The sequence below is a fragment of the Wukongibacter baidiensis genome, assembly GCF_050888315.1.
Lineage (GTDB): Bacteria > Bacillota > Clostridia > Peptostreptococcales > Caminicellaceae > Wukongibacter > Wukongibacter baidiensis.
The window spans coordinates 5,132,753-6,055,498 of record NZ_CP138202.1; the positions used below are offsets into that span (position 1 = coordinate 5,132,753).

832 protein-coding genes, 71 tRNA genes, 9 rRNA genes, 2 other RNA genes, 2 pseudogenes, 6 riboswitches and 9 other annotated features (2 of these 931 only partly in view) are annotated in these 922,746 nt (G+C 33.9%); of the genes and pseudogenes, 767 read left to right on the forward strand and 149 right to left on the reverse strand.

Features of this window, described 5'->3' with window-relative positions; genetic code table 11:
• Nucleotides 1-1,420, reverse strand: the 5' portion of a protein-coding gene (locus tag R9X47_RS23160; RefSeq protein WP_432663456.1) for an EAL domain-containing protein. It extends 782 nt beyond the left edge of the window; only the first 1,420 of its 2,202 coding nucleotides appear in the window; the start codon lies at nucleotides 1,418-1,420; its stop codon lies beyond the left edge, outside the window.
• Between the two features lie 516 nt (nucleotides 1,421-1,936).
• Nucleotides 1,937-2,023: riboswitch (cyclic di-GMP riboswitch) on the reverse strand.
• A 617-nt stretch (nucleotides 2,024-2,640) separates the two neighbouring features.
• Complete coding sequence (locus R9X47_RS23165) at nucleotides 2,641-3,309, reverse strand: HAD family hydrolase (protein ID WP_432667685.1); 669 nt, start codon at nucleotides 3,307-3,309, stop codon at nucleotides 2,641-2,643.
• 419 nt (nucleotides 3,310-3,728) lie between these two features.
• Here R9X47_RS23165 and R9X47_RS23170 point away from each other — a divergent pair, with 419 nt between their 5' ends.
• Nucleotides 3,729-4,091, forward strand: coding sequence for a hypothetical protein (locus R9X47_RS23170; protein ID WP_432663457.1), 363 nt, complete (start codon nucleotides 3,729-3,731; stop codon nucleotides 4,089-4,091).
• A 176-nt stretch (nucleotides 4,092-4,267) separates the two neighbouring features.
• Here the strand turns inward: R9X47_RS23170 and R9X47_RS23175 are convergent, their stop codons facing one another.
• A complete protein-coding gene (locus tag R9X47_RS23175) occupies nucleotides 4,268-4,888 on the reverse strand; it encodes an NUDIX hydrolase (protein WP_432663458.1) in 621 nt (206 codons plus the stop codon).
• 217 nt (nucleotides 4,889-5,105) lie between these two features.
• Here R9X47_RS23175 and R9X47_RS23180 point away from each other — a divergent pair, with 217 nt between their 5' ends.
• The 23 genes from R9X47_RS23180 (at nucleotide 5,106) to R9X47_RS23290 (ending at nucleotide 29,240) form a co-directional block, all read left to right on the forward strand.
• A complete protein-coding gene (locus tag R9X47_RS23180; RefSeq protein ID WP_432663459.1) occupies nucleotides 5,106-5,357 on the forward strand; it encodes a hypothetical protein in 252 nt (83 codons plus the stop codon).
• 197 nt (nucleotides 5,358-5,554) lie between these two features.
• A complete protein-coding gene (locus R9X47_RS23185; protein ID WP_432663460.1) occupies nucleotides 5,555-6,388 on the forward strand; it encodes a MurR/RpiR family transcriptional regulator in 834 nt (277 codons plus the stop codon).
• Nucleotides 6,389-6,393: 5 nt separating this feature from the next.
• Nucleotides 6,394-7,569, forward strand: coding sequence for an anhydro-N-acetylmuramic acid kinase (locus R9X47_RS23190; protein ID WP_432663461.1), 1,176 nt, complete (start codon nucleotides 6,394-6,396; stop codon nucleotides 7,567-7,569).
• A gap of 106 nt (nucleotides 7,570-7,675) precedes the next feature.
• On the forward strand, nucleotides 7,676-8,656 hold the full coding sequence (locus R9X47_RS23195) for a serine hydrolase domain-containing protein (protein ID WP_432667686.1): 981 nt from the start codon (nucleotides 7,676-7,678) through the stop codon (nucleotides 8,654-8,656).
• Between the two features lie 2 nt (nucleotides 8,657-8,658).
• Nucleotides 8,659-10,272, forward strand: a complete 1,614-nt coding sequence (locus R9X47_RS23200; protein ID WP_432663462.1) for an ABC transporter substrate-binding protein — start codon at nucleotides 8,659-8,661, stop codon at nucleotides 10,270-10,272.
• 203 nt (nucleotides 10,273-10,475) lie between these two features.
• A complete protein-coding gene (locus R9X47_RS23205) occupies nucleotides 10,476-11,420 on the forward strand; it encodes an ABC transporter permease (protein ID WP_432663463.1) in 945 nt (314 codons plus the stop codon).
• Nucleotides 11,421-11,435: 15 nt separating this feature from the next.
• Entirely contained in the window at nucleotides 11,436-12,266 is an 831-nt protein-coding gene (locus R9X47_RS23210; protein WP_432663464.1) for an ABC transporter permease, read from the forward strand.
• A gap of 84 nt (nucleotides 12,267-12,350) precedes the next feature.
• A complete protein-coding gene (gene murQ / locus R9X47_RS23215; protein ID WP_432663465.1) occupies nucleotides 12,351-13,277 on the forward strand; it encodes an N-acetylmuramic acid 6-phosphate etherase in 927 nt (308 codons plus the stop codon).
• Nucleotides 13,277-14,248 (forward strand): ABC transporter ATP-binding protein, encoded by a 972-nt coding sequence (locus R9X47_RS23220; protein WP_432663466.1) that lies wholly within the window; start codon nucleotides 13,277-13,279, stop codon nucleotides 14,246-14,248. Before murQ ends, R9X47_RS23220 begins: the two co-directional genes overlap by 1 nt.
• A gap of 2 nt (nucleotides 14,249-14,250) precedes the next feature.
• Nucleotides 14,251-15,228: an ABC transporter ATP-binding protein gene (locus R9X47_RS23225; RefSeq protein WP_432663467.1), complete on the forward strand. Its 978-nt coding sequence runs from the start codon at nucleotides 14,251-14,253 to the stop codon at nucleotides 15,226-15,228.
• Nucleotides 15,229-15,512: 284 nt separating this feature from the next.
• Entirely contained in the window at nucleotides 15,513-16,682 is a 1,170-nt protein-coding gene (locus R9X47_RS23230) for an ROK family transcriptional regulator (RefSeq protein WP_432663468.1), read from the forward strand.
• A gap of 275 nt (nucleotides 16,683-16,957) precedes the next feature.
• On the forward strand, nucleotides 16,958-17,308 hold the full coding sequence (locus R9X47_RS23235; protein WP_432667687.1) for a Gfo/Idh/MocA family oxidoreductase: 351 nt from the start codon (nucleotides 16,958-16,960) through the stop codon (nucleotides 17,306-17,308).
• A 12-nt stretch (nucleotides 17,309-17,320) separates the two neighbouring features.
• Entirely contained in the window at nucleotides 17,321-18,196 is an 876-nt protein-coding gene (locus R9X47_RS23240; RefSeq protein ID WP_432663469.1) for a sugar phosphate isomerase/epimerase family protein, read from the forward strand.
• A 67-nt stretch (nucleotides 18,197-18,263) separates the two neighbouring features.
• Nucleotides 18,264-18,437 carry a hypothetical protein gene (locus R9X47_RS23245; RefSeq protein ID WP_432663470.1) on the forward strand — a complete coding sequence of 58 codons (174 nt, stop codon included), beginning with the start codon at nucleotides 18,264-18,266 and terminating at the stop codon, nucleotides 18,435-18,437.
• A gap of 60 nt (nucleotides 18,438-18,497) precedes the next feature.
• Nucleotides 18,498-19,250 carry a copper homeostasis protein CutC gene (locus R9X47_RS23250; RefSeq protein WP_432663471.1) on the forward strand — a complete coding sequence of 251 codons (753 nt, stop codon included), beginning with the start codon at nucleotides 18,498-18,500 and terminating at the stop codon, nucleotides 19,248-19,250.
• Nucleotides 19,251-19,364: 114 nt separating this feature from the next.
• Nucleotides 19,365-20,384, forward strand: coding sequence for an asparaginase (locus tag R9X47_RS23255; RefSeq protein ID WP_432663472.1), 1,020 nt, complete (start codon nucleotides 19,365-19,367; stop codon nucleotides 20,382-20,384).
• A 29-nt stretch (nucleotides 20,385-20,413) separates the two neighbouring features.
• Nucleotides 20,414-21,331 (forward strand): ROK family protein, encoded by a 918-nt coding sequence (locus R9X47_RS23260; RefSeq protein ID WP_432663473.1) that lies wholly within the window; start codon nucleotides 20,414-20,416, stop codon nucleotides 21,329-21,331.
• A gap of 126 nt (nucleotides 21,332-21,457) precedes the next feature.
• Nucleotides 21,458-22,075, forward strand: coding sequence for an HAD family hydrolase (locus tag R9X47_RS23265; RefSeq protein ID WP_432663474.1), 618 nt, complete (start codon nucleotides 21,458-21,460; stop codon nucleotides 22,073-22,075).
• A gap of 340 nt (nucleotides 22,076-22,415) precedes the next feature.
• Complete coding sequence (helD, locus tag R9X47_RS23270) at nucleotides 22,416-24,710, forward strand: RNA polymerase recycling motor HelD (RefSeq protein ID WP_432663475.1); 2,295 nt, start codon at nucleotides 22,416-22,418, stop codon at nucleotides 24,708-24,710.
• 247 nt (nucleotides 24,711-24,957) lie between these two features.
• Nucleotides 24,958-26,697, forward strand: a complete 1,740-nt coding sequence (locus R9X47_RS23275) for an ABC transporter ATP-binding protein (RefSeq protein WP_432663476.1) — start codon at nucleotides 24,958-24,960, stop codon at nucleotides 26,695-26,697.
• 139 nt (nucleotides 26,698-26,836) lie between these two features.
• The gene (locus R9X47_RS23280; RefSeq protein WP_432663477.1) at nucleotides 26,837-27,511 is read left to right on the forward strand and encodes a response regulator transcription factor; all 675 of its coding nucleotides are present in this window, start codon (nucleotides 26,837-26,839) and stop codon (nucleotides 27,509-27,511) included.
• Complete coding sequence (locus tag R9X47_RS23285) at nucleotides 27,489-28,838, forward strand: sensor histidine kinase (protein WP_432663478.1); 1,350 nt, start codon at nucleotides 27,489-27,491, stop codon at nucleotides 28,836-28,838. The genes R9X47_RS23280 and R9X47_RS23285 overlap by 23 nt, the downstream gene beginning before the upstream one ends.
• Before the next feature lie 21 nt (nucleotides 28,839-28,859).
• On the forward strand, nucleotides 28,860-29,240 hold the full coding sequence (locus R9X47_RS23290) for a NusG domain II-containing protein (protein WP_432663479.1): 381 nt from the start codon (nucleotides 28,860-28,862) through the stop codon (nucleotides 29,238-29,240).
• Nucleotides 29,241-29,329: 89 nt separating this feature from the next.
• Here R9X47_RS23290 and R9X47_RS23295 read toward each other — a convergent pair whose 3' ends face one another.
• Nucleotides 29,330-30,178 carry a TIM barrel protein gene (locus R9X47_RS23295; protein WP_432663480.1) on the reverse strand — a complete coding sequence of 283 codons (849 nt, stop codon included), beginning with the start codon at nucleotides 30,176-30,178 and terminating at the stop codon, nucleotides 29,330-29,332.
• Nucleotides 30,179-30,441: 263 nt separating this feature from the next.
• Here R9X47_RS23295 and R9X47_RS23300 point away from each other — a divergent pair, with 263 nt between their 5' ends.
• The gene (locus R9X47_RS23300) at nucleotides 30,442-31,029 is read left to right on the forward strand and encodes an anthranilate synthase component II (protein ID WP_432663481.1); all 588 of its coding nucleotides are present in this window, start codon (nucleotides 30,442-30,444) and stop codon (nucleotides 31,027-31,029) included.
• A 4-nt stretch (nucleotides 31,030-31,033) separates the two neighbouring features.
• The gene (gene pabB / locus R9X47_RS23305) at nucleotides 31,034-32,416 is read left to right on the forward strand and encodes an aminodeoxychorismate synthase component I (RefSeq protein ID WP_432663482.1); all 1,383 of its coding nucleotides are present in this window, start codon (nucleotides 31,034-31,036) and stop codon (nucleotides 32,414-32,416) included.
• A gap of 147 nt (nucleotides 32,417-32,563) precedes the next feature.
• Here pabB and R9X47_RS23310 read toward each other — a convergent pair whose 3' ends face one another.
• Nucleotides 32,564-33,040 carry a hypothetical protein gene (locus R9X47_RS23310; RefSeq protein WP_432663483.1) on the reverse strand — a complete coding sequence of 159 codons (477 nt, stop codon included), beginning with the start codon at nucleotides 33,038-33,040 and terminating at the stop codon, nucleotides 32,564-32,566.
• 236 nt (nucleotides 33,041-33,276) lie between these two features.
• Here R9X47_RS23310 and R9X47_RS23315 point away from each other — a divergent pair, with 236 nt between their 5' ends.
• The 35 genes from R9X47_RS23315 to R9X47_RS23485 all read left to right on the forward strand — a co-directional run bounded on the left by R9X47_RS23315 (nucleotide 33,277) and on the right by R9X47_RS23485 (nucleotide 72,516).
• Entirely contained in the window at nucleotides 33,277-34,830 is a 1,554-nt protein-coding gene (locus tag R9X47_RS23315) for a histidine kinase (RefSeq protein WP_432663484.1), read from the forward strand.
• Between the two features lie 57 nt (nucleotides 34,831-34,887).
• Nucleotides 34,888-35,598 carry a response regulator transcription factor gene (locus R9X47_RS23320; RefSeq protein ID WP_432663485.1) on the forward strand — a complete coding sequence of 237 codons (711 nt, stop codon included), beginning with the start codon at nucleotides 34,888-34,890 and terminating at the stop codon, nucleotides 35,596-35,598.
• A 243-nt stretch (nucleotides 35,599-35,841) separates the two neighbouring features.
• Nucleotides 35,842-37,521 (forward strand): formate--tetrahydrofolate ligase, encoded by a 1,680-nt coding sequence (locus R9X47_RS23325; RefSeq protein WP_432663486.1) that lies wholly within the window; start codon nucleotides 35,842-35,844, stop codon nucleotides 37,519-37,521.
• Between the two features lie 109 nt (nucleotides 37,522-37,630).
• The gene (locus R9X47_RS23330) at nucleotides 37,631-38,260 is read left to right on the forward strand and encodes a cyclodeaminase/cyclohydrolase family protein (protein WP_432663487.1); all 630 of its coding nucleotides are present in this window, start codon (nucleotides 37,631-37,633) and stop codon (nucleotides 38,258-38,260) included.
• Between the two features lie 4 nt (nucleotides 38,261-38,264).
• Entirely contained in the window at nucleotides 38,265-39,116 is an 852-nt protein-coding gene (locus tag R9X47_RS23335; protein ID WP_432663488.1) for a bifunctional 5,10-methylenetetrahydrofolate dehydrogenase/5,10-methenyltetrahydrofolate cyclohydrolase, read from the forward strand.
• Nucleotides 39,117-39,642: 526 nt separating this feature from the next.
• Nucleotides 39,643-40,893: a serine hydroxymethyltransferase gene (gene glyA / locus R9X47_RS23340; protein WP_432663489.1), complete on the forward strand. Its 1,251-nt coding sequence runs from the start codon at nucleotides 39,643-39,645 to the stop codon at nucleotides 40,891-40,893.
• A 155-nt stretch (nucleotides 40,894-41,048) separates the two neighbouring features.
• Nucleotides 41,049-42,497 (forward strand): alanine/glycine:cation symporter family protein, encoded by a 1,449-nt coding sequence (locus tag R9X47_RS23345; protein WP_432663490.1) that lies wholly within the window; start codon nucleotides 41,049-41,051, stop codon nucleotides 42,495-42,497.
• 390 nt (nucleotides 42,498-42,887) lie between these two features.
• Nucleotides 42,888-43,688 carry a formate/nitrite transporter family protein gene (locus R9X47_RS23350; RefSeq protein WP_432663491.1) on the forward strand — a complete coding sequence of 267 codons (801 nt, stop codon included), beginning with the start codon at nucleotides 42,888-42,890 and terminating at the stop codon, nucleotides 43,686-43,688.
• A 370-nt stretch (nucleotides 43,689-44,058) separates the two neighbouring features.
• Nucleotides 44,059-44,637, forward strand: a complete 579-nt coding sequence (locus R9X47_RS23355) for a 5-formyltetrahydrofolate cyclo-ligase (RefSeq protein ID WP_432663492.1) — start codon at nucleotides 44,059-44,061, stop codon at nucleotides 44,635-44,637.
• 140 nt (nucleotides 44,638-44,777) lie between these two features.
• The gene (locus R9X47_RS23360; protein WP_432663493.1) at nucleotides 44,778-45,590 is read left to right on the forward strand and encodes an aminotransferase class IV; all 813 of its coding nucleotides are present in this window, start codon (nucleotides 44,778-44,780) and stop codon (nucleotides 45,588-45,590) included.
• Nucleotides 45,583-46,296 carry a hypothetical protein gene (locus tag R9X47_RS23365; protein WP_432663494.1) on the forward strand — a complete coding sequence of 238 codons (714 nt, stop codon included), beginning with the start codon at nucleotides 45,583-45,585 and terminating at the stop codon, nucleotides 46,294-46,296. The genes R9X47_RS23360 and R9X47_RS23365 overlap by 8 nt, the downstream gene beginning before the upstream one ends.
• A gap of 81 nt (nucleotides 46,297-46,377) precedes the next feature.
• Nucleotides 46,378-46,944, forward strand: coding sequence for a GTP cyclohydrolase I FolE (gene folE / locus R9X47_RS23370; RefSeq protein WP_432663495.1), 567 nt, complete (start codon nucleotides 46,378-46,380; stop codon nucleotides 46,942-46,944).
• Between the two features lie 15 nt (nucleotides 46,945-46,959).
• Nucleotides 46,960-47,811 (forward strand): dihydropteroate synthase, encoded by an 852-nt coding sequence (gene folP / locus R9X47_RS23375; RefSeq protein ID WP_432663496.1) that lies wholly within the window; start codon nucleotides 46,960-46,962, stop codon nucleotides 47,809-47,811.
• A 1-nt stretch (nucleotide 47,812) separates the two neighbouring features.
• Nucleotides 47,813-48,178: a dihydroneopterin aldolase gene (gene folB / locus R9X47_RS23380; RefSeq protein ID WP_432663497.1), complete on the forward strand. Its 366-nt coding sequence runs from the start codon at nucleotides 47,813-47,815 to the stop codon at nucleotides 48,176-48,178.
• Complete coding sequence (folK, locus tag R9X47_RS23385) at nucleotides 48,171-48,656, forward strand: 2-amino-4-hydroxy-6-hydroxymethyldihydropteridine diphosphokinase (protein ID WP_432663498.1); 486 nt, start codon at nucleotides 48,171-48,173, stop codon at nucleotides 48,654-48,656. The genes folB and folK overlap by 8 nt, the downstream gene beginning before the upstream one ends.
• A complete protein-coding gene (gene aroF, locus R9X47_RS23390; protein ID WP_432663499.1) occupies nucleotides 48,646-49,437 on the forward strand; it encodes a 3-deoxy-7-phosphoheptulonate synthase in 792 nt (263 codons plus the stop codon). Before folK ends, aroF begins: the two co-directional genes overlap by 11 nt.
• 295 nt (nucleotides 49,438-49,732) lie before the next feature.
• Complete coding sequence (locus R9X47_RS23395) at nucleotides 49,733-53,686, forward strand: response regulator (RefSeq protein ID WP_432663500.1); 3,954 nt, start codon at nucleotides 49,733-49,735, stop codon at nucleotides 53,684-53,686.
• Nucleotides 53,683-54,531, forward strand: coding sequence for a CheR family methyltransferase (locus R9X47_RS23400; RefSeq protein WP_432663501.1), 849 nt, complete (start codon nucleotides 53,683-53,685; stop codon nucleotides 54,529-54,531). Before R9X47_RS23395 ends, R9X47_RS23400 begins: the two co-directional genes overlap by 4 nt.
• Nucleotides 54,532-54,577: 46 nt before the next feature.
• Nucleotides 54,578-55,558: a diguanylate cyclase domain-containing protein gene (locus R9X47_RS23405; RefSeq protein WP_432663502.1), complete on the forward strand. Its 981-nt coding sequence runs from the start codon at nucleotides 54,578-54,580 to the stop codon at nucleotides 55,556-55,558.
• A 321-nt stretch (nucleotides 55,559-55,879) separates the two neighbouring features.
• Complete coding sequence (locus R9X47_RS23410; protein ID WP_432663503.1) at nucleotides 55,880-57,127, forward strand: M20 family metallopeptidase; 1,248 nt, start codon at nucleotides 55,880-55,882, stop codon at nucleotides 57,125-57,127.
• 212 nt (nucleotides 57,128-57,339) lie between these two features.
• Nucleotides 57,340-58,971 (forward strand): OPT/YSL family transporter, encoded by a 1,632-nt coding sequence (locus R9X47_RS23415; protein WP_432663504.1) that lies wholly within the window; start codon nucleotides 57,340-57,342, stop codon nucleotides 58,969-58,971.
• 27 nt (nucleotides 58,972-58,998) lie between these two features.
• The gene (locus tag R9X47_RS23420) at nucleotides 58,999-59,970 is read left to right on the forward strand and encodes a P1 family peptidase (protein ID WP_432663505.1); all 972 of its coding nucleotides are present in this window, start codon (nucleotides 58,999-59,001) and stop codon (nucleotides 59,968-59,970) included.
• Between the two features lie 3 nt (nucleotides 59,971-59,973).
• Nucleotides 59,974-60,243 carry a YhdT family protein gene (locus R9X47_RS23425; RefSeq protein ID WP_432663506.1) on the forward strand — a complete coding sequence of 90 codons (270 nt, stop codon included), beginning with the start codon at nucleotides 59,974-59,976 and terminating at the stop codon, nucleotides 60,241-60,243.
• Nucleotides 60,244-60,261: 18 nt separating this feature from the next.
• Complete coding sequence (gene panF, locus R9X47_RS23430) at nucleotides 60,262-61,716, forward strand: sodium/pantothenate symporter (protein ID WP_432663507.1); 1,455 nt, start codon at nucleotides 60,262-60,264, stop codon at nucleotides 61,714-61,716.
• A gap of 34 nt (nucleotides 61,717-61,750) precedes the next feature.
• The gene (locus tag R9X47_RS23435; protein ID WP_432663508.1) at nucleotides 61,751-62,515 is read left to right on the forward strand and encodes an IclR family transcriptional regulator; all 765 of its coding nucleotides are present in this window, start codon (nucleotides 61,751-61,753) and stop codon (nucleotides 62,513-62,515) included.
• 28 nt (nucleotides 62,516-62,543) lie between these two features.
• A complete protein-coding gene (panB, locus tag R9X47_RS23440; protein WP_432663509.1) occupies nucleotides 62,544-63,377 on the forward strand; it encodes a 3-methyl-2-oxobutanoate hydroxymethyltransferase in 834 nt (277 codons plus the stop codon).
• Nucleotides 63,378-63,393: 16 nt separating this feature from the next.
• Entirely contained in the window at nucleotides 63,394-64,308 is a 915-nt protein-coding gene (locus R9X47_RS23445) for a ketopantoate reductase family protein (protein ID WP_432663510.1), read from the forward strand.
• A gap of 203 nt (nucleotides 64,309-64,511) precedes the next feature.
• Entirely contained in the window at nucleotides 64,512-66,014 is a 1,503-nt protein-coding gene (locus R9X47_RS23450) for a carboxypeptidase M32 (RefSeq protein WP_432663511.1), read from the forward strand.
• 193 nt (nucleotides 66,015-66,207) lie between these two features.
• Nucleotides 66,208-66,909 (forward strand): response regulator transcription factor, encoded by a 702-nt coding sequence (locus R9X47_RS23455; RefSeq protein WP_432663512.1) that lies wholly within the window; start codon nucleotides 66,208-66,210, stop codon nucleotides 66,907-66,909.
• 4 nt (nucleotides 66,910-66,913) lie between these two features.
• Nucleotides 66,914-67,933, forward strand: coding sequence for a sensor histidine kinase (locus tag R9X47_RS23460; RefSeq protein ID WP_432663513.1), 1,020 nt, complete (start codon nucleotides 66,914-66,916; stop codon nucleotides 67,931-67,933).
• A 210-nt stretch (nucleotides 67,934-68,143) separates the two neighbouring features.
• The gene (locus R9X47_RS23465; RefSeq protein ID WP_432663514.1) at nucleotides 68,144-69,088 is read left to right on the forward strand and encodes a sugar-binding transcriptional regulator; all 945 of its coding nucleotides are present in this window, start codon (nucleotides 68,144-68,146) and stop codon (nucleotides 69,086-69,088) included.
• A gap of 177 nt (nucleotides 69,089-69,265) precedes the next feature.
• Nucleotides 69,266-69,889: a dihydroxyacetone kinase subunit DhaL gene (dhaL, locus tag R9X47_RS23470; protein ID WP_432663515.1), complete on the forward strand. Its 624-nt coding sequence runs from the start codon at nucleotides 69,266-69,268 to the stop codon at nucleotides 69,887-69,889.
• A 94-nt stretch (nucleotides 69,890-69,983) separates the two neighbouring features.
• Nucleotides 69,984-70,982 carry a dihydroxyacetone kinase subunit DhaK gene (locus tag R9X47_RS23475; RefSeq protein WP_432663516.1) on the forward strand — a complete coding sequence of 333 codons (999 nt, stop codon included), beginning with the start codon at nucleotides 69,984-69,986 and terminating at the stop codon, nucleotides 70,980-70,982.
• Nucleotides 70,983-70,993: 11 nt separating this feature from the next.
• Nucleotides 70,994-71,869 carry a 3-hydroxy-5-phosphonooxypentane-2,4-dione thiolase gene (lsrF, locus tag R9X47_RS23480; protein WP_432663517.1) on the forward strand — a complete coding sequence of 292 codons (876 nt, stop codon included), beginning with the start codon at nucleotides 70,994-70,996 and terminating at the stop codon, nucleotides 71,867-71,869.
• Nucleotides 71,870-72,198: 329 nt separating this feature from the next.
• The gene (locus tag R9X47_RS23485; RefSeq protein WP_432663518.1) at nucleotides 72,199-72,516 is read left to right on the forward strand and encodes a VOC family protein; all 318 of its coding nucleotides are present in this window, start codon (nucleotides 72,199-72,201) and stop codon (nucleotides 72,514-72,516) included.
• Nucleotides 72,517-72,607: 91 nt separating this feature from the next.
• Here the strand turns inward: R9X47_RS23485 and R9X47_RS23490 are convergent, their stop codons facing one another.
• Complete coding sequence (locus R9X47_RS23490; RefSeq protein ID WP_432663519.1) at nucleotides 72,608-73,555, reverse strand: stalk domain-containing protein; 948 nt, start codon at nucleotides 73,553-73,555, stop codon at nucleotides 72,608-72,610.
• Between the two features lie 260 nt (nucleotides 73,556-73,815).
• On the opposite strand from R9X47_RS23490, the gene R9X47_RS23495 reads away from it, so the two are divergent.
• The 3 genes from R9X47_RS23495 to R9X47_RS23505 all read left to right on the forward strand — a co-directional run bounded on the left by R9X47_RS23495 (nucleotide 73,816) and on the right by R9X47_RS23505 (nucleotide 79,281).
• Nucleotides 73,816-76,899 carry an ATP-binding protein gene (locus tag R9X47_RS23495; protein WP_432663520.1) on the forward strand — a complete coding sequence of 1,028 codons (3,084 nt, stop codon included), beginning with the start codon at nucleotides 73,816-73,818 and terminating at the stop codon, nucleotides 76,897-76,899.
• Nucleotides 76,900-77,113: 214 nt separating this feature from the next.
• Nucleotides 77,114-78,259, forward strand: a complete 1,146-nt coding sequence (locus R9X47_RS23500; RefSeq protein ID WP_432663521.1) for a PucR family transcriptional regulator — start codon at nucleotides 77,114-77,116, stop codon at nucleotides 78,257-78,259.
• A 122-nt stretch (nucleotides 78,260-78,381) separates the two neighbouring features.
• Nucleotides 78,382-79,281 (forward strand): DMT family transporter, encoded by a 900-nt coding sequence (locus tag R9X47_RS23505; RefSeq protein WP_432663522.1) that lies wholly within the window; start codon nucleotides 78,382-78,384, stop codon nucleotides 79,279-79,281.
• 172 nt (nucleotides 79,282-79,453) lie between these two features.
• On the opposite strand, the gene R9X47_RS23510 is transcribed toward R9X47_RS23505, so the two are convergent.
• The gene (locus tag R9X47_RS23510; RefSeq protein WP_432663523.1) at nucleotides 79,454-80,143 is read right to left on the reverse strand and encodes a Crp/Fnr family transcriptional regulator; all 690 of its coding nucleotides are present in this window, start codon (nucleotides 80,141-80,143) and stop codon (nucleotides 79,454-79,456) included.
• Nucleotides 80,144-80,241: 98 nt separating this feature from the next.
• Between R9X47_RS23510 and R9X47_RS23515 the strand changes: the two genes are divergently transcribed.
• The 33 genes from R9X47_RS23515 to R9X47_RS23675 all read left to right on the forward strand — a co-directional run bounded on the left by R9X47_RS23515 (nucleotide 80,242) and on the right by R9X47_RS23675 (nucleotide 112,149).
• Nucleotides 80,242-80,568, forward strand: coding sequence for a cupin domain-containing protein (locus R9X47_RS23515; protein WP_432663524.1), 327 nt, complete (start codon nucleotides 80,242-80,244; stop codon nucleotides 80,566-80,568).
• Nucleotides 80,569-80,570: 2 nt separating this feature from the next.
• Nucleotides 80,571-81,053, forward strand: coding sequence for a permease (locus R9X47_RS23520; protein ID WP_432663525.1), 483 nt, complete (start codon nucleotides 80,571-80,573; stop codon nucleotides 81,051-81,053).
• The gene (locus R9X47_RS23525) at nucleotides 81,050-81,775 is read left to right on the forward strand and encodes a permease (protein ID WP_432663526.1); all 726 of its coding nucleotides are present in this window, start codon (nucleotides 81,050-81,052) and stop codon (nucleotides 81,773-81,775) included. The genes R9X47_RS23520 and R9X47_RS23525 overlap by 4 nt, the downstream gene beginning before the upstream one ends.
• 144 nt (nucleotides 81,776-81,919) lie before the next feature.
• The gene (locus tag R9X47_RS23530; protein WP_432663527.1) at nucleotides 81,920-82,783 is read left to right on the forward strand and encodes a MurR/RpiR family transcriptional regulator; all 864 of its coding nucleotides are present in this window, start codon (nucleotides 81,920-81,922) and stop codon (nucleotides 82,781-82,783) included.
• A gap of 128 nt (nucleotides 82,784-82,911) precedes the next feature.
• On the forward strand, nucleotides 82,912-84,489 hold the full coding sequence (locus tag R9X47_RS23535; RefSeq protein ID WP_432663528.1) for an N-acyl-D-amino-acid deacylase family protein: 1,578 nt from the start codon (nucleotides 82,912-82,914) through the stop codon (nucleotides 84,487-84,489).
• A 22-nt stretch (nucleotides 84,490-84,511) separates the two neighbouring features.
• Nucleotides 84,512-85,225: a DUF5058 family protein gene (locus R9X47_RS23540; RefSeq protein WP_432663529.1), complete on the forward strand. Its 714-nt coding sequence runs from the start codon at nucleotides 84,512-84,514 to the stop codon at nucleotides 85,223-85,225.
• Nucleotides 85,226-85,236: 11 nt separating this feature from the next.
• Nucleotides 85,237-85,917 carry a hypothetical protein gene (locus tag R9X47_RS23545; RefSeq protein WP_432663530.1) on the forward strand — a complete coding sequence of 227 codons (681 nt, stop codon included), beginning with the start codon at nucleotides 85,237-85,239 and terminating at the stop codon, nucleotides 85,915-85,917.
• A gap of 37 nt (nucleotides 85,918-85,954) precedes the next feature.
• On the forward strand, nucleotides 85,955-87,022 hold the full coding sequence (locus tag R9X47_RS23550; protein ID WP_432663531.1) for a P1 family peptidase: 1,068 nt from the start codon (nucleotides 85,955-85,957) through the stop codon (nucleotides 87,020-87,022).
• Between the two features lie 131 nt (nucleotides 87,023-87,153).
• The gene (locus R9X47_RS23555) at nucleotides 87,154-88,005 is read left to right on the forward strand and encodes a MurR/RpiR family transcriptional regulator (RefSeq protein ID WP_432663532.1); all 852 of its coding nucleotides are present in this window, start codon (nucleotides 87,154-87,156) and stop codon (nucleotides 88,003-88,005) included.
• A gap of 310 nt (nucleotides 88,006-88,315) precedes the next feature.
• Complete coding sequence (locus tag R9X47_RS23560; RefSeq protein ID WP_432663533.1) at nucleotides 88,316-89,230, forward strand: CehA/McbA family metallohydrolase; 915 nt, start codon at nucleotides 88,316-88,318, stop codon at nucleotides 89,228-89,230.
• Nucleotides 89,231-89,258: 28 nt separating this feature from the next.
• The gene (locus R9X47_RS23565) at nucleotides 89,259-90,530 is read left to right on the forward strand and encodes an MFS transporter (protein WP_432663534.1); all 1,272 of its coding nucleotides are present in this window, start codon (nucleotides 89,259-89,261) and stop codon (nucleotides 90,528-90,530) included.
• Nucleotides 90,531-90,724: 194 nt separating this feature from the next.
• Complete coding sequence (gene nhaC / locus R9X47_RS23570) at nucleotides 90,725-92,155, forward strand: Na+/H+ antiporter NhaC (RefSeq protein ID WP_432663535.1); 1,431 nt, start codon at nucleotides 90,725-90,727, stop codon at nucleotides 92,153-92,155.
• A 473-nt stretch (nucleotides 92,156-92,628) separates the two neighbouring features.
• Nucleotides 92,629-93,615: an ornithine cyclodeaminase family protein gene (locus tag R9X47_RS23575; RefSeq protein ID WP_432663536.1), complete on the forward strand. Its 987-nt coding sequence runs from the start codon at nucleotides 92,629-92,631 to the stop codon at nucleotides 93,613-93,615.
• Between the two features lie 287 nt (nucleotides 93,616-93,902).
• Nucleotides 93,903-94,253 carry an ethanolamine utilization microcompartment protein EutS gene (gene eutS / locus R9X47_RS23580; protein WP_432663537.1) on the forward strand — a complete coding sequence of 117 codons (351 nt, stop codon included), beginning with the start codon at nucleotides 93,903-93,905 and terminating at the stop codon, nucleotides 94,251-94,253.
• A 10-nt stretch (nucleotides 94,254-94,263) separates the two neighbouring features.
• Nucleotides 94,264-94,689, forward strand: a complete 426-nt coding sequence (locus R9X47_RS23585; protein WP_432663538.1) for a EutP/PduV family microcompartment system protein — start codon at nucleotides 94,264-94,266, stop codon at nucleotides 94,687-94,689.
• Between the two features lie 133 nt (nucleotides 94,690-94,822).
• Nucleotides 94,823-96,250, forward strand: coding sequence for an ethanolamine ammonia-lyase reactivating factor EutA (gene eutA, locus R9X47_RS23590; protein WP_432663539.1), 1,428 nt, complete (start codon nucleotides 94,823-94,825; stop codon nucleotides 96,248-96,250).
• A 13-nt stretch (nucleotides 96,251-96,263) separates the two neighbouring features.
• A complete protein-coding gene (locus R9X47_RS23595) occupies nucleotides 96,264-97,628 on the forward strand; it encodes an ethanolamine ammonia-lyase subunit EutB (RefSeq protein ID WP_432663540.1) in 1,365 nt (454 codons plus the stop codon).
• A gap of 201 nt (nucleotides 97,629-97,829) precedes the next feature.
• On the forward strand, nucleotides 97,830-98,711 hold the full coding sequence (gene eutC, locus R9X47_RS23600) for an ethanolamine ammonia-lyase subunit EutC (RefSeq protein WP_432667689.1): 882 nt from the start codon (nucleotides 97,830-97,832) through the stop codon (nucleotides 98,709-98,711).
• 15 nt (nucleotides 98,712-98,726) lie between these two features.
• The gene (gene eutL, locus R9X47_RS23605; protein WP_432663541.1) at nucleotides 98,727-99,380 is read left to right on the forward strand and encodes an ethanolamine utilization microcompartment protein EutL; all 654 of its coding nucleotides are present in this window, start codon (nucleotides 98,727-98,729) and stop codon (nucleotides 99,378-99,380) included.
• Between the two features lie 13 nt (nucleotides 99,381-99,393).
• Complete coding sequence (locus R9X47_RS23610; protein ID WP_432663542.1) at nucleotides 99,394-99,948, forward strand: BMC domain-containing protein; 555 nt, start codon at nucleotides 99,394-99,396, stop codon at nucleotides 99,946-99,948.
• On the forward strand, nucleotides 99,949-101,409 hold the full coding sequence (locus tag R9X47_RS23615) for an acetaldehyde dehydrogenase (acetylating) (RefSeq protein ID WP_432663543.1): 1,461 nt from the start codon (nucleotides 99,949-99,951) through the stop codon (nucleotides 101,407-101,409). It begins immediately after the preceding gene.
• An 81-nt stretch (nucleotides 101,410-101,490) separates the two neighbouring features.
• Nucleotides 101,491-101,775 carry a BMC domain-containing protein gene (locus R9X47_RS23620; protein WP_432663544.1) on the forward strand — a complete coding sequence of 95 codons (285 nt, stop codon included), beginning with the start codon at nucleotides 101,491-101,493 and terminating at the stop codon, nucleotides 101,773-101,775.
• 249 nt (nucleotides 101,776-102,024) lie between these two features.
• Complete coding sequence (locus tag R9X47_RS23625; protein ID WP_432663545.1) at nucleotides 102,025-102,801, forward strand: cobalamin adenosyltransferase; 777 nt, start codon at nucleotides 102,025-102,027, stop codon at nucleotides 102,799-102,801.
• A gap of 13 nt (nucleotides 102,802-102,814) precedes the next feature.
• Nucleotides 102,815-103,441: a phosphate propanoyltransferase gene (gene pduL, locus R9X47_RS23630; RefSeq protein ID WP_432663546.1), complete on the forward strand. Its 627-nt coding sequence runs from the start codon at nucleotides 102,815-102,817 to the stop codon at nucleotides 103,439-103,441.
• A 249-nt stretch (nucleotides 103,442-103,690) separates the two neighbouring features.
• Nucleotides 103,691-104,512, forward strand: coding sequence for an ethanolamine utilization protein EutJ (gene eutJ / locus R9X47_RS23635; RefSeq protein ID WP_432663547.1), 822 nt, complete (start codon nucleotides 103,691-103,693; stop codon nucleotides 104,510-104,512).
• Between the two features lie 13 nt (nucleotides 104,513-104,525).
• On the forward strand, nucleotides 104,526-105,218 hold the full coding sequence (locus R9X47_RS23640) for a hypothetical protein (RefSeq protein ID WP_432663548.1): 693 nt from the start codon (nucleotides 104,526-104,528) through the stop codon (nucleotides 105,216-105,218).
• Nucleotides 105,219-105,251: 33 nt separating this feature from the next.
• Nucleotides 105,252-105,533 carry a EutN/CcmL family microcompartment protein gene (locus tag R9X47_RS23645; protein ID WP_432663549.1) on the forward strand — a complete coding sequence of 94 codons (282 nt, stop codon included), beginning with the start codon at nucleotides 105,252-105,254 and terminating at the stop codon, nucleotides 105,531-105,533.
• A 19-nt stretch (nucleotides 105,534-105,552) separates the two neighbouring features.
• The gene (locus tag R9X47_RS23650) at nucleotides 105,553-106,899 is read left to right on the forward strand and encodes a 4Fe-4S dicluster domain-containing protein (RefSeq protein ID WP_432663550.1); all 1,347 of its coding nucleotides are present in this window, start codon (nucleotides 105,553-105,555) and stop codon (nucleotides 106,897-106,899) included.
• Entirely contained in the window at nucleotides 106,896-107,444 is a 549-nt protein-coding gene (locus R9X47_RS23655) for a BMC domain-containing protein (RefSeq protein WP_432663551.1), read from the forward strand. The genes R9X47_RS23650 and R9X47_RS23655 overlap by 4 nt, the downstream gene beginning before the upstream one ends.
• A gap of 68 nt (nucleotides 107,445-107,512) precedes the next feature.
• A complete protein-coding gene (eutM, locus tag R9X47_RS23660; RefSeq protein WP_432663552.1) occupies nucleotides 107,513-107,794 on the forward strand; it encodes an ethanolamine utilization microcompartment protein EutM in 282 nt (93 codons plus the stop codon).
• 61 nt (nucleotides 107,795-107,855) lie between these two features.
• Nucleotides 107,856-108,302, forward strand: coding sequence for a cupin domain-containing protein (locus tag R9X47_RS23665; protein ID WP_432663553.1), 447 nt, complete (start codon nucleotides 107,856-107,858; stop codon nucleotides 108,300-108,302).
• Nucleotides 108,303-108,434: 132 nt separating this feature from the next.
• Nucleotides 108,435-110,480, forward strand: a complete 2,046-nt coding sequence (locus R9X47_RS23670; protein WP_432663554.1) for a methyl-accepting chemotaxis protein — start codon at nucleotides 108,435-108,437, stop codon at nucleotides 110,478-110,480.
• A 223-nt stretch (nucleotides 110,481-110,703) separates the two neighbouring features.
• Complete coding sequence (locus tag R9X47_RS23675) at nucleotides 110,704-112,149, forward strand: methyl-accepting chemotaxis protein (protein WP_432663555.1); 1,446 nt, start codon at nucleotides 110,704-110,706, stop codon at nucleotides 112,147-112,149.
• A gap of 94 nt (nucleotides 112,150-112,243) precedes the next feature.
• On the opposite strand, the gene R9X47_RS23680 is transcribed toward R9X47_RS23675, so the two are convergent.
• On the reverse strand, nucleotides 112,244-112,804 hold the full coding sequence (locus tag R9X47_RS23680) for a TetR/AcrR family transcriptional regulator (RefSeq protein WP_432663556.1): 561 nt from the start codon (nucleotides 112,802-112,804) through the stop codon (nucleotides 112,244-112,246).
• Nucleotides 112,805-113,458: 654 nt separating this feature from the next.
• Here R9X47_RS23680 and R9X47_RS23685 point away from each other — a divergent pair.
• The 14 genes from R9X47_RS23685 to R9X47_RS23750 all read left to right on the forward strand — a co-directional run bounded on the left by R9X47_RS23685 (nucleotide 113,459) and on the right by R9X47_RS23750 (nucleotide 129,189).
• Entirely contained in the window at nucleotides 113,459-114,679 is a 1,221-nt protein-coding gene (locus R9X47_RS23685; protein WP_432663557.1) for an aldo/keto reductase, read from the forward strand.
• A gap of 132 nt (nucleotides 114,680-114,811) precedes the next feature.
• Nucleotides 114,812-115,963: an aldo/keto reductase gene (locus R9X47_RS23690; protein WP_432663558.1), complete on the forward strand. Its 1,152-nt coding sequence runs from the start codon at nucleotides 114,812-114,814 to the stop codon at nucleotides 115,961-115,963.
• A 134-nt stretch (nucleotides 115,964-116,097) separates the two neighbouring features.
• The gene (gene cbiM / locus R9X47_RS23695) at nucleotides 116,098-117,084 is read left to right on the forward strand and encodes a cobalt transporter CbiM (RefSeq protein WP_432663559.1); all 987 of its coding nucleotides are present in this window, start codon (nucleotides 116,098-116,100) and stop codon (nucleotides 117,082-117,084) included.
• Nucleotides 117,081-117,878, forward strand: coding sequence for an energy-coupling factor transporter transmembrane component T (locus R9X47_RS23700; RefSeq protein WP_432663560.1), 798 nt, complete (start codon nucleotides 117,081-117,083; stop codon nucleotides 117,876-117,878). Before cbiM ends, R9X47_RS23700 begins: the two co-directional genes overlap by 4 nt.
• A 31-nt stretch (nucleotides 117,879-117,909) precedes the next feature.
• The gene (locus R9X47_RS23705) at nucleotides 117,910-118,635 is read left to right on the forward strand and encodes an energy-coupling factor ABC transporter ATP-binding protein (protein ID WP_432663561.1); all 726 of its coding nucleotides are present in this window, start codon (nucleotides 117,910-117,912) and stop codon (nucleotides 118,633-118,635) included.
• Nucleotides 118,636-118,656: 21 nt separating this feature from the next.
• A complete protein-coding gene (gene larC / locus R9X47_RS23710; protein WP_432663562.1) occupies nucleotides 118,657-119,949 on the forward strand; it encodes a nickel pincer cofactor biosynthesis protein LarC in 1,293 nt (430 codons plus the stop codon).
• A 3-nt stretch (nucleotides 119,950-119,952) separates the two neighbouring features.
• Nucleotides 119,953-120,759: an ATP-dependent sacrificial sulfur transferase LarE gene (larE, locus tag R9X47_RS23715; protein WP_432663563.1), complete on the forward strand. Its 807-nt coding sequence runs from the start codon at nucleotides 119,953-119,955 to the stop codon at nucleotides 120,757-120,759.
• 29 nt (nucleotides 120,760-120,788) lie between these two features.
• Nucleotides 120,789-121,535: a nickel pincer cofactor biosynthesis protein LarB gene (larB, locus tag R9X47_RS23720; protein WP_432663564.1), complete on the forward strand. Its 747-nt coding sequence runs from the start codon at nucleotides 120,789-120,791 to the stop codon at nucleotides 121,533-121,535.
• A gap of 98 nt (nucleotides 121,536-121,633) precedes the next feature.
• Nucleotides 121,634-122,368: a hypothetical protein gene (locus tag R9X47_RS23725; RefSeq protein WP_432663565.1), complete on the forward strand. Its 735-nt coding sequence runs from the start codon at nucleotides 121,634-121,636 to the stop codon at nucleotides 122,366-122,368.
• Between the two features lie 360 nt (nucleotides 122,369-122,728).
• Nucleotides 122,729-123,928, forward strand: coding sequence for an ROK family transcriptional regulator (locus R9X47_RS23730; protein ID WP_432663566.1), 1,200 nt, complete (start codon nucleotides 122,729-122,731; stop codon nucleotides 123,926-123,928).
• A 256-nt stretch (nucleotides 123,929-124,184) separates the two neighbouring features.
• Nucleotides 124,185-125,354: a galactokinase gene (locus R9X47_RS23735; RefSeq protein WP_432663567.1), complete on the forward strand. Its 1,170-nt coding sequence runs from the start codon at nucleotides 124,185-124,187 to the stop codon at nucleotides 125,352-125,354.
• A gap of 16 nt (nucleotides 125,355-125,370) precedes the next feature.
• Nucleotides 125,371-126,360, forward strand: a complete 990-nt coding sequence (gene galE / locus R9X47_RS23740; RefSeq protein ID WP_432667690.1) for a UDP-glucose 4-epimerase GalE — start codon at nucleotides 125,371-125,373, stop codon at nucleotides 126,358-126,360.
• A 12-nt stretch (nucleotides 126,361-126,372) separates the two neighbouring features.
• Complete coding sequence (gene galT, locus R9X47_RS23745; protein WP_432663568.1) at nucleotides 126,373-127,887, forward strand: UDP-glucose--hexose-1-phosphate uridylyltransferase; 1,515 nt, start codon at nucleotides 126,373-126,375, stop codon at nucleotides 127,885-127,887.
• A gap of 237 nt (nucleotides 127,888-128,124) precedes the next feature.
• Nucleotides 128,125-129,189, forward strand: coding sequence for an aldose epimerase family protein (locus R9X47_RS23750; protein WP_432663569.1), 1,065 nt, complete (start codon nucleotides 128,125-128,127; stop codon nucleotides 129,187-129,189).
• A 239-nt stretch (nucleotides 129,190-129,428) separates the two neighbouring features.
• Here the strand turns inward: R9X47_RS23750 and fabF are convergent, their stop codons facing one another.
• Nucleotides 129,429-130,661 carry a beta-ketoacyl-ACP synthase II gene (fabF, locus tag R9X47_RS23755; RefSeq protein WP_432663570.1) on the reverse strand — a complete coding sequence of 411 codons (1,233 nt, stop codon included), beginning with the start codon at nucleotides 130,659-130,661 and terminating at the stop codon, nucleotides 129,429-129,431.
• Nucleotides 130,662-130,845: 184 nt separating this feature from the next.
• A complete protein-coding gene (locus R9X47_RS23760; RefSeq protein ID WP_432663571.1) occupies nucleotides 130,846-131,076 on the reverse strand; it encodes an acyl carrier protein in 231 nt (76 codons plus the stop codon).
• 188 nt (nucleotides 131,077-131,264) lie between these two features.
• On the opposite strand from R9X47_RS23760, the gene bioF reads away from it, so the two are divergent.
• The 7 genes from bioF to R9X47_RS23795 all read left to right on the forward strand — a co-directional run bounded on the left by bioF (nucleotide 131,265) and on the right by R9X47_RS23795 (nucleotide 137,580).
• Nucleotides 131,265-132,431 (forward strand): 8-amino-7-oxononanoate synthase, encoded by a 1,167-nt coding sequence (gene bioF, locus R9X47_RS23765; protein WP_432663572.1) that lies wholly within the window; start codon nucleotides 131,265-131,267, stop codon nucleotides 132,429-132,431.
• Nucleotides 132,428-133,159: an alpha/beta fold hydrolase gene (locus R9X47_RS23770; RefSeq protein ID WP_432663573.1), complete on the forward strand. Its 732-nt coding sequence runs from the start codon at nucleotides 132,428-132,430 to the stop codon at nucleotides 133,157-133,159. The genes bioF and R9X47_RS23770 overlap by 4 nt, the downstream gene beginning before the upstream one ends.
• Nucleotides 133,160-133,179: 20 nt before the next feature.
• Entirely contained in the window at nucleotides 133,180-133,995 is an 816-nt protein-coding gene (bioC, locus tag R9X47_RS23775; protein ID WP_432663574.1) for a malonyl-ACP O-methyltransferase BioC, read from the forward strand.
• A gap of 297 nt (nucleotides 133,996-134,292) precedes the next feature.
• Nucleotides 134,293-135,213: an ABC transporter ATP-binding protein gene (locus tag R9X47_RS23780; protein ID WP_432663575.1), complete on the forward strand. Its 921-nt coding sequence runs from the start codon at nucleotides 134,293-134,295 to the stop codon at nucleotides 135,211-135,213.
• Nucleotides 135,206-135,937: an ABC transporter permease gene (locus R9X47_RS23785; RefSeq protein ID WP_432663576.1), complete on the forward strand. Its 732-nt coding sequence runs from the start codon at nucleotides 135,206-135,208 to the stop codon at nucleotides 135,935-135,937. Before R9X47_RS23780 ends, R9X47_RS23785 begins: the two co-directional genes overlap by 8 nt.
• 178 nt (nucleotides 135,938-136,115) lie before the next feature.
• Nucleotides 136,116-136,973: a YihY/virulence factor BrkB family protein gene (locus tag R9X47_RS23790; protein ID WP_432663577.1), complete on the forward strand. Its 858-nt coding sequence runs from the start codon at nucleotides 136,116-136,118 to the stop codon at nucleotides 136,971-136,973.
• A 25-nt stretch (nucleotides 136,974-136,998) separates the two neighbouring features.
• Nucleotides 136,999-137,580, forward strand: coding sequence for a hypothetical protein (locus R9X47_RS23795; protein ID WP_432663578.1), 582 nt, complete (start codon nucleotides 136,999-137,001; stop codon nucleotides 137,578-137,580).
• A gap of 3 nt (nucleotides 137,581-137,583) precedes the next feature.
• On the opposite strand, the gene R9X47_RS23800 is transcribed toward R9X47_RS23795, so the two are convergent.
• Nucleotides 137,584-138,750, reverse strand: a complete 1,167-nt coding sequence (locus R9X47_RS23800) for a CapA family protein (RefSeq protein ID WP_432663579.1) — start codon at nucleotides 138,748-138,750, stop codon at nucleotides 137,584-137,586.
• Nucleotides 138,751-139,532: 782 nt separating this feature from the next.
• On the opposite strand from R9X47_RS23800, the gene R9X47_RS23805 reads away from it, so the two are divergent.
• Together R9X47_RS23805 and R9X47_RS23810 are read left to right on the forward strand one after the other, a co-directional pair.
• On the forward strand, nucleotides 139,533-139,793 hold the full coding sequence (locus R9X47_RS23805) for a hypothetical protein (protein ID WP_432663580.1): 261 nt from the start codon (nucleotides 139,533-139,535) through the stop codon (nucleotides 139,791-139,793).
• Nucleotides 139,794-139,835: 42 nt separating this feature from the next.
• Nucleotides 139,836-140,102: a hypothetical protein gene (locus R9X47_RS23810; protein ID WP_432663581.1), complete on the forward strand. Its 267-nt coding sequence runs from the start codon at nucleotides 139,836-139,838 to the stop codon at nucleotides 140,100-140,102.
• 116 nt (nucleotides 140,103-140,218) lie between these two features.
• Here the strand turns inward: R9X47_RS23810 and R9X47_RS23815 are convergent, their stop codons facing one another.
• The 3 genes from R9X47_RS23815 to R9X47_RS23825 all read right to left on the reverse strand — a co-directional run bounded on the left by R9X47_RS23815 (nucleotide 140,219) and on the right by R9X47_RS23825 (nucleotide 144,623).
• Nucleotides 140,219-141,925, reverse strand: coding sequence for an ABC-ATPase domain-containing protein (locus R9X47_RS23815; protein ID WP_432663582.1), 1,707 nt, complete (start codon nucleotides 141,923-141,925; stop codon nucleotides 140,219-140,221).
• A gap of 126 nt (nucleotides 141,926-142,051) precedes the next feature.
• Nucleotides 142,052-143,293: an NAD-dependent dihydropyrimidine dehydrogenase subunit PreA gene (preA, locus tag R9X47_RS23820; protein ID WP_432663583.1), complete on the reverse strand. Its 1,242-nt coding sequence runs from the start codon at nucleotides 143,291-143,293 to the stop codon at nucleotides 142,052-142,054.
• Between the two features lies 1 nt (nucleotide 143,294).
• On the reverse strand, nucleotides 143,295-144,623 hold the full coding sequence (locus R9X47_RS23825; RefSeq protein ID WP_432663584.1) for an NAD(P)-dependent oxidoreductase: 1,329 nt from the start codon (nucleotides 144,621-144,623) through the stop codon (nucleotides 143,295-143,297).
• A 1,080-nt stretch (nucleotides 144,624-145,703) separates the two neighbouring features.
• Here R9X47_RS23825 and R9X47_RS23830 point away from each other — a divergent pair.
• From R9X47_RS23830 to R9X47_RS23860, 7 genes are all read left to right on the forward strand, one after another.
• Nucleotides 145,704-147,215 carry an NCS1 family nucleobase:cation symporter-1 gene (locus R9X47_RS23830; protein ID WP_432663585.1) on the forward strand — a complete coding sequence of 504 codons (1,512 nt, stop codon included), beginning with the start codon at nucleotides 145,704-145,706 and terminating at the stop codon, nucleotides 147,213-147,215.
• Between the two features lie 158 nt (nucleotides 147,216-147,373).
• Nucleotides 147,374-148,741, forward strand: a complete 1,368-nt coding sequence (hydA, locus tag R9X47_RS23835; RefSeq protein ID WP_432663586.1) for a dihydropyrimidinase — start codon at nucleotides 147,374-147,376, stop codon at nucleotides 148,739-148,741.
• A gap of 111 nt (nucleotides 148,742-148,852) precedes the next feature.
• The gene (locus R9X47_RS23840; RefSeq protein ID WP_432663587.1) at nucleotides 148,853-150,562 is read left to right on the forward strand and encodes a sigma-54 interaction domain-containing protein; all 1,710 of its coding nucleotides are present in this window, start codon (nucleotides 148,853-148,855) and stop codon (nucleotides 150,560-150,562) included.
• A 370-nt stretch (nucleotides 150,563-150,932) separates the two neighbouring features.
• Complete coding sequence (locus R9X47_RS23845) at nucleotides 150,933-152,357, forward strand: aldehyde dehydrogenase family protein (protein WP_432663588.1); 1,425 nt, start codon at nucleotides 150,933-150,935, stop codon at nucleotides 152,355-152,357.
• Nucleotides 152,358-152,463: 106 nt separating this feature from the next.
• On the forward strand, nucleotides 152,464-153,807 hold the full coding sequence (locus tag R9X47_RS23850; RefSeq protein ID WP_432663589.1) for an aminotransferase class III-fold pyridoxal phosphate-dependent enzyme: 1,344 nt from the start codon (nucleotides 152,464-152,466) through the stop codon (nucleotides 153,805-153,807).
• A 149-nt stretch (nucleotides 153,808-153,956) separates the two neighbouring features.
• Nucleotides 153,957-155,186, forward strand: coding sequence for a Zn-dependent hydrolase (locus R9X47_RS23855; protein ID WP_432663590.1), 1,230 nt, complete (start codon nucleotides 153,957-153,959; stop codon nucleotides 155,184-155,186).
• 37 nt (nucleotides 155,187-155,223) lie between these two features.
• A complete protein-coding gene (locus R9X47_RS23860; protein ID WP_432663591.1) occupies nucleotides 155,224-156,534 on the forward strand; it encodes a YgeY family selenium metabolism-linked hydrolase in 1,311 nt (436 codons plus the stop codon).
• A gap of 186 nt (nucleotides 156,535-156,720) precedes the next feature.
• Here the strand turns inward: R9X47_RS23860 and R9X47_RS23865 are convergent, their stop codons facing one another.
• Nucleotides 156,721-157,134, reverse strand: coding sequence for a hypothetical protein (locus R9X47_RS23865; RefSeq protein WP_432663592.1), 414 nt, complete (start codon nucleotides 157,132-157,134; stop codon nucleotides 156,721-156,723).
• A gap of 220 nt (nucleotides 157,135-157,354) precedes the next feature.
• On the opposite strand from R9X47_RS23865, the gene R9X47_RS23870 reads away from it, so the two are divergent.
• The 33 genes from R9X47_RS23870 (at nucleotide 157,355) to R9X47_RS24030 (ending at nucleotide 200,937) form a co-directional block, all read left to right on the forward strand.
• The gene (locus tag R9X47_RS23870) at nucleotides 157,355-162,244 is read left to right on the forward strand and encodes a nicotinate-nicotinamide nucleotide adenylyltransferase (protein ID WP_432663593.1); all 4,890 of its coding nucleotides are present in this window, start codon (nucleotides 157,355-157,357) and stop codon (nucleotides 162,242-162,244) included.
• 11 nt (nucleotides 162,245-162,255) lie between these two features.
• The gene (locus tag R9X47_RS23875) at nucleotides 162,256-163,503 is read left to right on the forward strand and encodes a lactate/malate family dehydrogenase (RefSeq protein ID WP_432663594.1); all 1,248 of its coding nucleotides are present in this window, start codon (nucleotides 162,256-162,258) and stop codon (nucleotides 163,501-163,503) included.
• Complete coding sequence (locus tag R9X47_RS23880; protein ID WP_432663595.1) at nucleotides 163,500-164,561, forward strand: flavodoxin family protein; 1,062 nt, start codon at nucleotides 163,500-163,502, stop codon at nucleotides 164,559-164,561. Before R9X47_RS23875 ends, R9X47_RS23880 begins: the two co-directional genes overlap by 4 nt.
• Before the next feature lie 356 nt (nucleotides 164,562-164,917).
• Nucleotides 164,918-165,886 (forward strand): SH3 domain-containing protein, encoded by a 969-nt coding sequence (locus R9X47_RS23885; RefSeq protein WP_432663596.1) that lies wholly within the window; start codon nucleotides 164,918-164,920, stop codon nucleotides 165,884-165,886.
• 219 nt (nucleotides 165,887-166,105) lie between these two features.
• On the forward strand, nucleotides 166,106-166,597 hold the full coding sequence (locus tag R9X47_RS23890) for a hypothetical protein (protein WP_432663597.1): 492 nt from the start codon (nucleotides 166,106-166,108) through the stop codon (nucleotides 166,595-166,597).
• Complete coding sequence (locus R9X47_RS23895) at nucleotides 166,587-167,450, forward strand: sensor histidine kinase (RefSeq protein ID WP_432663598.1); 864 nt, start codon at nucleotides 166,587-166,589, stop codon at nucleotides 167,448-167,450. The genes R9X47_RS23890 and R9X47_RS23895 overlap by 11 nt, the downstream gene beginning before the upstream one ends.
• A complete protein-coding gene (locus R9X47_RS23900) occupies nucleotides 167,434-168,027 on the forward strand; it encodes an accessory gene regulator ArgB-like protein (protein ID WP_432663599.1) in 594 nt (197 codons plus the stop codon). Before R9X47_RS23895 ends, R9X47_RS23900 begins: the two co-directional genes overlap by 17 nt.
• A gap of 27 nt (nucleotides 168,028-168,054) precedes the next feature.
• On the forward strand, nucleotides 168,055-168,195 hold the full coding sequence (locus tag R9X47_RS23905; RefSeq protein ID WP_432663600.1) for a cyclic lactone autoinducer peptide: 141 nt from the start codon (nucleotides 168,055-168,057) through the stop codon (nucleotides 168,193-168,195).
• Between the two features lie 570 nt (nucleotides 168,196-168,765).
• On the forward strand, nucleotides 168,766-171,036 hold the full coding sequence (locus tag R9X47_RS23910) for a PAS domain S-box protein (RefSeq protein ID WP_432663601.1): 2,271 nt from the start codon (nucleotides 168,766-168,768) through the stop codon (nucleotides 171,034-171,036).
• Nucleotides 171,037-171,055: 19 nt separating this feature from the next.
• Nucleotides 171,056-171,433 carry an ATP-binding protein gene (locus R9X47_RS23915; RefSeq protein ID WP_432663602.1) on the forward strand — a complete coding sequence of 126 codons (378 nt, stop codon included), beginning with the start codon at nucleotides 171,056-171,058 and terminating at the stop codon, nucleotides 171,431-171,433.
• A gap of 145 nt (nucleotides 171,434-171,578) precedes the next feature.
• Entirely contained in the window at nucleotides 171,579-173,573 is a 1,995-nt protein-coding gene (locus R9X47_RS23920; protein ID WP_432663603.1) for a methyl-accepting chemotaxis protein, read from the forward strand.
• A gap of 10 nt (nucleotides 173,574-173,583) precedes the next feature.
• Complete coding sequence (locus R9X47_RS23925; protein WP_432663604.1) at nucleotides 173,584-173,862, forward strand: STAS domain-containing protein; 279 nt, start codon at nucleotides 173,584-173,586, stop codon at nucleotides 173,860-173,862.
• Between the two features lie 221 nt (nucleotides 173,863-174,083).
• Entirely contained in the window at nucleotides 174,084-175,355 is a 1,272-nt protein-coding gene (locus R9X47_RS23930; RefSeq protein ID WP_432663605.1) for a sensor histidine kinase, read from the forward strand.
• Nucleotides 175,352-176,197 carry a DNA-binding domain-containing protein gene (locus R9X47_RS23935; RefSeq protein WP_432663606.1) on the forward strand — a complete coding sequence of 282 codons (846 nt, stop codon included), beginning with the start codon at nucleotides 175,352-175,354 and terminating at the stop codon, nucleotides 176,195-176,197. The genes R9X47_RS23930 and R9X47_RS23935 overlap by 4 nt, the downstream gene beginning before the upstream one ends.
• A 123-nt stretch (nucleotides 176,198-176,320) precedes the next feature.
• Nucleotides 176,321-177,961, forward strand: a complete 1,641-nt coding sequence (locus R9X47_RS23940) for a Na+/H+ antiporter NhaC family protein (protein WP_432663607.1) — start codon at nucleotides 176,321-176,323, stop codon at nucleotides 177,959-177,961.
• 380 nt (nucleotides 177,962-178,341) lie between these two features.
• Entirely contained in the window at nucleotides 178,342-179,121 is a 780-nt protein-coding gene (locus tag R9X47_RS23945) for an IclR family transcriptional regulator (RefSeq protein ID WP_432663608.1), read from the forward strand.
• A gap of 747 nt (nucleotides 179,122-179,868) precedes the next feature.
• Nucleotides 179,869-181,164, forward strand: coding sequence for a nickel-dependent lactate racemase (gene larA, locus R9X47_RS23950; protein WP_432663609.1), 1,296 nt, complete (start codon nucleotides 179,869-179,871; stop codon nucleotides 181,162-181,164).
• 228 nt (nucleotides 181,165-181,392) lie between these two features.
• Complete coding sequence (locus R9X47_RS23955) at nucleotides 181,393-182,472, forward strand: iron-containing alcohol dehydrogenase family protein (RefSeq protein WP_432663610.1); 1,080 nt, start codon at nucleotides 181,393-181,395, stop codon at nucleotides 182,470-182,472.
• A gap of 224 nt (nucleotides 182,473-182,696) precedes the next feature.
• Complete coding sequence (locus tag R9X47_RS23960; protein WP_432663611.1) at nucleotides 182,697-184,079, forward strand: YjiH family protein; 1,383 nt, start codon at nucleotides 182,697-182,699, stop codon at nucleotides 184,077-184,079.
• Nucleotides 184,080-184,241: 162 nt separating this feature from the next.
• Nucleotides 184,242-185,432: a pyridoxal phosphate-dependent aminotransferase gene (locus R9X47_RS23965; protein WP_432663612.1), complete on the forward strand. Its 1,191-nt coding sequence runs from the start codon at nucleotides 184,242-184,244 to the stop codon at nucleotides 185,430-185,432.
• Nucleotides 185,433-185,696: 264 nt separating this feature from the next.
• Nucleotides 185,697-187,403: a methyl-accepting chemotaxis protein gene (locus tag R9X47_RS23970; protein WP_432663613.1), complete on the forward strand. Its 1,707-nt coding sequence runs from the start codon at nucleotides 185,697-185,699 to the stop codon at nucleotides 187,401-187,403.
• Nucleotides 187,404-187,540: 137 nt separating this feature from the next.
• Nucleotides 187,541-188,329, forward strand: a complete 789-nt coding sequence (locus tag R9X47_RS23975) for an electron transfer flavoprotein subunit beta/FixA family protein (protein WP_432663614.1) — start codon at nucleotides 187,541-187,543, stop codon at nucleotides 188,327-188,329.
• Between the two features lie 13 nt (nucleotides 188,330-188,342).
• Nucleotides 188,343-189,560, forward strand: coding sequence for an FAD-binding protein (locus tag R9X47_RS23980; RefSeq protein WP_432663615.1), 1,218 nt, complete (start codon nucleotides 188,343-188,345; stop codon nucleotides 189,558-189,560).
• A gap of 23 nt (nucleotides 189,561-189,583) precedes the next feature.
• The gene (locus R9X47_RS23985) at nucleotides 189,584-190,978 is read left to right on the forward strand and encodes an FAD-binding oxidoreductase (RefSeq protein WP_432663616.1); all 1,395 of its coding nucleotides are present in this window, start codon (nucleotides 189,584-189,586) and stop codon (nucleotides 190,976-190,978) included.
• 326 nt (nucleotides 190,979-191,304) lie between these two features.
• Complete coding sequence (locus tag R9X47_RS23990; RefSeq protein WP_432663617.1) at nucleotides 191,305-191,433, forward strand: hypothetical protein; 129 nt, start codon at nucleotides 191,305-191,307, stop codon at nucleotides 191,431-191,433.
• A gap of 4 nt (nucleotides 191,434-191,437) precedes the next feature.
• On the forward strand, nucleotides 191,438-192,931 hold the full coding sequence (locus R9X47_RS23995) for a sodium:solute symporter family protein (protein ID WP_432663618.1): 1,494 nt from the start codon (nucleotides 191,438-191,440) through the stop codon (nucleotides 192,929-192,931).
• A complete protein-coding gene (locus tag R9X47_RS24000) occupies nucleotides 192,909-194,666 on the forward strand; it encodes a sensor histidine kinase (RefSeq protein ID WP_432663619.1) in 1,758 nt (585 codons plus the stop codon). The genes R9X47_RS23995 and R9X47_RS24000 overlap by 23 nt, the downstream gene beginning before the upstream one ends.
• Nucleotides 194,659-196,044, forward strand: coding sequence for a sigma-54-dependent transcriptional regulator (locus R9X47_RS24005; RefSeq protein ID WP_432663620.1), 1,386 nt, complete (start codon nucleotides 194,659-194,661; stop codon nucleotides 196,042-196,044). The genes R9X47_RS24000 and R9X47_RS24005 overlap by 8 nt, the downstream gene beginning before the upstream one ends.
• A 182-nt stretch (nucleotides 196,045-196,226) precedes the next feature.
• The gene (locus R9X47_RS24010) at nucleotides 196,227-197,462 is read left to right on the forward strand and encodes an Nramp family divalent metal transporter (protein WP_432663621.1); all 1,236 of its coding nucleotides are present in this window, start codon (nucleotides 196,227-196,229) and stop codon (nucleotides 197,460-197,462) included.
• 60 nt (nucleotides 197,463-197,522) lie between these two features.
• Nucleotides 197,523-198,314: a putative hydro-lyase gene (locus tag R9X47_RS24015; RefSeq protein ID WP_432663622.1), complete on the forward strand. Its 792-nt coding sequence runs from the start codon at nucleotides 197,523-197,525 to the stop codon at nucleotides 198,312-198,314.
• Nucleotides 198,315-198,353: 39 nt separating this feature from the next.
• Nucleotides 198,354-199,121, forward strand: coding sequence for a LamB/YcsF family protein (locus tag R9X47_RS24020; protein WP_432663623.1), 768 nt, complete (start codon nucleotides 198,354-198,356; stop codon nucleotides 199,119-199,121).
• Between the two features lie 36 nt (nucleotides 199,122-199,157).
• Nucleotides 199,158-199,904 (forward strand): 5-oxoprolinase subunit PxpB, encoded by a 747-nt coding sequence (gene pxpB / locus R9X47_RS24025; protein ID WP_432663624.1) that lies wholly within the window; start codon nucleotides 199,158-199,160, stop codon nucleotides 199,902-199,904.
• Nucleotides 199,897-200,937 (forward strand): biotin-dependent carboxyltransferase family protein, encoded by a 1,041-nt coding sequence (locus R9X47_RS24030; protein ID WP_432663625.1) that lies wholly within the window; start codon nucleotides 199,897-199,899, stop codon nucleotides 200,935-200,937. The genes pxpB and R9X47_RS24030 overlap by 8 nt, the downstream gene beginning before the upstream one ends.
• Before the next feature lie 139 nt (nucleotides 200,938-201,076).
• Here the strand turns inward: R9X47_RS24030 and R9X47_RS24035 are convergent, their stop codons facing one another.
• From R9X47_RS24035 to R9X47_RS24050, 4 genes are all read right to left on the reverse strand, one after another.
• On the reverse strand, nucleotides 201,077-202,222 hold the full coding sequence (locus R9X47_RS24035) for a CD0519/CD1768 family membrane protein (RefSeq protein WP_432667691.1): 1,146 nt from the start codon (nucleotides 202,220-202,222) through the stop codon (nucleotides 201,077-201,079).
• 197 nt (nucleotides 202,223-202,419) lie between these two features.
• Complete coding sequence (locus R9X47_RS24040) at nucleotides 202,420-203,085, reverse strand: AraC family transcriptional regulator (RefSeq protein ID WP_432663626.1); 666 nt, start codon at nucleotides 203,083-203,085, stop codon at nucleotides 202,420-202,422.
• A 317-nt stretch (nucleotides 203,086-203,402) separates the two neighbouring features.
• Complete coding sequence (locus R9X47_RS24045) at nucleotides 203,403-204,464, reverse strand: radical SAM protein (protein WP_432663627.1); 1,062 nt, start codon at nucleotides 204,462-204,464, stop codon at nucleotides 203,403-203,405.
• 139 nt (nucleotides 204,465-204,603) lie between these two features.
• Nucleotides 204,604-205,428: an EFR1 family ferrodoxin gene (locus R9X47_RS24050; protein WP_432663628.1), complete on the reverse strand. Its 825-nt coding sequence runs from the start codon at nucleotides 205,426-205,428 to the stop codon at nucleotides 204,604-204,606.
• A 391-nt stretch (nucleotides 205,429-205,819) separates the two neighbouring features.
• A riboswitch (SAM riboswitch) is annotated at nucleotides 205,820-205,924 on the forward strand.
• Between the two features lie 171 nt (nucleotides 205,925-206,095).
• Nucleotides 206,096-206,200, forward strand: a riboswitch (SAM riboswitch).
• A gap of 99 nt (nucleotides 206,201-206,299) precedes the next feature.
• Here R9X47_RS24050 and R9X47_RS24055 point away from each other — a divergent pair.
• From R9X47_RS24055 to R9X47_RS24125, 15 genes are all read left to right on the forward strand, one after another.
• Complete coding sequence (locus R9X47_RS24055; protein WP_432663629.1) at nucleotides 206,300-207,472, forward strand: homocysteine biosynthesis protein; 1,173 nt, start codon at nucleotides 206,300-206,302, stop codon at nucleotides 207,470-207,472.
• A 3-nt stretch (nucleotides 207,473-207,475) separates the two neighbouring features.
• Nucleotides 207,476-207,877, forward strand: coding sequence for an NIL domain-containing protein (locus tag R9X47_RS24060; RefSeq protein ID WP_432663630.1), 402 nt, complete (start codon nucleotides 207,476-207,478; stop codon nucleotides 207,875-207,877).
• Between the two features lie 47 nt (nucleotides 207,878-207,924).
• A complete protein-coding gene (locus R9X47_RS24065; protein ID WP_432663631.1) occupies nucleotides 207,925-208,647 on the forward strand; it encodes a UPF0280 family protein in 723 nt (240 codons plus the stop codon).
• Between the two features lie 27 nt (nucleotides 208,648-208,674).
• A complete protein-coding gene (gene metF / locus R9X47_RS24070; protein WP_432663632.1) occupies nucleotides 208,675-209,571 on the forward strand; it encodes a methylenetetrahydrofolate reductase [NAD(P)H] in 897 nt (298 codons plus the stop codon).
• Complete coding sequence (locus tag R9X47_RS24075; RefSeq protein WP_432663633.1) at nucleotides 209,555-210,286, forward strand: vitamin B12 dependent-methionine synthase activation domain-containing protein; 732 nt, start codon at nucleotides 209,555-209,557, stop codon at nucleotides 210,284-210,286. The genes metF and R9X47_RS24075 overlap by 17 nt, the downstream gene beginning before the upstream one ends.
• Nucleotides 210,258-212,636 carry a homocysteine S-methyltransferase family protein gene (locus tag R9X47_RS24080; RefSeq protein ID WP_432663634.1) on the forward strand — a complete coding sequence of 793 codons (2,379 nt, stop codon included), beginning with the start codon at nucleotides 210,258-210,260 and terminating at the stop codon, nucleotides 212,634-212,636. Before R9X47_RS24075 ends, R9X47_RS24080 begins: the two co-directional genes overlap by 29 nt.
• Before the next feature lie 320 nt (nucleotides 212,637-212,956).
• A complete protein-coding gene (locus R9X47_RS24085; RefSeq protein WP_432663635.1) occupies nucleotides 212,957-214,132 on the forward strand; it encodes a PucR family transcriptional regulator in 1,176 nt (391 codons plus the stop codon).
• A 215-nt stretch (nucleotides 214,133-214,347) separates the two neighbouring features.
• Nucleotides 214,348-215,244, forward strand: coding sequence for a DMT family transporter (locus R9X47_RS24090; RefSeq protein ID WP_432663636.1), 897 nt, complete (start codon nucleotides 214,348-214,350; stop codon nucleotides 215,242-215,244).
• Nucleotides 215,245-215,455: 211 nt separating this feature from the next.
• A complete protein-coding gene (locus R9X47_RS24095) occupies nucleotides 215,456-216,511 on the forward strand; it encodes an ornithine cyclodeaminase family protein (RefSeq protein ID WP_432663637.1) in 1,056 nt (351 codons plus the stop codon).
• Nucleotides 216,512-216,642: 131 nt separating this feature from the next.
• Nucleotides 216,643-217,767, forward strand: coding sequence for an aminotransferase (locus tag R9X47_RS24100; RefSeq protein ID WP_432663638.1), 1,125 nt, complete (start codon nucleotides 216,643-216,645; stop codon nucleotides 217,765-217,767).
• 71 nt (nucleotides 217,768-217,838) lie between these two features.
• Entirely contained in the window at nucleotides 217,839-218,798 is a 960-nt protein-coding gene (locus tag R9X47_RS24105) for a threonine ammonia-lyase (protein WP_432663639.1), read from the forward strand.
• 127 nt (nucleotides 218,799-218,925) lie between these two features.
• Complete coding sequence (locus R9X47_RS24110; RefSeq protein WP_432663640.1) at nucleotides 218,926-220,638, forward strand: Na+/H+ antiporter NhaC family protein; 1,713 nt, start codon at nucleotides 218,926-218,928, stop codon at nucleotides 220,636-220,638.
• 287 nt (nucleotides 220,639-220,925) lie between these two features.
• Nucleotides 220,926-222,488 carry a GGDEF domain-containing protein gene (locus R9X47_RS24115; protein ID WP_432663641.1) on the forward strand — a complete coding sequence of 521 codons (1,563 nt, stop codon included), beginning with the start codon at nucleotides 220,926-220,928 and terminating at the stop codon, nucleotides 222,486-222,488.
• Between the two features lie 75 nt (nucleotides 222,489-222,563).
• Complete coding sequence (locus tag R9X47_RS24120) at nucleotides 222,564-223,127, forward strand: hypothetical protein (RefSeq protein WP_432663642.1); 564 nt, start codon at nucleotides 222,564-222,566, stop codon at nucleotides 223,125-223,127.
• A gap of 43 nt (nucleotides 223,128-223,170) precedes the next feature.
• Entirely contained in the window at nucleotides 223,171-223,731 is a 561-nt protein-coding gene (locus R9X47_RS24125; RefSeq protein ID WP_432663643.1) for a GNAT family N-acetyltransferase, read from the forward strand.
• A gap of 128 nt (nucleotides 223,732-223,859) precedes the next feature.
• On the opposite strand, the gene R9X47_RS24130 is transcribed toward R9X47_RS24125, so the two are convergent.
• The 5 genes from R9X47_RS24130 to R9X47_RS24150 form a co-directional block, all read right to left on the reverse strand.
• Nucleotides 223,860-224,354 carry a GNAT family N-acetyltransferase gene (locus tag R9X47_RS24130; protein WP_432663644.1) on the reverse strand — a complete coding sequence of 165 codons (495 nt, stop codon included), beginning with the start codon at nucleotides 224,352-224,354 and terminating at the stop codon, nucleotides 223,860-223,862.
• Nucleotides 224,355-224,381: 27 nt separating this feature from the next.
• A complete protein-coding gene (locus R9X47_RS24135) occupies nucleotides 224,382-225,254 on the reverse strand; it encodes a PAS domain S-box protein (protein WP_432663645.1) in 873 nt (290 codons plus the stop codon).
• A 106-nt stretch (nucleotides 225,255-225,360) separates the two neighbouring features.
• The gene (gene yyaC, locus R9X47_RS24140; RefSeq protein ID WP_432663646.1) at nucleotides 225,361-225,888 is read right to left on the reverse strand and encodes a spore protease YyaC; all 528 of its coding nucleotides are present in this window, start codon (nucleotides 225,886-225,888) and stop codon (nucleotides 225,361-225,363) included.
• A gap of 306 nt (nucleotides 225,889-226,194) precedes the next feature.
• The gene (trpB, locus tag R9X47_RS24145; protein WP_432663647.1) at nucleotides 226,195-227,376 is read right to left on the reverse strand and encodes a tryptophan synthase subunit beta; all 1,182 of its coding nucleotides are present in this window, start codon (nucleotides 227,374-227,376) and stop codon (nucleotides 226,195-226,197) included.
• Between the two features lie 326 nt (nucleotides 227,377-227,702).
• Nucleotides 227,703-227,958 (reverse strand) — a binding site (T-box leader).
• 147 nt (nucleotides 227,959-228,105) lie between these two features.
• A complete protein-coding gene (locus R9X47_RS24150) occupies nucleotides 228,106-228,369 on the reverse strand; it encodes a DUF6440 family protein (protein ID WP_432663648.1) in 264 nt (87 codons plus the stop codon).
• A gap of 239 nt (nucleotides 228,370-228,608) precedes the next feature.
• On the opposite strand from R9X47_RS24150, the gene R9X47_RS24155 reads away from it, so the two are divergent.
• The 3 genes from R9X47_RS24155 to R9X47_RS24165 all read left to right on the forward strand — a co-directional run bounded on the left by R9X47_RS24155 (nucleotide 228,609) and on the right by R9X47_RS24165 (nucleotide 232,526).
• Complete coding sequence (locus R9X47_RS24155) at nucleotides 228,609-229,283, forward strand: response regulator transcription factor (protein WP_432663649.1); 675 nt, start codon at nucleotides 228,609-228,611, stop codon at nucleotides 229,281-229,283.
• A complete protein-coding gene (locus tag R9X47_RS24160; protein WP_432663650.1) occupies nucleotides 229,284-230,765 on the forward strand; it encodes a sensor histidine kinase in 1,482 nt (493 codons plus the stop codon). It abuts the gene before it with no gap.
• A 69-nt stretch (nucleotides 230,766-230,834) separates the two neighbouring features.
• Nucleotides 230,835-232,526, forward strand: coding sequence for a DUF1566 domain-containing protein (locus R9X47_RS24165; RefSeq protein ID WP_432663651.1), 1,692 nt, complete (start codon nucleotides 230,835-230,837; stop codon nucleotides 232,524-232,526).
• A 130-nt stretch (nucleotides 232,527-232,656) separates the two neighbouring features.
• Here the strand turns inward: R9X47_RS24165 and R9X47_RS24170 are convergent, their stop codons facing one another.
• The 3 genes from R9X47_RS24170 to R9X47_RS24180 form a co-directional block, all read right to left on the reverse strand.
• Entirely contained in the window at nucleotides 232,657-232,839 is a 183-nt protein-coding gene (locus tag R9X47_RS24170; protein ID WP_432663652.1) for a DUF6897 domain-containing protein, read from the reverse strand.
• A 306-nt stretch (nucleotides 232,840-233,145) separates the two neighbouring features.
• Nucleotides 233,146-233,334, reverse strand: coding sequence for a hypothetical protein (locus R9X47_RS24175; RefSeq protein WP_432663653.1), 189 nt, complete (start codon nucleotides 233,332-233,334; stop codon nucleotides 233,146-233,148).
• 273 nt (nucleotides 233,335-233,607) lie between these two features.
• A complete protein-coding gene (locus R9X47_RS24180; protein ID WP_432663654.1) occupies nucleotides 233,608-233,790 on the reverse strand; it encodes a DUF6897 domain-containing protein in 183 nt (60 codons plus the stop codon).
• A gap of 89 nt (nucleotides 233,791-233,879) precedes the next feature.
• Here R9X47_RS24180 and R9X47_RS24185 point away from each other — a divergent pair, with 89 nt between their 5' ends.
• A complete protein-coding gene (locus R9X47_RS24185; protein WP_432663655.1) occupies nucleotides 233,880-234,056 on the forward strand; it encodes a hypothetical protein in 177 nt (58 codons plus the stop codon).
• Here the strand turns inward: R9X47_RS24185 and R9X47_RS24190 are convergent.
• The 4 genes from R9X47_RS24190 to R9X47_RS24205 form a co-directional block, all read right to left on the reverse strand.
• Entirely contained in the window at nucleotides 234,053-234,319 is a 267-nt protein-coding gene (locus tag R9X47_RS24190; RefSeq protein WP_432663656.1) for a hypothetical protein, read from the reverse strand. The genes R9X47_RS24185 and R9X47_RS24190 overlap by 4 nt on opposite strands.
• A gap of 32 nt (nucleotides 234,320-234,351) precedes the next feature.
• Complete coding sequence (locus R9X47_RS24195; protein WP_432663657.1) at nucleotides 234,352-235,785, reverse strand: LysM peptidoglycan-binding domain-containing protein; 1,434 nt, start codon at nucleotides 235,783-235,785, stop codon at nucleotides 234,352-234,354.
• Nucleotides 235,786-235,939: 154 nt separating this feature from the next.
• Entirely contained in the window at nucleotides 235,940-236,152 is a 213-nt protein-coding gene (locus tag R9X47_RS24200) for a hypothetical protein (RefSeq protein ID WP_432663658.1), read from the reverse strand.
• Nucleotides 236,153-236,294: 142 nt separating this feature from the next.
• The gene (locus R9X47_RS24205; RefSeq protein ID WP_432663659.1) at nucleotides 236,295-236,813 is read right to left on the reverse strand and encodes a hypothetical protein; all 519 of its coding nucleotides are present in this window, start codon (nucleotides 236,811-236,813) and stop codon (nucleotides 236,295-236,297) included.
• A 357-nt stretch (nucleotides 236,814-237,170) separates the two neighbouring features.
• Here R9X47_RS24205 and R9X47_RS24210 point away from each other — a divergent pair, with 357 nt between their 5' ends.
• The 3 genes from R9X47_RS24210 (at nucleotide 237,171) to R9X47_RS24220 (ending at nucleotide 239,469) form a co-directional block, all read left to right on the forward strand.
• Entirely contained in the window at nucleotides 237,171-237,800 is a 630-nt protein-coding gene (locus R9X47_RS24210; RefSeq protein WP_432663660.1) for a flavodoxin family protein, read from the forward strand.
• Between the two features lie 266 nt (nucleotides 237,801-238,066).
• Nucleotides 238,067-238,294: a hypothetical protein gene (locus R9X47_RS24215; RefSeq protein ID WP_432663661.1), complete on the forward strand. Its 228-nt coding sequence runs from the start codon at nucleotides 238,067-238,069 to the stop codon at nucleotides 238,292-238,294.
• 245 nt (nucleotides 238,295-238,539) lie between these two features.
• On the forward strand, nucleotides 238,540-239,469 hold the full coding sequence (locus tag R9X47_RS24220) for a multicopper oxidase family protein (protein ID WP_432663662.1): 930 nt from the start codon (nucleotides 238,540-238,542) through the stop codon (nucleotides 239,467-239,469).
• Nucleotides 239,470-239,549: 80 nt separating this feature from the next.
• Here R9X47_RS24220 and R9X47_RS24225 read toward each other — a convergent pair whose 3' ends face one another.
• Nucleotides 239,550-241,703, reverse strand: coding sequence for a transporter substrate-binding domain-containing diguanylate cyclase (locus R9X47_RS24225; RefSeq protein WP_432663663.1), 2,154 nt, complete (start codon nucleotides 241,701-241,703; stop codon nucleotides 239,550-239,552).
• A 212-nt stretch (nucleotides 241,704-241,915) separates the two neighbouring features.
• Here R9X47_RS24225 and R9X47_RS24230 point away from each other — a divergent pair, with 212 nt between their 5' ends.
• From R9X47_RS24230 to R9X47_RS24240, 3 genes are all read left to right on the forward strand, one after another.
• Nucleotides 241,916-242,149, forward strand: coding sequence for a hypothetical protein (locus R9X47_RS24230; protein ID WP_432663664.1), 234 nt, complete (start codon nucleotides 241,916-241,918; stop codon nucleotides 242,147-242,149).
• A 22-nt stretch (nucleotides 242,150-242,171) separates the two neighbouring features.
• On the forward strand, nucleotides 242,172-243,383 hold the full coding sequence (locus R9X47_RS24235) for an MFS transporter (protein ID WP_432663665.1): 1,212 nt from the start codon (nucleotides 242,172-242,174) through the stop codon (nucleotides 243,381-243,383).
• A 263-nt stretch (nucleotides 243,384-243,646) separates the two neighbouring features.
• Complete coding sequence (locus R9X47_RS24240; RefSeq protein WP_432663666.1) at nucleotides 243,647-244,558, forward strand: bifunctional helix-turn-helix transcriptional regulator/GNAT family N-acetyltransferase; 912 nt, start codon at nucleotides 243,647-243,649, stop codon at nucleotides 244,556-244,558.
• A 159-nt stretch (nucleotides 244,559-244,717) separates the two neighbouring features.
• Here the strand turns inward: R9X47_RS24240 and R9X47_RS24245 are convergent, their stop codons facing one another.
• Nucleotides 244,718-245,722, reverse strand: coding sequence for an endonuclease/exonuclease/phosphatase family protein (locus tag R9X47_RS24245; protein WP_432663667.1), 1,005 nt, complete (start codon nucleotides 245,720-245,722; stop codon nucleotides 244,718-244,720).
• A gap of 91 nt (nucleotides 245,723-245,813) precedes the next feature.
• Between R9X47_RS24245 and R9X47_RS24250 the strand changes: the two genes are divergently transcribed.
• The gene (locus R9X47_RS24250) at nucleotides 245,814-245,957 is read left to right on the forward strand and encodes a hypothetical protein (RefSeq protein WP_432663668.1); all 144 of its coding nucleotides are present in this window, start codon (nucleotides 245,814-245,816) and stop codon (nucleotides 245,955-245,957) included.
• A 197-nt stretch (nucleotides 245,958-246,154) separates the two neighbouring features.
• Here R9X47_RS24250 and R9X47_RS24255 read toward each other — a convergent pair whose 3' ends face one another.
• Complete coding sequence (locus tag R9X47_RS24255) at nucleotides 246,155-246,331, reverse strand: hypothetical protein (protein ID WP_432663669.1); 177 nt, start codon at nucleotides 246,329-246,331, stop codon at nucleotides 246,155-246,157.
• A 353-nt stretch (nucleotides 246,332-246,684) separates the two neighbouring features.
• Between R9X47_RS24255 and R9X47_RS24260 the strand changes: the two genes are divergently transcribed.
• The 5 genes from R9X47_RS24260 to R9X47_RS24280 all read left to right on the forward strand — a co-directional run bounded on the left by R9X47_RS24260 (nucleotide 246,685) and on the right by R9X47_RS24280 (nucleotide 251,315).
• Entirely contained in the window at nucleotides 246,685-247,116 is a 432-nt protein-coding gene (locus tag R9X47_RS24260; protein ID WP_432663670.1) for a MarR family winged helix-turn-helix transcriptional regulator, read from the forward strand.
• Nucleotides 247,117-247,175: 59 nt separating this feature from the next.
• Nucleotides 247,176-248,327 (forward strand): cation:proton antiporter, encoded by a 1,152-nt coding sequence (locus R9X47_RS24265; RefSeq protein WP_432663671.1) that lies wholly within the window; start codon nucleotides 247,176-247,178, stop codon nucleotides 248,325-248,327.
• A gap of 69 nt (nucleotides 248,328-248,396) precedes the next feature.
• Nucleotides 248,397-249,617: a patatin-like phospholipase family protein gene (locus tag R9X47_RS24270; protein WP_432663672.1), complete on the forward strand. Its 1,221-nt coding sequence runs from the start codon at nucleotides 248,397-248,399 to the stop codon at nucleotides 249,615-249,617.
• Nucleotides 249,618-249,716: 99 nt separating this feature from the next.
• Nucleotides 249,717-250,676, forward strand: coding sequence for an alpha/beta hydrolase (locus tag R9X47_RS24275; RefSeq protein WP_432663673.1), 960 nt, complete (start codon nucleotides 249,717-249,719; stop codon nucleotides 250,674-250,676).
• Nucleotides 250,677-250,760: 84 nt separating this feature from the next.
• The gene (locus tag R9X47_RS24280; protein ID WP_432663674.1) at nucleotides 250,761-251,315 is read left to right on the forward strand and encodes a GNAT family N-acetyltransferase; all 555 of its coding nucleotides are present in this window, start codon (nucleotides 250,761-250,763) and stop codon (nucleotides 251,313-251,315) included.
• Between the two features lie 98 nt (nucleotides 251,316-251,413).
• Here R9X47_RS24280 and R9X47_RS24285 read toward each other — a convergent pair whose 3' ends face one another.
• Nucleotides 251,414-252,121: an N-acetylmuramoyl-L-alanine amidase family protein gene (locus R9X47_RS24285; protein ID WP_432663675.1), complete on the reverse strand. Its 708-nt coding sequence runs from the start codon at nucleotides 252,119-252,121 to the stop codon at nucleotides 251,414-251,416.
• 336 nt (nucleotides 252,122-252,457) lie between these two features.
• Entirely contained in the window at nucleotides 252,458-253,876 is a 1,419-nt protein-coding gene (locus R9X47_RS24290; protein ID WP_432663676.1) for a YfcC family protein, read from the reverse strand.
• A gap of 187 nt (nucleotides 253,877-254,063) precedes the next feature.
• On the opposite strand from R9X47_RS24290, the gene R9X47_RS24295 reads away from it, so the two are divergent.
• A complete protein-coding gene (locus R9X47_RS24295) occupies nucleotides 254,064-254,747 on the forward strand; it encodes a LysM peptidoglycan-binding domain-containing protein (RefSeq protein ID WP_432663677.1) in 684 nt (227 codons plus the stop codon).
• Between the two features lie 88 nt (nucleotides 254,748-254,835).
• Here the strand turns inward: R9X47_RS24295 and R9X47_RS24300 are convergent, their stop codons facing one another.
• Nucleotides 254,836-256,260 (reverse strand): hypothetical protein, encoded by a 1,425-nt coding sequence (locus R9X47_RS24300; RefSeq protein ID WP_432663678.1) that lies wholly within the window; start codon nucleotides 256,258-256,260, stop codon nucleotides 254,836-254,838.
• Between the two features lie 243 nt (nucleotides 256,261-256,503).
• On the opposite strand from R9X47_RS24300, the gene R9X47_RS24305 reads away from it, so the two are divergent.
• The 8 genes from R9X47_RS24305 (at nucleotide 256,504) to R9X47_RS24340 (ending at nucleotide 264,119) form a co-directional block, all read left to right on the forward strand.
• Complete coding sequence (locus tag R9X47_RS24305; RefSeq protein ID WP_432663679.1) at nucleotides 256,504-257,112, forward strand: TetR/AcrR family transcriptional regulator; 609 nt, start codon at nucleotides 256,504-256,506, stop codon at nucleotides 257,110-257,112.
• Between the two features lie 34 nt (nucleotides 257,113-257,146).
• A complete protein-coding gene (locus tag R9X47_RS24310; protein WP_432663680.1) occupies nucleotides 257,147-258,280 on the forward strand; it encodes an alpha/beta hydrolase family protein in 1,134 nt (377 codons plus the stop codon).
• 234 nt (nucleotides 258,281-258,514) lie between these two features.
• Entirely contained in the window at nucleotides 258,515-259,336 is an 822-nt protein-coding gene (locus R9X47_RS24315) for an RDD family protein (protein WP_432663681.1), read from the forward strand.
• Between the two features lie 229 nt (nucleotides 259,337-259,565).
• On the forward strand, nucleotides 259,566-260,147 hold the full coding sequence (locus R9X47_RS24320; protein ID WP_432663683.1) for a flavodoxin family protein: 582 nt from the start codon (nucleotides 259,566-259,568) through the stop codon (nucleotides 260,145-260,147).
• A gap of 153 nt (nucleotides 260,148-260,300) precedes the next feature.
• A complete protein-coding gene (locus tag R9X47_RS24325) occupies nucleotides 260,301-260,795 on the forward strand; it encodes a hypothetical protein (protein WP_432663684.1) in 495 nt (164 codons plus the stop codon).
• Nucleotides 260,796-260,913: 118 nt separating this feature from the next.
• Nucleotides 260,914-261,093 carry a hypothetical protein gene (locus R9X47_RS24330; RefSeq protein WP_432663685.1) on the forward strand — a complete coding sequence of 60 codons (180 nt, stop codon included), beginning with the start codon at nucleotides 260,914-260,916 and terminating at the stop codon, nucleotides 261,091-261,093.
• Nucleotides 261,094-261,382: 289 nt separating this feature from the next.
• Nucleotides 261,383-262,069, forward strand: a complete 687-nt coding sequence (locus R9X47_RS24335) for a response regulator transcription factor (RefSeq protein ID WP_432663686.1) — start codon at nucleotides 261,383-261,385, stop codon at nucleotides 262,067-262,069.
• Nucleotides 262,044-264,119, forward strand: a complete 2,076-nt coding sequence (locus R9X47_RS24340) for a histidine kinase dimerization/phospho-acceptor domain-containing protein (RefSeq protein ID WP_432663688.1) — start codon at nucleotides 262,044-262,046, stop codon at nucleotides 264,117-264,119. The genes R9X47_RS24335 and R9X47_RS24340 overlap by 26 nt, the downstream gene beginning before the upstream one ends.
• A gap of 96 nt (nucleotides 264,120-264,215) precedes the next feature.
• On the opposite strand, the gene R9X47_RS24345 is transcribed toward R9X47_RS24340, so the two are convergent.
• Together R9X47_RS24345 and R9X47_RS24350 are read right to left on the reverse strand one after the other, a co-directional pair.
• The gene (locus R9X47_RS24345; protein ID WP_432663689.1) at nucleotides 264,216-265,553 is read right to left on the reverse strand and encodes a DUF3298 domain-containing protein; all 1,338 of its coding nucleotides are present in this window, start codon (nucleotides 265,551-265,553) and stop codon (nucleotides 264,216-264,218) included.
• A 2-nt stretch (nucleotides 265,554-265,555) separates the two neighbouring features.
• Nucleotides 265,556-266,038, reverse strand: coding sequence for a sigma-70 family RNA polymerase sigma factor (locus R9X47_RS24350; protein WP_432663690.1), 483 nt, complete (start codon nucleotides 266,036-266,038; stop codon nucleotides 265,556-265,558).
• A 396-nt stretch (nucleotides 266,039-266,434) separates the two neighbouring features.
• Between R9X47_RS24350 and R9X47_RS24355 the strand changes: the two genes are divergently transcribed.
• Both R9X47_RS24355 and R9X47_RS24360 read left to right on the forward strand, forming a co-directional pair.
• Nucleotides 266,435-267,280 carry a MerR family transcriptional regulator gene (locus R9X47_RS24355; protein ID WP_432663691.1) on the forward strand — a complete coding sequence of 282 codons (846 nt, stop codon included), beginning with the start codon at nucleotides 266,435-266,437 and terminating at the stop codon, nucleotides 267,278-267,280.
• A gap of 70 nt (nucleotides 267,281-267,350) precedes the next feature.
• Nucleotides 267,351-267,839, forward strand: coding sequence for a hypothetical protein (locus tag R9X47_RS24360; RefSeq protein WP_432663693.1), 489 nt, complete (start codon nucleotides 267,351-267,353; stop codon nucleotides 267,837-267,839).
• A gap of 53 nt (nucleotides 267,840-267,892) precedes the next feature.
• Here R9X47_RS24360 and R9X47_RS24365 read toward each other — a convergent pair whose 3' ends face one another.
• From R9X47_RS24365 to R9X47_RS24375, 3 genes are all read right to left on the reverse strand, one after another.
• A complete protein-coding gene (locus R9X47_RS24365) occupies nucleotides 267,893-268,390 on the reverse strand; it encodes a DUF5673 domain-containing protein (RefSeq protein WP_432663694.1) in 498 nt (165 codons plus the stop codon).
• Between the two features lie 126 nt (nucleotides 268,391-268,516).
• A complete protein-coding gene (locus R9X47_RS24370; protein ID WP_432663695.1) occupies nucleotides 268,517-269,347 on the reverse strand; it encodes a nitrilase-related carbon-nitrogen hydrolase in 831 nt (276 codons plus the stop codon).
• Between the two features lie 139 nt (nucleotides 269,348-269,486).
• Nucleotides 269,487-269,741, reverse strand: a complete 255-nt coding sequence (locus tag R9X47_RS24375; protein ID WP_432663696.1) for a hypothetical protein — start codon at nucleotides 269,739-269,741, stop codon at nucleotides 269,487-269,489.
• 259 nt (nucleotides 269,742-270,000) lie between these two features.
• Here R9X47_RS24375 and R9X47_RS24380 point away from each other — a divergent pair, with 259 nt between their 5' ends.
• Complete coding sequence (locus tag R9X47_RS24380; RefSeq protein ID WP_432663697.1) at nucleotides 270,001-270,912, forward strand: hypothetical protein; 912 nt, start codon at nucleotides 270,001-270,003, stop codon at nucleotides 270,910-270,912.
• Nucleotides 270,913-270,997: 85 nt separating this feature from the next.
• On the opposite strand, the gene R9X47_RS24385 is transcribed toward R9X47_RS24380, so the two are convergent.
• The 3 genes from R9X47_RS24385 to R9X47_RS24395 all read right to left on the reverse strand — a co-directional run bounded on the left by R9X47_RS24385 (nucleotide 270,998) and on the right by R9X47_RS24395 (nucleotide 272,527).
• Entirely contained in the window at nucleotides 270,998-271,222 is a 225-nt protein-coding gene (locus R9X47_RS24385; protein ID WP_432663698.1) for a glutaredoxin family protein, read from the reverse strand.
• 51 nt (nucleotides 271,223-271,273) lie between these two features.
• A complete protein-coding gene (locus R9X47_RS24390) occupies nucleotides 271,274-271,720 on the reverse strand; it encodes an OsmC family protein (protein ID WP_432663699.1) in 447 nt (148 codons plus the stop codon).
• Between the two features lie 150 nt (nucleotides 271,721-271,870).
• The gene (locus R9X47_RS24395) at nucleotides 271,871-272,527 is read right to left on the reverse strand and encodes a Crp/Fnr family transcriptional regulator (protein ID WP_432663700.1); all 657 of its coding nucleotides are present in this window, start codon (nucleotides 272,525-272,527) and stop codon (nucleotides 271,871-271,873) included.
• Nucleotides 272,528-272,781: 254 nt separating this feature from the next.
• Here R9X47_RS24395 and R9X47_RS24400 point away from each other — a divergent pair, with 254 nt between their 5' ends.
• The 3 genes from R9X47_RS24400 to R9X47_RS24410 all read left to right on the forward strand — a co-directional run bounded on the left by R9X47_RS24400 (nucleotide 272,782) and on the right by R9X47_RS24410 (nucleotide 276,429).
• On the forward strand, nucleotides 272,782-273,240 hold the full coding sequence (locus tag R9X47_RS24400; protein WP_432663701.1) for a hypothetical protein: 459 nt from the start codon (nucleotides 272,782-272,784) through the stop codon (nucleotides 273,238-273,240).
• Nucleotides 273,241-273,433: 193 nt separating this feature from the next.
• Nucleotides 273,434-274,420, forward strand: a complete 987-nt coding sequence (locus R9X47_RS24405; protein ID WP_432663702.1) for a TAXI family TRAP transporter solute-binding subunit — start codon at nucleotides 273,434-273,436, stop codon at nucleotides 274,418-274,420.
• 68 nt (nucleotides 274,421-274,488) lie between these two features.
• On the forward strand, nucleotides 274,489-276,429 hold the full coding sequence (locus tag R9X47_RS24410; RefSeq protein WP_432663703.1) for a TRAP transporter permease: 1,941 nt from the start codon (nucleotides 274,489-274,491) through the stop codon (nucleotides 276,427-276,429).
• A 63-nt stretch (nucleotides 276,430-276,492) separates the two neighbouring features.
• Here R9X47_RS24410 and R9X47_RS24415 read toward each other — a convergent pair whose 3' ends face one another.
• Nucleotides 276,493-276,999, reverse strand: a complete 507-nt coding sequence (locus R9X47_RS24415) for a DUF1850 domain-containing protein (protein WP_432663704.1) — start codon at nucleotides 276,997-276,999, stop codon at nucleotides 276,493-276,495.
• Nucleotides 277,000-277,025: 26 nt separating this feature from the next.
• Complete coding sequence (locus tag R9X47_RS24420; RefSeq protein ID WP_432663705.1) at nucleotides 277,026-277,322, reverse strand: hypothetical protein; 297 nt, start codon at nucleotides 277,320-277,322, stop codon at nucleotides 277,026-277,028.
• Between the two features lie 257 nt (nucleotides 277,323-277,579).
• On the opposite strand from R9X47_RS24420, the gene R9X47_RS24425 reads away from it, so the two are divergent.
• The 3 genes from R9X47_RS24425 to R9X47_RS24435 all read left to right on the forward strand — a co-directional run bounded on the left by R9X47_RS24425 (nucleotide 277,580) and on the right by R9X47_RS24435 (nucleotide 281,942).
• Nucleotides 277,580-278,449 (forward strand): MBL fold metallo-hydrolase, encoded by an 870-nt coding sequence (locus R9X47_RS24425; RefSeq protein WP_432663706.1) that lies wholly within the window; start codon nucleotides 277,580-277,582, stop codon nucleotides 278,447-278,449.
• Nucleotides 278,450-278,616: 167 nt separating this feature from the next.
• Nucleotides 278,617-279,183, forward strand: a complete 567-nt coding sequence (locus tag R9X47_RS24430; protein ID WP_432663707.1) for a hypothetical protein — start codon at nucleotides 278,617-278,619, stop codon at nucleotides 279,181-279,183.
• 647 nt (nucleotides 279,184-279,830) lie between these two features.
• Nucleotides 279,831-281,942: a peptidase M6 gene (locus tag R9X47_RS24435; protein WP_432663708.1), complete on the forward strand. Its 2,112-nt coding sequence runs from the start codon at nucleotides 279,831-279,833 to the stop codon at nucleotides 281,940-281,942.
• Nucleotides 281,943-282,188: 246 nt separating this feature from the next.
• Here R9X47_RS24435 and R9X47_RS24440 read toward each other — a convergent pair whose 3' ends face one another.
• Together R9X47_RS24440 and R9X47_RS24445 are read right to left on the reverse strand one after the other, a co-directional pair.
• Nucleotides 282,189-282,476 carry a hypothetical protein gene (locus tag R9X47_RS24440; RefSeq protein ID WP_432663709.1) on the reverse strand — a complete coding sequence of 96 codons (288 nt, stop codon included), beginning with the start codon at nucleotides 282,474-282,476 and terminating at the stop codon, nucleotides 282,189-282,191.
• 195 nt (nucleotides 282,477-282,671) lie between these two features.
• Nucleotides 282,672-282,965 carry a hypothetical protein gene (locus R9X47_RS24445; RefSeq protein WP_432663710.1) on the reverse strand — a complete coding sequence of 98 codons (294 nt, stop codon included), beginning with the start codon at nucleotides 282,963-282,965 and terminating at the stop codon, nucleotides 282,672-282,674.
• Nucleotides 282,966-283,276: 311 nt separating this feature from the next.
• Between R9X47_RS24445 and R9X47_RS24450 the strand changes: the two genes are divergently transcribed.
• From R9X47_RS24450 to R9X47_RS24460, 3 genes are all read left to right on the forward strand, one after another.
• Nucleotides 283,277-285,268, forward strand: a complete 1,992-nt coding sequence (locus R9X47_RS24450; RefSeq protein WP_432663711.1) for a peptidase G2 autoproteolytic cleavage domain-containing protein — start codon at nucleotides 283,277-283,279, stop codon at nucleotides 285,266-285,268.
• Nucleotides 285,269-285,409: 141 nt separating this feature from the next.
• On the forward strand, nucleotides 285,410-285,826 hold the full coding sequence (locus tag R9X47_RS24455) for a hypothetical protein (RefSeq protein ID WP_432663712.1): 417 nt from the start codon (nucleotides 285,410-285,412) through the stop codon (nucleotides 285,824-285,826).
• A 56-nt stretch (nucleotides 285,827-285,882) separates the two neighbouring features.
• Nucleotides 285,883-286,185, forward strand: coding sequence for a hypothetical protein (locus tag R9X47_RS24460; RefSeq protein ID WP_432663713.1), 303 nt, complete (start codon nucleotides 285,883-285,885; stop codon nucleotides 286,183-286,185).
• Nucleotides 286,186-286,313: 128 nt separating this feature from the next.
• Here the strand turns inward: R9X47_RS24460 and R9X47_RS24465 are convergent, their stop codons facing one another.
• Nucleotides 286,314-286,607 (reverse strand): hypothetical protein, encoded by a 294-nt coding sequence (locus R9X47_RS24465; RefSeq protein ID WP_432663714.1) that lies wholly within the window; start codon nucleotides 286,605-286,607, stop codon nucleotides 286,314-286,316.
• A gap of 221 nt (nucleotides 286,608-286,828) precedes the next feature.
• Here R9X47_RS24465 and R9X47_RS24470 point away from each other — a divergent pair, with 221 nt between their 5' ends.
• A complete protein-coding gene (locus tag R9X47_RS24470; RefSeq protein ID WP_432663715.1) occupies nucleotides 286,829-288,484 on the forward strand; it encodes a DUF4274 domain-containing protein in 1,656 nt (551 codons plus the stop codon).
• A 252-nt stretch (nucleotides 288,485-288,736) separates the two neighbouring features.
• Here the strand turns inward: R9X47_RS24470 and R9X47_RS24475 are convergent, their stop codons facing one another.
• The 3 genes from R9X47_RS24475 to R9X47_RS24485 are packed head-to-tail and all read right to left on the reverse strand — an operon-like array spanning nucleotide 288,737 to nucleotide 290,576.
• Complete coding sequence (locus tag R9X47_RS24475; protein WP_432663716.1) at nucleotides 288,737-289,327, reverse strand: DUF4489 domain-containing protein; 591 nt, start codon at nucleotides 289,325-289,327, stop codon at nucleotides 288,737-288,739.
• Nucleotides 289,328-289,373: 46 nt separating this feature from the next.
• Nucleotides 289,374-289,928 (reverse strand): DUF4489 domain-containing protein, encoded by a 555-nt coding sequence (locus R9X47_RS24480; protein WP_432663717.1) that lies wholly within the window; start codon nucleotides 289,926-289,928, stop codon nucleotides 289,374-289,376.
• Between the two features lie 39 nt (nucleotides 289,929-289,967).
• Nucleotides 289,968-290,576 carry a DUF4489 domain-containing protein gene (locus tag R9X47_RS24485; protein WP_432663718.1) on the reverse strand — a complete coding sequence of 203 codons (609 nt, stop codon included), beginning with the start codon at nucleotides 290,574-290,576 and terminating at the stop codon, nucleotides 289,968-289,970.
• Nucleotides 290,577-291,004: 428 nt separating this feature from the next.
• Here R9X47_RS24485 and R9X47_RS24490 point away from each other — a divergent pair, with 428 nt between their 5' ends.
• Nucleotides 291,005-291,439, forward strand: coding sequence for a hypothetical protein (locus tag R9X47_RS24490; protein ID WP_432663719.1), 435 nt, complete (start codon nucleotides 291,005-291,007; stop codon nucleotides 291,437-291,439).
• A 286-nt stretch (nucleotides 291,440-291,725) separates the two neighbouring features.
• Here the strand turns inward: R9X47_RS24490 and R9X47_RS24495 are convergent, their stop codons facing one another.
• Entirely contained in the window at nucleotides 291,726-292,013 is a 288-nt protein-coding gene (locus R9X47_RS24495; protein ID WP_432663720.1) for a hypothetical protein, read from the reverse strand.
• Between the two features lie 329 nt (nucleotides 292,014-292,342).
• Here R9X47_RS24495 and R9X47_RS24500 point away from each other — a divergent pair, with 329 nt between their 5' ends.
• The 7 genes from R9X47_RS24500 to R9X47_RS24530 all read left to right on the forward strand — a co-directional run bounded on the left by R9X47_RS24500 (nucleotide 292,343) and on the right by R9X47_RS24530 (nucleotide 298,470).
• Nucleotides 292,343-293,635 (forward strand): deoxyguanosinetriphosphate triphosphohydrolase family protein, encoded by a 1,293-nt coding sequence (locus R9X47_RS24500; protein ID WP_432663721.1) that lies wholly within the window; start codon nucleotides 292,343-292,345, stop codon nucleotides 293,633-293,635.
• A 26-nt stretch (nucleotides 293,636-293,661) separates the two neighbouring features.
• A complete protein-coding gene (locus R9X47_RS24505; RefSeq protein ID WP_432663722.1) occupies nucleotides 293,662-294,216 on the forward strand; it encodes a guanylate kinase in 555 nt (184 codons plus the stop codon).
• Nucleotides 294,217-294,332: 116 nt separating this feature from the next.
• Nucleotides 294,333-295,136, forward strand: coding sequence for a hypothetical protein (locus R9X47_RS24510; protein ID WP_432663723.1), 804 nt, complete (start codon nucleotides 294,333-294,335; stop codon nucleotides 295,134-295,136).
• Between the two features lie 112 nt (nucleotides 295,137-295,248).
• Nucleotides 295,249-296,094, forward strand: coding sequence for a hypothetical protein (locus R9X47_RS24515; RefSeq protein ID WP_432663724.1), 846 nt, complete (start codon nucleotides 295,249-295,251; stop codon nucleotides 296,092-296,094).
• Between the two features lie 252 nt (nucleotides 296,095-296,346).
• Nucleotides 296,347-296,694, forward strand: coding sequence for a transposase (locus R9X47_RS24520; RefSeq protein WP_432663725.1), 348 nt, complete (start codon nucleotides 296,347-296,349; stop codon nucleotides 296,692-296,694).
• A gap of 14 nt (nucleotides 296,695-296,708) precedes the next feature.
• Nucleotides 296,709-297,536: an IS3 family transposase gene (locus R9X47_RS24525; protein ID WP_432663726.1), complete on the forward strand. Its 828-nt coding sequence runs from the start codon at nucleotides 296,709-296,711 to the stop codon at nucleotides 297,534-297,536.
• Nucleotides 297,537-298,335: 799 nt separating this feature from the next.
• Nucleotides 298,336-298,470, forward strand: coding sequence for a hypothetical protein (locus tag R9X47_RS24530; RefSeq protein WP_432663727.1), 135 nt, complete (start codon nucleotides 298,336-298,338; stop codon nucleotides 298,468-298,470).
• Between the two features lie 82 nt (nucleotides 298,471-298,552).
• Here R9X47_RS24530 and R9X47_RS24535 read toward each other — a convergent pair whose 3' ends face one another.
• Entirely contained in the window at nucleotides 298,553-298,909 is a 357-nt protein-coding gene (locus R9X47_RS24535) for a helix-turn-helix domain-containing protein (protein WP_432663729.1), read from the reverse strand.
• A gap of 184 nt (nucleotides 298,910-299,093) precedes the next feature.
• Here R9X47_RS24535 and R9X47_RS24540 point away from each other — a divergent pair, with 184 nt between their 5' ends.
• The 7 genes from R9X47_RS24540 (at nucleotide 299,094) to R9X47_RS24570 (ending at nucleotide 302,778) form a co-directional block, all read left to right on the forward strand.
• Nucleotides 299,094-299,297, forward strand: a complete 204-nt coding sequence (locus R9X47_RS24540; protein ID WP_432663730.1) for a helix-turn-helix transcriptional regulator — start codon at nucleotides 299,094-299,096, stop codon at nucleotides 299,295-299,297.
• Between the two features lie 131 nt (nucleotides 299,298-299,428).
• A complete protein-coding gene (locus tag R9X47_RS24545; RefSeq protein ID WP_432663731.1) occupies nucleotides 299,429-299,551 on the forward strand; it encodes a hypothetical protein in 123 nt (40 codons plus the stop codon).
• Nucleotides 299,552-299,686: 135 nt separating this feature from the next.
• Nucleotides 299,687-299,908 carry a hypothetical protein gene (locus tag R9X47_RS24550; RefSeq protein ID WP_432663732.1) on the forward strand — a complete coding sequence of 74 codons (222 nt, stop codon included), beginning with the start codon at nucleotides 299,687-299,689 and terminating at the stop codon, nucleotides 299,906-299,908.
• Nucleotides 299,909-300,060: 152 nt separating this feature from the next.
• Nucleotides 300,061-300,642, forward strand: a complete 582-nt coding sequence (locus R9X47_RS24555; protein WP_432663733.1) for a TlpA family protein disulfide reductase — start codon at nucleotides 300,061-300,063, stop codon at nucleotides 300,640-300,642.
• Nucleotides 300,643-300,659: 17 nt separating this feature from the next.
• Nucleotides 300,660-300,797: a CD1871A family CXXC motif-containing protein gene (locus tag R9X47_RS24560; RefSeq protein WP_432663735.1), complete on the forward strand. Its 138-nt coding sequence runs from the start codon at nucleotides 300,660-300,662 to the stop codon at nucleotides 300,795-300,797.
• Nucleotides 300,790-301,617 (forward strand): 4Fe-4S binding protein, encoded by an 828-nt coding sequence (locus tag R9X47_RS24565; protein WP_432663736.1) that lies wholly within the window; start codon nucleotides 300,790-300,792, stop codon nucleotides 301,615-301,617. The genes R9X47_RS24560 and R9X47_RS24565 overlap by 8 nt, the downstream gene beginning before the upstream one ends.
• A gap of 237 nt (nucleotides 301,618-301,854) precedes the next feature.
• Nucleotides 301,855-302,778 (forward strand): hypothetical protein, encoded by a 924-nt coding sequence (locus tag R9X47_RS24570; RefSeq protein WP_432663738.1) that lies wholly within the window; start codon nucleotides 301,855-301,857, stop codon nucleotides 302,776-302,778.
• 179 nt (nucleotides 302,779-302,957) lie between these two features.
• Here the strand turns inward: R9X47_RS24570 and R9X47_RS24575 are convergent, their stop codons facing one another.
• Nucleotides 302,958-304,241, reverse strand: a complete 1,284-nt coding sequence (locus R9X47_RS24575) for a histidine--tRNA ligase (RefSeq protein WP_432663739.1) — start codon at nucleotides 304,239-304,241, stop codon at nucleotides 302,958-302,960.
• Between the two features lie 1,559 nt (nucleotides 304,242-305,800).
• On the opposite strand from R9X47_RS24575, the gene R9X47_RS24580 reads away from it, so the two are divergent.
• The 8 genes from R9X47_RS24580 (at nucleotide 305,801) to R9X47_RS24615 (ending at nucleotide 315,932) form a co-directional block, all read left to right on the forward strand.
• A complete protein-coding gene (locus R9X47_RS24580; RefSeq protein WP_432663740.1) occupies nucleotides 305,801-307,399 on the forward strand; it encodes a DUF342 domain-containing protein in 1,599 nt (532 codons plus the stop codon).
• Nucleotides 307,400-307,442: 43 nt separating this feature from the next.
• Nucleotides 307,443-309,260: a hypothetical protein gene (locus tag R9X47_RS24585; RefSeq protein ID WP_432663741.1), complete on the forward strand. Its 1,818-nt coding sequence runs from the start codon at nucleotides 307,443-307,445 to the stop codon at nucleotides 309,258-309,260.
• Between the two features lie 181 nt (nucleotides 309,261-309,441).
• Nucleotides 309,442-311,283 carry a 5'-nucleotidase C-terminal domain-containing protein gene (locus R9X47_RS24590; RefSeq protein ID WP_432663742.1) on the forward strand — a complete coding sequence of 614 codons (1,842 nt, stop codon included), beginning with the start codon at nucleotides 309,442-309,444 and terminating at the stop codon, nucleotides 311,281-311,283.
• Nucleotides 311,284-311,685: 402 nt separating this feature from the next.
• Nucleotides 311,686-312,204, forward strand: a complete 519-nt coding sequence (lepB, locus tag R9X47_RS24595) for a signal peptidase I (RefSeq protein WP_432663744.1) — start codon at nucleotides 311,686-311,688, stop codon at nucleotides 312,202-312,204.
• Between the two features lie 90 nt (nucleotides 312,205-312,294).
• A complete protein-coding gene (map, locus tag R9X47_RS24600; protein ID WP_432663746.1) occupies nucleotides 312,295-313,158 on the forward strand; it encodes a type I methionyl aminopeptidase in 864 nt (287 codons plus the stop codon).
• Between the two features lie 257 nt (nucleotides 313,159-313,415).
• Complete coding sequence (locus tag R9X47_RS24605) at nucleotides 313,416-314,306, forward strand: ornithine carbamoyltransferase (RefSeq protein ID WP_432663747.1); 891 nt, start codon at nucleotides 313,416-313,418, stop codon at nucleotides 314,304-314,306.
• Between the two features lie 113 nt (nucleotides 314,307-314,419).
• The gene (locus tag R9X47_RS24610) at nucleotides 314,420-315,085 is read left to right on the forward strand and encodes a hypothetical protein (protein WP_432663749.1); all 666 of its coding nucleotides are present in this window, start codon (nucleotides 314,420-314,422) and stop codon (nucleotides 315,083-315,085) included.
• A gap of 130 nt (nucleotides 315,086-315,215) precedes the next feature.
• Nucleotides 315,216-315,932, forward strand: a complete 717-nt coding sequence (locus R9X47_RS24615; protein WP_432663750.1) for a M48 family metallopeptidase — start codon at nucleotides 315,216-315,218, stop codon at nucleotides 315,930-315,932.
• Between the two features lie 664 nt (nucleotides 315,933-316,596).
• Here R9X47_RS24615 and R9X47_RS24620 read toward each other — a convergent pair.
• Together R9X47_RS24620 and R9X47_RS24625 are read right to left on the reverse strand one after the other, a co-directional pair.
• Entirely contained in the window at nucleotides 316,597-318,810 is a 2,214-nt protein-coding gene (locus tag R9X47_RS24620; protein WP_432663752.1) for an SBBP repeat-containing protein, read from the reverse strand.
• 251 nt (nucleotides 318,811-319,061) lie between these two features.
• The gene (locus R9X47_RS24625; RefSeq protein ID WP_432663754.1) at nucleotides 319,062-320,915 is read right to left on the reverse strand and encodes a hypothetical protein; all 1,854 of its coding nucleotides are present in this window, start codon (nucleotides 320,913-320,915) and stop codon (nucleotides 319,062-319,064) included.
• Nucleotides 320,916-321,171: 256 nt separating this feature from the next.
• Between R9X47_RS24625 and R9X47_RS24630 the strand changes: the two genes are divergently transcribed.
• Together R9X47_RS24630 and R9X47_RS24635 are read left to right on the forward strand one after the other, a co-directional pair.
• Nucleotides 321,172-322,428: a metallophosphoesterase family protein gene (locus tag R9X47_RS24630; protein WP_432663755.1), complete on the forward strand. Its 1,257-nt coding sequence runs from the start codon at nucleotides 321,172-321,174 to the stop codon at nucleotides 322,426-322,428.
• The gene (locus R9X47_RS24635) at nucleotides 322,415-325,108 is read left to right on the forward strand and encodes an AAA family ATPase (protein ID WP_432663757.1); all 2,694 of its coding nucleotides are present in this window, start codon (nucleotides 322,415-322,417) and stop codon (nucleotides 325,106-325,108) included. Before R9X47_RS24630 ends, R9X47_RS24635 begins: the two co-directional genes overlap by 14 nt.
• An 89-nt stretch (nucleotides 325,109-325,197) precedes the next feature.
• Here the strand turns inward: R9X47_RS24635 and R9X47_RS24640 are convergent, their stop codons facing one another.
• Nucleotides 325,198-325,992, reverse strand: a complete 795-nt coding sequence (locus R9X47_RS24640) for an endonuclease/exonuclease/phosphatase family protein (protein ID WP_432663758.1) — start codon at nucleotides 325,990-325,992, stop codon at nucleotides 325,198-325,200.
• Nucleotides 325,993-326,366: 374 nt separating this feature from the next.
• Between R9X47_RS24640 and R9X47_RS24645 the strand changes: the two genes are divergently transcribed.
• From R9X47_RS24645 to R9X47_RS24675, 7 genes are all read left to right on the forward strand, one after another.
• A complete protein-coding gene (locus R9X47_RS24645; protein ID WP_432663760.1) occupies nucleotides 326,367-326,684 on the forward strand; it encodes a hypothetical protein in 318 nt (105 codons plus the stop codon).
• Between the two features lie 223 nt (nucleotides 326,685-326,907).
• Entirely contained in the window at nucleotides 326,908-327,567 is a 660-nt protein-coding gene (locus R9X47_RS24650) for an ABC transporter ATP-binding protein (protein WP_432667692.1), read from the forward strand.
• Nucleotides 327,567-329,270 (forward strand): HlyD family efflux transporter periplasmic adaptor subunit, encoded by a 1,704-nt coding sequence (locus tag R9X47_RS24655; RefSeq protein WP_432663761.1) that lies wholly within the window; start codon nucleotides 327,567-327,569, stop codon nucleotides 329,268-329,270. The genes R9X47_RS24650 and R9X47_RS24655 overlap by 1 nt, the downstream gene beginning before the upstream one ends.
• 34 nt (nucleotides 329,271-329,304) lie before the next feature.
• Complete coding sequence (locus R9X47_RS24660; protein ID WP_432663762.1) at nucleotides 329,305-330,627, forward strand: ABC transporter permease; 1,323 nt, start codon at nucleotides 329,305-329,307, stop codon at nucleotides 330,625-330,627.
• Nucleotides 330,628-330,795: 168 nt separating this feature from the next.
• Nucleotides 330,796-332,061 (forward strand): ATP-binding protein, encoded by a 1,266-nt coding sequence (locus R9X47_RS24665; protein ID WP_432663763.1) that lies wholly within the window; start codon nucleotides 330,796-330,798, stop codon nucleotides 332,059-332,061.
• A gap of 8 nt (nucleotides 332,062-332,069) precedes the next feature.
• Nucleotides 332,070-332,972: a response regulator gene (locus R9X47_RS24670; RefSeq protein WP_432663764.1), complete on the forward strand. Its 903-nt coding sequence runs from the start codon at nucleotides 332,070-332,072 to the stop codon at nucleotides 332,970-332,972.
• Between the two features lie 184 nt (nucleotides 332,973-333,156).
• Nucleotides 333,157-334,383 (forward strand): dicarboxylate/amino acid:cation symporter, encoded by a 1,227-nt coding sequence (locus R9X47_RS24675; protein ID WP_432663765.1) that lies wholly within the window; start codon nucleotides 333,157-333,159, stop codon nucleotides 334,381-334,383.
• A gap of 187 nt (nucleotides 334,384-334,570) precedes the next feature.
• Here R9X47_RS24675 and R9X47_RS24680 read toward each other — a convergent pair whose 3' ends face one another.
• The 6 genes and pseudogenes from R9X47_RS24680 to R9X47_RS24705 form a co-directional block, all read right to left on the reverse strand.
• Entirely contained in the window at nucleotides 334,571-335,257 is a 687-nt protein-coding gene (locus R9X47_RS24680) for a Crp/Fnr family transcriptional regulator (RefSeq protein ID WP_432663766.1), read from the reverse strand.
• Between the two features lie 132 nt (nucleotides 335,258-335,389).
• A pseudogene (locus R9X47_RS24685) lies at nucleotides 335,390-335,776 on the reverse strand (ABC transporter permease); the annotation flags it as partial.
• A 30-nt stretch (nucleotides 335,777-335,806) separates the two neighbouring features.
• Nucleotides 335,807-336,352, reverse strand: coding sequence for a phosphatase PAP2 family protein (locus R9X47_RS24690; RefSeq protein ID WP_432663767.1), 546 nt, complete (start codon nucleotides 336,350-336,352; stop codon nucleotides 335,807-335,809).
• 392 nt (nucleotides 336,353-336,744) lie between these two features.
• The gene (locus R9X47_RS24695; RefSeq protein ID WP_432663768.1) at nucleotides 336,745-338,166 is read right to left on the reverse strand and encodes a recombinase family protein; all 1,422 of its coding nucleotides are present in this window, start codon (nucleotides 338,164-338,166) and stop codon (nucleotides 336,745-336,747) included.
• 447 nt (nucleotides 338,167-338,613) lie between these two features.
• Nucleotides 338,614-339,507 (reverse strand): restriction endonuclease, encoded by an 894-nt coding sequence (locus R9X47_RS24700; RefSeq protein WP_432663769.1) that lies wholly within the window; start codon nucleotides 339,505-339,507, stop codon nucleotides 338,614-338,616.
• Between the two features lie 305 nt (nucleotides 339,508-339,812).
• The gene (locus R9X47_RS24705) at nucleotides 339,813-340,730 is read right to left on the reverse strand and encodes an exonuclease domain-containing protein (protein ID WP_432663770.1); all 918 of its coding nucleotides are present in this window, start codon (nucleotides 340,728-340,730) and stop codon (nucleotides 339,813-339,815) included.
• Between the two features lie 196 nt (nucleotides 340,731-340,926).
• Here R9X47_RS24705 and R9X47_RS24710 point away from each other — a divergent pair, with 196 nt between their 5' ends.
• Nucleotides 340,927-342,021, forward strand: coding sequence for a GerAB/ArcD/ProY family transporter (locus tag R9X47_RS24710; RefSeq protein WP_432663771.1), 1,095 nt, complete (start codon nucleotides 340,927-340,929; stop codon nucleotides 342,019-342,021).
• Nucleotides 342,022-342,061: 40 nt separating this feature from the next.
• Here R9X47_RS24710 and R9X47_RS24715 read toward each other — a convergent pair whose 3' ends face one another.
• Nucleotides 342,062-342,592, reverse strand: coding sequence for a phosphatase PAP2 family protein (locus R9X47_RS24715; protein WP_432663772.1), 531 nt, complete (start codon nucleotides 342,590-342,592; stop codon nucleotides 342,062-342,064).
• Between the two features lie 149 nt (nucleotides 342,593-342,741).
• Here R9X47_RS24715 and R9X47_RS24720 point away from each other — a divergent pair, with 149 nt between their 5' ends.
• Together R9X47_RS24720 and R9X47_RS24725 are read left to right on the forward strand one after the other, a co-directional pair.
• Complete coding sequence (locus tag R9X47_RS24720; RefSeq protein ID WP_432663773.1) at nucleotides 342,742-343,836, forward strand: GerAB/ArcD/ProY family transporter; 1,095 nt, start codon at nucleotides 342,742-342,744, stop codon at nucleotides 343,834-343,836.
• Between the two features lie 16 nt (nucleotides 343,837-343,852).
• A complete protein-coding gene (locus R9X47_RS24725) occupies nucleotides 343,853-343,978 on the forward strand; it encodes a hypothetical protein (protein WP_432663774.1) in 126 nt (41 codons plus the stop codon).
• Between the two features lie 330 nt (nucleotides 343,979-344,308).
• Here R9X47_RS24725 and R9X47_RS24730 read toward each other — a convergent pair.
• A pseudogene (locus R9X47_RS24730) lies at nucleotides 344,309-344,497 on the reverse strand (spermidine/putrescine ABC transporter ATP-binding protein); the annotation flags it as partial.
• 336 nt (nucleotides 344,498-344,833) lie between these two features.
• On the opposite strand from R9X47_RS24730, the gene R9X47_RS24735 reads away from it, so the two are divergent.
• Entirely contained in the window at nucleotides 344,834-345,742 is a 909-nt protein-coding gene (locus tag R9X47_RS24735) for a hypothetical protein (protein ID WP_432663775.1), read from the forward strand.
• 146 nt (nucleotides 345,743-345,888) lie between these two features.
• Complete coding sequence (locus R9X47_RS24740) at nucleotides 345,889-346,950, forward strand: FAD:protein FMN transferase (RefSeq protein WP_432663776.1); 1,062 nt, start codon at nucleotides 345,889-345,891, stop codon at nucleotides 346,948-346,950.
• Between the two features lie 122 nt (nucleotides 346,951-347,072).
• Here R9X47_RS24740 and R9X47_RS24745 read toward each other — a convergent pair whose 3' ends face one another.
• Together R9X47_RS24745 and R9X47_RS24750 are read right to left on the reverse strand one after the other, a co-directional pair.
• Nucleotides 347,073-348,350: an aspartate aminotransferase family protein gene (locus R9X47_RS24745; RefSeq protein WP_432663777.1), complete on the reverse strand. Its 1,278-nt coding sequence runs from the start codon at nucleotides 348,348-348,350 to the stop codon at nucleotides 347,073-347,075.
• Between the two features lie 40 nt (nucleotides 348,351-348,390).
• A complete protein-coding gene (locus R9X47_RS24750; protein ID WP_432663778.1) occupies nucleotides 348,391-350,316 on the reverse strand; it encodes a peptidase U32 family protein in 1,926 nt (641 codons plus the stop codon).
• A gap of 128 nt (nucleotides 350,317-350,444) precedes the next feature.
• Between R9X47_RS24750 and R9X47_RS24755 the strand changes: the two genes are divergently transcribed.
• Nucleotides 350,445-350,708 carry a DUF3243 domain-containing protein gene (locus R9X47_RS24755; protein WP_432663780.1) on the forward strand — a complete coding sequence of 88 codons (264 nt, stop codon included), beginning with the start codon at nucleotides 350,445-350,447 and terminating at the stop codon, nucleotides 350,706-350,708.
• A gap of 142 nt (nucleotides 350,709-350,850) precedes the next feature.
• On the opposite strand, the gene R9X47_RS24760 is transcribed toward R9X47_RS24755, so the two are convergent.
• Entirely contained in the window at nucleotides 350,851-351,804 is a 954-nt protein-coding gene (locus tag R9X47_RS24760) for an ABC transporter substrate-binding protein (RefSeq protein ID WP_432663781.1), read from the reverse strand.
• 822 nt (nucleotides 351,805-352,626) lie between these two features.
• Between R9X47_RS24760 and R9X47_RS24765 the strand changes: the two genes are divergently transcribed.
• From R9X47_RS24765 to R9X47_RS24810, 10 genes are all read left to right on the forward strand, one after another.
• The gene (locus R9X47_RS24765; RefSeq protein ID WP_432663782.1) at nucleotides 352,627-354,609 is read left to right on the forward strand and encodes an NAD(P)/FAD-dependent oxidoreductase; all 1,983 of its coding nucleotides are present in this window, start codon (nucleotides 352,627-352,629) and stop codon (nucleotides 354,607-354,609) included.
• A gap of 180 nt (nucleotides 354,610-354,789) precedes the next feature.
• Nucleotides 354,790-355,761, forward strand: a complete 972-nt coding sequence (locus R9X47_RS24770; protein WP_432663783.1) for a polyprenyl synthetase family protein — start codon at nucleotides 354,790-354,792, stop codon at nucleotides 355,759-355,761.
• Between the two features lie 11 nt (nucleotides 355,762-355,772).
• Nucleotides 355,773-357,212, forward strand: a complete 1,440-nt coding sequence (locus tag R9X47_RS24775) for a menaquinone biosynthesis decarboxylase (RefSeq protein WP_432663785.1) — start codon at nucleotides 355,773-355,775, stop codon at nucleotides 357,210-357,212.
• Entirely contained in the window at nucleotides 357,199-358,053 is an 855-nt protein-coding gene (locus tag R9X47_RS24780) for a UbiA-like polyprenyltransferase (protein WP_432663786.1), read from the forward strand. The genes R9X47_RS24775 and R9X47_RS24780 overlap by 14 nt, the downstream gene beginning before the upstream one ends.
• A gap of 20 nt (nucleotides 358,054-358,073) precedes the next feature.
• The gene (locus tag R9X47_RS24785) at nucleotides 358,074-358,655 is read left to right on the forward strand and encodes a UbiX family flavin prenyltransferase (protein WP_432663787.1); all 582 of its coding nucleotides are present in this window, start codon (nucleotides 358,074-358,076) and stop codon (nucleotides 358,653-358,655) included.
• 6 nt (nucleotides 358,656-358,661) lie between these two features.
• Nucleotides 358,662-359,429 (forward strand): ABC transporter ATP-binding protein, encoded by a 768-nt coding sequence (locus R9X47_RS24790; RefSeq protein ID WP_432663788.1) that lies wholly within the window; start codon nucleotides 358,662-358,664, stop codon nucleotides 359,427-359,429.
• Entirely contained in the window at nucleotides 359,410-360,156 is a 747-nt protein-coding gene (locus R9X47_RS24795; protein ID WP_432663790.1) for an ABC transporter permease, read from the forward strand. The genes R9X47_RS24790 and R9X47_RS24795 overlap by 20 nt, the downstream gene beginning before the upstream one ends.
• Before the next feature lie 21 nt (nucleotides 360,157-360,177).
• Nucleotides 360,178-360,549, forward strand: a complete 372-nt coding sequence (locus R9X47_RS24800; protein ID WP_432663792.1) for an FMN-binding protein — start codon at nucleotides 360,178-360,180, stop codon at nucleotides 360,547-360,549.
• A gap of 13 nt (nucleotides 360,550-360,562) precedes the next feature.
• Nucleotides 360,563-362,149, forward strand: a complete 1,587-nt coding sequence (locus tag R9X47_RS24805; protein WP_432663793.1) for an ATP-binding protein — start codon at nucleotides 360,563-360,565, stop codon at nucleotides 362,147-362,149.
• The gene (locus R9X47_RS24810) at nucleotides 362,142-362,834 is read left to right on the forward strand and encodes a response regulator (RefSeq protein WP_432663794.1); all 693 of its coding nucleotides are present in this window, start codon (nucleotides 362,142-362,144) and stop codon (nucleotides 362,832-362,834) included. The genes R9X47_RS24805 and R9X47_RS24810 overlap by 8 nt, the downstream gene beginning before the upstream one ends.
• Nucleotides 362,835-362,865: 31 nt before the next feature.
• Here R9X47_RS24810 and R9X47_RS24815 read toward each other — a convergent pair whose 3' ends face one another.
• Entirely contained in the window at nucleotides 362,866-363,801 is a 936-nt protein-coding gene (locus tag R9X47_RS24815) for an AEC family transporter (RefSeq protein ID WP_432663795.1), read from the reverse strand.
• Nucleotides 363,802-363,863: 62 nt separating this feature from the next.
• A complete protein-coding gene (locus R9X47_RS24820) occupies nucleotides 363,864-365,474 on the reverse strand; it encodes a recombinase family protein (RefSeq protein WP_432663796.1) in 1,611 nt (536 codons plus the stop codon).
• Nucleotides 365,475-365,747: 273 nt separating this feature from the next.
• On the opposite strand from R9X47_RS24820, the gene R9X47_RS24825 reads away from it, so the two are divergent.
• Both R9X47_RS24825 and R9X47_RS24830 read left to right on the forward strand, forming a co-directional pair.
• Nucleotides 365,748-367,640 (forward strand): PocR ligand-binding domain-containing protein, encoded by a 1,893-nt coding sequence (locus tag R9X47_RS24825; RefSeq protein ID WP_432663797.1) that lies wholly within the window; start codon nucleotides 365,748-365,750, stop codon nucleotides 367,638-367,640.
• A 191-nt stretch (nucleotides 367,641-367,831) separates the two neighbouring features.
• On the forward strand, nucleotides 367,832-368,446 hold the full coding sequence (locus tag R9X47_RS24830) for a class I SAM-dependent methyltransferase (RefSeq protein WP_432663798.1): 615 nt from the start codon (nucleotides 367,832-367,834) through the stop codon (nucleotides 368,444-368,446).
• A 53-nt stretch (nucleotides 368,447-368,499) separates the two neighbouring features.
• Here R9X47_RS24830 and R9X47_RS24835 read toward each other — a convergent pair whose 3' ends face one another.
• A complete protein-coding gene (locus R9X47_RS24835; protein ID WP_432663799.1) occupies nucleotides 368,500-369,924 on the reverse strand; it encodes a recombinase family protein in 1,425 nt (474 codons plus the stop codon).
• 98 nt (nucleotides 369,925-370,022) lie between these two features.
• Complete coding sequence (locus tag R9X47_RS24840) at nucleotides 370,023-370,409, reverse strand: winged helix-turn-helix transcriptional regulator (protein WP_432663800.1); 387 nt, start codon at nucleotides 370,407-370,409, stop codon at nucleotides 370,023-370,025.
• 231 nt (nucleotides 370,410-370,640) lie between these two features.
• Between R9X47_RS24840 and R9X47_RS24845 the strand changes: the two genes are divergently transcribed.
• The 4 genes from R9X47_RS24845 (at nucleotide 370,641) to R9X47_RS24860 (ending at nucleotide 375,460) form a co-directional block, all read left to right on the forward strand.
• Complete coding sequence (locus R9X47_RS24845) at nucleotides 370,641-371,360, forward strand: SDR family oxidoreductase (protein WP_432663801.1); 720 nt, start codon at nucleotides 370,641-370,643, stop codon at nucleotides 371,358-371,360.
• Nucleotides 371,361-371,440: 80 nt separating this feature from the next.
• The gene (locus R9X47_RS24850) at nucleotides 371,441-372,184 is read left to right on the forward strand and encodes an SDR family NAD(P)-dependent oxidoreductase (protein ID WP_432663802.1); all 744 of its coding nucleotides are present in this window, start codon (nucleotides 371,441-371,443) and stop codon (nucleotides 372,182-372,184) included.
• A gap of 105 nt (nucleotides 372,185-372,289) precedes the next feature.
• Complete coding sequence (locus tag R9X47_RS24855; protein ID WP_432663803.1) at nucleotides 372,290-373,540, forward strand: NAD(P)-dependent oxidoreductase; 1,251 nt, start codon at nucleotides 372,290-372,292, stop codon at nucleotides 373,538-373,540.
• A gap of 591 nt (nucleotides 373,541-374,131) precedes the next feature.
• Nucleotides 374,132-375,460, forward strand: a complete 1,329-nt coding sequence (locus R9X47_RS24860) for an FAD-dependent oxidoreductase (RefSeq protein WP_432663804.1) — start codon at nucleotides 374,132-374,134, stop codon at nucleotides 375,458-375,460.
• 420 nt (nucleotides 375,461-375,880) lie between these two features.
• Here R9X47_RS24860 and R9X47_RS24865 read toward each other — a convergent pair whose 3' ends face one another.
• A complete protein-coding gene (locus tag R9X47_RS24865; RefSeq protein ID WP_432663805.1) occupies nucleotides 375,881-376,468 on the reverse strand; it encodes an ABC transporter ATP-binding protein in 588 nt (195 codons plus the stop codon).
• Nucleotides 376,469-376,867: 399 nt separating this feature from the next.
• Between R9X47_RS24865 and potA the strand changes: the two genes are divergently transcribed.
• From potA to R9X47_RS24925, 12 genes are all read left to right on the forward strand, one after another.
• Nucleotides 376,868-377,923 carry a spermidine/putrescine ABC transporter ATP-binding protein gene (gene potA / locus R9X47_RS24870; protein WP_432663807.1) on the forward strand — a complete coding sequence of 352 codons (1,056 nt, stop codon included), beginning with the start codon at nucleotides 376,868-376,870 and terminating at the stop codon, nucleotides 377,921-377,923.
• Nucleotides 377,913-378,737: an ABC transporter permease gene (locus R9X47_RS24875; protein WP_432663809.1), complete on the forward strand. Its 825-nt coding sequence runs from the start codon at nucleotides 377,913-377,915 to the stop codon at nucleotides 378,735-378,737. Before potA ends, R9X47_RS24875 begins: the two co-directional genes overlap by 11 nt.
• Entirely contained in the window at nucleotides 378,731-379,522 is a 792-nt protein-coding gene (locus R9X47_RS24880; RefSeq protein ID WP_432663811.1) for an ABC transporter permease, read from the forward strand. The genes R9X47_RS24875 and R9X47_RS24880 overlap by 7 nt, the downstream gene beginning before the upstream one ends.
• Nucleotides 379,519-380,568 (forward strand): ABC transporter substrate-binding protein, encoded by a 1,050-nt coding sequence (locus R9X47_RS24885; RefSeq protein ID WP_432663812.1) that lies wholly within the window; start codon nucleotides 379,519-379,521, stop codon nucleotides 380,566-380,568. The genes R9X47_RS24880 and R9X47_RS24885 overlap by 4 nt, the downstream gene beginning before the upstream one ends.
• Nucleotides 380,569-380,985: 417 nt before the next feature.
• Nucleotides 380,986-381,876 carry a cation diffusion facilitator family transporter gene (locus R9X47_RS24890; RefSeq protein ID WP_432667693.1) on the forward strand — a complete coding sequence of 297 codons (891 nt, stop codon included), beginning with the start codon at nucleotides 380,986-380,988 and terminating at the stop codon, nucleotides 381,874-381,876.
• Nucleotides 381,877-382,134: 258 nt separating this feature from the next.
• Nucleotides 382,135-384,456 (forward strand): YcdB/YcdC domain-containing protein, encoded by a 2,322-nt coding sequence (locus R9X47_RS24895; protein WP_432663814.1) that lies wholly within the window; start codon nucleotides 382,135-382,137, stop codon nucleotides 384,454-384,456.
• A gap of 150 nt (nucleotides 384,457-384,606) precedes the next feature.
• On the forward strand, nucleotides 384,607-384,873 hold the full coding sequence (locus R9X47_RS24900; protein ID WP_432663816.1) for a hypothetical protein: 267 nt from the start codon (nucleotides 384,607-384,609) through the stop codon (nucleotides 384,871-384,873).
• A gap of 22 nt (nucleotides 384,874-384,895) precedes the next feature.
• Nucleotides 384,896-385,069 (forward strand): hypothetical protein, encoded by a 174-nt coding sequence (locus tag R9X47_RS24905; RefSeq protein ID WP_432663818.1) that lies wholly within the window; start codon nucleotides 384,896-384,898, stop codon nucleotides 385,067-385,069.
• Nucleotides 385,070-385,199: 130 nt separating this feature from the next.
• Nucleotides 385,200-386,030, forward strand: coding sequence for an aminotransferase class IV (locus tag R9X47_RS24910; RefSeq protein ID WP_432663819.1), 831 nt, complete (start codon nucleotides 385,200-385,202; stop codon nucleotides 386,028-386,030).
• Between the two features lie 204 nt (nucleotides 386,031-386,234).
• Nucleotides 386,235-387,458: a peptidase T gene (gene pepT, locus R9X47_RS24915; RefSeq protein ID WP_432663820.1), complete on the forward strand. Its 1,224-nt coding sequence runs from the start codon at nucleotides 386,235-386,237 to the stop codon at nucleotides 387,456-387,458.
• Between the two features lie 323 nt (nucleotides 387,459-387,781).
• Nucleotides 387,782-388,291, forward strand: a complete 510-nt coding sequence (locus R9X47_RS24920) for a GNAT family N-acetyltransferase (protein ID WP_432663821.1) — start codon at nucleotides 387,782-387,784, stop codon at nucleotides 388,289-388,291.
• A 1-nt stretch (nucleotide 388,292) separates the two neighbouring features.
• Nucleotides 388,293-388,823: a cysteine hydrolase family protein gene (locus tag R9X47_RS24925; RefSeq protein ID WP_432663822.1), complete on the forward strand. Its 531-nt coding sequence runs from the start codon at nucleotides 388,293-388,295 to the stop codon at nucleotides 388,821-388,823.
• Between the two features lie 168 nt (nucleotides 388,824-388,991).
• On the opposite strand, the gene R9X47_RS24930 is transcribed toward R9X47_RS24925, so the two are convergent.
• Complete coding sequence (locus R9X47_RS24930) at nucleotides 388,992-389,417, reverse strand: universal stress protein (protein WP_432663823.1); 426 nt, start codon at nucleotides 389,415-389,417, stop codon at nucleotides 388,992-388,994.
• A gap of 336 nt (nucleotides 389,418-389,753) precedes the next feature.
• Between R9X47_RS24930 and R9X47_RS24935 the strand changes: the two genes are divergently transcribed.
• Nucleotides 389,754-389,921, forward strand: a complete 168-nt coding sequence (locus R9X47_RS24935; RefSeq protein ID WP_432663824.1) for a hypothetical protein — start codon at nucleotides 389,754-389,756, stop codon at nucleotides 389,919-389,921.
• Between the two features lie 118 nt (nucleotides 389,922-390,039).
• Here R9X47_RS24935 and R9X47_RS24940 read toward each other — a convergent pair whose 3' ends face one another.
• On the reverse strand, nucleotides 390,040-391,296 hold the full coding sequence (locus tag R9X47_RS24940; protein WP_432663825.1) for an AraC family transcriptional regulator: 1,257 nt from the start codon (nucleotides 391,294-391,296) through the stop codon (nucleotides 390,040-390,042).
• A 298-nt stretch (nucleotides 391,297-391,594) separates the two neighbouring features.
• Between R9X47_RS24940 and R9X47_RS24945 the strand changes: the two genes are divergently transcribed.
• From R9X47_RS24945 to R9X47_RS24970, 6 genes are all read left to right on the forward strand, one after another.
• Nucleotides 391,595-392,947: a uroporphyrinogen decarboxylase family protein gene (locus R9X47_RS24945; RefSeq protein WP_432663826.1), complete on the forward strand. Its 1,353-nt coding sequence runs from the start codon at nucleotides 391,595-391,597 to the stop codon at nucleotides 392,945-392,947.
• 95 nt (nucleotides 392,948-393,042) lie between these two features.
• Nucleotides 393,043-393,984 carry a CobW family GTP-binding protein gene (locus tag R9X47_RS24950; protein WP_432663827.1) on the forward strand — a complete coding sequence of 314 codons (942 nt, stop codon included), beginning with the start codon at nucleotides 393,043-393,045 and terminating at the stop codon, nucleotides 393,982-393,984.
• A 119-nt stretch (nucleotides 393,985-394,103) separates the two neighbouring features.
• Nucleotides 394,104-395,102, forward strand: a complete 999-nt coding sequence (locus tag R9X47_RS24955) for a radical SAM protein (protein ID WP_432663828.1) — start codon at nucleotides 394,104-394,106, stop codon at nucleotides 395,100-395,102.
• 161 nt (nucleotides 395,103-395,263) lie between these two features.
• Nucleotides 395,264-396,115, forward strand: a complete 852-nt coding sequence (locus R9X47_RS24960) for a bifunctional 5,10-methylenetetrahydrofolate dehydrogenase/5,10-methenyltetrahydrofolate cyclohydrolase (protein WP_432663829.1) — start codon at nucleotides 395,264-395,266, stop codon at nucleotides 396,113-396,115.
• A 329-nt stretch (nucleotides 396,116-396,444) separates the two neighbouring features.
• Nucleotides 396,445-397,089, forward strand: coding sequence for a cobalamin B12-binding domain-containing protein (locus R9X47_RS24965; protein WP_432663830.1), 645 nt, complete (start codon nucleotides 396,445-396,447; stop codon nucleotides 397,087-397,089).
• A 162-nt stretch (nucleotides 397,090-397,251) separates the two neighbouring features.
• On the forward strand, nucleotides 397,252-399,669 hold the full coding sequence (locus R9X47_RS24970; protein WP_432663831.1) for an ASKHA domain-containing protein: 2,418 nt from the start codon (nucleotides 397,252-397,254) through the stop codon (nucleotides 399,667-399,669).
• A gap of 375 nt (nucleotides 399,670-400,044) precedes the next feature.
• On the opposite strand, the gene R9X47_RS24975 is transcribed toward R9X47_RS24970, so the two are convergent.
• Both R9X47_RS24975 and R9X47_RS24980 read right to left on the reverse strand, forming a co-directional pair.
• Nucleotides 400,045-401,400: a branched-chain amino acid transport system II carrier protein gene (locus tag R9X47_RS24975; RefSeq protein WP_432663832.1), complete on the reverse strand. Its 1,356-nt coding sequence runs from the start codon at nucleotides 401,398-401,400 to the stop codon at nucleotides 400,045-400,047.
• Between the two features lie 163 nt (nucleotides 401,401-401,563).
• Nucleotides 401,564-402,736: a uroporphyrinogen decarboxylase family protein gene (locus tag R9X47_RS24980; protein ID WP_432663833.1), complete on the reverse strand. Its 1,173-nt coding sequence runs from the start codon at nucleotides 402,734-402,736 to the stop codon at nucleotides 401,564-401,566.
• A gap of 657 nt (nucleotides 402,737-403,393) precedes the next feature.
• Between R9X47_RS24980 and R9X47_RS24985 the strand changes: the two genes are divergently transcribed.
• The 15 genes from R9X47_RS24985 to R9X47_RS25055 all read left to right on the forward strand — a co-directional run bounded on the left by R9X47_RS24985 (nucleotide 403,394) and on the right by R9X47_RS25055 (nucleotide 419,073).
• Nucleotides 403,394-404,323 carry an AraC family transcriptional regulator gene (locus tag R9X47_RS24985; RefSeq protein WP_432663834.1) on the forward strand — a complete coding sequence of 310 codons (930 nt, stop codon included), beginning with the start codon at nucleotides 403,394-403,396 and terminating at the stop codon, nucleotides 404,321-404,323.
• A gap of 318 nt (nucleotides 404,324-404,641) precedes the next feature.
• Nucleotides 404,642-406,618, forward strand: coding sequence for a molybdopterin-dependent oxidoreductase (locus R9X47_RS24990; RefSeq protein WP_432663835.1), 1,977 nt, complete (start codon nucleotides 404,642-404,644; stop codon nucleotides 406,616-406,618).
• Between the two features lie 110 nt (nucleotides 406,619-406,728).
• Nucleotides 406,729-407,478: a tRNA threonylcarbamoyladenosine dehydratase gene (locus tag R9X47_RS24995; protein WP_432663836.1), complete on the forward strand. Its 750-nt coding sequence runs from the start codon at nucleotides 406,729-406,731 to the stop codon at nucleotides 407,476-407,478.
• Between the two features lie 276 nt (nucleotides 407,479-407,754).
• A complete protein-coding gene (locus tag R9X47_RS25000; RefSeq protein WP_432663837.1) occupies nucleotides 407,755-409,053 on the forward strand; it encodes a peptidoglycan-binding domain-containing protein in 1,299 nt (432 codons plus the stop codon).
• A 537-nt stretch (nucleotides 409,054-409,590) separates the two neighbouring features.
• Nucleotides 409,591-410,496, forward strand: coding sequence for a spore cortex-lytic enzyme (gene sleB / locus R9X47_RS25005; RefSeq protein WP_432663838.1), 906 nt, complete (start codon nucleotides 409,591-409,593; stop codon nucleotides 410,494-410,496).
• Nucleotides 410,497-410,511: 15 nt separating this feature from the next.
• On the forward strand, nucleotides 410,512-411,861 hold the full coding sequence (gene ypeB / locus R9X47_RS25010) for a germination protein YpeB (RefSeq protein ID WP_432663839.1): 1,350 nt from the start codon (nucleotides 410,512-410,514) through the stop codon (nucleotides 411,859-411,861).
• 248 nt (nucleotides 411,862-412,109) lie between these two features.
• Nucleotides 412,110-412,781, forward strand: coding sequence for an L-serine ammonia-lyase, iron-sulfur-dependent subunit beta (gene sdaAB, locus R9X47_RS25015; RefSeq protein ID WP_432663840.1), 672 nt, complete (start codon nucleotides 412,110-412,112; stop codon nucleotides 412,779-412,781).
• A gap of 52 nt (nucleotides 412,782-412,833) precedes the next feature.
• The gene (sdaAA, locus tag R9X47_RS25020) at nucleotides 412,834-413,718 is read left to right on the forward strand and encodes an L-serine ammonia-lyase, iron-sulfur-dependent, subunit alpha (protein WP_432663841.1); all 885 of its coding nucleotides are present in this window, start codon (nucleotides 412,834-412,836) and stop codon (nucleotides 413,716-413,718) included.
• A 236-nt stretch (nucleotides 413,719-413,954) separates the two neighbouring features.
• Nucleotides 413,955-414,455 (forward strand): Gx transporter family protein, encoded by a 501-nt coding sequence (locus R9X47_RS25025; protein ID WP_432663842.1) that lies wholly within the window; start codon nucleotides 413,955-413,957, stop codon nucleotides 414,453-414,455.
• A 453-nt stretch (nucleotides 414,456-414,908) separates the two neighbouring features.
• A complete protein-coding gene (locus R9X47_RS25030; RefSeq protein WP_432663843.1) occupies nucleotides 414,909-415,901 on the forward strand; it encodes a 2-hydroxyacyl-CoA dehydratase family protein in 993 nt (330 codons plus the stop codon).
• A 10-nt stretch (nucleotides 415,902-415,911) separates the two neighbouring features.
• Entirely contained in the window at nucleotides 415,912-416,685 is a 774-nt protein-coding gene (locus R9X47_RS25035) for an acyl-CoA dehydratase activase (protein ID WP_432663844.1), read from the forward strand.
• 2 nt (nucleotides 416,686-416,687) lie between these two features.
• Complete coding sequence (gene queD, locus R9X47_RS25040) at nucleotides 416,688-417,080, forward strand: 6-carboxytetrahydropterin synthase QueD (RefSeq protein WP_432663845.1); 393 nt, start codon at nucleotides 416,688-416,690, stop codon at nucleotides 417,078-417,080.
• Entirely contained in the window at nucleotides 417,070-417,699 is a 630-nt protein-coding gene (locus R9X47_RS25045) for a 7-carboxy-7-deazaguanine synthase QueE (protein WP_432663846.1), read from the forward strand. Before queD ends, R9X47_RS25045 begins: the two co-directional genes overlap by 11 nt.
• Before the next feature lie 49 nt (nucleotides 417,700-417,748).
• Entirely contained in the window at nucleotides 417,749-418,411 is a 663-nt protein-coding gene (gene queC / locus R9X47_RS25050) for a 7-cyano-7-deazaguanine synthase QueC (protein ID WP_432663847.1), read from the forward strand.
• Nucleotides 418,412-418,707: 296 nt separating this feature from the next.
• Nucleotides 418,708-419,073 (forward strand): hypothetical protein, encoded by a 366-nt coding sequence (locus R9X47_RS25055; RefSeq protein ID WP_432663848.1) that lies wholly within the window; start codon nucleotides 418,708-418,710, stop codon nucleotides 419,071-419,073.
• Between the two features lie 39 nt (nucleotides 419,074-419,112).
• Here R9X47_RS25055 and R9X47_RS25060 read toward each other — a convergent pair whose 3' ends face one another.
• Nucleotides 419,113-419,580 carry a LiaF transmembrane domain-containing protein gene (locus tag R9X47_RS25060; protein ID WP_432663849.1) on the reverse strand — a complete coding sequence of 156 codons (468 nt, stop codon included), beginning with the start codon at nucleotides 419,578-419,580 and terminating at the stop codon, nucleotides 419,113-419,115.
• 138 nt (nucleotides 419,581-419,718) lie between these two features.
• On the opposite strand from R9X47_RS25060, the gene R9X47_RS25065 reads away from it, so the two are divergent.
• Nucleotides 419,719-419,904 carry a hypothetical protein gene (locus R9X47_RS25065; protein WP_432663850.1) on the forward strand — a complete coding sequence of 62 codons (186 nt, stop codon included), beginning with the start codon at nucleotides 419,719-419,721 and terminating at the stop codon, nucleotides 419,902-419,904.
• A gap of 118 nt (nucleotides 419,905-420,022) precedes the next feature.
• Here the strand turns inward: R9X47_RS25065 and R9X47_RS25070 are convergent, their stop codons facing one another.
• From R9X47_RS25070 to R9X47_RS25080, 3 genes are all read right to left on the reverse strand, one after another.
• Nucleotides 420,023-420,262 carry a YkoF family thiamine/hydroxymethylpyrimidine-binding protein gene (locus tag R9X47_RS25070; RefSeq protein WP_432663851.1) on the reverse strand — a complete coding sequence of 80 codons (240 nt, stop codon included), beginning with the start codon at nucleotides 420,260-420,262 and terminating at the stop codon, nucleotides 420,023-420,025.
• Between the two features lie 495 nt (nucleotides 420,263-420,757).
• Complete coding sequence (locus tag R9X47_RS25075; protein ID WP_432663852.1) at nucleotides 420,758-421,570, reverse strand: TIGR02206 family membrane protein; 813 nt, start codon at nucleotides 421,568-421,570, stop codon at nucleotides 420,758-420,760.
• Nucleotides 421,571-421,805: 235 nt separating this feature from the next.
• Nucleotides 421,806-422,702, reverse strand: coding sequence for a LysR family transcriptional regulator (locus tag R9X47_RS25080; RefSeq protein WP_432663853.1), 897 nt, complete (start codon nucleotides 422,700-422,702; stop codon nucleotides 421,806-421,808).
• Nucleotides 422,703-422,878: 176 nt separating this feature from the next.
• On the opposite strand from R9X47_RS25080, the gene R9X47_RS25085 reads away from it, so the two are divergent.
• The 4 genes from R9X47_RS25085 (at nucleotide 422,879) to R9X47_RS25100 (ending at nucleotide 427,589) form a co-directional block, all read left to right on the forward strand.
• On the forward strand, nucleotides 422,879-424,054 hold the full coding sequence (locus R9X47_RS25085; RefSeq protein ID WP_432663854.1) for an NAD(P)-dependent malic enzyme: 1,176 nt from the start codon (nucleotides 422,879-422,881) through the stop codon (nucleotides 424,052-424,054).
• Between the two features lie 236 nt (nucleotides 424,055-424,290).
• Nucleotides 424,291-424,656, forward strand: coding sequence for a BlaI/MecI/CopY family transcriptional regulator (locus R9X47_RS25090; RefSeq protein WP_432667694.1), 366 nt, complete (start codon nucleotides 424,291-424,293; stop codon nucleotides 424,654-424,656).
• A gap of 14 nt (nucleotides 424,657-424,670) precedes the next feature.
• Nucleotides 424,671-426,257 carry a M56 family metallopeptidase gene (locus tag R9X47_RS25095; protein WP_432663855.1) on the forward strand — a complete coding sequence of 529 codons (1,587 nt, stop codon included), beginning with the start codon at nucleotides 424,671-424,673 and terminating at the stop codon, nucleotides 426,255-426,257.
• A 228-nt stretch (nucleotides 426,258-426,485) separates the two neighbouring features.
• Nucleotides 426,486-427,589 carry a GerAB/ArcD/ProY family transporter gene (locus R9X47_RS25100; RefSeq protein WP_432663856.1) on the forward strand — a complete coding sequence of 368 codons (1,104 nt, stop codon included), beginning with the start codon at nucleotides 426,486-426,488 and terminating at the stop codon, nucleotides 427,587-427,589.
• 73 nt (nucleotides 427,590-427,662) lie between these two features.
• Here the strand turns inward: R9X47_RS25100 and R9X47_RS25105 are convergent, their stop codons facing one another.
• Entirely contained in the window at nucleotides 427,663-428,124 is a 462-nt protein-coding gene (locus R9X47_RS25105) for a GyrI-like domain-containing protein (protein WP_432663857.1), read from the reverse strand.
• Nucleotides 428,125-428,270: 146 nt separating this feature from the next.
• On the opposite strand from R9X47_RS25105, the gene R9X47_RS25110 reads away from it, so the two are divergent.
• From R9X47_RS25110 to R9X47_RS25135, 6 genes are all read left to right on the forward strand, one after another.
• A complete protein-coding gene (locus R9X47_RS25110) occupies nucleotides 428,271-428,729 on the forward strand; it encodes a D-Ala-D-Ala carboxypeptidase family metallohydrolase (protein WP_432663858.1) in 459 nt (152 codons plus the stop codon).
• 262 nt (nucleotides 428,730-428,991) lie between these two features.
• Complete coding sequence (locus R9X47_RS25115) at nucleotides 428,992-429,294, forward strand: hypothetical protein (protein ID WP_432663859.1); 303 nt, start codon at nucleotides 428,992-428,994, stop codon at nucleotides 429,292-429,294.
• 50 nt (nucleotides 429,295-429,344) lie between these two features.
• A complete protein-coding gene (locus R9X47_RS25120; protein WP_432663860.1) occupies nucleotides 429,345-429,983 on the forward strand; it encodes an MBL fold metallo-hydrolase in 639 nt (212 codons plus the stop codon).
• Nucleotides 429,984-430,134: 151 nt separating this feature from the next.
• Nucleotides 430,135-430,869 carry a DUF975 family protein gene (locus tag R9X47_RS25125; protein WP_432663861.1) on the forward strand — a complete coding sequence of 245 codons (735 nt, stop codon included), beginning with the start codon at nucleotides 430,135-430,137 and terminating at the stop codon, nucleotides 430,867-430,869.
• A 24-nt stretch (nucleotides 430,870-430,893) separates the two neighbouring features.
• Nucleotides 430,894-431,229 carry a nuclear transport factor 2 family protein gene (locus R9X47_RS25130; protein WP_432663862.1) on the forward strand — a complete coding sequence of 112 codons (336 nt, stop codon included), beginning with the start codon at nucleotides 430,894-430,896 and terminating at the stop codon, nucleotides 431,227-431,229.
• Nucleotides 431,230-431,414: 185 nt separating this feature from the next.
• Entirely contained in the window at nucleotides 431,415-431,906 is a 492-nt protein-coding gene (locus R9X47_RS25135) for a hypothetical protein (protein ID WP_432663863.1), read from the forward strand.
• A 192-nt stretch (nucleotides 431,907-432,098) separates the two neighbouring features.
• Here the strand turns inward: R9X47_RS25135 and R9X47_RS25140 are convergent, their stop codons facing one another.
• Nucleotides 432,099-432,698 carry an N-acetylmuramoyl-L-alanine amidase gene (locus R9X47_RS25140; protein ID WP_432663864.1) on the reverse strand — a complete coding sequence of 200 codons (600 nt, stop codon included), beginning with the start codon at nucleotides 432,696-432,698 and terminating at the stop codon, nucleotides 432,099-432,101.
• 339 nt (nucleotides 432,699-433,037) lie between these two features.
• Nucleotides 433,038-433,370 carry a winged helix-turn-helix transcriptional regulator gene (locus tag R9X47_RS25145; RefSeq protein WP_432663865.1) on the reverse strand — a complete coding sequence of 111 codons (333 nt, stop codon included), beginning with the start codon at nucleotides 433,368-433,370 and terminating at the stop codon, nucleotides 433,038-433,040.
• Between the two features lie 286 nt (nucleotides 433,371-433,656).
• Here R9X47_RS25145 and R9X47_RS25150 point away from each other — a divergent pair, with 286 nt between their 5' ends.
• From R9X47_RS25150 to R9X47_RS25160, 3 genes are all read left to right on the forward strand, one after another.
• On the forward strand, nucleotides 433,657-434,292 hold the full coding sequence (locus R9X47_RS25150) for a flavodoxin family protein (protein ID WP_432663866.1): 636 nt from the start codon (nucleotides 433,657-433,659) through the stop codon (nucleotides 434,290-434,292).
• A gap of 84 nt (nucleotides 434,293-434,376) precedes the next feature.
• Nucleotides 434,377-434,880, forward strand: coding sequence for a nitroreductase family protein (locus R9X47_RS25155; protein ID WP_432663867.1), 504 nt, complete (start codon nucleotides 434,377-434,379; stop codon nucleotides 434,878-434,880).
• Between the two features lie 332 nt (nucleotides 434,881-435,212).
• Complete coding sequence (locus R9X47_RS25160; RefSeq protein WP_432663868.1) at nucleotides 435,213-436,460, forward strand: hypothetical protein; 1,248 nt, start codon at nucleotides 435,213-435,215, stop codon at nucleotides 436,458-436,460.
• Between the two features lie 144 nt (nucleotides 436,461-436,604).
• Here R9X47_RS25160 and R9X47_RS25165 read toward each other — a convergent pair whose 3' ends face one another.
• The gene (locus R9X47_RS25165) at nucleotides 436,605-436,847 is read right to left on the reverse strand and encodes an AbrB/MazE/SpoVT family DNA-binding domain-containing protein (protein WP_432663869.1); all 243 of its coding nucleotides are present in this window, start codon (nucleotides 436,845-436,847) and stop codon (nucleotides 436,605-436,607) included.
• A gap of 361 nt (nucleotides 436,848-437,208) precedes the next feature.
• Nucleotides 437,209-438,207, reverse strand: a complete 999-nt coding sequence (locus tag R9X47_RS25170; RefSeq protein WP_432663870.1) for an ABC transporter substrate-binding protein — start codon at nucleotides 438,205-438,207, stop codon at nucleotides 437,209-437,211.
• A gap of 283 nt (nucleotides 438,208-438,490) precedes the next feature.
• On the opposite strand from R9X47_RS25170, the gene R9X47_RS25175 reads away from it, so the two are divergent.
• The 4 genes from R9X47_RS25175 (at nucleotide 438,491) to R9X47_RS25190 (ending at nucleotide 442,378) form a co-directional block, all read left to right on the forward strand.
• Complete coding sequence (locus R9X47_RS25175) at nucleotides 438,491-438,673, forward strand: hypothetical protein (RefSeq protein ID WP_432663871.1); 183 nt, start codon at nucleotides 438,491-438,493, stop codon at nucleotides 438,671-438,673.
• Nucleotides 438,674-438,993: 320 nt separating this feature from the next.
• The gene (locus R9X47_RS25180; protein WP_432663872.1) at nucleotides 438,994-439,707 is read left to right on the forward strand and encodes a metallophosphoesterase family protein; all 714 of its coding nucleotides are present in this window, start codon (nucleotides 438,994-438,996) and stop codon (nucleotides 439,705-439,707) included.
• A 128-nt stretch (nucleotides 439,708-439,835) separates the two neighbouring features.
• A complete protein-coding gene (locus R9X47_RS25185; protein ID WP_432663873.1) occupies nucleotides 439,836-441,275 on the forward strand; it encodes a S8 family serine peptidase in 1,440 nt (479 codons plus the stop codon).
• A 170-nt stretch (nucleotides 441,276-441,445) separates the two neighbouring features.
• A complete protein-coding gene (locus R9X47_RS25190) occupies nucleotides 441,446-442,378 on the forward strand; it encodes a nitronate monooxygenase (protein WP_432663874.1) in 933 nt (310 codons plus the stop codon).
• 156 nt (nucleotides 442,379-442,534) lie between these two features.
• Here the strand turns inward: R9X47_RS25190 and grxC are convergent, their stop codons facing one another.
• Nucleotides 442,535-442,792, reverse strand: a complete 258-nt coding sequence (gene grxC, locus R9X47_RS25195) for a glutaredoxin 3 (RefSeq protein ID WP_432663875.1) — start codon at nucleotides 442,790-442,792, stop codon at nucleotides 442,535-442,537.
• Nucleotides 442,793-442,885: 93 nt separating this feature from the next.
• Nucleotides 442,886-444,961 carry an LTA synthase family protein gene (locus R9X47_RS25200; RefSeq protein ID WP_432663876.1) on the reverse strand — a complete coding sequence of 692 codons (2,076 nt, stop codon included), beginning with the start codon at nucleotides 444,959-444,961 and terminating at the stop codon, nucleotides 442,886-442,888.
• A gap of 492 nt (nucleotides 444,962-445,453) precedes the next feature.
• On the opposite strand from R9X47_RS25200, the gene R9X47_RS25205 reads away from it, so the two are divergent.
• The 19 genes from R9X47_RS25205 (at nucleotide 445,454) to R9X47_RS25295 (ending at nucleotide 466,941) form a co-directional block, all read left to right on the forward strand.
• The gene (locus tag R9X47_RS25205) at nucleotides 445,454-448,549 is read left to right on the forward strand and encodes an EAL domain-containing protein (protein WP_432663877.1); all 3,096 of its coding nucleotides are present in this window, start codon (nucleotides 445,454-445,456) and stop codon (nucleotides 448,547-448,549) included.
• Nucleotides 448,550-448,783: 234 nt separating this feature from the next.
• Nucleotides 448,784-450,658, forward strand: a complete 1,875-nt coding sequence (locus R9X47_RS25210) for an aldehyde ferredoxin oxidoreductase family protein (RefSeq protein WP_432663878.1) — start codon at nucleotides 448,784-448,786, stop codon at nucleotides 450,656-450,658.
• Between the two features lie 213 nt (nucleotides 450,659-450,871).
• Nucleotides 450,872-451,099, forward strand: coding sequence for a MoaD/ThiS family protein (locus R9X47_RS25215; RefSeq protein WP_432663879.1), 228 nt, complete (start codon nucleotides 450,872-450,874; stop codon nucleotides 451,097-451,099).
• 132 nt (nucleotides 451,100-451,231) lie between these two features.
• Entirely contained in the window at nucleotides 451,232-452,197 is a 966-nt protein-coding gene (locus R9X47_RS25220; protein ID WP_432663880.1) for a GntR family transcriptional regulator, read from the forward strand.
• Between the two features lie 437 nt (nucleotides 452,198-452,634).
• Nucleotides 452,635-453,045 (forward strand): methylaspartate mutase subunit S, encoded by a 411-nt coding sequence (glmS, locus tag R9X47_RS25225; protein WP_432663881.1) that lies wholly within the window; start codon nucleotides 452,635-452,637, stop codon nucleotides 453,043-453,045.
• A gap of 17 nt (nucleotides 453,046-453,062) precedes the next feature.
• A complete protein-coding gene (glmL, locus tag R9X47_RS25230; RefSeq protein ID WP_432663882.1) occupies nucleotides 453,063-454,451 on the forward strand; it encodes a methylaspartate mutase accessory protein GlmL in 1,389 nt (462 codons plus the stop codon).
• Between the two features lie 34 nt (nucleotides 454,452-454,485).
• Nucleotides 454,486-455,937, forward strand: a complete 1,452-nt coding sequence (locus R9X47_RS25235; RefSeq protein WP_432663883.1) for a methylaspartate mutase subunit E — start codon at nucleotides 454,486-454,488, stop codon at nucleotides 455,935-455,937.
• Nucleotides 455,938-455,962: 25 nt separating this feature from the next.
• Complete coding sequence (locus R9X47_RS25240) at nucleotides 455,963-457,216, forward strand: methylaspartate ammonia-lyase (RefSeq protein ID WP_432663884.1); 1,254 nt, start codon at nucleotides 455,963-455,965, stop codon at nucleotides 457,214-457,216.
• Between the two features lie 17 nt (nucleotides 457,217-457,233).
• The gene (locus R9X47_RS25245; protein WP_432663885.1) at nucleotides 457,234-458,076 is read left to right on the forward strand and encodes a fumarate hydratase; all 843 of its coding nucleotides are present in this window, start codon (nucleotides 457,234-457,236) and stop codon (nucleotides 458,074-458,076) included.
• Between the two features lie 11 nt (nucleotides 458,077-458,087).
• On the forward strand, nucleotides 458,088-458,666 hold the full coding sequence (locus R9X47_RS25250; protein ID WP_432663886.1) for a Fe-S-containing hydro-lyase: 579 nt from the start codon (nucleotides 458,088-458,090) through the stop codon (nucleotides 458,664-458,666).
• A complete protein-coding gene (citD, locus tag R9X47_RS25255; RefSeq protein WP_432663887.1) occupies nucleotides 458,653-458,916 on the forward strand; it encodes a citrate lyase acyl carrier protein in 264 nt (87 codons plus the stop codon). The genes R9X47_RS25250 and citD overlap by 14 nt, the downstream gene beginning before the upstream one ends.
• An 11-nt stretch (nucleotides 458,917-458,927) precedes the next feature.
• Nucleotides 458,928-459,800, forward strand: coding sequence for an HpcH/HpaI aldolase/citrate lyase family protein (locus tag R9X47_RS25260; protein ID WP_432663888.1), 873 nt, complete (start codon nucleotides 458,928-458,930; stop codon nucleotides 459,798-459,800).
• Between the two features lie 227 nt (nucleotides 459,801-460,027).
• Complete coding sequence (gene citF, locus R9X47_RS25265; protein WP_432663889.1) at nucleotides 460,028-461,566, forward strand: citrate lyase subunit alpha; 1,539 nt, start codon at nucleotides 460,028-460,030, stop codon at nucleotides 461,564-461,566.
• Between the two features lie 4 nt (nucleotides 461,567-461,570).
• Nucleotides 461,571-462,608, forward strand: a complete 1,038-nt coding sequence (gene citC / locus R9X47_RS25270; RefSeq protein WP_432663890.1) for a [citrate (pro-3S)-lyase] ligase — start codon at nucleotides 461,571-461,573, stop codon at nucleotides 462,606-462,608.
• Nucleotides 462,605-463,114, forward strand: a complete 510-nt coding sequence (gene citX / locus R9X47_RS25275; protein WP_432663891.1) for a citrate lyase holo-[acyl-carrier protein] synthase — start codon at nucleotides 462,605-462,607, stop codon at nucleotides 463,112-463,114. The genes citC and citX overlap by 4 nt, the downstream gene beginning before the upstream one ends.
• 401 nt (nucleotides 463,115-463,515) lie before the next feature.
• Nucleotides 463,516-463,947, forward strand: coding sequence for a PspC domain-containing protein (locus R9X47_RS25280; protein WP_432663892.1), 432 nt, complete (start codon nucleotides 463,516-463,518; stop codon nucleotides 463,945-463,947).
• A gap of 1 nt (nucleotide 463,948) precedes the next feature.
• On the forward strand, nucleotides 463,949-464,836 hold the full coding sequence (locus R9X47_RS25285) for a LiaI-LiaF-like domain-containing protein (protein WP_432663893.1): 888 nt from the start codon (nucleotides 463,949-463,951) through the stop codon (nucleotides 464,834-464,836).
• Nucleotides 464,837-465,172: 336 nt separating this feature from the next.
• Nucleotides 465,173-466,033 (forward strand): polyamine aminopropyltransferase, encoded by an 861-nt coding sequence (speE, locus tag R9X47_RS25290; protein WP_432663894.1) that lies wholly within the window; start codon nucleotides 465,173-465,175, stop codon nucleotides 466,031-466,033.
• 332 nt (nucleotides 466,034-466,365) lie between these two features.
• Nucleotides 466,366-466,941, forward strand: a complete 576-nt coding sequence (locus R9X47_RS25295; protein ID WP_432663895.1) for an ArsR/SmtB family transcription factor — start codon at nucleotides 466,366-466,368, stop codon at nucleotides 466,939-466,941.
• Between the two features lie 89 nt (nucleotides 466,942-467,030).
• On the opposite strand, the gene R9X47_RS25300 is transcribed toward R9X47_RS25295, so the two are convergent.
• Complete coding sequence (locus tag R9X47_RS25300; protein ID WP_432663896.1) at nucleotides 467,031-467,567, reverse strand: cob(I)yrinic acid a,c-diamide adenosyltransferase; 537 nt, start codon at nucleotides 467,565-467,567, stop codon at nucleotides 467,031-467,033.
• A gap of 221 nt (nucleotides 467,568-467,788) precedes the next feature.
• On the opposite strand from R9X47_RS25300, the gene R9X47_RS25305 reads away from it, so the two are divergent.
• From R9X47_RS25305 to R9X47_RS25335, 7 genes are all read left to right on the forward strand, one after another.
• Complete coding sequence (locus R9X47_RS25305; protein WP_432663897.1) at nucleotides 467,789-468,142, forward strand: hypothetical protein; 354 nt, start codon at nucleotides 467,789-467,791, stop codon at nucleotides 468,140-468,142.
• 238 nt (nucleotides 468,143-468,380) lie between these two features.
• On the forward strand, nucleotides 468,381-468,887 hold the full coding sequence (locus tag R9X47_RS25310; protein WP_432663898.1) for a flavin reductase family protein: 507 nt from the start codon (nucleotides 468,381-468,383) through the stop codon (nucleotides 468,885-468,887).
• Nucleotides 468,888-468,961: 74 nt separating this feature from the next.
• Nucleotides 468,962-469,489: a CDP-diacylglycerol--glycerol-3-phosphate 3-phosphatidyltransferase gene (pgsA, locus tag R9X47_RS25315; protein WP_432663899.1), complete on the forward strand. Its 528-nt coding sequence runs from the start codon at nucleotides 468,962-468,964 to the stop codon at nucleotides 469,487-469,489.
• 47 nt (nucleotides 469,490-469,536) lie between these two features.
• Nucleotides 469,537-469,755: a binding site (T-box leader), on the forward strand.
• Between the two features lie 57 nt (nucleotides 469,756-469,812).
• A complete protein-coding gene (locus R9X47_RS25320) occupies nucleotides 469,813-470,319 on the forward strand; it encodes a GNAT family N-acetyltransferase (RefSeq protein WP_432663900.1) in 507 nt (168 codons plus the stop codon).
• Between the two features lie 34 nt (nucleotides 470,320-470,353).
• Entirely contained in the window at nucleotides 470,354-473,008 is a 2,655-nt protein-coding gene (locus R9X47_RS25325; RefSeq protein ID WP_432663901.1) for a valine--tRNA ligase, read from the forward strand.
• Nucleotides 473,009-473,125: 117 nt separating this feature from the next.
• A complete protein-coding gene (locus R9X47_RS25330; RefSeq protein WP_432663902.1) occupies nucleotides 473,126-474,424 on the forward strand; it encodes a bifunctional folylpolyglutamate synthase/dihydrofolate synthase in 1,299 nt (432 codons plus the stop codon).
• Between the two features lie 196 nt (nucleotides 474,425-474,620).
• Entirely contained in the window at nucleotides 474,621-475,538 is a 918-nt protein-coding gene (locus tag R9X47_RS25335) for a beta-propeller fold lactonase family protein (protein ID WP_432663903.1), read from the forward strand.
• 9 nt (nucleotides 475,539-475,547) lie between these two features.
• Here R9X47_RS25335 and R9X47_RS25340 read toward each other — a convergent pair whose 3' ends face one another.
• Complete coding sequence (locus R9X47_RS25340) at nucleotides 475,548-476,075, reverse strand: DUF4364 family protein (RefSeq protein ID WP_432663904.1); 528 nt, start codon at nucleotides 476,073-476,075, stop codon at nucleotides 475,548-475,550.
• Nucleotides 476,076-476,516: 441 nt separating this feature from the next.
• On the reverse strand, nucleotides 476,517-476,723 hold the full coding sequence (locus R9X47_RS25345) for a small, acid-soluble spore protein, alpha/beta type (RefSeq protein ID WP_432663905.1): 207 nt from the start codon (nucleotides 476,721-476,723) through the stop codon (nucleotides 476,517-476,519).
• 269 nt (nucleotides 476,724-476,992) lie between these two features.
• On the opposite strand from R9X47_RS25345, the gene R9X47_RS25350 reads away from it, so the two are divergent.
• Entirely contained in the window at nucleotides 476,993-477,679 is a 687-nt protein-coding gene (locus tag R9X47_RS25350) for a 4Fe-4S double cluster binding domain-containing protein (protein WP_432663906.1), read from the forward strand.
• Nucleotides 477,680-477,827: 148 nt separating this feature from the next.
• On the opposite strand, the gene R9X47_RS25355 is transcribed toward R9X47_RS25350, so the two are convergent.
• Complete coding sequence (locus R9X47_RS25355; protein WP_432663907.1) at nucleotides 477,828-478,016, reverse strand: hypothetical protein; 189 nt, start codon at nucleotides 478,014-478,016, stop codon at nucleotides 477,828-477,830.
• Nucleotides 478,017-478,334: 318 nt separating this feature from the next.
• Here R9X47_RS25355 and R9X47_RS25360 point away from each other — a divergent pair, with 318 nt between their 5' ends.
• From R9X47_RS25360 to R9X47_RS25395, 8 genes are all read left to right on the forward strand, one after another.
• On the forward strand, nucleotides 478,335-479,510 hold the full coding sequence (locus R9X47_RS25360) for a polysaccharide deacetylase family protein (RefSeq protein ID WP_432663908.1): 1,176 nt from the start codon (nucleotides 478,335-478,337) through the stop codon (nucleotides 479,508-479,510).
• Nucleotides 479,511-479,668: 158 nt separating this feature from the next.
• Complete coding sequence (locus R9X47_RS25365) at nucleotides 479,669-480,460, forward strand: polysaccharide deacetylase family protein (RefSeq protein WP_432663909.1); 792 nt, start codon at nucleotides 479,669-479,671, stop codon at nucleotides 480,458-480,460.
• Nucleotides 480,461-480,630: 170 nt separating this feature from the next.
• Nucleotides 480,631-480,835, forward strand: a binding site (T-box leader).
• Nucleotides 480,836-480,920: 85 nt separating this feature from the next.
• Nucleotides 480,921-482,423, forward strand: a complete 1,503-nt coding sequence (locus tag R9X47_RS25370) for a sodium-dependent transporter (RefSeq protein ID WP_432663910.1) — start codon at nucleotides 480,921-480,923, stop codon at nucleotides 482,421-482,423.
• Between the two features lie 258 nt (nucleotides 482,424-482,681).
• The gene (locus tag R9X47_RS25375; RefSeq protein WP_432663911.1) at nucleotides 482,682-483,395 is read left to right on the forward strand and encodes a hypothetical protein; all 714 of its coding nucleotides are present in this window, start codon (nucleotides 482,682-482,684) and stop codon (nucleotides 483,393-483,395) included.
• Nucleotides 483,396-483,828: 433 nt separating this feature from the next.
• Nucleotides 483,829-484,473 (forward strand): single-stranded DNA-binding protein, encoded by a 645-nt coding sequence (locus R9X47_RS25380; RefSeq protein ID WP_432663912.1) that lies wholly within the window; start codon nucleotides 483,829-483,831, stop codon nucleotides 484,471-484,473.
• Between the two features lie 266 nt (nucleotides 484,474-484,739).
• A complete protein-coding gene (locus R9X47_RS25385) occupies nucleotides 484,740-484,874 on the forward strand; it encodes a hypothetical protein (protein WP_432663913.1) in 135 nt (44 codons plus the stop codon).
• Between the two features lie 198 nt (nucleotides 484,875-485,072).
• Nucleotides 485,073-486,005 carry a 1-phosphofructokinase gene (pfkB, locus tag R9X47_RS25390; protein WP_432663914.1) on the forward strand — a complete coding sequence of 311 codons (933 nt, stop codon included), beginning with the start codon at nucleotides 485,073-485,075 and terminating at the stop codon, nucleotides 486,003-486,005.
• Between the two features lie 422 nt (nucleotides 486,006-486,427).
• A complete protein-coding gene (locus R9X47_RS25395; RefSeq protein WP_432663915.1) occupies nucleotides 486,428-488,197 on the forward strand; it encodes a sigma-54-dependent Fis family transcriptional regulator in 1,770 nt (589 codons plus the stop codon).
• 57 nt (nucleotides 488,198-488,254) lie between these two features.
• On the opposite strand, the gene R9X47_RS25400 is transcribed toward R9X47_RS25395, so the two are convergent.
• Nucleotides 488,255-489,469 carry a CD0519/CD1768 family membrane protein gene (locus R9X47_RS25400; RefSeq protein ID WP_432663916.1) on the reverse strand — a complete coding sequence of 405 codons (1,215 nt, stop codon included), beginning with the start codon at nucleotides 489,467-489,469 and terminating at the stop codon, nucleotides 488,255-488,257.
• Between the two features lie 291 nt (nucleotides 489,470-489,760).
• On the opposite strand from R9X47_RS25400, the gene hpt reads away from it, so the two are divergent.
• Nucleotides 489,761-490,285, forward strand: a complete 525-nt coding sequence (gene hpt, locus R9X47_RS25405) for a hypoxanthine phosphoribosyltransferase (RefSeq protein WP_432667695.1) — start codon at nucleotides 489,761-489,763, stop codon at nucleotides 490,283-490,285.
• Between the two features lie 93 nt (nucleotides 490,286-490,378).
• Here the strand turns inward: hpt and dapD are convergent, their stop codons facing one another.
• The 4 genes from dapD to R9X47_RS25425 all read right to left on the reverse strand — a co-directional run bounded on the left by dapD (nucleotide 490,379) and on the right by R9X47_RS25425 (nucleotide 494,188).
• Complete coding sequence (gene dapD / locus R9X47_RS25410; RefSeq protein WP_432663917.1) at nucleotides 490,379-491,104, reverse strand: 2,3,4,5-tetrahydropyridine-2,6-dicarboxylate N-acetyltransferase; 726 nt, start codon at nucleotides 491,102-491,104, stop codon at nucleotides 490,379-490,381.
• A gap of 55 nt (nucleotides 491,105-491,159) precedes the next feature.
• On the reverse strand, nucleotides 491,160-491,912 hold the full coding sequence (gene dapB, locus R9X47_RS25415) for a 4-hydroxy-tetrahydrodipicolinate reductase (protein WP_432663918.1): 753 nt from the start codon (nucleotides 491,910-491,912) through the stop codon (nucleotides 491,160-491,162).
• Between the two features lie 11 nt (nucleotides 491,913-491,923).
• On the reverse strand, nucleotides 491,924-492,811 hold the full coding sequence (gene dapA, locus R9X47_RS25420) for a 4-hydroxy-tetrahydrodipicolinate synthase (RefSeq protein ID WP_432663919.1): 888 nt from the start codon (nucleotides 492,809-492,811) through the stop codon (nucleotides 491,924-491,926).
• A 135-nt stretch (nucleotides 492,812-492,946) separates the two neighbouring features.
• Nucleotides 492,947-493,135, reverse strand: a riboswitch (Lysine riboswitch).
• A gap of 57 nt (nucleotides 493,136-493,192) precedes the next feature.
• Nucleotides 493,193-494,188: an aspartate-semialdehyde dehydrogenase gene (locus tag R9X47_RS25425; RefSeq protein ID WP_432663920.1), complete on the reverse strand. Its 996-nt coding sequence runs from the start codon at nucleotides 494,186-494,188 to the stop codon at nucleotides 493,193-493,195.
• Nucleotides 494,189-494,700: 512 nt separating this feature from the next.
• Here R9X47_RS25425 and R9X47_RS25430 point away from each other — a divergent pair.
• The 15 genes from R9X47_RS25430 (at nucleotide 494,701) to thrS (ending at nucleotide 506,050) form a co-directional block, all read left to right on the forward strand.
• Nucleotides 494,701-495,870: a M20 metallopeptidase family protein gene (locus R9X47_RS25430; protein WP_432663921.1), complete on the forward strand. Its 1,170-nt coding sequence runs from the start codon at nucleotides 494,701-494,703 to the stop codon at nucleotides 495,868-495,870.
• Nucleotides 495,871-495,886: 16 nt separating this feature from the next.
• Nucleotides 495,887-496,897 carry a CPBP family glutamic-type intramembrane protease gene (locus R9X47_RS25435; RefSeq protein ID WP_432663922.1) on the forward strand — a complete coding sequence of 337 codons (1,011 nt, stop codon included), beginning with the start codon at nucleotides 495,887-495,889 and terminating at the stop codon, nucleotides 496,895-496,897.
• Nucleotides 496,898-497,172: 275 nt separating this feature from the next.
• Nucleotides 497,173-497,400 (forward strand): small, acid-soluble spore protein, alpha/beta type, encoded by a 228-nt coding sequence (locus R9X47_RS25440; protein WP_432663923.1) that lies wholly within the window; start codon nucleotides 497,173-497,175, stop codon nucleotides 497,398-497,400.
• A gap of 277 nt (nucleotides 497,401-497,677) precedes the next feature.
• Nucleotides 497,678-498,427 (forward strand): class I SAM-dependent DNA methyltransferase, encoded by a 750-nt coding sequence (locus tag R9X47_RS25445; RefSeq protein WP_432663924.1) that lies wholly within the window; start codon nucleotides 497,678-497,680, stop codon nucleotides 498,425-498,427.
• Between the two features lie 254 nt (nucleotides 498,428-498,681).
• Nucleotides 498,682-498,879 (forward strand): cold shock domain-containing protein, encoded by a 198-nt coding sequence (locus R9X47_RS25450; RefSeq protein WP_432663925.1) that lies wholly within the window; start codon nucleotides 498,682-498,684, stop codon nucleotides 498,877-498,879.
• 428 nt (nucleotides 498,880-499,307) lie between these two features.
• A complete protein-coding gene (gene hslO / locus R9X47_RS25455; RefSeq protein WP_432663926.1) occupies nucleotides 499,308-500,198 on the forward strand; it encodes an Hsp33 family molecular chaperone HslO in 891 nt (296 codons plus the stop codon).
• 149 nt (nucleotides 500,199-500,347) lie between these two features.
• A tRNA-Val gene (locus R9X47_RS25460) sits at nucleotides 500,348-500,423 on the forward strand.
• 40 nt (nucleotides 500,424-500,463) lie between these two features.
• Nucleotides 500,464-500,540 (forward strand) — tRNA-Asp (locus R9X47_RS25465).
• Between the two features lie 5 nt (nucleotides 500,541-500,545).
• A tRNA-Phe gene (locus R9X47_RS25470) sits at nucleotides 500,546-500,621 on the forward strand.
• Between the two features lie 3 nt (nucleotides 500,622-500,624).
• Nucleotides 500,625-500,699: transfer RNA gene (locus R9X47_RS25475), tRNA-Gly, on the forward strand.
• Nucleotides 500,700-500,712: 13 nt separating this feature from the next.
• Nucleotides 500,713-500,787: transfer RNA gene (locus tag R9X47_RS25480), tRNA-Cys, on the forward strand.
• 231 nt (nucleotides 500,788-501,018) lie between these two features.
• Nucleotides 501,019-501,777, forward strand: coding sequence for a DUF6873 family GME fold protein (locus R9X47_RS25485; protein WP_432663927.1), 759 nt, complete (start codon nucleotides 501,019-501,021; stop codon nucleotides 501,775-501,777).
• 224 nt (nucleotides 501,778-502,001) lie between these two features.
• A complete protein-coding gene (gene ytxC, locus R9X47_RS25490) occupies nucleotides 502,002-502,919 on the forward strand; it encodes a putative sporulation protein YtxC (RefSeq protein WP_432663928.1) in 918 nt (305 codons plus the stop codon).
• Nucleotides 502,920-503,150: 231 nt separating this feature from the next.
• On the forward strand, nucleotides 503,151-503,753 hold the full coding sequence (locus tag R9X47_RS25495; RefSeq protein ID WP_432663929.1) for a DUF445 domain-containing protein: 603 nt from the start codon (nucleotides 503,151-503,153) through the stop codon (nucleotides 503,751-503,753).
• A 94-nt stretch (nucleotides 503,754-503,847) separates the two neighbouring features.
• Nucleotides 503,848-504,060: a binding site (T-box leader), on the forward strand.
• A gap of 70 nt (nucleotides 504,061-504,130) precedes the next feature.
• Complete coding sequence (thrS, locus tag R9X47_RS25500; RefSeq protein WP_432663930.1) at nucleotides 504,131-506,050, forward strand: threonine--tRNA ligase; 1,920 nt, start codon at nucleotides 504,131-504,133, stop codon at nucleotides 506,048-506,050.
• A gap of 219 nt (nucleotides 506,051-506,269) precedes the next feature.
• Here thrS and R9X47_RS25505 read toward each other — a convergent pair whose 3' ends face one another.
• Complete coding sequence (locus R9X47_RS25505) at nucleotides 506,270-507,826, reverse strand: ATP-dependent metallopeptidase FtsH/Yme1/Tma family protein (protein ID WP_432663931.1); 1,557 nt, start codon at nucleotides 507,824-507,826, stop codon at nucleotides 506,270-506,272.
• Between the two features lie 618 nt (nucleotides 507,827-508,444).
• On the opposite strand from R9X47_RS25505, the gene R9X47_RS25510 reads away from it, so the two are divergent.
• The 17 genes from R9X47_RS25510 to R9X47_RS25590 all read left to right on the forward strand — a co-directional run bounded on the left by R9X47_RS25510 (nucleotide 508,445) and on the right by R9X47_RS25590 (nucleotide 529,440).
• Nucleotides 508,445-509,626, forward strand: coding sequence for a DUF3798 domain-containing protein (locus R9X47_RS25510; protein ID WP_432663932.1), 1,182 nt, complete (start codon nucleotides 508,445-508,447; stop codon nucleotides 509,624-509,626).
• Between the two features lie 90 nt (nucleotides 509,627-509,716).
• Entirely contained in the window at nucleotides 509,717-511,321 is a 1,605-nt protein-coding gene (locus tag R9X47_RS25515) for a sugar ABC transporter ATP-binding protein (RefSeq protein WP_432663933.1), read from the forward strand.
• Nucleotides 511,322-512,362 (forward strand): ABC transporter permease subunit, encoded by a 1,041-nt coding sequence (locus R9X47_RS25520; RefSeq protein ID WP_432663934.1) that lies wholly within the window; start codon nucleotides 511,322-511,324, stop codon nucleotides 512,360-512,362.
• A gap of 1 nt (nucleotide 512,363) precedes the next feature.
• A complete protein-coding gene (locus R9X47_RS25525; RefSeq protein WP_432663935.1) occupies nucleotides 512,364-513,674 on the forward strand; it encodes an ABC transporter permease subunit in 1,311 nt (436 codons plus the stop codon).
• 257 nt (nucleotides 513,675-513,931) lie between these two features.
• Nucleotides 513,932-514,477 (forward strand): translation initiation factor IF-3, encoded by a 546-nt coding sequence (gene infC / locus R9X47_RS25530; RefSeq protein WP_432663936.1) that lies wholly within the window; start codon nucleotides 513,932-513,934, stop codon nucleotides 514,475-514,477.
• A 28-nt stretch (nucleotides 514,478-514,505) separates the two neighbouring features.
• Entirely contained in the window at nucleotides 514,506-514,703 is a 198-nt protein-coding gene (gene rpmI / locus R9X47_RS25535; protein ID WP_432663937.1) for a 50S ribosomal protein L35, read from the forward strand.
• Between the two features lie 32 nt (nucleotides 514,704-514,735).
• Nucleotides 514,736-515,095, forward strand: coding sequence for a 50S ribosomal protein L20 (rplT, locus tag R9X47_RS25540; protein ID WP_432663938.1), 360 nt, complete (start codon nucleotides 514,736-514,738; stop codon nucleotides 515,093-515,095).
• Nucleotides 515,096-515,282: 187 nt separating this feature from the next.
• Nucleotides 515,283-516,638 (forward strand): TrkH family potassium uptake protein, encoded by a 1,356-nt coding sequence (locus R9X47_RS25545; RefSeq protein ID WP_432667696.1) that lies wholly within the window; start codon nucleotides 515,283-515,285, stop codon nucleotides 516,636-516,638.
• A 12-nt stretch (nucleotides 516,639-516,650) separates the two neighbouring features.
• Nucleotides 516,651-517,301 (forward strand): potassium channel family protein, encoded by a 651-nt coding sequence (locus R9X47_RS25550; protein WP_432663939.1) that lies wholly within the window; start codon nucleotides 516,651-516,653, stop codon nucleotides 517,299-517,301.
• Nucleotides 517,302-517,312: 11 nt separating this feature from the next.
• Nucleotides 517,313-518,125 carry a TrmH family RNA methyltransferase gene (locus R9X47_RS25555; protein ID WP_432663940.1) on the forward strand — a complete coding sequence of 271 codons (813 nt, stop codon included), beginning with the start codon at nucleotides 517,313-517,315 and terminating at the stop codon, nucleotides 518,123-518,125.
• 198 nt (nucleotides 518,126-518,323) lie between these two features.
• Nucleotides 518,324-518,562 (forward strand) — a binding site (T-box leader).
• A 164-nt stretch (nucleotides 518,563-518,726) separates the two neighbouring features.
• Nucleotides 518,727-519,746 carry a phenylalanine--tRNA ligase subunit alpha gene (pheS, locus tag R9X47_RS25560; protein ID WP_432663941.1) on the forward strand — a complete coding sequence of 340 codons (1,020 nt, stop codon included), beginning with the start codon at nucleotides 518,727-518,729 and terminating at the stop codon, nucleotides 519,744-519,746.
• A gap of 117 nt (nucleotides 519,747-519,863) precedes the next feature.
• Entirely contained in the window at nucleotides 519,864-522,257 is a 2,394-nt protein-coding gene (gene pheT, locus R9X47_RS25565) for a phenylalanine--tRNA ligase subunit beta (RefSeq protein ID WP_432663942.1), read from the forward strand.
• A gap of 445 nt (nucleotides 522,258-522,702) precedes the next feature.
• Nucleotides 522,703-523,266 (forward strand): cell division protein ZapA, encoded by a 564-nt coding sequence (gene zapA, locus R9X47_RS25570; RefSeq protein WP_432663943.1) that lies wholly within the window; start codon nucleotides 522,703-522,705, stop codon nucleotides 523,264-523,266.
• Between the two features lie 148 nt (nucleotides 523,267-523,414).
• Nucleotides 523,415-525,868, forward strand: coding sequence for a DUF3656 domain-containing U32 family peptidase (locus R9X47_RS25575; RefSeq protein ID WP_432663944.1), 2,454 nt, complete (start codon nucleotides 523,415-523,417; stop codon nucleotides 525,866-525,868).
• 27 nt (nucleotides 525,869-525,895) lie between these two features.
• Nucleotides 525,896-528,262, forward strand: coding sequence for an endonuclease MutS2 (locus R9X47_RS25580; RefSeq protein WP_432663945.1), 2,367 nt, complete (start codon nucleotides 525,896-525,898; stop codon nucleotides 528,260-528,262).
• A gap of 55 nt (nucleotides 528,263-528,317) precedes the next feature.
• Nucleotides 528,318-528,776 (forward strand): DUF523 domain-containing protein, encoded by a 459-nt coding sequence (locus tag R9X47_RS25585; RefSeq protein ID WP_432663946.1) that lies wholly within the window; start codon nucleotides 528,318-528,320, stop codon nucleotides 528,774-528,776.
• Between the two features lie 67 nt (nucleotides 528,777-528,843).
• On the forward strand, nucleotides 528,844-529,440 hold the full coding sequence (locus tag R9X47_RS25590; protein ID WP_432663947.1) for a GerMN domain-containing protein: 597 nt from the start codon (nucleotides 528,844-528,846) through the stop codon (nucleotides 529,438-529,440).
• A gap of 31 nt (nucleotides 529,441-529,471) precedes the next feature.
• Here the strand turns inward: R9X47_RS25590 and R9X47_RS25595 are convergent, their stop codons facing one another.
• Complete coding sequence (locus tag R9X47_RS25595; protein WP_432663948.1) at nucleotides 529,472-530,389, reverse strand: rhomboid family intramembrane serine protease; 918 nt, start codon at nucleotides 530,387-530,389, stop codon at nucleotides 529,472-529,474.
• Nucleotides 530,390-530,597: 208 nt separating this feature from the next.
• Nucleotides 530,598-530,812: a binding site (T-box leader), on the forward strand.
• A gap of 167 nt (nucleotides 530,813-530,979) precedes the next feature.
• On the opposite strand from R9X47_RS25595, the gene argS reads away from it, so the two are divergent.
• Nucleotides 530,980-532,677, forward strand: coding sequence for an arginine--tRNA ligase (gene argS, locus R9X47_RS25600; protein ID WP_432667697.1), 1,698 nt, complete (start codon nucleotides 530,980-530,982; stop codon nucleotides 532,675-532,677).
• A gap of 37 nt (nucleotides 532,678-532,714) precedes the next feature.
• Here the strand turns inward: argS and R9X47_RS25605 are convergent, their stop codons facing one another.
• A complete protein-coding gene (locus R9X47_RS25605; protein ID WP_432663949.1) occupies nucleotides 532,715-533,203 on the reverse strand; it encodes a hypothetical protein in 489 nt (162 codons plus the stop codon).
• Between the two features lie 161 nt (nucleotides 533,204-533,364).
• Between R9X47_RS25605 and R9X47_RS25610 the strand changes: the two genes are divergently transcribed.
• The 26 genes from R9X47_RS25610 to R9X47_RS25735 all read left to right on the forward strand — a co-directional run bounded on the left by R9X47_RS25610 (nucleotide 533,365) and on the right by R9X47_RS25735 (nucleotide 546,666).
• Complete coding sequence (locus R9X47_RS25610) at nucleotides 533,365-533,862, forward strand: amidase domain-containing protein (RefSeq protein ID WP_432663950.1); 498 nt, start codon at nucleotides 533,365-533,367, stop codon at nucleotides 533,860-533,862.
• A 132-nt stretch (nucleotides 533,863-533,994) separates the two neighbouring features.
• A complete protein-coding gene (locus R9X47_RS25615; RefSeq protein WP_432663951.1) occupies nucleotides 533,995-535,746 on the forward strand; it encodes a B12-binding domain-containing radical SAM protein in 1,752 nt (583 codons plus the stop codon).
• An 81-nt stretch (nucleotides 535,747-535,827) separates the two neighbouring features.
• Entirely contained in the window at nucleotides 535,828-536,577 is a 750-nt protein-coding gene (locus tag R9X47_RS25620) for a hypothetical protein (protein WP_432663952.1), read from the forward strand.
• A gap of 41 nt (nucleotides 536,578-536,618) precedes the next feature.
• Nucleotides 536,619-537,104 (forward strand): GNAT family N-acetyltransferase, encoded by a 486-nt coding sequence (locus R9X47_RS25625; protein WP_432663953.1) that lies wholly within the window; start codon nucleotides 536,619-536,621, stop codon nucleotides 537,102-537,104.
• 66 nt (nucleotides 537,105-537,170) lie between these two features.
• The gene (locus R9X47_RS25630; protein ID WP_432663954.1) at nucleotides 537,171-538,289 is read left to right on the forward strand and encodes a tetratricopeptide repeat protein; all 1,119 of its coding nucleotides are present in this window, start codon (nucleotides 537,171-537,173) and stop codon (nucleotides 538,287-538,289) included.
• A 357-nt stretch (nucleotides 538,290-538,646) separates the two neighbouring features.
• Nucleotides 538,647-539,558 (forward strand): bifunctional enoyl-CoA hydratase/phosphate acetyltransferase, encoded by a 912-nt coding sequence (locus R9X47_RS25635; protein WP_432663955.1) that lies wholly within the window; start codon nucleotides 538,647-538,649, stop codon nucleotides 539,556-539,558.
• A gap of 443 nt (nucleotides 539,559-540,001) precedes the next feature.
• Nucleotides 540,002-541,534: ribosomal RNA gene (locus R9X47_RS25640) — 16S ribosomal RNA — on the forward strand.
• Nucleotides 541,535-541,607: 73 nt separating this feature from the next.
• Nucleotides 541,608-541,683, forward strand: a tRNA-Ala gene (locus R9X47_RS25645).
• Between the two features lie 102 nt (nucleotides 541,684-541,785).
• Nucleotides 541,786-544,707, forward strand: a 23S ribosomal RNA gene (locus R9X47_RS25650).
• Nucleotides 544,708-544,904: 197 nt separating this feature from the next.
• Nucleotides 544,905-545,021: ribosomal RNA gene (gene rrf, locus R9X47_RS25655) — 5S ribosomal RNA — on the forward strand.
• The 16S, 23S and 5S rRNA genes sit together here with 17 tRNA genes alongside, the layout of an rRNA operon.
• A 6-nt stretch (nucleotides 545,022-545,027) precedes the next feature.
• Nucleotides 545,028-545,102: transfer RNA gene (locus R9X47_RS25660), tRNA-Asn, on the forward strand.
• Nucleotides 545,103-545,108: 6 nt separating this feature from the next.
• A tRNA-Leu gene (locus R9X47_RS25665) sits at nucleotides 545,109-545,197 on the forward strand.
• Nucleotides 545,198-545,222: 25 nt separating this feature from the next.
• Nucleotides 545,223-545,298: transfer RNA gene (locus R9X47_RS25670), tRNA-Met, on the forward strand.
• 16 nt (nucleotides 545,299-545,314) lie between these two features.
• A tRNA-Met gene (locus R9X47_RS25675) sits at nucleotides 545,315-545,391 on the forward strand.
• Nucleotides 545,392-545,414: 23 nt separating this feature from the next.
• A tRNA-Glu gene (locus tag R9X47_RS25680) sits at nucleotides 545,415-545,489 on the forward strand.
• Between the two features lie 32 nt (nucleotides 545,490-545,521).
• Nucleotides 545,522-545,597 (forward strand) — tRNA-Val (locus R9X47_RS25685).
• A gap of 47 nt (nucleotides 545,598-545,644) precedes the next feature.
• A tRNA-Asp gene (locus R9X47_RS25690) sits at nucleotides 545,645-545,721 on the forward strand.
• 4 nt (nucleotides 545,722-545,725) lie between these two features.
• Nucleotides 545,726-545,801: transfer RNA gene (locus tag R9X47_RS25695), tRNA-Thr, on the forward strand.
• Nucleotides 545,802-545,811: 10 nt separating this feature from the next.
• Nucleotides 545,812-545,896 (forward strand) — tRNA-Tyr (locus tag R9X47_RS25700).
• 99 nt (nucleotides 545,897-545,995) lie between these two features.
• Nucleotides 545,996-546,070 (forward strand) — tRNA-Gly (locus R9X47_RS25705).
• A gap of 13 nt (nucleotides 546,071-546,083) precedes the next feature.
• Nucleotides 546,084-546,157: transfer RNA gene (locus R9X47_RS25710), tRNA-Gly, on the forward strand.
• Nucleotides 546,158-546,166: 9 nt separating this feature from the next.
• A tRNA-His gene (locus R9X47_RS25715) sits at nucleotides 546,167-546,242 on the forward strand.
• 13 nt (nucleotides 546,243-546,255) lie between these two features.
• Nucleotides 546,256-546,331: transfer RNA gene (locus tag R9X47_RS25720), tRNA-Gln, on the forward strand.
• A gap of 5 nt (nucleotides 546,332-546,336) precedes the next feature.
• Nucleotides 546,337-546,412 (forward strand) — tRNA-Lys (locus R9X47_RS25725).
• Nucleotides 546,413-546,497: 85 nt separating this feature from the next.
• Nucleotides 546,498-546,572 (forward strand) — tRNA-Cys (locus R9X47_RS25730).
• 17 nt (nucleotides 546,573-546,589) lie between these two features.
• Nucleotides 546,590-546,666: transfer RNA gene (locus tag R9X47_RS25735), tRNA-Arg, on the forward strand.
• A gap of 72 nt (nucleotides 546,667-546,738) precedes the next feature.
• Here the strand turns inward: R9X47_RS25735 and R9X47_RS25740 are convergent.
• Entirely contained in the window at nucleotides 546,739-547,050 is a 312-nt protein-coding gene (locus tag R9X47_RS25740) for a helix-turn-helix domain-containing protein (protein ID WP_432663956.1), read from the reverse strand.
• Between the two features lie 166 nt (nucleotides 547,051-547,216).
• Here R9X47_RS25740 and R9X47_RS25745 point away from each other — a divergent pair, with 166 nt between their 5' ends.
• From R9X47_RS25745 to R9X47_RS26055, 63 genes are all read left to right on the forward strand, one after another.
• On the forward strand, nucleotides 547,217-548,266 hold the full coding sequence (locus R9X47_RS25745; protein ID WP_432663957.1) for a hypothetical protein: 1,050 nt from the start codon (nucleotides 547,217-547,219) through the stop codon (nucleotides 548,264-548,266).
• Between the two features lie 412 nt (nucleotides 548,267-548,678).
• A complete protein-coding gene (locus R9X47_RS25750) occupies nucleotides 548,679-549,596 on the forward strand; it encodes a phosphotriesterase family protein (protein ID WP_432663958.1) in 918 nt (305 codons plus the stop codon).
• A 199-nt stretch (nucleotides 549,597-549,795) separates the two neighbouring features.
• Nucleotides 549,796-550,221, forward strand: coding sequence for a PH domain-containing protein (locus tag R9X47_RS25755; RefSeq protein ID WP_432663959.1), 426 nt, complete (start codon nucleotides 549,796-549,798; stop codon nucleotides 550,219-550,221).
• A 31-nt stretch (nucleotides 550,222-550,252) separates the two neighbouring features.
• Nucleotides 550,253-550,765: an AAA family ATPase gene (locus R9X47_RS25760; RefSeq protein ID WP_432663960.1), complete on the forward strand. Its 513-nt coding sequence runs from the start codon at nucleotides 550,253-550,255 to the stop codon at nucleotides 550,763-550,765.
• Between the two features lie 586 nt (nucleotides 550,766-551,351).
• Complete coding sequence (locus tag R9X47_RS25765; RefSeq protein ID WP_432663961.1) at nucleotides 551,352-552,827, forward strand: PAAR-like protein; 1,476 nt, start codon at nucleotides 551,352-551,354, stop codon at nucleotides 552,825-552,827.
• 22 nt (nucleotides 552,828-552,849) lie between these two features.
• Nucleotides 552,850-553,998 (forward strand): DUF5050 domain-containing protein, encoded by a 1,149-nt coding sequence (locus R9X47_RS25770; protein WP_432663962.1) that lies wholly within the window; start codon nucleotides 552,850-552,852, stop codon nucleotides 553,996-553,998.
• A gap of 347 nt (nucleotides 553,999-554,345) precedes the next feature.
• Nucleotides 554,346-555,404, forward strand: coding sequence for a DUF5050 domain-containing protein (locus R9X47_RS25775; protein WP_432663963.1), 1,059 nt, complete (start codon nucleotides 554,346-554,348; stop codon nucleotides 555,402-555,404).
• A 64-nt stretch (nucleotides 555,405-555,468) separates the two neighbouring features.
• Complete coding sequence (locus tag R9X47_RS25780; protein ID WP_432663964.1) at nucleotides 555,469-558,282, forward strand: contractile injection system protein, VgrG/Pvc8 family; 2,814 nt, start codon at nucleotides 555,469-555,471, stop codon at nucleotides 558,280-558,282.
• Nucleotides 558,283-558,415: 133 nt separating this feature from the next.
• A complete protein-coding gene (locus tag R9X47_RS25785) occupies nucleotides 558,416-559,564 on the forward strand; it encodes a hypothetical protein (protein WP_432663965.1) in 1,149 nt (382 codons plus the stop codon).
• 258 nt (nucleotides 559,565-559,822) lie between these two features.
• Nucleotides 559,823-560,575, forward strand: a complete 753-nt coding sequence (locus tag R9X47_RS25790) for a CPBP family intramembrane glutamic endopeptidase (protein ID WP_432663966.1) — start codon at nucleotides 559,823-559,825, stop codon at nucleotides 560,573-560,575.
• Nucleotides 560,576-560,747: 172 nt separating this feature from the next.
• A complete protein-coding gene (locus R9X47_RS25795; protein WP_432663967.1) occupies nucleotides 560,748-561,089 on the forward strand; it encodes a hypothetical protein in 342 nt (113 codons plus the stop codon).
• A gap of 71 nt (nucleotides 561,090-561,160) precedes the next feature.
• The gene (locus R9X47_RS25800) at nucleotides 561,161-561,655 is read left to right on the forward strand and encodes a hypothetical protein (RefSeq protein ID WP_432663968.1); all 495 of its coding nucleotides are present in this window, start codon (nucleotides 561,161-561,163) and stop codon (nucleotides 561,653-561,655) included.
• A 794-nt stretch (nucleotides 561,656-562,449) separates the two neighbouring features.
• A complete protein-coding gene (locus R9X47_RS25805; RefSeq protein WP_432663969.1) occupies nucleotides 562,450-562,740 on the forward strand; it encodes a hypothetical protein in 291 nt (96 codons plus the stop codon).
• 242 nt (nucleotides 562,741-562,982) lie between these two features.
• Nucleotides 562,983-563,552 (forward strand): hypothetical protein, encoded by a 570-nt coding sequence (locus R9X47_RS25810; protein ID WP_432663970.1) that lies wholly within the window; start codon nucleotides 562,983-562,985, stop codon nucleotides 563,550-563,552.
• A gap of 108 nt (nucleotides 563,553-563,660) precedes the next feature.
• On the forward strand, nucleotides 563,661-564,602 hold the full coding sequence (locus R9X47_RS25815) for an adenosine deaminase (RefSeq protein ID WP_432663971.1): 942 nt from the start codon (nucleotides 563,661-563,663) through the stop codon (nucleotides 564,600-564,602).
• Between the two features lie 124 nt (nucleotides 564,603-564,726).
• Nucleotides 564,727-565,737 (forward strand): alpha/beta hydrolase, encoded by a 1,011-nt coding sequence (locus R9X47_RS25820; protein ID WP_432663972.1) that lies wholly within the window; start codon nucleotides 564,727-564,729, stop codon nucleotides 565,735-565,737.
• Nucleotides 565,738-565,798: 61 nt separating this feature from the next.
• Nucleotides 565,799-566,749 (forward strand): hypothetical protein, encoded by a 951-nt coding sequence (locus R9X47_RS25825; protein WP_432663973.1) that lies wholly within the window; start codon nucleotides 565,799-565,801, stop codon nucleotides 566,747-566,749.
• 19 nt (nucleotides 566,750-566,768) lie between these two features.
• The gene (locus R9X47_RS25830; protein ID WP_432663974.1) at nucleotides 566,769-567,350 is read left to right on the forward strand and encodes a hypothetical protein; all 582 of its coding nucleotides are present in this window, start codon (nucleotides 566,769-566,771) and stop codon (nucleotides 567,348-567,350) included.
• Nucleotides 567,351-567,423: 73 nt separating this feature from the next.
• Nucleotides 567,424-568,335, forward strand: coding sequence for a metallophosphoesterase family protein (locus tag R9X47_RS25835; protein ID WP_432663975.1), 912 nt, complete (start codon nucleotides 567,424-567,426; stop codon nucleotides 568,333-568,335).
• 218 nt (nucleotides 568,336-568,553) lie between these two features.
• Nucleotides 568,554-568,889 (forward strand): nuclear transport factor 2 family protein, encoded by a 336-nt coding sequence (locus R9X47_RS25840; protein WP_432663976.1) that lies wholly within the window; start codon nucleotides 568,554-568,556, stop codon nucleotides 568,887-568,889.
• 47 nt (nucleotides 568,890-568,936) lie between these two features.
• Nucleotides 568,937-569,488 carry a hypothetical protein gene (locus R9X47_RS25845; protein WP_432663977.1) on the forward strand — a complete coding sequence of 184 codons (552 nt, stop codon included), beginning with the start codon at nucleotides 568,937-568,939 and terminating at the stop codon, nucleotides 569,486-569,488.
• A 93-nt stretch (nucleotides 569,489-569,581) separates the two neighbouring features.
• Nucleotides 569,582-569,929: a hypothetical protein gene (locus R9X47_RS25850; RefSeq protein ID WP_432663978.1), complete on the forward strand. Its 348-nt coding sequence runs from the start codon at nucleotides 569,582-569,584 to the stop codon at nucleotides 569,927-569,929.
• Between the two features lie 54 nt (nucleotides 569,930-569,983).
• Nucleotides 569,984-570,559 carry a DUF6144 family protein gene (locus R9X47_RS25855; RefSeq protein ID WP_432663980.1) on the forward strand — a complete coding sequence of 192 codons (576 nt, stop codon included), beginning with the start codon at nucleotides 569,984-569,986 and terminating at the stop codon, nucleotides 570,557-570,559.
• 163 nt (nucleotides 570,560-570,722) lie between these two features.
• On the forward strand, nucleotides 570,723-571,637 hold the full coding sequence (locus tag R9X47_RS25860) for a helix-turn-helix transcriptional regulator (protein WP_432663981.1): 915 nt from the start codon (nucleotides 570,723-570,725) through the stop codon (nucleotides 571,635-571,637).
• A gap of 75 nt (nucleotides 571,638-571,712) precedes the next feature.
• Entirely contained in the window at nucleotides 571,713-572,126 is a 414-nt protein-coding gene (locus tag R9X47_RS25865; RefSeq protein WP_432663983.1) for a pyridoxamine 5'-phosphate oxidase family protein, read from the forward strand.
• Between the two features lie 35 nt (nucleotides 572,127-572,161).
• Complete coding sequence (locus R9X47_RS25870; protein WP_432663985.1) at nucleotides 572,162-572,839, forward strand: AlkZ-related protein; 678 nt, start codon at nucleotides 572,162-572,164, stop codon at nucleotides 572,837-572,839.
• Nucleotides 572,840-573,182: 343 nt separating this feature from the next.
• Entirely contained in the window at nucleotides 573,183-576,242 is a 3,060-nt protein-coding gene (locus tag R9X47_RS25875) for an AAA family ATPase (RefSeq protein WP_432663987.1), read from the forward strand.
• 674 nt (nucleotides 576,243-576,916) lie between these two features.
• The gene (locus tag R9X47_RS25880; RefSeq protein WP_432663989.1) at nucleotides 576,917-578,530 is read left to right on the forward strand and encodes a BCCT family transporter; all 1,614 of its coding nucleotides are present in this window, start codon (nucleotides 576,917-576,919) and stop codon (nucleotides 578,528-578,530) included.
• Nucleotides 578,531-578,936: 406 nt separating this feature from the next.
• Complete coding sequence (locus R9X47_RS25885; RefSeq protein WP_432663990.1) at nucleotides 578,937-580,232, forward strand: aconitase X; 1,296 nt, start codon at nucleotides 578,937-578,939, stop codon at nucleotides 580,230-580,232.
• Complete coding sequence (locus R9X47_RS25890; RefSeq protein ID WP_432663992.1) at nucleotides 580,220-580,639, forward strand: aconitase X swivel domain-containing protein; 420 nt, start codon at nucleotides 580,220-580,222, stop codon at nucleotides 580,637-580,639. The genes R9X47_RS25885 and R9X47_RS25890 overlap by 13 nt, the downstream gene beginning before the upstream one ends.
• 337 nt (nucleotides 580,640-580,976) lie before the next feature.
• Nucleotides 580,977-581,432 carry a (2Fe-2S)-binding protein gene (locus R9X47_RS25895; protein WP_432663994.1) on the forward strand — a complete coding sequence of 152 codons (456 nt, stop codon included), beginning with the start codon at nucleotides 580,977-580,979 and terminating at the stop codon, nucleotides 581,430-581,432.
• Nucleotides 581,433-581,516: 84 nt separating this feature from the next.
• Nucleotides 581,517-582,401 carry an FAD binding domain-containing protein gene (locus tag R9X47_RS25900; RefSeq protein WP_432663995.1) on the forward strand — a complete coding sequence of 295 codons (885 nt, stop codon included), beginning with the start codon at nucleotides 581,517-581,519 and terminating at the stop codon, nucleotides 582,399-582,401.
• Entirely contained in the window at nucleotides 582,401-584,668 is a 2,268-nt protein-coding gene (locus R9X47_RS25905) for a xanthine dehydrogenase family protein molybdopterin-binding subunit (RefSeq protein WP_432663996.1), read from the forward strand. Before R9X47_RS25900 ends, R9X47_RS25905 begins: the two co-directional genes overlap by 1 nt.
• A 26-nt stretch (nucleotides 584,669-584,694) precedes the next feature.
• The gene (locus R9X47_RS25910) at nucleotides 584,695-586,215 is read left to right on the forward strand and encodes an HAL/PAL/TAL family ammonia-lyase (RefSeq protein ID WP_432663997.1); all 1,521 of its coding nucleotides are present in this window, start codon (nucleotides 584,695-584,697) and stop codon (nucleotides 586,213-586,215) included.
• Between the two features lie 98 nt (nucleotides 586,216-586,313).
• Nucleotides 586,314-587,333, forward strand: a complete 1,020-nt coding sequence (locus R9X47_RS25915) for a molybdopterin-binding protein (RefSeq protein WP_432663998.1) — start codon at nucleotides 586,314-586,316, stop codon at nucleotides 587,331-587,333.
• 9 nt (nucleotides 587,334-587,342) lie between these two features.
• Nucleotides 587,343-588,104 (forward strand): selenium cofactor biosynthesis protein YqeC, encoded by a 762-nt coding sequence (gene yqeC / locus R9X47_RS25920; RefSeq protein ID WP_432663999.1) that lies wholly within the window; start codon nucleotides 587,343-587,345, stop codon nucleotides 588,102-588,104.
• Nucleotides 588,105-588,181: 77 nt separating this feature from the next.
• The gene (gene mocA, locus R9X47_RS25925; RefSeq protein WP_432664000.1) at nucleotides 588,182-588,757 is read left to right on the forward strand and encodes a molybdenum cofactor cytidylyltransferase; all 576 of its coding nucleotides are present in this window, start codon (nucleotides 588,182-588,184) and stop codon (nucleotides 588,755-588,757) included.
• Between the two features lie 100 nt (nucleotides 588,758-588,857).
• Nucleotides 588,858-589,664 carry a selenium-dependent molybdenum cofactor biosynthesis protein YqeB gene (gene yqeB, locus R9X47_RS25930; protein ID WP_432664001.1) on the forward strand — a complete coding sequence of 269 codons (807 nt, stop codon included), beginning with the start codon at nucleotides 588,858-588,860 and terminating at the stop codon, nucleotides 589,662-589,664.
• A 5-nt stretch (nucleotides 589,665-589,669) separates the two neighbouring features.
• Complete coding sequence (locus R9X47_RS25935; protein ID WP_432664002.1) at nucleotides 589,670-590,479, forward strand: XdhC family protein; 810 nt, start codon at nucleotides 589,670-589,672, stop codon at nucleotides 590,477-590,479.
• Between the two features lie 48 nt (nucleotides 590,480-590,527).
• Complete coding sequence (gene modA, locus R9X47_RS25940; RefSeq protein WP_432664003.1) at nucleotides 590,528-591,316, forward strand: molybdate ABC transporter substrate-binding protein; 789 nt, start codon at nucleotides 590,528-590,530, stop codon at nucleotides 591,314-591,316.
• A 29-nt stretch (nucleotides 591,317-591,345) separates the two neighbouring features.
• On the forward strand, nucleotides 591,346-592,029 hold the full coding sequence (gene modB, locus R9X47_RS25945; RefSeq protein WP_432664004.1) for a molybdate ABC transporter permease subunit: 684 nt from the start codon (nucleotides 591,346-591,348) through the stop codon (nucleotides 592,027-592,029).
• Nucleotides 592,023-592,688, forward strand: coding sequence for an ATP-binding cassette domain-containing protein (locus tag R9X47_RS25950; RefSeq protein ID WP_432664005.1), 666 nt, complete (start codon nucleotides 592,023-592,025; stop codon nucleotides 592,686-592,688). The genes modB and R9X47_RS25950 overlap by 7 nt, the downstream gene beginning before the upstream one ends.
• 266 nt (nucleotides 592,689-592,954) lie before the next feature.
• Nucleotides 592,955-594,487 (forward strand): 16S ribosomal RNA (locus R9X47_RS25955).
• A gap of 72 nt (nucleotides 594,488-594,559) precedes the next feature.
• A tRNA-Ala gene (locus R9X47_RS25960) sits at nucleotides 594,560-594,635 on the forward strand.
• 143 nt (nucleotides 594,636-594,778) lie between these two features.
• A 23S ribosomal RNA gene (locus tag R9X47_RS25965) occupies nucleotides 594,779-597,701 on the forward strand.
• A gap of 120 nt (nucleotides 597,702-597,821) precedes the next feature.
• Nucleotides 597,822-597,938, forward strand: a 5S ribosomal RNA gene (gene rrf, locus R9X47_RS25970).
• 6 nt (nucleotides 597,939-597,944) lie between these two features.
• Nucleotides 597,945-598,019: transfer RNA gene (locus R9X47_RS25975), tRNA-Asn, on the forward strand.
• 6 nt (nucleotides 598,020-598,025) lie between these two features.
• Nucleotides 598,026-598,114, forward strand: a tRNA-Leu gene (locus R9X47_RS25980).
• Between the two features lie 25 nt (nucleotides 598,115-598,139).
• Nucleotides 598,140-598,215 (forward strand) — tRNA-Met (locus R9X47_RS25985).
• A 16-nt stretch (nucleotides 598,216-598,231) separates the two neighbouring features.
• Nucleotides 598,232-598,308: transfer RNA gene (locus R9X47_RS25990), tRNA-Met, on the forward strand.
• A gap of 23 nt (nucleotides 598,309-598,331) precedes the next feature.
• A tRNA-Glu gene (locus R9X47_RS25995) sits at nucleotides 598,332-598,406 on the forward strand.
• A 32-nt stretch (nucleotides 598,407-598,438) separates the two neighbouring features.
• A tRNA-Val gene (locus R9X47_RS26000) sits at nucleotides 598,439-598,514 on the forward strand.
• A 47-nt stretch (nucleotides 598,515-598,561) separates the two neighbouring features.
• Nucleotides 598,562-598,638, forward strand: a tRNA-Asp gene (locus tag R9X47_RS26005).
• Nucleotides 598,639-598,642: 4 nt separating this feature from the next.
• Nucleotides 598,643-598,718: transfer RNA gene (locus R9X47_RS26010), tRNA-Thr, on the forward strand.
• 10 nt (nucleotides 598,719-598,728) lie between these two features.
• Nucleotides 598,729-598,813 (forward strand) — tRNA-Tyr (locus R9X47_RS26015).
• Between the two features lie 99 nt (nucleotides 598,814-598,912).
• A tRNA-Gly gene (locus tag R9X47_RS26020) sits at nucleotides 598,913-598,987 on the forward strand.
• Nucleotides 598,988-599,000: 13 nt separating this feature from the next.
• Nucleotides 599,001-599,074 (forward strand) — tRNA-Gly (locus R9X47_RS26025).
• Between the two features lie 9 nt (nucleotides 599,075-599,083).
• Nucleotides 599,084-599,159: transfer RNA gene (locus tag R9X47_RS26030), tRNA-His, on the forward strand.
• A 13-nt stretch (nucleotides 599,160-599,172) separates the two neighbouring features.
• A tRNA-Gln gene (locus tag R9X47_RS26035) sits at nucleotides 599,173-599,248 on the forward strand.
• A 5-nt stretch (nucleotides 599,249-599,253) separates the two neighbouring features.
• Nucleotides 599,254-599,329: transfer RNA gene (locus R9X47_RS26040), tRNA-Lys, on the forward strand.
• A 38-nt stretch (nucleotides 599,330-599,367) separates the two neighbouring features.
• Nucleotides 599,368-599,442: transfer RNA gene (locus R9X47_RS26045), tRNA-Cys, on the forward strand.
• Between the two features lie 16 nt (nucleotides 599,443-599,458).
• Nucleotides 599,459-599,535: transfer RNA gene (locus R9X47_RS26050), tRNA-Arg, on the forward strand.
• Between the two features lie 143 nt (nucleotides 599,536-599,678).
• Entirely contained in the window at nucleotides 599,679-600,626 is a 948-nt protein-coding gene (locus tag R9X47_RS26055; RefSeq protein ID WP_432664006.1) for a transglutaminase domain-containing protein, read from the forward strand.
• A 67-nt stretch (nucleotides 600,627-600,693) separates the two neighbouring features.
• Here R9X47_RS26055 and R9X47_RS26060 read toward each other — a convergent pair whose 3' ends face one another.
• The gene (locus R9X47_RS26060) at nucleotides 600,694-602,223 is read right to left on the reverse strand and encodes an AbgT family transporter (protein WP_432667698.1); all 1,530 of its coding nucleotides are present in this window, start codon (nucleotides 602,221-602,223) and stop codon (nucleotides 600,694-600,696) included.
• A 181-nt stretch (nucleotides 602,224-602,404) separates the two neighbouring features.
• Between R9X47_RS26060 and R9X47_RS26065 the strand changes: the two genes are divergently transcribed.
• The 7 genes from R9X47_RS26065 (at nucleotide 602,405) to R9X47_RS26095 (ending at nucleotide 608,361) form a co-directional block, all read left to right on the forward strand.
• Nucleotides 602,405-604,039, forward strand: a complete 1,635-nt coding sequence (locus tag R9X47_RS26065; RefSeq protein WP_432664007.1) for an ABC transporter substrate-binding protein — start codon at nucleotides 602,405-602,407, stop codon at nucleotides 604,037-604,039.
• A 3-nt stretch (nucleotides 604,040-604,042) separates the two neighbouring features.
• A complete protein-coding gene (locus R9X47_RS26070) occupies nucleotides 604,043-604,648 on the forward strand; it encodes a DUF6305 family protein (protein WP_432664008.1) in 606 nt (201 codons plus the stop codon).
• Between the two features lie 10 nt (nucleotides 604,649-604,658).
• Nucleotides 604,659-606,029 (forward strand): sensor histidine kinase, encoded by a 1,371-nt coding sequence (locus R9X47_RS26075; protein ID WP_432664009.1) that lies wholly within the window; start codon nucleotides 604,659-604,661, stop codon nucleotides 606,027-606,029.
• On the forward strand, nucleotides 606,029-606,661 hold the full coding sequence (locus tag R9X47_RS26080; RefSeq protein ID WP_432664010.1) for a response regulator: 633 nt from the start codon (nucleotides 606,029-606,031) through the stop codon (nucleotides 606,659-606,661). Before R9X47_RS26075 ends, R9X47_RS26080 begins: the two co-directional genes overlap by 1 nt.
• A gap of 158 nt (nucleotides 606,662-606,819) precedes the next feature.
• Entirely contained in the window at nucleotides 606,820-607,299 is a 480-nt protein-coding gene (locus tag R9X47_RS26085) for a 4Fe-4S binding protein (RefSeq protein ID WP_432664011.1), read from the forward strand.
• 229 nt (nucleotides 607,300-607,528) lie between these two features.
• Entirely contained in the window at nucleotides 607,529-608,023 is a 495-nt protein-coding gene (locus R9X47_RS26090; RefSeq protein WP_432664012.1) for a hypothetical protein, read from the forward strand.
• 71 nt (nucleotides 608,024-608,094) lie between these two features.
• Nucleotides 608,095-608,361, forward strand: a complete 267-nt coding sequence (locus tag R9X47_RS26095; protein ID WP_432664013.1) for a hypothetical protein — start codon at nucleotides 608,095-608,097, stop codon at nucleotides 608,359-608,361.
• A 69-nt stretch (nucleotides 608,362-608,430) separates the two neighbouring features.
• On the opposite strand, the gene R9X47_RS26100 is transcribed toward R9X47_RS26095, so the two are convergent.
• Entirely contained in the window at nucleotides 608,431-608,802 is a 372-nt protein-coding gene (locus tag R9X47_RS26100) for a hypothetical protein (RefSeq protein WP_432664014.1), read from the reverse strand.
• A gap of 968 nt (nucleotides 608,803-609,770) precedes the next feature.
• On the opposite strand from R9X47_RS26100, the gene R9X47_RS26105 reads away from it, so the two are divergent.
• The 6 genes from R9X47_RS26105 to R9X47_RS26130 all read left to right on the forward strand — a co-directional run bounded on the left by R9X47_RS26105 (nucleotide 609,771) and on the right by R9X47_RS26130 (nucleotide 615,365).
• Nucleotides 609,771-610,472 carry a winged helix-turn-helix domain-containing protein gene (locus tag R9X47_RS26105; RefSeq protein WP_432664015.1) on the forward strand — a complete coding sequence of 234 codons (702 nt, stop codon included), beginning with the start codon at nucleotides 609,771-609,773 and terminating at the stop codon, nucleotides 610,470-610,472.
• Nucleotides 610,472-611,929, forward strand: coding sequence for a HAMP domain-containing sensor histidine kinase (locus tag R9X47_RS26110; RefSeq protein WP_432664016.1), 1,458 nt, complete (start codon nucleotides 610,472-610,474; stop codon nucleotides 611,927-611,929). Before R9X47_RS26105 ends, R9X47_RS26110 begins: the two co-directional genes overlap by 1 nt.
• Entirely contained in the window at nucleotides 611,917-612,177 is a 261-nt protein-coding gene (locus tag R9X47_RS26115) for a hypothetical protein (RefSeq protein ID WP_432664017.1), read from the forward strand. The genes R9X47_RS26110 and R9X47_RS26115 overlap by 13 nt, the downstream gene beginning before the upstream one ends.
• Nucleotides 612,178-612,241: 64 nt before the next feature.
• Nucleotides 612,242-613,693, forward strand: coding sequence for a PLP-dependent aminotransferase family protein (locus R9X47_RS26120; protein ID WP_432664018.1), 1,452 nt, complete (start codon nucleotides 612,242-612,244; stop codon nucleotides 613,691-613,693).
• Nucleotides 613,694-613,946: 253 nt separating this feature from the next.
• Nucleotides 613,947-615,083: an alanine racemase gene (locus tag R9X47_RS26125; RefSeq protein WP_432664019.1), complete on the forward strand. Its 1,137-nt coding sequence runs from the start codon at nucleotides 613,947-613,949 to the stop codon at nucleotides 615,081-615,083.
• Between the two features lie 108 nt (nucleotides 615,084-615,191).
• A complete protein-coding gene (locus R9X47_RS26130; protein WP_432664020.1) occupies nucleotides 615,192-615,365 on the forward strand; it encodes a hypothetical protein in 174 nt (57 codons plus the stop codon).
• A gap of 63 nt (nucleotides 615,366-615,428) precedes the next feature.
• Here the strand turns inward: R9X47_RS26130 and R9X47_RS26135 are convergent, their stop codons facing one another.
• Together R9X47_RS26135 and R9X47_RS26140 are read right to left on the reverse strand one after the other, a co-directional pair.
• Nucleotides 615,429-615,788: a hypothetical protein gene (locus R9X47_RS26135; RefSeq protein ID WP_432664021.1), complete on the reverse strand. Its 360-nt coding sequence runs from the start codon at nucleotides 615,786-615,788 to the stop codon at nucleotides 615,429-615,431.
• A gap of 342 nt (nucleotides 615,789-616,130) precedes the next feature.
• The gene (locus R9X47_RS26140; protein ID WP_432664022.1) at nucleotides 616,131-616,286 is read right to left on the reverse strand and encodes an aspartyl-phosphate phosphatase Spo0E family protein; all 156 of its coding nucleotides are present in this window, start codon (nucleotides 616,284-616,286) and stop codon (nucleotides 616,131-616,133) included.
• 389 nt (nucleotides 616,287-616,675) lie between these two features.
• Between R9X47_RS26140 and R9X47_RS26145 the strand changes: the two genes are divergently transcribed.
• From R9X47_RS26145 to R9X47_RS26310, 34 genes are all read left to right on the forward strand, one after another.
• Complete coding sequence (locus R9X47_RS26145; protein WP_432664023.1) at nucleotides 616,676-617,266, forward strand: SOS response-associated peptidase; 591 nt, start codon at nucleotides 616,676-616,678, stop codon at nucleotides 617,264-617,266.
• Nucleotides 617,267-617,510: 244 nt separating this feature from the next.
• A 16S ribosomal RNA gene (locus tag R9X47_RS26150) occupies nucleotides 617,511-619,043 on the forward strand.
• Nucleotides 619,044-619,201: 158 nt separating this feature from the next.
• Nucleotides 619,202-622,260 (forward strand): 23S ribosomal RNA (locus tag R9X47_RS26155).
• Between the two features lie 89 nt (nucleotides 622,261-622,349).
• Nucleotides 622,350-622,438, forward strand: a tRNA-Leu gene (locus R9X47_RS26160).
• Nucleotides 622,439-622,463: 25 nt separating this feature from the next.
• Nucleotides 622,464-622,539 (forward strand) — tRNA-Met (locus R9X47_RS26165).
• Nucleotides 622,540-622,543: 4 nt separating this feature from the next.
• Nucleotides 622,544-622,618 (forward strand) — tRNA-Glu (locus R9X47_RS26170).
• Between the two features lie 37 nt (nucleotides 622,619-622,655).
• A tRNA-Asp gene (locus R9X47_RS26175) sits at nucleotides 622,656-622,732 on the forward strand.
• A gap of 23 nt (nucleotides 622,733-622,755) precedes the next feature.
• A tRNA-Tyr gene (locus tag R9X47_RS26180) sits at nucleotides 622,756-622,840 on the forward strand.
• Nucleotides 622,841-622,846: 6 nt separating this feature from the next.
• Nucleotides 622,847-622,930, forward strand: a tRNA-Leu gene (locus tag R9X47_RS26185).
• A gap of 8 nt (nucleotides 622,931-622,938) precedes the next feature.
• A tRNA-Arg gene (locus R9X47_RS26190) sits at nucleotides 622,939-623,015 on the forward strand.
• 5 nt (nucleotides 623,016-623,020) lie between these two features.
• A tRNA-Lys gene (locus R9X47_RS26195) sits at nucleotides 623,021-623,096 on the forward strand.
• Nucleotides 623,097-623,137: 41 nt separating this feature from the next.
• A tRNA-Pro gene (locus tag R9X47_RS26200) sits at nucleotides 623,138-623,214 on the forward strand.
• Between the two features lie 22 nt (nucleotides 623,215-623,236).
• Nucleotides 623,237-623,313, forward strand: a tRNA-Asp gene (locus R9X47_RS26205).
• Nucleotides 623,314-623,318: 5 nt separating this feature from the next.
• Nucleotides 623,319-623,394 (forward strand) — tRNA-Phe (locus tag R9X47_RS26210).
• Between the two features lie 203 nt (nucleotides 623,395-623,597).
• Nucleotides 623,598-623,714 (forward strand): 5S ribosomal RNA (gene rrf / locus R9X47_RS26215).
• A gap of 6 nt (nucleotides 623,715-623,720) precedes the next feature.
• Nucleotides 623,721-623,795 (forward strand) — tRNA-Asn (locus R9X47_RS26220).
• 6 nt (nucleotides 623,796-623,801) lie between these two features.
• A tRNA-Leu gene (locus R9X47_RS26225) sits at nucleotides 623,802-623,890 on the forward strand.
• Nucleotides 623,891-623,915: 25 nt separating this feature from the next.
• A tRNA-Met gene (locus tag R9X47_RS26230) sits at nucleotides 623,916-623,991 on the forward strand.
• Nucleotides 623,992-623,995: 4 nt separating this feature from the next.
• Nucleotides 623,996-624,070, forward strand: a tRNA-Glu gene (locus R9X47_RS26235).
• Nucleotides 624,071-624,102: 32 nt separating this feature from the next.
• Nucleotides 624,103-624,178: transfer RNA gene (locus tag R9X47_RS26240), tRNA-Val, on the forward strand.
• Nucleotides 624,179-624,214: 36 nt separating this feature from the next.
• A tRNA-Asp gene (locus R9X47_RS26245) sits at nucleotides 624,215-624,291 on the forward strand.
• 23 nt (nucleotides 624,292-624,314) lie between these two features.
• Nucleotides 624,315-624,399: transfer RNA gene (locus tag R9X47_RS26250), tRNA-Tyr, on the forward strand.
• Nucleotides 624,400-624,421: 22 nt separating this feature from the next.
• Nucleotides 624,422-624,495: transfer RNA gene (locus R9X47_RS26255), tRNA-Gly, on the forward strand.
• 15 nt (nucleotides 624,496-624,510) lie between these two features.
• A tRNA-Arg gene (locus R9X47_RS26260) sits at nucleotides 624,511-624,587 on the forward strand.
• Between the two features lie 11 nt (nucleotides 624,588-624,598).
• Nucleotides 624,599-624,674, forward strand: a tRNA-Gln gene (locus tag R9X47_RS26265).
• Nucleotides 624,675-624,774: 100 nt separating this feature from the next.
• A tRNA-Lys gene (locus R9X47_RS26270) sits at nucleotides 624,775-624,850 on the forward strand.
• Nucleotides 624,851-624,857: 7 nt separating this feature from the next.
• Nucleotides 624,858-624,946, forward strand: a tRNA-Ser gene (locus tag R9X47_RS26275).
• 6 nt (nucleotides 624,947-624,952) lie between these two features.
• Nucleotides 624,953-625,045, forward strand: a tRNA-Ser gene (locus R9X47_RS26280).
• Between the two features lie 6 nt (nucleotides 625,046-625,051).
• Nucleotides 625,052-625,128 (forward strand) — tRNA-Ile (locus R9X47_RS26285).
• Between the two features lie 26 nt (nucleotides 625,129-625,154).
• Nucleotides 625,155-625,230: transfer RNA gene (locus R9X47_RS26290), tRNA-Trp, on the forward strand.
• A gap of 8 nt (nucleotides 625,231-625,238) precedes the next feature.
• Nucleotides 625,239-625,315: transfer RNA gene (locus R9X47_RS26295), tRNA-Pro, on the forward strand.
• A 65-nt stretch (nucleotides 625,316-625,380) separates the two neighbouring features.
• A tRNA-Ile gene (locus tag R9X47_RS26300) sits at nucleotides 625,381-625,457 on the forward strand.
• A 41-nt stretch (nucleotides 625,458-625,498) separates the two neighbouring features.
• A tRNA-Asp gene (locus R9X47_RS26305) sits at nucleotides 625,499-625,575 on the forward strand.
• Nucleotides 625,576-625,579: 4 nt separating this feature from the next.
• A tRNA-Phe gene (locus tag R9X47_RS26310) sits at nucleotides 625,580-625,655 on the forward strand.
• Nucleotides 625,656-625,733: 78 nt separating this feature from the next.
• Here the strand turns inward: R9X47_RS26310 and R9X47_RS26315 are convergent.
• Entirely contained in the window at nucleotides 625,734-626,759 is a 1,026-nt protein-coding gene (locus R9X47_RS26315) for a ribonuclease H-like domain-containing protein (protein ID WP_432664024.1), read from the reverse strand.
• A gap of 193 nt (nucleotides 626,760-626,952) precedes the next feature.
• Between R9X47_RS26315 and R9X47_RS26320 the strand changes: the two genes are divergently transcribed.
• From R9X47_RS26320 to R9X47_RS26330, 3 genes are all read left to right on the forward strand, one after another.
• On the forward strand, nucleotides 626,953-627,372 hold the full coding sequence (locus R9X47_RS26320; RefSeq protein WP_432664025.1) for a nucleoside recognition domain-containing protein: 420 nt from the start codon (nucleotides 626,953-626,955) through the stop codon (nucleotides 627,370-627,372).
• Nucleotides 627,373-627,389: 17 nt separating this feature from the next.
• Nucleotides 627,390-627,839: a nucleoside recognition domain-containing protein gene (locus R9X47_RS26325; protein ID WP_432664026.1), complete on the forward strand. Its 450-nt coding sequence runs from the start codon at nucleotides 627,390-627,392 to the stop codon at nucleotides 627,837-627,839.
• Between the two features lie 181 nt (nucleotides 627,840-628,020).
• A complete protein-coding gene (locus tag R9X47_RS26330) occupies nucleotides 628,021-629,055 on the forward strand; it encodes an HD-GYP domain-containing protein (RefSeq protein WP_432664027.1) in 1,035 nt (344 codons plus the stop codon).
• 111 nt (nucleotides 629,056-629,166) lie between these two features.
• Here the strand turns inward: R9X47_RS26330 and R9X47_RS26335 are convergent, their stop codons facing one another.
• The gene (locus tag R9X47_RS26335; RefSeq protein ID WP_432664028.1) at nucleotides 629,167-630,162 is read right to left on the reverse strand and encodes an asparaginase; all 996 of its coding nucleotides are present in this window, start codon (nucleotides 630,160-630,162) and stop codon (nucleotides 629,167-629,169) included.
• Nucleotides 630,163-630,334: 172 nt separating this feature from the next.
• On the opposite strand from R9X47_RS26335, the gene R9X47_RS26340 reads away from it, so the two are divergent.
• The 15 genes from R9X47_RS26340 (at nucleotide 630,335) to R9X47_RS26410 (ending at nucleotide 640,942) form a co-directional block, all read left to right on the forward strand.
• A complete protein-coding gene (locus R9X47_RS26340; RefSeq protein WP_432664029.1) occupies nucleotides 630,335-630,541 on the forward strand; it encodes a hypothetical protein in 207 nt (68 codons plus the stop codon).
• Between the two features lie 150 nt (nucleotides 630,542-630,691).
• Entirely contained in the window at nucleotides 630,692-631,465 is a 774-nt protein-coding gene (gene thyX / locus R9X47_RS26345) for an FAD-dependent thymidylate synthase (RefSeq protein WP_432664030.1), read from the forward strand.
• Nucleotides 631,466-631,849: 384 nt separating this feature from the next.
• On the forward strand, nucleotides 631,850-633,013 hold the full coding sequence (locus R9X47_RS26350; protein ID WP_432664031.1) for a cysteine desulfurase family protein: 1,164 nt from the start codon (nucleotides 631,850-631,852) through the stop codon (nucleotides 633,011-633,013).
• Between the two features lie 4 nt (nucleotides 633,014-633,017).
• Nucleotides 633,018-634,193 (forward strand): tRNA uracil 4-sulfurtransferase ThiI, encoded by a 1,176-nt coding sequence (gene thiI, locus R9X47_RS26355; protein ID WP_432664032.1) that lies wholly within the window; start codon nucleotides 633,018-633,020, stop codon nucleotides 634,191-634,193.
• A gap of 36 nt (nucleotides 634,194-634,229) precedes the next feature.
• Nucleotides 634,230-634,580, forward strand: a complete 351-nt coding sequence (locus tag R9X47_RS26360; protein WP_432664033.1) for a phage holin family protein — start codon at nucleotides 634,230-634,232, stop codon at nucleotides 634,578-634,580.
• Between the two features lie 254 nt (nucleotides 634,581-634,834).
• Nucleotides 634,835-635,170, forward strand: a complete 336-nt coding sequence (gene spoIIAA, locus R9X47_RS26365; protein WP_432664034.1) for an anti-sigma F factor antagonist — start codon at nucleotides 634,835-634,837, stop codon at nucleotides 635,168-635,170.
• A 31-nt stretch (nucleotides 635,171-635,201) separates the two neighbouring features.
• Nucleotides 635,202-635,624, forward strand: a complete 423-nt coding sequence (gene spoIIAB, locus R9X47_RS26370; RefSeq protein WP_432667699.1) for an anti-sigma F factor — start codon at nucleotides 635,202-635,204, stop codon at nucleotides 635,622-635,624.
• 73 nt (nucleotides 635,625-635,697) lie between these two features.
• Entirely contained in the window at nucleotides 635,698-636,396 is a 699-nt protein-coding gene (gene sigF, locus R9X47_RS26375; RefSeq protein ID WP_432667700.1) for an RNA polymerase sporulation sigma factor SigF, read from the forward strand.
• A 175-nt stretch (nucleotides 636,397-636,571) separates the two neighbouring features.
• Nucleotides 636,572-636,739, forward strand: a complete 168-nt coding sequence (locus tag R9X47_RS26380; RefSeq protein ID WP_432664035.1) for a hypothetical protein — start codon at nucleotides 636,572-636,574, stop codon at nucleotides 636,737-636,739.
• Between the two features lie 22 nt (nucleotides 636,740-636,761).
• Complete coding sequence (locus R9X47_RS26385) at nucleotides 636,762-636,920, forward strand: hypothetical protein (protein WP_432664036.1); 159 nt, start codon at nucleotides 636,762-636,764, stop codon at nucleotides 636,918-636,920.
• A 29-nt stretch (nucleotides 636,921-636,949) separates the two neighbouring features.
• On the forward strand, nucleotides 636,950-637,408 hold the full coding sequence (gene spoVAC, locus R9X47_RS26390) for a stage V sporulation protein AC (RefSeq protein ID WP_432664037.1): 459 nt from the start codon (nucleotides 636,950-636,952) through the stop codon (nucleotides 637,406-637,408).
• Nucleotides 637,409-637,420: 12 nt separating this feature from the next.
• Nucleotides 637,421-638,440: a stage V sporulation protein AD gene (gene spoVAD / locus R9X47_RS26395; protein WP_432664038.1), complete on the forward strand. Its 1,020-nt coding sequence runs from the start codon at nucleotides 637,421-637,423 to the stop codon at nucleotides 638,438-638,440.
• Nucleotides 638,441-638,450: 10 nt separating this feature from the next.
• Nucleotides 638,451-638,807 (forward strand): stage V sporulation protein AE, encoded by a 357-nt coding sequence (gene spoVAE, locus R9X47_RS26400; protein WP_432664039.1) that lies wholly within the window; start codon nucleotides 638,451-638,453, stop codon nucleotides 638,805-638,807.
• A gap of 100 nt (nucleotides 638,808-638,907) precedes the next feature.
• Nucleotides 638,908-639,495 carry a stage V sporulation protein AE gene (locus R9X47_RS26405; RefSeq protein WP_432664040.1) on the forward strand — a complete coding sequence of 196 codons (588 nt, stop codon included), beginning with the start codon at nucleotides 638,908-638,910 and terminating at the stop codon, nucleotides 639,493-639,495.
• Entirely contained in the window at nucleotides 639,470-640,942 is a 1,473-nt protein-coding gene (locus tag R9X47_RS26410) for a spore germination protein (RefSeq protein ID WP_432664041.1), read from the forward strand. Before R9X47_RS26405 ends, R9X47_RS26410 begins: the two co-directional genes overlap by 26 nt.
• Before the next feature lie 98 nt (nucleotides 640,943-641,040).
• Here the strand turns inward: R9X47_RS26410 and R9X47_RS26415 are convergent, their stop codons facing one another.
• On the reverse strand, nucleotides 641,041-644,079 hold the full coding sequence (locus R9X47_RS26415; RefSeq protein WP_432664042.1) for a penicillin-binding protein 1A: 3,039 nt from the start codon (nucleotides 644,077-644,079) through the stop codon (nucleotides 641,041-641,043).
• Between the two features lie 870 nt (nucleotides 644,080-644,949).
• On the opposite strand from R9X47_RS26415, the gene tyrS reads away from it, so the two are divergent.
• The 5 genes from tyrS to R9X47_RS26440 all read left to right on the forward strand — a co-directional run bounded on the left by tyrS (nucleotide 644,950) and on the right by R9X47_RS26440 (nucleotide 652,396).
• Complete coding sequence (gene tyrS / locus R9X47_RS26420; RefSeq protein ID WP_432664043.1) at nucleotides 644,950-646,176, forward strand: tyrosine--tRNA ligase; 1,227 nt, start codon at nucleotides 644,950-644,952, stop codon at nucleotides 646,174-646,176.
• 216 nt (nucleotides 646,177-646,392) lie between these two features.
• Nucleotides 646,393-648,045, forward strand: coding sequence for a M20/M25/M40 family metallo-hydrolase (locus R9X47_RS26425; protein ID WP_432664044.1), 1,653 nt, complete (start codon nucleotides 646,393-646,395; stop codon nucleotides 648,043-648,045).
• A 317-nt stretch (nucleotides 648,046-648,362) separates the two neighbouring features.
• On the forward strand, nucleotides 648,363-649,937 hold the full coding sequence (locus R9X47_RS26430) for an amidohydrolase (protein ID WP_432664045.1): 1,575 nt from the start codon (nucleotides 648,363-648,365) through the stop codon (nucleotides 649,935-649,937).
• The gene (locus tag R9X47_RS26435; protein WP_432664046.1) at nucleotides 649,930-651,057 is read left to right on the forward strand and encodes an AfsR/SARP family transcriptional regulator; all 1,128 of its coding nucleotides are present in this window, start codon (nucleotides 649,930-649,932) and stop codon (nucleotides 651,055-651,057) included. Before R9X47_RS26430 ends, R9X47_RS26435 begins: the two co-directional genes overlap by 8 nt.
• Before the next feature lie 325 nt (nucleotides 651,058-651,382).
• Entirely contained in the window at nucleotides 651,383-652,396 is a 1,014-nt protein-coding gene (locus tag R9X47_RS26440; protein ID WP_432664047.1) for a hypothetical protein, read from the forward strand.
• A 26-nt stretch (nucleotides 652,397-652,422) separates the two neighbouring features.
• Here the strand turns inward: R9X47_RS26440 and R9X47_RS26445 are convergent, their stop codons facing one another.
• The gene (locus tag R9X47_RS26445) at nucleotides 652,423-653,790 is read right to left on the reverse strand and encodes a DUF4179 domain-containing protein (protein ID WP_432664048.1); all 1,368 of its coding nucleotides are present in this window, start codon (nucleotides 653,788-653,790) and stop codon (nucleotides 652,423-652,425) included.
• A gap of 191 nt (nucleotides 653,791-653,981) precedes the next feature.
• Between R9X47_RS26445 and R9X47_RS26450 the strand changes: the two genes are divergently transcribed.
• Together R9X47_RS26450 and R9X47_RS26455 are read left to right on the forward strand one after the other, a co-directional pair.
• Nucleotides 653,982-655,634, forward strand: a complete 1,653-nt coding sequence (locus R9X47_RS26450) for a M20/M25/M40 family metallo-hydrolase (protein WP_432664049.1) — start codon at nucleotides 653,982-653,984, stop codon at nucleotides 655,632-655,634.
• Between the two features lie 22 nt (nucleotides 655,635-655,656).
• Nucleotides 655,657-656,319 carry an SDR family NAD(P)-dependent oxidoreductase gene (locus R9X47_RS26455; protein ID WP_432664050.1) on the forward strand — a complete coding sequence of 221 codons (663 nt, stop codon included), beginning with the start codon at nucleotides 655,657-655,659 and terminating at the stop codon, nucleotides 656,317-656,319.
• Nucleotides 656,320-656,520: 201 nt separating this feature from the next.
• Here the strand turns inward: R9X47_RS26455 and R9X47_RS26460 are convergent, their stop codons facing one another.
• Nucleotides 656,521-657,642, reverse strand: coding sequence for a threonine synthase (locus R9X47_RS26460; protein ID WP_432664051.1), 1,122 nt, complete (start codon nucleotides 657,640-657,642; stop codon nucleotides 656,521-656,523).
• A 282-nt stretch (nucleotides 657,643-657,924) separates the two neighbouring features.
• On the opposite strand from R9X47_RS26460, the gene R9X47_RS26465 reads away from it, so the two are divergent.
• Together R9X47_RS26465 and R9X47_RS26470 are read left to right on the forward strand one after the other, a co-directional pair.
• Nucleotides 657,925-658,857, forward strand: coding sequence for a hypothetical protein (locus tag R9X47_RS26465; protein WP_432664052.1), 933 nt, complete (start codon nucleotides 657,925-657,927; stop codon nucleotides 658,855-658,857).
• On the forward strand, nucleotides 658,858-659,415 hold the full coding sequence (locus tag R9X47_RS26470; RefSeq protein ID WP_432664053.1) for a hypothetical protein: 558 nt from the start codon (nucleotides 658,858-658,860) through the stop codon (nucleotides 659,413-659,415).
• A gap of 182 nt (nucleotides 659,416-659,597) precedes the next feature.
• Here R9X47_RS26470 and R9X47_RS26475 read toward each other — a convergent pair whose 3' ends face one another.
• Entirely contained in the window at nucleotides 659,598-659,915 is a 318-nt protein-coding gene (locus R9X47_RS26475) for a hypothetical protein (RefSeq protein WP_432664054.1), read from the reverse strand.
• A 246-nt stretch (nucleotides 659,916-660,161) separates the two neighbouring features.
• On the opposite strand from R9X47_RS26475, the gene R9X47_RS26480 reads away from it, so the two are divergent.
• The 6 genes from R9X47_RS26480 to R9X47_RS26505 all read left to right on the forward strand — a co-directional run bounded on the left by R9X47_RS26480 (nucleotide 660,162) and on the right by R9X47_RS26505 (nucleotide 667,047).
• Entirely contained in the window at nucleotides 660,162-661,256 is a 1,095-nt protein-coding gene (locus tag R9X47_RS26480; RefSeq protein ID WP_432664055.1) for a GerAB/ArcD/ProY family transporter, read from the forward strand.
• Between the two features lie 112 nt (nucleotides 661,257-661,368).
• A complete protein-coding gene (gene yunB / locus R9X47_RS26485; RefSeq protein ID WP_432664056.1) occupies nucleotides 661,369-662,079 on the forward strand; it encodes a sporulation protein YunB in 711 nt (236 codons plus the stop codon).
• 277 nt (nucleotides 662,080-662,356) lie between these two features.
• Nucleotides 662,357-662,758 (forward strand): CARDB domain-containing protein, encoded by a 402-nt coding sequence (locus R9X47_RS26490; RefSeq protein ID WP_432664057.1) that lies wholly within the window; start codon nucleotides 662,357-662,359, stop codon nucleotides 662,756-662,758.
• An 820-nt stretch (nucleotides 662,759-663,578) separates the two neighbouring features.
• Nucleotides 663,579-664,979, forward strand: a complete 1,401-nt coding sequence (locus R9X47_RS26495) for a Kelch repeat-containing protein (RefSeq protein WP_432664058.1) — start codon at nucleotides 663,579-663,581, stop codon at nucleotides 664,977-664,979.
• A gap of 873 nt (nucleotides 664,980-665,852) precedes the next feature.
• On the forward strand, nucleotides 665,853-666,083 hold the full coding sequence (locus R9X47_RS26500; RefSeq protein WP_432664059.1) for a hypothetical protein: 231 nt from the start codon (nucleotides 665,853-665,855) through the stop codon (nucleotides 666,081-666,083).
• Nucleotides 666,084-666,243: 160 nt separating this feature from the next.
• The gene (locus tag R9X47_RS26505) at nucleotides 666,244-667,047 is read left to right on the forward strand and encodes a DUF1835 domain-containing protein (RefSeq protein WP_432664060.1); all 804 of its coding nucleotides are present in this window, start codon (nucleotides 666,244-666,246) and stop codon (nucleotides 667,045-667,047) included.
• Between the two features lie 475 nt (nucleotides 667,048-667,522).
• Here R9X47_RS26505 and R9X47_RS26510 read toward each other — a convergent pair whose 3' ends face one another.
• The gene (locus tag R9X47_RS26510) at nucleotides 667,523-668,590 is read right to left on the reverse strand and encodes a sulfite oxidase (protein ID WP_432664061.1); all 1,068 of its coding nucleotides are present in this window, start codon (nucleotides 668,588-668,590) and stop codon (nucleotides 667,523-667,525) included.
• Between the two features lie 259 nt (nucleotides 668,591-668,849).
• Between R9X47_RS26510 and R9X47_RS26515 the strand changes: the two genes are divergently transcribed.
• The 11 genes from R9X47_RS26515 to R9X47_RS26565 all read left to right on the forward strand — a co-directional run bounded on the left by R9X47_RS26515 (nucleotide 668,850) and on the right by R9X47_RS26565 (nucleotide 681,495).
• Entirely contained in the window at nucleotides 668,850-671,171 is a 2,322-nt protein-coding gene (locus tag R9X47_RS26515; protein ID WP_432664062.1) for a DNA topoisomerase, read from the forward strand.
• Nucleotides 671,172-671,232: 61 nt separating this feature from the next.
• A complete protein-coding gene (locus R9X47_RS26520; protein WP_432664063.1) occupies nucleotides 671,233-672,051 on the forward strand; it encodes a MerR family transcriptional regulator in 819 nt (272 codons plus the stop codon).
• A gap of 71 nt (nucleotides 672,052-672,122) precedes the next feature.
• Nucleotides 672,123-673,484, forward strand: a complete 1,362-nt coding sequence (locus tag R9X47_RS26525; protein ID WP_432664064.1) for an MATE family efflux transporter — start codon at nucleotides 672,123-672,125, stop codon at nucleotides 673,482-673,484.
• A gap of 162 nt (nucleotides 673,485-673,646) precedes the next feature.
• Nucleotides 673,647-674,288 carry a PAQR family membrane homeostasis protein TrhA gene (gene trhA, locus R9X47_RS26530; RefSeq protein ID WP_432664065.1) on the forward strand — a complete coding sequence of 214 codons (642 nt, stop codon included), beginning with the start codon at nucleotides 673,647-673,649 and terminating at the stop codon, nucleotides 674,286-674,288.
• Nucleotides 674,289-674,650: 362 nt separating this feature from the next.
• A complete protein-coding gene (locus tag R9X47_RS26535) occupies nucleotides 674,651-676,267 on the forward strand; it encodes an ABC-F family ATP-binding cassette domain-containing protein (protein ID WP_432664066.1) in 1,617 nt (538 codons plus the stop codon).
• 110 nt (nucleotides 676,268-676,377) lie between these two features.
• Entirely contained in the window at nucleotides 676,378-676,821 is a 444-nt protein-coding gene (locus R9X47_RS26540) for a PPC domain-containing DNA-binding protein (RefSeq protein WP_432664067.1), read from the forward strand.
• A 197-nt stretch (nucleotides 676,822-677,018) separates the two neighbouring features.
• A complete protein-coding gene (locus R9X47_RS26545) occupies nucleotides 677,019-678,605 on the forward strand; it encodes a vWA domain-containing protein (protein ID WP_432664068.1) in 1,587 nt (528 codons plus the stop codon).
• A gap of 115 nt (nucleotides 678,606-678,720) precedes the next feature.
• Nucleotides 678,721-678,888, forward strand: a complete 168-nt coding sequence (locus R9X47_RS26550; protein ID WP_432664069.1) for a hypothetical protein — start codon at nucleotides 678,721-678,723, stop codon at nucleotides 678,886-678,888.
• 172 nt (nucleotides 678,889-679,060) lie between these two features.
• Entirely contained in the window at nucleotides 679,061-679,993 is a 933-nt protein-coding gene (locus R9X47_RS26555; RefSeq protein ID WP_432664070.1) for a metal-dependent hydrolase, read from the forward strand.
• Between the two features lie 114 nt (nucleotides 679,994-680,107).
• Complete coding sequence (locus R9X47_RS26560) at nucleotides 680,108-681,118, forward strand: hypothetical protein (RefSeq protein WP_432664071.1); 1,011 nt, start codon at nucleotides 680,108-680,110, stop codon at nucleotides 681,116-681,118.
• Between the two features lie 140 nt (nucleotides 681,119-681,258).
• Nucleotides 681,259-681,495: a hypothetical protein gene (locus R9X47_RS26565; RefSeq protein ID WP_432664072.1), complete on the forward strand. Its 237-nt coding sequence runs from the start codon at nucleotides 681,259-681,261 to the stop codon at nucleotides 681,493-681,495.
• A gap of 229 nt (nucleotides 681,496-681,724) precedes the next feature.
• Here the strand turns inward: R9X47_RS26565 and R9X47_RS26570 are convergent, their stop codons facing one another.
• Nucleotides 681,725-681,955: a hypothetical protein gene (locus tag R9X47_RS26570; protein WP_432664073.1), complete on the reverse strand. Its 231-nt coding sequence runs from the start codon at nucleotides 681,953-681,955 to the stop codon at nucleotides 681,725-681,727.
• A 290-nt stretch (nucleotides 681,956-682,245) separates the two neighbouring features.
• Here R9X47_RS26570 and R9X47_RS26575 point away from each other — a divergent pair, with 290 nt between their 5' ends.
• Nucleotides 682,246-683,388: a phosphodiester glycosidase family protein gene (locus tag R9X47_RS26575; RefSeq protein ID WP_432664074.1), complete on the forward strand. Its 1,143-nt coding sequence runs from the start codon at nucleotides 682,246-682,248 to the stop codon at nucleotides 683,386-683,388.
• Between the two features lie 28 nt (nucleotides 683,389-683,416).
• On the opposite strand, the gene R9X47_RS26580 is transcribed toward R9X47_RS26575, so the two are convergent.
• Entirely contained in the window at nucleotides 683,417-683,953 is a 537-nt protein-coding gene (locus R9X47_RS26580) for an RDD family protein (protein ID WP_432664075.1), read from the reverse strand.
• A gap of 303 nt (nucleotides 683,954-684,256) precedes the next feature.
• On the opposite strand from R9X47_RS26580, the gene hflX reads away from it, so the two are divergent.
• Nucleotides 684,257-685,552 (forward strand): GTPase HflX, encoded by a 1,296-nt coding sequence (gene hflX / locus R9X47_RS26585; RefSeq protein WP_432664076.1) that lies wholly within the window; start codon nucleotides 684,257-684,259, stop codon nucleotides 685,550-685,552.
• Nucleotides 685,553-685,574: 22 nt separating this feature from the next.
• Nucleotides 685,575-686,243, forward strand: coding sequence for a HEAT repeat domain-containing protein (locus R9X47_RS26590; protein ID WP_432664077.1), 669 nt, complete (start codon nucleotides 685,575-685,577; stop codon nucleotides 686,241-686,243).
• Here the strand turns inward: R9X47_RS26590 and R9X47_RS26595 are convergent.
• Nucleotides 686,232-686,687: a DUF3189 family protein gene (locus R9X47_RS26595; protein WP_432664078.1), complete on the reverse strand. Its 456-nt coding sequence runs from the start codon at nucleotides 686,685-686,687 to the stop codon at nucleotides 686,232-686,234. The two genes, R9X47_RS26590 and R9X47_RS26595, sit on opposite strands and share 12 nt — an antisense overlap.
• Nucleotides 686,688-686,948: 261 nt before the next feature.
• Between R9X47_RS26595 and R9X47_RS26600 the strand changes: the two genes are divergently transcribed.
• Together R9X47_RS26600 and R9X47_RS26605 are read left to right on the forward strand one after the other, a co-directional pair.
• Complete coding sequence (locus R9X47_RS26600) at nucleotides 686,949-687,599, forward strand: YigZ family protein (protein WP_432664079.1); 651 nt, start codon at nucleotides 686,949-686,951, stop codon at nucleotides 687,597-687,599.
• Nucleotides 687,600-687,705: 106 nt separating this feature from the next.
• The gene (locus tag R9X47_RS26605) at nucleotides 687,706-688,098 is read left to right on the forward strand and encodes a CoA-binding protein (RefSeq protein ID WP_432664080.1); all 393 of its coding nucleotides are present in this window, start codon (nucleotides 687,706-687,708) and stop codon (nucleotides 688,096-688,098) included.
• Nucleotides 688,099-688,169: 71 nt separating this feature from the next.
• Here R9X47_RS26605 and R9X47_RS26610 read toward each other — a convergent pair whose 3' ends face one another.
• Nucleotides 688,170-688,535 (reverse strand): sulfite exporter TauE/SafE family protein, encoded by a 366-nt coding sequence (locus R9X47_RS26610; RefSeq protein WP_432664081.1) that lies wholly within the window; start codon nucleotides 688,533-688,535, stop codon nucleotides 688,170-688,172.
• The gene (locus R9X47_RS26615) at nucleotides 688,536-688,892 is read right to left on the reverse strand and encodes a sulfite exporter TauE/SafE family protein (RefSeq protein WP_432664082.1); all 357 of its coding nucleotides are present in this window, start codon (nucleotides 688,890-688,892) and stop codon (nucleotides 688,536-688,538) included.
• Nucleotides 688,893-689,223: 331 nt separating this feature from the next.
• On the opposite strand from R9X47_RS26615, the gene cysK reads away from it, so the two are divergent.
• The 13 genes from cysK (at nucleotide 689,224) to R9X47_RS26680 (ending at nucleotide 701,305) form a co-directional block, all read left to right on the forward strand.
• Nucleotides 689,224-690,144 carry a cysteine synthase A gene (cysK, locus tag R9X47_RS26620; protein ID WP_432664083.1) on the forward strand — a complete coding sequence of 307 codons (921 nt, stop codon included), beginning with the start codon at nucleotides 689,224-689,226 and terminating at the stop codon, nucleotides 690,142-690,144.
• A gap of 247 nt (nucleotides 690,145-690,391) precedes the next feature.
• A complete protein-coding gene (locus R9X47_RS26625; protein ID WP_432664084.1) occupies nucleotides 690,392-690,820 on the forward strand; it encodes a hypothetical protein in 429 nt (142 codons plus the stop codon).
• Between the two features lie 48 nt (nucleotides 690,821-690,868).
• On the forward strand, nucleotides 690,869-691,414 hold the full coding sequence (locus tag R9X47_RS26630) for a GNAT family N-acetyltransferase (protein WP_432664085.1): 546 nt from the start codon (nucleotides 690,869-690,871) through the stop codon (nucleotides 691,412-691,414).
• 138 nt (nucleotides 691,415-691,552) lie between these two features.
• Complete coding sequence (locus R9X47_RS26635; protein WP_432664086.1) at nucleotides 691,553-692,503, forward strand: hypothetical protein; 951 nt, start codon at nucleotides 691,553-691,555, stop codon at nucleotides 692,501-692,503.
• 177 nt (nucleotides 692,504-692,680) lie between these two features.
• Nucleotides 692,681-692,986, forward strand: coding sequence for a DUF3566 domain-containing protein (locus R9X47_RS26640; RefSeq protein WP_432664087.1), 306 nt, complete (start codon nucleotides 692,681-692,683; stop codon nucleotides 692,984-692,986).
• A gap of 395 nt (nucleotides 692,987-693,381) precedes the next feature.
• A complete protein-coding gene (locus R9X47_RS26645; RefSeq protein ID WP_432664088.1) occupies nucleotides 693,382-694,995 on the forward strand; it encodes an efflux RND transporter periplasmic adaptor subunit in 1,614 nt (537 codons plus the stop codon).
• A gap of 46 nt (nucleotides 694,996-695,041) precedes the next feature.
• A complete protein-coding gene (locus R9X47_RS26650; protein WP_432664089.1) occupies nucleotides 695,042-695,716 on the forward strand; it encodes an ABC transporter ATP-binding protein in 675 nt (224 codons plus the stop codon).
• A gap of 1 nt (nucleotide 695,717) precedes the next feature.
• Nucleotides 695,718-696,890 (forward strand): ABC transporter permease, encoded by a 1,173-nt coding sequence (locus tag R9X47_RS26655; RefSeq protein ID WP_432664090.1) that lies wholly within the window; start codon nucleotides 695,718-695,720, stop codon nucleotides 696,888-696,890.
• A 14-nt stretch (nucleotides 696,891-696,904) separates the two neighbouring features.
• Nucleotides 696,905-697,576, forward strand: coding sequence for a response regulator transcription factor (locus R9X47_RS26660; protein WP_432664091.1), 672 nt, complete (start codon nucleotides 696,905-696,907; stop codon nucleotides 697,574-697,576).
• 2 nt (nucleotides 697,577-697,578) lie between these two features.
• Nucleotides 697,579-698,874, forward strand: coding sequence for a sensor histidine kinase (locus tag R9X47_RS26665; RefSeq protein ID WP_432664092.1), 1,296 nt, complete (start codon nucleotides 697,579-697,581; stop codon nucleotides 698,872-698,874).
• Nucleotides 698,875-699,032: 158 nt separating this feature from the next.
• Nucleotides 699,033-699,320: a hypothetical protein gene (locus R9X47_RS26670; protein WP_432664093.1), complete on the forward strand. Its 288-nt coding sequence runs from the start codon at nucleotides 699,033-699,035 to the stop codon at nucleotides 699,318-699,320.
• A gap of 376 nt (nucleotides 699,321-699,696) precedes the next feature.
• Nucleotides 699,697-700,452, forward strand: a complete 756-nt coding sequence (nadE, locus tag R9X47_RS26675) for an NAD(+) synthase (RefSeq protein ID WP_432664094.1) — start codon at nucleotides 699,697-699,699, stop codon at nucleotides 700,450-700,452.
• A 130-nt stretch (nucleotides 700,453-700,582) separates the two neighbouring features.
• Entirely contained in the window at nucleotides 700,583-701,305 is a 723-nt protein-coding gene (locus tag R9X47_RS26680) for a YebC/PmpR family DNA-binding transcriptional regulator (protein ID WP_432664095.1), read from the forward strand.
• 136 nt (nucleotides 701,306-701,441) lie between these two features.
• Here the strand turns inward: R9X47_RS26680 and R9X47_RS26685 are convergent, their stop codons facing one another.
• Nucleotides 701,442-702,203: a hypothetical protein gene (locus R9X47_RS26685; RefSeq protein ID WP_432664096.1), complete on the reverse strand. Its 762-nt coding sequence runs from the start codon at nucleotides 702,201-702,203 to the stop codon at nucleotides 701,442-701,444.
• 98 nt (nucleotides 702,204-702,301) lie between these two features.
• Nucleotides 702,302-702,955 (reverse strand): hypothetical protein, encoded by a 654-nt coding sequence (locus tag R9X47_RS26690; protein ID WP_432664097.1) that lies wholly within the window; start codon nucleotides 702,953-702,955, stop codon nucleotides 702,302-702,304.
• A gap of 262 nt (nucleotides 702,956-703,217) precedes the next feature.
• Here R9X47_RS26690 and R9X47_RS26695 point away from each other — a divergent pair, with 262 nt between their 5' ends.
• The 4 genes from R9X47_RS26695 to R9X47_RS26710 all read left to right on the forward strand — a co-directional run bounded on the left by R9X47_RS26695 (nucleotide 703,218) and on the right by R9X47_RS26710 (nucleotide 707,007).
• Nucleotides 703,218-704,045 (forward strand): DNA-formamidopyrimidine glycosylase family protein, encoded by an 828-nt coding sequence (locus tag R9X47_RS26695; protein ID WP_432664098.1) that lies wholly within the window; start codon nucleotides 703,218-703,220, stop codon nucleotides 704,043-704,045.
• Nucleotides 704,046-704,156: 111 nt separating this feature from the next.
• On the forward strand, nucleotides 704,157-704,351 hold the full coding sequence (locus tag R9X47_RS26700; RefSeq protein ID WP_432664099.1) for a hypothetical protein: 195 nt from the start codon (nucleotides 704,157-704,159) through the stop codon (nucleotides 704,349-704,351).
• 83 nt (nucleotides 704,352-704,434) lie between these two features.
• Entirely contained in the window at nucleotides 704,435-705,790 is a 1,356-nt protein-coding gene (locus R9X47_RS26705) for a CCA tRNA nucleotidyltransferase (RefSeq protein WP_432664100.1), read from the forward strand.
• The gene (locus R9X47_RS26710; RefSeq protein ID WP_432664101.1) at nucleotides 705,784-707,007 is read left to right on the forward strand and encodes an RtcB family protein; all 1,224 of its coding nucleotides are present in this window, start codon (nucleotides 705,784-705,786) and stop codon (nucleotides 707,005-707,007) included. Before R9X47_RS26705 ends, R9X47_RS26710 begins: the two co-directional genes overlap by 7 nt.
• A gap of 41 nt (nucleotides 707,008-707,048) precedes the next feature.
• Here the strand turns inward: R9X47_RS26710 and R9X47_RS26715 are convergent, their stop codons facing one another.
• The gene (locus tag R9X47_RS26715) at nucleotides 707,049-707,285 is read right to left on the reverse strand and encodes a hypothetical protein (protein WP_432408821.1); all 237 of its coding nucleotides are present in this window, start codon (nucleotides 707,283-707,285) and stop codon (nucleotides 707,049-707,051) included.
• A gap of 81 nt (nucleotides 707,286-707,366) precedes the next feature.
• Nucleotides 707,367-707,867, reverse strand: a complete 501-nt coding sequence (locus tag R9X47_RS26720) for a D-glycero-alpha-D-manno-heptose-1,7-bisphosphate 7-phosphatase (protein ID WP_432664102.1) — start codon at nucleotides 707,865-707,867, stop codon at nucleotides 707,367-707,369.
• A gap of 281 nt (nucleotides 707,868-708,148) precedes the next feature.
• On the opposite strand from R9X47_RS26720, the gene R9X47_RS26725 reads away from it, so the two are divergent.
• Together R9X47_RS26725 and R9X47_RS26730 are read left to right on the forward strand one after the other, a co-directional pair.
• Entirely contained in the window at nucleotides 708,149-709,423 is a 1,275-nt protein-coding gene (locus R9X47_RS26725) for an O-antigen ligase family protein (RefSeq protein WP_432664103.1), read from the forward strand.
• On the forward strand, nucleotides 709,377-709,943 hold the full coding sequence (locus R9X47_RS26730; RefSeq protein WP_432664104.1) for a hypothetical protein: 567 nt from the start codon (nucleotides 709,377-709,379) through the stop codon (nucleotides 709,941-709,943). Before R9X47_RS26725 ends, R9X47_RS26730 begins: the two co-directional genes overlap by 47 nt.
• A 169-nt stretch (nucleotides 709,944-710,112) precedes the next feature.
• Here the strand turns inward: R9X47_RS26730 and R9X47_RS26735 are convergent, their stop codons facing one another.
• The gene (locus tag R9X47_RS26735; RefSeq protein WP_432664105.1) at nucleotides 710,113-710,922 is read right to left on the reverse strand and encodes an NAD(+)/NADH kinase; all 810 of its coding nucleotides are present in this window, start codon (nucleotides 710,920-710,922) and stop codon (nucleotides 710,113-710,115) included.
• Nucleotides 710,923-711,089: 167 nt separating this feature from the next.
• Between R9X47_RS26735 and R9X47_RS26740 the strand changes: the two genes are divergently transcribed.
• The gene (locus tag R9X47_RS26740) at nucleotides 711,090-711,500 is read left to right on the forward strand and encodes a (deoxy)nucleoside triphosphate pyrophosphohydrolase (protein WP_432664106.1); all 411 of its coding nucleotides are present in this window, start codon (nucleotides 711,090-711,092) and stop codon (nucleotides 711,498-711,500) included.
• Nucleotides 711,501-711,520: 20 nt separating this feature from the next.
• Nucleotides 711,521-712,429 (forward strand): RluA family pseudouridine synthase, encoded by a 909-nt coding sequence (locus R9X47_RS26745; RefSeq protein WP_432664107.1) that lies wholly within the window; start codon nucleotides 711,521-711,523, stop codon nucleotides 712,427-712,429.
• 111 nt (nucleotides 712,430-712,540) lie between these two features.
• Here R9X47_RS26745 and R9X47_RS26750 read toward each other — a convergent pair whose 3' ends face one another.
• Nucleotides 712,541-712,990: a YaaR family protein gene (locus R9X47_RS26750; RefSeq protein ID WP_432664108.1), complete on the reverse strand. Its 450-nt coding sequence runs from the start codon at nucleotides 712,988-712,990 to the stop codon at nucleotides 712,541-712,543.
• 285 nt (nucleotides 712,991-713,275) lie between these two features.
• Between R9X47_RS26750 and ssrS (R9X47_RS26755) the strand changes: the two genes are divergently transcribed.
• Nucleotides 713,276-713,458, forward strand: a non-coding RNA gene (gene ssrS, locus R9X47_RS26755) — 6S RNA.
• An 84-nt stretch (nucleotides 713,459-713,542) separates the two neighbouring features.
• Here the strand turns inward: ssrS (R9X47_RS26755) and R9X47_RS26760 are convergent.
• Nucleotides 713,543-715,096: a putative polysaccharide biosynthesis protein gene (locus tag R9X47_RS26760; protein WP_432664109.1), complete on the reverse strand. Its 1,554-nt coding sequence runs from the start codon at nucleotides 715,094-715,096 to the stop codon at nucleotides 713,543-713,545.
• A gap of 154 nt (nucleotides 715,097-715,250) precedes the next feature.
• On the opposite strand from R9X47_RS26760, the gene R9X47_RS26765 reads away from it, so the two are divergent.
• The 3 genes from R9X47_RS26765 to R9X47_RS26775 all read left to right on the forward strand — a co-directional run bounded on the left by R9X47_RS26765 (nucleotide 715,251) and on the right by R9X47_RS26775 (nucleotide 717,584).
• Nucleotides 715,251-715,493 (forward strand): hypothetical protein, encoded by a 243-nt coding sequence (locus tag R9X47_RS26765; RefSeq protein ID WP_432664110.1) that lies wholly within the window; start codon nucleotides 715,251-715,253, stop codon nucleotides 715,491-715,493.
• A gap of 96 nt (nucleotides 715,494-715,589) precedes the next feature.
• Complete coding sequence (locus R9X47_RS26770; protein WP_432664111.1) at nucleotides 715,590-715,781, forward strand: hypothetical protein; 192 nt, start codon at nucleotides 715,590-715,592, stop codon at nucleotides 715,779-715,781.
• Nucleotides 715,782-716,090: 309 nt separating this feature from the next.
• Nucleotides 716,091-717,584, forward strand: coding sequence for a PLP-dependent aminotransferase family protein (locus R9X47_RS26775; protein WP_432664112.1), 1,494 nt, complete (start codon nucleotides 716,091-716,093; stop codon nucleotides 717,582-717,584).
• Nucleotides 717,585-717,749: 165 nt separating this feature from the next.
• Here the strand turns inward: R9X47_RS26775 and R9X47_RS26780 are convergent, their stop codons facing one another.
• Both R9X47_RS26780 and R9X47_RS26785 read right to left on the reverse strand, forming a co-directional pair.
• The gene (locus tag R9X47_RS26780) at nucleotides 717,750-718,157 is read right to left on the reverse strand and encodes a bactofilin family protein (protein WP_432664113.1); all 408 of its coding nucleotides are present in this window, start codon (nucleotides 718,155-718,157) and stop codon (nucleotides 717,750-717,752) included.
• A gap of 110 nt (nucleotides 718,158-718,267) precedes the next feature.
• Nucleotides 718,268-719,245 carry a M23 family metallopeptidase gene (locus R9X47_RS26785; protein ID WP_432664114.1) on the reverse strand — a complete coding sequence of 326 codons (978 nt, stop codon included), beginning with the start codon at nucleotides 719,243-719,245 and terminating at the stop codon, nucleotides 718,268-718,270.
• A 443-nt stretch (nucleotides 719,246-719,688) separates the two neighbouring features.
• Here R9X47_RS26785 and R9X47_RS26790 point away from each other — a divergent pair, with 443 nt between their 5' ends.
• The 14 genes from R9X47_RS26790 to R9X47_RS26855 all read left to right on the forward strand — a co-directional run bounded on the left by R9X47_RS26790 (nucleotide 719,689) and on the right by R9X47_RS26855 (nucleotide 739,781).
• A complete protein-coding gene (locus R9X47_RS26790) occupies nucleotides 719,689-725,070 on the forward strand; it encodes a diguanylate cyclase (RefSeq protein WP_432664115.1) in 5,382 nt (1,793 codons plus the stop codon).
• A 33-nt stretch (nucleotides 725,071-725,103) separates the two neighbouring features.
• Nucleotides 725,104-726,111 carry a LacI family DNA-binding transcriptional regulator gene (locus R9X47_RS26795; RefSeq protein ID WP_432664116.1) on the forward strand — a complete coding sequence of 336 codons (1,008 nt, stop codon included), beginning with the start codon at nucleotides 725,104-725,106 and terminating at the stop codon, nucleotides 726,109-726,111.
• 245 nt (nucleotides 726,112-726,356) lie between these two features.
• Nucleotides 726,357-726,599 carry a YkuS family protein gene (locus R9X47_RS26800; RefSeq protein ID WP_432664117.1) on the forward strand — a complete coding sequence of 81 codons (243 nt, stop codon included), beginning with the start codon at nucleotides 726,357-726,359 and terminating at the stop codon, nucleotides 726,597-726,599.
• Between the two features lie 200 nt (nucleotides 726,600-726,799).
• Nucleotides 726,800-728,689, forward strand: coding sequence for a YgiQ family radical SAM protein (locus R9X47_RS26805; RefSeq protein WP_432664118.1), 1,890 nt, complete (start codon nucleotides 726,800-726,802; stop codon nucleotides 728,687-728,689).
• Nucleotides 728,690-728,871: 182 nt separating this feature from the next.
• Nucleotides 728,872-729,309, forward strand: a complete 438-nt coding sequence (locus tag R9X47_RS26810; RefSeq protein WP_432664119.1) for an ACT domain-containing protein — start codon at nucleotides 728,872-728,874, stop codon at nucleotides 729,307-729,309.
• Nucleotides 729,310-729,322: 13 nt separating this feature from the next.
• Complete coding sequence (locus tag R9X47_RS26815) at nucleotides 729,323-730,597, forward strand: homoserine dehydrogenase (RefSeq protein ID WP_432664120.1); 1,275 nt, start codon at nucleotides 729,323-729,325, stop codon at nucleotides 730,595-730,597.
• Between the two features lie 157 nt (nucleotides 730,598-730,754).
• Nucleotides 730,755-730,963: a binding site (T-box leader), on the forward strand.
• A 100-nt stretch (nucleotides 730,964-731,063) separates the two neighbouring features.
• Complete coding sequence (gene serA, locus R9X47_RS26820) at nucleotides 731,064-732,659, forward strand: phosphoglycerate dehydrogenase (RefSeq protein ID WP_432664121.1); 1,596 nt, start codon at nucleotides 731,064-731,066, stop codon at nucleotides 732,657-732,659.
• Nucleotides 732,660-733,048: 389 nt separating this feature from the next.
• Nucleotides 733,049-734,575 carry a histidine ammonia-lyase gene (gene hutH / locus R9X47_RS26825; protein ID WP_432664122.1) on the forward strand — a complete coding sequence of 509 codons (1,527 nt, stop codon included), beginning with the start codon at nucleotides 733,049-733,051 and terminating at the stop codon, nucleotides 734,573-734,575.
• A gap of 286 nt (nucleotides 734,576-734,861) precedes the next feature.
• On the forward strand, nucleotides 734,862-735,032 hold the full coding sequence (locus R9X47_RS26830) for a DUF896 domain-containing protein (protein WP_432664123.1): 171 nt from the start codon (nucleotides 734,862-734,864) through the stop codon (nucleotides 735,030-735,032).
• Between the two features lie 82 nt (nucleotides 735,033-735,114).
• Nucleotides 735,115-735,567 (forward strand): chemotaxis protein CheW, encoded by a 453-nt coding sequence (locus tag R9X47_RS26835; RefSeq protein WP_432664124.1) that lies wholly within the window; start codon nucleotides 735,115-735,117, stop codon nucleotides 735,565-735,567.
• Between the two features lie 111 nt (nucleotides 735,568-735,678).
• Entirely contained in the window at nucleotides 735,679-736,170 is a 492-nt protein-coding gene (locus R9X47_RS26840) for a hypothetical protein (RefSeq protein ID WP_432664125.1), read from the forward strand.
• Nucleotides 736,171-736,385: 215 nt separating this feature from the next.
• Complete coding sequence (locus tag R9X47_RS26845) at nucleotides 736,386-737,558, forward strand: sensor histidine kinase (RefSeq protein WP_432664126.1); 1,173 nt, start codon at nucleotides 736,386-736,388, stop codon at nucleotides 737,556-737,558.
• Nucleotides 737,545-738,204 carry a response regulator gene (locus tag R9X47_RS26850; protein ID WP_432664127.1) on the forward strand — a complete coding sequence of 220 codons (660 nt, stop codon included), beginning with the start codon at nucleotides 737,545-737,547 and terminating at the stop codon, nucleotides 738,202-738,204. The genes R9X47_RS26845 and R9X47_RS26850 overlap by 14 nt, the downstream gene beginning before the upstream one ends.
• Nucleotides 738,205-738,356: 152 nt before the next feature.
• Nucleotides 738,357-739,781, forward strand: a complete 1,425-nt coding sequence (locus R9X47_RS26855) for an aminopeptidase (protein ID WP_432664128.1) — start codon at nucleotides 738,357-738,359, stop codon at nucleotides 739,779-739,781.
• A gap of 144 nt (nucleotides 739,782-739,925) precedes the next feature.
• Here R9X47_RS26855 and R9X47_RS26860 read toward each other — a convergent pair whose 3' ends face one another.
• The gene (locus R9X47_RS26860; protein WP_432664129.1) at nucleotides 739,926-740,825 is read right to left on the reverse strand and encodes a selenium metabolism-associated LysR family transcriptional regulator; all 900 of its coding nucleotides are present in this window, start codon (nucleotides 740,823-740,825) and stop codon (nucleotides 739,926-739,928) included.
• A 207-nt stretch (nucleotides 740,826-741,032) separates the two neighbouring features.
• On the opposite strand from R9X47_RS26860, the gene R9X47_RS26865 reads away from it, so the two are divergent.
• The gene (locus R9X47_RS26865) at nucleotides 741,033-742,190 is read left to right on the forward strand and encodes an RNA-binding domain-containing protein (RefSeq protein WP_432664130.1); all 1,158 of its coding nucleotides are present in this window, start codon (nucleotides 741,033-741,035) and stop codon (nucleotides 742,188-742,190) included.
• A 186-nt stretch (nucleotides 742,191-742,376) separates the two neighbouring features.
• On the opposite strand, the gene R9X47_RS26870 is transcribed toward R9X47_RS26865, so the two are convergent.
• Nucleotides 742,377-742,538 carry a hypothetical protein gene (locus R9X47_RS26870; protein ID WP_432664131.1) on the reverse strand — a complete coding sequence of 54 codons (162 nt, stop codon included), beginning with the start codon at nucleotides 742,536-742,538 and terminating at the stop codon, nucleotides 742,377-742,379.
• A 314-nt stretch (nucleotides 742,539-742,852) separates the two neighbouring features.
• On the opposite strand from R9X47_RS26870, the gene R9X47_RS26875 reads away from it, so the two are divergent.
• The 4 genes from R9X47_RS26875 to R9X47_RS26890 all read left to right on the forward strand — a co-directional run bounded on the left by R9X47_RS26875 (nucleotide 742,853) and on the right by R9X47_RS26890 (nucleotide 745,668).
• Nucleotides 742,853-744,139 (forward strand): MFS transporter, encoded by a 1,287-nt coding sequence (locus R9X47_RS26875; protein ID WP_432664132.1) that lies wholly within the window; start codon nucleotides 742,853-742,855, stop codon nucleotides 744,137-744,139.
• A gap of 163 nt (nucleotides 744,140-744,302) precedes the next feature.
• Nucleotides 744,303-744,473, forward strand: coding sequence for a hypothetical protein (locus tag R9X47_RS26880; protein ID WP_432664133.1), 171 nt, complete (start codon nucleotides 744,303-744,305; stop codon nucleotides 744,471-744,473).
• Nucleotides 744,474-744,589: 116 nt separating this feature from the next.
• Complete coding sequence (locus R9X47_RS26885; protein WP_432664134.1) at nucleotides 744,590-745,327, forward strand: SagB/ThcOx family dehydrogenase; 738 nt, start codon at nucleotides 744,590-744,592, stop codon at nucleotides 745,325-745,327.
• 14 nt (nucleotides 745,328-745,341) lie between these two features.
• Nucleotides 745,342-745,668: an MGMT family protein gene (locus R9X47_RS26890; RefSeq protein WP_432664135.1), complete on the forward strand. Its 327-nt coding sequence runs from the start codon at nucleotides 745,342-745,344 to the stop codon at nucleotides 745,666-745,668.
• Between the two features lie 328 nt (nucleotides 745,669-745,996).
• Here R9X47_RS26890 and R9X47_RS26895 read toward each other — a convergent pair whose 3' ends face one another.
• The gene (locus tag R9X47_RS26895; protein WP_432664136.1) at nucleotides 745,997-747,982 is read right to left on the reverse strand and encodes a PAS domain S-box protein; all 1,986 of its coding nucleotides are present in this window, start codon (nucleotides 747,980-747,982) and stop codon (nucleotides 745,997-745,999) included.
• A 288-nt stretch (nucleotides 747,983-748,270) separates the two neighbouring features.
• On the opposite strand from R9X47_RS26895, the gene R9X47_RS26900 reads away from it, so the two are divergent.
• The 11 genes from R9X47_RS26900 (at nucleotide 748,271) to R9X47_RS26950 (ending at nucleotide 760,076) form a co-directional block, all read left to right on the forward strand.
• Nucleotides 748,271-749,362, forward strand: a complete 1,092-nt coding sequence (locus R9X47_RS26900) for a GerAB/ArcD/ProY family transporter (protein ID WP_432664137.1) — start codon at nucleotides 748,271-748,273, stop codon at nucleotides 749,360-749,362.
• Nucleotides 749,363-749,565: 203 nt separating this feature from the next.
• The gene (locus R9X47_RS26905; RefSeq protein ID WP_432664138.1) at nucleotides 749,566-750,651 is read left to right on the forward strand and encodes a leucine-rich repeat domain-containing protein; all 1,086 of its coding nucleotides are present in this window, start codon (nucleotides 749,566-749,568) and stop codon (nucleotides 750,649-750,651) included.
• A 130-nt stretch (nucleotides 750,652-750,781) separates the two neighbouring features.
• The gene (locus R9X47_RS26910) at nucleotides 750,782-751,168 is read left to right on the forward strand and encodes a rhodanese-like domain-containing protein (protein WP_432664139.1); all 387 of its coding nucleotides are present in this window, start codon (nucleotides 750,782-750,784) and stop codon (nucleotides 751,166-751,168) included.
• A gap of 215 nt (nucleotides 751,169-751,383) precedes the next feature.
• Nucleotides 751,384-752,295 carry a carbohydrate ABC transporter permease gene (locus R9X47_RS26915; RefSeq protein WP_432664140.1) on the forward strand — a complete coding sequence of 304 codons (912 nt, stop codon included), beginning with the start codon at nucleotides 751,384-751,386 and terminating at the stop codon, nucleotides 752,293-752,295.
• A 17-nt stretch (nucleotides 752,296-752,312) separates the two neighbouring features.
• On the forward strand, nucleotides 752,313-753,134 hold the full coding sequence (locus tag R9X47_RS26920; RefSeq protein ID WP_432664141.1) for a carbohydrate ABC transporter permease: 822 nt from the start codon (nucleotides 752,313-752,315) through the stop codon (nucleotides 753,132-753,134).
• Nucleotides 753,135-753,152: 18 nt separating this feature from the next.
• Nucleotides 753,153-754,112: an amidohydrolase family protein gene (locus R9X47_RS26925; protein WP_432664142.1), complete on the forward strand. Its 960-nt coding sequence runs from the start codon at nucleotides 753,153-753,155 to the stop codon at nucleotides 754,110-754,112.
• A 63-nt stretch (nucleotides 754,113-754,175) separates the two neighbouring features.
• Nucleotides 754,176-755,330, forward strand: a complete 1,155-nt coding sequence (locus tag R9X47_RS26930; protein ID WP_432664143.1) for an ROK family transcriptional regulator — start codon at nucleotides 754,176-754,178, stop codon at nucleotides 755,328-755,330.
• A gap of 20 nt (nucleotides 755,331-755,350) precedes the next feature.
• On the forward strand, nucleotides 755,351-756,859 hold the full coding sequence (gene argH / locus R9X47_RS26935) for an argininosuccinate lyase (protein ID WP_432664144.1): 1,509 nt from the start codon (nucleotides 755,351-755,353) through the stop codon (nucleotides 756,857-756,859).
• A gap of 29 nt (nucleotides 756,860-756,888) precedes the next feature.
• Nucleotides 756,889-757,752: an ROK family protein gene (locus R9X47_RS26940; RefSeq protein ID WP_432664145.1), complete on the forward strand. Its 864-nt coding sequence runs from the start codon at nucleotides 756,889-756,891 to the stop codon at nucleotides 757,750-757,752.
• A 24-nt stretch (nucleotides 757,753-757,776) separates the two neighbouring features.
• Complete coding sequence (locus R9X47_RS26945) at nucleotides 757,777-759,102, forward strand: extracellular solute-binding protein (RefSeq protein WP_432664146.1); 1,326 nt, start codon at nucleotides 757,777-757,779, stop codon at nucleotides 759,100-759,102.
• A 272-nt stretch (nucleotides 759,103-759,374) separates the two neighbouring features.
• A riboswitch (cyclic di-GMP riboswitch) is annotated at nucleotides 759,375-759,463 on the forward strand.
• A 349-nt stretch (nucleotides 759,464-759,812) separates the two neighbouring features.
• Nucleotides 759,813-760,076 (forward strand): hypothetical protein, encoded by a 264-nt coding sequence (locus tag R9X47_RS26950; RefSeq protein ID WP_432664147.1) that lies wholly within the window; start codon nucleotides 759,813-759,815, stop codon nucleotides 760,074-760,076.
• A 185-nt stretch (nucleotides 760,077-760,261) separates the two neighbouring features.
• Here the strand turns inward: R9X47_RS26950 and R9X47_RS26955 are convergent, their stop codons facing one another.
• Nucleotides 760,262-761,626 (reverse strand): MATE family efflux transporter, encoded by a 1,365-nt coding sequence (locus R9X47_RS26955; protein WP_432664148.1) that lies wholly within the window; start codon nucleotides 761,624-761,626, stop codon nucleotides 760,262-760,264.
• Between the two features lie 179 nt (nucleotides 761,627-761,805).
• On the opposite strand from R9X47_RS26955, the gene R9X47_RS26960 reads away from it, so the two are divergent.
• The 3 genes from R9X47_RS26960 to R9X47_RS26970 all read left to right on the forward strand — a co-directional run bounded on the left by R9X47_RS26960 (nucleotide 761,806) and on the right by R9X47_RS26970 (nucleotide 763,891).
• Entirely contained in the window at nucleotides 761,806-762,126 is a 321-nt protein-coding gene (locus R9X47_RS26960) for a hypothetical protein (RefSeq protein WP_432664149.1), read from the forward strand.
• Nucleotides 762,127-762,361: 235 nt separating this feature from the next.
• On the forward strand, nucleotides 762,362-763,039 hold the full coding sequence (locus R9X47_RS26965) for a YczE/YyaS/YitT family protein (protein WP_432664150.1): 678 nt from the start codon (nucleotides 762,362-762,364) through the stop codon (nucleotides 763,037-763,039).
• A gap of 123 nt (nucleotides 763,040-763,162) precedes the next feature.
• Nucleotides 763,163-763,891 carry a DUF3221 domain-containing protein gene (locus tag R9X47_RS26970; protein ID WP_432664151.1) on the forward strand — a complete coding sequence of 243 codons (729 nt, stop codon included), beginning with the start codon at nucleotides 763,163-763,165 and terminating at the stop codon, nucleotides 763,889-763,891.
• A gap of 81 nt (nucleotides 763,892-763,972) precedes the next feature.
• On the opposite strand, the gene R9X47_RS26975 is transcribed toward R9X47_RS26970, so the two are convergent.
• The 4 genes from R9X47_RS26975 to R9X47_RS26990 form a co-directional block, all read right to left on the reverse strand.
• Complete coding sequence (locus R9X47_RS26975; RefSeq protein ID WP_432664152.1) at nucleotides 763,973-764,698, reverse strand: hypothetical protein; 726 nt, start codon at nucleotides 764,696-764,698, stop codon at nucleotides 763,973-763,975.
• Entirely contained in the window at nucleotides 764,695-765,396 is a 702-nt protein-coding gene (locus tag R9X47_RS26980) for an ATP-binding cassette domain-containing protein (RefSeq protein ID WP_432664153.1), read from the reverse strand. The genes R9X47_RS26975 and R9X47_RS26980 overlap by 4 nt, the downstream gene beginning before the upstream one ends.
• Before the next feature lies 1 nt (nucleotide 765,397).
• On the reverse strand, nucleotides 765,398-765,766 hold the full coding sequence (locus R9X47_RS26985) for a GntR family transcriptional regulator (RefSeq protein WP_432664154.1): 369 nt from the start codon (nucleotides 765,764-765,766) through the stop codon (nucleotides 765,398-765,400).
• Nucleotides 765,767-766,274: 508 nt separating this feature from the next.
• A complete protein-coding gene (locus tag R9X47_RS26990) occupies nucleotides 766,275-766,706 on the reverse strand; it encodes a MarR family winged helix-turn-helix transcriptional regulator (protein WP_432664155.1) in 432 nt (143 codons plus the stop codon).
• A 289-nt stretch (nucleotides 766,707-766,995) separates the two neighbouring features.
• Here R9X47_RS26990 and R9X47_RS26995 point away from each other — a divergent pair, with 289 nt between their 5' ends.
• Nucleotides 766,996-767,436: an NUDIX domain-containing protein gene (locus R9X47_RS26995; RefSeq protein ID WP_432664156.1), complete on the forward strand. Its 441-nt coding sequence runs from the start codon at nucleotides 766,996-766,998 to the stop codon at nucleotides 767,434-767,436.
• A gap of 248 nt (nucleotides 767,437-767,684) precedes the next feature.
• On the forward strand, nucleotides 767,685-768,611 hold the full coding sequence (locus R9X47_RS27000) for a hypothetical protein (RefSeq protein WP_432664157.1): 927 nt from the start codon (nucleotides 767,685-767,687) through the stop codon (nucleotides 768,609-768,611).
• A gap of 116 nt (nucleotides 768,612-768,727) precedes the next feature.
• Here the strand turns inward: R9X47_RS27000 and R9X47_RS27005 are convergent, their stop codons facing one another.
• On the reverse strand, nucleotides 768,728-769,075 hold the full coding sequence (locus R9X47_RS27005; protein WP_432664158.1) for a DUF805 domain-containing protein: 348 nt from the start codon (nucleotides 769,073-769,075) through the stop codon (nucleotides 768,728-768,730).
• A 213-nt stretch (nucleotides 769,076-769,288) separates the two neighbouring features.
• Here R9X47_RS27005 and R9X47_RS27010 point away from each other — a divergent pair, with 213 nt between their 5' ends.
• Complete coding sequence (locus tag R9X47_RS27010) at nucleotides 769,289-770,500, forward strand: YARHG domain-containing protein (RefSeq protein ID WP_432664159.1); 1,212 nt, start codon at nucleotides 769,289-769,291, stop codon at nucleotides 770,498-770,500.
• A gap of 183 nt (nucleotides 770,501-770,683) precedes the next feature.
• Here the strand turns inward: R9X47_RS27010 and R9X47_RS27015 are convergent, their stop codons facing one another.
• Entirely contained in the window at nucleotides 770,684-771,097 is a 414-nt protein-coding gene (locus R9X47_RS27015; protein ID WP_432664160.1) for a RidA family protein, read from the reverse strand.
• A gap of 258 nt (nucleotides 771,098-771,355) precedes the next feature.
• Here R9X47_RS27015 and R9X47_RS27020 point away from each other — a divergent pair, with 258 nt between their 5' ends.
• Together R9X47_RS27020 and R9X47_RS27025 are read left to right on the forward strand one after the other, a co-directional pair.
• The gene (locus R9X47_RS27020) at nucleotides 771,356-772,234 is read left to right on the forward strand and encodes a GNAT family N-acetyltransferase (RefSeq protein ID WP_432664161.1); all 879 of its coding nucleotides are present in this window, start codon (nucleotides 771,356-771,358) and stop codon (nucleotides 772,232-772,234) included.
• A 483-nt stretch (nucleotides 772,235-772,717) separates the two neighbouring features.
• The gene (locus R9X47_RS27025) at nucleotides 772,718-775,051 is read left to right on the forward strand and encodes a copper amine oxidase N-terminal domain-containing protein (RefSeq protein ID WP_432664162.1); all 2,334 of its coding nucleotides are present in this window, start codon (nucleotides 772,718-772,720) and stop codon (nucleotides 775,049-775,051) included.
• 789 nt (nucleotides 775,052-775,840) lie between these two features.
• On the opposite strand, the gene R9X47_RS27030 is transcribed toward R9X47_RS27025, so the two are convergent.
• A complete protein-coding gene (locus tag R9X47_RS27030; RefSeq protein WP_432664163.1) occupies nucleotides 775,841-776,416 on the reverse strand; it encodes a helix-turn-helix domain-containing protein in 576 nt (191 codons plus the stop codon).
• Between the two features lie 353 nt (nucleotides 776,417-776,769).
• Complete coding sequence (locus R9X47_RS27035) at nucleotides 776,770-778,113, reverse strand: MATE family efflux transporter (RefSeq protein ID WP_432664164.1); 1,344 nt, start codon at nucleotides 778,111-778,113, stop codon at nucleotides 776,770-776,772.
• Between the two features lie 216 nt (nucleotides 778,114-778,329).
• Here R9X47_RS27035 and R9X47_RS27040 point away from each other — a divergent pair, with 216 nt between their 5' ends.
• The 6 genes from R9X47_RS27040 to R9X47_RS27065 all read left to right on the forward strand — a co-directional run bounded on the left by R9X47_RS27040 (nucleotide 778,330) and on the right by R9X47_RS27065 (nucleotide 783,432).
• Nucleotides 778,330-778,782 (forward strand): MarR family winged helix-turn-helix transcriptional regulator, encoded by a 453-nt coding sequence (locus R9X47_RS27040; protein ID WP_432664165.1) that lies wholly within the window; start codon nucleotides 778,330-778,332, stop codon nucleotides 778,780-778,782.
• Nucleotides 778,783-778,907: 125 nt separating this feature from the next.
• Nucleotides 778,908-780,140: a glycoside hydrolase family 3 protein gene (locus R9X47_RS27045; RefSeq protein ID WP_432664166.1), complete on the forward strand. Its 1,233-nt coding sequence runs from the start codon at nucleotides 778,908-778,910 to the stop codon at nucleotides 780,138-780,140.
• A gap of 44 nt (nucleotides 780,141-780,184) precedes the next feature.
• Nucleotides 780,185-780,589 (forward strand): VOC family protein, encoded by a 405-nt coding sequence (locus R9X47_RS27050; RefSeq protein ID WP_432664167.1) that lies wholly within the window; start codon nucleotides 780,185-780,187, stop codon nucleotides 780,587-780,589.
• A 267-nt stretch (nucleotides 780,590-780,856) separates the two neighbouring features.
• The gene (gene sstT / locus R9X47_RS27055; protein WP_432664168.1) at nucleotides 780,857-782,107 is read left to right on the forward strand and encodes a serine/threonine transporter SstT; all 1,251 of its coding nucleotides are present in this window, start codon (nucleotides 780,857-780,859) and stop codon (nucleotides 782,105-782,107) included.
• 196 nt (nucleotides 782,108-782,303) lie between these two features.
• On the forward strand, nucleotides 782,304-782,939 hold the full coding sequence (locus tag R9X47_RS27060; protein ID WP_432664169.1) for a CatA-like O-acetyltransferase: 636 nt from the start codon (nucleotides 782,304-782,306) through the stop codon (nucleotides 782,937-782,939).
• Nucleotides 782,940-783,000: 61 nt separating this feature from the next.
• Nucleotides 783,001-783,432: an NUDIX hydrolase gene (locus R9X47_RS27065; protein ID WP_432664170.1), complete on the forward strand. Its 432-nt coding sequence runs from the start codon at nucleotides 783,001-783,003 to the stop codon at nucleotides 783,430-783,432.
• A 110-nt stretch (nucleotides 783,433-783,542) separates the two neighbouring features.
• On the opposite strand, the gene R9X47_RS27070 is transcribed toward R9X47_RS27065, so the two are convergent.
• On the reverse strand, nucleotides 783,543-783,767 hold the full coding sequence (locus R9X47_RS27070) for a hypothetical protein (protein WP_432664171.1): 225 nt from the start codon (nucleotides 783,765-783,767) through the stop codon (nucleotides 783,543-783,545).
• A gap of 363 nt (nucleotides 783,768-784,130) precedes the next feature.
• On the opposite strand from R9X47_RS27070, the gene R9X47_RS27075 reads away from it, so the two are divergent.
• The 3 genes from R9X47_RS27075 to R9X47_RS27085 all read left to right on the forward strand — a co-directional run bounded on the left by R9X47_RS27075 (nucleotide 784,131) and on the right by R9X47_RS27085 (nucleotide 786,536).
• Nucleotides 784,131-784,961: a GNAT family N-acetyltransferase gene (locus R9X47_RS27075; protein WP_432664172.1), complete on the forward strand. Its 831-nt coding sequence runs from the start codon at nucleotides 784,131-784,133 to the stop codon at nucleotides 784,959-784,961.
• 399 nt (nucleotides 784,962-785,360) lie between these two features.
• The gene (locus R9X47_RS27080; RefSeq protein ID WP_432664173.1) at nucleotides 785,361-785,546 is read left to right on the forward strand and encodes a DUF6897 domain-containing protein; all 186 of its coding nucleotides are present in this window, start codon (nucleotides 785,361-785,363) and stop codon (nucleotides 785,544-785,546) included.
• 267 nt (nucleotides 785,547-785,813) lie between these two features.
• Nucleotides 785,814-786,536: a hypothetical protein gene (locus tag R9X47_RS27085; protein WP_432664174.1), complete on the forward strand. Its 723-nt coding sequence runs from the start codon at nucleotides 785,814-785,816 to the stop codon at nucleotides 786,534-786,536.
• Between the two features lie 108 nt (nucleotides 786,537-786,644).
• Here the strand turns inward: R9X47_RS27085 and R9X47_RS27090 are convergent, their stop codons facing one another.
• The gene (locus R9X47_RS27090; RefSeq protein WP_432664175.1) at nucleotides 786,645-788,837 is read right to left on the reverse strand and encodes an EAL domain-containing protein; all 2,193 of its coding nucleotides are present in this window, start codon (nucleotides 788,835-788,837) and stop codon (nucleotides 786,645-786,647) included.
• 577 nt (nucleotides 788,838-789,414) lie between these two features.
• On the opposite strand from R9X47_RS27090, the gene R9X47_RS27095 reads away from it, so the two are divergent.
• From R9X47_RS27095 to R9X47_RS27115, 5 genes are all read left to right on the forward strand, one after another.
• A complete protein-coding gene (locus R9X47_RS27095; RefSeq protein WP_432664176.1) occupies nucleotides 789,415-790,242 on the forward strand; it encodes an MBL fold metallo-hydrolase in 828 nt (275 codons plus the stop codon).
• Between the two features lie 416 nt (nucleotides 790,243-790,658).
• Nucleotides 790,659-791,717, forward strand: coding sequence for a hypothetical protein (locus tag R9X47_RS27100; protein ID WP_432664177.1), 1,059 nt, complete (start codon nucleotides 790,659-790,661; stop codon nucleotides 791,715-791,717).
• A 583-nt stretch (nucleotides 791,718-792,300) separates the two neighbouring features.
• On the forward strand, nucleotides 792,301-794,634 hold the full coding sequence (locus R9X47_RS27105; RefSeq protein WP_432664178.1) for a stalk domain-containing protein: 2,334 nt from the start codon (nucleotides 792,301-792,303) through the stop codon (nucleotides 794,632-794,634).
• Nucleotides 794,635-794,866: 232 nt separating this feature from the next.
• Entirely contained in the window at nucleotides 794,867-795,355 is a 489-nt protein-coding gene (locus tag R9X47_RS27110; RefSeq protein ID WP_432664179.1) for a GNAT family N-acetyltransferase, read from the forward strand.
• A gap of 319 nt (nucleotides 795,356-795,674) precedes the next feature.
• Nucleotides 795,675-797,888 (forward strand): SBBP repeat-containing protein, encoded by a 2,214-nt coding sequence (locus R9X47_RS27115; RefSeq protein ID WP_432664180.1) that lies wholly within the window; start codon nucleotides 795,675-795,677, stop codon nucleotides 797,886-797,888.
• Nucleotides 797,889-798,134: 246 nt separating this feature from the next.
• Here the strand turns inward: R9X47_RS27115 and R9X47_RS27120 are convergent, their stop codons facing one another.
• The gene (locus R9X47_RS27120; protein ID WP_432664181.1) at nucleotides 798,135-798,704 is read right to left on the reverse strand and encodes a TetR/AcrR family transcriptional regulator; all 570 of its coding nucleotides are present in this window, start codon (nucleotides 798,702-798,704) and stop codon (nucleotides 798,135-798,137) included.
• A gap of 308 nt (nucleotides 798,705-799,012) precedes the next feature.
• Here R9X47_RS27120 and R9X47_RS27125 point away from each other — a divergent pair, with 308 nt between their 5' ends.
• The 5 genes from R9X47_RS27125 (at nucleotide 799,013) to R9X47_RS27145 (ending at nucleotide 805,303) form a co-directional block, all read left to right on the forward strand.
• Nucleotides 799,013-800,314: a DJ-1/PfpI family protein gene (locus R9X47_RS27125; RefSeq protein WP_432664182.1), complete on the forward strand. Its 1,302-nt coding sequence runs from the start codon at nucleotides 799,013-799,015 to the stop codon at nucleotides 800,312-800,314.
• 367 nt (nucleotides 800,315-800,681) lie between these two features.
• Nucleotides 800,682-800,972, forward strand: a complete 291-nt coding sequence (locus tag R9X47_RS27130) for a DUF1330 domain-containing protein (protein WP_432664183.1) — start codon at nucleotides 800,682-800,684, stop codon at nucleotides 800,970-800,972.
• A 244-nt stretch (nucleotides 800,973-801,216) separates the two neighbouring features.
• Nucleotides 801,217-803,214: a stalk domain-containing protein gene (locus R9X47_RS27135; RefSeq protein WP_432664184.1), complete on the forward strand. Its 1,998-nt coding sequence runs from the start codon at nucleotides 801,217-801,219 to the stop codon at nucleotides 803,212-803,214.
• Between the two features lie 408 nt (nucleotides 803,215-803,622).
• Complete coding sequence (locus R9X47_RS27140) at nucleotides 803,623-804,564, forward strand: hypothetical protein (protein ID WP_432664185.1); 942 nt, start codon at nucleotides 803,623-803,625, stop codon at nucleotides 804,562-804,564.
• Between the two features lie 10 nt (nucleotides 804,565-804,574).
• On the forward strand, nucleotides 804,575-805,303 hold the full coding sequence (locus R9X47_RS27145; protein ID WP_432664186.1) for a hypothetical protein: 729 nt from the start codon (nucleotides 804,575-804,577) through the stop codon (nucleotides 805,301-805,303).
• A 209-nt stretch (nucleotides 805,304-805,512) separates the two neighbouring features.
• On the opposite strand, the gene R9X47_RS27150 is transcribed toward R9X47_RS27145, so the two are convergent.
• Nucleotides 805,513-805,866, reverse strand: a complete 354-nt coding sequence (locus R9X47_RS27150; protein ID WP_432664187.1) for a helix-turn-helix domain-containing protein — start codon at nucleotides 805,864-805,866, stop codon at nucleotides 805,513-805,515.
• A gap of 312 nt (nucleotides 805,867-806,178) precedes the next feature.
• On the opposite strand from R9X47_RS27150, the gene R9X47_RS27155 reads away from it, so the two are divergent.
• The 14 genes from R9X47_RS27155 (at nucleotide 806,179) to R9X47_RS27220 (ending at nucleotide 814,431) form a co-directional block, all read left to right on the forward strand.
• On the forward strand, nucleotides 806,179-806,385 hold the full coding sequence (locus tag R9X47_RS27155) for a hypothetical protein (protein ID WP_432664188.1): 207 nt from the start codon (nucleotides 806,179-806,181) through the stop codon (nucleotides 806,383-806,385).
• Between the two features lie 144 nt (nucleotides 806,386-806,529).
• Nucleotides 806,530-806,808, forward strand: coding sequence for a hypothetical protein (locus R9X47_RS27160; RefSeq protein WP_432664189.1), 279 nt, complete (start codon nucleotides 806,530-806,532; stop codon nucleotides 806,806-806,808).
• On the forward strand, nucleotides 806,809-807,036 hold the full coding sequence (locus tag R9X47_RS27165) for a hypothetical protein (protein ID WP_432664190.1): 228 nt from the start codon (nucleotides 806,809-806,811) through the stop codon (nucleotides 807,034-807,036).
• A 50-nt stretch (nucleotides 807,037-807,086) separates the two neighbouring features.
• Complete coding sequence (locus R9X47_RS27170) at nucleotides 807,087-807,281, forward strand: hypothetical protein (RefSeq protein WP_432664191.1); 195 nt, start codon at nucleotides 807,087-807,089, stop codon at nucleotides 807,279-807,281.
• Between the two features lie 232 nt (nucleotides 807,282-807,513).
• A complete protein-coding gene (locus tag R9X47_RS27175; protein WP_432664192.1) occupies nucleotides 807,514-807,999 on the forward strand; it encodes a M23 family metallopeptidase in 486 nt (161 codons plus the stop codon).
• A 16-nt stretch (nucleotides 808,000-808,015) separates the two neighbouring features.
• Nucleotides 808,016-809,782 carry a hypothetical protein gene (locus R9X47_RS27180; RefSeq protein ID WP_432664193.1) on the forward strand — a complete coding sequence of 589 codons (1,767 nt, stop codon included), beginning with the start codon at nucleotides 808,016-808,018 and terminating at the stop codon, nucleotides 809,780-809,782.
• A 14-nt stretch (nucleotides 809,783-809,796) separates the two neighbouring features.
• Nucleotides 809,797-810,177 (forward strand): hypothetical protein, encoded by a 381-nt coding sequence (locus R9X47_RS27185; RefSeq protein WP_432664194.1) that lies wholly within the window; start codon nucleotides 809,797-809,799, stop codon nucleotides 810,175-810,177.
• A gap of 1 nt (nucleotide 810,178) precedes the next feature.
• Nucleotides 810,179-810,580, forward strand: a complete 402-nt coding sequence (locus tag R9X47_RS27190) for a hypothetical protein (RefSeq protein ID WP_432664195.1) — start codon at nucleotides 810,179-810,181, stop codon at nucleotides 810,578-810,580.
• The gene (locus R9X47_RS27195; protein ID WP_432664196.1) at nucleotides 810,580-811,092 is read left to right on the forward strand and encodes a zonular occludens toxin domain-containing protein; all 513 of its coding nucleotides are present in this window, start codon (nucleotides 810,580-810,582) and stop codon (nucleotides 811,090-811,092) included. Before R9X47_RS27190 ends, R9X47_RS27195 begins: the two co-directional genes overlap by 1 nt.
• A gap of 418 nt (nucleotides 811,093-811,510) precedes the next feature.
• Complete coding sequence (locus tag R9X47_RS27200; protein ID WP_432664197.1) at nucleotides 811,511-811,669, forward strand: hypothetical protein; 159 nt, start codon at nucleotides 811,511-811,513, stop codon at nucleotides 811,667-811,669.
• Between the two features lie 10 nt (nucleotides 811,670-811,679).
• Complete coding sequence (locus tag R9X47_RS27205; RefSeq protein ID WP_432664198.1) at nucleotides 811,680-811,847, forward strand: hypothetical protein; 168 nt, start codon at nucleotides 811,680-811,682, stop codon at nucleotides 811,845-811,847.
• 134 nt (nucleotides 811,848-811,981) lie between these two features.
• Nucleotides 811,982-813,001 (forward strand): rolling circle replication-associated protein, encoded by a 1,020-nt coding sequence (locus R9X47_RS27210; protein ID WP_432664199.1) that lies wholly within the window; start codon nucleotides 811,982-811,984, stop codon nucleotides 812,999-813,001.
• A 53-nt stretch (nucleotides 813,002-813,054) separates the two neighbouring features.
• A complete protein-coding gene (locus tag R9X47_RS27215; protein WP_432664200.1) occupies nucleotides 813,055-813,285 on the forward strand; it encodes a helix-turn-helix domain-containing protein in 231 nt (76 codons plus the stop codon).
• The gene (locus R9X47_RS27220; protein WP_432664201.1) at nucleotides 813,286-814,431 is read left to right on the forward strand and encodes a tyrosine-type recombinase/integrase; all 1,146 of its coding nucleotides are present in this window, start codon (nucleotides 813,286-813,288) and stop codon (nucleotides 814,429-814,431) included.
• Nucleotides 814,432-814,514: 83 nt separating this feature from the next.
• On the opposite strand, the gene R9X47_RS27225 is transcribed toward R9X47_RS27220, so the two are convergent.
• A tRNA-Leu gene (locus R9X47_RS27225) sits at nucleotides 814,515-814,601 on the reverse strand.
• 150 nt (nucleotides 814,602-814,751) lie between these two features.
• On the opposite strand from R9X47_RS27225, the gene R9X47_RS27230 reads away from it, so the two are divergent.
• The 54 genes from R9X47_RS27230 to R9X47_RS27495 all read left to right on the forward strand — a co-directional run bounded on the left by R9X47_RS27230 (nucleotide 814,752) and on the right by R9X47_RS27495 (nucleotide 866,511).
• Complete coding sequence (locus R9X47_RS27230) at nucleotides 814,752-815,708, forward strand: metal-dependent hydrolase (protein WP_432664202.1); 957 nt, start codon at nucleotides 814,752-814,754, stop codon at nucleotides 815,706-815,708.
• A 222-nt stretch (nucleotides 815,709-815,930) separates the two neighbouring features.
• Complete coding sequence (locus R9X47_RS27235; protein WP_432664203.1) at nucleotides 815,931-816,518, forward strand: RNA polymerase sigma factor; 588 nt, start codon at nucleotides 815,931-815,933, stop codon at nucleotides 816,516-816,518.
• A gap of 27 nt (nucleotides 816,519-816,545) precedes the next feature.
• A complete protein-coding gene (locus tag R9X47_RS27240) occupies nucleotides 816,546-817,697 on the forward strand; it encodes a DUF4349 domain-containing protein (protein ID WP_432664204.1) in 1,152 nt (383 codons plus the stop codon).
• 162 nt (nucleotides 817,698-817,859) lie between these two features.
• Nucleotides 817,860-818,615 carry an SIMPL domain-containing protein gene (locus R9X47_RS27245; RefSeq protein WP_432664205.1) on the forward strand — a complete coding sequence of 252 codons (756 nt, stop codon included), beginning with the start codon at nucleotides 817,860-817,862 and terminating at the stop codon, nucleotides 818,613-818,615.
• A 187-nt stretch (nucleotides 818,616-818,802) separates the two neighbouring features.
• Nucleotides 818,803-821,487, forward strand: a complete 2,685-nt coding sequence (polA, locus tag R9X47_RS27250; RefSeq protein WP_432664206.1) for a DNA polymerase I — start codon at nucleotides 818,803-818,805, stop codon at nucleotides 821,485-821,487.
• A gap of 18 nt (nucleotides 821,488-821,505) precedes the next feature.
• Nucleotides 821,506-822,108, forward strand: a complete 603-nt coding sequence (coaE, locus tag R9X47_RS27255) for a dephospho-CoA kinase (protein WP_432664207.1) — start codon at nucleotides 821,506-821,508, stop codon at nucleotides 822,106-822,108.
• Nucleotides 822,109-822,684: a lytic transglycosylase domain-containing protein gene (locus R9X47_RS27260; RefSeq protein ID WP_432664208.1), complete on the forward strand. Its 576-nt coding sequence runs from the start codon at nucleotides 822,109-822,111 to the stop codon at nucleotides 822,682-822,684. It abuts the gene before it with no gap.
• A 211-nt stretch (nucleotides 822,685-822,895) separates the two neighbouring features.
• Nucleotides 822,896-823,933 carry a nicotinate phosphoribosyltransferase gene (locus R9X47_RS27265; protein ID WP_432664209.1) on the forward strand — a complete coding sequence of 346 codons (1,038 nt, stop codon included), beginning with the start codon at nucleotides 822,896-822,898 and terminating at the stop codon, nucleotides 823,931-823,933.
• Nucleotides 823,934-824,095: 162 nt separating this feature from the next.
• A tRNA-Leu gene (locus tag R9X47_RS27270) sits at nucleotides 824,096-824,180 on the forward strand.
• Nucleotides 824,181-824,374: non-coding RNA, 6S RNA (ssrS, locus tag R9X47_RS27275), on the forward strand.
• Between the two features lie 178 nt (nucleotides 824,375-824,552).
• The gene (locus R9X47_RS27280; RefSeq protein WP_432664210.1) at nucleotides 824,553-826,124 is read left to right on the forward strand and encodes a DUF4489 domain-containing protein; all 1,572 of its coding nucleotides are present in this window, start codon (nucleotides 824,553-824,555) and stop codon (nucleotides 826,122-826,124) included.
• A gap of 295 nt (nucleotides 826,125-826,419) precedes the next feature.
• Nucleotides 826,420-827,397 (forward strand): galactose-1-phosphate uridylyltransferase, encoded by a 978-nt coding sequence (gene galT / locus R9X47_RS27285; RefSeq protein WP_432664211.1) that lies wholly within the window; start codon nucleotides 826,420-826,422, stop codon nucleotides 827,395-827,397.
• A 236-nt stretch (nucleotides 827,398-827,633) separates the two neighbouring features.
• Nucleotides 827,634-828,728, forward strand: coding sequence for a GerAB/ArcD/ProY family transporter (locus R9X47_RS27290; protein ID WP_432664212.1), 1,095 nt, complete (start codon nucleotides 827,634-827,636; stop codon nucleotides 828,726-828,728).
• A 137-nt stretch (nucleotides 828,729-828,865) separates the two neighbouring features.
• On the forward strand, nucleotides 828,866-829,000 hold the full coding sequence (locus tag R9X47_RS27295; protein WP_432664213.1) for a hypothetical protein: 135 nt from the start codon (nucleotides 828,866-828,868) through the stop codon (nucleotides 828,998-829,000).
• A 320-nt stretch (nucleotides 829,001-829,320) separates the two neighbouring features.
• A complete protein-coding gene (locus R9X47_RS27300) occupies nucleotides 829,321-830,259 on the forward strand; it encodes an SPOR domain-containing protein (RefSeq protein ID WP_432664214.1) in 939 nt (312 codons plus the stop codon).
• Between the two features lie 17 nt (nucleotides 830,260-830,276).
• Nucleotides 830,277-830,633, forward strand: a complete 357-nt coding sequence (locus R9X47_RS27305) for a DRTGG domain-containing protein (RefSeq protein ID WP_432664215.1) — start codon at nucleotides 830,277-830,279, stop codon at nucleotides 830,631-830,633.
• A gap of 4 nt (nucleotides 830,634-830,637) precedes the next feature.
• Nucleotides 830,638-831,075 (forward strand): ATP-binding protein, encoded by a 438-nt coding sequence (locus tag R9X47_RS27310; RefSeq protein ID WP_432664216.1) that lies wholly within the window; start codon nucleotides 830,638-830,640, stop codon nucleotides 831,073-831,075.
• A gap of 49 nt (nucleotides 831,076-831,124) precedes the next feature.
• On the forward strand, nucleotides 831,125-832,378 hold the full coding sequence (locus R9X47_RS27315) for a [Fe-Fe] hydrogenase large subunit C-terminal domain-containing protein (protein WP_432664217.1): 1,254 nt from the start codon (nucleotides 831,125-831,127) through the stop codon (nucleotides 832,376-832,378).
• 14 nt (nucleotides 832,379-832,392) lie between these two features.
• Entirely contained in the window at nucleotides 832,393-832,728 is a 336-nt protein-coding gene (locus tag R9X47_RS27320) for a DRTGG domain-containing protein (RefSeq protein ID WP_432664218.1), read from the forward strand.
• The gene (locus R9X47_RS27325; RefSeq protein ID WP_432664219.1) at nucleotides 832,729-833,436 is read left to right on the forward strand and encodes a PHP domain-containing protein; all 708 of its coding nucleotides are present in this window, start codon (nucleotides 832,729-832,731) and stop codon (nucleotides 833,434-833,436) included. It begins immediately after the preceding gene.
• 92 nt (nucleotides 833,437-833,528) lie between these two features.
• On the forward strand, nucleotides 833,529-834,068 hold the full coding sequence (locus R9X47_RS27330; protein WP_432664220.1) for an ATP-binding protein: 540 nt from the start codon (nucleotides 833,529-833,531) through the stop codon (nucleotides 834,066-834,068).
• Between the two features lie 533 nt (nucleotides 834,069-834,601).
• On the forward strand, nucleotides 834,602-835,924 hold the full coding sequence (rsxC, locus tag R9X47_RS27335; protein ID WP_432664221.1) for an electron transport complex subunit RsxC: 1,323 nt from the start codon (nucleotides 834,602-834,604) through the stop codon (nucleotides 835,922-835,924).
• A 12-nt stretch (nucleotides 835,925-835,936) separates the two neighbouring features.
• Nucleotides 835,937-836,890: an RnfABCDGE type electron transport complex subunit D gene (locus R9X47_RS27340; RefSeq protein ID WP_432664222.1), complete on the forward strand. Its 954-nt coding sequence runs from the start codon at nucleotides 835,937-835,939 to the stop codon at nucleotides 836,888-836,890.
• A gap of 1 nt (nucleotide 836,891) precedes the next feature.
• Nucleotides 836,892-837,470, forward strand: coding sequence for an RnfABCDGE type electron transport complex subunit G (locus R9X47_RS27345; protein WP_432664223.1), 579 nt, complete (start codon nucleotides 836,892-836,894; stop codon nucleotides 837,468-837,470).
• Nucleotides 837,471-837,509: 39 nt separating this feature from the next.
• On the forward strand, nucleotides 837,510-838,082 hold the full coding sequence (gene rsxE, locus R9X47_RS27350; RefSeq protein ID WP_432667701.1) for an electron transport complex subunit RsxE: 573 nt from the start codon (nucleotides 837,510-837,512) through the stop codon (nucleotides 838,080-838,082).
• Nucleotides 838,083-838,126: 44 nt separating this feature from the next.
• Nucleotides 838,127-838,708 (forward strand): electron transport complex subunit RsxA, encoded by a 582-nt coding sequence (gene rsxA / locus R9X47_RS27355; protein ID WP_432664224.1) that lies wholly within the window; start codon nucleotides 838,127-838,129, stop codon nucleotides 838,706-838,708.
• Between the two features lie 59 nt (nucleotides 838,709-838,767).
• Complete coding sequence (locus R9X47_RS27360) at nucleotides 838,768-839,751, forward strand: RnfABCDGE type electron transport complex subunit B (RefSeq protein ID WP_432664225.1); 984 nt, start codon at nucleotides 838,768-838,770, stop codon at nucleotides 839,749-839,751.
• Nucleotides 839,752-840,200: 449 nt separating this feature from the next.
• Nucleotides 840,201-840,449: a DUF4321 domain-containing protein gene (locus R9X47_RS27365; RefSeq protein ID WP_432664226.1), complete on the forward strand. Its 249-nt coding sequence runs from the start codon at nucleotides 840,201-840,203 to the stop codon at nucleotides 840,447-840,449.
• 7 nt (nucleotides 840,450-840,456) lie between these two features.
• Nucleotides 840,457-841,038 (forward strand): Maf family protein, encoded by a 582-nt coding sequence (locus tag R9X47_RS27370; RefSeq protein WP_432664227.1) that lies wholly within the window; start codon nucleotides 840,457-840,459, stop codon nucleotides 841,036-841,038.
• A 223-nt stretch (nucleotides 841,039-841,261) separates the two neighbouring features.
• Nucleotides 841,262-841,954 (forward strand): RadC family protein, encoded by a 693-nt coding sequence (radC, locus tag R9X47_RS27375; RefSeq protein ID WP_432664228.1) that lies wholly within the window; start codon nucleotides 841,262-841,264, stop codon nucleotides 841,952-841,954.
• Between the two features lie 203 nt (nucleotides 841,955-842,157).
• Nucleotides 842,158-843,192, forward strand: coding sequence for a rod shape-determining protein (locus tag R9X47_RS27380; protein WP_432664229.1), 1,035 nt, complete (start codon nucleotides 842,158-842,160; stop codon nucleotides 843,190-843,192).
• Nucleotides 843,193-843,254: 62 nt separating this feature from the next.
• Complete coding sequence (mreC, locus tag R9X47_RS27385) at nucleotides 843,255-844,091, forward strand: rod shape-determining protein MreC (protein WP_432664230.1); 837 nt, start codon at nucleotides 843,255-843,257, stop codon at nucleotides 844,089-844,091.
• Between the two features lie 11 nt (nucleotides 844,092-844,102).
• Nucleotides 844,103-844,576: a rod shape-determining protein MreD gene (gene mreD / locus R9X47_RS27390; RefSeq protein WP_432664231.1), complete on the forward strand. Its 474-nt coding sequence runs from the start codon at nucleotides 844,103-844,105 to the stop codon at nucleotides 844,574-844,576.
• Between the two features lie 17 nt (nucleotides 844,577-844,593).
• Complete coding sequence (locus R9X47_RS27395) at nucleotides 844,594-847,521, forward strand: penicillin-binding transpeptidase domain-containing protein (protein WP_432664232.1); 2,928 nt, start codon at nucleotides 844,594-844,596, stop codon at nucleotides 847,519-847,521.
• Nucleotides 847,522-847,834: 313 nt separating this feature from the next.
• Nucleotides 847,835-848,461: a septum site-determining protein MinC gene (minC, locus tag R9X47_RS27400; RefSeq protein ID WP_432664233.1), complete on the forward strand. Its 627-nt coding sequence runs from the start codon at nucleotides 847,835-847,837 to the stop codon at nucleotides 848,459-848,461.
• Nucleotides 848,462-848,485: 24 nt separating this feature from the next.
• Complete coding sequence (minD, locus tag R9X47_RS27405) at nucleotides 848,486-849,283, forward strand: septum site-determining protein MinD (protein WP_432664234.1); 798 nt, start codon at nucleotides 848,486-848,488, stop codon at nucleotides 849,281-849,283.
• Nucleotides 849,284-849,294: 11 nt separating this feature from the next.
• The gene (minE, locus tag R9X47_RS27410; RefSeq protein WP_432664235.1) at nucleotides 849,295-849,570 is read left to right on the forward strand and encodes a cell division topological specificity factor MinE; all 276 of its coding nucleotides are present in this window, start codon (nucleotides 849,295-849,297) and stop codon (nucleotides 849,568-849,570) included.
• A 191-nt stretch (nucleotides 849,571-849,761) separates the two neighbouring features.
• Entirely contained in the window at nucleotides 849,762-850,919 is a 1,158-nt protein-coding gene (gene rodA / locus R9X47_RS27415) for a rod shape-determining protein RodA (protein ID WP_432664236.1), read from the forward strand.
• A gap of 276 nt (nucleotides 850,920-851,195) precedes the next feature.
• Nucleotides 851,196-851,924 carry a peptidoglycan DD-metalloendopeptidase family protein gene (locus R9X47_RS27420; protein WP_432664237.1) on the forward strand — a complete coding sequence of 243 codons (729 nt, stop codon included), beginning with the start codon at nucleotides 851,196-851,198 and terminating at the stop codon, nucleotides 851,922-851,924.
• 197 nt (nucleotides 851,925-852,121) lie between these two features.
• Nucleotides 852,122-853,957: a TIGR03960 family B12-binding radical SAM protein gene (locus R9X47_RS27425; RefSeq protein WP_432664238.1), complete on the forward strand. Its 1,836-nt coding sequence runs from the start codon at nucleotides 852,122-852,124 to the stop codon at nucleotides 853,955-853,957.
• Nucleotides 853,957-854,664: a TIGR03936 family radical SAM-associated protein gene (locus tag R9X47_RS27430; protein WP_432664239.1), complete on the forward strand. Its 708-nt coding sequence runs from the start codon at nucleotides 853,957-853,959 to the stop codon at nucleotides 854,662-854,664. Before R9X47_RS27425 ends, R9X47_RS27430 begins: the two co-directional genes overlap by 1 nt.
• A gap of 19 nt (nucleotides 854,665-854,683) precedes the next feature.
• Nucleotides 854,684-856,180, forward strand: a complete 1,497-nt coding sequence (locus tag R9X47_RS27435) for an Rne/Rng family ribonuclease (RefSeq protein ID WP_432664240.1) — start codon at nucleotides 854,684-854,686, stop codon at nucleotides 856,178-856,180.
• 263 nt (nucleotides 856,181-856,443) lie between these two features.
• Nucleotides 856,444-856,515: a sequence feature (ribosomal protein L21 leader region), on the forward strand.
• A 9-nt stretch (nucleotides 856,516-856,524) separates the two neighbouring features.
• Complete coding sequence (rplU, locus tag R9X47_RS27440) at nucleotides 856,525-856,836, forward strand: 50S ribosomal protein L21 (protein ID WP_432664241.1); 312 nt, start codon at nucleotides 856,525-856,527, stop codon at nucleotides 856,834-856,836.
• A gap of 11 nt (nucleotides 856,837-856,847) precedes the next feature.
• Nucleotides 856,848-857,180 (forward strand): ribosomal-processing cysteine protease Prp, encoded by a 333-nt coding sequence (locus R9X47_RS27445; RefSeq protein WP_432664242.1) that lies wholly within the window; start codon nucleotides 856,848-856,850, stop codon nucleotides 857,178-857,180.
• Nucleotides 857,181-857,184: 4 nt separating this feature from the next.
• A complete protein-coding gene (gene rpmA, locus R9X47_RS27450) occupies nucleotides 857,185-857,481 on the forward strand; it encodes a 50S ribosomal protein L27 (RefSeq protein WP_432664243.1) in 297 nt (98 codons plus the stop codon).
• 190 nt (nucleotides 857,482-857,671) lie between these two features.
• A complete protein-coding gene (obgE, locus tag R9X47_RS27455; RefSeq protein WP_432664244.1) occupies nucleotides 857,672-858,955 on the forward strand; it encodes a GTPase ObgE in 1,284 nt (427 codons plus the stop codon).
• Between the two features lie 13 nt (nucleotides 858,956-858,968).
• Nucleotides 858,969-859,262, forward strand: a complete 294-nt coding sequence (gene yhbY / locus R9X47_RS27460) for a ribosome assembly RNA-binding protein YhbY (protein WP_432664245.1) — start codon at nucleotides 858,969-858,971, stop codon at nucleotides 859,260-859,262.
• A 135-nt stretch (nucleotides 859,263-859,397) separates the two neighbouring features.
• A complete protein-coding gene (gene nadD, locus R9X47_RS27465; RefSeq protein WP_432664246.1) occupies nucleotides 859,398-860,021 on the forward strand; it encodes a nicotinate-nucleotide adenylyltransferase in 624 nt (207 codons plus the stop codon).
• A gap of 50 nt (nucleotides 860,022-860,071) precedes the next feature.
• The gene (yqeK, locus tag R9X47_RS27470) at nucleotides 860,072-860,665 is read left to right on the forward strand and encodes a bis(5'-nucleosyl)-tetraphosphatase (symmetrical) YqeK (RefSeq protein ID WP_432664247.1); all 594 of its coding nucleotides are present in this window, start codon (nucleotides 860,072-860,074) and stop codon (nucleotides 860,663-860,665) included.
• Nucleotides 860,666-860,863: 198 nt separating this feature from the next.
• On the forward strand, nucleotides 860,864-861,871 hold the full coding sequence (locus tag R9X47_RS27475) for a calcium/sodium antiporter (protein WP_432664248.1): 1,008 nt from the start codon (nucleotides 860,864-860,866) through the stop codon (nucleotides 861,869-861,871).
• 76 nt (nucleotides 861,872-861,947) lie between these two features.
• On the forward strand, nucleotides 861,948-862,307 hold the full coding sequence (gene rsfS, locus R9X47_RS27480; protein WP_432664249.1) for a ribosome silencing factor: 360 nt from the start codon (nucleotides 861,948-861,950) through the stop codon (nucleotides 862,305-862,307).
• Nucleotides 862,308-862,513: 206 nt separating this feature from the next.
• Nucleotides 862,514-862,756 (forward strand) — a binding site (T-box leader).
• A 107-nt stretch (nucleotides 862,757-862,863) separates the two neighbouring features.
• A complete protein-coding gene (gene leuS, locus R9X47_RS27485; RefSeq protein WP_432664250.1) occupies nucleotides 862,864-865,335 on the forward strand; it encodes a leucine--tRNA ligase in 2,472 nt (823 codons plus the stop codon).
• 23 nt (nucleotides 865,336-865,358) lie between these two features.
• Nucleotides 865,359-866,009 (forward strand): helix-turn-helix transcriptional regulator, encoded by a 651-nt coding sequence (locus tag R9X47_RS27490; protein WP_432664251.1) that lies wholly within the window; start codon nucleotides 865,359-865,361, stop codon nucleotides 866,007-866,009.
• A gap of 118 nt (nucleotides 866,010-866,127) precedes the next feature.
• Nucleotides 866,128-866,511 carry a RidA family protein gene (locus R9X47_RS27495; RefSeq protein ID WP_432664252.1) on the forward strand — a complete coding sequence of 128 codons (384 nt, stop codon included), beginning with the start codon at nucleotides 866,128-866,130 and terminating at the stop codon, nucleotides 866,509-866,511.
• A gap of 46 nt (nucleotides 866,512-866,557) precedes the next feature.
• Here R9X47_RS27495 and R9X47_RS27500 read toward each other — a convergent pair whose 3' ends face one another.
• Complete coding sequence (locus tag R9X47_RS27500; protein ID WP_432664253.1) at nucleotides 866,558-867,853, reverse strand: D-alanyl-D-alanine carboxypeptidase family protein; 1,296 nt, start codon at nucleotides 867,851-867,853, stop codon at nucleotides 866,558-866,560.
• A gap of 321 nt (nucleotides 867,854-868,174) precedes the next feature.
• Here R9X47_RS27500 and R9X47_RS27505 point away from each other — a divergent pair, with 321 nt between their 5' ends.
• Together R9X47_RS27505 and selD are read left to right on the forward strand one after the other, a co-directional pair.
• The gene (locus tag R9X47_RS27505) at nucleotides 868,175-868,801 is read left to right on the forward strand and encodes a helix-hairpin-helix domain-containing protein (protein ID WP_432664254.1); all 627 of its coding nucleotides are present in this window, start codon (nucleotides 868,175-868,177) and stop codon (nucleotides 868,799-868,801) included.
• Nucleotides 868,802-869,081: 280 nt separating this feature from the next.
• The gene (selD, locus tag R9X47_RS27510; RefSeq protein WP_432664255.1) at nucleotides 869,082-870,128 is read left to right on the forward strand and encodes a selenide, water dikinase SelD; all 1,047 of its coding nucleotides are present in this window, start codon (nucleotides 869,082-869,084) and stop codon (nucleotides 870,126-870,128) included.
• Between the two features lie 124 nt (nucleotides 870,129-870,252).
• On the opposite strand, the gene R9X47_RS27515 is transcribed toward selD, so the two are convergent.
• Nucleotides 870,253-871,623: an alanine/glycine:cation symporter family protein gene (locus R9X47_RS27515; RefSeq protein ID WP_432664256.1), complete on the reverse strand. Its 1,371-nt coding sequence runs from the start codon at nucleotides 871,621-871,623 to the stop codon at nucleotides 870,253-870,255.
• Nucleotides 871,624-871,898: 275 nt separating this feature from the next.
• Between R9X47_RS27515 and selA the strand changes: the two genes are divergently transcribed.
• From selA to R9X47_RS27605, 18 genes are all read left to right on the forward strand, one after another.
• Nucleotides 871,899-873,308, forward strand: coding sequence for an L-seryl-tRNA(Sec) selenium transferase (selA, locus tag R9X47_RS27520; RefSeq protein WP_432664257.1), 1,410 nt, complete (start codon nucleotides 871,899-871,901; stop codon nucleotides 873,306-873,308).
• Between the two features lie 2 nt (nucleotides 873,309-873,310).
• Entirely contained in the window at nucleotides 873,311-875,215 is a 1,905-nt protein-coding gene (gene selB, locus R9X47_RS27525) for a selenocysteine-specific translation elongation factor (RefSeq protein WP_432664258.1), read from the forward strand.
• 108 nt (nucleotides 875,216-875,323) lie between these two features.
• Nucleotides 875,324-876,013 (forward strand): response regulator, encoded by a 690-nt coding sequence (locus R9X47_RS27530; RefSeq protein ID WP_432667702.1) that lies wholly within the window; start codon nucleotides 875,324-875,326, stop codon nucleotides 876,011-876,013.
• Nucleotides 875,988-877,427 (forward strand): sensor histidine kinase, encoded by a 1,440-nt coding sequence (locus R9X47_RS27535; protein ID WP_432664259.1) that lies wholly within the window; start codon nucleotides 875,988-875,990, stop codon nucleotides 877,425-877,427. The genes R9X47_RS27530 and R9X47_RS27535 overlap by 26 nt, the downstream gene beginning before the upstream one ends.
• A gap of 19 nt (nucleotides 877,428-877,446) precedes the next feature.
• A complete protein-coding gene (locus tag R9X47_RS27540; protein ID WP_432664260.1) occupies nucleotides 877,447-878,319 on the forward strand; it encodes a GerMN domain-containing protein in 873 nt (290 codons plus the stop codon).
• 228 nt (nucleotides 878,320-878,547) lie between these two features.
• Nucleotides 878,548-879,390 (forward strand): PRD domain-containing protein, encoded by an 843-nt coding sequence (locus R9X47_RS27545; RefSeq protein ID WP_432664261.1) that lies wholly within the window; start codon nucleotides 878,548-878,550, stop codon nucleotides 879,388-879,390.
• 136 nt (nucleotides 879,391-879,526) lie between these two features.
• A complete protein-coding gene (nagE, locus tag R9X47_RS27550; protein ID WP_432664262.1) occupies nucleotides 879,527-880,939 on the forward strand; it encodes an N-acetylglucosamine-specific PTS transporter subunit IIBC in 1,413 nt (470 codons plus the stop codon).
• 408 nt (nucleotides 880,940-881,347) lie between these two features.
• The gene (locus R9X47_RS27555; RefSeq protein WP_432664263.1) at nucleotides 881,348-881,821 is read left to right on the forward strand and encodes a PTS sugar transporter subunit IIA; all 474 of its coding nucleotides are present in this window, start codon (nucleotides 881,348-881,350) and stop codon (nucleotides 881,819-881,821) included.
• Nucleotides 881,822-881,872: 51 nt separating this feature from the next.
• Nucleotides 881,873-882,136: an HPr family phosphocarrier protein gene (locus tag R9X47_RS27560; protein ID WP_432664264.1), complete on the forward strand. Its 264-nt coding sequence runs from the start codon at nucleotides 881,873-881,875 to the stop codon at nucleotides 882,134-882,136.
• Between the two features lie 118 nt (nucleotides 882,137-882,254).
• Nucleotides 882,255-883,355, forward strand: a complete 1,101-nt coding sequence (locus R9X47_RS27565) for a GerAB/ArcD/ProY family transporter (RefSeq protein ID WP_432664265.1) — start codon at nucleotides 882,255-882,257, stop codon at nucleotides 883,353-883,355.
• 172 nt (nucleotides 883,356-883,527) lie between these two features.
• Nucleotides 883,528-884,256 (forward strand): glucosamine-6-phosphate deaminase, encoded by a 729-nt coding sequence (nagB, locus tag R9X47_RS27570; RefSeq protein WP_432667703.1) that lies wholly within the window; start codon nucleotides 883,528-883,530, stop codon nucleotides 884,254-884,256.
• A 143-nt stretch (nucleotides 884,257-884,399) separates the two neighbouring features.
• Nucleotides 884,400-885,422, forward strand: a complete 1,023-nt coding sequence (locus R9X47_RS27575) for a LacI family DNA-binding transcriptional regulator (protein ID WP_432664266.1) — start codon at nucleotides 884,400-884,402, stop codon at nucleotides 885,420-885,422.
• 221 nt (nucleotides 885,423-885,643) lie between these two features.
• On the forward strand, nucleotides 885,644-887,026 hold the full coding sequence (locus tag R9X47_RS27580; RefSeq protein WP_432664267.1) for a 6-phospho-beta-glucosidase: 1,383 nt from the start codon (nucleotides 885,644-885,646) through the stop codon (nucleotides 887,024-887,026).
• Entirely contained in the window at nucleotides 887,026-887,931 is a 906-nt protein-coding gene (locus tag R9X47_RS27585; protein ID WP_432664268.1) for a carbohydrate kinase family protein, read from the forward strand. The genes R9X47_RS27580 and R9X47_RS27585 overlap by 1 nt, the downstream gene beginning before the upstream one ends.
• A gap of 91 nt (nucleotides 887,932-888,022) precedes the next feature.
• Complete coding sequence (locus R9X47_RS27590) at nucleotides 888,023-889,303, forward strand: ABC transporter substrate-binding protein (RefSeq protein ID WP_432664269.1); 1,281 nt, start codon at nucleotides 888,023-888,025, stop codon at nucleotides 889,301-889,303.
• Between the two features lie 139 nt (nucleotides 889,304-889,442).
• On the forward strand, nucleotides 889,443-890,411 hold the full coding sequence (locus tag R9X47_RS27595) for a carbohydrate ABC transporter permease (RefSeq protein ID WP_432664270.1): 969 nt from the start codon (nucleotides 889,443-889,445) through the stop codon (nucleotides 890,409-890,411).
• A 14-nt stretch (nucleotides 890,412-890,425) separates the two neighbouring features.
• Nucleotides 890,426-891,244 (forward strand): carbohydrate ABC transporter permease, encoded by an 819-nt coding sequence (locus tag R9X47_RS27600; RefSeq protein ID WP_432664271.1) that lies wholly within the window; start codon nucleotides 890,426-890,428, stop codon nucleotides 891,242-891,244.
• A 13-nt stretch (nucleotides 891,245-891,257) separates the two neighbouring features.
• Complete coding sequence (locus tag R9X47_RS27605; protein WP_432664272.1) at nucleotides 891,258-891,935, forward strand: PIG-L deacetylase family protein; 678 nt, start codon at nucleotides 891,258-891,260, stop codon at nucleotides 891,933-891,935.
• 142 nt (nucleotides 891,936-892,077) lie between these two features.
• Here the strand turns inward: R9X47_RS27605 and R9X47_RS27610 are convergent, their stop codons facing one another.
• Entirely contained in the window at nucleotides 892,078-892,431 is a 354-nt protein-coding gene (locus R9X47_RS27610; protein WP_432664273.1) for a helix-turn-helix domain-containing protein, read from the reverse strand.
• A gap of 319 nt (nucleotides 892,432-892,750) precedes the next feature.
• Here R9X47_RS27610 and R9X47_RS27615 point away from each other — a divergent pair, with 319 nt between their 5' ends.
• From R9X47_RS27615 to R9X47_RS27725, 23 genes are all read left to right on the forward strand, one after another.
• Nucleotides 892,751-892,945 (forward strand): helix-turn-helix domain-containing protein, encoded by a 195-nt coding sequence (locus R9X47_RS27615; protein WP_432664274.1) that lies wholly within the window; start codon nucleotides 892,751-892,753, stop codon nucleotides 892,943-892,945.
• 66 nt (nucleotides 892,946-893,011) lie between these two features.
• Nucleotides 893,012-894,745 (forward strand): methyl-accepting chemotaxis protein, encoded by a 1,734-nt coding sequence (locus R9X47_RS27620; protein WP_432664275.1) that lies wholly within the window; start codon nucleotides 893,012-893,014, stop codon nucleotides 894,743-894,745.
• Between the two features lie 203 nt (nucleotides 894,746-894,948).
• Nucleotides 894,949-896,484, forward strand: coding sequence for a multicopper oxidase family protein (locus R9X47_RS27625; RefSeq protein WP_432664276.1), 1,536 nt, complete (start codon nucleotides 894,949-894,951; stop codon nucleotides 896,482-896,484).
• Nucleotides 896,485-896,560: 76 nt separating this feature from the next.
• A complete protein-coding gene (locus tag R9X47_RS27630; protein WP_432664277.1) occupies nucleotides 896,561-897,610 on the forward strand; it encodes an ArsR/SmtB family transcription factor in 1,050 nt (349 codons plus the stop codon).
• Nucleotides 897,611-897,632: 22 nt separating this feature from the next.
• The gene (locus tag R9X47_RS27635; protein WP_432664278.1) at nucleotides 897,633-898,250 is read left to right on the forward strand and encodes a lactate utilization protein; all 618 of its coding nucleotides are present in this window, start codon (nucleotides 897,633-897,635) and stop codon (nucleotides 898,248-898,250) included.
• Between the two features lie 75 nt (nucleotides 898,251-898,325).
• Nucleotides 898,326-899,051, forward strand: a complete 726-nt coding sequence (locus R9X47_RS27640) for a creatininase family protein (RefSeq protein WP_432664279.1) — start codon at nucleotides 898,326-898,328, stop codon at nucleotides 899,049-899,051.
• A 52-nt stretch (nucleotides 899,052-899,103) separates the two neighbouring features.
• A complete protein-coding gene (locus R9X47_RS27645; RefSeq protein ID WP_432664280.1) occupies nucleotides 899,104-901,107 on the forward strand; it encodes an alpha/beta hydrolase family protein in 2,004 nt (667 codons plus the stop codon).
• Between the two features lie 168 nt (nucleotides 901,108-901,275).
• Nucleotides 901,276-902,202, forward strand: coding sequence for an AraC family transcriptional regulator (locus R9X47_RS27650; protein WP_432664281.1), 927 nt, complete (start codon nucleotides 901,276-901,278; stop codon nucleotides 902,200-902,202).
• 14 nt (nucleotides 902,203-902,216) lie between these two features.
• Nucleotides 902,217-905,528: a TrmO family methyltransferase domain-containing protein gene (locus R9X47_RS27655; RefSeq protein ID WP_432664282.1), complete on the forward strand. Its 3,312-nt coding sequence runs from the start codon at nucleotides 902,217-902,219 to the stop codon at nucleotides 905,526-905,528.
• A 205-nt stretch (nucleotides 905,529-905,733) separates the two neighbouring features.
• Nucleotides 905,734-906,984, forward strand: a complete 1,251-nt coding sequence (gene larA / locus R9X47_RS27660; RefSeq protein ID WP_432664283.1) for a nickel-dependent lactate racemase — start codon at nucleotides 905,734-905,736, stop codon at nucleotides 906,982-906,984.
• 129 nt (nucleotides 906,985-907,113) lie between these two features.
• Nucleotides 907,114-908,118, forward strand: a complete 1,005-nt coding sequence (locus R9X47_RS27665; RefSeq protein ID WP_432664284.1) for a LacI family DNA-binding transcriptional regulator — start codon at nucleotides 907,114-907,116, stop codon at nucleotides 908,116-908,118.
• Nucleotides 908,119-908,271: 153 nt separating this feature from the next.
• The gene (rbsK, locus tag R9X47_RS27670) at nucleotides 908,272-909,174 is read left to right on the forward strand and encodes a ribokinase (protein ID WP_432664285.1); all 903 of its coding nucleotides are present in this window, start codon (nucleotides 908,272-908,274) and stop codon (nucleotides 909,172-909,174) included.
• A gap of 22 nt (nucleotides 909,175-909,196) precedes the next feature.
• Nucleotides 909,197-909,367 (forward strand): aspartyl-phosphate phosphatase Spo0E family protein, encoded by a 171-nt coding sequence (locus R9X47_RS27675; protein WP_432664286.1) that lies wholly within the window; start codon nucleotides 909,197-909,199, stop codon nucleotides 909,365-909,367.
• A gap of 78 nt (nucleotides 909,368-909,445) precedes the next feature.
• Entirely contained in the window at nucleotides 909,446-909,865 is a 420-nt protein-coding gene (rbsD, locus tag R9X47_RS27680; RefSeq protein WP_432664287.1) for a D-ribose pyranase, read from the forward strand.
• 12 nt (nucleotides 909,866-909,877) lie between these two features.
• Nucleotides 909,878-911,380 (forward strand): ribose ABC transporter ATP-binding protein RbsA, encoded by a 1,503-nt coding sequence (rbsA, locus tag R9X47_RS27685; protein WP_432664288.1) that lies wholly within the window; start codon nucleotides 909,878-909,880, stop codon nucleotides 911,378-911,380.
• Nucleotides 911,381-912,322: a ribose ABC transporter permease gene (gene rbsC / locus R9X47_RS27690; RefSeq protein WP_432664289.1), complete on the forward strand. Its 942-nt coding sequence runs from the start codon at nucleotides 911,381-911,383 to the stop codon at nucleotides 912,320-912,322.
• Nucleotides 912,323-912,673: 351 nt separating this feature from the next.
• Nucleotides 912,674-913,573: a ribose ABC transporter substrate-binding protein RbsB gene (gene rbsB / locus R9X47_RS27695; protein ID WP_432664290.1), complete on the forward strand. Its 900-nt coding sequence runs from the start codon at nucleotides 912,674-912,676 to the stop codon at nucleotides 913,571-913,573.
• A 197-nt stretch (nucleotides 913,574-913,770) separates the two neighbouring features.
• The gene (locus R9X47_RS27700; protein ID WP_432664291.1) at nucleotides 913,771-915,582 is read left to right on the forward strand and encodes a glycine betaine ABC transporter substrate-binding protein; all 1,812 of its coding nucleotides are present in this window, start codon (nucleotides 913,771-913,773) and stop codon (nucleotides 915,580-915,582) included.
• A 197-nt stretch (nucleotides 915,583-915,779) separates the two neighbouring features.
• Nucleotides 915,780-916,715, forward strand: coding sequence for a hypothetical protein (locus tag R9X47_RS27705; RefSeq protein WP_432664292.1), 936 nt, complete (start codon nucleotides 915,780-915,782; stop codon nucleotides 916,713-916,715).
• A gap of 14 nt (nucleotides 916,716-916,729) precedes the next feature.
• Nucleotides 916,730-917,698, forward strand: coding sequence for a DNA-3-methyladenine glycosylase family protein (locus tag R9X47_RS27710; RefSeq protein ID WP_432664293.1), 969 nt, complete (start codon nucleotides 916,730-916,732; stop codon nucleotides 917,696-917,698).
• Nucleotides 917,691-918,164 carry a methylated-DNA--[protein]-cysteine S-methyltransferase gene (locus R9X47_RS27715; RefSeq protein ID WP_432664294.1) on the forward strand — a complete coding sequence of 158 codons (474 nt, stop codon included), beginning with the start codon at nucleotides 917,691-917,693 and terminating at the stop codon, nucleotides 918,162-918,164. The genes R9X47_RS27710 and R9X47_RS27715 overlap by 8 nt, the downstream gene beginning before the upstream one ends.
• A gap of 90 nt (nucleotides 918,165-918,254) precedes the next feature.
• Nucleotides 918,255-918,354: riboswitch (purine riboswitch) on the forward strand.
• 69 nt (nucleotides 918,355-918,423) lie between these two features.
• Nucleotides 918,424-919,416 carry an adenosine deaminase gene (gene add, locus R9X47_RS27720; protein ID WP_432664295.1) on the forward strand — a complete coding sequence of 331 codons (993 nt, stop codon included), beginning with the start codon at nucleotides 918,424-918,426 and terminating at the stop codon, nucleotides 919,414-919,416.
• 238 nt (nucleotides 919,417-919,654) lie between these two features.
• A complete protein-coding gene (locus R9X47_RS27725; protein ID WP_432664296.1) occupies nucleotides 919,655-919,822 on the forward strand; it encodes a hypothetical protein in 168 nt (55 codons plus the stop codon).
• A 139-nt stretch (nucleotides 919,823-919,961) separates the two neighbouring features.
• Here R9X47_RS27725 and R9X47_RS27730 read toward each other — a convergent pair whose 3' ends face one another.
• A complete protein-coding gene (locus R9X47_RS27730) occupies nucleotides 919,962-921,551 on the reverse strand; it encodes a putative bifunctional diguanylate cyclase/phosphodiesterase (RefSeq protein ID WP_432664297.1) in 1,590 nt (529 codons plus the stop codon).
• A gap of 267 nt (nucleotides 921,552-921,818) precedes the next feature.
• On the opposite strand from R9X47_RS27730, the gene R9X47_RS27735 reads away from it, so the two are divergent.
• On the forward strand, nucleotides 921,819-922,746 hold the 5' portion of the coding sequence (locus R9X47_RS27735) for a winged helix-turn-helix domain-containing protein (protein WP_432664298.1). Its footprint extends 293 nt past the window's final position; only the first 928 of its 1,221 coding nucleotides appear in the window; it begins with the start codon at nucleotides 921,819-921,821; its stop codon lies off the right edge, out of view.

Sequence of the window (922,746 nt, forward strand, 5' to 3'; positions counted from 1 at the left end):
TTTTATAAACTATAAAGTTATAATCGTCTACTACTTCAATAGGTTTTAAGATTGTTCTATTCTCCATATGTTTTATTAAATTATCTATTAGATTACTTTTATCAAATGCACCATCGGTTATTTTAACGGCTAGAGCCTCACATTTAATATTAAATTCTTTGTAATGATTTCCATTGATATTCTCATGAATAAGGTCGTATAAGATTTTAAAATGATGCAGGTTATAAGTGTCAGATTTAACAACAAAAAGATAATGTTCCTTAGAGACTCTGAACATAATGTTATAAAGTCTCTTTAGAGATCTAAAATAGTTACTTACATCTACAAAGACTTCACCGTTGTATATTAAGGAATTGTCCTGTAAATCTATCATATTGTCAATTTTTAATAATAGAATATTCAAAGTAGGTCCATTTCTTTTAAAATGCTTTAAAATAAAATAGTTAAAAGCGTAACTATTCAAAACCCCAGTAAAATAATCAGTATATTTTATTTCATAAATATATCGAATTAATAGACAAAGAGCCATCAGGAATGTTACTATAATTGGCAAAATATTTATTATAGTCATGTACAAAATTTTCTTTTTCCATTCTCCAAGATCTATAGTACTTATAGAATAACCTTTAAAGTCTTCGAGTTCAGTATAGTATCCTATTTTCTTAGTGTTAAAAGCATTATAATGTATCTCACCTTGAGAAAATCTTCCATTGCTATTATCTAAAAAGGAAGTAAACTCATGAATATTGTCTTCGGTCATTTTGAGTTTATCCATTAACTCATCCTTATCTTCGAAAAAATTTAAGCCAATTAAGTCCTTATTAGGATGTACAAGTATAGTTCCACATTTACTTAATAGAAACATATAACCGTTAGAAAGCTTAAAAGAATCATTATCATAAAGGTTGTTGACTTCTTCGTAAGCTATTCCAGATATAGCTAGGAACTTATTGTTTCTAATATTTAACTTTCTAATTATGTTAATTTTATTATGAATCAAACTAATTGACTCATGTGAACAATCGATTTGTTGCGATGAATCGTGACTTAAAAAATCCTTTAAATTTTTATCGCTAAATTGTATTGGTGTATCTCCATATAGAACAGAACCCTCTTCGTTTATCACTGAGATATAAGAAATAGATGGATTTATTTTTTTGAACTCAGCTATGTTTTTTTCGAAATTATTGTCGATGCCATTATATTTTTCTAGATTTGACAATAAGTGAAGAAAATTATTTTCTAAACTATTAAAATAGTTTGAGTAGCTTTCCGCAGCAGATAACGATGTGTATTTCAAATTTTTCTTCAATTCCGTAGAATATAAAGCATAGTTCTTATTGTAACAAGCATGTAAACTATATATTAATATAGATAAAATCATAATAACAGCAAAGACGTAACGTTTTTTGATTTTCATATAAACCTCCCAAATAAAGATTACTGGATAAAACATGCACAAAACATTAAACATGTAATTATTACATAATTTATCAATTGAATTTGATTTTAGAAATGGAATTCATTCCATATATGATTGTAGATAAGGTATGTATAAAATAATAAGAATGTAATTTTAGCACTTTATATTATCATGAGATATATTCAATATGTAACCCCTCCCATATAAATTTATTTTATAGATCGAGAATAACAATTCGGCATATTCAGCTGCGTTACTATAGGTCGGATTTCTTTATCTAGAATAGCCTTTAAAGAAAAGTCTTTTACCAAGATTTTAAAGGACGACTCTTTTGAAATATAACTAAGTATTATAGAATAATAATTCCCTATGAGACACAAAAAAAGATGCCTATAGATTGATCATAGACACCCTTACCTTAAACAAGATTACAAATAGTCATAAGGAACTAAATAACTAAATACTCTACATTCTAGTATTTAGCAGACCTAATTTGTATTTGCAAATATATGTTTCGGTAGACTGGCTATCATAGAAATTATATCCCTTAGATCCATGTCTTTGCGTCCTTATCTTTCGATAAGTTTGCTATTATCGTCATATAAATTTTAAATTAATTAATTATTTATTTATCAAAAAGGCAAAACTATTTTCGGGTCTAATGGCCTGAAAAAACTGTAAAAATATTAGGAAAAAAGTCCCAAAATAAATAAGCCCTCAAACATATTCTACATAAATTTACAAATTCCTTCTTATTTTTCAATTTTTTTTTAAAAATTTTAGTAATATAATATTTTTAGTGGAAAATGAAGTTGTTCGGAGATATCAAGTATTTCTATTTTAGATTTTCTCTGGGGTATGAATTGCAATAAAAAAAGGGATGTCTCATAATGGCGAATTTCTGCGTTATTTGAAATGTTCACCGACTTGGCACGTACATCAGTACTAGCCAAACCGTTGAAATTTCAAAACCTAAAACCAGGATTATTCATAGAAAATTTGAAAGGGTGCAAGTAGTTTTGAATTCTAAGACTTTCATCAAGTTCGAAGGCATACCTATGCCGTACGTCGAGAACTTGATGGAGGCCTTAGAATCAAAAATGCGCAGCAGAGTTTTAAATTTTCTATGGGTAATCCTGGTTTAACTTCACTCATTCTGAAACACCCCGGGGCTGTACTCATAATAAACCTTTATGATACAGCCCATTGTAGTCTCGCTATAAAATTTCAACATCACCATCTAATTTATATATAACATCCTTTCTTTCTACAATAATAGTAATTTTTTTAAGTAATTCATCGTCGGCTTTTATGTTTTTTAGTAATTCCTTTGCTGGATTTATTGCTATAGGGTGGCCTATCATTTTTAGCATAGAAAAATCACCGTTTGTATCTCCGTAGGAATAGCTTTTATCTAAATCAAGATCATAAGTGTCCACAAACTCCATGATTGCCTTGTGCTTACTTTCTGAATCCCACATTTGAACAATCTCACCAGTAAAATTATTTTGTTCATCTACTTTATACTTTGTAGCCATAAAATCTGTGACTTCATATTTTTCTGCCATTTTCTTTACAAGGTAAGCTGGACTTCCTGATATAAAAAATACCTTATGATTTTGTGCTTTGTGCCAAGCTATCCTTGATCTTGTATATCTATATACTTTATCACCCTTTAGATCTATGACCTGATTACTTATGAATTCAAGATCATTTTTATTAAGACCTTTTAAGGAATCAATATAGATTTGTGCAAGCTCTAATAAGTAATCATCAAAATTTCCACGTCGTTTCTGCCAATCGTAATACGTATGCTTAACATGACTATGCCATAGGGCAGGATCAACGACTTCATATTTTAATAGTTTCTTAAAATGTTCAATCATAAGAGAGTTTCTGTACAATGTACCATCAATATCTAAAAAAGCACCAATATTTTTTTTCACGTAATCACCTCTTGAGTAGTTAGAGTTTATATATATTGTAACAAATTTTTATAGTCAAAATAATATAAATATTATAGAGGCTGTTAAGAAACCTGAATTTCTTCGTTGTTGCTTCAACTAAGAACCCTTACGTATGTCTTTATACGCTGCGGTCTCATAGTTTCAGCACGCCTCGAACTTCAAGCTTCTTAACAGCCTATCATCTTGCTAACAAGATGAATAATATAAATATTATAGAGAAGATAATATAAAATGTTTATTGCTAGAAAAAAATGGTATTATATAAATAAGTAAAGATATATTAATATATATCCCCGAAATTCATAAAATTAAACAAAATTTAGTAAGGGGTGAGGAGTATGTTAATAGCAATCATTTATGCATTTATAATAACTGTTTTTATAGGCTTTATGATTGAAAATTTTAAGTTGAGTTTCTATCTTAGAAGAGTGGATTTTATTAACATAAGAATGAGAAACACTATATTGAACATACTCTCCGGAAAAAAGAACTTCGACATATTTATAATGAATGATTTAAGGAAGAAAATCAATGAGGAGTTCTTAAACACAAAGCTAGTTGATAAATATGAATTGTATAAAGTAGATGATTCTAAAATAAAGTTAAAGTATTTTAAAGGATATGTTATAGAAGAACTTGAAATTCTAGCCGTTGAAGGCGGTATAGAGTTAATTGAGATAGATAAAAGAGTTTTAGAATAATAAAATAAATGGTATAAAAAATAATTGAAAATAATTTTCAATAAATGTTTAGATAATAAATATAAGGGTAATTATAAGATAACACCCCCTTTAAAATTTATCCCCTAGCTCCTGAAAAATCGACCTAGCCCTTGAGGCGGGTCGATTTTTATAATGCATAGAAAACTATACAACGGCTAATCGCCTATTTTTAATATTTCAATAAAGTTATTAATAATTCTAGCAGTCATTCCCCAAATCACATAATTCTTATATTCATAAAAATATATAGGATACTTACCAGTCCTAAAGTTATAAACCTTTCCATTCTGTATTTTATGAAACGGAAACTTACTTGAAACTTCTAATTTGTTTTTTACATAATGGGTTTCAGGATTATTATTCATGAAAAAACTCAGAGGAACTGTAAAAATTGAACCTACTTCATCGGAATTATATTTAATATCTTCTACCTGTACATTATTTATTAATCCAATAAAAGGATATAATATCAAATTAAAGGGTGTAATAACATAGTCCGTCTGACCCAAGACTTGAATATTTGAATCCTCTATATTTAGTTCTTCACATGTTTCTCTTATTGCAGACTCCATAGGACTTTCATTCTCTTCTATTTTTCCTCCTGGAAAGCAAATTTCTCCAGGTTGAGTATTTAATTTTTCTGAACGAACCTCAAACAAAAGATGTATTTCATTGTCTACGTGTATTAAAGGGATAAGTACGGCATAAGAGTTATACTGACCTTCAGGTACAGGAACTCTAGATTGAAACTTTTTATAAATATTGTCAAACTGCATTTAATCACCTCAACTAGTTATATGTATAAACTAATAGTTTTGCTTGAATATCTATATATTATTATAACATTTTGCTTTAAGGTTATGAAAAATAATAAAAGGGAAATGCATAATATAACATATAATAATAGTAATTTTTTGTGCATGAAATGTATATATCTTTTAAAGAAAGCTTAAAATACAAATGGGAAAGATGAAGAGAAGAGGAGGTGTTTATATGTCAGATATGAATAATTTAAGTGTTATGAGCATTAGTGTAGATCACAGAACAAATTCTGCTCCAAAGGTACAGGAAATACTAACAACAAATGGGGACCTAATTCTAGGTAGATTTGGAATGCATGATCCTAGGGAAGAAAATACAGGCCTAATAACAGTGAATTTAAGAGGACCAAAAAGCCGTATAACCAATATGATGGATAGTCTAAGTGGACTAGATGGAGTTAAGGTAAATCATATGGAAACATAATTTTATAGAAGGTCAAGAACAGGATAAAACCTGTTCTTTTTTATTACCATAAACTTATAATTATTTACCAATATTGTTTGAAATATTCTGTCAAATAAGATATAATTTAATAAAATAATATTTCAGTAAATTTATACAAAATATGAAATTTTATTTCAAGGGGAGGGATTGGCATATACAAAACAGGCGGATTAAATATGATAAGACAGATGTTAGATACACTGCCTCCATCGGAGAAAAAAATTGCTACATATATATTAAACAATCCTCATAATATTATTGATATAACTACCCATGAATTAGCTAAAAGGTCAGATGCCAGTAGTGCTGCGGTAGTGAGACTCTCCAAATCTCTTGGACTTAAGGGTTTTGGGGATCTAAAGATGAGAATTTTAGGGGATTTGAACAATTCAGTAGAAACAACATATAGAGACATAGAAGCCGGAGAAGATACTAGGACCATGATATCAAAGGTTACAGTAAACAGCTTAAAAGCAATACAAGAAACTAGCAAAATAATAGATATAGATGAGTTGAATAAAGCTGTGAGAGCCATAAAGGATAGTAAAAGAATCTTGTTGTTTGGAATAGGAGCTTCGAGTCTAGTATGTGTCGACGGTGAGCAAAAATTTACAAGAATAAATAAAAATGCATATTTTACAAATGACGTTCATAAAATGAGTGCATGCGTTGCTAATCTTGAAGAAAAGGACGTTTTTATAGGGGTATCCTATAGCGGTGATACCCATGAAGTCATCAATATCATGGAGCTTGCTAAAATGAAAGGAGCCACTACAATAGGTATCACTAAATATGGAAAGAGTATGTTAGCTGAGAGATCGGATATAAAGCTCTTCGTATCCAATGTAGAAAAATCAAAAATAAGAAGTAGTGCAACGGCATCGAGAATAGCTCAGTTACATGTAATTGATTTATTATTTATGTGTTATGCTACAACTTTTTATGATGAAACTATCGAATATATAGATGAAACGAGGAATTTTGTAAATATGTATAAAGAAAAGAGGTGACGGAGTTGAATTTAAGTCAATTAATGCTAAAGGAAAGAAAACTAGCTATCGGTCTTATGTCTGGTACCTCCCTAGATGGTGTAGATGCATGTCTAGTAGAAATTAAGGGCTGCGGAGCAGGAACTATAGTAAACTTAATAGACTTTATCTCAGAGGAGTACAGCCCCGAGGAAAAAAAAGGGATACTCATGCTGTGTAGTCCTGATACATCTAATGTAGAAGATATTTGCAGAATTAATATCGAGTTAGGAAGGAAATTCGGAAACACTGCTAAAAGGTTAATGGAGAAAAATAATCTCAAAGCCTCAGATGTAGATTTCATCTCGAGTCATGGACAAACCATATACCATATGCCAGAGGCAGGAGCAACACTTCAAATAGGAGAACTGGCTGAAATTTCATCGATTACAGGATGTTTAACGATTGGAGATTACAGACCATCGGATATGTCCGTAGGCGGTCAAGGTGCGCCTCTTGTAACCTATACAGACTATATATTGTTTACTAGCTCTGAAAAGGGTAGGGTACTAATAAATATTGGAGGAATCAGTAATTTAACAGCTTTGAGAGCAAACAGCTCAGAGGATGATGTACTGGCTTTCGATTGTGGCCCAGGTAACATGCTGATTGATAGGGTTGTCAGTATATTGACTGATAATAAACAGACCTTTGATCAGGATGGAAATATTGCATTGAAGGGAAAAGTAAATCATAAGTTACTTGATTTATTAATAAAAAGAGATGACTTTGTTCTTGCGTCTCCTCCAAAAAGTACGGGAAGAGAACAATACAATGAGGATATGGTAAAAGAGCTTCTGAGTTTAAAGGAAAAATTTGAAATCAGCTTTGAAGATTTCGTTGCAACTATAACAGCATACACCTATACAGCAGTAGCAGACAATATTAAAAAGTTTGTATCTCCAAGAATGACAATAGATGAGATATATGTTGGTGGCGGCGGAGCAAAAAATAATGCCATCTTAAAGGGACTTAGTGATAGTCTGAATTTAGATGTATGCACTATGGAGCAGCTTAGCTTTTCCAGTGATGCCAAGGAAGCTATAGCCTTTGCAATATTAGGAAATGAATTCCTAAATGGTAAGTCAAACAACCTAAAGTCGGCCACCGGTGCAAGAAAGAGTGCTATAATGGGTAAACTCGTATATCCACCATGTTTATAGGGGGGGATATGTTATTAAAGATAATATAGAGAGTATAGTCAAAATATATGAACAAAGAGAGTTCTTTAAAGGAGTCAATATTTTAATATCTCAAAGCAATAAGGCTATTTTAAAAAAATCATATGGATATGCAAAATATTCACCTGATAAAACAATGATGGAAACAGATACGATATTTGATATAGCCTCTCTGACAAAAATATTTACTTTAACAGCTATATTGAGATTAGCGTCTGAAAAAGAACTGAAACTATCAGACAAGATTTCACGATATCTTCAATTTGATAATGATGGTTTGAATAATACTATTAAAGATATTACTATCCAGCAGCTTTTAAGCCATAGCTCTGGACTAATACCTTGGTTCCCTTTCTATGTTATGGAGGATAGAAGCTTTGAGGAAATTTTAGAGCATGTAATTAGTGAGAATCCTCTTAAAAATGAAGCTGTACAATACAGTGATATAAACTTTATTCTACTTGGAAAGCTAATTGAAAAAATAAATGGAAAAAGTCTAGATAGTGCTTTAAGGGAATTGGTCTTTAATCCTTTAGGGTTAAAGGATACAGGCTTCAGGCCCCTCAGAGATAAAATAGCAGCAACTGAATATGGGAATATAATAGAGACTAAGATGGTAGCTGATAGAGGTCTACGCTTTGAAGGTTTTAGAGATGAGCATATACCTATAGTTGGCAAGGTTAATGATGGCAATTGTTACTACTATTTTAAAGGGGTAGCGGGACACGCGGGAATATTTTCAAGCTTAAACGATTTAAATATACTTTGCAACCTATATCTTAATAGAGGAAGCTTAGGTGGAAAGCCAATAATCCGAGAAGAGATAATTAATCAATCATTTATTGATTATGGTGAGGGTAGAGGTTTAGGATGGCAAATATCAGAGCTTTATCCTGATGGACTTGGACACACTGGGTTTACAGGGACATCCATATATTTAAATCTTAAGGAAGGCTTTAATGTAGTCCTTTTAACAAATAGGCTTCATGTTGATAAGCCCGTTAATATAGCCGAGTTTAGATCGGCTATACATAATAAAGTGATGAAAAATTTAAAGGGGGAGTGTTAAAAATGAAAAAGTATAGTGTGATAATGGCTATATTACTTTCACTAGTATTAGTATTTACAGGATGTGGTTCAAAAGACGTAGCGACGAATGAACCAGCAAGTGAGTCAAAGGAACCTAGTAGTCAAAGTGAACAAGGTAGTGAAGTAAAGGAATCAAATGAACCATCACTAGCAAAGGAACAAACACTAATATATGGTTCGGACTCGGAACCTGCTGGTTTAGACCCTCATAAGGTTCCAGCCCACGCGTCAGTAAGAATATATACGAAGATATATGATAGTCTAGTTAAAACGGATAAGAATATGAATTATGTTCCAAACTTAGCTGAAAGTTGGGAAACTCCAGACGATACCACTTACATATTCAAGTTAAGAAGTAATGTTAAATTCCATAATGGAAGACAAATGAATGCAGACGATGTTAAATACTCCTTTGAGAGGATTTTAAATCCTGATACAGCATCAATAGCAAAGTCTTACTTTGAAAAGATTAAAGAGATTAATGTGATTGATGAATCAACGGTAGAATTCAAACTAAGTGAACCATACGCGCCATTTATGTCATATATGTCTAGCTCCTATGCAGCGATAGTACCTAAGGAGGTAGTTGAGGAAAATGGTGATTTAATGCAGGTAGCATGTGGAACAGGTCCATTTATGCTTGAAGAGTGGGTTCCTGATAACAGTATTACCCTAAAGAAAAACCCTGACTACTTTATAGAAGGACAGCCTAAGCTTGACTCTATTGTATATAATGTTATGGTTGATGAATCATCAAGAGTTGCGGCCCTTAGAACGGGAGCGATACATGTTACTACGTTATCATCTCAAACATTACCGTTATTAAAGAAGAATGAAGATATAGCTATAAAGTCATACCAATCTAATAACTATACATTCTTAGGATTCAATCTAAACATAGAGCCTTTTAATAACCCTAAGGTTAGAAGAGCTATGTCCTTAGCTGTAGACAGAGATGAAATGGCTCAGACTATCTTTAGTGGCGATGCAGTAGTTACAGGCCCTGTACCAAAGGCTCTAGGTAAATGGTCGGTAGATCCATCGCAAAATGAACTATATAAGCAGGATATTGAAAAGGCAAAGAAACTATTGGCTGACGCAGGCTATCCAGATGGATTTGAAATGAAAATAACTGCCTTAGGTGGGTATGCTGATATAGTTGGTACTGCACAGATATTACAACAACAGCTTGAAAAAATAGGAATTAAATCTGAAATAGAGCAATTAGAAATAGGACAATATGTAGCAGCTTGGAAGAAATGTGATCATCAGGTTATGGCAGGAAGAAATGGAGCGGGCTCTGACCCGGATAGAGCTTTAGGATTTTTCTTTAATAGCAGTGGTTCTGCAAATGTATGGGGATTTAAGGATGAGAAATATGATGAATTAACTAATAAAGGTAAAGTTACCATCGACGAAGGTGAAAGAGTAAAGATATATAAAGAAGCTCAAGAGAGATTAATAGAGCTATCACCAAATCTATTCTTCAACTCACCTATGAACTATTACTTTGTTAGAAAAGAAGTAGAAAACTTTGATCCTACGGTATTCAATCCTGAGGATTTTAGAGATACAGTTATATTAGAGTCTAAATAGATACTAGTAATGGGGCGGTCTTATGAAATCATTTCATGAGTTCAGCCCTGGGGTGTTTCAGAGTGAATGAAGTTCAAGGTTTTGAAATTCAGGTGGTTTGGTTAGTACTAATGTACGTGTCAAGGCGCCTGGATTTTAAATAACGCAGAAATTCGTCACTCTGAGACACCCCCATTTATTTAATAAAAAGGATGTGTGGCTCTATGCGTTCATATATTATAAGAAGAATTTTGTTATTAATACCAGTTCTAATAGGTATATCTTTAGCAATCTTCTTCATCATGCATTTAATTCCCGGGGATGTAGTTTCTAGCCTTTTAGGATTTGATGCTACACCGGAAGCGACATTACAGCTTCAAAAGCAATTTGGACTGGACCTACCTTGGTACAAACAATATTGGAACTGGATGTCAGGTGTATTAAAAGGAGATTTTGGCGTTTCTCTAAGAACTGGAAAGCCGATTTTACCAGATATATTGACTAGATTCAAGCTTACCTTTCAGTTAACTATGATGGCAGCGATAATATCATGGATAATTGCTATCCCGCTAGGAATATTTGCTGCTATGAAAAGAAATACATGGGTAGATGGATTAGCGAGGGTTTTAGCCCTAATGTGGGTATCGATCCCAAATTTTGCGTTAGCTACGCTCTTATTATTATTTTTATCCTTAGCCTTTAGCTATTATCCGCCTTTAAAGTATGTGAGATTTTTTGATGACCCTGTTCAGAATCTAAAGACACTGATATTTCCATCTTTGGTGTTAGGGGCAATAATGTCAGGAGCTGTTATGAGGATGACGCGGTCGTCGATATTAGAGATATTGCGTCAGGACTTCATTAGAACTATTAGAGCAAAGGGAGCTAAAGAGAGAAAGGTAATATTTAAACATGCACTGAAGAATGCACTGATTCCAATAATAACGATTGCTGGAATGCAGATAGGATACTTACTTGGAGGTACTGTAATAACTGAACAGATATTTTCTTTGCCAGGACTAGGACAGATGGTACTTACAGGAATCAATCAAAGAGACTATCCAGTTGTTCAGGGTGCAATATTATTTATAGCGACTATCTTTGTAACTATTAACTTAATCGTAGATCTGCTGTATGCATATATAGACCCAAGGATTTCATATAAGTAAAGGGGTTGGGTATAGATGAAGGAATTATTAAAAGAAATTTTACGGGATAAGATAGGACGAATTGGTTTTTTGGGAGTATGCTTAGTAATTATAGTGGGATTGCTAGCACCTGTAGTATCACCCTATAATCCAGTTGAGATGTTTAAAGACAGCCTTTTAGAAGGCCCCTCGAAGAAGTTTCTACTAGGAACCGATGAGTACGGAAGAGATATATTTAGTAGAATCTGTTATGGCGCCAGAGTATCTATATTTGTAGGACTTTTAGCTGTAGGGATAGGATCGATATGCGGTGGGACTTTAGGGCTGATTGCTGGATACTGCGAGGGATGGATTGATAATGTTATTATGAGAACAATGGATATTCTTTTTGCATTTCCATCAATACTTTTATCCTTGGCCATTGTTTCTGTACTTGGAACAGAGCTTATAAATACAGTTATCGCTATTGGTGTAGTCATGATACCGGTGTTTACAAGGACACTTAGGGCAGCGGTAATATCAACAAAATCTAAGGAATTTATAACAAGCGCATATACAATAGGAATAAAGGATACTAGGATAATGTTTAAGCACATTCTGCCCAACGCTATGGCACCGTTTATAGTTCAAATAACTCTATCTTTATCTAGTGCTATTTTAGTAGAGGCTTCTTTAAGCTTTTTAGGTTTGGGAGTGCAGCCTCCAAATCCTTCCTGGGGTTCGATGCTTAATGCCAGTAGAAAATTTATGGAATTAGCTCCTTGGACAGCGATATTTCCTGCTGCTGCAATCATTTTAACAATATTGTCATTCAATATTCTTGGAGATAGTTTAAGGGATATCTTGGATCCTAAATTAAAAAATTAGATTTGGGTTACTAATAGAAAGTTTGAGGGAACGAATCAGAGTTTTAGATCTCTATGAGTAATTCAGATCAGATGGAGGAATAAAATGAATTTTAATTTAAATAAATTGGTTACTGAGAAGTCAAATGATAGCTCGAAAAATATCGATACAAAGGATACCATAGATATTCTTACAATTATTAACGATGAAGATAAAACTATAGCCTATGCAGTCGAAAAACAGCTTCCAAATATAGCCCAGGCTGTGGATATGATTGTAGACGCCATAGACGAAAAGAGTGGAAGGCTAGTATATTTAGGAGCAGGGACAAGTGGACGACTAGGTGTATTAGATGCTTCGGAATGTCCTCCAACCTTCAACACCCCAAAGGAATTGGTTGTAGGAATGATAGCCGGTGGAGATACTGCCCTGAGAAATGCTATGGAGGGTGTAGAGGATATACCTGAAGAAGGAGTAAAGGATCTAAAAAGTATTAATTTCAGCACTAAAGATGTTCTTGTAGGTATTGCCGCAAGCGGAAGAACTCCCTATGTAGTTGGGGCGCTGAAGTATGCTAAAGAAATAGGTGCAAAAACTATTTCTGTTACATGTAATAAGGATGCCGAGATATCGAAATATGCTGATGTGGCCATAGAGGTTGTTGTAGGTCCTGAAATAGTAACAGGGTCTACCCGTATGAAGGCGGGAACAGCCCAGAAGATGGTACTAAATATGTTAACAACTGCATCTATGATAAACCTAGGAAAGACCTTTAAAAACTATATGATAGATGTCCGCCCACAGAACGAGAAGCTGAAGCAAAGAGCTAAAAACATGTTAATGGAGTTAAGTGATATTTCACCACAGTATGCCGAAGAATTATTAGAAATGACCTCCTGGAATGTAAAGGAAGCCTTAGTAATGGCTAAGACATCATTGGAATATCATGAGGCTAAAAAACTCCTCAAGGAAAATAGAGGAAGGGTCTATTGGGCTATAAATAGCCATTGTAAGCTAAAGGGGGAGGAATAATGGATACTATATTAGAAGTTAGAGATTTGTGTATCCAACTAAAATCCAAAAAAGACAATTATAACCTTACAGAAGAAATAAGTTTTGATGTAAAAAAGGGTGAAGCCTTTGGAATCGTCGGTGAATCTGGTTGTGGTAAGAGTCTTACAGCTTATTCAATAATGGGTCTAATATCAAGTCCTAACCTTAAGACCCATAAAGGAAGTATAACATTTGAAGATAAGGATTTACTCAAGATGTCCAAGTCCGAGATTCAGAAGATCAGAGGTAAGGATATTGCAATGATTTTTCAAGAGCCTATGACGGCACTAGATCCATTGTTCACAATAGGAGATCAGCTAATGGAAGCCCTTGAAATTCATAGGGATATAAATAAGACTGAAATGAAGAGATTGTCAATTGAGATATTAAAAAAAGTAGGTATCCCCAGAGCTGAAACGATAATTGATGAATATCCACACCAATTGTCTGGAGGTATGCTTCAAAGAGTTATGATAGGAATAGCGATGATAAACAACCCTAAAATCCTCGTGGCCGATGAGCCAACAACTGCCCTAGATGTAACAATACAAGCGCAAATATTATCCCTAATGAATGAACTGCGGAATGATTATGGTATGGCCCTTATTATGATAACCCATGATTTAGGTGTAATAGCTGAAACCTGCGATAGAGTTGCGGTATTTTATGGTGGACATATTGTTGAGGTTGCCGATGTAGTATCCTTATTTCATAAGCCTATGCATCCATATACAAAGGGTCTTATAAAGTCGGTAAAAACCTTGGGGAATAAGAATCAAAGCCTATATACCATTCCAGGAACAGTGCCAACAATTGACCAAATGGGTAGGGGCTGTAGATTTGTTGATAGATGTGAAAGCTCTGTTAGCAAGTGTAAAGATAATAAGCCACCTTTACGGGAATATGAAAATGGTCATTTATGTAGATGCTGGCTGCATGAGGAGGGTTAGCTATGGGCGAAAAGATATTAAGTGTTAAAAATCTAAAAAAATACTTTCCTATTAAGGGCGGAGTTTTTAATAAGGTGGTAAATCACGTTCATGCAGTTGAGTCTGTAACATTTGATATTAAGGAACAGGAGACATTTTCCTTAGTTGGTGAATCAGGTTGTGGAAAATCTACCACCGGTAGAGCTATTTTACGTATACATGAACCTACCAGTGGTGAAGTCATATTCAATAACACTAATATTCTGGATCTAGAGAAAGAAGAGATGAGAAATTTAAGAAGGGATATGCAATACATATTCCAAGATCCCTATAGCTCTCTAAATCCAAGAATGACTGTGGAGGAATTAATAGGCGAACCCCTACATACACACACGAAGTTAACTAGAATTGAAGTTACTAAACAGGTTGATAGCATTTTGAGTAAGATAGGTTTAGCTCAGAAATACAAAACAAGATATCCACATCAATTTAGTGGAGGTCAAAGGCAAAGAATCAGTATTGCACGGGCATTAATTACTAACCCAAAGCTAGTTGTAGCCGATGAGCCGGTATCGGCATTAGATGTTTCTATTCAATCTCAAATAATTAATTTGATGGTTGAGCTTCAAAAAGATTTGAAATTAACATATATCTTTATTTCCCATGACTTAAATGTTGTAAGACATATTAGTAATGAGGTTGGTGTAATGTACCTTGGAAGGCTGGTAGAAAGGGCAAAAACCGAGGAAATATATACGAGCCCTATGCATCCCTACACAGAGGCATTACTATCATCGGTACCATCTTTAGATCCACTTAATAAGAAAAAACATATCATCTTGAAGGGCGATGTACCTAGCCCAATAAATCCTCCAAAGGGATGTCCATTTCACTTAAGATGCCCTAAGGTTAGAGATATATGTAAAAGTGTAGTACCAGAGTACAAGATGATCCGAGAAAACCACTATGTTGCATGTCATTTATATAATGAAAATGAATAGAAGCTTAGAAAAAAAGGTGGCCATAAAGGTCACCTTTTCGAACCTTGTATCATAAAGAAAACCCCTAAAAACATTCTGGATAAATTTTTTGAAAATATCGACAACTATATATTGACATTGATTAGATTAAGATATAAAATTAAATCAATTAATACCACTAATGGAGAAATTAAGTATAAATATACACATTTGAGTGGTTATGAAGTATAAAAAGTGAGAAAAAAGTTGAAAAATAACATAAATAATAACATGGTGTTACAAATAATCGATTTGGAGAGTGACAAATGAAATCAATAATAAAGAGAGACCAGGAATACATAAAGCAAAACAACTTAAAAATGATTTTAGACATTATTAAGAGCAAGAGGCCTATATCTAGAGCCGATATAGTTAAAATCACAGATATGAGCCCCACCTCCGTAAGTAGAATAGTTGGGAGTTTAATTGACCTAGGACTGGTAAGGGAGACAGAAGCGTTTTCAAGTGGTGTAGGAAGGAAGGCCATTCTGCTAGACATAGATTTGGAATCTGTAATGACAATCGGTGTGTATATAAACAAACACTTTATCTGTGTGGGTATAGTAAACTTTGCCGGAGAAATTTTGTATAGGGCTAGCATGGACTTGGACTCTAGGGATATATCTCCCGAAAAGACAATAGAAAGAGTATGTGAGCTTATAAATAAAGTGATCTCTGATTCAAATATAGATAAATCTAAAATTATTGGTATAGGAGTTAGTTTGCCCGGTATTATTGATTTTAAGAAAGGAATAGTTATCTTTTCTGCACCATTGGGGTGGAAAAATGTACATGTATCAGATGTAATTGAAGAACGATTAAAAATGAACACGGTAGTTGATAACGATGTGAAGCTCGAGGCCTTAGCGGAAAGTTTGTATGGTGTAGCAAAAAATTCTGGTAAAACTGCTTTGGTTAATTTTAGTGGAGGTGTTGGTTCAGCTCTGATAATTGATGGAGAAATATTCAGAGGGGAAACTAATATTGCTGGTGAGATAGGTCATATAACAATAGACCCTAATGGAATACTATGTAATTGTGGACGACGTGGATGTCTTGAAACCTTTATTGTTGAAGGGAATCTCATAGAAGAAGCAAATAAGGTTAAAAAAGTTACAAATATCAAAGAAATATTTGAGTCAGCAAATAATGGGGAGCATTGGGCTATAAATATTTTAGATAGGGCAGTAACCTACATGTGTATAACTATTAATAATATAGTTTGTATGTATAATCCCGATACTGTTGTTTTAAGTGGAAGCTTAGTTGAAGATCATCCTAAGATATTAGAATTAATAGAAGCAAAATGTAAAACCCTTATTTGGGAGCATCTTAGAGACACATTTACAATCCTATACTCTGGATTAAAAAGCGAAGCAGATATTATTGGGCCAGGGACTTTAACTTTAAATACGTTCTTAAGCTTTGATAACTGATAAGGGGATTGGGCCGAGATTAATATGAGCTATTAACCAGTATTTCTTATAAATATAGAGAAAAAGCTTGTTAGGGAAATGCAGGTTCTAAATAGTATAAAATTCTAGGGAATTTAAGAGGTGAAATAAAAAAAGTATAAAGGACCTAGATATTTAATTACAACCTAATTCAGAAGGATAGCAAGAAATGAATATAATTAAAGGATAGAGCCACGTATAAGGCTGCCGACTATTGCAGCGAAAAAAATGATATAGAAGATATCGCAAATGCCCTTATAAGATTTGAAAATGGTGCTTCACTATATATAGATACAAGTTATTCATTACATATTGAAAAGGATCGAACTCGAATTGAGATATTTGGAGAAAAGGGTGGAGTAATGGTAGAACCCCAGTGTAAAATAGTTACGGAGAGATACGATCGTTTAGTGGACATTGTTCCAATAATAGATAATCCGACGATGAACCTTGAAATGAGTTTTAAAAATGAAATTGACAGTTTTGTTGACTGCTGCTTAAATAGAGGAGAAAATATTAGTCCAGTTTCCGATGGGGTTATCCTCATGAAGATATTAAGAGCAATATATGAATCAGCCGATAAAGGACAAGAAATAGATGTGAAATAAGGGGGACATGATGTGCAAAATAAGGTAGGAATAATAGTTGATAATTTAGGACTATCCATAAGAGACGGAATTTTAAAGGCAAAGGAACTTGGGGTAGAAGGGATTCAAATATATGCAGTTTCGGGAGAAATGAAACCAGATAATCTGAGCAAAAGGGATAGAAAAGAGCTTTTAGATCTTATTAAGTCACAGGGGTTGGAGGTTTCAGCCCTGTGCGGGGATTTGGGGGGACATGGCTTTCAAGACCCTAAGGAAAACCTATGGAAGATAGAAGAGTCTAAGAAGATAATCGAACTGGCAAAGGACTTGGAAACAAATATAGTGACCACTCATATTGGAATAGTTCCTGATGATAAGAACTGTAAGATCTTCAATGATATGTACGAGGCTTGCACAAAGCTTGGAGATGCTGCCAAGGAAATGGAGGCCTACTTTGCCATTGAAACGGGCCCAGAACCCTGTGAGAGATTAAAGGAGTTTTTAGACATATTAAATGGAAAAAGGGTAGGAGTGAACTTTGATCCTGCAAACATAGTAATGGTAACGGGGGATGACCCTGTTAAGGGTGTATATACTTTAAAAGAATATATTGTTCACACCCATGTTAAGGACGGGATTAGGTATAAGGCCATAGATCCTAAGGATTTATATGGATACCTTGGTTATGAGCCTATGTCCCATGACAAAATATCAAAGGTAGTTACCAGAGGTGAATTTTTTAAGGAAGTGCCAATAGGAACAGGTAAGGTAGACTTTGATAACTACTTTAAGGCTTTAGAGGATATTGGGTATAAGGGGTTTTTAACTATTGAAAGAGAGGTTAAAGGTGACTTCATGGAAGATCTAAAGAAAGAAGTAAACTTTGTAAAGGGTTATATAAGTAATTGAATACATGAAAGCCTATAACTGACAAAGAGAGGGAAATGGTTATGAAAATCAAGACGGTTTTAATTGGATGTGGGAGAATAGCTCCTATGCATTTAGCTTCTTTAAAGATGCGATCTATAGTGCTATAATGAACAACAAGGATGTTGAAGTAAGCGGTAAAGAATGTCTTAACACACAAAAACTAATAAATTCAATATATGAATATGGTGGTAGGAACGGAGAGGTAGTCGAGATTATGTAGGTTTCTTGAGGATTAAAGAATGAATGACTTTTAGAAAGAAGCAAAAAGAAGGTGAAAATATTGAAAAAAGATATAGTTGTAGAGGTTTGTGTAGATTCAATACAATCAGCGATTGCCGCTCAAAATGGAGGAGCAAATAGATTAGAGTTGTGTGATAACCTAGGAGCCGGTGGAATTACTCCAAGCGCTGCCAGTATTGAACTAACTCGCAGATATACTGACATAGATATAAATGTTATTATCAGACCTAGGCCAGGGGATTTTTGCTATACTAAGCTTGCGTTTGAGGTTATGAAAAGAGATGCTGAAATTGCTAAAGAAATGGGTATAAATGGTATTGTTGTTGGCATTTTGACTCCAGATGGAGAAGTTGATACTGAAAGAATGAAGGAAATCATAGAAATAGCAAGACCGTTAAGTGTTACATTTCACAGGGCCTTTGATATGGCAAGGGATCCTTTGAAGGCACTTAATACATTGATTGATTTAAAGGTAGATCGTATTTTAACATCGGGTCAGAAAAAGTCTGCTGTAGAGGGCCTAGGATTATTAGGGGAGTTAGTCAAAGAAGCAAAAGAGAAAATTATTATAATGCCTGGTGGAGGAATAAATCCCGAAAATGTTGATAAGATATTATCTATTTCAGGTATTAAAGAGTTACATTTATCGGGTAAGAAAAGAGTAGAGAGTATGATGCGATATAGAAATGAAAGTGTATCCATGGGTGGAAATAAGGAATCGTCAGAATATGAAAACTATTATACCGATGAAAATGTTATAAGATTATTAAGAAATAAATGTGACTTACTATAGAAGAGCAATAAATCTTTTGCACTTTGACTCCTTAAAAAGCCTTGAAACGGTGACTATTAAAAAAATTAAAATGTAGATTTACAAATGCGTTCTATATAAATGGAGGACTATAAGATGGAGCAAATATTAGTAGAAGAATATAGAGGTGATGTGCTTGAATGTGTGCATCGTGGACATATATGTGGATTTTCTGAAAGTGGAGAAGTGGAATATAGGGTTGGAGATGAAGACGTTATAGTTTTTTTAAGATCATCGGCAAAGCCTATTCAAGCTATACCTATAGTTAGGCATGGATTGGTAGAGAAATATAATCTTAGCGATAAAGAGGTTGCAATTGTTACCGGTTCCCATAGAGCTCAGCCATTTCATGTTGAGACATTAGAATCCATGATGAAGAAGATAGATGTAGCAGAAGAAGATCTTGTATGCTTGCCAACATATCCCTTAAGCCCTGCTGCTAGAGAGAGTTTAATTAGAGCTAACATGCCTAAAAAAACTATCTATCACAATTGCTCAGGAAAGCATATGGGGATATTGGCTATATGCAAGTATCTGGGTTGTAGTATAGATGACTATTGGGATATTAATAATCCAGCTCAGCAAGAGATTTTGGATCATGTAGCTATAATTGCAGACTATCCGAAAGAGGATATTAAAGTTGGTGTAGATGGATGTGGAGTTCCCGTTTTTGCTATGCCTTTAAAATACCTAGCTAAAGCATTTATGAGAATGGCTTGTCCCGATCTTATAGAGGATAGGGATGTGAGAAGTGCAGTTATGAAAATCACAAGACTTATGAATGAAAATCATGATATGGTTTCTGGAACTGATCTTATATGTTCCTTATTGTTGAAAGATCCTAACATTGTGGCTAAGGGAGGCGCTAAAGGGGTTTATTGCTTTGGTCTAAAGGAAGAGAGGTTAGGCTTTGCTATAAAGGTCATGGATGGTTCAGAAGAGGAATGGCCAATGATTGTAGCGTCAATATTAGAGCAGATAAATTATAAGAATAAGGAGACTATAGAAAGATTATACAGAGTATTTCCTTTAGAAGTGAAGAATGACAATAATAAAATCGTTGGTGTAAGTAAGGTGAAATTTAAGCTAGAGACAAAATCTGATAAAGTGATTTAGTATCTTTGTCTTAATATTGGAGGCGATGTATGAAAAGTGTAGCCTGTTTTGATGTAGGTGGAACCTTTATAAAGTGTGGAGTAGTAGATGAAAGAGGAGAAATTTTATTAAAATCTAAAATTAAAACTCCTAAGGAAAACTGTAAAGATACAATACCTAAAATAATGGTTGAGAAAATAAATGAGTTTAGTAAAAAATATCAGATCAAGTCTGTTGGTATTAGTACAGCGGGCAAGGTAGATAGCGAAAAGGGAGAAATAGTATTTTCTAGTGATAATCTACCGGGATATACAGGGGCTAAGCTTTCTGAGAAAATAAAAAAACAAACTGGACTAGATTGTTTTGTAGAAAATGATGTAAACGCTGCAGCTTTAGCGGAAAGCTGGATGGGAGCTGCCAAAGGTCTCAAAACATTTTTCTGCCTTACCCTTGGAACCGGTGTTGGTGGAGCCATTGTTATTAACGGAGAACTATATAAAGGGGTTATGGGTGGTTCAGGAGAAATAGGCCATATGATTATAAATGAACAAGGTGAGAGTTGTAGCTGTGGGAGTAAAGGGTGCTTTGAAAGATACTCTGCCACATCTGCTCTGATTAGAGGCTACTCAAGGATTTCTGGAATTCCTAAGGAGGATATTACTGGTAGAGAAGTTTTTGATAGGATTATGAGTTGTGATAAGCTAGCAATAAAGTCATACAAGGAGTTTTTAGATCATCTTGTTACGGGTCTTGTAAATATAACTCATATATTTGACCCCGGTCTTATAGTTGTAGGTGGGGGAATTTCCGACCAAGGGGAGCCATTTTTTAAAGATTTAAATGAATTGTTTAAAAGGCGAGTAATGCCATCCTACGGAGAATATACAAGGGTTGTTAAGGCTGAGCTGGGGAATGATGCCGGGCTTCTTGGGGCATGCTACGTTGCAATTATAGAGAGTTCTAAGTAAATCTTAATTTATACATATCAAAATATACGATGAATCTTAGGAGTTTTGATGTGTATAAATTAAAGTTTTGACTAGAATCTCTATAAATAGTATAGATGGATTTTATAGAAAAGGGGAAGTTCTTATATGTACAATTGCATAATATTTGATGTTGATGGAACTCTTATTGATACAGAGGTAGCAGTGTTTTCATCACTTAAAAGATTAGCTGAGGAAGAATTGAATAGGAATTTTGATTTAGAAGAGCTTTCATTTGCGTTAGGCATACCTGGGGAAGTTGCATTGAGCAAACTTGGAATAAAAAATGTGAATCAGTCCAATTTAAAATGGAATGAATACATGAAGGACTATTTTCATCACATAAAAGTTTATAGTGATATTGAGGAAAATCTTATCAAACTAGATGAAGCAGGGATTTTAACAGGCATTGTTACTTCAAAAACTAAGCATGAATTAATTAACGATTTTAGGCCCTTTGGATTGGAAAAATATCTAAAAATTGTGGTTTGTGCAGATGATACAGAAAAGCATAAACCTAACCCTGAACCGATTCTTAAGTTTATTGAAGTAAGCGGAATTAATCCTTCAAAAGCAATATATATCGGTGATACAATTTATGATATGGAATGTGCTAAGGCTGCAGGAGTAGACTTTGCACTAGCCTTATGGGGAGCTAAATCAACTAAGGATATAGACTGCAAGTATAAATTAGAAAATTTAAATGAAATTTGGGAAATTGTATAATTAGAGAAATTGCATAATTCTTATTAAGATTAGCTTAAAATAAAAACCTCAAGGGAAGACCCTTGAGGTTTCATTCTTGTTCATGAAATAAAGAAGTTTTAGGAAATAAAAAAATGGTAAAAAATGTAAAAGTTTTTTACCAATCTTTTGACAATAGTATATACTAAAAACGTCATATTGGCAAGAAAAACTTTAAAAAACTAAGAATTTGCGAGATAAATATTTTTATGGAATGATGAGAGCACTCACCTCTAGCTAGTGATTCATAATGGGATTTTTAATATTGAGTTAAATTGTATATAATAGTTCTTGCTAAAATTAATGGTTAGGAGGGGTTATCATGTTAGCTTATAAACATTCTGATTATTGTAATGAAAAGGAAAATCTAAAAAGTGCCTGCGAGGGTATAGACAATGCAGTAGTTGAGCTTCAAGTAGAAATGGACTCGTTCACAGATCAAAAAAATAAATTGATGAAAACATTTAGTGGAGGCTTTAGTAATGAATTTGAAATAATAAGCAATATTTTAGATATGAACACAAAAAAGATTAAGGAGCTAGAAAGGGCTAAAAACAAACCCTATTTCGGAAGAATAGATTTCACGCAATTAGGATGGGATAAAGATGAAACCTTCTATATTGGAAAAACCAGTGTTGTAAGAAAAAAAGATGATAAAAGACTTGTAATAGATTGGAGAGCACCGATAGCAGGCTTGTACTATAGTGGAGAAATTGGAGAGGTTATGTATAAGGCCCCAGAAGGCTTAATAATGGGGGACTTGATTCTAAAGAGACAGTATGAAATAGAAGGTAGGAAGCTTATAAATATTTTTGATAAGGGACTTACTCCGATGGATGAATTTCTCCAGAATGCTCTATGGCAAAAGAAAGATAATAGACTAAGAGATATTGTTACAACAATACAAGGGGAGCAAAATGATATCATAAGGGCAGATAAAGGAAATGTAGTTATCGTTCAGGGTGTTGCAGGTAGTGGAAAAACCACAATAGTCCTTCACAGAATAGCATATCTTATGTACACCTATAAAGATATCTTAAGGCCTGAAAATATACTTGTTATAGTACCTAATAACTTATTTTTAAACTACATAAGTGATGTTCTTCCTGATCTAGGTGTTGAAGAGATTACCCAAGCCACCTTTGAAGATTTCGCAATAAAGCTACTTGGAGAAGACTATAGACTTACAGGTACTGAAGACAAGCTATTAAAATTATTAGATTTTGAAGGGATATCCCATGAAGAAAGAGATAATATAAAATTTGCATCGGTTTTTAAGGGTTCGTATCTTTTGAAGGGAATAATCGATAGTATACTAGAGGATATTATTAATGACTTCATTCCAAATGTAGATTTTGAAATAAGTGGTTATAAAATTTATACCTACAATGATGTTAAAAGGATGTTTTATCAGGATTATAGCTATTTACAACTATTCCCTAGAGTAGAGAAAATAAAAAAATATTTTAAGGCAACATTAAAAAATAAGATTAAAGATATAAAAGATGGAATAGAAGAAAAATATGATGAACTTGTCAATAAAGCAAAGAAGAAAATTAGTGATGATGAAGAGCTGAGAAAAAATCTCATTAAGATTTATGATGAAAGGGATAAAATACTAAATTCCATTGATAAAGATTCGACCTTAGCAGTTGAAAACTACTTTAAATCATGGCCTCAAATTAGTATAGAAGGCCTGTACAAGGATTTGATTACAAATACTAACCTGTTAGCTAAGTACTGTAACCATAGAATAGACTCAAAAAAGATAGACTTTGTTACAAGATATTCTAGATCTATCTTTGATAAGGGGTATTTCGAAAGAGAAGACTTAGCACCCCTCTTATATATAAAAAATAGGTTGATGGCTCTAAACTCTAAAAAAAGCTTTGGACATATAGTAGTTGATGAAGCTCAAGACTATAGTCCCATGCAAATGGTAATTTTAAAGGAGCTGAGTTCCAATAATTCATTTACCATTGTTGGAGATTTATCGCAGGGTATTCATTCCTACAGGGGAATAAACGATTGGGATGAAATAATGAAGGATGTATTTAGCAACAGAAAAATTGAATATTTAACTATTAAAAAGTGTTATCGTTCTACCATGGAAATAATGAACTTTGCAAACGAGGTAATAAAGAAATTAAATAAACAAGATATCACTTTAGCTGAGCCGGTACTTAGAAATGGAGATAAACCCTTCATTATAAAAAAAGATCACAATGAAGATATGTTAAGAGATATTGAAACAAAGATAGATGACTTAAAGAAAGATGGACATAAATCCATAGCGATTATATGTAAAACAAGTAAAGAGTGCGAGGAGGTATATAGAACCTTTGAGGAGTGGAATCATAGAGATATCCAGTTAATCACAAGCAAGGACACGGAATATCATGGGGGGATAGTAATAATTCCCTCTTATCTAGCAAAGGGGCTGGAGTTCGATGCTGTGATTATATATGATTGCTCAAAGGACAGCTATCTTAACAACGAACTGCATATAAAGCTCTTCTATGTTGCAACTACTAGAGCGCTGCATAAATTATACATCTACTATAGAAAGGAACCTTCAGCGTTGATAAAGGGAATTAGTAAGGAGTTTTATAACTAAATATATCCATATAGAAAAGTTTGACCTACTCAATTAGTCACTGAGATCCTTCTTGCTCAGACTGTAACCTTAAATTTTTCATTGAAAAGGAATAGAAGAATTTAAGGTTATATACGTTGGTAAGAAGGAAACCTCAGAGTCTACCTTCGTTTATCAAATTTTAGATACATATAGCGATATAAAAAACATTTGATTAAGATATTATGATAAAATAATAATTGTGATAAAGGGTTATAGGAGGAGATTAATGATTAAAAAATTCGCATCATACTACAAGCCACATTTAAAGTTATTTTATTTAGATATGTTCTGTGCAATTACTGTAGCTGCATTGGATTTAGTTTTTCCCATTTTTTCAAGAATGTTTATAGATGATTTTATACCAAATGGAAAGATCAGATCGATAGTCAACTTTACTATATTGATTATTGCTATGTACATTGTTAGATTGTTCTGTCAATTTATAATGCAATACTGGGGACATATGATGGGAACTAGAATAGAATATGATATGAGAAGGGATTTATTCAAGCATATTCAGACCTTACCTTTTAAGTATTTTGATGACAATAAAACTGGACAAATAATGTCTAGGCTTGTTGGAGATCTAAGGGAAATAGCTGAAACTGCTCATCATGGACCAGAAGATATATTTATAGCTTCTATAATGATTATTGGAAGCTTTATTATCTTAGTTAGGATTAATGTAACATTAACTTTAATAGTGTTTCTGTTTGTTATATTGTTAATGCTATTTACTATTAATAAGAGAAAAACTATGGCAAAGGCCTTCAGAAATGTAAGAAAGAAACATGCAGATATAAATTCGCAACTCGAAAGTAGTATTTCAGGAATAAGACTTTCAAAATCCTTTGCAAATGAAGAGTATGAAATGGACAAATTTGATGTTAACAATGTTGCTTATAAAGAATCTTGGAGACACGCTTACAAGGCCATGGGAATCTTTTCATCGGGAACCCATTTCTTAGCTGATATGCTTAATGTCGTAGTTATTTCAGTCGGTGGAATATTGAGTTACCATGGAATGATAACCATGGGTGATCTAGTAGCCTATCTTTTGTATATGGCATTCATGATCAGACCTATAAGAAGGCTTATTCAATTTACTCAACAATTTCAATCGGGTATTGTAGGCTTTGAAAGATTTTTAGAGATAATGAGTATAAAGCCTGATATAGTAGATAGTAATGATGCAATAGATTTAAATAGTCCAAAGGGAGAAATAAAGTTTGTAGAGACATATTTTAAATATAGTGATAAGGATGAATGGGTTCTAGAGGATTTTGATTTAAAGGTTGACTCAGGAAGAACCGTTGCTTTGGTAGGACCTTCAGGTGTAGGTAAGACAACAATATCCAATCTAATCCCAAGGTTTTACGAGACGGTAAAGGGAGAAATAAAGATCGACGATATAAATATAAAGGATATAAAACTATATTCCTTAAGAAAAAATATTGGTTTTGTACAGCAAGACGTCTTTATTTTCTGGGGAACTATTAGAGAAAACATCCTATATGGAAAACCTGATGCAACTGACGAAGAAATTATTGAAGCCGCAAAGAAAGCAAATATACATGATTTTATTGTTAGTTTAAAGAATGGATACGACACTATTGTTGGTGAGCGAGGAGTGAAGCTTTCAGGTGGACAAAAACAAAGAATTGCAATCTCAAGGGTGTTTTTAAAGAATCCACCTATTCTAATCCTTGATGAAGCTACCTCAGCCCTTGATAATGCTACGGAACTGGCTATACAAAATTCTATTGAAGAGCTTGCAAAGGATAGAACTACAATTATAATTGCTCATAGACTTTCTACTATAAAAAATGCCGACGAGATTATTGTTCTAACTGATGAGGGAATCGAAGAAAGAGGAGATCATGATAGACTTATAGAACAAGGTGGTATATACTCGGAGCTTTACAAGGCTCAGTTTAAAGGCTATATTCCGGATATTGTTAAATAAGCAAATTGCATATTTTCCATCTGAAAAAGCTTAAAACTATATATAGTTTTAAAGGCCCTAAAGCAATACCCTACTTATTATGCAATTCTGCCAAGTTATAATTATTGTTTTAAGTAAAGGAATAAAGAGGTGGAGACTAATGAAACATATATTTGTTGTTGACGACGAGAAGAATATAAGGGAACTGGTTAAGAAATACCTTCAAAAAGAAGGTTATAGTGTAACACTCCTAGAAAATGGAATAAATCTACTGGGTAAAATAAAAGAGCTTTCTCCTGATTTAATTGTTCTTGATATCATGATGCCTGGTATAGATGGTATAGAGCTTTGCAAGGAAATCAGAAAGACAAGTGAAATTCCTATTATATTTATTTCCGCAAGGGATGAAGAATTTGATAGAATTTTAGGCTTGGAGATTGGCGGCGATGATTACCTATCTAAGCCGTTTAGTCCAAGAGAACTTGTAGTAAGAATTAAAAATATTTTTAGAAGGCTGGGTAAAAACGATAAGCCTAGTGACATAATAACTGTAAAGGATTTAAATCTTGATACTGAAAGAAGATTTGTGGAAAAGGATGGAGTAGAATTAAAGCTAACTACAAAGGAATATGAGCTTATTGAGTTTCTATTTAAAAATAAAAATATACCTTTTACTAGGGAGCAATTGATTGAAAAAATATGGGGATATGATTATTTAGGCGATCTAAGGGTTATAGATGACCTTGTGAAGAGAATAAGAAAAAAACTCAAAAATATTAATTCAGAATTAGAGATAAGTACGGTGTGGGGATATGGCTATAAAATCAGCGACTAAAAGAGGAAAAATAGGTAAAAAACTTGTAATAAGCTACTTATTAATTTTAACGGTGGCTTTCTTAGTCGTGGGTGTAAGCTTTAAGGGACTTTTAACTAATTACCTTCAGAATGAAGCTAGGAAAGAATTAACGGTAGAAGCAAAAAGAATTTCTGAGATATTGTCTGAAACTTCCTTGGAAAAGGAAAGGGTTGAAAAAAGATTAGCAAGTAGTGACCCATTAAATATCTTAGGACATACTATAGATGCGAAAATGATTATTTTAGATAGTAATAGAAGCCTTATATTTTCTAATCTTAATGTGACTGATAAAAAACTATCGGAAACACTTAGAAAGCCAAGGGAGTTAAAAGAGAGGGGCTATGTAATTGCTCGGGAGTCTATTATTAAGGATGACAGTATACTTGGATATGTGGTGTTATTAACTAAGGTTAAGGAATTAAAAGCATTAAACAGGATACGGTTAAAAATGCTTTTAACAAGCTTTTTGATTGCTGCAGCCGTTGCAATTGTTGTTAGTCTGTTTTTAGAAAGAAGCTTAGTTAAACCTATAATGAAGCTTCGAAATGAAATGAATAAATTTTCCATTAAGAAATTTAATGAAATAGATATAAAAACGAACGATGAGATAGAAGAGTTAGCTAATAGCTTTAATGGTATGGCAAATAAACTAAAAAGCTACGATGAGCAGCAGAGAAGATTTTTACAAAATGCATCCCATGAGCTTAAAACCCCTCTGATGTCAATTCAAGGCTATGCCGAGGGAATAAAGGATGGAGTAATAGAAGGTGATGAAGTAGGTGAGAGCCTAGACATTATCATAGATGAAAGTCAACGACTTAAAAAATTGGTGGACCAAATAATATACTTAACTAAGCTCGAGAATATTGAAGAGGTTTTTGAATTTGAACAGGTCAATATAAATGAGATTGCAGAAAATGCAATAAGAAGCATTAATTCTTTAGCTATTGATAAGGATATTGAAATACAACTAGAAGCAGATACAAAGAAACTCGGAAATTATGATGTGGAAAAGATGAAAAGAGTGTTTATAAATCTAATTGGAAATGCCATTAGGTATGCAAAGAAAAAGATATTAGTTACAATAGAGGAGAAGGACGATCATCAAATAATAGAAGTAATCGACGATGGTCAGGGATTTATGAATGATGAGGATAAGAAAATCTTTGAGCGGTTTTATAAGGGTGATGATGGTGGTACTGGAATAGGGTTAGCCATAACAAAGGCCATAGTAAAGGGCCATGGAGGGAATATTTCTGCCTATAACCATGAAAGCCTAGGGGCTGTATTTAGGATTGATTTATAGATTAAGAAAAGAGGAAAATACATGAAACGTTTTGATATTATAATAGTTATTCTAGTAATTGCCATCGCCGGAGGTTCACTAGGAATATTAAGAATGAATGCCAATAAGAAATATGAAGAGAAGTATGTAGAGGTATACGTAGATGGAGAACTGATAAAGTCGATTGCATTTGATAGTACATCCAATTTGGAACCCTTTACAGTTCAAACCTCCCACGGAATCAATGTCATAAAAATTGAAGAGGGCATGGTTAAAATAACTGAAGCAGATTGTCCAGATCAAATTTGTATTAAGGATGGTCCGATAGGTGAACCGAGTGAAATGCTTGTTTGTTTGCCCCATAAGGTTGTTGTAGAAGTAAAGGGGAAGAATCAAGAGAAAATAGATGAAATGTCGTATTAGAGAAAAAGGTTAAGAATAGAGTACTCCTAGATTATTCAAAGATTTAATGAATAACTAGGAGTAATTTTTTTTAGCAGATATAACCATTCTTACTTTTTGGATTTTATATTATTACTGAGAAGTTCTATATCACCAAATAAATCATCTAAGTAACTATTTCCACAAAAGCTTTTTAGAAGTTCTAGGTTTAGAATACCAGTATAATTCTTATCTAGTAGAAAATTAACTTCATCATCAAAATTAATATCACTGTTTTTTATTGAAATATGGGATTTAGCTTCGCTAAGATCAATACCATGGATATGAGAGTAGATTATGTTATCGTAGAAATTATCCTCGAGAGAGATTTTTCCCGGGTAATAATTATAAGAATCATGACAGATATCCCAGCAGATTCCCAATTTAGAACCTTTAAATTCATTTAGAATATAACTTATATCTTCTCTAGAATTTCCTATTACCTGCTCACTTTTATTCAATGTTTCTAAAGCTAGCTTAAGACTAAGATTTCTTTTTTCTAAAAAATTCAGTAGCCAGTCTAGAAAAGTAAGGGTATTATTGAATGCTTTTTCTTGTTCCTTGTTATCTTCATAATTTGCTCCATGGATAGTTAAGATAGAAGGCTTACAAGTTATATTTTGAATATCAGAAATAATTGACATTAAAGTTTCGTATTTGGTTTTAATGTCCTTTTTATACTCTTTGAAGTTCATTATTTCGTATAAGAAATGATCTGCAAAGTAGGGAACGTGATAATGAATTTCTATATCTAGGTCACTACAAAGCTTAGATATATGAATATATTTTTTTCTCGATAATATTTTTTCATCAGGACTAATTTCAATGCTTGAAACACCCATCTCCTTTGTTTGCGATAGTAACTCAACAGGTGATATAGCGTCTAAAATTTTCTCATCAAAGGTATATCCAATTTGCATACTTTCCTCCTAAATCAAATTGTATGGACTTATTATATAGGGTTCATATAGTATAAATTAAAGCTTTGACTGGAAGCTCTATAGTACTTAGACTAGATTAATAATATAAAAACAGCAATAAAATATTTGCCATTTATATCTATTAGTTTTTATTTTATCATCCTTAGCAAATATTATATATATATTCTACAAATCTTTTCATTTGACTTATTACGTTTTTGAAATGTATAATCTAAGAAGAAAAATAAAAAGGGGCTGTTGATTTGATATTGATGATAGATAATTATGACTCTTTTACCTATAATCTCGTTCAATACCTGCAAGGCCTAAAAGAAGAGGTATTGGTTTATAGAAATGATGAGATAAGTCTAGACGAGATTGAAGAACTAAATCCTGACATGATAGTATTATCTCCAGGGCCATGCACCCCTAATGAATCAGGAATCTGTATAGGCGTAGTAAAAGAATTTAAAGGAAAGCTTCCAATTCTTGGGATATGTTTAGGACATCAAACTATTGGACAAGTCTTTGGTGGCGACGTTATAAAGGCCTTAGAGCCAGTTCATGGAAAGGTTCATCCCATAAATCATACTAATGAAGGAGTATTTAAGGGACTTAATAACCCCCTTAAGGTTACTAGATACCATTCATTAGTATTAAAAAGAGAAACTCTACCTGAGTGCTTTGAGATAACTGCTGAGACCATAGATGGAGAAATAATGGGTATAAAGCATAAGGATTATCTGATGGAAGGAGTTCAGTTCCATCCGGAAGCAATTCTTACAGAGATGGGAATGGAGCTTTTAGAGAACTTCTTAAAGGAAGCTAAAAAGTTTAAGATAAGCGGGTGAAGAAATGGAGAATAAGGTGTTAATTAAAGAAATTAAAACTGAACTTAATAGCTTTGAGATTTACTCTTTATTTAAGGAGCATTCACATAGCTTTTTCCTAGACAGTGGAATGGATTATGAAAAATTAGGAAAATATTCATTTATTGGATTTGATCCCTTTATCGTTTTTAAATCAAAAAACGATGATATAGAAATAATGCAAAATGGAGAAACTGAAAGATTAAAGGGAAATCCTTTTTCTGAGTTAAAGACATTATTATCTAAATATGATATGAATTATAAATCAGACCTTCCCTTTATTGGTGGTGCTGTAGGGTATTTTGGCTATGATTTATGCCATCATGTTGAAAAACTACAAAGGACAGCAGTGGACGATGTAAATATTCCCGATGCCTTTTTAGGATTCTATGATGGAGTTATTATAATTGATCATAGAAATAACAAAGTTTTTGTGGCTTCAATTGGGATAAAGGATGAAGCAAGTAAAGTTGTAGACTCTATAATCGAAAAAATTGAAGCCGGAGAAACAAAGAAAATAGATATTGAGATCAACTATGACGAAAAGAGAAAAGAATTTAAATCTAATTTTACTAAAGAGGGCTATATAGAGGCCCTTGATAGATTAAAGAACTATATCAAAGAAGGGGATATATATCAGGCAAATCTTACTCAGAGATTTAAATGTGATCTAGATATAAGTCCTTATGAGCTTTATGGAAAGCTTAGAACAATAAATCCAGCTCCCTTTGCAAGCTTTATAGATTTCGGAGAGGGACATATTGTAAGCAGTTCACCGGAAAGGTTTATAAAAGTCACAGACAGGGTAATTGAAACAAGACCTATTAAGGGAACGAGACCTAGAGGGAAAACCCCAGAGGAAGATAAAAGAAATAGAGAAGAACTGCTATCAAGTGAAAAGGATAAAGCGGAACTGCTTATGATAGTTGATCTTGAAAGAAATGACCTAGGAAGGGTATCGAAAACAGGAACTGTAAAGGTAACTGAACTTTTCCATCTAGAAGAGTATGCTACTGTTTATCATTTAGTTTCCACTGTGATTGGAGAAATGAAGGATGATCATGAAATAATAGATGTTGTAACAGCAACTTTCCCAGGGGGGTCAATAACAGGTGCTCCTAAAATTAGAGCAATGGAGATTATAGATGAGCTTGAACCAACCCAAAGAAATATTTACACTGGATCGATTGGATATATAGGGTTTAATGGAGATATCGACTTAAATATAGTAATTAGAACTATAGTATGTAAGGACAATAAGGCATATTTCCAAGTAGGTGGAGGAATCGTTTGGGATTCCGATCCAGAGATGGAATATGAAGAAACCTTCCATAAGGCCAGAGCATTGATGGAGGCTTTGAATAGTTAAAATTAAAATATGAAAGTAAATCTAATATTTTTAGACTTGATGTAGGCTAATCATAGAATAAAAGCGAAGAAACCTTAAAAAAACAGATTTCTTCGCTTTATTTTCTACCACACCTAAATAAACTCAAATTATATTTTCAAAGATACTCTAGCAACTAGCTGCTAAAGTAAAAAACATATCACAAAGGAATATATTAGAATTTAAGAATTCAACACTTGATATACCATTAGGAGAAGTAAAACCAAGTGATATAAAAGAATTCATTTCCCCGCATTCAACCGTTGAAACTTGCCCATTAACATCAGTAACCTTTACTAAAGAGTTTTCCTTATTTTCAATTTTTAGCATAACACCCAAAGTATTCGGAGGAAGATCTATCCTACCATTTTCACCAATGTGAATCAATTCATTATTGGAATTTTCATCAAAGGTAGAATATAAAAAACAAGGCGATGAAAGCTTTATTCCACCCATTACAAGTGGATTTGGAATGATTAAGGGTCTTACATGATGATAATAATAACTATTTGTATTTCCAAGAGGTAAATTATGAAGGTCAACCTTGCATAATTCCTCTGTATCAGCTCTAAAGCTTTCAAAATTTTTATAAACTGTGATTGCCATGGTTATCCCGCCTTTATTAGAATGTAGTATTATTAATTTAGAATATGGAATCAATAATTATAAATATTATAACATTTTTGTAATAAATCATAAATATGCAAATGATTGGATTGTTATAACTAAATTAAAATTTGGATTCAAATCCATAGTGATATTTTAAATTTATTTACTTCATATATGCTAAAGTAAATAGCTTAGTCAAACAATAAAACATATTGGTTTGAGGGGTGAGAAGCTTGATAAAGGATAACATCCAGTTCTTTGACTGGGGACAGATAGAATGGATACATGAGCCAGAAAAAAGTAATTTTAAAAGTGTCATGAATATAGGAATTGTTACTATTTTCTCAGGAAAGAGGCAAAATAAGCATATACATTATGGGGATGAGCAAGTAATTTATGGTCTATCGGGAAAGGGAGAGCAAATTATTGGCAATAAGACTTCTACAATGGAACCAGGTTCGATTTTCCATATCCAAGCTGGTTCCACCCATGAGACGATAAATGACGGAGAAGAGCCTCTAAAAGAGCTATTGATTTCTATTCCTGTGAATCATGAACAAGAGATATTTTTAAAAAATAGAAAACAAAAACAAGAGCATGAAAACAGCAAAATATATCCTGTAGATATTAAGCTTAATCAAGAGGTTAAGTATATATTTGATAAAATAATAGAGCCATTGAAAATACCTATGGCTATTTTTGACGATAAAGGACATATTGTTCTTAAGACCAGTTACTATCCAGAATTTTGCAGAGCTATTTGTAACATTGATGAAAAACTTTGCAATTGTAGTTTATATAATATTAAGGGTGAATATGCCGCGCCTCAATATACAGATCCATCAGCCTTTGTATGTCCCTATGGTTTAACAGTATTTATACAACCCATAATTTACAACAATAAAGTTGTTGGAGTGATTAAGGGAGGCCATATTAGAGAAGCTAAGAGTAATATAAAGATTAAAACGAAGGAAGACAAAGAGATTATCAGCTTACCCTATGATACTCCTAAAAGTACTGTCAATGCTATACTACAATTAATGAAAAGACTTTGTAAAAATATTATTAATTATTATATATTTAAAAACTCAGAGATTGAGTTGAACAAAAAAGACGAGATAATCAATGATATAGTTCAAAATGAAATCATGTTGGAGGAAGCCCTAAAGAATACGGAGGGAAAGGTTCTAAGTATTCAAATAAACAACCATTTTCTTTTCAATACCTTAAATGCTATAGCCAGTCTAGCAATAAGGGAAAATTCTCTCAATACCTACGATGCAATAATTAATCTTTCAAAAATGTTTAGATATTCTCTCAAGAAAAGCAGCTATTTTGTGGAACTAAGGGAAGAAATAGAATACCTAAAGAACTATATTAATCTTCAAAAAATAAGATATGGAAGCAAGGTTGCTGCAGACTTTAATATTTCTTTAGAGGTTGAAAATATAAACGTTCCATTTAATTTTTTACAGCCAATAATTGAAAATAGTTTCAATCATGGGTTTAAGGATGTAAAAGATAATATGAAGATTATTGTAACAGCTAGACAAGTTGAGGACAGAACTATAATCGAGATAAATGATAATGGTATTGGCATGAAACAGGATGAGTTAACTGAGCTTAAATTAAAAATCACAAATGAAGATGAATACGAACTTAATGGACTAAAGATGATTTTTCTGAAGCTAGGGAGATTTTATGGAAATAATTTTTCCTTTGATATTAATAGTCAATATAAAAGAGGAACAACTGTGAAAATTAGCTTGCCAGATAAGATTATATAAATAGCTGTCGATGAAAGGAAATCTCATATTAGAAAACTCATAATAGGAGGTGAAAGGATGAGAAGAGCAATAATAGTAGATGATGAGGAGTCTTCAGGCGAAATTATAAAATATCTTATTAAACAAAGCAATTTGCCTATTGAAGTCGTTGGACAGGCTGCTTCAGGGGATGAGGCAATCAAAATAATAAAAAAATTAAAGCCCGATATAGTTTATCTAGATATTAAAATGCCCGTGTATAATGGTATAGAGGTTATGGAGGAAATTAAATCTTCTTATACAGGAAAAATAAACTTCATTGTGATTACGGCCTATAGTTATTTTGAATATGCTCAATCCTCTTTGAGACTAGGTGCAAAGGACATTCTATTAAAGCCTATCGAGTCTAAGCAGTTTATTGAGACAATGGAAAGAGTCATGGGTTACAACTATACTGATAATCAGTTTTTTAATGACATACTAGAGTATATTAATGGCAACTATACCAAGGATATGGAGTTAAATAAGTGTGCTGGAGAGTTTCATACAAGTCCAAATCACATTTCGAGAATGTTTAAGAAGTATCTGGGGAAGAACTTCATTGCATATTTGAATGAACTGAGAATAAAAAAGGCTAAAGAGCTTTTAAATGATACAGAACTATCGATTAAGGAAGTTGCAGATAAGGTAGGATATAACAATCTAAATTATTTTTATAAAAACTTTAAGAAATTGACTGGTGTTACGCCAAAAATGTTTAAGAATAACAGTAGCGGTGTCTCAGAATGATTAATTTATGCGTTATTCGAAATACATTCGTTTTCAAACACCCTAGGGGCTGAGCTCATGAGATATTTTCATGAGACAGCCCCGCTATTATTTTTTGTTCAAAAACCTGTCAATTCTGTTTAAAGGCAAGAAAGATGTTTTTTTGTATAATGTGAATATATTAAACTTTGCGAATTTTGTCGCACACATAATACAGCTCTGCAGGGCTAAGTTAAAACAATAAAATCAAAGGGTGAGGATAAAATGAAATTTAAAACTGATATTGAGATAGCACAAGAGGCTAAGCCGTTAGTAATCAATGAAATAGCTGAAAAGCTTAGTATCAATAATAGGTTTGTAGAGAACTATGGAAAGTATAAAGCGAAAATTGACTATAACCTATTACAGGAAATGAAAGACACTCCTGATGCTAAGCTAGTACTTGTTACGGCAATAAACCCAACTCCAGCTGGAGAAGGAAAGACAACTACGACTGTGGGACTTGGAGACGCACTATCAAAGCTAGGAAAGAAAACAGTAATTGCTTTAAGAGAACCTTCACTTGGTCCAGTATTCGGCGTAAAAGGTGGAGCAGCAGGTGGTGGTTATGCACAGGTTATTCCAATGGAGGACATAAATCTACACTTTACAGGAGATTTACATGCTGTAGGAGTAGCTAATAATCTTATCGCAGCGATGCTTGACAATCATATAAAGCAAGGCAATGAACTTGACATCGATATAACAAAGATTACATGGAGAAGATGTGTAGACATGAACGATAGACAGCTGCGTTCTATTGTAAATGGTTTAGGTGGTAAAGGAAATGGAGTTCCAAGGGAAGATGGCTTTGATATAACGGTTGCATCTGAAATAATGGCTATTTTATGTTTGTCGAATGATCTAGAAGATTTGAAATCAAAGGTAGCTAAAATTATTGTTGCTTATACAAGGGATGGCAAGCCAGTTACCGCAGGAGATATCAAGGCTCAGGGAGCAGTTGCAGCACTATTAAAGGATACCTTAAAACCAAACCTAGTTCAAACGCTAGAGCAGACTCCGGCCTTTATCCATGGTGGGCCATTTGCAAATATAGCCCACGGATGTAATAGTGTAATGGCTACGAAAATGGCAATGAAGCTTGGAGATTATGTTGTAACGGAAGCTGGGTTTGGAGCAGATCTAGGGGCTGAAAAATTCGTAGACATTAAATGTAGATTGAGCGGATTGAAGCCGAGCGCAGTAGTAATAGTTGCGACGGTAAGAGCATTAAAGCATCATGGTGGATGTAAAAAGGATGAGCTTGGTACTGAAAATATTGAGGCACTTCAACAAGGTGTACCGAACCTTTTAAAGCACATTGAAAATGTAACTGAGAATTTTGGCTTACCTGCTGTTGTTGCTATAAATAGATTCCCAACCGATACAGAAGCAGAATTACAATTTGTTGATTATGCTTGTAAGAAAGCTGGAGCTAACGTTGCATTGTCAGAAGTTTGGGCAAAGGGCGGAGAAGGTGGTACTAAGCTTGCAGAGGAAGTAGTTAGACTGATTGAAGAGGGGGATAACGATTTCCATTTCGTTTATGATGACGCGATGTCTATTCAAGATAAAATTGGTGCCATTGCTGAAAAAATATATGGTGCTGATGGAGTAGATTTCACAGGAAATTGTTTAAAGCAAATTAAGAAGCTTGAAGAATTAGGCTATGGTAACTTACCAATTTGTATGGCCAAAACACAATATTCCTTCTCAGATGATCCAAAGAAACTTGGAAGGCCTGAAGGATTCAGAGTATCAATAAGAAATGTTAAGGTATCAGCTGGAGCAGGGTTTATAGTTGCCCTAACTGGAGATATTATGACTATGCCAGGACTTCCTAAGGTTCCATCGGCTGAAAAAATAGATGTTGATAATACTGGAAAGATAACTGGGTTATTCTAATAAGGGCCGAATCTTTTGAGTACAGCCCGGGGTGTTTCAGAATGAGTGAAGTTCAAATAGCGCAGAAATTCGCCATTATGAGACGCCCCACTTTTAAGGAGGAATAATAATGCTAGAGAAAAGTTGTAAGGATTTTATTAAGGAACTTTCTTCAAAGGAACCAGTTCCTGGTGGAGGAGGAGCATGTGCGTATCTAGGTGCTCTTGGAACAGCATTAGGAGCTATGGTAGGAAACTTAACTCTAGGGAAAAAAAAGTATAAGGAATTTGAGAAAGATATAGAAAAGCTGCTTATATTGTCTGAAGGAATTATATATGATTTTGAACGGTTAGTAAGCAAAGACGCGGAAGTATTTTTTCCGTTATCAGAGGCCTATAGACTTCCTAAGAATACCGATGAAGAGCGGAAAGTAAAGGAAGAAGCACTGCAAAAAGCATTGGTTGACGCTACTATTGTGCCTTTGGAAATTGCGAGGCTATGCTTAAAAGCAGTAGACCTACACGAAGAGTTTGCTAAAAAAGGTACTAAAATGGCCATAAGCGACGTAGGTGTTGGAGTAATATTTTGTAAGGCTGCCTTTCAAGGGGCAAAGTTAAATGTTCTAATAAATACTAAACTAATGAAAAATGAGAAGCTTAAGGATTTAGTTGAAAAGGAATTGTCAATTATTGAGAAGGAAATCCTTGAAAAGGCAGATAGACTATATATAGATATTGAAAAGGAATTGTCAGGGAGGTAGAAACGTGGCAAAAATTCTGAAGGGAAAACCTGTTGTAGAGGCTTTAAAGGAAAGGATAAGCGAGGAAACAATATTGATGAAGGAACAAGCAATAGAGCCTACTCTAGGTATAATAAGGGTGGGCAATAGAGCCGACGATGTATTCTATGAAAAAAGCATCATAAGAAACTGCGAATCTGTAGGAATAAAGACCAAGGTTTTTGAAGTGGAGCCTGATATTGATATGGAAAAATTCTGTAGTTTAGTAAAGGGGGTTAATGAAGACAAAAGCATTCACGGTATCATGCTGTTTAGACCTTTACCTGAACAGCTAGATATAGATGTTATAAAGCATTTAATAGATCCTCACAAGGATGTTGACTGCATTAATCCTGAGAACTTGAGAAGAGTATTTGAAGGGGACAATGAAGGTTTTCCTCCGTGTACACCTGAGGCCGTGGTTGAAATCTTGAAGCACTATGAGATTCCGTTAGAAGGAGCTAATGCTGTAATTATTAACAGCAGTATGGTTGTAGGAAAACCACTAGCTATGATGCTTCTAAAGGAAGAATCCACAATTACCGTTTGTCATATAAAAACCCGTGATCTACCGAAAATCGCCTCAAAGGCTGATATTGTTGTGTCGGCAGTAGGAAAGGCAAAGTTATTTGGGGAAGAGTATTTTGGGGAAGATACTCTAGTTATAGATGTTGGTATTAATGATGATGGAAATGGAAAGATATGTGGAGATATTGATTTTGAAAAGGTTAACGAGAAAGTAAAGGGGATTACGCCTGTACCTGGAGGAGTAGGAACTGTAACCACAGCTATTCTACTTAGACACGTACTAGAAGCATGTAAAAAGCAAGTAGCTTAATATAGGATGTGTGATCGATAGGTTTAATTTACTCAGGTAGCCACTGAGAATCCTTTTGGCTCATGCTATGAACCTGTTTTGAATTGAAGAATAAAGGTTAAAACAGATTCATAAAAATCGCCAAAAGGAAACCTCAGAGTCTACCTTTGTGTATGAAATTTCATTGTCACACATCAAAAGCTAGATTTATATAGACTTAAACCTTTATGACTAAGAGAGTATATCTTAGCATAAAGGTTTAATTTTTTTGCTTAGAAACTGTTATTAAAGACTCAAAAGTATCGACAAGATTAAAGCTAGTAGCCAGCAGCTAGTCGCTAGCAGCTAAATATCACTTTTGTTCAATAAAGGGTTAATTTAGTTAATATAATTAGACAGAATATTATGGAATAATTGAATTGTATAAAAAAACATTAAACGGCCATAAATGTTAACCCAAATAGGAGGTGGAACTTATAAGAAAAAAATAGCTTTGGATTCAATATTTATGTAGTAAAAGATTATTAATTAAGGGGGACTAGTAAAGATGATGAAAACAGTTAAAGAAAAGGACATCGAACTATATGAAATAGTTGAAGAAGAGCTTCAGCGCCAAAGAACAGGACTGGAGATGATTGCTTCAGAGAGTTTTGTACCAACTCAAATAATGGAACTCCAAGGAAGTATCCTTACAAATAAGACAATGGAAGGTTTTCCTGGAAAACGTTACCATGCTGGACATCACGTAATAGACAAGATGGAGACTCTAGGGATTGAAAGAGCTAAAGAATTATATGGAGCAGAGTATGCAAACTTACAACCCCATTCTGGTTCACAGGCGAATAACTGTGTTTATGCAGCAATGATCAATCCAGGAGATACAGTAATGGGTATGAGACTAGACCAAGGTGGCCACTTAACCCATGGAAGTAAGGTTAATTTCTCAGGGAAAATCTATAATTTTATATCTTATGGATTGGACAAGGAAACTGAGCTTATAGACTATGAGGAACTTGAAAGATTAGCAAAGGAGCACAAGCCAAAGCTTATTGTTGCAGGAGCAAGTTCTTACCCAAGATTTATAGATTATGAGAGAATATCTCAGATTGCTAAATCCGTAGATGCATACTTCCTAGTAGATATGGCTCATGTTGCAGGTCTTGTTGCAGCAGGGATACATCCATCTCCAGTGCCTCATGCTGACTTTGTTACTTCAACTACAACAAAAACCCTTGCAGGAGCTAGAGGAGGATTCATTTTAGCTAAAGAGGAATTTGGTAAAAAGATTGATAAAGCAACATTCCCAGGAGTTCAAGGATCATCCCATCTTCATACAATGGCGGCAAAGGCATTTACATTTAAAAATGCAATGACTGATGAATATAAAGACTGTATGAAGCAAGTAGTAAGAAATGCAGAAAGGTTAGCTGAAGTTTTACAAGAAAAAGGATTCAGGGTAGTATCCGGTGGAACTGACAATCATTTGTTATTGGTAGATCTTAGACCAAAGGGCCTTACTGGAAAGCAATTAGATGAAGCTTTAGCATCTGTTGGTATAACTGTTAATAAGAATATGATTCCATACGATCCAGAAAAGCCTATGGTAACTAGTGGTGTAAGAATAGGAACTACTGCAATGACTATAAAGGGTATGAAGGAAAAAGAAATGGAAGAAATAGCTGAAATGATAAACCTAGTAGCTGAAAATATTGATAATGAAATAGTATTGAACGAAGTTAAAGACAAAGCAGCTGAACTAGCATTAAAATTCCCACTATATCCTGGATACTTTGAATAACAACTGACTAATCTGAAGGGCATAAATTTTATAAAAGAAAAAATTAATAATCTAGATTTTTGCGAATTGCATAATTACAAGATCGGAAAGAGAATTAAGTTCGTTAAAACGTAATTATGCAATTTGCCCAAATAAAAAAATGGAGGAAAAGCAAGATGATGAATATCGTAAATGCTCTCAACGGTTTAATTTGGAGTAAAGCCCTTATTGGTTTATGTTTATTAACTGGATTATACTTTTCATTTAGAACACGTTTTTTACAGATTAGACATATAAAAGAAATGGTAAAATTGATGATTGATGGTGGAGATTCTGAAAGAGGAGTATCTTCATTTCAATCCTTAGCTATTTCAGTTTCAGGTCGTGTTGGAACTGGTAACATTGCAGGTGTGGCTACAGCAATAGCCTTAGGTGGACCAGGAGCACTTTTCTGGATGTGGGTAATCGCATTCTTAGGAGCAGGCTCAGCCTATATAGAATCAGCTTTAGCACAGGTTTATAAAGAAGATCAAGACGGACAATATAGAGGCGGTCCTGCATACTATATTGAAAAGGGAATGGGTGTAAAGTGGTATGCAGTTCTATTTGCTATCTCTGCAGTAATAGCACTAGGAATATTAATGCCAGGAACACAGTCCAACAGTATTGCTATAGCAATGGAGAATGCCTTTGGTTTAAACCCTATGATTACAGGGATAGTATTAGTAGTAGCTCTGGCACTAATAATATTAGGTGGAGTTAAGCGTATCGGTAAAGTTGCTGAGATAGTTGCTCCAATTATGGCTGCCGGATATATAATTATTGCTCTTATCATTATCGTTATGAACATTTCTGCACTTCCGGGAGTATTTATGTTAATCATAAAGAGTGCATTCGCCCTTGAACCAGCATTTGGTGGAATTATAGGTATGACAATTTCTTGGGGAGTTAAGCGTGGAATCTATTCTAATGAAGCCGGTCAAGGTACTGGACCACAGGCTGCAGCTGCAGCAGAAGTATCCCATCCAGCAAAGCAAGGTTTAGTTCAAGCTTTTTCAGTATATATAGATACATTATTCGTTTGTTCAGCTACAGGATTTATGATTTTAATAACAGGTATGTATAATGTTGAAAATCCAGCTGGAGGATTTATAAGAGAAGCTTTACCAGGTGTAGGAATAGGACCTATCTACACTCAAAAAGCCGTTGAGTCAGTTTTCCCCGCCTTTGGAAGTGCCTTTGTTGCAATTTCACTGTTATTATTCGCTTTTACTTCACTACTAGCCTACTATTATATAGGTGAAACAAATGCGGCTTATCTACAAAAGAAATGGAATTGTAAGTGGGTTATAAATGCAACTAGAATATTTATATTGGCTACTACCTTCTTTGGAGCTGTAAAAACTGCAAAATTAGCTTGGGGACTAGCTGATTTAGGTGTTGGAGTAATGGCATGGGTAAATATTATTGCCATACTAATCTTACAAAAAGTTGGATTTAAAACCCTTGATGACTATGAAGAGCAGAAAGCTCAAGGGAAAGACCCAGTATTTGATCCTAAAAAATTAGGAATTGAAAATGCAGACTTTTGGGTAAATGATTATCAAAAAGAGAACATCGGTTAAAGACCTTATAATAGAAAAAGGGCTATCTTATAAAGAAATTTCATGAGCTCAGCCCTGGGGTGTTTCAGAATGGATGGAGTTCAAGATTTTGAAATTCATCATTATGAGACACCCCCTTTTCAATCAAAATAATTGTAGATATGTTACTCAACAAATAGTTAAATTTATTAAACTATATCTGTTTTTTTGTAAAAAAGTAACATACAAAGCTAAAAAAATATATTGTAAAATTATGAGTAGAGTAAAAAAATATTAGTTAATTGCAGCCTGTTATCGAAATGAAATTGTAGAGCCAATTCCTATCGATAATCCAATGGATATAGTTATTACTGAGTAAAATATATTCTATATGAAGAAGACTAATTTTATAAGAAAATAGGAGATGATAGATTGAATAATAAAAATTATCTTACACCATTAGAAATAGCCAAAGCAACGATTGAAACAGGTCATGCTAAAGCCACTAAATCATCCTTATCATTATTGCTTTTAGGTATTTTAGCTGGAGCGTTTATTGCATTTGGAGCAGTTGGATCAACGACAATGAGCGCATTAGTAGGAGATAAAGGATTGGCAAAGCTAATTGGAGCGGCTGTTTTCCCTGTAGGACTTATGCTTGTAGTTATGGCTGGTGCTGAGCTTTTCACAGGGAATAATCTGATGACTTTAGGTGTTATGACTGGAAGATACAATTATAAAGATATGTTTAGAAACTGGACACTTGTATATATAGGAAATTTTATTGGATCAATAGCAGTAGCGATACTAGTTGCTAAAACAGGGCTTTATACAGGGGCAATTACAGATAAGGCAATAGCAATTGCAACTAAGAAAGCAACTATTATGACTAGTTTAGGTCTTGGATCTGTACTGTCAAGAGCAATTCTTTGTAACATCATAGTTGTACTTGCAGTCTGGCTAGCTACTGGAGCGAAGGATATGACCAGTAAAATATTTGCCTGCTGGTTTCCAATAATGTTATTTGTATTATCAGGATATGAGCATAGTATTGCAAATATGTTTTTTATCTATGTAGGAAAGTATGTAGGAGCAGAAATTACTCAGTCACAGATTTGGATAAACAATATAATACCTGTAACAATTGGGAACTTAATAGGTGGAGCTGTAATTGTACCAATATTCTATTATTTGATTTTCCTTAAAGAGGCAAAAAGAGGATTAGTTAATTAAGGAGACCCCTAGTCAAGGAGTGCTATGATAAGTTATAAAGACTTATTAATCACTTTCATAAAAAAACATTATAAACGAATTTATTACAATTAAGAATTTAATACTTAAGATACAAACTCTTTAGACAGAAAATATTGATGAGGAACGGTGATAAACCGTTCCTTGATTTGTAGGTAATCCTGTATAGCTTAAGAGAAAAAGAAGTACCAAAACCCAACAAACATAGGTAACTAACCTGGATAAGTTAAAATATTTCATAGAAAATTCAAGGAATTAGAAAAATAATTATACTAGGTTTACCTAACTTATTGTAGAATAAGAAATATAGCTTATTGATGTCATTTTATGATAATTAAAGGTGGGGAGTAATTTGGAAGGTAAGAAAAAACTAAGGAAAAATCTGTTGAAAAATAGAGAAGTAATGGAGAAACAGACAGTAGAAAAACTAAGCAAGAAAATCATGAAAAATGTAATAAAGATTCCAGAATTTAAACAGAGTAAAGTAGTTATGATATATCTAAGCTTTAAGAATGAGGTAGAGACTAATGAACTTATTGATTGGTGCTTTGAACAGGGTAAGGAAGTAGTAATCCCCTACTGTGTGGTAGATAATAGACAGATTATACCCTGCAAATTGGATGTTGAAAGAAAAGGCCTTAAGAAAAATAAATACGGTATATGGGAGCCTAAAAAGGATTCAATGGTAACAGTAGAGATAGAAAATATTGACTCAATAATTATACCGGGAGTAGGTTTCGATGAAAATTGTAATAGACTAGGATTTGGTGGTGGATACTACGATAGATTTTTAGTCAAAAGAAAGAAGAATATACCAGCAATCGCAATTTGCTACCAAAATCAAATTATAAAATCTGTTCCTACAGATAATTACGATATCCCAATGGATATGGTAGTTACAGAATGTAATATATTTCATAGGAAAAAATAATCAAAACTTAGAGACGTAATTTAGACTTTAAAATGTTAAAATAAACTAAAATATTATGTTTGACTCTAATTATTTCGAGGATGTATAATCTAATGTAAATAACATAATTGCATTAGAATACAAAAGATGGAAGTGTTGTTATGTATATATCCCTTAACGGAAAAATTTTAAAGAGCCAGGATGCACAGGTTTCTCCATTAAGCGAAGCTTTTTTGTATGGTTTTGGACTTTTCGAAACCATAAAGGTCGTTAATGGAAAACAATATTTTTTTGAAGAGCATATGAAAAGAATAAAAAAAGGATGCAGTACTTTAGATTTTGAGATTATATATAATGAGGACACCTTATATGAATATTGCTGTGAGCTCATAGAAAAAAATCAATTAAGTAATGGTGCTATAAGAGTATCTTACTCTAAAAATAAAAGCAGCTATATTTTGCTGATAAGCTCTAGAGAAAACGACTATAATGAAGAGCATTATAAAAAAGGTTTTAGGCTTTGCTTTGCAGATATTAAAAGAAATCCCCATTCACCCATCGTTTATCTTAAATCCAATAATTATTTAGAAAATTTGTTGGCGAGGCAAGATGCGAAGAAGAAGGGATTTGACGAAGCGGTATTTTTAAATATTTATGAAAAAACATGTGAAGGAACAGTATCAAACATTTTCTTCGTAAAGAATAATAAAATTTTTACTCCTGATGTTGAGTGTGGAATCTTATTGGGTATCCTTAGAGAGAAGGTTATAAGTATAATAAATAGATTGAATTTGGAACTTAATATAGGCAGCTATGAAAAAGAACAGCTATATGATGCCGATGAAGTTTTTATAACTAATTCATTGATGGATATTATGCCTGTATGCAGTCTAGAAGATATAGAGTATGATATGAAGAATAATAATATAACGAAGACCTTAATAAAGGAGATTAAGGAGCTTTATAATGGATAAAGGAAAAGTATATGATAGGAAGATAGAGCAGATAATTAAAGCTGAAAAGGTTCTTAGCATTTTACTAATAGGTGCAGGAGCAAATATAGAAAAGAGTAGCTTTAATACCCTAAGGGATATAGATCTCTTTGTTATTACCGATGAAAATTATGAGTTTCAAAGGGAGGTTGCAGAGTCTGAAGGTGTACTATTTGATATATCATATATGTCTCTTAAGTCCTTCGAAAAAGGGATTGATGAAAAACTTTCCTTTTTAATTAATTCACTACAAAAGTGTAGGATTGTATATAATATTAATAAGAGCTTACAAGAATTTTTAGAGAAGATAAAATCCTTACATGAGATAGGACCACCGAAGCTTGAGAACGATGAAGTAAACTATATAAGATATAAGCTTTATCAAGATTATGAAGATATATTATCTAGAAAAGATGACGTATTAAATGTGAGTTTCTTAATAAATAATCTATTCTATAATATACTTGCTTCATATTTTAAGCTTAATGGTTATTGGATGCCTAAGGATAAAAAAATATTAAACAATATAGAGAAAATTGATAATACCTTATATATTTTATGTAAGGACTTTATTCAAGAAGATTATAATTCAAAGCTTGAAAAACTTGATGAGATATTAAACTATGTATTAAAGCCCTATGGTGGAACTATAAAGTTTTGGAAAAGAAAGAAATTTCCATTAATATAGATTATATGAAAAAGTTGAGTTTGATAAAAAGAAGGTACCATACCAGGTAGATTTAATTAAAATGTAGAAAGAGGGAAAAAAATGGACAAGCAAAGAATTGAAAAAGCGGTTAGAGAGATTCTAGAAGCTATCGGTGAAGATCCAGATAGAGAAGGATTGGTAGATACTCCAAGAAGAATTGCAAAAATGTATGAGGAAATATTTGCAGGATTAACGGAAGATCCAGGAAAGCATCTAGAAATATACTTCCAAGACGAAAGCCACGAAGAACTAGTTTTAGTTAAGGATATACCATTCTATTCAATGTGTGAGCATCACTTTGCTCCTTTTTTCGGTAAGGCACATGTTGGATATCTACCTAAGAATGGCAAATTAACTGGACTTAGTAAGCTTGCTAGAGTGGTGGATACCGTTGCAAAAAGACCTCAGCTTCAGGAAAGAATTACAGCAACAATTGCTGAAACCCTAATGGAAAAGCTTGAGCCCCACGGTGTAATTGTAGTTGTAGAGGCTGAGCATATGTGCATGACCATGAGAGGTGTCAAAAAGTCAGGATCTAAAACGGTAACCTCTGCTGTAAGAGGATTATTCAACAGAGATGCCAAAGCCCGTGCGGAAGCTATGTCGCTTATTAACTTTGGTAGATAGCGAGGGGGAAACTTAATGAGAAATATAAGTTATAGATTTCATAGAAAAGTAGATATAAATGCTGGAAAATATGAACTTAATCTAGGAACCCGTACTTATATAATGGGAATATTGAACGTTACTCCCGATTCATTTTCCGATGGAGGAGATTTTACCAGCGTTGATATAGCTGTAAATCATGCTAAAGAGATGGTCTTAGAAGGAGCAGATATAATAGATATCGGAGGTGAATCAACAAGGCCCGGAGCCGCTGAGGTAGGAGCCGAGGATGAACTTGAAAGAGTTCTGCCTGTTGTTGAAAGACTTGTTAAGGAAATAGATGTACCTATATCAGTAGATACTTATAAAGCTACTGTGGCTGAGTCAGTACTTAAAGCCGGAGCCCATATTATAAATGATGTGTGGGGACTGCAGAGGGATCCCGATATAGCATCGGTAGTTGCTAAGTATAATGTACCCGTTATTATGATGCATAACCAAAATGGGACAGACTATGATAAGGATATTATGGAGGAGATATGTAATTTCTTTAAAAAATCTATAGATATAGCTCTAAATGCAGGGATAAAGAAAGAGAACATAATACTTGATCCAGGTATAGGATTTGGCAAGACACCGGAGCAGAACATGGTAGTTATGGCTAGACTAGGAGAACTGAATGATTTAGGGTATCCTATTTTACTTGGAACCTCAAGAAAGTCGATGATTGGAAAGATACTGGATTTACCGCCTAAGGAAAGGGTAGACGGAACCGTTGCCACAACTGTAATGGGCATAATGCAAGGGATAGATATAGTAAGGGTTCATGATATCACAGAGAACTTAAGAGCAGCGAAGGTTACAGATGCTATTGTGAGGTGCTTATAAGATGGATAAAATAATAATGAAAAACCTAGCATTTTTTGGGTATCATGGTGTTCTAAAGGAAGAAAATGTTTTAGGTCAAAAATTCTTTGTTGATATAGAACTCTATGCTGACCTAAAAAAAGCTGGCATAAGTGATGAAGTTACTGATACAATACATTATGGTGAAGTATACAATATTGTGAAGGATATTGTAGAAAAGAGACGATTTAAACTTTTAGAAGCACTTGCAGAGAATCTTGCATCTACAGTATTAGATAGTTTTCCTTTAGTAAATGAAATAGGTGTGCAAATAAGAAAGCCAGAGGCTCCTGTAAACGGTATATACGATTATTTTGGTGTAGAAATAAGGAGAAAAAGAGATGTCTAAAGCATACTTAGGACTTGGAAGCAATATTGGTGATACGAAAGAAAATATTGATAGTGCTATCGATATTTTGAAAAGCCATGAGAAGATCGAAGTTACAAAGGTTTCTTCATATTATGAAACTGAGCCTGTAGGATATGAAGACCAAGACTGGTTTTTAAATGTAGTTTTAGAAATAGATACTACCTTAAAGCCCTATGAACTTTTAGAATTATGTAATCTCATTGAGGAAAAGCTAAAGAGAAAGAGAATAGTTAGATGGGGTCCAAGAACAATAGATGTTGATATCCTATTATATGAAGGGTTTGAATCGGAGGACGAAAAACTTACTATTCCTCATCCACGTATGACTGAAAGAGCCTTCGTTATGATACCATTAAATGAGATTACATCGGAAATTAAAATTAATGATAAAAGTATTAGTGAAATATTAAAAAGTCTAGATGGCGAAGAAATAAGGAAGATAGATTATGAAGGATAAAAAGATTTTAACTGGAGAGCAAGTAGTCGTAAAGGTAGGCAAACTAAATATCGGAGGAGACAATCCACCTATATTTATGGCTGGACCATGTGCGGTAGAGTCAAGGCAGCAGGTTATGGAAACAGCTCTAGCCTTAAAGGAAGTCGGTATAGATGTACTTAGAGGAGGCGTATTCAAGCCTAGGACAAGTCCGTATACCTTTCAAGGACTTGGACTTAAGGGTCTTGAATATTTGAAGGAAGCTGGAGAAAAGATTGGTGTTCCTATAATAACTGAGCTTATGGATGAAAAAAATCTAGAGGCTACGGTAGAGTACTCAGATATCATACAGATAGGCTCTAGAAACATGTACAATTATTCACTTCTTAAAGAAATTGGAGGAATCAATAAACCTATTCTTTTAAAGAGAGGAATGAGCGCATCTATAAAAGAATGGGTAATGGCTGCTGAGTACATAGCTGCCTACGGAAATAAGAATGTTATTCTTTGTGAAAGAGGAATACGTACTTTTGAAGTATATACAAGAAATACTCTGGATTTGGCTGCTGTACCTATTATGAAATGCGAAACTGGTCTACCAGTTATAGTAGATCCAAGTCATGGTACAGGACGTAAAGAACTTATTGAGCCAATGGCAAAAGGTGCTTTAGCCTGTGGGGCAGATGGACTTATGATTGAGGTCCACATAGACCCTCAAAATGCACTTAGTGATGGACAACAATCCCTTACTCCAGAGGAATTCAAGAAAATGATAGCTAACTTAAAGGAATGCCGAATCTAAAGTAATTGTATATAACTATTGGTTAATATTCTAAAGTCTAACTCATCTAAAGTAGAGTTAGACTTTTTTATTCTTTGGGTTTAAATATTCTTCCATTTTGCAGGAATATTTACAAAACGTCAATATTTGACACAAGACTCTTAAGATCAATGACATATATGTTTTTTGTCGTATTGAGTATTACTTTGATGGATGGTACAATCGTATAAAGAGCGAAGAGTATTGAGAATTAAGAAACTTATAATTATAAAAATGACAACATAGTCAGTTTAAATATAAGACGAAGGAGGTTGTTATGTCGTTTTTTAAGAAGTTTAAATTAGGCACAAAGATTTTCATTGGCTTTGGATCATTAATAATAATATTACTCTTAACAATTCTGTTTGGATACTTTGGATTGAGAAATAATAGTACTGATTTTTCTTACTATAGAAAGATATCGAAGAATGATGTGTTAGCAGGGAAAATCCAAGCTACTTTACTTGATAGCCAAATCCATTTCAAGAGTTTTATTGCTACAGGAGATAGATCTGAGCAAAAGCAGTTTGAAGAAGAGTTTAAAAAGGTGGAAAATCTAATCAATGAGGCTAGAGCTAACATAGAAGATCCTGAAAGACAAGAGAAAATAGAGCAGATTTTAGACTATGCCATAGAGTATAGAAAGGGATTTAGCCAAATTTCAGATTATCAGGACAAGAGGGATAAGTTACTTAATGATTATCTAGTTATTATTGGATCAAAACTAGAAAAAAATCTAGTAGAATTAACAAACTTAGCGTATGAAGAAGAGAATGAATCACTTCTATATAGTGTTGGACAGATTCAGAAGCATTTATTATTAGCAAGGTTAAATGTCGTAAAATATCTTGAGGATAATAATGATGGTTTTATTGATGTGGCTTTCCAAGAGTTTTCTAAAATGGATAGCTTTATAGAAGATCTTGATGAAGATGCCCATAACGAAAGGGAAAGAGAAGTAATTACTCAAATAGTAGATGGAAAGGATTCATACACTAAGTATTTTGACGAAATTATTTCGATAATTGAAAGTAGAAATGAGATAACTAGCAGCTTAAATGATATTGGAGCAAAGATATCTAGCACTGCTGAAGATATAAAACTATCTATTGTTAAAGAGCAAAATGAAGTTGGCCCAAAGGTAAAACAAACAAATGATAAGTATCTTGGTATAATGGGAACCCTTTCAATTGTAGCTATAATACTATTTCTTTTAGTGTCAATTGGAATTATTAAAATAGTTATAGGTCCTGTGAGAGCGGTTACAGATACATTTAAAGGGATATCTGAGGGAGAAGCAGATTTAAAAGTAAGATTGAAAGCTGATTCCTCCGACGAAATAGGAGAAATGGCCAATTATTTTAACCGGTTTATGGAAAAGTTACAGGATATTATGAATGAAAGTGAAAAACAGAACTGGTTAAAGACTGGACATTCAGAGCTAAATGAGATGGTAAGTGGAGAACAAGATATTAAAAACCTAGCTTACAATATCATTACATATGTTAGTAAATACTTAGATGCTCAGGTAGGTGCATTCTATGTAAAAACAAAAGATGATACATACAAAATGCTTAGCAGTTATGCATATAAAAAGCGCAAAAATCTTTCTAATGAGATTAAAGTCGGAGAAGGCTTAGTAGGTCAATGTGCACTAGAAAAGCAAACTATTACTATATCTAATATTCCACAGGACTATATTACTATCAATTCTGGCTTAGGTGAGGCTGCTCCTAATAATATTTTGGTAACACCTTGTTCTTACAACGATGAGGTAAAATGTATAGTGGAATTAGGATCATTTAATGAGTTTTCTGATACCCAGATAGAATTCATTGAGATAATAAGTCATATTGTTGCCGTTAGCATAAACTCAGCAGAGTCACGTACTCAAATGGAAGAACTGCTTGAAAAAAGTTTAAAGCAGACTGAGGAATTACAATTACAACAGGAAGAGCTTAGACAGGCAAATGAAGAGCTGGAGCAGCAGACATTTGCATTAAAGGATTCAGAGTCGCGCCTTCAAGATCAGCAGGAAGAGCTTCGAGTTATTAATGAAGAGCTTGAGGAGCAGACAGAGGATTTAAAAAGTCAAAGAGATGAAATTAACAAAAAGAACGAAGAACTTCAGAGGGTTCAGGATAAAATTAAAGAAAAGGCTATCGATTTGGAGCTTGCCAATAAATACAAGTCTGAGTTCTTAGCCAATATGTCCCATGAATTAAGAACCCCATTAAATAGCATACTCATTCTTTCAAAGTTACTATCGGATAAAGAAGAAAACACTAGTATTACAGCAAAAGATTTAGAGTTTGCCAAAACAATATATTCTTCTGGATCCGATCTATTAAACCTTATAAGCGATATACTTGACCTTTCGAAGGTTGAAGCGGGTAAAATGGATGTTAATCTTGAAAATATGAATTTAAGAGAATTGATATATGATGTAGAACGGTCATTTAAAGAGGTTGCTGCACAGAAAGGCCTTAAGTTCAATGTAGATATTTTTAGTGAAGTGCCTGAAAATATTTATACAGATGATCAAAGAGTCAAGCAAATAGTAAATAATCTAATCTCCAATGCTTTTAAATTTACCGAAAAGGGCGGTATAACTGTAAATATTACACGACCTAATGAGAATGAGATTAGTAGCGGAATTGACTATAAAAAGGCTGTTAAGATTGCTGTTAGCGATACAGGAATAGGAATTCCAAAGGACAAGCAGAAGCTTATATTTGAAGCATTTAAACAATCCGATGGAACTATAAGTCGTAAGTATGGTGGAACGGGTCTTGGACTATCTATTTCAAAAGAGTTTGCCAAGCTTCTTGGTGGTGAGATTATTTTAGACAGCGAAGAAGGCAAGGGAACTACATTTGCACTAATCTTACCTGAAAGACTATCTCCAGAACTAGATGTTACTAAGGAGACTGATTATAAGAAAGAGTTCAATCAGGGTTTAATGTCATCGACGGTTAAAGAAATTGCTCTTACTAAAAATATAGATAATGAAATGATAAGTGATGAAGTGAATAAAAGTAAAAATGACTTCAAACTAAATGAAAATTGTATTTTGATTATAGAAGATGATCAGCAATTTTCTCATATACTAAGCCAACTAGCAAGGGAAAAAGGGTTTAAATGCTTGGAGGCTAGAAGCGGAGAACAAGGAATTCAGCTAGCTATAGAGCATAGACCCATAGCAATAATTCTTGATATTGGTCTTCCTGGAATTGATGGTTGGGAGGTAGTAAAAAGACTAAAGGATGATGCTATAACCAATAACATTCCGGTACATGTTATAAGTGGATATGAAAATAATGATGGAGATGAAATAAAAAAAGGAATAGTAGGTTATCTTAAAAAACCAATAAGCTTAGAAGATATTAATGAAGTGTTTGCAAATACCAATAAAATAAATGGACAAGAGTTTAAAAATATATTAATAGTTGAGGACAACAAGAATCAGAGATTTAGTATTTCACAGCTCATGGATAATCAAGGTGCTAAAACTACAGCTGTTGATTCAGGTAAGGAAGCATATAATGTTCTTAAAGAACATTCATTTGACTGTTTGATACTTGACCTTGGATTAGGAGATATGTCTGGACTTGAGTTGCTTGAGATGCTAGAAAAAGAAGATCTACTACAGATACCGGTTATAATATATACGGGTAAGGAACTGTCAAGGGATGAAGAAGTCAAGCTAAAGAGATATGCTGAAACCATTATTATAAAAGGGCCAAGGTCCATGGAGAGATTGACGTCGGAGGTATCTTTATTTCTCCATAGCATTGCGTCAAAAATGACAGAAAAGAATGAAATAGCAAGCAAGGATCATGAAAAACAAGTTAGCTTAAAAGGGAAAAAAGTCCTTATAGTCGATGATGACATGCGAAATGTCTTTGCACTTACAAGTATTCTAGAAAAAAAGAGCATAAAGGTTATTGTGGGTAAGAACGGTAAAGAAGGTATTGAAAGATTATTAGAAAGTAATGATACAGATCTTGTTTTAATGGATATAATGATGCCTGAAATGGATGGATACGCTGCTATAGGCGAAATAAGAAAGATGGAAAAATATCGTAAGATTCCGATTATAGCCCTTACTGCAAAGGCCATGAAGGAAGATAAAAATAAGTGTATTGAAGCTGGTGCCAATGACTATCTAGCCAAACCAGTTGATATAGATAAACTAATTTCTCTCTTAAAGGTGTGGTTGTATAAATGATAAATAAGGAAAATCTATCAGATATTGCAAGCGAAGATATAGAAATTGGACTTCTACTAGAGGCCATATACCAAAAATACGGCTACGATTTTAGAAATTACTCTAGGGAACATATAAAAAGACGCGTAAAGCATAGATTAGTCTTATCTAATATTGATTCGATTTCTCAAATGCAACATAGAATCCTTTATGATAATAATTTTTTTTACATAGTGTTGCGTGACTTCTCAATAAATGTAACCGAAATGTTTCGTGATCCATCATTTTACAAGGCTATTAGAGAAGAAGTAATACCTGTTTTAAAAACCTATCCTTTTATAAAAATATGGCATGCGGGATGTTCGACCGGTGAAGAGGTATATTCTATGGCTATTTTGTTAAAGGAAGAAGGTCTATATGATAAGGCTCAAATATATGCCACTGACTTCAATAAAAATGTATTGCAAAAGGCAAAGGAAGGTATATATCCAATTGAAAATATAATGAAATGTCAGAGTAACTACTCTGAAGCCGGCGGAAAACACTCTTTTGCAGATTACTATATTTCTAAGTATGATTCTGTGATTTTTCATAAGGATCTCAAGGAAAAAATAATATTTGCAGATCATAATCTCGTGACCGATGGTGTATTTGGAGAAATGAATATGATCATATGTAGAAATGTTTTGATATACTTCAATAAAAAACTTCAAAATAATGTAATTAAGCTGTTTTATGATAGCTTATGCTATGGAGGGTTTTTAGGCTTAGGATCTAGAGAAAGTATTAAATTTACTAAATGCTACGATAAATATGAGTCATATATAACAGAAGAGAATATATTTAGAAAAAAATTTGGAGATTAAAGGTAAACGTTGTTAGAAATAAGAGAGGCTTTGAGGGGGTGGGTAGATGATATCCCTAGATAAAATAAATATACTTATAGTAGATGACAGACCGGAGAATTTACTTGTATTAGAGGGAATCTTGGAGGATTTGGACTTAAATATTATAAAGGCAACTTCAGGAAACGAAGCGCTGAGTCTAATGGTTGAACATGATTTTGCTCTTGTACTTCTTGATGTACAAATGCCTGGAATGGATGGATTTGAAACGGCTGAGCTTATGCGAGGCATTGAGAAGACCAGACATATTCCAATTATATTTGTAACTGCAATAAATAAAAATGAAAAATGCATGTTTAAGGGCTATGAAATAGGAGCGGTGGATTACTTATTCAAGCCCATAGAACCTCTGATATTAAAGAGTAAGGTACAGGTATTTATTGAGCTGCATAGACAGAAAGAACAGCTAAAAAAGCAAGCAGAAATGCTTCAAGAAAAGGTCGATGAGCTTCTTAGGCTTAGGGAACTAAACAGTAAATTAGAACACCTATCATCTGTTGATGTTCTAACGGGGATTTCAAACAGAAGAAGCTTTGAAGAAAATGTACAAATTGAGTGGAAAAGAGCTGTACGTGCAAAAAAACCACTATCACTAATTATGATAGATATAGATCATTTCAAGGAGTTTAATGATTACTATGGTCATCAAGCTGGAGATAGGTGTCTTGAAAGAGTAGCTAAAGCTATTTTAACTTCTACCCAAAGACCAGCTGACTTTGTTGCCAGATATGGTGGAGAAGAGTTTGTTGTGGTATTACCGGAAGCTGATAGAGAAGGAGCCCTAAGAGTAGCTGAAAGGATAAGAAAAAAGGTTGAGTCCTTAGAAATTGACCATGAACACTCTGGTGTTTCTCCTTATGTTACGGTGAGCTTAGGAACAGCAACCTTATTCCCTAAGGAATATAATTCGCCTGAAGAACTTATATACGGCGCTGATAGAGCTTTATTTCAAGCTAAATATGCAGGCCGGAATAGTGTAGCAAGCTAATTGAAACTATTAAGACATACGAAAGTGTTCTTACTTGAAGTAACAACGAAGAAATTTGGGTTTCTTAGTAACCTTAGACTCAGTTCAACTAGTGTGGACTGAGTTTTTTAATGTAGATTTTGAGAAATATAGCCGGATTAGTCGTTTTATACATAAATTTGTAAAGAATTAAAATTATGGAAAAATTATTAAAAAATTCTAAAAATTCTGAAGGAATATTTTTAGCTTTGTAGAATAGATTGTAATATCATAATACAACATAGTGTATCACTATGCGAAACAAGGTTTAACATCTATTAAAGGTAAGGATGTGATAGCATAATGAAATACAAAGAAGTGTTAGACATTCTTTATGAAAAGGGATTAATTAATTTTACAAAAGATATAGTAAGGATAGAGAGCGTCTTCAATTCACAAATTGAAGGAATGAATGAATCAAAAGTCACTGAATATATTTCGAGATTTTTAAGGCAGGAGGGATTCGAGGTACATATTGAAGACGTAGTTCCGGGACGTTCAAACATTATTGCTTTTCTGAGAGGTGGAAAGGAAGGGAAAACTATTTTATTTGAAGGTCATCAGGATGTAGTTTCTGCAGGAAACTATGACATATGGACATATCATCCCTTTGGAGGAGAAATCGTAAAGGTCAATGGAAAAGATAGAATGTATGGACGAGGTACAAACGATACAAAGGGGAATCTTGCTGCCTCAATATTTGCTGTAAAAGCGATAAAGGACTCAGAGATAGATTTTAATGGAAATATTCTTTTGTGTATAACAGTAGATGAAGAAGGATTAATGATTGGAATAAAAGATTTTATAAAAAAAGGTTGGGCAGATAAGGTTGATGCAGCAGTAATATGTGAACCTGAGGAAAAGAATCTTTGCATATTTCAAAAAGGAGCGCTGCGAGTAGAAATAATTGTCCATGGAACGATGTCACATGGTGCAATGCCTTTGTCAGGTAATGATCCCAACTGGGGTGTTGCAAAAATAATAACTGAATTAAGAAAACTTGAAAACTTTGAAAAGGATAGATTAGAAAAACATGAGTATCTAGGTTGGCCAAGTTTTACTCCTACAATGCTTAGATCTCCAGTAAAGGGAGTGGCGCAGATAAATGTAGTACCGGCAAATAGTTATCTAACACTTGACATTAGAACAGTACCTGGGCAAGATCATGAAGCTATAAAAAGACAGATTAAGGGGATCATAAACAGGCTTCAAAAGCAGTATCCCGATGGAGATGAGAAGTTCAATGCAACGATGAAGATTCTTGATGATAGGCCATGGACAGAAACCTCTAAGGATGAACCTGTGGTTAAAGCAATTGCAAAGGCTCATAAGGAGGTTATGAATAAGGAAGCTATATATAATGGGGTACCTGGAGCAACAAACGGTACATTCTTATCATATCTAAAGAATATTCCTGTAATAGTGACAGGGGCTGGTGATAGGGAGATTCCCCATCAAGTTGATGAATGGGTAGAAATACAAGACCTTATTGAGATTTCGAAGATATATGCTCTTACAGCCCTATATTTTTTAAATGATAAATATGAATAACTTTAACTCATAAATCTAAAAATTCAAAAATTACGTTTTTCTACCATTTGAGGATAAAATTAATGTAAAATATAAGGATGATATTTAAAAATCACGACGAAGGAAACCTCAGAGTCTACTTTTGTTTAGTAGGTTTCAGGGTTTTACTTTAAAAGCTTTGCTATTAGAAGTTATAAGTTAGCAAGATTAAAGTAAAAGGGGGAGGGAAAAGCATGGATAGTTCAAAGCGAGATGTAAGGTATGCTTCAAGCTTTAAAGAGCAGCTTACTCTAAGGGGAATGATTATTGGAGCGATAGGTGCAATAATCATAACCACAAGTTCGATGTATGTGGCACTAAGAATGGGTGCACTTCCATGGCCCACAATATTTGTTGCAGTTATGTCGATGACGATTTTAAAAATACTTAAAAATACTAACCTTAACGAAATTAATGTTACACATACTGCAATGTCAGCTGGTTCAATGGTAGCAGGTGGATTGGCCTTTACAATTCCTGGTATTTGGATGCTCAATCCCGATGCGGAGGTAAAATTCATCACCTTATTATTCGTTACTATTTCGGGAACAGTTTTAGGTGTGATTTTTACAGCCCTTGTAAGAAAATACTTTATTGAAAAGGAACAACTACCATTTCCGATGGGGATTGCCGCTTCTGAAACTGTTCTAGCGGGAGATGAAGGTGGAGGAAAGGCAAAAACACTTTTTACAACCTTAGGAGCAACAGCTGTATTTACGGCGATTAGGGACTGGTTTGGAAAGATTCCAGGGGCATGGATGGCTACAAAGCTTTGGGAGAAGAATATACAATTTGGTTTATGGATTTCACCTATGGCAGTGGCTATCGGATACATAATCGGGCCTTTGTTTACGGGTGTATGGTTTTTAGGAGCCATTTTAGCCTACTTCTTTATAATTCCTGTAGGTGTATCTGCGGGTTGGTTTGCCGATGTAGCTGTAGCAACGGCATTTAAGAATAGTCTTGGAATTGGATTAATGGTTGGAACAGGTTTTGGAATACTGGTAAAGGGAATAATACCTAAAGCAAAGGAGATATATGGACCAATTATAAGTGGAAAAGCCACTAAAGAAGGCGGGGTAAGCATTAAATGGGCACCTATAGTATTTGCACTCATAGCTTTTATTTTAACTATTTTTACTGAGATGAGATTAGTACCGAGTATTTTAACTATAATTGGCGTATGGCTAACTACTGCTATGGCAGCATCTATTACAGGTCAAACCGGTATAAATCCTATGGAGATATTTGGTATAATTGTGCTTCTAGCTATAAAGGCAGTAACAAAGTCAGGTGGAACAGAAGCGTTCTTAATAGCTGGTGTTGTGGCTGTCGCTTGTGGACTAACAGGCGACGTACTTAATGATTTTAAATCTGGGTATATCTTAAAAACTAACCCTAAGGCCCAGCTTGTTTCTGAATCTATTGGGGGGATTATTGGTGCAGTTGTGTCTGTAATAGTTCTCTTTGTGATGTTTAAAGCATATGGAGCCATGGGGCCAGGAACAGAACTGCCAGCACCACAGGCCTACGCAGTTTCTACAATGGTAGGAGGCCTTCCAAATCAAGGAGCCTTTATTGCTGGGCTTATAGTAGGATTGGTTCTGTACTTGTTAAACATACCAGGTATGACACTTGGAATAGGTATATATCTTCCTATGTTTATATCTACAACGGCCTTTATTGGTGGACTAATAAACTTTATAGTATCAAAGTTGAAACCTGAATTTAACGAAAAAGGCATAATTATTTCTTCTGGTATGTTGGGAGGAGAAGGTGTTACAGGTGTAATTATAGCAATTATTAAGGTTATAACTATGGGTTAGGATTATCTTTATGACGGAGTTGATAAAATGAAAGAGATTAAATTTACCGAAATCGATGGTATCCGTGTAGGTCATGCCCAAGATTTAGAAGCAGCAACGGGATGTACTGTGATCATATGTGAAGAAGGGGCAAGTGCAGGAGTTGATGTAAGAGGTGGAGCACCGGGAACTAGAGAGACTGATCTTTTAGATCCCGTAAACCTTGTTGAGAAAATACATGCAGTTATGTTTGCGGGAGGCAGTGCCTTTGGACTTGATGCAGCCTCAGGTGCAATGGAATATCTTGAAGAAAATGATATAGGCTTTGATGTTCAAGTTACGAAGGTTCCGATTGTATGTAGTGCAGTATTATTTGATCTAACGGCCGGAGACCATAAGATTAGGCCAGATAAGAAAATGGGTTACGAGGCATGTGTTAACTCTGAAAAGCTTGAATGCCACGAGGGGAGTATTGGGGCTGGAACAGGAGCTACTATTGGTAAGCTACTAGGCAATGAATATGCCATGAAGGGTGGACTAGGAACCTACGCGCTTCAAGTAGGGGATTTGAAGGTAGGTGCTCTAGTTGCTGTAAACTGTCTTGGCGATATCGTTGATCCACAGAATGGAAAAATTATAGCCGGTCTTTTAGATGATAATAAAAAGACATTCAGAGGCACTGAAAAGGAAATACTTAAACAATATGATAATAAAAAGAATCTATTTAGTGGGAATACAACAATAGGGGCGATTGTTACAAATGCTAAGTTTAATAAAGCACAGGCAAACAAGGTCGCATCTATGGCCCATAATGGATACGCACGAACAATGAGGCCAGCGCACTCAATGTTTGATGGAGATACAATATTTACCATGGCTGCAGGCAAAGTTGAAGCCGATGTGAATTCCGTGGGTCTATTAGCTGCAAGGGTAATGGAGCAAGCAGTGCTTAGGGCAATAAGGCTAGCAACACCCCTAGCAGGGTTTAAATGTTATTCAGAGACAACAGAATGGAGGTAAATCATGAAGAAGATGACAGAAAGAGAAAAAAATAAGCAAATGAATAAGGAAGCTCTTATGAGCCTTGGACTATATGTATTTTTCTTTATTTGGTGGTATGGCTTTGCATATGGATTAGGATTAAAGGATCCTAAAGACTATAACTATATAATGGGTATGCCAAGTTGGTTCTTCTTTAGTTGTATATTAGGATATGTAGTTATCTCATTTGCAACTTGGTTTATAGTTAAGAAGTTTTTTGTTGAAATTCCACTGGATGAAGAAAAGAAATAGCTTAAGGGAGGTATTTATATGGTAAATTCACAAATGATTATACCATTAATCGTATATTTAGTATTTGTTTTCGGTATAGCAGTATACTCAAACAAACAATCGAAGAAAACCAGTGGAGAAGGATTTATTGAGGAATACTTCATTGGTGGAAGATCCATGGGTGGATTTGTTCTAGCCATGACACTTATAGCGACTTATTCTAGTGCCAGCAGCTTTGTAGGCGGGCCAGGTGTGGCATATAGTTTAGGATTTGGCTGGATATTGCTTGCCATGATACAGGTTCCGACGGCATTTTTAACACTTGGAGTTTTAGGTAAGAAGTTTGCAGTTGTAGCAAGGAAGATAAAAGCCGTTACAGTTACAGATTTCTTAAGGGCAAGATATAAAAGTGATGCAGTTGTTATTCTTTCGTCGATTGCCATACTTGTATTTTTTGCAGCGGCAATGGTAGCTCAATTTATAGGGGGAGCAAAACTTTTTGAAGCGATTACAGGTTATCCATATATTGTTGGTCTTATATTATTTGGTATAACAGTTGTTATATATACTACTGTAGGTGGCTTCAGAGCAGTTGCCCTTACAGATGCCATACAGGGTGTAGTAATGCTTTTTGCGACGGTATTCCTTCTTATGGGTGTTTTAAAGGCTGGTGGAGGAATGGAAAATATAATGACAAAGCTCACTGAAACAAACCCAGCAGCTTTAACACCTACGGCGGGAGGTAAGATTTCTCAGCCATTTATTCTATCATTTTGGATACTTGTTGGGGTAGGTGTTTTGGGACTTCCTCAAACTACTGTCAGATGTATGGGTTTTAAAGACTCAAAATCTCTACATAATGCCATGATAGTGGGTACCTTTGTAGTTGGTTTCTTAATGCTTGGAATGCACTTGATTGGAGTTTTAGGTTCAGTAGTTGTTCCTGGATTAGCTGGAGATGGTGCTATTCCTGGAATTACTGTAAAAGTTATGCATCCGATCCTTGCGGGAATATTTATTGCAGGACCTCTTGCGGCTATAATGTCAACCGTTGACTCTATGCTTATCCTAGCTTCAGCAGCTATTATTAAGGATTTATACTTGAATTATGGTAATAAAAATGTTAGTGCTGAGAAACTGAGCAAAATGAGTCTTATTACCACAGGTATTATTGGAGCACTTGTATTTATCTTTGCTATAAAGCCTCCGTCGCTAATTGTATGGATAAATCTTTTTGCATTTGGAGGACTAGAGGCAGCCTTCCTATGGCCAACGATTTTAGGACTATATTGGAAAAGGGCAAATGCCATGGGTGCATTATTCTCAATAATTGCCGGAGTGGGATCATTTATGTACTTTACAATTGCCAAGGTAAAATATCTTGGAATGCATCAAATTGTTCAAACCTTAGTTATTTCACTACTTGCTTTTATAGTAGGTACATACTTAGGTAAGAAGCCTGATGAAGATACTATTAAGCTATTTTGGGGATAGGAAGAATAATTAATATCGGGTTAGGATGGTAGGAATGGAGAAACGTAACAACTTAGTCAAATCGATTATAAAGGCAGTAGATATTTTAGAGCTTTTGGGGAGAGAGCATGAGTTAGGAATAACACAAATTGCAAACACTCTAGATTTAGATAAAAGTACGGTTTTTAGAATTGTATCTACCCTAAAGGAAAAGAATATGGTGGATCAGAATTCTACGACTCAAAGATATCATAATAGTCTAAGGCTTTTTGAGTTAGGAAATAAAGTCGTTGAGGATTTAGGCTTGAGAAGGATAGCACAGCCAATTATTAAGGAATTAGCAGAAAAGACAGGAGAGACGGTAAATCTTGCTATACTAGATGAATGCAGTATTGTATACATTGATAAAATTGAGAGTTCTGCAACTATTAAGGTAGATTTACCTATAGGAAAGAGGCTTCCATCATATTGTACGGGGCTTGGTAAGGCTATACTTGCCCATCTTCCTAGTGCAAAGGTGGAGAATATTATAAAAGATACAAAGCTCGAAAAACATACTTTCAATACTCATATTAACAAGGATGAGTTTTTTGATGAGTTAAAGGGGATTAGAGAAAAGGGTTATAGTTTTGATGATGAAGAATATGTTGAGGGACTTAAGTGTATAGCTGCACCGATACTTGATTTTAAGGGAGAGGCACTAGCGGCAATAAGTGTGGCAGTTCCTTCCTACAGATATGAGAAATTTGTTAATGAGAATTTTATAGAGTTAGTGGTTTCGGAGAGTTTATTATTATCCAAGATGTTTGGATACAGATAAATAAAAACATACCTGGGGGGGTAACGAAATGGCTAAGATTACTATCCAGAAGCTAAAGAGTATGAAGGTGAAAAACGAAAAAATTAGTATGACTACAGCATATGATTATCCTACAGCATATTTTGTAGATAAGGCCGGGATAGAAATTATATTGGTTGGAGATTCATTAGCAATGACCATTATGGGACTGGATTCTACGGTACCTGTAACAATGGAACAAATGGTACACCATACTAAGGCTGTAGTAAAGGGAGCACCTACTCCTTTGATTGTGGGTGACCTTCCATTTGGATCGTATAATGTTTCTAAGGAACAGGCAATAATGAATTCTAATAGGCTTATGAAGGAAGGCGGCTGTGATGTAGTAAAGCTTGAGGGAGGGCAAGAGGTTGCACATATAGTTAAAGCAATCGTTGACTCAGGAACTCCTGTTATGGGTCATATTGGGCTAACACCGCAGACTGTTTCTAAGCTAGGGGGATTTAAGGTTCAAGGAAAATCATTGGAAGCTGCTAAAAAGATACTTGATGATGCCAAGGCATTAGAAGATGCTGGAGCATTTGCCTTAATACTTGAATGTATACCGGAAAATATCGGAAAACTTGTTACAGACAAAGTTTCAATACCTACAATAGGAATTGGAGGGGGAAGATACTGTGATGGCCAAGTTCTTGTATTTCATGATATGCTTGGTCTATTTGAAAAATTTGTACCAAAGTTTGTCAAGAAATATGCTGAATTAGGTGACCAGATAGTAGATGGGCTTGAGAAATTTAAGGAAGAGGTTAAAGGCGGTTCATTCCCTTCAGGTGAACATGTCTTTAAGGGCGTATCAGAAGAAGAACTCAAAAGATTATATTAATGGGGAATGGTGAATTATGAAGATAGCTGTTCTTGGGGCAGGAGCCATGGGCTCTTTGTATGGTGGATTACTTGCTGAAGGGAATAACGAGATCTGGTTAATAGACATTTGGAAAGAGCATGTTGAAAAAATAAATAGAGAAGGACTAAGGATTGAAGGAAAGAGCGGAAATCGGATAGTAGAAAAGATAAAAGCCACTACTAATCCAAAAGATATAGGTGTTGCCGACTTAGTATTGATATTCGTCAAATCGACTATAACAGATAAAGCCCTTGAAGGAGCTAAAAGCGTAGTTGGGAAAAAGACCCTTATCCTTACGCTGCAAAATGGTCTTGGTAATATTGAAAAAATAGCTTCAGTTGTTGGAGCGGAAAATATCATAGCAGGGACTACATCCCATGGAGCTACTATGTTAAGCTCTGGTAAAATTCTTCATGCTGGTATTGGATCTACGATAATAGGTGAGATAAATGGAGAAAAGTCCGATAGAGTAAATAGGCTAAAAGAGATATTTGATAAATCGAGAATTGAAACAAAAATAACAGATAATGTACTTGGATTGATTTGGGATAAACTTTTGGTGAATGTAGGAATTAACGCCCTTACAGCCCTTACTGAACTGAAGAACGGAAAACTAGTTGAGTTTGCTGAAACGGAAGAACTGTTGGAGCTTGCTGTAAGCGAGGGAGAAGAAATCGCAAAGGCTAAGGGGATAAAGCTTATTAGTGAAAAGCCAGTTAAGCATACAAAAAAAATTTGCAGGCTAACTGCTCAAAATAAATCCTCAATGCTTCAGGATATTATTAATAAGCGAAAAACAGAGATAGATATGATTAATGGAGCAATTGTCAGGGAAGGAAGAAAGCATAATATTGATACACCAATCAATTTAGTTCTTACGAATTTAATAAAAATAAAAGAAAAAAATTAGGAATAAGAATAAAGCACAACAAATTAACGATATTTGATGTGCTTTATTCTTATTCTGTATTATATATATTTACTATTCAAATTTTTTTAATTTATCAAAAATATTAGACATATAAAAAAATTTGTATTATTATATTGTATAGAAATAATAGATAAAGTTTTATAAATAATCACAGACTATATATAGAGTTGAGGAGGAAGGTTATGAATTTAGAACAGGCAAAAAAGCAATTTAATGAAATTCTTGAGAAAGCTAAAGCCTATAACCATTCAATGTCACTTATTTATTGGGATGGTGCTACGGGAGCACCAAAAAAGGCAGTGGATAATCGTGCTCAAATCTTAGGAATTTTAGCTGGTGAGGATTTTAAATTAACGGTTTCTGAGGAAATGAAGCAGTGCCTAGAGGTTCTTGAGGCCCATGGAAATGAGCTTGACAGTATTACGAGAGCAGTAGTAAGAGAAATGCGCAAGGAGCATGATAAGCTCATAAAAATACCTGCAGATGAGTACAGAGAGTATGCTGAGCTAAGAGGTAAATCAGGTGTAATATGGGAAGAAGCAAAGAGTAAATCGGACTTCTCGATATTTGAACCATACTTAAAAAAAACCATTGGTATGCTTAGAAAATTCGTCGAGTACAGAGGTTATGATGAGCATCCATATAACACACTATTAGATGATTATGAGCCGGGAATGACAACAGAAAAACTCGATGAATTTTTTGGAGCACTAAAGGAAAAAATCGTTCCATTAGTTAAGAAAATCCAAAATAGCGACAAGAAAATAAGAACTGACTTTTTAGATGATTCCTACGATACTAAAAAACAAGAAGAATTTTCGGAGTATATACTTGATAAAATATGCTTTGATAAGGATGCTGGAATGTTAAAGGAAAGTGAGCATCCATTTACAATAGATTTTACACGGGATGATGTCAGGATAACTACACACTTTTATGAAAATAACTTTACTTCAGCAATATATAGCACAATTCATGAAGGCGGTCATGCTCTTTACGAACAGAACGTAGGCGAGGACATAGCTCAGACTATACTTGGAACAGGAACATCTATGGGAATACATGAATCTCAGTCTAGGATGTACGAAAATGTGTTTGGTCGAGATATAAACTTCTGGAAGTATTTTTATCCTAAATTATCTGAAACCTTCCCAAAACAGCTGTCAAATGTATCATTAGATGAGTTCTACGAAGCAGTAAATAAATCAGAAAACTCACTGATCAGAATAGAAGCTGATGAACTTACTTACTCTCTACATATAATGGTTCGCTACGAGATAGAAAAAATGCTTATAGAAGGAAAGATAGAAGTCAAGGATCTACCTAAGATATGGAATGAAAAAATAGAAGAATATTTAGGTGTCACACCCCCAAATGACAAAATGGGTGTACTTCAGGATATGCACTGGGCAGATGGGCTGTTTGGATACTTCCCATCCTATGCTTTAGGAAATGCATACGCTGCTCAATTTGAGCATACTATGAGAAAATCCCTAGATATAGATAAATTACTACTAGAAGGGCAATTTGATAAAATACTTGAATGGCTGAGAGAGAATATTCATAAACATGGCAGAATGAAAAAGCCTAATGAAATTATAAAGCAAGTAACCGGTGAAGAATTAAATCCTATCTATTTTATAAAATATTTAGAAAAAAAATACGAAAAATTATATAATGTTTAAAAATAACTAAAAAAAGAGTATAATTTAATTATATAAGTTAAATTATACTTTTTTTATAACACATAGGAAATTATAGACCTTTTGAAATTATGGATAACTTTACAATTTCGGTTATGTGTTTCAAAAAAGTCAACTTTGAGAATCTTTATCAGAGAGTTTTTGAGTTAACCTATTTAGTGAATTGGAGGATAAGATGAAGGAAGTAAATATATTAGTTGTAGATGATCAGGAAGAAATTTTAAATCTTCTAGGGAAATACCTTGAAAGGGAAGGCTATAATGTTGATAAGGCATCGGATGGTGCAGAAGGGTTAATATGTTTTAAAAAGAAAAAATATGATCTTATTATTTTAGATGTAATGATGCCTAAGGTTGACGGTATAGAGGTTTGTAAAAAGTTGAGAACTGAAACAAACGCCCCAATAATTATGCTAACTGCTAAGGGTGATGAGATCGATAAGGTTTTGGGTCTTAGGATAGGTGCGGACGATTATATAACAAAGCCATTTAGTATGAATGAGTTTGTTGCTAGGATTAATGCCCATCTCAGAAGGTACTTTGTCCTAAATAGTGGCGTGTCCAAGAAAAATGATTCTATTATATCCTTTAAAGACTTGAAAATTGACCTGAAAAGCTATGCTGTTCATCGCGGAACCAAGGAAATTCAACTTACAGCAAAGGAATTTGAATTACTGAAGTTTTTTGCTAACAATCCTAATCAAGTATTTACTAAGGCTCAAATATTTAAAAATGTTTGGGATGATACCTATATTGAGGATGATAATACAGTAATGGTATATATAAGAAGGTTAAGGAAAAAGATTGAGGAAAATCCAGAAAAGCCAAGGTTTATTCAAACAGTATGGGGAATTGGCTATAAATTTGTGGGGGAGTAATGTGATGAAAGGCGTTTGCAAGGTTATTACTATCTTAAATTGGATAGTAGTATTTCTTTCATGTATCATTTTATTAATGTTACATTTTTCTAATGCCTCAAATATTTACCTAACAGCTGCTAGTGTTTTGATAATCGCTATTTCCCTAGTTAAAATCTCTCTAAATCAAAAAGGCATATGTAGTCTTAAAAGGATTGTTGAACAAGTAGAGAGAGTTGCTGCTGGAAATCTTAATACTAGAGTTTTGGTCAGAGAAGAAGGTTTAATGGCTGACTTAGCGTGTAATTTTAATAAAGTGATTGAAAGGCTTCAACAAACCGATGAGAATCAAATCGTTGCAGATGAGTCAAGAAGAAAATTAATGTCCAATATATCCCATGATATTAGAACGCCTCTAACTTCTATCATTGGATATGTAGATGCTTTAAAGGATGGAGTCGCTACAGATGAGCAAGAAAGAATGGAATATATCCAGATAATTTCTGAAAAATCAAGGAAGCTAAAGCATCTCATAGATGAAATCTTTCAGATGGCCAAGTTGGATTCAGATGATATAACAATGGATTTTCAAGTACATGATTTAGCAGAGATAGTAAGAGAATCTATTATAGAGTTTTTACCAGAGCTAAATAAGCAAGAGATAGAACTTAAGGTCGATATACTTGAAGAAAAATCCCTAATATATTGTGACAGACTAAGTATAGATAGAATTCTTAATAACATAATTAAGAATGCCATGCAATATGGTGGCAAGGAAAACGTAATAGGAATAGAGCTAATATCGTTGGAAAATGAATATCAGATAAATATATGGGATAAGGGTCCAGGGATTGAAGAAGAGCATATTCCCTTTATATTTGAGCGTCTGTATATAAAGGATAAAGCAAGGAAAAAGAATTTAGGAAGCAGTGGATTAGGACTAGCTATAGTTAAAAAACTCCTTGAAAAGCATGGAGGAAAAATCTGGGTTCAAAGTATACCCTATGAAAAAACTACATTTAGCCTTACAATTCCTAAGCTATAGGTTGTTAATCCATCTAAAAAAGTTATATATAGTAACTTATAAGAACAAGGGGTTGCCTCGTAAAGGAATTTTATGAGACAGCCCTTTAATGAGTTTCTACCACAGTTCAACAATTGCAAGCTGTGTAAATGAAATTTGACATTTGATATAACATACGTTAACATTAAATGAGGAAATAAACTTGCTGGTTATAACAAGGAGAGAAAATGAATGATTAGCGATGAAAATGAGATACTAAAACTAGTTGAAGTTGCCCGGATGTACTATGAAGAAAATATGACCCAGGCCGAAATAGCTAAAAAGCTTAAAGTGTCGAGACCCCTTGTGAGTAAAATGCTCTCAAAGGCTAGGGAGATGGGCATAGTTCATATTCAAATAAAATCTCCCTATATAAACAATGGAGTGCTAATGGGACAATTAAAAAATCTATTTAACTTAAGAGGTGGAATAATTGTACCAAGGGCAAATACTGAGTATTTAACTGAACAGTTGATACTTAATCATGCCTTTAATTATATTAAAGATATCCTACCTGAGATTAAATACTTAGGATTAGGATGGGGATACACCATAGGAGCTCTTGTAGAAAAAATAGAACAAGGTGAAGTATCAAGAAATTTTGATGGGACTGTTTGTCCTTTGATTGGTAATGCCTCTATTCCAAATAGAGGATATCATCCTAATGAACTAACTAGAGTTTTCGCAGAAAAGACAGGATTTAAACCATTCTATCTTCATGCGCCTGCCTTTCCTGCTACAGCCCAAGAAAAAGAACTTTTTATCAATACCGATAACTACAGAGAAATCCATAGTATCTGGTCTAAACTCGATAATATTATTGTTAGCTTAGGCTCCTACCCCTCAGTACCAGATCAAGCAACCGCTCTACGATTTAATTCAGCCTTAAATGATAAAAAAGCTGTGGGTATGATCCTTTCGTATTATTTCGACAAAGAAGGCAATATCATTAGGGGTGAGAATGACAATGCTATCCATATTCCTTTAGATAAGATTAGAAAGGTGAAACGAGTTATAGGTATATGTACGGGTAAAAATAGTATTCATTCTACCATAGGTGCATTGAGAACAGGATATATAACCCACTTAATAACTGATGAAAAAACAGCTGTAGATTTAATTAAGCATAAGGTATAAATAAAATATCTAGTAGCCTAGCATCTTGTTAACTTTTTTAACAATCTGAACCATGACATAGAAGTCGTGGTTTTTTCTATATATTGGATTTAAATAAAATAATTAACAAACATTATTAACAAATGATATTACATATGTTAAAATATAATTACACATGGACGGAAAGGGGGCTGACAAATGTTAACGCTATCGGTCTTGAAAAATATGTTACTGACTGCGGCGGGTTTACTTAAGGAAAATTCTAAAATGCTATCTAAGTTAGACTCTATAATAGGGGATGGAGATCATGGAGTTACCATAAAAAAAATAGCCAATGTAATTGAAGAGACGGTTGAAAATTCAAGGGGCGATGTTACTATCAAAGGGCTTCTTGAAGAGATTGGGTGGAGCTTTATAGAAATAAATGGAGGTTCAGCCGGACCACTGTGGGGAACTATGTTTACTGGTTTAGCTGATGGCATCGGTAATAAAGTAGAAATTGATGAGAAAGAAATTAAAGAAATGTTTATCTCATCTCAGAGTGCAATGGAAGAGATATCAAGCGCAAGATTAGGGGATAAGACGATGATGGATGCATTTATTCCTGCTGTGGAAGCATTGAAAAACTCAAACTGTGAAATAGGAGAAATGTTTGAAAAAGTTGCAGAAGCAGCTGAGGAAGGAGCAGCTAATACCTCAAAGTTAATTGCAAAATATGGTAGAGCTAAAAATATTAAAGAAAAAAGCATAGGACATAGGGACCCTGGAGCAGTATCTTTAGCTCTTTTATTCAAGGGGTTTTCACAGGGAGTAAATAAATAGAATTAAACCAGGATTATTCATGAAAAGTTTGAAAGAGTGCAAGGAATTTTGAAATTTTCATGAATAATCGGGGTTAAAAAAGGGGGATTTTTATATGAAGATGAAAAAATTTATCAACAATCCTGAGAATTTGACACAAGAGCTTTTAGAAGGGCTTGCTCTATCTAACTCTGATATTATTGAGCTAACAGATAGTAAGCTAGTTGTGAATAAAAAACTGGAGGATGCAGATCGTGTTACAATTGTTACCCTTGGAGGAACAGGGCATGAACCAGCCTTGAGCGGTTTCGTCGGAGAGGGAATGGTCGATATATCCGTCCCGGGAGATATATTTGCAGCTCCAGGCCCAAAAGGCTGTATTGAAGCTATTAAAAAGGCAGACAAGGGCAAGGGAGTATTATTTGTAGTGCTAAATCATGCAGGTGATATGCTGACGGGTAAGCTAACAATGAAGGCCATAGAAAAAGAAGGATTAAATGTGAAAAAGGTTGTTACCCAAGAGGATATATCAAACGCTCCTAGGGAAAAGGGAGAAGATAGAAGGGGATTAGTTGGGTGCGTACCACTTTATAAAATTACAGGAGCTGCTGCAGCGGAAGGTAAATCTTTAGAGGCGGTAGCAGCAATTGCACAGAAATTTGCCGATAATTCAGCCACTTTAGCAGTAGCAGCGCGGGGGGCAACACATCCTGCTACAGGTAGCATGATATCTACATTAGGAGAAGAAGAAATTGAAATTGGAATGGGACAACACGGTGAAGGCGGCGGCGGACGCATGAAAATGAAGACTGCTGATGAAGTAGCTGTAATAATGATGGATGCTTTATTGAAGGACTTGAATGTTAAAACCGGTGAAAAATTAATGGTTATTATAAATGGAACCGGAGCTACTACCCTTATGGAGCAGCTAATTGTATATAGAAAATGTCACAAATATCTTGAAGACAAGGGAATAGAGATTGTGGCAAGTGTGGTTGATGAGCTACTTACAGTGCAAGAGATGGCAGGATTTCAAATGTTTATAGCTAGAATGGATGATGAACTGCTAAGATACTGGAATGCACCTTGTAAAACACCATACTTTACAAAATAGGGGGAAACATAATGGCGGATAAGGACGGAAACATTTTAGCGAAGGACTACGGGATAGGCATACCCGTTGAGAAACAGCACTTTCATGTAAAGGGCATGGATCATATAGGTTGGGGGATGAAAAATAGACTGTCAAAAATATTTAATCCTAAGACAGGAAAAACCTTAATGCTTGCATTTGATCACGGATATATGATGGGCTCTACCGCTGGTCTCGAAAGATTAGATTTGGCAATACCGCCATTAATTGAATATGCAGATGTTCTAATGGCAACGAGGGGAGGTCTCAGATCTTCTATTATGCCAGATCATGATAAGGCAATAGCACTGAGATGTTCGGCGGGAAGCTCAGTAATAAAAGATGATATAAGCCATGAGGTAATAGGAGTAAATGTGGAAGATGCCATTAGAATGAATGCTAGTTGTATGGCTATTCAGGTTTTTATTGGAGCATCGGGAGAATGTAAGACTATTAATAATCTCGTAAATACCATTGATGCAGGAAATAAATATGGCATGCCAGTCTTAGGGGTTGTGGCTGTCGGTAAGGAAATGGAGAGAACAACAAGATATTTCCTTTTAGCTACTAGAATTATTGCAGAGCTTGGGGCCCATATAATAAAAACCTATTATTGCGACGATTTTGAAAAGGTGACAGCCTCATGTCCCGTTCCAATAGTTATTGCTGGAGGAAAGAAAGTTCCAGAGCAGAAAGCCTTAGAAATTACATATAGAGCTATGCAAGAGGGTGCCGCTGGTGTAGATATGGGTAGAAATGTTTTTCAAGCAGAAAATCCAAAGGCAATGTTAAAGGCTATTAGAAGTATTGTTCATGATGGATATAATGAAAAAGAAGCCTTTGAATTATATAAAGCTCTAAAGGGATAGGGAGATTTATGCTTCTACGCTTGTAAAGTTTAACATACTCAAGTAGTCACTGAGAATCCTTCTGGCTCATCATATCAACCTATTTTTCTTTATAATTTTAGAGGAAAAAAAGGTTAAAATCAAAGTCTTTTATCAAGATTTAAAAGGATGACTTTGATGAAACACATAACGGAAATTATATATTTATCTAGAGTTTGAAAGGTTTATAATTTCCTATGTGTTATAAAAATCGCTCAAAAGGAAACCTCAGAGACTACTTTCGTTCCTTAAGTTTTACCTGCGTAGAACTATAAGCTTAATTAAGACAATTAAAAAGGGGGAGCCTAAAAATGGCTGAATTTATGCATGTGGGAGTACCTACAAGTAATGAACAAGCAAATGAAAACTATGTAGATAGTTTAAAGGTATATGTTACTAATCCTGATGAACATGAGCTTAAATTTGAATATCTTCGTTTTGAGAAGGATACTCCATTACCTGAAATTATGCAGAAAAATCCTCATGTGGCATACAAAGTAGATAGTATAGAAAGAACCGCCAAAGATGCGAAGGTAATAGTGGAGCCCTTTGATGTAAATGAAAATACAAGGATTGCATTCATTGTGAAGGACGGCGTTGTATTTGAATTGATGGAGGTTCGGGAATAGATTTAAATATTAAAAAGGGCTGAGCTCATAATGGAATCTTATGAGCCCAGCCCCAGGGTGTTTCAGAAATTCGTCATTCTGAGACACCCTACTACTTGTAAAAATCGTGTAGACCAATACGTTTATAAAAGGTCTTATTTTTTATAATCCAATTGTTAGTTGATATTCTCGGATTTAAAAAATATAAGCAATCGGAAATATTGTTATTGCCAGATAGAGCAAGGGTAGCAGCCCTTATACTTTCTGAAGATGGCGAATTAAAAACAGTTCCATTTGCTGCAGGTGTGTATTGATAGCCATGTTTTGTATCAAAGACAACATCCTTTATAGTGTCCGGAAAATCGGGACTATTTTTTCTGTTTATTATTACATTAGCAACTGCAAGTTTCCCCTCAAAGGATTCACCGTCTGCTTCAGCATGAACGATTCTAGATAGCCAATATAAATCCTCTGCACTAGAATTGTCAGTATCTATTAAGACCATGTAATTTTCATAGTCCCACTTAACGATACAGTCAAATATTTCTGAAACAAAGCGAACCGGAACAAAGGTTCTTCCTTCGTGTACGCTTATTGGAGCGTCTAACTCAACTTCTTTTCCATTAACCTTAGCGATATTCGAACCTAGAGTAAGTTCAATAGTTTTTGAATCATTCACTAAAGTAGCCCTTCTACTTTCATCATCCCATAGTATCTCATCGACGTTAAGAGCCTCAGCTATAAAACGAATGGGAACAAAGGTACGAGCGTTCTCTATGTAAGGCTCTTCATCAAGATCAAGAATTTCATCGTCAATCATAACTTTAATAGTTTTATTAGATGATACTTTCCTTATTTTAACTAAGCTTCCAGCTTCAATTGTGTCATCGGTATCTTGATTTATGCTTTTGAGTTCATCGAGGCTAACATCATATTTATCAGATATTTTCCAGTAGGAATCTCCTGGTTGAGCTGTATACATTACATAAGAGTTTGCATATGAAGAAGTGTTAGATAGAAACAGTGAAATGAAGAGAGTTATAAGTATTGCTTTTTTCACAGTATTTCCCCCTTTAATAAATACTGTATCATTTACTATTTATATTATCAATGTAAAATACTTGGTTGATACACCTTGATATAGTTATATATGAAAAATATGTATAACTATATCAATTTTTCTAGGAAAAAGGTTGAAAAAAATTACATCTATTTTTATACTTTTAAACTTTCTAGAAATAATCCATGGATAAGTAAGGAATTTAAAAATATATGTCGAATATTATACTAAAATACATAGATTGATAAAGGAAGATAAAGATGAAAGTAAATATTTTTAAGAAATACATAAAAGTTCTGGTACTTTTATTAGGTATAATTGCATTAGTTTTTTATACAATAGCAACACAGCCCAAAAGATCCCCAGCAGCTGAAAAAGGGGTCTTAGACTTAACTGACTGGGATTTAGAAAGAGATGGACCAATAAAGCTCGATGGCGAGTGGGAGTTTTATTGGAAGCAATTATTAACCTATAATGATTTTCATAGAGAGGAAAATGATCTTAAACCTAGTGGTTATTTAAAAACCCCTAGTGTATGGAATAAGTATGAGATTGATGGTAAAAAGCTTCCTGGAGAGGGCTATGCTACCTATAGATTAAAGATTAAGTCGAATGATACAGAGGTTATAAAAGGATTAAAAATACTGACATTATCTACTGCATATAAGCTTATGGTTGATAAAGAAACAATCGGTAGTAATGGAATTGTAGGGAAGAGTAAAGAGACAACTATACCACAGTATAAACCTCAGATCACCTCATTTAAAAATGATTCTAAAGAATTTGAAATTATAATTCAAGTATCAAACTATGTCTATTCAAGGGGTGGGTTTTGGCGATCAATTTATTTAGGCACTGAACAAGATGTGGTTGCCTTAAAAGAGAATTTTGCAAGAAGAGAGAGTTTTCTTTTAGGTGTCGTAATAATCATGATATTATATCACATTGTTATTTATTGGCTTCACAGAAAAGATAAATCAGTATTATACTTTGTGTTAATGTTGATTTTTCTAGCCGTTAGAATACTATTTACAGGAGAGTATTCTATAAATACTCTATTTTTAACTGAAAGAACAGGAATAGGATGGATAACACCAGTTGAATATATAGCTATGTACTGGGGAGCAACTACATTATTGCTCTTTATGCATAAACTTTATCCTAAGGAATCTTCAAAGAAAATAGTAAAGGGCTTCGTATGTATAATAGTTCTTTTTACCTTATTTACAATAGCTTCTCCTATTCGAGTCTATACAAGATTTTTATTATTCTACGAAGTTGTAATTGGTATAATGTTCTGCTATATTTTATTTATTATTTTTGTTGCTAAGAGCAGAAAAAAAGAAGGCGCCACTCTACAATTCTATGGCATGATTATTTTTTCAGCTACCTATGTCAATGATGCCTTATATTTTTGGAATATTATCTATAGTAAGCCCGGAGGAAATACAGGATTTACTTCTTTAATCATTGTATTTATCCAAGCATGCGTCTTAGCAGCAAGATATTCAAATGCCTTTAATGAGGTTGAAAAATTATCCCATAAAATGATTTCGCTAAATAAACTTAAGGACGAATTCCTTGCAAATACTTCCCATGAGCTAAGAACACCATTACATGGGATTATAAGTATTACGGAGTCGGTTCTACATGAGAAAGACGGTGAGTTAAATCAAAACCAAAAGGAAAACTTATCTCTGGTTGTTTCTAGCGGTAAAAGATTAGCAAATCTTGTGAATGATATACTGGATTATTCAAAGCTAAAGCATGGAGATATAAACATATATAAGAGAAATGTAAATATAAGACAAGTTGTGCAAATTATATTGGACTCATATAAATATATTGCAGTAAATAAGTCAATAACGATCAAGAACAATATACCTAAGAACATACCTTTAGTTTTCGCAGACGAAGAAAGGGTAACTCAAATAGCCTATAACCTTATAGGAAATGCAGTTAAATTCACAGAAGAAGGTACAATAGTTATTACTGCTATAGAAAATAGAGGGATGATAGAGGTAAGTGTAGAGGATACGGGTGTTGGAATATCAGAGGATAGTCTGGAAAATATTTTTATGTCCTTTGAGCAGGACTATGTATCACAAAACGAAGGTTTTGGAGGTACTGGATTAGGTCTAAGTATAACAAAACATTTAGTAGAAATACATAAAGGTAAAATATGGGTAGAATCAGAACTTGGAAAGGGATCTATATTCACATTTAGCTTGCCAATAGCTTCTGGTCAGAAAGAGGGCGCAGATACTAAAAATATGGCAAAATATAATAATACTTATCAAGGACCTCTTAGTACTCCAAAGGTATTAAATGTGAATGGGGAATACACTATTTTAGTTGTAGATGATGACTATACAAATCTACAATCCCTTATAAATATTTTATCCGTAGAAAAATACAATATTATTGCTGTTTCTGATGGCACTAAAGTCCTAGATATAATTTCAGAAAATAAAAAAATAGACCTCATTATACTAGATATTATGATGCCTAAAATTTCGGGACTTGAAGTTTGTCAGAGTATTAGGAAAGAGAAATCTCTTTATGAACTACCTATTATAATGTTAACTGCCCAAAGTAATCCCCAGTCCATTATGACAGGGCTTGAGGCAGGGGCAAATGATTTTCTATCTAAGCCCTTTGATATTAGTGAGTTAAAGGCCCGTGTTAAAACCTTATTACAACTTAAGAAATCTGTACAATATGCAATAAATGCAGAAATGGCTTTTTTACAAGCACAAATCAAACCCCATTTTCTGTATAATGCACTAAATACAATTATTTCATTCTGCATAAACGATGGCGATAAGGCAGCACAGCTGCTTATAGAATTAAGTAACTATCTGAGGGGTAGCTTTGACTTTGCCAATGTTGATAGGTTTGTCACTATAGAAAGAGAAGTTGATTATATTAAATCCTATTTGATAATTGAGAAGGCCCGATTTGAAGAAAAACTACAGTACCAGTTTGATATTGATGAAGGTATCAATATAATGGTTCCACCATTGATTTTACAACCTTTAGTAGAAAATGCGGTGAAACATGGGATATTAACCAAGGATACATATGGAACAGTGAAGATTTCCATCAAATCAGAAGGGAAATATATAATAATAAAAGTAATTGATGATGGCGTAGGTATTTCTGATGAGAAGCTGACAGAAATAACAAAATATAACGAAAATAAAAGGGTCGGAATTAAAAATATAAACAAGAGAATGAAACATATATATGGATATGGAATTGATATAGAAAGTGAAGTTGGAATTGGAACAACTGTGAGTATCAAAATCCCTAGTAATAAATTTGAAGGGGTTGTATCATAAAAGAATTCCATGAGCTGAGCCAAAGGGAGAGTCAGAGTGAATTTAAAAGAGTCAATTTGAGAAGGTTTATCTCAATTGACTCTTTTATGTTTTTATAATTTAAATAGGTTATAATATTACTTAGAATAATAATTTCTAGGATTAAAAAGTCCTATGCTTGGCACAAGGATTTCAATCAGATAAATATATGAGATAGCATTTTGGAGGGGAAAAAATGTCTATAACAATAAAAGAAGCTCTTGAGATGGAATGTTTTAAGGATTTCAAAGTGATAGCTGGAGAAAAAGGGTTATCAAACAGAGTAAGAAAAGTTGGGATTCTAGATTATGAAATAAAGGAATTAATAGAGAAGAATTTTGTAGAAGGTGAATTTACCCTTACTACACTATTAAATATAAAGAATAATATCGAGGAATTGTATGAAATTGTTGAGGCCTTGATTTCTGTAGGTGTAAGCGGTTTAGCTATAAAGGATATCTATTTTGATAACATACCCGATGAAGTTATTAAACTTGCTAATAGAAATTCATTTCCAATATTTATGTTTAGTGCTGCGTATTTTGAAGATATAATTACCAATGTTGTTGAAGCAATAAAGGGAAAGAATGAGAATGAAGTATTAGTATTAAAAATTGATAATATCCTGTATAGTGACTTAAATAATATGATGATAAAAAAAATAGCATATGAAATCAATAGAGACTTTAGGGATAGAAATATAATTGTATTTTGTAAAAGAAATAGCAATAAAAATACAATATCTCCTATGATAGATTATGATAATATCCTTGATCAATTTAATAAAGTTATTCCATACAAAGAAGGACATCTGATAATAAATACCTTTGAAGATATAGACAATAATGAAGTAAATGAAGTCATTTTAAGAAGGCTAGAAATTTTAGGATTTAGTACAAAAGAGTATAGCATTGGTATCAGCAGTTTACACAATAGGTTAGATGAACTAAACTACTCTATCAAAGAGAGCCTTTATGCATTTCAGCATGGGATTACATATAATAGAGAGGTGTCATTTTTCAATAATATTGGAACTAGTAAAATATTATTACCGTTAATTGATAATCCTTGGGTTCAAAGATATTATGATGAGATGGTAACCCCACTTTTAATTTACGATAAAAGAAATGATACGGAACTATTAAAGACTGCAATTATATATATTGAAAACAATGGCGATATAAAAGCTACAGCCAAGGATTTGTTTCAGCATAGTAATACAATTAGATATAGAATAGATAGGATAGGTAAGATTTTAAATAATAGCTTTGAAAGCAAACACTTCTATGAAGAGCTTGCTATTGCCATAAGAGTACATAATTTGATGAATAGAGTCTTGTAAAATATCCAATCAGGTCTTCCCACAAATTTCAGATTTTCCAAAACAAAGATGATGACGAATAATGTATCATATTATCTAAGAGTAAGTCATCGTCATGAAAATCGACTTAAGGAGGGCTAAACATGTCAAAGCAATTAAAGGCCGATATAGCATTATTTCTTGTTACTATAGGATGGGGAGCATCCTTTATACTAACAAAAAATTCTTTGGCTGAATTACCTACATTTAATTTTTTAGCTATTAGGTTTTTTATAGCATTTCTCGTTTCTTCTGCAATTTTTATTAAGGACATGATTAAAATCGATAAGAAAACCTTTAAGTATGGGATAATTCTTGGAATAATTTTATATGCCATGTTTGGATTTCAAACAATGGGACTACGATATACAACGGCATCGAAATCAGCATTTATTACGGGCTTTAATGTAGTATTAGTACCAATTTTTTCTACACTTATGATTAGGAAAATGCCAAATAGAAAAACAGTTTTAAGTGTTATTTTAGCTTTTACAGGTGTAGCAATGTTATCACTGAAAGGAAGTATATCAGAAGTAAATATTGGAGATGTGTATACACTTATTTCTGCAATTATATTTGCAGCATATATAATACTTGTTGGAAAATACACATTAGATTCCCAGTCAGTTCCATTAGCAGTTGTGCAAATAGGAATTGTTGGATTCTTAAGCTTACTAACATCCTTCACAGCAGAAAATCCTACAATACCGACAAGTGGTCAAGTCTGGATTAATATAATAATATTAAGCGTAGTTTGTACCTCAGGAGCCTATATAGTTCAAAGTGTTGCTCAAAAATATACCAGCCCAACTCATACGGCACTAATATATACTGCAGAGCCAGTCTTTGCAGCTATGTTTGGATATATTATTTACAGAGAAGTATTAAGCCCAAAGGCCACTATAGGAGCAATACTTATATTAGCTGGAATGCTGATAACAGAGGTGGATTTTAAATTGTTACTTAATAAAAAAAAGATTGAAGAGGTTGAAGCCAGTAGTTAATAACTACTGGCTCATCTTGTTAACAAAGTTAACAAGATGATAGACTGTTAAGAAATTTGAAGTTCGAGGCGTGTTGAATCGAAGAGACCGTAGCGTATAAAGATATACGTAAGGGTTCTTCGGTTCAGCAACAACGAAGAAATTCGGGTTTGTTAACAGTCTCAGCCAGTAGTTAATAGCTGTTGGCTCTATTCTTTATGATATTCAAATTCTTTATAGTTATGGAATACTTATCATAATCAACAAGTCCATCCTTTTTCATTTTATTTAATTCCCTAGATAAAGATGTTCTCTGAACGCCCAGTCTTTCAGCTAATTCCTTTTTTGTCATATTCAGATTTATTTTAGTAGAGTTATGGGAATAGTATTCATAGCTTAAGAAATCTATTATAGATTGTCTTAATGACTTTAGAGAAATAGATTTTATTTTACTCGTTAGAATAAATGTCTTATCAGAAATGGACTTTATAAACTCTACTAAGAAATTTTTGTTGCGTTGACAAAGATCTAAAATAAAATCCTTTTGAATGTGCAAAATAGTAATATCTGATTTAGCAATTATAGTCATTGGATAAAGGTTGTTGTTTGTAAATAATAAATTTCCACCAATAACATCACCGATATTAAACTCTGTGATAGTAAGGACGTTTCCATTTTCATCGATCCTTTGAATTAAAACTACACCCTTTAAAACAATATCCAACGTTAGGCATCTTTCACTCTCAAAATGAACGATACTATTTTTTTTATATTGACTGATTTTATGATTGCTATCATTAAATAGACCTAGGAGATCTTCCCTGGAAAAACACTCAAATAAATTATGTAATCGCAAAATTTCAATATATTTTTTTATATCCATAAAAATCTCCTTTTTTGAAAATTAGTTACCATGGTAACTGCAAAAGTATATAGAAAATTATAATATAGTGTTAACAAGATTAAAAGGAGGAATTCAAAATGATAGAAAAAATTTATAAATATCAAAAAATAAATGAGAAAATTATTGAAAAAATTGTTGATGATGAAAATGTTGCACTAAACCATATGGTACTTACAAAGGATACGGGACTACCAGAGCATTACTCAAACTCTCATGTGTATATGATAATAGTTGCTGGGACAATGACTTTGAAATTAGGTGATCAAGTACCTCAAAAATATCAAGTGGGAGATATTATAAATATTCCATATAATATTAAGATGAATGTGAATAATTTTGATGATGAAGTTTTAGAATTTTTTGTAGTAAAGGCTCCAAATCCTAGACATTTCAAGGGTGAGTAAAAATGGATGTTTTTACTCTAGCCCTCTGGATTGTAACAGGTGTAGCTTTTATAGTATCTATTAGAAAAGATAAAAAGAAGACACTAAACTCAATGAAAATGGCTAGGGGTATGATGAAGAAAATGATAGGCCAAATAGTTGGAATACTATTTCTTATAGGTCTAATCCTAACATTTATTCCACCGGAAGTTATCAAGAATGCCTTAGGAAAATCCAATCTCTTTGTATCCACAGTAACGGCAGCTATTGTAGGAAGTATAACCTTAATACCTGCATTTGTGGCATTTCCACTGGTAGGCTCCTTTGTAAATGTAGGCGCAAGTATAGTTCCAGCTGTTGCTTTTTTAACTACCCTTACTATGGTAGGCTTTGTAACATTTCCATTGGAAAAACAGGAATTTGGCTTAAAATTTACATTAGTTAGAAATGGATTAAGCTTTGTATTTGCTGTTGTTATTGCACTTGTTATGGGGGTGATTATATGACTATGATAAAGGCCCTTAAAAAAAACAAGTTAGCAGTAGGTGTGTTTTTGACATATATATTTCTATTTATTGCTATGCCTGATAAAGGAACACAATCGGTAAAAAATAGTATGTACTATGTTAGAGAGATGCTTGAAATAATCCCTGTGGTTTTTCTGTTAACCTCTTTAATTGAAGCTTGGGTGCCAAAGGAGGTAATTATCAATAGCTTTGGCGAAAAATCAGGCGTAAGGGGAAGTATACTGTCTTTAGCTCTTGGCAGTCTCTCTGCAGGGCCAATCTATGCGGCATTTCCTGTGTGTAAGATGCTTCTAAAAAAAGGGGCAAGTATTTGGAATATTGTGATCATATTAAGCGCATGGGCAGTGGTTAAGGTTCCTATGCTGGTCAATGAAGCAAAATTTTTAGGCGTAAAATTTATGATAGTAAGATGGATATTAACCATAATATCTATATTAGTTATGGCATATATAGTATCTCTAATAGTTAGAAGAGAAAATATACCCTTTGAGCCGGAAGCGGAGAAAAGGGATATGAATAGTATTAATATCAAAGAACAATATTGTATTGGTTGTGGACTATGTACAAAACTATATCCTGATCTATTCGTGATGAATGATGGAAAGGCAAATCTAATTCAGGGAAAAATTGCAGAAAACTCCGATTTAGATATATTAGAAATAGTGGAAAAATGTCCTGTAAAAGCTATACAATTATCTTAAACAGCCTTTAATAAAGGGCTGTTTTTCTTTAGCTCAAATATTAGATAAGTACCAAAATCTTGAAAAGATATACTATTCTGTGTATTATAATTAGTAATACTCTATATAAAGAATATTTTCTTTATGATAAAAAGGAAGATGGTTATGAAAGAACAATTAAACTTTTTTCAAAGATTTGAAAAAAGCAATAAAGAGTTAACTAAAAAACAATATATGGTGGCTGAGTATATTCTAAAAAATTATAAAACAGCTGTGTTTTTATCTAGTATTGAATTAGGAAAAAAAGCTAATACAAGTGAAGCTACAGTAATTAGGCTTGCAAATGCCCTCGGATACTCAGGATATTTGGAGATGGTAAAGGATATTCAGGACTACATACGAAGAGAAATAACGACACTTGAAAAGGTAGAGAAAATTGAAAACATATATAAGGATAAAACCGTTCTAGATGAGATTATTGATACTAATCTGCTGATGGTAAAATCTATAAGAAAGTATATTAGTAACGATGATATATTAAAAATTGTCACTGACATCTCAGAGTATGAAAAGATTATGGTCGTTGGATTCGAAAGCTCATCGGGGGTAGCGGAATACATTGGCTACAATTTATCTAGAATAGTTTCTAATGTAGAAGTGATAAATCATAGTTCTAGAGACTTGTTCAATATAGCAAGTAAGTTTGATAATAAGACCTTTGGGATAATAATATCATTTCCGAGATATTCAAAGAATACGGTGAATTTAGCTAAACTACTAAAAAGGCAGGGAGCGAGAACGTTTGCTATAACCGATAGCATATTATCGCCTGTTAAAGAATATAGTGACTATTCAATAATAGTACCACTACATGATAGCAATAAGTTTTATCCCGATGTAACTATAGGTGTGATGACTATTTTCCAAGCGGTATTGTTGCAATATATTACAGACAACTATAAAGCAGCTCAAAACAGACTTAAAGGTTTAGAAGAATTTAATGAAGTATATGAATCTTTTAAAAAATAGTAAGAAGATAGGCTTTTGGATAAGTCTATCTTTTTATTGAATTTATCAACAAATAACTCTTGAATGTAATATATAATACGTTGTAAAATAATTATGTAATATATATTACGCAATCAAGGAGAGAGAATATGTTTGATGTAATCATTAAGAACGGTACTATAATGGATGGGAGTGGTGGCGCATCATATAAAGCTGATGTTGGAATTATTAAAGATACAATAGTGAAGATTGGGGATCTTAAGGAATATAATTCAGTTAAAGAGATTGATGCAGAGGGGTTAATGGTTTCACCGGGATTTATAGATATTCACAGTCATTCGGACTTAGGCCTATTGATGGCGCCATTTGAAAGTAACAAGCTTATGCAAGGGGTAACTACTGAGGTCGGTGGACATTGCGGATATTCACTTTATCCAATACTTAAGGATAAAAGACCAATTTTGCAAGAGGTAGTGGAGTCGTCAAATTTAAATATTGATATTGATTGGTGTACTGCCGAGGATTTTCTTAATAAGCTAGAAGAAGATGGAATAGGGGCCAATTTTGTTCCGATTGTTGGACATGGTGTACTTCGAATGAATGTAATGGGATTTGAAGCAAGAAAGGCAACTACAGAGGAAATTGATAGGATGAATGAGTTATTAGATAAGGCAATGGAAGAGGGAGCCTTTGGATTAAGTACGGGACTAGGATACCCTCCAGGATGCTTTGCTGACACTAATGAATTAATCGAATTATCAAAGACTATATCTAAATATAAAGGAGTATATGCTACCCATCTAAGGAATCAGGGAGACGAATTAATAGAATCGGTTAATGAAGCCATCGGAATTGGGAAGTTAGCTGGAGTTTCAGTAGATATTTCTCACTTAAAGGCTAGTAAAAAACGTAATTGGGGTAAAGTTAATGAGGCACTTAAGCTCATTGAAGATGCTCGAAGAGATGGAGAGAAGATAATTTGTGACTTCTATCCCTATGATGCTGCCGAGGGGCCTTTGAGTGCATTGTTTCCCAACTGGCTCCACGAAGGAGGCGTGCCTAAATTAATTGAGCGGTTATCTTCGGAGGAGATTAGGGAAAAGGTAAAGGGGGAGATGAATTCCGATGATGACTATTGGAGTAGAATAATAGTTTCGGATATAATGTCAGAAAAAAATAAGAAGCTTCAAGGAAAATCAATAAAAGAAATAGCCGAAATTAGGAGTGAGGATGCCTTCGAAATTGCGGTTAAGCTGCTTATAGAAGAGGGAGGAGCAGTTAGTACGGTTTGTAAGATTATGTCAGAAGAGGATGTTATACAGGTAGCTAAATATCCATATGCAGCGGTGGGGTCCGATGCTCTTGCACTGCCAGATAACATTAAAGATTTTAAGGGCCATCCAAGGAATTTTGGAACTTTTCCAAGATTTCTTGGTAGATTTATTAGGGAGAAAGAGGTTATGTCTTTTGAAGAGGGGATCAGAAGAATGACTTCGTTACCGGCAGAGTTTCTTGGTATTGGGAATAGGGGACTAATCGAAGAAGGAAAGTATGCCGATATTGTTATATTCGACAAAGATAAAATCATTGATAAAAATAGTTTTGAGAATCCTTCGTTATACCCAATAGGGATCGAATATGTAATTGTAAATGGACATATTCAGGTTGAAAAAGGTACACTCAACAAAATACGTTGTGGAATGGTAATTAGGAGGAATAGTATATAGGTTGCTACTAGGGGGAAACATTATGAACGGTTATTTGGATATTGCCAACAGCAATTTGTTGTATATTTGGGGAGGATTAATATTAAGCTTTATTTTAATACAGTCGATTTTGTTTATAAGGTTATCTTGGAAGGAAGGAAAGCGGATCGGATTGACTAACAAGCAGATGTTTAAGAGCCTTAGGGCTGGAATGATATCTGCAATAATTCCTTCTATTCCTATAGTAATTACCCTCGTAGCTATGTCGCCTGTCCTTGGGATTCCATTCCCCTGGATAAGACTTTCGATAATTGGATCGGGACCATATGAGCTATTAGCTGCTGGAATAGGGGCAATGACTATGGGAGTAAGTGGTCTGGGTGGAGATGGATATACAAAGGCGGTCTTTGCCAACTCTGTATGGGTAATGACTATTGGAGCTATGTGGTCGGGTTTAATTGTCTTCTTTTTCCTAAAAAAGATCAAATCTAGCTATGGAAAAATTGAGAAGCGTGACCCGAGATGGATGTCGGTAATTACAAACGCTGCTTTTTTCGGAGTAATATGTGTTTTTATAGCTGAGCCAATAACAACTGGAGGACTGGCACTAATAACACTACTGGCGGGGGCAATAATTATGATGATTTGTGCAGTATTGATAACTAGATTTAAAATGATATGGCTTAGGGAATTTGCCTTAGCTATTAGTATGATAGGAGCAATGGCTTGCTCTGTGATTTTTTCTAGAATTATTTAGGGGGAATAGAAATGAGAACGGAGGATTCGAAAATTTTTTCACCTGAAGAGCTATATGAAAAGAAGGTTCATACAATAGGTAGAGTAACTATTTTGACTGGGATGGTCTTATCACTATTTGTTCCAGTATTGTTGTGGATATATTACGGTGTTTTTCCACCGATAGGTAATTTACTAAAGGGAATTCTTACTGTTTCATCATTTATGATTCCACTTTCAATTGCAGAAATACTTTCGTTCTATCCAATATTGGGCTCAAGTGGTATATATATGGCCTATACCACTGGAAATATTGCAAACTTAAAGCTGCCAAGTGCTGCCATAGGAATGGAAGTAGCTGATGTAAAGCCCTCAACAAAGGAAGGTGAGGTAATATCAAGCATAGCTATGGCTGGATCAGTGATAATGTGTGAGCTTATTTTGGTATTAGGTGTGGTATTATTAGGGCCAATTTCAGCTAAACTAAATAACCCTATGTTAAAGCCAGCCTTTCAACATATTCTTCCGGCTTTATTTGGCTCAATTGGAGCATATTATATTCTAAAGGATTGGAAGCTTGCAGTTGTTCCAATGATAATAGGGATACTGTTTTCTGCCTTCAATATACCTACATCGGTAGCAGTACCTGTTTGTGTTTTATGTTCAATATATGCAGCAAAATTTCTATACAAAAGAGGAAAACTTTCGTTATAATAATAGGATATAGGACGTAAAATAGGGGGACGGAATCGTGAAGGGGCAAAAGCGAATAAGGGACTATGGAATAACTATTGGTGAAATGGAGACAGGGAAGAAAAATGCCATTACAGATGTTGAAGGTGTTAAGGTTGGACAGGTTACACTAAATAATGATTGTATAAAAACAGGAGTCACAGCAATACTCCCCCATGGAGGAAATCTTTTTAAGGAGAAGGTTATTGCTGCCAGTCACGTTATAAATGGTTTTGGGAAAACCGCAGGAACTATACAAATAGAGGAATTGGGGAATATTGAAACACCATTAGTTCTGACAAATACCCTCAGTGTTGGTGCTGCCCATGAAGCTTTGGTGGAGTACATGCTAAGGGATAATGAAGATATAGGCGTCACAACAGGGACCGTTAATCCAATAATTTGTGAATGCAACGATGGGTATCTGAATGATATTAGGGGAATGCATGTAAAAAGTGAACATGTCTTTAAGGCCATTGAAGATGCTGAGGAAGAATTTGATGAGGGTTCAGTAGGGGCTGGCACGGGAATGTCATGTTATGGACTGAAGGGCGGAATAGGAAGTGCGTCGAGACTAGTTAGGGTTGGAGATGAAGTTTTTACACTTGGGATATTAGTGATGTCTAACTTTGGGGTGAAAAGGGATCTTATTATAGATGGTATTAAAGCGGGAAAAGTAATTACTGAAGTAGGGGAAAGCAATGTGCTTGAAGAGGACAAGGGATCGATAATAATAGTTCTAGCAACGGATATTCCTATGACCCATAGGCAGTTAAAGAGGGTTTGTAAAAGAACCGGAGCAGGGCTTAGCAAAACGGGATCATTCTTTGGAAATGGCAGTGGTGATATTGTTGTTGGGTTTACAACGGCTAATAAAATAAAGCATTATGAAGAGGATGCAGTAGTAAATATAAAAATATTTAACGAAAATAAAATTAATTATGTATTCAGAGCTGCTGCAGAAGCAACGGAGGAAGCTATATTAAACTCCCTTATATGTGCTGAGACTATTAAGGGAAGGGATGGACATACGAGAAAATCATTGAAGGAATATATTGATTTAGTCCTAAATCACGCTAAGAAGTAATTTTTGTAAGAAGTTGTTGCATAAAACACATCCATAGGATTTTATTTCCAAAAGAGTATTGTATAACAATTCAGATATTTGATATAATCTTGATATTAAAGAAAAATATCTGTTTTTAGAGGGAGATAACTATGGAATCAGGGAAAAATGCATTGACAATCATAAAGAATCTATATCCATCCATGCATAAAATTGAGAAGAAAATTGCAAAGTTTATTTTAGATAATCCTAATGATGTAATGAATATAACCGTTGCTAAAATGGCAAGTGAATTAGATATTGCGCAGTCTAGTATAATACGTTTTTGCAAAATAATTGGATTTAGTGGGTTTTCAAAATTAAAGTTGAATTTAGCTCAAAATCTGATTAAGCATGAGAATTTAATCTATAAAGATATAAAACTAGAGGATAATATTAATACTATAACTACGAAGGTTTTTTCAAGCAGTATTCAGACACTAAGGGAGAGTTTGCAATTCATAGATATAAAACAATTGGAACTAGCAGTAAATGCTATTTTATCGGCTAAGCGGGTGGAGTTCTATGGTGTTGGAACTTCGTCAACATTGGCCCAGGACGTATATTATCGTCTAATGCGTATCGGCATTCCTGCCTACGCAATTGTTGATCCACATGTGTTTAGGATATCGGCTTCTATGTTAAATGAAGACAGTGTTGCAATGGGAATCTCTTATACAGGAAACTCAAGGGATACAGTTGAAGCTTTGAAGATTGCAAAGAGTAAAGGAGCAAAGACAATTTGTCTAACTTCGTTTTTTAAAAGTCATATAACTGAGCATTCTGATATTGAATTAGTTGTTCCGACCCAGGAAACTAAGTTGATACAGGAAGCAATATCTTCACGTATTGCTCAAATCGCTGTACTTGACAGTATATATACATGTATTGCAGTAAAGAGATTTGACACAACAGTTGAGCATATAGAAAGCATGAATGAGATTTTAAGTAGTCTAAGATTATAATCAGATGAATTTATATGAGAGAAAACGACCCTTTTTTCAGGATGAAAATAGGGTCGTTTTTATATTTGTTTCAAAAAAGGATTTGATAAGAAATTCCCATCTATATCCAAATGGCTATATGAAGCGGTTTGGAGGGGGCTAGTAAAAATGTTAATGAATTTTATTCATTTTATTAAAAAATATATTGAACTTTATTCATTGATTTGCTATAATCAAATTAGAAAATAAAATAAATTAAATAATTTCTAAATTTTCTAAAAGATATTAATAAAAAATGTATGTAAAAATGAAAATTAGGGAGAGATGAGAAATGTATGTTAATCCTTATGAGAATTTTAACAAAGAAGGAAAATGGTTAAAGGGTAATTTCCATACCCATACTTCATTTGATGGATGTGGTACAAAGGATATAGAGGATGTAATTTCAGCTTATAAGGATGCTGAATATGATGTTCTTTCTATAACGGGTCATGACAAATACATTGATGGAAAAGCCTATGAAGAAAAGTATGGAATAAGATTAATAAATGGTTATGAATATAGTTCCGGTGAACACATGTGTTGTATAGGTGTTAAAGAACTGGTAAAGGCTGATACACACCAGAAAGTTATTGATGGATGTCTAGATCAAGGTGCCATTGTGGTTATGAATCATCCGAATTGGGATGCCAGACAATTTGGATTTAACTATATCCATTGGGACTGGAATGAGCTTGAGAAACTCCAAAGATATACAGGCCTTGAAATTTGCAACCTAGGCCTTGAAAGATGGGGTGGAGGTAATGGACTAGCAACTGACACTTGGGATAATTTACTTTCGAAGGGTAGAGTTATTTGGGGTTTTGCCAATGATGATATGCATTATTGGGAAGATTTCGCTAATGCTTGGAATATGATTTATTCCGAGGGAGATGACGAAGATAGTATACTTTCAGCAATTCGTGCTGGAGCAGTTTATGCATCTACTGGCATATACCTCGATGAATTTGATTTTGATAATGATAGTAAAATCTTAAGGATTTCAGCAAATCTCAATAAGTCCCACGTAAATGAAAATGAATATAAATTTATAGGCGAAAATGGAAGTATACTTCATGAAATTATTGGCCCTTCCGCAGAGTATCAGCTATCAGGTGAAGAGTTATATGTTCGTGTAGAGGTTAGAAGTAGATGTGGAGCAATGCTTTTCACTCAACCAATTTACAGAAAAATAAACATCAAATAATTTTGGAATTTGACGAAAGGAAGTTGACATGAGTAGTAATTTATTAAAGAAGTGGCAAACTAGAACGTTTATACTTTGTTGGCTAGTTTATGCCAGTGTATATTTTGGAAGGGTTAATATATCAGTGGCTATACCGGAGATACAAAGTGCCTTTGGATGGAGTAAAACGCAAGTTGGCTTAATAGGAAGTGTATTTTTCTGGACCTATGGTATTGGCCATCTGATCAATGGATATATCGGAGATAAGGTTTCAAGTAGAATATATATTTTTGTTGGAGTTGTCTTGATTGCAATCACAAACATATTCTTTGGATTTGGAACAAGTCTGATTCTAATGACGATACTATGGGCTCTAAATGGATTTTTTCAGTCTATGGTTTGGGGACCTATGATAAAAACACTCTCCTATTGGTATGAAGGTAGTAAAAGAAGTAAGATCGCTACTGCTATATCTACATCCATGGTAGGTGGATATGTCTTGGCATGGGGAGTAGCAGGTAAGATCCTTGAACAAACAAACTGGAAGTGGGTTTTTTGGGCTCCAGGAATATTCTTACTCATCTATGCAGTTGCATGGTATATAGGAATTCGCAACCATCCTAAGGATGTAGGGCTTGAAGACCCAAATGAGAATAATTTTGCAGAGGAAGCCAAAGAAGATAATTCAGAATATAGTTCTATGACATTGTTGCAGATAATCAACAAGTCCAAGCTTTGGTTCATCGTTGTTGCTTGTGCTGCAAAGGGAATAATGAAGGAAGGAATATCTCTATGGGGACCAACATTCCTAATGGAGACTCAAGGATTGAATTTAAAGTCTACAATTGGATTGATTTTACTTATTCCATTCATGAATTTTGTTGGAATGATGTTTGCAGGATGGCTAAATAAAAAGTATAAAAATCAAGATCAACTTACTGTTATTACACTTTTACTGATATCAATAGTAACAAATCTATGTTTAGTTAAAATCGGTCAAGTAAGTGCCATACTTGGATTACTGTTCTTAGGATTATCTTCAGCTATGATGTATGGTTCAAACACGATACTATTGGGTTCTATACCTATGAAGTTTGCTAAATACAATAAAACATCATCGGTGGCAGGGTTCTTAGACTTTACATCTTACTTAGCTGCAGGGCTAACTGCCCCGTTAACTGGATTGATTGTAGATAGATTTGGATGGAATGGAGTTCTGATATTATGGATATCTGTAGCTACACTAGGAATAGCTGCAATGTTGATAAATCAGCATTATGAAAAGGTACAAAAGAAAGATATTGTAAATGTCGAAGGTTAGTCAATATTAGTATAGGGTTTATAGAGAGCCTGTATAAGCCCTATGTCATCTAATAAGTATTTTGCTTCAATAAAGTTACGAACAAGAAACTATAATTCCTCAAAATTTCTTATTTAGTTAGTAAAAGTGCAAATGCAAGGTTTGTATTGGTTAACAATGGGAGCTGCTTAATAAAATTAGAGGGGAGATTGTATATGTTGTTAAAACGTAAACCTACTTTTTTTGAAGCTATTTCATGTCTTGTTGTAATGGCCCTTTTAGTTGGTGGAGGCTATGGAGTTTTAAAGTTAAGAATTGAGATGATGCTTATAGCATCAGCTGTGTACACTGGATTTATAGCAATGAGATTAGGAATGACGTGGAAGGATATGGAAGGCGCGATTGCCGAGAAGACAGCTAAAATTATGCCGGCTATATTCATTATTTTTACGGTTGGGATAGTAATAGGAACATTCATTTACGCTGGAACTATTCCAATGATGATATTCTATGGTCTCAAAATTATTAGTCCTAAATATCTAATAGTTAGTGGATTTATAATTTGTGCAATATTATCGACTGTTACAGGTACATCTTGGGGATCAGCGGGTACTGCTGGTGTTGCAATTATGGGTATTGCATATGGTTTAGGAGTTCCTCTTCATATTACCGCAGCAGCTGTTGTATCAGGATCTATTTTTGGTGATAAGCTCTCACCATTATCTGATACTACTAATCTAGCAGCTTTAAGTGCAGGTGTGGATTTATACGATCATATAAAGCATATGCTTTATACAACTATTCCGGCTTCCTTGGTAGCTATGGTCGCTTATCTTATAGTAGGATTACAGTTTTCAGGAGATCTAGTAATGCCAGAGAAGGTTACTATCTTAGTAAACACACTTGATACTATATTCAATTGGAATGTTTTCTTATTAATACCTTTCCTAATAATACTTGGAGGTTCAATCACTAAAAAGCCTACAATTCCAACAATGTTATTTGCATCATTTGTAGCAATTTTAATAGGAATGTTTTCACATGGCTTTGCTTTTAAGGATGCTATGACTGCAGCTGTAAGTGGATTCAATGTAAATATGGTAAAGATTGATGGCTTTGATCCAAATAATGTAATTTGGGAAGTTACGAGACTTATCCATAGAGGTGGAATCAAATCAATGTTTGGCGTAGTAACAATTGTATACTGTGCCTATGGTTTTGCAGCCATCGCTGAAAAGGCTGGATTCTTAGAAGTAATACTTAACTCGTTTATAGACAGAGTAAACTCAGCAGGTCAAGCCGTTGCTACATCAGTTGTTTCAAGTGTTCTACTAGTTTACATTGCAGGAACATGTTATATATCAATCATCATGATTGGTGAACTGTTTAAAGATCCTTATATCAAGAATGGATTACACTTAAAGAACTTATCTAGAACCTTAGAAGATGCTGGAACTATGATTGTTGGATTAGTACCTTGGGGATCTTCAGGAGTCTACTATCTAGGTATTTTAGGTATAGGACCATTGGAGTATGGTGCATGGGCAATACCTCTATATTTATGCCCTATACTAGCAATCATCTATGGATATACAGGATTTGGAATGGCAAAGCTGAACCAGAAGAACTCAACTAAAACTGCTTAAATAAAGTATTATAGTAAAAGTTATGTTTAGGAAGAAAACCTTTGCAGTGTAGTGGTAATAAAAAAAGCAGCCTCTGAGAGTCATGACTACGCCGTTAAAAACCTGTTTTATGATGTAATGTGAGAGAAAAACAGCCTTTTAAAGGTCGCAGTGATGATATTTCAGTGACTACTTCTGAGCAAAAGTAAATCATATAAATAATAAATTATAAAACCTTTATTATCTATACATTTTGATGCAGCTCCCATTTATTAAAAGTAATAATAATTTTTATCTAAGTTAAAAAATTATCATACACAATGACGTATTATATCATAGCTTTTTATATAAATCAAGTATATAAATTTTATATAAATTACTAAATTAAAGCTTACTTTGAAAGGAGTGATGTGGCGAATAGAGGATAGAATGTTTTTTCATTGGGATGCTACTTAAATATATTAAAAACAAATATTTTAGAAGAGGTGATAGGAATGGAAAAAGGAAAAGAAATATTGTATTTAACTCAAAAAGATGTTGAAGAAGTTAATCTAGGTATGGGAGAAATAATTGATATCTTAGAAGAAGCATTTGTTGAAAAAAGCCACAAGCGTATAGAAATGCCGCCAAAGCCAGGCATTCATACGGCAAACAATGCATTTATTCATGCTATGCCATGCTGGATACCTAAGTTAAAATCCGCTGGTATCAAATGGGTAGGAGGATATCCTGAAAATCAAAGTAAAGGCTTGCCATATATTACAGGACTACTTATTCTAAATTGTCCTGAGACTGGTGTACCATTAGCTATAATGGATTGTGTTTGGATCACAGCAATGAGAACTGGAGCTGCATCAGGATTATCTGCAAGATATTTTGCAAATCCAGAAAGTGAGATCCTTGGCGTTTTAGGTTGTGGTGTTCAAGGAAAAACTAATCTTGAAGCTGTATTGGCAGAATGTAAGAACATTAAAAAAGTCTATGCATATGATCTTTATCCAGAGGTTGCAGAGGCATACGCTAAGGAATGCTTTGAGAAATTCAATATTGAGATTATACCAGTAAAGGATCCTAAAGAAGCTGTAGTTGATAGTGATGTATTAGTTACTGCTGGACCAATTGTTTTAAATGAGGAAATTGGTGTGATTGAAAAGGAATGGTTAAAAGAAGGAGTTACTATTACACCTGTTGATTTTGACTGCTTGTTCAAGCCAAAGCAATTAGAGGAATCCGTTGATAAATATTATACAGATGGAATAGGACAATATTCTAAGTTTAAGAGCATGGGATATTTCCCAAATGGACCAGAAAATCCACCGGAAATATGTGATGTAATCACTGAAAAAATTGAGGGAAGAACTAGTAAGTCTGAAAAGATTGTAACTATGAATATAGGTATGGCATTAGATGATATGGCTACAGCTATAAGAATCTATGAAAGAGCCTTAGAAAAAGGCATAGGAACAAAATTGCCACTTTAGTTAAAAAATTAACAAAAAAAGGGGCTATGTTATGAAAAAAATCTCATTAGTTTAGCCCTGGGGTGTTTCAGAATGAAGTTCAAGTCTTTGAAATTCATAGTTATGAGGCACCCTTTGCTAAAAATTTTTAAGATAATTATTTCAGTAAATTGCATATTTATTACTTGCGCAAAGTATGCCACTTACATTGATTTAATAACTATGCAATTTACTAATTTCTAAATAAAATCCATAGAGCTACTATAGTTACAATGGATTCTATACTTCATTTTTAGAAGGTTGATATTATGAATAATAGTAATAAACAAAGAATTATACAGGAATACGTACCGGGCAAACAGGTTACTCTGGCACACTTGATAGCTAACCCTCAGGGAAATATATATAGGAAGCTTGGAATATCAGATGACTACAATGATGCAATAGGAATATTAACTATAACTCCAAGTGAAGCAGCAATAATCGCTGCTGATGTTGCTACAAAGGCAGCTGGGGTAGAGATAGGATTTTTAGATAGATTTAGTGGTTCGTTAGTGCTGGTTGGGGATGTTTCAAGTGTAGAGTCGGCTTTAAAAGAAGTCTTAGAAGTATTGACTAACGTACTGTCATTTACTCCTGCAAAACTCACAAGATCATAGGACTGATAATATGAAAAGGATTATACTTATAGGCCGTACTGGAAGCGGGAAAACCACATTTACTCAAGAGATAATCGAGAGTGAGAAGGAATATAAAAAAACTCAATCAATTGAATGGCACGATAGTGTTATAGATACACCTGGAGAATATATAGAAAATAGAAGATTTTACAATGCTCTCATAACAACATCCTTTGATTGTGAAATAGTTGGATTAGTTCAAGATTCCATCGATGAGGGGTGCATATTTCCTCCAGGATTTGCGGCAATATTTAATAAGACCGTGATAGGAATTATTACAAAGATAGACAATAGAGATAAAAATATTGACTATGCAAAGGAATGCTTGTTGAATGCTGGTGCACAAGAAATTTTTGAGGTAAGTGCCTTTGACGGAAGGGGTATGAAGGATATTAAGATGTTTCTGGATTTATAATATCCAACGAACATGAGGTTGTTTAGACAGAAATGATGAATAGTGAAGGCCGTGTTTAATAGATAAAGGGGCGAATGGACTGGACTAATAAAATTTTAGTCTTTTTGTTTTAGCAATAAGGGGGCTTTCGAAGATGAGGGAACACATTTTGAGCGTAGGAATAGATATAGGAACCTCCACTACCCAGCTTGTATTTAGTAGAATAACAATTGAAAATACAGCTTCAATAAGTTCTGTACCTCGCATAAAGGTTGTAGATAAGGAAGTGGTATATAGAAGTGGGATACACTTTACTCCTCTTATATCTTCTACAACAATAAATGGAAAGTTGGTAAGAAATATAGTAGATAATGAATACAAGAATGCCAATGTAAAACCTGGGGACGTAGGAACTGGAGCTGTGATAATTACCGGTGAAACCGCTAGAAAAGATAATGCCGAGGAAGTTTTAAGGACTCTTAGTGGTCTAGCTGGTGAATTTGTAGTAGCAACGGCCGGCCCCGATCTTGAAGGGATTATTGCTGGAAAGGGTGCAAAGGCCGATGAAATATCAAAGAAAAAAGGATGTACTGTTGCAAACATTGACATTGGCGGTGGAACAACAAATATAGCAGTGTTCAAAAATGGTGATGTTATAGATACATCTTGTCTAGATATAGGCGGAAGACTTGTTAAGTTCAGAAAGAACACCCTAGAAGTATCATATATATCTCCAAAGCTTAAGGAGCTTGCTAAAAGTATAGGAATAAATGTATTTGAAGGTGTAAGGCTCAGCAAGGCAGATATCGAAGAGATAGCCTTAAGAATGGCAGGGATACTTGAGGAAGCCCTAGGAGTAAAGAAAAAGTCTAATGAGTATGAACTAATGATTGCGGATAATGACCTCAAAGGGGATTACGAAGTAGACCATATCTGTTTTTCCGGCGGCGTTGCCGATTGCATAGGTTTGTCGGAGGGAGAGGATGATTTCAAATATGGAGATCTTGGAATTATACTTGGACAAGCAATAAATAAATCGAGACTTGTAAGGGAAAAAAATGTATTGAAATCTGCAGAAACCATAAGAGCTACTGTAGTAGGTGCAGGTTCACATACAACGGAAATTAGTGGTAGTACAATAGCCATAGCAGATGGGGTTTTGCCTCTTAAAAATGTTCCAATATTAAAGCTTAATAGAAAAGATGAAGAGCTGCCCTTTGATGAACTTGGCAGACTAGTAGATGAGAAAATAAAGTGGTTTAATTTAAAAAATGATAGGCAGCTTATAGCCCTTGCCTTTAAGGGCAAAAAAAATTTTAGCTTTAAAGAGATAACCAAATTGTCAGAGGTGATTGTAGAAGGCATGAAGGAAATAATAGAGTTAGATTTTCCATTGATAGTAATTGTAGAAAATGATATTGCTAAGGTACTAGGGCAGAGTATACGGACAAGGCTAAACTTCAATAAGGATGTGATCTGCATAGACTCTGTTAAAGTCGAAAATGGAGATTACATCGATATTGGTAATTCTTTGGCTAATGGAAAAGTAGTTCCTGTAGTAGTTAAAACCCTATTGTTTTAAAGGAGAGAAAAGAATGAGACTCAAAACAAAGCTTTTTGGAACTATTTATAGTTTTAAAGACATAAAGGAAGTATTGGCAAAGGCAAATGAAGAAAAATCAGGAGATAAATTAGCTGGAATTGCGGCTGAGTCTGTAACAGAAAGGATAGCCGCAAAGGAAGTACTCAGCAACTTAACTCTAAAGGATATTAGAAACAATCCAGTAGTACCCTACGAGGAAGACGAGGTAACTAGGATAATACAGGATGGATTGAATGAGAGAATATATAACGAGATAAAAAATTGGACGGTTTCGGAACTAAGGGAATGGATACTTAGTTATGAAACAAGCTCGGCTGACATTAGAAGAATTAGTAGAGGACTTACTAGTGAAATAATAGCGGCAGTAACAAAGCTCATGTCTAATTTAGACCTTATTTATGGCGCTAAAAAGATAGTTGTAACTGCCCATTGTAATACGACCCTTGGATCTCCTGGAACCCTGTCCTTTAGACTTCAACCAAATCATACCACAGACGATCTAGACGGGATCATGATATCACTTATGGAAGGTCTAAGCTATGGAGCAGGTGATGCCGTTATAGGTCTTAACCCAGTAAATGATACCGTAGATAGTGTTTACAATATACTGAATATGTTCGAAGAATTTAAGAAGAAATGGGAGATCCCAACTCAGAATTGTGTTTTGGCCCATATTACGACCCAGATGGAAGCCATAAAAAGGGGAGCACCTGCTGACATGATATTTCAAAGTATAGCTGGAACAGAAAAAGGAAATACAGCCTTTGGAGTTTCAGGAAAACTAATTGAAGAGGCACAGGAACTAGTTTTAAGACAAGGAACTAGCACAGGTCCAAATGTTATGTACTTTGAAACGGGGCAGGGATCGGAGTTATCATCGGAGGCTCACTATGGTGTAGATCAGGTTACCTTGGAGGCAAGATGCTATGGATTGGCCAAGAAATACAATCCATTCCTTGTTAACACAGTAGTCGGATTTATTGGACCAGAATATCTATACGATGGAAAACAGGTTATAAGGGCTGGACTCGAGGATCATTTTATGGGGAAGCTTACTGGAATCCCTATGGGAGTTGACGTTTGCTATACAAACCACATGAAGGCAGATCAAAATGATGTTGAGAATCTGTCGGTTCTGTTAGGCTCTGCGGGATGTAGCTACGTAATAGGTATACCAGCAGGAGATGACATAATGCTTAACTATCAATGTCTTGGCTATCATGAGGCTGCAACTCTAAGAGAATTACTTGGTTTAAGGCCTATAAAAGAGTTTGGAAAATGGCTTGAAAAAATGGGAATCTATGAAGATGGAAGGCTGAGTAAAAGAGCAGGAGATGCATCCATATTTATTAAGTAACAAATAGGATTTGTATCAGATTGCTGATAAAGTCAGTAAGATGGTAGGCTTTTGAAAAAGCCGAAGTTCGAGGCGTGCTGAAAGCAAGAGACCGTAGCGTATACATACATACGTAAGGGTTCTTGATTGAAGCAACAACGAAGAAATTCGGGTTTTTCAATAGCCTGTAACAAATAAGATTTGTATGGAGGGAATTGTGTGATTTCTGAAAGAGATCTAAAAAATATTATCGAAAAAGTTATTTTCGAAATGAGTAGTGATAAGGTAACTTCTAAGGAAAAAAAGTGTACTAGTGAGGGTAAATTTGAAGCATCTACAGGAGAAGATATACCAGATCTAACAAGGGTTGAGATAAAGGATGAGCTTCTTGTTCCAGAGCCAGCAAACAGAGAGGCCTATATGAAATTTAAAGAAACAACTCCAGCAAGGGTTGGCGTATGGAGAACAGGTTCTAGATATAAAACCCAGACACAATTAAGATTTAGAGCAGACCATGCAGTTGCTCAAGATGCAGTATTTAACGATGTTTCAAAAGAATTCTTGGAAGATATGGGCCTGTTTTCAGTAACAACTATGTGCTCCGACAAGGATGAGTATCTAACAAGACCTGATTTAGGAAGAAAATTTCATAAAGAAAATGAAAGTATAATACTTGAAAATTGTAAGAAGAGACCAAGGGTTCAAATATATATATCCGATGGACTCAGTTCTACGGCTATAGAGGAAAATGCACAGGATACCTATGGAGCCATAATTCAGGGATTAAAGGGCTTTGGAATAGAAGCTGGAACACCATTTTTTGTAAAGCACGGAAGAGTACCTGCTATGGATGCAATCACAGAAATCCTTGATTCCGAAGTGACTGTAGTGTTAATAGGAGAGAGACCTGGTCTGGCTACAGCAGGAAGTATGAGCTGTTACATGACATACAGAGGAAAAGTTGGAATGCCGGAATCGAATAGGACGGTGATCTCCAACATTCACAAGGGAGGTACTTTAGCAGTAGAAGCAGGAGCGTATATAGCAGATATAATCAAAAAAATGCTAGAGGAGAAAGCAAGTGGGTTAGATCTTAAATTATAAAGTGGAGGTTTAGATATGAGAGACGATCCATTAAAAACCACGGTACTAAGTGTTAAGCTAATACCAAATGTAGACTCGGCAATTGCCAGAAAGCTAGAACTTGAAAGTGGGCATAGAAGCATAGGTATGATAACCACCGACTGCGATGATGTGGGATATACTGCCATTGACGAAGCAACTAAAAAAGCGGAAGTAAAGGTGGCCTATGCAAAATCCTTTTATGCTGGAGCAGCCAATGCAAGTACAAAGCTAGCGGGAGAATTCATCGGAATTTTATCAGGTCCTGATCCAGCAACAGTTAAAAGTGGCCTAAATGCGGCTATAGATTTTATAGAAAACGATGCTTGCTTCTATAGTGCAAATGATGATGATTCTATAGCCTACTATGCCCATTGTATTTCAAGGACAGGAACATTCTTATCAGATCTAGCTGGAATACAAGAAGGTGAGGCAATAGCCTACCTAATTGCACCACCAATTGAAGCAATGTATGCTCTAGATGCTGCCCTAAAGGCAGCGGACGTCAAAATGGCAGAATTTTTTGGACCTCCTTCAGAAACTAATTTTGCCGGTGGATTACTGACAGGAAGCCAGTCAGCGTGTAAAGCTGCATGCGAGGCCTTTGCCGATGCAGTCAAATTCGTTGCCGACAATCCTATCAAATATTAGGCTGGTGAAGAAGATGATAAATAAAGCACTTGGTCTAATAGAGACCTATGGATATGTTCCCGCGGTAGAAGCCTGCGATGCATGTTTGAAGGCGGCAAATATAGAACTGATAGGATTTGAATTTGTAAGTGGAGGTCTTGTAACTATAAAGATTTGTGGAGAGGTTAGTGCTGTAAAGGCATCGATTGACGCTGGAGCAACTGCAGCCAAGGAATTAGGACGAGTTATATCTGTAGATGTCATAGCAAGAACAGGGATAGGGTTGGAGAAGATAATATATCCTCCAGAAAAGATTAAGGCTACTCACCTTAACAATGAAACACTGAGAATGGAAGAGCTGAGATCCAAAGATTCAATAATAAAAAAAGAGCTTGCACATAGTGAGAAGAATTTAGTAGCTAAAATATCAGAAAATATTAAGGTGCTAAAGGATATGAAGGTGGTTGATCTAAGGAAAATTGCTAGACAAATAGACGACTTTCCAATGATCAAAGGCGAAATAAAGTATGCAAAGAAAATGGAGCTTATAGAGGCGATAAAAAATTACTTGAAAAATAAGGGGGAATAGATGGTGATTAAAGACAAGGATCTTCAATCTATTCAGGAAGTAAGAAATCTAATTAGAAGTGCAAAGGCAGCCCAAAGAGAACTTGAGAAGCGTGGCAGAGAGTTTATTGATAAATTAGTATATCAACTTTCAAAGGCTGCTTCAAATGAAGCAGAATCATTGGCAAGGATGGCAGCAGATGAAACTGGCTTTGGAAAATGGGAAGATAAGCTAATAAAGAATAAAGTAGCTAGCGAAAATTTATATGAATATATTAAGGAAATGAAGACCATTGGTATCATTAATGAGAATAAAGAGAAAAAAATAGTTGAGATTGGTACGCCAGTAGGTGTTATTGCAGGACTTATACCATCTACAAACCCAACATCTACAACAATATATAAGGCTTTAATAGCTTTAAAATCAGGTAACTCAATTATATTTAGCCCCCATCCTAGTGCCATAAACTGTATATTGAAAACCGTAGAGGTATTAAATAAAGAAGCATTAAGGTTTGGTGCTCCGGAAGGTCTTATTAGCTGTATGTCCCTTCCAACACTAGAGGGAACAGATGAGCTTATGAAGCATGATGATGTATCTCTTATACTTGCTACAGGCGGTTCCGGAATGGTAAAGGCTGCCTATAGCTCAGGAACTCCTGCATTGGGGGTAGGTCCAGGAAATGTACCTGCATTTATTGAAAGGTCTGCAGATATTGGGCTAGCAGTAAAAATGATTTTAGCAAGTAAGACCTTCGATAATGGTACTGTTTGTGCTTCAGAACAGGCGATTGTTACTGAAAATTGCATAGCTGATTACGTTAAAAATGAACTTAGAAATCAGGGAGGATACTTCCTAACTGGTGAAGAGATAGATAAGGTAGTTAAGATAATGGAGAGACCAAATGGTAGTATGAATCCTAAGATTGTTGGAAAATCTGCTCAGGATATTGCTAACATGGCAGGAATAACTATTCCGAAGGGTACTAAGGTCCTAGTTTGTGAAGAGAAGGGTGTTGGTAAAAATTATCCATTCTCTAAAGAAAAGTTGACACAATTGTTAGCCTTCTATAGTGTCGAAAATTGGTCTGAGGCCTGTGACCTGTGCTTTGCCTTACTAAAAAATGGAGGTATAGGACATACCTTGGCTATTCATTCAAGGGATGAAGAGATTATCAAGGAATTTGCACTGAGAAAGCCGGTTTCAAGATTCTTAGTAAATACTCCGTCTACCCAAGGTGCCATTGGATTGAGTACAAACCTAGCTCCGGCATTAACACTGGGCTGTGGAGCTGTTGGAGGGAGTGCTACTTCAGATAACGTTGACCCTAGGCACCTAATAAACATAAGAAGAATGGCCTATGGGGTAAATGATTTAGGCTTAGAATCAAAGGCTAAAAATGGAAGTTCTATAAATGACATAAAGAATGTAGATATAGAAACTATCTGCAAAATAGTTATGGAACAGCTAAAACAATGTTAAGATAGGTAAATCAAAAAAATCTCAAAGAACAACCTAGAAATTTAAGACTTATAACCATATAAAATAAAGGAGGAAATAAAAATGGCAAATATGAATGCACTTGGAATGATTGAAACAAAGGGATTGGTAGGCTCAGTCGAAGCGGCTGATGCGATGGTAAAGGCAGCCAATGTAACACTTATCGGAAAGGTACATGTAGGTGGAGGTTTAGTTACAGTAATGGTTAGAGGCGATGTTGGTGCAGTAAAAGCAGCTACAGATGCGGGGGCAGCTGCGGCAGAAAGAGTAGGAGAGCTAGTATCTGTTCACGTTATACCAAGACCACACAGTGAAGTTGAGTTAGTGCTTCCGAAGATAGAAGGATAGTTTTAGAGTTCTAAGATAAGGGTCATTCTCTATGGATTATATCCAATAAGATGATGTAATAAGTTTCCTGTAGTAAAGAGAATGCCCCGAGGTCTTAGAATCGACCACTAATAGAATATAAGTTCAAACTTTTATTAGTGAAATTTTGGATTAAGGTTTTGTTTTAAAGACCTAAAAAAAGTGACAGAAATAAGAGCCAGAAGCTAGCAGCTCTATGGGCATTTACCGCCATCTAAGGGGAGTGAGCTAATGAAGGTTTTGACCGAAGTTATACTTCGAAAAGAGTTTAAAGAGAAATTACCGGATAAATATTTCGTAGCTAAAAATATAATTATAACACCTTCAGCAAAACAGTATCTAAAGGAACAACAGGTTGAACTGATAGTTGAAGAAACTACTACGGATTATGAAAAAGAAGATAGTAGGAAGAAGGCAAATAAATATAAAGAATTTAAAACTCCCACGGAAAAAATTGTACCTAAGTATACTTCATACTACTCAGGAGGAGCCTTAGAACAGAAGCCTGAGCATATGACCCAAATCTATGGAAACAAGTTAGTTTTTAAGGATGACCCTAAGATAATATTTAGGGGAAGGCTCGATAGTCTTCAATCTAATATAATGGCTCTACAATTGCTTGTAGCCTCTAAGAAGATCGCAGTACTAGTAGAGGAACTTGATGAGGTTCTAGATTATACAAGGGAGATTCTGAAGTCTGAGGTTTTAGAAGTGGAGTTAAGTTTAGGAAGTTTAATTGGACTAAACGAAGGAGAACTAAGAGAAATGTCCCATCATCCTAAAAAGTATTTTGGAATAAATCATATACTTCCAAACTATCAAATGGGAGAGATACTAGTAGGTCTTAACTCATTAAGGAGTAGCGTAAGGGAAGTGGAACTTATAGCAATCAGTGCCTTTAGAAGGGATTTCGAGATTAGCAGAATTGACATAATAAAGGCGTTAAATAGATTAAGCAGCTGTATTTATATAATGATGTGTAAGCATAAAGCTGGTTTATACAAGTAAAAGAGGTGAGACTTTGCAAGAAGCATTAATACAGGAAATAGTAAAAAAGGTAATGGACACAATATGCTGCGATAAAACAATACCCGTAGAGGCATCGGCAAGGCATGTACACCTGAGTGTAGAGCATATAGAAAGGCTCTTTGGCAAGGACTACGAGATGTCAAAAAAGAAGGAACTATCACAGCCTGGGCAGTTTCAGTATAACGAAAGGGTAACACTAATAGGTCCTAGGGGAGTATTGAAGGGAGTCGCAATATTAGGCCCAGCTAGAGATAAAACCCAAGTAGAAATTTCTAAAACCGATGCAAGAGCCCTCGGAATTAATCCACCAGTCAGGGAATCGGGTAAACTAGATGGAAGTGGAAATATATATATAGCGACGGAGAAGGCTGTAGTAGAAGCTAATGAGTCGGTAATCATTGCAAAGAGACATATCCATATGACTCCGGATGATGCTGAAAGCTTTGGTGTTGAGGACAAGCAATTGGTAAGTGTGAGGGTTAAAGGTGATAGAACGGTAGTTTTTGAAGATGTTGTAGTAAGGGTTAATAGGATATATAAGCTAAGTATGCACATAGATTTTGATGAAGCAAATGCATGTGGACATAAAGATGGTGTGGTAGGAGAAATTATCATTTAAAATAAGCAAATTTAAAATCAACTTAGTGTGCTAGTTTCTACCAACCGGGCTTTTGATATTTTCTTTTCGTTCATGCAATGAACCTGTTTTTTTTATGTTTATTTGAAGGTGAAAACAGATTCATTGAAATCACTAAAATAAAATATCAAAATCCCTTAGATTTTATTTCGCTCTATTGTTGGTCATCAATAATAGTAAAACAAGTTAAAGCTAATAAATGTTGCTATGTATAAAAGGAGATTTTTTAATATGGATTTTACAAGGGCAAATGACCTTATATCGAGAGTTGAAAAAAGTTTACAGGAAACTGGAGAATTTAATAAATCAGAAGAATTACTAGTTGGAGTAGACCTGGGGACAGCATATATAGTTTTAGTGGTATTAGATAAAGAAATGAATCCAATTGCCAGTGATATGCAGTTTGCTCAGGTTCTTAAGGATGGTTTAGTAGTTGACTATATAGGTGCATCAAGGATAGTTAGAGAGCTTAAGGCTAAGCTTGAGGAAAGGCTAGGAGTAGATCTATTAAGGGCAGCTATAGCCGTACCACCAGGAACTGGGGAGAAAGACAGCAAAACTCACAAGTATGTAGTAGAAGGAGCAGGGATGGAGGTTACTGCAATCCTTGATGAACCTACTGCCGCAAATGCAGTTCTTGGGATAGAAAATGGAGTAATTGTCGATATTGGTGGAGGAACTACAGGCCTATCAATATTGAAAAATGGCAAGGTAATTTACACAGCCGATGAAGCTACAGGAGGAACCCATTTATCCTTAGTTGTATCAGGAAACTATAGAATTAGTTTTGAAGAAGCTGAGAAAAGAAAAAAGGATAAGAAAATACAAAGAGAGATATTTACAATTGTGAGACCTGTAGTTCAAAAAATGGCATCAATTGTTAATAAACATATTGAGGGACATAAAGTAGAGAATATTTACCTAGTCGGTGGAACATGCTGCCTTGAGGGAATTGAAGGTGTAATTGAAAGTGAAACCGGTATACCGACCCACAAACCAGAAAATCCTTTTTTAGTTACACCACTAGGAATTGCAATGAACTGTAGGCCATAAGGAAGTGATATTAATGAGTACCGATAGCTTAATTAAAATTATAGCTGAAGAGGTATTGAAGAGAATAAAAGAATCGCAGGATTGTATGCACATTGTTAGTGATGAAGCCACACTGATTTTAGATGAGGATTCCCAAAAAAACCGTAATAAATATAAATATATTAATTCAAATGGAAATAAGATTAAGTTTTTAAATGAATTTTGTATAGAAGATATAACCTCACTTACCTATATAATTGCTCCTAGCCTATCAAATATAGATATAGGAAATATAGCCCTAGGACTTGGGCAAAGTGAAGCCTCTAAAGTCATAATTGAAGGAATCTTAAGGGGCACAAAAGTTATTGTACTAGATGAAGGAATTGAGTATAAGAAATTTGCAAAAACAGCGAATTCAAATTTCATTAAAGTCTTTAGAGAACATGAAGAAAAACTAATTGAATTTGGTGTTGAAATATTAAGCAACGAAGAGCTTCATAGGGTTTTTCAATATAGAAATCTGGAAACCGATAAAAAGGCTCAAAGAAAAACCAAGGAAATGTTTTTAAGCGAAGCAGCTATAAATAAAAAGGCAATTACTGAAAAGGATATGTATGACGCCCATTGCAAGGGCTACAAAACAATCTACATCGATAAAAAATCAATAATAACGCCCCTTGCATTGGATTATATAAAGCTTAATAGTATTAATATTGCTAGAACTTAACTAGAAAATGAGAATAAAGGAAGGTAGGTATATATGATTATTGGCAAGGTTGTAGGAAACGTTTGGGCTACGAGGAAGGAAGAGCTATTGAATGGTCTTAAATTGTTAGTTGTTAAGCCAATAAACTATTATACTAAAGCAGACCTTGGTACATTTGTAGCAGTAGATAATGTTGGTGCTGGGATTGGCGAGACCGTTCTTATTGTTAGAGGTAGCTCTGCTAGAAAAGCAATCCATAGGATGGAGGCACCGGTAGATGCTACAGTTGTTGGAATCATCGATGAAGTAGAGATAAATAAAGAAATTGAAGTTTAAGAGAAGGGGGGAACAATATATGGAGCTAATACAAAAGATATTTGATGCAGGAGTTGTTGGAGCTGGAGGCGCAGGCTTCCCCACTCATATAAAGCTAAACTCTAGTCCGGAATTCCTAATTATAAATGGAGCTGAGTGTGAACCTCTTCTAGAAACAGATAAATTTCTAATGAGGACAAAGAGTATTGAAGTAATAAGAGCTATGGAAGAAGTAGGTAATCATATTAAGGCTGAAAAATTAATAATTGGACTCAAAGCCAAATATGAAGAGGAAGTGAAACAGCTAAGCAAGGCTATTGAAGATCTAAACTCGAAGGTAGAGCTCTTCCTACTTGACAATTTTTATCCTGCTGGAGATGAGCAAATATTGGTATATGAAATTACAAAACGATCTATCTCTGCGGGAGGAATCCCCTTAGACGTAGGGGTAGTTGTATCAAATGTGGGAACTATGAAAAATATATATAGGGCTATCAATGATAAGCCAGTGACTGATAAGTACGTTAGTGTAATTGGTGAGGTAAGGCGTCCATCTATCATAAAAGTTCCAATAGGTATAAGTGTGGCTGAGTGTATTGAAGCTGCTGGTGGAACAAACCTTGAGGAGTTTAGAGTAATAATGGGTGGACCCATGATGGGTGGAATTATTCATAAGGATCAAATCGAAGAAAAAGTAATAACTAAAACCGTTGGGGCCCTTATAGTAATTCCTAGAAATCATTATATAGTTACAAGAAAAGAAACTCCTATGGGACATATAATTAATAGAGCTAAAAGTGCCTGTATTCAGTGTTCCATGTGCACAGATCTATGTCCAAGATATCTAATAGGACATAATCTTAGACCACATAGAATAATGAGAAGCATTGGATTTTCTGAAATAAATGGAGAAGTATTAAAAGAGGCTTTGATATGTTGTGAATGTGGAATATGTGAACTATATGCTTGTCCAATGGGACTATCACCTAGGAGTGTAAATGAACATCTAAAGAAAGCCCTCAGGGAGAATGGGATTAAGTATGAAAAACAAGAGGGTCAGACTATTGCAAGGGAAATGAGAGAATATAGAAGAGTACCGGTTCCAAGATTGATATCAAGAATAGATCTAACTGAATATGAGGGAAAAGATATTGAAGAAGTATCTGATGTAGAAGCAACCGAGGTAAAAATTCCACTAAGTCAACATATTGGGAAACCCGCTAGTCCTATAGTGTCCGTAGGAGATAGGGTGTTTAAGGGACAGTTAATAGGTAAGGTCGAGATAGAAGAATTTGGAGCAAATATCCATTCAAGTATTGATGGCAGAGTATGTGAAGTGTCTGAAATAGTAGTTATTAGAAGCGATAAGAATGAGGTGACTTCATGATAAGAACAATAGGACTATTAGAACTTAATAGCATAGCTAAAGGTATTGAAGTAGCTGATAGTATGATTAAGGCAGCTGAAGTTAAACTAATAAAGGCCAATTCAATATGTCCAGGTAAGTACATTGTTCTTATCTCAGGAGATGTTGGAGCCGTTAAAGCTTCAGTTGAAGCAGGTCTAGAAATAGGTAGAGAATTTGTTGTTGATAAACTGGTGCTTCCAAGTGTCCATCCACAGCTAATAAGTGCTATAAACGGGACAACCTTTGTAAGCGAACTTAACTCACTAGGAGTATTAGAATTCTTTAGTATTGCTACATCTATAGTAGCAGCAGATGCAGCGGCTAAAGCCGCAACTGTAGAGTTGATTGATATAAGGCTAGGTTTTGCCATAGGTGGAAAGGCCTTTGTTACCTTGACTGGAGATGTAAGTGCAGTTAAAGAAGCCATCGAAACGGGCGCAAGGGTAGCAGAAGATACAGGAATGCTAGTAAACAAGGTAGTAATTCCATCTCCGAGGAAAGAATTGTTTAAGGAATTATTGTAATGAAGAGAATCGAGTACGGAGCAAATATGAGGAATAAGAAATCGATTTATTATAGGGAGGTAATATAAATGGCAAGAATGGAAGCTTTGGGAATGATAGAAACAAAGGGCTTAGTTGGAGCTATAGAAGCAGCAGATGCCATGGTAAAGGCAGCAAATGTAACATTAATAGGTAAGGAACAGATAGGTAGTGGACTAGTTACGGTAATGGTAAGGGGGGATGTTGGAGCTGTTAAGGCGGCTACAGATGCAGGAGCAGCTGCAGCAGAACGTGTAGGTGAGCTGATATCTGTTCATGTTATTCCAAGACCCCATGATGAGGTAGAAACTATTATAGAGAGTTCCAAGTAAATCTTTAAGAGTAAAAGTTATAGTCATGCAGCAGTCAAAGTGGAAGGAGGAAATTAATATCATGGATGAAATAAGCAAATCGGTAATAGCGGAAATGGTAAAAAAAGTTGTTATGGAACAATTAGAGAAGAGTAAGAATGAATTTGTTAAGCATGTAGATGAGAGCGGAATAATATCAATAAAAACAGAAACAGTAAAGCCTAGAAAATTTGATACAGGGAAGAACGACGCCGAAGTTTACCTAACCGATGTTGTCACTGTAGAAGAGAGCCCAAGACTAGGCTGTGGAATAATGGAAATGAAAGAAACCTCCTTTGATTGGACACTTAATTACGATGAAGTTGATTATATAATAGATGGAACACTGGAAGTAATTATTGGAGACCGAAAAGTTGTTGGAAAAAAGGGTGACATTATTTTAATCCCTAAAAATAAATCAATTAAGTTCAGCACACCAGAATCCTGTAGATTCATGTATGTTGTATATCCTGCACTTTGGCTAGAATAAATGTAATATCAAGAAAAACTAAGGAGAGCTATGTCTATTATATTATGGATATAGCCTTTTCTATATAAGCAGAAATAAATATTAACCTTTGTTATATTAACTTAAATACTTTTTTACTAAGGAGGGCAATTTATGAGCAGAAAGCCAAAAAAAACGGTAGCCAAAAAGATGATTATAAATTTATTCATAGTGATGATTTTAATCTTTACATGTATTGCAATTTTTTTCTTCAACCATGCTAAGCAAAGTTTGTTAAAAGAAATTAAAGAAGAAACTCAAATGACGGGAAAAAATATATCTTTACAGATAAATAGTTATTTTGAAAAGAATAAACTAGTCACAAATCAAATGACGACCAATGAACAAATCACAACATATCTAAAGGAAGTAAATACATATGAGGATGTTATACAACACAGATACTATGAAGACGTTAGTAAAACCTTAGACGTAATTAGAGATGCAAATCCATTTCTTAAGTACACTTGGATTGCCAATGATAGAGCCAATTTTTATATAAGTAACAAGGGAACAGTTTCCAAGGAAGACTTTAAATGTGAAACAAGAAAATGGTATAGATTAGCATTGGATAATAAAGGTGTACAATTCAGTGAACCCTATGTTACTTTAAAGGAAGGAACTTTGGTAATTACAGCTATAACTGCAGTGAGAGAGAATAATAAAGTATTAGGCTTTATATCTTCGGATATGGCCCTTGATTTTATTAAGGAATTTATGAATAAGGGAATAATAGGAGATAAGGGTAAGAGTTTCTTAATAGATTCACGAGGCGTATATTACTATCATGAAGATCAAGAAAAACTAGGGAAAGAAAATATATTAAAGGAAGATAATGATCTTAAGAATATTGGAGAAAAAATGATTAATGGGGAAGAGGGAATAACTGAAATAACAATAGATGGGAAAGCAAAGTACATAACCTACTACCCCGTAGAAGCTAATAATTGGGCCGTTGGCTTAATAATCGATAAGGATGAAGTGCTGCAGGGATTAAATCAATTCAAAATAGTTACAATTATAATATTTATTGTAGGCTTAATAATTATTTTAGCAATATTCTTTTTCTATATAAAATCTACACTAAGGCCTATTTCAGTTGCCACAGAATATGCTAATGAATTATCTAAGTGTAATTTCCAAAGTGATGTATCAATGTCCTTATTAGATCGTGAAGATGAGATAGGAAATTTGGTAAGGGCCCTAGATGGAGTTGCAAAAAACATTCGCGTACTCGTAAAAGAAATCATTGACTCATCTAATAATGTTTCAGAGTCATCTCAAGAATTAGCCATAGCATCACGGGAATCAACCATTACCTCAGAACAAATAGCCAGAACTATTGAAGATATAGCAGTAGGAGCTACTGAACAGGCTAAGGGCACAGAAACTGGTGCGGAAATGACAACGGAGCTTGGAGCTTTAATTGAAGGAAATCAGCAGGACTTAGAATACTTGAATAAATCAGTTAATAAGGTTGAGAAAATAACCGATGAAGGTAAAAAAGTTTTGAACAATCTAGTGGAAAATACGAAAGAGAGTAATAGCTATTCAAAATTAGTATATGAATCCATAGTAGAAACCAATAGAAGCACAGAGAAAATAAATGAGGCTAGCAAGGTGATTGCATCTATTGCAGAGCAAACAAATCTTTTAGCACTAAATGCCTCCATAGAAGCAGCTAGAGCAGGGGAGTTGGGTAGAGGATTTGCAGTTGTAGCCGACGAAATTAGAAAATTAGCGGAACAGTCCACACTATCAACGAAGGAAATAGAGAGTGTAATTAAAGATTTACATGTAAATTCAAACAAATCTGTAAAGGCCATGGAAGATGCAAATCAAATAGTAAGTAAACAATTTGAAAATGTAGAATTGACTGAGGAAAAATACAATGAAATTATTAAATCCGTTAGGGATTCAAAGGAGATAATTAATAAACTAAATAAATCAGGTAGAGAAATGGAAGAGAAGAAGGAAAGCATAGTAAATATGATAAAGAATCTAGCTGAAATTGCTGAAAATAACGCTGCCAGCACAGAAGAAGCTGCTGCAAGCACAGAGGAGCAATCTGCTTCTATTATGGAAATGAATAATGGAAGTGGAAGTTTAGCTGAGTTAGCTGAAAAACTTCTAAAGGATGTAAAGAAATTTAAAATATAATCAAAAATTAAAAGGGCTTTTGATCCTGAAATGTAGGATTAAAGGCTCCTTTATACTTCTGCTGCTTAAAACTTTGATTAAATATACAAAATGATTGTCTTAGAGGAGGATTTCATTGTCTATTGACTAAACAAAAATAAATTTTTATAATTAAAATATACAGATACGGGGTATGAGTATAACGAGGTATTTTGAATCGTATGAAAATTAAGGGGGAAACAAAATGTTTAGCAAAAGAAAATATGAAATACTTATTGAGAAAATGATTGATGGGAGCTTAGAATCAAAGGATTATGAAGGAAATGATAATAGAGTAATTCAAAAACTACTATATCTGAATGACACCTTTCTAAAGGAAAAAGATGATACAAAGACACTGATGAAATACATATTTTCAATTGCCATAGACATAAGTAAGTTTGACTTAAAGCTCGACCATGAATCTCAAAACATTACTAAAACAATAGGTGGATTGAATGAAGTGTCTGATAATACCTTAGCAGCATTTGAAGAAATATCTGCTGGAATATCAGAGGTAGATAAATATATGCACAAATTTGTTGAATCAATAGATGATATTTCAAATGAATCTAAAAAGTTAAATGAGAATACACTAAATAGTAATGATAAACTAGATAAAGTAATGAAAGAAATAAATAATGTCACAAATTACTCAAATACCATGGGTGAAAATGTAAACGAGCTAATAAACTCAGTAAATAAAGTAAATGAGTCTTTAGCAGCCGTTAATCAGATTGCGGAGCAAATAAATCTATTGGCATTAAATGCAAGCATTGAAGCTGCAAGGGCAGGAGAACATGGAAGAGGATTTAACGTTGTGGCTGAAGAGATAAGAAAGCTTTCAAACGATACTAAAGAATTAGTAATCTTGCAGAGTGAATTATTGAAGAATGTTAATAATGCATCATCGAATAGTTCAGATAGCGTAAAGGAGTCTGTAGAAGGTATAAACTACGTTAAAGAGGAGCTTGAGAGTATTAGTACTATATTTAATGAAAATCAAAACTCAATTAATCAACTGACTGATGAAATTCAAAACTTATCACATTTTAGTCAGGAGATCGGTGGATCTATTGAAGAAATAAACACTTCTGCCGAGAATACAGCTTCATACATTGAAAATATAACCGATATTTCGAATAATCTTACAAAGGTTGCCTCAAAAATAAGTGAGGTGTCTGATTCTATTGAGGCTGTTGATGAAAAGGTAAGTAAGGCAGCAAAATTATCAGGGAAGTTGGGCCTTAGCAGCTTCACGAAAATTTCAAATAGTGAGTTTATAGATACTTTAATTCCTGTAATTTCAGCCCATAGAAATTGGGTCAAGCTTTTAGAACATATGGTGGATAATATGACAGTTGAGGCAATACAAACTGACTCCCATAGATGTGCCTTTGGTCATTTTTATCATTCCATAGAACCAAGAGATAAGAATATACTGAAAACATGGAAGGATATAGACCGCTATCATGAAGATTTACATAAAGGGGCAAAAATAGTAATTGAATGTATAAACAAAAATGATAAAGAGAATGCTTACAGGCATCTGGAAAATGCAAGAAGTAATTCGAAAGTATTAATAGATATGTTAAATGAAATGATAGAAAAAACTAAAGTAATGGAAGACGCTGGTGAAAGTGTTTTTTAATATAGTTCAGTAGAAGACGAATTAGAAATCTTTAAAATAATGGGGCTATCTCATAAAATTATATTATGAGCTTAGCCCCCTGTACTTCGCAATGTTATATATTTGCTACACCTCTCCAATACATCTTAAATCCAATCTCAAGATATTCGTCATTAAATTTTTCAGGAGACTCATATGCAAAAGAGATTACAGAATGAGTAGAGCCAAATGTAAAGCCAACTATTAGAGTCTTATCTATATCAATCAAAGAGCCGTCATTAAGACCTTCTTCAATAATAGCAAAAAGGAATTCAAAGGATCTAACCCCTTCTTCTCTGCTTACAGAGTTTATAAATGGAGAATTACAAAACTGTTGAAAAAAAGCGTATTTGTCAGGGTTCTCAATAGCCCATTTTACGTAACTTATCCAAATATGTTTAATCTTTTCTCTAGTAGTCCTACATTCATCAAGGTTATAGATCATATAGTTTCTTAAATGTTTTTTTACATTCAAATAAAGCTCGTTTATAAGGAATTCCTTAGTACTAAAGTAGTGGAATAATGTCCCATTGGCAACTCCTGCTTCCTTAGCAATTTTTGATGTTGGAGTAGCATGAAAACCGTCCTTTATAAATAATTTTAGAGCAGCCTCTAAAATCTTATCTGATTTACTCATAAAATCACCTCCTAATAGAGCAATGACTCTATAATATAATTAGCAGAGTTCAACAAAAAAGTCAAGGTAAGCTGAGTTACAAAGAGAAACCTACTAGCTTAATTTACATGGACTCAAGCCAAGCATAGTCACTTTATTTTAAAAATAAAATCATAAAATAATAAATAAGCTAAATACTATATAAGTTACGAAAAATCTATTACATTTCGAAGATTTGTCATCTTCAGAAACGTTGGCTGTCAAATCTCCAGAATGCTAGATGTTATCGTATTATATATAATTAATTGTCATAAGCGAAAGATAACACATGTACACCTAATTGTCAATTGCTATGGAAATATCAATTACTCAAATATAGAATAATTTATAAAAAATTATAAAAAACTCTTGAATAGATACCTAATATATGATATCTTTAAAAAAGAATTAGAGTGACTAGTCAATCTGAATAAGCATATTTAAAATATCTATTTGCAATTACACTATGATAGTCTTGTATAATTCTAAGGTTTAAGATCTGATGTTAATTCTAAAGTTGAAAATCACATACCCACATAAAGTAAATGGTCTATACTTAATTATATAGATTGTAGAGTGATTAGTCAATCAATCACACGTTATAAATGTAAATACTATTTTGTAAGGAGGATGAGTATGTTATACAGAAAAATGGAGAAAACCGGTGACGAATTATCTATTTTAGGTTTTGGTTGTATGAGACTTCCTACTAAAAATGGGAGAATTGATGAGGCTTTAGCAACAAAACAATTAAGGCATGCAATCGACCAAGGAGTAAACTATGTAGATACAGCATGGCCCTATCATGGTGGTCGAAGTGAAAGCTTTCTAGGTAAGGCTCTTAAGGACGGATATAGAGAAAAGGTTAAAATTGCTACTAAGCTGCCACAATTTCTTTGTCACTCAAAGGATGATATGTACTCCTTTTTTAATAAGCAATTAGTAAAATTGGATACTGATAAAATAGACTACTATCTTATCCATTCTCTCAACGGGGCGGGCTGGGAGAAAATGAAGGAATTAGGTATTTTTGAATTCATGGAAGATATAAAAAGCTCTGGTAAAGTCACTAATATTGGCTTTTCTTTTCATGGTGTACGTGAAGATTTCAAAACAATTGTTGACGACTATAATTGGGATTTCTGCCAAATCCAATACAATATTTTAGACGAACACAATCAAGCTGGCAAGGAAGGCCTTATGTATGCAGCTGAAAAGGGTCTAGGTGTTATTATCATGGAGCCTCTACATGGTGGTAGTTTAGCAACAACTCAGCCCGATAAGGTAAAGAAAATATATGATAGTGCCAAGGTTAAGAGAACAAATGTTGAATGGGCTTTAAGGTGGATATGGAATCATCCAGAAGTTACTGTAGTACTATCTGGAATGAATAACGATGATCATATAAGAGAGAATATTGAGATAGCTTCTAAGGCTTATCCTAACTCTTTAACAGAATTGGAATTGAAAATTGTTTCTGATGCTGCTAATACCTATAAAAGCCTCAGAAAGGTAGGATGTACTGGCTGTGGATATTGTATGCCCTGTCCTGCAAAGGTAAATATTCCTGGGGCATTTGAGGCATATAATAATAGACATTTATTTAATAAAAAACTATTTTATACAGCTACCTACTTAGGTGGTGCAGGTGGTCTTATGGGTGGAGATACCAGTCTGGCTAGTCAATGTATTAATTGTAAAAAATGTGTCAAGGAATGTCCACAAAGTATCAATATACCTGAAGAACTGAAAAATGTCTCAAGGGAATTTGAAGGGCCTATTAATAAATCCTTACTATTTTTAGGCAAAAAGTATATGGGACTCCAAGCGCGAAGGAAAAAGAAAAGATCAAGCTAACAAATTAACCTCTGAAGGGATTATTACGAGCATGAAAAGGAGGTGGTTTGAGAAGTTAACGTATTATATATATGAATAAAACGACATCTAGGATATCAATAAAATATTCAAGTTTATAAAGGAGGAAATATTGTGCTATACAGAAAATTCGGTAAAACCAACGAAGAGGTTTCAGCTTTAGGATTTGGAGCTATGAGGCTTCCTGTGATTGATGGAGATCCAACAAAGATTGATGAAGAAAAAGCAATTGAGATGATTCGCTATGCAATTGATAGTGGAGTAAATTATGTGGATACAGCCTATCCCTATCACGGAAATGATTTTACGAAGGGCGGTCAAAGTGAACCATTTGTAGGAAAGGCACTACAGGATGGATATAGAGAGAAAGTAAAGATAGCTACTAAGCTACCTTCTTGGTTGGTTCAAACAAGGGAAGATATGGATAGATTATTAAATGAGCAATTAGAGCGTCTTCAAACGGACCATATAGATTTTTACTTAGTTCATACATTAAATAAACAACTATGGCCTAATTTGAAGAGATTGGGAATAGGTGAATTTTTAGATAAAGCAATTGAGGATGGAAGAATAAAATACGCAGGATTTTCATTCCACGATGATATTGATACATTTAAGGAAATAGTGGATTCATATGATTGGTCATTCTGCCAAATACAATACAATTATCTCGATGAGAACTATCAAGCAGGTAAAGAAGGGTTAGAATATGCTGCAAACAAAGGCTTAGGAATTTCTATTATGGAGCCCCTAAGGGGAGGTAGCTTGACAAATAAACTTCCAAATGAAATTTCAGACATTTGGAATGAAGCTGATGTAAAAAGAACACCGGTTGAATGGGCACTTAGGTGGATATGGAACCATCCAGAGGTTTCAGTTGTGCTAAGTGGAATGACTGAAATGAACCATGTTGTTGAGAACATTAAAACAGCTGGAGAATCAGAAACAAATTCTCTAACAGAAAAGGAACTTGAGTTAGTTGAACGTGTAAAAAATGTTTTTAAGGAAAAAATGAAGGTGAATTGTACAAATTGTAGATACTGCATGCCATGTCCTGTAGGAGTAGACATTCCACAAAACTTTGCCGTTTATAATGATGCATATTTATTTGATGATATGGCACGTGGAAAAATGATGTATGGTATGTTTTTATCTACTGAGGCTAAAGCATCAAACTGTGTAGAATGCGGAAAGTGTGAAGGACATTGTCCACAAAATATACCGATTCGCCAGCAATTGAAAAACGTTAAGGAAACCTTTGAATAGAAGTCAGTGTAAATACTTAACATAAATACCCGCGGGCTGAACCCAAAGAGTACTCTTATGAGGGCAGCCTCGGGTTTAAATCAAGCTTAATAAGTATTATGTATAGAGTAGAAATTTAAAAGGAGTAAAATAATATGCACATACCTGATAATTATATAAGCCCATCTACCTGTGCTACATTAGGTATAGCAATGGTACCAATATGGAGAAGGGCCAGTATGAAGGTTAAAAAAGAATTAACTAGGCAGAAAATGCCTCTCCTTGGAATATGCGCTGCGTTCTCATTTTTAATTATGATGTTCAATATACCATTGCCTGGTGGTACTACTGGTCATGCAGTAGGAGCAGCCCTTGTAGCTATTTTACTTGGACCCTATTCTGCAGTTATTGCTGTTACCATAGCTCTTGCAATTCAAGCCCTGTTTTTTGGTGATGGTGGGATTCTAGCTTTAGCAGCGAATTGCTTTAATCTGGCCTTCGTAATGCCATTTACTGCATCCTATATATTTAAAATAATCAGAGATATCTTTTCTAGTGAGAGAGGCGAATATATTGGGGCCTTTGCTGCAGGATATATATCCTTAAATATTGCAGCCCTTATAACAGCAATAGAGTTCGGTATCCAACCATTACTGTTTACAGACGGAGCTGGGCTGCCATTATATAGTCCATATGGTTTGGAGATAGCTATCCCGGCAATGATGATTCCACACTTATTAGTAGCAGGAATATTGGAGGGCTTTGTAACTGCCGCCGTGTATGGATATGTTAAAAAAGTCTCACCGGATGTAATATACAGAGGAAATTATAAAAAGATAAGACCACTATATCTGTTGATAATATCTCTAATCTTACTTAGTCCTCTGGGACTTTTAGCAACAGGAACTGCATGGGGTGAATGGAGTCCAGAAGAGATAGGAGAGCTTACAGGATTTATACCACGGGGAATGGAAAATGGGTTTAGCTTTAATGCTGTGATGCCCGATTACAGCATAATAGGTATTAGTGAGCTTGCAGCCTACATCCTTTCTGCATTAGCGGGAGTAGTACTAATATTTATGGTTATTAAATTATTAGAAAAAACTGGCTTAAGAAGTAAGACGCAGAAGGTGAGTAAATGATTAAAGAGTGGCTGTTAGCCGAGGATGAGTATATACCTGATGGTGGAAGCAACGGTTTTATAGATAAAAGTATTTTTTCTTTTTTAAAGGTATTTTCAAATATTAGGCGAAACAGGAATAAGGAAAGACTTATCAATAAGATTAATCCTACATTAAAGGGAATCCTTACAATAGTAAACATACTTCTCATATCACTATCAAGGAGTTTTATCTATTTATTTATAGTGGATATATATATACTAATAGGTATTTTTCTCACTGACCCTGAGGAAAGAAAAAATATTATGGCAATAAGCTTTATTTTTCCACTTGTAACTCTGATAATTTTGATTCCATCTATGCTTATGGGAAATATATATAACAGTCTTATGCTTTTTCAAAGGATGATATCTAGTGTATTATTGGCAAATATTCTATCTCAGACTACCAAGTGGACAGATATAAGTAGAGCTCTTAAATTATTGTTTATACCGGACATATTTATATGGGTTATGGAGATAACACTAAAATATATTGTCTTATTAGGAGAATACTCTACTAACCTATTATATGCTTTAAAGCTTAGATCCATTGGAAATAACAAAGATAAATACGGTTCAATTTCAAGAATAATGGGCAATTTGTTTTTAAAATCCTATAAAATGAGTGAGGAAATGTCCAGTGCCATGGAGTGTAGAGGCTTTGTGGGAGAGTACACAGTGGATACAAAATCTAAGCTAGAAAAAATAGACTACCTATATGGGTTAATTAATATACTTTTGATTGCTGCATTTATAGTGACAAATCTAAGATAAAGTCAATGTTACTATGCTAAGGGGAATGAAGATGATTGAAATAGAAAATGTAACATTTAAATATAGAGAGAAAACAGCCCTTGATAATATCAAGGTTCATATAAAGAAAGGAGAATCAGTTGCGATTATTGGTCCTAATGGCAGTGGAAAGTCGACCTTTTTAAAACTAATAAATGGTATAGCTTTTCCTAGTCATGGTAGATATTTCTTTGATAAGGATGAGATCACTGAAAAGAGTCTAAGGGATAATAGATTTTCAAAACTGTTTCATAAAAGATTGGGATTTGTATTTCAAAACTCCGATACTCAGCTATTTTGCTCCACTGTATTTGAAGAAATAGCCTTTGGACCAACTCAAATGGGGCTTTCAAATGAAGAAATAAATAGAAGAGTAAAGGACTGTTTAGGCATATTAAATATTGAAAAGCTAAAGGATGAACATCCCTATAATCTAAGTGGCGGAGAAAAGAAAAGGGTAGCAATAGCCAGTGTATTGGCTATGAATCCAGAGGTGATAGCCTTGGATGAGCCTATGAATGGTATAGATCCTAAGGGAAAGAGATTTTTAAGAGAACTTTTCATTAAATTAAACAAGGCTGGTAAAACAATTATCTGTGCCACCCATGATTTTGAGTATGTACACGACCTTTTTAAACGTGCTATAGTATTTTCAGAGGATCATAAAATCGTGAGGGATGATATATACGAAGAAGTTATAAAGGATGAGGAATTTTTAAAAAAACATAATATCAAATAGAAAAGCAGGGGAGAGTTAAATATGAAGGTATTATATTACGATTGTTTTTGTGGAATAAGCGGAGATATGAATTTAGGAGCGCTTATTGATCTAGGAGTAGATGAAGAATATTTATTGAAAGAAATTTCAAAGCTTAATCTGGATTCGGAATATGAAATAAATGTTAAAAAAGCAATTAAAAAGGGTATAAGTGGAACCAAGGTTGATGTGATATTAAAAACTCAAAACAAAGAACATGATCACCAACATGAGAATAGTCACGATCATGAACATGGCCATAATCACGACCACAGCCATGACCATGCTCATTCTCACCACCATGAGAGCAACCATGGTCATCACGGACATGATCATCATCATAGAAATTTAAATGATATCGAAAATATAATAAATTCCAGTGAATTAAGTGATAGAGTAAAAAAGTTAAGTATAGATATATTTTTAAAGGTAGCCGAGGCTGAGGCAAAGGTCCATGGCAAACCATTATATGAGGTACACTTCCACGAGGTTGGAGCTATCGACTCCATTATAGATATAGTAGGAGCAGCAATATGTATAGATTATCTAGATGTAGATAAAATTATGGCATCTGAGGTACAAGTCGGGGGAGGATTTGTAAAATGTGCCCATGGAATTATTCCTGTACCGGCTCCAGCAACTGTTGAGATACTAAAGGATATTCCAATAAAAACTGGTTTAGTAGATTTTGAGACAACTACACCTACGGGAGCTGCTATTTTGGCCGCTAACGTAGAGAAGTTTACAGATAAGTTAGGATTTTCAATAGAAAAGATTGGTTATGGAATAGGAAATAGAGAACTGGAAATCCCGAATGTACTAAGGGTTTATTTAGGAAAAGAAGAGAAGTCCGAAGAAATAGAAGATCAATATATACTTGAAACAAATATTGATGATATGAATCCAGAGCTTTACAGCTATGTTGAAGAAAGGCTTTTTGAAGAAGGTGCATTGGATGTATTTAAGACACCTATTGTAATGAAAAAGGGAAGACCGGCAATAAAGTTAAGTATATTGGTTAATGAAAGAAGTGAAAAAGATGTCCTTGAAGTAATCTTTAAAGAAACAACTTCTATAGGAATTAGAAAATATAAGGTTGAAAAAATCATGCTTAAAAGAGATTTTGCTAGGATACAGACAAAATATGGGGAGGTAACAATTAAAAGCTCCTACTATCAAGGTGAACTAGTGAAATTCAAACCAGAGTATGAGGATTGTAAGAGGCTTGCTAAGGAGAATAATGTACCGATTGCACAAATCTATAAAGAAGTAAATAGAATAATAGAGGAGATATAGAAAATGATAAATAATGAGAAATATTCGAATCTAATAGATTATTTAAAAACGCTAGATAAAGTAGTTTTAGCATTTTCCGGTGGGGTAGATAGTACATTTCTACTTAAAGCAGCTAAGGAAGCCCTTGGGGAGAATATTAAGGCTGTAACGATATTGTCGCCCTATATTCCTAAATGGGAAGTAGAGGAAGCAAAGGAGTTAGTTAAGGAATTGAATGTCGAATATGAAATAGTAGAAGTACCGATTATAGATGAGATTAAGAGTAATCCCGAGGATAGATGTTATCTTTGCAAAAAGGCTGTATTTAGTATGATACAAGATATAGCTAAAAAGGAAGGCTATAATTATGTTATTGATGGAACTAACTTTGATGATTTAGGAGATTATAGACCTGGATTAAAAGCTCTAGGAGAACTAGATGTAAAAAGTCCTTTACTTGAATGTGAGTTGACTAAAGCAGAAATAAGAAGTCTATCTAAGGAACTAGGACTTAACACATGGGATAAGCCTCCATATGCATGTCTTTTAACAAGAATTCCCTATGGAAATGAATTAAAGGTAGAGGACTTTGAGAAGATAGAAGAGGCTGAAAAGTATATGATGAGCATAGGATTTAGGGCTGTTAGAGTTAGATGCCATGGAGACTTAGCTAGGATTGAGGTTAATAAAGAAGATAGAGTGAAGCTATTTGAGGAAAAAATTCTTGATGAAATTTCCTGTAAGCTAAAGGAATTTGGATTTAGCTATGTTACTATGGACTTAGAAGGCTATAGAGTAGGAAGCTTCAATGAAACTATGAAGGACAAATAATCTGGTATTGTAGGAGGGAAAATAAAGATATGGATTCTAAGGAGATAAAAGCATTGCTTGAAGGTATAAAAAGCGGTGAGATTGAGATAGATGAAGCTATGACAAAAATTGAAGATTTGCCATTTAAAGACTTGGAATTTGCCAAGATTGATAATCATAGAGAGATAAGGGTAGGATATCCTGAGGTTATATACTGTGAAGGAAAAACCGTGGAGCAGGTAAGGGATATCATAAAATTTATGCTTACAAAGGATAATAATATATTAGCCACTAGGGCTAGTGAAGAGATGTACAATGCAGTAAAGGAAATATGTAAGGATGCAAAATATAATAAGTTAGGAAGAACAATATCAATTAGAAAAAAAGAAGAAAAACTAACAGATAGCTATATTGCAATCGTATCAGCAGGAACCTCTGACTTGCCTGTAGTAGAAGAAGCCGTAGAAACTGCAAAAATCCTTGGAAATAGGGTTGAAAAGATTATTGACGTTGGAGTAGCAGGTATCCATAGACTTATTGCAAGACTTGAGCTCATAAGAGGAGCAAAGGTTATTATTGTCGTGGCAGGAATGGAAGGGGCCCTTGCAAGCGTTGTAGGAGGACTCGTTAATAAGCCTGTAATAGCTGTACCTACAAGTGTAGGGTATGGAGCAAATTTTGGTGGACTTTCATCCCTATTATCAATGTTGAACAGTTGTGCCAGCGGTGTTAGTGTAGTAAACATAGATAATGGCTTTGGTGCGGCCTATAACGCAAGCATTATTAATAAGTTATAATGTAGACTAGATATGTTGTAATAATTTTGTAACTACTTTCCTATTAAATTCTATTATAATAACTTATGAGAATAGAACTTATGGGGAGGTCACACGATATGAAACTAAAAAAAGTAGTTGTATCTGTACTATTAATTTCAAGCATTGCATTTGTAGGATGTGTGTCAAAGGAAAAACCAGTCAATAAGACGGATGAGATTAAGAATGAAGAATCAATTGACAATTCGCAGGAAGCAGAAAAAGGTGAAAAAGAAGAATCTTCATCCTTAGACTATGAAATAGCTAAAGATGTTATAGAGGTTAAAGACAAAAAGATAAAAATATTCTATCCACAAGTTAATAACTATCCTGGAGAACTCTTAATGGATTATATGAATCAAAGCCTTATAAACGCTGTTGAGATCTATAAAAACGAAGATCGATATACTGACGTTGAAATAGATTATAAGATTACAAAAATGGATGAGAATGTCTTAAGTGTATTGTTTGAAGGGACAGCTACTGTTGTAGATTTTGGTCAAATAAAAATTAAAAATAGTGTTAACTTAGATATGGCATCTTCAAGCAATGAGATAACCTATGAAAACTTTATAAAAAGCGATGAAGACTCTAAAAGCAAAGTAAAGAAGATACTAGATGAAAAGGCTAAGGAAATAGGCATAGATGAAGGCTTAGAAGCAGAAGGAATACGAATATACTTTAATGATGAAAATGTAGTGTTCTATTATATGCCTTTAGACGATAGCGCAAAGGACTTTGTTGAATTGAGTGTACCATTAAAGGAAATAAAAGAATATACAAACACTGAATTTGGTGAAGCACCAGCTAGTTAATATGAAAAGAATATAGTTTTAAAGGGGGTGTCTCAGAATGGCGAATTTCTGCGTTATTTGAAATATTCACCGACTTGGCACGTACGTCAGTACTAGCCAAACCGTTGAAATTTCAAAATCTTGAACTTCACTCATTCTGAAACACCCCGGGGCTGTACTCATAAGAAATCTTTATGAGACAGCCCCTTTTCTATTTTTGAAGAAATAAATTTTCTTTAAAGGAATCAATAGAAGTGACAGTAAAAAGACTAGGAGCCAGTAGCTAGAAACTAGCGGTTAAATATCTTTGACATCTATTTTTGGATATGATATATTAAAATTAAACTTTATTTATTAACTAAAGAAAGTCGTGATCTGATTATGAATTATAATAGAGCTGATAAAAAACTTATTAAAAAGATAAATACAATTTCGATTTTAAAAATAATAAGGGAAAAGGGACCTATATCTAGAGCTGATATCTCGAAGATGATAGGATTGAATCCAGCTACTGTTTCTAGTAACGTTTCTGATCTTTTGAAAAGAAAGTTGATCAAAGAGGTTGGAAGTGGAGAATCAAGTGGTGGAAGAAAGCCTATACTTTTAGAGCTTAATAGTAGTGAAATCTATGTTATTGGTGTGGATATGGGAATAAAGAAGGTTTCTGCTGGACTTGTTGATATTGACGGAAACATTATTCAAAAAGTTACTCTACAATATCCTAGAGAAACCGAACAGGAAAATGTACTAGAAACAATAAAAAACTCTATTTATGAAGTAGTAAAGGGAAAAGATGAGGATTTTAATAAAATAGTTGGAATAGGAATGGGTATCCATGGTATTGTTGATACAGAGAAAGGAGTATCCTACTATGCTCCAGCCTTTGATTGGCATGATTTAGATATAGTATCTATATTTAAAAGCCAATTCAATACACCTATAATCATTGACAACGATGTACGGGTTATGGCTCTTGGTGAAAAATGGTTTGGAAAGGCTAAGGATGCTCAAAACTTTGTACTTTTAAATATCGGAACAGGCATAGGGGCTGGAATATATCTAAATGGCAATTTATATAGAGGAAACAATTTTGGTGCTGGTGAAATAGGTCATGTAAGCATTTCCGATAAGAAGATAAAATGCAAATGTGGTGAATATGGCTGCTTTGAGGCCATTGCATCTGGAACAGGTATAGTAGCAAGATTTGTTGAGGAATTAAACCAAGGAAGAGAATCTAGCATTTTAAATAGGATGGATATTTGTAATCTTACTTCAGAGGAAATCTACAAAGAAGCATTGAAGGGTGATAAGCTCTCCATTCAAATATTAAAGGAAACAGGAAATTATATTGGCACTGGAATCTCAATGCTTATAAATGTGTTGAACCCAGAGATGATACTGATTGCAGGTGGAGTATCGAAGGCAGGAAAATTCATTTTTGAAGGAATTCAAAGGGTTGTTTCAAAGAAAAGTATAAATAATAATTTGAAGTTTTTATACATAGGAGAAACAGACCTAAAAGAAGATGCAGGTATAGTAGGGGCTGCTACATTAATTATTAGAGATATTTTTAGTGTGTAACATGCACTATAGTTCTACTTGTAAAGTTAAATTACTCAAGTAGTCACTGAGAATCCTTTTGGCTCATGCTATGAACGTGTTTTAAATTGAAAATAGAGGTTAAAACACATTCATAAAAATCGCTCAAAAGGAAACCTCAGAGTCTACTTTCGTTCCTTAAGTTTTATTATAGTAGAACTATAATCTGTAGACTTTATTTATTAACTAAACAAAGAAAGACTGTATAGATTAAATAACTTTTTAAGGGGGACTAATTGTGAGTCTTATTGAAGGTTTAAAAGCGGATTTTATGGGGGTATTTGGTGAAGGAGAAGAAGTAAGAACTTTTTTTGCACCTGGACGTGTAAACTTAATAGGAGAGCACACTGACTACAATGGAGGATATGTATTTCCATGTGCATTGAGCTTTGGAACCTATGCTATAGCAAGGAAAAGAATAGATAATAGAATAAGACTTTACTCAAAGAAATTTGAGGACATGGGAATAGTCGAGTTCACAATAGATAATCTAAAATATGACGAAAATCACGGATGGGCAAATTATCCCAAAGGAGTAGTAAAAATATTTAAAGACAATGGATACGATGTTAACGAAGGTTTTGAGATATTACTTTATGGAAATATACCAGGTGCAGGTCTGTCATCCTCTGCTTCAATTGAGCTAGCAACTTCTGTAATGTTAAAAGGATTATTTGAACTAGAAGTAGATATGTTATCAATGGTACAGATGAGTCAAAAAGCTGAAAATGAGTTTATGGGTGTAAGCTGTGGTATTATGGATCAATTTGCTATAGGTATGGGTAAAGAAGGTAGTGCAATTTTATTAGATTGCAATACTTTAGAGTTCAAATACTCAAGACTAGATTTAAAGGATTCATCAATCATTATAACAAATTCAAATAAAAAAAGAGAGCTAGTAGATTCGAAATATAATGAGCGAAGAAGTGAATGTGAAAGAGCACTGTCACAGCTTCAAAAAAATCTAGATATAAATTTCTTAGGTGAGTTAACAGAAGAAGAATTTGAGGAGAACAAACACCTTATTGAAGGTGAAGTTGATAGAAAAAGAGCTAAGCATGCAGTTTATGAGAACCAAAGAACAATAAGAGCTGCAAAAATTTTAGAGGAAGGTAACTTGGAGGTCTTTGGAAAGTTTATGAATGACTCACATAAATCCCTAAGAGACGATTATGAAGTAACCGGAAAGGAACTAGATACCTTAGTAGAACTATCATGGAATCAAGAAGGTACAATAGGATCTAGGATGACAGGAGCAGGCTTTGGTGGCTGTACAGTGAGTATAGTAAAGAACGAAATGATTGATGAGTTTATTTCAAATGTAGGTGCTGCTTATGAAGAAAAAATCGGGTATAAAGCTGACTTTTATATAGCATCAATTGGTGATGGCGCAAGGGAATTATTATAAACTATAAAGGGGTGGAATTATGATATTAGTATGTGGTGGGGCAGGTTATATAGGGAGTCATACTGTATTTGAACTGATAGATAGAGGTGAAGAGGTTGTTATAGTAGATAATTTTCAGACTGGTCATAAGGGAGCAATACATCCAAAGGCTAAATTATATGAAGGGGATATAAGGGATAAGACCTTCTTAGATAAGGTATTTAGTGAAAATGATATTGAGGCAGTCATACACTTTGCAGCTAATTCATTAGTTGGAGAGAGTGTGACAAAGCCTTTAAAATATTATGATAATAATGTTTATGGTACAAAGGTATTACTTGAGGTCATGACTAATCACGAGGTAAAAAAGATAGTATTTTCATCGACGGCTGCTGTCTATGGAGAGCCTGAGAATATACCTATATTAGAATCAGATAAAACAGAACCTACAAATCCATATGGTGAAACAAAGATTGCGATGGAAAAGATGTTTAAATGGGCTGACAATGCATATGGAGTAAAGTATGTATCTTTAAGATATTTTAATGTGGCTGGAGCCCATAAAAGTGCTACAATAGGAGAAGACCATAATCCAGAAACTCATTTAATACCACTAATTTTACAAGTACCCCTTGGGAAAAGAGAATATATTTCGATATTTGGAGACGACTATGATACCGATGATGGTACATGTGTAAGAGATTATATCCACGTGACAGACTTAGCTGGTGCTCATATACTTGCTTTAGAAAAATTGCGTAGAGAAGAAAACAGCGCCATTTATAATTTAGGTAATGGCAAAGGATTTTCTGTTAAGGAAATGATTGAGGCGGCTAGAAGTGTGACAGGTCATCCAATTCCTGCAAAGATAGACAAGAGACGCCCAGGGGATCCAGCTAAGCTTGTGGCTTCATCCCAAAGGGCTGTAAAGGAGCTTAACTGGAAGCCAAGTTTCGTAGATGTAGAGGATATTATTAGAAGTGCCTGGAATTGGCATGAAAATAAACCAAATGGTTTTGAAGATTAAAGGGAGGAACCAATGGCAATTAACATTTATTTTGAGATAGAAAGACTAGTAAAATATGCACTAGATAAAAGTCTGATTTTTGAAGAAGATAGAGTATACAGTAGAAATCAGGTTTTAGAGGTTTTAGGTCTAGAAGACTTTCAGGAAGTAGAAGCAGTGGAGGAAAGCCTAGAGGTACCTACCGATATTCTAAATAATATTTTAAACTGGGCATATGAAAAGGGGGTACTAGAGCACAATTCACCTGTATATCGAGATCTTTTAGATACAAAAGTAATGAACTGCTTTATGCCTAGACCATCGGAAGTAATAAAAGACTTCTATGAAAAATACTATATAAATCCTATAAAAGCAACTAAGTATTATTATGATTTAAGCATAGCTTCAAACTATATTAGAACCGACAGAATAGCAAAGAATATGGTTTGGAAAGCAGAAACGATGTATGGTGAGCTTGATATAACGATCAATCTTTCAAGGCCAGAAAAGGATCCGAAGGCTATAGCAGCCGCTAAATATATAAAGTCAACTTTATATCCCAAATGTCTATTATGTAGAGAAAATGAAGGATACAGCGGAAGGATTAATCATCCGGCTAGGCAAAATCATAGGGTAATACCACTAGAACTGAGAAATGAAGAGTGGTTTTTGCAATATTCGCCCTATGTGTATTACAATGAACACAGTATAATCTTTAAGGGAAATCATGAACCAATGAAAATATCGAAAGAAACCTTTGATAGAATATTGGAGTTTGTAGAAAAGTTTCCCCACTATTTTATAGGTTCTAATGCAGATCTTCCGATTGTAGGCGGATCGATTCTTTCCCATGATCATTTCCAAGGGGGGAACTATGAGTTTGCCATGACTAAAGCACCTATAGAAACTAATTTTGAGTTTGTTGGATATTCTGATGTTGAAGCAGGAATTGTAAAATGGCCTATGTCGGTGATTAGATTAAGGGGTAGAGATAGACAAAGGGTTTCGAAGCTTGCAGAGATTGTATTTGAAAAATGGAAGGGCTACAGTGATGAAGATGTCAAGATAATATCCCACACTGGAGAGATACCACATAATACGGTTACACCAATTGCAAGAAGATCGGGTGAACTATTTGAAATAGATTTAGTTCTTAGAAATAATAGAACCAACGATATTTATCCATCGGGGATTTTTCATCCTCATCCCGAGGTACATCATATAAAGAAGGAAAACATAGGACTTATTGAGGTTATGGGTCTAGCGGTACTTCCGGCTAGGTTAAAAGAAGAATTGAAAAAACTAGCACAGCATCTTATAAATCCTAAGCTTGATATTGGGCAGGAGGAATCCTTAGAGAAGCATATGGATTGGTTTGAGGCTATAAAGGAAAACTACTCGGATATCACTGAAGATAATGTCAATGAAATTATAAGAAAAGAAGTAGGAAAGAAGTTTATGTCTGCCCTAGAGTATGCTGGTGTATATAAAAGGGATGAAGAAGGAAAGAGTGCATTCATTAAGTTTTTAGAAAGTATAAATGAATAGTAACTTGAGGATATAAGTGTATGGATTGTAAGGATATACTGTGCTCAAGTAGTCTCTGAGAATCCTTTTGGCTCATGCTATCAGCCTGTTTTTCTATATAATTTTGAAGGAGAAAACAGACTGATAAAAATCGCTCAAAAGGAAACCTCAGAGACTACTTTCGCTCCAACAGTTTTATAGTCTAAAGAGGTTACATAGGAACTTAATCCGGGTTAAATAGGAATGGAGTTGAAACTCATGAAGATTGTTAAAGAGGGATTTGGCACCTTGAAAAGCGGTGAAGAGGTTAATAAGTACCGTTTAAAGAATGATATGGGACTTGAGGTAAATGTACTGAACTACGGTGGAATAATAACAGAAATACTAGCTCCAGATAAAACAGGAAAATTTGAAAATGTTGTACTGGGATTTGATAACATTAGAGACTATAAAGAGAAGTCACCCTATTTCGGTTCTGTAGTTGGAAGAATTGCAGGTAGAATATCAGGAGCCTCGTTTGAAATCGATGGAGAGGAATATAATTTAGCTAAGAATAACGGAAGAAATAACCTTCATGGGGGAGAGAAGGGCTTCGATAAGGTTATATGGGAAGTAAAGGAAATAATTAGAGAAGATTATATTGGAATTGAACTAAGTTATTTTAGTCCCGATGGTGAGGAAGGTTTCCCGGGAAATTTAGATGTGAAAATGGAGTATCTATTAAACAACGACAATGAATTTGAAATAAAATATAGTGCGGTTTCCGATAAAAAGACAATTATTAATCTTACAAATCACTCGTATTTCAACTTATCCGGCGATTGTAAGGAAGATGTATTAGATCATAAATTGACGATAAACGCAGACCGTATAGGATATGTAAACCATGAAGTTATACCAAACGGTACGATTGTAGCTGTAGAAGGTACAGTCTTTGATTTTACAGAGGCTAAAAAAGTAGGAAAAGATATTAATCAAGATGACCAGCAGCTTCTATATTGTGGAGGGTATGATCATCCCTTTATATTAAATGAAGATGAAAATCCTGCTGCAAAGCTTGAAGATGAGGAAAGTGGAAGGGTATTAGAAATAATAACAGACCAGCCAGCAGTAGTATTTTATTCGGGAAATGGACTTGGAGAAGATTTGATTTTAAGTGGAAATAGAAAAGGTAAAAAAAACTTAGCTTTATGTCTTGAAACCCAAGATTATCCCGATGCAATAAATCAAGAAAACTTTCCAACTAAAATATATAATCCTGGAGAGAAGTATGAAGCCTATACGAAGTATAGGTTCAGATTGTTGACAAAGTCAACAAGATGACAGGCTGTTAAGAAAGCCGAAGTTCGAGGCGTGCTGAAATGAAGAGACCGCAGCGTATAAAGACATACGTAAGGGTTCTTTGTTGAAGTAACAACGAAGAAATTTGAGTTTGTTAGCAGCCTCAGCCTATGCGAAATATAGATTTTATTAGATTGTTTTCCCCTACATTAATATATATAAAAAGGAATTAGGTAAGAAATATTCTTATCTAATTCCTTTTTGATATTAAAACGTATGATTTACCATTTCTTAAACACAAGGGAAGCATTATGTCCACCAAATCCAAAGGAATTACTTAGGACATATTCAAGATCTACTCTACGTCCTTCGTTTACAACATAATCAAGGTCACAGTCTTCATCCTTGACATTATATCCAATAGTACCATGAATATAATTTTCTTCTAAAGCCTTTATCGAAGCTATGGCTTCAACTGCTCCAGCGGCCCCTAAAAGATGACCAATCATAGATTTTGTTGAGCTGATTGGAATATTATATGAATGTTCCTTAAATACAGCTTTAATGGCTTCTGTTTCAGCCTTATCATTATATGGGGTAGATGTTCCATGGGCATTTATATATGATATATCATCAGGAGATATTGACGCGTTTTCAAGGGCTAGCATCATTGACCTAGACCCGCCTTCTCCCTTTGGAGCTGGAGAAGTTAAATGATGAGCGTCGCAGGTTGATCCATAACCGACTATTTCACCATATATTTTTGCGCCTCTCTTTAAAGCATGCTCAAGTTCTTCAAGTATTATGATTCCTGCTCCTTCTCCCATGACAAAACCATCTCTGTCTTTATCGAAGGGAGTTGAAGCTTTTAAAGGGTCATTTTTTAATGATAATGCATTAAGATTAGTGAATCCTGCTAAAACTAAAGGTGTTATACAGGCTTCGCTACCGCCGGAAACAATTATGTCAGCATCACCATATTGTATAGTTCTAAAGGCTTCGCCTATAGCATTTGTACCTGCGGCACATGCAGTTATAACAGTATTGGCTATACCCTTAGCCTTTAAATCTATGGCAATGTTCCCAGTAACGATATTTGGAATTGACTTTGGCATTAATAGAGGTGAAACCATTTTCATTCCACCTTTTAGAAGCTTTGTAGTTTCTTCTATTATAGTAATTATTCCACCAACTCCATTACCGATAATCACACCTAACCTATTTCTGTCGATATCTACATTTTCTAGTCTCGCATCATTGTAAGCTTCTCTTGCAGCGACTATTCCTAGGTGGGAGAAACGATCAAGCCTTTTGAACTGTTTTCTATCAAAATGATCTCTAGCATCGAAATCCTTAAGCTCTGCTGCAACCTTTACCTTGGAATTCTCAATATCAAAGGACTTTATATAATTAATGCCACATAGACCTTCTTTAGCATTACTCCAAAACTCATCTACCGTATTTCCTATTGGTGTAACAGCACCAAGTCCAGTAATTACTACTCTTTTTTTCATAGTACCTCCGGTTTACTATAGATAAACAACATTAACATTTAAAATAAATTTTGAAGAAAATAAGTAAAAACTCAGGGACATCGAATCCCTTCGGTTTTGGTCAGATTTCTCTTCGAGAAATGACCTTAATGAACGTGTCTACATTTTTTCTTTGAAATTTATTAAACCTTGAAGTTGTTTATCTTTAGCTAATTTTACCTTCAACATGCGTTACAATATCTTCAACTGTTTGAAAGTTTGCTATTTCATCATTATCTATATCGATTTTATAAGCATTTTCTAAGGCTATAATAATTTGAGAAATATCTAACGAATCAGCGTCTAGTTCATCATACAGATGGCTTTCTAAAAGAATTTCATCCTCTGGTATACCCATTATATCCATGATTGCATCCTTTGTTTTTTCAAATATCATTTATATAACCTCCGTTATTCAACATTATTGTTTCTTACTCTATATATTATATATTATTTGTTTACAATGTAAACCTGATTTTTTTAAAAGGTTGACAATTGAGGTGGGTTGATATATTTTTATGATATATAGAAAACTATAAACCTATTAGAATGGTAGATAAACTCTATAAGATAGGAGAAAGAATAATGGAGAATATTTCTAAAACGCTATCTTTGATAAAAAAGGAAGGCCTATATCGTGATTGTAGATACTTAAGCTCCCAGCAAGCTCCTAAGGTAAACATTGAGGGGAGAGAAATAGTACTACTAGGTTCAAATAACTATCTTGGCCTTTGTGATGATATACGGCTTAAAGAAGCTGCTAAAGATGCAATTGATAAATATGGTGTGGGTTCTGGTGGTTCTAGATTGACAACTGGTTCTTATGATTTGAATAGGGAGCTAGAAGAAAAAATAGCAAGCTTTAAGGGAACTGAAGCAGCCTTAGTTTTTAATACAGGATATATGGCTAATTTAGGGATTATATCTGCCTTATGCGATAGAAAATGGGTTATTTTTTGTGATAAATATAACCATGCAAGTATAATAGATGGATGTCTATTAAGTGGAGCAAAGCTTGTTAGATATAAGCATTGCGACATGGAGGATTTAGAAAGAAAAATTGAGATATATAAAGGCAGCAATAATTTGATTGTAACTGATGGGATTTTTAGCATGGATGGAAATGCTGCCCCACTAAAAGATATTGTGAGGCTAGCTAAAAAGCACGATATAATTACAATGGTTGATGATGCCCATGGAGTAGGGGTACTAGGGGAAAAGGGTTCAGGGACTGTATCACATTTCAATTTAAATAAAGAAATAGATATACAGATGGGGACCCTAAGCAAGGCAATTGCTTCTGTGGGAGGATATGTTGCTGGCAAGAAGGATTTGATTGAGTATATCAAAAATACATCTAGAAGCTTTATATTTTCAACAGCATTGCCGCCTTCTGCTATTAGGGCTTCATTAAGGGCAATTGAGATAATTCAGGATGAAGAGGAAAGACGAAATAGACTAATAGATTTATCTGAGTGGTTTAAAGAGGAATTAACTCAGTTAGGATTTAGAGTTACCAATACAATTACTCCTATAATCCCAATTATAATTGGAGATGCCGAAAGGGCTGTAAAATTTAGTGAAAGTTTATTAGAAGAAGGAATCTATGTGCCTGCCATAAGACCTCCAACGGTGCCAAGAGGGACCAGCCGCCTAAGAATTTCCCTTATGGCTACCCATGAATATGAGGATTTAAAACATGTACTTGATGTAATTGAAAGCCATGGAAAGAGATTAGGAATTATTTCATGAAAAAAAACTTGGTAATACTATCGGGCTGGGCAGTGGATAAATTTGTGTGGAAGTCAATTATAGATTTGCTTGAGAGTGATTTTCAAATATTTATTATTGATTGGGATGATATACTATCATTAGATGGATTTAAAGAGAAAGTAATAGATTTTTTAGATAAGAAAGAAATCAATAAATTTTCAATAATGGCTTGGTCCTTAGGTTCACTAGTGGCCTTTGATTTAATTTTAAGGTATTCACTGCAAATAGAAAACTTGATTCTTTTTGGTCCAACCTGCAAATTTGTAAGGAACGAGGAAAGCCATTATAATATAGGTTGGCATGAAAAAATCGTAAAAAGAATGATTTCGATGCTAGAGATTTATCCTCAGAAAACTTTAGATAGCTTTTACAAGCAATTATTTACTGAGTTAGAAGTAAATAATAGGTACTATGACAAATATATAAAAGAGGTAAAGAAGTTGGACAAAGATTACTCTGTAAAATCACTAGCCATAGGATTAGAATATCTAATTAATAAAGATTTTAGGGAGAGTTTAATAAATATAGATATAAAGGCATTAATTATACATGGTGAGGGTGATATTATTTGCCCCCTGCAATCAGGAGAATATTTATATAGAAATTTAAAGGAATCAGAATTGATAGAGCTTAAAGGAACTGGACATATGCCTTTTTATACAAAACCAGATGAATGCTATGATATTATAACAGACTATACTAACTAATGACGAAGAGGGACGATAGAATGATTGATAAGGATAAACTAAAGAGACGCTTTAGCAGAAATGCAAAGCAATATGATGAGTACGCCAGGGTTCAAAAAGTGATGGGAGATAGTCTTGTAGAAAAGATTAAAAAGGATAAAGTTGACCCTATTAGCATATTAGAAATCGGATGTGGCACAGGATACGTAACAAGATTATTAATAGATAATTTTCCTAAGGCTAAAATTACTGCCGTAGATATAGCTCCTGGTATGATTGAATATGTAAACTCCACAATTGACAGTGATAATGTTAGACTTTTTTGTGGAGACATAGAAGATATGATATTAGAGGAAAAATATGATTTGATTATATCAAATGCAACATTCCAATGGTTCAATGACTTTGACAGGACCTTAGATAAATTAGTTAAACAGCTCAATCAAAATGGAGTTTTGAGTTTTTCAACCTTTGGAAAAGGGACTTTTTCTGAGCTTCATCAGACCTTTAAGAAAATTAGAGAGTTATTAAAAATCGAGGAAAATATTTCTCCAGGTCAATCCTTCTTGTCACTTAATGAATTACAAAATATTTGTAGCGACATTGTGGAGAAAAGCGGCCTAGGGTCTATTGAAATACATTCCTCCCAGACATATGAATATGAGTATTTTGATTGTTGTAAGGACTTTCTATTTTCTGTTAAAAAGATTGGTGCCAATAATAGTCAAAGTAATAGAAAAAGAATGGCTCCCGATTTTATTGAAAGGGTTATGGAAACCTATGATAGTGACTATAGGGTAGATAATAAGGTAAGGGCAACCTACCATAACCTATTTGTTTATATGAAATATAATTAATAAAAAATGAGGGCTTAAGGCCCTCAGGCTTTTGAGAAACCTGAATTTTTTTGTTGTTGTTTCAATCAAGAACCCTTACGTATGTCTGTATACGCTGAGATCTCTTGCTTTCAGCACGCCTTGAACTTCAGATTTTTCAAAAGCCTACCATCGTGTTGACTTTGTCAACAATCTGAGGGCTTTAGGCCCTTGAATTTTTTTCATAGCTATTAAGAATTTTGTAAGAATTTATTAATTGTTATGTAAAATATATGAACTATTATAATAAGTAGACAAAGGGGAGGGGGGAAAGCTTAGGTGTCTAATATTATAAAGACCAAGAACTTGACAAAGTATTTTGGTACTATAAAGGCTGTAGATAATGTAAGCTTGACGGTGAGAAAGGGAGAAATATATGGCTTTTTAGGTAGAAATGGTGCAGGAAAAACAACTACCATAAAAATGCTACTAGGGCTTATAAAGCCCACTAGAGGGGAAATAGAAGTTTTTGGTGAGGATTTGGAAAAGTCCAAGAGAGATATTTTAGAAAGAACTGGATATGTAGCAGAATTTTCTGGTTTCTATCCTAATCTCACAGGAGCCGAAAACTTGAAAATAAATTTAAAACTTTTAGGTATTCAAAAGAAAGATGCAATTGAGGAGGCATTAAATATAGTAGGTATATGGGAGGAAAGAAATAAACTCGTAAAAAAGTACTCTATGGGAATGAAGCAGCGTTTAGGAATAGCAAGGGCTATTCTACATAACCCTGAATTACTTATATTTGATGAGCCTACAAACGCCTTAGACCCAATAGGGATAAAGGAAGTACGTAGGTTAATAAAATCCTTAGCCGAAAAAAGAAATATTACTATTTTCATGTCAAGTCATATCTTAAGTGAAGTACAGCAGCTTGCCAATACTATAGGAGTAATTCATAATGGGAGGCTTGTTGAGGAAATATCATTTGGTGATTTAAGAAAGAAAAATAGAAAATATATTGAGATAAAGGTATCGAATGATGGCAAAGCATCTATGTTGTTAGAACGAGAATTAAAGATTTATGATTATGAAGTTCACGAAGATAACACTATAAGAATATATTCTCACTATGATATGATCAGTGAAATTAATAAAATGTTTATTATGAAGGATATAAGTGTTACCAAGCTAGGATTAAGTGAAGATAATCTTGAAGATTATTTTATTAAGCTTACTGGGGGGGACAGCATTGTTTAGATCATTGTATATAGAGGTAATTAAGTTAAAGCGTTCTACAATGTTATTAGTAAGTATGTTAGCTGTAGCTGTAGCACCTTTTTTAAATTATCTAATATTTTTAAGCTTAAAAAGTAATCTACCCTCTGCAATGAGTGTAGAAAGATATTTTGAACAAGGATATATTTTTTTAACAGCACTAACTGCTACTATAATTTTTACACTTATAGCTACATACGTTTTTGATAGAGAGTATCAAGAAAGAACCCTAGAGAATACATTAACCATCCCTATTGGAAGGACAGAAGTAATCATAGCGAAGATGATAATCCTTCTAGGATGGATCATCTTTCTAATGATATTTACCTTTGTGCTAACAATAGTGTTAAATTATATGGGAATATTTATTGAATTAAACTCTGCAATTCTAATGAAATATTTGAAGATTTACATTTTAACGGGAGTACTTCATTTTGCTTTGACGCCAGTAATAATATTTATAATCTTAGTATTTAAAAGTTATATATACTCAGTTGGATTCAGCATTTTTGTTACTATAACAAGCTTGGTTATTACGAATACTAAATATGGGGAATTGTTTCCATGGTCATTACCCTATCTTCTCGCTGCCTATAAAGGAGATCTTTATTATCCTGTATCCTATCCAATCATTTCAATAATATTAACTTTTATCCTTTCCTTAACCTTGTGCATAGTATATTTTAATAAGGAAGATATAGATTAACCTAGCAAATTGCTATAATAAATGGGAAATAATTAGATATAATATAAGGTAAATGATATTACTCAGAATTATTATAGAAATCAAAATGTAGATTTACAAGTACATTCTATACAAAATATTTTGATTGGAGAAATCTAATCCCAGAATAAGGGTCTAGATGACTTTGGGGGAGATAACTGTGGATATAGTAAAGAAAAACATCATTTTATTTATGATTGAAGAAATAAAGAGTAGGTTTAAATATCATAATATTTCTGCCTATGGAGCACAACTAGCTTACTTTTTTTTATTATCGCTTTTTCCTTTTCTAATTTCTCTTATTGCTATTCTAAGCATTTTCTCGATCTCTTTAGATGGGGCCCTTGACACTTTAGCAAGGGTAGCACCTAAAGAAGCAATTATAATAATCAATGATTATGTAAGAACCTTATTACCTTCCAGAAGTATGAATGTATTGTCAGTATCTTTTTTAGCAACGATTTGGTCTGCATCGAGGGCTGTTAACGCCTTGATAAATGCCTTGAATAATGCCTATGAAGTTCAAGAAACTAGGGGATTTATACGTAAAAGAATACTAGCAATTTTTTTTACAATCCTAGTGGCTTTTGCTATTGTTTTAGCCCTAACTATACCTACTATGGGAATGGATTTCTTGCTATGGGTGTCTAAATATATAGCATTATCAAATGCTTTAATTAAGGCATGGTACTATTCTAGATGGCTAATAATTACTTTTATACTGTTCTTGGTTTTAGGGTCACTATACTTAGTAGCACCTAACAAAAAAAATAGAATTTCTGAAATAATTCCTGGAACTATTTTTGCTATTTTTGGTTGGATATCTATCTCACTGGGTTTTTCATACTTTGTAAATAATTTTAGAAATTATACATTGGTTTATGGCAGTTTAGCTGCAATAATAGTCTTGATGATATGGTTGTATTTAAGTGGAGTGATTTTGATTATGGGTGGAGAAATGAATTCTCTATATAGCATTTATAAGCAGCTAAATAAGAGAGTTAACTTAAACAAATAAGGGGATAAAGGAAGGAGAGTAAAACATGAAGAGAGTACTAGTACTAATTATTATTTTACTAATGGTTGTATCTCTTGTATCGGGGTGCTTAAACAATAAGAATGAACCAGAAGGTGATAGTGAAAATAGATCAAAAAATGAAGATCAAGTAGAAACTACTGAGAATAATGAGACTGCAAATAAGAGGATTTCTCAGACGGGTATTTACACTGGGCAAGTAGATAACAATTTTATTGAAATCAAGGTAGATAATGGTCCTATGGTTTTAATGTTGACTGAGGAAGTACGAAAGTCAATGGAAGAAATCAATGAAGGTGATGAAATTGATTTTGTATATTACAAAAATGAAGATGATCAATATATATTGGTTAGTATAATAAAAAAAGATATTGATGAGGAAGTTATAAAGACTAGTACAGGAGTATATGTTGGGCAGTTAGACAATTTCTCCATAGAAATTGAGATAGACGACGCTTCTAAGGTGTTCATAAATTACGAGATGAACAAATTATTAAAAGGGGTTGAACAGGGAGACAAAGTTGAGGTAAAGTATACCGAAAATGAGCAAGGTCAATTGGATCTTAAGAGTTTGAGAAAAGTGGAATAACCCTTAGTCAATTTGGGTTATTCCGTATTTTAGATTACGACTATACTTGTAAATTCTTTTTAGGACTCTTTCTTTTTCACTATCCTTTAAAATGTCTGGCTGATAATTGTTTATATCTTTGACCGATGATAAGGAGCAGGGAATGATATTTTCCTTGCTCTTTATTATTTTTTTATCAATGAGGGTAAATTTATTCTGAAATATAAATGTATCCTTGTCCCTAGGATTTTTATTGCCCCCAAAGGAAAAATTGCCTAGACTATATACTATATATTTTTCCTTATATTTTTCTATACCCTGCATGACATGGGGGTGATGACCTACAACAACATCGGCTCCCTCATCTATAGTGAATCGACCTAATGAAATCTGAGTTTGATTTGGATAATACGTATATTCATTTCCCCAATGAAAAGATACTATGACAATACTTGCCTTCTCTTTAGCTTCTTTAATATCCTTAGCAAGGTGTGGTTTGATATTGGTTGACCAGCCACGATAGCCTATACTAGCTATAGTTATATCCTTAACGGTGTAATATTCGATATAGCCCTCTCCGGAGTATAATACATCTGCTTTCTTTAATGTATCTATTGTCTCTAAAAAACCTTCATGAAGATAGTCATATATATGATTATTAGAGATGTTCACCATTTCGATGTCTCCTTCTTTTAGAATATTTACATATGAAGGATCTCCTTTAAACCTAAACTTCTTATTAGCTTTTTTAACCTTGGCTGTAAAAGTAGTTTCCAGATTTACTAGTGTTAAATCATCCTTTTCAAAGATAGGTTTTACTTTACTAAAAAAGTAGGCATAATTGTTCATTTGTTTTTCTAGTACAAAGGGGAAGGAGTTTGTATATGGAAAATTTTCATCATAACCGATGGTACAGTCACCTGCAAAGGAAATAGTAATATTTCTTTTTCTCTGTTTTTCTCTTTCTTTAATGTATTTCTTTTGATCTTCTAGTTCTTGTAAAGTATTTTTTAATGACAAGTGTTGTTTACTGTTCTGGAACCTATTACTTTTTTCTGTAGATTGCGTGGGAATAGAGCTTGAAACAATCTGAATATCATTGATCTTAGAAATATTGTAGGGATGAGGAGAAAAGAATAGAGTAGTTACAGAATTAAAGAAAGTTATAAGAATTAATAAATAAAGTTTCACAAATCATAGCCCCCTTTGAATCTCTACAAGCAATATATGACTAGTTGGACAAATTTATACTAACTATATATAGTTGCTTGTGAAACTTAATTTATACATATCAAAATATCCGATGATTCTGGGGAGTTTTGATATGTATAAGTTAAGGTTTTCACTGGAATCTCTATAAAATAGGGGTTCAATTTTTGTGGAAATGTTACAGTTATGTTACAAAATTAAAAAGTTGTTGTAATTTTTACCAATATAACATATAATAATTTTGAGCTAAAGATAGCTTAAGAAAATTGAAAAATAATAAACTATTCAAATATATAAGAAGGAGGTCGTGCAAAGTGATGAATAATAGAAAATGTTTATTAAATCAGTGTGGCAATGTACCATCTAGAAACAATAAAATTAAATATTCAATATGCACGACTTATAATAGTGTAAAACCATAATTGTTGATGTTTCGTATCGTTAATTAAACAATGAGAATCGGTGGAGCCATAGGTTGTGTATATCATGCCTATGGCCTTTGTATTTTATTTAGAATATTATTGTGGTTTGTTTGTAAGCTGCGTATGACTAAATACTATACAGCGCCCTATTATGAATAGAAAAGTGTTCAGTAATTGAGCCATAGGTATAAAACCTATGGCTTTTAATTTTGCTATAAACCTTAAATGGATTACATAGATATCTTTGCATAAGGAGGTTAAAATGATGATTATTATTACAATGGTGATTAAAAATTAACTTAGGGAAAGAAATGGGAGTAGAAAAAATCGGAGGTGGACGTAGTGATAAATAGAGCTGCTGTGAATACGTATAACAACTTTGGAGTGATTGATAAGGCAAAAATCAGGGAGGGAATTAGTATGACTGTATTAAATATGAGATTAAATATAGGATATTTCAATATCAATATTAACATTGGTAAAAACATAAAGGAACAAGAAGAAATAAGCTTAGAGAGAATTAAGCTTGATAAAAAGATGAAAGAAACAATAGAAGAAACAAAAGTAATAGCACAAAATTTCCACAAACTTAATATATTTTAATAGTGGGGATAGAGATTTAGACTTTGATGAGGAGATGAGAATATGAGCCAATATATAACTATAGATGAAGGAAATAAAGATGTTGTTTTAAAAAGTAACTTAGATTTCAAGGAGGAGTTAAAAATGTCGTTGATAAATATGGCTATGAACATAGGATATTTTAAGATCAAGATATCTGTTAATAAAGATGAAGAGTTAAAAAGAGAGAAAATAAGAAGAAGAATAGAGCACGAACAAAGAATTAATGAAGCTTTAGAAAAGAGAGAGAACTTAATATTTTATTATAACATGCAAGATCCTATGATGTAGAAAGATAAAATACAAAAATAAGAAGGTGGAAAAATTCCATCTTCTTATTTTTTGTGTGTTCATTTTTTGAAGAAAAATCTAACTAAAACTTAGGGATTGAAGCCCAGAGTTTCTATTTACTTTATTTTTAATAACCTAAATCTATTTAAAGTAGCGATAATTTCATACTTTCGAGGTAACGCTAAATTACCTGGATGTCCCGAAAATGTTGAGAGGGTGTCTAGACCTTTAGCTTCTATGATCTCATATACTCGATTGATTATGTCGTATGTAGCGAGATTATTATTAGCAAAATTTTTAGCTATATACTCTAGTATTACAGCAATGCAGTTTGTCTGGCTGCTATCTACTAGCTGTTCTAAATACTTTAAGTCAATTCCAGTTTTATTGTAAACAATTGTATCTATGCCCTTAGCTTTGATTCTAATACCTTTATGGGTCTTAGGAAAGCTAGATTTTAAGAGAATTCTTTGGGCTTCACTGTTAAAAGTGACAATAGATTTATGACTATTATTAGAACTGATTTTTTTGACAATTTCCTTAGCCCTATCAGTAACATCATATGGAATATACTCATCCATCATAATTACATTGTCAGCTACATCGAAATAGTCACCAGAACTACCTGCTACCATAACCGTTGATACTCCTAAATTTTCGTACAAATATCTTACTCTATCAATAAATGGAGTTATGGGCTCTTTATCCTTCTTAACGAGTTCCTGCATTTTTCTATCTCTTATCATGAAGTTAGTTGCACAGGTATCTTCATCGATTAGTAGGAGATTAGTACCGATTTCAAGGGACTCAATTATATTTGCAGCTTGAGATGTACTGCCGCTTGCATTTTCCGTTGAAAATATTTTGGTATCTTGACCATTTGGAAGATTATTTATGAAGGGAGATATATCTACCCTTTCTATTCGTCGCCCATCCTCAGCCCGTATTTTAACGGCGTTGCTGGTAGTAATTACAAACTCCCTACCATCACCCTCGATGTGATTGTATACACTTCTCTCAAGGGCTCTAAGCAATGTAGACTTTCCATGGTAGCCACCGCCAACGATCAAAGTAATTCCCTCAGGGATACCCATTCCTCTAATCTTGCCCCTATTAGGTAAATCAAATATGGTTTCAAGACTCTCGGGACTTTTGAAGGGGATAGCATTATCTTTCAAAGGCTTATCAGAGATACCACTTTCTCTTGGCAGTATAGCATCATTTATAATAAAAGCCGCTAAACCTCTTTCCTTTAGCTGATTTCTTAAGTAATACTGATCTTCAGCTAAATTAATACAATTTCTTAAAGCCTGTGTATTTATATTTTTATAATAGAGTGCTTTGTCAACAATTTGAGGAAGGGCATTAAAGAATATCTTTATAGCTTCTCTACCTAGAATTCTTCTGCCGGAAGCGGGAAGTCCTACTTCAAATCTTGCTTCTAAGAACTTTTCATTTATTACTATAGAGGTCCTAAGCAATACTTCCTGACCTGGGCGGTCAATAGTTAATAGTCCGCTCTTACCAGAACCCTGTACTTTATCATAGTATTTGAATATATTTTTGGAAAAAAGCCTTGTAAGAAAGTCGCATGCAGCAATATTTTTATGGGGATTGTCAAATAAATCAGCAGGAAACTTGGCAATATCCTGGGATACTATAATTCTTGCCTTAGATGGGGAAGCGAAAGGGTCCCCTTGAACTGAATCGATAGACAAGGTATAGTTCTTAAAATCATATTTTCCCTTTATATCCTTATAAGCTTTATAGCCTCTGCCATCGATTTGTAAAAGTAATCTATGTAAATCTTTCTCTGTTTTCAATGTGAAAATCCTCCTAATTGACTATTCTTTTGTTCATTATACATATTTCTTCACACAAAAGTAAAGCCCCCCTATATGAGATATAGGGAGACCAAAAGTACTAGATAAATAATATGTATTTAACAGTTACCCAACAATTACGTCGTGAACTTCTCTACCTTCTTTAAACTGAATTTCACCAGGAGTTATACATCCTTCAATTGGACAGATGTTCATACATAAGTGGCAACCAACGCAGTTGTCATTTATTTCTGGACGACGCTCATCTTTATTCCAATCGATTGCTTGATGAGCACCATCATAGCAGGAGATGTAACATCTTCCGCAACCAACACACTTATCTTCATCAATCTTTGGAATTATTTTGAAATCACGGTCAAGTTCTTCGGCAGGTATGATATTTTCAAGGGCAATGCCAACCATTTCATCTAATGAATCGAATCCTTTTTCTTCCATGAAATGTGATAGACCGCTAATCATATCTTCAACTATTCTGTATCCATACTGCATTATAGAAGTAGTAACTTGAAGATTTCTAGCTCCAAGCATTATAAACTCTGCTGCATCTTCCCAGTTCTCGATACCACCCATACCACTAAGAGGTACATTAGCTAATTTAGGATGTTGAGCCATTTGAGCGATGAAACGCAGTGCGATTGGCTTTACAGCCTTTCCAGAATAACCAGATATAGAAGATTTACCATTAACAACAGGCATTGCTGTTAGATGATCAAAGTTAACTTGAGTAATGGCCTTAATTGTATTTATAGCTGAAATACTTGTAGCTCCACCTTCGATAGCAGCAATAGCAGGAACTTCCATATTGCCTATGTTAGGTGTCATTTTAGCTATAACAGGAAGATGAGTTACGCTACTAACAGCTTCACTATACTTCTTAACAAGCTCAGGATTTTGACCAACGTCTGAACCCATAGCGTGAGATGTCATTTGTGGACATGAGAAGTTACACTCAATGATATCTGCGCCGGCTTCAGTAACAAGCTTAGAAAGTTTCTTCCATTCCTCTTCATTTTCACCCATGATAGAAGCTATAAGAACCTTATTAGGATAGTTTTTCTTTAGCTTAGCCATCATTTCTAAGTTCTTTTCTAATGGTTTGTCAGAAATTTGCTCCATATTCTTAAATCCTAAGAAAGGAGTACCTTCCTTACGTGTATTATCAAATCTTGGAGAACATTCATCTGCAATGAATACACCTATTGTTTTATATACTATTCCACCCCAACCAGCTTCTAGGGCTTTAGAACACATATCATAATTACTTCCTACAGGTGAAGAAGATAGGAAGAATGGATTTTCACATTTAACACCACAAAACTCTATCGATAAGTCCTTATGTTTTGCCATATTACTTCACCCCTTCCTTCTCAGCAGCTACTTCAGTATCAGCTGTATTGGCTTCTCTCAATGAAGTCAGATATTTATCAATACTTTCTGCAGCCAACTTACCTGCAGCAACAGCTTCTACAACAGTCTTTCCACCGTTTACAACATCACCAGCTGAGAAAACATCCTTAGCATTTGTCTCGCATGTTTCTTCGTTAGCTAAAACAAGATTTTTGCCGTCAAGGGAAACTGCTACATCGGCGATAGGCTTTGGATCTTCTGCTACTTGTCCTATAGCAAAAACAACCTTATCAGCCTTCAGTTCTAAGAGAGAATCATCTTTAAAGCCAATAGCCTTAAATCTAGAAACCTTTCCATCTTCTCCAACTATTTCTTCAGGCTTAAATCCATAGAAGAAGTTTACTCCAAGTTCGCTAACATATCTTACTTCTTCTTTATTTGCAGGCATTTCTTCATAGGTACGTCTATATACAATAGTTACTTTATCGGCTCCGAGTGATCTTGCAGTAGTCGCACAATCCATTGCAACATCTCCACCACCGATTACTACAACGTTATTTCCAACATCTAAATTTCCTTCAGTTGGTTTAGCAGCAGCTAAGAAATCAACAGCATTAGTTACGCCACCTAATTCACAACCAGGTATATCTAGTAATCTAGGACTTTGCATACCAATAGCTAACATGAATGCAGCATAGCCTTTAGACTTTAACTCGTCTAATGTAACATCTTTACCAACTTTACAATTAAGCTCAAATTGTACTCCAAGGTCTTTAACGTATTGAATTTCTTGATCAACTACGTCTTGAGGTAAACGTGCAGGAACGATTCCATAAGTTAGAACTCCACCAGGTGCTGGTTTTTCTTCAAAAATTGTTACAGGATAGCCTTCAAGAGCTAGCTTTGCAGCTGTAGCTAATCCAGCAGGGCCAGAACCTATAACAGCAACCTTTTCCTTGGTAGCTTCAGGAGCTTCTAAAACCTTCATGCCAACGGCTCTTTCGAAGTCTGTTGCAAATCTTTGAAGTCTACCTATTTGAATAGGTTTATCGATTCCGCATCTGCTACAAGCTTCTTCACAAAGTCTGTCGTATGGACATACTCTTGCGCAAGCTCCACCTAAAATATTAGCCTCTCTGATTGTTTCTACAGCGCCTTTAACATTTTTAAAACGCAATGAGCGAATAAACTTTCCAGGGTCGGTTCCAGCTGGACATCCTTGGCTACATGGAGCATCATGGCACAATAGACATCTTGAAGCTTCCTCCATAGCTAGCAGTGGAGTAAAAGGTTCAACTGCTTCAGTTAAGTATCTTTTTTTATCGTCCAAAATTCATTCCTCCTCTTTTCTTTTTGAGCTATGCAAACTACATAGTTTATCATATTGTAATTAATGATTAATAAGATAAAGATTACATATTTAGTTAATATGATCTTGCTGAATAGGTTATTAAAAAAATCTAAAGCTTACAAATAGAAATAAATTATGCAATCTGCTGAAGTTAAATTTAGTTTTTTCAAAATGAATACAACAATATTAACTTGCAAGTAATGTGCCAAAATATGATCAATTTGAAAAAAGAAGTAACATTATTGATTATTTTAAGAATTTACCTAGTTTCTTCTTTAATTATATATATAAGTAAAAAAAATGGTATTCGAAAAAGACATAAATGGATGCTTAAAAATATAGAGCATATTGATATTTAAGCTCATAATAGCTAAAGAAAAAGCATTAAAAACAAGTCTGATACAAATTTGAATCATAAAGATTTTTTTATATAAAAAACAATCAAAATCAGAAAATGTAACAATTAAGATAAAATTCGGAAAATTTCAAAATGAGTAAAAAATCTTAAAAGGGACATGGGTGATACGAAAAAGAATCGCGATATTAATGTTTAATTTCCAAGGGGTTTGAGGTATAATGCTATGAAAATGCAATGTTTCGACAAAAACATCGATACAAAAGTAAATCGATTTGGAGGTAGATGAAGGATGTGAGATGAAGAAAGTTAAGAAAGTTGTCGAAAAAATATTGCATAGTAACGAAAATTTAGAATTTACTAAAAATTATTATTGTTTTTTCTTAAATACAATATGGGTGTGGTTTATTTATTCGTTATAAAAATGAAAGTTATGGCATGAAAATTGCAACAAATTAATTTGGAGAGGTTTTGATTTGAAGTAAAATTACAAACGTTATCTTTATAATATTTTTTTGTATGCTTTAAATATCAGGACCTATTTCGAAACTATTACTATATATGTTAAGGGAGGTGGATAAACGCATACACTGTCTTTTCTTCATAGGTCATTTCACAAAGTGGAATTAGACCAAAGCGAAAGGACTATGCGTCCTTGAGGTTTTATTAATACTTATAAGTTTATTAAATGGAGGTGCTTATTAGTGGCTGGTAAACTCACGACCCAAAGAGAAGTAAATGGACTTTATGAGCTGACGGAAAATGCACGGAAAAATCTAGAAGGGAGTCAATATTATAACGAGGACTTAGCTCCGACGAAATTGAATGAAAGAACTTGGACAACCTATAATATTGCGGCTTTATGGGTAGGTATGTCAGTATGTATACCAACATATATGATGGCATCAGGCCTTATGGCAGCAGGTCTTTCATGGTGGCAAGCAATACTAAATATCTGTTTAGGTAACTTAATTGTTTTAATTCCAATGCAATTAAACTCACATGCAGGAACGAAGTATGGTATACCATATCCTGTATTTGCAAGACTAGCATTTGGTATTAAGGGTTCACATATTGCTTCCATTGCCCGTGCAGTGATTGCAGCAGGTTGGTTTGGTATTCAATGCTGGATAGGTGGTGGAGCACTGAATGGTGTTATATCTGTTATAAGTCCAGCTTGGGGAGCATGGTCAGGCGGTATTTGGATTTCGTTCTTTGCTTTCTGGGCATTAAATGTATGGATTGCATATAAAGGTGAAGAGGCAATTAAGTTTATGGAATCTTGGGGAGCACCTATACTAGGTATCTTGTCATTTGGATTAATGGCTTGGGCTCTTATGAGCGTTAAAGCAGCAGGTAAAGGCGTAGGAGATATATTAAATATGCCTGCAACCTATGAACCAGGTAACTTTTGGCCTATATTCCTAGGCGGATTAACAGCTAATATTGCTTTCTGGTCAACACTAGCATTAAACATTCCTGACTTCAGTAGATATGCTAAGAGTCAGGATGATCAGTTCAAAGGACAGCTTCTTGGTTTACCTACTACAATGGCGGCGTTCTCATTTGTAGGTGTTTTTGTAACAGGAGCTACTGGAGTAATATTCGGTGAATTTTTATGGGATCCGGTTGCAGTTATTGCAAGAATAGGAAGCCCTTTTGCTGCGACACTTGGAGCAGTTGGTATTGCTGTTGCTACACTTACAACAAATATCGCAGCAAACGTTGTTGCGCCGGCTAATGGTATTTCTAACTTAAATCCTAAGAAAATATCATACAGAATGGGTGCAATAATTACAGGTATCGCTGGTGTAGTTATAATGCCTTGGAAGCTTCTTTCAAGTGCTGGGGCTTATATCTTCGGGTGGCTAGGAACCTATGGTATCTTCATGGGACCTCTTGCAGGTATATATATTGCTGACTACTACATTTATCGTAATAAAGTAATTGATTTGGACGGTTTATTTAAAGGGGAAGAAAGTCGCTACTGGTACGGCAATGGTTTCAATATGCAGGCAATTTATGCTTGGATAATAGCAGTTATCCTACCTGTACTCGGAAAATTAATTCCATCAATGAGCTTCTTTGCAGAAAACGGATGGATTATTGGTTTCCTAATCGCACTATTTGCGTATCCAGCTATGATGAAGAAGGATACATCTTCACTTGTAGATGAAAGCGAAGAAAAAACTATGACGGAAAAAGTAAAGGCATAGAAATATAAGTTTATAAAGAATAGAAAAAGAGTCAGTAGATCTGACTCTTTTTTTCTTGAAAATAAGAGTTTTTTTTCAATTTTGGTATAAATGTTGCATGTAAATATACATAGTTATATAGTGGACAAATTTTACTAATATCTAAGGAGGGTATTTTAATGGATTTAATTATTAAGAATGGAACAATAATTACTGCTTATGAAACCTATCAGGCTGATATAGGAGTTAAGGACGGAAAGATAGTTATGATTGGAGAAAGTCTTAGTGATGAATCAGCTGAAATAGTTGATGCATCTGGAAAATATGTAATGCCGGGAGCCATAGATGCCCATACTCACCTTGAAATGCCTTTTGGCGGTACAACATCTGCCGATAGTTATGAAGGTGGAACCCGTGCTGCAGCTTGCGGTGGAGTTACAACGGTATTTGATTTCGTTATTCAAAGAAAGGGTCAAGGCTTAATTGAAGCAGTTGAAGGAAGAAAAGAATTGTGTGATCCTCAAGCTTGTGTTGATTATTCATTCCATACTGCAATAACCGATTTAACACCAGAAGTGCTTGATGAATTTGAGAAGTCTGTAGAGTATGGAGTGCCTAGCTTTAAGCTTTTCATGGTTTACAAAAAAGAAGGTTTAATGGTTGACGATGGTGTTCTAGCAGCGGCATTAGAAAAATCTAAAGAGGTAGGTGCTTTAATAGCGGTACATGCCGAAAACCCTGATCTTATAGATAAGAAAATTGAAAAATTCCTTAAGGAAGGAAAGACTTCTGCTTGGTATCACTATGAAAGTAGACCAGAATTTGTCGAGGCGGAAGCAGTAAAAAGAGCTATCCACTGGGCAAAGAACCTAGATGCACCTTTATACATAGTTCATCTAGCTGTTAAAGAGGGCCTTGATGAAGTTACAAAGGCTAGAGATGAAGGATATGAAATTTACGCTGAGACTTGCCCTCAATACCTATACTTTACAAATGAAGTATATAAACGTGAAGATGGTAGAAATTGGGTTTGTTCTCCTCCGATTAAAGGGCAAGAAAGTCAGGATGCACTTTGGGCAGGTATAAAACGTGGTGATATTGTGACTGTTGCAACTGATCACTGTCCTTTCCAAAGCTATGAGAAGGATTGGGGTAAAGATGATTTTACAAAAATTCCAAATGGATGTATGGGGATAGAAAACCTTTATCCATATTTATTAAGTGAAGCTAATAAGGGTAGAATTACATTTAATAAAGCTGTAGAGCTGTGCTCAACAAATGTTGCAAAGATATTTGGGTGTGCTCCTCAAAAGGGTACTATCGCAGTTGGTAGCGACGCAGATGTTGTGATCTATGATCCAAATAAGAAATTTGTTGTATCTAAGGATAATATGCATTCTGACGTAGACTATACAATATGGGAAGGCGCTGAAATGACAGGGTATCCAGTTAAGACTTTCCTAAGGGGAAATTTGGTTTATGACGATGGTAACTTTGTAGGTAAGCCTGGTGACGGAGAATTTGTAAAATGTCTTGGTCGTAAATAAATAAGATAGCAAAAAATAAAGTAACAATAAAGGTATTGGGATTTTTATAGCCTTAAGAGCAACTCCAGAGGAGTTGCTTTTACTTTGTGATATAATAGTATAGAAAGGAAAGTGATTAAGAGGGGAGGAATACTCATAGAAGCTTTAAAGGGAATATTAAATATCATAAATATTGGAATCGCAATTACTAATAAAATGGGAAAGATATTTTATTCAAATTCAAAGGCTTCAAGTATATTAGAGGAATATGAAGAGGGACATAGGATTAAAAAACCTGTTTTAGAGCTATTGAAAAATGTTGAGATAGATAATACAAGTAAGGTGTCAATTAGCCAGGAAGAAGAAATAGTAGTACAGATTCATGAGTTAGACCTTTCTAGAGAAGAACCCATCTATGGAATTATATTTTGTGATGTAGCCTATATAGAAAATATCAATTTTAATATCAGTTTCGATGACGTTAAGGAGTTATTAGAGTACACAAATGATGCAATTTTTATTGATGATATGAATGGGAAAACCATATGGGTAAACAAGGCCTGTGAAGAAATGTATGATATCAAAAAAGATGATGTAATAGGTAAAAGTATTGATTTTTTAGAACAAAAAAGAATATTTTATCCATCTGTAGCAAAATTAGTTTTTGAGCAAAAAAAGCAGGTTACCATATTGCATAGTAATAAAAATGGAAAACAAGTTCTTACAACAGGTACGCCTATTTTATTTAAGAATGGCAACATCAAAAAAGTTGTTAGTACATCTAGGGATATTACAGAGTTAATTACATTAAAAAACCAGTTGGAAGATGCCCAACACAGGTTGGAAGAATATAAAGAGCTCCAAAAAGACGTATATGATGATTTTATAGTAAAAAGTAAAAAAATGACCGATGTAATTCAACTTTCAAGAAAACTGTCTCAGATAGATTCAACCGTGTTGATTACAGGTGAATCAGGAGTCGGAAAGGGGAAGGTTGCAAAGTACATACATAAACTAGGAATAAGAAAAGACAAGCCTTTTGTAAAGGTAAACTGTGGGGCTATACCAGAGATGCTTATTGAATCAGAGTTATTTGGTTATGAGCATGGAGCTTTTACAGGCTCAAGTAAACGAGGGAAAATGGGATTATTCGAGTTGGCTCAAAATGGAACCATTTTTTTAGATGAAATTGGAGAATTACCACTAAATCTTCAAGTTAAGCTATTACAGGCTATTCAGGACAAGGAAATTCAAAAAGTTGGTGGAATTAAGACCATTAAGATAGATGTAAGGATTATAACTGCTACTAATAGAAATCTAAAGGAAATGGTTGCGAGAAATGAATTTAGAGAAGATCTGTACTATAGGTTAAATGTAGTACCTATACATATACCTCCAATAAGAGAAAGACACGAAGATATTATCCCGTTATCAAGGCATTTTTTAAAGATATATAATAGTAAATTTAATGTTAAAAAAAGAATGGATCCAAATACGATCAACTGTTTAATGAAATATTCTTGGCCAGGAAACGTACGTGAATTAGAGAATATTATTGAAAGACTAGTTATTACTTCTAGCCATAATACAATTCTACCTGACTGCCTACCAAATCATATAATTGAAAACAAAGAACACGAACATGTTATTAGTATTCCTAGTTTACCGAACCTAAAGGACATAATGGAAAATGTTGAAAAGCAAATTATTAACGACGCAGTTACAAAATATAAAACCACGAGAAGTGTAGCTAAGGCTTTAGGCGTAAGCCAGCCGACAATTGTTAGAAAGATGGGTAAGTATAATATAAAGTACTCGGAAATGGATGAAGTTATCCAATAAAAAAGTAAAATATGATCTATAGAAAGAATGAGAGATTAGATGTCTCTCATTTTTTTATTGTACAAATTTTTGAAACCTACCTAGAAAAAACTCCAATAATATAAATTACATTTCAAAATTTGTAGATTGGCATAGAAATTGCTTATTAAACTAATTAGATTCGAAATCTTTTTAGTTTAATTTTTCCAACTATAGATATCCGAGCTTACAATCAAAAATGTTCAGTAGAAAATAATGAATACTTTAACATTTTTTCAATGAATATCTTTTCCTTAAAGTTGGTTATCTAAAAAATTGACCCCTATACAATTTTGGAAAGATTAAGCAAATATATATCTGAACTATTTAATGAAAAATTAAAGGAGGATTTATGATGAGTTTAGAGGTAAACAAAGAAGCTAGAGAATATGTAGCATCCCTTGTTGAAAGAGCTAGAAAGGCTCAGGAAGCAATTGAAGATTATACTCAGGAGCAGGTAGATAAACTGGTAGCAACGGTTGTATGGAATATTGTTAAGGATGGACCAGCGCAGGAGATTTCAAAGCTGGCAGTAGAAGAATCCCATATGGGTAACTTTGAAGGTAAATACAACAAGCTTATGGCTAAGGCAAAGGGAGCCATGAGAGACATGAAGGGAAAGAAATCCGTAGGAGTTATCGAAATAGACGAAGAAAAACAAATTATGAAGATAGCAAAGCCAGTTGGAGTTATAGGTGGACTCGTTCCTTGTACAAATCCTGAAGCAACACCAACAGTAAAGGTAGCCCATGCATTAAAGGGAAGAAATGCAATTATATTATCACCTCATCCACGTACAAAGAGAACAAATACATTTATAGTAAACATAGTAAGAGAAACATTAAAGAAGTTTGGAGCACCGGAAGATTTAGTAATAGGAATTGAAGAACCAACAATGGATATAAGTAATGAAGTAATGAGACAGTGTGACATGGTATTAGCTACAGGTGGAGCAGGATTAGTAAAGGCAGCATACACATCGGGAACTCCAGCCTATGGTGTTGGTGCAGGTAACGCAGTAGTCGTTGTAGATGAAACAGCTGACCTAAAGGATGCAGCCCATAAGATAATGCTAAGTAAGACTTTTGACTTTGCAACAAGCTGTTCTGCTGAGAACTCATTAATAATTCAGGAAAGTATCTATGATGAACTTATAGAAGCATTAAAGGCAGAGGGCGGTTATTTAGCTAATTCAGAGGAAAAGGATAAGCTACAAAATGCTGTATGGGTTGATGGACATTTAAATCCTAAGATTATAGCACAATCGGCAGGAACCATCGCAGAAATAGCTGGTATGGATATACCAGAGGGTAGAACATTTATGATGGTTGAAGAAACAGGAGTAGGAGCAGATCATCCATTCTCTGGAGAAAAGTTATCAGTAGTAGTAGCGCTTTATAAATTTGATAAATTTGAAGAAGCAGTTAATAGAGTAAACGAAATAACAAGATACCAAGGAATGGGTCACTCATGTGGAATACACTCCTTCAATGAAGACCATATAATGGAGCTAGCTCTTAAAACTAAAGTTAGCCGTATGAATATAAACCAAGGTCAGGCCCTTGCTAACACAGGAAACTGGTTTAATGGAATGCCGTTTACAACAAGTCTTGGATGTGGATCTTGGGGAGGAAACACAGTATCAGAAAACATAACCTGGAAGCATTTAATCAACACAACATGGGTATCTAGACACTTTGCACCAGTAGTACCTACAGATGAAGAATTGTTTGGTGATGTAATGTTAGAGGATCTTGCAGCTAGTAGTGCTGAATAAGCAAAGAATCTTTTATATCAAATATACAGGCTTCAGATGGAGAATGCTCACTATCTGAAGCCCAAAATAGTGATCCAGAAAATTTGGTTAAATGGAGGGGAATGAAATGACTGTTGCTGTAGCTAATTGTGGACAAAAAATAAAAGAGGACAGTTTGAAATATAACCTACATTCATGGAGTGTACAAGGGGAACTAGACCCTAAGGTAATAACTAGAGCAGAAGGAATATACTTTTGGGATGCAGATGACAAAAGATACTTCGATATGTCATCTCAACTTGTAAACGTAAATATAGGTCATGGAAATCAGAAGGTAATAGATGCTATAAAAGAACAGGCTGAAAAGCTACCATTTATAGGGCCAGCTTTTGCAGTAGATGTAAAATCTGAGGCAGCAAGAAAGATAATAGAAGTAGCCCCAGACAATATGGAAAAGGTATTCTTCACTAATGGTGGAGCAGAGGGAAATGAAAATGCCATAAAGGTTGCCCGTATGGTTACAGGAAAATACAAGATATTCTCAGCCTATAGATCCTATCATGGAGCAACCTATGGAGCTGCAAACCTAACAGGAGAAAATAGAAGATTCCCAAGTGAACCAGGTATCCCGGGTTTTGTAAAGTTCATTGGACCATATACCTATAGAGCGCCGGTAGAATTCAAGGATGATGCAGAGGCTACAAAATATTATCTTACGCTTTTAAGAGAGCAAATAGAATTTGAAGGTCCTGATAAGATCGCTGCAATATTCCAGGAGACAGTAGTAGGAAGTAATGGAATACTAATACCTCCAGAAGGATGGATGCAGGGAGTAAGAGAGCTTTGTGATGAGTATGGAATAATGATGGTTTGTGATGAAGTAATGGCAGGCTGGGGAAGAACGGGAAAATGGTTTGCAATAGATAACTGGAATGTAAAACCAGACATAATAACCTTTGCTAAGGGAGTAACCTGTGGTTATGTACCACTTGGTGGAATAATAGTGAGCAAAGAAATAGCAAAGCACTTTGATGAAAATAAACTTTGGTGTGGACTTACTTATAGTGGCCATCCTATGGGATGTGCGGCAGCATGTGCAACAATAGATGTATATAAAGAGGAAAAGTTAATAGAAAATTCACAGGAAATGGGCAAGGTATTAGGAGAAATACTTGAGGGATTAAAGAAAAAGCATCCATGTGTAGGAGACGTTAGATATATAGGACTATTCAGTGCAATAGAACTTGTGAAAGATAAGGCGACAAAGGAGCCTCTAGTACCATATGGAAGAGATCCTGAAGGGACAATGAAGAAGATATTATCAATACTAAAGAGTGAAGGCTTCTGGAACTATAGCCATGACAATGTATTAATAATTGCACCACCACTTACCATTAAAGAAGGTGAGCTTAAAGAAGCTATGGATATAATGGATAAGGTTTTAGATTTTGTTGATGAGATGATTAAATAAAATGAAAAATATAGGGATTTAAGTAAAGACTTTAATTTATACATGTCCATAACTCCCGAGACCGCTGAGTATTTGTACATGTATAAATTAAGTTTTACTATAGACTCGGTTTATTCATAAGGATTATAAATAAAGGGAGGGACTAAATTATGTATTATTGTGATTTAGAGAGAATGGAAGACAAGATCAAAACCTTTGCAACCTACGGCGATACAGGGAATGGAGGAATTACCCGATACTCATTATCGCCGGAAGCTAATCAGGCCAGGGAAGAATTCACAAAGCGAATGAAGGCTATTGGTGCTGAAATAACTATGGATGATATGGCAAACATGTATGCTACTATTCCGGGTTCAGATCCCAACGCAAAACGAATTGTTATGGGATCTCATGTTGACTCAGTTAAGAACGGGGGCAACTATGATGGTATCTTGGGTGTTATAACAGCCATGGAAGTTTTAGAAACTATCGTAGATCAGAAAATTCCTCACAAGCATCCGATTACAGCTATGATTTGGACAAATGAGGAAGGATCATTATATCCACCTGCAATGATGTCATCAGGCGTAGTTTGCGGAAAATTTGACAAGGATACAATGCTTGCATCAAAGAGTGTATTGGACGGGAAGACTACTTTTGGTGAAGCTTTAGCAGCGAGTAATTATGTTGGGCCGGAAGCAAATAGGCTAAACCCTAATGACTATGAGTGTAAGTTTGAACTTCACATTGAACAAGGTCCAATCCTTGAAAATGCCAATAAGGATATAGGTGTTGTAACTTGCGTACTTGGTATGATTAACTACAGAATCAGAACTTATGGTCAAGCAGATCATGCTGGTACTATTCCAATGAAGTACAGACAGGACGCTCTTTATGCAGCTGCTCAGGTTATTACTTATCTGCACGATGAATTAGATAAGCTTGACCCAAATCTTGTTTACACAACCGGCGAAATCAAGTGTCATCCATGTGTACATACAGTAATTCCTGATTTTGTTGATTTCTCAATTGATTCAAGACATGAAGACCCTAAGGTAATTGAACAGGTTGTTAATGTTATTAAGAACATGCCTAAGGAAGTTGCTAAGTGTAAAGTTGACTATGAGAGAGCTTGGGCTCGTGACACGGTATACTTTGATAAGGAATTAGTAGAGTTCGTTAAGGCAAGTGCTGATGAAGCAGGTATTTCTAACCAGTACATCAACAGTGGAGCAGGACACGATGCTCAGTTCGTATCAGAAATGATTCCTACTACCATGATATTCGTTCCTTCAAAGGACGGTCATAGCCACTGTGAACCTGAGTTCACATCTGTTGAGCAGTGTACAAACGGCGCAAGTGTAATGCTGAATGCAGTACTTAAGGCAGATGCAAAATAGAAATATTAGCCTGGTTTAGTGAGGAGGGTGTATTAGTATGTTTGAAAAAATTAATGAAATTGCAAAGGAATTAAAGCCGGAGGTTGTAAAATTTACGCAAAAACTAGTACAGACACCAAGTATGAGCGGAGAAGAAGGACCTTTAGCAGACCTACTGCTTGAGGAAATGAAAAAATTAGGATATGACGAAGTTTACAGAGATGATCAAGGGAATACATTCGGAATAGTAAAGGGCACAGAAGATGGACCAACCATAATGTATAATTCTCATATGGACCATGTTAGCCCTGGTGACCCAGCTAACTGGGAAGGCTACGATCCATATGGTGGAGAGATAGATGTTTGTGAAGTTGATAATCAAGACAAGACCGCAAAGGAAAAGGTAGAGTGTATCCATGGTCGTGCCGCTTCCGATGTAAAGGCCGGAGAAGCTGCTCAAATATATGCTGGAGCAGTACTGTTAAAGCTTCGTGAAATGGGTCATAGCTTTAAAGGAAACTTTATGTTCCAAGGCTGTGTTCAAGAAGAGCCGGCAGAAATGGTTGGTATGAAGCATCTTATAGATAAAACTCTCCCAGCAAAGGGATGGACTTATGATGCTATGGTTTCTTCAGAAGCTACTTCATTAAAATTATATCTAGGTCATAGAGGCCGTATTGAGATGTTGGTGACAGTTTATGGTCGTACTTCCCACGGTAGTGCACCATGGCTTGGTATAAATTCTATCTATAAAGCAATGCCATTAATTGCAAAGATTAAAGATGAGCTATATCCAAGTCTTCCTTCTGATCCGGATCTTGGGCAAGCGTCAATTTCTTTAAATATAATTGAGTGTTCACCAGGAGCATTATCAATAGTTCCTGATAAGTGCATGCTTTCCCTCGACCGCAGGACGATTCCTGGAGAAACAGTAGAATCAGTTTTAAAAGAAATTCAAGACATAATAGATGAGTTAGCTGCAAATGATCCTGAATTTAAAGCAGATGTTAAAGTAAAGAGTGCACTAGAAACATCATATACAGGTGTTCAATATGATGCTGAGAAAGTTATGCCATCTTGGAAGACTCCTAGAGATCATGCATTTACTAAGGCGGCAATCGAAGCTTTAGAATCAATTGGTCAAGAAGTTAAATTTGGTCATTGGGATTTCGGAACCGACGGAAGTAAAACTGCTGGTATCGATAGAAAGCCTACTATTGGTTACTCTCCAATGCAAGAGCAATACGCCCACACACCATATGATAAGGTGCGTACTGACTACATAGAAAAGGCTGTAGCGGGAAATGCTGCTATATTCTTAAAGGTTACTGAAGCAGGACCAGAAGCATTAAAAGCTTTAGAGTGGTAGTTTTTAAATAAATTTATTGAAATAAGGCATAATTATAGAGGCTAGTAAGAGAGGGACTAGGTGTTTATAATTGTGAGTTAGAGAGATGGTTTATATAATACAAAACGTGCTGTATAGGGTTTTACAGCACGTTTTGTATTACAATTCTTTTTATGGAAATCATAACAAATCTTTTGCACTTGTATTCTAATAAAATCCGCCGCCAAATGGACCGCCGTAACCACCGAATCCACCATAGCCACCATATCCGCCGAAGCGTCGTCTTCTTCTAAATCTTCTACGTCTTCTACCCAATAATGATCCTAACAAAAGTATTCCAATTAAATCTCTTCCGATATAACCGTTATATCTTGTAAGCTGATTGCTTTCAGCCGGAGCATCTTCTACTCCGTAATCTTTTTTGTACTCTTCGTATATCTCATCGGTCATTTGATCTACAATTTCTTTGCTAGGAAATGGATTCATTCTCTGATCGTACTCATTATCCATTGCTTCAACTTTTCTTTTTACATATGGATATATCCTATGATACGACTCTGGATACATCTTGTTTGCCTCAGCATGGCAGTGGTACATATAATTTTCATCGTACTGATACACCTGCAAATCCTCCTTATGGAAATAAAATAGTAAACCCTGATTATTTATGGAAAGTTTGAAATGGTGTAAGTAGTTTTGAATTTTTCATGAATAATCTGGGTAAAACATATACAATATCATAATATGTGTATTAAATAAATTGGTGAGGAGATTTTGTAAAACATGTTATAATAATATTAGAAATTTGTGGGATTTAAGTCCTAAACTAAGGAGGAATGAAATGTCGAACTCTCTTACTAATCAATTATATAGTAGAATTTCTCAGAACTTATTAAATTCGGATTTAGTGGATAATAAATCAGTACTACCAACTCGAATCAAAGAATATATTAATTCCCGTAGCTTTAAAGGGAAGGTATATGAAATAATGATTAACAAGGAATATTCTTGTAAGGCAGTCCTTGATCTCTGTATAGACTTAATGGAAGAACTAGCGGTGCATAAGGTGCCTGAGGATTGGCTGCTTTATACTTATCAATATACACTTAGCAAATCATTTCCAGATGCAGTAACCATAAGGTTATATAGCAGTCTAGATAAAGCTTGTACATTATATTTAGAAGTGCTAAGGTCTGTTTTGGAAATACAGAAGATATCAGGAGATGATAGCTGGGAAAGTAATTATCCTCTCAACTTTTTAACTGAGGATGAAGAAAAAGAGCTTGAGAATATAGAAGAATATCAAGCATTTAAAACTGCTTTTAAGGAAGAATACATATATGAAATGATGAAGCTTAACCAAGAGGTTATGGGATATAGCTCACTTCAACATATTTCTGGTGTACATTACTTGGCAATGTTCATAGGACGTCAATTAAAGGAAGCAGGGCTACCTATAGATTTAGGAAGGGTATCGGGCTCTGCTGCTGGTCATGACATTGGGAAGTTTGGATGCAAGGGCGCAGAAGCTAAAAGAGTTCCATATCTACACTATTATTATACTGATGTGTGGTTTAAAAAGCATGATATCGTATACATCCGAAACATTGCTGTTAACCATTCTACTTGGGACTTAGAGCTTGAAAATCTATCCCTTGAGAATCTAATATTAATTTATTGTGATTTCAGAGTAAAGAAAAAGGGCAAAAAAATGCATATTTACAACTTAACTGAATCCTTTAAGGTAGTATTGGATAAATTGGATAATGTTGATAAGGCCAAGGAGATGAGATATAAAAGGGTATATTTTAAGCTTAAAGACTTTGAACTATATATGAAGGGATTAGGAATTGATCTAGATGTAGAGCCTAAGAAGAAATACCCACAGAAAAAAGAAATAGAGAAAAAATACTATTCTCTAATGCAGGGAAATGAAATAATTGAAAGTCTTAAGAATCTTTCTATAAATCATAATATTAATCTGATGTATAAATTGAGAAATGAATTTTCTCTAAACTCCATAATTGAATTGGCTAGGAGCGAGGATGACTCAAACAATATTAGGGGATACCTAAGTGCGATTAAGGAGTATTCAACATATCTTACACAAAAACAAAAGCTGATTACAATGAAGTTTTTGTATGAACAATTAGTCCATCCAGAGGATGATATTAGAAAGGAATGCTCAGAAATAATCGGTACTTTGATTGGGACATTTGACCAAGTGTACAGAAAAGAAGTTCCTCCAAATGTGACCCTAGAGCCTCCAGGTTATGCCTCCTATGAATTGTTTGATGACTATTTGGATTTATTCCTATTTCCTAGCAAGCAGATTATTCCGGCTCATAAAATATGGATAGGAAATAGTACTAAGACCATTATTTCGTCTCTATTTGCCAGCTGCCCAGAAAACCAAATAAAAGACTTTATAAAGGTATTAGTAAAATATTATCAAAAGCAATCGAACCAGGGTAAACAATTCAAACTAAATATGCTAAACATAGCTAAGAATATTCCAATACATAAATGTGATAACGAAGTAATTGAGATATTGTTTAAATACATAAAGATGGTATTCTATGAGGAAAGCAGTGATTTAAGGCTTTCTGCCCTTGAAACTGCATATAATCTAATATCGAAAATTGATAAAAGGCATAGAATATTATCCTCCGTTAGAGAAGAATTCTGTAAAACCTTAGAATACTCTGAGTTGGCAGTAGAGAACTTTTTAAAGCTAAAGCTAGCAAGACTTTTAGAATTAGAAGATCATATTACAAAAAAGCTAGAAGACTTCTGTATGAGGGATAATGAAAAAATATCTCATATGTTTTTGAGTAATCTTAAAACAGCTACGGACTGGGTAACAAAAAAGTATCAGGTAGAACTAATAATGGAACATACTCTCAGAAATCCAGAAGGTATGGGAATACATACTGCTATGCATTTTTGTAATCTACTTAAGGTTAGTGCCAGTGAAAACGTAAGAAATAAAGGTGGAGAGGCATTAATTAAAATAGTTCCAAATCTGTCCTTTGAACAGAGAAATGATATAGTTGTAGAGCTTCTAAGGGCACTAGAAATAGAAGGGCATCAATTCACTAAGTATATACCTAATTACCTTGGAAGGCTTATGCTCTATTTACGTCCTGTAGAATTAGATGAATTAATTTCAGATTTCATTGAGAAGATAAGGCAATCAAGTCCAAAAGTAATATCATTATTACTTAAGACCATTGGATTGACAATAATAAATTATCCAACTTACAAGGATTCCTTTGAAGAAACTGAAGAATCCTATAATGAAAGATTTGTAAAGATGCTTGGGATATTATTAAATGGACTTGTAAACAATAATATTCAGGTTAGACAGGTGGCATCAAGTGTTATTGGTATAGATATCTTTGGTTCAAAGAATTTAAGCTTAGAGGAAAAAAATAATATATTTATCCTTACGGCGAAAAAGATTTTGACTCTTTTATCCGATAGTAAAGAGACTAAAGAATTGTATTTCCTAACTAACTCAGCTGGATTAAATCACATATATAGATTTATTTCAGATTATAAATTTTATAAAGGTCCGATCAAAATAGAAAAACACAGGAAGATTGCATTCTTCCCAGGAAGCTTTGACCCATTCTCACTAAGCCATAAGGAAATAGCAAGGGAAATAAGGGATTTAGGTTTTGAGGTTTATTTAGCTATTGACGAATATTCTTGGTCAAAGAGAACGCAACCTAATATTATTAGAAGAAATATTATAAAAATGTCTATAGCCGATGAGCTGGGAGTATATTCATTCCCTGAGGACATACAAATTAATATTGCTAATACCAATAATCTAAGAAGGCTTCGAGAAGTTTTTCCAGAATGTGATGTGCATATTGTTGCAGGCAGTGACGTAGTGCTAAATGCTTCTGCATATAGAAACAAGGAAGAGGACTCTATTGTATCCTTTTCACACGTAGTATTTGAAAGAAGAAGCCTATACGTATCGAAAACTGATGATGTTAACCTCGACGAGATCATTAATAAAATAGATGGAAATGTTATAAGATTAACACTAGAACCACAATATGAGGATATAAGCTCCACCCAGATTAGAAGTTATATAGATCAGAATAGGGATATATCCAGTTTAGTTGATCCCCTTGTACAGAAATACATATATGAAAATGGTCTATACAGAAGAGAACCCCAATATAAGACCCTTATTCAAACGAAATCAATTTCTGTAGAAGTAGTAGATGATATTACAGATGATTTATTGATTCAGCTTACGGCATTTTTATTGAAATATAATGAAAAGGCCTATGATATATTAAAGAATATTTCTAAAAAGCTGTGGCCAAGGGTTATGATCCTAAGAGATATAAAAAACAATGGAAAAATTTTAGGGTTTTCAATTTTCCATTGGATACGTTCTAACACACTGTTTATGGAGTTCCAAGATAACACTGTATCGGAATATATTCGTAAGAACTATATCGGAAGAATAATAGTAATAGATGGAATATTTATAGATAGAGATATAGAATTTTCAAATTTAGAGCAAATGATTCTTACGGAAACCCTTGCATTTTGTTTAGCTAAGGATTATACCTATGGTGTATTTAGAAATGTAATAAAGGGATACTCTACCAATACTTTACATGAAATATTAGAGATCCAAGGATTTGAGATGGTGCCGGGCTGCGATAAAGGAAACCCAGTATTTGCTGTAAACATGACAGCGCCTTGTACATTATATTTGGGTGTTGACACCTTTATAAAGGAGCCATTTATAAGCAATTCTAAGGTTATCGATACTATAAATCGTTGTAGAAAAAAATTGCAAAAAGCCATTGTGGATCTGTACCCGGGTAATCTTGTGTTAGCCATAGATAAGCAAATGGTGTATGAGAATCTGATAAAGAAAATATGTGATGAAAATAATGTATCCACAACACCAGTGAAGCCAAGAAAATTAGGAGAAGCTATGTGTGTACCCTTTGGTCAGATATTAAAAGGGTATATAATACCTAATACAGTAACAAAATCAATGCATACAGAGAAATTCTTTTGGCCAAGTGCTGAAGAGTATGAAATAAAGGCTTATCCATACTATATGAATCTTGATAATCAGGTTAAGATGATTCGTTCATTCAATAGACCTGTAATCCTAGTAGATGATTTATTACACAAGGGGTACAGGATAAAGGCAATCGACCCGATTTTGAAAAATGCCGATGTTGAAGTTAAAAAGATTATTGTAGGTATACTATCTGGTCGTGGTAAAGAACTTATGGATATTCAAGATAGAGAAGTAGATTTTGCTTACTTTATTCCAAAACTAAAGGTTTGGTTTAATGAGAGCTCTATGTATCCATTTATTGGTGGAGACACACTTTGGAGAGGGGTTTATCCAAAAAGAAACCTTGTACCTTCAATTAATCTAATATTACCATATACTTCACCGACATTTATAAAGGGTACCTCCAGAGAGGCTATATATAATCTATCGAAGGTTAGTATAGAAAACTCTATAGAAATATTAGAGACTCTAGAAGCAGAATATCAGAAGATGAATGAGAGAAGCTTAACCTTGGCCCATCTAGGAGAAGTGTTTATTTCACCAAGATGTTCGGACCATGGAGAAAATATGAATTATGATTTAAAGATAAATCCTTCTAGCTACTTGAAAAATGATTTGACCATATTAAAACGTCTTGAACATACATTGGCAAGTGAGTAAGGAGATGAAATATGTTCTATTATATATTGGATGATAAAATTCTATTTTCAAAAATAAAGTATGATGATTTAGAGGCTACCACAGAGGATGCTGCTAAAGAGCATAGGAATAAAGTTTATTTTTTAAAGAAAATGAATCCATTAAAGTCACGAAGGAGTTTTTCCCTGTCAGATCCATCACTAATGGATATTGACAAAGAGGAACTTAACCTTCTTGAAAAAGGAAAGACAGTTGAAAACACAAATCTACCAGAGTGGATAATCGATAAAATTGATAAAAGACAAGTTACCTGTATAAACACTGAATATCCACGATGGAAGGAGGTTTTAAATCATTCCTATCCGGATAAATGGAAGGTGAACGTTTTGGGGCTTGGAGATGTAGGTGGAACCTTAATCACGGGTCTAAGATTATTAGGTGGAGATTGTATTTCTGAAATAGGAATCTATGACAGAAATGAAAACAAGAAGGTGAGATGGGCCCTTGAAACAAATCAGATTCTTTCGGCCTTTGATAATAAAAGCTATCCGAAGGTCAAAGGTATTACTGCAGAAGAACTTTTTGATTGTGATATGTTTGTATTTTGTGCAAGCGTAGGGGTTCCTCCCGTAGGTCAAGAAGAAAAGGATGTTAGAATGATCCAGTTCGAAGGGAACTCTAAGATACTTAGTAGTTATGCTAAACTAGCTAGAGAAAAGGGTTTTACAGGGAGTTTTGCTGTAGTATCTGACCCGGTTGATCTGTTATGTAAATCTGTTTTTATAAACAGCAATCTAGGCGAGAATGGTGAAATGGACTATTTCGGATTAGCTCCTGAGCAGATTAGAGGGTATGGACTTGGGGTTATGCATGCCCGTGCGGCCTATTACGCTGGTTTAAATAGAGATACTGATCATTATGTATCACAGGGTAGAGCCTATGGACCCCATGGAAAGGGACTTGTAATTGCCGATAGTATAGAAAATTATAATGAAGAGAAATCATTGCTTTTGACAAAAAAAGCTAAGGAGGCAAACCTTGAAGTAAGGGAAGCCGGCTTTAAACCATATATCGCTCCAGCATTATCCTCAGGAAGCCTATCACTTTTAGCTACAATACGAGGAGAGTGGAATTACAGTACAACGTATATGGGCGGAGCTTTTATGGGCGCAAAAAATAGGTTGATTTCTTCTGGATTAGAAATCGAGAGACTAAACTTACCGGATGAGCTTTTAAGTCGCTTAAAAGAGACATATGATAGTCTTAGGAGTATTATATGAATGAAATATATCTAGTAATGCCCGGTGAGATATCCGATAAGCTCTCTAAAATGGTTGAGGCTGCTACTTTAGGATTAGATAGACATATAATAACTAATCCAGATAAGATTCCTGATCTTAGAAATAAGAAAATAGTTTTTGCCGTCCAGCTCGATGACTTAGGATATAATATTCCTCTTTTTGAAATATTGTCGAGGATCTCAAAACGAGGAAGAGATGCTCTAATTGGGTCTAGTGGGGTTATAATAATTAATAGTCCTAATGAACTATACACAAAAAGTGTATCGCAAGATATAATTTTTAAGGCTAATCAAATGGGGTGTCGCTTTCCTGGGCACCCATTGGTCGAAAGTATAGAAGAATTAAAGAATTTTCGAACATGGCAGAAACATCTAAACTTGCCCTTAGATGATATTGCTATACAGATGTGTACAAAGCTACGTAAAAATTTTCTAAAGGATAATCCAAAGACAATTAAAGACCCCAAGGTCTTAGTTCTTCATGCTAGTTCACATAAGACCTCTAATACCTTAATGCTTTGGAATATGATCAAGGGGCATATTAACAATTGCACTATAGAGGAGTATCACGTTGAAAATGGAACTATAGTTGACTGTAAAGGCTGTCTATTTACAACCTGTATGCATTATAGCGAAAAGCAATCGTGTTTTTATGGGGGAGTTATTACGAAGGAGATTTTACCGGCCATCGAAAGAGCAGATGCTGTCATATGGATATCTCCAAACTACAATGATGCAATATCAGCTAAGCTTACTGCCGTAATAAATAGAATGACTGTTCTTTATAGGAGAATTAAATTCTATAATAAAACAGTGTTTGGAGTAATAGTATCGGGCAACTCTGGATCAGATTCTGTTGCTAAGCAGCTCATAGGGGCCATTAATATTAATAAAGGCTTCAGACTACCGCCGTATTTTGCCATATCAGCCATAGCAAATGATCCTGGCGATATAATGAAGGTAAATGATATAGAACATATTGTAAAGGAATTTGCTGAGAATGTTATGAATGAAATTAAAGAGGATGTCTCAGAATGATGAATTTCTTCGTCTTTTGAAATTTCATTCATCCTGAAACACTCTGGGGCTATACTCATAAGACTTTTTATGAGATAGCTCTCAAAGTCAACAGGATAGTGTAATTTTTTTTCACATAAAAAAAAATTTTTCTTTTTTTTGGAACTTTTTATACTATATATAAGTCTAATATATATTGTAGAAATTATAATTCATATGCTGTAATTAACTAGCTTTTAGACAGATATAGCCAGAGAATGATTTCTATAAATATGATAGATGAATACTTAATCCAAGTAAAATTAAATAGAGCTTGTTAAAAATAGAACTACTAATTTATTACAAAATCAATTATAATAGACTTTGGGTGATGGGAAATGAGAAAAAATATAATAATTTTAGTAATGGCTACTCTTTTATTGACCTCCTGTTCGCAGGACGAAAGCCAAGTAGTCTTAAAAAATCTTGAGTCCGATAATCAACTCTTAAAGGAACAAGTAAAATCTTTAGAGGGGGAAAATGAACGTCTAAAGGAACAGAATGAAGAATTAACTAGTGAAGTAGAAAAACTCGATGAAAGAATCGAAAGAAGAAATGACAAAATAGATGATTTACGATATGAAGTAAAGATGCTGGAAAAAAGTCAGTCATTTATCATAGATGATAACGATGTCGACACAAGAATTATGAAGGAAGTTGACTTAAATAATGATGGCAATAGAGAGCTTATTAAGCTTGAAAGCAGTGAAGATAGATTCTTTAAACTATCTATTAATCATACTTCTTTAAGCGGTATGGTAGAAAAAATTGATAATAGCTTTGAAGTAGTTGATTTAAATGAAGATGATGAAATCAAAGAGATTGCCATTAGTGAATTAGACTCAAATAAAAATTTTAATACTAAGTTCTACAGATACACTGCAAATAGCATATTCTATGTAGGAAGTGTACCAGGTCACATTAAGGATATTGAAATATATGAAGACGGAAGCCTAACTACATCATCGGATGGGAAAATCCTTCATTCGTGGACCTTTGATGATAAATATGTACTAAATTCAGACCATATGCTGGTGAATGAACCACAAGAATCATATGAGATGAATCAAAAAGTAAAGGTGCTTAAGAGTATCCCTTTGCTAAAGGCACCTAAAGAAAAAGAGATGGTTGCAGCTCTTACTGTAGGGGAAGAAGTTGTTATAATTTCAAGTGATAATAAAAATTGGTGTAAAGTTCGAAAAGAAAATGGAGTTGAGGGTTGGTTTGAAGTAGTAAACTTTGATAAAGTAAAGGGAACTGACTCAAAAGCTTGTGAGATCTTTGAAGGATTGAATGTAAAGGAATAAAATGAATAGATTTGAGATAGAAAACCTATTAGTTTAAATACTAATAGGTTTTTTTGTCTGGTAAAAATATGAATTAAGATAATATTTAGAAAAAATATGTAAAAATTTACTGGGGAAATTAAACATAATACAATTTTTGACAACCTTTTTTTGAAAAATATGGTATAATATTTATTAATTACATTTAATATTATAAAATAATCTGTCGGAGGGTGTTATATGATACAGGATTATTTGGCGGTTGCAATATTTGTATCTTTTCCTGAAGTGTTATTAATGCTTTTAATTGGCTTCAATCTCTGTAACATTAGAAATATCAAGGGATCAAAGCTTCTAATTGTAGCTGCTATTCAAGCCGTAGTTGCTTTTCTGATTAGAATGTCAAATATATATTTTGGGATGCATACAATAATTTTGACAATATCACTGTATATTCTAGTAGTTATATTTTTTAAAATTAAATACTATAAAGCCATAATTCCAGTATTTATAGGTATGTTATCCCAAGGACTTCTGCAAGGTATTATATTTGGAATAATTGAAGCAATTTGGAACTTCGAAATGACTAATCTATATTTTACTCATAGTAAACTAATAATATGTTCTATTCCTATTTTTATAGTATCGTTAATTTTACTAGCTGTCATAAGAAATACTCATTTTTTCTTATGGGATATTAATGAATTAGAGGGTGAAGAGTTTGCAAAATAGAAATAAATATATAATTTTGTTTACGATGCTTGTTCAATCAATAATGATAATGATATTTAGTACGGTTATTTTTATAAAGCCTTCAGTAGATTTCATTAAAAAAAGTGCTCCGTTTCTTGGGATATTTGTATCCATAATTACCATTTTTATGTTTATATCTGTAAAAAAAATGAGCTATTATGAGAAAAAAGAAGCAGAGTTTGAATTAATGAAGGCTAATATGGAAAACACAGAGGAATTGATAAGCTTATTACATACACAAAGGCATGAATATTTAACCCACATACAAACTATTGGAGCTATGCTCTACCTACAGGAATATGAGGAATTATCCAATTATTTAAGAGGAATATCAGAGGAATATAAATTTACCCATGAAACTGTAGGATTTGGACATCCTGCATTAACAGCATTGATTAATGCAAAGCGAGAAATGGCATGGAAAAAGGGTATATTCTTTTACATTAACTGTAAGAAAGAAATAGATTCAGTAGAAGCTGACCCTTGGGAGCTATGCAGTTTAATCTCCAATGTAGTAGATAATGCTATAGAGGCTGTATCTATGCTAGAAGGTAAGAAATGGATAAAGATAATTGTCGATTATTCTGGTGGGAACTTTATATTTGAAATTGAAAATAGGGGATATATAGAAGAAGATATCATGAAAAGATTATTTCAGCCCGGCGTTACATCTAAAACATCCATTGGAAGAGGATATGGATTACATATAGCCAAAGAAATTGTGGACAAGTATAAGGGCATTATTGAGGTTAGAAATACAGACAATGGAACGGTGATAACTGTCATCGAACTACCAAGGGAGGGAGTTAGCAACGGTGAGAAGGTTAGCTGATAATATTTCTAACTATATATCTAGAGAGATGCACTATAATGAGGAGAAAACCGAAGTTCTTTCCTATGGTCTGCAGATATTTCTTGGAACTTCAATAAGTATAATTAGCGAATTAGTCTGTGCTTACTTTTTTAATATCTTTCAATCCACCCTTATAGTAAGTATATCCTATACTATTTTCAGAAGACTAGTTGGCGGTAGCCATTATGAAACACAGAGTAGATGCTATTTTATGGGGCTTATCATGATACTTTCACTAGGAAAATTAGGTGAAGTTACTTCACTAACCTCTATGGGGACATTAATATCAACTATTTTGATTTATTTTCTAGCCCTAACAGCAACGATCCTATGGGTTCCCGCCGGAACGGAAAAGAAGATGATTAAAAATATAGATACAAGAAGAAAGATAAAGATTAAAGTGATTGTAATTCTTACTATCTGGTTTATAATATGTAGCCACTTGAATATGTTAGGTATATCTAAATATGTTATCTCAAGTGCATTGGGCGTTTTTCTAGCATTTTTCTTTGTAACGCCTCTAGGATATAGATTCACAAATTTAAAGCTTTTTTAATCTTGATTATATAAGGAGGAGATTATTATGTTAAGAAATTTGAAAAGATTCTTATTATCAACATCTGCTTTTGTATTTACATTTATTGCCTTGAGCGGTGTTAGTACTAGATGTATGTGGAGAACCCATGAACCTGATGTTCCTGAAAGCTTAAAAAGAGATTTATAATCATTATAAGTTAGATACATAATTAATGTATGGATTTGAATTGATGGCAATTGCAATAGAAAAATGCTAGGTCCAATGATATATAGAAATGAAAACATAAACAATGTACTTTATATTTTAGATTCAATATACTAAATAAAGCATTAGGCATATTAGAAAATGTTAAACTATAATAAGAAGCGACAGACTGTTTAAAAACAGTCTGTCGCTTTCTGTTTATTACTAAATATATAACTGGATTTAAAGCACTCAAAAATTACATGCATATATGTAAAAAACTAATAGTGAACAATGAATAATTGTTTTTTATTTAAGCAAATATTAAAAAAATTTGTTAAATAGTGTCATGTTTTAGAAAACAATGTTATAATATGGATGTAATAAATATAAGATATTAAGATTAATGGGCTAAAAAGCAATTAATTTGAAATACATAAAAATATTTAATTATATAGAGTCCACACAGTAAAATTTATTTTATTCATAGATAAATACTCGAGGTTTTATGAGTTTTATATATGTATAAATCAATAGTTTTCTTTGAGTCTCTATATTATAGGAGTGACACAGGTGAAACAAACAATGGAACATGAGAACAATTCTGAACCTACAAAACGCTCTGCTGACAAAGAGAATGACGAGATAGACAGTTTATTCAAAAGAAAAAAATGTAAGCAAATTAGTATTGCTGTTGGAAGCATAAAAAAATATTATAGAGAGATATTTCAGAAAAACAATGTAGCAATATTGATTGTCGATGGTGATAACGGAAATATTGTAAATGCTAATTTGGTGGCATGTGAGTTCTACGGATACAGGAAAAATCAAATAAAGAAATTAAAGATTACTGAAATAGATTGCTTATATAAAAATGAAATAACTGAAAGGCTGCAGAAATCACTTGATAAGCATTTTCAAAAGCTTAATTCAAAGCATCGTTTGGCCAATAATGAAATCATAGATGTAGAGATTCATTCAGGGCCTTTAAAGATGTTAGAGAAAAAATTTGTCTATTTAATCATAGAAGATATTTCTGAAAGAGTTAAACTTGAAAATGAGCTTAAGAGAAGAGAAACCCAATATAGAGAACTATTCGAAAACGCAAGTGAAGCTGTTTTCTTTGGTGCGGCCAGTGAAGATGGGATCCCCGAGCGTTTTATTGATGTTAACAACAGAGCCTGTAACTTACTTAAGTATTCAAAGGAGAAAATTCTCAAAAAATCTCCCTTGGAAATTTGCTTCTTTAAAGATTACAAAAACAAATTTCTAAATGACTCTGTTAATAAAGTAACAAAAAGAGCAGTATTTGAAACAAAAATTATTGTTAAGAATGGAGTTCCTGTTTTAGTAGAGATAAGTATACATATTTTTAAGTTAAAAGAAAAAGTGGTTTTCCTGGCGATTGTAAGGGATATTACTGAACGTAAAGCAGTGGAAGAAAAAATATTTCAAAATTCAAAGTTGCTCGAGGGAGTTCTTGAAGGAATTACAGATATTATTGGAGTATGTGACCCCGATAGTAGAGTAATGTTTTATAATCGAGCCGGTTATGAATTTTTTCAAATAAATCCTGAAGATATTAACGGTAAGAGATGTTTTGAAATATTACATAGAAATAAAAAGTGCGATAATTGCCCTATTGAAAAAATAATTGAAACAAGGAAAATTGTACGAACAGAAAAGTATATCCCAGAGTTAGATAAATATTTAGATTGCTGTTGTAATCCAGTATTAGATGATTCTGGTGATGTAATATATATTATCAATCAATTAAGGGATATTACAGAAGAAAAAATTCTAGAAAAGGCCATTAAGGAAAGTGAAGAAAGATATAGGCAAATAGTTAACCTTTTACCCGAAGCAATGGTTATTACAGTTGATGGAAGAGTTGTTTTAGCAAACAAAAAGGCATCTGAATACTTTGATAATATTATTGGACAAAAAGTAACCGAGATCCTACATGGTTCTGAAAAAATTATTGAAAAGAGGATTAAGCAGATAATAGAAGACAAGGTAGATAAAACAGTATTTGATTACAAAACTTTGGTTAATGGGAGCAAAATGATTGATATAGAAATATCCTCAAACTACTTAAATTATCAGGGTAAGCCGGCCATTATGTCAGTGATCAGAAATGTTACAAAGAAGAAAAATGAGTTGAATGCTGCAGCTAGAATGCAAAAGCAACTCTTTAGGAAGCCATTTGCTATTCCAGACAGAGCTAAGATGGAAGCGCTTTATGTACCGGCCAAAACCGTCAGTGGAGACTTTTTCTATCTAAGTAAAAAAAACGACGATGTACTTATAGGTGTGGTAGGGGATGTAAGTGGAAAAGGAATTACTGCTGCTTTGAATATTTCTGCATTCAACGTTCTTTTTCATGAAGCAATTTTAACTAGTGACCAACCTAGTGAGATACTTATCAATTTAAATAGAAAAGTAGGGAACTATCTAGGAGAACGCTATGTAGCAGCCTGCTGCTTTAGATTTGACTTCAAAGAGGGAGAAGCTAAGATAGTAGGTGCAGGTATAAATCAATTTATCTTTCAAGATAGAGAAAAGAAGTGTACTAGAAAGATTATTAAAGGATCATTCCTTGGAATGTTTGAAGATAGTATTTTTGATGAGGAGATAATTCAGTTTAACACTGGAGACAGATTTTACTTTTATACAGATGGATTAGATTTCATCTTTGATGATGATAAAATGAATGATATCATGCTAGAAACACCTAGAATATCGAGATTTACTAATAATCTCAGGATTTCTTTAAATGAAATGCTAACTGATGTAGAAGGAATACAGGATGATTGTACATTAATTGCTATGGAAATCAAATAAGGGTGAGGGTTACTGAAAAATGAAAAGAAATGAATATATTTTATATGGTTTAGAAAAGCATAAAGAAATTATTGAGGAGATTATTAGCTATATAGATAATCGTGATTACGATTTTGATATAAGGCTGATACTTACAGAGGCTTTAACAAATGCCTTTAAGCATGGAAATAAGAATGATGCCCATAAGCCAATATATTTAAGGGCAATTTACTATGAGGGTAGTATAGAGTTTGAAATTCAGGATAGTGGACCTGGTTTTGAAAATGTGGTTGTTCGAGAAAGTATATCATATGATAACTTATTAGATGACTATGGACGAGGATTGTTTCTTATAAAATCTATTGCCGATAAGATAGAGTTTAGAAACAGTACTTTGATCATACAAAAAAACTTATAGGGTTTTAGTAAGGACTTTAATTTATACGCATCAAAACCTCTCAGAAACATTGAGTATTTTGATACGCCTAAATTTTAAGTTCTACTATATAAACTCTATGCAAATGAGTAAAATGACTTTTTAAAAAGGCAGAGGGGGGTACAAAATGAAAGTAAGCTTAAAAATGAAATTAATAACCATGTTCTTTATATTTATTTCTGTTCCAATTATTGTCTTAGGTATTTTTTCCTACACTAAGACTTCAAATTCAATGCAACAGATGACCGAAGAGGAATTAAGGGATGTTACAACACAGACTGCCGAATTAATTGACCAGACTGTGAACTCTGTTAGCAAGTATGTAGGGCTTTTGAGCCATAATGAAAACTTAGCCCAAGCTGCAGATGGCGATGAGTTACTAAGAAATGAGGCTTTTAAATATTTATCTGATGTCCAAAAAGAGAACAGCAGTGAAATAGAAATGTTAGTTGTTACAGATAATAAAGCTAGGGGTATTATTACTAACGGAAAGAAAAGTGCCAATATTGACTTAAGTAGTCGTGCATATGTAAAAGAAGCTTTAAAGGGTAAGGCGAGTCAGAGTGATGTAATAATTTCAAAGGCTTCTAATAAGCCCGTAGTAGCAGTTGCCTATCCCCTTAAGTTAAATAATAGAATTGTAGGAACTGTTATCGGAACTATTGATTTCCAAACAATTTCTAAGCAAGCGGCAAAGGTAAAGGTAGGAGACAACGGTTATGCCTATATGTTAAATAAAGACGGCGTTTTTGTGTATCATCCGAATAAAGACAAAATAATGAATGAAAACCTAGGAGATACAGATAATACTGAGTTAAAAGCATTAGTGGAAAGAATGAAATCCGGTGAGCCTGGAGAAGGATATTATACATACGAAGGAATATATAAATTTACTAGATTTGTTCCCGTGAATGATTGGGTAGTTGCAGTTACTGCTAATTATGAAGAATATATGGCTCCTGCATTTGCAATTAGAAAAAGCACAATAATAATTGCATTATTCTCAATGGCTGTAGCGATGATGGCGGCCTATTTTATGACAACAAGAAATATAATAAGGCCAATTAGGATATTAGAAGGTCTAATGATCAAGGCTGGTGAAGGTGATCTAACTGTTAAATCTACTATAAATACAAAGGATGAGATAGAGACGTTAGGGGAAAACTTCAATGAAATGATTAATCACCAATCAGAGATAATTGCACATGTAAGAAAGGGATCCCAGGAGCTGGCAGCGGCTTCTGAGGAGTTGGCTGCATCTTCTGAGCAGATAAGTGCCTCAACTGAGCAAATTGCAAATACTACTGCAGAAGTTGCGTCCGATGCAGATACCCAAAATAACTTGGTTATTGAAACATCTAAGGTGTTAGTTGAACTTTCTAGTTTAATTCAAATTGCCCAGAGTAGAGCTAATACGGCAAAGATTAACTCCGATGAAACAATGAGCGTTGCCAAAGAAGGACGTAAAAATGTTAACAGAACAATCGAAGCAATCGAAAATATCAGTGAAGTATCATCTGAAACAGGAAATATACTAAAGGTTCTAAATGAGCTTTCAAATAAAGTTAGTGGGATCATTAGTACTATTAATAATATTTCAGATCAAACAAATTTATTAGCCTTAAACGCAGCAATAGAAGCCGCAAGAGCCGGTGAACATGGTAAAGGTTTTACAGTGGTTGCCGATGAAGTACGTAAGCTTTCAGAACAAACCGGAATGGAAGCAAATGAAATTTCTTCTCTAATTAATGAGATGGTAATTCAAATAAATAAAGCTGTAGAATCAATGAACTCTGGAAGGAAGGTTGTTGAGAACGGAGTTATAGTAGCTAATGAGACTGATAAATCATTTATTAGTATTATTGAAGCCGTAGAACAAATTTCAAAGGATATTGAGAGAATAGTCGATGTTACTAAAGATGAAGTGGCAAATTCCGATCAAATAGTAAAACTGATAGACTCTGTTGCAACTATTACTGAGACTACTGCGGCAAGCAGTGAAGAAGTTGCTGCTACTACTGAGGAACAGTCTTCAATAATTCAAAACTTAGCTTCAACCTCAGAGGAAACCAGTGCCATGGCTAACAGTTTAAATGAACTTGTAGAAAAATTTAAAATATGAGGTGGATTAAATGAAAGAAATTAGTATGATGATATCTGAAAATTTTGCTGTAGATGAAGCCGATGAGTTTAGAGAAAAGTTAAATCATCTAATGAAAAAAGGTGAAAAACATTTCGCACTAGATTTCACAAACTGCTCATTTATTGACAGTACAGGGCTTGGGGTCCTTGTATCCATATATAAGAAATGTATGGAGATAGGTGGAAGTCTAAGACTGCATTCTATTAATAGCTCTCAGGTTATGAGGGTTTTCAAGTTAACAAGATTAGATAAGGTATTTGAAATATAGTATATTAGGGACTGTTTCATAAAGAAATCTTATGAGTATGGCCCAGGGGTGTTTCAGAAATTTGTCATTCTGAAATACCCCTTTTTCAATTTGTTTATGAAGAAAAGAGGAAAAAAACAAATTTTCTAGAATTAATATTAAACCCGGATTTAAACTACTGTAATATAGAGATTCCAGTCAAAACTTTAATTGGAACTCTCTATAGAAAGAGAGAACATTCTATGTACAAGCTAAAGAAAATGCTTTATATAGCAATTTTAGTTTCTATTGGTGCCCAGTTTTATTTGAACTTTTTTGTTGAGGGCTTTATTATATCCTTTTCAACTATTTTGTTACCAATTCTTTTATACAATAATAAGAACCTAAATCCAATCACAACCTGCGCTATAACTGCTGTAGTATCTCCATTATTTAGAACTCTAATAATGTTTATGTCAATCAAAGATTTTAGCCATGCCATTTCCATTGTTGCACCGGATATGGTATTTTATCTAACATATGGCCTTGTATTTCATTATCTATACACTAATTATGAAAATAAGAATCTAACAAGATTTGCCTTTACAGTTCTTATGAGTGATTATTTGTCTAATGTAGCTGAAATAAGCGTTAGAACACAGATAATTGGATTAGAGGGAAATATAATTAAGGGACTATTTATTATAGCATCCATTAGGACTCTGATAGTTATTATAATTATAATAACACTAAAAAGATATAAATCACTTTTGTTTAAGCTAGAGCATGAGGCTAGGTATAGGCGGCTCATGCTTTTAACCTCGAGCTTTACCAGTGAAATATACTTTATGAATAAGAATATGAAGTATATTGAAGATATAATGAGCAAAAGCTTTAAAGCCTATAAATATTCAACTACTAACGATGATGTTCCAAAAGAACTGCAAGATATTATTCTTGACCTATCTAAGGATATTCATGAGATTAAGAAAGACTATATAAGGGTTATTATAGGATTAGAACAAATTTTTGAAAATAAGTTTAAGTTTGAGAAAATAAGTATTAAGGATATGGTGAATATCTTAGCCATTAGTACTACAGAATTCTTGGGAAAGGAAAACTTGGATGTTGAATTTAAACATAGGATAAAAAGCAATGTTCTAGTAAAGGATCATTATCATTTAATGTCTATCCTCAGAAATCTTATAAATAATGGAATAGAAGCCTGTAAGGATTCACCAAATGCTGTTGTAGGATTAGAAATAGAGGAGATAGATGAAAAAGTTAAGATTTATGTTTCGGATAACGGTAGGGGTATTAAAAAAGATCACATGAACTATATTTTCAATCCAGGGTTTTCAACAAAGTTTGATAAAGAAACTGGAGAAATAAACCGTGGTATAGGATTGACACTTGTAAAGGACCTGATTAAAGATCATTTTAACGGAGAAATCGATGTTGAATCAAGCTTTGAAAAAGGTACTACATTTATAATCAGCATAGATAAAATTAACTTAGAGGGTGTGGAAAATTGAAGTTTTATATAGTTGATGATGATATTAATATTGTAAAAATACTAGAGGATATTATTGAAGAGAAGAAGCTAGGAACAGTAGTGGGCTATGCCTATGACGGAGACACAGCTTTCAAGGAAATAATGGAACTAAAGCCGGACATTGTATTAGTTGATTATTTAATGCCGAACAAGGATGGATCGAGTCTCACCAAGGAAATAAAGAAGACCAATCCTGGGATTTACTTTATAATTATTTCTCAGGTATCCGATAAGGAAATGATTGCTGAATCCTATACTTCTGGAGTTGAATTTTTTATAAGTAAACCAATTAATATCATTGAAATTGAAAAGGTTATTAGATCTGTATCGGAAAAAATTGAAATGGCAAGAGCGATTTCAAATATTAAAGGTATGCTTCAGATTAATTCAAAACCTACGGAAATCATGAAACCCAAGAAGGTAAATCAAATTAATAAAATAGAGTATATCTTAAGCAATATTGGAATACTGGGAGAAAAAGGATCGTACGATATACTCAAAATTTGCAAATACTTAATTGAAGAAGAAGATAGTAAATATATAATGCGTGATTTCAAAGGGATATGTAAGAGGTTTGGAGAAAATCCCAAAATTATGAAACAAAGAATAAGAAGAGCAGTAATCAAAGGTATTAGAAATATTGCTAATGCTGGTATTGAGGATTACATGAATGAAAGCTTTGTAAAATACTCAAACTCACTATTTGATTTTGAGAGTGTTAAGGCTGAGATGGACTATATACGGGGTCGTAGAACCTCAGGGGGTAAAGTAAATGTTATTAAATTTATTGACAATTTACTTATCCAAAGCAAGATTGATTAGAACATCAATTGAAAAAATTCAAAAAATTCAAAATAAAAAATAAATAAATTTGAATCAACATGAAGCATTATGAAACTCCTCCGTAAAATTATATTAGACTTATAAAAAGGAGGAGTTTTTTTTATGGAGAATGTTGTAGAACATTATGGAATGCTATCATTGATTCCCCCGTTAGTAGCAATTATTCTTGCTTTTACAACCAAAAGGGTACTACCGTCATTATTTGCAGCAATATTTGTTGGAGCTACAATTATTTACAAAGGAAACATCTTTTTAGGCTTTACTAAGACTATTGAGAAGTATATTGCGGGATCAGTCGCAAGCGAATGGAATGCAGGAATTATAGTATTTGACTTGGCACTTGGAGGTATGATTGGTATAGTCGCAAAGTCAGGTGGGGCAAAGGCTATAGCTGAGTGGCTGGGAAGTAAAGCAAAGTCAGCTAAAAGTGCTATGGTAGCTACATGGGCTATGGGTCTTGCTATTTTCTTCGATGACTACTCAAATACATTACTAGTTGGGACAACCATGAGACCATTGACTGACAAACGCCGTATTTCTAGAGAAAAGCTTGCATTTTTAACCGATGCAACTGCAGCACCGGTTGCAAGTATGGCATTTGTATCAACATGGATAGCATATGAATTAGGTCTGCTAAAGGATGCCTTTGCATCTATAGGTGTTGAAATGAATGCATATGAAGCATTTATTCAGTCTATCCCTTTTAGATTCTACAGTTTGATAATGCTTGGATTTGTACTTATGATTGCATTTACAGGAAGAGACTATGGTCCAATGTTAGCTGCTGAAAGAAGAGCTAGAAAAACTGGAAAGCTTGTTGCTGATGGATCAATACCGCTAGCATCTAAGGAACTTACTGAGATGGAAATAAAGGATGATATTCCTTTAAGAGCATTTAATGCAATTATTCCGGTTTTAACTGTTATAGTTATGGTAATTGTAGGATTATATATAAATGGACGTGCAGCGGTAATGGCTGGAGATGACACTGCCTTAATTGAGTTTGTAAAGGCAAACCCTTTATCACTTAGTGTACTTCGTCAAGTTATTGGTAGTGCCAACGCAGCTGTTGCAATGATGTGGGCGTCATTCAGTGGTACAATAGTTGCTTTTGCCCTAGTACTATGTCAAAAGATACTAACCTTCAAAGAAACCATGGATGCATGGATTGATGGTGCAAAATCATTAGTAATAGCAATTATGGTACTAGTGTTAGCATGGGGTATAGGAAGTATGTGTAAAGATCTAGGAACAGCGAAGTTCTTAGTTAGCGTATTAGATGGAAAGGTTTCAGCAGGTGTAATTCCGATGGCAGTATTTTTACTAGGTTGTATTATAGCCTTCTCAACAGGAACATCTTGGGGAACTACTGCAATACTTATGCCTATAGCCGTTCCACTTGTGTACCAATTAAGTGGTGGAGATACAGGAACAATTCTATTTGCAACTATGGGAGCTGTATTTACAGGGGCTGTATTTGGTGACCACTGTTCACCGATATCAGACACAACTATCATGAGTTCCATGGCATCTGCATCAGATCATATTGATCATGTAAAGACTCAAATACCGTATGCACTAACATGTGCTGGTATAGCTCTACTAGTAGGTTATCTACCAGCAGCGATTTTTGGAATGAATCCTTTTATATCGCTAATTATTGGATGGGGATTAGCGTTTGCTATAGTTAAGTTCTACGGTAAAGAAGTAGAAGCGCCTGAGATTATGAGAGAAAAAGCTTAGAAAATTAATTAAATATTAAGAGCTATACTGAATGCAAGTTATACTAACTACAGGGTAGAATTCACTTCATCCCTGTAGTTTTTATGTATATTTGATAAAAATGGTACATGTGATAAATTTTAACTCAAGGATGCGTTCGAGGTCATATATGTATACTCAGAAAAATAAAAAGAGCCTGTTTTATAGATATATCCTATGAGTTTGGTCTAAAGGGGTCTCAGAATAACGCAATAATGCGTCATTCTAAGAGGCTCCTTTATATTTGTGAGTACAAAATTTTAATAACAATTATAATAATTTGCAAGATTGAAAAACTATAAATGGTATAATGTTATATAATTAGTTAAAAGAATGTACATATGATTTTAGGGAGTGAACCTATGACTATGAATAAAGGAAATTATGATACCATTACCATGGTTGATCGAGCAGTCTTGATTCTTGAAGAATTATTTTCGGCTGATGAGTATATTGGAGTTTCAGAAATTGCTCAAAATCTTGACTTACCAAAAGCTACTGTTTATCGTATCTTAAATACATTTTATCAGAGAAATTTTGTTGAAAAAGATAATGAGACAGATAGATATAAACTAGGTCTGATATTTATCCAGTATGCAGAAAAGGTAAAGTCGAAGCTAAGTATGAAGAGAATTTCAGAACCTTATATGAAAAAACTTTCACAGGATGTAGGTGAAACTGTTAATTTAGGTATTAGCCACGAAGGGAATGTTTTGAATATATTCAGCATTGAAGGAGAAACTTCAGCTTTAGTTTCAAAATTAGTACCCATTGCTCCTCTTTACTGTGCTTCAACAGGTAAAATATTCTTATCCCAAATGAGTGATGAAGAAATAAAAAATTACTTTAATTCTCATGAACTTGAAAAAAGAACTATAAATACTATCATAAAATATGAAGATTTCAATAAAGAAAAAGAACAAATACTTAGAGAAAAGGTTGCCTTCGACAAGGAAGAGTATGAATATGGATTAACTTGTATGGCTTGTCCAATAACTAATTCAAAAGGAGATACTGTAGCAGCGCTAAGTGTTTCGGGGCCAACAAGCAGATTAAAGGTTAAAGGAATAGATAATATTATTGAAGAGCTTAGAAAAATTAGTAAAGAAATTTCTGAACGATTAAAGGAGGCACATTTATAAAAAAATTAGAAGAGCATAGAATCGTATATAAAAACAAATAAAAATATATTTGAATTTTTTGAAAAATATGATAAAATAAAAATAATTAGAAACAATGTTTCTAATTATTTTTTATTTTATCATATTGAAGCAATGTTTCTTCTAGGCGAGTTATAACATTATTACTTAAAGAAATAATATTATAGAGAAATATTCGACATATAATTAGAAATTATTTTTTTAGAAACGATATGAAACAATGTTTCAAAATATGTGTAGATATTAAAATCAAGGTGATGATTATGTTGAAAATAAGATATTGGAGTTAATGTATTACAAGTCGATGAGATATACCTAGACTATTTATTGAAGATGCTGCAGCAGTTACAATAATAAGTTCTAAGCATATTTATAATTTAACTCCTTGTTCATAACCTTTTAAAGGTTTTGACTCCCAATTCTGTGTCGAATATATATTAAGTGATTCAGCCACATACATTACAAGAGTATTAAACTACTTAATATATATTCGATAGTATCTTAAATTTATTAAACAAATAATAAACTATATATAAGAGCTTATAAAAGTAGTTTCTTAAATAGTTGTAGAATTCTAAAACTGATTAAAAATAAGAGAGCTTTAATGTATATAAAGCAAATATTGGAGCGTGATGCATGAGGATCACAAACTGTTGCACTGTAAACAAGATTTAAGAAGTTGTTTGATGATTTCATTTAATATATGAAAAAAAGAGAGGGACTATAATAATGAAAGAAATAACTATGAAATATGGGAAAGAAAAAGTTAAGTTTTCATTACCAGAGAGAAATGTATTAGGTGAAATAAAATGTCCAGATGTAAATGAAGAAGAGATAAAGTCAGAAAAAAAAGTTATTATAGATGCCCTTAACAACTCAATAGGAAGTCAAAAGCTTAGAGAAATAGTTAAATCAAGTGAAAGAGTATGTATTGTTATTAATGATATAACTAGAGCCTATCAAAGACCCCATGTATTCCTTCCCTATATTGTAGAAGAATTAAACGCTGGTGGAGTAGAAGACAAGGATATAGTATTTTTAAGTGCTACTGGTGCCCATAGAGTCCATACAGATGAAGAAAAGGAGACTCTCTTAGGTGAGAAACTTTCTAAAAGATTTACAATTATAGATCATAACTGTAAGGATGACGATAATTTAGTTTATTTAGGAGCCACAAGTAATGGTACTCCTGTGAAAATAAATAAAATAGCTGTTGAATGTGATCATGTAGTTTTAACAGGAGGTATAATTACTCATGATTTGGTAGGATGGGGAGGCGGAAGAAAATCTATTTTACCAGGAATAGCAGGGTATAAGTCTATTAAAGCTAATCATTCTCTCGCTTTTTCAGAAACAATAGGTGAAGGGCTTAGAGAAAATATTGGTTCAGGTATTATTGAAGGTAATGTTCAGCATCAAGATATCCTTGAAGCATCTGAGATAGTAAAACCATCATTCATGTTTAACGTTATAATGAACAAAGATGGGAAGATAGGGAGTGCAGTTGCTGGAGATTATATAGAAGCCCATAAAGAAGGATGTAAAATAGCTAGAAGTAAGCTTGAAGTGAAATTGAAGGAAAAAGCTGACTTAGCAATAGTCTCTTGTGGAGGATATCCGAAAGACATTGATTTATATATAGCTGGTAAATCTTTTGAAAATCCTACTTATGCTGTTAAAAAAGGTGGATATCTAATATTTTTAGCACAGTGTCCAGATGGTGTTGGATATGGTGAAGTTGAAGAGGTAATTAAAAATTTCAAAACAAACTGGGAAAGAGAAAAGTTTGTTAGAGATAACTTTACAACAGCAAGACTCGGAGGATATTTAACTACAAAACTTATTGAAGATTTTAATACAATATTTGTAACTGACTTAGAAGAAGAGGTATTTAAGAATACAGACATAAGAGTAGTTAGAGATATCCAATCAGCCCTAGATATTGTTTATAAAGAATTTGGAGATGAATTCAAAACTTATTTGATGAATGATCCAGCAAATGTATTGTTATGTATTGAAGAATAAAAATAGTTAAAAATTTGTGATATTTTATAGAGATCAATTTTTTTTAGAAAAAATATGAAACATTGTTTCTGAAAATTAAAAAGGGGGAGTATGATGAGGGGACCATAAAAAATACTTAATTTATAATTTTCCACACATCTTAAGCAGAATGAACTTTGTGTAGATATATAAAGTTGGATATAATAGAAAAAAGTTCAAACTGAAAAACTAACATAAAGGGTGATATATATGAGTAAACTGACAGTTACATTTCCAAACTATACAATCGGTGAAGACTCTTTACAAGATTTAGTGGATATATGCTTGCATTATGGAAGAAGGGCCTTGATAGTAGGCGGTAAAACAGCATTAGAAAAAGCTAAACCTAAAATTGAAAGTGCACTTGAAGGTAGTGCATTAGAAGTTGTTGACTTTATGTGGTACGGTGGAGAATGTACTTTTGAAAATATGGGCTTAGTTGCTAAAAAGGGGAGCGATGAAAAGGTTGATATGATAATCGGTGTCGGTGGAGGGAAAGCCATTGATACTGCCAAGGGGGCAGCTGATAAGATAAATGTTCCTGTATTTACTGTTCCAACCATCGCAGCTACTTGTGCAGCTACTACTTGTTTATCAGTAGTTTATAATGAAAAAGGAGAATTTGATTCATTCTACTTCTTTGAAAAACCACCGGTTCATATATTTATGGATAGTGAAATAATAGCAGAGGCACCTGTTAAATATTTGTGGGCTGGTATTGGAGATACAATAGCGAAGCATTATGAGTGTACATTAGCATCTAGAGGTGATAAGCTAGACCATAGCTCTGGAATGGGAAGAGAAATCAGTGCTATGTGTGTTAAACCGATGTTTCAATACGGAGAAAAAGCTTTACAGGACTGTGAAAAAGGTGAAAGCTCATTTGAAATCAGCCAAGTTATCTTAAATAATGTTTTAAGTACTGGATTAGTTTCTATGCTTGTAGAAGAAAAATATAATGGTGCACTTGCTCACTCATTATTCTACGGGCTTACTATATTAGAGCATATAGAAAAAAATCATTTGCACGGTGAAGTAGTTGCATATGGAGTTTTAGTTCAATTAGCTATGGATAATCAAGAAGAAGAATTAAAGAAACTACATGATTTCTATAAAAAAATAAAACTTCCAACATGCTTAGAAGACATTGAGGTTAAAAATGATAGGGCGTATTTAGAACAGGTTCTTGAAAATACAGTAAATAGCCCTGATATGGAATATCTACCATATGAGGTAACAAAGGATATGGTTTTTGAAGGTATTCAGAAGTTAGAAAAGCTAAATAGCTAAAATTAGATATAGTTATCAGAGTATTATAAAAAATACTGTATAGGACATACATTTAAATTAAGAAGAGTACTTAATAAGTTTAAAGATTACTTTAGTTTAATTATTAAATTAAAAGGGAGGGACTTGAGGGCGGTAAATAAAATAAGATAATTTCAAATTACCTATAGTATAACAATATAATAATATTAAAAAATTAAATTTTATCACAGCGTCCTTGAAAAAGTATGAATACTAATACAAACAAGAATTTATGTGAAGATAAAATTATTGAATTAAACTATAAAAATGTATTAAAGTTTCTTATACCATCTTTAATTGGTGTTGCTTTGTTTATAATGCCGGTTAAATATGAAGGTAATATTACAATAATACTGGGTATTATATCGGAATGGTTAGCAGATATCTTAAAGCCGATTTCAGGACAATTTATTACTTCAATAATGGTTATTTCAGCAATACTTTCTACAATAGGGACAATATTTAAACCAAAGTTTATTACTGAAAATAAATATTTAGAAAAATATTTTGTGACAAGTGCTTTTTTCTTAGTATTTAGAATTATGGGAGCAGTATTTGGAATATTAGTATTAAGCAAATTGGGACACGAGTATATATATTCTGCAGATACTGGTGGCCTTATGATTGGACTAGTTGCGACATTGATTTCATGGTTTTTAGCAGCAGCATTCTTGATGCCATTACTAATGGATTACGGGATCATGGACTATACGGGAACAGTTTTAAGAGGAGCTGTAAAACCATTATTTAGGTTACCTGGGCGTTCAGCTATAGATTTAATAGCATCTTGGATAGGCAATAGTAACGTTGGAGTTCAATTAACCAGCATACAATACAGTTCTGGATATTATACCGGTAGAGAAGCAGCAACAATAGCTACATGCTTTTCTGCTGTGTCATTACCTTTTTGTTTAGTAGTTGCAGCATTTTTAAAGGTAGATCATGTGTTTATTCCGTTATATTTAACTGTAACATTTGCAGGTACTGTTTGTGCAATAATTCTAGCAAGGATATGGCCGTTAAATAGAATTGAGGATAAATATCATCCAGTTGTTGGCAAACAGATTAATGAAGTTGCCCCAGAAGGTTTAAAAACAACACAATGGGCTCTTCAATTAGCTGTCCAAAGAGCACAAAAAGCTGATTCAGTACCAAAACTATTAGGAAGAGGATTAGACATATTTTTAAGTATTATATTTACTCTTTCTTCACTTGTCATGGCCTGGGGAACAATTGCGTTGATTATAGCAACTTATACTCCTGTATTTGATTGGTTGTCATTACCTTTTGCTTATTATCTAAAAATATTAGGTGTACCAGAAGCATTTGAAGCTGCACCAGCTACGATAGTAGGGTTTGCTGATATGTTCTTACCTGCAATCCTAGGATCAAGTATAGCATCAGTCAAAACAAGGTTTGTTATTGCGGCAGTATCTTTAGTTCAGATAGTATTCATGACTGAGACAGGTACGATAATTTTAACTTCAGATATACCAATTGATTTTAAGGATTTATTGATAGTTTTCTTACAAAGGACGATTATTAGTTTACCAATAATTGTATTCTTCGCAAATATGATAATAAAGTAATGTAGATTTTGTTGACTTAACTCTTTGGCATAGGACCTTGGTCCTTATGACCGAGGCTTATGCCATATAAGGTTTTAAAAACATTTTTTTCTAAATTTGTTGAAGCGATGTTTCTGATTATTAGATGTATGATTATATTACTAATAAGAGGGGGATTTGAATATGAAACATAGATTTGTATCAAAACGATATTGGAATGATATTTCTACACCTATGGGAGAAAGTGGACGCCTAGCAAGGGAATATGACGATCTTATTAATTTCAGCTTAGGAGACCCAGACTTAACAACTGATGAGAGAATCATTAATGCAGCCTTTGAGGATACAAAAAACGGACATACACACTATACAGATTTTTTAGGTGATTTAGAATTGAGAGAAGAAATCTGTAAGTATTATAAAGATACCTATAATTATGATGCAAAACTAGAAGAATGTATGATAACTACAAGTGGATGCCATGCCATGTGGCTTGTTTTAGAGGCAATATTAGATGATGGAGATGAAGTAATAATACATGAACCTTGCTTTACTCCATATCCACAGCAAATTGAACTAACTAGAGGTAAGCCAGTTGTTTTAGAAACCTATGAGGAAGATGAATTCCAAGTTGATACAGAGAGATTAAAAGGTCTTATAACTAATAGAACTAAGGCAATAATTATAAATACTCCTAATAATCCAACGGGTACTTGTTTTAGCAGAGAGACCCTAGAGGCTATAGCAAAGGTTGCTATAGAGTATGATCTTATAGTTATTGCAGATGACATATATACAGCACTCAGCTATGCAGAGCCCTTTATTCCAATTATAACCCTGGAAGGAATGAAGGAGAGGACAATTACAATAGGTAGTTTTTCAAAGGATTATTGTATGACAGGATGGCGTATAGGTTATGTATTAGCCCCCCATTTTATAATAAAGACTATGAAGGATGTAAATGAAAATAATGTATTTACGGCTCCTTCTATCTCTCAAAGAGCTGCTTTACATGCACTCAGAATGAGGGATGAAGTACAGCCGTCTATGGTAGAAGAATACAAAAAAAGAACTTTCTACGCATATGAAAGAATTAAGAACATTCCAAATATGTCTGTTTTACCTCCTAGAGGAAGTTTATATTTATTTATTAATATCAAGGAAACAGGATTAAGTTCAATGGAGGTTGCTGATAAAATTTTGCGCGAAGCTCATGTATTAGTTCTTCCTGGAAATGCGTTTGGAGCTTGTGGAGAAGGTTACATTAGAATCGCAGTTACTGTGGGCTTAGAAGACTTGAAAGAAGCCTTTGACAGAATAGGAAAGATGGAGATTTTTTCAGAGGTAGTAGAAGTTGAATGTAAAATAAATTAATAAATATCTGCACATATATGTTCGTAAGTATGACCTTTCTGAAGAAGAGTGTCATAGGAAGATAAAAGATAATTTAAATTAGCTTACTGAGAGTTTCCTAAAGCATCTTTGATATAGTATATTTTTCTCATATTTTTCCATTTATTCTTGACTCCGTCTTTGGAGGTGTTTTTTGATGGTACTTAATACTGTAACTCTAAATGGAGTCAGGAATTGAACTATATATAACTTAACAGAAGTTTTGGGATAGAGAGGGGGATAATAATGCAAAAAAGAGCTTTAAAGCAATCAACTCTAAATATAATTTTAGGAACCGTGACTATAGTATTGGTGCTATTATTAATTGGTAATGCTTTACTAGTTAAGGATGCTTATAAAAAGACACTTATTGCACAAGAAAAGAAAACTGAATATAAGAACATTACTGTTAGGATTAGTGAATTTAATAATGATGTAATTAATGATATTAGGAAATACGCACAAACTGAAAATAAAGTTCACTATGAAAACTATTTAGAAAGAATTGATAATTATATTGAAAAAAAATATAAAGAAAGATTACATGATTTAGGTTTAGTCGAAAAAGAAATTGAACTTCTTAATGCCATTGGAGAATGTGGTAAGTCTTTATATGAAATTGAAGATTTAGCAATAGCAGCGGCTAAAAAGGGTGATTTTGCAAAGGCACGCGATTTGTTGTTTGGAAAAGAATATGAAGAAAATCTAGATAAATATTGGGATGTAATAAATAAATTTGAGGAAGAAGTAAACAATAGAAGCACTAAAAAATTTGAAGAAGCATCTAACAAATTAAATGAATTTATCGCACTAATAATAACTCTTGTTGTTATAACAGGTATTGTCAGTGTAGTTAATATTTTAATATCAACTTTTAAAATAATTAGACCAATAATAAAATTAAAAAATGGTATGTTATATATGGCAAATGGTGATTTAACTAAATCAATAGATGTCCATCACGACGATTCAGAAATAGGGCAATTATCTAAATCAATTGATACTACAAGAGTAAATTTTATGCACATAATAAACAACATTAAAAACACTTCAAGCAACGTAACTAACTACTCAAAAAATCTTCTAAATGGCATGACTGAAACTTCTATATCTATAGATGAAGTAGCAAAGGTTACAGATGAATTAGCAATAGGAGCTTCAGAACAAGCAAGAAATGCTGAAGAAGGATTTAATAAACTTAATATGCTTACTGAAGAAGTGAATATAGCTGTAAATAACTCCATACAGGTTAAAGAATATATCCATGAAATTATCAATGTCAATAAAAATGGAAATGAATCTATTAATGAGTTACAAAATGCAATAAACAGTAATAATGCTATTGTAGAAAGAATAGCATCACAAATAGATATATTAGAAAGCAATTCAACTTCTATTAGCCAAATAACAAATACTATATCATCCATTGCTGACCAAACTAATTTACTAGCCCTTAATGCTGCTATTGAAGCCGCTAGAGCAGGAGATGCGGGAAAGGGATTTGCAGTTGTGGCTGATGAAATACGAAACCTTGCAGAAATGGTTACGATAAATGCAAAGGAAATAGAAAAAATGATAAATGATATTCAACAAGAAGTAAATGTTACTAAATCACAAATGAAAGATGCAAAACAAATTGTAGAAAAAGCAAATCAGGTATCAAATGATACAGGAGAAAAGTTTGAAGTTATTGACAAAGCGATTAATAACATTGTTGGAAAAATAGAAATCCTTATAGAAAATATAGAAAATATTAATAGAAATAAAGATATAGTAGTAACATCTATAGAAGGAATATCATCGATTACACAACAATCTATGGCGGCTACAGAAGAAGTTTCAGCTTCAGTTAATGAACAAGCATCTTCTATAGATGAAATAAACAAAACAACCGGGGACATGCAAGTAATTGTAAAACAGCTAGAAGAAATAATAAGTGAATTTAACGTTTAAATTCGGATAGAAACTAATACAATATGTAAAAAAGGCTTATAGATTCAAGACGAATCAAATTATGAAGTTTTTAAACTACTTGAGTTGTAGAAATTTCAAATTAGTGGTATGACCATATTACCAAAGGAGGATTTTTAATGGAAATAATTGTTTGTATTAAGCAAGTTCCAGGAACTTCTGAAGTAGAAGTTGACGAAAAGACCGGGGTATTAAAGAGAGACGGTATTGATTCTAAAATGAACCCATATGATCTATATGCAATTGAAACTGCAATGAAGATAAAACAGGCTAATAGAGCGAAGGTTGGTGTTATCAGTATGGGCCCTCCACAGGCTGCAGAAATAATCGAAGAGGCCTTTATGATGGGTGCAGATGAAGGAGCATTATTAACTGATAGAAAATTTGCTGGAGCAGATGTTTTAGCTACAGCGTATACCCTTTCACAAGGTGTAAAAAAGCTAGGCAATCCAGATATTGTTATTTGCGGAAAAATGACTACTGATGGAGATACAGCACAGGTAGGTCCTGAAATGGCTGAGTTCTTAGGAATACCCCATGTGGCAAATGTAAGAAAAGTAATTGAAGTAAAGGAAGCTTCTATTGTTGTAGAAATGGATATGCCGAATACTATAGAAATAGTAGAAATAGAATATCCTTGCCTTATAACGGTAGAAAAAGGAATATTTCAGCCAAGACTACCGTCATTTAAATTAAAGATGGCAACAAAGGATAGAGATATTCCATTCTATAGTTTAAAGGATTTTGAAGATCTGGATGAAATGAAATATGGATTAAAGGGCTCACCCACTCAGGTTTTAAAAATATTTCCTCCTGAAGGAAATAATGACCATGAAATGTGGAGGGGAACAGGGGAAGAAGTAACAGAAAAATTATTCAACAAGTTAGCAGAATTAAAGTTTGTGTAGGAGGAGGGATACAATGGCTAAGATAATAATAAACCAAGACAAGGTTTCAAATCCTGAGGAGCTTATTAAACTTTGTCCCTTTAATGCTATTGATTATATCAATAAAAAACTCGAAATAAATGCAGCCTGCAAGATGTGCAAAATATGTGTTAAAAAGGGACCGGAAGGTATATTTGAATTTGTCGAAGAAGAGACACCTAAAATAGATAAAGACTTATGGAAGGGTATAGCAGTATATGTAGATCATGAAGATGGAGAAATACACCCCGTTACTCTTGAGCTTATTGGAAAGGCTAAGGAGCTTGCAGAAAAAATAAATCATCCAGTTTATGCTATTTTCATGGGACATGATATAAAGGATAAGGCAGAAGAAATACTTCACTATGGAGTAGATGAAGTGTTCGTATATGATGATGAAGAATTAAAGCACTTTAGAATAGAGCCATATACAGCAGTATTTGAGGATTTCATAAACAAAACAAATCCTACTATTATATTGGTAGGAGGGACTACTATAGGAAGATCCCTTGCCCCAAGGGCAGCAGCAAGATTTAGAACAGGACTTACAGCCGACTGTACTATCATAGATGTTCAAGAAAATACAGATTTGGATCAGATAAGACCAGCCTTTGGTGGTAATATAATGGCCCATATATATACGCCAAATCATAGACCACAATTTGCAACAGTAAGATATAAAATATTCTCAGCTCCAGAAAGAAGTCAGAATACGTGGGGAAAAATTATACTATGTGAAATTGAAAAGGAAAAACTCAAGTCAAAAATTACAGTATTAGATGTGAAAAAGAAAGAGAAAGTTGAAAGCATAGAGGATGCAGAGGTTATAATAGTTGCCGGCAGGGCAATAAAAAAAGAAGAAGACTTAAAAATGGTCCATGAACTAGCTAATTATCTTGGCGGTCAAGTTGCTACTACGAGACCACTAATAGAGGCAGGATGGGCTGACCCAAGAAATCAAATAGGTCTTAGCGGTAGAACAGTCAAACCAAAGCTTATAATTGTCTGTGGTGTTTCAGGCGCAATACAATTTGTAGCAGGTATGAACAATTCAGAATGTATAGTAGCCATTAATAAAGACGAAAATGCCCCTATATTTAAGGCAGCCCACTATGCAATAGTTGGAGATATATATGAAATATTGCCAAAGCTTATAGAGAAGCTGAAGGATAAGGATTGTAGAATAGACAATATTAGGGAACTATTGGCTTAATCTTAGGATGAGGAGGGTTTGTTGTGAAATATAAAAGGATTGAGCAAAAGGACATAGATTTTTTAGTGTCAGTTTGTGGAAAAGACAGTATTTTTGTTGGAGAAGAAATAAATGAGGATTTTAGCCATGATGAACTGGCTGGCATTAAGGAATTTCCAGAGGTACTAGTTGAAGTAGCAAGTACCGAAGAAGTATCTAAAATAATGAAGTATGCATACGAGAATAATATACCCGTTACACCTAGGGGACAGGGAACTGGTCTTGTTGGTGCTTCTGTAGCTATTCATGGAGGTATAATGATAAACCTAAGTAAAATGAATAGAATACTTGAGATTGACGAAGAAAACTTGACTTTAACAGTTGAACCTGGAGTACTACTTATGGAAATATCAAAATATGTTGAAGAACAGGACCTTTTTTACCCACCGGATCCAGGTGAGAAAAGTGCTACCATTGCCGGAAACATAAACACAAATGCAGGTGGTATGAGGGCAGTAAAATATGGAGTAACTAGAGACTATGTAAGGGGGCTGGAAGTAGTACTACCAAACGGAGAGATAATGGAGGTAGGCGGCAAGGTAGTTAAAAATAGTTCAGGATACAGCCTAAAGGACCTAATTGTAGGCTCGGAGGGTACTCTATGCATAGTGACCAAGGCTATATTAAAGCTATTACCATTACCTAAAGAGGCCATAAGCCTGCTAGTACCATTTCCTAACCTAGAGCAGGCAATTGAAACAGTACCTAAAATAATCAAGTCAAAAGTTATACCTACTGCCATAGAGTATATGGTTAGGGATGTAATATTGGCATCAGAAGAGTTTTTAGGAAAAAGATTTCCCGATAGCTCATCAGATGCCTATCTACTGCTTACCTTTGATGGAAATAGTAAAGAAGAAATAGAGAATGTATATGAACAAGTAGCCCATATATGTTTAGAAGAAGGGGCTATTGATGTACTAATATCAAACACCCAAGAGAGACAAGAATCAATTTGGTCAGCTAGGGGAGCCTTTCTTGAAGCAATAAAGGCATCGACAACAGAAATGGATGAATGTGATGTTGTTGTACCAAGAAACAGGATTGCTGAATTCGTTAAGTTTACAGATGAGCTTCAAGATAAATTTGATATAAGAATTAAAAGCTTTGGACATGCAGGAGATGGCAACCTACACATATATGTTCTTAAGGATGGCATTTCTGAGGAAGAGTGGCATAAAAAGCTGAACGATGTTTTTGAATGTATGTATAGTAAGGCAAAGGAATTAGGTGGTAAAGTATCTGGAGAGCATGGTATTGGATATGCAAAGATGCCATTTCTTCAAGAATCAATGGGTGAAAAAGGAATAGAACTTTTAAGAAACATTAAGTTAGCCTTTGATCCAAAAAGTATTTTGAATCCAGGTAAAGTTTGCTAGGTATAATTGAAATTAGCTGACTATGAGAGTTTAATTTGATAATAGTTAAATAGAGAATTTTGTAAAGAAAAAAACTATGAGTAGACTAATCGAAAAATCGATTATGAAATAGCTCATAGTTTTTTTTCTTTATAAAATTTGAAATAGGCTGAAAGATTTATTAAAAATAACCACTCTTTGTCCAAAGAGTAAATAATATGACTTTTATAGTAATGAAAATTTTATAAAATAATTCTTATAGAGGAAAATGAACACGAAAAAAGAACTATAATTAATAAATGTTAAGAAAAAGTAATAAATGAGATTACACTTAAGGACGTGGATTGATGAACAGTAGTAGTTTTTTATTGGGCTTGCCATTTAGAACTTGGTTTATTGTAGGTGGATTATTTATTATTTCTACCCTAGCACCGTCGATAGTCGCACTTATTCTAAAGTATAAGAAGGTGATTTAATAAGATGAACAAAAGCTTAATGTATCTAATATACTTTGCCTTTTACACCTTTGTACTTCTATGGTTTGGTAAGGGAGGCTTTAAGAGAACGAAGGATAATAGAGACTTTTTTGTTGCTGGAAGCAGTCTAGGATTAAAGGCAAGTATTTTTACCTTTACAGCAACATGGTTTAGTGCTGCTTCCATGCAAGGTCTCACGGGAACCCTTTATGCCTATGGATATTCAGTTATATTATATTCAGTAGTGGGGTGGTTTTTAGGAGCAATTTTTTTAGTATTCATGGCTGCAAAGCTAAAGGATTATGATATTGTGACTGTCCCAGAGTACTTTAGGATCAGATATAATAGTAGGCTACTCCAGGGACTTGGTGGACTAGTAATAGTAATCTGTTATATTTTATATATTATAATCCAGATTCGTGGGTTTGGAATTGTTATGTCGGAGCTTCTGGACATAAACTATACCCTATCAATTTTTCTTGTATATCTATTCGTTATATATACTACCTTTGGAGGACTATTCTCAGTTACAAGAACCGATGGACTCAATTTCATTTTACTATTTATAGGAACAATTCTAGCCGCATTTATTATATTAAAAGATATTGGAGGAATAACTCTCATGAACCAGAAGGCAGGCCTGATAGCCACAAAACCCTTTCCCGACTTTCCACATGTAATAGAAAAAGGAGGTCTTTTAGACCCGTTTTGTAATGGCCTTCAGAGACCAAGCATGATATTTACTGTCTGCCTTGCATGGGGTCTTGGCCTTGCAGCAAATCCACAGTATGCCATAAGAGTATCTTCAGCAAAGGATAAGAAGACTGCTGTAAAGATGATAAGTTTTTCGGTATTGATATTAGCGGTTATATATGTAGGAATATTAGTAATTGGTATTGGTGCAAGGGTATTGGAGCCATCGGTTGCAAGTATAGCCTCAGTAGATGAGATTTTTCCCTATATAATTAACAATGTAATTTACTCTCCACTAAGTGGATTTATATTGATAAGCATAGCTGCTGCAGCTATATCAACTGCAAACTCACAGCTCCTTATATTAGCAAGTGGATTTAGTTATGATATATATAAGAATTTTATCAATCCCAAGATAAGTGAAGAAAAGCTATTGAATCTCAATAGGCTATCTATATTTTTAGCAGGAACTATATCATTGATACTTTCTATTAAGCCACCAACAAGTCTTTTAATCTATGGAAGTTATATTTGGGGAATTTTTTCAGTGACCTTCTTACTGCCATTGTATGGTGGGCTATATTGGAAAAGGGCAACCAAGGAGGGTGCTATGGCTTCCTTTATAGGTGGATTGATAACAATAAGTATATTTTTTGCTATAAACACTCTTATAAAACCATCGGACATAGTTATCCATCCTGTTTTGCCGGCAGTAGTAGTATCATTAATACTATTTTATGTAGTTAGCAAAAGAACTTATGACAAGAAAAAGGTGATTGATAATGAAGTGGGATATAGAAAATAAAATGCTCATTCCATTTATGATATTAGTAATATTGCCAATTATAATTTTAGGTATAGTATCATACTGGAATGGATATCAATTACTTCTAAATAATAAAACAAAAAACTTTGAAGATAATCTTGATGACCATATGGTATTCATTAATATGGTGGATAAAGAGTCCAATGGTGATGACTTAGCCAAAGAAAGGGTTATCGACTACTTTAAAGAGCTTAATAAAAATGGTTTGGTTGTCTTCGAAAACAATAAGCTAATCTTAAATAACCTTAATAGAGATAGTTCATTTGTTGAGAGAATTTTGAGTGAAGCTATTAGAACTAAAACAAATGCATATAGCGATGAAGATTTATTATTTGTATATCGAAGCTTTGATAAGTGGAAGTGGACTATTGGATATGGATTAAACAAGGATATCTTTACAGATGAACTAATTGAGATTCAGAAATATACCCTTTTATTAGCGATTATATTCTTGGTCTTTTCAATGCAGGCTACTATCTTAATATCCCATAATATCTCAAAACCCATGAAGATACTAGCCGACATGTGCTATAAAATTGGTAAGGGAAATTTAAATGAGAAAATAAATATAAATAGAGAAGATGAGATAGGAATATTGGCTGAGGCCTTTAACAACATGGTTAGAAAGCTTAATAAGAATACAAGAAAACTATTAGATATGAAAAAATATAACGAGGATATTCTTAGAAACATTTCTATTGGGATTATAACAACAGATAAAAAGGGGAAGGTTCTGTCGATAAATCAAGCTGGAGAAAACATATTAGAATATAGCACAAACTCCTCTGAAGAAAAAGAAAAGGTCCATAATACTCTAATGAAACAGCTAAATGAAACCATCTTAAAAGAAGAAAGTAAAGAAGCGGTAATAGTTTTTAATAGAGCTGTCGATGGCAATAAACAGTATTTAGATATTACCACGTCTCTTTTAAGAACCGATAATAAGGAAACAAATGGAGCAATATGCAGCTTTAGCGATATCACAAAGAGAAAGAGGATTGAGAATAATATTGAGAGAATAAATAGGCTGACATCAGTTGGTGAGCTAGCCGCTGGATTAGCACATGAGATCCGAAATCCTCTAGCTGGAATGAAAATGAGTGTTCAGGTTTTAAGAGGAAGGCTGTGCAACGAAGATGATGAATCAAACCTGAAACTTTTTAACAGTACTATATATGAAATTGATAGGCTAAATAATCTTATAACTGAGTTATTGGATTTTGCAAAGCCCCATTCACCTAAATATGAGATAACAAATATTTTAGAAATCTTAAATATGTCATTGGATCTTACAAAAAAAGATATGAGGGAAAAGGATATAAAGACAAATGTGTATATAGAAACCAGCAATCTTTCAGTCTTTGTGGACAAGGCACAAATTGAACAAGTATTTATAAATATAATAAAAAATGCCGTGAGGGCATCAAAACAGCAAGGAAAGCTTAACATTAAATTGAATATAGTGTCTAGGGAAAAAGAGAAGTTATTATGCATTAGCTTTGAAGATAATGGAGAAGGTATTAAGCAAGAAAATCTTGAAAAAATATTCAATCCTTTTTTTACTACTGACCCTCAAGGAACTGGACTAGGTTTATCCGTTGTTCACAAGCTAGTTATTGAGAATAATGGAGAAATTGAGGCCAAGAGTATTTTAGGGAAGGGCACTAAATTTGAAATTAAATTTCCTATTAACGGCGGTGATATAGATGAATAAACGAATACTAATAATTGATGATGAGAAAACCATCTGCTTATCTTTAACCGAGGGGTTAAAGGATCTCGGATATGAAGTAGATTCGGCATTTGATGGTAGAGACGGTCTAAGAAAGGTTTTAATCTTCAAGCCCCATGTAGTATTTCTTGACATGAGGTTAGGTAATGAGAATGGGATTGAAATACTGAAGAAAATCAAAAGAGATGATAATGATACTGAAGTCATAATAATGACTGCCTATGGAAATATCAAGACTGCAGTTGAGGCAATAAAAAATGGAGCATTCGATTATATAAAAAAACCCTTTGATCTAGAAGAAGTGCACATAATAATATCAAAGGCCCTTGATAATTTAAAAATGAAAACAAAACTATATCTATTAGAAAAAGAAAAAGAATATGATAGCAATTCAATGATAGGAAAGAATCCTACGATGTTAGAAACATATAAACAGATTAATATACTGTCTCAAAATGATGGGGTAACTGTACTTATAAGGGGAGAGACTGGGACTGGAAAGGAATTGGTAGCCGAGGCGATACATAATAAAAGCGACAGAAGTAAGGCACCAATAGTAAAGATAAACTGTGGAGCTATACCAAAGGAACTTGTGGAGAGTGAATTATTTGGATATGAAAAAAGTGCTTTTACTGGAGCAGCTTCTAGAAAAAAGGGGTTATTTGAAGTTGCGGATGGAGGAACTGTATTTTTAGATGAGTTGGGCGAAATACCTATGGACATGCAGACAAAGTTATTGAGATTTCTAGAAGATCGCAAATTCAAGAGAGTGGGGGGGCTTCTAGATGTAAGTGTTGATATAAGAATAATAGCCGCAACCAATAAGAATTTAGAAGAAGCCATTAAAGAAAAGAAATTTAGGGAGGATTTGTACTATAGATTAAATGTAGTTCCTGTTAATTTACCTCCTTTGAGAGATAGGGGCGATGATATATTATTGCTTGGGAAATATTTTTTAGCTAAATATAATAAAAAGTTTAATAAGACTATTGAAGGATTCAGCAGAGACGTGGAATTAAGGCTACAGTCATATAGCTGGCCTGGGAACGTTAGGGAGTTAAAAAATGTTATAGAGAGAATAGTTATATTGTACAATGTTGAGTATATTGATGTTGGGCATTTACCCACGGAAATTAGAGAACATGATATTGATAAAATTAATATAAATGATATCATGTCCAATGACTTTCAAGAAAGCTTTGACGAAAAATTTTCTCTAGAAGATGAGATACAAAGCATTGAAAGAAGATACATAAATAGGGCTCTGGCCGATACTAAAGGAAATCATTCTAAAGCAGCAAAACTATTAGGTATAAGTAGATTTGCCCTAAAAAGAAGAATAGAGAAATATCTTCTATGAAGAAATGAGCGACTTCGCACAAATTTTGCGAAATCGCTCATTTTCTATGTTCGAAATCGCACTATTAATGCTGTGAACAATATCTAAACTATTCACAATATAGAGAAAATAACAAAAAAACCTTGGCATACATATTGCAATATAGGTAAGAGAAGTAATATATTATTCTAAGGAGGTATAGCATGGAAACATCAAGAACGAAGAAAAGCTTCATGGAGAGATTGAAAACAATGGGACCTGCTGCCATAGTAACAGCAGCCTTTATAGGTCCAGGAACGGTTACAACCTGTTCATTGGCAGGAGCTGGTTTTGGCTATTCATTGCTTTGGGCAATGGTATTTTCAGTATTTGCAACTGTGATACTTCAAGAGATGTCAGCTAGACTAGGTATAGTTACACGAATGGGTCTAGGAGAAGCATTAAGAGAGCAGTTTGAGAATCCATTAACCAAGTATATAAGCATTTTCTTAGTTATATCTGCAATAGGCATTGGCTGTGCAGCCTATGAAACAGGAAACATTTTAGGTGGAGCCCTAGGTCTTCAATCAATTACAGGAATATCTATGAACGTTTGGGGACCGGTTATGGGTATTGGAGCATTTATACTATTATATACTGGAAGCTATAAATTAATTGAAAAAGTACTTATTTGCTTAGTTGTTCTTATGAGTTTAACATTTATAACTACAGCAATAGTAGTTGGACCTGATTGGGGACAGATCCTAGCGGGAATGTTTGTTCCAAAAGTACCAAAGGGATCGGTATTTATAGTTATGGCATTAATCGGTACTACGGTAGTTCCATATAATCTATTCCTTCATTCCTCAGCTGTTCAGGAAAGATGGAAGGATTCATCGGGCCTCGGAGAAGCAAGATCAGACATTTTTATATCAATAATCCTAGGTGGATTAATATCAATAGCAGTAATGATAACGGCTTCAGCGGCATTCTTTGGAACTGGAATTGGGATAAAGAGTGCTGGAGATATGGCGAAACAGCTTGAACCTTTACTAGGTCAGTGGGCGAAATATTTCTTTGCCTTCGGGTTATTCTCTGCGGGACTTTCATCATCAATAACAGCTCCCCTTGCAGCGGCATATGCAACAGCAGGAGCACTAGGATGGGAAAGGAACTTTAAGGATAAGAAATTTAAGGCAGTATGGATGCTAGTTTTAGCCATAGGTATTGTGTTCTCTGCTATAGGATTAAAACCTCTTTCAGCAATTATATTTGCACAAGCGGCAAATGGAGTATTACTTCCAATAGTAGCTGTTTTCCTTTTATCAGTAATGAACAATAAAAAAAGATTGGGTAAATATGTTAATAGTAGAGTTGTAAATATATTAGGAAGTATAGTTGTTCTTGTAGCCATTGGACTTGGACTTAGAAGTATACTTAAGGTTTTAGGCCTTATGTAAGATGTTAACATACCGGAGGGTCAAACCTCCGGTTACTATTGTTGAAGGGAGGCAAGAAATATGCTTGAGTTGTCATTTGAAAAACCTTCAAAGGTAAGAGAACAAATTAGAAAAGGGATGATTCAAGGACCTACTGCAGGATTTTGTAGGGGGTATGCCCAGGGAAATCTAGTAGTTTTACCTAAAAGTCTAGCCTATGATTTTTTACTTTTTGCCCATAGAAATCCTAAACCATGTCCGATTTTAGAAGTAACTGATATTGGAGAGAAGGAGTTAAAAGTCATCTCCAAAGGTTCGGATATAACTACTGATATATCTAAATACAGAGTATATAGGAATGGTCAATTAGAGGGAGAATATTTTGAAATACAAGAGCACTGGAGAGATGATTTTGTAGCCTTCGTATTGGGGTGTAGCTTTACATTTGAATCGGCACTAATTGATGAAGGAATTCCAGTTAGGCATATAGAATCTAGGAAGAATGTACCAATGTATATAACAGATATTGAATGCAAATCTGCGGGCGTGTTTTCAGGACCGATGGTAGTCAGCATGAGACCTATACCGCTAGATAAAATAGTGAAAGCTGTTCAGATAACTTCAAAATATCCAAGGGTACATGGTTCACCAGTTCATATTGGGAATCCAAAGCTAATAGGAATAAAAGATATACATAATCCTGACTTTGGAGATTCCGTAGAAATAAAGGAAAATGAGATACCGGTTTTTTGGGCATGCGGGGTTACTCCTCAAGCTGTGGCAATGAATGTTAAGCCGGAAATAATGATTACCCATGCACCTGGTCATATGTATATATGTGATGTAAAAAATGATGAGCTAGCTGATTTGTAAAAGTAAGCCAATGAAGAAATAAAATTAGAAGGTGATGATATGTTTAGGGTAGATTTAAATTGTGACCTTGGAGAGAGCTTTGGAAACTATGTCATAGGAAACGATGAAAAAATACTAGATTATGTAACTTCAGTAAATATAGCTTGTGGCTTCCATGCTGGGGACCCTGTTGTGATGGAAAGAACAGTAAGGTTAGCCATAGAAAAGGGAGCTAGTATAGGAGCGCACCCTGGATATCCTGATTTGATGGGATTTGGGAGAAGAAGCATGAATATAAGTATGGAAGAAGCCAGAGCATATATGATTTACCAAATTGGAGCATTAAAGGCCTTTGTCGAAGCCTGTGGAGGAAGACTTCAACATGTAAAGCCCCATGGGGCCCTTTATAATGCAGCCGCTAAAGATCATGAGCTTGCGAAGACCTTGGCCCAGGCAGTTTACGATGTAGATAGAGAACTAATATTTATGGGACTAGCAAACTCTGAAATGATAAGGGCAGCAAAGGATATAGGACTTAAAGCATCAAATGAGGTATTTGCCGATAGAGCCTATAATAATAATGGAACCTTAGTATCAAGAAAACTCAAGGGTGCAGTAATACATGATACAGAAACTTGCGTTGCTAGAGTTCAGGGTATGATTAAAAAGGGAGTAGTTAAATCCATAGATGGAATGGATGTGGAAATAAAGGCTGATAGTATTTGTGTTCATGGTGATAATGTGATGGCCCTAGAGTTTATAAAGAGTCTAAGAGAAAAGCTCACAAATAATGGAGTGGAACTTACAGCTTTAAAGGATATAATTTAATGGGTTGTCTTGACTAACTAGAAGGGGTTGCTGGCTATGTATAAAAAAAGTAAAATTCTTGCCTCTGGAGACAGCGGAATAATTTTGGAAGTTGGCGATGGGATTTCTGAGGAAGTAAATAGAAAAATAAGAGCTTTGTCCTATTGTATTGAAAGGATGCAGCTAAAAGAAATTATTGAGATTATTCCTACTTATACAACGGTTTTAGTATTATACAATCCCCTTGAAACCTCATATAAGGAGCTTGCAAAAAGATTAATGGATATAGAGGAATCTATAGACGATATAGAGCTACCTCCAAGGGAAGTAGTTCATATTCCGATATTATATGGAGGTGAGTATGGTACTGATCTAGAGCATGTGGCTAAACATAATAAGTTAACCGTAGAAGAAGTTATAGACATCCATAGCGGAACAAATTATTTAGTATATATGCTGGGATTCACACCGGGTTTTCCTTATCTCGGTGGAATGTCTGAAAGAATTTCTACTCCAAGATTAGAGACGCCCAGAGAAAAAATTACAGCAGGCTCTGTAGGAATCGCAGGTAATCAAACTGGGATATATCCAATAGATAGTCCCGGTGGCTGGCAGCTGATAGGACGAACACCGCTAAATCTATTTGATGCTAAGAGAAAACCATCTGTTCTTTTAAAAGCTGGACAATACTTGAAGTTTCAGCCAATTTGTAAAGAAGAATATGAAGTAATATGTAAGGAGATAAAAGAAAGTAAGTATAGCATAAAAAAGACAATGTTTAAGGAGGGCGAATATAATGTGTAGTATAAGGATTCATAATCCAGGCCTCCTAACAACTATCCAAGATGCTGGAAGAATAGGTTATGGCCAGTATGGGATACCAGCCGGTGGAGCTATGGACACATTGTCTTTACAATTTGCAAACATATTAGTCGGTAATGATCGATATGAAGCTGCTATGGAAATAACCTTTATGGGTCCTAAAATTGAGTTTGACTCAAATTTAATTATATCCATTACAGGAGGGGATATTTCTCCTAGAATAAATAATAAAGAAATAGAAATGTATAGTACTGTTTATGTGAATAGAGGTGACATCTTAAGTTTTGGACAGTTGAAGAGGGGTTGTAGATCGTATCTAGCAGTATCGGGAGGATTTAAGGTAGAAAGCCTCATGGAAAGTAAATCCACATATCTAAGAGGAAAAATAGGGGGATATAAGGGTAGAAAATTAAAGATAGGGGATATTGTACCAGTTGATATAGAGAAGAGTAAAAAATATCTAGGGGTTAGGAAAATACCAAAGGAGCTAATACCAGTATTTGATAGTCAATATATAGCTAGAGTTATAATGGGTCCTGAGGATGAGAGATTTACTCAGGAAGGTATAGATACGTTTTTAAATAGTGAATATACACTCACAAATCAATGTGATAGAATGGGATACAGACTAGGTGGACCTAAAATTGTACATGAAGACGGAGCAGATATAATATCAGGGGGTATTACATTTGGAGCCATACAGATACCTGGTCATGGAGAGCCAATAATAATGATGGCCGATAGACAAACCACCGGTGGATATACTAAGATAGCAAATGTAATCTCTGTTGATTTACCATATCTTGCTCAGCTTAAAACTGGCGATAGAATAAAATTCGAGAAAATAAGTATAGTTGAAGCTCAAAAGCTTATAAAAGAAAGAGAAAGAAAGTTGATTAGATGCATTGAGGATATGAAAGAAAATACAATAATAAAAGATGTAAAGCGTATGAGTAACTATTTAATAACAATAGATGGGAAAGAGTTTAATATAGGTGTTCAGGAGTTTATCTAGAATTAAAAAAAAAGTATCTATTTTCATAAAATTCATTATGTATAAAAATAAAAATGGGGTTGTCTCATAAAGCAATCCTATGAGTACAGCTCCAGGATGCTTCAGAAATTCATCATTCTGAGACACCCTGTTTAAGTTATTATGTGAGTAATAAATATATATAGTGTGCTGATATTCCAGCGACCAATCCGCCAATTGTATGACTTGTTATAGCTGCTGAAATAAGTTTTCTATGCTTTAATGCATCCATCATTCCGACATGTGTACTTAGATAACCGCTCCAACACATCCCCATGGCAGTAAATACCGCAATATCATTTCCACCTATTATTCCTAGGTCTAGAAATTTTGGAACTAAACTAATTGCTGCTCCAACAGCACCTAGAGAGGTGATAGGAAAAGCTATTGCTTCAGGACTTGAAAAACCAAATAGAGGCTTAATGATTGGGGCTAAAAGATTTCCTAGCTTAGGTAGTAATGCAACGCCTTCAAATGCAAGACCTTGGTAGCCTATGGTTGGGTCCTTAGGGCCAAAGGTCAATGTCATGATTATAGTACACACGAATAGTAGACCTGGGATAATCGCTATTCCCATTTCTACGCCATTTTTACCACCCTCAAGCATTGCAGTCATAAATCTTATAAAGAAAGAGTCTTCTGAATTATTGTTTGACGATTCTGAAGTATTTTCCAAATCATCTTTAGGAACTTCTCTCTTTTCAGCCTTTGAAAAATACCCTTTTTGCTTAATCTTATATGACATTATACGAACGCTGACAATACTACCAATAATTGCACCTAAATTTCCTATTAAAGCTTCCTTGAAAAATCCAAATCCTATCATGAATGTAGTAAGTATCAGTCCCATACCGAAGGATGTTCCTAAATTACATAGGCACGGAACTTCATCTTCATTAAAATATTCAAGATAAGATTTATCATTTGCAAGGGTAATAACTGCAGGGTTATCGGATAAATAAGTTGTTACGACACCTAGAAAAGATGCACCTGGAAGATTGTAAAGTGGCCTCATAAATGGTGAGAAAATGTAATTTAATATTTTCACAACACCAAACTCTGAAGCAAGATTGCCAGCAGCTCCCATTATAACAGATATTGCTAGTATATAGAAAGCAGTCTCTAGCAATAAACTATAGGCAGTTTTCATGAGTGATGAAAATAAATTCGATGTATCCATACTAAAACTCAAATAACCTATAAAAAGACCTGTAAGAGATAAGAATGCTATTGTAAATAGTGCTTCTCTATGACTTTTCCTTTCCATACTGATCATATTGATACCTCCGAATAATTATTTATGAATTCCTAAATTCTTAAATAATTATATAGTTTGAAGGCTTATTTCTCTATACAGTATTTCAGATGATTATTAGCAGAATCTCAGTTTGGATAGCTCTTTTATCTGGTCAAGAAGAGTCTAAATAATAGCTTATTACAATATACTTCTTAGGGATAAAGATACTAGGAATTCAACTTTCTATACTCAGTGGGATTCATATTTTCTAATAGCTTAAATATCCTACAGAATGACGAACTGTGATCATAACCTACTTGATTAGATATTTCACTAATACTATACTTTGTTGTTAATAAAAGCTCTTTAGCCTTTTCGATCCTTAATCTTTGAATATAGTCTCTCGGCGTCATTCCTGTTTGCTTTTTAAACCATTCAGTATAGTAATTAACATTATAATGCTCTAGTGCTGCTAAATGAGATACACTTATACTCTCGTTATAGTGTTTATTGATATAATCTATTGACTTGGATTTTTTTCTTTCAATAATCTTATCGTATAAATAGAAAAATAAATACTTAACTGATTCAGAATCTGGATTTTCCTCAATTTCCTGAGTAATTAGACTAATCAATAATGAAATTCTGTTATCAATCAAAGTCTTGCTACTTGATTTCAGTTTTTCCATATCTGTCTTTTTAATCATGCTATTAGGAATATTAATTACTAATGATTTTTTTCCAGATTCGCTCCTATATTGATGATAACAATTAGGTGGTATAAAACCTAGAGACTTATCGTCGATTTGAAAATTTCCATAATCTGTTTGTATATAGACATAGGACTCAAGAGGAATCACTATCTGAGCATACGAATGGTTATGACAGCTCATTTTCCTTGAAATCTCTACAATGCTACAAGTTATTTTATTGATATAATCACCTACTTTTCACCTTTCGGATATTAAATGTTGTAAAATATAACACAATAAATACTATAGTTAGTAGAAAAGTAACCTTTGATAAAATTCAACCCGAATTTTTTATGAACAATTCAGATTCAATATAATCATTCTAGCAAATTTTAGTATTTATATTCAAGTAGGTATCAAGGGTTTTAATAAAAATACAATCTGGTGAAAAGAAATTGTGATATTTTTATAAGCTTTGAAAATAGCAATACTTTTTAGTCCATAGAAATTGCTTTAAGTTAAGAAATTAACTCATCAATCCATTCTTTATTTTCATATAAAGCACATCCACCTTGTGATTCCTGCAACAAATGATGGTTATCTCTTATCTTTTTTAGCATATTAGATTTTAAAGCATCTATTAAAGATTTTTCTTTCAAATTAACATCAGAAATTGGAGCAAAAGGGCACGCTTCTACATTACCAGTACTACTTATATGCAAGAAACCTCTACCTGCTGCTAAACAACCACCAAAAGCTTCCTCGTCTCCAGGTAAGGGGATAGCCAACATAGAATAATTCTTACTGAGTGTACTTATTTGCATAATTAGATCTTCTTTTTGTTTCTCGGTCAAACATAAACCTTTATCACCATTGCAAGGTACATATTCTATTAAAAATACTGCTCTACAGCCCATTTTTTCTAAATTAGACAAATAAGAATCGTTAATAACTAAATCATAGTTTTTACTTGTTAAGGTTATCGATGTTCCGAATATAATTTTACTGTCATCAAGTTTCTGCATAACCGACATAACATTTCTATACACACCGTTTCCACGTCTCTCATCGGTAGATTCTTCGTCACCTTCTAAGCTAAATGCTATTATCAAGTTCTTAATGTCTTTTAGTTGCCTTGTTACCTTATCATCTATTAATAATCCATTTGAAAACATAACAAATAGAGTATCACTGTACTTTTTAGGAATATCTAGGATATTCTTTTTTACGAGGGGCTCTCCACCAGCTATCATAATAATACTTACTCCTAAATCAATACCTTCTTTGACTATATTATCTATATCATCAATAGTCATCTCATCGTCTTTAACTCTGTTTTGAGCACAAGCATAGCAGCTAGCACAGGATAAGTTACAATCATTAGTAACGCTAATAATCAATATAGGAGGAACAGTAACATCATCACTCGCCAATATTTCTGCCCTTATTTTCTCTTGCTTTTTTAGTTTTACAACAGCCTTTGCATACGACGGTAAATAATTTGTTCTACCTGATAAGAATCTTCTATTTTCTATTAGATTCTTACTCATCGCATTATTAAATAATTTAACCCCATCCATTATATACACCTCACAAAAATTATTAATAGAGCAAATTGCATAATTACAATCCTAAAAAACTTACTACTATATATAGTCTTAAATTCCACAGAGCTATACCATATTTATTATGCAATTTCTTCAATTACTTACTTAGCTTCTAAAGAAATGCATCAGGCTCTTTTCTTTTATCTCTATATTTAACTACATTGTCTACGGATTTAATCAATGCTGGACTCGCAGACTTTATTGCCTTTTTAGGACATGCGTTAGCACAGCCATAACAACCAATACACTTATTTATATCAAATTCTATATTCCCCTTTAATGTAATTGCTTCCGTAGGACAGTGCTTTACACATTTGCCGCATTTAATACATGAATCAGACACAGATAGCTCTTTCCATGAGTTTGGAAGTTTCACTCCTAATCCTGGTAGGGCTGAAATTAGAGCGCATTTAATAGTTGAAAATGCACCTTCATCTGGCCAGTCTATTTTTAGTTTTCTATTAAAACTAAGATCCTTTAGAATTACTACTTTCTTATAGATGTCTTCCCCAAACTTAACCTGTATTCTTTCGTCCTTTGCATCGGGTCTACCTGTTGCGACATTTGATGCAAAAGTGTGTTGACCGATAAATCCTCCACCGGCTACCATTTTAAAGCCTCTTTCTTCCATTGCCTTTTTCATTACAATGAGAGCCTTTCCATAATAACCATTACCACAGGTAACAGTTCCAACAAATGGAGTACCATTTCCATTTAAGGTACCAATGATTTCAGCTGGTAGACCAAATAGTTTAGATGCTGTCGGCATTCCAAGTATCACAAGGTCGTCTTTTGAGAAGTTATATGTTTTTTCTCTGTTTTCTTTTCTTAGCATATCATGCTCTATGATTTCAAGATCCTTCATGCCCTTTGCAATGTTTTGTACTGTCTTTTTTGTTGTACCGCCGGGACTAAAATAAATTAAATGTACTTTCATTTTATCGCCTCTTTCATATAAAATTTTAAAAGATTATCTTAAAAAACACTTCTGAATATCATATAAATTTAGCATTCTAAAGAAATATTAGAGTTACTGAATTCTAATACTTTACTATATTTCTCTCTGCTTTCATTATTTATCATGCTATAGCCTATGATTTCATATTGTTTACTATATCGCGGATTTATATTCCGTGGAATATAAACATAATATCATACACGTTATTATGTGTCAAGGAATATATATATGGTTTTATTAGGTTGTAATTGCCAATGATATTGCCTTGTATTATCTACCTTGAAAGTTGAGAAAAAATTTTGAAAAAAGTGTTGACAATTGTTATTAAGGACAGTATACTTATAATCAATCATAAAAGTGAATAATTAATCTCTTATCAAGAGTGACGGAGGGATCTGGCCCTATGATGTCCGGCAACCGGTACTATATGTACAATGGTGCTAATTCCAGCGGTAGTGATACCGACAGATGAGAACGCTGAGTTTATTAAGCCTTTTCCACTGTTGGAAAAGGCTTTTAATATTTTATATATAAGTTACGAAAAATCTATTACATTCCGAAGATTTAACATCCCCAAAAACGCTGGCTGTCAAATCTCCAGAAAGTAAGATGTTTATCGTATTATATATATCAAAACTAAATATTCTTCTTATCAAGAGTGATGGAGGGAACTGGCCCTATGAAATCCGGCAACCTGTACTCCGTGTACAAAGGTGCTAAATCCAGCGGTAGTGATACCGACAGATGAGAATGCTGTGATTAAAAGCCTTTTCTCTGTCAGAAAAGGCTTTTTTAAATATTTAGAAAATTAGAAAACAAATAATCAATAATTATCTAAGGGGGAATTAATGTGGCAGTGAAAAAATCCTATGAGGAGATTAACGAAAAGATAAGAAATGGTACAGCTGTGGTAGTTACTGCTGAAGAGGTAATCGATATTGTTAAGGAAAAGGGGATAGAAGAGGCTACAAAATATGTGGATGTTGTTACTACAGCAACCTTCGGACCTATGTGTTCTTCGGGAGCTTTTCTTAACTTTGGGCACTCAGATCCGCCAATAAAAATGTCAAAGGTACATTTAAATGGAGTACCTGCGTACTCAGGACTTGCAGCTGTTGATGTATATATAGGAGCAACTGAAGAATCGGAAGATAAAGGAATGGAGTATGGCGGAGCCCATGTTATCTGTGATCTAATAGATGGAAAGAAAGTTCATCTAATGGCAACGGCCCGTGGTACAGATTGCTATCCATGTAAGGAAGTAGAAACATATATCACTAAGGAATCCATCAACGAGGCATACTTATTTAACCCAAGAAACTGTTATCAAAATTATAATGCAGCTATTAATACTTCTGATAGAAGGATATATACCTACATGGGAATATTACAGCCCGATCAAGGAAATATAACATACTCAACGGCAGGTCAACTAAGCCCTCTTTTCAATGACCCGCTATATAGAACTATCGGTATAGGCACAAGAATATTTCTAGGTGGAACCGTTGGATATATATCATGGCAGGGTACACAATTTAACTCCGCATGTAATAGAGACGAGAATGGAGTGCCACTAGGTGGAGCTGGAACATTAGCCGTAATAGGGGATCTTAAGAATATGAGCACGGAATACATTAGACCGGCAGTTTTCGAAAATTATGGTACATCAATATTTGTAGGTATAGGTATTCCTATTCCAATACTTGATGAAGAAATGATGAAGTATGTATCCGTTGAAGACAAAGATCTTCATACAAATATAATTGATTATAGTGTCCCAAGAAGAAGCAAGCCGAGTCTAGGTAGAGTAAGCTATGCAGAGCTTAGAAGCGGCAAAGTAACTGTTGATGGTAAAGAAATCAAAACGGCACCGCTATCAAGTCTTCATAAGGCCCGTAAGATTGCCGATGAGCTGAAGGATTGGATTAGGAAGGGTGATTTCCAAATACAAGAACCGGTGCAGCCATTACCATTAAATAATAAAGTGAATTCCCTTGAAATAGTAGAAGAAGAGGAGGCGTAGGATATGAAAAAATTATTACTATTATCATTCCCAACAAATTTAACGGGTGAACCTATTACATACACCCTTATAAAAAACTATGATTTAAAAATAAATATCCTACGAGCGTCGATAGATTACAATATTGAGGGGTCCTTATTCCTTGAAGTAGAGGGATTAGAAGAAAAAATCGATCTAAGTATAGAATATCTAAAAATTGTAGGTGTAAAGGTTAAAGTAATAAAAACCGCAATAACTATAGATGAAGATAAATGTGTTAACTGTGGAGCATGTACATCGATCTGTGAAGTAGGAGCCCTTACAATGAGCGACGACTGGAAGATAGAATTCCATAAGGATAGATGTCTTGACTGTAAACTATGTATAAAAGCATGTCCAGTTAGGGCCATAGCAAGCATCGTTTAAGTAGGCGTGATGATATAAGACAGAGGTTATTTGGGGATGGTGATTAAATGTACGAAGAAAGATTTTATAGAGAATACATGAAGGCAGACAATTTCATAAATTTCACAGTAATTGATAAGGAATCGGATCTACACATATCCGCCAAAACTAACCTTGTGAAGGAAGCAAAACAATATCTTGAAAAGTATAGAACAGCCATTAAGGACTACGGTGATAATGATACTGAGTTCTATAAAAGTTTAGTACCCTTAGAAGTTTCAAAGGATGCTGATGAAATAGTAAAACATATGGCTGAAGCAGCGAACCATGCTAATGTAGGCCCAATGGCTGCCGTTGCAGGTGCTGTATCACAATACGTGGGCCTCGACCTATTGAATTACACAGATGAAATAATAATCGAAAATGGTGGAGATATATTTATAAAAACAAATAAGAGAAGAAAAATACTAATTTACGCTGGTAATTCTCCATTTTCAGAGAAGATTGCATTATCAATATCTCCAGAAGATACGCCCCTTGGAATATGTACCTCGGCAGGTACGATTGGACATTCCATAAGCTTTGGAAAGGCCGATGCGGTGGTTGTTTTATCAAAGGATACCCTATTGGCAGATGCAACTGCAACGGCTATAGGAAATATCATAAAGGACCCAGATGACATAAATAAAGGAATAGAATACGGAAAGGCCATCGAAGGCATTGAAGGTATTTTAATAATTATAGAAGACAAGATGGGTGCATGGGGAAAGATAGAGTTAGTTAAACCATAAATATTAATTAAAACTGGAGGGATGACTATGTTAATTAGAGATAAATTTAAAAATAAAAGTCCATTAATTTCATTTGAAATTTTTCCACCTAAGAGAGAATATCCTGTAGAAACTATATACAATACAATAGATGCTTTAAATGATATGAAACCTGACTTTATTAGTGTAACCTATGGTGCAGGAGGAAGTACAAAGGATACTACTGTAGATATAGCTTCCTTTATTAAAAATAAATATGACCTATCGGCTTTAGCCCATCTTACATGCCTAACATCTACTAAGAACGAGGTTGAAGAAACATTGAATTCCCTTAAAGCCAAGGGTGTTAGAAATATACTTGCACTTAGAGGAGATTATCCAGACGGAGCTGGACCTGACTATATAGGTCCTGATCATTATAAATATGCAAAGGATTTGATTGCACACATTAAGAAAAACGATGATTTTTGTATAGGTGCAGCATGCTATCCAGAGAAGCACTTAGAATGTGAAAGTCTAGATAAGGACCTACTGTACTTAAAGGAAAAGGTAGATGCAGGAGTAGACTTTCTAGTAACTCAGTTATTTTTCGATAATGAAACCTTCTATAGTTTTAAAGAGAAAACCGACAAACTAGGCATAAATGTACCTATAATAGCAGGGATATTACCGGTACTAGGTAAAAAGCAAGTTGAAAGAATTGTTTCACTATCAGGATGCAGCTTGCCTAAAAAGTTCCTTCGTATATTAGAAAAATACGAGCATAAACCAGAAGCCCTAAAAGAAGCTGGAATCGCCTACGCAATAGAGCAGATTATTGATCTTCTATCTTGGGGAATAGACGGAATCCATGTTTATACAATGAACAGGCCGAAAACAACAAGAAGGATTATTGAAAGCATCACTAATATAAGAGGAGTATTGACTGATGACAAGGCATCTTGAATACAACATGATTAATAAAAAGGATATAGACTTAGTAATTGATAAAAATGAGGTCTTACGTTACCTTGGATATGGCAAGAAAGAAGCCGATGAGATTACCGATGGTATTATAGATGAATGTTTAGAGGAAATATCAGAAATAGCAAGGACCAACTTTGTGTATAATATCTATGAAATCAAAAGAGAAGAAGGAAATATCTACTTTAAAAATTCAAAGTTCAAAATAGAAGGAAAAGATATATATAAGCATTTACAGAATTCAGAAAAATGTGCTATTATGGCTGTAACCTTAGGTAATGAAGTAGATAAAAGGATTAGATATTATAGTAAGGTTAATCTAACCAAGAGTGTAATATTTGATGCCTGTGCTACGGCAGGAATAGAAGCTTTGTGTGACAGAGTAGAATCGGAAGTAAAGAAAATCGCAATAAACAATGGATATAATATTACATCAAGATATAGCCCAGGATATGGAGACCTATCAATAGAGATTCAGCCAAAGATACTAAACCTTTTAGATGCTCAAAAACATATAGGGCTTACCGTTACCGATAGTTATATATTAATTCCTCGAAAATCTGTAACTGCCCTTATAGGTATTGGCGAGGAAGTAAAGGTTGTAAAATTAAGTTGTAAAGACTGTAGATTACATGATAATTGTTTATTTGCAAAGGAAGGGGATAGCTGTGGAAATACAAAAACTGCTAGAAAATAATTTTCTATTCTTTGATGGAGCTATGGGAACTATGCTTCAAAGAGAAGGCTTAAAGGGAGGAGAACTTCCAGAAGGCTATAATGTTCACTCTCCAGAAGTTGTATATAACATTCATAAAAAATATCTTGAGGCCGGGGCAGATATTATAACTACTAATACCTTTGGAGCAAATAGATTCAAGCTGGAAGACTCTCCATACACTGTGGAAGAGGTAATCAAAGAGGCTGTAAAGATAGCTAAAAGGGCAGCTGGAGATAAACTAGTGGCCTTAGATATAGGGGCAACAGGAAAAATGATGGAGCCCTATGGAACATTAAGCTTCAATGATGCTTACGATGTATTTAAAGAGCAAGTAGTAGCCGGTAAAGAAGCAGGAGCAGATATTATATTAATAGAGACAATCTCAGATCTATATGAAGCTAGAGCTGCTATTTTAGCTGCGAAGGAAAATAGTGATTTACCTGTTTTTTGTACACTGACCTTCCAAGAAAACAAACGTACATTAATGGCTACCGATGCCATTACGATGGTTCAAGTGTTAGAAGGCCTTGGAGTAGATGTTTTAGGGGTAAATTGCTCATTAGGACCAAAGCAGCTTCAACCAATAGTTGATGAAATTTTAAAATATGCCACTATTCCTGTAATGATACAGCCAAATGCAGGACTTCCTAAGCTAAGGGATGGAAAGACCGTATATGACTTAACAGCACCGGAATTTGCTGAAGAAATAAAAATAATGGCTGGCAAGGGTATATCAGTCTTTGGAGGCTGTTGTGGTACAGACCCTGACTTTATAAAGGTAGTAAGGGAAAAGCTAACGGATTTGAAACCTCAAAAATTAGATAATCAGAAATTAACTACAGCTTGCTCATCCAAAAAGACAGTTATCATTGGAGAAAGTGTAAAAATAATTGGTGAGAGAATAAATCCTACTGGAAAGAAGAAGCTTAAGGAAGCACTTCGTAATAAGGATATTGACTATATAATATCTGAAGCCATAGCTCAAAAAGATACTGGATCAGATATATTGGATGTAAACCTAGGGCTACCAGAAATAGACGAAAAGGAAATGATGAAAGAAGTCGTTATGGAGCTTCAGTCTTTGATAGACTTGCCATTACAAATAGATAGTGTAAAGACCGACGTAATCGAGGAAGCAGTTAGAATCTATAATGGTAAAGCAATAATAAATTCAGTAAATGGTAAAGCTTCAAGCATGGAAAAAATCTTTCCAATAGCCAAGAAATATGGTGCATGTGTCATAGGTTTAACATTAGATGAAGATGGATTGCCAAGGACCGCTGAGAAAAGACTTGAGATAGCCTCAAAGATTATTGAAACAGCCAAAACCTATGGAATACCAGAGGAAAATATTCTAATAGACTGCCTAGTGCTTACGGCATCAGCTGCCCAGGAAGCCGTAATGGAAACACTAAAGGCTATACCAATGATAAAGGCAAAATATAATGTGAAAACTGTACTTGGAGCTAGCAATGTATCCTTTGGACTTCCAAATAGAAAGATTATTAATGCTACATACCTAGCACTTGCAATGGGTTATGGACTCGATGCACCAATTACAGACTCAACTTCGGAAATACTAATGGATACGATAAGATCCTTTAGAGTAATCACAAATCAAGACAAGGAATGTAAGGAGTATATTGCAGCCTATAGTCAAGAATCAAAGAAAAGTGAACCTAAAAGGGATAAGAAGGAGAAGATAGAAAAAGATTTAAATCAAATAGTTATAGACGGAATAAAGGACGAGGCAAAACAAAAAACCAAGAAGCTTTTAGAGACTAAAGATCCAATGGAAATAGTTGACTCCTACTTGATTCCTGCCTTAGATAGAGTGGGAGAAAAGTATGAAAAGCAAGAAATATTCCTACCACAACTTATAAGAAGTGCTGAAACAGTTAAAATAGCATTTGAAGTAATAAAGGAAAAGTTGTTGGTAGAAGGACATGAAAAAATATCAAAGGGAAGAATAATACTTGCAACGGTGAAAGGCGATATCCATGATATAGGTAAAAACATAGTTAAGATACTCCTTGAAAACTATGGTTTTGAGGTAATAGACCTTGGAAAGGATGTACCTATAGAGAAAGTAGTAAACACAGCAAAGGAAGAAAATATTAAACTAGTAGGACTCAGTGCCCTAATGACAACTACAGTTCAAAGTATGCAAGAAACGATAGATGAGCTAAAGAAGTATGAGATTGACTGTGAAGTAATGGTAGGTGGAGCAGTATTAAATAAGGAATATGCTGATATGATAGGGGCACATTACTACGGTAAGGATGCTAGACAATCTGTAAATATAGCTAAGAATGTATTTGGAGTATAAATATAATACAAGGAAACAAGGATAATATAAAAATATCCTTGTTTCAGATTGTAGACAAAGTCTACAAGATGATAGACTGTTGAGAAATCCGAAGTTCAAGGCGTGCTGAAAGCAAGAGACCGCAGCGTATACAGACATACGTAAGGGTTCTTGCTTGAGGCAACAACGAAGAAATTCGGGTTTGTCAACAGTCTCAAACAAGGATAATATAAAAATATCCTTGTTTTTTTCATATGAAGAGGAAATCTCATATTAACAAAGAAACTTATTATAAAAAGACTTTGAGATTATAATACTACGGATTAGAAGGAGATGACTCTATGTCCATAACTATTTCTGAGGCTTTGAAATTAGATAATTTAAAGGATTTTAGGCTTGTAGCTGGTGAATGGGGACTTGACAAAAAAATAGAACAGATGGGGATATTAGACCATGAGATAATTGATAAAAGCGATAACATCGAAGTAGCCTTTGGCAAAGGTGACTTTGTACTAACTAACTTTACTGTTGCAAGAAATGATGATGATTTGCTTATTCAGTCTATTAAGGAGTTGATTAAAGCGGGGGTTACCGGTTTAGCAATAAAAAATATATTTTACTCCGAACTGCCTAACGAAATAATTGAATATGCCAACGAAAAATCATTTCCAATATTTATTTTCGCCAATAAGGTATACTTTGAAGATATAATAACCGATGTTATTGATGCCATTAGAGATAGTGATAATTATGAATTACTGGAAACTAAAGTCGATATAATAGTTAAAAATAATATAAGCAAGACAATGATTAGAGAACTAGCACTAGAGATAAATAGTTCATTTAAAGAAAATTTTATTGCAGCCTATTGCAAAGAGAAAAAGTATGTGAATAATACAAACATAATTAAATTACTAGAAAGATATAAGAGAAGTAAGGACAAAAGTATCTATAACGCAGTATTTAAATATAGATCTGGTATACTAATAATTTTCAGTTATGAAGATATGAATGAGAGTAGTGCTGTGAAAAGTATAAATAAACTAATAGGTGATATTGGTATTGATGACAACAAATATATCGTTGGAATAAGTAATAATCATTCAAGTTTAGACGAGTTAGCTAGGGGGATTAATGAAGGCCTGTATGCCGTTGATACAAGTGAAATCTCCGATGGTAGTATAACCTTCTATAAGGATATTGGAATATATAAGGTGATAATGCCACATGTGAATGAAGTATGGATTAATGAATTTTATCAGGAGATAATTACACCACTTAAAAACTATGATAAAAAATACAATACTCAAATTCTGACTACTGCAATAAAGTACATCGACAATGATGGAAATGTAAAAAGAACCTCCGAGGAGCTTTTTCAGCATGACAACACTATTAGATATAGAATTAATAAAATGAAAGAAATTCTGGGCATGGAGGATTTGGATGGGAGTTTCTATGAACAGCTCTCCATAGCAATTAAGATATATAAAATTTTTAACCCGAATTATTCATGAAAGGTTTGAAAGGACGTAGCAGAGTTTTGAGTTTTTTATGAATAATTCGGGTTTAATAAGGCATGATTATTAATGCATTTGAAGAAAGTACAAATTGGGCACCCTTCTGTTCTAACATATTACAAAGGAAAATATTATTGGAAAAGAGAATTGTTAAATTAACTGAGTTCACTATGAACTATATATAGAGAATAGAAAGTAAATGGGGGATATGAATGACTAGACAATTGAAGGCAGACTTAGCATTGCTATTTGTTACTATAGGTTGGGGGGCATCCTTTATATTGACAAAGATTGCTTTAGGAGAATTACCAACATATAACTTTTTAGCAATTAGGTTTATACTGGCTGCAGCTATATCTTCACTCTTTTTCATTAAAAATATGATGAAGATAGATAAAAAGACATTAAAGCTGGGGATACTTTTAGGATTTATTCTGTATTTACATTATGCATTTCAAACCGTAGGATTACAGTATACTACAGCATCTAAATCAGCATTTATCACAGGAATAAACGTAATATTGGTACCAATATTTTCGCCCTTGCTATTAAAGCAAATACCAAAAAGAGCCTCTATATATGGTGCTGGACTAGCTTTTATCGGTATGGCTTTATTAAGCTTAAATGAAGTTACATCAATAAGTAGTATAAATATTGGAGACATCTACACATTCTTGTGTGCAGTTGTATTTGCATTATATATAATAGCAGTCGGTAAATATACAGCCGAAGTAGAGTCCATATCCTTTGCCGTAATTCAGGTGGGGGTAGTAGGCCTACTAAGTCTAATAACATCTTTTGCAATAGAAAATCCTATAATGCCTACAGGGAGAAGTTCTTGGATTAGTATATTAATACTGAGTGTAGTCTGTACGTCGGCAGCATATATCATACAAAATGTTGCTCAGAGATTTACAAGCTCAACTCACACAGCCTTAATTTATACTGGTGAACCGGTTTTCGCAGCTATGTTTGGCTATATTTTCTTTAGGGAGCTGTTAAGTGGGAGAGGAACTTTAGGTGCTATTTTAATTTTAACTGGAATGATTACAGCTGAGATTGACTTTAAGAAGCTGTTTCAAAAGAAAGAACTAGTAGAAGAATCCTAAAAATAATATTAAAAAGCGTGTTATACACGCTTTTTTCAGTTTTTGCAAAATTCATTATTTAAACTAAGATATGAGCTTTTAGGAAATCACAAAAATATGACCTTGGGTTATAGAATATCACAAAGGAAAACTTTCTGAAAAAATTGAATTTATTAAGTAATAAGGTGAATCAAAATAGCATAGTCATACAAAAGAATGAGGAGGAGAAAAAATGTCTAAAATTAAAGTATTTAATCAAGAGACTATTGAAGAAATCCTAGATATGAAAAAGGTGATTGAAACAGTTGAAGAAGTTTATACTCTAAAAGCCGAAGGACAAGCAGAGCTGTTTCCAATGGTATTTCATGAATTTGAGAGAGGCGTAGCCGACATGGATATTAAGTCAGGACATCTTAAAGGTGCAGATATATTTGGACTTAAGCTTGTCTCATGGTTTGGTGAAAATCCCAAAAAGGATTTACCTGCATTGTTTGGAACTACAATGCTATTTGATGGTAAAACAGGTATGCCACTAGCTATATTAGATGCGGAGTATATAACAGGTATGAGAACTGGAGCTGCTGGAGCAATCGGTGCAAAATACCTAGCAAGAAAGGACTCAGAAAATCTATTGATGGTTGGTGCTGGGCATCAAGCGATGTTTCAAATTGCTGCTACATTAATAGCGATGGATAACATAAAGACAGTAAGAATATATGATGCGATGAACTATGATAATGCGCTAGCTTTAAGTAAATCGATCAAAGAGAAAATAATGGATAAGTTCTTATCTATGTATGAAGAAGGATCAGAAGTATACAAGGAACTTTCTAAAAAGTTTGATGTAAAATTTGAAGCCGTATCCGACATCGAAGAGGCCGTAGGATTAAGTGATGTTATTATCTCGGCAACACCTTCTAGAAAGCCTATGATAATGAAAGAGTGGGTGAAGAAGGGAACTCACTTCAGTTGTGTAGGAGCCGATATGGAAGGCAAGCAGGAGATAGATGAAAATATCTTTAGCATAGCAAGGGTATATGTAGATGATATAGGTCAAGCAGTAAACGTAGGAGAAACTGAAATTCCTATAAAAAAGGGTGCCATAACAAAGGAAGATATTATTGCGGAAATTGGACAGGTGATAATAGGAAAAGCTGAGGGTAGAAAGAGTGATGACGACATAACTGTCTATGACTCAACTGGTATTGCGCTTCAGGATCTATTAACTTCTAAACTTGTTTTAGACATTGCTGATGAGAAGGGCTTAGGAGTAGAAGTAAATCTATAAAAAAGTCTCCGATAAAGATTTATAAGGTTGACTTTTTTGAAATACATGTACGGAAATTATATCTATCTACAATTTTTAGAGGTTTATAATTTCCTATGTATTATAAAAAAAATAATAGGGGGCGAAACAACATGAAAATTAGAGATTTTGGCGTTGAAATTTGGATGAATTTATATGAGAACAACTGTGAGTACAATTTAGCTGAAACCTGTGTGGAATCTTTAACTGTCAATGAGCTTTTAGATTTCACAGATAACAAAGAAGAAATAGTTGAAGACATTTTAAAAATGCAGCTTACCTATGGAGACATAGAAGGGTCTGTTAGGCTTCGTAAGGGAATAGCAGAGCTTTATGAAAACATCGATATCGAAAATATTACAATAACCCATGGTGCAATTGGAGCAAATGCACTAACGATTTTCACCTTGGTTGAACTTGGAGATAGGGTTATTTCAGTACTTCCAACATATCAACAACACTACTCTATCCCAGAAGCATATGGTGCGGATGTAAAAATCTTAAAACTAAAACCAGAAAATAATTTTCTACCTGACCTAGATGAGCTAAGGTCCTATATCAATGATAAAACTAAGCTTATTTGCATAAATAACCCTAATAATCCAACGGGAGCACTAATGGATGAGGAGTTCTTAAAGGAAATAGTAGAAATTGCTAAGTCCTGTGGAGCCTATGTTCTTTGTGATGAAGTTTATAGAGGACTAAATCATGAAGGAGAGAGGTTTACTACTTCAATTGCAAATTTATATGAAAAGGGAATTAGTACTGCAAGTATGTCAAAGACCTTTTCACTAGCTGGACTGAGACTTGGTTGGGTAGTTGGACCAAAGGAATTTATAGGTGAAGTGAATAAACGTAGAGACTATAATACTATCAGTTGTGGGAAGATTGATGACAGATTAGCAGCAATAGCAATGGAACATAAGGAAGAAATCTTAGAGAGAAACTTAAAAATAGTAAGAAACAATATTGAGATATTAGATAAATGGATTGAGAAAGAACCTCTAATAAGCTACGTGAGACCTAAAGCAGGAACAACAGCCTTTTTGAAATATGACATTGATATGCCTTCCGAGGAATTCTGTATAAAATTATTGCAAGAAAAGGGTGTTATGCTAGTACCAGGTAAAGCCTTAGACATGGAAGGCTTTGTGAGAATTGGATATGCTTTTAGCCCTAAGATATTCCAAGCTGGTTTAGAAAAAATGTCAGAGTTTCTAAGGGAAATGAAGAAATAGGAAGTATATTTTGTAGGGGCTGTCTCATAAAGGAATATTTTGAGGCGGCCCTAATAAGAAGGTGGGCTAATATGTTCAATTACAATGATGTGGTGGAAGCATACAAAAGAATTAAAGATAAAATATATATGACTCCATTAGAAAAATCAATATACCTAAGTAATGAAAATACAAACTATTATTTAAAACTCGAATGTTTACAGCCTCCTAAAAGCTTTAAACTAAGGGGAGCACTAAGTAAAATGACTACTCTAACAGAGGAAGAAAAGAAAAAAGGTGTTGTAGCTGTATCCTCTGGGAATCATGGGGCAGCGGTCAGTTATGCATCTAAGCTATTAGGAATAGATAAGGTATTAATTTTTGTGCCCAAAGTAACTCCAAAAAGTAAAATTGATAAAATCAAATATTATGGAGGAGAAGTAAAAATCATAGGTGACAACTACGATGAAACCCATAGTATTGGTATGGATTATGTAAAAAATCATGATATGACCTATATAGACCCTTACTATGGAGACCCACTTGTATATGCCGGACAGGGAACAACAGCCCTTGAAATATTAATACAAAATCCAGATATTGATACAATAATGGTTCCAATAGGAGGCGGTGGACTTATTACAGGAGTAAGCGTAGCTGCTAAGGCTATCAAATCTTCAATTAAAATTATTGGTCTGCAAACGGAAGCCTGCCCTGCTATGATTAAATCCCTTGAGGACAATGTATTTTATGATGAATACCCTATAGACGAATCAATCTGTGAGGCTCTAGTTGGTGGCGTGGGTGAATTAGCCTATCAAATGGCGAAGGATTGTATTGATGAAATTATTGAAGTCAAAGAATCATTTATTGAAAGAGCCGTATCCCATATGATAAAAAAAGAGAAGATAGTAGCGGAGCCCTCAAGCTGTATAAGTATTGCTGCTCTTATGCAAGAACCAGAGAGATTTAATGGGAAGAATGTTGCGTTAATAATTTCGGGGGGGAATATTGGAGAAGACTTGATGGTTGAATTATTGAATAAGTACTAATTTGGATTATAGTAAAGAATTAGAGGATATTAGTAAGTATATATTTAGATATCTAAATATATACAAAAAATTACATTCGTCAATTAAAAAGGAACCTAACTAAAGATAGATTAAAGGAGGAAACAAGATGACAAAGAAAAAAATCTTTTTGATTATGCTTGCCTTTATTCTACTCCTTTCTACTACTACTCCAGTTTTAGCAGCCTCTGAAGGAGAGGATGTCGTGAATTTTGGTTGGTTAAGCTTATTACCACCACTCATCGCTATTGTTCTGGCATTTGTTACTAAGCAAGTTGTTCTATCGTTATTTATAGGTGTATTTACTGGTTCTCTAATGTTAAATGGATGGAATCCCTTCTATGGATTTTTACGAGCCCTAGATGAATATATGATTCCTTCTTTAGCCGATTCATGGTATGCGGCTATTATCATATTTACAATTACAATAGGTGGTATGATAGGTATTGTAACTAAAATGGGAGGCACTCAGGCAGTAGCAAATTATTTAATAAAGAAAGCAAAAACTCCTGTAAGTGCACAAATTGTAACTGGAATATTGGGTTGTCTTGTATTTTTCGATGATCTTGCAAATCTTCTCATTGTAGGTCCAACTATGCGACCACTAACAGATAAACTTAAGGTTTCTCGCGAGAAACTGTCCTATATTGTTGACTCAACCGCATCTCCTGTAGCTGGTCTAGCCCTTATTTCAACTTGGATTGGGTTTGAGCTAGGTCTTATCAACACTGCATTTGAATCATTAGGAATAGATGTCAATGCATATGATGTGTATTTCAGAAGTATTCCCTATTACTTTTATAATATTTTTGCTCTAGCTATGGTGTTTTTACTAGCCTATATGGGCAAGGACTTTGGGCCTATGTATGAAGCTGAAAAGAGAGCAAGACTAACTGGGAAAGTGCTGGCAGATGATGCATCTCCATTATCAAGTAATGATATAGAAGCGAAACAAGCCGATTCTGATAAGGAATATAAAGCATATAATGCAATAATCCCGATTATGACATTGATTGTAGTTGCTTTTTGCGGTCTTTGGTATAATGGATATCTAAATAGCGACCCAGGTGTTGATCCCTTTACAATAGAAGGGATTAGAACTTGCTTCGGTAATGCAGATTCTAGTGTTGTTTTAGTTTGGGGTGCTGTTACTGCAAGTATAGTAGCAGGTATACTTGCAAACACTCAAAAAATTCTAAATCTACAAGAGACTTTTGATGCTTGGTTTGAGGGTGCAAAGGGCTTATTAGATGTAAGTGTAATCCTAGTATTTTCTTGGTCATTAGGAAGCGTTATTCAAGGTGTTGGAACTGCAGATTTCTTAGTGGGAATTGTAGCCAAGAGCAATATGCCAGCAGGCTTTTTACCGGCCCTTGTTTTTACAATATCTTGCTTAGTAGCCTTTGCAACTGGTACATCATGGGGTACTATGACCATAGTGGTGCCTTTAGCTGTTCCTCTAGCGGCGTCTCTTGTATCGGTAAACCCTACAGAATCACCTATAGTTTTAGCTTCACTTAGTGCAGTTTTAGCAGGGGCTATTTTTGGAGATCACTGCTCACCAATATCAGATACAACCATACTATCCTCAATGTCATCTGGTTCAGATCATCTTCACCATGTTAAAACCCAGATTCCATATGCATTGATAGGAGCAGGATTGGCCATAGTAGGTTTGCTTCTAGTTGGATTTATGAATCTGACACCTATAGTAATCATACCTTTAGGTCTAACGGCTGTTTGGGCAATTATTCATTTCTTTGGTAAGAGCACTAAACTAGAAGATTTAAAGATGATTGAGGAAGATGGAAAAACTTTATAATGTATATATCGAAATGAATAGAATAGCCAAACCATATAATAGATTCATCTAAACATTTATTTATACAATATAAATATTCATAGACTATCGAAATTGTATTTCTCTAATTCTTTACTTAATCTATTTATTCATAATATAAAACCCAGATTCTCAAGATTTAATTAGATGATCTGGGTTTTATTATATTAATAATTAGTTTAAATTACAGAATTAGACAGGAATATTGAAACTTTTATAGAAATATTCCAAATACATGCACACTATTATTATTGATGGAGATGCTTAAGATGAGAGTTAGAAAAATATTAATAGCTTGTCTACTATTTTTAATATTGTTTTGGTCCTTAAGCTACCTTCCAAGGCCAACGGGTTATGTGTTAGATAAGAATTGGTCTTTGACAATTGATAATAAAACGATAGAGATTGAACTTCCCTATTATCAATTTCCAAAAAAGTCAGGACTGGCTGAGTTCAAAACTTCCTTTAACAAGCCAGAAGGGGATACTCTTGTAATACCGAAGATAAGCTGCTATGCGTTCAAGGTCTATATCAATGATTTTCTGATTTCACAGGCTGGAGATTTTGATAGCCCTACTGCAAATATTTGGAATTACGCACAGGTTATAAGTATAGATGATAAAATTTTAAAAGAAAAGAATGATCTCCGGATTGAGACGTATTTATTAGATGATGTAGGTATGCATATTCCTCCCTTCATTGATTTAAAGAAAAATGTTATAGGAAGGATTAGTGTGTTTAACTTTATCAACAATGATATACATCTGATTATGCTAGGAATCAGTATATCAATTGCTTTTATAATGATTACTATCTCAATATTCAATAAAGAACATAGAATTATGTATCTATGTTTAGGTTTAAGTACAATTTTAGTATCTTTGTATTCCTTCGACTGTCTGTATAGACTCTATTCCGGCGATATTAATACCTTTCTATTTATTAGAAAAATACTATTTTCAAGTTGTTATGGGTCCGGAATATTTTTGATCTGGGGTATAGAAAAGTATACTAATCGAACTCTAAAATTAAGAAGGCTTATATTTTTGAGTGTTGTTCTAGCGATTATTCTTGTAATGACAAGTGAAGACTTTATTACCCTGAGAAGTAGAATAAACATCTTAAATGTAATTACGGTAATTAGTCCTATTTATACAATTGTGCTATTTTTCAAGCACAAAATGGCACCGTTTATTTTTCCAATGAGCTTTGTAACGCTTACTTTAATTTACACGGTTTTATCAGTGATATTAAAAGGCAATACCCCATATATGTTCCCCTATGGGATCATTGTATATTCAGTAGGCTTAGGCTTTACAATTATACTAGAGTTTACAAATATATATAATGAAAAAATTAAAATATATGAAAAATCTGTGACAGATCAACTGACCGGTGCATATAACAGAAATATCCTTGAAGATATACACATGAATATAGATGATACTCTTATTCTGATAGATGTAGATAATTTAAAGTACTATAATGACACCTATGGTCATAGTCATGGAGATGCTCTACTAAGTGGAGTAGTTACTACAATAAAAAATCATATAAAAGAAAATGATTTTATTATACGATTAGGTGGGGATGAATTTCTAATTGTTTTGAAGAATACAGAGGAAGCAGTAGCTAAAAAAATTATTGCTAGTATCCGACAAGAATTTAAAGAGAAGATTCAGAGTAAGAAAGTTGACATATCCTTTGGCATTCTAAGATATCAAGCAGATTTTGAGAGTTCGTATAGTCAAGTAGATAAGATTATGTATAAGATGAAAGCAGATAAAAAATATAGTAAAGCAGAAGATAATTTACCTGATTTCAATTTGTAAGTCAGTTCAAATAGAGTTTATGAAAGCATAAAATAACTAGACAGTATTAAAAAATCAAATTTAGGAGAGCGAGCTTTGAAAAGAATAATAGATTTCATTTTAGCCTTTTTTAAAAGTATAATTAATTTAACAGTTACTCTTTTTCTTATAACGTCCTTAATTAACGTATTTGTACATGGTGGATACTTTAACCCATTTCAGGCCTTTATAGAATATTTAATGAAAATGGATAAGATATCACATATAATGTATTTTTTACTGGGAGGTATTGTGGATACTTTTAGAAATATACCTGCAATAAAAATATATCAATCCAGTAAGCCATATGATTTATTAAAAGAAATTGACCGAGAAATAGGGGACAAAGCAAAATATAAAATAGACTTAGACGAAGGAAGTCGTAAGATTTATATACCCAAAAGAATATCTATTTTTAGAGATAAAATTATTGTAAGAAGAATTGGAAAACACATAATTCTTAAAGGCAAGAGTAGTATAGTAAATAAGGTAGTGGATGAAATTGAGGAGTTAAAAAACGATGCTTCAGAGCAAGAAATTTCATATAAGGTTTTAGATAAAAAAGAAGTTAAGAACATCAAGAATCAGTACTGGGTTGATTTCGAAAATGAGCTATTGTAGTAGGTTATAAGATAGAAACATTAATTAAGAAAGGGATGAAACAATGATTAAAGACGGTATTTTTATAGAGTTTCCAGTAATAAAAACAGAAAGATTGACATTAAGAAAGCTTGAGAAAAATGATGTAGAAAAAATGTTCAAGATATTTTCAAACGAGAAAATAATGCAGTATTATGGTAGATTCCCTATGACGGAAATAACTGAAGCAGAGGAGCTTATGAGTAAATTTTCTCAAACCTTTGAATCAAATGAGGCTATAAGGTGGGGGATTGAGTTGAAGGATAGGAATATATTTATAGGAACATGTGGGTTTCACAATTGGAAAAAATCACATTCAAGGACTGAAATAGGATATGAGCTAGCAGAGGAACATTGGGGCTATGGATATATGAAAGAGGCAGTTGGGGCTATTGTAAAATATGGTTTTGAGCAAATGGATTTGAATAGAATAGAGGCAGTAGTATATCCAGAAAATATTGCTTCAGAAGAGCTATTAAAAAGATTAGGTTTTCAATACGAAGGGCTATTGAGAAAATATGCATACTTTAGAGAAATGTATCAGGACTTAAATATGTTATCTCTTCTTAGGCAAGAATATAAATAGAAAATTTATAAGTAAAGGGGCTGTCTCATAAGAACATCTTATGAGTTCAGCCCACAGAGTGTTTCAGAATGAGTAAATTTCAAATAACGCAGAAATTTGCCATTCTGAGACATCCCCTTTTATAGATATTATTTTAACTCAAGATACATATCATACCACTTTGCGCCTCCATGCTGAGACTCTGATACGCCTTCATTAACATAACCAAATTGCTCATAATAACCTATTAGATGTTCTTTACATGTAAGTAAAACTTTCTCTCTATCACTCTTTTTTGCTTCTTCAATAAAATGCAGCATTAATTCCTTAGCAAATCCTCTTCGTTGATATTTTGGATGAACATCTAGACCAAAGATTACTAAATTCTTTCCAGCATCCTTATGTAGTTCCATGTTTCCAAAAAATTCATCTTCTATATGGCTCTTGTCAGTTGCACCACCGTTAATAAAACCGATAATCTCATTATCTAGCTCAGCAACAAAAAATCCTTCTGGAAAAACTAATATTCTATTTTTAAAAGCATCTCTTGGGGCAGCTTCAGCAGCAGGAAAACAAGCAGCCTCTATTTCTGTAACATGCTCTAAATCACTAGGTAATACATTTCTTATCTTTAGATTAGACATCAAAATCACTCCATGAATTATAAAGTTCTATTTCTTATTGGTTTTAGAATAACAACCTTTACAAAAACTGCAATCGTATAAAGATAAATGATTTCTCTGTAAAAGAGTCACATTGTTTAATATTCTTGCCAATGTCGTACGTTCAGTTTCATCCATAATGAACTCAACTCCATACTCAGGACGATTTTTTTCTTCAATAGTCCTCACAATTTTCCCTCTTAGGTTAAACTCATGTCCCAAAAGCGTTAGATTAAAACTATATGTAACAGCCGGATCGATTGGAAAATCAAGGTGATTAGAGAATTTCAACCCACCTAAACCAATGTTTTTTACACAGATTGAGGCTGCGGAAGCATCAACGGCTTTATCATTAATCGTTAAAATTTTAAGCTTGGAACATACCGGCTGAAAAAATTTTACACGGAAATATTTTCGTCTTTTATCGATTTCATAGAATGCTTCACCATTTATATTGTCACAAAAGTTGTCAATTACTTCATCGGAAAGCTCTTCCTTTTTATCCTTGATATCGCTAATAAACTTTCCAGCTTTAGAAATATCATGTACAACTAAAAGTACATACTTACTTGATAAAAGCATAGTTGTAATATTAGCATAGAGAATGGATTTATCCTTCCTTATATATCTCTTTACTATGGAATATTCGTCTATTTCCCTACTTAAGAGTTTATATATATATGACTTAGATTTATCAAAGTCCTCAGGATGTGTTAAATCCTTAAAGTTTATTGAATTGATTTCTTCTTCTGAATATTGTAAATACTCTCTAAGAGTGTCATTCATTTTATGACAGCGATATTGTAAGTTCTCGATATTTAATATAGCTACACCATATTCAGTAGTATTGAAAAAAGTCTGAAAATCTTTGTCTAAGCTCATTGTGCCACCTCTTAAGAATAAAATAGTCATATATTACTATTTTATTATATTAAACTTTGACTTTCTTTTCCAATACTTTTTACAAAAAACATATAAATATTATAGATTATTCATATCTTAGTTCGTTAATGGCTAGGGATAGTGATGATGATATTGTTTTTGCCATCTTATATATATCACCTAAACGTATTTTATGATCATATATATCAGTTAATTCTCCATTTTCCAAGGTTGTGCCTACTATAGAAATGTGTCCAACTTGAGGTAGATTTTTACGAAGTCCCTTACCTGGAGAAATAGGATGATCTAGGACTTGAATTTCTCCAACCCTAGCACCTTTGTTGGCATCAATTGCGATAACGAGTTCATCCTTATCTAGTTCTCTTTTAATTCTTTTTTTCATATTTAACGCATGGAGAGGAGATTCTAGAGTTCCAATTATTTTTATATCATCTAAAACTATGTTTTCAGATAATATAGTACCAATCATAGGACCTAAACTATCGGGAATTATTCTATCCGTACCAATACAAAGGATACTGATCTTTTGACCTTCTTTAAGTAGAAGCTTTAAATGGTTTGCCAAATATTCAATAGACTTTTTATCATACATATTTATTAAAAGTTTGTCCATATCCCGAGCCTCGCTTTGTTAGAAAGTTAAAATTGTCATCAATAATCAGCTTGGATTGCACACTTGGATTATAATATACAATTATTATAACATATTAAAATATCTTGATAAATTGTTTTTGAAATATTAAGAATATTGACCGAAGATAAAAACTTCAGGTTGAAGGACTAGAAAATAATATACAAGAAGTTAGTGTATATAAAAATGACGATTCTATTGAAGAACCGCCATTTTATAGATGTTCCTAACTATAGAGTTATAACTCAGAAACTTGAGTAAGTTTAATCTAGCAATTAGGAATCTACACTATTCATTTTCTAACATTTCCTTAATTTGCTTTGCATCCTTATCTCCTCTACCAGAAAGGTTTACAATAATGATTTTATCCTTTGGTAAAGTCTCAGCCAGCTTCATTGAATAGCTTAGGGCATGGGAGCTCTCAAGAGCAGGAATTATGCCTTCGGTCTTACTAAGAATTTTAAATGCATCTAAGGCTTCTTTATCAGTAACAGTCACATATTCAGCTCTGTTAGAGTCTTTATAAAAACAATGTTCTGGGCCAACACCTGGATAGTCAAGTCCAGCAGCTATAGAATGTACTGGCAAATCATTGCCATCTGCATCCTGAATTGTGTAACATTTGAAGCCGTGAATTATACCAACACTACCTGTAGTAATAGAAGCGGCATGATCCTCGGTATCTAATCCAAGACCAGCTGGCTCTACACCAATGATCCCTACATTTGCATCATTATAAAATGCATGGAAAAGACCTATAGCATTACTACCTCCACCAACACAAGCTACTAAGTAGTCTGGAAGCCTTCCTTCCTTCTCTAATATTTGCTCCCTAGCTTCTTTTCCAATAATACTCTGGAACTCCCTTACCATAATAGGATAGGGGTGGGGACCAACTGCAGATCCTAAGAGATAAAAGGTTGTATCACAGTTTTTAACAAAATCATCTAGAGCAGCGTCAACGGCATCTTTCAAGGTTTTTCTACCACTTGTAGCTGGAACAACCTTTGCACCTAATAATTCCATCTTGAAAACATTTAAGCTTTGTCTTTCAATATCCTTTTCGCCCATATATATGGTGCAATCCATATCAAATAGGGCACATACAGTTGCGGTTGCAACCCCATGCTGACCCGCTCCAGTTTCAGCTATTATCCTCTTTTTACCCATTCTTTTAGCCAACAACACCTGGCCTATAGTATTATTTATTTTATGGGCACCAGTATGGTTTAAATCTTCTCTTTTCAGATATATTTTTGCTCCACCAATATTTTTAGTCAAGTTTTCAGCATAGTATAATGGATTAGCCCTCCCAATATACTCTTGTTGATAATAACGAAGCTCTTCCTTGAAGGAATCATCTTCAATATATTTAAAAAATGCCTTTTCAACTTCTCCTAAGATTTCTTTTAACACATCAGGAACATAACAACCACCAAATTCTCCAAAATATCCATCTTTATTTCTCATAATATTTCCTCCTTAAAGTTAGGGCTAAACAACCCTTGAACCCGAATTATCCATGAAAAATTCAAAACTCTGCTGCGTCCTTTTGATTCTAAGACATCCATCAAATTCTCGACGTACTGTTTGAGTATGCCTTCGAACTTGATGGAAGACTTAGAATACAAAATTACTTGCACCCTTTCAAACTTTTCATGAATAATTCGGGTTAAATTTTATCTTCTCTTTAAATACAACTCTTTGTAACTTTCATGTTCATGTATTTTTCATGATTGTCAGCCCTCCTTTCAAAAAGAAAATAAAAATAAAAAATCCCCTATATGCTTATGCATATAGAGGACGAATATATCGCGGTGCCACCTCATGTTTACAATGATAACAAGATTTTAATTATCATAGCAATCTTCTTTAGATACGGGAAAAGATCCGATATCCTATCTCTATAACGGGAGAAGCCCGTGTCGCTTACTAAAATTTCAGCTTCAACTCATGAGTCCATTCAATTTGCTTTATAATATTAGACTCTCACCAACGTCTAACTCTCTGTAATTAATCCACAAATCTACTACTCTCAATCAATGATTTATAAAATATTTAATTGAATAGCATAAGAATAATTATTCGAACTTCTGAATAATAATTTGAATTAAATTATAATGGTAAAGAAGACATATGTCAATACCTTTTTTAAAATTATTAATAATCCGGGATTATACGGTAATATAAACTAAAAATCTAAAAGTTATCTCTAATAGGAGTTATCACTGGTTTTCCATATTGATCCAATAATACAGTTAAACCACTATTATAAGAAAGCAAATAATTCACTCCTGTTTTAGTATCTACAACAATTCTATAATGTGGTAATGAATTCTGTTTATATACAACTCTAAATCTTCCGCTCTCGCCAGCCTTATTAAGTCTATAGAATATTAATCCCACTACGATAGCTGCTACTAGCAAAGGAATTATAGGTAGTAGATAAACTGCTAGAGGCATAAATCATCATTCCCTTCATATGTATTCACTAACAATTATACCATGGACACATGAGTTTTATTCATTTCAAATAAATAAGGTTAAGTAGAATGGAGGATTTGATGTATTATATCTAATATTAGAAAATTGAAAAATAAATTGATCAATGATATATTTATGATATAAAATTGGACCTAATATATATAAACTAAGCCTTACTATGTGAAATCCGTATAAATAACTAAATAAGGAATGATTATATGAAGAAGTCTATATTGTACGGCGAAGATGATAAACGCTATAGAGATATTGTAAAAGCTTTTTTGAAAAAAAATGAATATGAAGTGACTACTGCTGTAAACGGTATGGAAGCATTGGAAATATTCACAGATAACCCTAATTATGATCTAGTTATTTTAGATGTTATGATGCCCGAAATGGATGGCTTTGAGGCCTGTGAGGAAATTCGTAAAATTTCTGACGTTCCTATTTTGATGCTTACCGCACTAGGAGACGATATAAACGAAATTAAGGGTATGGATATTGGCGCTGATGATTACATATCGAAACCCTTTTCGTATCCTCTATTGCTTGCCCATATCAAAGCTCTTTTAAGAAGAAAGCATAAGGAAGAGAATCAAGTCTTAGTTTGGGCTGGAATGGAACTAGATGAAGACAGGCGAAGGGTTAAGTTAAACGGAGAAATTCTAAACCTTACACCTAGAGAGTTTAACTTACTTATATATTTAGTAAAAAATAGAGGGCAGGCATTAAGTAGAGAACAGATTTTAGATAGAGTATGGGGTTATGAGTATGATGGAAACCTACGAACCATAGACACCCACATAAAAAGCTTAAGGTCTAAACTTGGAAAACTAGGGGATAATATTAAAACCATTTATCGTTATGGCTATTGCTTTGAGGAGGAAAAATAGATGAAATCTATTAAGGCCAAAATATTTGTCATCTTTTTATCCGTAGTGGTTCTAGCCGTGGGACTTATTATACTGCTGAACGCAACACTTCTATTTAAGTATAGTATATATCAAAATGAAAAGATTTTTATGAAAATAGCCTATGATATAATTCCCTATGCGAAAGGAAAAGAAGATGTAGAAATTATGGATTATTTTCGTGATAATTACATAGAGACAGGTATTGAATTTCTAGTGATACCAGCGGGGAGGCGAAGACCACCTCAATTTCATATGAGCCCGATTAGACCTATTGCAAAGGCTGATTTACAGCCTGATAATTCTAGATTTCAACCCAATAGGCCTAATCCCCTGCAGTATCAATCTTTAAAGAAAGCCACCGTGTCGGAAAATGAGTTGGACTTTGGAATTACATTAAGCCCTTCAGGACAAAAGAAAAATCTTGAATTGAATATAAAACTAGTTGATGATAGAACTATTATGCTTATAAAGCCTATAGGGATACTGATTGAAAATGTACAAATCTCTAATGAGTTTATAATGATGGCTAGTGCTATTGCTATTATTATCGGTGGTATTTTTGTATATTTTCTAGTAGATAGAGAAACAAAACCTATAATATCACTCCATAGACAAACTGAAAAAATTGCTAAGCTAGATTTTACCGATAGGTTTGATGCAAAGGGAAGGGATGAGATATCTAAATTAGGAGAGAACATTAATAATATATCCGATGAATTGAGTAAAAATATTAATGCGCTTCAAATGGCAAATGATAAACTGCAAAGTGATGTAGACATACTCAAAGAAGTTGAGGAAATGCGTAAACAGTTTATCGCAGCGGTATCCCATGAATTCAAAACACCTATTGGAGTTATCAAGAGTTATGCAGATGGGATAAAATATGATATAGCCGATAATGATGAAGAGCGTAAACGTTATATAGATGTTATCCTAGATGAAAGTGATCGTATGACAGGCATGGTTAAGGACTTAGTACAGCTTATGAAGATGGAATTAAATGAATATAAAATTGAGAAAAAAAGTGTTGATCTAGCAGATTATTTATCTGAGATTCAAAATAGATATAAAGGTTTTGTTAAGGACAATAATATATCACTTACTGTAAAAGAAGCACCTAAAACGGAAGTGAAAATGGATATTTCCCGGATAACCCAAGTAATAGATAATTTTATAAGTAACGCTATAAATAATATGCCAAGATACGGGAGTATTACTATCTGGGCTGAAGAAGTAGATGAGGGTATTTGCATAAATGTAAAAAATACAGGTAGTCATATAGATGAAGATAAACTACCTTATATTTGGGACAGCTTCTATAAAATAGATAAATCTAGAAATAGAGACATGAGTGGGTCTGGTTTAGGATTATCTATAGTAAAGGGGATAATGGAAGGACATGGAGGAAAGTATGGTGCCAAAAATACTGATGATGGAATAATATTTTTTGTGATTATCTAATTTAACACAAGTCCATCACAAGTTCTTGATATTCTATTAGTAATCAAAGAATATTGGAGGGAAGATGAAATGAAAAATAAAATGATGAAAAAGATACTTGTAATGCTAATGGCTGCAGTAATAGTATTTTCAGGATGTAGTTATCTTGCTTCAGCAGAGTATAATAAAGGTACGATTTATCAAGTAGAGCCAAAGCCTACATATGGCAATAGTCAGAACAATATGATGGGCAACTCGCAGAACACGATGAAGGAACAAATGGAAGCTGCACTTAAGCAGCTTGTAGAAGAAGGCGTATTAACTGAAGCTAAAGCAACTGAATTAAAAAGTTACCTTGAGAAGAATAGGCCAGTAAAAGGAAGTAAAGGTCAAAGCAAAGGAACTCAGGATCCAATACGTGGTGCTATAGAAGCTGGTATAATTACACAAAGTCAAGCACAAAAACTTGGAGAAATACTGAGACCAACAGGAGAAAATAAAGAGTCAGGTAAGAAGCAAAGACCAGGAAATAATCAAGTACCAGGGAACAATCAAGGGACAGGAAATTCTCAAGGACCACGCGAACAAGTTAGCTCAATTGCCTTTAAAGAGGCTAAAGCTATTGAAGCTAAGTTATTAAAAGATGCAGGATATTCAGCAAGTAAAAGCGGATATCCAATAGTTGATACAGGTCAAGAAGAATTTTATAGCGATAGAAGTGAGATTAGTGAACCAGATGAAGATGATGATTTCTATGGGCAAGATGGAAATTATGAAGGAAACACACCAGACTACACAGATAATGGCGATGGAACAATCACAGACAATGTTACAGGTCTAATGTGGCAACAAGATCCCGGTGAAAAAATGACATGGGAAGAAGCTGTAGAGAACATAAAGGATTTTGAACTTGCAGGCTATGATGATTGGCGTTTACCAACTATAAAAGAGCTTTATTCATTAATCCAGTTTAATGGTATTACAGAGAAGTCGGCAGATTCGTCAACACCTTATATTGACACAGATTACTTTGAATTTGAATATGGAGATGTAACAGGTGAACGTTTTATTGATTCTCAGTATGCAACTAGTACCATCTACGAAAGTACCACAATGAATGGAAATACAACCATGTTTGGTGTGAATTTCGCAGATGGTCGTATAAAAGGATATGGAATAAATAGCAAAAAATTCTACGTTATGTATGTACGTGGAAACACAAATTACGGTATGAACGACTTTGTTAATAATGGTGACGGAACCATTACCGACCTTTCAACGGGTCTTATGTGGCTTAAGTATGACAGCGGTCACTTTGAAGCTGGCCAAGATGAAGATGGGAAAATGGATTGGGAAGAAGCACTTGAGTGGGCTGAAGATCTTGAATATGCAGGTTATGATGATTGGAAACTACCGGATGCTAAGGAGCTTCAAAGTATCGTAGACTATACTAGATCTCTTGATACAACAAATTCCGCAGCTATCGACTCAATGTTTAAATCTACATCTATTGTAGATGTCAATGGAGAGAAAAACTATCCATTCTACTGGACTAGTACAACCCATTTAGAGGGACGTGAATTAGGCATAAATGCTGTATACGTTGCATTTGGTGAGGCACTCGGATATATGAATAATGAGTTTATGGATGTTCACGGTGCAGGAGCCCAAAGAAGTGACCCAAAAACAGGAGATAAAGAGGAATATCCTCAATATAAAGGTCCTCAGGGCGATTCAAGAATTGTTTACAACTTTGTAAGAGCAGTAAGAATAGCTGATTAAAATTATATATGTATAAGCATAATGTTTAGAAATTAAGGCGGGTTGGTAAGTACTAATGTAAATACCAATCCGCCTTAATTTTAGATAAGTCAGAAGTTCATCATTATGAGATATTTAGTCTAAATTCAGATTATAAAGGTCTAAAAGCTACAATATCTTCTCCTTGAATAGTAGTGAGTACACCGCCATTGTTTAAAACAACTAGATCATCAGAACCGTCTGATACAGTTCCTGTAAATGTAAATCCGCCCAATGTATTGATTTCAACATCAACTCCTTGGAATTGATTTCTAATAATATCAGCGATAGACATAAATAAGATCTCCCTTCATAAGATTTTTGATATATTTTTTCTTTTGAGATACAGGCACCTTTTATCTCGGTACATACTATTCTTGTCTGCAAAAAAGGTGCAATAAATTATGTTTTTATGAAAATAAGTAGAAATTTTAAATTAAACTCCGAATAATTCAATGTCATTATAAAAGGGAATTATTGTGGAATATAAAAAAGGGTGTCTCAGAATTATGAATTTCAAGAACTAAAATTCAGTTACTCTGTGACACCCATAGATTAAACTTAAAAGATGCTTTTAAGAGGCATCCCCCTGGTTACTATATTATAAAGGTCTAAAAGCTACAATATCTTCTCCTTGTATAGTAGTGAGCACACCAGCATTGTTTAAAACAACTAGATCATCTTCTTCAGAACCATCTGAAACAGTTCCGGTGAATGTGAATCCACCTAGTGTATTAATTTCAACATTAACTCCTTGAAACTGATTTCTGATAATATCAGCTATACTCATAAATAAAATCTCCTTTCATAAGATTTTGATATATTTTTTTCTCTGAGATACAGGCACCTTTTATCTCGGTACATACTATTCTTGTCTGCAAAAAAGGTGCATAAAATTATGTTTTATGTAAAATACATAGAAATTCTAAGTAAAGCTTTAAAAATTTTAAAAGTACAAATGAAACGATAAAAGGGCTGTCTCATAAAGATTTCTTACGAGCTCAGCCCTGGGGTGTTTCAGAAATTCGCAATTCTGAGACGCCCCACCTTAATTTTATAAATACTATAAAGGCCTAAAAGCTACAATATCTTCCCCCTCTATAGTAGTAAGTACACCGGCGTTGTTTAAAACAACTAAATTATCAGAACCGTCTGACACAGTTCCAATGAATGTGAATCCACCTAATGTATTGACTTCAACGTCAACCCCTTGAAATTGGCTTCTAATAATATCAGCAATAGTCACCAATGAAACCTCCCTTTATAAGTATTTTTCTATTAAGAACAGATGAAAATTTCCTCCGTATATAGTATTCTTAGCGCAAAAAAAGGTTCATGAAATTATGGCCTGAAAAAGGCAAGTACTTATGTAGAATGAAGGTGGTAGAAGAAGCAAATATTACAAATAGCACAATAGAAACCTACAATGGAGTATTGATAGGATTGTATTGTGCTAATTATATAAGCAATGATGAAAATAATTGTGAGTCAGACAATATAGTAGGAACTTAATAGACTTTCCTAGAACTGCTAGTTTTAGAACTATCATTTTGTGGATTATTCTTTTTAAGACTATTATTATTTTTAGGATTAATGTTTTTAAGGTTGTAATACTTACAATTAATAATTGAATCGTAGGCAATTTGATAAGCTTTTTGGATATCATCTAACTGTAGCAATTCACCGCGGAGTTTACCAGAAGCTATTCCATTACCTACGGCATTTATCCATGCCACTGTTATTTCCGTCGCTAGTTCCTGATTTGACTTAGGCATTTATTACTATCACCTCACCATCTAAGCCTTATCTATAACAAGTGTCTTACTTTAAATAAATTAGATATCATATACCATGTAGAAGGGAATGGTTGATTAATAAGCCAATAGAAAGTACCTCTTAAACCATACTCCTTAACCAATTCATATTTATAGTAGTGACTAAGGGCATTTTCAAACCATATTCGATGCTGACTGTTGTTATAATCTATATAATTCATATACGGTTGTTTTGCTTCATCGTCAAAGTGTATTCTAGCATTATACTTTATTCCACGATCCCATACATGAGGTAGTGTAACAGTAGTTGCTACGTTTTCAGGAGTATTGGGAAGCTCCCAGTCATAGCCGTAAAGCGTCATACCCATAAGAATCTTATTTGCTGGAATACCATTTGCAATAGCATAGTCTAGGGACCGTTTTACATAATCAATAGGTGCAGTTGGTCTTGGAGGACCCTCACGCCAACCCCATTCATAGGTCATGATAGCGGCAATATCGATATATTCACCTATGGCATTATAATCAAAGAAACCCGCCCAGTCTCGATCAGGCCAATCGCCCCACTTTGGAGCAAGATTTACGATAAGAATTTTATTTCTATCACGTAGTGCTTGAGAGAGTTGACGAATAAATCTAGTAAATAAATTTCTATCTGCTGGATATAAATTCTCAAAATCTATGATAATGCCACCAAGATCATATTTTTCAAGTAAAGCGACTATATTACTTATTAAATTATTAAGATTAGCAGTATCTGAAAGTACATCTCTAGCAAGTTCAGGACTAAAACTTCCAAACCTCAAATTTGTTAAGACTGGTAGGGCCATAACTCCCTTTTCACGAGCGGCCTTTAACATATCTGGATCTAGTTCACCTAATATTTCACCTGATGAAGTTATTGGGAAATCAAAGACTCCTAGGTAAGTAAGGTATGGTCCAAGGGTATCAATCATGAACAAATTAGCCTGTTCTGTAGTAGGTCTATAATAACCTAGAGTTTCAATAACTGGTTTTTGTTTTTGACTGTCATATATAACAAGATTTTGACCAGGATATATTAGGTAAGGATATTGTAGGCCGTTAAGGGCTATAATTTGGGAAGCTGTTGTATTGAAGCGTTGAGAGATAGACCAAAGACTATCGCCATATCTTACTGTGTAGTTAACGTTTTTAACTGGTATTTGCAATTTCTGTCCAACAAATAGTGAGTAGGGATATTTTAAATTATTAAAGCTTGCAATATTTCTATAATCAACATTAAATTTTTGACCAATAGACCATAAGCTATCCCCAGATCTTACAATGTACAAAAACGAATCTACAGGAATAACTAAATCCATTCCAATAACTAAATTGTTAGGTTGAGTTATTCCATTTGTACTAATAATTGACTGCATGGGTACACCAAACCTTTGAGATAGTGACCATAGATTATCCCCAGGCTTGACGTCATAAATTATCATAACATCACCTCTAAAATGCATCTTATAATATAATATGCATGATAAGGAATTTGTTGAATGTTTTGTTGAAAAAAACGCATTTTATGAACTTTAATAATAAGATATAAAATATACTTTGAGACATAGCGAAAGCACTTGGCTAAGCCAAGTGCTTTTATATTTTAGCTGCTTTTTTAGGTGTTGTATTTGCTCTTTTTTGTACAATCCTCATAGAACGATGTAGCTTTATATAAAAAATTAAAAAAAGTGTAGCAACGAGTATAATTATTCCAAGCAAGAATCCTTTTCCATTCAAAAGATATACTCCAAGACCAAATAATATGATTCCTAATATAGAAAGCATAATCTCTTTTATAATACCAGACATATTACAGCCTCCTCATTATTGAATTATAATAGGTAATATTTTAATTATAGCATTATTTACGAGATAAGAACAGAATTGAGTAGTTATTTCAAGAAATTAGAAAAATAGAAAACCACAAGGATTTCCTACTTAATAAGTAAGATTATATTAGATGTTCAGAGCTAACAGGCTGCTCAAGGTCATTGATGTTAACAGACTTTATAGAAAATTTATAGCCTTCATATACTGCTAGGGCATAAAAAACTAAATCCATAGGTGAGAAGGTAAATTTAAATATTTCAAATATAACTTGAACATTTATATAATTTAATAATTCAAAAAGTGCAATACCTTCTACTCTTGAAATAATAATGAAAGTAGCCAATAGATTTCCTAATAAACATCCTATAAGCGAGAATGTTGCACCGATTATTCCGAAATGTGAATCTATTCCCTTACCGCAATAACCAACACTTTTTCCAACTATAAAACCAACCCCTACGGCCATCCAACCGATTTGAAAATCTGTTATAACTGTTACAGCTGCCCAAATTATTGCTCCAATAAGACATCCTAAAAATCCACCTAAAACTCCCAGCCCAACATTTTGATTTAATCTTAATTCCTCAATTTTATAATCTAAATTACCGGTGATGCTTTCATATAGATTTTGACTCTCCATAAGTTCTGTCTCCTTAAATTTACATATTTTTCTTTCGTAAGTTTTTGAATCATACTTATAGAACTGTATAATTTCTTTAGGCTGATTCATAGAAATTCTACCACATTTAGATTGTAGGAACAATAGGAAAAAATGGAACAAAATTGAATTTGCTAAATATTACCTAAGCATAATGAAGAATGAGATAACTAAAGCGAAGAGGGGATAAAACTCTGAAATAGACAAAACTAGATAAAAAACGACAATAATAGTCAGAGGGTTTTTACAAAAATTGCATAATTAGTAGAGAGAATGATAATTTGGGTTTGATTCTCGGAATAAGTATGTGATTAAAAATTAAAAACAGGAGGAATTAAAATGGCAAAGATTTTAGGGTTTAGTGGAACAGCTATCAAGTCTGGAACAATTGAAAAAGCTATGGAGCATGTATTGAGATCGTCTGAAGCAGAGTATGAGATGATTCGTCTAAGTGAACTTGATATTAAGCCTTGTATGGGATGTTTAGAATGTGCAAAGGATAATCGATGTATTCAAAAAGACGATATGAACCAACTATTGGATAAAATTCTAGAGGCAGAAGCATTGGTGTTTAGTGGTTTTCCAACCTTTGGAACATTAAATGCATTGACTAAAACCTTCCTTGAGCGACTATATCCAGTGAGACATAAAGTAATGTTAACAAAGGGAAAGATAGGTGCAGCAATCGCTGGAGGTATTATCAATAATGATGCCATTGAAAAAGATTTATGTGGGTATTTTGGATGGTTAGAGATGGAATGTGCAGGATCGATAAAAATAGATGGCAATGTTCCATGTCTTTCTTGTGGATATGGTGAAACCTGTGATCAGAGTGTAGCAGCTATGATGTATGGCAAGGGAACAAAAATAACGCCCGAGCTATTTTATAGATTTGAAAATGATGAAGAAACTAAGGAAAAAGCAACGGAATTAGGAAGAAAATTAGGGGATGCCATTAGAAATAAGTAAGTTAATCATAAATGTTTCCATGTCATCAAAGCTTATACGAAAAAATTGACTTTTTCCATAATCTCAAGATATTTTTATAATATATGGGTCACTATCATGTTAAACCCAGATTATTCATGAAAAATTCAAAACTACTTGAACCCTTTCAAACTTTTCATGAATAATCTGGGTTAAATAATGTTTAAAATATTTCCACATACTAATATTACTCTTGGTAACTATGATAGTAGATGATTATATATTAAGTAAAAATGGGAGGACAGGGAATGTCAAGAATGCAAGATGCAGTAAGGGAAGTTATGGATACACTAGAGGCTAAGGCAAATGCCCAAGCTATCAGTGGAACAATGACTGAACACGCAATTAAAGATATTGTTAGTGAAATGGATCCAAATATAACAACTCCTAGTCAAGCATACGGTATCATGAGAGAAATAGACAATGGAGACTTTAGAGAAGCGGCAAGGATTTTACGTAGAAGTAATAGAGAATAGTATTAAAAAATTAGTTAGCTACTAGCTACTGGGTAATTGGGTTACGTCAATTAGGCTTTAAATATCTAATGGAATGGCCTCGAAACTAGTAGTTAGTAGCTAAAGCATGTCTATATCATATCATTAAGTGAGAAAGACTTTTTCACTTTTCCATTCAATTCACATGTACTTATATCTTGCGATCCAGAATAAACCTCATATCATAATCATATATTTTACTATATTAATATATATTGGAGGTTGATATGGTAATCACACCTGATGTTCCTATCTTACCGAGTATTGTAAAAAATAATGTTAGATACTTTGAGCTCATAGCAGAGCCGGTGAAAAGAGAAATCCTGCCAGGAATATTCATAAATGCCTGGGGCTATAACGGCTGTACACCTGGGCCCACTATATTTACTTATCCAGGTGAGGAAGTTTGTATTAGAGTCTATAATAGACTGCCTCAACCTACCAGTGTTCATTGGCATGGACTAGATATACCAAATAATATGGATGGAGTTCCAGCTGTAGAACCATCGCCTAAGATTGATCCTGGGTGTTATTTTGATTATAGATTTAAAATAACTAACCCTCCGGGAACACATATGTACCATTCGCACTTCTATACTATTATGCAGGATCTGATGGGACTTGAAGGCGGATTCATCATTTTAGACCCTAATGAAAAAGATATACAAAGGGATTTCTTTATTATGCTAAGTGCATATACTGTAGATATTAAGGCTTTTTCATTGGAAAAGGGAGTTTATAATACCAACCCCTTCTCAATGGATGAGAACTTCTTTATGATGAATGGAAGGTGCTTCCCCTATACAAGTCCACTAAGAATAAAAGAAGGGGATAATGTAAAGATAAGATTTGGAAATATTGGACTTAGAAATCATCCTATTCATTTGCATGGACATCAATTTTCAATAGTTGCATCCGATGGAAATACTATAGCAAAAGAGAATAGGCTTCTTAAAAATACTATATTAATATCCTCAGGAACTACATGGGATATAGTGTTTAAAGCAAACAATCCAGGGTTCTGGCCCATGCATTGTCATATTCCACATCATGTTAGTAATAATAAAACACTTCCCCTTGGAGGAATGACTACTGCGGTTGTTTATGAAGGATTCGATCCAGCTAAACATATGAAGAAGGCTACGTGCCTCTACTAAAGACAGGCAACTCAGAGCTTTAATAAATTTCGGAGAAATATAGAAAAACTGATTGAACTATCAATCAGTTTTTTATCTTATCAACTTATAAAATCCTCATAAACGATTTTTTTATACTTGGCTTTGTCCACATACATAGCTTTATCGGCTTCAAACAATAATTTTTCTGAAGAGATACTGGCATCATAGCGTATTGCATATCCTATCGAAGGCTGAGGGCCTTTTATTTTTGTATTTTCATTAACAGAAATTTCAGTACTACTGCATATATCTTTAATTTGCTTAATTAATTTCTGGATTTTCAATTCATCGTGATTATATAGGAAGATTAGAAACTCATCGCCACCCATACGTATCAATAATTTATCATTGGAAAACTGTTGAAGAACTTTGGCAAATGACTTAATAATCTCATCTCCTGCTTGATGTCCGTATGTATCATTGGTTAGTTTTAAATTATTCAAATCCATCATAATAAAAGCCTGTGGATATGGATATTGATCTATTTTTTCTTCAAGTGAATTAAAAAACAGCCTGTTATTGATGTTAGTAAGTGGATCAGTATACATTAAATGCTCTCGTTCCCTAAGTATTTTAGTCTCAGCTTTTTGATTGGCTAAATCTCTGACTATTTTAACTAAGACAAGAAATCCTACTATTAAAAAAACAATAGCTATGATTAAATACATACTCAGTCTTATATTTTTGATATTTTTTAGTGTAGGAACCTTTTCAATACCCCTATATTTAGCCTTTTCATAATCAACTAATACTAAGGCCTTATTGAAGATTGTTGCTAAGGCTTCATGTTCTTTATTAATTCCAAAATACAAAAAAGAATCAGCAGAGGTAGTACCTTTTTTTACAATATCAGTATATCCTAATCCTTCTATATAGTATTCGGCAACAGAAGGATTCTCAATAAAATAATCTACTTTATGATTATCTATTAAAGCCAAGGATTCTTTAATATCTTTTGTATATATAATTTCTGATTCTTTTAAATTCTTTTTAAGATAATCTTCGTGCCAAAATCCCTTTATAACTGCGACCTTTGAACCTTCTAAACCATATATATCATAAACCTGAGGTGAGGACTTTAAACCATAAATATTATCTCTTTCTTTGCTGAAGGCATTGGTAAAGGAAAAAATTGCTTCCCTCTCTTCACTTCTTGCCATATTAAGAACATCGATTTCATTGCTTAATGCTTGTTTATAAAGTGTATCAAAGGAATCCGGAATGCACTCAACTTCAATGCCAACTAAATTAGCGACTTCAGAAAACATCTCTCCTGCAATTCCGGTATAAGTATTTTCACTAGTAAAATGATCAATAGGTAAGTAGTCAGTTGGGATTCCTATCCGTACAACATGTCCTTCTTCTAGCCACTTAAGTTCTTTCTCAGATAAACATAATACCTTGCGAAAATATTTTACATTAGATCTATGAATCACTTTATCGATATACTCACTATTACTTATAATAATTTTGTTCATAATATTGGTTAAAGCTTTATCTTCCTTGCGTGTAGAAAATGTCATTTCTGAGTAAACATTTTGAATATCTGCAATATGCTTTATTTGAGGAAATTGATATAAATATTCATACATTACTCCACCGGTAGTAATAAAACCATCTATATCACCATTAATCATTCCTACTATAGCATCGTATTGATCAAGATATGTTTTCATATCATAATCAATATTTTCATAATTCTCATTAAAAAGCTTAATAATCATATCATCTTTAATAAAACCAATTTTTTTCTTATCTAAATCACCTATTGTGTAGATATCACTGTCCTTTAAGGTGAAAACTGAATACTTATTATCATAAACACTTTTGGTAAAGGTCAAGTATTTCAGCCTTTCTTCAGTAGGGTTTGCTCCAAATAGTATATCAATTGACCCATTAAGCACACCCTGATATGCTTCTGACCATGCCTTACTTTTGTCAATTTCTATATCTAAGCCGGTTTTATTTTCAAATAATTTTACTATATCAATTAAATAACCCTCATCATCTCCGTTATTATCAAAAAAATCCATTCCTGAATATGGATGTAAACCAACCTTTAAAACTCTGTTTTTATTAGACTCTATCCATTCCTGCTCTTCCTTAGTCAACTTTATAGGCCTTTTAGAGGGAGTTTCGGCATAAATAAAACCTAATGAAAAAGTAAACAAAATAGTACAGATAGATATTATGGATATAATTATTTTCCTCATATTATCACCTTATTCATAATATTACATTTATTGTAACATGTGAACTCACAACCAAACAAGCATAGGTTGTTACAGTTTATAAAGTTTGTAAATCTAGAGTTAGAATATTTTCAGTTTAAATAATTGGGAATGCTAGTTGGCAAAAATAATATTGAGAAAAAAATAATTTTGTGATAACATGTTGTTATAACAAAAAACGGAATAGAGGTGAGATGATGGCGGATATAAATGAGCTTATAGAGCTTAAGAATATTAACTTTAAACCAGAAGCAAAGGATGATTATGCAAGAATCAGAATCTCAAAGAAACAAAAAAAGGCTTTAAAAATGATGGCGAAAGAACGGAAAATGACAGTAACGGAACTTATACTGAGATTGCTTCAATACGAAAAAGAGACAAATGTTATATTGAACAAGGTTTTAGATGAAGAATTAAAAGTAGAATGAAAAAAAGAGGGGATATGGTTGAATGTTTAAAGGGACTGAAAAATTAAGTAAAGTTCAATTGATTTATTTTTGTATCATTGCCTTAACCGCACTTAGTTTAGGATTTAGTCATAGTGTAATGTCTAATTATTTCAAAGATGCTTATCAAATTACAGCTTATCAACGTGGGCTTATTGAGTTTCCAAGGGAATTACCAGGTGTACTTGTTATATTCATTATTGCAGCATTATCATCATTTTCGGATGTTCGTATCGCTATTACAGCTCAATTGCTAAGTATAATAGGTATAGGTGTACTAGGATTTATTACACCTCCATTTACAATTATGCTGGTTTTCATTTTCATCAATTCCTGTGGTATGCACTTGTTTATGCCGCTAAAGGATAGCATAGGTATTTCTCTGATTAAGGATGAGAATATCGGTAAGAGAATGGGTCAATATAAAGGCGTAGCAACGGCCTTTACCATGATAGCTGGAATACTGGTTTTTATTGGGTTTAGGACGGGATTATTTGACTTTACAAGCAAGGTAAAGTGGATATTCATTATATCGGCTTTATCATTAACAATAGTTCTTATTTTACTTTTACTCATAGGAAGATTAATTGAACAGCCAATAAAAAGCAATAAGAAATTGAATTTTGTTTTTAGGAAAGAATACAAGTACTATTATACCCTGGTAGTTATGTGGGGTGTACAAAAGCAGATTATGATCGTATATGGACCTTGGGTGCTTATAGATATATTAAACAAGAAAGCTGATACCTTAGCAATTCTAGGGATAATTGGTGCCTTCATAGGTATATTCTTTATTCCTGCTCTAGGTAGATGGATTGATAGATTTGGTATTAAGAAGCTACTCTACGCCGATGCCTTATCCTTTATCTTTGTATATTTGGTATATGGACTTTTAAGTGCAGGGTTTGCTTCTGGAAGATTACCTGTCATAGGCGTTCCTGTATTACTAGCCTATATGCTGTTTATAGTTGATAGGATGTCTACTCAAATGGGTATGATAAGAACTATCTACCTACGTTCTATTGCTGTGGATACTTCTGATATTATGCCTACACTATCCTTGGGACTTAGTTTAGATCATACGGTTTCAATTATATGTGCTTACTTAGGAGGAATCGTTTGGAGCCTATGGGGTCCACAATACATATTCTTTTTAGCAGCATCTCTTTCATTGGTGAATTTATATGTTGCTAGCAAGGTAAGAGTAGATCAATAGAAGAAAAACATTTAAGGTGTTTGTTTATAATGAAAAGGAAGCAAACTATAAAATCTACGGTTATTGTGAAATTATCAATAACTGTAGATTTTTTTTTGAAGATAATATATTAAAACAATTTAAATGACTATTTAAGTCAAGTTATATATTTTTTATTCTGAAATAGGATCTTTTGGAATTGTAACAGAAAAAAATAGTTGACTCAGTCAAATAAATTCTATATAATTAATATAAAATTCTGATAATTTAAAGAGGGGATTTTAATGAAAAACGAATCGATAATTTTAGAGATAAGAAGCTTTAACCGTTTTTACACAAAAATATTAGGATTGATCGATAAACATATACTCGATAGTCCATTTACTCTTATGGAAGCCCGTGTTCTTTTTGAAATTAGAAATATCAAGGATTGCACCGCAAATATTTTAACTGATAAGCTAGACGTTGATCCGGGACATTTGAGTAGAATATTAAAGAAATTTGAGTCCAATGAGCTTCTTTACAAAGAAAAATCTAGAGCCGATGGTCGAGCATACTTGCTCTACTTAACAGAGAGGGGAAAAGAAACTCTTTCTAAGATTGTGGAAAAATCCAACAGTCAAATCCAACAGCTAATAGGGCATCTAAACAAAAAAGAACAGGAAAAACTGGTTAATTCAATGAAATATATAGAAGAATCTCTAACCTCAGATATTTCGCCTATTAATATTAGAACTTTTAAATCGGAGGATATTGAACATATTATTGAAAGACATTTAGAACTGTATAGTTCTGAATATGAATTTGATGATACATTCAGGGTTTACATTACTAATGGTATATATGATTTTGTTAAATCCCATGACAAGGAGAGAGAAGATATATGGGTTGCAGAATTAGATGGGAAGATAATAGGTACCATAGCCGTTGTGAAAATAGAAAATTCTATAGCAGAACTTCATTGGTTCCTTATTGACCCAGATATACGTGGTAGAGGACTAGGAAAGAGATTGATGAAAACAGCTATGGAGTTTTGCAAAGAAAAGAACTACAGGAGGGTCTTTCTCTGGACTCTTAACAATCTGAAAGCTGCTCGTCATCTCTATAAATATTATGGATTTGAATTAACTGAAACACGTGAACATGATCTTTGGGGAAAACATTTAATCGAAGAGCGTTGGGATATAGAATTGTAGTTTAACCTTAAAAAGAGCTGATAGTTAGAATCCAGCTCTTTTTTTCAAATAGATTATCTCATGTTCAATAAGTAACATAAAAAATATATCATATAGGGAATCATAGTAGAAATCACCAATCGTGATGAGATAACTATTCATATAATTTATAGGATTTTATTATTCTGTTTCTACCATGGAACTAGACTCTAAAAAATGTGAGCAATGATGAAATTTGAGCTTAGCAACAACTCCAGCATGATCTGATGGCCAAAGTCCACAAGGGGTTCGATCTCTTTGCCTATCACCAACCCTATTAATCCTTTTAACATCAAAGCTATCTCTAAAGAGAATAAGATCGATTCTTTCACTTAGAGTAGAGATTGGATTAAGTAAATTTCTAGCTTGAGCAGATGTAAAACCAGGACCTCTACCTTCGATATCCCAGGCATCGGTGAAACCAGATTCAATTAGCAGGTCATAGGTTGGTGATTCATCAGACTCTGCATCGGAGTTGAAATCTCCTATAAAAAGAAGAGGTAGATCTGTAACTCCAGGACCATTTAACAACTCATTTGCTTGAGCAAAACGAATCTCAGTTGAGTTTGCCTCTAAATGAGTATTGACTAACCTAAACTTTTGGTTATATAGACATATATCAACAGAAGACCAACCCCTTAAAACTGTAAAAGGCTGACCTCCAACTGGAACAACTAAGTTTGTCTCAAAGTTACTTTCTTGAATATTAGAAAATTTCAATGGAGATTTTGAACTTGTAAGGATAACATCACGATCCAATATTCCAATCATGTCATCTGTACTGCTTGGAAGTCTACTTTTAAAATTTCTATTTATAGCTACTATATTGTAGTCTAAGCCTAGTTTCTTTAAATCTCCAAGAAGAATATCTAAAAAATCAATTACATCTAAACTTGTTGGCGATTGAACTGTCCATACGGCTACCTCCTGAAGACAAATAATATCGGGCCTTGCCTTACATATCTGCTTTGCAATAGACTTGGCCCTTGCTGGAAAGTTTGTTTGCTTAAATTGATTAAATACTTCAGTTACAGCCTCAGGAACTTCTTCTGGAGTTGTATTAATGAGTGGATTGAGATCTGCTCCAAAATAAATGTTCCAAGTTATAATTGATAGACGCTTCCTTCTAAATCTTTTACTGGACATAGTGTCACAGACTCCTTTTTGGTTTACTATATGAAAGAAAAAGTTTTTTGGTGTATTTGATATAATTATTGAAAGAGGGGAGAGGGATAAAATGAAATATGTAGATGTTATTGAAGATACTATTAACCATAAAGAGGATAGTTTAGAGAGTGATATAGATTTGGAATCCCTAGCAAATAGATTCTATTTATCGAAGTTCTACTTCCTCAGGATTTTTGTAGCAGTTTATGCTTAGATAGATGTACCACCTTTGGTTCTTATTTTATTGAAAAAGATGAAAAAAATCAGAGAAATGGATAAACTAAAATCTAAGATTAAACAGGGGATTGGTAAATAGAAACACTCTTTTAAGTGTATCTATGTACCAGTCCCCTAGTTATAGAAGATTACAGGCTGTTTGAAAATTTAGGTTTGCCGTTAGCCTAAAAGATATTATTTACTCATAGCTTTTTCAATACTATCTAATCTATATACCACTTGCTTCAACTCTTCTAACATTGCAGGCAAAAGAGTTTGAATCTCGTTGATTTTTTGCTTTGCTTCATTTCTTTCTGCTTCTAACCTATCGTGATTTTCTAAATAAGAGTTTGTGTAAAAATTAGATGACATAAGTAATTCCCTCCTTTCTGGTTATAAATTTTCTATATCCTTATACATGCAAAAATTGTTATATTAATAATCATACCCTTATATACAGTGCTGGAAATCGATAAGACTAATATAAAAGGGGTGGAATCTTGCTTAACTAAGTAAGACTATTTACCTAAAGATTATCACAAATTATCTGTAATGAATATAAAATTGTAATGATTACAAATTTATTATATTTCCATTTTGTGATTTTGTCAAGTTTTTCTAGAAATTTATCTATAAATCTTTTGAAATTTCCGTTGACAATATTAAGCAATTAAACTAAAATGAAATTAGTTAGTTTGAAACTAATTAAAAAGAGGTGGATAACAGTGCTAAAAAAAATATTTGAAGATATATATTACTATCTAGATGATGAGTTAACAAAAAAGGCTATGGCACAGTTTAATATAGAGGATCTATCCAAAATCAGTATTAATCATTTGGATTACCTAGAGGTTATCAATAAAAAAGGAAAACCGACATTAGGAGAAATTGCTGCAGAATTAGAGTATGCCAAACCTTCTGTCACTACAATGGTGAACAAATTGATCAAGCAAGGATTTGTAAGAAAGGTACAATCCGATGAGGATAAAAGGGTATTTTATGTAGAATTAACTGACTTAGGCAAGGCCTTAGTAGAGGTACAGTTAAGTGTGTATCGAGAATTTGCTAATGATCTTGAAAAGATCTTAGAAGAGGATGAGGTTGAAAGATTGTCAGTTTTATTAAACAAGGGGTTAAATGCAATTAAGAGAAAATAGGTTTGAAAAAATAAATAGTTAGTTATTAGCTAACTAAATAAAAATGGAGGATATCTAAAATGCATTCAGACATGAAATTTCTAGTGGATTTAGTAATAATTTTGATTGCAGCAGGTGCAGGAACACTTATATGTAGAAGGTACGGTCAACCGAGAATTTTAGGACAGATCTTAGCGGGAGTTTTAGTTGGGCCTTCAATATTTGGTCTTGTAAGCCACAGCAGTTTTATAAGTAACCTAGCTGAAATCGGTGTAATTCTTTTAATGTTCCTAGCGGGACTTGAAACTGACTATAACGAATTAAAGGAATCCTTTGAGAAATCTTCTTCCATCGCAGTAGGTGGAATTATAGCTCCCTTTGCATTGGGGATGCTAGGTATCTATTTAATAAAGGATAACGTCGAAATTTCAGAAGCCATTTTTGTAGGAGTAATCTTAACTGCAACTAGTATGGGTATTACTGTCCAAACCCTAACGGAGATGGGAAAATTAAAAACTAAACAAGGAGTAAGTATTCTAGGAGCAGCAATAATTGATGATATAGTGGGGATTATTATTCTAACTATAGTTCTTGGAGTCTTTGGTAAGGGACACACTAGTGTAACAATGCTTATATTAAAAATACTTGCATTTTTCCTTATATTATCTATTGTTGGAGGAATGCTCTCTAAGTTTATATTAAAGAATAGAAAGATAATTAGAAAAATAAAACCTATATATCTGCTCAGTGTATCGCTAATCTTAGCATTACTATTTGCTAGTTTTGCCAGTGAATTCGGTATGGCTGCTATTATCGGATCATACTTCATAGGTGTTGTTATATCCACTACTCAATTGAAGGGTCGAATAACTAAGGAAGTATCTAGATTCGGATATGGATTTTTCATACCTATATTCTTCGTAAACATAGGGTTAGGTGTACAGCTTCAAAAAGTATTTGGAAACCTGGGAATTGCAATTACCATAGCTGCTATTGGAATAATCAGTAAGATCTTAGGTTCAGGTATTGGTGCTAAGTTATCAGGCTTTACAAAAAAGGAGTCACTGCAAATTGGTATAAGTATGGTTCCAAGGGCAGAAGTAGCCTTGATAGTTGCCAATCTAGGAATGAAGACGGAATTTATAAAAGATGATATCTTCACTTCGATTATACTACTTGTGATTCTTTCAACAATACTAACACCTATAATGCTTAAAAAGGCCTATGACTAGAAATTAATAACGGATTATATATATTTGAAAAAATGTTAAACAATAAAAGATAGAAAAGGGGGTAATATTATGTACGGCTTAGTTTTGGAAGGCGGAGGAGCTAGAGGAGCATTTCAAATAGGATCTTGGAAGGCTCTGAGGGAAATAGGCGTAGAAATTAAAGGGATTTCTGGAACCTCTGTAGGAGCACTAAATGGTGCGATGATTATACAGGATGACTTTGAAAAGACCTATGATTTATGGTATAACCTATCTCCATCACAGGTGGTTAATGTCGAGGACGAGATGGCAGAAAAATTAATGAAACTTGATATAAAATATGATGAGATAAATTATTTAGTAAAAGGACTAAGCAAGCTGTGGAATGATATGGGGATCGACATAACACCTTTGAAGGAGCTTTTAAAGGTAAATATTGATGAGGAAAAAATCCGAAAATCCGATATGGATTTTGGTATAACAACAATATGTCTTACAGATATGAAGCCCTTAGAATTATTTATTGAAGATATAGAAGAAGGCAAGCTCATAAACTATTTACTTGCTAGTTCCAGAATGCTCGTTTTCAAGCAGGAAAGGCTAGATGGAAAGCTGTTTATAGATGGAGGGTACTATAATAAACTTCCAATTAACTTGCTTTCATCAAAGGGTTACAAGGATTTAATTGTAGTAAAACTAGATAAATATGAACCTATATTTAAGGCAGTAGAGGATAATCTAAATATTACTTATATAAAACCATCTGAAGAACTGGGAAGAATGCTTGATTTTTCACAGTCAAAGATTAGAAGAAATATGGAGCTTGGATATTTTGATACCATTAAGACATTTCATAAATTAAAGGGCAGAAAATATTACGTAAGGCCAAAGGGAAATGAAAGTTATTTTCTAGATTACTTTATGAATCTAGATGAAGACACAGTCCTTAGAATGGGCAAAATATTAGGAACTCCAGATATGCCATTTAAAAGAATGTTATTTGAATATATAATCCCAAGGCTTGCAGAGCTACTTGGACTTCAGAAGGATGTTAACTACGAAGAGATCGTTTTGGCTATATTTGAAGAAGCCGCTCAAAGATATGATATAGAGAGATTTAAAGTATATAGTTTTGAAGATTTAGAGGATGAAGTTCTAGAAAAATTTAGACCTTGTAAAGAAAGTGTATCGAATAAAATACCTAGATTTTTGAAACAAAGTGATTTAGTTTTAAAAACCTTCAAAGATGATATTCTAAATGAGATTATCGATGAATTATTAGGTAGCATAGCATGGGTAACCTCTGTGTAATAAAAAAATATTAGAAAGACTGACATAATGGTGTCAGTCTTTGTTTGTTATACTCAAATTACCTTACAGATAAAATAAGAAAATTTAGGGGGATGGATAATGAAATATAATAAATTTATTGACGTGGATAGAGCTATTGATGCTTTATATGAAGAAAAGAAATATGAAGAATCATTGGAATTACTTGAAGAAGCATTAAAGGTTTTACCTAAGAATGAGATTAAGGATAATTATTTTACGATTATATGGGTAAAAACAGTTTTATACACCATGTGTAAAAGGTATGATGAATGCTTTGAAGAAATCAAACAGATCGTTAATGAAGGCTATGCATTTCCTATACACTTCAAGCGTTTTGAGCCTTTAAAGAAGAAAAGTGGATACGAAGAATTAAAAGCAAAGAATGATAAAATGCTTGATAAGCTTAAAGCCAATACAAAGGCTAAATATGTTGTACATCTTCCAGCAAACTATAACTCAGAGAAGAAGTATCCATTATTTATAGCCTTACATGGAGATGGCATATCCAATATGCAAGAACTAAGCGGATATTGGAAACCCGATGTATTTATAGAAAATAACTTTATATTTGCATATATTCAGTCTTCACAGGTAGTGTGTCATAACGGACATGGATGGCTTGATGATACGGAAACTGCTAGACGAGACATAAAAGACTGCTATGACTCTATAGCTAAGAAATATCTAATAGATGAAAGCTCAATATTAATTGGAGGATTTTCTGGAGGAGCTATTACCTCTGTTGACTTTACTATGTCCCATATCTTTCCGATAAAAGGATTCATTGCATTATGCCCAGAAATAAAGCCGGAAGCTTTTACGAAGAAGAATGTAAGGCTTGCTGCCCAAAGAGGGATAAAGGGAGTGTTTATGGAAGGCGAGCTTGTGCTGCCAATGGAGAGCGAGGAAGAAATGATTAAGACCTTTGATGAAGTAGGTCTTCCCTATGAATACTATATCAATAAAGGAGTAGGCCACTGTGCACCTAAGGATTTTGATGACAAATTGAGAAAGGCACTTAAGTTTATTCTTGAGTAATCAATTACAGAAATTATCGATTTATGGTTAATTATGGTATAATTGATATGCAATACATATTACTAAAAAGAAGGAGACACAATTATGTTTGACAAAACCATAAGAATCGATACTGAGAGATTAACAATGAGGCCATTTACACTAGATGACAGGGATTCAATTTTTAATATCATGAAGGATAAAGAAATGTATCTATATACTCCAGATGAACCATGGAGTGGTGTTGAAAGTGCAGAGGAATTTATTAAGATGGTTTTATGGTTATATGATATGAACCATCATAATTTCCGTCACTTTTTTGCTATGACAATAAAGCAAAGTGGAGAAATAATCGGATTCTGTGGTATTGGTGGGATTGCGTATGATAGAAGTAAGAATGAGGTTTTTTATTCTATTGGAAAGGATCACTGGGGCAAAGGATATGCAACGGAAGCAGCGAAAGCAATGCTAAAATATGCCTTTGAAGAACTTGAACTAGACAATATAATTGCTGCCGTTCATCCTGAAAATATAGCATCAAACAGAGTATTACAAAAGATTGGACTAAAGAAAGTCGGAGTTATAAGTGGATTACCAGAGGAACATGCCTTCTTCAATGACGAGTATCTATATTCTTTAGATAAAGAGGAAATAGTTTAAATCTATCTTATATAGACCTTGATGATAAAAATTAAAGATATAAAAATATAACAAGGGACCTGACGTGTTTGATATGTCAGGTCCCTTGTTATATAAATTTAGCTATCTCTTTGTGAATAGTAACTCATAATAGCCTCAGCAATGGCCTCTGCGCACTTAAGCCTGTTCTCTTCGGACATAAGAAATTCTAAGTCTTGAGGATTGCTGATATAGCCTAATTCAACTAATACCGATGTAGCATTCGTATTTCTTAAAACAAAAAGTTTCTTATCGCTTTCATATCTAAGACCTCTATCCCTTGTATAGTTCATAGCTGAAAGCCTACTGTTGATCTCAGTAGCAAGAATTGCATCCTCAGTATCCTTAAATCTACACCAGATTTCTGTACCATTAACCTTACTGGATTTAGGAAAATTGTTAACATGGATTGATATAAAAATATCGGCATTTGATTTGTTGGAGATTTCAGACCGTCCTTGTAATGATTCTCTTTGAGTTGTCCAAGGTATCTTATCTTTTTCTCGAGTATATATGACCTTTACATCCTGTTTCTCTAAAATCTCACCCAATTTTAGAGAAACATCTAGCACTAGGTCTTTTTCATTAACCTTAAGGGTTTGGTTCATGGCACCGGGGTCATAGCCACCATGGCCTGCATCTATGCAAATAGTAAAAATATAATTTCGTGAAGACTTCATAAAAATAAATGTAGTTAAAACAATAATAGAGATTAGTACCGTCAATGCAAATAAACGCCTATAAAAACGTCTTTTTAGAAAGGCTTTTTTTCTTGGACTTATGGTCATAAAGTTAACTCCTTCTTAAGAATGTTCTAGTTTAATATATGCGCACTTATAGTAGGATTATATCAGACGATATTTGATAAATAATGACATTATATTTAATTATACAACATAAATTTATGACAGGACAGATGACTGAAAGAAAGTAATAAAAAATTAAAATTATCGACAAAACTAGTCAAAGGATATATATCGTTTATATTTTTAATATGTTAGACATGGATCGACAAAGGGATTAAAGAAAAAGCAAGAGATGGACACACAAAGAAAGAAGTGGATTGAATTAAACCCAACCCACTTCTTTCTTTGTGTATCTTATAAAATTAACAAGGAAAGTCTCTAACTCATTATAACTCCAAGACTTAATGCGGCAATAATTATCACCATTAACATCAATAGAAATTTCCATACAAATCTTAACCATTTATCGTAGGATACTCTTGCTATAGCTAAGCCACCCATAACAACGGCGCTAGTAGGTGTTATTAAATTAACTATACCTGAAGCAGATTGATAAGCAGTTATAACTATATTCCTCGCCACTCCAGCAAAATCCCCTAGTGGTGCCATAATTGGCATTGAAAGTGTTGCCAGACCAGATGTCGAAGGAATTAAAAAAGACAAAGGTATATAGAAGATGTATGTCAATATAGCAAAGGCTATAGATCCCGTTGCAGAAAGGGTACTTTCGCCTAGGTTTAAAACCGTATCGGTGATTTTACCCGCATTCATTACTACGGTTATACCGCGAGATATACCTACTATCAAGGCTACTCCCAGTAGATCACGTGCTCCTGTAACGAAGGAGGATACTAACTCCTCTTCATTCATTCTAGCAACTATTCCTATTAAAACTGCTGAAACTAAGAATAGGGCAGTTAATTCTCCAAACCACCATCCTAAAGTTGGGATAAAAGTAATTCCAATATCCTCAAAGGGGATAACTCCAATTACCATTATTATGAAGGTTAATCCAAATAGGAATAGAATACTCTTTCTTTTACCTGTTAATTCTGGAAAGTCACCTTCACTACTTTCAGCTAGAAAATGTTTCTTATTTTCTTCCCTCATATCATATACTAATGATTTTGAAGGATCTTTTTTAACCTTATTAGCATATCTCATAACATATAGAATAGCTGCTATTTCACCAACAACTAGTATTATCACTCTTAAAAAAATACCTTCACCCAGTGAAATCCCAGCAAAACCAGAGGCTATACCTGTAGCAAATGGATTTACAGTGGAGCCTAAAACTCCTACTCCCGCCCCTAAAAGCACAACAGCAGTAGCCGTTATAGCATCGTATCCGGCTGCAATAAAGACCGGTAGTATTAAAGGATAGAATGCTATCGTTTCCTCAGCCATACCAAAGCTCGTTCCTCCAAGTCCAAATAAAATCATTAGAATCGGAATCATCACGTTTTCTCGACCCTTTAGCTTTTGAGTTGTCCCAGCTATTCCCGCATCAATGGCTCCGGTTTTCATGATAACACCCAAAAATCCACCAATTACTATAATAAATAATGCAACATCTACAGCATCATAAAAGCCAGTTACAGGTGCTAAAACAACTTCCTTTGGTCCCTGGGGATTTTGCTCAACAGTATGATATGTACCAGGGATTGGTTCTTTTTTTGAAGCATCTGGATCAACATAATCATATTCTCCAGCAGGTACAATCCAGGTTAATATTGCAACAGCTATAATTATTGCAAATAAAATAGCATAAGCAGTTGGCATTTTAATCTTTTTCACTTTTTACACCCCTATTCTGAAATATACTATCTTTGCTCTTATATTAGTTATTTCCTAAATTGCACATAAATATATTAATTAAAAAAACAGAGAAAAAAATTAACATTTTCGACGGTGATTTTTAACAATTCATAGATAAGCTGAATATTATGAAATGAAACATAAAAAATATCGAGGTGAATAACTTATGTACGATCCACTATATAGAAGGTGTCCAGGAGGATCAATTCCATATATGATTAGACCGGGAGACAGTTTTTATGAAATCGCCCGAAAATTAAGCATTGACATTGAACTGCTCTATGATCTGAACCCAATGGTAGATCCTTTAAATTTAGCCGTGGGAGATGTTATTTGTATACCTGTCCAATGTAAGAATGGACAATATTATTATATCCAGCCCGGTGATACCCTATATGCATTAGCAGAAAAGTACAATACAACTGTAAGGGATATATTGATAGCAAATCCAATGATAGACCCATATAGGTTATTTATAGGTCAAATCATTTGTATACCAGAAAAGGAAATACGATGCCCGGAAGGATTTACCTACGAAGTACAAGTAGGAGATTACTATTGGAAAATAGCAACTAAGTATAATTTTTCATACGAAGAGTTTAAGAAAGCCAACAAAAACTATAATGATATTCTAACTCCAGGTCAAACCATATGTATTCCATTAAAGGATGCCTATGACAACTGCAACACAGGGAAAACCTATGTAATAGAAGAAGGAGATACACTGACATCAATTGCCGAAAACTTCGTTGTAGGTGTAGGGGATTTACTGACCTACAATCCTAAGCTTACACCATGTGATTTTGTACCTGGAGTAAAGATTTGTATACCTCCAGAGGTACAAGTATAAAAGGGATATAAATAGAATGGAGATGTCTCATAAGGGTTTCTTATGAGACACCTCCTATTTTATAAGAAAATATATATTATAGAGCAATTTACTCAGCTGTTAAAATATCATAATCAATCTCTATACAATTAGGCGTAGACAACTGCACAAGATAGTTTTTTATATTTAATATAGAACTGTCATCAATGGATATAATCTCAGCGCCTGTCCTTGATGGTACACCCATAAAGATAATTTGATTATTATACTTGATCACTTTATCGACTTCAAAATTATAAATCAGAAAACCTACTTCGTTCTTATGAATAGGAGAATATTTTTCAAAAAAGCCTAGCTTGCCAAGTAAGTCAGATTGCTTATGAGGGTCTCTTGGAATACTAAACAATGTATGTAGGTTTTCACATATCTTATCAGGAATATATGACCATCCTTTTTGAACATTCTCTTTCCATGCAGGATGATATATGGGCCTTCTATATTTCTTGTTCTGATAAAGTATCTTATATTGTATCTCTGCACTATTTTCACATGCAGAGTCTATACTGAAGGTCTTTCCAACCTTATAAAAACCAGGCCATGGTCGACATTTCTTCTCTGTGATTATTTCTTTATCTTCTATTGGGATGTATTTAGATAATTCCTCTCTTAAGACCTTATTTTCATTTTTCAGTTCCTCTAAAGTAAGCTCTTCTTTTAGAGATGTAGCTGTTGGACTTGCTTTAACAGTATGTTCTTGAATATGTTTCATTAAATCCTCATACTTCATAACATGCTTTTCATAAATGAAATCAACCTCATATCCTCCAGTAGTAGAAAGCTGAATAAGGAAGCTTCCCTTTCCTTCACCTTTAGGAAATAAATCATCCTTGTTAACAGCGATAACCTCCACACCTCTTCGTTTAGGCCTTCCTACAATGGCGATCTGATTTCCCAATTGTTTCACTTCTTCTACATCAAAATGATAAATGAGAAAATTGATATTTCTGTGGACATCGACACTAGGGCTGCCATCAAAACCTAGACTTCCAGTAAAATCGTATCTACTGCTTAAGCCTAATGGAAAAACAAATAGACGATGCTGAGCTTCTTTTACCTTATACTCTAGATCAACCCATCCACGATAGTAGGCTGCTGCCCACATTGGATCATAAATAGGACGCAGGTATTCTGGAATCTTATACGAAACTTTAAAGGGTATATCCTTTCCACTTTCGATTACTTTCTTCAAAGAAGTTGACTCAACTGTAACAGTTTGGTCTCTATAAAGTCTGTATGGATTTTCATATAATACCCTTTGGTCCTTTGGCAATATACCCTTAAGCATATCCCTTAGTCGACTATTCTCCTTAGCTAATTCCTCAGTCTCTTCATTTCCTAGAAATTCAGATACCTGTATGGCGTTCCAGAAACCAATATGCATTAAAAGCAAATATGTTAATATACCGACAAGTATTAGCAGTATTAATATAGCCAATATCCTTCTGTAGCTTGTAACGATCAAGATTTTACCCATATCCATCGCCTCCAATCTATGTATATTCAGTGGAAAATAAAGATAGAATATCTTATAAGATATGTGTTGTAGTCATTGAATTTAACTATATAAATATTTTCCAAATATACCCATAGACTTGACATAGAGAACAAATAGGAATATAATAGACTTACAAGTCTAGACTTTGAGGTCTAGACCTATAAGTCTAAAAGAAAATTGTATTTCTTTATATAGAGCACACTTAAATGGAGGTAACAAACATTGAGTATAAGTAAGGAAAAGAACTTTAAAGGAAAACAAGAACTGATAGAAGTAGCTTTAGAGCAATTTAGTAATAGAGGATATGTAAAGGCATCCATTAATGATATTTTAAGGGATGCAGGAATGAGTAAGGGTACCTTCTATTATCATTTTGAAAATAAAGAAGACTTATATCTATATTTAATAGGAATTCTTATTGAAAAAAAGAAAAATCATTTCACAAGAGAGATTAAAGCAGAAGACTATAAAAACAATGACTTCTTTTCGCTGCTAAGATTATTAACAAAGAGCGGAATGGAGTTTGCTAGAGAGAACCAAAGCTTCTACAAATTCTCTGAAAGGTTTATTAGAGAACGCGGAACAGATATTTATGAAACTGCATTAAAGAAATACAATTTTCAAGACAATGAGTATTTTGAATATTTAGTAGGAGATGCAATAAAAAGAGGAGAATTTCGCGAAGACCTACCTGAAGAATTTATAAAGAATATAATCAACTATCTATTTACTCATACTGTAGAAATATTAAACAACATGGAGATGGACCAATATGAGGAAGGATACGATTACTTTTTTAAGTTTCTTGAAGGTGGTCTAAAAAGAAAGTAAAAACTCATAATAGCTATGAAGGGAGTGTAAAGAAATGAGAAAATTTAACTTTCCAGTAGGTTATTATACTATGCACAAGACTAAGATTATAGATTTCCAGTTGAACAGATGGCATTCCTTTGGTTATACGCGTTTAGAAGATATGATGGAAGCTGCTAAAAGAATAAAGAAGCTCGATGACTGGAAAGAAGAAATGATAAGACAGGCAGAGAAAGCTCTTGAAGAAAAAAGAATGATGAATGCAGCCTTTTACTATAGAGCCGCTGAATTTTTTACTCTTCCAAATGATCCTGATAAAATAAAGCTTTATGAAAAATTTATTGATCTTTTCTATAATACTGTTGTTGTAGATGATAATATAAATAGAGTCTCAGTACCCTATGGAGAAACCTTCTTACCAGCAATTAAAATACCATCAAGTAAAGATGAGAATAAGGGGACTATTGTCATTCATGGTGGATTCGATTCCTTTATGGAAGAGTTTTATTCTATGGCATGTTATTTCTCTAACCTAGGATACGAAGTAGTCATGTTTGAAGGGCCAGGACAGGGAGCTGCATTAAAAAAATACGACATTCCATTTACCCATGAATGGGAGAAACCTGTGAAAGCAGTTCTTGATCATTTTGGTCTGGATGATGTAACATTACTAGGGATTTCTATGGGAGGTTGGCTATGCTTTAGAGCAGCTGCATTTGAACCGAGAATTAGTAAGGTTATAGCATCCAGTATTGCCTTTGATTACATGCAAATACCTCCTGCTCCTGTGGCGGCCTTTGCAAAATCTCTTTTCCGTTTTCCAAGATTAATGAACTATTTAGGAGATTTAAAAACTAAAGTGAGAGCTCAGGAAAAGTGGTCACTAAACAACCTTATGTATATGACCAAGAAGGATACACCGATGGATGCTAGCTGGGTTATACTAGAATGTAATGAGGAGAATCTACATTCCGATATGGTAAAGCAAGATGTGCTTATACTGACAGGGGCAGAAGATCATTTTGTTCCTCTAAAAATGCACTATAAGCAAGTCGCAGCCCTTACAAATACCAAATCAATTACTGAACGTATATTTACCAAAGAGGATCAAGGACATAATCACTGTCAAGTAGGAAACTTTGGTCTTGCCTTAGACGTTATGACAAAATGGCTTGAAGAAAAATCATAATATGGTAATAAATATAAAAAAGTGACATAGCGGTTAATAATAGAGCATACCTATGAGTGTAGGTCTCCGATTAACTAGCTGCTAAGTCACTTTTTCAATAGATAAGATAGCATATCCTCTGGAGCGGTATAAAATTATCTCAAAAGAAATAGTGCCAATTTTATTGGTCTTTTATGAAATACATATATCTTTAGACTTTAAAACTATCATAATATTGAAAGTGGGGGACTTGTTTTGAAATTACAATTCAAAAGAGTAAGTACAACTGGTGAAAGATTAATTTCATTTCTTCTAGATCATCTTATAGTGTGTGTACTATTTATGATAGGAATAATAGGAATAATTAGTATTTTTGACGTTACTTCCGATGAAGCTAGTTGGATTTTCGGAATACCTCTGTTTCTAGGTATACCATTAATTTATGGACTAAAGGATATTTTTAATGGAAGAAGTATTGGCAAGAGAGCGTTTAGCTTAGGAGTAAGGTGTGTAGAAAACCCTGATGAAGTGCCTGATAAGTGGAGACTGTTTTTAAGGAATATTACAATAGTAATTTGGCCAATTGAATTTTTCATTATAATATTCAATTCAAAAGGAATGAGACTAGGCGATATGCTGGCAAAAACAATTGTTGTTAAGCTTGAAAAAGAGTCAGGTGAGTATAACGAAGCACTAGAAGAATTCAAAGCAAAATATGAAAATACTAAGCCAATAAATAATAAAAAAGTAATAAAAATAATAGTAGTGATTGTAGTAATATTTGTAATTATGACAACTATTTTGATTAGTGGAATATTTGGTATTTTGAAGAACAGCGGTGCATATAAAGCTACGATTACACAAATCGAGAATGATCAAGAAGTAGCCCTTGAAGTTGGAGAAATTAAAGGATATGGCGTTTTTCCAAGTGGCTCCATTTCAACGTCGGATGGGTATGGAAAGGCAGAGTTCGTAATAAAAGTTAAGGGCGAGAAAAGAGATATTAAGGTTAAATCAAAACTTCATAAAGTTCCAAATTCTGAATGGAAAATAGATGAATATTATATTATGAAATGATATAAAAGATAGATGATATCAATAAAATTAAGGCTTCCCAAGAGGAAGCCTTAATTGCTTGCAAATACTTTTTTGCTTGAGTATCGGGGATGTGGATATAGAGTGACTTAAGATTATTTTAGATAATCGACAAAAATAGTCAAAGGAATTATACAAAATTCGTCTAATTTCTTTTTAGTCGGTTTAAAACATGAGCAAGTATAATATTCTAAGACAAAGGGTGATAGACATGGAAAAAAAGTGGCTAGCGATTATCGGCAGTCCAAGAAAAGGCCAGAATACTGAGTTATTAACTGACTATGTAATAGAAGGGTTAAATGAGAAAAATATAAGTGTAAAAAAATACTATTTAGACAGCAAAAATATCTCGACTTGTAATGCCTGTGAGTATTGTATAAAGGAGAGCGTATGCAATATTGAAGATAGCTTAGGAGAGATCATTAATGAAATGAAATCAGCCGATGGATACATATTAGCCTCACCATCATACAATTACAATGTAACAGCACAGATGAAAGCACTGCTAGATAGAACATTTTCGTTAAATGATTATACCGGTGGAATATGGAGTAGCCGACTTTCTCCTGATAAGAAAGCTATTATAATAGGAGTATGTAAGGGAAAAACCGAAGAATCCATGGGGTATACCATGGAAGCCATGCGTAAGTCTATTGACGAGCTAGGTGTAAAAGTGATTGACATGATAGGTTATTACAATACAAAGTATAAGCCTGTCGAAGATAATAAGGAAATAAGAGAAGAGATAGTCCTAAGAGTGAGGAACTATGTAGAGCTTTTAGATAATAAATAAAGCTGATAGTAAAAGCTATACATTAATATAGAGATTCCAGTCAAAGCTTTAATTTATACACATTAAAAATCCCTAGAGACATTGGATATTTTGACATGAATAAATTAAGACTTGCTTGAAACTCTATATAATAAAATTAAAGGGGAGATAAAAATGGATCTTGAAAACAATAAAAAAGGTGATGGTTGTAGACCTTTTCTTATTGGATGTGGTGCTATATTTGGAATAATAATTCTTGCAGTAATTTTATTTTTTGTTTGGATTGCAGGGCAGCCAGAGGGTGGGGTATTGTTTAGTAATGAGATAGAGGAATATGCCTTAGAATATATTAAAGAACATAATATTTTAAATAATACTGAGGAACTTATAGCTTATTATGACTGTACACTTTCTTTAGATGGGACAGAGGCTGCACTACTAACAAACGAACGTATTATATATCATAAGAAAGGATCAACAAATGCACTTAATTTAATCGATGTTGTCGATGTTAAGCATCGCTATGAAGATATAGATGGAGATATTATTGAAATTACTAATAAAGACGGAAAGTTATTAAAAATAGAGATTGACCCAGATAATAATGGAGAATCTTTCTATAATGCGTTAATAGGTACGTTGGAAATAAAGGGGATAAAGATAGAGTAAGAAATTTAAGGAGGCAGTTGAAAAAAATTTTATAGTTAAACAGAATTAAATTTTGCAATTTTTAGTAAAAATTAATTATAATATTAAGTACATATAAAACTTTATGAAGGAGGATCAGATGATTCGAGAATTTTGTCCTAAATGCAACTCCTTGACGGATATGAAAATGACCCAAAGTGAAAGATCTGAGAAGGATTCAGAGGGTAATAATTTAACAATAACAACAAATAGTTACCACTGTGTGTTATGTCATACTTTTGTTCGAAGTGAAGATATGAAAGATATAGATGCAAATTAATTTATGAAAATAGAAACAGTTACTTTTCCTATATACAAGACCATTCGATAGTGAATGGTTTTTTTATTTGCAAAAATGATAGCCTCGGGTTTACCCTTAAATTTTATTCAATCTTTAAAGATGAGCCTTACTTTTTTATTCTATTTCTCTCTTACCATTAACATTAAGAAATTCTTAAGATTTGTCTTTGGAATTTCTTAAGAAATGCTTGTTATCATTAGCTTATAATAAATAGTAGAGGGTGTGAGATAATATAATAAAAAAACTTTTATATAAGAGGTGAGCGGAAATGAATATATTAGTATGTGATGATGATAAGGAAATATTAGACGCTATAGGAATTTATCTAAAGAACGAAGGATACAAAGTGATTAAAGCATCCAATGGAATAGAAGCTCTTGAAGTAATAGAGGAAAATGAAATTCATCTCATTATAATGGATATAATGATGCCTAAAATGGACGGATTAAGAGCTACTATGAAGATAAGAGAAGATAAAAATATACCAGTTATAATGCTCTCGGCGAAGGTTGAGGATACTGACAAAATAATGGGATTAAACATGGGAGCCGATGACTACATTACTAAGCCCTTCAATCCTCTGGAATTGATTGCAAGGGTTAAATCTCAACTAAGAAGATACACAACCCTAGGAAGCATGGAAGCAAAAAGCAATGTATACAAAACTGGTGGTCTTGAGATAAATGACGAGACAAAGATTACAACCGTTGATGGGGAGGAGATTCAGCTTACTCCAGTGCAATACAAAATATTAAAGTTACTGACTTCAAATGCTGGAAGAGTATATCCCATAGATGAGATATATGAAAGGGTATGGAAAGAGATTCCCGTTAACCCAGAAAACACAGTAGCAGTTCATATAAGAAAAATAAGGGAGAAGATTGAAATAAATCCTAAAGAGCCAAAATACTTAAAGGTGGTGTGGGGAATTGGATACAAAGTCGAGAAGCTATAGCCATTCAATCGTAACAAAGGTTATTGTCTTTATGATTACAATATTTTGTTTTACTAGTGCAGTAACGACGTTTACAAATATAATAGAACAAGAGAAGGTTAACCCTGAGATTGTCCTTGAAGGTAGCTACTACAAGAGTCAAGACTTTATGTTCGAAAGTCGAGATATCATAAGAACTTTAACAAGAATAATGAAAGAATATAAGAGTAAAGAATATATTTTAAGTGGTGGAACCGTTTCAGAGGATGAAATTAGTAGAAGCGTGGAAGAACTATTTCAAAACTATAGATCTGAAAGCTATGATCCAGAGTTGAGTAGTGATAAAAACTATGAAAAATTCAAAGAAATGTATGCTGAAGAAATAGCACAGATAAAGAATGAACTAATAGAACAAGACCTAAGAGAATATAATTTGACCTTAGAAAAGATTAAAGAATATAAAGGTGTTATGTATTACGTTAGTGACGGCGTTAATACATATACAAATAGTTCTAAAAAAGATAAAGAGCATTTTAAATCCTACCCATCATATATAATATTTGATGAGTCTAACCAAGAAATATACCCAAAAGAAATCATGGATAGCAGATATTATTATAGAATTAGTGAAACCTCCTATGATATAGATAATCAAAATAGTGCCATCTACATTTCCTTTACCGATGAATTTCTAAATCCAAGAATTAAAGAATGGAAAGAGAATAAAGTGATTGTCACTAACAATATATATAGGGTAGGGGTTTACCTACTTGGTTTGATACTATCGCTTATATATTTACTATTAATTATAGGTAGAAAATCGCGTAAGGATAAAGAAGTGCATATGAATTTTATTGACAAGCTATATAATGAGTTCAATTTAGCAATATGCATTTCATTAATAGCCCTATGGTTTGAAATTATGAGTTTTTTATTTTATGGTGATCTTCACCGATTCATATTTCCAGTTACCATGGTAATTGGTTCTCTAGGACTGATACTTGTTCTATCTCTATTTAAACATATTAAAAATAGAACAATCATAAAGCATACATTAACCTTTACAATATTCTATAAGCTGTATAGATTTTTAAAGGATATATATGATAGTGGAAGTGTAGGAGTAAAGATTGTCGTAATAGTAATAGGATATCCGATCTTAGTAGCCCTAACATTCTTTATGTTTCCAATAACCATAGGAATAGCGGCGTGGTTGGCCCTTAAGAAGGTAAAGGAATTTAAGGCTATAAAAGAAGGTGTAGAGAAGATAAAAGATGGAGATATTCATCACACGATAGATGTACAAGGCAAGGGAGAGTTTTCAAAACTAGCCGTTAATATAAATAGTATAGCCGATGGACTCAACAAAGCAGTAGACAATGAACTGAGAAGTGAAAGATTAAAAACAGAGCTAATAACCAATGTATCCCATGATATAAGAACACCCCTGACATCTATAATCACCTATGTAGACCTATTTAAAAAGGAAGAAGATATATTTAAGAAAGAAGAGTATATGGATATAATTGAGCAAAAATCTCACAGGCTAAAGGTACTGACCGATGATTTGTTTGAAGCTGCTAAGGCTTCTAGTGGAAGTATCCCGGTAAACTACGAGAAAATAGATATTGTGTTCCTAATAACTCAGGGGTTAGGGGAGCTTAATAATAAAATTGAGGAAAGAAATCTAGAATTTAAAGTTATTCATCCAGAGGAGAAACTATATGTTAAAGCAGATGGAAAACTACTATGGAGGGTCATAGAAAACCTATTATCCAACATATTTAAATACTCCCTTCAAGGATCAAGGGTATATATAAATATCGAAGAGCTAGACCATGAGATTATGATAATCCTTAAAAACATATCTGGCGATGAGCTGAATATCTCAGCTGACGAACTGATGGAGCGTTTTAAAAGAGGTGATGAATCTAGGAGTAGTGAAGGTAGCGGGTTGGGACTATCTATAGCAAAAAGCCTTATTGATGTTCAAAAAGGAAGCTTTGATATAGAAATAGATGGAGATTTATTCAAGGCCATTATCAAGGTTCCTAAGCATAAAGATCAATAAATACTAATATATCGTAAATAAGAAACAGAAGCTCGAGTATAGGGTAAAGCCTATACCATAGCTTCTGTTTTTATATTAAGAAGGAAAAATATTTGTTTATTTACTAGAGTCTTTTAGATTAATAACATATGGAATAATATGCTTAACCTTATCATCGGTTATAGAGTCGTAGTATATCTCTATTTTATCGCCTATCTTAAGATCCTTTTTATGAGAGTTTACCTTTACTCCAGGATCAATTGAAGTAGTGTATGTTTTTCTATCAGAAGTCTTGCCTTTAATAGTAATCAATCCATCTTCATTAATAAGTAATTTTTCTACAGTTATCTCGATTCTATTTCTAGCAGGATAACACTGAAGCATAACAAGCCTTTTACCGTCTTCTAAAACATATTTTACCTTGAGAAGTTCTCCTTTTTCATAATCATACTGCATCATACTTTGTAATGTTAGCTCTTGCCCATCTATATTGAGAGTAATAGTATTAGATGTACTGCTTATATACTTTGCGTCTACTGAGAATATTTCCTCACCGATAATAGTAACTTCATCGGGAAATCTAACATTATTTATACTCCCTACTACAAACTCTTGCTTACCCATACTACCAGGAGCGATCTCGTACTTAGCAAAAGCTACTACAATGTCACCGTTTTCATTTACATAAAAGCCTCTATCTTCATGTATTTCTACTTCTCTAAACCAATCTAAGTTATATACTAAATCAGGATTTTCTTCCATACGATTTATTATTTGCTTTTCTACACTTTCTTTTACTAAGCTAGCGTAGTCTTCTCCTAAAAGATTTTCTAAGGTTACATTTTTTCCTGTCTTAAGATTGATATTATAATAATAGTTTTCATTATATGCAGGGGCTAAGGTTTGATATTTAAATATTTCAAAGGAAATAACATTGTCCGATGCATAATATAGTTTATAATCCACAGTCATTTCTATCTTGTTGAAATTTTCCTCCTTGCCTCCCGTTTCTAAATACGCTTTTTTGTACTCGGCATCAAGAATAGCTTGCTCTTCTAATATTTCATTAACTTTTTTATTTATTGTATCGTTAATAAGCTCTTCAACAACTGTGTTTTCGATTTCCACATTTGGTATAGTTACCTTCTTGATCGATGTCTCATTTTCAACAACATATTCTCTGAACGTCATCATCTTAGCTAACTCCCCAATTACGGGAATTTTATATATCTCCTCAGCAATGCCATAGCTTGAATTAACGGTTAGACCAATGACTAACACTAAAGAAGCTGCTGTTATACTTATGGTCTTAAATATTTTCCTTTTCGTTTTTTTCATTACTACCACCTTGTTATCCCTTTCTCTATTAATGGCATCATCTATTACTCTATCTAAATTGTCAGGTATTTTGATGTCATTGTATAATTTTTCAAATTCATTTAATTTTTTATCCACTATTATTTACCTCCCATAATTAATTTAAGTTTATCAACTCCTCTTTTAAGCCGGGTTTTTACAGTATTACTATTCATATTTAAAATTTCTGCAATTTCATTTATTCGCATTTGCTTCATATATTTTAGGATTATCACAGTCTTGTATTTGTGGGATAATTTATCCAATGAATTGTAAAGATCTAAAATTTCATCCTTATCTAAGACATCTTCTGTAATAGTTTCTATAAATTCTGTATCATAAACTATGGTTTTATTTTTCCTTACCACAGCAATACTTTCGTTTATAAGTATCCTATAAAACCAAGTTTTCATATATTTTCTTTCTCTTAATTTATTTAAGGAATTAAGCCCTTTATATGTAGCCTCTCCTACAATATCCAGAGCATCTTGCTCGTTCTTAACATAGCTATAGGCAAGCCTATAAAAGTCTTCTTTATTGTCTTTGACCATATTAATAAATTCTTCTTCCAGCTGGTTAGTCACTATTTCCATTCCTCCCTTCGACCTTTACATCTATTAGATAGATTTATCTGGTGAAAAGTTTCAAAAAGATTATACCCGTTATGAAAAAAATTATAAAGGCTTGAGCTAAAGGATTAGAATAATTTTGTGTTTAGATCTTAAATATATGTGACAATATTCTTATCAAAACTTACTCAAAGGTATACATTACTAAAGAAGTTGAAAATGTGACATGGGGACCGACACATCTGACACGCGCTCTTTTTAGGGTGTCCGGGTGTCTGTCACCGTGTCATATTTTCCTAGATTAAGTGAAAAAACTGAATTCTTTAGTAATATATAGTGATATAATCTTTGTAGGAGCTAAGTCATAATACTTGAAATATGACTTAAGTAATAATAGGGGGAATAAGTACGTTGAAAAACGAAAATGAAGAAAAATATTATCAAATTGGTCAAGTATCAAAAATATGTAATATACCCATTAAGACTCTACGTTACTATGATGAGATAGGGCTACTAAAGCCAAAAAAAGTAGACTCAAATAGTAACTACAGGTACTATTCACATGATCAATTATCAAATATAAATACCATTAAGCATTTTAAAGCAGCTGGATTTTCACTTAAGGAAATTGGAGTATTGGTAGAAAGAAATGACCTAGAATACAATAAGCAAATGGTAGAGACAAAATGTGAAGAGATAGAGAAAAACATATCTGAGCTTACTATTTTAAAGAATAGATTGAAGCTATATACTGAACACATGGAATGCAATGAAGAAAATCCAAAACACTCTATAGATATTGGAGTAAAAGAAATCCCTGTTTCCTATGTCGCATACTCTAGATATAAAGGATTATGTAATCCACATGAATTCTATTTAAGATTTACTAAACTAAATAATCTAGTAGAAAAAAATAAGCTTTATATGACGGGTACAATGATGGCCGTTTATCATGATGACTATAGATTCTTTGATTACTCGAACGCAGATATTGAAGTTTGTGTAAATGTTTCGGAGAATGAGGAAAAAGAAGGTATGGTAAGAGGATTTGGAGGTTTTTTAGCGGTAATATCATATCATTATGGAAGCTATAGAACAATGAATGAGACCTATAAAAAAATGCTTAAATGGATTGAAAACAATGGATTTACATTTTTAGGTGGAGCCATCGAAAACTATATTATTGATGTCGTTACCACAATATGTGAGGATGAATACGTTACAGAAATTATTTTGCCTGTTAAAAAGAATATTTAAAACTCCTATTGACCCTACAGTTACTGTAGGGTTTATAATTGTCTTAAATTCTTTGTTGGGAGGTAGAGCAATGGAACATTTAGTTTATACCGATAAAAAAGCTAAGGTATTATCTCGCATTTTAGATGGTACAAAAACAATGATAATTAGAGGTGCAGCTGGAAGAAAGTTACCATATGGTAGAGTTTTTAAAGGGGAAACATTATACTTTATCGAAAATAATGGCAGTGGATTGATTAAAGCTAAAGCAACAGTTACCAGTGTATTTAACTCAGAAAAAATGACAGAGGAACAATCAAAGCTACTAGTGAGTGAAAATCAAGACAAGCTGCAGCTTACCAATGCTCAGATTAAGAGATGGGCAGGTAAAAAGTATCTATGTCTAGTTGAGATTAGTAATGTTGAGGAAATAGAACCCCTTGATCTTGATAGACAAAGGAATATGGATGACTGGATAACCGTTGAGGATATTAAATCTATAGTAGAAAATGAAGATAGTCCTTCGAAAGAATATAAGATAGTTAAACTTACAGATGATAAAAAGTATCTTCAAAGATAAATAAACAAACCACCCGTTCATTCAACGGGTGGAATAGATTTTATAGTACAAAGTTAAGATGAAGTAGGGGAAGACGGGTTAACATATCTCCGTAATATGGCATCAACATTCTCCCTATTTGCATGTACAACCTTTACTTTTTCTTGAAAATCACTTAGCATTAATCCTTTAGCTTTAAACTTAATAGTGTCTGAAGATATCCATTCATAAGAATAGATTTTGCTCCAATCATAAAAACCTCGATCAAGATAAATTCCCTTCTCTCTTATATTAGAGTATTTAATAGCCCTTAAAATGTGTACAAGAGATATAAGAATCCACAGCAATGGGGTTAGTAGATCAGAAAAATCTCTATATTTATCAGGTCTAGACTTAAGAACTAGTAAATAAATAAAAACAAATAAAAAGAGAACAGAAAGAACCAAGAGACCATTCCTTTTTCTTAGCTTTATAATAAACCTTCCATAGGTATTTCTGATATCTATAAGTCTAAGAAGATGGATAAGCAAGAAAGAACTTACAATAAAAAACAGGCTTAATACTATTATCATGCAATCCTCCAATTATATATATTAACAAAAGTCTACCATATAATTACATTGAGTAAAAGATACTTTGAAAGAAACAATAGGAAAGCTATCTATAAAAGTAACTAGAGAAAGTCAAAACCTTAAACTCTAAAAATACAAATCAGCTCTCCTGTCCTTAAGAAAATAAGGATTTCTCATATGACCCTTTTTTTCACTCCTTATATCATTTAATGTATTAATATCGACATCGAAAAATATCATGTTCTCATTTTCCTCTGTATATTCTTTTACTAGATCCCCAAAGGGGTTCCATATACCAATGCCGCCTCCAAACCTTTTATCACCGCAATCTCCAACTAAATTGCACGCTGCCAAATAAACCCTATTGTCATAAGCCCTTGCTCCCATATATTTTTTCCAAACTTCTAACCTTCTTTCACCTGAAATAGGCGAAGCGTGGGGAGCAAAAACAATTTGAGCACCCTGTAAAGACATACTTGCTACAACCTCCGGAAAATGCAAATCATAACATATGGCAACACCAAAATTAACGGTCTCTGCTTGATGATGACTATTCTCCATTTTGAAAACAGGTAGATTTTGTCCAGGGGAATATATTTCCCTTTCATATTTTCCCAAGTGGGTTTTTCTGTATCTTTCAATTCTTCCATCGGGAAAGGCTATGACATGAACTATATATGTATTATTTCCATCCCTCTCAAGCATACCAGCCAGTATAACAATACCCTTGTCCTTAGACATTTCTGATAATCTTTGAGATGTATAACCCATTAGGTCTTCTGATAAGGATAGAGAAAGATTTCTATCATACCCACATGTGGAAAGCTCAGGAAAGCAAATTACTTTGGCTTTCTTTATTGCCGCTGCATTTACAAACCTGCTTATTTTTTGTAGGTTTGACTCTTTATCTGATGGTATAGCATTCATTTGTACTAAAGAGATTCTAAAATCGCTCATATAAAAACCTTTCTTTCTCACAAGAAATATTAATGTGAAGATAGATTTATTTTTTCAATATTGTACCATAAAAACTATTCAGTGTTACTATCTATTTTCAAGAGGAGCTCAGGCATGATGAAATATAATTAATTATAGTCTAGGATTTTTTCCACTTTCTAAATTCTATAATTGAATTATATAGTAGTCCTAAAATTATCGGAATCAACCAGTAATGTCCAATGGTATAAACTCTATTGGTTCCATAGATTTTCATTTGGAATATAGATAGTTCTACACCTTTTAATGATTCAGAGAGAATTATTGAACTAAGTGCATATTTAATTTGCCTCATAACTGCTGCAATTGCAATTAATGTATAAAGTAAAATGAAGAAGTTCTTATTTTTTCCCATTACAATGCTCCTTTAGATAATCTTTAGCGCTAGTATTGACCACTTTCATATAGAATACCCGTAATCAATAACTTATAAGCCTATACATGTTGCACCTCTTTCAAAACAGCAATGTCCATTAGTATATGAGGTTGAAATAATGTGTAGACCTTAGTTTGAAAAAAAATTTCCAAATTATAACACTCAATTATTGATTTTGATGGTCCAATGGGTTAAACTCAAATTGTATTTTAATGAATAAAACTATGGGGTGAGAATAATGAAAAAAGAAAAGATTGGGATTTTAATAGGAAGTATAGCCACTATTATTCTTGTTGTTTTTGGTTTGACATTTCTTATAAATGGAGAAAAGACAAAGGTACATAGAAATGTAGATGACGATAAACACACTAGATATGAGAACCGATTTGAAATTTACTTAGTAAAGAATGCAAGTACACAAGCTGCTGTAGAGATGGATATAAGCGATTTAGAATTAGATGATACTCCTATAGTCACTGAAAAGGACTTTAAATCATATAATTGGTTTAACCATTCACTTGAAATAAGTGAAGAGGTCTATGATAGAATTCCTAAGGTAAGTGTTAGTGGTCTTCCCTTTGTTGTAGTGGCCGATGGAGAAAGAGTATATCTAGGTGCTTTCTGGACTAGTTTCTCATCACTTTCTACAAGTCTACCGGTAATAGATATAATTCAAAAGCCATTTGCAATAAGACCAGGTTATCCATGGGATCATGAGGAATCAAATGATCCTAGGAAAGATGAAAGAATCTATAAGACATTGAATGAAATAGGTAAATTATCTTCTGATATACAAAAGCATTTAACAGGGGAAAGAGAAGGAGCTCTAAAGGTTATTCAAGAATATTTCCATGCGTTCGCCAGAGAAGACTACAAAACAATGATGGACTTAGCTACAGAAAAACATAACAAAACCTTTGTTCACGATGGTAATGTCTGGGGGATGAAATGGGCTGAGATTAGAGAGATAGAGCTTTTGGAGCCAAAAAAGAAAGAAAAGGATGATTCGACTCTAATATTTCTTGTAACTGTTGATATGGAGACCGTAGAGACCTCGTCTCAGTATCCAGAAACAGAAGGGGCCTTCTGTATTACTCTAAGAAAGGGTGAAGATGGTATTTGGCGTGTAGATGAATATAACAACGGATAGAAATTCGTAAATATATTTCTTAATATAAAAAAGAGCTCTACATGTTTTGTAGAAGCTCTTTCTATCATGTTCTGCGTTTAAATTTTTATAATAAATCATCTAGTCTATCTTTATCAAATCCTACTATATCCTCATCATCTATTACGATAACAGGAACACCCATATAGCCTTTTTTAATTAATTCCTTCCTTGCTACAGGATCTGTTTGGATATTTTTCTCAACGAAACTTACACCTTTCTCCGAAAGGTACTGCTTAGCAGTTACACAATGTGGTCAAGCATTACTAGTATAAAATATTACATTTGTCATTTAAATCATCCATTCTTTTATATTTTTCATTTATCCTATTTTAGAAGGCAACTATAAAACAATTAGCTCTAATTTGGGCTTGATACTAACTAAAACTGGAGACTTTGATAAAGCAATCTCTGCAATCTCGTTTACCTGTTCTTTTGTAGCAGACGTAACAGTCTTTAACTTAATAATTGGATTTACGATTCCTCCATTACCTTCTTCAAGTCCTAAAAAAACAGCTGCGTTTAAATCTGCTTCAATGTCTACTTCAACCTTTTCCAATTTTATTCCTTGTTGGCTTGCCAGAACCTCAAATGTGATTGCAAAGCAGCTACCTGCAGCTCCTAGCAAATACTCTACAGGATTAGGAGCATTATCAGTGCCACCCAGTTTGTCAGGTTCATCTGTAATTAGTGGTTCGAAATCACGAATGGCTATTTGGTTTTGAACGCCATCTTGCCAGCTTATGTGAGCAGCCCATTTAGTCATGGCTAACTCAGGATTCTTTTTCATAGCATCGACTGTTTGTTGAACAGCATCAAATGAAATATTATTCATATCTTTACCCTCCATTACATTGAGTTTGGTTATGTTTCTATATTAATATAAAGGTTTCTCGATGTATGTAAGGAGGCTTACATCTGTGAAAATTATTTTATAAAGTTATTCTTCAATTTGAATCCAGATTCTATTTTGATGTTGACGGATTACGCCAGTTTTTATTAGCTTGTTTACTAATAGAGTTACTGTTTCGCGAGTTGAAGCAACCATTCCTGCTAAGTCTTTATGAGTAATGGAAATAGGAATAGGATACCATCCATTATCTTCTTCATTTGATGCAGCTAATTTTTTTAACAAAAAGATAAGACGTTCTTCAACTTTTCCATAGGCAACTTGTATCAAGATGTCTGTTGTTTCCTGGTATTTTCGAGAAAAATAATTTATTAGAGCCATTGCTAATGATGGTGTACTTTCTACAACTCTTCTAATCTCATCTTTAGGAATAGCAATAACTGTTACATCAGTCAAAGCCTTTGCAAATACACTACTGTGATCTTGAGTAAAAACATCCAATAAACCGATAAAATCGTCTTGAGACAATATGCTTAAAATACACTCTTTACCATCAACATGAATATGAAATACACTTACATTTCCCGTCTTTATGAGGTAAATATTACTCAAATTCTTTTCAGGCATTGTTATCAATTCACCCTTGTGAAAAGATAACTCCTTTCCATGTTTCAGCCATTCTTGAACATGATTTTTAGGAAAGAGGTCAATAATTTTCTTCTGATGAATCTGATCAGTATAAAACATTTATATCCTCCTATTTTCGTATAGATGGAATAATCGTGCTAATGCTAATATACTCCTATTGTAATTTAATATATAGGCAATATCAATTTATTTTAGCAATCTACAAAACTAGTCGAAGGAATTATATAAAATTTGTATAATTTCTCTTTGATGAGAGAAAAGAAAATTATCATAGATTATCAATAGAGTTATAATATTGTAAAGGCCGAGCCCTTACGGGCTTGTAAAAAGAGAGATTGTAAGGAGGAGTACCAATGAACTATATTTTAAAAGATACTACTAAAATGCGAGGATTTACAGATATGAGAGTGATTTTTGAAGCACTTAATGGACTTCAAAACGATTATAATTGGTTAATAACAGATATAGAGTGTTATCCTGAAGTAGATGAGATAAAGGAAGAAGCTTTTCTGTCTGGAGATGATTTAACGGACGTTCTTAAACAAGAAGATATACAATTTATTTGGGCAGTGTTTACGGGCTTTCGAAAAGATATTGAAATAGATGTTAGTAACTTAGAGGTTATACCAAATATCCGCGATAATTATAACTTTTGGTCAGAAACAAAGATTCAGCATTCACAAGCTAGCATTGAAATTGATTGCTGTGATAGTAGCTACGCTGTATTTCTGAGTAAAGATGAAATAGCATCTAAAAAGTTCAAAGAATATTTTAGTGAGGCTATTGATTTGGATGAGTATAAAGAGAGATAAAGTAATATAAAAGGAGCTAGTTAAAGAATCGCTTTATATTTGAAAAATATTTTAAATTGGTTAACTTTCTTCACAGAAATTTCACATTTATAATTTAATATTTAAAAAGAGTTTCTGTAAGGAAGAAGCTCAAATTTTTTTAGCAATATACAATGACGTTCAGTCGTTGAATAAAACTTTTGGAGGAAATCAGATGAAAAAGAGTGTTTCTTTATTATTAGTACTTATGTTATTGGTTACAGCATTAATATCAGGTTGTTCTCAAGATAGCGGACAAAGCACTTCTGGAGAAGGTTCAGGTGGGAAGATGTTTGTCACTATTGCTACCGGTGGTAGTTCAGGAGTATACTTTGCATTAGGTGGAACTATATCTAATCTACTAAATGAGAAAGTTGAAGGAATTAATTCATCAGTACAGTCAACAGGAGCTTCGTCTGTAAACTCAACATTAATTGGAGCTAAAAAAGCTGAAATTGCTTTTGCCATGAATGATGTAGTTAGTTATGCATATACAGGTACAGAGGTATTTAAGGAAAAGGGCAAAGTTGAAAATCTAAGAGGTATTGCAGCGCTGTATCCAAACTTTGTTCAAGTTATAACTGTTAAGGATTCAGGCATTAATGATATAAGCGAGCTAAAGGGTAAAAGAGTTGGAGTTGGAGCACCAGGAAGCGGTACAGAGGTAAATGCTCGTCAAATATTGGCTGCCCATGGGATTACATATGACGATATAGATGAAGATTTCTTATCCTATGCAGAATCCGTAGAGCAACTTAAAAATGGTGCAGTTGATGCAGCATTCCTAACTTCTGGATTACCAAATGCAACTATAATGGATTTAGCTACCACCCATGATGTGAAAATAATTCCTATAAAGAAGGAAACAGTTGAAAGTTTAGCTAAGGAATACCCTTTCTATTCTTCTGAGATGATTCCTGCTGGAACATATGATAACGAAGAAGACGTAGAAACTGCTGCCGTAAAAACTTTACTAGTTACCAGAGAAGATTTAAGCGAGGAATTGGTTTACAACATAACAAAGACAATATTTGAAAATCTGGATGCTTTAGCTGATACACATAATGCTGCTAAGCAGATCAGCATAGATAAGGTTAAAGAAGGCATGTCAATTCCGCTACATCCAGGAGCAGAAAAATATTTTAATGAGAAGAGTAAATAAAAAGTTTTCAGGGGCTGTCTCATAAAGGAATCTTATGAGACCACCCCTAGCAGAAAGGAGGAAAAGATATGGAAATAGGGGAAGAGACAGTAATTGGACATGAAGAAATATTAGAAAAATACGATACCGAATCTAGATTTAGAAAATTTGATAAAAATAGTTTGCCAGGAATTATTGTATTTATTGTTTGCATAGGATTATCACTATTTCATCTTTTTACGGCATGGAGAGGACCACTGGTTACGTTGATGCATAGAGGCGTTCATATATCCGTTATAATGGCTCTTGTATTCATACTTTATCCCTTTGGAAAAAAGTCTTCTAAGAAGAAACCATCTATTGTAGATTGGCTTTTGGCTGTGCTGTCCCTAAGTTTAGGTGGATATATTATTATAAATTATAATCAATTAGTTATGAGAGCGGGAATGCCTAACGATATGGACATTGTTTTTGGGTTTATGGCCATATTACTAGTTTTAGAAGCAGCTAGAAGAATTACTGGAAAAGAGATTGTAATTTTAGCAATAATATTCTTGCTATATGCTCACTTTGGACCTAGTCTCCCAAATATTATTGCCCATAGAGGCTACAGCTTTAGAGATATTGCTGAGTACATGTATCTTACAACCGAGGGGATCTATGGAATCGCAATAGGAGTCTCATCGACGTATATATTCTTATTCGTTCTTTTCGGTGCATTCTTACAAAAAACTGGTATGGGACAATTTTTTAATGACTTATCCATGGCTATAGCTGGAGGCGGTAAAGGCGGACCAGCTAAGGTTGCAGTAATATCCAGTGGGTTTTTAGGCTCAATAAATGGTAGTGCCATAGCAAACGTTGTTACTACAGGAGCTTTCACGATTCCTTTAATGAAAAAGATAGGCTATGATAAGGAGTTTGCAGGAGCAGTTGAGGCTGCGGCTTCATGTGGTGGGCAGATATTGCCTCCTGTTATGGGAGCCGCTGCATTTATCATGGCAGAATATCTGGGAATAAAGTATATCACCATTGCTAAGTCTGCAATAATACCTGCATTACTTTATTACTTAGGAGTCATTATAATCATACATCTAAGAGCATCAAAAAAAGGTTTAGTTGGAATATCTAAGGAAAATTTACCGAAGGTATGGGAGGTTCTAAAACAAAGAGGACACCTTCTCTTGCCACTAATAGGACTATTATACTTTTTAATTAGTGGTAGAACTCCAATATATGCAGCATTTTGGTCAATAATATTAGCTATCTTTGTAAGTTTCTTAAGAAAAGAAACGAGAATGAGCTTTAGAGATATATTAGAGGCTTTAGAAAGTGGTGCTCGAACAGCACTCGGAGTTGCCATGGCATGTGCTGTTGTAGGTCTGATAATTGGAGTAGCGACTTTGACTGGCTTTGGACTAAAATTAGCCGGTGCAATTCTTTTCCTTGGAAAAGGAAACCTATTGATTACTTTAATACTAACAATGGTAGCATGTATAGTTTTAGGAATGGGATTGCCTTCGATTCCAGCCTATATAATTACCGCTACTATGGCAGCGCCAGCTTTAGCTAAAATGGGAGTACCTTTATTAGTTTCTCATATGTTTGTATTCTACTTTGGGATGTTGGCCAACTTAACTCCACCGGTTGCCTTGGCAGCCTTTGCTGGAGCAGGTATAGCTGGAGGAAAGCCTGCACAAACTGGATTCCAAGCAATAAAACTAGCCTTAGCAGGCTTTATAGTACCGTATATATTTGTTTACTCTCCATCCTTATTACTTATAGATACTACGGTAGTAGATATTATATTAGTTTTAATAACGGCTGTAATAGGGGTAATAGCCTTAGGCGCATCGGTTGAAGGATATTTAAATAGAAACTTAAATATAATAAATAGACTTCTATTATTTGTATCTGCTTTAATGCTAATTAATCCCGGGATTTATTCCGATGGAATAGGGGTTATAATATTTATTTTAATCTTTATTTCTGGGAAAATATCTGGTAAAAAGGTTTTAAGCAATGCATAGAAAAGAATCTGATTAAAGACAGATTAAAAAAAACTTATATTGTTAAGCTAAGAAATAGCCGCTTCAGATTGAAGCAGCTATTTTAAATTTGAGATATTTTATTATGTTTATATCTAATGTATATATTCTTATTATGTTCTCATCTCCAACAAGCTCATACAATTTTAATTCTTTATCTCTAAAATAGAAGGCATGCTGAGCAAGATTAGAGGCTCTATATTGTAAATCACTCATAGGTTTGTTTATATCGCTAAAGACTACGTACCCATCTTTTACTTCAGTTTTTTTACCAGCATACGCCGGCACTCCAGCTCCAAAGGATTTAAATCTAGTCCTATCTAGTATTATATTATAATCTGTATTTACTTTAAAAACTTCTTCCCATGGCTGTAACTCAACAGAATGTATCCATTGCATTGTAAATTCGTCATTAGCAGCAATTTTCTCTAGAAAGACAATCTTTTGATCTGTCAAATCTTCTAGAATCAATACACGTATATTTGTAAGCAAAAGAATAATAACTAAGATTCCTAAAATAGTAATAGAAAAAATTTTCTGTGATTCTGACATTGATGATTACTCCTTACTAAAAGTTTCTATTTTCTATTCATTCTAATTCTCTGTACTCCCCCATAAATAAAGCACAGCCCTAAAATTAATGGAGCTAAAAAGAACATATCAAAAGTTCTGTACAGGACCATAAAAAGAATTGTAGGGACTTCGAAAAATAGACCTATTACTAATAGAAAAATAGGATATCTTGCTAATCCTGAAACTGTTGTAGGAGTCCGACCTGTTCCAATATAGTGACCAGGATTATATTGATTATTTTGCCATTCGTTTAATTGTTCCATTTCTTTTTCAAACTCATTATTATTCTTATTAGATGACATTCCTTACTCCCTCCAGTCTTTCTACATGCTATTTTATTATTCTTTCTATAAATATCTAAGATTACCTCTAAAAAATGATAATTGAGGTGGCAATAGATGAATAGAATAAAAAAAGAAAGAGGAGTAATAATAGCATATTTTTAGGTTATTATTTAAATTACCAATTGTTACCATGTAATGGTATAATCTTAATTGACAGTGACATTTATTATATATTGCGGTCCACATTAAAAATATAAAAATTCTGGAGGGAAAGAATGAAAAAATTAATTGTAATTATCTTTATTATAGCTTTAATTTTTATTGGAGTATTTGCAAAAAATTATAATCCAGTAATTAATGAAACTGAACTTAAAAAAAATAAAGTTGAACTTGCAAAAAATGGGATAATAGAATTAAATCTTGGTGTAACTAATTGCTTTTTGATAAAGAATGGAGATAAATACGTTTTAATTGATACGGGTTATGAATATGAATGGGACTTATTTAATGAAAAATTGAAAGAAATTGGTGTTAGTATATCAGATATTAGTTATATTATATTAACACATCATCATGATGATCATTGTGGACTTTTAAATAAACTAACTACAGAAAATAATGATATTCGGGTAGTTATGTCAAATCTTGCAAAGGAATTAATATTAAATGGACAAAATGATCTTAATCATAATGGGGGTTTTATTAATAAGAGAGCAAAACAAATAAAGTATTTAAAGAATAAATTTGATAAAGAATGGAATGAATTAAAGTTTACTCCTTATCAGGTTCGAGAAAAAGATATTTTAATTACAGAGGATACTCTACTTAAAGAGATTGGAATAGAATTAGAAGGTAAAATTATTATTACACCTGGACATAGTAAAGATTCTATTTCTGTAATATTTGATAGTGGTTATTGTTTTGTGGGAGATGCTGCGGCTAATATGCCTATTTTTCAATTGGTTGGGGCTAAGTATTGTGTTTTGGTTTTAGAGGACTTAGATAAATATTATGAAAGTTGGAAAAAAATAATTTCAATGAATGTTAAGTACATACTTCCTGGTCATGGTAATTTAATTACAGTGGAAAAATTGAAAGAAAACGTCGGTAAGAATAAAAAAGAAGATATGGTTTCTAATAAGTAAATGAAATTGAGGATTAGAAGAATTAAAAACTTTGGTGAAAGAATGAAAAATTTGAGCCAGCTACTACGTCATATAACACTGTGCTTATTGCTTATGATACATAGGAACGGTTTTCTGATGCGATTAAAACCGTTTTTTTTTGATATGTTAAAGAACGGAGTGAAATTATGCTTTTAATAATTGATGAAGATAGTTACACACTTGAATTAGGCTATGATTTTGAGTTTACAGAACAATCTTATTTAGAGATACTATGGGATGTAGTTAATTGCTTTTGTGACAATGATGAAATGACCTTATTTGGTTATACAGAATATGATAAAGATTTAAGTGAATGTAAAGAAGAGATGACTAGCGGGTATTCAGAGGAAGAATTTCAAGAGCTTATTAAGCCAAGGATAAGTTTTATTAGCACGGAGTGGTATTTTCCACCAGAATACTCATTACATTTTGAGCAGCCAGATGATTTTATAAGAACATTGTGGGTCAATTTAAAAGGAAAATCAGAAGTAGTTAAATGGTTAAATAAAGACAGTTGGTTTATTTGCATCATTTTAGAGAAAGGCAAACCTTTATCAGAATATAACTATTATTTAACCTATAAAGAAATGGAGCCTGAACCAACAATGGTTTTAGAAATAGTAGAAAGAAGAAAAGGACATTTTATGAATATCGTACTTCCAAGATTGCAAAAAATATTTAATAATCAAATTAAAGGCGGACAGTTTCTATAGACAAACAGACTTATAAAAAGAGTATGTAAACTGTAGCTTGATAGCAGTCCTATGGCCCTATATTAGTATAGGACTGCCCCAGGTAATCGACAAAGTTAGTCGAAGAAATTATATAAAATTCGTCTAATTTCTCTTCTGTGAAAAGATATATCAATGGGTAGTTAATGATACCTAGAAGACTACAATGAAAGATTGAATATTACCTTACTATCCCACAACCTTATTTAATACAAGTTAGCTATTTGCAATGGGTATAGTACTGATAATTATAATTGGATTAGAAAAATAATAAAAAGAAAAGTTATTAAAAATCCTAAGATGATATAGAATTTTAATTTAGCTGTATGACATAGATATGCCTCTATTCGACATACATACTTTTAAAGAAACTTTGAGAACAGATTCCATTAAGTGGTGTCTGTTCTTTCTGTTTTTCTAAAAAATTATAAAATGAAACAAAACTAGAAAAAAAAGGACAACCAGTTTCTACAAAAATTTTTTTATAGGTAATTTATAATGAGAATGTAAATAAAAATACATGTTTTCATTTACATTTTAAGAAAAGGAGGTGTTTAAAAACCAAGAAATCACTATTTTCAACTCAAAGGTTATAGAAGAAAACAACCAGATGAAAGGGGTAGTGGAAAATGAATAAAAAAATATTATCATTTGCCTTAGTTTGTACTTTAGTAATTAGCTTATTAGCTCCAGTTAACACAATTAAAGCTGAAGGAGCAAGCAAAGATTTTGATACCTCAAGATATGGAGATGTAATTGATGTTGGAGCTAAGATTAGAAAATTAGCAGACGACGAAGAATATAATGCTAAGCTTGATAAGAAGATCAAAGAAATGGGATCTAAGATCAATCTTAACGAGGAAGAAGGAACTTCAGAGGACAATGGCAATGAAAACTTTACCTTTGATGGAGGGACAAAGGTATTTGTGGCACTAGATGACCTATATGGATATTACTTAAAGGATTTTACTTTAAGAAGTATAGGTGAGAATGTAGAAGTATGGGTAGCAGAAGACTTAGCATTCTATGATGAAGATGATAATTTGATAGAAGATCAACCAGCTCACATAATTAATCAAGAGCAAGTTGATAAAATAAGAGACGTTTTCGATAATAATATTTACATTAAAGACACTGAATTCTTTGGAACTCCTGACTCACATACTGGTGAAGATGCAACATTACCAGAAATGATTGGTTTACCGCAGGATTACTATGAGCCTGAAGACGGAGAAGAAAGAATAATGATTATGGTAGATAACGTTAGAGATGATCAGTATTATGATCCTAGTTATCCATTTTTTATAGCTGGATTCTTTTCACCAACTCTTGAGCGTTATACCGATAGAAATATTATAACCTTAGATTCAAAGGATTGGGAAACTAGGCTAGAATCTACGTTCCTAGGGACAACTGCCCATGAATTCCAACATTTAATCCACTCCGACAATGATAGTCTTGAAGAAACTTGGATTAATGAAGGTATGTCAGACTTTGCAGAATATCTATGCTTTGAAGAACACCCATGGGGTCATGTGAATTTCTTCCTTGATCATCCTGAAAATTCACTAGTTGAGTGGGATGAGCATGAAGATGCAGAGACTGGACCAGAAACATTGGCTGATTATGGACAGGCATATCTAATGCAATTATACTTAAATGACCACTATGGTAAGGATTTCGTTAAAGCCTTAGCACAAGATAAGAGCCACGGAATTGAAAGTGTAAATAAAATTTTAGAAGAATTTAATGCTGAAATAGACTTTAATGAGTTGTTTAAAAGATTTACTCTAGCAGTAGCTATGGACAGTCCTGAGCCAGACGATGGAATATATAATTTTGATAGTATAGACTTGAAAATCAACTATGAATCAGCTCTTGAGTATGACAAAGACGGAGTCCCAGCATGGGGTGGAGATTATAAGGTAATAGAAAAGGCTAACAAGATACAAAACATCGTTTTTGATGGTATAAGCTTCCTACCTACGCCTTGGAATGTAGTAGATGATCCTTTAGATTCAGATGACAAGGTTCTATGGGGAAACACTGGAAATGAGGTTAATAACAGTCTTATATTAAAGACTGATTTAAGCGATGTTGATTCTGCAATTCTTAAATTCGACAACTATATTGACATTGAAGAACAATGGGACTTTGGTGTAGTTCAAGTGTCAACTGATAATGGTGAGACCTGGAACAGTTTAGAAAACGAGAATACAAGAGACGATGTAGTTGATGAAGGTTATCCGGACATTAAAGATAGTATGCCTGGGTTTACTGGACATTATAATGATTGGATTCAAGAAGAATTTGACTTAACACCTTATGCTGGAGAAGAAATCCTAATTAATTTCCGTTATATGACGGACTGGGGAACTGTTGGAGCAGGTTGGTATATTGATAATATTGAGATACCTGAAATAGGATATTCGAATGATGGTAGTTCCTTAGAAGAGTTTATGAGTATTGATGAAATAAATGAAGTATACGTAGATTATGCTGTATCATTTATAAATGAGAAATCTAAAGGGAAAGGGAATAATAAGCAACATTACAAAGTATTAAATATTGACCCATTCAATGTAACAGAAGCAGATGCAATCCAGTTGAAGCAATTCTTTAGTGGGGGAAATAACTATATGGTTGTTTGGTATGCAGCACCTTCAGGAACAAAAGGAACAGTAGATTACACATATGAAATTATTAGTAAAAAGGACTACAACAAGAAAAAGAAGAAATAAGCAATAAACATATAATCAAAGGTGGTTTCATGATTTAAAATAAGCCCTAATACTTGACATGAAGTAGTTTGTCAGTTATTAGGGCTTTTCATTATAATATTGACAATGCTTGTTTTATCTGACTTATTTGCATTAATTCTATAAAAAGCAACTTAAACTATATGTTTTCCAAAAGCGATTTATCAAATTTATTCCAGTGTAGTATATAAGATTTATAGTACTTTAAATATATGGAATAACATAAAGTCAGAACTTAAGATTAATAACTGCTAATCTTATAGTTCTTTGCCTTTCGTTAGTTGAAAAAGGAGCAGATATAGCTACTTCACCTTGAGGAATCTTTGTAGCAATTAAACTTTCGTTAGAGGACTTTTGAACAGTATGTTCATTTCCAGTACTAGTAGTAACTGACTGAATTCTAGCCTCTGTAGTGTTAACTGATTCAATAGTATATAAAGGACTGTCTACTGCGATAGCTGTATTAGCTGCGGCAACTGGCACAACAACAGTTTCGTAAAGATTAAGATCAACCATAAAAACACCTCCTTTCCTTAAGCTACTAGATATATATGTGTTAAGGCTCAGTTGTGTTACAAGCCTTTAGGAGATATTAGAATCGTTACCAGTCTCCTTGTTTTCTCTAATCTTTAAATGGACGGTTTCTAATGATAAATCGAAACCGCCCATGTGATATATGAGATTTATGGTAGTTTAAATATATGGAAACTCTTATAACCTTGATTTAAGAAGAATAACTCCTAACGGCTGAGCTACTTGCCTTTCATTAGCTGGAGCAGAAGTCAATATAGCTACTTCGCCTTGAGGAATCTTTGTAGCAATTAAACTTTCGTTAGAGGATTTTTGAACAGTATGTTCATTTCCAGTACTAGCAGCAACTGACTGAATTCTAGCCTCTGTAGTGTTAACCGATTCAATAGTATATAAAGGACTGTCTACTGAAATAGCTGTATTAGCTGTGACAACTGGCAGAATAACAGTTTCGTAAAGATTAAGATCAACCATAAAAACACCTCCTTTCCCTAAGCTACTAGATATATATGTATTAAGATTCAATTGTGTTACAAGCCTTTGAGTTAATTGGGAAGTGCTTTAGAAATAAACAGCCACAAGTGAGATGATGAGACGTATTCCACACAACGCTAAAACTCTTTAAACCTTTTATAATTGCCGATTGAAACTGACATGGAATTATAAATACACGTGTTTTGTCAACAAGACATATTGTATAGTGCAAAAGGACATGGAGAGTATAATTTTTTAAGAGTTATATTTAACAGATTTTGCCTTAATACAAAAATTAAGGGGTGTCGAAATTGACAGAGCATAATAATGAAGAGTGTAACAGAAGAGCGATAGGAGAGTGTTCAGAGGCAGAAGGATGTAATACAACAGCAATAGGAGAGTGCTCCCATGCAGAGGGCTGTAGTACAATAGCGGTAGGTGACTGTTCTCACGCTGAGGGATGTAACACAATAGCAGTAGGAGGATGCTCCCATGCAGAAGGATTCGGCACAAGAGCAATTGGACTTGAATCCCATGCCGAGGGAGAAGAGACTATAGCAAGTGCAGAAGCAGCCCATGCCGAAGGACTTGGTACTACTGCAAGTGCCAATGAGGCCCATTCAGAGGGGTTATGGACAAAGGCAAGTGGCTTTCAAGCTCATGCAGAGGGACTTAGATCAGTAGCAAGCGGAGATCATGCCCATGCGGAGGGTACAGACACCATAGCTAGTGGAACTGATTCTCACGCAGAGGGAGATCTAACCATAGCAAGCGGAGTTCAGAGCCATACAGAGGGATTTAGAACAGTTGCAAAGGGATTTGCTTCCCATGCCGAAGGTTTTGATACAATAGCTAGTGGCTTTGAAGCCCATGCCGAAGGGGAAAAAACATTAGCAAGTGCCCAAGCAACCCACGCTGAGGGTTTTGGCACTATAGCATCAAATAGTGAGGCCCATGCGGAAGGGGCTTTGACAGAAGCAAGTGGATTACAAGCTCATGCCGAGGGATTTAGATCAATAGCAAGCGGTGATCGTTCCCATGCAGAGGGTACAGATACAATAGCTAGTGGAACTGATGCCCATGCAGAAGGAGATAGAACAGAAGCAAGAGGACCACAGAGCCATGCCGAAGGTTTTAGGACAATAGCAACTGCATTTGCATCTCATGCAGAAGGATTGTTTGCAATAGCAAGTGCACCTTACTCCCATGCAGAGGGAGAAGGTACGATGGCAATAGGACTTGCTTCTCATGCCGAGGGATACGAAACCATTGCAAGGTCTAGTGAAGCCCATGCCGAGGGTACCCTAACAGAAGCAAGTGGATTTACATCCCATGCCGAGGGTGTCATAACAGAAGCAAGTGGATTTACATCTCATGCCGAGGGTTTTGGTACTTTAGCATCAGGTAGTGTGGCCCATGCAGAAGGGTCTATTACAACAGCAAGTGGGCCTCGGTCCCATGCAGAAGGAGTCTTTACTGAAGCCAGTGGAAGTCAATCTCATGCAGAAGGGTATAACACAGTAGCAGAAGGGGACTGTTCTCATACAGAAGGAATGCTTACTAGAGCTAGCGGAGATTACTCCCATGCAGAGGGTCTTGCTACAAGTACAGAAGGATTTAAAGGTGCTCACATTATGGGTAAATTTGGTGATGCCTGTGAAGACTTTGGATGGTTTATGGCAGGCGGTACAGATCCCGATAATAAAGCTGTTACAGCTTGTATTAAGAATAATGGAGATGCATTCTTTAACTCAATTAACCTAGTAAATCCTTGCTGTGCAGACTATGCAGAAATGTTTGAAACAGAGGATGGAGAGTATATTGATTTTGGCTATTTTGTAACATTTGCAGAGGGAAGTGATAAAATACGAAAAGCAAATTCATATGATGATTATATATTAGGTGTCACTAGTGCTACTCCAGCAATATTAGCTGGATCAACGGATTATTACTGGCATAACAAATATATGAGAGACAAATGGGGACAGATTAAATATCAAGAGACAGTTATCCCAGAAGAAAAAGACGAAGAAGGCAACATTATTACTCCAGAGCGCAAAGAAAGACAGCCAACTCTGAATCCGAAGTGGAACTGTAAAGAAGAATATATCCCTCGCTCTCAAAGACCTGAATGGGCTGCAATAGGATTGCTTGGTCAAATACTTGTCAGAGATGATGGAACATGTAAGCCAGGAGGATATTGTATGCCGAATGATGATGGTGTTGCAACCGACTCTTACAGTGGATACAGGGTATTAAGACGTACAGATGTTGATCAGATATTAATATTATTCCGCTCCTAAGGGAAAATACAATAAAGGTTAAAAAATATCCTAGTTATTTATATGACTAGGATATTTTTGCATAATTATTCTATGATTTATTATTATATAAGATATAAGGACAAATGATATTACTTTATTATTAATTATGGAGTGGAAATTATGAAAAAGACTACAATAATATTCTTACTGATTCTGACAATAATCTTAGGTTATTTTATTTGGGATTCTCTTGAGCTTAGAAGGTTAGAGACGGCTGCTAAAGAAATTAGTCCATTAGCTAAAAGAACTATTGAATCGTTATATATGGGTGAATCCAAATTTATAAATGCTATAAGTGGAACAGATGAAGTAAAAGGTGTGCTGCAGGAAAGAATGAAACACTTACAGAATATAGATGACTACAGTTTAGATGTAATGCAAACTATGGTGGAAAAGATAAATGTATATGAGATAATTATACTTTCAACAGTTAAAACAGCAGAAGCTTATGCAGAACTTTACGAGTATAGATTAAAATTTAAGAAGAAGCATAAGAAGTGGATAATAGTTGATTTCAAATATAGGAGATTAAATTAAACCTTTACTTTAAATCAGAGGGAAATGTGTGATCAAAATAATGAAGGGACTAATATATGATACAAAAAAATGCTAGAGAGATCATTAACGAACGCGCTGTATTACATCCCAATGATCCTGTAGTATATGAATATTGGGATAGATTGACTAAAATATTAAGCATTGATTTAAAAGAAACGATAAAATTTCTTAGAAGTTGCAATGAAGAAGAAATACTTTGGATTAGTGAAGTATTTGAAGACGTAGCATATAACTTACAGAGTCAAGAGTATATTAACTGTTTAGAGGAGTTGGATGAAAAATATCCTCATTTAAACCTTACATCTGATATAAAAATTGCAAAAGATTTTATGAAGTAGATATCAAATGAATTGTTAACTCACTCTAGAATCGTACTATTTAATACATGGAAACTTCAAAAGGAGACAGTATAATCACCACCTGTCTCCTTTCTGAGATTTACACGATTTTAAATATACTAAAGACATTAAGCTTGTGCCTTAAGAAAAACGCCTGCTATTCTTTGCGTTGTTTGTCTTCCAGTAGCTGGAATAGAAGTCAATAAAGCTACTTCGCCCTGAGGAACCTTTGTTGCAATTAAACTTTCATTAGAGGATTTTTGAACAGTATGTTCATTTCCCGTATTAGTAGCAACTGACTGAATTCTAAGTTCTGTAGTGTTAACTGACTCAATAGTATATAAAGGACTATCTACAGAAATAGCTGTATCAGCTGTAGCAACTGGCACAAAAACAGTTTCGTTAAGATTAAGATCAAACATAAAAACACCTCCTTTATCTAAGCTACTAGATATATATGTGTTAAGGCTCAATTGTGTTACAGGCCTTTGATTTAGCTGGAACGTGTATTATGTTTATTTGTTTCTATGTATTCGTTAATGTTATAATAAACATTATAAAAGTACGGAGCGGGAATGAAATGAGGCTATATACATTACTGATACTCTAAGAAGAGATTATTTGATTAAGGGGGAGAGAGCATATGAAGGACGAGACTAATAAGAATTCTTTAGAACAATCATCATTAAAAAAAGGTTTTGGGGTTAATGATTTTAATAAACCTGAGCAGCAGTTGATTAAAGAGTTGAGCGAAGGTTGTAGCATGGAAGAAGATGAAGTTATCAGAATACTTCTTGAGAATGAGAACTTAAGTGCAGGAACCAAAGCGACATTATTAGAGAATGGAAATCTAAAAATCCTTAATATCTCTCCTGAATTTTACAAGCAAAAAACATTTGATAGCTTAAACTTCTTACCTCATCTTGAGGAATTTTACTTGTCTGAGGATTATAGAAAAACAAGAGAAAATCGCATCAAAAAGATAAACTTGTCTGACTGTTCTAGTTTAAAAGTACTTGCTATTAGAGCCAGTAAGCTTGTAGAACTGAGTGTCGATTCACCTAATCTACATACCCTCATATTACGGACACCAAAGCTAAAGAAATCTGAATTTCATAATTTAACCCAGCTGAAGGATATTCAACTTGATGGTATTCTAGAGCTTGACATTAATCAATTAGATATAAATTGGAATCTACTTGAGACTTTATCTATTATGAGGATGTCTCAAGACATACCAATTGAAAAATTAACAAATATTCAAAGGCTAACACTTGATTACTTAAAAGATGTTAGTATTGACCGATTTGATAAGAAAAAGATCAGTATAGAAGCTCCTAATCTAGAGCTTGTTGACTTAGTGAATACCAATATTAAAGAATTATATCTAGAGAAGTGTCCTAAACTTAGAGAGTTATTATTAACAGAAAAAAATTTGGTGAAGGCTACATTTGAATATAAAAACATTGAAAAACTCGACCTAAATGTTGGTTGGCAATTTTTAGGCTCAGATCAATTAAATAAATGTAAGCAATTAAAAGAACTTAGATTAGTAAGCTATCGTGGTTTGACTTTGAAAATTCAATTAGAAAAATTGCATAGGATTTATTTGCTGGACCCAGAAATCAAGACTTTGGATGTAACATTATGCCCCGAATTAAAGTATTTAGGTATTACTGGGAGAGCAGCTGATGTTGAGCAGGTTAGAACTCATTGTGAATATACTGAGCTTTTTATAAACTATGCTAGTGTAAAAACAATAGATATTTCAGCAAGCCAAGACAGTGCTTATTTAGAATATAGTATAAATGGAATAGATTCAGACACAATAAGACTAATCTGTAGAGATACTCAGCTTGAACGTCACCACTGGCTTAGAAAAGACTTTTCTAATATTAAAACCATTAAAAGCAGTAGCGAAGATTTAGAGAAAATGGTTAATAGTTATAACTATGATCAAGGTAATGCATTCTTGGAATGGGTTATTGAGCATCCTAACTGCGATAAAGGGACAGCTTTAAAGATATACTGGACACTTGGGGTAGGATGGTACACTCAATATGAGGACGAAGGTCAAATCCCTAGTCACGCAAAGGAAGATTACAAGCTGATAAAAAAAATTGAAAAATTATATACATCGGGCTATTTTAAAAAATGTGATATAGCATTTGATCCAGGTAAAGAGCATGTTAATACCTATGCTGATGTGATGGTTAAAGAGAGAATACCAGAGGTTATGTTTCTTCCAGTAACACCAAAGGGAATAAAAGCCTTATTAAAAGGGTGGTTGAAATCATAAAACAAATGAACATCGCTGGGGTGGTTCTTTTGAGATGAAGATGATAAGTTGGAACTGTATGAAGCTGTTGAAACAGTGTAAATCATTGTTGAAGATGAAAATGTGATATTGGGACTGAAATGGGCGGTTTCTAATTACAAATGGAAACCGTCCAAAAGTTATGCACAAAAAAACCCCCGCATTTGCCAGAGGTTTCAAACTATTTTTTTAATCTCATTCCAATAATATTCTAAACAGTTTTTTATTGATTAACTAGCAATCCACACAGGATCCCTGAACTTCAGCTGTTATAACTCCTTGGCTAATAGTACTACCAGTACTAGACACTGTTGCTTCAACAAGTTCAACTATATAGGAGCAACTTCCTCCAATGCAATTATTTTCAAAGTCACAGAATTTAAAACAGAAAGAGTCTTCGGAAGCACCTAAGCTATCTGGTCTTTTATAAACAACTTTTTTTACTACTTTTTTAGTTATATTTTCACATTCTTTAGATAATGCAAAAGTAAGTTCAGTTGATATTAATGATGGAGAAAAAATAATTGAACAAAATTCGATTATTACCAATGGATTAAATAACACTGATGGATCAATAGTAACCCTTGCTATTTCAACCGTAGGAGCTGGAATAGGAATATTATTATTAATGTTTATGGTGTTATTCTGATTTCCGCATGCTAATATTACGCCTCTTTGATTTGGATGGGTTTTACATGGTGAACATCCACATTTTTTCTTGAAATCATTATCCTTTTTAATAATAATAACTTCTTCTTTTCTATTGTCACAATTCTTCCTTTTATAATTCCTATCATAATCGGAGCACCTTGGATCTCTAGACATATGGTTAAATCCTCCCTTCTATTTTTTTATCTTCTATACTGCGGAACTAATCGCTGCATGCTCCTTGTGCATTAGCTGTTATGACACCTTGACCTATTGTTGCAAGTCCTGCATCTCCTCTAGTTACAGAGGCAAAGGTAATCTCAACTATATAAGAACAACATCCAGTGCAACTATTGTTGAAATCACAAAAATCAAAACAGAATGAATCGCTAGTATCAGTATCATCTCTTCTGAATTCAAAGGTATCAATCGTATGTTTTGAAATTCCCTCACATTCCTTTGAGAGTGAAAGAACAAAGGTAGCTGCCTGCACATCAAAATTCAGAGTAACAATAGAGCAAAAGTCTATTACTACAAGAGGATTACATAAACAAGATGTATCAATAGTAACTCGGGCTATTTCAACAGGTAACTCTATTTCTTCTATTCCAAAATCAATGTTCCTAGCTTGCGTTCCACATGCAGCTATTACCCCTCTTGGCTTAGGATGCAGCTCTTCATTAGTATCACATTCGTAAATTTCCTCAAACTCTTTATCTATATAAATGACTTCTTTCATGTCGCGATGACAATCTGGTATTTTTATATAACCTGACATGGTTTAATATCCTCCCTTCTACTTTTAATTCAATACCTCTTAGAATTCATCATCATATACTCTTTGAGATTTTGCAGTAACAGTGGCTCGGCTGATTGTAGAGTCACCAGTTGAAAAATTTGTTGTATCAGTCTGAACTCTAGTAAGTTCTATTGTATAGAAACAGCACCCTACACAAGTATTATTAAAGTCACAAAATTTGAAGCAGAATGAGTCACTTGAAATATCGAATGGTGCTGTTCTCGTAAATGTATATACTGCCAATTGCTGTTTTGGAATATCGTCACATTCCTTAAACAATGTAATTGTATAATTTACAAAATCAGCAGTTTGACCTAGATTTAGCTGAGGTACTGAAATCGTACAGCAAAAGTTTAAGAGAACCAATGGACAGCATTGCAAAGTAGTATCAAGGGCAACACTTACTATTTCTATTGGTAAAGTAGCGGATATTGGCGGGTTTAATATATCAATTACAATATCCATATTCTGCTTACCGCAGGCCAAAATTACTCCCCTTTGCTTTGGACGTTGTGATTCACATGAAGTGCACTCATAATATTCTTCATAGTAATCTTTATCTTTCTCAATTATAATGACTTTTCTTTTATCACAGTCACAATCAGGAACCTTCATATAACCTGACATTGAATTAAATCCTCCCTTCTTTTTATATAAATAAACACGAGGGTATATAACCCTTCTATTATCGGTCAGTTTTTACTTTGTGAAATGAACTATAGCTCTTACATACAAAATATTAGGAGATTAAAGTTATCTCTAATTATCACTTTATACTATGTCTCATATCAAAATTTGTTACATGCATTCGATTAAAGAGAAATTTTGTACTAGATACTAACTCTGTATTACTTTACTTATATCAATGGGACGGTTTGAAGTGACCCCTGGATATGGTCTTTATTTTTAAATTCTCTAATACTTCGTCCTTTATTGATTTGTAATAGTTTAACAAAATTAATTAATTTTGTTAAAAAACAAACAATTTAAATGTAAAATATGATATAATATGTTTTAATGTAGGAAATATTACAAAAAAAGGGAGATGGTTTTACATGAGAAGAAAAATTTCAACTATTACTCTAATAACTTTGATAGTTTTAATGTTAACGACTATGAGTTTCGCTGGTACGTGGTTTAAACTAAACTTCTCTGAAGAGAGAATAGGGACAGGATGGGGAGCTAATAGCACTTCTTATACTACTGAGGCAGTTGTTACCAGCGGAAACCCTTCTATTAATTTTAGAGTTTATGGAGGGTCTTACGGTGATATAATAAAAGTTGAAATGCAAAAAAAGGATTATGTTGCAGGACAAGGCTGGGTTTTCAAAACAGTATCGACTTATTCAGATAAAATACATTCCAGTAATTCATATGTATCTTTCTGGGATAGTTCAGTGCGTTTTTCAAATGATGAGTGTAGATTTATAATAACACCAGACTCATCATCAGTGAATGTTGAGGGATATGTTCATTATTTTAAAAACTAACAAAAGATATAATTATTTCCTGCATTAAGACTGAAAGGCCTAAGAAGCCAGAGGATTATAAGTAAAGTAGTTTAAATACATACAAATTACTTTGATAATTATTAATTTTTTTATCAATCCTAGAAAACAGAAAAATAGAAGACATAACAGCTTTACCTTTGTTATGTCTTCTATTTTTATTTCTTTTCAAAAAACTTGGAGAGAAATTCTTTAAGAGTTTCTCTTAATTTTTTCCATTGTGATGTATAAGATTTATAGTATTTAAATTATATGGAAAATCTTAAAGTCACAACTTAAAACGAATAACCGCAAGCCTTTCAACAGGTTGCCTTTCATTAGCTGGAGTAGAAGTCAATAGAGCTACTTCGCCTTGAGGAACCTTTGTTGCAATTAAACTTTCGTTAGAGGATTTTTGAACAGTATGTTCATTTCCCGCGCTAGTAGCAACTGACTGAGCTCTAAGTTCTGTAGTGTTAACTGATTCAATAGTATATAAAGGACTATCTAAAGAAATAGCTGTATCAGCTGTGGCAACTGGCGCAACAATAGTTTCGTTAAGATTAAGATCAAGCATTGAGACACCTCCCTTCCTTAATCTACTAGATATATATGTGTTAAGGCTCAGTTGTGTTACAAGCACTTGATTTACTAGAAAGTGCTTTAGAAATAAACTCAAGGATAATATCTGAATCTGTTTTATACGGTATAGAGAAGTGAAACGATTTAAATTGAGTTGTAAAATGGGAAAGTCAACTTTTAGTACTTTCCTATTTTTAGACTTGAGTTAAATTATAAGATTGAAAATCAAGAAGGAATTGCAGGGGAAATATAGTATGTAAAGAATATGTAGAATCTTGAAAAAGAAAAGACCTTTTTAATGAACTGACAAACTCTAGGGGGATTATGATGAAAAATGAAGATAAACTTGATAAGCTTAAAGAAATAGCGAAAGATGAGATTTTAGAATTAAATAAACTCAATATGAGATTGAATAAAGAAAGAGATAGGCGTGGAGAGCGGGACGAATTCCAACGTGACTATACAAGAATAGTTTATTCTTCATCATTTAGGAGACTACAAGGAAAGATGCAGTTACTAGGAGTACAAACTGAAAAGTTTTTTCGTAATCGCCTTACACATAGTTTAGAAGTATCTCAAATAGCTAGAGCAATTGCTGAAAATCTCGGATATAAAAATACCTATGTAGTTGAAACGGTGGCTTTAGCCCATGATATGGGTAATCCACCATTTGGACATTATGGTGAAAAAATTTTAGATAAATTATGTAAAGGCGTTGGTGGATTTGAAGGAAATGCTCAAACATTACGAGTGCTAATGAGAATTGAGAAGAAGAATCCCGAAAGCCGAGGATTAAACCTTACACTAAGAACTTTGCTAGGTGTTACAAAGTATTATAAAACAAGGAGTATTGACTCCAATAAATTTATTTATGATGAGGATTTTCAAGAACTGAAAAAGAACATAGACAAGTATGATATAAAAGTACGTACCCTTGATGTTCAAATTATGGACTTAGCAGATGAAATAGCATATGGGGCTCATGATCTTGAAGATGGTTTAAGCCTTAGATTATTTACAATTGATGAATTGATTTATGAATATAGGACAAAAGTAAAAAACGATGATGATGTAGGATATAAAAAATTTATTGAACTAGTAAAAAAGGCTAGGGATGTAGCAGGTCAAGCTAGTAATTTAAAATCATCTGAGGAATATGCCTTTTTATTGAGAAAAGAATTGTTGGGGAATATTGTAAACACGCTAATAAATGATATAGAGTTCTGCAAAGTTGAAGAAGAAAAAAGGAAAAAGACGGGTACCTTACGTGATGAAGAACTAGATTTTCAAACATTTGGTAGTATGGCAAAAACTTTAAAGGAAATTACATTTAACTGTATCAATCGTAGTGATATGATTCAAATCTATGAAAAACGGGGAGAAACAATTATTAGATCACTATTTGAATTATATATGGATGATAATTTTAATAAGAGAAATGGCTTGCTTCCTCCTGAATATAGAACTGAATTAGAAAAAGAAAAACCAAGGCTTGTAGCTGACTATATCGGTGGAATGATGGAGTCATATGCGATAGCAACATATAGAAAGTATTTTGGAGAACAAGCATTGGACAAAATATATCAAGCATACAATGAGTTAAATTATAGACCTTAAAATATATTATATAGGAGTAAAAGAATATGATTAAGATTATCGCATTTCTAGGACCTAGTGGTTCTGGGAAATCAACACTGCAAAACTTACTGGGATATAAACCAATTATCACCTGGACATCAAGGCAGCCACGTCTAGGTGAGACTAATGGTATACACTATAATTTTGCTACTAGAGATCAAATCTTAAATATGCATAAAGAAGGTTTATTGCTTGAGTATACCGAGTATAATGGAAATCTATATGGTACAGGTTTAGACTCTATAAAGAAGTTAATAGATTCAAATGATTATGGTTCAATAGTAGTTGATGCTAATGGCGCAGAAAAATTGAAAAACAAGTTTCCTGACTCGGTTTTAATTATAGGAGTGATTGCACCATATGAAGAATGTAAAGAGAATCTTATCAAAAGAAAAGATAAAAATACTAAAGAGAGATTGAGTACATATTCAGATGAGATTACTTCTGTAATGAATTTAAGTGATATTATAATAAACAATTCTAAATCAAATTGGGAGAAGTCATGTAATATATTAAAAGTATTTAAAACAGGAATGCAAAAACATAAGAAAGAAAAATAATGTAAAGTTTAAGATAAGGACAGAGATAAATTGAGATTGTACCTTGTCTGCACCACCTGAAGATTGCCCATGTGGTATAAGGTATATAGATTTGTGGAAAAAGGAGTTACAGAACTATGGAAAAGAAGAAATTAGATAATTTATCATTAACATATGATTTTAAATACCGAGATAGTGCTGAGATTGTAAATGATATTTATAAAAATGTAGAGGATTTAATTTATGAGACATGGGGCCTTAACGTTCCATCAAAATATAAAATCTTTGTGGTAGATTCTTATACATACTTTGTATTTGCTGCTGCCCCATGGTATTTGAAAATAGCTTTTGGATTAGTATTTCCTCTATGGTATTTTAGCGCAAGAAAAGTGTGGAAATTTGCTGGGGGAATAACCCTTCTAAAAGTAAAATACTCACCGATAGTTATTAAACCAATGGAATTACTGACTAAAGCTGATACAAGCATTGGAGATAAGATATTTATAAGAGATAAGGATTTGAGAAAGAAGTTACAGCATATTATCTGTCATGAAATAGTACATGTATTTTCTTCGAAGCTTAAACTACCGATGTGGCTAAATGAAGGAATTGCTATGGTAACAGTTGATAAATTATTAGGAGAGCAGACAGTTCGTAACGATACAACTCAAATGTTTTCTGATAATCAATATAAAAAGTTAACCTATAAAAAACTGTCAAAGGCTGATAAAAATACAATTGCCTATAATTATGTCTATGGTTATTGGGCTGTTATGTATCTAGAAAAAGAGCATCCAGGATTTTTGAAGGAATTATTTAAGAAAGGTAAGGTAGACTTCGAAAAAGAAATAGCAAAAAAGTTAGGAATAGATAAAAAGAAGCTTTGGAATGAATTTAGAGATCTTATGCTAAATTATTTTATTGACAAAACATATGAATAGGCTAGCTAATTAAAGCTGACGATTCTGATTATAAATCGGAACCATCCCAAAGGTATATAAAAGGTTTGCTTATTTATTTCATAAGAAGATATGATAATTGGAGTGGTAATTGATGATTAGAATTAAAAAACTAAGTATATTGTTACTATGTATGGTTTTATTAACATCATGTTCAATCCCAAAGGATTTTCAAATGGCTGAGAAAGTGGAAGAATCAAATAACGAAATATCGAGGAAAGCTGAAGCGGGCCCACAGCATGATAAAGAAATTCAAGTAGATGAAAGTCTTAAACAATGGTATGGTGAATGGGTAGGTGCTAACTCAAGCTATCATAGAAGATCTCAACTGAGTATAAAACCTATATCAGACAACCTTATCGAATTTAATTTAAATGCTTACAATGGTTGTCGTACTGGAGGTTATGATGATACTACAAAAATCGTAAATGGGAAAGCTATTCATAAAACAGAAGATGGTGTAGAATTTATATTTAGCTTAGATAAAGAAGGTAGAATTCAGCTTCAAAGTAATAACTATACCTACTACTGTGGTGCAGGTGTTTCATTCGATTCAGTTTATGTAAAGGAGCTTAATATTCAACCTCCTACTGCTATTGAGGCAGGCTTAGTAGATACAGATGAGCAAGAAAAAATATTTAAAGATCTGACAGGCGACATGTACGACACTTTTATAGATTATGCTCAATTTTATTTTGATGAGGAAAGTAACTATAAGAACTATAGAATTAGAACATTTGGTTTGCTAAGCTGGAGCGATATAGCAGTTGTTATGCTGGACAATAAAAGGAATCATATCATAGCAGCTATAGATTCTGGTGAGGGTGTTCACTACTATACCAATGATAAGGATTGGCACAAAAAGCCGCCAAAATTTATAGAAGAATGGTTAGGTGGTAGACATATTGTCAATATTGAGACGGAAGAGTTGTCTAAGTAAAAATTAATGAGGGAAGATTATTGAGTATATTAGTGTTAATAGCTATTTTACTTATGGTATCATTTGGTACATGGTTTAAGTTTTGCCAGAATTCTAGTCACATAGAAAGAATAACAATTATCTTAGCAGGTATAGAGTACAATATTGTTATTAGGTCATGAACACATCATGGTAAATTGGAACTGGTCTGCACCCCTAAAAGTATACAAAATAGGGACGCTAATATATACTTTTAATAAGGGGGTTGTGCTCATGAAAAGAAAGTATTCTGATGAATTTAAACTATCTGTAATCAAAGATTATTATAATAGTACTCTTGGTGTTAGGGCAATCGCATCAAAGTATAATCTTCCAAGCAAGAACTATGTAAACAAATGGGAAGATCAACTAAAGAAAAAAGGTCTGCTACCTCCTGATTCAACTAAACCTAACAAGAGTGTAGCTAGGTCCAAGGAATCAGTCCTAAGAGAAGATACAAGAACCCCTAGAGAGAAGCAATACGAAGAAGAAATTCAAGCTCTAAAAGCTAAGGTTGCATATTATGAAGGTTTGGATCATATGAAACCCTTTATTAAAAAAAACTCAAAATCAGAGAAATAAAATATAAAGTAATTATGTTATTAGAGCTTGATTACCCTATATGTCTACTGTGTGAAATTGCAGGTGTGAGTAGGTCATCTTATTACAGATATAAAAATAAACCATTAAATAGGAGTACCAAGATTGACAAGTTAATTATAGATATATACAATAAATCAAATAAAAGAGCTGGGTACAGGTCCATAAAAGCAATACTTAAAAATCAGTATGGTCTTACCGTCAATCATAAAAAAGTACAAAGAATAATGAGAGAGAACAATATTCACTCAATAGTAAGAAGAAAATTTAGAAAACCAAAGGATAAAAGCATAATTAAAGAAAACGTCTTAAACAGGGACTTTAGTTCACCCCAACCAGGTAAAAAGTTTGTTACAGACATTACTTATATTCCTACGAGAAGAAAGATGATCTATCTATGCACGGTAATAGATCTGTTTAATAATGAACCTGTAGCATGGAATATAAGCGATTCTCAAGATAAGAATCTTAGCATAGATACAATTAAGTTATTATCTAAAAAGTTCGATCTTAAAGGAAGTATTATTCATAGTGACCAAGGTGTTCATTATACTAGTAATGCTTATGTTGACTTACTAAAAGAACTTGAAGTTATCCAAAGTATGTCAAGAAAGGGTAACTGCTGGGATAATGCCAAAGCTGAAAGCTTTTTCAGCCATTATAAATGTGAGACTATTCATATCATGAATAAAAAAATTAAAGACTTACATGATGTAAAACAAATAACTGAAGAATACATGAATTATTACATAAATGCTAGACCTCAAAAAAATCTTGGGGGACTACCCCCAAGTATCTATAAAAAGAAACATCTATGTTCATAAAAAATCTTATAAATTTACCGTACCCAAAGTGTGTACTAAAATGGGGTCACTCCAAACCGTCCCCTATGTATACAATTAAGTTATTATCTAAAAAATTTGATCTTAAAGGAAGCATTATTCATAGTGACCAAGGTGTTCATTATACTAGCAATGCTTATGTTGACTTACTAAAAGAATTTGAAGTAATACAAAGTATGTCAAGGAAGGGTAACTGCTGGGATAATGCTAAAGTTGAAAGCTTTTTCAGACATTACAAATGTGAGACTATTCATATCATGAATAAAAAATTAAAGACTTACATGTGTAAAACAAGTAGCTGAAGAATACATGGATCATTACATAAATGCTAGACCTCAAAAAAATCTTGTGGGATTACACCAAAGTATCTATAAAAAGAAGCATCTTTGCTCATAAAAAAACTTATAAATTTACCGTACCCAAAGCATGCACTAAAATGGGGGCACTCCAAATTCGTCCCTATATACATGCAAATGATTTTCTTGGAAACCTTCTGTATTTTAAATAGGCATAAAGAAAAAGATAACTTATGGGAGTTATCTTTTTCTTTAAATAAAATACATATTTATCTTACCCACTACATTAGGTAAGCTGTAAGGGCTATTAAAACTTCCTTACCATTTTATTATATCATATTTATAGTAATAGTCTACCTCAATTTACAATTTTATAAAAAAATTCAATTTTGTACATAAGTATGTACAAAAATTTTGAATAATATATTATAATAATACTAACATCTTATTACAATATGTAATTAAATTTTGGAGGAGTTGAAATTATGAAAATCCTGTTTTTAATTGGTGGCTTACTTATCGTATTTATTGCAATTTTCACAGTTTTCAATATTAACTTAAATATTGATACTAAGCATTTTAAATTCAAATCAGAAGTAACTAAAAGTGATGAAGATTAAAAAATTGATTCTGTTAGTAATAACAGAATCAATTTTTGTTATATAATGCAAATGATTTGCTAAAGATTAGATGTAGATGGATTCAAAGCTTTGACATGTCTATGGCTTTATCTAAAAGATCGAATAACCATTCTTTCTTTTTATCAGTTAATTCTTCGCCATTGGCAATTATGCCCTTTTTTATTAGAAGCTGAATAATATCATTGCCTATCTTCTCTTTCTTTGATTTCTTTGCATATACCATAGATGCATCCAATAAAAACTCAGCTGAAACTTGGAATAAATCAGAAACCTTTTTCAGTGTTTCTAAATTTGGCTCTAATTTTCCATTCTCATACTTAGATATATTAGCCTTGGTTAGATTTAATATATTACCAAGTTCTTCTTGTGTTAAACCTTTTCTTTCTCTAAGTTCGCGTAATTTCTTTCCAAAATTCATTATTTCCTCCATACGACTAAGGTATATTTACTATTTACATTTAGAACTATCTTCATTGTATAATATCTGAAATGGAAACAAAAGTTTAGTATCTATAATGGAATATTAATCTAGAAATAGAACTTGACAATTTCTTTAACGGAAACTAAAATATGAGTATAGAATATAGAAAATTTTGGAGGTGATGACTATTTTAAAAGAGAGATTAAGTAAAATAAGAAAGGAGCAAAGAGTTTCTATAGAAACTATAATACAAGCTTTAGGACTAAAGACAAAAGCAGCTTACTATAAAAAAGAAAACGGTACAACTAGATTTACGTTAGTAGAGGCAAAAATTTTATCTAGATTATTTAATAAGTCTATTGAAGAAATTTTTTTTGATGATTAAGTTTCTGAAATGGAAACCAAAAATGTTTTTATAGTATGTATAGTTTCATTAGAGACCTAAAACTATGCATATAACCTTAAAGTTACATCATTAAATCATTAGAAAACAACAAAACCAAGGGAGGCAAAAAAATGCTATTAGGAATACCACTAAAAGACAGAATAATTGGACTAGTAGCTTGGACAATAATCCTATTAATCATGCTTGCATACAAAAAACTTAAAAAATACAAAAAGAAAAAATCTAACAAATAGCCAAACCACACAAAATCTAGTCCCAAAATCCGTTAAGAAAAAATTCATAAAATATAATACAGGAAATCAAAGATTTACGAAGAAATATTTCGCTACTAGGGAATAGACTTTATACAAGAAAAGAGGCGATACACTATGGAAGGATTAAAGCTCGGCCAAGTAGAAGTTGGCTGGACCTTTATATTTCAAATAATAAACACAATACTAATAATAGTAATAGCCTGTGCAATAGGATATGTTATATTCAAAATACCTTCACTATTCAGACTACCAAAAATGATCAAAAAACGTAATGAAAAAATAGACATGCTAGAGCAGAAAATAGATGAATTAGAAAAGAAAATAGGTGAAAAATAGTGCTATATCTCAGACATCGGCCCTTTAAGAAGTCAAATTTCTTAAGGGGTTATTTTATTGTAAAAAATAACTAAAAAAGATACAGAAAGGACACAAAGAGTACACACCGATTAGATATAATAACTTGTGTTAAAAAAGAAGGGGGTATTAATATGAAGAAATTAATCGTTGTAATGTTATGTATTTCGTTATTTACGGGCTTAACTGCCTGTGGTAAGACTGAGGTATCTGAGGTGAATGAAGGTGAGCCACAGATAGATGCAGCTGATACAAATGAAGGGTTTGATGAGAATCCTGTTGCTGGAAAGAAGATAGAGGAATTTTCTGCTGAGGATTTAGATGGGAATGTTGTTAGTAATAAGGTTTTTGAGGAGAATGACTTAACAGTTTTGAATATTTGGGGAACCTTTTGTGGACCATGTGTCGAAGAGATCCCCGAGCTTGAAAAGATACAGAATCATTTTAAGGACAAAAAAGTTAAAGTGATTGGACTTGTTACTGATAAAGAAAAAGAAGAAGCCAGCAATATAATGAAGGAGCTTGAAGCTAAGTACACTAACATTATTCCTGATAAGGTATTGGAGGACGATATAGTTAGCTCATTTGATTATGTACCTGCGACTATATTCGTTAATTCAAAGGGAAAAGTACTTAAGACTTTTGTAGCTGGTGGAAGTGAATTTGAAGATTTTAAGGGGCTTATTGAAGATATATTAGCTGGTAAGAAAGAATAATGGTTATAGGTGATATTATGGAAGGAAAAATCTCTAGGATAGGTCTTTTGGTATTGGGATGTCTATTTATAGTGATAGGTATATCCAGGGGAGAGGTAGGTAAGCTTTTTACAAAGGCAATAAATATTTGTTTGGAGTGTATTGGGATTGGTTAGGGTACATAGAAAGATAGTTCAAGTAGTCAGTGCATTGATTACTAATGCAAATATAAAGGGATTTTTTGAGGGAAAGATATATAGGGGTTATTCTAAAAAGGTATGTGTGCCTGGGTTGAATTGTTATTCTTGCCCAGGTGCTGTTGGTTCTTGTCCAATAGGGTCGCTTCAGGCTGTAATAGGGAGTGCTAAGTATAAGATATCGTATTATGTATTTGGTCTATTGATACTGTTTGGTGTTACCATGGGAAGGTTTGTTTGTGGGTTCTTATGTCCCTTTGGGTTGGTGCAGGAGCTGCTGTATAAGATACGGTCTAAAAAGTTTAGTCTTCATAAGTGGAGTAAGTATGTGAAGTATGGTGTGTTGGTTGTGTTTGTTATACTGCTTCCTATGTTGTGGGTTAATAAGGTAGGTATGGGTAATCCGGCTTTTTGTAAGTATATTTGTCCAGCGGGTATTTTAGAGGGTGGAATACCGTTGGTGCTGACTAATAAGGCCCTTGAAGATAGTGTTGGGGTTTTGTATGCTTGGAAGATGGGGATTCTTGTGGTTACTGTTATGGCTTCGGTGATGATATTTAGGCCGTTTTGTAAGGTGTTTTGTCCTTTAGGGGCTATATATGGGTTGTTTAATCCTATTAGTTTTTATAGGTATGAGGTAGATAGGGATAAGTGTACGAGTTGTGGGAAGTGTTCTAGGGTTTGTAAGATGGGTGTTGAGGTTTATAAGAAGCCTAATAGTGCGGAGTGTATTAGGGGTGGGGAGTGTAAGGGGGCTTGTCCTGCTGAGGCTATTGATGGGGGATTTAAAGGCTTTTAGAGGTTCGATATGGGTTAGAGTTTGGAAAATATGACAAGGGGACAGGCCCACAGACACGCTGGGAAGAGCGCATGTCAGATGGGTCCGTCCCCGTGTCACATTTTTGGCTGCGATCGGGAGGTTTACGTTCATGTTTGTGGTATAGTTTTGATTTTAGAGAAACTTGTTACCACCCAGTATTAGCAATATGTGTTATAATATGTAATGGGAATTTTGACTAATTGGGAGGGTAACGGTATGAAGAAGAATGTAGCTTATATCATTATAGGAGTGTTAATTGTAGGGGTTTTAATAAGTAATTTTAGATTGTACTCTTTGATAGCTGATATGAATCGTGATATGAGAGATATGGAATATATAGTTAGGAATATAGATGGTAATATGAATAATATAGAGTCAAAGGTTTATAATTCGGTTAATAGGTTGATTGAAGAGAAGAGATGGTTATATGATGTTGAGACTAGAGTGAAGGATATAAGTGAAGATTTGAAGGATGCTACAGTGGCCTTGAGTTGGAGTGTTCGGGAGCTTGATAAGGATGCTGGGATGTATTTGCTTTATGGGGTTGAGAATGAGAAAAGTAGAGAGGTAACTGAGTGGAAGGAGATTAGTGTTCAGGACTCTGGTGATCTGAGCTATCGGGTAGAGTTGAATCTGCCATTTGTGAATAATTATCGGTTTAAGGTGTTAGCGAAGGGGAAGGATAAGACTATTAGTCAGGAGCTTGATGAGATCGATTTTTTAGATACAATAGGTGAGAGGTTGGATATAGATCCTCAATTCAATAGTAAGAGTGCTATTGGGAATCACGTAAATTTAGGGTTTTCCGTATATGTGAGGAATAGATATGATTTTAATTATTGGAAGGGTTCTGTTGAAAGCTTCGATGTGAATATATTAAAGATAAAGAATATCAAAGTAAGGGTTTATAGTAATGAGAGGTTGAAAAAGGAGATTGAGATATACAAGGACGGTAAGGTAATTGATGAAAACGCTAGCTATAGTGATCCCTATAAGGGAGATAGAGATATAAAGCGTGAGGAAATAGACTATGATGTAAATATTGAGTTTGATAGTGTAGAGGATAGTTATGAGATGGTTGAGGTTATTGTGGAGGATTATTTAGGTAGGACTTATGTTGAGAAGAGTCATAGGATGTAGAGATTAGGAGGTTAACTTTACTTCTTAGTTTGAAAAATATGACAGGGGGACAGGCCCACAGACACGCTGAGGAGAGCGCATGTCGGATGGGTCCGTCCCCCGGTCACATTTTCACTTGAGTGGTGAGGTTAGACTTCTTATTAAGGATTTTGGTGATTATGTTTTTAGATAGTTGCTACCTAATCTAGTGTATTTTTTATGTTGGAGATATTGCATTTCTTTGTTTCTCCTGTGGTCATGAATTTGATAGTTACTTCATTTGATGATATTTCGTTTTCTCCTATGATTATTACGTAGGAGATGTTGTTTTTGTTGGCGGTGGTTAGGATCTTGTTTAGTTTTCTTTTGCTCATGTTGATTTCTACTCTTAGGCCGTCTTTTCTTAGGGTGTTGGCTATTTTTAGGCATTCTTTTTCTGTGCCTAGGGGGATTAGTAGTAGGTCTATCATTGAGGTTTTCTGGGATTCGGTTTTCATTTTTAGTGCTGTGTAGATTACGTCTAGACCGAAGGATATACCTACTGCTGGGTATTCGGTTCCATTGTTTAGAAAACCTCCTATGATCTTATCGTATCTTCCGCCGCCTCCTATGCTGGAGCTTATGCTACCGTCAGTTAGGAATATTTCGTAGATGGTTCCTGTGTATATTCCTAGGCCACGAGCTAGGAAGGGATTAAATTTTACCTTGTCTAGGAGCTCTAGACTGTTTAGGTAGTCGTTGAGCTCTGTAAGTTCTTCAATGCCTTCCTTTACTAGGGGGCTGTCGAAGTTGTTTTGGAAGAACTCTAGGATGTTGTCTTTTTTTGTGTTTAATATGTCGTAGAATTTATCGATGATTGGGTCATCGATTTTCTTTTCTTGGAGTTCTTTTTTAACGCCATCCCAGCCTATTTTTTCTACTTTGTCTAGGGTTAGTACTACACTGCCTAGGTCAGCTTCATCGACTCCTATGGAGGAGAGTACTCCAAATAGGAGTTTTCTGTTGTTATATGATATATAGACATCTAGGTCAAGCCTTTCAAAGGCTTGGAAGGCCATGGACATTAGCTCGGCTTCTGCCAGCATGGATTTTATACCTACTACATCGACGTCGCATTGTATAAACTCCCTTGATCTTCCTGTTTTTACTGGACCATCTCTAAAGACCTTTCCTATTTCATATCTCTTGAAGGGCATGGGGAGATTGGGGTTCATGCCTATGACTTTGGCGAAGGGTACTGTTAGGTCGTACCTTAACCCCAGTTCACGGTTTCCTTGGTCTTTGAGGGTATAGACCTCCTTTAGTATTTCTGCGCCACCAGCGTATTTTGAGGCTAATAGGTCGTATAGGCAGATTGTTGGTGTTTCTAGGGGCATGTAGCTAAATTGTTGGAAGGTTTCTTCTAGGGTGTTTCTTATTTTGTTTCTGAGTTGTTGTTCCTCGGGTAAAAAGTCTTTTGTTCCTTTTAGATTTCTTAGTTTCATGATTATACCTCCTAAATTTTTTTTGATTATATAGGTTTATAAATGGGTTCTATATAGCTAGTTTTTTGGCTTGAGTTTGGAAAATATGACACGGGGACGGGCCCACGGACACCCTTAAAAGAGTGCGTGTCAGATGGGTCCGTCCCCATGTCACATTTTCACTCTTAGTAGCAAGGTATATCTTTTTATTGCTGCCACATCGAGGACCTTTGTCTTGGTCAGGTCTTTCTATGAGAAATAGTCAGAATGAAAACTCAAAGACATTGAATCCCTTTGTTTTGGATAGATTTCTCATCGAGAAATGACCTAAATAAAAAAGCCATATAGGCTTTTACACCTATATGGCTTAAGATTAAATTCAATCACCATTAGATGCGAGCCCTTTAATTGAAACACAATTAGAGCTCGCATCTATGGTTATATGTCCATAGTTACAAACTCTGCTCTAATGATGATGATGAAGTTGTGAGAATTGCTTTATTATGTTTAGGTTATTGTTGCTCATGATTCATCACCTTTGCTTAAGGTATTTTTGAAATATTTTCATTAATGCTATCACATATTGAATATTATATCAAGTGGGTTTTCAAAAAATCATTTCTAAGCCTTGGAGAAGTGGGTGTCTCCTAAGAGTACAGCCACGGGGTGTTTCAGAATGAGTGGAGTTCAAGGTTTTGAAATTTCAACGGTTTGGCTAGTACTGATGTACGTGCCAAGTCGGTGAACATTTCAAATAACGCAGAAATTCGCCATTATGAGACACCCCCCATCTACTTGTAGTATATGATTGGTTTAGAGGGACTGTGAACAGCCCAGTTCATAAAGTTTTACAACTATATGTAAAAAAATAGGGTAATAGAACTATTTTATTATGCATAAATTATTTTTATTATATTAAATAGAGGATTTTATTCATTTAGGACGAAGAATAATATATAGACAATCATCTATAGTGAAGTTCCAATGAGGCGGATTGTGTGTTATTATTATAAGAGTAGTTAATACAGGTTATGAATTTAACTATGTGTCTATTGTAAATAGAACTAGATTACTATACCTATATGTTCTTTTCTTAGTTTTATGTTAATTGGGTGTGAAGATATGATACGGGGACAGACCTCCGGACACCCTAGAAAGATCGCGTGGCGGATGAGTCAGTCCGTATGTCACATTTTCGTCTGCAAATGTAATACATATGTTTAAAATGCTTATATACAGCTCTTAAGACACACTTGGAAGAGTGTGTGTCTGATAGATAAGTTTCTATGTAATGTTTTCTTTTGGCAGTAATCTATTGTTTTTCAGATGTACTCTGTTCTTTCTAGAATTCTATATTATTTTTATAAATTGATTAATAAATATTATGTTTTTCCATAAACAATGAAATCTAGGTGAAATTTTTTTAGACACTTCTGTTTTTCGTATATGGACAATAGGGGGTGTCTTAGATTTTTTTAAGAGTACTATAATAATTTATTATTGTCGATAAAATTCGACAATCTTTATGTGTGAAAAAGTATATAATAAATCTAAATATAACTGATGGTTAGGTGGTTCTCATGATTCTTTATGAAAATTTATTTAGCAATGATTTCTTTGATTTGCTAGAGCGTGATAGTGAAGTATTTATAAAAGTTAATATGGCTGGATTTGATATGAGAAGCTTTAACGGGATTTTAGAAGAGAATCCTCGTGTGATGCTGACGAATTTTATGGGATTAAAAAAGGCCCTGGATACGGCAAGCAATCAAGAGGTGAAAATCGGTGCATTTAGACCCCTAATTGAAGTTATTTTGGCTAAGGATGAAATGACTTGTAAGGTTAGGGTAAATCATCCTACCAATTATGTAGTTGAGAACAAAAAGGATATTATGACCGATGTTCTTATCGAACTAAATAAGAATGGTATCAAAGAGGGAATTATCTCCGAGGCCGTTAACGGCGATATTCCATCATATCAGGAATTCTTGGTGGCTCAGGGGACATTGCCGATCAATGGTGATGATGCTCAGGTGAAATATTATGAGCTTTCTGATCGTAAGCCTCAGATTAGACAGGATGGAACGACGAACTATTACGATCTTAACTTAATAGATGTTGTTTACAAAGGTGACTGGCTGGGTGAAAAGATACCGGCTACAGAAGGTAAAGATGGAATCACTGTTACGGGGAAAAGGCTGCCTCCTAAAAAAGGGAAGGACAAGCTTCTAAGGTATGATACGAAAACTATTACCCAGCAGATTAAGGATAGAAAATTTGTTTTAGAGGCCTTAGTAGATGGTGCTGTTGCCTTTAAGAAGGGGAAGATATGCGTAGAAAACCATCTTATCCTAGAGGGCGATGTCGATTATTCCAGCGGGAATATCGAGTTTGATGGATTTGTTACTGTTAAGGGAACTGTAAAGGATGGATTTTCAATAATGGCTAAACATGATATTTCTATAAATAGTCCAATGGGTATTGGTGCTACAGGTAAAATCCAATCCACCAATGGAAGTATTTTTATTAAGGGTGGAGTTAACGGAAAGCTTGTAACTGAAATCGAAGCCAAAAGAGATGTCTACGTTAAATATTGTAATGAGACTACCATTACTGCCGGTGGAAAGATAGATATCGGTTATTATTCCATAGATTGCGATTTGAGGGCAGAAAAAATATTGATGGATAAGATAACGGGAAGATTAATTGGCGGAAACGTATATGCTGGAAGCCAAATTATTACCGGAACTATTGGGAATAAATTTGAAAAGAGAACAAATGTAAATGTTGATGGATTTGATAGGGTAGCTATTAAGAAGGAATATGAAGAAGTGTTAAAACAGTATAAGACATTAGTGGTTCATGCCGAGAAGTTAAAGGCTGATTTAGAGATATTTGACCTAAACTTTTCTATCAATGAGGACGAAAAATTAATAGAGGATTATAATAAGCAGCTCAAAAAGTACGATAAGCTAATTGAAGCTGTGGCTCAGCTCGATGAAAGAAGGCTATTACTTCAAGGAATACTTAAGTCTAGGGGTGAGGGCCAGGTTTCTATATCGGCCGGTGCATACCCAAAGACCTATATAGAGCTTAAGAGGGTAACGAGAAGAATAAATTCCCTGGTTAAAGGAACCTTTTATATAAACGGCAGAGAGTTGTTTTTTGATGAGGAATAATGAACTAGGATAAATGCTACTGAAACATTTAGGGGGAAAACTGATGAACAACAATGGTGACAAGACAAAAAAGCTTTATAGGCATGAGGCGTTGCTCTATGCAATTGACTTCTTTTCTCAAGGTTTCAATAGGAAGCAAACTGCCAAATATGCCTTTGATTTTGTAAATGAAATATTAACTCTTAATGCAAGTGCTATATTTTTAAGGGAAGATGACAAGTATGTTTTACATAGATCTAGGAAGTATAATCTAGAATCCTATAAAATAGATGTTTCAAAAAAGCTTGATGATATTGGAAGGTTTCATGGAAATATAATAAAGTCCAACTTCCCACAGTTCCTAGCTCCTAAAGAGATAGAGGTTTTTAACCCTAAACTTATAATTCCACTTATTGTTCAAGATAGAACCTTAGGCTTTATTATTTCGAATGGAAAGGCTATGGGAGAGTTTAATAGTGGTGACTTTAATATTGCTACTACTCTTATGAGACTTATAAATAGCTCCTTTGAAAATACTCTTTTTGCTAAAGAAGTGAAGGAAAAGAATAAGGAATTGGATCTACAGATTTTCAATCTTTTCTTTATAAATCAGACTACGAAAAACCTGCTGTCGGAATTGGATATTGAAGAGGTATATACATTATGTACCGACATTATAGGTGAAGTGGCTTGTAGTAAGATAACTACCTTCGGTCTATACGACGAGATAAGTGAAAACATTGTTATAAGAAGCTATAGAGACATTTTTAGCTTTTCAAAATACTATACGGAGTTTGAATTATTAAAAGATGAGTATGATAGCAATAATATAATCCTACACTATGAGAGGGATAGAGAAACGATTAAAGGTATCTTCAAAAACTGGGAAGAGTTTGAGAAGCTAGATACAGAATATATTATATTAATAGTAAGGGACAAGGTACTTGGCTTTATAACTATCAGTAAGCCCGTGAATGATAGAGAATATAATAGTATGATGTTTGACTTAATAGAAAGTTTATCGTCGATCATATATATAGCTATTAATAATGCAAAGCTATTTAAGCGTATAGGAGAGCAAAAGCGTAATATTGAAAAGAAATTTAATATTGTTCAGAGACTAGGTAAAATTATAAAGAGTATAAACTCAAGCTCCAGTGTTGAAGAGATTTCTAACAGGGTTATGAGAACTCTGAATATTGGATTTAATATTCAAAAAGGTTTTATGGTTTTTAAACAAAATGGAAAATATGAAATAATAAATAGAGTTGGATTTGATACTGAAATCAAGGCAATAGATAAAACCGACGTATGGAATGAAATAGATGATAAGGGGATTATTTATGAGTTTTCCTCAGCAAACAATGAAGAATATTTTGGTGAAGAGTTATGTAGGGATATAGGAGATAGCAATTGTATAGTTATTTCACCCATAATGATAGATAATATGAGCTTTGATAGGGAAGAGAATATTTTAGGATACATAGTGGTATCAAAAACTAAGAAAAGCCTTGAGCCAGAGGAGATAGTTTTAATAGATACAATAAGTGGTAGTATAGCTCCTGTAATTAAGCAGCTCAATTATACTGAGGAGATAAAGAAAGAGTACATTATCAATCAGCAGGAGATGTTCCTAAAGGAATTAAAGGAAAAGCTGTACAATAAAGAGAATTATTACATAGATTTTAAGGTGTATTATAAGAAAATAGTTAAAAAGCCCTTTGAAGACATAGATCTTTCAGCCTACGCAATATTTAAACATTATTTCTTTGATAATTATCTTTTTGTTTTAAGTGAGTATGAGCTATGTGAAGAGGACTTTGATGGTGATTTCGAACTTAATACCTTTGACGAGGTTTATGAAATCTTTAATAAAATTTAATAAAAAGGTCGATATTTGATCCTAGGACTAATACTTGGTCTTAGGATTTTTCTATATCTTCAATTAAGATAAAAATAAACAAAAGTATTTTTTTGATAATTAAAGCAGGAAATTTTAAACAAACATAGAATTAAGACAAGTGGAAATTGTTGAAAAAAATCGAATGAGGGAGGAATTCATAATGAGAGGAAAAGGACTTTTCAGTAAGGCACTGGCGTTGGTAATGATATTTACATTATTAGTTTGCCCTATTATTGCAAGTGCAGAAGGTCAAGACTTCCATATCGTTAAAGAAGGCGATGTACTATGGAAGATAGCAGAAAGCTTTGGCGTAGAATGGCAAGAGCTTGCAGAATTCAATGGTATAAAAAATCCAAGCTTAATCTATCCAGGACAAAAGCTGTTAAAGCCAGTTAAAGAGGTGGCAGCTAAAGAAGAAAGTGTACCAATGGTAAAGATAGAGAAACCGGCGGTAAAGGAAGAGGTTAAGGAAGAAGTAAAAGAAGAAACACCTGTGGTAGAAGCAGAAAAGCCAGAGGTTAAAAGCAATATTACGAAAATAGACATATTAACTACTAACGATTTCCACGGAAAGCTTGAAGGCGGATATGAAGCCGGAGCTGCTAAATTAGCTGCTTATATGAACCACTATAAGGCGATGAATCCAGAGGGTACTCTTATCTTAGATGCTGGGGATTCATTCCAAGGTACTCCGATGTCAAACCTACTTAGAGGAAAGCCTGTAGTTGAAATGATGAACATGATAGGATACGATGCTACTACTATCGGTAATCATGAGTTTGACTGGGGAATAGAAACTGCATATGAATCTTTTGAAAATGCAGAGTACAAGGTTTTAGTTTCAAATATATACAAGGATGGAAAATTAGTTGATTGGGCTAATCCATATGCTATATTTGAAAGAAAAGGTTTAAAGATTGGTGTAATCGGATTCTCAACTCCTGATACAGCAACTACTGCTCACCTTGACTTCGTTGGCGACTATACTTTTGAAGATCCAGTTAAGATAGCTAACGAATTAATTCCTAAGGTTAAAGAAGAAGGTGCAGATATAGTTGTTCTTTTAGGACATATACCTGCTAGACAAGATAAAGAAACTAAGGAAATCACTGGAGAATTAGCTGATTTAGCTAATGGAGTTACTGGTGCTGCAGCTGCTATAGGTGGTCACAGTCATCAAGTAGTAACTGGTGTTGTTAATGAAATACCTGTTGTTATGGGTTACAAGCATGGTAGAATGATTGGTCATATCACGTTAGACTATGATACTGATGCTAAGAAGGTTGTTGCTAATAACGTAGAGGTTATAGAAGTTAGAAAAGGTACATTAGAAGTAGAGCCTGTAGCTGAGGTTCAAGCTATGGTTGATAAGTACAATGAAGACCTAAAGCCAATCTTTGGTGAAATTTTAGGTAAGGCAACTGCAGACATCATGAGAAACTATGATAAAACGTCTGCAATGGGTAACTGGTTTACAGATGTAATGAAGGAAAAGGCTGAGGTGCAAATCGCATTCACTAATGCTGGTGGTATGAGAGAAGATATCAAAGCTGGAGATATTACAGTTGGAAATATCTTTGAAGTAATGCCATTTGATAACACTATAGTTACTGGTGAAATGACTGGTACTCAAATAAAAGCATTATTAGAGCAAAGTGTTACTCTAAAGAAGGGTATGCTTCAAATCTCTGGATTAAGCTTTACATATGATTCTTCAAAGCCAGAGTATGAAAGAGTTGTAGATATAACTTTAGCAGATGGTACTGCTATCGATATGGAAGCTACATATACAGTTGCTACAAATGACTTCTTATCAGGAGGGCAAGACGAATACGTTACTCTTAAAGAGGTTAAGTGGACAAACAACTATGAGTTATTAAGAGATGCATTAAAGGAAGATATCAAGACTAAGGGAGAATTAGCTCCTATAAATGAAGAAAGAGCTAAGGACATTAGTGCTGAAGTTAGCTTTAATGTATTTGAATTTAAGCCAGCGGCATAAGCTATAAATTTAATTCATTCTGAAACATCCAAGAGCTGTACTCATAAGATTTTTTATGAGACAGCTCTTTTTATGCCATTTTTAGGGAAAACTGATTAAAATGAGTGTAGTCGATGTTCTTTAGTTCTAATTTGCATTTATAATGGTGAACGTATTCTTAATATTTTATTAATAAAGTGTGAATAGACAGGAATTCGAAAATTTATGAAGTATAATTACTTGTATAGCTCCAAACAGAAAACCCTATAATATGAAAAAGTGTTTTAGTTGTATTCGATTATAACCCATAGGAGATTATAAATTATTTTGGTGTGGATAAATATAGTTTTGCCTATGTGTTTTAACAAAGTCCACCTTAAAATCTTTATAAAAGACTTTGTTTTAAGAAAGGAAGATATAAAAATGGCTAAAGAAATAATGGAATGGATAAAGACTATAGCAGTATCAATAATAATAGCATTACTTATTACAACCTTTATAGCGAGACCAACCTTGGTAAAACAGCCATCAATGTATCCTACGTTACATGAAAATGATTATTTGATGCTTGATAAGCTTTCATATAGGTTCAAGAAGCCAGAAAAAGGGGATATTGTAGTATTTAAAACGTTTTTAAAGACAGCAGATGGAACCGACAAGGACTTAATCAAGAGGGTAATTGCAGTAGAAGGAGACACAATAGTTGTTAAGGATGGAAAGGCCTACGTTAATGGTGAGGAATTAAAGGAAGACTATATAAATGGCGATTATGATCGTGGAGACGTTGAGATGGTAATTCCTGAAGGCATGGTTTTCGTAATGGGAGATAACAGACAAATCAGCTATGATAGTAGAGATTTAGGCCCAATTGAAGTCAATTCCATAAAGGGTAAGGTATTTATAAGACTATTTCCATTTAGCAGGATAGGAATGGTTGATTAAGGTTATTTCTCATATATAGTAACTTAATGAAGCCAGTAGAATATATTAATACTAGTTCGATATACGTTAAAAATAAAAGGAGTAATGTATATGGAGAAGCTTTCAAGAAATGATTTATGCTGGTGCGGAAGTGGTAAGAAGTATAAAAAGTGTCATTTGGAAACCGATAATCTTCTAAGAAAGTACAAAGAAGAAGGATATAGAATCCCATCGAGGAGCTTAATAAAATCTGATGAACAGATAGAGGGAATAAGAAAAAGTGGGGATTTAAATAGAATGATTCTAGATTCCTTAGAGGAGTATATATTCGAAGGAATTACTACAAACCAAATAGATGAATTTGTTCACGGACTTACTGTAACAAATGGAGGAACTCCAGCTACTATAGGATATAATGGATTTCCTAAAAGTTCATGTACTTCTATAAATGATGTTATTTGTCATGGTATTCCCGATGAAACCGTATTAAAGGAAGGTGATATTGTCAATGTAGATATCACAACGATTTTAGACGGTTACTATGCAGATTCCAGCAGGATGTACACGATAGGCAAGATATCAGATAAAGCCGAAAGACTAGTAAAGATTGCTAAGGAATGTTTAGAGATAGGAATAAAGGCTGTAAGGCCCTATGAAAGTCTAAATAATCAAGGAATAGCAATAGAAAAACACGTTGATAAGATGGGATACTCTGTTGTGAGGGATTTGGGAGGCCATGGGGTTGGACTCAGCATACATGAGGAACCTCATATTCATCATTATGATACCGATGAAAACAATATTATCGTAGTTCCAGGAATGGTATTTACTATAGAACCAATGATCAATGAGGGACTATTTTTCTGCAGACTAATGGAAGACGAATGGACTATAAAGACTATAGATGGCAGTTTATCAGCCCAGTGGGAGCATACAATTGCAGTCACTGAGACCGGGGCAAGGATATTAACTTGATATATAGACGTGATAAATTGAATAATAAACGAAGCTTTAAGGCTCTTTTATATGGATCAACATGGTTCGTATAAAAGAGCTTTTTATTAACCTAGATTATCCATAAAAACTCAGAGCTAATTGCACCTTTTCAGACTTTTTATAAATAATCTGGGCTTAATCTTATAAATCGAAATATTTTGAAAAATATTTTAATAATATAGAATTTAATGTTAATATAAGATATCGGTATCAATAAGTTGTAAGGGGGTATTTAGGTGAGGGATTTAATTAGCATAAGAAATTTAAGCAAGAATGAAATAACTGGATTGTTGGACTTTGCAGATGATCTAAAAAAGAAACATCAAAAGGGTATAGACTATAAGCCTTTACTTGGTAAAACGGTTATCACATCCTTTCCTCCAACGAGCCTGAGGACGAGAATATCCTTTGAGGCAGGAATATTTCAGCTTGGAGCCCAAGCTATAAATATGCCTATAGATTTTGAAGCGAAGGAACCTTTGGAGGATAAGGTTGGATATTTAAATTGTTGGATTGACTATCTGGTTATACGTTATGGCCGCCAGGATATAATAGAAAGAATTGCGGAGCTTTCGGAGTTTTCCGTGGTAAATGCAATGTCAAGAAGTAGCCATCCTTGTGAAATACTAAGTGACCTACAAACTATACGTGGGATGAGGGGAAATTTATCGGATTTGAAATTTGTATTTGTAGGTGAAGGAGCAAATATATCGAACTCATGGTTTAATGCAGCTGCGAAACTTGACTTAAATCTAATACAGGTATGTCCCCCTGGATATGAAGTAGATGAAGAAATATATCAATATGCAAAAAATAATTCTGCTGGAGAGATAAAAATAACCCATGAGATAGACGAAGTATTAAAGGGTGCAGATATAATACTATGTGATGGATGGCCTGTAAATAAAGAAGATGGAGAGAAATTTGAAAAATTCCTACCATATCAGATTACCATGGATAAGATAAAATTGGCTAATAAAGACTGTATATTAAATCCTTGTCCGCCATTTACAAGGGGTCATGAGGTTGTGGATGAGGTTATAAAATCAAAGCACTTTATAGGCTATAAGGCTAAAGAGAGTCTACTACATATGCAAAAAGCTATACTTAGCAGCCTGTCAAAATAATTACAAATTTTTACACACTTTTTACACATTTATCACAAGATTATTCCTAAATAGAGATCTATAATAAAGATGAAAAGAGGGGTAAAAAAAATAAACTAAGGAGTGTGATTAATGTGTTAAAAAAGTCAAAGCTAATGAAGGGTATTTTGGTTACAACTTTGGTGGTATCATTATTGGTTCCAACCTTTGCCTTTGCAAATGAAGAAGGAGAACCTGCTTCTGAGAGAAACGGAATATTTAAGGAAATGAAAGAGAAATACAGCGATGTAGACCATGGGAGATTGCTTGCTATTGTTGAAATGTATGCTGAAGGTGATCTAGCAGATTGGGAAGCAATGTTTGAAGAAAGAGCAGAATTAAAGGAAGAGTTAAAGGTATTACGTGAAGAAATTAAGGAAATGGTTGGAGATAAAAAAGGAGATAAGAAAGAAGAAATAGCTGCCTACAGAGAGGAGCTAATGGCTAAAGTTGAAGCTGAAGAAATGACTAAGGAAGAAGCAAAGGAAGAACTTAAAAGCTACATAGAAGAGTTAAAGGGCGATTTCCAAGAGAAGAAAGAAGAATGGAAGGCTGAGAAGCAAGAAAAGAAGGAATTATGGGAAGCTAAAAGAGAAGAAATGAAAGAGCTTAGAAAATCTTTAGTAGACGCAGCTAAGGAAGATGATGCTGATACGGCTAACGAGATTTTAGATGAGATGTTTGAAATGTATGAAAATCATACTGAATGGGTTAAGGAGAAAATAGCATTTCTAGAAGAAAGACTTGCTGAAAATCAATAATAAATAAATGATAGGGGCACAGCTTACGCTGTGCCTTAGTTGTGCCATAATTGTTGACAAAAAACGCATTTTCGAATATAATCCATAGGATATTATAAAGAGACATTTGCTCTGAAAGGATATATAGATTATGAAGCTGTCAATTGATGTAGAGAACAGAAAAATTGAATTTGATGTTGAATACAGGAAAAGAAAGACCATGTCAATTCAAATAAAAAGAGAGGGCATGGTTTTAGTAATTGCGCCAAAGGGGTTATCCAAAGAGACCATAAAGGAAGTAGTTAAGTCAAAAGGTAAGTGGATATGTAAAAAGCTTGATGAATTTAAGGAGATAGGCTATAAGCCTGAAAACCGAAGTTTTGTGGATGGAGAGCTTTTTATGTACCTTGGGGAGAAATATCCACTTAAAATAGAACTTCATGATGGTGGTATTAAAAGGCCTGATGTAATGTTTTTCCAGGATGCAATATATATTAGAACTTCCAAGGACGATGCTGAACTATTAAAAAAGGCCATGGAGAAATGGTATAGAGAAAGGTGCCTTGCTACGATTACTGAAAGGGTGGAGTACTATAAGCATCTGGTAGGGAAAGAACCTAATAAGATTAGAGTTAAGGAACAAAAGAAGAGATGGGGAAGCTGTACGTCTAGGGGTGACCTTTTATTCAATTGGAGATGTATTATGGCTCCGCTAGACATTATTGATTATATTGTAGTTCATGAAATGTGTCATCTTATTCATATGAATCACTCTAAAGAATACTGGAAAACAGTGGAGGCTGTAATTCCCGATTACAAGGAAAGAAGAGAATGGTTAAAGAAATATGGAGTTTTTTTAGATATATAGGATACATTGATAAAGCTACATTTTATATAGGATTTTGACTATGTCAAAAATAGGAAAAGCCATTATTGAGAATTTTGTGAATATTTCACTGGATTTATGGTATAATATAAATAAGAAGAGATACTTCTTCTTGTAACAGATTCTAATTCACTTTTGTAAAATGATTTAATTAGGATTTGTGTAGTTGAAACAGTAACATTAGAGTTTGGAAGTGTATTTAATTGTAGTGTTGTAGTTAACAGCTTTTAGAATTATGACAGAAGTTTTAAGGTAGTATTGAATAAGAAGCAAGAAGCAAGAAGCAAGAAGCAAGAAGCAAGAAGCAAGAAGCAAGAAGCAAGAAGCAAGAAGCAAGAAGCAAGAAGCAAGAAGCAAGAAGCAAGAAGCAAATAACCAATAACCATTAGGCATTAGAAACATTAAAGATGTGATTAAGAAACAGTGATAAGTGTACAATATGATATTAGAAACGTGGAAATTGAAGTAATGTAACAGTGTACCAGTTGTTTGCATGAAAGGAAAGGAATGAGTTAGCAATACAGTTAGAAGATACAGTGTTTTTAGGTGAATTAGAATCTGATTGATAACCGATTCTCATTGATTATATGATGAATCGGTTATCTTATTTTTTGAGTAAAGACCAGTTATATATTTTACCACTACTTTAGTTTGAAGCAGACTCATAAACTACAGCGGTGATATTTTGATTTCTTACTTTTATTTGAGGCGATATTGTATTGGTATTAATCTTTGAGATAAATGCGTCAGCATTTGCAAATAAGGCCGTCTGAAAAGCGCCAATAGTAGTTGGGAAATCTCTTGAACCAGTAGTTCCCACTACATAGGCGTTGCCGTTATTATCTGATGTAATACCCTCGCCCCTATCACCACTACTTCCCCCGAGGTATGTGGAATAAATGAGAGCTGAGCCAGTAGGATTTAGTTTTGTAACAAATGCGTCTTGAGGTCCAGTCAATGTTGTCTGAAAAGCTCCAGGAGTAATTGGAAAGTTAAATGAAGCAGTATCACCAGTCACATAGGCGTTACGGTTGTTATCTATCGATATACTACAGCCTACATCGGAGCCATTTCCACCAATGTATGTGGAATAGACAAGAGCTGAGCCAACAGGATTTAACTTCGTAACAAATACATCAAAAGACCCACTATGTGTTGTCTGAAAAGCCCCAGGAGTAGTTGGGAAATTTGATGAAGCAGTATTCCCAGTCACATAGGCGTTGCCAGTGGTATCTATTGCTATACCCTCACCTTCGTCAGTACTATTTCCCCCAAGATAAGTAGAGTAAATGAGATTCGAGCCAGCAGGATTTAGCTTTGTTATAAATGCATCAGTACCTCCTCCACTGAATGTTGTTTGAAAGGCTCCAGGAGTAGTTGGAAAATTTACTGAACCAGCATTTCCAGTTACATAGGCGTTACCAGCATTATCGACTGCTATATCATTGCCTATATTAAAGCCAAATCCTCCAAGATAAGTAGAGTAAATAAGAGTTGACCCTATTGCATTTATCTTTGTAATGAATGCGTTGGAACTTCCACCAAGGGCCATCTGAAAAGCTCCAGGAGTAGTTGGAAAATCTCCAGATTCAGTTGTTCCTATCACATAGGCACTACCTGTACTATCTATTGATATAGCATTGCCTTCATCATTATCATTGCCGCCAAGATAGGTGGAGTAAATAAGCATTGAACCAGTAGAATTTAGCTTTGTAATAAATGCATCAGAATTTCCAGCTAATGCTGTCTGAAAAGCTCCGGGAGTAGTTGGAAAATCTCCTGATGAAGTCTCACCAGTCACATAAGCATTGCCGGCACTATCTATTGCTATACCTCTGCCATCATCACTACTATCTCCGCCAAGATAGGTGGAGTAAATAAGAGCTGAGCCAGTAGGATTTAGCTTTGTGACAAATGCGTCAGAATCTCCACCAAATGTTGTCTGAAAAGCTCCAGGCGTAATTGGAAAGTTTACTGAACTAGTAAATCCTGTTACATAGGCATTACCAGAATTATCTATGACTATATCACGACCAAGATCATTACCACTTCGACCTAAATAAGTAGAATAAACAAGACCCGGATCTATGATAATAGGGTAGTCTGGATTATAGCTCTTTTCAATTGTAAAACCGTATATGCTTTCCTTATTGTCCTGTTTTTTTAATGTGAAGCTACTGTCTAATGTCACTCTCTTTCCCTTGATTGCTTGATAACTTATAGGGCGTTCGTCAATTAGAATACCAAGCTTGCTTTCGATTAAAATATTACCTTCCATGTCTAAGGATATATCATCTGCACCTTTATATCTTAGCTTGATATCCTTAGGTGATGAACCAGGATGTAGAATGAATTCGTATTTTAAGTGGTTATTTGCTCCATAAAATACTAAATCTATGCCCATCCATAAATCTTTATAGACTACTTTTTCATAAGTAGATAAATCTGTGAACCATTTTTGGGGATCATTTCCCTTAAGGTAATTAATTTTTCCAGTACCTCTCAGCTGGCCTTCTATTTTTACATTTGGATTAGCATCAATAAACTGTAGGGCTAGAGCTACTCCAATTTGTGCATTTTCTTCTTTTGAATGATCAGTTTTACTTGAGTTTCTATTGAGATTATCTTTAGAAGTTTTCTTAGTAAAGCTTAGCATTACTTCATCTCTAGTGAAGTAGAATCCAAAGTTTCCGCCCTTGGCATAATATTTAACCTTTGAATCAATTTGTCCGACATTTATGATAAAATGAACAGGCATTTTGTTTAAACTACTCAATATACTATCCTTTTCAGCAGTAGAAATTGTATTAGAATCATTAGAATTCTGTTTTTGCGATGTGTCTTTGAATATAATAGGCATTGAAACTCCCTCCCTATGCTTCTATATCGTACCACTTATGCACTTTATACTATGCAACAGCTAAAATTATGTGAAGGTATAGGCTATTTGAAAATATAGAAAATAGGAGAGCTGAGGATTTCTGAATACAATTAGAATGTTTGTAAAAAGGCCCAAAATCAGTACTGATACATATATAAAAGGCCTATGGCTTAACTTAATAGTTAAGCCATAGGGCTTTTTATCGAATCAAAATCTTTATAAAAGATTTTCTACTTATAAGAACTAACTTCAATATCGTCCAACCAGATAGGAGAAATAAAGTCCTTGAATACTAGTTCGATTTTATCTATATCTTTAGAGGTATCACTTATTTCAACCATTTCCCAGGTGTTAGTCTCCTTAGGAACAAAGGAAACTACCTTAGAAAATTGAATCTTGTCATTTTTATATCCCCTTGCTGTTATGCTAATCTTATCCTTGGAATTAGAGGCGATCCACATGGAAACTATGGGCTTGTTTTCAATATTTATATTGTTTAAAATTATTTTTTCAAAGTTATTTTTGCCCTCTTGACCAAGTCTGAGGGAGTAGTTTCCACTTCTAAAGGCTTCGTAATCTTTTACAATGGTACTACTAGAATAGGTAATACCTAGATTATCAAGTTTTTCTTCGGAGCTGGCAGTATTTTTCAACTGATCAATCTCGATTTTGTTGTTAAAAACGATGTTTTCTTTGTATACATCGGTGTTGCCGTATTTATCCTTTATACTTAATACTATTGTATATTCTCCCTCGCTTTTAAACTTAATTTCTATACTTTTCTTACTATCAACCCTTTGATTAACTTCTTCGAGAACCTCATCCCCTTTTTGTATCTTCCAAAGGACTTCAGCAAAACCATTGTCTTCTCCATAGATCTTACTCTCGTTTGTAACGAAATATGAATCAGCAATTTTTTCATATACGAAGTAGGCTTCTGGCTTAGCTATTTCTGCTTGGGTAGAGCCTGTCTTAAAGGAGCTTAGAATAGGCTTACTTAATTTTAATGCTCCATATGAGAGTATGGATAGAAGAAGTATGGCTATAGCTATTTTTACTGCGTAACCCCGACCTTTACCTCTAGCAGCATCATCGTCATCGGATTCATCTAGTGGATCTTCCTTTCCGATAAGGATTTCATTCATACTTATGGCAAGCTCGTTGTCACTAATAGGGCTGTCCTTGATGGTTGGTTGCTCGTTAAGCTCTTCTTCTACAGTTTCAACCAGTTCTAAAGGTTCATCATGGTCTTGATCATTATGGGTTTCATTATCCATCTCAGTTTTAAGTTCAGTTACTTCGTTTTTAAGGTCAACAAACTCATTGTGTTCTACGGCTTCAGATATTAGGGTTTCCTTTAGGGGGATAGCAAAGGTCTCGTTAGAAGGTTCCTCATCATCGTCGGGTACACTTTCATCCTCCATAAAGATTTCATAGATATATATCTTTCTAAAGGCGTTATAAACGGCGTGGATGCTTCGATAGGTATGATCGCCGCTCTTCAACTTATTGATAAGTCTTAAGATACTTTGAGATGCCCGATCGTTATCCTTATCTTCTTCAGGCTCTAGAGAGAATACAATTTTTTCAATTATTTCTCCTAATTTTGAAGCAATAACCGTAAACTCTATAGGTTTACCAAAATCTTCATCGAGAAACATTAATTCATTAAAGTAAAGATCTTCATCCTTTATTAATATCTGAGATTCATCGATAAGTATTTTCTTTATTGAATTATGAAAGTTATCGTACTTAACCACTCTAGTCAAGAACTCATAAACCAAATTAATCTTATGCTTAACGGTAGTGTCAAAAAATTTCAAATAGGACTCAAGGGGAGTACCATCTTTATATTCTGTCACTACGACTAAATCACCATCCCCCTCCTCTAAGTGAATGAGATTATTAAGACCCTTAGGGAATTGTGATTTGGATATGGTTTTTGATACTTTGTCCTGGTGCAGGACATTTATAACAACAACTTCATCATCATTTTTCTTGTCAGAACCTATTAAGACCCTTTGTAACTGATCTTCTTTAAAGGTTTTAAGTACTTCATATTTAGTTTTGTATGAATTACTCATAATAACTACCTACCTCTTTAAAATATTATGGTTTTAGAAAGTCAAAATCATCAATAATAAAGGAATTCGACATCCATTAGTTTTTATTTCACAAAATCTACAAATAGATACAAAAATATCGAGAATTTTGTCTAATAGAAAGAAATTCTTCATTTGTCTTTTAATTCCTGCAAAGATATAAAATTTTATTCTTATTTGATACAATATAGGTATAAAACACTAACAAATTTAGCAGCTATATCTGGAGGGATTAAAATTGCTTAAATTTTTACATATAGGGGACGTTCATTTAGATACAAGCTTTTATTCTAAAAGCGAGGAACTTAGAAAGAAGTTGAGGGAGGGAATTAGAAGGGCCTTTAGTAGAGCTATAGATATATGTATTGATGAAGGGGCCACGGCTCTTCTTATTGCAGGAGACTTATTTGATAACGATAAGCTGTCATTTAGGACAGAGCAATTTTTAGTAAATGAATTCAATAGACTTAAGGAAAAGAATATTAAGGTATTTTATGCTACTGGAAATCATGACCCCGGTCATATAAGCTACAGAGCAAATTCAATTAAGTGGCCCGATAATGTTTACTTATTTAAAGAGGACAGGGCCAGAATACTTGATATGACAAGCCATGATACAGGTATCCCCTATAGAATCATTTCATGTGGCCATAAAACTAATAATGAAGGAAGAAATTTAATTAAGGATTTTCCAGTTAAAGATAGTAATGTGATCCATGTTGGACTAGTACATGCAATGGTTACAAATGCTAAGGATGTTAGTAAGCACGACAGATATCTACCTTGTACTACAGATGACATGGAGATGAAGTGCTATGACTACTGGGCCTTGGGACACATACATAAGAGACAGAGGGTTAGTGATAAGTCTCATATATATTACCCGGGGAATATTCAGGGCAGGCATCCAAGGGAGACAGAGAAAAAGGGCGGTCTGATGGTAACCATAGATGAAAACTATAATACAAATGTAGAGTTCAAGAACCTTTCAACAATTGAGTGGCATACATTAAATGTAAATGGACTAGCTGAGATTAAGGAATATATGGAGCTAAAAGGGTATATTGCGGGACTAATAAGGGAGTATATTGAAGAAAATAGTTTATCAAGCAGGGACCTGATATTACGTATTGAGCTGGAGGGAAGGGCCTATTTAAAAAATGAGCTCAGCTCAAAGGAAAATATAGATGAGATGGCTGAAGAACTGATCCTTGATTTAGACCTATTGGATTTAGAGATCAAGGCAGACAATCTGTTAGCATCAATAGATATCAGTGATTATGTGGATGGAAACCATGTACTTTCAAAGGTACTAGAGCTTTTAAAGGATGTAGAAGGAAATGAAGAGCTTTTGGACAGGCTTATGAAAACACCTTTATCAAGGAAAGGGATAAGAAGGAATGATGAAAGGTTATCTTATATAGGGCAGCTCTTAAATGGAAGTGAAGAAGAAGTCTTGAATTATATGGTAGGTGATGTCGATGCAAATAACTAAGCTTGAAATTAAGGACTTTGGTAAATTTACAGGAAACAAAGTTATAGAGGATATGGATACTAAAATAGTACTTTTATATGGTATGAATGAGGCCGGAAAGACGACTATATTCAATTTGCTTAAGTCTGCTTTGTATGGTTTTTTTCCAGCACAGGCCCAGTACCACCCCTACTCTTCATGGGAGAATGGTAGAATAGAATTTACTACATATTTAAAAACTGCATCCTGTGATGAGGCTATAGTATACAGGAAGCTATTAACCAGGCCCCAGGGAAAATATATCGTTGGAGAAGATTTTATTGATATAAAGAATGAACCATTGCCTATCAGTAAACACGTATCTCCGGAGATATATAATAAAATTTACTCTCTTCAGGTTGAGGATCTTACCCAAATACAGGGGAAGGCTTGGGAAGAAGTAGAGGATAAGCTCCTTGCAGGCTATGGGACCTCCGTTATAAGAAGTACAAGGGATGTGCTAAAGAACTTAAGGGTAGAACATGAGAAGATATGGCGTGAAAGCGGGAGAGGAAAGTATCTTGTTAAGGAGCTTGAGGAAGAAATTAGGGAGCTTAGAAAGCTAAAGAAAGAAGCCTTTACAAGGGAAGAAGAAATAAGAGGAGCCGACAATAGGATAGATAATATTGATATAGATCTGAAAAAGCTTAAGGAAAAGAAGATATTTATAAAAACTTTACTTAGCAAGAGTAAGGAACTTAACCCTATTAAGAAGAAGCTTGAGCAATTGGAAGAGCTGGGTAAAAAGCTAATAAATGAAGAGATAGCCCTTACTCTGCCCCAGGATATCAGAGAAAGGAAAAGAGAGAACGTTTCAGAATTAAAGGACATTAGGGAGAAAATAAATAATAAGCAGCAATTGCTAGAGAAAAAAATAAGTGAAAGGTACATTTTAAGCGAAAGGGACAAAGTGATATTGGAAAACAAGGCAAATATTAATAGCTTTGCTAAGATGCTTCCAAGGATCGAAGCCCTTAAGGAAAATATAAGTAAGGCAAAATACAATAGAAGAAAAGTGAAAGATAGAATAATCCATGAAGCAGATAACTTTTTAGCGGAAAAGTGGGACGATAGAATACAGTTTCGGTTTAAAGTGCTAAATAAATCAGAGCTAAAAATTATTGTCAGCAAATATAGAAATACTGCTAATGAACTTCATGAGGCTAAGCTCAAAAGAGATGTTAAGACAACCCATGAAGTTAATCTAAGCCCTTCAAAGATATACATAATTTCATTAGTGTTTGCATTGGTCTGTGCCGGGGCGGGGCTTGCAACTGATATCAGTGCATTGAAGATAGTCGGTCTTGGAGCCTTTATCTATGGATTAACGGGTATGCTCAATTATATTAACTTGAAGAAGACCCTAGAGAGGAATAGGGAAAGGAACGGATTAGGCGAATTAAGAAATAGGGTTAGGGAGCTGGAAAAGAAGCTTGAAATAGATAAAGGAAATTTAATGAATTATTTGGCCGGTATACCGATCTCAGATCTTATGATAGACAACATGGATGATATGTTTGTGGTAGGACTTTTAAAGATTAAAGATATGGTTTATGAGTTTGGAGAGCTTGAAAGAGATCTTGATACTTATGAAGGTGAATATGAAAAGGAAAAAATGAAGCTGGACAATTTTCTAAATCAATTTTCCTTTGAGTCCTTTATAAATGAAGATGAAAAAATATTTGTCTTAAGAGATAGTTTAGGGGAATTGGAAAAGAAGATTTTATTGGATGAGAATAGTACAAAGGAAATAATAGAGCTTAAAAAGGAGATTAGCTCCCTTAGGGAGGAAGAAAAGCAGATAGAAGGCATTGTTCAAAATTATAGAGAGAGGTTATCTGAAATAGGTGAGGGAAATATAGAAGAGGCCTTGAATATAGTTGAGCATAATTACAGCTTAAAGACTAAGATAGATACTTTAATGGATGAGATGAATGAAAGATCTGATATTGATATTCTCGTCAAGGAAATAAAAGTATATGAAGAGGAAAATGGATGGATTTTTCAAGATTATGAAGTACTAAAGGCTGAGGATGAGCTTGAGGATATAAACCATGGAATCAATGAGTTAGCCGTTGAAAAGGCAAGATTAGAAGAGAATATAAGCAAATTATCCGATGGTATAAGCTTAGATGAGATAGAAAGTAGACTCAACATATTAGAAGAGGACCTTCAAAGAGCAACTATGAAGAGAGATAGGTTGGCCCTGTTATCTGAGGTGATTAGATTTGCAGATCAAAAGTTTAAGGAAGAGAATCAACCCGATGTATTAAAGAATGCAGGAAAATATTTTAGTATTATTACAAATGGGAAGTATACTGACATCTTTATCGATGAGGATGATGAGGGCAATGCAATTATGGTAAAGGAGCCTGGTAAAAATATTCCTAAAAAGGTTTCGGAGACATTTAGTAAGGGAACTTTAAATCAATTATACCTAGCCCTAAGGTTATCATTGATAGATTATTTAGATAGAGATAAAGAAGCTTTACCTATATGTTTTGATGAACTCCTAATTAATTGGGATGATCAGAGACTTGATAGCAGCTTAAGATTGTTACAGGAGATAAGTGAAAGGAGACAAATATTCATTTTCACCTGCCACGACTGGATGGCAGAAAAGGTGGAGAAGTTTTTTAATACAAAGAGAATTGCACTGTAGATTGGGGTGTCTCATAAGAAATTTTTATGAGACAGCCCCTTTATTGTCTTCAAAATTTAAGGTTCGTTCTTGGTATTTATATTTATAAATTAGTATAGATCGACTATAACAGGATAATGATCCGAAAAATGGAATCTTGGTACATTATAGGATTTGACAAAGTAAGTTTTGGGAATTAATACGTAGTCGATTCTAGAATTATACTTCTTATTTTCAAAGGTTGTGATATGAGCTTTGTCTTCAGCCTCCGCAGGGTCTTTTAGGATTAAAAGTAGAGGTTTCAATTCATTGATATCACTTGCATTGAAATCACCGGCTAATATTGTTGGAAGCCTGTTTTGTAAAATCCAATCTCTAATAATCTCTATCTGTTTCTTTCTCACATCTCTCGAAAGGGATAAATGGGTGTTGATGACGTTAATATTACCTATGGGGGTTTTCACGGTTGCCAGTAAGGCGTTTCTCTTATATTTAAAAGATGGAAGGCTCTTGTTTTCTACATATAATATTGGATAGCGGCTCAGGATAAGGTTACCCGTCGTTCCAGGAGCTAGACTATCGGTTTCTCCATAGGCTATTTCCATTGATAGGTCTTCATTTAGCTTACTTGTCTGGTCTAAAAATAAACTTCTTATTGTATTTCGATCAACCTCTTGTAAACAAAGGATGTCAGGAGATACTGCGGAAAGAAAGTCGGATATTATAGATATAGCAGGTTTACCATTGGCACTTGCACCGAAGTGTATATTATAGCTAACTATACGAATAGAATTTTTAGGTGTTGAAGCAAAGCTTTCATATGAAAAAGAAGGAGAAGTATGTGGATATAACTGCATATAAATGATATATATAAACAATAAATAGAAAAGTAATCTCTGCTTCATAAATAATTGCCCCTTCTATATAGAGTTCATATAGCAAAACTTAATAGTTTTACTTGAATCTCTATAGCAATATTGTCTTCAATGTAATAATAATTATTTCTATATATTTAGAAAATTACCTTTAGGTAAAATATTCTAAACCAGAATTGAATTAGTCGGTAATCTTTTAAAAGATCTAAAGGTAATCTAAGGGTTTATTTCCAGTTTCTGAGTTCTTAGTCACATGCCGCTAAGGCGTTTACACTATAAACTTTATAGGACTTTTGTACTATATTACAAATTTGAGTTAAAAATACAAATTTTGTTGAATAATATTGAAGGAAAAAGAAGAATTTTGTAGAATCAAGTTACTCAAGGAACAAGGAGGGGTAAAGTTGGGTAGTTTTTCATTTCAAGATAAAGAGTTTGAAAGAAATAAAAAAGAAATACTCAGGCGAATGACGGCAGCTAATTCTAATTTGGCAGTACCAAACAACAAACTAGATGCTGGAAATGGGCAGCGTAGATATAATGACAATAGAAAGTATGCTTGGGAATATGAGATAGAAGAATATAGGAAAAAGAAAATTAGAGATAGATTTTATAAGATCGGTGCTCTAGCAGGAGTACTGAGTTTAATCATAACTCTTGTAGATAAGTTTACACCAATCAAGGATCTTACATATACTGCTTTTAATTATATATTCAAATAGACTTGAAAAGGCCTGGGAAAAGGTCTTTTTTTATTGAGATTATTTTTCAGAAAGACGTAAGTATTTTGTAAGGAATTTTCTTAGTAGAATATGTTATAATTTACAATGGTTAACTGAATAGTCTATAGAGGATTTTTAGATTCTGTTATAGAACTAATATGGATGAAGGGGGGAATAATACTTGGCACTATTAAAATTAAGTGAAATACATCATAGCTACAAAATGGGACAGATAAAAGTTGACGTGTTAAAGGGTATCGATTTTCATATCAATAAGGGTGAGTTCGTCTCTATAATGGGACCATCGGGTTCAGGAAAATCTACCCTTCTCAATATATTAGGATGCCTAGATATTCCTACATCTGGCAGTTATGAGATAGATGGAAATAGGATTGAAAAGCTGGGCGATGGCAAACTAGCCGATATTAGAAATGAGTTTCTAGGATTTGTGTTTCAACATTTTCACTTATTATCGCATCTAAATGCAAGAGAAAATGTCGAATTACCATTAATATATAGAGGGGTATGGGGGCCTGAAAGGAAACGTAAGGCCACTGAAGCCCTTGAAATAGTTGGATTGGGTGATAGGATTCATCATCTACCATCACAATTGTCCGGGGGGGAGAAGCAGAGAGTTGCAATAGCAAGGGCTATCACGATGGAGCCTGCTGTGGTACTTGCCGATGAGCCTACTGGAGCACTGGACTCTAAGTCTAGTAACAATATAATGAACATTTTTAAGAAGTTGAATAAGGAATTAGGTATGACAATAGTTCAGGTAACCCATGACTATGATGTTGCGTTGCATGGACATAAAATATATCACATATTAGATGGAGTAATAGAAAAAATAGAAGAAGTTAAATCTGGGGGTGTTGCGTAGTGTTTCAACGTGTTGCTATGATAGTTATGTTACTGATAATTGTACTTGGTGGAGGTTTTTATGCATATAATCAACTCATGCCAAATGAGGTAGAAGAAGCTCAGGGACCAATATATTCTACAAAGGAAGTTGTCAAAGGCGATATTTCTGTTGGAGTTGAGGTTAAAGGGTCTTTAGATTCTTCAAGGGGTAGTGGTATTAGAGTACCTGGCGAGAGAAGATATGATGGAGGATCAACACAATTTGCAATAAATGAGGTTTTAGTTGAAGAAGGAGATGCTGTTAAAAAGGGCGATGTAATCGCAAGACTCGATTCTACAGAAATTGAGAAAAAGGTCGAGGAAAAAGAGGATCTTTTGGATCAAAAACTAGAGCAATTAGCAGATATGACGGGGGTAGATGTTTCTGAGGTTGAAGGGATCAACCCGTTAAAGGGAATTACCCTACGTGCACCTATTAAAGGAAATATTGTAGACCTAGACGCTTCAGAGGGTAAAGAATTAGACCTTGGACATGTTATTGGTCGAATTGTAGATAATACAGTATATGAAGCTAAGATAAAGTTATCACCGATTGAATTTGGTCAAGTTAATGTAGGTCAAGAAGTTGTTCTTACATTTGATGAGTTCGATGGATTTTATGAGGCAAAGATTACTAAGATAAACTCTAATGCTGTACCAAATACAGGTAAAACCGATGAAGATAATAAGAGTGATGATTTTGCCAAGGGATTTGTACATATGGCTGAAATAGAGGGTGTAAATCCAGGATTGATACAAAGTGGGATGCAGGTAAGGGTAGGAGTAAAGAGTAAGTATGACAGCAATGTGATTTCCTACTTTGGCCACCGTGCTGAGATTAAAGGATTTGTAAAGGAGAAAAAGGTATTAAATACGATTGAAGCTGTAATTACAGAGGTTCATGTTGATAATATGGAGGAGCTAGAAGAGGGTGACAAAATAGTTACCATGGCCAGTAAGGAGATACAGGATACTATAGAAGAGAAGCTTGATGAAATAAGGGATCTAAGAGATGAGCTTAGCGATTTTAGAACTAAGCTAGGTCAACTTGAGATTACAACTTCAGTAGACGGTATAATAGCTTATTTTGAGAAACAGGTAGGGGATACTGTAAGGTCTGGTCAGTGGATAGGTAGTATATTCAATGTAGAATCTATGCAGATGTGGGCAAAGATAGATGACATAGATGTAATAAACGTAAAAATTGATGCTCCTGTTAGGGTAACTGTTGATGCTGTACCTGGTGAGGTTTTTGAAGGTACAATAGCACAGATTGACATGAGTGGTGATAGAGAAAATAGTGGAATAACAAAGTATGATGTCTATATAGACGTTAAGGGGAGTTCGCAGCTGAAGCCTGGTATGCAGGCCAAAGGATTCATTGATGCTGGGAACGCAAAGGATGTTTTACTTGTGCCATTGGAAGGAATCTTTCAAGAGGAAGGCAGATATATGGTCGAATTGCTTGACGAAAGTGGAAGCCCTAAGGTAGTTCCTGTTAAGCTAGGCTTAATGAATGATAAAATAGCTGAAGTTAAGGAAGGCGTTAAGGAAGGTGACCTAGTTGTCACAGGCAGTAGTGCAGATCTGCTTCCAAGTCAGCATATAGGTTCAAAGGATAGCATCTTACCAAATATGAAGAACAAAAACGAAGAAAGTAATAAAAATAGTGAAGAGAATTAAATAGCCATTTATTCTAATAAGGGAGGTACAATTTATGCAAATTTCAAAGAAACGAGGCTCCTTGTTAGTAAGATGGTGGTTTACTATAAAAATGGCTTTACATGGGATTTTGGCAAACCCTCTACGTTCAGCCCTCACTATACTTGGGGTGGCCATAGGCGTTGCTTCTGTAGTAAGCTTGATGGGAATTGGAGAGGGTGCCCGAAGAGCAGTAGTAGAGCAGTTTGAGAGCTTAGGAGCTAATGTAATCACTATTACAGCCCATGATCCCACAGTAGAATTTGAACCTAAATACAGTGATGAATTGGTTGAAAGGGTTCAGGGACTTGAGGCAGCTACTCCAGTTGTAACTGATAAGGTTTCTTTAAGATGGAGAAGGACCAGAGGAAAAATAAATATTTTAGGTGTAAATAATGACTTTCCCTTTATAAGGGATCATAAACTAGCAACAGGTCACTTTTTTACAGGCCTTCATGTACAGCAAAGATCACCGGTTGTAGTTTTAGGGTATAATGTTGCAACAAGCCTTTTAGGTGGAAGAAGCCCCGTAGGTAGGTCCTTAACTCTTAACGGTCAGACCTATAGGATTATTGGAGTTCTTGAGGAAAAGGGAGCCGGCAAGGCAGAGGATATTGATAATAAAGTAGTTATCCCATATACCTCAGCTTTAAAAATGGTGGAGAAGAGAACTGTTACTGCTATATGGGGGAAGGCAGGCTCAAAGCAAGAGGCTGATTTGGCCATTGTACAGCTTGGTAGAATTATAAAAAGAAGGCTAGGAATCGATGACAAAGCGCCTACATATAGTTCTGGCGGTGAAGGTGAAGGCGGAGAAGAAGGTATGGAAGAAGAGGGTGGTCCAGAGCCATCGGATTCCGGAGGTTCTAGTCCAGTATTGCCATCTGCAGGAGATGATTTAATAACAATTACTAACTTAAATAAACTTGTTCAAGAAGCCGATAAGGCAAATAGAGTTATGACTCTACTTCTTGGAGGAATTGCGGCGGTGTCTCTTTTAGTAGGGGGACTAGGAATCATGAACATAATGCTTGTTTCAGTAACCGAGAGACGTACCGAAATAGGAGTTAGAAGGGCACTAGGAGCAAAGCAGACAGATCTGCTCTTACAGTTCCTTTTGGAAGCGCTATATGTAAGTATAATAGGTTCTATAGCTGGTATCACTGCAGGAGTTTGGGGTCTTAACATATTTGAAGGGCAAGGATTCCAAACGGCAGTCAGCTTTAAGGCCATAAAGATAGCAACGGTAGTAGCATTATCATCGGGACTTCTTTTTGGTGTGTATCCTGCGATTTCAGCATCGTCGGTACCTCCAGTTGAAGCACTGAGAAGTCAATAAATGTAAACACAAATTTAATGGAGGCTGTACTCATAAGAGAACTTTATGAGTCAGCCTCTTTTTTATATGAGTTTTAAATTAATTATTATTTGTTATTGAATAAGTTGATTAATTATTATATTTTATAGATAATTGAAATAGTGATAATAAAAGAAAGGAGGTATGGCTTTGAATCTAGAAAGAAAAAGATTAGAGAATATATTAGCTATTTGCGTTGTGACAGTTTTTATGGGACAAGTATATATTAGTCCATTTTCCCAATGGTTTAGGTTTTCCCTTGCGGTATTAATTTTATCTTTACTTCTCATATATTTTAAAGATGTTTCTATAATGGCAGTATCATCTAGTATAGCCATATTGATGTTCTTGTTTAGGAGCTTCGTACACTTCATTGGAAATAATGATATAACATTTTTAAAAACATTATTTCACTATTCTCCCGTGGCTATGTTTTATTTGGTATATGGACTGCTATTTAAGATTTTGAATATAAGAAGTAAGCTTGATAAGCCTCTAGTTTTTATTTTATACCTATGGGTTTGTGATAGTGTAGGAAACATGGCAGAGGCTGTCTTAAGAAGCTTTTGGACAGACGTTATTTTTGATAGAGTAATATTAGTTATTATTCTTGTTGGACTTTTAAGATCCCTTATAACATGCTTTATTTATCAGATAATCCTTTATTATAAAAGTAGCTTTGAAAGAGAACAGAAAGAAAACAAATTTAGGGAATTGTTACTATTTACTGCAAAGCTGAAAACGGAGCTCTTTTTCCTTAAGAAATCAATGGTTGATATTGAGGATATGATGGAGAAGAGTTATGAATTATATGAAGAACTAGAAGAACCAAGACTACAGGATAAGGCTTTAAATATATCTAAAAATATTCACGAGATAAAAAAGGATTACCTAAGGGTAGTTCTGGGCATGGAGAAGACTCTTTCCGAGGAAAATGAAAATCTATATATGAGTATAAAGGAAATTTTTAAGATAATAAACGATAACACACAGAAGCTTATAGAAATACATAAGAAGAATATCTCTCTAGAATTTAGGGTGAGACATAACTTTAAAACCAGCGATTTTTATCCATTAATTTCTATTCTCAACAATCTTATAATCAATGCAATTGATGCTATTGAGGAAGATGGAAGAATAGTAGTCGAACAGTTTAAGAAGGGAAAAAACTATATATTCAAAGTGTCAGATAACGGAGCAGGAATAGAAGAGGATGGTAAGGATCTAATATTCGAGCCTGGTTTTACCACAAAATTTGATCAGACAACTGGTAAAATGTCAACGGGAATAGGATTATCCCACGTAAAACATATTGTGGAAAATCACTATAAGGGTAGGATATATCTTAAGGCTGGAGAAGAAGGCACCACTGTGTTTGAAATAAAAATCCCCGCTGAGGAAATCGAAAGGAGGTAGAAAATCCTTTGAGCGCAGACTTTTATATTATTGAGGATGATAAGGTAGTTCAAAATATATTGAAAAGAATAATAGTGAAGAATAATCTAGGCGATATTGTAGGGATTTCCGACGATGGAATGCAGGCTATAGATGAAATAAAGAGGTTAAATCCAGATATTGTCCTAATAGATTTATTATTACCTAGGATTGATGGTATAAAAATAGTTTCGGCTATCAGAGAAGCAGGATGTAAGGTTAACTTTATAATGATATCACAGGTGACTTCTAAGGAAATGATTGCAAAGGCTTACAAAGAGGGAATAGAATTTTTTATAAACAAGCCTATAAATGTTATTGAAGTAATTGCAGTTATTGAAAAGGTTAAGGAGAAAATAAGAATGGCCCAGGTTATTCAATCCTTTGAAAACGCTATAAAGGGTATTCAAAGCTTTAATGAGTATACTTCGAATAAGGGTAAGGAAAAATCTGGAGACAAGGATAAGGTGGAAAAGGTTTTAGCTAGATTAGGCATATTAGGAGAAGCTGGGACTAATGATATCGTCGAGATCATTCTTTGGTTATTAGAGCAAGATGGAGATACTGAAAAAAGCCTTAGAAAGTATAGGTTGTCTAATTTGTTTAAGGATTTAAATGATAGATATAATAAGGAGTATGCTATTTCCAGTAATGTAGCAGCCATAGAGCAAAGAGTTAGAAGGGCAATAACTAAAGCTCTTAAAAATATTGCTAATCTAGGTATAGAGGATTATGGTAATGAAATGTTTATTAAGTACTCAAGTTCTTTATTTGATTTTAGGGAAGTGAGGAAACAAATGGATTTTGCAAGGGGCAAGTCCAGCGTTCGCGGAAAGATTAGTGTAAAGAAATTTATTGAAGGAATTATAGTAAATATTAAAAATGATATATAGATTTTTAGATAGTTTTTGTATGGGGTGTCTCAGAATGGCGAATTTCTGGAACACCCTTTTTTTGTTTGGTTTAGAATTTTTAGAATTTTTAAAGTATTATTTGCTTTTATTATGTCTGAATAAGTAGGGGAAATGTTAATATAATGTAACAAATAGTATAAAAAAATAAAAGGAGGAGTAAGCATTGAAATTAACGACCAAAATACTTATTGGCTTGGCAGCTGGTATTATAGTTGGACTCTTACTAGCAGGTAATCCAGCGATAGCCACTACATTTATCAAGCCCCTTGGGACATTATTTATCAATCTTATCAAAATGATTATCGTACCATTGGTATTATCATCATTAATTGTAGGTGCAGCAAGTATTGGGGACATTAAAACCCTAGGTAGAATTGGCGGCAAGACAATAGGATACTATCTTATAACTACAGGATTTGCAGTATCAATAGGACTTTTATTAGGTAATTTAATTCATCCTGGTGCAGGATTAAGTATTCCAGTAAACGCAGAGGTTGCTGCAAAGGAAGCACCATCTTTAATATCTACACTACTAAATATTGTTCCTAAAAATCCACTAAAGGGATTAGTTGAAGGAAATATGCTTCAGATAATAACCTTTGCAATTTTCCTTGGTATAGGAGCTACATCCTTACCGGAAGAAAAGGGTAGACCATTTATCAGCTTCTTCGACAGCTTAGCAGAGGTAATGTATAAGATAACGGCACTTGTAATGGAACTGGCACCTATAGGTGTGTTTGCATTGATAACTCCAGTGGTGGCGAAAAATGGGCCATCGGTTTTGATACCATTAATAAAGGTTGTAGGAGCAGTATATCTAGGATGCGCACTTCATGCCATTATAGTATATTCTACTGCAGTAAAGACATTTAGCAAGATTAGTCCAAAGAAGTTTTTTAAGGGAGTATTGCCAGCAGCTGTTACGGCATTTAGTACTACAAGTAGTTCTGGAACCTTGCCGGTGACAATTAAATCAGTTAAGGAAAACCTAGGAGTATCAGACAGAATAGCAAGTTTTGTACTTCCTTTAGGAGCAACAATAAACATGGATGGTACCGCATTATATCAAGGGGTATGTGCACTATTCATCGCTCAAGTATATGGAATAGAGCTTACAATGGCACAGCAAGGTATAATCATTCTTACAGCAACATTGGGATCAATAGGTACAGCAGGGGTACCAGGCGGCGGATTCATTATGCTTTCTATTGTTTTACAATCCGTTGGATTACCTCTTGAGGGCTTGGCGTTAATAGGAGGTATAGACAGAGTATTAGATATGGCAAGAACATCAGTAAATGTTATTGGTGATACATCAGCAGCAGTTATTGTAGCTGCTTCTGAAAAAGAAATAGATTACGATGTAGCTAACTCAACGAAAAGTGCATAATATTTAAAAGGAGATGTCTCAGAATGGCGAATTTCTGCGTTATTTGAAATGTTCACCGACTTGGCACGTACGTTAGTACTAGCCAAACCGTTGAAATTTCAAAACCTTGAACTTCACTCATTCTGAAACACTCCAGGGCTGAGCTCATGAGAAACCTTTATGAGCTCAGCCCCTTTATATGGACTACTTAAAACCAAAGTGACTTTACATATTGCTTCAAGCCATCAACATTTTTAATTGTAATATGCTTGTTTTGAACATCTATAAGGTTGTTTTCCTTAAAGAAGTTTAATACATTTGTAACTGTGATTCTAGAACAGCCTAAATACTTTGCCAATTCTTCGTGGGTATAGGTATATCTGTACTCTATAGTAGTATCGTTCTTTAGTTCACCTTCTTGCATAGCGGCAAAACGTAACAATGTGCTTGCAAGCTTTCCCGTTGAGTCATTGAATTTATCATCGGCCATTTTCAACATTAGTAATCGGTATTTTCTTGTAATACTATGGATGAAATATCTATAAATTCTTGGATGTTTTGCTAATTCTTTTTCTAGAACATCACGATGAACGGAGCAAACTACACTTTTCTTAATAGCCTTCATAAGGACGCAGGTTCTGTAGCCATCAAAATAATCCATCTCTCCACCTATAGTACCCTCAGGAAGTCTGAAAAAACATATTTCATCACCTTCGGTACTATATAAAACTTCCTTTAAGGCTCCTTTTATAACTATATATATTTCATCGGCGTGGGGAGGATTGATTTCCTCGCCCTTCTTATAGGTCTTTAATATACCTAGCTTTGATAGATGATTTAGGTAAAAAGAAGTCATTTCCTCTTGTAGTTCCAAATCAAATAACTCCCTATACAATGAAAATCCCTCCAAGTTCTAAATAATATTATTATATCAGAAGTTTGAAGGGGTTTATACGTGATTTGAAAAAATCCTGTGATTTTGGTCTTAAACTAATATAAAGCATAAACAAACTTTCAACCTCTGAAATCACTGCCTCCAGCTTAGGAGTTTCTTTTCAATATATGCAACGCCTTGATACATTAGACCTGCAAGAACTGCAAGAATAAGTACGCTGGTCATAACTAGGTCTAGCTTGAAAATCTGACTTCCATATACTATGAGATGACCTATGCCGGCCCTTGATACTAGAAACTCACCAACGATAACACCGACCCAGGATAGACCGACGTTTATTTTAAGGGCGCTAATTATAGTAGGTATACTTGCTGGGATAATTACTTTTTGCAGTATTTGATATTTAGTTGCACCAAAGGTTTGAAGCATCTTTATCTTATCTTGCTCGACTTCTTTAAAGCCCCCATATACTCCTAAAATGGTAACTACTAAGGATACGGCCAATGTCGTTAATAACAAGTAAGAAGAACATACTACTTTCCTTTTAATTTAACGTCTTTCTACAATCGTCTCTCTAAATATAAAAAGGGCAAAATAGGAAGTCATTATTCCTATTGCAATTCCAGCTAAGGTGTCGGAAGGATAATGAACCATTAGATATATTCTTGAACTAGCGATTAAGACAGCTAAAATAATCACCAAAGCTTTATAATGTAGTTCCTCTATCAATTCCATAACGACCCAAGCCGTGGAGAAGCTAGATAAGGCGTGACCCGATGGAAAAGAATATGTTGTTGGGGGAGAAATATATATACTTAAATAATCTAGTTCGTGGAATGGTCTAGGCCGTGATATCAAGGGCTTTAGAATCTGAGCACCTATTAGCCTGCTCAGTAGGAAGGACATAGCAGCTATACAAGCAATTTTTCTATGCTTTTCAGATAGAAACATAATGATAATTAGAATAATCCAAATGAATCCATATTCTCCGATGGAGGTCAAAAATGCCATTACTTTATTTGCCGTCTCATGTTGTAAGTTGTAATGGATAAAGTCGATAATGTTCCTGTCAATTTGTTGTATAAAATCTAGCATTCTGTATCCCTCCCTTTCATATAAAAAAGTATATTCATTTGCGGAGGAGGATATAACATAATAGGACAAAAATACAATAATTTGGTAAGGAGTATTCAAAATAGGAGCAGTTACTACTGCTCCTATCAGATTGTTGACAAAGTCAACAAGATGAGAGACTGTTGAGAAATTTGAAGTTCGAGGCGTGCTGAAAGCAAGAGACCGCAGCGTATACAGACATACGTAAGGGTTATTGATTGAAGCAACAACGAAGAAATTCGAGTTTGTCAACAGTCTAAAAGGAGCAGCTACTGCTGCTCCTTTAGCTTTTGTTCTTTCTGTTTCTTAGCTACTCGTAGGGTGATCTTCAGCAATAACTTATATAAATCTTTCATACTAGAGTATATTCAACTCTAAATATTCCATTCTATTTTTACTGAGTCCGTAACAATTATTTTTTTTATGAGTAGATTTAATATCTGTTTTTTCTCATCAGTCGTTGCTTCATCCCATATCAGATTAAAATTTTCAAAAATATTTAATAGTATGTGTAATGGAATGTCGATCTTCTCAGTATTTTGATTAGCCACGCTTTTTTCAATATTTTTTTCCAAGGCTTTCTTTTCTACATATAATTCTTCAATCCTTTCGGAGATGGTTTGGAAGGGTATTTTGTCTAACTGAAAAAGTGTCATGAGTTTATCTATTTGCTTTTGTAAGTCTAATACTTTATTTTCTAAAACATGTATTTCTTTAAGTATACCCTTCCGGTCACTACTGTAAAAATTGTGATATTCATCAATAAACATATTTTTATCGAATTGATATCTTTGAACTTCCCTAAGGACAATTTCTTCAAGGTCAGACATTTTCCAATAATGGCCATGGCAATTCGGGTCTTTTACCATATGCAGGGGTGTTTTTGATACAGAATAGCAGAGATAATAATAAAATCTTTTTCCCTTATTACCTGTAGTTGAAAAGGAAGACTTTAGTCTTGCGCCACAATATCCGCACCATAAAAGGCCTCCTAACAAATATTTTGATCGAGTTACTCTTGGCTTAGATCTAGAGTTAACTACCTTTTGAATCATGCTAAACTTGTCCTCGGTAATAATTGGCTCATGCTTACCTTGAAAAATCTCATCTTTATAATGAACCATACCAATATAGATAGGATTTGAAACAATTCTACCAATGCTTTTCCCTTTCCAGTCTCCATATTTTGTCTTGTAGCCCATTTTATTTAGTATCTGGGCAGTTTTATTTTGGCCATGGTTTTTGTAGAGCTCAAAGACCTTTCTTATCTGCAGAGCTTCAAATTCATTTACTATCAATTGCCCATCAATCAAGTCGTAGCCTATCGGAGCTGGGCCGCCATTCCAATAGCCTTCCTTAGCCCTGCGCTCCTTACCAAGCTTAGTTCTTTCTATAATAGTTTCCCTTTCAAGCTGAGCAAAGACTGCCAGTATACCTATCATTGCCTTACCGAAGGCAGAAGAGGTATCAAAGCTCTCCATGATAGAAACAAAATCGATACCATTAGCTAAGAATTTTTCTTCAACTAGATGCAATATATCTTTTTGACTTCTTGATAGTCTATCAAGTTTATAAACTAAGACTATATCAATATCTTCAAGGAAACCTAGCAGCCTTTCAAGCTGTGGTCTATCCATATTGGTTCCAGAGAAACCACCATCCACATAGATATCCTGAATAGACCAGTCCTTGAGTCTGCAAAAGGACATAAGTTTATCCCTTTGAGCTTCAATAGAGTATCCTTCGGAAGCCTGTTCCTGGGTACTAACACGTATATAAAGAGCTGCTTTTTTCATTACATCACCCTTTAAGTATTGATTATTATAAGTATATGAAGAAATACTAGTTTCTTGCTAATTGAAAAATGATGATATAGAAAAAGGGGCTGTCTTATAAGGAAACCTTATAAGTTCAGCCCCGGGGTGTTTCAGAATGAGTGAAGTTAAACCCGGATTACCCATAGAAAATTAAAAACTCTGCTACGCATTTTTGATTCTAAGACCTCCATCAAGTTCTCGACGTACGGCGTAGGTATGCCTTCGAACTTGATGAAAGTCTTAGAATTCAAAACTACTTGCACCCTTTTAAATTTTCCATGAATAATCAGGGTTTTAGGTTTTGAAATTTCAACGGTTTGGCTAGTACTGATGTACGTGCCAAGTCGGTGAACATTTCAAATAACGCAGAAATTTGCCATTCTGAGACACACCAAAAGTTAGAATAATTAATTGATGCCTAGTCATTTAAAGCAGTTTTTCGGCTAGTCTTGAAATATCGTCTTCAGCGCTTCCATCACAAATAATAATTTGAACGTGTTCTTCTGTAAGCTCAGTATCTGAAAGGGTTTCTAGATCTTTAACTTCTTGTGTAGAACTCTCATCGATAGCCTGTAGAGATTTGGAATCAGATAAAATGTCATTGGAAAAAGTATAATAACCATTTTCGAGATAGCCTTTAAGAAAGGTCTTTCTTATCAACCATTCACATCCAACAATAAGCTCTAAAGTATCTCCAAATTCGGAGAAGTATGTAAGGTGTTCATAGGTGTTCTTAGGAAACTCATTCTTATACTTATTTCTTAGTGACAGCTGTTCGCACCTATTATAGAGTTTAGTTATATCATTGTAGACTTTTCGCTCATCCTTGAGTAGTTCGTACGAGAGAATGTCAGATGCCATATTAAACTGAGACTCTGACTCAATACTGCCTAATTGTAAGCTAATCCTGGGATTAAGTAAATATACGCTTGTATAGTTAATAACACTTGGTAATAGAGGAGGTTGATTTTCATATAAATTGCACCATGTAATGCCTAAGGTATTACATTTTTTTATTGCGGCTTTCTTGAAACCTGAGTAAGAAAAAATGATGCCAGAAGTTGCAGAGGATGACTTTAATGCTTGATGAAATTTGTCGATATGACTTACGGTTAACTTATCTTTATAGTGTAGACATCGAATAAGTATTTTTATTGGAAATAATCCAACCCTTGTCTCGATTAAAGTATTTTTATCCACTTCTAAACTACTATGGAGATCAAATTTTTTTACGGTATAATTTGAACTACCCACAGGGTGTAATGCCTTAATAAACTCATTTACAGCCTGTTCATACTCTAACCAGTTCTTCGCATTCATAATTATATTCTCCTCTCAAAATGTTGTTTAATATATTACCAATTTCTTGCATGTTTAAACCAAATAAATTAAAATATTCTAACTCTGGGAATATTAGTATAGACCATATCGCGTGTCGAAACATAGCCAAATCAGGCGAATATTACCAAATTGCTGAGAATTTTGTAAAAAGATTGCATATTAATATAAAGCCAAAGGGGAAAAGTTGTTCTAATATTTTTTGGCAATTAAAAAAAGCATCTTAAAAAAGATGCTATATTATAATAATATTCATTTGTCCTATATATATTAATATTTTAATATACTTATAACATTTTCAAAAAATCATCCTCTGATATAATTTCAATCTTGATTCCTCGTTCTATATAGGAATAAGCCTTTCTCAATTTAGTAGTTAACTGATTGCTGCTTAGATTCTTGTAATCTCTGATGCCTACCACTAGATAATTTGTATCCTTTGTAATACCGTAGCCATTAATCCCTCCAAGACTGGCGACTTTTTGATTAGCTTGTGCACGGGACATGGAACGTAAAGGTCCTGTAAAGATGACCTTCTTATTATGGAAGGTATCTGTATTATCAGTAGTTTTCAAGGGTTTTGAACTATTGAGCATGACCTTGTCAAAGCTTGCTTTGCTTCTATATTGTTTACAAGGTTCATAACCAGTTCCGTAGATTCGACCCAATTTAATTCTAGAGTTATTACAGAAATCTTCAATACTATTTGATGAAGTTATCTTTAAAGCCTCTAATAAAACCTTAGCACAAGCAATTGCGTCATCGCATGCATCATGGTGTTTAAAATTTATGCCTAACATATTGGCTAAGGTATCTAGCTTATTATTGGATTGTCCTTGCCAAGTAGACTTTGCCGCAGATACTGTACATAAATAGTTAAAAGTAGGGTATGGAATGTCGTACTCATCTAAAACATGTCTTAGGACACTCATATCAAAGCTTGCATTGTGAGCTACAACAGTTTGATTCTCTAAATAGGGTTTAATATCTTTCCAGATTTCATTGAATTCCGGTTGGTTCTTAACATCATTTGCAGTTATTCCATGTATATAAACGTTTATCTTATCAAATCTAAGTACCTTAGGGCGTATTAGCCATGATTTTATATCTACTATTTGTCCATTCTTTACGACTACTAACCCCATTGCGCAGGCACTAGACCTCTTTGAGTTGGCAGTTTCAAAGTCAATTGCTACAAAATTCATTTATCTTCCTCCTAGCTTTGCTCTGTAGAAATGATTCTAATTTGATTTTATCATATTCTAGAACCTTATGCAGTAGATTAAACGATATATGGTGATATCCAGACTTTGTGCAAATTACTTTTATAATAGTAAAGCTAGAATGTAATACTATAACAAATAGATCAAATTCTTATAATACTATGCTGGAGGAATTTGGGTGAAAAAGGAAGTCATCTCAGAGAAGCAGGGAATATCTCTTATAGTTATGTTCATATTGGGGTCATCGGTTATTGAGGTATCTGGACTAGAGGCTGGAAAGGACTTTTGGATAGCCATTATTTTAGCTATATTGATGGCTATACCCCTAGTTCTAATTTATGCAAGGATACTTAGTATTTTTCCAGGTAACAACTTATTTGATATCATTGAAATTTGTTTTGGAAAATTTATAGGAAAAGGAGTTATGATAATATTCACCCTATTCATTTTTGAGGAGGGTGCCGAACTTTTAAGAAATATTGGGCATTTTATAGTTTCTTCATCCTTGACCGAATCTTCTTTAGTAATGGTGATGCTGTATATTGTTATTTTATCTATTTGGGTAGCAAAGCTAGGGATCGAGGTATTAGCTAGATGGGGGGAGTTCTTTCTCATAATATTAATTACATTTGTATTTTTTTCAATATTACTATTAACCCCAGATATGAATATAATCAATGTTTTACCTGTATTTGATGAGGGGATAAAACCAATTATAACAGGAGCCTATGAAGTGTTTATATTTCCTTTCGCTCAAACCTTTACGTTTACAATGATATTTTATAACTATAAGAAAAAGAGTTTTTCATATAGAGTTTATATTCCAGGGTTGTTGATAGGCGGTGCACTGCTATTCGCCATATCTGTGAACGGACTTTTGGTTCTAGGGATAGATGAGGCTTCAAATGCATATTATGCTTCCTATGAGGCAATTAAAAGGATGAATATCGGTGGGTTTGTTCAAAGGATAGAAATAATAATTGCTACTATATTTATACTAGGCGGATTCGTTAAGGCAAGCATATATCTTTTAGCAACAACTGCCGGAGTTTCAAAGATATTTGGAACTGCTGATTACCGGTTCATAGTAATTCCCATTGGGGCATTAATGTTAAATCTAGCACATTTAGAGTTTGATAATATGATTCATTACTTTAGATTTGCTGATGTTTGGTATTTTTACGTTACGCCGTTTTTGGTTATACTACCAATTATTATATGGATTATCGCTGAAATAAAGGGGAAAAGACTAAGCAAAGGGAAAAATGAGTGAACTATTAATTAGCGCTATAGGGTATTAAAAGGCGGTATTGCTATAGGGAGTTGTTATCACAATAATGTAAAGCAAATTGACAACAAATAATCCCGAAAATAATTCCTGCCAAAATATCAGAGGGATAATGAAATAATAAATATAGCCTGGAGAAGGAAGTAAAAAAGGCTAACAAGATAAGTAGAGTTTTATAAAAGCTGCTATCAATTTTGTTTAATAATACACAGACCGTTGCAAATGAAGAAGTTGCATGTCCTGAAGGGAAGGAATAGTCTGTTGGTCTTGGAAGATTGATCTTTAAGTAGGATAGTTCTTGAAATGGTCTTGGTCTTCCAATTAAGGGCTTAAGTATGTCTACAGTAATTCTACTAAGAAGAAAGGCGCAGGCAGCTATGCAGCCAATTTTTCTATATTTTTTTGATATAAGAAGGAGGCAGATTAAAACCATCCAAATAAGTCCATCTGATCCAGCAAAGGAGAAGAAGGACATTATTTTGATTAGAGCTTCATTTTGTACGGTACTAAAAAAATCAATAACACATTTATCTATAGCGTCAATATATTCAAACATAAAAAACCATCCTTTATTTATAATCTTGATTAATAAAGAGTATTCTAAAAATATAAGGAATATGACAATATACATAGATGAAGTGTACATAAAGATTAATTAAAAAAGTGTTTATAAGTAAGTTAAATAATGACTCGGAGGATTCGATAGTGAAGAAAGAAGTTATTTCTGATAAACAGGGGATATCTATCGTAATTTTATATATGTGTGGCACTTCCACCATAGTAGTTTTTGGACTATTAGCTGAAATGGATATATGGATAGCTAACATTTTGGCTGTGTCTTTGGCAATCATAATGGGTCTTTTGATAGGCTATATACAGTCTGTCTTTCCGGATAAGGATATCTTCCATATCTCTATAAAATGTTATGGGAAATTTTTTGGTGCAATTGTAATTCTTCTATTTGCTTGGTTTGCATTTCATGAGGCGACACTGGTTGCAATCAATATGCAAACATTTTTAGGTGAAACGGCTGTAACAGATACTCCATATATAATGTTGATAATACCATTTATTTTTGTATGCGCATGGGCAATAAAAGAAGGAATTGAGGTAATAGGTAGATGGTCAAAGTCTTGTGCTATTATCTTTATTATTTCTATAGTTTCTATAGTTATATTATTGATTCCTGAAATGGACCATAGTAATGTACAACCCATATTGTATAAGGGGATAAAGCCAGTTTGGGATGGAACCTTTGCAGCTTTTACATTTCCATTTGCTGAGATAATGATGTTTCCCATGTTTCTATATAACTTTAAGACGAAGAAATCATCATATAAAATATATACCTTAGGTTTATTGATCTCGGGAATTATTGTAATAATGACTTCACTAACTACTGTTTTAGTTTTAGGGATAGATATAGCTACTGGTCTATATTTTCCTACTTTTCATGCTGTTAAACAAATAAGTGTTGGAGAAACACTACAAAGGATGGAAGTGTTAGCGGCACTAATATTTATATTGGGAGCATTTCTTAAAATAAGTGTACTTCTGTTGGGGACATGTAAAGGAGTAGCCAGAATATTTAACTTTTCCGACTATCGTTTCATAGTAACACCTATGGCTTTATTAATGATTAATCTTTCACACCTTGAGTTTAGTGGTAGAGTAGCATTTAGTAGTTGGGTTTTTGAAATATATCCTATTTATACCTTCTCCTTTGAGATAGCTCTGACATTGATAATTCTGATACCAGTAGTAATAAAGAAGAAACTTAGACGTACACCTGCTGCATGAAGCGTGTCTATATATTTTGTTACTTATGACATTGGCTACCATCAATGCTGTAACAATTATACCGGAGATTCCTGCTCCAGCCCATACTATAATTATTGGAGCAAGTGCAGTTTTTGGTAAGGCATTTAAAATAACCATGTAGGGGTCTAATACCTTTGATATGAAATCCGACCACCACAAGAGAATAGCTACTAATGTTCCCAAAACTGTTCCCAAGACAAAGCCAACCACGGTTTCAAAGACACTTATACCTATATGCTCAAATAAGGATCCATCAGCTGACAGCTTTAAAAATAACTTCCACATCTGAGATGGATAACTTGTTAAAAAGGTGTCTATAAGTTTAAATTTAGCTAGCAATTCCCAAGCTATAAAAAATATGACAAGTATAGATATTTGAGTAATAAGAATTACTCGTTTCTTTCTTTTAATACTTCGCAGAAACTCAATATGTTCCTTTGAATAATTATTATTAGACATGTATATCGAGCTCCTTCCAAATCATATTAAAATACTCTCTAAACTCTGGGGCTTCTCGTGAAGTCAAAGGGCTTCTCTTTACATCAAGTGTTAATTCTATTTTGTGTTCAGATTTGACCTTTGCTGGTCTGTTAGAAAGCACTATTACTCTATCAGCCATAGATATAGCTTCTGCTATATCTATATAAAGACAGAAAATAGGATTTGGAGTTAAAAAATTAACAAAATTCACTCTTGTGAGAAATGTGTAGAATAATAGCAAAGTTAGGAGAATTCAATGAAGTTCTTATAAATAAATATAAGTAAACCTATTTTTAAATATAAACTTTATGAACAAAATGACCAAAAGCCCCATATTCATTGACAATAATTTGACATAAAACTATAATCGATTTATAATAGATAAGCAATATTAAGTTTCTATGAAAACCGATAATGGATTTTACATATTTTTCATAGAAATTTACGGTGTTTTATAGTTGTTTATCTTTATTTCACTTAAAGGAGGACGTAATAAATGAAAAAAATATTAAATTTAGGTGTGGTGCTTGTTTTAGTATTAGCCTTATTAGCTGGTTGTGCTGGAAGTAAACCTGCTGACCAACCTGCTGAAGATCAACAAGAAAACAAAGAAGCAGCTCAGACTGAAGAGCCAAAGGAAGAGGCTAAGTATGAAGATGGTGTTTATTTTGCAAAAGAAGATGGATTCAGTGAGAATTCAGGTTGGAAGGACGTTGTAACGATTGAGGTAAAGGATGGAAAGATTGCTACTGTACAATGGAATGGTGCCCATAAAAATGGCGGTGTAGATAAGGTAACTGCGTCAGAAGAAGGAAAGTATCCGATGGTAGAAAAGGGTGGAGCAAAGGCACCTTGGCATGAGCAAGCTGAAAAGGTAGAAGCATATTTAATTGATACTCAAGATACAAATGCTATAGAATACAAAGACAATGAAGGTCATACAGATGTAATTTCAGGTGCAACTATGAAGGTTAAAGGATTTTTTGGCTTAGCTGAAAAGGCTTTAGCTGATGGACCAGTAGATAAAGGACAGTATAAGGACGGAGCATATCACGCTGAAGAATCAGAATTTAATGCTGAAACAGGATGGAAGGCTACTGTTGACTTAACAGTTATAAATGGAAATATAGTAGCAGCTAACTGGAATGGGATTCACAAAGATGGTGGTTCAGATAAGAAAACTTTATCTGTAGAAGGAAAGTATCCGATGGTAGAAAAGGCTGGAGCAAAGGCACCTTGGCATGAACAAGCTGCTGTAGTAGAAGCATACCTACTTGAGAATCAAGATCCAACTACTATAGAATATAAAGATGACAAAGGTCATACAGATGCAATTTCAGGTGTTTCAATTGCTGTTAGTCCGTTATTTAAGCTTGCTGAGGAAGCTTTAGCAGAGGCTAAGTAAGAGCATAAAATATAGCTAAATACAAATCATAGAGTATGATATATTTTATAAGGCTTTAGAGAATTGTCTCTAAAGCCTTAAATTTATGTGTTTATGTGTTATAATGTACTGAGAAAAAATGAATGTGTTTAGACGGAGGAAAATTCATGGCAAATAAAAGAAAAACAATCGCATTGTTATTTATGGTAATGTCTGTCCTACTAATTGTATCGGCGTGCTCAAGCAAGATTGAAGAACCTAAAAACGAGCCAGTATCAAAAACGGAATTTGTTTTAGGGACTGTGGCAACGATTAAAATCTATGACGATGTAGATACAAGTGTAAAGGAAGATGTATTTAACAAGGTATTTAGCAGGCTCAGAGAAGTAGAAGATAAGATGACTATTAATGCCGAAAGCAGTGAGGTCATAAGTATTAATTCAAATGCTGGTAAGGATTTTATTAAGGTATCTGAGGATACTCTTTATGTAATAAAAAGAGGTAAATACTTTTCAGAGATCTCAAAGGGAAGATTTGATATTTCCATTGGACCATTGGTTAAGCTTTGGAATATTGGTACAGAAGAAGCTAAAGTTCCTTCAAAAGAGGAGATAGAAGATAAAAAGGCCTTAGTAGATTATAATAAGGTAGTTTTAAATGAGGCGGATTCAGAGGTTATACTAAAGGATGAAGGAATGGTACTTGATCTTGGAGGAATAGCTAAGGGATATGGTGCTGATGCTGTTGTTGAGATACTTAAGGAAAATAATATTAAACACGCAATAATTAACCTTGGTGGGAATGTGTTTGCCTATGGAAATAAGATTGATGGAACTCCATGGAAGGTAGGGGTTCAAAATCCCAAATCATCTAGGGGAGAGTATCTTGGTATAGCTAAGGTTGTAAACCAAACCGTTGTGACTTCTGGAATATATGAAAGATTTTTTGAAGAAGAGGGTAATAGATATCATCACATATTAGATACTGATACGGGTTATCCAGTTGAGAATAATCTTACTGGAGTGTCAATAATAGCTGACAGTTCAATAGATGCAGATTCTCTATCAACTGCAGTCTTTGCATTAGGTCTTGAAGAGGGTATGAAGTTTATTGAAGAGATCGATACTGCAGATGCAGTGTTTGTAACAAAGGATTCTGAGGTCTATGTAACATCTGGTCTTAAGGAGAAATTTGAGTTAACCGATTCTAACTTTAAGCTAGTTGAATAGTGTAGATATCTGATAGAGAAGTTAGACTAACTCAAGTTTTTGGACAATACACTATATATAGAAATTGTGATTTGAAATGCAATGAACCCCTGTAAGAAACAATCTCACAGGGGTTCTATTTATTAGAATAAAGAACTCATAGTCTCATCGAGCTCCCTTAATACGAAGTCTACATCATCCTCAGTAATAACAAGGGGAGGTTGGAAGGCTAGTACATTTCTTCCTAATCCATTTTTGCCGAGTAGGATTCCCTTGTCCTTTAACATTTCTAGAATTATGTCAGTTTCCTCGGAAGCAGGCTCACCATTATTCTTTAGTAGTTCGGCACCAAGCATAAGGCCTATTCCTCTAACATCATGTATTATTGAATGCTTATTTTTTAGTTCTATTAGTCCTGATTTAAGCTTATTTCCAAGCTTCTCAGATTTTTCACAAAGCTTATTCTTCTCGATATAATCAAGAACTGCAATGGCAGTACTTGATGATACTGGGTTTCCCCCTAATGTAGAGGCTGAGGGTTTAGTAAATGATGCTGCGATCTCATCGGTTGTGCAGAATGCTGAAATAGGCATTCCGTTGCCCAGGGCTTTTGCCACCGTTATTATATCAGGAGCGATATCATAATTTTCGATTGCGAACATTTTTCCAGTTCGTGCAAAGCCAGTCTGAACTTCATCGATTATCAAAAGAATTCCATTTTTTTCTAATAGGTCTTTTAACTTTTTGAAGTACCATCTTGGAGGAGTAATGATTCCTCCATTTCCTTGAATAGGTTCAGCTATTAAGGCAGCTATTTTGTCAGCACCCTTAGACCTTATAACCTTCTCTATTGCTTCCAGTGATTCAGTAGCAGCTTCTTCACAGGTTTTATCATTGCTATAGCAGTTAGGAACAAAGCTAATACAGTCAGGAAGATATGGATCCGATCGCCACATAGGAATAGCTGTAGTACCCATGGTAAGATGAGTTCTTCCGTGGAGACTTCCCTCTAGGGAGATGAATTCATTTCTTCCAGTATGAAGCCTAGCAAGTAATAGGGCACCTTCATTTGCTTCTGAGCCTGTACAGCAAAAGAAGGAGCGATTGATATCTCCAGGTAGTACCTGTGACAGCTTTTCTGCAAGGTTAACTATGGGCTCAGTTAAATATATAGTAGTTGTATGCTGTAGAGTCTTCATCTGCTCTATTGTAGTCTCAATGATTTCAGTATTGCAATGACCGCAGTTCATAACTGAAACCCCTGCGAAAAAATCAAGATATTTTTTACCATGGGAATCGAATAGATACTGCATTTCCCCCCTAACTATTTGGGGTGGATTTTTATAAAAGTGGTGAGAGCAAGGGAAAAGAAACTCCTTTTTCCTTTCAATTATATTTTCTGGACCGATATAATTTTTCATAGGTGATAACCTCCTTAAATCCGGATTGAATTCCAATAATCTAGTCAAATTGTAGAGCACCTAGGGTAAAACCTGCATGGGTAGGAACTAGAGATTCATACAATTCATTACATTTTGCTAAATCATTTAAGGCTATTTTATAGGTTTGTAGAATGTTTCTTAAGGCGTCTATACCATAATGACTTCCTTCAATTCTAAAACTCTTTACACCTAAAGCCATGAGCTCCTTTAAGAAAGGAAGGTAGCAGAGATTCTTATATGGTATTAAGTGATTTCTCCCCTTGTTATCGCGGTATACTGGATGTTCATAGCCTTTATCATCAACTAAAACTAATGTACTGTTATCAACGTAGCAGTTGTCTTCTCTGCCAATAGGAGATAGATTAGTAGTATTTGCATATAGATCATGCTCTAGATACATCATCACCGGTGCACCATGGACTATTACTTCTATAGGAAGAGGTGATTTTGTAATTGTATCCTTTGTATCTAATAAAGGTGCTTCAACCGAAAGAGTAGCAGAGGATAACCCCTGGTTTTTATAGAATTTTGCCGACTGATGATTATAAACATTGAGGCAATAATCACCTATAAGCTCTAGTCCTAGTCCCTTAAATCTATTGATAGCACCTAGATTTGTAACTAATAGACCATCTATGCCTAAATCATTTTGATTGAGCAAATGGCTGTATGTTGAAAAATCCTCTTCGTACATCATCCTAGGAAGGGAAAGATATATCTTGCTGCTTTTTTTGTTTTTAGTTAAGTTCAAAATTTCTTTCTTACTAAAGGGGAGGCTTGGCTCAAAGGTTTCTCCCGAGAGATATATAGCATCAACTTCCTCCTCTAATGCAAGCTTTGCTTGTTCATAGGAATTAACCTTTACACTTAAAATAGTTTCTTGAGTAGGGGAGACTTCATTATGCAGAGTTCTTTTTATTTCATGTATTCTTTTTGAACTTATTTCTATTTCTTCAATAGGCTTACTAAATACCTTTCCTGTACTATAGAATTTGCCTGTACCTTCATATCGTCGATTTATGTTGCTAAGACCGGGCTTTCCAAAGGCATAGCCCGTGGACAAGTCCCTTTTTCGACCTTCGTATATGCTTTGGGCATCCTTCTTTCGATCATAGCATATAGGATCATCTATGTATCTGTTGATGGCATCACTATAGAAATTAATTAGATTAACGAGATAGTCTGAACTTCTCATTCTTCCTTCAATCTTAAAGGAAACTATTCCTGCTTCAATCATTTCAGGTAGATGCTCATACATGTACATATCTTTGACGGCTAAGGGATATTCTGTGGGATATATAAATCCATCCTTTTTTATGGTAAAATTCCAACGACAGGGCTTCATGCAGAGACCTCTATTACTGCTTTTACCAAAAAGTGAAGCACTATAGAGGCATTGGGCGCCATGGGCTACACACATATCGCCATGGGTAAAATATTCAAATTCCATATCACTTTGTTTGTGAAGGGCATATATAGTCTTTAAATCTATGTCCCGTGAAGCAACGATTCGCGTTACGCCTAGCTCTCTTATGGCTTTAATTGTTTCTAGATTATGTACGTTCATCATCACAGAGGAATGTAGATTTAGACTCAATCCTAGTTCATTTATAAGTTCTAGGATGCTTAAGTCTTGAATGATCAAAGCATCGGGCTGTGCTTTTTCCAAAAATACTAAAAACTCCCTTGCATCCTTTAAATCTTGCTGGCTGAAGAGATTATTAACGGTTACATAGACTTTTTTATCAAGGGAATGGGCCAGGGAGATCGCATCGATAACTTCGTCGTTGGTGAAGTTGTAATCCTTTCTATGCATACGCATATTCAATTTTTTTCCTCCAAAGTATACTGCATCGGCACCGCTGTTAATGATATTTTTAAAAATTTCAAAGTTACCGGCGGGAGCTAATAACTCAACTTCTTTATTACTAAAAAATCTACTCATATTTAACACCTTTTCCTTATAATGTATTTCTCTTATATTTTGTGGAATTAATTTTTTCATATACTTAAAATGCATTAATAAATTACTTTCGCAAATACTAGATGTATATATCATATGGAGGTGCTTAAATGGATTTGAACTTAGATGTAATCAATGATTGGGACAAGTGGAAAAAAACTCTTTCAAGGGCTGTATCTATGGGTGAGACAGTGGGTTTATCCGATGATGACATTAAAGATATAGGAGTAAAAGTAGGTGAATTTCTATCTTCGAATGTGGATCCAGATAATCATGAACAACGTGTATTAAAAGAGCTCTTTGAAGTTGGCGATAAAAAGGAGCGTGAAGCTCTAACAAACATGATTATAAAAATGGTTAACCATGACCATTAATAATCTAGGTTTGTGTCAATTCCTATTGTAAAAGCTACTATAATGTAAGCAACAATAGGAATTGACTATTTTTCTTATTCCACTTCAAAAAATGATTACAAGCCTATATTACTTAGAATTAATCCTAATTGTTCATGAATAATTAGGGTTTAATAAAGTTCTTATCCGATAGCTCATCTAGGGTGTAATCGCTACTTGTTAGATCCTTAGATTTTAGCCAATCTAAAACCTGTGTGAATTCTTCTTCCGAAGGCATAGAAGCTTCGACATAATCAGGAAGAGTCAAGGTTTCTTTGATTACACCAGGAAAACCAGCCTCTTCAATTAAAACATCAATATAGCTTTCTAAGGATTCCTTTTCTAGATACTCAACAGATTTATTGTAGGCCCTATAGAGTGCCTTTAATTCATCGGGCTTAGTCTTAATAGTTTCCTCAGTAAATAGCATTATTCCAGGATTAATACCCAGTTTATCAGAACTACTTAAAACCTTACCACCCTTGGATGCAGCTACACTTGCTAGGGGTTCCGGTAAAGTTGCCATATCTATCTTCCCATTTTCAAGCATTTCTAAACGGGTGGGTATTTTAGGAATTGCCATCTTTTTAGGTGAATCAACATCTATATTAGAATTTTCCATTATTCTATCGGTTAAGTATTCAATAATAGTATTTTTTGATATTCCAATACTTCTATCCTTAGGATTTTCGAGGGTTGAAATATTTGAATCCTTAGCTGCTATTAGTTTGAAGCTTCCATTTGTTTTTGAAGTAATCTTTACATTGAATTCGTTGTCATTTAAAAATACTACGGCAAGCATGTCGGATATTGCTCCGTCTATATTACCGGTTTGTAGAGCGGTATCACGATCCATTGCGCTTTTAAAGTGTTCAATTTTTACATCTAAACCCTCATTTTCAAAATAACCATTATGCTTAGCAATGATGAAGGGGATTGAATCTACATCAGGCATTACACCAATAGTTAAGGATTGAAGATCCTGAGAAGCTGTATCTTGAGACTTTTCCTTAGAGCATCCTATTATAGCAATGCTTAGAACAAGAATTAAAAGAGTTACTAGTACCTTTTTATACATAAAAATACCTCCTAATATTAAAATTTTTAATATAACCTATAGTTCTACACTTGTAAAGTTGAACTTACTCAAGTAGTCACTGAGAATCCTTTTGGCTCATCATATCAACCTATTTTTCTATATAATTTTAAAGGAAAAAAAGGTTAATAAAAATCGCTCAAAAGGAAACCTCAGAGACTACTTTCGTTCCTTCAGTTTTATTGGTGTAGAACTATATAGTATAGAATTTACGTAGTAAAACTTAATTTATACATATCCAAATGTCTGATGATTTTCGGGTATATATAAATTAATAGTTTTACTTGAATATACTAGAGTAGCTTTATTGAAAAAAATTATTTGTTTTGTTAATGAAAATTTTAAGGAAATAATTGATTAGAGTTTTTAAAGAGTAAGTAGAGTATTATATAAATTACGAAAAATCTATTACATTCCGGAGATTTACCACCCACAGAAGAGTTGGCTGTCAAATCTTTTGAATGTGAGATGTTTATCGTATTATATATGGATGAGTTTTAGACAGTTATTAATTATACCACAAATAAATTTGAATAATAGGGATGATAAACAAAAAATTAACATGAACTAATTTTAATCATTTTTTTAGGAATATAAAGGGCTTGAATCTGTGAACAATATTAACAAAATGTATTATTAATGACCAAAAATTTAATATGTTCAGGCACTATGATAATATTTTATCTAAGAGAGTAAAAAAAATGGATGAGGAAATATATTAAAAGATTAGATATGGAATGTTTTGTTAAAAAAATGATAAATTCCAATTGTTAACATATAAAAACAGACAAAGGAGGTACTGGTATGAGCGGCAAGAAAAAAATTGTCTTGCTTGGCGGCGGATATGGTGGTATTTTAACGGCTAAGAAGCTTGCTAACAAGTTAAAAAAAGATAGTAATGTAGAAATAACTCTTATAGATAGAAATCCATATCATACTATGCTTACTGAGCTCCATGAAGTTGCTGCAGGTAGAGTATCAGAGGATTCTATTAGAATTGATTTAAAGAAGGTATTTGCTAAGAGAAGGGTTGATGTTGTACTTGATGAGATAACTAATATAGATTTTGATAGTAGGATTTTAAGATCAGAGAAGAACTCCTATGAATATGATTATTTAGTTATAGGTACAGGGTCTAAGCCAACTTTCTTTGGGATAACGGGAGCAAAAGAATTCTCTCACCAGCTATGGTCCTACGATGATGCAGTTAATCTCAAGGAACATATTTTGGATATGTTTAGAAAAGCTGTGAAGGAAACTGACAAAAAGAAAAGGCAGAGGATGTTGACCTTTGTTGTAGTTGGTGGTGGTTTCACAGGTATAGAAATGATCGGTGAGTTAGGGGAATGGAAGAATAGGCTATGTAAGGACTTTGATATAGATAAAAAAGAAGTGAGTCTATATGTAGTTGATGCACTGCCTAAGATTTTACCAATTTTTCCTGACAAGTTAATTAATAAAGCAGAAAGAAGATTAAAAAAATTAGATATTCAAATAATAACAAGTGCTCGTATTACTGAGGTCGCAAAGGACTCCGTAACCCTTGGTGATAAGGGAAGCATTGATACAAATACGGTAATCTGGGCGGCTGGTGTTGAGGGCTCAGATGTTGTAGGCGATATGAATATTAACCAAGAGGGAAGAAAAAGAGTAGTAACTAATGAAAAGCTTCAATCGGTGGATCATAAGAATGTATATGTTGTAGGTGATAACATATTTTATGTTCCAGAGGGTGAGGAAAGGCCAGTTCCACAGATGGTTGAAAACGCAGAGCATTCAGCTAAGTTAGTGGCCCATAATATCTACACCGATATTAAAGGTGGAGAAAAGAAAGCCTATAAACCTGCCTTTCACGGGGCTATGGTGTGTATAGGTGGTCGGTATGGAGTAGCTCATCTTGGAGCACCGGGTAAATTTTTTACTCTATCTGGATTTTTCGCAATGTTTGTAAAGCACTTTATAAACCTAGTATATTTCTTCCAGGTTGCTGGATTCAATAAATGTTGGTCTTATTTAATGCATGAAATTTTCCATATTAAAGACAAGAGAAGTCTTGTTGGTGGACATTTTGCTAAGTCGTCACCAAACTTTTGGTTAGTACCCCTTAGACTACTTGTAGGTTATAAATGGTTAGCGCAGGGATTAGAAAAGTTACCTAAGATAATAAAGGATCCTTCACATATTTTCCTAATACCGCCTCCTGCCGCGGCTGACGCAACCTCTGCTGCATCAACAGCAGCTCAGCAGGGAGCAGAAACGGTAGCACAGGTAGCCGCTGACGTAACTAGTGTTGCATCGGCAACGGCTGCACAAGGTGCTTCGGCTGTATCTCAAGCGGCAGCAGCTACTGTAGCCGATGCTACAAGCGCAGCAACAGCAGCTGCCGATACTGCTTCAAATGTTGCAGCAGGTTTACCGGTACCTGAGTTTATACAAGAGATAGTTGGTTGGTCTATGGAGACCTTCTTCTATACATCTGATGGTGGTTATACTGTATTAGCAGAAATTTTCCAAGCCGGTATGGTTATAGCTGAGGTAATAGTGGGTATATTATTGATAATTGGATTGTTTACAGCAGTTTCCTCAATCGTTTCAGTTGCTATTGGAATGATGGTTTGGTCTTCTGGAATGGCTTCCTATGAAATGCTTTGGTACCTAGGTGGAGGTATTGCATTAATAGGTGGTTCTGGAAGTGTATTTGGTCTAGATTATTATGTATTACCGCTTTTGAAGAAGCTGTGGAAGAAAATTGGTATAGTTAAGAAATATTATTTATATACAGATTAAGAGAATTAACGTTTAAACTCCCCCCCCCTTTTTATAAATGTCCTTTTAAAATTTTTAAAAGGACATTTGTTTTATAGCAGTTATCAAAGACTTTTTTACTGTCTTTAGGGTAATATTAATATAGAAGAACTTTAAAAATAATACATATACTTCAATTAAACAATTAAAAAAGGTGATAGAATGAGCAAATTTTGGACTGATTATCCTGTTATTATGGATGAACTAGCAGATGTAAAAGAAATTATTAAGAAGAATATTAAGTCTAGAGAAAGATACCTAGAGGAATCTATTTATCCAATGATAGATGCAGGGGGTAAAATGTTAAGGCCTGCTTTTCTCTTGATATCAGGAAAGTTTGGGGAATATGATTCGAAAAAAATGCATAATCTTGGAGCTGTTATAGAGCTGCTGCATCTTGCCACTTTAATCCATGATGACATTATTGATGATTCTAAGCTTAGGCGGGGTGTGGAAACTGTACAGTCAAAGTATGGAAAGGAATACGCAGTTTACATTGGCGATTTTTTATTTTGCCAATGCTTTATGATGTTGTCAGATTATGATTATACTACGGAAAATCTTAAGGATATATCTAAGGTTGTATCGAGAATATGTATGGGCGAAGTAACTCAATATCACCTAAGATATGTCAATAGTATGAACTTAAGAAAGTACATAAGGATTATATCGGGTAAAACGGCTGCCTTATTTTCTCTTTGTTTTTTTATAGGGGCTAGGGAAGCTAAGTGTGATGAAGCCACCCAAAAGATTTTAGGGAGAATTGGTTACCACATAGGTATGGCCTTTCAAATTATAGATGACCTATTGGACTACGATGGGAATACAAAGGTGTTAGGAAAAAATGCTTTAAAGGATTTAAAAAGGGGTTATTATACATTACCTCTTATATTTGCATTAGAAAAGGATAAAGACAATGAGATTTATAGCTTTTTAAATAAGGAATCTATATGTGATGATGATATAGATCAAATAATTGGTCTAGTGAGAAAGTACGAGGGTATTGATAGGGCTGCAAGGGTAGCAGATAGATATAATAAGAAGGCCATGGGCCTCATTGACAAATTGCCGAATTGTGAGAGTAAGGAAATTCTTATTGAGATAGTACCAAAGCTGCTAAAACGAAATTATTAGGGGGAGATTTTTTGGCTTTCAAGGATTTACAGGACTTTATTATGCATCTGAAGAAAAAACAGCTTTTAGACGAGATAGAGATCGAAGTTGACAGCAATTTAGAGATTACAGAAATAGCCGACAGAGTTTCTAAAAAATTTGGAAATGCACTATTATTTAAAAAGGTAAAAGATTCTCCTTACCCCGTTGTAATAAATACTCTTGGAAGTTATGAAAGGCTTAACATGGGTTTTGAGGTAGAGAACCTAGATGAGATTGCAGATACTATTATGGATTTCATGGATGTAGCTAATTATGTTACCCTTGTGAATAAAATTAAGTCGATCCCTAAATTAGCTAGATTGGCAAATATTTTTCCGAAGAAAGTAAAAAAGGCTTCGTGTCAAGAGATAATAGAAGAGCCAGATTTAGACAAGCTTCCTATATTAAAATGCTGGCCAGAAGATGGAGGAAGATATATCACACTTCCCCTAGTTATAACAAAGGACCCTGAAAATGGGCAACAAAATGTGGGAATGTACAGGCTACAAGTCTATGATAAGAAAACGACTGGAATGCATTGGCACCTGCATAAGGATGGAAGAGAGATATATGAAAAATATCGAAAACTTGGAAAGAGAATGCCTGTATCTGTTGCTCTAGGCTGTGATCCTGCAACAATATATGCAGCTACTGCGCCTCTACCTAAGATGATCGATGAAATGATTTTTGCAGGCTTTTTAAGGAAATCTCCTGTAGAACTGGTAAAATGCATTACCAATGACATTTATGTACCGGCTAATGCCGAGTTTGTCTTAGAAGGATACGTTGATCTAGATGAAATGAGATTAGAGGGACCCTTTGGTGACCATACAGGGTATTACTCTCTAGCGGATATGTATCCGGTCTTCCACATCGAGAAAATTACAAGAAAGAAGAATCCTGTTTATCCAACTACCATTGTTGGAAAACCTCCTATGGAGGATTGTTACTTGGGGAAGGCTACGGAGAGAATTTTCTTGCCACTCATAAAGGTTCAGTGTCCAGAAATAATAGATATGAACTTTCCATTAGAGGGAGTATTTCATAATTGTGTAATCGTTTCTATTAAAAAGGCCTATCCAAAGCATGCCCAGAAGATTATGAACGCCCTATGGGGTCTTGGACAGATGATGTACACAAAAATGATTATAGTTGTTGATGAAAATGTGAACCCCCATGATTTATCAACTGTTGCATGGAAGGTGTTTAATAATATCGATGCTAAAAGGGATCTAGTTATATCTGAGGGTCCCTTAGATGCTCTGGATCATGCTTCAAATACGGCTCATTTTGGCCATCGATTGGGGATAGATGCTACGAAAAAATGGACTAGCGAAGGTCATGCAAGGCCGTGGCCCAATGATATAGAGATGTCAAAGGAAATCAAGGATTTGGTAGACAAGAGGTGGAAGGAATATGGTATTCGATAGGATTAAGAGCTACGGAGAGCTAGTCATGTTTTCACATACATTGTTCTCCCTGCCCTTTGCCTTAATAGGAATGTTTTGGGCTGCTGAAGGTTTACCTTCTCCAGAGGTTATTATTTGGATATTGGTGGCTCTGGTTGGAGCTCGAAACGGAGCTAATGCCTTGAATAGATTGGTAGATAAAGAGATTGATAAGAAAAACCCTAGAACAGCAAATCGTCATATGCCCAGAGGAGTTGTAAAGGATATTGAAGTATGGGGAATTACTATATTTTGTTTTTCTATTTTTATCCTTGCTGCCTATAAACTTAATCCTCTTTGTTTTAAATTAACGCCCCTTGCACTGTTCCTATTCATAATATATTCCTATACAAAAAGGTTTACATGGGCTTGTCATATTGTACTTGGTATTGCCTGTGCTGGAGCACCAGTTGGAGCATGGCTGGCGGTAACCGGTAAGTTCTCCCTGCCACCATTCATTTTAGGAGCTGTGGTTGCTTTATGGGTGGCTGGCTTTGATATAATATATGGAACCCAAGACATTGAATTTGACAGGAAGAGTGGGTTATTTTCTATACCAGCACGATTTGGATTACAAGGTGCACTTCTAATAGCTAGAGCATTTCACTTCACTATGATTCTGCTTCTAGTTGCGTTGTATTTTGTAATAGGTACAGGTTTTATCTATTTAATAGGTATTTTTATTAGTGCCTTTCTTTTAATCATTGAACATTATATTGTATCACCATCAAACGAGAAAAAAATGAAGATTGCAGCATATAATATTAATCAAATAGTAAGTCCATTGATATTGCTATTTACTGTTTTGGATATGTTTATATAAGTTTTTAAGAGGTGAGGGTCTTGGCAAGATTTATAGTAGGAATAACGGGTGCTAGCGGAAGTATTTATGGAGCTAGGCTCATTGAAGAACTATTGAAGCAGAGAAATGAAGTATACCTGATTATTACTGAGAATGGAAGACGCGTTTTAGAATTTGAATTAGAGCTTAATTTTCGAAAATGGATAGATAAACTAAATAGGCTGTATGGTGGACTAAATCTATGCAACATAAACGATATGTTTTCTTCAGTAGCAAGTGGTTCCTTTAAGACCGATGGAATGGTTATAGCCCCGTGCTCAATGGGAAGTTTAGCAAAAATAAGCAATGGAATTACCGATAACTTACTTATAAGGGCAGCCGATGTAATAATAAAGGAAAAGAGAAAATTGATTCTAGTTCCTAGGGAAACTCCATTTAGTTCAATACACCTTAGGAATATGCTTATTTTAAGCGATTTAGGCGTAGCTATTTTACCTCCCATGCCTGCCTTTTATAATAAACCTAAAACCATAGATGAGATTGTGAATAATACCGTGGGAAGGGTTTTAGCGAGCTTAGACTTGGAGAATACCTTGTATAAGGAATGGAATGGTGTGAGGTAGTTAAATATGATAGAGATTAAAAATTTGGGGGTAAAATATAGTAGTAGAGATGGAGATGTTACAGCTATTAAAAATATTAATTTAAAAGTACCAAATGGTGATATTTGTGTAATTATCGGACCTTCAGGGGGAGGCAAATCTACTCTGCTAAAGGTTCTTGCGGGAATCATTAAGGACTATGAGGGAGAAGCGCTAGTAGACGGAAGAGAAATTAATCCCAAGACCAATAGAATTGGATTTATTCCTCAAAATTATGGTTTAGTTAAATGGAAGACAGCTGAGGAGAATATATTCCTATCGGCAAGAATAAAGGATGGTAGGAAATGTATTGACATAGATTATTATGAGAAAATTTTAACGAAGCTAGGGATAAGGGAATTGAAAAATAGGTATCCTAGTGGACTTAGTGGCGGGCAGCAGCAGAGGGTATCCATAGCTAGAGCATTTCTATTAAAGCCTAATTTGCTTTTAATGGATGAGCCCTTTTCAGCCTTGGATGCTATGACTAGGGAAGAGGTTCAAAAATTATTTTTAGAGGTTTGGAAGGAAAGCAGGGTTACGACTATATTGGTTACCCATGATATTAGGGAAGCTATATACCTAGGAAAAAGAATCATTATTCTTTCATCGATTACTGGGAGGATTTTAGAGGTGATAGACAATCCTTTCTTTGGAAAAGTTCACAATGGATTAGATAAGAAGTATGGGCAATTAAATAATAAAATCATTAAAGCTTTAAGGGGTGAAGGGGCAAATGAGATTGAAAGAATATAAAAGCATTAGCTTTGTCTATGCTTTTGTATTGATATTTATACTGTGGCAGGTTATAGGTGTTATTTTAAATAAATCCATATTTCCCACTCCCGTAAAGATAATAGTCAATATGGGAAAAACCTTTCAAAGTCAAATAGCAATCCATGCCATATACAGTTTGAGGAGAATTGTGTTTGGAATTTTACTTACTTTGCTACTAGGGATACCCCTAGGTATATTGATGGGATACTTTAGAAAAGTGGATTCAATACTTTCACCAATTCTATACTTTAATTACCCTATACCTAAGATTGCTTTGCTACCGATAGTAATGCTTATATTTGGACTAGGTGAGCTAACAAAGGTTATTATGATATTTATGATTACATTTTTTCCAATTGTAATTAATATCAGAGATGAGGTTAAAAATATACCGGAGGAAGTATTATATCCTATGTATTCATTAGGAGCAGGTACATACAGAATTATCAATGAGATTATTTTACCTGCAACAATCCCTGCGATATTGACATCTCTTAGATTAGGGATAGGTACAGCTATTTCTGTATTGTTTTTTACTGAAAACTTTGGTACTGAGTATGGTATGGGTTATTTTATAATGGATTCATGGATGCGTATCAATTATATTCAGATGTATTCAGGTATTTTAACTTTGAGCGTCATAGGACTAATTTTTTTTATTACCATAGATATATTGGAAGTTCATATATGTTCTTGGGATAAATAGCTTGGTAGGAGGCTAGTAAAATTGAGAAATGTAAAAATTACCATTCTTATTACTTTATCGATAGTTGCTCTAGTAGCTCTAGTAGCTTGTGGGCCTAAGAAGATACTATATAAAGAAGGCGTTTATGAAGGCTATGGAGAGGCATATCATGGATATATAAAGGTTATAGTAACTACGGATCAATATAGTATAACAAATATCGAAGTAATAGATGATGAACCGGTGCCGATAGTTGGGGAAATAGTTTATAAAGAAATTCCTAAGAGAGTTATAAAGAAGAATAGCGTAGATGTGGATATAATAACAGGGGCTACCTATACAAGTGAGGGGCTTCTTGACGCTATAGAGGACGCATTAAAAAAGGCCAAAGCAAAGCCGAAGAATGAGATTTAGAGGTGATCTATTCTTGAAATTACAATACAAAATTACTTTATTTATAACAATTATTCTAATTGTGGTAATAGGTGGGATAGGAGTATTAACCCTCGAACAATTAGAAGATACCGTTGAAAGTGGAATGGGGAACAATGCTATGGATTTAGCGGTAACTATTGCTTCCATGGATATAATACAAGAAACCCTAGGAACTACTAAGGATTATAGAATGATTCAGCACATCATAGAGACATTTAGAGAAAACACTAGATTTCAGTATATTATTGTCATGGACATGGAGGGTATTCAATACTCATATCCCTATGAAAGGGGGTTGGGTAAAAGGTATAAAGCTGGTGGGGAGGAGAAGGTGTTAGAAAAAGGGGAGTCGTATATATCTGCATTTAGAAACCCCTTATTTTCAAATATTAGAGCCTTTGTACCTATCCATTATGAAGGAAAGCAAGTTGGTGCTGTTAAGGTAGCAATTTTAACTGATAGAGTCTATGAAGAGACTAGTCTATACCGATCTAATATTTATCGATCTTTGATTGTGGGTCTTTTAATTGGAATAGGCGGCGCTTCATTGCTATCATTTACTATAAAACGAACCATTTTTGGATTAGAACCTAAGGAGATTGCATTGCTTCTGGGACAACGTGATATAATACTCCATAGTTTTAGAAACGGAATTTTAGCTGTAGATCAGGATGGTGAAATCATATTTTTTAATAAGACAGCTAAGAAAATTTTGGGTTTTAAAGACAGGTATAAAGGGAAAAATATATCCAATTTCAACTCTGCCTTTACTGATCAAATCCTAAAGGTATTAAAGGAAAAGGAATCTATATACAACCATGAGATAAAGATATGCCCAGGCAAGATATTGCACTGTAGTCACAATCTATTAAGAGATCACAAGGATGAGGTCATTGGTGTGGTGTGTAGTTTTCAGGACTTAACAGAGGTTAAGCAAATGGCAGAGGAATTGACTGGCATTAAGAAGCTAACATGTGCACTCAGAGCTCAGAACCATGAGTTTATGAACAAGCTGCATACAATTTCGGGACTGATACAATTAGAAGAATACGACAAGGCTGTGGATTATATTTCATATATATCTGAGGAAAGGAAGGAAATCTCAGGTATTCTAAGCGATAAAATAAAGGATGCCCATGTATCGGGGCTGCTTTTGGCAAAATATCATAAGGCATCGGAGGCAAAAATATCCTTAGAAATTGATCCGGATTCAAACCTAAAAGAGATCCCTGAAAATAATATAACTGCCGATGAAGTTTGTTCAATCATAGGAAATTTAATTGAAAATGCTATTGATGAGTTAGTTAAGATTGAAGATGGAAAAATCTTAGTAAAGCTAAATTCAGATAAAGAAGGATTGAGGATATTGGTTCAGGACAATGGGCCCGGAATGAGTAAGGAAATTAGGGAAAGGATTTTTCAAAGAGGTATTACAACGAAATCAGGCAATAGGGGATTTGGTATGAGTATAGTGAAGGAAATAGTTGATAGTACTGGAGGAACTATAAAGCTTTTACAGAATGGCGGAACTATATGGGATATATTTATCCCGCTAGAAAGGGGAGCATCAGATGATTAAGGTGATTATAGTTGAAGATGACCCGATGGTAAGGGAAATAAACGAGAAGTTTTTGAAAAAGGTTGAGGGCTATGAACTATATGACAGCGTTAATTCTATAGAGAAGGCTAAGGAATCTATATTAGAAGGTCATCCAGACTTAATATTATTGGATATTTTCTTTCCTCAAGGGAAAGGGCTAGAGCTTCTGAAATGGATACGTAGAGAGAATATAAAGTGTGATGTTATACTAATTACAGCTGATAAAAGTATGGAAACTGTTGAAGATGCATTTCGATATGGAGCAGTAGACTATTTAGTAAAACCCTTTGTATTCAAACGCTTTAATGAGGCAATGATTCAATACAGAAACAGAAAAAGCAGCTTTGGAAGTATTGAAAGTGTAGAACAAGATATAATTGATAGATATACCTTGAAGGAAAAGAAACCGCAATCATCAAAAAAGGATGATATTAGCGAAATCAAAGGATTTAGTCAACATACCTATGAAAAAATATTAAAGGGAATTGAGGATATGAAGGGGAAGACCTTTACATCTCAGCAGCTTGCTAAGGAAATAGGAATCTCTAGGATCACAGCAAGAAGATATTTGGATTACTTAGAAAAGGAAAAAAAGCTTGTTATTGAGCTAGAATACGGAAAAGTGGGTAGACCTAAGAATAATTATAGGTTGAAAGAAGAATAAAAAAAGCTACTAGCTAATGGCTAGTAGCTTTTTACTTAATTAAAATAAATGAATAAATAGGAATGATCAATATGCTTAAAACCGTTGTAAAGCCAACCATGAAGGATACATATTTTGAGTTCACTCCATAAAACTCCGATACCAGTGCCGCTTGAGTTATTATCGGCATGGTTGCTTCTACGATAAAAACGTTGTTTAGAATGTTTGGTAGCTCAAATAGTTTAAGACATAGGTACATCATAAATGGAGCAATAATAAATCTTCCAGCTATTATTAAATAACTGGGGACATCCAGTTTTATTTCTTTGAAATCAATTGAATATATTACAATACCAATGAAAAACATCGACAACGGGGTCGTTAGGTTTCCTATGTATCTAAAGGAGCTAACAATAAAAGAAGGTAATTGTATTTCAAGAAATACTAAAGTAAGTCCAACAATAAAACTGATTAGTGGAGGAGAAAAAATCTTTTTTATGGATTCCATTTTGGAGAATTTCTTATCTACTTCAGAACTGGTCTTACGTATATTATATACAGCTAATGTCCAAAACAAGCTAGTGTTAGCAAGGTAAAAAAGAAAGACATATGTAGCGCTCTCTTCGCCGAATAACGAAACATTTATAGGAAGTCCAATAAATATTGAGTTTGAGAAAGCAAACATGGCGTAAAAGACTCCTCTTTTACTTTTTTCTACTCTAAAAATACGAGCTATTATAATTGCAAGAATATAGGTTATGATAATACTTGAAAAAGCTACAAGTATTCCACTGGCTGAGCCAATCAGTTTTTCCTTACTAAATCTCATAGGTATGCTTACTACCATCATGAGTGGAAGAGATACCTTGATAACAAGCTGAGAAAAGAGCTTGCTAGTTCCTTTGGTAAAGAAACCCTTCTTTGCTAGAATAAATCCTGTACCAATCATAATAAAAATAGTTAATACACTGTTTAGTCCATTTAGCATTTGTATTCCTCCTGTATTAAAAACCTTTTAAAGTACAATAAAGATTATAACATATTAACCTTCTATAATGTTGAGCTGGAAAGCTTTATTTCTAAAAGATTACCATCCCATATTATTTTTTCTACTAAAGACCTAATAAATCTTTTCTTTTCATCAAAATTAAGTGTATCAATGATATTTATAAGGTTTAAAATTTCATTTGAAATAGTTTTTAGATTTTCTGAAGGTTTAATAGAATCGTCCTGTATTTCTAGCTGACCTCTTAATTCTAAAATTTTTTCGTCAAATGCTTCTATTTGCTCGATGATATATTTTCCAGTATTACTGTACTCAAGCTGTGAAAGCCTTAGGGTTAAATTATTTATGTAACCCTCATAGACTTTAATTTCTTTTTGAAGCTCATCTTTATTAAATTTAGGTTCTAACATTTTTCTCATTTCTTTAAATTCATTACAAAGATGAAGGTATAGATTTTGTTTATAAGAGCTTATCTTGGCGATTTCGCTAATTATAAGATTATCAGCAATTCTTCCATTAATATTATTTATATTGCAATCTACACCCTTGGACCTTTCCTTTGTTAAACATTTATAATAGTAATAAATCTTATTATTACTTCTAGATACAGAAATCCGCATCTTAGATCCGCAATTCTTACATCTAAGCAAATCGGTGACAAGACCTATTTTTCCCGTACCTGATCTGGGAGCTTTTTTTCTGTTCTCCCTTAGTAGGTTTTGTACTTCTATCCAAGTTTCAGATGGAATAGTACCGGGATGGAGTCCGACTGCGACTATCCACTGGGATGGATCTTTCTTAATAACTCTATTCTTTTTTTCTTCATGTCTATTGTAAACCATAAGACCTTTTTTACCATCAAAATCTTCCTTATAATTAGATATTTTAGAGTTTAGAAGAGAAAAGTAATTGTACATTGAAGGATCTGCAACTGCATAAACGGGATTAGAAAGTATAAACTTCAATATGCTTTTATCAAATAATTTACTGCTCCTTGTTTTGATATCATTCTTTTTAGCCCAAACCTCAAGGGCTGTCAAAGAGCCTAGTTCAAGATATTTATTATATAAGGTTGTAACTAATTTAAGTTCTGAGGGCTTTGGAGAAAGCTTATATAATTTCCTTTTAGAACTGACATTATCAAAATACTCTACTTGCTCACTAATAAATCCCATAGGAGTCTTGCCTCCGAGCCATCTTCCAGACTTTGCTAAGCTATACATGTTGTCCTTTACCCTTTCTGAGATGGTTTCTCTTTCCAATTGAGAAAAAACTGATGCGATGAACATCATAGCACGGCCCATAGGTGTGGAAGTATCGAAACTTTCTCTAATAGATATGAAGTCGATATTATTTTCACTAAGTAATTCTACAAGGGATGTAAAGTCAGAGATATTCCTGCTTATGCGATCTAGGCGGTAACATATGAGCACATCAAATTTATGAAAAATTGCTTTTTCTAGCATTTCTTTATATCTGGGGCGATTTGTATTACTGCCGGAGTAACCTTCATCCTCGAATATTAGAAACTTCTTAACATCATAATTCTTTGCTGCATATTCTTTACATAGCTCTACCTGATTTTGAATAGACTCACCCTTACCGGTAAACTTTGATTTTCTTGAATATATAGCTATAACTGAAATAGCTATCACCTCTTTTGAAATTATACTGAATAATCCGAGTTTAAATATCTTCTATTAAATAATACAGAGGACGGATAGATATTATTACATAAAGAGAATAAAATTAAAAAAATCTTAAATTTTCAATATAGCTCCTTTATTCGACAAAATTTTTGAGTAAAAAGTAATAGAATAATTAATAGAGTGTCTAAATACGGCGGGATACAAAAAAGCTCCTCAAGTATATAAATTAAAAAAGAACATTATTATGAACGGATAAGTGATTTAAGGGGGAACCTGAGTGTGAAGTACAAATTGGAGGATTTAATAGATCTTGACAAGTTTCAAGAGCTTATGAAGGAATTTTATAACATAACTAAAATTCCACACGGACTTCTTAATGCTGAAGGAACTATTTTGAGTGGTATAGGCTGGCAGGATGTATGCACAAAATTTCATAGGGTGGATATAAAGAGTGCTTTAATGTGTAAAGAAAGTGATTTGGCGGTTTCAAATATGGCACTTGAGGGTGAAAGATTTGTGCTTTATAAATGTAAGAATGGACTAATGGAAGCAGCCGTTCCTATTATAGTTGAGGAGAACTATATGGGGATGCTCTGCTTAGGTCAATTTCTTTTTGAAGAGCCCGATCTTAAGTTTTTTCGAAAACAAGCTGAAATGTTTGGATATGATCAAGATTCATATATGGAAACAGTTTCTCAAATACCAATTTTTACAAGGGAAAAAGTTGAAGCCACTATGGCCTATTTTTCTAATTTGGCTGATATGCTATCGAGTATGGGATTAAATCGACTAAGACAAAAAGAAACAGAAAATTTACTAATAAAGGCAAATGAAAAACTAGAGGAAAGAGTTATAGAGAGAACAAGAAAATTAGCTATAGCAAACAAAAAGTTACAAATTGATATAAGAAGACGTAAAATCATTGGACGAAAGCTTAAGATAAGTGAAGAAAAATACAGGAAGCTAGTTGAAATAATGCCCGATGCTATTGTGGTCCATGATAAGGGAACTATTATCCTTGCGAACCATGCATTTTCTAAGCTTGTAGGTATAGAAAGACATGAGGATGTCATTGGAAGAAATATATTCAATTTTATTCACCCAGAGGATAGAAGCCTTGCTCTTGAGTGTGCTAGATATGTTAATGTTGGAAGAACATTACCTTTAACGGAACAAAGACTGATTAGCATAGGTGGCAAATCCATTGACATTGAAGCGACTGGTACTCTTTTTCCCTATGAAGGTAAAACAGCAATTTTAGCTGTTGGGCGTGATATATCAGAACGGAAAAAAATCAAAAAAATGCAGAGTAAAATTGAGGAAGAGAGAAGAATTTTAAATGAAGCCAGAGAATATGAAAAATTAAAAACTGAATTTTTTGCGAATCTATCCCATGAATTTAGAACGCCATTAAACTTAATATACAGCACTATACAACTCTTTGAAAAGGATTTAACGGGAAGGGTAACCAGAAGTGAGAGGTCATATATAAATAAGTATTTGAAAGTATTTAAGCAAAATACCCATAGGCTCTTAAGGCTTTGTAATAATCTTTTAGATATTACAAAAATAGATTCAGGATATTTTGAGCTAGAGATAAAGAATATTAATATTGTAAATGTTATTGAGGATATAACTATGTCAGTAGCTAGGTACGTACAGCGCAACAACATTAAAGTTATATTTGATACGGAGGTTGAGGAGTTTATTGTCGCAGTCGATGTTAATGCCGTTGAAAGAATTATGTTAAATCTATTATCTAATGCAGTAAAATTTACGGAGCTTGGTGGAGAGATAGTAGTTGAAGTGTCTACGACAGACAAGGCGATATGTATTTCTATAAAGGATACGGGAATAGGGATTCCGGAAGACAAGGTTGCTATGATATTTGATCGTTTTAGACAGGTGAACAAATCTATTAGGAGAAATCATGAAGGAAGTGGTATCGGCCTATCATTAGTTAAACTGCTGATGGATTTACACGATGGAGATATCGAGGTTAAAAGTAAATATGGAATGGGCAGTGAGTTTATTTTAAAGTTCCCTATAAGGCACGTAGAGGACGATGTTAACATAGATGAGCTAGCAAAGTCATTAGAGGTTATAAGAAATAATATTGAAGTTGTAGATATTGAATTTTCCGATATATATGGTTTTAATGAGATTGGTTGAGAACCTTTAAAGCTATTATGTCTTTTTGTAGATATAGCTTCTGCTATGTCGTGCGTCACCAATATAGCCGTCTTTTTTTCGTTCTTAAGTATTGTTCCAATCTCATCTGCTACGGCAGAACAGATAAAGTCTGTAAATCTAAGGTTTTAGAATATATAATATGTATTGTAAATTAAACAGGAGGGATAAGTATGGATATTATTTTTAGACACACACAGCTTTACAAATTTTTAAGGTATTGTAACGACGAGGGATTAGAGAAGGTTGTACTAGATTGCGGTGCTGGTGGAAACTGTCCTCCATTAGCACTCTTTGCTACAAACGGATATAAAACTTTTGGTATAGAATTCGACGAAGGGCAGTTGGATAAGGCCAATATGTTTGCTGAGAAAAATGATCTAGAGCTTAACATTGCCAGGGGTGATATGAGAATGCTTCCATTTGAAGATGCATCAATGGATTATGTTTACTCATATAATGCTGTATTTCATATGAACAAAAAGGACATTTCAAAGAGTGTTGATGAAATGAAGAGAGTTTTGAAGCCTGGGGGATTATGTTTTGTGAATTTTCTTACTGTAAATGATTTCCGATATGGACAGGGTGAAGAATTAGAAAAGGGAGAGTTTGTACAAGCGGAAGACGATGGAACAGTTATTCATTCATATTATGAAATCGATGAAGGCGATGCTCACTTTAATGATATGGAAATTTTAGTTAAAGAAAACAGGGTTCTTGAAAGAATATTTGAGGGTGAAAGAATTAGACAAGGATTTGTTGATTATATTGTTCGAAAGAAAAAATAAGAGAATTTATATATTTATATATGGAACGGTTATATATGCAGCCGTTCCATATTCTATTCCTCAAGAAAATTAATAGTTGGTGGTGTATTTTTATAAACAATTATTGATTTTATAAAGCCCTTCAAAATAATTTTTCTTTCACTGAGGGTAGCATTTTCCCATATGCAGTCGAAATTTTCAATAATCAATTTTAATTGATCTGCATTAGTATCATTACTTTGAGCTTCATTTTTTAACTGTGATAGAGAGGCTATTTGCTCTTGTATATTTTTTTTCTTTTTTAAAGCAAGCTCGATTCTATTATCAACTTCAGTAAAATTCATATGCCCCTTTCCGTAGGCATCGTACCATCGAGACAATTCTGTATTTACCATAGTTAGTTCGTTTTCAAGTCCATTTAGAGAAGTTTTATCCATACTAGTTGTATTTAACTCTAAGATGTCCTTTATAAAAGGAGTCAATATAGATTTATCAATCGGCAAACAACCTAACTGTGATATAATCTGGGCTTCTAGCTTTGAAGCATTTATATATCCCAAATTACAGCTTTTAGCAGTTACCATATGGGAAGGAGAGCCGTGATAGGTATAGCAAATATAATATTGATAATCTCTGATATTCCTTCTAAACATTTTAGATCCACATTTTCCACAAATTAAAAGACCTCCTAAGAGTGAATCAGAAGTTTTACGATAGGAAATACTGCGTTTTTTCATAAGGGACTTGGCCAAGTTGAAGGTTTCTATATCAATTATAGATTCATGGGAGCCATTAAACTGCATATCTTTGTAGGGGATCATCCCAACATAGAGTGGATTATTTAGATAGGTCTTTATTTTAGAAACTGTAAACTCTGCACTATGCTTACTTCTATAGCCCTTGGAATTTAGTTCCTTACAAATGCTGTCCATGCCCAGTCCAGCTATATATTTTTGGAATACTAGTCTGATTATATTAGCTTCATATTCATTTATCATGAGGCTTCCATCGATATAATCATAACCGAGGGGAACAGGTCCACCACGCCATTTACCTTCCTTTGCTCTTCTTTCCTTGCCTAGTTTAGATCTCTCTACAATAGTATCTCTTTCAAGCTGCGAGAATACGGCCAATATACCTAACATTGCACGACCAAAGGGTGTAGCTGTATCGAAAGACTCTAAAACACTTACAAAGTCGACATTGTTTTCTAGAAATATATCTTCAACTAAGTACAGAACATCCCTTTGAGATCTAGATAATCTGTCGAGCTTATATACAAGAACTAGATCAATATCATCCATATGTTCTAACATTCTTTTTAAGGCAGGTCTTTCAAGGTTTGTTCCCGTATAGCCATCATCAATGTATACGTTACTAACTATCCAATCCTTCGCCTTTGAAAAAGATAAAAGTTTATCCCTTTGAGCAGGGATAGAATAGCCCTCTTTAGCTTGTTCTTGTGTGGATACCCTTATATATATGGCAACTTTTTTCATAAAACCACTCCTATAGCAGTTATATGCAGGGAGTTTATGAAAAAGACTGACTTAGAGAGAAAGATCTAAATAAGCATGGCTTGAGGATTTTATACTATCTATGTATACTTTTTCTTCTTCTTACCGTCACAAAGCTTGTTAATAAGTTCATACTTAAGCTCTGAATTCTGCTGGCCCCACGTACACATCATCTCGAGTATAGGAAGCAAAGTCTTGCCCTTTTCAGTTATAGAGTATTCGACCTTAGGAGGAACCTCTGGATAGACCTTTCTTTCTACAAGCTTATTTTTTTCAAGCTCTCTTAATTGATTAGTTAAGGTTTTATGGGTTATTTTTGGTATGAACTTTCTTATTTCTCCAAAGCGTTTTGTTCCTGTAGTACCAAGATACCATATGATAAGGGGTTTCCATTTGCCCCCAATAACTGCTAAAGTAAGCTCTATTTCACAGCTAACCTTTTTTATGTTATCCATTTCATTACTCATTCTATCAACTCCAAAACAATAGTCTAAGTTACATATTATTATATATACTATCATCAAAGACACTATATATCTAGGCTGTTAATTCTACTATCAATATGTATATATAGTATCATCAAAGATACTATATATCAACAAAGTGCATACTTTACACTTTTTTTGTTAAGCCTTATACTAAATAACATAAGAGGGATCCCGAAACCATCTTTTGAATATATAGGAGGAATTTAAAGAATGAAAAAATTAGTAGTTATAACAGGAGCGAGCTCAGGTATCGGTAGAGCAACGGCTATAAAGCTATCAAATGAAGGGTATCCTCTATTATTGTTAGCGAGAAGAAAAGAGAAATTAGAAGAGTTAAACCTTCCAAATACAATTTGTAGAAGCGTAGATGTGACTAACCTAGAGTCATTTAAGGCTGCTATAGCTGAAGCTGAAGAAAAATTTGGCAAGGTAGATTGTTTAGTGAACAATGCAGGGATCATGCTGCTTGGTGAGGCTCAAAACCAAGACCCTAAAGAATGGAAAAAAATGCTTGATGTAAATGTTATGGGAGTACTAAATGGTATTCACGTAGTACTAGATGATATGATAAAGAGAAATGAAGGAACTATTATAAATACAAGCTCTATTGCAGGAAGAAAGACCTTCCCAAATCATGCTGCATATTGTGGAACTAAATTTGCAGTACATGCAATTACGGAAAACGTAAGGGAAGAGGTAGCAAAGCACAATGTAAGAATGGTAGTGATAGCTCCAGGGGTTGTTGAAACAGCACTACTAAGTCACACAACTTCTGATGAGATAAAGGATGGATATACCGATTGGAAAAAGGAAATAGGTGGTGGACTTCAACCAGAAAATATAGCTGATGCAATTCACTTTGCTTATTCACAACCTCAGAATGTATGTATAAGAGAAATCGTTATTGCTCAAACTAGACAAGATTCTTAAGGAATAGTAATATTTTAATTAATTAAAAGGCTACTTACATGTGTAAGTAGTCTTATGTTTGATTTAAGGAGGTAATTGGTGTGATATATACAGAGAAAGTTGTTTTAATAACAGGAGCCGCTAATGGAATAGGGAAAGCCATAGCAAAGGCCTATTGCGAAGTAGGAGCCAAGGTAGTACTTGCTGATATAGATGAAAAAAATGGAACCGAGCTTGTAAAGGAATATAAAACTCTAGGATTTGATTCAATCTTTTATAAGGTTGATTTGAAATCTCCAGATGAAATAATCGAGATGATTGAATATGTTGTAAATGAATATGGAAGTTTAGATATACTTATTAATAATGCTGGGATTAGCAAGTTTAAGTCATTATATGACTTAACGATAGACGAATGGGATGAGATTATAGATGTTAATTTGAGAAGTTTCTTCATTACATCACAACAATTTGCTAAGACTAATAAAAATACCTCCTATGGGAGAATAATAAACATAGCTTCAACAAGATATCTCATGTCTGAGCAGGATTCTGAGGCCTATGCAGCTTCAAAGGGCGGAATAGTTTCCCTAACCCACGCACTAGCCATTTCGCTGAGCAAAGAAAATATAACGGTTAATTGCATTAGTCCAGGTTGGATTCAGAATGATAATTATGAGGATTTAAGTTCTTTAGATCATGGACAGCATCCTTCATCAAGGGTTGGAAAGCCAGGGGATATAGCTAGAGCATGTATGTTTTTCACAGATGAAGAGAATGATTTTATAAATGGAGAGAATATTGTTATAGATGGTGGGATGACAAAGAAGATGATTTATATATAGGTGTGTCATATATATAAGTTACGAAAAAATAATTAAGTTGAATCATATCTAATACTCCTGTATAATTGTACAAAAAACTACAGGATTTAATTAGGAGTTGATATCATGGGAAAACACATAATAGATGAAGCAAAACGATGCCTGCAATGTAAAAACCCTAGGTGTCAAAAAGGTTGTCCAATAAATACGCCAATACCAGAGGTTATAGACTTATTATTGGAAGGAAATATCAATAAAGCCGGCGAAACATTATTTAAAAATAATCCCTTATCCGTTGTATGCTCCTTGGTTTGCCCTCATGAAAACCAGTGTGAAGGACATTGTATTCTAGGAAAGAAATCAAGTCCTGTTCATATTAGTACAATTGAAAATTATATCTCAGATTACAGCTTAAATGTAATGGACTTAAAGCCTAAGAAAAAGCTAAAGGGTAATATAGGTATAATAGGGTCAGGACCAGCAGGAATTACAATAGCATTTGTTTTAGCGCTAAAGGGTTATGATATTACGATATTTGAAGCCAATGACAAGATTGGTGGAGTGCTTAGATATGGAATTCCTGAGTTCAGATTACCTAAGAATATAATAGATAGATTAAAGAATGAATTGATTAAGCTTGGTGTAGTAATAAGACCAAATACTTTAATAGGGCCGGTACTAACCATAGAAGACCTTTTTAGAGACGGCTATGATGCGCTATTCATAGGAACCGGTGTATGGAAGCCTAGAAAACTAGGTATTAAGGGAGAAAGCTTAGGAAATGTACATTATGCAATAGATTATTTGAAAAACCCTGAGGTTTATAATTTAGGAGAGAAGGTATGCGTAATTGGCGCGGGAAATGTAGCTATGGATGTTGCAAGAACGGCCTTGAGAAAGGGTTCTCGTGAAGTATACCTAATGTACAGGAAGGGTATGGAAGATGTATCTGCCAGTAAATATGAGGTTGAATATGCTCAAATCGATGGAGTAAGATTTGAATTTTATAAATCTCCTCTTGAGTGTACTAAAGAAGGAGTAAGATATATCGAAACGAAAAAGGTACAGGATGGAGAAGAAGCGAAATTAGTAAATATAGAGGGTTCTGAGAGCTTGTTTGAATGTGATTCCATAATTATTTCTATAAGTCAGGGACCTAAGGCAAATATAGTTTCCAACTCTAAAGGAATAGAGGTAAATAAGTTTGGTTTAGTTATAACCGATGATTGTGGAAGAACAACTAAAGATGGAGTATTTGCATCAGGTGATGTGGTTACGGGCGCACGAACGGTAGTAGAGGCAGTAAAATACTCAAAGAAGGTTGCCGAGGCTATGCATGAATATCTCTCAGAAAAGTATGGTGAAAATGAAAAATAAAACTGATAAAGAGCAGGATAGTTAGCTATCCTGCTCTGAGGCTGTTAAGAAACCCGAATTTCTTCGTTGTTGCTTCATCCAAGAACCCTTACGTATGTCTTTATACGCTGCGGTCTCTTGGCTTCAGCACGCCTTGAACTTCGAGCTTCTTAACAGCCTAACATCTTGTTAACTTTGTTAACAATCTGAGAACAGGATAGTTAGCTATCCTGTTCTTTTTTTGTTTCCTTGTTTTTATCGTCTTTAGTGTTCGATATCCCTCGCTTTCCAATAGCAATTTCATAAGCAATTTTTACAATAGTCTTTAAAGCTCTATGTTTTAAAGGGTCCATATTATAAATATATTTTAACCTGTATTATTTATGAAAAGTTTGAATCAGCAGAGTTTTAAAATTGTCAAAAATAATACGGGTTAAATGTGAAAAAAATAATAAATGAAAGTTTAAACTTTCTTGTATCGGGTATTATAAATATAGAGTCAGTAAGGAAGAAAATTCATTAACTACAATGAAATATATTTTTTAGCATTTTAATGATATTGATAATCATTGTCCACAAAAATAAATGTGTGAGTTAATAGGAGGTAAAAAAATGAAAGTAGCTGTAATAGGTTGTACCCATGCTGGAACGGCGGCAATAATAAATACTGCAAAACTATATCCCGATGCAGAAATAACTGTTTATGAAAGAAATGACAACATTTCATTCTTATCTTGTGGGATTGCTCTATATGTTGGAGGAGTAATAAAGGACCCTCAAGGATTATTTTACTCTTCACCTGAGGAGTTAGCTAAACTTGGTGTTGATACTAAAATGAAGCATGACGTATTGGATGTTGATGTAGATAGTAAAAAACTTAAGGTTCGTAATTTAGATACAAATGAAGAGTTTGAGGATACATTTGACAAATTGATTATAACAACAGGTTCATGGCCGATAATTCCAAAGCTTGAAGGAATTGATTTAGAAAATGTATTGTTATCAAAGAATTTCTACCATTCAAATACTATTATTGAGAAGGCTAAGGATGCAAAAAACATTATAGTAGTAGGAGCAGGATATATAGGTGTAGAGCTTGTAGAAGCCTTTGAAATGAATGGAAAGAACGTTACACTAATCGATGCAGAGGATCGTATTTTAAGTAAATACTTAGATAAGGAATTCACAGATGTAGCTGAGAAAGCCTTTACAGACCATTCTGTAAAGCTTGCCCTTGGAGAACTTGTTACAAAGTTTGAAGGTGAGGACGGCAAGGTTAAGAAGGTAATCACTGATAAAGGTGAATATGAAACTGATTTAGTAATCATGTGTATTGGATTTAGACCAAATACAGGTTTATTTAAAGATCAAGTTGATATGCTTGGTAATGGTGCCATTATAGTTGATGAATATATGCGTACAAGTAAGAAAGATGTATTTGCAGCAGGTGACAGCTGTGCCGTTATATATAATCCTACTGGAGAACATAGATATATTCCGTTGGCTACAAATGCAGTTCGTATGGGGACCCTGGCGGCGAGAAACTTAGTTGAACCTACTACAAGATACATGGGTACCCAAGGGACTTCTGGAATCAAGATTTATGAGCACAATATAGCTTCTACAGGGCTAACAGAGAATGCTGCAAAGGCATCTGGTCTTGATGTAAAGACAGTAACTGTTAAGGATAATGATAGACCAGAGTTTATGCCTACCTATGATGAGGCTACACTTAAGCTAGTTTATGAAAAAGATTCAAAACGAATCTTAGGTGCACAGATCAACTCAAAAACAGATTTAACTCAGTCAATAAATACTATGTCAGTTGTTCTTCAAAACAAGATGACTATAGATGAATTGGCATTTGTTGATTTCTTCTTCCAACCACACTTTAATAAGCCGTGGAACTTGTTGAACTTAGCTGGATTGAGTGCTGAATAATTTGCATACTTTGATATTAAGATTTAATTAGCTATAGAAAATTCTATTTTATTACGAAATGCTTTTACAAACGTGCTAAGTGCGCTGTTTAAAGTTAGCTTTTGAGGGTTAAAAAGTCAAAGAGAGTCTTTTAGGCTCTCTTTTTTTTGGCCAAAGAGAATGACGTTAACTTTACAGCCTGTATCATGAACTTCATTCAAGAGAGAGACTGTTCTAAGAGTTGAGCCCCAGAGCGTTTCAGAATGAATAATCCGGGTTTAAGGTTTTAAAATTCAGGCGGTTTGGCTAGTTGTATAGAGTTCTTAGTAAAACTCAACTTATACAGGTACAAATACTCAGTGTTCCTAAGAGTTTTGGACCTGTATAAGTTGAAGTTTTTACTTGAATCTCTATAACGTACGTGCCAAGTCGATGAACATTTCAAATAACGCAGAAATTCGCCATTCTGGGACCCCCTCTTTTTACAAACATTATTTTATCTGCTACTCTTAGTCTGGTCTGATAATCCAGTGCTGAAAACGGTTCGTCGAGTAGTAATATCTCTGGTTCCGTTGATAGGGTCCTTATTAGTGCGACTCTCTGTCTCATACCTCCAGATAGCTGACTTGGATAATGTTGTTTAAAGTCTTTTAGCCCATAGATATCTAAGAGCTTTTCAACCTTAGAGATATTATCGGATGTTAGGTTGTTTTGAACCTCTAGACCGATTAACACATTCTTAAGAATTGTCCTCCACTCAAAAAGATTATCCTTTTGAAACATATAGCCTATTTTCTTATCATATTTTTTTACTTCCTCACCATTGATTAAAATTTTCCCCGACGAGGGCTTGATTAAGCCAGCAATCATAGATAGAAGAGTGGTTTTACCACATCCACTAGGACCGACTATGGATACTATTTCACCTTTGCTAACGAAAAGAGAAAGGTCACTCATTGCTAAAGTTTCCCCATCTAAGGTGTGATATATCTTACATACATTTTGTATGTCCATTACTTTAACAGTCAATTCTATATCCTCCCATCAAAAAAAGTCATAATATATTTTATTCCTGAAAATTAAATTTGTGAAAAGTTATAGGTTTGTTGACCTTGGTTTAATTATTATCCAAGTTAATTTACAAATTTCTAGATATTATAAAAAAGAGATTTATAAATGAGAAAAAACTATAAAAAAAACTAAGACTTAAAGTGTGTTTTATATTGACATTGAGTATTAAAATCAGATATAATTCTTCTGATATGTGTTTAGTTAATCTAAACAAAAAGTTTAGTATTAATATGAGTTGGTGAAATTTTGATTTGCCAAAATATTAATCTGATATCGGGATATCGGCTCTCGGACTTATGTGTAGCATTTCTCTATGAGAATTCTCTACAAATTTATTTTTTCATAGGAGGTAGATAAATGACAAGAAATATCATTGAACTAAGAAATGTTTATAAAGACTATGGTGGACATAGGGCCTTAACGGATGTTAGCTTCTATGTGCGTAAAAATGAATTTATAACTTTGCTTGGTCCAAGTGGTTGCGGTAAAACTACTACCCTAAGACTTATCGGTGGATTTGAACAAGCTACAAAGGGTGAAATTCTATTTGAAGGAAAAAATATTACAGACCTTCCACCCTATAAAAGGAAGGTAAACACTGTATTTCAAAAATATGCGCTATTTCCTCATCTGAATGTTTACGATAATATTGCCTTTGGATTAAAGGTTAAAAAGATGGAAAAAAACATCATTGATAAAAAGGTAAAGGAAATGTTGTCACTAGTAAACCTTAAAGGTTTTGAGAAACGTTCTATTAACTCTTTAAGTGGTGGGCAGCAGCAAAGGATTGCCATAGCTAGGGCCTTGGTTAATGAACCGGAAATTCTTCTGTTAGACGAGCCCCTGGGTGCATTGGATTTAAAGCTTCGTAAGGAAATGCAGATTGAGCTTAAGCGCATGCAGCAAAAGCTTGGAATAACCTTTATCTTTGTTACCCATGACCAAGAAGAGGCACTAACTATGTCGGATACGATTATAGTTATGAAGGAGAGCAAAATACAGCAGATAGGTACTCCAGAAGATATTTATAATGAACCTAAAAATGCTTTTGTTGCTGATTTCATTGGAGAAAGTATAATAGTTGATGGAATTATGCATGAGGATTATACAGTTGAGTTTGCTGGGAAAAAAATCAGATGTGTAGATAAGGGTTTTATGGAAAAAGAGAAGGTTGATGTTGTAATTCGCCCTGAAGATGTCAAGGTTGTGCCTCCAGAAGATGGTATGCTTGCAGGAATAGTACAATCTGTAATATTTAAAGGGGTTCATTATGAAATGGTTGTAAAGACCGACAATCACCTGTTTAAAATACATAGTACTGAAATGGTTCCTGTTGGAGAAAATACAGGACTTAGAATAGAACCGAACGACATACATATCATGAAAAAGGAGATGGGGTCTGATGAAGAATAAATTGATTGCCTATCCCTATATGGTATGGATGATAATATTTATAGTTGTTCCCATAATTCTAGTATTATCCTACAGTATAACCATTAAGGATGATTCTGGATTATCTTTTACACTAGAGAACTATAAGCGATTTTTTGATCCACTATATATCAATGTTTTGATACATTCAATTAATTTAGCAGTAGTTAGTACCCTTATATGTTTAGTTTTAGGTTACCCTATGGCTTTGATTATAGCCAAGGCACCAATTCGTTATAGAAATATGTTGGTTATGCTTTTTGTGATTCCAATGTGGATGAACTTTTTGCTTAGAACCTATGCTTGGATGAGTCTATTAGAACGTAGCGGACTAATAAATAAATTACTAATTTTGTTACATTTACCAACAATAAATATTATGTACACTAATGGAGCTGTAGTTCTAGGGATGGTATATAACTTCTTACCGTTTATGGTTCTGCCCATATATTCAGTACTTATTAAAATAGATAATAACTTAGTTGAGGCTGCACAGGATTTAGGTGCAAATGAGCTAACAGTATTTTTTAAGGTTACTTTTCCACTAAGTTTGCCTGGCGTACTTTCAGGGATTGTTATGGTGTTTATGCCTGCTATTACTACCTTTGTAATTTCACGTTTACTTGGTGGAGGGCAATTCACTCTAATTGGAAACTTGATTGAACAACAGTTTTTGAGTACAGGAGACTGGAACTTTGGCAGCGCAATATCTATGCTGATGCTTGTACTTATAGTGTTTAGCTCAGCCGTTATGGGGAGATTTGATAAAGACAAGGAGGGCGTAGGTCTATGGTAGGTCGTTTTATTAAAAAGTCTTACAGTTTTCTGATTTATCTATTTCTATATGCCCCTATTCTTATATTGATAATATTTTCCTTTAATAACTCTAAATCTAGAGGAAGCTGGGGTGGTTTTACATTAAAGTGGTATAAAGCATTATTTTCAGATTCGCAAATAATGTCTGCCCTTTATTATACCGTTGCTATTGCAGTTGCTTCTTCGGTAATTGCAACAATTATTGGAACAGCAGCAGCTATTGGAATACACCAAATGAAAAGAAAACAAAAAAGTGTAATTATGAATTTGACATATATACCTGTATTGAACGCTGATATCGTTACGGGAATTTCCTTAATGATTCTCTTTATTTTCATTAAGCTTCAATTAGGCTTTATAACACTGCTTATAGCCCATGTTACATTTAATATTCCTTATGTGATTTTGTCGGTGCTACCTAAGCTAAAACAGCTTGATAATAATCTATATGAAGCGGCCTTAGATCTTGGAGCAACACCTTCCTATGCACTATGGAAGGTGATAATACCAGAGATTATGCCGGGAATTATTACTGGAGGGTTATTGGCCTTTACCCTTTCAATAGATGATTTCGTTATAAGCTTCTTTACAACAGGTTCAGGAGTTTCGAATCTATCTATTACTATTTACTCAATGGCTAGAAGGGGGATTAAACCTCAAATAAATGCTCTATCAACCATTATGTTTGTTACTGTTTTGGCCTTACTTTTAATAATAAATTTAAGGACAAATAGAAATATAAATAGAAAGGAAAATGCAATATGAAAAATATGATTAGAAAGACTGCTATAATTTCTTTTATTTTAATTATGGCTTTATCACTTGCGGCATGCGGTGGAGAAAAGAAGGTTACAATTAATGTTTACAATTGGGGAGACTACATAGATGAGTCTGTAATTGCTGAGTTTGAAGAAAAGCACGGCATTAACGTTAACTACGAAATGTATGATACAAATGAGGCTATGTACCAAAAAATAAAGCCTGGTGCTGTAAACTATGATGTGGCTTTTCCATCGGACTATATGATTAGTAAAATGATAAAAGAAGACATGCTACACAAGATTGATTTAAACAATATACCTAATTACAAATACATAGATGATAACTTCAAGAACCTTGAATACGATCCTACTAACGAATATTCCGTACCATATATGTGGGGAACTGTAGGTATATTATATAATAAGACTATGGTTAAAGAGCCTGTGGATAGCTGGAACATATTATGGGATGAAAAATATAAGAAGCAGATTCTTATGCAAGACAGTCAAAGAGAGACTGTAGGAGTTGCACTTCAAAAATTAGGATATTCCTTAAATACAAGGGATTTAGATCAGTTAGAAGAGGCGAAGTTAGAGCTTATTAAGCAAAAACCTTTAGTACTTGCCTATGTTGTCGATGAAGTGAAGGACAAGATGATAAGTGGAGAAGCAGCTTTAGCTGTAGTTTGGGCTGGAGATGCAGTTACTATGATAGAGGCTAATCCTGATTTAGACTATGCCGTTCCAAAGGAAGGTAGTAACGTCTTTGTTGATGGTATGGTTATACCAAAGACTTCAAAGCATAAAAAAGAAGCTGAACTATTTATAAACTTTATGTGTGAAACAGAGACAGCTCTTAAAAATACAAACTATATAGGATACTCAACTCCACATACGGAAGCAAAGAAAAAGCTAGATAAGGAAACAGCAAATAATCCAGTGGCTTATCCAAGTGATGAAGTCCTTAAGACCTGTGAAGTATATAGAGATTTAGAGGATATGGTGAAGGTGTACGACCGTATTTGGACTGAAGTAAAGGCTGCAAAATAACATAAAAAGATTTCGAACCTCCTTCATGTAGAGTGATAGAGGTTCGATTTTTTTTGTATCGTTTTTTCTTTAAAGTCAATAAAAAATTTTGTTTACTTAGAGCGGGGAATTGGGTATAAATAAATTACAGCTTTGTATGGGGCTGTATTTTTTCTTTGTTATTAAAAGAAAGCATCATTTGAGATTATGTAAAGATAGGGAGAAAATCAATTTTAATAAAATTCATTATCAAATGATAATATATATTTTTTATATAAAAAGTATTGAAAAAGCTAATAAATCAGATTATAATATAATGTGTTGCTAAATAATATGTTATCAATTGATAACGTGGGAATGGCAAATTTATCTTGATAATATGCAAATACACTGTATATAGATAAACTAATTAATACATATTATTTATGAGGTGAAATGATGAAAAGTGAAGAAAGAATCAAGATAGCAAATAGAGTATCAGTAGTTACAATAATAGCAAATGTCATATTATCGGCTGCAAAGATATTTATAGGTTTTATTGGACGAAGTCACGCAATTATTGCCGATGGGGTACATTCCTTGTCAGATGTTTTTAGTACTGTGGTTGCATTGATTGGAATAAGGCTGGCTAATAAGGAAGATGATGAAAACCATCCCTATGGGCATGAAAAAATTGAGCCTGTTATGGGAAAAGTCCTTGCTAATATATTATTACTGACAGCTATATTTATGGGCTATAACGGAATAAAGAGTATAATCCAGGGCGATTACACGATACCGGGCAAAATAACTATATATGCTGCAATCTTTTCTATAATAGTTAAAGAGTGGATGTATAGATATACGAAGGTAGCAGCAAAAAAGATAGAAAGTTCAGCCCTTTTAGCTGATGCATGGCATCACCGTACCGATGCCCTTTCATCTGTAGGCAGTTTGATTGGTGTTACTGGAGCTATATTAGGTTATGCAATATTAGACTCCATTGCTGCCGTTGTTATTAGTGTTTTTGTGGCAAAGGTTGCCTTTGATATTTACCTTCAATCTGTTAAGGAATTAATTGATTCGGCGGCAGACGAAGAAACAATAAAGGATATTAAGAAAATAATACATGGAACAAAGGGTGTTATTGATATAGATAAGTTAAAAACAAGGATTCATGCAAATAAGTTATATGTAGATGTGGAAATAGCAGTAGATAGAGCCTTAACAGTATCTCAGGCCCATGATATTGCGGAAAATGTACACGATAAGATTGAAAAAGACTTGAGAAAGGTAAAGCATTGCATGGTTCATGTTAATCCTTGTGATGGAGATTGTAAGCCTAAATAAAAAAATATAAAATAAAGAAATAACTGGATGGCATGCTTTGCTGATTTGCTTATTTTATAAGTAGGTTAGCGAAGCATGTTTTTTTTATAGACTCATATTTTATTAAAAAAGAACTATGAAATTTTGACTTTTCAAAATTAACCCGGGTTAACCTATTTATAAATCTTAATATTCTATTACAAATATGATTTCATATATTAAATAATGGTAAAACATTATAAAATTAGTATGGATAAAAAAATAGCGGGAGGGGTATTTATGCATAAAAGAAAAGCTGTTGCATTAACAGTTTCGTTAATGCTCACTTTGGGAATGGTTGTACCAGCATTTGCAACGATTGATACAGTAATAGTTGAAGAAAAAGCAGTTAGAGTGGTAGATGTTGTGAATGAAGATACTGATATGGAGCAGAAGGAGAAAGAAGCAAAAATATCAAAGGATCAGGCGATAGGAATAGCAAAGAAAACGCTAAAAGAATACTTTAACTATGATATAGATGAAAAGAAATTCGAGTCAAGAATAGAGTTTAGGGAAGATTATGGAGATAGGGGAGAATATGCGTGGTCAATAGACTGGAGCATGAATAATGACAAGAAAAGTGTAAACTTAGATGTATGGATAAATGCTAATGATGGTAAGATCAAAAGGGTAAGTAAGTATGAATTTAATCACGACGATGATGAACCGACTATAGCTCAAATAACTAGAGATGAGGCTCAGGTTATAGCGGAGGAATTTATAAAGAGGGTGAACCCTAAAGAGTATAAAGAAGCTAAACTGGAAGAAAATGATAGAGCTTTTATATATAGAGGAGGCACTAATTATAACTTTGTATATACAAGAGAGATAAATGGTGTTCCTTTTGATGGAAACTCTATACGTGTTGAAGTAGATGGTGTAAAATCAGAAGTTAGAGGATACAATTATAGTTGGGATAGTGATGTACAGTTCCCAGCTCTTGAAAGGATTATAAATAAGGAAAAAGCAGAGCAGGTTTTAAGAGATAATATTGATATGGCTCTAAGCTATATTCCGAATAGAAATAGATATGATTATAATAATGAAAAGGTTAAGGAAATAAAGCTTGTATACAGCTCAAGATTCCAAAATGGTTACTTAGTAGACGCTAAAGAAGGAACTATGCTTGATTATAGTGGAAGAGCTGTTGAAGAGGAAAAGGTTAAGAACATAAGCGATGAAAGAAAAGAAGAAATATTTAAGAATGCTAAAAGTGTTACAATACAAGACAAGGAAATAAGCCAAGAAAGAGCAAGTGAAGTTATAGGAAAATACATAAAGGAAATATATGGAGAAGGATACGAATTAGATAGTCTGAGATATGTTGAAAACGATGATTACTGGGAAACCAATGGCAAGAAAGCCTGGTCAGCAAGATTCGAAAAAGATAGTGGCTTTAGAAGACGTTATGGAGGCAAGATAACCATAAACGCTTTAACAGAAGAACTGATATCTGCACGTAGTTATTTTGATCTTGAAGATGAGATTGAAGAAGGATACAAGCCGGCTATAACTTGGGAACAGGGGTATGACAAAGCTATTGATGCTATTGCTAAATATTTCCCAGACAAGATAAAGGATATAGATACAGAGGCTAAATATACAAAGCGTACCCATTATTATAATGGCAAGGAAATGCCAGAGACGCAATATTACTATAATTTCCGAAGAATGGTTAATGGAGTATATTACTCTGATGATAATATATCTATTGAAGTAGGTACTAAGGAAGGAAAAGTAATGGAAGTAAGGTGTGAGTGGAATACTGAAGCTGATTTTCCAGAAACCACAGGAGTTATAGATAAGAAAGACGCCAAGGAAATATATTTTGAAGAATATAAGCCGGAACTTGTTTATACTAAGATAAACAAGAATGATGATTATAGAAATCCAGATTGGGAAATTAAATTGGTTTATAGAATGTCTAATAGATACTTTAGAGGTAGTAATATAGATGCGTTTACAGGTAAGTTTTTAGGCTATGATGGGGAAGAAGTAGATGAGAAAGACGATAAGTTTAAAGAAGCTATAAAAGACCATGATTCAGAGAAGGAACTAAGCATACTTGCATCACAAGGAATAATTGACACAAATGAATTCGAATTAGAGAAAGAGTTAACTATGGATGAAGCTATTAAGATGCTTGTGGATGCAAAGGGATATAGACCATATATGGTGAGAAAGGCTGAGGCACTAAAATTTAGTAATGTAAAAGCAGCCGATGAAAACTACAAGTACTTACAAATGGCTGTTCAATATGGAATACTAGAAAATAAAGAAAGTAAGTATAAGGGTGATGAAAAGATCACTAGAGAAGACTTAGCTGTAATGATGGTAAGATTACTTGGATATGAAAAATTAGCTGAAATTGATAGTATATTTAAGGTATCCTATAAAGATGCAAAAGAGATAAGTGATGAAAAAATCGGATATGTAGCTATCTGTGAAGGGTTAAAAATAATGAAAGATAATAATGGTAAATTTGAGCCAAAGAGTAATGTTAAAATGGTTGATATGGCTATAGCAATATATAATGCTCTTGGAAATCTTAGAGGTAACTAAAACAATAAGAAAGGGAATCCCAATAAGCCGGGATTCCCTTGATTTTTTTAATCTTAAAACCATAAAATGCTAAAAAAATACTATATAATTGATAAGCTTTTTACTAATAATAAATATACAGAGAAATGAAGAAAAAGGAGATTAACTTCGATGCAATTAAGAAGGCTTATTGATGAAGGAGAAAGGATAGAAGAGGATACTAAAAAAGATTCCTATGGTGGCGACACTTTTAAGGAAAAGAGTAATAAGTGGATGGGGAACAGTATTACTTATTTAAAAGAAAACTATCCTCAGAGTGTTTTAACAAGTGATTTTATATCTGAAAGTGAAAAAGCAGATAAAGACTTTCATAACATGGTAGCAATTTTAAAAGGTCTAAAGGATGTTGAAGCAGAACTTGGGTTGCTTGACGAGTAATTAATTGTAAAGGATGATATATATGAGAAAGAATGAAAGCAATGACACTGAAAGGATTCTCGATGAATACTTTTCTCCTCAAAATGTATCTCTATCCAATAGTAGTGGAATAGGGTATAATAGATATTTATCAAGGGATTGTAGGTTTGAAGGAAATGTGAAAAAGTGCAGAAGGGGAGACAGTATAGAATATTAAGATGCTATTTCATGAAAATAGCATCTTTTTTCTATTAAATCACTAATATAAGATTATATATAGAGAGAAAAAATAGATATTGTTCAACAGGTACTATAAGGTATATAATAGGAACGGAGGTGTTTTTAGGATGATAAAAGAAGCAGATTTACAGTATCTAATACATAACGGTAAAGTTTGTTCTATAGAAGAAATGAATATCGAAAACAAAGCAGAAGAAATATCGATTTATGAAGTAATAAGAATAATAGATGGAATACCTCTATATCTTGAAGAACATCTAGAGAGACTCAAAAAATCCTCAGAGCTTCTTGGTATTCAGTTAAATAAGACTGATGAAGACTTGGTTAATGAGATAGTAAAGCTAATAGAAATTAATGAAGGATACAATTGTAATATAAAGATTTTATGTAGTGGTATGGAAGCTCAGATTGATAACATATATCTATATTTTATAAAAAGCTATTATCCACCTAGATCAATGTATGAAGAGGGTATAAATACCATACTTTTTAGAAGCGAAAGAGAAAATCCTAATGCAAAGACATATAATAGGGAACTTAGAGAAAGAATAAATGAAGAACTGAAGGAAAGAAAGGCCTTTGAAGCCCTTTTGGTAAATAATGATGGAGGGATCACAGAGGGAAGTCGGTCAAATGTATTTTTTGTAAAGGACAATATACTTTTCACATCTCCTCCAAGTGAAGTGTTACTTGGAGTAACACGGACTAAAATAATTGAATTGTGTAGGCTAAATGAAGTAAAGGTTGTAGAGAAGGAAGCTTCATCCGAAGCTTTACAGGAATATGATGGAGCTTTTATAACGGGAACATCAACGAATGTGCTTCCTATAAAGACGATTGATGATATAAGGATCGCTTCATGTGAAAACGGTCTTATTATTAAAGTTATGAAAATATATGAAGAAGATAAAAATAATTATATAAAGCAAAAAAGTTAAGAAATAGATGTGTGAATGAGAAGTTTGACTAATTGAAGTAGCAAATGAGAATTTTTCATGCTCATATGTAAAATTTAAATTATATATATAAATAAATATATATAATTTAAGTTTATCTATATATTGTAGGGGAGGTCTCAAAGCCTACTTTCTTTTATAGAACTTGTGTGTCATACATCAGTATATAAAAAAGGAGATGTTTTAATGGAAAAATTAGTAGAAAGATTTTTAAAATATGTGAAGATAGATACAAAGTCTGACCCTCGTTCAGAATCGTGTCCAAGTACTGAAAAACAATTTAATCTTGCCAAGGTCCTTGTACAGGAGCTTGAGGGCTTGGGTTTGAAGGATGTTAATTTAGATGACAATGGATATGTAATGGCTACCTTACCATCTAATACCGATAAAAAGATTCCTACTCTAGGATTTATAGCTCATATGGATACTAGCCCTGATATGACAGGTGCCGATGTAGATCCTCAAGTAGTTGAGAATTATGATGGTGGAGATGTTGTACTTAATAAAGAAAAAAATGTTGTTTTATCTCCGAAGGATTTTCCAGAGCTTAAAAAATATATAGGTGAAGATTTAATCACTACAGATGGGACTACACTCTTGGGAGCCGATGATAAGGCCGGTATAGCTGAGATAATGACTGCTATAGAATATCTTGTAAACAATCCAGAAATAGAGCATGGAACTATAAAAGTAGGCTTTACTCCTGATGAAGAGGTAGGGAGAGGAGCAGATAAATTTGATGTTAAGAAATTTGATGCAGATCTTGCCTATACCGTAGATGGTGGTGAAATCGGAGAGCTTGAATATGAGAACTTTAATGCAGCCTATGCTAAAGTTAAGATAAATGGAAGGAATGTTCATCCAGGATCTGCGAAGAATAAAATGATTAACTCGATATCAATAGCTATGGAATTTAATTCTATGCTTCCAGCTAATCAAGTTCCTGAGCATACAGAGGGATATGAAGGTTTCTACCATCTACACGATATTAGCGGTAGTGTAGAAGAAACAAACTTAGAATATATTATTAGAGATCATGATAGAGAAAAGTTTGAAGAAAAGAAACAAAGAATAGAAAAAATTGTAGAATATTTAAATTCTAGTATTGGAGAGGGAACTGTAGAACTAGAAATGAAGGATCAATATTACAATATGAAGGGGCAAATAGAGCCTGTTATGCATATAGTAGAAGCTGCTAAAAAAGCAATGGAAGAGGTTGGAGTTAAGCCTATTATCAAACCTATAAGGGGAGGTACTGACGGGGCGAGATTATCATATATGGGATTACCGTGTCCTAATCTCTTTACTGGAGGTCACAATTTCCACGGTAAGTTTGAATATATTCCTATAGCGTCTATGAAGAAATCAGTTGAAGTTATACTTAAAATAGTAGAACTTTATGCAGAGTAAATTAAATTAGGATGTCTCAGAATGGCGAATTTCTGCGTTATTCCAAGACACCCTAGTACTAAACTTATGGGGCTGTCTCATAAAAATTTCTCATGAGCACAGCCCAGGGGTGTTTCAGAATGAGTGAAGTTCAAGGTTTTGAAATTCAGGCGGTTTGGCTAGTACTGACGTACGTGCCAAGTCGCCTGAATTTTAAATAACGCAGAAATTTATCATTCTGAGACACCCTATTTTGTTCTATTGAGCCATACCTAATATTACCAACTAATGATATAATATAAAGATGCAATGAGTAAACTATAGAGAAAAAGGAGCAAGGATTTATGGTTTTTCAGACGTTGAATACATATATTGATTATATCGAAGATGGGGATTTACAAAGAATTACCGAGGTATATAATTCTAACAAGAGATTTTTAGAGGCTCATATAGGTAAAGATTATGTTGATGCCAAGTGGGTTAAAAACGAAATAGAAGAAATGAAAAGTATCGAATTTAAATCCTGCAAAATCCTTTCCAAGGACAAAAATAAAATTATAGGATTTCTTGATTTTAAGGTAAAGGAAACTAGTTATCTTTCGCTACTTATGCTACATAGTGATTTTAAAGGCAAAGAGTTTGGAAAGGAAGTTTATGAGGGGTTAGAAGTATATATGAGAGATAATTCTTCAGAAGCAATAAGGATTGACGTTGTTACCGGTTATAACGAAAAGGTTACTAAGTTTTGGCTAGCTCAAGGCTTTAAAATTGTAGATGAAATTAAACTTAACTGGGGAGATAAAGAACTGCCAGCGGTTGTCATGAAAAAAAATATAGGAAAAGGAGATTTGTAAGATGAGTAAAAAGACTGCTTTGCTAATTGTAGATGTACAGGTTATGATGTTTACATATGACGATGGAGCTCTGTATGATGGGGAAAAGGTATTAGATAATATCCATTCGTTATTAGAAAAGGCAAGAGCATCTAAAACACCAGTGTTTTTTGTGCAGCATAATGGAAGTGAAGATGGCGAATTCGGTAAGGGTAAGCCAGCCTGGCAGATTCATCCCCAAATTGCACCATTAGAATCTGAGAAGGTAATTGAAAAGACAACATGCGATTCTTTTAGTGAAACAACTTTACATGAGGAACTGCAAAACCAAGGGATTGAGAAATTAATTATTGTTGGTATGCAGACTGAATATTGCATTGATACCACTGTTAGAAGAGCATTTAGCATAGGGTATGAGAGTGTACTTGTGAAGGATGCTCATAGTACCTTTGATGGGCCTGTACTTAAAGCGCCTCAAATTATAGAACATCACAATAACATCATAGATGGAAGATTTGCATTACTAAAAATGACTAATGAGATAGAGTTTTAGAGGATGTTAGTAAAACTTTAATTTTTTAGCATGCAACTTTATAATATTGATTTTATTGACATTTGTACCACCGATTTCTTTATGGTTGACTAAATTGCCTGGACTTATGTAATAAGGGACTGAACTCATAAGAAACATTTATGAGACAGCCCCAGTTTTTAAAATCTTCTATCTTATAACCAGCACAGGTATCTCGGCGTGAAGAACTACCTTATTTGTAACACTTCCTAATAAAAATCTCTTACTTCTTGACATTCCGTGGGTACACATTATGATTAAATCACAGCCTTCTTTCTTCGCAGCTTCTAAGATTGTGGTAGCAGGATCACCAAGGGCAGTTTCTGTTGTTACTTTTATTCCCGTTCCGGCAAAGGCGTCCATTCCATCCTTAACAATTTTTTCAGCTATTTTTTCAGGAGTATTTTCTTCGTTTTTAGAGACCACTGGATCATATAACCAACCGAATGGGGGCGTTAAATCCTGTGCATTAAAAATAACTATTTCCGAATCAAATTTTTCAGCGATTTTCTTTGCATGTTCATAGGCCTTTGGACAGATTTCCGAGCCATCTATGGGCAATAGTATTTTCTTCATGACTATACCTCCTTAAGAAATATTTATAATGTATATACCTTATTATTGATTAATTAAACCATAGTTATGAAATAAGTTTAGAAAACAGCTGAATAAAATTTCAGATATGATACTTATTGGATTGATTAAGATAAATACATAAAAAAATATTGGTATAATTTTCAAACTTTTTTTACAAAAAAGAAGGAATTAGGAAAAAAGTGTATAATAATCTAATTATTGAAGTAATGACACATTAAAGGTTAATTAAATTTAAGATGTCATGACCATAAAGGAATAATTTATGCTTATTTTTATCATGGAGTTAAATACAAGATTGGGGTTTGGGGGACTTATATGATTAATAATGGGGATGAATTGCGAGAATTAGTGTTATTGGTTGAGAAATTCGTAGAAATAGCCGACGAACTAAAAAGACATGGGAAAATAGATGAAGAACAACACACTTATATCACTAGCAACAAAGTGGAGTTTTTAAAAGAAGCTAGAAGAACAATGGAGTAAAGAAACTAAAAAAAGGAGGTTTCAAAATAACCAATTTCTACTTCAGTTGAAATCGATTTTGAAACACCCTAGGACTGAACTTAAAGGGATGCTTTTTTGAAAGCAGCCCTTTTTGTAGTTATGAAAATTTCAAACGGTACTTTTTAGGTGAAAGTTCCGTGTATTTTTTGAACACTTTGCAGAAATAACTTTGACTGTCAAAACCTACTGAGATTGCAACATCTAAGATGGAATTGCTTGTACTTGTAAGAAGATACTTACTTTCCTCTACTCGAATTTTCTGTACATATTCTGAAAATGACATACCAATTTCTTTTTTAAATAGAGTTGAAAAGTAAGTAGAGTTAAGGTGAACATGACTTGCAACATCATCGAGCTTGATAGAACTTCTAAAATGTTTGTTTATATAGATTATTGATTTTTTAATTATATCCGTATTTTTAGTTGAGGAGAGGTTAACAGCATTTTCTGTGTAGTAGTCTAGAACCTTTAACATCCAAAAAGAAATTTCTTCTAGGTTATGCAATTTATTTAAATCTTCAAATAGTAAGTAATTAAAGGCAAGCATGTCTTTTAAAGGTGCGCCACCTTCTATGGCAGCACGGGAAAGTAATGAGCATAATTCCATTACCCTTGCTTTTATAACCTCAATATTTCCTCCCTCTTCAAGGAAAATAAGCGCAAGTAAATCGTTCAAGGTTACCCTTGCTTCAACTATATTACCGCTCCTTACCTTGGCGAAGAGGTCCTTTTCCTTTTTATACAGATTGTCGTTACCCACCAGCATGTCTTTATATATTTGGATCTGTTCATTGATTTTACACTGTTGTACCATTCTTTTCTTCTTTTCAGCCAATAAACTTTGATAATTTTCTATTTCTTTAGAGGCCATCATAAATAGTATATTCCCTAAATAATTTGTTCTTATAGGATCGGTGATGGCGATAGAATCACAATAACTTGAAAGTTTTTTCAGCATATCTGGTGAATCTACCTTGCTTAGCATCAAGTCTTTACTAAACTGACTTTCGGGAGTATTCATTATGATTGGTCCAGCTACTAAGCCACCGAAAAAGGAATCTTTATATATAAGAGGTGCAGAAATATGAACAAAATCTAAAGGGCAATAAGAAAAATAAGGCTCACCTATGTTAATAGCCATTCTACATGCACTTAAATGTTCTTCTTTACAATTGCAGGTACGTCCAATGCATTGATTATAAAGACCGCAAAACTTATAGGAATCTCCATAGGACACTAGCGTATTACCATCTCCGTCGATTGCAAGTATGCTAACTCCAGTAGACATGAAGTAGGTTTTTAAAAGCTCATCTAGAATTTCTATAATGATTTTACCATTTTCGTTAAAAATCATAAAATTCCCCCAATGATTTAGTTGAATAATTTTTGTCAAGGTTTTGAGTGAATATAATTTAATAATAGTACAAAAAAAATTCTTTAGCAACAAAAAAGTAATTAAACCTTCCAAAAATATTACAAAAAAAGCAATAATGTCTCAAGATTCCCTTATGATTTTAATGTAATATATAAACAACGAATTCAATATATTTTCATTTTGCTTAGTCAAAAAACTTGAAAAATCAAGGATTATGGACTTTGGAGTGAAAATTTATGAGTAGAAATAAATAATTATTTATAGGGGGAATAAAAAAATGACAGGAAAAGAACTTATTTTTAGAACACTTAGACATGAAGAGACTGATCAGATTCCTTGGATTCCTTTTGCCGGTGTTCACGCGGGTAAACTTATCGGAGCAAGTGCGAAGGAAATTTTAACAGATGGTGATAAGTTATTTGATGCACTTATTGAGGTAAACAAACTTTACAGACCAGATGGCCAACCTGTATTATTTGATCTACAAATTGAAGCAGAAATTCTTGGTTGTGAATTAATGTGGGCTGAAGATGCACCTCCGGCAGTAAAAACCCACCCGCTATCAGAAACTAAAGAAGTACCATGCACATGTATTTTGCCAGAAAAAACTGATGGAAGAATACCTATGGTTTTAGATGTGAAGAGGAGAATGAAGGAAGCGGTTGGAGATAAGACTGCGCTTTATGGATTGACCTGTGGACCATTTACACTTGCATCCCATCTTAGAGGAACTAGTATATTCATGGACATGTTTGAAGATCCTGACTATGTAAAAGAGCTTATAAACTACGCAAATGAAGTTAATAAAAAAATGGCTGAATATTATATAGAAGCAGGTATGGATGTTATCGCAGTAGTTGATCCACTAGTATCACAAATTTCTGCAGCGCATTTTGAAGAATTTTTATCACAGCCGTATACTGATTTATTTAATTTTATTAAAGAAAAGAAAGCGTTTTCTTCATTCTTCGTTTGTGGTGATGCGACAAGAAGTATAGAAGTAATGTGTAAAACTAATCCAGACTCAATTTCCATAGATGAAAATATAGATATGGTAGCGGCAAAGGAAATAACTGATAAATACAATGTTACACTTGGTGGAAATATACCGCTTACAACAGTTATGTTACATGGAACTCAACAGGATAATATGAAATATACAATAGAATTAATCGATAAATTAACTCATAAAAACCTTATTATTGCTCCTGGATGTGATATGCCATATGATGTACCGGTAGAGAATACAATTGGTGTACTCCAAGCTGTACATGAAACAGAAAAGGTTAGAGAAATGGTAGCAAACTACGAGGTTGTAGAAGATGATATAGAGGTTGAAATTCCAGATTATAATACATTGGATAAGCCTTTAGTAGAGGTATTTACCCTTGACTCAGCTACTTGTGCAGCTTGTACATACATGATGGGAGCTGCTAACGATGCAAAAGATCACTTTGGAGATGATATCGACGTTATTGAATATAAATTTACTATAAAAGAGAATATAGCAAGGGTTAAGAAGATGGGTGTTACGAATTTACCAAGTATTTATATTAACGGAGAATTAAAGTACTCATCTATTATTCCAAGTCAAGAAGAATTATTCTCAGTAATCAAAAATGCTATGTAAATAAAAAGTTAAATTATAACTTAGGGTGGAGATAGTTTCCACCTTAAGTCATATGATAAAAATCAGATTACCGATACTGACTAAGGGAGAATCTTATGAATGATAAAAAAAATAAGAAAAAGCTGTATTTAGTAAGTGGATTTCTGGGAGCCGGGAAAACAACATTTATGCATAATTTCATTGACTATTTTGAAAATCAAAAACTTGCTATTATTGTGAATGAATTTGGAAAACAGGGAATGGATGGTCTATTACTAAAGCGAGATAGTATATCACTCAAAGAAATTAGTAATGGTTCTATTTTTTGCAATTGTAGGTCCGACTCATTTATTGATGCCCTAGTAAAGATTTCAGAGTATCCTGTAGATACTGTCCTAGTCGAGTGCTCTGGACTTTCAGATCCAACGGGAATGGGTAAGATCATGTCGGTAGTTCAAAAGCTAACGGAAAACAGTTATGATTATAAAGGAACAATTGCTATTGCCGACGCAACAAATATTGAAAAACTAGTGACTACAGCGCCTGCTGTAAAGCTTCAGATAGCAAGTAGTGATTTGGTCATCGTAAACAAGATAGATCTAGTGGATGTATATAAGATAAAATCCGTGGAGAATACCATACTTCAAGTAAATCCCTTGGTGAAAATTGCAAGAACAAGTTTTGGCAAAATATCTAATCAAAAATGGATAGAAGATTTAAGCAATAAAAATAGCTCAGGAGATATAAATATTACTAAGACAAAGATTATAGGAACACAAAAACTCCTTGTATCCATGAAGGAAAATTATGATAAGAGATCTTTAGAAAGATGGATAGAAGATTTTTCTGATACCTTTTATAGGATAAAGGGATTTGTACTTATTGATAATAAGTGGAGCTATGTAGATGGGACATCAAATCAACTAGAAATATACCCGACTGATATTGTTCCAGAGGACGCGAATTTAGTAATTCTAGCTTCGGGAAATCAGCCTGTAAAAAAGAAAATGCTATCTAGTTGGGAAAAATATTTTAATCATGAGCTTATCTTATTATAGGTCATTTCATGGAACGTAATCAGATTTGTAATTGAGAATTCGTAGTCAGTATCATGAGAGGTTTATACCTGTGAAAAGATACTGACTATTTTCATAAGTAAAAAAGAAGGGTGAAAATTATGAATAATAATAGGATAGAAGATCCACAAAGAGTTTCAGAGATATTAAAAAAGGCTATTGATGGAGAAAAAATTAATACAGAAGAGGCAAAGGTGCTTTTAAGTATAGATTTGCATTCTAAAGAAATGTATGAGTTATTATCATGTGCAAACACTCTTTCAAAAAAACATTTTGATAATAGCGGAGAAATATATGCACAGATTGGAATAAATAATTCACCATGTTCGAAAAACTGTGACTTCTGCGTATTTGGAGAAAAACACAAGCTTATAGTAGATAGTGTAGAATTGGATGAAGATGATATTTTAAGAAGAACTGAAGATTTTGTACTAGCAGGTGCAAAGGAAATGTTTTTAATGGCGACCGCTGACTATAATTTTCAAAAATTCTTAGAAATTGGAAGAAAAGTTAGGAAGATAATACCAAAGGAAATGAAGCTTGTAGCTAATCTAGGTGATTTTGATGTAGATAGAGCCAGTGAACTAGAAAAAGCAGGATTTACAGGAGTGTATCACATATGTAGACTGAGAGAAGGAACGGCAACTGAGATTCCAAAGGAAGAAAGAATGGCCACGCTCTCAGCTATTAAAGATTCAAAGCTCGAGTTATATTACTGTGTTGAACCAATTGGGCCTGAGCATACAATCGATGAGATAGTCGACGAAATCTTTAGAGGTTTAGAATATGATGTCTCTGTAATGGCAGTTATGAGGAGGATTCCGGTACCACATACACCCCTAGAAAATAGTGGACAAATTAGTGAATTAGAGCTTGCTAAAATTTGTGCAGTAACTCGTATTGTGTGTAATGATTCAATAAGGGCTATGGGAGTTCATGAACCCAGCTTATTAGCATTAATTGCTGGGGCTAATCAAATTTATGCAGAGAAAGGGTGTAATCCAAGAGATACAAAGGAAAATACATCTGAAGGAAGAGGTTTTTCGGTAGATAGAGCAAAAAGATTTTTGTGGGAATGTGGTTGGGAATATCTAGTTTAGAATACGGAATAGTAATAGTTATTCAACCGAAAACTTAGTTCAAAATAGTGCTAACATTGTATATAAAGTGTATAATAAAATAGAGTAAAATATTCTGTGTTAAGAAAATAACAGTTAATCTATTATAGTTTACATAGTGAATAATGTTAGGAGGCAGAATTATGGGAGAGATAATTAAAGGAAAACCAGTTGCTGACAAAATAACCGAAGAATTAATCGGTGAGGTAGAGAGGCTGAATGATAAAGGGATATATCCGAAACTTGCAATTATGAGGGTTGGTGCTAGACCTGATGATTTGGCCTATGAGAAGGGTGCTGTATCGAGATGTAAAAAGACTGGAATAGAGGCTGATGTTATCGAACTTCCTGAAGATATAGCCTTGGAAAATTTTATAAAAGAGCTAAGAAAACTAAATGAAAATGATAAAATTCATGGGATATTAATTTTTAGACCGCTTCCAAAGCATTTAGATGAAGCCGTTATCAAATACGAAATAGATCCTGATAAGGATATAGATTGCTTTAGTCCTATTAATGAAGGGAAATTATACGAAGATGACGACTCTGGTTTTCCTCCTTGTACACCTACGGCAGTAATGGAAATGCTAGATTTTTATAATGTAAAGATAAAAGGAAATAATGCTGTAGTGATTGGGGCTTCAAACGTAGTTGGAAAGCCTGCTGCTCTAATGCTTTTAAATGAAAGAGCTACTATTACAGTATGCCATTCCAAAACGAAGGATACTGCGAAGGTTGCAAGTGAAGCCGATATTTTAGTTGTTGCAGTTGGAAGGGCTAACTTGGCGAAGGAAAACTTTGTTAAAGAAGGAGCAGTAGTTATAGATGTTGGAATTAATGTTGTTGATGGAAAGTTATGTGGAGATGTTGACTTTAAAGGAGTACAAGATAAAGCGGGCATGATCACCCCTGTACCAGGTGGTGTCGGTTCTGTTACTACATCAATATTAGCAAAACATGTTGTAAAGGCATGCAAGATGCAGAATAAATTGTAGTACAAAAAAATTATCTGACTTATTATCCTGATGTGTGTATTTTAACATCAGGATTTCTAATATACATTATTCTAAATAATTGAGCAATTTACATGATTATAATCTAAAAAAACTTACTACTATATAGCCTTAAAATCCTTAAGGAAATACCACATCCACTATGCAATTGCTTCAATTAAAAAAAGCAAAAGAAATGACAAAATTTTTCAAAGATATTTACAACATTATGTTGATTTATTTTTTATAATTAAAGTAAGAAAAGGTTTTCAAAAAGGAGAAAAAATTTATAGCGTTATTATGTACACTTATATATGAAGGGGGAGCTATATATGTCATGTTTTAATGAAATATCAGAAGGAGTAATAAAAGGTAACCAAAACCTAGTAAAGGAAAAGGTACAGGAATTAATTGATAATGGAACTGATCCTTTAGAAATTATCAACCAAGGTCTAATGGCAGGGATGAATATTGTTGGAGCTAGATTTAAAGAGGGAGATATGTTTGTACCAGAGGTAATGATTGCAGCTAGAGCCATGGGTGCAGGAATAGCTCTAGTAAAGCCTCTTATAAATGATGCAGATGTCTCTAATGCAGGGAAGGTTGTTATAGGAACTGTTAAGGGTGATTTACACGATATAGGAAAGAACCTCGTGACTATGATGATTGAAAGTGCAGGGTTTAATGTTGTAAATATAGGTATAGATATCAGTCCAGAGAAATTTGCTGAAGCTATTAAAGAACATGACCCAGATATTGTTGGTATGTCAGCAATGCTTACTACAACAATGACGCAAATGAAAGAAACAATTGATCATTTGAAGAATGAAGGACTTAGGGACTCAGTTAAAGTAATAGTTGGTGGAGCACCTGTAACTCAGCAATTTGCTGAGGAAATAGGAGCAGATGGATATTCAGCAGATGCTTCATCGGCTGCGGAATTATGTAAAGAACTTGTAAGTCTTGCAAGTGCTTAAAATTGAATTTAAGAAGTAATATTGAAAAAACAAATCTCTTTTATAAGACCTTTTAGTGTGCAGAACAAGAGTTCAACGTTAATTCGAGCTTAACTCTTGTTCTGCATATTTCACATTCAATAGTATTTCTAGTTTTACTTACAATAAGTTTGGAGTGGTTTTATGAATATTATTACAGACTTTGATATAGAAATTGATAAGGATAAAGTATTTCAGATAATCGATTGTAAAAAGGATAGTCCTGTCTATGACAGAGTTAATAATATATATATTAAAGTACTTAATAAAGCGATGAAGTTAATAAAGCCAAAGGGAATCTTTAAGTTAGAAAAAACTACATCTAATTATAATTATGAAATTATGGAGAGATATAGCCATTTGGTATCATGTTTAGTAACATTGGGTGAAGATATAGGGCTTGCATCTAGTAAGGACTTTGAAAATGGGGACTATCTAGAGGGACTGCTTTTAGATACAATATCTGACCAAATATTATTTAATATTAGCAATCAGATGCGAGAGAAAATTATAGACTACACTAAAGAAATAGGAATTGGTTTAACACCTAGAATGTCTCCTGGAGAGAATGGAGTTCCTATAGAGGTTCAAAAAGATATACTTCTCAGGTTAGAAGGTAAAGAAAAACTAGGAGTGGATATTACTGTTGGATATATGTTAAATCCTGTAAAGTCATTGGCATATTTTTACGGAGCGGATAAAAACATTTCCATTTCATTAATTGATCATGACTGTAGTAAATGCGGGAGAGCAGATTGTAAGTTTAAAGATGATGACTTTAAAGACATTAAAGTGCTCTTGGGAGATGAAGAGAAAAATATAAAAGTATCAAGTAAAGAAAATCTTTTAGAGAGTTTAATTAAAAATAAAATTGTTATAGAGTCTCCTTGTAATGGCAATGGTACCTGTGGTAAATGTAAGGTTCAGATAGTTGAAGGCAGTATCAATCCAACACAGAATGAAATATCTATTTTGACTGAGGAAGAGCTAAAAAACAATATAAGACTTGCTTGTTGTATATATCCTAATGAAAGTTTAACTATAAAAATAGACAACATAAATTATAAGGATTTTGACATACTGTCAAATTATAAAAATAGTGGAAGATACAGTGATCCAATCGTACATATTGAGGAGATTGAATCATTAAAAGGTGATTTAGACGATCAAAAAAGTATAACTCACATTATTAATGAAAGGCTTTCAAATAACTACAGCTTTTCTCTTAAGGCTATAAGAAAGCTTGCTACATCTGTAAATCAAGACATTAAGTTTGATGATGACTTTTCTTTATATGATGAAGATAGATTCAATCTAATTATTTATGGTAATAAGATAGTAGATTTATCTAAATTAAATGAAACCTTGGCCTTTGGTATTGCAATAGATATCGGAACTACAACAATAGCTGTTACATTAATAGATCTTTTGAAAAAGGAAACTGTGGGAACATACACGATTTTAAATTCTCAAAGACAATACGGTGCAGACGTTATATCAAGAATACAATATAGCATCAACGATGATTTCAAGACACTTACAAAGTGTATTAAAGAAGATATCTTGAAGGGCATAAGAGAAATATGTGAAGCTCATAAGGTAGATCTAGATAAAATCTATAACGTAACCATTGCAGGAAATACTACAATGGTATATTTGTTACTAGATATACCAGCTCAATCCCTTGCTGTAAGTCCCTTTACTACTACGACTACTTTCCTTATGGAATATGATTTTAAAAAGGTTTTTAATGATCAAGAGCTTGAGTGTAAAGTGGTTATACTTCCATGTATATCGGCTTATGTTGGTGCCGATATAGTATCGGGGATGTTTAACTATGATTTTGACAATCTTAAGGGAACTACGATGTTAATAGATATAGGAACTAATGGAGAAATAGTGATAGGTAATGAGGAGAAAGTCTATTGCGCTGCTACAGCTGCAGGACCAGCCTTTGAAGGGGCTAATATAAAGGATGGGATTGGAAGTATAAAAGGAGCTGTGTGTAGTGTAGATATCAATAAGGGAACAATTTCCTATGAAACTATCGGGAATGAAAAACCCATCGGAATTTGTGGTTCCGGTGTATTGGATATTGTTTCTTCGGGACTTAAAGATAATATTATTGATCATACAGGTAGGTTGGATGAAGTCTACGAAGAAGGCTATATAGAAATCTATAAAGATGAAGATAAAAAAATATGCTTTTACCAAAAAGATATTAGAGAACTTCAGCTTGCAAAATCTGCTATACGTTCAGGCATTGATGTACTTATTAATAAGTTTGGATGTTCCTACGATGATATAGAAACGGTTTATCTTGCAGGAGGATTTGGTAACAATTTAAATATTGATAGTGCAATCAATATTGGATTAATACCAAAGGAGCTTCAAGGGAAGATCAAAACTGCTGGAAACAGTTCGTTAGGAGGAGTTGTAGACTTTCTATTGAATAAAAATGGAAAAGTGAATATAGATACAATTGTTAATAAAACAGTTTATTATGAACTTTCAACTGAAATTGACTTTAACAATTTGTTTGTAGAAAATATGATGTTTTAATCAAAAAAATATACATGTACAAGTCTCAAAAGTGTATTTTTCGTAAGAAAAACTTGTAGCAAAATGAAATGAAAAGTCTCTAATTCAACTAAATAGAAACTTAAAAGAAACGTGTAAAAAACGGCAACAACAATAATGTTACCGTTTTTTTTGTGCCATAAATATTCTAGTAGTTATTTCATTATCCTTCCATTTGGGATATAACCGCTTGAAATTTTGAGTTATCTCTTGTTGTGATCGCCCAAATGTAACAACTTTTTTAGATTATATAAGTTTTATAATTATTTGCAACTATAATAGTTATAAAAAAAAGCTGTCAGGCTAATCAATTTAGTGATTTCCCGACAACTTCTTTTATTTGTGATTAATCTTTTATTAGCTTGCTTCCAGATTGCTTTCCTCGTTCTGTAGTGAGTTATCATTGTTGCCTGCGATGAAATAAGTGATTACATAGGTGGCAACAGCGAATGGAATCCAAGTCAGACTGTATTCGGATAACCAGAGGGAATTATATATGTTTTCAAACCATGCAAGATCTAGGTTGTACGCGCCAACATAAACATGAATCATGCTCAAGAAACAGACTGCTAAGGTTACGATCATTGTATACTTTGCGGAAACAAGAGATCGACGACTCATGAATTTAGCGTTGAAGCAGTAGAATAATGCTAAAACTATTGATGCTGGATAAATTGCATCTAAGATAGGACCAATAACCGCTATGATACTGTCTAAGCCTGCAGTTGTAATTAAGGCACTAATAATACATGAAATCAAACAAAGTTTCTTATAACCAAACTTATTGTCCATGATCTCATCCAAAATTTCTGCTGCTGGAGATATGAGTCCAATTGCTGTAGTAAGTGATGCAGCAATCAGTGCAAAGTTGAAGAATATTCCTCCTGTACGGCCCCAAAGCAAGAGTACCATTTGAGTATATAATTGCGCTAAAGTTAAATCAATTGTACCTCCAAGATTGGCACCGGCAATCATATGTCCTAAATGCGTAAGTGCCAACATAGACAATCCTATAATACTGATTTTTAGTAGGTTCTTACTAATAGCGCTTTCGCTAATGTTAGCATTTCTGATACCTTCAATAACAATTAAACCAAATATCAGTGCACACTGAAGGTCGGCAACGGCATATCCCCGAAGGAATCCGTAGACGATAGGGTTTTGATTGAATGATGGTTCTGTCCATTCAGTAGAAATTGGTGATATAATGCTTTTCGCAATTACGGCTATGACAATGATGATCAGGGTAGGGAATAGGAAATCTCCAATACGTTTGACAACTTTACCCCTGTTTGACACAAACCAGAAAGTAACTGCAAAGAAAATAATACTAAATAACATAATTGGCAGTTTTCCTTCGAATGACCATCCAGTTAGATTCATTGTTGCTGACCAGGCTGCTGCACTCATTCGAGGTACCGCATAGAAAGGTCCTAACAGCAAGATGTTTAAAGCAACGAAGAAGGTCCCGAATTTAGGTGCTATTCGGCGGGAAATTTCAAGGAAGTTACCTTTTCCCTTTACGAGTGTCTTATATCCAAAATAGGGAAGTACAATACCAGATATTAATATACCAAGGTAAACAAGGAATAAAGCGGTACCTGCGTCTTTACCCCATGTAACGGGAAAAAGCATACAGGAAGCGCCAAAATGCATTGAAAATACTGCGCCGCCCATGAGTAGCAATTCTTTTATTGACAAATTCTGCCTCATATATATCTTCTCCTTTTATTAATAGATTGTGATATTTTTTATTAAACATTTAAAAAATCTGACGTTTAAAGCCTTATGAAAGTTGCTAGATGCAAAAGGTTTAGGTAGTATTACATAAGCTCTTACACCTGTTAAGCAACAAAATTTTAAAATAAATGCTATATTAATATTTTTTCGGTTTGAATTCACGTATTGTTTTTATCATATATAAAATACGGTCCCAATCTGCTTGTGGTGGAACTGAATCTGCTACATGAAGTATCAATTTTCTGCCATCGCCGCATTGTTCCAATGTGTCGTCCATGTACTTTATAAAACTCTTGTCGTCCATAGAATTTGGAAGTGCTGCAACGGACGAAATACCACCCCAAATACAAATTTTACCATCGTATGCTTTACGATAATCGGCAAGACTTAATTTGGTCATAGGAGCAGGTGCCACAGAATCTGCTACATCAATACCCGCCTTCATGTATTCCTCATTTAAACCGTCATTCTCCCCATCAGAATGTGTTAGACAGAATTTACCTTTGGAGTGCAGATAATCAGCGCTCCACTTGAGATCTGGTGTAATATGATCTGCGAAAAAGACCTTGTTAGTCGTCATGGAATCGTAATTGGCACCAACATATATGACATCACTTGGAGAATCAGCCATAACCTTTAATATATTACGTGATACACGACGAATACTCTCACTACATTCAAGCATCTCATCTAGGTGATCATAGTAATCATACCAGAATTTGGTGAAGTCACACATTTCCTTCATAAGTGCGTGCATTGCCGAGCCGCCTTCATATTGAAAACCAACAACGGTTCCCCTATCGCCTATTTCTTCCTTGATTCGGTAGTAATAATCATATCTCGGTGTAATATCAATATGGTCAAAAATGTATGCAATTTTTTTATAATCTTCAACGCTTTCTACTGCAGGCTTAGAAACATGAGGTTGAGTTATACCGGAACGGATCATATCATCATCTAAGTGAGATATTGTAGTTAGTTTGCCATGAGGTGTGTCGTAAACTGTTGTGGTTTCTCCCTTACCATTGTGAGTAATTGTATGTGCCACATCAACATGGACTTTATAAAATACAGACTTTGTCTGAAACAATCCCAAACCCACATGTGCATTGTCGTCCGGATGTTCAATTGTACTGAAGTTCGGTACAACACAATGATATCCAAGACCAAGATCGTCTACAAGTTCTGTCAAAGTAGCGTTTTTATATTTTTCAGGAAGTGTTCCTTGTAATTTGTTTCCTTGATACCATAGATCAAGCCTTGGAACAAAAGGAATTTCATCTACTGGTTTACCTTGAATTGCATCCAATATTCTCTGTTCGTGTGTAATTTTAATCAACTCCTAAATAAATACTTTTTTGGAAAAATAACATTATACGATTGTTTATACCTGAGCTGGATTTACTCACAGGCTAAGATTTGTTGCTATGCCTTTTTTAATAGATGTGTTGTAAATATCATAGCTTAGAATGATATTAAAGATTATCTTGTAGTAAGTTACAAATATAACGATTTTATAACCGTCTGTTTTATTATTTTTTGTGCAATTGCGCGTTTGCTCGTCCGAGTACTCCATTTAATTTTAAATCCAGACAAAAAGAAAAACAAGGAAGATGTTGCTCAGTTTTATAACAATATTAACTGAAATATTAAAAGTATAATCTGTATTAATCAAAGCAATATAACAAAGATGTTGCTCAAGTTTATAACAATATTGACTAAAGTATCAAAGGGATAGCCTGTATTAGTTCAAAGCAATATAACGAAAATATGCTCAGTTAGACTTTGTTTTCAATAGGTAAATGAAATCTTCATGATATATCTAAGAATTTCTTGTGTCCTGTATGGGGGTTGCGTATATAATCGCTTTATTATAAAATATTACTAATGTAAAATAGATTCGAAGGCGAAATTTGCAGTGTTTATGCTCTATAATTAAGTAACTACCAAACAGCTGGAGGTTAATATGAAGTTCCGACCTATAGTAGTGGATGATAGCATGCAGGAGCTTACCGAACATGGAACACCCGAATTCCCTGTATCAATGGATAGACAATTGGTATCGGCTGAAAATTGCGCTCAAGTACCGCACTGGCATTACGAGGTGCAAATAGCCGTTGTCACAGAAGGATCGGTTGTGTTCAAGACTCGGAGCAACTCTTATAATTTGAATGTTGGCGAAGGTATTTTTATCAACAGTGGTTGCTTGCATGAAGTAATCGCTACCGAAATACCGGACAGCGTTTATGTATGTGTGAACTTTCACCCTAAGCTGATTTACGGTGATGTTGACAGTATTATAAGGCGCGACTATGTGGAGCCACTGCTGTTTTCCAAAAGTCTGCAGACGGTTCCGTTAACGAATGATAGCTGGCACAGTGAAATAATCGGCTTGCTACAGAGATTGGCAGTAATCCAAGAAGAGCAAAGCTACGGATACGAGTTGGAAATGAAGATAATAATCAACGAAATATGGAGAATCATGGTGGTCAACAACAAAGAATTGATTGAGGAGAACAGAACCATAACCTTCTCGCAAAGAAGCAGAATTCGTGCGTTGACAAGTTTTATACAGAAAAATTATGCCCAAAACATAAGCCTTGAAGATATAGCCAACGTTGGCTATGTCAGTCGTGGCGAATGCTGCAGGCTTTTCAAAAGAGTTGAAAACACAACCCCTATTTCCTATCTGACACATGTCAGAATTTTACAAGGTACTAAACTGCTTGCCACAACGGATTTGTCCGTCACTGAAATTGCTCAGCAGGTCGGCTTCGGAAGTGGGAGCTATTTTGCAGAACGCTTCAAAAAAGAAATGGGATGTTCACCGTTACAATACCGTAAGCGTAGTTCAGAGAAGATGGCTCAGAACGCAGAGGAGAAAAGAAGCATTTAGGATGATCGACATATTTCTGTTATGAATTGACATACAAATTGCCCAATATTATGGCGCAGACCAATTTAGGTATGCGTCTTTTTTAATGAACTGAATTGTTTGTGATTTTTATTTTGAATAACTCTCTTTTTCAATATATGCTTTTAGTGTCTTCTATTTTTATTGAGGACGTTTATCGGAGAAAAACCTGGACAAAATGAAGAGGATCAATATCCTTACGTTTTAATTATTTGTAGAATCTATAGACAAAGGGTATTATAAAATAATAAAATAATATTTAATGAATGGAATTTATTTAATAACAAAGGGGCAATTAATATGGGTGAGAAGAAGATAAGATTTGCATGTCCGCTTGACTGTTTTGATGGCTGCTCAATGATAGCAACTGTAAAAGATAAAAGGATAACAGAAATAGAAGGCGATAAAGATCATCCGCTTACCAGTGGATTTGTATGTCAAAAAGGTAAAAAACATCTGGAAAGAATGTACCACCCCGATAGAATATTAACCCCAAAGAAAAAGTATAAGGGTGAGTGGGTTGAGATTAGTTATGAAGAGGCAATAGATGAGATTGCGAACAAGCTTAGTGAGATAAAGGAAAAGTACGGTTCAGAGGCTGTATTGCATTACTACGATAGCGGTTATGGGGGTCTTAGTAAATCTGTAGATAAGATGTTTTTTAACTACTATGGTGGTGCCACAACCCATACTGGCAGTTTATGCTGGGGAGCTGGTATAGCAGCTCAAAAAATTGATTTTGGAGCTAATCAGAGTCATGCTCCAGAAGATTTCCTAAATTCGAAGACTATTATAATATGGGGAAGAAATCCTGCCGATACAAATATTCATCTTATGAAGTATTTAAATGAAGCTAAGAAAAGAGGAGCCTATATTTACCTTATAGATCCAATAAGAACTAATACAGCAAAAATTGCATCGGAGTATATTCAAATAAAGCCTTCGACAGATGGCGCACTAGCTCTTGGGATTGCTAACTATCTGATAAACGAAAAACTTGTTGATGAAGACTTTATAAAACAACATGTAAAGGGGTTTGAAGAGTATAAAGAGTATGCTAAAGAATTTACTCTTGACTATACTGAAAAGATTACTGGAATAGATAAGGAAAAGATTAAGAAGTTGGCCCATGATTATGCCAGAAATAAGCCGTCTAGTATAATTATAGGCTATGGTTTACAGCGATATAAAAATGGTGGAAATAATATTAGGTGTATTGATGCACTGGGTGCCTTAACAGGAAATATTGGAATATCAGGTGGAGGAGTTAATTACTCAAATAAGCTTATTGGAGAATATATTAAAGGTGAAGTGAAAGAAAGCGATACTCTTGTGAAAAACAGAAGGACCTATACCAAAACGAAATTTGCTGAGTTCCTTATGAATGATAATAATCCACCTATAAAGTGTTTATTTATAACAAAGGCTAATCCATTAGTTCAAGTTCCTAACATAGGGAAAACTATTGAAGCAATAGAAAAAGTGGACTTCAAAGTAGTTATAGATATGTTTATGACCGATACTGCAAAGTATGCTGATTTAGTTTTGCCTACAACTAATATACTTGAAGAAGAAGATTTCTTATATTCCTCTATGTATTCACCCTATTTAAACTACTCAAATAGGGCAGTACAGCCTTTAAACAATATTATGGGAGAATACGAGTTGTTTAGAGCTTTAGCGAAAAAAATGCAGATGGACGACTATCCTGATATTGAAAGAGAAGAGTTTTTTAAAAGAGCATTAAAGCCACTTATAGAAACCTTTAATGTAAGTTATGAATATTTAAAGGAGAATTACTTCACTATAAATGATAGAGACATTCCTTGGAAGGATAAAAAATTTCATACACCATCAGGGAAGTACGAGCTGTATTCTGAGACTGCTGAAAAACAAGGAATGAGTCCGATTCCTGTACATATACCTTCTGATGTAAAAGAGAAGAATTATAATCTAAGGTTGATTACTCCTCATTTTAAGAATTCACTTCATTCACAGCATTACGCTTTTGAGGATGGAATACCAACTGCATATGTGAATAGAAGTACCTTAGAGGAAAATAATCTTGAGTCAGATAAACTGGTAAAAATCAAATCAAAATATGGTGAGCTGGAGGTTATGTTAGAGGCTAGTGAAGATATAGGAGATGGAGTTGTAATGATATACGAGGGATGGTGGCATAAGAGCGGATCTGTAAATTTTTTAACACCTGATTGTATAAGCGACATGGGAGAACAGGCTGCTTATTATGAGTGTTTTTGTAGTTTAAGTCAATAGCCGCTTTGGAAAAGAATACAATAATCTCCATTGATATATAGGACCATCTTGTTTATAATATTTAAGGCTTATATTTTTCAGGATTCTAAAACGATAGGAGGCACTAAAGTATGGCACTACATTCTTTTTCACGTACAGAGCTGTTAATAGGAAGTGAAGGCCTTGAAAATCTCTCAAAACGAACAGTAGCTATATTTGGAATAGGCGGAGTTGGAACATTTGTTGCTGAAGGATTAGCTAGATCTGGTGTAGGTAAATTCGTATTGGTAGATGATGATGATATATGTTTAACTAATATAAATAGACAAATTCATGCACTACGAAGTACTGTTGGAAAAGCAAAGGTCGAAGTAATGAAGGAGAGGATTTTAGATATAAATCCTAAAGCAGAGGTTATAACTTATAAGATGCTCTATACAGCGGAAACTGCCGAAGAGCTTTTAGATGATAGCTATGACTATGTAGTAGATGCAATAGATATGGTTAGTTCGAAGCTAGATTTAGTAGAAAGGTGTTATAAAAGAAATATTCCGATTATGAGTAGTATGGGAGCCGGAAACAAGCTTGACCCTACTAAATTTGAAGTAGTTGATATTTTTAAAACATCCATGTGTCCCTTAGCTAAGGTCATGAGAAAAGAGCTTAGAAGAAGGGGTGTAGATAAACTTAAGGTCGTATATTCACAGGAAACACCAATAAAGCCTATTGAATCAAAATCAAACTGTAAAACCGATTGCATCTGTACTAATAAGGAGAGAACCTGTACAGTTCGAAGACAGATTCCAGGCAGTATTTCCTTTGTCCCGTCGGTTGCAGGTCTAATAATAGCTGCGGAGGTTGTAAAGGACCTAATAAAATAGAATAGACAGCCAATGAAAAAAAAGGACGAGCAGGTCCTTTTTTATTGCGGTAATTTCTTGAAGAAGATGTAAAAAATTGTATAAAGGATAATGGTGAAAAATATCGAAGAGTATAGGGTATGGGTTAAGCATAGTCATTGGAAAACCATAGGACGAGCATATTAAAAATTACTGGGAAGAAAGTATTAAGTTTACATAAGTACTTGATTTGTGGTTATTTCTAGTGATATAGTTATATTAAGAGAGTTTGTCCAAAAACTACTAGGAGGTAATTTTGTGAAAAAAATCGCTATTGCTGTCATAACTTCTATTTGCTTATTAAGTTCGACTTCAACAGCTTTGGCTGGAAGCCAAAATCTTAATTATACTGTATATAAGCCAGGAGTAGAGAATGAAGATGTGAAGCTAATTCAGCAAGCTCTCAGGAGAGATGGAGTTTTTGATAGTGAGGAGTTAACTACATATTTTGGACCTATTACTGAACGAGCAGTAAAGGATTTTCAGAGAAAATACGGATTGACTGCTGATGGAGTAATCGGTGAGTCCACAATAAAGAAGATGGAGTCCCTAGGACTTTTTACATATGGCAATCTTTCACTCAGTGTATATAAGAAGGGTATAAAGCATTCTGACGTGAAGGTTATTCAAGAATCATTAAGAGAAATAGGAACCTTTAAGGGTGATGAAATAACTACATACTTTGGGTCTACGACGGAAAAGGCAGTAAAGGATTTCCAAGTGAAATATGGATTGGATGCCGATGGTGTTGTAGGCGGTTCTACAATGAAAAAAATGGTGAGCTTAGGATTGGTTACTCATAATATAGGGATTAAAAAGGTTTTGGGAACCCTTTCTTTAAATTTATATGAAAAGGGTGTATCACATCCAGAAGTGAAGATTATTCAGATGGTTTTAAAGCAATGTGGAACCTTCCATGAAGATAGCTATACTACCTATTTTGGACCTGCCACAGAAAAGGCAGTTAAAGAGTTTCAAAAAAAGTATGGATTAGATGTTGATGGAGTTGCAGGTGGGACAACCCTACAAAAAATGCAATCCCTTGGATTTGTTAGTTACTCAGTAAGTAGAGGATCTTCTAAAAGAGGATATGGAGAATATCTAGATTGGAAAGACGTTAAAAAAATACTTGTAAGAAATAAGACGATTATGACGGTTCAAGATTTGAAAACTAGTACCAAGTTCAAGGTCAAGGTTACTGCTGGATCTAACCATGCAGATGTAGAAACAATAACAAATAATGATACTGTGATTATGAAAAAAATATGGGGTGGATTTAGCTGGGAAAGAAGACCCGTATTAGTATATGTCAATGGTAGAACGATTGCTGCTTCTATGACGGCAATGCCACATGCAGGGGTAGAAAGTAAGACTGCAGGTAAGAATGTTTCTAATAGAAGTGGTGGATATGGATATGGATATAATTTTGACTTCATAAAGGGGAATGGAATGTCAGGTCACGTAGATATACACTTTAAAAACAGTAGAAGACATAAGGATAATAGAAAGGATCCAAAGCATCAGGCTAGTGTTAAAATAGCTGCAGGTAAGAAATAATTAAAAATTTATTACAAAATTTGTAAAAAGATTGACTTATTATAAATTGTGGTATAAATTAGGTATAAGGGTATGATGATTATATGTATTTGGCGATTAAGAACTAGACATTTAGGGGGTAGAGAAAGAGATGAAGGATATAAAAGCTCTAATAGTTGGAGCATCATATTTTTCAATTATTTCAGGAATTGCTGTATTTATAATGAATATAAGTAATCATGTTATTAATATAAGATAGCTTCGGCTATCTTATATTTTTTTGAGATCATTTTTCGAAGAAAAATCTGATAAAAACTCTGGTCAAAGCTTAGAGCTTGGATGGCTTCGGATTTTTGTTTAAAAAGATAATATGTTCTAGATTTGGGTTGAAAAAGCTATGAGAAGGTCATAAGAGACGATCTTATGGCTTTTTTCTTTTTTTAAATGTCTTAATCAAATATGATTTAGAATAAAAGAACATCATATAACAGAAAATATTATCAAAATACCTTTAGAACATTAGAATTTTAGAATTATAAATGCGAAGGAGGTCAATAAGTGAAAAGGCAGTTATTAAATTTAGTAGCTTTGGTTTTAGTAGTAATATTAATAAGTGTATTTTACATAGATATAGCCCAGGCAAGGACAATATACTGGGGAACCAGAGGAGAAGATGTAAGGGCAGTTCAAGAAAAATTGAAGCGATGGGGATACTATAGAGGAGTCGCTGATGGTGTTTATGGAAGGGAAACATATAGAGCGGTTACATACTTTCAAAGGAAGAATGGATTGAGGGCAGATGGTGTTGTAGGTGACAGAACGAAGAAGGCTTTAGGAATTAAAACGACAGCAGCAACAGCTAGAAGAGCCAGTACTTATAATAAGACCGTTGAGATAGCTCAAAGAAAGCTGAAACAATGGAGGTACTATAATGGTGCTGTTGATGGTATTTATGGACCTAAGACCTATAATGCGGTTGTAAAATTTCAAAGGAAAAATGGTTTAAAGGTAGATGGACACATTGGTTCTCAAACAAGAAAAGCTCTAGGGATAACTAAAAAGACTGTGAGTAGTAAATATGCGGCTTCTAGTAAAGGTGTATCAAAATCTGATGATGTAACACTCTTAGCTATGGTTATAAATGGAGAAGCTAGGGGAGAACCATATGTTGGACAAGTAGCAGTGGGCGCGGTGGTACTTAATAGGGTTAAGAATCCTTCCTTTCCAAATTCTATTGCAGGAGTCATGTATCAGCCATTAGCCTTTGAAGCAGTGGCTAACGGGCAGGTATATAAACCCATAGAAGCAAGTTCGTTTAAAGCTGCTAGAGATGCTTTAAACGGTTGGGATCCTACTGGAGGAGCTCTATACTATTGGAATCCATCGGGTAATATAACTAGTAAATGGATAAGAAGGCTAAAGCCAACTCTTACAATTGGGAGACACGTATTTGCAAAAAAATAATGGGGATGATGGGAAATGAAGAACATTTTAATAGGTATGGTTGTTTCCCTAGCAATAATATTAGGGCTGACATACAATTGGGGATATAATCAACAAAGCCAGCTTAAAAACTATAATGTATATGTTGAAAATCAATTTAGAAGAATGTTCTATGACTTAGTCGGAGATGTGGAGAACATTCAATCAAATTTATCTAAGATTATGGTTTCTGGAACTCCTAAGCAAAACGTATTGTTATTTACAGATTTGATGTATAAGTGTTATGACGCGCAGGAACAATTGACGCAACTTCCGATTGAACATAAGGATGTTAGTAAAACTCAGAAATTTTTGAGTCAGGTTGGAGATTTTTCTATGGCTATGTCTAGAAAATGTCTAAGTGGAAAGCCTTTAACTAATGAAGATATAAACACCTTAGAGGAACTACATAACTACTCCAACTATTTGTCGCAAAACCTACTAAAGCTCCAAAGTGATATCACACAAGATGGAGTTAAGTTGGCCGGTCTCATAGGAAAGACTAGTAAAGATCTCGAGAAGGTTAATGAGAATATGTTGAATACAAGCTTTTTAAATGTAGAAGAAAGAATGCAAGAGTATCCTGAGTTGATATATGATGGTCCCTTTTCTGAGCATATAAGAAATATAAAACCTAAATTAGAGGGAAAGGAGATTACAAAGGATAAAGCAATGCAGATTGCTAAGAGCTTTTTAAAGGATGGAAAGAAATATTCAGCTAAATTGATATCTGAAACTGCAAATACAAGATTTTCTTCATATATTGTTGAACTAAAAGAAAATGGTAATGACTATAATATAACTATGGCAATAACTAAGAAAGCTGGAAAAGTTATATGGATGCTAAATACTAAGGAAATTGGTGATGAAAAGCTAAGTGTTAAAGAGGCAGTCAATAAAGCTAAGGATTTTCTTAGAAAAAATGGATTTGAAAATATGATACCAACATATTCGGAAGAATATGACGGTCAACTTGTTGTTAACTTTGCATATACCGATGATGACGTGATTGTTTATACGGATCTAATTAAAGTTAAATTGAGTTTAGAGGATGGAAGTGTTATAGGGTTTGAGTCCGAAGGTTATTTGTCTAATAACCATAAAAGAGAAATTGCAAGGCCGGAGATTAGTGAAGAAGAGGCAAGAAGAATGATAAGCATTGATGCAGAGGTTGAAGATATTAAATTAGCTATTATACCTACTGAAGGATCAAAGGAAGTTTTGTGCTATGAGTTCATTGCTAAGTATAAAGAGGATAGATTTTTAATATATATTAATGCTTTAAATGGAGAAGAAGAGGACATATTACAGGTTATCACAAAGGAAAATGGTGTTTTGATGATGTAAGTTATTAGTATCATGTTTTAGATATGTGAATTGGAGATTAGCTCAGGTAAACACTGAGAATCGGAAATATAAGTAATCTAAAAGAGAGGGTCTTGTTTATGATACCCTCTTTTTTAGCGGTTATTAACCCTCGAAAAGTATAAAGAAATGCTATAGATTAAATAATAAAGATATGATAGAATAGATACTTATACAATGATATAACAACATTAGTGAGCCCTTATATGAATGTTGGTAAGGAGGCAAGTATGAAAAATTATAGTGCGTTTGAGATAATAGGTCCAAAGATGATTGGACCATCCAGCTCCCATACTGCTGGTGCAGCTAGACTAGGAAAGATTGCAGGTAAACTGGCAGATTACGATGTAAAAAAGGTACAGTTTTTACTGCATGGTTCCTTTGCAAAAACCTATAGGGGCCATGGTACGGACAGGGCCCTCATGGCGGGAATATTAGGTATGAAAGAAAGCGATGAAGAGCTTAAGGAATCGCTTAGTATTGCAGAGGAAAAGGGAATAGATTATGAATTTACTGAAGCTGATTTAGGCGAAGTGCATCCAAATACAGTTAAATTTATTATTGAAAAGTCCAATGGAGAGGAAATTAGCCTTATGGGTTCTTCTATTGGTGGAGGCAATATTAAGGTTGTTGAGATTAATGGGTTAAAGCTTGAATTTACAGGACAGTATCCAACTATTATAACTAGGCATGAAGATCATCCCGGTATTATATCTAAGATTACTAAGATATTGGCATACTACAAAATAAATATAGCATTTATGAGTGTATATAGACAGGACAAGGGTGAAGATGCCTTTATGGTTATAGAGTCCGATAATAAGCTCGAACCTAAGCTTATAGAATACATAAAAAATTCTGTAGAAGATATAAAAAATATATTTTTAATAAATTCGTTGTAGTTAAACTATATAGTTTGCTTAAAAGTGCCTCAAAGGAGAAAGGATGAGGATAATGGGCTATAAATTTAATAGCGGAGAAACTCTAGTAGAGATTTGTAAGAAGCAAGATAAAAAAATGTGGGAAGTAATGCTTCTGAGAGAGGTAGAGAATTCAGAAAAGACTGAGGAAGAAATATTTGACTTAATGATGGATAATTTGCAGGTCATGAAAAGAGCTGTTAAAAAGGGGCTTGAAGAAGATATTAAGTCTGTAAGCGGACTTGTTGGAGGAGATGCAAAGCTGCTCAAAAGCAGATATGAAAAGAAGGATACGGTATCAGGTAGTAGAATGCTTAAAGCTGTTGCTGGAGCAATGGCTGTTTTAGAAGTAAATGCTTCAATGGGGCAAGTGGTAGCAGCGCCGACGGCTGGTTCCTGTGGTATCTTACCTGGAGTTTTAATAACCGTTGGAGAAGAATTAAATATTAGTGATGATGACTTAGTTAAGGGTCTATTTACTGCATCGGCTGTAGGGCTTATTGTATCTCAAAATGCTACTGTATCCGGTGCTGAGGGAGGCTGTCAGGCCGAGACAGGAACGGCTTCTGCAATGGCTGCAGCAGCTGTTGTAGAACTTTTGGGAGGAAATCCGGAGGAAGCTTTACATGCTGCTTCTATGACTATAAAAAATATACTGGGATTAGTATGTGACCCCATTGCAGGTTTAGTAGAATGCCCATGTGTTAAAAGGAATGCTATTGGTGCTGCTAATGCATTGATATCGGCAGATATGGCATTGGCAGGGATTAAAAGCATAATCCCATTCGATGAAGTAATTGATGCTATGTACAGAGTAGGGAAGTCTATGCCAGTTGATTTGAAGGAGACTGCCCTAGGTGGATTAGCAGCTACACCGACGGGAAAAAGGATAATGGACGAGGTATTCAATAAAAATTAGAATAGAAAATCTCAGAACAACATGGAACTTAATTTATTTTGAAATACTCTAGGCCAAACTCATGAGATGTTTTTATGAGATGGCCTTATTTGTTTAAGAAAATAAAAATCACCAATAATGCACTTTATTTAATGAACAAAAATATGAAACATAAAAACAAAAGGTAACATTAGTTGTTTTAGCCATGATATGTGTTAAAATACTTATTAGGATATTAAATATTGGAGGACAACATTATGAGAGATACAAAAAGATTGGTGATGCTTGGATTGTTTGTGTCAATGGGATTAGCCCTTCATATAGTTGAAAGAATGATACCTGTACCCTTTATAGCGCCTGGAGCAAAACTAGGTCTTTCAAATATAATAACTCTTACTGTGCTTATGTCTCTAGGATTTAAGGATGCATTTTCAGTATTAGTAGTTAGAATAATATTAGGATCTATATTTGGGGGTGGGGTCTCAGGCTTTATATACAGTATATCAGGTGGGATTTTGAGTATATTGTCCATGGCACTTATTAGAATAGTCGGTGGTCAGAGGGTTAGTGTTATAGGAATAAGTGTAACTGGAGCGGTATTTCATAATATAGGCCAATTGATGGCTGCTGCATTAATTGTTAAAAATATAAATCTATTCGTATATTTACCAGTTTTACTTATAGCTGCGGTGGGAACAGGGATTTTTGTTGGAATGACTACAAAATTCCTCCTATCCTATTTGAGTGTAAGTGATTAAGCTAGAATTGTTATTGATTTTCAAGAAGTTTTATGATATTTTATTTAAAGACAGTTCGAGAGCCTCCTGTCTATAAACAAAACTAAGGCGCCCACAATCTTAAGATATATGACTTTAAAGTTTAATCTATATGAGTAGTAGATGCATATAGGTTTATTCACTATTGCCATGAATAATATGGGGTGAAGCTTTTGTGTTGCATATCTATAATTTAGTCGTACTCTACAGTAAGTATAAAAGCTGTAATGGAGATTAAGTGTAAATTAAGATATCAGGGACTGTCTTTGTTTTGAGGCAGTCTCTTTTTTTATGCACCAAAGCAACTGAATAATTCTAACTTGGTAGAATTACATAATAAATTTGGTATGGCTTTAGGCATTTAAGATTAAATATAAAAGTGAGTTTTTTTAAATGGTAATTATACAATTTGCTTGATTAATGAAGGGTGATAAAATGAAAAAAGTTGGACTTACGACAACGATACCTGTGGAAGTTTTATATGCTGCAGGTGTTACTCCAATAGATCTAAATAATATTTTCGTGACTTCTGATAGAGGAAAAGAATATATAGAAAAATCGGAAATGGAAGGATTTCCAAGGAATCTATGTTCATGGATAAAGGGACTATTTTCCGTTGCATTAGAAAATGACATCAATCAAATTATTGGAGTATGTGAGGGGGATTGTTCGAATACCGAAGCCCTCTTGGAAGTATGGAAAATGAAGGGGCTAAATGTAGCTCCCTTTGGATTCCCCAGAAGTAGAAGTATTGATAGCATAAAGCAGGAAATTGGTAGCTTGATGGAGACCTTTAGTGTATCCATCGAAGAAGTTGACGATATGAAGAGAGCGCTACATCATATCCGTGAAAGGGTTAAGTATTTAGATGAGCTTAGTTGGAAATATAATAAGGCAACTGGATTTGAAAACCATCTGTGGCAGGTGTGCTGTAGTGACTTTAATGGAGATTACAATGGATTCTCAAAGGATTTAGAGAAAGTTATTTCTCTAATTGAGGAAAGGGAGCCTAGGAAAAAAGAAATAAGATTAGGATATATTGGTGTACCGCCAATTTTTACAGATATATATGATGTCATAGAAGAGTATGGTGGAAGGGTAGTATACAATGAAGTTCAAAGAGCTTTTTCAATGGCTGGATTTAATATAGACGATTCAGTATACGATATGTATTTAAGTTTTACCTATCCTTACGGTATAGATTTTAGACTAGTAGATATAAAAGACCAAATAGAATTAAGAAACCTAGATGGACTAATTCATTATGTTCAAGCCTTTTGCTATAAAGGTATAGAAGATATAGTTGTTAAAAATAAACTAGATATTCCTGTTCTCACAATCGAAGGTGATCTGCCAGGAAAGGTAGATGCAAGGACGAGGCTAAGAATAGAATCCTTTATAGATATGTTAAAAGACTATAGGCTTTAGGAGGAGAGACATGACTTTTTTAGGTATTGACCTTGGAAGTAGAGCAGTTAAGATTGCTTTGATGGATAGAGAAGAAATAATTAATGAAAAGATTATTGGAACAATGACCTTTTATAGAGATTATACAAGCTATATTGATGGGAAGATAAATGTAAATTTTGAAAAACTATGTATTGATGATAAAGACATAGAGCTGATTACGACCGGATATGGTAGAAACAATCTTAAGCTATATAATTCAAAGGTAATAAATGAAATAAAAGCCCATGTGTATGGTGCTTTATATCAAACTAAGCTTAGGGATTTTACTCTATTGGATATTGGTGGACAGGATACGAAGATAGTGAAGGTTGAGAAGGGGATTATTACAGATTTAATACTTAATGACAAATGTGCTGCATCCAGTGGAAGGTATCTTGAAAATATGGCTTCAGTTCTTGAAATATCTCTAGAAGAGCTTACTAATTCTTATGAATCTCCAGTGGATTTAAATGCTACATGTGCGGTGTTCGGAGAATCAGAGCTTATTGGAAAGATTGCAGAGGGATATAGTGTAAGGGAACTTGCTGCTGGGATTAACCATTCATTGTATCAGAGGATAAAGCCCTTACTTAGGGATTTTAGAAACAAGAGATTGGTTTTAACAGGCGGAGTAGCTAGTAACAAGGCTATACAAAAATATCTTGAAAAAGATTTTGAGGAGTTAGTTATACCAGATCGGCCTCAGTTAAATGGAGCTATTGGTTGTGCATATTTTGCTAAGGAAAGAAGTGGAAGGAGATAAGGATGCATAATAAATATATTGACGTGACGAAAATATTTACCTTTGACAGTGCTCATAAATTAGAAAACTATGATGGTGACTGTAAAAATCTCCATGGACATACCTATAAGCTTGAGGTAACCGTAAGGGGAAAAACGGACTATAGGGGTATGGTAGTAGATTTCAATGACTTAAAAAGAATAACGAAGGAAAGTGTTATTGATAAACTAGATCATAAATATCTAAATGAAGTATTTGACTTCAACACAACCTGTGAAAATATGATTGTCTGGATATTTGATAAACTTAGCAATGCCCTAGATTGTGAAAGATACTTTCTAAAAAGGATTAAGTTATGGGAAACACCAACTAGTTATGGGGAAATAGGAAGGGAAGAGTTTTTTAATGAAGGTTAATGAGATATTTCTTAGTATACAGGGCGAAGGGGCGAGTACTGGTTATCCTACAGTTTTTGTAAGATTTACAGGATGCAATTTGAGATGTAGTTACTGTGATACAAAGTATTCCTATGATGATGGTTTTGATATGACTCCAGAAGATGTCTATGGGAAAATCAATGAATATGGATATAAAAGAATATGTATTACCGGTGGAGAACCTCTATTACAAGAAGAAATTAATATGCTATTATCTTTACTCAAAGAATATGAAGTAAATATAGAAACGAACGGGTCAATAGATATAAAGGCATTTAAACTAAGTGATAGACATAGATTTACAATGGATATGAAGGCTCCATCATCCCTAGAAAGTAAGGAAATGAAGCTTAGTAACTTTAAACATTTGCGAGAAACCGATGAAATAAAATTTGTTATTGGTTCAAGGGAAGATTATGAATGGGCAAAGGAAACTATTAAGAACTATTATGAAAAGGGAGTTATTACATTTTCATCGGTTTTTACTAAAATAGATCCGAAGGAAATAATAGGCTGGATATTGGATGATAAGCTTGATGTAAGGTTCCAGCTGCAAATCCATAAGTTTATATGGAATCCCGAAGAAAAAGGCGTTTAAATATAGTGGAGACATTATAACTAGAATCTTAAATTTGGAGGTATTTTAAATGAAAAAAGCTGTAGTTCTTTTATCCGGGGGTTTGGATAGTACAACGTGTATGGCAATTGCCAAAGATGAAGGATATGAGATTTACCCTATTTCCTTTGATTATGGACAAAGGCACAATCGTGAATTAGAATGCTCAAAAAAAGTAGCCGAGCACTTTAATGTAAATGAACACAAAATAATAAGAATGGATAATGTAGGAGGAAGTGCACTAACTGATGAAAACATTGATGTACCTGGCTATAAGGGTGACGGAGAGATACCTATAACATATGTCCCAGCACGAAACATATTATTCTTAAGCTATGCATTAGGATATGCAGAGGTAGTAGGAGCCGAAGCTATTTTTATAGGTGTTAGTGCAGTAGATTATAGTGGTTATCCAGACTGTAGACCTGAGTTTTTAAAAGCCTTTCAACAGGTAGTAAATGAAGGAACGGCAGCAGGAGTAAAAGGTGAATCTATTGAGATCAAGGCACCGCTAATACATCTATCCAAAGGGGAAACTATTAAGCTTGGTACGAGACTGGGATCGCCATACGAGTTGACAACAAGCTGTTACAATGGTGATGAAAAGGCCTGCGGAGAGTGTGATAGCTGCGTACTAAGATTAAAAGGATTTGAAGAAACTGGAACCAAAGATAAGATAGAGTATAAAAAGTAGTAAATATATTAATATATATTTCTACGCTTGTAAAGTTAAACGTACTCAAGTAGTCACTGAGAATCCTTTTGGCTCATCATATCAACCTATTTTTCTATATAATTTTAGAGGAAAAAAAGGTTAATAAAAATCGCTCAAAAGGAAACCTCAGAGACTACTTTCGTTCCTTAAGTTTTATTAGCGTAAAACTATATTCTTTTGAAAGTATTAGGCTAATTCTTCTAGTTTATCCAATAATATTGCATTGAAGGTTACCCCTTTATTTTGTTAAAGTATATAATAAAGGGGGATTTTTTATGGGAAAAGTGTTAAACTTTTTAACACGTAATAAAATGATTGGAATGGCTACAGGTATAATGCTGTTTATTGCTGGAGCACTATCAAGACTTCAATTTATTGAGAGCAACATAGCTGTAGGCTTTATAATACCATTATTATTTATTTCTCTAAGCTTTGGAATAATATTTTCAAGTATCTTCAGAAGAGAAAATGAAAATATTAATGGCTTATTTGTAAAATCTGTCCTAGCTCCATGGGCTATTGTAATTTCTATTGTAGCACTAGATAAATTTGGAATAGATTCACCTTTATTTAAGGCGGGTGCATTATTCCTAGTAAATATAGCATTCTTTGGAAAAGAAATTAATAAGGCATTTAACTAAAAAGGATAGCTTTGGGATAAAACCCTGGCTATCCTTTCTCTATTTTCTAAATATAACTATAAAACCTATTAATATAAGAGTTATTGGAAATAATAAGTCAAAATCCATAGCAAAAAGAGTGAAGGATAGAGAAACAAGTGAAAATCCCCCAATAATTAAAGATGAAACTAACACACCCCTATCCTTTGTACCGAATAAATAAAGCTGAAACAATCCGAAAGAAACACTTAAGGGGAACACTGGCCAAAGGGATTCCATTAGATGCCATCCAAGTAGAATATTAGTGTAGAAAAGTAGACCAATAACAATTAGGATACCGGCTGGAACTAAAACCCCGGAATTTTTCTTTGTGGTAAAATAGGAGATTTCCAAACATAGTCCTGGGATAATAATAAACAAAGGCCAAATATAATAGAAGTTGAGATTTACAATATTGAAATTTACAAGCAAAAAAAGTACTCCTATGATGATTATTATTACTCCAATTAGAGTATTTGTTGTTTTCATAATATCACCGCCTTATTTACATATTATGCTAAAAAAACTTAATAATCAATCAAGAACTTAACAAATTTATGAATATAAAAAATTTATGGAGAGATTCTAATTATTGATATGATAATTGACTTGAAAGGAGAATAGTAAATGGATAAAAAGTATGTGATTGTAGGAGAAAATAACTCAGTATCATCATCTATGAGTAGAAAAGAGGCTATAAATAAAGCTAAAGAATATAGTAATGAGGGAAAAACGGCTTATATAGTTTCGGAAGAAGAGGGAAAAAGGATAAAGGAAGAAGGACGTTTCAATACTCCAGAATGGAAGGAGTAAAGGACGGGGCTGTCTCATAAAGGAGTCTTATGAGTATAGCCCCGGGGTGTTTCAGAATGAATAAAATTTCAAATAACGCAGAAATTCGTCATTCTGAGATACCCACTTTTGCATATTGCTATTTTGATGCATTTGTAATAGTTACCACCATACTTATTTCTCCGCCGCTTCTATCGGCTTCACTGAACATTTTTCCAAGGCATTTAAAAACTTCTTCTTTAGTGCCTGTTATATGGGTATTCATAGAATTTACTGAATAGTGCACATTTGCACCATGTAAGGCATTGATTGAATTGTCTATAACATTAGTTGCATGGGAAGTCTTTAAAGGGTATAAAGCGACTTCTGCTGTAATCATATTTTCACCTCTTAATTAAAATTTTATATGCAATAGTAGTATGTTATATATGATGAAAAATATGCTTTTAAAATCATAGAAAAATATACCTTTAAAGCTTTAAAGTAAAACTCATAGACATCAAATCTCCTTGGAAAATAGCAAAACAAAAAGGGGCTGTCTCATAAAGATCACTTATGAGTTCGGCCCCGGGGTGTTTCAGAATGAGTGAAGTTAAACCCGGATTACCCATAGAAAATTTAAAACTCTGCTACGCATTTTTGATTCTAAGACCTCCATCAAGTTCTCGACGTACGGCATGGGTATGACTTCGAACTTGATGAAAGTCTTAGAACTCAAAACTACTTGCACCCTTTTAAATTTTCCATGAATAATCAGGGTTTTAGGTTTTGAAATTTCAACGGTTTGGCTAGTACTGATGTACGTGCCAAGTCGGTGAATATTTCAAATAACGCAGAAATTCGCCATTATGAGACATCTCCCCTAAGAATATTTTTATATACTAAAAGTGCTGTGTATTTTTTTGTGTTTTATATCAGCGATATGAAATGGCAGATAGAGTAGACAAAAAATAAAGAATAGACCTGCTACAATTACAGGAATGTAATAAGGATACGATGGTAAATAATCAAGGATTGATGAAGTTTCGGGTTTGGCCCTTAAATATGAATAATTTCCATCTACCAAGTAATTAACAGAGCCTACAATAAACAAATAAATATAGCTCCAGTTAAAGGTCTTTTTCAATGACTTTAATGTTGGTCTATAGTCATAGGCTAATATCATAAAGAATACTGCAATTACTGTCCCTCCGTGTCCAATAAAGAACTGAATGTAGTTCCAATGGGGAAATATAAATCCACCGGTATCAGGAGTTAATAGGGCTTGGGTTGCTGCGCCTAATCCCCAAAAGTAAACAATTTCAAAGATTGAGTAACTTTCTTTAATAATCATAAGGATACATAGTATGACACTTATTCTACATAAATATAAAGGCAGTGATTCCTTTAGAGTAAACATTCCTCTTTCAATATACCAAAAATGCTGAAAAAATGACTGGAGGAATAAAATACTTGCGAGAATTCTACCAGCTATTCTTCTAATGTTATCGTCCTTAAAAAAATCCTTAGCAGCAAACATAAGTATTACTATACCTAAGATAAAGCTTAAAGCTATGACATGGTTTCTAGAGAATAAATACAATTGGTTGTCTCCTATGGTTGAATTCCAAAAAGAATCTAAATTAAAGGCGCTCTTACCAAAAGATAGACTTAAGTTATTTACTATTACAAATGAGAGTAGTGACAATTTTGTCTGCCCCCCTTCACCAGAAAATGACAAAATTATACACTTTTAATTATATTACAATAATTTACATATTGGAAGTGAATTAGGGGGTACCTTATTAAAATTAAGAAATGATTAAGAAAAGAGATTATTAAAGGCTCTATAAGTCATTATAGAGATTCCAGTCAAAACTTTAATTTATACACATCGAAAATCACTGGAAGTAGCGGATATTTTGATATGTATAAATCAAGATTTACTTGGAAATTTCTATACTAGGGTGTCCAAAGGAACTCGTAATAAATTTAATAAATCCCTTGGATGCATTTGACAAGTATCGATCCCTTTTCCAGGCAAGTCCTATTGTTACATCCATTGATTTCTTTAGTGGAAGACTGACTATTCGGTTATCATTTTCAACGATTTCTTTTAACAAGAAAGAAATACCAACGCCTTGGACAACAAGACTTTTAATAGTCTGCAATTGATTTGACGATAGTACTATATTAGGAGATATTTTATGTTTTTTGAAATGCTCCATAATTTTCTGCCTATGGTAGAAACCTTCTTTAAGCATAATAAGGGGCTCATCCTTAAGGTCTTTAAACTCTAATGATTCTTTGTCACATAGGTGGTGAGTCTTATTTAAACAAACTAAAATCTCACTTTGGGATATAGCCATAGTTTCTAACTGTTTAGAGGGCTCAGATATTATTACTATACCTAAATCAAGATCACCCTTTTCTATCATCATCCTTGTTTCAAGTGAGCCTTTTTCGTATATGGAGAGTTTTATTTGAGGGTATAGATTCTTAAAATTAACAAATATATGAGGAAATAAATATGTGCCAATCATAGGAGGAATTCCTATCTTTAGGTTTCCTTTTTTAAGAAGACCATAATCCCTCATTTCTGTAGTGGTATCCTTAACCAGTCTCAAAATGTTATTTATTCTTTCTAAGAAAACTTCTCCCTCGGTTGTAGGTTTTATTTGTCTCTTGCTTCTATCCAAAAGAATAACACCCAGTTCGTCCTCTAACTTTTGTATCGCATTCGTGATTGAAGGCTGAGCCACATGAAGGCTTTCAGCGGCTCTTGTAATATTATTGAAGCGGCAAACCCTTTGAAAATATTCTAATTGTCTTAATTCCATTTTAGCCTCCTTAATTTTTGTATGAATAATCCGGGTTGAATTATAGTTTAAAACTATTATACCATAGCAATATTATATTTTTCATTTATGAATCTGTTTGATAATATTAAGTTGAAGGAGTTAAGCTCCAATCGTGAAGTTCTGTTGAAGCAAAATAAGAAGGGAGAGTGGAAGATATGGATATTAATTTAAAGGCATTAGAAGTACATGAGGAAAAGCAAGGAAAAATTGAGGTTATAAGTAAGGTTAAGGTAAAGGATAAAGAAGATTTAAGTATTGCATATACACCGGGGGTTGCAGAGCCATGTAGAAAAATAAATGATAACGTAAATGATGTTTATAAATATACTTCAAAGGGAAACTTAGTTGCAGTAGTTTCAGATGGGACAGCGGTGTTAGGACTAGGTGACATTGGTCCGGAAGCATCATTACCTGTAATGGAAGGAAAGGCAATATTATTTAAGGAATTTGCAAATGTAGATGCCTTCCCGATATGTTTAAGGACGACAGATGTAGACGAGATAGTAAAAACGGTAAAATATTTAGAGCCTACATTTGGTGGAATCAATTTAGAGGATATCGCATCTCCAAGATGCTTTGAAATAGAAGAAAGACTAAAGAAAGAATTAAGTATTCCAGTATTCCATGATGACCAACATGGAACAGCTATAGTTACATCGGCTGGATTAATTAATGCTTTGAAGATTACTGATAAGAAGATTGAAGAGGTTACAATTGTTGTTAATGGACCGGGAGCAGCAGGAACAGCTATAGTTAAGATGCTGATAAATTTAGGTGCAAAGGATATAATTATATGTGACAGAGAAGGTATTATCTGTGAAGGTGATGAAAGAATAAGCGGACATAAAAAAGAACTTGCTGTGATGACTAATAGAAGTAAGAAGCAGGGAACATTAATAGATGCAATGGCAGGTGCAGATGTATTTATAGGGGTTTCTGCTCCAAATATTGTTAGTAAAGAGATGATAAGTGCCATGAATGAAAATGCAATAGTTTTCGCTATGGCTAATCCTATACCAGAAATAATGCCTGATTTAGCTAAAGAAGCCGGGGCAAAGGTAGTTGGTACAGGACGTTCTGACTTCCCAAATCAAATAAACAATGTTATAGCCTTTCCGGGGATTTTTAGAGGAGCTCTAGATGTTAGGGCAAGTGCTATTAACGAAGAAATGAAGGTGGCAGCGGCCTATGCGATTGCTGGAATAATTAGTGAAGATGAACTGTCTGAGGACTATGTTATACCTAATCCTTTTGACGAAAGAATAGTACAAAGGGTAGCTGAAGCAGTTGAAAAGGCTGCTTTAGATACAGGAGTAGCTGAAAAGAAATAGTCATATGCTTATATAAAAACTCTCTTTGGTGCATAACCAGGGGGAGTTTTTTAGGCCATTTTTTGAAGAAAAATCTGGACAAAATGAATGGATTTAAAGTCCCTGAGTTTTTATTAGGTGAGATGATGGATAATTTTTCAAAAAACATATTGACAAATGATGACTACAGTTGTAATCTATATACATAAACTACAATTGTAGTCGAAGGGAGTAGGAGGTGAAAGCTAGTGATAGATATGCCACAAATATCTGATTCTGAGTGGAAGGTTATGAAGATTCTTTGGACAAACTCTCCAGCTACAGCAAATGAAGTCCTTGAGAATTTAGTTAAGAATACAAATTGGAAGTCTACAACTGTAAAAACGCTACTTAGCAGATTGGTTAAAAAGGGAGCTATAGGTTTTGAAAAAAGGAATAGAACCTACTATTATTATCCCTTAGTAACCGAGGATGAATGTGTCAAAGCTGAAAGTAGATCATTTTTAAAAAGAGTCTATGGAGGGGCATTGAAATCCATGATTGCAAATTTTTTAGAGATACAGGACTTGTCGGAAGCAGATATCGAAGATCTTAAGAATATTCTTGACGAGAAGAAGGACTAGAATGGGGTAAGAAGATGGAGTATAGAGAGATATTTTACTGGGTAATAAATTCGTCTATCAAGGGAAGCCTTCTGGTAATAGGTATTCTACTAATAAAGCTATTGTTTAGAGAGAAGCTAGGTGCCAAATGGCATTATTACATCTGGCTTTTGCTTTTAACAAGATTAGTAATTCCAGTGGCGCCACAGAGTTCCATTAGCATTTTCAATTTATTTAACATAGTCAGTAAAGATAGGGGGATATTAAAAAATAACGTGCAATATAGCACAGATGAAATAGTTAGTTGGTTTAGGTTCAAGCTTTATGAGGAGCCCTTAGCTCAGAGTGGTGCACTTTCAGCTAATGAAACGGGGCTTTCAAAGTATTTAAGTATACTACTTGAAGACAGCATTCAAGCTAAATTAATGTTAACTTGGATCGTTGTTGCTATTGCCTTACTAACGTTTATAATAATAGCCAACGTGAGATTTAGGTTGAAGGTAAATAGTTCAGAGCAGAAAGTAAGCGATGGAACAAGACAATTAATAGAACTGTGTAAGTCGAAGATGGGAATAAAGAGCAACTTACAAACAATACATACTAATGCAGTTAAGTCACCGGCCCTATACGGATTGATTCGACCTTGTATACTGCTGCCTATTGATATACATAGCCAGGTGGATGAAAAGGAACTAGAATATATCATTTTACATGAACTTTCTCATTTTAAAAGAAAAGACATAGCTGTATTTTGGATAATGACTATATTAAAGGCAATCTACTGGTTCAACCCTATTATATGGTATGGATTGGGTCAAATGCGTGAAGACTGCGAAGTATCATGCGATGCCCTTGCACTTTCATATATTGATTTAGAGGATTTTAAAAAATATGGACAAACGATAATACGTTTGTTACAAAATACGACTAAACCTCTAAAGAATATAGGGGTAACAGGGATGTTGGGAACAAAGCAGCAACTAAAAAGGAGGATAAAAATGATCACTTTATTTAGAAAAAATAGATATAAACTGTCAATACTATCTATTACCATCTTGATATTAATGGGGTTTGTATTTCTTACAAATGCCAAAGAAAGCGCTATTCTAGAAAATGCGATAAAGGTAGATGTTTCTCAAGTTGAGGATATCAAGGGCGAAGCTAATAAAGCGGAAGGAATTTTGACTGATGAAACCAGCAAAATAATGATATGGCCTTTATCAGCTTCAACTACAATAACAAGTTCCTATGGAATGAAAAAACATCCTACCTTAAATGTTGAAAAAAAGCATACTGGAATTGATATAGCAGGAAAGAAAGGTGATTCCATAGTGGCAGCTGCCGATGGTACGGTAACGCTTTCAGAAGATCTAGGTGGATATGGAAAGTCTATAATCATTGATCATGGAAATGGTGTCGTTTCACTATATGCACATTGTAGTGAGTTAGTAGCTGAGAAAGATAAGAAGGTAAAGGCTGGAGATGAGATAGCAAAGGTTGGAAGTACAGGATGGTCTACAGCACCTCATCTTCATTTTGAAATAAGAAAAGAGGGTAAGGATGTAGACCCCTTTGATGGATATCTTGATAAAAAATATAATGAGCCAAAGAGAGAAAATTAAGATGATAAATTTCTAAGTTGTTTGAAAGTCATCCATTTTGTAGTGTGTCTGAGCTGAGATCATGAGATGTTTTTATGATTCAGCTCTTTTTTCAAGACTTATTAATAGTTAAATAGTATAGATTTAAACTCTGAGGCCTCCATACTATTTATATAAAGATTATATAAGATTTAATTAATGTATGAATAATAGGAATACGAGTTATATTAATGGTAATGGAGGGAGAAAATGAGTAGAGAAGTTATTTCCGACAAACAGGCAATATCACTAGTAATCATATTTATAGCAGGAACTAATGCCATAATGTTAACCGCTACTTCGGCCAAGAAAGATATATGGATTGCTATAATTATTGCAATACTATTGTCAATGGTAATGGCTTTTGTGTTTGGTAGACTTCATTATCTCTTTCCAAATAAGGACTGGCTGGAGATCTCAGAAATTTGTTTTGGAAGGTTTTTAGGAAAAATAATAAATATAGTTATTGTTTTATTTTTATTTGAATCTACTGCGCAGATATTAAGAAATACAACACAGTTTACTGTTGAGGTATCATATTTTAAAACGCCAAGAGTAATAGTAGACATAGTAATTATTATTATATGCATTTGGATTGTAAAGGCAGGAATTGAAGTAATGGGTAGATGGTCAGAGTTTTTTATTTTACCATTCACAATAGCTCCTCTTATAGTTATGATTTTATTGATTAATAGAATGAACATTAATAATATCCTTCCTATACTTGAGAATGGACTAAGCCCAGTGATTCATGGTGCTTTTGAAGCCGTAATGTTTCCTTTTACTCAGTCAATAGCTTTTTTAATGCTTATACCGAGCTTTAGTGAAAAAAAATCTGCATTTAAAGTTTTTACTGTAGGATTTTTAATAGGAGGCGGATTATTATTGCTATTAGTATTACCTACTATATTAATATTGGGTATAAATGAATCAAGCGAATTATTCTATCCTACATATGCAGCTGTTTCAAGATTGGAGATTGCTGATTTTATCCAGCGATTAGAGATTATAGTGGGAGCCCTATTTATGTTGGGAGCCTTTATAAAAGTTAGCATTTTCCTTATTGCAACCTGCAAGGGAGTCAGTAAAATATTAAAATTTATTGATTATCGATTTATAGTTACGCCAATTGGTCTTTTAATAGTTAATCTTGTTTATTTTGAATTTGACAATATAATGGAATACTTTATATTTGGAACAGGTGTATGGTACTATTATGTTATTCCATTTCAATTAGGTATACCAATTATTTTATGGATTACAGCCGAAATAAAAGTGAGAAGTCAACGAATAGATAAACTTAATCAAATATAAGAGTTCTAGAAAGGATGGACTATCTTTAAAAAGACCATCCTAATAATTTATGTATCTAATAAATTTACTGAGCCTATTTAATAGAAATATATATATCAATAATTTGGTTATTTATATCATCTGTATTATTATGGTATACCTCGAAATCACAATCATATCTTCTGTCTAGGTCAAGACACCATATCGATTTCCAAGCATCAATTACAGCTTGTTGAATGTGCCCGCGAACAGTGAATTTCGCATATTTTCCTTCACTTATAATCTTTGAAGTCAAATGTAAATGTGAAGCAGTAATGTTATCAACTTCGCAACAAGTCATGAAGTTATAAGGCTTAGTATAGTCTCCTTCGTAATCAGTATATAGACCGATCGTTTTTCTGTCTACCTTGTTTTCAATACCGCTATAAATGCCTTTGGCCATAAATTTTTCCCAAAGTAGACCAATGTCTTTAGCAGCCTGCATATTCTCATTTGTAGTTTTTTTAAGTAATCCTACCATTTTTTTTTCTTTAATCTCTACTATTTTATATTCCATTATACCCCTCCTAAAGTTTGTATATGAAATTATAGCATAGGTAATATGACAGCAATATGTCGTATATTCTGAAAAAATAGAAATAGATTTATGTCGCTTATCAACTTTCTGTTTCTTCTCATATTATAATTTGAGGAGGAGAGAATATGCTAAATGTTAAAGTATATGACGGACAAATAACAAAAAACTTCAATTTGATTGAATTTAAATGTAAAGCTGATGGTGAGCTCTTGCTAAATGCAGAGGTCATAGATCATATACAAAGACTTCAAAGATTTAGAGAATGGTATAAGAGAGTAATGTCAGTTATTTCAGGCTATAGAACGGAGGAGTATAATACAAAAATTGGTGGAAGTAAAAATAGTATGCATATAAAAGGGATTGCAAGTGATATTGCCTTACCAAGTGAATTCTACAGCTTTACAAAGGCTAGACAGGAAGAGTTTCTGAATAATGTTAAAAATAAATGGATTCAACTATGTGATGAGGATGGTTTAGGGGGAGGAGTAGGCTTCTATGATACTTTTTTTCACATTGATAGTAGGGAAAAGGGAAATTACAGCAATGGAAGCTATGCTTTCTGGGATAATAGGAGTAAGAAATAGGAAGTAAATCCAAAGCCTTAGTGAAGTAAGAGCAACTTCATCTAAAGGCTTTTTCCTTTAGGTGATATAAACATAAGCAGATACTAGGATTGTCACTAATATTTCTAATCCCATAGCATATTAAAACTAATATTATCCAAATATGATATAATACTAAATATATATTTCCATATTATGATAGGAGTTACAATGTATGAGGGATCTTAATTCTTAACTGTTATTTTTTAAAAGATTACTGACCCTGATTATAAAGGAGAGAATTATGATGTGGAGAAATAAATTTATTTTACGAGCATATGAACACTCACAAGTCAGAAAAGAGCGAGATTCTGATAGGCGTCAAAGATTAACTAATAAGGGCTTCAGACCTATAGAGTCAATTGTAGGACTGATGCTCATAGGAGTAATATCAATACTTATTTTAGCTATGCTCCCTAAAGTAATGCAAAATCGTAATTTACATAACCTTCTGAAGCTCCTGTACAGCGGTGCTTCAATTTTAGCATTATTAGGAGTGATAGCTATCCCAGTAGGTATATATAAATTTATAAAGAGGAAAGGATAATATAGATATACGTTTTAAAATTTAACCTTATTGAAAAAATGGAGGATAGCATGAAGTTTGAGAGATTAGTCGTAGATATAGATACCAATTGTTATGTTGTATATGATGAGGATACACTTGAGGCAATAATTATTGATCCAGGACATAATTCTAAAAAAATTATTAGTTTTATAGATAAGAATAGATTGATGCCTAGGGAAATCTTGTTAACCCATTGTCACTATGATCATATACGTGCAGTAGAGGAATTGAAAGAACTATATAGATGTAGTGTAGCTATTCATAAAAATGATGCAAAGGGACTTAAGGATCCTAAGATAAATCTTTCTAAGAAAGGTCTTAAAAAGCCGATCTCTATTATTGCTGATAAAGTGTTATTAGATAAATCTGTAATCAAAGTAGGTAATGTAGGCTTAAGAGTCATACATACTCCAGGACACACACCGGGCAGTATCTGTCTTAAGGTTAAAAATGAAGATATTATATTTACAGGAGATACGATTTTTGCAGATGGAGTTGGGCGATGGGATTTAGAAGGTGGAAATGAGAGCAAAATGAAAAGTACACTTATAAATAAGGTGAGTAAGTGGGAAGATAAAATTAAAATCTATCCTGGACATGGGGAATCTGAGACTATGGAATATATAGGAAGAAAAAATAGAGAGTTTTTATTCATAATTGGTAAATAAGAGAAAAGGCAGATATTTTTTATAAGGGTCTTGTCGAAACTTGCGATGATTTATTAAAGGAAAATTGAACTTTAGGAAGAATTACATTTATTGGGATTAAATGTATGAAAGTATAATAATATTTGTCAATTTTGATTTAGGAGGAATTTACATGTGGACCAGAAGTGAACTTAAGACCAGAGCAAAGGAAGTATTAAAGAAATCCTATTGGAAGGCATTTTTAGTGAGTCTTCTTATTGCATTTTTTAGTGGTGAAGGTAATAGATCATTTAATTTTAATTTTGGTCGTTCAGACTTTGCAAGATTCGGGGAATCATCAGAATTTGGAGGTGAAATTCTAGCCATAGCCTCTGTTATTATAATTATTATGGCTCTAGGAGGTATAGCTTTTCGAGTATTTTTAGGTTACCACTTGGAAGTTGGCGGCAGACGCTACTTTGTTAGGGCTGCACAGGACGATGAAAATATGGATAATGTTGGATATGCATTTAAAAATGGAAGGTATATGAACATTATAAAAGCTATGCTTTATAAAGGAGTGCTAGTATTTCTTTGGACCTTGTTACTTATTATCCCAGGTATTGTGAAATCATATGCATATAGAATGGTGCCCTATATCTTAACAGATAATCCCCATATTGGACATAAAAGAGCAGTAGAATTAAGTAATGAAATGACTAGAGGGCAAAAACTTGATATGTTTATACTAGATTTATCTTTCCTTGGCTGGTACATATTAGGTGTGTTGGCACTAGTAATAGGAACACTCTTTGTTTTACCGTATGATAATTCCACAAAGGCACAACTTTACCTAGTATTAAGACAGGAAGCTCTTGATAATGGAATATGTTCATATGAAGAACTCATGATAGACCGAGTTGAATAGATATGTTGAAAATGGGGGAAAGAAATGAAACCAGAAGATTTAGTACAAAAACAATTAGAATATTATAATTCTCATGATATTGAGGGCTTCGTGTCAACTTATAGTTCTGAGATAGAGATAATTAACTTAGAAGATAATTCAATTATGTTAAAGGGGCATGATGAACTAAAGAAGAAGTACACTGAAAGATTTGATATATATAAGGTACATGCCGATGTAGAAAATAGAATTGTAATAGGAAATAAGGTAATTGATCATGAATTTGTAACGGGATTGAAGGAAAATGAAATTGTTAAGGCTGTAGCTATATACGAGATTGAAAGGGATCTGATTAGTAGAGTGTGGTTTGTATTTGAATAAAGATTTTTTACTATGAATGATACCGCCAGCATTGTCGGATATGCTGGCGGTATACCTATGAGAGAATTTAATCAGTTAAGCATATTAACTGTGACCTCTATAAGCATGAATGCTAAATAACTTTTTTAAGCTTATTATCCATTATGCTTTATGTGTTAAGCAAAGGGAAGGGGATGGTTACAAGTATGAAAAAATTTTTATCATTATTATGTGTTGGAGCTTTAATGTTAAGTGTATTAAGTGGTTGTTCTAGTGAAACTGCTAAAATTAATGCATTCGAACAAGAAAATGAGGCATTAAAGAAAGAATTAAATGCTATAAATGAAAAATATCGTAAGGAGCTTGAGATAAGACAGTTATTAAATAAAAAGAGTTTTGAGATTATACATGCTATGAAAAATAAAGACATTGAGGTCTTAGAAAAATATTTATCTAAAGAGACTGCTTGTGCAGATGATAAAATCTCTTCTAAGCAATATGAGTACTTGTTTTCATCAGCTATTAGTGAAAATAGACTGCAAACATATTGGAATTGGGAAGACGAGTCGAATTTATTTTACATTGGATACTCAATAATGAAAATAGAAAATGGAATTGCTTTTCCTATTCAAGAAGAAGAGTTCGAATATCGTTTAGAAAATGGGGAATGGAAACTAGTTGGAATAGCACAACAATAAAAGTAACCATATTTGCTATATTTAAGAAAAATTTCATTATTAGTTATAGATACAAAAAGAACCACCTTTATTGATAGCGTTGGTGTATGACCATTAATCTAAAGGTGGTTCTTGTTGTTATTATATGAAAAATTCCATCATCGTCATGAATCTATTCCTTTGATGTAATACCAGAACTTATAAAGCCTTTTTCTAGACTTTTTCAAAAGGTAAGTTGTTTATGAAGTCGTAAACTCCGCCTGCAATGGCATATCCTAACTTTTTAAGAAACTCTTCATCCTGTAACTTTGCATGATCATTTTCATTGTCAATGAACAGATTTTCAGTCAGTATAGCCCATGCATTAATATTACTAGGATCAACAACATAAATATTTGTAGGTTTACCATTGATAATTCTTTGACTTGGACACTTCTTTACCTTTCTGTTGTACACACGTGTTTTGTAGATAAGTTCATTTTGAACATTATTAGCAAGGTCAACAGCATAATGTGAAGCATTGTCGTGTACCCAAGTTTCGATTCCGGTTCCACTTGGAGTTGCGTTTATATGAACGCTCACAAAAACATCGGAATGAAAATCGTTGGATATTTGAGTTCTTTTACTTAAAGATAGATAAGTATCAGAAGTACGAGTTAATTTTACGCTTGCCCCAAAACTCTTTAATCTTTCTTCAGCATACTTACTTATTTTTAAAGCTAATTCTTTTTCTTCTAAGCCGTTATAAGTAGCTCCAGGGTCTGAACCTCCATGACCTGGGTCTATACAGACAATTGCATCTCTTATATTCATAATATCAATCTCCTTTTAATTTTATAAAATATGGTTTTTAATATCTCCAATATCTTTTTTACTTTTACTGAGAAAGTTTAACCGGTTAAGCATCTCTCATATATAAAAGACGAATTTAGTGATAGAAATGTAAACCCCCAATTTGAAATTTTTTAAAGTTTTCTCGATTACATTAGATATTTTAAGTAAAATTATTAAGCTAACGAGATATTTTGTGAATCTAAAGAAGATATGGATGCCTATGTAAATATGGGGATAGATCTCTAAATAATAGAAAATAAGTCGACTAAGGTGTAAGATTAAACCCTAATCGACTTATTTGGTTATGAATAAAAACAACTATTTATCTAACTTTGTAAAATACTTAACTGACCATTTTTCCAGTATATCTAAAGCCGGAAAAATTTCTTTACCCATTTCAGTAAGCTCAAACTCTACCCTTGGAGGAACTTCGGGATAGGTGGTTTTAAATACTAGGCCATCATCCTCTAATTGCTTTAGCTTTTCATTCAATACTTTTTGACTTATGCCACAGGTCATTCGCTGTAGTTCAAGAAATCTTTTGGGGCCTCCGTTGAGGTGGCAGATGATGACAGACTTCCATTTGCCGCGTATCATGTCCATTCCAAGATCTAAATGACATACATATTTTTTATTATTATACTCTAACATTTACACACCTGCTTACTTGATAATATATGTTGTAATTATATCAGTTTGATAAATAATCATCAAATAGACAAAGAATATCTATATATAATAATATTCCTTAATCCAGGTTTAAACCTATAATTTTCAAAAATCTTACCTAAAAGTAAGTTATCTTACTAAAAAGTGCATACTTGCTATAGATCCTAATATTAAATATAATTTTAATTAAAAGATTAGAACTAATATATAAGATGCAGAATATATTTAACAAGGTAGGTGTTAAATTTAATAATTAGGAGGAGGATATATGAAGGTAGTAGCTTTTAATGGAAGCCCTAGGAAAGAAGGAAATACTTACTATGCTATAAAGATGGTCATGAATGAACTGGAGAAGGAAGGTATAAAAACTGAAATAGTGCATGTTGGTAATAAAAGAATTAGGGGATGCGTCGCATGTTATCAATGTTCAGCAAATAAAGACGAAAGATGTGCAATTCAAGATGATGAGGTTAATGATTGGATTCAAAAAATGAAAGAAGCCGATGGCATAGTTATAGGATCTCCCGTATATTATTCAGGTGTTGCCGGAACTATGAAATCCTTCTTAGATAGAGCATTTCTAGTTGCGGGTGTTAATGATAGAATGTTAAGGCACAAGGTTGGAGCATCTGTTGTTGCTGTAAGACGTTCCGGTGGAATACCAACATTTAATCAACTAAACCAGTATATCAATTATTCAGAGATGATAATGCCAACTTCAAATTATTGGAACGTTATTCATGGAACTAATCCTGGAGAGGCATTGCAAGATGAAGAAGGGGTACAGATTATGAAAGTACTTGGTAAAAATATGGCGTGGCTTATGAAATTAGCTGAAAATGGAAAGGGTAAAGCTGAGGTAGCAGAAGCGGAAGAAAAAGTATTCACAAACTTTATTCGTTAATATTTGATAGGATTGCCATAGATGCATGGTAATAAAAGCATATCTTTGTATATCAATAAAATACTATATTGGAGGGAACTAATAATGGATGCAATTTTTAAAAGAAGAAGTATAAGAAAATATGAAAGTAGAACTGTAGAAAAGGAAAAGATAGAGCTGCTTTTAAAGGCAGCAATGCAGGCACCATCTGCAGGAAATCAGCAGCCTTGGGAATTTATAGTTGTACAGAATAAAGAAATGTTAAAAAATCTATCGATGATGAGTCCTTATGCTGGAATGGTCGCTGAGGCGCCTTTGGCAATTGTTTTGTTAGGGAATAAGGATTATATGAAATATCCCGAAAACTGGGAGCAAGATATGGGTGCAGCTACTCAGAACTTACTTTTGCAAGCGGTGGAATTAGATTTGGGAGCAGTTTGGTTAGGTGTGGCACCTCTAGAGGAGCGAATGGATTATGTAAATAGATTATTTAATCTTTCTGAGAATATCATGCCATATTGTGTCGTTCCAATTGGTTATCCAAAGGGGCAGGAAAATAAGATGATTGACCGATTTGATGAAGAGAGAGTACACTACGAAAAGTACTAAATATTATGAAAGAAAGAAGTATACATTTTCTATATTTGATGTTTAATAAAAAATCCCTTGGCATAGCAAAAGCTATTGCTTAAGGTTTTTTTTATTTTAACTAAATATAAACAACTTCAAGGTTTAATAAATTTCAAAGAAAAAATGTAGAAGCGTTCATTATTTTCTTTAAAATTTATTTTGAATGTTAATGTTGTTTATCTATAAAAAATTATAAAATCGACAAAAATAGTCAAAGGAACTATACAAAATTTGTCTAAAGTTAATAAAGCTAAGAAACTAGCTTTAATATTGAACTGTTTAAAGAGGAAGAGCTAATGGGGGCGTTTGTGATGAGAAGAAAAAGGATAGAAGTTTTGTTAGGTTTATGTCTATTTGTTTCTCTATTTTTATTGGTGGCTTGCAGTGCAGATAAGGAAATAGAGACATATACATCAAATGATGAAGAGATAAAACTAATTGTTGAGGAGGTATTGAGTAAACCCGATGGTGATATAGATTTTGTAAGTGTTTACTACAAAAGAAATGACAGGCACATTAAATACCGAGATATAAAATATGAAGGAAGTGAATCTAAAAAAAGGACAATTATTTCTTTAAAGAATCTTAATTGGAATAGGGCTAATGAATATTATGTATATATCAATTTTAGGGAGCGTCTGTATACTACAAAAGTGACTAAAGAAGATATGGGAAAAAGTATTACGATCAATTATAATAAAAACAAGTACGGTAAACTACAGGTATCCATACCATTTGCGAAAGACAATTATAAAGTGGATGATATCTTAGTACATCATGATACTGGTGAAAAGAATTTAAAAAGTGTCTATACGGGTGCCTTCAACAATAATATAGATTTACCCTATGGGAGATATGACATTCAAGTCAACGCACATGATAATGAGAATGTATATATTTTTTATAAGGAAAATGTTGTTATTGAAAATGATTATAGTCTAATTGAATTCAATAGAAATGATGTAGCCAAACTGAAGATAGAAATTGACTATGGTGAGTATGATGATGCAAAGCTGGTTTTGCTCAGCTCTTCCCATAAAGAAGGTGAGTTTTCAAAGCTAACAAGTTTAAGTAGTTCTTCGGTAAAAAAAATAGCAGAGTTTGATGGATTGTGTGTTTCGAAGGGTAAGCAAGATATTTATATACATATAAGAAATCAAGGCTGGAATTATACATTAGGTAAATATTTAGAGGTAGAGAGCGATACAAAGCTAAACTTTAATTTGGATTTACAAGCTAAGATTGAGGGTGAAGAGACTAAATTCCAACCGGGCATTGAGTTAAATAGAAAAATTAAGCCAATATTTAGATTTCGTGATGGTTATGGAAATATTCTAATCAATATTAATGAACCACTTAATGAAGTGGTTGAAGGAATTATAGAGTTTAAAAAGGGAGATAAAATTGAAAGACAAAACTTTGATAAATTAAAAGATATTAAAAATATAAGTGTACCTGAAGAAACAGGAGACTATGAAATGACTCTAAAACTAATTGGGGGTCCAATAGAGATAATGTCAGCAACAAAGGAGATAATTATTGGATGGGGAGAAGAATAGAGAGAACAACACAGATATCGTTGGAAATATTAAAAAACTCAGTGGTATCGAAGCCTTACGTTATGGTTAGAGTCCTCTTCTGTAAAGAACCAAAAATGGGATGAATCATAATGATAAATTTCTGAAACATCCCACTTTTATATTCTAAAGGCTTATAATTTCATTTATGCAATCTTGGCAAATATGTTTTTCCTTAAAGCTCTTTAAGTCGTGTGCATTATCGCAGATTGAACAATACTCTCTATACTCCATAAGGACAATAGAAGTAGAATCAGCAAATATTTCTAAAGGTACTTGATATCCGATAGATAATTCCTGTCTCAATGACTTGGGGAGTTCAATACGTCCAACTTTATCTAGTTTGTTAATGTATCCAGTTGACTTCATTAAAAAGACCTCCTTTAATTATATAATAGAGTTTATATTGCAATTTTAAAAAATAATTCATACATATTGATTATTTTATACACTATTATAAATCAAGAGGGATGTCGAAACATAGTAAAATAAGGCGAAGAAATTAAAATAAATGAATTTTTTTGTAATATTGAGAGATGGCTTTTAAATAAGAAGACAATATGAAGGTTATAAGGGATTTAATGTAATATGAAATTCTTCATTTCTCAAGGTAAAATAAGAACTCAAAGATATTAAATCCTTTCGTTTTGGTCAGATTTTTTTGAAAAATGGCCTCAATAAAACTCCTCCTTGTAGTATTTGGTCAAGGAGGAGTTTGAATTCAAATTATCTATTTTTTCATAGCTTTTTCCGCAAATTCAGTAGTAACTATTTCTGCGTAAGGTGCTCTTTTTTCAAGTCCTATTGCCTGATCTATAATATCCATCATATGATTAAGTCCATCTTCGGTCAAAATCAAGTCAGGCTTCCAAGTATCCTGAGCCTTGTATCTCTCAACTAGAGAAACTAAAACTTCTAAGTCGGCATCAGGAAAATGAGGTTGTAGAGATTTTGCGATCTCTTCAGCACTATGACTTTCGACCCATTTCATGCCTTTATAAACTCCATTTGTAAATGCCTGGATTATCTCTGGCTTCTTTTCGATATAGCTTTTCTTAGCTGAGTAGCAAGTATAAGGAATGTATCCGCCTTCCTTACCTATAGAAGCTACAATATAACCAGCGCCTTCTTTTTCCATCATTGTTGCTGTAGGTTCGAAGAGAGTAACGAAGTCTCCTTCGCCTCCCTTAAAGGCTCCAGCCATTACAGAAAACTGAATATCAGTCCGAACTGTAACGTCTTTTCCTGGTTCTAAGCCATGCTTTCTAAGAACGTACTCCAAAGTCATTTCAGGCATACCGCCTTTTCTACCACCGATAATAGTTTTTCCTTTAAGGGTATTGAAGTCAAAGTTATCAATTTTTTCTCTACCCATTAAAAATGATCCGTCTCTTTGCGTAAGCTGGGCAAAGTTTATTGCATAGTCTTCCTTACCTTGGTTATAAACGTATACGGAGGCTTCTGGGCCCATAAAACCTATATCTGCTTGATCAGACAATAATGCAGTCATAGTTTTGTCTGCACCCTTAGTGTTCATGAACTCCACATCAAGGCCTTCTTCCTCAAAGAAGCCCTCTGTTAAAGCAACATATTGAGGAGCATAGAACACTGAGTGGGTTACCTCTGCCACAGTAACCTTTGTCAATTCCTTTTCGCCACATCCTGCTAAAGCTATAGATACCACCAGAACTATAGACAGTAACAATGAAATAGCCTTAAACTTTTTCATTAAAATCCCTCCACAATCTCTAATAATAGAATTTTGCCTATACTATCATTATATTCGGAGTATGTTGTATGGTTACAAAATAGAGATTTAATGAAAAGAACTTATTCTTAATATTATAATTTGCTAGTATTACCTCCATGTAATTTCTTCTGAAATCAATTGTAAAATCGATAGAAGTATAAAATAAAGCATATCTCTTTCTCTTGAAATACTATCACGATTAACTATATATAGTAATATCATGAAGAAGAATGAAAATAATATATTAGAGGGTTGGTGGGTTATGGAAGAGTTTACGTATAGAGGGATGCGGTACTATATTCAACGACACGAGCATAAAGAAAATAAATATAAAGCTATAATTCGTATTAATGGAACTAATTATTTTCAATTTGGAAATGACAAAGAAAGTGCTAAAAGATATATGGAGAAATATATTGACACTAAAATAGATTCCAAAAAGTAGGTATTCTAGTCAGAGATAATACTAATTTTACTGAAAATACTATAAAAAATTATTCGTCGGAAAATCTCTAAAAGATTTTCTGTTTTTCATTTATGGGGCTATTATAAATGTGAAATAATTCTAAACCTACTTGTCAAAATCTATCTACTAATGTCATTCAACGCTTTATTCTATTAAGCAAAAGACAATTCATGTATCAAATATTTTGTTTTGGAAATTAATATTCATATATGAATCTCCTTTAATATTTAGTAAAATTATATTTGATGATATTATTATGAAAATAAGGCATTTAATCAATAAAAGGAAAGAGGTATGAGATGAAAATAGCGTTAATATCAGATATTCATGGCAATTTAATAGCCTTAAGGGAAGTTCTATTGGATATAGAAAATAGAAACATTGACAGTATGTATTGTTTAGGAGACTTAGTAGGCTACGGGCCTTTTCCAAATGAAGTTATTGATGTGATGAAGGAGAAAGGGATACCGACTGTTCAAGGAAATTATGATGAGAAAGTGACTAAGGATTCTAACAGATCAAGTTTAGCAAATGATGAAATAGGCAATTTGTCTATTAAAGAGCAAATATTGATTTGGACTCAAGATAACATTAGCAAAGAAAATATAAAGTGGCTAGAAAGCTTACCTGAAAAAATTGAGGTTGAAGTGGAAGGAAGGAAAGTGTTATTAGTTCACGGGAGTCCGAGAAGAAATAATGAGTACTTATATGAAGGTTCAACTGAGCTAGATGAAATAGGAGAAATTATTGATGTAGATGTTATGGCTTGTGGACATACTCATAAAGCCTATCATGAAATAGTTAATGGAATACATATGATAAACTCAGGGACTGTGGGGAGACCAAAAGATGGTAGTCCAGATATAACATATATGATAATTGATATTACTGACAATAATATTGAGACTGAAATGGTAAAGTTAGAGTATGATTATGAAGCAGTAGCAAAAGCAATAGAGGATAGTGATTTACCAAATGAAATGGCGGAAAAAATAAGAAAAGGTGTTAAGTAAAAGTTTGAGAAAGAGGGTGTCTCATAAAAAACCTTTATGAGACAGCCCATTTTTTATGTAATATAATATGTTAAAGGTGTCCAAATTGCAAGCTGAATTCATACAATGAATTGAGGAGGTAGCTGGACATGAGATATATAAAAGAGAATCTTAAAGAATTCGAGATATGTAATATCACTAAATGGCATGAATTAGGCTACACAGGAAAAGGTATAAAAATAGCGGAAATTGAATCATGTATATCTGACCTATGGATCTTTGATGGTATGCTTAGGGATCCATTTAATATAGGAGAGAATGCCAAAATGAACAGTCATGGACAAAAGGTCCTTGATGTGATTCATCAAGTAGCGCCTGACTCTGAGCTTTATATGCTGCCTTCCGGTATAAATGCAAGTGGAACAGATACCTCAGGTAGTCTAATTAACGAGACACTTAAATTTGCAATAAAAGAGGGTATTCACATTATTAATGCAAGTTTAGGTGGAGTAGATAACAAAAAATTGAACAGAGAAATATTTAAAGTACAAGAATATGGAACTGTATTTGTAACTAGTGGTGGAAATGATGGTGAAAAGGGTACTAAAGGTTTTGCTAAAAGCAATGTATGGATAAGTGTAGCAGCAGTACACTTAAAAAGCAAAAACTATAAGATTGAAAGACCTACTTACTCAAGTACTGGTAAAGCCTTGGACTTTAGTTCATTCTCGAATTTATTCATTCATAATGCAAAGGAAAAGGAAAGGGTATTCCCTGTTCAAGGCACAAGCTTCAGTTCTCCAATGTTTGCGGCAATGCTCGCCTTGGTTCAACAATTTTTTAAGGAAAAAGCAGGAAGAACTCTATATCAAGATGAAATATATATATTTGTTCAAGATCATTGTCTGGATTTAGGTGAGATTGGATACGATGAATATCATGGATATGGACTATTTATTTTACCACTGCCAAAGGAGATAGATGTGAATAAATATATGATAAAAGAAGGTGACGAAGAGGTGAGTAAAGTCATTAAAGATTTAGATAGGCTACATTCCTATGTAGGGGCGTTGGCAGGAGAATTAATAAGAAAGAGTAAAGAAAATGGAGTAGAAATAATAGTTACCGAAACATTTAGGACCAAAGAAAGACAGCAAGAGCTATACAATCAGGGGAGAACTACACCGGGGCAAATTGTTACTAATGCAAAACCTGGAGACTCAATCCATAACTATGGATTGGCATTTGATATTGTTCCAGTTGAAAAAGGAAAGGCATTATGGGATAGATATGATTTGTTTAAAAAAGTTGGAGCAATTGGAGTTGCTTTAGGACTAGAATGGGGAGGGAATTGGAGGAGCTTTAAAGATTATCCCCATTTTCAATGGACAGGGGGGTTAACATTGAAAGATTTAAAAGCTGGAAAATTGCCAGTAGATCCAAATTCAGAGATATCAGAATGGGCTAAAGAAGCACAAAATTGGGTTATGAATGAAGGAATTTCAGATGGAACGAATCCAAAAGGCTTAGTTACTAGAGAACAGTTTTGGACAATGCTATATAGATACCATCAAAAGTACAACAAGTAGATATTGTAATAGAAAGGTAGACCAGAAAATCTGGTCTTTCTTTATTGGCTATATTTCTTAATATTATAGATTAAAACTATTATATTATAAAAGAATAATATTTTTAATCTATAATTATGTATGCTAATATGAAATTAGCTAATAGTAATTATATAGGGAGGTTGATTAATTTGAATACAAGATTAACTGAATTACTAAATATTAAATATCCAATTATTCAAGGGGCTATGGTTTGGGTTTCAGAATCAAATCTAGTGAGTGCAGTTTCAAATGCTGGAGCAGCAGGAATCATAGCCAGCGGAGGTAGAAGTGCAGAATGGGTAAGGAAAGAGATACAAAGGACAAAAGAATTAACCGATAAGCCTTTTGGAGTAAACGTTGTGATGATGGCCCAGAACAAAGATGAAATAGTAGATGTAATATGTGAAGAAAAAGTTGATTTTGTAACCCTAGGTGCTGGAAACCCATTACCGTATTTTGAGAAGCTTCACGATGCTGGCATAAAAGTGATTCCAGTAGTGCCAAATACAAAACTTGCAAAAAGGGTAGAAAAAGCTGGTGCCGATGCTGTAATCATTGAAGGCATGGAAGCGGGCGGACACATTGGGAAATTAACAACTATGGCTTTAATGACAAATGTTATACCCGAGATCTCTATTCCTGTAATAGTTGCTGGTGGAATCGTTGATGGAAGAGGTATTGCAGCAGCGCTTATAATGGGAGCACAAGGAGTTCAAATGGGTTCGAAATTTTTATTAGCTGATGAATGCATAATGCATCCTAAGGCAAAGCAGAGGATAATTGAAGCTCAGGATACGGACTCTATTGTTACAGGTTATAGTAGAGGTCACGGTGTTAGAGGAATTAGAAATACTTTTACTAATAAATACCTAGAGCTTGAAATACAAGGAGCACCACAGGAAAGTCTTGATAAGCTTGCTACTGGAACTAGTAAACTGGCTTCTATTGATGGGGATATAGAAAATGGATTAGTACAGGTAGGACAGAGCTTAAATCTTTTAGATGAGATAGAGCCAGCTAAAGCTATAGTTGAAGAATTAATAAAAGAAGCAGAATTGACGTTGAACAAAACAAAATTTTAGAAATATAGAGATTCCAGTCAAAACTATAATTTATACAAATCAAAACTCCCCAGAAACATCGGATATATTGATTTGTATAAATTAAGATTTACTTGGAACTCTCTATAGAAAGGAATCCTACTCGTTGATAGAGACAGGATTCCTTTTATTCACATCTTATTTTAAGAAAATATCATCAAATTCTCCTCTTTTATGCAAGCCTACAATATCATCACAGCCTCCAATAAACTTATCATTTACGAAAACTTGAGGAACTGTAGAACAGTCGGTCTTTTCTTTTAATTCGCTTAATACTTCTCTTCTATTTGTAATATCTATCTCTTTGAAATTGACACCTTTATTATTCAATAACCTTTTAGCTCTAATGCAGTATGGGCAGGTGTCAAAGGTATATATAACAACTTCCTTCTTCATGAGATACCTCCTTATTTTTCTACTCCTTATAATTCTACCCAATTATTTAGAAGTTAAAAACATAATTTTAGTAATATACTAATTTTAGAGTATCTAGTATATATAAGTATTTGACTTGGCCAATAGGTTGTTTTTAGAATCAAATAATTTAATTTCAAGCTTAGAACCTGATTTTAAGATTCTTTTTCTTAGATGAATTTCATTATGATTTATATATTGATATCTATAGTGCTTGCCATCGATTAATAACAGGGATTTTGGATAAAAATTATTACCTCTAATGATAATACTATTGTTTTGAATTGTTACGTCGTTAATAGATATTTTATTTAAGCCTGAGTTGTATTTTGGATTCTCTTTAACTATCCATTTGCTATAATTATCTTCAAAAACCTTATCCTCATATAGAATGTTTTGCTGGACTAAAAGGTAATCATTATTATAGGCGATATATTTCTCGTCATCTGATTCGATTATGTTTTCTTCTTTATCAATGGCATAGGGTCTGCTAATCACAGGAACTTGTTTTGAAAAACTCTGGAGGAACTTAAAGTAGTTAGGCATTTTTAACCCTGCATATTCTAATAAATACGGACCCATAAATGATGTATTTAGAAGGCCTAGGTCATGGGATTTTGTTTTGTAATTTGACCATAATACAAAGGGAACAGAGGTCAATTTAATTGTGTTATCATGATTAACGCTATCCTTTTGAATGAAGTCAGTTTCCCTATAAACTTTATAGTTTTTCCCAAGAACCGGTAAATGATCACCAAAGAACAATACTATTGTTGGTTTAGAAAGTCCGTTGCAATAATCAATTAATTTTCCGAGGGCTTTGTCAGCATCATATACCCCTTGGGTATATGTTTGTAATATCTGGAGTGATTCTGAACTAACCTTGGCGGAGATATCTATATCTTTCGTATGGCCATTATACCTATTATCATCGTAGGGACCATGATTTTGCATTGTCACCGCAAAGATAAAAGTAGGATCATTTGAAGCTTCTAATTCTTTTATAATTAGATCTGTGACATATTCATCAGAAATGAAAAATCCCTTATATATTGGATCGACAAGATATTCTTCGCTTATGTACTCGTCAAATCCCATGTGTTTATAGACTTCCCTACGATTCCAATACCAGTTTTTAAAGGGGTGAATAGCTTTACAAGTATATCCTTGATTTTTTAAAATACTAGGCAGAGCAATTATAGGTTCCTTTATTTCATTCGGATAAACCATATATCCGGAGTTGAAAAAATGAATAGAATTGCCTGTAAGTAATTCGAACTCTGTATTTGCAGTACCACCACCAAAGGTTGGTGACTCTAAATAGCCATATATACTTGTGGGTTTTAACTTATTAATATTTGGAGTGGGGGGACTGCTAAACTTTACTTCCTTCATTACACTTGGATCCCAAAAAGCCTCACTCATAATGACAACTATATTTGGTTGTATATTATTACTTCTAGAATGATCTATTTCATCGCTTTTCAAGGTTTTAATGTCACTCATTATATATTCCAAAGATAGACCGATTGATTTATTATTAATATTTGATACAAAATAATGAATAAAACTATTGGTGCTGGTGTTAATATTCTCTATAGCTAAAGAATCGTTTTTGAAAATGTCTATATTTACAAAACTAAATAGAAGGGTTGCAGAGATCATAAAGGATATCAATCTATCCTTAGTTCCAAATTTGAATTTAGGTAGGTTCATAATAAGTAATATTATAAATGCTATGCTAATTATGGATAAACTTATTAGCTTGATGAACTTAGGAGTTAGTACAACCTCTAGAATCGTAAATATTTCATCATTTAAATAGAAATCATCAGGAATAAGAGGAAGCCCTCTGAAATCAAATTTTACACGATTTATAACTGAAAAAAGTATTACAAAAGTACTAGTGAGTGAGAGGCCCACACGATAATTGTTGAATATTGAGGTTAATATAAAGACAATGGATGAAACTATAAGAAAACCTGAAAGAAAAGGAATTGGATTAGAGAATAACCAAGTGATAGTATTAACTAGGCTGCCTCTAAAAATGTATTCAGGTATTGTAGAAAGAAATAATGAAAATAGTAAAATTAAAACATACCTGAGTCTATTATCTGGTAGAAGATTCCTATGTTTTTTTTGTTTTAACATAAATTATCACCCGTTTCGCCTTCACTGTTTTTTTAAGAATACAACTTGTACCTAAATGCAATGTTTCACGGTGACATTGCTTCTCGGCACAATAGTTATATAAAGTATATGCTAGAGGACCTTAAGAAATTTCACTTTTCTTCGTAATGGATATGATTTTTAAGTGAAGTTCTTGAAATTAGCCTCTTTGTTATCGAAGTAAATAATTTCTATAAAGATATTTTTCTAATATATTTATAATGTTGGCATGGAGTATTTGAAATGATGGGAAGATGATACCGGGATAAAAGTGTTAATAAATAATAGTAAATGGGTATAAATCGTTAATATGATCATTAAACATACTTCGAACTATAATTACTTTTTGGCTTATTTACAAAAAAATGTCTTAAAATAGTATAAAATGAAGGAAGATAAAAATAATTGTCGAAATTATAAAATAGGCTTGTCTAATTAAATGCATAAAAGGTCTTCAGGTGGTGATTACATATAATGTTAAACAAAATCTTTAAGAAGGGTTTTAATAGAAAACATAAAAATATTTTGTTGCAAATTATAGTAGTAGCAATAGTCTTTGTTTGTCTTCAAATATTGTTTTATAAAAGCCAAATACTAGAGGTTGAAAAAGAGATTAACTCTATTGGAAAGGATTTAACAAACGAATTGGAACAAAACATAGAAGGCAATTCTGAAGTATTAATGGCCCTTGGTTATAACTTTTATTTAGATAATAGTATTAGTGAAGATAAGTTTAACCGCCTAGCCCAATATTATATACAAAAATTTCCTGATATATTATATTTGCAGCACAAGAATAAAGAAACTGTAACAGATATGGTATATCCTTTGAAGGGAAATGAAGGGACATTAGGTAAATCATTAAAAAATAGGCCCGAAACAAAGAATGCAGTTGATGAAGCTATTCAAAATAGAAAAGTTACTATAAATAACCCCTACGAACTAAAATTTCTAGAGTATAAGACACTAGGAGTAGTTATGAGATATCCTATTTTTCGTAATAATGAATTTGATGGTTTCTTCGTTGCTATTATAGACCTAAACAAATTTTTAAGCCACACAATAAGTGAAGAGCTACGAGAAAAATATGATATATCAATATATGATTCCTCTGGTAAAGCGTTTTATAAAATTGGTAATGAGCAAAGAGGATATATATATGAAGATAAGGTGAAAATTGAAGACAATTACTGGACAATAGATGTTGGATTGCGTTCTAATTATAGAGCGAAAATAATGCTACATGTTGTACTCTTTAGTTTATTAGGAGGAACAATATTCGTTACCTTGTTCTATATGGAACATAAGATTGTATTGAAAGATAGAAATATAAATGATCTAACAATACTGCAGAGGAACTTAAGAGAAGAGATTGAAAATAGAAAAATTATAGAAGAAGATTTATCAAAATTAGCTGCAATAATTGAATCATCAAGTGACGCTATTTTAGGATTGGATTTAGATGGAAATATTATCACTTGGAATGCCGGTGCAGAAAAAATTTACGGTTATAAGGAAAAAGAAATCAAAGGAAAAAATGTGTCGCAGCTTATTCCTGAAAACAAGCTGGCTGAGACCGTTGAAACTTTAGATAGTGTAAGATGTGGTAAAACGGTTAACTACTTTGAAACAGAGCGAATTCGCAAGGATAAAGAGGAGATTCATGTATCTACAACAATATCTCCTATAAGAGATAGAAATGAAGAGATAATTGGATTTTCTGAGATAGCCAAGGATATAACTGAGCATAAAATAATGGAGCAGGATTTACAGGACAGTTATGAAGAACTTTCTGCTGTATATCAACAGCTTACCGCTACAGAGGAAGAATTGAGAGCACAATTTGATGAGCTGCAGATAAACGGTGAGTTACTTAGAAAAAGTGAACAAAGATACGAACTAGTAATCTCTGCCTCTTTAGATGGTATATATGATTGGGATATAAAGAATAATGACATTTATCATTCAAAAAGTTGGAAACGTATGATGGATTATGGTGATGATGAGAATGTCTCTAACTTTTATGAGTCCTGGAAGAATCGTATACATCCTGAAGATAGAGAAAGAGTACTGGATGAACTTGATAGATACCTAAATAGAGAGATTGAGGACTTTAGGATTGAGTACCGCATAAGAAAAAGTGGTGGTACATACATATGGGCATTTGACAATGGAATAGCTGTATGGGATAAAAATGGTAGCCCAGTTCGTATGGCTGGAACAATAAAAAATATAAATGATCGTAAAAGATGGGAAGAAAAAATTTATAGTATGGCCTATTATGATCCTTTGACCAATCTGCCTAATAGAGTTTTATTTGAGGAAAAACTGAATTATGCACTAATGGCATCTAAGGAGAACTTAGGGAAGGGTGCAGTGTTCTTTATTGATCTAGATAATTTTAAGAATATTAATGATACACTTGGTCATGAATTTGGAGATAATTTAATTATTAAAGTAGGAAATGAATTACAATCATGTGTTGAAGAACAAGGAGTTGTAACAAGGTTTGGTGGAGACGAATTTCTAATTTTGCAGTCAGAAATAAGCTCTTCTAATGACGCCACTGATCTTGCAAATAAAATCCTAAATATATTTAATAAACCTTGGATAATTGGAGAACATCAAATATATACTACAGCCAGTATTGGAATTGCAGTTTTTCCTGAGGATGGAATAGATGTAAATGAGATACTAAAAAATGCAGATACTGCAATGTATAAAGCTAAAGGATCTGGGAAGAACAAGTTCCAATTCTTTCAAAGGCTTATGTCCTTTGAGATATTAAGAAAAACAGAAATTAGCAATGCTCTAAGAAATGCCTTGAAGAACAATGAATTCGAGCTTTATTATCAGCCTTTATTAGAGCTTAAAACAGGCAAAATAGGTAGTTTTGAAGCGCTTATTAGATGGAACCATCCTGAGTGGGGATTTGTTCCACCTAATGAGTTTATCCCTATAGCCGAAGAAACTGGCCTCATAATTCCTATTGGAGAATGGGTATTGAGAACGGCATGTAAGCAAAATAAGGAATGGAAGGATAGAGGTTACTCATACAATTCTATTGCTGTAAATGTTTCGGCGGTACAACTGCAACAAAGAAACTTTTTGTGCAGTATCAAAGAAATATTAGAGGAGTGTAATTTAGAGCCACAGTTCCTTGAACTTGAAATTACAGAAAGTGTGCTTATGAAATATATCGACTGGAATATCGAAACATTAAGTGGATTACAAAATATGGGAGTAAAGATTGCTATTGATGATTTTGGGACAGGCTATTCTTCTCTAAATTACTTAAAGAGTTTACCAATTGATTCGGTAAAAATTGATAAGTCATTTATAGATGGAATTTGCATGAGTGCCAATGAAGAATCAATAGTTGAAGGAATTATTCTACTTGCCCATAAGATGCAGCTAGAAGTTGTTGCAGAGGGAGTAGAAGTAAAGGAACAATTGGAAATTCTTGGAGAAAAGAGATGTGATAAAATACAAGGGTACTACATTAGCAAGCCTTATCCTGCTGAGGAAATTGAAAAACTTATCAACAGTAAATCTTGTGATTTTTCATAGGAGCTTACTTTATAGTCAGATTACCAATTAATAGGCTGGCTCTTAAAGGAATCTTATGAGCGCAACTCTGGGGTGTTTCAGAATGAATTTCAAATAACGCAGAAATTCATTCTGAAACACCCTCTTCTATTATATATAGACTTGATAGAAATAATTTACCTAAATGGTAGAACATTTTTGAAATAATGATATACTAAATTTATATGAGATATTTGTTAAGGGGGGACTTAGGTTTTGAGTTGTGGATATTTAGGAAAAATATTAAGAATAAATCTTACTGATGAAAGTATAAAAATCGAAGAGCCGAGTGATATATTTTATAGAACCTACATGGGAGGTAAAGGTTTTATTGCCCACTATCTTTTAAAGGAGTTAGAGCCGGGCATAGACCCTCTTGGTGAAGAGAATAAGCTTATTATTGCAGCAGGGATTCTAACGGGGTTACCCGTTGCAGGTGTACCTAGATTTGCAGTTGGAGCAAAATCTCCATTGACAGGTGGATATGGACAATCGGAAGCCGGTGGATTTTGGGGACCTGAACTTAAAAAATCAGGCTTTGATGGTTTGATTATTGAGGGGAAAGCAGATAAACCAGTATATATTTATATAAAGGACGAACAAGTAGAAATAAGAGATGCTGGACATGTTTGGGGAAAGGAAACTGGTGAAACTCAAGAACTATTATTTGATGAGCTTGGAGATAAATCAGTTAAAGTTCTTCAAATTGGGCCTGCAGGGGAGAACCTAGTAAAGTATGCATGTATCTTAAATGGCTTAAAACATGCAAATGGGCGAAATGGACTTGGTGCAGTAATGGGGTCTAAGAACTTAAAAGCCGTTGTAGTGAAGGGGAATAATAAAATTCCTGTCCATGATAGTGAAAAGATAAGCGAGATAAGCAAATCATTTTTAAGTTATTACATGGAAAATCCTTTGACAAGAGGTTTATATGAATATGGAACTCCTGCCGGTGTTATGGGGAATAACGCGGGAGGAATATTGCCTACAAGAAACTTTAATGACGGAGAGTTCCAAAATGCAGATAAGATAAGTGCTGAGGTAATGGTTGATACAATGCTCAAAAAAAGAGTGGGGTGTTTTGCCTGTGCGGTAAGGTGTAAGAGAAAGGTAGAAGTTCAAGGTGAGGATATTAGTGTTGATGGGAAATATGGTGGTCCTGAATATGAGACCGTGGCAGCCTTTGGTTCCCTCTGTGAAAATGACGACCTAGAAGTTGTCGCTAAGGCTAACGAACTTTGTAATAGATTCGGTATAGATACAATCAGTACAGGCATGTCAATCGCCTTCGCCATGGAATGCTATGAGAATAATATTATTTCGCAAAACGAACTTGATGGTATAGATCTTTCCTTTGGAAACAAAAAGAGTATTTTAGAAATGATTGAAAAGATAGCTAAGAGAGAAGGCATAGGAGACCTACTGGCTGAAGGCTCTGAAGTTGCTGCAAGAAAGCTAGGTAATGGTGCCGAAAAATTTGTCCTGTGTGTAAAAGGACAGGAGTTGGCTATGCATGAACCAAGGGGGAAAGTGGGCGTCGGCATAGGCTATGCTGTATGTGAAACCGGGGCAGATCATATGGTGATTGGACATGATACACTATTCAGTAAAAAAGGTTTTACCTTAGATAGTGTTAAACCGTTTGGAATAATAGAGCCTATAGATGCGTTAGACCTATCATGGAAAAAGGTTAGAGCCTTTGTTTATCTTCAAAAGTGGTGGAGTTTCTTTAATATGACTGGTATTTGTGATTTTGTACCTGTTCCGAGGGGGGCAATGCCAGTGGAAGATGTTGTTGCGTTAGTAAAGGCTGCAACGGGCTGGGAAACAAGTCTTTGGGAGTTAATGATATCCGGTGAAAGGACCATTAATATGGCAAGGTTATTCAATTTAAGAGAAGGCTTTACCAAAAAAGACGATACACTTCCCGATAGACTGTTTGAAGGCTTAAAAAATGGAAGGCTTGAAGGGAATAATATTTCTAAAGAAGAATTTGAAGAAGCAATATCGATATACTATTCGATGATGGGCTGGGACGATGAAGGAGTACCGACTAAAGGTAAGTTATTAGAGCTTAATATAGAGAGTTAAACGAATCGAAATCATTAGGTAAAAGAATAATCACTTTATGAAAGACAGCCCTATGGTCATTATAGAAATAATAACTATAGGGCTGTAGGTAATTGAGGTCGTTTTTGAAGAGAAATCTGACCAAAATGAAGAGGCTCGATGTCCTGAGTTTTTATTTGAGTTTAAAATGTCTATACTCTAGGTATAATAATCTTGTATTTGGAGGTGATAAGCTTGATAACTATTAAGTTTAATTCAATTCTAAAAAGACTTAATAACAATAAAGAAATATCAGAATTAGAGTTTAAGGAAAATTATAAAGTCAAGGATATATTGAAGATGTATAAAGTAATCCCTGGAGAAGTTGGAATAATTCTTCTAAACTCTGATTTAGCTGCTGAAGAAGATGATGTGAGAGATGGGGATGTGATTGAAATATTTCCTATATTTGGAGGAGGATAGATTTTGTTTTAAAGATATTACTTTTTAGTTAAAATAAGTGCAGATTGAGGAAAATATTTAAATATTTTTTCTCAATATGATAATATAAGTAAGAGGACAAATACTTATATTATCACATTGCGGGGTGTTCTAATGAAAATTAAGATAGATAGAAAAAGTAGAATTCCTATTTATCTTCAGGTGAAAAACCAAATAATAGATGAGATAACGAATGGTAAACTCAAAATAGGTGATAAGGTACCAACTGAGAGAGAATTGGCTCAGAAGCTAAATATAAGCCGTAACACAATTAGTAATACATATAACATATTGGAGCAGGAAGGAATCTTGATATCCTATCAAGGTAAAGGGACCTTTGTGGCTGAAGGAGAAAATATTTGGAAAGATCAGACTACAAAGGACAAGGTATTAAAAATAATTGACTTAGCTCTGGACCAAGCTTTAGAAATAGGATTAGATACGGAAGAATTTCTTGACCTTGTACAAGAACGGGTAAAGGAAAAGGAAGAAATAATGAAGAATGTAAGCGTTCTATTTATTGAATGTAATGTTGAGCAAGCTAAATTATTTGCTAGGGAGCTTAGTAATATTACTAACCTCAATCTGATTCCTTTAACTATTTCACAGGTAATGGATAGGGATGAAATGATTGAAAAAGTGATCGAAGATCACAGAATAGTAATAACACCCTTTAGTCATGTAAATGAAATAAAGAATCTATTAGATGATAATAAAGAAATATTTGGTGTGGCGGTAAATCCTAGTCTGGAAACTATTGTGAAAATAGCTAAATATCCGAAAGGAACAAAATACGGACTTATCAGTTTATCCAAGAGATTCTGTCTGCAGGTTGAACAGGCATTGAAATCAGCTGGATTGAAGGGTGTAGATATTAAAAATTCAACTAGTAAAGAGAATGACGAAATTTTAGAACTTATTGAAGAATCCGATGTAATAATAGTATCTCCAGGAAGATATGATGAAATAAAGAAGCTTGTAGGAGAAGGAAAAGATATAATAAGATTCGATCATATTCTTGATGAAAATTCAGTCAAAGCAATAATGACAAAGATTATAGAAGCTATGGAAGATAGATAATAAAATAAAGAAGGAGGAAGCAGTCTTTTAGGACGGCTTCCTCCTTCTTTATTTTTAATGAAATTTTACCTCCTGTTTATAGAAATTGGACATATAAAATATACAAAATGGACCATTGGACTTTTGTGTGTATTTATTAAAGAGTATTAATAAATACTTATAAATTTGTATAATAATATACAATAAGCTAAATGTATGAAGTATAATGTATATTGTTGTTCAAATGGTATAGTTGTTGAAAATGCAAGGAGTTGACATGAGAATTTCATTTTTGATTGTTAAAATAAAAACTCAAAAAATATGTATAAAAAATAGTGCAAAGTATAAATAAATGTGTTATAATTCATAAAAATGGATTGGTCCAAAAATCCATTTTGGTGATAATGGACCAAGAAAAATATCTTGATAGTAGAATTTTTATCTAGGGAGGATAGCTGATGAAAAAGACAATAGTAATAGGCGTTATAGGAGCAGATTGTCATGCAGTTGGAAACAAGATTTTAGACTTCGCCTTTAGCGAAGCAGGATTTAATGTAGTAAATATTGGAGTACTAAGTCCTCAAGAGGACTTTATCAATGCAGCCATTGAAACAAATGCAGAAGCTATCATTGTATCTTCACTTTACGGCCATGGAGAAATTGATTGTAGAGGTTTAAGAGAAAAATGTAGGGAAGCAGGATTAGATGATATTTTATTATATGTCGGAGGCAACATCGTTGTAGGAAAGCAAGATTTCGAAGAGGTTGAAAAAAGATTTAAAGATATGGGATTTGATAGAGTATATGGACCTGGAACATCCCCGGAAATATCGATTAACCATTTGAAAATGGACCTAGGTATTGCATAGGGTTAGAAGGTGATAGAATGGATGCGATATTACTTGTAGATATAGGCAGTACATATACAAAGGTTACGGCTGTCGATATTGATAACGAGAGGATTCTAGCAACTGCAAAGGCCTTAACTACTGCTGATACTGATTTGATGATTGGGTTTAATGAGGCCTATAGGATGCTAAAAATGGAACTAAATAGAGTAGATATCAATTTTATTGATAGGTTGGCCTGTAGTAGTGCTGCAGGAGGATTAAAGATGGTAGCTATTGGGTTGGTCTCGGAGCTTACATCGGAGGCGGCAAAAAGAGCAGCCCTAGGTGCTGGAGCTAGACTATTAGGAACATATAGCTATGAATTAAGTGTGAGCGAGATTAGAGAGATTGAGCTTATGAGGCCTGACATGATTTTGCTGGCAGGAGGAACAGATGGTGGAAATAAAGACTGCATTATACATAACGCAAATCTTATTGCCTCCTATATAAAAAATATACCCGTTGTTGTGGCGGGAAATAAAAAAGCAGTTGATGCAGTTGAAGATATTTTTAAAAAAGAAAATGTTCCCTATAAAATTGCTAAGAATGTAATGCCTAAGATGAATCTTCTAGATGTTCAGCCTGCAAGGGAGGCCATTAGACAATTCTTTATGGATGAAATCGTAAAGGCTAAGGGAATGGAGAAGATTGAGAACTTTATCGGTGGAATTTTAATGCCTACTCCTTCGGCTGTTCTAAAGGCCGCAAAGGTCTTGGCCGATGGAACTGATCGTGAAGAGGGTCTAGGAGATTTATTGGTAGTAGATATTGGTGGTGCAACAACAGATATCCATTCAATCGGTAGGGGAGAGCCTAGCAAATCCAACGTAACGGTGAGGGGGCTTGAAGAACCCTATGAGAAAAGGACGGTTGAAGGTGATCTGGGGATGAGGGTAAGTGCCTTAGCTCTCTGGGAATCAGCGGGGGCTAAACTAGTAAATAATATTATGCAAAGTGCGGAGTATGATGCTAAAAAGAGATGTGAGTATCTTAGTCAAAACATAAATACGGTTTCCAAAACTCACGATGAAATACTGTTTGATGAAGCTTTAGGATATGCGGCTACAAAGATTTCAATGGATAGACATACTGGTGCTATAGAAAAAGAATATTCACCTATGGGGGTTATATATCTACAGGAGGGAAAGGACCTTCAGAATACTAAATACTTAATCGGTACGGGAGGGGTTTTAACACACAGCAGTAATCCGAGAAAAATCCTAAATGGAGGGCTGTTCTGTGAAGAAAATCCTCACCTATTAAAACCCAAAAGTCCTGAGATTTTGGTTGATAAAACCTATATACTTTCTGCAATGGGATTATTGGCAGAAAAGTATCCTGATCATGCAATAAGAATATTAAAAAAGCACCTTGTAAGAGTGTAAAAAAAATTCTGGAGAATTAATATGGAGGTTTATTATGAATCTTAAAAATAAGAAGTGGACAGAAGAAGAGTTTTTTAAAGTAAGGGAAGATGTTTTGAAACATTGGCCTACTGGAAAGGATGTAGACCTTCAAGGTGCTGTCGATTATTTGAAAAAATTACCAGAACAAAAGAATTTCTGCTTAGTATTGAAGAAAGCCAAGGATGAAGGAATAACTCTAACACAACCGAGGGCTGGAGTTGCACTTGTTGATGAACATATAAAATTACTACAATATCTTCAGAATGAAGGTGGTGCGGATCTATTACCATCTACTATAGATAGTTATACTAGACAAAATAGATACAACGAATGTGAGGTTGGAATAGAAGAAAGCATAAAGGCCAATCGCTCTATGTTAAATGGATTTCCCGTTGTAAATCACGGTGTAATGAACTCCAGAAGGGTTCTAGAATCTGTAGATAGACCCCTTCAAGCAAGACACGGGACTCCAGATGCAAGGTTATTAACGGAAATTATCCATTCGAGTGGATGGACATCAAATGAAGGTGGAGGAATATCCTACAATATTCCCTATGCTAAAAGTGTAAGTCTAGAAAAGACGCTACTTGACTGGCAGTATTGTGATAGATTGACGGGAATTTATGAAGAAATGGGAGTGCAGATAAACAGAGAGCCCTTTGGGCCTTTGACAGGGACCTTAGTGCCTCCGAGTATGTCAAATGCAGTGGCTATTATAGAAGGGTTGCTTGCAGCTGAGCAAGGAGTAAAGAATATAACCTTGGGCTATGGTCAATGCGGTAACCTGATTCAAGATGTGGCAGCCATAAGGGCACTAGAGACCCAAGCTGAAGGGTATTTTGAGAAATATGGATATGAAGTAGAGTTAACAACAGTTCTTCATCAATGGATGGGAGGATTCCCAGCCGACGAGTCAAAGGCCTTTGGAGTTATATCCTCCGGTGCAGCGGCAGCAGCCCTTGCAGGAGCAACTAAGGTAATTGTTAAAACTCCACATGAGGCTGTAGGAATTCCTACGATGGAAGCAAATGTTCAAGGGATAAAAGCAACGAAACAAGTACTCAACCTCTTAAGGGGTCAGAGGCTCCCGGGGTCTAAGGATCTTAAACTAGAAATAGAAATTATCAAAGAAGAGACTAAATGTATATTGAATAAAGTATTTGAGCTTGGTAAGGGTGATCTTGCAGTTGGAACGGTAGAGGCCTTCAAAGCAGGAATTTTAGATATTCCCTTTGCTCCAAGTAAGTTTAATGCAGGAAAAATACTTCCGGCTCGGGATAATAATGGAGCAGTAAGATATCTAGAGTTTGGAAATGTTCCGATGAATAAGGCGATTAAAAATCAAAATAGAGAGCTATTAGAAGCCCGTGGAAAATATGAAAAGAGGAATGTTAGCTTTCAAATGGTTGTTGACGATATCTATGCGATTAGTAAGGGCGTTCTAGTAGGAAGACCAGAGAAATAAACTTGTATGTCTGGAGGTTTAAAGGATGAAAATTATTGATGTGATATGTTCAGAGGGAAAAACAGGATTTTACTTCGATGATCAGAGGGCGATAAAGGGCGGAGCAAAGCACGATGGTTTTACCTATATAGGTGAAGCAATTACAGAAGGGTTTACAAGTATAAGGCAGGCTGGGGAATCTATATCCGTAATGATTGTACTTGAAGATGGGCAGGTAGCCTACGGAGATTGTGCAGCAGTTCAATACTCTGGAGCAGGAGGAAGGGACCCCTTATTCCTAGCGAAGGATTTTATCCCAATTATTAATGAGTACATTACACCTAAATTAAAGGGAAAAGAACTTAATAGCTTTAAAGATTTGGCAGAAGAGGTTGATGAAACGGAGATAGATGGTAAAAGACTTCATACAGCCCTTAGGTATGGTGTGACTCAGGCTATACTTGATGCAGCAGCGAAGGCAAAGAGAATGACTATGGCAGAAGTTATTAAAGAAGAATATAATACTGAGGTTCAATTCGAAAGGATTCCAATCTTTACACAATCTGGTGATGATAGGTATAGTAATGTTGATAAGATGATTATAAAGGGAGCGGAAGTTTTACCCCATGGTTTGATAAATAATGTCGAAACTAAGCTTGGGGAAAAAGGAGAGCACTTAAAGGAATATGTTGCATGGTTAAGGGATAGGATTAACGAGTTAAATACCGATGATAGTAAGTCAACTGTTATGCATATCGATGTTTATGGAACTATTGGAATAGCCTTTGACAATGATTGCGACAAAATGGCAGGGTATTTAGAAGAATTGGAAAGAGCAGCTGCTCCTTATAAGCTAAGAATTGAGGGACCAATGGATGTAGAAAATAGGAACGGACAAGTAAAAGCATTAAAGGAATTGAGAAGAAGACTAAAGGAAAATGGAACAAAGGTTGAGCTTGTTGCCGATGAGTGGTGTAATACATTCGAAGACATTAAGCTATTTGCCGATGAAGGTGCAGCTGATATGATTCAAATAAAAACTCCAGATCTCGGTGGTGTCAATAATATTGTGGAGGCAATTTTATATTGTAAACAAAGGGAAATCGGAGCCTACTGTGGAGGAACCTGTAATGAAACCGATAGATCAGCTCAGGTTTGTACAAATATTGCAATCGCCTGTGGTGCAGATCAATGCCTAGCGAAGCCTGGGATGGGTGTCGATGAAGGGTATATGATTGTATTTAATGAAATGAATAGAGTGATTGCATTATCAAATGCCAGAAATAGAAGAACGGCGTAAAATGGGAGATGAATTGAATGAGGGAGGTTCACATTTCTAAAATTACTGAAATGGTAAAAAAGCTCTGTATTGATGCTAACTATTATTTGCCTGAAGATGTTAAAAAGAGACTTATAAAATCAAAGGAAGAAGAGCAGTTTCCCGTTGCGAAAAACATAATTGACATACTAATCGAAAACTCCGATATCGCAGATGAGGAAAACAGACCAATGTGCCAAGATACAGGAATGGTAGTTGTTTTTGTTGAAATAGGCCAAGATATCCATGTGGTTGGTGGAGGTTTAGAGGACGCTATTAATGAAGGAGTAAGGCAGGGGTATAGAGATGGTAGCCTAAGAAAATCCGTAGTTAGTGACCCGCTTGAAAGAGTAAACACAAAGGATAATACCCCGGCTATTATACATTATCAGATCGTAAAGGATGATACCTTAAAGATTACTGTTGCTCCAAAAGGTTTTGGGAGTGAGAATATGAGCCAGCTTAAAATGCTTAAACCTGCCGATGGTCTACAAGGGGTAAAGGATTTTGTCTTAAAGGTCGTTAAGGAAGCTGGGCCAAATCCCTGTCCTCCAATTATAGTAGGGGTTGGAATAGGAGGAAGCTTTGATAAGGCGGCTATTTTAGCAAAGAAGGCCTTAATGAGATCGACAGATGTAAGAAATGAAAAGGCCTATTATGCCAGTCTTGAAGAGGATCTTCTAAAAGAAATCAACGCTTTAGGGATAGGCCCCCAGGGATTTGGAGGAAAAACAACGGCTTTAGCAGTAAATGTTGAAACCTATGCAACTCATATAGCTGGATTACCTGTAGCTGTAAATATAAACTGCCATGCCACAAGGCATATGGAAGCCTATTTATAGGAGGGGTATCTATGATAAAAAGAATAAGGACGCCATTGACATTAGAGAAGATTAGGAGTCTTAAGGCTGGAGACAATGTGCTCTTAACTGGAACTATATATACAGCTAGAGATGCAGCCCATAAAAGGCTTGTTGAACTCATAGAAAAGAATGAGGATTTACCAATTGATTTAAGGAATCAAGTTATTTATTATGTTGGGCCATCTCCTGCTAAAGAAGGTCAACCTATAGGATCGGCAGGGCCAACAACAAGCTATAGAATGGACCCCTATACTCCAGCTTTATTAGAAAAAGGACTAAGGGGAATGATTGGTAAAGGATTGAGAAATAAAGAGGTAATAGAATCCATAGTAGAAAACAAAGGAATTTATTTTGCGGCTATAGGAGGAGCAGCTGCACTTATAGCAAAGTGTGTAAAGGCTGCTGAGATTGTAACCTATGAGGACTTAGGGGCAGAGGCTATTAGAAAGCTGTATGTTGAGGATTTTCCATTAGTAGTTGTTGTTGATTGTGAAGGAAACGATTATTATGATATCGGTCAAAGAGAGTATCTTGATATGCTAAGAGGTGGTATAGTTGAAGATAAATAAAGCGGCTAGGGCAGGAACTATGGAGTCTAATGATATATATGTTATGGTTTATCCAAATGAGAACGGTGGAATTATGATTAATCTTGAGAGCGTTGTAATTAAACAGTTTGGAAACCAGATTAGAAGAGTTATTGAAGAGACGCTGGAGATACTTGAGGTTAAGGATGTTCACATTGTTGCAAAGGATAGGGGAGCCCTTGATTATACTATAAAGGCAAGGGTGGAAACCGCTATAAAGAGGGCGATATAAGGGGTGAATTTATGGAAGAACTCAGAAGAACCATGCTTTTTGTACCTGGAAACAATCCTGGAATGCTTCAGAATGCAGGAGTTTTCGGTGCTGACAGTGTTATACTTGATCTTGAAGATGCAGTTAGTATTGAGGAAAAGGACTCTGCGAGGATACTAGTTAGGAATGCTTTAAAAAATATCGACTTCTATGATACTGAAGTTGTAATAAGAATAAATCCCTATACCTCTGAATTTGCTCAAAAAGATATCGATGAAGTTGCGAGGATGAAACCTCACGCCCTAATGGTTACTAAAGCCACAGAGGAAGACGTAAAAGGTGTATGTAGCCTACTTTCAAAAATAGAGACTGAAGAGGGGCTTGAAGCTGATAGTATAAAGATTTTTCCACTGATTGAAACAGCATATGGTCTTGAAAATGTAAACAGCATAATAAGGTCATCTACTAGAGTCGTAGGAGTACTACTAGGAGCAGAGGACTTGACTGCTGACTTTGGAATAAATAGAACAAAATTAGGTGAAGAAATATTATATTCGAGAAACAAAATAGCGGCTGCCTGCAGAGCCTATGGAGTTGATGCTATAGATACCCCCTTCGTAGACCTTGATGATAATGAAGCCTTTCTATGTGATATAAAGAAGGCTAAGTCCTTAGGTATGACCGGTAAGGCAGCTATAAATCCTAGACAGGTGGATACAATACATGAGGTTTTCGCACCCTCTGCTGAGGAAATTAGATATGCCCAGAGGGTAATCAAATCCATGGAAAAGGCCCAAACGGAAGGAAAGGGAGTATTTTCTCTAGATGGCAAAATGATTGATGCACCTATAATTACCAGAGCAAGGACGATTATAAATAAAGCAAAGCTTAGTGGTTTGATTTAAATGAGAGGGTATGTAATCGAATAAATAGAAAAGAACGTTAATCTGATGAAAATTTTGAGAAAACTAAGATTCGTTCCATGAAAAAATCTTAAATCATGAAAACTCGCTACGCTCAAAAAATCATGATTCTTAACAGATTTTTGCACTACACTCATCAAGTTTTCTAAACAAAATTGTTCAAAGGATTGCCTTATCTTTTCTATTTATTCTCATGAGAGGTGAGGATTATGAAAAACATACTAGGAAGAGGTATTCCTGAATATATAGATGGGCACGGTAAAGTAAAGCTCTTCCAGGGAGCCTTTGCAAATCTTGGAAAAATACAAAGAACCAAGGTGAATGTAAATAGCGTACTCCCAGGGAAAAATAAAGTCTTGGAATCTATAAGGGAAGCGATAGAGAGATGCGAGATAAAGGATGGTATGACGATATCCTTCCATCATCATCTCCGTAATGGTGATTATGTTTTGAATATGGTTTTAGATGAAATCTCTAAGATAGGAATAAGAGATATTAGGGTTGCAGCTAGTTCTATTTTCCCCATTCATAAGCCACTGATTAAACATATAAAAGAAGGTACAGTAATTGGGATATATGCAAATTATATATCAGGATCTGTAGCAGAAGCTATATCGAAGGGGGATTTAAAGTACCCAGCTATTATGCATACCCATGGAGGAAGGGCAAGGTCAATAGAATCGGGAGACCTTTCTATAGATGTTGCCTTTATAGCATCGCCAACCTGTGACATGTATGGAAATATTAATGGAGTAGAAGGGAAATCGGCCTGTGGAAGCTTAGGCTATGCAATACCTGATGCCATGTATGCCGATAAGGTTGTGGCTGTTACTGACAATCTTGTAGATTATCCTGCATGTCCTATTGAGATCGGACAGGAATATATAGATTATATTGTTAAGGTTGAATCCATAGGAGATCCAAAGGGAATAGTATCTGGAACTACTCAAATAACTAAAGATCCCATTGGACTGAAAATAGCGAAAATGGCTGCAAGTATTATTGATAAATCAGGACTATTAAAGGATGGATTTTCTTTTCAGACGGGAGCGGGCGGAACTTCCCTTGCTGTAGCTGCCTATGTAAAGGATATGATGAGAGAGAAGAATATACAAGGAAGTTTTGCCTCTGGGGGGATAACGGGATTTTTAGTAGAGATGTTTGAAGAGGGACTATTTAGAACTCTCTTCGATGTTCAATGTTTTGATTTAAAAGCCGTTGAATCTTATGGAAATAATGTAAGGCATCAAGGGATGTCGGCATCTAGGTATGGAAATCCTCATAATAAGGGAGCTGTAGTTAATCAGTTAGATGTCATGATACTAGGAGCAACAGAAATAGATACAAACTTCAATGTTAATGTTACTACGGGGTCAAGTGGTGTAATCATGGGCGGATCTGGTGGACATAGCGATACAGCTGCTGGCTCTAAAATGTCTATTGTCGTGACTCAGCTTACAAAGGGAAGGTTACCAATCGTTGTAGATAGGGTGACGACTGTAACTACACCTGGAGAGAGTATAGATGTTCTAGTTACTGAGAGAGGTATTGCTATAAATCCTTTAAGGAAGGACATCTTAGAAAAGCTAGAGAATGCAAACTTGCCTATAATGCCTATAGAAAAGCTTAAGGAAATTGCTGAAAGTATGACTGGAAAACCGGAAAAAGTTGAATTTGACGAGCGTATTGTGGCCTTGGTTGAATATAGAGACGGCACTATAATAGATGTTGTCAGAAGGATTAAGTGATAATATGTATAACTTTAAAATAGAAGAGATTAATTTAGATAAAGCTGAAAGGCCAAAGGTTGAGGAATTCCTCTCGGCTTTTGACCTTTTTTTAGATGAGGATGTTGAGTATACAATAGTCCTTAAGAATAAAGACGAAATCCTTGGTACGTGCTCCTGCGATGGTAAAGTACTAAAATGCTTTGCGGTCAATAAGAACTATCAAGGAGAAGGAATAGCCTCTAGGTTGATTACTCATATGACAAACTATCTCTTTGATAAGGGAATATTTGAAACCTTTGTTTTTTCAAAGCCTAATAACACATGTGTTTTTAGAGGGTTAGGATATAGAGACGTTTACTCAACCGATGAAGTAGTATTGTTGGAAGGCGGCACAGCATATGTAAGAAAATATGTAAAAGAAATGTTTGAAAAGAGTGGCCTAGGAGATAGCCCGAAAGCTGCAATAGTAATGAATTGTAATCCCTTTACATTAGGGCATAGATACCTTATTGAAAGTGCTGCAAAGGAAAACGAAGAGGTTATAGTCTTTGTGGTGGAAGAGGATCGATCTCTTTTTCCCTTTGATGTGAGGTTAAACCTTGTAAAGAAAGGTACAGAGGATCTTAAAAATGTATATGTTATACCTGGTGGGGACTACATTGTTTCATCGGCAACCTTTCCGTCTTACTTTTTAAGGGATGAAGATATTAGATTTTCGGCATATATGAAATTGGATCTGGGAATATTTAGTAAGTATATTGCACCTGTCTTTAATATAAGTAAGAGATATGTTGGCACAGAGCCCTTTTGTAAAGTTACTAATAACTATAATAATAATTTGAAAGAAATTTTAACTAAGGATGGAATAGCAGTAAAGGAACTTCCAAGGTTAGAATATGAAGGTAAGACTGTGAGTGCGTCGGAAGTTAGAAGGCTTATAAAAATGGAGAAATGGCAAGAAGTAAAGAAACTTGTACCTGAAATAACCTACAGTTTTTTGGTATCAGGTAAGGCTGACAAAATCATTGAAAAAATCAAAAGGAGTGATTCTCCACATTGATAGATAAGATTTTAATGGATAGAGAAAAACGATATTATAGGATATTAGAGCTTATAGACGAGTTTGATTTACCTGTTTTATGTGGAAAAATAAACTATCCAGGAAATGATAAGAATACTATGGAATCTAAGAAGGCTTTTATAACTTTAAGAGATTATCTAAGTCTAGAATTTTCTGAGATGTCAGTGTTATGTGAAGAATTATATGGACATGATGGAAGTAGCATTCTTATGGTACTAAGAGAAGATCCTTTAAAAGCTAAGAATATGGCTGTTTTTATAGAAGAAAGGCATCTTCTTGGAAGAATATTCGATATAGATATATATGTAAAGGATGGTAGCTCTATTGGGAGAGAAAATATAAGTAAGCATCCTAGAGGGTGTATAATTTGTAATGGCGACGCGAGAATATGTATGAAAGACCAAAGCCATACTATTAAAGATTTGTTGGAAAAGATCAATTGGACTATAAGTAATCATAAAGATGAAAATATAGATTTGATTTAGGTATATTGCATAGTGAAAGTAAAAGTCCCCTTAGAGTAGATATGATGAGATCAACTGTTTTAAGGGGATTACAGCCTGCTTATAACACGTAAATAGTAAATCCTATGGCTGTTAAGAATATTTTAAGGATTCTCTTTTGACCAGTACCTTGTAAAACAAGATAGCTTATGTTATACTGTAATCGAAAGATAATAGTAATTGGCCACATAAATTTATAAAATATTTGTTGTATAGAGATCCAGTAAAAGTTACTAATTTAAATATGTACAAAGCTCTTGGAAGCGCTAAGTGTTTGAATATCTAGAAATTAATTTTTACTGTGTTAGCTCTATACGTATGGTATTAAATTTTTAAATAATAATATTAATAAAATTAGAAGAGTGCTGAAAAGGGGTGCTATAATGTCAAAAAAATTATATCGATCAAGAGATGATAAAATGATTGCAGGTGTATGTGGAGGAATTGCAGATTATTTTGCAATTGATACAGCACTAGTAAGAATTTTATGGGTATTAATCACTTTTTTAGGGGGTGCAGGGATTATTGCATATATTATATGTGCATTTGTATTTCCAGAGGGCTCTAGATTAAATGGTGGAATAGACGATGGAGAATATATTGTTGGAGCTAAAAATTATGATGGAGAATACTTTAAGGATGAGAAAAATGATGGTGAAAAAAATAAAGTCCTTGCGGGGTCTATTTTAATAGCTTTAGGGGTATTGTTTTTGGTTAAAAGGTATGTGTATTGGTTCGATTTTGGAAAGCTATGGCCTGTTATTCTAATTATTGTAGGAGGATATGTTATATATAAAGGAAAGGAGAGAGACTAGCTTGAAAAACAGGGGGATTGCTGGGGGATTATTATTAATTTTTATAGGTCTATTTTGGCTAATGACTAACCTAGAGATAATATCTTGGTCTGTATTTGATGTAATGTTCAGACTGTGGCCTGTGACATTGATTGTGATTGGGATAAATATTATATTTAGAGAGAGAAGCTCAATTAGGTATCTAACTTGGGGTATATTTTTTATCATCATAATAGCATTTGGATTTTATCAGCAATATAGATACGGAAATGACACGCTGATAAATACCGATTCCAATATGGCTATTGAAAATCGAGCTGAAACTACCACTGGGGAATTGAATCTTAAACTAGTTGGTGGAGATATTAGAATAGATTCAACCGATGATAATCTAATAAATGCAAATATCCCTGATGCCAGAGTTTCCAAAAATGTGAAATTTACTAATGGGAATACCAAAGTAAATATAGATATTGAACAAGAATCGGTTTCTTTTCAAATAAATAATGGAAAATCCCACAATTATAATTTTAGTCTCAATGATGATTTGCTATGGGATATAGATATTGATGTAGGGGCAACAGATGGAACTATGGACTTTAGCAATATAAAATTAGCAAAGTTAGATATGGATATAGGTGCATCGGATTTAGACTTGATATTTGGAGATAAAGCTAAGCATGCAATTGTTAATATTGATGGAGGAGTCTCGGACATTAAAATTACTGTTCCAGAAAATCTTGGTGTTCGAATTGATGTTGATAGTTTCATTAAAGAGACTAATTTGAATAGCCTGGGATGGAAAAGGGTAGATGGTTTTTATTTTTCTCCAAACTATGAAGAAGCAGAGAAAAAACTTGATATAGATATTGATATGGCTATAGGGGATCTTAATATTAAAGTGAAATAGAAGACAGTGTCTTGTCTTCTATTCATCTTGTAGACAAAGTCTACAAGATGACAGACTGCCCAGAAATCTGAAGTTTGAGGCGTGATGAAAGCAAGAGACCGCAGCGTATACAGACATACGTAAGGGTTCTTGATTGAGTCAACAACGAAGAAATTCGGGTTTCTGGGCAGTCTCAATAGAAGACAGCGTTTTGTCTTCTATTTTCTATATAAAAAAAATTGAAATTTCGACAAAAGATAGAGTAAAATATAGAATATGTGAAATATATAATATTATGATGAAAATATATAAAGGCGGTGAGTTTATTCTGGTTAAAGGTAGACTGGATAAAAGCTTATGGAAAAATTTTTAAAAGAAGTTAATGGTGAAACTTGGTTAATAGAAGATGAAAGGGACAATATGAAGTTGCATTATAGAATAAAGGAAGTTATCACGTCAAAGGATTCTCCCTTTCAGAAAGTAAATGTAATTGACTCTCATGATTTTGGCCGTTGTCTAGTTTTAGATGGTGTTATACAGACTACTGAACTAGATGGATACATATATAATGAAATGATTTCTCATATTCCTGTAGTTACTCATAATAATCCGCAAGATGTATTAGTGATTGGTGGGGGAGATTGTGGAGTTGTGAATGAACTTACTAAATACAAAGATCTTAAATCAATAGATATGGTTGAAATAGATAAAGTTGTTGTAGCGGAATGTATCGAGCATATCAAGGCTGTCTCTGGTAATTCTTCAGAGGATGAGAGGGTTAACTTTCTATTTGAAGATGGAATAAAGTTTGTAAAGGGAAAAAGTAAACACTATGATATTGCAATAGTTGATTCTTCAGATCCAATAGGCCCTGCAGAGGTGCTTTTCTCAGAAGATTTTTATGTTAGCTTGAAAAATTCACTAAAAGATGATGGGATAATGGTTTGTCAAAGTCAGTCCCCTATCTTCCATAAAGATGTTTTAAAGAAAACTCATAATATATTAAAGAAGCATTTTCCAATTGTAAGAACATATAAGGCCGTTGTACCAAGCTATCCAGGTGGAATGTGGAGTTTTACGTTGGCGTCATCTAAATACGATCCGATAAAAGCCAATGTTGAAAAGTTAGTTAAGAATACTAAATATGTAAATAGTGATATATTCAATTCATGCTTTAGCCTTCCGAATTTTATGAAGGAAGATCTTGAATTAGAATAATGTCGTTAAAGAAATGATAGAGTTAATTACGCTCTATTATTTTTTGTTTGAGGTGATTTCTTGGAGAAAAATCTGAACAAAATGAAGGATTGCTATATTTCTGAGTATTTTGCATTAAAAAGTAAAAACGGTATTGATGAAAATATTTTATTATATTAAAATTGTAGTAATGTTAAAATTATTTTAGTACATAGTGTATCTATAAATGTAGATATTTTATCAAATGCAGCTAATATAAAAAGAGCTGGAAATGAGTAATTAAATACAGGTAAAGACTACTTAAACAAAAATAATCAATATAACAAGTATATTGGTTGCTGAGGTGATATTAGGTGAAAAAAATAAAAACACTAACCTCTCTAGAGGAAATAAAGGTTTTTTCAGATCCGTACAGGTTACAGATTTTGAGATGCTTTGATCTATTAGGTGAACCGGCTACAGTAAAACAAATAGCCGATGAAATGGGTGAAGTTCCCGCAAAGGTCCATTATCATGTGAAAAAGATGGAGAAGATAGGAATCTTAGAGCTTATGTATACTAAAGATATTAATGGAATCATAGCTAAATACTATAGTCCTACAGCAGAATCCTTTACGGTAAAAAATTCTAATTTAGAATCTCCAATGTTTAAAAGCTTTTTAGATAAGACCCAGGGCTTAATATCAAATGTATTCGATGATGGCAAAAGAATATTTCTAGAACAATTAGACTCTGATAATGTTTACAAATCAAAAGAATCAGAAGATGGCTTCTTAACGTCATCCTATGTATATTTGACGCAAAACCAGTATCGAGATCTTCAAAAATATATTAGAGAATTAAGTGAAGCTAATACCAAGAAAGATAGTGAGGGGAAGGAAAAATATTTCTTATTATCTAGTATGATAAAAATAAAAGATAGCGAATAGTCTGTGTTAAACATTAAAAAAATGGGGCTGAACTCATAAGGTTCTTTTATGAGTTCAGCCCTGGAGTGTTTCGGGTATTTTTATGAGTTCTACTTATTAAAATCAACATATGATAATGTTGTTTCTAAGTATCTAGCTAAGGTATAGATAACATCGGATAATCTATTGACGTATTTTACAAGTAAAGGATTTATTTCTTCATCTCTAGATAAAGTTACTATCCTTCTTTCCGCTCTTCTGCAAATGGTTCTTGCAATGTGAAGTGCACCACTGCCTTTGTTACTGCCAGGAACTATAAATTTAAACTGTTGTTCTTTATTCATCTTAGATAGATAGTTGTCTATTATATCTTCTAATTCCTTAATATGGTTTTCGTTAATCTTCTCTGGAAATTTAGAAGAATCTTTTGTAGCTAATTCACCGGCAACATCAAACAGCTCTCGCTGTATTTTTAAAACTATCTCATTAATACTATTGTCATCTATAAAATTTCTTGCAAATCCAAGATAAGAGTTTAATTCATCTATAGTTCCATAGCTTTCAACTCTTATGGAATCCTTATCAACTCTTGTATTATCATAAAGGCTTGTTTGTCCCTTATCTCCAGTCTTTGTATATATTTTCATTATATTACCTCCAATCTGCTTTCATATTAGATTACTACCCTAAAAGCAGATTGTTTATTCTCTAAAAAATTCAAAAAGTTAGACTCATTCTTATCAGTATCTTCGTAGAACATTATGTCACAGTTGTGAATATTATATGAATAAGCTTGTTATTAAAGAGAAGAATATTATATATACATACTTCATAGACATTTTAGTAAAGACATTTTGGAGGGATTTGAATGTCTAATTATAATTATAATATAAAAGTTGATAGAAGTAATAGTAAACATGGGTATATAAAAGGTGAGATAGATAATTTCGCTTGGTTTGCATTAGTTCATAAGGATGAAGTTGAGCATGGGATAAATCCTGAGGATTTAAGTAAGGGAACTGGTAGAATATCTAGATTATGTGTGTATAAGGATCAAACAGACTTCTTGGGTAATCCATATATGCCATCTTTAAGCGTTAAAAGATATATATATGCCAATTATCAGAGGGACTGGAGTGTGCTCAACAAGAATTATTATGATATGGTAAGAGAATTGATTACTTATCTAGAAAGAAGATATTCGATGAAAGTAATTAAATAATCCAGGTTTAAGGATATGAAAAAAATCTATAATATTTCATAGGATTTTTATCTGCTGGTGAAGAAAATAGATAAAAGTAAGATGTAATATTGGGACAAATTTTAATATCCATAACCTAGTCTAAGCTTAAGATCTGTGATACATGGATTAAGACAAATCCTTAAAAGTTTTGGTTATGAAGTATGAGGTTGTGAAATTAACTCTTAAGCTTAAACTAAAGGATAAAGGGGGATGCACCATGGATACGAAAGAAAAAATGATTAAAGAAGCTTTGAAAAGAATTGCTAACCCGGTGACGATTGTTACTAGCCAAAGAGGAAGCATAAAGGGAGCTACAACCGTTGCATGGGTTACTAGAGCTTCAAATGATCCGCCTCTTGTTATGATTTGCATATCACCAAAGAGATTTATACATGACCTGATAATTGAGTCTAAAGAATTTAATTTAGCTGTGCTTGGAGATGAAAGTGAGGAAATGGCATTGTTCTGCGGAACTAATAGTGCCTATGATGTTGACAAGCTTACCCAGGGGAATATAGAGTTGCTAAAGGCATCATTGATTTCTTCGCCCTTAATAAAAAATGCTTTAGTCAATTTGGAATGTAGGCTTATGGAATCTTTTGGAGCAGGTGACCATACTGTGTTTATTGGCGAAGTAATTATGGCCCATATACAAAAAGAAGGAAAACCATTAGTAGTTACAGATAAATTGTGTACATTAGACCATAAATGGAATATAATGTAATAAGAAAGGTGCTGTATGCCCTTTCAGAGGGTGAAAGTTGCTTATAGCTGTAGAAAAAAATTGAGGTGAGGCCTATGAATCTACCGAACATTTTAACGACTATAAGATTTTTATTAATACCTGTATTTATTTATATGTTTTTCCACGAAGGCGAATCAAGTGTTACTTATGCAACCTATATATTTATATTGGCGGGAATAACAGATGTTTTAGATGGTTACTTAGCAAGAAAATTTAATTTGATTACGAAATGGGGACAGGCGATGGATCCCCTTGCAGACAAATTGATGCTAATCACAGTACTGATATGTTTTACCATAAGCAAATATTTACCTCCTTGGGTAATAATTATTGTTGGAATAAAGGAAATTTTAATGATTTTTGGAGGTCTTTTTCTATACTATAGAAAAGATAAAGCTGTTATTCCAGCAAATAGATTTGGAAAAATTGCAACGGTGAATTTTTATATAGCAATTTTATATACCGCTTTTAAAGGTCCCTATAGTATAATAGTAATAACATTTGCAATTATGTTTACATTGTTTGCTTTAGTTAAATATATAATAAACTTTAAGGAACTACAGGATAAAATTGCTAGTTGACCTTGACTTTTATAGATTAAATATGTATAATGATTACAAAAAATATTGAAAAATCGTTGAAGAAGAAGAGTAGGAGATTAAACCATTTAGAGAAGGAAGCCCAAAGGCTGGAAGGTTTCCGATGGCAATTGTTTCTGAAGGTAGCTTCTGAGATACTAAATTGAAATTAAGTAGATTTAGTCGGGAAATCCCGTTAAAGATTTTGAGTGTTAGTACTTTGCTAGAATTAGGGTGGTACCGCGAAAATATGCCTTTTCGTCCCTTTGTGGATGAAAGGGTTTTTTTATTGTTCAAAAGCTTAGAGCTTTTTAGGGGGGATATGAATGGATATTATTATTAGGTCCGTAAAAACAAGCGATGCTTCTGATTTTAATGAAATGAGAGTTCAGGATGGTGTAAGAGAAAACACCTTGGGGATCATTACGGAAACAGTTATGAAAAGTGAAAACTTTTTAAAAAACATCGATTCCGATACACATATGTTAGTTGCAGAGGCCGATGGAAAGGTAGTAGGTATTGTCGGACTTAATATTATGAAAAACCCTAGAATGAGACATTCAGCCTCATTAGGAATAAGTGTACGAAAAGAATATCAAGGACAGGGTATTGGAAGAAAGCTCATGGAAAAAATCCTAGATGTAGCTGATAATTGGTTAATGATAATTAGGATAGAACTAGGGGTATTAGAAGATAATGAAAATGCTATGAAGCTTTATAAGTCATTTGGTTTTGAAGTAGAAGGAAAAAAGAAGTATGCAATTGCTAGAAATGGTGTGTATGTAGATGAATATTTAATGGCAAGATATACTATACCACAGCAATTTAAATAGAAATCATTTAAATAAATTTAGAGGAGCTGATACAATGACTAAAGAAAACCTGGCAACCAAATATAATCCTAAAGAATTCGAAGAAAAAATTTATAAAATGTGGATGGAAGAGGATCATTTTACTGCTGAAGTAAATCATGATAAGCAGCCATATACTATAGTGTTACCACCTCCAAATATCACTGGACAGCTGCACATGGGCCATGCTTTGGACCAAACATTACAGGATATTTTGATTAGATGGAAGAGAATGCAAGGGTATGAAGCATTATGGCTTCCAGGAACTGACCATGCAAGTATAGCTACTGAGGTAAAGGTAGTAGAAAAAATCTATAAAGATGAAGGTAAAACTAAAGAAGAAATAGGTAGAGATGAATTTTTAAAGCGAGCTTGGGCCTGGAAAGAAGAATATGGAAATAGAATTACTCAGCAAATGAAGAAGCTTGGAAGTTCATGCGACTGGTCACGTGAAAGATTCACGATGGATGAAGGATGTAATAAGGCCGTAACAGAAGTATTTATTAAACTATATGAAAAAGGATATATATACAGAGGAAACAGACTTATAAACTGGTGTCCAGATTGTCAAACATCCCTTTCTGACGCTGAAGTTGAGCATGAAGAGAAGCAAGGACATTTCTGGCATATCAAATATCCTGTAAAGGATAATGAGGAATATGTAGAAATTGCTACAACAAGACCGGAAACAATGCTAGGAGATACTGCTGTAGCGGTACATCCTGAAGATGAAAGATATAAGCACCTAATCGGTAAGAGCCTTATATTACCTATAGTTAACAAAGAGATTCCTGTTATAGCCGATGATTATGTAGAAATGGACTTTGGAACTGGTGCAGTTAAAATAACTCCAGCCCATGACCCTAATGACTTTGAAGTAGGGAACAGACATAATCTTCCGCAGGTTATTGTAATGAATGATGACGCAACAATGAATGAGAATGCTGGTAAGTACGAAGGTATGGACAGATACGAGTGTAGAAAAGAACTTGTGAATGATTTAGAAGCTGAGGGATACCTAGTTAAAAAGAAAGAGCATACCCATAATGTAGGTGCATGTTATAGATGTAATACTGTAGTTGAGCCAATGCTTTCAGACCAATGGTTTGTTAAGATGGAGGAACTTGCTAAGCCTGCTATAGAAGCGGTTAAAAGCGATGATTTAGACTTTGTTCCCGAAAGATTTACTAAGACATACTTACACTGGTTAGAAAACATTAGAGATTGGTGTATATCAAGACAGCTATGGTGGGGCCATCGAATTCCTGCATATTATTGCGATGACTGTGGTGAAATAATTGTTACTAAAGTAAAGCCTGAAGGCTGTACAAAATGTGATTCTGCTAAGCTTAGACAAGATGAGGACGTATTAGATACTTGGTTTAGTTCTGCATTATGGCCATTCTCAACTCTGGGTTGGCCAAATCAAACTGAAGACTTAAAGTACTTCTATCCAACGGATGTTCTAGTAACTGGTTATGATATTATTTTCTTCTGGGTAGTTAGAATGGTATTCTCTGCTTTAGAGCTGATGGGTGAGGTTCCATTTAAATATGTATTTGTACATGGCTTGGTAAGGGATTCCCAAGGTAGAAAGATGAGTAAATCCCTAGGTAATGGAGTAGACCCATTAGAAATAATAGATCTGTATGGAGCCGATGCCTTAAGATTTATGCTTGCTACTGGAAACTCTCCAGGTAATGATATGAGATTCTATAATGAAAGAGTAGAAAGCAGTAGAAACTTTGCTAACAAGCTTTGGAATGCATCTAGATTTGTATTAATGAACTTAGACGCCGAAGATAGCGAAAAGGAATATGAAAAGAAATTGACTCTTGCTGATAGATGGATATTATCTAGATTAAATACTGTTACTAAGGAAGTTACAGCGAATCTAGATAAATTCGAGCTAGGAATAGCAGTTCAGAAGCTTTACGACTTTATCTGGAGTGAGTATTGTGACTGGTATATAGAACTAGCTAAACCAAGATTATACGGTGAAGATTATAACGCTAAGAGAACTGCTCAAGATGTTCTTCTTGAGGTTCTAGAGGATTTACTAAAGCTGTTACATCCATTTATGCCATTTATCACAGAGGAAATATGGGCTCATTTACCAGGAAGCCAAGATGCTATAATCGTATCTCAGTGGCCAAAGGTATCTGAAGAAAAAATCAGCTCTGATGAAGAAAAGAAAATGCAGATAGTAATGGATGCTATAAAGAGTATCAGAAATATTAGAGCAGAAATGAATGTAGTTCCTTCTAGGAAAGCAAAGATTTTAATAGTTGCCGATAAAGAAGTTTTCGGTACTATTGAAGAAAATAAGGACTACCTAATTACATTAGCTAGTGCTTCTGAAGTAATAGTTAAGGAAGAAAAGGCTGATATCCCAGAGGATTCAGTATCGGCTGTAATTGGAGGGGCAGAAATATATATTCCTCTAGATGATCTTGTTGACTTTGAAAAGGAACTGGAAAGATTAGAAAAAGAAAAGACTAAGCTTGAAAAAGAGCTTGATAGAGTTACTAAGAAGTTATCGAATGAAGGATTTGTTAGTAAAGCACCTGAAAAATTAATTGAAGCAGAAAAGCAGAAAAAGGATAAGTATCAAGAAATGTATGATAAGGTATTAGATAGACTAGAGTACACTAAAAATAAGCTAAAGTAATTTATAGCCGAGCTTAAAATGGATGTCCTAGAATGACTAATTTTTGAGTTGTTCTGGGACACACCAAATTTTAAGTTCGGTTAAATTATAGCAAAGGTAGGCAAGGGAGGATGTATCATGAACTATAATGAAGCCTTAGATTATATACATAGTACATATAAATTTGGAAGTAAACTTGGTCTTGAGAACGTAAAAGCACTACTTGAACTTATGGGAAACCCTCAGGAAAGCTTAAATTTTATTCATGTTGCCGGAACTAATGGAAAGGGATCGACATCTACTTTTATAAGTGAATCGCTTATACAGGAGGGCTATAGTGTTGGGTTATTTACCTCTCCTTATCTTGAAGAGTTTACAGAAAGAATAAGAATTAATGGTAATAACATTCCTAAAGGTGACTTAGCTGAAGTTACTAAAACCGTTAAAGAAAAGGTCGAAATTATGTTGTCTAATGGAAGACAGCATCCTACAGAATTCGAAATAGTGACAGCCATTGCTTTACTATATTATAAGCTTAAGGAAGTTGACTATGTAGTACTTGAAGTAGGTCTTGGTGGAAGATTGGATTCAACAAACGTAATTGAGAATACCTTAGTTTCTGTGATAACTCCAATAGCTCTAGATCATACACAATATCTAGGTGATACTTTAGATAAGATAGCCTATGAAAAGGCTGGGATAATAAAAGGTGAGCGTCCTGTTGTAGTCCATCCTCAAGATGATGAGGCCATGAAGATGATAGAGAAGGTTGCAGCCGATAAGAAGAGCAAACTGTTTATTGTGCCTACTCAAACAATTGAGATCAAGAAATATGATGAATATGGTATTATCTTTGATGTGGAATTGAATGGTACGAAATATTGCGATTTAGAAATAGGATTAATAGGAAAGCATCAAGTTAATAATGCTACTGTAGCTTTAATGGCTATTAAGGTTCTAAGTGAGTGTCACGGAATTAGCATTTCAGAGACTTCAATAAGAAATGGATTCAAGAAGGCTAAATGGCCTGGTAGACTTGAGGTGCTTAGAAGAAAACCGACGCTACTTATAGATGGAGCACATAATATTCACGGAGCAAAGGCATTAAAAAGAGCCATAGAACAAACATTTAAATACGATAGGTTGATAGCTGTTATCGGAGTTCTTGGTGATAAAGATGTAGATGGAATCCTTGAAGAGATCATTCCATTATGTGATAAGGTTATTATAACAAAGCCAAATAATCCAAGGGCTATTTCCCTCGATGTATTAAAAGAAAAAATTGAAGCTTTGGATAAAGAGGTAGAGATGTTTGAAGAGATAAATAAGGCTGTAGACAAATCATTAGAAATATCAAATGAAAATGATCTCGTTTTATATTGTGGTTCTTTGTATATGATCGGCGATATAAGGACGAAGCTTACAAAAAATATATAGTGAATCTAAGAATGATGAATCTCCATACTATTTGAAATCTATTTAGAAATATTCTGAGGCTGACTCATAAGATGATTTTATGAGCTAGCCTCTTTTTCGTGCATTTTATTTTTTTCAAACCCCTATCACATGACAAGAGAAAATTACATACTATAGTAATTAAGATAAAGGTCTTAATATTTTTTTTTGGGGGTATATGATGAGGGATATAGGCGCATTAACTACAATAATTTCTAACGTTGGTGACAGCACGCTTTCGGTCATTAACCTAATAAGTCTACGTGAGGTGCGAAAGATATTCCTCAAAAAATCCTTTGGACCTCATCATGTTGTAGCAGACTTTAGCAACAAGTATCTTTATATATGCAATTCATACAATTCTAGTATAAGTAAGTATGACTTGATTCTTGATATGATAATAGACAATGTTTACGTAGGTAGTAACCCCTGCCACTTAATACTAAATAAGAAAAATGGGCTATTATATGTATCAAATGAGGATTCGAACTCTATATCTGTAATAGATGCAAAAAAAATGTCTTTACAAGCACAAATTCCTGTTGGAGAAATGCCCCACGACTTAAAACTTAGTAAAGATGGAAGCAAGCTATATATTTGCAATTTTAAAACAAATACATTATCAATTATAGATACGGTGACTAATGAAAGAGAAAGAAATGTTTATGTAAATCCTAATCCATATCATATGAATATAAGCGATGATGGTAAGCGTCTATACATTGTTAATACAAATTTCTCTAGTATCAAAAAAGGCAGTATAACAATCTTAAATACCAAGGAACTAAAAGTCGAGGATAAGATAGAAATAGGGAAGACTCCTATGGACATAGCTTGGGGAGCAAATGAGGACTATTTTTACGTTACAGATATGGAATTGAATGCTGTTTTGATTTTAGATGTTAAAGAGAGAAAGGTTATTGATGATATTAAAGTAGGCAAAATGCCTCTAAGTATTGAGGCACATGAAATGAAAAACTATCTTATATCATCAAATATTGGGGATGATACTATATCTATTATTGATATGAAAAGATTATATTTATTAAAAAATATAAAAGTAGGCAAAGAGCCTACCGGAATTTTGTGTATCTAAAAAAATATACTAATCAATTAAAAGCTTGATTATTTCACCATAAACATCTTGGGCTTTGTTTTTCCAATTATCACAAATTATCTTTGCCTGTTTATTTGATACCACGTCTAACTTAAGATCAATTAAAGTGATGTCATTCTCTACAACCTTAAGCTCAACTAGATAATCATTCTTTGATTTCCTCTTATAATTAGCAGAAATTTGAGTTTCCTTTAACAGAACCTTCTTCCTATTTTCTATTGAATTATCTATTTTCCCAATTAAGTCTTCAGATAATCTGTCTTTGAAATAATTAAGAGTATCTGTTCCTTTTTCAGTAATTAAATAATAATAATGCTCTTCGTTGTTAGAATATTCTAATAATAATGTATCGACTAATTCAGATAAAAACTGTTGAAGAACAAAATAATTCAATAAGTCATTCTCCATAACAAAATCGGTTATTTGATTCTTTGTAATAGGGACTTCGAATTTATGAAAAATATGAAGAAGTAATAATTTTTTTTCGGCTTCTTCTTTACTATTATTTGCAAACATTTTTACCACCACACTTTAAGGCTTCAGAATAATTAATGATTTTACTAGATTCTCTATATATAGTACACTAAATCTATTGCAAAAAATGTAGAAACTTAGATCATAAAAAAATTTATTTAGTGGGATTAGAAAGAAATATTAGAAATTCTCAACTTTTTTCTATCCACACTTAGTAAATTATATCATATTTGACACTGTTTATCTCGGGATTATTTGTAGAAAGTTTGAAAATATTTTAATCCGGATTTTTAATGAAAAGTTTGAAAGGGTGAAAGTAGTTTTAAATTTTTCATGAATAATCTGGATTTAAGCCTGCACTTGCAAACATATAAGTAACATCGAAATATATAAATATAACGCTGACAAACCCATAACTAATCAGTCATGGGTTTGTCAGTATTATATTATCTTAAAGAAAGAGTATTAGAGTTATTTAATTATTTATTTAGTTCCACCAGACATTTGTCTTTCTGCTATTTCAACAAGACGCTTAGTCATGTATCCACCAACAGTACCATTTTGTCTTGATGTTAAAGTTCCCTTATCTACAGTATCATAGTTTGTTAAACCTAATTCATTTGCTATTTCAAGTTTAAAGCTATTAAGAGCTGCTCTAGCTTCTGGAACTACAGATTTATTACGTGCCATTTTATATCCTCCTTATTAAAATTATATTTTAGATAAAGTTATTGAATGAAGAGTTAAATTTTTGTTGCAGTAATATTTTAACCACTTCGACGAAGTATTATGTTAACAATTTAAGCGTTTATGTATATAATTTAGCAAAATAACATATAAATAATAATTTAGTTAAAAATATGTATAAAAAAAATTTCGAAAAATGTAGTAAAATATAATATAGGGATCTATATAGGAGATTACATTATTCTTATATTAAGTTATATTGGAGGAGCACAATGGATTACAAAGAGGAACTTAGGGAATTGTTAATTGGTTTAGGTGCATCTAAGGTAGGATTTGCTTATTTAGAAGATCTACTTCCAAATAAACATAAACATTTAAAAACGGGAATTTCAATGGTTTTTAGACTATCAGATCAAGTTATAAATGAAATTCAAAATGAGCCAACCCATAGCTATTTTCATCACTACAGAACAGTTAACTTTAGGATTGATCAGATCATTTTGAGTGGAGTAAGTAAGCTTCAAGACTTAGGATTTTTAGCCTTGCCTATTGGCGCTTCACAGTCTGTGAATGTTGATGGTAATAAATATAGAGGGATTTTTCCCCACAGAACAGCAGCTACAAGGGCTGGACTTGGGTGGATAGGTAAAAATGCATGTCTTATAACAGACGAATTTGGTCCTAGGGTTAGGTTAGGAACTATACTAACTAATATGGAAGTGTCCTATGATGAACCTGTAGAAAGTTCAAAGTGCGGTGATTGCAATAGATGTGTTAAAGCATGTCCTGCACTTGCACTAAGAGGTGGGACTTGGTATCCTGGTAGTGGAAGAGAGGAACTTGTAGATGCACAGGCTTGTAGCGAACATATGTCAACCTACTACAAAAATATTGGCCGTGGTTCAGTGTGTGGAATTTGCATAAAGAATTGCCCAAAGGGTGCAAAGGTGATTAGATAATTATGAGTTTTTACAAAAAATGGGTGTCTTAAAATGATGAATTTCTGCGTCTGTTGAAATCCATTCATTCTAAAACACCCTGGGGTTAAAATCAATATATATTTAGATATAACCTCAAAAAAGGGAGGTTGCTAATGTTTGAAGGATATTAGGTCAGTTTTCTGTCCATTTTTACCTTTACATCCTTCCTGGTACCATGTTTATGAGAACTCTCAAGTTGAGCTTTTTGAGACTTTGCTTCTTTATGCCAATGTCTATCATCCTCTTTAAAGGTTCTTCTACTGAATTCAGCACGCTTTCCTTTAATATTTGTAAACTGACTCTTAATGATTGACAAAATAGTCACTCCTTTGTTGTAAAGTTAATTAATTAGTATATTGTAATCAAAGTGATCTTGAAGTACTATAAAGAATGAACGTTGTTTAGATTTTAAATATGGAGTTCTTTTACACCGATGAAGAAAAACTATCAAACTTAAAATTATGCTATATAGGGTTTATATAGTAAAACTTAATCTATTCATGTACAAAAACTCTGTGTTTCTAGGAGGTTTGGACATGTATGAATTAAAATCTTTACTTAAATCCCTATAACAATAGTTTTTGATTTACATACAAATATATTCATAGTGTAAAAAAACTAAGGAGGAATTAATTTGAAAAAATATGCAAAATTTACTTTAGCAATGGTTTTATCAACAGCGCTTTTTACAGGTTGTACTACTTCAACAGTAAATGTAAAGGAAAAAGTGGAAGACAACAAAACAACTGTAGAAGAGACAGTACAAAATAATGATAACGACAAGGAGAATAATGAAAATATAGATGACAAACAAAATGAAAATAGCAGTGATACTTCCGAGTCTTCAGATAATAAAGAAAATGAACAAGAAGAAGTAAAAATTAAAGAAATTGATCTTCAAGAAGTTAAACCAAATGAAACAGGACAGATAATGGTTGTTATGTATCATGCATTAGGTGATGAGGAAAAGACTTATATCAGAACTAGAGAAAATTTTAAAGAAGATTTGAGGCTGCTTTATGAAAAAGGATATAGGCCAATTAGTTTAAGGGACTATATTAACAACGAAATAGATATTGAAGCTGGAAAAACTCCAGTTGTTTTCACCTTCGATGATGGGAATAATACTGATTTTAATATTATTGAAGAAAATGGAGAGAAAAAAGTTGATCCTAACTCCGCAATGGGAATTTTAGAAGATTTTAATAAGCAGTATCCAGATTTTGGTCTTGAAGCTACATTCTTTCTATTTGGTAATGCTCCATTTAGACAAAAGGACTTGATTGATTACAAGCTTAAGTATATTGTTGATAAAGGTATGGATATTGGGAATCATACATCTGGACATGAAAATTTGGGGAAATTGTCTATAAATGATATTCAAAAAACTATGGCCCAAAATGTTGAGTATCTAAAGCAATATTTGCCAGACTATGAAGTTAATATACTAGCTCTACCATATGGTGCAAGACCAAAAAGTGAAGAAAAAAGAAAATATCTTTTTAAAGGTTCCTTTGATGGTGTGGAATATAATAATATTGGAGCACTAGCTGTTGGATGGAAACCTGAGTACGCATCTATTCATAAGAAATTTGATTATAAATATATACATCGTGTACATGGCAGCTCTGAAGAATTTGGAATAAGGTATTGGCTTGACTATTTTGATAAGAATCCAAGTAAAAGATATGTAAGCGATGGAGATAAGGATACTATAACTGTACTAGAATCTCAAAAAGATGTTGTCGATGAAAGTAAGCTAGGAGAAAAAGAACTAAGAACTTATACGATAGAAGAAAAATCTGAATAGAAGCTCAATAGACTGCCTGTTTTTAGGCAGTTTTATTTTTGGAAAATTATCTAGAGTAATTTGTATAGGTGGGATACGATATATTTTGAAAATTTATTAGAATAATAAAATGACTAGGGAATAAATTAGATATATAGGTGAAGTAAGGAGGGGGGACCATGAAACTGTTTGTAATCTCTAAAAGAAGGATGGCCTTTACCATTATATTTAGTGTTATTATCGTACTCGGTGCTTTATTCTTTAATGATATTAGCTATAAAGTGATGGAGACCTTAGCAACAGACAAATTAATACCTATATACTCAGTTGAAACTGAAGAAAAGAAAATAGCCATAAGCTTTGATGCGGCTTGGGGCGATGCATATACAGATGGAATCCTAGAAACATTAGATAAGTACAATGTAAAATCCACATTTTTTCTGGTTGGATTTTGGGTTGATAGATATCCTGATATGGTAAAAAAGATAGATGCAAAAGGACATGATGTAGGAAACCACTCTTCTACACATCCACACATGTCAAAGCTTTCTAAAGAACAAATCGCCGAAGAGCTAAATCAGACCGGTAAGAAAATATATAATTTAACTGGCAAAAAACCCTACCTTTTTAGACCGCCATTTGGCGATTATAATAATAACTTAATAAAAACTGGTAAGGAATGTGGTTATTATACGATTCAGTGGGATGTAGACTCATTGGATTGGAAGGAACTTGGCGTTGAACCGGTAGTAGATAGGGTGACGAGGAATGTAAAGAATGGCTCAATAGTGCTTTTCCATAATAATGCTAAATATGTTTTGGAATTCCTTCCACTAGTAATTGAGAAGCTTCAAAAAGAGGGTTATGAAATTGTTCCTATTTCAGAAATTATTATGAAGGATAACTATTATATTGATCATACTGGTAAGCAGAAAAAGCTAGAAAATCCGGAAAAGGAAGAAAACCAATAGGTTGAGAAGTCGCTAATGAACACGGCTTAAGCTATTATATATATCCAATAAAAAAAAGTCATATGAAAATTTCAATATGTCTGCAATAAAATTATATGTATAATAAATCCATTAATATTGACACTAACCCTTTAACTGTATTAAAATATACTAAATTATAATTGTATACAGTTAAAGCAATGAGGGAGAATAGTATGAAAGTAATGCCTTATAGAGAGGAAACGTTTGGTGGAAGTTTCTAGGATAGCTTTTAGAACCCGCTCCTAAGCTGTTGGTGAAATAAACCATTACCGGTAATAGTTCCGTTATAGCTATATGAGAGAATCTTAATTGTGATTAAATTGGGTGGTACCGCGGATAACTTCCGTCCCTTTATGGGAAGGAGGTTTTTTATTTTTTTGTATGTTTATATATGTCACTTTAAACCCGGGTTAAAAATAATACTTGAAGGGAGATTTTCATGGGTCAAAAAAGAGAACAATGGGGAAGCCGTTGGGGCTTTATAGCAGCAAGTATAGGTATGGCAATAGGTACAGGGAACATATGGAGATTTCCGAGGGTTGCTGCTAAAAATGGCGGGGGACCATTCATAATTGCTTGGACCGTAGCCCTCTTAGTATGGTCTATTCCCCTACTAATGGGTGAGATGGTAATTGGAAAGAAAACAAGACTCGGAACCATAGGATCCTTTAGGGACTTTCTAGGTAAGAAATTTACCTGGATGGGAACCTGGATAGCAGGAGTATGCTTACTTATCATGTTTTATTATTCAGTAGTGATGGGATGGTGTATGAAATACTTTACATTGTCAGTAGCTGGAGCCTTCAAGCCTGGAATTGGAATAAATGAGACAGAACAGATATGGAAGGTTTTCACAAAGGCGCCATCACAAACAATATTATTCCATTTTATAGCAATGTCAATAGCTGGATTTATTATTTATAAGGGTGTTACTGACGGAATAGAAAAGGCATCTAAGATAATGATACCAACACTTTTCGGACTGTTATTAATCGCACTATTTAGAGCAGTAACCCTACCGGGAGCAAGTAAGGGGCTAGAGTACCTGTTTAGTCCAAAGCTTTATATGTTGGCAGATCCAAAGATATGGCTTGAGGCTTTCACTCAGTCAGCTTGGTCAACAGGAGCCGGTTGGGGGTTCATTATAACCTATGCAGTGTATACTAAGGAAAATGAAGATATAGGCGGAAACTGTATGATAATGGGACTTGGGAATAACCTAGGAGCTCTAGTGGCAGGGATGACAGTACTTCCTGCAATATTTGCCCTATCTCCATCGGCTGAATTCGCAGACAAAGCATTATCAGCGGGGAACCAAGGGATCACATTTATTTATCTAGCTCAGTTATTCAGCAGAATGCCTGCAGGAAACATACTAGCGGCATTATTCTTCTTAACAATGTCAATTGCGGCCCTTTCTTCGCTCCTGCCAATGATAGAGGTTGGTGTTAGGAATGTAATGGATATGGGAATAGATAGGAACAAAGCCACTCGTATAGTAATTATCGTAGGATTTCTATTAGGGATTCCATCGGCATATAGTCTAAAATTCCTAGACAATCAAGACTGGGTATGGGGAGTAGGACTCCTTGTGAGCGGGCTATGCGTAGCCACAGCTCTAATAAAGTATGGTCTTGAGGAGCTTAGAACAAAGTCAATCAACATACCTACAGCAGACTTCAAAGTAGGTAAATGGTGGCCGACATGCATAAGATTATTTCCTGCATTATTTGTACTAATACTTGGCTGGTGGGTAAAGCAGGCTATTTCATGGTATCCAGACAATTGGTGGCATCCACTTGAGACTTTTAGTGTTGGAACCATTGTACTTCAATGGATTATCTTAATAGCATTAGCGCTTCTAACACAGAACTACTTAGCTAACAGAATCGTTGATGGTCCGATGACAGGGAGTAAATTAGAAAAATCAAATAAAAATTAATAAAAAATAGATAGCTCATAAAACGTCAAAACAGAGGGAGGAAAACAAATGTCCCCAACATCAATTATCATGATGATCGTTGCAGTTGGATTTTATGGCATAGGATTTGCTTACTTTAGCAATAAGGCTTTCAACAAGAAATAAAATAAATAGATAATTTATAAAAAAAGTATGGGAAAAGCAACCCATACTTTTTTCGTACATAAATGTGTTATTAAAAACACAGTATAATTATATCAGTTAATGGGAGTTGAAAAGATGAAAAGTACTGAGTTTATTGGCATAACAAAGGATAGTCAGAATAGCATAATCGGTAACTTGGTGTTTTTATTGCTAAAACAAAACGGATTTAAAGTTGGTCTAAAAAATAAGAGAATGATAAAAATCGATGAAAAATCTATCAAAAATGGGACTCGGGAATATGTAGATGTTGATAAATTGGTTTACAAGGATATGAGCTTAGATTATCTAATCCTTGATGATTTAAAATCAAAATGTATATATGAATTTACAAATAAATATACATTTGATACGGTGATAGACGATGGAATAACCCATAAAGAGAAAGAAAACAATCAGCATGACATAGAAAAGAAAAAAACGATGATTGAAAACCTAAAGAGAAATGGAATTGTTATGATAAATAATGATAATGATGGAATATATAACTACTTTGATAGCCTAAGGGATAAGCTTGTTATAACCTATGGGCTCAATGCTAGATCAACAATAACCGCTTCAAGCTTACATGTTAATGGATCCATATCCTTTAATTGCAGTATCCAAAGAGGATTAACAACATCAAATGGAAATGAGATTGAACAGATGGAGTTTCCTATTAAAATTAGGCAATGTGACGGATTTAATATTTCACACTTTCTATCAGCTATAGGAGTAGCACTCATTTATGAAGTGCCTGTAGTGAGTATTCAAACAACGATGTATGAGCTGAACAGGGGAAGTTTTAAGTAATTTATAAATCAACCCAGATTATTCATGGAAAATTCAAAACTCTGCTACGTCCTTTTGATTCTAAGTCATTCATCGAGTCCTCGACGTACCGTCTGGGTATGCCTTCGAACTTGATGAATGCTTTAGAAATCAAAATTACTTGCACCCTTTTAAACTTTCCATAAATAATCTGGGATCAAAATTTCTAGCTAATTTCAAATCTTATGTTCTATTTTTACAAAAGGGAGAATAAATATATTTGTAGATTGAGTAAAATTCTTAGATTATTAAGCCAAGATTCTTTATAGAGAATTCAAAACTACTTACATCATTTCAAATTTTCTCTGAAGAATCCGAGCTAAGGGATAAAAAATTATATGTTATTCTATCTATTTATCATATCCCTAAAACACAAGAATCAATGAATATTAAGGAGCGTAGGGGGGCTAGAGATTTGAAAGTATTTGAAAATAATGTATCTACGGTAATAGGAATACCTTGTTCAGATTTAGAATTTAGCCATGAGGTATATGGTGAGGGGTTTTATGTATTCAGAATGAAGATTCCTAGGTTAAGTAACTATGATGATGTTTTACCTATTACAATATCTGAAAGACTAATAGTAAATCTAAATTTTCATGAAGATAAAATCTTTAAAGTTGAGGGGCAGCTAAGATCTTATAATAAAGTTATAGATGGTAGCAATAGATTGATTTTAACAATATTTGCGAGAGATATTGTTGAAGAAAAATTAGAGAATGTAACGAATCCAAACCAAATATTCCTGGATGGGTATATTTGTAAAAAGCCTATTTATAGAACTACTCCATTTGGAAGAGAGATTACTGACATGTTAGTAGCAGTAAATAGGCCCTATAGAAAATCCGACTATATTCCATGTATAGCTTGGGGGAGAAATGCGAGATTTTCTCAGAAAATGAAAGTCGGTGATAGAATAAAGGTTTGGGGTAGAATACAGAGTAGAGAATATCAGAAAAAACTTGATGAAGAAAATGTATTAAAGAAGATAGCATATGAGGTATCTATATCAAAAATGAACGTCTTACCTGAAGAAAACAATAGGTTAGAGGATGAATGATAATTTGACTGTAAATATATAAATCATACTTTTCCTGGTGTATTATCTTATTAATTGAGAAGGGAGAGTATGGTTTTATTTTTTGACATGCAAATAAAATTGAATATTTTGAAAAAATAATCAATTCTGGAGGGTAAAACATAAAATATTGAAAAAAGGAATATAGTTCTATGAGACTTTAGTCTCATTTAGAATAATAAAAACTTGAAAAAATGGCTGAATAGAGTAAAATATTAAATAAGCCCTTACTTTATGGAGGAGAAAATATGTATTATAATTTTATTGTAGGATTCATTCTTCTTGTAATTCTTACATCCATTCAATATTCTCTTAATAAAATAGTAGTTTTACTAAGAGATATTAAGGATATATTATATAGATTAGATAAAGGGAATAAATAGGATATATTTTCCTTTGATTTCCTGGGCAATAGACTAAAATGTTCATAATTCTTAATAAAATATACTGGTTTTTGATAAATCAGTAAAAAAGCTTTAAAAAACTGCTTTTATGTTGTATAATACTATTTGTTCCTAATTTCTCGTTTTGACATTTTTAGGAATTTGAAAAATTTAACTTTTGTAAAAGAAGGGGTTAACATGATTACTACTGTAACTTTAAATCCAGCAATTGATAGATCTTACATAATTAATAATTTTAAAGCAGACAATAAATATAGAGTTGATGATGTGACTGTTACAGTGGGTGGAAAAGGAATAAATGTTGCTAAAACCGCGGCTATACTGGGTCAACGAATAAATGCAACAGGCTTTTTGGGAGGACTCTCGGGAGAATACATCAAAAGAGAGTTGATTAAACTAGGGATTTCTACCTCCTTTGTGAATATTGCTGGTGAATCTCGTAATTTCACGGCTATTATAGATCCTATCAATAATACTGAAACTACAGTTAATGAAAACGGTCCCTTTGTAACAAAGGTAGAATTGACTAGATTTATAAAGGAATATATAAAAATATTGAAATACAGCAAGATTATTATAGCTTCGGGAAGCGTTCCTAAAGGAGTTCCGAAGACAATTTATAGAGATATGGTAAAGATAGCGAAGGATAATAATGTAATACCTATAATAGACGCATCGGGTAAGTATTTAGAAGAAGCTATAAAGGCTAAGCCATATATGATTAAACCTAATATTGATGAGCTTAGGGATTTAGTGGGCTACGATCTGAAGAACGAATTTGAGATCGTACATGAATCAAGATATATATGTAAGCAGGGAGTAGATATAGTAGTAATATCTCTAGGTAGTGAAGGTGCTATATTTGCAACTAAGGATAGAGTTTTTAAAGCTAAGGCACCGACTATTAATTCTGTAAATACAGTGGGATCAGGAGATGCTTTGGTTGCAGGATTTGCAATAGCCATAACTGAGAACTATAGTTTAGAAGAAGCGATAAAATATGGTGTTGCATGTGGTACTGCAAATGCTCTAGAAAAAGAGATTGGTTATGTAGATAAAGATAATGTTAGCCGTCTATATAACGAGACAAAGCTTTTAAGGGTAGAATAGAAAAACGCTAGAAGCGTGATTTATATAATTAAGATAAACTAATCTTTTGAGATTGGTTTATTTTTTTATTCCATTTTTCGAAGAGAAATCTGACCAAAGCTGAAAGGGTTCGATTCCATCATCTTGTTGACAAAGTCAACAAGATGGCAGGCTGTTGAGAAATTTGAAGTCCGAGGCGTGCTGAAAGCAAGAGACCGCAGCGTATATAGACATACGTAAGGGTTCTTGGTTGAAGCAACAACGAAGAAATTCGGGTTTGTCAACAGCCTGAGGGTTCGATGTCCTTTAGTTTTTATTATGAAACTATTTTATTTTATAGTAAAATGTAAAGTAAGGACATACTAAAATTTAGCCTTTTTATAAATGTTAACTCTAAAGGAGTAAAATATAATTAACTTGGAACAGATAAGAAGGAGATAAATATGGAGCTTATTAATATTTCGCAAAATGTTCAACGGATTGCAAAGGCCATTGAAAGCGTTATAAACGTAGATGTTACTATAATAGATGATAAATTGAACAGAATTGCTGCAACTGGTCTATACATAAAAAATATCGGGGACAAGGTAAGTCAAAACACAGCTATGGCCTATACGCTTAGACACGGAGAAAAAATTATTATTGAGGAGCCTAGAGCGCATAAGGCCTGTGAAAAATGTGACGCCAAGAGTGTGTGTCAGGAATATGCTGAGGTGTGTTGTCCAATTAAAGTTAATGGACAGATCAAAGGTGTAATAGGACTTATAGCCTTTGATCAAGATCAAAAAAAATCAATAGTAAGTAATAAAGAGAACCTTTTGGAATTTCTCACAAGAATGTCGGATTTGATTGCTACAAAGTTAATTGAAGAGAAAAAGACCCAAGAAATAAACTTATTAGCAAAAGAATTAGAGGTTTTGCTTGATTCCATTGATATGGGGGTTGTGTCCTTGGATATAAAGGGCAATATTTTACATTACAACTCTAAAGCAATGAATATGTTTGGCATTAAGAACAAAGGTGAATATGTGAGTAATATAAAGGAATTAGTTGATGATTTTGAACTAGAGAGTATTGTGAATAATAAGAAAACCATAAGGAATAGAAAATTTTATTACAACATTAATGGAAATAATCTGAGTGGTATATATAATGCCAATCTAATATTTGTTGAAGAAGAGGTCATTGGTCTTGTTCTTACCTTTAGTAAAATGAATGAAATCATTAATGTTGTAAATGATGTAATGGGCGCAAGTCTAGAAATGACATTTGATGATATCATAGGTAAAAGTACGACCTTAGATCTTGTGAAGAATTTTGCTAGAAGGGCTGCCAAGAGTACTTCTACAATACTAATACAAGGAGAAAGCGGTACTGGAAAGGAACTGTTTGCAAGGGCTATTCACTTTTCAAGCGATAGAAGAAAATATCCTTTTATACCTATAAATTGTGCCGCTATACCGGAAAATTTACTTGAGAGTGAGCTTTTTGGTTATGAAGAGGGTGCTTTCACAGGCGCAAAAAAGGGAGGGAAAACTGGAAAGTTTGAATTAGCTAATAGGGGAACTATTTTTTTAGATGAGATTGGGGACATGCCGCTGCATTTGCAAACAAAGCTACTTAGAGTACTGCAAGAAAATTTGATTGCTCGAATAGGCTGTAGGGGATTTATACCTATTGATGTTAGAATTATAGCTGCCACTAACAAAAAGCTTGACGATATGGTAGGGGATGGTGAATTTAGAGAGGATCTCTATTATAGATTAAATGTAATTCCTCTGTATATTCCTCCACTAAGGGAAAGAAAAGAAGATATTTCTGTCTTAGCAAATAAGTTTGTAGATAAGTTTAATTATAAGTTAAATAAAAACATTCTTGAAATAGATCGAGATGTTATAGAAGTGTTCATGGATTATGGTTGGCCCGGAAACGTAAGGGAACTAGAAAATACTATAGAATATTCGGTTAACATGGCAATGTCCAACTCTATTAGTATTAACGATTTACCAAAACGGATAGGAGTAAGTAAACAGACATCATCTTCAAGCTATTCACAAAGAATAATGCCATTAAAAGAACTAGAAAAGAAAGAGATTATAAAGGCTATGGAAAAATTCGGGAAGAGTAAGAAGGCCATGGAAAAGGCCTCAGAGGCATTAGGCATTAGCAGAGCAACTATTTATAGAAAGATAAAAGAATATGATTTAGATTAAAAAGTTCCATGTTCTAAGCTTTTTTGCATTTAGAACATGGAACTCTTGAATTTTGGACTATATTAAAAAAATCATACTATATAAAACATATAAATAGTGAGCAAATATACCTCCGCACAGACCGCCGATTGTATGGCTCAAAATTGCTCTATTAGCTAATTGTCTTACTCCGAGGGCATCCATCATACCTACATGTGTACTTAGATATCCACTCCAGCACATCCCCATTGCTGTGAAGACTGCTATTTCATTTGCTCCAATAATACCATTTTTTAAGAACTCTGTAACTAATGCTAAAGCTGCCCCAACAGATCCAAGAGATGTAATAGGGAAAGCAATTGCTTCTGCGCTTTTAAATCCAAATAAAGGTTTAAGTATAGGTGAAATAACATTTCCTAGCCTTGGAAGAAGGTTCACTCCTTCAAATGCCACACCTTTATAAATTGCTACACCATTTTCAACTTCGCTTGGACCAAAGGTTAGTATCATAACTATAGTACAAATAAATAATACTCCAGGTATAATAGCAAGACCCATTTCGACGCCGTTTTTTCCGCCTTCTAGTATGGCATCTAGTGCTCTTTCTAATACATTACCAGAACGTATCTCTCTAACCTTATTAAAGCCAGTATCTTTATCTGAAGCTGAAATTTTAATATTATCAGATACATTATAGAATTTCTTAGTATATCGAAGCATAAACTTTACACTGACTATACTTCCAAATACAGCCCCTAAATTACCGATTATAACTGGAACTACAAATTCTGTTCCTTTCCCTTGACTAATCATAAATGTCGTTAATATAAGTCCCATTCCAAAAGCAGTTCCGAGATTGCATAATACAGGAACTTGATGCTTTTCAAAATACTTAATAAACCCTTTGTCCTTTGATAAAGATATTATTGCAGGGTTGTCGGATAAATAAGTCGTTATAGCTCCTATTGATGCAGCCCCAGGAAGTCCATATAAAGGTTTCATAATAGGGGAGATAATCATATTTATAAGAGCGACAAATCCAAATTCCGATAGGAGAGCAGCGAAGGAACCAGCTAATACTGCTATAGCCATTATAAAGAATACAGTGTTTAATAGTAATTCGTGGGCAGTTTTCATTATTACATTAAACATTATTCCAACGCCCATTTCAGAACTTAAATAGGCAAATGATAAAATAATAAATCCTAAAAATACAAAGGTTTCTTTAGAAACAGGTTTTTTTGTTTTGGGGAGTGTATTAGTTGATACAACTCCTTTGTTAACGTTTTCCATAAGCATACCACCTTTAGTCAGTTTTATAGAGCTCATATAGTAAAACTCTACTTATGCATATACATATGCTCAATGATTTAATTGTACAATTTGTTTATATAACTTTCAATTGCCTGATACTAAATTAAAATTTAAATAATTGTAATATTTGATCTTGGTTTAATGGGGGTTTATGGAAAAAATCTGGGATTATGTTGAAATATGCAATTTCTCAATTGACAACTTTATAAATATTAATTAGAATAGTAAAATATAAACGTAAAAAAATTTGGAGGTAATACTATTATGGATATAGAAAAAAAACGAAAAGAGGTTCTATTTAGTAGGGAAGATATTCAGAAGAGAGTAGAAGAATTAGGTAAGCAAATATCTAAAGACTATGAAGGTAAGAATCTTTTAGTTGTTTCATTATTAAAAGGAAGCTTCATTTTTACTGCGGATTTAGTAAGAGAAATCAACATACCTGTTAAAATTGAGTTTATGACTACATCAAGCTATGGTCATTCTGAAGAAAGTTCGGGGAAAGTAAATGTGCTTTATGATATAAAGGGAGACTTAGAAGGCTATGATGTACTAATAGCCGATGATATTGCAGATACTGGTATAACAATGGAATTTGTTATGGATTATCTAAAATCAAAAAATCCAAATAGCGTAAAGAGTTGCGTTCTATTAGATAAACCGTCAAGAAGAAAAGTAGACCTTGAAGCAGATTACGTTGGATTTACTATTCCAGATAAGTTTATCGTTGGTTACGGATTGAATTATGGAGACTACTATAGAAACGTTCCTTATGTTTTTGCTTTTGTAGACTAAATAAAATTAAAATGTTTTAATATAAAAGAGATAGTATCAGTATATAGATACTATCTCTTTTTATATTAGATATAAGACGATTTGCTAAATTATTTATCCTCTTAAATCTTCTAACAATTGTGTCTTATCAGCAGTTTTTTCATCTTTATCCTTTATGATTTTAGCAGGAGCTCCAGCTACAACAACATTTGGAGGTACATCGGCTGTAACTATAGAACCAGCTGCAACAACTGCGTTCTCACCAATTCTAACGCCCTCCAATATAACAGCGTTTGCACCAATCATAACATTATCCTCTACTGTTACAGGATCAGCACTAGGTGGTTCAAGGACACCTGCTAAAACAGCACCCGCACCAACGTGAACATTTTTACCTACTGTTGCTCTTGCGCCTAATACAGCATTCATATCAATCATAGACCCTTCACCAATTTCAGAACCTATGTTTATAACTGCTCCCATCATTATAACAGCATTTTTTCCTATTTTAACTCGATCTCTAATAAATGCACCAGGTTCTATTCTTGCTTCGATATTTTTTAGGTCTAATAAAGGAATAGCAGAGTTTCTTCTATCGTTTTCAAGAACAACATCTTCTATGATGGAACTGTTTTTCTCTATAAAGTTAGCTACATCAGTACTCTCACCAAATAGAATCCAGAAGTTTTCACCACCAAAGATTTTTATACTTTCATCTTCGATAGAATCTAGACTTCCCTTGACATATGCCTTTACAGGAGTAGACTTCTTCGCATTCTTGATAAATTTCGCAATCTCATATGGATTAGTTAGATCATAAGTATTTGTTTCCTTCGTCATTTGTTAAATCAATCCTTTCTTAAGTTAAGTAATTAAATCACTATACTATTATTTACTATTTTAATATATCATCCATATTATATAAACCATTTTCTTTAGAAGTCAGAAATTTTGCCGCTTTTATAGCACCAGAGGCAAAAACCTTCCTTGACATAGCTGTATGTTTGATCTCAATAACTTCATCGGGTCCAGCGTAGATAACAGTATGTTCTCCAACAATAGTTCCGCCTCGTACAGCATGGATTCCAATTTCTGAGCTTTGACGTTTTGCCGCTCTTCCATATCTTCCGTAGTTATAATCTTTGCTTCCTGACAGCTCTTCATTAATGGCCTCAGCGATCATATATGCAGTTCCGCTTGGAGCGTCAACCTTTCTATTATGATGCTTCTCAATGATTTCGATATCAAAATTATCTGCTAGGATTTTTGCAGCCTTTTTAGCTAAATCCATTATAAGATTAACACCTAAAGACATATTACCTGACCTAAAAAGAGGAACCTTTTTAGATGCTGTGTTAATCTTTTCAACTAAAGATTCATCTAATCCAGTTGTACAGATAACTGCAGGGGTATTTGTTTTAACACAATAATCAACTAGGCCAGATACTACTGAATGATGAGAAAAATCTATTATAACGTCTGCTTTAATATTACAATTATTGAAATCAGCGAAAACGGGATAATTATATGGACATGCTTCTGAGCTATCAATGCCTGCTACAACTTCCATTTCTGGATTTTCGGATATTAGATCAGTAAGCACATGCCCCATCTTACCATTAGATCCGCAAAGTATTACCTTTATCAAAATTATCCCTCCTATTTAAGTAGTCCATATTCTTTCATTCTAGCCTTAAGGATTTCAAGGTTTTCATCAGACATATCAACTAAAGGAAGTCTAAGATTACCCATTTCAAAGCCCATTAGATTCATGGCTGTTTTAACCGGTATAGGATTTACCTCTAGGAAAAGGGAATCGATTAGAGGCTTCATTTTTAGCTGAAGGTCGCAAGATCCTTTTACATCACCATCAATAAATTTTTGAACTAAATCATGGGTATCCTTAGGAGCAATATTAGCTACTACTGAGATTACTCCATCACCTCTAAGTGACATAAGGGGAACAATCATATCGTCGTTTCCAGAATAAATGTAAAAATCCTCTGGAACTAGTCTTGCCATTTCTGCAACTTGAGCGATATTACCGCTGGCTTCCTTTATTGCGCAGATATTTGGATGCTTAGATAGTTCTCCTAAGGTTGAAGGAAGCAGGTTTACTCCTGTTCTACCAGGCACATTATATAAAACAATTGGAATATTAACAGCATCAGCAATTGCAGTAAAGTGAGCAATCAAACCTCTTTGAGTAGTTTTGTTATAGTATGGAGTAACATGTAACAAGCCATCAGCTCCAACTTTCTCTGAATATTGACTCATCTCAATAGCATGGGCAGTATTATTACTTCCAGCCCCAGCGATAACAAGTATTCTCTTATTTACTTTCTCTACTGTGAATCGAATAACTTCCTTTTGTTCTGCGTCTGTCATTGTAGATGGTTCTCCAGTGGTTCCGCAGATAATTATGGCATCAGTACCTTGTTCTATATGCCACTCAAGCATTTCTTCAAGCTTATCATAGTTTACTTTATCCCCGTTATATGGAGTAACCAATGCAACCCCTGAGCCTCTAAATAAATTCATACTCAAACAAATCATCCTTTCATACAAAATTTTATAGTAAATATTATTTAACAATTTAACTTTTTTTAGCAAAAATAAAAACAGTCAAGAGCAAAAAGCGCTATTGACTGTTTGGAAGTCAGCTAAGTTCCTTTTTGCCCTGTGTGAAATAGCACTCCATCAAAAGACTGGGCTTTCAATTGACGACAGTACTATACTTGTTCAGTATAGTCCCAACACATATCCTTGGGGAAAGACATATGCTTCGGCAGCTGTACCTTTCCAACAGAGATTAATTCCCCTGATGTTCATCTGAAGTACTCTTTACAAACTGCGGCCTCTAGATCACAACCAACGTAATTCTGTATTTGTTTTTTTATCATTTTTCTTTTGAATACTAAATAAATATTAAAGGTCTTTTACTAATTCTTCTGCAATTTGAACAGCATTGGTTGCTGCACCTTTTCTAATATTATCAGCAACAACCCAAAAATTCAAGCCATTTTCGATACTAAAATCTCTTCTTATCCTACCAACGTATACTAGATCAGTTCCTCTGGCGTTTGTAGCAAGAGGATAAACGTTGTTTTCTGGATCATCTTGTAGTACGATTCCAGGACTTGATTTAAATAAACTCTTTATATCATTAACTTCAAATTCGTTCTCAAACTCAAGATTTATTGCTTCACTATGACAATCATATAAAGGAACCCTAACAGTAGTAGCAGTTATCTTTATGTCATAGTCATTCAATATCTTTTGCGTTTCATTTATCATTTTCATTTCCTCTTTAGTATATCCATTTTCCATAAAGATGTCTATATGAGGAAGACAATTATTTGCTATAGGATGAGGATAGGCATTCTTTAAATCGTTACCCTTTAAGCCCTCTTCTAAATCCTTTATACCCTTTACACCAGAACCAGAAACTGCTTGATAAGTAGAGTAAATAACTCTTTTAACTTTGTACTTATCATGTAAAGGTTTTAAAGCAACCACTGCTTGAATCGTTGAACAGTTAGGATTTGCAATAATTCCTTTATGTGATTTGATGGCTTCTGGATTAACCTCAGGAACAACTAATGGAACATCCTTTTCCATTCTCCAAGCACTACTATTGTCTACTACGACTACTCCTTTTGAAGCAGCTATTGGGGCAAACTTTTTGCTTGTATCCCCACCGGCAGAAAAAAGAGCTATGTCTATGTCCCTATCAAATGAGTCTTCCTTTAGCTCTTCAACGGTATATTCGATACCCTTACACTTTACCTTTTGGCCTGCAGACTTTGATGATGCAAAGACATATAGGTTTTCATATGGAAAGTCTCTTTCTTCTAAAACCTTTAAAAAAGTTCTTCCAACCATTCCTGTTGCGCCAACAACGGCTATATTTGCTTTTCTCAAAATAAAACCTCCCATTCTCCACTTAAAATAAAAGTCTACGCCAGTTGTAACAAAACTGTAGGATTGTACATACATTATTCTATGATAATTCATCGGTTAAATATATAATATGCCCAAAGAATAATGATTGTTACATCTTATATTTATTAAAAAATACTTAAAAAAATACAGAGACCTTTTATATAGAACAGCAAAAAGAAAAAATGCTTTCTTCCTTCCTTGTACCTAAATTATATATATGGTAACACTTGTCAGAGGGGATGTCAACAAAAAAGTCTATTATAAATATAAAGATTCTTATGGCAGATTTTTTCAAGCATGAAGCCAAAATTATATTTATTCATAAGTTAAAATTTCTTAAGAAAATTCGTGGTTTTAACTTGAAAAAAATAATATAAAGATATAGTATATCAAAGAATACTTATTATATAATCATAAATATAGTTTTATATAAATATACGTGATAAATTTTACAGATCCTAAATAAAATCAAACTTTGTAGAGGTGAGATTATGATTAAACTGGACAAAGATATACGAGATATATCGCAATCAATAATTAAAGCAAGAAGGGATTTACATCAAATACCTGAACTAGGATTTAAGGAATATAAGACAAACGAATATATCACTAATTTTTTAAAAAAACTAGAAATAGATAACATTGAAAAGACTGCTGGAACTGGAGTGATGGTCTATTTTAAGGGGAGTGAAGGGAATAAAACCATTGCCTTTAGAGCCGATATCGATGCATTGCCAATAAGCGAGAGAACGGATGTGGAATACTCATCACAGCACAATGGGATGATGCATGCTTGTGGGCACGACGGTCATACTGCTATATTACTAGGTTTTGCTATGTATTTATCCCAGAATAGAGCAAAGATTAAAGATAATATACTTTTGATTTTCCAACCTGCCGAGGAGGGACCAGGTGGTGCAGAGATCATCGTAAAGGAAGGAGTCTTTAAGAGATACAATGTAGACTCGATATATGGACTTCATCTATATCCGGATGTTATGGAAGGAAAGGTAGGATTAAAGTCAGGACCTATAATGGCGCAAACCGGAGAGTTTGATATACATATAAAAGGGAAGAGTGGCCATGGTGCGATGCCGCACAATAGCAAGGATTCCATAGTAATAGCATCAGAACTTATAAACTCAATACATCATATAATAAGTAGAAACGTAGATCCCGTAGAACCGGCTGTTATAACTATAGGAAGGATTGAAGGTGGAGAAAGAAGAAATGTTATAGCAGGTGAAGTTGTTATGGAAGGAACTATGAGAGCCTTTAATGAGTCGATATATAAAAAAATGAAGAGAAAAATGAAAATAGTCTCTAAAAGCTTAGCAATGGCGCATGATTGCGAAATAGATGTTGTCTTTAGAGATATGTACCCATTTGTAGATAATGACAAGAAGTTGGTAGATAATTTTATTGCTGCAATTGGTGAAGAGCATATCGAAATAGTTAAACCACAAATGACTGCCGAAGACTTTTCTTACTATCAAAGGGCAGTTCCAGGATTATTTTTCTTTTTAGGTGTGAGGAACGAAGAAAAAGGGTATGTTTATTCTCTTCATAATTCTAAATTCAATTTTAACGAAGATGTCCTGGCTGCAGGAGTGCAAATATATGTAAGTACACTGATTCATAATAATTCTTTGGAAGAGTAGTTATAGAGGTGATTTTATGAAAAAAGGAAAGGTTAGTATTTTAGAAACGAATATTCTTTACTTAGTTGCAGCGCTGCTACTAGTTACAATTGGTGCCTATGCCCAAAGTACAAATATCAAGCTTGGTCTAATAATTACGGAGTATATTCTAGTACTATTACCTGTTATTATTTTCCTTAAAGTAAAGGGCATAGGGATAAGAAAGTTTTTGAGATTTAACAAAATAAGAGTAAAACATGGTCTGGTTGTTGTATTAGTAACATTGCTAAGTTATCCTATAGCCGCCTTTGCTAATGTGATAGTGTTGTCTATTCTAAGTTTTCTTGGCCTAGATATTATACCATCGCCAGTACCAGTGGCAGAAAACTTTAGTGAATATATAGTGCTTTTCTTTATTATTGCAATTTCAGCAGGAATATGTGAAGAAGTACTTTTTAGAGGTCTATTGTTGAGGGTTTATGAAGAAAAATATAAAATGGTAGGTATAGTAACCACTGCAGTGATGTTTGGTGTATTCCACTTTAACCTACAAAACTTAGCTGCACCGATAGTCTTAGGATTAGTTTTTGGGTACTTGGTGCATATAACTGACTCGATATACGCAGGTATAATAGGTCATATCACTAATAATGGTATAGCGGTCACCCTGATGTATGGATTGACTATTTTATATGAGAAATTAGGCCAATACGGTAATTTTGCACCAGATAAAAATACAATGCCAACCACTGGACAATTAATTGCCGCTACAGTACTCTTAGGAGTTATAGCAACTGCTTCAGGAACTCTTGCATTTTTACTCATAAGATACTTGAAGAGAGACATTGATAGTAACCTACTTGATAATCAGGATGATTATTATGAATATGAAAACTCCAATATAGATATTGACAGTTTTTATGAAAAGAATATGGATAATCAAATTGACCAGCAAAAAGAAGAGGGTTATAGATTTATAAGATTCATTCCTGTGGGGATTGTGTGTGTTATGTATATCTTTTTTTCTTATCTACAGTTTTCTTGGTAAGCATACAAATGTGGAGATGATACAGGAGAATATATGAATAAAAAAAAACACCCCGAAATATCGTCCTTTCAAGGTGTTAACTTAAATATATATTGTACAATATATATTTAAAGGGGGAGTGGGAAACAACATAACAACCATAAAAAAGAATAGCATTAAAATAGTGAAATATCAACAAAAAAAGATAAATATTACAAAAGTTTAAGAAATAATTGTTATTTTATGTATAAAAGTCAACCCCTTACTCAATAATACTTGTGAGGGGAGTGATAAATTTGTCAAAAAAAAATCGAGACAAAAACAAAAAATTTAAAATTGAAACAATAGAAGATAAATGGAAGTATGAAATTGCATCTGAATTAGGACTTCTAGATAAGGTTATGAGTGATGGCTGGGGAGGATTAACAGCCAAGGAAACCGGTAGAATCGGAGGTCTAATAACAGTAAGGAAAAAGAAAATGAAAAAAATGCAGGAACAAGAACAAGTACAGCAAGAGGGATAGAGTTTTCTATCCCTCATCTTGTTGACAAAGTCAACAAGATGATAGACTGTTGAGGAATCTGAAGTTCGAGGCGTGATGAAAGCAAGAGACCGCAGCGTATACAGACATACGTAAGGGTTCTTGGTTGAAGCAACAACGAAGAAATTCGGATTTATCAACAGTCTAAGGGATAGAGCTTTCTATCTCTTTTTTTATTTACCTCTTTTGCTTTAGATAGGTTTTGTGTATAATTTAAGAATCGATGAATAATCTAGGTGAAAGGTAAGAAGGGATAAAGATGGAAGCTTATAGTGGATTTGCTAAGGTTTATGATTTTCTAATGAGGGATGTCGACTATGATAGTTGGGTTGACTACATAGAAAAAATTTTTGGTAGAGAGGGATCAAGACCTAAAACTATTTTGGAACTTGCATGTGGTACCGGTAATATAACAAATAGGCTATCAAAAAGAGGGTATGACATGATTGGTATCGATATATCAAGTGAAATGTTAACCTTTGCTAAGGACAAAGCACATGCTATTGGGCAGGATGTTAGATATATTAATCAGGATATGAGAGATTTGAACTATTCAAAGCAGGTAGATGCTATAGTCTGTCTATGTGATGGATTTAACTATATCCTAGAGGAGGACGATTTAGCATCAATATTTGATAAGGTATATTCTTTACTTCAGGATGAAGGGATCTTTATTTTTGACATAAGTTCTTATTACAAGCTCTCTAAAATTCTTGGAAACAATGTTTATGGAGAAAATTATGAAGATGTGTCATACTTATGGCAAAACTATTTTGATGATGACTCAGATATATGTGAATTGGACCTGACTATCTTCACTAGAGATGGAGAATTATTTGCAAGGCATCAAGAATGTCACTACCAGAGAGCCTACAGGAGAGAAATGGTTATAGAACTTTTGCAAAGTGTCGGGTTTGAAGATATAGACATCTATAATGCCTTTACCTTTGAAGATTTCCAATATACCGATGAAAGAATATGTTTTGTATGTAAAAAAAGTAACTCATAAAGATTGCTGAAATTGATTTTTTCTACAGATATAATGGAAATTACATATATACATAATTGTAAAAAGTTCCTATTGGTTTAAAAAAATAGAAAAATAATCAATAAATTATGTATAATATTTAGAAGTTTTGAGTATTCTAATAATAAAGGTTTTTTAGCTAATTGTTTGACACTGCAAATGGCCTGTGTTAAAATTAGTATGAGCTAGCTTAATTAAATCTAATTTTTGGAAGTTTTAGGAGGATTGATTGTTTCATGAAAGGTAAAGTAAAATGGTTTAACGGAGAAAAAGGATACGGATTTATCACTGCTGAAGATGGAAATGACGTATTCGTTCATTATTCTGCAATTCTTGGAGATGGATTCAAGACTTTAGAAGAAGACCAAGAAGTTGAATTTGATGTTGTTGATGGTGACAAAGGACCTCAAGCAACTCAAGTTACTAAGCTTTAATTTATAGATAATTAATAAGCTTATCGGCCCTGACTAGTTCAGGGCTTTATTGTTGCGTTTTTGACCTAAATAGAATCACAGATCTAGACAAAAACTTCATTTTGATTTCTCAAATATAGATATGAAAGCAACCTTTATTCATTAAAATTTAATTAGCGGATTGTATAATAAGAGTAAATATTTTAATGATATTTGAGAAATCAAAATGTTACCCTGGATTAACCAGGGTTAATAAAATATTTTGTATTACTAGAGGGAAAAATATAAAGTGAAAGAGCTGATTTTTATCAGCTTTTAACATAGCAAAGATATAGAGATTCCAGTCAAAACTTTAATTTATACACATCAAAAATTCCCGGAAACATCGGATATTTTGATATATATAAGTTAAGGTTTATTTGGAACTCTTTATAGTTGGAGGGATTACTTTGAAAAATTATATAGTACGAGGACTTGCTGCTAATAAGAGCATAAGATTATTTGCTGCGGTAACAACGGATATGGTTGAAAAGGCTAGAGAAATACATGACACAACCCCTGTTGCTACTGCAGCTTTAGGTAGAACAATAACTGCTGCATCTATTATGGGATATATGCTCAAGGGTGAAAAGGACAAGGTGACCTTACAAATTAGAGGTTCTAATAAAATAAAGTCTATTGTGGCAGTTGCTGATTCTAAAGGATCTGTAAAGGGTTATATTTCCCACCCTCATATAGATGTAACCTTAAATGAAAAGGGGAAACTAGATGTAGGCGGTGCTGTAGGGAAAAATGGTAAGATGATAATTGCAAAAGATCTAGGTCTTAAGGAACCATATGTAGGACAGTCAAACTTAATAACTGGTGAAATAGGAGAAGATCTGGCTGCATATTATATGTATTCAGAACAGCAACCATCTGTTGTATCACTAGGAGTACTACTGGACGTAGACGGCTGCGTAAAGGCTTCAGGTGGGTTTATTATTCAGCCATTACCCGATGTAGATGAAGAAACCCTAATTAAACTTGAAGAGGCAATCAAGGATATTCCGTCTACATCTTCTATGGTAGATGAAGGGATGACAGGAGAAGAAATATTAAGAGCTATACTAAAGGACTTTGATGTTGATATAATTGAAAAAACTGAGATAGATTTTGTTTGCGATTGTTCAGTGGACAAGATTGAAAAGGCTTTACTTAGTATAGGTGAAAAAGAACTCAGATCTTTAATAGAGGAAGATGGCAAAGCAGAAATAAAGTGCCACTTTTGCAATAAAAAATATTTATTCAACGAAGAAGACCTTACTGGATTATTAAATGAAGCTTTAGGCCATAAGTAGGTATATAACTCAGATTGTTCAATGTAACGTTGAATAATCTGAGTTATTAAAGTTTATGTTGGACATTGATACACTTATAAGGAAATCAAAGAATCACTTGACAATAAGTTTAAAATGTTGTATTATAATATTTGTCAGCTCAATAATAAGGGCGCATAGCTCAGCTGGGAGAGCACCTGCCTTACAAGCAGGGGGTCACAGGTTCAAGTCCTGTTGCGCCCACCAAATTATTTGATGCTAGACAAGTAAAGTATATTTAAAATACGGTCCAGTAGTTCAGTTGGCTAGAACGCTAGCCTGTCACGCTAGAGGTCGAGGGTTCGAGTCCCTTCTGGATCGCCAAATATGCCCAGATAGCTCAGTCGGTAGAGCAGGGGACTGAAAATCCCCGTGTCGGTGGTTCGATTCCGCCTCTGGGCACCATGTGCGGTAGTGGCTCAGTGGTAGAGCATCGCCTTGCCAAGGCGAGGGTCGAGGGTTCAAATCCCTTCTACCGCTCCAATTAATTAAATAAGGCGGCATAGCCAAGTGGTAAGGCAGAGGTCTGCAAAACCTTTATTCCCCAGTTCAAATCTGGGTGCCGCCTCCATTGACAACAAAGTCATCCAAAGGGATGTCTTTTTTTTATGTTATGATAGAAACTATAAAAGGAATTGAATGAACGGTTAGTGTAATAATATAGAGATTCCAGTGTAAGTATTAACTTATATACATCCAAAATTCCGAAAAACATTGGATATTTTGATAGGTATCAATTAAGCTTCGTTAGGACCCCTTTATAATAGTAAACACGTGACTAAAAAGTAGGTGAACTGATGCAATGGATAGTTTTATTGAAACACCTTTTTTGCCTAAGGGAAAAGTAAAAACTGTTGTAGTAGACAAGAGAGTTGCAAAATGTATTCAGAATAAAATACGAGCTAAAGGTATAAATATTATTGAGGCTCCTTATTGCAAGGACTTGTATGAAGCGGTTTCGGCACATCCTGATATGCTAATGCATCATATTGGAGGAGATGAAATCGTCGTTGCTCCTAATATATATTTTCAGGCTAAGGAAAAATTTAAGATGTTGAATTTGAAAATAATTAAGGGTGATACTACACTAAAAAGTTCCTATCCAGATAATATTGCATATAATGTAGGGAGGATAGGGAGATTTGCCATACACAACTTCAAATACACCGATAAAAAAATAATAGAAAAACTTGAACAGAAGAAAGTTGAATCTATAAATGTAAAGCAAGGATATTCAAAATGCTCTATTTGTGTAGTAAATGAAAGAGCTATAATAACTTCCGATAAAGGAATAGCAAAAAAAATAGGGAAGTATGATATAGATGTACTGCTTATCGAAAGCGGATATATTGAGTTGCCGGGGCTGAACTATGGATTTATAGGTGGAGCTTCTGGATTAATTTCAAGTAATAAACTACTCTTTTGTGGAAATACTAAAAAACATCCCGATTTTGAAAAAATAAAAAAATTTCTTGAAAAATATTCGGTGACCTATGATTGTGTTGGAGAAAAAAAGCTTATAGATATAGGTTCGATAATACCAATAACTGAAAAACTTTGATAGAGATTCCAGTCGAAACTTCAATTTATATATATCCAAATATTTGAGTTTTTGTAAGTTTCTAATGTGTATAAATTAATAGACTAGTAATAAGAACAATATAAAAACCTTAGTAAATATTAGTTATATATAAATGACAGGAAAAACAAAAACTAACAGAACAATGTTTGTATATGCTCTTTTATACTCCCATATACTACAATTGAAAGGAGGGCTTTATAACAATGGATTTACTTTCAATTACTTTATATGAAAATGTAGACAATACGAATAAATTAGTAGATAGGATCCTAAAAAATTATGGAAACGAAGACCTCAAGATAAAAAGCAGCGTAGTAGAAGATGGAAAGTTTAATACTATCAAATTTTATATAGATGAGGATTTTATTAGGGAAAATAAGAAGCAATATGATGAATGCTTTGATGAATTTAATCATCACGTAGCCATAGGTATATCTAATTATATAGTAGATATCTTAGAGATAAAAATAGTAGAAAAAATTTTATATGCTAATTATTATTTTCTAAAGGCAAATGAAAAAAGGTTGATAATTGAAGAATTAAATAAATGCTTTGACAATGAAATTTATGATAGAAGTATCGATGTGCCCTACAAGGTAAATAGAAAAGCAAAAATTCTTTATAGGTTATTAGATTTTCTGGATGAAAATAATAACATAAATATTGAAGGTTTTGTTAATTTCAGACTAAGGAACTACCTTGAGGATCTATATGAAATAATTGATAGAGTAATTGAAGAATATGTAATGGAAAAAGAATATAAGGAATTCATAAAACTATTGAAATATTTTGTGGATATTCAGGAATCAAAAATTGAATTAATTAATATTGTAGTAGATAAAACAGGAACATATCACTTTTTTGATGAGGGAAACAACTTGATTAATGACGAGTACATAAGGGGATTGATAGCTGATCTAGTAGATAGCAACCTAAACAATGATGATATGCTTGTTAGTACTCTAATAACTATAGCACCAAAAAAAATAGTATTTCATTTTGTAAGCAATGTTAAGAACACTGAGATTATTGAAACTATAAAAAATATTTTTGATGGAAAAGTTTATACATGTAACAATTGTCGTTTATGTAATATGAATAAAATAATAAAAGAAGAGTAGAAACATGAGAAGCGGTTAAGGCTGACCCAGTATCTGAATTTACTTGCTGTTGCTAAAATGGAGAAGGTGAACTACTTTAGTATGTCTTCCGGTTATTCTCCTACAGCAATCTCAGTTTTCAGATTTGGGGCAGCCTATTATTATGCTGACAAATTAAAGCTATTGAAAGCATTTTAGGGATATGTTATACTTTACTTTGTTCCTAGAAGTTATAACATAAGAGGTGAAGAAATGTTCTGGACAAAAGTGGCGCTTCTATCTATAATAGGAGCTTTTATAGGATGGATGACAAATGTATTTGCAATTAAATTAATTTTTAGGCCTCTAAACCCGGTTAAGATCCCTTTTGTAGATTTACATATACAGGGTTTGATACCTAAAAGGAAAAAAGAGATAGCCCAAAGTATTGGGCACACTGTTGAAACGGAACTTGTTTCTATTGAGGAAATAATAGACAAGCTTATAGAAGAAGAAAATAAAGCTGAAATGATTTCTGAAATAAAGGAAAAAGTTAGAAAAATTGCTGAAGAAAAAATGCCGTCCCTTATTCCTGGAACTATTAAGGGAATGATTATGGTCTATGTAGACGAAATAATTGAAAGTGAAGGGGAAAATGCAATAAATGAGTTGAGTGAAAAACTTATTCATAAGGCAACTAGTCAGGTTAGTATAGCTGAAATTATTGAAGAGAAGATTAATATGTTTGAGCTTGAAAAACTTGAAGAAATCATTTTAAATATTGCCAAAAAAGAACTTAAACATATTGAACTTTTAGGTGGCTTTATAGGTTTTGTTATTGGATTTGTCCAAGGTGTAGTAATCCAGTTATTTTAAATTTAATGTGAATAGATGTATAGAATATAGATAAAATGCAAAAACTTATTGACAAATGATTTTTTTAAAATATAATAATATTAAAACCTATACAGATTGTATAATGACAGGGAAGAGTACTATAGGTTCAGTCTTCAGAGAGGAAATGCCACGGCTGGGAGCATTTCTGATATGGCTATAGGAAAACTACCCTCGAGTAGTAATTTAGTAGCGTACAGTGAAAAAATTACCGGATGGCAACGTTAATGCCGATTGAGTGGATATTTCCAATTAGGGTGGAACCGCGGGTTAACCTCTCGTCCCTACGTAAAGTAGAGATGAGGGTTTTTTTGTTTTTGAATTCTTATGAAAAATTAGGTTATAGGGAGGTTTATAGTATGGAACAAGTAAAAATTACATTAAAAGATGGTTCTATTAGAGAAGTAGATAAGGATAGTACTATACTAGAGATAGCTAAGTCGATTAGCGGCAGACTTGCAAAGGAAGCTGTTGCCGGTGAAGTAAATGGGGAAGTAGTAGATTTGACTTACAGAGTAGGTGAAGACTGTGAAGTTAACATCATTAGGTTTGAAGATGAAGACGGTAAGGAAGTATTTAGACATACAAGCTCTCACATATTAGCTCAAGCAGTTCAAAAATTATTTCCAGGAACAAAGCTAGCAATAGGACCGGCTATTGAAAACGGATACTATTACGACTTTGATTCTGAGCATAAATTTACCCCAGAAGATCTAGAAAAAATTGAAAAAGAAATGAACAAAATTGTTAAAGATGACTTAAAACCTAAGAGATTTGAACTTCCGAGAGATGAAGCTATAAAGTATATGGAAGAGAAAGAAGAACCTTATAAGGTCGAGCTTATAAGAGACTTACCAGAAGATGCTGTTATCTCGTTTTATGAGCAGGGAGATTTTGTAGACTTATGTGCTGGACCTCATATTTCATCAACAAAGCAGGTAAAGGCACTAAAACTTTTAAGTATAGCAGGAGCTTACTGGAGAGGCGATGAAAATAAAAAAATGCTTCAAAGAATCTATGGAACATCTTTTCCAAAGAAGAAATTATTGGAAGAGTATCTTCATAGATTAGAGGAAGCTAAGAAAAGAGATCACAGAAAACTTGGAAAAGAACTAAAACTATTCACTATCCTAGAAGAAGGCCCAGGATTCCCGTTCTTCCTACCAAAGGGGATGGAATTAAAAAATACTCTAATGAATTACTGGAGAGATGTTCACAGAAAAGCTGGATATGTTGAAGTAGAAACTCCAATTATATTAAACAGAAGATTATGGGAAACTTCAGGACATTGGGATCACTATAAAGAAAATATGTATACTTTAAAGATAGATGAAGAGGATTTTGCTATTAAGCCTATGAACTGTCCAGGAGGAATGTTAGTTTACAAAACTGATATGCGCTCATATAAAGACTTCCCAATGAGATTTGGTGAAGTTGGTAGAGTTCATAGACATGAATTATCTGGAGCTCTTCATGGACTTATGAGAGTTAGAGCATTTACTCAAGATGATGCCCACATCTTTATGCTTCCTGAGCAAATTAAGGATGAAATAAAAGGCGTTGCTAACTTAATAGATGAAGTATATACTAAGTTTGGATTTAAATATCATGTTGAATTATCAACAAGACCTGAAGATTCAATGGGTAGTGATGAAGAATGGGAAATGGCTGAAAATGCACTTAAGGAAGCACTAGAGGAATTAAATCTGCCATATAAGCTAAATGAAGGTGATGGTGCTTTCTATGGACCTAAGATAGACTTCCAGTTAGAAGATTGCATTGGTAGAACTTGGCAGTGTGGAACAATCCAACTCGACTTCCAACTACCTCAAAGATTTGATCTGACATATATAGGTACCGATGGAGAAAAGCATAGACCTATTGTAATACACAGAGTTGCCTTTGGAAGTATAGAAAGATTTATTGGTATATTGATTGAGCATTTTGCTGGTAAATTCCCTACTTGGTTGGCACCACAGCAAGTTAGAATACTTCCAATAACTGATAGACATGTAGAATATGCAGAGGGTCTTGCTAAGGAAATGAAGGATAAAGATATAAAAGTAGAAGTTGATAGCAGAAATGAGAAAATTGGATATAAGATCCGTGAAGCTCAGCTTCAAAAAGTTCCTTATATGCTTATTGTTGGAGATAAGGAATTAGAGAATAAAGAAATATCTGTACGTTCAAGGGACAAAGGAGAGCTTGGAAGCCAAAAACTAGATGACTTCATAGAGCAGGTAGTAAGCGAAATAAAAAATAGAGAGTTAACAATATAGGGGTTATAAATTAAAGTATTTACTTAAATTCCTATATCATAGTTTTACTTTTTCTCGATAAATAGTCTATAGATAGAAAATAAAAAGCCGTTTAGTTATTCTAAACGGCTTTTTATAATACATAGGAAATTATAAATTTATTAAAATTGCTTACAAATATAATTTCCATTATGTATTTCAAAAAAGTCAACCTTTGGAACCTTTAAATAGGAGACCTTTTTATATTATAGAGAGGTTTTTTGAACTATCAAATTTTTTGATTATAGTATTTAACTCTTCACCAGTTAAGGTCTCTTTATCATATAGAACATCGGCTATTTTGTTTAATAAATCTTTATTTGACTTCATTCTTACTAAAGAATCCTTATAACAGGCATCTATTATTTGATTTATTTCTTTATCGATTACATCGTAACAGTTGCGAACATGAATTGGTTCATAGAATCTATTTTCTAAATTGCTCATACCATACTCGCAAACCATTTGAAAGGCTATGTGATTTGCCTTTTTTAAATCATCCTTAGCTCCAGTTGAAACACTACCGAAGATAATTTCTTCGGCTGCCCTACCTCCAAGCATAACTTTAATTTTACTATATAGCTCTTCCTTTGTTATGAGAAATCTTTCTTCATCTGGAATATACATAACATATCCTAGAGCTTGGCTTCTAGGGATAATTGATATCTTCGAAATTAAATCGGTACTTAATATTCTTCCCATTAGAGCATGGCCAGCTTCGTGGAAGGACACTCTTCTTTTTTCCTTTTCTATAATAGAAAAGTTTTTTCTTTCTAATCCTCCGACAACCTTTTCGATGGCCCTACTAAAATCATTAAAATCAATAATTTTTTTATTATCTCTTACGGCATATATTGCAGCCTCATTTGCAATGTTAGAGATATGTGCTCCTGACATTCCATGAGTCCTTTTAGCAAGTTCCTTTACATCGATTTTAGGACTAATGGGCTTGTTTTTAATATGAACCTTAAAAATCTCTTCTCTTGATTTTATGTCAGGATTGCCGATGAAGATGTTTCTATCAAATCTTCCTGGTCTGCTTAAAGCTTCATCTAACATGTCGATTCTGTTTGTTGCACCAATAACTATAACTGTTTGGTCATTATTGAAACCATCCATTTCAATTAAAAGTTGATTAAGGGTCTGATCCTTTTCGTTGTTGCTTTCCAAAGTACGCTTAGCTCCAATAGCATCAACTTCATCGATAAAGATAACTGAAGGACACTCTTTTCTAGCTTTTTCGAAAAGAGCTCGCACTCGTTTAGCTCCAACTCCAACGTATTTTTCTACAAATTCAGAACCACTGGCTGGAATAAATTTGGCGTTGGTTTCCCCAGCAATGGCTCTAGCTAATAGGGTTTTTCCAGTTCCAGGAGGTCCATGTAAAAGTATGCCCTTAGGAATTTTTGCGCCCATGGCTTTATATTTTTCTGGATTTTTGAGAAAATCAATTATTTCTCCGAGTTCTTCTTTTACTTCGTCCAACCCTGCTACATCCTTAAAACCTATAATCGCTTCATTTGATTTTTCACTCTTTTTATCATTTTTATCATTTTTTAAATTAGCAGGTGCAAACTGTGGAGAATTATCGTGTTTCACAAAATATATTATTAAACAAATACTTAGTAACAGCATTAGAAAAATTGTTGAATTACCAAGGTAATTTGAAGACTGAGCATTTGCATTGGAAGTTGTTATTGTAATCATGTTTAGAAGAAGTATTCCTAACAAGATATACAAAAGAGTTTTTTTCTTCAAGTTTAAAACCACCTACCTTTACTTATACTGTTTTATGGAGCAATTAAGGTATCAAATAGAAGCAATAGAGCAAATTACCTAATTTCTATTATGCGTTCAGTCGGAGCAAGTTAGAATTATGCAATTTCCTCAATATTTAAAAACTTTTATTCGACATTAGTGTACCCAAAGTCAAATTAAAAAATGAATTAAAACTTAAATAATCTTATTAAAAATTTGTAGATATAAATTCCTTACAAAACTATACTGTTTATAAATCTAAGAGTAGAAATTGAAGTGATTTCTGCTAATGCTAGAAATAGTTAAATAACAGAATATAAACAAAATTTTAATATATAAAAAAATTTTTATAGTAAACGCAATTCAAAAAAAGAAGGAAAAATCAAAAAAATGTAGAAATTAATAAATTGTTAACAATTTCATAAAAAAACAATATTTTTTATACATAAAACTGAATAATAATTCATTTACTCTTTTGAGTAATTAAAACAAGCATGTCTACATAGTTATTTATTAAATACTTTTTAATAAATATATATTGATAAGAAGGGAGGGAAAGCGTTTAACACTTTTAAAAGTAATATAAATTTTGAAATGAAAGTAAGAGGGGGATTTTTAATGTTTAAAAGATTTTTAGCAGTGTTATTAGCTTTAACACTAGTAATTGGATTAGCTGCTTGTGGTCAAAAGCCAGCTACAACTGAAGAACCAGCTAAGTCTGAAGAGTCAGCTAAAGCAGAAGAACCAGCTGCTGATGACAACTGGAAGATAGGTATAATGACTGGTACTGTTGTACAAAACGAAGAAGAGTATAGAGCAGCTCAAAATGTAGTAGAAAAGTATGGTGAAGAGCATGTTATAACAATGACTTATCCACCTAAATTTATGGATGAGCAAGAGACTACAATTGCAAACGTAGTTAGTATGGCTTCAGACCCAGATGTAAAAGCAATAATTATATGTCAAGCTGTTCCTGGAACTGGTGCAGCAATAGATAAGGCTAGAGAAATTAGAGACGATATTTTATATGTTGTAGGTGTTCCTGGAGAAGATCCAAGTCTAATTTCTTCTAAAGCTGACGTTGTATTCCAATTGGATGAATTAGCAATGGGTATTAATGTTCCTGAGCAAGCTAAAAAGCAAGGAGCTAAGAAATTTGTTCACTACTCATTCCCAAGACATATGTCTTATCCACTACTTTCTGCAAGAAGAGACATCATGAAAGAAACTTGTGAAAAGATAGGTTTAGAATTTATCGATGCTACTGCTCCTGACCCAACAGGTGATGCTGGTGTTCCAGGTGCTCAACAATTTATTTTAGAAGATGTACCAAGAATGATTGAAAAGCATGGTAAGGACACTGCATTCTTCAGTACTAACTGTTCAATGCAAGTACCACTTATAAAGGCAGCTTTAGACGGTGGCGCTGTATATCCACAACCTTGTTGTCCTTCTCCATTCCACGGATTCCCATCAGCATTATCAATAGAAATACCTGAAGATAAAAAAGGTGACATTGATTTTACTGTAGAGCAAATCAAAGCTAAAATAGCTGAAAAGGATGGAACTGGTAGATTCTCTACATGGCCAGTACCTGTAGCTATGATGTTCATCGAAGCTGGTGCTGACTATGCTAAAGCATACATGGATGGCGAAACTAATGGTAAAGTTGACGTAGACGTTATTAAAGCTAAATTTAGTGAGTATGCAAAAGTTGATGTTCAAGTAAACACATTAAATGAAAATGGAAATGAATTTGATAACTTCTTTACAGTATTATTAGATTTCCTTAACTTCTAAGAGATAATTAATAATTAGAAATAATATTTTGCAAGGTTGCCTTTAGGCAGCCTTGCATTATGATTAAACTAATAAGGTTGGTGAAAGTGGATGCAGGAAAAGTACACATTGCAAATGAAAAACATTGAAAAGGATTATTTCGGAAATAAGGTACTTAAAGGCGTTAATCTATCTGTTAAGCCTGGAGAAATCCACGCGTTATTAGGAGAAAATGGTGCTGGTAAATCAACTCTAATGAATATATTATTCGGAATGCCTGTAATTCATTCTACAGGTGGCTTTGATGGTGAAGTTTTTATAGGTGGGGAAAAAGTAAATTTTAAATCACCAAAGGAAGCAATGGAAAAAGGTATTGGAATGGTTCATCAAGAGTTTATGCTTGTACCTGGATTTACATTAACTGAAAATATAAAGCTAAATAGAGAGATACTTAAGGACAACTTTATAAGTCGCTTGTTTAACAGGGATAGTCTGAAATTCTTAGATTTTAAGCAAATGAATAAGGATGCTAGAAAGGCCCTAGATACACTTGGAATTGGTATTGAGGAATGGGTAAAGGTTGCGGGACTTCCTGTTGGATACATGCAATTTATAGAGATTGCTAGGGAAATAGACAAAAACAATGTAAAAATTTTAGTGTTCGATGAACCTACAGCAGTTCTAACTGAAAGTGAAGCCGATAATCTACTAAAGGCTATGAAGAAACTAGCAAAGACTGGTATAGCTATTCTGTTCATTACCCATAGATTAGATGAGGTTATGGATGCTGCTGATAAGGTTACTATATTAAGAGATGGTGAATGGGTTACTACTAAAAGCAAAGAAGATACAAATGTATTAGAGCTTGCTGAGCTGATGGTTGGTAGAAAGGTAGAAGTTACTAATAAAGCCGAAGAAGCATCTAAGGAAAATGAAGAAAATATACTTTCAATAAAAGATTTAAATGTTAATATGCCTGGAGAAGAAGTTCAAGGAATAAGCATAGATATTAAAAAGGGTGAGATACTTGGTATAGGTGGTTTGGCTGGCCAAGGTAAGATTGGGATTGCTAACGGACTAATGGGATTATATGAAACTACTGGTGAAATACTTTTAAGAGGAGAAAATCTTAAACTTAATGATACAAGAGAATCGTTGAAAAAAGGACTTGCCTTTGTTTCTGAAGATAGAAGGGGAGTAGGACTACTTCTGGATTCTTCTATTGAGCATAATATAGCTATTACTACTTTACAAATAAAGGGTGAGTTTTTAAATAAATATGGTATTTTTAATCAGATTGATAGTAACAAGATTAGAAGACATGCACTGAAGATGATAGAAGATCTAGATATAAGATGTACAGGACCACAGCAGCTTACAAGAAGGCTAAGTGGAGGGAACCAGCAAAAGGTATGTATCGCAAGGGCTTTAACGCTAGAGCCTGATATCTTGTTGGTTTCAGAACCAACGAGGGGTATAGATATCGGTGCAAAAAAATTAGTCTTAGATTTATTGGTGAAGTTAAATAAAGAGCTTGGAATGACCATAATAATGACATCTAGTGAGCTAGCAGAGCTAAGGTCCATTTCCGATAGAATTGCTATTATAACAGAAGGCAAGCTTGAAGGGATACTTAAACCTAGTGATAGTGATGCGGACTTTGGACTGATGATGGCTGGAGAGTATAATAAGATTCATGGCAAGGAGGTTATATAAATGGCTGAATCAGTAAAACAATTTACTAAAAAATTCGGGCTTCCAAGATTGATCATCACAACTTTTTTTATACTATTATGTGTAACAGCAGTACTGATGGGATTGCCTTTTGGATCGATGGTATCTGACGTTATAAGAAGGTTTGGTATGTTTGGAGTATTAGTTTTGGCTATGGTACCTGCTATCCAGTCTGGTATAGGACCAAATTTTGCTTTGCCTTTAGGAATTCTTTGTGGATTATTTGGTGGAATAATAAGTATGGAACTAGGCTTTGTTGGTGGAACAGGATTTTGGAGTTCAATTATTATTTCTCTACCCTTTGCAATTGCTGTTGGATGGGGCTACGGTATAATGCTTAATAAGATAAAGGGATCTGAGATGCTAGTAGCGACCTATATGGGATTTTCTGCAACTGCATTCATGTGTATAATGTGGGTTGCCTTACCTTTTAAGCATCCTGAGATGGTATGGCCTATAGGTAAGGGTTTGAGGGTAACGGTTTCCTTAGACTATACCTTTGGACAAATCTTAAATGACTTTGCAAAATTTAACATTGGATCTGTTAAAATTCCTACTGGATTATTACTATTCTTTTTAGGTTCTTGTCTTATTGTTTGGTTATTTACAAGGAGTAAGATGGGTATAGCGATGAGGGCTGTAGGGGATAATCCTAAATTTGCAGCGGCTTCTGGTATGAATGTTGATAACAGTAGAATTATCGGAACAACTTTATCAACAGTGATTGGAGCTATAGGAATTATTGTATACTCACAAAGTTTTGGATTCTATCAATTATATATGGCTCCTCAGTATATGGCCTTTGGTGCAGTAGCAGCTATTTTAATCGGTGGAGCTTCTGCAAGGAAAGCTAAAATTTCTCATGTTATTCTAGGAGTTTTCTTGTTCCAAGGTATGCTAACAGTAGCTCTTCCCGTGGCAAATGGATTAATACCGGAAGGAAATCTATCGGAAGTACTTAGAGTTATAGTACAAAATGGTATAATCATTTATGCATTGACTCAAGTAGGAAGGGGCGAATAATATGGCAGAAATAAACAATGAAAAAGCTATAAATGAAAACTTAGAAAAATTGAATTCATCATTTGACATAAAAAAATTCTTGTTTGATAATATGGTTACGATATTATTTGTTATTCTATGTATTGGTGGAGCTATGGCATCTAAGTTGCCCTTATTTTTCATAGCTAATGAGTTATTAACACGGATTACGAGAAACTCATTTTTAGTTTTAGCCCTTATAATTCCTGTGTTAGCAGGTATGGGACTTAACTTTAGTATAGTTATAGGAGCCATGGCGGCGCAGATTGCTATCATAATTGTTACTCACTTAGGGATAGGAGGAATGCCCGGATTTTTGCTTTGTGCTGGATTAGCAGTTCCCTTTGCAGTAGTGTTTGGTATTTTGGTAGGTAAATTACTAAACAAAACTAAGGGGCAGGAAATGATCGCCAGTATGATAACCGGTTTCTTCGCAAATGGGTTATATCAATTATTATTCCTATTTTTAGTAGGGACACTAATACCTATGAAAAACGAAGTTTTGATGTTAAGTAGTGGCATTGGAATAAGAAATACTATTGATTTAAAGGCCATCATGTATTCCCTAGATAAAATTTGGAAGGTTCCTCTATTCAATGTATTAATATTAGCAGGGCTTGTTATGATAGTTTATGGATGCTATAAGCTTTCCATAGGTAATAAAAATAAATTTAAACAAATTAGTAAAGTTAGACAGATAGTTATATCCACACTTGGAGTGTTATTACTTATAATAGGTTGTATGTTTGCTTTTCCTAGTATACTTCCTAAGAACTTGAAAATGTTGGCTAACTTAAAATTGTCTGTAGTTACAGCATCATCGGTTGTAGTTTTATGTATATTTAATGTTGTGATTGTTAAAACTAAGCTTGGTCAAGATTTTAGAACGGTTGGTCAAGATAAGCATATTGCATCTGTTTCAGGTATAAATGTTGATAAGACTAGATTAATAGCTATAACTATATCTACAGTATTAGCTGCTTGGGGACAATTGATTTTCCTTCAAAATATTGGTACACTAAATACCTATGGAAGTCACGTTCAAATAGCAACCTTTGCTATAGCTGCTATACTTATAGGTGGAGCATCTGTTTCAAAGGCAACAATAGGTCAAGCATTGCTTGGGGTAATACTATTCCATACATTGTTTATTGTTTCGCCTATGGCTGCAAAGAATTTATTCGGAGATGCACAAATAGGGGAATTCTTTAGGAATTTTATTGCCTACGGAGTTATAGGTGTGTCTTTAGGACTCCATGCATGGAAGAAAACACTGCAAGCAATGAAAAAGTAGGTTGATAATTTTTCGTGAAAAAAAATCAAAAAATATATTGACATGTATTTGAACTAGTGATAAACTAAATCAGGAATAAGAAATGGAAATTAACACATATTATAATAAAGTAGAAGCATTCGTTTCTCACCTTATAACATGAGTTATAGGGTTAATATAGCCAGTGTATATAAAACTACTTAACTTTTATTTAGATAAAAAAGTTTTGGCTGTAAGACGAATGTTTAGGCATTCGTCTTTTATTTTATAAATTTTTAATGATGTTGTTATATAATATCAGGAGGTGGACAACTATTAAGAATAAGCAGGAAATTAATGAATCGATAAGAGATCGTGAAGTAAGACTTATTGACTCAAACGGAGACCAGCTAGGTATAGTGTCATCAAAAAGAGCACTTGAGTTAGCTGCAGAAAGAAAGCTTGATTTAGTAAAGATTGCTCCAAAGGCAAAACCGCCAGTATGTAAAATTATGGACTTTGGAAAGTATAAATACGAGCAAGCTAAGAGAGAAAAGGAAGCAAAGAAAAAGCAAAAAATAGTCACTGTAAAAGAAGTTAGATTGAGTCTTAACATAGAAGAAAATGATATAAACACAAAAGCCAATAGAGCGATTAAGTTCTTAGAAAAAGGCGATAAAGTAAAAGTTTCTTTAAGATTTAAAGGAAGAGAGCTAGGACATACACATTTAGGTGTAGATGTCATGAATAAATTTTTCGCTATAGTATCAGAAGCAGGTTCTATGGAGAAAAAGCCTAAAATGGAAGGTAGAAGTATGATAATGATATTAGCTCCAAATAATTAGTAATTAACTGCTGAAGGGAGGAAATACAATGCCTAAAATGAAGACTCATAGAGGTGCTGCAAAAAGATTAAAAGTTACAGGTACAGGAAAAGTTAAGAGAAAAAAGGCGTACACTAGCCATATTTTAACTAAAAAATCTGCTAAGAGAAAAAGAAACCTACGTCAGTCTACATTAGTATCTGATGGTGATTATAAAAGAATCAAGACACTTATTCCATATCTATAAATTATAGGATAAAGCAAAGGAGGTAGAAAGAAATGGCAAGAGTAAAAAAGGCCGTTAACGCTAAGAAAAAACATAAGAAAATATTAAAGCTTGCTAAAGGTTATTATGGTGCAAAAAGTAAGATTTTCAGACCTGCTAACCAAGCAGTAATGAGATCTTTAAGATATGCTTACGTAGGACGTAAATTAAGAAAAAGAGATTTTAGAAAATTATGGATTGCTAGAATCAATGCTGCAGCAAGAATGAATGATATTTCATACAGCAGATTAATCAATGGATTAAAAATTGCTGGTGTGAATGTAAATAGAAAAATGCTTTCTGAGATGGCTATTCATGATCCAGATGGCTTCAAGCAACTTGTTGATGTAGCAAAAGCAAAATTAAACGCATAAATAATATAAATAACATAAAAAATAGACTCTTTAAGAGTCTATTTTTCTATCAATACATGAATTTTCATTTTGACTTTTAAAAAATGGATGAAAGTGGTATAATATACAGATGAAATCAATATTATAGAGATTCCAGTATAGATTTTAATTTATATTAGGAACTTTATATTCGATTGAGGTGATTACAATCGAAAAGAATAATACTATAAATAACTACCAACTAAATCCCGCACAAATATTAGTTCTTGGATTTGCGAGTATAATATTAATAGGTGCAATTTTATTAAATCTTCCGATTGCTTCGAAAAGTGGTGAGAGTGTAGGTTTTATAAACGCCATATTTACCGCAACATCTGCTGTATGCGTAACAGGCTTAGCTGTTGTAGATACAGGGACATTTTGGACAGTCTTTGGAAAAACCGTTATTCTTTTACTTATTCAAATTGGCGGTTTAGGATTCATGACTATGGCTACTTTAGTCTATTTTGTTATAGGTAAACGAATTTCACTACGAGAAAGACTAATTATGCAGGAAGCTTTAAATCAGTTTAATATTGCGGGGCTAGTAAGACTTACAAAGTATATTCTTTTTACAACTTTTATAATTGAAGGTATAGGTGCATTTTTTTTGTCTCTAAGATTTATACCGGAATATGGTACTCTAAAGGGAATTATGTATGGAATATTCCACTCGATATCGGCATTTTGTAATGCAGGTTTTGACCTTATTGGCAAAGGTAGAAGTTTAACTCCATACGTTGATGATGCATTAGTTAATGTTGTAATCTGTCTCCTTATCATTGTGGGTGGACTAGGTTTCACGGTTATCATGGATGTATTAAAATTTAGGAAATTCAGTAAATTAACATTACATACAAAATTGGTTTTAAGCATAAGTGGGATACTTATTTTAGCAGGATTTGTATTTAGTTTTCTTGTAGAATTTAACAATCCTGATACTTTAGGTAATCTCAGTGTGAAGGGAAAGATTATTGGGAGTATGTTTCAAGCTATAACGCCTAGAACTGCTGGATTTAATACTCTGCCAATGGACAAATTAACAATGGCGTCAAAGTTCTTCGTAATAATTTTGATGTTTATTGGAGGATCGCCAAGTTCCACGGCTGGAGGTATAAAAACTACTACGGCTGGAGTTCTATTCTTATCTTTTATATCAATAATAAGAGGTAAAAATGACATAGAGGCTTTCAGAAGGAGAATTTCTAAGGATATGGCAAATAGGGCATTGGCAATAGTTCTTATTGGTGTGATGTGGGTTGGCGTTGTTACAATGATTCTTTCCATTACAGAAGTAAATCAAGATTTTCTTGATATATTTTTTGAAACCGTTTCTGCCTTTGGAACTGTAGGACTTTCACTAGGAATTACTTCAGAGCTTAGTTTGATTGGGAAAATAGTCATATCACTTACCATGTTTGCTGGTAGAGTAGGTGCATTAACTATTGTATTTGCATTAGGTAGAAAGAAGAAGAGTAATAAAGGACTAGTTAGATATCCCGAGGGAAAAGTAATGGTTGGATAGAGGGGTGGCTATATGAAAAAGCAATTTGTAATTGTTGGTTGTGGAAGATTTGGTTCAAGTGTTGCGAAAACACTTTGCAATATGGGAAATGAAGTATTGGTAGTAGATAGAAATGAAGAAACAATACAAAGTATTGCTGATCAAGTTACACATGCTGTTCAGGCTGACGCCACAGATGAGAACTCAATAAAGTCTTTAGGAATAAGAAACTTTGACGTTGCAGTGGTAACGATTGGATCAAATATCCAATCTTCTATACTTGTTACATTGATGGTTAAGGAACTTGGTGTGAAATATGTTGTAGCCAAAGCTCAGAACGAAATGCATGCTAAGGTTTTATATAAAATAGGTGCCGATAGAGTAGTATTCCCAGAAAGAGAAATGGGAGTAAGAGTAGCTCATAATCTAGTTTCTTCAAACATAATGGACTATATTGAATTAGCTCCAGATTACAGTATAGTTGAGATTGCAACCCTAGACGAATGGATAGGTAAAAGCTTAAGAGAACTCAATATAAGATCAAAATATGGAATTAACGTTATGGCTATTAAACATGGACCTAATATAGATATCTCACCTAGGGCTACAGATTTGATTGAGGATGGAGATGTTCTAGTTGTTATAGGCCATAATGACGATATACAAAAAATTGAGAAGAGATAGGTGTGTTATAATTGACCCTTGAAATAACTTCCTTATCTAATAAACATATAAAGCATATTAAGATGCTTCATAAAAGAAAATTTAGAGAAAAAAATAGCGAATTCATTATAGAAGGCTTAAGAATAATAGAGCACGGTATTAACAATAATGCAAATATTAGTGCTGTATATTATGGTGAAGAAATAACTAAGACTAATAGAGGGACTGAGCTATTAAACAATATAGCTTCTAGAAATATAGATTTATATAAAGTAAACGATAAGATTTTAAAAGAAATATCGACTACTGACAATTCCCAAGGTATAATTGGAGTTGTTAAAAGAGAATCCTATGATTTAAATGAAATCATTAATAAGGACAAGTTTGTTTTGATTATCTTAGATAGACTCCAAGACCCAGGTAATGTTGGAACAATAATTAGAACTGCCGATTCAGCAGGTGTGGATGGGATAATAGTTTTGAAGGGAACAGTTGATATCTATAATAGCAAAACAATAAGGTCAACTATGGGATCTATTTTTACCTTGCCGGTAATACATGTAGATGAAACCAGTAATATTATTAATGATTTGAAGTCGCGGGACACAGATATTATTGCTACAACATTACAGGCTGAAAAATATCATTTTGAGGCAAATTATAGAAGCAAGAATGCAATCATTATCGGCAATGAAGCCAATGGAATATCAGATGAATTAATGGAGCTTTCCAATATAAAAATCAAGATACCAATAATTGGGAAAGCAGAATCATTAAATGCTTCTATAGCATCAGGTATTATTATATATGAGATAGTAAGGCAGGATTATTTTTCAGAAAATTAAATAATTTAAAAAATAACTACTTGTAAACCCTTTTTTGCTGTGCTATAATTTTACCTAAGCAAACTAGTAAAAGGGGTGCATCTATCAATGATGTATATGGCTCAAGTGTTTTGGGAAATATTTATGTTAACTGGAAACCTGGATGCGTATCTCTTATATAAACAAGTATTGGCTTGTTAGTGAATATTTTAAATAATTAAATTGGCTGTGAAAGAGAAAAGTAGGGTAATGACTATTTACAGAGAGGAAATGTCATCGGCTGAGAGCATTTCTACCTAAGGATTATCTGAAGTTCACTCTGGAGCTATAGGACTGAAACTAAGTAGGTCTTATCGGGTGACGCCGTTATAATGTCAGACGAGTGGTTAGGTGTAAAGCTATGCATTTTTTACGCTTAACAAAAGGGTGGTACCGCGAAAACAACCTTCGTCCCTTGTGGATGGAGGCTTTTATTATTTTTTGAAAGAATATAACGTTAAGCCCGAATTATTCATGAATAATTCGAGTTAAGTCCAAATTTCTATGAAAAGCTAAGTTAAAACGACTATAAATGCGTTATATGAAAGATAATAAATTTATATAAAGAGAAGGGAGAAATAAGATGAAAGAGCAACTTTTAGAGATTTTGGAAAAATCAAAAATTGATATTAAATCCGCTGAAAATTTAAATCAGCTAGATCAATTTAGAGTTAAGTATTTAGGTAAAAAGGGAGAATTAACCCTTTTATTAAGAGGTATGGGTAAGTTATCCAGTGAAGAAAGACCTGTAATAGGTAAACTAGCAAACGAAGTTAGAACTGCTATTGAGACTGTGTTAGAAGAAAATAAATCTGTTATAAAAGAAAAGGAAAAATTAGCTAGATTAGAAAGTGAAGTTATCGACGTAACTATGTCACGAAAGACTGAAAAAGTTGGTCATAAACATCCTCTGACATTAGTTCTAGACGAAATTAAAAGCATATTCATAGGAATGGGATATAAAATAGCTGAAGGGCCTGAAGTGGAAACAGTTTATCATAACTTTGATGCGTTAAACGCTCCAAAGGACCATCCATCAAGGGATTTTTCAGATACATTCTATATAGGCAATGACATTCTACTAAGGACTCAGACTTCTCCTGTTCAGATTAGAACAATGCAGAATTCGAAGCCCCCTATAAGAGTTATTTCACCGGGAAGATGTTTCAGATCCGATGAACTTGATGCAACTCACTCTCCGATGTTCCACCAAGTAGAAGGGCTTGTTATCGATAAAAATATTACTATGGGAGACCTAAAGGGAACTCTAGATATCTTTGCAAAAAGACTCTTTGGTGCAAATACAAGAACAAAGTTTAGACCTCACGATTTCCCATTTACAGAGCCAAGTGGTGAAGTAGATGTATCATGTTTCAAATGTGGTGGAAATGGTTGTAGAATGTGTAAAGGAAGTGGATGGATAGAGATACTAGGCTGTGGAATGGTTCATCCAAATGTTTTAGAGGAATGTGGAATAGATCCAGAGGTTTACAGTGGTTTTGCCTTTGGTATGGGTGTTGATAGAATAGCAATGTTAAAGCATGAGATAGATGATATAAGACTTTTCTTCGAAAATGATATGAGATTTATAGACCAGTTCTAGGAGATACGTCTATAAAATAACTAGGACAAAGTCAGGTGAAGAAAGAGTATAAACAATAAATAGAGGCTATAAGCTGGATCTAAAAGCAAATAGCAGAACAATGTAAGGAGGAAGAATATGTTAGTACCAGTAAGTTGGTTAAAGGATTATGTTGATATAGATAATATTCCGATAGAAGAATTAGAGGAAAAATTAATTTTATCAGGTTCCAATACTGAAGGTGTACAAAAGGTTATAGAGGATGCTAAAAAAATTGTTATTGGTAAAATAGTTGAAATAAAAAAGCACCCTAATGCAGACAAACTAGTAATTCCAATGGTTGATATTGGAGAAGAGGTTATTCAGATCGTAACTGGAGCTGAAAATATCAATGTTGGAGACTATGTGCCAGTGGCCTTAGTTGGTTCTAGACTACCGGGAGGCATAAAAATCAAAAGAGGAAAGCTTAGAGGAGAAGTGTCAAACGGTATGCTTTGCTCAGCAGAAGAGTTAGGATTTGGTGATAGTGTAATTCCTAAGGATATGAAAGACGGAATACTAATACTTAATGGTGAATATACACTTGGAGAAGGCATAGAAGAAGCATTAGGTCTTAATGATCATGTAATTGAATTTGAGATCACTCCTAACAGACCCGATTGTTTAAGTATGTTGGGTATGGCTAGAGAGACATCAGCTACCTTTGACTTGGCTACGAAGTATCCAGAAATAAACATCAAAGAAGAAGTAGAAGATATAAATGATTACATTAGTGCAGAAGTTGAAGATAAAGACCTGTGTAGAAGATTTGTTGGTAGAGTTGTAAAGGATATAAAGATTGAGCCATCACCAACTTGGCTTCAACTTAGACTTATGAAGGCTGGAGTTAGACCTATTAGTAATATTGTTGATATAACAAACTTTGTTATGCTTGAATATGGTCAGCCACTACATGCATATGATTTAAACACACTGACAGGTGGAAAAATAATAGCTAGAAGAGCTAAGAAGGATGAAGTGACCACTACTTTAGATGGAGCAGAAAGAAAGCTTGATGAAGAGGTTCTTGTAATAGCCGATGCAAAGGATACTATAGGTATTGCAGGAATAATGGGTGGAGAAGACACTGAAATATCGGATAATACTAAGACGATATTTATAGAGGCCGCTCACTTCAACAAAAAGAATATAAGGACTTCTTCAAGAAAGATAGGACTTAGAACAGAGGCTTCTGCAAGATTTGAAAAGGGAATAGATCCAAATGTTGCTGAAGCAGCTGCCGATAGAGCATGCCAGCTTATAGAAGAGCTAGGTGCTGGTAAGGTTGTAAAGGGTAAAATCGACATATATGATGATAAACTAGAAGGATGGTCTATCGAAGTAAGACCTGAAAGAATAAACAGTCTTTTAGGAACTAAGCTGAGCTCAGAGGAAATTAGTGATATTCTTAGAAGATTAGAGCTTTCTGTGGAGAAGAAAGAAGAAAAGCTATTAGTAGGCATTCCAACTTACAGACAAGATCTATTAAAGGAAATTGACATTGTTGAAGAGGTTGCCAGAATATATGGCTATAACGTTATAGAAGCAACACTTCCTAAGGGAGCAACATGGGGAGCTAAGACAAATGCACAAGTAATTGAAGACTATACAAAGGGTGCACTAAATTCTTTAGGACTTAATGAAATAACTACATACTCTTTCGTTAGTCCGAAGAGTTTGGATTTGATAAATACTCCAGAAGATAGCTTCTTAAGAAGAAATATAAAGTTACTTAATCCTTTGGGTGAAGAGTACAGTATAATGAGAACAACCTTGGTTCCTAATATGCTTGATGTTCTTGCAAGAAACTATAAGAGAAATGTATCTGAGGCATTGGCATTTGAGTTAGGTAACACATTTATTCCACGTGAGATCCCTGTAACATCGCTACCTATCGAGAAGAAGGTATTGACTCTAGGAATGTATGGGGAAGATATAGATTTCTTTAGTATAAAAGCTATTGTATGGGAGCTTTTAAATAAACTAGGAATAGAAAAGTGTGTTATGGAGCCTGAAAAAAATCATTCGCTATTCCATCCTGGAAGATGTGGAAACATTGTTTACGGAAACCATATACTTGGAACTATAGGAGAAGTACACCCTGATATACTAGAGAATTATGGGTTTAGCAACAGAGTATATGTAGCTGATATAGATTTCAACATTCTTCTTCAGATAACAAGAATAGATACGATATATAAACCTCTACCTAAATACCCTTCAACTTCTAGAGATATGGCTCTTATTGTTAAAGAAGAGATATACTCAAAGGAAATAGAAGATATTATAAATAATAATGGTGGAGACATTCTAGAGACATGTACACTATTTGATGTATATAGAGGTAAACAGATTTCTGAAGGAAATAAAAGTATGGCTTACTCTTTAACATTTAGAGCTAAGGATAGAACTCTAACAGATGAAGAAGTAAATAAAGTATTTGACAAAATGCTAGAAGAGCTAAGTCAGAAGTTAAGTGCAGAATTGAGATAAAAATAGTTTGATCTGAAACATCCTAGGGTTGTACTCATAAAATTATTTTATGAGACAGCCCTACTTTTATCTTTAACCCGCATTATTCCTAGGAAATTAGAAAGGGCGTAGCAAAGTTTTTAATTTTTTATGAATAATACGGGTTTATGCAATATTTCAAATCTTTTAGACTAAAAGTGTGGTAAAATATATTTATAAGCTATACTAGCTTGTAGTCAACGTGCTTATGAAAATAAGATGAAATAGATTATAAGAATCCAATGATGTAAATACAATTATGAAACTTACTTAAAAATTACTATAGAGTGATGTTTGGATAAAAAAACTAAGTTGAAAATGGAGCAGAATACTCATATCTTAATTAAAAGTTCTAGAAGGAAAAATTAAGCAGATATAGAAGTAGTTATTTAGTAGATTTGTTTAATCTAAAGGGGTTGTATAGTAGATGACAGATAAAAATAGAGTCATAGTAAAAATTTTAGGACAAGAATATACAATAGTTGGTGAAGAGCCAAGGGAATTCATGCAGAGAGTTTCTAACTATGTAGATGATAAAATGAATGAAATAGCTGATAAAAATAAGAAATTCAGTACAGCTATGATAGCTGTTCTAACTTCGATTAATATTGGTGACGAATATTTTAAACTTTTAGATGAGTATAACAGTTTTAAGAGTGAGCGAGAAAGACCCGTTGATGAGTTGGAAAAGGCCAAAGAACTTTTAGCCTCATCGACAGTGGAAATAGAAAAGAAGGAAAAGGACTATGAAAACTTACTAAATGAGTATGAGAAGATGAAAGAAAGCTTCGTTAATATAGAGACAAGCTACAGTGAATTGAAAGAAGTAGTGAATCAGCTGAGTTATGAATTGAATGTTAAGGATAATAAATTGAAAAAAGCTGAAAAAATTAATGAAGACCTTAAAGACAAGCTAGTTCAAAGTGAAGTAAAATTAGTTCAAACTAAAAAAGAGCTTCAGGAGTTTATAGAAGCCTTTGATAATGATTAAAGTACCTATTGCAAAAAATATTAATAAGTGAAATATGTTATATGAGTAGTGATATAATAATATTACTACTTTTTTGTTGTGTACTAAACCACTAATCCGAATTTTTCATGAATAATTTGGGTTAACTATAAATTTTAGGAGTGATAAGGTGAAAAAGGTAGAACTTTTAGCGCCTGTTGGAAGTTATGAGGCTTTAATTGCTGCTGTACAAAATGGAGCAGATGCAGTCTATTTAGGTGGTAAAAAATTTGGAGCTAGGCAATATGCAAACAATTTTGATGAAGAAAAACTAAAAGAAGCAGTAGAGTACTGTCATATAAGAGACGTTAAGGTATATGTCACCGTAAATACAATAGTGGCCGACGAAGAACTTAAGGACTTTATGGAGTATATAAACTTATTATACAATTTAGATGTTGATGCTGTGATTATACAGGATTTAGGAGTTTTGAAATATATAAGGGAGAGTTTCCCTGATTTTGAAGTTCATGCAAGTACTCAGATGACTATACATAACCTTGAGGGAATCAACTTGCTAAAGGACCTTGGTATTAAAAGAACTGTTTTAGCTAGGGAAATGGGTATAGATAGCATTAAGAATATAAAAGAGAACAGCGATATGGAGATAGAGGTTTTTGTCCACGGAGCTCTATGTATTTGCTACTCTGGGCAATGTTTGATGAGTAGTTTGATTGGTGGAAGAAGTGGTAATAGAGGTAGATGTGCTCAGCCCTGTAGGCTACCATATAAATTAGTAGATTTAGAAACCGAAAAAGAGATAGATAGTTCAGATGGAAACTATATACTTAGTCCCAAGGATTTAAATACAATAGAAAATTTAGACAAGCTTTTAAGAATTGGAGTAGAATCCCTAAAGATTGAAGGTAGGATGAAAAGGCCAGAATATGTTGCAGTTGTTGTAGGTGCCTATAGGAAAGCTATTGACATGTATTATGAAAAGGGATATATAAAGATTGATGGAGATACAAAAAAAGAGCTGATGCAAATCTTTAATCGAAACTTCACCAAGGGTCATGTGTTAGGGGAAAAAGGTAAAGAACTAATGGGATTTGAAAAGCCAGGAAATAGAGGCTTAGAGATAGGGCAAGTAGCGGAATTTGATAAGAGAAAAAGAAGGCTAAAGATAAAACTTACAGATGTACTCCGAAAAGGAGATGGGGTTGAGGTAAGAAATAAAAGGATAGAGAATAAAGGCATTAGAGTCAAGAAAATGTTTAGAAATAATAAACTTGTGGAAGAATCCTTTGAAAGGGATACTATTGAGATAGAGTTTAATGGAGAAGCAATTAAAGGTGACAAAGTTTTCAAAACAGCCGATGTAGAACTACTCAGTAAAGCTTCTGAAACTTATAAATCTGAGGGGAAAAAAATCCCTATCTCTGGAGCTGTAAAATGTAAGTTGGATGACGAATTAGAGCTGTATATTTGGGATAACGACAACTACATAACTAAAAAAGGAACCGTTAAGGTTGAAAAGGCGATTAATAAACCCCTTAGTGCAGAAAGGCTTGAAAAGCAATTAAAGAAGCTTGGGAATACAGCCTACAAACTTGAAGAAATTGAAATCGATATTGATGCAAATGTGACAGTACCCATTAGTGAAGTGAATAATATTAGACGTGAGGCAATAGAAAGCTTAAATAAACTGAGAAGCAACATGAATAATCGTCCACAAACTGATTTTAGGCCAATGAAGCTAGACTACATAATAAACAAAGAAAAGGAAGATAACACCTCACTAACTGCATATGTAAATAATATGGAACAGCTTAATGCAGTGCTATCAACAGATATACACACTATATATTATTCAAACATCTATGATCTTGAAAAGGCCTTAAGTATGGGAAGTAAAGCAAAGAAACAATTAATTCCTGCCTTGAATAGAATCACATACGATGGAGAATTAGAGGTTATAAAAGAAAAAAGAGATGTGATTATTGAAAGTGGACATCTATTAGTATCTAACCATGGTCAGCTAAATATGTTTATGGATGAGGATATAAAGATACATACTGATTTTTCATTCAACATATTTAACAGTTTAGCTGCCCAGAAACTGAGAGAATTAAATGTTTCAGATATTACTCTATCACCAGAACTAAATTACAGCCAAATAAGCGATTTCGTCTCTAAAATTAATGGTCTGGAGATTATTGCATATGGACATCTCCCTATGATGATAACGGAATATTGTCCTGTAAAGGCTGTTTCAGATAATGGGAATAATAAGAACTGTAGTCTATGCTCCAATAAGAGATATGGTCTTAAAGATAGATATGGTATTGTTTTCCCGATTCAAAGGGATAATGGCTGTAGAACACATATACTTAATTCTAAAAAGTTGTTTTTACTGGAAAATATGGAGAAAATTGTACCAAAAAATGTCAAAAATATGAGATTACAGTTTACAAATGAAGATAAAAGTGAAATAATAAGTATAGTAAAGGCTTATTGTAAAACTCTGGATAGAATTTTAAAAGGTGAAAAGGGTCTCTCGAAGGATGCTTTTGAAATTATTAGTAGGTATAAGGATAATGGAGACTATACCAAAGGACATTTTTCAAGAGGCGTCATGTAATAGATTATAGGTATAAGGAGAATGGAAATGAATGAACGCAGCATTAGGGTTCTAGAATATACAAAGATAAAGGAAAAATTGAAAAACTTAGCTACTTCGTGGCTTGGCAAAGATCTTATAGATGAGTTAAAGCCAATAAATAATGTGGACGAGGTAAAAGATAGATTATCAGAGACCTCAGAAGCAGTGAGTATATTAATCCAAAAAGGTAGGATACCATTTGGTCCTATCTATGACCTAGGAAGATATCTAAAGGTTGCTGAAATTGGATCATATCTATATCCAGGCCAGCTTTTAGAAGTAGGGGATACACTACGAACTGCAAGGATTCTGAAAAACTTTATAAAGGCTTCAGATTCAGAAGAATTTACTCCACTTCAAAGCCTAATATCTAACATTAGTACATATAAAAATATTGAGGAGCGAATTGAGGAGGCTATTATTAGCGCCGATGAAATATCCGACAATGCTAGTCATACCCTTAAGAGCATTAGAAGACAAATTGAAAATAAAAATTCTTCTATTAGAAATAAATTGAACTCAATAATAAATTCTTCCAGAACACAAAAATTTCTACAGGATGCCATTATTACCATAAGACAAGATAGATTTGTTGTTCCTGTAAAGGCAGAGAACAAGAGAGATGTTCCTGGACTTGTACATGATCAGTCATCAAGTGGAGCTACACTCTTTATAGAACCTATGGCTATAGTAGAAATGAACAATGAGCTAAAGGAACTCAAGCTAAAGGAAAAGGCTGAAATTGAAAGGATTCTTAGGGAAATTTCTGCCCAAGTTGGAGAAGTAGCTGAAAATATTAAAATTAACCAAGATATACTTGCAAAGCTTGATTTTATTTTCGCTAAAGCTAAGCTTTCCATTGATATGAAGGCCATGGAGCCAAGACTTAACGACAATGGTTACGTTAGGATAAAAAATGGAAGACATCCATTAATTGATGTAAAGGAAGTTGTTCCAACTAATATATGGTTGGGAGACAAATTTAACACCTTACTTATCACGGGACCAAATACAGGTGGTAAAACAGTTACTTTGAAAACTGTAGGTCTTATGGTGTTGATGACTCAGTCTGGTTTGCATATACCTGCTGATTATGGGACAGAAATTTCAATCTTTAATCAAGTCTATGCAGATATAGGCGACGAGCAGAGTATTGAGCAGAGCCTAAGCACATTCTCTTCCCACATGACAAATATTGTAGAGATATTAAAGGATGCTTCAGATCGAGATTTAGTTATTCTTGATGAATTGGGATCAGGGACAGACCCTACTGAAGGGGCTGCCCTAGCTATGGCTATTTTGACTCATCTGTATGATAGAGGGGTAAAGACTATAGCAACGACCCATTATAGTGAATTGAAACAGTTTGCCTTAGCAAATGAAGGGGTTGAAAACGCGTCGGTTGAGTTTGACGTTGAGACATTAAGCCCTACCTATAGGTTACTCATTGGTGTACCTGGTAAGTCCAATGCCCTAGAAATATCTAGAAGACTTGGATTGAGTGAAGAGATTATAAATAAATCTAAGGAATTTATCACCAATGAAGATATTGAATTTGAGGAGATAATTTCCTCAATCGAGTCTAATAGAAAAACTGCCGAGATGGAAAGAGACGAAGCTATTAGATTGAGATTAGAGGTTCAGAAACTAAAGAATGATTATGAAAAGAAATATCAAAAGCTGAAGGATCAAAAAGATAGAGAGATAAGAGAAGCTAAAGAGGAAGCACGAACGTTATTGAAGGAAACGAAAAGAGAAGCAGATGAAATTATCAAGGAACTAAGAGGTATATCAAAGGATGTTGGTAAAGAGAGAAACAAAAAAATAGAAGAACTTAGAAAAAAAATGAAGGGAAGCATAGATGCCCTTCATGAACCAGTGAATTTTGCTGAAGAGCTTTCCGACTCAAAGCCTCCAAAGAGTGTTAAAAGTGGAGACATGGTAAAGGTTTTAAATCTGAACCAAGAGGGAACTGTTTTATCTAAGCCTAATCAAAATGGTGAAGTATCAGTTCAGGTTGGGATAATGAAGATCAATGTGAATATTTCAAATTTAAGACTATTAAAAGATACGAAAAAAGATATAAAGAAGACTAGTATAGGTTCCATAATGAAATCAAAAACCCAGACCATTAGAAATGAAATTGACTTAAGAGGGAAGAATATTGAGGAATCACTAATTGAGATTGACAAGTATTTAGATGATGCATATCTTTCAAATCTACAGCAGATTACAATTATTCATGGTAAAGGTACAGGAGCTCTCCGAAAGGGAATCAAGGAGTTTTTGAGAAAACATTCCCATGTTAAAACCTTTAGAGAAGGTGTATATGGTGAAGGTGGTTCTGGTGTAACAATTGTAGATTTGAAATAGAATAAGAAGAAAAGTTAGAGTATTGTGTTAGTTGCTACTGTGAGGGGAGAAGTATATGATACTAGTTAGTGCATGTCTACTTGGATTAGATTGCAGATATGATGGAGGAAATACTGCTAATAAGGAGCTACTCGATTTTCTAAAGGATAAAGAGTTTGTCATGGTATGTCCTGAACAGCTTGGAGGTCTACAAACTCCAAGGAACCCCAGTGAAATATCAGGGGAGGATGGAAATGCTGTTTTAGAAAATGGAGCTAGGGTATTAGATAATCAAGGGATGGATGTTACCTGCCAGTTTGTTAAAGGTGCAAAGGAAACCTTGAAAATTGCGAAGCTTTATAATGCAAGTATGGCTATTTTAAAGGAACGAAGTCCTTCTTGCGGTAGTACTAAGATCTATGATGGCAAGTTCCAGGGAAAGCTTAAAGCTGGTAAGGGAGTAACTGTGGCATTGCTTGAGCAAAACGATGTAAAAGTATTTAGTGAAGAAAACTATAAAGACATGCAACTTTAAAATGTAATAAATTATAAAGCTGCTGTCTAGGATAAAAATTTTTAATCTTTCTGAGGGGGTAAAACAAATGAAAAAAATAATAGCATATTTACTTTTAGTTACATTAGTATTTACTATGGCTACAGGGTGTAAAAAGAAAGAGGTAACCGATGAAGTGGATCTTGAGCAAGCGGCTCAGACAGGTGAAGAGCAGACTGAGAAAGGCGACGATTCTAAAAAGCAAGAGGAAGCTTCAAAGGAAGTAGAGTATATCCTATATTTAAGATATAAAGATAAGCCATTCCTATACGATGAAATATTTTCTATAAATATTAATGATGAGAAACTTAAGGATAAATCGATGGAGCAGTTTATAGTAGAGCAATTAATAAGCTTTGAACCACAGGGTGATATTATAAGTCCGGTTCCAGAAGGAACTAAGATTCTATCTGTTGAAAGAAAAGATAAGAATGTTATAGTAAATCTATCAAAGGAATTTATAGAAAAGAAAATGTCAGGTAATGATGCAATGTTAACTGTAGGTAGTATAATCAATTCAATTGTAGCAATCCCTGGCAATGAGACTGCACAAATATTTGTAGAAGGAAAACCTTTAGAGAAATATAATGGAGTGAAGACTTCTGAGCCGATGTATTTCTTAGAAGGATTGTTCCCGGATAAATAGAAAACAAGCAAAATAAAGCAGTAGCCCAAGGCTACTGCTTTATTTTGTTTATTTCGTTTAAAATCCCGATAGCTTCAATAAATTCAGGATTTATCTCCACAGCTCTTTCAAAATAATCTTTAGCTTTGTCCAGATCACCCCTTATCAAGCTAATACGTCCTAGGTTATAATAAAAAAGTTCTACATCATCTTTTCTGGAAATACCAGTGATAAATTCCTGTTCAGCTTCATCAAGTTTGCTTTGATCCAAGTATTTTTCACCTTGAAAGAGATTGTATTTCCAGCTATTTTGATTAAGTTGGATACCCGCAAATAAAGAAGTAAATAGCAGTATAATAGTTAATAATTGAGCCAGTACCTTTTTTGAGGAAAATATACCTTCGCCTCTAAAACCAACGGACCAACTGACTATAAAACCACCTATCAGACCGCATATATGAGCCCAGTTATCGATATTTGGAACTAGTATTCCAAATAGCAAGTTTACTCCTAATATAGTAAGTAAATTTTTAAGATAACCACCTTTAAATACATCAGGATGGCTTAAATAGAGGTAAAAGTATGCACCCAATAAACCAAAGATTGCTCCGGAAGCACCCACTGAGACAGAGTCGCTGAAAATAAAGCTGCCCAATCCTCCAAATAGCCCAGCCACTATATAGATAATAATAAACTTCGCTTTTCCATATATACGCTCAATATTCTTACCAAATATATTTAGCGCATACATATTAAACAGAAGGTGGGTGAGATCTGAATGTAAAAACATAGAAGTAAGCAGTCTATAATACTCACCTGTAGCGATTAATGGATTATATTTGGCACCAAATTTTAAAAGTGTTTCTACGTTAAAACTAAAGGATTTATCTATTAAAAACATGACGATACAGAGTAATACATTGATAGCAGTAATAATATAGGTTAAATATATTTTTCTATTTCTAGTCATAAATCTTTATAAGTACCTCCATTTCAAAATTTTCTGTAGATAATATGGGTATAATAATTTTAACAGATAAACTAAGGAAATAAAAGGTTAACCAAGTGTATTCATAAAAATTTAAAACTTACCTTATAATTATTCTGATTAAAAAATGAAAAAGTACTTGATTTAGTATTAGAAATATGTTAAATTATAGTTCAAAATGAGATATTGTTAAGGATCTACGAAAAGGAGAGTAAGCTTTTATTTATATTAGAGAGAGTCGGGGACGGTGGAAGCCCGATATATAGTTTGAGCTGAAGCGCACCTTTGAGATTTTAGCTGAACCATTAACTAGGCTAAATGGATTTCCTCCATTAACAGGAAGAAAAGAGGGTACATAACAGTACCAAAAAGAGTGGTAACGCGGGTATTAAACTCGTCTCTTAAGTTTATTAAGAGACGAGTTTTTTTTATTGTATAGAGTTCACATAGCAAAACTTAATTTATAAATATCCAAATACTCGATGTTTCTAGGCGTTTTGGATATGTATAAATTAATAGTTTTACTTGAATCTCTATATAAATGTGTAAGATTAAAAGGAGGTAGTAAAATGATAGATTTTAAGAAAGAAATTGCAGATATTTTAAATGAAAAAATTTCTGAGTTAAACCTTGAAGAAATACAAAGTATGATTGAGATACCACCTAACTCTGATATGGGAGACTTTGCATTTCCATGTTTTAAGCTTGCAAAGGTATTTAGAAAGGCTCCAAATCTAATAGCTCAGGACGTTGTAGAAGCAATTGGAGACAATAATCTATTTGAAAAGATTGATACGGCGGGGGCATATGTAAATTTTACAATAGACAAAATGACTTTTGCTAAGACTGTTATCGAAGAAATTATTGAAAAAGGAGAAATGTTTGGTTCCTCTGATTTAGGTCAAAACAAGAATGTAATTGTAGAGTTCTCTTCTCCAAATATAGCGAAGCCTTTCCACATAGGACATATTAGAACTACAGTTATCGGAAGTGCAATAAATAACATATTTAAATTTTTAGGTTATAACACAATAGCTATCAACCATCTTGGTGACTATGGAACTCAATTTGGTAAACTAATAGTTGCTATCAATGCTTGGGGAGATAGGGAAGTTATTAAGTCAAATCCTATACCTGAGCTTCTAAAGCTTTATATCAAATTCCATGAAGAAGCTGAAAATAAACCAGAGCTTGAAGATGAAGCAAGAATGTGGTTTAAGAAATTAGAAGATAGTGATGAAGAGGCTACAGAGCTTTGGAAATGGATTAGAGATGTAAGTTTATTAGAATTTAATAGAGTTTACGATATGCTTGGAATCAAGTTCGATTCCTATGCAGGTGAGAGTTTCTATTCAGATAAAATGCCTGCTGTATTAGAAGAAATGAGATCAAAAGACATTCTTCAAAAATCCCAGGGTGCGGAGATTGTTGATTTAGAACCATACAATATGCCTCCGGCACTTATTACAAAGAAGGATGGTTCAACTCTATATATCACAAGGGATATAGCGGCTGCTATATATAGAAAGAATCATTACGATTTCCATAAAAACATCTATGTAGTTGGTTCTCAGCAAAACCTTCATTTTAAACAATGGATAAAAATCATAGAGTTAATGGGACACGAATGGGCAAAGGATTGTATCCATGTTCCATTTGGAATGATTAGCTTAGAAGAAGGTACTATGTCTACAAGAAAAGGTAGAGTAGTATTCCTAGAAGATGTACTTAATAAGGCAGTTGAAAGAACTAAAGAGATTATTGCTAGCAAAAATCCTAACCTAGAAGATAAAGAAAGGGTTGCTAAGGAAGTGGGTATTGGTGCTGTTGTATTCCAAGAATTATCAAACAACAGGATTAAAGATTACACTTTTTCTTGGGATAGGACATTAAACTTTGATGGTGAGTCAGGACCATATGTTCAATATACCCATGCTAGAGCTTCAAGCCTTATTAGAAAGTCAGAGTTAGAATGTACAAAGGATGTTGATTATAAATTACTATCTGAAAAGGAAGTTATGGATCTGATTAGAATCTTAAATAAATTCCCTGAAGTGATTATAGATGCTGGAAGAAAACATGAACCGGCAGTAGTTACGAGATATATAATCGATGTTGCTCAGGCATTTAATAAGTTTTACCATGACTATTCTATTTTAGTTGAAGATAAAGAACTACAAAAAGCTAGACTTGCTTTAGTTCATGCTTCTAAGCAGACTATTAAGAATGGACTTAAGCTTATAGGTGTAGCAGCTCCTGAAAGAATGTAGATAAAAATAAAGCAGTAGCTATATAGCTACTGCTTTATTATTTAAAACTTTCCGGATCCTTCTTATGATAAACTCTTTCACTTCTACCCTTTATTTCCATTATCTTATCGATGATAACGCCAACCTCATCCTTTATAGTACCTAAATCATCTTTTGAAACATTATAATATAAATAAAGATCTTCAAAATATCTAACGAGTTTTGTTATACTCTTATCAACATCAATGAACTCATTAAAGTTCTTACTATTCATTGCGTTTTTAAATTGCTCAAGATCAATCTTTATGATGTCTATTACATCCTCTTCAGATTGATAATCACCGATGCACATAAAGTATGGTTTGATTCTCTCTAGATAGTATGTATTGTCAGTTTTTACATGGTACATATAAGAAATCTTTGTGTCTTTTATTTTGAATTTTACATAAAACATTATACCTTGAATAGAAATTACCTTTGCACCTAATTCCCTCAATTCTTCTATACATATTTGATGGCGAATTAGACGAGAAGACATTATGGCCATATGCATTCCTCCCATGATAAAGAATTGTTTAACAATATCATAACATAATTATGAAGGTTTACCATATAAAATTCATAACTTTTTCATAAAAGATGGAAGTAATAAGGGATAATTCTTGATTTTTATCATATAACTTTACAAAAAGGTAAAGGAGAAATAATATGATATATGATTATGATAGGCAAAGTGCTGTAAATTATGCAAGAAAGTGGGCGCTAGACAGGAATCCTAAGTATACTAATTTTGATGAAATGGGCGGAGACTGTACAAATTTTGCTTCACAGGCTTTACATGCTGGAGGATGCCCTATGAACTATGATAAACATGGATGGTTTTTTGAACACATTAACAATAGAGCCCCGGCTTGGACCAGTGTAAAATATCTTCATAGGTTTTTGACTAAAAACAAAGGTAGCGGGGCAGGACCCATTGCGGCAGAAGTAGATATCAAAGACGTACAATTAGGCGATATAATTCAGCTTAGATTTGATGCAAATGAAGAATTTGCCCACTCTCTTGTAGTAGTAGACATAAAATATCCAAAGAGAATATACAATATTTTTATTGCAACTCACACCATAGACAGACTCGACTATAGATTATCAAATTACGTTTTCAATGAGTTTCGGTGTTTGCATATTTCAGGTTATAGAAAATAGCTAAAAGAAACCAGTGAATAATATGATATAAATATTGGTTATCTATGGTATATATTTTGCTCTCTTATGTTATAATTATTAATGATTTTCAAAACAATACATTAAGAAGATAACCAACAAGGAAGTGAACTAATGAAAATACTTTTAACAACACTTAACTCAAAGTTTATACACTCATCTTTATCATTAAGATATTTGAGAAATTATACAAAAGATAAATTTTCAGATATACATATAGAAGAATATACTGTTAACAACGGCCTCGACTACATCTTGAGAGAGATATACATGAAGAATTATGATGTCGTATGTTTCGGGTGTTACATTTGGAACGTAGATCAAACCCTAGAGATAGCCAAAGATCTCAAGAAAGTAAATAAAAACGTAAAGATTCTTTTAGGAGGTCCGGAAGTAAGCTATAATCCTAGTGACGTATTGAAAGAGCATGATTATGTTGATTATATAATATTTGGTGAAGGCGAAGTAACTACAGAAAAGCTTTTTGATTTTCTAGTCAATAAAAAGGGTAATATAAAAGAAATAGAAGGTTTAGCATTTAGAGATGGAAATGATACTTATAAGAATAATGAAAGACCCCTAATAAAAAATCTAGATGATATACCATTTCCATATGGAGATTTAGCAGAGCTTGAGAACAGAATCATATACTATGAAAGCTCTAGGGGATGCCCATTCAATTGTCAATATTGCCTTTCTTCAACACTTCAAGGAGTTAGATATTTCTCTATTGAGAGGATTAAAAAAGATCTGAAAAAGTTTGTTGATGCCGATGTAAAGCAGGTGAAGTTTGTAGATAGAACCTTTAATGCAGACAAGCATCATTGCTTAGAAATAATGAAATATATAGAAGAGATTGATAATGGGAGAATCAATTTTCATTTTGAAATAACAGCCTCTTTAATAGACGATGAAATATTAGACTACTTAAAAAATACAAGAAGAGGGCTTTTCCAATTTGAAGTAGGAGTCCAAAGTACATATGAAAAGACATTAAAAGAAATAAGAAGAAATATGGATTTTGAAAAAATTAAATATGTAATAAAGAAATTAGCATCATATAATAATATACATTTACATTTAGATTTGATAGCTGGACTACCCTATGAGGATTACAAAACCTTTTTAGCCTCCTTTGATGATGTTTACAGCTTAAAACCAAATAAAATTCAATTAGGCTTTTTAAAACTTCTTAAGGGCTCTGGCGTTAGAGTCAACAGTGATAAATACGGATATATCTATAAGGATAGATCTCCTTATGAAGTGATGAGCAACGACTATATTACATATGGAGAAATATTAAGACTTAAGCTTATTGAAGAGATGGTAGATGAATATTATAATTCTCATCATTTTGATTTTAGTGTTGAATTCATAATAGCAAATAATTTTGAGAGACCTTCAAGATTTTTCGAATCTCTATATGAATTTTGGGAAAGCTTAGGATACCATCATGTATCCCATAAGAAAGAAGAACTATATAGGGTTTTACTAAAGTTCTATAGACACAATAATTTCGATAGAGAAGATGAATTTAGAGAAGTGTTAAAGTTTGACTATTTAAGAAATAAGAGAGGAAATTTACCTGATATTTTTGACACCATTATCTTAGAGGATTTTAAAAACAGATGCCATAAATTCCTACAGGAAGAAGAAAATCTGGAAAGGTACTTACCAAAGTTTACAGGAATTCCTGCAAAAAGGATTATAAATAAAACTCATTTTGAAACCTTTAAATATGATATATTACAATTAATAATAGATCCTACACAAAAATCTTTACAGGAAGAAACAACTATTTTGTTTAATTACGAAGTTGAAAACAAGGATTTTGGTAGATCAAGATATATGAAAATTGAAATATGAAGCTACCATGGAGTATAATAGATATACGCTTAATAAAGTCGTAAAGGTGTGTACATATAAATAAAAGAGAGGAGAATTGGCTTGAATCTTATTCAGGATATAGTTCTAACCAACAAAAATATAATAACGAAAAGCTTCAAATTAGCTGCTAAGAACTGGAAAATATTCTTAGTGGGTATTGCATATTTGTTCATAATGCCTATTATGGGAATAGTAGTTTCCTATGCAGGAATATTAGGAGGTATAATAATTTCAATATTCCAAAGTGCTATTGTGTCTAACTACCTCTATTTGATTGAGAACATTATTAATTACGGAAGATTTACTATGGAAGACTTTAAAAGTGGTTTTACAGTTTACCTATGGAAAACCTATAGTATATTCATATTCTTTTATCTAGTGAGATGGGGTAAGAGTCTATTTCTAGATCCTTTGATATCATCTATGGGGATGATAGGTGTGTATATTCAGATTGCTATTGTAATAGCAGCCTTTGTAATGCTAAACACTATTCCAGAGGTTATCTATCAAAAACACTATGAAAGGCTAGATTTAATAACCTACACCTTTGATTTTACTAAGGAGAATTTCCTTGAGTGGTTTATTCCAAATGGACTTATATTTGCAGTTGCCTACATTATACATATTAGCACAAGCCAAATAATATTCTTAATAGGCTTTGGCTCAAGTTTTGTTCTATCAAGTATAATAAGATCAATAATATATCAATTGATTTTAGCGTATGCTATGATTTACAGAGGACAGTTATTTAAGATACTTAGTACCTCAACAAGGAGAAAGAGAATGTTTATGAGGGATATGTATAAGTAGTAATCAGTCTTAATTTATAATATATTTTAAGGAGGGATAGCATGGGTATCAGATTTAGAAAGCTTGAAGAGAAGGATGTTCCAAAGGTAATATCTATGTTTTCGAATTTGAGCAGTGAAAGGACTGAGGTTTCATTTGCAGAAATAGCTTCTATGGATGAAATAAGGGCCTGGATTAAGAATCCTGATACATTTGTCTATGTAGCTGCTGATGGTGATGTTATTTCTGCCGTTCTTAGAGCAAAGAGAGGTAAAGGAAATAAAAAGCACTCCTGTAACCTAACTGTAGCCGTTGATTATAATTTTAGAGGAAACAGTATTGCAAAGGATTTAACAGAATACGCACTGAAGCTCCTTAAAAACGAAGGAATAAAAATAGCAAGGGCCTACATCTACAGTAATAATAAGTCTTCTATAAATACGATTTTGGCATGTGGATTCAGTTTTACTGGGAATGTCCATATGCACCATTATGATGAAAAAGAGAGTATATATGTAGACGATTTGATTTTTCATAAGTTACTATAAACACAAAACAAGGGAAAACAATAATTCATACTAAGGTTTTCCCTTTTTAATTTAGAGGAGGAAGAAATGTTTTCGAGAATAGAGAAATACTTAAAGGAAAGAGTGAATGATGTTGTTTTCATTCACTTAAAGGATGGTAAGACTTTTGATGTGAAAGGATTCGTCTTGGACGATAGCATTCCACTGCCAATTCCTATCAATGAGGTAGTTGACAAGGTAAAGGGTGAGAGCGAGGTTAAGGACATCTCCCTTTTAAAGGTCATACAAGGAATGGTATATATCATAGGTGTAGATAGTGGATTTATACATAATAAAACCTATAAAGATTTTTTATTGAATCATGATGAAAACATTATTAAAGTCGTTCTTGATCAGGGGTTTAGATTAATTGAAGCTGGCAATAAGAGAGATGCCCTGATTTGCTTTAAATCTTGTTTATACATAGATGATAAGGATCTAGATGCTATGTACAATTATGCTAGATGCTGTGAAGAGTTAGCAGTTGAATTGGCTGAAAACCCTGTAAAGGACTTTGAGGAAGAAGCAATTGAGATTTTTGAAATCATCACAGAATTATATCCTGATTTTTCTTTAGCTTATTATCATTTAGGTTTTCACTATGCAAACAAAGGCCTTTATAAAAAGGCTCAAATAATCTGGGAGAAAAGCCTTGAAAAGGGCGTTGATGAAAATAAAGAGTATGAGATAATGAATAAACTGTCAGAAATAAACTATAAAGTACAATATGAAGAGGGATATAACCTTGTATTTAGTGGTAGACCCGATGAGGCATTAGACAAACTCCTACCACTAGAAGAAAGATACCCAGAGTGGTGGAATTTACAGTTCTTTGTAGGACTTTCTTACAGACAACTGACGAACTTTGAAGAGGCCTTAAAGCACTTTGAAAAGGCATACAGAATGAAGCCTAGTCAAACTGAAATTCTCAATGAAATAGGATTGTGCAACATCTCTTTAGGGAGATTCGACGAAGCAATAAAATTCTTTAAAAAAGCATTAAGTATGAAAGAAAATGATGCAGAAATTCTATGTAACTTAGGGATTGCGTATCTTCAGATGGAAGAAATAGAATTAGCAGAAGAATATGTGGCTAAAGCTTTAAAGATTAACCCTGATGATGAAATAGCAAGAACATGGATGAATAAAATAAAATCAATGAGCTAGAATAGAAATAAGGGACTAAGAGCCCTTATTTTTGTGGCTATATTTAAAAGAAAATTTGATCAAAATTGAGGAAATGGTGATATTGTACTATCCCTTTTATAAACATCTAAAAAAGTAGTAATATTCAAAAAAATTATCAAGAAATATATTGAATGGAAATGCATAATATTGTAAAATAACAGTAGATTCAATAATTTATAGAAGACTTGCTAAAAAATTTGAAACTCTTTTTTGGGGAGCACTTATTAAAAAAAATTAATCAGCCTTAAAATTTACTCTATGCTAGTTGTTTTGTACATAAAGTAATTACAAACTTATTTAGATTATGAATAAATTAAAAGAATAGGATGTGATGAAATGATTAAAAATTTTAATGAACTTATTAATACTGCAAAGGAACAAACTACAATGAAATTAGCGGTAGCAGCAGCCCAGGATGAAGATGTTTTAATAGCCGTATGCGGTGCAGCTGAGATGGGAATTATAGAACCGGTTTTAATAGGTGACACAAAAGAAATTAAAGAAATTGCTGACAAAAATAGTTTAGACATTAGTAAGTATGAATTAATAGATAGGTCAGACTTGACTGAAGCGGCAAGAACTTCTGTAGAATTGGTAAGCACGGGAAAAGCTGACTTCGTAATGAAGGGATTAATTGATACTTCAATATTATTAAAGGCTGTTCTTGATAAGGAAATAGGTCTTAGAACGGATAGCTTGCTAAGTCATGTTATGGTGTATCAAGTACCTAGCTACCATAAACTTTTATTCCTAACAGATGGAGGTATGAATATATCACCTGGATTAGAAGAAAAGGCAATGATCTTAGGAAACTCTGTTAAGGCTGCTAAAGCAATGGGAATCGACAATGTAAAGGTTTCTTGTCTTACAGCTAAAGAAAAAGTTAGCCCTAAAATGATAGCAACAGTAGACGCAGATAAATTGAAGATCATAGGTAATAAAGGTGAGTTTGGAGAAGGTGTAATAGTTGAAGGGCCGATTGCTTTTGACTTAGCAATATCAAAGGAAGCAGCGAAAATCAAGAAATTTGATAGTGAAGTAGCCGGTGACACAGATATTCTACTGGTACCAACTATTGAAGTCGGTAATGGTATTGGTAAGGCACTAACATATATGGCAAATGCTGAATCAGCAGGAATTATCATGGGAGCCAAAGCACCTGTAGTGCTAGTTTCTCGTGCAGATAGCCATGAGGCTAAGTTAAATTCAATAGCTCTAGGTAGTGTTATAGCCGCATATAGAGAATAAAATTGAAATTCATAGGAAAAGCATGTGTCTGGAATTTAAGACACATGCTTTTCCTATGTGTTATAAAAAATAGGAGGCCTCATTTGAGGCCCTTGAGTTTTTATTTTTAATATTTAAATTAAAAGTATGTATAAAAGAAGATTTTGAGGGCAAAATATTTATGGTCTAAGAAGAAATTCTTTTTTTAGAATATAAATAGAGGTATAGGTGATAATTTCCATTTGACTTTATGGATATCACGTGGTAAGATATATCTTGTCGCTGAAAAAACAGCGGCGAAAAAAATGTCGAAAAAAGTTATTGACAAGACAAAAGAGATTTGCTATAATAGATCTTGTCGCTAAAACGACAGAAAAAACTTTGGACATTGAAAACTGAACAGTGTAAGGAATTAAACCTTAGTTTGAAATAATTCAAGCTAAAGATATAATAAACGCCAGATTTTTTTTAAGAGTTTGATCCTGGCTCAGGATGAACGCTGGCGGCGTGCTTAACACATGCAAGTCGAGCGAGAAGGCTATGACTGATTCTTCGGATGAAGGAATAACTGGAAAGCGGCGGACGGGTGAGTAACGCGTGGGTAACCTGCCTTGTACAGAGGGATAGCCACTGGAAACGGTGATTAATACCTCATAAAACTATAGCGTCGCATGGCGCATTAGTCAAAACTCAGGTGGTACAAGATGGACCCGCGTCTGATTAGCTAGTTGGTGGGGTAAAGGCCTACCAAGGCGACGATCAGTAGCCGACCTGAGAGGGTGATCGGCCACACTGGAACTGAGACACGGTCCAGACTCCTACGGGAGGCAGCAGTGGGGAATATTGCACAATGGGCGAAAGCCTGATGCAGCAACGCCGCGTGAGTGAAGAAGGCTTTCGGGTCGTAAAACTCTGTCCTAAGGGAAGAATAATGACGGTACCTTAGGAGGAAGCCCCGGCTAACTACGTGCCAGCAGCCGCGGTAATACGTAGGGGGCAAGCGTTATCCGGAATCACTGGGCGTAAAGGGTGCGTAGGCGGCCAAATAAGCCAGAGGTGAAAGGCTACGGCTCAACCGTAGTAAGCCTTTGGAACTGTATGGCTTGAGTGCAGGAGAGGAGAGTGGAATTCCTAGTGTAGCGGTGAAATGCGTAGATATTAGGAGGAACACCAGTGGCGAAGGCGACTCTCTGGACTGCAACTGACGCTGAGGCACGAAAGCGTGGGGAGCGAACAGGATTAGATACCCTGGTAGTCCACGCCGTAAACGATGAGTGCTAGGTGTCGGGGGTTCACACCCTCGGTGCCGGAGTTAACGCATTAAGCACTCCGCCTGGGGAGTACGGTCGCAAGACTGAAACTCAAAGGAATTGACGGGGACCCGCACAAGTAGCGGAGCATGTGGTTTAATTCGAAGCAACGCGAAGAACCTTACCAGGACTTGACATCCCTGTGACCGGTACTTAATCGTACCTTTCCCTTCGGGGACAGAGGAGACAGGTGGTGCATGGTTGTCGTCAGCTCGTGTCGTGAGATGTTGGGTTAAGTCCCGCAACGAGCGCAACCCTTGTCTTTAGTTGCCAGCAGGTTAAGCTGGGCACTCTAGAGAGACTGCCGGTGACAAACCGGAGGAAGGTGGGGATGACGTCAAATCATCATGCCCCTTATGTTCTGGGCTACACACGTGCTACAATGGCTGGTACAACGGGAAGCGAATGAGTAATCTGGAGCGAATCCCAAAAAGCCAGTCCCAGTTCGGATTGTGGGCTGCAACTCGCCCACATGAAGTTGGAGTTACTAGTAATCGCGGATCAGAATGTCGCGGTGAATGCGTTCCCGGGTCTTGTACACACCGCCCGTCACACCATGGGAGTTGGGGGCACCCGAAGTCAGCTATCTAACTTTTTAAGAGGAAGCTGCCGAAGGTGAAATCAATGACTGGGGTGAAGTCGTAACAAGGTAGCCGTATCGGAAGGTGCGGCTGGATCACCTCCTTTCTAAGGAGAAAACCTTACACTGTTTAGTTTTGAATGTCTAAAGACATTCAATTTAAATATACAACAAAATTATGGGGGCGTAGCTCAGTTGGGAGAGCACCTGCCTTGCAAGCAGGGGGTCAGGAGTTCAAATCTCCTCGTCTCCACCATGAATGTTTGAATGCTATTAAGTTAAAGCACTCAAACATAATTTTGTTCTTTGAAAACTGAACAATGGAGAGAAACAGAATTGCTATAAAAGCAATTTCACTGGTCAAGTTATTAAGGGCATAGGGTGAATGCCTTGGCACCAGGAGCCGATGAAGGACGTGGTAAGCTGCGAAAAGTCTCGGGTAGCTGCAAGCAAGCTTTGATCCGGGAATGTCCGAATGGGGAAACCCATCTAAGTAAACCTTAGATACCTTCTGCTGAATACATAGGCAGTTGGAGGCAACCAGGGGAACTGAAACATCTAAGTACCCTGAGGAAGAGAAAGAAAAATCGATTCCCTCAGTAGCGGCGAGCGAAAGGGGAAGAGCCCAAACCTAGAGCTACGGCTTTAGGGGTTGTGGATAGAGCCATAAAGAGGAAGGTATTCTAACCGAAGAGGTCTGGAAAGGCCCACCGCAGAAGGTGAAAGTCCTGTAGGTGAAAGAAGAAGATCCTTGGCACTACTCCAGAGTACCACGAGGCACGTGAAACCTTGTGGGAAGCTGGGAGGACCACCTCCCAAGGCTAAATACTACCTGGTGACCGATAGAGGATAGTACCGTGAGGGAAAGGTGAAAAGAACCCCGGGAGGGGAGTGAAATAGAACCTGAAACCCTATGTCTACAAGCAGTGGAAGTTCTTTATATGAACGACCATGTACTTTTTGTAGAACGGGCCAACGAGTTACGGTATGCAGCAAGGTTAAGGACCTTTGGTCTGGAGCCGCAGCGAAAGCGAGTCTTAACTGGGCGAATTTAGTTGCATGCCGTAGACCCGAAACCGGGTGACCTATCCATGGGCAGGATGAAGCGAAAGTAAAATTTCGTGGAGGTCCGAACCGTTTAGCGTTGAAAAGCTATCGGATGACCTGTGGATAGCGGAGAAATTCCAATCGAACTCGGAGATAGCTGGTTCTCCCCGAAATAGCTTTAGGGCTAGCCTCAGATTTAGAGAAACGGAGGTAGAGCACTGAATGGCCTAGGGGGCTTCACCGCCTACCGAAGCCTATCAAACTCCGAATGCCGTATTCTTTTATCTGGGAGTCAGACTGCGGGTGATAAGATTCGTAGTCGAGAGGGAAACAGCCCAGACCATCAGCTAAGGTCCCTAAATACAGATTAAGTGGGAAAGGATGTGGAGCTGCTTAGACAACTAGGATGTTGGCTTAGAAGCAGCCACTCATTTAAAGAGTGCGTAATAGCTCACTAGTCGAGTGGCTCTGCGCCGAAAATTACCGGGGCTCAAATCTGTTACCGAAGCTATGGCTTGCCGTATGGCAGGGGTAGGGGAGCATTGTATATCGGCTGAAGCTGTACCGTAAGGAGCAGTGGACTTTATACAAGAGAGAATGTTGGCATAAGTAGCGAGAGGTAGGTGAGAATCCTACCCGCCGAAAACCTAAGGTTTCCTGAGGAAGGCTCGTCCGCTCAGGGTAAGTCGGGACCTAAGCCGAGGACGAAAGTCGTAGGCGATGGACAACAGGTGAAGATTCCTGTACCACCACTTTATCGTTTGAGGAATGGAGGGACGCAGGAGGATAGGCAAAGCCCACGGTTGGTTGAGTGGGTTCAAGCCCGTAGGGAGCAGAGATAGGCAAATCCGTCTTTGCAATCCTGAAAGGTGATGAGGAGCGAAAAATAAGTAGCGAACTTGCTGATTCCACACTGACAAGAAAAGCTTCTACCGAGATAAAAGGTGCCCGTACCGTAAACCGACACAGGTAGGTGAGGAGAGAATCCTAAGGCGAGCGAGATAACTACTGTTAAGGAACTCGGCAAAATGACCCCGTAACTTAGGGAGAAGGGGTGCCACGTTAGGGTGAATAGCCCGAGGTGGCCGCAGAGAATAGGCCCAAGCGACTGTTTAGCAAAAACACAGGTCTCTGCTAAATCGAAAGATGATGTATAGGGGCTGACGCCTGCCCGGTGCTGGAAGGTTAAGGGAAGTGGTTAGCGTATGCGAAGCTGTGAACCGAAGCCCCAGTAAACGGCGGCCGTAACTATAACGGTCCTAAGGTAGCGAAATTCCTTGTCGGGTAAGTTCCGACCCGCACGAAAGGCGTAACGATTTGGGCACTGTCTCAACAGTAGGCTCGGTGAAATTGTAGTACCGGTAAAGATGCCGGTTACCCGCAGCAGGACGGAAAGACCCCGTGGAGCTTTACTGTAGCTTGGCACTGGATTTTGGTATTGCATGTACAGGATAGGTGGGAGACTTAGAAGCATGGACGCCAGTTTGTGCGGAGTCGTTGTTGGGATACCACTCTTGTAATACTGAAGTTCTAACCAGAGACCGTGATCCGGTCTTGGGACACTGTCAGGTGGGCAGTTTGACTGGGGCGGTCGCCTCCCAAAAAGTAACGGAGGCGCCCAAAGGTTCCCTCAGCGCGGTTGGAAATCGCGCGAAGAGTGCAAAGGCAGAAGGGAGCTTGATTGCGAGACATACAGGTCGAGCAAGGACGAAAGTCGGGCTTAGTGATCCGGTGGTTCCGAGTGGAAGGGCCATCGCTCAACGGATAAAAGCTACCCCGGGGATAACAGGCTTATCTCCCCCAAGAGTCCACATCGACGGGGAGGTTTGGCACCTCGATGTCGGCTCGTCTCATCCTGGGGCTGTAGTAGGTCCCAAGGGTTGGGCTGTTCGCCCATTAAAGAGGCACGCGAGCTGGGTTCAGAACGTCGTGAGACAGTTCGGTCCCTATCCGCTGTGGGCGCAGGAAATTTGAGAGGAGCTGTCCTTAGTACGAGAGGACCGGGATGGACGTACCTCTGGTGCATCAGTTGTTCCGCCAGGAGCACCGCTGAGTAGCTATGTACGGAAGGGATAAGCGCTGAAGGCATCTAAGCGCGAAGCCCACCTTAAGATAAGATTTCCCATCCATTATGGATTAAGACCCCAGAAAGACTATCTGGTTGATAGGCCTAAGGTGTAAGGGCAGTAATGTCTTTAGCTGATAGGTACTAATAGGTCGAGGACTTGACCATACTTTCCATTGTTCAGTTTTGAGAGAATAAATGAGTGAAAAGGTATTGACAGTTTGACGAAAACATGGTATCATATATTTTGTCGCTAAGAAAAATAATAGCTGACAAAAAGAGGATAAGAACCATAAATTTCTAAGTAAAATACTTTTGATTTGTTCTCAAAACAAATTGCATAAAATATAAAACAAGCATATATATCCGGTGACAATAGCGAAGAGGATACACCTGTTCCCATATCGAACACAGAAGTTAAGCTCTTCAGCGCTGATGGTACTTGGCGGGCAGCCGCCTGGGAGAGTAAGTCGTTGCCGGTTTGATATTCCAGAGTAGCTCAATGGTGGAGCAACCGGCTGTTAACCGGTAGGCTGTGAGTTCGAATCTCACCTCTGGAGCCAATATATGCCGGGGTGGCGGAACTGGCAGACGCACAGGACTTAAAATCCTGCGGTCCTTAAAGACCGTACCGGTTCGATTCCGGTCCCCGGCACCATCAACAAAATATATATAAATATCGACGCGGGGTGGAGCAGTTGGTAGCTCGTCGGGCTCATAACCCGGAGGTCGCAGGTTCAAGTCCTGTCCCCGCAACCAATAAATCTTATAATGTGGCGGCGTAGCTTAGTTGGCTAGAGCGTTCGGTTCATACCCGAAAGGTCGGTGGTTCGAGTCCACTCGCCGCTACCAAGTTATTAAATTACCAAGGTTTTGGCCCCTTGGTCAAGCGGTTAAGACACCGCCCTTTCACGGCGGTAACAGGGGTTCGAGTCCCCTAGGGGTCACCAATAATTAGCTTCTATTAACTAGAAGCTGACTTGGGCGCATAGCTCAGCTGGGAGAGCACCTGCCTTACAAGCAGGGGGTCACAGGTTCAAGTCCTGTTGCGCCCACCAAGTTATTTGCTTATATGCAAATAGGCTATTATTCAAAATTAAAATACGGTCCAGTAGTTCAGTTGGCTAGAACGCTAGCCTGTCACGCTAGAGGTCGAGGGTTCGAGTCCCTTCTGGATCGCCATTATGCTGGTGTAGCTCAATTGGCAGAGCAGCTGACTTGTAATCAGCAGGTTGCGGGTTCGAGTCCCATCACCAGCTCCATCATAAATATGGAGGGATGCCCGAGTGGCTAAAGGGGGCGGACTGTAAATCCGTTGACTGAGTCTACACTGGTTCGAATCCAGTTCCCTCCACCAACTTAGTAAAATTTTGTAGCGAACCGTAGTTGGTTCGAGGGAAATTTTACGATATTTGCTGATAAGCAAATAAAGTACCTTAATTTATTACTTTTTTATGCGGTAGTGGCTCAGTGGTAGAGCATCGCCTTGCCAAGGCGAGGGTCGAGGGTTCAAATCCCTTCTACCGCTCCAATATAAAATTTATGCGGGTGTAGCTCAGTGGTAGAGCCCCGGCCTTCCAAGCCGGTTGCGAGGGTTCGATCCCCTTCACCCGCTCCAAGAATCATGGCGGCTGTAGTCAAGTGGTTAAGACACAGGATTGTGGCTCCTGCATGCGTGGGTTCGAACCCCATCAGCCGCCCCATTTTAAATATTGATGGGGATTAGCCAAGTCGGTAAGGCAACGGACTTTGACTCCGTCATTCACAGGTTCGAGTCCTGTATCCCCAGCCATATATGACCCATTAGCTCAGTCGGTAGAGCACCTGACTTTTAATCAGGGTGTCCCGCGTTCGAGTCGCGGATGGGTCACCAACTCAACAAAACTTTATAGCGAGCTTTAGCTCGAGAGAAGTTTTGTATTTTTTACCGAAAAGTAAAAAGAGAACATTATAAATACGGCGGCATAGCCAAGTGGTAAGGCAGAGGTCTGCAAAACCTTTATTCCCCAGTTCAAATCTGGGTGCCGCCTCCAATAATTCAATATAACATGCGCCTATAGCTCAGCTGGATAGAGTGTCTGACTACGAATCAGAAGGTCTGGGGTTCGAATCCCTATGGGCGCACCAAATAACAAAAAACCTTGAAAATAATAAATTTTCAAGGTTTTTTTATTTTTAAATGTCTAAGAGTAACATCAGTTAATAAAAATGGCTTGCAAAATTATAATTGCAAGCCCAATCTTTATTAAGTTTTGAAGGTGGATATGGATCTTTTTCATCAGCCAAACCAAGAATGTAATCAACACGTGTATTATAATGTTTTGCAAGTTTAATTAGAATTTCAGTTGGTATGTCTCCTAGACCAATTGCATATTTCACATATCCTGTTTGAGAACAACTTAAAACATTTGCAATTTCTCTTTGAGTAGCATCACTATACTCTCTTAAATCTCGTATTCTTTCATAATGATCGGCCATATTTGCAGCATCTTTAACTAATCCAGATTTCATTGCTTTTGCTTTTAGGGGATAGCGCTTAAAAAAATTGAGGGGACAGGTAAGTTGATTACATAAACCGACGTACCTGTCTTTTGATTTTTAAAAGAGTATTTCAACCCCCAAAAACTGTGGTATAATAAATGGTAAATATTTGGAAAACATGAGGGAGAAATATGTAATGGTAGAAGAACAAAAAAAAGTAAAATTAAAGCTGATTTTATTTGAAAAAGAAAAATTCAAAGCTTCTTTTGGGAGAACTGACTGGGAAAACTTTAAAGAGCATTTTGATACGAAATGGGATGAAATAATAGAACAAGAGAAGAATGTAAAAAATTCAAAAGAAGAGTTCATAAGTGAGAAAGATTTAAACCACTATAAGTGCGACATTAAATACAAGCAAAGTGAAAAAGATGTTACGATAAATAGCTCTTTGGTAGCTGTAATACTAGCAACGGTTGCTTTCGGCTTAAGTGTATTTAAAATTGGCAGTTTTAGTGGAGATTTTAGTCTATCCGCTGAGTCAATTTGGGACATTATATTAAGTGTTTTGACTATATTGGTTACTGGCTTGACTATTGTATTTTTTGTTTTAGTCGTCACATTTCTAATAAGTCTTTTAAGATTAGCGTTAAAGGGCAATATAGAAAAATATGAAATGAAACTCCTCGATTATCAATTGGATATTGTAGAAGAAGAACTAAAGCGTAGAAATAATCAAAGAAATCATGTGGCTGACGAGAAAAAAATGCTAGGAGATTTAGAACGTTCTATAAATCAATTACAGCTGAAAATAGAAGATGTTGAAGTACTAGTCAGACATCTTGATACTAATAAACAACTTAGTGAACCTCAAAAGCACACATCAAGTAAAAATGACGAATCTATTTTATCATTAGAAAAAACAGTAAATGATCTTAATAATGGAGCTAAAGAATTAAGGATTAGTCTAGAAGCAAAGCTTTCAAGTATACAAGGGCTTCTTGAAAATGCTACTATAGAATCAAAAAATAATAAAACTGATGAAACGATTCAGAAGATGGAAAAAATGCTCAGTGAATTAAATAGCATTGACAATATCGCACAAGAACTCAGAATGATATCTTTGAATGCATCTATTGAATCTGCTAAGAGTCAAAGTAGTGGATTTATGCTCATTTCGACTCAAATAAAACAACTCACAGATAATTTGATTGACATCGTTAATCGAATTAAGAATAATAAAAAGTAGATTTTGTAAAAAGATCTTCTCAAAACGAACAAATTCTGAGAAGGTTTTTTTGGGGAAAGGGTCAGATACTATAGGAAGTTAAGTAATTTTTGACAAAAAAGAACCCCCTGGTACGAATGTCAAATGGAAAATTTGAAAATCAAAGGAAGAAAAGCAGGGTCAGGCTCAGCATTAAACTTTACAGACACATAATAAAGTTTAATGCTGAGTCTGGCTTTATTCTACTTGTCCTTTGATGCTTTGAGTAAAATAATTCCAAATTATGATATAATATAAAAGGTATATTTTGTATATGGGAGAGTATTATTGACAGCAATAGTCAGATATATGCTCGGTTAGAAGTATTATCGATATAGATAGTCGGTAATCCCTAGGTTATCTGAAATAACAATTTAAAATAGAGGAGACTGAAATGATACAGACAGTTAAAGGCATTATAGATGCTAATGAAATAGGAGTAACTCTTATGCATGAACATATTATATGCGATAGTATTGGAGCTGATTATATTGACAACACAAAATATGATGTAGAAGAGATTGTAAAAACCATGATTCTATATTTAAAGAAATTGAAAGAAGCAGGATGTGATACCCTGGTAGATTCTACTCCACCAGGAGAAGGAAGATCAGCTAAAATATTAAAAGAATGTTCAATACAATCTGGATTGAATATAATAACTAATACTGGGTCTTTTTATGGAAATGGAGTTAGTAAAGATATTAGAGAAAATGATATTGAAGAAATTGTACAAATTTGGGAAAAAGAATATATTGAAGGTATTGATGGAACAAAGATTAAGCCAGGGTTTATAAAAATAGCATTAGATGATGGGAGGATTTCTCTACTTCAAGAAAAAATACTTAGGGCTGCATGTCGAACAAGTTTGAAGACTAATTTATCAATTCAATGTCATGCGATTTTATCAGAAACAGTATCACAAGCAACTTCTATTCTTAAAGAAGAAGGAGTGGAGTTTAGTAAGTTTATATGGGCTCATGCAGATAGTGAATGTAATATTCCTAAAATGGTTGAATTAGGCAAACAGGAGATGTGGATTGAAATAGATTCTATTGGAAGTATGGCATATGAAAAACATATTGATATATTAAAAGTATTGATTGAAAAAGGTATTATAGATAGACTCTTGATTTCCCAAGATACGGGTTGGTATAACATAGGTGAGGAAAAGGGAGGGAATATCAGACCATACCATAAAATATTAACCGAATTTATTCCAATATGTTATAAAAAAGGTCTGAAAAAAGAAGAAATACATACTATCATGGTATCTAATCCTGCTAGATGTCTAGATATAAAATTAGGGTAGTATTGTTACTCCTGATAACATGTACATTTGAAAATATTAGTGACATAAGAGTAGTTGGTAACCCATGAGTTATATAAAATCGCGTGCAAGGTCTGCCATGCATTGTTGCGGATAGATTGTGAATACAAGATATGAAGAAGTACATTATATGTAGTTAGTAGTAGATATCTATTATTTAAAATGGAAAGGAATAGTAAAAATGCATAAAAGGTATTATTCTAAGCATGATCCATTGCTCACAGTAATTGTCTGGGGATCTATAATCATTAGTTTTATTCCTATTATTTCAGGAGCAATAAGAGGATCGCAGGCACTTTGTGTTTTAAGTATAATATGGACTCTAGTGATTGGTTTTTTAGGGTGGTTATGGTTAGGAACATACTATGAGTTGCATGAAAAGTATCTTTTAATATGCTCTGGTCCTATAAAAGAAAAATACTATTATAAGAATATTACACTGATAAAGTCATCTCAAGCACTTTGCTCATCATCATCGTTATCAATTATCCGACTTGAAGTATATTGTAATGGGTATTTAATAAGATACATATCTCCAAAAGATACATCAACATTTATAAAAGATTTTAGAGCAAAATGCCCAAGTGCTTTGGTTGAAGTTAACTAAACAAAAGCTGTATTTAGGAAGGAGCAAATTGATGAGTAAGATTTTTCTATTTAGAGGGAAAGCAGCTACTGGAAAAACTACAATAACAGATTTATTGAGTAATGAATTAAATGTTGCTATACTACGTAAAGATGATATTTATGATAAGTTATCTGTATTTAATTTGGAACACTCAGAGAAGAACAAAGCCTCCTATGATATTTTGGAAAAGATACTACAAACTAATATTGATACAAATAGTAATCTAATTCTTGATGTTAGTTTAGCACATAATCCATATTTAAATCATTTTCTATCAAAGATTGATTTGAAAGGGTCGCAAATATATAAGTTTTTATGTATATGTAGTAATCAAGCAGAATGGAAAAAGCGAATTGAAGGAAGAATAAAGAACCCATCACCAAATCAAATTTTTAATAGTGTGCAGGAAGCAGAACAGCATTATAAAAAATATGATATTGCACAAGTTGAAAATGAAATTATTCTTGATAGTTCAGATGATATATCAATTATTATGAAGAAGATTTACGAAGTAGTAGGTTGAAATAAGTGAATTTAGACTTTATATATTCTAATTAGTAAAGTCTAACCCCGTTTTGAATGTTTAAGGATAATAAGAATGGGAAATGGGGTACTAGGCTTTTATAATTTTATAGGTGCATTTGCGAAAGAGAGATAGTAAATAAAAAATAAATGGACAAAAGGGATACTAAGATCTACATCTTAATATCCCTTTGTTGTTGCTATTGCTATAACTTCTGCAAATTATTCTAGAATATATTTTCCTAACGGGTTGATTTGATTATGGGTAAAATTACTCATATAATCTTAGAGTTCTAGGCCGTAAGCATCAGAGAAAAATGTCAAAATATACATTTTAAGACCTAATATTCACATAATTTCCATTTGTTTGTTTACACGTGTATGAGAACATTGGTATAATTTACATTAGCAGTTTGATAATGTAAAAAATGCCCGATGGTAATATAGAGCTAAACAGCAGTACAATTCTTATGAAAGGCAATGAAGGAATAAGTCTAAAACAAAGAGATACTGCTCTTGATATACTTGAAGACATGACGCCTAACGGTGGAAAGGTAAACATAGAATAAAATAAGGGGGATATAAACATGACTCCTAATAAGAAGGCATACGTAGTTAGAGGTGCCAAGATGAGATGTAAATTGGGAAGCCATACAAGGAAGATTAACCTTCCAATCTGCCATGGAGCATACGTAAACGGAAAGCCAGTGATGAATGAAGAAGATAACAAAGTAGAGGATAACGTGCCATACTTTGGGATATGCAGTAGTCCCGAAAATAAATGTACAGAAATAATAGATTTAAAGAGTGAAGAGGACGGAAGCAGAATAACTGGCAAAAAATGCACCCCGGAATTCCTAGCAGAATGGATAAACACAAAGGAAGATGCCCTAGTAGATGGGAAAAAGGCACTCACAACGGATTCAAAGCTGATCTGTACCTATATGGGAGAAATCGGATTTATAAGTGATGGGCAGGAGGTAGAGAAGAAGGAAGGAGAGCAAGTAGAGGAAGAAAAAATATCAATAGATGGAGAAAAGCAGACAGGGAAACTAGAAGAGAGTATAAAAGCAAAAATACTAAGGGGGGACGGTATAGGCTCAGGATATCCATTCTTCACTATGGACAAAGAAGAAATAAAAGCAAAAGTAGCAGATGGTTTTATGGAAACAGCTAAGGCTATCCCTTTACCACCAAGTAATCACAACAATGTCAAAAAGGCACAGTACTATTTAGAGGTAATGGGTTTTGATATCGGTGGAATAGATGGTATTATGGGTGTAAAGAGCTCGTCTGCTCTAGTAATTTTGCAAAGCTACATAGATAGAGAGAATGTAACTGGGGAAGTAAATGTCTTAACAATAGAAAAACTTAAGTCTTTAGCAGAAAGTGGCGTTACATATAGTTCAATCAAAACAACATATATAGATAATTGGAGTCCTAGAAGTGCAACAATTAGTAAGGTTCGAGAAAAAAATGGACACCTTGAGAAAGAAAACATGGTTAGAATACCTACTAAAGGTGGAGGAAATGCCTATGCTGAAAAAGAAAGTGTAATATCATGGGCAATGATGGTCAATGAAGCCATGGAGTATAATAAAACAACACAAGCAAAACTGAAAATAAGTAACTTTGGTTTAAAAGGGCCAAATTCAGGATATCGTGCATATAATCAACAGGTAGAAGCATATATTGATGATGAATATCTTGGTGGAGCGCTTGCTGCTAATGTTTCGAGATATTGGAAAAAACCTGAAGCAGCTAAGGAATGGCTGAATGAAAATGCGAAGAATTTCGGAAAAAATGGACATTGGAATAATGTACCGGATAATGTAACCGCAGAAGGTGGACCATTGGCAGGATATGGTGCAAGTAAGCATGGTTGGGGACTTGCTCTTGATATGTGTGTAGGTAATAAGCAGAATAGTTTTGCAGATTCACTTGAATGTGAATGGCTGGAGAAAAATGCTGCAAAATATGGATTTGAAGGATTAGTAAAAAACACGAACAAAAAAGGGAAGACTAGATATTTAGAAACTTGGCACTGGAACTATACAAAATAAAGTAAAAAGGAGCACATCAGTAATGAAAAAAATACTAATATTTGTATTGATAACTGTATTTGGACTATCAGGTTGCGATATTAGCTACAATAATTCTGATGCGAGGAATTATCAAGAAAAAACACCTATTGTAAGTGAAGACAATAGTGGGAAGGGAGCATTAGATGCAAGTAATAGCTCTTCTGAGAATACAAAAACTACTATGGTAGGTAATACCTCAAGTAATATTTATAACTATGGGGTTGTAGCTACAGATGGAGAATGGGAGTACTTTTGGGCTGGAGCAACACACGGAATGGATGAATTTAATGGGGGAAAATTATGTAAAATGAAAATAGATGGAAGCGATTTTCAAGTCCTTTCAGATGACAGACCCTATTATATAAATGTTGTTGGTGATTGGGTGTATTATATAAAGCAGGAAAATGAAGAAGCAAGTTTAGGTTATGGCTATGGGAAAATATACAGAATACGTAAAGATGGGACGGATAGAAAAGAGCTGTATAGTTATGATAGTAGCAATATGATAGTAGTGGGAGAATGGATATACTTCACAAATGAATCAGATGGAAAAAAGATTTACAGGATTAAAGTCGATGGAAGCGAAGCAACCCCTCTGAATAACTCGGAAAGTTTTGCCCTGCAATATGCAGATGGGTGGCTTTATTACGAAGTCAAAGAGAGTGAAGATGTTTATTATTTTTACAAAATGAGCATAGAACAGGATTCTAAGCCAATCCATGTAAATTTTCCGGTGGGTGATTTTATTGTAAATAATGGCTGGATATATTATTCAAATAATGAAGACCAAGATACTCTATATAGAGCAAGAGTAGATGGAACTGACAATATAAAGCTATTTGATGAGCCTTTTTCTTCCTTTAGTGTTACAAAAGATTCAGTTTATTGCTTTAGCCTAGAAGCAATATTTTATAGAGATACTGGAGGCCATAGTAATGAACTATATAAAATAGATATAGATGGGAACCAGGTAATTAAGATTCCAAATGAGAATGATCCTCTACCAATTCATAGAAGTCATTTTGGCGGTATTGTTGGAAGTTATATTTATTACTGGGATTTCCATGGTGAATGGTTTGAGTTAGCTAGAATGAAAAATGATGGAACTTCAGATGAAATTTTAATTGACAAATTGAAAGAAGTACGTTGATTTTGATCTTTGAAGCAATGGATATGATGTTGACTTCTTTTGCATGACTAAGAAAAGTGCATACTAATAGAAGGTTAGAGACAGTTTATAACAATTAAAAATAGGTATGACGGTGGATGGTATCCCGTGTGTGGTTAAACTATTGCAATAACTATATTCTTAAAAAGTAGATACATGCATAAGATTTTTACACCTCATGAATATATAGCAAAGATTAGTGGCATTTTAATAGAAATTTTAGAAAAAGGGAGCGGGAATTAACTTAAGAAAAGTTAAATTTAGATTTTGAAAATGAAGAAATGATAACTAAATATGAAATTTGCCAGAGAAAAAGGGAAGATGAAAACATGAAAAAAATATTAATAACAATGATTACAATACTTACTATTTCGGCCTGTAGCACAACTGATATTACAAAGGCTAAGGAAGAAGATAATATAAGCCATAATAATATAGAGAACCAGGTATCTAATGGCGAAGAAGAAAATGCAACTAAAAATGAAGGTGAGATTACCAAATATGGAAATTCTCCAGGTAATATAGGCAATGGTGGGTTAGCTGCAAAACAAGGGGACTGGATATATTATTCTCTGCAGGAAGAAAGTCAAACTGGAAGAGATCTTTATAAAATGAAAACCGATGGAAGTAATAGAACAAAAATAAGCAATGATTATTGCATGTATCTGAATATTATAGATGACTGGATATATTACAGTAACCTATCGGATGATGACAAATTATATAAAATGAAAACTGATGGAACAAATAGAAGTAAATTAATAGATTTTAGAAGTGAAGATATCCATGTTATAGATGACTGGATATATTTTAGGGAGTTCTTCGATGACAAAGTATACAAGATGAGAATAGATGGCAGCAATTTAACGAAATTAAGCGATGATAATGTTTCTGAAATAAATGTATTAAAGGATTGGATTTATTATAGAAATAAATCAGATATTGGAAGTATATATAAAATGAAGACAGATGGAACAAATAGAGAAAAATTAAATGATGATAATAGTTTTTTTATAATAGCAGAAGGAGATTGGATATACTATAGTAATTTTGATGACAACAGTAGATTGTATAAGATAAAAATTGATGGTTCAGAAAGAACGAGACTGAGTGAACATGATTCTCAACGCTTAAACGTTAAGGATGATTGGATATATTATAGTAGCCTTTCAGATGCAACAGATTATATATATGAACAAGCCATTTATGAAAACGCAACCCTTCGTAAAATTAGAATTGATGGCAGCCAGGATACAGAGCTATGTAAAGATAGGGGAACAAACATAAATATAGTTGATAATATAATTTTCTATGACAGTCTTTTTGCTGAACATGATGAGTTATATAAAATAAAAATAGACGGTAGTGAAAACTTAAAAGTAGAGTAATCATAGGAATAAAAGATATTTCAGAGGAAAATGAAGTGTGTAAAAAGTACGAGGAGGCTTGAAAATGAGGGTCATAGAATATGAAGATATAAAAATAGAAACCCCCTATAAGCTCTTATCCGTAGAAGAAGTAAAAATGAAACACGATATTAATGATCATGCACAGATAATGATAAAGGGGATAATAGAGGAAGAAGAGGGTTATGATGCAACAATAAATACGGAGCTACAAGACTACATAAAAATATATAGACAGGGTGAAGAAGAAGATATAATAGTATTTAAAGGACAAATAGCAATGGTGAAAACCCTAGGAGAAGGAAGGCTGTATAGAATAGAAATAGAAGGTATCTCATCGAGTTTTCTATTAGATACAAAGAAAAAAAGCAGATCCTTTCAAAACGTAAATATGACCTATAATGAACTAATAAGGGAAGTAATAGGAGATCATAGAGACAGTGATTTTATACTAAATGTAGAAGATAGAAAAATAGAAAATCCAATCATACAATATGAAGAAACTGATTGGGAATTCTTAAAAAGATTAGCAAGCCACTTTAATACAGTACTAATATGTGATATATCCGATAATAAACCAAGATTTATCTTTGGATTTGCCAAGAAAAATAAGAAGGAAATAGAAGATACAAAATTCTATAGGGCGTCAAAGGATTTAGAAGCACTGAAAAGGGCAGAAAGAGACTTTCATGACACAGATTTTTTCTATTATGAAATAGAGAGTAAAGAGGACTATGAGATACAAGATGAAGTATGGTTCAAACAGAAAAGACTATATATAAGCAAGATAGAAGTTTTATATAGTGGTGGAATATTTAAATATAGATATAGGTTATCAAGAATAAAGGGTATCTACACAAATAAAAGAAATAACGATAATATAAAGGGCGTAGCAATAGAGGGAAAGGTAATAGACAGGAAGGAAGATAAAATAAAGCTACATCTAAAGATAGACAAGGAGCAAAACAAAGAGGATGCCTACTGGTTTACTTACGCTCCACTAACAAATAACGCAATGTACCTTTTACCAGAAATAAACACATATGCAAGACTCTACTTTCCAAACAGCAAAGAAAAAGATGGACAAGCAGTAAATAGCGTAAGAAAAAACGGAGATAGCTGCTCTGAAACAAGTAACCCAAACATAAGATACCTAACAACAAAGGACAAAAACCAGATAAAAATGAGTCCAGGTGAAGTAGAAATAAAATCAAATAAGGATTTACCACTAAAACTGAGTTTGAATGATGAAAAAGGAATAGAAATATGGAGCAATAGAGATATAATAGTAAATGCTTTAAAGGAATTGAGAATTATAGCCGGGGGAAAAATAAAAATAATAGCAGCAGACCAGATAGTACTTACAAGCAAAAAAGTACCTCAAAGCATATCAATAGAAAATGAAATTCATATACTAGGGAAAATAGTATATCTTGAAGGAAGAGAAAGAATAAGCTATCTTCCCTTCGATGATGCGCCGGAGGCATGTATTCCAGAGAAAAAAGCAAGCTTTAACTGGGGTAATCTTGCAAAGAATATACTATGTGGCATAGCTGTAGTAGCAGCAGTAGCGGCAGTTACAGTACTGACCTTTGGAACAGGGACGGTGGCAATAGCAGCAGCAACAGGAGCAATGATAGTAGGAAGTATAGCAGTAATGGGAGAAGGAAAAATAAGTGAAAAAGAGAAGAAAGATAAGAGCAGTTCTGAGGAAGCTATAACAGGGGCTATAAGTGGAGCATATACAGGAGCGGTAGAACCCTTGGTAATAAAGAAGGAATTAATAGCTGGAGAAAAGGAGAAAGGAAAATTAGAAGATAGAGTGAAGGCTGAAATCCTAAGTGGAGAAGGTATAAGCTTAGGATATTCAATCTTTAATATAGATATAGAAAAACAAGGAACGAAATTAAAAGTAGCAAATAAAAAGTCTGAAAACATTCCGACTTGGTTAGAAAATGGAGCAGATAGAATAGTTGGAGATGTTGCTGCCGGAGAAATAATTGGTAATGTACCAAGTGAATATGAGCAGTATATTGATAAACTTAGAAAAACTCATCCGAATTGGACCTTTGAATTTTTTGAATCTCCTGTTACATGGGAAGAATTGATAAAGGCTCAGGACGTGAAGGATACAAATCTGATTGAGACGAGTTATCCACAATCATATAGAGAGCCAGATCCAAATAATAAGGATGGCTGGTCTCCTCCAGTAAAACAAGTTATAGAGTATTATGCGGATCCTAGAAATTTCCTGAATAATGAGAAAGATTTATTCCAATTTTTAGAATTGGGATATGAAAAAGAGTCAAATAGAGAAACTCTTCAAGGAGTAAAAAATATATTAGAAAATACAGTACATATTAACTATGGGGAAACAATTATGAAGGCAGCAGAAGAATCTAAAGTAAGTTCATATTATCTTGCGGCAAAACTAGTCGCAGAAGCGGGTAGAACAGGGAATCCACTAACCTCTGGAACTGTGGAAAACTATGAAGGTTGCTTTAATCCATATAATTGGGATGCATCTGGTAAAACGGACAAGGAAGTTTTAAGAAAAGGGGCAAAATTTGCTAATGATAAGGGATGGCATTCTATAGAAGCAGGGATAGTAGGAGGTGCAAAAAAGCTAGGACGAGACTATATAAGTATTGGACAAGATACAGTATATACTCAAAAGTTTGATATAGTAGGTGAAAAGTATTTTAACCACCAGTATATGCAAAATATAGCTGTTGCTTCATTAGAGGGACCTAAATTGTATAAAGTATACAAAGAAACTGGGGCATTAGATGCTAATTTAGTATTTAAAATACCCGTTTATAGTGATTTACCTGAGGTAAGAACATCTCTGCCTGAGTAATCAAGTAATTAAATTAAAAGCAGTAATATATATGGAATTTGGGTATGATTGAAAAAATCAATTTCTAACATTTTTCCCCATTTGTCAATGAAAATGATTACTGTATAATTCTTGCGAAAAGGGTGATATAAAAATGAGAAGAGGTTTAATTATAATGATGATTTTTTCCCTTTTTCTGACTTCAGGTTGTATGAATACTATTGGAATAGAGGTAGAAAAGCAAAGGGACAAAGAGACTAAGATTATTGAAAATGTAGAAAATATCAAAACTAATGATACTAAAGACGAGGAAATGAACTCAAGCCTTGGAACAAGAGGGGGCTGGTTTTCACCATATAGCTTTGAGATATTAAAAGAGCTTGAGGGGAAAGAGTTTAAGCTACAACATAAAAGAGTGAGTGAAGAAGAAGTAAAGAATTTTCTGAGAGATTCCTCAAACTTTTCCCATTGGGAATTATCAACAAATGACTCTAAAGTATTTCATTATCAATTTGAAGATATTGACTACTATAGAAACAAAGGGGAAAGAGAGATACTATATTTTGACTTTAAGCAAGACTTTAGTGAAGATATTTTCTACAGCGGATTTTCTGGTGGAGGAGTTAGCATATTAATTGATTATGAAAATAATACAATGACTATATTAAAAAATAGAATTGATACAAAGGTCATTATCAGCGCTGTTAAGTTTTCTAAAGAATATCAAATGAGAGACATGATGTTTCTAGGAGGATATAAGGAAAACTCTAAATATAAAGTAGTATTCGTTGATAAAAATAATATTCTATATATAGTCAGTGGTGATCCAATAGAGCTAGTTAAAACGAAAAAGTTAGATGAGTGGAAAGTTATTTCTGTATATGCTAGAGAAAATTTTAGTGGAGAATCCCAAGAGTGCTATACTTATTTACTAAATGAAGAAAAGAGTAAATTGAGAAAGTTAGATCTGTTAAGGGATGAAGAAATCTACACAAAAGATATTGATAAAAGAATAAAGGGTACGATAAAAAAAATTGAGCCAGAGGGAATTGGCCTTGGGATAATATTTGTTTTATCAAAGTTAGATGATAATTATGTACTGTATAAGAGTAGAGAAGACGACTTTGGCTTTGTAGATATGAAGGATAGGGATTCCGATGGGGAGGTATTTGAAAATATTGATGATATAAGATTTTATACACAAAACCCCAAAAGCATGCATCTGATAATACTTGATAAGAAAAGCGAAATACCTATAAGGAAAATAGAAGCCTTTGGTTTGGATTGGATAGAATTAGAGTAAGGTATTGGTTAGAAAGATAATATCGTTGTGATAATTTCCTAAAGGGTCCAATATGAAGCTTTGTGCACATAAGAGGCTCAACCATCTGATTTATGTAGATGGCTGAGCCTAAAAAATATCTGTATAGTAGGGGAAAAGGGCTTTTATAGTTTAGTCTCTTTAATACATTTAACAGAGGACAGCCTGTCCCTATGTCCTTGGGATCTTTTAGAAATAGAGAATAGGTGATAGTTTGTGAAAAGAGGGGGGAGTATGGAGATGAAGAATAAAAATATGTCATTAATAGAAGTAGTTTTTGTTATTATATGTTTACTTTTTATTACTTTCTTCTATACAAATCGTGTATTAACATGCATGCTTTCACTACTAGCATTAATTATTTTTAAGAACCAATTAATAAATCACAAAAGGGATATTCAGAAAGAAAAAAAATTTTTGTACGCATTTATTTTAATTTTTTTAGCATATATGGGGCTTCACCTATATTTTAAGTATGGCGTAAATACAGAGCAATACACACTTAATCAATCGAGGTTACTATTACAATTACCATTAACAATGACCATTTTACTAGGTTATTTATTCAAAGTCAGACTAAGTGATTTTAACTGGGGTATAACTCTTAAAAGTTTTCTTGTAGTTGTACTAATGTTTGTTTTATTAGAGTTAGTAACGTTTGTTGATTCTCTAACGGAGATTAATACGATTGGTTATTATATTAAAAATTTTATACAAAAATTATATTATCCAAGTATAGTAGAGGAAGTGGTTTTTAGAGGATTTTTCTTAAGCGGATTGCTTGCATTTGAGGTAAGAGAAGATAAAGCCAACATAATTCAATCTGTTATTTTTGGCTCAATTCATATTATAGGTTATAATGAAATTTCTGCAATTATTATTCTATCTACTTGTCTTCAAATGTACATAGGATTTTTATTTGGTAAAATTTACATACAAACAAAGTCACTAACACCATGTATATTACTACATGCACTTATAGATACAATCTAGAGAGGCTAGGGTTAGTATATATGGGTCATGAGACTACACCACCTAACAATGCATCTTCGTAAAGATTTGCAGGAGATTCTTCTAGGGCTTGTCGAAGAAGTATTCCTTTTGTAAAGGGCCTGGGGGTCAGCTTTTATAATTTTATAGATACTGAAGAATGGGGAAAAGTAAAATGAGTTCGAGCAAAACTTACATATTATTTTATTTGTGGTCGGGAATATTTTTATCTAGAGGAATAAATCTTATATTTAATAAAACCTATAAAGAGGCATATATGGATGAATATTGTAAGAAATTGAGTAAAAAGTATACTGTGAAAAATAAAGAAGGTCTAACAAAGCTCAGAGCAAATATTCATATAATTGAAGGGCTATCATTTATATTATTTGGATATCTTTATAAGCATAATATGGAAAACTTTTTAATCTTCTCTATGATTATTGTAGCAATAGAAACTTTCAGTTATAAAAGAAAATTAAATTACTTACAAGTAAAATCTAAAGACATTAACTAAAGATTTTCTTAATTAAAAAAGAAAGCTCAAATAACTACTATTTATAAAAGTCATTGATATAGGAGGAAAAAATGAGTAATTATCCAGTTGATATACAAAAATTTCATGAAACAATACTAAGATTAAAAGGAATCTCTACAATAGAGAGTGGAATCGAAAATTTAGGATATGTAAATTTAGAGATGTTAGGTTTATCAGAATTCTCACATCTTCCACATGCTTCTCTTTTAAGGACAAATGGTGGCTTAGAAGACGAAGTACTTATACAATTTGAATTTTCAATAGATTATTCTGTGGAGAGTTTTGAATCATTAGAATTCATATCGTGGTTTATTAGAGACTGTGCGAGGGGAGGAACTAAAGTTCAGTTAAGACCTTTTGCGCTTCCACCAGTAACACCGAATGGTAGACAGCTTGGTAAAACACTTAAATTCCACATTGATTTATTCATAGATAATATTGCCGGAACTTTAGAATCAGTATTTAAAGTAATTCGGGAGCTTAATAAATCAATGAATTTATTTATTGATTTATATAATATACAGTTAAAAGATAATATAAAGTAACTCAGGTGGAGTTAAGGGTTAATTGATCGTGAGCCTACACCCTTGCTTTATAATTTATAAAACAATAGAAATAGATTTGTGTATATTATAAGATGTAACAGTAATATACTTGGTTCCTTAGCAAAATCAACTTGTTATGGAACAAGTTATGCAAACGTAGGATTAAGGTTAAACTAAAGCATTAATGGAGGTAACTATGAAAATACTTTTAAACGAACATAAGGAATTTCAAGATCTCCTTAGAAAAAGATAAGAAGTGGTTTTGCTGATAAAATGAGTGGAAACTGACTTCCCACTGAGAATTTAGTTAAAAGAAGAGACCAAAGAAAAAACCTTGAAAATTTATTGTTTTTAAGGTTTTTTAATTTCTATTTTAAATGTCTAAAGTAATATCAGTTTTAAAAATGGCTTGCAACTATAATCTTGCAAGCCTAGTTTTTACTAAATCTTGATGGTGGATAAGGGCTTCTCTCGTCTGTTCTTCCAGCCAAATAGTCAAGATTAGTTTCATAAAAATCAGCAAATTTACATAACGTTTCTACAGAAATAGTAATTTCACCTCATTCATATCGTGAATAAACGCTCTAGTCAATATTTAATGGAGAACAAGGGCAAGTTGAATGTCTGTTCTTAAAAATATAATAGGCGTATTAAGCCTATTTTTCGATACTACTATTATCCCTAAGATATAATAAAGATGCACCTAATATATAATTAAAAGGTGCTTGAAATAGGTAGTAAATATAACAAAATAGTAAATCGAAAATACATAAAAACTAGATATGAGGTGAGATATGAAAACAGATGATAAAAAAAGAATAAACAATATAGTAGACGATCAAATCGCCAATATATTAGATAATCTAGTAAACAATAACATTGAAATCCGAAAAGAGGAAGATGAGCTAAGGAAAGCAAGTAAAGAAATGCAAAAGGTACTATTGAGCTTAGATGAGAAACAAAGAGGTGCTATAGATAAATATTTCTGCAAAAATCAAAGATTAGAAGGCAAATATTTTAATAAGATCTATGTTCAGAGTTTCAAAGATTGTATAAAATTGTTAAAATATATTGATGTAATTTAGGAAGATACAAAAGACAATCTATTGATTTAATGTCAATAGATTGTTTTTTTTTACACAGATAAAGATATATGATACTTTAAGTAAAATAATTCCAAATTATGATATAATATAAAAGGAATATTTTGTATATAGGAGAGTATTGTCAATACTAATAGGCAGATAACATGCTTATTTGGAAGTATTAGCGACATAAGCTAGTCCTTAACCTCTATATGAGGTGACATTCAAAAGAAGGTGTTTTAATGAAAGAAAGGAAAAAAGCAATAGAAGAAGTGTTTTATCACTTGATCACATATAGTACGTCCATCGAGGAATTTGAAAAGTGGATATACGAACAATCAGATATAGAAGAAATTTATGGCTATGATTTCTACTTTAATCTTTTATGGTTAGATTACAAAAGCAAATATATCAGAGAAGATCTAGAGAAAATTATTTTTGAAAAAATACCATTTGACTTTTTTGAGAAAAGAAGAATTCTAAGAAACTTGTATAAACTAAAGAATGGAGAAAAAGGTTTGAAAGAAATAATGAGTGTTTTTTATGAGGATTATTGTAATGGATATGTTTTTTTAAGAATTTTGGGTCTGGCATATCTTTTATATGGTATAGATGAACATGATGAAGAATATTTTAGAACTCCATCTAAAGTAGATATTGAGAAAATAAATGTAATGATAGAAAAATTAGAAGATGAAGCAGATAGGATTATTAGATTTTTAGAGAGTGAAGAGATAAAGATAGTTTCTAAAAATGAATATGAGGATTTCAGGAAAGACGAGGACAAGATAGAGGAAAAATACTTCAGCTAGAAGGATCTACTAACAAAGCATTATCAGACATATCTCCTAGTGATTTTAAATGATTAAAATATAAAATAATATTTGTGACTTAAAATATATTAGCATAAGGGGTGCAATATGAAAGAAAAATTTATTAACGCATTAGAAAGTAATGATCTTGATGAAATGAGAAAAATTCCAAAAGGTGATTTGCACAACCACATTACAAGAGGTGGTAATAAAAGGTATATAGAGAAATGGACAGGGGGAAGTATACCTAAATGTCCTAAATTTAAGGATCTTAATGATATGAATAGATGGAATGCTGAGTATATTAAGCCGTTAGTTCAAGGAAAGCTTGGTTTTGAGAAACGAATAGAAGCTGCTTTTGTTCAGGCAAAGAATGATGGAGTAAAGGAGCTTCACATGAGTATAACAATGGGAGAAGAAGATTTTTATGATGGTTCTATTGAAGAGTTGGTACAAGCTGTAAAAAGAATTCATCTAGGTTATGCTCCTGAGGTTAATTTTATACCAGAAATCGCATTTTTTTCACATACACCTATTGATGAAACTAGTGAGAAATTAGATAGGTTTTTAGAGCTAGATTACTTTAAGTCGATTGATATGTTTGGAGATGAATTTGCTGTTCCTAATTTCAAAAAGATATATAGAAAAGCTAAAGAAAAGGGTTTAATTTTAAAAGCCCATGTAGGTGAATTTGGAACTGCTGAATTAGTTAGAAGAGCTGTAGAAGAACTAGAACTTGACCAAGTACAGCATGGAATAGCAGCGGCGAATTCTAAGAGCGTTATGGACTGGTTATGTGATAATAAAATACAGCTCAATATATGTCCTACAAGTAATGTCTTGCTTAGTAGGGTAGAAAATTATAAAGTGCACCCTATTAGAAAATTGTATGACAATGGGATTAAAGTAACTATAAATAGTGATGACATGATTATTTTTGATCAAAGTGTTTCTCAGGAGTTTTTTAACCTTTATAATGCGGGAGTTTTCAATTCTACTGAACTAAATGAAATAAGAGAAAATAGCTTATCAGAAAGCTCAAATGAATAGAGTAGAAGAAAGGATCGGATTCACTTTCAAACCTTGTGACATATAATAAAATTTAAAAGTACGAAGTTTGAATAAATAACTGAAGATTGTTAATAGAAAATAGGGGTGGCGATGGAGGCGTAAAATGAATACGGATATTCAACCGCTGAAAAAGTATTTAAAAATGTGTTTAAGAACAAAGAAAATAAGGAACTTGTTAGTTTGTATAGTAATAGGTTTAGTAATACTTATGTTTTTGGTTCCACCAATTATTGTTTATTTTGCAACACAACAGCATGTTAATTATTTAGGAAGTTCAGAAGAACATCCATTACAAGATATATATCGATCTCAAGATTTTGGATTGGAAGCAAAAGAGATGAAGTTGACAACAGAAGATGGATTAAAGGTATGGGCTTCGGAAGTTTTTATAGATAACCCAAAGGCTGTCATTATCTATCTTTCAGGAATACAACAGCCTTCAGTTACATATTTTTATGGTCATTCAAAATGGATGAAGAATAATGGTTATGCAACAATTCTTTTGGAAGTAAGAGGTCATGGTAATAGCGAGGGTAATAGTATTTGTCTTGGATATGATGAAGTATCCGATGTAAAAGCGGTAGTTGATTATATTAGAGGACAAGAAAAGTATGATTCAGTTCCTATTATTCTTCATGGTGTGTCAATGGGTGGCTCAGTTGCAATCAACTCATTTGGCTGTATCAAAGAAATTGATGGCTTAATTGCGATGTCAGCTTACTCAAGTTTTGAAGACGTGGTTTGTGACCAATTAAATGGTAGTTACAAAATTCCTCGATTTATTTGTAAGGTTGAAAAGCTAATAGTAAGAGCTTCTTTACAATTTCTATTCGGAGATAAAGTTAATGAAATAACACCTATAAAGCAAATTAAAAATGTAGGGAGTAGACCTGTATTACTGATAGCATCTTCAGGAGATACCGAAGTACCACCTATAAATATGCAACGAATATTAGGGCAAGCACCAAAAAACTGTGAAAGCTGGTTAAGAAATTCTTCGGAGCATTTTATTATACAGGAGAGTGACTTTATGAATATGGAAAAGGATAGAGAATATTGTGATCGGATTTTAACTTTTATCGAAACAAAAGTCGTAGGACAAGTGGCAAATTAAATATTTAAGTATATAACTTAAGCTTCGCACTTGGAATTCAAGTTCTAAGGGAGGTGAGCATGTGATTATAGGGAATGAATTAATAAAAATGAATTTAGATCCTATACCCAAATATCGTTTAATGCGTGATGTAATAAAGCTAAGTAAAGACAATCCGGAACTTATAGGTATTAAAAAAGAAGTTTTAGAAACTAAATGGGTTAAGGATATTGTGAACCTTCAGTGGGAGGATGGTTCATGGGGACAATTTCACAGCATGAGTCAGTTCTTACAGTCAGCAATAACAACGGAGCAGGCACTACGAAGATTACTTATATTAGGCTTAGATAAGGATGATAAACCAATTCAAAGAGCTTTTAGTTATATGAAAAAATATTTGCTTAGAGAATTGGATTTGAGAGATTATAAAGAGAAAAAGCATGATTGGGACTTGTTAACGAGACTATTTGTAGCAACTTGGATGTTAATTATTGACCCATCAGATGAATTAGCTTCAGGGATAGCTAAGGATTGGGCAAAAATTATATCTCACGCCTTTTCAGAAGATACATATAACCACGAATATTATAAAGAAGCCTATTATGAAATCCATAGGTCTCCAAAGGAAAAGTACATGTGGAGATTTCAAAACTTTTATGTAGTAGCGATACTTCCGAGGTATCTATCTAAAGATATTGAATCAAAGTTCTTAGATTATATAATGAACTCAGAACAAGGTATATATTATATTTATGATAAATGTCTTAATACGCTGCCAGACAGTTTTTGTTCAAAGTTAGCCAGTAGATATATAAATGCATATGAACTTTTAAGTAGGTATTCTTTATCTACAAGCAAGTGTCAACATTTTAATAAATGGATTAATGAAAATATATCTGAAGATGGATTTTGGGATATGAAACAATCAGTTAAAGATAGAATACATTTTCCATTATCAAACTCATGGAGAAAAGCTTTAAATAGAAAGATTGATTGTACTGTGAGAATACAAGCTTTATTATCAAGGTTTTAACCCTAGGGGAGATGATATTTTGAAAAGAATTTGCATTATTATGATATTAGCACTAATATTTGTTGGCTGTGCTGAGAGAGAGGAACTTGGAAAAAATAAAGCTGAAATAAGTCCAAGTAGTATTTTCGAAGGAGATAGTAAAAAGCTTCAACCTCACATGGACATGATCACGGGATGTGTTGAAGTTAAATATAAAGGAGATAAAAAAAGTATAGGTGTAAAATATGAGATCTGGGAAAATGGCGAAATTAAAGCAGATCATAATGCAACATCAAAATTTATTAAAAATAATGAGTTTGATGGTACAATCAGTATTTCATTAAGAGAAGATATTAGGGAAGAAAATAAATGCAAAATGAAAATCTTCATTAGCGATGATAAAGGTTTTGGAGGAACAACAATACCCGTAGAAAACTTCTATAAAGATTCAGGTTATGGTCCAGAGGAGCTACAAGAGAAAATAGTGATAAATGATTCTGAAGAAGTGGTTATATGGGGGTTAGCCGCATATAAAGGTTCGTTCACTAGTGGCGGACATAGTATTGAAGAAGAAGTAAAAAAAGCTGACAGTGGATTAGTATTAAAAGTATATTTTGAATAGCATGATGGTTTTAGTTTTATCGAAAACATGCTTTGGAATGTCTGAGAATGACTATTAGTTAGAAGGAGAAAAGATGACAGAAATAAAATTTGCAGTATTCACAGACTTACATTATGATCATATTCCTGATGGTTATGATCGTATAAAGAACTTTGTATCCAAGGTTAAAGGTAAAGAAGTTGACTTCATCGTTAACCTTGGAGATTTTTGTAAACCTATATATGATAATATAAAGGTGCTAGAACTTCTTAGGAGTGTTGATAAACCCTGCTATCACGTAATAGGAAATCATGACTCAGATTCATATCCAAAGAAGCAAGCACTTAAATTTTTAGGATTGGAAAAGAGTTACTATTCCTTTATTTATGGTCAGGTGAAGTTCATAGTTCTTGACACATGTTTTATTGAGCAAAACGGCCATTTCAGTTCATACAATAAGAAGAACTATGCTCACACAAAAGGGAATTACCCAGTTTTACCAAAAGAACAGCTAAATTGGCTAAGGATGGAGTTGAATGATGATTACTCAAACTATGTGATTTTATCACACCACAGTTTAGAGAACGACTTTATGAAAAGAGGTGTTCATAATCGTCTTGAAATACAAACCTTAATAAATAAAGCTAATGACTCTGGAAAGAGAGTAGCGCTTTGTATAAATGGACATGATCACGCAGACTCGCTAAAAAGCATTGGTGATACCTATTATTTTGGGCTTAATGGTATGTCCTATATTTGGTTTGGAGAACGATGTAACAAGCGCCCGTATTCGGATGAATTGTATCAAAGATATCCGGGATTAAAAGATATTGTACTTTATCGAGATGGATTACATGCTATAGTTACGATTAGTGAATCAGGTAAATTTAAAATTGAAGGTATGAAAACTAGTTATAAGACTATAACTCCTGAAGATTTAGAGATAGAAGGGCCCTGGAATGGAAGAGCGATTTCGTCATGTGTCACATCAGTAGAGTTGGGATAGTATTCTGTCTTTCAGTAACTAAGAGAAATGACTCTATTCATTGCAACACTTATATGAAAAATTTGGTTATATTAAAATTGGTGAAAACGAATGGGAGTATGAATATGAAAAAATACTACCATAATCTTAATAAAATTTAAATGAGACGAGAACAAAAATTATCTTAATGTAAAGCTGTTTATATCTAGGATGTTAGATATTTTGGAGGAGGGATAAATATGTTACCAGTAGAGGTTGTTCAAAAGCAAGTTGAATTTTTTAATAATCATGACATTGAGGGTTTTGTATCTACTTATAGTAAGGATATTCAGTTATTTACACAAGGAGAAACGAAACCTTATCTTGTAGGAAGTGATGCTTTGTATGAGAAATATTCAAAACTATTTTTGAAAGAAGATCTTCATGTAACAATCACAAATAGAATGGAATTAGGAAATTGTGTTATTGATTTTGAAGAAGCTGTTGGATTAAGAGAAAATGAAATATTTAAGGCAATAGCAATATATCAAGTTGAAAATGATTTGATCCAAAATGTATGGTTTGTTAAGGATTAAAATTTCTTATAGTTTTAATATGAATGATGTAAAGAGAGGACAAAATCATGATGAAAATTACTAAAGGTAAGGTGTTGGTTTTAGTAATATTGATAATGTTTGGGATAACGCTTAATTTAGTTAAAACTAATCAAGCATATAAGAGATTCATATTGGAGGATATGGAACAATCAATTAAAAAATCTAATAAATACTTTGATAGTATTAGAAGTACCATAAACATTATTTTAAAGAACGATGAAGAAATACAAGTTGGTTATGATGATGTTAATGATCTTATAACTATGCATAAGACTATATCTAGGGAATTATTTTACCTTATAAAGAAATACCACAAACTTGATGATAAATATGATGGAAGTTTTTTCGAATTATATGATAATTTTGAAGAAAAAAGGTATATCGCTGCAGAATATTATGAAAGCCTAGATAAAAGACTAAAGAAAGAATTAGATAAGGAAACGGATGAAGAACTAAATAAAAGTACATATATAATTTTAGGAGATGATGATGTCAGCGAATTGAAGTCAATATTGAGCTTTTATAATGACATTATAAAAGAATTAAATAAGTTGTTGAAGTATCATATTAAAATTTGAGATTATATGTGTAGCTGAGTGATCACAAATTGTCTAAGTATATATCAAACAAAAGAAGAATTGGTTAAATCAACTGCGAGTGGAGGGAGAAAGATGAGTTTTAGTGAAACCTGTATATTTCAAGTAAAACCACAAAAGTGTGATGAATTTGAGGCTATAGCGAAAGAGTTGAAGGTGTTTCTTGGCAATTTTGAAGGTATCAATTCCTATAGTTTTATGAAAAGGACTCATCGAATAACTGATATGGATTCTATAAAGGAGGGGAAACCTCCAAAGAAACTTACAAGGATAGTCAAATCCGTTAAATATATTATGTACTTAGAAATGGATGACGAACAAGTTCATGGGACTTTTACTAGTGAGTTATTTCGTCAATATGATAAAAGAATATCTAAATGCTTGATTATGCCAGCTGATAAATTGATTGGAACAGTTATTTAACCAGTCTAATTTCTCTTATCTGGAAGCATGCTTTAATCATAAGGGGGAATAAAGTTGAAGCAAATACATAACGAGGCCAAAAAGCTCTATGAGAACGTTGCTAAATATAGTACTTTAGATGTTGCCAATAAAATTGCTTTTAGGAAAGATCTCCCACTATGTCCAACGGAGAGCGAAATGAAGGAATGGGTGGAGTTCGTTTCTTGTGAACTTGAAAAAGAGTTTGAGGAAGATACTATAAAGAGCATTCGAATGGGTTGTCATTGTACAGAAAACGGAAAATTGGACGAATCTAAAAAGTTTATCAAAAGTATTTATGATGATTCTGTTTCTACGGCAGATTTTGTTGATAAAATGAATGAGCATGGAGCAGGATGGTATATAGAAGACGGATACTTGTTCACAAAATATTTTTCATGTCCATGTCCAATGCTTGAGGGTGTTGACACGCTGCCTACAAAAACTTGGTGTTATTGTACTGTTGGATATAATAAGAAAATCTTTGAATATGTTTTTGATTGTGAAGTTGATGTTGAGCTTATAGAGAGCATTAAAATAGGTGATAGTCAATGCCTTATGAGAATCGTACCGTTAAGCAATTGCAGAGAAGATGGACAGACTCACTTCTAAAAATTATCATTTTCTTTATAATTCAGATTTTGAATCTAGATATACTTTTCAATTTTTCAGAGCTTGTAACTTCTTACCTAACATAAATAAGCCTATTATTTCCAACAAGTGATATAATAATTCTTATAGCATTAGACTAACAAGCGGGAGTGTGCCATAAAAAGTGAAGACAGATAGACTCATAAGTATTTTAATATTTTTATTACAAAGGGAAAAGACTACTGCGCCTGAGCTTGCAGAAAGATTTCAGGTGTCAAGAAGAACAATTCAAAGAGATATTGATGATCTATGTCTTGCGGGAATACCTATAGTTACAAAGCAAGGCGGGAACGGTGGTATATCAATATGGGAAGGTTATAAACTAGATAAAGCATTTTTGACAAAGGATGAACTACAGGATATTATTGTTGGACTAAAGGGGATGGATAGTGTATCGAAGACATCAAAGCTTGAGCAAATTTTGCTAAAGCTTTCGCCTAATGATGAAGCAATGCTTTCCTTAAGAGACAGCATTATAATTGATCTAGCATCATATTATAAAACAAGTCTTTCAGAGAAAATTGGAAAACTAAAAACAGGAGTTAAAGAAAAAAGAGTTGTCTCCTTTGAGTATTACTCGGAAAAAGGAATTGATAATCGCAGCGTCGAGCCATACTACATAGTGTTTAAATGGGCCTCCTGGTATCTTTTTGGATATTGCAAGAAGAGAAATGATTTCAGACTATTTAAGCTTAATCGTATGTGGAATTTAGCATTGACAGAGGAAGTATATAAGCCAAGAGCAATACCCCAGGAGAAAAGCAATCTAGATGCTCATTTTGACGACAGTAATAAAATAAAAATTATTTTCGATAGAAGTGTTGAACATCTTGTAATTGATACCTACGGACCTAATAACTATGTCATTACTGAACAGAATGAAATAGAACTTACAATAGGATTCACAAATAGAGACTATATTATTAGCTGGATACTTGGGTTTGGCGAAAAGGCGAGGGTTGCAGAACCGAAGGATATTGCCATTGAAATAAAAAGAAAAGCAGAAAAAATAATAAAAAATTATGAACAAGACATATAGCTGTCATGTTAGTTTTAGTATAATGTGATCAAACTTAAATTAGATATAGAATAAATAAGAAATGAGGATGAAAACATGAATGACAAATTATTAAAAAAGGCGGCTAAACTTATGTCTGAAGCAGAAACTGCTACACTTAGCTCTATCGATGAAAACGGCTATCCAAGAGCTGTAGAAATGTCAAATGCAAAGACAGAGTCTCTAAATGTAATCTATTTTTCTACTGGGACAGATTCTAGGAAGGTTAAACACTATAAGACTAACCCAAAGGCTGGAGTTTCATATAATAATGGGATATCTCTAATTGGAGAAATTGAAATAGTTGAAGATGAAGAGATCAAAAAAGAATTGTGGCAGGATTGGTATATTAAGCATTTTCCTAAAGGGGTAACGGACCCAAACTATTGTGTTCTTAGATTTACATCTAAAGAAGCAGTAATCTACATAGACGAGGTTTTTACTACAATATCATTGCCTTATGAATTATAGACTAGAAATACGATGACAGTTGAGAGGGAGGAGCCATGAAAATACTACGAACATATGAAGACTTTATTGAAAGAGTAAATGACTGCGGTTTTATGACTTTATCGGATGTTTTAACGGGATTACCTTCTTTGGCAGCAGAAACAGAGGAAAACATGTGGCATACGGGAGACGATGAAACCGATCCGTGGCGCTGGAAGAGTAGGTGCGCTAAAGATAAAAAACTGGCATTTGGCTGTATTATAGGTGGACATAAAGGATTTGTATCTTCTGAGCTGTATCATATTTTTTATGCTGCATATCATCCTGAAGGAAGTATGGAAACAAGATGGGAATCTGGAGAAATAAGCCAAACTGTATGGACTTTATGGAACCTATTTAATGAAAAAGGAGTTCTTAGCACAAAGGATTTAAGGGATGAAATGGGTGTTACAAAGAAAAAAGGCGGAAGCGCTGTCGATACTGCAACCAAGCAGTTACAAAAGGAATACTACATTACTGTTTCCGGAACTAAGAGAAAAACAAATAAGCTTGGGGAGCCCTATGGGTGGCCTGCAAACACCTATGAATTGGTGCCTAGTTGGATGCCTAAGGAATGGTCAGGCATATCTTCATCGGTAACACGAAAAGAAGCATGTGAAGAAATAATTAAAAGAGCTATTGATATAGGAATTGAGATTGACATAAGCAAACTTAAAAAGGTATTGAAATTCTGATTTTTGTAATAGTAGAAAGCGGTTAAACTATACTCCATATAGATATGATAAGGATTATATGAAATGAATCCTCCAGTATTACCTACTTCAATAATTTAAGTGGGAAATATTGGAGTTTTTTTAATTTCTAAATTTATTCAACCCCAGAATTCATATGCTAAAAATCTAACTATTTAGTACTATTTTCGATAGGTACAAGAATGAATAGACTAATATTTATTAAATCATATTTTGAAATATTCATATTCTTCTATAGATTATATTAGAATTAGGTGCTAAAATAATAGTCATATATAATATTAGATAAGAAGAAAATAACAGTGAGAAATAAGGAGTGAAGAAAGTGACGTTGATAAGGGCAAAGCTGTTAGGAACTCCTAAGGTCCGGAAGGACAAAGAAGATGTAGTATTTCCCTATGGGAAGGCAGAGGCATTATTTTACTATATGCTAGTTAAAAAAAGAGCTTCTAGAGATGTTTTAGTAGACTTATTCTGGTCTAACATAACACTTGCATCGGCTAAAAAGAATTTAAGGAATGCCGTATATATAATAAAGAAGACCTTTAATGAAGAGATTCTGATATCACCTCAGAGAACAATTATAGAGCTAAATTCAGAAATAGATCTTGAATTTGATATAGATAGATTCTTAAACAATCATGGAAATGCTTCTATAGAAGCCTATTCAGGAGAGTTTTTAGAGGGATTTTTCGTAAAAGATGCAAACTGCTTTGAAGAGTGGATGCTTACCCTAAGAAATCAGTACAGAGATACCTATGTGCAAAAGCTTTATAGAGAAATAGAAAACTCCTTAGAAAATAAAAAGTGGAATCAAGCAGAGAAATATAGTAATAGGATAATAGATATTGATCCCTTTGATGAAAATGCCTATAGAGTTCAAATGAAATTATATGATGAGATTGGTAAATATAATAAGTGTATTAATATTTACAATAATTTAGTGAAATTACTGGATGAGGAACTGTCTATAGCACCGGACATAAAAACAACAGAACTATTTGAGAAAATAGTACGAAATAAAACGGTTAAACAAAAATTAAACAAGGACCAGAGTAAAGAATTCTTTTATGGACGCAGCAAGGAGTTAAATCTACTTAATGAAAACTATTATAGACTTATAAACAACGATAACCCTAATTCGATAATGATTCTTGGAGAGACAGGTGTAGGTAAAAGTAAACTTCTTAGTAGATTTTTAGAATCAATATCTGAAAGTGATTCCTACTACTTTATCGCGAATTGCTACCAGGCAGAGGAAAAGTTTTTGCTTAAACCTTGGAATAATATATTTCAGCAATTATCGGCAATGATAGAAAATGAAAAAGTAGATATCCCAGTGATGTTACGAAAAATAGTAGGACAAATATTTCCTACATTTATATCAAAGAATAGCCCGGATGAGGTTAATATAACGGAAAAGGTAGAATCCTTGAGCTATGACACGGTAGAAAAAGCAATAGTTGATATATTTAAAAGAATTTCGAAGGAGAACAAAATAATCTTAGCCTTTGAAGATCTACAATGGATTGATAGTATGAGCTTAGCTCTATTGAAGAACATAATTTTAAGTAATAAGAATAAATCAATAATTGTTATAGCCACATGTAGAAATGGTCATGAAGAATATATAGATAATTTCTTCGCAGAAATGGGAATGTACGAGACTATAACAAAACTAAACATAGATCGCTTCAATAAGGGAGAGACTATTGACTTTATATCAAAGATGATGCCTGAGCATAAGCTTCCTCATAAAACGAAGGACCTGATTTATAGTGAAACAGAGGGGAGCCCATTATTTATAGTTGAATTATTAAATAGTATGAAGGATAATGACAGCTTTAAATTAATGACACCTAAATTACAGGATGTATTAAAAAATAGGTTTTTTAATGTTTCTACTGAGGGTAGAAAAATACTAAATATTGCTTCAGTATTTTTTGATAAAGTTACATTTGAGGATTTGCAGCAAATAACTTTAACAAGTGAGCTTGAGTTTATTGAGGTTATTGAAGAACTTCAAAGCAAATACTTGATTAAAGAACTGGTTGATGGAAATAAAATTAGTTTTATTTTTACCCATCAAAAATTAAGAGAGTTTATTTACTCTGAGCTGTCTTTTTCGAAGAAGAGGCTGCTTCATAACAAGATAGCAGATTTATTAGAAAAACAATTAAAGGATGATAGTACCGACAGCATATTATATTCAAGGCTAATATATCATTATGATAATGCAGGGAATAAATTGTTGGAATTAAAATATAGAATTAAAAACCTAGAGGGATATCTTAATTTGTGCCATGAGGTATTTCCTGTAATTGATGGTAGAAACAAAATACAATATCAAAATTCATACTTGAAAAAGGAATTTGTCAGTGAATTAAGTAAGATTAGTGAACTATTAAACGAAGTACAGGTCGAGAATAAGGATGACCAGAATATAAAAGCACTTGAAATATCTTTTCTTCATATTCTTGGAAGATACTACATTATGAAGGGTGATTATGATACGGGACTTACGAAAGCAAATGAGATGATTGAGAAGTCATTAAAAATAAAGGATTATGAGTCTGCCTTAAAGGGGTACATGAAGATAATTTATTATTGTATAAATACTCGAAACAATACATTAATGAGTGAAAACATAAGAAAGGCCTTCAAAATTACAAAGGAATATGGTCAAAGAGGTCAGATAGGAATTCTTCTAAGGCTAAAGGGGCTGCAAAAGATTATGGAAGGAAAATATTTAGAAGGAGAGAGGCTTTTAAAGAACTCCATAAATATTTTTAAGACCTTAGAGGAAAAGGAAAAATATATATCAAATGTTGCAGCAGCCCATAATTATATTGGAGACAGCAAGAGGTATAGAAAAGAATTTAAGCAAGCTATATCCCGCTATGAAAAAGCTATAGCTATATGTGAAGATAAAGGATTGATAGGAGGTCTGACGGTAGCCAATACAAATGCAGGACAGGCCGCCTATGATATGGGAGATTTTGAAAAGGCCAAGAAATATCTTCAAAAATCCATAACACTGTATCAACAATTCGATTTAGTTTGGGCCAGGTCTACGGCAAATGGCTTCTATACTATGTTGCTAGTTAGAGAGGGTAAATGTGATGAGGCTATAAAATATCTGAAAAAGGCAGAAAAGTTTTCAGAAAAAGTTAAAAGTCCCTACGAAAAGGGATTAATGTATAGAGTAAAGGCCGAAATATCCATGATTATAAAAGATCAAGACCATGAATGTAAACTGTCTGAGTATTTAAAGGAAAATATAGACGAGTACTGTGATAAAGGAATGATGTACTTCGAAGATATTAATGGGAGTTACGAAATAGAGATACTGAAAAAAATAAAAAAGTCGTCAATGAAAATTTAAAAGAGAAGTTAAAAAAATCATGGAAAAGTCAAAATTTTATAAAATTTTGACTTTTCTTTGACGTTTGATTGATACTATATAAACAATCTAACATTTCTAACATCTAAGAATTATAAAGGTTGCAAACGTTTACTTTTGTAGTCGAAATAATCTTATGTAAGAAGCTGATTTTTTTAAAAAACTTAAGAAAAAATTAGCAAGTATTTGGACAGACTGTAGTTATAGCCTGTTCTACATAAGTAGAAATCTTGTCTGAGTTAAATTAGCTGATTGAAAAAAATTGAACAAAGTGAAAAAAATATTTTTAGTTTATTGAGTGGATTAACTAAGCTAAAAAACCTTCTTTTTGACGTAAGATAGTCATGGGGTGTACTAACTATAAATCAAAGGGAAGGAATTTAGATAGATACAAATGAGCAAAGTCTGTTATAAAGATTCTTTTAAAGTAGACTTTGTTGAAACACATAATGGAAGTTATAAAACCAAGTAGCAGCTTCACAAGGTTTATAATTGCATATGTGTTATAAAAATGCTTGAAAGCTATGGTTTTTAGCCTTGCTACAAGTATAAATGATAAGGGGGGAGCAGGAAAGTTATTAAAAATTTAGCAAGTATAATTTGTTTATACGATGTTAAAGAAGCAAATAATTTAGGGAGACTAGGAGGTATGAAACATGGTTAAATCGGACTCGAAAAATGTCATCAGAAAAGTCATTTTTGTTCCAATGTGTGCACTTTTTGTATTAATAATTTTAATGGGAATCATTAGCCCAACACTTTTCTTCAAGGTTGAAACAGCTATTTCTAATTTCCAATATGACTGGTTTGGATGGCTTTATTCACTTATGGCACTTGCGAATCTTGGAATTCTTCTTTGGCTTTTCGCTTCTAAGTTTGGAAACATTAAATTAGGTGGAAAGGATGCAAAACCTATACTTAGTAGATGGAACTGGTTTGCAATATCACTTTGTGGTGGTATCGGTACTGGTATAGTTTTCTGGGGTATAGCAGAACCAATTTTCCACTTGAACAATCCTATTCCCGGTTTAGACCAAGCTGCAGGAAGTTCACAGGCTGCTTTAACAGCTTTATCAACCAGTATGATCCACTGGGGAATTCCTTCTTACGCACACTACTGTATATTTGGAGTTGCTGTTGGATTTGCTGTATATAATATGAAGCTGCCATTCAGAATCTCTTCTACTTTATATCCGCTTTTCGGAAAGAAGAGTTTTGGAACGATAGGACATATTGTTGATAATATCTGTCTATTTGCTATTGCGGTTTCAGTATCTGCTATATTAGCTGTTGCATCCTTACAGTTTGGTGCAGGGTTTAATGCAGTATTTGGAATTGAACCTACTAACCTTGTTAGAGGTATTGTACTAATAGTTATTGTTACAACCTTCATTATCTCAAGTTATACTGGTTTACAAAAGGGTATCCGAAGATTATCTGATATGAATGCAAAGGTATTTTTAGCACTATTAGCCTTTATATTCATATTTGGTGCTACTAGATTTTCAATGTTCTTTACAGTTGAAGCAATAGGTGAATCAATGAGTACCTTCTTTACTAGAATGACTTTCTTAAGTGCTATAGAAGGAAACAAATGGCCTATGTGGTGGACTGTAATATATTGGATATGGATGATCGTTTATGGTCCAATGGTTGGATTGTTCCTTGGTAGAATAGCTAAGGGTAGAACTATTAGAGAGTTTATTGTAATGAATTTATTTGTTCCTGCAACATTTGCCATTCTTTGGTTTGGTGTATTTGGATCTAATGCTATTAATTTAGAATTAAATACAGGTGGCGCGATTTGGGATGTAATACAAAACCAAGGGTTAGAGGCTTCTGTATTCTCTTTCCTACAGAACTTCCCGCTACCGTTATTAACAAGTGTAGCCTTTATGATAACATTGTTCTTATCGGTAGTTACACTATGTGATTCAATGACTTCGACTGTTGCATCTTTATCTATTAATGTTCCTCAAGGGGCGACACAAGAACCACCTAACAATATTAAGATATTCTGGGGTCTTGTAATGTCTTCAGTTGCTTTCTTAAGTATCATAGCTACAACTTCATCTACTGAAGGAGCTGTAAGTGTTATACAATCTACAAAGCTATTGCCTATGACGGCAGCTTTACCAGTATTGTTTATATATGTAGCCCTAGCAGTATCCATGATTAAGATGTTTGTACTTAGACAGAACTATGATGTGGCTGTTTATCCAGAAACAGCTATAGTAGAAAAAGAACTTATTTGCGAAATAGACGAGTAAGAGTTTGTATCTATAAAATGAATAAGTAATCAAGCCAGGCACTTAGGCCTAGACAATAGTAAAGCTTATTATAACTATTATCTAGGAGGTGTCTGGTTTTTTATTTATAATATTATTAATAAGATAAAGGATAAGGAAAAATTATAAATATAGAGATAGTAATAAGATTATTAAGTTGTACATATCTAAACTATCCAGAAAAATCAAGTGTTTGGATGTCTATAAATCAAAATTCATGAGACACATCCATAATTGACTCTAATTTGACGTTTGACGTATATTATAATAAATAATTAAGAACTCTTGAAATACTAATTTGCAAAGGTTTACCCGAAACAGGCTGGAAAGAGTTATGGCTGATACAACAAAAATATTAACGCCTAGAGCTAAGTTATTGGAGGTTAAAATGTTAAAACTAAGTGAGTATGAAAAAGATGTATTACGGGGAAGCGAAGGAAAATTAAAAAAGGTAGCAATGGAAAACGTGGTTAGATACGCTGAAGTATTAGGCGCCAAGGAGCTTTGCGAAGTCACTAAAGCCACGGTGTTTTGTGGAGCCCATAACTATCTAGAAATATTAGAAATGGATGATTTCGAGGAAGTTTTTTCAAAGATAAATCTAGGAAAAGATGAAGTAATACCTTTTGATAGTGTATATGGCAATTGCTATACACAATCCTGTGTAAGTCCTTGCGATCAATATGAGCACGAACCCTTTAATCAAACGAAGGATTTCTTTGATAAAAATACCACATACTTGGAAGGGGCAAAGAAGGCTGGAGTTAGTATTGCTGGAACATGTGCTCCGTACTTAACTGGTTGGCTACCTATTAAAGGAGAGCATTTTGTAACAACTGAATCTGGAGTTACGGTTATAGGAAACTCTCTGTTCGCTGCTATGGGTAACTCTGATGGAATTGAAGCGGCTTTTTGGTCTGCTATTTGTGGAAGAACTCCAAAGTGGGGTAAACATCTAGATGAAAATAGAGTAGGAACTCACTTGTTTAAGATAGATACAGAATTAAATAGCGTACTAGAATGGGATTTGCTAGGTAAAGCCATAGGCGACAAGGTTCCAACTAGTACTACTCCTGTAATTGAAGGGGATTTTAAAGGTGTAGATTTTTCAAAACTGAAACACCTCTGCACAACATTGGCTGTTGCTAGTAACTGTGAAATGTGTCATGTCGTTGGAGTTACACCGGAAGCCAGAACTAGGGAAGACGCTTTTAGAGGAAAAGAACCAATAAAGGAATTCACTATTAATAAAGAAGATTTGGATAAGGCCTATAATAGTATTTGTGATGAAGGAAGTGGAGAAGTACAATTTGTAAGCTTAGGATGTCCACACTATGACTTACAACAGATTAAAGAAGTTGCAGATTATATAAAGGGAAAAAGAGTGCATGATAATGTTCACTTTATGATATGGACCGTATATCCAATTAAATGTATGGCCGATGAAAATGGATATACTAAAATAATTGAGGAGGCCGGTGGACATATTTATACTAGCACATGTCCTACGACAATAGGACCAGTATTTTTAGATAAGTATAGAGGATTTGTTTTTGATAGCTTAAAGCAATGCTATAGTGTAAAATCCGATGTAGATAGCAGCGTATATCTTGGAGATAAATACAGTTGTATAGATGCGGCAGTTACAGGAAGATGGGAGGCCAATAATAGATGGACAAAATGATATTAAAGGGAAGAGGTGTTATCGAAGGCATTGTAGAGGGTGAAGCCTTGGTATGTCCTAATAGTATTGCTGGATGGGGTGGAATAGATCCTAAAACGGGCATTATAAAAGAATTTGCAAATATAAATAGAGGAAAGTCTATTAGAGACAAAATCCTTGTACTTTCGGGAAGCAAAGGCTCTAACGGATGGTCCTGTTATTTTGGTGTAGCTAGAGCGGCAGGAACAGCACCGAAGGGCTGGATATTCACTAAGATAGACTCTAGTTCAGGTGTAGCTAGTGCAGTTATGCAAATTCCAACAATAGTGGACTTTACGGAAGAAGATGATCCCTGCAAGCATATAAAAAATGGTGATTATGTTAAGATGAATGGAAAAACCGGTGAGATAGAAATAATTAAAAAATAAATATATAAAGTTCTTTTTAAATAGGGTATTGAAATTAATAATTTAAATACCCTATTTAAAAAGCTTAAATTTAACGTCTTTTGTTATGCATCTCTAATTTTAAGTCTATAAAATTTTGTCTTTCTAACACAATCATTTTTAAAACTCTCAAATTTAGGTCCTATCTGCATTGGAACAAGCTAAGTCAAGATTATTCCTTAATTCTATGAAGACATACATATTTGAATATTTATCCTTGTTGCAAAGTACATATTTCACCTCCGTCTATAGGTTTGACTATTTATAGACGATGATCCTATAGAATATAAGCATAAAGATGAAAAATGGGGGGAAATGTATGAAGTTAGAATTCGTAGTAAATTACAAGGAAGAAGTTATAGAAGTTGATCCTGGAGAAAGACTTTTAGATGTATTAAGAAATAAATTAGGATTAACAAGTGTTAAAGAAGGCTGTGGCGAAGGTGAATGTGGAGCCTGTACAATAATCATGGATGGCGTTGCCGTTACATCATGTACTGTTTTAGCAATGCAGGCAAAGGGAAGGGAAATCATAACCACTGAAGGTCTAGAAAAAAGTGGTGAGCTTGACGAGCTTCAAGAATCATTCATGAGAAATGGAGCGATACAGTGCGGATTCTGTACACCTGGAATGCTTATGTCTTGTAAAGCGTTGTTAATGAAAAATCCAAATCCTACTGAAGCGGAAATTAGAAGAGCCATAGAAGGAAATCTATGTAGATGTACTGGGTATACAAAAATTGTTAATTCAGTAAAGGATGTAATTAAAAAATAGATAGATTTAGGACTTAAAGTAATGACACTTTAAAGATTAATAAATTTTAAGATGTCATGACCATAGTTTGTTAGGGGGACTAAAATGAGTGAAATAGTTATGAAAACACCGGATAACTTAGATGAGTTAATAGAATGTCTTAAAAATGCAGATGAAAACACTGGATTAATATCTGGTGGAACAGATTTTGTAATTCAGTTAAAGCAAAAAAAGTTGTACTCTGGAACAATCATCGATGTATCGAGAATTCAGGATTTTAGATACATAAGAGAAGATGGAGATCTAATTAGAATAGGAGCTACGGCAACACTTACTGAGATAAGTGAAAATGAACTGGTAAAAAAACATCTTCCTTCCTTAGCTGAGGCAGCAGGAGAGGTAGGCTCAACTCAGATTAGAAATAGAGGAACTATAGCTGGCAATATAGGAAACTCATCTCCGTGTGCAGACACTGTTCCGCCACTTATGTCGGCTGATGCAAGGTTAAGGGTTGTAAATGGAGAGGGGAAAGTTATTGAAAAGACCTTAGATGAAGTTATATTCGGGTCTGGTAGGAATAACCTGAAGTTTGATGAAGCAATAATTGAAATAGTATTTCCAAAGTTTGCAGAGGGATACATTTCTGCCTTTACAAAGCTAGGAACTAGAACAGCAGTTACAATTTCAAAAATTAATGGAGCAGTAGCTTTAAAATATAACTCCAAGGATAATTTAATAGAAGAAGCTAGGGTATTTGTAGGTGCATTAGGACCAAAGGCTTTCCGTAGTGAACTTGCTGAAAAGGCATTGATAAACAAGGCACCTTCTGAGAAACTTTTTGAGGAGTTTAGTGATGCGCTAACAGAGCAGGTGGATGTATCAATAGCTGGAAGAAGCTCTCAAGCATATAAAAGAGAAGCTATAAAAGGTGTTGCCCACGATATTTTCTATAAGCTATTCGGAAACGTTGTCCCAGGAGGTGAGAGATAATGAGTAAGGATTTCAAATATATCGGAAAATCAATTGTAAAACATGATGTTAAAGAAAAGGCCACTGGGAAAATAAAATATGCCGGAGATATGAAGCTTGATGGAATGCTTTATGCAAAACTACTTTTAAGCGATGTAGCCCATGCAAATATCATTAATATTGATACTTCTAAGGCAGAGGCGCTACCTGGAGTGGTAAGAGTTTTTACCCATAAGGATGTACCTAAAAATTATTATAACTCCCATAAATGGTTTGAGGGAATTGATTTCCCAAGGGATGAGCTGATTTTAAATGAGAAAGCCCGCCATGTAGGAGATAGAATAGCTGCAGTAGTGGCAAAAGATATGGAAACTGTAGAGAGAGCCTTATCACTTATAGAGGTTGAGTATGAAGATCTTCCGGTCATTGCTTCGATAGACAATGCAATGAAGGAAGATGCTACGAAGATACATGAAGACGGAAATAAGGCATTTGAAAAGAGTGTACAATGTGGAGATTCAGAAAAAGTAATTAAAGAAGCTAAGCAAGTATTTGAAGATGTTATTACAACACCAAAGCAGCATCATGCAGCTATGGAGACCCATGTATGTGTAGCAGCTGAGGATCACTTTGGCAACATTACCATTTGGGCTCCTTGTCAGGTTGTATTCCAAGTACAATTAATTGTAGCTGAAGCTCTTAATATGCCCGTTGATAATATCAGGGTAATAAAATCGATTATGGGAGGATCCTTTGGAGGTAAAGGCCAGCCGATCCTAGAACCTATCTGCGCATTTTTAGCTAAGGAAACTGGAGCACCGGTAAAACTAGTTACCGATAGAACTCAATCAATCATTGGGATGAGAAGTAGAAATGCTTCGAAAATAAGGGTTAAAACCGCAGTAGATAGTGAAGGTAAAATCCTTGCCAGAGATATTGATGCACAAATTGATATTGGTGCATACTATACAAATGGTTCAGCCGTTCCAATGGCTATGGCAAAGAAATCTTTTAGAATGTATAAAATAGATAATCAAACCTTTAAAGGGACCTCATACTTTACTAATACAGTAGTAGGAGGAGCTTGTAGAGGATATGGATCACCACAAATCCACGCAGCGACGGAAATAAATATAGATAATATTGCAAGGGGATTAAACATGGACCCTGCTGAGTTTAGACTTAAGAACTTTGTTGATCCCTACGATAAGGACCCTATTGGAGGACCGGATTTAGGAAATGCTAGGGTAATTGACTGTGTTGAAAGAGGTATGGAAGTATTTGAATGGGAAAAGAAAAGAAATAGAGATAAGGACAAGGGAAGATTGGTTAAGGGCGTTGGAATGGCATGTGCGACCCATGGTAACGGATATCATGGAGCATTCCCAGATTTTATTACGATGTCTTTAAGAATGACAAACGATGACAGAGTGATATTAAAATCCGGTATCCATGATCAGGGTTGTGGAACTGTGACAACAATGCAACAGATAGTAGCAGAGGTATTAGACATTCATCCTGAAAAAGTGATTGCTCCTCAGGCAGATACGTACCTTAGTCCGTATGACTCAGCTGGAACACAAGCCAGTAGGGTAACCTTTGTTTGTGGGGGATGTGCTAAGAAGACAGCTGAACTTGCTAAGGAAAAACTAATATCCAAGAGCGCTGTTATATTAGGTTGTTCAGAGGAAAAAGTAGTTATCGAAGACGGTTATATATGGAATGCTGATAATGAAGAGAGCAAATTTAGCTTTGGAGAAATGATTGTTAAAATACAAAATAAACTTGAAGATGACATAGAGGTAACACACACATATAAGTCACCTGCTAATCCAGCTGTATATGCAGCTAATTTTGTTGAGGTAGAGGTCGATAGATTTACAGGTTTAGTTAAGGTACTTGATGTATTGGCTGTTCATGATATTGGTCAGGCAATCAATAGAGGTTTTGTTGAAGGCCAGGTTCAAGGTGGAGCACATATGAGTATAGGTCTTGCCTTGTCAGAGGAGATAAAGATAGATAGCAATGGGAGAGTTGGCACATTAAACTTCTCTAAATATCACGTTGTTAATGCACCTGATATGCCTGATGTGAGGGTAGAGTTAATTGAAGACGGCGAAGATTATGGGCCGTTTGGAGCAAAGAGTGTTGGAGAAGTATGTGCGGCTGCTACGGCACCGGCTATTATAAATGCTATTAATAATGCACTAGATATAAACATTACTGATTTGCCTGCAACCCCTGAGAGAGTATTAAAGGCACTTAAGGAAAAAAAAGAAAATCTATAAGAGCAGTTTGAAAGGATGGAAATAAAATGAGCGATCAAGTACTTATGTTAAATGGAGAAGATCTAACGGTTGAGGAAGTTGATAAGGTAGCAAGACAAGGTATGAAGATAGAAATAGCTCCTGAAGCTAAAAAAAGATTAGAAGAAGCTAGAGCACTTGTATTTGAGCTTGCCGATAAGGGAATACCTATCTATGGATTTACTGTAGGTGTAGGCTGGAACAAGGATAAGGAAGTATTTGATGAATACTTTGAGGAATATAATAGAAATTTAATATATGCCCATTGCGTAGCAGTTGGACCAGAGGCATCGGAGGAAGACGTAAGGGCTGTACTTCTTGCAAGACTTAATACATTACTTGTAGGAAGAACAGGTATACAGCCTGCAGTAGCATATATGTATATGGAATTTTTAAATCATGGAATACATCCTGTTATGCCTGAAAGAGGATCCGTTGGGCAAGCTGATATTTCATGTTTATCCCATATAGGACTTGCAATAATGGGTGAAGGCGAGGTATTTTATCGCGGAGAAAGAATGGATGCGGCAAAGGCTATGGAAATGGCAGGGGTTAAACCAGTAGTATTAGGGCCAAAGGATGGTCTTGCAATCGTTTCATCTAATGCCCTTGCAGCCGGTAAGGGAGCCCTTGTTCTAAAGGATGTTAGGGATTTAATAGATATATCAAACTTGATATATGCCATGTCACTTGAAGGCCTTGATGGAAATGTTACTCCACTTGATCCGATTGTAAATAAAGTAAGAAAATTACCTGGACAAATATATTGTGCAGATACTATAAGAGAATATCTTAAGGGAAGCTACCTTAATAGTAAGGATATAACAAAGAGTCTTCAAGATCCATTATCCTATAGAGATGCATGTGCTGTACATGGCGCAGTAAGGGATGCCCTTGAGTATGTATGCAAATATCTTGAACTTCAACTTAACACATCTGATGACAATCCATGTGTAGTTATTGAAGAGAGAAGAATAATCTCTTGTCAAAACTTTGAAGCAACAACATGGGCTGTTGGATTCGAAATGTTAGCTATAGCTCTTAGCCATTTATCAAAGATGTCTTGCCATAGAACTGTAAAGCTCTCTAATCCATCCTTTAGTGGGCTGTCTAGATTCCTATCTCCTGATGGAGGTAACGTGCAGGCTTATCAAACAATACAGAAGCCATTTACTTCCTTGGATACGGAGATAAGACATTTAGCTAACCCGTCTTCAATGGACTTTTTCTCAGTAGCAGGAGAAATAGAAGATCATGCGAACAATACTCCACATGTGGTTAGAAGAGTTGGGCAAATAGTTGATAATTTATACTATGTATTAGGAATTGAGTTACTACATGCTGCACAGGCAATCGATCTTAGAAAGCCAGATAGCTTAGGTAAAGCTACTAAGGCAGCCTTTGATGAACTTAGAAGTGAAGTAACATTCTTAGAAAAAGATAGATGTTTAACTATAGATATTAAGAAAGCTTATGATATAATTAAATCAGGAAGATTATTAAAAGCTGCGAGAGAGGCATTAGCTTAGTATATTTAATTGTGGATTATCCACAATTATGGAAAAATTCGTAACCTTATTCTAGGTGCGAATTTTTTCAATATAGTCCTAATTTAGGAGGGGAAAAAATGAAAAAAGTCAGAGTAGAAGATGCTGTAGGTATGGTTCTTGGCCACGATTTAACTAGGATTGTGCCAGGTGAATTTAAAGGAGCGGCCTTTAAAAAGGGACATATTGTAAAGGAAGAAGATGTAGAAATTCTAAAGAACATGGGAAAATATAATATTCATGTTTTTGATTTAAACGAAGATATGATTCATGAGGATGAAGCGGCTATGCGTATGGCTAAGGCGGCAGCCGGAGATGGACTATATCTTAGTGGACCTTCTGAGGGAAAGATAAGTATAAAGGCAAAAGCGAAGGGGATACTCAAGGTAAATCTTGAGGCACTTTTACAGATTAATGATATAGAAATGATAATGTTTGCAACACTTCACAACAATTCAGTTATAGAAAAGGATCAGACAGTAGCGGGAACAAGAATAATACCTCTAGTAACAGAAGTTGAAAAAATTCATGATGTTGAAAAAATTTGTGAGAATCTAGGTAAGGTTCTAAGTATAAAGGAGATAAAACCTAGAAAAGTAGGGATTGTTGTAACTGGATCTGAGGTTTTTGAAGGAAGAATAAAAGATAAGTTTGGGCCAGTGCTAGAAGAAAAAATCAAGGAACAAGGATCTACTTTAATCGGACTTAAGTTTGCTCCAGATGATAAAGAAAAAATAGAAGAGGCGATTAAGTCTTTAATCGATAACGGTGCTGAGATTATCTTAACTGCCGGTGGTATGTCTGTCGATGCCGACGATGTGACTCCTAATGCTATAGAGAATATCTCAGACAAAGTTATAACCTATGGGTCGCCGGTGCTGCCAGGAGCAATGTTTATGTTGGCATATAAAGAAGAGACTCCTATATTAGGAATACCTGCCTGTGGAATGTATTTTAGAACAACAGTATTAGATTTGGTTTTACCTAGGGTATTGGCAGGAGAGGTATTAACTAAAAAAGATATTACATCCTTAGCCCATGGAGGTCTTTGTTTAGGATGTGAAGTATGTAGATATCCCGTATGCCCATTTGGTAAGTAGGTGGGAAAGATGGAGTTTTATAAACTATTTGATATAGATTTCTCTAGAAAAGAGCTTCTCTGCTTTATTGGTGGTGGTGGAAAAACTTCTACTATATTTAAACTAGCTAAGGAGCTAAAAAAACTAGACAAAAAAGTATTAATTACGACATCAACTGCTATTTATTACCCAGAGAAGGATATCTATGATAAAATAATAGTTGATAATTCGATTGAATTTATCGAAAATTTAGAGAATATAGACTGTGGAACTATCACAGTTATAGGTAGAGCGGTTTCGAAGGAAAATAAGCTGCTAGGTTTAAGTAAGGAACTAATAGAGGAAATTCACTATAAGAAAATATTTGATTATATACTGGTTGAAGCAGATGGGTCAAAGAGGAAAACAATAAAGGCTCCAGCCGATCATGAGCCTGTTATTCCACAAAATACTGATACAACTATAGGTGTAATAGGAATAGATTCCATTGGAAAAAGAATCAACGAAGAAAATGTTCATAGACCTGAGCTATTTTGCAAGGTAACTGATAGTAAAATGGAAGAAGTAATCAGTGAAGAAAAAATATATCAGTTAATCAAAAACAATAGAGGCCTATTTAAGAATGTTCCCTTTAAGTCTAAAGCATATATACTACTGAATAAAGTTGATAATAATGAAGAATTAAGAAAAGCAGAAAAAATAATTAGATTAGTTAAGACAAATGGGTTTAAAGTTGATGGGATTATTGCGGCTAATACTATCAATAAGAATGAATTCTTCTTAAAGTCCTAAAAGAACGACTGAAAGCTTGTGGCTTAGAACTAACAAGGCGTGGCCGCCATCTTTGTAGTGGATGGAGTGATCAATTAATGATTACCGGAATTATAATGGCTTCTGGATTTTCAAAGAGAATGAAAAGAAATAAACTAGTTCTTGAGTTAGATGGAAGCCCTGTTATAGAAAGGGTAATAAAAGCTATCAAAGAATCTAAGGTAGATAATATAATAATGGTATACCGTGAGAAAAGTGTTAAAGAAATCGGAATCAGGAATGGTATAAAAACTATTTATAATGATAGAGCTGAGCTAGGACAGAGCCAGTCGATGAAATTAGGTGTTGAACATTCTCCACCAGAAACAACGGCCTTTATGTTTTTTGTTGGAGATCAACCCTTTCTAAATGCTGCCACCATTAATAGCCTGATTGAAGTTTTTAATGAAGGGAAATATCCAATAGTAGTACCTAAATACAATGGAGAAAAAGGTAACCCTGTAATTTTTTCCTCAGAGCTAAAAGGAGAACTGCTAAATATAGAAGGTGATAAGGGTGGAAGAAGTATTATTAAAGAAAGGACTAATGACGTAAAGATCGTGGATTTTACCAATGGAACTATTGGAAAAGATATAGATACATGGGAAGAATATACTATAGAGAGTTCCAAGTAAATCTTAATTTATACATATTAAAATATCCGATGCTTCTGGGAATTTTGATATGTGTAAATTAAAGTTTTGACTGGAATCTCTATAATTGGAGATGAAGTATATGTTTAACGGTATAGTTGTACTAAGGGGCGGTGGAGATCTCGCAACAGGTATTGCACACAAGCTTTTCAGATCTGGATTTAAAATATTGGTTTTAGAAATTGAGAAGCCTACTATGGTTAGAAGAACAGTTTCTTTTGGAGAGGCGATATTTGATGGACAGGCCATGGTTGAAGGTGTAAAAGCCATTAGAGCATATAATATTGAAGAAATATTTAGGATATGGAATGATGGATGTATACCAATTATTGTTGACAAAGAGTGTGAGATTTTGGATGAAATAGATGTTAAGGTATTAGTTGATGCTACATTGGCAAAGAGAAATCTAGGAACTCATAAAGAAATGGCACCTATAACAATAGGAGTTGGACCTGGGTTTGATGCAGGAATAGATGTTGATGTGGTTATTGAAACAAGTCGTGGACACGATCTGGGAAAATTGATTTTTGAAGGCTCTGCAATTCCTGATACAGGAGTTCCAGGAGAAATATTAGGATATGGTAGGGAAAGAGTTTTAAGGTCACCATGTGATGGTATAATAGAAAATGTGTTAAAAATCGGAGATATGGTGAAAAAAGACCAAGTAGTGGCTTATGTTAATAAGGAAGAGGTAAAGGCAACTATCGATGGAGTTCTAAGAGGTCTTGTTAAAGATGAATTAAAGGTTAAAAAGGGACTCAAAATAGGAGATATCGATCCTAGAGGAGAGAAGGAATACTGTTATACTATATCCGACAAAGCTAGGGCAATAGGAGGCGCAGTTTTAGAGGCTATTTTATATTTGAACAATACTAAACATGGAGTGTGATGAAGTTGGAATATAAAGTACTAGATATGATATCCTACGAAGTTAAAAACAATAGAAAGGTGGCATTAGCTACTATAACAAAGGTAGAAGGATCATCCCCAAGAAAAGAAGGATCTATGATGGGGGTTAGAGAAGACGGAACTATCTTTGGAACTATAGGAGGAGGAAAACTAGAGCTAGTGGCGACTAAGTGGGCCGAGAAATGCATGGCTAATGGTAAAGATCAAACATTTCACTTTAAACTTAATGATGAAGAGGGGAGCTTGCATATGCAGTGTGGCGGTGAAGTAGACGTTTTCATTAAAGTTTTTAACCCTCCACAAAAGCTGCTGATTGCCGGAGGTGGACATGTAGCTCTTAAGATATATGAACTTAGCAGAGTTTTAGGGTTCTACAATGTGATAATCGAAGATAGAGAAGAGTTCTGCAATAAAGAAAGGTTCCCGGAGGCTGATGAATTATTAGTAGGCGACATAGAAAAAATATTGACAGATTACCCAATAGGCGATAATTGCTATGTAGTTATAGTAACTAGAGGACATAAGTATGATGAGATTGCTTTAAGGTCTGTAATAGAAAGTAAGGCGAAGTATATAGGGATGATAGGCAGTAAAAACAAAACAAAATATGTAAGAGACAATCTAATTAAGTCAGAAATCCCTAATGAATTAATAAACAGAGTTTATGCTCCTGTTGGAATCAATCTAGGTGGAGAAACTCCAGAAGAAATTGCATTTAGTATAATGGCAGAAATACAATTAGTTAAAAATGGTGGTAGCCTTCAACATTTAAAAGATATTAAAGGAACTGACTAAGAAAATTAGTTAAATAATATAAACCTAGAATGCAAGGGAAGACGCTTTATGAAAAAATATATAAGACAAATAATATTTACATTTTTTGTTGCCATTTGCTTAATAACTTTCTTAGGCTGTCAGAATACAAATACAACTGAAAATACTGAACTGATAATATTTGGTGCATCAAGCTTAAGTGATGTACTTACAGAAATAGCTGAACTTTATGAAGAAAAAAATGAGAATATTGATATAAAATTGAGCTTTGCTTCATCAGGAACTCTTCAAAAACAGATTGAAGAAGGAGCTCCAGCTGATATATTTGTTTCTGCAGGGGTAAAGCAAATGGATACCTTAGAAGAAAAAGACCTTATTGAAAAGAATTCTAGAATGGATCTACTAAAAAACAAGCTTGTAGTTGTTGTTTCTAAGGGTATGGAAAATAGAATTAAAACTATGGAAGACCTAACAAAACCATATATGACAAAGATAAGCATAGGGACACCTGAAATTGCACCTGTAGGAAGATATGCTAAGGAAACCCTAGTTAATTTGAAATTATGGGATGGCATCCAAGATAAATTAGTCTTCGGAAAAAATGTAAGACAAGTACTCTCCTATGTGGATACGGAAAACGTAGATGCTGGTATTGTATATCAATCCGACACAAAGGCAATGAAAAAGGGGACAATTGCTTTAACTATATCCGATGAACTACATTCTCCTATACTATACCCCTTAGCTATAGTAAAGGAGAGTAAGAATAAGGATAGGTGTAACGACTTTATTAATTTTTTACAATCCGAAGAAGCTTCAGAAATCTTTATTAATAATGGATTTAATGTGTTAAAGTAATAGAAACGAAAGATGTATTGGAGGAAAAAATGTTACAACCAATTATTCTATCTCTTAAGGTAGCAACTATTTCAACAATTATTACACTAGTGATAGGTATGGTACTAGCTTATATCATGACATATAAAGATTTTAGTGGGAAGGAAATGCTTGAATCTATTATTACCCTTCCCCTTGTTTTGCCTCCATCTATTGTTGGCTATATTCTACTAATAGCTTTGGGCAAAAACAGTTTTATTGGCAGCTTTTTATATAAAACCTTTGGTATAAGGATAATATTTACTTGGATAGCTGCTGTTGTGGCTTCTATTGTAGTTACCCTTCCTCTTATGTATCAGAGTATTAGGGCTTCCTTTAGCAATGTAGATCCTATATTTAAAAATGCAGCAGAAACCCTAGGAGCAGGAAAGATTAGGGTGTTTTTTACTATTTTAATACCACTGTCTAGTACTGGAATCTTAAGTGGTCTTATTTTATCTTTTTGCAGGGCCTTAGGAGAGTTTGGAGCTACACTTTTTGTAGCGGGTAATATTCCAGGAAAAACCCAAACCATTCCACTAGCAATATATTTTGCAGTTGAGTCAGGAGATACGGTTACTGCAAATAAACTTGTTCTTATAATGGTGGTGTTTAGCTTTATTATTATGTGGGCTTTAAACTATATACTAAAGAAAAAACACTATATAGAACTAATTAGGAGAGAAAAATGTTAAAGGTAGACATAAGGAAAAATTACAGTGAATTTAATGTATCAGCTAGGTTTGAAATTGCTAATGAGGTCGCTGTGTTACTAGGAAGCTCAGGATCTGGAAAGACTACTATATTAAATTGTATAGCAGGATTATCGGTGCCTGAATATGGGGACATAAGGATTGGTGACAAGACTATTTTTTCATCATTTGATGGTACAAATATACAAACAAGGGATAGACGGGTGGGTTATGTCTTTCAAAATTTTGCTCTCTTTCCTCATATGAATGCATATAAAAATATTAAATATGGTGTAAAGAATATCAGAAAATCCTTTTATAAAAATAGAGATAGTAAAAAAGATATGGTAGAAACTATAATGAAAAAGTTTAAAATTTTACACTTAAAGGATAAATACCCCCATCAGCTTTCTGGTGGTGAAAAGCAAAGAGTTGCCCTTGCTAGAGCATTTTTATCAAATCCACAAATACTATTACTAGATGAACCATTTTCAGCATTAGACAAGGAGACAAAGGAGATTCTTTATAATGAGTTTATTAAATTAAAGGCAGAATGTTCTATCCCTATTATATTAGTAACTCATAACGAAGAAGAGGCGAATTTATTGGGAGATAAAATTCTAAGAATTGTAGAGGGAGAAATCGTAGAGCAAAATAGATAATCTCGTTTATATAGAGAAACTAAAAAAAGAATAAATTTACCATTTGACATTATATATAGTCCGTGGTAAGATATATCTTGTCGCTGAAAAAACAGCGGCGAAAAAAATGTCGAAAAAAGTTATTGACAAGACAAAAGAGATTTGCTATAATAGTTCTTGTCGCTAAAACGACAGAGAAAACTTTGGACATTGAAAACTGAACAGTGTAAGGAATTAAACCTTAGTTTGATATAAATTCAAGCTAAAGATATAATAAACGCCAGATTTTTTTTAAGAGTTTGATCCTGGCTCAGGATGAACGCTGGCGGCGTGCTTAACACATGCAAGTCGAGCGAGAAGGCTATGACTGATTCTTCGGATGAAGGAATAACTGGAAAGCGGCGGACGGGTGAGTAACGCGTGGGTAACCTGCCTTGTACAGAGGGATAGCCACTGGAAACGGTGATTAATACCTCATAAAACTATAGCGTCGCATGGCGCATTAGTCAAAACTCAGGTGGTACAAGATGGACCCGCGTCTGATTAGCTAGTTGGTGGGGTAAAGGCCTACCAAGGCGACGATCAGTAGCCGACCTGAGAGGGTGATCGGCCACACTGGAACTGAGACACGGTCCAGACTCCTACGGGAGGCAGCAGTGGGGAATATTGCACAATGGGCGAAAGCCTGATGCAGCAACGCCGCGTGAGTGAAGAAGGCTTTCGGGTCGTAAAACTCTGTCCTAAGGGAAGAATAATGACGGTACCTTAGGAGGAAGCCCCGGCTAACTACGTGCCAGCAGCCGCGGTAATACGTAGGGGGCAAGCGTTATCCGGAATCACTGGGCGTAAAGGGTGCGTAGGCGGCCAAATAAGCCAGAGGTGAAAGGCTACGGCTCAACCGTAGTAAGCCTTTGGAACTGTATGGCTTGAGTGCAGGAGAGGAGAGTGGAATTCCTAGTGTAGCGGTGAAATGCGTAGATATTAGGAGGAACACCAGTGGCGAAGGCGACTCTCTGGACTGCAACTGACGCTGAGGCACGAAAGCGTGGGGAGCGAACAGGATTAGATACCCTGGTAGTCCACGCCGTAAACGATGAGTGCTAGGTGTCGGGGGTTCACACCCTCGGTGCCGGAGTTAACGCATTAAGCACTCCGCCTGGGGAGTACGGTCGCAAGACTGAAACTCAAAGGAATTGACGGGGACCCGCACAAGTAGCGGAGCATGTGGTTTAATTCGAAGCAACGCGAAGAACCTTACCAGGACTTGACATCCCTGTGACCGGTACTTAATCGTACCTTTCCCTTCGGGGACAGAGGAGACAGGTGGTGCATGGTTGTCGTCAGCTCGTGTCGTGAGATGTTGGGTTAAGTCCCGCAACGAGCGCAACCCTTGTCTTTAGTTGCCAGCAGGTTAAGCTGGGCACTCTAGAGAGACTGCCGGTGACAAACCGGAGGAAGGTGGGGATGACGTCAAATCATCATGCCCCTTATGTTCTGGGCTACACACGTGCTACAATGGCTGGTACAACGGGAAGCGAATGAGTAATCTGGAGCGAATCCCAAAAAGCCAGTCCCAGTTCGGATTGTGGGCTGCAACTCGCCCACATGAAGTTGGAGTTACTAGTAATCGCGGATCAGAATGTCGCGGTGAATGCGTTCCCGGGTCTTGTACACACCGCCCGTCACACCATGGGAGTTGGGGGCACCCGAAGTCAGCTATCTAACTTTTTAAGAGGAAGCTGCCGAAGGTGAAATCAATGACTGGGGTGAAGTCGTAACAAGGTAGCCGTATCGGAAGGTGCGGCTGGATCACCTCCTTTCTAAGGAGAAAACCTTACACTGTTTGGTTTTGAATGTCTAAAGCATTCAATTTAAATACACAACAAAATTATGGGGGCGTAGCTCAGTTGGGAGAGCACCTGCCTTGCAAGCAGGGGGTCAGGAGTTCGAATCTCCTCGTCTCCACCAAGTCGACAAAACTTTATATAGAACCTTTAGGTTCGAGAGGAGTTTTGTATTTTTTACCGAAAGGTAAAAGACTACCTTTAAATTTTGTTCTTTGAAAACTGAACAATGGAGAGAAACAGAATTGCTATAAAAGCAATTTCACTGGTCAAGTTATTAAGGGCATAGGGTGAATGCCTTGGCACCAGGAGCCGATGAAGGACGTGGTAAGCTGCGAAAAGTCTCGGGTAGCTGCAAGCAAGCTTTGATCCGGGAATGTCCGAATGGGGAAACCCATCTAAGTAAACCTTAGATACCTTCTGCTGAATACATAGGCAGTTGGAGGCAACCAGGGGAACTGAAACATCTAAGTACCCTGAGGAAGAGAAAGAAAAATCGATTCCCTCAGTAGCGGCGAGCGAAAGGGGAAGAGCCCAAACCTAGAGCTACGGCTTTAGGGGTTGTGGATAGAGCCATAAAGAGGAAGGTATTCTAACCGAAGAGGTCTGGAAAGGCCCACCGCAGAAGGTGAAAGTCCTGTAGGTGAAAGAAGAAGATCCTTGGCACTACTCCAGAGTACCACGAGGCACGTGAAACCTTGTGGGAAGCTGGGAGGACCACCTCCCAAGGCTAAATACTACCTGGTGACCGATAGAGGATAGTACCGTGAGGGAAAGGTGAAAAGAACCCCGGGAGGGGAGTGAAATAGAACCTGAAACCCTATGTCTACAAGCAGTGGAAGTTCTTTATATGAACGACCATGTACTTTTTGTAGAACGGGCCAACGAGTTACGGTATGCAGCAAGGTTAAGGACCTTTGGTCTGGAGCCGCAGCGAAAGCGAGTCTTAACTGGGCGAATTTAGTTGCATGCCGTAGACCCGAAACCGGGTGACCTATCCATGGGCAGGATGAAGCGAAAGTAAAATTTCGTGGAGGTCCGAACCGTTTAGCGTTGAAAAGCTATCGGATGACCTGTGGATAGCGGAGAAATTCCAATCGAACTCGGAGATAGCTGGTTCTCCCCGAAATAGCTTTAGGGCTAGCCTCAGATTTAGAGAAACGGAGGTAGAGCACTGAATGGCCTAGGGGGCTTCACCGCCTACCGAAGCCTATCAAACTCCGAATGCCGTATTCTTTTATCTGGGAGTCAGACTGCGGGTGATAAGATTCGTAGTCGAGAGGGAAACAGCCCAGACCATCAGCTAAGGTCCCTAAATACAGATTAAGTGGGAAAGGATGTGGAGCTGCTTAGACAACTAGGATGTTGGCTTAGAAGCAGCCACTCATTTAAAGAGTGCGTAATAGCTCACTAGTCGAGTGGCTCTGCGCCGAAAATTACCGGGGCTCAAATCTGTTACCGAAGCTATGGCTTGCCGTATGGCAGGGGTAGGGGAGCATTGTATATCGGCTGAAGCTGTACCGTAAGGAGCAGTGGACTTTATACAAGAGAGAATGTTGGCATAAGTAGCGAGAGGTAGGTGAGAATCCTACCCGCCGAAAACCTAAGGTTTCCTGAGGAAGGCTCGTCCGCTCAGGGTAAGTCGGGACCTAAGCCGAGGACGAAAGTCGTAGGCGATGGACAACAGGTGAAGATTCCTGTACCACCACTTTATCGTTTGAGGAATGGAGGGACGCAGGAGGATAGGCAAAGCCCACGGTTGGTTGAGTGGGTTCAAGCCCGTAGGGAGCAGAGATAGGCAAATCCGTCTTTGCAATCCTGAAAGGTGATGAGGAGCGAAAAATAAGTAGCGAACTTGCTGATTCCACACTGACAAGAAAAGCTTCTACCGAGATAAAAGGTGCCCGTACCGTAAACCGACACAGGTAGGTGAGGAGAGAATCCTAAGGCGAGCGAGATAACTACTGTTAAGGAACTCGGCAAAATGACCCCGTAACTTAGGGAGAAGGGGTGCCACGTTAGGGTGAATAGCCCGAGGTGGCCGCAGAGAATAGGCCCAAGCGACTGTTTAGCAAAAACACAGGTCTCTGCTAAATCGAAAGATGATGTATAGGGGCTGACGCCTGCCCGGTGCTGGAAGGTTAAGGGAAGTGGTTAGCGTATGCGAAGCTGTGAACCGAAGCCCCAGTAAACGGCGGCCGTAACTATAACGGTCCTAAGGTAGCGAAATTCCTTGTCGGGTAAGTTCCGACCCGCACGAAAGGCGTAACGATTTGGGCACTGTCTCAACAGTAGGCTCGGTGAAATTGTAGTACCGGTAAAGATGCCGGTTACCCGCAGCAGGACGGAAAGACCCCGTGGAGCTTTACTGTAGCTTGGCACTGGATTTTGGTATTGCATGTACAGGATAGGTGGGAGACTTAGAAGCATGGACGCCAGTTTGTGCGGAGTCGTTGTTGGGATACCACTCTTGTAATACTGAAGTTCTAACCAGAGACCGTGATCCGGTCTTGGGACACTGTCAGGTGGGCAGTTTGACTGGGGCGGTCGCCTCCCAAAAAGTAACGGAGGCGCCCAAAGGTTCCCTCAGCGCGGTTGGAAATCGCGCGAAGAGTGCAAAGGCAGAAGGGAGCTTGATTGCGAGACATACAGGTCGAGCAAGGACGAAAGTCGGGCTTAGTGATCCGGTGGTTCCGAGTGGAAGGGCCATCGCTCAACGGATAAAAGCTACCCCGGGGATAACAGGCTTATCTCCCCCAAGAGTCCACATCGACGGGGAGGTTTGGCACCTCGATGTCGGCTCGTCTCATCCTGGGGCTGTAGTAGGTCCCAAGGGTTGGGCTGTTCGCCCATTAAAGAGGCACGCGAGCTGGGTTCAGAACGTCGTGAGACAGTTCGGTCCCTATCCGCTGTGGGCGCAGGAAATTTGAGAGGAGCTGTCCTTAGTACGAGAGGACCGGGATGGACGTACCTCTGGTGCATCAGTTGTTCCGCCAGGAGCACCGCTGAGTAGCTATGTACGGAAGGGATAAGCGCTGAAGGCATCTAAGCGCGAAGCCCACCTTAAGATAAGATTTCCCATCCATTTATGGATTAAGACCCCAGAAAGACTATCTGGTTGATAGGCCTAAGGTGTAAGGGCAGTAATGTCTTTAGCTGATAGGTACTAATAGGTCGAGGACTTGACCATATTTTCCATTGTTCAGTTTTGAGAGAATAAAGTAAATTTATTATCTCTAACTTAATAGCACCGAAGATGATTTATCTTGGGTCAAAAATTAATGAAATTTATTTGCCTAGCGGCAAAAAATCTGGTGACAATAGCGAAGAGGATACACCTGTTCCCATATCGAACACAGAAGTTAAGCTCTTCAGCGCTGATGGTACTTGGCGGGCAGCCGCCTGGGAGAGTAAGTCGTTGCCGGTTTGATATTCCAGAGTAGCTCAATGGTGGAGCAACCGGCTGTTAACCGGTAGGCTGTGAGTTCGAATCTCACCTCTGGAGCCAATATATGCCGGGGTGGCGGAACTGGCAGACGCACAGGACTTAAAATCCTGCGGTCCTTAAAGACCGTACCGGTTCGATTCCGGTCCCCGGCACCATCAACAAAATATATATAAATATCGACGCGGGGTGGAGCAGTTGGTAGCTCGTCGGGCTCATAACCCGGAGGTCGCAGGTTCAAGTCCTGTCCCCGCAACCAATAAATCTTATAATGTGGCGGCGTAGCTTAGTTGGCTAGAGCGTTCGGTTCATACCCGAAAGGTCGGTGGTTCGAGTCCACTCGCCGCTACCAAGTTATTAAATTACCAAGGTTTTGGCCCCTTGGTCAAGCGGTTAAGACACCGCCCTTTCACGGCGGTAACAGGGGTTCGAGTCCCCTAGGGGTCACCAATAATTAGCTTCTATTAACTAGAAGCTGACTTGGGCGCATAGCTCAGCTGGGAGAGCACCTGCCTTACAAGCAGGGGGTCACAGGTTCAAGTCCTGTTGCGCCCACCAAGTTATTTGCTTATATGCAAATAGGCTATTATTCAAAATTAAAATACGGTCCAGTAGTTCAGTTGGCTAGAACGCTAGCCTGTCACGCTAGAGGTCGAGGGTTCGAGTCCCTTCTGGATCGCCATTATGCTGGTGTAGCTCAATTGGCAGAGCAGCTGACTTGTAATCAGCAGGTTGCGGGTTCGAGTCCCATCACCAGCTCCATCATAAATATGGAGGGATGCCCGAGTGGCTAAAGGGGGCGGACTGTAAATCCGTTGACTGAGTCTACACTGGTTCGAATCCAGTTCCCTCCACCAACTTAGTAAAATTTTGTAGCGAACCGTAGTTGGTTCGAGGGAAATTTTACGATATTTGCTGATAAGCAAATAAAGTACCTTAATTTATTACTTTTTTATGCGGTAGTGGCTCAGTGGTAGAGCATCGCCTTGCCAAGGCGAGGGTCGAGGGTTCAAATCCCTTCTACCGCTCCAATATAAAATTTATGCGGGTGTAGCTCAGTGGTAGAGCCCCGGCCTTCCAAGCCGGTTGCGAGGGTTCGATCCCCTTCACCCGCTCCAAGAATCATGGCGGCTGTAGTCAAGTGGTTAAGACACAGGATTGTGGCTCCTGCATGCGTGGGTTCGAACCCCATCAGCCGCCCCATTATAAACATTGATGGGGATTAGCCAAGTCGGTAAGGCAACGGACTTTGACTCCGTCATTCACAGGTTCGAGTCCTGTATCCCCAGCCATATATGACCCATTAGCTCAGTCGGTAGAGCACCTGACTTTTAATCAGGGTGTCCCGCGTTCGAGTCGCGGATGGGTCACCATTTATTTGATGAATTAAATTACATACAATCTTTATTATGGCGGCATAGCCAAGTGGTAAGGCAGAGGTCTGCAAAACCTTTATTCCCCAGTTCAAATCTGGGTGCCGCCTCCAATAAACTAAAAAAGTTGCGCTCTTAGCTCAACTGGATAGAGTGTCTGACTACGAATCAGAAGGTTAGGGGTTCGAGTCCCTTAGGGCGCGCCACTAACAAGTTCATAATAAAAAGTAATTCCAATATCCTAAAGATATTGGAATTTTTTATGTCCATTAATAAATTGTAAGTTTATGCCAACCATGATACAATGATTCATGTACTATATCTACTAAGAAATTAAGGGGATTGTATTATGTGGAAGAAGTATTTAGTATATTTAGCAATAACAATATTATTATTTAGTGGATGTCAAATCGAAGATAAGGAAAGTTTAAAGGCTGAAATAGGCTTAGAAAAAGGTAAAAACAGAGAGAAGATGAATGAGGAAGGAGTGTTAGAGTTTTATAAAGGATACAGCATTTATACTGATCCAGGAGAAAATGAAAAACTATATGATGAATTACCGGAACCACTTACTGATCTTTGTAAACTGATTAAAGCTCAATTAATTCATCCTGTGGCTGATCTACCTCTTTATAGAGATGTAATTGCATCGGAAAGAGTAAATGAAGATAAGGAATATCCAACGGTAAAATCAATGTTAAAGGGGTTAAATAACTATAATCAACCTGGGCTAATTTATGAACGTAAGCCTGAGGAGCGGTTAATATTATCATGTAGATATCACGCTATTTTGCTTGCATCTATCTTGAAAAGTCGAGATATTCCAGTTAGAGTTCGTTATGGGTTCGCCAACTATCTTTATCCAGGGCACCATATTTATCACGTTATATGTGAAGTATGGAATGAAAAAGAGCAGCGATGGATGCTAGTAGATCCAGACAGGCAAATGGTTGACTTTTCTCGAGAAAAATTTGAATATCCTGGGGATGTATGGCTTAGGTATAAACAGGGCAAGTTGAACTCTTCTACATATGGTCTACCAGAATGGTGGGGAGTACATCCCATTCTAAGTATTTTATGCCATGATTTAGCTTCAGTATTAGGAAATGAACACATTTATTGGGACGAACCCTCACTTACAACAGATTCTGAAATGGATGAAAAAGACATTACACCTGAACAATTGGATGTACTAACTAGAGCGGCAAATTTATTAGAAGACCCAGATAATAACTTTGAGGAATTAAAATTGTTATATGATAAATATGAATTTTTACAATTTAAGAAGAACGATTAAGGAAATGATATATGTAAAAAAGCACCTGCCTATTCAATCGGCAGGTGCTTCTTATATGCTATTTAAACTATTGCATTAAGTGAATAAATGCATCTGGTCCTATTGGCCATCCTAAGAAGTACCAAAGTACTAATAGTAAAGTCCATCCTAATAAGAACATTATTGAGTATGGAACCATTGTAGAAATTAAAGTACCAATTCCTGTATCTTCATCATACTTCTGTGCAAATACAACGATTACAGCAAAGTATGACATTAGTGGAGAAATTATATTAGTAGTTGAATCCCCAATACGATAAGCTAATTGAGTGAATTCTGGCGTGAATCCTAATTGGTACATCATTGGGACAAATACAGGAGCCATGATTCCCCACTTTGCTGATGCTGAACCTATGAAAAGGTTTATAACTCCAGCAACTAAGATAAATCCTATAATTAATGGAAGTCCTGTAAATCCAATTGCTTTTAGGAAGTTTGCACCACTTACAGCTAATATGATACCTAGATTAGTGTATGAGAAGTATTTGATAAATTGAGCAGCGAAGAAAGATAAAACTAAGTATCCTCCCATTGTTGCCATAGACTTACTCATAAACTTAACTACATCTTTGTCATTTCTAACGCTTCCAGCAGCGATACCGTATGCTAAACCTGGAATAAGGAAGAATAACATTATTGTAGGAACTAGTCCGTTGTATGTGAAAGCCTTTAAAGTTCCATCTACTTTTAAAATAGCGTTTTCAGGTACCGTTAAGAATAACATTATAGCACCAAATACTAATAGAGAAAGACCAGCAGCTACTAATCCTTTTTTCTCTTCCTTAGTAACTTCCATTGTTTCATCCGGTGTAATACCTTTATATTCACCAAGTCTCGGTTCTACTATTCTTTCAGTTACAAATGTACCTAAGAAAGTTATTAAGAAAGTAGATACAACCATGAAGTAGTAGTTTGAAGTAGGTAATATTGATAGGTTAATACCACCAGCAGTTAAAGCTTCGTTAGTAATACCAGTTAATAGTGGATCTAATGTACCTAATAAAAGGTTAGCTGAGAATCCACCTGATACGCCGGCAAATGCAGCTGCCATACCTGCAAGTGGATGACGCTTAAAGCTTAAGAATACGATAGCTCCAAGTGGAACTAATACAACGTATCCAGCATCCGATGCTATGTTAGACATTACCCCTGCAAATACAACTACTGCAGTTATAAGTCTCTTTGGAGTACTAAGTACTAATTTCTTTAATGATGCGTTAATAAGTCCTGTTCCTTCAGCAACACCAACACCAAGCATTGCAACTAATACTGTTCCTAGTGGATGGAATCCAGTAAAGTTTTTGGTTGCAGAGTTAATCATGAATCTTAAACCTTCAGCATTAAGTAGTGAAATAGCTTCTACTGTTTTTTCAGTTTTGTACTTTGCATCGTAGAAGTCTACAGTTAAACCTGCACGAGAACAGATCTCAGAAATAATAATGATTGCGAAGGCAAATAATGCAAATAATGTTACTGGATGAGGTAATTTATTACCTGCTTTTTCTACTCCATCAAGAAAAAAGTTAAATAAACCTTTTTTTCTTGGAGGAGTTGGCATTTTCTTAGCTTGTACAGCCATTTTGTTTCCTCCTTTAATAAAATTATAATTAGGACATTAATCCTTCAACCAGAGATTATTATAATCGAAAAATGTAGGAAAATATAAAAAAGCCCTTTTTTCATAAAAAACTACAAGATTATCGTTTTTCTGATAAAATAATGTAGAGGAGTGTGAAAAAATGAAGAATATTAAATGGGTTGCAATAGGCAGTGGTATTACGATTGTTTTATGGATGATACTTACTGCATTCAACTTTCAAATAGATAACTTGATAGATATAACAAAAGAGTTATTTAAAGATAACAAAGAAGAAAAAGTCCTAGTCATTGGTAGAGCGAACTCTTCTATTGGATTAGATCCAGCCGTTGTGACAGACTATGACTCTTTAAAGGTTACGATCAATATTTATGACAATCTAGTTAAGTACGATAAAGGCGGAGTTAGTATTGTACCTTCTTTGGCAGAGAGTTGGAATATGAGCGAAAACGGGTTGATTTGGCAGTTTAAAATAAGGAAGGGGATTTCATTTCATGATGGAACTCCTTTAGATGCACAGGCTATAGCTTTTAACTTCAATCGATGGATGGATGAAAGCAGTATCTACCATGCGGGTTACTTTAGCTATTGGAACATGAGTTTCGGAGGGTTTCCTGGGATTGTAGAACAGGTAACAGCGTTGTCTGATGTGGATTTAGAAATTAGACTAAAAAAGCCCTATGCACCTTTTTTAAGTATACTTACAATGCCAGCCTTTGGAATCGCAAGTCCAGACGCGATAATGACTTTCAATGAAAATCTAAAACAACATCCAGTAGGTACGGGCCCATTTGTTTTTGAAACCTGGGATGATGAAGGAACTATTACTTTGAAACGTAATGACAACTATTGGGGAAGTAAGGCAAAGGTTGATAAAGTTGTATTTAAAACTATACCCGATAAAAAAGAAAGATTAGAAGCTCTAAGGTCCGGTAAAGTTCATATTATTGATTTGCTGACGAAGGATGAAATGGAGACCGTAGGCAAGGATAAAGACCTGCTATTATTAAGTAGACCATATTTTAATATAGGATACTTAGCTATGAACATGAATAATGAGCATCTAAAACTAAGGGAAGTACGTCAGGCTATTGGTCACTTACTGGATCGTGATAGGATGATGTCTGAAGCTTTTGATGAACTGTCGAAATCGGCAAATTCATTTTTACCACCGGTGATTTGGGGGCATAATGAGACTATCAAGTCATTAGATTATGATGTAAAGAAGGCAAAAAGAATGCTGAAATCAGTTGGCTTATCGGAAGGTATTGAGATAGAGCTCTTGGTTATGGATTTACCAAGAAAATACTTCCCTAAACCTATTTCATTGGCAGGATATATTAGAGAAAGTCTTTCTAAGGCTAATATTTCCGTAGATGTATCTATAGAACCTTGGGAAGAGGTAATTAAAAGACAAAACAAAGGAAACTACGACATGATATTGGCTGGTTGGAATGGAGATATACTAGATCCCGATAATTTTCTATATACGATGTTTGCATCGGAAAACTTAAAACAAGGTTTATCTAATAACTATTCCTATTATCGAGATCCACAGGTGGATTTTCTATTAAATCAAGCGAGGCAAGCGACAGATCAAGCCTTTAGAGCGAGTATATATAGAGAAGTACAAGAATTGATTCATAAAGACACGCCGTCAATACCATTGGCCCATACAATGACCTTTATTGGTATTCGTGAGAATGTTGCAGGATATGTGCCAAATATTAACGGGCAAGAAATTCTCAATATGGTCGATATAAAGAATGGGGAATAATAAATGAAAAAGAAAACAATTGCTAAAAATATATTGTTAATTCTATTAGGGGCAGTGATAACCTTTAATATTATAAACTGGTTTAAACTACTATCATACAAAGAACATAAAACTAATATTTACCTTCCACAGCCGATTGCTAGTGAGAAAATTCTAATCACATCGGCAGGTCAAAGTACGGATACTTATATAATTAAAAATATAGCTAATGAGCTAATGTTGCATAATTATTTTATGCCTAAGGCCGAAAGGGTAGATTTGGAGCTTGTTCGTTCGATTGTTATAGTTGTAGGCTATAGCTCCATTGGAGAAATGTTAAACGACAGTTCTTATAAAGATGAGGTAATTCGTATTGAAAAATTTGTTGAGAGTGTACAAGAGGCTGATATGCCAATCATTATGGTCTATATAGGTGGAAAAGCAAGAAGGAATCCTAAGACAGATTACTTCTTAAAAAGAGTAGGTGAAGCATCTTCATTTATTATTAGTACCCACGATGGCGATTATGATGAATTTATTAGAAGTATCTCATCTGAAAAAAATATACCCCTATCACTGGTTGGAGACATTCAAGAGATAAAAGCACCGTTTGCTTCTCTATATCGTTGAGGTGAAGTTTATGTTAAGGAAAAACCATGTTAATTTAAATTCTATGGTAGGATATATTTTAATTGCCATAGTAACGATTATTCCTTTGATATCAAAATCTTATTTGTTTAGTATTATAGTTTGGATTCGTGAAGCCATTAACTCAGGAGATAGTGGGAACCTAGTATTGGCTTCGGCTTCAACAAATACTTTTTTTACTATATATAATATATTACTATATATAAGTATATTGCTTATTATAGGACAGATGAAAGTATTAAGATCATATAGCGATGTCAAAAAACGAGTTGTACTTATTTTATTGTACTTATTTGTAAAGGCTATACTTCATAGATGGCTGATGTTGCCATGGGAACCTTTGACTGACTTTATAGCACTATCCTTGATTACATTGTTAATGGGAATTTCAAAGGAACAAATGGTTTTCACATCTAATATAATCGTTAGTGTTCAGGTATTTTTTGCTATGCAATGGATTAATATTATGCCTGCTTTATCAAATTTTAGAATTGGAATCAATGATATTTCAGTGAGCATCAAGATTGTTGCCCTTTATTTAGAAAGTGAATCCATACTCAATACAGTTGGGATTGCATTCCTAATTCCACTTCTATTTTCTTCGACGATGACGGCGTTATTATATAGATTTCATCATAGAAATATTGTTATTGTTGAAGAAAATTATCAGAAGGCCAGAGCACTGGAGAGCATGCAGGCTAAAGTTATGGAAAATAGAATTTATCAAGAAATTAATGCCTTAGCTCACGACCTTAAAACTCCACTTGTTACAATAAGGGGATTGAACTCTTTACTTCTATTATCGAAGGATTTAGAGAAGCTATCTACCTACAACGAAAGAATTGAAAGTGCTGTAGAAAAGATGAGTGAGATGATTTCTAGCTTCCTTTATGGGAACTCGAGACAAGTTTTAGATATACCAGTGTTAATTAACTATATACGATCACAGATACCAATTGAAGATGAATCTTTAAAATTTACTATTGAATATAAGGAATCCCTTCCACCGATTATTGTAAATAAGATTAGGGTTTCAAGGGCTATAATAAACTTAATAGAAAATGCAATTATAGCAAAACGTACAGAGGCAGAAAAAAGGATATTAATAAAGCTAGAAAGAGACGAGTCTAATATCATCTTTAAGATTATAGATAACGGCATTGGTATTCCTATAAATGAGTTAGAGAATATTTGGAAAATCGGTCATTCAACAAATAACACCTCAGGGTTAGGTCTACCATTTGCTAAACAGATTATTGAGGAGAACAACGGAACTATAAGTTTAGAAAGTGAATACGGTATAGGTACGACGGTAATCGTTAAGCTACCCATTGCAAATGAAGAAAATAGGGGGGAAGAATAGTGGCGGATACAGTAAAAATAGTTGTTATTGATGATGAAGAAGACATATTGTTTACCCTAAAAGAAATATGTGATTTCTGTGGCTATGAGGCATATACTGCAAATAGTGGTGAGGAAGGAATAGAACTAGTTAAACAAGTTAACCCTAAACTAGTTATTGTAGATTATCATATGCCAGGGCTAAACGGTTTAACGACCGTAAAAAAGCTTAAAAGCATAAAGCCTGAACTGGCAATACTTGTGTTAACCGTAGATGAGAGACAGGAAATATCAGATAAGTTTATGGCTGTTGGAGCAACAGACTTTGCAATTAAGCCAATTAAGGCTCCAGACCTAATCGCAAGGATCAAAGTGAATTTGCATATATACGATGTTCAACAAGAGCTTAATACAAAGAGAGAGAGAATATATTTAGATAAAGGGATTAGTACAGCCACATTAGATCTGATCAAAAATTTTATAAAGTCACAGGAGAAGGAAGTAACCATAAGCGATATCACCAAGGGTGTTAATTTAGCGTATCAAACGGTACATAGATATGTGCAATATATGCTAGAACAAGAAGAACTTGAAATAGTCCATATCTATGGAAGTTTGGGTAGACCAAAGAATAGATATAAACTAAAGGTTTAAAGCAAAGGTATTGAGGAAGAGAAGAAACAGAAAAACTATATCAACTGATAAGAATAGTACAACCCTATGAAGGAATAGGATGAATTGAGGGAAAAGTTGTTCTCTCTCACTGTATTTTCAAAGAACTATTCAATGGAAATAATATCGGGAGATATGGTATGAAACTATTTGTTCAATTATGGAAAAAGAGTGGATTTCTTTTGCTATTGTTTATTATAATAGCTGGTTTTTACAATAAAAGTATCGCAATTCTGGCGGTAATCTGTATGTTAGGACCGATAGTATTAGCATCATTGGGACATGGTAGATTATGGTGTAAGAATATATGTCCAAGAGGGAATCTCTATGACAATGTGATATGTAAATTTGGCGAAAAGAAAACAAATCCCAGATGTATTAAGTCAATTATATTTAGAATAGTAATTATTGTATTTGTATTTACTATGTTTGGAATTGGAATAAGAAAACATTGGGGAGACCTTGAAGCAATGGGTGGAGTCTTCCATAGAATGATTATAGGGACTACGGTAATTGGTATAGTGCTATCTTTTTTCTTTAACCATAGAACTTGGTGCTGTCTTTGCCCCATTGGAAGTATTGCTTGTTTTATTTCTAAAACAAAAAGACGTAAAAGATGAAAATATTTATTATATAGAACTCCGTTGATTAAAGAATTGGTCGGTAAAACCTACTCTATATTATCAAATGGAGTTTTTTTGCTCTCGAATTCAGTGGAATAGAAATTATTATCGAATATTACGGATTCGAATACTATTTTTTTAAGAGCTTATGTAAATTTTTCCCAAATAAGATATAATAAAAAATATAGAATTTAGATATAAGGTATTATGGGAAGGAGGAACGCATATGCCATGGTGTCCAAAATGCAAAGCCGAATTCAGGGAAGGAATAGAAATATGCAGTGATTGTAAGACTGAACTTGTAGATGAATTGGAAGAAGAGAAAATAGACTATGATGAAGAGGTATTCTTAATATCTGTTTCAGGGGAAATTGAAGCAAATGGTATAGAAGCATTGTTGAAGACGTATGATATTCCTGTATTAAGAAAACACAGAGATGCGGGAGGATATTTAAATATATATATGGGCATGTCAAATACTGGTATTGATTTGTTTGTTCCTTCAAGGGTTTTAGATGAGGCAAAGGAGATAATTGAAAATAAACAGGAAGAGATATTAGTAGCAGATGAAAGTATTAATAGCTTTGATGAGAAATATCAGAGAAAGAGACGTATGAGAACATGGGCTATTTTGCTATTTCTTGCATCTGGAATACTTTTTATGGCTGTAATGAATCTTTATGAATTAGTGAAGTTGATAAAAACATGGATGGGGTTTTAAAGATTTCCTTTGAAAGTCACAGCATACTTTCTATTTTTCTGAATAATGTTAAATAGAAAGGAGTGATGCATATGGCAGGACTAACTCAAGATCAATTAATAGACATATTAAATAGGGTTAATGAGACAGAACAAATAAGAAAGAGAGATTTGCACGAAGCAATAGCCGTGGCAATTACAGAAAACAATAAGAAATTGCTCCAGGATATTCAGGCGGGAAATAGCGCTGAAATTCAATCAGTTTTGGATAGGAGTACAGGAGCAATTTATGATACTATAGAAAGAAATAGAGCTGAAACACAACAGATAATGCAACAGCATTTAGAAGAGTACCATTGATAAGATTTTTAAGAGTCCATTACTAACACTGGACTCTTATTTATATGGAACTCTTAGTAAAACTTTTAATTAGTCAACTTCAACTTCATGACTATGAATTTCTTTAATTTTCGCCTCAATTTTATTTAGATTAAAATCTGCTTCTTCCTTTATACTCTTTCTAAGCATAGGTCCGATATGTTCTATATCATCGAGAATATCATGCAATAGCTCTAAAGCTGCTGTAGCTTCCATCACTTCCCTTGGAGTTTTAACTATATTTGCTAGAATAGAAGTTTCGGTTCGAGAGGCCACTAAGGGCGTGCTGATTCCATCAACATAAACGTATGTACGTCTACCAGGACCACGGTTCTCCTCAATAGGATCTAAAGCAACAATCTTATCAGAACGCACAAACTTTCCATAGCCTAGTGGAATAATAGCATTTTCTCTTATTTCCATAATACACACCATCCTTTTAGATGCTATTTTTAGTCTGAGATTAGGCTCGTAGATATCGAATGCAAAGCGTCATAAAACTTGAATTGTTAAGATTTACTTGGAATTCTCTGTATGACTGTATAGAGATGTCATTTTATAAATATTTTATTCAGGAGATAGAGGATTATACTCAGGAAATAAAAATAATTTTATGAAAAAGAAATACAAGGTAAAATGCACACATTTGATTGATGTCATACGTAGTATGTTATAAGAAGGACAAAGATATAAGATGGTGGTGGATAAGAGAAAATGGTATATGTCTTGGTATTTTTGTTGGGATTTATTACCTGTTACCTATTGATTATAAGTTTTGGTACAAAACAACAATTTAAAGTTTCAAAACGAACCTCTCAGTATTTATATAGGTTAAGATTAGGATGGATAAGATTTAAATATCGAATTAGACGATAAAGAATCCACTTTCTAAATGTTAAAAAAAGTTAATATTTTCTTAATAATTTGGTAAGTTTGAGTTAACCTTTTATAGTTAATATATAATTATAAAATAACAGAGAAAATATTATGGGAAAATGAGTGGAGGGGAAACCATGATTAGTTATTCCTGTATAATACTATCAGAGGTTAGGAGATACAAGGGTCCGATAGAGGAGCCCATTTAATAAAATAATATCTATTTAATCCCATAGACAATCTTGTTTAACGAGATTGTTTTTTTATGTGAAAGTGAAGCCGATGCAAAATGAAATTTACTATGCTTTGAATGTTTATTACGAATTATTAACATATGATATAATATTGATAGCAAAATAATAAAAATTGTTACTACTTTCAAATATAGAGACTTAAGTAGAACTATTAATTTATACATATCAAAACTCCCAGAAACATCAAGTATTTTGATATGTATAAATTAAGTTCTGTTATATGAACTCTATATAACTGTCCATTTACTTAGGGGGATCATAATGTCAGAAAAAAAGATTCTAGTTGTAGATGATGAAATAGAAATATGTGAGTTGATAAGAGATTATTTGAAACGAGAAGGATTTGATGTGATTTTAGCCTATGATGGGGAACAGGGGTTAAAATATTATCGACAATACAAGCCATTACTAATGATATTAGATGTAATGCTTCCTAAATTAGATGGTATGGAAGTTTGTCGAATTGTAAGGGCTGAGTCATCAATTCCAATAATAATGCTTAGTGCTAAAAAAAGTGATGTTGATAAAATACTTGGGTTAGGATTAGGGGCGGATGATTATATCAGCAAACCTTTTAGTACAAGAGAGCTGGTAGCTAGGGTAAAGGCAAATATTAGAAGATATACAATGTTATCTTCTAGTCAAGAGTCTAATGATCATCTTCTTAGATATGATAGCCTGGAGATAGACAAGAAAGGTTATAATGTTTATATTAATGGCGAAAAGGTTGATTTGGCTGCAAAGGAATTTGAGGTCTTACTACTTTTAGCCCTTCATCCTCATCAAGTTTTTACACGTGAGCAAATTTTTGAGAGAATATGGGGATATAATGAATTTGGAGATATAAGTACAATAACTGTCCATATCAGAAAAATTCGAGAGAAAATAGAGAAAAATCCTTCCAGTCCTAACTACATTAAAACTGTTTGGGGTGTAGGATATAAATTTACAGGTGGTGAATAATGAGATTTGGTATTAGAATAAAACTATTCATTTCATTTACCATTGTTATTGTACTACCATTAATTCTGACTGGATTACTACTTTATTACTCAACTACACAGCTTCAAAATGATCCCAGAATAAGGGAACTAGAAAAGGTTAAGCTTGGGAGACATGAAATTGTTGATATAATTGAAGATAATTATTCGATGATCAGTGAGAGTGATAAGTTATATAAAATCATAAGGCCGTTATTAGAGAAGTACCAACTGAACGTAGAGATCCAGGATGTAGATGGTTATACATTACTTGATTCAAAGAATTTTAAGGACAGCTCAAAAGGCAATTCTAAAGATAAAAAAGCAGATACAAATGAGAAAACAATAAAAAATAAGACGGTACTCAATGTATTCCACAACAATAAGGTGATCTTAAAAGTAATATTTTATCAATATAAAAGCAATGAATCTATAGAAGAGAAGGCAAAGTTCTATAACTTGTTAACATACGGATTAGGAGGAATATGTTTAATAGTTCTTGTAATAATATTTACTTGGTATATGTCTGGGACAATATTGAAGCCATTGAAAGAACTTAATAAAGCTACGGAGAACATTTCTAAAGGGAACTTAGAGTATCAAATTCAGTATAAGAATAACGATGAAATAGGAAAGTTTTGTATTGCATTTGATACTATGAGAGAAAAATTAAAGGAATCCCTTGAAAAGCAAGTAGAGTATGAAAAATCCCGTAGAGAACTAATAGCAAGTATATCCCATGATCTTAGAACGCCAATTACCTCTATCAAAGGATATGTTGATGGTTTAGACGAGGGGATTGCTTCAGATAAAGAGATGTTTCAAAGATATATATCAGTGATTAAAGATAAGACACAAAAATTAGATCACTTAATAGATGATCTTTTCCAATATTCTAAGATGGAGTCCGGACAACTTGACATGAATATTCGATGTATAAATAGTATGGAGTTTTTTGAAGAAGTCTTTGGAAATTTAGAAATTGAATTCAAAGATAGTCCTATTGACGTTGTGATACAACGACCAATACCTATGGTTGAGATGAATATAGATTACTATAGAATAAACCAAATTATTGATAATCTTATACAAAATGCTAAAAGATATGTAGATGAAAAAGGAAGAATTGTAGTTGGGGTAAATCTTAAAGATAATAAATTAGAGGTTTTTGTAAAAGATAATGGACAAGGGATTTCAAAGAAGGACTTACCATATATCTTTGAAAAGTTCTATCGAGGAGAAAAGTCTAGATCCAGAGAATACGGAGGATCAGGATTAGGACTATCCATATGTAAATATATTATTGAAGCTCACAATGGGAGCATATGGGCCAATAGTGGGGAAGGAGAAGGAACTATATTTTATTTTTCTTTACCTATAGATATAGACAATAATAAGGAGAAACTCTATCAAGGGGAGAATGCTGAATGTCAAGAATAGAGAAAAAGCTTATTAGTGGCATAAACAGAGTATATATTATAGAATACTTTATATCAATTTGCAGTTCCTATGATAATCAGGGGAATTTTAAGGGGGCTAATTGGGAAGTTGAAGTTGCTAAAGAGGAGTACAGAAAATTAGGTAGTATTGAACTTCCTAGTACACAAATCGTATTTCGTGCCAATGAAGATTTAGTTAACCAGATGGTTGATAGGTTTCGTATAAAGTTCCTGTCTGCTGGAGGTTAAAAATAGCAGCTTAGCTTAAAATAGAAATATTGAAAGGTAATAAATTCGAAAAAGAGGACGTACTATGATTAATATTGATTGGAAACCTATTAAGAATTCTTCAAAGCCTATATATAAACAAATAGTAAACTATTTTAAAAAGAAGATTAGTAGTGGTGAATGGCCAGTAGATTCTGTGATACCGACACAACGTGAGTTGGCGCAAATCTTCGAGGTAAATAGGAGCACCATTGTTTCTGCATTAGATGAGTTGAAGGCGGAGGGAATATTGGAGGGAAGAGGGAAGGGTGGAACTAAGATAGTTAGCCAATTTTTACCTTATATATCAAATATTCAACCTAACTGGCATTCATATATAGAAGAAGGAATCCATATACCAAATTTTAAGACTATAAAACAGATTAATAATTTAGAACTTCAAAATAATTATATTAGATTAAGTACAGGAGAGGCTTCACCGGATCTATTTCCAAAGGAAAAGATGGCAATAATCTTAAATGAAGTATCGAAAGATATAAAAAACCTAGGGTATGAAAGCCCTAATGGAATGCTATATCTCAGAGAACAAATCAGCAAATACTTAAAGCCTTATGGGATAAATGCTTCAACATCATCAATCCTTATTGTATCAGGTGCCCTACAGGCCATTCAATTAATTTCCATAGGATTATTACAACCTGGAGCCACAGTTTTCTTAGAAAAGCCCTCGTATATGTATTCTCTTAAGATTTTTCAATCAATGGGAATGAGAAGATGTGGTATACCTATGGATAATGAGGGAATTAAGGCTAGTTTGATTCCTGGATATAAGAAAAAGAACAGGCCTTCAATACTTTATACAATACCTAATTTTCAAAATCCATCGGGAAATGTTTTATCCCTTAATAGGCGGAAGGAACTTGTAGAGATATGCCAGAAAGAGAAGTTACCAGTTATTGAAGACGATGTTTATAGAGAACTCTGGATTGATAATCCTCCTCCAAGACCTCTAAAAAGTATGGATAATAGCGGATTAGTCCTATACGTAGGAAGCGTATCCAAAACTTTGAGCCCAGGGTTAAGGATTGGGTGGATTGTAGGACCACAGCCCGTTATTGAACGTCTTGCTGATATAAAAATGCAAACTGATTATGGATCTAGTTCTTTGTCTCAGATAACAGTAGCCAAGTGGATGGAAACAGGATTATATCAAGAACACCTAGAGTATATTAGAAAACAGTTGTATATAAGAAGGATGGTAACAATTGAAGCGTTAGAGAAATATTATTCAGATATAGCTACATGGAATGTTCCTAGTGGAGGATATTATATATGGCTTTCTTTAATAGATCCCTTAAATATGCACAGGCTTTTCGATGAAGCATGTAAAATAGGGATACTAATGTATCCAGGATATATATATGATTCAGTTCCTAATCAAAACTTAAGGATATCCTACTCATATGCTTCTATTGAAGATTTGGAAAAGGGACTATATAAGTTATCGCAGTTAATAAGAAAACTAAAACAATCATAACAAGATATTGTTGATTTGAAACAACCATAATATGATATATGGTTGTTTCTTTGATTTTTGGTTGGTTAGTTAATATTTAATATGGATGGAGATATTTAGTTATTAATTTTTTATAATAAAATAAATAACTTTACATTATGATGGCATGTCAGCTAATGAAAGATCGATTAAATAGGAATAAAGAGAAAAGGGTTTTTCATATAATTTTATGAAAGACTAACTAACCTATGGAGTTAACAAAGGGGGAAATGCCATGGTTCAAAACATTAACAGGAGTGAGCTTAGTCAAATAAGCAAAGGGAAAAGTTCTAAATATCCAGTCTTACAGATTGACTTAAAAAAAGTACATGAAAATGTAAAGTATATGGTTGATCTATGCAATTCTAACGGCATTAGTATTGCCGGTGTTGTAAAAGGATTCAACGGCCTACCTAAGGTTGTAGAACAGTTTATTGATGCAGGATGTAAATATATTGCAGACTCTAGAATGGATCAAATAGCTAGATTGAAGGAATATGGTATGAAATTACCGGCTATGCTGGTTCGGATTCCAATGTTTAGTGAAATTGAAGAACTAGTAAAGTATGTGGATATTAGCTTGAACTCTGAATTTGATACTTTATATAGAATTGAGCAAGAATGTATTTCACAAAATAAAAACCATAAAGTCATACTAATGTTTGATCTTGGAGATCTGCGTGAAGGAATTATTGATGAAGAGGAGTTTGTTGAACTAGCTTTATATGTGGAAAATTCCCTTAAAAAAGTAGAACTATATGGAATCGGCACAAACCTAGGCTGTTATGGTGCTATAAAGCCTACAGAAAAAAACCTTAGTAAACTATGTTTTTTAGCTGAAAAAATAGAGAAGAAGATCAATAGGAGACTAGATATAATTTCTGGAGGTGCAACATCATCTATTCCACTATTATTAGATGGTAAGATGCCTAAAAAAATAAACAACTTGAGAATAGGAGAAGCAATAATTTTAGCTAGAGACTTAGTTGATTATTGGGGTTATGACATGCATGGCATGAATCAAGATACATTTATCTTAAAGGCCCAGGTCGTGGAGTTAAAGGATAAACCATCCCATCCAATAGGCGAAATGTTTATTGATGCCTTTGGAAATAGACCTACTTTCACAGATAGAGGGATACGGAAAAGAGCCATACTAGCTATTGGAAAACAGGATTTTTCGTCTCATGATCAACTAGTTCCTTGCGTAAAGGGAATTGAAATTGTGGGAAGTAGCAGTGATCATCTAATAGTAGATGTTGAAGATTGCAAACAGGATATTAAGTTAGGTGATATTATAGATTTTCAGATGTTCTATCAACCTATGCTATACCTTAGTAGCTCTAGATCTGTAACAAAGACTTATCTATGAAGAAATTAATTGATAGTTTGAAAAAGAAAAAATACGCATATTTCTATTAATAAATGAATATCCTTTCCATATAGAGAAAATAGACAAGCTGTGGAAAGGGGCATAAAAATGAAAAGATTAGTTTGTAGAAAGTGCGGTAGTAGTTTTTTTAAGTTTAAGCAAGGCGATTCATCGGTTCAATGTTTCAAATGTAAAAATCCAATTATAATCAATAGTATAAGTGAAGAGGGTATCGATAAAGTGAAATATATATCCACTTCATGGAAAAATATTGCTGAATAAAGAAGTTACATAACTACTATTTTGAAAGGAATAGTGATTATGTAACTCAAGCTGTTTAAATATTTACTTAGACATTACTTCTGCTTTTAAGGTACCATCCTTTTCATATACAATAACAGTAGCTTCGTGTTCATTTTTCTTAACGGTTAACATATTGGGCTTATTGTCTAGAGTGGTTTCCCATCCATCCTCATGAAAGATTGCTTCATATTCATTTAGAAAATCATCAAATTTACTGTTTGTAACTGAGTATGTTGCTTTTGCTAATTCGCCCTCGGCTTGAGGCTCTTCAAATGTATCAAGTGTCATATTTTTATGTAATGGTAGATAGGGTAAGTTTTCACTATAAGTGATTCCTTTTCCACAAGCTGAAATGCTTAAGGCTATAGCCAGTATTAAAAACAATAAATATTTCTTTTTCATTTAAAAAACACCTCCGTTAATATAGTATTACCAGCATAATAGTATATTATAGACAAAAGAGGCGTTTTTTTGTTGTTTAGACAAAGATTATAATGAAAAGTTTGAGGAGAAAGTACAAGTAACTTCTATATTAAAGGTCTGAATAATGTAAAGTCATGCAGTGAAAATGAGAAATAGAAAATCTCCCAAAGTAAAAGAGCTATATATTATCTATAGAATCACATACTGTTTAGTCTGTGAGAAACGTTACGCTTATAGACAGAAGGGGTATAAAACCAAGAAACATCATATATAAATAAAGAAATTACATTAATATAATAATGTAATACTCCTACTTAATAATTATTGTATTATAAATTCATTATATTCATTGAGTATTGTATCGAGTTTTTGACTCGCTGCTATAACAAAGGGATCTAACAAATTCCCATTACATGCTTCAATTAAACACTCCAAGTTCCGTCTTGTTTCTTCTAATAAATTAACTTTGGTCCCCATTTTAATAACCTCCTACAAGTGTTAGTATTAATATAGTGATATTTGTAATGTAATGACAAAAAAAATAATATCATTGTTATATATTCCAGTCAATAGGAAGTTTTGTCAAAAAATGTTAAAGTGTGTTGGATTTTAGACCTAACTAGTTGTAATCCTTGATATATGGAAGATGCAACATATAGATTTTTTTATACTATATAGGAAATTATAAACCTTATAAATCTGTGGATAATTTTATAATTTCTGTTATGTAATTCAACAAAGTCTACTTTAAAAATCTTTATCAAAGGCTTTGTTCTAAAGTCTGTGTAGACTGCTATAATTGTTTATACCCCGGGAATTTAATGATAAAATAGGTATAACAATGAAAAGATGAGGAGTTGATATATATGTGTGGGAGATTCCAATTAGCGATCGAATTAGATAGGATATTAGAAAAGTATGGTGTTCTAAAAGCAAATGTAGATTTTTTGCCTCAAAAAGAAATATTTCCGACTAATAAGTCAATTATAGTAGTTAAGAATGGTATAGAAAAGGATATAAAAATGGTAAAATGGGGGTTTACAGCATCGTTTGCTAAAAGACCATTGATAAACGCCCGTAGTGAAACAGTGTCTATTAAACCAACCTTTAAAGACTCCTTTATACAGAGGCGATGTCTTGTACCAGTAAGTGGATATTTTGAATGGAAGAAAGATAGTGGCCAAAGCGTAAAATACATAATCCGCTCTGAAGATAGTATATTTTCTTTAGCAGGGATATATAAATCCTTAAATGACCGCGATGGAAGGGTGATAGAGGAATATACTATATTAACCCGTCCTGCCAACAAGAACATTAGACATATTCATGAAAGAATGCCTGTTATTATAGATAGCAAATATGAAGATGTTTGGCTAAATAAGGATGTTAGGAACATTTCACTACTCAATAATATAATGTCAGATCAAAATATAGAGCTTTTAGCTGAAAGAGTGTAGACTAATAATAACCAAAAATAACCATTTGACTTCGTATATAGTACATGGTAAGATATATCTTGTCGCTGAAAAAACAGCGGCGAAAAAAATGTCGAAAAATGTTGACAAGGTAATAAATATTTGATAGAATATATTTTGTCGCCAAAACGACAGGAAAAACTTTGGACATTGAAAACTAAACAGTGTAAGGAATTAAACCTTAGTTTGAAATAATTCAAGCTAAAAATATAATAAACGCCAGATTTTTTTTAAGAGTTTGATCCTGGCTCAGGATGAACGCTGGCGGCGTGCTTAACACATGCAAGTCGAGCGAGAAGGCTATGACTGATTCTTCGGATGAAGGAATAACTGGAAAGCGGCGGACGGGTGAGTAACGCGTGGGTAACCTGCCTTGTACAGAGGGATAGCCACTGGAAACGGTGATTAATACCTCATAAAACTATAGCGTCGCATGGCGCATTAGTCAAAACTCAGGTGGTACAAGATGGACCCGCGTCTGATTAGCTAGTTGGTGGGGTAAAGGCCTACCAAGGCGACGATCAGTAGCCGACCTGAGAGGGTGATCGGCCACACTGGAACTGAGACACGGTCCAGACTCCTACGGGAGGCAGCAGTGGGGAATATTGCACAATGGGCGAAAGCCTGATGCAGCAACGCCGCGTGAGTGAAGAAGGCTTTCGGGTCGTAAAACTCTGTCCTAAGGGAAGAATAATGACGGTACCTTAGGAGGAAGCCCCGGCTAACTACGTGCCAGCAGCCGCGGTAATACGTAGGGGGCAAGCGTTATCCGGAATCACTGGGCGTAAAGGGTGCGTAGGCGGCCAAATAAGCCAGAGGTGAAAGGCTACGGCTCAACCGTAGTAAGCCTTTGGAACTGTATGGCTTGAGTGCAGGAGAGGAGAGTGGAATTCCTAGTGTAGCGGTGAAATGCGTAGATATTAGGAGGAACACCAGTGGCGAAGGCGACTCTCTGGACTGCAACTGACGCTGAGGCACGAAAGCGTGGGGAGCGAACAGGATTAGATACCCTGGTAGTCCACGCCGTAAACGATGAGTGCTAGGTGTCGGGGGTTCACACCCTCGGTGCCGGAGTTAACGCATTAAGCACTCCGCCTGGGGAGTACGGTCGCAAGACTGAAACTCAAAGGAATTGACGGGGACCCGCACAAGTAGCGGAGCATGTGGTTTAATTCGAAGCAACGCGAAGAACCTTACCAGGACTTGACATCCCTGTGACCGGTACTTAATCGTACCTTTCCCTTCGGGGACAGAGGAGACAGGTGGTGCATGGTTGTCGTCAGCTCGTGTCGTGAGATGTTGGGTTAAGTCCCGCAACGAGCGCAACCCTTGTCTTTAGTTGCCAGCAGGTTAAGCTGGGCACTCTAGAGAGACTGCCGGTGACAAACCGGAGGAAGGTGGGGATGACGTCAAATCATCATGCCCCTTATGTTCTGGGCTACACACGTGCTACAATGGCTGGTACAACGGGAAGCGAATGAGTAATCTGGAGCGAATCCCAAAAAGCCAGTCCCAGTTCGGATTGTGGGCTGCAACTCGCCCACATGAAGTTGGAGTTACTAGTAATCGCGGATCAGAATGTCGCGGTGAATGCGTTCCCGGGTCTTGTACACACCGCCCGTCACACCATGGGAGTTGGGGGCACCCGAAGTCAGCTATCTAACTTTTTAAGAGGAAGCTGCCGAAGGTGAAATCAATGACTGGGGTGAAGTCGTAACAAGGTAGCCGTATCGGAAGGTGCGGCTGGATCACCTCCTTTCTAAGGAGAAAACCTTACACTGTTTAGTTTTGAATGTCTAAGGACATTCAAATTTTGTTCTTTGAAAACTGAACAATGGAGAGAAACAGAATTGCTATAAAAGCAATTTCACTGAGTTAATTTAACTTTTGTAAAAAGGTTTTATTGACTAATATAATGGTCAAGTTATTAAGGGCATAGGGTGAATGCCTTGGCACCAGGAGCCGACGAAGGACGTGGTAAGCTGCGATAAGTCTCGGGTAGCTGCAAGCAAGCTTTGATCCGGGAATTTCCGAATGGGGAAACCCATCTAAGTAAACCTTAGATACCTTCTGCTGAATACATAGGCAGTTGGAGGCAACCAGGGGAACTGAAACATCTAAGTACCCTGAGGAAGAGAAAGAAAAATCGATTCCCTCAGTAGCGGCGAGCGAAAGGGGAAGAGCCCAAACCTAGAGCTACGGCTTTAGGGGTTGTGGATAGAGCCATAAAGAGGAAGGTATTCTAACCGAAGAGGTCTGGAAAGGCCCACCGCAGAAGGTGAAAGTCCTGTAGGTGAAAGAAGAAGATCCTTGGCACTACTCCAGAGTACCACGAGGCACGTGAAACCTTGTGGGAAGCTGGGAGGACCACCTCCCAAGGCTAAATACTACCTGGTGACCGATAGAGGATAGTACCGTGAGGGAAAGGTGAAAAGAACCCCGGGAGGGGAGTGAAATAGAACCTGAAACCCTATGTCTACAAGCAGTGGAAGTTCTTTATATGAACGACCATGTACTTTTTGTAGAACGGGCCAACGAGTTACGGTATGCAGCAAGGTTAAGGACCTTTGGTCTGGAGCCGCAGCGAAAGCGAGTCTTAACTGGGCGAATTTAGTTGCATGCCGTAGACCCGAAACCGGGTGACCTATCCATGGGCAGGATGAAGCGAAAGTAAAATTTCGTGGAGGTCCGAACCGTTTAGCGTTGAAAAGCTATCGGATGACCTGTGGATAGCGGAGAAATTCCAATCGAACTCGGAGATAGCTGGTTCTCCCCGAAATAGCTTTAGGGCTAGCCTCAGATTTAGAGAAACGGAGGTAGAGCACTGAATGGCCTAGGGGGCTTCACCGCCTACCGAAGCCTATCAAACTCCGAATGCCGTATTCTTTTATCTGGGAGTCAGACTGCGGGTGATAAGATTCGTAGTCGAGAGGGAAACAGCCCAGACCATCAGCTAAGGTCCCTAAATACAGATTAAGTGGGAAAGGATGTGGAGCTGCTTAGACAACTAGGATGTTGGCTTAGAAGCAGCCACTCATTTAAAGAGTGCGTAATAGCTCACTAGTCGAGTGGCTCTGCGCCGAAAATTACCGGGGCTCAAATCTGTTACCGAAGCTATGGCTTGGAGTAGGATTAACAGTATCTTTATAGAAGAGTAAAATAGGGTAGTGATTTAGCCGAAAGGCATCAGCTACGCTGTTATTTAGAAAGGGCCTTCGGCCAAATTTTCTAAAGGCTCAAACCTGTGAAGCTAGTGTTAATCCTACTCCAGGGGTAGGGGAGCATTGTATATCGGCTGAAGCTGTACCGTAAGGAGCAGTGGACTTTATACAAGAGAGAATGTTGGCATAAGTAGCGAGAGGTAGGTGAGAATCCTACCCGCCGAAAACCTAAGGTTTCCTGAGGAAGGCTCGTCCGCTCAGGGTAAGTCGGGACCTAAGCCGAGGACGAAAGTCGTAGGCGATGGACAACAGGTGAAGATTCCTGTACCACCACTTTATCGTTTGAGGAATGGAGGGACGCAGGAGGATAGGCAAAGCCCACGGTTGGTTGAGTGGGTTCAAGCCCGTAGGGAGCAGAGATAGGCAAATCCGTCTTTGCAATCCTGAAAGGTGATGAGGAGCGAAAAATAAGTAGCGAACTTGCTGATTCCACACTGACAAGAAAAGCTTCTACCGAGATAAAAGGTGCCCGTACCGTAAACCGACACAGGTAGGTGAGGAGAGAATCCTAAGGCGAGCGAGATAACTACTGTTAAGGAACTCGGCAAAATGACCCCGTAACTTAGGGAGAAGGGGTGCCACGTTAGGGTGAATAGCCCGAGGTGGCCGCAGAGAATAGGCCCAAGCGACTGTTTAGCAAAAACACAGGTCTCTGCTAAATCGAAAGATGATGTATAGGGGCTGACGCCTGCCCGGTGCTGGAAGGTTAAGGGAAGTGGTTAGCGTATGCGAAGCTGTGAACCGAAGCCCCAGTAAACGGCGGCCGTAACTATAACGGTCCTAAGGTAGCGAAATTCCTTGTCGGGTAAGTTCCGACCCGCACGAAAGGCGTAACGATTTGGGCACTGTCTCAACAGTAGGCTCGGTGAAATTGTAGTACCGGTAAAGATGCCGGTTACCCGCAGCAGGACGGAAAGACCCCGTGGAGCTTTACTGTAGCTTGGCACTGGATTTTGGTATTGCATGTACAGGATAGGTGGGAGACTTAGAAGCATGGACGCCAGTTTGTGCGGAGTCGTTGTTGGGATACCACTCTTGTAATACTGAAGTTCTAACCAGAGACCGTGATCCGGTCTTGGGACACTGTCAGGTGGGCAGTTTGACTGGGGCGGTCGCCTCCCAAAAAGTAACGGAGGCGCCCAAAGGTTCCCTCAGCGCGGTTGGAAATCGCGCGAAGAGTGCAAAGGCAGAAGGGAGCTTGATTGCGAGACATACAGGTCGAGCAAGGACGAAAGTCGGGCTTAGTGATCCGGTGGTTCCGAGTGGAAGGGCCATCGCTCAACGGATAAAAGCTACCCCGGGGATAACAGGCTTATCTCCCCCAAGAGTCCACATCGACGGGGAGGTTTGGCACCTCGATGTCGGCTCGTCTCATCCTGGGGCTGTAGTAGGTCCCAAGGGTTGGGCTGTTCGCCCATTAAAGAGGCACGCGAGCTGGGTTCAGAACGTCGTGAGACAGTTCGGTCCCTATCCGCTGTGGGCGCAGGAAATTTGAGAGGAGCTGTCCTTAGTACGAGAGGACCGGGATGGACGTACCTCTGGTGCATCAGTTGTTCCGCCAGGAGCACCGCTGAGTAGCTATGTACGGAAGGGATAAGCGCTGAAGGCATCTAAGCGCGAAGCCCACCTTAAGATAAGATTTCCCATCCATTTATGGATTAAGACCCCAGAAAGACTATCTGGTTGATAGGCCTAAGGTGTAAGGGCAGTAATGTCTTTAGCTGATAGGTACTAATAGGTCGAGGACTTGACCATACTTTCCATTGTTCAGTTTTGAGAGAATAAAGTGATTTATTATCTCTAGCTTAAAATTAAAGTAATTTATTTGCTTGGAGCCAATATATGCCAGGGTGGCGGAACTGGCAGACGCACAGGACTTAAAATCCTGCGGTCCTTAAAGACCGTACCGGTTCGATTCCGGTCCCCGGCACCATCAACAAATTATATATGAATATCGACGCGGGGTGGAGCAGTTGGTAGCTCGTCGGGCTCATAACCCGGAGGTCGCAGGTTCAAGTCCTGTCCCCGCAACCATTTTGGCCCCTTGGTCAAGCGGTTAAGACACCGCCCTTTCACGGCGGTAACAGGGGTTCGAGTCCCCTAGGGGTCACCAAGTTATTTGCTGATGTGCAAATAAACTATTAAAATACGGTCCAGTAGTTCAGTTGGCTAGAACGCTAGCCTGTCACGCTAGAGGTCGAGGGTTCGAGTCCCTTCTGGATCGCCAATTTTAAAATTAGTACTTGCCTTGGAGGGATGCCCGAGTGGCTAAAGGGGGCGGACTGTAAATCCGTTGACTGAGTCTACACTGGTTCGAATCCAGTTCCCTCCACCATTATATGCGGGTATGGCGGAATTGGCAGACGCGCTAGACTTAGGATCTAGTGTCTTGTACGTGGGGGTTCAAGTCCCTCTACCCGCACCAAAATACATGTGCCCATAGCTCAGCTGGATAGAGCAACGGCCTTCTAAGCCGTGTGTCCGGGGTTCGAATCCCTGTGGGCACGCCATATATGACCCATTAGCTCAGTCGGTAGAGCACCTGACTTTTAATCAGGGTGTCCCGCGTTCGAGTCGCGGATGGGTCACCAGTTTTATTTATCTTTATGGATAGATAAGATATGTATTTAATCGGGGTGTAGCGCAGTTTGGTAGCGCATCTGGTTTGGGACCAGAGGGTCGCGGGTTCAAATCCTGCCACCCCGACCATTATTATAATCTAATAAAGTATGGTCCAGTAGTTCAGTTGGCTAGAACGCTAGCCTGTCACGCTAGAGGTCGAGGGTTCGAGTCCCTTCTGGATCGCCAAATATGCCCAGATAGCTCAGTCGGTAGAGCAGGGGACTGAAAATCCCCGTGTCGGTGGTTCGATTCCGCCTCTGGGCACCATAAGATTGCTATGTAAGTTCAATTTTGAAAGAATAAATGAGCAAAAAAACATTGACAATTTGATGAAAACATGGTATCATATATTTTGTCGCTAAGAAAAACAATAGCTGACAAGAAGAGAATAAGAAACATAAAATTCCAAATGAGATACTTTGGATTTGTTCTCAAAATAAACTTCATAAAATGTAAGAGAAGCATATATATCCGGTGACAATAGCGAAGAGGATACACCTGTTCCCATATCGAACACAGAAGTTAAGCTCTTCAGCGCTGATGGTACTTGGCGGGCAGCCGCCTGGGAGAGTAAGTCGTTGCCGGTTTGATATTCCAGAGTAGCTCAATGGTGGAGCAACCGGCTGTTAACCGGTAGGCTGTGAGTTCGAATCTCACCTCTGGAGCCAATATATGCCGGGGTGGCGGAACTGGCAGACGCACAGGACTTAAAATCCTGCGGTCCTTAAAGACCGTACCGGTTCGATTCCGGTCCCCGGCACCATCAACAAAATATATATAAATATCGACGCGGGGTGGAGCAGTTGGTAGCTCGTCGGGCTCATAACCCGGAGGTCGCAGGTTCAAGTCCTGTCCCCGCAACCATTTTGGCCCCTTGGTCAAGCGGTTAAGACACCGCCCTTTCACGGCGGTAACAGGGGTTCGAGTCCCCTAGGGGTCACCAATAATTAGCTTCTAGTAATTAGAAGCTGACTTGGGCGCATAGCTCAGCTGGGAGAGCACCTGCCTTACAAGCAGGGGGTCACAGGTTCAAGTCCTGTTGCGCCCACCAAGTTATTTGCTCATGAGCAAATAAACTTTAAAATACGGTCCAGTAGTTCAGTTGGCTAGAACGCTAGCCTGTCACGCTAGAGGTCGAGGGTTCGAGTCCCTTCTGGATCGCCAATTTTAAAATTAGTACTTGCCTTGGAGGGATGCCCGAGTGGCTAAAGGGGGCGGACTGTAAATCCGTTGACTGAGTCTACACTGGTTCGAATCCAGTTCCCTCCACCATTAAAGCAATTTCATATTATATGCGGGTGTAGCTCAGTGGTAGAGCCCCGGCCTTCCAAGCCGGTTGCGAGGGTTCGATCCCCTTCACCCGCTCCAATTTACAAAAAATATGTGCCCATAGCTCAGCTGGATAGAGCAACGGCCTTCTAAGCCGTGTGTCCGGGGTTCGAATCCCTGTGGGCACGCCATTATAAAATGTTGGGGATTAGCCAAGTCGGTAAGGCAACGGACTTTGACTCCGTCATTCACAGGTTCGAGTCCTGTATCCCCAGCCAAAGATACATAACTAACACTTAAAATTGTATTAAATTAATAAAATAATGACGTTTCTACATTTTTTATTAATTTGAATACCTTAAAGTTAGTTAGTGTTATGACCCATTAGCTCAGTCGGTAGAGCACCTGACTTTTAATCAGGGTGTCCCGCGTTCGAGTCGCGGATGGGTCACCAACAATCTGGAGGGGTGTCCGAGTGGCTTAAGGAGCTGGTCTTGAAAACCAGTGACTCCGCAAGGGGCCGTGGGTTCGAATCCCACCTCCTCCGCCAAATTATGGAGAAGTACTCAAGTAGGCTGAAGAGGACGGTTTGCTAAACCGTTAGGTCGGGTTTACCGGCGCGCGGGTTCGAATCCCGCTTTCTCCGCCATAACTTGGGCCTTTAGCTCAGTTGGTCAGAGCGTCCGGCTCATAACCGGCAGGTCCGGGGTTCGAATCCCTGAAGGCCCACCAAGTTAGCAAAATTTTATTTGTATTTTAGGGGTATAGTTCAGTTGGTAGAACGACGGTCTCCAAAACCGTATGTCGTGGGTTCAAGTCCTGCTACCCCTGCCATACATAATCGGGGTGTAGCGCAGTTTGGTAGCGCATCTGGTTTGGGACCAGAGGGTCGCGGGTTCAAATCCTGCCACCCCGACCATTTTATAACGCATAGAAAATTATAGTTTCTTTCTATAAAGTCTTTATAAGAGACTTTTTTATTATGGGCTTATAGCTCAGCTGGTTAGAGCGCACGCCTGATAAGCGTGAGGTCGGTGGTTCAAGTCCACTTAAGCCCACCAAGCAAAAATTAGTATCAAGAAGCTATGATCTAATAAAATATGGTCCAGTAGTTCAGTTGGCTAGAACGCTAGCCTGTCACGCTAGAGGTCGAGGGTTCGAGTCCCTTCTGGATCGCCATTATGCCCAGATAGCTCAGTCGGTAGAGCAGGGGACTGAAAATCCCCGTGTCGGTGGTTCGATTCCGCCTCTGGGCACCAATAAAACCTATATGCAAATGCATATAGGTTTTTTATTTTTTCATTTAACATTTCATATAAGTTAAGATGAGAAGCTTACTATAAACCTTGGCTCATATATACCTCCTTGAGTATCAACAAAGAAAACTCCTCTATAAAATTATAAATATTATGATCCTTTATCTCATTGTCAACTTTAACTAAGTACTTTAACCTTTCCTTATTACTCATTTCAGACAGGGTAGATTTTGTGTAGTGGAGCTCATTTAAATTGATAAAAGAATACAATTGACCATTTTGAGTATTAACATTTAACAAAGGGATTTTTAATCTAAACTCATTAGTATCTTTTAAAAAAATAAAATCATAGCCACGATTATAAGAGACAAAATCTTGCTTTAAAAGTCCATAAAAGTTACCAGATACTGATAAAAAATCCTTATTTGTCTTGTAATCAACCACTCTCATTTTTAGACCCTTATCAAGCAAAAATTCCTTAGGCATATAGGCAAAGACTTTATTCCTATCGATAAAGCTTAATATATTAAGTGTGGGTAAAAGATGCAATATGTCTTCGTAGTTATGCAATAATATTTTTCTTTTTAGATCTTCATCACCAGTATGTTCATACTTTTTGAATAACCTAACACTTTCACCACCATCTATCGTATCTTCTCTATCAATTCCTAAATACTTTTCTATAGTTTTTAGTTTACAATTATTCAAACCTAACATATCTTTATTTTTTCTTACTACTTTATATAGGTCAAAATTTAAGTATGGGTCAATTCTATAATTTAAGTTATGCTTAGCAAAACGTTTATTTAAGAAAGGTACATCAAAATTTCCACCATTAAATGTAATATAGAAATCAAAGCTTTGAAAAGAATCAATAAAAGCCTCGAGCAATTCTAATTCTTCACTAGAATTGTTACAAAAAAATTGTTTAATGATAATGTTTCCGTTTTCAATATATAGAATCCCAATTAGAATAACTTTATTATAGTTTGAACTTAAACCAGTAGTCTCGATGTCAAATAAAACAAATCTCTTATGTGCAAGAGTTTCAGATAAAATATTAGGAATGAGAAAAGAATTTTTCATTGTATTTTCAATTATATCCATTGCAATACCTCCTGTAGCTGTATCTATATATTATACATCAAAACGTCAAAGAAATGATAGGATATGCCATAGATATTTTATTGATAGAGGAGGAGAAGTGAAAAATTTGTAGAATATATAACACTACAGTCGAAACAATACCTAGGTTGAGATAATATCTCGACTTAATATATTTGCAAAATAGGAGGATTAGATGGTTACCGTTGATACTATTAAAAGAGGCACTAAAAATGGATTTAACACCGTAGTGGAACTAGCAAAAGTTATAATACCTGTATATTTTGCTGTAACAGTATTTAAGCATACCCATGTTTTAGATTACATTGCTTCCGTTTTTCAACCTTTAATGAAGGTCTTTGGTTTGCCAGGGGAAGCTGCAGTTCCTTTGGTTTTAGGAAATGTGCTTAATATTTATGCTGCCATAGGGGCAATAGCATCTATAACATTAACGGCAAAGCAAATAACCATTATTGCAGTTATGCTATCATTCTCACACACTCTACCGGTTGAAACAGCTGTTAGCAAAAAAATGGGAGTTAGTGTTATGGTTGTACTAGTAATAAGAATTGGCTTAGCTGTTATATCTGGGTTAATACTTAATATAGTGATTTAATTTGGAGGGAATTACATATGCTTGATGTAACTACAATAATATCAGAAGGAATACTTGGAGGATTAAAATCTGTTTTAAATATAGCTATAATAGTATTTCCTTTGATGATTGTAATGGAAATTGCTAAGGATTTAAATATACTTGATAAAATTTCAGAGTTTTGTAAGCCGATAACTAAATGGATGGGGGTATCAAAGGAATCAGCTTTTCCATTGGCTATTGGATTAGTATTTGGACTAGCCTATGGAGCAGGGGTTATAATCCAAAGTGCTAAGGAAGGTAATTTAGATAAAAGAAGCTTAATCCTTATCAGTATTTTTTTAGTCTGTTGTCATGCGGTTATTGAAGATAGTTTGATTTTTGTTGCTATTGGAGCAAACGGATTCTTTTTACTTTCAGTGCGCTTGATAACGGCTTTAATACTAACTGTATTAATTTCTAAGAAATTACCTGTGTATGAAGAATAATTTAAAGTAAGACCTATGGAGAGAAGATGGTTTTATTAAAAAAATAAACACATGTACTTTTTTCTAAAAAACATATAGCTAATAGGAATGATTTTCAATAAAAATGAAGAATTGAAATGATAATTGGGTATGAATACTAATAATAACATAGATAGATAGAAGGAATTTAGGGGGAAGTATCGTGAAATTGTTACAAGTTGATGAACTTCAAGATGGAATGTTACTTGCTGAAGATATATATGGAAGGTTCGGAGCTTTGTACTTTGCAAGTGGAGCCATACTTTCTGAAAAAGTCATAAAGGGACTAAAAAAATTAGATGTTCAATATGTCTATGTGGTTGACGATGTAGATGATCAGGAAGAGATTGTTATAGTTGATAATAAGTTAAACTCAGAATATCAAAAGACGGTTAGTAATTTTAAAGATATATTTTTCAATGTAAAAGTAGGCAAGAAGCTAATAGTTAATGAATTTGATGATTCTCTCAAATCATTAGTCGATGAGATTACAAAAAGTAATAATGTACTAGGACGACTTAGGCAGATAGAAATGAATGATGAATATACATATAAACACTCTATAAATGTATCTCTAATAGCTACTATGATTGGTAAATGGATGGGATTTTCTAAGAATGAACTTTATGATCTAGCTATGGCCGGACTACTACATGATATTGGAAAAAGCCGTATTCCAAATGAAATCCTAAATAAGCCAGGGAAGCTTACAGATGAAGAATATGCAATTATGAAGAAACATGCAGATTATGGATATGATATTTTAAAAAATACTTCAGGTATAAATGAAAACGTCATACTTGGAGCACTTGAACACCATGAGAGGGTAGATGGTAAGGGTTATCCATTAGGCCTATATGGCAATAGAATTCACATGTATGGAAAAATAATAGCCGTAGCAGATGTATATGACGCCATGACCTCAAAGAGAGTTTATAAGAATAAAATTTGTCCATTTAGGGTTGCTGAACTCATTTTTCAAGACAGCTTTGGACCACTTGATCCCGTTATAGCCAATACATTTTTAAAAAATATATTTCAATTTTATGTTGGGAATATAGTAAAATTAAATGATAATCAGATAGGAACAGTTATATTAGTTAACAAATATAATCCAACTAGACCCTTGGTCAAAACGCCAGAAGGGTTTATCGATCTATCTCAAAACTACCAATACGAGATTGTTGATGTAATATAAAAAAATGAATGATATAAAGAAAGCTACTGGAAAAGTCAATTAATGTCTTTTCAGTAGCTTTTTTATGCTCAAGAAATATTCTTAGATATGAGAAAATAATATTATATCCTCTTACTTCGTATAAAAACCTTTCTCGAATATATTTTTAATCTTCTGGTGATCATCAGTAATTGAAAGAGCTAACATTAACTTTACTCGTGCTTTTTGTCCATTGAGACTGCCGCCAAAAATCACACCTAGGTCTCTCAATTTTTTTCCTCCACCTTCGTAGCCGTAGGAATCGAGAACTCTCCCCATAGGACATCTTGAAACTAAAACTATCTTTACTCCCTTTAATATTGCATTTTCTATACCACTAACCATTTCAGGAGGAATATTACCTCTACCCATTGCTTCAACAATAATACCCTTAGCCCCTTTTTCAACACAAAAATCTACTAGGGTAGAATCTATTCCAGCATAAGTTTTAATAAGGTACACATTTTCTTCTATATTGTCTGTATCTATATGATGATGTTTTACAATATTCCTATAGAATATAACCTCATCATTGTCTACTATACCTAATGGCCCAAATTCTAGGGACTTAAAGGTGTCAAGACTGAGAGTATGGGTTTTTGTGACTTCACTTGCGGCATTTACTTCATTATTCATAACCACAAGAACTCCCTTACCCTTTGCTTGATCTGAAATTACAGTACATATAGCTGAGGCTAAATTGCTTGGACCGTCGTAGCCCAGTTCAGAACCGTTTCTCATAGCTCCAGCAATAACTATAGGTTTATCTGAAGATATATTTAAATCTAACAAGAAGGCTGTTTCTTCTAGAGTATCTGTACCATGGGTTACTACAACTCCATCAATATCTACTCGTTCAACTAATTTCTTTATCAGCCTTGATAATTCTATCATCTTGTTTGGTGTCATATGGGGGCCAGGTATTCTTTCAAAATTTACTATTTCTATATCCGCAAACTTATCTATGTTTGTTACCATAGACATAATTTCTTCACTAGATAAAGCGGGAATAGCAGCAGAAATTCTAGGGTCTATTTTCATAGATATTGTTCCACCAGTAAAAATGACAGCTACTTTTTTATTAGACATAATTCCCCTCCTAGGCATATATTACAAGTATTATTATTATATAATAACATTTAAAAAGGAAAAATGGTATTAATATATATTAATATCTTAGAAGGGAAATTTTCTACAAAAAAGAGCAAAAGATCTACCTTTTGGTAAATCTTTTGCTAGGGGTATTGGGAATAGAGATTATATGATTGAGGTTTTCCAGGGGGATAACCACAAAAAAATTATAACAAAATTCGACATCAAATGCAAGAAAAAGTCGCAAAAAAGTGAAAAAATATTAAGAATTTCAAAAAAAGGATATTTTCAAAGGAAAATATTGGATGAATTAGGGGTGGAGTTCAATAAAATAGGACCAATGAATAAAAAATATATGTTTAGATTTTTTGCATAGCTAATAGGGATAAAATTTATGGTATAATTATGTAGAAAAAAAATTATAGAACTGAATTATTCTTGAAAAGTTGGAACGATGACAGTAAAGTTTTGAATTTTTAATGAATAATCTGGCTTAAGATGTAGAAAAGAATTTAGGAGGAAAAAAATGGAGTCAAAACTAAAGGTAAATCTTTTAAGATACACGCCTGATGCAGAAAAGCTAGTAGCTTCGGCAGCTAAACTTTGCTATTCATCGGTGGGAGTAGATAAAATAGAAGACAAATTAACAGATGAAAATACTGAGAAATTTTTAGCTATGTTGATGGGCATAGGTCATGAGTCACCAATAGAACATGTTAGTTTTACCTTTGGCGTTGAAGGTATTAGTAGGGTATTAACCCATCAATTAGTAAGACATAGAATAGGATGTTCATATTCACAGCAATCACAGAGATATGTTAAGCTTGACCAATTTGAATATATAATCCCTCCAGCTATTGAATGTATTCCAGAGGCTAAAGAAAAATTCATTGAAGCTATGGAGAACGATCAAAGGTACTATGACGAGTTAGTAGAGATACTTTTGGACAAGCATTATAACACATATAAAGAAGAGGGATATAGCGATAAAGATGCAAAGAGACTAGCGGAAAAGAAATCTATCGAAGATGCTAGATATGTTTTTCCAAATGCATGTGAGACTAAGATAGTATTTACTATGAATGCTAGGGCACTTTTCAATTTCTTTAAACATAGATGCTGCAATAGAGCTCAGTGGGAGATAAGGGAATTAGCAACAGAGATGGTTAAACAGGTAAAAAAAGCAGCTCCAACCCTATTTAAGTATGCTGGACCTAACTGTTTAAATAAACCATGTCCAGAGGGAAATATGACTTGTGGAAAGATAAAGGAAATCAGAGATAAGTTTAATAGTTTATAATATGGATTTAAGTGAGGCTATCTTATAATACATAGGAAATTATAAACTTCTCAAAATTGTGGATAGATATAATTTCCGTTATGTATTTCAACAAAGTCAACTTTGAGAATCTTTATAAAAGACTTTGTTTTAAGGATATCTCTTAAGTTCATACACTGGGGTGTTTCAAAATGAATGGAGCTAAAGGTTTTGAAATTTGTCTGGTTTGCTAATGCTTACGTATATGTCAAATTGATAAAATTTCAAATAATGTAGTAGTTCGTCATTTTGAGGCACTCCTTTTTATAAACAGGACAAAAAAATATCTGAATACAAGCCCTATCTTTACAAAAACTATTGGGTAAGATAGAATATGGAAAGAAAAATGTGGTAGGAGTGTTTGAAATGGAAGCTTACTTAGATAATGGTGCTACTACAAGGCCAAATGAAGAGGTAATTGATATTATGGTGAAATCAATGAGAGAAGATTATGGTAACCCCTCTTCACTTCATCGTAAAGGTGTTGAAATAGAAAAGCTGATTAAAAGAGCTAGAAAACAAGTGGCAAAGGCCATAGGAGCCGGCGAAGGAGAAGTTTACTTTACCTCAGGAGGAACAGAATCGAATAACCTTGCTATTTTAGGAGTATTAGAGGGTAACAAGCGAAAGGGAAACCATATAATTACTACCAAAATTGAACACCCATCGGTATTAAATGTATTTAATGCATTAGAAGAAAGCGGATATGAAGTCTCTTACTTAAGTGTAGATAAGAATGGTCAAATAAGCATAGATGAGTTAAAAAATGTCTTAAGAGATGAAACCGTTTTAATAAGTATAATGTATGTAAATAATGAAGTGGGAGCAATACAGCCCATATCAGAAGTGACTAAAGTTATTAACAGTAGAAAAAATAAACCCCTACTTCATGTTGATGCTATACAAGCCTTTGGAAAAATAAAGCTTAATGTAAAGAAGCAAAATATTGATTTAATGTCTATAAGCGGACACAAGATTCATGGACCAAAGGGAATTGGAGCATTATATGTGAAAAAGGGTATCAAAATAAAGTCAATGATTTTTGGAGGAAATCAAGAATTAGGACTTAGATCAGGTACTGAAAATGTTCCTGGAATTCTTGGCTTAGGAGTAGCTGCTGAATGGGTGAAGAAGGATTTTGAATCCAATACTAAGAAGATGAATGAATTAAAGATAAGACTGCTAAATGGTATTCAGAATAATTTGCAACAAGTAAAAGTAAATGGAGACTCTTTAGAAGGGACTGCTCCCCATATATTAAATATATCCTTTGAAGGAATCAGAGGTGAGGTCTTATTACATACGTTAGAGCAAGAAGGGATATACGTTTCAACAGGCTCTGCATGCTCTTCTAATAAAAAGAAAGCCTTTAGTCATGTTTTGAAGGAAATGGCCCTTACTGAGGATCAGATGGAAGGGGCTATAAGATTTAGCTTAAGCCCTCATAACACAGTGGAAGAGATTGATTATACGATTGATAAGTTAAAATATATCGTTGAAGATTTAAGAAAAGTCATTGCTAGGAGATGATAATATGGAAAAGGTACTAATAGTAAGATATGGAGAGATAAGTTTAAAGGGATTGAACAGACCATACTTTGAAAATACTCTTTTGAAAAACATCAGAAAGGCTTTAAAAAGTATAGGAGATATAAAGCCATATAAGGCCCATGGTAGAGTTTATGTAGATCTAGAAGGACAGGATGTAGATGAGATAATTGAAGTAGTTACAAAGGTGTTTGGTATAGTTTCAGTAAGTGTAGCATATATTTTTGAAGCAGACATAGATAAAATATGCGAAGTAGCTTTAGAACATGCCAGAGAGTGTATTGAAGAAGATGGTGTCAAAACATTTAAGGTAGAATCAAAACGCGGTAACAAAAAGTTCCATATGAAATCACCTGAAATTTCAAGAACCGTAGGTGGGTATGTATTATCAAATGCCGAAGGTTTAGAGGTGGATGTTCACAATCCAGATGTGGTAATAAACGTAGAAGTGAGAGATAAGGCCTATGTATACTCAAGGAAAATTCCTGGCTTTGGAGGAATGCCTTATACAACCAGTGGAAAGGCTATGCTTCTGCTTTCAGGAGGTATAGATAGTCCAGTTGCCGGTTGGCTTGTTGCTAAAAGAGGAGTAGAGATAGAGGCTATACACTATCATAGCTATCCATTTACTAGCGATAGAGCAAAGGAAAAGGTAATAGATCTAGCTAGGATTTTGAGTAAATATTGTGGAAGAATCAGATTACACTCTGTTAATCTTTTAAATATACAAAAGGCAATCAATGAAAATTGCCCAGCTGAGCAGATGACAATACTTTCTAGAAGATTTATGATGGGTATAGCTGAGAAAGTAGCTTCAGAAAGAAAATGTAAGGCCTTAGTTACAGGAGAAAGTATTGGCCAAGTTGCCAGTCAGACTTTAGAAAGTATTAACGTAACAAATGATACAGTAAGTATGCCGGTATTTAGGCCGCTTATTGCAATGGACAAAGTAGATATAGTAAAGATCTCTAAAGATATTGACACATATGAAACATCGATATTACCATTTGAGGATTGTTGTACTGTGTTTTTACCAGATAGGCCAGTAACAAAACCTAGACTTGAAAAGATTATTGAGTCTGAAAAACTAATAGATGTTGAAGGTCTGATTAATGAAGCCGTTGAAAATATGGAAGTTATTGTAGTAAAGACAGAAGACTAATCTTTACAGACCTATACTGAAAATGGGGGTAATTATTTGAGGAAATTTATACTTAGATGGATATCCATGGCTGTATCTCTGATTGTAATTGCTAGACTTTTTGATAATATTTATATAGCAGGATTCTCTACAGCACTATGGGCTGCGGCGATATTTGGTATAGCTAACACAATTATAAAGCCAATATTAGTTATTCTTACGTTACCTGTAAATATTTTGACATTAGGATTATTTACCTTTGTCATAAATGGCATGATATTAAAGCTAAGTGCGGGTATTGTGTCAGGGTTCAATGTAGGAGGACTATTTGGAGCTATTATAGCTTCAATAATACTGAGTATTGTAAATATATTAATAACGGGATTTCTTGGAGTGTCAGATGATTAAAAAAATGGTGTCAGAAATGACACCTTTTTTTGATTTTTGAAGAAAAAATGCGAGCATGATAGCTAATACTCCTATTTTGACAAAATTAGAATCAGAACTTACAAAAACAGCTAAATTTCACTGAAGGAAAAGAAAGTAGATTAAAGAATATTAATATAGAGATTCCAGTCAAAGCTTTAAGATTTACTTGGAACTCTCTACATATGCAATGAAGATATGGCATACAAAAGAAGAAAAATATAGGAGGGATATGATTGCGACTTAAATTAGAAGTGGAAAACAATGTATTAATTGTCTATCTAGATGGGGAATTGGACCATCATTCTACTGAAGAGGTAAGGGAAGATATCGACAATGCTATTGATTCAAAGAATATTCAGAACTTAATTTTTGAGCTTTCAGGTATGAAGTTTATGGATAGCTCAGGAATAGGGGTTGTTATTGGAAGATATAAAAAGATAGATAAATTAGGAGGTAAAGTTGGAGTTGTAAATTCCAATCCCCATGTTGATAGAATATTCCAGATGGCTGGAATATTTAAGATTATCCATAAGTACGAAACTAAAGAAGAAGCTTTAGCCAATATGTAAAGGGGTGAACAGATTGAATTTTGATAACTATATGAAGATAAAGTTTTCAAGCAAATCTCAGAATGAGTCTTTTGCCAGAGTTGTTGTTGCATCATTTGTATCGCAGCTAGACCCAACTATTGAAGAACTTGCAGATATAAAGACTGCTGTCTCAGAAGCAGTAACAAACGCAATAATTCATGGCTATAACAGCCCAAATGAAGAAGTAGTTATAGAATGTGGAATTATTGGAAATACTATAACAATTGTTATAGAAGATTATGGAAAAGGAATTAAGGATATTGAGCTTGCTAGACAACCTTTATACACATCAAAGCCTGAATTAGAAAGATCTGGTATGGGCTTTACAGTAATGGAAACATTTATGGATGAAATATATATTGAATCTGAAGAGGGTAAAGGAACAAAGATAAATATGGTAAAAAAAATAAAGGTTATAGAAAATGAGGAGTAGATATTATGGGGTGACTGCTTCATTTGAGGAAAACAATAACTTCAGCACAGAAAGAACGCTTAAGCTTATTGAGATGTCACAAAACGGTGATAAAGAGGCTCAGGCTACATTAGTTGATGAAAATCTAGGACTTGTAAAGAGTTTAGTAAGTAGATTTGATAATAGAGGGTATGAGAGAGACGATATATTTCAGTTGGGATGCATCGGTTTAATAAAAGCAATACATAAGTTTGATGCTACATACGGTGTAAGATTTTCCACATATGCAGTTCCAATGATTATAGGGGAAATCAAAAGATTTTTAAGAGATGATGGAATTATAAAGGTGAGCAGAAGCTTAAAGCAAATAGCTACAAAGGTAAAAATCACCAAGGAAACTATGTCTAAGAAGTTAGGACGAGAACCGACAATACAGGAGATAGCTGATGAGCTAAAGATTGACAAAGAAGAAATTGTATTAGCATTAGAATCCAGCGCTAAACCCGACTACCTATATGATGTTATACATCAAAATGATGGGTCACCGATACACTTAATTGACAAAATAAGCGAAACAAAGAGCACTGATAATGAAAAAATTATAGATAAAATTGCGTTAAAGGAAGCTTTAAGCAAGCTAAAACCTCGGGAAAGACAGATTATAATATTAAGGTATTTTAAGGATAGAACTCAATCAGAGATAGCGAAAGGATTAGGTATCTCTCAGGTTCAGGTATCAAGAATTGAAAAAAAGGTATTGGAAATAATGAAGAATATTTTAGAAAAGGCATGAGAAAATCGTGTCTTTATTTTTTTGGAATTAAGAAAAGGAAATATGGTTAATACTATACTTAAGAAGTGCTTATAAAACTGAGGAAATCACATGATATATGTAAACAATTCCCAAATTAAACATGTCGTCAATTATTCAAGTTTCTAGACTAAGAAATGTTATGAGGTGACTAAAAATGAAGACTTCTAAAAATAGTAAAAGGATATTAATAGTGTTTTTGGTTATGATTTCTGTTACTTCCTTTTATTATGCATATAAGAAATTTAAGATTAACAGACCAATCTCAGCTAAATTAGTTTTGAATGATTTTAACCTTAACGATAATCTCTATAAAGAGTTGTAAACAATCTCTAGGAGGCCTGATAATGAAACAAGATTATATAAAGAATTTAAACAATAACTTATTATCTATAGAAAATATTGAGGAAAAGGAAAAACGACATGAGTTTGAGTCGTTAGTATTTAATAGGGATATTACGAATTCAAATATTAAGCAGGGTCTAGATGAAATTAAAAATTATTAGGCCTAATTATTTTTTTAGGTGGTGTAAATGTGAAAAAACAGATAACAAAAGTTAACAAAGAAAAAGAATACAACGAATATGTCAAAAATAAGATACCGAAACCTAATTATTTAAAAAATTGCTTTTGGGCATTTATAGTAGGTGGGGCAATCTGCACCTTTGCACAGTTCATCCTAAATATTCTAAAGAACCAGGGTTTAGATAAAGCTGATTCGGGAACGATAACAACTATTATAATGGTATTTTTAGGAGCTTTTTTTACTGGGTTAGGTGTTTATGACAAGCTGGGAAAGAAAGCAGGTGCTGGATCAATTGTTCCAATAACGGGGTTTGCAAATTCAATTGTTTCACCTGCAATGGAATTTAGGACCGAAGGCTATATACTAGGAGTGGGAGCAAAAATGTTTAGTGTTGCTGGTCCAGTGTTAGTATATGGATTTGGATCATCGGTTATTATTGGACTGCTGTATTACTTTTTCACTAAATAAGGAGGGATATATTTGGCATTAAAGAAAATCGGAACTCAAACAGTAAAATTCGATAGTCCACCAATAATTACTGCAGCCTCAAGTACCGTAGGACCAAAAGAAGGAGAAGGGCCTCTAAGTCAGTATTTTGATGTAGTACTAAAGGATGATCTATATGGTGAAAAGAGCTGGGAACTCGCAGAGAGTAAGATGCTTCGAGAAACCGTAAGATCAGCAGTAGAAAAAGCAAATAAAACAATATCTGATATGGAATATATGCTTTCTGGCGATTTACTAAATCAATTAATGTCAGCATCTTTTGCAGCTAGAGATTTAGGTATTCCATTTTTTGGACTTTATGGAGCCTGTTCTACAATGACAGAATCCCTAAGCTTAGGTTCAATGCTTATTGATGGTGGATATGCAGATAATTTGATAGCAGTAACATCAAGCCATTTTAGTGCTGCTGAAAGACAATTTAGATTTCCATTGGAGCATGGAAATCAAAGAAAGCTTACAGCACAATGGACAGTAACAGGAGCTGGAGCAGCAGTAGTATCTTCCTTTGGTGATGGGCCAGAAATTAATTATGTAACAACAGGAAAGGTTATAGATTTAGGTATAAAGGATGCCAATAATATGGGAGCTGCCATGGCGCCGGCTGCTGCAGATACAATAGTTAAACATTTTGAGGATACAGGATTACCAACTAATTATTATGATCTGATTGTCACAGGAGACCTAGGTCAGATTGGTAAGGAGATAACAGAAGAGCTAGTCCTTGACAAAGGGTACGATATATTGAAAAACTATAATGATTGTGGCCTTTTGATATTTGATAACTTGGCTCAAGATACACATGCCGGTGGAAGTGGATGTGGGTGCTCAGCTTCGGTATTTTGTGGATATATATATAAAGAGATGATGAATAAAAACCTAAATAAGGTTTTATTAATTTCTACAGGTGCACTACTTTCTGTTACAAGTACACAGCAGGGTCAATCAATACCAGGAATTGCCCATGCTGTATCAATAGTAAATAAGGGAAGTTAGGAGGCTATATATGGAATACGTTAGGGCTTTTGTAGTAGGAGGATTGATTTGTGTTGTTGGACAGCTTTTAATGGATGGCACTAAGCTTACTCCAGCCCATGTTTTAGTTGCATTTGTCACATCGGGAGCTATCTTGAGCGCCTTTGGTATATATGGACCTATTGCAGAGTTTGGTGGAACTGGTGCGACCGTACCATTAACAGGATTTGGACATAACTTGGCAAAGGGAGCAATTGAATCTGTTGAGAAGGCTGGACTGCTAGGTGCCTTTACTGGAGGTATAGAGGCAAATGCAGGAGGCGTGGCCGCAGCCGTTGTATTTGGCTATACCATGGCGGTAATTTTTAAGCCTAAAAGCAAAAAATAAAGAGTGTCTGGAAATACATAACGGAAATTATATCTGTTTATAATTTTAAGGAGTTTACAATTTCCGATGTATTAAAACTATGGCTAGAAAGGATATGACTATGGATAAAAAAAGAAGGATAATAATTGTTACTGATGGTGATGGATTTGCAAAAAGAGCTGTAGAAACAGCTACTACAAACATTGGGGGTAGATGTATCTCAAGTTCTGCAGGAAATCCAACGCCAATAAGAGGTAAAGAAATAGTTAATTATGTAAAGCAGGCGAAGCACGATCCAGTGGTAGTAATGGTAGATGATAGAGGTCATAATAGAACTGGAAAGGGAGAAGAGGCATTAGAATACTTAGTAAATCATCGTGATATAGAAGTTCTAGGAGTAATAGCAGTTGCTTCAAATACACATTATGTTAATGGTGTCGATGTTGACTTTTCTATAACATGTGACGGTGAGATAATAGATGGTGCAGTGAATAAATCAGGAGAAAAAACAAATGAGAAAACCCTTTTTGGCGATACTGTTGATGTATTAGGTGAATATAGTATTCCTTTAATTGTAGGAATAGGAGATATAGGCAAGATGGATGGGAAGGACGATTGTGAAATAGGAGCTCCAATTATTACAAAGGCTATGGAGGAAATAATAAGTAGGAGAGGTAATAAAAATGAAACTCTCAAAGAAAATAAGTGAAAACATTGAGGTATTAGATAAAAGTTTAGGGATATCTAAGAGCTTTGATGTAGTAAATAGAGAAGTAAAAATAGGGGGAAGAGCAGCATCCTTAATATTTGTCGACGGGTTTGCTAAGGACGATATAATGCTTTTTATACAAAAGACCCTTCAAAGTTTGGAAAGGGAAGATATAAATCCAAATACTATTGAAAAGCTAATGACGGAAAAGATTGCGTATCTAGAAGTAGAAACAACTGAAGATACTGAACAAGTCGAACTCATGGTTTTATCTGGCGCCTTGGCCATCTTGATAGACATGGAAGATAAAGCAATCATTTTAGATGTAAGAACATATCCTGCCAGAGGCCCTGAAGAACCTGAACTGGAAAAGGTAACTAGAGGATCACGGGATGGGTTTACAGAGACCTTGGTGTTTAATACTGCACTAATAAGAAGAAGGATAAGAGATCCAAATTTAAGATTTGAGATAACAAGGGTTGGTAAAAGATCTGCTACAGATGTTGTTATAGGCTATATTGAAGATATAGCAAATCCCAAGCTGGTTGGAGACTTAAAAAAGAAAATCGATGAAATAGATACAGATGCACTGGAAATGGCAGAAAAGACGCTAGAGGAGTTTGTTTTAGGAAAAAATTGGAATCCTCTTCCGCAGGCAAGATATACTGAAAGACCTGATGTTACAGCATCTCACCTGTTGGAAGGCCATATAATTATTATTGTAGATACATCACCCAGTGTTATGATAGTACCCGTTACAATGTTTCATTTTACTCAACATGCCCAGGACTATTATCAAAATCCTGCGGTAGGAACATATTTTAGGTGGGTAAGATTGCTAGGTATAATATTTTCACTAATAGTTCCACCACTATGGCTTTTACTAGTATACTACAAGGGAAGTACCCCCGAATGGCTTGAGTTTCTAGGGCCTAATGAGACAGGAGAAATACCGATTTTTATGCAATTTGTTATACTTGAACTAGGCATTGATCTATTAAGGATTGCATCAATACATACTCCAAATGTTCTATCAACATCACTTGGAATTATTGGTGGCTTGATTCTAAGTGAATTTGCCATAAAAGTAGGATGGTTCGTTCCAGAGACAGTACTGTACATGGCTGTGGCCACCCTAGGTATGTTTGCCACACCTAGTATAGAGTTTTCAATGGCACTAAGACTCTTTAGGCTTATTTTACTTATATCAACGGGCTTGTTCAAAATATATGGATTTGTGATAGCTTTAATATTTATATGTATAGTCTTTATAACAACAAAGTCCCTTGGGTATATAAGATACACATGGCCTCTTATTCCATTTAATAGTAAAGCGCTAGCGACTATATTAACGAGAAAACCAATACCTGAGGTGAGAAGTAGACCAGGTTTTTTAAAACCTATTGATAAAGATTCAGCTCCCCCAGATGAGGAGACTCCAAGTTAATCGAGAAGCATAAAAATAGAATTTTTTCTAGAAAAAAGAAATGAGTTAAGGTTTTAGGATAAGAAAAACCCGGTAGATCACTACCGGGTTTTGGTTTATTACCAATCATATCCATTGTTATTATTATCTTCGTCATTATCGTTACTATCTACTTCTTCCGAGTTTGTTTCCACTTCAGAATTATCTAAAGGAGATTTAATAGTTCCATCTGGATAAATAATCGTACCATCTATAAGTATCTTACTACCATCAGGTAAAACCTTAGTACCATTTGGTAACACCATAGTACCGATAGGTAAGTCTTCGAGAGGCACATTACCTTGATTGAAAGAAGATGTATGAATATCACAATATTCTGTTGGAAGCTCATCCTTAAAATCTGTTGGAACAATTCCATCATGTTCCTCAGGAATGTATGGTACAGGCCTTTTTACCATTATTCTCTTTCCAATTAATGTATCAGGACAATACTCAGTAGCAAGCTTTCCACTTTCTTCGCATATTACTGCTTCAACATGAACATCATCGTACTCTGTCGGTTGCGTACCTGCAATAAAGTATTCGCTTCTAACTGTACCAGCTTGCTGAGAAAGCTCTGTTGGAAGCTTACCTGACTTAGTATCTATTGCTACACGAACAATACCTTCTGGCTTTTCAAATTCCTTATCTGGTAGATCCTTATGGACTTCTGTCATAATTTTGCTCCAAAGTATAGCACTTAGTTTACTTCCATCAGGAAGAGCTGTTTGCAGGTCATTACCTATCCACACTCCAGCAGCATAATAAGGAGTATATCCCACAAACCATGCATCGATTTTATCTGAGGTAGTACCTGTTTTACCAGCTACTGACATATTTTTTACTCTAGCCTTTGTTCCAACCCCTTGCTCTTCGACACCACTTCTCATGATATCTGTCATGAGAAAGGCAACTTGAGGGCTAACTACGTAATTCTTCAAAGGTTTATTTTCTAAAATGACACTACCATTTTTATCTGTAACCTTTGTAAAAGAGTAAGGCTTTATATGAACCCCTTTGTTTGCTAAACTTCCATAGGCAGAAGTTAATTCTAAAGGTGAGATACCATTAGTCATACCACCTAAGGCCATGGCCGCAGAGTTCATATCACTTCTAGGTCCCGATTCAACTACTGATGTTATCCCCATTTTCTTTAGATAGTCAACCGAAGTAGATACTCCAATTCTTTCGGAAAGGACTACTGGAGGAACATTAGAAGACCATTGTAAGGCCTTTCTTATGGTCATAAGACCCCAAAAACCGTCACGATACCAGTTTTTAGGCCATCTATTTCCATTTCCATCATAATGAGGTACATCATCTATAATTGATGCCGCTGTCCAGCCATTATCAAGGGCAGGTGTATATATTGCAAGCGGCTTAATTGAAGAACCAGGCTGTCTTGGGTTTATTGCTCTGTTAAACTGTTTTTGACCTTTTATATTTCTTCCGCCTATTAAGGCTTTTAACTCACCGGTCCTATAGTCCACAATTACAGCAGAGGATTGTGGTTGAATTGTGCCTTGACTACTAATGCTGTAACTATCTTTAGCAATTAAAATATTTCCGTTACCATCCTTTGTAAAAAAGTCAGGCGTTGAATTTAAGAACTCACTTGATACAACTAAGTTTTTACTTTTATCCAGAGACTTGTATTGCGGAGGAATTCTAACAGAGCCGCCCTTATAACTAAACAATTCATTTTTATCATTTATCTTATAAGAATCCTTTACTCTTACTAAAATACCATCTTTTGTATTAGTGAATCCTAATCTATTATTTTTAAGCAATATCAAATCACCGTTGTCGCTATACTTGAATTGCCCCTTAGATATTATTAAATGACCATCTTTAGAAACAATGTTGTCCTGTTTAAGTAAAACCACTGTATAACCAACTGTTTTACCATTTTTCTTCACAGGTTTTAAAATGTTTCCAGCCTTATCCTTTTTTGAAGTTATCTTTGGAAAATTCTCGTTATTGGCATAGATGTTCTCAAGCTTAGTCTGCATATCTAAATCTAATGTACTGTAAATTTGCAACCCTTGAGTATATAACATGTTTTGAGCTTCTTCCCTTGTGGTAATCTCATCAGGGAATTCAGCCATAAGAGCTTCTATTACCTCATTCTTAACTAAATCAGTGAAAAATGAAGAAATATCAGTATTTTTAAGTTTTCCAGGTTTTAGCCTTGTTTTCAAATCTACACTTTTAGCTTCTTGATATTCAGCTTCTGTTATAAAGTCATTAATTCTCATAAAATATAGAATATCGCCAAATCTATCTAGAGATTCTTCGTTAAAAACTATTGTATAAAGCTCATCACTATCATCTAATATGTAGTCATCATCAGAAACATTTACTTTCTTTTTTGTAATAAAAGGTGAATGTCTAGTAGGGCTTTGCGTAATCCCAGCTATTAATGCTGACTCAATTAAATCCAAGTCCTTAGCATCCTTTGAAAAATATGTTTGAGCAGCTGCTTGAACACCCTTTGCACCACTGCCTAAATATATAGTGTTAAGGTACGCTTCAAATATTTGTTCCTTTTTCAATGCTCTTTCAATTTGAACTGCATAATAGGCTTCTTTAATTTTTCTGGTTAGAGATTTTTCGCTTTTAATTTCAGCTAAATAGATATTTCGCGCCAACTGTTGGGTAAGTGTACTTGTACCCTTTGGCATCCTTTTATTTTTTAGACCTTCAATCATTGCCCCAGCTAATCTTCTATAGTTAAAACCCTGGTGTTCGAAGAAAGTTCTATCCTCAGTAGCGATGAAAGCATTTTTCAAGTCCTCATCTATATCTTCATACTTAACAACAGTTCTTAAACCAGTACTTTGGATTTTCTCTAAAAGGTTACCAGAACTATCAAAGATTACAGAATTTTCATCTAACATCATAGGAATTTTTGATGGATCAACAGGTTTTACATCTTTTAAAGCTGCCTTAACAAGACCAACGGTTACTCCCGCTCCCACAAACCCAACAACTATAACAAGTAGGAATGTGATTTGCAGAAAAAGTAATATTTTATTTTTCTTTTTAGCTTTTGTTTTTGTCTTACTACTCCTTTTTTCTTTATTTTGCCTTGATCTACGTCCATTACTTTCACTCATAAATACTTACCTCCCAAATTTGCATAAAAGGCCTAAAAACAGTGTAAACTATAAAAAATATTATATCATATCAAGGGAATCTTGTTAATTCTATATTAAACTGAAAAGAATATAAATACTAAAAATATGGAAAAAATTCAATATATTACAGCGGTAAAGATGTCATTCATATATTGAGATAATTTCTATTATTTTCTTGTCAGGATAAATATAATATGGTAGTATAAATATAATATTTAATTAGTTAAAGACAGTGAAAGAGCTAAGATGTAAGTAATTAATTTGTAGACTTTATTAAATGAATAAATCTTGATAGCATTGTCATTATTGATTCATTTTTTAAAGAACGTTTTGTGGAATATTATGGCATTTAGTTCCACATTTTTCAAATCTTAAATTTTTATTAATTATTGATATCTTTAAGTAGCGGCCTATGGTTACAAAATAAGAGAGCAGATCGGGTGGTGAAAGATCTGTAGTACATGGGAATGCGAATTACACTCTGGAGTTTCGAAGCTAAAAACTTCGACGGCTTACACCCGTTATAGTGGATAAAGGCATATTATTATGTAAATTAAGGTGGTACCACGGGCCTTCTCGTCCTTAAATGATGAGGAGGTCCTTTTTGTATTCTAATAAAGGCTTGGGTTAAGGATAATACTAACCATATAGAGATTCCAGTCAAAACTTTAATTTATACACATCAAAAAATCCCCAGAGGGATCGGATATTTTAATATGTATAAATTAAGGTTTACTTGGAACTCTCTACAATAAGACTTTTGAGCCTTTTATAATCATGCTAGCTTAAAGTAGCATGACTATATTTAGAGGGTATACAATATTTTGAAATAGTATAGGAGGGAAAATTATGAAGAACGTTTTTGATACGTTGATGGAACGTGGATTTATTCAGCAAACTACCCATGAAGATGAGATTCGTGAACTTTTAGGTAAGGAGTCTGTTACTTTTTATATAGGTTTTGACCCAACTGCTGATAGTTTACATGTAGGACATTTTCTTCAAATAATGGTAATGTCCCATATGCAAAAAGCAGGACATAAGCCTATTTTTCTAATTGGTGGTGGAACTACAATGGTTGGTGACCCATCTGGAAAAACAGACATGAGAAAAATGCTTACACCAGAGCAGATAGAGCATAATGGGGAGTGCTTTAAAAAGCAAGTTGATAATATGCTTGACTTCTCAGAAGGAAAAGCAATAATGGTAAACAATGCTGACTGGCTAATGAACCTAGAGTATATTCCATTCCTTAGAGAGGTTGGAAGACACTTTTCAGTTAATAGAATGCTTGGGGCAGAATGTTACAAGGCACGTTTGGAAAAGGGATTATCATTCTTAGAGTTTAACTACATGATCATGCAATCATATGACTTTTTACAACTATATGACAAATACAATTGTAAACTGCAGCTTGGTGGTAATGATCAATGGTCAAATATAATATATGGTGCAGATTTGATTAGAAGGGTAAAGAGTGAGCCTGCCTATGGAATGACTTTCACACTTCTGACAACAAGTGAAGGTAAAAAGATGGGTAAAACTGAATCAGGTGCAGTTTGGCTTGATCCTGAGAAAACATCACCATATGATTTCTACCAATACTGGAGAAACGTTGATGATGCTGATGTTGAAAAATGTTTATGTCTATTAACATTCTTACCAATGGATGAAGTAAGACAGCTTGGTGCCTTGGAAGGATCAGAGATAAATAGGGCAAAGGAGAAACTTGCCTTTGAAGTAACTAAACTTGTTCATGGTGAAGAAGAAGCTAAAAAAGCCCAGGAAGCAGCAAAGTCATTATTTGGTCAGGGAGCAAATGATGAAAATATACCATTTACTGAGATTCCAAGATCAGAGTTTGCAGAAGGTATGGGAATATTAACTCTTTTAGATAGAATCGGAATAGTTCCATCAAAGAGTGAAGCTAGACGTATTATAAAAGGAAATGGATTATCAGTTGAAGGTGAAAAGGTAACAGATCCTAACTCTGTTATAAAAGAGGAAGATTTTAAGGATGGTAAATTACTTATTAAGAAGGGTAAGAAGGTATATCATCAAGTGAGATTAGTTTAAAAGGTGAAAAGCGGATAGAAGGAAAAATTGGGGTGTTTCATAATGAATGAATTTCAATATAGTATAGAAATTCGTCATTGTGAAACACTTTTTTTATGAAATTAATCAAAAAAACGGGCAATAAAATAGTACTTAAAACGCTGACATAATCGCTTCTAACGTAGTATTAAGTTAATACTATTTAACTAATACTAAGAAGTGATGGGGGAGATTAAATTGTTAAAATGGAAGAGTTCAGAGGGATTACAATCCCTAGCTGTGCAGCTTGTAAAACAAAATAGTATTTCTGGAACGAAGAACGAAATAGGTATGGCAAAGCTAATCTATAGCCTACTTGAGGAGATACCATATTTTCAAGAAAATCCACAAAATCTATTTTTACAGCCCTTAGAGGAAGACCTTCTAGGAAGAAATTTTGTTACAGCTTTAGTTGAGGGAAGGGGTAAAACAAAGGATACATTGATATTAGTTGGACATATGGATACTGTAGATATCCAAGATTTCATTACCTTAAAGGAATATGCCTTAGATCCATATGAATATACAAAGAGATTAGATGCAGAAGGACTTCCAAAGGATGCCAGAGATGATTTGCTTTCCGGGAATTGGATTTTTGGTAGAGGAATTATGGATATGAAGACCGGTGTTGCATGGCAAATGGCCCTATTAGAGGAATATAGTACTTTAGAAGATTTTGATGGCAATCTGCTTTTTATTGTTGTGCCCGATGAGGAATCCAACTCCTCAGGAATATTATCAGGAATACCATTTATAAATAAAATAATTGAAGATAAGAATTTGAATCCTATTGCCGCTTTGAATTGTGAACCTAATTTCGGAGCTTATCCAGGAGACAATAACAAATATATTTACTTAGGGACTGCTGGAAAACTTGTCCCGGGTTTCTATTTTGTGGGTAAGGAGAGCCATGTTGGTGAATCATTATCAGGGGTAAATGTTAATTTAATTGCTGCCGAATTTATTAGAAGATTGGATGTCAACACGGATTTATGTGATGTAATGGATGGAGAGGTAACGGTACCTCCTACTAGCTTAAAATACAAGGATTCTAAAGAATTATATTCGGGACAGACCCCTGTAACATCCGTAGCTTATTATAATATTCAGACCCTACAAATGTCTCCAAAGACAGCATTAGAGAAATTAAGGGAAATAGCTGAAGAAGCCCTCGATGCAGCCATAGAGAAAGTAAGGGTTCATGGAGAACGATACAGAGGTATGTCTGGTTTACCCGTTGAGGTAAGAGACTTTAAGCCAAAGATACTATACTATTCAGAATTATATGGGTTAGCACAGAAGGCCCATGGAGAAAAATTTGTAACACATATAGAAAGTTGTTTAAAAAAGTGGAAAGAAGATTCATCAATGGACGAGCGTGAGTTAAATTTAAAGCTAGTTTCCGAGGTCCATAGATTTTGCTCTATTAGTGAACCAATGATTGTACTATATTATACGCCACCCTATTACCCCCATGTGGGACTTAAAGACAATAATGAATTCGATAGGAAGTTAATTGGATTAGCTGATAAACTGATTGATAAGGCTGATAGAGACTATGGTGAAAAGATACTAAAGCAGAAGTACTTTCAAGGTTTATCGGACCTAAGTTATTTTGCTCTACAGGATGCAGAGGATGTTATTGAATATCTGGCAGGGAATACTCCTTCGTGGGGATGTAGATATAAATTCCCTATAGAGGAAATAAAGAAGCTAAATATCCCGGTATTGAATTTTGGTCCCCATGGAAGAGATCCCCATAAGTATACAGAACGGATATTAACGGATTATTCCTTTGATATTGGACCAAAGCTATTACGTTTTTTAGTAAATGAAATCTTTAATTTATAGACATTATTGAGAAACTATATACAGGGGTAAGATTGAGAAGATTAAATAATTTAAGCTTCTCAATCTCACATCTATAAAAAAGGAAATAGTACTTCCTTGAGGCCGCTAAGAAACCCGAATTTCTGCGTTGTTGCTTCAACCAAGAACCCTTACGTATGTCTATATACGCTACGGCCTCTTGGTTTCAGCACGCCTTGAACTTCGAGTTTCTTAACAGCCTAACATCTTGTTAACTTTGTTAACAATCTGAAGGAAATAATACTTTCATGTTGAATTAGGAAAGGTAGGAATCAAATCTTAAGCGGTGGAGGATATTGATGGAAGATAACACTTTGTTATTATACAATGGAAAATTTATAACATTGAATCCTGATAGACCAATAGTGGATTGGATATATATTAGTAATGGATATATTGCTGATATGGGAATGGATGATGGATATAAGAAATATGAAAAGGAAGCACAATGCTTGAATATAAAGGGAAACTGGGCATTGCCGGGGTTTATTGATAGTCATGTACATCTCGTTCAATCGGGTTTAAATATATTGGCAAATAGTCTTAATAATTGCTACTCTATTAAGGAAATTTTAGACTCTATAAAAAGAGCCAAAGCTGAGGAGAGTAGCTTTGGTCTAATAATCAGATGCGTCGGACTTGAAGAGATAAAGCTCAAGGAATCTCGGATGCCAACTAGGTGGGAGTTAGATTCAACTGAGTCAGAAAGAATGGTGTGGATTTCCACTGTAGATTACCAGATAACTATTGTGAACACTCAGGCATTTAAATTTTTAAATTTGCCCTTCAATTTGGATGGTATCGAAAGAGATGGTAGAGGAATACCAACTGGGGTTCTAACGGGGAGAGCAAATTTTATTGCTAGAAAAAAACTATTAGGAATTATTCCTGATAGTATAAGAAAACAAGGTGTAGATATTGCTTTAGATAATGCCATAAGACAAGGAGTAACAACAGTCCACGCCATGGAAGGTGGTTTTTTATTTCATGATAGAGATGCTGAGTTAATTCATGAAAATATGAATAAATTTCCTATCGATGTTGAACTATTCTTTCAAACGACGGATATATCAAAAGTAGAGGCAATGGGTCTGAATAGAATAGGAGGAAGCATATTTTTAGATGGATCGTTTCAGGCTAGATCTGCTGCCTTGGAATATCCCTATGAAGACATGGAGAAAACAAGGGGAGAGTTATACTTCTCAGATAATGAGATTGAGAGTCTAATTTTTACAGGTATACAAAAGGGAATGGATACTACAGTTCATGCAGTGGGGAGTAGAGCTATAGGCCAAATCCTAAATGTTTATTATAGGGCAAAGAAAGCATTTCCATCAAGCAAAAGTAGGATGCGTATAGAGCATTTTGAACTTCCAAATCTAAATCAAATAGAATTAGCATCTAAGCTCAACGTAATATTGTCTATGAAGCCCGCTTGTGAGTATTTCTGGGGTGGAGAGGGAAAGACCTACGCAAAAAGACTAGGAAAGATAAGAGCAAAAAGAACAAATCCAAATGCAACGATAATTGCTAACGGGGGGATTATTGCAGGGGGATCAGAAAGTGACCTCACTCCCATTAACCCATTACTAGGGATTTACTCCGCTCTTAATCACCCAACAAAGGAAGAAAGGATATCTAATCTAGAAGCCTTAAAAATGTTTACTATAAATGGTGCAATTGCGGTTGGACAGGAAGATACAAAGGGGAAACTAGATTTAGAGTACTTAGCAGATATATGTATCTTGAACACAAATCCTTTGGAATACAATGCTGAAAGGATAGATGAAATAGTTGTGCTTGGGACGATTAAGGCTGGAAAAATACTATTTATATCCGATGAAATAGCAGATTGGAGAGATACCCTTGCTTAGAATAAGTCTATTAGGAAAACCTAAAATTTGTATCGGAAATGAAGAAATAACTAATATGATAAGCAGCAAAGGTGTAGGGATTATTGCTTATCTAATATCTGAAAAAAGAGGAGTTAAGATTCATAGAGAAAAGATAGCAACATTATTCTGGCGCGACAGTTCTGATAAATCTGCAAAGTATAATTTAAGATATACACTTTGGTCGATAAAGAAGGTTTTTAAAGAGCATGGGATAGAGGATGAAATAATCCTTGGTCATGATAAAAACTATTGCTTAATAAATAAGGAAGCTGACCTTAAATGCGATCTAGAGGATTTTCAAATAATGTCAGAAGAAATATTGAGTGGTAACTGGCAAAGGGCTGAAAGATTTACTGACATTTACAATGGAGAGTTTCTTCAGGGGCTTCAAATAAGAGAAAGTCATGAAATTGATGACTGGATTATCTATCAAAGGGAGAGGCTTCAACGGATATACTTTCAGACCCTAAGAAAGTTATCGGATATTTTTCTAAACCTTAATAAATATAGCGACGCAATTGAGTATCTAGAAAAATTATTGTTTTTCAATCCTTTAGATGAAGATATTCATAGACAGCTTATGAAAATGTATTATTTATCAGGCGATAGAGTAGCAGCAATGAGGCAATATGAAAGGTGTGGAAATTTACTTAGAAGTGAGTTAAATATAAGTCCAATGGAAAAAACTAATAGATTGTATCAAAATATAATAGCAGGGCAAATACACTCAGCTAGTGAAACAGTATACAGTAATAATTATGTGTATCCACAGTTCTTTTTTTTAACAGAAATCATTGAAGATATACTTGTTAAATATCCCGATATATTAGATAAGATACACAGGGAACATAAACTAGAATTAGCAAAGCTCCTTCCCGAACTAGTTAATGAAGAGAATGATCCACTTAAATATCTATCTATAGATATTGAAAAACTAAGAATTTTTAGAGCATGCGCAGATGTTTTACAAAAATGCGAGCAAAACTGGGAACTGCCAATAGTACAAACCCATGGAGAAATTGACAGTGTATCTAAGGAATTCATTGAATACATTAAGAGAAGACTGCCTAATATATTTTTAGAGCTTGGATTAGATTAGTAAAAGAATTATAAATATCTGATTCAAGCTTTTACTTGTTAGTTGTGCTTTGTTCTATATTATTACAAAAATGTAGGTTGTTGCATAGAGAATCATGAATTAAGTCCATAGATAGTTAGATCAAAATATTATATAATAGATGTTAGATTGCAGTTTAAGCAATTTATTTTTTTGAGCAAATTTCACAAATGGAACAAAAGAAAAATATATGACGTCTATATAGATGAGGGATTGAGGTACTTGATATACTGGAGCAGCCATTGAGAATATTTTTTCTTAGAGGTTGAGCTCAAATCTGATCTATAAATGAACTGGAGGAAGAATAATGAAGAGACATGTAAAGAAAGTAATCATAGTAACTTTATTGTCAGTTGCCTTAACTGGATGTGCAGCTAAAGAGGCAAATAATATAGATAACAATAAAAATACAAAGATAGAGACAAATCAAGAAGAAAAAACAGGTGTGCTAAAGGATTTTGAGGTCCTTGTGGCTGACAAGCCTGAATTAGGGGAAGTTAAAGGTTTTATTGATGATAATATTAGCAAAGCAGACGAGGAAACTGCTGATAGAATGATAGAATATCTTATTGAGCTGCAGAAAAAGGGTATTGAAGAAGAAATTAACTATTTCTATTCTGATAATAATATAGATATTCATGAGAAGATTAAAAAGGCCTATGAAAAGGATAGCAGTAAATTTGAAAGAGCTTATGTATTTGCAGGAGATAGTAAGTACTTTTTATTAGAGAATATGGAAGATAAGAAGAGTGCAGACGGTATTAAGAAGTTATTCGATAAGGGATACGGACTCTATAACGCTGAGGGAAGCTATTATCCTGTAATCGATTTTAAAGCCATTAAGGAGGAGTATTCTGAATATCTAACAGATATGACTATAGAGTATTTAGATATTATGTCCGGTGAACTTGATCAGCCTACCCTTGTAGAAGAGTATCTTGCTATAGATGTAGCCAAGCTTAAGGAAAGGGCATTTAGATATGAGGAATTCTTAAAGAAATATCCAAAGTCACCAAACGTTGATGATGTGGCAATGAACTATATGGTATGCATATGGAAGCTAGTAAATCCAAACATATTTGATGGAACAGTCGATGAAGAATTCAGAGTTGTGGATGAAATGAATAAGGTGTACAAGGACATTCTTTCTGATGAAACACATCCTGTAACAACTCAGTCAGTTAAAGGGATAACAGAATATATAGAGAGTAAAGATGGAGTATTAGGTAGTATGAATAATATGGATGAACTGTTTAAAGCATCAGATAAGCTTCATAAGGAAGCAGCTGAAAAAGTTAAAGAGCTATACCTAGAAGAATAAATAAATAGACTTGGGTTATCCCAAGTCTATTTTGCTTTTACTTCTACTTTAAATTGTTTATTTATTACATTTGGATAGTTTGACAATGTCAAAGTTATCGGATTTACATAGTCTAAATCCTTGGGAATCATAAAGAAAATTTGACTAGAATTTTCAGTTGATGAATGGCCCAGTGAATCGGCACGTAGAATATTGCCTTCAGCATCTTTGAAATCAAAGCTAAATGATAAACCCTCATCGGGATATTCAAAGACTAATGATATAGTATCAGTAGTAGGTCTATTCTCTACTTCACGAAATTTGAAATCGCGATCAGGAGAATTCAATAACTTAGTCTTTTCTATGTCAACAACTACATCTATTTTTTCCTTATCAATTGCTTTAATGCCATTACCCATAATATGAACAGAGTCTGGTCTAGTAAAATAATTGCTCTCAAAATATAGATCTCTTCTAAAATCGTCTGGATTGGAACTTATTAAACCGTTTAAACCATTTTGCCATTCTCTATTATTATCAACTATTCTTAAGTCTTCAACGGAGAATATGTTCATTGAATTATTCACATCATATCTTAGGTGTAATATACTTGTTATTGGATAAACTGTGAGCCTATCAAAGTATAACTTCTGTCCTGCAATTTCTACTGTTTCATTGATATCGTAGGTGATCTTTTCATTTTTAAATAACTCCTTATCAAGGGGTATAGTTACATCCCAAGTATACGGTAATTCCTTTGATCTAGAATATTCTTCTTCATCATCCCTACCTACGAATTCATTACGAGAATCTACATCGACTACAGATTCTCGAATTTTGACTTTTATCTGAATACTATCTGGAACTTCCATTTCAGGAGATAGACTTAAATCAAATGTGTCATGGATTTTTCTGACCTCGTTTAAGTTGGTATCGTCGTAATAGGGATGGCCATAGCTAGCAGGAAGATGTTCTCCCTTGTCATCAAGGATATCGAAATCAAAATACTCGATATACTTATGATCTCCTTTATTTTCTATTGTGTAGAATAGTACCATTCTTCTTCCATCGAAAATCAGACTATCTACTGTAAAAACTAAGTCGTCATACTCATCGGAGATACCGATATCCTGTATAAAGTTGTTTTTGATGGCTAGTTTAATGCCTTCGTCTTTTAGGTCATAAAGGGTTTCATAGTTACTATATTTGCTGTTAGTTCCGGTAATATTATTAAAATAACTAGAGATAGGGGAGAACTTTATAGCTACTATAAACAAGGTTAATATAATAGAAACTAAAGCAATGATTCTTTTCCTTGATTTATGATTTTCTGTATAATTAGAATGATTTTCTTCACAATCATTATTCTCTGAATCTATCAAATCTTCTCTGTCATAATTCTCATTTTCATTCATATTTACCACTACCTTATAAAGTATTTATACTAAAAAATGTTAATACATTGCTATTATATCATGGTAGATGTAGAATCTTTACTTAACATTATATTAAAAATAATGTTCTTTATACTACTCCTAAAAGGAATTAACTATCTAGTGTTGAATACAAATAGAGTACTACCAAACAGTCTTTAGGGGGAAGGTTTATGTTTACATTTAATCATGATGATAGAGCAATGATTGAAAAATTGTTTTATGAGCTTGTGTCAGTTCAAAGCGATACGGGAACGAAGCTAGAGAAGGGTATTGAAGATAAAATATATGAATGGTTTACTGATAGACTCTATTATAGAAGAAATCCAGAGCTAGCTGGAAAGTATACAGTAGAAGATGATCCTCTTAAACGCTCAGTTGTATGGGCCCTAGTAAAGGGTAATGGAGATGATACAGTAGTATTGATGAATCATCATGATGCAGTAGACATATATGAATATGGTGAACTTATGGATATCGCTTTAAAACCAAAGGAGCTGAAGAAGGGTCTTAAACAGTTAAGCTTAGATGATGATGTAGTAAAGGATATAGAATCCGGGAAATGGATATTTGGTAGAGGAACTGCAGATATGAAGGCCGGCACCGCTATGCAAATGTGGATGACCGACAAGGCCTCTTCTATTGAAGGATTTAATGGAAATCTGCTATTTTTATCGGTTTCCGATGAAGAAAATCTATCAGCTGGCATGAGGGGCGCTATTAAGCTATTAGTAAAACTAAGAGAAAAGCATGGTTTAAAATATAAATCTATTATAAATTCTGAACCATTTTCAAAGGAAGAGGATGATAAAGGAATCATCTATGAGGGATCGGTAGGTAAATTTATGCCTGTCATATATGCAAGGGGGAAGAAATCCCATATAGGTCAAATATATACGGGATTTAACCCATCTTATCTTCTTTCAATGATACACACAAGAGTTGAACTCAATGTTGACTTCTGTGACTGTGTAGATGGAGAAACATCACCACCTCCCTCATGGGTATACTTACGTGATAGAAAAAAATGTTACGATGCTTCAATTCCTGAAGCCTCCGCTGCCTATTTTAGTATGTTAACCCTTTATACATCTCCAAAGGAAATAATAGAAAAGTTAAAGGATACCTGTGAAAAGGCCTTTGGAGAATGTATTGACAACATAAATAAGTCCTATAGGGAGTTCTGCAAAAAGTCCAAAAAGGAATTTGAAAAACTACCATGGAAACCAAGGGTTCTAACATATGATGAACTTTACCACATAGTTTTAGAAAAGCACGGTGAAAAATTTCTTGAGAAACTCGATGATTTAGTGGGTATTTTTAAAGATAAAATAGTTAATAGTGAGATAAATATTCAAGAAGCAACAATGAGATTGGTAGAAGAAGTAGTAGAGTTCCTAGATGATAAGGAGCCTTTAATTGTATTAGCAGTTTCAGCTCCATTCTATCCCCATATATCTAATAGAGATATAGGCTTAACGAAGGAAGATGAATTCATCGACATAGTAAATAAATTTACATTAACAAAATGGGGACAAAGCTATAAGAAACGACATTACTTTATGGGAATTTCAGATTTTAGCTATACAGGTTTACTAAGTTCAGATTCAGTTATCAACACAATAGAATCTAATACTCCTGGTTGGGGAAGCTTATATCATATACCATTTGATGATCTAAGGACCTTGTCAATCCCAATGGTTAATATTGGTCCTTGGGGTAAGGACCTTCATAAGATTACGGAAAGGGTTTTAGAAGAGGATGTTTTTGATAGAACTCCACAAATTATGGCTGACTTTATTGATAAAATATTAAACACAGATTAGACAGAAAAGAGGAGGAAAAAAGATGAAAAGAATTCTAATTACAGGAGCTGGAAGTGGGCTGGGTAAAGAACTTGCTAAGTGCTATGCTGAGCAGGGTAATCATATAATATTAGTTGGGAGAACTATAGATAAGTTAGAGAGTGTAGCTAAAGAGATAAGAGAAAGCGGCGCATCTGCAGAATGTATGAGCCATGACGTAAGCAGTTCTGACTCTGTAAGGGCACTAGCAGAAAAGATTGCAGAGAAATATGAGAATATAGATTACTTAATTAACAGTGCTGGTGTAGGGTGTTTTGGACCAATAGAAGAAGTCACAATAGATGAAATCGATGCCATGATAGATATCAATGTAAAGGGGACAATATTGACTACAAAGCTTCTGCTCCCATATTTAAATGAAAGGATATTAAATATAATATCTACTGCTGGATTAAGAGGAAAGGTCAACGAGGCCGCATATTGTGCAAGCAAATTTGCAGTCAGAGGGTTTACCGAGAGTCTTCAGAAGGAATTGAAGGATGGATCGATAAAAGTTACAGCTGTATATATGGGAGGTATGAATACTCCATTTTGGGAAAACTCCAGTCATATCAAGGATAAAAGTAGACTGAAAGCACCATCTGAGGTAGCGAAGGAAATTATAATGAAAGATGATGGTAGGGAAGAGATTATTATTGAGAAATAAGTAGTTATATAAACAGTATGGATAACTTAGATAAGCAAGCTCAAAATATGTATATAGAGGTCATCTTAACAATAAAAGGTGATGCTCAGAATGTAGGATTTCAAAACCTTAAACTCTATTTGCTTTGAAAAAAGGGCTGATCTCAAAATATGTTTCTATGAGATTAGCCCCTTCTAATTTTCCCGAACAATTTAAATATCTCTAATCTTTTTTTAACCCAGCTCCACATAATGGAATTATCACTTTGCCACTTATCCCATGGTCATTTTCCTTATAATAACTTAAGAAAGCTGCAAATGTTGCGGCAGTAGTTGGTTCTACATAAAACCCTTTTCCGGCTAAATATTTCCTCGTTGTTGCGATTTTATCCTCTGGCGCAGTAATGATTTCACCGTAGGTAGCTCTTACAGCTTCAAGAATCTGTTTTCCTCTCATTGGCTTAGCAATGGCAATTCCTTCAGCTAAAGTTCCTGTATTTATTACAGCATCTACAGAGTTTTTCTCTGCTTTAAAGGCCTCGTATATAGGGGCACAACCGCTAGCCTGTACTGCAATAATTTTAGGAATTCTATCTATTAAACCTAAGTTTAGTAATTCTTTGAAACCATAATAGCAACCAAGAAGCAAGGTTCCGTTTCCTACAGGGATTACTAGGGCTTCTGGAATACTGAAGTTTAATTGCTCATAGATTTCATAGGCATAGGTTTTAGTTCCTTGATAGAAAAATGGATTATATACATGGCTGGCATAGAAGCCTTCTCCTCTTTCCACTGCCATTAGGGCTTCATGGGCAGTATCTTCTCTAGACCCCTTAACAATATGTACATTTGCTCCGTGGGAAGAAATCTGCTTAATCTTTTTAGCAGATGTACCTTCAGGAACATAAATGTCACACTCTATACCTGCTCTGCTTGCATAGGCTGCTATGGAGTTTCCAGCATTTCCGCTACTATCTTGGATAACCTTTTTCACTCCTAATTCCTTGGCTTTAGAGATTAAAAGGACTGCACCTCTATCTTTGAAAGACAGTGTAGGCATCAAATAATCAACCTTTACTAGTATATCTGGTGTATTTTTATCTAGAGGTACAATAGGTGAGAAGCCCTCTCCCATAGTAATCTCTTTCCAGCGATTGAGTTCTTTGGCAAAGGGAAGGGCCTTTATGTATCTAAATAGGCTCCACTCATTATTTAATATATCTTCATTAGAAAATTCAAAATCGAAATGATCAAGGTCCAATACTCCGCCGCATTCGCACCTGAAAACTAGAGTTTTAGGATCATATCTCTTATTACATTCACTACAAATATATTTAATCGACATTTAATCACTCCTTTAATATTTAAAGGTAAACAGATTGTAGAAACTCTAAGTATTATTCTTGTATAGTCTAATTAACTATAAATATATATTAAATATGGTAAAAGTCAAATAGCTCTTTAAATAGCATTATGCTAATAAATCATTATAAAGAAAAAAATGGCAATCCCATCGACAAAACTCGTCAGAGGAATATATAAAGTTATGTCTAATAGATTATAAGCTGATGGTACATGACTAAGCACTATTTTAATATATCGAAATAAAAGACAAGGAGAAGAGGTTATGGATAAGAAAAAAATCTTTATAATATTAATACTAATTTCTATTTCATGGATTGGAAATTTAATTTATTACTATAGTCAACAGCTCTCTGAGCCGCTTTTTTTAAATCATTACTACGAAATGACCTTAGATAATGATACGAGTTTTGACATCTACTATCTGATTAATAAAAATAAAGATATAGATTTAAGATGGGCTGAGATACCTGGTATTGAAGATGTAAAATTTGAGCTTCTGGAGTATGATGTAGAGACCTTTAACCATCAGATGCTAAAAAGAGGTCGTTTCAAGATAAATATTAATGCATTTAAAGAAGTAAAGCTCGAAGAAGATAAATATATCTTTAATGAAATAATTGCTCACTTTAGTAATGATGAAGTAAAGAGGGTGGACATTGGAAAGGTAATAATATATAAAGAGGATTCGAACAATATTGAAAGTCCTATTATAGGAAGAAGCAGTGGTAGTTCTAGTACAAACAGACAATATAGGCTTTTTGAAGCTAACAAACCTTTAACAATCATGGGATTTGACTATGATCTAAAAAAGTATTTAGACGGTTTTCTTTACATATTCTTAGATTATCCACAGAGTAGGTCTAATAAATTAACAGAAGTAGAAAACAAAGAGAAAAATGACTCTACAAAATATAAAGGAGATGTGGAAGATTTATTTTCAGTAGATGGAGTTGAATTAAGGCAAGAACTATTTCCGATTAAGCTTAACAAAGAAGAGAATATAATAATAAATAATAGGTTCTACTCCAAAGATAATGAAGATGAGCGTCGTTATAACTACTATCAAATATATGCAAGACTAAGGGTTGAAACAGAAGATGGGGAGGAATACATAAGAGATTGTGAAATGCATTATAATCCTTACTTTGATAATTCAGATATTGTAAGTATAATTAAAGAAAGAAGGGGAAGGTAGATGTATCAAGAGGGTTACAATAAACTTTTTAGAGGATTAATAATTATATTTATTGATATTAGGTTTAATAATTTTAATATATGTCCCGATTTGTTAGGCTATATAATAATTGTATCAGCACTAGGTATCTTGGAAAATCAACACAGGTCCTATGGTAAAGCGAAATCTTTTGCAGTGGCCTCGATACTTTTTTCAATACCCGATATCTATCAAGCCAATAATATTTTAGATGGCTTAGGAGTATTCGATTACAGTATTCGATTTATGATTCTTTCAACAGTATCAGTCATTATAAGGCTGGTCTTGATATATTATATTGCTGAAGGTATAGTTGATATAGCAAAGAATAGGGGATTAAATGAATTGGTGGAAAAAGCTACTTTTCGATGGAAGGGAATATTAATTATAGAAGCGATTATGTTAATATCTACTCCATTTTACTTAAACATTAGTACCGATATATACGCTATTTATCTTTTGGGAACTAGTGTTATAGCTTTTATTATGCATATACTATTTATATCATTAACTGAGAGTATTGGTGAAGTCCTTGGATGAAAAAAGAGTTATTTAATAACTGAAAACGGCAGTTGATGAACATGATTGGATTTTGAAAATGGGGCTGTCTAATAAAGATCTTCTATGAGTTCAGCCCCAAGGGTGTTTCAGAATGAGTGAATTTCAAATAACACAGAAATTTGCCATTGTGAGACACCCTCATTAATTTTTTGTAAAAAGGCCTAACAATGGCATGTTCTACAATTTATGTATGACTTATAACAAAGATACATTTCATCAGCAGTTTTTAAGTTTTGTAGTAGACTATTAAGAATATCTGTAGCTTCTTGTAGTTCATACTGAAGATGCATCCTTTCATCGCTGTTGGATTGAAGTGTAATAGATTCCATAAGATTATGTATTCTTTCCCTTATCTTGGCTACTTCCCTTGAGGAGTCTGACAATTTATCACGAAGATAATTGTCAGTATCATCGCATCCAAGCGCATTTACTAAATCCTTTATTGCATCATAATGTTTTAAATAGATTGATTTTTCCATATTAACACTCCTGAAAATATATTGTATAAAACTTTGGAAGAACTGACATGAAAGCTTTATAATGTTTCTTGATTTTTTTTATAAAGAAATGCTTATAAATATTATATACGAACTTATGTTCGAATTCAATCCATAATATGAAAAATTTGATTAAAAAATTGGGTAGATTATTATGCAGAAATTTAGTATGCAAATTTTTCTAATAAATTGAGATACTAATTAGATAAGGATTTATGGAGGAACACAATGAATAGAGAAGTGATTTCAGATAAACAAGGAGTGCTAATTGTAGTTCTTTTTATTATAGGAACAAATTCAATATTTGTTTCAGGAGCATCCGCGGAAAAAGATATATGGTTAGCAAATATTGTAGCAACGATTTTAGGGCTGGGAATGGGACTTATATATGCAAGAATGCATTATATTTTTCATGATAAAGATATGTTTGATATTATTGAAATCTGTTTTGGAAGACATATCGGAAGATTTTTAATAGTACTGCTTACTTTGTTTTACTTGGAGCAACTTAGCAACTCTCCAATAATTGTTGGTGAGTTCATAGGCACAGTTTCTTTATCAGAGACTCCTAAAATAGCAATCGAAATTAGTATAATGCTTATAGGTGTTTACATAGTGAAAAAAGGAATAGAAGTACTAGGAAGATGGGCAAATCTCTTTTCATTAATATATATTGCAAATATGTTCATTATATTGTTTCTTCTAATTCCAATTATAGAAATAAATAATATTAAACCCATATTAAATAATGGTCTGAGTCCGGTTTTTAAAGGTGCTTTTGAGACGTTTATGTTTCCATTCGCTCAATTACTACTCTTGAGTAGTGTTTTCAAAAACTTTAGAAAGAGAGAATCACCATATAAGATATACTTTATAGGGGTTCTTATTGGTGGAATAATAATAACATCTATGTCACTTGTAATAAGTTTAGTTCTGGGTATATATGAAACAAGTAACTTATACTTTCCATCCTATTCCACGTTTGCTAGAATAAGTGTAAAGGGATTCTTTCAAAGAATAGAAATACTTTCAGGTGTCTCGTTTATAATCGGAATTTTTATTAAAGTTAGTGTACATCTGATGGTTGCTAGTAAAGGTATTGCTAAGATATTTAACTGTTCTGATTACAGATTCATAGTATTTCCAACTGCATTATTAACGATCACTGTAGCGCAGTTTTCTTATGAAGGTATAATGGAATTATTTGAGTATAATGAAATATGGTATTACTATGCATTACCTTTTTATGTGATCTTGCCACTTATTACTTATATCATAGCTGAAATAAAGAAGAGAAAGGGTTTAGAAAAGCCTCGAGCTTGAAAACTGTCGTTACTCTACTAGCTTATTAATTTTGCCAACAATATGAGAAGATATAAATCTTCTAGAACTAAATCACCTTTTGAATTCATATTATATATAGGAGGTGATTTTTTTGTTTGCCAGGCAAAAGTATAAAAAGGGTATGAATAATAACAGAAGGTTATTTGCATATACATATATAGTTATGATAATTATATTACTTTTAGTAATTTACGGATTTATGTTAGTAGATAAAAAGATTAAGCCGACTGTTTTAACAATAGCTGAAATCAAAGCTAAGCAAATAGCTTCGAAGGCAATAAATGAATCTATAAGTAAAAAGATTACCGATGACATAAGATATCAGGACTTGTACTTTATAAGAACCGACAGTGAAGGGAATATTACCTTCATGCAGTCAAATACAATAATGATGAACAATCTAGCTGCAGATGTGGCTTTAGAGGTACAACAAAGAATGAAGGAGATCGGAACACAGGAAGAAACAATGATCAGGATTCCTCTAGGTAATATATTTGAGAGCCAGATATTGGCACAGTATGGTCCAAAGATAAAAGTAGAAGTTACCACAATCGGAAGGGTTAATGTAGATTTTTATACAGAGTTCGAACAGTCTGGTATAAACCAAACAAGGCATAAAATATACCTAACGGTAAATGCTCAAGTTAAAACGATTATTCCATTCACATCAAAAACCATGCCCGTACAGTCCACGGTTCCCATAGCTGAGACAATCATAGTTGGTAAAGTTCCTGCTAATTATGTAAATGTACCAAAGGAAGATCTTTTGAACGTTGTTCCCGAGGGAGAAGATAATAAATAGATTAATAAAGTTGGATATTTATATAAAAGATGGATAAGACTTTGCTCTTATCCTTGTTCATTTTTGATGCTAAAGTATTAGTTAGAATAGATAGGGCTTAGGCGCTATTTTGTCCTCATAGAGACATTTATGCTTAGAAGTTCACTAAATTAGAAACCGCCGAAAGTCAGCCAGTTTTACAAGTAAATGTATAGTATACTAAGGACTACAAAAAGAAAACAAGCCGGCCTACTGCTCTTTATAATTAAAAATAATAAGATTAAAGGAGAAGGTAATTATGGCTAGAGCAGATTTGAAAATATTAAAAGTAGAACCTAGCAGTCTAAGAGCATATAAGGATTCACAATTCAAAGTCACAATTGATAACGTAGGAGATGTCAAAAGTTCACCATTTACATTAGCTGTTTATGATGAATATGGAAAGAGACTGGATTATCATTATAATAGATCGGGATTACACACATATGGATATAATAAAGTTACTTTAGAATTCAGAATAAAAGAAAGTGGAAGACATACCTTAAGGTTTGTTATTGAAGCTGGAGATATATTATCTATAGTAGCAATACAAAAATCAGACGGATTGGAATTTAATATAAGAATAGTATCTAAAGACGCTGCAGGAAATACCTTTTGGAAAACAAACGAAAGTTATATGTATAAATACTATAATTTTTAAAAATTATAGTATTTAAGAACCATGCTTCTTTAATATATTTATATTCCAAGATAGATATAACATGAGCCAAAACATTATAAGAAATCTAATCTCACTTAGATATTCTATGTTGAATGAGTTATTATTTAGAGGCAAGAAGTGTATAATTAAACCAATAAATATTGTGAGAATAATACTTAAAATTATTTGAAACTTTTTTTTGAACTTAGATAGTATTGGATTTATCATTTTAAATACTATAAGCTTCATAGCAAGCATACAACAAAGAGATGTTAAAAACATTGCAAATAATTTTTTAGGAAAGTATATATTAATCACTCCTTTAGATATTTTTTTCTTTATAGGCTGAGAGCCAGTATCCTAGTCAGGAAGTGTGAACTGAGAAGACGAATTTATAAATAAATTAACTTCTTATGTTACTTCAGAATTAGTTTTACATAGATAAGCTACATAATACCACTATAATTTTACCATAAAATTACATAAGCTGAAAGATATTAAGTGTGAATAATTTTTTATATTACTAAAGAACAATTTAATGTAGAAACCTGGGTTTATCCCCGGGCCTTTTTATGTCAAATGCAATTATGTCTTAAAAAACAATTGTATATAGCTAACTGACTAAAAGCATATAAAGCTAAATTAGAAACCGCTGAAAGTGTGCCGGAAAACTGCCGGAATTCAGCCGGTTTTACAAGTAAATGTATAGTATACTAAGGATTGTAAAAAGCAAACCAGCCGGCGGATTGCTCCTTAGAAGAGAAAAAGTATATTTAAACATAATTCACATTAAAAACAATTGACTATAGGGGGATGAAAGATGGAATCAATTACAGTTACCTCTGTTGAGGAGAGTTTAGGAAGTTGGATAACTAAGAGTAGTATACCAACAAAGAGGCGCGCATTTGAAGCAGTAACATTAGATGGAAATATATATGCAATTGGTGGTATTGATGGTAATGGGAATTACACTTCGTCAGTAGAAATGTATGACCCTATAACAGATACATGGTCAACAAAATCCAATATGCCATCTGATAGAGCCTTTTTTGGGGCAGTAGCTGCAAATGGTAAGATATACGTTGTAGGTGGATATGGAACAGGCGGGTTAATGAATTCTGTAGAGGAATATAACCCTACTACAGACACTTGGGTCTCAAAAACAAATATGTTAGCAGGAAGATATACTCATAGCACAGCAGTAGTAAATGGAAAAATATATGCGATTGGTGGATCTACACTAGGTTCTCGAGTAAGTACTGTTGAAGAATATGATATAGCTTCTGATATATGGACTACTAAGTCAAATATGATTACTGTTAGAAATAGTTTTGGAACAGCAGTATATAACAACAAAATATATGCAATAGGAGGGTCAATTGGTTCTGGCCTAAATGTAGTTGAGGAATATGACCCTTCAACGGATATCTGGACCTCAAAGAGCAATATGCCAACACCAAGATATGGATTAGAAGCAGAAGTATTAAATGGGACTATATATGCAATAGGTGGTCATGATACTGCTTATTTCTCAATTGTAGAGGCATATGATCCAATTACTGATACTTGGTCATCGAATACTAGTAAAGAAATACCAGTAAGAGACTTTGGTTTGGCTAAAGTTAATAATAAATTGTATGCAATCGGTGGAGATATAGTAGCTGGGGGTTACTGTACCGATGCGGTTGAAGAATTCACACCGACAGGTTCAGTTACTCCAGATATACCAACAAATCTAATAGCAACAGCAGGGAATGGGGAAGTAAATCTTTCTTGGGATGAAGTAAAAAATGCTGAAAGTTATACTGTAAAAAGATCAGAAACTAAAGGTGGACCATATACTACAATAGCAGAAAATATTACAGGAACAAATTATACAGATAGTGATGTTAAAAATGGTACTACATATTATTATGTTGTATGCGCTGTTGTGGGTGGTCAAGAAAGTTCGAATTCAAATGAAGCTTCAGCTACACCAGAAGGTAGTAGTAACGGAGGTAGAGCATTATTAAGAATTACCATGACAAATGGAGAAATAAACGAATATGACTTATCAATGGGGGAAGTAGATAGCTTTATTAGTTGGTATGAAGGAAGAAGTAATGGAGCTGGAGAATCTTACTATACATTCAACAAGAATTATAATGTAGGACCGTTTGCAAACAGAAAAGACTACTTAGCTTTTGATAAAATTTCACAGTTTGAAGTAATGGAATATTAAGATTAATATAATCAAGGATAGGGTTAAAACCTTATCCTTGATTGTCTTTTTAGTCGAGATAGTATTTCACTATTTATTTTTTATTGCACTAAAACTATATTAATAGAGGTTATATCGATTTTCATAGCAATGACTAGTGATTACTGAATCCGTAAGAGAAATTTTGGTGGAACTTGAAAAAGATTCTTTTATACTAAAGAATGGTTTAACGGAGAACACAAGAAGGATTTCCCTTTTTTTTCTTGAATACATCTTTTAATAATTTGTACTGCGGTAAAGATAGGTGTGAAAGAGGCTATAATAGAATTAAAGAAACAGGGGATTATTTGATTTTAATAAATTCTTTAACATAGAGGGTATTACCCGGGAAATTCTAATTTTACAATAGTCCTATTCACCTAGATTAAGCATTTGAAATTTAGAGATATACTAGTCTTATGAAAAGTGTGAGAAGTTAATGATAATGAAGAAGATAAGGATTATATATTTAAAAGTAGAAAAAATGTAAGTGATTTTATCGAGAATATAAATAAAAACTACAATTCCACTAATAAATTTTAAGAATAAACACAATTGGCTTCTGCAAAATATGCAGAAGCCATATATATAGGGTTGTGGGGGAGTATCATTAATTAATATTATATCGAAGTAAGGTTAACTCAGTGTTAAGAAACTATTAAAATTATGAAATAAAGCTATTAAAATTACATTATAAAGAATATATAAGTAATTATTAGAACTTCAAATCTCTATATAAATTGAAAGTTCCATAATAAAACATTTTATTTCTGCGAAAAAGGGGTAAAAACAAAATAAGTATACTTTAAGTTAACTAAGTAGAGTTCATGATATAAATAAGAGGAGGGTGATTTGATGAGCAAATACGAAAAGATACTTGTTTTGTCTAATGAAATTGAAGCTAAACTAATGGATGAAATCTTGAAGGATAGGCAAATCCCCCATATGATTCAGTCATATCATAGCTCAGCTTATGGCGTTATTTTTCAGTTTAGTGGTGGCTGGGGACATATAGAAGCTGAATCAAAATACCGTGATCAAATAATAGTTATTTATAATGAGTTGAAAAGTCAAAAACAGGAATAAGTATATAGAATATAAGATCTATTTTTGAAAACTAAAATTCCTGCTTTTTGACAGTTCACTCCGCAAAATTGTTGATTCACACCAATTAGAACAAAAAGTAGTAGATAAATGCTAATATAGTTATGGAGTATATTTCATATTTAATATAGTGGAGGAGTATATGAATAATTATGTTCACATAGCCATAGGAGATTCTGCAAATGGAAGTTTAAAAACTCTTTTAAAATCTAATATCCAATCAAAATATTATGGCTCAGTAAGAAAGTTTAGGGAAGACCTTTCTATAGGATGTATATATGAACTTGAAAATAACATAGATAAAAGAGCTGAATGGTTTAATAAAATATATAAAGCAACGGGATACTCTGAGCTTATTCAGGATAGATATATTGATAAAGAAATAGAATTAACCTATACTTCTCAGCTAGATATTTTGAGAGAAAGCAAAATAATTATCTGGCATGGGGAGAATGTTATGGAACAGACTGCACTAAGGTATTTAGTTAGTAGATTTAAAGAAAATGAGATTTATGAAGTATCGGTTTCGAAGAATATAATGAAAGAGCTCAAAGGTGAAATATATAGACCAAGGGCTACGGCAGAATGCAGTCTAGAGGAATTAAGAAAAGCTTTAAAAAGCGTTTCTCTAATAGATAATAGTAGAAAAGAAATTCTTATATCTGAGTGGAATGAGCTTAGAAAAAATGAAGCTGTGCTAAGGATATATATAGATAATAAAGTAATCTGTGAAGATGAGACATATTATGATAAATACATATTAAAATACACACCCGATGAATTTCTTAAGGCTGCCAGAGTAATAGGATCTGTTATGGGTAACTCCGGTCAAATAGTAACAGATGCATTTATTGATTATAGAATTAGATCATTAATCGATTCAGGCAAGTTAGAGTATAGAGGAAAACTTAGATTTATGAGAGAGTTTGATATAAGGCTAAAGTAGTAATGAAAGTCGAGTTTGTTAGCAGTCTAAGAGGTAGATTTAATTCTACCTTTCTTTTTTTTGAAATAATAGGTTTAATATTAATATTATGGGTAATAATCATTATAAGGGGTAAGCTACTAATCTCAGTTAACATCAAAATAACAAAAAAATCATAATTTGTACATAAAATGTTAACATTTGTTTTGTATAATAAATAAATAAACTAAGAAAGTGAAAGAAGGAATACTTATGAATAGAATAAAAACAGCAATTGTAGGGTCCGTATTGTCAGTAGTTGTATGGGGCTTTACATTTGGTATAGTACAATTAAGTTTAACAGTGCCACAATAAAATAACAATTTAAATTAAACTGGACTTTTGAAGTCGCAGTACATAAAAAAGTAGGGCCTAGGCTCTACTTTTTTTGAATGTAATTCTATTATAATAAATGAATATAATAAATGAAAGAAAATTGAAGCTTAGATTTTATATTTTAAACAATCTCTAAACTAATTACCGACACACCATTGTATCCATATCCAAGTCTGTTCCATTCAACCTTGAAGGGCTGTTCTCTTCCTGCTGTATCACTTGCACGTACCATAATAGTATATTGGCCCTTTCTTGATGCACTCCACCTATAGGACCAAAAACTCCATGAATAAGAATGACCAGAATTATGTCTCAAAAAAACTTTCTCCCAAGTGTTACCTTCATCAAAGCTAATCTCTACTTTATTAATTGTTCCCTCACCCGTCCAAGCGATTCCATAGATATCATGGATACCAGCATCTAGCCTTGATTGGGGTAAGGGCTGCTGAATAATAGAATTGACCTTCATAGTTGTCACTGGGACTCCATCTTCATCATTATCTTCATTTGGAAAATATTGATAGTCGAGTTTTTGATATGGTCCCTCAAATGGGTGATCAATAACTGTTATTTTTTTGAGCCATTTTACTGAGGCCATAGCATACCATTTAGGAACGATTAATCTCATTGGATATCCGTGTTTGTATGTAATAGGCTTTCCGTTTAATGCATAGGCGATGAGTGTATCGGGGTGGAGAGCTACCTCTAGTGGAAGACTCCTTGCGAAGGCATGTTCACCATCTAATCCTGGGATCTTTCCGATATCATAACCTTCAAAAACTACCTCCTTGGCAGAAGGCTTTAGCCCCACAATGGATAAGAGATTTCTAAGAGGGACTCCTGTCCATGAACCTTGGCTTATTGCACCGTCATCCCATTGAGTACCAAAGGTGTCGGGTTTAAATTCTTTTCTCTTGTTTCCTGAGCACTCTAAGGGAAATACTATGGTTTTACTAGGCATGGCGAGTAGTTGTTGATAATGGAAGAAACCTGGAGTTTGAACTAAACCATAAAAGGGAAGAGTAAAGAACATAGGGGTAATTTGAGGGTAATCGTAATGGTTTCTCAAAAAGAATAATTGTTCTGGAGTAATCCACTCTTTTATAAAGTGAATGGGACACCCTTGATTTTCTGGATCTAAGGATATTGTTGTAAGATGTGGCTCAATTGGAGGTTGTTGAAAATTCATAATTAACTCCTTTCATAGTCCATATTTATTTAAATATATTAAGTTTGTACAAATATATTACAAGTTTGGAGCGTTGATAAAATACTGTTAAACTATATAGAACGCACTTATTAAATCTACATTTTGCAAAATAAATGGGTATAGTTTATAATATAGTATGAAAGATTACCATAAAAAATTAAGAAAATTGTATAGTATCGAGCATAATACTTGCTCGATATTTTTATTGAAAAAATTACTGTGTAGGTGAAATGTTAATATGAGTAAATCATTATTTATAACAGAAAAGCCAAGTGTTGCAATGGAGTTTGCAAAAGCATTAAACTTTAAAGCAACAAAGAGAAATGGATATCTGGAATCAGATAAAGCAGTTATAACATGGTGTGTTGGACATTTAGTGAATATGAGTTATCCAGAGAAATATGATATTAAGTATAAAAAATGGATATTAGATGATCTTCCTTTTTTACCAGAGGAATATAAGTATGAAGTAATAGAGAATGTTAAAAAGCAATTTAATATTGTAAAGGAGCAAATGAAACGAAATGATATATCCACAATATATGTATGTACGGACTCCGGGAGAGAGGGAGAATATATATATAGATTAGTAGATGAAAAAGTGGGAGTAAAAAATAAAAATAAAAAAAGAGTATGGATAGACTCACAAACAGAAGATGAAATTAGAAGAGGTGTCAAAGAAGCTAAACCATTAGATGATTATGATAAATTATCAGATTCTGCATATTTAAGGGCTAAGGAGGATTATCTGATAGGGATAAATTTCTCCAGATTATTAACTCTTATTTATGGAAGAACCGTTAGCAAATATCTAGGTGAAAAGTATACTGTTATTGCGGTAGGAAGAGTAATGACTTGTGTACTGGCGATGGTAGTTAGAAGAGAAAGAGAAATCAGAAAATTTGTAAAGACTCCATTTTATAAAATAAACTCTTCTTTTAAGTTTGAGGATTCCTTAGAATATAATGGGGAATGGAAATCAGTAGAGGGTTCAAAGTATTATATGTCTAACTTATTATTCAAAGATGTTGGATTTAAAGAAAAGGAAAAAGCTGAAGAATTTATTGAAGAGCTTAAGAAGGATAATGATGAATTGACTGCAATAGTTGAATCTGTGACGAAAAAAAAGGAAAAGAAAAATCCACCATTACTATATAATTTAGCAGAAATTCAGAATGAATGTTCAAAAAAATTCAAATTAAATCCAAATGAAACTTTAAAAATTGTACAAGGGCTTTATGAAAAGAAAATGCTCACATATCCAAGAACGGACGCAAGGGTCTTATCAAAGGCTGTGGCAAAGGAAATTAGTAAAAATATAAAAGGTCTTTTAGGGATAAAGAAGGTATGTGATTTAGAGAAAAAAGATCAAGAGATTAATGGTTTTGTTGAAGATATATTAGATGGTGAAAAATTTAAAGGATTAGAAAAGACAAAATATGTAAATGATAAGTCAATTACGGATCACTATGCGATTATACCTACAGGACAAGGATTAGGAAATTTCAATAAATTGCCTAAAAATGATAAAAGTATATTTTTGCTAGTGGTAAGACGTTTTTTAGCAATATTTTATCCTCCAGCAGTATTTAGTAAGTTATCCATTACTACAAAGATAAAATCTGAAAGCTTCTTTACATCTTCAAAAGTATGTGTTGAAGAAGGATATTTAGAAATATTAAATTATGATAAAAAAAATAAAGATTCAAAAGTTGATAACATAGAAACATTAAAAAAACTAAAAAAAGGACAGCAAGTAAAGATTATTGATTTTAATATCAAAGAATCACAAACCACTCCACCAAAAAGATATAATTCTGGATCTATGATTTTGGCAATGGAAAATGCAGGTAAGCTCATTGAGGATGAAGAGCTAAGAGAACAAATAAAAGCTCAAGGAATAGGAACAAGTGCCACAAGAGCCGGGATATTAGAGAAGCTGCAGAAAATTAAATATATTAATCTTAATAAAAAAACACAGATATTATCTCCAACTACTAAGGGGGAAATGATATATGATGTAATTAGTAAATCTGTTCCTTCGTTACTTAAACCAGATTTAACTGCAAGCTGGGAAAAAGGCTTAACTATGGTGGCCAGTGGGGAAATAGACTCAGACAAATATATGGAAAAACTTGAGTCATATATAAAAAAGAATGCATCTAAAGTATTAGGACTAAATAATAATGCACATGTCTGGGAAAAATTTTCTGATATTCCTAATAAAAAAACAAAAAAATCTGTGAAGAGGAAGAAAAGTAAGAATGCATTAGGCTATTGTATTTCTTGTGAAAGTGGAGAGGTTTTAGAAAATAGAAAGGCTTTCTATTGTAGTAATTGGAAAGAGGGTTGTAAGTTTACTGTTTGGAAAAATACTCTTGATCTCTATTGCCAGAAAGTTACAGAAGATATGATCAAAGAACTCCTTGAAAAAGGAATCATAAAAGACATCAATATCATTTTGCCTCAGACCAAAGAAAAATGCCAAGCAACGCTTGAATTTAGAAAAGACAAAAGCGGTGCTTTAGATCTTAAGAATGTAACTCGTATTGATAAATAGTATTAATTTTTTGTCGCCCGGTTGTTGGTGATAGATTATCACTAAAGAAGGAGATAGCTAAATGAAGTTTTCAATAGGCGAAATGGCAAAAATGCATAATATATCAACGCAAACTCTAAGATATTATGACAAAATAGGGCTTCTAAAACCTAAGAAAATAGATAAAAATAATAAATATAGATATTATTCTATAGATCAATTTGAAAAACTACAGACCATAAAATATCTAAAATACTTAGGAATGAGTTTAAATGATATTAAGGATCACCTAGAAAAAAAAGACATTAATAATATCCTAAATATGCTTGAAAATCAAAAAGAGATAGTTGAAATTAAAATAAAGGAATACACCAGCATAAAGGATAAAATTGATACAAAAATTGAGATTATTAGAAACTATATTAATACGCAGAGTTACGACGACATAGAAATAAAGGAGCTGCCTAAGCGAAAAATTGCAGCCATTAATACAAATGATGAATTAGTACCAGACGAAGAATTTTTCTTATATATAAATCAATTACAAAATTTATATAAAAAGGGTTCTTTACTTTTTGCTGGTGATATCGGGGTAATAATATCTAAGGAAAGTCTGAAAAACAATATTTTTGATAAGTTTAAAGCATTATATTTCTTTGTGGAGGATAGTGCGTCAACAAAGAGTAAGTCCATTAGGGTATTGCCTGCCAATAAATATGCATGTATATATCATAGGGGCTTACTCTCAGAAACATATAAAACCTATAAAAAGCTTTTCAAATATTTAGATGAAAATAATTATACTATTACAGGTGATGCCGTTGAAATTTCTTTAATTGATACATCTGTCATAGCTAGTGAAGAAGAATTTTTTCTAGAGATCCAAGTGCCAATAAAATAATCCTTGACCTTATAGTTACTATAAGGTTTATAATAACCTCTATAACCTATTGGTAAGGAGGTTGTTTTTTTATGAACAATAGCTTAGATTTAAGAAATGACAAGATTTCAAAACTATTTCTAAATTATTTTATTCCAACAGTTGCAGGTATGCTGGTAATGGCATTACATGTTGTTATAGATGGAATATTTGTAGGACGCGGCATAGGAAGTAATGGATTAGCAGCAGTAAATATTGTTGTACCGGTCTTTACTGTATTTACTGGTATAGGTCTATTAATTGGACTTGGAGGAGCCACAATCGTTTCTATCAAGCTGGCTCAAGGTAAAGAAGATGAAGCAAGTAGTATATTTACCCAATCTATGGTATTGTCGGTAGTCATAATGTTAACTATTACAATACTAGGGCTTCTAAATATTGAAAAACTTTCATATGCCTTAGGAGCCAATGATGAAATACTACCCTTAGTAGTGGATTATATGAGGATAGTTCTATATTTTTCAATAATATTTACCCTAGGAAATGCCATCAATTGCTTCATAAGAAATGATGGAGCGCCAAAGTTGGCTATGTTTTGTATGATTCTTGGAGGGGTAATTAATTTTATATTAGATTATCTGTTTATTTTCAAATTTCATTGGGGTGTTAAAGGTGCAGCAATAGCAACAGGTGCAGGGAATTTAATAGGATTGATCATTTTATTAATGTACTTTTTACGCCAAAAAGGAAAGCTAAGATTTGTAAAGACAAGATTTTATAAAAAGGACATTATTAGAATCTTTGAGAATGGACTACCAACTTTTTTAGCAGAGATATGTATTTCTGTAGTTACTATAGTACATAATCTAATTTTAATGAAAATGCTAGGTGAAACAGGGGTCTCTGCCTATAGTATAATCAATTACATTCATCCATTAATGTTAATGATTTTTATGGGAACAGCCCAAGCAGTACAACCAATAATTAGCTACAACTATGGAGCAAATGAAGAGAAAAGAGTAGATGAAACACTGAAGCTTACTGTTAAAATGTCTGTGATTTTAGGAATAGGCTTTTGTCTATCAGGACTCCTATTTAGTAAGCAAATGGTAATGTTGTTTTTAAAGAATAATCCAGAAGTAATACAAATTGCATCTAGTGGTATAAGAATATTCTTTTTAAACTATTTATTTATGGGCTGTAATATGGTAATAGCAATCTATTTCCAAGCGATCGAGCACTCAAAACTCTCTACAATTATTACCCTATGTAGAGGTTTGATATTTATAATTTTGGGGCTGTTAATTCTACCAAAATTCAGTGGCATAAATGGAGTGTGGTTAGCTACTCCTATAGCTGAGTTTCTTACAATAGTTGTTTCAGCTTTCTTTTTAAAGTACTATAAAGAGCAAGTTGGTTTAGAAATATATAAGAATGTTAATGCAAAAATATAAGGTAGAGTTGAAACTCTATCTTTTTTTTGTATGTCGTATGGATCTAAAATGATATAATATGAAATGTATAAATTGCTTATAAAAATATAACATCTTACATAAGGATACAAAATAAGGGTTTAGAACTTTCTTCTAAATAAAATTATTTAAAAGGAGAAGAAAATGGATAATATAGAGAACTTCACAAAGGGCGAAGAAATTACTAATGCTATTTTGCATGGAATTGGATTGGGCTTAGCTATTGCAGCTCTATGTGTTTTAGTTGTTTTTGCTAAAATCTATGGAGATATATGGTATATTGTAAGTTTTAGTATCTATGGAGCTACATTGGTATTGCTGTATCTATCATCAACCCTATATCATAGCTTTCCAGAGGGTAAGGTGAAAAATATCTTTGAAATCTGTGATCATTCAGCAATTTATTTATTAATAGCAGGAACCTACACACCATTGACATTGATTTCACTTAGGGGTTATGTAGGCTGGACTATATTTGGTATTGTATGGGGAATAGCCTTGGTTGGAATCATATTTAAAGTATTTTGGGTCAAGAAGTTTGTAATATTTTCAACAGTTCTTTATATAGTCATGGGATGGCTGATTATATTTGCTATCAAGCCATTGATACAGGCAATGAACCAAACTAGTATAGTGTTGTTAGTATCGGGAGGAGCCCTATATACAATAGGAACAGTCTTTTATGTTTGGCGTAGGATGAAATATCACCATGCTATCTGGCATCTTTTCGTATTAGGAGGAAGTATCTGTCATTTTTTTACTATATTATTTTTATTGCCTAGATAAATGAAAAACTATAAGGATCTAGAATGATTTATAGGATACAAATACCAATTTAAAAGATTACTTAAAAAAGTATTCAATTATTGTAACAAAGGTTGTATAATATAATGAGTTGGTATAAAGGGGGTGTCTCAGAATGACGAATTTCTGCGTTATTTAAAATTTCATCGACTTGGCACGTACATTAGTACTAGCCAAACCGCTGAAATTTAATAACCTTGAACTTCATTCATTCTGAAACACCCTGGGGCTGTGCTCACAAGATTCCTTTATGAGACAGCCCCTTTTAGTTATAAACTGAGAGGAGGATGTTATACAAGTATAGATCTTTAAGTTCATTCTATATAGTTGTATAACAAATAAAATTGATTACAGTTACAGGCGTTGGATTAAGATTTGGAGATAAAAAACTATTTGATGACGTAAACGTGAAATTTACTCCAGGAAATTGTTACGGTGTAATAGGAGCAAACGGTGCAGGAAAATCAACATTTTTGAAGATTCTTTCTGGAGATATTGAACCGAATACAGGGGATGTAGCTATAACACCGGGTGAAAGATTAGCTGTACTAAAGCAAAACCACTTTGAATTTGATGAATATAATGTCTTAAATACCGTTATTATGGGATATAAAAGACTTTATGAAATAATGCAAGAGAAGGATGCTCTGTATCAAAAAGAAGACTTTAGTGAAGAAGATGGAATAAAGGCATCGGAATTAGAAGCTGAGTTTGCTGAGTTAGATGGTTGGGAAGCAGAGGTAAATGCTGAGAAACTATTATTAGGTCTAGGAATAGATAAGGACCTACACTATAAAAAAATGGAAGAACTAAAGGGTAGTGAAAAGGTTAAGGTTCTATTAGCACAGGCTCTATTTGGTAACCCAGATATTCTTCTACTGGATGAGCCTACAAACCACTTGGATTTTAAAACTATAACATGGTTAGAAGAGTTTTTAATAAACTATCAAAATACAGTTATCGTTGTTTCCCATGATAGACATTTCTTAAACAAGGTATGTACTCACATGCTAGATATAGACTTTGGTAAGGCTAAACTATTTGTTGGAAACTATGATTTCTGGTATGAATCTAGTCAATTAGCACTAAGACTGATGAAGGAACAAAACAAGAAGAAGGAAGATAAAATAAAAGAACTTCAAGCTTTCATAGCTAGATTTAGCTCGAATGCTTCTAAAGCTAAGCAAGCTACTTCTAGGAAAAAATTATTAGATAAGATTTCTATTGATGATATTCAGCCATCATCAAGACGATATCCCTTTGTTGGAATCACTCCTGACAGAGAAGCTGGAAAAGATATCTTAACTGTTGATGGTATCAGTAAAACCATTGATGGAGTAAAAGTCTTAAACAATGTTTCATTTACCCTTGCAAAGGGAGATAAGGTAATTTTCCTTGGGAAAAATGAGATGGCAAGGACAACTCTATTTAAGATATTAATGGGTGAAATGGAAGCAGATGAAGGTACATTTAAGTGGGGAGTTACAACAAAGAGTTCTTATCTACCTAAGGATAATGCAGAATATTTTGAAGAAGCTGATTTGAACTTAATAGACTGGTTAAGACAATATTCTGTTGAAAAGTCAGAAACCTTTATTAGAGGATTTCTAGGAAAGATGTTATTCTCAGGTGATGAGGCATTAAAGGGTGTAAGCGTACTTTCTGGAGGAGAGAAAGTAAGATGTATGTTCTCAAGACTAATGCTTTCAGGTGCAAATGTATTAGTTCTAGATGAACCAACTAACCATCTTGATCTAGAATCTATTCAGGCAGTTAATAATGGTCTAATAGCTTTTAAGGGAACAATGATGTTTACATCTCATGACCATAAGTTTATTCAGACTATTGCTAATAGAGTTATAGAAATAACTCCAAATGGAATCTTTGATAAGCAGACAACCTTTGATGAGTTCCTTGAGGATGAAGGTATTCAAAAAACAATTGATGATATGTACAAATAGATTTTAAGAATATAAAAATAACCAACATGAACTTCTAGTAATGTTGGTTATTTTTTTTATAGCGGATATGTTATAATATATCTACTATTTATAGGGGGAGGATTTTTAAGGTGAAAGCTACAGAGGGAAAGCTTGGCAGGGTATTTATGCTTCGTCTTGAAGAAGGTGACATGATACCAGATTGTATAGAAAAATTTGCAATGGATAACAACATTTCTACAGCACATGTAAGTATGCTTGGAACCCTAATGGAGGGTGAAATTATTGTTGGACCACGAAAAACATCGGAAAATCCACCACGGCCGATGGATTTACCTATATACGAAGCACATGAAACCATTGCAACGGGAGTGATAGCTCCAGATAAAGATGAAAAGCCAATTCTACATATTCACGGTGCATTAGGTAGATCAGGAGGCACAATTATGGGTTGCCTACGTAATGGTGTTAAGTCTTGGATTTGTTGTGAAGTTATTGTACAGGAAATTTTAGGAGTCCATGCTAAACGGTTACGTGATGAAAAAACAGGATTTACATTACTGAACTTGGGTTAAGAAAGCTAGGTTCATGGGAGACAACAAAACAGATAGAATAAAGGAAATAGAAACTAATGGTAGAATTTTGCCATTAGTTTTTTCTATTTTATTTTTAAAAATTTCGGAACATTATAAAATTTAAATCGTCTTAATAAATAAGGAACAAAATAGTAGTAAATAGTATTTAAGTTATCTTTATTAGAGGAGGGGCATTTATGGGAAAAAGAGTATTGAGGTTAGTATCAATAATTATGGTTATATTTTTATTAGCATCATGCGCTAGCAAAAAGGAAGACGCAGTTGAATCAAAACAAGAAGCACCTAAAGAGAAGGTTGCCTATGACAAGGGATTGGCAAATAATATGACTTCTGAACCAATGTATGAAAGAGAAGAGATGAATACTGAAGAATATGCAAGGATAAAAGAAAACGGGTTTAAGCTTTCTTTGCAGAATCCACTATCAACATTTTCTATTGATGTTGATACTGCATCCTATAGCAATGTTCGCAGATTTTTAATGGATGGAGAGATGCCTCCAGAGGATGCGGTGAGAATTGAAGAAATGATTAACTATTTTACATATGATTATAGAAAGCCAGAGGAAGATGAGCCATTTTCCATAATAAATGAGATTAACAAGTGTCCATGGAATAGTGAACATAATTTGGCTATGGTAGCATTAAAGGGCCGGGAGATCGATAGTGAAAAAATAGCACCTAGCAATCTGGTATTTTTACTAGATGTATCGGGTTCAATGGATGACCAGGATAAATTACCTTTGCTAAAGTCTTCATTTAAAATGTTGGTTAATCAGTTAGATGAGAAGGATAAAGTTTCAATAGTGGTTTATGCTGGAGCAGCAGGTGTTGTTCTAGATTCAACCGATGGAAGCAATAAGGATAAAATAATAGATGCGATTGAAAACCTACATGCTGGAGGTTCCACTGCCGGTGGCGAAGGAATAGAGCTCGCATATAAGATCGCTAGAGAAAATTTTATTAAGGATGGAAATAACAGAATAATACTGGCAACTGATGGTGATTTTAATGTGGGTCCATCAAGCGATGGCGCCCTAACTAGACTTGTAGAGAAAAATAGAAATGACGGAGTTTTTCTAAGTGTTTTAGGATTTGGAACTGGAAACCTTAAGGATTCAAAGGCCGAACTATTAGCTGATAAGGGTAATGGCAACTATTCATATATTGATAATATATTGGAAGCAAAAAAAGTATTGGTAGATGAAATGGGGTCAACATTGTTTACGATTGCGAAGGATGTAAAGTTCCAGATAGAATTCAATCCTAGCAAGATAAAGGCCTATAGATTGATAGGTTATGAAAATAGACTATTAAATAATGAAGACTTCAATGATGACAAAAAAGATGCTGGAGAAATCGGTTCTGGTCATACTGTAACGGTTTTTTATGAGCTAATTCCCTTTGGATTAGACGAAGAGATACAAGGCACCGATGAATTGAAATATCAAAATCCACAACTAAAGGACAGCAATGACTTGATGCATATAAAATTAAGATATAAAGACCCCGATGGAAAAGTAAGCAAGTTAATAGAGCTTCCAATTCTAGAGAGTCAAATATCTAAAGAGGCTTCAAAGGACTTTAACTTTTCAAGTGCAGTGGCGGAATTTGGAATGCTTCTAAGAGACTCCGAGTTTAAAGCTGACTCAAGCTATGATAATGTTATTGAGATAGCAGAGAAGAATAAGGGAGAAGATGTTGAAGGATATAGAACCGAGTTTATAAAAATGGTTAAATTAGCGAAGGAACTGGATAATAGATAGGAGAATAAACTTCAAAAAAATATGAAGAAAATTTTTTCTTTGAAGTACCCAAAACTTCTTACCAATACGAACCCTATAATAAAAGAGAAAAAAGGGAGTTTTAAGGGTGAGAGTGATGGCAACGTTTTTTTATCCAGATTTTTCATTGAAGAAAAAGTATAAGCATGAACCAAATAAGAAGTCTAATAAGCAATGTGAAAAAAGTTTTGAAGAGTGCTTATTAAGTATCAATAACCGATATGATCAAGAAAATATGAAAAACAGAAATAAAAAGGAGAAGTAAGGTACTTACTAACCTTGTTCGTCCTAGCAGTTGACAATGCAGATTATATAGTTATAATAATAAGCTGAAGCCACAGATTCCATGGTTTCAGCTATTTTGTTGAAATTAAAAATTGTTTTGAGGATCAAGAATTTGGTGTTCTTAACATATATATTCTATGGAGTGATTTTTCATGATGGGAAGAACCCACTACGCCCTTGGGGTGTTATATTATCTTGTACTTTGTATAATACCTACAATTACGATAATAAACTTTACCGACAACAAAGCAATGATTATAGGGATTCTGGCAGCTGCAATAGGTGCAATATTTCCAGACGCCGATTCAGATCATAGTATAATAAACAATAGAAATCCAATTTTTAAAACATCAAATAGAATTATAAACAACTCCAAGAAGCTATTAAAAAAGATATTTGCATTTGCTTTTTTTAGTATAATTGCTGCTATGATAGGAGTATACATGTACTATGAAAGTGTTTTTTCAAAGTGGCTTATAGTCAGTATAACTTTATTACTTTTATTGGCCCTCAATGGAGTTAAAATAGGTGAGCGTATATACATACCTATTTTAACAGATGGATTAAAGGCCATAAATACTGGTGCAGCTAGGATAAAAAAGATTTTTATGACTCTAGTGTATTTAAGCATTGGAGGTATATGTATATACTTAAGTGGCGGAAATATTGAGGGGATAATATGGGGAATCATATTCTTCGTTATAGCTATATTTCCACATAGGACTTTTTTACACTCACCAGCGGGTCTTATATTGGTAACAGTTGGTGTAAGATACTTAGAAAAGAGATTACATATTTATGGTATTTCTATAGCCTTCTTTATAGGATATTTCAGTCATCTGTATCTAGCTGATATATTCACCAATAGTGGAGTTCCAATATCGACTTTGCCATTAATATTAAAGAAAACTGGTCTACACAAGATCTTGAAAAAATATGATGGTTATATGAAACTGTATTCAATTTTGGATAAGAAGCTATCTATACCACTGATAAAAACAGGAAGCAAGTTCGGAGGAGTAATCGAAGGCTTCTATGTTTTGTCATTATTTAGCGTATTAGTTTTTCTATTATTAAAGAGTTAGATAAATTACTGTAAAAGAGTCTGAATGCAATCATTGATTGACTTTTTATGATTTTAGGATATTATATATATTCGAGGGAAAATATGGATTTTTTCAAAATAAGGAGGACTTTTCATGAGAAGAGGGGCTATAAATACAAGGAGTATATTTTTATTTATAATAATTTTGATGACAGCTTCATTGCTATTGGCATGTAATGCAGGTGAGAAGCAAGAACAGTCTATAGAATTAAAACTTGGAGATTCTGAAATATCTTTTTTAAATAAGGATGAAGGCGTAAACATCCTTGCTGCAGAAGATGATTATATAAAAGGGCTCAGTAGCTATGACTATGCGGCTAAGCTAAAAACAGATACTGCATTAAACTTAGAAGAAAGAAGAGAATTTTATAAAGATGCAGTATTAGCTTGGAATGACTCAGAAAAGCAAAAAATTAGTAGTGCAATAGAAGATATAGATAAAAGGATTGCAGACTTAAAGTTGAATCTTCCAGAAGAAATTGGTTTTATAAAAACTAATGGGACTGAAGAGGGTGGAGCTGCCTATACGAGAGGCGTTTGTATAGTATTACCTGAAGATTATGTGGCGAAAACAAGCGATGATAGATTGAGAAATCTGATAATTCACGAGCTTTTCCATGTATATTCTAGATATAATGAAGATTTGCATGATGACTTATATGGGATAATAAATTATAAAAGATGTGAAGAATTAGAGTTTCCTGATGAAATAAAAGATTTGAAAATTTCTAATCCCGATGCTCCACTAAACAACTATTATATAGAATGTACTTACAATGGTAAGTCCTACAATTTTATTCCGGTTATTTACTCTTCAGCGGCTTATGAAGGAGGTTCTTTTTTTAGAACACTAATAGATGAAATGTTAGCTATAGAAGTGATAGATGGAAAACCTGAGCCGATTTATGAGGATGGAAAAATAGTTTTAGCTAATAAAGAGGACTTAGAAGATTTCTATGAAAAGATAGGAACAAACACAGACTATACCTTTCATCCAGAGGAGACCTTAGCAGATAACTTTGTAATATTAGTTATGAATGAGGAAGCACCATCTAAGTGGGTTATAGATGAAATGAAGAAAGTTATTCAAGGTGAGCCTAAGTAATGAAAAAAAGACTTACAATTATTAAAATGTGTAATAAGGTAGATTGATTTTCTGCCTTATTTTTTGTTGGAGAAATTAATGAGAATAATAAAATAAACAATACAAAAAATAGTAGAGAAAAAATTATCTAGGAGGTCAAAATGGTAGATAGATTTATTAATTTGAATGAAGATGTTGGTATGGATTCAAGTAAAGAACTTAAAGATATAATAAAGGATGTTGGTGAAGGTGAAGAACTAATCATCACAATGGACAGAAATGCTGCTGATAATTCAGGTTTGTTATTTGATATGCTAAAAGAGAATGGATTTGAGGTACTACCGAAGGGTGGAGACGATGACGACAAATATCATATAGTTGCACAGCGAAAGAAATAGACACAAAATAATGGCTGCTTTTCTATAGGTCGTTTTTCAAAAAAACAGCTAATCATGAGGGACTTAATGTCCCTAATTTATTTTTTTGCTAAGAAAGAAAAATAGATAATTAGAACATAGATAACTGGATTTAATCATTAAAGAGAAAGCTCAAGATTATTAGAAGAAATAAACTGATAGTAGTAAAAGAGAGAGGGGAGCGAGATATATTATATTCTCAATTTCTTTTCTATTGTAGTTTTAGAAGAGTATTAACCTGCTGAATTTTACAGATAACCCAATCAATTAGTAGCAAAGAAGTAATGATGAATATTAGAATGTCAAGTGAAATTATAACCTTAGTCAATTTTCTATTTTTTATTATATTAACTGTAGCCACTTCGATATATTTCACCACATATATAGTAAGACAACTAAGCAAAACCCCTGTAGCAATACTTTCAAGAGATATAATAGACATTTTATTATCCTCCTTTCCATAGGTGGTTATCCTCTATAGAAACTATAAAACCCAAGTCTATCACCTCCAATCCCAAATCTCTAAATGCTTAGCGCAAAAGAATTACATATATGGTAAAATATCCCCTCTATAATACTATTATATTACAAAATGTCAGGAAAATAATAGGAAAATAGTAACAAAAATAAATATAAATGGAATTGAGGTTGGAAAATTCAAAATTATGGTAGTAAGTATGGTATAATGAAGGTTAATATAATATGAAAAATAATAGATTTTGGAGGTAATAGATGAATAAAAGAATAGTTACAATTATCGTTACTCTAGTGATTACAAGCGCATTTATTACTGGATTTTGTGAGGAAAACTTATCTAAAGTAAACGGAATGCAAGAAAGTAGCAATAACTTAGTATCACCAACTAGCCACGAGTCAAAAAGCTTCGATGTTAATAACAAGAAAATCAAAGCCGAAGTAATAACAATAGACCTTAAAAATTCCAAAATAGAGCTTAAGACAGCATTAGCCAATGGAACTATTGGAGCTGTTGATACTATTGAGAATATAGCTAATAGCAATGGTGCTGTTGCTGCAATTAATGGTACTTATTTTGGAGCATATACTGAGGACAAAGACCCATATGGAGTTTTAGTAGTACAGGGTAAGATATTACATACAGGTAGCCATAGATCAGTATTTGGATTTGATAAAGACAATAATGTTGATATTGATATATTGATGCCAAGAATACGAGGTTACAATGGAGAGCCAAAATGGAAGTATTCTTGGAATGGATATTGGCTTAATCATACTCCTATTAAGGGAGGAGAAAGTGTAATAGTATATACACCTGAGCGCGGAAAAAAGGTTAGAAGCGATCTAGGTACTAATGTAATAGTAAAGGATGGAAAGATTACTGAAATAACTGAAGGAAACGTTGATATACCTGAAAATGGACTAGTTATAAACCTATATGGATCTATAAAGGATCAAATATTTGATCGCTTCGAAGTAGGTAGATCCGTAGAGTATAATGTTGATTTATATCCAAAGCATAAAAACGATGAGTTCTGGAAAAAAGTAGATGGAGCAGTAGGGGCAGGTCCTGGATTAGTATGGGATGGAAAGGTCACTCTAAATCTCGAAGAGGAGAGATTTTCAGAAGCAAAAATAACATCGATTGCAGCTGCAAGGAGTGCAATAGGATTTACAAAGGACAAAAAGCTAATACTGCTTACTACAAGAAGAGCAACAATTAATGATTTGGCTGAGATGATGGTGAAATTAGGATGTGAAAAAGCAATGAATCTTGATGGCGGTGCATCCAGTGGGCTTTACTATAATGGAAAAGTTATAACGAAGCCAGGACGTCAAATTAGTAATGCTATATTAATAATAGAGGAAGAGCAAAATAAAGAACTCAAGGAAAAATAACCTTGAGTTCTTGTTAGTAAATAAGTACTTAACTTTCCAATGTTTTATCATCTTGATTAAATAGAGAATCTTTTGTAACAACATAGGAACCTGCCATGTAATCATGTATTGCTCTTTTGTTAGCAGTAAATGCTACAAATAGAACATCTACGAAAGTAAAAAGCGAAACAAGCCCTTTTAATAATGAGATTATAGTTGCTACTTCTAGGCTTATTACAAAAACTGCTACTGAATTAAGAAGAGATGTCAGAATTGATGGGATTAAGCGTATAATAGCCTTTTGAATAGACAAATAACTCCCATGTTCATCTATTATTCTCATATTGGTTATCAATTTTCCAGGTGTACCACCGTGTTTAACAATAAAATATAACTGATAAGAAAGAGAAGTACAGAAGATAACTATTACAGGCCAAATAACTTGATTTTCAGTAGCATATGTATAGCCCTTATAAAAGACGAATAAAAGTGGTATAAGGATTAGCGAGTCTAGAATTGATGCACCGACTCTTGCCCAAAATCCCACATAATCATAATCATTTCCTTTTTGAAAATTATCATCCATGCTGTTAACCCCCTAAGAATTTAATAACTGCCCTAACCTTCTCAAACAAAAGAGATGAATAAAAAATATAAGACGAGTACCTCTAAAATTTGTAAATCATATACAATTATAGCATTAATTACTTGAATAAACAAAAGAAAATAGAACAAAACTATAATTTTTAATTCATTTTCTCTGATACTACATAAAGTAAAGTTTTTTCTTTGATCAAAATATTATTTCTGGCAAAATTTGATGTAAGAATTGGAAAAGTGGATTATAATATATATAGTATTATAAAAAAAGAATAGGGATGATGAAAATATGATATTGAAAGATAACAATGAAATTATAAATGATGATCAGCAGAGAGCTGTACTAGTAGGAATAAATACTGGAAGAAGAAATGAAATTTCAATTGAGGATTCAATGGAAGAACTTAAAGAGCTTACTAAGGCTGCTGGAGCTGAAGTACTCGATATGGTTATTCAAAATAAAGATAAGATAGACAATGCCTATTTTATAGGTAAAGGAAAAGCAGAAGAGGTAAAGATGGTAGCCACTGCCTTAGATGCAGATATAGTGATTTTTAATGATGAACTATCACCTTCTCAGATTAGAAATCTTGAAGAGGTTATAGAAGTAACAATCATAGATAGGACTACTCTGATTTTAGATATATTCGCAAGAAGGGCTACAACAAAGGAAGCAAAGCTTCAGGTAGAACTTGCTCAATTGAGATATAGACTCCCAAGGCTAGTGGGACTAGGAAGATCATTATCTAGAACCGGTGCAGGAATAGGAACAAGAGGTCCTGGAGAACAAAAACTAGAGATTGATAGAAGAAGAATACTTGATAGAATCAGTGATATAAAGAGACAAATTAAGGAATCAGCCAAAAATAGGGAAGTTCAGAGAGCCCAAAGAAAAAAGAATAAAATACCTGTTGTATCACTTGTGGGATACACTAATGCAGGAAAGTCTACACTTATGAATAAGCTACTTGACTTAAGTATAGGAGAATCAGAGGGTAAAAAGGTTTATTCTGAAGATATGCTGTTTGCTACCCTAGATACATATCATAGAAGAATAGTTTTAGAGGATAAAAGTGAATTTATATTAACAGATACAGTAGGTTTTGTTAGTAAACTTCCTCATCATTTGGTTGAAGCATTTAAAGCAACCCTTGATGAGGTTATAGAGGCCGATCTGTTAATCCATGTCGTTGACTCATCAAATGATAACTATGATATGCAGATTAGAGTTACTAATGAGGTTTTAGAGGATTTAAAAGCTCTTAATAAGGCAACTCTCTATGCATTTAATAAATGCGATAAGGCTAGTAATGATATAATGCCAATGACTAAGGAATCCGTTATTATATCGGCTTTAACTGGTTATGGTATTGAAGATCTAATAAAAGCAATTAAAGGCCATGTATTTAATGATATGATAAAATGTAAAATGCTTATTCCCTTTGACAAGGGGGAAATATACTCATATTTACACAAAAAAACTAATGTATCTAATGTAAGTTATGAAGCAAATGGAACTTTTTTAGAAACAGAGTTAGGCGAAGCAGATTATAATAAATACAGACAATATGTCATTGAAGATTAGTATTATAAAAGGGTGATAAACCATGGTGGATTTTAAAATATCATGGGATAATGTAGATAAAATTGATGATTGCATCATAACATACCTGTTATATAAAGAAGGAAAGGGTATGGAATTAATAAGCAAAATTCGAAATATACCCATGGAAAAGGTAGAAAAGCATATAATTAATGCAAAGATTCAGCTAAGAAAAATTAAACTGAAGAAAAATCAAAAGAGCTTATTAGATAGGATATTAGAATTAACAAAGGAAGAAAGATTAAAATTCATAAATGAAGAACCAAGAGAAAAGGTGGAAGCACTAATTAATGAAATCGCAAGAAGATATGGAAGCATAAAAAATCACGAGGATAAGGCCGCTCTAATTTGGTTAGTCGGCGAATTAAAGGACTTAAGATTACTTGGTTTATTAACTAAAGATATATTACATAATAATGGTAACGTTAGAAGAATGGTCTGCTCTGCTTTAGGCAAAATGGGAGACGAAAAGGCAGTACCTATTTTGCATAAAGCTCTTTATGACCGTAAACCACAAGTTAGACAGTACGCTGCTAAAGCCCTTAAGAAGATTGGAAATGAAACATCAATTAAGGTTTTAAATCAATTACTAGAAAGCGGTGGCCAAAAAGATTACGTTAAAAGAGCATACTTAGAGGCTATAAAAAGTATTGAATTTAAATTAGCTAAGTAAGCTCTTCGTATTCTTTACTATATCTGCAATATTATTATAGGAATAAAGTGTGGCCTTAGTCACAATCGGTTTTCCAACTTTAGTGAACTTTAGTTTTCTTGATAGGTATCCGCCAAATTTCATAAAGCCATTAACACTTGGTTGTGTGTTTATGAGCATTAGATCATCTTCCGATTGGTTAAACATTTTCCAAGTATCACAAACTACCGGTAATACGAGATGGGGAATATATTTTCTGCTGAGGGTATAAACCTTATTGCCATTACTGTCGGTTCCTCTAAGTATTAATCGGCCACGGTCTGTTTCTTCCAATTCATCATAAAAAGGAACCTTTATTAAGTCATGATAGCTGGGTTTAGTGTCTATTGGCAATAAATCTAGGTGCATTGCAGCAGCTGCAGATGAAGAATGACATCCAGTAACACAATGATAAACTATATGCACGTTGATCACACTCCTATATATAAATCTAGATTAGAGCTATATAGAGATTCCAGTCAAAACTTTAAATTATGTGCAACAAAAATCTCCAGAAGCATTGGATATTTTGATATGTATAAATAAAAATTTACTTAGAAGTCTCTATATATAGTATTTGATAAATTACATAGAAATATGAAAGAAAAAGTATAACAAAGTAATGACACCTTAAAGATTAATAAATTTTATAGTGTCATGACTATAATAGAATTGGTTGGTGATTTTATGTCTAAGGATTACAAAACACTGCTTCAATATGCTGAGGCTGAGGAAACTATCAATAAATCGAAGTTTATTGGGTATGCAAAACCTGTAACCTCAGAAAAAGAAGCAACAGAATTCATTGAACAAATTAAGAAAAAGCATTGGAATGCAACCCATAATGTTCCTGTCTATATAATTGGTGAAAATAATGAAATTCAAAGATACAGTGATGATGGTGAGCCATCGGGAACGGCTGGAGTGCCTATATTAGAAATGCTAAAGAAAGAAGAGATAAAGAACCTGGTAATAGTTGTAACTAGATATTATGGAGGAATTAAGCTTGGAACAGGTGGTTTAGTTAGGGCATATACAAGCGCTGCAAAGCTTGCTATTAATGAGGCGAAAGTTGTTGAGAAAGTAGTAAATAACTTATATTTGTTAAGAATGGACTATACATTACATGGGAAAATACAAAACGAATTAATGAATGGCGAATACATAATTAAGGATACTGTTTACGATGATAAGGTTAATATATTTGTCTATTGCAAGCCCGATGAGAGCAATAAGTTTATTAGTAGGATAACGGATATTAGTAATGGAAAAGCTATTATTGAGGAAAAAGATGAAGTGTATCTTACAATCCACGATGGAAAAGTAATTGAGGAATAGGGAAGTAATAATTGTATTATTAGAAATAATATTTGATAATTTATTTTTTTAGTGGGTATATAGGAAGTAGAATAGATTTTTAATAACCAGAGGGGTGAATAGGTATATGGACAATATTGAAAAAATTAAAGGTGAAATGTTAGAGAAAAAGGTTTGGGCTGTAGTAGGAGCGTCACCAAATGAATCCAAATTTGGATACAAGATCTTTAAGAAGTTAAAGGATAAAGGTTATGAGGTTTATGGTATAAACCCTAAATATGATGAAATCAATGGGGAGAAACTATATAAGAGTATATCTGACTTACCAGTAAAGCCAGACTGTGTAGATATGGTGGTGCCACCAAAGGTAAGTAAGTCAGCGGTTGAAGATATAGCAAATGCTGGAATAGACTATGTTTGGTTCCAACCAGGAACCTTTGATGAAGATGTTATAGACCTAGCAGAATCGAAAAATTTAAAATATGTTTACTATGATTGTGTTTTAGTTGCATTAGGATAGATAATTATATCGTAAAAGAGGCTGTTTCATAAAAAACTATGAGTTCAGCCTCTGGATGCCTTAGAAGTTTGTTATTCTGAGGCATCCTTTTTTTCTTTATAAAAGAATTGATATATGGCCATTATAAATAGAAATATACCGAATATTTTTCTAAGGAAATTAGAGGATAATTTTACAGCAAGCTTTGAGCCAATAAAAGCGCCTATAACTCCTGTTAAAACTAAAGGTAACCAAATGGACTTCTCAACATTTTTGTTCTTAATATGGGTTATGACTGCAATAGTGGCAACGGGTATAAATGTAAAAAGATTGACACTTTGTGACTCCTGCTGCACTAAATCTGTAAAGAATATCAAAGCTGGAATAAGTATTGTACCTCCTCCTATTCCCATACCACTTATGATACCCGAAAAGAATCCTATAATAGAGAATATCATTTAAAACACCATCCTAAAAGCTGCTATCATCATAAAAACAGCAAATGCTTTTCTTAAAATAGAACTAGGAATTTTATTTAGAAGTTTAGCTCCTACATATCCTCCTACTACACCGCCCATAGCTACTTTTAGAGTAATACCTAGGGACATTATGCCAGATCTGTAATATATGTAGGTACTTACAATAGCTAGTGGAAGAATTACTGAGATAGTTGTAGCATGGGCTTTATGTTCTTCAATTCCAAGTAGAAATATCATTCCAGGAACTAAAAGAGTGCCCCCGCCAGAACCAAACAGACCATTTAACAGGCCAGTAAAAACTCCTAGTAAGCATATTTTTATCATATTATTTTTCATAAAGACCTTCCTGTATATATGAATTAAAAAAGATTTGTCCTATCTTATTAATTTAACCTGTTTATAAAACTTAGATACATAAAAAAATCAGTAATAAATAAACTGTATAGAGCGCTTTACAAATCTATATTTTGAACTCTTAAATAGTCAGCGTTTCAAGGCTTTTTAAGGAATGAAAGTGTAAAAGATTTATTGCATTTTCTATAGATAAAGTAAAGTTTTCACTAAAATTTCCATATATTAAAATTAGACTATTGACATACTAAGAAATATAGAATAAAATAAAACCATAAATTCCGATAAGAATACTATGAATTGGAGGAGGTCGAATATGAAGGTTGTAAATAACATTACTGAATTAATAGGAGATACACCGATCGTTAAGCTTAATAATCTAAATCCCGAGAATGGTGCAGAGATTTATTTGAAACTAGAGTTTTTTAACCCTGGAAGCAGCGTTAAGGATAGAATAGCACTCAGTATGATTGAAGCGGCAGAAAAAGAAGGTATACTAAAGAAAGGTAGTACAATCGTAGAGCCTACTAGTGGAAACACTGGAATAGGTATAGCTATGATTGGAGCTGCCAAGGGATATAAGGTCATTTTAGTTATGCCGGATACAATGAGTATTGAAAGAAGGAAGCTCTTAAAGGCCTTTGGTGCTGACCTAGTTTTAACAGAGGGTGCAAAAGGTATGAAAGGTGCTATAGATAAGGCTGGAGAATTAGTTAAGGAAAATCCGGGATATTTTATGCCACAGCAATTTGAAAACAAGGCAAATCCTGAAGCCCATAGAGAGAATACTGCCTTAGAAATTCTAGATCAAATGGATAATGATTTTGACATGTTTATAGCTGGAGTAGGTACAGGTGGAACAATAACTGGAGTGGGTGAAGTAATAAAGGAGAAGATAGATAAAGTTAAGGTTGTAGCCGTTGAACCTGAAAGCTCAGCAGTACTATCAGGGGAAAAACCAGGTCCTCATAAAATACAGGGAATTGGAGCTGGATTTATTCCAGAAATTTTGAATACAGATATAATAGACGAAGTATTTAAGGTAAAGGATGAAGATGCACTTAAAACTGCAAGAAAGGTAGCAGTTCAAGAAGGAATACTAGTTGGAATATCATCAGGAGCAGCTATATTTACAGCAATAAAAAAGGCAAAAGAATTAGGTAAAGGTAAGAAAATAGTGGTTATAATTCCTAGTTACGGAGAACGCTACTTAAGTACCCCTCTATTTAACTTTTAATTAGATATATTTGAAGGCAGGATAATTAGTCCTGCTTTTATATTTTTTTGAATAGAAGGCCACTCAAAAGAGTGGTCTACTTTCGCGTTCGACAATTTATATGAAAATTCAACAAAAATAGTCAAAGGGATTTTGCGAAGTTTATATAATTAATATTGTTGTTGATGAATGAAATTAAAATTCTTCTACAAAGTAATTTTTTAGTATAGACTGAATTAGTAGAGTCATTTACTAGGAGCGTGATTACTTGAATTTAGGTGTCGGTAAAAAGAACCTTATAGAAAAAATATTAATGGTTCTGGTATATTCCTTTATATTATATTTTCTCTATAATAATACAAATACAATTAAAGATTTTACAATTGCATCTATTATTACAACTATGTTTCTCATACAAATATTTTTATTGCAAAAAAAGCTTGAGGAAGGGAAAAATCTGTTTATATCAATATTACATATTACGGTATTAATGTTCTTATATACTTTTATAATTAACTTTTTTATAGCCAAAGAAATAAGCTATGTGGTAATATACGGAGCATGTTTAGGAGGATTTATTGGAAACTGTTTACGTGAGGATTACGAAAAGAGTGAAGAATTGACAAAAAAAGAAATAATTATTTTAACAGTATGCTTTGCATTTTTAGGATTTTTAACCTTTAAATTCTTGTCCTAAATTACAAGACAATATTTTGAAAGAATATTTACATTGGGGCGTGATTAAATGAAACAAAATGATTTACATACCTTTTACTTTAAGGATAAAGAGTGTATAGAGTTTCGCTTGATCTCTGAAGAGGATTCAATTGAAGAGTTAACAGAACTTCTGCACAAATCCTATAAGGCCTTAGCTGATATGGGACTCAAATATGTAGCAACCTATCAAGATGAAAGTATAACCCTAAAGAGAATAGAAAATGCCTATAAATGCTATGTAGGGATTTATAAAAACAAGATAGTATCAACGGTTTCGCTATATACTCCAAAACCATCTGACGTAAGCAACTGGTATAACAATGACTTTGTTGCAAAGTTTGGGCAGTTTGCAGTCTTGCCTGAGTTACAAAAATGTGGGATAGGAAGTAGAATGATGGATATTATTGAGAATGATGCACAAAATATGCAAAGTGTAAATGAGCTAGCATTAGATACTGCAGAAAGTGCACATCATTTGATCGACTATTATAAAAAAAGAGGATACAGAGATGCGGAGAAGATTAAGTGGGATATGACAAACTATCATAGTGTTGTATTAAGCAAGTCGCTATAAAAAATTCATAAGAAGCCAAACTATTTTCGGAAAAAGTATATACAACCTATAATAGCAAAAAAGAAATATATACATTAACCTTTTAAAATACACATAATATAGACTAGAAAAAAATTAGTTTATAGGAGGAACAAATTAATGAATAATTTAAAAAGGTGTTTTTCCATTTCAATAGTATTTTTTATACTTGTAAGTAATTGGAGCTTTTCTTTAGGGTTAGAAGATGTTAGCAGTGATTTAGTAAAAAGTATAGACCATCATTCTGAGCATAAGCAAGATAAAAAATTAGATAATGTTTTTCAAAAACTAGATGAATTAGTAGAATTTCAAAGTAGCTTTGAGATTGAAAATGAATTACACGAGGCATTAGTAGAAGCCTACAATTCAGGGGATGATGAAAAGTTAGATGACTTTTTTAAGAATTGGAATGAGCAATCTCAAAAAATGATGCAAATAACATATAGTAATGATGTAGAAAAAGATGTTTATGAAATATTTAAAGTTTTGTATCAGCCATTTGACATAGAAGCCTTAAGTGGGGAAGAAAGTTCAGAAAAATTAAATAAGAGTGCTAAATATGTAGTTCTACAAAACAAAATAGAGTACGTAATTGATAGAGATAATGATTTTTTTACAAATGAAGACTCTGGTAAAGGATGGACACATATGTATGATACATCATCAGAAGAATTTTTAAAACATATTGGGATTAAGAATATTAAAAAGGACAACATAAAACAAATACATCCATTTAGACCTGATGTGAATATTGATAAAAAGAAGGTACTATATCTTACTAAGGATTATAATAATGCGATTAATTACTTTCTGGGAAAATATAAAGCACCTATGCTGGAAGGTCAGGAAATTAAGTACGAAAAACTACAAGAATATATACCTGTTTTATGTGGTCATTGGATTGGTTGGCACTTAGATACGCATCCAAGTGTTCGTAGAGTTTTATTTAATAAAGATATGAATAAGGCTAAAGCAGAATACAGAGTAGGATATGAAGGAGCAATAGCTGAATTAGAAAAGGAAGATGGAGTTTGGAAAATAATTAAAACTGAACATGATTGGATTGAGTAGAAATAAGAAGCATTATACTTGAAAAATAAAGAAAATCATACACTGTATATAGAAAGAGATAGTACTATAAAAAGGATTGGTACGAGTCAGTTGTCGAAACTTACTAAATACAATTAGAGGATATTGTCCTTTTCTGTAGAAACAATAGTACGTATGGCATTGAAAGGAGGAAAAGACATGAAAAAGCTAGAGCTTAAAAAGATTACACCGAAAAGTGCATTTAAGGTTACTCTATATTTCGCTATTATTCCAGTAGCGTTAATGATTTTAGTAGGAATAATAGCTTTGTTAATTGGGATTGGAACACGAAACGGTGGAGTAGCGATGTTTGGCGGAGCGTATTTGATTGCTCCAATATTTATGTTTTTTATGTATGGTGCATTTGCAGCATTATTTGCATTAATATACAATGTAGCGTCAAATAGATTTGGTGGATTAGAGATTGTAGTTGATGAAGAAGATGTAGATACTTATGACATTTAAAATACCGTAATCTTCGATAAGGACCTTAGGAATCTTTAATATTTTCAAAAATTATAAAGCAGGAGAAATCCTGCTTTTAGTATTTTTTGTACTGTTTATTTGAAATTACAGTCATTTGATAAGTAAAGTCTAATCTCTTTAGATTTAGCGGGGAGAGACTCCCCGCAAACATAAAATAATTAATAGGAAGAACCTTTGCATATTTAGCGTATTATCATTATTCGCAATAATAGCTATCTCTATACCTAGAAATTACTAGCAGTTTGAAATTATGACTAAAGCAATAAAAGATAACTAACAAAGCGATTTTAAAACTTCTTTAAGTTTCTTAAGGAAAGTTTAAGGCTCTGTAGGTAAAATTAGTATCATAGAAAAACTTAAGGAGTGATAGCAACATGAAGAGAAAGAAGGCTTTAAAAATCGTTTCACTTGCCTTAGTACTTATGCTTCTTTTAGGTGGAGGATACAGATACTATAAAAGTAAAAATACAGTAGCAGCTCAAAATTCTATGGATTTTGCTGAGGTGAAGGTTACTAAAGGCAGCATTAAGAAAAGTATTTCTGATAGTAGTGTAGTTGAGTCTGAGAAAAGGCAGCAAGTGAAGTTTCACAAAGCAGGTACCATTGAAAGGGTATATATAGAAGAAGGTCAGAAAGTAAATAAGGGTGATATAATTCTATTACTTGAAAGTGGTTCTGAAAACACAAGTCTTGAGATTTCTAAGAAAAACTTAGAGATTGAAGAGAAAAAACTAAAAGACTTAGAAAGTGATTTGACTAATATAAAAATATACGCAGAAAATGAAGGGGTTATTACCTTAGCAAATGTAAAAGAAGGTGAGCGGATTCAGGAAAACGGTGTAATAGGAACGGTGATAGATAAAGATGAGATGGAAGTAATAGTTCCCTTCAATCTAAAATCAGTAGAAGACATGAGAGAAGGACAAAAAGCTAGTGTTTTACTTACAGACACATTTGAGATAATAGAGGGATATGTAACAAAAATATCAGAGAGTAGTACAGCATTAGAAGGAGGAGGCTTTGCCTATAGCGTAACTATAGCGATTGAGAATAAGGGAGGATTAAGTCCTGGTATGACTACTCAGGTTACTGTACATACAGACTCCAGAGATTATAAAGCTGCAGAAAACGTAGCCGTAAGTGAGAAAGAGGGAGAAGATGTTAGAACACAGATATCGGGAAAAATTAAAGCACTATATGTAGAAGATGGAGACCATGTGGAAAAGGGAGAACTAATTGCAGTAATAGATGATACAGATATTTTGGATGATATTGAAAGTCAAAAAATAAATGTAGAGCAAAAGCAACTTGATATAAATGATAAAATAGAAAATCTTGAAGATGTTGCAATAACTTCGCCTATAACGGGCACGATTATTAGCCTTGATGTGGCAGATGGAGATAATGTAGATATGAATGATCCTGTGTGTGTTGTTGCTGATACTGAGGATTTAAAAGTGGTTCTACCAGTTGATGAGCTTGATGTATTTAATATATCTAAGGAACAAGGGGCAATCATTACTACTGATGTATTTCCTGGAGTAGAATATAGAGGAAAAGTAGAAAAAATAGCAATGGAAGGTAAATCAGAAAATGGAGTAAGTACATTTGATGTAACAATAGCACTTTCAGATGTAGAAAATTTAAAGCTTGGAATGAGTATTGATGTAGAAGTAATTATAGAGGAAAAGGAAAATGTACTACTTCTTCCTGTGGAAGCAATTAGGAAGAGAGGCAAACAAAGTGTTGTAATTACAGGTATAGAAGATACCTTGGAAGAAACAATGAAAAATATGAAGGAAAACTCCAAGGTTATTGAAACGGGTCTTAGTACGGCAAACTATGTTGAGGTGATAAATGGTCTAGCAGAAGGGGATACCGTGTATTACTCAAAGGCAATTTCTCAAAATAGAAGTGACAATATGAGAATGCCAGGTATGGGAATGAGCATAGGAAAACCATCAAAAAATGGTGGCAAGAGAAATTAATAGTATAAAGGTCTTAAAAAGTAAAAGTTTTGGTGGTGATGAGTAGATGATTAAGGTAGAAAAGGTAAGTAAAGTATATGATATGGGAAAGATAAAACTTAAGGTTTTAGATGAAATATCATTAAACATAGATAAAAATGAATATGTCTCAATAATAGGTCCAAGTGGTTCTGGGAAATCAACTCTTATGAATATATTAGGGTGTCTTGACGTCCCGTCGGAAGGGAAATACTATTTTGAAGATGAAGAAATAAGTAACTACTCGGAAAATCAGCTTGCCGATATAAGGAATAAGAAGATAGGCTTTATCTTTCAGAAATTTAATCTTTTACCTAAGCTTAATGCCTATGAAAATGTAGAACTGCCCCTTATATATAGAGGAGTCGACCCTAAAGAGAGAAGAAAAAGAGTGTTAGAAAAATTGGAAATTGTCGGTCTATCAGACAGACTTGATCATAGGCCCTCAGAGCTTTCGGGAGGGCAGCAACAAAGAGTTGCCATAGCCAGAGCATTAGTAGGATCTCCCCAATTGATACTTGCTGATGAACCCACAGGAAACCTTGATTCTAAATCAGGTGAAGATGTGATGAAAACCCTTGAAGAGTTAAACGATAGTGGGATAACAATTGTACTAATAACCCATGATTTAAATGTGGCTAATATGGGGAATAGAATAGTATCCATAAGGGATGGAATGATTGTAAATGAGAGGGTGACTTAATATGGATATTTTCAAAACATTGAAGATGGCAATGAAAAGCATAGTATCAAATAAATTAAGAACCTTACTTACAATGCTTGGCATAATAATAGGAGTTGCTTCTGTTATAATTATGGTATCCATAGGAGAAGGAGCATCGGCAGATATAAAATCCCGTATAGAAGGCATGGGATCGAATTTGCTAACAGTATCATTAAGAAGCAATGCCAATAGATATAAGCTTAAATATGAAGAACTAAAAAACTTTGAGGAAATAGATGGAGTATCAGAGGTAGCTCCAGTAATCTCAGGAAATATTACAGCTAAGTTTAGTACGGAGTCTCTAGATGTGAGCTTAAATGGCATAGACGATGCATATATGAGTGTAAAGAATTATAGTATTGAGTATGGAAGAGCAATAGTACCTTTGGATATAGAGAATAGAGAGAAGGTAGCAGTCCTTGGATCATACATTGTCGAGGAGCTTTTTGGAGATATAAATCCTGTAGGAGAGTATATCAAAATAGACGGTACGAAATTTAAAGTTGTAGGAGTTCTGGAGTCTAAAGGAAGTTCAATGGGAGCAAACAGTGATGAAGTAATATTTATTCCAATTTCCACAGCTGAAAGATTCTTAAAAATTACAAGGATAAGAACTATATATATTCAGTCAGATTCCCCTGAAAGTGTGGCAACAGCTCAAGAAAATGTAGAAGCACTACTATTAGAAAGACTTGATAATGATGACAGTCTATATAGGGTCTTTAATCAGACCGAAGTCCTTGAGACTATTGAAGAGGTAACAAAATCAACTTCACTTATGCTTGGTGGAATAGCGGCTATATCCCTACTGGTAGGAGGAATAGGAATAATGAACATAATGCTTGTATCCGTTACCGAGAGAACGAGGGAAATAGGTATTAGAAAGGCAATAGGAGCCAAAAGAAGAAATATTTTAACACAATTTTTAATTGAGTCCTCTGTAATAAGTGGAATAGGCGGTGCAATAGGAATAATCATAAGCTACCTATCCTTGTTTATCCTAAAGAAAAGCCTAGGAATGAGTGTAATAACCCCAATATATATTGTTATAGCTGCATTTTCTTTTTCCTTAATTGTAGGTATATTTTTTGGGCTTTATCCTGCTGACAAAGCTTCAAAACTAAGACCGGTAGATGCACTAAGGTATGAATAGAAGGTGGGACTAATATGAGAACCTTGATTGTAGAAGATGAAAAAAAGCTTGCAGATGCATTAGCTTTTTTGGCTAAAAAACAAAATATTGATTTAGATATAGCTTACGATGGAGAAACCGGCTGGATGCTAGCAAAGAAAGGTATATATGATGTAATTATACTTGATATAATGCTGCCAGGAATAGACGGACTTGAAATATTAAGGCGGATCAGAGTGAATAAGATGTCTACTCCTGTCCTACTGCTTACTGCAAGGGATTCTATAGAAGATAGAGTCAAGGGCCTTGATCTCGGTGCCGATGATTATCTTGTAAAGCCCTTTGCAACTCAGGAACTCTTTGCAAGAATAAGATCACTATATAGAAGGAGAAGTAAAGTCTATGCTGAAGACGTACTTAAAGTATCAAATGTCGAGCTTTTTCCAGATTCACAGATTATGAAAATTGGCGATGATGAGACGAAACTTCCTATAAAAGAAGCACAGCTTATGGAGATGTTTATGAGGGCTCCAAAACGAACATTCTCAAGGGAGTATATACTTGATAAAATATGGGGCTACGGATCTGATGTGGGCGAAAACAATATTGAAATATATATACACTACTTGAGAAAGAAACTTGAAAATAGGACCTCTGTAAAGATAGTCACAGTAAGAGGTATAGGATATACTTTGAAGGAGAAATAAAGATGTTTAAAAAGCTTGAAAGGGAAATAACAGTTCATAATGCAGTTATTTTAATAGTGTCTTTAATTATTTTCTGTATGTCAGTCTACGTTTTCACAAAGGGTGCAATAGACAGGGCAATTGATAAGCTAATTAAAAAAAGAATAGAAATTTATAGAGATGTTGATACCTCAAGATACTACAACAACTCTGGAAAGCATGCAGGAAGATCACCTAAACCTTCTGTAAAAAGTGAAAAAACCGATTCCTTTGATTTTAGAATAAGATTCGATTCCATTATATATGATGATAATAAAGAAATAATGTATGAGTCTAGGCTTCAAAGTGAGGAAAATCTAGATGTATTTAAAAAGTTACTTGAAGATGAAGGTAATATAAATCAAGAAGAGGTTGTTAAAGTAGTTGCAGGAAATAGGGAATACAGAGTATATACAGGCCATATAAAAGGTGAAAGAGAGATATATATACAGTTGATACATGACTATGAAGTAAACAAAGCATTTCTAAATAAGCTATTAATAATGTTTCTAACGGTTGGAGGAGTGAGCATAGCAGCGTTGATACTAATAAGTAAACAATTTGCAAAAAGAGCTCTAATCCCCATAGAAGAGTCATGGAAACAACAAAAGAACTTTGTAGCCGATGCCTCCCATGAGCTGAGAACTCCACTTGCCGTTTTGCAAATTAACCTTGAAGCGGCAATGAGTGATAAGAAAGGGACTATAGAAGAAAACGAAATATGGCTCGAAAATGCTATGGGTGAAGTTAAGAAGATGGGTGAACTTGTAAATGAACTTCTAATGCTTGCTAGAATAGATGCAAAGGAAATAGAGATAAAAGACGATGTCATCAATCTAAGTTTGCTTTCGCAGGAAATATCACAGCAGATGGAGATATTATTTGAATCCTCAAATATTACCTTCAATAAAGAAATTGATGATCAACTATATATTAAGGGTGATGAGGCAAAAATAAGACAGCTTATAGTCATTCTACTTGATAATGCCGTTAAGTATAATAAATTAGGTGGCGAGATATATTTTAATCTTGAAAAAGAAGATAAACTGATATCGCTAAGCATTAGAGACACAGGAATAGGTATAGATGAAAAGGATTTAAAGCATATTTTCGACAGGTTTTATATGGTAGATAAATCCAGAAGTAGAGAAAAAGGCGGAAGTGGATTGGGTCTTAGTATTGCAAAGTGGATTGTAGAAATCCATAGGGGCAAAATATATGTTGAAAGCGTTAAGGGCAAAGGGAGTATTTTCACTGTGAAAATTCCTATTGTATTGTAAATAGCTGACTTGTACGGCAAAGGGGTGTTTCAGAAATTCGTCATTCTGAGACAGCCTTTTTTCCCTTTTTATGACAAAACTAGTCAAAGGAATTTGCATGGATTTATCTAATAAATTATATAAATCTTATTAAGGATATAGACATGGAGGGGATAAATATGCATCTTTCTTTTGAAGAAAAAGAAGTACTAATTGATTTATATGAAGATGAGGATATTTTAAAATATGATGTTAGCAATGGTAAAGTTAATTATAAGTATAATGGAAGAGTACTAGTAAAGGATTTAAACCGAAAAACATCTAATGGATATATCTGTGGTAAGTTTTTGGAGGAAGATAAGTATAATACTGACTCGAGGGGATGGATAAATATTAAGCTTTTTGATGAAAAAAAACTAAAGGATTTGCTTGAAGAGGCAATGATATCCTTTTTAGTATATTTATAGTCAGAAAATAAGTAGAACTATCTTTACATAGAGTGATAAGTTACCTACTCTATTTCTATTTTTTTTGCTACCTTTTTGTTAATTGGTATTAAATAATGGAATAATCTATAATAGAATATTTTTAGAAAACTTTTTAGTAATTATGTTATAATATTCTATTATAGTCATGCTATCTTAAAACTTAAAATAAATTTTACTGAGACGATGAACGTTTTTACATTCTTTCTGTGACATTTATTGGTTCTTAAAGTAGCATTACTTTATATAGCAATATACTGTAGATCGACACTTGAATATCTTAAATAATCAATGATTAAGAATATTTAAGTACAAAGAAATGCTAAGTTATATACTTAAAATACAAGAGGTGGTATAAATGAGTAGAACTGTTGAAGAAAGAATTAATCTTATCGTCGACTGGCTAAGGGAGCAGGTAGCAAATTCGGGTACTAAGGGACTAGTTGTTGGACTTTCCGGAGGAATAGACTCTTCAGTAGTTGCATTCCTAATAAAGAAAGCATTCCCTGAAAACTCAATGGGTGTTATTATGCCTTGCAAAAGTAATGAAAAGGATAAGAATGATGCTATACTGGTTGCTGAGGCAGCTGAAATTGAACACATTTGTGTTGACTTAACCACTGAGCAAGATGACCTGCTTATCAAAGTATGTGGTGAATTGGGAAAGAAAGGACATAAGATCGATGCTAATAGAAGATTAGCCGATGCAAATCTAAGAGCTAGAATGAGAATGAGCACTTTATATGCCGTTGCAAATTCATTAAATTACTTAGTAGTTGGAACTGACAATGCAGCAGAGGTTTATACGGGATATTTTACTAAATATGGTGACGGCGGAGTAGATATTATTCCTATAGCGAACTTACCTAAGAGAGAGGTATATGAATGGGCAAGATATCTTGGTGTACCTCAAACAGTTCTAGACAGACCCCCATCAGCAGGACTTTGGGAAGGTCAAACAGATGAGAATGAAATGGGTACAACCTATGATATGATAGATGATTTAGTGGAAGGAAAGGAAATACCTAAGGAGCATAGAGACATAATTGAGAGACTACATAAACGCACTGCTCATAAAAGAAAAATGCCTCCAGCACCTCCGAAATTTGATTAGAATTTCTTGTTGAATTTATTAGATTGTGATAAAATATTTGGTGACTTAAGGTCTTTTCACGAAGTGAAATACCACTTATAATGAGGGCTTAGACGTCCCGAATTTATAACTTACAAACGGAGGGTTACTAATGGGTAGAATTGGTACTATAGTTAATAGAAAAAACAAGCAAGATGCTAAGAGAGCTAAGATATTTACAAAGCTTGGAAGATATATAATGGTTGCAGCAAGAGAAGGTGGATCGGACCCAGAATACAATGCAGCATTACAGACTGCTATTGAGAAGGCAAAAGCAGCTAATATGCCTAATGATAATATAGACAGAGCAATTAAAAAGGGAGCCGGCGAGTTAGATGGTGTAAGCTTTGAGGAGTTCACCTACGAAGGATATGGTCCCGGTGGAATCGCTGTGTTAGTAGAAATATTAACCGACAATAAAAATAGAGCAGCGGCTGACGTAAGAAGTTATTTCTCAAAATGCGATGGAAATCTAGGATCTAATGGATGCGTAGCATTTATGTTTGATCATAAAGGTGTTCTTGTAATTGATAGAACTGATGCAATGGATGAAGAAGAGGTTATGATGGAAGTTCTTGAGGCGGGAGCAGAGGATTTTGTAGCAGAGGATACTCACTTTGAGATATACACTGAAGTAGCTGATTTTGGTTCCGTAAGAGACGCTCTTCAACAAGCAGGCTACGAATTCTCGATGGCAGAGCTTAGATATCTACCACAAACGACTTCAAGCCTTACAGATGAAGACCAAATCAAGAAGATGAACAAGCTTATTGATCTTCTTGAGGATTGTGATGATGTACAGAATGTATATCATAACTGGGAAATGGCTGAATAGATAAAAGTTGAATTACAGATGACAATAAATGAAATTAACCCTGTACTTATCGATTTACTTGATATGTACAGGGTTCTTTATATAGATAAGAAAGTAGTATAAATATATGTTGTCCTTACATAAAGGCGGTTCTAATCTACTCTTCTATCAAATGATCATTATTTTTATTGCTCAATAAATAGTAGAGCATAACATCTATAGTATAAATAAGTGGAGCAAATAAAATATTTTTGAATATAAACTTAAAAGATATTAGATTTTCCATGGTAGCTATATCTTTAAATTTAATAGCATTAATGGCTTTAATCATATCCGGAAGGTCTATTAAATAGGAAATAGAAACGAGTATAACCACTAGCCAGAAATTTTGCTTAACTAAACGAGTACTAGCGTCAAGGGAACCACCAAATTCTTCTACATCTTCATCATATTCTCGTAAAGCTGTAATTATAGGTGCAAAATTGAATATGGTATAAAAATATATAGGAAGTGGAGCAAACAAAATAGTTAATATTAGCTTAAGGACAAAATTATCAACTTTAAATAGTACAATTATATTTGGAATGGCTGCTAAAATTCCTATAAAACCAACTAAGAGTGTTATTCCAAAGAACGGCCAGAATTTCTTTCTAACCCATGCAAATATTTCGTTAAAATCAAATGGCCTATTTTTATACAGTCTAGATATTACCATTATAAAACCAATAGAAATCCATAGATCAAATACAAAAAATACTATTTCTAGCAAAGCTGAACGATTATAAGATTGACTTGAAAGAATCTTAAGGTATTTTACAAAGTACTGACTCGCTGATAATGAGATCAGGAGTAAGAAATGTTTTTTATAAAATAAAACTGCTGATTTTAGAACATTGACTGCTTTAATCCTATTCTCCATGAAGAATTCCCCCTATTGAATAATATGTCAGTAGATACATTATATCATCGTTTCCAATAATTAACAATTGATATTTGGCATGCTATTTTACTTATACTCTAATCTTTTTTTACTAATTCTCTAACCTGAATTTGTAGTCGTTCATACTCAATATTATTGATTCTATAAATGTCATCTAAATATTCTTTTGCAATGTTTGTAACCTTTCTCTTTACAAAATCATTTTTATTCATATACATCATACTAGAATTTCTAATTGAGTCCATATCTTTATTAAGAGACCTAAGGAGATTAGCAGTGCTTTGAAGAGTCGTCCTCCATTCCTTTGAAAAATCAGCAGGTGAAATATTGGCAGCCCTATATAGATTTACTACATTATATATTGTAGTTGAATGGTATCTTGATTCAAAACTACTTAGAGTACTATCTATTCCCAAGCTTATTAATTGATTGGATTCACTCTTCCATTCAGATAAATCCTCTAAAGCTTTTTTAAACAAGTCCTTGTATTCATTATAATGAGCATCTGGTTCTATATAGCTTAGTTGTTCTAGGGATTCAGCAAGCTTAATACTCTTATCTGAAGATAAAAAAATAAACATGAATGCACTATCTGTCCTAATTTTAAGTTCATTATTTATTATCTTTAACTCGTTAATTTCTTTAGATTGGAAATAAATTATATGTATTAAAACTACAAAAATAATAATTAAAACAATATATTTAATATAACCTTTAAGCGTATTACCCATTCTACTTCCTCCATTTATAGGATATTTAGTTATATTTTCTCCATGGTATTGATTATTATGTCTAAAAACTTATAGCAGGGGAAGGATGTTTATATAGAGAAATAGGATTGTAATGGCATAATTGTAAGGCTAATGGGGTGAATAAAATCATAACAACACATCCTATTTTTTAGAATCACAATTAATATGACATACTGTTGTCTTATTAGTTATGATAATATATACAAAAGAGTAAATTCGGATTATTGGGAGGTAAAAATCTATGATTGAGATACCAGAAGCTATTACATTATCAGAGCAAATAAACGATACTTTAACAGGAAAAAGGATTGACGAAGTAATTGCAAATCAATCGCCCCATAAGTTTGCTTGGTTTTTCGGTGACCCAATTGAATATGATGGAAAATTAAATGGCATGACTATTGAAAAAGCCCAAGCCCATGGAGGCCATATCGAAATTAAGTTAGGTACTACAAGATTAGTATTTGGTGATGGTGTAAATTTAAGATATCTTATAAAAGGTGAAAAATTACCTAAGAAACATCAACTTTTGATACAGTTTGAAGATGAGTCAATGCTCACTGCTTCTATTCAAATGTACGGAGGCATGTGGTGCTTTAAAGATGGAGAATTCGATAATGAATATCATAAAGTAGCTAAGAAAAAACCATCGCCACTATCGAAGGACTTTGATTTTAAATATTACGAGCAGATTTTGAAGGATGAAAACTTGCAGAAAAAAAGTGTGAAAGCTCTTTTAGCTACGGAACAGCGGATACCTGGACTTGGCAATGGAGTGCTTCAAGACATATTATTTAACGCTAAAATTCATCCTAAAAGAAAAGTATCGACATTGTCGGATAAAGAAATAGAAGACATTTTTGATTCTATAAAATCGACTTTACATGAGATGACCTTAAAGGGTGGAAGAGACACTGAAAAGGACTTGTTTGGATGCCGTGGAGGTTATATAACTAAGTTGAGTAAGAAAACTGTAAAAGAGCCATGTAGGGTTTGTGATGGGGAGATTATTAAAAAGGCGTATTTAGGCGGAAGTATTTACTATTGTGAAGGATGTCAGAAGGAATAAGTAAAAGAACCTTAAGAGGAAAAGAATACATAGTGCCTTGAAGAATGTTTGAAAAGATGCTAAACTTTAATAATATAACCAATAGAAATATTTATACGAGGAGACATATACATGGAAGTTCAAATATTCGTTAAGGGGAAGAAAGATCCCTTAGTTTATAAAGGTGATAGAATAGATATACTTGATTTTAAAATGGATGATGTAGACTATAAACAGGTTAGATACTTTAATTTCAAAAAAGGAATGAGTAAGAGTGAGTTTGTACAGGAAAATCTTATAAAAAAGATAGTTACGAACAAAAAATAGCACAGCATGAAATGATAAAGCCTTCTTATATGAAACTAAGTCCATATAAGAAGCTTTTTTGTATATACGGAGGTTTTAATAAAATGAAAATACAAATCCCTGAGAAGGTAAATAGAATATTAGATGTACTAAATAATTATAACTATGAAGGTTATATTGTGGGCGGTTGTGTAAGAGATAGTATTTTGGGAAGAGAACCTAACGACTGGGATATATGTACAAATTGCAAGCCTGAAAGAATGCTAGAAATCTTTGATGGTTTTAAGGTGGTGCCTACAGGATTAAAACATGGTACCGTTACTATAGTAATTGAAAAAGAACATTTTGAAGTAACCACCTTCAGGATTGACAAAGATTATAATGATGGTAGACGTCCTGATAAAGTAGAGTTTACAAGGGATTTAAGAGAAGATTTAAAACGGAGAGATTTTACCATAAATGCCATGGCCTATGGCCGTAGAGAAGGCCTAATTGATTATTATGGAGGTATGGATGATATATCTAGTAAAAAAGTTAGATGTGTTGGAGAGCCGAGCCAAAGATTTAGTGAAGATTACTTAAGGATGCTAAGGGCCGTAAGATTTTCAACTCAACTAGGCTATGAGCTTGAACCCAAAACTTTTAATGGCATAGGTGAACTTTCAAATAATATTGTATATATTAGCAAGGAAAGAATCAGAGAAGAACTTAATAAAATCCTGTTGTCAAATGAACCATCAAAGGGTTTCAGATTATTACTCGAAACGGGATTATTAGGACATATTATACCAGAAATGGTGCAGTGCATTAACTTTGAGCAAAGAAATCCACACCATGATAAAGATGTGTTTAATCATATAATGAGTGTACTTGATAATACGAAGAAAGATTTAGTGCTAAGATTAGCAGCATTACTCCATGATATCGCAAAGCCTTCGTGCTTTTCCATAGACGAGGAGGGTGTTGGCCATTTCTATAGCCATCATATGAAGGGCATGGACATGGCGGAGGAGATTTTGAAGGGTCTTAAATATGATAATCAGACTATTGATTTAGTAAAAGTCTTGGTAAAAGAACATATGTCCAAATTTCATGAGCTTACGCCAAGGATTGTAAAAAGATTGATCAACAGAGTGGGAGTAGATAATATAGAAAGATTATTTGAACTCCAGAGGGCAGATATAAAGGGGAGTAGTGAGCCCCACGATTTTAGCAGCATTGAGGAAGTAAAGGAACTATATATGAAGATAATTAATGAAAAGCAGCCTTTAAGTGTTAAAGACCTAGAAATCAACGGAAGGGATCTAATGCAAATAGGCATTCCTCAGGGTAAGGAAATTGGCATAATATTAGAAAAATTATTAGAAAAGGTATTAGATAATCCTGAGATAAATAAGAAGGGTTTGTTGATGGATGAAGTAAAGGGTATTTTATTAGAAAAGGGGAGAAATGAATGTTAGAACTAAAGGGAAGATATAATAGTGCAAAGGTATTTACCCATAATATAGAGAATGAAGCAATATCGCAAATAGTTGAATTATTAAACCAGGATGCATTTAAGGAAAGTAAGGTAAGGGTAATGCCTGATACTCACGCCGGCAAGGGCTGCGTAATAGGCTTTACCGCAAACTTAAGAAACAAAGCCATTCCTAATTTGGTAGGAGTAGATATTGGCTGTGGGATGATAGCTGTAAAGCTTGGAGATGTGCAAATAGATTTTGAAAGGCTAGATAAATTTATCAGAAACAATATTCCCCATGGAAATAAGGTTAACAAAAAAGTGCAGACCAGAATATCTAAAGAATTTCACGATAGAATTGTTGAGATATCCAATAAAACGAAAAGTAATCCTAAAAGAAATCTATTGTCTATAGGATCACTTGGAGGTGGAAATCATTTTATAGAGATTAACCAGGATAAGAATAGTGATAAGTGGCTTGTTATACACTCTGGGAGTAGAAATTTCGGTCATAAAATTGCTACTTATCACCAAAAGAGAGCAATAGAGTATTGTAGTAGACAGGTTAAATATTTTAATGTTGAGAAAAATGAAAGAATAGAATTATTAAAGCAGGCAGGAAAGGAAGAAGAAATACAAGGAGTTATTGAACAATTTAATCCTTTGATTGAAAAATATAATCTGCCCAAATATCTATGTTTCCTTGAAGATACTAGGTTGCAAGAATATTTAAATGACATGAAAACAGCCCAAGAGTATGCCAATCTTAATAGAAGGGTAATGTCTATAAAAATCCTAGAATTTTTAAGTTTAAATATTGATGAATTAGAAAACTTCCAGACGATACACAACTATATTGATTTTGACGATATGATAGTTAGAAAAGGGGCTATATCAGCTGGTAAAGATGAAAAGCTATTAATTCCTATTAATATGAGAGATGGAAGTATTATTGCCTTAGGAAAGGGCAATGAGGACTGGAATAACTCTGCGCCACATGGAGCGGGTCGACTAATGAGCAGAAGCAAAGCTAAAGAAGTGATTAACCTAGATGAATACAAGGAAACTATGAAAATGGTATGGTCTACTTCGGTTAAAGAATCTACATTGGATGAAGCACCTATGGCATATAAGCCTATGGATGAGATCATAGAAAATATAAAGGATACTGTAGAAATAGTTGATATTATTAGGCCGTTATATAATTTTAAAGCATAATTGTAGAGTAGAAAAAAGGCGCTATATATAGCGACCTTTTTTTAGATTTTCTTTAATATGATATTATAACCTAGTTCAGTTTTTCCTTTTGTTTGCAACTCTTTTTCAAATGTACTAAATGATTTTTTTAGTCTTTCATTTGCATTTTTCATCCATTGAGCACCCATCCAGAGTTGTAAAGTATCTACAGCTTCATATAGTGCCAATTCAGGTTCTTCAGCCTCTATATTGAAACTCTTTACTTGATTGTTTTCTTTAATGGATAATTCGTAAGTCATATTATCACCCCTTTATATTTTTTGCACTATTATAATTTTTAATATGTAGCAAATTATGGTTTAAACCATAATCAACATTGGCTAGGATAGAATGACTTTAACAGCTTCTCGCAAATTATCTACAGTATAATCTGCTTTTTTGTATGGTTTACCTATCTTTATGGTCTTACAACCACTTTTAAGCCCAGCTTCAATATCTACATCTCTATCGCCAACCATAAATGAATAGTTTAAATTAATATCATATTTTTTAGCAAGTCTTTTAAGCATGCCTGGCGAAGGTTTTCTACATTCACATTTTGTTTTAAAATGAGGGCAGAAATCTATTTCATCAATACTTGCACCATGTTTTTTTACCTCACTAATTAATTTTTCATGAATATCTTTTAAATCATTTTCATTAAAATAGCCCATTTCAATACCGCCTTGATTGGTAACAACAAAGACGTAATAACCAGCTTGATTCAACTGTAGAATAGATTCAGCCGACCAAGGATATAGCTTCAAATCCTCCGGTCGATTCACAGGTTTATAGTTATCATTTATGACACCATCTCTATCAAGAAAAACTGCTTTATTCAAAAAATCATCTCCTTGTACCCAATATAGTTTAGTACGGATTGCAAAAGATTACAAGAAAAAGTTTCAAAATTAGTGTTGTTTTTATATAAGCAAAAATTGTAATAATAATTAGTTCATATTTATGGTAAAATAGGATTTGAGCAACTTGGTGTTATCTTCTGAGCGTGTAACTTTGTAAAGATCAAAGCACTATTCAAAATTTTTCCAAAAGTTTTTTTGCTAGTTTGATTATGTCACTAAAATTCTTTTAAAAAGAATTATTATATTTCGGAGGAATACATATGAAACAGAACACGGTTGTGAAGTTTACACTAATTGCAGCCCTAATTGCTGGTTCAATCATACCATCTTGTGGATATATTGTTTTGATGATATTACTTTTATATTTAACAATTAAAGGGGAGTTAAAAGATGTACTCCGCTTAGCAATAGAAGAAAAAAGTATTTTGTTTGCTCTTGTTTATATTATGTTTTCCCTACTTAGATCAAATTATAAGATTGACAGCCTAATAGCTGTATTAGGAATTATTATAGTTATTTTACTTTATTTGGTGATTAGAAGGTACGTAAATTCAGTTAATGATACCATAGACATATTTAAATTTTTTGTTTTTAGTAATATAATAATCTCAGCATACGGTATTATGCAATTTTATTTTATTAAAAACCCATATTTTGCAACCAGTTGGGTAGATAGTAAGGTGTATAATATAAGTATGAGAGCATATTCTAGTTTGTTAAATCCCAATGTTTTAGCAGCATATTTAGTATTCTATATTTGTATTCAGTTAACTTCCTTGGAAAATATCAAATCTAGAAAAATTAGTTTTTTCTCTATAGTACTATCTAGCTTTTGCTTGATTTTAACATATTCTAGAGGAGCATGGGTATCGTTGTTTATAATAGTTTTTCTATTATATATGCATAGACAAAAAGTCGTATACTTATTATACTCCTTTACGCTCTTAGTTTCTATAACCTTAGTTAATGGAAGATTTGGAATAGAAAGATTAAACATAAATAAATCTTTACATGATAATAGTATGCTTTATAGGCTAGAAATATATAAATCAACATTAAAGATTATTAAAGAAAACTTGTTGTTTGGGACCGGTCTAAATACCATGAAGCACTATGTCCATCGTTATTCACAGGTAATTACGGTACCCGTCGATCACGCTCACAATCTTATTTTACAGATACTTGGAGAAACAGGTTTTGTAGGACTGATTATTTTTGGTATAATCGTATTAACACTAATTAAAAATCTATATTATATATATAGATTGGAAGATGATCTTTATAGAGATATTGCCCTTTCAGGATTCTTAGGATTTCTTTCTATCCTGATACATGGTTTTATAGATGCACCAATCTTTGCTCCGCAATTTCTCTTTTTTACAATATATATTTACTCGTTTATTTCAAATATAAAGTACATGGAAAATTCCTTAAATAAACCGTCAGAGCCTTGTTCTAATAGCAGAAAGAATAGTGGAGGGGAATTATATGGAACAAGAGATACTAGCTTTAAAAAGGGCTATAATAGAGCTTGAAAAGAACAAATCAATGAATGATGACAATAGCGCCATCAGAAATATAGATAAGATTATTTGCATATGTGAAAAAGTTAAAGCTGATTTTCAAAAACAAGATAAAACTGCTTATAGTGATGTTAAATGTGCAAAGATCAATACGATTAAGTTTATCTATAAACCTTTACGTGTAAAGAATTATTTTGAAGGAGATTATATTGTCAAATTTGGTGAAGATAGATCCAGAGATTTAAAGGATGCTAAAGCCTTAGATGCTCATAATGAATTTTGGATTCAGCACAAAACCATTAAAGGTACCATTTTTGGCTCAGTACCAAAGGAACTTTTAAAAGATAAGCCACTTAAAGCACTCTTAATGAGTGGATGGGAAGAAGCAGAAGTAGATATTTTAGAAGTTAAGGATTGTAATGAAGATATAAGAGAAATTATTAAGTTTTGTGAAAATAGATTTAGCAATTATATTCTTATTGAAGAAGAACTTACCAATTCTCATTTGATCTTAAATTATAAAATAGATTAATTAATAAAGGCATTAGCCTATTTATGATTATAGGGCTAATGCCTAATATTTTGTTTGATTTTTTTTATAACACATAGGAAATTATAAACTTCTTAAGACTATAGATAAATATAATTTCCGTTATGTGTTTCAAAAAAGTCAACCTTGAGAATCTTTATCAAAGACTTTTTTATAGGAATTTCTCTTTAACCTTATCCCAGAAGTTATACTCTTTAAATCTTAAAAGCTTAACCTTTAGCTCGGATAGTTTTATTTGTATTTCAACTATACCATTATATCTATGTTCAGTACCATCTGAAGCAATCAGTATAGAATTTTCATATGCATATTCGGGATGAACCTTTATAGTCGAATATTTCGGCACAATTATACTTGAAGTAAATGAACGGTAGGCAACGGTATTAATAGGTGCAATAGGTGTGATCTGAAGCATATTAAGCCTTGGATCTACTATACTTCCACCTAGGGAATAATTGTATGCTGTACTACCAGTTGGTGTGGAAACTAATATGCCATCACCGCTAAATTTTTCTAAGAAGCTTTCATCAAGCGAAAGATTTAAATGAATCGTTGTAGATTTATAACCTCTTATTATAACTTCATTTATTCCTAAGATTTCAATACAGCTATCTCGAGTACATATTATAGCTTCTACTGGATGGATTTCATCTATCTTATAATCTCCCTTCCTATACTTGAAGATAAATTCATCTAATTCATGGGGAGACAAGTCTTGAAAAAAACCAAGATGACCAGTATTGATTCCTATAATTGGCATATCAGGGAAGTTAAATCTATGAAGAGTCCTTAAGAAGGAACCATCTCCGCCTATACAGATAATTAAATCTCCGTTTGGATCAAAGCTTTTTGCAACTGTGAAATTGTTCTTTTCAAGCTTATGCTTTAAAATTCTTTCAGTTTCTTTTGAAACTGGTTTACTATTTGAAATTACATTTATTATTTTATTCATCGGCTCCATAGTAAAGCTCCTTTAAATTAATATATTCGAATATTATTTTTAACAATAAATCTTTTACAATATGCAGATTTATAAATCATTTCTATATAGATAGTATTATTCTTGAATAATTTTAAAATTCCTTCAAAGTATATATTTATAGCATAAAAATTTTAGGACGTGATTCTATGTATCCAATAATTGTTTTAGCTGGAGTGATTAGATGTAATAATAAAATTTTGATTGCCAAACGATATGTAAAGGAGTTAGATAAATATAAATGGGAGTTTCCAGGAGGAAAATTAGAAGAGAACGAAACTTTGAAGGACTGTCTTAGAAGAGAAATAAAAGAGGAGTTAAATTTAGATATTGTTGTTGGAGAAATATTCGAAGTAGTGTATCATAGATATAGTGACAAAACAGTCCTCCTTATAGCATATCTATGTGATTCAAATAGCTATAAAGCATTAGCTATTGAGTGTGTAGAGTATAAATGGATAAGTTTAAATGAATTTGAGAAATATGATTTTCTTGATGCAGATAAGCCTATCGTTGATAAGATATTAAAGTTTAAGGATACAATCTGGGATAATATATAAAATAGAATCAGGGTGATAAAATGAATAATGAAATGAATTCAAGGACTTTACTATATAAAATAGAGGAAGAAGAAGCTGGAATCAAACTAAAGGAAGTACTGTATGATAAACTGAAGATTTCGGGAAGATTGACTAGAAAATTAAAAAGAAGTAAAAATATTTTTGTCAATAATTATAATATTTCCCTTGATAGTAAGTTAAGAAGAGGGGATATGGTAAAGGTAATAATGGAGGACGAGGCTAATCAATTTGAACCACAGGATATCCCAATATCCGTTGTATATGAAGACATGGATCTACTAATTATCAATAAACAGCCAAACATTGTAGTGCATCCAACAAAGGGACATCCCGATTATACCATTGCTAATGGACTAGTTAATTACTTGAATAAAACTGAGCAGAGTTTTAAAATTAGATTTATCAATAGATTGGACAGGGATACATCGGGATTATTAATGATTGCAAAAAATCCATTTGCACAACAGGCTTTGTCCAATCAAATGCAAAAAGACATGGTAGAAAAAAAGTACTTAGCTGTTGTTAATGGAATAGTAAAAAATGATGTTGGTACAATAGACGAACCCATAGGACGTATGGAGAGTGATTCGATACATAGAGTAGTTATTGAAAGTGGCCAAAGAAGTATAACACATTATGAAGTTATAGATAGATACAATGATGCTAGCCTTGTAAGACTTAGACTCGAAACCGGAAGAACACATCAGATTAGAGTTCATATGAAGCATATAGGTCATTCATTAATTGGAGATGAACTTTATGGTGAGGTAAACGAGAATTTAATAAAAAGACAAGCTCTTCATGCAGAAACATTGAAGTTCTTTCAGCCAAGAACCGGTGAAGAAAAGTTTGTAAAGGCAGAAATGCCTGAGGATATAAGGAATCTTATATCAAAGCTATCAAAATAAAATATTGCAAAAGAAAATATTTAAAATCCAGGCGGTTTAGCTAGTACTAACGTACATGCCAAACCGCTTGGATTTTAAATGACGCAGCAATTCGTCATTGTGAGGCATACTCTACATAAATATATCTAACAGCATCCCTCTGATGCCATCAAGTCTATTTATAATTTTCAATTTATCCTTTTCTTTTTTTAGAAAATCCTGTGTTAAGCCTTCTAATTCACCATCTACTTGTCTCACTATAGACAAAACTCTATGTCTACCCCTTCGGTCTAAAAAATTCTCCTTTGAAAATTTATGTGAATTATTAACCGTTAGGCTCAGAAACTCCTTAACCAATTTTTTATATTTTACAACTTCTCCTAAATCAAACTTCTTTTCAATTTCCTTTGATTGAGCATTAATGTCGCTTAATAAGCTACTTAGCTTTTCGTGTAATGCATCCCCATCCAACTTGTTAAGTTTTAAGGCAAAGTCACTTGGGGCTTCCCTTGGGGGTTTAGCTGACTCTTTAACTGCTAATGAACTAAGAGATTTATGTTTGGTTACGTCTGATATTTTCATAGATATTAACACCTCGTTTTTTTAAGAAGAAAATATAAAGAAATAATTACGTAATTTAATTATACTACAAAAGCATCCATAAAGTCTTTATTTAAATCTTTATATAAAAAGATATAGATTCTTCCTATATAATATATTTCGGATAGATTTACTACTTTTTTAAATTATTTTTTTATTTATAGGAAATACTAACTATGTGTAGTCGGAATATTCGAAAAAATCAAACAGAATATCTTCGATATGCTTTCAATTTGCATATTTATGAGTTATAATAAAGATAACAATATGAGCCTAGGATGATCGTTCGGGCCTTAAAATTCAACCACCAATGAATATCCGGGAGCTTAAGTTTTTATGTCTATGGGATGCCATAACAATATTATTATGGAAGTCAGAAGCATAAAATAGAGTACCCACCTTTGTGAAAAAGGGTGTGAATTTACAAGGTGACGACATCTTGGGTTGCCATTAAAAAACCTTCATTCAAATAGAATGAAGGTTTTTTTTCAAAGAAAAATCTGACTAAAACGAGGAGACTGGTACTCTTCGTTTCTATTTACTCATAGAAAAAATATACTCTATTGTTTCAATCTTAATGCTGCCTGTCATTATAATGCATACCCAATACACTAGGCCTCCTAAAAGGGTAGGTAATAGAATACTTAGCTGAAGTGATAATCCCAGAGCTATACAATACTTATTACCCATAACTATAATTAGTGTCATAAATATAGAAGATATAATAGGGCTTAGAATATGCTTAAGGAATTTAATTCTTATAGTGAGAAAATGCCTGAGGGATATAAAATTCAACAAAAGAATCAGAAATGAAGAAAATATAAACCCTATAATAAAGCCATTAATTCCAAAACTAGGCATTGCAACTAAATAATATATACAAACAAAATGTAGAGACATACCAATGAGATAATTTATAGTTGTTAAAACTTGTTTGCCTAAACCATGTAGTATTCCTGCAATAATATGATGAAGACTTAGGAAAATTACTGTTACTGACAAATACCTAAGATAATTTCCTACACTTGGTTTACTATAAAGAAAAGAACATATAGGCGTAGAAAAAAAGAAGAATATAAAAGCGATTGGGATAGCAATTATTAACGCAACCCTTATGGCCAGTATTGATTTTAATTCAATATTTGTGGATCTCATTAAAGTATTCTCCGCCGATATATTTGGAACCAGATTTACAACGAAGGCCGAAGTAACAATAAAAGGTAGAAATAATAGAGGCATGGTCATACCTACCACCTCACCGAAGGTGGTTACTGATTGATCCAAAGTAAAACCGGCAGCCTGTAAGCGGTGGGGAACAAGGAACATGTTGGCAGATTGCATTAATACCGAAACCAATCTGGATAAAGTAATTGGGATCGAAATAACAATGATCTTCCATAAAATATGAGGTGAACTAGTAGGATTAACCTCTTTTTTTATAATCTGTGAACTACCTAAATTAGATGACCTCAGTTTAACAAGAAGAATAAGAAGACCTCCAATTTCTCCGATTGCTATTCCTAAAGTCGCAATCATTACAGAGAGTCTTAAATCCTGTGGTTCAAAATAATATAAGATACTAAGTACGAAAGCGATTCTAACAAACTGTTCTACTATCTGGGCATTTGCAGAAGGCATAACATTTTTTATACCATAAAAATAACTTCTAATAATGGATGATAAAGTAACAATAGGTATAGCAGGAATTAGTACTAACAAACTATTATTTAGCTTACTACTTTTTATAAGATATTTTATTAAAAGCTCCAGATTGTTATATATAAGTATACATAGAACAAGAGATAGAGATAAACCTAATAGTATGCTAGTAAATAAAGTTTTTTTACATCCCTTATAATCGTTTTGTATCATTTTTTGTGCAGTAATCTTAGACACTGCAACGGGAATACCAGAGGAAGTAATAGTTACAATTACTAAAAAGGCATGAAAAACTAAATGATATAGGCCTATTCCCTCAGATCCTAAATAACGTGACAATAAAATCTTATAGACAAATCCAAGAAAGCGTACTAAAAAATTTGCTATTATTAAAACGATAGTACTATATATGAATGAATTCTTTCTCAATTTATTACCTTTCCTCCCTTCTTCACATCCTAAAAACGACTCTATAATAAGTATTCTGAAAGCAAATCAAATATTCCACCGTGAATAATTTCAAAGATTTTTTGAATTTTTTTTTTGTCAGAGAAAAGAATAATAATACAAAGGAGATGAAAGCATGGAACTAATTTGTCCGTTGTGCAATGGATTACAAGAATATGATATAGAGTGTAAAAATTGTAATGAAAAGATGAATGATAGAGGTAGAATATCTGAGTACTATGATGACTATAGCTCTTATCTTGATATGAGCATAACTGAAAAAGTAGATGGAGTTCCATATGACAAATGTGTACATCTATTTTCCTGTACAAATTGTAATGAGGATAAGCGTATTACGATTGATAAGATTTTTCAGTAAGGCTGATTTATTATACATAAAATAATTATTTTTAATACATAAAATAAGACTTAAAAGAGAAAATAATATTGATAAATGATAGGAGGTGTTATATAAATGGAACTAAATACTAGAGATACAGTTATGAAAAAATTACTTGATGCTCAGGAAAATGTACGTGATTATGAAATGTTTGCAAAGAAGGTAAAGGACAATGAAGTAAGTAGTACATTCAAGCGATTTGCCGAAGAAACAGGAATGCAAGCAAGAGAATTACAAAAATTAATGGATAAATATGATAACAAATAGAGTGTGGGATTCCCTCACTCTATTTTAGGCTACCCAGAAACTCAAATTTCTTTGTTATTGATTCAATCAAGAACCCTTACGTATGTCTTTATATGCTTCGGTCTCTTGATTTCATCACGCCTTGAACTTCAGCTTTCTGGGAAGCCTACATCTTGTTGACTTTATCAACAATCTAAAATCGAGTGTGGATTTCCACACTCGATTTAGTTTTTCATTTCAAATAGTCCTAGATTCGTTTATAATAAACCTATATGGATAAAATATATTATAACCCAGATATTCATTAGGAAGAGATAAGGATGGTTTGTTATGGATAAGTTAAAAAAAATTAGCCTCAATCGTGATTTAGATGAACATTTATATACTCAGTTGTATAACTCTATAAAGGACTTGATAATTAATAAAGATATGAAACCACACGAAAAATTACCTCCCATTAGAAAGCTTGCAAACTTTCTAGATGTGAACAATATAACTGTGGTGAAGGCATATGGCTTACTTGAGAGTAAGAATTATGTTTATAAAAAGATAGGAAGCGGTACCTTTGTGGCACCCATTGAGGATGATACTTACGTAAGGGATTTTGATGGAATAGACGATGAGGCCTATGAAGATATAAGACTGATGGATAGGGGTCAAATAGAAGTAAGAGAAAATATGATTAACTTTGCTAGTGCAACGCCAACACCTGAGTTATTTCCTGTAGACGATTTTAAACATGTTTTGAACGAGGTTTTAGATAGAGATAAAGGCATGGCCTTTGGATATCAAGAAAGTAAGGGATACTTTCCATTAAGAGAATATATAGTTCGGTACTTAGATTTTTATGGAATAGATACTTTGATCGAGAACATACAAATAATATCAGGAGCACAGCAAGGGATTGATATAATATCGAAGGCACTGTTAAAGCATGGTGATACTGTTATAGTTGAATCACCAACCTATACGGGTGCAATAGCTACTTTCCAATCTAGAGGAGCTAAAATGCTCCAACTGCCAATTCAAAAGGATGGTATTGATCTTAATCTTCTTGAAACCTATATTGATAAGCATAAACCAAAGTTAATGTATACAATGCCTAACTTTCAAAACCCAACGGGCTATTCATATAGCATGAAAACTAAAAGGGAACTATTGGAACTAGCTAATAAAAAAGGTCTTATTATAATTGAAGATGATTTTTCAACGGATTTGAATTTCTATACAAATGAAAATGCTACACTGAAAAGTATGGATAAATATGAGAATGTAATCTATATTAAAAGCTTCTCCAAAATATTTATGCCTGGATTAAGATTAGGATTTCTTATAGTTCCAATATCACTAAACAATGAAATCTTAATTGCAAAACAAAGCTCGGATATCTCTACATCGGGTCTTATACAAAGATCCTTTGATTTATATTTGAGAAAGGGGATTTGGAGAAAACATATTACATACATGAATAAGATATATAAGGAAAGATTTGATATTATGGTTGAAAGCCTAGAGAAGTACTTGCCAGAAGGGACTACATTTTCTAAGCCCTTGGGAGGTATAAATTTTTGGGTTGGGCTGGATGAAGGTTTTTCATCAAAAGAATTGTATTCCCAAAGTATAAATAAGAATATAGCCTTCGTTCCCGGCGGCATCTTCTATCCCGATGAAGTAGACAGCAATTTTTTAAGATTAAGTATAGCAGGGGTCTATCCAGATGATATAAAGGTTGGAATTCAAAGACTAAGCCAAGCTATAACTAAATGCTACGGGAAAAAGAATACAAAAACCCAAAAGAAAAGTACATATAGACCGATATTATAAAATTGCAAAAAAAAAGGCTGCATCATAAAGTGCAGCCCAAGGGTGTTTCAGAATGAGTGAAGTTCAAGGTTTTAAAATCCAGGCGGTTTGGCTAGTACTGACGTACGTGCCAAGTCGCCTGGATTTTAAATAACGCAGAAATTCGCCATTCTGAAACACCCTAGTTTATTGTGCTTGTTGCTCGCCTTTACTTCCTTTAATAACTTCCATACCTTTAACAACATCGTTCTTCATTTTACACTTACCATCAAATATAGCCTTCTCTTCTACAATAAAGCTGCTTACTTCTATATCGCCGAAGAGCCTTCCCGAACTAGATATCTTAAGTTGATTAGATGCAATAACATTTCCTTCAACTAGTCCACAAATCTCAATATTACTAGTTTTCACATTGCCTATTATCTTACCATCTTCTCCAACTACTATGTCCCCGTCTACTTCAATATCACCATTAAAAATACCATCAATTCTCAATAAACCACTTGTTTTCAAAGAGCCATCAAAGGCCGCATTACTGCCTATTAATGTATCAAATCCTTGGGGTGAAACAACGCCATTCGTTTTTTTAAACATATTAAATCCTCCTATTAAAAAATTTATGAATAATCAATATGTATGTAATCAAAATAGTATCTGTAATAAAGAAAATAATTTGCTGTGAAGAATACTGTATTTTGAAAATGTTACTTATCTTCAAGTAGATTTAAAGGGTCAATATGCTGACCATTATAGCGAACTTCAAAATGTAAGTGTGGACCAGTACTTCTCCCAGTATTACCAAGCTCAGCAATTTCTTGTCCCTTTGTGACTCTGTCGCCGACATTTACAAGATTCTCTTTATTATGAGCATATACACTTTTATATCCATAGCCGTGTGCAACTATAATTACCTTTCCATAGCCACCATTCCATCCCGCGTATGTAACAATGCCACTGCCTGCTGCAATAATTTTTGTACCGGTTTTGTTAGCGATATCAATACCTTTGTGGAAGTGACGCCTTCTAGTAATAGGATGCTTTCTATATCCAAAGGGTGAAGTTATTTTTCCACCTACAGGCCAAATATCTGGTCTAGAGTCCAAATACTTTAATTGCTTTTCGACATCTGTGATTAGTGTACCGTAGTTCTCTTTTTGAGAGTTTATTAAACTTGTAATAGCATCTATGGAGTCAGTATCAGTTAAATCAGCTATCCCCTGAAGCTCTTGATTATCTATAGCTGCCATTGCTTCTGAAAAAATATCAAAGGATCTAGATGTAGTAGAGGCTTCATCGTTAACTCCACTATTTTCCATTGAATTTAGCCCCACCATGTTTCTGATTTTATTTTCAAGATCATATAGTTCTGATAGCTTGTCTATAACAAGGCTGGAAGTGTTTTTTAAATCTTCGATTTCATCATGTTGACGTTCTACAATATCGTTTAGCCGATTAATTTTATCCACTTTTTTAGTTAAATTATCGGATAATAAGTTATTATTGGTAAAAAGGTAAATCGTTGATAGTACAAAGAATAGAGAAGTGACTATGAAAGCAACTATAGAAAAATAAATTGTTGGCTTATAGAATTTGAATTGTTTGGTTTTCTTACCATCGTGAGGAATTATAACAAAGGTGAAATTTTCTTTAAACATATTTTTGAACTTTTTAAAAATATCCATAGATTATAGCCTCCAAGTATAAAAATAACAATAATAGAACACGCTTATAAATCCAACCTATAGACCCATTTTACCCAGATTGTAAATATTACAATTTTCTAAATAAAATGTTACAGAATAATTACTCTAACTATAATTCAACAAAAAAAGTCAAAATCCTCTTTAAAATATAGAGAAAAAGTAGGTGACTTATATTCACATAAAAATAACTTAAGATCGATTGCTCATAGAAAGTTTAAAAGGGATAAGCAGAGTTTTGAAATTTCTATGAATAATCATGGGTAAATAAAGGAATTTCAAATAAATTGTAGAATTTAATATAGTTGACGATTAAAAAGGATTTACAAATAATATTTATGAACAATCAAAGCTTTTAGAACATTGTTTTAAGGATTTTAGATATTGCATATAACCGCCTGAAATTTTGCCAAGGGGGCACAGTTATGAAACTTGTAAACAACAGATACAAGATACTAGACACTCTTCAAAGGGATGTCTATGGTACTACCTATATCGCTACAGACTTATCAAATAAAAGCACAAAAATACTATTGAAGCTGATTGATATTAAAAATAGGGATAAAAAATTCATAGATTATCTTATAAATAACTTTATTTCTATATCTTCAGTCAAGCATATGTACATACAAAAATGCAATAGTTTTAGTGTAATAAATACAATTGATAATAAGAAGTTCGACGACTTTCAGTATTTCTATACTGCTGAGTATGTTGGTGAAAACCTTGGCAATTACAAAACCTTGTCTGAGCAAGAGATAACTGATCTATTTATTAAACTATGCTATGCTTTAAATTATCTTCACTTTAGGGGTATAAACTACAAGTTTTTAAACTTTAAAAATATAATGACCGTTAATAATGGAAATGATATAGATTATAAACTAAAAGATTTAGTAACAATAACACAGCTCTACAAAAATATGAAGTCCTTTAGTGAGTTTAATGTTCAATTTATTGCTCCAGAAATAAGATTAGGGAAAATTGGAGATAAATCCGCTGATATCTATTCACTTGGCGTCATCTACTTCTATCTTATTAGTGGCTTAGATTATAAAAGAAACAATTTTAGTGAGGTATTTAAAAAGAATAGTAATAATTACTTATATAAAATAATTGAAAAGATGACAGCACCCGATCCAAGTAGTAGATACAAAAGTATTTTAGAGATTATAAAAGATATTGAAGGATATCTAGATATAGATTGTGATTTCTTTGATAAGGATTGCTATGAAAAGCTAAACTTCAATATTCCTTTGGTAAATAGAACTAAAGAAAAGAATATGATTCTAGAGGCTGTTAATGGCAAGCTATTAGGGAAATCAAAAAGCAATTTTATGTTTGTACATGGAGAAGATGGTGTAGGGAAAAGTAGATTCGTTAAAGAAATTAACTTTCAGATTACAATGAATAAGATAAGTGTTTGTTCCATTGAACTTAGCCAGGAAAATAATGAAATTTTTCATATTTATAAAAGGATTATAAGGTTTATAGTTACACGGAATAAAATAGATAATGAATTAGTTAGTAAATATGGAAGTGAGTTAGTAAAAATACTACCAGACCTTGCATCGATGTGGAATATAAAGCCTAGTGAAACATTGGCTGAGGATAAGGAAATACTCAGATTAAATAATCGTATCTACAATTTCATCAATGAATTCACAGCTAAAAATCCTTTAGTCATTATTATAGACAATATTAATTGTGTCCATAAGAACGACTTAAATATACTTGAATATTTAGTAAGAAATACGAAGGACAGTTCCTTAATTTTCATTTGCACCTATACTGATGAGGAAATTCATGATATTACTGAATTTCTAAATCGATTTAAAATGAAGATAAATACAAAGTTTATAGGGCTTAGGAGAATGAGCTTCGAAGAAGCTGCTATTATGCTTAAAAATATCTTGGGAATGGATCATAGGCCCATGAAATTAACTACAAAAATAATGGAAGAAACCAGTGGAAACCCGAGATATGTAGAAGAAATAGTGAAGAGTTTATTTGTGGATAAAGAAATACTCGTTAATGACTCTAGATTATGGATGGCAGATATAGATGATATATATAATTTAAAGCTTCCATCAAGTATTGATGATGCCAGGCTAAAGTCTATAGGGTCACTCGATTCCGATACTAGAAAGGTATTAGATATTATATCTGTTTTTCATACCCCCGTGTCTATAGAAACCATTTGTAAGATTATAGACGCAGATCAAAACACAACTATTAAGATTTTAGTTAGACTAGTATCTCTAAGAATCATTAATGAAAAATTTGAAGACTGGGGATATTCATATGATTATTATGATAAGCATATAAAGAAATTTATATATAATAACATTAGTGAGGAAGAAAAAAATATATACCACTCTAATGTTGCAAATGTCTTAGAAGAATTCTACCTTAGCGAAGGTAGAGATTATACCGTTGAGCTTGTGTATCATTATACTAGTTGTGGCTCATTTAATAAGGCAACCCAGTATTGCATAAAGGCAGCAGAAAAAATGGAACAATTGCATATCTATAACCAAGCTATTATTTTCTACAATAGGGCGATAGAGCTTTTAAAAGACTGTAGTGACCTCAAAGCCTTAGTAGATGTTTTGATGAAAATGGGATACATTTATGTACTTACAGGTGAGCTCGGGAAAGCTTTAGAAAAATTCACTAGGGTAGTCGAAATATCAAAAAAGAGTGGATTACAAAGGCCACTTATAGATTCACATAATAAATTAGCCTATATACATTTTTATAGGAATGAAATAGATATTGCAGAAGGTATGCTCGAAGAGTCAATTATGTTATCTAGGAATATTGAGTATGTAGAAGGCGAACTTGCAGGAGCATTACAGCAATGTAGACTTTTAGTCTTTACAAAGACTCATCCTAACTTAAAAATCCTTTTGGATAAATATATAAATATGAGTCTGAAAAACTCACAATATACCTATACAGCTCAGTTCTTTAATGAAAAGGGTAAATTATGCTATGCAGAAGGTGAAATGTCTAAAGCACGATATTGTTTTGAACAAAGTATTTTTTTCTTTGAAAAATCTAACAATAATATTGGGACAACAAGTCCTTTAAATAATATAGGTGTACTTTATTTAGAAGCTTATAAGAATATAACTAAGGCCAGAGAATATTATAATAAAGCACTAAGCTTATTTGAGAAATACAACTATATAACCGATAAGAATATTTATCTTATGAATATAGGAGAGACATATTTTTACGATGATATGTATGGCGATGCTATAAGTTATTTTGATAAAGCCGTGGATATAAGTATTGAAATAGGAGATATAAGCATTCTATTTGCTTCATATATTCATCTATGTCATACCTATTTGAGTCTATATCAGTATGATAAAGCGTACTTTTATTTGCAAAAACTAGAGGCTGAATTTAAAAATTATAGTAGATATGATATATATTTTTACGAATATTATCTTATACATGTTGACTTCTATACTCAAATACATAACTACGATTTAGCTGATAAATGGTATGAGGAATTCTTTGAAGCAATAGAAGATAGAAAAGTTGATTTTGACTTAGAACTAAAACTATTAGAGTTTAAGATGTTTAAGTTTCAATCTGATTTTCATCCAGACAAATCTATAAATATAAAAGAAATAAAACATTTTCTATTAGAAAATATTGATAAAATTCGTTTGAAGCCATTAAGAAATTTTTTGATTAACCTAGTATATATTTTGATGATAAAGGATGAAATGGACTATGTAAAGTACTTTATTGATTTAGATACGAATTTAAAGGATGAATTTAATACAGATATATTAGACTTTAAAAGGAGCTTTGCATTAGGATTACTCAGTGATAATAAAATTGAGTTTTTTAAGGAACTTTTAAATAAACTGGAAAGTAAAGAATTGTATGAGTATGAATGGAGAATATTTAAGATTTTAGGTGATGAATATTATAAAAGAGATGATTACTTTAATGCCTTAAGTAACTATATAACTTCATTAGATATATTAAAAAGTTTAGCATATAGAATTCCAGACGGGCTTAGAAAGAACTATATATTTGGGTACGAAATAAACTGTGTGGTTAAACAGAGGATAGAGGACCTAAAGACAAAGATTCTTGGTAGAGAAAAAAGTGAAAAGTGTAAGATAGAAAGCATTATAGATAGAGAATCTATAGAAGAGTTTTTTGATTTTTCAGATTTAAATACCTTTTTTAACAACAAGAAATTTATGAAGTCCGTTTACAAAGAGTCAAGGGATGAGCTGCCAGTACAGATTACAGACATAAAAGACCTTATACAAAGCTTAAAAAAGGATGAATCGTTTAACATTAAACTAATATTAAAATATTGTGCTAGATTATGCCTTGCCGAAAGAGGTTTTGTATTTATAACTAATGATCTTGGAGAAATACAAGAAGTTATAAATATTGGAAACAATGAAATAACACAAGAAATCAAAGATGTTCTCAAAACTGTAAACAATCAAGGCAATGATATAATAGTTACAAACCAGAAACAGTTTGACAGCAATCGCTTTAAACATAATGAGATTAAGTCCTTAATTTGTATACCAATTAAAAATTTTGATCAAGAAAATTTTGTTGATTCCAATGGAAATGATCGAAGAAAGTTTGAAAATAGAATATATTCAAACGAAATAGCTGGCTATATGTATCTAGATACTAAGCGTGTATTTAATAACTTTACTAAGGAAACCTATGAAAAATGCTGTACTTTAATGAACCTACTATATGTTATGATACAAAACTATGATTTAAAGAAGGTGTCAAGCATTGATAAACTGACGAATGTTTATCTAAGAAAACATATAGAAGATTTATTTAAAAAAGAAATGATACTTGCCCAAAGAAATGAATTGAAATTATCAGTTATTATGTGTGATATTGATAAGTTTAAGAATGTCAATGATTTCTATGGTCATAGAAAAGGTGATGAAGTACTTGCTAAGATAGGTAAGATATTAAAAAACAGTTTAAGAAAAACTGATCTAGTAGGTAGATATGGTGGAGAGGAATTTATAATTATTCTTCCAGAAACAGATTTAGAGGATGCATATATTGTTTGTGAAAAGCTTAGAACAGTTGTTGAGGATAAGCGATTATTAGGTAACAATACTGAATTAACTATGAGTTTTGGAATCTCATCCTTTCCGAATAATGGAAAAAATGAAGAGGAACTGATTGAAAAAGCAGATCAGGCTTTATATAAATCAAAAAAGAGTGGTAGGAATAGAACAACCATATGGGATGAACACATCGGTTATGATAAGTATAGATATGATAAACTAGCTGGTATAATAACAGGTAATATTTCTACAGATCATCGAAATGTAAACTTTATATTAGATGTAATTGAATTGTTAAAAAAATCCACTGCAAAGACCGATAAGATATTTGAAGTCCTTGGATATCTTATAGAAATTACTGAAACGGAATTTGCAGCCATTTTTGAAGTGAAAGATGGTATAATAAATGAAATCCATGTAAGAGAGAGAGCAAATGCTAAATGGGTAGAAGATTTTAAGTTTAATAATGAAATAATAGCTGATTTTATAGACAAAAAACAGGGTGATTTTTTCATAGATTGGAATGATATTTCTAAGGTAGATAATTTTACAGGCGTTCCAAATTGGAATTCGTTTATAATTGTTCCTCTGATTAATGAAGATGTACAGAAAGGAATTTTACTTTTATCTGTACCAATCAATGAAAAAGAACTAGACTTTAAAGTATTTAATTTAGTTAATTCCTTAAGTGGCATTATAGGTTCAATGATTTAAAATAAAGAATTCAAGATAAAAGAGGTGAGAGGTATGACAGTTACAATTAAAGATGTTGCAAAACAAGCAAATGTGTCGATTTCTACTGTGTCGAGGGTAATTAATGATTCAAAACCAGTTAGCGATGAGATAAAACAAAGAGTGTTAAAGGTTATAGAGGAAACTGGATATACTCCAAATCCTGTTGCAAGAAGCCTTGTAATGAAAAAGAGTCAACTTATAGGTATTATTGTTCCTAATATTTCAAATTTCTTCATTGGAGAAGTATTAAATGGTATAGAAGAGATTGGAAAAATGTATGGGTATGATATACTTCTTTGTAATACCTATGGAGAACTCAATCAAGAACTAAGATACCTAAATCTATTGAAATCAAAGCAGGTTGAAGGAATAATATTTATGACCTGGGAGTTAAGAGAAGAGCATAAAGAGTTTTTTAGTAAAGAAGATGTACCAATAGTAATGATAAACAGAGATACTTCTGACTATGATATTACTTCAGTTTGTATAGATCATCACCAGGCATCCTATGATATGACGAAATACCTTATTGAAAAAGGGCACAAAAGAATAGCGCTTATAAGAGGATGGAAGGAAAACTATGTTTTTGGTATAGACCAATATGAAGGATATGCAAAGGCTATGAAAGAGCATAATCTTGAAATAGACGAAAGATTAGTTAAGGATTGTCATTACAACCTAGAAATGGCCTATGATGCTGTTGGAGAAATGATAGCCGATGATATTTTGCCGACTGCAATATTTGCTACAACAGACTCCATGGCCTTTGGAGCAATAAATTGTCTTATCGATAACAATTTTAGCGTACCAGAAGATGTTTCTGTAGTTGGATTTAACGATATCAAGCTTGCATCAATCTACAGGCCTAAATTGACTACCATAAGACAGCCGATATATGATATTGGAGCTGTGGCAATAAGAGTTATAATTAAGAAAATCAAGGGTGAGCAAACTAAAGAAAATATTTTTATTCTACCCCATGAGTTAGTTGAAAGGGATAGTTGTAGAAACATTAAATAAAATGTATAGGGTTTACATAGAGATAAGCAACTTTAAGGTGTAATAAATTTCTGCGAAAAAATGTAGAAGCGTTCATTATTTTCACAAAAATTTACTTTGAATATTAATGTTGCATATCTATAGTAGAACTTAATCTATACTTAAATTCCTATAAAAAGCTTATTGCGATTTCTATATATTAATCTGGGTTTAAGAATATTTTCGCTCCTGCTGACAAATAATAACACTTAGCAGGAGGTGATATTTTGAAAAGAGTAGCTGTAGAAAAATCTTTAAGCAATGTAAAAGATTACTTAAAGGAACAAGGATATGATGTTGAAAGTCTAGAAAATAATAGAGACAAAATTAATTCCTTTGATGCTATTGTAGTAACAGGTCAAAATAGCAACTTTTTAGGTATGCATGATACCTCTACAAATGGAACTGTTGTATATGCTAAGGGATTAACACCTGAGGATGTACATAAAGAACTTCAAAGGACTTTATAAAGAAAAGAATAAGAGGATGTCTCAGAATAACGCAGAAATTCATTCATTCTGAAACACCCCGGGGGCTGTACTTATAAGATTTCTTTATAAGACAGCCCTTTAATTAATATCTTTATTGAAATCTGTTGAGTTTAGATTGAAACTTTGATAGTATAGTCATATCGTGTAATCTTAAAATAAATAATTAGACAGGTGGTTGTATGACTATAAATGACTTTTTACCTATAAGTAAAGAAGATATGCAAAAAAGGGATTGGGAAAGAGTAGACTTCATTATAGTTACTGGAGATGCTTATGTTGACCATCCTAGCTTTGGTGCAGCAATAATTTCGAGGACCTTAGAAAATATTGGGTTTAAAGTGGGAATAATAGCCCAACCTGATTGGAAAGACACTAAGGATATAAAAAAACTGGGAAGACCTAGATTGGGTTTCTTAGTGACAGCTGGAAACCTAGATTCTATGGTTAATCATTATACAGTAAGTAAAAGACCGAGAACAAAGGACTCATATTCGCCCGGTGGTAAGGCTGGACTAAGGCCTGATAGAGCTACAATAGTATATTGCAATTTAATAAGACAGGCCTATAAGAAAATGCCAATCATTATTGGCGGTGTTGAAGCAAGTTTGAGAAGGTTTGCTCACTACGATTATTGGAGTGACAAGGTTAGAAAATCTATCCTTATTGATAGCACGGCAGACTTATTAGTTTATGGTATGGGAGAAAATCAAATAAGGGAAATAGCAACCAATCTAAATGATGGTCTTGAAATACAGTATATAAGACATATACATGGAACTTGCTTTATAACTGACGACCTAGAGAATATATATGATTATAGATCAATTCCATCTTTTGAAGAAATAGAAGATAATAGGAAGAGTTTTGCTAGGGCATTTAGAATTCAATACGAAGAACAAGATCCTGTGACAGGGCAGGTACTTGTACAGAAGCATAGAAATAAGTATCTAGTTCAAAACCCACCAACTATGCCTTTGACTCAGCTAGAATTGGATAAAGTATATTCTCTGCCATATCAAAGAAATTATCATCCATCCTATGAAAAGTTTGGAGGAATTCCAGCAATTACAGAGGTAAAACACAGTATAATTAGTGAACGAGGTTGTTTTGGTAACTGTTCATTCTGTTCATTGGCTTTTCATCAAGGTAGAATCATTAGAAGTAGAAGCCATGAGTCAATAGTAGAGGAAGCTGAAAAAATAACTCAGGATAAAGATTTTAAAGGATACATACATGATGTCGGAGGCCCTACAGCAAACTTCAGGCACGTTGCCTGTGATAAACAATTAAAGAAGGGTGCATGTAAGAATAAGCAGTGCCTATTTCCAGACCCATGTAAAAACCTTACAATTGATCATAAGGACTATCTTGAGCTACTAAGAAAGCTTAGAGACATTCCTAATGTAAAGAAGGTTTTTGTAAGATCAGGGCTTAGATATGATTACATTATTGCAGATAAAGATGAGGAGTTTTTTAGGGAGTTTTGTACCCATCATGTAAGTGGCCAGCTAAAGGTTGCTCCGGAGCATATATCCGATGAAGTATTAAAACTTATGGGGAAGCCTGGTAGAGATGTATACGAAAAGTTTGTAGATAAGTTTTATGCTATTAATAAAGAGATAGGTAAGAAACAATTTATTGTGCCCTATTTAATGTCGAGTCATCCTGGAAGTACGCTAAAGTCGGCAATAGAACTAGCAGAGTACCTAAGAGACATTGGTTATTATCCTGAACAGGTACAGGATTTCTATCCAACTCCAGGAACATTGTCAACTTGCATGTATCATACGGAATTAAACCCAATGGATATGAAACCTGTGTATGTTCCTAAAAATAAGTTGGAAAAGGCTATGCAAAGAGCTTTATTACAGTATAGAAGTCCCAAAAACTATGACTTAGTAGCCAAGGCATTGATACTTGCTGGTAGAGAAGATTTGATTGGCTTTGAACCAAAATGCTTAATACGACCAAAAAACAAGGAAAATCCTAAAGCTAAGAAAAAGACTAATAGTGGTAAGAGAAACTTTAAAAGTAAGAAAACAAAAGGACGACAATCCAAGAGAAGATAGATAAACAAGGGCACATACTGTAGCAAGTATAGTGCCCTTATTAACTATACATATAATGCAAATAATGAAACTCAATTTTTACTAAAAATAATATTGTATTAGTATGCAGAGTATGTTATAATATTTCCTAAGTCCACATTTGGAATACAAATGTTTGTGTACGAAATACATAGGAGGCTATTATGAAGAATAAATATCTAGTAATTGACAAAAAAATATTGCCAGATGTTTTTGAAAAGGTGTTAAAGGCTAAGGAATTAATAAGAAGCGGTAAAGTTAAAGGAATAACTGAGGCGGTTAAAAATGTTGGTATTAGTAGGAGTACTTTTTATAAATACAAAGACTATGTTTTTGCATTATCAGAAGGAAACTTAGGAAAAAAGGTTACTATCTCTCTTCTTTTAGAGCATGAGACTGGAATACTATCGGATCTTTTAAACCTAATTGCGGATAAGAAGGGTAATATACTAACAATAAATCAGAATATACCGATTAATAAAATAGCCAATGTCAGCATAACCTTTGATATTTCGAGCTTAGAAATTGACTTTGATGAGCTAATGGATGAAGTAAAAAACGCACCAGGAGTTATAATGACCAATTTAGTAGCTATGGGATAGGGGGAGAATCGTAATGAAAATTGCAATATTAGGAATGGGAAACGTAGGAAGCGGCGTATATCAAATAGTACAAGAAAACTCAAAGGAAATATTTAAATATTTGGGAAGCAATATTGATGTTTCAAAGATATTAGTGAGGTCAAAGAATAAAGAGAGAAAGCTTTCAGTAGATAATGAAATGCTAACAACTGATTTCGATGATATTTTAAAGGATGAAGAAATAAAAATTGTAGTTGAGCTAATGGGAGGACTAGATCCTGCATTTGAACATATTAAAAAAGCTATCTGCCATGGTAAACATATAGTTACAGCTAACAAGGCTATAATGGCTACGCATGGAAAGGAACTTCAGGACTTAGCAAATGAGAATGGTGTATTTATAAAGTACGAAGCCAGCGTTGGTGGTGGAATACCTATCATAAATACACTTATGGAAAGTTTAGCAGCCAATAAAATAGAAGAAATCATAGGAATCATAAACGGTACAACAAACTATATTTTAACTCAAATGACAAGTGAGAATCTTAGTTTTGAAGATGCTTTAAAATTAGCTCAGGATAATGGTTATGCAGAAGCAAACCCGACTTCAGATATAGAAGGAGAAGATGCGGCATTTAAGATATCAATTTTGACATCTATTGCATATGGTTTAAACGTACCAGCAAAGATAATTGATAGAGAGGGTATCACAAAGATACAAAAGAGTGATATTGAATATGCATCTGAGCTAGGCTATAAGATTAAGCTTTTAGCAGTTTCTAAAAAGCATGAAGATTTTATTGAGATCTATGTACACCCAGCTCTAGTTCCAAATGAGCATCCATTGGCTGCCATTAATAATGAGTTTAATGCACTATTTGTAAAGGGAAATGCAGTGGGAGAACTTTTACTATGCGGTAAGGGCGCTGGATCACTTCCTACAGGAAGTGCGGTTCTAGCTGATATATTATCTGTAGCAAAGGCAATTAAAAATGATATAGAGAATAATGTAGCAGCCTGCGACTCCGAAAGTGATATAGAAGTAAAGGGTATAGGTAAAAGTCAATACTATGTTCGCCTTCAGGTAGTTGATAAACCAGGAGTCTTAGGTAATATAGCTATGACATTTGGTGAATATGGGATAAGTCTTGAGTCAGTGGTTCAAAAAGGCAGGGGTGAAGAGACAGTGCCGTTAGTATTTATTGCCCATGACATAGAAAAGGAAATGTTAGATAAAGCTTTAGAAGAAGTTGGCAGATATGAGTATGTAGAAAGAGTTGCAAGTATATTAAAGGTTGAAAATATATAGAGGTCAGTAATGAATGTATATATAAACAAATTTATACATAAAAATTAACTTCTTGTATTGACTTTAATCTCTTATGGCATTACAATTATATGAAAACCCAATATCGATACAAGGTTTTAGCTTTATAATTCTTAAATCAAAATATAAATATTTTTGCATAATAGCTATGAAGGATAGTAGTAAATAATGAATCTATTATAGAGAGTCGGTGGGTGGTGCAAACCGATATAGAGAGTTATTGAATCCGATCCTAAGCTGTATAGGGGTAAGAAACCTATGCCGGTAGTTACCGTTAAATAATAAGGCTGTGATTATTTACAGTAAAACAAGGTGGTACCACGTGGATTAATGTTCCCCGTCCTTGACGTATGTCGAGGACGGGGTTTTTATTTTTAAAAATAGGCATCATGAAATTTATATTACACAGAAAAAAATATAAAAATATGTTAAAAGGGGAGAGGGTAACATGAATAAAGAAATAAAAGTGTTGATTGCCGAAAGGGTAAATATCGAAGCAATAAAAAAAGTATTAGAAGCCGAGGTAGAAGTAGATGTAAAACTTGACCTAGAGAGAGAAGAATTGTTAAAAGAGATTGAAAATTATGATGGGCTTATAGTTAGAAGTAGCACTAAGGTAAATAAAGAATTATTTGAGCATGCTAAAAAGCTTAAGGTTGTAGGTAGAGCAGGAAATGGTATAGATAATATTGATATAGAAGAGGCTACAAAGCATGGTGTAGTTGTAGCTAATACACCAGATAGTAATAGTATTTCAGCATGTGAGTTAACTATAGGACTTTTATTAGCATCATCTAGAAAGATAACTAAAGCAAATAGCTATCTTAAATCTGGGAAGTGGGATAGAAAGCGCTTTATTGGAACTGAACTTTACAATAAAACCTTAGGTATCATAGGTCTTGGAAGAATAGGAGGGCTAGTTGCAGCTAGAATGAAGGCCTTCGATATGAATGTTATTGCCTACGACCCATATATACTTGACGAAAGATTTGAAAGATATGGAGTAACAAAGAAAGAAACTCTGGATGAATTATTAGCAGAGGCAGACTTTGTAACTGTTCACACTCCTAAAACTCCTGAAACAATTGCTATGATTAGTGATGAACAGATAAAGAAGATGAAGGATGGAGTAAGGATAGTAAATGTTGCAAGGGGAGGTATAGTCGATGAGAAAGCGCTTTTAGAGGGGATAAAAAGTGGCAAAGTAGTAGGTTCGGGTATAGATGTACATGAACAAGAACCTTCATACAACAACCCACTTTTTGATTTAGAAGAGACCGTTGTTACTCCCCATATTGGAGCAAGTACTAATGAAGCTCAAGAAAATGTAGGGGTATCAATAGCAAAGCAAGTTTTATGTGCTCTAGAAGGTGAAGTAGTCCCAAATGCAATTAATTTACCAACCCTTAATAGAGATGAGCTCAAGGAAATAAAGCCATATTTGAACCTTATGGAAAAACTGGGTAAAATGTATTATCAGCTGTATTCATCACCAATAGATGTAGTAGATATAAGTTATCATGGAAATATCTCTAACCAAGATGTAGAGATGATTACAGTGGCATTTATCAAGGGTTTATTAGAACCGGTTATTAAAGAGCGTGTTAACTATGTAAACGCAAGACTAATTGCGAAAAAACGAGGAATGATTGTTAATGAAAGTAAATATAGTGAGAACTATAACGGATATACTGATCTAGTTAAGGTTAAAATCAGAAGTAAGGATGATGTTTTCACACTCTCAGGAAACCTATCTACTAAAAATGAAGGCAGACTTGTTGAAATACTTGGCTATGAGGTAGATGTTATGCCTAGTGAGCACATGATAATCATACAAAATAAGGATATTCCAGGTGTTATAGGTCAGATAGGAACATTATTGGGCAATGAAAATGTGAATATTGCTTCAATGCAGGTAGGTAGAATAAATATGGGAGAAGAGGCATTGATGTTATTAAACGTTGATAACAATGTATCAAGTGAAACCCTAAAGAAGGTTAAAACAATAGATAATATCATATCGGCAAAAAAAGTTAGACTTTAGCATAATTTTGAACAAAAAATCCTTCAGGAAACTAATAAACTTCCTGAAGGATTTTTTGTTCGATACCCCAAAGCATTGATTTAGCTATATAGCACTTTATTGCGATAAAACACTAGTTTGCTAACAAATTTTGATAATTTGCAAAAAAATTGTAAAAAAGTGATGGGAAATCGTTTATAATAAAGAGTAGAAACACATATCACTTTCATTTCGTAAAGATCTTTTCGTTTTAAACTGGCATTCATGGAAATTTTGAAAGGTCGTAACAGGGTTTTAGATTTTCTATGAATAATCTGGATTTAAGTTCCAAATATCATAAAAGCATTTATGATTTGAAAACATAAAATTTTATTACCTAAACAATAATATCTTAAAAAGGAGAGGAAATTATGTCTATTATTTATATTGATGGCGAAAGCTTAACTATTGAAGATGTTGTAAAAGTTGCAAGAGAGAACTGCAAGATAGAACTTACTGATGAGGCTGTTGTGAGGATTAACAAGGCGAGAGAAGTAGTTGACGAGTTTGTTGATAACGAAAAGGTTGTATACGGAATAACTACTGGCTTTGGAAAATTCAGTGATGTAGCTATATCAAAGGAAGAAACTAAAGACTTACAGACGAATCTTATAATGAGCCATGCATGCGGAGTTGGAAATCCTTTAGACGATGATATAGTTAGAGCAATTATGCTACTTAGAATAAATAATTTATCAAAGGGTTTTTCTGGAATAAGATTATCAGCTTTAAAGGTTTTAATGGATATGGTTAATAAAGGAGTTCATCCAATTATACCTGAAAAAGGATCACTAGGTGCCAGCGGAGACTTAGCTCCACTATCTCACATGGTTCTAGTAATGCTTGGTATGGGTGAAGCTAACTATAAAGGAGAAAGACTTTCAGGTAAGGAAGCAATGGAAAAGGCGGGAATTGAGCCAATTGAATTAACTTCTAAAGAAGGTCTGGCGCTAATTAACGGAACACAGGTTATGACAGCGGTTGGAGCCTTAACTGTATATGATGCAATAAAGGTTATGAAAATGGCAGATATAAGTGCATCTATGACTTTAGAAGCATTAAACGGTATAACTGATGCCTTTGATAGTAGAATACACGCTGCAAGACCGCACAAAGGTCAAGGTGATTGTGCACAGAATCTTTTAAAGATAACTGAAGATAGCAAGATGACTACAAGACAAGGTGAAATAAGAGTTCAAGATGCATACTCACTAAGATGTACTCCTCAGATTCACGGAGGAAGTAGAGATGCAATTGAGTATGTATTAGGCAAAATAAATATTGAAATGAATTCCGTTACAGATAATCCAATAATCTTTGTAAATGAAAAGGACGTTATATCAGGAGGTAATTTCCACGGACAGCCAATGGCTTTAGCATTTGACTTCCTAGGTATAGCAATAGCAGAGCTAGCAAACGTTTCTGAGAGAAGAATAGAAAGACTTGTTAATCCTCAATTAAGTGGTTTGCCAGCATTTCTAACAGAAAAGGGTGGACTTAACTCAGGTTTCATGATTGCTCAGTATTCTGCAGCATCCTTAGTATCAGAAAATAAGGTTTTAGCTCATCCAGCAAGCGTTGACTCTATACCTTCATCTGCTAATCAAGAAGATCATGTTAGTATGGGAACGATAGCTGCTAGAAAGGCAAGAGAAATTTTAGGAAATACGATAAACGTTTTAGCAATCGAAATATTATCAGCTGCTCAAGCAATAGATTTCCATGAAAATAAAGAGTTAGGAAATGGAACTAAAACAGCATATGATATTATAAGAAAAGAAGTGACTACTCTTCACGAAGATAGAGTAATGTACTTTGATATAAATAAGTGTGCTGACTTAATTAAAACCCATAAGATAGTTGATGCAGTAGAAGAGAAAATTGGTAAATTAAACTAATAACTATAAATAGATGTTTATATAAAAAATAGGAAAATACTAAGCCCAGATTGTTTATAGAAAATCTTGAGAGTTGTAAGAATATATTATTCTGCATTTTGATTTTTTATAGATAATCTGGGTTAAACTATTAGTATGTCTTTTCGAATTTTAATAGAAGCAATTTAACAAAGGAAATTCATATAAATTTGTCGATTTATCATGTTATTTATTCGTAAAAAGATTGACATATAAATATTTTAAATGATAAGATATAGACAAAATATACTAAATGGAGTGGAAGTTGATGCAACCCAAAGAGAGAATTGACAGAATAAATCATCTTGCCAAAAAAGCTAAGACTGAAGGCCTAACCGATCTAGAGAAACAAGAGCAAAAGAAGCTTAGAGAGGAATATCTAAAGACTTTTAGAAAAAACTTTAGAGGGCAATTAGATCGTATTAAATTTGAAGATTAATAATAAAACAAAGATTATTCATTTGTGATTTTGAAACATGCTGATGAATAATCTTGTTCAAAAGAAAAAAGGGGGAATATTAGTGTCTGAGAAGCAATATGTAATATTTAATTTAGGAAATGAGCAATATGGTGTAGACATTATGAATGTAAAAGAAATTAGTGAATTTAAAGAAAGTACTAAGGTTCCCAGTGCTCCATACTTTGTGGATGGAATAATTAACTTAAGAGGTGAAATCATTCCAATCGTCAACCTGAAAAAGAGATTTGGTATTGAGAATGACGAAATTGATTCTGATACGAGAATAATAGTAATTAATTTAAATGGAAGAAATGTAGGGTTTGTTGTTGATGAAGCATCACAGGTGTTAAGAATAAATAATGATGATATTGACCCAGCACCTGAGATAATAGCAGGCGTAGATAGACAATACATAAATGGCGTTGGAAAGGTTGAGGACAAGATCATAATACTATTAGATCTAGAAAAAATCTTGACTGATGAAGAAAAGGTTCAACTGAAAGAAATGGAATAATTTAGCACTAATTGTTGATAAAAAAAATTGCTTTGACAACAGTATAAGTCATGATTCGTACAACATATAGGGTATAATCAAAATAACAATACAATATATGGCGAGGTGCGAATGATGAAAAAGGTACTGTTGTTTTTTTTGCTATTAATTACATTAGTGATTAATAGAAGTATGATTTTTGCAGTTGAGGATAATGATAGTAACCTAGATGAGACACAGACTCTGCAGATAAAAAAAGATATAAATAACCTGCTAAATAAAAGGGCTAATTTATGGAATGAATTATTTTCAGAGGAAAAGAAACTCGAAGAAATAACTGAGGAGTTAAAGGAAATAGTTGAGGATCCTTTACTTACATATGATATTGAAGCATTTAACCAGATAAAGGCTCAAAATACTGGTATGGAAAAAATATTGAAGGTTGATGTATTAAAGATAAAAAATACTATACTAGGTGAGAATGAGATAACTGCCGATATAGAAGTTGAATGGCTCATGGAGGGCTTTGAGAAAAATTATAAGGAACAAGTAGATTACAGTATGAAGCTGATAAAAGATGATGATAAATGGAAAATATATGACTACAAAGTTATAGAGCCTTAAAAGTGTGAATACTATATTCACATTTTTTTTGTGGGATCATTTTTTAAAGAAAAATTTGACCGAAGCTAAGAGATTCGATGTCTTTGAGTTTCTATTTTTTTGTGAAAAATTTAAATTTATAAAAATTAGATGCATAAACCTATTTAATATATCGAGAAGTTTCGATATAATAGTATAATAATTGATATTTTTCAACAAATATTAGAGGTGTTATAATGTCCATTAATGTACAAGTCAAAATTCTTAATGAAGTAATTGAAAAAACCATTACTGCTATAGAATCAGGTAAAAAGGAAATATTCGAGATTTCTGAAAAGGCTAGAAGTGAATGTAATGAAGCCGAAAATGAACTAAAAGAGCTTAAGAATAAGGTTGCAGAAATAATCAAACAAGTAGATGTAATGGAAAAATTAGAAAAAAATAGCAGGAGAAGATTGGTAATTGTCAGTAGAAATTTCAAACAATTTAATGAAGATGATATTAAGGAAGCCTATGAAGCTGCAAATGATCTACAAGTGAAGCTTACTTTAATGAGACATGAAGAAAAGGAGTACATTAAGCAAAGAAGAAATCTTGAAATGAGACTGAAGAGGGCTCAAGATGTTGTTGAGAAAGCTGAATCTTTGACTTCGAAGGTAGGTGTTGCTTTAGGATATTTAAGTGGAAATCTTCAAGGAGTATTTGAGCAATTAGAGGATATACAACAAAGGCAGTTTATGGGGATTAAGATAATTAAGGCTCAAGAATTTGAAAGACAACGGGTTTCGAGAGAAATTCATGATGGACCTGCTCAAACTATGGCCAATGTTGTTCTAAAAGCAGAGTTATGTGACAGACTAATCGATCTAGATAAAGAGAAGGCAAAAGTAGAGCTACAGCTATTAAAGGAAATTGTTAGGGATAGTTTAAAGGATATAAGAAGGATTATATACGATCTTATGCCAATGTCGTTAAATGATTTAGGCTTGATCCCAACAATGCAAAGACTGGTTTTGAATTTTGAGAGGGACAGTGAAGCTTCTGTTGACTTCGTTATTAACGAAAATTATGAAATTAAAGAGTCAATCCTATTGCTTACAATCTTTAGAATAACTCAAGAGGCTCTTAACAATATTAGAAAGCATGCTAAGGCCCGTAGAGTTTCTGTTAAACTTGATATAGGTTCTGAAAATATTTACATTAGAATAGTAGATGATGGAATAGGATTTAATGTAGAGGAGAAGGTCAATTCAGTAGATGATAAAAATGGCTTTGGACTTTACAGTATAAGAGAGAGGGTAGATCTCCTTAAGGGTAAGATCGATATTGAAAGCGAAGAGGGTAAAGGTACTAAAATAAAGGTTACCATTCCAGTATGTAAAGAGGAGGAGTACAATGGAAGAGAATAAGATAAGGATTCTGATAGTAGATGATCATTCCCTTATGAGACAAGGTTTAAAACAAATATTAGAGATTGAAGAGGATATAGAGGTAGTAGGCCTAGCTGTGGATGGCGAAGATGCTTTAGAACAATGTTTTAAGCTAAGACCTGATGTAATCCTTATGGACATCAATATGCCAAATATGAATGGAATTCAAGCACTTAGAAGAATTAAAGACATGGGTATAGAGACAAAGGTTATTATGCTTACTATTCATGACGATAGAGAATACCTATTTGAAACTGTGAACATTGGTGCAGAAGGTTATGTCTTAAAGGACGCTGAATCAAACAGCCTGATAAGAGCAATAAGAAACGTATATTTTGGTGAATCCTACATACATCCTAGCTTAGCCTCAGAATTTGTAAGAGAGTATAAGAGTAGAGGAAAGACCTCTGACAAGGAACATGGCAAGAATAAACTAACAAGAAGAGAATACGAAGTTCTAACACTGATTGCTGAGGGACTTAATAATAAAGAAATAGCAGAAAATTTATTTATTAGTGAAAAAACAGTTAAAAATCACGTATCAAACATATTTAAGAAAATCGACGTAAACGATAGAACACAAGCTGCTATTTATGCATTTAAGCATAATATAAAGAAGATTTAGTTTTTACTAAATCTTTTTTTCTTTTTTGAGATGTTAAATTTTCGGAATGTAATAGAGTTTTGTAATTTACATCTTGACAAAAATAGGCAAAAAAAATACTATTAAGCTAGATAAAACTAATACATATAAATTTTTTGATGTGGAGGATGTTTATGGGGAAAGAATTAAAAGAAATCTATGAAAAAGTAACCTATAAGTTTGATAATGCATGGGATCATATCTCGGAAACTGAGAGGAAATCGGTGTTCAATTTTTCAGATGAATACAAGAGCTTTTTAGATAAAGGGAAGACAGAAAGAGAATGCGTAGACTCAATACTAGGAGTTGCTAAACTAAATGGATACAGGAACATTAAAGAAATAATTAGTAATAATGAAGAAATAAAACCTGGAATGAAGATATATGCAAATAACAAAGGTAAGGCTGCACTATTATTAGTGATTGGTGAGGACAAAATTGAGGGTGGAATTAATGTACTTGGAACTCATATTGATTCACCGAGATTGGACCTTAAGCCATTTCCTTTATATGAAGATGGTGGTTTAGGATTACTTAAGACCCATTATTATGGAGGAATAAAAAAATATCAATGGGCTTCAACACCATTGGCATTACATGGAGTAATATTTAAGAAAAGCGGAGAAAAAGTTAACATTGTTATAGGTGAAGAGGATACCGATCCTGTATTCTTTATATCTGATTTGCTTATTCACTTAGCTAAGGATCAAATGGAAAAGAAGCTTAGAGATGGATTAACCGGTGAAGGTTTAAACATAATTGTAGGTAGTATACCCCTAGGAGATAAAGACATAGATGAGAGAGTAAAATTCAGTATCATGAAAATATTAAACGATAAATATGGTATCGAAGAAGACGATTTTACTACAGCAGAAATTCAAGCTGTGCCAGCGGGCAAAGCAAGAGATGTAGGACTTGATAGAGCTTTAGTAGCTGGATATGGACATGATGATAGGGTCTGCTCATTTGCGGCTCTAAAGGCAATATTAGAAATTGAAAAACCTAAGAAAACCTGTGCAGTATTTTTTGCTGATAAAGAAGAGATTGGAAGCTATGGTAATACAGGAATGGAATCAATGTTTTTTGAGAACATGATTGCTGAACTAATTACACTACAAAATAAAAGCTACAATGGATTACTTTTAAGAAGATCACTTGCATCTAGTAGAGTTTTATCTGGAGACGTTGCAGCAGGTTTTGACCCGAATTTTCCCGATGTCTTAGATAAGAGAAATGCAGCCTTTATTGGAAAGGGATTGACTATTGTTAAATATACAGGATCAAAGGGTAAAAGTGGATGCAACGATGCAAATGCTGAATTTTTATCTGAGGTAAGAAAGATATTTAATAACAACGATGTAGTTTGGCAAGTAGGCGAATTAGGAAAGGTCGATCAAGGCGGTGGAGGAACCATTGCATTCATATTAGCAAGATATGGTGCAGAAGTTCTAGACTGTGGAGTACCAGTACTGAGTATGCATGCACCCTATGAATTGATTAGTAAAATAGATCTTTATATGACATATAAGGGGTATATGGCTTTTTTAAAGGATGCTTAGGGTGTTTCAGAATGGCGAATTTCTGCGTTATTTGAAATGTTCACCGACTTGGCACGTACGTTAGTACTACCAAACCGGTGAAATTTCAAAACCTTGAACTTCACTCATTCTGAAACACCCTGGGGCTGAACTCATAAGAGAAATTTATGAGTTCAGCCCCTTTTCTAACACAAATTTCTTAAAGGTTTCAGCCAATGGAGATAAAGCTCTATTTTTATGATACACGAAGTAAAACTTCCTTTTAAAGTCTAAGCCTTCTACTGAAATAGTTTTGATAGAGTTATTTTCAACATCGGAAGTTATGGCCTTAGATGATATAAAAGTAATACCTAGTCCATTCTTTACACATTCTTTTATGGTTTCAGTATTTTCTATATATGCTACTATATTTAGATTATCAACAGAATAATTATGATTACTGAGAGTATCTTCAACGATATTTCTTGTTCCTGATCCCTTTTCACGTAAAATTAGAGGATAAGTTAATAGTTGATCTATGGTAATAGAATCTATACCGATATACTTGTCCTTAATTGGAGCGGCAAGGACAATATTATCATCTAAAATATCAATATATTCTAATTGCTTCGATTCCTTCATAGCGCCTACAATACCAAAGTCAATCTTACCTGATAAAATATTAGCTATTACTTCACCAGTATCATGCTTCCTTAAATTATACTTTACATCGGGATAGATACTGTTAAACTTCTTTAAAAGTTTTGGGAGAAAATATTGTTCAGGTATAGTACTAGATGAAATTTCTAATATACCTTCAATCTTTCCTTCGAATTGATTTAGAGAAAAAATTGCATTATCACGTTTGTTGATGATTTCTATTGCGTATTCATAAAGTAAGCTTCCTGCATTTGTTAAAGTAATATTCTTATTAGTTCTGTTTACTAGCACAGTATTAAGTTCTTTTTCCAAATTGGAAATGTGATTACTTACAGTAGGCTGAGTTAGATACAAGCTCTCAGCAGCTTTTGAAAAGCTCTTAAGTTTTACTACTGAAACAAAAGTTTCTAACTGTCTAAAGTCCATAGCTAACACCTCAATTCAATAATACTAAGATAATATTAACATTAAAACATATGTTTTTCAAACAAAGTAATCATGATTAGAAAAATTGATTATGCAATTAAGCATCGGATATTAGAAAATTCGTTGGATTTAATAGAGATTTTTGAAGGAAAAATTCCAGTTTTAGCGTATAATAGTTTTATAGCTACAGATTTGGGAGGGGAAAGGATGGATGGGCAAAAACTTAAATCCTTATTGAAACAGGGAGAAGGACCCAAACTAGATTATAAAGAAAAAATTGATATTAGTGTAGAATCGGGGAAGAAAGAGTTAACTAAGGACGTTATAGCCATTGCTAATAGTCAAGGTGGAAGAGGACACTTAGTAATTGGAGTAAGGGATAAAAGTAGAGAAATAATAGGAATCGACCCTTCAAGCATAAATGAAGAAAGAATACAGCAGATAATAAGTAACCGATGTGATCCACCTATCAATGTTAGAGTAGAATACATTGATGTTGATAGCAAAACAGTTGGAGTTATTACAATTTTTAGAAGCCATAGGAAGCCCCACCAAATGAGACAGACAGGAGCCTTTTATATTAGAAGAGGATCAACAACGGATTTTGCCAGAAGAGATGAAATTGCAAGCATGCTTCAGAACGGCGGAATTATCAGCAATGAACAGATTCCTATCTATAACATAGGACTAGATGCACTGAATGATGAGCTGATAAAAAAATACTTAAAAAGAACTAATATTGGTGAGTCTGAAGGAGATAAGGTATTGTTAAACAACCTTGGAATAATTCACTATGATAAAGACAGTGAGCAATTTTATGCAACCATTGGAGGGTTATTGATATTCGGAGACAATCCACAATTATACCTGCCCCATACAGGAATTAAATTAATCTACTTAGATGGTAAAGAAAAGATTTCAAAATATTTTTCAGGAAACCTTTTAGCTTTATTAGATAATCTAACGATATTTATTAGAGAACACTTGAAGGGAACAAAATATCCTTTAGAACCTGTTGAAGAAGCTATAGCCAATGCCATTGCCCATAGGGATTACTTTGATGTTTCAAGGGAAATCCTAGTGTACATAGGTGATGATAAGGTTGAAATAAGCAATCCAGGAAGCATTTCAAAAAAAGATACAATAACCAATATTTCTAGGGAGCAAAATCCATTTAGGAGAAACAACTGGCTTTATCATGCTTTGTTAGTCATGGATGATAAAAAGAGATTTATGAAGAGTGGATTAGGTATTCAAAAGATTAAGGATGCATTTAGTGAAAGTGGTAAGGTTAGATTCTCCAACTTTAGAAAAAACAATTTGTTTAAAATAGTATTGCCTGGTAAAAGTAATGTAAGCAAATAATCGAAGTGTATATAAGCTGACTTCCAAATGAGTGGAGTTAGCTTATAACTTTTTAGCTCCCATAAAAAAGGGGGGGCTCAGAATGACGAATTTCTGAGTTGTTTGAAATTTCATTCATTCTGAAACACATCGGGGCTGTACTCATAAGATCGTTTTATGAGACAGTCCCTATTAATAGTAAGCTTTTTATTCAAAATCATCAGGATTAAGTTCTTCAGAGTGCTCCAATTTCATTTTATAACATTCACTTATTTCTTCACTCTTTTTTCTAGATTTGCTTTTTTCAGTACCTACTTTAGAAGTAAAGCTCCTGTCTAAATCATTCTTGCTATGTCTTCTATCTTTCATATTGTGGCACCTCCATTCAAAATTATTTTTTTCATATCTATAATGATTTATTCGTGGTTTTAAAGTCGAAATCTTTTGTAAAGTTATCCTGAGATTTAAAAGGTGTGAAAATTCCTATGTGTCATAAAAAAAGTTTTTAATAATTTATTTATTCAAAAGGAAAAGAGAAATTATTGTAGAATTATGTAGAAATATTAAGATTATTCTTAAACCTACGATCAAACTGAGAGGGAGGGATAATGTTGCAATATCAATTAAATAAATGACTCCATAAATATAGTAAATAGACATAGAATTTGATTGGAGGAAAATAGATGGAGTTAAATGTAAATAATAAAAATGCAAGTATTTATCGAAATAAGAATCTCATGCTCTTAGTTACAGGGCAGATTGTTTCAAACATAGGTAACTATGTCTTTAAAACATCGATAGCTTGGTATATTATGAGCTTACTATCAAATAAAGATTCTGGATTCTACATGGCAATATTTATGTCCTGTCTTCTTGTACCTACTCTTGTTTTCGGGCCTTTTTCAGGTGTAATTGCAGACAAATTTGACAGAAAGAAAATTATCGTAGGAACAGATTTAATTAGAGGAACATTAATGCTTACACTGGCATCATTAAATTATTTTAAATTAATGTCTTTAGGAGTTTTATTTACTATTACATTTATATGTGCTTTCTTTGAAACCTTTTTTAATCCGTCAGTAATTTCATCAGTTCCCAATCTAGTCAGCAAAGAGAGTTTATCTAAGGCTAACTCATTAAACAGTATGAGCTGGAAGCTGAGCTCTTTAATTGGTATATCACTCTCAGGATTTTTATTGCATTATTTTGGGATAGCAGGAGTACTTCTGATTAATGGTATCTCTTTTATATTGTCGGGAATTTCAGAAATGTTCATTGACATGCCGAAACCTAAAAATTCCCAATATGAACTCAATATAAATAAAATTAGAAGAGATATATTCAATGACTTTAAAGAGGGATTGATATTTTTAAAAAGTCAAAAAACTCTCTTACTATTAGTAGGCTTTGCACTATGTATTAACGTTATATATTATCCTGTTTTTGAAATAATATTTCCTAAAACAATAAAATTTAACTTAGGCATGAGCGCAAGGATGTATGGAATCTTGCAATCCTTTATTCCTATAGGTTCGATTATCATAATGCTTATATTGTCCCTAAAAAATCTAAAGGGAAATAATAGTAAATGGATTATTAGAGGAGTTATTATAGAGGGGGGAATAATTCTAGCATTAGGTATACCTCTAGCTCTCTATATGAGATCATACATGTCAAGTATTTATGTCGTAGGTATCTATGCTATGCTGGCGATGGTACTAGGCGTAATTATAGGTCTAATGAATATACCTTTAATAAGCTCATTTCACAAACTAGTTCCCGATGAATATAGAGGTAGATTTTTTGCGATATTTGAAACGGCAGCACAGGGTTCAATACCAGTAGGGGCATTTTTGTTCGGGATACTATCCGATAGGATACAGCCTACAACAATTTATTTTGCTGCAGGTGCAATAATAATAGGCTTAGGAATATGGATGTTGAGGATTCCTGAGATGAGGGAGCTATAAACCAATATAAGTTACAAATAGATAAAGACTTCTTTAAAAAAATTTTATGTGATCAATTAAGGGATGTTTCAGAAATTAGTTATTCTGAGACATCCCTTTTAATATGGGATCATGTATAAAAGTCAAGCAAAAGAAAAAAATAGATTTGAATGGAGGTGTGATTATGGCAAAAAGTAGGGAAGAGAAGGCTACCGCAAATAGAGCGGCTATAGAAAATGAAATTAGAAATATGGAGCTTGATCCGATACAAAGACATCCTAAGAGAAAGTCAAAGAAATTTGACCACAATAATGAGAAATTTGTTGAAGATCTAAATATCAATGATTTTGAATAAGTAATATATGTACATGTGCCTAGGTGTAAACCTAGGTTTTTTTTAATTATTATGGTAGTATAAAAGAATAAGTAATACATATAGATTGTAATTAATTATGGGGGAGGAATTACATTATGAACAAGGGGATTGGACATGAATTTTTAGAAAAGACAAAATACCAGTATTTAGACGTATCTGATCAGGATAAAGGTATTAAGCAACCACCACTTGAGCAAGAGCATGATAAGGATCAGAATGTAATTGATTTGCCAGATCCTAAAAAATTAGAACTAGGAAATATAAGTCTAGTAGATGCTATTGAAAAAAGGACTAGCGTAAGAAAATATGCAAATAAGCCCCTAAGCCTAGAAGAACTTTCATATTTATTGTGGTGTACCCAAGGAGTGAAACAAATTGTTTCAAGGCCAGCAACACTTAGAAATGTGCCTTCGGCTGGTGCGAGGCACGCCTTTGAAACATATTTACTGATAAATAATGTTGAAGGACTGAAACCAGGGTTATACAGATTTTTGGCTATCGACCATAAGCTTGTAGAAATTAATTTAGAAAATAATATTGATGAAAGCATAACAGTTGCATGCCTTGATCAGATTATGGTGAAAAAAAGTGCTGTAACATTTATATGGGTTGCCGACCTATATAGAATGAAATGGCGCTATCAAGAAAGGGCATATAGGTATTTGCTTTTGGATGCAGGCCATGTCTGCCAAAATCTATATCTAGCTGCAGAAGGTATAGATAGTGGTGTCTGTGCCATAGCAGCATATGATGACGATGTTATTAATGATATCTTGGATCTAGATGGCAAAGAGGAATTTGTAACATACATTGCAAGCCTCGGAAAAAAATAGAGGTGGGTGAAGTAATGACGGAGTTTACTTCAAAACTTTTAGGAGTTATGACTAGTATTCCATATGGAAAAGTAACAACATACGGTAGAGTAGCTGAAATCGCTGGGAATCCAAGGGCAGCAAGGCAAGTTTCTTGGGCCCTAAGGGTATATTCCGATAAATATAATTTACCTTGGCATAGAATTATTAACTCAAAGGGAACAATTTCTCTAGGAAGAGGTCAAGGGTTTGAGCTGCAGAAGAGTCTTCTTGAAGAAGAAGGTATTCTAGTTATGGAAAATGGATGTGTTGACTTGAAAAAGTATTTATGGAACGGAGACTTACACCATAATTTTGAATAGAGGATATTAGAAACATTTTTATAGACTACATGAAATAGAAATATAAGACAATGAACTTACTAATTTGAGAAACTCAATTTGAGGAGTCTATTGTCTTATATTTTTTTGAACATAATAAACATGAATGAAATTTATAGAAGGCTATATAGTAGCCTCAGATTGTTAACAAAGTTAACAAGATGATAGGCTGTTAAGAAGCTCGAAGTTCGAGGCGTGCTGAAAGCAAGAGATCGCAGCGTATAAAGACATACGTAAGAGTTCTTGATTGAAGCAACAACGAAGAAATTCGGGTTTGTTAACCGCCTCAGGCTATATAGTAGCCTAGAAGCTAAGCGTATATATCTGAAAATTCTACGTTTATCCTTTCCACATATTCCTGTTGAAACTTAATATCAGACTTACCAATACTATCGTCATATTTTATGACTTTAATAGGAAACTCTAATATAAATTCTGTACCAACGCCCTCAAAACTTTTTACAGATATCTTGCCGTCGTGCATTTCAACAAGGGATTTAACTAAAGAGAGTCCTATGCCACTTCCTTCTTGTTTTCTAGTTAATAATTTATCTACTTGTCTAAATCTATCGAAGATAATATCTTTCTTATCGCAAGGAATTCCAATGCCGCTATCTTTGACGGAAACCTTCAAAATTTGATTCTTAGATTCAACAGTCACCTTTATGATTCCACCTGGGCTAGTAAACTTTACTGCGTTAGATAGTAGATTGAGTATGATTCTTTCAATTGAGTCTGGATCTACAGCCATTAGCTTTTCTTCAATATTAGTATCGAATACAAGTTTTATATCTTTATCCTGTATATACTCTGCAACGGATAAAGTTATATTTTCTATAAGACTAACAATGTTGAGATTGGTTGCATTGAGTTTGAAATATCCAGAATCAATTTTGGTAATATCAATCAAGTTATTAACTAGTCTTAGTAGTCTATAACAGTTCTGTTGCATAATTTTAATTTTCTTATAGGAGTTTGTATTGTAATTTTCTTTTTCTTCTATTTTTAGAGTTAAAATTAATAACTGGAATGTTCCTAGCATAATGTTTAGAGGCGTTTTAAACTCATGGGAAATGTTTGCGAAAAATTCAGTAGTTAATTTATTGTGCTCAATAGCCTCATTCAACTTATTTTCTGTTTCTTTTCTAAGCTTTTCTTCCTTCTTACGCTTAGTAATATCCCTAACAATAGTCTGACATGCGACTTTATCTTCATGGATGAAATACGAGGTTGTTACTTCTACATCAATTACTGTACCATCGTATCTAACTAGTTTTTGCTCATATGGAAGAACATTTTTTTTATATTTCTTAATCTGACTAATTCTTTCTTTCACTATTTCATGAAAATCAACATGAGCAAAATCATAAATGCTTCTACCTATTAACTTATTTATATGTGAAACACCTGAAAGGTTTGCAGCAGCCTGATTAGCAAAAATGATGTTACCTTCACTATGGACAACTATGGCATTTGGAGAATATTGGAAAAGATTTCGATATCGCTCTTTACTTCTATAAAGAGCCTTTTCGATCATCTTTTTTTCAGTAATGTCTGAAAAAACACCGACCAGTCCTGCAATATTTCCATCGGCATCTGTAAAGGAAGCTTTATTGAATAAGACATCGTGCATGGTGCCATCGGCATGAGACATGGTATGCTCATACACCTGAACACCTCTGTTTTTAAACAATTCTCTGTCCTTTTCCGAATATTTATCAGCCAACTCCTTAGGAAATACTTCATATAATCCTTTATTAAGAATAGCCTCTTTACTTTTACCAAGAAATTTTTCATAGGCTGTATTACAGTCTATATACTTTCCATCGATATCCTTTATAAATGCTGGATTTGGAATTGTATTTATAAACTTATGTTGAAAAGCTATTTTATCCTTCAACTTTTTTTCGTTTTCCTTAAAGAGGGTTATATCTTTGAAGCTCCAAACCCTGCCTCTGACAGTGTTATCAATCAATAAGGGTTTAGTAAATCTATCAAATATTCTACCATCCTTAAACTCTATATTGTCTAGACTATCAGAATCTGATTGATACAAAACTTCTACCTTAGCTGTAAATTCCTCAGGGTTAGCTAATTGGTCAAGTACATAATTCAAAAAAATCTCACTATTGTTATTATTATTAAAAATCTCATCGGGTATTTTCCACATCTCTTGAAAACGTTTATTGGCATGGATAATGTTTTTATCATTATCAACAACTAGAACCCCATCATGTATCGAGTCCAATATAGTATGTAATACTTCTTTATTTTTTACTAACTCTTCACTAACCACAAAATTCGCCACCTTTGCTAAACTTATCAAAATATATCTCTTTAACTTAATACTATAAAACTTGACAACTTCCTCCCTCTTTTTATCGCAAGTTTAGACGATATTCTACAAAATTGTTCTGAGGGGTTTCCAATGAGAATTTCTATAATAGACCTTATAAAAACAGCTATTCACTTCATTGAATTGTTAATAAGTGCTGAAACAAAATAAAATTTCCATAAGATATAATAGATTTGTTTTAATAAGGAGATAATATAAAATATTAATGGAATTATGGAGGTCTATGTAGTGAACAAGGATTCTATTTCAAATATACAAGCAGTATCTATTTTGATACTCTTTATGTCCTCTACATCTACGGTTTTGATGGTTGCCTTGTCGGCTCAAGGTGATTTTTGGTTAGCTATTATCTTATCGGTTTTGATGGCTAGTGTTATGGCCATAATATTTGCTCAATTATATGATATTTATCCAGAAAAGAATTTTTATGACATGTGTGAATCATGCTTTGGTAAAGTGCTGGGAGGATTCATATGTATTTCATATATACTTTTTGCATTTGATGAAGGAGCATTAACTTTAGTAAATGCTAAGCAATTTATTACTGAAACTACCCTTGAAGAAACCCCCAGAATCATAACCATACTTCCTCTTGTTTTTCTATGTGCATGGGCAGTGAAGGCTGGAATTGGAGTTATTGGGAAATGGTCAAAGCTTGTGATTATTGCATTTATATCTTTTGTATTCATTGTAGTAATTCTATTAATTCCTAAAATGGATGCTAACAACCTAGAACCTATATTGTATAATGGAGCAAGGCCACTTTATGAGGGGACCATATCAGCCTTTTCATTTCCCTTTGGTGAAATAGTATTTCTTTCATTGGTATTCAACTTTAAAGACAGAAAGTCAGCCTATAGAGTTTATTTGGGGGGCTTATTGATATCAGGGGTTTTAGCCCTTGTAATAGCATCCACTACTGTTTTAATACTAGGTGTAGACTTTGCAACGACTTCATACTTTCCTGTCCACACAGCAGCTAGAGTAATTAATATTGGTCATTTTATACAAAGGCTTGAAGTAATAGCAGTACTTATAAGTGCTGGCGGAGCATTTTTGAAAGTTAGCATACTTATATTAGCTGTATGCAAAGGGATTGCAAAGCTTATAAACTTTTCAGATTATAGATTCATTGCAGTACCAGTATCATTATTAATGATTAATTTTGTTGATTTTTTCTTTGACAACAGAATGACTTTTCTTAATTATAATTCAGAAATTTGGGTTAAATATGCTATTGTATTCGAGATCTTTATACCTGTCATGGTGCTATTTATTGCATATATAAAACGGAAACGCAAAAGGAAGATAAAGGCTTAAGAAGATTGGAAAGATTGATTAAAAAATATATAAGTTACAAAAATCTATTACATTCCGAAGATTTAACATCTCAAAACCGCTGGCTGTTAAATCTTCAGAATGTAAGATGTTTATATTATTATATATAGAAGGGGATTTAAAGAGCACGACGAATATTAATAATTGAAATACTATATTTAATATGAACAAATTGGGGGTAGCATATGGAGAAAATAGCTTTTCATAAAAAGCAAGGATTTTGGGGAATCCTGATAATGGTAGGCTTTATGACAATTCATATATTTGGTGTAAACGTTTTTGCCGATGGATTATTACCTGCTGTTTGGGTAGGAGGATTAATTGGAGGCCTTATAAGGTATCTGATGAAGAAAGATGATGTGAAGGAAATTGTATTTGGCTGGGGATTCTGCTTAGCGATGCTACTAAATTATATCCTATTTAGATATGGTCATCCCTATATACCAAATTACATAATCATATTTATCGGATTTGCAGCCATTAATATCTATGATTTTAAGAAAAAGGGTACAGCGAATATGAAGGAAAAAGCTGCTTTAGTATTGATATTGCTAGTAGCTTTCTTTGCTATAGATTATTATCAATACTCGAGTAATATTATAAAGGGTAGGGGTTTTCGCAGATTAATAAAAAAAGAATATGGTATTCAAGGTAAAATAGATAAGGAAGATCTAAAAGGGATAGAGAAATTGGACATAGACGATAATGATCGTGTTAATAATATAGAAGGAATTAGATACTTTCAAGACGTGAAGAGTATATACATATCTGATGCAAGCACAATAAAGGATCTTAGACCTTTGGCTAATTTATCTAAACTAGAGGAACTAACAATATGGTATTCAAATGTCGATAAGATTGAAGAAATACCTAAAATCGAATCCTTAGAGAGGATCGATATAGTTTATCCTAAAGCAGGAAAGATAGACAGTCTAGAGAATTTTCCGAACTTGAAGCGATTTGAAATTCAAGGTATGGACTTTGATAATCTAAATGGTTTAGAAGGGCCAAAGAATCTAGAGAGGTTAGATATTGGAGATGGAAGACTAACGACATTTGATGGTGTGGAAAAGTTTCCATATTTAAAAGAAGTTGACTTATATGAAATGAGTATTAATGACATTAGCAGAATATTTGAACTAAGAGAGCTAAAAAGTGTTGAACTACAGGGTGGCTATATTCATAACAGAGACTATTTTGACAAAATGGCTAGAGAAAGAGGCATTGTGGTTAAAGAAAGAGGAACTTCTAACGTAGACCTGTTAAAATGATTTAATTATAATCGAAAAACATCCGACTGCTATTTACTTTAAATTATATATAAAGTATAATTTATATAGTTTAATAGCATATGCCATTAAAAAATAAAAAGTTACGTAGCTATAACAGGAGGGGATAGATATGGAAGCTATTCATTCAGGCGTTGAAAAATATTTTTTAGAACTGAGAAGAGGCTGTAATAATCTTATTGACAGCCAGCAATTAAAAGAAAGAATAGTAGCAGGAGAAAAATTATTTCTACTCGATATCCGAAGGAAGTCAGATTACGATAAGGGACATATAGAGGGTTCATTTCATGCAGAATGGCCAGAGGTAGAGGACTTCATCAAGGAGGGTGTCTTCAGAAAAGATGAAAAGATAATTGTTATTTGTTATACAGGACAAACCGCCGGACAAATTGTTTCAATCCTTAAAGTACTTGGATACGATGCATGCTCATTAATGGGTGGAATGATGAATGGCTGGTTAAAGGGACACATGCCTATACAAGCAGGCTGCAGTACATGAGGTTAAGGTATTCTCTAGTTTAGAGATACTATGTGATTGAAGTATAAAGAGTAAGAAAAATTCATACATACGTTCTAAAATAAACCCGAAAAGAATTCAAATTCTTTTTGGGTTTATTTATTAATTTTCTTGAAAAATTATAAAAATTCTGATAATATTTAATTAGTTAGTTCTTGATACGAACTAACTGGACAAGGAAGGGGGCTAATCAATTAATGACAAATGACTTTCAAAGGACAAAGAAAAAGGGAGTTTCTATAGAAAGAAAGATAGAGAAATGGGCATATTTATTTATAATAGGTCCGTTACTATACTTTTTCACATTTAGAATGTTCCCAACACTTTTCTCTTTTTATCTAAGTGTTACTAAATGGGATCTTCTGTCATCTAACAAACCCTTTAGTGGACTTGAAAACTTCAAAGACGTAGTAAATGATCCTGTTTTTAGAACAGCCATAGTGAACACCTTAAAGTATCTTGTAGTGGCCGTTCCCATTTGCTTAGTTTTAAGCCTAGGAATCGCATTAGTATTGAATGCTATTGTAAAGGGAAAGGGACTATTTAGAATGTTAATATTTATTCCCTATATAACATCTACGGTAGCGATATCTTGGGTATGGAAATGGATGTTTATGAAAAATGGTGGAGTAATAAATACTATACTAATAGCTCTAGGGTTGAAGGCCCAGCCATTCTTAAACAGTACTACCCAAGCAATCTATGTAATCATCTCTAACATTGTTTGGAAGCAGATTGGTTTTAATACCATTATTTTTATTGCTGGACTTATGCAGATTTCTAGAACCTATTATGAAGCTGCTGAAATCGATGGAGCATCTTCATGGCAGCAGTTTAAAAATATAACCTTACCACTTTTAAATCCCACTGTGGTATATTTAGCAGTTATAAATACCATATCTACACTACAGGTATTCACTCAGATATTTAATATTGCCGGCCCAGAAGGAGGACCACTAAACTCCACAAACAGTATAGTAGTTGAAATATATAAAACTGCATTTATGAGTTATAAAATGGGTAGGGCAAGTGCTATGACCGTAATTTTATTTATCATTATTCTAGGTATAACCCTGTTCCAAATGAAGGTTCTAAATAAAGAAAATTGAGAAGAAGGGAGTTAATAATGGAGAAAAAGAAAAGAATTAAACAACTGATATTATATGTAATTATTACAATTGTATGTGCAATAATGGTTTTTCCTTTTTTATGGATGATAGCAACATCCTTTAAAACCGGTGTAGATGTATACAATATATCCCTTATTCCAGAAAATCCAACAATTAAAAACTACATAGAAGTCTGGAATAATTCAAAGTTTCCTAAATGGTTTTTCAATAGCTTTGTAGTATCGATAATTACAGTTATTAGTGTACTATTTTTTGATTCCCTCGTAGGATATACCTTTGCAAAGCTAAGATTCCGAGGTAGAAAACCATTGTTTATTGCTATATTGTCAACATTGATGGTTCCTACTGAAATGTTGATTATACCATGGTTCTTGATGATAAATAAGTTTGGATGGGTTAACTCATACTGGTCAATATTGTTTCCCGGACTAGTTTCAGCCTTTGGTATCTTCTTAATGAGACAATTTTTTTCAGGCATACCCGACGATCTACTAGATGCGGGACGTATTGATGGACTATCGGAATTTGGAGTGTATTGGCATGTTGCACTGCCGCTAGTGAGGCCAGCTTTATCGGCTTTAGCTATATTTACTTTCTTAGCAAGCTGGAATGCATTCCTATGGCCGGTTATTGCAATCGACGATCCTAATATGTATACACTACCAGTAGGGGTGGCCTTATTCTCTAGTGAGGTATTAAATGAATGGGATTTAATTATGACTGGTGCATCAATAGCAACAATACCAGTTATTATAGTATTTCTAATATTCCAAAAGAGAATAATTGAAGGAATACAATTAGCCGGATTGAAGGGTTAATACAAAGGGGAGGACATTATGTTACCAACTAATCTTAAAATTATAGACTCCCATGCTCACTTTTTAGTAAAGGGAATGGGCATAGGCTGTTATAGAGATGAATATATAGATAGATTTGGTGAAGAAAAATGGAATAGGCTTCAAAGTATGAATGAATTCCAAAGGGATCAATGGAGAAGGGCATGGGGATTCCCAGATGTGCAACCACCGAAGGAGAGTATTGAAGAGACGGCCTTGCAGTGGAAAGAGGATTTAGAAAAAAAGAATATAGAGAAGATCATATTCGCGACAGCTGGTAATTATGAAAAGAGTAACGCGAACATGGAAAAGATAGTTAAAATGTACCCAGAAAAATTCATTGGATATGCTTATCATGATCCATTTTCCAGTGATGCGCCGGAGCTACTTGAAAAAGCCATAATAGAACAAGGATTAAAGGGATTTAAGATTCTAGCACCGGACTTAAATGGAAGAATCGATGATCCAAAGTTAGATAGGCTGTGGAAGGTAGCTGAAAAATATAGAATACCTGTCTTAATCCATTTCGGGATATTGGGGGGAGCTGGAGGAATAGCATATCATCCAAATATATCTCCAATAATCTTACATGATGTTGCAAAGGCTTATCCAGATGTACCCTTTATCATTCCTCACTTTGGATGTGGTCAGGTAAAGGATGCTCTACAGTTGGCCTGGGCTTGTCCGAACATCTACATTGATACAACAGGGAGTAATCAATGGGTGAGATGGATGCCTTATGATCTAACCGTTAAGGATTTATTCAAAAAATACTATGAAACAATAGGACCCCATAGAATAATCTTTGGTACCGATGGATCATGGTTCCCAAGGGGATTTGTATACAGATACGCTGAGGACCAGTATAGAGATTGTGTATACCTAGGCTTTACCGAATCTGAGATAAATATGATATTCAATGAAAATATCATAAGAATATTAGAAAACATCAAGGTGTAGAGATTTATATTAAGATATTACCTATAAAACAATAAATATAAAATAGAAAATATGGTGAAGAAATTGAAAAAAAGGACAAATAGTATATTAAAAGAGATGAATAGGAGTATTTTGCTTTCTAAGATATTAGAATACGAAGAGTATGAAGGGATATCACGAATTGAACTATCAAAGCAAGCTAATTTGAGTAAATCCACGGTATCTTTGATAATCGAAGAACTTATTTCTTCGGGTTTAATCAAAGAGGTTGGAGAAGGTAATTCTACAAAAAAAGGTGGAAGAAAGCCGATAAAGATCAAGCTTAATCCCTATTACGGATATATCTTATCCATAAAAGTTAAGAAAAACATAAGCACCTATATCATATCCAATTTGTTTGGTGAAGTTTTCACTGAAGAGATCATAGAGAATTGTGATTGCTACGGGGATGAGTTAGTTGAAAGGATAGCTAATAATTGTAAAGCCTTAATCAGTAAAAATAGTGATTTGGATATTATCGCCATTAGTATGTCTATACCGGGAAATGTTGATTCGAAAAATGGCAGTGTGTTATTTTCTCCAGAAATAAGGCTGAATAATTGTAAGATAAGAGAATACTTTAATGAAAATACCAACATTGAATGTGATGTGTATGTAGAGAATGACGTTAACATGACTATAATAGGTGAAAAGTGGAAGGGAAAAGGTCGTAACTACAAAGACTTTGCCCTTGTAATGGTTGGCTCTGGGGTAGGCTGTAGTATGGTGCTCAATGACAAGATATATAGAGGCAGCAATGGATTTGCTGGCGAAATTGGATATATGGTTCTATCAAAAAATGCCATTAATAATGAATATAGCACATTAGACAAATTTGGATACTTTGAAGGCAAGACCTCTATGGCAGCCCTATTAGAAAAACTAGAATTAAAGGATATCAAGGAAATTAATAAGAAGCTTGAAAATGCTGATGTAGAAGTATCAGTTGAAGTTGAAAAAATTATTGACTATTTAAGTATAGGAATTGCTAACATAACGAGTTTACTAAATCCTGAAGTAGTAATATTATCTGGGTCAATACTTAATTTGAAGGATCATATACTAGGACCATTAAGGGATAGGGTTGGAAGATTAACACCTCTGTACTGTGATATAGAAGCTTCTGAGCTGCCTAATGGGTGGCTGTATGGCTCTGTATTAAATACTCTATCGGCATTATATGATATAAAGCTAATCTAAGTGAGGAAGGAAGAACTCATATGAATTTAAAAAAAGAGGTACAGCTTGCAGATGGGACTGCTTTTCCTGGGCGAAGCTTTACTGAAGGTGTCTTAAAGCCAATTTTTAATATACAACGTGATTACTATTATAGGATATTTATTGATATAACCAAAGCACATGTTGTAATGCTTTTTGAACAGAAAATAATAAGTAAAGATGAAATAACAAAAATATTGAAGGGAATAAGAAAGCTTGAAGAAATTGACTATAGTAAAGCTGAATATAATGAAGACTTTGAAGATCTGTTCTTTATGCTTGAAAGAAAGCTAGAAGAGTTCTTAGGCAAGGATATAGCTGGTAGGATACATATAGCAAGGAGTAGAAATGATATATATTTAGCAGAATTTAGATTAGCACTTAGAAACAGAGCAGTAGAACTTTTAGATTCGACGCTGAATTTCAGGGAGTCATTATTGTATCTAATAAATGATCATTTCGATACGATTATGCCAGCTTATACCCATACACAACCAGCACAGCCCACAACCTTAGCTCATTATCTTTTATCCTACTATGATAATGTGACAAGAGATTATGAAAGAATAAGAAGAAGTATAGACACAATAAATAAATCGCCTCTTGGAGCGGCGGCAATAACTACAACTGGTTTCAACATTTCAAGGGAAAGAGTCTGTGAGCTTCTTGGCTTTGATGGACTTGTAGAAAACTCATATGATAGTATTGCTGGAACTGACTATATCTTAGAACTTGCAGGCGGGATAATGGTTTTCGCAACAGCTTTGTCTAAATTTTTAAAGGATATATTGGATTTTTGTACAGCGGAGTTCAACGTCTTTTACCTAAGTGACCCATATGTTCAGACTAGCAGTATAATGCCCCAAAAGAGAAATCCATCATCCCTTGAGCATTGCAGGCCAATGGTTGGTAGAGCAATAACGGAGGCAAAGGCTGCATTTGACGTATTATATAACACACCATATGGAGACATAGTCGATTCTGAGGAGGAGCTGCAGCCCCATTTATATAACTCAATTGACATTCTGAGAAAAGTGCTAAAAATAATGAGTAATGTTCTAGTTACATTGAAGGTGAATAAGGGTGTACTTTTTAAAAGAGCCCATGAAAGATTCATTACTTCTACAGAACTTGCAGATACTCTAGTTAGAGAAAAGGGATTATCATTTAGGCAAAGTCACCATATAACAAAGGAAATTGTAAGATACATCTATGAAAATGATTTGTCTACTGAAGATATAGATGAGGATATAGTGAAAGAAATAGGAAAGAGAATTGTCGGTCGAGATATTGACATTGATAAAAATACCATAAAAACCGCATTAGATCCTGTTAACTTTGTGAAGATAAGGGACAAAACAGGAGGCCCAGCACCAAAGGAAACAAAGAGAATGTATGAGAGAAGAGTAGAAGTATTTAAAGAAGATTTAGCTGCATATAAGGATTATTGTAAAAAGCTAAGCACGATAAAGGATATCCTAGAAGAAAATGTTGATAAGTATATCGATTAACATACGTTCTTTTCGATGGGGGGGATACAATGGGATGTTCAGTAGGAATTGATATTGGTGGTACAAATATAAAATATGTTCTTATGAATAGTAAAAGAGAACTCATTCATAGTGATTTGATAAAAACCGATGACTACATGAAAAATGTATTTGAAATAATAGATCTGTGCCTACAAAAGGCGGAGAATAATATAAGTAAAATAGGTATTGGTATACCTGGAACAGTAGATCATAACAATGGAATCATTATTGATTCACCTGCACTAAATTGTAGTGACGTTAATATTAAAGAGATAATAAACAGCAGATATGACATTACTGTGGAGCTAGATAATGATGTGAACTGCTGGGCCCTTGCTGAGCTTGAAATAGGGGCATGTAAGAATAATAATAACTTTGTGATGATTACCTTAGGTACAGGCATAGGATCATCGGTTATAATATCTCGAGAAATATACAGAGGATATCAAAATCTTGCCGGTGAAATTGGTTATTTCACACTTGATAAAGAAGCATACAATAGTCAAAACTCAAACTTACAATTTGGCTATTTTGAAAAAATAGCTTCTCCATTAGGAATAGAGAGTAGATATTTTGAAGACTTTGGAGAGAAAAAGACGGCTAAGGAGATCATAGAGCTTTATGCGAGGGGAGAGAAAAGCGCTAAATTAATTGTTGAAAATGCCTTTGACTATATTGGCCTAGGCATAAATAATATCATCTGCTTGTTGTCGCCGGAGAAAATTATAATAGGAGGTGGGATGTCAAAAGCGGGAAGCCTATTAACGAAAGCTCTTAAGGATAGGGTAGAGAAAATATGCCCTTATCCGAGAATTATTGAAATCAGTAAGACCGGCCAATATGGTGGGGCGATAGGCAGTACATTATTATAAAGAGAATGAGGGGGAGAAACAAATATGTCTAAAAAAATAATTTCATTACTTTTAGTATTAATGATGGTATCTAGTCTATTTGTAGGATGTGGAAGCAAGAGCACTAATGAGCAAAGTGCAGGAAGTGAAGTGGAAACTAATGAGCAAGCTAATGAAAAAGAAGTTGTAGAGATCGAATACTGGCAATACTTCTATGAGACAAAGATAAAACTAATGGATGAATTAATTGCAGAATTTGAAGCTAAGAACCCAGGTATAAAGGTTGTTCATAAACATTTCCCGTATGATTCTTATCAACAAAAGGTAGCAGCAGCTATTGCAACAAACACAGGCCCAGATATTATAAACCTCTATTATGGTTGGGTTCCTAAGTATGTAAAGTCCGGTGTACTTCAAGAACTACCTCAAGATGTATTTTCTCATGACATGATTGAAAATGATTTTGCAAAAATGGTAAGCATAAATAAGATTGATAATAAGTACTACACAATACCTATAGCTGTAAGAACTCTAGCATTATTCTGGAACAAGGATTTAGTAGCTAAGGGTGGCTTTGATTCAGAAAATATACCAACCGATTTTGATAAGCTTTTAGATATGGCAGAAAAATTAACAATAAGAGAAAACGGTGAGTATGTTCAGGAAGGACTAACCTTCCATCCAGAAGGACAGCTTCATCATGTATTTAGACCATTGTTACTTGAATTATTTGGGCAATCACCACTTTCTCAGGATAACAGAAAGGTTCAATGGAATGGTTCAGAAAACGGTTATAAAGCATTCGAATACTTGATGGATATGGCTACTAAAAGAAAAGTTGGGGAACCAGATTTTATGACGGATGACGTTACAGCATTCTTAAGTGGGAAGGCAGCATTCCATATCGACGGTTCCTACAGGCTTGGTACCTTAGCTAAGAAAGCTGAAGGTTTAAACTGGGGAGTTACCGAAATACCTTCACTTAATGGAAAGCAGTTAACGGCTGGTTCATTCTGGACAAATGGAATTACAAAAAATGCAACGGATAAAAAATTAGAGGCATCTGTTAAATTCCTTCAGTACCTAAGTTCAGCGGAAGTAATGAAGAGGTGGACAGAAGAAATTGGTGAAATAGGAGCTAGAGTTGAGTTTGCTGAGAATGAAGAGTTATTGTCAAATAAAAATATAGCACCATTTATAAAGCAGTTACCTAATTCAACAGCATACTTCTATGTAGACGAAAGTGCAGACAGAAAAGCACTTATCGATGCAATAGATAGAGTTTTAATTGAAGGAATGGATCCTAGAGAATCGCTTGATATAGCAGTTGAAGAGGTACAAAAAATATTGGATGATTATTGGAACAACTAGAACTAGAATTAAGATAGTGGAGCCATTGTGCTCTGCTATTTTTATGTTTCTAAGAAAATACACGTATAAGTTTATATTCGTTAAAGAAGAAATAAGAGGAAACTCATGAACTAACCTTAAATTAGTAGGATACTGACCCGAATACCATATACATAGTGTTATACTCCAAAATTATACATATTGCTTTAAATATATAAAGAAATTAACTGTTGCAATTGCATAGAACTACAGAATATGATATAATATAACATGAAATAGTATAAAATACAAAATTTAGCAAATGGCACACTTGTCGAAAGGCAGGGTCGCAAAGCTATGGGTCTAAGGGAAGGATTATTCCTACGATTGCCAGGTTGCCTGAATACTTTACTTATGACAGATAGGCAACTACATTATAATGTAGTTGCTTTTTTTATAACACATAGGAAATTATAAACCCTTTTAGGCTGTAGATAGGTATAATTTCCGTGATGTGTTTCAACAAAGTCAACCGTGAGAATATTTATAAAAGACTTTGTTCAAATAGGGTTTATCTAGAAAAGTATCAAATTGTCAAGAAGCTTACTAACAATAAGATACTATTTTTTCAAAAAGCAATATGGAGTCTCTAACCCTATTGTGTCTATGTTAGTAAAATGGTTTCCGGAAAAGAGTATAATATCCTAGTTATAGATCTGTGACTTTCACAAAAAAGAAATGGAGGTACAGAAATGTATAAAATAGATATTGATTCAGAGAAGATGGAGTTGAAAGTAACTATTTCAGGAACATTTAAAAATGAAGATTTATCAGAACTTTTCGATAGTCTAGAAAAACATATCGAGAAAATTGATCTTAGAAAATATACTTTGATTTTTGATGCTAAAGATCATGAGCCTGCATCATCAAATTCGATGCCCCTACAAGTAAAAGCCCTTAAGCTCCTTACTTTGAATAGGGATTTGCTTAATATATTTACTGCATGTGAAGTATAATAATATTGGCAATAATACATAGGGATATTAGGTCGAAGCAACAGCAAAGAGATTTACTTTTGCCATCGGCTTAAGAGCTTCAAATAAGTTTTATGCTATATGATTTAGATAATTCCTCCCCCATAACATATAAAAAAGCCAAAGACTCAAAGGGAACCCAAACCTTTGAGTCTTTGGCTTTTTTGCTAGACCTCGATGTTAATCCACTTTCTTGACTTGAATCTATAATAAAATAGTATTGCAGGAATCAAAAATGCCAGATTAGAAGTAATAAATACCCCGATGATTCCTAAGTTAGTAAACTTAACTAAAAGGTATGTTAGTGGGACAAATATTCCCCAGACTCTAAAGATGGTTATATACATTACCATCTTTGTATCACCAGCGCCCCTCAGGGCTGCAGAATAGATAATCATAGCGGCTAGTACACATTGTTGTACTGCGGCTATTCTCATTGGAATAATAGCTGTATTTATAGTAGTTATATCACTAACGAATATACTAACCAACGCTCTAGGAAAGGTAAAAAATATCATTCCTAAAGATAATCCCATGAGTGATCCTAATAATGCTGCCATATTTCCACTCTTAACAGCCATTTCTTCTTCTTTGGCTCCTAAATTTTGACCAACTAGTGTAGTGGCTGCTATAGAAATACCAAAGGCAGGCATGAAAGAAATAGACTCTATTCTTATTATCATGTTAAAGATTGCATGACTTACTTCTCCTAGGGAAACTATAATAAAATTTAAGGCTATAAACGAAGTTTGCATAAAAAACTGTTCTACAGCAGCAGACCAGCCTATTCTAGCAATTCTATTAACCATTTTGATCTTAAGTCTTAAATCATGAACTCTTAGTCTGATTTTTCTTTTACCACCAAAGGTTATTATCAATAAAAAAATGGCACCTAAAGCTCTAGACAATGTAGTTGATAGTGCTGCACCTGCTATACCCATTTCAGGAAATATACCTACACCATAAATTAGAAGCCAGTTACCTAATATGTTAAGTAGATTTACAGCACCATTAACATACATGGGAGTTTTAGTATCACCTGCACCTCTTAATGCACTTGATATAGAGAATGTAATAAGCATAAAAAATTGACTATATATAACTATCCTTAAATAATCAATTCCAAGGTTTATTACATTGCTATTTGCCGGAAATAATCTTATGAATTTTTCATGAAAAATAACCATTATTGAAACTAAGAAGATTCCAACAAAGGTATTTAGTAATAGAGATTGTCCTGCTCCCTCGTTGGCTTCATTATATTCCCGTGCACCTATATGCCTAGCAACTATGGCTGTGGTTCCAGCATTGAAGGCTGAAAATATAAAGATTATAGGAAAGATTATCTGGTTAGCAAGGGACATAGCTGAGATACCAGCAGCTTCCAGATACCTTCCAATCATCACTGTATCGGCGATACCAACTAAAGTAGTTAAAAGCATTTCTATCATTGAGGGAATGGCTAAAGATGAAATCCGCTTCAAAATATAAACTCTGTCTTTTTCAAAAAATCTTGCAACAATACGTCTCATATGACCTCCTACAAAATAAACTATATAAGAACAAAGTATACCATGTATTATGAGTAGTTACAACTTTTAAATCGACTCTGGCATATGAAATTTTAGATATACAAATTCATTATATATAGAATACTTAGTGGTTCTAGTGGTTAAACTCTAAGGTATAGAAAAATCTAGGAGGTAGCAAATTGTCACATAAACAAGAAAATATTAAGTTATTACTATTAGAAGTCAAGAGATTAAGGCAGTTAATAAAGATAAGAGATGCAGAAAATACATTGAGAGAATTATATGAAATAGAAGAGGAAACCAAAACTAAATTAGAAAAGGTTAAGTCATTGGAGGAAAAAGCATTAAACGAAGTAGTTGATCAATTAGATATACTTGAAGAAATAGATATTGAAATCAGTCGTGAAAAACATGGGAGTATACAAAGTCCTATAGAAACATTGATTGAAATAAAACCAGTGCCTATCCAAGGTATACAGAATAGAATAGAGCGGTTTTAAGAAAGGGTTGCTGAGTTCAGCCCACGGGGTGTTTCAGAATGAGTGAAGTTCAAGGTTTTGAAATTTCAACGGTTTGGCTAGTACTAACGTACGTGCCAAGTCGGTGAATATTTCAAATAACGCAGAAATTCGCCATTATGAGACACCCCCTAAAATATTTGTAGACTAAATTCAAGCTATTATGATATATTTATTATGCCTAGATTATGCATAAAACTTGAAAAGGGGTATGGAAATGACTATAAACAAAGGGCTTCTTCTTGAAGATATAAAAAAAATACCTGGACTACTATTATCCTTTGTCATCTGTGCTTATGGAATAGCTCAAATGAAAAACATAGGTATAGGAATGAGCTCTTGGGCAACTTTGAATTTAGGGATTGCAGTTAAAACAGGAATAGACTATGGTAAGGCTTCGCAACTAGTAGGACTTGGAATAATCCTTTTTTCTTTATCCTTAAAAATATACCCGGGAATCGGAACAATATTAAATATGTACTTTATTGGTTTATTTGTCGACTTTATTGATAAATACAAGCTTACTATAGTTCCTGAAAATAGTATCTTAAAGATTGGAGCATTATTTTTAGGACTTACTATTTTTAGTTATGGAATTTACTCCTACTTGAAGTTTGAACTAGGTGCTGGTCCTAGGGATGGGCTTATGGTCGGTGTTATAAAAATCACTGGAATAAGCGTACGCTATGTAAAGCCCGCAATTGAGATAACAGTTTTATTAATAGGATTTTTGCTTGGTGGAACTGTTGGAGCTGGAACTGTGATAGTAACCTTCTGCGGAGGTTATATACTAGATAAGATATTTAAGTGGAAAAATTTTAATCCGAAAAAGACTAACCAAAGAAAGCTTTCGGACTATATAAAAGTAAGTGAAAAAGAAGAAGTAGATAAATAAAAATGCAACTACGGAACTTTTTTCTTGAAGCACCGTCTAAGTATACATATAGAGATTTAAGTGGAACTCTATAAAGTTGATATCAACATAAAGACTTTAAAGAATATGAAAGAGGTGCTCAAAATGAAAAGATTTTTAGTTTCTGGTTTAATTATTGCAATGTCAATGACAGCCATGGTAGGTTGTTCTACTCCAGAGGCAACAGATACAAGTGGTAACGTAAAGGATGAAGCAGTAATAAGCAGTGCAAAGCTTAAAGCAGCTGATATAACAGGAAAAGTACTTGAAGTAAAAGAAGATGGGAAATATATTTTGATAGATTCTCAAGGAAATACGGTTAAAGGGCAAGTCTGGGTTAGTATTACCGATGAAACAAACTTTTTTGAAGGATTATCAGAAGATATTGCAATAGGATATCGTGATGTAAGTCGTGATTTTGAAGTTGGTAACCATGTAGAAATCATTTCTACTGGAGAAATAGCTGAATCATATCCGATGCAGGCTACAGCCAGTGCAGTTTATGTGAATGTAGCTAAAATGGTAAGTGATAGTGAGGAGTATGATCCTCAAAAACACGGTATCTTTAAAAGTGGTGTTATAAAAGAAGTAGATGCATCAAAATCAACTCTGACTCTAAATGATGAGAATAATATAGAGTATAAAGTAACATTAAATGAAGACACAGTCTATGTATTTACAACATTAGATAAATTACAAGCAGGTCAGGAAATTACTGTTCGCGCTAAATATGTAGAAGATGGAATAACAGATATTACAGCTACAGAAATTCAACTAGAACATGACATAGAAGCTGATATAGAAACAGAAACAATTGAAAAAAACGATAAATAATTAGATTGTTACTTTAAAAAGAGGTGTTTCAGAATAACGAATTTCTGAAACACCTCTTTTCTATTATTAACTGACATTGAATTAGTGAATTTGATGCTTATATGGGCGTGAGATAATCTTATATTGTATAGCAAACAAAATTAACATTAAACCACTAAGAAGGAAACTTCCTGGAAGTAGGCTCAATTTAACTCCTACTAACCCTGCATATAGAGCGTATATAGTCCATGCTATAGGAACAATTAAAGATATCGCTAGAAGGTCAGAAGGTATCCTTTTAAATAAATGTTGTAGAACATCCGTCATTAACAATACCCAAAAGGAGCTAAAGGACAATTCTATCCACATCCCGAGTACCATATTGATTGACCATCTATCAGTCATATTAAACATACTTTCACATGCGAATTGTATTATTAACATAACTAAAATTAACGCTGATGCCCAAAGTCCATCGAATAGAAGTCTTACAAGAATCTTGTTAACAGGTTTTATAGGTATAGATTCCCAAAATGGTGCCTCTACTCCAAAACTTTCAACTCTTCTACGTAATAACACATAGGATATCAACCCTGCTCCCAACATCAACAGTACGTATGGAATGATATTTTTAAACATATAGTTGAAATTTAATACCGATATTAGAATATGGTCGGAATCCAACCAATTAGCATTGACATAGATATATAAATATTTACCCAGATGCAGTGAAAAGGCATACAAAAATCCTGAAAGTAAAACAGCTGCACTTAAAATTCCACCTACACGCCTTCTGGCAGAGAACATGGCTTTAAAATAACCTATCATTTAGAAAACACCTCCATATATATATCCTTTAGGGAAAGACCCTTCATACGAGCTTCTTCTATATCTTCATCCCTTTCTATGACACCATTTTTCAAGAAAACTACTCTATCATATAGTGATTCCGTATCTGTAATCTCATGGGTAGAAATAAGAACTGCTCCTTCATCTGAATAATTTTTTATAATCATTTTCATAACCTCATCCCTTGCCAAAGGATCAATTCCACCGAAGGGCTCATCTAAGAGGTATATTGCCGACTCCTTTGACATAGCAATGGCAATTTGTAATTTAGCAGTCATACCCTTTGAAAAAGTCTTTATAGATTTATCAAAGGGGACATCTAGCTGACCTAAGATTTCAGAAGCCTTATCTCTGCTGAAATTAGGAAAGACATTAGAATGCATATCTAGTAACAACTTAGCTGTCAAATCCTTTGGTAAAAATAGACTGTCTGGTATGTAGGAAATCAGAGATAATCCATTCTTTGTTCCAGGAGTATATCCTTGAATGCCTATAGAGCCAGTATAGTTTGTTAAAAGACCAGCAGCTAATTTAAGCAGAGTACTCTTTCCAACGCCGTTAGGGCCTACTAAAGCCGTTACGCTGCAGGGATCTATAGTTAAATCTAAATTAGATATTACCTTCTTATTACGATTATATGAAAACTCTAAACCTTTAATCTCTAAAACGCTTTTCACTCTATTCCACCTCCGTCATATGCTTTTTTAGTATTTCCGACACATTTTCAAAACTGATTCCTAGGGATTTCACTCTCTCAGCAAATACACTTACTTCCTTATCCACAATTTCTTTTTTTAGCCTATTAAGTAACTCGGAATCATCTACTACAAACCTTCCTTTTCCACGTTTGGTCATTAAGACCTGTCGCTTTTCAAGTTCGGAATAGGCACGCTGAGCCGTATTTAAGTTGACACCGGCATCCACTGCTAGATCACGGGTTGACTGTAAACGCTGTCCCGGTACTAGTATACCGTTAACTATACGGGCAATGATTTCCTTAACAATCTGTAGATATATAGGTTCATTTGAATTAAAGCTCCAGCCCATTTATTATTCACTCTCCTTTCTTATGTATGAGTGTATTATTATAATAATACACTCATACAATTAAGTCAATGCATTTTTTCTATATTGTTAACTTCAATTTTGTAATACAGTATTTCCAAAGGGATTAATTACTGGAAAATAAAAGATATGAGCTAATTGAGCAAATTGCATAATTACAATCCTTAAAAACTTACAACTATATATAGTCTTAAAAGCCCTAGAGCCATACCACCAAAATATACTCTATTTTGAATGAGTAAATTAAGGATGATATTCGCATATGAAATTGTGCCAAGTTAAAATTATGCAATTTCCTCGATTATTAAAAGGTTAGTGAAATACGGTGTGCTGAAACTAACAGAGATAAGCAAAAAAGAAAATAGGATCGATGATGAGAAAAGAGATAGGATTAAAGGGTATAAATAAACCTGAAGATAATGGAAAAAGTCCATTATCCTCAGGTTAGTAGGTGATAGTTCTAGTAAAACTTTTATACGATAAATATAGCTTATATTTTCTTTAGTATTTCATATAGTGTTTTCAATTCTTCATCAGATAAATCAAGAGATACTTTCACTAGCTCTTTATCAGCATCTCTATGAGCCTGTCTACCTTCATCGGTTACGGTTATATATACAACTCGCTGATCTTCACTGCTTCTTTCCTTGAGAATGTATCCATTTTCCATCAACTTATTTAAAGATCTAGAAACATTTGGGCTCTCATCTACCATAAAACTTTTTATTTGATTAACCGTTAGTTGTCCTGAAGGTGAGTTTGATAATACATGGAGAATCTGTACCTGTGTCAATGACAAGTTCATATGTCTAATACTACGTATCATCTTTGCAGTTTGTTCCTGCGCAGTACACATAAGCAATCCTAATACTTTCTGATCTAAATCGATATCTGAATTAATAATTAAATCTTTATTCGCCATATTCAACCACACTTTCATATTCATTGATTTAATTATTATAGTATAATTCTTTATCAAATATGTCAACTTAGTCTAAACTTCATTGCTATGAAAATAAGTTTGAAGTAAGAATTTAGTGGTATATCTAAAATATGAAGCTAAATAGAGTATAATAGTTATTGGAAGAAATATATTGATATATGAATAAAGGTGAAATTTGTTATGAACGAACTATTTGGGAATGATAAGTTTAGGCCGTAGAGACTATAGCATAAAATAATGATTTGTTAAAAAGCTTGGAGGGGTTTTAGTGGTTGTACTAGTAGTTAGCGCAGTATTGATGAATGAAGATAAAATAGTTATGATACAAGAAGGAAAAGAAGAGATTTATGGAAAGTGGAGTATACCTTCTGGTAGATTAGAGATGAGTGAAAAAATAGTAGATGGAGCAATAAGAGAAGTAAGAGAAGAAACTGGGTTCGATATTAGAGTTACAGATTTAACTGGGATATATAACTTTACTAGTGAGTTTAGAAACCAAGTAGTAATAGTGAATTTCATTGGAGAGATAATAGGTGGAGACATCCAATATGATGGGACTGAAATAATTAATGCAAAATGGCTTACTTTAGATGAAATAGAAAATCTAAAGGATAGTGAACTAAGAAATCCTCAATTTATAAGAAAAATTATTGAAGATGTAAGAAATGAAAAAAGATTGCCGCTAGAAATAATACAGGATATTCTATAATAACGCAGTGAATAATATAAGATCTACAGCTATTACTTTGTGCAAATGGCTGTAGATTTTTTTATTGAAGAGAAATCTTACAGGAATGAGGGGTATGATAGCTATGAGTTATTATTTGGAAATTTTAGTATTGACTTGAATTACTTACAGATGTAGCATAGTATTGTAAGTTACACCTTTAAGGAATCAATGTGGGTACATATACTGAATAAGAAAAATAAGATATCAGGTTTATGGGGGGATAAAGAATGAAGAATTTTAGTGTAAAGAGTTTTGTATGTGGTCTGACAATCGGAGCAATTGGTATTACAACTGTATTTGCATCTGGAGGAATTAAATCAGCTAAATATGAGGATGTTAAGGTGTACTTTAATAGATCTATTATTCCTCTGAAAGACCCTATTGTTGCTGTTGTCAAGGACGGCGAGGATAAGGCAAAAATGTATATGCCCCTTGAGGAAATACTGAAGTATCTAGGCTATAAAGTGGAGCCGAATAGCTTAGATGGATCAATCAATATTTTAACAGAATCCTTTGGGACAACTAACAACGTCAGTCCAGTGATAGAGCAAATCCCAAATAGGACTAATAGTGATACTACAAGGAATGAAACAGACAAAAAGGCTTTAGAAATCATGCAAAAGACAGGAAATTGGAGCTACGTCGAGGATCTATTTCCTTCTATGACCTCCGGGGGTGTAGAAGAGGTGGTTGATTTATATATTAAAAAAACCGGTAACTACAAGCAGGCAGAGGCGGCTTTGCCATACATAAATAAGGATGGCTCTACTAAAAATGGTTCTAATAAGCCAAAAACACAGTCGGACTATGATGCCTTAGCTAGTGAAAAGATGGCAAAAACAGGAGATATATACAGTATAATGGTTTATTTGCCTCATATGAGTAAGGGGAAAATTGATACTGTAGTTAAGAGTTATATCGACAAAACTAATAAATTCAATTGTATTTATAGCATTCGTCAATATATGAGCACAGAAGGCATTGATAAAACTGTAAGGAGCTATGTTGATAGAACAGGAGATTATGGGACTGTCGCTGCTATTTTGCAGTTTATGAGTGCCGATGCAAGTGACTATGTAGCAAGAAAATACATAAACGAAGCAAAAAATCAAGAATATAAGCAATTCTTTAAACCGTACTTGAAAAAGGATTAGAAGTGCTATTGAGGTTTTTGAAGCTTATGAGTTCAAAATTTATGCGGTTTGGCTAGTACTGACCAAACCGCATAAACATTTCAATAATCGTAGAAATTAGTTATTTTGAGTCCATTTTATTCATAGCTTAATCCTAGAGGATCTTCACCATATTCGTTCGGCCCATCTGTTCCTTTTTTAAACAATAGGACAAGAGCAAAATAGATATTGTAAAGAGGAATTAGAAGAAACAAATAATGAATTCCAGGGCGTTCAATATCATGTAATCGTTGAATTGTAACACATAGTTGAAGAGCAAAAATCACAAGGCTAACCAAAAAATTCACCATAACAAGTAGCATACTTTCTGTATATATAGCTGTAAGCCTTAGAGGTATAGCTACAATTCCTACTAGCAATGGGATTAAAAAATACCTTGCACGATTTATACGGCCTTCAAAGGAAAAATATCTCTTAATATCCATGTTATCACCACCTTTTCTAAAAATTAGAGACTTGAATATTATAACATAATTCGCCATATTATGGAAGACTTATGATGAATTATACCAAATCTTGTAAAATCTTGAAGGAGAGAAAAGAGAGTGTATAGAATAATATGTAATTCGAGAGAGAAATTATAAAATAAAGATGGAGAATTAAATACTATTATAGGACTGGCTAGATATGGAGGGGTTATGATGCAAAGATTACTTTTAATTTTACTACTAACAATAATAGCCATTACTGGGTGTAGTACAGATAAAAAAAGCTCAGGGACTGAGTCACCCAATACCGATACCAAAACAGAAGTTAATATCGATAATACCCAAAACTCAGAGAAGGGTAATACCGAAACAAAGGAAAAGGAAGCAATACCTGAAGGAACTACCGTTGAGCACACAAATGACTATTTCTTTCCTCAAAGTGATAAAGTAAAGCTGACTCAAGAAGATATATATAATATTGAATCTGAAAAACTAGAGTTAGCTAGAAATGAAATCTATGCCAGAAGAGGATACATATTTAAAGCTGAAAGGTTCTCAAAGTATTTTAGCAAAAAAGAATGGTATAACCCAAGGGAAGATTTTAAAACAGCGGAATTAACTTCTATAGAAATGTATAATATAAAACTAATATCCTACTTTGAAAGTTTGAATGAGCCCTACGAAGCCAATAAAATAACTGTATCTGAAGAAATACGTAATATAGATATATTTCCTAGGGGCAAAGAAGTAAATGCAGATCTAAATGGTGATGGAATAGAAGAAAAGATACTATATAAGACTAATGGTGAAGATGCATCCTACGGTAATGCCTGTATACTTTTCGTTAACGAACAAGAAATAAAGCTAGAGGGAAGCAACTTTTTTGACTCATTTGCTATAGCCGACATAGACAAAACAGACAATATAAAGGAGATAGTTATTAGCGATGATGGTCCAAGTGGTGACCCTATATCCGAATTTTTCTATTATGATGGTAAAAAGACACAGAATATGGGAAGTACAGAGGGTCTATATGATTGTGGCATAAAAATAAGTGGTAAGGGCGTGTTTAGTGCAATCTCTAGAGCAGAGATATTACACACTTGGTGGTTTGAGAGATTGTACAAATTGGATTTAGACCATAAGATTATTGAAATAGAACAAGACGTATTGGACACCAACTATTCTGTTTTTCTAAAGAAACCATTAAAACTATATGTAAGTAGAGATAGTAACTCAGATTCTTTTACAATTAAGGAAGGAACAGTAGTAAACTTAGCAGGCACCGACAATAAAGAATGGTGCTTGATTAGAACAAAGGATGGTAAAAAAGGGTGGTTTGCCATTGAAAGCTTCGACGAAATAAAGGGATCAAATTTAAATGCTAGAGAATTCTTTATTGGGCTATGTTATGCGGATTAGATGTAAAACTCTTGGTATAAAACAATCCAATAAAGATTAGTGAATTTTATAAGAAAATGTAATATACGATGAGACCTTAATAAAAAAGATAGGGCAGAGAAGCTGAATTAGATTGATACATTCAACTTCTCTGCTCTGAATTTTTACTCCTAACATGTTTAATTAAATTATCTCCAAAAGCCGTTATCCTATAATATTCTCAGCAGGTATCTTCTCTTCGTCAATGGCTACCGTAGCACACATTTCTAGAGCTAAATCACAATATATCTTTTTACTTATTGTTGATACCCTTGCAGGTGGGTTTTTAGGAAAATATTCTCTATATACTGCATCCATTTCAGGAAAAATATCATCCGATGCTAAAAAGAATTGTGTCATTAAGACATCATCTAATGTAGCTCCCATCTCTTCAACCAATATCTTTACATTCTTTAAGATAACATGTGTCTGTTCTGCAACAGAACCATGTACTACATTTCCATCAAGATCAAGGCTCAACTGCCCGGAAATATATGCAATTCCGTTATGAATGACAGCTTGAGAATAACTAGGAGTTGGTGGAACGGCCTTTTTAGTATAAAAAATCTTCTTTTTCATTGTATCTACCTCCATTAACCTTAAATAGTAAGTTTAATAACCAGCGCTGATTCAATTGTATAATGTTACCGTCTTTTTAATGTCAAAAGAAAGGTGACTATGAGAAGAATTATTTTGTGATTTCCCTAGTTATTTAAAAAAAAGTTTAAAATCTACTGCCACCCTAAAAATAACGATTGATAAAATAAGTATTGCTTATGAAAAAAATATAATATAAAATATAGTTGATAATATCAACGTTTTCTGTAGGGGGATAATATGAACAGAGCTAACCAAATTAGAAAAGAACTTCGCATAATTGTTAGAGAATTAGGATTGTTGAACCGAAATAGTCTTAATTCAGGTATGACTTTAGTACAGGCACATATATTGAACTATTTAGTAGCAAATGGCGAAACTTCTTTTAATGAGCTTTTATTACAGTTAGGTTGTGATAAAGCATCTTTAAGCAGAACGATAAATAACTTGGTAACTAAAAATTATGTTGCATCGGAAAAACTTCAAAGTGATAAAAGGATGAAGAGTGTAAGTATAACTTCTACGGGGCTAGATGCAATTAAAAATGCAGAATATCAAGCAGAGAATTTTATTGAAGATATTTTGAGTATTGATCATAATGACTCCTCTTCAGAATTAGTTAATGCATTGAAAGCATTTAGAATACTGGCACTAAGAAAGAGTATTTTAGAATGCGACTCAAAGTTAATATTTGAAGAGCTAAAGCAAAACTATTATAAGAAGGCAATGAATCTAGTTTTAGAGACTTTTAATGGGGATCAAAACATACCTAAGGAACTAATTCCTATTTCTAAGGAATTAACTCCTATGTGGTGGTGTATAAGAATAGGAGAGGATGTTGTTGGCGTTGTAGCGTGTTGGATTGAAAATAGCGATTATCATCTTGGTAGGATTGCAGTTGATAAAGAATTTCGGAAAATGGGTATAGGAAAAAAGTTGATACTTAATTCCATTAAAGAAATTTTTGCAAATGGTGGAAACGAAATATACCTTGATGCAAGGGATGTAACAGTAAAAATAATTCAGCGAATAGGTGGAAAAATCATTGGCGATTCCGTAGAATTTTATGGTGATTCAGTTACACCTATGATATTAAAAAAATCTGATTTTCTTTTTTAAATAAATTAGCTTATAAATTGTAAACATATTATTCTTAAGGGCGGTTTTTGCTGAGATATCGGCGAAACCACCCTTTCTTTCTATCTTTTCCAATACCCATTTTGCTCATGGTTGTGACCTTAACTATTGAGTCTAACTTAGTTACATATATATAAGAAAACTGATAAAAGCAAATGGGCAAAGGAACCTTTTACTCACAAAAAAATAGTATTTAGATGTTGAGAATAATTATTTATTTATTGTTAAGGTGTACACGGGCTATAAAGGTCTATGTTATTCATTTATTATGAAGAAACCATTAATTTAATAAAAGAAATTAGATAATATTAGGAAAACATGCTGATTGAAATATTAATGGACAAGGTGTATAATGCTTTTAGAAAAGTTTCCTAAATATGGGGCTTATAGCTGGACTTGGCAGTGATATAGATTGATGCATAAATGAAGCAATAGGTTCTAAATACAAATTAAGGGGTGGAGAAAATGAAAAGAGTAATAAGTATACTTTTAATTCTAATTCTTTGTTCAAGTTCTAGTTTTGCAGATAGTTCTTTAACAATAGATATAGATGGTAAGGTATCGAGTATTGATGGAGGAATTACATTGATTCCTGCACAGGACATGTTTGAAGCACTAGGTGCGAAGGTAGAATGGAATAGATACGCAGGAGAATTTACAGCTATAAAGGACGATACAGAGATTAAGATTGATACCTATTCCAATTACATGACATTGAACGGCAGCAGAGTAGACTTAGATGAAGAAGTTAGGGTCATTGACGGTAGAGTATATGTATCTTTGGAAGCTATAACTAAGTCAATGAACGTAGAAATAGAAATGGACAATAAGCTACATGTAAAATCCGAAGAACAGATGGAAAGAGAGTATGAGAAAGAGGAAAAATCTCTATATAGAAAATATCCAAAATTATATAAAGCAATAGAAAAAATAATGAAAAAGCCCTTTGAGCAGAGCAGCATCATAAGCATGAAGATAGCTAACTGGAAAATTACAGATGATAATGATAAAGAATATTTTGAGGAACTTGTTAAAAATACACAAGAATTTGGGATCGACATAAAGAGTGATTCTAAAATTGACTATTTAAATAAAAAATTAGAGTCTGATACTTCAGTTAGCATAAAGCAATCATGGGATAAAGAAGAGAATGGACTTAAAGTCATAGTTTTAGATGGCATTGTTTACACAAAGCCAAAGGAAAATAAGGTAGAGGGCATGGTTTGGACAAAAGCAGAATTAGAAGAAGACAAATACTTTTCTAATAGAGATAAAATGATGAAAGAATTGGTGAAATTTAAGGATAACATTAAAAGAGGTAGAAGAAAGACAGATACCATATATACTATTGAAATTGATGATGGTATTCAGTTTGATGATGTAATAGATATTTTAGGTGAAGATAACGCAATCTATACACAACTAAAAGAGTCAAATGGAAGACCTAATATAAAAATAAAGGATTTTAAACTTGAATATATTATAGATGATGAAGGGAATCTGAAGAATAATGACTTATCAGTAATCTTGGAGGTTTCCGATGAAGAGGTTACAGTAGAATTCTTAGTGACACTTAAAGGTGAATACAAAAACATTGGGAGACCATTGGAAATTAGTATAGCAGGTGATGGTGAAGAAGAGTTAAAAAAGTCAATAGACTTAAAAACTTTACAGTTGAAAAAAGATGGAAAGGATATATCCTTGGATCTAGAAGCAATCGTTGTAGATAGTAAAATATTAGTTCCGGTAGAAAAGGTAACCGAGCTTTTAGAAGCTGAAGTTTCAGTCGATGAAGTTACTGGAGACATAAAAATTGAAAAGGGTAATTCCTATATTATAATAAGAAAGAATACAGATTTTGCTTTAGTAAATGGATTTGAGGTGCCAATGCCATTGTACCTTCAAGAAAGAGATGGAGTAAACTACGTACCTCTCTCATTTGTTGTATCAGAATTAGGAGGCGTGGCAATTATTGATTCTGAAAGATCTGAGATAAATATATTGTCGGTAGAAGCTGTAAAGAGGGATTTTGAAGATGAACAGAAGGAATTTGAGAAGAAATATCCGAAGTTATATCAAGCTTTAAAGAAATTAGAAAATGAGCCCTTTAAACAAAAATTTAATTTTATCGATAGGGTTGACAATATTAAGGTAGACGATAGAGAAAGCATAGATAGAGACGATTCACATCTTATAGAGTCAAAGATATATTATTTAGCCTCATATGATTTTCAAGGGCAGACTTATGATGAAGTAGATATTAAAAACAGAATTAGAAAGTCGCGCTATGAGGGTATTGCGGCGGGTGACTCAGAGGTATATAAATCAGAGTTTATAGTTATGGACAAAAAAGTATACCGTAAAGTGGAGAGCGGTGAAGGCTACGAAGCTTCTTGGATGTTATTTGGTTTAGAAAATGACGATAAATATTTTCAATTTATATATAATAGCATAAGCCTATTTATAAATGATATTATAGAAGAAAAGGTTGAAGATGGAACTAAATTTACAATAAGAATAGATTCCACCCATGAGAATAAGGCGGCACTTGAGAGATTTATTCACGATAAGACTACTGTTGTTCCCTATGGATTTTCGAAGGATGACTGTGAACTGAAAAATCTAGAAGTAAATTACTTAGTTGATAAGAACGGCGACATGAAATCTAGAGAAATTAAGTATTTAATACATGGTACTTATAAAACAATTCAAATGGATTTCAAGTCGGAAACGAAGGCGGAATATGAGGAAATAGGTAAGTCTCTTAAAATAGAAAAGCCAACAAACATTATAGAATAGAAGATAAGATAAGTATACTTTTTAGAACAAAGCCCCCTAGATGAACTTGTGTTTATTTAGGGGGCTTTATAAAATATTATTTTAAAAGTATGGGTAAAATGATTGCTGTCACTAAAGCCTAGATGCAATACAACCATGACGATGCAAGTAAAGAAATAGCAAAGGAAATTCATTTCCTTGGATACCCCAAAAACTTTGAGAAGCTCAAAACTACAGAAAAACCAAAAATATTTAGAAAATAGGAGTTGAATGTACTCCAATTGTGATAGTGAAAGTATTTAACCCAATGCATTATGAGTTCAAGAATAAGAAAAATTGCTGAGGATAAAAGTATATAATAAAACTTCCATGTCTCCTTTGATGGTGAAAAATATATAAGAAGTATGCCTCCTGCATATCCACTTATTAAATATAGTATAGGTAATCCTGATAATCTTGAGATTCCATAGCTATAGGAAAATGCTCCAAGCCTTATTAAGGTACTATCTATTAAATAGAGTATAATTACTGAAACTAGTCCAAAAGGAAATAAAGCTTTATGTTCACTCAATGGAACTAATATAAATAGTAGAATATAAGCAATAAGAGAAAAAACAACCCAACCCAAGAAAATTCCTCCAATAATATGGTGTAGTTATATAATATTGTTTCAAAAAAAGGATTAATTATTAATGGGTTGTTTTATAAAAGACAATTAATAATAGAATGCCAGCAAATAAAATTAGAAAAGGGGATATCTCAGAGAGATTTCTAATGAATTAAGCCTCTTGGTGTCTCAGAAATTCATTATCATGAGGCATCTTCTTTTTTGTTGATTAAACCAACACTATCAAGAGCAGTTATGATTTCTAAGACTCTTTTTGGGCTAAGACCCAGTTCCGTGAATTTATTATCTACCTCAAGATATTTCTTTCCGATTTCTTGAAGTTTTATGTCTTCCACAAATACTAATTCCTTTCTGCCAGTTCTCCCAACTAAGTAGTCAATTGATGTATCAAAATAATCAGCTAGTAAATAAAGATTTTCAAGGCTTGGAAAGCTCTTACCCTTTTCATAGTTCGAAATAGTGTTTTGCGGAATGTTTATTATTCCTCCAAGGTCATGTTGAGTTAAGAAAAATTTTTCTCTTAAATCCTTTAATCGTTCACCTAAAATTGTCTTATCAATGTCATCGTATCCTAATAAGTATTGTGGAGTTACCTTAAAGTATTTAGCAAGTTTGTTTAACAAAGAATAAGTAGGTGGCCTTCTATTATTTTCACAAAAGTATATGGCTGCTTCACTAACAGAAAACATATCACCTAATTCAGTTTGAGTTAACCCCTTTTCTTCTCTCAATTTTTTTAACTTATCACCAAATTTCATAATAGCATCTCCTCGCTTGTAAAATAATTGAAAATAATACCTTTTTAGGAAATTGTATCAAAAATCCTATAAAAATCAAGAGAAAGATTATAATACTAGGTGTAATTAGGAAAGAAGTAATAGCTGATATAGGACTATTTAAAGGAGATATCATAAGAAAAGTCTATAAAAAATAGAAAAGTAGTAATAGCCTCAATTGTTTGATATGACAGGAATTCGCCAGTCATATTAACACTCTTATTATTATTTAAAATAGAACTATAAGAAAATAGGTCATAAACTTCCTAGTTTCTTATAGTTTTTGTAAAAAATATAAGAAGAGTAGAATTTATAGTAGTCAATAGTGAAAATAACTACTGTGTCTCTTTACGATCTTTCAATACTGGAATTAACATGATAATGGTAACAAGTACTGCTGACCCATCAGCTATCGGTGTTGAAAGCCATACTCCTGTGAGTCCTAATACTCTTGGTAGTAAAAGTACAATAGGAATTAAGAAAATAAACTGTCTTGCAGCACTGAGAAATAGAGCTTTTTTAACTTGAGCTACAGATTGGAAGTAGGCTGTTCCAAGTAAATTAATACTTAATAGCGGTAACATAAGGTTAAACAAACGAACTCCGTTAATTGCTATAGACATAGTTGATGAATTTGGGTCTATAAAGAGCTGCATAAATATAGCCGGAAAAGCTTCTAATAATATAAATACCACTATAGAAAATAAAACTGCTATAAGCATACCAATAATTAATGTTTTTTTAACCCTATCTTTCAAATTTGCACCATGATTATAACCAATTATAGGCTGCATACCTTGCTGAATTCCCATAACGGGCATAATGAACATACTATAGAGGCTATTTACCCCTCCCATTGCTGTAATTGCAGCATTGCCACCGTATTTTCCTAATGATACATTAAGGAGTATCATAGCAATACTAGAGCCGATTGGAGTAATAAATGAGGCAGCACCTATACTTACTATATCCTTAATCAATTTAAGGTCTGGTATTAAGTCTTTGGCAATAATTCTAAGAATACTTTTACTTTGTGAATAATAGATGCCTAATATTAAAAGACCAGAGAATTGACCAATAATAGTTGCAATAGCGGCTCCTTTAACCCCCCATCCCCAAATAGCAATAAAGATATAGTCCAGGGCTATATTAGTTACAGCAGATGCTACCATGGATATCATCGCTAATCTAGGCCGTCCCTCTGTTCTAACAGCACTTGCAAGAGCAAAGGAAACAAGTTGAAATACAACACCAATAAAAACAATATTCATATAGTCTGTTGAATATGGAAGAATATTCTTATCTGCTCCCAGTAGTGTTAGTAGACCTTCTAGATTCAAATAACCACCCATAGTTACCAGTAATCCCACAATAGCTGTCATGCTGAGCATATTACTAAAAATATGATTTGCACTTTTTTGATCACTTTCACCAAGCTTAATTGAAATCAAAGCAGTACCACCTATACCAACTAAACTAGCAAATGCAAAGATTAATATCATTATGGGAAAAGAAACCGTAAGGCCAGCTAAAGCATTTTCTCCTGCAAACTTTCCAATATAAATTCTATCCACTATATTATAAACGGCATTAACCATATTAGCTATAATTGCTGGTATAGAATACTGTGCTAAAAGTTTTGTTATAGACTCTTGTCCTAATTTAGATGTATTATTCATATTGTCACCTCACTGAAAGTAATTAGATTTCTAACGATTTAAATAGTAACATACAGAAAAATAAATGTCAACAAGTTAGATTTATAACTAATTGACATTTCTGTTATTCATTGCTATAATGTTATTAATATAACCAAAACTTTTAGTTTATATCGTTTCAGCGGGGGTTGAAATGGGAAAGTTAATCTTGAGATATACGAGAAGAGGTGATTAAAGGTGATAGAAAAGGATAAAACACTTCAAAGTATCCTTAATATTTTTCCTATGATTACGGAAACTTTTTTTGAAAACTTTCTAGTATCATCGGATATGTTAAAGGATCTTAATACCACCCACACAAAAACACTTATGACTCTTAAATATGAAGGCGGTTCTACTATGAGTGAAATTAGCCGTAAAATAGAGTTGGAAAAGGGGTCCTTTACTCCAGTTGCAAATAAGCTTATAAAATTGGGCTATATTGAAAAGGTACAATCAGTTGAGGATAGACGCAAGAGCATGCTGAGATTAACTGAATTGGGACATTCATTTGCAGATAGATTTCAAAAAGAACATACAGAATATATTTATAGTCAGCTTGACAAGCTATCTGAAGCAGAGCAGGATGCCTACTTAGCAGCTATCAATCTAGTGCTAAGTCTATCGAGGAAGATGTTAGAGCAAAAATGAAGCATAAATAAGGTGCTAAACTATAGACAAAACTTTTAAAGAGAATCCGTTTTGGATTCTCTTCAGATTGTTTACAAAGTTAACAAGATGATTCAATTGCCAAAAAGATTTCGGGGAGAATTAATATGAAAAAGTCAAAAATAAAGGTTTTAGGTATTATTTTTCTGGCTGTGACAGCTATATTTTTAGTATCATGGGGACGAAACGCTGGAAAGTATATCGGTGAAAGTAAGAATAATCAACACAACTCTTATACAGAAGGGGGAGGAAACTCTATTTCTAATGTTAACATTTCTCGAAACGAAAATGAAGATTATGAAATAATAGATTCGCTTCCAAAACCTATCTCAAAAGAAGAACGTGCAAGGTCTATTTTATCTACTATGACCTTAGAAGATAAAATAGGACAAATGTTCTTTGTGCGCTGTCCACAATCAGAGGCAGTAGAAAAAATAGTTCAATATAACTTTGGGGGATACATTTTGTTTGCTGAAGATTTTAAAGATAGTTCTAGAGAACAGGTTTTGAAAAATACCCAGAGCTATCAAAAGGCCTCAAAGATACCAATGATAATAGGTGTTGATGAAGAAGGGGGTACTGTAAATCGGATCAGTAAATACCCTCAATTTAGAAGTACGCCTTTTTCTGCCCCTCAGAGTTTATACAAAGAAGGGGGATTTGAACTGATCGCCAGTGATACAGAGGAAAAGGCTAAACTGTTGAAATCCTTAGGTGTTAATTTAAATATGGCTCCAGTCTGTGACGTATCAGAAGATGAAAATAATTTTATATATAAACGTACCTTTGGTAAGGATGCTAAAGAAACCTCTGAATATGTACAGGTGGTTACTGAAACCATGAAAAAGGAGAAACTAGGAGCTGTGCTCAAACATTTTCCCGGTTATGGCAATAACGTGGATACCCATAAGGGTATAGCCTATGATATGCGTGATTATGCGACATTTATAACATCTGATTTTTTACCCTTTAAAGCAGGGATTGAAGCGGGTGCAGGGGCAGTTTTGGTATCCCATAATATAATTGCCAGTATGGACAAGGAAAAGCCTGCATCACTTTCTCAAAATGTTCATCGTATCTTAAGAGAAGAATTGCAGTTTAAGGGTGTTATTATGACCGATGACCTTGTTATGGATGGTATTCGTAAATTTACAGGAGAAAGGGAAGCTGCTGTTATGGCTGTATTGAGCGGTAATGATATGCTATGTGCTACAAACTTTGAAACACAAATTCCTGCTGTTATTTCAGCCGTAAACAATGGCGAAATTCCTATTGAACAGATTGATGCTTCGGTATTGAGGATTTTGCTGTGGAAAATAGATATAGGGGTCATTGAATAAATTTATTTCAAACTGGGTAAACATCCTATAAAGGAGGTTTACAAATGAAAATAGTCGCGTATTTGATGTTATCTGGCAATTGTGAAGAAGCTTTGAATTTCTATAAAGAAGTATTAAATGGAGAAATAGTTTTTCTACAACGTTATAAAGATGCAGTAGGAATGCCCGTAGCTGATGAAGATAAAGAGAAGGTTCTTCATGCTCAGCTTGAATTTGGTGAAAACAAGCTTTATTTCTCTGATTCTAACAAACACCAACCACTTAAGGTAGGAAACAATGTTTCATTAACCCTTGAATTTGAAGATGAAGGAGAGCAGCAGCGTGTATTTGATTTGTTAGCAAAGGATGGTCAGGTACAAATGCCTTTAGAAGATCAATTCTGGGGAGCAAAATTTGGATCAGTTATTGATAAATTTGGTTTCTATTGGAGCTTGAACTGCAATAAGTAATCCTATACATCTAAGGCTATGAATAACTTTAGAGTAAACAAAAACCGCCCACTAAGATATCATATCTTATTGGGTGGTTTTTTACAGGAAATTAATAGTTCTTGAAATTGAGTCTCATTTATGATAGACTTTCACTGTTGTCTCAATTTAGAAGGGACTCATTTTGATGAGCATAAAGGGTACAAGTTATCTGAAAACGCTTTCTGAAAGATGAGAAAATTTGAGTTGAGCTAAAAGACATCTTAGTATAGACGGAGGGAAAAAGAAATGACAAATTTATTAAAGCAATGGAACAAATTAAGTTTGGTCAAACGAATTATTATAGGTTTGATCACCGGTCTTATTTTAGCTATTTTAGTTCCTGATGTAGCAAAACCAATCGGAATTTTCGGTTCATTATTTGTTGGTGGATTAAAGGCGGTTGCACCTATACTGGTATTCTTCTTAGTAATGTCTGCTATATCTCAGCATAAGAGTGGACAAAAAACCAATATGAAATCAATCGTTGGTCTGTATCTTTTAGGAACATTTTTAGCAGGACTTGTTGCCGTTGTAGCAAGCTTTATTTTCCCAGTAACATTAAAACTTGGAGCAGGTATTGACAGTATATCGCCTCCAGGAGGAGTTGTTGAAGTATTAAAAACATTACTTCTAAATGTGGTTGATAATCCAGTAAAAGCTCTTTTCAATGCTAACTACATTGGTATCTTAGCTTGGGCATTACTTTTCGGTCTTGCACTAAAAAATGTACCTGATACTACAAAGACAATGATTAGCAATTTCTCAGATGCATTATCTCAAATTGTAAGATGGGTAATCAACTTTGCACCACTTGGTATTATGGGGCTAGTAGCTGACACAATAGCTACAAATGGTACTGAAGCTTTACTAGACTACGGAAAATTACTTGTTTTATTAGTTGGTTGTATGGGCTTTGTGGCACTTGTAGTAAATCCAATCATTACATTTATTATGATTCGCCAAAATCCATATCCACTGGTATTTAAATGCTTAAAGGATAGTGGTATTACAGCATTCTTTACACGTAGTTCAGCGGCAAATATTCCAGTAAATATGAATCTGTGTGAAGAACTAGGTTTAGATAAGGATAACTATTCAGTATCAATTCCACTTGGAGCTACTGTTAATATGGCTGGTGCTGCGATTACAATCTCTGTACTAACACTAGCAGCAGTTAATACACTAGGTATTAACGTAGATATTGGTACAGCATTAATCCTAAGCTTACTTTCAGCTATAAGTGCTTGTGGAGCTTCTGGAGTAGCTGGTGGTTCATTACTATTGATTCCTCTTGCTTGTAGTTTATTTGGTATTCCAAATGACGTAGCAATGCAGGTAGTTGGTGTAGGTTTCGTTGTAGGTGTTATCCAAGACTCTTGTGAAACTGCACTTAACTCTTCAACAGATGCACTGTTCACTGCTGTTTCAGAATTTGCAGAGTGGAGAAAAGAAGGAAAGAAAATCGTTATTACTAATAATAAAAGAAAAGCTGCTTAGAATATATAATAAGGCCCTCTGTTGTAGTTATAAAACTATGATAGAGGGCTTGATTTTTAGTGATTCTTAAAAAAGTTGCAGGAGAATAGAAGAATATGTAGAAAAAGTGAAAGGTAAATAATGTAATATTCAGAAAGTGTTATTCTACCTAGGTATCTAGTTTGATATTAAAATTTTTCTGGAGAGTGATGTAAAAGTGAAATTTATTGATATGGAAAACTGGAAGAGAAAGAATCATTATAACCATTTTAGAAAGCTCGATTACCCACATTTCAATGTTTGTGGAAATCTTGATATTACAAACTTCTATAAATATATCAAGGAAAAAGAATATCCTTTTTTTATATCAATTCTATATGCAGTTACAAAAACAGCCAAAAGCATAAAAGAATTTCGATATAGGATAAGGGATGACAAGGTAGTTGAACACGAAAACGTAACTCCATCATTCACAGTAATGGGTGAAGATGAAGTATTTAGTTTCTGTGCAGTAAAGTTCGTAGATGAGTTTAATGAATTTAAGATTAGTGCCTCAAAGGAAATAGAAAAGGTAAAGAATAACATAAGCTTGCAAGATGAACCAGGCCGTGATGATTACATATTCATAACAAGTATTCCTTGGGTCTCATTTACCAGTGTAACCCATCCAATTCAGATGAATCCAGTAGACAGTATTCCAAGAATCGCCTGGGGGAAATACTTTGAGGAGAATGGGAGAATAAAGCTACCTCTATCTGTACAAGCCCATCACGCACTTGTTGATGGCGTACACGTTGGACAGTACTTTAATACTATACAAGAGATCTTAGATAACCCTGAAAAATATTTATAAAACTGTTAATATATCGATATGCGATTTGTCTATATATAAAAATAGAATGGGGATGACAAATATGAAAATAAGAAATTGTGCAAGAGCTTTGTTTATAAATGAAGAAAATAAAATACTATTACAAAGATTCGAATTTCCTCAAGTTAACGGGAATAAAGTTTTATGGGTGACTCCAGGTGGTGGAGTAGAGGAAAATGAAAAATATGAAGAGGCTCTAGAGAGAGAACTGTATGAAGAGTTAGGAATTAATATGAAGATAGAAGGGGAGCCTGCACTTGTCCTAGATGTACCTATAGATGGGAAAAAAGGAGCCTTCATAAGCCATGAGGTATACTATTTAGTTAACTTTACAGCTGATATGAATATTTCACTTAGTAATATGACAGAGAATGAAAAGCATACATTTAAAGGCATGAAGTGGTGGAGTAAGGAAGAACTGCTTCAAGAAAAGTCCGATGAATATGCTCCCGCGGAAATACTAAACTTTTTATAATACATAGGAAATTATAAAAACCATGATTACTTTATAGTTACTGCTATCCATATCTTAAAAGCGCAAAGAATGTGATTAAAAGCATTTTTTGCGTTTTTTTAAGATGTTATCTATAGCGATAATAAATAGTAAACAAGCCTATAAACTAGAGTAAAAGAAACAACAATTAAAACTATACCTACTTTGAAGTCCTTTTTTACCAAGTTCTTACCTCTGGAATCATACCTTTTTCCACCATTTTTAAAGTTATAATAGGCGATGCTAACAAAGAGGAAACCTAAAGCTAAGGCACCCATTAATATCAAAATAATAAAGAAAAGAATAATTATTGTCATATAATCAACATTCCTTATATACCTTGGAAACGACTTTAACGATATAGCTATGTAATATTTCCAAGGATTCTTATAGTCTATTATGAAAAATGTTCTTACTTTTATTATACTAGTAATACTACAACACTACCATAAAATTACATGAATATAAAGTTTTTAGCTATGATGAGGACTATTTTTATTTAGTGAGAATAATTTGTCGAAGGATTATCAAAGGAATTTGAGATAGAATGTCAAATTAATATACTAATTGCTAGGTTTGGGATTGTTCTATCTGTATACTTGTAGTGAATATATTGCCAGTAGAAAACTCGAAATGTTCAATCTTTAGATGAATAAATTTCTTAAGGAGGAAAAGCAGCTATGAATATTAACTATATAAGGGATAATCAATTAGAATATAAAGAAGATGTACTTAAAGGATTGGTTACATACAATAAGAAATTTACGGGAGACACACTTTCTGAGATAGTCAACGTTTATGTTTTTAATGGTGATGAATTAGTGGGAGGTTGTCACACTGAACTTTCCTGGAATTGGGTATACATACTAGCACTATCCTACCACAACCAAGAAGTATTGATAACGATGATGAATGAACTTTATAAACTTTATAAAGGAAAAACAGAGGGTATAATTGTTGAATCCTATATTGGTGACCGTATTGAAGATTTTAAGTCGACAGGCTTTGAAGTACTTGGAGTACTAGAAGACAAGCCAATTGGTTATGAGTCCCACATAATGATTAATAAAAAGTTGAACGATGTACCAGTTAATCATACATATGAGCTTAAAGTAATGAAAGAAAAACATGAAACCTATGCAAAAGTTGTAGATGACCAAGTAAAAGCGTATAATGAAAAGTTTAAGATTGATGAATCAAAAACTGAAATTGAATATGTGGCACTTGATCAAGAAAAAGTTGTTGGCGGTGTTTATGGATATCTGATTCAAGACTACTTATATGTATCTCTTTTGTGGGTGGATGAAGCCTATAGAGGCAACGATGTTGCTACAAAACTAATGGATCTCATTGAGGGGGAAGCTAAAGAGAAAGGTTATAAAAATTTCTATTTAGGAACATGCACATTTCAAGCGAAAGACTTTTATGAGAAGAGAGGTTATAAGGTGAAGATGATTATCGGTAACTGTCCTAAAGGCTATGATGATTATATAATGGTTAATAAAATATAAGGTGTATGGGAAGTCCGTTGTTTGATGCAAAGTAAAAGAGGTCTTGAACTATGAATAAATGTTATTAGTGTCGAAGTAGGTTTTAGTATATAAAGCCTACTTTGTTTTTTTATGCACTAAAACTATGAGCAAATATATATCATGGAGGGTTCTATGAAGTGAAAGTCTGAGAAAAAGGGCAAAGTTTTATAGATGCAATAAAAGCTCTAGGATATGGGAATGATAAGTAATACATACTTGTATAGATTGTAACTAAGGGGTGAAATTTGTTTGAATGCAGCAACTTGGGTTTCGATATATATGCCGTTGTTTATTCTATTCTTTATTATTTTTCCGCAGCAACGTGCGTTACGAAATGCAGTACTTTTAAAAATACGGAGAAGAAAAGGTGTAATTAATATGACAAATGAGATGATTAAAAAATACATAGGAAAGAACTGTCATATATCCACGGGATCATTTGGCATCAGTATAGTTGGAGAAATAATTGAGGTCAATGAAAAATGGATCGAGGTTAGAACTAAAAAAGGTAATCAACTTGTAAATTCTGAGTTTATACAGAACATTAAAATAAGATCAAGCTAGTAAACTAGGTGCAACTTTATACAATTCATATAGGCAACAGTACTGAGAATACGTCTATGAAACTGTTCATTATATATCTTAGCAAATAAAGTAAGCTCAAAGGTAATATGGAAAATAATTAATTATCTTCAAGCTTATTAGTCATACCAATTGTTCTTCCAGGTGGAGGGCAATTTTTTTATACCCGAAATAAGGAAACTGTATAAATCCTAAACTAAAAATGAAAGAATAATAAGAAGAAGTTGAAATATTAAAGGAGATTAAAGTATGCTGAAATTAAATTATGAATTCAATATTAAAAAACTTGTTAACACAATAATAAAAGAAGTCTTTCCTCAATTTTATAGCCAAGAGTTGATAAATAGTGAAAAGGAATATATAAGTCAAGCTGATGAAATATTTGATGAAATTGAAGAAGTATATAGAGATAGAGAACGGTACAGTATGCATTGGGCTTTTGAAAATGCACAGGATAAAATCAATGACTTTTATATACAAGTAACTGAGGGAAGGATTAAGGATGAACTACAGTCTTATGAAGGGAAATATAAGATACTAACGGAATTCGGAAAACTAGATAAAATAAATAAAAAAAGAATTAAGCAGATAAAAAGGGTATTTAGAATGTACTCAACTATATCGTCTCTTGTGTCAATCATCGATATTATTATTTCTTTGATACTAATTTTGATAATTTCTGAAATAAGTCATAGAGGTGAATATCTCATTACTTCTGCATATTTGAGTGTCCTATTCGTTATATTCTTCGCTTTGCTTAAGGTTACCTTAGAGAAATACTATATAATGCCTAGGGTAGAGAGATTGGGATGGAAACTATACAATAAAGCTACAATGAAATTCAAGAAATATTTATCACTATTAATTACAATAGGGCTGGCTATACACGCATCAACCGATCAGAACCATGACCCTAACGAGATAGTGAGCATACTAAGAACTAGCATAAGAGAATCAGTCAATGAGCAGTGAGAGGATCTTGTTACATTTTAAGAAAAAACATCGTAGAAAAAGTTGAATTAGAATAATATACTCAACCTTTCTACGCTGACCTTTTTGAGACTTTCAGATAGGAGTGGACTAGTTAATATTATTTTTCAAATTTGGAGTAAGAAATTTTAATGTTTTTTCAATATCTTCAGCAGGTAGAGGTTTACTTAAAAGAAAACCTTGCCCTATAAAGCACGTGTTTTGCTTTAGATAGGACTCTTGGTGTTTCTCCTCAATGCCCTCAGCGATTACTTTTAATTTTAGGTTGTTTCCCATATCAATAATTGTCTTTACAATTGCAGAGGTATTTAAATCAGTCATAATTCCACTTGTGAAGGATTTATCAATTTTTAAGGTGTCAATAGGTAAGTGCTGTAGAATACTTAGTGATGAATAACCAGTACCAAAATCATCGATGGATAGTCGAACTCCTATATTTTTTAGTTGATCTAATACTACAGTCACTTCTTCAATATTTTGCATAATACTTTCAGTAATTTCTAGTTCTAGGTATTGCGGATCAAGTTCTGTCTCTTCTAAGATTTGATGAATAGTTTCCACAAAGTGATTATCTTGGAACTGGCGACCTGAAATATTTACTGCCATCAGAATAGAAGGGAAGCCAGCTTCTTGCCAATTCTTATTTTGTCTACATGCAGTTCTCAAAACCCACTTTCCAATATCAATTATAATTCCAATTTCCTCTGCTAACGGAATAAACTCATTTGGAGGAATTAGTCCTAGTTGTGGATGATTCCAGCGTATTAAGGCTTCCATACCTATAATCTCATACGTATTCAGATCAAACTGAGGCTGATAATGAAGTATGAATTCATCATTCTCCAATGCTTTTCTTAATCCATTTCCGAGGTCCATCTTTCGAGATATTTTTTCACTCAGCTTAGTATTGTAAAACTGGAAGTTATTTCTTCCATTATTTTTAGCTGAATACATTGCCATATCGGCATACTTAATTAAAGACTCTACATCTTGACCATCGGTAGGATATAGACTAATTCCGATACTAGGAGTGGTAAAAATCTCACGTCCATTAATTATAAAGGGACGGGCAAATTCATCAATAACTCTTTGTCCAATTTTTGTGATGTCTTCCTGACTTACATCCTTCATTAAGATAATAAATTCGTCACCACCTTGGCGACAAACAATATCATCATTGCGAACTAAACCAATGAGCCTTTTAGCGACATGCTGCAAAACAATGTCCCCAAAGTCATGACCCATGGTGTCGTTGATTATCTTAAATCTATCTAAATCAATAAACATAACGGCTATTGTGTGTTCTTTTTGAGTGATATCTGTTAATAGCCGCTTCAAATAATTATTTAGAAAATATCGATTAGGTAAATTAGTTAATGCATCATGATAGGCCAAATGTTTAATGTGCTTTTCAGCTTTCTTACGCTCCGTTATGTCTAGAATAATAGCTAAAATCTCAGGTTCTTTACCATTCGTAATAGCCGTTCCTGCTGCTTCAACATCTATAATCTTTCCGTCGGCTCTAATCAACCTTTTTTCACTAAACTCTATGGAATTACCCATAGATATATGTTTTATATGCTTCTTAGCCAATTGGACGTAGTCGGGATGTAAAAAATCAAATATGCTTTTCCCAATAAGTTCTTGAGCAGTTTCTACTCCGAGAAGTTTTGCAAAGCCATTATTTGAGAAAATAATCTTACCCATGATATGTACCACAATTCCATTAGGAGAAAGTTCAATTAATTTACGATATCGTTCTTCGCTTTGGCGTAGTTCATTCTCTATTATTATTCGATCTCTAATTTCTTTTTCTAATTTTTCATTAGCCTTTTTAAGCTCATTAGTTCCTTCGTTTATTCTCTGTTCAATTTCATCGTAGTTTTTCTGTAAAGTTTCCTCTGACTTTTTAAGACTGGTAATATCTATACCCACAGATTGGAATTCAATAATTTGACCTTCACTATCAAAAAAAGCTTGATCAGTCCATTGCTGCCAAGAAATTTCACCCTTAGAATTTATCACTTGATGTTCATATGTAATACTAGGATTATCTATACTAAGTGATTTCAACTTTTTAATGATGAACCCATGGCTTTTTTGTGGTATGAAGGTTAAGAATTTTGAACCTATTAATTCCTCTGGACTCTTATTGAAATAATCGCAGTAAGCCTTATTGACAAAAATCAATGTAGTATCCGGAAGAAATCTACAAATTAGCTCGTCCAGATTATCAACTATAGAGCGGTATTGTTGAACACTAATTTCATTATTAAAATCCATATAAAACACCTTCTAACATTTTGTTTTTTGGCTCATATGTAATTTGATTTAGAAATGTACTCACAATTTTACATTTATGTAGATATGTAGGTTTTAAGAAATGTCTTGAATACAAAATTCGACATTGTTGTACAAAAATCCTTTTTTAAGGTGAGGTAGAGGAGAAGGAGATGTTTATTTAAAAATGGTCTATATTTTCTACATAGTTGTTAGAAACGGATTTTGAGAAGGTTACGATATGTAATGATTAAATTTAATAATCGATAAAACGTAGGAATGTCAATATGCATATATATTGTATAACTTAATTAAAATTGATGAAAATTAGCCAAAAGTAATTAAGTGGCAAGAAAAAGGCAAGAAGTATTTCTAAATTAAGTTTGAAATAAATATAAATATAAATATGAATGCAAAAAATAGGTTGAAAAATTATCTAGTTTTTTATAATTTTTGCTAAGGGTTGAAGGTGAAATTAATTTTACGTAGAATTTAGGGATTATACAAAGCTTGCACTTTTCATAAATCAATAAAATAGTAAGATCATCAATACATAGGGGTGGATTACAGGGGGGATAGCATGAAAATAGTTACACTATTAGAAAACCGAACAGAATCTAAGGAGTTAAAAAACAAGCATGGGCTATCGTTATATATTGAGACTAACGGTATTAAAGTCGTTTTTGACACAGGGCCCGATGATACTTTTATAGAGAATGCCAGAAAGCTTGGGGTAGATATTTCAGATGTAGACCTACTAGTAATTTCCCATGGCCACAAAGACCATGGAGGCGGTCTTGAAGCATTCATTAAGACCAACGATAAAGCTAAAATTATAGCAAGCAAGTATGCCTTTGATAAATACTATGCAAGGGTTTCAAAGTTACTTGAGATAAATATAGGATTGAATCCTACGTTTATGAATCATGAAAGGGTACAGCTAATTGAAGGGCTAACTGATCTAGGTAACGGTATGCTTGTATTTGATGGAGTTAAGCCAGATAAGTTATTACCTAGCTCCAATAAAAAGCTGTTGATGAGGGATGAACGAGGCCTTCTTGAAGATGATTTTAAGCATGAAATAAATCTAATAATCTCTGAAGGGGATAAGAAGAGCCTCATTTGCGGATGCTCACACCTTGGAATAGGCAATATAATTGACCAAGCTGAAGATTTAATACAAGGTAATATCAATACAGCAGTTGGAGGAATGCACCTTTATGATCCAATTGGTAAGAAATATGAGAGTGAAGAGTTCATAGATAATCTTGGTGAGACCTTATTGGCGAAGAGGGTTAATAATTACTATACCTGCCACTGTACTGGGGAGAAGGCTTATAGCCTATTAAAGACTCAAATGGGTGATAAAATTAATGAATTAAAAACAGGAAAAACCATAATTATATAGAATGATTTGTAAAATTGAATAATTTTTACAAAGAAAAAAGATGGTATACCTTGGGGATGGTATGGAGTGACACCACCCCCTCTCAGCGTAATAGCAAGACTTTGAAACTAGGTGATAATTTTCACTTAGTTTTTTAATTTTTGTAGAAATTTACAGGGGAAAGAATGACTTTGTAGAATAAATTCTTACCTTATATAATTCCGTAATAAGTATAACACAAAATACTGAACTTAAGCATAAGTCGTTAAGGGAAAAAAGAGGAAGGTTGCAAGGTGACGGTTCTGATGACACCTTTCGATTTGACTTGGTTAATTACTTGATTTTTTTATAGTTTTTATAAAATTTTGAAGGAAAAAAGGTTATTGTGTAGAATAATATGTAATTCGAGGTAAAAATCTACAGATAGGGGGAGGTAAATGGGAATGAAAAAGGCGTTTAATGTATTAATTACTATAATTTTATTACTTGTGATATCTAATATATCATATGCAGTTGACTATCAAATAAGTGAAGATATTGAAAAACAGGGTTGTAACATTTCCTATAATGGGAAAATTGTTTTAGTAACATCAATTAATGGAAGAGCTTATATTTCAAAAGATGGAGAAGAATGGGAAACACATGGGACTCCTTATTTTAGTAATCATAGTTTAGTTTGGGATGGAGAAAAGTATGCAGTATTCACTTGTCGAGGTAATGTGTACTTTTCAAATGATGGAATTGAATGGGAGTTAAAAGAAAGTTCGAATTTAAGTGATTTTGCATATGAAGAAATAGATGAGGATACTAAAAAAGTATTACTAATAAAAGAAGTAATATGGACTGGTAAAAGGTTTATAGGATGTAACTCTAATTCAGCGAGATTTTTTAGCTCGAATGATGGTATTGTATGGGAAGATAACGGAAATGCAGAAGGAGCAGAAGATAATTATAGTTGGAGGCAATTCCATACTATTGCATCAAACGGAGAGATTACAGTGGCAGGAGGTAACTCAGGAAGAACTGCAGTATCTTATGATGGGGTAACATGGAAAGACACTTCATACACAATGGAAGATATAACGTTAAAGTATAATGATGAAGCCTGTTTTGAAAAAATAATATGGACGGGAGACAAATTTATAGCAATAGGAAACTTGGGTAGAGGTGCATGTGGAGAAGAAAGAAATATCATATTTTCATCAGAGGATGGTTGTACTTGGAAAGAGATTAGAGCACAGAAAGGGAGGAGCGAATTTGAAAATATAATGTGGAATGGTTCACAAGTAATAGTTTTGGGTAAGAAGTATACTCCTCCAAATGAAAAAGGACAAAGTAGTGTAGACCATAGCTATATTTTAAGTTCAAGCGATTTAATAAACTGGGAAAAAACGATTATTTCAGAAAAATATATTCGTAAAATGACGCTTGTTGATAATAAAATTATTGCAATAGGGTATGCATTAGTTTCTATAAAAAATATACCAGATAATTAGACAAATATATCTCAAAGACGGGGCCCGTTTCGGACTATCTTGATGATATATAGATAATTCACATATAAAAAAAGAGCTTAGAATTTTTTCTGAGCTCTTTGCATTTTAACTTTGATCTTCTTGTTCAACTAAGACTCTCAATAACAGATTGTCTATGAAAAACTTTTACAAACAATAAAGAGTATATTCTAAATAAATTGTTTTACCGGTGCTAAGGCAATTTTTATAATTGGCTAAAGATTTTAGTTTTGGAGGCCTGAAAAATGGAGCAATATGAAATGAAATCAAATGGTTAAAGGAACTTTTTCCATACTAAAAGAAGTTTATAATAAATACTCCTAATTAGAGTCTAGGCAAGCTATAGCGTCTATGTAATTCATTTAGATGGAGAGGACATAGACTTAACTAAAAGAAATAAACAGCTATTAGGGCGATGTTCTGATTGAAATATCAATGTGGGCGATATATAATGACTCTAAGAAAAAATTTCTAGATATGGAACTTGTAGCTAGGCTTATTAAGGATATAGTAGAGGCATAAATGAAGCAATAGGTTCTAAAGACAAATTAAAGGAGTGGAGCAAATGAAAAGAGTAATAAGTATACTTTTGATTCTAATTCTTTGTTCAAGTTCTAGTTTTGCAGATAGTTCTTTAACAGTAGATGTAGATGGTAAGGTATCGAGTATTGATGGAGGAATTACATTGATTCCTGCACAGGAAATGTTTGAGGCACTAGGAGCAAAGGTAGAGTGGGATAGATACACAGGAGAATTTACAGCTATAAAGGACGATACAGAGATTAAGATTGATACCTATTCTAAGTACATGACATTGAACGGTGATAGAGTAGATTTAGATGAAGAAATTGAAGTTATTGGCGGTAGATTGTTCGTGCCCTTAGAAGCTATAACAAAGTCAATGAATGTAGAAATAGAAGTGGATAATAGGCTACATGTAAAATCTGAAGATCAGTTGGAAAAGGAGTATGAGAAAGAGGAAAAATCTCTATATAAAAAATACCCGAAATTATATAAAGCAATAGAAAAAATAATGAAAAAGCCCTTTGAACAGAGCAGCATCATAAGCATGAAGGTAGCTAACTGGAAAGTTGCAGATGATAATGATAATGAATATTTTGAGGAACTTGCTAAAAATATACAACAGTTTGGGATCGACATAAAGAGCGATTCTAAAATTGACTATTTAAATGAAAAATTTGAGTTTGATACTTCAGTTAGCATAAAGCAATTAGGATATAAAGAAGAGGATGGATTTAAGGTCATAGTTTTAGATGGCATTGTTTACACAAAGCCAAAGAAAAATAATGTAGAGGGTATGGTTTGGACAAAGACAGAATTAGAAGAAGACAAATACTTTTCTAATAGAGAGAAGATGATGAAAGAATTGGTGAAATTTAAGGACAATATTAAAAGAGGTAGAAGAAAAACAGATACCATATATACTATTGAAATTGATGATGGTATTCAGTTTGATGATGTGATAGATATTTTAGGTGAAGATAATGCAATCTATACACAACTAAAAGAGTCAAATGGAAGACCTGATATAAAAATAAAGGATTTTAAACTTGAATATATTGTAGACAATGAAGGGAATCTGAAGAATACTAACTTTTCAGCAATCTTGGAGGTTTCCGATGAAGAGCTTACAGTAGAGTTCTTGCTGACAAGTAAAGGTGAATACAAAAACATTGGAAATCCACTGGAAATTAGTATACATGGTGATGGTGAAGAAGAGTCAAAACAATCAATCGATTTAAAAACTTTACAGTTGAAAAAAGATGGAAGGGATATATCCTTGGATCTAGAAGCAATCGTTGTAGGTAGTAAAATATTAGTTCCAGTAGAAAAGGTAACTGAGCTTTTAGAAGCTGAGATTTCAGTCGATGAATTTACTGGAGAGATAAAAATTGAAAAGGATAATTCCTATATTGTAATAAGAAAGAATGCAGAGTTTGCTTTAGTAAATGGCTTTGATGTGATAATGCCATTGTACCTTCAAGAAAGAGATGGAGTAAACTACGTACCTCTCACATTTGTTGTATCAGAATTGGGAGGCGTGGCAATTGTTGACTCAGAAAAACCTGAGATAAATATATTGTCGGTAGAAGCTGTAAAGAGGGATTTTGAAGATGAACAGAAGGAATTAGAGGAGAAATATCCGAGGTTACATCAAGCTTTAAAGAAATTAGAAAATGAACCCTTTAAACAAAAATTTAATTATAGCCATAGGGTTGATAATATTAAAGTAGATGATAGAGAAAGCATAGATAGAGACGATTCATATATGATAGAGTCAAAGATAGATCATTTAGCCTCATATGATTTTCAAGGGCGAGGTTATGATGAAGTAGATGTTAAGAACAGAATTAGAAAGTGGGACTATGAGAGTACTGTGGTTAGTGAATCAGAGGTATATAAATCAGAGTCAATAGTTATGGACAAAAAACTATACTATAGATCAGGGCTCAGCGAAAGCGAAGAAGCTTCTTGGATGTCATTTGATTTAGAAAATGACGATAGATATTTTCAACTTGCAATTAATAGCATGAGCTTATTTATAAATGATATTATAGAAGAAAAGGTTAAAGATGGAACTAAATTTACAATAAGAATAGATTCCGCCCATGAGAATAAGGCGGCACTTGAGAGATTTATTTATGATAAAGCTACTATTGTTCCCTATAAATTTTCAAAAGATGATTGTGAACTGAAAAATCTAGAAGTAAATTACTTAGTTGATAAAAACGGTGATATGAAGTCCAGCGAAATTAAGTATTTAATACATGGTACTTATAAAACAATTCAAATGGATTTCCAGTCGGAAACGAAGGAGGAATATGAGGAAATAGGTAAGCCTCTTAAAATAGAAAAACCTATAAAGACAGAAGAATAGTATATAAAAAGGAAAAAAAGGACAAATCTCAAAAGAGAGGAGTTCTTTTTTTGTGAGGTATCAGGGGGCACTCCGAACCGTCTCGTTCTAAGATATAATATTTCAGCAAAGTTTACTTTGAGAATCTTTATGAAAAATAAGTATTTGGTATAATAAGAAAAAACTTGAAAATTACTATTATGTCACTATAGTTTTTTCAGACACGCTCTAGAAGCAACGTAAAGGAGGAAATATGAATATACTTTTAAGAGCATCACAATCTTCTGATATTCCATTTTTAAGAGAAATGCTTTATGAAGCAGTTTTTTGGCGTGAAAGCAATAAAAAGCCTTCATTCGAAGAAGGACTTTCCTACCCGGATGTAAGTAATGCGCTGGCTGAATGGGGAAAACGAGAAGGAGATGCAGCAGTTATTGCCACCATCAACTCAATTCCAGTCGGTGCGGCTTGGTACAGATTTTGGACTGATAACGATTCCATACGTGGGTATATAGATGAAAATACACCTGTATTAGCAATTGGAGTCCATTGTAACTATCGACATCAAGGAATTGGGAAAAAAATGATTGATTGGTTAATTGATTATGCATCAAAATACTCCATCAAAAGAATAAGTCTCTGTGTTTCAAAAGATAATTACGCTATAAATTTATATAGACAACAAGGTTTTATAGAATATGCTGATACAGGAGACTCATTTATAATGGTAAGAGAAATATAAATACAAATTCGATATCAAAAGAAAATCTTTCTTTCTAATGGATATAGGTCAGTAAAGAAGATGTTAGCTATAATTTAGTTAACATCTTTTTCATTTTCCTGTGAAAGGATTACGGGATGCCAGGGGGGAGCTGTTGCCAACTTCGTTTCTATGCATCTAAATATAATCCACAGTAGCACTAAGTTTTAACTACTACATAATATAAAGTGTAAGAAATACAGGGATAAATCTCTAAGATAATTTTCAATCTAAAGTATATAGTTTTCGCTTAAAAGGCTTCAAATAAGAATGTATAGAAACATGAGGAGTGAATTTTTTAATGTCTATTATATTAAAAAAAACAGAGAAGGAACAAGGCTTGTATTCTTCTAAGACAATTTCTGTAACTGATAAGGAGAAAGTCCTTAGTGATCTAAGCAAAATGCCTATGATGTTTATCACAAATGCCGGACAAATAGACAATAAGGTTAAATACTATGCTAAGGGAGGAAACTTTGTATTCTACTTTACTAAGGAAGAAGTAGTTCTAAACTTTGTTAAAAGAATATCAAAAGGGATTTTTGATAAAAGCACAAGTAAAGGTAATATTTCTAAGGAAGAGGAAAAAGAAATTGGAGTAGCCCTATCTATGCAGTTTATTGGTGCTAATCCAGATGTGAGAATAGAAGGTCAAATCAGGGGCGGTGGAAGGGTCAATTACATTAAGGGAAATGATCCTGAAAAGTGGTATACAGATTTATCTACCTATGAAAAAGTAGTGTATAAGGAACTATGGCAAGGTATAGATTTAATATTTTATGGAGCAAAGGGACAGCTTAAATATGAATTTGTAGTTCATCCAGGAGCAGATTTTGAGGATATTAAGCTAAGTTATAAAGGTGCAGAAGATATATCCTTAGACGAAGAAGGAAATCTATTAATTGAAAATGAGCTTGGAGTACTAATTGATAAGCATCCTGTAAGTTATCAGGAGATTGAAGGAAGAAAGGTGGCACTTGATAGCAGCTTTGTAGTAAAGAAGCATGAAAATAGGGAAAGCTTTTATAGTTTTGAAATTGAAAAGGGTTATAATCCAGACTACCCTATTATTATAGATCCAGCTCTTATTTACTCCACCTATCTTGGGGGAAGTAGTTTTGATGTAGGCAATGGTATAGCAGTAGATAATACCGGCAGTGCCTATGTGACAGGACAGACTAGTTCATTAAATTTTCCACTTATGAATCCTATTCAACCAGTATTTGGAGGCTTTGCTGACGCATTTGTTACAAAGATAAACCCTGCAGGCACAGCTCTTATTTACTCCACTTATCTTGGGGGAAATGCTAATGATGCAGGCCTTGATATAGCACTAGATAATACCGGCAGTGCCTATGTTACAGGATTTACCTTTTCAGGAAATTTTCCAACAACTGCTGGAGCTTTTCAGACAGCAATTGGAGGAAATAATGACGCATTTGTTACGAAGCTAAATCCTTCTGGCACAGGTCTTATTTACTCCACCTATCTTGGGGGAAGTGGTACTGATGCAGGCCTTGGTATAGCAGTAGATAATACCGGCAGTGCCTATGTAACAGGACAGACTAGTTCATTAAATTTTCCACTTATGAATCCTATTCAGCCAGTAATTGGAGGTTCTATTGACGCATTTGTTACAAAGATAAACCCTGCAGGCACAGCTCTTATTTACTCCACCTATCTTGGGGGAAGTGGTTTTGATGAAGGCTTTGGTATAGCAGTAGATAATACCGGCAGTGCCTATGTGACAGGACGGACTGATTCAGCAAATTTTCCACTTATGAATCCTATTCAACCAGTAATTGGAGGTTCAGCTGACGCATTTGTAACAAAGATAAACCCGGCAGGCACAGCTCTTATTTACTCCACCTATCTTGGGGGAAGTGGTTTTGATAGAGGCTTTGGTATAGCAGTAGATAATACCGGCAGTACCTATGTGACAGGACGGACTGATTCAGCAAATTTTCCACTTATGAATCCTATTCAACCAGTAATTGGAGGTTCTGCTGACGCATTTGTAACAAAGGTAAACCCTGCAGGCACAGCTCTTATTTACTCCACCTATCTTGGGGGAAGTGCTTTTGATAGAGGCCGTGGTATAGCAGTAGATAATACCGGCAGTGCCTATGTGACAGGAACGACTGATTCAGCAAATTTTCCACTTGTGAATCCTATTCAACCAGTAATTGGAGGTTCTTTTGATGTATTTGTAACAAAGGTAAACCCTGCAGGCACAGCTCTTATTTTCTCTACCTATCTTGGAGGAAGTAGTTTTGATGAAGGCCTTGGTATAGCAGTAGATAATACCGGCAGTACCTATGTGACAGGACAGACTCAATCATTAAATTTTCCACTTATGAATCCTATTCAACCAGTATTTGGTGGAGGTAGTTCTGACGCATTTGTTACAAAGATTAATACTAATCCTCCTATAATATCTCCAATACCTTCTCAAATAAAGATAATGAATCAAAATATTACTGCTATAGTTTATGAAGCAGGTTCAAATCAATAAAATCGTAGAATATGCTGTCCTATCAAGCCTAAGATTAAGAATCGGATCGAAGTAATATATCCAATTGGCAACGATAGCAAGAGTGAAGCTTCGATGATATATCAATGGAATCGTCTTGTCGGTGTATATAACTTCTGTGTCATCAAAAAGAGAGCCAAAAATTATCGATTTTAGCTCTCTTTTTTGGGTGAACGGCAATTCTTCTCTATTCGAATTCTTCCTACGATATTCTTTATACTCTCTATGTTATTCAATACAATAGAGAGCCTTTAATGAACTTATCAACATTTCCTCTCTATTAAGATTACCTTTACTAAGACAATACTTCATTAATATACCATTTTGCAAATTTATCGCTACATTGCAAAGAGTTTCAGCATCTGTAGGATTCTTGATTTCTCCAAGTTCTTGACATTGTTTGATGATAGGCATTAATAGTACTTTCATTTCTTTTGCAGAAACTACATTTTCATCAAAGCCTTTTGTCATTCCAGAGGCTAAATAATGAATTATTGCTTCAGTACTCCCAACACTATCAATGTGCTTCTCATAAGCGAGTTGAATTCTAAAAGCTCTTTCGATATTGGATTCTGCTGTAAGAATCCATGACATTCGTTCGGTATTAAAAACTTTATCTGGTTTATAAAACTCTGATAGAATCTGTTCTTTTGTGCGGAAATGATAATAAAATGTACTTCTTCCAAATTTCAATTGCTGGCAAATCTGCTTGATAGAAACCTTTTCATATCCGTACTCTTTAAATAATGCTATAGCAGTATCAATAATCTTTTGCTTGGTTTGTGGACTATTATGCATAACTGTTTTTATGATCAACTAAACTACGATCATTTCTCCTTTCATAGTTAGTAAATTTACTATTTTATAAAATCAAGTATAAATGTATTAACATTATTTCAATAAAATCCCTCTGGAAAAACATAAATTCCTTTTCATTCCATTTACATTAGTACAAGTATAACATATGTATGCAAAATGTTCAATGTGTACGAATTAAACTGTACACTGTACAAATAATAATTGACAATGTACAGCTGAGTATGTATAATGAATTTAAGATACTATTCGAATAGAGAATTTGAGATTTTTTTGGAAGGAGTTGTATTATGAAACGAAAAATTGGATTTTTATTAATGCCAGGATTTAGGAACGCAGATGTTGTAGGAACAGAAGCCGCTTTACGATTTCATCCAAATAATAAGATTTATTATATTGGTGAACAAGAAGGATTAATTACTGGTTCTTCGCAATATCCTTTAAAAAGCACTACAACATTTTCAAAATGCCCGAATTTAGATGTATTGATCATCCCAGAAATTCCAACTGAGGCCTTAACTAATGAACAGATGATACAATTCATACAACGTCAAACTGAAAACTGCTCTTATGTGATTGGTATTTCAAGTGGTGTATTAGCCCTCGGTAAAGCTGGTGTTTTAAAAGGAAAACATGCTACAGCAGATCGAAATAGTCTTAGTCTATTAAAGAGCTATGAAGTTACACCAGTTGATAAGAAGAGTTTTGTTAAGGATGGAAAATTTATTACTGCGGGTCCTTCAACCGCGGCAATAGAGTCGGCATTTTACTTAATGAGTAAACTTCATGGAAATACTATTGCGAAAATGCTAGAACTTAATCTTGAATATAACCCACAGGCTAGCTTCAAAGATATACATCAAGAGTATTTACCTGAAGTAGGTAAAAAACCGTTAAAAGTAGCTGTCATCACTCCACCTGGATTATATCTACCAGATGTTGCTGGAGCAATAGATGTATTTTCTTCATTACCTAATGTAGAAATTTACTTTGTCTGGAAGGATAAAGGAGAGAAAAAAGCAATTGTTGGTCCAACCTTGGTATCAAATATGACTTTTAAGGAGTGTCCACAAGTTGATGTTCTAATTTCTGGAGCAATACTTCCTAAAGAGACCGTTGATCCTGAGCTCATTGAATTTTATCAGCAGCAAGCACCCAGAGCTCAAGCAGTTATAGGTGTTTGTGCTGGAGTATTTGTGGCAGGTGCCGCAGGACTACTAGAAGGTAGAATGTCAGTTACGAATTTTCATATGCTAGGCATGTTAAAGGGTGTAGGTGCAGTTCGACATAATACAGAAACGGCTTCAGATGGAAAATATCATACAGCTGGTCCGGCAATTGGGTCTTTTGAAGTTGCTCTACAAGTAGTTTCACAATTGTATGGGCGCGAAACAGCGGCTTATATCGAAAACATTAAAATGGAATATAATCCACAACCTATATTTAATATTGGTACGCCAAAAAAAGCAGGTAAATTACGATATATAATTAGCATAATTATTACATCACCAATAATTTCGCTTTATAAACCCAAAGTAAGAAGAACTTATAAAAAACTAGTAAGCAGAAGATTCAATGAGAAAACTGTATAACTATTTTTTGTTGAACCTTTAAAATATTCTATATCAAATGAACTATCACGATGATATATATAGAATTCACATATAAAAAAAGAGCTTAGAATTTTCTCTAAGCTCTTTGTATTTTAATTTTGCGCTCTCCATACTTAACCTTACTTATAAGGAATTTTAAACTGACTTACATCTATTTTTTCGTCATTTATAAAACTAAAGTATATTTTAAAAATATCATTATTTGGATATTCTCCGCAACTAATATGAATTAAAGAATGAAGATTTGCACAAAAAGCCGCCTAAATTATGGTGGCTTTTGTTATGCACATCATATTATAATCTATAGTAAAGAAAATTTATTAGAATTTTAGAGGGGGAGAATAGTATGAGTGCATATTTTGTTGCACAGATAAGGATTGAGGATGAAGTAGAATATCAGAAGTATTTAGATCAGTGTGACACAGTGTTTAAAAACTACAAGGGGAAATATCTTGTCGTTGAAAATCAACCAACTGTTCTTGAGGGTGAATGGAAGTATTCTAGGATGATCATTATTGAGTTTGAGTCTGAAGATGCTTTAAGAGATTGGTATGAATCAGATGAATATCAAGAGATTTTAAAGTTTAGATTAAATGCGTCTAAATGTGATACCGTCATTGTAAAAGGATTAAACTAATATCAAAATTATTATGTAATGCAGGAGTTGCAAGAAGAAGCAGTAGAAAGCATAAGAAATATGATATTCAATAAATAAGCAAATATTATGACGATGTGATGATTGAAATATCAATGTAGACGATATATAATGACTCTAAGAAAAAATTTCTAAATATGGAACTTGTGGCTAAACTTACTAAGGATATAGATAGAGGCATAAATGAAGCAATAGGTTCTAAATACTAATTAGAGGAGCGGAGAAAATGAAAAGAGTAATAAGCATACTTTTGATACTGATTCTTTGTACAAGTTCTAGTTTTGCAGATAGTTCTTTAGTAAATGAGTATGAGAAAGAGGAAAAATCTTTATATAGTAAATATCCGAAATTATATACAGCAATAGAAAAAATAATGAATAAGCCCTTTGAATATAGCAACTCCATAAGTATGAAGGTAGCTAACTGGAAAATTGCAGAGGATAACGATAATGAATATTTTGAGGCACTTGTTAAAAATATACAAGAAGTTGAGATCGACATAAAGAATAATTCTAAAATTGACTACTTAAATAAAAAATTAGAGTCTGATACTTCAGTTAGCATAAAGCAATTATGGAATAAAGAAGAGAATGGACTGAAGGTCATAGTTTTAGATGGGATTGTTTATACAAAGCCAAAGAAAAATAAGGTAGAAGGCATGGTTTGGACAAAAACAGAATTAGAAGAGGACAAATACTTTTCTAATAGAGACAAAATGATGAGAGAATTGGTGAAATTTAAGGACAACATTAAAAGAGATAGAACAAAGACAGGTACCATATATACTATTGAAATTGATGATGGTATTCAGTTTGATGATTTGATAGATATTTTAGGTGAAGAGAACGCGATCTATACACAACTAAAAGAGTCAGATGGAAGACCTGATATAAAAATAAAGAATTTTAAACTTGAATATATTATAGACAATGAAGGGACTCTGAAGAATAATAACTTATCAGTAATCTTAGAGGTTTTCGATGAAAAGCTTACAGTAGAGTTCTTATTGATACTTAAAGGTGAATACAAAAATATTGGTAACCCATTGGAAATTAGTATACCAGGTGATGGAGAAGAAGAGTCGAAAAAGTCAATAGATTTAAAAGCTTTACAGTTGAAAAAAGATGGAAAGGATATTTCCCTGGATCTAGAAGCAATTATTGTAGATAGTAAAATATTAGTTCCGGTAGAAAAGGTGGCTGAGCTTTTAGAAGCTGAGGTTTCAGTCGATGAAGTTGTTGAAAATATAAAAATCGAAAAGGATAATTCCTATATTACAATGGGTAAGTATATGGATTATGCTTTAGTAAATGGACTTGATGTGCCAATACCATTGCGCCTTCAAGAAAGGGATGGAGTAAGCTACGTACCTTTCACGTTTGTTGTATCAGAATTAGGAGGCGTGGCAATTATTGACTCCGAAAAATCTGAGATAAATATATTGTCGGTAGAAACTGTAAAGAGGAATTTAGAAGATGATCAGAAGGAATTTGAGAAGAAATATCCGAAGTTATATCAAGCCTTAAAGAAATTAGAAAATGAACCCTTTAAACGAAAATTTAATTTTAGAGATAGGATTGATAATATTAAGGTAGATGATAGGGAAGGATTAGATAGAGACGAGTCAGATATAAAGTATTTAGCCTCATATGGTTTTCAAGATCGTGGTTATGATGAAATAGATATTAAGAAGAGAGTTAGCAAATCTAGCTATGAGTTTATTGATGACGATAGCTCAGACGTATATAAATCGGAAAGAGTGGTTACGGACAAAAAAATATATCATAGGACATATGGATCTGAAGTGGAAAAACCCTCTTGGCGTGTATATGATCTAGAAAATGAGGATAGACATTTTGACATTTTGTCTAATATCATGAGTTTATTCAGAAGTGATATTATAGAGGAAAAGGATGAAGATGGAACTAAATTCACAATAAAAATAGATTCTAACCATGAGAATAAGGCTGCACTTAAAAGATCTATTTATGATAGAAGTATTATTGTTCCAAATAAAATTTCAAGGGATAATTTTGAACTGAAAAAACTAGAAATAAGTTACTTAGTTGATGAAAAGGGTAATATTAAGACTAAAGAAGTCAAGTATTTGCTCCATGGTACCTTCAACGGTATTCAAATGGATTTCCAATCAGAAGGTAAGATAGAATATGAGGAAATAGGTAAGCCTTTTGAAATAGAAAAACCTACAATGACAGAAGAATAGTACATAAAAAGGAAAAAAGAACAAGGGGACGGAGTTAGCGACACTATCTCAAGATTTAGATAGTGGTGTCGGTAACCCTGTCCCCTTGACATATTGCTACCAACGGATTTTGAGAAGGTTGCGATATGTAATGATTGAATTTAAGAATTGGTGAAACTTTGTAATACCAATATGCATATAGATTTTAAAAGTTAATTAAAGTTGATGAAAATTAGTAGAAAGTATTTAACCGGCAAGAAAAAGGCAAGAAGTATGACTAAATTTAGCTTTGGGAAAATAAAAATAAGAACACAATGAAACTAGATGTAATCTAGTTTTTTATATTTTTTGTAAAAATTTGAAGGAAAAAGAATGATTATGTAGAATAATATGTAAACATAGGTAAAATTTAAACTAGGGGGATTTTTAATGTCAGCTACTCTTTATTTTTCCAAAGTAAATGTTGTTTCTCATATTTATGATATCTATGATAAACCTAAAGAATTAAGAAAGATTCTAAAAAAATTGCTTATTAACATTAATAACGATGTTAAATATGAAAAACAAGATGTGCGAGTTGATGAAAAAGGTGAAGTTCACGAGTATAATGCTGTATTTAAATTTAGATCTATTGATAAGTTAGATGATAAGTATAATAATGCTATTGTTGGGAATGTAGTAAAGAAGTCGTTATTATTTATTAATGATATTGATGAAAAGACAAATGTAGTGAAGAAAATACCTGTAGAAAATTCAGAGATAATTCAGTTCTATTTTGATGTATATAGAGAAGTAGTGGTATTTTATACTACAAATAGATTTGGACGTAAAGAATTTAATGATGCATTTAAAGAATTGCTTACTGCTAGTATGAATAAGGAGGAAAAAGGATATAATTTTGAAATAAGCTTAATAAAACCAAATTTGGATATTGCTGATATAAAAAATGAATTAAGAAAGATTGGAGAATTAGAATCACTAAAAATACATATAATTCCTCCAAATCCAGATGATGAGCTACTAGACGAGATTAGCAATAATGGAGAAGAAATTTTAGAGTCAATGAAAGAAGGAAATGTAACTAATAAGAGTATTGTATTTACTTCCAAATCTTTAAGAGGTCTTAACTTGAATGCAAAAATAATCAATGAGGAAATTGGGAAAATAAATAAAATACATTCGAAATTATCTGGAAAGAAAGCATTAGGACTTGGATATGCAAGTGTTGAAGCAACAAGCGTAGATGGGAAAACTTTTACTACGGAAGACACAAAACCAATAAAACAAAAGATAAGTGAAGAAGAAAAGACAAGAGGTTTGTTTATAGATGTATGTAAAAATAAAGTGCTTTCTATAATAAGAATGCTATAGGTGATTACACATGGAAAAACGTCCTTTTAAAAGATTTAATAAGTATAAAAAATGGAAAGATATTACGAATATTAAAGCTACAGAATGCATATTGGCATTAATTTTTACAATGCTTTTCTTAGCATTGACGTATTTTTTAGATTTATATAATGGATTTCAGTATTATGAAGAGGCTTTAAAGAATATCACTTTATATATTGCGTCAGCTCTTATTGGTATGATTGGTATAATATTGGCTGGTATAGCATTAATGCTTGGCCTAATAAACAAAGATATTAAAAGAGCTATGGAGAAAGCAAATGGAAAAGGTGTAATTGAAGGAATACTTGTAAGTTTTGAATTTTTAGCTTTTATTGTTGCAGTTGAAATTGCTTTATTTTTCTCCTTATATATTTTGATATATAGCCCGAAAGAATTGATTCCATATTTTCTATTTCTGCCACTTTTGGCTTTGGTTAGCTATGCATTCTTTTTTACAATTTTTTATACTGTTAGTTTAATTGGGAACTGCATCAGATTCTTTACTATTTCAAATATGTATTCAAAAATAGTTCATGAAGAAAAGAATCTTCATACCAAAATAAATGAAATACGGATAGATTTTATTTTACACAGCATATTAGAAAATGTAACAAGAGATGAGTTTATGGATGCACTATTGGAATTTGTTGATGCAAGTAATGTTGAGGACAAAGATGATATAAAAAAGTACCTTATGAAATATTACTCAAATAACTAAACATTAAATTAGTTAATGATAAAAGTATGATTAGTAGACAATTTTTTTATTTTATTAATCTAGTTAGGAATATACAATAATCGCCGATCGGCGATTTCTTCTTTTTGCGGGGTCTGTATAGATAATTATGTAAAGTTAAAAAAAATTTACGGTTACGAGATTGTAAAAAACTATATAATGGTAAAAAAATAGCAACCTTTTATTGGTTGTTATTTTTTTGTTAGGTTTTCTATTGCTTTAATTAAATTTTTAATATCTCTAGTTTTAAACCCCTTCTCTTTGAATTGCTTATTTACTTCTAAATATTCTACTCCTAACTGTTCAGTCTTATCTCTGTCTATCGTTTCTTCTATATCAAGTAACCAATTAGCTGACACTTTAAATGTCTCGATTACACTTCTAATAAATTCAGCTGATGGCATAAGTTTACCCTTTTCTATTTTACTTAGATTTCCTCGGTTGTATTTTATAGTAAGTTTATTGCAAAACTCTTCTTGAGTCATATTGTTTTCATTTCTTAATTCCTTTATCTTGTTCCCTAGTTTAATATTAAAATCGCTCATTAAGAACCTCCTAAAAAAGAATGTGTAAATTAACACAAAATCCCTTGACTTTTGTGTGTAATAGCACTATAATGTGTTTATAAACACTAAAATGTGCTAATAAACACATTAATAATATATTCTATGTTCTAATTATATCATTTTTGGTTCATATATACACATTGAATGTGTACTGCCGAAAGTCCTCCGGCAAACTGCCGAAACTCTGCCGGTATTTACCAAACAAATGTTCTATAATTAATATTACACTGTTCTTTGACAATTAAATACAAAATTCCCCACGATTAGAGGTCTTAAAAAGGAGGTTGGTATATGAAGAAAAAGATACAGAAACTATGTGAAATACTTATAGCATGCATATTTGTTATATGCTCCTTAATCGCTATACATCATCATCAAAATGAATCATTTGTTTTAGAGCGAGATAGTATCACTGTATTGATATTTTCTGTTGGTTCATATCCTTTTTTTAGCATGATATTTGACAAACTTGATGCTAAAAGGAAAAAAAATAATTAAATGTTATCTTTTACGTACATGAAGCCCAAGCCTAGAATAATGACAATAACCCAAAATATTGGTGAATTGATAAGAGAGCCTAAGTTATAAGAAGATCCATATGAACTTTGAGAGAAAGACTCTAATTTGTATAATGCGGTTCCCTTGTTAACAACTGATACAAAGACACTACCAACAAGAATGACCGCTAAGAGTTTAATTATATTATTCAATATAAAGCTCCTTTCATCAAATGTAAATGTAAGAAAATTATACCATATTACACCAAGGGTTTACAGGGAAAAGGAGGGTGTAATGACAAGAGAAAAACTAGCAAAGGAGATTCTAAAAGAAATTAAAAATGTTGTCCCTTTAAAACACGGGGATTATGAAAAGTTATACATAGAAGCCATAAAAATGGGATTAAAAAAAGGAGGAATTTAAATGTTAAAACTTAGTGGAAAGTACAAAGGTATTCAACCTAAGAAGAATGGAAACGGCTATTTAGTAGGAATCGAAGGAAATGGATTTGCAACTAATATAGTCCATGTAAAGGAAGAACATGCAGATGATTTCAAGAAGCATGAAAAAGGTAAGGATTTAGAAATATCCGTATATGCCTTTAGTTTCCAAAACTCTGATAGAGTTCAGTTTTCTTACAACAAGATTTAAGGAGTAGGTTAACCCCTACCCTTTGAGATACATCGAAAGGGGGTGAAATCATGGTTGAGGGTTTAAAGAAGCATGCCAAGAATATTGCAGTAGGTGCAGGCGGTGTAATGCTTGCGGGTGGTTCAGTAATTAACGCTTTTGCGGCAGAAGCTGACACAAATATCGCTACTATTATGGGTTACATGCCACAATTCATTACACTTGGAGTTGTAGGAGCAATACTTTATAAGGTTAAGAACTTATAGGATTATTGGGGGGAGATTATCTCCCCTTTACCTATCTGGAAGGATGGTACAAATGGAAAATATGACTTTGGAAATGGCTAGTGTAATTAGCGTTGCAGTAGCTATTTTATTATATTTACTTGAAAAATGGGGGTTGTTATAAATGGTATTCGGCATAGTTGTGACAGTTATAGTAGCCTTTTGGATTATAGATATGGTCTTTGACCAAATACAGTTTTAGGAGGTTTTAGGCTTGAAGAAGCTTTTATATATAGGTATAGCCATTTTGGTCTTTATAGCCTTAACAGGGCAAATGTCCGTTACCGTGGGCGGTTCTGGTGGTGTTGTATTCTCAAACCCTTTACATAGTGATACCTATACGATATCAAGTCCCTACGGTATGAGAACCCACCCCATAAGCGGTGAACTAAAAATGCATACTGGAATAGATTTAGCAGACGAAGAAGGAACTAATGTTTATCCTGCATTGCCCGGCATAGTGGAATATACCGGCTTCGATGATGGTTATGGAAATCAAATAACTATAAAACATGCTAGTAACTATATCACTAAGTATGCACACCTTAAGGACATAAATGTAATTGTCGGTCAAAGTGTCTCTAATACGGACGTGATAGGAACCGTAGGAAATACAGGAATAAGTACTGGACCACATTTACACTTTGAAGTAATACATAATACTGATAGAAAGAATCCAACTAATTATATTGAGTTTTAAGGGAGGTGAATAGATAATGAAAAAATTCTTGATATTGTTAACTGTTATTTTAGTATTTACATCTAACATGTTGTTTGTATTAGCAAATGAAGACGAAGTAATAATTACGAATTCTAGCTATTTCCAACCAATTCCCGAGAATGTAAAGAATTATGATTATTATTCAATAGGTTATTGTAACGGAACATATAAGATAGTTTTTTCCGATGCCCCTATTGAATACAAGAAGGGAAAATATTTAATAGGTGATGGTAAGTATTATGCATGGGATAAGGACTCTTTGAAATGGGATACAAAAGAATGGGGCTTTAGTAGTTGGGGTTCAGAAAGTAGCGGTTATCCAGTAACTATGATAGCTTCCAATCATGATATTTTATACACCGATGGTTCTGGTATATTCTATTCGAAAAATGGTATTCAAGGTGATGGCTTAAAGTTAGAACTAGGAGGCGTACTAGTATTAGAAAATCCAACATCTAAAAGTGTTGAGATAATTGGAAAGCCATATGTATATAATACGGCTTCATATTCTGGAATGATGTATGTACAGGTCGAAAACTATGGATATGGAGGAACGACAACGACAACGGATATGCTTTCTAGCGATCCAAATGCACCGGACTTTTTAAGAACCCATAAGTTTTCCCTATCGCCATACGGTAAAAAGGTTTTAAAAATCTATAATACCGCTAAGGTTAGCGACTATGTTGAGTACTCTATTCCCGATGGTGTAACAGTGAAGTATACACCCCCTACAAGATATGTAAGTGTAGGCTCACAAATCGGCTTTGACTTAAGGGGAAGAAGTGAAGGGATTCGAGTTGAATTTGGTTCCCTTGTAGAACTTATTTATTATAGGGAGAATGACGAGGGAAAAAAGTACATAGTTATGAATTCCGATTATATGGATTTACTTCCCGGTTATCTCTATACTATCCGCCTCAATGAATTTAGTGGAGACCCACAGAAAACATCTATTAAATATAGTGATATAGATATGATAACCGAGGGACTAGAAACCGTTCCAGTTCTGCCACAACAAGAACCCTCTGGCGATGTAATTGACAATTCAGACTCCCATAACTATGAGTCTACTCCCTTACTACCCGATAGTTTACTCGGTATATGGTCTTATGAAAAAACAAAGGTAGATATACTAGACGATGCATATAAATTTCAAATACCCTTTACAAAGGAATCTATGTGGGATGATAAGGACGATATAGAACTTAAGGTTATATTAGATGGTAATGCAATTTCGGCAGACTATAAAAACAATGTTCTTGATATTTGGAGTGATAAGGGCTTAAATGGTGCTTCGCTCTATGAATGGCAAGCGATTATTTGCGTTAACATGACTAAGTCCCCCTATTTTAAGAATGGTAAACATACCGTTCAAGTCTATGCCAAGTGGAAGAACGAGGTACGTTTAAGTAAAACCTTATATATCGGATATACACAGGAAGAAATAGACGAGATTCCAGACGATGAAAAACCCGACGATGGTATCATAGTTGATGATGAATTTATAAATGACCCAATAGGAATTATTCCACCTTCTACCAACGATGGAAACGAGGGGGGAGGAATCAACATTGGTAATATTAAATTACCTACGGTGGAACTTACAGGTGATGCCGGATATGTAGGAAATACTTTAAAAAATTCTTGGAGTAGCGCCATAGGATTAATGAATCCAACTATGTCAGAATGGTTCGGAGCTGATTGGTTAATATATTTGATTGGTTTAATAATTCTTTTTACATTAATAAGAATGGCTTAAGGAGAGTGAAGAAAATGAAATTGATGAAAAAAATAATGCTGATGCTAAGTAAAGATAGAATTATCCTTCAAGATGGAGCGAAATGGAAGGTTAAGAAATGTACTAGTTATAAAGAAGGAGAAATATTAACTATAGATAATGAAATAATCGCCTATTCCGATGTTTTAGAAGATAGAAGGAATAAGATATATCTATCGAATATAACAGAACTGCCGATACTGGAACTTAATAAGGCTAGAAGTATTATAGAGAGTCATTTGATTAAGAGACTTACTAGGGAAAAGCTTACAATATTTGAATTTATACTAGTTGCCATTTGTATAGGTTCTATAGTCTTTAGCTTCTTCGCATGGAAAGAAGTAAGTCAGTTAACTGCCCTAATAAGGGGGGTTTAGTATGAGTGTTGAAGTAATGGAAATGGTAAAGGAACATATAGAACAAGAAGATAAGCAGCACGATCAAGAAGGGAAAATTATTGAAGTCCCCCAGGAACCAGTTAAAGAAATCTCACTACTAGATATTATCAATGGTAGTAAGAATAAGCAATCGGAGCATTTACAGATAATACAAAACCATACCCTTAAACTAAGGACGAAAACCTCCGTTGCACTTGCTCTGCTTGGTACGGTAAATAAGACATTAGATAGTCCACTGATAGCAGGGTTTCTAGAAGAATATATTTATTTCCGGAGATACAATGAAGGTGCTAATAAGGATTTAATCAAGGCACTCCAAAGTATCAGCTATAAAGAACTAATGGATAAGACACAGGTTGGTGTTAAGATTGGCGGTCAATAATGGCTGGCCTATATGCAGTTAGTGGAAAGCTTGGAAGTGGTAAAAGTATTATTGCTAGTGCCCTCGTATGTATGCTTAGAACGATTAATAAACACAAAGGAACATTAGCTAATTACAACTTTAAAGGTTCAAAGCTTATTGAGACATTTCAAGACGTTAGAAACGCAGATGATAGTTATATTATCTTAGACGAGGTTCACATGTTTGCCAACGGTAGGCACTTTAGAAAAAACGATAAAATAACGGAATTTTGTTTAATCACACGGAAACAGGGTCTTGATGTATTCCTCATATCACAGCGTTTCATGCAAATAGATGTTTCTATAAGGGAAATAATAGATATTTTGTTCTATTGTAAGATGGACTATGAAACTAAGGATATTCATGTATATGTAATAGATTTAGATACTAACGAGTGTATTAATACATGGATTATTCCCTATTCTGTCTATTCACTTTTTTTCGGTGTCTACGATACTAAAGAAATGCCAACTAATTTCATGAGAGATTAATAATTAAACATGGATTAAAAGTACAAGAAGCTTTTTAATTATTACGAGAAATTTGGCCTTTATAGAGTGCGAAATGATAAGTCAAAAGGATGGAGGGGAAGGCTTCAGACTTACCCCTCCAGTAAGATATCGTTATTAATTGTATGTGCTTCATTTTATGTTTTTCGTAGCGGAGTTTTTTTAAAAAGAGAGTTGTATTTCTTTTATAAGGGCTAATGTAGTGCAAGGAACGGTTAAATCAAAATTTCTATAGGGCTATTTTATTGACCCGTTAGTTAATGCGATGATTACTTATCATCGTTATGGTAGATTTTCGACGGAATACATTTGTATCTATGATTTGAGGATATTGCTTTTCTCTCATAGTTGAATTATGTGTAGTGATACTATACCACCATAACCAAAGGGAGGTTTTAAAGTGTATACTTTGGATGAATTATCAGTAATTGAATTAGCTTTACATCGTTTAAGAGAATGTGAAGATAAGGAAGATTCAGAAAGTCAAAAGGAAGTAACTAAGGTCTTAGATAAGGTAATCAAAGATTATATGGAAACTTACAATAAAATTCATGGTTAATGGAGGTTATATGGGTTTTGTATTAGGTTTATTATTATCAGCAACTTGTATAGGAATTACGAAATTTATATCTTACAAGTTTGGTTTGTCTGCACAAACTGAGTTAGTAATTATAACATTATTGGTATGGATAGGAATATATAATTTTGGTAAACTTAAGAGATTTTATAGGTATTAGAAGTAAAGCTTAACTAAGAAGAGTACCACCGCCAAAGGCGGTGGGAAAGGCTTTACTTGAGTAATGTCGCACTTAATGCGACTGTCATTTAAAATCCAAAGACCCTTAAAAATACCCGAGAAGGAGGTTTTAGAATGTTAAATCAAATGTCATATAACTTAGAGATTAAGATCGCTGGAAAACATGTAACGCTAAAAAGATTATCTAAAAATAAGTACTTCAACTATCAAGTAAAAAATGCTCCTTCTCCATCTTCTAAGGGGAAAGGTGAGCATACAAAGGAAAACTTTCTTAAAAGTATTATAAGGGCTAGGAAGAGAGTTTTTGACATAATAGCATCAAATGTTAATACTATTCCGGATTTACATGGAGAGATACAAAGGCCAAAGTTTTGGACTCTTACCTTTGCTGAGAATGTAACGGACTTGGAAGAAGCTAACGAAGAGTTTACTAAATTCAATAAGCGTTTATCTTGGTATCTCTATGGAGTTAGAAAGAATGTTTTAAAATATATCTGTATACCCGAGTTTCAAAAGCGTGGTGCAGTACATTTTCATATCTTGTATTTTAATTTGCCCTATGTTGAGCAAAAGAAGTTCCAACAAATATGGGGTAAGGGCTTCACCTTTGTTAAAGGTGTGTCTCAGAAAGAAGATATTATGGACTTTGCTAGTTATGTAGCTAAGTACATAAACAAGGAAAACTCAAAAGGTGAGGATAATTATTCTATTTATCTGGAGAAAGACATGTTAAATAGAAAGAGATATTTTTGCTCTAGGGGACTAAATAAACCCGAGATATACAAATTAGACATAGACAGTAAATTATATGAATCTGTCCTAGCATTGCTTAGTGATTTTCATGCTTTTAATGGCAGTTATGAGAATGAGTTTATAGGTAATGTCGATATTAATACTTATGAGATTGAGGACAGTAATGTAAAACGAAATATCATAAGTTTTGTAAATGCTTTATTTAGAGATATGAAGGAAGTCTATAACAAACAGGTTAATATCAAGTATAAGGACGTAGGAAAGTTTTTGTTTCCAGAAACTTTCTATGCTATTAAACGTGTTAAGGAAAGGCTATGGAAAAAGTACCAGTTTATAGAGGTACCTATCAGAGAAAATGAATTAAATATGCTCGGATGTTGAGATTATAATGATTAAATTTATGAAAAATAAATATACTAAAGGAGGATGCGTAAATGGAGAAATATGTTTATACAGTTAGAGAAGTAGCTAAAGTATTAGAAATTGGAATGAACTCGGCCTATGACCTTATACATGAAAATGTAATACCTCATATCAGATTAGGAAGAAAAATAAGGATACCTAAAAAAGCCTTTGATGAATGGTTGAATGAAGCAGGAATTAAGAACTTAAAAGAGAACGATTCGTTTAATAATAATGGATTAAGTATAGTAAAGGTGAGCTAAATGCGTGGTCATATTGCTAAGAAAGGTACTAGGTACTATCCTGTAATATACTTGGGTCGTGATGAAGAAGGAAAAAGAAAATACAAGTGGTTTAGTAGTTTTAAAAGGAAGAAAGATGCCGAAAAAGAACTTACTAAAATAGTAGCCCAATACAACAACGATGGTTATATCGGATTAGAGAACATCACATTAAAGGAATATATGGAGAATTGGCAAAAGAATTATGTTGAAGAAAACTTAAAGCCCAAAACAATAGCGAGTCATAAGGTATGTATCAATAGAATCATTGTTCAATTAGGACAAGTTAAACTCCAGAAGCTTCAACCCATACATATACAGAACCTATATACATACTTGCTTAAAGAAGGTCGACAAGATGGAAATGGGGGGCTTTCGGCTAAGTCAGTGATACAAACCCATAGAGTATTGAGAAAGGCTTTGCATCAGGCCGTAAAATTACAATTGCTTAACAGGAATCCTGCTGACTATGTAGACCCTCCAAGGGCTAAAAAATATGATGCCCAAGTATTAAATGAGAAAGAGATACAGGAGTATATAGAAGCTTATAAGGACACAGATATATACATCCCTTTCTTACTAGGAATAACTTTAGGATTAAGACGTGGAGAAGCCCTAGGGCTTAGATGGTGTGATATAGACTTTAAATCTAAGACTATCACAATAAGACAAACACTTTTATATGTAGATAGGAATAATATATTTTCAACCCCTAAATCCGATAAGAGTAGGAGAACAATAGTAATAACTGAAAATCTTTTGAATATATTAAAGAAGAAGAAAGCGGAACAGGACTTGTATAGAAGCTTATTAGGTGGATATGATGATAATGATTTAGTGTGCTGTCAATATGATGGAAGCATAATGACTCCTAATTCATTTTCGAGTAAATTTAAGTACATACAGGAAAAGAAGAAGTTAAAAAAGGTTAGGTTCCATGATTTAAGGCATACGAACGCAACATTAATGCTTAAAAATAATGTTCCGGCTAAAGTTGCATCTGAAAGACTAGGGCATTCCACTATAGGGATTACTTTAGATTTGTACTCACATGTAATGAGAGAGATGCAGGAAGAAACAGCAGAGAAACTAGAAGATTTAATACTTAAGAATAGTACCAATATATGAGAGATTAGAAAAAGATTAGAAGTTTGCTAAATACGAAAAAAGGGTATAAAAAAACTAGGTTACTAAAACCTAGTTTTATCAACTGGTGCCGAAAGAGGGACTCGAACCCTCACGATATTGCTACCAACGGATTTTGAGTCCGTCGCGTCTGCCAATTCCGCCATTTCGGCTAGTGACAAATAATATCTTACCATAAATTTTAAGCCTATGCAAGACATTTTTGTTTAATTTTAGGAAAAAAATATGTGTCGAACTATGTTGTAGGGCCATATTATGTATGTTATACTTGAAGCATGAATAATTATTAGGGTGGTGACAAAATGGATCCAGTCACTCACGGGGTGATTGGGCTAGCGATTTCTGCCTTTAGTGGGGATCCCGTTAGTTTGAGTAACCCTGTTAGCATTGGATGTGCTATAGGTGCTATGGCACCGGATGTAGATGTAATAGTTAGAATTTTCAAGGATGATTTTCACTATTTGAGACACCACAGAGGATTTTCACATTCGCTACCATCTTTGTTGGTTTTAGCAGGGCTCATTACCTTGGGGGTAGGAAAGTTTTTCGGAGATGTGAACTATCTAAATCTTTTTATTTGGACATTTATAGGGGCATTTTCCCACACATTCTTTGATATACTTAATTCCTACGGCGCCAAGCTGCTAGCACCATTTACTGAGAAGAAGTTTAAAGCTAATTTGTTGATGCTGTATGATCCAGTTATATCAATACTTTGTTTAACACTTATATTTAAAAGAAACATCAGTAATCTATTCTTGACAACTGTATTCTTGATTTTTGTTACATATCTTGCTACTAGGTATGGGATGAGAAGAAGGGCTGAAAGAATTGTTAAGGAGAATTATTACAGTGGATATAAGCTTAACAAGGTAAATATCTTACCATCGATACTTGCCTTCAATAAATGGGATTTTGTAGTTGATACAAATAGTCATAGCTTGGTAGGACAGGTAAACATTTATAATGGTAAGGTTACCGTAAGGAAGAAATTTAAGAAACCTAAGGAAGAAATAGTGGAGCTCTTTAATAATACTAATGTTGGAAAATACTTTAGTGACTTCTCCCCTATATTCCATATTTCTCAGATTGAGGAACAAGGTAACTTAATCTTGAAGTCAATTGACTTAAGATACTATCTAAAAAATAATTTTATGCATCATGCTACGGTTGTTTATGATAAGGAATTGAATTTAGTTGAATCCTTTTTCCAGCCCTATGATGTGAACAAATATATTCCAATAACTGAAGAAATTTAACTTAAAATCACCTGTGGTTTACAGGTGATTTTTAACGTTCTGCTTTTGAGTACCCTACTAAAAGTGAATGGAATATTAAGAGTTGGTAAAAATTAAAAATATTAAAGGATTTTTTTTAAAATTCGGGAACTAAATTAAATATAGCTACGTCTAAAATATGATGGAGATAAATATTCGCTTGATTGAGCGATTATTTTGATTTATGGAAAGGAGTGAGGGAAAGTGTCTGATCTAGAAAAAGTCTTGATAGAGAGAAGTATAAATGGAGATATAGAAAGCTTCGAAAAGCTTATCGAGAAATATCAGGTCGTGGCCTTTAATATTGCTTTTCGGATGATAGGTAATAAAGAAGACGCAAGCGACATGGCACAGGAAGCATTGATTAAGGTTTTTAAATCTTTAAAGAACTTTAGAGGAGACTCTAGTTTTTTAACATGGTTTTATAGGATTGTAACTAATAAATGTATTGATGCAATAAGGAAAATGAAAAAGGTGAAAACTGTTTCACTGGACAAAGAGTTTGAAAGTGAAAATGGGAATTATAGTATTGAAATAGCCGATAATAAATATTTACCAGATAAATTGTATGAGGTTAAAGAAAAAAAGGAACTGGTGCAGACAGCACTGAAAAGAGTACCTGAAAAATATAGGACTGTATTGGTTTTAAGGGATATACAAAGCTTTACATATGACGAAATATCAGAAATTACCAATATGCCTTTAGGTACTGTAAAATCAAGGATTAGCAGAGGACGATTATTATTAAAGGAAATATTAATAAAAGAAACGGAACTTTTTTTAGAGAATTAAGTCTAATAAAATGAGAGGAGGGATAATATGAGATGTGAAGAAGTTAGAGATTTTTTATCGCTTTATATAGATAATGAATTAAATGATAAAGAAAGAGCAGACATCGAAAAGCATTTAAAGGACTGTGAAGAATGCAATAGGGAATATGAAGACCTATTAACTATAAAGCAATTACTGGCAGAAACTCCACAGGTTGAATTGCCAAGTAATTTTAAGGCTGAGCTTCATGAGAAACTCGTTGAGTGTGTTGCACAGGAAAGTAATACTTTAGAAGACAATAAAGAGGTTATTAATTTTAATGAAATAACTAGTAAGAAATCTAAGAAGAAATTCAATATTAAGATATTATCTGGTATTGCAGCAGCATTATTCCTAACGGTAGTATCGGCATCATTAATTAATAATGGTTTTAGAATGGAAGATATGGCTAAGAGCGAAATGAAACAGGCAGCTCCACAAGAGGAGATGAAATTTGAGATTGCTACGGAAGAGGCAAGGGACTCTGGCGAGATTGCTACTAAACAAGCTCCAATGGAAAACCTGGAGACAGAAGACGAGCCGATGAAGCTTGCTAAGGAGCCATCAACATATGAAATTTCAGAAGCACCGGCAGCCGACGCAGCTCCTGAAATGAACTTTAGTGAATTTACAGCTGAGAAAGCTGATAATATAGATAGCAAGGTAATACTTAGCGGATATCTGCACCTTGAGGTTGAGCAGTATGATGCAGCCTATAAGAGTATTGAAGCTTTAATTGCTTCTAGTGGTGGATATGTAGAAAGCTCTGAAAAAGTAAAGAATGAGGTTAAAGATGAATCTGACAAATTATTAAAGGCAAGTAAGCTAATTGTTAGAGTTCCTCGAAGCGATTTTGAAAGTATCTACCAAGAAATAGCAGCAATAGGAAAGATCATTGAGCAAAAAGAAACCGCCGGCGATGTTACTATTTTGTATAATGAGACTTCTAATAGGCTAGCACAGCTAAAGCAACAAGAAATTAAGCTTAAAGATGGTGTGGGGACCACAGAAACTGATAAGAACTATACAGGTATCCAAAAAGAACCACTTAAGATTCAAGAAGAGATTAATAATTTACAATCTAGTATTGACAGTTGGGATGATCTAGTAGAGCTATCAGTGATTGATATTATTTTAGAGGAGGTGGATTCGGATACTTAAGGGCAAAATTAAGGGTAATATAAAATAAGTTCTTTACTTGAGGAAATTGCGTAATAAATATGGTATAGCTCTAGGGCTATATATAGTAGTAAGTTTTTTAGGATTGTAATTATGCAATTTGCTTACTTAATTGATACAAATATAAAGGGAGGTCGATTAGTTATGAAAAAAATGATTTATTTGCTATTGATTCCAGTTTTAATTGCTGGTCTATTTGCAATGGATAGTATGGATATTTTTAGTGGGGAAGCAGCAGCAAGTGGAGCGACTGGCGCAGAAGGAAACATTGTAACAGTTAATGGTATGGGTACAGTAAAAGTTAAACCAGATATTGCTTATGTAAATGTTGGTGTAGAAATATTTGATACGGATGCTAAGAAGGCACAGGATGATAATGCAAAGCTGATGGATAAGATTGTAAGCAATATAAAGAAAAATGGTATTAAAGATGAAGACATCAAGACTATTTCCTATGACATCTATAAGTCAACTAAATATGAGCCTGCAAGCTTTGGTGGGAAGGAAAATAGAATTGAAGGATACTACTCAAGAAATGTTGTAGAAATCACAGTAAGAGACATTGAAAACGTTGGAAAAATTGCTGATTTAGCTGGAGAAGCTGGAGCAAATGTAATAGGAAATATTAGATTTGGAATAAGTGATGAAGATAAGTACTACAATGAAGCTTTAAAGCTTGCTATGGAAAATGCTAAGGGTAAAGCAAACACTATTTTAAGCACATTTGGAGCTAAGGCTGATAAACCATATAGAGTACAAGAAAATAGTAGTGGAGCCCCAATTATCTATAGAGAAGCTGCAATGATGAAGTCAGCTATGGCAGATGAAGCCTTTAATACTCCTATAGAAACAGGTGAACTTGAAGTAACTGCAAGACTTTCAGTTGAATATAAATATTAAATATAGATAATTGATATAGATTAGAAAGCGAAAGGGTATATGAGCCCTTTCGTTTTTTTGTTCTCGCTAAAAGAAGGATTTTAGTATAGAATTACGAATATATAAAAAAACTTTAACTTATATAGACTTCATAATTTTTACTATTATTGATAAAATACTATTATGGAAGTCTTAAGGAGATGATGATTTGAAAAAAAGATTGGTAATAATTGATGGTAACAGCCTTATAAATAGAGCTTTTTATGCTTTGCCGGATTTGATAACTAAGGAAGGTATACATACTAATGGAGTTTTTGGTTTTATAAAAATGATTAATAAAATACAAGAAGAGTACAAGCCTGAGTATTTAAGTGTTGCATTTGACCTAAAAGCACCTACCTTTAGACACCTTGCATATAAGGAATATAAGGGACATAGAAAGAAGATGCCTAGTGAATTGGCTCAGCAAATGCCTATTCTAAAGGAAGTTCTTGATGCATATAAAATACATAGAACAGAGCTAGAAGGCTTTGAGGCCGATGACTTGATAGGTACTATCGCTAAGATGTCTGCTGAAAATGACTTTGAGGTAATAATAGTTACAGGTGATAAGGATGCGCTGCAACTGGTATCTCCTAATATAACTGTTATGATCACTAAAAAGGGTATTTCTAACCTAGAAGTTTATGATAGAGAGATGGTTATAGAAAAATTTGGAGTAACTCCTGAGCAAATTATCGACTTCAAGGGTCTTGTAGGGGATAAATCCGATAACATACCTGGAGTACCTGGAGTTGGTGAAAAAACAGCTACAAAGCTATTGAATGAGTTTAATACAGTAGAAGAACTAATAATGAATGTAGAGAGCGTTTCTAGTAAAAGGATCAAAGAAAAGATACAGGAAAATACGGAAATAGCGATGCTAAGTAAAAGATTGGCAACAATTAAGATTGACATACCATTAGATCTTGACCTAGAAGAGCTTAAGATAATATCTCCAGACAATGAAAAGCTAATAGCGTTATTTAAAAAATATGAATTCACCAGTTTGATTAAGACTTTGAATATTCAAGGTGAGGGTCAGGAAGAAGCAGGTGAAGAAGCAATAGCTAAAAAGGATGTTGATGTAAAGATTGTTGAAAATGCTGAAGAGCTAAACACGATTATCGACATTATAAAAAGCAAAAAGAGCTTTGCATTCAAAATCTTTAAAAAAGAAAATAATCTGAGAACTGACAATATTGTTGGTATTTCTATATGCATAGATTCAGATAATAATTACTATATAAATGTAAGGGAAAATGAAGAACTTTTAATGCTGCTTAAGGATGTATTTGAAGATAATGAAATTAACAAGATGGGACATGGATTAAAAAAGGAAATTATAGCCCTTTTAAGATATGACATTGATTTAAATGGTATAGAGTTTGATAGCTTTATTGCTGCTTACTTGCTTAGACCATCTAGAAGTGATTATGATGTATCTGATCTGGCAGCTGAATATGTAGGAACTAAAATAGACAGCGAGGAAGAACTTCTTGGTAAGGGTAAGAAGGCTAAGAAATTCAGCGACTTGACTAAGGGAGAGCTATCTAAGTATGGTGGAGAATGTTGTGATGTAGTGGTGCGTGTTAAGGAGCTTTTAACGAAGGAATTAAATGAACTTGAGCTAACTAACTTGTTTGAACAAGTAGAGATGCCTCTTATTGAGGTACTTGCTAATCTCGAGTACGAAGGGTTTAGAGCTGATAAGAGTGTCCTTGAAAAGCTAGATGTAGAATTGACGGCTAAAATTGAAGATATAACAAATCAAATCTATGGGCTATCTGGTGAAGAGTTTAATATAAATTCACCAAAGCAATTGGGTGTTATACTATTTGAAAAGCTTGAGCTTCCTGTAATTAAAAAGACTAAAACTGGATATTCAACAAGCCATGATGTTTTGGAAAAGCTATTAAAGAGACATCCGATAATATCCCTTATAATAGAATACAGACAGTTCGTTAAGTTAAAGTCTACATATATTGATGGTTTATTCAATCTAATAAATCCAGTTACAGGAAAAATACATTCAAGCTTCAATCAGACGGTTACTGTTACAGGGAGAATTAGTAGTACGGAGCCAAATCTGCAAAATATACCGATAAAGATGGAAATGGGTAGAAGGATACGTAAGGTATTCATTTCTTCCGACGAAGACCACAGTCTAATAGATGCTGACTACTCTCAAATAGAGTTAAGGGTTTTAGCTCATATGTCTAATGATGAGAATCTGCTTAAGGCCTTTAAAGAGGATGAAGATATACATACCCTTACTGCATCACAAGTATTTAATGTGGATATAGATAAGGTTACTTCCTTAGAAAGAAGTAGGGCAAAGGCTGTAAACTTTGGAATCGTCTACGGTATAAGTGATTTTGGTTTAGCTACTAATTTAAATATAACTAGAAAAGAAGCCAAAACATATATAGATGAGTACTTGAAAAAATACAGTGGTGTTAAAGAGTACATGGATAATGAAGTTAAAAAGGGTAAGGAAATGGGATATGTAACTACAATATTGAATAGAAGAAGATATATACCTGAGCTCAAGTCAAAGAACTTTAATTTAAGATCTTTTGGTGAAAGAACTGCTATGAATACTCCTATCCAAGGAAGTGCAGCGGATATCATAAAGATAGCTATGATAAAGGTATTCCATGAGCTTAAGGAAAGAAAGTTAAAGTCTAGATTGATCTTACAGGTACACGATGAGCTTATCATTGATGCCCATAAGGATGAAATTGATGAGGTAAAGAAATTATTAAAGGAAAACATGGAAGAGGCTATCAAGATAAGTGTTCCTCTTAAAGTCGATATGAATATTGGCGATAATTGGTACGATACTAAGTAAAGGTAAAGGGAGTATAGAATGAAAGTAATAGGCTTGACAGGAGGCATTGCTTCGGGAAAGAGTACAGTTTCAAATTATCTTAGGGATCTTGGTGCAGTAATTATAGATGCTGATATTGTTGCTAGGGAGATTGTGGAAAAAGGACAGCCGGCCCTAGCTGAAATCGTAGACTATTTTGGAGGAAAAGTCCTAAATTACGATGGAACCCTTAATAGAAAATATCTGGGATCAATAGTTTTCAGCGATCCCGATAAACTACAGGTTTTAAATAAGATTACCCATAAGAGGATAATTGAAAGAATAGAAGACAAAATCGATTATTATAGACATAAAGAGAATCTAAAGGCAATATTTGTTGATGCCGCTTTGCTAATAGAGATGAAAATGTATCTTTTGACCGACGAAGTTTGGTTAGTCACTGTCAGTAAGGAAACGCAAATCGAAAGAATAATGCTTAGGGACAATCTGTCTTCTAATGAGGCAATTGAGAGAATAAATTCCCAAATGTGTTTAGAGCAGAAAAAACAACACGCAGACGTCATTTTAGATAATTCTAAGGATTTCAATTTCTTAAAAGAACAAGTAGAGACCGTATATAATAGTATTTTCGGAGGTGCTTAATTGGGGATTTTTGACTTAAGGAGATATCGGATTGTTATAGCACTTTTAGCCATAGGTATGTTAATTTTTATTTGTGTATATGCTTTCAATTTTGCAATGAAAACTGTATATCCATTACATTATGAAGGGCTTATAAAAAAATACTCCGAGGAATATGATCTAGATATTCTTTTTGTTGCATCGGTAATAAGGGCTGAGAGTAAATTTGACTCAAAGGCTGTTTCTCCAAAGGGTGCCAAGGGACTTATGCAAATAGCTAGTATAACTGGCAGATGGGCTTCAAAGGAATTAGGGATTGAAGGGTATGACGAGGAGATGTTATTCAACCCTGAAGTAAATATTAAAATTGGGTGCTGGTACCTCAACAAACTACGAAAAGAGTTTGGAGATAACACAGTACATATATTAGCAGCCTATAATGCAGGGAGCGGGAATGTAAGCAAATGGCTTCGTAATGAAAAATATTGTCCAGATGGGGAGCAACTTGTGGAGATTCCCTTTGGAGAGACTAAAAGGTATATTGAGAGAGTAGAAAGAAATTTTAAGATATACAATTATCTCTATAAGGAATTTTAATTGTATACTTCTAAAAGAGTAGTGATCGCATAATTTATTATTGAATAATGTTTAAAATTTAGTTATAATTGTTTTAAATTTTGCTTTAGTATATTTTGACATGTAATTAAGTTCTGCTATATGAACTCTACATATTCAAGGGAAATTAATTAATTTAACCCAGATTATTATATTATTCCCTCGGATAATGTACCGAGAAAGGATTGGTTTAATGAAACAAATGAAGAGTCTGGATGATGCAAAGAGCTTTGAATTAGACAGAGACAGGATGATTCATTCAGCAAGTCATGAGGAAATACTTAATTGTGTAACGACTGATATTTACTTTTTAAGGACTCTTGATATATTAAAGGAAATGGGCCTTGATGATACGATTGTTACTGCTGAAATCTTCCCTAGAAAGCCTGGTGTTTTCGCTGGTATAGAGGAAGTTAAAAATATGCTAAGAGGTAAAGATATCGAGATATGGGCCATAGACGAAGGAGAAGAGTTTAGTCCTAAGGATACGGTAATTAGAATAAAGGGGCCTTACAAGGAGTTTGCTGCCTTTGAAACGGTTGTTTTAGGAGCACTGGCAAGCTCATCTGGATGGGCAACAGCTGCTAGAGAAGTTAAAGAAGCCTGTGGAGAAAAGAACTTTCTTTGCTTCGGGGCTAGACATGTACATCCTTCAGTAGCTCCTGTTATGGAAAGGTCAGCAGTGGTTGGAGGGGCAACCGGTGCAAGTTGTATTTTAGCAGCTAAGCTATTAAATATAGAGCCTTCTGGAACGCTTCCCCATGCTGCTATGCTAATAGCCGGTGATACAGCAAGGATAGCAGAGGTGTATGATAAGGTAATGCCTGAGTCTCATAAGAGAACTGTATTAATTGACACCTTTAAAGATGAGGTTGAAGAGTCACTAAGAATTGCAGATTTACTTGGAGAAAATTTGTATGCCATAAGAGTTGATACGCCTAGTGAGAGAGGTGGAGTAACTCCAGGGTTAATTAAAGAATTGAGATATAAATTGGATATGGCAGGTCATACCCATGTAAAGATTTTTGTTTCAGGAGGATTGACGCCTGAAAGGATAAGAATCTTATCTGAAGCAGGGGCTGATTCCTTTGGTGTTGGAAGCTATATCTCGGCGGCATCACCTATTGATATGACTATGGATATAAAAGAGGTAGATGGAAAGCCAGTTGCTAAAAGAGGTAGATTACCTGGTCTTGTGGACAATCCAAAATTAAAGCATATAGAATTTTAGATAACTAATAGGGGACGAGAGTCCTCTATTATATTTATGTAAAAAATTACAATTTTAATAAAATATTCTAATTTTCTATAGTGCAACCCTCTTGACAAAACCAGTAAATATCTGTATAATAATTTTTGTCACTAAAACAAAACAACTTTTCAACACGATTATGCGGATGTGGCGGAATGGCAGACGCGCTATCTTGAGGGGGTAGTGAGCAACGCTCGTATGGGTTCAAATCCCATCATCCGCACCAATTAATCTGAAATATTTGTGAGTCTCATATTTTGAACCTACAGGACTACTAAGGGAGTTCAACATTTAGGTGTAGATATGTACCATTACGTGAGACCTCTTTACGGCTGTAAAGGCGATAGAAGCATCTGTGAGGACACCCACCTATCGATGAGATAGGTGTCAAAATATGAGGTACGGTATTTTGGATTATACCATTTGAACAATTTAAATTAATTCTACAAAGACAGGTTAGTATGCCTGTCTTTTTATTGTGCTCATTTTGAATCTCCTAATATTACTATCAATTAATGATAGATTTCCATAATATGTTATGACAAATAGAGCATTTCAATATTTGATAGCGATATTAGAAATAGGAGGTTGGAAATTAGTGACTAAAAATAAAGCTGATCAATATAACAAAGCTTGTGAGGTTGTGAATAATTTTGCTAAGTGCAAATCAAAGCACCCTGAACCTCAAAAGGTAATACTGGAATGCGGTGAGGGTAGAGGAAGTAGAACCTTTACATCAACCAATTATATGCCATTTCAAATAGCCCGTGTTAGGGTTGATACTACATGCTTAAATAAATCTAAAGTGTTAATAAAGTTTTCCAGTCTTGTTAAAGCTGAACCCACAGCGCTGGGAATCATTCGATTAGAATATGAATTATTTAGATCCTGTAATGGAAGGAAACCATTATCATTAGGAACTTGGATCTTTGAAAAAGATACTAGAATACTTTTGGCTATTAACAGTATAGAAGAGTCATTTAATTTCATATTTTGTGAATACCAGCCATGCAGTGACTGTTGTGATTACTTTGTAACTGTCTCACCAATTGAAATAACTGGGGCTGGTAGTGTTGCCACGGTCAGTAATGGGCGAATAGCAGCATTAACTCAATCACTATGTGATTATAAAAGTAATAAATTCTCAAAAGATGCACTAAAGCATAAAGATTTTGAATCAGAAAAAATTGTAATGGTATGTGGTAATGGGACTGGAGTAAACCAAGCTTTAATTTCAAATCCATCTGATATTCAAATCCCCATAAGTCTAGCTAATGTTACAATTGACACAAGCTGCTTAAGTAGATCAAAAGTTCTAGTAGAATTTTCAAGTATTGTTAAAACTAGCTTTCAAAGCTTTCGTAAAATTTTATTACAATTTGAATTACTCAGAGTATGTGGAGGTAGTGAGCCAATATCATGTGGGGTTTGGAGATTTGAAGAAGATAATACTGCCATTATTACCACAGAACAAAAAGAAAGAGGATTTAGTTTTATATTTTGTGAATCTTTAAATACATCGGAATGCTGTAGCTATTTTGTAGAAGTTACACCTTTAGAAATATCTAAAGGTGAAGGATTGACAGCTTGGGGAATTTACAACACCCAAATTAATGCCTATGTTCAACCATTGAAGAATGATTGCATCCAGTATTGTGATTACAATAAGATTGAAGATGAAGGTAACTGCGCTATTTGTAATCCAGTACATTCGAAACCTAAAAAAATATTATTAGAGTGTGGCTATAGTAATGGAAGTAAGACTTTCACTTCACCGAGTGATGCCTCGTTTCAATTAGCACATGTTAGCATTGATACAACTTCTCTTTGTAAGCCAATGGTGAATATCCAGTTTTCCAGTATTTTGAGTATTGCCTCTGAATCTCAAGTGGGCGCGTCGGTTGTTCAGTTGCGGTATGAATTATTTAGAAGCATTGATGGTGGAACGCCTATATCAATTGCCCTCTGGACAGTGGATAGAGTTCGACTATTATTGGATAGAACCACAGAAACCTTTGACTTTACTTATTGCGACTTAGCAGTTTGTCCTGGGTGTTGTGACTACTTTGTAACTGTTAGACCCGTGGAATTATATCTAACAACTAATTTTGCATATGCAATTACAACTGTTAGCAATGGTAGAATGGCTGCATTGGCACAGGAAGGATAAATAGAAATATAAGGCGACTATGGTCGTCTTAATTTTTTTGACTATATTATATAAATAAGAAATTATGTAATTCTATTTACAATATTTACTTGGTATTAGTACCTTATAAGGGGAGCTATATAAGAGATATCTGCTTTTTTACTTACTGCATATTTAAAGAAAAATCTGATACGAAAAAAGTAGTGCCGAGTTAAGAAGGATAAAGTGCTTTTATCTTGTTAACTGGATAAATTAAGAGTAATGAGTTATAATTTAGAGACAATAGACAAAACTATATAGTAGTAGGTGATATATTTTGACTCAAATAAGACAAGATTTGTTTACAGATAAAATGGTAATAATGGCGACGGGGAGGGCTAAAAGACCTTGTGATTACAAAAAAACAGAAGAGAAGAAAGAGATTCCAGAGTTCAGAAAGTGCTGTGTCTTCTGCCCGGGTAATGAGGAAATAGTACCTGCTGAGATAGAGAGAATAGAAAGAAATGGACTATGGAGTGTAAGGGCGATACCTAATAAATACCCAATATTGAATGATGAGTATGAAGATGAGTGCAGTCATGAATTATATAAGTGCGTTATGGGTCAAGGGTTCCACGAAGTGATAATAGATACATATAAGCATAACGGAAATTTCTTTAATATGGAGAAGGAAGAGTTCTTTGATTATTTAAGTATTTTAAAAAGTAGATACAGTAAACTTAAAGGAAAAGATAATGTACAGTATATAAGTATCTTCAAAAACTACTTAAAAAGGGGAGGTGCCTCATTGGAGCATCCCCATAGTCAAATCATTACCTTGCCTCTTATTTCGCCAGATACGGCTAAGGAAATAGCTAATGCTAGAGCTTACTTTGATAAAAATGGAGTAAGTCTACATGAATACATAATTGATTATGAGAGAAGCAAGAATGAAAGAGTTATCCATGAGACGGAAAGCTTTATAGTGATGGCGCCTTATGCTTCCATATACAGCAACGAAGTAGTGATTATTTATAAGCATAATAATAGATTTGAAGATATATCTACCGATGCTATAGAAGAACTTTCAGGCATATTAAAGATACTATTTGAAAAGATGCAAAACTTACTTGGGAATTTTCCATTTAATATGTTTTTTCATACCCATCCCTTAAATCTAGAGAGAATCGATTTCTATAGATGGCATATACATGTTACTCCTAAAATGGGCAGTATGGGAGGTTTTGAGACGTCAACAGGTATTCATGTTAATTCAGTTAGACCCAAAGATATAGCTAACCACCTTAAGTGGTGAAAATAATAAGAAAAATAATATCGAGACTCAGTTTGGTAGGAGGATTATGACTAGATCATAGACCTCCTACTTTACTTTTAATCATTTCTCGAAGCCTATTATAAAAAAACATTGATTTGGAGAAACTAAATAATGTTTCGCAACAAAGATTCTTAGAGGTTATCTCTGTAGGTTAAGATTTACATTAATCACAGAGTAATAACTCGCTATCAGGTGTATTTTATTTGGAGGAGTATGTGTTGAATAAAGAGGTGGTTTCTGATAGACAAGGTATATTTCTCGTGATTCTTTTTGTTATTGGCTCCGGTTCTGTAACTGTACCAGGACTTGAGGCAAAACAAGATGTATGGTTAGCATCTATTTTAGGAATAGTGTTATCTCTTCCGATGGTATTTATATATGCTAGATTACAATATATTTTTCCTGATAAAGATTTATATGATATTATTCAGATTTGCTTTGGGAGGTTTCTTGGTAATCTAGTGATAATATTTTTTGTTTTACATCTTATTGCCATTCAAGGAACGATTATAAGGCATCATGGAGAATTTATAACCGTAGTTGGGTTAATAGATACACCGATTATAATTATAATATTCCTCTTTTCAGGAGTAGTTGCTTATGCTTCTAAGAAGGGGATTGAGGTCTTGGGACGATGGGGTGAATTATTTATCAAGGTAGTTATTCCTCTTACGGTTATTATGCTAATACTATTTATTCCAGACATGAATATAAATAATATTAAACCTATGCTGGCAAAGGGAATTAAACCCTTAGCTCTTGGGTCTTTTAAAATACTTGTATTCCCTTTTTCTCAAATAGTTGTATTCTCTGCGGTATTTTCTAGCTTTAGGAAAAGAAAATCACCTTACAATATATATCTTAAGGGCTTCCTAATATCAGCTTTAATAATGTTTGCTACCTCCCTTAGTGTTATTCTAGTACTTGGAGTAAATCAAGCAGGTAGCAAATATTTTTCTACCCATGCCGCTGTGACTAGAATAAATATAATGAGTATGCAGAGGGTTGAGGTGTTATCATCCATTTTATTCCTGTTAGGTGGGTTTGTCAAAATGGGTATACACTTAATAGCGATATGCATTGGAATATCTAAGATTTTTAGACTTAGAGACTATAGAATACTTGTGATCCCTGTGGCAGCACAGCTAGTTAACCTAACCTATTTAACATGGTATGGCACGATGGATTTTTTTGAATTTGATAGAGATGCAATGCCATATATTAGCTTTTTGAACAGAGTAATCATACCCATTGTTGTATTAATATTTGCTGAAATCAAAAAGAAAAAATTAACAGATATCTCGACGTGATCATAAAATGAATAGGATTATTTGATAGTTATTAGTAATTATAAAAAATTATCATTGAATTGTTAAAAAGTTGTTGAAATCTGGCTCTAAAAAATGTATAATAAATAAAGAATATTCTGAAAAGTGAGGGAACTATTATGACATCGAAAAGTGATTACTTAAACTTACTTGAAAAGCTAAAAATCATTTATGAAAAAGTGGATGATGATAATAAAAACAGATTAGAAGAAGCTATTCAAATGGTTGTAACAAAATTTGAAAATAGAATTTAGCAGAAAAAAAGCCATGGTTACTTGTTAACTGTGGTTTTTTTTATAATACATAGGAAATTAGGAAAATGGACGTAAGATATAGTTATGAAAAAAATACGAATTTTCAGTATTTTTTTAATTTGAATAACATAATTTAGACTAATCTATAGAAAACAATAATATGATATAATATATGTGATTGAGGATGTACCATTGTTAGTTTTAAGAGAATTGTTTGATTAAAAAATATAATTATAGAGAGAAAAATCATGCAGTTTTCTTAAGTATATAGAGCGCAAAGGATTTGTTGCGACTTCTATAAATATTTTAGGAGGGGTTATATGAGACGAAATAGGACTAAGACTAGAAAAAGTAATAATAACAATATTGTAAAAATACTAGGGGCTATAGCACTATTATGTGTATTAGCAATAAGCATAGGCTATTTTGGGACAAAATATTTTATAATACCTAAATATTTAACTAGCCAAAATACCAGCGCTAGCGGGAATACCACACAAAAGAAGGTTGATTTAAAACCCCAGAAAAACGTTGATAACGAAAAAACACCAGCTTCAAATGGAACAGAGGGATCAAAGGAAACTAATGAAACAAAAGAAACGGCTAGCAATAATGAAGGGAAAGAACAGACCGCTGAGAAAAAATTATATTCTCTTGAAGTACCACCTTTAAATATTTTCAACATCCAGGTTGGAAGCTTTGACAATAAAGCTCATGCTGAGACCCAGGTGAAAAATTTAAAGGATAAGGGTCTATCTGGATATATTGTTGAATCCGATAGATATAGGGTTATGGTTATGTCCTTTGTTCAAAGAGAAAGCGCTGATAAGTACAAAAATAGTATTAAGGATGTTTACGCAGATGCTTTCATTTCACCAAAACAATTACCGACTAGAGAAGTAAACTATGGGGAATCGGGAAAAGGGTATAGTGAAGTTGCTTCAAAACAAATAAAGGAGCTTAAGAAGTATTACGAAAGTTATTCTAGTTTCTTGGCTAATAATGATATTAATACTTTAGAGACAAGCAAAATAACACAATTTGTTGATAGTCAAATTAACAGTCTAGATGGAATCGCAAAATCTATATCGACTGTTAGTCCTTCTGACGACTTCAAAAATTTTAACAGTAAGTTCAATAATATCGTAACGACAGCAAAAACAAAACTTACAGAAGCTAAGAAGTCTAACTTCTCAGACAGGACTAAATTATTTGAAATTTTCATGGAAAGCTTGAATTCATTTGAGGGTATAATATAAGGAGGTAAACGACATAAATGTTAGTGGGAGAAGTTAAACATTTACTAGATGCAGAGTTTTTATCGGGAGACGAGCACTCGGAGGTTGTAGTAACTGGAGCCTTTGGTTGTGACCTGATGAGTGATGTTTTGGCCTTTGTAGAAGATAAAATTTTACTATTAACTGGTCTTACAAATCTACAGGTAATTAGAACCGCTGAAATGTTAGATATTAATGCTATTGTTTTTGTAAGAGGAAAGACTCCTCCGCAGGAAGTGATAGATATGGCAAGAGAAATGGGAATAGCTCTATTAGCTACAAATCATACCCTATATACCTCTTGTGGAATACTATATAATAATGGACTAAAAGGCATTACAATTGGAGGAATATAAAAGAATGGATTTAAATGAAAAAAGTACAGGAATAAAGCTTGAGTATGAGATAGTAAAGGATGATTTTGCTAGAGCAGGAGAAGCTTCCAGTAGCATTAAAAAGGTACTAAGACAGCTTGGTATTGACTCTAGCGTTATCAGAAAAACTGCTATCGCCACATATGAAGCAGAAATAAATGTTGTTATCCATTCTGAGGGTGGAAAAATAACAGTTTATATAAAGCCAGATAAAATTGAAATAATTGCTAAAGATAATGGCCCTGGTATCAAGGACATTGATCTTGCTATGCAGAAGGGCTTTTCTACTGCATCAAATAAAGTTAGAGAATTAGGATTTGGTGCAGGTATGGGATTACCTAATATTAAGAGATCGAGTGATGAGTTTTATATTGAATCCGAAGTTGGTAAAGGAACCACTGTTAAAATGGTGATGAACCTATAATCTAAAATTAATATTGCGTTCTAATATTTTTAATATTGGGGGATAGTAAATGAAAGATTATTGGCACTCAGTTGCTTTGGAAAAAGAAAAGTGTAATGGATGTACAATTTGTTTAAGAAGATGTCCAACTGAGGCTATTAGAATAAGAGATGGCAAGGCAAAGATTATCAAGGAAAGATGTATTGATTGTGGGGAATGTATTAGAGTCTGTCCATATCATGCTAAAAAGGCTTTTGCTGATGATTTGAAATCCATTGAAAAGTACAAGTTTAAGATAGCCTTGGTTTCCTTACCTCTATATGGCCAATTTGGACTAGATATGGATATAAATAAAGTTTTTAACTGTTTTTATGAGTTGGGATTTGACATGGTGTATGATGTGGCATATGCAGCTGATCTGGTATCATCTTTGCAAAGCGACATTCTAAAGGAGAGTAAGACTAAACCGTTGATTGCTACATTGTGTCCGGCAATAACACGACTCATACAAATTAGATTCCCATCTTTAATAGATAATATAATAAATCTTGAATCACCTATGGAAATAGCTGCAAGATTAGCTAAACAACAAGCCTCTAAAGAACATTGTCTAAATCTTAACGATATCGGGGCATTCTATATTACTCAATGTCCTGCCAAAATCACAAGCATCAAGAAGCCTATAGGTATAGAAAAATCCTATGTTGATGGCGCAATTCCAATAAAATCAATTTATACAAAACTCTTAAAAATTTACGACGACGTAGAAAAAAACAATAAGATTCAAAAAGCCTCTGGTCAGGGAATTGGATGGGCAAGGGTTGGTGGACAAAGTTTCGCCTTAGGCCTAGAAAAATTCTTAGCTGTAGATGGAATTGAAAACGTTATTAAGGTTCTTGAAGAGATTGAACTCGGAAAGCTTAATAATATTGATTTCTTTGAAGGTTATGCCTGTGTCACGGGATGTGTTGGAGGACCTCTTAATGTTGAGAATCCCTTTGTAGCCAAAAATAGAATTAGACAATTAGCTAATAATTGTGAGAAAGATAGATTGGATGAAGCAGAGGTGGCTAAACAACTTGAAGGTATAGATGTAGGATGGACAGAAGAAATCAAATCTTTAGGTATCATGAAGCTTGATGCAGATATCGAAAAGGCAATAGAAAAGATGGAACTTATAGATATGATTAATAAGGAGCTACCTGGAATAGACTGCGGTTCATGTGGAGCCCCAAACTGTCACGCAATGGCAGAGGATGTTGTTAGAGGAAAGGCTAAGCTAGAAGACTGTATAATAAAAATGAAGAAAAAAGTTGATAAATAACGGGGGGAATTAAGATGATTATTAAGGACTTAAGAGATAAATTTGAATTTAAGGTTTTAGCTGGTGAAGATAGTCTAGAGAAAGAAATTAGTGGTTTATATTGCTGTGATTTGCTTAGCTGGGTAATGTCACATGCTAAGGATGGAGATGCATGGATCACTGTTCAAACCCATATGAATATTGTGGCTATTGCATCATTACTTAATTTAGCCTGTGTTATAGTACCTGAGTCCATCGATGTAGATGAGGATACAATTGAAAAGGCTAACGATGAGGGGATACCTATCCTGTCAACTGATCTTGACAGCTTTAAGATTTTTACAAAGTTCTATGAAGCTGGGATGAGATAAATGAAACTATTCTACGACTTGCATATTCATACTGCGTTATCCCCATGTGGGGATAACGACATGTCTCCAATGAATATTATAAACATGTCTATAATAAAGGGATTAGATGTAATTGCTATAACTGACCATAACTCCGTAAAAAACTGTATACCATGTCTAGAAGCGGCCAAGGGTAATGACATAATAGTTATTCCAGGTATGGAGATTCAAACCAAAGAGGAAGTACATTTGATTTGTCTTTTTAGAAATATAGAGTCTGCCCTTCAGTTTGGAGAGATTGTAGATAAATTAATACCAGATGTACCTAATAAGCCGGATTTCTTTGGAGAACAATTAGTTTTTGATGTGGATGGAAATACTGCCTGCAAGGAAAGCAGACTATTAGTTTCATCGGTAAACATGAGTATAGATAAGGTTTTTTCAACGGTTAGTGAGTTGAATGGTGTAGTTATACCTGCCCATGTGGATAAAAGAAACTTTAGTGTTATATCGAACTTAGGTTTTGTCCCTTTCAATTTAGATATAAAAATCATCGAATTTTCAAAGAAATGCAATAGGGAAGATTTTATTAGCAAAAATAAGTACTTAGAGAAATACAAAATAATTGTCAATTCTGACGCACATTATTTAGGCGATATTTCTGAGCCGGTTAATTATATGGAGGTTGATGCTAAGGATATTGACTCTGTTTTCAATTTTCTTAAATAGTTGAGAGGCATAATATTTAAGGTGGAGTTGATATTTTTTCATGAAGATTTGAAAGCTAAAGTACAGAATACGCAGTATAAGGGGAAATATTTATGAGAGAGCTATCAATGCATATTTTAGATATTGCACAGAATTCTATTGTTGCAGGAGCTTCTGTTATAGAGATTGTAATAAATGAGAATTTAAATGAAGACACTTTAACAATTATTATTGAGGACAACGGTAAAGGTATGAGTGAGGAAGAGGTGTCTAAGGTTATAAGTCCCTTTTTTACAAGCCGTACAACAAGAAAGGTTGGTCTTGGAATACCTATGTTTAAGGCTTCGGCAGAGGCCTGTGATGGATCCTTTAAAATTACCTCGGAGAAGGGCAAGGGAACCTATGTTGAAGCCGTATTTAAGCATAGCCATATTGACAGAGTACCTATAGGGAATATGCCTGACACTATGGTGGTGTTAGTTTCATCGGATATAAATATTGATTTTATTTATAAACATATAATAAATGATAAAGAATATATGTTAAGCACTAAGGAGATTAAAGAGGTTTTAGGTGAGGTTCCTATAAACGGTATGGATGTTTTAGAGTGGATAAAAGGTAATATTATTGAAGGGATCAAGGAGTTGAAGTGAAAATATGGTAGTAATTTATTTACATTTGAATAATTAAATGGTATAATTCATGGCATAAATTAATACTACTATATAAGAGACGTGAGTTGGAGAGTCGCATAAATAGGCCATGGATTTATAGCCTTTTATATTGCGGCTTTTTTTATTGCCCGCAATATACCATCTCATAACTGAATTCCTAATACATAGTTCTTAGTGAAGCTTAATTTATACATATAAAAATATTTTATGGTACTGGGGTATTTTGATGTATATAAGTTAAAGTTTTGACTGGAATCTCTATAAGTAATATCCTCATACAATACAGTAAATTACCTTAAAAATTGATATTTATAATGAAGAACTATATTGAAAGTTAAAAAAATATCGAAGATTGACAATAAAAATAATACAAGGTACCATATTTAAGTAATAGTTTACAGATAAGTACAAAATTAACCTTTAAAAAAGGCTTTGTATACTGTATACTATTAAAGGGGACTAATAAATACTATTTTTATTGTTTATAATTACTTTAAGAGGAGTGATATAAAATGGGGCTTTTGTCATTTAGAGGTGGAGTACATCCTCCACATTTTAAAGAGCCTACTTCAAGACATGCGATTGAAAAGGCTGCCCAGCCGAAAATTGTAACCATTCCCCTTAGTCAGCACATTGGTGCGCCATGTGAACCTTTAGTGAAGCCTGGCGACGAAGTAAAGGTTGGCCAAAAAATTGGTGAAGCAACTTCCTTCGTTTCAGCACCTATACACAGTAGTGTATCTGGCAAAGTCAAGGGAGTAAAAAAGAGTCTTACTCCAAGTGGGGAAGCTTTATGTGTTATCATCGAGTCCGATGGACTAGATACCCTTCATGAAAACGTTACACCTAAGGGCGATATTGCAACATTGAGTGGAGAAGAAATAAAGAACATCATTAAAGAAGCGGGTATTGTAGGAATGGGTGGAGCAGGATTCCCAACCCATGTAAAACTATCACCGCCACCGGAAAATAAGATTGATACTATAATCTTAAATGGTGCTGAGTGTGAGCCTTATCTTACAGCCGATCATAGGCTAATGCTAGAAAATCCTGGAGACATAGTTTATGGATTAAAGGCAATGATGAAGGTTGTAAATGTTGAAAAGGCTTATATTGGTATTGAAGATAATAAGCCGGACGCAATTAAAGTAATGAAAGAAGCTGTTAAAAACGAAAAGGGCATTGAGGTTGTTGGTCTACATACTAAATATCCTCAAGGTGCTGAAAAACAGCTTATTTATGCATGTACGAAGAGAGAAGTTCCTTCTGGTGGACTTCCTATGGCAGTAGGCGTAGTGGTAAACAATGTTGGAACTGCTGCAGCTATTGCAGATGCAATTAAAACAGGTATGCCACTTATCGAAAGAATTTGTACTGTAACTGGAAAAGGTATAAAGGAACCGAAAAATCTACTTATTAAGGTTGGTACAAGCTTCAAGGAGATTGTTGAGCAATGTGGTGGATACAGCGGAAATATTGGAAAAATCATTATGGGTGGTCCAATGATGGGTCTTGCTGTGCATACCGATGAAATACCAGCAGTAAAGACGACTTCGGGAATATTAGTATTTACACCTGATGAAGCGTCACTTCCAAAGCCTAAAAATTGTATTAAATGCGGTAAATGTGTAGAAATCTGTCCAGCATTTTTACAACCGCTATATATAAGTGCATATTCATTAAACAACATGTTTGAGACGTCAGAAAAATATAATGCTTTAGATTGTATTGAATGCGGGTCATGTTCATTTATTTGCCCTTCTAAGAGACCTTTATTACAATCAATTCGTGTTGCAAAACGTGAGATAATAGCTAAAAAAAGAAAAACAAAGTAGTTAGGGGGTAATTTGATGAATAATAAGTTAATAGCTTCGTCATCGCCTCATATAAGATCTAGTGAAACTATAAGTAGTGTGATGAGGGATGTAGTTATAGCGTTATTACCGGCAACTTTAGCTGGGATATACTACTTTCGATTAGGAGCTGTAAAGGTTATATTATTTGCAGTATTGGCAGCTATCGTGACTGAGGCTGGAATACAAAAACTTAGAAAACAAGAAGTTTCAATTAACGACTGGAGTGCAGTTGTAACAGGTTTACTTGTAGCCTTTAACATACCTGCATCAGCACCATGGTGGATTCCTATTATTGGATCTATTTTCGCTATTGCAGTTGTAAAGCAAATGTTTGGTGGTCTTGGACATAACTTTATGAATCCAGCTTTAGCAGCGCGTGCAATGCTTTTAGCATCATGGCCAGTTGAGATGACTAGCTGGGTAAAACCAGGTGCAGACGCTGTTACTACTGCAACACCATTAGCTCTAATAAATAGTGCAGACACAGTTTCGAGTGCAACTGAGCAGCTTCCTTCATTATTCAAGCTTCTTATTGGTAATACTGGAGGATGTATTGGAGAAACTTCGGCTTTAGCATTGATAATAGGTGGAGTTTACTTAGTGTACAGAGGCGTAATAACTCCTCGTATACCGGTAATATACATAGCAACAGTTGCAGTAATGACATTTGTACTTGGTGGATGGGATCCGTACTTTATGATATATCAAGTACTAGCAGGTGGACTTATGATAGGTGCTATTTATATGGCAACTGATTATTCATCATCTCCTGTAACACCTAAGGGTCAGATAATATTTGCCTTAGGCTGTGGATTGATCACAAGTATAATCAGGCTTTATGGTGGATATCCAGAGGGTGTGTCATATTCTATACTATTAATGAACGTAGCATCACCACTTATTGATAAGTATACTAGCCCTAGAGTTTTTGGGGAGGTGAAGTAACATGAAGGAAATAGTAAAATTAGGAATAATACTATTGATTGTTTGTGTAGTTGCAGCTGGAGCTTTGGCTATTACAAATGAAGTTACTAAGGATCAAATTGCGTTCCAAAGAAATTTAGCAAATGAAGAGGCTAGAAAGAGTATTTTGCCTAGTGCGGAAAACTTTAAGCCTTTAGAAGAAGATAAACTTAATGAGATAGTTAGTAAAAACAATAAGGTTGCTGAAGTCTTCGCTGGATACAAGGGAGACAGCGTTGTAGGCTACACCTTCAAGACTCTTCCATCGGGTTATGGTGGAACTGTTGAGGTTATGACAGGAATAGGTATGGAAGGAAAGGTTACTGGTGTTAGGGTTGGTAATCACCAAGAGACACCGGGACTAGGAGCAAATGCTGCATTACCTTCATTCTATGACCAATACGAAAATAAGAGCGCAGAAACTGAAATCGCAGTTACTAAAACTGAGCCAACAGAAGAGAATCAGATTCAAGCGATTTCAGGAGCGACAATTACTTCTGATGCTGTAACAGCAGGGGTAAACATAGCGATAGATACCTTCAAGGAAATCTCAGGTAAATAATAGTGGAGGTGAGATATATTGAATCCAGTTAAGAATTTAATGAATGGACTCTTTAAGGAAAACCCAATATTTTTTCAATTGTTAGGAATGTGTCCTACTCTAGCGGTTACTACTTCTGCTAAAAATGGATTGGGTATGGGTCTTGCATCAACAGCGGTTTTGATTTGTTCCAATGTAGTTATATCTTTACTTAGAAAAGTTGTTCCTAGCAAAATCAGGATTCCAATATTTATAGTTGTAATTGCTACCTTCGTTACAATGGTAGGAATGTTAATGGAAGGTTATATGCAAGCTCTTTACAAGTCACTTGGACTGTTTATACCACTTATAGTTGTTAACTGTCTTATACTTGCAAGGGCGGAATCATATGCTTCTAAAAACGGTATATTAGGTTCTACATTCGACGGTATAGGAATGGGACTTGGATTTACATGGGCATTAACATTATTAGGAGCTATTAGAGAACTATTTGGTGCTGGAAGTATTTTTGGCTTTAGCATTTTTGGCGCTGCTTATAAGCCTGCTTTAATTATGATATTACCTCCAGGTGCATTCTTAGCCCTAGGTATATTGTTAGCAATTAATAATGTATTAAAGTCGAGATCGGCATAGGGTAATTAGAAAATAACCCTTAATATAGTTTAGGAGGGAATAATATGGAAAATGCAGGTATCTTTGTGCTACTTGTTAGTTCAATATTAGTAAATAACTTTGTTCTATCAAGATTCCTTGGAATCTGTCCTTTCCTAGGTGTTTCTAAGCAAGTTGAAACAGCGATGGGAATGGGTATGGCAGTTACCTTTGTTATGACGTTAGCAGGAATACTGACTTATTTTGTTCAGAAATTAATATTAGTACCTTTCAATATTGAATATCTGCAAACTATAGCTTTTATACTAGTTATAGCTTCATTAGTTCAGTTTGTTGAAATTGTACTTCAAAAGATGAGTCCGACACTTTATCAAGCACTTGGTGTTTTCTTACCACTTATAACAACTAACTGTGCGGTTCTAGGGCTTGCGTTACTTAATATACAATTTAAATTTGGTTTAATTCAAACAATTGTTCATTCAATTGGTGCGGCTATAGGATTCTCCCTAGCTATAGTGTTATTTGCTGGGATCAGAGAAAAGCTGGAGGTTGCGGATGTACCTACTCCTTTTAAAGGATTTCCTATAGCACTTATTACTGCTAGCTTAATGTCAATAGCATTCTTAGGATTTGCGGGATTAGTGTAATCATCTTGATAAATCTAAATGACTTAAGCTTTTGAACGACTTAGAGAAGGGGTGATACTATGGATTTGAATAATATACTTCTTGCAGGTATAAGCTTAGGCGGAATGGGTCTTGTGTTTGGTGCTGGACTTGCCTTTGCTTCACAGAAGTTTGCTGTTGAAATAGATCCTAGAGCGCTTGCTATTAGAGATGCACTACCTGGTGCTAACTGTGGTGGTTGCGGACTTCCAGGTTGTGACAGCTTTGCAAATGCAGTTGTTGACGGAACAGCACCTGTAAATGGATGTCCTGTTGGAGGCCCAGACTGTACTAGTAAGATTGCTGAAATAATGGGTGTCGACGCTGGTGACAGTGTGAAACAAGTAGCAAGGGTTATTTGTATGGGTGACAAAGATAATTGTAAAGAAAAGTATGAGTACTTTGGTATTCAAGACTGTAAAGCAGCGGCTATGATAGGCGGAGGAAGTAAGAGCTGTAGCTTTGGATGTTTAGGGCTTGGAACCTGTGTGAAGGCCTGCCAATTTGATGCCATAGAAATAACAGACGGGAATTTAGCAAGAATAATTCCTGAAAAATGTACAGCATGTGGTAAATGTATCGAAGTTTGTCCAAAGAATGTTATTGACATGGTTCCTTTTGAGCAGGATGTAGTTGTTGACTGTAACAACAAGGAAATGGGTAAGCCTGTAAAGGAAAAATGTAGTGTTGGATGTATAGGCTGTAAGATTTGTGCTAAGGTTTGTCCGTTTGATGCTATTGAAGTTAAAGATAATATTGCTAAGGTAAACTATGATAAGTGTACTAATTGTATGCTATGTGCTGAAAAGTGTCCTACTAAAGCAATTTACGCTAATTTCGATAAGCGTAGAAAAGCAGTAATAATAGAGGATGGCTGTGTTGGATGTACCTTATGTAAGAAAGTTTGCCCAGTGGATGCAATAGAGGGTGAACTTAAGGGTAAGCATAAGATTATTGAGGATAAATGTATCGGATGTGGAGCATGTGAGCAAAAGTGTCCGAAAAAAACCATAGAAATGAAATAGGAAAATAGTAGCAAGAAGTTTAACAAAGCCTATGATACTTTTGGATAAAAAAGTGTCATAGGCTTTATTTGCTGTTGTTTCCATATTTTACAATTCATGACCTTGAACCTAATATTTACATTTGTAAAAAATTCTACTTGTAATAGCTTTTACTAAATGCTAAACTTAAATTGTATACATAAGTTTAGAACTAAGATTTCCAATGCTTTGCAATCTATTTTTTTTGGAAAAAATTATTAGTTAAAAAACCAAATAATAGATATTAATGCACGAATTGGATATAATAACAAATGAGAATTATATATAAACACACTTACTATATAGAGTCCGTATAGCAAAACTTGATTTATACATATGGGAATACTATATAATTTTAAGGGCTTTGAGTATGTATAAATTAACAGTTTTCCTTGACTCTCTATAAGTAGATTAAGGAGGGGGCATCTATTGTGAGAGGAAAGAATAGAAATCCGTGGCTTTTGTTGCTATTATTGCTAGTGGGATTAGTTATTGGGGGCGTAATAGGGGATATATTTCGTGATAGTATCAAATGGTTAGGCTATAGTAAGTCAATTGGACTAGAGCCAACTCCCTTGGATTTAAATGTTATAAAATTAACCTTTGGATTTACTATGAAAATAAACTTAGCCAGTGTTATTGGTTTAGTAATTTCCATTATAATATTTAATAGACTGTAGGTGTTTTATGGATAAAAAATTGGTTTTAGCTTCTTCTTCTCCAAGAAGACGTGAGATATTAGAAAACTTGAATTTGGATTTTGATATTATTAAAAGTGATACCCCAGAAAAAGTTAAAGAGGGTGAATTGCCTGAGCATATAGTGATGGCATTAGCACTAGAGAAAGCATTAGATGTATCAAAAAACTTAGACAGTGGGACAGTTGTTATAGCTGCAGATACAATAGTATATAAGGATAAGGTTTTAGGGAAGCCTGGATCATATGAAGAGGCCTATGAGACCCTAAATGCTTTGCAGAATGATGTACATTATGTATATACTGGGATAGCAGTTATAGAAAGTGATACCCATAAGAAAATTGTTACATATGAAAAAACGAAGGTAAAGATAAAAAAACTATCTGACGATAGGATAAAAAAATATATTGATACTGGAGAAGTGTGGGATAAAGCTGGATCATATGGTATACAAGGCTTTGGAGCCACTATTGTCCAGTGGATAGAAGGCGATTATTTTAATGTTGTTGGATTACCTGTAGCAAAGCTTGAAGAGATATTATTTAAGCATTTTGATATATCCGTCTTATAGCTAGAGGCTTTATAAGCTATGTATATAGGGTTTACATAGTATAACTTAATTTATAAATGTACAAATACTTGGCGGTTTTGGGAGTTTTGGATATTTATAGATTAAAGTCTTTACTTAAATCCCTGTAATTAAAGATATAATGGTACTTTAAATTAAAAAAAGTTTACTATGCTTTATTATGTAATGAATTCAAAATCTTCTTTGCAGTGTTGGAGTGTTAGATATGATTAAATATAATTTAACAATAAAGGATATGCCTGAAAATGAAAGACCGAGGGAAAGGCTGGTTAGGTATGGATCACATACTTTATCTAATAGCGAACTGTTAGCGATATTGCTTAGGACAGGTTCTAAGGAAAAATCAGCTCTTGAGCTTGCTAGCACTGTACTCAGCCATGATAAAAAAGGGATAAGATTTTTAGCCAATTGTACTGTTGAAGAGCTTCGTGAAATAAAGGGTATAGGTGAGAGTAAGGCCTGTCAAATTATTGCTGCTGTTGAGCTTGGAAATAGATTGTCAATGAGTCAGCTAGAATTAAAAAAGACAATAAAATCTCCTAAGGATGTAATAGATATATTTATAAATGATATGAGGTTTTTAGAAAAAGAGCATTTTAAAGTGGTTTTTCTAAATACCAAGAATGAGATAATAGCCTTTGAGACAATCTCTATAGGAAGTCTTAACGCTTCAATCGTTCATCCAAGGGAAGTATTTAACAGGGCTATTAAGAAGAGCAGTGCCGCTGTCATACTGTTACATAATCATCCAAGTGGTAACCCTGAACCTAGCAAAGAAGACATAAATATTACTAGAAGATTAATTGAAGCAGGTAAAATTATAGGTATTGAAGTATTAGATCATATTATTATCGGTGACGGTGACTATTTTAGTCTTAAAGAGAATTCTTTAATATAGAGAGTTGCAAGAAAATCTTAATTTATAGATATCAAAATACCCGATGTTTCTGGGGAATTTTGATGTGTATAAATTAAAGTTTTGACTGGAATCTCTATATAGTTTTTCTTGAATCTCTATAATAGATAGATACTAGGAAATCATAAAATAAATCGTTAAGTTGTATATGCAAAAGGATTGGCAACTAAGGAAGGAGAAGACAAATGGGATTATTTAATATGTTTAGTAAGGATATTGGTATAGATTTAGGTACAGCTAATACATTGGTTAACGTTAAAGGGAAAGGAATAGTGGTTCGTGAACCTTCAGTTGTAGCTATACAGGAAGATACGAAGGATGTACTTGCGGTTGGCTTAGAGGCAAAGAAGATGATTGGTAGAACTCCTGGAAATATTATAGCTATTAGACCACTTAAGGATGGAGTAATTGCAGATTTTGATACAACTCAAAGTATGTTAAAGTACTTTATTAAAAGAGCGTATCCTAATAGTTCACTGCTTTTTAGACCAAGGGTTTTAGTCTGCGTACCTTCAGGTGTTACTGAGGTTGAGAAGAGGGCCGTGATCGAAGCTTCTGAACAGGCTGGAGCAAAGGAAGCATATCTTATCGAGGAACCAATGGCAGCCGCTATAGGTGCTGGATTGCCAGTTGCTGAACCGACTGGAAGTATGGTTGTTGATATCGGTGGAGGTACAACTGAGATTGCTGTTATTTCATTAGGTGGTATTGTTACAAGTAAGTCCATAAGAATCGGTGGAGATGAAATGGATGAATCAATAGTTTACTATATTAAGAAGGAATACAACTTAATGATTGGTGAGAGAACTGCTGAAGAAACTAAAATAACAATTGGGTCAGCATTCCCAAAGGTTAAGGAAGAAAGAATGGAAATAAGGGGTAGAGATTTGGTTACTGGACTTCCAAAGACCCTTACTGTAACTTCTACTGAGATATTAAATGCTTTAAAAGAACCTGTTAATTCAATAATTGAAGGTATTAAAATAACATTAGAAAAAACGCCTCCAGAGCTTGCGTCAGACATAATGGAGCATGGAATAATGCTAACTGGTGGTGGGGCCCTTCTAGATGGCTTAGACAAGCTTATAAAAGAAGAAACAGGTATGCCTGTAGGTATAGCTGAGGAACCACTAGACTGTGTTGCGTTAGGTACAGGTGTTGCACTTGAAAACTATGACTTACTTAAGAGAGTATTTATTTCTCCAAGGAGGAGTCTTTAAGTAGATAGGTTAAAGAATAAATATTTAAACTATAAAAGAAAAGTAAAAAGTGGTGATTAGCAATGTTTAATATGTTTAAAAGCAAAATAATGATAGTAACAATTGTTACTATCATTTTACTCGTTATAATAGGAATCACCTTTGGGGGCAGAAGTAATTTAACATCGGCTGAAAAGATGGTTGGAAATACATTGACTCCGATACAAAGATTTCTCCAATTAGGGAGTACTTTTATATCTGATCTAATAGATCCTGTTTTGAATATTTGGAAGCTTGATGAAGAGAATAAAATGCTAAGGGAAGAAAATGTTAAGCTTCAAAACGATGTGATTAAATTAAAGCTTAGCATGAGGGAATATGAAGACTTAAAAGGTCTCAAAAAAGCTTTGAATTACGCCAAAGACAATAATATAGGGGAGTATGTTACTTGTAACGTAATTGCCAAGGATCCGGGTAATTGGTTTAGTATTTTTACGATTGATGTAGGGCTAAAGGATGGTATAACGAAAAATAGTACTGTAATAAATGGAGATGGATTGATTGGCTTAGTTTATGAAGTTGGTGATTCGTGGGCTAAGGTAATAACAATCATTGACAACAGAAGTCGTGTAAGCTTTGAAACTCTAAGTGAAGAAAATGGTAATATTGGTTTAATCAATGGAGATGGAGAGGCAATCCTAAAGGGTTATTTATTTGATCATGAGGCTGAGGTTAAAATAGGAGATCAAATAGTAACTTCAGGACTTGGATTATATCCTAGAGGAATTCAAATTGGGAGGATAAAAGAGGTTATTGTAAATGAGGACGAGTTACTGAAGAGTATTTTAGTTGAGCCGAGTGTGAACTTTAAGAAATTGAATAGGGTTTTTGTTATACCCAAGAAAAATCTTGAGAACTAAAGGGGTCTAAAATGAATGTATATTGGTTAGTGGCAATGATTATTGGTAATTTTATACTTCAGTCTACTATTTTTCAATATTTTCGTATTGGAGGAATCTTGCCTAATACTGCATTATTGATAGTAGTAACGATTAGTATCCTATATGGAAGGAAAAGGGGCGTTATGACTGGCATTATAGCGGGGTTATTACAGGACCTTTTTTTCGGAAAGGCTATAGGTATAAATATACTAATATACTCTTCGATTGGGTACATTATAGGTGGGGTAGAAAACAAGGTTTTTAAGGACAATCTTGTTACACCATTTTTGTTTATATTAAGTACCACAATATATTATCACAGTATATATTTTGTATTTATGCACTTTCTTAGACAACCGGTTAATTACCTTACTGTCTTGAAATCGGTGGTTATGATAGAGGTCGTATATAATCTAGTCGTGGGTATTGTTTTTTATAGGATATTCTATAGAAAAGTATATTAATATTGGGGATGAGAGATATGATAGAAAAATTAAAGGATAGAAATAATCAAATAATTTTGGGGTTTGTAATAATTTTTCTAATTCTCTTTGTAAGACTTTCAAATTTAACTATTGTTGAAGGGGAAAAGAGAAGGGAGAATTCCGAAAATATCAGAAAAAAGGATATTCCGATTGTAGCGCCTAGAGGAGAAATAAAGGATAGGAATGGTGTATTGATAGCTGGAAATGTGCCTAGTTTTACTGTGCAGCTAGTTAGAAGTGAATTGCCTAAAAAGGAACTGGAAGAAGTTGCGATTAAGCTAATAGATCTGCTAGATAGAAATGGTGAAAAGCATATTGAGTTCCCTATACTTATTGAAGATGGCAATTACTACTACTCCCATGATAGGGATATCGAAAACTGGCTTGAATCTTTAGGTAAAGGCTATGAAAATTTGAAGGATGCAGAGGCAGTATTTAATAAAATTGTAGAGGAAAACCTACCTTTTGAGGATTTGGAGAAGGGAAAGGCTCAAGAGTATTTAATAGCGATGAACATAACTCCTCCAATTTCTGTCAGCAAGATGAAGTTTTTGGCTCAAATAGAGAAGGAAAGTTTTTTAAATAGCTATCGTTTAGATATCAATATCGACGCTAAGGAAGCCTTTAAAAAAATAAGAGATAAATATAATATTAGCACAGGGTACTCAGATAATGATGCAAGAAAAATTCTAATCATTAAGCATGCCCTAAAGCAACAGGGTTATTTGCAATATTTCCCTCTTCGAATTGCATCGGATATATCAGAAGAGAGTGCTATACTGATTGAAGAGGATGGAATGGAGTTACCTGGTATTGGTGTTGCTATAGAACCAAAAAGGCATTATCAGAGTGGCAACTTGGCAGCACATGTAATAGGATATCTTGGGAAAATATCTAGGGAATGGGAAATAAAGAAATACGTAGATGAATACAAATATTCTAAAAATGATATAATTGGTAAAACCGGAATTGAAGGAAAATATGAACTAGTATTAAGGGGACAGAATGGAGTAAAATCTGTTGAAGTTGATACCTATGGAAGAACGGTAAATGAGTTAGAGGAATTTATAAAGCCTATGCCTGGCAAGGATATCTACTTGACTATAGATGCTAAACTGCAAAAAATTGCTGAAGACAATTTAGAGTATGCCCTTGAAGAGGTACGAAAGGGTGGTACCTTTGAAAGTAAATGGGGAGATTACACCTTTAGTGATAAGACCCTTAAGAATGCTACTTCAGGTGCTGTTGTAGCGGTTGATGTAAAGACAGGTGAGATTCTAGCGCTGGCAAATTATCCGTCTTATTCTCCGGAGCTTTTTGCAACTGGTATATCGAACAAGGATTATAAGAGCTTGTTACCTAAAAATAAAAGAGACCCTATAGCTCCAAGACCTTTATATAATATTGCTACATTCACTGCTGTGCAACCTGGGTCAACATTTAAAATGCTCGTTGGTTTAGGTGCTATAGAAAATGGGTTAGATCCTACTAGGCAATTTGTTGATGGTAAGTATATAAAAATTGGAGATAAAACCTTTGGTAGTTGGATGTGGAACGATTATAGAATGTCCCATGGAAGCAATATAGATTTGTATAAGGCTATTGAAGAATCGGTTAACTACTACTTCTTTAATCTTTCTATGGATTATGATTACTACAAGAAGAAGCCTTTAAATCTTGGGATAGGTATTAATACATTTTTAGATTATGCTACAAAATTTGGATTGGGTGATAAAACTGGAATTGAAATAAGAGAAGTTTCCTATGGTGTGCCAGACCCTGAAGGAAAAGCAAGAAATATAAAGTACTTATTAAAAAGAAAACTAGAAGCAACTGCTAAGAATTACTTTGAGGATGAGATACTCAATGATGAAGAGAAATTAAGCAGTGTAGTTTCTGAAATAGTTAATTGGGGGGACGAAAATCCTTCAAGGGGAAAAATTATTAGAGATCTTAAAAATATTGGAGTTAAGGAAGAGAAAATATATGAGTTAGCAGATTTGGTTAAATACAGTTATTTTAATCAGATGAAATTTAAAGAGGGAGATGCCTTTAACCTTTCTATTGGGCAAGGTGATCACGCCTATACTCCGATTCAGATGGCAAGATATATATCGGCTATTGCGAATGGTGGATATCTAAATGACTTGAGGCTGACTAAGAAAGTCGGAGATGAGATTGTTAAAGGAAAACCTGCCGAAAAAATTGTATTAAAGAATGACAATAATTTAAATCACATAAAGAAAGGTATGCTAAAAGTAACACAGGGATCAGAAGGAACGGCTAGAAAGCTATTTAAGGATTTCCCTGTTAAGGTAGCCGCTAAAACAGGAACAGCTCAAAGATTTGGTAAAATACCTCCAGAAAGTGAAGTCGATTATTTAAAGCAATACTTAAGTCAGATTGCTCCTGATATTTCCTTTGAGAGTATAAATTCGAAGTCATTGGAGATTTTAAATCAGAGAAAAGAAGAAATATCGAAGTTACAGGACGAGTTAGAAAAGATTCAGGAAGAACTGGCTGCCTTAGAGCAAGCTAATTCTGGTAGTGAGAATGGAAATGACGATAAGGAACAGAAAGAAATAAACAATGTTAGAGCCCGAAGAGACAGGGCTAAGAAGAAAATAATAACCAGATTGACTAAGGGATACTTTGATGAAGGTACAAGAATGAGGGAAGCGATTAAGCAATTAACAGACAACAGAGTCACAGATGAGGATATTGATAGGTTTAAAGAGGATTATGATAACTTTGCTTGGTTTGTTTCCTTTGCACCCTATGAAGAACCGGAAATTGCAATTGTAACCCTTTTATTCCAAGGAGGGCATGGAGGATATGGTGCTCCTATTGCAAGAGAAATGTTTGCCGAGTACTTCAAATTGGAATTGCCCGTTGAAGACGAGGTTGAAAGTACGAATAATTAGATGGATTTGGGAATGAAGATAGATTTCCAATATTTACATAATCTAATAGAAGTCAGAATTACAAAGGAAAATGCTGAGGAATATTAGTGCCTCAGCATTATTTATAATAATTTCATATATAAAAGAAGGAAAATCTCATCTATTGAAGAAATATTAATATAACTGCAATTTTGTATTTTAACTTATATAGTGGGATTCCTTAGAGTAAGAACACAAAAATCTAGTTAGCCTACAGATCAATGTAGAGTTATAAGTGTAGAGGTTTTTACTGTCAGACTTTGTATATCGTTATAAATATGGAGGTAGCTTTTAAATGACTCTTAATAATAATATAGAATTTAAAGGAACAAAGGATGGTTTGATCATACATCTTAATGAATCCTGTGAGTATGAGAAGTTAAAGCAACAATTAATTGAAAGGCTAGAAAAGACAAAAAATTTTTTTGTAGGAGCTAAGATAGTCGGATTTGAAGGTAGAGAACTAAGTGACAACGAAGAAAGTGAAATAATTGATTTAATCAACGATAGATTTGGAATGGTTATGGTAGAGAAGCAGCCGGTAGAGTGCTCAAAGCAAGAAGAAGTTTTTATGGGATTAGAAGAAGGAATAACTAAATTTGTCAAGTCAACAGTACGTTCTGGAAGAAAAATTAAATTTGAAGGCAATGTAGTTGTTATAGGGGATATTAATCCTGGAGCTGAGGTTGTTGCCTATGGAAATATAGTTGTAATGGGAGCTTTGAGAGGCATAGCACATGCCGGTGCCAATGGTAATAACGAAGCCAGTGTTTCGGCCTTTAAACTTCAACCTACACAACTTAGAATAGGAAGCTTTATAGCAAGGGCTCCTGACAATAGTGCCTATAATCCTAAATATCCCGAGATAGCTTTTATTAGGGATGAAATGATCCAAATTGAGCCGTATCTTACAAAAAAATAGATAATTTTACAGGAGGGAATTGCTATGGGAGAAGTTATTGTTATTACATCCGGAAAAGGCGGAGTTGGTAAAACTACTACTACTGCAAATATAGGCGCAAGCCTTGCAATACTAGGAAAGAAAGTAGTTGTTTTAGATGCAGACATCGGACTAAGAAATTTAGATGTTGTTTTGGGTTTAGAAAATAGAATAGTTTATGATCTAGTTGATGTAGTGGAAGGAGTTTGTAGACTAAAGCAGGGTCTAATAAAGGATAAGAGATTTGATGGACTACATTTATTACCTGCAGCACAAACAAAAGACAAGAATGCTGTTTCTCCAAAGCAAATGCAGGATCTGTGCAATGAGCTTAAAGAAACGTTTGATTATGTATTAGTAGATTGCCCTGCTGGTATTGAGCAAGGATTTAAGAATGCAATAGCAGGAGCTGATAGGGCTGTTGTTGTTACAACTCCAGAAATATCTGCTGTGAGGGATGCCGATAGAATTATTGGACTTTTGGAAGCTGCTGAATTAAATGATCCGCTCCTTGTTGTAAATAGAATAAGGATTGAGATGGTTAAAAAGGGAGATATGATGAACATCGAGGATATGACAGATATCTTAGCTATAGATTTATTGGGGATAGTACCTGACGATGAATACATTGTCATTTCTACAAATAAAGGTGAGCCTGCAGCAAAGGATGAAAAATCTTTGGCTGGACAAGCCTTTAGAAACATTGCTAGAAGGATAACTGGGGAAGAGGTTCCATTTTTAGATCTTGATATTCAAGAGGGGTTCATGGTTAGATTAGCTAAATTATTTGGACTAAATAAGTAGGGGGGAAACCAATGCTAGACGTTTTTAAGTTTTTTGGTAAATCTGAGGGAACAAGTAAAGATGTTGCAAAGGACAGGTTGAAGCTAGTTTTGGTTCATGATAGGACTAACTGTTCTGCAAACTTTTTAGAAATGGTCAAGGGAGACCTACTAAATGTGATTTCAGATTATATGGAAATTGATGAAGATGGATTAGATATTAGAATCACTAAGACAAAGAGGCCCGATGACAAAGTTATGCCTGCGCTTGTAGCAAATATTCCGATAAAGAAGATGAAAAACAGGTAAATTATATGTCTTATTTTGAAGCCCGACTATAAAAGGGCTTTTTTTATTGAAAGACTTTCAGTTATCTTAAGTTTTATTGTATAAATTTCTACTTAAACTGGGTTATAATAAAGTTGAGAAGAGGAAGGATTTTATGTTATAATTCTTTAAGGTAAAATATTTAATCTGGGTTTAACCCTATGAGGTGTTTTATGTTTGATAGAAGATTACTTAAAAATATTGATCTTGGACTAATTGCCATAGTAATAGTAATATTTATGATTGGAGTAGTAATAATTACTAGTGCAACAAATGTCATAGATTTAACTAAGGATACATCATTTAAAGAAGCTATAGATGATATACTGGAAAATGGAATAAAAAGACAACCTAAAATCCAAATAATCGCCTTTGTAATCGGTGCCTTAGCGATATTGGGTATATTGTGTCTTGATTATAATTCCTTTGGTGAAGCCTATAAAATTTTGTATGTGATCTCAATACTATTATTATTATTGGTTTATGTTCCAGGCCTTGCGATAGACCCAAGCTTGAGAGGTGGGGCCAGAAGTTGGATAAGTCTAGGAAGAATAGATTTTCAGACATCTGAACTTGCTAAACTTGGTTTCATATTATCATTTGCAAAATATGTTGAGCATAGATATGAAAATCTTAATACTATTAGGGATTTGATTGGACCACTTATTTTTGTTTCTCCATTTGTATTTTTACTTTTGAAGCAGCCAGACTTAGGTTCGGCTCTAGTATTTGTTATAATAGCTTTTGGGATGGTGTTTGTGGCGGGTATAAACATGAAAATTGTAGTGTATGGAGGGTTAATTGGGATTTCATCGATGCCTCTGGTTTATAATTTTTTAAAGCCCCATCAGAAAAAGAGAATTGATGCCTTTCTAAACCCATCTGATGCTTCCTTAAACTATCACGTAAATAAGTCAAAAACTGCTATTGGATCAGGAATGTTGTATGGAAAGGGAATATTCAAAGGGAGCTACCATAGGGGAGACTTTTTACCGGTTCAGGAAACTGACTTCATTTATGCGGTTTTAGGTGAAGAACTAGGTCTAGTTGGTTGTGCTGCTATATTACTTTTGTATTTTCTCTTTTTATATAAAATGGTTATTATAGGTAAAAATGCTAAGGATATTTATGGAATGCTAGTTGTTACAGGTGTTACATTCATGTTTGCTTTTCAAGTAATAGAGAATATAGGGATGACTATAGGTATTATGCCTGTTACTGGAGTTACACTTCCGTTTTTAAGTTATGGTGGAAGTTCTATTATAACTAGTATGATTGCATTGGGACTAGTTTTAAACGTCTCGATGAGAAATAAGAAGATAAAATTCTAGAGAGATTCCTCTAACCCGGATTGTTCATGGAAAGTTTGAAAGAGCGCAGCAGAGCTTTGAAATTTCTATGAATAATCTAGGTGGTGGGGTCTTTTTTCATGGAAAAAAGGTTGAAATTCTCTAAAGAATGCTACGGGCTTTTATCGAACTTTTGTCCATTTGATAGTAATAAATATTCCTCCTTAAAAATATATTATAGATAAATAACGTTAAGCCTGGATTACTCATGAATAATCTGGGTTAAGGTTCTATAAATACATTTTTAAGGAGGTAACTATGGATAAGTCCTATAGAAGAAATGCAATAAATAGGCACAGGAAAAACAATTATAGATATAAGCAATATAGACAGGGAAGAGGGAATAGAAAACCTACTAGTTTCATTACAAAGCTGTTGGCTCAGATTTTAATATCAATAATAATTGTATTATTGATTATTATGCTAAAGAGTTTCAATACTCCCATTACAAATGAAACTTCTTTGTTTCTAAAAAAGGTCATTTATGCAGAGTTTAACTATAAAGAGAGTATTGATAAGACAAAGGAGTATGCGTCACAGCTAAGGGATTACACAGTTAAAACAGTGCCGGTATTTAATAGGCTTGGAAATAATTTGAACTTATCTAAACCTGTAGATGGAATAATAATATCCTCCTATGGGGAAAAATATGACCCTGTTACAAATAATCAAACATTTCAAAGAGGTATAGATATAAAAGCCACAGATCTGACAATTATTAAATCTATAAAGGATGGAGTAATTGAAAAGGTTGGTGAAAGTGACTCTCTAGGAAAGTTTGTGAAAATATCCCATGGAGAAGGTACTTTTTCCCTATACAGCAACTTAGAAAAGACCTATGTCAAAGAAAATGAAAGAATTATTAGAGGACAAAGAATCGGAGAGATAGGTGATTTACAAACTTCATATTTACACTTTGAGTTGTGGATTAATAATGATGTTGTTGATCCAGAATTGTATATAGATTATAGTGTAACAGGTATTTGATGATGGTATACTGTTATTATGATAGTGCTTTACAAAAAATCGTCAAAATCTGTATGCAGTAATATAAAATAAATTATATATTGTATTTCTTTATATACAAAAAGCATGTATAATATACAATAATGCAATACTAATGATAAAGCCGAATTATTCATAAATAATTCAGGATTAAGATACTATTTCAAGGAGGAACATTAATGAATGAACGAATAGAAGAAATACTTTATAAAGTAGAAAAACCTAGTAGATACATTGGAGGAGAAATAAACAGCTATAAAAAAGACATAAATGAAAATTTGATAAGATTTGGATTTGCCTTTCCAGATACATATGAAGTCGGTATGTCTCACTTAGGTATGCACATAATTTATAATCTACTTAACGAAGTAGAGGATGTTTATTGTGAAAGAATATTTGCTCCTTGGATCGATATGGAAGAGGTGCTAAGAGAAGAAGATGTCCCTTTATTTACTCTAGAGACTCGTAGTCCTATGAGTGACCTAGACATTATAGGTTTTACCCTTCAATATGAACTTAGCTATAGTAATATTTTAAATATGCTAAACTTAGGGAAAATTCCACTAAGGAGTTCTGAGAGAGATGAATCTCATCCAATAATTATTGCTGGTGGGCCATGTTCATATAATCCAGAGCCTTTAGCGGAAATTGTAGATATTGTTACCCTTGGTGAGAGTGAAGAATCACTAATTGAAGTTTTGGATATTTACAGGGAAATAAAGAGTAAAGGATTTAATAGAGATAAGTTCTTAGAAGAAGTGAGTAAGATAGAGGGAATATATGTACCAAGCTTTTATGAGGTTAGTTATAAGGAAGACGGAACTATTGAAAGTGTTAAGCCAAAGAAGGAAGAATATCCTGCTAAGGTAAAGAAAAGAATTATTAAAGATCTTAATGATGCTTTTTATCCTGAAAAGGTAATTGTACCATTTGCTGATGTTGTACATAATAGAGCGATGATTGAGATATTTAGAGGTTGTACAAGGGGCTGTAGATTTTGTCAGGCTGGAATGATATATAGACCTATAAGAGAAAGAACGTCTGATAAAGCCTTAGAACTAGTAGATAAGCTCTTAAAGAATACAGGATTTGAAGAAATTTCTATATCATCATTAAGTACAAGCGATTACTCAGAATTAAATGAATTTGTTAGAGCGTTGATAGATAAGTATTTAAATAATAGGGTTGGAATATCAGTACCATCCCTAAGACTAGACTCTTTCTCAATTAAACTTATTGAAGAAATTCAAAAAGTAAGAAAGACTGGTCTTACATTTGCTCCTGAGGCTGGGACTCAGAGACTAAGAGATGTTATAAATAAAGGAGTAGTTGAAAAGGATTTGATAGATGCTGTATCTAATGCCTTTGGACTTGGATGGAGCACTGTAAAACTATATTTCATGATAGGCTTACCAACAGAGACATATGACGATCTTGATGGGATTGCTGATTTAGGTAGGAAGGTAGTTGATAGTTATTATAATGTTCCAAAGGAGAAGAGAAATAAGGGCTTAAAGGTTACTATCAGTACTTCATCCTTTGTACCTAAGCCATTTACTCCGTTTCAATGGGAGCCTCAAGATAAGATTGATGATTTAATAGAAAAGCAAAACCACTTAAAGGGCAAATTAAAGCATAAGAACATTTCATATAATTATCATGATTCTAAGACAAGCTTCCTTGAAGGTGTATTTGCAAGAGGCGATAGAAGACTTGGTGAAGTTCTTATAAGAGCCTTTGAAAAGGGATGTAAATTTGACGGATGGCAAGAGCACTTCAAGTATAACGAGTGGATGGAAGCGATAGATGAATGCGGTCTTGATCCAGCATTCTATGCAAATAGAAGAAGGGAATACGATGAAATATTGCCTTGGGATCATATAGATGTGGGTGTTACTAAACAATATCTAGTAAATGAAAATGAAAAGTCTAAAGAAGAGAAATTGACAAGTGATTGTAGGGATGGCTGTACAGGTTGTGGAATAAATAATGGTTTTATAGGTGGTGTTTGCTAATGTTTAAGATGCTAGTTAAATTTACTAAACAAGACAGAATGAAATTTCTATCCCATTTGGAACTGATTAAGTTGGTTGAAAGAGCTTTTAGAAGGGCTAGTGTGCCACTAAAGTTTTCACAAGGATTCAATCCGCATCCTAAGATTGCCTTTGCTGCTCCCCTAGCAGTAGGTGTTTCAAGTGAGGGTGAATATTTAACTGTTGAGCTTGATGAGAAGCTCGATACAAAGGAGTTTGTAGATAATCTTAACAATGTGTTACCTGAAGGTATAAAGTTCCTTAAAGCTAAATATATTGACAATAAGAGCAAATCTCTTATGAGCATTGTAGAAGATGCTACTTACATTATTAAGTGTCGTTTAAAAAAGAATTATAGTTTGGAAGAATTAAATGATTTTATCAAAAAGTTCTTAAGCCGTAATGAGATCTCACATGAAAAGCGAGGTAAAAGAGGAAAGGTAAAAACAGTTGATATTAGAAGTTTGATTAAGGAAATTATTGCTTTATCATTAGATGGCAATGAGATTATTTTCAAAATGACTGTATCAACGGGAAGCCAAGGAAACTTAAAACCTGAGATCGCAATACAAAAGCTAGCACTTTTAGAGAATGTAGAAATTGAAACTGAAAGTATAAGGGTACATAGAATAGAAATTTTTTCATCAGAGGGAAATAAGAAACTAGTTCCAATTGATGCGATAATTTAAACTTTAGGGTGGGAAAGCAATGAATAAAATTATAATAGATTCTGGTTTCAGCCAAAGTCGCGTTGCATTATTAGAAAATGAGGAATTGGTTGAATACCATATTGAAAGCAAAAACTTAAAAAGACTGGTTGGGAATATATATAAGGGTAGAGTAAAAAACGTATTGCCTGGTATGCAGGCGGCCTTTGTAGATATAGGCCTAGAAAAGAATGCTTTTTTATATGTTAAAGATGCAATTCCCCAGGAAATATTGAATGATAGAAAAATATCTTCAAGGGATGTCTCCATAAGAGATGTTGTAAAAAATGGACAGGAAATAATTGTTCAAGTTACTAAAGAACCTATGGATAGTAAAGGTGCAAGAGTAACAACGCACCTTACTTTTCCAGGAAGGTATCTAGTTCTAATGACAAATGTTGACTATATAGGTTTATCACGAAGAATTGAGGACGAAGAAGAGAGAAACAGACTTAAAAAAATGGCAGAAGAGATTAAGCCCGATGGTTTAGGTTTAATAATAAGAACTGAAGCTGAGAATAAGGAAAAGACTGACCTTGAAGAGGATATAAAATATCTTTTAAAACTTTGGCAAAAAATCGAAAAAGATAAGAAACTAGGCTTTCCACCTAAAATTTTATATAAGGATCTAGATTTAATTCATAGAACTATAAGAGATTTGTTCACAGATGATATAGGGGAGCTAATTATCAATGATAAGGAAAATTATAATACAATTATGGATTTCCTAGATTTGATATCTCCTAATCTTAAGGATAGGGTAAAATATTTTGATCCTGGGATAAATATTTTCAGTTACTATGGTATTGAGAAAATGATTAAGCAAGCTTTAAGTAGAAAAGTCTGGCTTAAAAGTGGTGGCTATATTGTAATAGACAAGACTGAAGCCTTAACTATTATAGATGTAAATACCGGCAAATACGTTGGTGTTAATAACTTATCTGAAACTATTATTAATGTTAATAAGGAAGCAGTAAAGGAAATAGCAAAACAGATTAGACTAAGAGACATAGGTGGCATTATTATAATAGATTTTATCGATATGCTCAATAAGGAATCTGAACAGGAAATACTAGAGCTTTTAACAGAAGAGTTATCAAAGGATAGGGTTAGAACGAATGTGTTAGGTATGACGAGTCTAGGACTTGTTGAGCTGACTAGAAAAAAAGTTCGTAATCGTATAAGTTCAATACTTGAAAAGAAATGCCCATATTGTGATGGGCTCGGAATGATACTAACTCCAGAGACCGTTATAAGTAGCCTAGAAAATGAACTTAAAAGAATTGCTTTGCACACTAATTCTGAAGCCGTAATAGTTGAGTTAAATGATGAAGTAAAAAAAGTACTTTGCAATGACATGAAAGACTATTTAGCTGAATTGGAGAATGCATTAAAGATTAAAATATATATTAAAGGAAATAATAATATACATGAAAATCACTATGAAGTCACATATAAGGGTAGACTAAATAAGGTTGAGGATATTTTAAAGGACTAAATCTGCGCTTGTAAAGTTAAACTAACTCAAGTAGTCACTGAGAATCCTTTTGGCTCATGCTATGAACCTGTTTTAGTTTGAAGAACAGAGGTTAAAACAGATTCATAAAAATCGCACAAAAGGAAACCTCAGAGCCTACTTTCGTTTATTGAGTTTTATTAACGCAGATATGAAAAGTCTTGAAATAATCCCTATAATTTTGTTGACATTATATTTGTGCTGTGATAACATGTATATGTTGTGGATATAGAGCCTATGCTTTGTATCCATTGTAGCCGCTCATATCGGGTTTAAAAACGTTAAGTTACCTAGATTTGGCGAGTCTGGATTGAGGAGGTGTAAGAATGTACGCAATTATCGAAACAGGTGGAAAGCAATATAGAGTTCAAGAAGGAGATACTCTATTCGTTGAAAAGCTTGAAGTAACTGCTGGTGATACTATCAATTTTGATAAAGTTTTAGTTGTTTCAAATGAAGGTAAATTATCAGTTGGAGCTCCATTTGTTGAAGGTGCTAAAGTTGAAGCATCTGTAGTAGAGCAAGGTAAAGGACCAAAAGTTATTGTGTTCAAGTACAAGGCTAAGAAAGACTACAGAAAGAAGCAAGGTCACCGTCAACCATACACAAAAGTTAAGATTGAAAAAATCAATGCTTAAGGCTATTAGATATGATTAATATAACAATTAATAGAGATCATAGAAAAGATATAGTATCATTCAGCGTAGAAGGACATGCATATGCTGATGAGGTTGGAAAAGATATAGTATGTGCAAGCATATCTATACTTACTCAGACAATCGTATTGGCTTTACATGATGTTGCTAACATAGATGTTACATATGAGATGAATGATGGATTTCTCTATTGTGAAATTCCTGATAACATCGATGTTACTCGTAGAGAAAAGGCTAATATTATATTTGATACTATGCTAACTGGAATTAAAGGTACGATAGAAATGTATTCCGATTATATAAAGCTTCAAGACGAGGAGGTGTGAAGCGATGTTATTCAAAATGAATCTTCAGTTGTTTGCGAGTAAAAAGGGAGTTGGTTCTTCTAAGAACGGTCGTGACAGTGAATCTAAAAGATTAGGTGTTAAGAGAGCTGACGGTCAAGCTGTTCATGCTGGAAGTATCTTAGTAAGACAAAGAGGAACAAAAATTCACCCAGGTAACAACGTAGGAAAAGGTGGAGATGATACTCTTTTCGCTAAAGTAAACGGCGTTGTTAAGTTTGAAAGAAAGGGTAAAACTAAGAAGCAAGTTAGTGTATACCCTATAGATGAAGCAGCACAATAATTTGACTAAAAGCCCATACGTAAGGTATGGGTTTTTTAATTTATAATAAAGATAGAGTGATAACGAATTACATATTGAAAATAAGGGAAAACTAGATAAAGAATTTACAATATGGAACTTGGAACTACATAAAATTATTGGTATAATTGTTTTGGAAAAAAATACTTATACCCATTTAAAGGTGATGAAAATGTTTGTAGATAAAGCAAAAATATATTTAAAAGGCGGAAAGGGAGGAAATGGAGCTGTTTCCTTCCGTAAAGAGAAGTATGTACCTGCGGGTGGTCCTGATGGTGGAGACGGAGGTCGTGGAGCCAGTATAATCTTTGAAGTTGACGAAGGTTTAAGAACCTTAATGGATTTTAGATACAAAAAGAAGTATATTGCTGATTCGGGAGAAAACGGTAAAGCTAAAAAAATGTTTGGTAAGGATGCCAAAGATTTGATTCTTAGAGTACCTCCAGGAACTATTATAAGGGATGAAGAGACAGGTGCTGTTATAGCTGATTTGACGGAAAATAAGCAAAGAGCTGTTATTGCTAAAGGTGGTAAAGGCGGTAAGGGAAATGTTCATTATACGACGTCTACCAGACAAGCTCCAACCTTTGCTGAGGCAGGAGATTATGGTGAAGAGCGTAATGTAATATTAGAGCTTAAGCTTTTAGCTGATGTAGGCCTTGTAGGGTTTCCAAACGTTGGAAAGTCAACGTTACTTTCTGTAGTAACAAAGGCAAATCCTAAGATAGCAAATTACCACTTTACAACTATTACTCCAAATCTAGGGGTTGTAGATCTTGTGCAGCATAAGAGCTTTGTTTTAGCAGATATTCCAGGTCTGATAGAGGGTGCCCATGAGGGTATTGGTCTTGGGCACGAGTTCTTACGACATGTTGAAAGGACAAAACTGTTAATACACGTACTAGATGTTTCTGGTATTGAAGGTCGAGACCCACTAGAGGATTTTGAAAAAATTAATAACGAATTAGAATTATTTAACCCCAAGCTTGCATCTAGACAGCAGGTAATTGCTGCTAATAAGATAGATTTATTAGAGGATCAAGATAAATTCAAAGAATTTGAAAAGGTTATGACAGATAGGGGATATAAGGTTTTCCCTATTTCAGCAGCTACAAATACTGGACTTAAAGAACTTATGCTTTATGTAACGGAACTATTGGATAAGGTAGAGGTTGATCCTATAGTAGAGGAAGTAGATCCAGAGCATAAGCTATATAAACTAGAGAAGAAGGAAAAAGAGGAACTAATTATAAGAAAAGAAGAAGACTTGTACATAGTTGAAGGAAAGGCAATAGAGAAATTAGTTTACTCAACTGACTTCAGCGACATCGATTCTATAAGACGATTCCAAAGTATCTTAAAGAAAAAAGGAGCTTTTGAGAGGCTTAAAGAACTTGGGATAACCGATGGAGACACAGTAAAAATATATGAAATTGAATTTGAGTACTACGATTAAGGAGATGATATAATTGATAACTAGTAAGCAAAGGTCTTATTTAAAGGGAATAGCTCATAATATGGACCCTATTGTACATATGGGCAAGGAAGGTATAACAGAAGGTTTCTTAAAGCAGTTAGATGATATATTAGAAGCCCGTGAGTTAATAAAGGTAAACATACAAAAAAGTAGTATTTTAGATACTAAGGAAGCCGCAAATGAAGTGGCAAGGTTGACTAAAGCAGAATTTGTTCAAGCTATAGGTAGAAAATTTGTTATATATAGAGAAGCTAAAGAAGATCCACAGATTGTACTACCTAGATAGTTTTAGTCCTGTTAAAATCTAAATAGTGGTTTTGAGACCACTATTTTTGTTCCATTTATGCATATAGTCTCATAGAAATGTATTGAACTTTAGTATTGTTACCGATACTTTAGACCTAAAAGGTTGGAGGAAAAAATGAAAAAGATTGGATTAATGGGAGGAACGTTTGACCCAATTCATTATGGACATCTGGTCTTGGCGGAGCAAATAAGAACTCAGTTTAATTTAGATATGGTATACTTTATACCAGTCGGGATACCAGCACATAAACAGGGTAAAAACATATCGAGCAGTAATGACAGATATTTTATGACTTTATTGGCAACTATAACAAATCCAAATTTTGAGGTATCAAAAATTGAAATTGAAGATAATAATATTTCTTATACTGTAAATACTATCAAAAAGTTTAAGGATAAAATAGATTGTGATGCCGAGTTATACTTTATTACTGGAGCCGATGCAGTATATGAACTTGAAACGTGGAGAAATGTAAAAGAACTTCTAACGTTGTGTAATTTCATAGCTGCAAGCAGGCCTGGAATAGATGAAAAAAAGCTAAAGGAAAAGATAACCGAATTAAATGAAAAATATGATGCTAATATTCTTGTAACTTCCGTACCTGCTTTAGCTATATCGTCAACTGATATAAGAAAAAGAATAGGGCTTGGTGAAAGTATAAAATACATTATACCTGAATCAGTGGAATATTATATTTATAAAAATAGGTTATATACAGAAAGCGCTAATGATAAATGATGAAATTGCATAATGCATGCAAGTTTCTTAAATAACTAGAGGTGGAAAATGTGTATGATTTAGAATATATAAAATCTGTACTTAAGAACAAGCTGCCACATAGAAGATACAAACATTCTCTAGGAGTTTGTGAAAGTGCTACATGGCTTGCTAGAAAACATGATGCATGTCAAAGTAAGGCTGAGGTTGCGGGGCTATTACATGATTATGCTAAGTATTTAGATGGTTATGAAGCAAGAAAATATATAAAGGAATTTCACATTCAAATTGATGAAGTTATTGATTTAAATATAGATTTGGCCCATGGTTTGATAGCGGCTGAGCTTATTAAATCAGAATTCAAAATTGAAGATGAAGAGATTCTGAACGCAGTAAGATATCATACTACTGGTAGGAGAGGTATGACAAGTCTAGAGAAAATCATATATTTAGCAGATTATATAGAGCCAAATAGGAGATTCCCTGGGGTAGATGAAATAAGAAATATAGCCAAATATGATTTAAATAGAGCAGTACTTATGGCTTTAGATAATTCTATCAAGCATGTAATTTCAAAGGGATTACTTATACATCATAATAGTATTTTTGCAAGAAACGCTTTAATCACAGAAATGGCATCAGTACAAAGTTCAGTTGAAATATAAATAAGGTAACCCGGACTATCATGAAAAGTTCGAAAGGTTTCACTAGAGTTTTGAATTTTCCATAGAGAGTTCCTAGTACAACTTAATTTATACATATTCAAAGACCCAATGCTTCTGGGAGTTTTGGATATGTATAAATTAATATTTGCACTTGAACCTCTATAGGAATAATCCGGGATAATAATGGAGGAATCAAAATTGATTTATACTACATTGTTACTATTTTTAGTTGGACTAGTAATTATTATTAAAGGTGGGGACTTATTTGTTGATGCATCAGTGTGGTTTGCAACTATCACAGGAATACCAACTATAATAATAGGTGCTACAATAGTGAGTTTGGCAACAACATTACCAGAGCTTTTTGTTTCTGTAATAGCGTCAACTCAAGGATCACCGGATATGGCCATTGGCAACGCTGTAGGGTCAACTATTTGTAATATAGGGCTAATCCTTTCGACTTCAATACTTTTTGCACCTAGTGTAGTTAATAGAAAACTTTTTAGCGAAAAAGGCTTGCTAATGGTAGGGTCTACAGTACTTTTGCTGTTTTTCAGTATAGACACTATAGTAACCAAGATTGAAGGTCTAGTTCTATTTGCAGTTTTATTAGTATTTATATGGTTAAACCTTAAGCAGTTTAGGGGTAGTAATATACTTGTAGATAATAAGAATTCCGAGAAAAAGACTTATTCAAAGGATGTCTTAAAAAATATTGTTAAGTTTGTACTAGGAAGCATATTTATTATCATAGGAGCACAACTTCTCGTTGATAATGGAAGAAAAATTGCTGAATTCTACAATGTTCCTGAACAAATTATCAGTTTAACATTAATAGCATTAGGAACGTCACTGCCAGAGCTTACTACAAGTATCACTGCAATAGTAAAGGGGCATGAAGGTATCTCAGTAGGTAATATTATTGGAGCCAATATATTGAATAATACTATGATACTTGGAACGGCTTCAATAGCTACTGGATATGGTCTTGAGATAAGTAAGAGAGATATAATATTATTTGGAAGGGTTTTTGAAGATATCCCCCAAACCCTTTATGTGGATTTACCAGTTTCATTATTGCTTATGTTAATACTGGTTATTTCAGGAATATATAATAAAAAGTTGAGAAGAGTTACTGGAATACCATTACTATTAATATATTTAATATATTTAACCTTCTTAGGTTATAATGCATTTGCAGCATAAGGGATATTAGAAATATAGATACAATGATGTGTGACAAATTATTTTTCAATATCCCTAAATTAAGGGAGGAAAATGGATGCAAAATTTTGAGAGGGAACTTGCAATAGAGATTTGTGAAGCAATTGATAGTAAAAAGGGAAAAGATATTGTATTAATGGAAGTAGGTAAAATTGTTGCCTTTGCTGATTATTTCATTATAGCAACCGGGACTTCAACAAAACATACAACTGCTTTAGCTGATACAGTTGAAAAGAAATTAGCTGAAAAGAATGTATATGTAGGTCATAAAGAAGGGCATAATGAAGGAAGCTGGATTCTACTGGATTATAAGGATGTAGTTGTTCACATATTTACTGAAGAACAAAGAAGCTTTTATGATCTGGAGCGAATTTGGAAAGGTGCAAAATATGTAGAATTGAACTTAGATTATTCATAAAAAATTCAAAACTCTGCTACGTGCTTTTGATTCTAAGACCCCCATCAAATTCTTGACGTACCGTTTAGGTATACCTTCGAACTTGATGAAAGTCTTAGAATTCAAAACTACTTGCAGTCTTTCAAACTTTTTATGAATAATCTAGGTTAGATATTGACATGAATTGAGAAAATTATTACAATAAATGATAACATAACTTTTAAAAAATTAATATAGCAAGTATAGGAGTAGTAGAAATACATTCTATTTAAGGATTAATAACCTTCAGAGAGTCGATGGCTGGTGTGAATCGATATAGATAGATTTCGAACTTACCTAAGCATAGTAATACTACATTAAAACTTAAAGTAGTATTACTACATTTATCTAGGCTGGTTACCTTTAAAAAACCGTATGAGTGGATATTATGTCAAGTAGGGTGGTACCGCGGGAAAATTCTCGTCCCTATATTTAGGGAGGAGTTGTTTTGCGGGTACCACTTTTTTTATATTCTATAAAAAATGTTTAGTTGTTATTAAAATGTTTATGAATATACAATATTGAGGAGGCATAGTAAATGGTTAGATATGATTTTACCGAAATCGAAAAAAAATGGCAGAAAAAATGGGATGATGAAAAAGCCTTTAAGGTAGAAGTAGATAATGAAAAGGAAAAATACTACTGTCTTGAGATGTTTCCATATCCTTCTGGAAAGCTACATATGGGCCATGTGAGAAACTATTCTATAGGTGATGTTATAGCAAGATTTAAAACTATGAATGGATATAACGTACTTCACCCAATAGGATGGGATGCATTTGGACTTCCAGCGGAAAACGCTGCAATTAAGCATAATATACATCCAGATATATGGACGAGAGAGAATATAGCTGAGATGATAAGACAGCTAAAGGAGTTAGGAATCAGCTATGACTGGGATAGAGAGGTTACTACTTGCTTACCGGATTATTATAAATGGACACAGTGGATATTTGTACAGTTCTTCAATAATGGTTTAGCTTATAAGAAGAAATCTCCAGTTAACTGGTGTCCATCATGTGAAACTGTTCTTGCAAATGAGCAGGTTGTTAATGAAAAGTGTGAGAGATGTGATTCAATAGTCGTCAAGAAAAATCTTGAGCAATGGTATTTTAAAATAACCGACTATGCTGAAAAATTGCTAGACGATATGAAAAAGCTTGAAGGTTGGCCAGAAAAGGTTAAGACGATGCAAGCGAACTGGATAGGAAAAAGCTACGGAGCAGAAATGAAGTTTGAAATTGAGGGGACATACAAGGTTCTAGATATATTTACAACAAGACCTGATACAACCTTTGGAGTTACATTTATGGTTTTAGCTCCTGAGCATCCTTTAGTAAGTGAACTAGTAAAGGGAACTGAATATGAAGAAACAGTAGAGAAATTTGTTAATAAATTAGGTCGTATGACTGAAATTGAAAGAACGGCAAGTAATGTAGAAAAAGAAGGTATATTTATAGGAAAGTATGCTGTAAACCCATTGAATGGCAATAAAATACCAATTTATATAGCAAATTATGTTCTAATGGATTATGGAACTGGTGCGATTATGGCAGTACCTGCCCATGACGAGAGAGACTTTGAGTTTGCAAAAAAATATGATATTGATATAATACCAGTAATAAAGCCAGAAGGTTTAGAGAATGTTGAGGAATTAGAACTTCCATATACTGAGCCAGGAGTTATGGCCAACTCTGGAGAATTTAATGGTCTTCAGAATACTGAGGGTGCAAATAGAATCAATGAGTTTATTGAAGAAAAAGGCTATGGTAAAAAAACTATTAATTATAGGCTTAGAGATTGGCTTATATCTCGTCAGAGATATTGGGGAACACCAATACCAGTAGTTTATTGTGATAAGTGTGGAGTAGTAGCAGTACCGGAAGAAGATTTACCGGTTACACTTCCTACCGATGTAGTATTTTCTGGTCAAGGAGAATCTCCACTTACTACAAGTGAATCCTTTAAAAATGCTCCTTGTCCAAAGTGCGGTGCCATGGCGAAAAGAGAAACTGATACAATGGATACCTTCGTTGATTCATCTTGGTATTTCTTAAGATATACCGATGCTAGAAATGAAAACAAGGTTTTTGATAAAGAAAAGGCATCATACTGGATGGATGTAGACCAATATATAGGCGGAGTAGAGCATGCAATCCTTCATCTTCTTTATGCAAGGTTCTTTACGAAGGTGCTTCACGATATTGGATTGTCACCTGTAGATGAACCATTTAAAAATCTATTAACTCAAGGTATGGTTCTTAAGGATGGGGCCAAAATGTCTAAGTCTAAGGGTAATGTAGTTAGTCCTGAAGAGATTATTTCAAAGTATGGAGCTGATACCGCTAGATTGTTTATACTTTTTGCAGCGCCACCTGAAAGAGATCTTGAGTGGAGTGATACGGGAGTAGAAGGTTCATATAGATTCTTAAATAGAGTTTGGAGATTGGCTTGTGAACTTGAAGAATACACAGCTTTAGCGGGTGAAGCAATTCAGATCAACGGAAAAGAAGATAAAGAACTTAACTTCGTTATAAACAGTACTATAAAGAAAGTTACAGAGGATATTAGTGGTAGATTTAACTTTAACACTGCAATTAGTGCCATAATGCAGCTTGTTAATGAAACATATAAATATAAAGAAATCGATAAAGAAAAAATAAATAAACCACTAATTACTAAGTCATTAGAAACAATATTAGTACTTTTATCTCCATTTGCTCCTCACATGACAGAAGAATTATGGAGTATGCTTGGTAATGAAGGAAGCGTTCATGCGCAGAAGTGGCCAAATTATGATAGTAAAGCCATAGTGAAGGATGAAGTGGAGATAGTAGTACAAGTAAATGGTAAAGTAAGAGACAAACAACTAGTTAATAAGAGTATGTCAAAAGAAGAACTAGAGAAAACAGCGTTAGATAATGAGAGAATTAAATCATTTATTGAGGGGAAAAATATCGTTAAAGTAATCTGTGTTCCTGGAAAATTAGTTAATATTGTTGTTAAATAGCAGATAAATTTAGGGGGGATTCGATGGCAAACAATATAAATCCGATTTTAAAAAGTTATATCCCGGTTGTAGAAGGTATAGCAAAAACCTTTGGGACAAACTGTGAAGTTGTACTTCATGATTTTAGCAAAATGGATAGATCTATTATTGCAATAGCCAATGGACATGTTACAGGCAGAAGTGTAGGTGGACCTTTATATGAATCACTTTTGAAAAATGTTTTAGATCATAATATTCAAGAAGACAAGATAAACTATACAGGAAAAAGCGCTGAAGGAAGAGTCCTAAAATCATCAACTATGTTCATCAGAGATGAGGATAATAATATTATTGGTTGTGTCTGTATTAACTTTGATCTATCAGAATTAGTTGTTTCAAAGAGAGTAATAGATAATCTGATTCAAACTCAATCATCTAAGAAGGAAAAGGAACACGATGAATCTACAAATAGGGTTAACGATGTATTGACAGATATAGTTAAAAACACATTAGAGAAATCAGGTAAACCTGTGGCTTATATGGGAAAAGAAGAAAAAGTAAATATTGTTAAAGAGTTAGATCATCAAGGGGCCTTTTTAATAAAAGGTGCTATAGATTATGTTGCTAAGGTACTTTGTGTTTCAAGATACACAATCTATAACTACTTAGACGAGATCAGAGTAGATAGTAAGTAAATAAATTAAATTTTTTACATTTTGATTGTTTGGATATCCGTGAAACATCGGGTATTCAAATGATTAGAATGTAGATTTTTAATGCATTTTATATACAAAAATTTAGGAGGGTTTTAATATGGATTTAAAGATTATACATACTGACAAGGCACCAGCTGCTGTTGGACCTTATTCACAGGCGGTTTTAGCAGGTAATTTACTATTTTTATCAGGTCAAATTCCAATCAATCCGGCTACTGGTGAATTAGTACAAGGTAGTATTGAGGAAGAAACAAAGCAATGCCTTGAAAACGCAAAGGCTGTGTTAGAAGAAGCAGGTACAACACTTGAAAATGTAATCAAAGCAACAGTTTTCATAAAAGATATGGATCAGTTTGGAAGAATTAATGCAGTATATGGTGAGTACTTTAGCACTCATAAGCCTGCAAGAGCATGCGTTGAGGTTGCTAGACTACCTAAGGATGTAAATGTAGAAATAGAAATGATTGCTGTAGTAAAATAGAAAAAGTAGACAAATAAAAAAAGCGACTTGACGTCGCTTTTTTTGTTTACCATTTCCATCTTCTTCTTTTTCTTCTAATCCTTCTGACAGTTACAATAGTTCTCCAAAGGACATAAAGAAGTACCAAACCTATTAAGATTTTGACTAAATTAAGATTTTTAGGATCCTTAATCTTCTTTATGATTTTATATATTTGCTTTTCATCGATAGACTGTAATGCAATTAGACTTGTTTCTCCGACATTTTCACCATTAAGAGTATATGTAACCTTTCCAAGAAGCTGTCCCTTATTAATGGGTGCCACTATCTGTGGTTCAACTTCAACCTTATATGCTATGTCCGACTGATTATATTGATTCAATACTGTTTTAGAAATACTATCTTGAGTTACTAAATCAACAGTTTCTTCAATACCATTTTCAACTGGAACTGTTTTAAGTGTAGTACCAGAGTTAGCCACAGTAATTACTTTAAAATTATCGAAGCCATATTCCATTAGTTTTCTTGTATCGGAATAGATATTTGTTTTAATCGCTTTAAGAACAACAGTTATAACTCTTCTATTATCCTTAGAGGCCGTTGATACAAGGCATTGCTGTGCTTCAGAGGTATATCCAGTCTTAATGCCATCTACTATGTCAAATTTGATATCTACTAATTTACCATCATACTCCATCTTATTGCTAGGGCCTACACCCCAAAGAAGTCTATTTCTATTTTTAAGGTATCTAATCTCGTCAGTTTTTTCTGTTATAGGTATTTGATACTTTACAGTCTTTACGATTTCCCTAAACTTTGGAATTGTCATAGCATATTTCCCAATCATTGCTAAATCATAAGCAGTGGTTACATGCTCCGAATCAGGAAGACCGTGGGGATTTGTGAAGTTTGTGTTTAATGCCCCTAGTTCCTTAGCCCTTTTATTCATAAGTTTTGCAAACTCTTCGACGCTTCCAGATATATGCTTTGCTAAGGCAACGGCTGAGTCATTTGCTGATTGGATTAAAACCGAATTAAGCAATTGCTCAACTGTGAAAACCTCACCTTCTTTAACATATATACGGCTTCCATCAGTAAAAGGAGTTTCTTTATCTATAATAACCTTATCATTCAGGTTGGCATTCTCTAGTGTTAATACTGCTGTCATAACTTTAGTTGTACTAGCTGGATACATTGGTTTATGTGCATTCTTTTCGAATAATATATCTCCACTTGCTGCATCAATGACAATTCCACTTTCTGCAGTAATATCGAAATTCTCATAGGAGCCCTCAGAGAAACCCACAGATGTAGACGATACTAGGATACTAATTACTAACATTACTATAAACAATCGCTTCATATTTTCACCTCTAATTTTGATATAAACATTATGTACAAGGATGTCCTCATTTTCAAGACGGACTCATTTCATATAAAATAAACTATAATTAAACTTGAAAGCTCAAGTATTACAAAACTTAAGAATATAAAATATAATACCAAAAAAATAGACTGGATTTTTAAAGATGGAAAGGATAAAAATTTTGTGACACTTATATAGTATAACAGAAAAAGAAAAAAATTTTAAGGTTTTATAATGGAAAAGAAGGTTAAGGAAAAGTAATATAGAAATAATTGTAAATGAGTGAGAAGCTATCTATGGGGAGAGAAGGGGGATATTATGAGAAAGATAAGGAAAAAAGAAGTTGTTTTGGTAATTATATTCATTCTATCAATAATATTTTTCAATGTTAAAGAATTTAGGTTTAAAACGAATGAGAAGGCGTTGATTGAAGCGGATATAGATATAGAACAAGAAAAGGTCAATACTGACTCTAAGGAAAATATAACTGAAGAATCTCAAAAGAAGGTTGAAGATCCAAGGGAGATTAAGGTTGATATCTGCGGTGCAGTTAAAAGCCAAGGGGTTGTGATTCTTAAGGAAGGGGATAGGGTAATAGATGCAATTAATAAGGCAGGTGGACTTACCGATAATGCAGATATTAATAGAATTAATAGGTCAAAATATGTTTCGGATGGAGAAAAAATTATTATTCCTGAAAAGGGTCAAGAGATTGAAAGCCTTGAGGATTTAGGGAGCCTAGGAGTTGACACAAAAATAAATATTAATACTGCATCAAAGGAAGAATTGATAACACTAGATGGTATAGGAGAATCAATAGGTGAAAGAATAATAAAATACAGACGTGAAAATAATGGATTTAAAAGTATAGAGGATATCATGAAGGTTAGTGGAATTGGAGAGAGTAAGTTTAATCAAATTAAAGATAGTATAAAAGTGAAGTAACCCCAGATTATTTATAGAAAGTTTAAAAATATGCAAGCAGTTTTGATTTCTAAGGTATTTAGCGAGTTCGAAGGCATACCAGTACAGTTTGTTGAGAATTTGATGGATGCCTTAAAAACAAAAGGACGCAGTAAAGTTTTAAACTTTCTATGAACAATATGGGGGAAAGTATGATAATATATACTTGTGTGCGAAAAACCTAGTTTGAGCACAGGTCTATTGGGTATAACCTAAGATGAGATGAGTTACTAAATTAAAATAGAATTTGGAGGTGGTAAAGATGAAAGACTTGAAGAATAAGAGATTGACTGAGTTAAGTAGTAGTTCTGGTTGAGCAGCTAAAATAGGTCCTGAGACCTTGGCACAGGTTCTGTGTCAATTACCACCAGTTAAAAGCGATAAACTCCTAGTGGGTTTAGATACATCCGATGATGCAGCAGTATATAAGTTAGATGAAAATACTGCTATAATTCAAACCCTAGATTTCTTTACACCAGTGGTTGATGATCCATATGTTTTTGGTCAGATAGCAGCTGCTAATTCTTTAAGTGATGTATATGCAATGGGCGGAAAACCAATATTAGCCTTAAATATAACATGTTTTCCAACTTGCTTATCTATGGATATACTTGCAGAGATACTTAAAGGCGGAAGTGATAAAGTACAGGAAGCTGGAGCATTATTAGTGGGAGGACATACTGTAGATGATAATGAGCCAAAGTATGGTCTATCAGTAACTGGAACTATCCACCCAGATAAAGTATTAAGCAACTCAAGTGCTAAAGCAGGAGATGTACTAGTTCTGACTAAGCCTTTGGGTCTTGGAGTATTAAATACAGCTATAAAGGCTGAAATGTTAGATAAGAGCATCGAACAGAAGGCAATTGATGTTATGATTAGCCTTAATAATATAGCCGCCGATGGAATGAATATAGTAGGTGCCAATTCTTGTACAGATATTACTGGATTTGGACTTTTGGGTCACGCCTATGAAATGGCAAAGGGAAGCGACGTATCTATTATAATAGATTCAAAAGCGGTACCAGTAATTGAAGGTACGATTGAAAAAGCAGAGATGGGATTAGTGCCTGCTGGGACATATAAAAATCAAGAATACTTAGGAAAAAATGTAAAATATGAAGGTGAAGTACCGGTTTACCTAAAGGACATTTTGTTTGATCCACAGACATCAGGAGGTTTACTCATCTCACTTGAAAAGGAAAAGGCTGAAAAGCTTTTAGAGTACTACAGTAAAAATCTTAATACGGAATTTGCTATAGTTGGTGAAGTAACTGAAAAACAAGAAAACTACTTAATAGTAAAATAAGCACTCCAAAGGAGTGCTTATTTTACTATTAAGTTTTTCTATTTAAAACCCTTAAGAAAGACCGTTAATACTTGGAACTTGTAACAGAGAACTTGCAATTCAAAATGCATCAACAGATGAATTTCTATCGTCGCTCTCTTTTTTCATAATCAGAGGTCATCTTAAAAATCAAAGGACTTAATGTTAGTAAGGCAATCAAGTTAGGTATTGCCATTAAACCATTGAATGTATCGGAAATATTCCAAACGAATTTTAAGGATGTTGTAGCACCGTACCAACATAGAAGCACCCAAACTATTTTGTAAAGGACAATAATCCTTACTCCAGCTATATACTCAAGGCATTTAGAACCATAGTAGTACCAACCGAGAATAGTAGAAAATGCAAAGAAAATTAAACCGATGGATACTATAAATGACCCGAATCCAGGCAATGCTTGACTAAAGGCAGTAGTAGTTAAAGCTGCACCTGTGAGCTCATCTGTAATTGCCATTCTTCCATCTGCGCCTATTGATACAAGCCCTGAAACCAATATTACTAAGGCAGTCATTGTACAAACTACTAAAGTGTCTAAGAAAGAGCCTAGAGAACCGATTATACCTTGCTTAACTGGGTCGTTGTTCTTGGATGCAGCATGGGCAATTGGTGCACTACCAAGGCCTGCCTCGTTAGAAAATACACCTCGAGCAACTCCAAAACGAATTACAGTACCGATTAATCCTCCGCCAACTGCTCTTGCATTGAAAGCATTTGAAAAAATCATAGAGAAAGCATCTGGGATCATTGATGCTTTATTAAAAAGTACTATTAAAGCACCGATAACGTAGACAATAGCCATAGCAGGAACTATCTTATCGGTTACACTTGCTATACTCTTTATTCCTCCGATAATAACTAGTCCTGTAGCAACTGCAATAAATATTCCAGACATTTGTGGACTTATATTGAAAGAGGTCAACAAGGATGCTGCAACAGAGTTGGCCTGTACCATATTTCCTATACCGAAGGAAGCGATGAAACCAAATAATGCAAATAGCCAGCCTAACCAAGAGAAATTGCCTTGGAATCTTTCACTCATACCAAGTTTTATGTAATACATTGGCCCGCCAGATTTTTCTCCCCTTTCATTAGTTGTCCTGTACTTAATAGCCAATAATGCCTCACCGTATTTGGTAGCACCACCGAAGGCAGCAGTTACCCACATCCAGAAAACTGCTCCAGGTCCACCTGCTGCGATTGCTGTAGCTACACCTGCAATATTACCAGTACCTATTGTAGCTGCAAGGGAAGTCATTAAAGCCTGGAAAGGAGTTATATCTCCTTCACCGGCATGCTCTTTAGAAAAAAGAAGCTTAAAGGCATAGCCTAATCTCCTGAACTGAACAACTCTTGTACCTAAGGTCAAAATGACACCTGTTCCAACTAAAAATATAATCATAAAGCCGCCCCAAGCAAAACTATTAACTTTGCCTATGATAGCATCTAATTGATTCATAAAAATCCTCCTTGAAAGATGTTTTTTTAAATGTTACATCTTTAGAAATCAGAATACACAATTTCCAAAGATATTAATATGTTTTACAAAAATGTAAAAATCTATCCCAAATTTGAAAGGTTTTCAAGTCTTATTTATCTAAAAGATTGATTAAACTAATTAACTACAAGTTATTTTTATTAAAAAAAACAATAAATATGTTATAATTTTATAGTAAAAAAATTATAATCTAGATAGTACTCAGATTATAAAAAGTATGTTGTGGGAGTGAAAACATGAATAAAAAGAGTTTACTTGCAAATCTACCAAAGGTAGACGAGCTATTAAATAATGAAAGAATCGATGTATTAATAGAGAAATTTCCTAGAAGTACTATTGTAGATTCCATAAGAAACAAAATTGACGAGGTAAGAAAAAAAATACTGAGTTCAACAGATGACGAACTAATTGATTTTGAAATTAAGACTGAGGACCTAGTTAATGATATTGTTGTTTATATAGAAAAAATGAATACTATGAGCCTTAGAAGGGTAATAAATGCTACAGGAGTAGTTTTACATACAAATCTTGGACGTGCTTTAATTAGCGAAAGAATTTTGAAGGAGTTAACCGATGTAGCTTGTAACTATTCAACATTAGAATTTGATATTTCTAACGGGAAAAGGGGTTCTAGATATTCTCATGTTGAGGAACTTATATGTAAGCTGACTGGAGCAGAGGGAGCCATAGTTGTAAACAACAACGCTGCCGCCGTATTATTGGTCTTAAATACGATAGCAAAGGAAAGGGAAGTTATTGTCTCAAGGGGAGAATTGGTAGAAATTGGAGGTTCCTTTAGAGTGCCCGAAGTAATGGTTCAAAGTGGTGCCATACTGAGAGAAGTTGGAGCGACAAATAAAACTCATCTTTATGATTATGAAAATAATATTTGTGAAGAAACAGCAGCTATATTAAAGGTACATACAAGTAACTACAAGATACTAGGCTTTACTAAAGATGTAGATGTAGAAGAACTAGTTACACTTGGAAAGAAATTCGACATACCTGTCTATGAAGATATCGGAAGTGGGACACTGATAGATTTTTCAAAGTATGGTTTAACATATGAACCTACGGTTTTGGAAAGTATTTCAAAGGGTGCCGATATTGTAAGCTTTAGTGGAGATAAGCTTTTAGGAGGACCTCAGGCAGGAATTATAGTTGGAAAGAAAAAATATATTGAGAAGATGAAGAGAAATCAGCTTACCAGAGCATTAAGAGTGGATAAGATGACATTTGCAGCTTTAGAAGCAACTCTTAGACTGTATCTAGATGAAAAGCTTGCTATGGAGAACATACCTACTTTAAATATGCTGACTATAGATGTAGAAACGATCAAAAATAAAGCTGAAATACTATTTGATAAGCTAGTAGAAAACGCTAACACAATAGATGTTACACTTGTAGAAGGAGTTTCTCAGGTCGGTGGAGGTGCAATGCCCCTTGAAGAACTACCTACGTATTTAGTATCCCTTAATCCTAAGAGGACTAGTGCAAAGAAGCTTGAGGAAAAGCTTAGAGGCTACAGTATTCCAATTATTTGTAGAATTAGTGATGATAGGGTATTATTAGATGCGAGAACTTTAAAAGAAGAAGAATGCAACATTATTGTAAATGCTATAAAGGAAATTGAAAACGGGAGGTAAGCATGAGGAACGTTATAATAGGTACAGCCGGTCATATAGATCATGGAAAAACGACATTAATTAGAGCCCTCACTGGAATAGAAACTGACAGGCTTAAGGAAGAGAAGAAGAGGGGCATAACTATTGAATTGGGATTTGCTTACTTTGACCTGCCGAATGGAAAAAAAGCTGGAATAGTTGATGTACCAGGTCATGAGAGATTTATAAAAAACATGCTGGCGGGAGTTAGCGGAATTGATTTAGTTCTATTAGTTATTGCTGCCGATGAAGGAATTATGCCTCAGACTCAGGAACACTTAGATATACTATCGATTTTAGATGTGAAGAAGGGAATTGTTGTATTAACAAAGAGTGATTTAGTTGATGATGAATGGCTGAGTCTTGTTAAGGAAGAGATAAGAGATAAGGTACAGGGAACTTTTTTAGAAAATGCACCTCTTATTCCAGTTTCTTCTGTTCAAGGTACAGGTATTGAAGAACTTAAGAATCATATAACTAAGCTTACTGAGAATGTCGAGCAAAAAGACGCTTCTGAGCCATTAAGACTCCCTGTAGATAGAGTATTTACTATGTCTGGATTTGGAACAATCGTTACTGGAACTTTGATTGAGGGAACAATATCAGAAAAACAATCTGTAACGGTATTTCCTAAAGGATTAGAAGCCAAGGTTAGAAATATTCAAGTACATGGGAAATCGGTTCCGGAAGCCTATGCTGGACAAAGAGTAGCAATAAACCTAACTGGAGTTAAAAAGGAAGATATCGATAGAGGAGATGTCCTTGCAGAGCCTGATTCTATGAAAAACTCAATGATCATTGATGTGAAATTAAATCTTCTAAAAAGCTCAAATAGAAAAATAGAGCACTGGAATAGATTAAGATTTTACCATGGCACTAAGGAAATATTATGTAGAGTTGTCCCAATAGATAAGGATGAGTTAAATCCAGGAGAGAGCTGCTACGCACAATTAAGACTTGAAGAGGAAACTGCCTGTAAATATGGAGACAGATTTGTTGTGAGATACTACTCGCCACTGGAGACCATTGGTGGAGGTATAGTTTTAGACCCAAATGCTGTTAAGCATAAGAAATCCGATGAAGATGTAATTAGTGAATTAACAGCCAAAAGTGAAGGCGACAAGGGAGCAATCATAGAGAATATATTAAAGAAGTATAGTGCTAAGCTACCTGATATAAAGTTTATAGCAGTACAAACTGGACTATCAGAAAAGTTAGTTGATGATACCCTAAAGGCCTTCTTAAAGGATGAAATAGCTGTTAGCTTTTCTGGGAACATATTTATGCATAGAGATTTTATTGAAGAGTCTGAAGAGGCCTTAATGAGCTTCTTATCTACATTCCACAAAAAGAATCCTTTAAAACCTGGTGTTTCTAAAGAGGAAATCAGAAGCAGATTTTTCAACAATACAAAGGGAAAGCTATTTGAAGAGATAACTGAATTCTATATTAAGAATGGCGTAATAGAAGTATTTAATAGTTTTGTTGCATTAAAGGGATTTGAAATAAAGTTATCTAAGGAACAAATTGTTTTGAAGGATAAAATATTAAAGGCATACAAGGATAATGAATTTAAACCTCCAGTGTTGAAGGAACTGTCAAAGTTTCTTGGAAATGGAGTAAAGGATAAGGAAATAAAGGATATCATAGAAGTGCTGATAGGATCAAAAATGATTGTAAAAATTAGCGATGATGTCTTACTGGATATTGATAGCTATAACAAGGCTAAAAAGCTCTTAGTAGATTTTCTGACAGAAAATAAAGCAATAGCATTATCAGAGTTTCGTGATATACTAAATACATCTAGAAAATACGTTGTTCCTATTCTAGAGCATTTTGATTCAATTAAACTTACGAAACGTGTTGAAGACAAGAGGGTTTTAGTATAAAATAAGTATGGTTTTTATGAGAATTATTATGCAAATATTGTTTAATAATAAAAGTATAAATATTTTCGTTATACGGAGGTATACAAAAAATAATGAGGTGAGTAGTTAATATCAAAAAAACTTTTAGTTGTTGATGACGAGGAAATTCTATTAAAAGGTTTAAAATATAGTTTAGAGCAGGAAGAGTATGAGATAGATACAGCTACTGATGGATTAGAGGCTTATGAAAAAGCTATAAATAATAATTATGATCTTGTAGTTTTAGATTTGATGCTACCTAAGATGGACGGCTTAGAGGTATGTAGAAAAATAAGAGAAAATTCTATGGTTCCGATCATTATCTTAACTGCAAAAGGTGAAGATACAAGCAAGGTATTAGGTTTAGAATACGGTGCAGATGATTACTTAACAAAACCGTTTAACATACTAGAATTGAAAGCAAGAATAAAAGCGATATTTAGAAGAGTTAATTTAAAAGAGAATGTAGTACATACCAATATTTTAAACATTGATGACTTTACTATCAATACCCTAGGTAGAAAGGTTAGTCTTAACGGTGAAGAAATAAATCTAACTGCGAAGGAATTTGATTTACTGTTACTTTTAGCAACTAATCCAGGTAAAATTTATTCAAGAGAAGAGCTGTTAGAAACGATATGGGGCTACGAATATTTTGGAGATGTAAGAACCGTTGATGTACATGTTAGGAGATTAAGGGAAAAAATTGAAAACAATTCTAGCCAACCTGAGTATATCCTGACAAAATGGGGAGTTGGTTATTATTTTAGAAATAAATAATAAACTCAAAGGATTAAGGTGGAAACTGGTTTCCACCTATTTATTATTGGTATTTTTGACTATTTTGCTAATAAACTCATTTATAAATGAGTCACTTAGGATCAACTATACAAATGAAAAGAAAATTAGCCTGCTTACACAAAGTAATATTATTGCAGATAGACTGTCTCCATATATTTCTGAAATCGATAGCAAATATGTAAATGAGGTAGTTACTGACATCGTTATGAAGCTAAGTATTGAACTTAAGTCAAGGGTTATGATTTCAGATCGAAATGGAAAGATATTGATTGATTCATTTGATACTTTGGAGGGAGAAAGACTTAACGAAGAAGAGCTTTCCCTTGCACTACTTGGAAAAAACGTTGCTAACCAACATTATTTACAGAAGTATGGTAGAGTGATATATGTAGCTGTTCCTATAATTAGTAAGGGAAGAATTTTAGGAGCAGTGTTTATATCGTCTTCCCTAGAGGAGATATTTGCCAGTATTAAAGGAACGATGCATAAATTTATGGTCTTATCCTTCTTTAGTTTAGCCATTACAGCCTTTATAAGTTTTATTTTTGCTGATATCATTTCAAAACCTATTGAAAAGCTTACTGAAGCCGTAAGAAGAATGGCCCAGGGGAAATTTAATCAAAAGGTAGAAGTCTATGGCAACGACGAGATAAGCGATCTTGGAAGAGCTTTTAACCTGATGACTACTAAACTTGATCAGGTTGACAAGCAAAGGCGAGAATTTGTAGGGAATGTATCACATGAACTTAGGACGCCCCTAAGCTCAATAAAGATACTTTCAGAATCGTTAATTCACCAGGAACATGCACCAGAAGAAATATATAAGGAATTCCTTAGGGATATTGATTCGGAAGTTGATAGACTGAATAAAATAATCGATAGTTTATTGTACTTAGTAGACCTAGAAAAGGAAGATATACATTTAGATTACCAGTTGATTTACGTGAACTATCTAGTTCAAAAAGTTATTGGGAGCTTAAAGCCTTTGGCTGATAAAAAGAATATTGAAATAAGCTTTGAAGAAAAGGTAAGGATACAGGTTATGCTTGATAAGTTTAAAATTCAGCAAAGCCTTATTAACATATTAGCTAATGCCATAAAGTACACTCCAGAAAATGGTAAGGTGGAAGTTGAGATCTATGCTGAGAAGGATAATTTTGTAATCAAGGTAAAGGATACTGGAATAGGTATACCAGAAGACGAGCTACCATTTATATTTGACAGATTCTATCGTGTAGACAAAGCACGAGATAGAAAAACAGGCGGTACGGGTTTAGGTTTGTCCATCACCCAACAGCTAATAGCTCTTCATCAAGGAGAGATAAAGGTTGAAAGTGTTGTTAACGAGGGAACTACTTTTAATATTGTGTTACCTTTAAAAGCAACTTTATAGGGCCAAGGGGGTTATAAATTTGAAGTCGTTCTATAGATTGTATGTATTTTTACTGATTATATGTATCGTAATATTGTTCGCTGTGACATTCAGGCAAGACATAAATATATCCGACAATGTTAAACCGATACCTCCGGTTCCTGAAGAAATCACATCGACAATTAAATTGTATTTTACGAGTAATGGTAAACTGGTAAAGGAGAATAGACTAGTTACTACAAAGGATATGATATTTGAAAAGGTTATAGTTGAGGAACTAATTAAAGGCCCGAGAAATCAAACTTTGATAGCCACTATGCCGCCAAGTGTAAGGATACTTTCAATAGAAACTATTGAGAAAATCTGTTATGTCAATTTTTCAAAGGAGTATATAGAAAACGTAAAATGGGATGAACTTGAAGATGATATTATTATATGGTCCCTTGTAAATTCACTAACTCAACTTGATTATATTCAAAGAGTACAAATTCTGGTTGAAGGAGAAAAGATTGATTTTCCTCACCTTGATTTTTCTAGAAATCAACCGTTTTCGAGGAATGATGATCTAGTTGCAAAGAGTAATGTAACTCATTTCTCTATTTTGAAAGACTTTCTAGATAGTTTGAAAATGGAAAGATATGATAAAGCCTATTCTATGCTGGATAAAGGAAGCACAATGAGAATAGGCTTCCAAGAATTTAGAGAGATAATGTCTGTTTACATAAAGGAATTAAGAGATTACGAGATCGGACTTTTTAACACACAAAAATTTTCCGATAGAGTAATTATTTCTATTAAGTATTTGAAGAATGATATAGATGGTCAGGTTCAGCTCTATCAAGAATGGAAACTGATTGAGGAAAACGGTGAAATTAAGATAGTTTTAGGTGATAAAGAGAAAATAGGATTCTAATCCTAGCTGAAAAGCACAATTGCCAAATATTAAAAAAGATGAAAAATATATTGACAAACGTTTTCCGAGTATGGTATTATGAATTTAATTAAATGAAAATCAAGGGACGTTACTTCATTTAGGCGTAAACCTATGTATTAATGCAAGATGTAAATCTGCGTATTAATGTATAAGTTTGCGCCTTTTTCATTATAGGATTATGCATCTTTATTATGGGGAGGTGTGGAAATGAGTAAAGCTAATTTTAGAATATTGAAGATTTTAAATAATAATATTATACTGGCCTATGATTTTACAAAAAAGAAAGATACAATCCTAATGGGTAAAGGTATTGGTTTTGGAAAGAAGGAAAATAAGAAAGTATATATTCCTGAAGAAAGCATACAAAGATCCTTTGTTGCTAACAATGAGAAAATGCAAAATGAGTATTTTAGGTTGGTAAATCAGATAGACCCAAACATAATAGAGATATGCGAGAAAATCATAGACATTGCTGAAGGAGAGCTAGGAGATCTGAATAGCCATATACATATTTTGCTTACAGATCATATATCCTTTGCCTTAGAAAGAGTAAAAATGGGGATGCAAATTGAAAATCCCTTTATAGATGAAATAAAAATATTGTATCAAGATGAATTTGATATTGCTATCCAAGCTATAGATATGATAAAGAAAAAATTAGATATAGATTTAGGGTTCGGAGAGATAGGTTTTATTGCAATGCATCTTCATTCAGCTAGAAAAAATGTTAATGTAAAAGAAACCATGAGGAATACTAGAATACTAAACGAAATGACAAATATTATTGAAGAAGGTTTAAACTTAAAGTTAGATAAGACGAAATATAGCTATAGAAGGTTAATCAACCATTTACAAGGAGCACTAGATAGAATTAACAATAGAAAGTTTATAGAAAATCCTCTCTTAGAAAATATAAAAAAGGAATTTAAGGACTCATTTGAAATTATAAAAGCAATAAAAGCTAAGGTTGAAGAAGAATATGAAATGGAGATACCGGAACAAGAACTTGGTTATATGGCGATTCATATTGAAAGACTAAAAACTAAATGATTTTATAGGGATTTAAGTAAGCCCTATACAGGTGTGTTACTGTTAAATCAGGCATTAACCTTTTGGATGGATAAACTAACTCTATCTAAAGGTTGATGCCTTTTTTGTTACAAAAAATAATAAGGAGGAATTACTTATGAGTAGTAATGTGTTTGGTAAGGTACAAAAACTAGGAAAGTCTTTAATGTTACCTATAGCAGTGCTTCCCGCTGCTGGATTACTGTTAAGATTTGGAGTACTTTTGAATATTCCGTTCATAACAGAGGCAGGAAATGCAGCTTTTGCTAACCTAGCACTATTATTTGCTATCGGTGTTGCAATAGGGCTAGCAAAAGAGAATCATGGTGCAGCGGCACTAGCTGGAGCTTTAGGATATTTTACAATAACTTCTTGTGCAAAAGCTATAAACGCAGATATAAATATGGGTGTGTTAGGGGGGATTATAGCAGGAATTTTAGCAGGAAATCTATATAACAAGTACCATAATATCAGCGTTCCAGATTTCTTAGGGTTCTTTGGTGGAAAGAGATTTGTACCTATAATTACTTCAATATATTCAATTGGTTTAGGTTTCATATTTGGTTATGTATGGCCATATGTTCAAAAAGGAATAGATGGAGTAGGTAATTGGACAGTAGAAGCAGGATCAGGTGGACTATTTGTATTTGGTACATTAAACAGATTATTGATACCTACAGGACTTCATCATGTTATGAATAGTATAGTTTGGTTCGTATTCGGAGAATATAATGGAGCAACAGGAGATTTGCATAGATTCTTTGCAGGTGACCCAAGCGCTGGGATCTTCATGGCCGGCTTTTTCCCAGTAATGATGTTTGGTCTTCCAGCAGTAGCTTTAGCAATATATAACACAGCGAAAAAGGAACATAAAAAGGCTATTGGAGGAGCTTTAGTTTCAGTTGCATTAACTTCATTCTTAACAGGAATTACAGAACCTATTGAGTTTATGTTCATGTTCCTTGCGCCAGTTCTTTACGTAATTCATGCAATACTAACAGGTATATCTATGGCACTAACTAATATGCTAGGAATACTACATGGATTTTCATTTTCAGCAGGAGCACTTGATTACTTTATAAACTGGAAATGGGCAACTAGACCAATGCTTCTAGTGCCAATTGGACTTATATTTGCTGCTGTATACTATGTAATATTTGTGCTTGCAATTAAGAAATTCGATTTGAACCTTGCAGATGGAATTATTGACCTTGCATATGGGAATGCCGATGAGGTTAAAGAGCGAGTAGGAAATGAAGCATCAGGTAAAAAAGACAACTTGGATGTAATAGCGATAGGTTATCTAGAGGCCTTAGGTGGAGAAGAAAATATTGAGGAATTGGATAATTGTATAACAAGACTTAGACTTGAACTAAAGGATGTTTCAAAGGTTGATGAAGATAAATTAAAGAAGCTTGGAGCTTCTGGAGTAGTTCGAGTTGGTAATAAGAGTATGCAGGTAATTGTTGGAACAAAGGTAGATATTATTGCTAATAGGATGAAAAAGAACCTAAGCGGCTCTAAATCATAAATCTAAGTCTTAAACCTGGGGCTTGATGCCCCAGGTAATAAACCAATTAAATTTATGAATTTAAGTATATTTATAAGTTTTTAGACAAAAATCACCAATTATCAAGTATAATAAATTTATTAGAGCATTACAAAAGTCTCTTGATATTATTGTGCAATTTTTTCAAAAGCCCTTACTATTGAAAAGATGTCAGGCTCAAGATTAAATCTCTTATAGGTTTATTTAAATTCATAAAAGTATTTATTATTGAGAAATAAACAGCATTATAGAGATTCAAGTAAAACATTGATTTATGCACATCACAACCTCCCAGAAAGGTTGAATTTTGGTATGTATGGATTAAGTTTTGCTATGAGAACTCTATGTCTTAGAAAAAAACAAAGCTCAGTACTTATAGGAGGGTGCAGAATGTTTAGTTTATTCAAAAAAAATAAAGAGGTAGTTATAAAGTCACCTTTTGAGGGAGAAATTGTAGATATTGCAAATGTAAATGATCCAGCTTTTTCAGAAAAAATCCTTGGAGATGGATTTGCAGTGATACCAAGTAGCAAAATTGCTAAAGCTCCATGTGATGGTAAAGTGACACAGATATTTCACACAAATCATGCCTTTGGAATAACAACTGATGAGGGACTAGAGATACTAGTACACATAGGTTTGGATACAGTAAAGTTAGATGGGGAAGGTTTTAAAAGGCTTGTTGAAGTTGGTGATGAAGTGAAAGAGGGCACAGGAATTATAGAGGTTGACTTAGACTATATTAAAAATAATGGTAAGGATGTTATAACTCCTGTAGTAATAACGAATATGGAGGCCGTAGAAGATATAGTAAAGGGCTTTAATGATGGTAAAGAGGCTTTAAGGGTAAAGGTTAGAAAATAGTTCTTGAGTTACTTATAAAATTAAAGCAAAGTGGAAAAGGAGGATATATCTATGGAGAAATTAGTAAAAATATTAAACGAATCGGGATTACATGCCAGACCTACAGCTGTTTTTGTAAAAACAGCATCGGGATTTAAATCTGAGATAAAGATAGAAGTTAAAGGAAATTGCCTAAATGGCAAGTCCATTATGAATGTACTAAGTCTAGGGGCTAAAAAGGGAGAAGAAATTAAGATTATTGCAAATGGTCCCGACGAAGATGAAGCAGTTCAATGTTTAGTACAGCTTATAGAGTCAAAATTTGGTGAAGAGTAGTACTTATATGGAATATAAATTTCAATAAATAAATCGACATTTATTGGAAAAAATAATAGATAGCCTATTTACTGCTTATAGAGAAATGGCAAGCTTTCATATTTTGGAGGATCAGATATTGAGTAAAGAAATTATTTCTGATAAGCAAGGGATATCTATTATTGTTATGTTTATATTAGGAGCATCCACAGTAATGTTAATGACCCTAGAAGTTAAACAGGATCTCTGGTTGGCAGTGATTTTTGCTATAGCCATGGCAGTACCACTTGTACTAATTTGGGCTAGGATGCACTATCTTTTTCCAGGAAAAGATTTATTTTATATTTTAGAATATTGCTTTGGCAAATTTTTAGGAACTGGTATTTTTATACTTTATACTTGGTATTTCTTTCATACAGGAACGTTAGTGGTGAGAAATGTCACATACTTTATACACACAGTATCATTAGAACAAACTCCAGAAATTGTGATAATGGCTTTTTTTGTGAGCCTATGTATATATATAACGAAAAATGGTCTTAAAACAATAGGCAGATGGGCAGAGTTATTTGTTATAATAGCCATAACATTTATACTAATTTCAATGCTTTTTCTACTGCCAAATATAAATATCAATAATATTAGGCCATTTTTGGCAAATGGGATAAAACCAGTTTTAAGTGGTGCCTATTATGAACTTTCTTTTCCTTTTGCAGAACTTGTGACATTTACTATGATTTTCACAGCCGTTAATAGAAGAAAATCATTTTATAAAATTTACCTATTAGGTTTACTAATTGGAGGCTTGGTTATATTTGCAGTTTCATTAACGGATATTTTGGTACTAGGGGCCAATACCATTTTGCATACTTATTTTTCATCCTATGCAGCTGTTTCAAGGATGAATATCAGGAATATTATTCAAAGGCTTGAGGTGGTACTCGCTATTGTATTTACATTAGGAGAGTTTCTTAAGATGAGTGTGTATCTACTTGCCACATGTAGAAGTATAACTAGAATAATTAAGGGTTTTCATTATAAACTTATAGTAATACCCGTTGCATTGCTTATGTTAAATACAGCCTTCATTTTACATGAAAGTACTATGGAATTCTTTGAGTGGAGCTATGAGGTGTGGCCATTTTATGTATTTCCATTCCATGTAGCTTTCCCTATAATTATTTTCGTAGTTGTTGAGGTAAAGAGGCATAGATTAAATAAAAATACAAAATTTAACTAGTAATTTGTAAGAATATTTAGTATAATTTTGCCGTAGAAAGTTTGTAACAAAATAGGTAATGACATCATGAGAAGTATACCTTTTAGCAAGAACATCTTCTAGGGTAGAGAGTTTTGATTTAATAATTCTACATAAAAAGGGGAGATCTTTTATGAAAAAGAAGTTTGGGAGCATAAAAATTAATGTTGTAGATAATTACGAAGAGATGAGTAAAGAGGCTGCCCGTTTAGTTGCTGCTCAGATTAGACTAAAACCAGAGAGTATTGTTGGATTTGCAACGGGGTCAACTCCAACAGGAATGTACAAAGAGCTAGTGAAAATGTATAGAGAAGAGGGGCTGGATTTTTCTAAAATAGTGAGTTTTAATTTAGATGAATACTATCCGATTGATCCAAGCTCTGAACAAAGCTATTACTTTTATATGATGAATAATCTATTTAATCATATAAACATTGAAAAAGATAATATTAATATTCCAGATGGTAAAGCACCGGATGTAGAAGTTCAATGTAGACAATATGAAGAAAGAATCCGTAGAGTCGGTGGAATAGATCTACAGGTTTTAGGAATAGGCCCTAATGGTCATATAGGTTTTAATGAGCCTGATTTGAAATTTGAAGCAGAGACCCATATAATAGATTTAGACAAAAAGACTATCGAGGCTAACTCAAGGTTTTTTAATAGCGTGGATGAAGTACCTAAGAGGGCAATAACTATGGGGATTAAAACAATAATGCATGCTAGAAAAATCGTTTTACTAGCCAATGGAAGTGGAAAAGCTGAGGTAATAAAAGAAGCAATTTTAGGTAGCATAGTACCAAATTTACCGGCATCAATATTACAGCTTCATCAAGATGTAACTATAATATGTGATAAGGAAGCAAGTAAGGAATTAATCTAAATCTAATACTTTCTTAGTTCTCATAAAGAACTAAGAAATAGACTGTTAAAAAAAGTGTATTTTATGAAATATTCTAAAAATTATTTACTTTAATAAAAAATTATGCTATATTAAACACAACAAAAAAGTAGATATTGGCAGGAGTGATAAGTATAGTTATAAAAATTCAAGATGTGGCTAAGAAGGCTGGAGTATCGACAGCCACAGTATCTAGAGTTATTAATGGCTATGAACATGTTAGTGATAAGTTGAAAAATAGGGTACAGGATGCAATAGATGAGCTAAACTATAAGCCTAATCAGATTGCCAAAAGCTTAGCTTCTCAAAAAACGAACTTAATTGGCATACTAGTTCCCGACTTAAAGTATGAATATTATGCTAACATGCTCAGCAGTATTGAAGAGTATGCAAGTCAAAAGAATTACAATATAATAGTCTGCAACATTAAAGAAGATCTGGACAAAGAGATAAGATATATAAATATTCTTAAGGAAATGTGGGTAGACGGAATTATATTGATGCATGAGAAGCTAAATGATAATATAAAAAAGTTATTATTGGAGTGCGAAATTCCCACAGTATTAGCGAGTATTAAATTAGAGGGACTAGATTTTCCTTCGGTCAACATAGATGATTTTAAAGCTGCATATGATGCTACCAAATATCTTATAGATTTAGGACATCGAAAAATTGCAATAATAGCTGGAGATATGAGAGATTATACAGCTGGATCTGAACGATTTAGGGGATACAAGCAAGCTTTAGTGGATAATGATATAGCCTTTGTACCGAAGTATTTTGGACAGGGGAATTTCAATATCCAAGATGGGTATAATGCCATGGGGAAATTGCTAGAGAATGAAATCGATTTACCTACTGCTGTATTTGCTGTAAGCGATTCGATGGCAGTTGGTGCCATGAATTATATGATAGATAGAGGATATAATGTGCCAGATGATATTTCTATCATAGGATTTGATGATATTGATTTGGCTAGTGCAGTTCGGCCTAAGCTAACAACAATAAATCAACCAGCTGAAAAAATAGGAAGCTTAGCAGTTGAATTATTAATTAAGTATATTGAAAAAGAATATGATGAACATGACAAAGAAATCGTATTGGAGCATAGAATTGTTGCTAGGGGAACTTGTAAAGAGTTGCTTTAATTTAGAAAGGAATTGTAAGCGATTTCAAGTTTTACAATCAATTTTGAAAACGCTTACAAAATGTTAAAAGATATTCTCTTTAGTGTGTAAATTCATACCAGTAGATCATAAAAAACTTCATGATTTTATTTTTTTAGAAAAATTGAAAGCGCTTACAAAATCCAGAATTTTTAATAAAATTAACACTTTTATACTCACTGAATAAAGAAAGGATGAGAAATATGAAGTTAACGGTTTTAGGTGGAGGAGGAGTAAGGTCACCATTTTTAGCTAAATCAATCGTTTGTGGGGCAGATGAAGTGGGAATTACAGAGGTTGTATTTATGGATAATGACGATAGGAAGCTAAATATCTATGGGAAAATGGCAAAAAAGCTGGCTGAGCTGGTAAATCCTAAAATCCGATTTAGCATAAGTTCCAATGCTGAGGCAGCGCTAAAGGATGCTGATTTTGTAATAACTACCCTTAGAGTAGCTAAAGATGAAGGAAGAACTCATGATGAAAGAACGGCATTAAAGTATGGCGTTTTAGGCCAGGAGACAACAGGTGCAGGTGGATTTGCAATGGCCTTAAGATCAATACCAGCGTTATTGGAGTATTGCGAATTAGTTAGAAAGGTCTCAAAACCAGGGGCAATCATTTTTAATTTTACTAATCCTTCGGGAATTGTTACACAGGCACTAAGAATGGAAGGCTATGATAACGTCTATGGAATATGTGATGCTCCAAGCGAATTTATAAAACAATTACAAAGCATTTTAAAGGTCGATCAAAAAGATTTTTCTATAACGTGTTTCGGTTTGAATCATTTATCTTGGTTTAAGGACGCAAGGGTAAAGGATAAAGATGTAATGGAGGAGATTCTAGCCCATCCGGGATTATATACTGATACAGAAATGCGATTATTTGAACCAGAACTGACCGAAATCTCTGGTGACATTATGCTAAATGAATACCTGTATTTTTACTATTACAGGGAGAAAGCAGTAGAATCAATCTTAAAGACAGGAAAAACACGAGGCGAAACCATACTTGAGATCAATAATGATATGCATAGAGAATTGGAGAAGGTAGATATAGACAATAATCTTGAGACTGCATTTAGGATTTTTATGGAACATTACTTAATACGTGAAAATAGTTATTTTTCAATAGAGTCAGGTCAATTAAGGCCTCGCCAATTAACGGTACCAACTTTAACTGAAATTATTAAGACACCTGATGAAGGCGGATACGCGGGAGTTGCTCTAAACTTTATAAAGGCCTATACCACTGGAAACGAAGTGGAGATGGTTTTATCTATACCAAACAATGGAGCAATTGAGGGACTAGACGATGAAGATGTTGTGGAGATAACATGTCGAGTTGGTAAGGGTAACGTAGAACCAGTAAAGATAGGTAAGGTCAATGATATGCAAATGAATCTAATTAACACTATAAAATCCTTTGAGAAATATACAATTGAGGCCATTAAGAAAAAAGACCGTAAATTAGCAGTTAAAGCTCTAACAATTCATCCTCTAGTAAATTCATATTCCTTAGCAAAGCCAATAGTTGATGAGTATTTAGAGATATATAAAGATTATGTTGGAGAGTGGAACTAATGGAATTTATTTCAGTATTTGGACAAATGAATTTAGATATTATCTTTGATGACTTTGGAAAATTACCTGATCTAGGAGAAGAGGTTTTTGCCAAAAACTTTGATATGCAATTAGGTGGGGGACCGATGGTTTATCCAATAGTCTTAAGTCGCTTTGGAATTGATGCAAGACTCGGAACCTTTTTCTCAGATGATATTCAAAGTAAAATCGCTAAAAAGCTTTTAGAGGAGATGGACTTTACAAATTATAAGAATTTCTATGAGGATAAAGATGGACATCCAGTGGTGGTAACCAGTGTGCTTTCCTTTGAGAAGGATAGAAGCTTTATTTGCTTCAATGAGCAAGTACGTGAAACCAGTTTAAATGAAGAAAAGGTATATGACTTTTTAAAGGGGTCAAAGGTTGTATTTGCGCCCCATAGGTTTAATAGAGTGATGGAGAGGCTAAAAAAAGAAGGCAGTATAATGGTCTTTGATACAGGGTGGCAGGAAGATTTAGATATTAACATGTACAAGGATACATTAAAAATGGTGGATGTATTTACTCCAAATGACAAAGAAGCTATGAAGATGACTGGAACAGGTTCTCCAGAAGATGCTGTAAAGGAACTGGCTAGATATGTGAAACATCCGATAGTTAGTATTGGAGAAAAAGGATGCATAACCTTTTTAGATAATCAAGTTGTTCATGTGCCTATGCCTACAAAATTTAAGGTCATTGATACTACTGGTGCTGGAGATAATTTTCTTGCTGGAATTATATATGGGTTGTTTAATGACTGGGATATTGTTGAATCCATGAAAATGGGAAATGTTCTAGGTGGTTATTCAACTACAGCACTTGGGTGTTATAGAGCCAATATAACTTTAGAAAAGGCCATGGAGTATATGAAGTTATATAAGTAGTTATTTGAATCATAGGCAATATTATTATGTTAATGATTGCTTATATAGCAATTGTTATATATAAAAAATTAAACAAAGGGTGGGAGAATTTATGAAAAGGTTTATTTCTATGTCGTTAGTTTTGTTGCTAGTTTTGACAATGGTTGCTGGTTGTGGAAGCCAAAGTGCAAGTCAAGATGGTAAGCAAGGTGAGAAAAAGCAGATCACCTTAGGCATTTGGGATGAGAATCAAAAGCCTGCGCTACAAAAAATCGTTGATAAATTTAATGCGCAAAATCAAGAGATTGAAGTAACTATAGAATTAACACCTTGGTCAAACTATTGGACTAAGCTGGATGCAGCAGCTGGTGCAGGGGAAGCTCCCGATGTATTTTGGATGAATGTCTTTTTACCTAAATATGTTGATGGAGAGGTTATACTACCTCTAGATGAGCTAATTAAAAGAGACAGCGTGGATTTATCAGGGTATGTAGATGCTACTGTTAAAATGTATAATTACAACGGCACACAATGGGCTATGCCGAAGGGATTGGACTCTGTAGCCGTAGCCTATAACAAAGAGATATTTGATAAGTATGGAGTAGAATATCCTAAAAATGGATGGACTTGGGAAGATATGAGGGGTACAGCCGCAAAGCTGCGTGATGGGATCAAACAAGAGGGTGGAGATGAGTACCCTATACTAATGGAACTAGATGCTCAACCGTCACATTTCAACTTTGTTCATCAAACAGGTGGTGAGGTAATAAGCAGCGATTATACAAAATCAGGATACAATATGCCTGAAACTACAAAGGCATATCAAAAGGTTGTAGACCTATTCAATGATGAATTGTTGGCTCCATATGTTGTTCTATCGGAGACGAAGGGTACAGACTTATTTTTATCTAAAAAGGGAGCAATCTTATTTGTAGGATCCTGGAAGACTTCAGTTCTAGAAGAGTCTTCAATCGCACAGGAGGATAAGCTTGGACTAATAACAATGCCAAAACAAGAAGCATCAAACGCATCAGTCTTAGGTGGTTTGGGCTACTCAATATTTAAAGGAACTAAGAATCCCGACGCAGCTTGGGAATTCGTGAAGTTTATTTCTGGACCAGAAGGAAATAAAATTCAAGCTGAAGAGGGAATAGATATTCCAGCTCTAAAATCAGCACAGCAATATTATTTAAATAATTTTGAAAAGGCAGATGTAAAAGTATTTTTCGAAGCAGCAGAAAATGCAGTTGGTTTCCCTGCTGGACCAGCTCTTGTAAAATGGCTTGGTGTTGTAAACGATAATACAGCTAAAATCTTTGCGCAAGAGATTAGTGCTGAAGAAGGAACAGCAGCAATCTATAAAGAAATGCAAAAGATAATTGATGAAAATTAGTATTTATCCTAAGTTGGCTGTACTAAAAAAGTAACTTTGAATTTCAGCCTTTGTGGTGTTTCAGAATGAATGAAGTTCTAGATTTTAAAATTCATCATTCTGAAACACTGCCTCAATAATCAATTAAAGGAGGAGTGTTATGGGCTTGTCTAAAGTTCGTGAACAACAAGCAAATATCCAGGATGAAGAAGTAACCGAAGATCAAAAAAATAGAAAAAAGAAAATATCTCCAATGCGCTATGACGAGATCAGATGGGCGTATGTCTTTATAGCACCGCTTTTAATTGGCTTAGGTATATTTTACTATTTTGCCTTTTTCCAAAACGTTTATTTTAGCTTTACTGAACTAGGATCCTTTGGCAAGGCTAAATTTATTGGACTTCAGAATTATAGAGAACTATTTAATGACGAAAAGTTTTATATAGCTTTAAAAAACACACTTAAGTATGTAATATTAGGAGTTCCGACGATTTTAATACTTTCCACACTATCAGCGGCTTTTATTAATTCAAAAATAAAGTTCAGAACATTCTTTAGAACAGCCCTATTTTTACCGGCAGTTACTATGCCAGCGGCAATTGGGTTGCTTTGGAGATGGCTTTATAATTACAAATTCGGCTTGATAAATTTCATTGCTGAGAAACTAGGATTGAAATCTGTGGCGTGGTTATCGGACCCCAAAATTGTAATTTATTCTATAACCATAGTAGTAGTTTGGACCATGGTTAGTACACAAATGATTATAATTTTAGCAGGATTACAGGGAATTCCAAAATCCTTTTATGAAGCGGCCAGGATAGATGGTGCCAGTAGAATACAGACATTCCTCACTGTTACATTACCATTATTAACACCAACTTTATTTTTTGTAACGGTAATATCTATTATTAATGTTTTCCAGATATTTGACTTTATCTTCCTTATGATTCAACCAACTTCTTTAAGCATGCAGTATTCGATGTCATTAGTATATTATTTTTATGACAGAGCATTCATTGCATTTGAAAAAGGATACGCGGCTTCTGTTTCAATGATATTATTCATAATAATTTTAGTTATAACTATAATACAGCTTAAATTACAGAAAAAATGGGTTCACTATAATTAGAGGGTGGTGAAGATATGAAAAATAAGGGCAAAATATGGATTTATGTGATACTTTCTATATCTGTTATTGTTACTATAGGACCATTTATTTGGATGTTCTTAACATCAATAAAAACCTATGAGGAAGCCATAAAAATACCTCCAACTTTGTTTCCAGCAATTCCTCAATGGGTAAACTATAAGATTATATTAGATAAGTTTCCCTTTGGGAAATTATACATAAACACATTTTTAGTTGTATTTATGGTGGTATGTGGGCAATTATTTATTAGCTCAATGGCAGCCTTTGCATTTTCAAGATTGAACTTTCCAGGGAAAAATACAATATTTATTCTAATATTGTCTCTGTTGATGATCCCTGGTCAGATATTTTTAATACCACACTATAATATTATGGTGAAACTTGGATTAACCAATACTTTAGTAGCACTTGTAATACCTAGCCTATTTAATGCCTTTGGAGTATTTCTATTACGTCAATTTTTTATGACTATACCAAAGGAGTTAGATGAGGCTGCCAAAATAGATGGATGTAATTACTTTCAGATATATTACAAGATTATACTGCCCTTAGCAAAGCCAGGACTAGTTTCATTAGCGATATTAACATCCCTGTGGACATGGAAATCTCTTATGTGGCCTATTATAGTAAACCGTTCCATGGAGAAGATGACACTTTCTGCTGGTCTGGCATTACTAATTGGTGAGCATACTACCTATTATGAGCAAGTTATGGCTGGAGGAGTAATTTCTGTATTACCTATGATAGTAATATTTATTATATTCCAAAAACAAATTGTTGAAGGTATTGCGTCTTCAGGAATTAAAGGCTAAATGAGGTGATAGAATGTTAGATTTTTTAGTAATTACAGCCCATCCCGATGATGAGTTCGCTGTAACAGGAATATTGCTTAAAGCAAAAAAACAAGGAAAAAAGATAGGCTTAATTTGTTTTACAAGGGGAGAAGCAGGGGGCTTCGCTTTAAAAGAAACGAGAGTAAAAGAACTGAAAAATGCTGCTGATCTTCTCGAACTAGACTATTTCAAACACTTGGACTTTCCTGATGCAGGTGTGGAATTTAATTCTGAGTCAGTTGAAAGAATTGTACCTTTATTACGTGAAGCAGAGGCACAGGTAATACTTACTCTTCATCCAGAGGATTATCATCCTGATCATGTAGCTGTATCGAGGATTGTAGATAGAGCAGTGTTTGTAGCAGGTTTAAAAAAACATTCAGACGATGAGAAAACATGGCATCCAAAGCAAGTATTATATTTCTCACTTGATTCAAGAACTAATTCTAAAAGACCCGATATTATTTTTGATGTTACTGATGTATTCGAAAAAAAGCTTGAAGTTGTAAAATGCCATGAATCTCAACAGGTGTCAAAGTTTGCTGAGATACGTGCAAAATCACTTGGTGGATTAGGTGGGTTTGAATACGGTGAGGCACTATATATTAAACAACCATTAAGATTGGATAATGTAGATTCACTGATTAGCAACAATAAAATAGGCAGATAAATTAGAAAAGTACTATAGGGGGCTGTTCTCATGAGAGTATAACATGGGTTCAGCCCCTGTAGTGTTTTAGAATAAATCTCAAATAATGAAGGAATTCGTTATTATGAGATATTCTAATTTTAGTATTTATAAAGTTAAGCATTTACATTGAAGATCTTACCACTTTTTTAGCTCTTAGATAAGCGAGAATTTCATTCTTATCATCATCAGACCAGGAGTCAAAATCTTTAAACTCTTCAAGAATTTCTAGAAAGGCAGGATTTTTTAAGAGTATTTCAATGTTTGGATTTACTATAAGGTTATCATATTCACCAAGTAGATTACTTACTGTTGTATCAAGTCCTTTAGCAATTTCTCTAAGCCTAATCAAAGATGGATTACTCTTTCCATTTTCTATATCACTTAAAAATGATATAGACATGTCTATCCTTTCAGACAAATCCTTTAAGGATAGCTTTTTTTGCTTTCTAAGTTCTTTAATACGTTTCCCTACCATAATATTACCTCCTATTTCCGTAAATAACGGAACAATTAAAGTATATCATATAGATACTTCTAAATGTTGAGTGAAGATGCAACCTTAGTTCAGATTATTATATATAATTTATATGTTCTCCATATATAGTGAAGAACTTTCAAGATAATATATAAAATTGCAATCGAAGAAATGAGAAAAATTTCGATTTTTACGTAAAAATGTGTTATTATGGAAAGAGCAAAGCAGTAAAATGATAGGATATATCTAAATTGCATGTGAGTTAACAAATGAGAATGGTTCGTAATTTACGTAAAAAGTGATTTGAGGGGGACCAGCTATGAAGATTGGAAAGAGAATCAGAGAAGAGCGTATGAATATGGGGATGAAGCAGTATGAGCTTGCCAAGGAGGCAAATATTTCGAATACATATCTTTCTGATATAGAAGTAGGGAGAACAATGCCGTCTATTAAAACTTTGATGAGTATATCAAAAGTATTGAAAGTAGACTGCAGTATATTCATTGATGATTAGGAAGAAGAATGAGCGTTTGATAATTAGTTATTTTTATTGTAAAGATATAGGGGAGGAGAGATATTTATGAAGCTTAGGATTTTACACAAAATGTTGTTAGGTTTTTTAATTGTGAGTATTATTGTACTGGGTATAGGATTTTATTCAGCAAGAATAATTGGAGGATTAGAAAGAGAAAATATTGAACTCGGTAGAAAAGATGCACCACTGGTAGATGCGTGTATGGAAATTAAATTAACTGTTATGGAAGCCCATCTTTGGCTTGAAGAAATACTAAGTGATGCCGAAGGTAAAGATGCCATGAAGGATGTTAGGAAGCTAATAGATGATTCAATCTTCTATTCCGATGCGATTCTTTCAGGTGGAGAAAATGAAGAGGGACAATTTTATGCTACGGAAAACGAAGAGATAAGTAAGACTATTAGTGAAGTAAAAGACCTTCAGTTAAAGTTCAAAGAACTTGCAGAGAATAGATATAAAAACTATATAGGAAATAGCTCAGGTTCAATAGATGATAGTAAATTAGATGAAGAGTTTGATAAAGCTTTTAACGCCTTAATTATGAAGGCCGATGAAGCCGAGACATTGATACAAGATAACATGCAAGCTCGAATAGAGCATGTAGTTACATATAGTAAAAGAAGTAGTATGTTGATTAGGGTAGCAACCATTGTTAGCTTTGCTATTGCCCTATTAATAGGATTCTTCCTATCCCATAGGATAACTAAACCAATAAATAGAACAAATATTATGATAAAGGATATCGCAGAAGGAGAAGGTGATTTAACACAGAGATTAAAGGTTTCATCAAAGGATGAAATTGGAGAATTAGCCGATTGGTTCAACCTATTTGCTGAGAAAATAAGAGAGATAATATTACAAGTAAGAGATAAATCAATCATATTCTCTGAAACAGCCGAGAATCTATCTGCAACCACTGAAGAAATCTTTGCCCAAGCTCAAAATGTAAATGATAGCACTCAGGAAATTGCAGCGGGAATGGAAGAAAGTAACGCTGCTACTGAGGAAATTAGTGGTTCGGTTGAAGAGGTAACTAAGGCAACAAGACAGCTTGCAGAGAAGGCAGAAGAAGGAAGTGTACTTTCAAACGAAATAGGAAAAAGAGCTTCTCAAATGAAGGAAGATGCTTTGAATTCTAGTAAAATTGCGAATTCACTATATGAGGAAAAGCAAAGAGGTATCTTGAATGCCATAGAGAAAAGTAAAATAGTAAACGAAATAGAGACCATGGCAGTAGCCATCTCGCAAATTGCAGAACAAACAAATCTATTGGCACTAAATGCAGCTATAGAAGCTGCAAGAGCAGGAGAACAAGGGAAGGGTTTTGCAGTAGTGGCAGAAGAAGTTAGAAAGCTAGCTGAGGAGTCGACTAATACCGTTGGAAATATTCAAAATGTGATTGTGGAAGTAAAGGATGCATTTAATGATTTATCAGAAAATACTACTGAAATACTTAGTTTTATAGAAGATAAGGTTATGAAGGATTATAAGGTATTGATCAGTGCTGGAGAACAATATATGACTGACTCAAACTTAGTGAGTAATCTAGTGGAAGATTTTGCCGCTAGTTCAGAAGAAATATTAGCTTCTATGGAGCAAATAAGAGAAGTTGCAGGGTCTATCCATAATGCAGTTGAGCAGTCTGCAGCAGGGTCACAAGATATATCTGGAAATATGGATGAGGTTACAAAAGCTTTGGAAGCAGCAGTTAAAGTTGTTGAAGAACAGAATAATCTTGCTTATGAATTAAATAGTTTGGTTAAGAGATTTAAGGTTTAGATTCATATTAAAAATATGTATTAAATGAGTAATTAATAAACTAAATCGATGAAGGATTATCGTAGATTACGAATAGAGCCATTTGAAATCATATAGATTTCAAATGGCTTTACTATTTACACATAATACAAGGTAACAACTCATATTATGGTATGTAAATAGTAGTAAAAACTCCGTGGTAATAATAAGGGGGAAGGTAAAAAATGACCTTAGCCAAATATGTAGATAGACTGCCTATAATTAAAACTATAAGACCTAAGGGAAAAATGAAAGGGGCTCCATACTATGAAATAAGAATGCAGCAATTTAAGCAAAAGCTCCATAGAGATCTTCCGGAAACCACAGTATGGGGATTTGAGGGGAACTATCCAGGACCAACTATTGAGGTTAACCAAAATGAACTCATAAGGGTTAAGTGGATGAATAAGCTTCCCAAAAAACATTTGCTTCCAGTTGATACTACCGTACATGGGGCAGGTCCAAATATGCCTAGAGTCAGAACTGTAATACATCTTCATGGATCAGTAGTACGCCCAGAAAGCGACGGTTATCCAGATGCATGGTTTACAAAGGACTACGAAGAAGTAGGGCCGTATTTTACTAGGAAAGTATATGATTATCCAAATCAACAAAGACCAACGACTCTTTGGTATCATGCCCATGCCATTGGTATAACTCGCCTAAATGTTTATGCTGGATTAGCTGGACCATATATAATTCGTGATCCTTTAGAAAAATATCTAAATCTACCTTCGGGGCCTTATGAAAGGTTGTTGCTTATTCAAGATAGATCCTTTAATTGCGATGGGTCTCTCTATTATCCAATGGGACCAGAGCCACCGGTACCCGGTGTTTGTCCCTCCGTAATACCCGACTTTTTTGGAGAAAACATACTAGTAAACGGAAAGGTTTGGCCATACCTAGAGGTTGAACCAAGAAAGTATAGATTTAGGATTATAAATGGATCGAACTCAAGATTTTATAGAATGAGACTCTCTTCTGGTCAGCCCTTTTATCAAATCGGAAATGACGGAGGATTACTTGAGAGGCCGGTTGTGACCAAAGTGATACTACTAGCACCTGCGGAACGCGCTGATGTTATAATAGATTTTTCAAAATTTAGGGGACAAAATATTGTAATAACTAACGATGCCCCGTCGCCATTTCCAAGGGGAAAGCCTGCAGACAAAGATACTGAAGGACAAATCATGCAGTTTAGAGTATTGCTCCCACTTTCGAGTTATGACTTTAGTGTAATACCTTACAGGTTAAGTACAATATTGCCGTTACAGGAGAAGGATGCAAGATTAATAAGGAATCTTACACTAGTAAGGGAAGAAGATCAGTATGGAAGGGCATTTCTTCTACTGGATGGAAAGAGATGGGATGATCCGATCACGATCAAACCTAAACTTGGAAGTATAGAGGTCTGGACCTTAATCAATTTGGCAAACTCTACTCACCCTATACACATTCACTTAGTTAACTTCCAGATACTAGATAGACAGCCCTTTGATGTAGATTATTATAAAGAAACGGGCAGGATTCTTACCACTGGACCTGCAGTGCCACCAGAACTCAATGAAAGGGGATGGAAGGATACAGTAAGGGCAAATCCCGGTGAGATTACCAGAATAATTATGAGATTTGTTCCATATGCAGGATTATACCCTTGGCACTGCCATATACTTGAGCATGAGGATCATGAGATGATGCTGCCCTATGAGATAGTATATTGACAATTATTAGTAATTAATATAAACTACAGTTAAACAAATGTTTAACTAAAGATTAAATAAAAGTTGGGATGAAATTATGAAGATAATGTTTAATAAAGAGATAGGTGAAATAGCTAGTATTCTACACAGCCTATATTATGCCTGTAACATAAATGAACTATTGGATCGGTTAAAGGCAGAAAACATAGTAATCGATGAAGCGATAGAAAAGGACTTTCAAGTAATTAATAACAGCAAAAAATTGCTAAGGGAAGAGCTAGACTTTTTCTTTAATAGTGAATCACATATTTGGAAATCGCTAATTCATACTAAAAAGATGTGGAACTATTCAACTATTGATGATTTCTTAGATAGTATATATGATTTAAGTTCTATAGAGATTAGAGAGAGACTGTTCATAAAGCTAAATAAAGAGAAAAGTGAAGTTGATTATAACGAAATTAATGATGTTATTAAAAACGATAAAGGCTTTATCAACTACATTAAAAGACTAAATGTATCTTCAGGTACCAAATGGGGTCTATATTGTTTCACACAAGATATTGATGATTATACTAATAAATTTGTAGAATTTATAAAGAAATACATTCCCTTATATAATAAGGTATTTGAAAAACACAGGATTGAAAATGAAAGTTTCAATAAATATATTGAAAAAAGAATAAATGAGGAAGGTATGGACTTTATAAGGCTAATAACTAAGAAATATTTTAATGTTGAAAACTTCAAAGAAATATATGTAACTACTTCTTTTTACAATACTTACAATATAAATTTTGCTATTGAAGAAAACAGTCTTTATATTTACATAGGAACAAAATATATAGAGACCTTAAATAGACATATAAGAGAAAATAGGATTGAGGAAAATATACTTGTTTATAAAAATCTTTCGGATAAGACTAGATTTGAAATCATGAAATTTTTACTTACGGGAGAATACTTTGGACAAGAAATAGCTAATAAGTTTGGAATTTCAACGGCAGCTGTGTCCTATCAAATGAACTATCTATTTGCAGCAAATTTAATTCATATAGAAAAGAAAGATCGTAAAGTGTATTATGCTTTAAATAAAGAAACTCTTAGTAATAGCATTGACTTTTTGAAAGAAGAATTTGCACTATGATTTAATCCAAGGGGGGACAGAAGTGATTAAAGAGCAAATTGAAAAATTGATTAGTAACTTTGCCAAAAGAAACATAGAAACCTTTTATTTTGACAGCCTAGAGGAAGCTAAAATTAAAATTTTAAATATGGTGCCTATAACCACAACCGTTGGAATAGGGAATTCTCAGACCTTAAAGAAAATGAATATATCTAAGGTCCTTGAAGAAAGAGGAAACACTGTTTATGATAAGACCTTAGCTAAGAATAAAGAAGAAATTAGAGATTTAAAAAGAAAATCCTTATTAACTGATTGGTATATTACTAGTTCCAATGCTATTTCTGTAGAAGGTCATATAGTCAATATTGATCATAGCGGTAATAGAGTAGCGGCTATGATATATGGTCCCGATAAGGTTATAGTCGTTGTTGGGAGAAATAAGATAGAGGAAACCTTGGATGATGCAATGAAGCGAGCAAGAAATCATGCGGCGCCACTCAACGCAATAAGAGCCGGATATAATCCTCCATGTGTCGAACTAAAAAGGTGCGTTGATTGTCTATCAAAGGATAGAGTTTGCTATAACGTTGTAACAATCGAAGGACAATATGTCCCAGGTAGAATGAAATTGATTATAATTAATGAAGATTTAGGCTTTTAAAACTAAAAATGACGTAATGTTATTATGGTAAACTATTTTAGGCTAATAAACACTCAAATGACAAGGAGGATATAAATGCGAATAGAAAAATATACGTCTAAAGATTTTAAGGATAGCATTGACAAGTCAAATATCATTATAATTCCTATTGGTTCTTTAGAAGCCCATGGAGATCATATGCCCCTAGGAACCGATATATTTGCACCAAGGATGTTTTGTGAGGGGGTGGAGGAAAGAATTGGAGAGAAGGTATGGATAGCACCAGAGATTCCCTATGGACAGAGCAATGATCTATCTGTCTACCCTGGGACTGTTACTGTTCCATCAACGGTTTTTGCCGAGTATTTATTCCATGTTGGGAAGAGTTTTTATGACAATGGACTTATAAAGATAGTGTTTATGAATGGTCATGGTGGTAATATAACAGCTTTAAATCTAGCGGCAGAAAAGCTAGCTGCTATTGGAGCAACGGTAATTATTATCAATTGGTGGATGGATTTTCTTGAGGAAATACTGAAGATAACAGAAACAAGAGGGCATGGCGGTGAGGATGAAACGTCTGCTATGCTTTACTATGATGAAAAACTAGTTAAGATGGATAGAGTTAAGGTTAATAGAAATAAACCCTTGTTTAGAGTATACTTTAAGGATAGAGGAAAGATACTTATGAAGCATGGTATAACAGGAGATCCAACTAATGCAACTAAGGAAAAGGGGCAAAAGATATTCGATGTAGTTAAAAAGAAGATAGTGGAGAGAATTGAGTTGCTTATAGAGGATAAATATTTTGAAACTCTGTAGGCTCTGAATTAAATTAATATAAAAACAATAAGATTAAGAGGGGTAGATTTATATGGGAAATATTAAATTAGATGATTTTATAAAGTATAAATATTTGTCTAGGGTTAAGTATTCTCCGGACGGTGAGAATGCTTGCTTTGCTGTACATAGAGCAGATGTAGATGAGAATAAATACCTTTCAAACTTGTGGTTATATAGAGTGAAAGAGGATAAATATATACAGTTAACTTCCTTCGATCAAGAAAGAAGCTTTATATGGATGGATGATGGAGAGCATATACTTTTCTCAGGTATGAGAAATTCAAAGGATAAAGAAAAGCGTGAAGCAGGAGAAGAATTCACTCAATATTATAAGATAAATATAAATGGTGGAGAGGCTAAGAAAGCCTTTAGAGTTCAAAAAAATGTTGGAACTATAAAAGAACTTGATAAGAATACATTTCTCTTTACCGCTTCTTCTCATATTGAAAAAAGTGAATTATACGAATTAAGTGAAGAGGATAGAGCTAAGGAACTAAAGGAAAGAAAAGAAGAAAAGAATTATGAGGTTTTAGATGAAATTCCATTTTGGGCAAACGGTGGAGGATATACAAATAAGCAGAGAAATAGACTATTTATATATAAAGTAGATTCGGATAAGATTGAGCCTTTAACAGAAGGACACATGGATGTGGAAGGTTTCCATTTAAATAATGATAGGACAAAGGTAATATTCACATCGATGACCTATGAAAACAAAATGGAGCTTGATAGCGATATCTATATTTACGATTTATTCTCAGAGAAGCTAGAGAAGCTATCGACGGATGAGATATTTTTATATGACTATGCAAACTTTATAAATGAAGATACCGTTATATGTGCTGGTAAAGATATGAAGGGGTATGGACTTAACGAAAATCCGAAGTTTTATTTGATTGACATGAATACAAAGGCTAAAAGATGTTTAACTCCGGAGCTTGATGTCAGTATGTGGAATTCTGTTGGCTCCGACTGTAGATATGGAAACTCAGCAGCTATTAAAAACTGTGGAGAGTATACATATTTTGTAACAACAGAGAATGAAAGTTCTTATTTAAATAGAGTAGGTATTGATGGGAATATTGAAAAGGTAACTAATGTAAAAGGAACTGTAGATGACTATGACATAAATGGTAATGATGCCTTATTTATAGGCTTTAGGGAAATGAAGCTTCATGAGCTATATAGATTGGAGAATGGAGCTGAAACCCAAATCACAGATTTTAATGGATGGATTCAAAAGGAAAAGAAGGTAGCTAGTGTTGAACACTTAACCGTTGAAACTGAACCAAATGTATTTATTGATGGTTGGATAATGAAGCCTGTTGATTCTGATTCTAACAAGAAATATCCCGCTATATTGGATATACACGGTGGACCAAAGACCGTCTATGGAGAAGGGTTCTTCCATGAGATGCAATACTGGGCAAATGAAGGATACGTAGTATTTTTCTGTAATCCTAGGGGCAGTGATGGTAAGGGAAATGAGTTCGCTGATATCAGAGGAAAGTATGGAACTATAGATTATGAAGACATTATGAAGTTTACAGATGCTGTTCTTGATAAATGCACATACATTGATACTGATAGAGTGGGCGTTACAGGTGGATCATATGGAGGCTTCATGACAAACTGGATTATTGGTCACACCGATAGATTTAAGGCAGCTGCATCCCAGAGAAGCATCTCTAACTGGATATCATTCTTTGGTACAACTGACATAGGATATTTCTTCGCTTCAGACCAATGCGCAAGTACTCCATGGAACAATCATGAGAAGCTATGGGAGCATTCACCGATGAAATACGCTGACAGGGTAAAAACTCCTACATTGTTTATTCACTCGGAAGAGGACTATAGATGTTGGGTAGTAGAAGGATTTCAGATGTATACTGCATTAAAGTATCATGGTGTAGAGTCTAGGTTATGCATGTTCAGAGGAGAAAACCATGAACTAAGTAGAAGTGGAAAGCCAAAGCATAGAATTAGACGACTTAAGGAGATTACTGATTGGTTCGATAAGTATTTAAAATAGAATAGAAACAAGGAGGACATCCTTGGAAAGTTTGATGTCTCTGTGAATACTTTTGAATCATGTTATAAAATTGTTGTTTTTATAAATTGTTCAAAAGAAAATTCCAGAGACTGCTTTTGTTTAATAAGATTTACAAGCAGTGGGGTTCTAGGCTAGGAAGGAGATATTATGGACTTTATATTTAATGAGTCAAGGCAAATTTATATTTCTAAAATTAATAAGGTGCAGGACTACATAGAAAAACATCTAGATGAGGAATTAAATGTAGGACAGCTAGCGGAGATTGCGGCCTTTTCCAGTTTCCACTTTCAGAGGATTTATAGACAGATAACGGGTGAGAGTCTTTACAGTTATATAAAAAGATTGCGTCTTGAAAAAGCTACATTTTTGTTACTTGGTAATAAGAAAAAATCAATCCAGGATATTGCTCTATCACTTGGTTTCTCTAATCAGGCATCCTTTGCAAAGGCTTTCAAAGAAAAATATGGTGTGAGCGCAAGTAAGTTTAGGTTATTTAATGAATCTGGCAATATGGAAACGATTGATTGTATCAATCAAAAAGATGTTAGCACGAATGGAAAAGTATACGATTCAAAGATTAGTTATACTAGACCTATAGAATTATCTGTCAAATCAGTAGAAGAGACAAAGGTGGTATATATTAGGCATGTCGGTCCTTATAAAGGTGATAGTAATCTTTTTGAAGGCTTGTTTTCGAAGTTATATTCTTATGTCAGTTCAAAAAATTATATAAGAAATGATTCAAAATGGTTTGCTGTATATCATGACTTTGGCGACCTGACAGTGGAGGAGCAGCTAAGAGTAAGTGTTTGTATGTCTATCCAGGAGGATGTAAAAACTGACGGCGAATTTGGCAGTATGATTCTAGAAGGTGGAAAATATGCGATTGGAAGGTTTTTATTAAAATCAGATGAATATCAATTGGCTTGGAACTATATGCTATCGAAATGGCTTCCGGAAAGCGGTTATGCACCAGATGATCGTATGTTTTTTGAATATTATCCACCTCAAGAATGCATTGAAAACAAAGAGGAGAAGGTTGTAGAAATATTCATTCCAATAACTCCTCTTTAAAAGGAGGAGGAACTATGAAAAAAATAGAATTTCAATCCATTGGAGATCATGAAGTCATAAACAGAGCTGATGGTGGAGAAGAAATTATAACAAGGGTTACTTTAAAAAAGGGTTTTGAAAAGGCGATGATAAAATTAGATAATTTTAGTCATTGCCTTATTTTCACCAAAGACAAAACCGGGATTTTGTGTTATGGAACAAAAATACATGGATTAGAGGAAAAAAGCGGTGAAATCTTAATTAATGAATGTAATATAAAAGGTGAAATTGTAGATATAAAGCCGTATTTTCCATGTGAAGAAAGGATAGAAAGTGTTTATAAGAACCAGAAACCAGCAATGATTCCCTTCACTGAAAATCCTATTGGTGAGTATCTAGTTGTAAGAGGTAGTGGTGTGATACAGTTTCGTGAATCGGAATACCTTAAAGGCAATGAAATAGAATCGGCATTAGGAATGATAGAAGAAGGAGACTATCTAAGGGTAATTTGGTGGTTCCACAGATTTGATAAAAATGAATTTCGCAAGAATCGAATGTGTAATCCTCCATATGAGAATGCACCAAGATGTGGCGTCTTTGCTACAAGGTCACCGGTAAGACCAAACCCACTTGCATCTACAGTGGTAAAGGTAGAGGCTGTAGATAAACATAATCATTTCCTAAAGGTTGAGGGATTCGACGGATTTGAGAATTCAATGATATTACAAATTATGCCCTATAATGCTGTTCAGGTTTTTGAGGGTGTAAAAGTTCCAAAGTGGGTAGAACACTGGACTGATTACAAGGTCTTTCAAAAACCAAAAGGGGATATTGAAGCTATTGATTCTAAACTGCAAAGTACTATGGATGAAGAAACAATATACATGGAAGAGCTTGAGCCAGAAGGTGACTTTGAGTTTGAAAAAGTAAATGCTAATGAAATTGTGGTTGAGAATGCTTCGATTCATAATCTAAAGGACATATCTGTAAAAATTCCTAAAGAAAAGATCACGGTATTAACGGGAGTCAGTGGAAGTGGAAAATCGAGTCTTGCATTTGATACTATATATCATGAGAGCCAAAAGCAATTTATTGACTTGGTTTCTTCTAATTCACCTATAGGAAATGATCTTAATGACTCTAAAGTAGAAAAAATAACGGGATTACAACCATCTATTGCTATTGAGCAAAGAAGCCTAAGTATGAATCCAAGGTCAACAGTTGGGACGATATCTAGAACAGGAGATTATTTGAAATTATTATATGCCACCATTGGTGAAAGGATATGCCCTCACTGTCATGAGCCTGTTTCTGAAAACAATATTTGTAGTAAATGCGGCACCATCTTTTTTACACTGACACCGGCAGTATTCAGTTATAATCATCCAGAATATATGTGTCCCGTTTGTAAGGGGTTAGGAGAAGAATTACAAATTGATGTAAATCTAATTATAAGCAATCCTGAGAAATCCATTTTGGACGGAGCTTCTATTTGGTGGGGGAATCTAAGAAAGCATAGGGAAAAGCCTAATGCAAACTGGATGAAAGGTGAAGTACTTGCCCTAGCCGAGGAGATGAAGGAAAATCTAGAAGTGCCATTTAAGAATCTTTCTGACGCTTTTAAAAAACAACTTTTCTACGGCACAAATGGTAAGGAAGTTAGCCTAAGCTACAAAAATTCCAATGGCAGAAAGGGAATCATAACAAGACCTGTTGAAGGCGTAGTGAACACCATGTATCGCCTTTTAAGGGATAAGAATTCTGAGAAGTCTATGGCACATCTTGAGCGATTTATTGTTAAAAAGAAATGTAGTTGCTGTAAAGGAGAGAGGTTGAGGGAAGAAGGTCGTTTAGTAAAAGTAGGTGAAACAAGATATCCCGAAGCTGCATCCATGAATATAACAAAGCTAAGAGAGTGGTGTCATAGGACATATAGTATTTTAACTCACGAGAAAAGAGATAGGTCCAAGGCTATTTTTATGAAGATTCTATATAGATTAAAGAAAATAGATCAAGTTGGATTAAGCTATTTGAGTTTGGATAGGAGTGTTCCTTCACTTTCAGGTGGCGAGGCTCAAAGACTTAAGCTTGCAACTCAGTTTGGATCAGGGCTGACAAACATCCTCTATATAATGGATGAACCATCTAAAGGACTTCACCCAAAGGATTATTACTTTCTTATAGAAGCTATAAAGGATTTGAAAAAACTGAATAACACGGTTATCATGGTAGAACATAAGAAGGACTTTATCAATATGGCAGATTATATAGTGGAGATAGGTCCGAGGGCTGGAAAATATGGTGGCGAATTAATAAGAGCTGAGGAAGTAATAGATAATGAAAAAAGAAGCACAGATGAATTTTATTTTCAGCCTAAGAGCAATAATATTAATGAAGATAAAAAAATAGTATTAAAAGGAGCATCCACCAATAATCTAAAAGATATTGATGTAACGATACCATTTTCAAAACTAACTTGTGTTATTGGAGTAAGTGGGTCAGGTAAGAGCAGTTTGGTATCGAAGACTTTGTATCCAGCTGCCTTAAGGTCACTAGGGAAGAAAACTGATATTATAGGGGCGTATAAGGAGATTATTGGGACAGAGAAATTAAAAGAGGTTTATCACGTTAGTCAAAGAGCAATTGGAAAGACGCCAAGATCAAATCCCGGAACCTATTCAGGAGTGTTTGACCTTATAAGAGATTTTTATGCTAAGTTAGATGATGCAAGAAAGAATAAATTAACCAAGGAACATTTTAGTTTTAATAGTAAAAAAGGACAGTGCCCAGAATGTAAAGGTGCTGGGCAGATAGCTGTGCCTATGCATTTTATGCCAGATATTTATACAAGATGTAGAAAATGTAACGGAAAAAGATATCAAAATAAGATATTAGAAGTAAAATATAAGGGATACACTATTTCAGATTTATTAGAGCTTGAAATCAATGAAGTAAAAGAAATATTTAAAGATGAAGAGAAGATTTTTGCCATACTTGATATGCTTGATAAAGTGGGAGTATCTTACATTAAACTAGGTCAAAGCGCAACAACTCTTTCCGGTGGTGAAGCACAAAGAATAAAACTTGCAAAAGAATTATGTATGGGTAAAACAAAGGATGCCCTATACATTCTTGATGAACCTACAACAGGTCTTCATGATGAGGATGTAAAAAAGCTGATATATGTTTTAAATGAACTAACCAATAATGGTGCCACTGTTATAGTTATAGAACATAATCCTTTGCTCATACAAGAAGCCGATTGGATTATTGAGATGGGACCAGAAGGTGGAGATTTAGGTGGTTATGTTGTTAATGAAGGTTGGTTGAAGAATAATAACATATGAGTTAAAAGTGATTAATTATTCTATGAGTTAGGTGTATTAAAGATAGAGATGAAAAATTCTTTTATGCACCTTCTTCTTCCTGCATATATAACATTGACATATGCAACAGTGATTGTTAAGATTAATTAAAATGATGAAAAAATATACATAAATCTTAATTTTTATTGATGGGAGATAGTATTTTGTATTTGTAGGGGGAAGGAAAATGAAATATGAATTAAAGTTTGGAAAGGGTAAAGTAAAGTTTGAAATCGATGATAAAAACTACATGGGCGAAATCCTACCAAAGGAAATAGAAAGCGATATAACGGGAGAAGCTGAAGTAGAGAGAGCCCTTGAAAACCCAATAGGGTCTCCAAGGCTTAAGGATATAGTAAAGCCAGGAGAAAAAATAGTAATAGTGACGAGCGACATAACAAGACCAATGCCAAGTAAGATAGTATTACCGCCGGTTTTAAGGGAACTAAAGCTAGCAAATATAGATGAAAAGGATATAAAAATTGTTTTAGCCTTAGGAAGTCATAGATCACACACTGAAGACGAAAAGAGAAATTTAGTCGGTGATGAAATATATAATAGTGAAATAGAAATACTAGATAGTGACATGAAGAAATGTATTAATCTTGGAAAATGTGCTAACGGCACACCCGTAGATATATTTAAACCCGTGGCCGATGCAGATAGAATAATATGCATGGGGAACATAGAATACCATTACTTTGCAGGATACAGTGGTGGGGCAAAGGCAATAATGCCAGGAGTATCAAGTCATGAAGCAATACAGGCAAACCATTCGAACATGATAAAAGAGGAGGCCTATGCTGGGAATATAGATACAAATCCCGTAAGGCAGGACATTGACGAAACAGGAGAATTTATTAAAATAGACTTTATTATAAATGTAGTTCTTAATAAGAAGAAAGAGGTAGTAAAGGCAGTAGCCGGCCATTACATAAAGGCCCATAGAGAAGGATGTAAACATCTTGACGCAATGTACGGAGTAGAAATAGAGAAGCAAGCGGATATTGTGATAGTATCCCCAGGTGGATTTCCAAAGGATCTAAATATATATCAGTCTCAGAAGGGGCTTGATAACTCAAAGCATGCCGTTAGAGACGGTGGAATAATTATTCTAGTGGCATCGGCAAAGGAAAGGTTTGGGGAGAAGACCTTTGAAGAGTGGATGTTAAATAAAACACCAACGGAAATGATAAAAGAAATAAAGGAGAATTTCAAGCTGGGAGGTCATAAGGCCGCTGCAATAGCTATGATACTTCAAAAAGCAAAGGTATATATGGTATCAGACCTAGAGGATGAGTTAGTGAGAAAAATAAACTTTGAACCTTTTGATACTGTTCAGGATGCAATAGAAGTTGCTTTGAAGGAATTAGGAGAAGATTCACAAATAATGATAATGCCTGCGGCAGGATCGACTTTGCCTAGGGTTAATATTTAATAAATATAAGTACCCGGATTTTATGACTTGTCAAGAAAAAAATTCTATGCTATACTTAGGTAAACGTTTTACTAAAACGTTTACCTAATACTTTTTTGTATGGTAATTTAAGGAGACCGAGTATAGAAAATGAAAATAACTATAAAAGAAATCGCAAAGATGGCTGGGGTATCTACTGCTACAGTTTCTAAGATATTGAATAAAAAGGATAAGAATATTAGTGATGCAACAAGGCAGAGGGTATTAGATATTGTAAAGGAGCATAATTATATTCCTAATACAATAGCTAGGAGTTTGGTAACTCGTCAAACCAAAACTATTGGATTGGTTATACCTGACATCGCAAATCCTTTTTTTCCTGAACTTGCGAGGGGTGCAGAAGATAAGGCTAATGAATCTGGATACAATATTATATTTTGTAATACCGACGATAATATTGAAAAAGAAGAAAAATATATTAATATGCTAGTAGAAAAGATGATTGATGGTATTATATTTACTCAGTCTGCTAAAAGAACTATGGGTTTTGGCAATCTGAACCTAGGATCAACTCCAATTGTTCTTATCGATAGAGACATGGAATTAGAAGGTGTTGTGGGAAAGGTATTAGTAGATAATTTTACTGGAGCATACGAAGGCGTGAAATATCTAATAAATGAAGGATACAAAAAAATAGCTTTTATTACAGGTGCTCTAACTACAGATACTTCGGTAAGCCGTTTAAATGGATATAAAGAGGCATTAGAGGATTCTGGAATCCTATATGATGATGATTATGTTTTAGCTGGTGAGTATAGAAGTGAGTGGGGTTTTAAAGCCACTGAGCAGCTTATTGATAGGAAAATTGATTTTGATGCTGTTTTTTGTGGTAATGACTTGATTGCACTCAGTGTTATAAAGGCTTTAAAGAATTATGGAAAATCCATACCTGAGGATGTTGGTGTCCTAGGATTTGATGACATATATATGTCTAAGTTTATAGAACCGGAACTGTCTACAATTAGGCAACCAAATTATAAAATGGGTTATAAGGCGGTTGAGATATTAATAAATATCTTAGAAAATCCTGCTGAAAAAAATATAGAGAAAAAACTTATACTAAATACTGAACTTATAATAAGAAAATCAACATAAATTTTTTTGTTAAGGTAAACGTTTAACTAATATTGTTTTGATATATATCATATATATAGTATGAAATGAAGGTGAATTTTTTTTGATAGGTTAAACGCTTACGTACTTGGAAATACTAAAAAGGTGTTTAAGTTAAGTGAAAGAGGTGAAAAGATGATTACTGTTATAGGTAGTTTGAACATGGACCTAGTAACTAGGGTAAAGGTTATGCCACGTATAGGAGAAACGCTAATTGGAAAGAATTATATGCAGATACCTGGAGGAAAGGGTGCTAATCAAGCAGATGCAATTGCAAAGCTTGGTTCAAAGGTAAAAATGATAGGCCTAGTAGGTGATGACGGATTTGGAAATGATCTTATAAGTTCATTGACTGAAGATGGTGTTGACGTTAGCCATATCAAAAAACTTAAGGATGCTACAACCGGTATTGCAGTTATTATGGTAAACGATGAAGGTGAGAATTCTATAGTTGTAATTCCCGGTGCTAACTTTGAACTGACCCCAGAGCATATTGATGATTCTATAGAGGCAATAAAAGGATCAGATATAGTAGTAACACAACTAGAGACTCCAGTCGATACAGTAAGGTATGCATTGAAAAGGGCTAAGGAACTCGGAAAATATACGATACTAAACCCAGCGCCTGCTGCAAAGCTTGACGACGAATTGATTAGCTATATAGATTTATTGACACCAAATGAAACGGAGCTTGAGGTTTTAAGTGGGGTGAAAATAGAAACAGAATCTGACATACTAGCCGGTGCAAGGGTATTGATGAACAAGGGCGTAAAGGAATTAATCGTAACTATGGGTGAGAAGGGTGCTTTATATGTAAATGATAAAGAAAATAATGTTTATCCAGCTCACAAAGTAGAGCCAGTAGATACAACAGCAGCGGGAGATAGCTTTACTGGCGGTATAGCAGTGGCTCTGTCGGAAGGAAAATCAATGGAGGAAGCAATTAAGTTTGCTACTAAGGTTGGAGCCATAACGGTGACTAGAGAAGGGGCACAAAGTTCATTGCCTACGAGAGAGGAAGTAGAAAGATTTAAGTAGATAATAAAGGGGTAGAGACGATATGAATCGAGTGAGAGATATAGAGTCTGAGATAGAAAAACTTAGAGATAAACTATACTGGTTAATCAATGAGACTACTTTACTTTGTGATTCTAAAGTTGTTGAAATAAGTAAAGAGTTGGACGAAGTATTAAATGTATATAATGATTTGGATCAGCACTCTAGAGTATAAATAATAATTCATAAAGTCAATCCACTTTACTTAAATAAAACAAAGCTAATATCCAGACAATTAGAGGAGGAAATACATTTGAAAAAAGGTTTATTGCTCAATTCAGAAATATCTTACGTTATTTCAAAGCTGGGGCATACTGACGGATTAGTCATTGCTGATAGTGGTTTACCTATTCCAAGTGGAGTACAAAGAATAGATTTAGCCGTGACAAAAGGAATACCGAGTTTTTTAGATGTCCTAGATGCAGTTTTAGATGAACAAAGAGTTGAAGAAGTTGTTATTGCAGATGAGATAAAAAAGGCGAGTCCCGATATGCATAAGAGTATAGTGGAGAGACTTAGAAAACTAAAGGAAGAAGAGAATATTGAGGTAAAGATAACAGAAGTTCCACATGAAGATTTTAAAAGAATTACTATGGATGCCAAGGCAATTATAAGAACCGGTGAATTTACACCTTATGCAAATGTGATTCTAAAATCAGGTGTTGTTTTTTAGGGAGTGAATGATATGAACAACGTGATATTAGAGATGAAGGGAATAACGAAGGAGTTCCCAGGAGTAAAGGCCCTAAAGGGTGTAGATTTTAGGGTTCTTGAAGGTAAAGTAATGGCACTACTAGGTGAAAACGGTGCTGGAAAATCTACTTTAATGAAAATATTATCGGGAGTTTATCAAAGGACTTCTGGAGAGATGTATTATAAAGGCGAGGCTGTGCAGTTTAAAAATTCTAAGGAATCTCAAGATAAAGGAATTGCAATAATCCATCAGGAGTTAAACTTAATTCCTCAACTTACTATTGCCGAGAATATCTTCCTTGGAAGAGAACCTGTAAATAGCCTTCGCAAAATAGATTGGAACAAGCTTTTCAATGACTCTAAGGGTTTACTGAAAAAATTAGGTGTTACAGAAGATCCTAAGACCTTGGTTGGTGAATTAAGTATAGGTAAACAACAGATGGTTGAAATTGCTAAGGCATTATCCTTAAATGCTCAGGTGATAATCATGGATGAGCCGACTGATGCCTTGACAGATAAGGAAGCCCTAAAGCTATTTGAGGTTATTCGTGAACTCAAAAAAGAGGGAAGAAGTATAGTTTATATATCCCATAGACTCAAGGAAGTCTTTGAAGTTTGTGATTATGCGACTATATTAAGGGATGGAGCTTTTATTGCAGAACATCCTACTACTGAATTAACCGAGGATAAGATAGTGGAGCTGATGGTTGGTAGAAAACTTACTGAGCAGTTTCCGAGAATTGAAGCAAACACAGGAGAAGTAGCTTTAGAAGTAAAATCGCTCAATAATAAGTATTTGAAAAATGTTAGCTTTAAAGTTAATAAGGGTGAGATTCTTGGTATCTCAGGATTGATGGGAGCAGGAAGAACAGAGCTTGCAAAAACTATATTTGGTGCCATTAGGAAAGATAGAGGAGAAGTCATTATTGATGGTAAATCCCTCAGTATTAAATCTCCAGAGCAGGCTATAAAAGAAGGACTTTCATATGTATCTGAAGACCGAAAGGGAGATGGACTACTCTTAGGTCTAAGTGTGAAGAAGAATATGACTATATCTGCTTTAAAAGAATTGTCACAGACTCTATGGAAGATAGATGGAAGTAAGGAAGAAGATATTGCACAGGATTTTGTTAAGGACATGTCTATTAGAACCCCGAGTACAGAACAGATAATCAAGAATTTAAGCGGGGGAAACCAACAAAAGGTTGCAATAGCTAAGAGCTTGGTGACTAAACCAAAGGTATTAATATTGGACGAGCCTACCAGAGGTGTTGATGTCGGTGCTAAGAAGGAGATATATGATATTATAAATAGGTTCAAAAAAGAAGGAATGGCTATAATCATGATATCTTCCGAAATTGCCGAAATACTTGGAATGAGTGACCGAATTATGGTTATGCATGAGGGTAAGGTAACGGGTATTATCAATCGAAACGATGCGAGCCAGGAAAGAATCATGAGATGTGCAGTCGGTATAGAGGAGGTACAGTCTTAGATGAAAATTCTAGAGAATAAAATAATTTCAAAATATAAGTATGTTATAGGATTAATACTGTTTTCAGTTATTATATCAATAATGAATCCAAGGTTTTTAACTGTATCGAATTTATTAAATGTCTTTAGACAAACATCAATAAATTCTATTATTGCAGCAGGGATGACTTTTGTTATCTTAACTGGTGGGATAGACCTATCGGTTGGATCAACCTTGGCTATATCAGGAGCTATAGCAGCTAGTATGGTTGCTGGAGGGGCTAACGCTATCTTTGTAGTTTTAGTAGCTTTAGCTATTGGTGGAGCAATAGGTGCCTTTAATGGATTTGTAATAAGTAAGGGTAAGGTACAACCCTTTATAGCTACCCTTGCAGCAATGACTTTAGTAAGGGGTTACACGCTGGTTTATACACAAGGAAAGCCAATAAGTACAGGATATGAGCAAAATGCTGAAGCCTTTGCAAAAATCGGTGAAGGATACCTATTTGGTATACCGATACCAATCTATCTAATGATTGCAGTATTCGCATTGTCCTTTTACGTTTTAAAATACACGAGACTAGGAAGATACGTTTATGCATTAGGTGGAAATGAAGAAGCTACATTTCTATCAGGAATCAATACAACTAAGATAAAGATATATGTATACACAATATCAGGCATTTTCGCAGCACTAGCGGGAATTATTATAACTTCTAGATTATCATCGGCTCAGCCACAAGCGGGATCAGGATACGAACTGGATGCCATTGCTGCAGTAGTACTTGGTGGGACAAGCTTAGCTGGAGGGTCTGGTGGAGTAATTGGTACTATAGTAGGTGCATTAATTATTGGAATATTAAATAATGCATTAAACCTTATGAACGTTTCATCATACTATCAGCTATTGGCTAAGGGCTTAGTAATATTAGTAGCAGTGCTATTGGATAGAAAACAAAAATAATAAATAATGTTTTAAGACCCTAAAAATCAAAACGTCTACGTATATCTATATAGGTGTATGAGACAGCTTACACTCATTTTACTTATTATTCATGCAGAGGCTAAGCCTTTGTAGGAAATAATATATAGAGATTCCAGTCAAAACTTTAATTTAGACACATCAAAAATCCTTAAAATCATCGGATATTTTGATATGCATAAATTAAGATTTACTTGGAACTCTTTATAGGGATTTAAGTAAAGACTTTAATTTATAGATGTTCAAAACTCTCAAAAACTCTGAGTATTTTTGCACCTATAAATTAACTTTTACTATGTAAACCCTATATAGAAAATTATAAGGAGGATTATAATGAAAAAAGTTTTAATTTTATTAATGGTTGCAATGTTAGTTGTGGGGGCACTGGCAGGATGTGCAGCACCAAAGGAAGAGAAGGTAGAAACTACTAAGGTTGGTTTAGTTATTTCTACACTAAACAATCCGTTTTTCGTAACATTGAAAGAGGGAGCTGAGGTTAAGGCTAAAGAACTAGGATATGAGTTAATAGTTTTAGACTCTCAAAATGACCCTGGAAAAGAGTATTCAAACGTAGAAGATTTATTAACTAAGGATGTGTCTGTGATTTTAATTAATCCAGCGGATTCAGATGCAGTTGGAAATGCTGTAAAGGCAGCAAACAAGAAAAACATTCCTGTTGTTACTCTAGATAGAGGTGCTAACGCAGGTGAAGTTGTAGCTCATATTGCTTCAGATAATGTAGCTGGTGGAAAAATGGCTGGAGAATACGTTATCGAACAATTAGGTGGAAAAGGTAAAGTAGTAGAATTAGAAGGTATTGCAGGAACTTCTGCAGCAAGAGATAGAGGTAAAGGTTTCAACGAGGCTATTGGTGGTTCAGATATCGAAGTAGTTGCTAAGCAAACTGCAGACTTTGATAGAACGAAGGGATTATCAGTAATGGAAAACATCCTTCAAGCACAGCCAGAGATAAACGCAGTATTTGCTCACAATGATGAAATGGCTCTAGGTGCTCTTCAAGCAATAAAGGCATCAGGAAGAGATATTATAATCGTAGGATTTGATGCAACTGATGATGCAGTAAAGGCAGTTGAAGCTGGAGAAATGGCAGCAACTGTAGCACAACAACCTAGTGAAATAGGATCTATGGGTGTTGATATTGCTGACAAAGTTATTAAAGGAGAAAGTGTAGAAGACTTTATTCCTGTAGATTTAAAGTTAGTAACTAAATAATTTAGCTTAAAAAGAATCAGCTCACAATGCTGGTTCTTTTTTTGAGAGAGAAATCTGGAGAAACGAGACCCGTCAACAATAGTAGCCATTTGACTATTTGTTGACGGTTTTTTTGTTAAAATAGATTGATGTTAGAAAATTCAAATATTAAATTGGTATAGGGAAATAGAGTATAAAATAAGGAGGAATAGGTATAGATGTTTCAATTTATGAAAAGCTCAGACAAGCTTAAGCAATTGATTGAGAGACTATATGATAATGACCTGAATATCCCCAGAAGTGAAGGACTGAACAATGATGAAGCAAAGCTCTACAAATCAATTATAAATCTAAGACGATTAATTGCAAACTTTCTTGGGTCCCTTAAAACCACTGAAGATGTAAGTATCATGCTTGAAAAGGATATTGATACGTTCAATAATTCAATGGAAAATATCAATTCCGCTATTGACGACTTATCCCATGGGAACCTAAATATCACAGAACAAATTTCCAGTATATCAAGCAATGTATATGATAATAACGAACTAATCTATGAAATCAATTCTAATATCGACAATGTAAAAAATCAAAGTGAGGAATCTCTAGACTTATTAAAGAAGGGTAAATACGAAATTAAAATTCAAGAAGAAAAAATGAGTGAAACTGCTAATACCTATAAAAGAATTGAAGATGAGGTTGAAATCTTAGACCATTCATCGAACAAAATAATGTCAATAGTTGATGTAATTAATGGGATATCAGAACAAACAAATCTCTTAGCCTTAAATGCGAATATAGAGGCGGCTCGGGCTGGTGAAGCTGGGAGAGGATTTTCTGTGGTTGCTGATGAGATAAGAAAGCTTTCAATTAGTTCAAGAGAATCTACTTCTCAGATCATTGAACTAATTAATGATATTAACAATAAGATCAAAAGTATAAAGAAGGTAGTAGAATCAGGTCACGAGGCAATAAAAGATCAGAGTTCGTCAATAACTAGCATCGTAGGTGCCTTCGAAAACATAGACTCTTCTATAATGAATATATCAAGTAGTATAAATCATGTAGTAGAAAAGACTAATAGATTATCGGATATAAGTAAAGAAATAAATGAATCGGTAGATGGTATATCCGCTGTAACTGAAGAGACATATGCAATGTCTGAAGAGATAAATGCTAATATTTCTCAGCAATACAGCAATGTAGGGGCTATTAAGGACAGAGTCCATTTCTTATCAGATAACGTTGAAAAAATATCAAATGAACTACTCAGCCTAGATTTTATAAAAGTTGCCATTACTCCTTGGGATGAGCATAGGTTCCAGTTTGAAGTCTTCAAAAAGGTTGTAGAGAGGAAGTTGAATTTACCCGTTGAAGCGATAGTTGTTCCTAGTCTTGAACTATTTAAAAGTGTTAATGACTCTATTGCTGATGCGACACTTGCACCGTGGATGCCATATGCATGTAAGGAGTATTGGGAAAGGTACAATAGCAATTTAGAGGAGATTGGAGCTAATACCCATGGCTGCAGATCCGGTCTTGCCGTTCCTAAATATGTAGATATAGATAGTATAGAAGATATCTTGAACTATGGTAGTAAATTCGGTAACAAAATATATTCTTTGAGAAGAACTTGGAATATTGGGTCCTTGATGCAGGATGTAAAGGAGAAATACAATCTAGATAATATTGAAATAGTCTATATGGATGAGGCTGAGATGTTTAAGGTATTAGAAGAAAAATATAAAAAGAATGAATGGGTTGCTATAACAGGATGGACACCCCATTATGTATTTGGAGAATATGAGCTGAAATTCTTGAATGACCCTAAGAGTGTATTAGGTAAAGAAGAACACTTAACTACATATGTAAATAAGAACTTAAGAAATAAAAATCCAAAACTATATGAAATAATTAAAGGCTTTAAAATGGATATGGATTCGTTAAACACTGCTTTGAGCGAAATTAGACAGGGAGCAGAGTATGAAACCGTTGTTGAAAATTATATGAAGAAAAGTGGATTACTATAGCGAATTTTGAAAAGCTAAGTTTAAAAAGGAAAAGAGTTCCTTGAGGTGTTTAAATCTCAAGGGACTCTTTTTAAGGTCTGATGTTATAGAGAAGCAGTGTAAAAATCAAGAGGTTTGACAAGCTAAATAAATTAGTGATAGGCTAATTGTGTAATGATTAGTGGATGAGTGTATTAAATATTTAAGGAGAGAGAAGTATGAAACGAGAGATCGTTAACTGGTTGAATGATGGTCCTAGTTGGCTCCAATATGCGGTTCAGCTACAGCTTATTAACGGAAAACCAGATATTAATCTTGTAATGGATGGCGATAAAATTGTTAAAATAATAGATAGAATAAAGGACAAGCAAGTTGGAATTCCAGCATTAAAGACTGGAAAGGTCCTATATACTAAGACTGGAAATGCATACTGGGATTTATTTTTTCTTGCCGATATCGGACTTACCATTGATGAACTAAACTTAGAAAAGGAAATTGATCAGATTCTTGACCTTCAAAGACCTGATGGAACCTTTGTAACCCAAGAGAATATTAGACCCAATTATTTTTGCATTCCCACAATTCTCATGTCCTCTATAGTAAAAATGGGTTATAAAAATGATTCGAGGCTTGATAAATATATTGAAATTATTTTAGAGACTCAGCGCCTTGACGGAGGATGGCATTGTGCTAAAAGTCGCGCTAAGGGTCAAAAACTACAAGATACGGAATCCTGTCCAATGGATAATTTAAACATACTAATGTTGCTTAGCCAATATGAAGAGTATAGAAATGATAAAAGATTTGAAGGTGCCATTGACCTTCTACTTAACCATTGGTATAGGAAGGATGAGAATTGGCGTCCCTATGGATTCGGAGTGGGTAAAGACTTTAAGAAGCTAAAATATCCTGCTATAAAATACGGTATTCTAAGGGTTTTAGATGTGTTATCATTATTTCCCTATGCAATAAAGAGTAGGGGATTTAATGAAATGTTAGAGTTTGTACAGCAAAGGGCTGATAATGGAAAGTATTTTGCTGAGTCAGTTGTAAAGTCCTATGCGGAGTTTGATTTTGGACAAAAGAAAGAACCGAGCAGATGGATTACTTTCTTGGTTAATAGGATTGAAAAACGCATAAATGAGTGTAAGTAGAGAGGATTATAAAAGTGAAGAATATATTAACTGAAGATAAAGAATATAACGCGAGGATTACAACGCATACAGATATAGAGTGGATAGACAAAGAAGCCTATGTAGTAATAAGCCCGCCAAAGGAATTTGACTTTAAAGAATGTATGGTTTATTTAGGTCGATCAGATATTGAATGTTTACATAGGATCAAAGGTGAAGAGCTATATAAACTTATAAAGATAGACGATAAAATGATTTTGTTTAAGGTAACAAGTGATAATAGAGAAGTAAGGATATCATTTTTAAATGAAGTACCTGATGAAAGAATTAAAGCTCAGGTAGTTAGGTATGTATGGGACATGTTTGACCTAGGAACTGATTTACCAGAATTCTATAGAGCTATGAAGGGCGATAGTATACTAGAAAAGCTAACAGAAAAATACTATGGTCTTAGGGTAATAAAGATTAATGATTTATTCGAGGCTTTATGTTGGGCAATTATTGGACAGCAGATAAATCTAAAATTTGCCTATACATTAAAGAAGCGACTCGTTGAAGGATATGGAGAAGGAATCAAATATAAGGGCCAAGAATATTGGCTGTTTCCTGATCCGGAAGTAATAGCTGAATTAGATGTTGCTAACTTAAAGGAACTTCAATTTACAACACGAAAGGCTGAGTACATCATCTCATTGGCAAAACACATGATTAGTGGTGAGTTAGCAATTGAGAAGTTAAAGGCTCTAAATGGCTATGAAGCCATACATAAAAGACTTTTAGTCATGAGAGGTATCGGTAATTGGACGGCTGACTATGTTATTATGAAAAGCTTTAACTTAAACCAAGCATTTCCCATAAGCGACGTGGGCCTCCATAATGCCTTAAAGAATATACTCGAGTTAGATGCAAAGCCTTCAATTGAGGAGATTGAGAAAATGGCAGAAAGATGGAAGGGTTGGGAGTCTTACGCAACCTTCTACCTATGGAGGTCATTATATGATTAAAAGATATTATGCCTACTACGACTCTCCAATAGGTTTGTTAGAGATAATTAGTACGGAAGATAGCCTTGTATCAATTATGTTTGTAGATAAGAAAGAGACTACTACAAAAAAGCCTAAGGTCATAGAAGAGACTTGTAAACAGCTAGAAGAGTATTTTAATGGCAAGAGAAAGACTTTTGACTTGAAGCTGATGCTTCGAGGGACAGAATTTCAAAATAAGGTATGGCATGAACTGACAAAAATACCATGTGGCAAAGTAATAACCTATAAAGATATGAGTAAGAGAATCGGAAACGAGAAGGCAGTAAGGGCTGTAGGTAATGCTAATGGTAAAAATGTAATCAATATAGTTGTACCCTGCCATAGGTTGATAGGCAGTAATGGGAAGCTAACCGGCTATGGAGGAGGACTTTGGAGAAAGAAATGGCTTTTAGAGCATGAAGGTGCAGTTGTTTCAAAGAAATAAGATAAATATTTTATTGATAACTTTTCTTAATTATGCTATAATATTAAAAAATTAATAAGAATTTATAAAGTTTATTGAATAGCTCCATTGAGTTACTCAATATATAAACTTCGTATAACCCCAATAATATGGTTTGGGGGTTTCTACCAGGGACCAATAATTCCTGATTACGAAGAAAGTACATTAGGTGTATTTTCTTTGTAATCAGGAATTTTTTATTTTATGTGAAAAAGTCGTGATTAGAAGAAAGGGGAAAAAAATGGACTCAATGAATTTACCTAAAATCGAATTGCACTGCCACTTAGATGGAAGCGTTAGACCTGAAACTATAATTGATATTGCCAAAAGAGAAGGGGTAGATATTCCTAGTTATGATATCGAATTAATAAAGGACATGGTAATCGCTCCTTTGGACTGCGTTTCTTTAGATGACTATCTAAAAAGATTTAGTATTCCTGTAGCAATTATGCAATCAAAGGAGAGCCTGAGAAGGATTGCCTTCGAACTCTTTGAAGACGCTGCTAAGGAAAATGTAAAGTACATGGAAGTAAGATTTGCACCTTTGCTTCACACAGAAAAGGGATTAACTATTCAAGAAATAATTGAAAGTGTATTAGATGGGATTAAGGATGCAGAAAATAGGTTTGATATCAGAGGTAATCTCATACTATCATGCCTAAGAACCATGCCTGTTGAGGGTGTTTTCGAAGTTGTAGAATCTGGGAAAGAGTTTTTAGGTAGGGGAGTAGTAGCAATAGATTTATGTGCATCTGAAAATAGAGGATTTTGCCACAAATTTGTGGAACCGATTTCATTAGCTAAAGAATATGGATACAGAGTTACTATCCACGCCGGTGAAACTGGTGTAGGTGAAAATGTACTTGAAGCTGTTCAATTGTTAGGAGCTGAAAGAATAGGTCATGGTGTATATATAAAGGATTGCAAGGAAGCATATGATATTGTCAAGAGAAAAGGAATTTTCCTTGAGATGTGTCCAACAAGTAATGTTCAAACAAAAGCTGTTGCAACTTTTGATGAGCATCCAGCTTTTGATTTTTATAAGGATGGAATTAGGGTAACTATTAATACTGATAACAGGACTGTATCGGATACAGACTTAAGTAATGAGTACGGTATCATATTGAATGGATTTAATCTAACATGTGAAGATTACAAGGAAATCTATTATAGTAGTATTGAAGCATCCTTTGCTGATTCTGAAACTAAGAAAAAATTGAAGGAATGTATATAAGCACATATAATTAGCAAAAAGATTTGAATACGATGATTATTAGAAAGATCTATAATTAAATTTTTAAATGTTCTGGGGCTGAACTCATAAGATAGTTTTATGATATAGCCTCGTTTTTTTATGCATGTAAAAGAAAATATTAATATTTGAACAAGCTATTGCATATTATGAAATAGTAGTTAAAGACTTCATTAACGATGGAGAAGGATAACAATGATAAAAAAGGGAGGACAAAAAGATGGCAAAGAATTATAGGGGAAAGAATATAAGAAAACCAGGCTGGAGAGGAACATGTCAAACCTGTAAAAGAGAAGCTGTGAAGGTTCTATGGACTACTACTGACAAAGATGATAATGAATTAAAAATTTGCAAGATTTGCAATAGTAAAATTGAACCAACAGACTAGTAATAGCAATAGGCGTGAGATAAATTGAAACACAGTGGGGGGAAGAACTCTTAATTGTAGTCATATAGAAAAAATGATGTTGATAATAGCCATTTGAAACTAAAAGAGTTTCAAATGGCTTGCTTTTTATTATATTACATTATGAAGACTTAAAATCAACTTCTTTAATAATGTACGATTCTTCAAATAACACTGAAATATCCTTAGCAGGCAAAGGCTTACTATAGAAATAGCCTTGTCCTAAAAAGCATTTGTTTTTTAGTAGATAATTAACTTGTTCTTCACATTCAATGCCCTCTGCAATTACACAAAGTTTCAAGTTTCTACCCATATCTATAATTGTCTGAACAATAGCTGAAATTCTAGAATCATTAACTACTCCATTAGTAAATGATTGATCAATTTTCAAGGTGTCTATGGGTAAATATTGTAGTATACTTAATGAAGAGTAGCCAGTACCGAAATCATCTATAGAGACTTTAACACCAATTTCTTTTAATTCACTTAATACTCTTGTTGATTCTTCAATATTTTGCATTATGCTTTCAGTAATTTCTAAATCTAAAAATTTAGGATTCAGCTCAGATTCACTTAAAGCTTGTTTTACAGTTTTACAAAAATCAGGATGCTTTATTTGCTGTGGTGAAATATTTACTGCTACATTTATATGTGGAGAACCAGATTCTTGCCAAATCTTATTCTGCTTACATGCAGTTTTTAGAACCCACTTACCTATAGGAACAATTAGCCCGCTTTCTTCTGCGACGGGAATAAACTCTGATGGTGATATCAAACCTAAATCCGACTTATTCCAACGAAGCAAAGCTTCTACACCAACTATTTCACCTGTCTCAAGGTTATATTGAGGTTGATAATAAAGAACAAACTCATTGTTTTCTAGTGCCTTTCTCAAGCCATTTTCAATATGCATTTTTTTACACATACTCTTGCTTAGAGTAGAAGTATAAAATTCAAAGTTATTTCTTCCCTTTGCTTTTGCAGAATACATGGCTAAATCAGCACACTTAATTAAATCTTCGATTTTCTCTCCATCCGTAGGATAGCTGCTAATCCCTATACTTGGAGAGATAAAAACTTCATGGCTGCCTATACTAAAGGGTAGGGTAAATTTGTTAATTATATTATGGCATATGTCTGCAAGATTTTTTTGTGTGACATCTTGTAGAAGGATAATAAACTCATCTCCACCATGACGGCATATGATATCATTTGAGCCTATACAATTTATTAACCGTTTTGAAACATGCTGTAAAACAATATCGCCAAAATCATGTCCTAATGTATCATTAATTATTTTAAACCTATCTAAATCAATGAAGATTAGAGATACTGTATTAGAATTAAGATGAGCTAATTTAAGGCTTTTTTCAGCAAGTTGAAGGAAGCCCCGTCGATTCTTCAACCCTGTAAGTTGATCGATTATTGTTATAGAATGTAATTTGCTTGTTAAAGATTTTAATTCTTTATACCTTCGATATGAAAAAACTGCAAGTGTAATGACAATACTTATAAGTAAGAAAACTATCTCATCAACTTCATACTCTTCATACTTAGATGCTAAAAGAGACCATTTCTCATATAGATCGAAATGTACACTTATCATATAAGAGCCTACACAAAAGATAAAACCAATTACAAGGTCATAAAAATACTTATTTGTATATATAGTATCTAAATTTTCTTTTAAATGATTGAATAGTTTTTTCATTGGTAGTCACCTTATCTCTTATAATTTAATTAATCATAAAGTAAAGTTTTTGGGCAAAAAAATTACTTAATCTATTTTAACATAGATCATTATCGATATGTGTCGAATGATGTAGCGTTCCTAAAATAATAAAGTTTTTAGATTAAATTGACTTATATATATTAGGACATTTTCTAATTGACCACAGAACGTATGTTTGATAAACTCTATTTAAGATGATGGAGACCAGTTATTGGATATTAAAGAATAAATAGGAGGAAAGCTATAATGATGATAACAAAAGATCAAGCAAGGCTCTTTTTGCTTAAACATCAGGAACTTTTGAATCCCCGTAAGCTTTTAGGAAAACAAGGAATACTTGAATACATAAAAAAGGTGGGGTGTATCCAATTTGATCCATTAAACATGGTTGGGTATAATCCATATCTAGTTCTTCAATCAAGGGTGAAAAATTTCAAATCAGAATCTCTTACAGAACTATTGTATTCTGATAGAAAATTACTAGATGGATGGGATAAAAACATGTCTATCTATTCTATAGATGATTGGCCATATTTTTCTAGATTTCGCGAAAGATCATGCAAAAGATATGGAGATGAATCAAAGCCAATTAATCAGATATTGTCACAGGTAAGGAAGGAGCTTAGAGAAAGAGGGCCGTTATCATCTATTGATTTAAAGTTTGACACAAAGGTTGATTGGGCTTGGGCACCAACAAGGGCATCACGAGCAGCCCTTGAAAGCATGTACTATTGGGGCGAGTTAATTATCCATAGTAAAGTTGGAACACGGAAGATATATGATTTTACAGAGAAATATCTTCAGGAAGAATTGTTTTCTATGCCTGACCCTAATGTAACTATGGAAGAATACTTTGAGTGGAACATGAAAAGGCGTATTGGAGCTGTTGGGTTACTGTGGGGACGTGCTAGCGATGCATTCCTTGGTATTAGGGATATGAAGAGCAAGGAAAGAGCAGAGGCTATCATGGTGCTTGAAAAAAGAGGTGAACTGCTACAGGTTGAGGTAGAGGATATCAAATATCCCATCTATATTAGAAGTGAGGAGTCAGCACTACTAGATCAAGTAATAGAGGGTATTGACTTTGAGCCTGAAGCATCATTTATTGCTCCGTTAGATAATTTGTTATGGGACCGGAAGCTAATTAAAGAAATTTTTGATTTTGAATATATAT

What these genes read in the sequence shown, in the direction of transcription:
- R9X47_RS23685 (WP_432663557.1), top strand. Translation starts at nt 113,459, where the DNA reads ATGTTATACAGAAAAATGGAGAAAACCGGTGACGAATTATCTATTTTA.
- R9X47_RS24175 (WP_432663653.1), bottom strand. Translation starts at nt 233,334, where the DNA reads ATGAGTATAGCTGATATTATCAGAAATCAGTTTCAAGGAGTTAATGTT.
- hutH (WP_432664122.1), top strand. Translation starts at nt 733,049, where the DNA reads ATGTCTATTATTTATATTGATGGCGAAAGCTTAACTATTGAAGATGTT.
- R9X47_RS23555 (WP_432663532.1), top strand. Translation starts at nt 87,154, where the DNA reads ATGGAATCAGGGAAAAATGCATTGACAATCATAAAGAATCTATATCCA.
- R9X47_RS25870 (WP_432663985.1), top strand. Translation starts at nt 572,162, where the DNA reads ATGAAAATACTACGAACATATGAAGACTTTATTGAAAGAGTAAATGAC.
- R9X47_RS23575 (WP_432663536.1), top strand. Translation starts at nt 92,629, where the DNA reads ATGGAAAAAGGAAAAGAAATATTGTATTTAACTCAAAAAGATGTTGAA.
- R9X47_RS26560 (WP_432664071.1), top strand. Translation starts at nt 680,108, where the DNA reads ATGAGAAGAGGGGCTATAAATACAAGGAGTATATTTTTATTTATAATA.
- R9X47_RS23725 (WP_432663565.1), top strand. Translation starts at nt 121,634, where the DNA reads ATGAAACTAAAAAAAGTAGTTGTATCTGTACTATTAATTTCAAGCATT.
- rbsK (WP_432664285.1), top strand. Translation starts at nt 908,272, where the DNA reads ATGATTACTGTTATAGGTAGTTTGAACATGGACCTAGTAACTAGGGTA.
- R9X47_RS27610 (WP_432664273.1), bottom strand. Translation starts at nt 892,431, where the DNA reads ATGGTAGGGAAACGTATTAAAGAACTTAGAAAGCAAAAAAAGCTATCC.
- R9X47_RS25395 (WP_432663915.1), top strand. Translation starts at nt 486,428, where the DNA reads ATGGAGCTTATTAATATTTCGCAAAATGTTCAACGGATTGCAAAGGCC.
- R9X47_RS23760 (WP_432663571.1), bottom strand. Translation starts at nt 131,076, where the DNA reads ATGATATTTGAAAAAACAAAGGATGCAATCATGGATATAATGGGTATA.
- R9X47_RS26910 (WP_432664139.1), top strand. Translation starts at nt 750,782, where the DNA reads ATGGAAGCTATTCATTCAGGCGTTGAAAAATATTTTTTAGAACTGAGA.
- hydA (WP_432663586.1), top strand. Translation starts at nt 147,374, where the DNA reads ATGGATTTAATTATTAAGAATGGAACAATAATTACTGCTTATGAAACC.
- R9X47_RS26590 (WP_432664077.1), top strand. Translation starts at nt 685,575, where the DNA reads ATGGTGGATTTTAAAATATCATGGGATAATGTAGATAAAATTGATGAT.
- galT (WP_432663568.1), top strand. Translation starts at nt 126,373, where the DNA reads ATGGCAATTAACATTTATTTTGAGATAGAAAGACTAGTAAAATATGCA.
- R9X47_RS23995 (WP_432663618.1), top strand. Translation starts at nt 191,438, where the DNA reads ATGAACAAAAGCTTAATGTATCTAATATACTTTGCCTTTTACACCTTT.
- glmL (WP_432663882.1), top strand. Translation starts at nt 453,063, where the DNA reads ATGGATGCGATATTACTTGTAGATATAGGCAGTACATATACAAAGGTT.
- R9X47_RS27000 (WP_432664157.1), top strand. Translation starts at nt 767,685, where the DNA reads ATGAAGAATTTTAGTGTAAAGAGTTTTGTATGTGGTCTGACAATCGGA.
- R9X47_RS27145 (WP_432664186.1), top strand. Translation starts at nt 804,575, where the DNA reads ATGGAAAAACGTCCTTTTAAAAGATTTAATAAGTATAAAAAATGGAAA.
- R9X47_RS26460 (WP_432664051.1), bottom strand. Translation starts at nt 657,642, where the DNA reads ATGTCGATTAAATATATTTGTAGTGAATGTAATAAGAGATATGATCCT.
- R9X47_RS23275 (WP_432663476.1), top strand. Translation starts at nt 24,958, where the DNA reads ATGATTAAAAAATTCGCATCATACTACAAGCCACATTTAAAGTTATTT.
- R9X47_RS25550 (WP_432663939.1), top strand. Translation starts at nt 516,651, where the DNA reads ATGAAAAAGCAATTTGTAATTGTTGGTTGTGGAAGATTTGGTTCAAGT.
- R9X47_RS25350 (WP_432663906.1), top strand. Translation starts at nt 476,993, where the DNA reads ATGGATTACAAAGAGGAACTTAGGGAATTGTTAATTGGTTTAGGTGCA.
- R9X47_RS24555 (WP_432663733.1), top strand. Translation starts at nt 300,061, where the DNA reads ATGAAGAAATTAATCGTTGTAATGTTATGTATTTCGTTATTTACGGGC.
- trhA (WP_432664065.1), top strand. Translation starts at nt 673,647, where the DNA reads ATGGATAATATAGAGAACTTCACAAAGGGCGAAGAAATTACTAATGCT.
- R9X47_RS23435 (WP_432663508.1), top strand. Translation starts at nt 61,751, where the DNA reads ATGGAGAAACGTAACAACTTAGTCAAATCGATTATAAAGGCAGTAGAT.
- R9X47_RS26710 (WP_432664101.1), top strand. Translation starts at nt 705,784, where the DNA reads ATGTTAGAACTAAAGGGAAGATATAATAGTGCAAAGGTATTTACCCAT.
- R9X47_RS26650 (WP_432664089.1), top strand. Translation starts at nt 695,042, where the DNA reads ATGATTAAGGTAGAAAAGGTAAGTAAAGTATATGATATGGGAAAGATA.
- R9X47_RS23265 (WP_432663474.1), top strand. Translation starts at nt 21,458, where the DNA reads ATGTACAATTGCATAATATTTGATGTTGATGGAACTCTTATTGATACA.
- sstT (WP_432664168.1), top strand. Translation starts at nt 780,857, where the DNA reads ATGACAAATTTATTAAAGCAATGGAACAAATTAAGTTTGGTCAAACGA.
- R9X47_RS26510 (WP_432664061.1), bottom strand. Translation starts at nt 668,590, where the DNA reads ATGAATTTTCAACAACCTCCAATTGAGCCACATCTTACAACAATATCC.
- eutA (WP_432663539.1), top strand. Translation starts at nt 94,823, where the DNA reads ATGAGGGAACACATTTTGAGCGTAGGAATAGATATAGGAACCTCCACT.
- R9X47_RS26945 (WP_432664146.1), top strand. Translation starts at nt 757,777, where the DNA reads ATGTCTAAAAAAATAATTTCATTACTTTTAGTATTAATGATGGTATCT.
- R9X47_RS26690 (WP_432664097.1), bottom strand. Translation starts at nt 702,955, where the DNA reads ATGGGTAATACGCTTAAAGGTTATATTAAATATATTGTTTTAATTATT.
- rbsA (WP_432664288.1), top strand. Translation starts at nt 909,878, where the DNA reads ATGAACAACGTGATATTAGAGATGAAGGGAATAACGAAGGAGTTCCCA.
- R9X47_RS25890 (WP_432663992.1), top strand. Translation starts at nt 580,220, where the DNA reads ATGGACAAAATGATATTAAAGGGAAGAGGTGTTATCGAAGGCATTGTA.
- R9X47_RS24445 (WP_432663710.1), bottom strand. Translation starts at nt 282,965, where the DNA reads ATGGTTGATCTTAATCTTTACGAAACTGTTATTCTGCCAGTTGTCACA.
- pabB (WP_432663482.1), top strand. Translation starts at nt 31,034, where the DNA reads ATGGAGAATAAGGTGTTAATTAAAGAAATTAAAACTGAACTTAATAGC.
- R9X47_RS24250 (WP_432663668.1), top strand. Translation starts at nt 245,814, where the DNA reads ATGAAATATGTAGATGTTATTGAAGATACTATTAACCATAAAGAGGAT.
- R9X47_RS24220 (WP_432663662.1), top strand. Translation starts at nt 238,540, where the DNA reads ATGGTAATCACACCTGATGTTCCTATCTTACCGAGTATTGTAAAAAAT.
- R9X47_RS25155 (WP_432663867.1), top strand. Translation starts at nt 434,377, where the DNA reads ATGGATGCAATTTTTAAAAGAAGAAGTATAAGAAAATATGAAAGTAGA.
- R9X47_RS24455 (WP_432663712.1), top strand. Translation starts at nt 285,410, where the DNA reads ATGAAAAAGACTACAATAATATTCTTACTGATTCTGACAATAATCTTA.
- R9X47_RS26950 (WP_432664147.1), top strand. Translation starts at nt 759,813, where the DNA reads ATGTATAAAATAGATATTGATTCAGAGAAGATGGAGTTGAAAGTAACT.
- tyrS (WP_432664043.1), top strand. Translation starts at nt 644,950, where the DNA reads ATGAAGAACGTTTTTGATACGTTGATGGAACGTGGATTTATTCAGCAA.
- R9X47_RS26565 (WP_432664072.1), top strand. Translation starts at nt 681,259, where the DNA reads ATGGTAGATAGATTTATTAATTTGAATGAAGATGTTGGTATGGATTCA.
- R9X47_RS25790 (WP_432663966.1), top strand. Translation starts at nt 559,823, where the DNA reads ATGAAGAATAAAAATATGTCATTAATAGAAGTAGTTTTTGTTATTATA.
- R9X47_RS26715 (WP_432408821.1), bottom strand. Translation starts at nt 707,285, where the DNA reads ATGACTTACGAATTATCCATTAAAGAAAACAATCAAGTAAAGAGTTTC.
- R9X47_RS25435 (WP_432663922.1), top strand. Translation starts at nt 495,887, where the DNA reads ATGAAAAAAGGAAAGGTTAGTATTTTAGAAACGAATATTCTTTACTTA.
- R9X47_RS24810 (WP_432663794.1), top strand. Translation starts at nt 362,142, where the DNA reads ATGATTAAGGTGATTATAGTTGAAGATGACCCGATGGTAAGGGAAATA.
- R9X47_RS23515 (WP_432663524.1), top strand. Translation starts at nt 80,242, where the DNA reads ATGATAGAAAAAATTTATAAATATCAAAAAATAAATGAGAAAATTATT.
- R9X47_RS27110 (WP_432664179.1), top strand. Translation starts at nt 794,867, where the DNA reads ATGAATATACTTTTAAGAGCATCACAATCTTCTGATATTCCATTTTTA.
- R9X47_RS23395 (WP_432663500.1), top strand. Translation starts at nt 49,733, where the DNA reads ATGTCGTTTTTTAAGAAGTTTAAATTAGGCACAAAGATTTTCATTGGC.
- R9X47_RS26990 (WP_432664155.1), bottom strand. Translation starts at nt 766,706, where the DNA reads ATGGCGAATAAAGATTTAATTATTAATTCAGATATCGATTTAGATCAG.
- R9X47_RS24125 (WP_432663643.1), top strand. Translation starts at nt 223,171, where the DNA reads ATGATTAAAGACGGTATTTTTATAGAGTTTCCAGTAATAAAAACAGAA.
- R9X47_RS24905 (WP_432663818.1), top strand. Translation starts at nt 384,896, where the DNA reads ATGAGAAAGAATGAAAGCAATGACACTGAAAGGATTCTCGATGAATAC.
- R9X47_RS24950 (WP_432663827.1), top strand. Translation starts at nt 393,043, where the DNA reads ATGAATGATAAAAAAAATAAGAAAAAGCTGTATTTAGTAAGTGGATTT.
- R9X47_RS24380 (WP_432663697.1), top strand. Translation starts at nt 270,001, where the DNA reads ATGAAAAAAGAAAAGATTGGGATTTTAATAGGAAGTATAGCCACTATT.
- R9X47_RS26680 (WP_432664095.1), top strand. Translation starts at nt 700,583, where the DNA reads ATGGGTAGAATTGGTACTATAGTTAATAGAAAAAACAAGCAAGATGCT.
- R9X47_RS23855 (WP_432663590.1), top strand. Translation starts at nt 153,957, where the DNA reads ATGTATTATTGTGATTTAGAGAGAATGGAAGACAAGATCAAAACCTTT.
- preA (WP_432663583.1), bottom strand. Translation starts at nt 143,293, where the DNA reads ATGGCAAAACATAAGGACTTATCGATAGAGTTTTGTGGTGTTAAATGT.
- R9X47_RS24215 (WP_432663661.1), top strand. Translation starts at nt 238,067, where the DNA reads ATGTCAAGAATGCAAGATGCAGTAAGGGAAGTTATGGATACACTAGAG.
- R9X47_RS26055 (WP_432664006.1), top strand. Translation starts at nt 599,679, where the DNA reads ATGTGGAAGAAGTATTTAGTATATTTAGCAATAACAATATTATTATTT.
- R9X47_RS27705 (WP_432664292.1), top strand. Translation starts at nt 915,780, where the DNA reads ATGAAACGAGAGATCGTTAACTGGTTGAATGATGGTCCTAGTTGGCTC.
- R9X47_RS24510 (WP_432663723.1), top strand. Translation starts at nt 294,333, where the DNA reads ATGGAAAAGAAGAAATTAGATAATTTATCATTAACATATGATTTTAAA.
- R9X47_RS27665 (WP_432664284.1), top strand. Translation starts at nt 907,114, where the DNA reads ATGAAAATAACTATAAAAGAAATCGCAAAGATGGCTGGGGTATCTACT.
- R9X47_RS25625 (WP_432663953.1), top strand. Translation starts at nt 536,619, where the DNA reads ATGGGTATCAGATTTAGAAAGCTTGAAGAGAAGGATGTTCCAAAGGTA.
- R9X47_RS24975 (WP_432663832.1), bottom strand. Translation starts at nt 401,400, where the DNA reads ATGAGGCAGAATTTGTCAATAAAAGAATTGCTACTCATGGGCGGCGCA.
- R9X47_RS23310 (WP_432663483.1), bottom strand. Translation starts at nt 33,040, where the DNA reads ATGGCAATCACAGTTTATAAAAATTTTGAAAGCTTTAGAGCTGATACA.
- R9X47_RS27325 (WP_432664219.1), top strand. Translation starts at nt 832,729, where the DNA reads ATGAAACTATTCTACGACTTGCATATTCATACTGCGTTATCCCCATGT.
- R9X47_RS23990 (WP_432663617.1), top strand. Translation starts at nt 191,305, where the DNA reads ATGAACAGTAGTAGTTTTTTATTGGGCTTGCCATTTAGAACTTGGTTT.
- spoVAE (WP_432664039.1), top strand. Translation starts at nt 638,451, where the DNA reads ATGGAATACGTTAGGGCTTTTGTAGTAGGAGGATTGATTTGTGTTGTT.
- R9X47_RS23905 (WP_432663600.1), top strand. Translation starts at nt 168,055, where the DNA reads ATGTTAAGAAATTTGAAAAGATTCTTATTATCAACATCTGCTTTTGTA.
- R9X47_RS27585 (WP_432664268.1), top strand. Translation starts at nt 887,026, where the DNA reads ATGGAATTTATTTCAGTATTTGGACAAATGAATTTAGATATTATCTTT.
- R9X47_RS25325 (WP_432663901.1), top strand. Translation starts at nt 470,354, where the DNA reads ATGACTAAAGAAAACCTGGCAACCAAATATAATCCTAAAGAATTCGAA.
- R9X47_RS24405 (WP_432663702.1), top strand. Translation starts at nt 273,434, where the DNA reads ATGAAAAAGAGTGTTTCTTTATTATTAGTACTTATGTTATTGGTTACA.
- R9X47_RS27650 (WP_432664281.1), top strand. Translation starts at nt 901,276, where the DNA reads ATGGACTTTATATTTAATGAGTCAAGGCAAATTTATATTTCTAAAATT.
- R9X47_RS27090 (WP_432664175.1), bottom strand. Translation starts at nt 788,837, where the DNA reads ATGGATTTTAATAATGAAATTAGTGTTCAACAATACCGCTCTATAGTT.
- R9X47_RS24620 (WP_432663752.1), bottom strand. Translation starts at nt 318,810, where the DNA reads ATGCCTATTATATTCAAAGACACATCGCAAAAACAGAATTCTAATGAT.
- nadD (WP_432664246.1), top strand. Translation starts at nt 859,398, where the DNA reads ATGAAAAAGATTGGATTAATGGGAGGAACGTTTGACCCAATTCATTAT.
- R9X47_RS24115 (WP_432663641.1), top strand. Translation starts at nt 220,926, where the DNA reads ATGAGAGTTAGAAAAATATTAATAGCTTGTCTACTATTTTTAATATTG.
- R9X47_RS25400 (WP_432663916.1), bottom strand. Translation starts at nt 489,469, where the DNA reads ATGGAAAACGTTAACAAAGGAGTTGTATCAACTAATACACTCCCCAAA.
- R9X47_RS26610 (WP_432664081.1), bottom strand. Translation starts at nt 688,535, where the DNA reads ATGATATTCTCTATTATAGGATTCTTTTCGGGTATCATAAGTGGTATG.
- R9X47_RS26090 (WP_432664012.1), top strand. Translation starts at nt 607,529, where the DNA reads ATGCCATGGTGTCCAAAATGCAAAGCCGAATTCAGGGAAGGAATAGAA.
- R9X47_RS26070 (WP_432664008.1), top strand. Translation starts at nt 604,043, where the DNA reads ATGAAAAAGAAAACAATTGCTAAAAATATATTGTTAATTCTATTAGGG.
- R9X47_RS25615 (WP_432663951.1), top strand. Translation starts at nt 533,995, where the DNA reads ATGAAAATACTTTTAACAACACTTAACTCAAAGTTTATACACTCATCT.
- R9X47_RS23290 (WP_432663479.1), top strand. Translation starts at nt 28,860, where the DNA reads ATGAAACGTTTTGATATTATAATAGTTATTCTAGTAATTGCCATCGCC.
- R9X47_RS23460 (WP_432663513.1), top strand. Translation starts at nt 66,914, where the DNA reads ATGAAAGGCGTTTGCAAGGTTATTACTATCTTAAATTGGATAGTAGTA.
- R9X47_RS24015 (WP_432663622.1), top strand. Translation starts at nt 197,523, where the DNA reads ATGCTTGAGTTGTCATTTGAAAAACCTTCAAAGGTAAGAGAACAAATT.
- R9X47_RS26745 (WP_432664107.1), top strand. Translation starts at nt 711,521, where the DNA reads ATGAATAATGAAATGAATTCAAGGACTTTACTATATAAAATAGAGGAA.
- R9X47_RS23520 (WP_432663525.1), top strand. Translation starts at nt 80,571, where the DNA reads ATGGATGTTTTTACTCTAGCCCTCTGGATTGTAACAGGTGTAGCTTTT.
- R9X47_RS26705 (WP_432664100.1), top strand. Translation starts at nt 704,435, where the DNA reads ATGAAAATACAAATCCCTGAGAAGGTAAATAGAATATTAGATGTACTA.
- R9X47_RS27715 (WP_432664294.1), top strand. Translation starts at nt 917,691, where the DNA reads ATGATTAAAAGATATTATGCCTACTACGACTCTCCAATAGGTTTGTTA.
- R9X47_RS24365 (WP_432663694.1), bottom strand. Translation starts at nt 268,390, where the DNA reads ATGATAATAGTATTAAGCCTGTTTTTTATTGTAAGTTCTTTCTTGCTT.
- R9X47_RS24285 (WP_432663675.1), bottom strand. Translation starts at nt 252,121, where the DNA reads ATGACCATAAGTCCAAGAAAAAAAGCCTTTCTAAAAAGACGTTTTTAT.
- R9X47_RS27515 (WP_432664256.1), bottom strand. Translation starts at nt 871,623, where the DNA reads ATGAATCAATTAGATGCTATCATAGGCAAAGTTAATAGTTTTGCTTGG.
- rsxE (WP_432667701.1), top strand. Translation starts at nt 837,510, where the DNA reads ATGAATGGACTCTTTAAGGAAAACCCAATATTTTTTCAATTGTTAGGA.
- R9X47_RS26545 (WP_432664068.1), top strand. Translation starts at nt 677,019, where the DNA reads ATGGGAAAAAGAGTATTGAGGTTAGTATCAATAATTATGGTTATATTT.
- R9X47_RS23965 (WP_432663612.1), top strand. Translation starts at nt 184,242, where the DNA reads ATGAAACATAGATTTGTATCAAAACGATATTGGAATGATATTTCTACA.
- R9X47_RS25780 (WP_432663964.1), top strand. Translation starts at nt 555,469, where the DNA reads ATGAGGGTCATAGAATATGAAGATATAAAAATAGAAACCCCCTATAAG.
- R9X47_RS26445 (WP_432664048.1), bottom strand. Translation starts at nt 653,790, where the DNA reads ATGAATGAAAATGAGAATTATGACAGAGAAGATTTGATAGATTCAGAG.
- selB (WP_432664258.1), top strand. Translation starts at nt 873,311, where the DNA reads ATGAGGAACGTTATAATAGGTACAGCCGGTCATATAGATCATGGAAAA.
- dhaL (WP_432663515.1), top strand. Translation starts at nt 69,266, where the DNA reads ATGTTAACGCTATCGGTCTTGAAAAATATGTTACTGACTGCGGCGGGT.
- R9X47_RS25110 (WP_432663858.1), top strand. Translation starts at nt 428,271, where the DNA reads ATGCTAAATGTTAAAGTATATGACGGACAAATAACAAAAAACTTCAAT.
- R9X47_RS24840 (WP_432663800.1), bottom strand. Translation starts at nt 370,409, where the DNA reads ATGAGTAATGAAATGGATAACATAAAAAAGGTTAGCTGTGAAATAGAG.
- R9X47_RS24330 (WP_432663685.1), top strand. Translation starts at nt 260,914, where the DNA reads ATGATTCGAGAATTTTGTCCTAAATGCAACTCCTTGACGGATATGAAA.
- R9X47_RS26340 (WP_432664029.1), top strand. Translation starts at nt 630,335, where the DNA reads ATGATTGAGGTTTTCCAGGGGGATAACCACAAAAAAATTATAACAAAA.
- mocA (WP_432664000.1), top strand. Translation starts at nt 588,182, where the DNA reads ATGATTACCGGAATTATAATGGCTTCTGGATTTTCAAAGAGAATGAAA.
- R9X47_RS23425 (WP_432663506.1), top strand. Translation starts at nt 59,974, where the DNA reads ATGAAGAAGATGACAGAAAGAGAAAAAAATAAGCAAATGAATAAGGAA.
- rodA (WP_432664236.1), top strand. Translation starts at nt 849,762, where the DNA reads ATGTTTGATAGAAGATTACTTAAAAATATTGATCTTGGACTAATTGCC.
- R9X47_RS24275 (WP_432663673.1), top strand. Translation starts at nt 249,717, where the DNA reads ATGAAATATAATAAATTTATTGACGTGGATAGAGCTATTGATGCTTTA.
- R9X47_RS24495 (WP_432663720.1), bottom strand. Translation starts at nt 292,013, where the DNA reads ATGCTTGATCTTAATCTTAACGAAACTATTGTTGCGCCAGTTGCCACA.
- R9X47_RS27655 (WP_432664282.1), top strand. Translation starts at nt 902,217, where the DNA reads ATGAAAAAAATAGAATTTCAATCCATTGGAGATCATGAAGTCATAAAC.
- R9X47_RS24575 (WP_432663739.1), bottom strand. Translation starts at nt 304,241, where the DNA reads ATGAAACTAAGAAATCTAAAAGGAACAAAAGACTTTTTACCCGAGGAA.
- R9X47_RS24940 (WP_432663825.1), bottom strand. Translation starts at nt 391,296, where the DNA reads ATGATTTTTAACGAAAATGGTAAAATCATTATAGAAATTCTAGATGAG.
- R9X47_RS24770 (WP_432663783.1), top strand. Translation starts at nt 354,790, where the DNA reads ATGAGCAAATTTTGGACTGATTATCCTGTTATTATGGATGAACTAGCA.
- R9X47_RS23185 (WP_432663460.1), top strand. Translation starts at nt 5,555, where the DNA reads ATGATAAGACAGATGTTAGATACACTGCCTCCATCGGAGAAAAAAATT.
- R9X47_RS24170 (WP_432663652.1), bottom strand. Translation starts at nt 232,839, where the DNA reads ATGTCTATCGCTGATATTATTAGAAATCAATTCCAAGGAGTTGATGTT.
- R9X47_RS23525 (WP_432663526.1), top strand. Translation starts at nt 81,050, where the DNA reads ATGACTATGATAAAGGCCCTTAAAAAAAACAAGTTAGCAGTAGGTGTG.
- R9X47_RS25185 (WP_432663873.1), top strand. Translation starts at nt 439,836, where the DNA reads ATGAGATATATAAAAGAGAATCTTAAAGAATTCGAGATATGTAATATC.
- R9X47_RS25245 (WP_432663885.1), top strand. Translation starts at nt 457,234, where the DNA reads ATGAGGGAGGTTCACATTTCTAAAATTACTGAAATGGTAAAAAAGCTC.
- leuS (WP_432664250.1), top strand. Translation starts at nt 862,864, where the DNA reads ATGGTTAGATATGATTTTACCGAAATCGAAAAAAAATGGCAGAAAAAA.
- R9X47_RS24855 (WP_432663803.1), top strand. Translation starts at nt 372,290, where the DNA reads ATGGGAAAACACATAATAGATGAAGCAAAACGATGCCTGCAATGTAAA.
- thiI (WP_432664032.1), top strand. Translation starts at nt 633,018, where the DNA reads ATGGAAAAGGTACTAATAGTAAGATATGGAGAGATAAGTTTAAAGGGA.
- R9X47_RS25750 (WP_432663958.1), top strand. Translation starts at nt 548,679, where the DNA reads ATGATACAGACAGTTAAAGGCATTATAGATGCTAATGAAATAGGAGTA.
- R9X47_RS23165 (WP_432667685.1), bottom strand. Translation starts at nt 3,309, where the DNA reads ATGATTGAACATTTTAAGAAACTATTAAAATATGAAGTCGTTGATCCT.
- R9X47_RS23255 (WP_432663472.1), top strand. Translation starts at nt 19,365, where the DNA reads ATGGAGCAAATATTAGTAGAAGAATATAGAGGTGATGTGCTTGAATGT.
- R9X47_RS27155 (WP_432664188.1), top strand. Translation starts at nt 806,179, where the DNA reads ATGAAGAAAAAGATACAGAAACTATGTGAAATACTTATAGCATGCATA.
- R9X47_RS26855 (WP_432664128.1), top strand. Translation starts at nt 738,357, where the DNA reads ATGGGGAAAGAATTAAAAGAAATCTATGAAAAAGTAACCTATAAGTTT.
- R9X47_RS27065 (WP_432664170.1), top strand. Translation starts at nt 783,001, where the DNA reads ATGAAAATAAGAAATTGTGCAAGAGCTTTGTTTATAAATGAAGAAAAT.
- R9X47_RS25140 (WP_432663864.1), bottom strand. Translation starts at nt 432,698, where the DNA reads ATGAATATAAGAGATGCAATTGTCTGTATAGACCCAGGTCATGGAGGT.
- R9X47_RS26100 (WP_432664014.1), bottom strand. Translation starts at nt 608,802, where the DNA reads ATGGAAATAAGAGAAAATGCTATTATTCCACTAGGCTATGGAAAGTTT.
- selA (WP_432664257.1), top strand. Translation starts at nt 871,899, where the DNA reads ATGAATAAAAAGAGTTTACTTGCAAATCTACCAAAGGTAGACGAGCTA.
- R9X47_RS27730 (WP_432664297.1), bottom strand. Translation starts at nt 921,551, where the DNA reads ATGAAAAAACTATTCAATCATTTAAAAGAAAATTTAGATACTATATAT.
- minC (WP_432664233.1), top strand. Translation starts at nt 847,835, where the DNA reads ATGACTCTTAATAATAATATAGAATTTAAAGGAACAAAGGATGGTTTG.
- R9X47_RS23955 (WP_432663610.1), top strand. Translation starts at nt 181,393, where the DNA reads ATGAGTAAACTGACAGTTACATTTCCAAACTATACAATCGGTGAAGAC.
- R9X47_RS23540 (WP_432663529.1), top strand. Translation starts at nt 84,512, where the DNA reads ATGAACGGTTATTTGGATATTGCCAACAGCAATTTGTTGTATATTTGG.
- R9X47_RS23675 (WP_432663555.1), top strand. Translation starts at nt 110,704, where the DNA reads ATGTTTAGCAAAAGAAAATATGAAATACTTATTGAGAAAATGATTGAT.
- R9X47_RS23925 (WP_432663604.1), top strand. Translation starts at nt 173,584, where the DNA reads ATGAAAGAAATTAGTATGATGATATCTGAAAATTTTGCTGTAGATGAA.
- R9X47_RS24065 (WP_432663631.1), top strand. Translation starts at nt 207,925, where the DNA reads ATGTACGAAGAAAGATTTTATAGAGAATACATGAAGGCAGACAATTTC.
- R9X47_RS27675 (WP_432664286.1), top strand. Translation starts at nt 909,197, where the DNA reads ATGAATCGAGTGAGAGATATAGAGTCTGAGATAGAAAAACTTAGAGAT.
- R9X47_RS23210 (WP_432663464.1), top strand. Translation starts at nt 11,436, where the DNA reads ATGAAGGAATTATTAAAAGAAATTTTACGGGATAAGATAGGACGAATT.
- folB (WP_432663497.1), top strand. Translation starts at nt 47,813, where the DNA reads ATGGATAAAATAATAATGAAAAACCTAGCATTTTTTGGGTATCATGGT.
- R9X47_RS23465 (WP_432663514.1), top strand. Translation starts at nt 68,144, where the DNA reads ATGATTAGCGATGAAAATGAGATACTAAAACTAGTTGAAGTTGCCCGG.
- R9X47_RS26920 (WP_432664141.1), top strand. Translation starts at nt 752,313, where the DNA reads ATGGAGAAAAAGAAAAGAATTAAACAACTGATATTATATGTAATTATT.
- R9X47_RS26860 (WP_432664129.1), bottom strand. Translation starts at nt 740,825, where the DNA reads ATGGACTTTAGACAGTTAGAAACTTTTGTTTCAGTAGTAAAACTTAAG.
- R9X47_RS24005 (WP_432663620.1), top strand. Translation starts at nt 194,659, where the DNA reads ATGAATAAACGAATACTAATAATTGATGATGAGAAAACCATCTGCTTA.
- R9X47_RS24020 (WP_432663623.1), top strand. Translation starts at nt 198,354, where the DNA reads ATGTTTAGGGTAGATTTAAATTGTGACCTTGGAGAGAGCTTTGGAAAC.
- R9X47_RS26320 (WP_432664025.1), top strand. Translation starts at nt 626,953, where the DNA reads ATGGTTACCGTTGATACTATTAAAAGAGGCACTAAAAATGGATTTAAC.
- R9X47_RS27230 (WP_432664202.1), top strand. Translation starts at nt 814,752, where the DNA reads ATGGATCCAGTCACTCACGGGGTGATTGGGCTAGCGATTTCTGCCTTT.
- R9X47_RS25130 (WP_432663862.1), top strand. Translation starts at nt 430,894, where the DNA reads ATGAAACCAGAAGATTTAGTACAAAAACAATTAGAATATTATAATTCT.
- R9X47_RS24375 (WP_432663696.1), bottom strand. Translation starts at nt 269,741, where the DNA reads ATGGGAAAAAATAAGAACTTCTTCATTTTACTTTATACATTAATTGCA.
- R9X47_RS26880 (WP_432664133.1), top strand. Translation starts at nt 744,303, where the DNA reads ATGGCAAAAAGTAGGGAAGAGAAGGCTACCGCAAATAGAGCGGCTATA.
- R9X47_RS25030 (WP_432663843.1), top strand. Translation starts at nt 414,909, where the DNA reads ATGAAAAAAGTTGGACTTACGACAACGATACCTGTGGAAGTTTTATAT.
- R9X47_RS24490 (WP_432663719.1), top strand. Translation starts at nt 291,005, where the DNA reads ATGAGAAGAAAAATTTCAACTATTACTCTAATAACTTTGATAGTTTTA.
- R9X47_RS25120 (WP_432663860.1), top strand. Translation starts at nt 429,345, where the DNA reads ATGAAGTTTGAGAGATTAGTCGTAGATATAGATACCAATTGTTATGTT.
- R9X47_RS26135 (WP_432664021.1), bottom strand. Translation starts at nt 615,788, where the DNA reads ATGAAAAAGAAATATTTATTGTTTTTAATACTGGCTATAGCCTTAAGC.
- add (WP_432664295.1), top strand. Translation starts at nt 918,424, where the DNA reads ATGGACTCAATGAATTTACCTAAAATCGAATTGCACTGCCACTTAGAT.
- R9X47_RS27095 (WP_432664176.1), top strand. Translation starts at nt 789,415, where the DNA reads ATGAAAATAGTTACACTATTAGAAAACCGAACAGAATCTAAGGAGTTA.
- R9X47_RS23640 (WP_432663548.1), top strand. Translation starts at nt 104,526, where the DNA reads ATGAGTACCGATAGCTTAATTAAAATTATAGCTGAAGAGGTATTGAAG.
- R9X47_RS23360 (WP_432663493.1), top strand. Translation starts at nt 44,778, where the DNA reads ATGTATATATCCCTTAACGGAAAAATTTTAAAGAGCCAGGATGCACAG.
- panF (WP_432663507.1), top strand. Translation starts at nt 60,262, where the DNA reads ATGGTAAATTCACAAATGATTATACCATTAATCGTATATTTAGTATTT.
- R9X47_RS23475 (WP_432663516.1), top strand. Translation starts at nt 69,984, where the DNA reads ATGAAGATGAAAAAATTTATCAACAATCCTGAGAATTTGACACAAGAG.
- R9X47_RS26140 (WP_432664022.1), bottom strand. Translation starts at nt 616,286, where the DNA reads ATGGGGACCAAAGTTAATTTATTAGAAGAAACAAGACGGAACTTGGAG.
- R9X47_RS26085 (WP_432664011.1), top strand. Translation starts at nt 606,820, where the DNA reads ATGAAACTATTTGTTCAATTATGGAAAAAGAGTGGATTTCTTTTGCTA.
- R9X47_RS25515 (WP_432663933.1), top strand. Translation starts at nt 509,717, where the DNA reads ATGCAGGAAAAGTACACATTGCAAATGAAAAACATTGAAAAGGATTAT.
- R9X47_RS23595 (WP_432663540.1), top strand. Translation starts at nt 96,264, where the DNA reads ATGAGACTCAAAACAAAGCTTTTTGGAACTATTTATAGTTTTAAAGAC.
- R9X47_RS23230 (WP_432663468.1), top strand. Translation starts at nt 15,513, where the DNA reads ATGAAATCAATAATAAAGAGAGACCAGGAATACATAAAGCAAAACAAC.
- R9X47_RS27345 (WP_432664223.1), top strand. Translation starts at nt 836,892, where the DNA reads ATGAAGGAAATAGTAAAATTAGGAATAATACTATTGATTGTTTGTGTA.
- R9X47_RS26665 (WP_432664092.1), top strand. Translation starts at nt 697,579, where the DNA reads ATGTTTAAAAAGCTTGAAAGGGAAATAACAGTTCATAATGCAGTTATT.
- R9X47_RS26965 (WP_432664150.1), top strand. Translation starts at nt 762,362, where the DNA reads ATGACTATAAACAAAGGGCTTCTTCTTGAAGATATAAAAAAAATACCT.
- R9X47_RS27010 (WP_432664159.1), top strand. Translation starts at nt 769,289, where the DNA reads ATGATGCAAAGATTACTTTTAATTTTACTACTAACAATAATAGCCATT.
- obgE (WP_432664244.1), top strand. Translation starts at nt 857,672, where the DNA reads ATGTTTGTAGATAAAGCAAAAATATATTTAAAAGGCGGAAAGGGAGGA.
- R9X47_RS24615 (WP_432663750.1), top strand. Translation starts at nt 315,216, where the DNA reads ATGAAGCTGTCAATTGATGTAGAGAACAGAAAAATTGAATTTGATGTT.
- R9X47_RS26810 (WP_432664119.1), top strand. Translation starts at nt 728,872, where the DNA reads ATGAAGAATAAATATCTAGTAATTGACAAAAAAATATTGCCAGATGTT.
- R9X47_RS23845 (WP_432663588.1), top strand. Translation starts at nt 150,933, where the DNA reads ATGATGAGTTTAGAGGTAAACAAAGAAGCTAGAGAATATGTAGCATCC.
- R9X47_RS27490 (WP_432664251.1), top strand. Translation starts at nt 865,359, where the DNA reads ATGGCAAACAATATAAATCCGATTTTAAAAAGTTATATCCCGGTTGTA.
- R9X47_RS26570 (WP_432664073.1), bottom strand. Translation starts at nt 681,955, where the DNA reads ATGTCTATTATATCTCTTGAAAGTATTGCTACAGGGGTTTTGCTTAGT.
- R9X47_RS24335 (WP_432663686.1), top strand. Translation starts at nt 261,383, where the DNA reads ATGAATATATTAGTATGTGATGATGATAAGGAAATATTAGACGCTATA.
- R9X47_RS25775 (WP_432663963.1), top strand. Translation starts at nt 554,346, where the DNA reads ATGAAAAAAATATTAATAACAATGATTACAATACTTACTATTTCGGCC.
- R9X47_RS25375 (WP_432663911.1), top strand. Translation starts at nt 482,682, where the DNA reads ATGAAAAGTACTGAGTTTATTGGCATAACAAAGGATAGTCAGAATAGC.
- R9X47_RS23960 (WP_432663611.1), top strand. Translation starts at nt 182,697, where the DNA reads ATGAATACTAATACAAACAAGAATTTATGTGAAGATAAAATTATTGAA.
- R9X47_RS26145 (WP_432664023.1), top strand. Translation starts at nt 616,676, where the DNA reads ATGTGTGGGAGATTCCAATTAGCGATCGAATTAGATAGGATATTAGAA.
- R9X47_RS24435 (WP_432663708.1), top strand. Translation starts at nt 279,831, where the DNA reads ATGAATAAAAAAATATTATCATTTGCCTTAGTTTGTACTTTAGTAATT.
- R9X47_RS26350 (WP_432664031.1), top strand. Translation starts at nt 631,850, where the DNA reads ATGGAAGCTTACTTAGATAATGGTGCTACTACAAGGCCAAATGAAGAG.
- R9X47_RS24060 (WP_432663630.1), top strand. Translation starts at nt 207,476, where the DNA reads ATGAAAAAATTATTACTATTATCATTCCCAACAAATTTAACGGGTGAA.
- R9X47_RS24395 (WP_432663700.1), bottom strand. Translation starts at nt 272,527, where the DNA reads ATGTTTTATACTGATCAGATTCATCAGAAGAAAATTATTGACCTCTTT.
- R9X47_RS24130 (WP_432663644.1), bottom strand. Translation starts at nt 224,354, where the DNA reads ATGTCTAATCTAAAGATAAGAAATGTATTACCTAGTGATTTAGAGCAT.
- R9X47_RS24245 (WP_432663667.1), bottom strand. Translation starts at nt 245,722, where the DNA reads ATGTCCAGTAAAAGATTTAGAAGGAAGCGTCTATCAATTATAACTTGG.
- R9X47_RS26870 (WP_432664131.1), bottom strand. Translation starts at nt 742,538, where the DNA reads ATGAAAGATAGAAGACATAGCAAGAATGATTTAGACAGGAGCTTTACT.
- R9X47_RS27380 (WP_432664229.1), top strand. Translation starts at nt 842,158, where the DNA reads ATGGGATTATTTAATATGTTTAGTAAGGATATTGGTATAGATTTAGGT.
- mreD (WP_432664231.1), top strand. Translation starts at nt 844,103, where the DNA reads ATGAATGTATATTGGTTAGTGGCAATGATTATTGGTAATTTTATACTT.
- R9X47_RS25510 (WP_432663932.1), top strand. Translation starts at nt 508,445, where the DNA reads ATGTTTAAAAGATTTTTAGCAGTGTTATTAGCTTTAACACTAGTAATT.
- R9X47_RS27245 (WP_432664205.1), top strand. Translation starts at nt 817,860, where the DNA reads ATGAAAAAAATGATTTATTTGCTATTGATTCCAGTTTTAATTGCTGGT.
- R9X47_RS23620 (WP_432663544.1), top strand. Translation starts at nt 101,491, where the DNA reads ATGGCAAATATGAATGCACTTGGAATGATTGAAACAAAGGGATTGGTA.
- R9X47_RS23930 (WP_432663605.1), top strand. Translation starts at nt 174,084, where the DNA reads ATGTACAAGCTAAAGAAAATGCTTTATATAGCAATTTTAGTTTCTATT.
- R9X47_RS27505 (WP_432664254.1), top strand. Translation starts at nt 868,175, where the DNA reads ATGAGAAAGATAAGGAAAAAAGAAGTTGTTTTGGTAATTATATTCATT.
- R9X47_RS24590 (WP_432663742.1), top strand. Translation starts at nt 309,442, where the DNA reads ATGAGAGGAAAAGGACTTTTCAGTAAGGCACTGGCGTTGGTAATGATA.
- R9X47_RS24705 (WP_432663770.1), bottom strand. Translation starts at nt 340,730, where the DNA reads ATGAATTTTGTAGCAATTGACTTTGAAACTGCCAACTCAAAGAGGTCT.
- R9X47_RS26955 (WP_432664148.1), bottom strand. Translation starts at nt 761,626, where the DNA reads ATGAGACGTATTGTTGCAAGATTTTTTGAAAAAGACAGAGTTTATATT.
- R9X47_RS27105 (WP_432664178.1), top strand. Translation starts at nt 792,301, where the DNA reads ATGAAAAGAGTAATAAGTATACTTTTGATTCTAATTCTTTGTTCAAGT.
- R9X47_RS23535 (WP_432663528.1), top strand. Translation starts at nt 82,912, where the DNA reads ATGTTTGATGTAATCATTAAGAACGGTACTATAATGGATGGGAGTGGT.
- R9X47_RS26095 (WP_432664013.1), top strand. Translation starts at nt 608,095, where the DNA reads ATGGCAGGACTAACTCAAGATCAATTAATAGACATATTAAATAGGGTT.
- R9X47_RS27240 (WP_432664204.1), top strand. Translation starts at nt 816,546, where the DNA reads ATGAGATGTGAAGAAGTTAGAGATTTTTTATCGCTTTATATAGATAAT.
- R9X47_RS23445 (WP_432663510.1), top strand. Translation starts at nt 63,394, where the DNA reads ATGAAGATAGCTGTTCTTGGGGCAGGAGCCATGGGCTCTTTGTATGGT.
- R9X47_RS24570 (WP_432663738.1), top strand. Translation starts at nt 301,855, where the DNA reads ATGAAGAAGAATGTAGCTTATATCATTATAGGAGTGTTAATTGTAGGG.
- R9X47_RS26655 (WP_432664090.1), top strand. Translation starts at nt 695,718, where the DNA reads ATGGATATTTTCAAAACATTGAAGATGGCAATGAAAAGCATAGTATCA.
- R9X47_RS24075 (WP_432663633.1), top strand. Translation starts at nt 209,555, where the DNA reads ATGACAAGGCATCTTGAATACAACATGATTAATAAAAAGGATATAGAC.
- R9X47_RS26905 (WP_432664138.1), top strand. Translation starts at nt 749,566, where the DNA reads ATGGAGAAAATAGCTTTTCATAAAAAGCAAGGATTTTGGGGAATCCTG.
- R9X47_RS23945 (WP_432663608.1), top strand. Translation starts at nt 178,342, where the DNA reads ATGACTATGAATAAAGGAAATTATGATACCATTACCATGGTTGATCGA.
- R9X47_RS26615 (WP_432664082.1), bottom strand. Translation starts at nt 688,892, where the DNA reads ATGAAAAATAATATGATAAAAATATGCTTACTAGGAGTTTTTACTGGC.
- R9X47_RS24460 (WP_432663713.1), top strand. Translation starts at nt 285,883, where the DNA reads ATGATACAAAAAAATGCTAGAGAGATCATTAACGAACGCGCTGTATTA.
- R9X47_RS25240 (WP_432663884.1), top strand. Translation starts at nt 455,963, where the DNA reads ATGAAAATTATTGATGTGATATGTTCAGAGGGAAAAACAGGATTTTAC.
- R9X47_RS27640 (WP_432664279.1), top strand. Translation starts at nt 898,326, where the DNA reads ATGCGAATAGAAAAATATACGTCTAAAGATTTTAAGGATAGCATTGAC.
- R9X47_RS26455 (WP_432664050.1), top strand. Translation starts at nt 655,657, where the DNA reads ATGAAAAGAATTCTAATTACAGGAGCTGGAAGTGGGCTGGGTAAAGAA.
- R9X47_RS27295 (WP_432664213.1), top strand. Translation starts at nt 828,866, where the DNA reads ATGACATCGAAAAGTGATTACTTAAACTTACTTGAAAAGCTAAAAATC.
- R9X47_RS23505 (WP_432663522.1), top strand. Translation starts at nt 78,382, where the DNA reads ATGTCAAAGCAATTAAAGGCCGATATAGCATTATTTCTTGTTACTATA.
- R9X47_RS24295 (WP_432663677.1), top strand. Translation starts at nt 254,064, where the DNA reads ATGTACGATCCACTATATAGAAGGTGTCCAGGAGGATCAATTCCATAT.
- R9X47_RS25800 (WP_432663968.1), top strand. Translation starts at nt 561,161, where the DNA reads ATGAGTAATTATCCAGTTGATATACAAAAATTTCATGAAACAATACTA.
- R9X47_RS23915 (WP_432663602.1), top strand. Translation starts at nt 171,056, where the DNA reads ATGAAAAGAAATGAATATATTTTATATGGTTTAGAAAAGCATAAAGAA.
- R9X47_RS26805 (WP_432664118.1), top strand. Translation starts at nt 726,800, where the DNA reads ATGACTATAAATGACTTTTTACCTATAAGTAAAGAAGATATGCAAAAA.
- R9X47_RS25320 (WP_432663900.1), top strand. Translation starts at nt 469,813, where the DNA reads ATGGATATTATTATTAGGTCCGTAAAAACAAGCGATGCTTCTGATTTT.
- R9X47_RS24155 (WP_432663649.1), top strand. Translation starts at nt 228,609, where the DNA reads ATGAAGAAGTCTATATTGTACGGCGAAGATGATAAACGCTATAGAGAT.
- pheT (WP_432663942.1), top strand. Translation starts at nt 519,864, where the DNA reads ATGTTAGTACCAGTAAGTTGGTTAAAGGATTATGTTGATATAGATAAT.
- R9X47_RS24425 (WP_432663706.1), top strand. Translation starts at nt 277,580, where the DNA reads ATGAAAAAATTAATTGTAATTATCTTTATTATAGCTTTAATTTTTATT.
- R9X47_RS24780 (WP_432663786.1), top strand. Translation starts at nt 357,199, where the DNA reads ATGGTATTCGATAGGATTAAGAGCTACGGAGAGCTAGTCATGTTTTCA.
- R9X47_RS26605 (WP_432664080.1), top strand. Translation starts at nt 687,706, where the DNA reads ATGGACAATATTGAAAAAATTAAAGGTGAAATGTTAGAGAAAAAGGTT.
- R9X47_RS24795 (WP_432663790.1), top strand. Translation starts at nt 359,410, where the DNA reads ATGAGATTGAAAGAATATAAAAGCATTAGCTTTGTCTATGCTTTTGTA.
- eutS (WP_432663537.1), top strand. Translation starts at nt 93,903, where the DNA reads ATGAATAATAGTAATAAACAAAGAATTATACAGGAATACGTACCGGGC.
- R9X47_RS23970 (WP_432663613.1), top strand. Translation starts at nt 185,697, where the DNA reads ATGCAAAAAAGAGCTTTAAAGCAATCAACTCTAAATATAATTTTAGGA.
- R9X47_RS25495 (WP_432663929.1), top strand. Translation starts at nt 503,151, where the DNA reads ATGTTCTGGACAAAAGTGGCGCTTCTATCTATAATAGGAGCTTTTATA.
- R9X47_RS25365 (WP_432663909.1), top strand. Translation starts at nt 479,669, where the DNA reads ATGAAACTGTTTGTAATCTCTAAAAGAAGGATGGCCTTTACCATTATA.
- R9X47_RS27185 (WP_432664194.1), top strand. Translation starts at nt 809,797, where the DNA reads ATGAAATTGATGAAAAAAATAATGCTGATGCTAAGTAAAGATAGAATT.
- R9X47_RS24465 (WP_432663714.1), bottom strand. Translation starts at nt 286,607, where the DNA reads ATGTTTGATCTTAATCTTAACGAAACTGTTTTTGTGCCAGTTGCTACA.
- R9X47_RS27030 (WP_432664163.1), bottom strand. Translation starts at nt 776,416, where the DNA reads ATGAAATTTGGTGATAAGTTAAAAAAATTGAGAGAAGAAAAGGGGTTA.
- R9X47_RS26925 (WP_432664142.1), top strand. Translation starts at nt 753,153, where the DNA reads ATGTTACCAACTAATCTTAAAATTATAGACTCCCATGCTCACTTTTTA.
- R9X47_RS24370 (WP_432663695.1), bottom strand. Translation starts at nt 269,347, where the DNA reads ATGAGCGATTTTAGAATCTCTTTAGTACAAATGAATGCTATACCATCA.
- R9X47_RS26110 (WP_432664016.1), top strand. Translation starts at nt 610,472, where the DNA reads ATGAGATTTGGTATTAGAATAAAACTATTCATTTCATTTACCATTGTT.
- serA (WP_432664121.1), top strand. Translation starts at nt 731,064, where the DNA reads ATGAATAAAGAAATAAAAGTGTTGATTGCCGAAAGGGTAAATATCGAA.
- rpmI (WP_432663937.1), top strand. Translation starts at nt 514,506, where the DNA reads ATGCCTAAAATGAAGACTCATAGAGGTGCTGCAAAAAGATTAAAAGTT.
- R9X47_RS24500 (WP_432663721.1), top strand. Translation starts at nt 292,343, where the DNA reads ATGATGAAAAATGAAGATAAACTTGATAAGCTTAAAGAAATAGCGAAA.
- citF (WP_432663889.1), top strand. Translation starts at nt 460,028, where the DNA reads ATGAAAAACATACTAGGAAGAGGTATTCCTGAATATATAGATGGGCAC.
- R9X47_RS25905 (WP_432663996.1), top strand. Translation starts at nt 582,401, where the DNA reads ATGAGTAAGGATTTCAAATATATCGGAAAATCAATTGTAAAACATGAT.
- larC (WP_432663562.1), top strand. Translation starts at nt 118,657, where the DNA reads ATGAAGGTATTATATTACGATTGTTTTTGTGGAATAAGCGGAGATATG.
- sdaAB (WP_432663840.1), top strand. Translation starts at nt 412,110, where the DNA reads ATGAAAAATTATAGTGCGTTTGAGATAATAGGTCCAAAGATGATTGGA.
- R9X47_RS25520 (WP_432663934.1), top strand. Translation starts at nt 511,322, where the DNA reads ATGGCTGAATCAGTAAAACAATTTACTAAAAAATTCGGGCTTCCAAGA.
- R9X47_RS23875 (WP_432663594.1), top strand. Translation starts at nt 162,256, where the DNA reads ATGTTCTATTATATATTGGATGATAAAATTCTATTTTCAAAAATAAAG.
- R9X47_RS27605 (WP_432664272.1), top strand. Translation starts at nt 891,258, where the DNA reads ATGTTAGATTTTTTAGTAATTACAGCCCATCCCGATGATGAGTTCGCT.
- R9X47_RS25070 (WP_432663851.1), bottom strand. Translation starts at nt 420,262, where the DNA reads ATGATTACAGCAGAAGTCGCTTTATACCCTTTAAAGACTTCCCATGCA.
- R9X47_RS25095 (WP_432663855.1), top strand. Translation starts at nt 424,671, where the DNA reads ATGGAGTATAGAGAGATATTTTACTGGGTAATAAATTCGTCTATCAAG.
- R9X47_RS27330 (WP_432664220.1), top strand. Translation starts at nt 833,529, where the DNA reads ATGAGAGAGCTATCAATGCATATTTTAGATATTGCACAGAATTCTATT.
- R9X47_RS26915 (WP_432664140.1), top strand. Translation starts at nt 751,384, where the DNA reads ATGACAAATGACTTTCAAAGGACAAAGAAAAAGGGAGTTTCTATAGAA.
- R9X47_RS26730 (WP_432664104.1), top strand. Translation starts at nt 709,377, where the DNA reads ATGGAACAAGAGATACTAGCTTTAAAAAGGGCTATAATAGAGCTTGAA.
- R9X47_RS26575 (WP_432664074.1), top strand. Translation starts at nt 682,246, where the DNA reads ATGAATAAAAGAATAGTTACAATTATCGTTACTCTAGTGATTACAAGC.
- R9X47_RS24485 (WP_432663718.1), bottom strand. Translation starts at nt 290,576, where the DNA reads ATGTCAGGTTATATGAAGGTTCCTGATTGTGACTGTGATAAAAGAAAA.
- R9X47_RS27075 (WP_432664172.1), top strand. Translation starts at nt 784,131, where the DNA reads ATGAATATTAACTATATAAGGGATAATCAATTAGAATATAAAGAAGAT.
- R9X47_RS24225 (WP_432663663.1), bottom strand. Translation starts at nt 241,703, where the DNA reads ATGAGGAAAATAATTATATCCATAATATCTATCTGTACTATTTTGTTT.
- folE (WP_432663495.1), top strand. Translation starts at nt 46,378, where the DNA reads ATGGACAAGCAAAGAATTGAAAAAGCGGTTAGAGAGATTCTAGAAGCT.
- larB (WP_432663564.1), top strand. Translation starts at nt 120,789, where the DNA reads ATGGATTCTAAGGAGATAAAAGCATTGCTTGAAGGTATAAAAAGCGGT.
- R9X47_RS25385 (WP_432663913.1), top strand. Translation starts at nt 484,740, where the DNA reads ATGTATTATAATTTTATTGTAGGATTCATTCTTCTTGTAATTCTTACA.
- R9X47_RS25055 (WP_432663848.1), top strand. Translation starts at nt 418,708, where the DNA reads ATGGGAAAAGTGTTAAACTTTTTAACACGTAATAAAATGATTGGAATG.
- R9X47_RS25280 (WP_432663892.1), top strand. Translation starts at nt 463,516, where the DNA reads ATGTCAAAAAAATTATATCGATCAAGAGATGATAAAATGATTGCAGGT.
- R9X47_RS24185 (WP_432663655.1), top strand. Translation starts at nt 233,880, where the DNA reads ATGAAATTATGGCCTGAAAAAGGCAAGTACTTATGTAGAATGAAGGTG.
- R9X47_RS24410 (WP_432663703.1), top strand. Translation starts at nt 274,489, where the DNA reads ATGGAAATAGGGGAAGAGACAGTAATTGGACATGAAGAAATATTAGAA.
- R9X47_RS26975 (WP_432664152.1), bottom strand. Translation starts at nt 764,698, where the DNA reads ATGATAGGTTATTTTAAAGCCATGTTCTCTGCCAGAAGGCGTGTAGGT.
- R9X47_RS27170 (WP_432664191.1), top strand. Translation starts at nt 807,087, where the DNA reads ATGGTTGAGGGTTTAAAGAAGCATGCCAAGAATATTGCAGTAGGTGCA.
- R9X47_RS24480 (WP_432663717.1), bottom strand. Translation starts at nt 289,928, where the DNA reads ATGTCAGGTTATATAAAAATACCAGATTGTCATCGCGACATGAAAGAA.
- R9X47_RS25815 (WP_432663971.1), top strand. Translation starts at nt 563,661, where the DNA reads ATGAAAGAAAAATTTATTAACGCATTAGAAAGTAATGATCTTGATGAA.
- R9X47_RS23485 (WP_432663518.1), top strand. Translation starts at nt 72,199, where the DNA reads ATGGCTGAATTTATGCATGTGGGAGTACCTACAAGTAATGAACAAGCA.
- R9X47_RS23750 (WP_432663569.1), top strand. Translation starts at nt 128,125, where the DNA reads ATGAAGATTGTTAAAGAGGGATTTGGCACCTTGAAAAGCGGTGAAGAG.
- R9X47_RS23330 (WP_432663487.1), top strand. Translation starts at nt 37,631, where the DNA reads ATGCTAGAGAAAAGTTGTAAGGATTTTATTAAGGAACTTTCTTCAAAG.
- R9X47_RS24560 (WP_432663735.1), top strand. Translation starts at nt 300,660, where the DNA reads ATGGAAGGAAAAATCTCTAGGATAGGTCTTTTGGTATTGGGATGTCTA.
- mreC (WP_432664230.1), top strand. Translation starts at nt 843,255, where the DNA reads ATGTTTAATATGTTTAAAAGCAAAATAATGATAGTAACAATTGTTACT.
- R9X47_RS27100 (WP_432664177.1), top strand. Translation starts at nt 790,659, where the DNA reads ATGGGAATGAAAAAGGCGTTTAATGTATTAATTACTATAATTTTATTA.
- R9X47_RS24200 (WP_432663658.1), bottom strand. Translation starts at nt 236,152, where the DNA reads ATGTCTGGTATTATAAAAGAGATTATGCTTTCTATATTAGGAATCATA.
- R9X47_RS25345 (WP_432663905.1), bottom strand. Translation starts at nt 476,723, where the DNA reads ATGGCACGTAATAAATCTGTAGTTCCAGAAGCTAGAGCAGCTCTTAAT.
- R9X47_RS24105 (WP_432663639.1), top strand. Translation starts at nt 217,839, where the DNA reads ATGTTCAATTACAATGATGTGGTGGAAGCATACAAAAGAATTAAAGAT.
- hflX (WP_432664076.1), top strand. Translation starts at nt 684,257, where the DNA reads ATGATATTGAAAGATAACAATGAAATTATAAATGATGATCAGCAGAGA.
- R9X47_RS23325 (WP_432663486.1), top strand. Translation starts at nt 35,842, where the DNA reads ATGAAATTTAAAACTGATATTGAGATAGCACAAGAGGCTAAGCCGTTA.
- R9X47_RS23670 (WP_432663554.1), top strand. Translation starts at nt 108,435, where the DNA reads ATGAGCAGAAAGCCAAAAAAAACGGTAGCCAAAAAGATGATTATAAAT.
- R9X47_RS27630 (WP_432664277.1), top strand. Translation starts at nt 896,561, where the DNA reads ATGAAGATAATGTTTAATAAAGAGATAGGTGAAATAGCTAGTATTCTA.
- R9X47_RS24265 (WP_432663671.1), top strand. Translation starts at nt 247,176, where the DNA reads ATGCATTCAGACATGAAATTTCTAGTGGATTTAGTAATAATTTTGATT.
- R9X47_RS26685 (WP_432664096.1), bottom strand. Translation starts at nt 702,203, where the DNA reads ATGGAGAATAGGATTAAAGCAGTCAATGTTCTAAAATCAGCAGTTTTA.
- trpB (WP_432663647.1), bottom strand. Translation starts at nt 227,376, where the DNA reads ATGAGAAATAAAGATGGATATTTTGGAGAATTTGGTGGTTGTTATGTT.
- R9X47_RS25885 (WP_432663990.1), top strand. Translation starts at nt 578,937, where the DNA reads ATGTTAAAACTAAGTGAGTATGAAAAAGATGTATTACGGGGAAGCGAA.
- cysK (WP_432664083.1), top strand. Translation starts at nt 689,224, where the DNA reads ATGAAGGTTGTAAATAACATTACTGAATTAATAGGAGATACACCGATC.
- R9X47_RS25900 (WP_432663995.1), top strand. Translation starts at nt 581,517, where the DNA reads ATGAGTGAAATAGTTATGAAAACACCGGATAACTTAGATGAGTTAATA.
- R9X47_RS26645 (WP_432664088.1), top strand. Translation starts at nt 693,382, where the DNA reads ATGAAGAGAAAGAAGGCTTTAAAAATCGTTTCACTTGCCTTAGTACTT.
- R9X47_RS26635 (WP_432664086.1), top strand. Translation starts at nt 691,553, where the DNA reads ATGAATAATTTAAAAAGGTGTTTTTCCATTTCAATAGTATTTTTTATA.
- R9X47_RS26065 (WP_432664007.1), top strand. Translation starts at nt 602,405, where the DNA reads ATGAAGAATATTAAATGGGTTGCAATAGGCAGTGGTATTACGATTGTT.
- R9X47_RS24920 (WP_432663821.1), top strand. Translation starts at nt 387,782, where the DNA reads ATGGTTTTTCAGACGTTGAATACATATATTGATTATATCGAAGATGGG.
- R9X47_RS24090 (WP_432663636.1), top strand. Translation starts at nt 214,348, where the DNA reads ATGACTAGACAATTGAAGGCAGACTTAGCATTGCTATTTGTTACTATA.
- R9X47_RS25145 (WP_432663865.1), bottom strand. Translation starts at nt 433,370, where the DNA reads ATGTTAGAGTATAATAATAAAAAATATGTATGTCATTTAGATCTTGGA.
- R9X47_RS23860 (WP_432663591.1), top strand. Translation starts at nt 155,224, where the DNA reads ATGTTTGAAAAAATTAATGAAATTGCAAAGGAATTAAAGCCGGAGGTT.
- R9X47_RS24585 (WP_432663741.1), top strand. Translation starts at nt 307,443, where the DNA reads ATGAACAACAATGGTGACAAGACAAAAAAGCTTTATAGGCATGAGGCG.
- R9X47_RS24035 (WP_432667691.1), bottom strand. Translation starts at nt 202,222, where the DNA reads ATGGAAAGGAAAAGTCATAGAGAAGCACTATTTACAATAGCATTCTTA.
- R9X47_RS25635 (WP_432663955.1), top strand. Translation starts at nt 538,647, where the DNA reads ATGATTAAAAATTTTAATGAACTTATTAATACTGCAAAGGAACAAACT.
- R9X47_RS24935 (WP_432663824.1), top strand. Translation starts at nt 389,754, where the DNA reads ATGATTAATAATGGGGATGAATTGCGAGAATTAGTGTTATTGGTTGAG.
- R9X47_RS27425 (WP_432664238.1), top strand. Translation starts at nt 852,122, where the DNA reads ATGAATGAACGAATAGAAGAAATACTTTATAAAGTAGAAAAACCTAGT.
- R9X47_RS23625 (WP_432663545.1), top strand. Translation starts at nt 102,025, where the DNA reads ATGAAGGTTTTGACCGAAGTTATACTTCGAAAAGAGTTTAAAGAGAAA.
- R9X47_RS23170 (WP_432663457.1), top strand. Translation starts at nt 3,729, where the DNA reads ATGTTAATAGCAATCATTTATGCATTTATAATAACTGTTTTTATAGGC.
- R9X47_RS26940 (WP_432664145.1), top strand. Translation starts at nt 756,889, where the DNA reads ATGGGATGTTCAGTAGGAATTGATATTGGTGGTACAAATATAAAATAT.
- R9X47_RS24545 (WP_432663731.1), top strand. Translation starts at nt 299,429, where the DNA reads ATGCTATTAGGAATACCACTAAAAGACAGAATAATTGGACTAGTAGCT.
- R9X47_RS24045 (WP_432663627.1), bottom strand. Translation starts at nt 204,464, where the DNA reads ATGGATGGGGTTAAATTATTTAATAATGCGATGAGTAAGAATCTAATA.
- R9X47_RS26830 (WP_432664123.1), top strand. Translation starts at nt 734,862, where the DNA reads ATGCAACCCAAAGAGAGAATTGACAGAATAAATCATCTTGCCAAAAAA.
- R9X47_RS24430 (WP_432663707.1), top strand. Translation starts at nt 278,617, where the DNA reads ATGCTTTTAATAATTGATGAAGATAGTTACACACTTGAATTAGGCTAT.
- R9X47_RS26700 (WP_432664099.1), top strand. Translation starts at nt 704,157, where the DNA reads ATGGAAGTTCAAATATTCGTTAAGGGGAAGAAAGATCCCTTAGTTTAT.
- R9X47_RS23565 (WP_432663534.1), top strand. Translation starts at nt 89,259, where the DNA reads ATGAGTAGTAATTTATTAAAGAAGTGGCAAACTAGAACGTTTATACTT.
- R9X47_RS24960 (WP_432663829.1), top strand. Translation starts at nt 395,264, where the DNA reads ATGGGAGAGATAATTAAAGGAAAACCAGTTGCTGACAAAATAACCGAA.
- R9X47_RS24270 (WP_432663672.1), top strand. Translation starts at nt 248,397, where the DNA reads ATGTACGGCTTAGTTTTGGAAGGCGGAGGAGCTAGAGGAGCATTTCAA.
- R9X47_RS26525 (WP_432664064.1), top strand. Translation starts at nt 672,123, where the DNA reads ATGAACAATAGCTTAGATTTAAGAAATGACAAGATTTCAAAACTATTT.
- R9X47_RS27360 (WP_432664225.1), top strand. Translation starts at nt 838,768, where the DNA reads ATGGATTTGAATAATATACTTCTTGCAGGTATAAGCTTAGGCGGAATG.
- R9X47_RS25525 (WP_432663935.1), top strand. Translation starts at nt 512,364, where the DNA reads ATGGCAGAAATAAACAATGAAAAAGCTATAAATGAAAACTTAGAAAAA.
- murQ (WP_432663465.1), top strand. Translation starts at nt 12,351, where the DNA reads ATGAATTTTAATTTAAATAAATTGGTTACTGAGAAGTCAAATGATAGC.
- R9X47_RS24970 (WP_432663831.1), top strand. Translation starts at nt 397,252, where the DNA reads ATGAATATTATTACAGACTTTGATATAGAAATTGATAAGGATAAAGTA.
- R9X47_RS24835 (WP_432663799.1), bottom strand. Translation starts at nt 369,924, where the DNA reads ATGAAAAAAGTTGCCATATATATAAGGGTATCCACACAAGAACAAGCT.
- R9X47_RS23530 (WP_432663527.1), top strand. Translation starts at nt 81,920, where the DNA reads ATGAAAGAACAATTAAACTTTTTTCAAAGATTTGAAAAAAGCAATAAA.
- R9X47_RS26780 (WP_432664113.1), bottom strand. Translation starts at nt 718,157, where the DNA reads ATGTTTAAAAAAACGAATGGCGTTGTTTCACCCCAAGGATTTGATACA.
- R9X47_RS26740 (WP_432664106.1), top strand. Translation starts at nt 711,090, where the DNA reads ATGTATCCAATAATTGTTTTAGCTGGAGTGATTAGATGTAATAATAAA.
- R9X47_RS23280 (WP_432663477.1), top strand. Translation starts at nt 26,837, where the DNA reads ATGAAACATATATTTGTTGTTGACGACGAGAAGAATATAAGGGAACTG.
- R9X47_RS27435 (WP_432664240.1), top strand. Translation starts at nt 854,684, where the DNA reads ATGAATAAAATTATAATAGATTCTGGTTTCAGCCAAAGTCGCGTTGCA.
- R9X47_RS25850 (WP_432663978.1), top strand. Translation starts at nt 569,582, where the DNA reads ATGAGTTTTAGTGAAACCTGTATATTTCAAGTAAAACCACAAAAGTGT.
- R9X47_RS23810 (WP_432663581.1), top strand. Translation starts at nt 139,836, where the DNA reads ATGAGCCAATATATAACTATAGATGAAGGAAATAAAGATGTTGTTTTA.
- R9X47_RS23665 (WP_432663553.1), top strand. Translation starts at nt 107,856, where the DNA reads ATGGATGAAATAAGCAAATCGGTAATAGCGGAAATGGTAAAAAAAGTT.
- R9X47_RS26380 (WP_432664035.1), top strand. Translation starts at nt 636,572, where the DNA reads ATGAAGACTTCTAAAAATAGTAAAAGGATATTAATAGTGTTTTTGGTT.
- R9X47_RS26405 (WP_432664040.1), top strand. Translation starts at nt 638,908, where the DNA reads ATGGATAAAAAAAGAAGGATAATAATTGTTACTGATGGTGATGGATTT.
- R9X47_RS27190 (WP_432664195.1), top strand. Translation starts at nt 810,179, where the DNA reads ATGAGTGTTGAAGTAATGGAAATGGTAAAGGAACATATAGAACAAGAA.
- R9X47_RS27445 (WP_432664242.1), top strand. Translation starts at nt 856,848, where the DNA reads ATGATTAATATAACAATTAATAGAGATCATAGAAAAGATATAGTATCA.
- R9X47_RS27050 (WP_432664167.1), top strand. Translation starts at nt 780,185, where the DNA reads ATGAAAATAGTCGCGTATTTGATGTTATCTGGCAATTGTGAAGAAGCT.
- R9X47_RS25595 (WP_432663948.1), bottom strand. Translation starts at nt 530,389, where the DNA reads ATGACTAGAAATAGAAAAATATATTTAACCTATATTATTACTGCTATC.
- R9X47_RS26970 (WP_432664151.1), top strand. Translation starts at nt 763,163, where the DNA reads ATGAAAAGATTTTTAGTTTCTGGTTTAATTATTGCAATGTCAATGACA.
- R9X47_RS27315 (WP_432664217.1), top strand. Translation starts at nt 831,125, where the DNA reads ATGAAAGATTATTGGCACTCAGTTGCTTTGGAAAAAGAAAAGTGTAAT.
- R9X47_RS25100 (WP_432663856.1), top strand. Translation starts at nt 426,486, where the DNA reads ATGAGTAGAGAAGTTATTTCCGACAAACAGGCAATATCACTAGTAATC.
- thyX (WP_432664030.1), top strand. Translation starts at nt 630,692, where the DNA reads ATGGAGTCAAAACTAAAGGTAAATCTTTTAAGATACACGCCTGATGCA.
- R9X47_RS25585 (WP_432663946.1), top strand. Translation starts at nt 528,318, where the DNA reads ATGATACTAGTTAGTGCATGTCTACTTGGATTAGATTGCAGATATGAT.
- R9X47_RS23655 (WP_432663551.1), top strand. Translation starts at nt 106,896, where the DNA reads ATGATAAGAACAATAGGACTATTAGAACTTAATAGCATAGCTAAAGGT.
- R9X47_RS24100 (WP_432663638.1), top strand. Translation starts at nt 216,643, where the DNA reads ATGAAAATTAGAGATTTTGGCGTTGAAATTTGGATGAATTTATATGAG.
- R9X47_RS23940 (WP_432663607.1), top strand. Translation starts at nt 176,321, where the DNA reads ATGGAGAATGTTGTAGAACATTATGGAATGCTATCATTGATTCCCCCG.
- R9X47_RS26480 (WP_432664055.1), top strand. Translation starts at nt 660,162, where the DNA reads ATGAATAGAGAAGTGATTTCAGATAAACAAGGAGTGCTAATTGTAGTT.
- R9X47_RS26770 (WP_432664111.1), top strand. Translation starts at nt 715,590, where the DNA reads ATGGAACTAAATACTAGAGATACAGTTATGAAAAAATTACTTGATGCT.
- R9X47_RS26790 (WP_432664115.1), top strand. Translation starts at nt 719,689, where the DNA reads ATGAAACTTGTAAACAACAGATACAAGATACTAGACACTCTTCAAAGG.
- R9X47_RS27015 (WP_432664160.1), bottom strand. Translation starts at nt 771,097, where the DNA reads ATGAAAAAGAAGATTTTTTATACTAAAAAGGCCGTTCCACCAACTCCT.
- R9X47_RS27215 (WP_432664200.1), top strand. Translation starts at nt 813,055, where the DNA reads ATGGAGAAATATGTTTATACAGTTAGAGAAGTAGCTAAAGTATTAGAA.
- R9X47_RS26695 (WP_432664098.1), top strand. Translation starts at nt 703,218, where the DNA reads ATGATTGAGATACCAGAAGCTATTACATTATCAGAGCAAATAAACGAT.
- R9X47_RS26515 (WP_432664062.1), top strand. Translation starts at nt 668,850, where the DNA reads ATGAGTAAATCATTATTTATAACAGAAAAGCCAAGTGTTGCAATGGAG.
- modA (WP_432664003.1), top strand. Translation starts at nt 590,528, where the DNA reads ATGAAAAAATATATAAGACAAATAATATTTACATTTTTTGTTGCCATT.
- R9X47_RS23500 (WP_432663521.1), top strand. Translation starts at nt 77,114, where the DNA reads ATGTCTATAACAATAAAAGAAGCTCTTGAGATGGAATGTTTTAAGGAT.
- R9X47_RS25125 (WP_432663861.1), top strand. Translation starts at nt 430,135, where the DNA reads ATGTGGACCAGAAGTGAACTTAAGACCAGAGCAAAGGAAGTATTAAAG.
- R9X47_RS23285 (WP_432663478.1), top strand. Translation starts at nt 27,489, where the DNA reads ATGGCTATAAAATCAGCGACTAAAAGAGGAAAAATAGGTAAAAAACTT.
- R9X47_RS23870 (WP_432663593.1), top strand. Translation starts at nt 157,355, where the DNA reads ATGTCGAACTCTCTTACTAATCAATTATATAGTAGAATTTCTCAGAAC.
- yqeC (WP_432663999.1), top strand. Translation starts at nt 587,343, where the DNA reads ATGGAGTTTTATAAACTATTTGATATAGATTTCTCTAGAAAAGAGCTT.
- rbsB (WP_432664290.1), top strand. Translation starts at nt 912,674, where the DNA reads ATGAAAAAAGTTTTAATTTTATTAATGGTTGCAATGTTAGTTGTGGGG.
- R9X47_RS25160 (WP_432663868.1), top strand. Translation starts at nt 435,213, where the DNA reads ATGAGAAGAAAAAGGATAGAAGTTTTGTTAGGTTTATGTCTATTTGTT.
- R9X47_RS24550 (WP_432663732.1), top strand. Translation starts at nt 299,687, where the DNA reads ATGGAAGGATTAAAGCTCGGCCAAGTAGAAGTTGGCTGGACCTTTATA.
- R9X47_RS25085 (WP_432663854.1), top strand. Translation starts at nt 422,879, where the DNA reads ATGGATATTAATTTAAAGGCATTAGAAGTACATGAGGAAAAGCAAGGA.
- larE (WP_432663563.1), top strand. Translation starts at nt 119,953, where the DNA reads ATGATAAATAATGAGAAATATTCGAATCTAATAGATTATTTAAAAACG.
- R9X47_RS25765 (WP_432663961.1), top strand. Translation starts at nt 551,352, where the DNA reads ATGACTCCTAATAAGAAGGCATACGTAGTTAGAGGTGCCAAGATGAGA.
- minD (WP_432664234.1), top strand. Translation starts at nt 848,486, where the DNA reads ATGGGAGAAGTTATTGTTATTACATCCGGAAAAGGCGGAGTTGGTAAA.
- R9X47_RS24515 (WP_432663724.1), top strand. Translation starts at nt 295,249, where the DNA reads ATGATTAGAATTAAAAAACTAAGTATATTGTTACTATGTATGGTTTTA.
- R9X47_RS24050 (WP_432663628.1), bottom strand. Translation starts at nt 205,428, where the DNA reads ATGAAAGTACATTTAATTTATTTTAGTCCCGGCGGTACAACAAAAAAG.
- R9X47_RS23295 (WP_432663480.1), bottom strand. Translation starts at nt 30,178, where the DNA reads ATGCAAATTGGATATACCTTTGATGAGAAAATTTTAGACGCTATATCA.
- folP (WP_432663496.1), top strand. Translation starts at nt 46,960, where the DNA reads ATGAGAAATATAAGTTATAGATTTCATAGAAAAGTAGATATAAATGCT.
- R9X47_RS23365 (WP_432663494.1), top strand. Translation starts at nt 45,583, where the DNA reads ATGGATAAAGGAAAAGTATATGATAGGAAGATAGAGCAGATAATTAAA.
- R9X47_RS23420 (WP_432663505.1), top strand. Translation starts at nt 58,999, where the DNA reads ATGAAAGAGATTAAATTTACCGAAATCGATGGTATCCGTGTAGGTCAT.
- R9X47_RS23345 (WP_432663490.1), top strand. Translation starts at nt 41,049, where the DNA reads ATGATGAATATCGTAAATGCTCTCAACGGTTTAATTTGGAGTAAAGCC.
- R9X47_RS27045 (WP_432664166.1), top strand. Translation starts at nt 778,908, where the DNA reads ATGAAAAAGTCAAAAATAAAGGTTTTAGGTATTATTTTTCTGGCTGTG.
- eutM (WP_432663552.1), top strand. Translation starts at nt 107,513, where the DNA reads ATGGCAAGAATGGAAGCTTTGGGAATGATAGAAACAAAGGGCTTAGTT.
- R9X47_RS24755 (WP_432663780.1), top strand. Translation starts at nt 350,445, where the DNA reads ATGGATTTGAACTTAGATGTAATCAATGATTGGGACAAGTGGAAAAAA.
- R9X47_RS25090 (WP_432667694.1), top strand. Translation starts at nt 424,291, where the DNA reads ATGCCACAAATATCTGATTCTGAGTGGAAGGTTATGAAGATTCTTTGG.
- R9X47_RS25915 (WP_432663998.1), top strand. Translation starts at nt 586,314, where the DNA reads ATGAAAAAAGTCAGAGTAGAAGATGCTGTAGGTATGGTTCTTGGCCAC.
- R9X47_RS23260 (WP_432663473.1), top strand. Translation starts at nt 20,414, where the DNA reads ATGAAAAGTGTAGCCTGTTTTGATGTAGGTGGAACCTTTATAAAGTGT.
- R9X47_RS24210 (WP_432663660.1), top strand. Translation starts at nt 237,171, where the DNA reads ATGGCAAAGATTTTAGGGTTTAGTGGAACAGCTATCAAGTCTGGAACA.
- R9X47_RS27085 (WP_432664174.1), top strand. Translation starts at nt 785,814, where the DNA reads ATGCTGAAATTAAATTATGAATTCAATATTAAAAAACTTGTTAACACA.
- R9X47_RS24300 (WP_432663678.1), bottom strand. Translation starts at nt 256,260, where the DNA reads ATGGGTAAAATCTTGATCGTTACAAGCTACAGAAGGATATTGGCTATA.
- R9X47_RS27300 (WP_432664214.1), top strand. Translation starts at nt 829,321, where the DNA reads ATGAGACGAAATAGGACTAAGACTAGAAAAAGTAATAATAACAATATT.
- R9X47_RS25045 (WP_432663846.1), top strand. Translation starts at nt 417,070, where the DNA reads ATGAAGGTTAATGAGATATTTCTTAGTATACAGGGCGAAGGGGCGAGT.
- R9X47_RS24955 (WP_432663828.1), top strand. Translation starts at nt 394,104, where the DNA reads ATGAATAATAATAGGATAGAAGATCCACAAAGAGTTTCAGAGATATTA.
- R9X47_RS25630 (WP_432663954.1), top strand. Translation starts at nt 537,171, where the DNA reads ATGTTTTCGAGAATAGAGAAATACTTAAAGGAAAGAGTGAATGATGTT.
- R9X47_RS24900 (WP_432663816.1), top strand. Translation starts at nt 384,607, where the DNA reads ATGCAATTAAGAAGGCTTATTGATGAAGGAGAAAGGATAGAAGAGGAT.
- R9X47_RS25755 (WP_432663959.1), top strand. Translation starts at nt 549,796, where the DNA reads ATGCATAAAAGGTATTATTCTAAGCATGATCCATTGCTCACAGTAATT.
- R9X47_RS23455 (WP_432663512.1), top strand. Translation starts at nt 66,208, where the DNA reads ATGAAGGAAGTAAATATATTAGTTGTAGATGATCAGGAAGAAATTTTA.
- R9X47_RS27005 (WP_432664158.1), bottom strand. Translation starts at nt 769,075, where the DNA reads ATGGATATTAAGAGATATTTTTCCTTTGAAGGCCGTATAAATCGTGCA.
- R9X47_RS27020 (WP_432664161.1), top strand. Translation starts at nt 771,356, where the DNA reads ATGAACAGAGCTAACCAAATTAGAAAAGAACTTCGCATAATTGTTAGA.
- citC (WP_432663890.1), top strand. Translation starts at nt 461,571, where the DNA reads ATGTATAACTTTAAAATAGAAGAGATTAATTTAGATAAAGCTGAAAGG.
- R9X47_RS26555 (WP_432664070.1), top strand. Translation starts at nt 679,061, where the DNA reads ATGATGGGAAGAACCCACTACGCCCTTGGGGTGTTATATTATCTTGTA.
- aroF (WP_432663499.1), top strand. Translation starts at nt 48,646, where the DNA reads ATGAAGGATAAAAAGATTTTAACTGGAGAGCAAGTAGTCGTAAAGGTA.
- R9X47_RS27725 (WP_432664296.1), top strand. Translation starts at nt 919,655, where the DNA reads ATGGCAAAGAATTATAGGGGAAAGAATATAAGAAAACCAGGCTGGAGA.
- R9X47_RS27080 (WP_432664173.1), top strand. Translation starts at nt 785,361, where the DNA reads ATGACAAATGAGATGATTAAAAAATACATAGGAAAGAACTGTCATATA.
- R9X47_RS26890 (WP_432664135.1), top strand. Translation starts at nt 745,342, where the DNA reads ATGACGGAGTTTACTTCAAAACTTTTAGGAGTTATGACTAGTATTCCA.
- R9X47_RS26385 (WP_432664036.1), top strand. Translation starts at nt 636,762, where the DNA reads ATGAAACAAGATTATATAAAGAATTTAAACAATAACTTATTATCTATA.
- rbsC (WP_432664289.1), top strand. Translation starts at nt 911,381, where the DNA reads ATGAAAATTCTAGAGAATAAAATAATTTCAAAATATAAGTATGTTATA.
- R9X47_RS25745 (WP_432663957.1), top strand. Translation starts at nt 547,217, where the DNA reads ATGGTAGAAGAACAAAAAAAAGTAAAATTAAAGCTGATTTTATTTGAA.
- R9X47_RS25485 (WP_432663927.1), top strand. Translation starts at nt 501,019, where the DNA reads ATGGATAGTTTTATTGAAACACCTTTTTTGCCTAAGGGAAAAGTAAAA.
- R9X47_RS24640 (WP_432663758.1), bottom strand. Translation starts at nt 325,992, where the DNA reads ATGAAGCAGAGATTACTTTTCTATTTATTGTTTATATATATCATTTAT.
- R9X47_RS24010 (WP_432663621.1), top strand. Translation starts at nt 196,227, where the DNA reads ATGGAAACATCAAGAACGAAGAAAAGCTTCATGGAGAGATTGAAAACA.
- R9X47_RS27195 (WP_432664196.1), top strand. Translation starts at nt 810,580, where the DNA reads ATGGCTGGCCTATATGCAGTTAGTGGAAAGCTTGGAAGTGGTAAAAGT.
- R9X47_RS26490 (WP_432664057.1), top strand. Translation starts at nt 662,357, where the DNA reads ATGGCTAGAGCAGATTTGAAAATATTAAAAGTAGAACCTAGCAGTCTA.
- R9X47_RS24760 (WP_432663781.1), bottom strand. Translation starts at nt 351,804, where the DNA reads ATGTATAAAAAGGTACTAGTAACTCTTTTAATTCTTGTTCTAAGCATT.
- rsxA (WP_432664224.1), top strand. Translation starts at nt 838,127, where the DNA reads ATGGAAAATGCAGGTATCTTTGTGCTACTTGTTAGTTCAATATTAGTA.
- R9X47_RS25060 (WP_432663849.1), bottom strand. Translation starts at nt 419,580, where the DNA reads ATGAAAACAACAAATACTCTAATTGGAGTAATAATAATCATCATAGGA.
- R9X47_RS27120 (WP_432664181.1), bottom strand. Translation starts at nt 798,704, where the DNA reads ATGCATAATAGTCCACAAACCAAGCAAAAGATTATTGATACTGCTATA.
- R9X47_RS24205 (WP_432663659.1), bottom strand. Translation starts at nt 236,813, where the DNA reads ATGGAGAGTCAAAATCTATATGAAAGCATCACCGGTAATTTAGATTAT.
- R9X47_RS24190 (WP_432663656.1), bottom strand. Translation starts at nt 234,319, where the DNA reads ATGCCTAAGTCAAATCAGGAACTAGCGACGGAAATAACAGTGGCATGG.
- R9X47_RS26520 (WP_432664063.1), top strand. Translation starts at nt 671,233, where the DNA reads ATGAAGTTTTCAATAGGCGAAATGGCAAAAATGCATAATATATCAACG.
- R9X47_RS27135 (WP_432664184.1), top strand. Translation starts at nt 801,217, where the DNA reads ATGAAAAGAGTAATAAGCATACTTTTGATACTGATTCTTTGTACAAGT.
- R9X47_RS24150 (WP_432663648.1), bottom strand. Translation starts at nt 228,369, where the DNA reads ATGCCTCTAGCAGTTTATCTACTACCTATAATTCCTTTGCTAGTAGCA.
- R9X47_RS25025 (WP_432663842.1), top strand. Translation starts at nt 413,955, where the DNA reads ATGAGAGATACAAAAAGATTGGTGATGCTTGGATTGTTTGTGTCAATG.
- R9X47_RS25795 (WP_432663967.1), top strand. Translation starts at nt 560,748, where the DNA reads ATGAGTTCGAGCAAAACTTACATATTATTTTATTTGTGGTCGGGAATA.
- R9X47_RS24715 (WP_432663772.1), bottom strand. Translation starts at nt 342,592, where the DNA reads ATGTTTGAATATATTGACGCTATAGATAAATGTGTTATTGATTTTTTT.
- R9X47_RS24360 (WP_432663693.1), top strand. Translation starts at nt 267,351, where the DNA reads ATGGAACATTTAGTTTATACCGATAAAAAAGCTAAGGTATTATCTCGC.
- R9X47_RS23410 (WP_432663503.1), top strand. Translation starts at nt 55,880, where the DNA reads ATGAAATACAAAGAAGTGTTAGACATTCTTTATGAAAAGGGATTAATT.
- modB (WP_432664004.1), top strand. Translation starts at nt 591,346, where the DNA reads ATGTTACAACCAATTATTCTATCTCTTAAGGTAGCAACTATTTCAACA.
- R9X47_RS26550 (WP_432664069.1), top strand. Translation starts at nt 678,721, where the DNA reads ATGGCAACGTTTTTTTATCCAGATTTTTCATTGAAGAAAAAGTATAAG.
- R9X47_RS26840 (WP_432664125.1), top strand. Translation starts at nt 735,679, where the DNA reads ATGATGAAAAAGGTACTGTTGTTTTTTTTGCTATTAATTACATTAGTG.
- R9X47_RS26105 (WP_432664015.1), top strand. Translation starts at nt 609,771, where the DNA reads ATGTCAGAAAAAAAGATTCTAGTTGTAGATGATGAAATAGAAATATGT.
- R9X47_RS27140 (WP_432664185.1), top strand. Translation starts at nt 803,623, where the DNA reads ATGTCAGCTACTCTTTATTTTTCCAAAGTAAATGTTGTTTCTCATATT.
- R9X47_RS25580 (WP_432663945.1), top strand. Translation starts at nt 525,896, where the DNA reads ATGAATGAACGCAGCATTAGGGTTCTAGAATATACAAAGATAAAGGAA.
- R9X47_RS24530 (WP_432663727.1), top strand. Translation starts at nt 298,336, where the DNA reads ATGAAAATCCTGTTTTTAATTGGTGGCTTACTTATCGTATTTATTGCA.
- R9X47_RS23200 (WP_432663462.1), top strand. Translation starts at nt 8,659, where the DNA reads ATGAAAAAGTATAGTGTGATAATGGCTATATTACTTTCACTAGTATTA.
- argH (WP_432664144.1), top strand. Translation starts at nt 755,351, where the DNA reads ATGAATTTAAAAAAAGAGGTACAGCTTGCAGATGGGACTGCTTTTCCT.
- R9X47_RS26985 (WP_432664154.1), bottom strand. Translation starts at nt 765,766, where the DNA reads ATGGGCTGGAGCTTTAATTCAAATGAACCTATATATCTACAGATTGTT.
- R9X47_RS25820 (WP_432663972.1), top strand. Translation starts at nt 564,727, where the DNA reads ATGAATACGGATATTCAACCGCTGAAAAAGTATTTAAAAATGTGTTTA.
- R9X47_RS24625 (WP_432663754.1), bottom strand. Translation starts at nt 320,915, where the DNA reads ATGAGTAATTCATACAAAACTAAATATGAAGTACTTAAAACCTTTAAA.
- R9X47_RS25305 (WP_432663897.1), top strand. Translation starts at nt 467,789, where the DNA reads ATGTCTAATTATAATTATAATATAAAAGTTGATAGAAGTAATAGTAAA.
- R9X47_RS26580 (WP_432664075.1), bottom strand. Translation starts at nt 683,953, where the DNA reads ATGGATGATAATTTTCAAAAAGGAAATGATTATGATTATGTGGGATTT.
- R9X47_RS25760 (WP_432663960.1), top strand. Translation starts at nt 550,253, where the DNA reads ATGAGTAAGATTTTTCTATTTAGAGGGAAAGCAGCTACTGGAAAAACT.
- R9X47_RS26640 (WP_432664087.1), top strand. Translation starts at nt 692,681, where the DNA reads ATGAAAAAGCTAGAGCTTAAAAAGATTACACCGAAAAGTGCATTTAAG.
- R9X47_RS23225 (WP_432663467.1), top strand. Translation starts at nt 14,251, where the DNA reads ATGGGCGAAAAGATATTAAGTGTTAAAAATCTAAAAAAATACTTTCCT.
- queD (WP_432663845.1), top strand. Translation starts at nt 416,688, where the DNA reads ATGCATAATAAATATATTGACGTGACGAAAATATTTACCTTTGACAGT.
- R9X47_RS23610 (WP_432663542.1), top strand. Translation starts at nt 99,394, where the DNA reads ATGATAAATAAAGCACTTGGTCTAATAGAGACCTATGGATATGTTCCC.
- R9X47_RS26315 (WP_432664024.1), bottom strand. Translation starts at nt 626,759, where the DNA reads ATGGATATAATTGAAAATACAATGAAAAATTCTTTTCTCATTCCTAAT.
- R9X47_RS23920 (WP_432663603.1), top strand. Translation starts at nt 171,579, where the DNA reads ATGAAAGTAAGCTTAAAAATGAAATTAATAACCATGTTCTTTATATTT.
- R9X47_RS25445 (WP_432663924.1), top strand. Translation starts at nt 497,678, where the DNA reads ATGGAAGCTTATAGTGGATTTGCTAAGGTTTATGATTTTCTAATGAGG.
- R9X47_RS23650 (WP_432663550.1), top strand. Translation starts at nt 105,553, where the DNA reads ATGGAGCTAATACAAAAGATATTTGATGCAGGAGTTGTTGGAGCTGGA.
- R9X47_RS23245 (WP_432663470.1), top strand. Translation starts at nt 18,264, where the DNA reads ATGTGGGAGAATAGCTCCTATGCATTTAGCTTCTTTAAAGATGCGATC.
- R9X47_RS24650 (WP_432667692.1), top strand. Translation starts at nt 326,908, where the DNA reads ATGGGACAGATAAAAGTTGACGTGTTAAAGGGTATCGATTTTCATATC.
- R9X47_RS24745 (WP_432663777.1), bottom strand. Translation starts at nt 348,350, where the DNA reads ATGAAAAATTATATCGGTCCAGAAAATATAATTGAAAGGAAAAAGGAG.
- R9X47_RS26660 (WP_432664091.1), top strand. Translation starts at nt 696,905, where the DNA reads ATGAGAACCTTGATTGTAGAAGATGAAAAAAAGCTTGCAGATGCATTA.
- R9X47_RS26120 (WP_432664018.1), top strand. Translation starts at nt 612,242, where the DNA reads ATGATTAATATTGATTGGAAACCTATTAAGAATTCTTCAAAGCCTATA.
- pfkB (WP_432663914.1), top strand. Translation starts at nt 485,073, where the DNA reads ATGATTACTACTGTAACTTTAAATCCAGCAATTGATAGATCTTACATA.
- R9X47_RS24085 (WP_432663635.1), top strand. Translation starts at nt 212,957, where the DNA reads ATGTCCATAACTATTTCTGAGGCTTTGAAATTAGATAATTTAAAGGAT.
- R9X47_RS26795 (WP_432664116.1), top strand. Translation starts at nt 725,104, where the DNA reads ATGACAGTTACAATTAAAGATGTTGCAAAACAAGCAAATGTGTCGATT.
- R9X47_RS24520 (WP_432663725.1), top strand. Translation starts at nt 296,347, where the DNA reads ATGAAAAGAAAGTATTCTGATGAATTTAAACTATCTGTAATCAAAGAT.
- coaE (WP_432664207.1), top strand. Translation starts at nt 821,506, where the DNA reads ATGAAAGTAATAGGCTTGACAGGAGGCATTGCTTCGGGAAAGAGTACA.
- R9X47_RS24525 (WP_432663726.1), top strand. Translation starts at nt 296,709, where the DNA reads ATGTTATTAGAGCTTGATTACCCTATATGTCTACTGTGTGAAATTGCA.
- R9X47_RS26765 (WP_432664110.1), top strand. Translation starts at nt 715,251, where the DNA reads ATGGAACTAATTTGTCCGTTGTGCAATGGATTACAAGAATATGATATA.
- R9X47_RS23705 (WP_432663561.1), top strand. Translation starts at nt 117,910, where the DNA reads ATGATTGAAATAGAAAATGTAACATTTAAATATAGAGAGAAAACAGCC.
- R9X47_RS26600 (WP_432664079.1), top strand. Translation starts at nt 686,949, where the DNA reads ATGTCTAAGGATTACAAAACACTGCTTCAATATGCTGAGGCTGAGGAA.
- R9X47_RS25330 (WP_432663902.1), top strand. Translation starts at nt 473,126, where the DNA reads ATGAACTATAATGAAGCCTTAGATTATATACATAGTACATATAAATTT.
- R9X47_RS24885 (WP_432663812.1), top strand. Translation starts at nt 379,519, where the DNA reads ATGAAAAATATGATTAGAAAGACTGCTATAATTTCTTTTATTTTAATT.
- R9X47_RS27305 (WP_432664215.1), top strand. Translation starts at nt 830,277, where the DNA reads ATGTTAGTGGGAGAAGTTAAACATTTACTAGATGCAGAGTTTTTATCG.
- R9X47_RS27165 (WP_432664190.1), top strand. Translation starts at nt 806,809, where the DNA reads ATGTTAAAACTTAGTGGAAAGTACAAAGGTATTCAACCTAAGAAGAAT.
- R9X47_RS27210 (WP_432664199.1), top strand. Translation starts at nt 811,982, where the DNA reads ATGTTAAATCAAATGTCATATAACTTAGAGATTAAGATCGCTGGAAAA.
- R9X47_RS24845 (WP_432663801.1), top strand. Translation starts at nt 370,641, where the DNA reads ATGAAAAAATTAGTAGTTATAACAGGAGCGAGCTCAGGTATCGGTAGA.
- R9X47_RS23980 (WP_432663615.1), top strand. Translation starts at nt 188,343, where the DNA reads ATGGCTAAGATAATAATAAACCAAGACAAGGTTTCAAATCCTGAGGAG.
- R9X47_RS25605 (WP_432663949.1), bottom strand. Translation starts at nt 533,203, where the DNA reads ATGGCCATAATGTCTTCTCGTCTAATTCGCCATCAAATATGTATAGAA.
- R9X47_RS26735 (WP_432664105.1), bottom strand. Translation starts at nt 710,922, where the DNA reads ATGGAGCCGATGAATAAAATAATAAATGTAATTTCAAATAGTAAACCA.
- R9X47_RS23770 (WP_432663573.1), top strand. Translation starts at nt 132,428, where the DNA reads ATGAAAAAAAACTTGGTAATACTATCGGGCTGGGCAGTGGATAAATTT.
- R9X47_RS24985 (WP_432663834.1), top strand. Translation starts at nt 403,394, where the DNA reads ATGAAGTTCCGACCTATAGTAGTGGATGATAGCATGCAGGAGCTTACC.
- R9X47_RS23205 (WP_432663463.1), top strand. Translation starts at nt 10,476, where the DNA reads ATGCGTTCATATATTATAAGAAGAATTTTGTTATTAATACCAGTTCTA.
- R9X47_RS25310 (WP_432663898.1), top strand. Translation starts at nt 468,381, where the DNA reads ATGGATACGAAAGAAAAAATGATTAAAGAAGCTTTGAAAAGAATTGCT.
- R9X47_RS25235 (WP_432663883.1), top strand. Translation starts at nt 454,486, where the DNA reads ATGAATCTTAAAAATAAGAAGTGGACAGAAGAAGAGTTTTTTAAAGTA.
- R9X47_RS27615 (WP_432664274.1), top strand. Translation starts at nt 892,751, where the DNA reads ATGAAGATTGGAAAGAGAATCAGAGAAGAGCGTATGAATATGGGGATG.
- R9X47_RS25180 (WP_432663872.1), top strand. Translation starts at nt 438,994, where the DNA reads ATGAAAATAGCGTTAATATCAGATATTCATGGCAATTTAATAGCCTTA.
- R9X47_RS26775 (WP_432664112.1), top strand. Translation starts at nt 716,091, where the DNA reads ATGGATAAGTTAAAAAAAATTAGCCTCAATCGTGATTTAGATGAACAT.
- R9X47_RS24990 (WP_432663835.1), top strand. Translation starts at nt 404,642, where the DNA reads ATGGGTGAGAAGAAGATAAGATTTGCATGTCCGCTTGACTGTTTTGAT.
- R9X47_RS24310 (WP_432663680.1), top strand. Translation starts at nt 257,147, where the DNA reads ATGAGAAAATTTAACTTTCCAGTAGGTTATTATACTATGCACAAGACT.
- R9X47_RS27495 (WP_432664252.1), top strand. Translation starts at nt 866,128, where the DNA reads ATGGATTTAAAGATTATACATACTGACAAGGCACCAGCTGCTGTTGGA.
- speE (WP_432663894.1), top strand. Translation starts at nt 465,173, where the DNA reads ATGGAAAAATTTTTAAAAGAAGTTAATGGTGAAACTTGGTTAATAGAA.
- R9X47_RS24875 (WP_432663809.1), top strand. Translation starts at nt 377,913, where the DNA reads ATGAAGAATAAATTGATTGCCTATCCCTATATGGTATGGATGATAATA.
- larA (WP_432663609.1), top strand. Translation starts at nt 179,869, where the DNA reads ATGAAAGAAATAACTATGAAATATGGGAAAGAAAAAGTTAAGTTTTCA.
- R9X47_RS26115 (WP_432664017.1), top strand. Translation starts at nt 611,917, where the DNA reads ATGTCAAGAATAGAGAAAAAGCTTATTAGTGGCATAAACAGAGTATAT.
- R9X47_RS26815 (WP_432664120.1), top strand. Translation starts at nt 729,323, where the DNA reads ATGAAAATTGCAATATTAGGAATGGGAAACGTAGGAAGCGGCGTATAT.
- R9X47_RS27320 (WP_432664218.1), top strand. Translation starts at nt 832,393, where the DNA reads ATGATTATTAAGGACTTAAGAGATAAATTTGAATTTAAGGTTTTAGCT.
- R9X47_RS24160 (WP_432663650.1), top strand. Translation starts at nt 229,284, where the DNA reads ATGAAATCTATTAAGGCCAAAATATTTGTCATCTTTTTATCCGTAGTG.
- R9X47_RS24280 (WP_432663674.1), top strand. Translation starts at nt 250,761, where the DNA reads ATGTTTGACAAAACCATAAGAATCGATACTGAGAGATTAACAATGAGG.
- R9X47_RS24700 (WP_432663769.1), bottom strand. Translation starts at nt 339,507, where the DNA reads ATGAATGCGAAGAACTGGTTAGAGTATGAACAGGCTGTAAATGAGTTT.
- R9X47_RS27130 (WP_432664183.1), top strand. Translation starts at nt 800,682, where the DNA reads ATGAGTGCATATTTTGTTGCACAGATAAGGATTGAGGATGAAGTAGAA.
- R9X47_RS23850 (WP_432663589.1), top strand. Translation starts at nt 152,464, where the DNA reads ATGACTGTTGCTGTAGCTAATTGTGGACAAAAAATAAAAGAGGACAGT.
- pgsA (WP_432663899.1), top strand. Translation starts at nt 468,962, where the DNA reads ATGAATCTACCGAACATTTTAACGACTATAAGATTTTTATTAATACCT.
- R9X47_RS25840 (WP_432663976.1), top strand. Translation starts at nt 568,554, where the DNA reads ATGTTACCAGTAGAGGTTGTTCAAAAGCAAGTTGAATTTTTTAATAAT.
- pepT (WP_432663820.1), top strand. Translation starts at nt 386,235, where the DNA reads ATGGAAAAATTAGTAGAAAGATTTTTAAAATATGTGAAGATAGATACA.
- R9X47_RS26865 (WP_432664130.1), top strand. Translation starts at nt 741,033, where the DNA reads ATGGATGGGCAAAAACTTAAATCCTTATTGAAACAGGGAGAAGGACCC.
- R9X47_RS24110 (WP_432663640.1), top strand. Translation starts at nt 218,926, where the DNA reads ATGACAAAGAAAAAAATCTTTTTGATTATGCTTGCCTTTATTCTACTC.
- R9X47_RS23700 (WP_432663560.1), top strand. Translation starts at nt 117,081, where the DNA reads ATGATTAAAGAGTGGCTGTTAGCCGAGGATGAGTATATACCTGATGGT.
- pxpB (WP_432663624.1), top strand. Translation starts at nt 199,158, where the DNA reads ATGTATAAAAAAAGTAAAATTCTTGCCTCTGGAGACAGCGGAATAATT.
- R9X47_RS24995 (WP_432663836.1), top strand. Translation starts at nt 406,729, where the DNA reads ATGGCACTACATTCTTTTTCACGTACAGAGCTGTTAATAGGAAGTGAA.
- R9X47_RS24400 (WP_432663701.1), top strand. Translation starts at nt 272,782, where the DNA reads ATGAACTATATTTTAAAAGATACTACTAAAATGCGAGGATTTACAGAT.
- R9X47_RS25115 (WP_432663859.1), top strand. Translation starts at nt 428,992, where the DNA reads ATGATGTGGAGAAATAAATTTATTTTACGAGCATATGAACACTCACAA.
- R9X47_RS24815 (WP_432663795.1), bottom strand. Translation starts at nt 363,801, where the DNA reads ATGCTAAATGGACTAAACAGTGTATTAACTATTTTTATTATGATTGGT.
- R9X47_RS24945 (WP_432663826.1), top strand. Translation starts at nt 391,595, where the DNA reads ATGACAGGAAAAGAACTTATTTTTAGAACACTTAGACATGAAGAGACT.
- thrS (WP_432663930.1), top strand. Translation starts at nt 504,131, where the DNA reads ATGGAACAAGTAAAAATTACATTAAAAGATGGTTCTATTAGAGAAGTA.
- R9X47_RS26075 (WP_432664009.1), top strand. Translation starts at nt 604,659, where the DNA reads ATGTTAAGGAAAAACCATGTTAATTTAAATTCTATGGTAGGATATATT.
- queC (WP_432663847.1), top strand. Translation starts at nt 417,749, where the DNA reads ATGAAAAAAGCTGTAGTTCTTTTATCCGGGGGTTTGGATAGTACAACG.
- R9X47_RS25430 (WP_432663921.1), top strand. Translation starts at nt 494,701, where the DNA reads ATGATTAAACTGGACAAAGATATACGAGATATATCGCAATCAATAATT.
- R9X47_RS23880 (WP_432663595.1), top strand. Translation starts at nt 163,500, where the DNA reads ATGAATGAAATATATCTAGTAATGCCCGGTGAGATATCCGATAAGCTC.
- R9X47_RS24860 (WP_432663804.1), top strand. Translation starts at nt 374,132, where the DNA reads ATGAAAGTAGCTGTAATAGGTTGTACCCATGCTGGAACGGCGGCAATA.
- R9X47_RS24475 (WP_432663716.1), bottom strand. Translation starts at nt 289,327, where the DNA reads ATGTCTAGAGATCCAAGGTGCTCCGATTATGATAGGAATTATAAAAGG.
- R9X47_RS26125 (WP_432664019.1), top strand. Translation starts at nt 613,947, where the DNA reads ATGGTTCAAAACATTAACAGGAGTGAGCTTAGTCAAATAAGCAAAGGG.
- R9X47_RS24040 (WP_432663626.1), bottom strand. Translation starts at nt 203,085, where the DNA reads ATGAGCTGTCATAACCATTCGTATGCTCAGATAGTGATTCCTCTTGAG.
- yyaC (WP_432663646.1), bottom strand. Translation starts at nt 225,888, where the DNA reads ATGGACAAACTTTTAATAAATATGTATGATAAAAAGTCTATTGAATAT.
- R9X47_RS26785 (WP_432664114.1), bottom strand. Translation starts at nt 719,245, where the DNA reads ATGGATATTTTTAAAAAGTTCAAAAATATGTTTAAAGAAAATTTCACC.
- R9X47_RS26500 (WP_432664059.1), top strand. Translation starts at nt 665,853, where the DNA reads ATGAGCAAATACGAAAAGATACTTGTTTTGTCTAATGAAATTGAAGCT.
- R9X47_RS23415 (WP_432663504.1), top strand. Translation starts at nt 57,340, where the DNA reads ATGGATAGTTCAAAGCGAGATGTAAGGTATGCTTCAAGCTTTAAAGAG.
- R9X47_RS24690 (WP_432663767.1), bottom strand. Translation starts at nt 336,352, where the DNA reads ATGCTAGATTTTATACAACAAATTGACAGGAACATTATCGACTTTATC.
- R9X47_RS26465 (WP_432664052.1), top strand. Translation starts at nt 657,925, where the DNA reads ATGGATAAGAAAAAAATCTTTATAATATTAATACTAATTTCTATTTCA.
- R9X47_RS25175 (WP_432663871.1), top strand. Translation starts at nt 438,491, where the DNA reads ATGGAAGAGTTTACGTATAGAGGGATGCGGTACTATATTCAACGACAC.
- R9X47_RS23175 (WP_432663458.1), bottom strand. Translation starts at nt 4,888, where the DNA reads ATGCAGTTTGACAATATTTATAAAAAGTTTCAATCTAGAGTTCCTGTA.
- R9X47_RS27560 (WP_432664264.1), top strand. Translation starts at nt 881,873, where the DNA reads ATGGAGAAATTAGTAAAAATATTAAACGAATCGGGATTACATGCCAGA.
- R9X47_RS24580 (WP_432663740.1), top strand. Translation starts at nt 305,801, where the DNA reads ATGATTCTTTATGAAAATTTATTTAGCAATGATTTCTTTGATTTGCTA.
- rplT (WP_432663938.1), top strand. Translation starts at nt 514,736, where the DNA reads ATGGCAAGAGTAAAAAAGGCCGTTAACGCTAAGAAAAAACATAAGAAA.
- rplU (WP_432664241.1), top strand. Translation starts at nt 856,525, where the DNA reads ATGTACGCAATTATCGAAACAGGTGGAAAGCAATATAGAGTTCAAGAA.
- R9X47_RS25805 (WP_432663969.1), top strand. Translation starts at nt 562,450, where the DNA reads ATGAAAACAGATGATAAAAAAAGAATAAACAATATAGTAGACGATCAA.
- R9X47_RS24240 (WP_432663666.1), top strand. Translation starts at nt 243,647, where the DNA reads ATGAAAAACGAATCGATAATTTTAGAGATAAGAAGCTTTAACCGTTTT.
- R9X47_RS25260 (WP_432663888.1), top strand. Translation starts at nt 458,928, where the DNA reads ATGGAAGAACTCAGAAGAACCATGCTTTTTGTACCTGGAAACAATCCT.
- R9X47_RS27220 (WP_432664201.1), top strand. Translation starts at nt 813,286, where the DNA reads ATGCGTGGTCATATTGCTAAGAAAGGTACTAGGTACTATCCTGTAATA.
- R9X47_RS24195 (WP_432663657.1), bottom strand. Translation starts at nt 235,785, where the DNA reads ATGATAATTTATGACGTCAAGCCTGGGGATAATCTATGGTCACTATCT.
- R9X47_RS26130 (WP_432664020.1), top strand. Translation starts at nt 615,192, where the DNA reads ATGAAAAGATTAGTTTGTAGAAAGTGCGGTAGTAGTTTTTTTAAGTTT.
- R9X47_RS24930 (WP_432663823.1), bottom strand. Translation starts at nt 389,417, where the DNA reads ATGAAGAAAATACTATTGCCCATAGATGGCTCGGAAATCTGTCCAAAG.
- rsxC (WP_432664221.1), top strand. Translation starts at nt 834,602, where the DNA reads ATGGGGCTTTTGTCATTTAGAGGTGGAGTACATCCTCCACATTTTAAA.
- R9X47_RS24895 (WP_432663814.1), top strand. Translation starts at nt 382,135, where the DNA reads ATGCATAAAAGAAAAGCTGTTGCATTAACAGTTTCGTTAATGCTCACT.
- R9X47_RS24925 (WP_432663822.1), top strand. Translation starts at nt 388,293, where the DNA reads ATGAGTAAAAAGACTGCTTTGCTAATTGTAGATGTACAGGTTATGATG.
- R9X47_RS27025 (WP_432664162.1), top strand. Translation starts at nt 772,718, where the DNA reads ATGAAAAGAGTAATAAGTATACTTTTAATTCTAATTCTTTGTTCAAGT.
- R9X47_RS25370 (WP_432663910.1), top strand. Translation starts at nt 480,921, where the DNA reads ATGGGTCAAAAAAGAGAACAATGGGGAAGCCGTTGGGGCTTTATAGCA.
- R9X47_RS23180 (WP_432663459.1), top strand. Translation starts at nt 5,106, where the DNA reads ATGTCAGATATGAATAATTTAAGTGTTATGAGCATTAGTGTAGATCAC.
- R9X47_RS23730 (WP_432663566.1), top strand. Translation starts at nt 122,729, where the DNA reads ATGAATTATAATAGAGCTGATAAAAAACTTATTAAAAAGATAAATACA.
- R9X47_RS25845 (WP_432663977.1), top strand. Translation starts at nt 568,937, where the DNA reads ATGATGAAAATTACTAAAGGTAAGGTGTTGGTTTTAGTAATATTGATA.
- R9X47_RS25610 (WP_432663950.1), top strand. Translation starts at nt 533,365, where the DNA reads ATGATATATGATTATGATAGGCAAAGTGCTGTAAATTATGCAAGAAAG.
- R9X47_RS24135 (WP_432663645.1), bottom strand. Translation starts at nt 225,254, where the DNA reads ATGAGCTTAGACAAAGATTTTCAGACTTTTTTCAATACTACTGAATAT.
- R9X47_RS27430 (WP_432664239.1), top strand. Translation starts at nt 853,957, where the DNA reads ATGTTTAAGATGCTAGTTAAATTTACTAAACAAGACAGAATGAAATTT.
- R9X47_RS27310 (WP_432664216.1), top strand. Translation starts at nt 830,638, where the DNA reads ATGGATTTAAATGAAAAAAGTACAGGAATAAAGCTTGAGTATGAGATA.
- R9X47_RS24390 (WP_432663699.1), bottom strand. Translation starts at nt 271,720, where the DNA reads ATGAAAAAGAATCCTGAGTTAGCCATGACTAAATGGGCTGCTCACATA.
- R9X47_RS26630 (WP_432664085.1), top strand. Translation starts at nt 690,869, where the DNA reads ATGAAACAAAATGATTTACATACCTTTTACTTTAAGGATAAAGAGTGT.
- R9X47_RS24325 (WP_432663684.1), top strand. Translation starts at nt 260,301, where the DNA reads ATGGATCTTGAAAACAATAAAAAAGGTGATGGTTGTAGACCTTTTCTT.
- sdaAA (WP_432663841.1), top strand. Translation starts at nt 412,834, where the DNA reads ATGGGCTATAAATTTAATAGCGGAGAAACTCTAGTAGAGATTTGTAAG.
- R9X47_RS24540 (WP_432663730.1), top strand. Translation starts at nt 299,094, where the DNA reads ATGACTATTTTAAAAGAGAGATTAAGTAAAATAAGAAAGGAGCAAAGA.
- R9X47_RS26410 (WP_432664041.1), top strand. Translation starts at nt 639,470, where the DNA reads ATGAAACTCTCAAAGAAAATAAGTGAAAACATTGAGGTATTAGATAAA.
- R9X47_RS25080 (WP_432663853.1), bottom strand. Translation starts at nt 422,702, where the DNA reads ATGGAATTAAGACAATTAGAATATTTTCAAAGGGTTTGCCGCTTCAAT.
- R9X47_RS23795 (WP_432663578.1), top strand. Translation starts at nt 136,999, where the DNA reads ATGAAGAGAGTACTAGTACTAATTATTATTTTACTAATGGTTGTATCT.
- glmS (WP_432663881.1), top strand. Translation starts at nt 452,635, where the DNA reads ATGAAAAAGACAATAGTAATAGGCGTTATAGGAGCAGATTGTCATGCA.
- R9X47_RS25865 (WP_432663983.1), top strand. Translation starts at nt 571,713, where the DNA reads ATGAATGACAAATTATTAAAAAAGGCGGCTAAACTTATGTCTGAAGCA.
- R9X47_RS27370 (WP_432664227.1), top strand. Translation starts at nt 840,457, where the DNA reads ATGGATAAAAAATTGGTTTTAGCTTCTTCTTCTCCAAGAAGACGTGAG.
- R9X47_RS26335 (WP_432664028.1), bottom strand. Translation starts at nt 630,162, where the DNA reads ATGTCTAATAAAAAAGTAGCTGTCATTTTTACTGGTGGAACAATATCT.
- R9X47_RS27150 (WP_432664187.1), bottom strand. Translation starts at nt 805,866, where the DNA reads ATGAGCGATTTTAATATTAAACTAGGGAACAAGATAAAGGAATTAAGA.
- R9X47_RS27035 (WP_432664164.1), bottom strand. Translation starts at nt 778,113, where the DNA reads ATGAATAATACATCTAAATTAGGACAAGAGTCTATAACAAAACTTTTA.
- eutJ (WP_432663547.1), top strand. Translation starts at nt 103,691, where the DNA reads ATGGATTTTACAAGGGCAAATGACCTTATATCGAGAGTTGAAAAAAGT.
- rsfS (WP_432664249.1), top strand. Translation starts at nt 861,948, where the DNA reads ATGCAAAATTTTGAGAGGGAACTTGCAATAGAGATTTGTGAAGCAATT.
- R9X47_RS25150 (WP_432663866.1), top strand. Translation starts at nt 433,657, where the DNA reads ATGAAGGTAGTAGCTTTTAATGGAAGCCCTAGGAAAGAAGGAAATACT.
- R9X47_RS24660 (WP_432663762.1), top strand. Translation starts at nt 329,305, where the DNA reads ATGCAAATTTCAAAGAAACGAGGCTCCTTGTTAGTAAGATGGTGGTTT.
- R9X47_RS25205 (WP_432663877.1), top strand. Translation starts at nt 445,454, where the DNA reads ATGTTAAACAAAATCTTTAAGAAGGGTTTTAATAGAAAACATAAAAAT.
- R9X47_RS23560 (WP_432663533.1), top strand. Translation starts at nt 88,316, where the DNA reads ATGTATGTTAATCCTTATGAGAATTTTAACAAAGAAGGAAAATGGTTA.
- R9X47_RS26725 (WP_432664103.1), top strand. Translation starts at nt 708,149, where the DNA reads ATGAAACAGAACACGGTTGTGAAGTTTACACTAATTGCAGCCCTAATT.
- R9X47_RS24750 (WP_432663778.1), bottom strand. Translation starts at nt 350,316, where the DNA reads ATGAGTAGATTTTTTAGTAATAAAGAAGTTGAGTTATTAGCTCCCGCC.
- R9X47_RS27590 (WP_432664269.1), top strand. Translation starts at nt 888,023, where the DNA reads ATGAAAAGGTTTATTTCTATGTCGTTAGTTTTGTTGCTAGTTTTGACA.
- R9X47_RS25165 (WP_432663869.1), bottom strand. Translation starts at nt 436,847, where the DNA reads ATGAAGTCAACTGGATACATTAACAAACTAGATAAAGTTGGACGTATT.
- R9X47_RS26060 (WP_432667698.1), bottom strand. Translation starts at nt 602,223, where the DNA reads ATGCCAACTCCTCCAAGAAAAAAAGGTTTATTTAACTTTTTTCTTGAT.
- R9X47_RS23680 (WP_432663556.1), bottom strand. Translation starts at nt 112,804, where the DNA reads ATGAGTAAATCAGATAAGATTTTAGAGGCTGCTCTAAAATTATTTATA.
- R9X47_RS26470 (WP_432664053.1), top strand. Translation starts at nt 658,858, where the DNA reads ATGTATCAAGAGGGTTACAATAAACTTTTTAGAGGATTAATAATTATA.
- R9X47_RS24320 (WP_432663683.1), top strand. Translation starts at nt 259,566, where the DNA reads ATGGAAAAAAAGTGGCTAGCGATTATCGGCAGTCCAAGAAAAGGCCAG.
- R9X47_RS25450 (WP_432663925.1), top strand. Translation starts at nt 498,682, where the DNA reads ATGAAAGGTAAAGTAAAATGGTTTAACGGAGAAAAAGGATACGGATTT.
- R9X47_RS23885 (WP_432663596.1), top strand. Translation starts at nt 164,918, where the DNA reads ATGAGAAAAAATATAATAATTTTAGTAATGGCTACTCTTTTATTGACC.
- R9X47_RS26670 (WP_432664093.1), top strand. Translation starts at nt 699,033, where the DNA reads ATGCATCTTTCTTTTGAAGAAAAAGAAGTACTAATTGATTTATATGAA.
- R9X47_RS25910 (WP_432663997.1), top strand. Translation starts at nt 584,695, where the DNA reads ATGAGCGATCAAGTACTTATGTTAAATGGAGAAGATCTAACGGTTGAG.
- R9X47_RS26505 (WP_432664060.1), top strand. Translation starts at nt 666,244, where the DNA reads ATGAATAATTATGTTCACATAGCCATAGGAGATTCTGCAAATGGAAGT.
- glyA (WP_432663489.1), top strand. Translation starts at nt 39,643, where the DNA reads ATGATGAAAACAGTTAAAGAAAAGGACATCGAACTATATGAAATAGTT.
- R9X47_RS27265 (WP_432664209.1), top strand. Translation starts at nt 822,896, where the DNA reads ATGAAACAAATGAAGAGTCTGGATGATGCAAAGAGCTTTGAATTAGAC.
- grxC (WP_432663875.1), bottom strand. Translation starts at nt 442,792, where the DNA reads ATGAAGAAGGAAGTTGTTATATATACCTTTGACACCTGCCCATACTGC.
- R9X47_RS27545 (WP_432664261.1), top strand. Translation starts at nt 878,548, where the DNA reads ATGAGTAAAGCTAATTTTAGAATATTGAAGATTTTAAATAATAATATT.
- folK (WP_432663498.1), top strand. Translation starts at nt 48,171, where the DNA reads ATGTCTAAAGCATACTTAGGACTTGGAAGCAATATTGGTGATACGAAA.
- R9X47_RS26750 (WP_432664108.1), bottom strand. Translation starts at nt 712,990, where the DNA reads ATGAAAATATCAGACGTAACCAAACATAAATCTCTTAGTTCATTAGCA.
- R9X47_RS26475 (WP_432664054.1), bottom strand. Translation starts at nt 659,915, where the DNA reads ATGGAAAAATCAATCTATTTAAAACATTATGATGCAATAAAGGATTTA.
- R9X47_RS24880 (WP_432663811.1), top strand. Translation starts at nt 378,731, where the DNA reads ATGGTAGGTCGTTTTATTAAAAAGTCTTACAGTTTTCTGATTTATCTA.
- R9X47_RS25810 (WP_432663970.1), top strand. Translation starts at nt 562,983, where the DNA reads ATGAAAGAAAGGAAAAAAGCAATAGAAGAAGTGTTTTATCACTTGATC.
- R9X47_RS24000 (WP_432663619.1), top strand. Translation starts at nt 192,909, where the DNA reads ATGAAGTGGGATATAGAAAATAAAATGCTCATTCCATTTATGATATTA.
- fabF (WP_432663570.1), bottom strand. Translation starts at nt 130,661, where the DNA reads ATGAAAAAAAGAGTAGTAATTACTGGACTTGGTGCTGTTACACCAATA.
- R9X47_RS24165 (WP_432663651.1), top strand. Translation starts at nt 230,835, where the DNA reads ATGAAAAATAAAATGATGAAAAAGATACTTGTAATGCTAATGGCTGCA.
- R9X47_RS23975 (WP_432663614.1), top strand. Translation starts at nt 187,541, where the DNA reads ATGGAAATAATTGTTTGTATTAAGCAAGTTCCAGGAACTTCTGAAGTA.
- R9X47_RS24235 (WP_432663665.1), top strand. Translation starts at nt 242,172, where the DNA reads ATGTTTAAAGGGACTGAAAAATTAAGTAAAGTTCAATTGATTTATTTT.
- ytxC (WP_432663928.1), top strand. Translation starts at nt 502,002, where the DNA reads ATGGATTTACTTTCAATTACTTTATATGAAAATGTAGACAATACGAAT.
- R9X47_RS26850 (WP_432664127.1), top strand. Translation starts at nt 737,545, where the DNA reads ATGGAAGAGAATAAGATAAGGATTCTGATAGTAGATGATCATTCCCTT.
- ypeB (WP_432663839.1), top strand. Translation starts at nt 410,512, where the DNA reads ATGAAGAACATTTTAATAGGTATGGTTGTTTCCCTAGCAATAATATTA.
- R9X47_RS23645 (WP_432663549.1), top strand. Translation starts at nt 105,252, where the DNA reads ATGATTATTGGCAAGGTTGTAGGAAACGTTTGGGCTACGAGGAAGGAA.
- R9X47_RS26325 (WP_432664026.1), top strand. Translation starts at nt 627,390, where the DNA reads ATGCTTGATGTAACTACAATAATATCAGAAGGAATACTTGGAGGATTA.
- R9X47_RS23545 (WP_432663530.1), top strand. Translation starts at nt 85,237, where the DNA reads ATGAGAACGGAGGATTCGAAAATTTTTTCACCTGAAGAGCTATATGAA.
- R9X47_RS24230 (WP_432663664.1), top strand. Translation starts at nt 241,916, where the DNA reads ATGATGGCGGATATAAATGAGCTTATAGAGCTTAAGAATATTAACTTT.
- R9X47_RS23585 (WP_432663538.1), top strand. Translation starts at nt 94,264, where the DNA reads ATGAAAAGGATTATACTTATAGGCCGTACTGGAAGCGGGAAAACCACA.
- R9X47_RS24415 (WP_432663704.1), bottom strand. Translation starts at nt 276,999, where the DNA reads ATGTCAGAATCACAGAAAATTTTTTCTATTACTATTTTAGGAATCTTA.
- R9X47_RS25785 (WP_432663965.1), top strand. Translation starts at nt 558,416, where the DNA reads ATGAGAAGAGGTTTAATTATAATGATGATTTTTTCCCTTTTTCTGACT.
- lsrF (WP_432663517.1), top strand. Translation starts at nt 70,994, where the DNA reads ATGGCGGATAAGGACGGAAACATTTTAGCGAAGGACTACGGGATAGGC.
- R9X47_RS25340 (WP_432663904.1), bottom strand. Translation starts at nt 476,075, where the DNA reads ATGTTTGCAAATAATAGTAAAGAAGAAGCCGAAAAAAAATTATTACTT.
- R9X47_RS24765 (WP_432663782.1), top strand. Translation starts at nt 352,627, where the DNA reads ATGAGCGGCAAGAAAAAAATTGTCTTGCTTGGCGGCGGATATGGTGGT.
- R9X47_RS25170 (WP_432663870.1), bottom strand. Translation starts at nt 438,207, where the DNA reads ATGAAAAAGTTTAAGGCTATTTCATTGTTACTGTCTATAGTTCTGGTG.
- R9X47_RS25770 (WP_432663962.1), top strand. Translation starts at nt 552,850, where the DNA reads ATGAAAAAAATACTAATATTTGTATTGATAACTGTATTTGGACTATCA.
- lepB (WP_432663744.1), top strand. Translation starts at nt 311,686, where the DNA reads ATGGCTAAAGAAATAATGGAATGGATAAAGACTATAGCAGTATCAATA.
- R9X47_RS25950 (WP_432664005.1), top strand. Translation starts at nt 592,023, where the DNA reads ATGTTAAAGGTAGACATAAGGAAAAATTACAGTGAATTTAATGTATCA.
- sigF (WP_432667700.1), top strand. Translation starts at nt 635,698, where the DNA reads ATGTCACAAAACGGTGATAAAGAGGCTCAGGCTACATTAGTTGATGAA.
- R9X47_RS27620 (WP_432664275.1), top strand. Translation starts at nt 893,012, where the DNA reads ATGAAGCTTAGGATTTTACACAAAATGTTGTTAGGTTTTTTAATTGTG.
- minE (WP_432664235.1), top strand. Translation starts at nt 849,295, where the DNA reads ATGCTAGACGTTTTTAAGTTTTTTGGTAAATCTGAGGGAACAAGTAAA.
- R9X47_RS23220 (WP_432663466.1), top strand. Translation starts at nt 13,277, where the DNA reads ATGGATACTATATTAGAAGTTAGAGATTTGTGTATCCAACTAAAATCC.
- R9X47_RS25065 (WP_432663850.1), top strand. Translation starts at nt 419,719, where the DNA reads ATGGATAAAAAGTATGTGATTGTAGGAGAAAATAACTCAGTATCATCA.
- R9X47_RS26430 (WP_432664045.1), top strand. Translation starts at nt 648,363, where the DNA reads ATGGAAGATAACACTTTGTTATTATACAATGGAAAATTTATAACATTG.
- rpmA (WP_432664243.1), top strand. Translation starts at nt 857,185, where the DNA reads ATGTTATTCAAAATGAATCTTCAGTTGTTTGCGAGTAAAAAGGGAGTT.
- R9X47_RS25105 (WP_432663857.1), bottom strand. Translation starts at nt 428,124, where the DNA reads ATGGAATATAAAATAGTAGAGATTAAAGAAAAAAAAATGGTAGGATTA.
- yqeB (WP_432664001.1), top strand. Translation starts at nt 588,858, where the DNA reads ATGTTTAACGGTATAGTTGTACTAAGGGGCGGTGGAGATCTCGCAACA.
- R9X47_RS25300 (WP_432663896.1), bottom strand. Translation starts at nt 467,567, where the DNA reads ATGAAAATATATACAAAGACTGGAGATAAGGGACAAACAAGCCTTTAT.
- radC (WP_432664228.1), top strand. Translation starts at nt 841,262, where the DNA reads ATGATTAAATATAATTTAACAATAAAGGATATGCCTGAAAATGAAAGA.
- R9X47_RS25740 (WP_432663956.1), bottom strand. Translation starts at nt 547,050, where the DNA reads ATGAAATCTGGATTAGTTAAAGATGCTGCAAATATGGCCGATCATTAT.
- R9X47_RS24740 (WP_432663776.1), top strand. Translation starts at nt 345,889, where the DNA reads ATGGCAAATAAAAGAAAAACAATCGCATTGTTATTTATGGTAATGTCT.
- R9X47_RS24535 (WP_432663729.1), bottom strand. Translation starts at nt 298,909, where the DNA reads ATGAATTTTGGAAAGAAATTACGCGAACTTAGAGAAAGAAAAGGTTTA.
- R9X47_RS24910 (WP_432663819.1), top strand. Translation starts at nt 385,200, where the DNA reads ATGATAAAAGAAGCAGATTTACAGTATCTAATACATAACGGTAAAGTT.
- R9X47_RS24030 (WP_432663625.1), top strand. Translation starts at nt 199,897, where the DNA reads ATGTGTAGTATAAGGATTCATAATCCAGGCCTCCTAACAACTATCCAA.
- R9X47_RS25135 (WP_432663863.1), top strand. Translation starts at nt 431,415, where the DNA reads ATGAAAAAATTTTTATCATTATTATGTGTTGGAGCTTTAATGTTAAGT.
- R9X47_RS24505 (WP_432663722.1), top strand. Translation starts at nt 293,662, where the DNA reads ATGATTAAGATTATCGCATTTCTAGGACCTAGTGGTTCTGGGAAATCA.
- R9X47_RS24095 (WP_432663637.1), top strand. Translation starts at nt 215,456, where the DNA reads ATGTCTAAAATTAAAGTATTTAATCAAGAGACTATTGAAGAAATCCTA.
- R9X47_RS27115 (WP_432664180.1), top strand. Translation starts at nt 795,675, where the DNA reads ATGTCTATTATATTAAAAAAAACAGAGAAGGAACAAGGCTTGTATTCT.
- bioC (WP_432663574.1), top strand. Translation starts at nt 133,180, where the DNA reads ATGATTGATAAGGATAAACTAAAGAGACGCTTTAGCAGAAATGCAAAG.
- R9X47_RS27500 (WP_432664253.1), bottom strand. Translation starts at nt 867,853, where the DNA reads ATGAAGCGATTGTTTATAGTAATGTTAGTAATTAGTATCCTAGTATCG.
- R9X47_RS26440 (WP_432664047.1), top strand. Translation starts at nt 651,383, where the DNA reads ATGAAGAGACATGTAAAGAAAGTAATCATAGTAACTTTATTGTCAGTT.
- R9X47_RS26885 (WP_432664134.1), top strand. Translation starts at nt 744,590, where the DNA reads ATGAACAAGGGGATTGGACATGAATTTTTAGAAAAGACAAAATACCAG.
- spoIIAB (WP_432667699.1), top strand. Translation starts at nt 635,202, where the DNA reads ATGAAGATAAAGTTTTCAAGCAAATCTCAGAATGAGTCTTTTGCCAGA.
- R9X47_RS24830 (WP_432663798.1), top strand. Translation starts at nt 367,832, where the DNA reads ATGGATATTATTTTTAGACACACACAGCTTTACAAATTTTTAAGGTAT.
- nhaC (WP_432663535.1), top strand. Translation starts at nt 90,725, where the DNA reads ATGTTGTTAAAACGTAAACCTACTTTTTTTGAAGCTATTTCATGTCTT.
- R9X47_RS24735 (WP_432663775.1), top strand. Translation starts at nt 344,834, where the DNA reads ATGAAAAAAATATTAAATTTAGGTGTGGTGCTTGTTTTAGTATTAGCC.
- eutL (WP_432663541.1), top strand. Translation starts at nt 98,727, where the DNA reads ATGAGAGACGATCCATTAAAAACCACGGTACTAAGTGTTAAGCTAATA.
- R9X47_RS27555 (WP_432664263.1), top strand. Translation starts at nt 881,348, where the DNA reads ATGTTTAGTTTATTCAAAAAAAATAAAGAGGTAGTTATAAAGTCACCT.
- R9X47_RS23450 (WP_432663511.1), top strand. Translation starts at nt 64,512, where the DNA reads ATGAATTTAGAACAGGCAAAAAAGCAATTTAATGAAATTCTTGAGAAA.
- metF (WP_432663632.1), top strand. Translation starts at nt 208,675, where the DNA reads ATGTTAATTAGAGATAAATTTAAAAATAAAAGTCCATTAATTTCATTT.
- R9X47_RS23405 (WP_432663502.1), top strand. Translation starts at nt 54,578, where the DNA reads ATGATATCCCTAGATAAAATAAATATACTTATAGTAGATGACAGACCG.
- R9X47_RS24790 (WP_432663788.1), top strand. Translation starts at nt 358,662, where the DNA reads ATGATAGAGATTAAAAATTTGGGGGTAAAATATAGTAGTAGAGATGGA.
- pheS (WP_432663941.1), top strand. Translation starts at nt 518,727, where the DNA reads ATGAAAGAGCAACTTTTAGAGATTTTGGAAAAATCAAAAATTGATATT.
- R9X47_RS25200 (WP_432663876.1), bottom strand. Translation starts at nt 444,961, where the DNA reads ATGTTAAAACAAAAAAAACATAGGAATCTTCTACCAGATAATAGACTC.
- R9X47_RS23890 (WP_432663597.1), top strand. Translation starts at nt 166,106, where the DNA reads ATGATACAGGATTATTTGGCGGTTGCAATATTTGTATCTTTTCCTGAA.
- R9X47_RS27125 (WP_432664182.1), top strand. Translation starts at nt 799,013, where the DNA reads ATGAAACGAAAAATTGGATTTTTATTAATGCCAGGATTTAGGAACGCA.
- R9X47_RS27420 (WP_432664237.1), top strand. Translation starts at nt 851,196, where the DNA reads ATGGATAAGTCCTATAGAAGAAATGCAATAAATAGGCACAGGAAAAAC.
- R9X47_RS27580 (WP_432664267.1), top strand. Translation starts at nt 885,644, where the DNA reads ATGAAGTTAACGGTTTTAGGTGGAGGAGGAGTAAGGTCACCATTTTTA.
- cbiM (WP_432663559.1), top strand. Translation starts at nt 116,098, where the DNA reads ATGCACATACCTGATAATTATATAAGCCCATCTACCTGTGCTACATTA.
- R9X47_RS26415 (WP_432664042.1), bottom strand. Translation starts at nt 644,079, where the DNA reads ATGAGTGAAAGTAATGGACGTAGATCAAGGCAAAATAAAGAAAAAAGG.
- panB (WP_432663509.1), top strand. Translation starts at nt 62,544, where the DNA reads ATGGCTAAGATTACTATCCAGAAGCTAAAGAGTATGAAGGTGAAAAAC.
- R9X47_RS27205 (WP_432664198.1), top strand. Translation starts at nt 811,680, where the DNA reads ATGGGTTTTGTATTAGGTTTATTATTATCAGCAACTTGTATAGGAATT.
- R9X47_RS27395 (WP_432664232.1), top strand. Translation starts at nt 844,594, where the DNA reads ATGATAGAAAAATTAAAGGATAGAAATAATCAAATAATTTTGGGGTTT.
- R9X47_RS27070 (WP_432664171.1), bottom strand. Translation starts at nt 783,767, where the DNA reads ATGACAATAATTATTCTTTTCTTTATTATTTTGATATTAATGGGTGCC.
- R9X47_RS23510 (WP_432663523.1), bottom strand. Translation starts at nt 80,143, where the DNA reads ATGGATATAAAAAAATATATTGAAATTTTGCGATTACATAATTTATTT.
- R9X47_RS25880 (WP_432663989.1), top strand. Translation starts at nt 576,917, where the DNA reads ATGGTTAAATCGGACTCGAAAAATGTCATCAGAAAAGTCATTTTTGTT.
- R9X47_RS24965 (WP_432663830.1), top strand. Translation starts at nt 396,445, where the DNA reads ATGTCATGTTTTAATGAAATATCAGAAGGAGTAATAAAAGGTAACCAA.
- R9X47_RS27595 (WP_432664270.1), top strand. Translation starts at nt 889,443, where the DNA reads ATGGGCTTGTCTAAAGTTCGTGAACAACAAGCAAATATCCAGGATGAA.
- R9X47_RS27625 (WP_432664276.1), top strand. Translation starts at nt 894,949, where the DNA reads ATGACCTTAGCCAAATATGTAGATAGACTGCCTATAATTAAAACTATA.
- zapA (WP_432663943.1), top strand. Translation starts at nt 522,703, where the DNA reads ATGACAGATAAAAATAGAGTCATAGTAAAAATTTTAGGACAAGAATAT.
- helD (WP_432663475.1), top strand. Translation starts at nt 22,416, where the DNA reads ATGTTAGCTTATAAACATTCTGATTATTGTAATGAAAAGGAAAATCTA.
- R9X47_RS26495 (WP_432664058.1), top strand. Translation starts at nt 663,579, where the DNA reads ATGGAATCAATTACAGTTACCTCTGTTGAGGAGAGTTTAGGAAGTTGG.
- R9X47_RS25895 (WP_432663994.1), top strand. Translation starts at nt 580,977, where the DNA reads ATGAAGTTAGAATTCGTAGTAAATTACAAGGAAGAAGTTATAGAAGTT.
- R9X47_RS24890 (WP_432667693.1), top strand. Translation starts at nt 380,986, where the DNA reads ATGAAAAGTGAAGAAAGAATCAAGATAGCAAATAGAGTATCAGTAGTT.
- nadE (WP_432664094.1), top strand. Translation starts at nt 699,697, where the DNA reads ATGAGTAGAACTGTTGAAGAAAGAATTAATCTTATCGTCGACTGGCTA.
- map (WP_432663746.1), top strand. Translation starts at nt 312,295, where the DNA reads ATGGAGAAGCTTTCAAGAAATGATTTATGCTGGTGCGGAAGTGGTAAG.
- larA (WP_432664283.1), top strand. Translation starts at nt 905,734, where the DNA reads ATGAAATATGAATTAAAGTTTGGAAAGGGTAAAGTAAAGTTTGAAATC.
- infC (WP_432663936.1), top strand. Translation starts at nt 513,932, where the DNA reads ATGATGTTGTTATATAATATCAGGAGGTGGACAACTATTAAGAATAAG.
- R9X47_RS26845 (WP_432664126.1), top strand. Translation starts at nt 736,386, where the DNA reads ATGTCCATTAATGTACAAGTCAAAATTCTTAATGAAGTAATTGAAAAA.
- R9X47_RS25035 (WP_432663844.1), top strand. Translation starts at nt 415,912, where the DNA reads ATGACTTTTTTAGGTATTGACCTTGGAAGTAGAGCAGTTAAGATTGCT.
- dapD (WP_432663917.1), bottom strand. Translation starts at nt 491,104, where the DNA reads ATGACGAAGGAAACAAATACTTATGATCTAACTAATCCATATGAGATT.
- R9X47_RS27700 (WP_432664291.1), top strand. Translation starts at nt 913,771, where the DNA reads ATGTTTCAATTTATGAAAAGCTCAGACAAGCTTAAGCAATTGATTGAG.
- R9X47_RS23615 (WP_432663543.1), top strand. Translation starts at nt 99,949, where the DNA reads ATGGTGATTAAAGACAAGGATCTTCAATCTATTCAGGAAGTAAGAAAT.
- R9X47_RS24695 (WP_432663768.1), bottom strand. Translation starts at nt 338,166, where the DNA reads ATGAAAAAAGCAGCTCTTTATATACGTGTTAGTACCCAGGAACAGGCT.
- potA (WP_432663807.1), top strand. Translation starts at nt 376,868, where the DNA reads ATGACAAGAAATATCATTGAACTAAGAAATGTTTATAAAGACTATGGT.
- R9X47_RS27645 (WP_432664280.1), top strand. Translation starts at nt 899,104, where the DNA reads ATGGGAAATATTAAATTAGATGATTTTATAAAGTATAAATATTTGTCT.
- R9X47_RS25835 (WP_432663975.1), top strand. Translation starts at nt 567,424, where the DNA reads ATGACAGAAATAAAATTTGCAGTATTCACAGACTTACATTATGATCAT.
- R9X47_RS25250 (WP_432663886.1), top strand. Translation starts at nt 458,088, where the DNA reads ATGATAAAAAGAATAAGGACGCCATTGACATTAGAGAAGATTAGGAGT.
- R9X47_RS25590 (WP_432663947.1), top strand. Translation starts at nt 528,844, where the DNA reads ATGAAAAAAATAATAGCATATTTACTTTTAGTTACATTAGTATTTACT.
- R9X47_RS24635 (WP_432663757.1), top strand. Translation starts at nt 322,415, where the DNA reads ATGCAAATAACTAAGCTTGAAATTAAGGACTTTGGTAAATTTACAGGA.
- R9X47_RS24255 (WP_432663669.1), bottom strand. Translation starts at nt 246,331, where the DNA reads ATGTCATCTAATTTTTACACAAACTCTTATTTAGAAAATCACGATAGG.
- R9X47_RS26875 (WP_432664132.1), top strand. Translation starts at nt 742,853, where the DNA reads ATGGAGTTAAATGTAAATAATAAAAATGCAAGTATTTATCGAAATAAG.
- R9X47_RS23495 (WP_432663520.1), top strand. Translation starts at nt 73,816, where the DNA reads ATGAAAGTAAATATTTTTAAGAAATACATAAAAGTTCTGGTACTTTTA.
- R9X47_RS24440 (WP_432663709.1), bottom strand. Translation starts at nt 282,476, where the DNA reads ATGGTTGATCTTAATCTTTACGAAACTGTTGTTGTGCCAGTTGCCGCA.
- R9X47_RS24470 (WP_432663715.1), top strand. Translation starts at nt 286,829, where the DNA reads ATGAAGGACGAGACTAATAAGAATTCTTTAGAACAATCATCATTAAAA.
- R9X47_RS25220 (WP_432663880.1), top strand. Translation starts at nt 451,232, where the DNA reads ATGAAAATTAAGATAGATAGAAAAAGTAGAATTCCTATTTATCTTCAG.
- R9X47_RS26450 (WP_432664049.1), top strand. Translation starts at nt 653,982, where the DNA reads ATGTTTACATTTAATCATGATGATAGAGCAATGATTGAAAAATTGTTT.
- R9X47_RS27180 (WP_432664193.1), top strand. Translation starts at nt 808,016, where the DNA reads ATGAAAAAATTCTTGATATTGTTAACTGTTATTTTAGTATTTACATCT.
- R9X47_RS23320 (WP_432663485.1), top strand. Translation starts at nt 34,888, where the DNA reads ATGAGAAGAGCAATAATAGTAGATGATGAGGAGTCTTCAGGCGAAATT.
- R9X47_RS25335 (WP_432663903.1), top strand. Translation starts at nt 474,621, where the DNA reads ATGATGAGGGATATAGGCGCATTAACTACAATAATTTCTAACGTTGGT.
- R9X47_RS23400 (WP_432663501.1), top strand. Translation starts at nt 53,683, where the DNA reads ATGATAAATAAGGAAAATCTATCAGATATTGCAAGCGAAGATATAGAA.
- R9X47_RS27600 (WP_432664271.1), top strand. Translation starts at nt 890,426, where the DNA reads ATGAAAAATAAGGGCAAAATATGGATTTATGTGATACTTTCTATATCT.
- R9X47_RS24420 (WP_432663705.1), bottom strand. Translation starts at nt 277,322, where the DNA reads ATGTCATCTAATAAGAATAATAATGAGTTTGAAAAAGAAATGGAACAA.
- nagE (WP_432664262.1), top strand. Translation starts at nt 879,527, where the DNA reads ATGAGTAGTAATGTGTTTGGTAAGGTACAAAAACTAGGAAAGTCTTTA.
- bioF (WP_432663572.1), top strand. Translation starts at nt 131,265, where the DNA reads ATGGAGAATATTTCTAAAACGCTATCTTTGATAAAAAAGGAAGGCCTA.